Origin of the sequence: Mumia spirodelae, from assembly GCF_050632745.1 — a bacterium.
Classification (GTDB): domain Bacteria; phylum Actinomycetota; class Actinomycetes; order Propionibacteriales; family Nocardioidaceae; genus Mumia.
This window is the reverse complement of record NZ_JBODSD010000001.1, coordinates 773,343-1,680,728: the sequence shown is the minus strand read 5'-3', so window position 1 is coordinate 1,680,728 and position 907,386 is coordinate 773,343. Positions and strand designations below refer to the sequence as shown.

The window sequence follows — 907,386 nt, the reverse complement described above, 5'->3', positions numbered from 1 at the left end:
CGCGGCCGGCGTCACGATCACCGCGTACAGCCTCTGGGCCTTCGAGATCTCGCCCAGCTCCGGTGTGCCGTGGCAGGCCATCTCCATCGCCCCGTTCGTGCTGGGGCTGCTCCGCTACTCCGTCGACATCGACCGTGGCCTCGCGGGTGAGCCTGAGGACATCGTGCTCCGCGACCGCGTCCTGCAGTCGATCGGGCTCATCTGGCTCGTGACCTTCGCCCTCGGCGTCGCGGCCTGAGCCGAACTCACTCCGGCACGGCGTACACGGCCAGCTCGTCGCCCGTGAACACGGGATCCAGGGCAGCCAGCAGGCTCCCCAGCTCGTCGGCGCCGAACGCGTCCAGCTCGACCACGACGAGGCCGATCCCCTCCTCGCGCAGCCCGGCAACCGGGTCGCTCGAGTCGAGGGCGCGCCCGACGGCCTGGGCTCGGCGGTCCTCCCCCGCGACGACCCGGCCGGAGATCACGAGGTCGTCGTTGACCACCGTCTCCCGTGGGAAGTAGCGCCCGGCCGGGTCCAGGACGACACGCCCGTCGTTCCAGGCCGGAGCGCGGAACGAGCTGAACGGGAGGGCCAGCAGGTCTCCCTCGGCGTCGCTGTCGGCGATCGCCTCACGGGCCTGGTCCCACTCCTTCGGGTACGAGACTGGTTGGAGCCGTCCCGCCGCACCCCATGCAAGGTCCGGCATCACGGCGATCGGCAGCAGGACCGCGACCGCCAGGACGCTCCACCGGGCGAAGCGCTCTCGCAGCCGAGTCGTCAGCGCCTCCACACCGGAGGCGACAAGGTACGCCTGCAACGGGGCGAGCAGGGCGAGGTAGCGGGCCCCGTCGCGCAGCAGGCCGCCACCGGGGACGTTCTCCACGACCCACCCGAGGAGATCGGGGACGAAGGCGCCGAGCAGCGCGACCACCAGGCCCACCGCCGCGGCCGGCACGAGCGCAAGGAGAACCGTCCGTCGTCGGGGGCGACGCCAGGCCGCGACGGCACCGACCGCCATCACCGCCCACAGCACGAGGCAGAAGATCGTGGCCGCGGGCAGGTCGCGCGAGTCGGGGACGACGTCGACGTTCCAGATCCCGCCGAGGCTGAGCGCCGCGCCGACGCGTCCGAGCCCGGCCTCCGGCTGCAGCGCGAACGCCTCGACGCCCGCCGGGTCGCTGCGCCCCACGGCGGGGTGCGCGAACCCCGCGACGATCCAGGGCAGGTTCAGGACGAGCGCCAGACCGAGCGCCCGTGCGCAGCGGCGTCCGCACACCGAGGCCACGAGGACGGCGCCGATCACGCCCGACGCCGGGGTCAGCGCGGTCGCCGCGAGCGGAAGGACCAAGCGCCACCACCGCACCCGCTCCCCCGCCCGGACCCGCAGGCACACGACGACGAGCCACGGGAGCGCCGCGTAGGCGACCAGGAGCGGCCAGTGCCCGATCACAAGACGCTCGGCCACGTAGGGATTCCAGACGAACCATGTGGTCCCGGCCAGCTGCGGACCGAGCCCGAAGCGCTCGAGCATCCGCGCAGCCCCCGCGCCGGCCGCGACGAAGACGCCGACGAGCACGATCTTCTGCAGCAGCCAGCCTGGGATCACCAGGTTGAGGACGGCGACGACCGCGTCCGACGGGACCGCTCTCGGCATCGCCGACCCGAGGCCCCACACGTCCGGACGCGTCACGTCGAGCCGAGGGACGAACACCATGTCGTACGACAGGACGTAGCCCCACGCCAGCATCGGCGCGCACACCAGCAGCGCCATGACCCACGGCCAGGCGCTCCTCACGCGACGTCGCTCCATCACGCATGGTTATATCGGGTCCGTGCCTGCGCCCCCTCCTGAACCGTCGCGCGCCCCTGCCGCCGTCAGCGCCGGAGGTCGGATCGCCGTCGCGATGACGATCCAGAACGTCGGGGCCTACGCGTTCACCCTTCTCGCGGCGCGCCTGCTCATCCCGGCGTCCTTCGGGGCGCTCACCGCGCTGCTCGGCGTCATCCTCGTCGCGAACGTCGCGTCGCTGGCAGTCCAGACGACGACGGCGCGCCGGATCGCGGTCGACCCGGCCAGCGCCGACCGTGTGGCCGGCACCGCGACCGCGGTCTCCGCGACGCTGGGCGTCGGGGTCGGGGTGGCGCTGGTCGTCCTCAGTCCGCTGCTCGCCGAGATCCTGCAGCTCGACTCGGTGTGGCCGGTCGTCCTGTGCGGAGGCGCCGTCGTGCCGCTGACGCTGATGGGTGCGCTCGCGGGCATCACCCAGGGACAGCACCGCTGGACGTCGCTGTCGGCCGTGTACATCATGAGCGGGGTCGGCCGCGTGGTCTTCGGCACCGCCGCGATGGCGATCAGCGCCACCCCCACCTCGGCGGTCGCCGGGATCATGGTCGGTGCGTGGCTGCCCGTGATCGTGTGCGCACGGTTCCTCCGTCCCGGCGGGCTGTCCGGGGCGCGCAGCTACGCGTGGGAGGTGCTGGCGGGGTCCCACGCCATGCTGGCCTACCTCGTCCTCAGCAACCTCGACGCGCTCCTCGCCCGCGTGGCGCTGACGCCGCACGACAGCGGCCTGTACGGGGCAGGACTCATCCTGACCAAGGCCGCGCTCTTCCTCCCCCAGTTCGTCGGGATCGTCGCGTTCCCGCGGCTCGCGCGCGCCCGACCCGAGCGCGCGCGGCGGCTCGCGACCGGCGCGGTCGCGCTCGTCGGCCTGTGCGCGACGGCAGCGACGGCGCTGCTCCCCTGGCTCGCGCTCGTGCTCGTCGGGGGGAAGCAGTACGCGGAGGTGGAGCCGCTGCTCTGGCTCTTCGCGCTCGAGGGGTCGCTGCTCGCGATCGTGCAGCTGCTCGTCTTCGACGCTCTCGCCCGCCGCTCGCACGGCATCGTGGCCGTGCTCTGGAGCGCCAGTGCGATCGCCGCCGCGGTGATCCTGCTGGCGCCGCTGCACGTCGCCGGTGTCGTGATCACGATGGTCGTCACGGCCGCCGTGGTCGCGATCGCGGCCTGGGTGCTGTCGAACCGCGCACCGGGCTGACCCGGCGAGAGCCGGCCTGTTGGACCGGCCTGTTGGACCGGCCCGGCGGGCTAGTGCCCGGCCTCGTGCCAGGACCGGCCCACGCCGACCGAGACGTCCAGCGGCACCGCGAGGGTCGCCGCCGCGGCCATCTCGGCCCGGACCAGCTTCTCGACCTCGTCCCGCTCCCCTGCCGCGACCTCGAGCACGAGCTCGTCGTGGACCTGGAGGAGCAGCCGTGACGCCAGGCCCGACTCGCGCAGGGCGCGGTGGACGCCCAGCATCGCGACCTTGATGATGTCGGCGGCCGACCCCTGGATGGGGGCGTTCAGGGCCATCCGCTCGGCCATCTCGCGCCGCTGCCGGTTGTCGCTGGTCAGGTCGGGGAGATAGCGCCGGCGACCCATGATCGTCTCGGTGAACCCGGTCCGCCGAGCCTTGTCGACCACCCCGCGCAGGTAGTCGCGGACGCCACCGAACTGCGCGAAGTACTCGTCCATGAGCGCCTGCGCCTCGCGCGTCTCGATCCCGAGCTGCTGGCTCAGGCCGTACGACGAGAGCCCGTAGGCGAGGCCGTAGTTCATCGCCTTGATGCGCGACCGCATGCCGACGTCGATCGCGTCGGGCTCGACCTGGAACACCCGCGACGCGGTGATCGTGTGGAAGTCGGCACCGGAGTTGAAGGCGTCGATGATGCCCCGGTCCTCGGACAGGTCGGCCATGATCCGCATCTCGATCTGGCTGTAGTCGGCCGTCAGCAGCGTCTCGAACGCCTCGCCGACGACGAACGCCTCCCGGATGCGGCGTCCGGCGGCGGTGCGGATCGGGATGTTCTGGAGGTTGGGGTCGGCCGAGCTCAGGCGCCCGGTCGCGGCGATGGTCTGGTTGTACGTCGTGTGGATCCGCCCGTCCGGTGCGACGGTCTTGCGCAGCCCCTCGACGGTGACCCGGAGCCGCGTCGCGTCGCGGTGCTCCAGCATGTGCAGCAGGAACGGGTGCTCGGTCTTGACGTAGAGCTGCTGCAGCGCGTCGGCGTCGGTCGTGTAGCCCGTCTTGGTGCGCTTGGTCTTGGGCATCCCGAGCTCGTCGAAGAGCACCACCTGCAGCTGCTTGGGCGAGCCGAGGTTGATCTCCTTGCCGATCACCGCGTACGCCTCGTCGGCGGCGGTGCGCACGCGGGTGGCGAACTCCTCCTCGAGCGACTCGAGCGCGTCGCCGTCGACCGCGACCCCGACCTCCTCCATGTCGGCCAGCACCTGCACCAGCGGCAGCTCGACCGTGTCGAGCAGCGTCCGGCCGCCCTGCTTGTCGAGCTCCTCGTCCAAGGCGGCCCCGAGCTCGACGACCGCGGCCGCCTGCAGCATCGCGTCCTGCGCGGCGGCGTCGTCGGCGACGTCGAGCGTCAGCTGGTCGCCGTGGTCCTCCACGCGCAGCTCGCGCTTGAGGTAGCGCAGCGCAAGGTCCTCCAGGTCGTACGAGCGCTGGTCGGGGCGTGCGAGGTAGGCCGCGAGCGCCGTGTCGCTGGCGACCCCGTCCACCGCCCAGCCCTGGGCGCGGAGCGCGAGGATCGGCCCCTTCGCGTCGTGCAGCACCTTCGGCCGCTCCGCGTCGCCGAGCCACGACGCGACCGCGGTGTCGTCCTCGGGCGTGAGCGCGGCGACGTCCCACCACGCGGCGGCGCCGTCGGCGGTCGCGACCGCGAGGGCGTCGACGCGGCCGGTGCCGCGGCCCCACGACCCGCTGACCTGGACGCCCACGCGGACCCCGGGCGGGGCGTGCTCGGCCAGCCACGGGCCGACCTGGCCCTCGCCGAGCACCTCGCCGGCGACCTCGAAGCCCTCCTCGGCCTCTGGCTCCTCGGTCGAGAGCGTCTCGAACAACCGGTCGCGCAGCACCCGGAACTCCAGGCCGTCGAAGACCCGGTGCACGGCGTCGCGGTCCCACGGCTGCATGGCGAGGTCGCCCGTCGTCACCGGCAGGTCGAGGTCGCGGACCAGTGCGTTGATGCGACGGTTGCGGACCACGTCGCCGAGGTGGTCGCGGAAGGACTGGCCGGCCTTGCCGGGGACCTTGTCGGCGTCGCGGACCAGGCCCTCGAGGCCGTCGAACTGGGCCAGCCACTTCGCGGCGGTCTTGGGGCCGACGCCGGGCACGCCCGGGAGGTTGTCGCTGGTCTCACCGACGAGAGCGGCAACGTCGGGGTAGCGCTCCGGAAGGACGCCGTACTTCTCCTCGACCGCCTGCGGGGTCATGCGCGCCAGGTCCGAGACGCCCTTGCGCGGGTAGAGCACCGTCGTCCGGTCGGTGACGAGCTGCAGGGCGTCGCGGTCGCCGGTGCAGATCAGCACCTCGAAGCCGTCCTGCTCGGCCCGCGTCGCGAGGGTGCCGATGATGTCGTCGGCCTCGTAGCCCTCCAGCTCGAGGTAGGTCACGTGCAGCGCGTCGAGGACCTCCTTGACCAGCGCGACCTGCCCGCTGAACTCCTCCGGAGACTTGGAGCGGTTGGCCTTGTAGCCCGCGTACTCCTCGCTGCGGAAGGTCTGGCGCGACACGTCGAACGCGACGGCGAGGTGGGTCGGCTGCTCGTCGCGGAGGACGTTGATGAGCATCGACGTGAACCCGTAGACCGCGTTGGTGTGCTGCCCCGTGGTCGTGGAGAAGTTCTCCACGGGCAGGGCGAAGAAGGCCCGGTAGGCCACCGAGTGGCCGTCGATGAGGAGCAGACGGCCGGAGTCGGCCGTGGCGGTGTCAGCGGTGCTGGTCGAGTCCACGCACCGACTCTAACGGGCCGTGCCGACAGCGTTCGGGCGGCCGACGACGCCCGCGGCGAGGTCGCGTGACGGCTCAGTCGCGGAGGCCGGCCCGGGCCAGCGCGTCGTGGGTACGGCGCAGGGAGCGGCGCACCGCGATCAGGCGCCCCGTGCCGCGGCTGGCGGCCGTACGACCGGCCGCGCGCGCCCTCAGGACCCGCACCTTGGCGGCGCGCACGGTCGCGTAGTGGCCGAACCCGATGCGGGTCAGGAACCGGTGGGCGTCGCGCGAGGCCGACGGCGCCCACGCGTAGACCAGGCTCGAGTCGACCTGCTCCGCCCAGTCCACCGCGACGTTCATCAGCGACCACGCGATGCCCTTGCGGCGGTAGCGGGGGTGCACGTGCAGCTCGCTGACGACCACGACCGTACGGAGGTGCAGCGGGGTCGCCGCGGAGAGGTCGACCTGGATCGCCCCGACCACGCGGTCGCCGAACACGGCGACGCAGAGCCGCCGTGAGGAGGAGTCGTCGAGGCGGCCGAGCGCCTCGGTCGCCTCGTCCTCGGAGGGCTCGTCCCACTCGGCGACGACCTGGGTCGCGTCGGTGAGGGAGGCACCGTCCGCCACGCAGGCGGACCAGAGGTCGATCAGGCCACGGGCGTCGCTGGGACGGGCTTCACGGACCTCAAGCGGCAGACGTGCCACCACCCCTCCTCCCGCGAGCGCGAGCCCGCGACGTCACGCTCCTGCGGGCGGGGCCCGAACCGAGCGGCCTGGTGTCGAGTTCGGGGTGAAACACTACGCCGTGGCGGGCCTCGCTGTCAGTGGGTCCGGGAAGGGGAGACGTGTTCGTCGGAGCAGGAACGGTCGTCAACGTCGGCGCCGTCCTCGTCGGCTCGGGGATCGGCCTGCTGGTAGGCAACCGGCTCCCCGCGCGGACGCGGGCGGTGGTCACCGACGGCCTCGGCCTCGTCACCCTCCTCATCGCGGGGCTCTCCGCCGTCGCGGTGACCGACCGGGTCCTCTCCGACGCGGTCGGACCCAGCGCGCCGGTCCTCATCGTCCTCGGGGCGGTCGTGATCGGCGGCGTGGTCGGCTCGCTGCTGCGGATCGAGCACCGCCTCGAGAGCTCGGGAGGCTGGCTGCAGGCCCGGCTGGGAGGCAGCGGTGACGAAGGAGCCCGGGCGCGGTTCGTGGAGGGGTTCGTGACCGCGTCCCTCGTCTTCTGCGTCGGTCCGCTCACGATCCTCGGCTCGATCACCGACGGGCTCGGCGGCGGCGCGGAGCAGCTGCTGCTCAAGTCCGCCCTCGACGGCTTCGCGTCGATCGCCTTCGCGGCCTCGCTCGGGGCCGGGGTGATGGCCTCGGCGATCGCCGTGGGCGTGATCCAGGGCAGCTTCACGCTGCTGGGCGCGGTCATGGGCTCGTTCGTGCCCGAGCCGCACGTCGTCGCCCTCAGCGCCACCGGCGGCGTCCTGCTCGTGGGCGTGGGGCTGCGGCTGCTCAACATCCGCCCGGTGGCGGTCGGGGACATGATCCCCGCGCTGCTGGTCGCCCCGCTCCTCGTGCAGTCGGTGATCTGGCTGCGCTGACCGAGTCCTGCGCTGACCGATCCTGCTCTGGCCGATCCTGCTCTGGCGGGGGGCTGCTCCCCTACTGCGGGTCGGCCGCGCTCTCCGGACCGGTCGCGCCACCGAGTGCGGGACCGTGCTCGACGACGCCCTCGGCGACGGCGCGCATCGGCAGGCGAAGGTCCATCGCAGTCTTCTGGATCCAGCGGAACGCCGCCGGCTCGGAGATCCCCAGCGCCTCCTGCAGGAGCCCCTTGGCGCGCTCCACGGCCCGGCGCGTCTCCAGCCGGTCCTCCAGGCCCGCGACCTCGGCCTCCAGCGCGGCGATCTCGGCGAAGCGGCTGACCGCCATCTCGATCGCCGGCACGAGGTCGGACTTGCTGAAGGGCTTCACGAGGTACGCCATGGCGCCGGCGTCGCGCGCCCGCTCGACGAGCTCGCGCTGGCTGAACGCCGTGAGCATGACGACGGGGGCGATCCGCTGGGACGCGATCCGCTCGGCGGCCGAGATCCCGTCGAGCTTCGGCATCTTGACGTCCATCACGACGAGGTCGGGCCGCAGCTCCTCGGCGAGGGCGACCGCCTGCTCGCCGTCGGCGGCCTGACCGACCACCTCGACGCCCTCCTCCGCGAGCATCTCGGCGAGGTCCAGACGGATGAGCGCCTCGTCCTCGGCGATGACGACGCGGCGGACGGGGGACGGCGTACCAGGGGTGCTCTGCGCAGAAGTCACGTGAGAAGGTTATCCCGCGCCCGTCGGGGTCCGAGGCGCGAGCCGGGTTGGCGGAATGGTAGACGCGGTGGTCTCAAACACCACTGTCCGAAAGGATGTGCGGGTTCGAGTCCCGCACCCGGCACTTCACCCCTCTTCCAGAGGCGCCCCGAGAAATCTTCGTGCAACATCGGTCGTCTACGCTCCCACGTCGCACAGGATCGTTGACCGGGACAACCGGGTCGGAAGGGTTTCCAACCGTTTCATAACGGCTTGGAATCTTCACGGTTCGAGCGGCTTTCCCTGTGCTACAACGATGCAGTTACTGCATGGGACGCAAAACGTCCGCCCCGGACACATCCGGGGCCGGGCCACGACGAATCGGAGGACACCACCGTGTCTCGTTCCACGAAGGCGCTCGCGGCCGCCGCGGTGCTGGCCCTTGCCCTCGCGGGCTGTGCCAACACCGACGACGGTGACAGCGGCGACGACAACAACGCTGCACCCGAGCTCGAGGTGCAGACTGCAATCGAGGCGCCCTCGGACGCCGTCCAGCCCGCGGGTGACGGCAACGCCGAGTGCCCGGCGACGACGACCCTCGCCTACATCGGCGCCGAGACCGGCCCGAACGCCCAGCTGGGCATCAACATCCTCAACGGTGTTCAGCTCGCGATCAACGAGCACAACGAGAACAACGCGAACTGCCAGGTCCAGCTGCGCAAGTTCGACACCGAGGGTGACCCCAACAAGGCCACCGGCCCGGTGACCCAGGCGACGAACGACGAGAACATCATCGGCGTCATCGGCCTGCCGTTCTCCGGTGAGTCCAAGGCGACCGGCAACATCCTCGAGCAGGCCGGACTCGTCCACATCACGCCGTCGGCGACCAACCCGCTGCTGACGACCAACGGCTGGACGACGTTCTTCCGTGGTCTGGGCAACGACAACGTCCAGGGCCCGGCCGTCCCGGTCCTCGCCGAGAAGCTCGGTGCCGACAAGGTCTACGTCGTCCAGGACGACTCCGACTACGGCATCGGCCTCGCCACCTCGACCACCGAGGCGCTCGGCGACAACCTCGCCGGCACCGACAAGGTGACGACGGGTCAGAAGGACTTCTCCGCGACGATCTCCAAGATCCTCGCCGAGAAGCCGGACGCGGTGTTCTACTCGGGCTACTACGCCGAGGCGGCTCCGTTCAACCAGCAGCTGGTCGGCAAGGGCTACAAGGGCATCTTCATCGGCCCCGACGGCGTCAAGGACCAGCAGTTCATCGACCAGGCCGGCGATGCCTCGAGCAACGCCTACTTCACCTGCCCGTGCATCCCGGGCGAGCTGATCACCAGCTTCGCCGACGCCTACAAGGGTGTCTCCAACGGCGCTGCGCCGGGTACGTACTCGGTCGAGGGCTACGACGCCACGACGATCCTGCTCGCGGGCATCGACGGCGGCAACCAGGACCGCGCGAAGCTGAAGGACTGGGTCAAGAACTACGACGCCCAGGGCATCAGCAAGAAGTTCAAGTGGGACGAGACCGGTGAGCTCACGGAGCTTCCCGTCTACGGCTACAAGGTGCAGGACGGCGCGATCGTCTCGGTCGGCGTGATCGAGTAACGACCAAGCTGCCAACGGAGGGGGTCCGTCTGATCCAGACGGACCCCCTCGCTGCCCTTCCGACTCCCAAAAGGAGCCCAAGTGGACCAGTGGATCACCCTCGACTGGGATGCACTGGGTGCGAACTTCTGGAGCGCGACCGTCGACGGACTCACGTTCGGCGGGATCTACGCGCTCGTCGCGCTCGGCTACACCCTCGTGTACGGCGTTCTCAACCTCATCAACTTCGCGCACTCCGAGGTCTTCATCGTCGGTGCGTACGCGATCGTCTTCACCCTGACGTCGCTCGGGTTCGGCCCGTCCGTCCCCAACCTCGCCTGGTACCAGATCGCGGCGAACCTCTTGCTCGCCGTCATCTTCGGCATGCTCGCCTCCGCGATAACAGCGTTCATCGTCGAGCGGGTCGCCTACAAACCGCTCCGTGTCAAAGGCGCGCCGAGACTGGTTTTCCTGATCTCGGCGATCGGCATGTCGTTCGTCATCCAGTACCTGATCTTCGTCTGGCGGGGGCCCAACCCCGAGCCGTCGGTGATCATGTTCGAGAACAAGGCGATCTTCGACATCGGCGGGACGCTGATCTACTTCGACTCGATCCTCATCGTGACCGCGGCGATCGTCATGATGATCGCCGTCGACCAGTTCATCCGGCGTACCAAGCTCGGCCGCGGCATCCGCGCCGTGGCGCAGGACCCGGACACGGCCACCCTGATGGGCGTCAACCGTGAGCGCATCATCATCAGCACGTTCGTCATCGGCGGTCTGCTCGCCGGCGTCGCCGCGCTCTTCTACGTGATGAAGGTGCCGTCGGGCGTCCTCTACCTCGGCGGCTTCGTCCTCGGCGTCAAGGCGTTCACCGCCGCCGTCCTCGGCGGCATCGGCAACGTGCGGGGCGCGCTCCTCGGCGGTCTGCTGCTCGGCTTGATCGGCAACTACGGCCAGATCCTGCTCGGCAGCGCGCAGTGGACCGACGTGGTGTGCTTCGTGGTCCTGATCGTCGTCCTGATGGTCCGGCCGGAGGGCATCCTCGGCAGCAACCTCGGAAAGGTGAGGGCATGAGCACCGGTACGCCGATGGGCGGAGCCTCGGAGTCCCAGGCCCGCGCCGACGAGCTGCTGGACGAGACGACCAAGCCGTCTCGCTTCCAGGCGCTCTCCGACTGGTGGAACCACCTCCCGCGCGTCGGGCAGTGGGGCTTCCTCCTGATCGCCGTCGCGGCGGCCTTCGTGCTGCCGCTGGTCAACATCCCGCTGATCACCACCGAGCCGGGCAACAACTGGCCGCTGGCGTGCGCCGAGATGGCGCGCTACGCCCTGGTCGCGATCGGCCTCAACGTCGTGGTCGGCCAGGCCGGACTGCTCGACCTGGGCTACGTCGGCTTCTTCGCGGTCGGCGCGTACGTCGCCGCACTGTGGACGTCGCCTGACTCGACGATGGTCCACATCCCGTACCTCCTGACCCTGCCGCTCGCGGCGATGGTCACGGTGGTGTTCGGCGTGCTCCTCGGCATCCCGACGCTCCGGCTACGAGGCGACTACCTCGCGATCGTGACGCTCGGCTTCGGCGAGATCATCCGCCTCCTGGCGACGATCATCCCGGCGCTGAAGGGTCAGGTCGGCTTCCAGAACGTCGGCCGCCCGCCGGGCGAGAACGCCGACGGCAACCCGATCTTCGCCAACAGCGCGGGTGCCCCGTGGTACTGGATGACGATCACGGTGATCATCGTGATCATGATCGCGCTCGGCAACCTCGAGCGCAGCCGTGTGGGCCGCAACTGGATCGCCCTGCGCGAGGACGAGGACGCCGCCGAGATCATGGGCGTGCCGACGTTCCGCTACAAGCTGTGGGCGTTCGGCATCGGCGCCGCGCTCGGTGGCTCCGCGGGAGCCATCGCGGCCGGCCAGATCGGCTTCGTCAACAACCAGCGGTTCGACGTGCAGATGTCGATCATGTTCCTCGTGGCGGTCGTCCTCGGCGGCCAGGGCAACAAGTTCGGCGCGATCATCGGCGGGGCGCTCGTCGCGTACATCCCGCTGCGGTTCACCGCGATCGCCGAGTACAAGTACCTCATCTTCGGTGCCGTGCTCGTCGTGCTGATGATCTTCCGGCCGCAGGGTCTCTTCGGCAAGCGTCCGCACCTGCTCACGTTCGAACGCCGAGCGCACAAGCGGATCGCGAACCTGGCCGACGCGCCCTCGACCCCCGTCCCCGCTGCGAAGGAGACCGGACAGTGACCGAGCACTCCGCTCCCCCGCCGGCGACTCCCAAGCCGGACGCGCCGCCGCCGCTGGACTCCGAGGTGGCCCAGATGGCCGCCGCGGAGCGCGACATCGCGGTCGAGGTCGGTGACAAGCTCGTCGAGATCCAGAACCTCACGATGCGCTTCGGCGGCCTGACGGCGCTTGACGACGTCACGTTCGACATCAAGCGCGGCGAGATCCTGGGACTGATCGGGCCCAACGGCGCCGGCAAGACGACCTGCTTCAACGCGATGACGGGCGTCTACCGGCCGACCGAAGGGCAGGTCCTCCTCGAGGGCGACGCGATCGGTCGTCGCAAGCAGCACAAGATCACGCGGCTGGGCATCGCCCGGACCTTCCAGAACGTCCGCCTGTTCGGCGAGATGACGGCGCTGGAGAACGTCGTGGTCGGCCTCGACGCCCGCCACAAGGTCGGCGTCTGGGGATCGCTGTTCCGGACCCCGCGGCTCTACCGCGAGGAGAAGGAGGCGATCGACCGTGGCATGGCGCTGCTGGAGTTCGTGGGCATCGCGGACAAGGCGATGGTCCAGGCGAGCGCCCTGCCGTACGGCTACCAGCGCCGCCTCGAGATCGCCCGTGCGCTCGCGACCGATCCCAAGCTGCTGTGCCTCGACGAGCCTGCGGCCGGGTTCAACCCCGCGGAGAAGGAAGAGCTCATGCAGCTCATCCGGACCATCCGCGCGGACGGCTACACCGTGCTGCTCATCGAGCACGACATGCGGCTCGTCATGGGCGTGACCGACCGGATCGTGGTCCTGGAGTTCGGCAAGAAGATCGCCGACGGGCTCCCGAAGGACATCCGCAACGACCCGACGGTCATCGCCGCCTACCTCGGAGAGGAAGACTGACGTGGCGTTGCTCGAGATCAACGACGTCTCGGTCCACTACGGACGCATCCAGGCCCTGCACGGCATCTCGCTGACCGTCGACGAGGGCGAGATCGTCACCCTCATCGGCGCGAACGGTGCCGGCAAGACCACGACGATGCGCGCGCTGGCCGGGCTGCTCAGCCTGTCCTCGGGCAGCGTGACCTTCGAGGGCGAGGACATCTCCAAGCTCGCGGGTCACAAGCGCGTCGTGCGCGGCATCTCGCTGACTCCCGAAGGGCGCGGGATCTTCCCCGCCATGACGGTCCGCGAGAACCTCGAGATGGGGACGTACGCCCTCAAGGACCGCGAGACGGTCGACGAGAGCTTCGACCGGGTCTTCGACCTGTTCCCGCGGCTCAAGGAGCGCGAGGCGCAGGCCGGCGGCACGCTGTCCGGCGGTGAGCAGCAGATGCTCGCCATCGGGCGCGCCCTCATGGGCCGGCCGAAGGTGCTGCTCCTCGACGAGCCCTCGATGGGCCTGGCCCCGCAGTTCATCCGGCAGATCTTCTCGATCATCTCGCAGGTGAACGAGCAGGGGATCACGGTGCTGCTGGTGGAGCAGAACGCGAACCAGGCGCTCAGCCGCGCCGACCGCGCGTACGTGCTCGAGACCGGGCGCATCACGCGTTCGGGCACCGGCGCGGAGCTGCTCGCCGACCCGGCGGTCAAGGAGGCCTACCTCGGCGTGGCCTGAGGCCTCGTACGACGAAGCCGGCCCGCTCCCCTCTCGGGAGCGGGCCGGCTTCGTCGTACGGGCTGGTTCGCGGCTGCGGACGGGTCCTAGTCGCGGACGAGCGGCGTGGTGTACGCCGGCGAGACGCCCCTGATCGCGTCGCCCATGCGGTGGACCCGCAGCGCGTTGGTCGACCCGGGGATGCCCGGGGGGCTCCCGGCGACGATCACGACCTCGTCGCCCTCCGAGCACTGCCCGATCTCGAGCAGCGCGCGGTCGACCTGCAGCACCATCATGTCGGTGTGCTCCACCTCGGGGACGAGGAACGTCTGGACGCCCCACGACATCGCGAGCTGGTTGCGGACGACCGGGTCGGGCGTGAACGCCAGCACCGGCACCGTCGAGCGGTAGCGCGTCATCCGGCGGGCGCTGTCACCCGACGTCGTGAACGCGCACAGGTACTTCGCGCCGACGCTCTGCGCGACGCCGGCGGCCGCACGCCCGATCACGCCGCTGCGCGTCTTCGGGTCCCAGTGGTACGCCGCCATCCGGGGCAGGCCGTGCTCCTCGGTGCTCTCGACGATGCGGGCCATCGTGCGGACCGTCTCCATGGGGAACTCCCCCACGCTGGTCTCGCCCGACAGCATGACAGCGTCCGCGCCGTCCAGGACCGCGTTGGCGACGTCGGAGGCCTCGGCCCGGGTCGGGCGGGGCGCGGAGATCATCGACTCCAGCATCTGGGTGGCGACGACGACCGGCTTGGCGTTGCGGCGCGCCTTCTCGACGATCAGCTTCTGGACGACCGGCACGTCCTCGAGCGGCAGCTCGACGCCCAGGTCGCCGCGCGCGACCATGACGCCGTCGAAGGCGTCCATGATCTCGTCGAGGTTCTCGACCGCCTGCGGCTTCTCGATCTTGGCGATGACCGGGCGGCGGACGCCCTCCTCGTCCATGATCGCGTGGACGTCGTCGACGTCGGCGCCGCGGCGGACGAAGGACAGCGCGATGAAGTCGACCCCGGCGCGCAGCGCCCAGCGCAGGTCGTCGCGGTCCTTCTCCGACAGCGCCGGCACGCTCACGTTGACGCCGGGGAGGTTGATGCCCTTGTTGTTGCTGAGGACACCGGGGACCTCGCACACCGTGAGCACGTCGGTCTCGGTGACCTCCGTCGCGCGCAGGCGTACCTTGCCGTCGTCGATGAGGATCACGTCGCCGGGCTTCACGTCGCCGGGGAGCCCCGCGTACGTCGTGGAGCACCGCTTGTCGTCGCCGGGGACGTCCTCGACGGTGATGGTGAACGTGTCGCCCTCGGCGAGCGCCACGGGACCGGACGCGAACCGTCCGAGCCGGATCTTGGGGCCCTGCAGGTCGGCCAGGATGGCGATCGGCTCTCCCAGGACCTCAGCGGCGTTGCGGGTCCACGCGAACGAACGCTCGTGGGTCGCGTGGTCACCGTGGCTGAGGTTGAGGCGGGCGACGTTCATGCCGGCTCTTGCCAGCTCGAGGATCTTCTCCTCCGACCAGACGGCGGGACCGATGGTGCAGACGATCTTTGCTCTACGCACCAGACAACCCTAGAGCGCCTCACGGGGGCAGCGCGAGCCGACCCGCGATATTTGTTGTTTCGGAAGCAAATTTCTCGCAGAGTGGACACGAACGGGCGGTGACCAGGAGGTCACCGCCCGTTCACGAGGTCTCCTCCGTCAGACGACCAGCGGGCGCTCCGTCGGCAGGATCGGCGACGGGAGGTTCGTCGAGCCGTTGAGGAAGGCGTCCACCCCGGCCGCGCACGAGCGCCCCTCGGCGAGCGCCCACACGATCAGCGACTGCCCGCGTCCGGCGTCGCCGGCGACGAACACGCCCTCGACGTCGGTCATGTACGACGCGTCGCGCGCGACGTTGCCGCGCTCGTCGAGCCCCACACCGAGCTGCGAGACCACGCCGTCGGTCTCCGGACCGGTGAATCCCATCGCGAGCAGGACCAGCTGCGTCGGGATCTCGCGGACACTGCCCTCGACCTCCTGGAAGCGACCGTCGACCATCTCCACCTCGACCATGCGCAGCGCACGGACGTTGCCGTCGGCGTCGCCGAGGAACTCCTGGGTCGAGACCGCGTACACACGGTCACCGCCCTCCTCGTGCGCGGACGCGACCCGGTAGATCATCGGGTAGGTCGGCCAGGGCTGGTGACCGGGGCGCTCCTCCGACGGCCGCGGCATGATCTCCAGCTGGGTGATCGAGCGCGCCTGCTGACGGATCGCGGTGCCGAGGCAGTCCGCGCCCGTGTCGCCGCCGCCGATGATGACGACGTCCTTGCCCTCGGCGGTGATCTGCCCGTCGACGGTCTCACCGAGCGCGACGCGGTTGGCCTGCGGCAGGTACTCCATCGCCTGGTGGATCCCGCCGAGCTCCCGCCCGGTCGTGGGCAGGTCGCGGCGCACGGTCGCACCGGTGGCGAGCACGACGGCGTCGTAGCGGTCGCGGAGCTCCTCGCCGGTGATGTCGACGCCGACGGCCACGCCGTTGCGGAAGACCGTGCCCTCGGCCGTCATCTGCTCGATGCGGCGGTCGAGGACGGACTTCTCCATCTTGAACTCGGGGATGCCGTAGCGGAGCAGCCCGCCCGGACGGTCGTCGCGCTCGTAGACGGCGACGGTGTGGCCGGCACGCGTGAGCTGCTGGGCGACCGCGAGTCCCGCGGGACCGGACCCGATGACGGCGACGGTCCTGCCGGTCAGCCACTCCGGGGGCTCGGGCACGACACGACCGTCGTCCCAGGCGCGGTCGATGATCGAGACCTCGACGTTCTTGATCGTCACCGCGTCGCGGTTGATGCCCACGACGCAGGCGGTCTCGCACGGGGCCGGGCAGAGGCGCCCGGTGAACTCCGGGAAGTTGTTCGTCGCGTGCAGCCGCGACAGCGCCTCGTCCCAGTCGTCACGCCAGACCAGGTCGTTCCACTCCGGGATCAGGTTGCCCAGCGGGCACCCGGAGTGGCAGAACGGGATGCCGCAGTCCATGCAGCGTCCGGCCTGCTCGGTGATGATCGGCAGGAGGGCCCGCCCCGGCGTACCGGGATAGACCTCCTTCCAGTCGTGGATGCGGTCGCCCACCGGCCGGCGCTGCGCGACCTCGCGCGGCGTCTTCATGAAACCCTTCGGATCAGCCACGGATCGCTGCCTCCATCATCGCTGCGGTGGTCTCGTCCTCGCCGAGACCGGCCTCCTCGGCTGCGGCACGCGCCTGCAGCACCCTGCGGTAGTCCATCGGCATGACCTCGGAGAACCGCGTCAGCGAGGCCTCCCAGTCGGCCAGCAGCTTCGCCGCCACCTCCGAACCGGTCTCCTCGGCGTGCCGGGTGACCAGGGCCTTGAGCTCGTCGGGCTGGCCGACCTCGTGCACCTCGACCAGCTCGCGGTTGACGAGTTCGGTGTCGAGGTCGAGGACGTACGCGACGCCGCCGCTCATGCCGGCCGCGACGTTGCGTCCCGTGCTGCCGAGGATGACGACACGGCCGCCCGTCATGTACTCGCAGGCATGGTCGCCCACGCCCTCCACCACGGCGGTGGCGCCGGAGTTGCGCACGCAGAACCGCTCGCCCGCGCGCCCGCGGACGAAGATCTCGCCGCTGGTCGCGCCGTAGCCGATCACGTTGCCGGCGATGATCTGGTCCTCGGCGACGAAGCGTGCCTCGCGCGGCGGACGGATCACGAGCCGGCCACCGGACAGGCCCTTGCCGACGTAGTCGTTGCCGTCACCCTCGAGACGCAGCGTGATGCCGCGCGGCACGAAGGCGCCGAACGACTGCCCCGCCGAGCCGGTGAAGGTGATGTCGATCGTGTCGTCCGGCAGCCCCGCGCCGCGGTAGCGCTTGGTCACCTCGTGACCGAGCATCGTGCCGACGGTCCGGTTGACGTTGCGGATCTCCAGCTGCGCCCGCACCGGCTCGCCGCGCTCCAGCGCGTCGCGCGAGAGCGCGATCAGCTCGTTGTCGAGCGCTCGCGCCAGGCCGTGGTCCTGCGTGGTGGTGTTGTGCAGCGCCGTGCCCTCGGGGAGCTCCGGCACGTGCAGGATCGGCGTCAGGTCGAGGCCGCTCGCCTTCCAGTGCGCGACCGCCTCACGGGAGTCGAGCACCTCCGCGTGGCCGACGGCCTCCTCGATCGAGCGGAAGCCGAGGGCCGCGAGGTACTCGCGCACCTCCTCCGCGACGTACTCGAAGAAGTTCACGACGAACTCCGGCCTGCCCGAGAACTTCTTGCGCAGGTCGCGGTTCTGGGTGGCCACGCCCACCGGGCAGGTGTCGAGGTGGCAGACGCGCATCATGATGCAGCCCGACACGACCAGCGGGGCGGTCGCGAAGCCGAACTCCTCCGCACCGAGCAGCGCGGCGACGACCACGTCGCGGCCGGTCTTGAGCTGGCCGTCGGCCTGGACCACGATCCGGTCGCGCAGCCCGTTGAGCAGCAGCGTCTGCTGGGTCTCGGCGAGGCCGAGCTCCCAGGGACCACCGGCGTGCTTGAGCGACGTCAGCGGGGAGGCACCCGTGCCTCCGTCGTTGCCCGAGATGAGCACGACGTCCGCGTGCGCCTTCGAGACGCCTGCGGCGACCGTGCCGACGCCGACCTCCGCGACCAGCTTGACGTGGACCCGCGCGGACGGGTTCGCGTTCTTGAGGTCGTGGATGAGCTGCTTGAGGTCCTCGATCGAGTAGATGTCGTGGTGCGGCGGCGGCGAGATGAGGCCGACACCCGGCGTCGAGTGACGCGTACGGGCGACCCACGGGTAGACCTTCGGACCAGGCAGCTGTCCACCCTCGCCGGGCTTCGCGCCCTGCGCCATCTTGATCTGGATGTCGTCGGCGTTCGTGAGGTACTCCGACGTCACGCCGAACCGGCCCGACGCGACCTGCTTGATCGCGCTGCGGCGCTCGGGGTCGTACAGACGCTCCGGGTCCTCGCCGCCCTCGCCGGTGTTGGACTTGCCGCCGAGGCGGTTCATCGCGACGGCGAGGGTCTCGTGGGCCTCCTGGCTGATGGACCCGTACGACATCGCGCCGGTGGAGAACCGCTTGACGATCTCCGAGACCGGCTCGACCTCCTCGAGCGGCACCGGCGGGCGCACACCCTCCTTGAGCTTGAGGAGCCCGCGCAGCGTCATCAGGCGCTCGGACTGGTCGTCCACGCGCTGGGTGTACTGCTTGAAGACGTCGTAGCGCCCGGCCCGCGTCGAGTGCTGGAGACGGAAGACCGTCTCGGGGTCGAAGAGGTGCTCGGCACCGTCGCGACGCCACTGGTACTCGCCGCCGGTGTCGAGCTGGCGGCGCGAGGCCGAGATGCCGGCCGTCGGGTACGCCTTGGCGTGCCGGATGCGCACCTCCTCGGCGACGACGTCGAGGTCGATGCCGCCCAGGCGCGAGGTGGTCCCCGTGAAGTAGCGGTCGACGAGCTCCGCGGACAGGCCCACGGCCTCGAAGATCTGGGCGCCGGTGTACGACGCGACCGTCGAGACGCCCATCTTGGACATCACCTTGAGCACGCCCTTGCCGAGGGCGTAGCGGAGGTTGGCCACAGCCTTCTCGGGCGCGACGCCCTCGACGTAGACCGCGTTGCGGGCCAGGTCCTCGGCCGTCTCGAGCGCGAGGTACGGGTTGACCGCCGACGCGCCGAAGCCGAGCAGCAGCGCGACGTGGTGGACCTCGCGCACGTCCCCGGCCTCGACCAGGAGGCCGACGCGGGTCCGGGTCTTCTCGCGGACGAGGTGGTGGTGCAGCGCGCCGGTCATCAGCAGCGACGGGATCGGCGCCAGCTCGTGGTTGGCGTGCCGGTCCGACAGCACGATGATGCGGGCGCCGTCGGCGATCGCCGCGGACACCTCCCGGCACAGGTCGTCCAGGCGCTTGCGCAGCGCGTCGGCACCGCCAGCGACGTCGTACAGGCCGCGGACGACGTACGTCGACAGGCCCGGCATGTTGCCGTGCCGGTTGACGTGACGGATCTTGGCGAGCTCGTCGTTGGTGATCACCGGGAACGACATCTGCAGCTGACGGCACGACGCCGGGGTGGCCTCGAGCAGGTTGCCCTCGGCGCCGACGGTGCTGAGCAACGAGGTGACGAGCTCCTCGCGGATCGCGTCGAGCGGCGGGTTGGTCACCTGCGCGAACAGCTGGTTGAAGTAGTCGAAGAGCAGCCGCGACCGGTTCGACAGCACCGCGATCGGCGTGTCGGTGCCCATCGAGCCGATCGGCTCCGCCCCGGTGCGCGCCATCGGCGCGACGAGGATGCGGAGCTCCTCCTCGGTGTAGCCGAAGACCTGCTGACGGCGGGTCACCGACGCGTGGGTGTGCACGACGTGCTCGATCTCGGGCAGGTCCGAGAAGCGGACGAGGCCCGAGTACAGCCACTCGTCGTACGGGTGGGCGCTCGCGAGGTCCTTCTTGATCTCCTCGTTGGCGACGACGCGCTTCTCCTCGAGGTCGAGGAGGAACATCTGCCCGGGCTCGAGACGGCCCTTGCTCACGATCGTGGCCGGGTCGAGGTCGAGCACACCGGCCTCGGAGGCGAGGACGACGAGCCCGTCCTCGGTCTGCCAGAAGCGGCCCGGACGGAGGCCGTTGCGGTCGAGGACCGCGCCGATCTGGGTGCCGTCGGTGAAGACCACGCAGGCGGGACCGTCCCACGGCTCCATCATCGTGGAGTGGAACTCGTAGAAGGCGCGGAGCTTCGGGTCCATCTCCGGGTTGTTCTCCCACGCCTCCGGGATCATCATCATGACCGCGTGCGGGAGGCTGCGACCGCCCAGGTGCAGGAGCTCCAGGGCCTCGTCGAAGGACGCCGAGTCGGAGTCCTCGGGATCGACGATCGGGAAGAGCCGCTGGAGGTCGCCCGGGATCAGGTCCGACTCCAGCAGCGCCTCGCGGGCGCGCATCCAGTTGCGGTTGCCGCGGGCGGTGTTGATCTCGCCGTTGTGCGCGATGAACCGGAACGGGTGCGCCAGCGGCCAGCTCGGGAACGTGTTCGTCGAGAAGCGGCTGTGCACGACCGCCAGCGCCGAGGCGATCCGGGCGTCGGTGAGGTCGGGGAAGAAGTGGTCGAGCTGGTCCGTCGTGAGCATGCCCTTGTAGGTGAGCGTGCGGGCCGACAGCGACGGGAAGTAGACGTCGAGCTCGTGCTCGGCGCGCTTGCGCAGCGCGAAGGTACGACGGTCGAGGTCGATGCCGGTCCGGCTGCCCTCGGCGTCGGCGACGAAGAGCTGCGCGAACGACGGCATCGCGCCGCGCGCCGTCGCCCCGAGGATGCTGGGGTTGACCGGGACCTCGCGCCAGCCCAGCACGGTGAGGCTCTCCTCGGCGGCGAGGCTCTCGATGGCGGCGCGGGCGGACGCAGAGGCCTCGGCCTCCACGGGCAGGAAGCCGATCCCGACCGCGTACGCGCCCGCCTCGGGCAGCGCGAAGTCGACCACGTCACGCAGGAACGCGTCAGGCACCTGGATGAGGATGCCGGCACCGTCGCCGGAGTCGACCTCCGCGCCGACGGCGCCGCGGTGGTCGAGGTTGCGCAGGGCGGTCAGGCCCTGCGCGACGATCTCGTGGCTGGCCTGTCCGGTCAGCGTGGCCACGAACGCGACGCCACAGGCGTCGTGCTCGTCCTCGCCGGAGTACAGACCTTGAGCTGGGGGAATCCCGCGCATGCCGCTCTTCTCCCGTCGTCTTCGCTATGGCGCTGCGGACAGGGGGAGCTCGCACAGACCGTGCCGTTCAGAGCACGGTGCTGTTCAAAACGAGAGTGCCGGTCCGTCAGCGGGGGAACAACCACACCGAAGGGACGACCTTGGCCCTCACATGGCTTGCTCAGGTTACACGATTGTTGCGGGCAACGACCCCTCGGTACGTCCGGCGCTCACGCGGCCACGCCTCCGACGAGGCTGCCGATCAGGAAGGTCAGGCCTGCGGCAGCGCTGCCGAGGACCAGCTGACGCAGACCGCCGTACCACCAGGGCCGGTCGGTGATGGCGGTGACGAGGGCTCCGGTGCCGAACAGGGCGAGCAGGGACACGGCGATCGTGGGGGCCAACGAGGTGATCCCGAGGATCAGCGGCAGGAGGGGGATCAGCGCTCCGACCGCGAAGGAGAGGAACGACGAGACCGCGGCGAGCATCGGGGAGGGGAGGTCGGCGATGTCGACGCCGAGCTCCTCGCGGGCGTGGACCCGCACGGCGTTGTCGGGGTCGGAGTGGATCTGCTGCGCCACCTCCCGGGCGACGTCCTCCTCGACCCCCTTGGCGACGAACATCGAGGCGAGCTCGGCCTGCTCGCGCAGGTCGTGGCGCAGGATCTCGCGGCGCTCGCGCTTGACCTGGGCCCGCGCGAACTCCACCTGGCTGGCGACCGAGGTGTACTCCCCCACGGCCATCGAGAACGCTCCCGCAGCCAGGCCCGCGAACCCGGCGATGATGACCGGGGTCGGGTCGCTGGTGCCGCCCGCCATGCCCATGATCAGGGCGAAGTTGGAGACCAGACCGTCCGAGGCACCGAAGACGGACGGGCGCAGCCAACCCCCGGTGACGTCGGGATGCTCGTCGCCGATGGTGTCGGGGTCCGGCAGCGGGTACGCGGCCGGATCAGCGGCTCCGTCGGGCATGGAGGCCTCGGTCATACCCCGAATCTACGACCGGGGAGCGTCTCCGTCATCCAAGGAACGGCTTGCCTCACCGTCGCCGGAGGCCCGGTGGGAGGTCTCGTCACCGTCGTCGGGGTCGGCCGAGGGCGTGTCGTCCGAGGGTGCGTCAGCATCGGCGTCCGCGCTCTCGTCCTCCGCGGCACCAGGCGTCTCGTCGCCCTCGGTCCCACCGCTGTCCGCGTCGCGCGGGTCGACCTGGACGACCGTCTCCCGCTCGCCGCGGCCGGTGCGGGTCAGCCACACGAAGAGCGCGACCGCGGCCGCGAAGAGCGCGATCGACGTCCACTGGTTGAGCCGCAGGCCGAGGAACTCGTGGGCCGTGTCGATCCGCAGGCCCTCGATCCAGAAGCGGCCGAGCGTGTAGATCGCGACGTACAGGGCGACGACGCGGCCACCACCGAGACGGAACCGCCGGTCGGCCCAGATCAGCACGAAGAATCCGACGAGGTTCCAGATCGACTCGTACAGGAACGTCGGGTGGAAGGTGTCGTACTGCTCGAAGCCCGCGGGCCGGTGGGCCGCGTCGATCTCGAGACCCCACGGCAGGTCCGTCGGGCTGCCGAAGAGCTCCTGGTTGAACCAGTTGCCGAAGCGGCCGATCGCCTGGCCGAGGAGGATGCCCGGAGCGAGCGCGTCGGCGAACGGTGCGAAGCGGATGCCGTGCCGCCGGCAGCCGATGTAGGCACCGACCGCACCCAGCGAGATGGCGCCCCAGATCCCGAGGCCGCCCTCCCAGATGTAGAGCGCCCGGATCGCCTCGCGGCCCTCGCCGAAGTACAGCTCGGGGTTGGTCAGCACGTGGTAGAGCCGCGCGCCGACCAGACCGAACGGGATCGCCCAGACGGCGACGTCCGCCACCGCGCCGGGCTTGCCGCCCCGCGCCTGGAAACGGCGGTCGCCGACCCAGATGGAGGCGACGACGCCCGCGATGATGCAGAAGGCGTAGGCCCGCAGCGGGAACGGCCCGAGGTGCCAGACCGACTCCGACGGGCTCGGGATGGACGCGAGGATCACGCGGGGGCTCCCTCTTGTGAGGCCGGGGCGGCGGCACGGGCGCGCTCGACGCCCGCGCGCAGGTCCTCGGCGAGACGGCGTACGGCGGCCACACCCGCGGCCGTGTCCGTGCCGGCCTGGAGCAGGCAGGCGACGAGTGCGGAGCCGACGATCACGGCGTCGGCGAAGCGCCCGACCTCGGCCGCCTGGTCGCCGTTGCTCACCCCGAGCCCGACGCCGACCGGGATGTCGCTCACCGCACGCACGCGCTCGACCAGCGCCGGCGCAGCGGTGCTCGTGGCCGTCCGGGCCCCGGTCACCCCCATCACGGAGGTGGCGTACAGGAAGCCGCTGGATGCCTGCGCGGTCATCGCGATCCGCGCGTCGGTCGACGACGGGGCGACGAGGAACACCCGGTCGAGCCCGTGCTCCGCCGACGCGGCCAGCCACTCGCCGGCCTCGTCAGGGATCAGGTCCGGCGTGATCAGGCCCGCTCCCCCGACGGCGGCCAGGCGCGCGGAGAACGCGTCGACACCGACCCGCTCGATCGGGTTCCAGTAGGTCATCACGAGGGTCGGCGCGCCGGTCGCGGCGACGGCCTCCACGGTGTCGAAGACGTCGGCGACCCGGGTGCCGGCGCGCAGCGCGGCGTCGGCGGCCTTCTGGATGGTGGGGCCGTCCATCACCGGGTCGGAGTACGGGAGGCCGATCTCGACGACGTCGACCCCACCCTCGACCATGGCGACCATCGCGTCGATCGCGGTCTGCTTGTCGGGGAAACCGGCCGGCAGGTAGCCGACGAGGGCGGGCCGGCCCTCGGCACGGATGCGCCCCATGACGTCGGACAGGTGGCTCATGCGTCGACCTCCGCCGCGAGCAGGCCGAAGTACTCGGCGGCCGTGTGGGCGTCCTTGTCGCCGCGGCCCGACAGGTTGACCAGGATCGTCGGCGTCCGGCCGAGCTCCTGGGCCAGCTGCGGCGCGATCCGCAGGGCGCCGGCGATCGCGTGCGCGGACTCGATCGCCGGGATGATGCCCTCCGTCTTGCAGAGCAGGTCGAAGGCCGCCATCGCCTCGTCGTCGGTCACCGGCTCGTAGACCGCCCGCCCTGTCTCGGCGAGGTAGGCGTGCTCAGGGCCGACACCCGGGTAGTCGAGGCCCGCGGAGATCGAGTGCGACTCGATCGTCTGACCGTCCTCGTCCTGCAGGAGGTAGGACCGCGTGCCGTGCAGGACGCCGACGTCGCCGGCCGTGATCGTCGCGGCGTGCCGCCCGGTCTCGAAGCCGTCGCCTCCGGCCTCGAAGCCGTAGAGCCGCACGTCGGCGTCGTCGAGGAAGCCCGCGAACAGGCCGATCGCGTTGGAACCCCCGCCCACACAGGCGGCCGCAGCGTCGGGCAGGCTCCCGGTGCGCTCGAGCGTCTGTGCGCGGGCCTCGTCGCCGATCCCGCGCGTCAGGTCCCGGACCATCTCCGGGAACGGGTGGGCGCCCGCAGCGGTCCCGAGCAGGTAGTGCGTCTCGTCGACGGTGCTCACCCAGTCGCGCAGCGCCTCGTTGATCGCGTCCTTCAGCGTGCGGCTGCCGGTGGTCACCGGGACCACGGTCGCGCCGAGCATCTGCATCCGGGCGACGTTGAGCGCCTGCCGCTGGGTGTCGACCTCGCCCATGTAGACGACGCACTCGAGGTCGAGATAGGCGCAGGCGGTGGCGGTCGCGACGCCGTGCTGGCCCGCTCCGGTCTCCGCGATCACACGCCGCTTGCCCATCCGGCGGGTCAGCAGCGCCTGGCCGAGGACGTTGCGGATCTTGTGCGCGCCGGTGTGGTTGAGGTCCTCGCGCTTGAGCAGGATCCGGGCTCCGGCCCGCTCCGACAGGCGGGTCGCCTCGTACAGCGGGCTCGGGAGGTTGGCGTACTCCCGGAACATCCGGTCGAGCTCGCCGGTGAAGGTCGGGTCCGCCTGGGCCTCGCGCCAGGCCCGCTCGAGCTCGTCGAGAGGCGCGATGAGCGCCTCGGGCATGAAGCGTCCGCCGAAACGGCCGAAGTGGCCGTGCTCGTCGGGGAGCGTCGTGGGGCGGGTGCCGGCCGAGGCCGAGGAGCTGCTCATGGGGCGATCCTTGCAGGTGGCGTCAACACGCGGTGCGACGGGAGACGGGGGCCGGAGCGGGTCCGGTCACCATCGGTGCTGCAGCGCGGGGTGCGACCCGGCCGCCACCAGGTCGGCCACGGTCGAGCGCGGGTTGCCACCGGTCACGAGGGTCTCGCCGACCAGCACCACCTGGGCGCCCGAGCGGGCGTACTCGATGACGTCCTTGGTGTCGCGAACACCGGACTCGGCGACCTTGACGACCGAGTCGGGGATCCGCGGAGCGAGACGCGCGAAGGTGGTCCGGTCGACCTCCAGCGTCTTGAGGTTGCGGGCGTTGACGCCCACCAGGTCGGCACCGGCGGCGACGGCCCGCTCGACCTCCTCCTCGTCGTGCACCTCGACCAGCGGGGTGAGCCCGATGCTGCGGGCCCGCTCGATCAACGACTCGAGCGCCGACTGGTCGAGAGCGGCGACGATGAGCAGCGCCATGTCGGCGCCGGCGGCGCGGGCCTCCCACAGCTGGTAGGAGGTCGTGATGAAGTCCTTGCGCAGGACGGGGCACGCCACCTGGGCACGGACGGCGCGCAGGTCGTCGAGGCTGCCCGAGAAGCGCCGCTGCTCGGTCAGGACCGAGATCGCCGCGGCACCGCCGGCGGCGTAGTCGACCGCGAGCGCGGCGGGGTCCTTGATGTCGGCCAGCGAGCCCTTGGACGGGCTGGCACGCTTGACCTCGGCGATCACCGAGACGCCGTCGGCGCGGAACGCCGGCATCGGGTCGAGCGCGGGATCCTGGCGGCCGGCACGCTCCTTGAGGTCGGCCAGCGGCACGGTCGCCATGCGCTCCTCGAGGTCCTCGAGAACCCCCGCAAGGATGTCGTCGAGAACAGACATCGCGGACCTGCCTTCCCACCCGTGGACGCCGGCGCACGCTCCCCGACGTGACCGGCACTGCCTTCACAGGGTATCCAGCCCGGCGTCCATCGGATCACCGGCCCCTCACCGCGTGCCGGCGGTCGGGCAGAATGCGCGCACAGAACCTGGTACGACGCCCTGGTCGTCCGAGCGAGAGGACACGCGTGACGACTCCCCCCACTCCCCCGAGCCCCGAGGGCGAGCCGGCACCGTACGGCTTCGGCGCGCCGCCGCCGGAGCTCGGGGCGGAGCCGTACACGCCCGCGTCGGCGCCGCCGCCCGCACCGTACGTGCCGCCGCCCTCCCCGCCGCCGTACCCGCCGCCGTACGGGCCCCCGGTCCCGCCGACCTCGCAGAAGGCCGTCTGGGCGTTCGTCTGCGGCCTGCTGGGCATCGGCATGTGCTGCTTCCCGGTCGGCGTGGTCGGTCTGGTCCTCGGGCTGGTCGCCAAGCGTGAGGTCAACGACAGCCGGGGGCGCCTCGGCGGTGCGGGGTTCGCCCAGGCGGGGTTCGTGCTCGGCCTCATCAGCGTGGTGCTGTCGGTGCTCTACCTCGCGTTCACCGTCACCACCACGTTCCTGCCGCTGTTCTTCGTCTGAGACGACGGCGAGGGGTCGGTGCGTGCGAACCCTCGGTACGGCAGAATGCGGACCCCGAGCCCCTGATGAAGGAGCAACATGAGCTACCCCCCACCCGGCGGCCCGACGCCTCCGGGCAACGAGCCCCCCAGCTACGACCCGCCGCCGGGCGGCTACGGAGGCCCTCCTCCGGGCTACAACCCGCCTCCGGGCGGTGACCCGTACGGCCAGCAGCCGCCGAAGAACTCGACCAAGGCCACCTGGGCCCTGGTGACCGGCATCCTCGGGCTGTGCTGTGGCCCGCTCGGCATCGTCGGCATCGTCCTCGGTCGCCAGGCCAAGGACGAGATCGCGGCGTCGAACGGCCGTCTCACCGGCGCCGGCATGGCCCAGGCCGGTTTCATCATCGGCATCATCGCCGTGGTGCTCTGGGTCGTCGGCCTGATCCTGCGACTCGCGGACGTCGCCTGACGCACGCACGAGGGCCCCTCACCGCGCTGCGGTGAGGGGCCCTTCGTCGTGCGGGGGAGCGTCACGGAGCCAGCCAGGACCCCCACGGGGTGTTGCGGACGACCGTGAACACGAAGCCGATCGCGATCAGCACCACGCCGGTGCGCGACGAGATCGCGATCATCGACGCGCGCGGGTCGGCCAGCCGGCGCGGGATCCACGCGAGGTAGGCGACCGCGAGCGTGGCGACGAGCAGCACCGCGAGCACGTTGCTCGACAGCGCGACCGCGACGTCGAGGTCGGTGAGCGCGTGCACGGCACGCAACCCCCCGCACCCGGGGCAGTCCCACCCGGTGACGAGCTTGAACGGGCAGAACCCGTAGCTCCCGGACACGTTGGGGTCGCGGAAATGGAGCAGGGACGCGAGGGCGAGCCCGCCCGCGCCGACGACCAGCGGCGTCCGCAGAGCGCGCCAGGCCGAGGTCGCGGGCGGAGCCGTCGCGGGAGCGGTCACGCCTTCACGACCACCGACGAGACGATCATGTCGTGCCACGTCTGCTTCTTCTTGTCCCACAGCGGCCACAGTAGGTCGAGGAAGCACAGGTTGGACAGCACGTAGAGGAGCAGCCAGCGCAGCACGCCCTTGCCCGCCCCCTGCGGCTGACCGGTGCTCATCTCGATCACCGTGATGCCGAGGATCTGCTTGCCGAGGCTCTGGCCGCCCTTGCCCTGGCGGACGCCCTGGTTCCAGATCTGGACCGCGAGGCCCGCGAGGGCGCCGAGGATGATCAGGATCAGGCCGACCGCGAAGACGCCGCCGTTCGTGACCTCGCTCGTCGTGGTGTAGCCGGACGAGTCGGTCTCGGACTCGGTGGAGCTGGCGACCATCACGACGCCGATGATCACCGGGATGAGCGTGACGAGCGATGCGATCAGGCCGTCGATGATGAGCGCACCGGCACGCGACAGCCAGCTCGCGTACGGCGACGGCGGCTGGTACTCCGGGAGCGGCGCGTAGCCACCCCCGCCGTACTGGCCGTACTGCGGCGGCTGCTGCCCGTACGGCGGCTGCTGGCCGTAGCCGGGCGGAGGCTGCTGCCCGTACGGCGGCTGCTGGCCGTAGCCCGGCGGGGGCTGCTGACCGTAGGGCGGCTGCTGAGGCGGGCCGTACGGCGGCTGCTGGGGCGGGCCGTACGGCGGCTGGCCCTGACCCGGCGGCGGGCCGGGCTGCGGCTGCTGCGGCGGGTAGGGCGGCTGGTCGGACACGAGAGGCTCCCTTCGTCGCCGGAGCGGGCCCGGCGTTCGACGCGTACGGGGGAAGTCTCGCGGACTCAGTGCGCCTTGACGCCGAGACCCGCCGCGGACATCACCTTTGCGACCACGGCCGAGCCGAGGACGAGCGCGACGCCGATCCAGAACAGCACCCAGGCAGGGCCCATCAGCAGCGCCACGCCGCCCACGGTGAAACCGATCAGGCAGATGACGACCGCGGTCCAAGCGGCCGGGGAGGAACCATGCATCGTGCGAAACCTCTCTACGACGGGTCGTGCTCGCAGGCGAGCGTCAGGGGGACGTGCTCAGCCTAGACGGTCGGGTCCTCGCCGCGGTCGAGAGCCTTCCACGGGTCGTCGTCGGCCTCGGCGCGCTGCTGCCCGACCGAGTCGTAGCGCCGGCCCATCGACGGCCAGTGCCGCCCCCAGCGCACGACCGCCGCACCCGCGAGCGCGGACACGACCAGCGCCGCGAGGCAGGCCCAACGCCACGCCGTCGTCGTCGCCTCGTCGGCGAGCCGCTCCTGCAACGCCGCGTCGCCGGCCATCGCGGGCGAGTCGGCCAGCGAGGAGACGAGGGCGTCGTGCACCGCGTCACCGCCGGTCACCACCGCCACCGCAGCACCGAGCGACGCGAGCGCCACGACGAGGCCGACGCCGGTGCGGACCCGCCCGGCGCTCGCCAGGACGGCGACGCTGCCGGCGAGCGCGACCAGGGCGAGACCGCCCACGACCGGGAGCGCGTCGTTGCCGCTGACCGACACCGCGTCCCGCGCCAGGCCCTGGGTCTCCACCGTGACCTTGGACCACGGCTGCGACGCGGCGAAGAACGCCGCGGCGGCGCCGACGACACCGAGCAGGACGGTCAGGCCGTAGCCTCGACGGCTCACTGGCCCGGCTCGAGCAGGACGTCGGCGTCGAAGCAGGTCCGCGCGCCGGTGTGGCAGGCCGGCCCGGTCTGGGCGACCTTCACGAGCAGGGTGTCTCCGTCGCAGTCGAGACGGACCTCGCGGACGTGCTGGACGTTGCCCGAGGTCGCGCCCTTGACCCAGTACTCCTGGCGGCTGCGGCTCCAGAACGTCGACCGTCCTGACGTCAGCGTCCGGCGGAGCGCCTCGTCGTCCATCCACCCCACCATGAGCACCTCGTGGGTGTCGGCCTCCTGCACGACGGCAGGGACGAGTCCGTCGGCGTCGCGCTTGAGCCGAGCGGCGATCGCGGGGTCGAGGCGTGCGGTGTCAGTCACGCCAGCCATTCTCCCAGGTCGCACCAGCGGCGTCGTCGACGCCGTCGGGCGACGGGGAGGCCTCGATCCCGAGGTGAGCCTGCGCGACCCAGGAGGCGTGCAGGCGGGCGTACGTGCCGTCCGCGGTGGCCAGACGGGCGTGCGGGCCGTCCTCCACGAGGCGGCCCGCGTCGAAGACGAGGACCCGGTCGGCGGCCTCGGCCGTCGAGAGCCGGTGGGCGATCACCACGGAGGTGCGGCCGGCGAGGAGGTGCTCGAGCGCGCGGGACGCCCGCATCTCCGTCTGCGGGTCGACGGCGCTCGTCGCCTCGTCGAGCACGAGCAGGTCGGGGTCGGCGAGGTAGGCCCGCACCAGCGAGACCAGCTGCCGCTCCCCTGCCGACAGCGACTCGCCGCGCTGCCCCACCTGGGTGTCGAGCCCGTCGGGCAGGGTCGCGAACCAGTCGTCGAGGCCGAGCGCGGTGAACGCCGCCCGCATCTGCTCCGGCGTCGCCGCGAGGTCGCCGTAGCGGAGGTTCTCGGCGAGCGAGGCGTCGAAGAGGAAGCCCTCCTGCGGCACCATCACGACGCGCGACCGCAGGGTCGCGAAGCCGACCTCGCGCAGGTCCACGCCGTCGAGGGTGACCGTGCCGTCGCTCGGGTCCGACAGGCGGGTCAGGAGCTTGGCGAAGGTGCTCTTGCCGGAGCCCGTCTCGCCCACCACCGCGACCCGCTGGCGTGCCGGGATGGTGACGTCGACGTCGTGGAGCACGTCCGGCCCGCCGGGGTAGGCGAAGCGCACGTGGTCGAAGCCGACCTCCAGCGCCCCGTCGCGGAGCCGCGAGACGCCCTCGCCCGGGTCGCGGACGTCGGCCGGGGTGTCGAGGATCTCGATCACGCGCCGCCACGAGGAGATCGCGTTCTGCGCCTCGGTCAGGACCTGCGTCGCGGTCTGGACCGGGCCGACGAACAGCGAGACGAGGAACGCGAACGCGATCACGCCGCCGAGGGTGAGGTCGCCGGCCACGCCGAGCAGGACGCCGACGACGATCACGGCGGCGTTGGCGAGACCGCCCGCGACGCCCGCCGAGGCGAACGTGCCCGCGACCAGCCGCTGCGCGCGCACGTTGGCCCGCAGGTTGGCGTCGATCGCGTCGTCGATGCGGTGCTGGGTGCGGCGCTCGACGCCGTACGCGCGGACCACCGACGCTCCGACGACCGGCTCCGCGATCACGCCGAGCATCGTGCCGACGGTGGCCCGCGCGTGGTCGTACGCCCGCGACATGCGGCCCTGCAGCGCGACCAGCGTGACCACCAGCGGCACGAAGCACGCCCAGACGACGAGGGTGAGCTGCCAGCTGTAGAACGCCATGATGACCGTCGCGACCGCGACCTGGCCGATGCTCGTGACGATCATGATCCCGTTGAACTGCAGGAACAGCGACACCTGGTCGATGTCGGAGGTCACGCGCGAGACCAGCGCGCCGCGACGCTCGCGGTTCTGGGTGAGCACCGAGAGGTCGTGCACGTGCCGGAACGCCTTGACCCGCAGGTCGGCGAGCCCGCGCTCGCTCGCCGTGAACAGGCGGACCTTCATGGCCCACGCGCAGACGGCGGTCAGGAGCACGATGACCGCGGCCAGCGCGCTCCACCGCAGGACCACGCTCTCGTCGGGACCGCTCTCGGCGGCGAGGCCCTGGTCGATCGCGACCTGGACGACGATGGGGACGACGGCGCCACCGACGGTGCTGAGCGCGGCGAGCAGGAGGGTGAACGGCAGGCCCTTCGCGAGTGCGGGCGACAGCGCGAACCCGCGGCGGATGACGGCCAGCCCGCGGACGCGCGGCGTCCCGGGCCCTCCCACGCCGGTCACCGCCTCCGCGGGAGCCACCGCCCTCGTCCGGGTGCTCACGGTGCCTCCCGTGTGTGGTCGTAGGCCTGCACGATGTCGGCGTACTCCGGGGAGCGCGCGACGAGCTCCGTGTGCGTCCCGCGGTCGACGACGCGGCCGTCCCGCAGGAACAGCACCTCGTCGGCGAGGGCGATCGTGGCCTTGCGATAGGCGACGACGAACACCGTGGGGCCCTCGCCGGAGGCGGTGGACCGAGCGAGCGCAGACAGGATGCGCTGCTCGACGTCGGGGTCGAGCGCGCTCGTGGCGTCGTCGAGGATGAGCAGACGCGGGTCGCGCACCAGCGCACGGGCGAGGGCCAGACGCTGCCGTTGTCCTCCCGAGAGCGTCGTGCCGCGTTCGCCGAGCTGCGTGGCGACGCCGTCGGGGAGCGCGTCGACGAACGCGCTCGCCTGCGTCAGCTCGAGCACCTCCCGCAGCTGCGCGTCGTCGACGGCGGTGCCGAGGGTGATGTTGTCGCGGACGGTGTCGTCGAAGATGAACGTGTGCTGCGGCACCAGGGCGACCGCCTCGGCGAGCGCGTCGTGGGTCAGCGACGCGATGTCGGTGCCGTCGAGCCGGACCGTGCCGGCGTCGGGGTCGACGAGGCGGTCCAGGAGCGAGGCGAGCGTGCTCTTGCCCGAGCCGGTCAGCCCGACGACCGCGGTGACGGTGCCCGGCTGCAAGGTGAAGCTGAGGTCGTCGAGGACGGGGCGACGGGGGTCGTACCCGTACGCCACCTGATCGACGTCGACGCGCAGCGCCCCGTCGCCCGGCAGCACCTCGCGCCCGTACGGCATGTCGCCCGTCGCGCGCAGCACGGCCTGGATGCGGTCCCAGCCGACCACGGTGCGCGGCAGCTCCCCGAGCACCCAGCCGAACGCGCGCACGGGGAAGCCCACGACGGTGAACAGGTAGGCCACCTGGACCACGGCCCCGGCCTCGATGTCGCCGGCGATGACGCGCTCGACGCCGATCACGACGACGAGCAGCACGGCCAGGTTGGGGAGCATCTCGATCACCGGGTCGAACACCGAACGGATGCGGCCTGAGGCGACGTTGGCGTCGCGCAGCTCCTCCGTGACGGCCGCGAAGCGCGCCGTCTCCTCCTCCTCGCGGCCCAGCGTCTTGACGACGAGGGCGCCGTCGAACGACTCGTGGGCCACCGCGCTCACCTGGCCCCGCAGCTCCTGCGCCCGGGTGACCCGGGGCGACAGCAGGCGCTGGTAGCCGACGTTGACGGTGAAGAGGAGGGGGAACACGACCAGGCCGACGATCGTCAGCACGATGTCGGCGGTGAGCATCGCCACGACCGCGGTGACCAGCATCGCGGCGACGCCGACCGCCATCGGGAGCGGCATCATGACCGCCCAGGTGGCCTCCACGTCGGCGTTGGCGTTCGACAGCAGCTGGCCGGTCGGGTGGCGCGCGTGCCACGACATCGGGAGGGCGAGGTAGCGGCGGGTGACCTTGCGCCGGTACGACGCCATGAGGCGGTAGTAGACGATGCCGCCGACGAGACGGCGCACGATCACGCCCCAGGCCCGCAGGAGCGCGACCGACAGGAAGAGCAGGCACGCGACGACCGCGGCACCCGTCGCGATCTCGCCGTCACGGAAGGACGGGACGACCACGTGGTCGGTGGCCCAGCCGAGCACCCAGGCGTCGGCGACGGTCATCGCGCCGTAGACGAGGGAGCCGAGGACCGCGAGCGCGAACCGGCGCTTCTCCTCGGCGACCCCGATGCCGATGATGCCGAAGCCGCGGCGCGTCACGCTGCGGGCGGGGCGTACGGCGGTGCTCACCGTACGACGTGCCCGGCGGCGCGCAGGGCGTCCTTGACCTCGCCGATCGTGAGCACGCCGAAGTGGAAGACGCTCGCGGCGAGCAGCGCGTCCGCGCCGGCGTCGACCGCCTCGCAGAAGTGCTCGGCGGTGCCGGCGCCGCCGCTGGCGATCACCGGCACGTGCGTCACGGCGCGGGCGGCCCGGATCATCTCCAGGTCGAACCCGTCGCGCGTGCCGTCGGCGTCCATCGAGTTGAGGAGGACCTCGCCGATCCCCAGCTCGGTGGCCGTGCGGACCCACGCGATCGCGTCGCGTCCGGCGGAGCGGCGGCCGCCGTGGGTCGTGACCTCGAAGCCGGAAGGCTGGTCGGCGGCGCGGCGCGCGTCGACGCTCAGCACGAGCACCTGGTTGCCGAACCGCTCGGCGATCTCCGCGATCAGCTCGGGACGCTGGAGCGCGGCGGTGTTGACGCCGATCTTGTCGGCCCCGGCGCGCAGCAGGCGGTCGACGTCGTCGACGGTGCGGATGCCGCCGCCGACCGTGAGCGGGATGAAGACCTGCTCCGCGGTCTGCGAGACGACCTCGAACGTCGTGGCGCGGGCGTCGGAGGACGCGGTGATGTCGAGGAAGGTCAGCTCGTCGGCTCCCTCGGCGTCGTACACCCGGGCCATCTCGACGGGATCGCCGGCGTCGCGGAGGTCGACGAAGTTGACGCCCTTGACGACGCGTCCCGCGTCGACGTCGAGGCAGGGGATGACGCGAACCGCCAGCGTCACTTCGCGCTGTCCTGGGCTGCGTCGGAGACGGCCGCGAGCGCCTCGGGGAGCGTGAAGTTGCCGGCGTACAGCGCGGTGCCGATGATCGCGCCCTCGACGCCCTCGTCGACGAGGCCGGCGATCGCGCGCAGGTCGTCGAGGGTCGTCACGCCGCCGGAGGCGACGACCGGACGATCCGTGGCGGCGCAGACGTCGCGCAGCAGCTGGAGGTTGGGGCCCTGCAGCATGCCGTCCTTGTTGACGTCGGTGACGACGTAGCGCGCGCATCCCTCGGAGTCGAGCCGTGCCAGCACCTCGTACAGGTCACCGCCCTCGCGGGTCCACCCGCGCGCGGCGAGGGTGCGGCCGCGGACGTCGAGGCCCACGGCCACCCGGTCGCCGTACGTCGCGATGGCCTTGGCGCACCAGTCGGGGTTCTCGAGGGCGGCGGTGCCGATGTTGACGCGGCGGCAGCCGGTCGCCATCGCGCGGTCGAGCGAGGCGTCGTCACGGATGCCGCCCGACATCTCGACCTTCATGTCCACCGCGTCGACGATCTGCGCGAGGAGCTCGGCGTTGGAGCCGCGCCCGAACGCGGCGTCGAGGTCCACGAGGTGCAGCCACTCCGAGCCACCCTCCTGCCAGCGCAGCGCGGCCGAGACGGCGTCGCCGAAGGTCTTCTCGGAGCCGGCCACCCCCTGGACGAGCTGGACGGCCTGTCCCTCGATGACGTCGACGGCGGGGAGGAGCTCGAGCGTGGTCACGTCCTCGATCGTACTGACCGGGTCGGACGGAGGTGCCGGAGGCCAGGACTCGGGACGGCCGGGCTCAGGCGACCGCGACCGGGTGCCGGACGACGGCGGAGAAGAAGTAGCCGCCGTCGTTGAAGGGCACCTCGTCCGGCTGGGTGCGGCCGGCAGCGTCGGTCGCCCGGGCGAGCAGGACGTGCTCGCCGGACCCGCGAGGACGCCACGGGTACGACCACTGCGTCCAGCCCTCGCCCCGGCGGCGGCCCAGCCGAGCCGCGCCCCACGTCTCGCCGCCGTCGGTGCTGACCTCGACCCGCCGGACCGGCGCCGCGCCCGACCACGAGCGTCCGGTGAGGACGGTACGCCGGCCCGCAGGGATCTCCGCGCCCCGCGCGAGCTCGAACGCCGACTTCACCGGCGTCACCGTCAGCGGCGGCGCGTCGGCGGGATACGCAGGCCCCGTCATCCGGTACCACTTGGTGTTCCAGGGCGAGGTGAGCGTGGACCGGGACACCTCGAGCTCGCCGAGCCACTTGATGCTCGCGATGCCGATCCAGCCGGGCAGCAGGAGCCGTACCGGGAATCCGTGGTCGGGCAGCAGCGGACGCCCGTTCATCGCGTACACGAGCAGCGCGTCGTCGACCGCCTTCGCGACCGGGAACGGGCGCCGGACGGCTCCGTAGTCGACTCCCCCGCTCACGTACGGCGCGTCGAGCCCCGTGGCCTGGACGTCGACGGCGTCGCGGCGCAGTCCGAGCCGCCGCAGCACCAGCGAGAGCGGCACGCCGGTCCACCGCACCGTCCCCACCGCCCCGAGCTGCCACGCCGTCCCGCTGGCCGGCGTCCCCTGCTGGGTGGCGAAGAAGCTGCGTCCGTTGCCGGTGCACTCGAGCACCGTGGTGGCGGTGCGTGCCGGGAGCCGCAGGAGGTCGCGGTAGGTCAGCACGTGGGCGCGCTCGGCCGTCCGCGGGTCGGCCAGGCCGTCGCCGTGGATCCGCAGCTCCCACGTCGCGGCGTCGATGACCGGCGTGCTCGTGTGGTTGCGGACGAACAGCCGCTCCGGTGCGGTCAGGTAGCGGCGCGGGTCGACCGAGTCCCAACGCATCTCCGCGTTCGTGCCGAACGGCGTGAACCACTCGGTCGGGAGCGGCTTGAGGATCGGTCCGGACGGTACGGCGGTGGCCGGCGCCGACGGTGCGGTGACGGCCGCGGCGGGTGAGCCGCCGACGGCGCGGGCGGCGACCAGGGCGGCGGCGGCCCCGGCACCGAGCCGGAGGACGTCGCGGCGGGCGTACGAGGACGGCGAGTCGGGCGACATGCCCGCGACGCTAGGGACGCGCGGCACCGCCGGGCAGGGTTTCGCGCACCCCGATCACAACCGCGCGCCACTCTGGGCGCACGCGCGGGGCTCAGGACAGGGACGTGACCCAGTTGCGCAGCAGCGCGGCGCCGGCGTCGCCGGACTTCTCGGGGTGGAACTGCGTGGCCGAGAGCGGGCCGTTCTCCGCCGCCGCGACGAAGCGGTCCCCGCCGTACGACGTCCAGGTGACCCGCGCCGGCATCGCCGGGTTGGGCTGCTCGAGCTCCCAGCGGCGTACGCCGTAGGAGTGCACGAAGTAGAACCGCTCGTCGGCGATCCCGTCGAAGAGCGTCGTCCCCTCCGGGGCGTCGACCGTGTTCCAGCCCATGTGCGGCACGATGTCGGCGTCGATCCGCTCGACGGTGCCCGGCCACTCGCCGCACCCGTCGGTCGTGACGCCGTGCTCGATCCCGGTCTCGAACAGGATCTGCATCCCCACGCAGATCCCGAGGACCGGCCGGCCTCCCGCGAGCCGCCGCCCGATGACCTGTTCGCCGCGCACGGACCTCAGCCCGCGCATGCAGGCGGCGTACGCTCCGACGCCTGGCACCACGAGCCCCCGGGCGCCGAGCGCGGTGTCGAAGTCCGCCGTCAGCGTCACGTCGGCGCCGGCGCGTTCGAGCGCCCGCACGGCCGAGCGCAGGTTGCCCGACCCGTAGTCGAGGACCGCGACGTCCGCCGTCATCGCTCTACCCTCTGTGCTCGCGCGCTCACAACGCCCCCTTGGTGCTCGGCACGCCGGTCTCCCGCGGGTCGATCTCGACCGCCTGGCGCAGCGCACGCGCGACCGCCTTGAACTGCGCCTCCGCGATGTGGTGCGGGTCGCGGCCGGAGACGAGACGGACGTGCATGGTCAGCCCCGCGTGGTGCGCGAGCGACTCGAGGACGTGCTGGGTGAGCGAGCCGCTGTACTGGCCGCCGATCACGACCGTCACCTGCGACTCGGGCTCACCGGCGTGGACGAAGTACGGCCGCCCCGACACGTCGACCACGGCTTGCGCGAGGGCCTCGTCGAGCGGCACGAGCGCGTCGCCGTACCGGCGGATGCCCGCCTTGTCGCCGAGCGCGGCGCGGATCGCCTCGCCGATGCAGATGGCGGTGTCCTCGACGGTGTGGTGCGCGTCGATGTGGAGGTCGCCCTCGGACCGCACGGTGAGGTCGATCAGCGAGTGGCGCGACAGCGCGGTCAGCATGTGGTCGTAGAAGCCGACGCCCGTCGCGATGTCGTGCGTCCCGGTGCCGTCGAGGTCGACCTCGACCACGACGTGCGACTCCGAGGTCTTGCGCTCGACGCGGGCGCGTCGCGGACCGGTGGTCTCGATCGTGGTCATGCCTTCTCCTGGGTCGCAGCCTGACGGGTCGGGAGGGTCTCGAGGGTCGCGACGAGCGCGTCGCGGAACGCGGCCATCTCCTCCGGCGTGCCGACGCTCACGCGCAGCCAGCCGTCGGGTCCGGTCTCGCGGATCAGCACGCCGTGGTCGAGGATGCCCTGCCACACCGCGTGCCGGTCCTCGAAGGTCCCGAACAGGACGAAGTTGGCGTCGGAGTCGACCACGTCGAAGCCCTGCTCGTGGAGCCACCGCGCGGTCTCGTCGCGGGTCTCGCGCAGGTCGGCGACCCGGGCGAGCATCTCGTCGGCGTGCCGCAACGCCGCCAGCGCGACGGTCTGGGTCACCGCCGAGAGGTGGTACGGGAGGCGGACGATCCGCAGCGCGTCCACGATCGCGGGATCGGCCGCGAGGTAGCCCAGGCGGCCGCCGGCGAACGCGAACGCCTTGCTCATGGTGCGCGTGACGATCAGGCGCGGGTAGTCGCCGAGCACCGACAGCGCGGTCGGCGTGTCCGGCCTGCGGAACTCCGCGTACGCCTCGTCGAGCACCACGATCCCCGGCGCGGCCTCGCAGATCGCGCGTACCGCGTCGAGGGTCAGCGACTCCCCCGTCGGGTTGTTGGGCGAGGCGAGCAGGACCACGTCCGGCTGCTCCGCCGCGATCAGCGCCAGCGCCGCGTCGACGTCGAACGTGAAGTCCTCGGCACGGCGCCCGGTGACCCAGCGGGTGTGGGTGTTGCGGGCGTACTCGGGATACATCGAGTACGTCGGGGTGAACGACGCCGCCGTGCGTCCCGGGCCGCCGAAGGCCTGGAGGATCTGCTGCATGACCTCGTTGGACCCGTTGGCCGCCCAGACGGCCTCGGGACCGAGCCCGTGCCCGAGGTACGACGCGAGCGCCGTCCGCAGCGCCCACGCCTCGCGGTCCGGGTAGCGGTTGAGGTCGGTCGCCACCACGCGCAGCGACTCGGCGATGTCGTCGGCGGTCGCCTTCGAGGGACCGTACGGGTTCTCGTTGACGTTCAGCTGCACCGGCACGTCGAGCTGCGGCGCGCCGTAGGGCTCGTACGGGCGCAGGTCGTCGCGGATCGGCAGCCACTCGGGAACGGTCACGACGCGCTCCCCTCGGGGGCGTCGAGGCGGATCGAGACCGCCGCGCCGTGCGAGGGCAGGTCCTCGGCCTCGGCGAGGACCACGACCTTCGGGCCGATCTCGCGCAGGGCCGGCTCGGCGTACGACACGACCTGCATGCTCTTGCAGAACGAGCGCACCGAGAGGCCGGACGAGTGGCAGGCGCAGCCCGCCGTCGGCAGCACGTGGTTGGACCCGGCCGCATAGTCGCCGAGCGAGACCGGCGACCAGCTGCCCACGAACACCGCACCGGCGTTCTCGACCCCGGCGGCGACCGCGTCCGCGTCGGCGGTCTGGATCTCGAGGTGCTCCGCGGCGTAGGCGTTCACGACGTCGAGCCCCTGGGCCACGTCGCGGACCAGGACGGTCGCGGACTGCGGGGAGACCAGCGCCGTCTCGATCCGCTCGGCGTGCTTGGCGGCCGGCACCTGGCGGGCGAGCTCCGCGTCGACGGCGTCGGCGAGGGCCGTGCTCGGGGTGACCAGCACCGCGGCGGCGAGAGGGTCGTGCTCCGCCTGGCTGATGAGGTCCGCGGCCACGAACGACGGCGTGGCGGTGTCGTCGGCCAGGATCGCGATCTCGGTCGGCCCCGCCTCGGAGTCGATGCCGGTCACGCTCTGGACCAGCCGCTTCGCCGCGACGACGTAGATGTTGCCCGGCCCGGTGACCAGGTCGACCGGCTCACACGGACCTGCGCCGTAGGCGAACATCGCGATCGCCTGGGCCCCGCCCACGGCGTACACCTCCTCGACGCCGAGCAGCGCGCACGCCGCCAGGACCGTCGGGTGCGGCGCGCCCCCGAACTCGCGCTGCGGCGGCGTCGCCAGGGCCAGCGAGCCGACGCCCGCGACCTGGGCCGGGACGGTGTTCATGATCACGCTCGACACCAGCGGCGCGAGGCCGCCGGGCACGTAGAGGCCGACGCGTCCGACCGGCACGATCCGGCGCTCGACACGCGCGCCCGGTGCCACCTCGGTGACCACGTCGCGCTCGAGCTCCGCCTCGCACGTCGCGCGGAGCCGGGCGATGGACTCCTCGAGCGCCTCGCGGACCTCCGGCGCCAGCGTCGTCAGGGCGGCGGCGATCTCCTCTGCCGGCACGGCGATCGTGTCGCGCTTCACCTGGTCGAAGCGCTCCGTCGCCTCGAGCACCGCCTCCACACCCCGGTGTCGCACGCCCTCGACGATCGGACGGACGACCTCCACGGCCGCCTCGACGTCGAACGGCGCGCGCGGGAGCAGCGCGCGGTACTGCGCGGGAGTCGTCCCCGCGGGGGTCTCCCGCAGGTCGGTGCGACGGATCATGTGCCAAGTCTACGGAGGAGGACGCGTCTTCCCCGTCGCTGCCCGCTCCGCGGTTAGGCTGGCGGCGTGGCACGCGCGATCCCGCTCTTCCCCCTCGGAAGCGTCGTCCTCCCGGGACAGACGGTCTCGCTGCACGTCTTCGAGGATCGCTACCGCGAGCTCGTCGCCTACCTGCTCGGCCTCCCCGAGGAGGAGCGCCGGTTCGGCATCGTCTCGATCCGCGAGGGCTACGAGGTCGGCGCGAGCGGCGTCCAGTCGATCCACCGGGTCGGCGTCGAGGTCGCGCTGACCGAGGTCACGGGCTACGACGACGGGCGGTACGACGTCACCGTGGACGCCATCGGTCGGATCCGCCTCGACGCGGGCGTCACCGGCGAGAGCTTCATGTGGGGCCATGTCGAGGACCTGGACGAGCCGGTCGGCGAGGGCGCGACCGCGGCTGCGGACCGGGCGCACGCGGTGTTCGACGCCTACCGGACCGAGCTCAACCGGTTCCGGCTGGACGCGAGCGTCGACGACCTCCCCGGCGACCCGGTCGACCTGTCCTACCTGCTGGCCTCGAGCGCCGTCCTCACCCTCCCCGACCGGCAGGACCTCCTCGAGGCCGACGACGCGGCCGAGCGGCTGCGCCGCTACCACCACCTGATGATCACCGAGATCGGCGCCATGCGCGCGGTCCCGAGCCTCCCCGCCGTCGACGTCGCACGCACCGCCTGGTCTCCTAACTGACATGGCCAAGAAGCAGTCCACGGGCACCCCGGCGACCCGCGTCCTGGAGACGTCGGGTGTGCGCTGGTCCGCCCACCCGTACGACCACGACCCGCGCGCTGCCTCGTACGGGCTCGAGGCGGCCGAGGCCCTGGGGGTCACGGCCGAGCAGGTCTTCAAGACGCTGCTCGCCGACTGCGACGGGGCGCTCGTCGTCGGCGTGGTCCCGGTCGACGCGCAGCTCGACCTCAAGGCGCTGGCGAAGGCCGTCGGCGCCAAGAAGGCCGTGATGGCCGATCCCGCCCAGGCGGAGCGGACCACGGGCTACGTCGTCGGGGGCATCTCTCCGCTCGGCCAGAAGCGCGCTCTGCCGACGGTCGTCGACGCCAGCGCGGAGGCCTGGGAGACCGTCTACGTCTCCGGTGGTCGCCGCGGCTTCGACGTGGGCCTCGGGCCGGCCGACCTCGTGGCGCTGACGCGCGCCACCGTCGCGGCGATCGCGCGCCGCTGAGCGACCGCGCCGAGCGACCGCCGCGTACCGACCGCCGCGTACCGGGCGGAGTGGACCTGCCGCTGCTAGAGTCCGCGCGTGTCGCACGAGCGCGAGGCAGGCACCACGATCCGACGTCCCGGACGTTGGGTCCTCCGGCACGTCGAGCGTTCCGGCTGGTTCACGACTCTCGTCAGCTGGGACCTGCGCGACGGGACGGTCGCACGCTGGGAGTCCCGCACGGCGCGACGGCGCGGCTGGGTCGCCCTCCACACCGCTGACGGCACGCCCGCAGGGGTCATCGCGGCCGAGCCGGCCACGGCACGCCGCCTGGGGCGGCTCAACCTCGTCGCCGCGATCTCGTTCGTGCTGGGCGGGTCGCTGTTCGCCGCGGGCGCCGTCGTCGCCCAGGTCGGCGCCGGCGGACCGAGGACGGCCGACGTCGTCTACCTGGTGGGCGGGTTCTTCTTCAGCCTCGGCGGGTACGTCTCCGTGGTGCAGGCGATCAACGCCCCGACCGAGATCGACGAGCACGGTTCGCTCAGCTCGACCGGATGGCGGTGGTGGGCGCTCAAGCCCCGCGACATCGGCTGGATGAGCGCGACCGTCCTGTTCGTGGGCACGCTGTTCTTCGCGGTCTCGCTGGTCGGCGCCTTCGCGCAGAACCTGACCGCACGGCAGTCCGACGGCTGGGTGTGGCTGCCCGACATCATCGGCTGCGTCTGCTTCCTCGTCTCGGGCCACCTCGCCTTCCTCGAGGTGTGCCACGGGAAGCTCGGCGTGCGTGCCCACGACCTGGGTTGGTGGGTCGTGGCCGTCAACCAGCTCGGATCGGTCCTGTTCTTCCTGGCCGGAGTCGCGGCGTTCGTCCGGCCGGCGACGTCCACGGTCGTCAACATCGGGCTGGTCAACTGGGGGACGTTCGCCGGCGCCGTCGGCTTCGTGATCGGCGGCGTCCTGCAGGCCTTCGAGCGCCCCGCCCGCCCCTCATCGCCCGGCCGCTCGTCCGCGTTGTGAAGGGTTGCGGTCGGTTCGCCAGCCCAGAAACCGACCGGAACCCTTCACAACGGGGACGGAGAGGGCTCGGTGTCAGCCGGGCTCGACCACGCCGGACGGCTTGGCCGGGTCCCAGCGCAGCAGCGCGCCGATCCCGTCGGTGAGCAGGTCGTCGTCGCCGTACACGATCGTGATCCCGGCGTCCTGCTGAGCGGCGGCCGTGCCGAGCGCGAGGTCAGCGCGCCGTGCCCGGGCGTCGCCCGACGACAGCTGGCGGATCTCGTCGCGGTGCATCGATAGCTCCAGCGGCTTGTCGCCGACCCAGACCTTGACCTCGGCCAGCGAGCTCACGGGTCCGGCGACCGCGTCGGAGATGAGGAGCTCCTCGACCTGGGCCTTGCGCAGCGCGTCGATGACCCGGTTGATGCCGGTCACGGCCATCGCGTTGCGCCCGAGCTCCTGACGGAACCGGTCGACCGACGCCGTACGACGCCGGACCCGGAACGCCTCCACGACCTCGTCGACCCGCGTCTCGAACGTGCTGTTGATCCCGTTGTTGCGGGCGCCGCCCTGGACGTGCTCGGTGATGTCCTTCGCGGCGACACCGAGCGCCCCCTGCACCAGGGCGACCGCGCGGACGTCGCCCGTGACGACCATCAGGTCGGGGCGGCGCTCGCTCACGATCCGGTCGAGGTCGGCGGCGACGGTCTCGGCGTTGCGTTCCCACGAGTCCTCAACGCGGCTCTCGATCCGCTTGTGCGACAGCCCGCCGCCGCGGATCTTGTTGAGCACGTCGTGGGTGCCGTCGACGCTCTCGCGCACCGGCGCTCCGCCGACGGCGCCGGACGTGGAGTCGTACAGCGTGATGTCGGCACCGGTCCGGTCGACCTCGGCCAGCAGGTAGCGGACCGTGTCGTCGGCCTCACGGGCCAGGGCGAACACGTCGGGGCCGAGCGACAGGACGGCCTCGTCCTTGCGGGGCGGGAAGAGGAGCAGGCGGTCCATGAGGATCCCTGCAGACCCCGCCACGATCAGGCGTCCGTGCGGGCCGGCGCCGCGCGTGGGCTGCAGCGCCTGCTCCTCCAGGACCGCCGACATCTCCGGTGTGATCCCTTGCCCGTCGAGCGACCGGCGCAGCTCGGACCAGCGCGCAGCGACGGCGCGGTCCCCGCTCTCTGTGTCGCGACTCGCGTCCATGACGACGGTCGCCAGCAACTCGTCGGACGGAAGCTGCTCGGTCAGCCACTGGAAGTGCATCCGTGCCCCTCTCTGCGGTGGGATCCCGATCCCGCCGGCGGGTCGCCGCTACGCGTGCCCCCGCGGCAGGTCATCGGCTTGCCTCCACCCTGCCCCAGCACGACGATGCGGACAACCGCGATGCACCCCGGAAGGAGTCGTCCGGGGTCGGCGCCCTCAGCCCCCGACCGACGGCAGCGGCTCGTCCGCGTGGTGGTCCTCCGCCGGCTCGCGCGGAAGAACCAGCCACGACACCAGGAGCAGCGCGAGGAGCGCCGCGACGGGCCACACGAACAGGACCCCGTACGCGTCGAGACCGACCTGCGCGGAGACGAGGGCACCAGCCGGTCGGGATCCGACGGTCGGCTCCGGCGGCCCCGCGATCACGCCGGCGCCCCAGGCGACCAGAGCGCCGAGCGCGCCGCCCAACGCGGTGCGCGCGATGACGGCGTTGCCCCCGTCCCGCCCCCACCGCCAGGTGGCGAAGCCGCCCCACAGGCCTGCCGCCACGGCGCCGACCCACACGTACGTGACGAGCACGCCGAACTGCGCGGTCGAGGCAGCCTCGTCCGCGCTCAGCCCGGACTGGTCACCCACGCGGATCACGGTGTACTCGATGGGATCGGCGAGCCAGGCCCAGACGACCCCGGCGACCGCACCCACCACGACGAACCCGAGCACGGTCGCGAAGGCGCCCTTGCGTGTCCTGCGCACTCGTTCCTCCTGTGAGCTCCCGTGCCCGACGGCACGGGGCTCCATCCTCTCCCACCGGCCCAGCGGCGCGGTCACACGGTCACGAGGCCAGGCACCCGGGGCCGAGCAGGGCCTTGAGGTCGGCGATCAGCGACGACGACGGGCTCACCCGAAGGCGAGGGTCGAGCCGCATCAGCTTGGTGCTCTTGCTGCCGACGAGCCGAAGGTGCACCTCGGTGGCGCCCGGGTGGCTCGAGAGGACGTCGCGGAGCTGGTCGAGGGTCGGCGGGGTGCACCGCGCGGTCGGGATCGAGATCACGACCGGGCCGTCGTCGCCCACGCTGAGGTCGGCCGCGGTCAGCTCGGTCGCCGAGATCTCGGGTGTGTCCTCCTTGCGCTTGAGGCGACCCTTGACGACGACCACCGCGTCCTCGACGAGGAGATGGCCCGAGAGCGTGTAGACCGATGGGAAGAGCATCACGTTGACCGCGCCCTCGAGGTCCTCGACGGTCACGATCGCCCAGGGGTCGCCCTTCTTGGTGAGCTTGCGCTGGATCGAGGTCACGAGCCCGGCCACGGTGATCTGCGCACCGTCCGGTCGCTCCTCGTCGGCGATCACGTCGCCGATCGTGCAGTCGCTGGTCGCGCGCAGGACGTGCTCGAGGCCGAAGAGCGGGTGGTCGGAGACGTACAGGCCGAGCATCTCGCGCTCGTGGGCGAGCAGCGTCGTCTTGTCCCACTCGTCGAGGTCGGGCACGACCACGGCCGCTCCGGCGAAGCCCGCGTCCGCGTCGTCGAGGCCCGCGAACAGCGAGTCCTGACCGATCGCCTCGTTGCGCTTGATGTCGACGTACTGGTCGACGGCGTCCTCGTGGATCGTCACGAGGGCGCGGCGGTGGTGCTTGAGCGAGTCGAAGGCGCCCGACTTGATGAGCGACTCGATCACACGCTTGTTGCAGACGACCGGCGGGACCTTCTCCATGAAGTCGGCGAAGTCGGTGAACGGGGACTTCTCCGTCCGGGCCTCCACGATCGCGTCGACGACGTTGTGGCCGACGTTGCGGACCGCCGACAGGCCGAACCGGATGTCAGGGCCGACCGCCGTGAAGTTGGCCTCGGAGTCGTTGACGTCGGGCGGGAGCACCTTGATCCCCATCCGCCGGCACTCGTTGAGGTAGATCGCGGACTTGTCCTTGTCACCCCGCACGCTGGTGAGGAGGGCCGCCATGTACTCGGCCGGGAAGTGCGCCTTGAGGTAGGCGGTCCAGTAGGACACGACACCGTACGCGGCGGAGTGCGCCTTGTTGAACGCGTAGTCGGAGAACGGGAGCAGGATGTCCCACAGCGTCTTGATCGCCGCCGCGGAGAAGCCACGCTCCGTCATGCCGGCGGAGAAGTTCGCGAACTGCTTGTCCAGCTCGGACTTCTTCTTCTTGCCCATCGCGCGGCGCAGCAGGTCGGCCTGTCCGAGCGAGTAGCCCGCGAGCTGCTGGGCGATCGCCATGACCTGCTCTTGGTAGACGATCAGGCCGTACGTCTCACCGAGGATGTCCTCGAGCGCGTCCGCGAGGTCGGGGTGGATCGGCTCGACCTTCTCGCGGCCGTTCTTGCGCCGGGCGTACTTGTTGTGGGAGTCGGCGCCCATCGGCCCGGGGCGGTAGAGCGCGCCCACGGCCGAGATGTCCTCGAAGCTGTCGGGGCGCATGCTGCGCAGGAGCGCCCGCATCGGCCCGCCGTCGAGCTGGAAGACGCCGAGGGTGTCTCCGCGCGACAGCAGCGCGAACGTCTCCTCGTCCGCCAGCTCGAGGTCCTCGAGGACGACCTCCTCACCGCGGTTGCTCCGGATGTTGTCGAGCGCGTCGTCGAGGACCGTGAGGTTGCGCAACCCCAGGAAGTCCATCTTGATGAGGCCGAGCGACTCGCACGTCGGGTAGTCGAACTGGGTGATGATCGCGCCGTCCTGCTCGCGCTTCATCACCGGGATGATGTCGAGCAGCGGCTCGCTCGACATGATGACGCCGGCCGCGTGGACGCCCCACTGGCGCTTCAGGCCCTCGAGCCCGACCGCCGTGTCGACGACCCGCTTGGCGTCGGGGTCGGTGTCGTAGAGCGACCGGAACTCGCCGCCCTCGTTGTAGCGGGCGTGGTCGGCGTTGAAGATCTCCTTGAGCGGGACGTCCTTGCCCATCACCAGCGGCGGCATCGCCTTGGTGATCCGCTCCCCCATCGAGAACGGGTAGCCGAGGACCCTCGAGGCGTCCTTGACGGCCTGCTTGGACTTGATCGTGCCGTAGGTGACGATCTGCGAGACGCGGTCGTCGCCGTACTTCTCGGTGACGTAGCGGATCACCTCACCACGCCGGCGCTCGTCGAAGTCGACGTCGAAGTCCGGCATCGAGACACGGTCGGGGTTGAGGAACCGCTCGAAGATCAGGCCGTGGACGATCGGGTCCAGGTCGGTGATGCGCATCGCGTACGCGACCATCGATCCCGCGCCGGAGCCACGGCCCGGCCCGACGCGGATGCCGTTCTCCTTGGCCCAGTTGATGAAGTCGGCGACGACGAGGAAGTAGCCGGCGAAGCCCATCTTGAGGATGACGTCCACCTCGAAGTCGGCGCGCTTGCGCACCTCCTCCGTGATGCCGTCCGGGTAGCGCTCGGCGAGGCCCCGGTCGACCTCCTTGAGCAGCCAGGTCTCCTCCGACTCGCCGTCGGGCACCGGGAAGCGCGGCATGTACGTGCCGACGCCCTCGCTGAACTCGACCTCGCAGCGCTGCGCGATCAGGAGGGTCGACTCGCAGGCCTCGGGCAGCCCGGCGTCCTGCTCCCAGATCTGCCGCATCTCCTGCGGGGACTTGATGTAGTAGCCGTTGCCGTCGAACTTGAAGCGCGTCGGGTCGGCCAGCGTCTTGCCCGACTGGACGCACAGCAGCGCCTCGTGGGCCGTCGCGTCGTCGGGGTGCGTGTAGTGGGAGTCGTTGGTCGCGACCAGCCGGAGGTCGAGGTCCTTGGCCAGGCGGAGGAGGTCGTCCCGCACCCGGGTCTCGATCGAGAGCCCGTGGTCCATCAGCTCCACGAAGAAGTTGTCGCGGCCGAAGATGTCCATGAACTCGGCCGCCGACTGGCGGGCCTTCGCGTAGTCGCCGATCCGGAGCCAGGTCTGCACCTCGCCCGACGGGCACCCGGTGGTCGCGATGAGACCCTCGGCGTACTCCGAGAGCAGCTCCCGGTCGGCGCGCGGCTTGTAGAAGAAGCCCTCGATCGAGGAGCGCGACGACAGGCGGAAGAGGTTGTGCATGCCGGTCGTGCTCTCGGCCAGCAGCGTCATGTGGGTGAAGGCACCACCGCCGGAGACGTCGTCGCTGCCGCCCTTGTTCCACTGGACGCGCTTGCGCTCCGTGCGGTGCGTGTCCGGCGTGAGGTAGGCCTCCATGCCGATGATCGGCTTGACCCCGGCCGCCTTCGCCTTGGAGTAGAAGTCGTACGCGCCGAACACGTTGCCGTGGTCGGTCATCGCGATGGCGTCCATCCCCAGCTCCGCCGTCCGCGCGAACATCTCGCTCAGTCTCGCCGCGCCGTCGAGCATGGAGTACTCGGTGTGGACGTGCAGGTGCACGAACGAGTCGGCGCTCGACATGGGGGTGGGGCCTCCTCAGGCACGCGGACGGGAGGGGAAGAGGAGTTCAGATTAGACGACGGCGACCCACACAAAAAGCAGGCTCACCGACCCCCGCCGACGACGGCTCGGGCGGGGTCGTGAAACGGCCGTCAGTCGGCGTCGCGGATGACCTCGAGCGCGTGCTGGAGATCGGCCGGGTACGGCGATGCGAACTCCACCCAGTCCCTGGACCGAGGGTGCTCGAAGCCCAGCCGGACGGCGTGCAGCCATTGCCGGTCCAGCCCCACGCGCGCCGTCAGCGTCGGGTCGGACCCGTACAGCGGGTCGCCCACGCACGGGTGCTTGAGCGCCGCCATGTGCACCCGGATCTGGTGCGTACGCCCGGTCTCGAGCTTGATCTCGAGCAGGCTCGCGAAGCGGTGCGCCTCGAGCGTCTCGTAGTGGGTCACGCTCGCGCGTCCGTCGGCCATCACCGCGAACTTCCAGTCGTGCTTGGGGTGGCGCCCGATCGGGGCGTCGACGGTGCCCTCGAGCGGGTCCGGGTGACCCTGGACGAGGGCGTGGTAGGTCTTGTCGACCGTACGGTCGCGGAACGCGCGCTTGAGGACCGTGTAGGCGTGCTCCGACTTCGCGACGACCATCAGGCCGCTCGTCCCCACGTCCAGCCGCTGCACGATGCCCTGCCGCTCCGGCGCTCCGGAGGTGCTGATGCGGAACCCCGCACCGGCGAGGTGACCCACGACGGTCGGACCGGTCCAACCGACGCTCGGGTGCGCGGCGACGCCGGCCGGCTTGTCGACCACGACGATCTCGTCGTCGTCGTGGACGATCCGGAGGTCCTCGACGATCTCGGGGACGATCTCGGCGACGTCGCGCTGCCGCGGGATCGCCACCTCGAGGAACGCTCCCGCCTCCACCCGGTCCGACTTCGACGCGGGACGGTGGTCCACCGTCACGTGCCCGTCGGTGACGAGCTCGGCGACGCGCGTGCGCGAGAGGCCGAGCAGACGGGCCAGCGCGGCGTCGAGACGCTCGCCGGCCAGCCCGTCCGGCACGAAGTAGGCCCGTTGCTCGGCGTCGGCCGCAGCGTCGGTCATGCCGGGTCCGGGTCGGAGCCGGACTTCTTCGCCATCCTCGTACCGTCCAGCCCGACTCCCCGCACCGTCTGGAGCACGATGATCACGGCGGCGACGTTGATCATCACGTCGGCGACGTTGAACACCGGCCAGTTCGGCGGCCAGTCGGGGAACTGGAGGAAGTCGACCACGTGCCCGCGCAGCGGGGACGGCTCCCGGAAGATCCGGTCGGTGAGGTTGCCGAGCGCCCCTGCCAGGAGCAGTCCCAGGCCGATCGCCCACAGGGGGTCGCGCAGCTGGCGTGCCATCCGGACCACGACCACGCAGACGGTGAGCGCGATGACGGTGAGCACGATCGTGAACCCGGTGGCCATCCCGAACGCGGCGCCCGGGTTGCGGACGAACGTCAGGTGCAGCACGTGCGGGATGACGACGACGGGGTCGGCGTCCTCGAGACGGGCGACGGCGATGATCTTGGTGGTGAGGTCGATGAGGTACCCGACGACCGCCACCACCGCGAACAGCACGATCCGTCGGGATCGTGCCGTGGGGCGGTCGGCGTCGTTGTCGGGGGTCAGCGACGTTCCTCGCGTTGCTTGCATGACATGCACAGTGTGGCACGGGGGAACGCCATCAGCCGCATCTTCCCGATCGGCTGCCCGCAGTTCTCGCAGTTGCCGTAGGTGCCGGTCTCGATCCGGCCGAGGGCCTTCTCGACCTGGATCAGCAGCTCGCGGTGGTTCGCGGCGAGCGACATCTCGGCATCGCGCTCGAGGGAGGTCGACCCCACGTCGGCCTGGTCGTTGCCCGCGCCGTCGACTCCCCCGCTGAGGAGGTCGGCGAGCCCGCGCTCGGCGATGCCGATCTCCTCGAGGAGACGGGTGCGGTCCGTCAGGAGCTCGCTCCGGACCTCCTCGATCTCCTCGGCGGTCCACGGATCCTCGTCGGGCTTGACGGCCAGGGTCCCGGTCGTCGTCGTCGGGTTCGTCACAGTGCTCGATGCTCCTGTCGTGCGCGTCTTCTTGGCCGCGACCCGGGTGGTCGCGGGTGCCGCCGTCTTGGCGGACGTCTTCTTGGCTGTCGTCTTCTTGGCGGTCGTCTTGGCGCTCGTCTTCTTGGCGGTCGTCTTCTTGGCGGTCGCGGCCTTCGTGGCCTTGGGTGGAGCCGACTTCTTCGCCGCGGTCTTCTTCGCGGGGGCGGCCTTCTTCGCGGCCGTCTTCTTGGCTGGCGTCGCCTTCTTCGCCGCGGTCTTCTTCGCCGCGGTCTTCTTGGCCGGCGTCGCCTTCTTCGCCGCGGTCTTCTTGGCCGGAGTCGCCTTCTTCGCAGCCGTCTTCTTCGCCGCGGCCTTCTTCGCCGCGGTCTTCTTCGCCGGCGTCGTCTTCTTCGCCGCGGTCTTCTTCGCCGGCGCCGCCTTCGTCGCGGACGCTGCCTTCTTCGCAGCCGTCTTCTTGGCGGGCGTCGCCTTCTTCGCCGGCGCGGCCTTGCTGCCGACCTTGCGTGCCGCAGCCTTCACCGCCGCAGCGCCCCGCGAGACGGCGCTCGGCTTCCTGGTCTTCGTCGTGCTCGCCATCTCTGGCCCCCTCGATGTGCACGAAATGCCACACATCGAGGCGATCCGGCCCGGATTGCCTCGATGTGACGTGGTGCCCGAACTGTAGGCGCGCTCTCGGACGTTCACAAGCCGATTTGCCCCGTGTCGCCCGCCAACCGCGTCGTACCCAGGGCTGGACTAGACTCGAGGCAGCCGCAGGCATCGAAGGGGACACGCGGCGCGCGACATCCTGTGCCGAAGCGATCCGGGGGCGGTGGGAGCCCGGAGCACAGCGCACGCCGTATCACCCCGGAGCCGCCGGAAGAACGGTGCTCGCCCGAGCACCCAGTAGACCCGCGCAGCGGCGGACAAGAGAGGGCGGGCGCTCCGTGTGCCCGCCAAGGAGGGTGGTACCGCGGGGCTGAGCCTCGTCCCTTCGCCGAGCCGAGATTTCGTGACTTGTCGGAGGATGACCGTGACCGCCGCGTACCAGCCCGTTCCCGCCCACGTGGACCTGCCCGCGATGGAGCGCGACGTCATCGCGCTCTGGGAGCGTGACGGCACGTTCGACAAGTCGCTCGAGCAGCGTGAGGGCGCCCCCCGCTGGACCTTCTACGAGGGCCCCCCGACGGCCAACGGCACCCCGGGCGTCCACCACGTCGAGGCCCGGGTCTTCAAGGACGTCTTCCCGCGGTTCCGCACCATGCAGGGCTACCTCGTCGAGCGCAAGGGCGGCTGGGACTGCCACGGTCTGCCGGTCGAGATCGCCGTCGAGAAGGAGCTCGGCTTCAACGGCAAGCCCGACATCGAGGCGTACGGCGTCGCCGAGTTCAACGCCCGCTGCCGCGAGGCCGTCCTCCGCAACGTCGACCTCTTCGAGCAGATGACCGAGCGGATGGGCTACTGGGTCGACACCGACGACCCGTACCGGACGATGGACACGCCGTACGTGGAGAGCGTCTGGTGGGCCCTCCAGCAGATCTTCGCCAAGGGGCTGCTCACCGAGGACTACCGCGTCGCGCCGTACTGCCCCCGCTGCGGCACCGGTCTGTCGGACCACGAGCTCGCGCAGGGCTACGAGACGGTCGTGGACCCGTCGGTGTACGTCCGGTTCCCGCTGACGTCGGGCCCGCTGGCGGGCGAGGCGTCGCTGCTGGTCTGGACCACCACGCCGTGGACGCTGGTCTCCAACGCCCTCGTCGCGGCGAAGGCGGACGTCACCTACGTCGCCGCCAGCAACGGCCAGGAGACGCTCGTCGTCGCGGAGCCGCTGCTGGAGAAGGTGCTCGGCGAGGGCTGGACGGTCGACGCGCGCTTCGAGGGCATCGAGATGGTCGACTGGACCTACCAGCGGCCGTTCGAGCTCGTCGCGTGGCCGGGCCGGGCGCACTTCGTCGTCAACGAGGAGTACGTCACCACCGAGGACGGCACCGGCCTCGTCCACCAGTCCCCTGCCTTCGGCGAGGACGACTTCCAGTCCTGCCGCCGCAACGGCGTCGAGATGGTCAACCCGATCGACCCGACAGGGCACTTCGACGCCGACCTCGACCTGATCGGCGGCGCGTTCTTCAAGAAGGCCGACGCCACGCTGGTCGACGACCTCCAGGCGCGTGGGCTGCTCTTCCGCCACGTGCCGTACGAGCACGCCTACCCGCACTGCTGGCGGTGCCACACGCCGCTGATGTACTACGCCTCCCCGGCCTGGTACGTCCGCACCACCGCCGCCAAGGACGCCCTCCTGCGGGAGAACGAGGCGACCAGCTGGTTCCCCGAGACCATCAAGTGGGGCCGGTACGGCGACTGGCTGCGCAACAACATCGACTGGTCGCTGTCGCGCAACCGCTACTGGGGCACGCCGCTGCCGATCTGGCGCAACGATGCCGACCCGAGCAAGCTCGTGTGCGTCGGGTCGCTGGCCGAGCTCTCGGAGCTGACCGGCCGTGACCTGTCCGACCTCGATCCCCACCGCCCGTACATCGACGACGTGACGTTCACGGTCGAGGGCGAGGAGGGAACCTACCGGCGCGTGCCCGAGGTCATCGACGCGTGGTTCGACTCCGGGTCGATGCCGTTCGCGCAGTGGGGCTACCCGCACCTCCCGGGGTCGGAGGAGAAGTTCCGTCAGGCCTTCCCCGCGCAGTACATCTGCGAGGCGATCGACCAGACCCGCGGCTGGTTCTACTCGCTGATGGCGGTCTCGACACTGGTGTTCGACCAGAACTCCTACGAGAACGTCGTCTGCCTCGGCCACATCCTCGCCGAGGACGGCCGCAAGATGTCCAAGCACCTGGGCAACATCCTGCTGCCCGTCCCGCTCATGGACGAGCACGGCGCCGACGCCGTCCGCTGGTTCATGGCGTGCTCCGGCTCGCCGTGGCAGGCGCGGCGTGTCGGCCACGGCGCCCTGCAGGAGATCGTCCGCAAGGTCCTGCTGACGTACTGGAACACCGTGGCCTTCCACGTCCTGTACGCCCGCACCGCCGGCTGGTCCCCCGCCGACGGTGCGCCGCCGGTGGCCGACCGTCCGGTCCTCGACCGGTGGCTGGTCTCGCGGACGCAGGAGCTGGTCTCCGAGGTCACGACGTGCCTCGAGCGGTTCGACACGCAGCGGGCCGGCGCCCTCCTGTCGCAGTTCGTCGACGACCTGTCCAACTGGTACGTACGCCGCTCCCGCCGGCGCTTCTGGAACGGCGACCCCGCCGCCCTGGCGACGCTCCACGACACGCTCGACGTGCTCACGCGGCTCATGGCGCCGCTCACGCCGTTCGTGACCGAGCGCGTCTGGCAGGACGTGGTCCGCGCCGCCGATCCCGACGCAGCGCCCTCGGTGCACCTGGCGTCGTGGCCGGTCCCGGACGAGTCCCTGACCGTGAAGGGTCTCGACGAGCAGGTCGCCCTCGCGCGACGGATCACCGAGCTCGGGCGCGCTGCGCGTGCGGAGGCCAAGGTCCGTACGCGCCAGCCGCTGCGCCGCGCCCTCGTGCCCTCGCGGGCGTGGGACCAGCTCGGTGAGGAGCTGCGGGTCGAGGTGTGCGACGAGCTGAACGTCGGCGGGCTCGAGTCGCTCGCTGCGGCGTCCGGCGACCTCGTCGAGCACTCCGCGAAGGGCAACTTCCGCAGCCTCGGCAAGAGGTTCGGCAAGCAGACGCCGAAGGTCGCCGCCGCGGTCGCCGAGGCCGATGCCGCGGCGCTCGCAGCCGCGGTCGCCGACGGCGGCACGTACGCGCTGGTGGTCGAGGGCGAGACCCTCGAGGTCACGGCCGACGACGTCATCGTCTCCGAGCGGCCCCGCGAGGGCTGGGCGGTCGTCAACGACCAGGGCGAGACGGTCGCGCTCGACCTCGAGCTGGACGACGAGCTCCGGCGCGCAGGCGTCGCGCGCGAGGTCGTCCGGATGCTGCAGGAGGCCCGCAAGAACGCCGGGCTGGAGGTGACCGACCGGATCCGCGTGACCTGGGCGGCCGACGGTGAGACCGCCGAGGCGGTACGGGCGCACGAGCCGGCGATCGCCGAGGAGGTGCTCGCGGTCGAGATCGGCGAGGGACCGGCGGTTCTGGACGGACATGTCGCGACCGACGCGGACCTCGGCGTCACGGTGTCGCTGCGGAAGGCCTGACGAGATCGTGGAGATCCGCCCGGAGGCGGCCGACGAGGCCGACGTCGTCGCCGACGTCTTGCTGGCCGCCTTCGGCGCGGAGGAGCGTGTCGTCGTCGACCTCGTCGCGGCGCTGCGGGCCTCGTCCGCGTACCGTCGCGAGCTCGCGCTCGTCGCCCTCGACGCGGGGGCGGTCGTCGGCCACGTGATGGTGAGCAGGGGTTGGGTCGACTCCCCTGACCGGCTCGTGGAGGTCGGCGTCCTCTCGCCGCTGTCGGTCCGGCCCGACCGCCAGGGCGAGGGCATCGGGACCGCGCTGCTCGCACGGGCCCTGGCGGAGGCACAGCAGACGTCGTGGCCGCTGGTCGTGCTCGAGGGCGCGCCGCGCTACTACGGCGCCCGGGGATTCGAGCGCGCCGACCGGTTCGGCCTGCTGCGCCCGTCCCCGCGGATCCCGGCGCCGGCCTTCTAGGTCGCCAGGCTGCCGTCGTACGACACCGGGGTCACCGGGGGCGTCGTCTACCCGGACCCGTTCTGGGCGCTCGACTGCGTCGGGCTCCGGGACGCGGAGCTGGTCGCCGCGATCGAGGCCGCGGGCTGAGCCGAGCCGCCCCTCCCCGAGCGGTGAGCTGAGTCCCACCCGGCTCCCGCGCGGTAGGACCACACTCACCGCCACCCCGGCAACCGGCGCTCCCCGACCCCGACTGGCGAACGGGCGGGAACGGCCGAAGGCCCCCTCCGACCGGGTGGTCGAAGGGGGCCTCCGGATGAGGGGGCGACCCGGTGGTCTCAGGAGCGCACGTCGTCGTCGCCGAACAGCGACTTCAGACGGCGCGGAGCGTGCTCCGGCGTGGAGCCGTGCACAGCGGCCGGCGTCGGAGCGGAGGTCGGCAGCGACGCTGCGACCGACTGCTCACCCTCGAGGTGCGAGAGCTGCGCCTGGAAGTAGCTCTTGAGGCGGCTGCGGTACTCGCGCTCGAAGGTGCGCAGACGCTCGACCTCGCGGTTGAGGTCGTCGCGCTCCTTCTCGATGTTGCCGAAGGCCTGCTGGCGGCGCTCGGCGGTCTCGGCGTCGAGCTTCTGGGCACGCATGCGCGCCTCGCTCTCGAGCCGCTCGGCCTTGCCGCGGGCCTCGTTCTCGACGCGGTCGGCCTTGGTGCGGGCCTCGCCGAGGATGCGGTCGGCCTCGTTCTTGGCGGCGTCGACGAGCTCGTCGGCGTTGTGCGTGGCGATCTCCAGCAGCCGGGCAGCCGCGCTGGAGGCGTCGCCGACCGACGACGAGACCGGCGCGGGAGCCGGGGCCGGCACGGGAGCCGGGGGCGGCGCAGCGATCGGGGCCGGAGCCGGGGCGGGCGCGCGGAAGGTGTCGAACGACGAGGTCGACGAACCGGAGCCGGACGAGGCAGCGGCGAGCTTGCTCCGCAGGTCCTCGTTCTCCAGTGTCAGACGCTCGAGCTCGGCCTCGACCTCGTCGAGGAACTGGTCGACCTCACCCATGTCGTAGCCCTCACGAAGCCGGACCGGGGTAAATCGCTTGTTCCGCACGTCCTCTGGCGTCAACGGCATGGTCTCACCTCGGGGTCATGTTTCATCGGACAGTCCTGACAACGGTACTCGGTCGGGGAAGCGGCTCCTGCGGCACCCCGTGGAGAACCACCTTAGTGCGACTCCCGCACCGGAAGAAGACTCCTGGTCAGCGGAAGAAGATCTGAGCGTTGATGATCTGCAGAAGGTAGAGACCGATCAGCAGAACCATCGGGGAGAGGTCCAGCGCCATCCCTCCGAACCGCACGGGTGGGATCACCCGGCGGACCGCCCGCATCGGCGGATCGGTGACGGAGTAGATGGCCTCGCAGATCACGAGGACGAAGCCCTTCGGCTGCCACGAGCGTGACAGCACCTGGACCCAGTCGATGACGAAGCGGGCCAGCAGGAGCAGGATGCAGGCCCACAGCACGAAGTTGATGAGCTCACCGGCGACGACCATGAGCGACAGTGTGTCCTACGTCAGCTCTGGTTGAAGAATCCGCCCTGGGCGAGACGCTGGCGATCCTCCGCCGTCACGGTGACGTTGGGCGGCGAGAGGAGGAACACCTTGTTGGTGATCCGCTCGATCGACCCGTAGACGGCGAAGATGAGACCCGCCGCGAAGTCGACCAGGCGCTTGGCGTCGTTGTCGTCCATCTCGGTGAGGTTCATGATCACCGGCGTGCCCTCGCGGAAGTGCTCGCCGATCGTGCGGGCCTCGTTGTAGGTCCGCGGGTGCAGCGTCGTGATCCGGGTGAACTCGGCCGGCTGCGGCACCGCAGTCGGTCCGGGCGCCGGGCGGCGCCGCTCGTCGATGCGGGCGACGGGCCGAGGCTCGGCCTCGCGCACCGCGGGGCGCGCGGGACGACGGGCTGCCTCCGGCTCGGACTCGTAGTCGTCGTAGTCGTCGTACTCGCCCGACTGCTCGACGAGGCCGAGGTACTCACCCATCTTGCGCATCGCGCCAGCCATCGCCTGACCTCCCTGGAACCACGCTGCTTGCTGAAGAACTGTGGACGACGAGGCTCGCCGTCGCCCTCAACCTACCCGAGCGGAGGGCGCTCTCCGAGCACCGAACGCCCAATCCGTACGTGTGTCGCGCCGTGCCGTACGGCGGCCTCGAGGTCGCCGCTCATCCCGGCCGAGATCGCCGTGGCACCGGGGTGGGCGGCGGCGACGCTGGCGGCGATCTCGGCCAGCCGGGCGAAGGCGTCGTCGGGGTCGGCGTCGAGCGGCGCGACGGCCATCACGCCCTCGAGCGTCAGCGCCTGCGCCTGCGCGATGCGGGCCGCCAGCTCGAGCACCTCGCCGGGCGCGGCCCCCGCTCTGCCCACCGGGTCGTCGTCGCGACCCTCCAGGTTGACCTGCACGAGGACGCCGACGTGGCGACCCGCGCGCTGGGCACCACCGTCGAGCGCGTCGACCAGGCGTGGCCGGTCGACGGAGTGCACGACGTCGGCGTAGCGGGCCACCGCGGCGGCCTTGTTGGTCTGGAGACCCCCCACGAAGTGCCACCGCAGCCCCGCAGCGGCCTCACCAGCCTCGTCGCGCTTGCGCGCCGCCTCGGGGTGCCTGTTCTCCCCCACGTCGGTCACGCCGAGCTCGACCAGCGCGACGACGTCGGACGCCGGATAGGTCTTGGTCACCACGACGAGGGTGATCTCGTCGGCGGCGCGGCCTGCCGAGTCGGCTGCCGCGGCGATGCGGTCGTGGACGGTACGGAGGTTGCGCGCGAGCTCGTGGCGCCGCGCGTCGTCGACGTCGGTCACGCGCTCAGCCTCGCACGCGCACGAGACCGGCGAGCCGCCCGGACCGCTCTCCCTGCCGACGGTAGGAGAAGTAGTCCTTCTCACCCTCGATCGTGCACATAGCGTGGTCGTCGGCCAGGTCGTGCACCTCGACGCCCGCGGCCTGGAGCTGTCCGGCGACGCCCGCGGGGAGGTCCAGCGCCGGTGTCCCCCACCGGGTCTCCGACCAGGTCCGCGCGACCTGGCGGGCGACGTCGTCCCGCATCGTCTCGGGCACCTCGTAGCACCGTCCACACGCCCGTGGACCGACCCACGCCCGGATCTCGCCGGCTCCGAGTGCGCGCATCGCCTCCACGGCCGCGGTCGCGACGTCGAGGACGACGCCCTTCCGCCCGGCGTGCACCACACCGACGACGGCGGCGCGATCGTCGGCGAGCACCACCGGGACGCAGTCGGCCACCCGGACGACGAGCACCGCGCCGGGTACCGACGTCACGAGAGCGTCGGCCTCGGGGGCCGGGCGCGCGGGGTCGTCGCCGGTCACCACGTGCACGTCACGACCGTGGACCTGGCGCATCAGCCAGGCACGCTCCGGGTCTCCGCCGAGGGCCTGGACCGCCGCACGAAGGTTGCGCGCGACGGTCTCCCCGTCGTCCCCGTTGCTCGCGCCGAGGTTCAGCGAGGCCCACGGGCCGGTGCTCTCGCCGTCGTGGCGGTCGGAGAAGGCGAGGTCGACGCGCTCCAAGGACTCCTGGTACGCGAACACTTACTTCAGGAAGTCCGGGATGTCGAGATCGTCCTCGAAGGGATCGGCCTGGCGCTTCGGCGTCGACGGGCGACCGCCGTTGCCTGCTCCGGCCCCCGCGCCGACGCCGTTCGAAGGGGTGTGCGCCGTCGTGCCGTTCGTGCCCTGCGTCGCGCCGTCCGACCCCTGGGTCCGCACGCCGACCGGGACGCGGTCCTCGCGCTCCGTGGCGTCGTCGCGCGCTGCCGGGGCGGCCGGCGGCTCCTTGCTCACGGGGCGGGCCGGAGCCGCGTCGCGGCGCAGCGCCGGACGCGAGGCGTCGCGCCGCTTGGGCGTGCCGCCGTCGAACCCGGCGGCGATGACCGTGACGCGCACCTCGTCGCCGAGGGCGTCGTCGATCACGGCGCCGAAGATGATGTTGGCCTCGGCGTGGGCCGCCTCGCTCACCAGTGCCGCAGCCTCGTTGATCTCGAAGAGACCGAGGTCCGAGCCGCCCGCGATCGAGAGCAGGACGCCGTGCGCCCCGTCGATCGAGGCCTCGAGCAGCGGGCTCGACACGGCCATCTCCGCAGCGGCCACGGCGCGGTCGTCCCCACGCGCCGAGCCGATGCCCATGAGGGCGGAGCCCGCGTCGGACATCACGGACTTGACGTCCGCGAAGTCGAGGTTGATCAGGCCCGGCGTGGTGATCAGGTCGGTGATGCCCGAGACGCCCTGGAGGAGCACCTGGTCGGCCTGCTTGAACGCGTCGATCATCGTCACGTTGCGGTCGCTGATCGACAGCAGCCGGTCGTTCGGGATGACGATGAGGGTGTCGACCTCCTCCCGCAGGGACTCGATGCCGTCGTCGGCCTGGTTGGCGCGGCGGCGGCCCTCGAAGGAGAACGGGCGGGTCACGACGCCGATCGTGAGCGCACCCAGCGAGCGGGCGATGCGCGCGACGACCGGGGCACCGCCGGTGCCCGTGCCGCCGCCCTCGCCCGCGGTGACGAACACCATGTCGGCCCCCTTGAGGACCTCCTCGATGTCGTCCGCGTGGTCGTCCGCGGCCTGGCGACCGGTGTCGGGGTTGGCGCCGGCACCGAGACCTCGGGTGAGCTCCCGGCCGATGTCGAGCTTCACGTCGGCGTCGCTCATGAGCAGCGCCTGCGCGTCGGTGTTGATCGCGATGAACTCGACTCCCTTGAGGCCGGCCTCGATCATCCGGTTGACGGCGTTGACGCCGCCTCCTCCGATGCCGACCACCTTGATCACGGCCAGGTAGTTCTGAGCTGCCACGATGGTGCCCCTCACGTGCTTGGTGTGTCTCCGAGTTATCACGAGGCACCGCAGTCCGGCTGTCGGCGCCAGCGGATCCGGACTGTGCTTCCGAACCCTAACCCTCAAGTTCAGGGTTATAGTTATGTCAACCTCGTGTCTGTGCACGAACTTACGGGGTGGACCTCGCCGACCTGCGCCGACACGCCGCCGACGTCGTCACCGAAGACGAGCGTGCGTGCACCGGGACGTCGCGCGCCCGGTCAGCTCGCGACGGGCGGCCGGGTCGGCGACGCGGTGCGCAGGACCCAGCCGAGCACGACGTTCGCCCCCGCGAGCACCAGCGAGACCGCGACGACGCCAGGCATGCGGTCGTCGGCCACCAGGTCGAGGTACGACGCGACCGTGGTCCACGCGAGCGGCGCGGCGGGGATCCACGCGAGGCCGAGCACCGTGAACCCGGCCGCCCTCCCCCGCCAGAGCATCAGTGCGGCGACGCTCGCGAGCACGAGCACGGCCGTCCCTCCGACGAGCGACCAGAAGAGCACCTGGTCGGCCGACAGCGGCTCCGTCGAGAGCGCGAGACGCTTGGTCAGCTCCAGGAACGACCAGGTCACCACGACCAGCGAGCCGAGGGCGAGCAGCAGGCACTGCGCGATGCCGATCGCGACCGCGCCGCCCGTGGTCCTCGAGCCCATGGCCGGAAACTACACCCGCCCGAGGGACCCCGCGACTCGCGCGAGAGCCGCCGGGTCAGGGCCGGATCGTGGGCCGCTCGGGCGCGCTCACGTCGTACGCGCTCGCCTTCTGGCGCAGCAGCGCCGTCAGCACCTCTGCCTTGAGCTCGGCGTGGTCCGCGCTCCCCCAGGCGACCTCGGCGCCGTCGCGGAGATCGAGCGTGATCCCGTCGCGGCTGCTCACATGGACCTCGCGCACCCGCCGCGCGAGCGTGCGGTCCATCGCCCGGACCGCCTCCGCCGCCTCCTTCAGCGCCTCGCCCCGGGGCCCGGAGCCCGCGGTGAGGACGACCTGCGGGAGCCGGGACGGCGCCTTGCCCGACGGCGGGTAGACGACGCCGTCGGGATCGATGAGGCGGACGTCCTCCCCACCGGCCAGCCGCGCCACGGGCGTCCGCTCGACCACCTCGACGACGACCGTGCGCGGCCACTGACGGCGTACGTCGACCGTGGCCAGCTGCGGGATCTCCTCGACGCGCTCGCGGATCGCGTCGAGGTCGACCCGCGCGAGCGGCTGGCCCTCCTCGACCTCGGCGCTCGCCCGCACCACGGCGGACGGCACCGTGCTCGTCCCGCGGACGTCGACGGTGTGGGCGCCGAGGACCGGCGTCTCCAGCACGACCCAGGTGCCGACGCCGACCACCGCCAGGACGGCGGCGGCGACCAGGTACGGACGCAGCCGCCGGAGCCGCGCCCTCCAGCGCCGCCCGGCGAACCGGTCCGTGACCGTCACGACTGCGCGTCCCTCTCCTCCAGGCGCGCGGCGAGGCGCGGCCCGACGGTCGTGATGTCGCCCGCACCGAGCAGCAGCACGAGGTCGCCCGGACGGGCCAGCGCCGCGAGCTGCGCGTCGAGCACGTCGAGCGGGTCGCCCGCGTGCACGCGGTCGGCAGGCAGCCGCACCGTGTCGCGCACCAGGGCCGACGTGACCTCGGGGTCGGCGTCCTCGCGCGCGAGGTAGATGTCGGTCACGACGACCTCGTCGGCGGCGCTCAAGGCCTCGCCCATCGCCGCACCGAAGATCCGCGTACGGCTCACCAGGTGCGGCTGGAAGGCCACGACGACGCGGCCCTCGCCGGACAGCGCCCGCGCGGCCTGGAGGTCGCCGGCGATCTCGACCGGGTGGTGCGCGTACGAGTCGTACACGCGCACGCCCGCGGCGGAGCCGACCAGCTCCATCCGCCGGCTCGCCCCGCCGTACGCGGCGAGCCCGGCGGCGGCGTCCTCGAACGACGCCCCGCACTCCAGCGCCGCGCCGAGGGCTCCGAGCGCGTCGACGACGTAGTGCTCCCCGGGCACCTGCAAGGTGACGCGTCCGAGGGTCTTCCCCGCGCGGACGACGGTGAACGCGGTGCCGCCGCCTTCGGTGGTCAGGTCGGTGCCGCGCAGGTCCGTCCCCTCACCGAGCCCCGCGCGGACGACGCGCAGCCCGCGCTCCTCGGCGCGCCGCGCGAGCGTGGCCGCGCCGGGGTCGTCGACGCACAGGACGACGAACCCGTCCGCCGCCACGCGGTCGACGAACTGTGCGAAGGCCCGCTCGTACGCCTCCGGGGTGCCCCAGACGTCGAGGTGGTCCGCGTCGACGTTGGTGACCACGGCGCCATAAGGCTCGTAGACCAGGAAGGCCCCGTCGCTCTCGTCGGCCTCCGCGACGAACCAGCGGCCGGCGCCGGCGTGCGCGTTGGTCCCCAGCGAGGCGACCGGCGCGCCGATCGCGTACGACGGGTCGAGCCCTGCCTGGACCAGCGCCGTGGTCAGCATCGAGGTCGTCGTCGTCTTGCCGTGGGTGCCGGCCACCGCGACCACGTCGCGGCCGATCATCACCGACTGCAGTCCGGCCGAGCGCGGGTAGAGGCGCAGCCCGCGCTCGAGGGCCGCGACGATCTCGGGATTGTCCTCCCGGACGGCGGTGGTGGCGATGACCGTGTCGGCGCCGGCGAGGTTGTCGGCGGCCTGCCCGACCGTCACGGTCGCGCCGTCGCGCTCGAGCGCGCGCAGGAGCGGGGAGTCGGCCGCGTCGCTGCCCTGCACGGCGATGCCGCGCTCGAGCATGATCCGCGCGATCGCGGAGAGACCCGCGCCGCCGATGCCGACGAGGTGGACCACGCCGAGGTCCTCGGCCGCCTCGATTCGCTCCGGGACGTCGATCCTCATCCCTGCTCCGCCTCGCCGGCGGCGGCGTCGATCACGACCTTGGCGAGCACCTCGTCGGCGTCGCGCGGCATGAGGTCGGAGGCCGCGGCGGACATCTTCGCGAGGCGGTCCGCGTCGCGCAGCAACGAGACCACGGCGGTCGCGACCCACTCCGGCGTCAGCGCCGCGTCGTCCACGAGGATGCCTCCCCCGGCACCGACCACGGGGTGCGCGTTGAGCGCCTGCTCGCCGTTGCCGATCGGGAGCGGCACGAACACCGCGGGCAGCCCGACCGCGGCGACCTCGGCCACCGTGTTGGCGCCGGAGCGGCAGACGATCGCGTCGGCGGCGGCGTACGCGAGGTCGATGCGGTCGATGAAGGGCAGCGTCACGTACGGCGGCTGGCCGGGCGTGCGCTCGACCTGGGCCTCCTCGACCCGGCCGGCGGCGTGCAGCACCTGGACCCCGGCGGCGGCGAGCTCGTCGGCGGCGCCGGACACGGCCTGGTTGATCCGCCGCGCACCCTGCGAGCCGCCGGTGACCAGCAGCGTCGGCAGGTCGGGGTCGAGCCCGAACGTGCGCCGCGCCTCCGCCCGCTCGGCCGGGCGATCGAGGCGCGCGATCTGCTCGCGCATCGGCAGGCCGATGTAGCGCGCGTGCGGCAGCGGCGTCTCGGGGAAGCTGGTGAAGACGTGCGAGGTGAACCGGGCTCCCAGCTTGTTGGCGATGCCGGGCAGGGCGTTCTGCTCGTGCACCACGATCGGGACCTTGCGCTTGCGCGCGACCAGGTACGCCGGCACCGACACGTAGCCGCCGAACCCGACCACCACGTCGGGGCGCACCCGGTCGAAGACCTCACCCGTCGCCTTGACGGTCCCCGCCAGCCTGCCCGGCACCCGCAGCAGCTCCGTGCTCAGGCTGCGCGGCAGCGGCACGGCCGGGACGAGCTCGAGGGGGTAGCCCGCCTGCGGGACGAGGGTCACCTCCAGCCCCTTGGGGGTGCCGAGGGCGGTGATCTCCGCCTCGGGCTCGATCCTGCGTACCGCGGCCGCGGTCGCCAGCAGGGGTGAGGTGTGGCCGGCGGTGCCTCCGCCGGCCAGGAGGACGCGTGGCGCCACCGATCATCCTTCCTCGCGGACGGTCCGTCCGACAGGTCGTGGGGCTGTGCTCGTGGGGTTGCTCAGCGTGGAGTCGTGCAGCCGCACCGTACCGCCTGCGGCACGACCGCTGGCACGCCGCCGTCGGTGCGCTCGCAGGGCCGCCTCCGCGCCGGGTTCGGTGCGCGCGAAGTTCGCGAGCAGCGCGAGCGCGACCACGGTCGGGACCAGCGCAGACCCACCGTACGAGATGAGGGGCAGCGGGATGCCGATGACCGGCAGCATGCCGAGGACCATGCCGATGTTGATGATCGCCTGGACCATCAGCCACACGGTGATGCCGGCGGCGGCGTAGCGGGCGAAGGGGTCCTGGGCCCGTCGTGCGATGCGGAACCCGACGTACGCGAGGAGCCCGAAGAGCAGCAGCACGCTCAGCGCGCCCACCAGCCCGAGCTCCTCGCCGATCACCGCGAACACGAAGTCGGTGTGGGCGCCCGGGAGCGAGCCCCACTTCTGGCGGCTGCCGCCGAGACCCACGCCGAGCCACTGCCCGGTCGCCAGCCCCATCAGCCCGTGGGCCGCCTGGTAGCCGCTGCCCTGGGCGTCGGCGAACGGGTCGGTGAACGACGTGATGCGCTTGATCCGCTCGTCGCTGGACTGGACGAAGTACAGCGCGAGCGCGGCGGTGCCGAGGAGCGCGATGAGGAAGACGCGCCCGGGCAGCCCCGCGACGAACAGCAGTCCCAGGATGATCGCGAACAGGACGAGCGCCGTCCCGAGGTCGCGCTGCAGCACGACGAGCATCGCGACGAAGCCGGTGACCGGCAGCATCGGGATCAGCACGTGCTTGGGGTCGCGCAGCAGGCGCTGCTTGCGCGCGAAGAGGTCGGCGGTCCACAGCACGATCGCGAGCTTGGCGATCTCGGACGGCTGGATGAGGAACGGGCCCCCGAAGTTCAGCCAGTTCTGGTTGCCGCGGACCTCGTAGCCCAACGGGGTGAAGGTCAGGGCGAGCAGCACCAGGGCGAGCAGGAGCAGCGGGTAGACGCACCACCGGAGCGGTCGCAGCGGCATCTTCCAGGCGATCAGGCCGAGGACGAGCGCGACGACGAGGAACCCGGCCTGGCGCGCCGCGATCGCGTACGGGTTGCCGCTGTTCTGGTACGACGTGACCGAGCTGGCGCTCAGCACCATCACCATGCCGAAGCCGATCAGGAGGCCTGACAGGGCGAGCACCAGGTAGTACGACGTGAGCGGCTTCTCGAGGGTGTCGCGCAGGGACGCGGCCCACGTCTGCCTGCCGGACCTCGCCACTTGTCGCCTCCCGATCGTCTGCTCGCCGGGCGGCGGGGTCACCCCCGCGTCGCGCGGTGCCTGGCCACGGCTGCGGCGAAGGAGTCGCCTCGCTCGGCGTAGCTCGTGAACTGGTCCAAGGACGCGCACCCCGGGGCGAGCAGCACGGTGTCGCCCGCCCGGGCGAACCCTGCTGCCGCGTCCACGACGCGGTCCATGAGCACATCCTTGCCCGCATCGACCTCGACGACGGGCACCTCCGGCGCGTGTCGCCGCAACGCGTCATGGATCACGGCGCGGTCGGCGCCGACCAGGACCGCCGCCCGCAGCCGGTCACGGGTGCGCGTGACGAGCTCGTCGAACGTCGTGCCCTTGGCCTGTCCGCCGGCCACCCAGACGACCGACGGGTACGCGAGCAGCGACCCCAGCGCCGCGTGCGGGTTGGTCGCCTTCGAGTCGTCGACGTAGGTGACGCCGTCGACCTCGGCCACCTGCTGGATGCGGTGCGCGCCGGGCTCGTACGCCCGCAGTCCCTCGCGCACGGCGACCGGGGCCACGCCGTGGGCGCGGGCCAGCGCCGCCGCCGCGAGCGCGTTGGCGACCACGTGCGGTGCGGGCGGCTCCCCCGCCGGGCCTGCGAGGTCGCCCAGCGTGGCCAGCTCGGCGGCGCTGGTCGTGCGCTCGGGCACGAACGCGCGGTCGGCGAGCACGTCGTCGACCATCCCGAGCATGCCCACCGACGGCACGCCGAGGGTGAACCCGATGGCGCGCGCCCCCTCCTGCACGTCGGCCTCGCGGACCAGGCGCTCGGTCTGCGGGTCGGCGGTGTTGTAGACGCACGCGCGCTCCACGTGCTCGTAGACGCGCCCCTTGTCCCGGGCGTAGTCGGCGGCGCCGCCGTGCCAGTCGAGATGGTCGTCGGCGACGTTGAGGACGGCCGAGGCCTCGCACGCGATCCGGTCGGCGAAGTGCAGCTGGAAGCTCGACAGCTCGACCGCGAGCACGTCGTAGCCGGTCGGGTCCATCACCGCCTCCGTCACGGGTACGCCGATGTTGCCCACCGCAGGCGCCCGCAACCCGGCGGCGCGGAGGATCGAGGCGAGCATCTGGACGGTCGTCGTCTTGCCGTTGGTGCCGGTGACCGCCAGCCACGGCGCCGCACCGGGAGCGCGCAGCCGCCAGGCCAGCTCGGGCTCGGACCACACCGCGACGCCGCCCGCGACCGCCTCGGCGACGATCGGGGTCCGCGGCGGGAGGCCGGGGTACGGGACCAGGAGCGTGGCATCGTCCGGCAGCGTCGCCGTCGCCCCGGCGCCCAGCCGCACCTCGGCGCCGAGCACCTCGAGGATGCCGGCCCGCTCACGCAGGAGGTCGCCGTCGCCGTCGTCGAGGATGGTGACGCGTGCGCCGACCTGGACGAGCGCGTCCGCGGCGGCGTACCCGCTCGCCCCGAGTCCGGCGACGACCGCGTGCACGCCCTCCCAGGAGTCGAGCCGGCCCAGCAGGTCGACGTCGGGCCCGCCGGTCACAGGCCGCTGACCCACTCGGAGTAGAAGATGCCGAGGCCGAGCGCCACGAAGAGGCCGCTGATGATCCAGAAGCGGACCACGATCGTGATCTCGGCCCAGCCCATCAGCTCGAAGTGGTGCTGCAGCGGGGCCATCCGGAACAACCGCTTGCCGCCCGACATCTTGAACCAGCCGACCTGCAGGATCACCGACAGCGTGATGATCACGGGGAGCCCGGCGAGCACCAGGAGGAGGACCTCGGTGCGGGTCATGATCGCGAACCCGGCGATCGCACCGCCCAGCGAGAGGGAGCCGGTGTCGCCCATGAAGATCTTGGCCGGCGACGCGTTCCACCAGAGGAACCCGAAGCACGCGCCGGTGAGCGCGGCCGCGACGACGGCGAGGTCCAGCGGGTCGCGGACGTCGTAGCACTTCGGTCCTGGGTTGAAGGCGCAGGACTGGTTGCTCTGCCAGAGGTTGATGAGCATGTAGGCACCGAAGATCATCACCGACGCGCCGGTGGCGAGACCGTCCAGGCCGTCGGTCAGGTTCACGGCGTTGCTGGTGCCCCAGATCATCACCAGCACCCACACCACGATCACCGCCGCCGGCAGCGTCCACCCGGGGATGTCACGGATGAACGAGATGCCCTCGGAGATCGGGGTGCGGCCGTTGGCGTCGGGGAAGTTCAGCGCCAGCATCGCGAAGCTCAGCGCCACGATCGCCTGCCCGGCCAGCTTGGCCTTGGACCGCAGGCCGAGGCTGCGCTGCTTGATGACCTTGATGTAGTCGTCGAGGAAGCCGACCAGCCCGAGCCCGACGAACAGGTAGAGCAGGAGCAGCGCCGAAGCCGTCGGGGCGCTGCCCGTGATCAGCTTCGCGAGCGCGTAGGCGAGCACCACCGAGATGATGATGACCAGGCCACCCATCGTCGGGGTGCCGCGCTTGGTGTGGTGCGAGGTCGGGCCGTCGTCGCGGATCAGCTGCCCGTAGCCCTTGCGTACGAGCAGGCGGATCGCCAGCGGCGTGCCGAGCAGCGTGCCGATCAGCCCGAAACCGCTGGCGATCAGAATGGCCCTCATCGACCGTCGTTCCCTTCGTCCTCCGGGGCGGACATCAGGGCTGCCGCCACCCGCTCCAGGCCGCTCGCTCGAGAGGCCTTCACCAGCACGACGTCACCCGCGCCGGCGTACGACCGCAGCCATGCGACGGCGTCGGAGACGTCGTCGACGGCGACGGAGTCCCCTCCCGCCGCGAGCGCCGCCTCGTGGACCGGACGTGCGCCCGGTCCGACGGCGACCACGTGGGTGACACCGAGGTCCGCCGCGAGAGTACCAACGTCGAGGTGTGCCTGGTGCGTCGCACCGCCGAGCTCGAGCATCTCGCCGAGGACGGCGACCACCCTGCCCTCGCCGCGCATCGCGACCACCGCGCGCAGGGCGGCGGCGGTCGACTCGGGGTTGGCGTTGTAGGCGTCGTTGACCAGGACGAGACCGTCCTCGCGCACCAGGCGCTCCATCCGCCACGACGAGCGGGTCACGACCGACCGCAGCGCGTCGGCGACGGTCGCGAGGTCGAGGCCGACCGCGAGGGCGACCGCGGTGGCGGCGGCGGCGTTGGAGGCCTGGTGGGCACCGAGCAGCGGGACGTGGACGTCCACGCCCTCTCCGCCGGCCACGAGACGGAACCGCGGCTCGCCGTCCGCCCCGACCACGAGGTCGTGCACCGCGACGTCCGCGTCCGCGGCAGCGCCGTACGTCACGACCCGTGCGGCCGTCCTGCTGCGCATCGCGGCCACGGTCGGGTCGTCGGCGTTGAGGACGGCGACTCCGTCGGCGGGCAGCGCCTCGACGAGCTCGCCCTTCGTGCGGGCGATCGTCTCCACCGACCCGAACTCGCCCAGGTGGGCGCTCCCGACGTTGAGCACCGCGCCGAAGTCGGGACGCGCGATCGCGCACAGCTCGGCGATGTTGCCCAGGGCGCGCGCACCCATCTCGACCACCAGGAAGCGCGTGGTCTCCTCGGCGCGCAGCACCGTGAGCGGCACACCGAGCTCGTTGTTGTAGTTGCCGGCGGTCGCGACGGTGGCGGCGCCGCGGGACAGCACCTGGGCCAGGAGGTCCTTCACGCTCGTCTTGCCCTGCGAGCCGGTGACGCCGACGACGGTGCACCCGTCGAGGCGCCCGCGCACGTCGGCGGCGAGCAGGCCGAGCGCCCGGGGGACGTCGTCGACCACGACGCAGGGGCCCTCGACCGTCCGCTCCGCCAGCACCGCGGCGGCACCGGCGCGGAGGGCGGCGGAGGCGTAGGCGTGGCCGTCGACGTGCTCCCCCTGGACCGCGACGAACAGGCCGCCGGTCGTGACGGCGCGCGAGTCGAGCGTGGCGGGTCCGGTGACGACGACGCCGTCGGCCTCGTACGCCGTGCCGCCGACGATCTCGGCGACCCGCGTGAGGGACGTGGCGATCACGCTTCTCTCCCCCGTCCGCGCAGGAGCTCCTCGAGGACCTCGCGGTCGTCGAACGGGTGGACCACGTCGCCGACGACCTGGCCGCGCTCGTGCCCCTTGCCGGCCACCACCACCACGTCACCGGGGCGGGCCGCGTCGACGGCGTGCGCGATCGCCTCGCGCCGGTCGCCGATCTCGACCAGCGTCGCTGCCGCACCGGCCAGGTCGGCGCTCTGCGCGCCGGCCAGCACGGCGGCGCGGATCGCGGCCGGGTCCTCGCTGCGCGGGTTGTCGTCGGTCACCACGACGACGTCGGCGAGCTCGGCCGCGACGGCCCCCATCAGCGGGCGCTTGCCGTGGTCGCGGTCGCCGCCGGCGCCGACGACGACGAACAGCCGCCCGGACCCGAGACCGCGCAGCGACTCCAGCACCGCGCGGAGGGCGTCCGGCTTGTGGGCGTAGTCGACGATCGCGGTGAAGTCCTGGCCGGCGTCGACAGGCTCCATCCGTCCGGGCACGCCGGTGCAGGCGGCGATCCCGGCCAGCACGTCCTCGATGGCACGGCCGGTGGCGGTGACCGCGGCGAGGACGGCGAGGGCGTTGGCGACGTTGAAGCGCCCGGGGAGCCGGACCACGAGCGTGCGCTCCTGGCCGTCCGGGCCGACGACCTGGGCCGTGGAGCCGGACGCGGTGCTCTCCAGGGCGGTGACCCGCCAGTCGGCCTCCTCGCGACCGTGCAGCGACACGGTGGTGACCGGGAGGGACGTCGAGGCCGCGAGCCGGCGCCCGTACGGGTCGTCGACGTCGACGACGGCCTGCGCGGCGTGCTCGGGCGTGAACAGCGACGCCTTGGCCGCGAAGTAGTCCTCCACGTCGGCGTGGAAGTCGAGGTGGTCGCGGCCCAGGTTGAGGAAGACGGCGACGTCGTACACGACGCCGTCGACGCGGTGCAGCGCGAGGGCGTGGCTGGAGACCTCCATGACGACCGCGTCGGCGCCGTGGTCGCGCATCACCGCGAAGAGCGCGTGCAGCGCGGGCGCCTCGGGCGTGGTCAGCGCGGAGCTCACCGGCTGCCGGTCCAGGAACGCACCGGTCGTGCCGATCGCCCCGACCCGGTCGCCGCACGCCCGCAGCGCCGAGGCAGCGAGGTAGGCGCTGGTCGTCTTGCCCTGCGTGCCGGTGATCCCGATCGTCGTGAGGCTCTCGGCCGGCCGCGCGTAGACCTGCGCCGCGACCCGCCCCAGGACCGCACGAGGGTCGTCCACGCGCAGGACGGCCACGTCCACGTCCGCACCGGCGACCAGCTCGGCGCCCTCGGCGTCGGTGAGGACGGCGACCGCGCCGCGTCCCACGGCGTCGGCGGCGAACCGCGCACCGTGCGTGCGCGACCCCGGCAGGGCGGCGTACAGGTCGCCGTCGCGGACGTCGCCGGAGGCGAGGGTGACCCCGGTCACCGGGCTCGCCGGCCCTCCGAGGAGGGTCGCGCCGGCGGTGGCGGCGAGGTCGTCGAGGTCGACCGGGACCACTGAGGGTGGACGCGTGTCGAGCGGGCGGAGAGGCTCAGAAGACATTGCTGCCGAGCGTATCGACACTCACCACTTCACCGGCGTCCTGGGCGCGCGCGACCCGCTCGGAGCGATGCCGTAGCGCTGCAGCGACTGCTGCATGATGTCGCGGAACACCGGGCCGGCCGTGCCGCTGCCGGAGCCGCCGCCGCGCGGGTTGTCGAGCACGACGTAGGTGAGGAACCGGGGCTTCTCGGCCGGGGCGAAGCCGATGAACGAGACGGTGTTCTCGCCGCGCACGTAGCGGCCGGTCTCGGGGTTGACGCGCCAGGCGGTGCCCGTCTTGCCGGCGACGCGGTAGCCCGGGATCGCCACGTTGGACGCGGACCCGTCGGGGCCGGTCACCGCCTCCATCATCGTCGTCACCATCGAGGCCGCCTCCTTCGACACGACCTCGCGCGTCGCGGGAGCCTCCTGGGGCTCCGTCGTGCCACCGACCCGTCGGACCTCGGTGACCAGCCGTGGCGCGGTGTAGCGGCCGCCGTTGGCGATCGCGGCGACCGCCGCGACCTCCTGCATCGCGGTCACCGAGATGCCCTGGCCGAACGAGATCGTCGCGTGCTGCGCCGTCGACCAGCGCTCGGCCGGGCTGAGGATGCCTCGCGACTCCGAGGGCAGCCCGACGCCGGTGCGCTCCCCGAAGCCGAACTTCGCGAGGTAGTCGTGCAGGGTCGCGTCGTCCATCTGCTGGGCGAGCGCGATCGTCCCGAGGTTGGACGACTTCGCGACCACGCCCGCGGCCGTCAGCTTCAGCCGCCCGTGGTCCCACCAGTCGCTGATCGTGAAGCCGTCGAGCGTGAGCTCCCGCGGGACCCGCACCTTGGTCTCGGGCGTGACCAGACCGGCGTCGGCGAGCGCGGCCATCGTGACGACCTTCTGCACCGAGCCCGGCTCGTACACGTTCTGGACGGCGCGGTTGTTCATCGACGCGGCGGTGACCGTCGAGCGGTCCTCGGCGTCGAACGTCGGCAGCTGCGACATCTGGAGGACCTGCATCGACTCGAGGTCCACGGTGATCGCGACTCCCCAGTCGGACCCGCTCTCGCGGACCGCGGCGGCCAGCCGCTTGTCGGCGTACCACTGGAGGTCGCGGTCGATCGTCGTGACCACGTCGGCGCCAGGGACCGGCTCCTTCATCGTCTGACGTGCCAGCGGGATGCGGACGCCCTTGGGCGACGTCTCGTACGTGGCCTTGCCGTCGCTGCCGGTGAGGTCGCGGTCGAAGGCCTTCTCCAGGCCGCTCGTCCCCTCGCCGGTCTCGCCGGACACCAGCCCCACGAGCGTCGCGCCCAGGGTCCCGCCGGGGTAGGTCCGTACGGCGTCGCGCTCGGTGGTCACGCCGTTGACCAGGCGCGCCTCGGTGAGCTTGGCCATCGCCGCGTTGGCCTGGTACGTCGGCACCTTCCGCGCGACGTAGACGAACTGCGTCCCGTCGCGTCGCAGCTTCTCGACCGCGTCGAAGTAGTCGATGTCGAGCTCGGCGGCGAGGATGCTCGCGATCTCGGTCGCGTTCTCGGCCGTGAACCGCGGGTTGGCGATGATCGCGCGGGCGTCGAGCGAGGTGGCCAGCGGCTCGCCGTCGCGGTCGAGGATCTGGCCGCGGTCGGCGTGCAGGACCGTCGGCTGCATCGACTCCTTGAGCGCACGGGCGGCGTACGCGTTCGCGTCGACGCCCTGGATCTGGACGAGGCGCCCGGCGAAGACCACGAGCAGGGTGGCGACCACGACGAAGCAGAACCGCGCGCGGTTGCGCACCGCGGGGCTCACTCCCGGTCCCCCACCGCCGCCGGGGACGGACCCCCGACGCCGGACGGCTGGCTCTGGCTGCGCGTCGCCGGCTCGGGGTCGCCGACGACCTTGCCGTCCGGGAGCCGGAGGAACACCGGGTTGGTGTTCGGCACCATCCCGAGCTCGGCGGCGCGGTCGGCCAGCGCCGCGGGAGTCGACCGCTGCTCGACCTCGAGGGCGAGCTCGGCGTGCTGGCTCTGGAGCGCCTCCGCCTGCTTCTCGAGCTCGGCGAGCTGGAACGCGCCGTTCTGCATCGAGGTGTTGAGCAGGAGGAGCCCGATCAACCCGCCGGCGAGCAGCGTGACGACCAGCAGCACGAACGGCGCCCGGGGCGTCCGGGGCCGGCGCGCGGGCACGACGCGCAGCGCGCCGCGCGACGACGGCTGCGGCCGTCCCGGTGCCCGGCGCGGTGCGTTCTGGGCGATGCTCATGCTGCCTCCTTCACGCGCTCGATCGCGCGCAGCCTGACCGGCTTCGCGCGGGGGTTCTCCTCGATCTCCGTCTCCGACGCGGTCTCCGCACCACGGGTCACCAGCCGGAACCGCGGCTGCTGGGACTCCGGCACCACCGGCAGGCCCGGCGGGACGTCGACCCTCGTCACGGCGGCGAAGGCCTGCTTGACGATCCGGTCCTCCAGCGAGTGGTACGCCATCGCCACCACCCGTCCGCCGACCCCGACGGCGTCCAGCGCCGCGGGGATGGCGCGACGGAGGACGCCGAGCTCGTCGTTGACCTCGATGCGCAGCGCCTGAAACGTCCGCTTGGCCGGGTTGCCGCCCGTGCGCATCGCGGCTGCCGGGAGCGCCTCCCGGACCAGCGCCACGAGCTCGTCGCTGGTGCGCAGCGGCGCCGTGGCGCGACGCCGGACGATCGCGTCGGCGATCCGGGTGGCGTGCTTCTCCTCGCCGTAGGTCCGCAGGATGCGGACGAGCTCGTTGCGGTCATAGGTCTCGAGGACCTCCGCCGCGGTCGGCCCCTCGCGGCCCATCCGCATGTCCAGCGGTGCGGGGCGCGCGTACGAGAAGCCGCGCTCGTCGAGGTCGAGCTGCATGGACGAGACGCCGAGGTCGAACAGCACGGCGTCCACGCGCGTGCGGCCGGCCTCGGCGATCGCCTCGTCGAGGTGGTCGTAGACGCCCTCGAAGAACGTCACCCGTCCTTCGAACGGGGCGAGCCGCTCCCGGGAGCGCCGCAGCGCCTCCGGGTCTCGGTCGATCCCGATCACGTGCACGTCGCCGAAGCGCGTCAGAACCGCCTCGGTGTGCCCGCCCAGGCCCAGCGTCGCGTCGACCAGGACCGCGTCGCTTCCGGCCAGGGCGGGCGCGAGGAGCTCCACCGTCCGCTCCAGGAGCACCGGCACGTGCTTCGTCTCACCCATGCGTCCCGCCCCCGGGACGTCCGACCACCATCTCGACCCCTCGTTCCGTGTGGTTCAGCGTGTGTCGCGCCTCGGCCCGCTACCCGTGCGGTCCGATCGCGGTCGGTTCGTCCGGCCAGGTCCCTGGCCGCTTGCCCTGGGAAGTCACCTCCTGGCACCGGGGAAGTGGAGCCAGCGGGGTGGAGCAAGCGGCCCAGAGGCCTCGACGGACGAGCCCTCAGAGCAGTCCCTCGATCACCTCCTCCGACAAGGTCGCGAAGCTCTCCTCCTGCTCGTCGGAGTACTCCGACCAGCGGGTCGCGTCCCAGATCTCCACCCGCTCCATGGCTCCGACGACGACGCAGTCGCGGTCGAGCCGCGCGTACTCGCGCAGCATCGGCGGGACGGTGATGCGGCCCTGCTTGTCGGGGACCTCGTCCGACGCCCCCGAGAAGAGGACGCGGATGAAGTCGCGGGTCGCCTTGTTCGTGAACGGCGTCTTGCTGATCCGGTCGCTGAACTCCTCGAAGCTCGCCTGCGGCCAGACGTAGATGCAGCGGTCCTGCCCCTTCGTCAGCACGAGGCCCTCCGTGAGTCGTTCGCGGAACTTGGCGGGAAGGAACAGGCGGCCCTTGTCATCGAGGCGGGGCGTGTACGTGCCGAAGAACATCGCACCGCACCCTCCCCCGTGCTCGCGCCGACGGTCTGACGACCGACTGTTGCTCCACTTTGCGCCACTCTACTCCACAACGCACCACCGTCAACCGATCCGCGCCACCGGCGCGCCACTCATGGCGCTCCGTGGGGAGGTTTCGTCCCGTCGGTCGACCCGCACGGATCGCTGCGACCACGGGCATTCGTCTGGCCTGAGGGGCTCCGATGGGGAAGAGTGGAGCGTGGGTGGAGCACCGCACGCGTCCCCTCTCGCTCCGAGCCCGCCCGTTGGGTCGCACGGGTAGTCTCGGCAACCTCGGGGGACGACGGTGTCGCCACCCGACCGACGCCCCCGCTGGATCCCAGGAGGACCGCCGTGACGACGACACCTCGCCGAGAGCCGGCCGCGCCGCCCGGGCCCGACCAGACCGACGAGCTCGTCGCCGCCGCCCAGCGCCTCGTGGACAACGTGGGCACCGTGATCGTGGGCAAGTCCGACGTCGTGCGCACCGCCGTCGTCGTGCTCCTCGCCGGCGGTCACCTCCTCCTCGAGGACGTCCCCGGCGTGGGCAAGACGATGCTGAGCAAGGCGCTCGCCCGGTCGATCGACGGCTCGATGCGCCGCATCCAGTTCACGCCCGACCTGCTCCCGAGCGACGTCACCGGCACCTCGGTGTGGGACCCGGCGACGCGGACGTTCGAGTTCCGCCCCGGTGCCGTCTTCGGCAACGTGGTCGTCGGCGACGAGATCAACCGCGCCTCGCCCAAGACGCAGTCGGCGCTGCTGGAGTGCATGGAGGAGCGCCAGGTCACCGTCGACGGCACCTCGTACCCGCTCGAGGACCCGTTCATGGTCGTTGCCACCCAGAACCCGCTGGAGATGGAGGGCACCTACCCGCTGCCCGAGGCGCAGCGCGACCGGTTCATGGCCCGGGTCGCGATGGGCTACCCGTCGGCCGAGGCCGAGGCGGCGATGCTGCGTGAGCACGGCGGGGCCGATCCGCTCGCCGACCTCCTCCCGGTCACCGACGTGAAGCAGGTCGCCGACCTGGTCGCCACCGTGCGCACGGTCCACGTCGCCCGCGCCATCGAGGAGTACGCCGTCGCGATCACCACGGCCACCCGCAGCTCCGCGCGCCTGCGGCTCGGCGCCTCGCCCCGCGCAACGCTCCACCTGGTCCGCGCGGCGCGGGCCCGCGCCGCGCTCGAGCGCCGGCCGTACGTGCTGCCCGACGACGTCTCCACCCTCGCGGTCCCGGTGCTCGCGCACCGGCTGCTGCTCTCCCCCGACGCCGTCGTGGCGGGGTGGCAGGCCGCCGACGTCGTGCGCGAGATCCTCGCCGAGGTCCGCGTTCCCGAGCCTGGACGATGACGTGCGCGAGACGCTCGGCGCCCTGACGTCCCGCGGACGTGCTTTCGTCGCGGCCGGCGTCACGGTGCTTCTCGGCGGCATCGTCCTGGGCCTCGACGTGCTCGTGCAGATCGGCGCGCTCGCTCTGGCCCTCCCCCTGCTGGCGGTCCTCGCCGTCGCCCACAGCCGGAGCACGGTGGGGGCGGCCCGCGAGGTGTCCCCGGCACGCGTCCCGGCGGGCACGGACGTCGAGGTCTCGCTCGACCTCTCCGGCGGCGGGCGCGGGACGTCGGGCACCCTCCTCCTAGAGGACCGGCTGCCGGACGCCCTCGGCGGCGACCGCCGCTTCGCCGTCGACACGATCGGGACGCGCTGGCACTGCCCCGCACGCTACAAGCTGGTCCCCCGGCGCCGCGGCTTCTACGCGCTCGGCCCCCTGTCGGTGCGGGTCGGCGACCCCTTCGGCTTCCTCTCGGTCCGCAAGACCTTCCACACCACGACCCCGCTCGTCGTGACGCCGACCGTCCACCCTCTCGGGAGGCTGTGGGCCGGCGGCGTCGGCGCGGAGCAGGGCGAGCACCGCGTACGACTCGGCTCGACCGGCCGCGCCGACGACACCTCCGTCCGCGAGTACCGCGTCGGCGACGACCTCCGCCGCATCCACTGGCGGACGACCGCGCGGACCGGCGAGCTGATGGTCCGCCGCGAGGAGGAGGGCCGGCACGCCGACACGACCGTCTACCTGGACACCCGCCGCGACGTCCACCGTCCGGGGTCGGACGGGACCTTCGAGTGGGCGGTGTCGGCCGCCGCCTCGGTCGCCGCGCACTTCTCCGGCCACGGCTGGGACGTCCGCCTCGTCACCGACACCACCGACTCCCACGACTCCGCCCCGGACGAGCTCGGGCTGATCCTCGACGAGCTCGCGGCCGTCCGCATGTCGGCGCGGCGCGGCAGCGACATGGTGCCCGCCGACGTCCTCACCTCGCGAGGGACGGTCGTGGCGATCGTCACCGGGTCCGACCCGGAGGCGCTGGACCACCTGGACCGCTGCTCGCTCGGTGCCGGGCGCCGACTGGCCCTCGTCCTCGACGCCGACGGCTGGCTGCGCGGGGCGCACGGGGGCACCGGCAACGCGGCCGACCTCGCGGCCACCGCTCGCGCGCGAGGGTGGGCGGCCACGGCGGTCGGGGGTGGAGACACCGTCGGCGAGGCCTGGCACGCGCTCGCCCTCCAGTCGGCCAAGGAGGCGGTCCGATGACCGGGCGGATCGGCCACGCGCTCTGGGTCGGCCTGTGGGTCTGGCTGCTCGCGGTCGCCGTCGGCGGCACCTTCTCCCCGCTCGTGCTCGACAGCAGCTTCCTCGCCGAGGGCGCGCTCGGCGCCGCCGCCGTGGTCGTCACCGGCGTCTTCCTCCGTGCCGCGGGGGCGCCCCGCCCCTTGGTCCTCGGCGCGCAGGGCGTCGTGACGGTCGGCTGGCTCACCGCGGCGTACGGCGCCGGCACCGGCATCGCCGGGGTCGTCCCCACCCCCGCCACGCTCGAGCGGGCCCGCGCCCTGGCCGACGCGACGTATCAGCACGCGCAGCGCTATGCCGCACCGGTGCCCGACATCGAGGCGCTGAGCGCGACCCTCGCGACGCTCGTCGTGGTCCTCGCGCTCGTGATCGACGTGCTGGCCACCGAGCTGCGGTGGACCCCCGCGCTCGGACTCGTGCTCCTCGCGGTCGTGATGGTGCCGGCGACGCTCCTCGAGGGCGAGGTGCCGATCGCCGTCTTCGTGCTCGGCGCGGCCGCGTACGCCGGCCTGCTCGCCGTCACCCGACGCGACGAAGGCAGGGCCTGGGGACCTCGTGTGGTCGGTCTCAGCACCCGGCCGGCCGATCCCGTCGACTCGGCGGTCGGGCACGCCCGCGCAGCGGTCCCGGCGGTCGGGATCACCGTCGGTGCCATCGCCGTCGCGCTCGTCGTCCCGCTGCTCGCGCCGAGCGCCGCGCAGAGCCTGTTCGACGGTGCCGGCTCGGGCAGCGGCACCGGCAACGGCACCGGTCTGGACAACCCGGTCCTCGACATGCGCCGCAACCTCCGCGGCCAGAGCCGCGACGTCCTGCTGACGATGCGCGAGGAGGGCGAGTCGCCCCGGCCCCGCTACGTCCGTCTTGCCTCCCTCCAGGCGGTCGGCCAGCAGGGATGGACCCTCGGCGACAGGGTCGGCGCCGGGCAGCAGCTCGACGACGACCTTCCCGCCATCCCCGGCCTCAACCAGGGCGTCGACGCCCGGGCGATGCGCTACGGCGTCGCCGTGTCCCCGGGCTTCGACACGCGTTGGCTCCCGCACGTGTACGCGCCGACGGCCGTGTCGCTCCCCGACGACGCCGGCGTCGAGATCGACCGGAGCATGCTCGACATCAGCCGCATCCCCCGCCTGGGGTCCTTCGCCGGCGAGTCGTACACGGTCGAGTCCCTCGTCGCCCGCCCGACCGAGGCCGACCTGCGCACCGCGCCCGCCTCGACCCTGACGATGTCGTCGTACGTCACCCTGCCCGACCAGACCCCGCAGGTCGTCCACGAGCGCGCCGAGGAGGTGACCGCGGGCACCACCAACGCGTTCGACCGGGCACTGGCGTTGCAGCGCTGGTTCCGCCAGGAGGGCGGCTTCGAGTACTCGCTCGACCAGCGTCCGGGCTCCGGCATGGAGACCATCGAGCGGTTCCTCACCGACGACCGTGTCGGCTACTGCGAGCAGTTCGCGACCGCGATGGCGATGATGGCCCGATCGCTGGGCATCCCGTCGCGGGTCTCGGTCGGCTTCCTCTCCGGCGAGCCGGGCCGACAGGCCGGGACCTGGGTCTTCCGCGGGACCGACATGCATGCCTGGCCGGAGCTCTACTTCGCCGGCATCGGCTGGGTCGGGTTCGAGCCGACGCCGGGCGGCAGCGGCTACACACCGCCGACCTTCGCGGAGGGCAGCGCGAGCTCCCAGGAGGTGCCGCTTCCCTCGGCGAGCCCGACGGCGCTGCCGACCGGGGCACCGTCCCCTCCGCCCGGGAGCGCGGGGGCCGGGACGACCGCCGACGAGTCCGGCGCCGGCCGGTCGTGGCTGCCGATGGTCCTCGTGCTCGGCGGCCTGGTGCTGATCGGCCTCGCCGTCCCGAGCGCCGTCCGCACCGCGCGGCGGCGCCACCGCTCCCGTCCGCACGACGATCCCGCCCTCGCCGTGGAGGACGCCTGGGCCGAGGTGCGCGACACCGCGACCGACTACGGCATCGGGTGGACCGACGGCGTCTCGCCTCGTACGGCGGTTGCAGCCGTGCGGGCGCGGCTCGGGGACGACCCCGCCACCGGGGCGGCGATCGACACGCTCGTCGACGCGGTCGAGCGCAGCCGGTACGCACCGGCGTACGAGCCGGCGGACCTGACCGCGGCCGTCGACCGGCTGCGGGAGGCGATCGCGCACAGCGTCTCCGGGCGCCGTCGGGTCATCGCCGTCGTGCTCCCCCGGTCGGTGCTGGCGTCGAACGCCCGGCGGCACGCGGTGCGCGACGAGGACGAGGTCCTGTCGCTGCGGGAGTGAGGCCCGCCCAGGGCTCCACACACCCTCCGGCGGGACCCGGCCACGACCCCGGACATGACGCGGACCCGCCGCTTGGCGGGTCCGGGATGGGGATCTGGTCTAGGAGTCGGAGTCGCGGCGGCGCTTCCAGCGCTCCTCCATGCGGTGCATGAAGGACTCCGACGAGTTGCCGCTGCCGTGGCTCGGTCGGGGCGGCGTGGCCTGCGGGTTGGTCTCGGGGCCGTCGACGTCGCGCGATCTCCACGTCGTGAGGAAGAAGTAGGCGCCGGCGACCATCAGCGCAAACCCCACCACCCCCAACGGCGTGGAAGCGGCGATCACGCCGGTCATGAGCAGCGCCACGCCCGCGACGAACCCGATCGACGCCAGAACCACGATGCGACGCGCCCGGGCTCGGAGCTTCGAGCCTCGCAAGGTCGATGCGAGTCGTGGGTCCTCGGCAGCGAGTGCTTGCTCGAGCTGCTCGAGCAGTCTCTGCTCTTCCTCTGAGAGCGGCACGTCGGGCCTCCCTGAAACTCCGACCGGCTGTTGCCGGACCTTTTGCTCCAGTCTAGGCAGGCGGTCACGGCTACGCCACAGCACGGGCTATTGTTTGTGCGCACGGGGGTGTCGGCCCCCGTCCGTCACTCGGGAAGGACGCCGATGCTCCGGTTCACCACCCTCGTCAGCTCTGCTGCCCTCGTGCTCGCCGGCACCGCCCTCGGCGCCGCCTCGACCGCGGGCGCGACGACGAGCACGGCCTCCGCGGTGGCCACGCAGGCCGCTCCGTCGACCGCCGCCACGGCCCTCCGGGCGGCCAAGCCGTCCCAGAAGGACCGCTTCTACCGGGCCACGACCCGCCCCGGCGACCGCGACCGCTCGGTGACCTCGATCAAGCACGTGCGCGAGCTCCAGTACCGGCTCCGCTGGGCGGGCGTCTACGGCGGCTCGGTCAACGGCGTCTACACCGCCCGCACCGCGAAGGCCGTGAAGAAGTTCCAGAAGCGAGTCGGCCTCAAGCGCAGCGGGGTCGCGAGCACCGCGACCTGGAAGCGCCTCATCCAGAAGACGGTCCGCGGGAAGTCCAGCATCCCGAAGCGCTGCAAGTCCTCGGGCTGGAACATCTGCTACGACCGCAAGCGCCACCAGGTCGTGCTCTACAAGAACGGCACCCTCTGGAACAGCTGGCTCGCGCGCAGCGGGATGGCCTCGGCGAAGACCCGCACGGGCAAGTTCACGGTCTTCTACCGCAGCAAGAACCACGTCAGCTCGATCTACGAGTCCAAGATGCCGTACGCCCAGTTCTTCTCCGGCGGCCAGGCGTTCCACGCCTCGTACCTGATGATGGACCCGTTCGTCGGCCACAGCCACGGCTGCGTGAACCTCTACATCCCCGACGCCAAGCAGCTGTGGGCCCTCACGGCCGACAAGCCGCTCAAGGTCACGATCTACGGCGCCTGGGACTGATCCTCAGTCCGTCGCCCGCACGGCGAGGACGTGCAGGAGCCCCGCCAGCGCACGCAGGCGGGGCTCCTGCGCTGCTGCGTCCTCCAGCGCGGTGAGCGCCTGCCGGTCGGCGTCTGACTCGACGAGCGCCGGTGGCACGAGGTCGGCGAGGACGCGGACGCCGTCGACCCGCTCGACCCTCAGCCCGGCGTCGCCGACGAGCGTCGTGAGCTCCTCGAGCGTGTAGCGCCGTGGCCCGTCGACGGAGCGGTCCCAGGTCGCGGCGCGCAGGTCGAGCAGGCGTCGCGCCCGCAGCAGGTCGCCCGAGACCGCCCGTCCGAGGACAGCCCGCATCCGGCCCGCGGCCAGCACGCTCACGTGGCCTCCCGGACGCAGGACGTCAGCCGTCGCGGCGATCGTCGCCGGGGGGTCGTCGACGACCTCCAACAACCCGTGGCACAGCACGAGGTCGACCGATCCCGCGGCGACGTGCTCGCCGAGCTCCGCGACGTCGCTCTGCACCGCCCGGACCCGGTCGGTGACCTCCGCCGCGGCGGCACGCCGGCCGAGCATCGCGAGCGCGTCGGCGTTGCGGTCCACGACCAGCACCTCGTGGCCGAGGCGCGCCAGGGCGACGGCGTGGCCGCCGGTCCCACCGCCGAGGTCGACGACCGCCAGGGGCTCGCCACCGCCTCCGACCACGCCTGCGAGCAGCACGTCGAGGTCGCCGCCAGGACGACCGCCGCGGGACCCCGGTGCGGGCTCGGCGTTCACGCGACCCAGTGTGCCAGCCGCCGCACGGCCCCGCAGCGTCCCGGACCCCGCGGGGAGTACGGTCGGCCTGTGAATGCCACCCATCCCCGTGTCCAGCAGGTGATCGACGCCCTCGCCGAGCACGGCGTCGTCGACGAGGTCGTCCGTGTGCTGCCCGACTCCGCACGGACGGCGCGGGAGGCGGCGGACGCGCTCGGCGTCGAGGTCGGCGCGATCGCCAACAGCCTCGTGTTCGAGGCCGACGGCGAGGCCGTCCTCGTGCTGACCAGCGGAGCGCACCGCGTCGACACCGCCGCCCTCGCCGCCGCGCACGGCCTGCCGCCCCTCGAGCGCGCCCGCCCGGAGACGGTCCGCGCCGCGACGGGGCAGGTCATCGGCGGGGTCGCGCCGGTCGGTCACCCGGCTCCGCTGAGGACCTTCGTCGACCTCGCCCTGCGCGACTACGAGGTGGTCTGGGCGGCGGCCGGACACCCGCACGCGGTCTTCGCGACGTCGTTCGACCAGCTGGTGACGATCACCGGGGGCACGCCGACCGAGGTCGCCTGAGCGGGCAGCAGACAGGGCGCCTGTCGCGATCGACCGACGCCCTGGAAGAGGAATGGAGCTGCCCGCCCGGCCCGACCCCCGACGCGAGCCGGACGGGCAGCATCACGTCCAGTGTGGTACCCCGAAGGCCCCCGCGCCATGAGCGCTGGTACTCAATCGTGACCTGAGCACTTCCGCCTGCCTCCTCGGCCGCAGGTGCGCGACGGGAGCGTCACGCACCCGCGTACGCGTCGGCGAGCAGCCGGTACGACGCGATGCGCTCCTCCGGGTCGTGCACCTGGGTGGTGACGATCAGCTCGTCGGCGTCGGCCTCCTTGCGGCGACGCTCGAGGTCGTCGCGGACCTCGGCCGGAGTGCCGACGCTGGTGAACCGCCGGCGCCGCTGCACCAGCTGGCGCTCCGCCGCGGTCCAGGGGTGGGCGGCAGCCTCCTCCGGCGTCGGCAGCGGGCCCGGCCGGTTCTGCATCAGCCGCACCATCGAGAGCTCGGAGGCGAGAGCCAACGTCTCGGCGCGCTCGCGCGTCTCGGAGACGATCGCCGCGACGCCGAGCATCACGCGCGGCTCGGGCCACTGCGCGGACGGCGTGAAGGACTCGCGGTAGAGACGGACCGCCTCGCCCGGGTCGGCGGCGCCGAAGTGGCCGGCGAACGAGTACGCGGTGCCGAGCGCGCCCGCAGCCGTCCCGCCGTGCAGGCTGGATCCGAGGATCCACACCGGCGGGAGCGGGACGTCGGTCGGGATCGCGTGGACCGGGGCGAGCGGGTGGTCCGCCTCGAAGCCCTCGACGTACGCGCGGAGCTCGGCGTACAGCGACGGGAACTGGTCGGACGTCACGGCCTCGGCGCTGCGCCGCAGCGCGTACGCCGTCAGCTGGTCGGTGCCAGGGGCGCGTCCGAGCCCGAGGTCGATGCGACCCGGGTGGAGCCCCTCGAGGACGCGGAACCACTCGGCGACGGCGAGCGGGGACCAGTTCGGGAGCATGATGCCGCCCGACCCGACGCGGATGCGCTCGGTCGCGGCGGCCACGGTGGCGATCATCACCGGTGGCGCCGAGCTCGCGACGCTCGGGATCGCGTGGTGCTCGGCCAGCCAGTAGCGGTGGAACCCGATCTGGTCGGCCTCCTTCGCGAGCGCCACCGTCTCGTGCAGCGCCGACGAAGCGGGGCGGCCGGAACCGATGGGCGACAGGTCGAGGACGGACAGGGTCGACAGAGGTGCGGAAGTCACACTGCGTCCCAACGCCCCGGACCGTCCCGCTCTTCCCTCGCGGCCTGCTCGGTAGCCTGACGGCGTGGCTGACGTGGTGGTGGTCGGAGGAGGGTTCGCGGGGATCTCGGCGGCGGTCCGCATCGCCAAGATGCGCCACCGGGTCGTCCTCCTCGAGGCCGGTGACCGGCTCGGCGGCCAGCTCGCGCCGTACGAGACCGACGGCTGGTCCTTCGACCACGGCCTCTCGGAGCTGACGCTGCCGGCGACCGTGCGCGACCTCTTCAAGAAGTCGGGCCGCCCGCTGGACCGCGTCCTGGACCTCGAGCCGCTGCCCGTCGCTCGGCGCCACGTGCTCGACCGCGACCTGGTCCTCGACCTGCCGGCGGGCAGCCGCGGCGCGCAGACCGACGCGATCGACGCGGTCCTCGGCCCCGGCAAGGGTGAGCGCTGGACGCGGTGGCTCGACGCGTTCGACGACGTGTGGGAGGTGCTCCGCCGGGTCGCGCTCGGTCGGCCGCTGGTCGGCCGCGGCGACTTCGACCGCGAGCAGTGGCGCACGCTGCGACCGCGGCTCTCGCTCGACCGTGCCGCGCGCCGCGGACTGCGCGACCCGTACCTGCGCGCCCTCGTCCTCGACCGGCACCGCCTCGACGGCCAGCAGCCGCGGTCGATGCCCGCCTTCCTGGGGGCGTACGACCTCGTCGAGCGCTCGTTCGGACGCTGGCGCGTCGCCGGGGGTACGACGGCCCTGCTCGCCGCGCTCGAGCGGCGGCTCGAGGAGCGCCGGGTCGACGTCCGGCTCGGGACGCGTGCCCACGACGTGACGGGGTCCGACGCGGTGGACGGGGTCGTCACCGACGACGGCCACCTGCCCGCCGAGGTGGTGGTGTGGGCGGCCCCGGTCGGGCCCGGCGGACGACGCGAGACCGACGCGCTCCCCCGCGTCCCGTCCTCGCGCACCTACCTCGGGCTCGGCCCGTACGCCCCGCGGCTGGCGCAGGAGACCGTCGTCCACGGCACGCCGGTGCGGATCATGCCCAGCGCGACCCACACCGGGGACGGCCAGGCGTGGACCGTCGAGCACGTCGGCGCGGAGGACCCGCTGGTCACCCTGCGCCGAGCCGGGATCGACGTCGGCGACCACGTCGCGTACCGGGAGGACGTGAGCGCCGTCGACCTCGTCCGACGGCACGGGGCGCGGGACGGGTGGCAGTGGTCGGGATGGCGTACGGCGTTCCAGGTCCCCGGCGTCGGGCAGGCGCGAAGCGGCTACCTCCGCGTGGGCGTCAACGCCCACCCCGGCGCGTCTACGGAGCTGGTGGCCCTGGGGACGGCCGCTGCGGCGGAGACGCTGCGGCCGGGTGCGTCCACTCCTGCCGGAGCCCGCTGAGCAGGGAGCCGAGGTAGCGGGGACGCTCGATGCCGTCGTCCTCCACCGTGCACGCGGCGACGCCGAAGCCGGCGGCGACCAGGCCGCTCACCCACCACGCCACGACGAGCGCGTCGCCGCGGACGCCGTCGTGGAAGTACAGGTAGGCACAGCCGACGAACACGGCGGCCCCGATCAGTCCGCCGAGCACCAGCATCCCCCGTTTGCGGTGCTGCTCCCGAGTCACACCTTCAGGATCGCACCGGCGAGGTCCACCCGCCGGACGTTGCGGTTTCCCGCGTGTCGCAGGTCACACCGCCGGGATCGACGCGAGGCTCTCGTAGATGCGGCGGGTCGCCGACGACCGGTTGAGCGTGTAGAAGTGCAGGCCCGGCGCGCCTCCCTCGAGCAGCGCGTCGCACAGCTCGGTCGCGATCAGCGTGCCCTCGGCGCGCAGCGCGTCCGCGTCGTCGGCCCACGGCTCGAGGCGCGAGACCACCGTCGCCGGGACCGGGTGGCCGGACAGGTCGGCCATCCGCGTGATCTGGCCGAGGTTGGTGATCGGCATGATGCCCGGGACGACCGGGATGTCGCAGCCGCGCGCCCGGACCCGCTCGACGAGCGCGAAGTAGTCCTCGGCGAGGAAGAAGAAGTCGGTGACGACGAACTCGGCGCCGGCGCGCGCCTTGGCGACCACCACCTCGGCGTCGGCGTCGAGGCTCGCCGCCTCGCGATGGCCCTTGGGGTAGGCGGCCGCACCGACGCAGAACGTGCCGAGCCCCGAGACCAGCGCGACCAGCTCGTCGCCGTGGTCGAGACCCCCGGGGTGCGACGTCCACGGCGCGCCGGGTCCGCCCACCGGGTCGCCGCGCAGGGCGAGGATGTTGCGCACGCCGGCCGCGGCGTACTGGCCGAGCACGGAGCGCAGGTCGTCGCGGGACTGCCCGACGCACGTCAGGTGTCCCATCGGACGCAGCGTGGTCTCGGTCGCGATGCGCTCGGTGATGCGCACGGTCCGGTCGCGCGTGGAGCCGCCGGCGCCGTACGTCACCGACACGAAGGTCGGGTGCAGCGGCTCCAGCTCGCGGATCGCGGTCCACAGCGCGCGCTCGCCGGCGTCGTTCTTCGGCGGGAAGAACTCGAACGAGAAGCTCGGCGCGGGCGCGGCGATGTCCTCGCTGAGACGGCGTGCGGTCGACATGGGGTCACTGTAGCCGCGGCCCGCGACCGCTACGGCGAGACGACCGTCCCGTGGACGTAGGTAGGGTGACGACGTGACCGCCTCCCCCGACCTCGCGACCCGGGTCGGCGACGACCTGCGGACCTTCCTCGCCGCGCAGCGCGAGCGCCTCGCACCCCTCGGTCCCCGGCTCGACTCCTTCCTCGACGCCGCCGAGGAGGCCGCGTCGGGCGGCAAGCGGCTCCGCGCCGCGTTCTGCCACGCGGGCTGGGTCGTCGGCGGCGGGACCGGTGACGACGTCGCCGTCACCCGTGCCGCCGCGTCGTTGGAGTGGCTGCAGGCGAGCGCGCTCGTGCACGACGACGTCATCGACGCCTCCATGACCCGGCGCGGGCGCCCGGCGGCCCACGCGGCGTTCGCGATCGCGCACCGCGAGGCCGGGTGGACCGGCGACCCCGACGCGTACGGCACCGGTGCCGCGATCCTCCTCGGCGACCTGCTGCTGTCGTGGGCGGACGAGATGTTCCGGACGTCCGGCTTCGCCCCGGCGGTCGTCGCCCGCGCGACGCCGTACCTCGACACCTGCAAGTCCGAGGTCGTCTCCGGGCAGTTCCTCGACCTGGTGGGCCAGGCGATCGGCGAGAGCTCCGTCGACGAGGCGCTGCGGGTGGTGCGCTACAAGTCGGCGAAGTACACCGTCGAGCGCCCGCTCCACCTCGGCGCCGCCCTCGCCGGTGCCGGACCGGAGACGGTCGATGCCCTGAGCGCGTACGCCGTCCCGGTCGGGGAGGCGTTCCAGCTGCGCGACGACGTGCTCGGGGTGTTCGGCGACCCGGCGGTCACCGGCAAGCCGGCCGGCGACGACCTGCGCGAGGGCAAGCAGACGGTGCTGGTCGCGCACGCGTACGCCCGTGCGAGCCTCGAGCAGCGGGCCGAGCTCGACCTCGGTCTGGGCGACCCCGACCTCACGCCGGCCGCGGTCGACCGGATCCGCGACGTGATCCGCGACACCGGCGCGCTCGCGCGGCTCGAGGAGGACATCGCCGACCTCGAGGAGCGGGCCGCGGCCGCGCTCTCGCTGCCGCCGCTGGCGCCGCACGCCGCGACGCTGTCCGACCTCGCGGCCCGCGCCGTACGCCGTTCGGCCTGAACCACCGGTCGCACGCGCGTGGCCCGGGTCGTCAGAACCCCAGCGCCTGCGCTCTCCTGCGCACCTCGCGCCCGCGTCCCTCGCGCAGCGCGTCGACCGGGCGGCCGGGGAGCGTGTCGTCGGCGGTGAACAGCCACACCGCCGCCTCGTCGTCGGTGAAGCGGGCGTCACCGAGCAGGACCAGCGTCCCCCGCAGTCCGTCCAGCGTCGCGCCGTCGGCGAGGAGCAGCGCCGGCACGCGCTGCTTCGACGACGTCGCGGTGCGCACGGCGAGCAGGTCGCGCTCGCGGACCTTCTGGCGTACGCGGCTCACCGTCGTCTCCAGCTCCACCGCGACCTCGTCGAGCGTGAGCCACTCCTCCACGAGGTCGTCGAGCTGTTCGCCCGTCGTCGGGGCGGGTCCGGTCTCGTCAGCCATGGGACAAGACTCGCACGGCCGTACCGTCTCGCCTCCCTCGGTCGGCTGGTCGGCTCACCTACACTGAGGCGGGGCCTTTCCACGCGTCCGCATGCCCGCACGAGGACCCGGCCCGCTCGACGTGAGGAGGTGACCGTGGCGACGCTCGACGACGACCTGCTCGTGGGACGCGTGCTCGACGGTCGCTACCACCTGCGCAAGATCCTTGCCCGCGGCGGCATGGGCACCGTGCTTCTCGCCACCGACACCCGTCTCGACCGCACCGTGGCCGTCAAGGTCATGCAGGCCGGCCCCGACGACCGGGGGTTCACGACGCGTCTGCAGGTCGAGGCCCGCGCCGCCGCCCGGCTCAACCACCCCAACGTGGTCGCGGTGTTCGACCAGGGCGAGGACACGGGGCTGCTCTACCTCGTCATGGAGTACGTGCCGGGGCACACCCTGCGCGACGTGATCAGCCGCGAGGCTCCCCTGCCGCCCCGACGGGTGCTCACCCTCGTGGAGCCGCTGCTCCTCGCGCTCTCCGCGGCGCACGACACGCGCATGATCCACCGCGACGTGAAGCCGGAGAACGTCCTCATCACGCCCGGCGGCCAGGTGAAGGTCGCCGACTTCGGCCTCGCCCGGGCGTTCAGCTCCGACACCGAGGCGACCTCGGGCGTCCTCGTCGGCTCCGTCTCGTACCTCGCGCCCGAGCTCGTCCTCAACGAGGGCGCCGACGCCCGGTGCGACGTGTACGCGGTCGGCGCGATGATGTTCGAGATGCTCACCGGGTCCAAGCCGCACACCGGCGAGACCCCGATCCAGGTCGCCTACCAGCACGTGCACGCCGACGTGCCGGCGCCGTCCACGATGGTCGCCGGCATCCCGCCGTACGTCGACGCCCTGGTCGCCCGCGCGACCGCCCGCGACCACGACCAGCGCTCGGCCGACGCCCGGGTCCTCCTCCACCAGGTGCGACGGGTGCGCTCGGCGCTGGAGGCGGAGGTCAGCGACGACATCGAGCTCACCCAGGACCTCCAGCTGCACCGGATCGCGGTCGCCTCCAGCGACGAGCTGCCCGATCTCGCCGCCGCGACCGCCCTCGCGCCCGCGGTCGCCGGTCACGACGCGTGGGGGGCGTCCGACGACTACGCCGACGCGCCGACGGCCGTGGGGTCGTACGACGACGCCGGCCTCGGCCACGACGACACGGTCGGCTACCGGCCAGGGCCGCCGGAGGCGTACGACTCCGGGTACGAGGCCACGCGGACGGTCACCCGGGACGCCGCCGGGATCCCCTCCGCACCGGTCGCGACCACGCCGGCAGCGGAGCACAACCGGCGCCAGCGCCGCCGCGGGCGCCGGATGCTCATCGCGGTGCTGGTCGTCGCGCTGGTCGCCGCCGGCGTCGGCTGGTGGTACGGGGTGGCCCGGTACGACTCCGCGCCGGACCTGGTCGGGATACCGCTGGCGCAGGCGCGGGCCGAGGGCCAGCGGGCCGGCTACACCGTGGAGACCGGCGGCGAGGCATACAGCGAGACCGTCGCCCGTGGCTCGATCGTCTCCACCGATCCCGGGCCCGGCGGCCGGATCCTCCCCGAAGGGACGCTCACGCTGGTCGTCTCCAAGGGCAAGGAGCGCTATCCGATGCCCGACCTCCAGGGGATGAGCGAGAGCGAGGCGGAGTCGGCGCTCGCCGACGTCAAGGCGGTCATCGGCCAGGTGGACCGCAAGTACAGCGAGTCCGTCGACCAGGGCGACGTCATCTCGATGTCGCTGCCCGTCGGGCGCATGATCCGTCCCGACACCGCGGTCGACCTCGTCGTGAGCAAGGGACGGCGACCGGTCGACGTCGCGGACTACACCGGCAAGTCCGTCGACCACGCGCAGGCCAAGCTGGAGAAGGCCGGGTTCGAGGTGGACGTCGACCGGGTGTACGACGCGGAGGTCCCCAAGGACCAGGTCATGGCCCAGGACCCGTCGAGCGGCACCGCCTACAAGGGCGACACCGTCAAGCTCACCGTCTCGGACGGCCCGGAGCCGATCGAGGTTCCCGGGGTGATCGGCAAGAACGTCGACGACGCGCGGGCGATCCTCGAGGCAGCCGGGTTCAAGGTGAAGGTCGAGAAGGAGCGCATCCACTTCGGCAGCAACCTCGTGTCGCGCCAGTCCCCGGGCGGGGGCGACGAGGCGCCGCCCGGGTCGACGATCCTGCTGCGCATCGTCTGACGCCGCGCTCCGGCGTTCGCGGTGCTCCCACCGCAAGCCGGGCCGTCCGTCGTGCGGTCGGGCAGTCGTACCGTCCGGACGGTCGGACTAGGATGGCCTTCGTGCCCACCCCCTCCAGCTCCGCTCCCGTCACGCATGCCCGCAACCCCCTCGGCGCGCACGTCGCCGTCGGCGCGGGGCTCGCTCGCGGGGCCTGGGCGACGATGCGCGGGCTGGGTGCGGACACCCTCCAGGTCTTCGCCGGCAACCCGCGCGGCTGGGCGGCGTCGAAGGGCGACCCCGCCCAGGACTCCGCCTTCCGGACCCGCTGCGAGGACGAGGGCGTGCCCGCGTTCGTCCACGCGCCGTACCTGGTGAACCTCGGCAGCCCGAACCCTGCCACGTACGAGAAGTCGGTGGCCGCCGTCGCGCACAACCTCGCGCGCACCGCCGCGATCGGCGCGCGGGGCCTGGTCGTGCACACGGGCTCGTGCGTCGACGACGGGACGTACGACGTCGCGCTCAAACAGGTCCGCGAGGGCCTCCTCCCCCTCCTCGACGCGCTTCCCGACGACGGACCGCGTCTCCTCCTCGAGCCCACCGCCGGCCAAGGACGCTCGCTGTGCGCGCGGGTCGACGATCTGGAGCCGTACCTCGACGCCCTCGACCACCACCCCCGTCTCGGCATCTGCCTCGACACGTGCCACGCGTTCGCGGCCGGCGAGCCGCTCGACGAGCCCGACGGTGTGGCGGCGACCCTCGAGCGGCTGGTCGAGATCGCCGGTCCGGGCCGGCTCGCGCTGGTCCACGCCAACGACTCCAAGGACGTGCGCGGCAGCTTCAAGGACCGTCACGAGCGGATCGGCCAGGGCCACCTCGGGGCCGACGCGTTCGCCGCCCTGCTGGCGCACCCGGTCACCGAGGGCGTTCCGTTCATCCTCGAGACCCCCGGGGGCGTCGAGGCGTGGGGCGAGGACCTGGTCCTCCTGGCCGGGCTGCGCGACCGGTGAGCGGGCAGACGATGGAGCACGATGCGGGCACGCGGCGCCAGGGACTGCTGGCCGCGGCTGCGCTGCTGAGCGTGACTGCCGCGTGGGGATCGACGTTCTTCCTGATCAAGGACCTGGTGGAGGTGGTCCCCCCGCTGGACTTCCTCGCGGTCCGCTTCGCGATCGCCGCCGTCGCGCTGTTTCTCCTGCGGCCGCGCGCCGTCCTCGCGTTGTCGGGCGACGCGCTGAAGCGGGGCGTCGTCCTCGGTCTGGTGTACGGCGCGGCGCAAATCCTCCAGACCGTCGGGCTCGCGCACACCGCGGCGAGCGTCTCCGGCTTCGTGACCGGCATGTACGTCGTGTTCACGCCGATCCTCGCCGCGCTCGTCCTGCGGCAGCGGATCGGCGCACCGGTGTGGATCGCGGTCGTCGTCGCGACGGTCGGACTGGGTTTCCTGTCGCTGGACGGGCTGTCGATCGGCTACGGCGAGGGCATCACACTGCTCTCTGCCGTGCTCTACGCCGCGCACATCGTGATGCTCGGGGCCTGGACGTCGGCCCGCGAGGCGTACGCGCTGGCGGTGGTCCAGATGGCCGTGATCTCGGTGATGTGCCTGATCATGACCGCGCCGGGCGGCGTGACGCTGCCGCAGACCGGCGGGCAGTGGCTGAGCATGGTCTACATGGCGCTGGTCGCGGGCGCGTTCGCGATGCTCGCCCAGACCTGGGCGCAGGCGCACCTGCCGGCGACGCGGGCCGCGATCATCATGTCGATGGAGCCGGTCTTCGCGGCGGCGTTCGCGATCGGGTTCACCGCGGAGTCCCTCACCTTGCGGACGCTGCTGGGCGGCGGGATGGTGCTGGCGGCGATGCTGATCGCCGAGGCGGTGCCCCGCCGGCACGTCGAGGCCGAGGTCCCGCACCTCTCCCAGTAGCCGGGTCATCCTCCGCCGGTGACCCGGGTTCCGACAGGTCAGCGCAGGCGCTCGACGGCGAACTCGAGCGGCGGGTTCGCGATCACGTCCTGGGCGGCCACGACCTCCATCTCGCCGGCCCCCGTACGACGGGTGTGGTCGAGGATCCCGAAGATCGACGAGGCCACCTTCGCGAGGGCGTCGGGCACGTCCATCTCGGACTGCAGCAGCCGGCCGAGGAACATCGAGGTCGTCGCGTCGCCGGAGCCCGCGACCACGTTCATCTCGAGCCGCGGCGTCGTCACCACGTACGCGCCGGTGTCGTCCACCGCGATCATCGAGAGGGTCTCCTCGCTCGGGTCGAGCACCTCGACCGACGTGACGAGAACGATCCGAGGCCCGCGCGCCCGCAGCGCGTCGACGGCCTCGAGCAGCGCGTCGAGCGTGCCGACCTCCGCCCCGGTGAGCAGCTCGAGCTCGAACTGGTTGGGCGTCGTGATGTCGGCGGCCGGCACGATCCGGTCGCGCATCAGCTCCGCGATCCCCGGCCGGACGTAGACGCCCCGACCGCGGTCGCCGATCACCGGGTCGGCGCAGTAGAGCGCGTCGGGGTTGGCGGCCTTCACCTTCGCCACCGCGTCGAGGATCACCTCGGCGATCTCGGGAGCACCCTGGTAGCCGGACAGGACTGCGGCGAGGCCCGGGAACACGCCCCGCTCCCCCACACCGGTGATGACGTCGGCGACCTGGGCCGCCTCGAAGACGGTCCCGCGCCACACGCCGTAGCCGGAGTGGTTCGAGAACGCGACCGTGTTGACGGGCCACGTGTCGACGCCGAGACGCTGGAGCGGGAAGACGGCCGAGCTGTTGCCCGCGTGGCCGTACGCGACGGAGGACTGGATCGAAAGGACCTGCACGGTCCTCAGCGTACGGCCTGGCGTACCGTCGCCTCGTGCCGACCGACGCAGACCACCACTTCTACGAGCCGCGGCACGGGCACCGCCTGCCGCACGACCCGTTCAACGCGATCGTCGCGCCGCGCCCGATCGGCTGGGTCTCGACCCGCAGCCGCGATGGCGTCGTCAACCTGGCGCCGTACAGCTTCTTCAACGCCTTCGCCTACACGCCGCCGATCATCGGGTTCGCGAGCACCAGCCGCAAGGACAGCGTCGCGAACGCCGAGGCCACCGGCGAGTTCTGCTGGAACCTCGTCACCGAGGACCTCGCGGAGGCCATGAACGCGACCTCGGCGATCGTGGCGCCCGACATCGACGAGATGCGGCTCGCGGGCCTCACGCCGACACCCGGCCGCGTCGTCGACGTGCCGTACGTCGCGGAGTCCCCGGTCGCCTTCGAGTGCCGGACCTCGCAGGTGATCCGGCTGACCGCGGCCGACGGGACCCCGGCTGAGAGCTGGTTGACGCTCGGCGAGGTGGTCGGCATCCACATCGCGCACGACCTGCTGGTCGACGGGATCTACGACACGGCGCGGGCGCGCCCGCTGCTGCGCGGCGGCGGGCCGACGGCGTACTTCGGGATCCGTCCGGAGCACCGGCTGGACATGCGCCGCCCGAGCTGACCCGACCGGGGCTGGGGTTTGCCACGCTGGCGTGGCAAACCGCGAGCGGAAACGGCAGGGCAGCGGCCGACCTCGCCGCGTCAGCCTCGCCGCGGGTCAGCGGGCGCGCAGCATCTCCGCGACGAGGAACGCCAGCTCGAGGGACTGCGCACGGTTGAGCCGCGGGTCGCACAGCGTCTCGTAGCGGTGCGCGAGGTCGGCCGCCGAGAGCTTGCTCCCGCCGCCGACGCACTCGGTGACGTCGTCGCCGGTGAGCTCGACGTGAACGCCGCCGGGCCACGTGCCGAGGGCGCGGTGCACCTCGAAGAAGCCCCGCACCTCGTCGATGACGTCGTCGAACTCGCGGGTCTTGTAGCCGTTGTCGGTGGCGAAGGTGTTGCCGTGCATCGGGTCGGTGATCCAGGCCACCTGCACGCCTGCCGCGGTGACCTTCTCCACCAGCTCGGGCAGCAGGTCACGGATCTTGCCGGCGCCGAAGCGCGTCACGAACGTGAGCTTGCCCGGGATGTTGTCCGGGTTGAGGGTCCGGGCGTACGCGAGGGCGTCGTCCGGCGTCGTCGTCGGGCCGAGCTTGATGCCGACCGGGTTGGCGATCCGGCTCAGCAGCTCGACGTGCGCGCCGCCGAGCTGGCGCGTGCGCTCACCGATCCACAGGAAGTGTCCGGAGACGTCGTACAGGTGACCGGTACGCGAGTCGACCCGCGTCAGGGCCTGCTCGTACTCGAGGATGAGCGCCTCGTGCGACGAGTAGAAGTCGACCGTGTGGAACTCCTCGGGATCGATCCCGATCGCGTCCATGAACGCGAGCGCCTTGTCGATCTCGGTGCCGATCGACTCGTACTTGGCGCCCACGGGGCTGTTGCGGACGAAGTCGCTGTTCCAGGCGTGCATCTTGCGCAGGTCGGCGTAGCCGCCCTGGGTGAACGCGCGCGCGAGGTTCAAGGTGGCCGCCGAGGCGTGGTAGACCTCGAGCAGGCGCTGCGGGTCGTGCGCCCGCGCCTCGGGCGTGAAGTCGAAGCCGTTGACGGCGTCGCCCCGGTACGCCGGGAGCGTCACGCCGTCACGGGTCTCCGTGTCGCTGGAGCGCGGCTTGGCGTACTGGCCGGCCATCCGCCCGATCTTCACGACCGGGACGCTCGCCGCGTACGTCAGCACGACCGCCATCGACAGCAGCACGCGGAGCTTGTTGCGGATGTTGTCGGCGTTGACGCCCTCGAAGGTCTCGGCGCAGTCGCCGCCCTGGAGCACGAACGCCTCGCCGCGTGCCACCGCCCCGAGCTTGTCGCGCAGCTGGTCGGCCTCGCCGGCGAAGACCAGCGGCGGCATCCCGCGCAGGCGCTCCACGGCCGCGTCGCGCGCGGCCAGGTCGGTGTACGTCGGCTGCTGCGCCGCGCCGAGGGCGCGCAGCTCTTCGAGGGTCGGGATGCTCACCGTCCCAGCGTACGACGCCCGTCCCACGGGCCCGTGCGGGTCCCGCTCGGCGGACGGCGGTCAGCCGAGCAGGGCCTGCACCTCGGCGTACTGCTCGGGAGGGACCGTCTTCAGGCGGCCGACCGCGTCGGCGAGCGGCACCCGGACGATGTCGTCGCCCCGCAGCGCGACCATCGAGCCCCACGCCCCGTCGACCACCGCCTCCACCGCGTGCAGGCCGTAGCGGGTGCCGAGGACCCGGTCGTACGCCGTGGGCGTGCCGCCGCGCTGGACGTGACCGAGGACCACGGCGCGCGTGGACGAGCCGGTCCCCCGCCCGATCTCGGCGGCGACCCAGTCCCCGACACCACCGAGCTGGACGTGCCCGAAGGCGTCCGTCCCCGTGCGGGCGAGCACCTCCTCGCCGCCCTCGGGGACGGCGCCCTCGGCGACCACGACGATCGGGGCCCGGCCGCGCGCGGACACCCTCGCGCAGGTCTCGAGCACTGCGTCGCTGGAGAAGGGCTGCTCGGGGACGAGGATGGCGTCGGCGCCGCCGGCGAGGCCCGAGCGGAGCGCGATCCAGCCGGCGTGGCGGCCCATGACCTCGACCACGATCGCGCGGTGGTGGGACTCGGCGGTGGTCCGCACCCGGTCCACGGCCTCCGTCGCGATCATCACCGCGGTGTCGTGCCCGATCGTGACGTCGGTGGCGGAGAGGTCGTTGTCGATCGTCTTCGGGATCCCGACCACGGGGACGCCCTCGCCGGCCAGCGCGTGCGCGACGCCGAGGGTGTCCTCGCCGCCGATCGCGATCAGCGCGTCGCACCCGGCCGCCTCGAGCCCTGCGCGGACCCGGGCGATCCCGTCCTCCGTCCCGAGGGGGTTGGTGCGCGACGATCCGAGCAGCGTGCCGCCCCGGTCGAGCTGGTCGGAGACGTCGGCCCACTCCAGCGGCCGGGTGTCCACGTCGATCGGTCCGCGCCACCCGTCGCGGAAGCCCAGCACCTCCATCGACGGCTCGGAGGCGGCACGGCGTACGACCGCGCGCAGCGCCGCGTTGAGGCCGGGGCAGTCGCCGCCACCGGTCAGGACACCGACTCGCATGGTTTCTCCGTCCTGCTCCGAGCCGTGGGGGTTGGGGGCTGCTACTCGTCGAGGCCGCGCTCGATCGCGTAGCGCACCAGCTCGACCCGGTTGTGCAGCTGGAGCTTGCGCAGGGTGTTCTGGACGTGGTTCTGGACCGTCCGGTGGCTGAGCACCAGCCGCTCGGCGATCTGCTTGTAGGTCAGCCCCTTGGCGACCAGGCGGAGCACCTCGGTCTCGCGCTCGGTGAGGCGCGGGGCGTCGGGCTCGTCGGCGGGAGGGGCCTCGGACAGCCGGCGGTACTCGCCGAGGACGAGACCCGCGAGCCCCGGGGTGAAGACCGACTCGCCGCGCGCCACGGCCTCCACGGCGTCGAGGAGCGCCTCGCGGGAGGCCGACTTCACGAGGTAGCCGCTGGCACCGGCCTTGACGGCGTCGAGGACGTCCTGCTGCTCGCCGGAGGCGCTCAGGACCAGGACCTTGGTGTCGAGCCCGCGCTGGGTGAGCGTGGCGGTGACCTCCACGCCGTCGGGCGCGGGGATGTTGAGGTCCAGCAGGAGGACCTCGGGACGCGTCGCGAGCACCCGGTTGATCGCCTCGGTGCCGTTGGCCGCGGTCGCGACCACCTCGAGCCCCGCCTCGGTCAGATCGCGCGCGACGCCCTCGCGCCACAACGGGTGGTCGTCGACGACCATCACTCGCACCATGCGCGGAACCCTATCGCGTCCCGGCAGGTCCAGGCACCCGCGCCAGCGGCACCGTCAGCTCCCACTCGCAGCCCTGACCGGCGGTGTCGACGAGGTCGGCCTCGCCGCCCAGGTCGCGCAGCCGGCCCTTGATCGACGTCGCGACGCCCATCCGGCCCTCGGCCTCGGCCTGCTCCAGACGACCCGCCGGGATCCCGGGGCCGTCGTCGCGCACGCTCACCACCACGCGGTCGTCCAGCGCCTCGAGCAGGATCCAGGTCGACGTCTCGGGGCCGCCGTGCAGGAGGGAGTTGGACCGGCACGCCAGAACCGCGGCGACCAGCTCGTCGACGACCTCCGTCGGCAGCATCACCGGGCGGCTCGGGGTGGCGACGCTGACCCGCGGCTCGGCCAGGGCGTCGAGCGCCCGCCCCAGGTCGACCAGCTCCCCGTCGGCTGCGGTCTCGTCCCGCGCCCGCGACTGGATCAGGCTGCGGAGCGCGAGCTCCTGCTCCCCCGCCAGCCGGCCCAGCTCCGCGGCCTCGCCGCCGATCTCGGCCCCGCGACGCTGCACCAGCGCGAGCACCTGGAGCACGCCGTCGTGCACCGCCCGGGCCAGCCGCTCGCGCTCGGTCGCGATCGCGGCGGCGCGCTCGGCCTCCACCCTGCGGACGGCCGACACCCGCAAGGCGTGGGCGCAGTAGCCGACCAGCATGGCCGCGAGCACCATCAGGAAGATGTTGCCGACCGTCGACGAGTTGACCGTCGGGCGCATCGTGACGTCGACGCTCTGCACGATCGCGGTGGCGAGCAGACCGCCGGTCACGCCCCAGCGCACCGCCCAGCACAGGACGACGGTCGTCACCCAGTACGTCGTGAGGGTGAAGGTGTGCTCACGGATCATCTCGTCCGTGTGGGTGTAGAGCGTGGAGCGCAGCAGCGCCAGGGTCACCAGCATGTCGACCACGAACACCCACGTGGCCCGGTGCCGCGGCTCGTACAGCCAGGTGACGACCCCGGACCAGACGACCATCACGCCGATCAGGGCCCACGCGGCTCCGGGGTGCTCGAAGTCGCGCCATCGCGCGGCGTTGACGCCGACCGCGTACACGAGCGTGACGGCCCGCAGAACCGTGAGCACCCGGTAGAACTGGTCGTCGACCTGCTGCGCGGCGCGCGTGACGCGGTCCATCGTCCTGCGCCTACGACGCCTTCGGGAGCTCGCGGACCTCGGGGTCCGACGGTGCCTCGGGATCGGCCTTGCGCGAGCGCGACGCGTACGTGTCGACGTACTCCTGGCCCGAGAGGCGCATGATCTCGTACATGATCTCGTCGGTGATCGCGCGCAGGATGTAGCGGTCGTCGGCCATGCCCTCGTAGCGGCTGAAGTCCAGCGGCTTGCCGAAGCGCACGCTCGGACGCACGTAGCGGCCGAAGATCTTGCCCGGAGGGGCGACCACGTTGGTGCCGGTGACCGCGACCGGGACGACCGTCACGCCGGACTCCAGCGCGAGCCGCGCGACACCGGTGCGCCCGCGGTAGAGGCGGCCGTCGGGCGAGCGGGTGCCCTCGGGATAGATCCCGCACACCTCACCCTTGGACAGCAGCCGCAGCTGCGTCCGCAGGGCTCCCTCGGAGGCCCGTCCACCCGTCCGGTCGATCGGGACCTGGCCGGTCGAGGAGAAGAACGTCTTCTGGAACCAGCCCTTGATCCCGGGCGACGTGAAGTACTCCGCCTTGGCGACGAAGGTGACCCGGCGCGGCACCACCAGCGGCATGAACAGCCAGTCGCTGTAGGAGAGGTGGTTGCTCGCGATGATCACCGGCCCCTCGGCGGGCACGTTCTCCGTCCCCGACGCCTCGGGGCGGAAGATGAGCCGCAGCACCGGGCCGAGAATCACGAACTTGAGCAGCCAGTAGGTCAAAGCACCCCTCCTTGATCAGCGAAAGCGTACAGCGCCTTGGCCCCTCTGCTGTACGGACGGGCGACACCTGGGCGAAGATGGCCCCATGGCCGACTCCCCCACGCTCCACCCGCTCGCGCACCCGCTGGCCGTCGACGGCGGCCCGACCGGCGTGCTGCTGAGCCACGGCTTCACCGGGTCCCCGGCGTCGATGGCCCCGTGGGGGCGCTACCTCGCCGAGCAGGGCTTCACCGTCCGCGTGCCCCGTCTGCCCGGCCACGGGACGACGTGGCGCGAGATGAACCGGACGCGTTGGGAGGACTGGTACGCCGAGGTGGACCGCGCGCTGTCGGACCTGCGCGCGCGCTGCGAGCACGTCGCCGTCGCCGGGCTGTCGATGGGGGGCGCCCTCGCGCTGCGCCTGGCCGAGCAGCGGCCCGACGACGTGGACGCGGTGGTCCTCGTCAACCCCGCCGTCAACCTGGTCGACCGGCGCCTGGCCGCCCTCCCCGTGCTGCGGCACCTGGTCCCGTCCCTGCCGGGCATCGGCAACGACATCAAGAAGCCGGGCGTCGAGGAGTCCGGGTACGACCGCACGCCGCTGCACGCGCTGTGGTCCCAGACCCGGCTGTGGGCCGACGTCCGGGCCAACCTCCACAAGGTGTCCCAGCCGCTGCTGCTGTTCCGATCGGCCGAGGACCACGTCGTCGACCCGTCGTCGGGTCGCATCATCCTCGCCGGGGTCTCGTCGGCCGTCGCGGTCGAGGTCGTCCTCGCCGACAGCTACCACGTCGCGACGATCGACCACGACGCCGAGCGCATCTGGTCGGAGTCGGCGGACTTCATCACCCGGCACACCGCCGGGACGACGCGGGAGGGTGACCCGGCCCGGTGAGCGGCGCGACCTCCGACGACGAGGAGTTCGAGCGGATCGTCGCCGGCCTCGAGCTCTCGCTCCCCGAGCTGGACACCCCCGCCGAGGCGGACGAGAAGCCCGAGCCCCGCGAAGGCTCCGACTCCCACGACCTCCTGGAGCCGCAGCACGGCGTCTTCCAGCCGCGGTGGTCCGACGCCGTCGCGGGCGAGGACGACGACGACCCGTGGGACGAGGGCGACTTCGTGCCCCCGGTGCCCGAGCCGCTGCCCCCGGGAGACCGGTGGACCCGGCTCGCCTGGGCCGCGCTGATCGGCGGCCCGGTCCTGCTCTTCGCCCTGGCGGTGATCGGCGCGCCCGTGCCGGGGGTGATCCCCGGCGCCGCCGTCGTGGCGTTCGTGGTGGCGCTCGTCGTGCTGCTGGTGCGGCGCGGCGACCACGACCGCGGCGACGACCCCGACCACGGTGCGGTGATCTGAGCCGACGGGCCGGCGTCACGCGACGGTGAACGCCTCGCGGAAGCGCTCCAGGGCGACGTCGGAGTCGCCCGAGGCCCACGCCTCCATCGCCACGACGCCGCCGTAGCCCGCCTCGGCGAGCTCACGGGCGACGTACGACCAGCGGACCTCGCCGGTGCCGGGCTCGCGGCGCCCCGGCACGTCGGCGACCTGCACCTCGCCGACGTACGGCACCGCCCGCCGGACCAGCTCGACGAGGTTCCCCTCGCCGATCTGCGCGTGGTAGAGGTCGAGGTTCATCTTGAGGTGGTCGCTGCCGACCGCGCGGACGAGCGCGAGCGTGTCCGCGGCGCGGCCGAACGGCGTACCAGGGTGGTCGACCTCGGTGTTGAGGTTCTCCAGGACGTACGTCACGCCCTCGCGCTCGGCCAGCGCGGCGACCCGCTCGAGCGTGCGCAGCGCTGCGAGCCACATGTCCCCCGTGACCACCTCGACGGGACGGACCGGGATGCCGCCGTCACCGAGGCCGGTCCCGTGGATGTTGAGCGTCGGGCACCCGATCGCGTGCGCGAACGGGATCGACGCCTCGGCGGTGCGCAGCAGGTCGTCGGCGCCGTCCCTCGTGACGAGGTCGCCGCTCAGGTAGCCGGTCATCGAGGTGAACCGCGCGCCGGTGCCGGCCAGCTGCTCGGCGTCCTTGTCGGTCCAGTCCCAGATCTCGACCGCGAACCCGGCGTCGTGGATGGCCCGAACCCGCTCGAGGTGGGGCAGGTCGAGGTGGACCATCTCGGAGCAGACGGCGAGGGTGAAGCTCACGCCGGGAGTCCTTTGTCGACCTCGACGCGGGCGTCGGCCTGCATCGACGCGATGCACGCCTGCGCGATCGCGAGCGCGGCCCGCGCGTCAGCGCCGGTCACGTACGGCGCCCGGCCCTCCTGCACGGCGGCCACGAACTCGGCGAACTCCGCCGCGTACGCGTCGCCGAGCAGCTCGACGTCGCCGCGCGCGGTCGCCGCCCGCCGGCCGGAGACGTCGTGCAGCCGCATCGACGACGACGCCCCGTCCCCCGCGGTCACCATGCCGGCCGAGCCCAGGACCTCGCCGCGGACGTCATAACCGTACGCCGCCGCGAAGCACGCCTCCGCGGTCGCGATCGCCCCGTTGTCGTAGCGGATCACGACGACCGCAGAGTCGAGCAGGCCCGTCGCCTTGAACTCCGGCGCGACCAGGGCGTCGGCCGTGGCCAGGACGTCGACGGCGCGCGCACCGGGGTTGAGCCAGCCGAGCGTGTCGAAGTCGTGGATCAGCGTCTGCGTGAAGATCGTCCACGGCGGCACGCCACCGGGGTCCGCGGGGCCGTCGCCCGGATCACGGGTGAGCGACCGGAGCATGCGTACGCTGCCGATCGCGCCGTCGGCGATCGCGTCGTGGGCCGCCCGGAAGTCGCGGGCGAAGCGCCGGTTGAAGCCGACCTGGAAGGCGACCCCGGCTGCCGCCGTCGCGGCGATCCCCGCGTCGATCTCGGCGAGGGTCATGCCCGCCGGCTTCTCGCAGAACACGTGCTTGCCCGCCTCGGCGGCCGCGACCACCAGCGCCGCGTGCGCCGTGGACGACGCGGCGACGACGACCGCGTCCACGTCGTCGGCCCCGATCACCGCCTCCGCCGAGGTCTCCCCGCGGGCGCCGAGCGGCTCGGCCAGCGCCGCGGCGACGCCGGGCCGTGGGTCGGCGACGGCGACGAGCGTGGCCCCGTGGACCCGGCGCGCGAGCGTCTCGGCGTGGGCGGCACCGATGCGACCCGCACCCACCAGCCCGACGCGCAGCGCGGTCACCGGCCCGCTCCCGGCGCGTAGAGCTCAGGACGCGGGGCGGACCCGACCGCCTGGCGTACGCCGCTGGTGAGCGCGGCGACGCCGGCCTCCGCGACGACGTTCGCGCGGTAGCCGTCCCATGTCGTCGGTCCGTCGACCCCGCCGGCCAGCGCCGCCCGCACCCACGCGCCGAGCTCGGCCCGGTACGCGTCGGCGAAGTGCACCACGAAGTCCCGCGCGACCGCCACGCCCTCGACGCCGGCGACGCGCGTGCTGACCGCGGCCGTGGGCGCCAGCGCCGCGGTGCCGGTCGTGCCGACGACCTCGCAGCGCACGTCGTACCCGTAGCCCGCGTTGACGAACACCTCCACCGTGGCGAGCGCTCCCCCGGCCATCTCCAGCGTCGCGAGCTGCGGGTCCGGCAGGCCGTCGCGCACCGGCGACTCGACCCGGATGCCGACCACCTCGTCGTCGAGGAGCCACGCGACCGTGTCGAGCTCGTGGATCATCGAGCCGGTGACGATGCCGGGACCGGTCGCGCTGGTGGTGCTGGACGCGTTGCGGTGCACGTTGTGGACGACGCGTGCCTCGCCGAGGACGCCGGACGCCAGGGTCTCCTTGAGCCGGACGTAGCCGGGGTCGTACCGGCGCATGAAGCCGACCTGGACCAGCCGGCGTCCCGCGGCCACCTCGGCCTCGACGACCCGCAACGCGTCCTGCGCCGTGACGGCGAGCGGCTTCTCGCAGAGGGCGGGCTTGCCGGCTTCGATGCACGCCACGGCGAGGTCGGCGTGCGTCACGTCGGGCGAGGCGATGACGACGGCGTCGACCTCGTCGGAGCCGATCAGGTCCTCGGCCGACGGTGCCACCTCGCCTCCCGCCTGCTCGGCCACCTGCTTGGCCCGCTCGGTGTCGCGGTCGTAGACCCGGGTCACCGTCGCGCCCGGCACCGCCGTCGTGAGGGTACGGACGTGGTCGGCGCCCATCGCGCCCGCGCCGACGACGCCGACGCGCAGCGGCGCCCTCACAGCGTCACCCACCGACGCTCGGCGAGCGACGTCCGCATCGCGTCGACCGTCTCCGCGGCGACGACCGCGTCGTGGATCGTCGCTCCGTGCGGCTTGCCCGCGGCGACCGAGCGCACGAACCGCTCGGCCTCGATGACCTTGAGGTCGTCGTACCCCATCGCGATGCCCCCTCCGGGCTGGAACGCGCCGAGCTCACCGTCGCCCGGCCTCACGAACCAGGTCGCGTACGAGGCGTCCTGGTAGTCCTGGTCGAGGCAGACCCGCAGCTCGCCCATCCGGCGGAAGTCCCAGGCGAGTGCGCCCTTCGTGCCGTGGACCTCGATGCCGTACGTGCACTGCTCGCCCACCGACGCGCGGCTGGACGTGAGCGTCCCGCGCGCACCGCCGGCGAAGCGGAGCAGCGCCGCGACGTAGTCCTCGTTCTCGACCTCGACGAGCGGCCCCTCCCCGCCGCGCGAGAAGTGCGACGCCGCCCCGAGGGCGGGCGGCCGCTGCGGGATGAAGCGGGCGTCGTCGACCACCAGCTCGGCGATGTCGCCCGCGACGAACCGGGCCAGGTCGGTGGCGTGGCTGACGAGGTCGCCGAGCACGCCGGAGCCGGCGTACGCGTTCTGGAACCGCCAGGTCAGCGCGCCCTGCGGGTGCGCGGCGTAGTCGGAGACGAACCGGACGTCGACGTGGGTCAGCGTGCCGATCCGCCCGGACTCGACGAGCGCCTTCGCCCGCTCGACGGCGGGGGCGTTGCGGTAGTTGAACCCGACGGCCGACTGCACTCCTGCCGCGTCCACGGCCACCGCGACGGCTCGGGTCTCGGCGGAGCTGCGCCCGGCGGGCTTCTCGATCCAGAGGTGCTTGCCGGCCTCGGCGACGGCCGTCCCGACCTCGGCGTGGATGTGGTTCGGTCCGGTCACCGACACGGCGTCGACGTCGTCGCGCTCGAGGACGGAGCGCCAGTCGGCCGTGGTGCTCGCGAACCCGTACGCCGCGGCCGCGCGCGCGAGCCGGTCGTCGTCGGCGGTGTCCGCGACCGCGACCAGCCGAGGACGCAGGGGTGCGTCCGGGTAGTGGTGGAGCAGGCGGGAGTAGGCCCGGGCGTGCGCCTGGCCCATCCACCCGAACCCGACCACCGCCACACCGAGGTCGTGGGTCATGCGCGGGTCCGTCCCTCGGGCTCGGCGGACGAGTCGATCGCCGCCTCGACCTCGGCCGCGTCGGCGACGAGCTCCTGGGCGATCGCGGAGTCCTCCCCGAGGTCGCGGCTCAGCTCGTGGCTCAGCGCCTCCAGCTCCGCCCCGCCGGCCATCATCGCGGTCAGCTCGTCGAGCGTCATCTCCGACTTCGGGAAGTCGCCCATGCTGCGCCCGCGGCGGAGCAGCACGAAGCGGTCGCCGACCGGGTACGCGTGGTGCGGGTTGTGCGTGATGAACACGACGCCGAGGCCGCGCTCGCGTGCCTTCGCGATGTACTTGAGCACGACTCCGGACTGCTTCACGCCGAGGGCGGCGGTGGGCTCGTCGAGGATCAGCACCCGCGCGCCGAAGTAGACCGCTCGCGCGATCGCGACGCACTGCCGCTCACCGCCCGAGAGCGTCCCGATGGGCTGGTCGACGTCGCGCAGGTCGATGCCCATGTCGGCGAGCTCCTTCTTGGTCGTGCGCTTCATGAAGTCGATGTCGAGCCGCCGCAGCGGTCCGACCCCCTTCGTCGGCTCCGACCCCAGGAAGAAGTTGCGCCACACCGGCATCAGCGGCACCACCGCGAGGTCCTGGTAGACCGTCGCGATGCCGAGGTTCAGCGCGGCACGCGGGCTGGAGAACTGGCGCGCGATGCCGTCGACGAGCATCGTCCCCTCGGTGTGCTCGTGCGCCCCGGCGAGGATCTTGATGAACGTCGACTTGCCGGCGCCGTTGTCGCCGAGGACGCAGGTCACCTCGCCGGCGTTCACGGTGGTCGAGACGTCGCTCAGCGCGATGATGTTGCCGTAGCGCTTGCCGATGTCACGGACCTCGATGATCGCGGTCCCGGGAGGGGGCGGCGCGCTCGTGCTCACGGCGCCGGCCTCCTGGTCCTTGCTCGCCCTGCTCATCGTGCGTTCTCCGCCCTCTTGCGAACCCAGTTGTTGATCAGGCAGGCCCCGAGGAGCATCACGCCCAGGACCGCCTTGAGCCAGTTGCTGTCCCACCCGGAGTACGGGATGCCCTGGTTGACCATGCCGTAGATCAGGGCACCCAGGGCGGCGCCGATCGCGGACCCGTACCCGCCGGTGAGCAGGCACCCGCCGACCACCGCGCAGATGATGTAGATGAACTCCTGCCCGATGCCGGTGTTGCTCTGCACGGTCGAGGTGCGGAACAGCACGAGCATCCCGACCAGCCACCCCGCGAGGGCTGTGGTCATGAAGAGCCCGATCTTGGTGCGGAAGACGGGGACGCCGACCTGGCGCGAGGCCGGCTGCGCACCCCCGACCGCGAAGATCCAGTTGCCCGCTCGGGTGCGCATCAGCACCCACGAGGCGATGACCGTGACGGCGATCCACCAGAGCACCGACACGTGGATCGTGGCCCCGCCCACGGAGAAGGTCGAGCCGAAGATCGCGTGCGGCTGGTCGTAGTAGGGGACGTTGGACATCCCCTGGATCGCGACCTGGCCGATGATCAGCTTGACCAGCGCGAGGTCGATGCCCTGGAGCACGAAGAACGTGCCGAGGGTGACGATGAAGCTCGGCAGCCCCGTCTTCATCACCATGACGCCGTTGAGGGCGCCTACCGCCAGCGCGAGCACGAGCGCGACCAGGATCGCGACCCAGATGTTGAGCCCCCAGTGCGTGGTGAGCACGCCGACCGTGAGCCCGGTGAAGCCGGTCATGACACCGGCCGAGAGGTCGAACTCACCGCCGATCATCAGCAGCGCGACGGCGACCGCCATGATGCCGATCGTCGACGACGTCTGGAGCCAGGTGCTGGCCCCGGCCGGCGTCGCGAACGTGTCGGTCGTCAGGGCGAAGAAGAGGAACACCACGAGCGCGGCGATCAGGGCACCGATCTCGGGGCGCTTGAGGAGCCGCGCCACCGGCCCGGTCGTGGCGAGCCGTTCGTCGGGTTGTGCGGTTGCTGTTGCCATGTCCTTCTCCTGTCACGGTGCCTGCGGGGGCGGTGGGCCCCGGTCCCCCGGCCGGGACCCCACCAGGCGCGTCAGCGCGTACCGTTCTTCGCGAACTCGAGCACGTCGTCGGCGTTGTCCTGCGTGACGAACGCAGGCCCCGAATTGACCGGCTGGCCGCCGCCGACGTCGTTGCCGTTGATGTCCTTCAGGTAGAGCGTCGTCACGCCGAGGTAGCCCTGGACGTACGGCTGCTGGTCGACGGCGAACAGGATCTTGCCGTCCTGGATGTTGGTGATGACGTCCTCGGAGAGGTCGAAGGTCGCGATCTTCGCGCGGCTCCCGGCCTGCTCGACCGCCCCCACCGCGTCGATCGCGTACTGGCCGCCGAGCGTCAGCACGCCGTCGATCGAGGAGTCGGCCTGCAGCTTGGACGTGATGCTCGCCTGGACCGCGGCGTCGTCGGTGCCGTCGACCTGCAGGTTCTCGACCTTGCCGCCGAGGGTCTCGCTGACGGCCTTGCAGCGCTCCTCGAGGCCGACGTTGCCCGCCTCCTGGATCACGCAGATCACGTTGGAGAGGCCCTCGTCCTTGAGCCGCTGCCCGACGGCCTGGCCCGCGATCGTCTCGCTCTGCCCGACGTGGGTGATCGCCCCGAACTCCTGGAAGCGGTCGACGCCGGAGTTGATCGTCACCACGGGGATGCCGGCGGCGACGGCGGCCTTGATGCTCGTCTCGAGCCCGTCAGGGTTGGCCATCGAGACCACGATGCCGTCGACCTTGTCCGCGACCGCGCCGTCGATCTTCTGCGACTGGCCGGCAGGGTCCGGGTCGCTCTCGTACTGGATGGAGACCCCGTAGTCGTCGCCGGCCTGCTCGGCGCCGGACTTGACCCGGTCCCAGAACGCGTCACCGGCGCTGGAGTGCGTGATGACGGCGTACGTGAAGTCCTCCTTGTTGGAGGACGCGCCGTCGTCGTCCTGGCCGGTCCCGCTGCACGCGGTCAGCAGCAGGGCCGAGGCTGCGACGACCCCGAAGAGTCTGATCTTGTTCATGGCAGGCGATCTCCTTGGTTGGGGTTGGGCCCGAGATGGTGACGCTGGGTCTGCTTGTGCTGCTCGTACGTCGCGCGCGCCTCGCGGGTCGAGTCGAGCGTCGACACCTCCGCGACGGGCACGTCCCACCAGGCGGGGCTGTCCGGCGCCGGGACGAGCGGGTCGGTCTCGACGTGGATCACCGTCGTCCGGTCCGAGGCCTTCGCGCTGCGCAGCGCAGCCCGGAGGTCGTCGAGGCTCTTGGCGGAGATCACGTCGGCGCCGAACGACGCGGCGTTCGCGGCGAGGTCGACGGGGAGGCGCTCGCCGTCGATGCCCGACGGCGTCCGGTAACGGTAGCGGGTGCCGAACCGCTGCGAGCCGAGGGACTCCGACAGCGCACCGATCGACGCGAAGCCGTGGTTCTGGACGAGCACGACGATGATCTTGACACCCTCGGCGACCGCCGTCACGAGCTCGCTGCTCATCATCAGGTACGACCCGTCGCCGACCATCACGACGACGTCCCGCGGGTCGTCGGTGTCGTCGGCCGCCAGCTTCACGCCGAGGCCGCCCGCGATCTCGTATCCCATGCAGGAGTAGCCGTACTCCACGTGGTAGCCCTTGCGGTCGCGCGTGCGCCACAGCTTGTGCAGGTCGCCCGGCATCGACCCCGCCGCGCACACCACCACGTCGCGCGGGCCGGTGCCCTCGTTCACCGCACCGATCACGGCCGACTGCGCGAGCAGCGGCTCGTGCTCCACGCTGTACGCCGCCTCGACGACCGCGTCCCAGGCGCGGGCGCGCTCGGTCGCGTCGGCCGTGTGCTCGGCGGGTGCGCGCCAGCCCGCGAGCGCGCCGGTGAGCGCCTCAAGGCCGGTGCGGGCGTCCGCGACCAGCGGGAGGCCCGCCTGCTTGTACGCGTCGACGGCGGCGACGTTGAGGTTGACGAACCGGACGTCGGGGTGGGCGAACACGGTGCGCGACGCGGTCGTGAAGTCGCTCCAGCGCGTCCCGACCCCGACGACGACGTCGGCCTCGTTCGCGAGCGCGTCGGCCGCCGTCGTACCGGTCGCCCCGATCGCGCCGACGGCCTGCGGGTGGTCGTACGGGAGCGAGCCCTTGCCTGCCTGCGTCTCCGCCACCGGGATGCCGGTCGCCTCCGCGAACGCGCGCAGCGCGTCGTCGGCGCCGGCGTAGATGACTCCGCCACCCGCGACCACCAGCGGCCGCCTCGCCGACCGGATCAGCGCCGCGGCCTGCTCCACCAGGCTCGGCTCGGGCAGCGGCCGAGCGACGTGCCAGACGCGCCGCGCGAACAGCGCGTCGGGCCAGTCGTACGCCTCGGCCTGCACGTCCTGCGGCAGGCAGAGCGTGACGGCACCGGTGTCGGCAGGGTCGGTGAGCACCCGCATCGCGGCGAGGAGCGCGGACGGGAGCTGATCGGGCCGCTCGACGCGGTCCCAGTAGCGCGAGACCGGGCGGAAGGCGTCGTTGACCGACACGGCGGCGCTGGCCGGGTCCTCGAGCTCCTGGAGCACGGGGTTCGCGACGCGCGTGGCGAACACGTCGCCGGGGAGCAGCAGCACCGGCAGCCGGTTGATCGTGGCGAGCGCCGCCCCGGTGACCATGTTGGTGGCGCCGGGGCCGATCGACGCGGTGACCGCGAAGGCCGCCATCCGGTCGCGCTGCCGCGCGTACGCCACGCTGGCGTGGACCATCGCCTGCTCGTTGCGCCCCTGGAGGTAGCGCAGGTGCGACGGGTCGCCGGACCGCTCCCGCTCGAGCAGCGCCTCGCCGATGCCGGCGACGTTGCCGTGACCGAAGATGCCCCAGCAGCCGGCGAAGAACGCGGACTCCTGGCCGTCGCGCTCGACGTGCTGCGCCTCGAGGAAGCGTACGGTCGCCTGCGCGACGGTCAGCCGGGTCGTGCTCGGGTTCGTGCTCATCGGGGTCCTCCCATCGGGAGCCGGGGATCGACGGCTTGCGTCGCCCAGGTGTCGCGCACCCAGGCGTGCTGCGGGTCGTCGCTGATCAGCCACGCCCGCTCGTCGCCCGGCCCCGCCATCACGTTGAGGTAGTAGAGGTCGTAGCCGGGGGCGGCCATCGACGGACCGTGCCACCCGTGCGGGATGAGGACGACGTCGCCGGAGCGCACCTCGGCGAGCTCGTCGATCGCGGCACCGTCGTGGCCGTACACCCGCTGGTAGCCGATGCCCGGCCCGTTCGGACCGTCGGCCACCTCGAAGTAGTAGATCTCCTCCAGCTCGCTCTCGCCGTCGCGCTGCTCGTCGTGCTTGTGGGGCGGGTACGACGACCAGTTGCCGGCCGGCGTGAGCACCTCGCAGACGATCAGGCGGTCGGCCTCGAACGTGCCGGGGAGGCAGAGGTTGTGGACCTGGCGGCTCGCGCTGCCGGCTCCCCGCAGCTCGACCGGCACGTCGGAGGCCGGCACGTGGCGGAACGGGAGCGTACGGTCGCAGCGCGCGGACGCGAGCGCGAACCGGCCGCCGTCGTCGCTGACGAGCGTGAGGTCCGACCCGCGCGGCACGTACACGAAGTCGCTCGGGCCTGCGAACACGTCCGGTCGGCCGGCCACCACGAGCTCGTCGTCGCCGCAGCGCACGCGACACGAGCCGGAGAGGGCGAGCACCAGCACCTCGGCGTCCCCGGTCGCGGCGGCGTACGACTCCCCCGCCGCGAGCCGGACGACCCGCAGGCCGCTGAAGCCCCACCCGGCGCTCTCGGGCGTCACGTCGAGCGCGATGGTCCCCTCCGGGGCACTGCGGAGCACGTGGCGGCTCATCGGGCGATCATCTCCACCGTCGCGTCCACGGCCGCCTCGACGTCGCCGTCGGGTGGGTAGAGCAGGGAACGGCCGACGACCATCCCCCGCACGTTCGGGCTGGTCAGCGCCTTCGACCAGGCGGCGAACTGCGCGCCCTGGTCGGACGACACCTCGCCGCCGAGCAGGACCACCGGCAGCGTGGTGGCGGCGAGGACCGCCTCCATGTCGTCGACCACCGGGAGCTTGAGCCAGGTGCGAGCCGACGTCCCTCCCAGCCCTGCGGCCACGGTCGCCGAGCGGACCACGGCCTCGGTCGAGAGGTCGTTGCGCACGCGGCCGCGCTCGTCGCGGTGGGAGATGAACGGCTCGACCATCGCGGCGAGGCCGTGGGCGGCGAGCTCGTCGACCGCTCGTGCGCAGGCCTGCATCGTCCGCACCGTAGCGGGGTCCTCAGGGTCGATGCGCATCAGCATCTTGCCGCCCTGCAGGCCCGCCCGGTCGATCGCCGCCGCGTCGTACCCGGTGAAGCGGTCGTCGATCTCGAAGGCGGTGCCGGCGAGGCCGCCACGGTTCATCGAGCCGAAGACCACCTTGCCCTCCAGCGCGCCCATGAGCAGGAGGTCGTCGACGAGGTCCGCCGTGCCGAGGAAGCCGTCGACGCCGGGCCGCTCCAGCGCCCGCACGATCCGGTCGAGGAGCCGCGCCCGATCGCCCATCGCCAGCGGCGCGTCCCCCGCCCGCAGCGCGCCTCGCGCCGGGTGGTCCGCCGCGACGAGGAGGAGCCGCCCGGTCTGGCCGGTGAGTCCGTCGGGCCTGCGACGGTCGCCGGCCAGACGCGCGATGCGCTCCGGGTCCCGGACACGTGCGTCGAGGAGCTCCGCGACCGTCGACCCCGTCACGCGCGTGCTCATGCCGCACCGCCGAGCATCGCGGTGACCTGATCGACGTCGGGCATCGCGTCGGCGCAGGCGAGCTGGCCGGCGACGTACGCCCCGGCGGCGTTGGCGAAGGTGAGCGTCCGCCGCAGGTCCCAGCCCTCGAGCAGCCCGTGGCACAGCGCACCTCCGAACGCGTCTCCGGCGCCGAGACCGTTGACCACCTCGACCGGCACCGGCGGCACCGTCACGTGCGTGCGGCCGTCGGACCCCAGCACGCCGGCCGGGCCCTGCTTGACGACCGCCAGGTCGACCCCGGCGTCGCGCAGCGCCTTCGCCGCCGCCTCGGGGTCAGACTCCCCGACCGCGACCTGGCACTCCTCACGGTTGCCGACGGCGACGGTCACGTACGGCAGCGCGCGGGCGACCTGCGCGGAAGCGGCCTCGGCCGACTCCCAGAACATCGGGCGGTAGTCCAGGTCGAGCACCGTGACGCCACGCCCGCCGCGCGCCTCGAGCGCGGCCAGCGTCGCCTCGCGGCTCGGCTCCTCCGACAGTCCCGTCACGGTGACCCAGAAAACCTCCGCCGCACGCACGGCGTCGAGGTCGAGCTCGTCGGCGCGGATCTGCAGGTCGGGAGCCGTCGGGAGGCGGTAGAAGTACAGCGGGAAGTCGTCCGGCGGGAAGATCTCGCAGAAGGTGACCGGCGTCGGGAGGCCGGCGACCGCGGTCACGAACCGGTCGTCGACGCCGAACCCGCCGAGCGCACGGTGGACGAAGCGGCCGAACGGGTCCTCGCCGGTGCGGGTGATCACCGCCGAGCGGTGCCCCAGCCGCGACGCCGCCACGGCGACGTTGGTCGCACTCCCGCCCAGGAACTTGCCGAACGAGGTCACGTCGTCGAGAGGCACCCCGACCTGCTCCGGGTAGATGTCGACACCGACCCGGCCCATCGTCAGCACCTCGAAGGGTGTCGTCGAGCTCGGCGTCACGCGGTGATCCCCTCGAGGTAGGCCAGGCTCGCGCGCACGTCGCTCAGCGGACCCTCGCCCTCCGGCTCGTGGTCGAGCATCACGTCCTGCTCCAGGACGTACCACCCGTCGTACCCGTGCCCCTCCAGGAGCCCGACGAGCCCGGCGACGTCGACGTCTCCCTGGCCGAGCGGACGGAACAGGCCCGCGCGAACGGCGTCGCTGAACGTGACCCGGCCCTCATGGACGTCGGTCGCGAGCCGCGCGTCGACGTCCTTCAGGTGGACGTGGGCGACCCGGTCGGTGTGCGCCTTCGTCAGCAGCACCGGATCGACACCGGCCGCCATCAGGTGGCCCGTGTCGACGCACAGCGCGACGCGCGAGCGCTCGAGCACGGTCTCGACCTCGTCGCCGTTCTCGACCATGGTCCCGACATGGGGGTGGAGGACGGCGAGCAGGCCCCGCGCCTGGGCACGGTCGTGGAGGGCGTCGAGGTTCGCGCAGAGCGTCGTCCACTGCTCCTCGCTCAGCTCGGGACGCGCGTCGTACCCGTTGACGCCGGTCGCGGCGGCGAGGACGACGACCCCGGCGCCCGCGGCGACGCACGCGTCGGCGAACGCGTCGAACACCGGCGCGGGGTCGGTCACCTCGTCGTGGAGGACGACCGGCAGGAACCCTCCGACCGCCTGGAGCCCGTGCTCGCGCAGCACCGCCGCCTTGGCCGTGGGCTCGTCGGGCAGCCACCCCTCGGGCCCGAACTCCGTGGCCGCGAGGCCCAGCTGTCGCATCTCGTCGAGCACCCGCTCCCTCGCCATCTGGAGTCCCCAGCCCTCGACCTCGCACACGCCCCACGAGATGGGAGCTCCGGCGATCCGGCCACGCACCATGTCCACCCTGCCTTCGTCGCTGCTCACTCCTGACCTCGTCAGTGTGGCCGCGCTCACAGAGGCATGTCAACACTTTGTCAGGACATATAGACGTTTAGATGTCCTATGCCCCTATAGTTCACCCATGGGTGGAGGGCCACAGATCTCGCTGGACCGGTCGAGCCCGGTCCCGCTGTACTTCCAGATCGCCGAGCAGCTGGAGGGTGCGATCCTCAGCGGCGCGCTCGCGCCGGGGGACAAGATCGACAACGAGCTCGCCCTCGCCGACCGCCTCGGTCTCTCCCGCCCGACCGTCCGCCAGGCGATCCAGGTGCTGGTCGACAAGGGCATGGTGGTGCGCAAACGAGGGGTCGGCACGCAGGTGGTGCACGGCAAGGTCCGGCGCTCGGTCGAGCTGACCAGCCTGTACGACGACCTGGCCGCCGCAGGCCAGGACCCGCGTACGGAGGTGCTCGGCCTCCGCCGGGTCGAGGCCGGCGAGGAGGTCGCGCGCGAGCTGCAGCTCGAGCCGGGCGCGCCCGTGTGGTCGCTCGAGCGGGTGCGCTACATCGGCGACGAGCCGCTCGCCCTCATGCACAACCTGCTCCCGGCGCCGCTGCTCGACCTCGGCGCGATCGACCTCACCGACGTCGGCCTCTATGCCGCGATGCGGAACGCGGGGATCTGGATGCGCGTCGCCAAGCAGCGGATCGGCGCCCGGCGGGCCGACGCACGCGAGGCGCGGCTCCTCGCCGAACGCAAGGGCGCTCCCCTCCTGACCATGCAGCGGACCGCGTACGACGACGCCGGACGCGCCGTCGAGTACGGCGAGCACGCGTACCGGCCGGACCTCTACGCCTTCGAGCTCACGCTCGTCGACCGCTGAGGCGCACCAGCGAGCCCTCCGCACGAGGGCGGCGCCGGCGACCCCGGCGCGCCCGCCGACGGACGGTACGCGCCATGTCGGCCGCGCCGATCATGCCCGCGTCGTTGCCGAGGTGGGCGCGCACGATCAGCGCCTCGGGACGGAAGCCACGACCCGTCAACGTGTGCCGGAAGGCGTCGCGCGCCGGCTCCAGCAGCAGCTGGTCGGCGTCCGAGACACCTCCCCCGACGACGAAGAGACCGGGGTCGAAGGCCGCCGCGAGGTTCGCGATGCCCACCCCGAGCCACGAGCCGACGTCGTGCAGCGAGCGGATCGCGTCCTCGTCGCCCTCGCGCGCCAGCTCCGACACGACGATGCCGTTGACCCGCTCGACGTCGCCGTCGACGCGCTCGAGGAGGCGCTTGCCGTAGTCCTCGCCACGGTCCACCGCCCCGCGGGCGTCGCGGATGAGCGCGTTGCCGCTCGCGTACTGCTCCAGGCAGCCGCGGTTGCCGCACTCGCACGCACGCCCGTCGGGCACCACGATCATGTGCCCGAACTCGCCGGCGATGCCGAACCGGCCGCGGTGCGGACGTCCGTCGATGACGAGCGACCCGCCGATGCCCGTGCCGAGCGTCAGGCAGATCATGTCCTCCTCGTTCTGCGCCGCGCCGAAGCGCCACTCCGCCCACGCCGCGGCGTTGGCGTCGTTGTCGACGAGGACGGACAGGCCGGTACGCCGGCGTACCGCGTCGCGCAGCGGCTCGTGCCGCCACGCGAGGTGCGGAGAGAAGAGGACCGTCGACTGCGTCGCGTCGACGAAGCCGGCGGCGCCGATGCCGACCGACGTGACGTGGTGGTGGCGGCGCAGCGTCGCGACGATGTCCGCGATCGCGTCGAGGACGGCCGTCGGGCTCGTCGTCGGTGTGTCGCGGCTCAGCCGTTCGAGCACGTGGCCGTCGAGGTCGACTACCCCGGCCTTGACGCGGGTGCCGCCGATGTCGATGCCGATCGAGAGACGCTCAGCCATCCAGGCTCCCCGTCACCGTGCCCGGGCGAGGTCTGCGGCCCCGATCATCCCGGCGTCGTTGCCCAGGCTCGCCGGCCGGATCGCCGCCTGTGGCCGGTAGACCGGCGCCGACAACGAGCGGACGAACGCCGCGTGCGCGGGCTCGAGCAGCAGCGCGCCCGCCTTGGCGACGCCGCCGCCGACGGCGACCACGCTCGGGTCGATGACCGCGGCCAGCGACGCGATGCCCTCGCCGAGCCACCGCCCCACGTCCGCGATCAGCTCGATCGCCAGCGGGTCGCCCTTCTGCGCCTGCTCGGTCACCATCTGACCGGTGATCCGCGAGACGTCACCGTCGACGAGCGCCGCCAGCGGCTGCGCCTGCTCCATCTGCGCGCTGATCCGGTCGCGCGTCTCGCGCACGAGCGCGCGGCCGGAGGCGTACTGCTCCCAGCAGCCGTACTGGCCGCACCCGCAGCGGATCCCCGCGGGGACCATGCGCAGGTGCCCGATCTCCCCGGCGACGCCGAACGCCCCGCGGTCGAGCCGCCCACCCTGGATGATGCCGCCGCCGATGCCGGTGCCGACGGTCACGAGGAGCATGTCGTCGACGTCCGCGCCGGCGCCGAACCGGAACTCGCCCCACGCGGCCGCGTTGGCGTCGTTCTCGATCACGACAGGAAGGTCGACGAGGTCCTCGAGGCGGTCCGCGAGCGGCTCGTCGACCCACTTGATGTTGGGCGCGAAGAGGACGGTGCGTCGCGCGGCATCGACGAATCCCGCTGCGCCGACGCCGACGGCCTCGACGTCGTGGTCGCGCTTGAGCGCGTTGACCGAGCGGGCGACGGCGTCACCGATGAGGGTCGGATCGGTCGCCGGCGTCTTGAGCCGGTCCTGGACGACGATGGTGCCGTCCTCGTCGACGACAGCGACGGCGATCTTGGTCCCGCCGATGTCGACCCCGACCGTCACTCCCATGACTCGTCCTCCACGTCGATGTCCTGTCCTGCGTCGGCCGTCTGTCCGGGCTCGCCCTGCGGACGAGACTGCGCCCACGCGTCCACCACACCACGCGCGGCGAGCGTGAGCGAGGTCAGCGCCGACGCCAGGTGCTCGGCGACCTCGGGTCGCGCGTGCCGCACCACGGCGATCATCTGGCACAAGGGACAGTAGTCGCACGCCTCGGGCCGGTGCGCGTCAGCCGTCCCGTCGTCGGCGCCGTGAGCGCCCTCGGATGCCTGCTGCGCGAGCACGCGCGCCAGCTTGAGGGCCTCTTGCGCGAGGGTGCCGACGTGGTCACCGCCGGTCTGTGCGGTCATGCCTCTCCTCGAGCGGGGACGGTGGGTGCGCTGCGAGCGCAGTCGTCAGATCCTATCGAGACGCGCGTCACCCCCGGGTCTCCCGGTCACGCCTCGGCGGACTCCACGCGCTTCTTCAGGCCCTTCAGCGCCGTCTCGATGATGACCTTCTCCGCCTTGCGGCGCAGCATGCCCAGCAGCGGGATGGAGACCTCGACCGCGAGGCGGTAGGTCACGCGCGTCCTGCCGTCGCCGAGCGGCTCGAGGACGTACGCGCCGTCCATGCCCTTGACCATCGCGCCCGGCTCGGTGATCCGCCAGTCGACCTCGCGGTCGCCGTCCCACGTGTATCCGAGCGTGTAGGTGTCGCGGATCGGCGTCGCGTCGAGGACGAACTGCACCTCCGTCGCCCGGGCGCGGAACTCGTCGAGGTCGACGACCCGCGCCTCCTTCACCCCCGTCGCCCACGACGGGTACGACGCGAAGTCGGCGATGACCGCCATGATCACGCCCGGCTCGGCGTCGACCACGATGTCGCTGGTCGTCTGGTTGGTCATCCAGACCCTCCTGGTCGGTCGGTGCTGCGCCCGTTGCCGACCTTATCGCGCGCCGCGCTCGTCCTCGTCCGGGGCGCTCCCCTGTGTCGCCGCCGGCTCGGGCGGCTCCCCCACCGCGCGACCGACGTCGAGCGTGTCGCGGACCTGCGTGACCCAGCGCTTCAGCCGCTCGCGGTAGTCGCGGTCGATGCGCCGTGCGGCACGCCGCGACGGGGCCGCCGGCACCGGGTCGGCCTGCAGGAAGACGTGGACGATCGTCCCCTCGGCGGTCGCCTCGAGCCACACCTCCGCGGTCCCCTCCAGCGCGCCGCTCACGCTCCACCGCTTGCCGCGGTCGCCGCGGTCCTCGAAGCACCGGAGCTCCAGGCCGGGCAGCACGGCGGCCCACGCGGACTCCGCGCACAGCACCTCGCGCAGCGGACGCGGCGGCACGGCGGCGTACGTCTGGTCGATCACATCGACGGCCGGCATCGAGGTCTCCTTTAGGGGTGTTCGGACCGATGAATGTAACCTGCCCGAGGGGGAGTACGTCGTGTCGACGTACCCAGATCGCTCGATCGGAGGCAGTGTGCGCACCTACGCGACCCCACCCACGTACCAGGTCCCGGACACCGGGAGCATCACCGACGACGTCCTGGTGCGGGTGGGCAAGGACCCGGACCGGGTGTCCTTCCAGCGCAAGGTCGGCGGCGTCTGGGTCGACGTGACGATGGGCCAGTTCCGCGACGAGGTCGTGGCGCTGGGCAAGGGGTTCGTCGCGGCCGGCGTCGCGCCGGGTGACCGCGTCGCGATCCTCGCCCGCACCCGCTACGAGTGGACGCAGGTCGACTACGCGCTGTGGTGGATCGGCGCCGTCCCCGTCCCGATCTACGAGTCCTCGTCGGTCGAGCAGATCTCGTGGATCCTGTCCGACTCCGGCGCCGTGGGCTGCGTCGTGGAGAGCGACGAGCACGCCCAGCGGGTCGCCGCGTCGCGCTCGGAGCTGACCGCGCTCAAGGACGTCTGGTGCATCGACGACGGCTTCGACACGCTCGTGGCCGCGGGCCAGGTGGTCAGCGACGAGGACGTCGCCGCCCGCCGCGACGCGGTCGCGCCGGAGGACCTCGCGACGATCATCTACACCTCCGGCACCACCGGTCGTCCCAAGGGCGCGGAGCTGACCCACGCCAACTTCATGTTCGAGCTCGGCGACGCGATCGACATCCTCCCCGAGATCTTCGACCGCGACGACGCCGTCACGCTGCTCTTCCTCCCGCTCGCGCACGTGTTCGCCCGGATCATCGAGATCGGGGCCATCCGTGCGGGCGTCAAGCTCTCGCACACGCCGGACGTCAAGAACCTCCTGCCGGAGCTCGCGGAGATCAAGCCGACGTTCATCCTGGCCGTCCCGCGCGTGTTCGAGAAGGTCTACAACGGCGCCAGCCAGAACGCGCACGCGTCGGGCAAGGGCAAGATCTTCGACGTCGCGACCTCGACCGCCATCGCGTACAGCCGCGCCCGCGAGGCCGGCAAGCGCATCGGTCCCCTCCTCAAGGCCAAGCACGCGCTGTTCGACCGGCTCGTCTACACCAAGCTCCGCGACGCCATGGGCGGACGCGTCGAGCACGCGATCTCCGGCGGCGCCCCGCTCGGCGAGCGGCTCGCGCACTTCTTCTCCGGCATCGGCGTCCCGGTGATCGAGGGGTACGGCCTCACCGAGACCACCGCCGCGCTCGCCGCCAACATGGCCAGCGACTCCAAGATCGGCACCGTCGGGCGGCCGTTCCCGGGCACCGAGGTCCGCGTGGCCGAGGACGGCGAGCTCCTGTTCCGCGGCGGCCAGGTCTTCCGCGGCTACTGGAACGCCCCGGAGGCTACCGCGGCCGCGATCGACGAGGACGGCTGGTTCCACACCGGCGACGTCGGCGAGATCGACTCCGAGGGCTTCATCTCGATCACCGGTCGCAAGAAGGAGATCATCGTCACCGCCGGCGGCAAGAACGTGGTGCCTGCGGTTCTCGAGGACCGCATCCGCGCCCACGTGCTCGTGAGCCAGGCCGTCGTCGTGGGCGAGGGCAAGCCGTTCGTCGCCGCGCTGATCACCCTCGACGAGGAGTCGATCGGCCCGTGGCTCGAGCAGCACGGCAAGCCGGCCGACACGCCCGTCGCGCAGCTCGCCGACGACCCCGACGTGATCGCCGCCGTGCAGTCCGCGGTCGACGAGGCCAACACGCACGTGTCCAAGGCGGAGTCGATCCGCAAGTTCCGGATCCTGCCCAAGGACTGGACCGAGGAGGGCGGGCAGATCACGCCGACCCTCAAGCTCAAGCGCAACGTCGTGATGCGCGAGCACCGCGACGACGTCGAGGCGCTGTACGAGTAGGCCGTACGCCCCTCGCTCCGCGGCACCAGCCGGTCCTGGCTCCGCGGCAGCAGCCCGCGCCGTACCCCTCCCGCTCCTCCACGTTTGCCACGCCCGCACCGCAAGTGCCCCTCGTGCACCGCGAATCTGCGGTGCACGACGGGGCGTTCCGGTGCGGGCGTGGCAAACGCCACCCGCGGGCGTGCCCACCGGGACGGAGCGGCGTACGACGCGCGCCCACCGGCACGGCGCACCCGCCCCGCTCGGGTACCCCACCGGAACCCAACCGCCCCCACCGCACACGCTCGGGTCAGTGACGCTTCGCTCGGGTACCCCAACGGCGGCGAAGCCGCGAAGAACGGCGCTGGACGTGGAAGAGCCCCGGCCCACCGTGAGGCGGGCCGGGGCTCCTGACGTCTTGCGGGCGCGTCAACCGACGCTGTCCTGACGCGCGTCAACCGACGCGACGAACTCCCGAGATCGGCATCAGGTCCACCGACACGATCTCGACGCTGCGACCCGGACGCGGGGCGTGCACGAGCTTGCCGTTGCCGATGTAGATGCCCACGTGGCTCACCGGGCTGTAGTAGAAGACCAGGTCGCCGGGGCTCATCGAGGAGCGCGACACCGAGCTTCCCATCCCCGACTGCGCCGACGAGGAGTGCGGCAGCGACACGCCGGCCGCGCCGAACGCCGCCATCGTCAGGCCCGAGCAGTCCCAGCTGCTCGGCCCGGCCGCGCCGTACGAGTAAGGCTCGCCGAGCTGCGCGAGCGCGAAGTCGATCGCCTTCTTGGCCCGACCCGACGCGTTGACCTTCGGAGCGCTCGTCGACGGACGGTCGTCACCGCGGGTGGTGCCGCCGTGGTCGTTGTCGTAGACCTCTTCGCGCTCGGCGGGCGTCAGGCTGGCGACCAGCGCCTCGGCCTTGTCGACCCGGTCGTCGAGCTTCGCCTTCTGCTTCTTCATCTCCTTCTCGGCGTCGGAGATGACCTCGAGCTTGGCGGAGAGCTGCTCGCGGCGGACCTTGAGCTCGCCCGCCTCGCGCTCGAACGCGGCGAGGCGGTCGGCCTGGGTGCTGTTGTACGACTGCAGGGCGGTCAGGCCCTCCAGGAACTCGTCGACGTCGTCGCTGGCGAGGAGCTGCGTGGTCGGGCCCATCGGGGAGCTCGACAGCCGCTCGGTCACGGTCTTGGCGAGGGCGTTGCGCACCTCGTCGACCTCGGCCTGCTGCGCCTTGACGTCGGCGCGGAGCTTCTTGATCTGCTTGGTGGCGCCGTCGACCTCGGTCTTGAGCTCGAGATAGCGCTCGTTGGCCTGCTCGGCCTCGTGACTGAGCTTGGCTACCTCGCGCTGCGCCTCGGACAGGCTCGGAGTCTCGGGATCCGCTGCGCTCGGGGACGCGGTGAGCGTGGCAGCGAGGACCAACCCGGACCCGGCGGCGACGGCTGCCCTCATCGACAGCTTTCGGCCGTTCCGCACGTCGGACGGTCTCCTTCGTGTTCTCGACGCCTGCCGGGTGAGCTGACGGGTTCGGGCCAAGAACATGCCCTACCGTCCTCGCGGACGGATTCACCCCAGGAACATGGGTCCCCGGCTCCGGCGTCGATCCGGGGGATCTCGACCGAACTAGGCGGCGCGCCTGCGCTCTCCGGGGTAGAGAACTCCTCAGGCACGCGAGCCTCACCCTATGCGGCAACCGGGTGAGGAATCAACGACACCCTGGGGGAAACTCAGAACTCCCCTGCCATCGCGGACCCGAGGGTGAGAAGACTCACGCGTCCTCGACCGTCTCGCCGTCGACCTGCGTCACGAGCCGGAGCGGAGGGACGAGGCCGGCGGCGCTCAACGCCTCCAGCGCGGCGCCCTCGTCGGCGTCGAGGCTCACGCCCTCGTCGGGCGCGCCGAGGAGCGCGGTCACCACGCAGTCGCCGCAGGCGTGGGGTCGGACCAGGCAGCGGCCGCAGTCGATGGTCAGGAGCTCGCCGTGGCCCGTCGCCGGTCCCGGCTGCTGGTGGAGCACGCGAGATTCGTCCATGTCCGGGACGCTACGCAGCCGCTCTGACAGAAACCGCCGACCCGACACGCCGGTGCTCCGCGCGCCGCGGACCTGTCAGCGTGCGCGCCTAACGTCAGCAGCATGACCCTCGCCTCCGACGCCGCTCCCCCGTCTCCCGTCCCCATCCGCGGCGTCCAGGGCACCCTCGACGAGCTCGGACGGGACCTGTCCGGCATCACGTTCTGCGTCGTGGACCTCGAGACCACCGGGGGTTCGGCGGCGGCCGGCTCGATGATCACCGAGATCGGCGCGGTCAAGGTCCGGGGCGGCGAGATCCTCGGCGAGTTCCAGACCCTCGTCGACCCCGAGGGCCCGATCCCCACCTTCATCACGGTGCTCACCGGCATCACCGACGCCATGGTCGTCGCCGCGCCGAGGATCGGCGAGGCACTGCCGTCGTTCCTCGAGTTCGCCCGCGGCACCGTCCTGGTCGCGCACAACGCCCCGTTCGACGTCGGCTTCCTCAAGCACTTCACCCAGCACCTCGGGCTGACGTGGCCCGGGTTCGAGAGCCTCGACACCGCCCGCATCGCCCGGCGCGTCCTGCTGCGCGACGAGGTGCCCAACTGCAAGCTCGGCACCCTCGCCCGGCACTTCCACTCCGGCACCACCCCCAACCACCGTGCGCTCGCCGACGCCCGTGCCACCGTGGACGTCCTCCACGCGCTGCTCGAGCGCCTCGGCACGATGGGCGTGTCGACCATGGAGGAGCTGGCCACCTTCAGTGCGCGGGTGAGCGCCGCGCAGCGCAAGAAGAGCCGCCTGGCCGACCACCTCCCCCACGTCCCCGGCGTCTACCTCTTCCGCGACCGCCACGACAACGTCCTGTACGTCGGGACCTCCAAGGATCTCCGCGCGCGCGTCCGCTCCTACTTCACCTCGAGCGAGACCCGCACCCGGATGGGCGAGATGGTGGCGCTGGCCACGCGCGTCGAGGGCATCACGTGCGCGACGGCGCTCGAGGCGCAGGTCCGCGAGCTGCGGCTCATCGCGCACCACAAGCCGCCCTACAACCGCCGCTCGCGCCATCCCGAGCGCGCCACCTGGATCAAGCTCACTCGAGAGCCGTGGCCGCGGCTCTCGTTCGTCCGCAAGACCGACGACGACGCCGACTACCTCGGGCCGTTCACCCGCCGGGCGTCGGCCGAGCGCGTGGCCTCCGCGCTGTACGAGGCGTTCCGCATCCGCCAGTGCTCCGGTCGGCTCCCCCGCCGCCCGTCCCGCAGCGCGTGCGCGCTGGCGGAGATGGGCAGCTGTCTCGCGCCCTGCGACGGCACGGCCACCCCCGAGGCGTACGCGCTGGAGGTGGAGCGGGTCCGCACGGCCCTCACCCTCGACCCCGCCGAGGTCGTCGACGCGTCGACCGACCGGATGCGCACGCTGTCCGGGCAGGGCCGGTTCGAGGACGCCGCCCGCGAGCGCGACCGGCTCGTCACGCTCGTGCGGGCCACCCACCGCAGCCAGCGCCTCGCCGCGCTCCTCTCCTGCACCGAGGTCGTGGCCGCGCGTCCGCTCGACGAGCGCTGGCGCGAGTGGGAGGTGCACGTCGTACGCCGGGGGCGGCTGGTCGCCTCGGGCGTGATGCCGGCCTCGACGCCGTCGGCGCCGTGGGTCGTGGCCCTGCGCTCCACGGCCGAGACCGTCGTTCCCGACGACACCCCCGCCGCCACCGCTGCCGAGTCCGAGCTGGTCCTGCGCTGGCTGGAGTCCGACGGGGTGCGCCTCGTGGACCTCGACGGCCAGTGGGCGAGCCCCGTGCGCGGAGCCGGTCGCCACCTCCCGCTCGTCGAGGCGGCGGAGCGCTCGCGTGCCGCTGCGGCCCCCTTCGACGAGGCCCGCTCGGACGGCTGGCGCACCGAGCACCGGCCACGCCGATGACGAGTAGGCTGCAGGCCGTACGCCGACTCGTCCGCCAGGAGGGCCCGTGATCACCGCGATCGTGTTCATCAACGCCGAGGTCGACCGCATCCCGGAGGTCGCGGAGCAGGTCGCCGCGCTCGACGGCGTGAGCGAGGTCTACTCGGTGACGGGTCACATCGACCTGATCGCGCTCGTGCGGGTCCGCCGGACCGAGGAGATCGCCGACGTCGTGGCGGACCGCGTCAACAAGGTCGCGGGCGTCCGGTCGACCGAGACGCACATCGCGTTCCGGACCTACTCCCAGCACGACCTCGAGGCCGCGTTCAGCATCGGCGGCGAGTTCGAGTAGCCGACGCGGGTCAGGCCTCGCGGCGCGAGGCCTCGGCCCACCGACCCAGCGACTCTGCGGCGGCGCCGCTGTCCAGCGCCTCGCGCGCCCGGGCGACGTTGCGCTCCATGCGCGTCACGAGGTCGTCGTCGCCGCCCTCGTACGCCGCCAGTCCCGCAGCAGCGTTGAGGACCACCGCGTCGCGGACGGGTCCCTGCTCGCCGGCGAGGATCCGCCGGAAGACGTCGGCGTTGAAGGCGGGGTCGCCGCCGCGCAGCGCCTCCGCGGGCGACGGGGCGATCCCGAGGTCGCGCGGATCGAGGACGTGCTCCGAGACGGACTTCTCATTATCGGGTCCGGAGACGACCCACACGCGCGACGTCGTCGTGGTCGTGATCTCGTCGAGCCCGTCGTCGCCCCGGAACACCAGCGCGTCGAGGCCACGCCGGGCGAACACGCCCGCGACGACCCCCGCCATCCGTGCATCAGCCACACCGACGGCCATCGCCGCAGGCTTAGAGGGGTTGGTCAGCGGCCCCAGGAAGTTGAACGCGGTCGGGATGCCGAGCTCCTTGCGCGGAGCCGCGGTGAACCGGAACGAGGAGTGGAACACCGGGGCGAAGCAGAAGGTGATGCCGACCTCGCCGGCCAGCTCCGCGACGCGCGCGGGCGTCAGGTCGAGCCGGACGCCGAGCTTCTCGAGCACGTCCGCCGCACCGCTGGCGCTGGACGCCGCCCGGTTGCCGTGCTTCACGACCAGCGCGCCGGCCCCGCGCATGGTCACGGCCGACATCGTGGAGATGTTGACCGTCTTGGCGCGGTCTCCGCCGGTGCCGACGATGTCGACCGTCCGGCCCTCGACCTCGATCAGCGTCGCGTGGTCGAGCATCGTCGCGGCGAGGCCCTCGACCTCGGCGACCGTCTCGCCCTTCGCCCGCAGCGCGACCGCGAAGCCGGCGATCTGCGCGGGGGTGGCGTTGCCGGAGAGGATCTCCTCCATCGCCCACGCGGTCTGCTCAGCCGCGAGGTCCTCGTGGGCGACCAGCGCGCCGAGAACCTCCGGCCAGCGGGTCGCGACCGTCATGCCGGGGCGGTGGTCGCCGCGGGGGCGATCAGGCCGAGGACGGCGTTCGCGAGCTTCAGCGGGTCGATCGGGTGGCTCGACACCCCGTCGGCGCGCGACCAGGTCGCGAGCCAGGCGTCCTGCTCCCGTGCGGTCAGCACGAGCAGCGGCGGGCACTGGAAGATCTCGTCCTTCAGCTGCCGGGCCACGCCCATGCCACCGGCCGGGGTCGCCTCTCCGTCGAGGATCGCCAGGGCGATCCCGCCCGCGTCCATCTGCTGGAGGACGACCGGGAACGTCGCGCACTCGACGTACTCCACCGGCGGCAGGTCCGGGTGGATCCTGCGGCCGAGTGCGGTCGTCACCTGCGTACGGGTGTCGACGTCGTCGGAGTAGACGAGGACGCGAAGCGGGGCTTGGCGCTCGGACGCGACTTCAGTGCTGGGATCGGTCACAGCGCGATCGTAGCGACTCGTGGGCGCGTGAGGCAGGGGCCGGGGATGCCCCGCCCGGATCGGGGGTTAATAATGACACCCGTGGCGACGACATCTGTGATCCCAGCATCCCGCCTGCACGGGCAGCCCAACCGACCGTCCCAGGTCACGGTCGGCACCGTGGTCTGGCTGTCGAGCGAGCTGATGTTCTTCGCGGCCCTCTTCGCCGCGTACTTCACCATCCGGGCGGTCAGCCCCGAGCTGTGGGCGCTGGAGACGGCCAAGCTGAACGTCCCGTTCGCCACGGTCAACACGACGATCCTGGTGCTGTCGTCGGTGACCTGCCAGTGGGGCGTGTTCGCCGCCGAGAAGGGCAAGGTCGGCCGCAGCGGTCGCCTCTGGCAGTTCCGCGAGTGGGGCCTGCGCGAGTGGTTCGCCCTCACCTACCTGATGGGCGCCGTCTTCGTCGCCGGCCAGGCCACCGAGTACGTCGAGCTCGTCCACGAGGGCATCACGCTCGACTCCTCCGGCTACGGCTCGACGTTCTACCTCGCGACCGGCTTCCACGGCATCCACGTCATCGGTGGCCTCATCGCCTTCCTGCTCGTCATCGGCCGCACCTTCATGGCGCGTCGGTTCACCCACGAGCAGGCGATCTCGGCGATCGTGGTGTCGTACTACTGGCACTTCGTCGACATCGTCTGGGTCGGTCTGTTCCTGACCATCTACGCCCTGCAGTAAGGCGCGTCGCCGCCCGTCCCCCGACGGCCCGGCGACGAACCTCCAACAGAAGATCTGATTCAAGGCTTTAATCGAGAGATGGCGCCCTCGCCGGGGCGTCGCTGGCAAGGGGAACGAGGTTCACTCCGTGCGGTTCTTGTCCACCCACCGAAGGCACCCGCTGGCGGGCTACGCGGTGCTGCTCTTCGGCCTGCTCATCGCGGCCGCGCTGTACGCCGCCTTCGCCCCGGGGAAGGCCGACGCCGACACCGCGAACGACACCGCCAAGATCGAGGCGGGTCGTGAGCTGTTCCTCGTCGGCTGCGCGAGCTGCCACGGCATGAACGCCGAGGGCGTCATGACCAAGAGCGGCGGCAACTTCGGCCCGTCCCTCATCGGTGTCGGCGCCGCAGCGGTCGACTTCCAGGTGGGCACCGGTCGCATGCCCATGGCGCAGACCGCTCCCCAGGCCCCGCGCAAGACGCCCGTGTACGACGAGGAGGAGACCGACGCGCTCGCCACGTACATCGCGAGCCTCGGCCCCGGCCCCGCCGTGCCCGACGAGGAGTACACCGACGTCTCGGAGCTCTCGCAGGAGGAACTGACCCGCGGCGGCGAGTTCTTCCGTACGAACTGCACCGCGTGCCACAACTCGGTCGGCGCCGGCGGCGCCCTCCCCAGCGGCCGGTTCGCCCCGAGCCTGCGCGGCGTCAGCGAGAAGCACATCTACGAGGCCATGCAGACCGGTCCTCAGCAGATGCCCGTCTTCAGCGACGACGTCATCACGCCCGAGGACAAGCGGGCCATCATCGGCTACATCAAGAACGTCCAGGCCCAGCCGCAGGGCGGCTTCGGCGGCGGCGGCCTCGGCCCCGTCGTGGACGGCATGTTCGCCTGGATCATCGGAATCGGCGGTCTCGTCGCTGTCGCCGTCTGGCTGGCAGCGCACGGCGCCCGGGTGAAGAAGAAGAGGTCATGAGCTCCGAATCGCACGACGAGCAGCCGCACGACGACGCTCACCCGACCCACGACGAGATCGTCGCGCGCGAGGGCCACGACGTCGAGCCGGCCGAGCCGATCGACAACCCGGGGCTGCCCGAGCACCTTCCGCGTCCGACCGACGTGGACCCCAAGATGGAGAAGCGCGCCGAGCGCCAGGTCGCGGGCATGTTCACCGCCGCCATCGTGCTGGCCGTGGCGTTCTGCGTCGCCTACTTCACCATCCCGAAGGACGCCGAGATCTTCGGCTGGTTCTCGCTCAACCTCGCGCTGGGCGCGACCCTCGGTGCCGCGCTGTTCCTCATCGGCATCGGCGCCATCCAGTGGGCCAAGAAGCTCATGGCCGACCACGAGGTCATCGAGATGCGCCACCCGGCGCGCTCGTCCGACGAGGACCGCGCGGCGGCCATCGAGGCTGTCGACGCCGGTGTCGCCGAGTCCGGCTTCGGCCGCCGCCCGCTGATCCGCAACTCGCTCATCGGCGCAGTCGCCTTCCTCGGCCTGCCGGCGATCGTCATGCTGCGCGACCTCGGTCCGCTCCCCGGCGACAAGCTGTTCAACACCGTCTGGCGCCGTGGCATGCGCGTCGTCAACGACGTCTCCGGCGTCCCGCTGCGGCCCGGCGACATCGAGGTCGGCCAGCTCGTCAACGCTCAGCCGTCGGTGTTCTTCGAGACCGACAGCCACGGGCACGCCGTCTTCCACGGCACGGAGCTGCTCCAGGCCAAGGCGAAGGCGTCGGTCATCGTCGTCCGCATCCGTCCCGACGACATCACCCCGCGCAAGGGGCAGGCCAACTGGGACGTGGACGGCATCATGGTCTACTCCAAGATCTGCACGCACGTCGGCTGCCCGATCTCCCTGTGGGAGCAGCAGACCCACCACCTGCTCTGCCCGTGCCACCAGACCACGTACGACCTCGCCGACGGGGGCAAGGTCATCTTCGGTCCCGGCCACCGTCCGCTCCCTCAGCTACCCTTGGCAGTGGACGAGGACGGCTACCTGATCGCCACCAGCGACTTCCGCGAGCCGGTCGGCCCGAGTTTCCCTGAGGTGCACCAGAACCGTGACTGACACGATGAGCACGACAGAAACGCCGCTCAAGGACACCAAGTTCGGCCAGAAGGCTGCCGGACCGGTCGAGTGGCTCGACGACCGCCTGGGCCTCGGCGGCATGGTGCGCAAGAACATCCGCAAGGTGTTCCCCGACCACTGGTCGTTCCTGCTGGGCGAGATCGCCCTCTGGAGCTTCGTGGTGCTGCTGCTGACCGGCACGTTCCTGACGTTCTGGTTCCAGCCGAGCATGGCGGAGGTCCCGTACGAGGGCTCGTACGAGCCGATGCGCGGCCTCGAGATGTCGCAGGCCTATGCCTCGACGCTCAACATCTCCTTCGACATCCGCGGCGGTCTGCTGATCCGGCAGATCCACCACTGGGCGGCCGCGCTGTTCATGGCGGCGATCATCGCCCACATGCTGCGCGTGTTCTTCACCGGCGCCTACCGCAAGCCGCGCGAGCTCAACTGGCTGATCGGCATCGGCCTCTTCGCGATCGGCCTGATCGAGGGCTTCGCCGGCTACTCGCTGCCGGACGACCTGCTGTCCGGCACCGGCCTGCGCTTCGTCGACGGCCTGATCCGCTCGATCCCGATCGTCGGCTCCTACCTCGAGTTCTTCGTCTTCGGCGGGGAGTTCCCGGGTGAGCTGATCATCGCCCGCCTCTACATGGCGCACATCTTCCTGCTGCCAGGCCTGCTCCTGGGCCTGATCGCGGCCCACATGGTGCTGCTCGTGTACCACAAGCACACGCAGTGGCCTGGGCCCGGACGCACCGAGAAGAACGTCGTCGGCTTCCCGATGCTCCCCGTCTACGCGGCCAAGGCCGGCGGCTTCTTCTTCGTCGTCTTCGGCTTCACGACCCTGATGGCGGCATTCATCCAGATCAACCCGATCTGGACGTACGGCCCCTACAACCCGTCCGAGGTCACCGCAGGCTCGCAGCCTGACTGGTACATGGGCTGGGTCGAGGGCGCCGTCCGCATCATGCCCAACTGGGAGTTCACGATCGGCCCCCAGACGTTCTCCCTGAACGTCTTCATCCCGGCCGTGCTCCTGATGGGCATCCTGTTCACGGTCCTCGCGATCTGGCCGTTCTTCGAGTCGTGGGTCACGGGCGACAAGCAGGAGCACCACCTGCTGCAGCGTCCGCGCAACGCCCCGACCCGTACGGCGTTCGGCGTCGCCGGCATGACGTTCTACGGCGTCTGCTGGATCGCGGGCGGCAACGACATCATCGCGTTGAAGTTCAACCTGGACATCTTCACGATCACGTGGATGGCACGGGTGCTGGTGTTCGTCGGGCCGGTGATCGCGTTCATCATCACGCGCCGGATCTGCATCAGCCTCCAGCGCAAGGACAACGACACGCTGCTCCACGGCTACGAGACGGGCATCATCGTCCGCTCGGCCGAGGGGTCGTACGCCGAGGCGCACGCTCCGCTGCCGGTCGAGAAGGCGTTCGCGCTCACGGCCCGCCAGCGGGTCCCGGAGCTCGAGGCGCCGGTGTCGGAGGACGGCAACGGCGTCCGCAACCCGGCCGGCCGCAAGGCACGGCTCCGGGCGTGGGCGCGACGGTTCTTCTACGCCCACGACGTGGACAAGCCGACCAGGGCCGAGGTGGATGCCGCCGCGCACCACTTCCACGACGAGGTCTATCCGCCGCACGACTTCCCGGACGACTTCTCCGGTGTCAGCGAGACGGGCGTGCCGAAGCAGCACTGACGCACCGCAGCATCAAGGCCCCGCTCCCCCACTCCGGGGGGCGGGGCCTTCGCTGTGCCGTCACCGGGTCGCTCCCTGGCCTCACCGGGTCACCCTCTGGCCTCCGCGGGCCGCCCCGTGGCCGGCGGTTGGCGGTGCGGCGATCCGGAACGCGGCAGTGCCGCTGCACCAGGACGCGGGGATCGCTCCTCCGCCTCATCGGCCCACGCCCCCAGCGCGAACCGCCGGGCCAGATACGGACCCGGTGACGCCAGGAGGTGATCCGCCGGTGGGGACGGCGCTCAGGAGAGGGCGGAGCCCTTGGCGAACTGGGCGTACGAGACGTTCCAGTCGGTCCAGCCGTTCTGCGGCTCGAGCACCTTGCGCTCGGAGTTCACGAACTTCACCGGGTCGCCGATGTGGGAGATGCTGTAGAGCCACTCGGCGTTGCTGGTGCTCAGACCGGTGCACCCGTGGCTCACGTTGGCGGCGCCCTGCGAACCGACCGACCACGGCGCCGCGTGGATGAACTCGCCGGAGTTGGTGACCCGCATCGCGTAGCGGACGTCCTCGATGTTGTAGTACTCCGGATCGTCCTCCGACAGACCGGTCGTCGCCGCGTCCATCCGCTTGACCGGGTACTTCTCCATGATGACCTTGGTGCCGTTGCGGGTCTGGAAGCCCGCCTTGCCGGTCGTGGCCGGGAGGACGCGGGCGACCTTGCCGTTGATCCTGACGGTCGCCTTGTGCCGGGCGACGTCGACCACGGTCGTCACGGCGCGGTTGGTCACCGTGAAGCTGGTGTCGCGGTCCTCCTGGCCCCAGACGCCCTTCGCCGTACGGACGCTGTTGATGCCCGCGTGGACCTTGACCTTCGTGCCGGCCGGCCAGTACTTCTTCGGTCGGTAGTGCACCTCGGAGTCGCTCATCCAGCTCCAGGTGCCCTCGACGTTGGCGCTCGAGGTGACGACGAGGCGCTTCTCCACCTCGGCGCGGCGGGTGACCGGGATGTCGAACCGCACGATGATCGGCATGGCCACACCCACGGTCGCGCCGTCCATCGGAGAGACGGACGCGTACGCCTGCTGGTCGAGGCTGAGGGCCTGGGTCCGGAAGGCCCGGGTGACGGTCGCGGTGTTGCCGTCGTCGTCTCGCGTGCTCACGGTGACCGTGTAGCGCTTGCCAGGCTCCAGGAGACCCTTGGCTGCCCAGGCGCTCCCGTCGGCCGTCAGATCGCCGCTCACGGACGACTTTGCGGAAGCCTTCTTGCCGTAGTGGGCGCTGACGGCGGTGATGGTGCCGTGCGTGGCCCCGACGTTGAGCGTGGTGTCGACGGGGACGTTGCGAGCTCCGTCGTCGACGTTCATCGTGACCTCGGTCGCCGGGGTGGGTGACGCAGAGGCCGACGCCGAGGGAGTCGAGCCGTCGCCGTCGCCAGAGCCCGCGTCGTCCGAGCCGGCGCCGGCGGCGCTGCAGCCCGCGACGAGCGCTCCCACGGCGAGGACGCCGACCCAACGGCGTCCTGCGTGCAGCGCAAGCTGACGTCCCTGAAGCTTCATGATCCCCCTACGAACACACGTACGGCCTCAAAGGGTAGCAATCGCTGCCCAATCGAGGCCGTACGCGCGGTGTCGAGGCGGGAAAATCAGTGGGCGTAGAGCCCTCGGTAGTACTCGAAGACCCAGCCGCAGAGCGCGATCACGCCGAACGGCGTGGCGATCACGAACAGCCACCAGCCGAAGATCGCGCCGAGGATCATCGCCAGCATCGCCAGCGCTGCCCACAGCGGCCACCAGCTCCACGGAGGGTAGAAGCCGTACTCGCCGGCGCCCTCGGCGATCTCGGCGTCGTCGCGGTCCTCCAGGCGGGCGGGGATCTGCTTCGCCACGACCGCGAGGAAGAACGTCAGCAGCAGGCCCAGCAGGGCCGCCATCACCAGCGCGGTCGTCCCCGTCGGGTCCTCGGACGCGATCCAGTAGATCGGCGTCACGATCACGAGGAAGACGGAGATCGATGCGATGATCCAGGCCTCGGCCTTCACCGGTGGTCACCTTCCTGACGCGGGCCGGTCTGCTCGCGGAGCGCCTCTTCGTGGCCCTCGAGGTTGGGGGCGTCGGCGAATCCGCTGTCCAGGTCGTTGTCGACGTGCTCGAGGAGCGACAGCTCCGGGTGGTGCAGGTCGAACGCGGGGCTCTCCGAGCGGATGCGCGGCAGCGACGTGAAGTTATGCCGCGGCGGCGGGCTCGAGGTGGCCCACTCCAGCGAGCGGCCCCAACCCCACGGGTCGTCGACGCCGACCTTCGGGTTGTTGCGCGAGATCCAGACGTTGTAGAAGAACGGCAGCGTGGAGATCGCGAGCACGATCGCGCCGATCGTCGACACCTGGTTGAGGACCGTGAAGCCGTCCGCCGGCGAGTAGTCCGCGTAGCGACGCGGCATGCCCTCGACGCCCAGCCAGTGCTGCACGAGGAACGTCAGGTGGAAGCCGATGAATAGCAGCCAGAAGTGGATCTTGCCCAGACGCTCGTTGAGCATGTGCCCGGTCCACTTCGGCCACCAGTAGTAGAACCCGGCGAACATCGCGAACACGACGGTGCCGAAGACCACGTAGTGGAAGTGGGCGACCACGAAGTAGGAGTCGGACAGCTGGAAGTCCAGGGCCGGGGAGGCCAGGATGACGCCGGTCAGACCGCCGAAGAGGAACGTCGCGAGGAAGCCCAGCGAGAACACCAGCGGGGTGTCGAAGCTGATCGACCCACCCCACAGCGTGCCGATCCAGTTGAAGAACTTCACGCCGGTCGGCACCGCGATGAGGAACGTCATGAACGAGAAGAACGCCAGGTCGACCGAGCCGGTGACGAACATGTGGTGCGCCCACACCGCGACCGACAGGGCCGCGATCGCCAGCGTCGCCGCGACCAGACCGATGTAGCCGAAGATCGGCTTGCGGCTGAAGACGGGCAGCACCTCGCTGACGATGCCGAAGAACGGCAACGCGATGATGTAGACCTCGGGATGCCCGAAGAACCAGAACAGGTGCTGCCAGAGGACGGGCCCGCCTGTGGCCGCGTCGAAGACGTGGGCGCCCAGCTGCCGGTCGGCGAAGAGCGCGAGCAGGGCGGCCGCGAGGATCGGGAACGCGATCAGGACCAGGAGGCTCGTGACGAGCACGTTCCAGGTGAAGATCGGCATCCGGAACATCGTCATGCCGGGGGCGCGCATCGTGAAGATCGTGGTGACGAAGTTGACTGCACCGAGGATCGTGCCCAGACCGGACATGTAGAGGCCCAGGACCCACATGTCACCGCCGACGCCGGGCGAGTTGACCGCGTCGGACAGCGGGGCGTACGCGAACCAGCCGAAGCTCGCCGCGCCGCCGGGCACGAAGAAGCCCGCGACCGCGACCGAGCTGCCGAAGAGGAACAGCCAGAAGCTGAACATGTTGAGCCGCGGGAACGCGACGTCCGGCGAGCCGATCTGCAGCGGCATGATCCAGTTGGCGAAGCCGACGAACAGCGGCGTCGCGAACATCAGCAGCATGATCGTGCCGTGCATCGTGAAGAGCTGGTTGTAGGTCTCTTCGTCGACGATCTGCGTGCCGGGCGCAGCCAGCTCGGCCCGGATCAGCAGGGCGAGGATGCCGCCGATCAGGAAGAACGCGAACGACGCGACGAGGTACATCGTGCCGATCTGCTTGTGATCGGTCGTCGTGAGCATCGCGACGACGCGCTTGCCCAGAGGCTTCGGCGGCGGGACCTCTTCAGGCGTCGCTCCGGCCTGGGGTTCTGCGACCGCAGTCACTCGTTCTCTCCGTTCTCTGCGTTCTGCGCCTCGGCCAGGCCCGCGATACGGGTCGCCTCGGCGCCGCCCTCCGGCTGGCCGATCTGACCGGCCGCCTGGAGCTCCTGCAGGTGGGCGTCGTACTCGTCACGCGAGACGACGTGGACCTTGAAGATCATGCGGGTGTGGTAGAGCCCGCAGAGCTCCGCGCAGCGACCGGTGAAGACACCCTCGCGCGTCGGCGTGACGTCGAACGAGTTGGTCTTGCCGGGGATGATGTCCAGCTTGAAGTAGAACTCGGGGATCCAGAAGGAGTGGATCACGTCCGGCGAGACGAGGTCGAAGCGCACCGACTCGTCGACCGGAAGCCAGAGCTCCGTCGGGTCCGAGGTGTCTCCGAAGTCGAAGACGTCCTCCCCCGCGGTGGCCTCCTCGCCCAGGTAGTTGAACGTGAACTGCCACTTGCTGCCGACCACGGTGATGGTGTGGTCCGGGTCGTCGACCTTCTCGAGCATCTCGTTCTGAGACGTCACGGTCTGCGCGAAGAAGATCGCGACGATGATGACCGGGGCCACGGTGTAGAGGACCTCGAGCGGCAGGTGGTAGCGCAGCTGCGTCGGCACCTCGTTGCCCGGACGGCGCCGGTAGCGGACCATCGCCCAGAACATCAGGCCCAGGACGAGGACCATCACGACGGCGGCCGCGATCCACGCCCCGACCCACAGGACGAACATCGCGTCGACGCGGTCGCTCGCCCCCGGCGGGAGCGCCAAGCGCCCCCAGGCACTCGGATCGTCCGGCGAACAGCCACTCAGCAGCACGATCGCAGCGACGGCGAAACCGAGCCCGAGCGCCTTCGACCTGACCGGTCGACGACGCTCGTCCTGTGCTCGCTTGCCGCGCGCGAAGAGTTCCAGACCCACCAGGCGCCTTTCTGGCTCGAATCGACTCACACCGCAGTGCGCGTGCCGGGCGCCGCTGACGCGACGTCGAACGCCCTCACTGCGAACAGCAGCACCCTACTCCAGACTCGCTGGACGGACCGCTGGAGGTCCCCTCAGAAGCGCGGCAGGCGGTCGTCTACGATGCCCGCCGCCTCGTCGCCGTACTGGGAGCGCAGACGGGCCATCAGGGCCGGTCGCTCGAGCCGGTACTCCTGGGTCCCCGTGGTCTCCACGACGCTGGCCGCGAGGGCGCAGCCGAGCTGGGCGCACTGCTCGTGCGGGAGGTCGACACCCAGCCCCGCGAGGAAGCCGGCCCGGAAGGCGTCGCCCACCCCGGTGGGGTCGACGGCCGTGATGCCGGCGATCGCGGGGACGTCGACCACGGTGCCGTCGGCCTCGTAGATGCTGACGCCCTCCGCCCCCCGGGTGATGACGCGGGTGCCGACGCGCTGCTGGATCTCGCCGGAGCTCCAGCCGGTCTTCTTCTCCGTCAGCGCTGCCTCGTACTCGTTGCTGAAGAGGTACGCCGCGCCGTCGATCAGCGTCCGGATCAGCGCGCCGTCGGCGAAGGCGAGCTGCTGGGAGGGGTCGGCGGCGAAGCGGTATCCGCGCGCCCGGCTCTCCTCGGTGTGGCGGACCATGCCCTCGGGGTCGTCCGGGCCGATCAGCACGATGTCCCAGCCGCCGACGCGGTCGTGGATGGGCTTGAGCTCGATGTCGCGGGCCTCGGTCATCGCCCCCGCGTAGAACGTCGCGATCTGCGCCTGCGCGGCGTCTGTCGTGCAGACGAACCGCGCCGTGTGCTTGGTCTCCGACACGTGGACGCCCGAGCAGTCCACGCCGTGCCGCTCCAGCCAGGACCGGTAGTCGTCGAAGTCCTCACCGACGGCCCCGATCAGCACCGGCTCCTCGCCCAGCGCCGCCAGGCCGAAGGCGATGTTGGCGCCGCAGCCGCCCCGCCGTACGTCGAGGTCCTCGACGAGGAAGGACAGCGAGATCTTGTCGAGCTGGTCCACCACCAAGGAGTCGGAGAACCGTCCCGTGAAGGTCATCAGGTGGTCGTTGGCGATGGATCCGGATACGGCGATCTTCAACGGAGCTCCTCAGAAGCGTGACGCGTGCGCGCCCACGATAGTCGCGGTGGTGGGTGGGAGCCAGACGCACGACGACGGCCGCCCAGGAGGGATCCCCGGGCGGCCGTCGTCATCGGCCGTGCTGGCGCGTCAGAGACTCAGTGGAACGAGTCGCCGCACGCGCAGGAGCCGGTGGCGTTGGGGTTGTCGATCGTGAAGCCCTGCTTCTCGATGGTGTCGACGAAGTCGATCGTCGCGCCGTGGAGGTAGGGGACGCTCATGCGGTCGACCACCAGCGAGACGCCGTCGAACTCGCGGGTCTCGTCGCCGTCGAGCGTGCGCTCGTCGAAGAAGAGCTGGTAGCGCAGGCCGGAGCATCCGCCGGGCTGCACCGCGATGCGGAGTGCAAGATCGTCGCGGCCCTCCTGGTCGAGGAGGCTCTTCACCTTGGCGGCAGCGCCGTCGGTGAGGTTGACGCCCGTGATGGTCTCGCCGGCGTCGGTGCTCTGCACGGTCATGTGTTCTCCCGAAGTCTCTGGTGCGGGGCCGCCCGGATGGCGCGCTGTCAACGTCGAACGCGCGGTCCCGCCGTCTCATTCCCACGGTACGGCACCACGATACGCGGATCACGGCGCCGTACGGCAAGCGTTCCCCAGCGTACGTCGCGTGTCCCGCCGAGCCACGGCGTCCCGCGCTGCGGACGAGCCCGGCAGCGCCGCGGACCAGGCGGTCAGCGGTCGGACCAGGTGCGGGCGACCCGCTCCGCGAGGTGCCGCAGGGACTCGGCCGGCTCTGCCAGTGAGGCCTCCTCGCCGACGACGTCCACCATCGCGTACGCCGCCTCGACCCCCATCGCGCGGCGCTCGCGGGAGCCCACGAGCACCCGCCCCGCGATCACGACGCACGGGCGCAGGGCCGCCCCCGCGACCTCCGCGACGCCGTACACGACCTTGCCCTCGCGTGACGTGACGTCGTACGCGCCCTCCCCCGTCAGGACGAGGTCGCTCTCCCGGGCACGGGCGGCGAGCCCGACGGCGTCGGCGACCAGCGCGACGCCGGGCTCGACCGACGCCCCGAGCAGCTGCAGCGCGAACCCGAGCCCGCCGGCAGCGCCGGCTCCTGGCCGGTCGGCGACCTTGCGCTCCGCCGGCGCCGCGCCGCAGACGGCCACCACCAGGGCGTCGAGGATGCCGTCGACCCGGATGACGGCCGCGTCGTCGAGGCCCTTCTGCGGGCCGAACGTCCGGGCGGCGCCGAGGAGTCCGAGGAGCGGGTTGCGTACGTCGGTGGCGGCGACGAGCGCCACCCCCTCGAGCCGCTGCCGCACCGCGGTGACGTCGACGGACCCGACGCCCGCGAGGCCCCGTGGTCCCGCGTCGAGCGGCACGTCCGCGCGCGCTCCCAGGGCGGCGAGCATCCCCGCTCCCCCGTCCGTGGTCGCACTCCCTCCGAGCCCGACCACGACCCGGGCGGCTCCGGCGTCGACGGCGGCGGCCACGAGCTGCCCGACGCCGTACGTCGAGGCGTCCTCGGGGCTCCGTCGCGGATCGACCTCGAGCCCGCACGCGGCGGCCGACTCGACGTACGCCGTGAGCCCGCCCTCGTCGTCGACAAGGAGCAGCGGCGCGTCGACAGGCGTCCCGAGCGGACCGCGGACCCCCGTGACGACGACGCGCCGCCCGCCGAGCGAGGAGTGCAGGACGTCGACGAAGCCGGGCCCGCCGTCCGACATGGGGACGAGGACGGTCGTGTCCTCAGGGGCGGTCCGCGCCCACCCCCGGGCGATCGCCTCCGCGGCCTGCGGTGCGCTCAGCGTCCCCGCGAACGCGTCCGGGGCGACGAGCACGCGCACGGGTCAGGCCAGCGCCTTCTCGGCGGCCGCGAGGAGCACGCAGGTCGCGAGCCCGTCCATCGCGGCGCTGAGGTCGTCCAGCGACGGGTACGACGGGGCGATCCGGATGTTGCGGTCGCGCGGGTCGCTGCCGTACGGGAAGGACGCTCCGGCCGGGGTCAGCGCGATGCCGGCGCCCTTGGCCAGCTCGACGACCCGTGCCGCCGTGCCGTCGACGACGTCGAGGCTCACGAAGTAGCCGCCCCGCGGGTGCGTCCAGGTCGCGACGTCGTAGGCGCCGAGGCGCGAGGACAGGACCTCCTCGACCACCGCGAACTTGGGCGCGAGCAGGTCGCGGTGGCGACGCATCAGCGCCCGGACGCCCTCGGCATCGCCGAACAGCCGGACGTGGCGCAGCTGGTTGACCTTGTCGGGACCGATCGAGGCGAACTTCAGGTGGCTCTTGAACCAGGCCACGTTGGCCGGCGAGCTGCCGAAGAACGCCACCCCGGCACCGGCGAAGGTCACCTTGGAGGTGGAGGCGAAGACGAGCACCCGGTCGGGGTGCCCGCCGGCCGCCGCCAGCGACAGCGCGTCGGCGGTCTTGAGCTCGTCGGTGCTCAGGTGGTGGACGGCGTACGCGTTGTCCCAGAAGATCCGGAAGTCCGGCGCCGCCGCCGGCAGCGCGGTCAGACGTGCGGCGACCTCGGCGGAGGTGACGCCGCCGGTCGGGTTGGCGTACGTGGGGACGAGCCACATGCCCTTGATCGTCGGGTCGTCCGCCACCAGGGCCGCGACCGCCTCGACGTCGGGTCCGTCCTCGTTCATCGCGACCGGGACCATCTCGATGCCGAGCGACTCCAGAAGGGCGAAGTGGCGGTCGTACCCGGGGACCGGGCAGAGGAAGCGGACCTTCTCCTCGGCGACCCACGGGCGCGGCGACTCCGCGAACCCGTGCAGCATCGCCCAGACGAGGGTGTCGTGCATGATCGTGAGGCTCGAGCTGCCCTGCGCGAGCAGCTGCGGGACCGGGATACCGAGGAGCTCGGCGAAGATCTCGCGGAGCTCGACGAGCCCCTCGAGACCGCCGTAGTTGCGGGTGTCGCTGCCGTCGGCGGCGCGGAAGTCGGCCTCGCCCGGGAGCGCCAGCAGCGCGTTGGAGAGGTCGAGCTGCTCGGGCGACGGCTTGCCTCGCGTGAGATCGAGCGTCAGCCCGCGCGCACGCAGGTCCTCGTAGGCGGCACGCTGCTCCGACAGCAGCGTGCCGAGGGCGTCACGATCCAGGGTGTCGATGCTCATGGGGATCCTTGCGAGACGTGGTCCGACGGTGCGCCCCTGCCGTGTCGGACGCACCGGGTCGAATCTACCGAGTGCCGCCGCCGAGCCCGGGGGCACCCCAGATGGCGAGCCAGCGGCTCAGGTCCTTCTCCACCGGCAGGTCGTCGGTGACGATGCCGCGGACCTGCAGCTCGAGGGTGTTGTCGCGGCGCGGCTCCCCCGCGGGCGCGAACGGGTAGAAGGTGCCGCGCTTGTAGAGGTAGACCAGGCCGAGCGGCCGGTCGTCGGCGGTCGTGAAGTCGACCACGGAGCAGAGCAGCTGCGGGCCGAACCCGTTGTCGACCAGCGTGCTGTTGACCGCGTGGAGGTCGGTGACGAGCCCGCCGACGTCCTCCGGGTCGTGACGGACCACGAGCCAGGTGAAGCCGTACGGGTCGACCGAGCGCTCGACCTTCGGTCCGCCGTCGGCGTCGAGCAGCTCCTGCACGTCGGTCTGCATGGTGCTGAACGCGGCGCCCTCGGTCTGGCGGTAGCAGACGGCGCCGACGCCGGTCGGCCGGATCGACGCGGCCGCCTCCAGCGTGATCGCGGCCGACGGCAGGGCGAAGAGTGCGTCGAGGTCGGCCTGGGCCGGCTTCGAGCGGCCCATCAGGGCGTCCCAGAATCCCATCGCCGGGTCAGAGGGGTCGGCCGAGGTCGGCGGAGATGCGGGCGAGCTGCTCCAGGCGCTTCTCCACCGGCGGGTGCGAGCTCATCAGCCCGGCGAGCGAGTCGCGGGAGAACGCCGGGGTGGCGAAGAAGAAGGCGCTCATGTTCTCCACCTGGCGCAGGTCCTTGCTCGGGATCCGGCCCATGTCGCCGGTGATCTTGGTCAACGCCGACGCCAGGGCGGAGGGCTTGCCGGTCAGGTACGCGCCCGAGCGGTCCGCGCTCAGCTCGCGGTAGCGCGACAGCGCCCGCGTCAGCAGGAAGCTGATGAAGTAGGCCACGATGCTGGCGATCCACACGACCAGGAACATCAGCGCGCCGTTGTTGTTGCGGTCGCGGCTATTGCCCATGAACGGGAACCAGCGGATGAGGAAGCCGGCCAGCAGACCGAGCGAGGAGGCCACCGTCATGACCGACACGTCGCGGTTGGCGACGTGGGCCAGCTCGTGGCTGAGCACGCCCTCGAGCTCCTCGGCGTCCAGCCGGCGCAGGATGCCGGTGGTGACGCAGACTGCCGAGTGGCTCGGCGAGCGTCCGGTGGCGAAGGCGTTGGGGAGGTCGGTGTCGGCGATCGCGACCGTCGGCTTGGGCATGTCCGCCAGGGCGCACAGGCGGTCGATCATGCCGTGCAGCTCCGGAGCCTGCTCAGGCGTCACGACGCGGGCGCGCATCGACGCGAGGGCGAGCTTGTCGGAGAAGTACCACTGGCCCCACGCCAACGCGACGACGATCACCGCGGCCATGGCGGCGTTGGGCATCACCGTGATGAGGACGGCCCCGAAGGCCAGGTAGAGCGCCACCAGCCCGAGGCTCACGGCGCCCATCCGGCGGGTCAGACCCGCGTCGCTGCGAAATCGGGTCTTCGACATGTTTCCTCTCTCAGACCGCTCGTGGGGGGCGGTCGCCTGTTCCTCTTCAACGCACGACGGGCCCCGGTCGTTCCCGCCGCGCTTGCGCTGCGGCGGGAACGACCGTCGTACGACGTGGGCCCGGGTCAGCCCGGGATGAAGCCGTCGGCGCCGAGCAGGTCCTCGACCTCGGCGAGCGAGGCGTCCGGCGGCGGGAGCACCAGGTCTGACTCCACGAGCTCCTCGTCCGGCACCTCCTTGCCGATCTGGCGCACGAGGTCGAGCAGGCGGTTGAGGGCGTCGCCGAACGCCTCCTCGTCGTGGGCGGCGACCGCCGACTCCACCGCGTCGTCGAGCGCGTTGAGCTGGTCGAGGGCGTCGTCGGCGACCTCGAGCTGGCCCTCGGTCATGATCCGGACGATCACGCCTGGCCCTCCTGCTTCTCCTCCGCGGCGGCCTGCGGGGTTGCGTCGCCGGAGCCGAGCGCGGGCTTGTCCGCACCGGTGCCGAGCTGCCGCTTCATCGCCTCGAGCTCGGCGTCGACGCTCGAGGTGGAGGCCAGCGCGTCGAGCTCGCGGCTGATGTCGTCGTTCGGGCCGGCGGTGACGTCGTCGAGCGCACCCGAGGCCAGGAGCTCGTCGACGGCCCCGGCACGCGCCTGCATCTGGGCGGTCTTGTCCTCCGCGCGCTGCACGGCGAGGCCGACGTCACCCATCTCCTCCGAGATGCCGGTGAAGGCCTCGTTGATCCGGGTCTGAGCCTCGGCGGCGGTGTAGGTCGCCTTGATCGTCTCCTTGCGCGTACGGAAGGACTCGACCTTGGCCTGCAGGCGCTTCGACGCGAGCGTCAGCTTCTCCTCCTCGGCCTGCAGCGACGCGTGCTGCGTGTTGAGGTCGGCGATCTGCTGGTCCAGGCCCGAGCGGCGGGTGAGCGCCTCGCGGGCGAGGTCCTCGCGGTTCGCGGCGAGCGCCTTCTTGGCCTGGTCCTGGAGCTTGCCGGACTGCTGCTGCAGCTGGTTGATCTGCAGCTCGACCCGCTTGCGGCTGGTCGCGACGTCGGCGACCCCACGACGGACCTTCTGGAGCAGCTCGAGCTGCTTCTGGTAGCTGTAGTCCAGCGTCTCGCGCGGATCCTCCGCCTTGTCGAGCGCTGCGTTGGCCTTGCTGCGGAAGATCATGCCCATCCGCTTCATGATGCCCATCGTGGAGTCTGTCCCCTTCACAAGATCGCTGTTCTCCCCAACCTTACGGGCACCGGCGTCCTTCTGGGAGCGGCTGCGCGCCAGGTAGGCTCGTCCCATCGCCGACACCGCAGGCGCTGCACCGCGGCACTCCGGCACCGACTCCGACGACCCGAGGCACCCGTGTTCCGACGCAACAACCAGACCGACGCCCCCGCCGAGCCGATCCCGACCGAGCCGAAGCCGGACGGCAAGGGCCGCCCGACCCCGACGCGCAAGGAGGCGGAGGCCGCCCGCAAGGCGGCGCTGAAGTCCCCCACGTCGCGCAAGGACCTCGCGCGCGCCGACCGCGACCGCCGGGCGAAGGACCGGGTCAAGGTCCGCGAGGCGATGAGCACGGGCGACGACCGCTACCTGCCGGCGCGGGACAAGGGTCCGGTACGCCGCCTCGTCCGCAACGTCGTCGACTCCCGCCGCAACGTCGGCGAGTACCTGATGCCCGTCCTGGTCATCATCCTGCTGGTGAGCCTGGTCCGGGCGCCGTGGGCCGTGACCGCGATCTACACGCTGTGGCTCGTGACGATCGTCGGCACGATCGTCGACTCGTTCCTGCTGGTCCGCCGCGTCAAGCGCGAGGTCCGCGAGAAGTTCCCGGAGGCGAGCACGCGCGGGCTCACCGGCTACGCGATCCTGCGCAGCACGCAGATCCGCCGGCTGCGCCTGCCGAAGCCGCAGGTGCGGCACGGCGAGTCGTACTGAGCGGCACGGCGAGTCGTACTGAGGGGAGACCGCCCTCAGGGGTGGAGCGACATCGGGCCGAACACGACCCGGCCGTCCTCCAGCAACGTGACCCGGTCGACCCCCTGGTCGGCCAGGTCGGCGTAGAACTCGCCGACCCACGACTCCGCGTCGCCGCGGCTGGCGAACGAGCCGCCGTCGTCCTCGGGGGACACTTCGGTCCCTTCCTCCGTCTCGAAGCGCCAGGTCCACACCATGGGCGGCAGCCTAGGGCGTGGGCGCGTCACCCGGCGCGTCGGCCGCCGCGTCCTCGCTGACCTCCTGCCCGTCGTCGGTGTGGTGGAGGTGGGCCCGCTCGCCGTCGCGGTCGAAGATCGTGAGGATCTCGACCGGCGCCTCGTACGCCGCGATCGCGTGCGGGACCATCGTCGAGAACTCGGCGGCGTCGCCCTCGCGCACCAGCACCGTCCGCTCCCCCAGCTGGAGGCGCGCGGTGCCGGACAGCACCGTGAACCACTCGCGGCCCGGGTGCACCGGCAGCTCCGCAGGCACCGGCCGCTCGGGCGTGATGCGCATCTTGGCGACCGTCACGCCCTGCAGCGCGCGATCGTTGGACAGCAGCCACGTCGTCAGCCCGCGCGTGTGGTCGGCCTCCGGCCGGATCACGACGTCCTCGTCCTCCTCGGACTCGACGAGCTGGTCCAGCGTGGTGCCGAGCGCCCGCGCGATGGGGACGAGCTGGTCCAGCGCGATCCGCCGGTGACCCGTCTCGATGCGGCTCAGGGTCGACGGGCTCAGGTAACAGCGCGCGGCCAGCGCGTCCAGCGACCACCCGCGAGCGAGCCGCAGGCCACGGATCCGCTGGCGGACGACGGCGTCCAACACGATCTCTTGCGTCATGCGCAAGAGTCTATGTCAGGTACGCAACCCGCTCAGCGCGTCGACGCCGCTCTCCCCTCAGCGCGTCGACGACGCGACGAAAGGCGGCGCCGTCACCGCGAACGCCTCCGTCCGCCCCCGGACGTCCACCGTGACCTCGTCGCCCACCGCGACCGAGCGGTCGAGCAGCGCGAGCGCGACGCCCTGGCGCAACGTCGGCGAGAAGGTCCCGGACGTGACCCGGCCGACCTCCGCACCGCCCGCCGACACGACCATCCCGGGACGGGCGATGCCGCGACCCGACGCGACCAGCCCGCGCAGCAGAGGAACCTCGCCGGCGGCCCGCTGGGCCAGCAGCGCGTCGCGGCCCCAGAACTCCGGCTTGTCCCAGCCGACCGCCCAGCCGAGGCGCGCCATCACCGGGGAGATCTCGCGGGACAGGTCCTGGCCGTGCAGCGGGTAGCCCATCTCCGTCCGCAGCGTGTCGCGGGCGCCGAGCCCGCAGGCGCGGATCCCGTACTGCTCCCCCGCCGCGACGATCGCGTCCCACGCCGTCACCGCGGCTGCGGCCGGCACCACGAGCTCGTACCCGCGCTCGCCGGTGTATCCGGTCCGGCACACGGTGATCGCCTCACCGCCCAGCTCGGCCTCCGCGTACGACATGTAGTCGTGCGAGACCGGGAGCCCGATCGCTGCGAGCGTCTCGTCGCTGCGCGGGCCCTGGACGGCGAGCACGGCGAAGTCGTGGTGGCGGTCGGTGATCGTCAGCCCGTCCGGCGCGCGCTCGACCAGCCGGCGTACGACCTCCGCGGTGTTGGCGGCGTTCGGGACGAGCAGGACGTCGTCGTCCGCGCGCAGGTAGGCGATGAGGTCGTCCACGACGCCGCCGTCGTCGTCGCAGCACAGCGTGTACTGCGCCTGTCCCGGGCCGATCCGCCCGAAGGCGTTCGTCAGGCACCGGTCGAGGTACGCCGCCGCGCCCGGCCCCTGGACGGTGGCCTTGCCGAGGTGGCTGACGTCGAAGACGCCGACTGCCTCGCGGACGGCCTTGTGCTCGGCGAGCACGCCGCCGCCGGCGTACTCCAACGGCATCTCCCACCCGCCGAACTCGGCCAGCTTGGCACCGAGCTCGAGGTGGCGTGCGTGCAACGGAGAGTGGGCAAGCGTCATGCCCGCAACCTATCCCGCCCCGTCGGTAGGCTGACCGCCATGGCCCCGAAGAACGCAGAGCCCACCCTGACCCTCAGCTCCGCCGCTCCCGCGACCACCCGTGCCGACGTGGTCGTCGTGGGCGTCGGGCCCGACCTCAAGGCAGTCGCTCCCGCGGACACCGTGAGCAAGGCGTTCGGACGCTCGTTCGGCCCGACGCTGACGGCGCTCGGCTTCAAGGGCAAGAAGGGCGACGTCGCGGTCGTCCCGACCTCCGGCGCGATCAAGGCCGGCATCGTCGTCGCGGTCGGCGTCGGCGAGGACCCGTCCACCTCCGACCTCCGCAAGGCCGCCGCCCGCGCGATCAAGGCGGTGCACAACGCCTCGACGGTCGCGTACGCGCTGCCGACCGCCGACGCCGACGCCGTGCGCGCGATCGCCGAGGGAGTGCTGCTCGGCGGCTACCGGTTCGACCGCTACCGCACCGGGAGCGACGCGAAGGACGCGGCCGCCGACCGGCCCAACGCGGTGACGCTCCTGACCCGTCACGCGCGCGACGCCGAGGTCCTCGCGGCGCTCGAGGCGGCGAAGGCGACCGCCACCGCGGTCAACCGCACCCGCGACTGGGTCAACACCGGCCCCGGCGACCTGACGCCTGCGGCCTTCGCCGACGCCGTGACCGAGACCGCCAAGGCCGACGGCACCGCGGGCGTCAAGGTCACCGTGTGGGACGAGGCCAGGCTCGCCAAGGAGAGCTGCGGCGGCATCCTCGGTGTTGGCCAGGGCTCCGGCAACCCGCCGCGCCTGGTGCAGGTCACCTACAAGCCGAAGAAGCCCGTCGCGCACCTCGCCCTCGTCGGCAAGGGGATCACGTTCGACTCCGGAGGCCTGAGCCTCAAGCCCGGCGCCAGCATGATGACGATGAAGTGCGACATGGCCGGCGCGGCGTCGGTGGTGGCCGCGACCCTGGCGATCGCCGAGCTCGGGCTGCCCGTCCAGGTCACGGCCATCGCCTCGATGGCCGAGAACATGCCGAGCGGCACGGCGATGCGACCCGGCGACGTCATCGCGATCCGCGGCGGCACCACGGTCGAGGTGCACAACACCGACGCCGAGGGCCGGCTCGTGCTCGCCGACGGCCTCGTGCTCGCGACCGAGGCGAAGCCGGACGTGCTCGTCGACGTCGCGACGCTCACCGGAGCGGCCATGGTGGCGCTCGGCCTGCAGACCGCCGGCGTGATGGCCAACGACGACGCCCTCCGCGACGAGATCGTCGAGGTCGCCGACTCCGTGGGCGAGTCGTTCTGGGCCCTGCCGATCACCGACGAGGTCGTGTCCCGGGTGAAGAGCTCCGACCTGGCCGACCTGCGCCAGCACAACCCGAAGCCGGCCGGCGGTGCGCTGTTCGCGGCCGCCTTCCTGCGCGAGTTCGTCGGCGAGACCCGCTGGGCCCACCTGGACATCGCCGGACCCGCGTTCAACGACGCAGGGGCGTACGACGAGGTCCCCAAGGGCGGCACCGGGATGAGCGTGCGCACCCTCGTGGGTCTCGCGGAGCGCCTCGCCCGCCGCGTCGACTGACCGAGGGCGCAGGCGGCGTCACTCGCCCGAGGACGCCTCGCGGTCACGCCGCTTGCGCTCCTCGGCGACGCGACGGTTGTACTCGCGCATCCGCTGCGGGTAGCCGACGACCGCCGCGTCGTACGTCGGCACGCGGTGCTTGTTGCCGAAGTCGTGGGCCCACGAGGCGGACGGCACGCGGCGGCGGGTCCACTCCCCGTCCTTGGCGACGAGCAGCAACGTCACCTGCGAGACGGCCGTCGGTGGCTCGACGAATCCCTCCACGCCCGCGCGCGACTCGATGAACTTCTCGAGGTGGGCTCGGTCGGCGCTGTCCGAAGCACGGTCGGAGACCACCGCGCCACCGCCGGTGCGGTTGCGCTTCTTGCGTCGGAAGAGGCCCATCGAGTGTGCTCCTGCGGCTCGTGAGAGAAGGGGTCCTTCATGCTGTCTCCTCCCAGTCTGCCGTACCGACGGGTAGCGCCCCCACGTGTGCACCCCCTTGTCCGCAGTGACAAGATGAGGGGCGGCAGCAGGCAGCGAAGATCTCGCAGCCGACACCACCTGGAGGCAATTCGTGACCCAGTCCGCCCCCCACGCGCACGACGTCGTGGTGCTCGGTGGAGGGAGCGGGGGGTACGCCACCGCGCTCCGTGCCCGACAGCTCGGGCTGAGCGTGGCGCTCGTCGAGGAGGACAAGCTCGGCGGCACCTGCCTCCACCAGGGATGCATCCCGACCAAGGCGATGCTGCACGCCGCCGAGGTCGCCGACGCCGCACGGGACGCGTCGTCGTTCGGCGTCCGCGCGACGTACGACGGCGTCGACCTCGCTGCCGTCGCGAAGTACCGCGCCGGTGTCGTCGACCGTCTCTACCGCGGCCTCCAGGGACTCGTCCGCGGCGCCGGGATCGAGGTCGTCGAGGGCACCGGCCGTCTCGTCGGACCGCGGTCCGTCGCCGTCGGTGACACCGTCGTCACCGGCGCCAACCTGGTGCTCGCCACCGGGTCGTACGCCCGCACGCTGCCCGGCGTCGAGATCGCCGGCCGCGTCGTCACGTCCGACGGCGCGCTCACGCTCGAGGAGCTCCCGCGACGCGTCGTCGTCGTGGGCGGCAGCGTCATCGGTGTCGAGCTGGCCTCGGTGTGGCGCTCGTTCGGCTCCGAGGTCACGGTCGTCGAGGCGCTGCCGCACCTCGTCCCGCTCGAGGACGAGACCCTGTCGGTCCACCTCGAGCGCGCGTTCCGCAAGCGCGGGATCGCGTTCCGCACGGGGACGCCGATCACCAGCGTCAAGCAGGACGAGTCCACCGCCTACGTGACGCTGGAGGGCGGCGAGGTCCTCGAGGCCGACCTGGTCCTCGTGGCTGTAGGACGAGGCCCCCGCACCGACGGGCTGGGGCTCGCCGAGCAGGGCATCACCCTCGACCGCGGGTTCGTGGTCACCGACGAGCGGCTGCGCACGTCCGCCGAGGGCGTGTACGCCGTCGGCGACCTGGTCCGCGGGCTGCAGCTCGCGCACCGCGGGTTCGCCCACGGCCTCTTCGTCGCCGAGGAGATCGCCGGCCGCGCACCGCAGCCGGTGGTCGACAGCGGGATCCCGCGCGTCACCTACTGCGAGCCGGAGCTCGCGTCGGTCGGCCTCACCGAGGCGCAGGCCCGCGAGGCGCACGGCGACGACCGGGTCGCGACGTACGAGTACAACCTCGCCGGCAACGGCAAGACCCAGATCCTCCGCTCGTCCGGTCTCGTCAAGGTCGTCCGCGAGGTCGACGGTCCCGTCCTCGGCGTCCACATGATCGGCGCCCGGATGGGCGAGCAGGTCGGCGAGGCATCCTTGTGGGTGAACTGGGACGCGTTCCCCGAGGACGTCGCCGCGTTCGTCCACGCCCACCCCACCCAGAACGAAGCTCTCGGCGAGGCCGCGCTGGCCCTCGCCGGATCACCACTCCACGCACACGCCTGAGATCAAGACAGGGGTTCAACCCATGGCTACGCCCGTCACGCTTCCAGAGCTCGGAGAGAGCGTCACCGAAGGCACCGTCACGCGGTGGCTGAAGCAGGTCGGCGACACGGTTGCCGTCGACGAGCCGCTCCTCGAGGTCTCCACCGACAAGGTCGACACGGAGATCCCGTCGCCGGTCGCCGGTGTCCTGCTCGAGATCGCCGCGGCCGAGGACGAGACCGTCGAGGTCGGTGCCGTCCTCGCGACCATCGGTGAGGAGGGCGAGTCCGCGGGCGACGCGGCTCCGGCTGCCGACGAGGCTCCCGCAGAGGAGGCGCCGGCGGCTGAGGCTCCCGCCGAGGAGCAGCCCGCGCAGGAGCAGGCTCCGGCCGAGGAGGCCCCCGAGGAGCCCGCCGGCGAGTCGAGCACGCCGCCGGCCGACGACACGACCCCGGCGGTCGCCGCCGAGCAGGAGGCGGAGTCCGCCGAGGCATCCGCGCCCTCCGGTGGCTCCGGCGGCTCCGGCGACGCGACGCCGGTGACGCTGCCCGAGCTCGGCGAGAGCGTCACCGAGGGCACCGTCACGCGCTGGCTGAAGCAGGTCGGCGACGAGGTCGCGGTCGACGAGCCGCTCCTCGAGGTCTCCACCGACAAGGTCGACACCGAGATCCCCTCTCCCGTCGCGGGCACCCTGCTCGAGATCTCGGCGGGCGAGGACGAGACGGTCGAGGTCGGTGCGCAGCTCGCGCTGATCGGCAGCGCCGGCTCCTCCGGCGGGTCGGCACCGGCCGAGGCTCCTGCCGCTCCGGCTGAGCCCGAGCCGGCCGCGGAGCCCGAGCAGACCGCACCGCAGCAGGCCCCCGCCCAGCAGCAGGAGCAGCCGGCGCAGCAGGAGGCTCCGGCCCCGCAGGAGCAGCCCGCCGCGCAGGAGCAGCCGGCGCAGCAGGAGGCCCCCGCGCAGCAGGAGCAGCCCGCCGCCGCGACGACGGCGCCGAGCGCCGTCAAGCCCGACGGCCGCCAGTACGTGACGCCGATCGTGCGCAAGCTCGCCGAGCGCGAGGGCGTCGCCCTCGACGAGGTGTCGGGCACCGGCGTCGGTGGCCGCATCCGCAAGCAGGACGTCCTCGACGCGGCCGCCAAGGCACGCGAGGCAGCCGCGGCCGCCGCGGCCCCGGCACCGTCGGCTGCGCCCGCCGCGGCATCGACCGGTCCCGACGTCTCGGGCCTCGCCGGCACGGTGAAGAAGGCCAACCGGATCCGCCAGCTCACCGCGATCAAGACCAAGGAGTCCCTCCAGGTCGCGGCCCAGCTCACGCAGGTCCACGAGGTCGACCTCACGCGCATCGCCGCGCTGCGCGCGAAGCACAAGGCGTCGTTCCTCGACCGCGAGGGCGTGAAGCTGACCTACCTGCCGTTCATCGCGAAGGCGACGGTCGAGGCGCTGAAGGCGCACCCGAACGTCAATGCCTCGTACGACGAGGAGTCGAAGGAGATCACCTACCACGCGGCGATCAACCTCGGCATCGCCGTGGACACCGAGCGCGGCCTGCTCTCGGTCGTCGTGCACGACGCGGGCGACCTCAGCCTCGCCGGCCTCGCGCAGCGGATCAACGACCTCGCGACCCGGGCCCGCAGCGGCGACATCAAGCCGAACGAGCTCTCCGGCGGGACGTTCACGATCACCAACATCGGCAGCTTCGGCGGACTGTTCGACACGCCGATCCTCGTCCAGCCGCAGGCCGCGATGCTCGCGACCGGCGCGGTCGTGAAGCGCCCGGTGGTGGTCTCCGACGCCGACGGCAACGACGCGATCGCGATCCGCTCGATGGCGTACCTGCCGATGACCTACGACCACCGCCTGGTCGACGGCGCCGACGCCGGACGCTTCCTGACGACGGTCAAGAAGCGCCTCGAGGAGGGCGCCTTCGAGGCCGAGCTCGGCTGACCTCACCGGCCTCGTGCCGGATCGGACAGGACCTCGTGCGCCCGTGAGGATGGGCGCATGAGGTTCTGTCTTTCCGGGGCGTCCGGCTTCCTCGGCACCGCTCTCGGGGCGCACCTGCGCGAGCAGGGCCACGAGGTCGTCCGCCTCGTACGCCGCCCCGCGCGGGGTCCGTTCGAGGTCCGCTGGAACCCCGCGGAAGGCGAGCTCGACCACGAGGTGATCGACGACGCGGACGTCGTCGTCAACCTGTCCGGCGCTCCGATCGCCCACTGGCCCTGGACTCCCTCGTACCGTCGGACGCTGCTCCAGTCCCGCACCGCACCGACGCGGACGCTGGCCGAGGCGATCGCGCGGTCGCCGCAGCCGCCGGCCCTGCTCTCCGGCAGCGGCATCAACGCGTACGGCGACGACCGCGGCGACACGCTCCTGACCGAGGGCACGCCACGGGGGCGCGGATTCCTCGCCGACGTGGTCGAGCAGTGGGAGGCCGCTGCCGCTCCGGCGCAGCAGGCGGGCACACGCGTGTGCTTCCTGCGGACGTCCCCGGTGCTCGACTCCTCCGGAGGGCTGCTGCGCGTCATCGCCCTGCCGTTCCGGGTCGGTCTCGGCGGACGCCTCGGCTCAGGCGACCAGTACTTCCCGGTCGTCAGCCTGCGCGACTGGCTCGGGGCCGTCACGTTCCTCGCGGAGAACGACAACGCCTCAGGGCCGTACAACCTCGTCGCCCCGGAGCCCGCGACCAACGCCGACTTCACCCGGGCGCTGGCCTCGGCCCTGCGACGCCCCGCCGTCGTGCCCGTCCCCTCGTTCGGCCTCCGCCTCGCACTCGGCGGGCTGTCGGCCATGGCCCTCGGCTCCCTCCGCGCGGTCCCGGGACGGCTGGAGGAGGCCGGGCACACGTTCGCCGACAAGGACGTCCAGGACGTGGTCACGACCGCGCTCGGCCGCTGAGCCGGCCCGGCGCGTCAGCCCGCGAGCCGCTGCACCGACCCGATCCGCCACCCGGCCGCGGTGTCGTGGACGACGATGCGGCGCTCGGTCGCGCCGTCGCGCGGCATCTCACGCCAGGCCCCACCGTGCTGCCGCACCCGGACGGGCTCCAGCCGGTCGACGACACGGAGCACGACGCGCCCCGCCGTACGCCGCTCCACACGGAAGCGCAGGAGCGTGAACCGCACGGACTCGAGCTCCAACCCGCGCGACGCGTACCGCGCGAGGAGGTCGGCGTCCGCGGCCCGCTCACGGGCACCCGGGACGTACACGTCGTCCAGGAGACTCGCGTCCTTGCGGACGAACGCTGCCGACCGGGCCTCGTCCAGCACGGCGAGCCGGTCCATCCACGCCGCCTGGTCGACCGCGGACCGGCCCACCGCCAGCGCCACCCACCACAGTCCGGAGAGATCCATCGCGCCAGCATGGCGGAGCCTGGCTCACCGCGTCGGCCGTCGTCCACAGCCGCGTTAGGGTGGCTTCCGTGAGCGCACTGGAGATCCGCAGGATCGGCCTCGGCACCGACGGAACCGACTACGAGGAGATGTGGGCCCTGCAGCGCGAGCTGCACGCCGACCGTGTCGCCGGCCTCGTCGGAGACGTCGCGCTCTTCCTCGAGCACACGCCCGTCTTCACGGCGGGCACCCGCACCGAGGGGTGGGAGCGCCCGACCGACGGCAGCCGCGTCGTCGACATCGACCGTGGCGGCAACATCACGTTCCACGGCCCCGGCCAGCTCGTGGGCTACCCGATCGTGGCGCTGCCCGAGCACGTCCTGGTCGTCGACTACGTACGCCGGGTCGAGGAGGCCATGATCCGGACCGTGCGCGAGCTGGGGGTCGTCTGCGGACGCGTGCAGGGGCGCTCCGGCGTCTGGATCGCCGCCGACGACCGAGGCCCCGAGCGCAAGCTCGGCCAGCTCGGCATCCGCGTCGCTCGCGGCGTCACCATGCACGGGCTCGCGCTCAACTGCGACGTCGACATGAGCTGGTTCGCCAAGATCGTGCCGTGCGGCATCGCCGACGCAGGCGTGACCTCGCTGTCGCTCGAGCTCGACCGGCGCGTGTCGACGCTCGAGGTCGCCGACGCCCTCGAGCCGCACCTGCGCGAGCTCCTGGCCTGGGAGCCGTACGCCGCCAGTCCCGACCTCGGTGACGTGGCCGCCGCGGACGGCGTGACGTACGGGCTGGCCGCCCACCTCGTCTGAGCCGCGGTCGTCCGGGCTTCGCCGAGCACGTAGGGTGAACGACGTGACCATCGCACCTGAAGGACGCAAGCTGCTCCGTCTCGAGGCGCGCAACGCCGAGACGCCGATCGAGAAGAAGCCCGAGTGGATCAAGACCCGGGCCAAGATGGGCCCGGAGTACACCGAGCTCAAGCAGCTGGTCAAGAGCGAGGGCCTGCACACCGTCTGCCAGGAAGCCGGCTGTCCCAACATCTACGAGTGCTGGGAGGACCGCGAGGCCACGTTCCTCATCGGCGGCGAGGAGTGCACGCGTCGGTGCGACTTCTGCCAGATCGCCACCGGCAAGCCGAGCGCCCTGGACCGTGACGAGCCGCGTCGTGTGGCGGAGAGCGTCCGCACCATGGGCCTGCGCTACGCGACGATCACCGGCGTCGCCCGCGACGACCTCCCCGACGGCGGCTCCTGGCTGTACGCCGAGACCGTCCGCAAGATCCACGAGCTCAACCCGGGCACCGGCGTCGAGAATCTCATCCCCGACTTCAACGGCAAGCCCGAGCTCCTCGAGGAGGTCTTCGCCTCCCGTCCCGAGGTGCTGGCGCACAACGTCGAGACGGTGCCGCGGATCTTCAAGCGGATCCGACCGGCGTTCCGCTACGAGCGCTCGCTCGACGTGCTCACCCAGGCCCGGGCGTACGGGCTGGTGACGAAGTCCAACCTCATCCTCGGCATGGGCGAGACGCGCGGGGAGATCTCGCAGGCGATGCGCGACCTGTACGACGCGGGCTGCGAGCTCCTCACGATCACCCAGTACCTCCGCCCCTCGCCCCTGCACCACCCGGTCGAGCGGTGGGTCAAGCCCGAGGAGTTCGTGGAGCTCGGCGCGGAGGCCGAGGAGATCGGCTTCGCCGGGGTCCTGTCCGGACCGCTCGTCCGCTCCTCCTACCGCGCAGGGCGCCTCTACAAGCAGGCCATGGAGGCTCGTACGTCGGCCACGGCCTGAGGGTCCGCCGCGGTCGGCGACCGCGTACTCTGGGAGCCATGTCCACTCCTGACTCGCCGCCGCAGGGTCGCATCGCGCAGATCCGGTCCGCCTACTCGATCACCAAGCGCTCCGACAAGACGATCGGGCTCCGCCTGCTCGCCTGGTTCCTGGTGGTCGGCGGCGTCGTCTTCGCTCTCGGCTGGTTCCTCGGCGGCAGCGGCAGCATCCTCGGCATCATCCTGGTCTCGCTGCTGTCGGTGCTGACCGGCATCCTGGCCGCGCTGATCGTCTTCGGACGGCGCGCGGAGAAGGCGGCGTACGCGCAGGTCGAGGGTCAGGTCGGTGCGGCTGCCGGCGCGCTCGGGATGCTCAAGCGCGGCTGGAAGGTCGACCAGGCGGTCGCGTTCACCAAGAGCCAGGACGTGGTGCACCGCGTCGTCGGTCCGCCCGGGATCGTGCTGGTCGGCGAGGGCAACCCCAACCGCGTGCGCAACCTGCTGTCGGTCGAGCGCAAGAAGACCGTCCGCATCGTCGGCGAGGAGATCCCGGTCTCGACCGTCGTCGTCGGCCGCGACACCGACAAGGGCGAGGTCCCCCTGCCCAAGCTGGTCAACTCGATCCGCAAGTCCAAGCGGGCGCTCAAGCCGGCGCAGATCACGCCGGTCCTCAACAAGCTCAAGGCGCTCGACGCGATGCGTCCGCAGGCGCCGCTCCCCCGCGGGCCGGTCCCGACCAGCGCCAAGGGCGCGCGTCGGATGATGCAGGGCCGCTGAGCCCTCGGGCTACTCGGCCGACCGCGTCGCCTGCGCCCGCGGGCGGATGTAGGTGATCACCGACGCCGCCGCGACGTCGTGGAAGCCACGCCCCTCCTTGTTCTGGAGGAGCGGCGGGACGACCAGGCAGATCAGGGCGGTGCGCAGGAACGCGCGCAGCCCGATCGGCCGCCCGTTGGGGCCGACGACGCAGATGCCGACGACGCGCTTGCCGATCGAGAAGCCGAGCGTCGCGTCGAGCAGCGACACCTCGATCCAGAAGGCCAGGAGCGTCCACCACCCGTCGACCGCGCCCGCTCCGAAGGCGGGCGATCCCGTCACGACCGAGGCCGTGAACAGAGCGACGAACCAGTCGATCAGCAGGGCGACGACGCGGCGGCCGAAGCCGGCGACCTCGGGCATCGAGCTCGGGGGCCCGGGGGTACTCGTGGACACGACAACAACCCTACTCGGCGGTCACCAGAGCCCTGCTGCCGCAGGTCAGAACGCCTCTCGAGACGCTCGCGCCGACGCCCGAAACTTCGTAACATGGGCGAAACATTCGGGTCATGGCTGGGTAACTGGCTCTGCCTACCTTCGTGGGGACACAGCGACGTGACCCCAGTTCGCCCCCCGTACACGACGGCCGGCCTGCGTTCAGAGCCCTGGCCGAGGAGGCTTTATGTTCTCAAACCGCGACGAGCTCTTGGCCTACATCAGGGACGAGGGAGTCAAGTTCGTCGACGTCCGGTTCACCGATCTTCCCGGCATCCAGCAGCACTTCACGGTGCCGGTCTCGTCGTTCGACGAAGCGGTGTTCGAGGACGGGCTGATGTTCGACGGCTCCTCGGTGCGCGGCTTCCAGGCGATCCACGAGTCCGACATGGCGCTGTTCCCGGACCCGACGACCGCCTACATCGACCCCTTCCGGCCGGAGAAGACCCTCGCGCTCGAGTTCTTCATCCACGACCCGCTGACGGGCGAGGCGTACTCCCGCGACCCGCGCAACATCGCGCGGAAGGCTGAGGCCTACCTCGCGAGCACGGGCATCGGCGACACGGCGTTCTTCGCCCCCGAGGCCGAGTTCTACGTCTTCGACAGCGCCCGCTTCGAGACCTCCGCCAACCGCGGCTTCTACGAGATCGACTCGATCGCCGGCGCGTGGAACACGGGCGCCGAGGAGGAGGCCCGCGGCTACAAGGTCCGCTACAAGGGCGGCTACTTCCCCGTCTCCCCCACCGACCACTTCGCCGACCTCCGCAACGAGATGGTCCTCAAGCTCGAGGACTCCGGCCTCCAGGTCGAGCGCGCGCACCACGAGGTCGGCACCGCCGGCCAGGCGGAGATCAACTACCGCTTCGACACGCTGCTCAAGGCCGCGGACGATGTCATGAAGTTCAAGTACATCATCCGCAACACCGCCTGGGCCGCCGGCAAGACGGCGACCTTCATGCCGAAGCCCATCTTCGGCGACAACGGCTCGGGCATGCACTGCCACCAGTCGATCTGGAAGGACGGCGAGCCGCTGTTCTACGACGAGGCCGGCTACGGCGGTCTCTCGGAGACGGCGCGCCACTACATCGGCGGCATCCTGAAGCACGCGCCGTCGCTGCTCGCGTTCACCAACCCGACGGTCAACTCCTACCACCGTCTGGTGCCGGGCTTCGAGGCGCCGATCGCCCTCGTCTACAGCTCGCGCAACCGCTCGGCGTGCGTCCGCATCCCGATCACCGGCTCGAACCCGAAGGCCAAGCGCATCGAGTTCCGCTGCCCCGACCCGTCGGCGAACCCGTACCTCGCGTTCTCCGCGCTGCTGCTCGCCGGCATCGACGGCATCAAGAACAAGATCGAGCCGCCGGAGCCGATCGACAAGAACATCTACGAGCTCCCGCCGGACGAGTACAACCAGATCGAGTCGGTCCCGACCTCGCTCGGTGCCGTGCTCGACTCGCTCGAGGCCGATCACGAGTTCCTCACCCAGGGCGACGTCTTCACGCCGGACCTGATCGAGACGTGGATCGAGTACAAGCGCGAGAACGAGATCGCCCCGATCCAGCAGCGGCCGCACCCGCACGAGTTCGAGCTGTACTACGACATCTGAGGAGTGAGCCGGAGGGAGTCGCGAGGGACGAGCGGCTCCCGAAGGCGAGCCCCGCAAGATGTCGTACGAAGGACTCGACATCCGATCGCCGGTGCGCGCCGACCTGGGCGCCCAGCCGAGACGCGGCCCCGACCTGCGGAGACACCCCAGTGCTTCCGCAGAGTCTGGGGCCGCTCTCGTCTTCGTGGGCCCGACATTCACCCAGCGGGACGCTCCTCGCTCTTCGACGACGGCCTCCGGCACCTCTTGCTCTGAGGCGCGTCGTGATCCCACACTCGTAGCATGAGGCAGGAGCGCCAGAACAGTCCGAGCGGACCGGCCGCTCACGCATGAGCGCCGGGGAGGTCGTCATCGGACTTGTCTCAGCTCCGGGTACGGCCGCCGACGTCGCGTCGAACCTTGCCGACGATCTACGCGCAGAGCTGGGTGTCCAGCTGCCCACCGTCCAGTGGTGCGTTCCGACGGTGGTCGACGTGCTGGTCCATCCACCTGCAGACGACGCCGCCCTCGTCGCCGCGGCGAGGGAGCGGCTCCTGAAGGAGGACTGGGACCTGGTCGTCTGCCTCACGGACCTGCCCCTCCGGGCTCACCGGCGCCCGGTCGTGGCTCATGCCAGCCCATTACACGGCGTCGCGGTGGTGTGCGTGCCGGCGCTCGGCGCGGTGGGACTGCGTCAACGCATCCGAGGCGCGGTCGTGGGGCTCGTGCGCACCCTGCTCGGGGACACAGCAGATCCCGCGCTGCCGGGCCCTGCTGCCGGGCTCGGGCGCCGCGCCCGTGAGCTCGGGAGTCAGCATGAGGAGAACGACGGCAGTGTCATGTTCACTGCGAAGGTCCTGAGCGGTCACGTGCGACTCCTGATCGGGATGATCCGGGCCAACCAACCGTGGAGGCTTGCGATCGGACTCTCGAAAGCGCTGACCGCCGCACTGGCAACCGGCGTCTTCGTGCTCGTCACCCCCGACATCTGGCAGCTCGGCGACGCGCTCAGCTGGCCCAGACTTCTGGCGATCGGGGTGGGCTCTGTTGCGGCGATCACCACCGCGCTGATCGTCGGAGCGGGCCTGTGGGAACGTGCGCCGAATCCGGTGGGGGGTAAGCAGGTAACTCTCTTCAACCTGGCGACGACCGGAACCGTCGTGCTCGGTGTGCTCTTTCTGTACGCCGCGCTCCTTCTGCTCGCACTGCTGACGTCGCTGACTCTGGTGCCTGAACCCCTGCTCGAGGAGAACATCGGGCATGCGGTTCACGTTGGCGACTACGTGAAGCTGGTGTGGCTCGCCAGCGCTCTCGCGACGATCGGCGGAGCCCTTGGGGCGGGCTTGGAGACCGACGAAGCGGTTCGGTCCGCCGCCTACACGCACCGGCACGGGTCGGGTGACGTGGTGACGTGACGCGGGTGACCCCAGCGACCATCGCCCGCGCTCTCGCCGCGCACGGAAAACGGGCCTGGATCGGGGCCTGTCAGATCATTCACCGCGCGCGTGGGATTCACCCAGGACGTCGGTCTCGGCTCGTCCTTCGTACTTGACGAGCGGGGCATGTCGGGGCCTGATACGCGCCGCGTTGTCTTCATAGTCAGACCACAAGCCCGCGGCACGTGCCGCAGCAGTGCCCTCGTCGGTGTTGATGACGACCACGCCTCTTGTGAAGTCGAAGCCCACCGTTCGTACCCTGCCCTCCGGCGCGATGCCGATCTCGCGTACGAACCGCATGACCTTGGCCTCGAACTCTCGCTCCTTCATGTGCCGGCGCCCGGTCACCGGCGCCCCGCGGCCGCGAGAAACTCGTGGACCTGGCGGATCGCGACCGAGCCCTCGCCGACGGCTGAGGCGACGCGCTTGACCGACCCACTGCGTACGTCGCCGACGGCAAACACGCCCTGGCGGCGAGTCTCGAACAAGGCGTCGGAGGCATCGGCCGCAGGCCCGGTGAGGATGTACCCCTTGGCGTCCAGCGGGATCTCTCCCTCGAGCCAGCTTGTGTGCGGGGACGCACCGATCATCACGAACAGGGCCGTCGCCGCGACGCGGTGCTCCTCATCCGACTGGAGGTCGCGCACCAGCACCTCTTCGAGCGCTTCCTCCCCGATGAGCTCGCGCACCTCGCTGTTGCGCCAGACCACGATGCGTGGCGACTGCTCGACGCGGTCGGCCAGATAGCGGGACATGTCCCTGCACAGGTCACCGTGTCGGATGACGAGGTTGACGACCGGCGACTGACGGGCCAGGAAGCAGGCCGCCTGGCCCGCGGAGTTTCCGCCGCCCACGACGGTGACGGGGTCCTGTCGGCACAGCCGGGCCTCGAACTCCGTGGCGGCGTAGTAGATGCTGCTGCGCTCGAGGCGGTCCGTTCCTGGGATGTCGAGACGTCGATAGCGCACACCCGTCGCGATGAGCACGGCGTGCGCGACGAGGGAGTCCCCCTCCGCCAGTCCCACCGTGTGATAGCCGTCGGCCTGTGTGAGCGAGGTCGCCTCGCCGGGGATGCTGAAGGCGGCGCCGAACTTTCGGGCCTGTACCACGGCGCGGTCGGCCAGCTCGGCGCCGGTGATACCGGCCGGGAAGCCCAGGTAGTTCTCTATCTGGGACGACGTGGCCGCCTGTCCGCCGGTGGCGAGTGCGTCCAGGACGACCGTCGAGAGTCCCTCGGAGGCGGCGTAGACAGCCGCCGCCAGTCCGCCCGGGCCTGCGCCGACAACCACGAGGTCGTACGCAGTCCGGTCTGGCGCCGCTCGCAGCCCGATGAGGTCGGCCAGCTCCTTGGTGCTGGGGTTCCGCAGAACCGTCTGTCCTTTCCAGATCACGACGGGGGTCTGGTCGGGTGGGATGCCGAACGCCCGCAGGGTTGCCTCCGCCTCGGGATCCTCCTCCACGTCCTCCCAACGGCACGGGATGCGGTTGCGGCTCGCGAAGTCCCTCAGCAGGCGGGTGCTCGCGGAGTAGCGCGACCCGATGATCCGGAGGCCGGCGCCGAGGTCGGCATGAAGGGCGCGTCGCAGGATGAACGCCCGCAGGATCAGATCTCCGAGCGCCTGATCCTGGGTGACCGCCTCCTTGAGGCGGTCGTAGGGCACTTCAACGACCTCCACGTCCGTCTGGGCGACGGCGGTGACGTAGACCGCTTGGCCGGTCAGGATGGACAGGTCCCTTACGAAGCGGCCTCGCCCGTGGACGGCGAGCACCCGCGACTCTCCCTCGGGGCCCTCCTCCTGAACAACCCGGACCCTGCCGTCCAGGACGACGAACAGACCGCAGTCGCGGTCCCCCGCGCAGAAGAGCGTGGTGCCCTTGGTCAGCGCCTTCCGCTCTCCGTAGCGCGAGAGCAGCATGATCTGATCATCGCTGAGCCGGGGGTAGGCGCCGGTGGTGTCGGGGGTCTCGCGAAGGTCCGCGGGCTCGACGTCAGATGAACTGCTCGTCGACATAGCACCATCTCCAGTTCTCCCCCGGCTCGAGCGAACGCACGACGACGTGGGCCGTCGTGGCGGCGTGAGCGCGCGCGTGTCGCATCGGTGACGAGTCGCAGCAACCGACCCGGCCACAGGTCATGCATTGGCGCAGGTGAACCCATGGCGTACCAGACTGCACGCAATCGGCGCAGACACGCTGCGCGGGCGGCGGCACGGGCCGGATGACTCGCAGGTGCGGATCCGCGCCGACGCGCTTCGGGTTGGCAGTCATCGCGCTCCTGTCGGAAGCTTGGCCTCGAGCCACGAGCGCAGGTGCTGCTCCGGAAGGGCGCCGACCTGTCTGTCGACCACCTTGCCGCGCTCGAGGAGGACCAGCGTCGGAATCGACTGGACCTCGAACCGCCGGCTCACAGCCGGGTTCTCGTCAGCGTTGACCTTGACCAGCTTGAGGTGGCCGGCCAGGTCCCCGGCCAGCCTCTCCAAGGCCGGGCTCACCATCCGGCAAGGGCCGCACCACGGCGCCCACACATCGACCAGCACAGGCAGGCTCGACTCGTCCGCGACGGCCTGGAACTCCAGGTCGTTCGCGTCCACCACCCAGCGCAGCGGAGTGCTGCACCTCCCGCAGCGGGGCGCACCCTCGGCGACCGCCGGCACGCGGTTCTTGGCTCCGCAGTTGCCGCACTCGACCTTCGTCGACTTCTGGGTGGACGCGGTCATGCCGCGACCCGCCCTTCTGACCGGCTGCCGGCCGTCACCCTGATCTTCCCGTCGACGACGTCGACCGAGATCACGCCCCCGTCGCCCGCATCCCCGCGCAGCAGCGCCCGGCCGACCTGAGTCTCCACCTCCCGGGAGATGAGCCGACGCAGCGGACGGGCGCCGTACGCCGGGTCGAAACCCTGGTCGGCGATGTAGCGACGCGCCGCAGCGGTGACGTCGAGGGAGATTCGCATGTCGGCCAGCCGCTGGTGCAGCTCCTCGAGCTGGAGGTCGACGATGCGCTCGATCTCGGCGAGCGTCAGTGGCTTGAACATGACGATCTCGTCGACACGGTTGAGGAACTCCGGCCGGAAGTGCGACTGCAGCAGGCGCATCACACTCGAGCGTGCTTCCTCCTTGACCTCGCCGCCCGCGGTGACCCCGTCGAGGAGGTATTCCGAGCCGATGTTGGAGGTCATGATCAGCACGGTGTTGCGGAAGCCGACGGTCCGGCCGTGGGAGTCGGTCAGGCGGCCGTCGTCGAGCACCTGAAGCAGCGTGTTGAAGACGTCGACGTGGGCCTTCTCGATCTCGTCGAGCAGGACCACCGAGTAGGGCTTGCGGCGTACGGCCTCGGTGAGCTGACCGCCCTCTTCGTAGCCGACGTAGCCGGGTGGCGCTCCGACCAGCCTGCTGACGGTGTGCCGTTCCTGGTACTCGCTCATGTCGATCCGGATCATGTTCTCCGCAGTGTCGAACAGTGCGGTGGCCAGCGTCTTGGCCAGCTCCGTCTTGCCGACCCCTGTGGGGCCCAGGAAGATGAACGACCCGATCGGCCGCTGGGGGTTCTTGATGCCTGAGCGGGCGCGCACGACCGCGTCGGCCACCAGCTGGACCGCCTCGTCCTGGCCGATGACACGCTCGTGGAGCACCTCGTCCAGGCGCAGCAGCTTGTCGCGCTCCCCCTCCTGCAGGCGCGTGACCGGGATGCCGGTCCAGCGCGACACGATGTCGGCGATCTCGTCGGCGGTCACCACCTCGCGCAGGAGCCGACGGCCGCCCTGCTTGCCGGCCAGTCGGGACTCGGCCGCCTCCAGCCGCCGCTGGATCTCCGGCAGCTGGCCGTGTCGCAGGGACGCCGCGCGGTTGAGGTCGTACTCGCGCTCGGCCCGCTCGCTCTCCAGACGTACCTGCTCCAGCTCCTGGCGTAGAGACTGCACCTCGCGAAGCGCCGACCGCTCGGCCTCCCACTGCGCGCGCAGGGCATCGGCTTCGGCCCGCGCATCGGCCAGCTCCTTGCGCAGCTCGTCGAGGCGGGCCCTGCTCGCGGCGTCCTCCTCCTCCGAGAGCGCCGCCTCCTCGATCTCCATCCGGGTCACGCGTCTGGTGAGCTCGTCGAGCTCGGCCGGCATCGAGTCGATCTCGGTGCGCAGCATCGCGCACGCCTCGTCGACGAGATCGATGGCCTTGTCGGGCAGGAAGCGGTCGGAGATGTAGCGGTGGCTCAGGGTCACGGCTGCCACGAGAGCGCCGTCGTGGATCTTCACGCCGTGGAATACCTCGAACCGCTCGCGGAGCCCACGCAGGATCGAGAGGGCGTCCTCCTCGTCGGGCTCGTCGACCAGGACCGGCTGGAACCGCCGCTCGAGCGCCGCGTCCTTCTCGATGTGCGTGCGGTACTCGTCCAAGGTGGTCGCGCCGATCATGTGGAGCTCACCGCGGGCGAGCAAGGGCTTGAGCATGTTGCCGGCATCCATCGCACCCTCGGCGGCGCCGGCACCCACGACGGTGTGCAGCTCGTCGACGAACAGCAGGATGTGGCCCTCGGCGCTCTGCACCTCGTTGAGCACGGCCTTGAGCCTCTCCTCGAACTCTCCGCGATACTTCGCCCCGGCGATGAGCGCGCCCATGTCGAGGGCGAACACGGTCTTGTCCCGCAGTCCCTCCGGCACGTCGGCGTCGGCGATCCGCTGGGCCAGACCTTCGACGATCGCTGTCTTGCCCACCCCGGGCTCGCCGATGAGGACCGGGTTGTTCTTGCTCTTGCGGGACAAGATCTGGATGGTCCGGCGGATCTCGGAATCGCGTCCGATGACCGGCTCGAGCCTGCCCGCCGCGGCGGCCGTGACGAGATCGCGGCCGTACTTCTCCAGCGCCTCATAGGTTCCCTCGGGGGTCGCCGAGGTCACCCGTTGGTGACCGCGCACCTGAGTCAGTGCGGCCAGGAACGTGTCCCGGGTCAGCCCTTGAGCGCGAAGAAGCCGCCCCGCCGCAGATCCAGCCCCCTCCTCGGCCAGAGCGATCACGAGGTGCTCGACAGAGACGTACTCGTCCTTCAGCCTCCGCGCCTCACGGTCGGCCGTGTCGAGCAGCCGCGAGAGCCGCTGGGTGATGTGCACCTGCCCGGGGGTCACTCCCGGCCCGCTGACCCGCGGGCGCCGGCCGAGCTCGGCCTCGAGCTCCTCGCGCAGCCGGTCCGGGTCTGCCCCCGCCCGGGCGAGCAGAGGAGCGACCAAGCCCTCCTCCTGGTCGAGCAGTGCGAGCAGCAGATGCTCTCCGTCCACCTCCGCGTGGCCGAACCGCAGCGCCTTGGTCTGGGCGTCGTGCAGAGCCTCCTGCGACTTCTGGGTCAGTCTGTTCATGTCCATGGAGCGTCTCCTCGTCGTGACGTACGCCGTTGTGCCTTCTCCAGCTCCGCGATCCTGTCGAGCAGCTCGACGACCAGACCGATGGCGCAGTAGCTGAGGTTCAGGCTCATCCGGAGCCGCTGGATCCTGGCCATCTCCTTCACCTGGGAGGGGTTGAACCACAAGCGCCCCTGCGCATCGCGGGTGACGTCCAGCAGTCCGAGGGCAACCAGGCGGCGTACGAGCTCTGGGTGTACGCCGGTGAGCTGCGCATAGCTCTCCAAGCTGAGCCGGGAGGGCCGAGCGAGAGCGAACTGTGTGACCGCTGTCATCGTCTGCTCCTCGCGTCAAAGCTGGACACCTTCGCGAGCTCCTCGAAGAGCCGTTGCTCCTCGTCGGTGAGGGTCCGGGGAATGCGGACCTGCAGCTCGGCGTAGAAGTCCCCCGGCTTCCCGCGCCTGTGGGGAAGCCCGCGGCCCTTGAGCCGCAACCTGCGGTGGCTGGACGAGCCTGCTGGAACCTTCACCGTGGCCATCCCGCCGGGAGTGTCGACGGACACCGACGCGCCCAGGGCGGCCTCCCATGGAGCGATCGGCAGGAGGGCGTGCAGGTCGCGACCCTCGACCCTGTAGCGCGGGTGGTCGGCGATCCGGACGACCAGGTAGAGGTCTCCGGCGGCCGCCGAGCCGCTGCCCGCGCCGCCCTGCCCGCGCAGCCGGATCCGTTGACCGTCGACCACACCCGCCGGGATCGTGACGTCCAGCGTGCGGGGGCCGTCAGGACCACTGATCGTGAAGCTGCGCTCGGTGCCGTGGTAGGCCTCCTCGACCGAGACCTCCACCTCCGCTTCGTGGTCGGAGCCCGGCACCGGGCCAGGTCCCCAGCCCTCCCGGCCCCGTCCGCCCCGGCCCCGTCCGCCGAAGATCCCCCCGAGCAGGTCCTCGATATCGATGTCGTCGCCCAAGTCGCCGGCACCGAAACCTCCCGACGGGCCGGCCCCCGACGACCAGCGACCGCGCGCACCCGCCCCGGCGTCGGCGTACGTCCGGCCCTGACGCCAGGCGGCCGGGTCCGTGTCGGGCGGGACGCGCCGGAAGTCCTCGCCGAAGGCGTCGTAGCGGCGACGCAGCTCGGGATCGGACAGCACGTCGTACGCCTCGGCGATCTCCTTGAACCGCTCCTCGGCGCCGGACTGCTTGTTGACGTCCGGGTGGTTCTGGCGCGCCAGCCGGCGATAGGCGCGCTGGATGTCGTCCGGGTCGGCATCTCGGGAGACCCCGAGGACCTCGTAGAAATCTCTGGCCATCAGGGTGCCCTGGTGGCCACCACGACCGCGGCGGGACGCAGCAGCTTGTCATCGGGCCCGTAGCCAGGGCGCACGACGTGAGCCACGGTCCCGGGCACCAGCCCCTCACCTGACACAGTGCTGACCGCCTCGTGCACGGCGGGGTCGAAAGCCCTGCCGTCGTCGTCGCGACGCGGGTATCCGAGGTCGGCCAGGACGCCGACTGCCTGCGCCAGCACGGCTCGGACGCCCTCGACCACCGAGTCGGGGTCGGACGACGCGTGCTCGAGCGCGCGCTCCAGGTTGTCCAGGACCGGCAGCCAGCTGGCGGCCACGGCCGCCCGTTCCTGCTCGCGGGCGCGGGCCACATCGCGCGCACAACGCTTGCGGAAGTTGTCCAGCTCGGCAGCAGTACGGCGCCACGCATCCTCAAGGTCGGCGATCTGGCGCGCCTGGTCGACGCGTTCGGGCTCGTCGACACGTCTCGCCGCATCATTCCCCAGGACCTCGTCGCCCCCTGTCCCGTTCATCGGGGCCTCGGACGTCGGCACCTCGTGATCGGACATGGCGATCAGCGGGAGGTGAACTCGGCGTCGATGACGTCGTCGTCATCGCCGTCAGAGGTGTCCTCGGAGGCGCCTGCCGACCCGGTCGACGGTCCACCGCCATCCCGGGCCGCGGCGTTCAGCACCTGGCTCATCTGGTGGAGCTCCCCGGTCAGGGCGCGAAGGCGGTCCACGGGTTCGTCGCCCTCGACCGCCTGGCGGGCCTCCTCGACCAGCATCTCGGCCCGGGCGCGGTCGTGCTCGGGTACCGATGCACCAGCCTCCTCGAGAGCCTTGCGCACCTGGTAGGCCACGGAGTCCAGCTCGTTGCGCGCATCGACCCGCTCGCGCAGGGCGGCGTCCTCACCACGGTGAGTCTCGGCGTCCTTGATCATCCGTTCGACCTCCTCCTGGCTGAGAGTGGAGGTCTCGCTGATGGTCACCTGCTGCTCGGCACCGGTGTCCTTGTCGCGCGCCGAGACGTGCAGGATGCCGTTGGCGTCGATGTCGAAGGTCACCTCGATCTGGGGCACCCCGCGCGGCGCGGGACGAATGTCCTCCAGCCGGAACCGGGCCAGCACGCGGTTGTCGGCCGCTCGCTCCCGCTCCCCCTGCAGCACGACGACGTCGACGGCCGACTGGTTGTCCTCCGCGGTCGTGAAGATCTCGGTCCGTCGAGCCGGGATGGTGGTGTTCCGCTCGATGACCTTGGTCATCACGCCGCCCATCGTCTCCAGACCCAGCGACAGGGGCGTGACGTCGAGCAGCAGCACGTCCTTCACATCACCCTTGATGATCGCCGCCTGGACGGCCGCGCCGATCGCGACGACCTCGTCCGGGTTGACGGTCATGTTGGGTTCCTTGCCACCGGTCAGGCGGCGTACCAGCGCCTGGACGGCCGGGATCCGCGTGGACCCACCCACCAGGATGACCTCGTCGATGTCGTCGGCGGTGACCTTGGCGTCCTCCATGGCCTGCTTGACCGGACCGAGGCAGCGGTCGATGAGGTCGGCCGTGAGCTGTTCGAAGGTGGACCTCATCAGGTTGACGTTGAGGTGCTTGGGCCCTGAGGCGTCAGCGGTGACGAAGGGAAGGTTGACGGCGGTCTGAGTGACCGCCGACAGCTCGACCTTGGCCTTTTCGGCGGCCTCGAACAGGCGCTGGAGAGCTTGGGGGTCGTCGCGAAGGTCGATGCCGTTGGACTTCTCGAACTCGTCCGCCAGGTAGTCGACGATACGTCGATCGAAGTCGTCGCCGCCGAGATGTGTGTCCCCGGCCGTCGACCGGACCTCGACCACGCCGTCCCCGACCGTGAGGAGGCTGACGTCGAACGTGCCACCGCCGAGGTCGAAGACCAGCACGGTCTCGTTCTCCAGCTTGTCCATCCCGTACGCAAGCGCGGCAGCCGTCGGCTCGTTGATGATCCGGAGGACCTCGAGCCCGGCGATCTTGCCGGCGTCCTTCGTGGCCTGCCGCTGCGCGTCGTTGAAGTGCGCGGGGACGGTGATGACCGCCTCGGTGACCCGCTCGCCGAGGAACTTCCCGGCGTCGTCGACCAGCTTGCGGAGGACCTGCGCCGAGATCTCTTCAGGAGCGTAGAGCTTGCCGTTCACCTGGAAGCGCACCGCGCCGTCGGGGCCAGGGACCACGTCGAAGGAGACGGTCGTCATCTCGCTGCTGACCTCGTCGTACTTGTGGCCGATGAAGCGCTTCGCGGAGTAGATCGTCCCCTTCGGGTTCAGGATCGCCTGACGTCGAGCCATCTGGCCGACCAGTCGCTCGCCGTTCTCCAAGAAGGCGACCACGGACGGCGTGGTCCGGTTGCCCTCCGCGTTGGGGATGACCTGCGGCTGTCCGCCTTCCATCGCCGCGATCACCGAGTTCGTCGTTCCCAAGTCGATGCCTACTGCCCTGGCCATGACCACTCCATCCGCCGGAAGCTGCTGTCACGGCCATGCTTCTCGCGGGCCACGTCGCCGGCATCCCATGAACGGGTGCTTCTTCACGGCCGGGATCGGGCCGGCATCACAGCTAGTCGATGTGGCCGCGGCGCCGCAGCGCCTGCACCGTCAGCTGGACCCGCGAGTGGACGTCGAGCTTGAGGTAGATGTGCTTGAGGTGGGCGTCCACGGTATGGCGGGACACGGAGAGATCCTCGGCGACCCCGCGATTCGTCATCCCCCGGGAGACGCGGGAGACGACCCGCAGCTCGGCGCCGGTGAGGGACGCCCATCCGCGGTCTGTGGCGTCCTCGTCGTCCGCGTCTACCCTGACCAAGGGATACCGGGCTCGCCCGACAGCTCCCGCACCTGGCCTGAGCTCCGCCGGATCCACGTAGTGGGGGTTGTCGATCACCGTGGCGTCCAGCAGGACCTTGGGGTGGGTATGGAGTACTCCGACGAGCATCTCGGCCCCGAACTTCTTGAGGTCGTACAGGCACATGAGGATGGCAGGCATCTGCTCGACGACGTGGTTGAGGGACGACTCGTAGACGAACAGGTCGTCCCAGCCCGGGGCGCCGGACAGCACCCACGACATCTCGCCGGCGGCTCTGAGGAGGCCGAAGTCGTCTGCGATCGCCGCGTCCACGCTCCCGGCGAGGAAGCTCATCATGTCGTCGACGCAGAACTCCCCCGAGCGGAGGTAGGCATCCGATGAACGCTCGACGTCGAGCTGTGCCGATCGTCGCGAGTAGTCCGGGCCGGGCTGCCCAACGGCCCGGTCCCGGACCAGCGCCGGCTCGACATCGTCGATCAGGCAAAGGCACTTGTCACCGTGCCGCAAGCCCTCCTCGAGGAAGGGATACAACAACCGGTCACGCTCGGCCGGCCCCGAGTAGAGCGCACAGAAATGGGACCCTGAACTGACAGCGCCGACCCCAGGGATCCCGAGGCTCAAACCGTTCATGGTGGCCACCGTTCCAGTGGATCCGTGGGAGGACTACCACACTACGCGCACCTGCGACGTGTCGCTGCTCGCCGTTTCGCTGGGCGATCGCCCGGGACGAGCAAGATCACGCCCGCGCGCGATCTCCGTCGGGGCCCCGCAGCGCGTGCGGGCCGTCGTCAGGCGCCTTCGCCGTGGGCCCACGCGTGTCCGCGCGAGCGCCGTGGGTACAGGTGCACCATGAACCTCCTCCACGTCGGTCTCGTGGCTGACCCGGCCTCGCCCACCCAGATGGCGCATCGGATCAAGGACCTCGATCCACCGAAGGGCGAGCGTCACGGAGGCTGGGACGTCGAGGTCGTGAGCGAGCCGTTCACCACCGGGTCCGAAGATGTCGACACCGCGTTGGTGCGTCTGGGAGACCAGGCTCACCAGCACGAGTGGGACCTCGTCGTGGGGCTGACCGAGCTTCCCCTTCGAGACGACGACGGCCGCTACCTCCTCGTCGAAGCCGACCCCCATCAGCGGACGGCCGTGCTGTCACTGCCTGCGCTCGGCGGACTGCGGATGCAAGCACGCACTCGCCGCGCAGTGCGCACGCTCGTCGGCGGCATGGCCGACCCCACATCCGAGGAGGAGCACCGCATCCTGCTTCCCCGGTTCGGGGGCCGCTGGCGACTGCTCGCAGGGATGGTACTTGCCAACCGACCGTGGCTCCTCGTGCCCGGCCTCAAGTCCGCACTCGTCGCGGCGCTGGCGACCGGAGCGATCGCCACGATCAACTCCACGGTCTGGCTACTGGCAGGGTCGCTGTCCTCGTGGCGCCTCCTGGTCGCGACGATCGCCTCCGTCGCGCTTGTCGTCGCCTGGCTCGTCATTGACGGCAAGCTGTGGGACCACCCCGACGACGACTCCGCCGAGGCCCGGGAACGGTCCCGCCTCTACAACATCTCGACCCTGGTGACACTCACCGCTGGGGTGCTCATCTGCTACGCGGCGCTCTACGTGGTGAACCTCCTCTGGGCACTGTTCGTCCTCGACCCCTCCGTGATGGGCGGTTACCTCAACACCTCACTCGGCTACGACGACATCTTCGTGCTCGCCTGGTTCGTGGCGTCGGCGGCGACCGTTGGTGGGGGTCTGGGCAGCGGCTTGGAGTCGGACGAGGCGATCCGCGCGGCCGCGTACTCCAAGCGCGAGGAAGAGCGTCGCAACCGTCTCGCACACCAACGGAACTCGGACCGCCGTCAGTCAGGTCGTGGCCCGGCGGGAAGGCGACGCTGAGCACGTCGGCGTCAGATGCAGACGAGCGGTCCCCGGGCCCTGCGTGGAGCAGGATCCGGGGACCGCGTCGTTCTCGGTGCTACCGCGGGGGATAGCCGGTGTCGCGGCGCTCCTCGACCACGTGGGTCGAGCGGGTCCGCTGGTGGTTGACGACCAGCGAGATCACGACGGCCACGATTCCTGCCACGAGCAGGATCCAGCCGAGGGTCCCGGTATCCACGGCTGACGTGTCGAAGTTGATGACGTCCAGCGCGAAGATGAGGCCCAACACGATCAGAACGATGCCGAGTCCGATGACCACGACAGTCCCTCCTTGTCGACGACATGAGCACTCGGCCCCGTACCCAGGACGGGTGTCGCTCAAACCTCGCCGAACAGCCTCTCCGCCGCACGCGAGTCGGCGTACTCCTCGAACCGCGCGATCTTCCCGTCACGCATCGTGACGACGAGGCACGACGGGATGCGGACAGGCTGACCGTCCGGGCTCGTCCCGACGGCGACGGACTGCACCACCCAGCCGCCGTCGAACACCTTCACATGGACGTCTTCGACGCGCAGCTCCGCCCCCTTCTCCACCGACCGCGTACGCGAGGGCGTCGCGAGGATCTCCGCCTCCCGCTCCCCGATGTTGTGCCAGGTGCTCGCGCCCGGCGCGTAGACGTCGTCCGCGGCCCGGCGCCCGGCGAGGAAGTCGGGGAGCCACCGACGAGCCAGGGCGGCGGCCTGAGCCACACCCTCAGGAGTCGGGGTCTCGATCGCGGGCTCGGTCATCGGTCCTCCACGGGCGTCCGGCGTCGTCGGTGCAGCGCCACGACGATATCCCCGCTGCGCCGGCGAGGGAGTCGGCCTCGGCAACCGACCCAGCATGTGAACGCTGACCCCCGCCGTTGGTCCCGCCAGCAGCCCCCTGGAGGACGCAGTAACCCCTGGGAAATCCGATCGTCACCAGGGGTTGCGTGACCTGTCTCACATCTCTATGTTAATGGGGAATCACATCACCGAAGGAAGACGACGAGCCCTACGGGGGCCCGCCGAAGGCGTCCGCGGTGATGCCCAACCTCGTCGGGAAGCAGGTGGAGCACGTGGTCGACATGAACAGACGCGGCGTCTTGACACTCGGAGCCGCACTCGGACTAGCAAGCGTCGTCAACCCCTCGGCGGCCTGGTCGTGGTCGCCCGCCGCGTCGGTCGCCGGCAGCGGAGCAGGCGTCGATCCGCAGTGGGTCTGGGACGACGACATCGACCGGATCATGGCCTCGGTCGTCGACAAGGGCCAGGTCGCGGCGGTCAACAACGCGATCGGCCCGTGGGTCAACAACAACCACCCCATCCCGACCGGCCTCCCGCCGGAGCTCGCGGGGTTCCTGCAGGACAACACCAAGCTCCCGTCGTGGGCCGACATGACGAAGCTGCGGCGGGCGGCCGACTTCAACCGCCGCAAGGACACCTACCTCTTCGTCATCTACGGCATCGGCGGCGGCATCATGAGCACCGTCATCCCGCGCGAGGCCAGGTCCGTCTACTGGTCCAAGGGCGGCGCCGACATGCAAGACCGCGCCGCCAAGACGTTCACCTTCGGGTACGACCTGAGCGACCTGAACGCCTTCGAGCCGAGCGGCCAGTTCCTGGTGACCTCGAACAAGACCCGGATGGTGCACGCGGCCGTCCGCCACCTCCTCCCGCAGTCGCCGTACTGGCAGGCGGTCGCGGAGGAGGAGATCCCGATCAGCAACGCCGACATCCTCGTCACCTTCCACAGCACGGGCACCTTCGCGCACAAGAAGCTGAAGGACTGGGGCGTGCCGATGTCCACCGCGGACCAGGACGCCTTCCTCCACTCCTGGCAGGTGGCCCTGCACATGCTCGGTGTGCGCGACGAGTACATCCCGGCCACGTGGGCCGCCGCCCACGCGCAGTCCGCTCAGGTCCTCACCCCGATCCTGGCTCCCACGCCCGAGGGCAAGGCGCTCGCCGAGGTCCTGCTCGGCCTCACCGCTCAGGTCGACCTCGGGGTCACCCGCGGCTTCCTCAACGAGTTCGTCCGCTATCAGCTCGGCAACGACATCGGCGACTGGCTCGGGCTCAAGCGCGACTACGTGTCGGCCGCGCTGATCCGGACGGCATGGCCGACCTACATCGCCTTCCGCGAGGGGCTCCTCCCCCTCGTCCCGGCCAACTTCTACCTGTTCGACCAGTTCGTGCGTGCGCTGGCGATGGCGTTCCTCAACAAGGGCGGCTCGGGCACCACGACGCCCATCACCATCCCCGACACCAACCGACCCGGCGCCTGAGCCGGACCGTACGACGCGGGTGGGCCGGGGCAAGCGAAGCCCGGCCCACCCGCTCCGCGAGGTCTCAGTCGCGCCATCCCAGCGCGCTGAGCAGCAGCGCGGCGACGGAGCGACGGGCGTCGGGTGAGTCCTGCCACCGGAGCCTCCGACCGGCCTCCACCACCACACCGAACCCTGCGTGCACGAGCACCCGCGCATCGCGGGCGTTCAGGTCGGGCTGGGCGGCACGCAGCTGCTGCTCCCAGAGCGCGATGTGGTCGCGCTGCGCCAGCACCAGCGGCCGCTGCAGGGCTGCGGGCAGACCGACGAGCTCCGCCTCGGCGACGCTGGTGAGCGAGCGGTGCTCGAAGCTGTACGCGACGTACGTCTCCGCCAGCGCGGCCACCGCGGCGTGCGGATCGGCGCATCCCCTCAGCGCCTGCTCGACCGACTGCGACAGCAGCCCCGCGGCCTGCAGGCACGCTGCGGCGAGGATGTCCACCTTCCCCGGGTAGTGGCGATAGATCGCCGACGGCGCGAGCCCGACGGCCTCGGCGATCCGGCCGAGGGACACGTTGGCGAAGCCGTCGCGCTCGAACAGCGGGATGGCGGCGGCGAGGATCTCGGCGCGGCGGATCCGGACCACGGGCGGCGAGGGCACCTCGACCGAGGCGCTGGCGACGGCTCGCGGACGCTCGGTCGCGACCACCCTCGACGCGGCTCCGACGAGCAGCTTCTCGGCGCGCTGGGCGGAGATGCGCGTGCGGTGCATCGTGATCGACCCGATGGCTCCCAGCGCTGCGGCGGCCCGGAGGGCGGGGTCGAGATCACCCTCCTCGGCGGTCACCGCATCGGTCACCCGGTCGACGACCTGGCCGAACTTGCCCCGCAGCACCCGGCGGTCGTCCGGGTTGAGGTAGCGCGCCTCCCACCGGTAGACGCCGCCGGAGGCCCGGTGGGCGATCGTCACCCGGCTCGCGGCGAGGAAGAGCTCGTCGAGGGTCGCCTCGGGCGGCAGCTCGTCGAGCGCCTCGACCAGACCGTCGGCCATGAAGGTCGCGCACTCGGCGAAGAGCGTGTACTTGTTCGGGAAGTGCCGGTAGAGGGCGGGAGCCGTGATGCCGACCTCGAGGGCGATCTCCTCCATCGACGCGGCGTGGTAGCCGCGCTCGTTGAAGACGCGGCCCGCGGCGTCGATGATGAGCTGCCGTCGGTTGCGCGGACGCGTGGCGGGGCTGGACGGCGGAGCAGGCTCCATGGCTCGTCGCTAGAGGTGGTCCGGCACCGTCAGCGCGTCGGGGTCCGAGCGCGGCGGGATGAAGGAGAGCGCAGCCTGCACCAGCGTCGTACGCGCCTTCAGCTGCGCCTTGCGCCGGAGACCGCGTTCGTCGCCGAGCCGTTCCTCGACCGCCGCCTCGACCTGCTCGTCGGTGAAGGTCGGCCGTGTCCCGGCCTCGACCTCGATGTCCGGCAGGCTGACCAGGACCGGCAGCAGCTGGTCACCCAGCCCGCTCATCAGCTGGTAGCGCTCGTACCGCGAGAGCGCCTCCCACGCCTCGTCGACGTCACGCCGGCCCTTGCGCACGTCCTTGTCCTGCGACGCCATCACGGCCTTGGCCACGCCGGTCAGCGCCGCCGACAGCTCGTGCTCGGTGAACTTCATGATCCGATCATGCCCGGCGCCGGTTCGCCGCGGACAGCCGCGTCGTGACCGTCCCGCAGAATCACCAGGTTCCCCGGGACCCCGAAACATGGCTGTAACGCAACGCTGTCAGGATGGTTCACGGTTTCGCACCATCTCTGAGGAGTGCGCACCGCCCCCGCGCTCGCTCCTCAGTCACGAACGGCCCTGGACTCCCCCGATCCGGGGCCGTTCTCCGTTCCCGCGGCCCTTCCCGCGGCCCAGCCCTGGAAGCCGTCGACGAGATCCGCCACGTCGGTGAGCCCGAGCTGCGCGAGCGTGTACGCGGCCAGGCTCGAGCCGTACCCCTCGTTGCAGACGACGACGATGCGCCGGTCGGGGTCGTCGTGTCCCGCGAGCCGGTGCGGGCTCGTCGGGTCGAGCCGCCACTCGAGGACGTTGCGGTCGATCACGACGGCACCCGGCAACGGTCCGTCGGAACGGCGCTGCTCGCTCGGCCGGATGTCGACCACGAGGGCACCCGCAGCGAGCTCGCGCTCGAGGTCCTCGGGCTGGACGCGGTCGATGTGGCGGCGGCACTGGGCCAGCAGCCGGTCGATGGACGAGGGGTCCGAGTCGCTCACAGGGCCAGTCTCGCCCGTCACGGCACCTGCGGCAGGACCTTCTCGCCGTAGAACCGGATCATGTCGAGGTCGTGCGGGCCCATGTTGGCGAGGTACAGGGCGTCGTACCCCGCGTCCGCGTACGTCTGGATCAGCTCGAGGTGGTCCTCCGGGTCGTTGCCCGCCACCACGGACTCCTTGGTCGACTCCCGCGTCACGAGCTGCGACGCCTGCTCGAAGTGCTCCGGCGTGGGCAGCACCTGGGCGAGCTCACCGGGCAGCCCGGCGTTCGGCCACAACCGGTACGCGTGGTCCCAGCCCTCGTCCTTCGTCGGTGCGAAGGCGACCTTCGCCCCTGCGTGCGCGGGTCGGCCGTCCGCCTGTGCCTTGAACGTGGAGACGAGGTCGGCGTCGGGCGAGGTGCCGATGTAGCCGTCGCCGATCTTCGCGGCGAGGTCGAGCGCCTTCGGACCGAACGCGGACACGAAGATCTCCGGCGGGGTCTCTGGGAGCGTGTAGATCCGGGCGTGGTCGACGGCGTAGTGACGCCCGCGCGACGTGACGACGTCGCCGGTCCAGAGCTCGCGGATCAGCGCGACCGCCTCCTCCAGCATCTCGAGGCGCGTCTCCTGCGCCGGCCACGCGGGGTCGAACGCGTGCTCGTTCAGCGCCTCGCCCGTGCCGACGCCGAGCGTGAACCGCCCGCCGAGCAGCTGCGCGGACGTCGCTGCGGCCTGCGCCACGATCGCCGGGTGGATCCGCACGGTCGGACAGGTGACCGCGGTGGTCACCGGCAGGTCGCACACCTGGCTCACCGCGCCGATCATGCTCCACACGAAGGGGCTCTGGCCCTGCTCGTCGTTCCACGGGTGGAAGTGGTCGCTGATCCAGAGCCCGGCGAAGCCCGCTTCCTCCGCGGCCCTCGCCTGGGCGATCAGCGCCTCCGGTCCGTACTCCTCCGTCGAGAGGAAGAAGCCCACACGCATCGACAGCCTCCTAGATCGCACTCCGTCCGGGTGTACCCCCGCGACAGGACGTTCATGCGGCGCGCTGGTCGACCGGCTCGGCCTTCCTCGCCCTCGGTACGCGCGTGATCAGCGTGAGCGCGACGGCTGCGAGCGCGATGATCCCGATCGTCGTGTACCCGAGCGTGTAGTTCGGCTCGCCGCTGTCCCCGAGCAGGGCCGAGATCACGATCGGGCCGATGACGCCGCCCAGGCTCCACCCGATGAGCATCAGCCCGTAGATCGCGCCGGCGTACGTCACCCCGAAGTAGTCGCCGGCGGTGGCCGGCATCGTCCCGAACCCGCCGCCGTAGCAGAGGTAGACGATCGCGGCGAGCGCGAACCAGAACACCTGACCGCTGGCGTGCGGCAGCAGGATGAGGCAGACGCCCTGGAGGGCGAGCATCGCCGCGAACGCCGGCATCCGTCCGATCCGGTCGGACGCGGCCGCCCACACGATCCGTCCACCGCCGTTGAAGATCGCCAGCACCCCGACCACGGTGGCCGCCGCGGCCGTGCTGTAGCCCGCGATCCCCTCGGCGCTGCCGGCGGCCTGGGAGATCAGGGCGATGCCTGCGGTGACGTTGAGCGTGAGGATGGCGGTGAGCAGGTACCACTGCGGCGTACGGAGGGCTTCCTTCTCCGTGTACTCCTTCATGGTGTGGCCGGCTCCCCCGACGCTCGCCGCCTCGTACCCCGGGACGACGTAGCCCTCGGGCGGGTTGCGGAACACGGAGGCGCCCGCGAGCGACATCACGAGGTAGGCGAGGCCGAGCCACAGGAACGCCTTGGACGGCTGGTCCTCGTCCTGGCCGATGAGCCAGGCGGCGATCGGCGAGGTGAGGACCGCCCCGAAGCCGAAGCCGCCGACAGCCAGGCCGGTGATCAGCCCCTTCTTGTCGGGGAACCACTTCTGCAGCATCGCGATCGGCACGATGTAGGCGACGCCGAGACCGAACCCGCTGATGACGCCGTACCCGAGGATCAGCAGCCACAGGTCGTCCGCGCCGCGGGTGAACGAGGCGATGACGATGCCGATCGCGTAGATGATGCCGCCCGTCAGCGCGACCACGCGGGGGCCCCGCCGGTCCTGCACCCGGCCGCCGATGTAGCTGCCGATGAAGATCATCGCGATCGTGACGGTGAAGGGCAGGGACGCCTGCACCTTCGTCAGCTCCCAGGGCTCAGCCTCCTGGTACGCCTTCGCGAAGACCGACCACGCGTAGACCGCTCCGATCGAGAACTGCAGCAGCAGGCCTCCGCCGACCAGCACCCATCTGTTCATCGCTGCCCTCCTGCCTCGTTCACGGCTGGTAGCGGACAGGCCCCTCTCGTTGCAGACGCTCCCGCTGCGGCACGACCGTGTACTTCGGATCCTTGGCAGACTCCTGCCCAGCCTCGAAGATGCCGAAACGTGTGCAGACCGACCCGGCCAGGAGCGCGAGGCCCGACGCGGCGGCGGCAGCACGGCTGCGCCCGGCCAGCACGGCCCCGACGGCGCCGGCCGCGGTGAGCACCCGGGAGGCTCGCATGAGGCGTCCGGCCCTGCCTTGGTGGAGCGGTTCGGCGGTGATGCCCATCGACCGCTCCATCCGCGCCTCCATTGCCAGCTCCAGCGCCGCACCGGCGGCGGCGAGGCGGCGTACGGGGCCGGTCTCGGAGGGCGGCGCACCGATCAGGCCGAGCCCGGCCGCGGCCGCTGCGGCAGAGCCGACGAAGACGAACGGCAGCTCCTTGTACGCCGCGTGCCACGAGGGCGTGGCGGTGTCGGCGAGGAGGACGGCGGTGTAGGCGGCGACCGGCGGTGCGGTGAGCCCCGCCATGACCCCTGCCGGCCGCCCGAGCGTGGACGCGAGCGCGAGGGGCCCGGACCCGTTCCGTGCGGCCGGCAGGAGGCTGATCGCCTCGGCCGCCGCCGCGGCCCCGGCGAACGGTCCGTAGGTGGAGAGGATCCACGTCCCGACCGACATCGGCGACGTGAGCTTGGCCGTCCGAAGCATGTTCGTGAAGCGCGACGGCTTGCCGAGGTCGCGCACGAGGGCGCCCATCGAGAACCCGAGCGCGCCGAGCGCGGCCAGGCGGCTCGTACGGCGCAGCGCCGGTCGCCCGGTCAGGTCAGCGCCGGCGGCGATCAGCGAGGAGCCGGCCGCCAGCCCCCCGGCGAAGAGGTAGGCCGGGATGTCGGCCTCCCAGGGCGAGGGCTTGACGATCGGCCGCCCGTAGTACGAGGTGAACTCGGCCTCGGGCACCATGCTGCGCTCGGCGCCGCCACCGCGACGGCGCCGACCCGTCCGCCGGCCCGCGGACCCGGGGGTGGCCAGGCGGTCGCTCATCGGCGCCTCCCGAGGAACGCCACGGCGACCCCGGCGAGCATGACCGCCGCCGCCGCGGAGGCCCGGCGGAACATGTCGGGGAGGTCCTTCGTGGTCACCACGGGATCGGGCGGGAAGCCGTACACCTCGGGCTCGTCGAGCAGCAGGAAGAACGCGCCCGTCCCCCCGACGCCGTCGTCGGGGTCGTTGCCGTACAGGCGCGCGTCCATGATGCCCGCGTCGTGCAGCTGGGCGACACGCGTGTTCGCGCGCTCCCGCAGCTCCTCGACGTCCCCGAACTGGATCGACTGCGTGGGGCACGCCTGGGCGCACGCCGGGGTCTGGCCGGCGCCGAGCCGGTCGTAGCAGAGCGTGCACTTCTGGGCGATGCCGACGTTCTTCGCGCCCTCGGGGGACGTCCGGCGCTCGATGACGCCGTACGGGCACGCAGGAACGCAGTAGCCGCAGCCGTTGCAGATGTCGTCCTGCACGACCACGGTGCCGAACTCGGTGCGGAACAGCGATCCCGTCGGGCAGACGTCGAGGCAGGCGGCGTGGGTGCAGTGCTTGCACACGTCGGAGGACATCAGCCAGCGGAAGTCCGGCTTCTCCGCGGTGCCGTCGGCCACCCCGTCGCCGTCGGCCCGGTGCCGTCCGATGTCGGGCATCCCCAGGTCCACCGTCGCGCGCAGCCCGGTCTCCTGCTCCCCCAACGGCTTCGGCTGCTCGATGAAGGCGACGTGGCGCCACTGGTTGGCGTTGAGCGAGTGGCTGTTGTCGTACGACGAGCTGAGCATCTCGAAGTGGTCGGCGGGGACGTCGTTCCACTCCTTGCACGCGACCTCGCAGGCCTTGCAGCCGATGCAGATGCTGGTGTCGGTGAAGAAGCCCTTGCGCTTCGGGCGGTCCTCGCCGTACCCCGCCTCGCTCGCAGGGTCGAGCGGACCCCAGAGGTCGTTGTCCCGGAAGAGGCTCGTCATCGGTTCTCCTCGCTCTCGGGTCCGGCGCCGTCCACGGCGAGCCCTGCTCGACGACCGTAGTCCTCGACCAGCCGCCGCAGCGCGGGACCGGTCGGCCGGCGCCCCGGTCGTACGTCGCAGGTGCCCACCTTCGACTCCTGGATGAGGACGTTCGGGTCCAGCGTGATGCCGAGCAGGTCGTTCGCGGAGTCGCCGGTGACGAGCCCGCCCTCGCCCCAGTGGTACGGCAGCCACACCTGGTGTACGGTCCGCCCGTCGACCTTCAGCGGCGACAGCCGCTCGGTGACCAGGACCCGGGCCTCGATCGCGGAGCGGGCCGTGACCACGGTGGCCCAGCCGCCGTGCTCGAGCCCACGCTCCTGGGCCAGCTCGGGCGAGACCTCGAGGAACATCTCCGGCTGCAGCTCGGCCAGGCGCGCGACGTACCGGCTCATCCCTCCGGCGGTGTGGTGCTCGGTGAGCCGGCTGGTCGTGAACACGTACGGGAAGACGTCCCCGTGGCGCTGCGGCGGCGAGGGGTTCAGCAGGTTGTCGTCGCGGTCGTACTGCTTGCGCGTCGGGTTGGCCTGCTGACCGTACAGCGGGTTGCGGAACGGCGACTCGACCGGCTCGTAGTGCGTGGGCAGCGGACCGTCGATGAGCCCCTGCGGCACGAAGAGCGCCCCCTTCCCGTCGCCCTGCATGATGAACGGGTCGTCGCCCGCGAGGGCCGCGACGCCCTCGGCGTCCTCGTCGGGTCGGTACGACGGGGGCTTGGTCTTCTCGAAGTCCGGCACGTCGTCGCCGGTCCACTCCCCCGCGTCCTCGTCCCACCACACGTACGCCTTGCGCCCGCTCCAGGGCTTGCCGTCCGGGTCCGCCGAGGCGCGGTTGTAGAGCAGGCGCCGGTTCGCCGGCCACGCCCATCCCCACTCCGGCGCCACCGCCGACTGCTCGCGCGCCGGCTTGCGGCGGGCGGCCTGGTTCACGCCGTCCTTGAAGACGCCGGTGTAGATCCAGCAGCCGCCGAGCGTCGAACCGTCGTCCTTCATCTCGGTGAAGCTGGCGAGAGGACGCCCGGTCGCCACCTCGTAGCCGTTGATCTCCCGCAGGACCGCCTCGGCGCTCGGCTCGTCGTGCGGGCCGTGCGTCGGGTAGTCCCACGCGAGCCGCTGGATCGGGACGTCGCGGTCCTCGGTGGAGTCGGCGTACCGCTCCCTCACGAGCCGGCCGAGGTGGTAGAAGAACCAGAGCTCGGAGCGGCAGTCGCCCGGCGGGTCCACCGCCTTCTCGCGCCACTGGAGCATGCGCTGGGTCTGGGTGAACGTGCCTTCCTTCTCGACGTGCGAGGCGGCCGGGAGCAGGAAGACCTCCGTACGACAGCGCTCGGGGACGATCTCCCCGGTCGCGACCTCCGGCGAGCTCTTCCAGAAGGTCGCGCTCTCGATCTCGAAGAGGTCGCGCACGACGAGCCAGTCCAGGTTCGCCATACCGAGACGCTGCGCGCGGCCGTGCGCGGACCCGACCGCCGGGTTCTGGCCGAGCAGGAAGTAGCCCTTGACCTTGCCGTCGATCATGTCCATCACGGTCCGGTACGTCCCGTGGTCGCCGGTGAGCCTCGGCAGGTAGTCGAACGCGTAGTCGTTCTCCTGCGTCGCCGCGTCGCCGTAGTACGCCTTCAGCAGGTTGATCCCGTACGCGCCCGCGTTGGCCCAGAAGCCCTTCGAGCCCGGGTGCCGGACGGCGTCGATCCAGTCCCCGAGGCTCTGGTGGTCCTCGGCGTTCGGCATCGGGAGGTAGCCCGGGAGGATGTTGAACAGCGTCGGGATGTCGGTCGACCCCTGGATGCTCGCGTGGCCACGAAGCGCCATGATGCCGCCGCCGGGACGTCCCATGTTGCCGAGCAGGAGCTGGAGGATCGCGCCGGTCCGGATGTACTGCACGCCCACGCTGTGCTGGGTCCAGCCGACGCTGTAGACGAGCGCCGTGGTCCGGTCGCGGGTCGAGTTCCTGGCCCAGGACCGGCAGACCTCGAGGAACTGCTCCTCAGTGACGCCGCACGTCCGGGCGACCATCTCGGGGGTGTATCGCGCGTAGTGGCGCTTGAGGATCTGGTAGACGCAGTGCGGGTGCTGCAGCGTCTCGTCGCGGGGCGGGTGCGCCCCGACGCCTATGCCGTGCGTCTCGTGCTGCAGCGCGCTCGCGGTCTCGCGCTGCATCTCGTGGTCCTGCCGCGCCGCGCCCGAGGCCTCCTGGTCGGCGTACTGCCACGACGCCGGCTCGTACGTCCGCGACTCCGGGTCGAACCCCGAGAACAGCCCGTCGAGGTCCTCGGTGTCCTGGAAGTCGTCGCTGACGATCGTGGCCGCGTTCGTGTACGCGACGACGTACTCGCGGAAGTCGAGCTCGTTGGTCAGCACGTAGTTGACGATGCCGCCCAGGAACGCGATGTCGCTGCCCGCGCGGATCGGCACGAACGTGTCGGCGAGCGCGCTGGTGCGTGTGAAGCGCGGGTCGACGTGGATGATCTTGGCGCCCCTCGCCTTCGCCTCCATCACCCACTGGAAGCCGACCGGGTGCGCCTCGGCCATGTTGGATCCCTGGATGACGATGCAGTCAGCGTTGGCGAGATCCTGGAGGTAGGTGGTGGCGCCTCCACGCCCGAACGAGGCCCCCAGACCGGGGACCGTGGCGGAGTGTCAAATGCGCGCCTGGTTCTCGATCTGGATCGCGCCCATCGCGGTGAACAGCTTCTTGATGAGGTAGTTCTCCTCGTTGTCGAGGGTGGCTCCTCCGAGGCTCGCGATGCCGAGCGTCCGACGCACCCGGCGCCCCTTCTCGTCGACGTCCTGCCACGTGTCGTTGCGCGCCTGGACCACGCGGTCCGCGATCATCTCCATCGCGGTCCCGAGCTCGAGGTCGGTCCACTCGGTCGCGTACGGCGCGCGGTACTTGACGGTGGTCTGGCGCAGCGAGCTCGTGACGAGGTTCTTGCTCGCCGCGCCCTTCGGGCAGAGCCGGCCACGGTTGACCGGGCTGTCGGGGTCGCCCTCGATCTGCACGACCTGCTCGTCCTTGACGAAGACCTTCTGGGCGCACCCCACGGCGCAGTAGGGACACACGCTCTTGGCGACGCGGTCGGCGGTCTCGGTGCGGGCCGTGATCTCCTCCGTGCGCCGGGAGCGGACCGCCGTGCCCCGTCCGAGACGGTCGGCACCGACCAGCTGCCGGAGCACCGGCCACGCCAGGAACGTCCTCGCCACGAGCCTCACCTCCGCGTCTGGGCAGCACGGTACCCCTGCCGGTACGGCCGCACACGTCAGTGCACGACGACGACCGCGTCCCCGCGCGGGACCAGCTCACCGACCACCGGATAGCCGGGGACCTCGCCGGCGACGAGGAGCCCGCCGGAGGTCTGGGCGTCGGCCAGCAGTACCAGCTCGTCCTCGCCGACCGACGACTGCAGGTGCGGGCGGACCCAGGCCAGGTTGCGGCGGCTCCCGCCCGGGACGAACCCGTCACGGAGCGCGTCACGGGCGCCGTCGACGTACGGGACGGAGGCGGCGTCCACGACCGCGGTCACCCCGCTCGCCCGCGCCATCTTGAAGAGGTGGCCGAGCATGCCGAAGCCCGTGACGTCGGTGGCCGCCCGACAGCCGGCGTCGAGCGCGGCGCGGGAGGCGTCGCGGTTCAGCGTGGTCATCGTCGCGACGGCGGCGTCGAACCGCTCGCCCGTCGCCTTGTGCCGGTTGTTGAGCACGCCGAGCCCGAGGGGCTTGGTGAGCGTCAGCGGCGTGCCCGGCACGGCCGCGTCGTTGCGCAGCAGCCGGTCCGGGTGCGCCAGGCCGGTGACCGCCAGGCCGTACTTCGGCTCCGCGTCGTCGATGCTGTGCCCGCCCGCGAGGTGGGTGTCGGCCTCGCGGCAGACGTCGGCGCCGCCGCGCAGAACCTCGCGAGCGACGTCGAACGGGATCCGGTCCCGCGGCCACGCCAGCAGGTTGAGCGCGACCAGCGGCTCGCCCCCCATCGCGTACACGTCCGACAGCGCGTTGGCCGCGGCGATCCGGCCCCAGTCGTACGGGTCGTCGACCACGGGCGTGAAGAAGTCCGTGGTCGCCACGACCGCCCGCTCGCCGTCGATGCGGACGGCCGCGGCGTCGTCGCCGTGCTCGAGTCCGACGAGCAGGTCCCCCGAGGGCGTCCCCAAGGGCAGGTCGCCGAGGACTCGCTCCAGCTCCCCCGGGGGCACCTTGCACGCGCAGCCGCCGCCGGCGGCGTAGTGGGTCAGACGGAGCTCGGGCTCGACCGTGGTCATCTGGCCAATCTAGGTGCTGTCGCGCCGCGAGGGCAGGTGGCGGAGGCGGACGGGAATCGAACCCGCCGGACCCAGCGACTGGGTCCCTACGGTTTTGAAGACCGCGCCCGTCACCAGACGAGGTACGCCTCCTCGAGCACCGCGACCACTGTATCGGCGATGATCGGAGCCGTGGACACAGATCCGAGGCGTCGTACGCCGCGCACGGACGCCGTGCTGGCCGACCCGCGGCTTCGTCGTGCCGCCGACCGCCTCGGCGAGCGGCTCGTGAAGCAGGCCGTCGCGGGGGCGCTCGAGCGGTGCCGCGCCGGCGAGCTCGCTCCGGACGACGTGGCCGACGCGGCCGTCGACGCGCTGCCCCGCACCGCCACCCGGCTGCGCAAGGTCCTCAACGCCACGGGCGTGGTCGTGCACACCAACCTCGGTCGCGCACCGCTCTCCCCTGCCGCCGTCGAGGCGCTCGCGGTGGCGGCCGGCGCCACGGACGTGGAGCTCGATCTGGTCACGGGACAGCGCGGACGTCGGGGGCGCTCCGCGCTCGCGGCGTTGTCCGACGCGGTCCCGGACGCCGGCGGCGTGCACGTCGTGAACAACGGCGCCGCGGCGCTCGCGCTCGTCACCTGTGCCCTCGCGTCCGCCGGCGGACGCGTCGTGGTGGCACGCGGCGAGCTGGTCGAGATCGGGGACGGCTTCCGGATCCCGGAGCTGCTGGAGTCGGTCGGCGCCCGGCTGCACGAGGTCGGCACCACGAACCGCGTACGGCTCGCCGACTACCGGGCCGCGGTCGAGGACGGCGACGGCGTCGCGTTCGTCCTCAAGGTGCACCCGTCGAACTTCGTGGTGTCCGGCTTCACCTCGTCCGTGCCCGTCGAGGAGCTGGCGACCCTCGGGGTGCCGGTGGTCGTCGACATCGGTTCGGGGCTGCTCGCCCCGCACCCCCGGCTGCCCGACGAGCCGAGCGCCTCGGCAGCGCTGCGGGCAGGCGCCGACCTGGTCACGGCCTCCGGCGACAAGCTCCTGGGCGGGCCGCAGTGCGGCCTGCTGCTCGGTCGTACGGCGCTGGTCGAGCGGCTGCGCCGGCACCCGTTCGCCCGCGCCCTCCGCGTCGACAAGCTGACGCTCGCCGCGCTCGAGGCGACCCTCGTGGGCCCGACGCCGCCCGTGCTCGCGGCGCTGGCGACCGCTCCTGAGCACCTGATGACGCGCGCCCGTCGCGTGGCGGAGCAGCTCGGCGACCTCGGGCTCACCCCCGCGGCCGAGGCGGTCGCCTCCGTCGCCGCCGTCGGCGGCGGTGGCGCGCCCGGGGTCGACCTGCCGAGCGCCGCTGTCGCGCTCCCGGGGCGGCTCGCGGCGCCGTTGCGCGCCGACCCCGAGGTGCCGGTGGTGGGCAGGGTCGAGCGCGACCGCCTGCTGCTCGACCTCGTCGCCGTCGCGGAGGAGGACGAACCAGACCTGGTCGCGGCTGTCAGACGCGCGACGTGCGGGGGCGCCGGCTGAGAGGGTGGAGACGTGCACGTCGTCGCGACCGCCGGACATGTCGACCACGGGAAGACGACCCTGGTCGACACGCTCACCGGCATGCGCTCCGACCGGCTCCGCGAGGAGCGGGAGCGCGGGTTGTCGATCGAGCTCGGATACGTCTGGACGTCCTTCCCGCAGGTCGGTGAGGTCGCCTTCGTCGACGTCCCCGGTCACGAGCGGTTCGTCACCACGATGCTGGCGGGCGTCGGCCCGGCGCCCGCGGTCCTCCTCGTCGTCGCGGCGGACGACCCGTGGATGCCGCAGGCTGCCGAGCACCTCGCCGCCCTCGACGCCCTCGGTGTGACGCACGGGGTCGTCGCGGTGACCCGCGCGGACCTCGCCGACCCGGGTCCGATGATCGAGCGGGCCACCGCGGAGGTGGCGAGGACGGCGCTGCGCGGCGCACCTGTCGTGCCGGTCAGCGCACCGACCGGTCAGGGGCTGGACGCGCTGCGGGACGCGCTCGTCGCGGTGGTCGCCCGGCTCCCTGCGCCGGATCCGCACGCGGACGTGCGCCTGTGGGTCGACCGCCGGTTCAGCATCACGGGTGCGGGCACCGTGGTGACCGGGACGCTGCCGGCGGGGACGATCGCACAGGGCGACGAGCTCGAGGTGCACGGCGCCGACGGGACGGGGATCGTCCGCGTGCGTGGCCTGCAGTCGCTGGGGAGCCCCGTGTCCTCGGCCCAAGGTGTCGCGCGCACGGCCCTCAACCTCACCGGTGACGGCGTGGGCCTGGTCGACCGTGGCTCGGCGCTCGTCACCCCGGGCGCCTGGTGGGAGACGCCCGTGGTCGACTGCCGTATCACCGGCGACCTCGGGCGGCTGCCGACGCTGCCCGTGCTCCACGTCGGCGCGACCGCGGTGACCGTCCGCACCCGCCCTCTGGGGGACGAGGCTGCGGGTCTCGTCCGCCTGACGCTCCGGCTCCCGCTCCCGCTGCGGGTGGGCGACCGGGCCCTGCTGCGCGACCCCGGGAGCCGGCGGGTCTGGGGCCTCGAGGTGCTCGACCCTGCGCCGCCGTCGTTGCGGCGGCGCGGTGCGGCCACCGCCCGGGCCGCGGAGCTGAGCGCCATGACGGGGCGCCCCGACCTCGCCTCGGAGCTGGACCGTCGCGGTGTCGCCGAGGTGGAGACGCTGCGTCGGATCGGGGTCGGGACGGACGTCCGGCCGTCCGGAGCCGTCGAGGCGGCGGGCTGGCTCATGTCGGGGTGCCGCACCGACGAGGTGGCCTCGGCGGTCGCCGACGCCGTTGCCGACCACGCGCGGTCCCATCCTCTCGATCCGGGTGTCGCCCCGGGCGCCCTGGCCAAGCGGCTCGGGCTGCCGACCGCGGAGCTCGTCGTCGCGGCGCTCCGCCCTCCGCTTCGGCTGCACGAGGGCCGGGTCGTGTCCCGCGCGGCAGGAGGGGCGCTGCCGGCGGACGTCGAGGAGGCCGTGGCCGCGCTGGAGAAGGAGCTCGCCGACGCCCCGTTCGCGGCCCCGACCGCCGACCGCCTGGCGGAGCTCGGGCTCGACGACCGGCGCGCGGCCGCCGCGGCCAAGGCGGGGCGGCTCCTGCGGGTCGCCCCCGGCATCGTCCTCCTGCCCGGGGCCGACCAGCGTGCGGTGCTGCGGCTGGCCGAGCTCCCGCAACCGTTCACCGCGAGCGAGGCACGGACCCACCTCGACACCAGCCGTCGCGTGGTGCTGGCGCTGCTCGACCACCTGGACCGTGCCCGTCTGACCCGTCGCCTTCCTGACGACCGCCGGGAGATCGTCCGCCGCGCGTGAGGTGGTCGCCGGGGCGGCGCGGGGCGCTCAGCCCGCCACGGGGACGTCCGGACGCGGCTGCGTCCGGTCGTCGTGCGTCGCCATCTCGCTCCAGGCCTCGAGCTCCGCCGCGGCGACCATCTCCGCGCGGTTCGGCGGCGGCGTCTCGCGCACCGTCTTCAGGCACTCGTGCCAGTCCGGGTTGCGGGCGTACCAGGAGTGCCCGTAGATCTCGGCGACCGGACCGTCCTGCAGGCCCGGGTCGTACGCGATGGGGTCCGCGAGCCGCCAGTCGGCACCGCACCGGCGGGTCCGGTAGGGGCTCGTGTACTCGTCGTCCTGCTCACCGCCGAACGGCTCCGGGAAGTGGTGCGACCGGGCGCCCTCGGCGTCGATCTGGTGGCTCCACGACAGCACGGGGCCGGCCAGCTCGTCGGTCGTCCGGTAGAGGTTGATCCAGGCGCCGTTGAGCTCGCGGTAGAGCTGGTTGATCGCGGTGAAGCTGACGTACGCCGGGAAGGCCTTGGGGAAGATCACCCGCAGCTGCGACCCGAAGGTGACGAGCGCGACCCGGTCGCGTTCCTCGTCGTCGAGCAGCATCATCGTCGCGAAGCTGATCAGGCTCCCCTGGCTGTGGCCGCAGAGCACGAGGTCGCGCTGGGTCCCGTCCGCGGGCACCCGAGCCAGGTGCCACCGGATCCGCTCGCGCAGGTCCTCGACGCAGCGCTTGGAGTAGGCGCGCGGCGAGAAGGGGTGCACGGCGTGCGGCCAGAACGCGAGCACGTCCCAGACCACGTTGAGGCCGCGCCGCTTGCCCTCCTCCGCGACCGCCTTGCGGCTCTGCAGCAGCAGCCAGCCCGCGGCCGCGATCAGCAGCCACGCGCCGAACAGCGCCACGACGTTGGACTTCGCGACACCGTCGGCGCCGACGACGTACTTCGGCTGGCTGAGGACGTCGAGCCATCCCGGCGCGTGGCCGCACGTGCTGGGGTCGCGCGAGTTGATGCACGGCACGAGCTCCACCGCGAGCACGACCGCGAGGACCATGCCGGCCCCCGCGAAGCTGAGGCAGATGGCACCGACCGCGTTCTTCACGCGGGCCTTCTGCACGGCGAACCGCACGCGGGAGACCCACCGCTGCGGGACGAGGAGCGAGCCGCCGTCGGTGTACATCGCGGTGACCCGCTCGCCGGTACGACGGCGCCGCCGCATGCGCCAGACGACCACGCCGATCAGGATCACGACGAGGATGACGACGTTGAGTCCCCACGCGTACGCGACGCGGTCGAGCATCGGCGTCGTCCCGACCGTCACCTGGGCGCCGTCGGACGTGCCCGCGACCGGCGTCGACAGGTTGAGCGCCGACGAGATGCCGGTCGCGACCGCAGCGGAGAACCCGACGCCGATGAAGGTGCCGATCGCGGTGAAGAGCGCCGCGGCCATGCCTCCGGCGTACGGGGCGAAGTAGCGGCCCGGCGTGCCCTTCGCCGGCCGCTGCGAGCGCTGGACGAGCACCAGCAGCAGGTTGACGACGAACAGCGCGAGCAGCGCGGCGACGCCGATGACGAGGAGCCAGTTGGCGATCACGTCGAACGCCTCCGGGCGGTCGCGCAGCATCGTCCACTCGACCTTGCTCACGCCGCCCATGTCGGCGACCGAGGCGACGAGCAGCGCGACGCTGCCGACCAGCGCGAGGATGCCCAGCACGGCGGTCGTCTGCTTCCACACCTCGCGCCACGTGGCCTCGCCCGACGGCAGCCGGTCGCGCGTGCCCTTCTCGGGGTCGCCGAGGAGGGTGACGACGACCACGACGGCCACCCAGCCCATCAGCGCGAGCTGCAGGGTCACCTTGTCGCGCTCCCACGCGAACGGGTGCGCCACCCAGATCCCCATCGCGGCCACGACGAGCAGGCCCGCGGCCAGGTGGAGGTCGCGCAGCGTCGGCGTGCGGGTGTCGCCGGAGTAGAACGACTCCTGCGCCAGCGGCGTGACGGAGCGCTCCTTCGGCGGCTCGTAGGTCTCGGCCGGGGCGGGCGCCGGGACTCCGGAGCGTCGCGCGTCGATGCGGTTCCACAGCGCGCGCACGCGTCCCTGCCGGTAGCCGCGGCCCAGGAACGCGATCACCACGACCACGAGCGCGGTGAGGAGGACGGCGGTCCCGAGGACGACGCCCGGCTGGAGCGACTGGAGGAACCGCACGCTCGGGGCCCAGCGCCACGCGATGAGGTCGATGAGGACCAGCCCGGCGGCGAAGGCGAACATCGAGGTCAGCAGGACGCCGACGAGGCGCAGCAGCGCGTCGCACACGGCGTGGAGCAACCGCGGGACCGTCCCGGGCCCGATCGGCGGCAGCATGTAGTGCGCCCCGTTGACCATGCCGAAGGGCAGCAGGATCAGCCAGAGCGCCTTGACGCGGCTGCCGGACGTCAGGCGACCCCAGTGGTAGGCCTCCAGCGTCTGCCCCGCGTGACCCTCCAGCTCGTTGCCCGAGGCGTCGACCGAGCGGAAGTAGCGGGACTCGTCGTCACCGCCGACCTGGCACACGTACGGGCGGTCCAGCATGGACCCTGCCGGTGTGCCGCTGACCCCGTGGACCCTGAGCTCCACCCAGGGCTCGACGCTCTCGGTTGCGGGCATCGCAGCCACCCCCTTCGGTCCGACGGTAGACCCGGCGGGGGTCGGGTGACGCCGTGCTTGTCGCACGACGTCGTGCCAAGGTGAGACGTGGCCCCGAACGAAGGTGAGACGTGGCCCCGAACGAAGGTGAGACATGGCGTCGAGCACCCTGGACGTGGACGGACGATCCCTCAAGGTCAGCAACCTCGACAAGGTCCTCTACCCGGAGGAGGGGACGACCAAGTACGACGTGATCCGCTACGTGCTGTCGGTCGCCGACCCGCTGCTCCGGCAGCTCGCGGACCGGCCGTGCACCCGCAAGCGCTGGCCCGACGGTGTGGAGAAGGACCCGTTCTTCGAGAAGAACGTCCCTCGGGGCACGCCGGACTGGGTCCGCACCGTCGAGGTCGCGACTCCCGGCAGCTCGACCGGCCGCGACTCGCTCGTGTTCCCGGTCGTCGAGCACCGCTCGGACCTCGTCTGGCTCGCCAACCTCGCCGCGCTCGAGCTGCACACCCCGCAATGGACCGTCGGTCCCCGGGGCGGGATCCGCGACGCCGACCGGCTGGTGATCGACCTCGACCCCGGCGAGCCGGCGGGCATCGAGGAGGCGGTGGAGGTCGGGCACCTCGTCCGCGACCGGCTCGAGGCGGACGGCTGGCGCACGGTGCCCGTCACGAGCGGCAGCAAGGGACTGCACCTGTATGCGTCCCACGGCCGTGAGTCGTCGCCGGACGCGCTGCGCGACTACGCCCGCGGCATCGCCGACGAGCTGTCCGGAGAGCACCCCGACCGCGTGCTGTCGGTGATGCGCCGGGCCGACCGGCGCGGCAAGGTCTTCCTCGACTGGAGCCAGAACGTGCGCGCGAAGACGACGGTCACGCCGTACTCGCTCCGCGGCCGCTCGCGCCCGTGGGTCGCCGCGCCGCGCACGTGGGACGAGCTCGAGGACCCTGCCAAGGTCCACCAGGTGCTGTACACGGACATGGCCGAGCGGCTCGAGCGGTACGGGGACCCGATGACCGCGCTGACCAAGGACTGACGCGGCTCAGCGCGCGGCCGGCGCGCCCTGCATCAGCCCGAGGAGCCGGTCCGCCGTCGCGAGCAGGTCGGGCGCGGGCTCCAGCCCTGCGACGTCGTCGCGGACGGCCGGGTCGGCCCACCCCGAGCCGCCGAGAAGAACCGGCGCTCCGACCGTCGGCGAGGCGACGGCGACGACGACGTCCGGCGCCGGGGCGTGGCTGGCCCACAGGTACACCGCGGCCGGAGTCACCCGACCGAGCAGCCCGGCCAGCGCCGTACCCGTCACCTCGAAGCCGAGAGACAGCACGGCGACGCCCTTGCCGGCCAGCGCCGCCTCGAGCGCGAGCACCGCCAGCGACTCCGCCTCCGCGTCGACCGAGGCCAGCACGAGCGGGCGTGTCCCGAGGAAGCGCGGTGCGTACGCCCGGGCCACCGACCGCAGCTCGACCTCGAGGCGCTCGCGGACGATGCGCTCGGACTCGACACCGAGCTTGGCCTGCTCGACCTGGTCGGCGGTGTCCTGCAGCGCGGGTGCGAGCACGTTGACCCAGGCGCCGAGGACGCCCCAGTCCCGGATCGTGTCGGACAGGTGCGCGGTGAGCCCGACGACGTCGAGGACCGCGCCGGCGTCGACGATCCGTCCGACCGACTCGCTCGGCGTGGCGATGACGTGACCCGGCGCGTTGTAGAGCGGGTCGTCGGAGGCGAGAGCGGCGACCAGGCCGCTGGAGTCGAGCGACAGCGCGACCCGGGCCGCGGACTGCGCGGAGACGCCGCTCATGACGATGCGGTTCATCAGCTGGACGCGACGGATGTCGGTCTCGCTGTAGCGGCGGTGCCCGCCCTCCGTACGGCGGCTGGGGCCGATGCCGTAGCGGCGCTCCCAGGTGCGCAGGGTCGGGGTCGCGACGCCTACGCGTTCCGCGACCGCACCCACGCCCCAGAGGAGCTCCGACTCGTCATCCATGCTCGTCTCCAACCCCGGCTGCGCCGGGTGTCGTGCTCCCACGCCGTCCCCCGGGACGGAGAGCGCCGCCGACCCTCTCTCGCCCATCGAAGGAGTATCTCGTTCACGAGTGTCACCCCTGCACGTGCGGTCCGCCACACGGATCTTGACGCCCTGAATCAGATTTGGATAAGTTCTGAACCAGTTGCATGCCGCGTTGATTCATAGGGGGTACCAACATGGCAAGCATTGCCCGCCTACCGATGCCTCTGATGGAGGCGTACGAGTGGCAGTACGAGGGTGCCTGCCGTGAGGCCGACCCCGAGACGTTCTTCTCTCCCGAGTCCGAGCGCGGCCCTCGCCGGCACGCTCGCGAGCACCTGGCCAAGACGTACTGTGCGCGATGCCCAGTACGTGACCAGTGCTTGCAGCACGCGCTCAAGGTGAAGGAGCCGTACGGCGTCTGGGGTGGTCTGACGACGGGCGAGCGGGCCGCGCTCCTCACCGGGGAGCGAACCGCCGGGTAAGAAGCACCACGAGATGGTCGGCCGGGCCCCGCACCGGCCGACCATGACCCGGCTCCCTCAGCTCAGCCCCAGAAGACCCGCTCGACGACCTGGCGCGCCCGGCGCGTCGCCCTGAGGTAGTCGTCGACCATCTGCTCCCCGCCGTCGATGCCGTAGCCGAGCAGCCACGCCACCCCCGCACGGTCGTTCGCGTTGGCCGGCAGCGAGACGACAGGCCGGTTGCGCAGCAGCACGAACGCGTTGCGGATCCGGCTCACGAGTCGCCACGCGTCCTCCAGCACCGCCGCGTCCTCCCGCGCGAGCAGCCCCGCCTCAGTAGCAGCCCGGAGCGCCGGCAGCGTCTCGGTCGTCCGCAGCCCCTCGATCTCGTGCGCGTGCTGCATCTGCAGCAGCTGCACCGTCCACTCGACGTCCGCGATTCCCCCGCGGCCCAGCTTGAGGTGCGTGGCCGGGTCCGCGCCGCGCGGCAGCCGCTCGGAGTCGACCCGCGCCTTGATGCGCCGGATCTCGCGCACGTCGTTGTCGGAGACGCCGTGCTCCGGCCACCGCAGCGGGTCGACCAGGTCGCGGAACGCCGCGCTCAGCTCGGGATCCCCCACCACGGGCGCGGCGCGCAGCAGCGCCTGCGCCTCCCACACCATCGACCAGCGGGCGTAGTAGGCGCGGTACGACGCGAGCGTGCGCACCAGCGGACCGGACCGGCCCTCCGGGCGCAGGTCGGCGTCGACCTCGAGCGACGGGTCCGGACCGGCCGTGCCCAGGATGCGCCGCAGCTCGGTCGCCACCGCGGACGCGCCCTGGCTCGCAGCCGACTCGTCGGCGCCCGGCAGCGGGTCGTGGACGAACATCACGTCGGCGTCCGAGCCGTAGCCCGACTCACGCCCGCCGAGCCGCCCCATCAGGACGACGGCGATCCGGGTCGGCACCGGCTCGCCGCGCTGCTGCTCGACGGTGCGGGTGGCGATCTGGAGGGCGGCGTCGAGCGTGGCCACGGTCAGGTCGCTCAGCGCGTGCCCGACCTCGACGACGTCGAGCCGCCCGAGCACGTCGGACATGGCGATCCGGGACAGCTCCCGGCGGCGGACGCGGCGCACCGTACGGATCGCCTCGTCCGGGTCGCCGTGCCGGCGTACCGCCGAGCGGGTCTCGGTCAGGATCCGGTCGTACGTGCGCGGCTCGAGCTCGGCGTCGTCGCCCAGCATCGCCACCGCCTCCGGCGCCCGGTGGATCAGGTCGGTGACGTACGCGCTGCCGGCGAGCATCTTGGCCAGCTGCTCGGCGCCCTCGCCCTCGTCACGGAGCTTGCGGAGGTACCAGTGGGTGGCGCCGAGGCTCTCCGAGACCCGGCGGAACGCGAGCAGCCCCCCGTCGGGGTTCGGCGACTCCGCGAACCACGCGAGCATCGCGGGCATCAGCTGGCGCTGGATCGCCGCCGAGCGGCGTACGCCGGAGGTGAGCGCCTTGATGTGCGTCAGCGCGGCGCGCGGGTCGTCGTAGCCGAGGGCCTCGAGCCGCGCCTGGGCCGCCTCCGGCGTGAGACGCAGCGCGTCGGACGGCATCGACGCGACCGCGTCCAGCAGCGGCCGGTAGAACAGCTTCTGGTGGAGCCGGAGCACCTCCCGGCGCTGCGCCTGCCACTCCCGCAGCAGGTTGCGGGCGGGGTCGGTCCGGAACGCGAGCGTGCGCCCGATCATCCGGAGGGTCTCGTCGTCGGTCGGCACGAGGTGCGTACGGCGCAGCCCGTCGAGCTGGATGCGGTGCTCGAAGGTGCGCAGGAACGTGTACGCCTCGAGCATCGCCGCACCGTCGGTCCGCGCGACGTAGCCGCCGTCGACGAGCGCCTGGAGGGCGTCGGTCGTGGAGCGGACGCGGAGGCGCTCGTCGGTCCGGCCGTGCACGAGCTGCAGGAGCTGCACGGCGAACTCGACGTCGCGGAGCCCACCCGGGCCGAGCTTGAGCTCGCGGTCGAGCTGCGGGGTCGGGATGTTGTCGATGACGCGGCGCCGCATCGCCCTCGTGTCGGGCACGAAGTGGGGGCGCGTCGCCGCCTGCCACACCATCGGCGCGAGCGCGTCGACGTACGCCGCACCGAGGTCGGCGTCGCCCGCGACCGGACGGGCCTTGAGCAGCGCCTGGAACTCCCAGGTGCTCGCCCAGCGCTCGTAGTACGTGACGTGGCTGGCGAGCGTACGGACGAGCGGGCCGTCCTTGCCCTCGGGACGCAGGTTGGCGTCGACCTCCCAGATCGTGCCCTCGCGCGTGTGCTCGCCGCAGATCCGGATCACGGCCGAGGCCAGGCGCGTGGCGACCTTCGTGGCGCGCTGCTCGTCGGCACCGTCGGCCGCGGCGTGCACGAAGATCACGTCGACGTCGCTGACGTAGTTGAGCTCCCGCCCGCCGCACTTGCCCATCGCGATGATCGCGAGGCGCGCCAGCTCCGAGTCGTCGACCTCGGCGCGCGCGAGGCGCAGCGCGGTCGCGAGCGTGGCGCCCGCGAGGTCCGCGAGCTCGGCGGCGGTCGTCTCGTACCGGCTGCGCCGTGTCAGGTCCCGGGCGGCGATCTGCAGCAGCTGGCGCTTGTACGCGACCCGCAGCGCGTCGCGGTCCGCGACGTCGGCCAGCACCTGCTCGAACGCGGCCTGGTCGCGCGGCTCGACCGGCATGGTCGTCGCCCGCAGGTCGAGGACCGCCTCGGGGTGGACCGTGAGGAACTCCCCCAGCGCCCGGCTCGCGCCGAGCACGGCGACCAGGCGCGTGAGCAGCTCCGGATCTCCCTCGAGATGCGCCTCGAGGTCGTCCAGCCCGGACGCGATGGCGCACAGGTGGCGCAGCGCGAGGTCCGGGTCGGCACCCTGCGCGACCCGCTCCACGACGGCCGCCGAGCGGATCCCGCACTCGTCGAGCAGGCGCCCGGCACCGTCGGCGTCGGCGAACCCGAGCCGCGCCAACCAGCCGGACGTCGTCCTCAGACGCTGTGGCCTCTGGTCGTCCGGCACGCTCAGACCCGCGTGACCAGCCGGTCGAGCTCGAACTGCGTGACCTGCGTGCGGTAGTCGTGCCACTCGGTGCGCTTGTTGCGAAGGAAGAAGTCGTAGACGTGCTCGCCCAGCGTCTCGGCGACCAGCTCGCTGCTCTCCATCTCGCGGATCGCCTCGTCGAGGTTGCGCGGCAGCGGGGCGATGCCCAGCGCACGACGCTCGGTCTCGGTCAGTGCCCAGACGTCGTCCTCAGCCTCGGGGGGCAGCTCGTAGCCCTCCTCGATGCCCTTGAGCCCGGCCGCGAGCACCATCGCGAACGCGAGGTACGGGTTGCAGCCGGAGTCGATCGCCCGGTGCTCGATGCGCGCCGACTGCCCCTTCTGCGGCTTGTACATCGGCACGCGGACGAGCGCCGAGCGGTTGTTGTGGCCCCAGCAGACGTACGACGGGGCCTCGCCGCCGAAGATCAGCCGCTTGTAGGAGTTGACCCACTGGTTGGTGATCGCGGTGATCTCCGAGGTGTGCTGGAGGATACCCGCGATGAAGGAGCGCCCGGTGCGGGAGAGCTGGTACTCCGCGCCGGCCTCGTAGAAGGCGTTCTCGTCGCCCTCGAACAGGCTCATGTGCGTGTGCATGCCCGAGCCCGGGTGATCGGTGTAGGGCTTGGGCATGAAGCTGGCCCACAGCCCCTGCGAGAGCGCGACCTCCCGGACGACCGTGCGGAACGTCATGATGTTGTCGGCCGTGGTGAGCGCGTCGGCGTAGCGGAGGTCGATCTCCTGCTGGCCCGGGCCGCCCTCGTGGTGGCTGTACTCCACCGAGATGCCCATCGCCTCGAGCATCGTGATCACCTCGCGGCGGAAGTCCTGCCCGCCGCCCTGCGCCGTGTGGTCGAAGTAGCCCGAGTCGTCCACCGGGACCGGCACGCCGCCGGGGGACGGCTTGCCCTTGAAGAGGAAGAACTCGACCTCGGGGTGGGTGTAGAAGGTGAAGCCCATCTCCGCGGCCTTGGCGAGGGTCCGCTTGAGGACGAAGCGCGGATCGGCGTACGACGGGCTCCCGTCGGGCAGCTGGATGTCGCAGAACATGCGTGCGGTGGCGGGCGTCTCGCCGCGCCACGGCAGGATCTGGAAGGTCGTGGGGTCGGGCTTCGCGAGCATGTCGGCCTCGTGGACGCGGGCGAAGCCCTCGATCGCCGACCCGTCGAACCCGATGCCCTCCTCGAAGGCGCCCTCGAGCTCGGCCGGCGCGACGGCGACCGACTTCAGCGAGCCCAGGACGTCGGTGAACCAGAGCCGGACGAAGCGGACGTCGCGCTCCTCGAGCGCGCGCAGCACGAAGTCTTCCTGCTTACCCATGGGGTTAGTGTGCCCGTGATTCGTGACAGGCGGGTGAACTGGGGTCCCGCCTCATCCCCGCTAGGCTCGCCACGTGCCTCAGCTTCGTGTCGCTCTCGCCCAGGTCAACGCCCGCGTCGGTGATCTCGACGCCAACGCGGGCCTCGTGCTCGAGCAGTGCCGGGCCGCCCACGAGGCGGGTGCGCACCTGGTCGTGTTCCCCGAGATGGTCCTGACGGGCTACCCGCTGGAGGACCTCGCGATGCGGGCCTCGGTCGTCGCCGCGTCGCAGGCCGCCGCCGACGCGCTCGCCGCCCGGCTGGCCGAGGAGGGCCTCGGCGACCTGGTCGCGATCGTCGGCTTCCTCGACCAGGCCACGGGCGTCGCCGAGGGCCCCGGCATCCCCAAGAACGCACCCCAGAACGCGGTCGCGGTCATGCACGGCGGCAGGATCGTCGCGCGCCAGGCCAAGATCCACCTCTGGAACTACGGCGTCGGCGACGAGATCCGCACCTTCGTCCCCGGTGACGTCCTGCAGGTCGTCGAGGTGCGCGGCGTCGACGTCGCGACCGTGATCTGCGAGGACCTGTGGCGCGACGGCATCGCCTCGGCGGTCCGGGCCGCCGGCGCCGGGCTGCTCGTCGTCCCCAACGGCTCGCCGTACGAGGCCAACAAGGACGACGTCCGTCTCGAGCTGTGCCGCCGGCGCGCGGTCGAGGGCGGCGTCGCCGTCGCGTACGTGAACCTCGTCGGCGGCCAGGACGAACTCGTGTTCGACGGCGACTCGCTCGTCGTCGACGGCTCCGGCACGCTGCTCGCCCGCACGGCGCAGTTCGTCGAGGAGCTCCTCGTCGTCGACCTCGACCTGCCGGCCGCGCGGCGCCTCACGCCTCCGGAGGGCACCCGCTTCGCCGGGCTCCGGGTCGAGCGGACCGTGATCTCGAGCGATCCCGTCGCGCCGTACGAGCCCGTGCCGTCGCCGATCCTCCCCCGCCTGGGAGACCACGAGGAGATCTACCGCGCCCTCGTCACGGGGCTGCGCGACTACGTCGACAAGAACGGCTTCCGCTCGGTCCTCCTCGGGCTCTCCGGCGGCATCGACTCCACGCTGTGCGGCGCGATCGCGGTGGACGCGCTCGGGCCGGAGCGGGTGTTCGGCGTGTCCAACCCGAGCGAGTACTCGACCGAGCACTCCCGCTCAGACGCCGCCGAGCTCGCGCGCCGGACCGGGCTCGACCTGCGCACGGTCCCGATCGCCCCGATGGTCGACGCGTTCCAGAAGGCGCTCGGCCTCACCGGTCTCGCCGAGGAGAACCTCCAGGCGCGGGTCCGCGCCGTGGTCTGGATGGGCCTGTCCAACCAGGAGGGCCACCTCGTGCTCGCCTGCGGCAACAAGTCCGAGGTCGCGACCGGATACTCGACGATCTACGGCGACGCGGTCGGCGGGTACGCCCCGATCAAGGACGTCCGCAAGACGCTGGTCTGGGAGCTCGCGCGCTGGCGCAACGCGTACGCCGAGTCGCGGGGCGAGCAGCCCCCGATCCCGGAGAACGCGATCAGCAAGCCGCCGTCGGCCGAGCTGCGGCCCGGTCAGCTCGACACGGACTCGCTGCCGCCGTACGAGATCCTCGACGGCATCCTCGACGCGTACGTCGAGCGAGACCTGTCGGCTGCGGCGGTGGTCGCGGAGGGCTTCGACGCCGAGCTGGTCGAGCGCGTCGTCACCCTCGTCGACCGCGCCGAGTACAAGCGTCGCCAGTACCCGCCGGGCCCGAAGGTCACCCGCCGCAACTTCGGTCGCGACCGCCGCGTCCCGATCACGCACCGCTGGCGCGAGCACCTCGCCGACGACTGAGGCGTTTACCTCCGTGTAACGCATCACACACCGGATGCCCCCTCGGTGGGGTTCAGCCGCGCCGTCACGTCGTGGCACGCTGAGAAGGTCCGTGGACTCCATCCGGGAGCTGCGAGAACGAAGGAACGACCATGTCCGAGAACACCTCCGCCGCCGGCGGAACCCCCCAGGAGGAGCCCGCCCCGTACGGCACCGGCTCTCGCCCGTCCACCCCGACGCCCGCGACCGCACCGCCGGCGCGCAAGCGTGTCCGCACCTTCACCCTCCAGCAGATGAAGGAGCGCGGCGAGAAGTGGACGATGCTCACCGCGTACGACCAGTACGCCGCCCAGATCTTCGACGAGGCGGGCGTCCACGTCCTGCTCGTCGGTGACTCGGCCGCCAACAACGTCTACGGGTACGAGTCGTCGCTGCCGGTGAGCGTCGACGAGCTCCTCCCCCTCGTCCGCGCCGTCTCGCGCTCGGCGCCGCACGCATTCGTGCTCGGCGACCTGCCGTTCGGCTCCTACCAGGGCTCGCCCGAGCAGGCGTACGACACCGCGGTGCGGTTCATGAAGGAGGGCCACGCCCACGGGGTCAAGCTCGAGGGCGGCGCCGAGATGGTCCCGCAGATCCGCCGGCTCGTCGAGGGCGGCGTACCGGTCTGCGCGCACATCGGGTTCACGCCCCAGTCGGAGCACGCGCTCGGCGGCTACCGGGTGCAGGGGCGCGGTGACGCGGCGAAGAAGACGATCGACGACGCGCTCGCGGTGCAGGAGGCCGGCGCGTTCGCGGTGGTCATGGAGATGGTGCCCGGCGACGTCGCGACCGAGATCACCCAGAAGCTGCGCATCCCGACCGTCGGCATCGGCGCGGGTGCCGGCACCGACGCCCAGGTCCTCGTCTGGCAGGACATGATGGGTCTCAACGCCGGACGGCTCCCGCGCTTCGTGAAGAAGTACGCGGACCTGCGGACGACGATGCTCGACGCCGCCCGGGCGTACGTCGCCGACGTCGAGGGCGGGGCGTTCCCGTCCGAGGAGCACACCTTCTGAGGTTTGCCACGCCAACGCGGCGTGCTTCGGTTGGCGCGGGAGGCTTCCCGCGCCAACCGCGGTTTGCCGCGCCAGCGTGGCAGACCGCGGTCAGTCGAGCCGGCCGGGCAGACCGGGGTCAGTCGAGCCGGATCCCCGCGAGCTGGGTCGCCTGAGCGACGAGGCGGTCGGCGCTGTCCCACACGGTCGTGATCTCGTCCACCCGCTCGGCCTCGACCAGCTGGGCGCGGTGCAGGATCGTCAGCGGGCCGGGCATCGGCAGCGCCCGCACGTAGACGGTCATCTCCAGCGTCGGGACCGACCCGGTCGGCTTGATCTCCATCGTCGCGGGCGGGAACGCGTCCACCGCATACAGCAGCGACAGCGGGTCGAAGTCGGCGCCGTCGAGGAAGGCGAGCCACCCGCGCAGCTCGCCGGAGCCGCTGGGCCGTCCGCGCGCGAAGGACGCCGTGGCCGGGTCGAGCCGCAGGTCGACCTGGTCCATCACCGGCACGTGCAGCCCGGTCGGGCTGGTGCCGGGGACGCGGAGCCCGTCGTCCCGCGACGCCGTCGGCCGAGGCGGGGCGCCCGCGTCCCAGTGCGGCACGGTGGCCTGCTCGAGCGTGCCGACCATGAAGACCGCCTCGACGCACGCCCGCCCGTCCTGCAGCATCGTCGCGCGCACGTGGTCGGCGCTGCGGCCCTTGCGGAGGATCGCGGTCTCGATCGCGACCGGCCCCGCGTCGGGCGAGTGGAGGTAGTGCGCCGAGGTCGTCACGACGTGCTCGTGACCGACGCTCGCGACCGCCGCGCGGCCGAGCATCGTCAGGAGATAACCCCCGTTGGGCTTCGTCCCGACGCCCCACTCCGGGTCCACCACCGCCTCGTACGCACCGTCGCCGGTGGCGCGGACGGCGCTGACGTCAGCGAACGGGCGTAGCGCGTCGGGCATGCGGACTCCTCGGGTCGACGGGCCCCCATCATGGCGCCCACCTCCGACAGGTCCGTGCGCGGGATCAGCTGCTGGTGCTGCCCGGGCTCGGCGCGTCGTCGTTCCAGTCGGGGTCGTTGTCCCACCGCTCGTTGCGCTCCTGCGCGATCTCGAGCGCGCGCTCGGCCTCCTCGCGCGTGTCGTACGGGCCGAGGCGATCGAGCGCCTTGCAGCCCTCCTCGCCCTCGACCGCGTGGTGCTTGATGCAGTAGTAGAACTTGCCGTCCGCCATCTCGACCTCCTCCCACCATCCTGCCCGAGCGCGCCGACACGCGCCGAACGCCCCTCGCGCGGCGACCTAGACTCGTCGCGTGACCGTGCTGATCCCCCACACCCTGTCCCCGCGCCGCAGTGTTCCCGGCTCGATCGCGACTCCCGAGTACGTCGATCGGCCGGCGCCCACGCCGTACGACGGACCGGAGATCCGCAGCGCCGAGACGATCGCCGCGATGCGGGTCGCCGGCCGGATCGCGGCGCAGGCGCTGGACGCGGTCGAGGCCGCGATCGCCCCCGGGGTGACCACCGACGAGCTCGACGCGATCGGTCACGCGTTCGTCGTCGACCACGGGGCGTACCCGTCGACGCTCGGCTACCGCGGCTACCCGAAGTCGCTGTGCACCAGCGTCAACGAGGTGATCTGCCACGGCATCCCGGACGCACGCCCGCTCGAGGACGGCGACATCGTCAACGTCGACATCACCGCCTACATCGACGGCGTGCACGGGGACACCAACAAGACCTACCTCGTCGGCGACGTGGACGAGGAGTCGCGCCTGCTGGTCGAGCGGACCGAGGAGGCGCTCGCGCGGGCGATCCGGGCGGTGAAGCCCGGCCGCCAGATCAACGTCGTCGGCCGGGTCATCGAGTCGTACGCGAAGCGCTTCGGCTACGGCGTCGTGCGAGACTTCACCGGTCACGGGGTCGGACCGGCCTTCCACGACGGGCTGATCGTGCCGCACTACGACGACCCGCGCTACGACACCGTCATCAAGACCGGCATGACGTTCACCATCGAGCCGATGCTGACCCTGGGCTCGATCGACTGGGACCTGTGGGACGACGGCTGGACGGCGACGACCAAGGACAAGTCGCGTACGGCGCAGTTCGAGCACACGCTCCTCGTGACCGACACCGGGGCGGAGATCCTCACGCTCTCGTGACGCGCCATGCGCCGACCGTGATCTACGACGCAATGTCGTAGCCGGTGACGGATCCGCTGGTGACGCCCGGTACGGTCGGTGCCGTGACCGTACTCGCCGCACCCCCGCAGACCCACCCCCGGACCCGGCTCGCGTTCCGCGTCGTCGCCTTCGCCGAGGCGGTGTCGTGGGCGGGCCTGCTGATCGGGATGTTCTTCAAGTGGATCCTGGAGACGACCGAGGTCGGCGTGAAGATCTTCGGCCCGATCCACGGCGGCATCTTCGTCGCGTACGTCGTGATGTGCCTCGTCGCCTGGCGCACCTTCGGCTGGTCCTTCAAGGTGGCCGTCGCCGCCCTGGCGTCGAGCATCCCGCCGTTCTTCACGGTGCTCTTCGAGGTGTGGGCGGACCGCCGGGGTCTGCTCGGCGGCGCCGCACGCCGCTGACGCGGCCGTACCCGCGCCACGTCGTCGTCGCGAGCGACGACGACTCCCTCCGTGGCCAGATCTGGACACGTCGTTGACGCTCGTGTCGTCTGGGCGATTGTATCGATTCAATCTGTTGCCCACGTCACACGACGATCCTCCGGAGGGACCATGTCGCGAGCGCGTCTGACGCGTCCGATCCACCTCGCCGCAGCCGCGGCGCTCGTCACCGGAGTGCTGGTCGCCGCCGCGCCCGCCGTCCCGGCGACCACGACGGCCACGAGCCCGACGACGGGAGGGGGCACCGCGGAGGCGCTGGCCCCCCGCCTCACCGCGAGCACCTTCGCCGACCCGCCGGCCGCCGTACGGCCGAAGTACCGGTGGTGGATGCCACAGGCCTACACCGACGACGACCAGCTGCGCGCCGAGCTCGCCGACATGCGCGCCGCCGGCGCCGGTGGTGCGGAGGTGGCGGCCTTCACCTTCCAGGGCTCGGGCACCACCAGCCAGAGCTTCCTCGACCAGTACGCCTGGGGCACCACGCGCTGGACGGACAAGGTGCTCACGATGCTCGAGGCTGCCGACGAGCTCGACCTGGGCCTCGACCTCACCGTCGGCCCCCGTTGGCCCGCGATCGTGCCGTCCGTGAACGACGTGAACGATCCCCGCGCCGCGCAGCAGCTGGTGTTCGCGTACGAGTTCGGCGCGGGCGGCTCGACGCGCTCGGGCGCTCTGCCCACCAACCTGACGCCCGCGCCGCCCGCCGGTGCGGAGACCACGCTCGTCACCGCCCTCGTCGCCCGCTGCACGGACGCGGCGTGCGGGACACAGCAGAGCGGTCCGCGCCTGCTCGACCACGACTCGGTCGTGGAGGTGACCGGTGAGGTCGCCGACGACGGCACGCTCGCCTACACCTTCCCCGGTGGATCCGACGACACCTATGCGCTGATCACGTTCCGGCAGACGGCCGCAGGCGACCGGCTCACCGGGCTGAGCGCCTCCGGCCCGAACTACTACCTGGACCACCTCAGCGCCCAGGGCGTGAAGGCGACGACCGACTTCTACGACGAGAAGGTCCTCACGACCGAGGTCGGCGACGCCATCCGGCGCGTCGGCCGCGTCGACCTGTACGAGGACTCGCTGGAGATCGGCAACACCCAGAAGTGGACCTGGGACTTCGCCGACCAGTGGGAGGAGCGGCGCGGGTACTCGCCGCTGCGCGACCTCCCCGCGATCGCCGGCGCCGGGGCGCAAGGCCGGTCTGCAGCGACGTTCTTCGACTTCGCCGACGGGGTCGGCGACCGCGTCCGCCGCGACTACCGCCAGACCTGGAGCGACCTCTACCGGGACGTCCGGATGACCGGCCTCCGCGAGTGGGCCCACTCGCACGGGATGAGGCTGCGCGTGCAGCCGTACGGGCACCCGGTCGACACCCCCGACGTCGCAGCCTTCGTCGACGTGCCCGAAGGCGAGTCGCTCGCGTTCAACCACAACATCGAGGACTACAAGCTCCTTGCCGTCGGCGCGCACCGCAGCGGCAGCAAGGTCGTGTCCAACGAGTGCTGCGCGACCCGTGAGAAGGTCTGGGACACCCGCGCCGGTGGCGCGACCGATCCCGGGAACCTCCAGGCGGTCTACCGCGGCTACGCCGGCGGCGTCACCCAGGTCGTCTGGCACGGATACCCGCACCGCATCCGGGGCCCGGAGGGCACCTCGGAGCAGACCCGCTGGCCGGGCATGACGTACGGGGGCAACACCTCGTTCGCCGAGGCGTTCGGCGCGAAGGGCGGTCCGAGCTGGACCGACTACCGCCCCGTGAACGACAACCTCGCACGGATGCAGCTCGTGCTGCGCCAAGGCGCACCGCGCTACGACGTGGGCGTCTACTGGGAGGACTACGGGCTTCCCGGCCACGGCACCACCGGCGCCGGCGAGCAGTCGATGCTGTCCTCGACCTCCGCGCTCGCCGCGGACGGCTACACCTACGAGTACGTCAGCCCGGCCCACCTCTCCCGCGACGACGCGCGCGTGCGGGGCGGACGACTGTTCCCCGCGACCAGCGCGTACGGCGCGCTCGTGCTCAAGGAGCAGCGGGCGATGCCGCTCGAGACCGCCCGTAGGATCGCCGGTCTCGTCCGCGACGGGCTGACGCTCGTGGTGGTCGGCGACCTGCCGCGGACGACCCCGGGTCTCCACTCCGCCGACGCGGAGAGCCGTGAGCTTCGCCAGGTCATGGCGGACCTCACGGGGTCGCGACGTGTGGTCCGCGTCGACGAGATGGACGACGTCCCGGCCGCCCTCGAGCGTGCCGGGATCGAGCCGGCGGCCGCCCACACCGAGGCGTCCGCCGACATCCTGAGCGTCCGCCGCGAGGACGACACCACGAACTACTACTACCTCTTCAACCAGACCAGCGCCCCGGCGGAGCAGACCGTCGCGCTCGAGGGCGCGGGGAAGCCGTACCTGCTGGACACGTGGAAGGGCACGATCACCCCGATCCGCGACTACCGCACCCGTGGCGGCCGCACCCTGGTCGACGTCGACCTCGCCGCCGCGGATGCGACGGTCGTCGCCCTGAGCACGCGACGCGACGGCGGGTTCGGCGCGCACGGACGCGACGACGCACCCGGTGCCGCGAGCGGCGGCAAGGACGCCCCAGCGGCGCCCGTCGCCCTGGCCGACTGGAGCCTCGCCGTCGAGGGATGGGGCCCAGGCGCTTCCGGCAAGGCCGGCGACACGGCGAAGACGCCGCTGCCGCCGGTGGACCTGACGGCGTCCGCCGACGGCACGCTGCCGGCCTGGTCCGCGATCACGCCTGGCGCCGGCTACGCGACGAACCTCTCGGACGTGTCCGGCATCGGCACCTACACGACGTCGTTCACGCTGGACCGAGGCTGGTCCCGCGTGACAGGTGCCTACCTCGACCTCGGCGAAGCGGTCGACACCGTCCGCGTGTCCGTCAACGGCAAGGACCTCGGCCTCGTCGACCCGCAGGACCTCCGGCACGTCGAGGTCGGCTCGGCGCTGCGGGTCGGGAGCAACACCGTCACCGTCCGGGTCGCGTCCACGCTCCTCAACGCCGTCCGCGTCGCTCCGGGGACCGGGGCCAGCGGCCGGGCGCGGTCCGACTACGGACTGCTCGGGCCGGTCCGCATCGCCCCGTACGACGGCGGGTCCAGCCTCTACGCGGAGGCCCTGGACCGCGCCCTCCCGGTCGCGGCCGGCGGGACGAACCAGGCGCGGATCCGCCTGCGCAACGGGTCCGAGCGTGCCGTACGCGTCGCGCTCTCCCCCACCGTCGAGGGCACGGCGACCGTCGTGGACGCGCCACGGCAGGTCGAGCTCCGGGGAGGCGAGTCGAAGACCGTCGTGGTGACTGTGCGGGGAGCAGCCGCCAGCGGCGAGTCCGTGCTCGACGTCGGTGTGCAGGGCAACAACGGGACCTCGGGCGACGCGACGGTGCGGCTGGTCCACTCCGACGACCTCGCAGCCAACGCGCTCGGCAGCCCCTTCCCGCGGACGTTCTCGAGCTCGGCGCAGGACCGCTACCCGGCGACAGGGACCACCGACGACAGCGCGGCGACGTTCTGGGTGTCGGGCGGCAACGTGCCCGGCCAGGCACCGACCCCGCAACGACCGGAGACGCTCGGCGTCGACCTCGGGGCTCCCACCACGGTGAGCGCCCTGCGCCTGATCGGGCGCACCGAGTACGGCCCGCGGACGTACGAGGTCCAGACCTCGGCCGACGGGCGTCGCTGGAAGACCGTCGCCGACGTCGTCGACGCGCCGAAGGCCGGCGCGGTGACGTCGTTCGAGCCGGTCAAGGCCCGGTTCGTCCGCGCACGGATCACCGCGGGCTACTACACGTCGCAGCCGGGGAACAACACCCAGGTGATCGATCTCGGCGTCTTTGCACCGGCAGGCGCCAACCTCGCACGGCGCGCGACCGCCTCGGCGTCGAGCACGCACGCGAACTTCCGCGTGAGCACCGTCAACGACGGCTCCGTCGCCGGTCAGTCCGACTACGCGGTCTGGAACGCCGGCAACGGCTGGAACGACGCCACCCGGGCGGCGTGGCCGGACACGCTGACCCTGACGTGGACCTCGCCGGTCTCGCTCTCGCGGGCCGTGGTGCGCACGGTCGACAACGGCACGAACCCCGTCGCAACGTTCGGGCTGCGTGACTACGACGTGCAGGCGCTCGTCGACGGGGAGTGGGTCACGGTCGACGAGGTCCGCGACAACACCGAGAGGGCGACGCTGGAGTCGCGCTTCGACCGGGTGCGGGCGACGGCTCTACGGCTGTCGATCACCGACACGAACGACCATGCGTACAGCCGCGTGGTCGAGCTGGAGGCGTACGACGACTGACGCCCACCGCCCTGGACGGCCGCCCGGTCGTCCAGGGCGGTGGCGGCCGTACGACCCCGCGGGGGCGGATGAGCCGGCCTGTAGGCCGGATTCTGTCAGGGTGTCAACCCACCCCGGCGACCATCTCTCTCGGCGCCGCGTCACCGCGACGCTCCAGCGACCTACCCGCAGGCTCGGCGAGCAGCGTCAGCGCCTGCGCGGGCCCGGAGGCCCTTCTTGGTCTTGCTCCCGGTGGGGTTTACCTAGCCGCCCCGGTCACCCGGGGCGCTGGTGGGCTCTTACCCCACCCTTTCACCCTTACCCGCACCTCACGCGTCGCGTGAGGCCGCTGGCGGTCTGCTCTCTGTGGCACTGTCCCGCACGTCACCGTGGGTGGGCGTTACCCACCACCGTGCTCTGTGGAGTCCGGACCTTCCTCGGCGTCGTCGGTGCGCACCGACGACGACGCGGCCGCCCGGCCGACTCATCCGCGTCAGCCACAGTAGCGGACCGCGGGCGGCACCCCGCATTTGGTCCGCGCTTCGCCACCACCTAGACTGGGCACCGCGAAAGGGAGTAGTCCCCAACATCCGTGTCGACACACTGACCTTCGGGTCCGGTGCGGAAGGCGTCACCTCGGTGACGCGGACGAGACTTTCGGCCAGCGACACGACCCTATGGACGTGCCTGGTCGAAGGCGCTCCCGGAGGCTCTTCGTCCAGGTGACGAGGAGCCCTTTTTCATGTTGTACGCGTTCTTGCTGAGCACCGCGGTCATCTTCATCGCCGAGCTCGGTGACAAGAGCCAGCTGATGGCGATGACGTTCGCCACCCGCTACCGCCCCCGCGACGTGCTGATCGGCATCACCGTCGCCACCGCCGTCGTCCACCTCGTGTCGGTGGGCATCGGCTTCTGGGTCGGTGAGGCCTTCGCGGACGCGCAGCAGTGGATCACCCTCGCGGCCGGGCTCGCGTTCCTGTTCTTCGCGGCGTGGACGCTGCGCGGCGACGAGCTCAGCGCCGACGAGCGCGAGAAGGCGCAGCGCAGCACCGGTGCTGCGGTGTGGGCCGTCGGCGGTGCGTTCTTCCTGGCCGAGCTGGGCGACAAGACCATGCTGGCGACCATCACCTTGGCGACGCAGGAGAACTGGCTCGGGACCTGGATCGGCAGCACGCTCGGCATGGTCGCCGCGGACGCGCTCGCGATCCTGCTCGGCGCGTGGCTCGGCAAGCAGCTGCCGGAGAAGGTCATCAAGTACGGCGCGTCGGCGCTGTTCGCGGTCTTCGGCGTGTGGCTCGTGGCGGAGGGCGCAGGCTGGCTCTGACGCGGCCCCTCACGCCCGCGCCAGCGCCTCCTCACGCCCCGTTGGTGGCGCCCGGGGGACCCCCCGCCCCCCCCCGCCCCCACCAACGCGCGGCGGGTTGGGACGCAGCTACGGCGCGAGACGGAACCGTACGGCGCGAGCGTCCGGGTCGGCCCGCTCCAGCACGACCGTGACGGCGTCGCCGAGCGGCAGCGGCGCCGTACCCTCGACCGGCGCCTCCACGGCCGGGTCGTCGAGCAGCACCGTGCCGCGGGTCTCGTCCCGGTCGTCGGCGTCGATCACGGCCCCGGTGAAGGTCTGCCCCACCGCACCGGCGAGCACGACCGCCTCCACGAGGTCGAGCACCGCGCGGTCGAACGACGAGGCGAGGCGCCCCGTCCCCGCCATCACCTCGGGCAGGTCCGGCAGACCCGACCGGACCCACGTGGGCACCTCGGTGCCGGCGCTCACCGCGAGGCAGACCTCGCTCACGTACCGGTCGGCGAGGCGGCGCAGCGGTGCGGTCGCGTGCGCGTACGGGGCGGCGATCGCGCTGTGCTCCGCGTACTCCGGAGCGGCCCCGTCGAACGCGACGTAGCCGGCCCCGCGCAGCAGCCCGGTGCACGCCTCCAGCATCGCGACGTGCCGAGGCAGCGCGGGGTCGAGGGTGCGGACGAACTCGGGGTACGACGTCCCCTCGGGCCACGCGATCCCCAGACCGCGCGCAGCGCGGCGCAGCCGCCGGAGGCCCCGCTCGTCCGCAGGCGGCAGCGTACGGACGAGCCCGACCTCCGCCTCCAGCATCAGCCCGGCGGCCGCCATCCCGGTGAGCAGCGAGATCTGCTCGTTCCAGCCTTCGGACGCGACCGGCTTGCGGAACGTCAGGGACCACGACCCGTCGTCGCTGCGCTCGATCTCCTGCGTCGGAAGCGGCAGGCTCACGCCTCCGCGCTCGACCTCGAGGGCCTGCCGCCGCTCCCCCACCGCGCGCAGCAGCGCCAGCGTCTCCGGTCCGGTGCCCGCATCGACCTGCCCCTGCACGCCCTCGTAGTCGAGCTGCGCCGTGCTCCGGACCCGTGCCCGCTCGACCCGCACGTCGCGCTGCCCGCCCTCGGCGTCGAGGTCGATCGACCACAGCACCGCCGGGCGTACGACGTCGGGGAGCAGGCTCGCCGCGTCCTCCGACAGCGCCGGCGGGTGCAGCGGGATCCGGCGCGACGGCGCGTACAGGGTCTGACCCCGCCGGTGCGCCTCGCGGTCGACGGCGCCGCCCGGGGCGACGTACGACGCCACGTCCGCGATCGCGTAGTGCACCGTCCACCCGTCGCCGCTGCGCTCGATGAACATCGCCTGGTCGAGGTCGCGTGCGCCCGGCGGGTCGATCGTGAGCAGCGGGAGGTCCGTCCGGTCGAGGTCCGGCAGCTCGACCTGCTCGGCCGACGCCGCCGCCTCCGCGAGGACCTCCGGCGGGAACTCGGCGTCGACCCCCAGCTCCTCGGCGATGGCGTCGATACGGCCCTCGAGAGCGGGCACGGCGGCGGAGTCGACCGAGTAGTACGCGCGCGTCATGACATTCACCCTAGGAGAGCGGAGGTCCCCGCGCGGGGCGACGCGAGCCGGTCGCGGTGCGCTCCGTAGGATCGGCCCGTGCTGGTCCTCCTCCCGCCGTCCGAAGGCAAGTCCGTCCCCCGGCGGGGTCGTCCGCTCGACCTGGGCACGCTGTCGTTCCCCGAGCTCACCGCCACGCGGCGCCGGATCGCGGACACGCTCGTCGAGCTCTGCAGCAGCGACCCCGACAAGGCCGCCGACGTCCTCGGGCTCGGACCGACCCAGGCCGACGCCCTCGCGCGCGACGCCACGCTGTGGACCCAGCCGACGGCACGGGCGGACGCGGTCTACGACGGCGTCCTGTACGCCGCGCTGGACCTCGGCACGCTCGACCCGGCCGCACGGCGACGCGCGAGCCGGTCCCTGGCGTTCGCGAGCGCGCTCTTCGGACTCGTGCGGCCCGCCGACCGGATCCCGGCGTACCGGCTCTCGGGCAACGTGACGCTTCCCGAGCTCGGCACGATCGCCAGCCAGTGGCGCGACCAGCTCGGGCCGGTGGTGGCCGGGGTGGTCGGGTCGGGACTCCTGGTCGACCTGCGGTCCTCGACGTACGCGGCGCTGTGGAAGCCGGACGGGCCGAAGGAGCGGATCGCGACCGTGCGCGTCCTGCACGAGTCGGTCGGGCGGCGCACCGTCGTGAGCCACTTCAACAAGGCGACGAAGGGGCGCATCGTGCGGGCGCTCCTCGCCGAAGGCGCCTCGCCTCGTACGGTGTCCGCCCTCGCCGACGTCCTGCGGGACCTCGGCTGGACCGTCGAGCAGCACGGGAGCCGTCTCGACGTCGTGGTGACCGAGGTCTGACGCCCCCGCCCCGTCCCCGATTTGTGCAGGAAATCAAGGAACCTCTGACCGGATTCCTTGACCAGCTGCACGAATCGGGGACGAGACCGTCAGTCGGGGACGACGTCGTACGCGCGGAGCGTCGCGATGCCGTCGGGCCAGATGCGCACCGTGCTCACCGAGGCCGGCTGCAGCTCGAGCCGGTGGATCACCGGCATCGGCGCATCCAGGGCCAGCCGCACGAACATCTTGATCGGCGTCACGTGGCTCACGAGCACGACGTGCTTGCCGCCGTACGACGCCACGAGCCGCCGCTGCAGCTTCTGGATGCGCGCGAAGACCGTGTCGTACGACTCCCCGCCCGGGGGCGCGACCGACGTCGAGCGGAGCCACGCGTCGAGGCCGTCGCCGTCGCGCTCCTGCACCTCCGCGAAGGTCAGGCCGTCCCAGTCGCCGAACGCCGCCTCGATCAACCCGTCCTCGACGACCACCTCGACGCCGAGGTCGTTCGCGAGCACCTCGGCGGTCTCGCGGCAGCGGCGCAGCGGTGAGCTGAGGACCGCGTCGACAGCGTCCGCGCCCTCGCGCGACACGTACGCCGCTGCGCGGTGCGCCTGTGCCCGACCCACGTCGTTCAGGCCCGGATCGGCCCCGCCCGCTCCCGAGAACACCTTCGCGAGCGTGCTGTCGGTCGCGCCGTGGCGGACCAGGGTCAGCGTGGTCGGAGGGTCCGCGAGCGGGTCGCGCCAGCCGACCATCGGGTTGCGCGCACCCTGGCGCGCGTCCGTGGCACCGTCCGGCGCGGCATCCCCCGCAGGACGGACCGCGTCCCCTGTGGAACGCCGTGCGGGCTTGCCCGCCGCCGCGTCGAGCGCGTCGTTGAGGATGGCGTCCGCGGCCTTGTTGCGCTCGCGGGGCACCCAGGTCCACTCCACGTCCGACGGAGCCAGCTCACGCGCGCGCCGGGCGAGCGGCACCATGTCCGGGTGCTTGACCTTCCAGCGGCCCGCCATCTGCTCGATGACCAGCTTGGAGTCCATCCGGACCTCGACCTCGGCCCCGGGCGCGTGCTCCGCGGCGAGCTCGAGCCCGGCGATGAGCCCGCTGTACTCGGCGACGTTGTTGGTCGCGATCCCGATCGTCTCCGCCCGTTGCGCGACGACCTCCCCGGTGTCCGCGTCACGCAGCACCGCTCCGTACGCCGCCGGCCCGGGGTTGCCGCGCGAGCCGCCGTCGGCCTCGATGACGACCCGCCGCGGTGCGCTCACAGACCGGACTCGGTGGTCCGGACGAGGATCCGGTCGCACTCGGGGCAGCGCAGCACCTCGTCGCTCGGCTTGCCGGCGATCTCGCGCAGGTCGGCACCGTTGATCTCGAGCCGGCACCCCTCGCAGCGCTTGTGCCGCAGCGCGGCCGCACCGACGCCGCCGTGGCTGGCGCGGACCTTCTGGTAGAGCGTGAGCAGCGGCTCGGCGACCCGGCTGACCGCCGCGCCCCGCTCGGCCCGCACCGCCTCGGCGGACGCGTCGATCTCGCTGGTCGACTCCTCGAGCGCCGCCACCTCGTCGGCGATGCGCGCGTCGAGCGAGGCCAGCGCGTCGGTCGCCGCGGCGAGCTCGGTCTGGGCCGCCTCCAGCTCCTCCATCACCTCGAGCTCGTCGTCCTCGAGAGAGGCGATGCGCCGGTCGAGCGCGACGATCTCGTTCTGCAGGCTCTGGAGGTCCTTCGGGCTGGTGACCTGCCCCGAGTCGAGCCGCGTCTGGTCGCGGTCGCGCCGGGCGCGGACGTTGGCGACCTCCTGGTCGGCCTTGGTCTGGTCGGACGTCAGGTCCGCGACCGTGGTCTGGGCCCGCACGCTGCGCGCGTGCACCGACTCGCGCTCCTGGCGCAGCTGCTCGAGCGTCGCGACCTGGGGCAGGTTCTTGCGGCGGTGGGCGAGCTGCGACAGCTGCGAGTCGAGGCCCTGGACCTCGAGCAGGGCGAGCTGGTCGAACGGGTCAGCTTTCAGCGTGGGCTCCTCTGACGGGTACGGACGGGTGCGCGCGTACCGCTGGACATGACCGGGGCTCCACCGTATTACTCCGACCACCCGAGGTGCGACGTCCACGGGTCGGTGACGACGGTCGAGACCTGGACCTGCACCGTACTCCCCTGCGCGTCGAGCCAGCCGCGCAGCCGGTCGGCCAGCACCGGGAGCCAGGTCCACTCCGCGGCCCAGTGCGGCACGTCGACGACCGCCGGGGCGTCGGGGTGCTCGCGCAGCTCGGACACGGGGTGGTGCCGCAGGTCCGACGTGAGGTACGCGTCGACGCCGGCGGCGCGCGCACGGTCGAGCAGGAAGTCTCCCGAGCCGCCGCACACGGCCACTCTGCGCACGGTCGCCTCGGGATCTCCCGCGACCCGCGCCGCGCTGTGGTGCGCCGGCAGCGCGGCGACGACCTGCGCGACGAACCGCGACAGCGGCACCGGCTCCACGAGCGTCCCGACGCGACCGCTCCCCCGGCCCTCGTCCGCGACGTCGGCCATCTCGGTGACCGTGTAGGCGACCTCCTCGTACGGGTGCGCGGCCCGGGCGGCCGCGAGGACGGCGCCGCGCAGCCGGCGCGCGGCGACCATCTCGATCCGCGTCTCCTCGACGTGCTCGACCGCGCCGATCCCGCCGATCGCCGGCGAGGCGCCGTCTCCCGGACGGAACGAGCCCGTGCCGTCGGTGACGAACTGGCACCGGTCGTAGTCGCCGACCGCGCCTGCTCCCGCGTCGTGCATCGCCGCGGCGACGCGCTCGGCCGCCTCCCGCGGGGCGTAGACCACCCACGCGTCGAGCGGGTCGACCGGGTCGGCGTCGAGCGGGACGAGGTCGGTGAGCCCGATCGCCCGGGCGAGCGAGTCCGAGACGCCGAGCGCGGGCGAGTCTGCGTTGGTGTGGCAGGTGTGCAGCGTGATCCCGTGGCGGACGAGGTCGGTGACCACGCGGCCCTTCGGCGTCGTGGCCGCGACCGAGTGCACGCCCTTGAGGAGCAGCGGGTGGTGCGTGACGACCAGGTCGGCCTCGTACGCGACCGCCTCGTCGACCACCGCGCGGACGGGGTCGACGGCGAGGAGGATCCGACGCAGCGGCGTGTCGGGGTCGCCGACCGACGTCCCCACCGCGTCCCAGGAGTCGGCGTGGCCCGGCGGGTACCACGTGTCGAGCAGGCTGATGACGTCGCGCACGTGCAGGTCGCTCACGCCCGCCACCCTACGACTCCGGCGTCGTGCGTCCGTACAGGCTGGGGCACCACGTCGTCGCCCCCAGGTCGCGGACGACGTCGGCCCGGAGGAACACGCGGTGCCCGCACACGTCGGCCACCTCGCGGTAGCGGGTCGCCACGGCGTCGTCGAACGCCGCGGTGTCGATGCCCCACCACGTGAAGGAGCCCATCTCGACCAGCCACTCCGGCGCGTGCGCCCCGTCGAGCAGCGCGGTCATCTGCTCGAGGTCGGGGTCGCGCACGCGGACGGGCAGGCTCCAGGAGTACGGGTACGGGGCATACAGCCCGGCCACCCGCAGCACCTGCGGAGACCCGTACGCGACGAGCCCCGCGTCGCCGGCCACCGCCCGCTCGCGGATCCACTCGCCCACGGCCGTCCCGCTCGACGGGCGCCCCTGGACCGCGGCCGGTGCGAGCCACAGCACGCCCACGAGCGTCGAGACCAGGGTCAGCCCGACGGTCACCCGCACGACCCGCACGAGTCCGCTGCGGATCGCGAGCGCGGCGCCGAGGCTCAGCGGGAGGGCGAGCTGCAGCGCGTAGTGGCGCCACCAGGAGCCGCCCCCGGCGATGCCGACGACCGCGTACGCCGCGACCGCCAGCGTGGCGACCGCGATCGGGCGACGACGCTCGCGCACCCCGGCCCAGACGGTGACCGCGGCGAGGAAGACCGCTCCGCTGCCGAGGAGGGCGAGCGCGAACACCCGCATCCGCGCCTCCGGGCCGACGGTGCTCGAGCCGAGGATCACCCCGACCGCCTGCTCGCGGAAGCCGTACATCGCCTCCCAGAGCGCTCCGACGCCAGGACCTGCCGCGGCCCACCACAGCGTCGCGAGCAGCGGCAGCGCCGCCCCGGCGGCGCAGGCCGCGGCGAGCTTCCACCCGCGACGGCCGACCAGGAGCCACAGCACGGCGGCGAAGACGAACCCGTCGGCGAAGTTCTGCTTCATCATCAGCGCGGTGGCCCCGGCCACGCCCGCGGCCGCCGCCAGGGATGCCCGGGCACGCGGCGTCGTCGCCTCGTACGTCGCGGCGAGCGTCAGCGCGACGCACACCGTGACGAAGGTGACCGCCGGCATCGCGGTCATCAGGCGAGGCCCGCTGAAGACGGGCGTCGAGGTCACCGCCGCCATGACGAGCGACGCGGCGAGAGCACCACGGGCGCCGCCGACGACCCGCCCCGCGAACCACGCCGCGGCCACGGCGACGAGGGCGAGCACGAGCGCGACCAGCCGGAGCGCGACCCGGTCGCCCAGCAGGCCCGACCCGAGATCGGCCAGGCGGAAGAGCACGAGCAGGCCGGGCGGGCGGTCGACCCACTGGTTGCCGTACAGCGAGCCGTCGGTGGTGCCCCACTGGTGCGCGACGAGGAGGAAGCCGCCCTCGTCGGAGGACAGCGGCGACCACACGTAGGGCAGGCGGAACAGGGCCGTCAGCGCCAGGACGCCGACGAGCACCGGACCGCGACCTGACTCGGCCCACCGCACGACGTCACGCGGCGCCCCTGCGCCCCGGCGTCGCGCCGACTGCACGACCTCGCTGCTCAGTACTCGATCACGACGCGACCGTCGATCCTCCCGTGCTCCATCTCGTCGAAGATGTCGTTGATCTCCCCGAGCTCGCGCGTGGTCACCGTCGGGTGGATCAGGCCGCGGGCGTAGAAGTCGAGGGCCTCCGCCATGTCCTGTCGCGTCCCGACGATGCTGCCACGCAGGGTCAGGCCCTTGAGGACGACGTCGAAGATCGGCGTGGCGAAGTCGCCGGGCGGCAGACCCACGAACGAGATCGTGCCCCCGCGCTTGGAGAACCCGATGGCCTGACTGAACGCCGCGGGGCTGACCGCCGTCACGACGACGCCGTCGACGCCGCCGATCTCGTCCTGGATCCGCGCGACCGGGTCCTCGCTGCGGGCGTTCACCACGAGCTCGGCGCCATGTCGCGTCGCGAGCTCGAGCTTGTCGTCGGCGACGTCGACGGCCACGACCCGCATCCCCATCGCACGGGCGTACTGGACAGCGACGTGGCCGAGCCCGCCGATGCCGGAGATCGCGACCCACTGTCCGGGGCGTGCCTCGGTCGTCTTGAGGGACTTGTAGACGGTGACGCCCGCGCAGAGCACCGGCGCGACCTCGACCGGGTCGGCACCGGCGGGGATGCGCGGTGCGTACGTGGCGTCGACCAGCATGTGGTCGCCGAACGAGCCGTTGACCGAGTAGCCGCCGTTCTTCTGCTGAGGGCACAACGTCTCCCACCCCGAGCGGCAGAACTCGCACCTCCCGCAGGCGGACCAGAACCACGCGTTGCCGACGAGGTCGCCCGGACTCAGGTCGTCGACGCCCTCGCCGACCGCCACGACCTCACCGACGCCCTCGTGGCCCGGGATGAACGGGGGTTCGGGACGGACCGGCCAGTCGCCGTGCGCGGCGTGGAGGTCGGTGTGGCACACGCCCGTCGTCAGCACCCGCACGAGGGCCTCGCCCGGCCCGGGCACGGGGAGCTCCCACTCCTTCACCTCGAGCGGAGCGCCGAAGCTCGTGACGGTGGCAGCGCGCATCGCGTCGGACATCGACGGTCCCCCTGTGTCGTCGCGGATCCTCCCACGAGACTAGTCGCGCCGAGGGTCGGACGCAGTGACCGTCGACCGAACGTTCGGCGACGTCGCAGCGACGGCCCGGAGTCGGGCCGCGGGATGAGGTGGGCGCAGAGGGGATCGAACCCCCGACCGCCTCGTTGTAAGCGAGGTGCTCTACCGCTGAGCTATGCGCCCGGAAACGCCCGCGATGGTCCGCGTGCGGCGCCTCACACTACCCGATGGCACCGCCGGCTGAGGACAGAGGCGTGGCCGCTGGCGTCTCGGGTCACCAGCGGCCACGCGTTACTCAGTCTTGCACAGATCCAGGGCTGCGCGGGAGGTCATGCAGAGATTTCCTCCAGTGCCCCGAGGTAGCCCGAGAGGTCGCGCGCGTCGGGGAGACCGTTCTCGATCTTCCAGCGCACGACACCCTCCTCGTCGACCAGGAAGCTGCCGCGGAGCGCGCACCCGCGAGCCTCGTCGAACACGCCGTACGACGACGCGACCGCACCGTGCGGCCAGAAGTCGCTCAGCAGGGAGAAGCTCAGCTTGTCCTGCTCCGCGAACGCGCGCAGCGCGAACATCGGGTCGCAGGAGACGGCGAGCACCTCGGCCCCGAGGTCGTTGAACGCCGCGAGGTTGTCGCGGAGCTCGCACAGCTCACCGGTGCAGATCCCGCTGAACGCGAACGGGTAGAAGACGACGAGCGTCTTCTTGCCCTTGCGCGCCGACAGCGACACCTCCTCGCCGTGCTGGTTCTTGAGGGTGAAGTCCGGGGCGGGGGTACCGATCTCGATCGTCATGGAGGGAAGTCACTCGCTCTCGTCCGTGGGGGTCAGCCGACGCTTGAGGACCTTGCCGGTCGCGTTGCGCGGCAGCTCGTCCACGAAGCGTACTTCGCGCGGAACCTTGTAACGAGCGAGGCGTTCGCGGACGTGCGCCTTCAGCTCGTCCTCGCTCGCCGCGGCTCCCGGGCGCAGCGCCACCCACGCCGCCAGGCGGTGCCCGAACTCGGCGTCCTCCACGCCCACGACGGCGACCTCGAGCACCGCCGGGTGACGCGCCAGGCAGTCCTCGACCTCCTGCGGGTAGACGTTCTCGCCGCCGGAGACGATCATCTCGTCGTCGCGACCCTCGACGAAGAGCAGCCCGTCGCGCAGCGTGCCGACGTCACCGGTCGACATCAGCCCGTCGCGGACCTCCTTGCCGGTGCCGTTGGTGTAGCCCTCGAACGGCAGGCCGTTGCGGACGAAGATGCGCCCTTCCGACCCCGACGCCGGCCGCCCCTCGCCGTCGTACAGCGCGACGACCGTCCCGATCGGCGGTGCGCCCGCCGTCCCGGGGTGGGCGCGCAGGTCCGCCGGGCGCGCGATCGTCGCCCAGGCGCACTCGGTCGACCCGTAGGTGTTGTAGAGGTTGTCGCCGAACTGGTCCATCCAGGCCGTGGCGAGGTCGCCGGGGAGCGCCGAGCCGCTGGCGGCGACCACCTTCAGCCCGCTCAGGTCGTACGTGTCGAGCTCGTCTGGCGGCAGCTGGAGCGCGCGCTGGAGCATCACCGGGATGACGACCGCCGCGTCGCACCGCTGCCTCGCGAGGGTCTCGAGGAAGTCGCGCGGCTCGAAACGGCGACGCAGCACGAGCGTCGAGCCGAGCAGCATCGCGAGGTTGAGATGGCCCCAGCCCCACGTGTGGAACAGCGGAGCGGCCACGTGCACGGTCATCCGGGCGCGCAGCGGGATCCGCGACAGCAGCGCAGCCCCGGCGCTGATCGAGCCCGAGCCCCGGCTCGCGCCCTTCGGCGCACCGGTGGTGCCCGAGGTCAGGATGACCGAGTGGCCCTCGCGGCTGGGGACGGGCGGCTCCGTCCCCGGGTGGTCGGCCACGAGTGCGGCCACCGACCGCGGGGTCGGCGTGTCCGTCCAGGCGACGACCCGCACGACGTCGGACGGCACCGCCTCCACCACCTCGCCGAACTCCTCGTCGTGGACCACGACGCGCGGCTTCTCCCGCTCGAGCAGCTCGCGCGCCTGGGGGCCGGAGAAGGCGGTGTTGAGGTAGAGCACGTCCGCGCCGAGTCGGCCGACCGCGATGGCGGTGATGATGAACCAGCGGTGGTTGCGGGCCATCAGCGCGACCCCGTCGCCCTCGCCGACGCCGAGGTCGGCAAGACCGCGGGCGAGCGCGTTGGCCTGCGCACCGAGGTCGGCGAAGGTGATCGAGCCCAGGTCGTCGTGGACCGCGACCGCGTGCGGGGTCCGCGCGGCCAGCGACGCGTAGCCCCCGGCGAGGCCGGTGCCCCAACGGGCGAGCGACCGCCCGACGCCGACCAGGGCGCGCGGGCCGTACGGACGGACGACGCCGGAGGTGGCGAGCGTCGCGAGGGTCAGCGCTGCGGCTCCGGCACGGTGGTGACCAGGGCCGCGGAGCTCGTTCGTCATGGCAAACCTCGGGGAGTCGGCGACACGTGCTCGCATTGTAACCATGAGTTACATCTAGCGGGACGTGTCGTCTCCCCGCGCCGCCCCGGACGGGCCGACGCGTGCGGCTGCGACCTCAGCGCTTGTGCGTGGACAGCTTCGTGGCGGCCCAGTCCGGGCCCGCGGACGCGGTCGTCGTCGTGGACAGGCCCGCGATCGGCGCGGCCTCCGCGATGTCGCCGTTGTCGACGTAGCCCGGCCGGCCGACCTTCGGCGTCAGCAGCCAGACGGTCCCGCCCTCGACCAGGTCCTGGAGCGAGTCCATCAGCGCGTCGGCCAGGTCGCCGTCGTCTTCTCTCCACCAGAGCACGACGCCGTCCACGACCTCGCCGTAGTCGCCGTCCACCATCTCGCTGCCGATGCGATCCTCGATCGCCTCACGGAGCGCGTCGTCGACGTCCTCGTCCCAGCCGAGCTCCTGGACGACCATGTCGGGCTTGAAGCCCAGACGGTCCCCATGCCCCGGACGGTCCGCGTCCTGCGCGGTGGCGCTCACCGATGCCTCCCCAAGTGATGTGCTTCCCCAGGCTTCCTCCTGCCTAGGCGCCACACACTAGCGGCTCTCGGCCCGTCGGGGGCAGGGAGCGCGCCAGAGTCCCGCCAGGTCAGCCGGTACGGGAGGCTACTCGCGGGTACTGGAACGCGGTGGAAGGATGGAGAGTGGACGGCAGGCGACCCACCGGAAGCCGCCGAACACCGCCGCTGCGCACACCCGGCGCAGTCGCGATCTGTGCGAGAGAAGGATTCGAGAAGTGGCCCAGTCACCCGAGCGGCCCCCCGTCATCCACGAGGGCCTCCCGTCCCAGCTCCCCGACATCGATCCGGACGAGACCACCGAGTGGCTCGACTCGTTCGACGAGATGATCGACGAACGCGGACGTGGCCGCGCGCGCTACGTGATGCTGCGCCTCCTCGAGCGGGCACGTGAGAAGCAGGTCGGAGTGCCGGCGCTCACCAGCACCGACTACATCAACAGCATCCCGCCCGAGCGCGAGCCGTGGTTCCCCGGCGACGAGGACGTCGAGCGACGCATCCGCGCCTACATCCGCTGGAACGCCGCCGTCATGGTGTCGCGGGCCAACCGCCCCGGCCTCGGCGTCGGCGGCCACATCGCGACGTACCAGTCCGCCGCGAGCCTGTACGAGGTGGGCTTCAACCACTTCTTCCGCGGCAAGGACCACCCCGGTGGCGGCGACCAGGTCTTCATCCAGGGCCACGCCTCCCCCGGCATCTACGCCCGGGCGTTCCTCGAGGGGCGACTCACCGAGGAGCAGCTCGACAAGTTCCGCCAGGAGGTCAGCCACGGCCGGGGCAAGGGGCTCTCGTCGTACCCGCACCCGCGGCTGATGCCCGACTTCTGGGAGTTCCCCACCGTCTCGATGGGTCTGGCGGCGCTCAACTCGATCTACCAGGCGCGGTTCAACCGCTACCTCCAGAACCGCGGCATCAAGGACACCAGCGAGCAGCGCGTCTGGGCGTTCCTCGGCGACGGCGAGATGGGCGAGCCCGAGTCCCTCGGTGCGATCGGCCTGGCCGCCCGCGAGGAGCTCGACAACCTCACGTTCGTCATCAACTGCAACCTCCAGCAGCTCGACGGCCCGGTGCGCGGCAACGGCAAGATCATCCAGGAGCTGGAGTCGACCTTCCGCGGTGCCGGATGGAACGTCGTCAAGGTCATCTGGGGCCGCGAGTGGGACGACCTGCTCGCCCGCGACGTCGACGGCGTCCTCGTCAACCAGATGAACCGCACGCCGGACGGCCAGTTCCAGACGTACTCGATCGAGGACGGCTCCTACACCCGCGACCACTTCTTCGGCGCGGACCCGCGACTGCTCAAGATGGTCGAGCACCTCACCGACGACCAGATCTCCAAGCTGCCGCGCGGCGGTCACGACTACCGCAAGGTCTACTCGGCGTTCGAGGCCGCGATGAACCACACGGGGCAGCCGACCGTGATCCTCGCGCAGACCATCAAGGGCTGGACGATCGACGCGCTGGAGGGCCGCAACGCGACCCACCAGATGAAGAAGCTCACCAAGGCCGACCTCAAGAAGTTCCGCGACCGGCTCTACCTGCCGATCAGCGACGAGGAGATCGACGGGTCCGACCTCGCGCCGTTCTACCACCCGGGCGAGGACTCCGACGAGATCCAGTACATGCGCGAGCGCCGCCGCCAGCTCGGTGGCTCGCTGCCCAAGCGCGTGATCCGGTCGAAGCCGCTCGAGCTGCCCGGCGACGCGACGTACGCGGAGCTGCGCGGCGGGTCCGGCAACCAGCCGATCGCGACGACGATGGCCTTCGTCCGCCTGCTGCGCAACCTCATGCGCGACAAGGGTGTGGGCTCGCGCGTGGTGCCGATCGCTCCGGACGAGTTCCGCACGTTCGGCATGGACTCGATGTTCCCGACGGCGAAGGTCTACAACCCGCACGGCCAGTCGTACGAGTCGGTGGACCGCAAGATCCTCCTCGCGTACAAGGAGTCGACCGCGGGCCAGCTCCTCCACGAGGGCATCAGCGAGGCCGGCGCCGTCGCCTCGATGACCGCGGCCGGGTCGGCGTACTCGACGCACGGCGAGCCGATGATCCCGGTCTACATCTTCTACTCGATGTTCGGGTTCCAGCGGACCGGCGACTCGCTGTGGGCGATGGCCGACCAGCTCTCGCGCGGCTTCCTCGTGGGCGCCACGGCCGGCCGCACGACGCTGACGGGCGAGGGCCTGCAGCACGCGGACGGCCACTCCCCGCTGCTCGCGCGGACCAACCCGGCGGCGATCCACTACGACCCGGCGTTCGGCTTCGAGATCAGCCACATCGTCCAGCGCGGCATGCAGCGGATGTACGGCTCGACCGAGGAGCACCCGCACGGCGAGGACGTCTTCTACTACCTCACCGTCTACAACGAGCCGGTCGTCCAGCCCGCCGAGCCTGAGGGTCTCGACGTGGAGGCGCTCCTCAAGGGCATGTACCGCTACCGCGAGGCGCCCGAGCGCGGCGAGGACTCGCCGCAGGCGCAGATCCTCGCCTCGGGTGTGGCCGTGCCGTGGGCGCTGGAGGCGCAGCAGATCCTCGCCGACGAGTACGACGTCCGGGCGCACGTGTGGTCGGTCACGTCGTGGAACGAGCTCGCCCGTGACGCGGACGCCGCCGAGCGCGCGACGTTCAACGCTCCCGGCGACGAGCCGGCGCAGCCGTTCGTCACCCGGGCGCTGGCCGACGCGCGTGGTCCTGTCCTGGCGGTCAGCGACTACATGCGCGCCGTCCCGGACCAGATCGCCCGCTGGGTCCCGCAGGCGTGGACGTCGCTGGGTGCCGACGGGTTCGGCTTCGCCGACACCCGCGCCGCCGCGCGCCGGTACTTCCAGATCGACACCGCGTCGATCGTCGTGGGCGTCCTCGAGGCCCTCGCCGCCGCCGGCGAGGTCAAGCCCGAGACCGCCGCGGAGGCGTACGCGCGCTTCCAGATCGACGACCCGACCGCGGTCGCCGGCGTCCCGCAGGAAGGCAGCGACGCCTGACGTACCGGAGACGAGGGGTGACCACCGACGCACAGAACGTTCGCCGGGGGTTCACCCCTCGTCCTCTAGAATGTCTCCATGGCTCCCCGTGACGACTCGACGCTCGACGCTGCCACGACGGGGTCCGTGAGCCCGCCGGCACCTGGGTCGACCCTCGTCGAGACCGAGGCGCCGGTCGTCCAGCGGACGCCCGCGTGGGTGCGGGTGCTGCGCTGGCCCTACACCTTCCTGGTGGTCTTCTCGGTCGTCGTCGGCGTCTTCACGATCTGGGCGTCCTACTACCTCGACCTCCCGATGCGCGACCCCGAGGGCTTCCTCGGCCCGGCGTACGTGCGCCTGCCCGCGCTCGGGCTCCTCTTCATCGGCGGTGGCCTCGCCGTCCAGGCCTTCCTGCAGACCAAGAGCTTCCGCGGGCTGTGGTCGCGCGCGGTGACGATCGTGCGCACGGAGTGGAGCTGGGGCCGGCTCGTCCACGCCGCGCTCGGCCTGATCGCGTTCTACGTCTCCTACGTGAGCTACCGCAACCTCAAGAGCTTCCTGCCGATCGTGCGCGAGGACGTGCTGCACGACGCCGACCTGATGAAGATCGACCACTGGCTCTTCTTCGGGCACTACCCCGCGCTGCTGCTCCACGACCTGCTCGGCACGGGGTTCATCGCGCTGATCCTGTCGACGATCTACGTCTCCTACCTGATGCTCGTGCCGGTCTCGCTGGCCGCGGTTCTCGTGCTCAACAAGAACCTCTCGCTGGGCGCCTGGTACGCGACGGCGCTGAGCCTCAACTGGATCCTCGGGGCGGCGAGCTACTACCTCGTCCCGACGCTCGGCCCGGTGTTCGCCAACCAGTCCCTCTTCGCCGACCTGCCCGGCGACAGCGGCGTGGCGGCGCTGCAGCGCTCGCTCGCGCACGCCCGCTACGACGTCCTGAGCGACCCGTGGGCGACGGAGAAGATCCACGGCATCGCGGGCTTCGCCTCGCTCCACGTCTCGGTGGTGCTCACCGCGTGCCTGTTCTTCAGCATCGTCGGGCTCAACAAGTGGCTGATGCGCGCGCTCTGGGTCTACTTCACCGGCACCGTGCTGGCGACGATCTACTTCGGCTGGCACTACGTGGCCGACGACTTCGGCGGCGCGCTCATCGCGGTCCTGTCGATCGCGATCGGCGCCGCGGTGACCGGCAACCGGGGCTACCGCAAGAAGCGCAAGCTCGAGCGCCAGGCGCAGGAGGCCGAGCTCGAGGCACCGTCGGTCTGACGGCGTCGTACGCCGTCGGCCGGCGGAGCGCCTCCCTCGCGAGTCTCGTTAGCCGGCGGCGCCGAGGTCGTCGGTCGTGAGGTCGACGACCGCGGCCGCGGCCTCGACGGAGTCCTGCGCCCCGTCGACGCGTGCCCCGCTCTTGAGGATCGCCCTCCAGTGGCGCGGCCGGAAGGTCGCCGGCGGCGCGCTGTCGACGAAGCGCGTGAGCACCTCGACGAACAGCTCGGGCTCGTCCTTGTGCGGGAAGTGGCCGGAGTCGGGGAACAGCTCGACGACGGTGTGCGGGGAGCGACGCTGGGCCGCGAGCGCGTGCCGCGGCGGGATGACCACGTCGCCGACACCCCAGATCAGGCAGAACGGGATGACCTCGGCCAGGTAGGCGCGGTCCTTCATCGTGATGCGCTGTCCGCGCCAGTCCACCACGTGGCTCGTCACGGCCCGCACGGCTGCCCGAGCGCCGGGGTCGCACAGCAGCCGGTAGACGTCGGCGACCTCGTCGAGGTCGCGTGTGTACGGCAGGCCCGAGCGGGCGAGACCACGGAGGACGGTCCGGACCGGGCCGCGCAACGGCGGGAGGGTCGCTGCTCCGAGGCCGAGGCCCGCACCCGGAACGGTGAGCAGCCGGATCAGCGGCGAGACGTCGGTGCCGAGCCCTCCCGGGGCGACGAGGCAGATGCGCTCGGTCCGCTCGGGGTACTGGTAGGCGAACTGCATCGCGACCCCGCCCCCGAAGCTGTGGCCGACGACGGTCACCCGGTCGATCTCCAGGTAGGTCAGGAGGTCGCGCATCGCGTTGGCATAGCCGCCGAGCGAGTAGTCCGCGCGCGGCTTGTCCGACTCCCCGTGGCCCAGGAAGTCCGGGACCACCACCGTGAACCGCTCGGCAAGGCGCGCGGCCACCGGCAGCCAGGTCGTCGAGTCGCAGCCGAGCCCGTGGAGGAGCAGGAGCGCCGGGCCGGACCCGGCGAGCCGGTACGCGCGGCGGTAGCCGTGCAGGGTGACGAACCGCGTCTCCAGGTCACCTGGGATCGGGTCGTCCATCCGGGGGGCTCCTCCGTGCTGGGAAGTCGGGCCAGGATACCGGCCGTCGACCAGCGCTGCACCTACCCTGGGCCTTGTGACCCCGGAGACGCGTGAGCGCTACGCACAGGTGCTGGACAAGGCGTCCGGCGACCTGACCACCGCCGCGATCGCGACCATGGAGCGCGACCTCGAGTGGTTCAACGAGCTCGACGCCGAGCACCGCTCGTGGATCTCCCTCATCGCGCACGCCGGCATCGCGCAGTGCGCGGAGTGGCTGCGGACGGGCGCGTCCCCGCTGGACGTCACCGCCACCGTCTTCGGCGCGGCCCCCCGCGCCCTCACGCGCCACGTGACACTGCACCAGACCGTGTCGATGGTGAAGACCACGATCGAGGTCATCGAGCGCCACATCGAGGTGCTCTTCCCCGCGGAGGACGCCCTGGAGGTCCGGCGCGCGGTCTCGACGTACGCGCGGGAGGTCGCCTTCGCGACGGCGGACGTCTACGCCAGGGCGGCGGAGTCGCGCGGGCAGTGGGACGCGCGGATGGAGGCGCTCGTCGTCGACGCCGTGGTCCGCGGCGAGCCGGAGGAGGTCATCCGGTCGCGGGCAGCGGCGCTGGGCTGGGAGGCGGAGGGCCGCGTGACCGTGCTGGTCGGGTCCGCGCCGCCCCCGACGGCCGGCGACGACGGCGTGGTCGAGGAGGTACGCCGCCGCGCGCGCGGTGCGGGCATGGCGACCCTGACGTCCGTGCAGCTCGAGCGCCTCGTCGTGCTCCTCGGCGACGTCACCGACCTCCAGGACGCCGGCGCGGCCGTCGTGGACGCCTTCGGGGAGGGCGCCGTGGTGATCGGGCCGGCCGTGGACCACATCGCCCACGCGCACCGCTCGGCACGGGCGGCGCTGGCAGGCCTCCGAGCCGCCCGGGGCTGGCCGGGCGCGCCGCGACCGGTCCGTGCCGACGACCTGCTCGTGGAGCGCTCGCTCGCCGGTGACGGGCACGCGCGGCGCACGCTGGTGGACCTCGTCCACACGCGCCTCGCGGACACCGACCCGACCCTGCACTCGACGCTGACCACGTTCCTCGAGCTGGGAGCGTCCGTCGAGGCCGCTGCGCGGAGGCTGTTCGTCCATCCCAACACCGTGCGCTACCGTCTACGGAAGGTCCGCGAGGCCACCGGGCTGGATCCGCTCAATCCGCGTGGCGCGTACACCCTCAGGGTCGGTCTGACGCTCGGCGGCCTGCTCACGGCGCCCGACGAGGCCAGAATCCACCGCCAGTTGTAGGAACCCCACAACTGCCTCAGGCAATTTTGGGTCGAGTCCGCTTCGTGATTGGCCTGTTCGGCGAGGCAATGTTGACCACGTGCTCGCGATACGCCATCGCGATCGACGCTGACGGAGCACCGCTCCCCGCCGCAACGGCCGGGGATCCGACCTACGCGGATCGGAGTGGACCGCCAGCAGAGATCGGGACGACGTCTCGCGCGGCAGTCGCGAGAGCGACGACAACGGGGGTCGTCATCGCCGTACGCCGACGGTGACGGACCGCGCGACGAGCACCGCCTCGCAGGGGCGTTCGGGGGTCGCCCTTGCGAGTTCGTCGGCCGCACCCGCACCGGGTGCGGCCGACGAACCCGGCCGTCGTCGCCCGCGACCGGGCCTCCAGCACCGTCTCCCGCCGAGGATCGCATGCACCCGTCCGATGCGTCCGTGGTCGACGAGCTGGGAGCGATCCTCGACCAGATCGCCCCCGACGCCGATCGCACGACGCTCAGCCTGTCGTCGTCGTTCACCGACGACCTCGGTCTGGACCGCCTCGCGCTGGTCCAGCTGTCGCTCGGCATCGAGGAGCGGTTCGGCTTCCCCGTGCCGGACGCCGATCTCGTGGCGCTCCGCACGGTCGGGGACGCCGTGGCGTACGTCGAGCACCGGCTCGCGACCCTCTGAGTCCTGCTCCCCCGACCGCCGGCGTGTCCTCTGTGGCGTCATTTGTCATGATGGAGGCCGACCAGCGAGAAGGGGCGCCTGGATGGATCTGAGCAAGGAGACCGCGGACGGAGCGCGCAACCGTCTCGCGGTCAAGATCGTGCTCGGTCTGGTCGCGGCAGGCGTGGCGATCGGTCTCCTGATGGGGTTCGCCGGGGCGTCGGCCATCCGCGCGCTCGGGTTCAAGGCGGATCCGCCGGCCGAGCCGGTCGCCAGCTCTCCGACCTCCGAACCCACCGACGAGCCCGAGACGGAGCCCACCACTCCTGCCCCGACGACGCCGGGCCCGTCGCCCGCGAAGAAGGAGCCGGCCTTCCGCGCGAGCAGCGACAAGGTGAGCCCTGGTGAGCGCATCGAGTTCAGCGGCCGCGCGCCCGGGCTCGGCTCCGGCGCGACGTTGCAGGTCCAGCGCAAGGAGGCCGACGGAGACTGGTCGGACTTCCCCGTCACGCTCGAGACCCGGAAGGGCGGCACGTTCTCCACGTGGATCGTGACGAGCAGGACGGGCCGCTGGGACTTCCGGGTGGTCGGCGAGGGGTTCTCCTCCCCCACCGCCACCGTCGAGATCGGCTGAGTCGGCTCTCAGCCGACCTGGTGGAGCCAGCGCACCGGCGCGCCGTCACCGGCGTACCGGAACGCCTCGAGCTCGTCGTCCCACGGGCGACCGAGCAGGAGCCCCAGCTCGTCCTCGAGCGTCGCCGTCCCGAGCGACGCCTTCGCCATCGCCGCCTTGAGCCGTTCCTCGGGCACCATGATGTCACCGTGCAGGCCGATCACCGCGTGGAAGACACCGAGGGACGGCGTCGACGAGAAGCGCACGCCCTCGCTGCGGGACGTCGGCTCCTCGGTGACCTCGAACCGTAGACGGTCCCAGCCGCGCAGGGCCGACGCCAGCGTGGCCGCGAGCCCCGCACCGCCCTGCCAGGAGACCTCGCACCGGTAGGTGCCCTGCTCGGCAGGCTGCGGCGACCACGCCAACGACGCGGGCGCGCCAAGGACGCCGGCCACCGCCCACTCGACGTGCGGGCAGAGCGCCGACGGCGCGGAGTGGACGTACAGGACACCCCGGGTGGCGTTGCTCATCAGTGCCTCCTGGATCGAGATCCGCCTTCCCCAACGTCCTCGACGGCAGGCACTGCCCCTCATTGTGCCGCATCGTGGCCCACCGCACCACGGCTCGGCGTGGATCGCGTCGCGCTGCGTGGAAGGATCGACGCGTACGCACCCGCGCTCGAGGAGGATCCCGTGAAGGTCGCCATCGCCGGAGGACACGGCAAGATCGCCCTGCTGCTCGCTCGCCAGCTCGCCGACGCGGGCCACGAGGCCGTCAGCCTGATCCGCAAGCCCGAGCAGTCCGACGACGTCCGCGCGGCGGGCGGCACTCCTGTCGTCCTGGACCTCGAGAACAGCACCGCGACCCAGGTGGCTGAGGCGCTCGCCGGCTGCGACGCCGCGGTGTTCGCCGCCGGGGCCGGACCCAGCTCCGGAGCGGCCCGCAAGTGGACCGTCGACCGCGACGGCGCCGTCCTGCTCGCGGCGGGCGCCCAGCTCGCAGGCGCGTACCGGTTCGTCGTCGTGTCCTCAATGGGCGCCGGCCAGGGCGACGCCGAGAGCGACGACGTCTTCCAGGTCTACCTCGCCGCCAAGGGCGAGGCCGACGACGCGGTGCGCGAGAGCGGGCTGGACTGGACGATCGTGCGCCCGGGGCAGCTCACCGACGACCCGGGCACCGGCCGCGTGACGGTCGGCGAGCACGTCGGCCGAGGGGCGATCCCTCGTGCGGACGTCGCGGCGGTGCTGGTCGCCGTCCTTGACCGGCCGTCGACCGTGCGGACGACGTTCGAGCTCGTCGGCGGCGACACCCCGGTCGGCGAGGCGCTCGAGGCGCTGCCGTCCGGGCCGCTGGTCTGACCCCGGGTCCCGTCAGGAGCGGATCGTGGCGAGCGCCGACACGACGTACTCGCGCGCCCGCGCCTTCCCGGTGAAGGCGACCTTCATGCTGGCGTCGTCGTCGCCGGCGCCCACGACCGTCACCTGGTGGCTGACCGCGAGGATCTCGGCGCCACCCTCGGCGGCGACGGTGTCCTGGAGCCTGCCGGCGACCTCCGCCATCGCGGCCGCGATGCTGGCGCTCGGCGACGACACCGCGTAGACGAGCGCCGTGCCCGGGGCGTCGGAGGGGTCGTGAGGCATCGACATCGCTGCTCCTGAGGCGTCGTGGGATCGTCCGGGCCCAGCATGGCAAACCGCGGCCGCGCCGCGCGCGACCAGGGTATGGGGAACAGCGCGGACCCGGGCTTACCCACCTCAGGTGAGCTGGTCGGCCCTCCAGCCCGCGGCGGCCGCCTGCGTCTTGTAGGTGACCAGGTCCTTCTTCAGCTCCTCGGTCATGAACGCGGGAGTGAGGTTGCCCGAGGCGAACTGCGCGTGGTCCGCCCAGAAGGTGGTGTTGAGCACGGCGGTCTGGCCGTTGAGCCCCACCACGTCGTACTCGTAGTGCGTCTCCCCCGGACCGGCGAACCCGCCCTCGAGGAGGAGCTGGAAGAACTCGCGCCACTGCACCATGCCGGTCCCCGCGGGCTTCCAGACCGAGCGCACCGTGCCGGTCGGCGTGCGCTCGACGAGCGTGTCCTTCAGCCCCACGCTTCGGATGTGGGACATCGCATAGCGGACGTTGGTCCGCCAGGCGCTCAGCGTCCCCTCGTTGGTCATGTGGCCGATGTCGAAGTTGATGCCGAGCTCGTCGGGGTCGGTGTCGCGGAGGATGTGCATCAGGTCCCAGACCGAGCGCGCGTTGGTGCCGTTGGTGGTGTGCGTGTGGTAAGCCGCGGTGGTGCCGTAGCGGCGGTTGAGCCGGGCCAGCCCGCGGACGCGCCTCCGGAACGCGTCGAGCTGCGCGAGGACCTCCTCCCCGAACGGCTGCGGGTCCGTCGCGTCCGGTCCGGACTGCACCTGGTAGGCGAACCCGCCCCAGCGGTAGAGGTCGATCCCTTCGTCCCGCGCGACGCGGAGGATGTCCTCGGCGCGGACGGGCGCTCCGTCCCGCTCGGCGACCGGGGTCACGTCGTCGACGATGTCGGTGGTGATGAACGAGCAGGTCGTCCCGGTGCTGCGTACGCCGGCGAGCATCGCGGGCAGGTTGGTCCGGACGTCGGCGAGGCTCGGGTCGACGTGACCGGTCCGGCGGACGGTGAGGTTGACGGCGCGGTAGCCCAGCTCGGCCGCCTTCTCACCGACGAGCACGCCGGTCTCGTACGGGCGCTCGTGGGCGTAGGCCTGCGTGGTGAGCCACTGCAGGTGCCGCGAGAAGATCGTCCAGGTGATGTGCGGCGGCCGCGGTCGCGGGCGCCCGGTCGGCAGTGCCTGAGCAGGACCGCCGGGTACGGCGGTGGTGCCCGCCGCGACAGCGGCGGCGGCGGCGGTCTGGAGGAAACGGCGTCGTTGCACGGGAGACTCCTTGCGTCGCAGAAGATCCGCTCAACCTACGCTGGCTGAAAGCGCTTCCGCAAGCGCTTGCGCTCCCGTGTGTCCACCACGCGTGGGGCGGGTGGGGCTCGAACCCACGACCTGACGGATTATGAGTCCGCTGCTCTAACCGGCTGAGCTACCGCCCCTGGCGGAGCCAGCCTAGTGCGGCGCTGCGCGCGGCAACCAGCCAGGATCGGGCCTACGATCGCGAGATGGCCGACGCGCAGACCGAGACCCCCGCCCTGAAACCGCTCGACGAGGACTGGGAGACGGCGCTCGCCGTGGTCGCCCACCCGGACGACATGGAGTTCGGCGCTGCGGCCGCGGTCGCCCGCTGGACCGGCCAGGGCAAGCGCGTCGTCTACTGCATGGCGACCGCCGGCGAGGCGGGGATCGACGGCATGGAGCCGGAGCGCACGCGCGAGGTGCGCACGGCGGAGGAGATCGAGTCGGCGCGCATCGTCGGGGTCGACACCGTCGAGTTCCTCGGGCTCCCCGACGGCATCGTCGAGTACGGCGTGCCGCTGCGACGGCTGATCGCGCGCATGGTGCGGGTCCACAAGCCGGAGATCGTGATCACCGGCAACTTCCAGCAGTTCTTCCCGAACCGCATCCTCAACCAGGCCGACCACATCGCCGTGGGACGTGCGACGCTCGACGCCGTCCGCGACGCGGGCAACCGCTGGGTGTTCCCCGAGCCCGGCATCGAACCGTGGGGCGGCGTCCGGCAGGTGTGGGTCTCGGGGTCGCCGGACGCCCGGCACGGCGTGGATATCAGCGACACCTTCGACGCCGGAGTCGCGTCGCTGCGTGCTCACCAGGCCTACCTGGACGGCCTCGGCTGGGTGGACTTCGACCCGGCCGCGTTCCTCGCGAGCATGGCCGAGCCGGCCGGCGAGCTGATGGGGACGCGGTACGCGACGTCGTTCGAGGTGTTCTCGCTGACGTTCTCCGGCGACGACTGAGACCAGGCCGGTGGTCCGCCGGTCGCGGACGTGCGAAGCGGCCTGACTCGCGGAGGTCTCCGCAGGTCAGGCCGCTTCTGGTGCTCCCCCGACTGGACTCGAACCAGTAACCTGCCGGTTAACAGCCGGCTGCTCTGCCAATTGAGCTACAGGGGATCGCCTCGAAGGCGCGACCGCTAGCCTAGCAAGCCCCACCCAGGCTCCCCAAACCGGGGTCAGGCGTCATCAGGACCGAGCCCGAGGTCGGAGCGGACCACGGCGAGAGCGCGTGCCGTGGCCTCCTGGACGGCCGCGTCGTCCGAGGACAGACCGCGGTCCAGGACGTAGGAGAAGGTGATGGGCCCGCGTCGTGTCGGCGAGCGGCGTGCCACGACCGTCACGGTGTCGCGGCCGCCGCCGACCTTCTCGTGGGCCTGCGCGACGATGCTGGCGTCGACCCGCTCGCGAGCCAGCTCGATGAGGCGCCCCGGGCCCTCGAAAGCGACGACCTCCCGGCGCAGCGCGCCCTCCTCGACCGTGGCGACGGTGACCGTGGACGCCTCGGCGTCCCACGCGAGCGTCTCCACCTGCTCCCAGGGGATGCGGCGACGCGCCCCCTCGCCCGCGCCGAGGTGGAGAGCGGCGTCGGTGCCGACCTGCCACTCCCCTCGGACGTCCTGCTGTGCGGCGAGCACCCGCTCACCGTGCTCGCGGGCGATGTCGCGGCGGACCTGACGGGGCAGGGTGGTGGCCATGCGGTCCATCATCGACCATCACGCTCCGAGCACCGACACGGCGGGATGCGCACGCAAGGTCCGCAGGGCACGACGCTCGGTCGCACGGACCCAGGCCGGCGTCCGTCCGAGCTCGTCCGCGACCCTCCGCGCCGACCGCGGTCCGCCGCCGTCGAGGCCGAACCGACGCTCGACGACGTCGCGATCGGCGTCGGGCAACGTGGACAGCGCGGCCCGCACGCCTTCCTCCGCACGGTGGTCGCGCGGCCCGGACCCGCCGGCGATTCCCTCCTCGACGCCGGCCGCGTCGAGCGACACGACCGGAGCGTCGGCGGCGAGCAGGCGCTCGACGTGCACCGTGACGAAGCCCGTGCGCGCGGCGATCGCCGCCGTCGACGGGGCGCGCCCGAGCTCGCGCACCAAGGAGTCGGCGGCGTCACGGCACACGACCACGTCCCGCTCCGCCTTGGGCGGCAGCCGCACCGCACGGCGCGTGCTGACGGCGTCGGCGACGTGGCGGCGTATCCAGGCGACGGCGTAGCTCGAGAACCGGGTCCCGCGCGCGGGATCGTAGCCGTCGACGGCCGCGATCAGCCCCACGACGCCCTCCTGGACGAGGTCGACGACGGGGACGCCCCGGTCCTGGTGCCGTCGCGCGAACGCCACCACCAGCCGTACGTTGGCGAGGATCAGGTGGGACCGGGCACGCAGGCCGGTCTCGACCAGCTCCGCGAGCCGGGCCCGCTCCGGCCCCTCGGCACCCTCGGCCTCCAACCGTTGCGCCGCACGGCGCCCCGCGGCGTACGCCTCAGCGAGCCGGTGCTCCTCGTCGGCGTCGAGCAGCGGGGTGCCCGTCAGGGCACGGAGCGGGTCGAGGGAGGTCCGGAGGGCGCTCGGCGCGAAGGTGGAGGGCATGCGCCCAGTCTTGTGCGGCGCCGACCGGTCGCGTGCGGGTCGCGAGACGGGCTGTGGACGGGCGCTCGGCCGTCGGTGCCGGGGACGAGTCGCGCGCCGCGGCGGGCGCCGACCGTCAGGGCAGCGAGCCGCCGATCGCCTTCTCGCGCAGCTGCCGGCGCTGCTGCTCGAGGGCGACGAGGTCGCCGAACATCTGGTTGTAGTCGGTCGCCGCCTCGAGCGGGTCGGTGCGCTGCAGCTTGGACTTCACGGCCGCGATGCGTCGCAGGACGGTGAGCTCCTGGACGCGTGCCACGAGGGCGAGGACGTAGCCCGCGTCGGGCACGCCGATCACGCGCAACGGGTCGACCGACAGCTGCGCCAGCGTCCGCTGGACCTGCGGGTCGTCGAGCCGGTCGCGCACCTGGGTCGCCCAGGCCTCGTCCGGCTTCGACGGCAGGCCTTCGGAGGTCGCCGCCGCCCAGATCGCCGTCGCGTACGGGTGGGTGAAGTCGTCGGCCTGGAGCTGGTCGGCGTACGGGGCGACGAGGTGGGGGTGCTGGACGAGCACCTTGAGCAGCTCGCGCTCGTCGGTGAAGCGCTGCTCCCCCAGGCTCGGCACGGGCGCGGCGACCGGGTCCGCCCCCGGGGTCGACGGTGCGTGGCCGTTCGTCGCGGGTGCGCCGTCGGAGCGGGCGTCCGACCGCGAGTCGGAACGTCCTGCGCCGCGGCCGGTGCTGCGGGCGGTCGGGCGGCGCCGGGCCGCGCCGAGCTCGCGCCGGACCTCGTCCAGCTCGACCCCGACGGTGGTGGCGATCTCGCGCACGAACTGCTCGACCTTGCCCTGGTCGCGGACCGACGAGACGAGCGCGACCGCGGCCCGCAGCGCGTCGACGCGCTGGTCGGCGTGGTCGAGGTCGTAGCGGGCGACGACGTTGCGCAGGACGAAGCGGTAGAGCGGGATGCGCGACGCCACCAGGTCGCGCACCGCCGCGTCGCCCTGCTGGAGCCGCAGGTCGCACGGGTCGAGCCCGTCGGGCTGCACCGCGACGTAGGTCTGCGCGACGAACTGCTCGTCGCCCTCGAACGCCCTCATCGCGGCCTTCTGGCCGGCCTCGTCGCCGTCGAAGGTGAAGATGACCTCGCCGCGCATCGCCTCGTGGTCGGCCAGCAGCCGGCGCAGGATGCGGCCGTGCTCCTCGCCGAAGGCCGTCCCGCAGGTCGCGACCGCGGTGCCGACGCCGGCCTCGTGGCACGCCATCACGTCGGTGTAGCCCTCGACGATCACGGCCTGGCTGGACTGCGAGATGACCTTGCGCGCGAGGTCGACGCCGTAGAGGACCTGGCTCTTCTTGTAGAGCGGGGTCTCGGGGGTGTTGAGGTACTTCGCCTCGATGCGGTCGTCGTCGAACAGCCGCCGCGCCCCGAACCCGACGACGTCGCTCGAGGCGTCGCGGATGGGCCAGATCAGGCGCCCGCGGAACCGGTCGTACGCCCCACGGCTGTTGCGTGCGACGAGCCCCGCCGTGACGAGGTCCTCCTCGGCGAACCCCCGCCCGACGAGGTGCCGGAAGAGCGCCTCGCCGTCGCGCGGGGCGAAGCCGACCCCGAACCGCTCGGCCGACTCGCGCCCGAACCCGCGGTCGGCGAGGAACTGCCTTCCGGTGAGTGCGTCCTTGCCGGACGCGAGCTGCTCGACGTAGAACTCCGCGGCCGCCGCGTTGGCCTTGACCAGCCGTCCGCGCTGCGCGAAGTCGCGTTGCGGACCGGCTGGGCCGTCGACGTAGGTCAGGGTGATCGCGTACTTCGCCGCGAGCCGCTCGACGGCCTCGCTGAAGCTGATCTGGTCGATCTTCTGGAGGAACGTGAAGACGTCGCCGCCCTCGCCGCAGCCGAAGCAGTAGTACATCCCGCGCGCCGGCGTCACGTTGAACGACGGCGACTTCTCGTCGTGGAACGGGCAGAGCCCCTTGCGGGAGCCGCCGCCGGCGTTGCGCAGCGTGACGTACTGCTCGATCACCTCGTCGATCCGCGCGCGCTCGCGCACTGCTGCGATGTCGTCCTCGCGGATCCGGCCTGCCACGCAGGCGAGTCTACGGTGCCGCGGCGAGCGCGCCGCGGTCGTGCACGGCCGAGGGTCAGAGCAGGCGACGTCCCCAGGCGCGCGCGGACTCGTCGGTGAGCGACGCGACCTGGTCCACGACCACGCGCAGGCGTGCGGCGTCGGACTCGGAAGCCCGCAGGTCGGCCGCGAACGGGGCCTCCAGGAGGTCCGGGGCCTTGGAGAGGAGGACCGCGACGAGACCGCTCAGAAGCTCCCTCTGCTGGGCGAGCAGCGCCACGCGTGCGTCGTCGCGCATGACGTAGTGCGCGGCCACCGCCTTGAGCACCGCGATCTCGTCACGGGTCGGGTCCGGGACGACGAGGTCGGCCTCGTAGCGGACCAGCGGGACGGCACCGTACGACGCCCGGGTGGCGTCGCGCGCGGCGGCGACGAACCGGCCGACGAGCGCGCTGGTGAGACTCTTGAGGGCGCCGAGCGACCGCCGGCTCCCGTCGTACGAGGCCGCCGGCCACTCCGGCATCGCGGTCAGGCGCGCGTACGCCGCGTCGAGCGCGTCGTCGCTCGCGTCGCGGGCGTACCACTCGCGGACCGTGGCCCAGATGACGTCGCGGTCCTCGGGGATGGTCCGCAGGTCGATCCCCCCGGCGACGATCCCGTCCTCGACGTCGTGCACGCAGTAGGCGATGTCGTCGGAGAGGTCCATGACCTGCGCCTCGAGGCAGCGACGGGCGTCCGGGGCGCCGAGGCGTGCCCACGCGAAGACCCGGAGGTCGTCGTCGTACACGCCGAACTTGCGGACCAGACGCGGCGACCCGTCGCCGTGCGCGCCCTCGGGGACCGGAGCGGCGTCGCGCGTCCACGGGTACTTGGTGCAGGCGTCGAGCGTCGCGCGGGTGAGGTTGAGCCCGACGCTCGCGCCGTCGGCGTCGAACGTCTTGGCCTCGAGCCGCGTGAGGATCCGCAACGTCTGCGCGTTGCCCTCGAACCCGCCGCACGACGCCGCCACCGCGTCCAGCGCCCGCTCCCCGTTGTGGCCGAACGGCGGATGGCCGAGGTCGTGGGCGAGCGCGGCGGAGTCCACCACGTCGGGGTCGCAGCCGAGCGACTTGCCGAGCTCGCGGGCGACCTGGGCCACCTCGAGCGAGTGGGTCAGGCGGTTGCGGACGAAGTCGTCCGTGCCCGGGCCGACCACCTGGGTCTTGGCCGCCAGGCGCCGCAACGCGGCGGAGTGCAGGATGCGCGCCCGGTCGCGCTCGAACGCGCTCCGACCTGCCCGCTTCGCGGGCTCGGGCACACGTCGCTCCCGGGCGGCAGCGTCGTACGCGCCGGGCGAGGGCGTGGAGAGGTCGGGTCCGGTCACGCCGACGAGCCTAGCGATCCGAGACGACGTCTTGCGCGTTCCTGGGCCACGTTCTACTCTGCGAAACGCCGTTCCAAAACCGACTCTCTCGGGAACGCATCGGTCGGTGTCGTGTCCATCCATCCCACGCACCAGGAGTACCGTTGAACAGCACTTCCGCGCGCCGTCCGGCGCGCTTCCTCGCGCTCGTCGCCTCGGTCGTCGGCGTCGTCGCCGCCTTCCTCGTCGGATCCCCGCCGCCCGCCTCGGCCGCCACGGCCTGCTCGGGCTACTCCTCCTCCAGCTCGGTGTGCGTCAGCTCACCGATCACCGTCGGCGGCACGTCGTACGCCGCCGACTGGTACCTCCCCAACGGCACGGCGAGCGGCCTCATGCTCGTCGAGCACGGGTTCAGCCGCAGCTGCAAGCACCTCCGCGGCACCAGCAAGGCGATCGCCGAGAAGGGCGTCATGGTCTTCTGCGTCGACGAGGACATGACGGCCGGCAACCCCGAGCTCGCCACGATCATCGGCAACGCGCTCGCCGACCGCACCGTCGTCCCGCCGAACGGCAAGCCGCTCCCGACGAAGTACATCGTCGGCGGCCACTCCGCGGGCGGGCAGTTCGCCGCCCTCGTCGGCCAGCAGCTCGACACCCGCGGCTACGCCGACCTCAAGGGCGCGATCATGTTCGACCCGGTCGCCGCGGAGGGCTTCTCCGCCGCGGTCTCGGCGATCTCGGCCGGCGGCACCCGTCCCGTCCTCAGCGTGGCGGCCCGTCCCAGCGTGATCAACCTCTTCAACAACTCGTTCGGAGCCCTCAACGACCTGCCCAACGGGTTCGTCGGGATCCAGCTCGTGTGGACCAGCTACTTCCTCGGCTCGCCGACGGGCGGGAGCTGCCACATCGACAGCGAGGGCGAGAACACCGACGTGATCGGCGTCGCCGGGGCGCTCTGCAGCCCGAACGCGACGCAGACCGCGCGGCTGCGCGACTTCGCCACCACGTGGGCGAAGGACCTCGCCACCGGGTCCTACACCGCCTCGCACTACTGCACGGACGCCGAGGTCGTCGCCACGTGCGGCTCCGCGGTGAAGGCGCTCGTCGACCGTACGCTGCCGCTGGCCGCGCCGATCCGATGAGGTGACGTGGTCCCCGCTGCCGGTCTCACCAGCGCCCGTTGCGCGGTCGGGGCTGGCAGCGGGGGCACGTGTACGACGAACGGTTCATGAACGGGTCGCGCCGCACCGGCGTGCCGCAGCGCGAGCACGGCTCGCCCTCCTGCCCGTAGACCTCCAGCGACCGCGAGAAGTAGCCGCTCTCCCCGTTCACCGCGACGTAGAGGGCGTCGAACGACGTGCCGCCCTGGGCGAGCGCCGCGGTCATCACCTCCCGCGCCGCGTCCAGGACGCGCTGGGCCTCCGTACGGCGCAGGGTGTCGGTCGGGCGGGCATAGTGCAACCGGGCACGCCACAGCGCCTCGTCGGCGTAGATGTTGCCGATGCCCGAGACCAGCGTCTGGTCGAGCAGCGCGCGCTTGAGGCCCGTACGCCGCCGGCGGAGGCGGTCGACGAACGCCGCGTCGTCGAACTGCGGGTCGAGCGGGTCGCGGGCGATGTGGGCGATCTCCGCAGGCAGCTCCGCGCCGCCCTCGCTGATGGCGAGGCCGCCGAACATGCGCTGGTCCACGAACCGCAGCTGCACGCCGTCCTCGAGGTCCAGCACCACGCGCAGGTGCCGCTCGGTGGGCGCGTCAGGCGGTTGGACGAGGAACTGGCCGCTCATGCCGAGGTGGGCCAGGACCGCGTCGCCGGACTCCAGCGGGAGCCAGAGGTACTTGCCGCGCCGCGAGGCGCCCAGGACCCGGTCGCCGGTGAGGCGGAGGGCGAAGTCCTCCGGGCCCGCGAGGTGACGACGCACCGGGCGGGTGTGCAGGACCTCCACGTGCTCGATGCGGCGGCCGGCGACGTGGTCGTCGAGGCCGCGGCGGACGACCTCGACCTCGGGGAGCTCGGGCATCGTGCTCGCGGCTCAGGAGTCGGCGCGCGACCCGGAGGCCGTGCCGGCCGACTCGGCGGCCTCGACGACCTCGGCGGCCGGGGCCACCGTGCCGTCCTCGTGGTCCACCGCGTCGACGGTCGCCTTGATGGCGCGCCACGCGGTCTCGGCGACCTGCTGCTCGGCCTCCTTCTTGGAGTGGCCGACACCCTCGCCGTACACCTGACCGCCGACGCGGACGTGCGCGGTGAAGGTCTTGTCGTGGTCCGGGCCCTCCTCCGTGAGGCGGTACTCGGGCACGCCGAGGCCGCGGTCGGAGGAGAGCTCCTGGAGGCTCGTCTTCCAGTCGAGACCGGCGCCGAGCTCGGCGGCCCGCTCCATCACGGGGTCGAAGAGCCGGTGCACGACCGCGCCGGCCCCCGGGAAGCCCTCCTGGAGGTAGATCGCGCCGATCAGGGCCTCGACGGTGTCGGAGAGGATCGACGACTTGTCGCGCCCACCCGTGGCCTCCTCGCCCCGGCCGAGCCGCAGGTGCGCGCCGAGGCCGAGGGAGCGCGCGACGTCCGCGAGGGCGCGCGCGTTCACGACCGCGGCCCGCAGCTTGGCGAGGCGGCCTTCGGGGAGGTCCGGGTGCGCGTTGTAGAGCGTGTCGGTGACGACCAGGCCGAGAACGGCGTCCCCGAGGAACTCGAGTCGCTCGTTGTTGGGGATGCCGCCGTTCTCGTACGCGTACGACCGGTGTGTCAGCGCCTGGGTCAGCAGTCCCGGCTCGAGGCCGGGAACGCCGAGCCGCTCGAGGAGCTCGGCGTTCGAAGCCGCGTCAGCGCCGTCGATGACGTCGGACACGGGTCGACGGCTCAGACGACCTGGCGCTGCTCGCCGCGGGGGCCGTACTGGCCGCACTCCGGGCAGGCACGGTGCGGCAGGTGCTTCGCACGGCACGCCGGGTTGGCGCAGGTCACGAGCTGCGGCGCCGACGCCTTCCACTGCGAACGGCGGTGGCGGGTGTTGCTGCGCGACATCTTGCGCTTCGGGACTGCCACTTCTTACTCCTCGTCTGGGCCGGGCTCGCGCCCGGTCTCTTCCGTACCGCCCGCGGGGCGGTCGTTGCCTTGCATCAGCTGGCTGAGCGCCGCCCAGCGTGGGTCGACGGCTTCGCCGTGTGTGTGCTCTGGGTCGTCCGCGAGCCGCGCCCCGCACTCAGGGCACAGTCCCGGGCAGTCCGGAACACACAACGGGTTGTGCGGCAGTGCGAGCACCACCGCGTCCCGCAGGACTGGCTCGAGGTCGAGCAGGTCTCCCTCGAGCCGGGCGGTGTCGTCGTCCTCTTCCTCGTCGTCGTAGACGTACAGCTCCTGGAGGTCGACGGTCATCTCACCGTCGATGTCCTTCAGGCAGCGTACGCACTCACCGGAGGTGTGCACCGAGGCGGTCCCCGTCACGAGGATCCCTTCCATGACCGACTCGAGCCGGAGCTCCAGGTCGATGTCACTTCCCTCGGGCACGCCGAGCATGTCGACACCCATCCCTGCCGGCGCCTTCTCCGAGAGCGTGAGCTCCCGCTGCGTTCCGGGTCGTCGCGCGATCTCGTGGGTGTCGAGAACGAACGGCGCCCGGGAGTCGAGCGAGGTCACACGCACTCCTTCAGGCATGGCAGGGAACGGCCTGCATGCAGGCCACGGACCAGGATAGCGAACCACCCCACGCCCACGCGAACCGAGGCGCGGGGCGACCCTCAGTGCCGCTCGGCGGCCAGCTTGGCCTGGAGCGCCTCGAGGACCACCGGCGGCACGTGCGGGGACACGTCGCCCCCGTGGCGCGCGACCTCCTTCACGAGGCTGGACGCGAGGAACGCGTACTCCGGGCTCGTGGGCATGAAGAGCGTGTCCACGTGCGCCAGCGTCGAGTTCATCTGGGCCATCTGGAGCTCGTAGTCGAAGTCGGAGACCGCCCGCAGCCCCTTGACGATCGCCGAGATGCCGTGCGCGGTGCAGAAGTCGACCAGCAGCCCCGAGAACGTCATCACCCGCACGTTGGGGAGGTCGCCGAGCACCTCCTCGAGGAGCGCGACCCGCTCGGCCGTGTTGAACATCACACGCTTGGAGTCGTTGATCCCGACCGCGACGACGACCTCGTCGAAGAGGCGCGAGGTGCGGGAGACGATGTCGACGTGTCCGAGGGTCACGGGATCGAACGACCCCGGGCAGACGGCCCTACTCATGCGGCTGACCGTACCAAAGCGCCGTCTCCCCGTAGCGACGGTGGGAGATGCCCTCGACCGTCTCCGGCCAGGCCAGGTCGGGGCCTCTCGTCGAGCGCTCGACGACGACCATCCCGTCCCGGTCCAGCCAGGCCGGGGGCGTCACCGCGGCCAGGACGGCGCCCAGGTCGGCGTCCGGCAGGTCGTACGGCGGATCGATCAGGATGACGTCGTACGGCCGTGGCGGCTGCCGCTCGGCGAACGCCCGGACCTTCTCGGCGACGACCGTCACCGCGTCCTCGAGCCCGAGCTCGCGGGCGTTGCGCCGGATGACGCCGGCCGTCCGCTTGTCCGCCTCCACGAACGTCGCGTGCTCCGCGCCGCGCGACAGCGCCTCGAGCCCCAGCGCCCCCGAGCCTGCGTACAGATCGAGGACGTGGAGCCGGTCGAGGCCGCCGAGCCTGGCCTCCAGGGCCGAGAACAGCGCCTCGCGGACGCGGTCGGAGGTCGGTCGTGTCCCCGACCCGGGGGGCGTGGCGAGACGGCGTCCGCCGAGGCGGCCGGCGATGATCCGGGTCACGAACGACCCCGCTCGTCGATCGCCAGGTCGCGCAGCGCGAACCGCAGGTGCTCCCACTCCTCGTTGAGCAGGACGTGCAGGCACTCGAGCACGCTCACCTGCCGTGAGGGCGCCCACGGGTCCGTACGCGGCTCCGCGAGGACCTCCGGCGTGACTCCGGCGATGAAGTCGCGCACCAGCGCCTGGTGCTCGGCACGGACGGCGAGGACCTCGTCGTACGACGCCGGCTCGCGGAAGACGCTGACGTCACCGCCGGTGTCCGCGTACTCGGCGAACGGCTGGCCGATCGGGTGGAACGGATGCTCCTCGCCGAAGATCGCGCCCCTCAGCCACACGTCGGTCGCCATGACGAGGTGGCGCAGCGTCTGGGCGAACGACCACTCGCCGTCGACCGAGACGTCCTCGCGCCCGCGCGCCGTCACGAGCGCGTCGGCCCACGCGGTCTCCACGGCCGACCAGGCGGCACGCAGCCCGGCGGGGTCGGTCGCATACTTCAGCTCGCGGCCCGGGAAGCGCTTCGCGAGCTCGCTCTCGACGTACGGCGCGACGTCGACGCCGTTGACCAGGAGCGGGCCGTCGGCGAGGTCGGGGGTGTCGAGATCCATCCCCGCGACGTAGACCCCTCGCATGACGACGCCGGCGAGGACGGAGCGCACGAACCGGGCGCCCGACAGGTCCTCGTCGACGAACTCCCTGCCCTCACCGGTCACGTCTTCTCCAGGTAGTCGGCCTGCGTGCTCTCCTCGAGCGAGCGTACGGCGTCGGCGAGCGACGGCAGACCGGCGAGGGCCGGGTCGTCGGTCACCACCGCGACCGCGTCCTCGCGGGCGTCGACGATGAGCTGCTCGTCGCGCACCACCGAGAGCAGCCGCAGGCTCGAGCGGACGCCCGACTGGCGGGCACCGAGCACGTCGCCCTCGCGCCGCATCTCCACGTCGAGCCGCGAGAGGGCGAACCCGTCCGCGGTGGCCGCGACCGCGTCCAGACGCTCGCGCGCGGCGCTGCCGGCCTCGGCTCCGGTGACCAGCAGGCACAGACCGGCGTGCGTCCCTCGACCGACACGCCCGCGCAGCTGGTGCAGCTGGGAGACGCCGAAACGGTCGGCGTCCATGATGACCATCGCGGTCGCGTTCGGGACGTCGACGCCGACCTCGATCACGGTGGTGGCGACCAGCACGTCGACCTCCCCGGCGGCGAACGCCCGCATCACCGCGTCCTTCTCCTCCGGCGGCATCCGTCCGTGCAGCGCCGCCGTCCTCAGACCCGCCAGCGGGCCGTCGCGGAGCAGGTCGTGGAGTGCCAGCACCGAGGTGAGGGGACGCGCCCCCTCGTCGTCGGCCGGCTCCAGCTCGGTCCCGTCCTCGGCCGCGTCCGAGCGCCGCCCGTCGTCGTCGCCGATGCGCGGGCACACGACGTACGCCTGCCGGCCCTTGCCGACCTCCTCGCGCAGGCGCTCCCAGGTCCGGTCGAGCCACGACGGCTTCTCCGCGGCGGGGACGACCGTCGACTGGATCGGCTGCCGGCCGCGCGGGAGCTCGGTCAGCGTCGACGTGTCGAGGTCGCCGAAGACGGTCATGGCCACGGTCCGCGGGATGGGCGTCGCCGTCATCACCAGGAGGTGCGGCGCGTCCGCGCCCTTGTCGGTGAGCGCCGCCCGCTGCTCGACCCCGAAGCGGTGCTGCTCGTCGACGACGACCAGCCCCAGCTCGGCCAGCTGCACGGTGTCCTCGAGCAGCGCGTGCGTCCCGACGAGGATCCCCGCCTCGCCCGAGGCGGCGTCGAGCAGCGCCTCGCGGCGCGCCTTCTGGCCCATCGACCCGGTGAGGAGCCGCACCCGGGTGGCGGCGTCGGCGGCGCCCAGCATCCCGGCCTGCGCCATCGGGCCGAGCATCGCCACCATCGACCGGTAGTGCTGCTGCGCGAGAACCTCGGTCGGGGCGAGCAGCACGGCCTGTCCCCCGGTGTCGACGACCTGGAGCATGGCGAGGAGGGCGACGACGGTCTTGCCGGAGCCGACCTCGCCCTGCAGCAGCCGCTGCATCGGCTGGTCGCGCCCGAGGTCGGCCTCGATCTGGGCGACGACCTCCTGCTGCCCCGTCGTCAGCGCGAACGGCAGCTGCGCCTCGAACCGGTCGCGCAGCCCGTCGGGCACGTGCGGCCGGCGGGTGGCCGCGGCCGACGCCAGCGCCTGCCGACGGACGGCGAGCGTCGTCTGGAGGACGAACGCCTCCTCGTACTTCAGCCGGTGCCGCGCCCGCCAGTGGTCCTCGGCCTCGCGGGGCCGGTGGATGTCCTGGTACGCCGTGCGGAGGTCGACCAGCCCGCGCCGGCGGCGTACGGGCTCGGGGACCGAGTCGTCGATCTCGTCCAGGGCGTCCAGCACGATCGCGACCGTCTTCTCCACCGTCCACGACGAGACCGCCTGCGTCGCGGGGTAGATCGGGACGATCGCGCCCGCGTACTCCTCCGCCTGGCCGCGCGCCTCCTCCTCGGACTCCGTCGGCCGGACCTCCGGGTGCAGCAGCTGCTTGCGGCCGCGGAAGGAGTTGACCTTCCCGGCGAACATCCCGAGCGTGCCCGGGCGCAGACGCTGCGCGATCCACGGCTGCCGGAAGAACGTGAGGACCAGCTCGCCCGTGCCGTCGGTGACCACGACCTCTGTGCGGACGTTCTTGCCGCCCGGCCGGCCGCCGCCCTTGGGCCGGAACGGGTAGTCCTTCGCGTGGACCACGCGCGCGAGCACCGTGACGTGCTCGTCGAGGCGCAGCTCGGACAGGTCGGTCAGCGTGCCGCGCTCGGCGTAGCGCCGCGGGTAGTGGCGGAGCAGGTCCTCGACGGTCGTGATGTCGAAGCTGCGCTCGAAGGCGTTCGCCGTCCGCGCCCCGACGACGGACGCGAGCCTGGTCTGCGGCGTGACGCCCACTACTCCACCGCCACCAGCAAGGGGTAGCGCTCCTGGCCCCCGTCGTACACGACCAGCTCCACGTCCGGCCGGCGTGCGCGCAGCCAGCGCTCGACGCGGGGCACGACGTCGGCGTCGAGGCCCTCGCCGGTCACGAGCGTCACCAGCTCGGCGCTGCCCGACATGAGCCGGTCGAGGACCTGGCGGGCGACGTCGGCCTGCTCGTCGCCGATCATCGAGAACTCCGCGTCCACGACACCGAGCACGTCGCCGACCAGACATGGTCCCGCCATCGTCATGCCGGACTCGGTCGCCACCGTGATCGCACCGTGCTGCGTGCCGCGGGCGGCGCTGGTCATCGCGACCACGTCGTCGTCGAACGGCTGGCCCGGCTCGTGCACCGCGACCGCGGCCAGCCCCTGAACCTGCGTCCAGGACGGGATCACGGTCGCGTGCACCCCGGCCTCGCGGGCCTGGGCCGCCGCCGCGTCGCACACGGCGCGGAAGTCGCGGCTGTTCGGGAGGACCACGACGTCGTCCGCTCCGCAGTCGAGGATCGTGTCGAGGACCGTGCTCACCGCGAGCGGTCCCCCGGCGGTCGTCTGCACCACGACCGCACCCGCGTCGCTGAACAGCGACGCGAGTCCCGGTCCTGCTGCGACGGCGACCACGGCGCGCGTCCCGGCCGAGCTCGTCCGGCCCCGCCCCTGCTCGGCGAAGTGCGTCACCGCGATCCGGTACGGGCGTCCCGCCTCGATGCCCGCCTCGATCGCCGCCCCGACGTCGTCGACGTGGACGTGGACGTTCCACAGGCGGTCGCCGCCGACGACGACGAGGCAGTCGCCGAGGCCGTCGAGGCGGGTCCGCAGCTCGGGGATCGCGTCGTCGGCGGCGTCGAGGAGGTACATCACCTCGTACGACGGTCCGTCCGGGTCGAGCTCGTGCGAGCCCGGGTCGTCGGCCAGCGGGCGCGGCATCTCGGAGAGCGGCTCCGGGTCGGGCACGAAGCGGCCGGTCAGCAGGTGCTCGGTGGTGTCGAGCACGACGACCAGCGCCCGTCCCCCGGCGTCGACGACGCCGGCACGGGCCAGGCGGTCGAGCTGCTCGGGCGTGCGCAGCAGCGCCTCGCGCGCCGCCGCCGCCGCCGCGGTGACCATCGCCGGCAGGGCGGCACCGGCGGCGGCCGCGTCCTGGGCGGCCTCCGCCGCGCGGCACGCCACGGTGAGGATCGTGCCCTCGACGGGATGCCCCACCGCCGCGTACGCCGCCGCGGCGGCCTTGCTCATCGCGTCCGCGACGTGCCCCGCCTCCGCCTCCGTCCCCTCGGACTCGGCCAGCGCCGGGAGCGACGCTCGCAGCAGCTGCGCCATGATCACGCCGGAGTTGCCGCGCGCCCCGAGCAGCGCGGCGTCGACGTAGTCGCGGACCACCGCGGGCAGCGGCGCGTCCGTGCCCTCCGACGCGGCGAGCGCCTGCTCGGCCGCCTCGAAGGTGACGTACACGTTGGTCCCGGTGTCGCCGTCGGGGACGGGGAAGACGTTGAGCGCGTCGATCTCCGCGCGGGCCGCACCGAGCGCCTCGGTGCACGCCCGGGCCCAGGCGGCGAAGGACTCCGAGGAGACGTGCGTCGTCATGACCTGAGAGACTAGTCCCGGGCAGGCCCCTACCGTGAGCGACGAGGCCGATTGGCTTCCGCCTTGCCCGATCGGATAATCTTGTCTTTTGGTAATCCCCCCTTCGACTCAACCGGGAGTGTTCGCTGTGGCTGCAGTCTGCGACGTGTGCGGCAAGAAGCCGGGTTTCGGCAACAACAAGCCGTGGTCGCGCAAGCGCACGCGGCGTCGTTTCGACCCCAACATCCAGCGTGTGCGCGCTGTCGTCGGTGCGACCCCCAAGCGCATGAACGTGTGCACCTCGTGCCTCAAGGCCGGCAAGGTCAGCCGCTGACCGGATCGCCGGCCGGTCGTCGCTGACGCGACGATCCCGCGGTCCCTCGCACGACGAGGCGGGCAGCACCCCCAGGGTGCGCCCGCCTCTTTGGTGTCCGCACGCCCTTCCGAGCGTGACGCGAGGGAGGTCCGCTCAGCGGTAGTGCTCGTGACCTCCGGGACCCTCCCACGGCGTCCCGTCGACGGTCACCCCGGCGCCGTCCGCGTCGTCGCGCTCGTTGACGACCCCGACGACCTGCCATCCCTGCGGCGCGCCGGCGGCGGCCGGGAAGGTCGCGGCGAGCGTGTGGTCGTCGCCACCGGTCAGCAGGAAGCCGAGCGGGTCGACGTTGGTCGCCGCGGCCACGTCCGCGATCGGCTCCGGCACCTCGAAGGCCGAAGCCTCCAGCGCGATCGTGACGCCGCTGGCCGCCGCGACGTGCCCGAGGTCTGCGACGAGCCCGTCGCTGACGTCGATCATCGCCGTCGCGCCGTGCGCGGCGGCGCGCGGCCCCTCCTCGTAAGGGGGCTCCGGACGGCGGTACGCCTCGACCAGGACCCGCGGCGAGCGGAACCCGCGGGCGAGGACGTGCAGCCCGGCACCGGCCCAGCCGACCCGGCCGGCGAGGGCGACCACGTCCCCGGGCCGGGCGCCCGACCGGAGGACGGGGTCCTGCGCGCACTCCCCGAGCACCGTGATCGCGATCGTCACGGCGTCGGAGGCCGTGACGTCTCCCCCGACGACCTCGGCGCCCACGAGCGCCGCCTCGTCGACGATGCCGCGGGTCAGGTCCTCGGCCCACGCGGTCTCGAGGTCGCGGGGTGCCGCGAACCCGACGGTGAGCGCGGTCGCGACCCCGCCCATCGCCATCACGTCGGCGAGGTTGGCTGCCGCTGCGCGCCGGCCGACGTCGTACGCCTCCGCCCAGTCCCGGCGGAAGTGCCGTCCCTCGACGAGCACGTCCGTCGACACGAGGACCGACCCGGACCCGACGCGGACGTACGCGCAGTCGTCGCCGGGTCCGACGAGCACGCGCTCCGAGCGCGGCTGGCGGGCGACCTGGGCGATCAACCCGAACTCGCCCAGCTCCCCGATGGTCTGACCGCCGCCCGAGCCCGCACGTGTCGTCTCCATGCGTCCATCCTGTCATCGCGGCGCGGGACGGACGACGCACCCGGGGCGACTTCGTGATCCCGCCACGTCACGTGCACGTCATGATCCTGTAGCGTGTCCGAGGCGGTGAACGTTGTCGAGCCACGGAGGAAGCCCAACATGGTCGTGCAGGCCTACATCCTGGTCCAGACCGAGGTCGGCAAGGCTGCCGACGTCGCCGCCGCCATCGCCCAGGTCAGCGGCGTGACGCTCGCCGAGGACGTGACCGGCCCCTACGACGTGATCGTCCGCGCGGAGGCCAAGCACGTCGACGAGCTCGGTGAGATGGTCGTCGCGCAGATCCAGCGCATCGACGGCATCACCCGGACCCTCACGTGTCCCGTCGTCCACTTCTGAGCCACCCCCTTCGTACGACCGCCGGCGCCCTCGGTCTGGTCGCCCTGCTCGTCGGCTGTGCCGACACGGTCGCGGTCGACGCTCCAGCCCCGTCCGACGATGTCGCCGAGGTCTGCGCCGACGTGCTCGACGACGTCCCGGCGACCGTGGCCGGTCAGGACGCCGTACGCGTCGCTCCGGCCGACGCCGGCCGCGCCTGGGGCAGCCCGGCGATCGTGCTCCGGTGCGGGGTGGACCGCCCCGCGAACCTCGAGGCGACCTCGCGCTGCGACGTCGTTGCCGACGTCGGATGGTTCACCGAGGAGGACGACGAGCGGTACGTCTTCACGACGATCGGCCGAGCGGCGTACGTCGAGGTGTCCGTGCCCCGGCGGTACGACCCGCCGGCCGACGCGCTCGCCGACCTCGCACCGGCCGTGAGCGCGCACGACCCGGTCGTCACGCCCTGCGTCTGAGTCAGCGCAGGCCGGTCGGACGCGCGAGCGCGTGCTCGACGAGGCGCTCGACGAGACGGCCGTAGTCGAGGCCGCTCGACTCCCACACCTGCGGGTACATCGAGTACGGGGTGAACCCCGGCATCGTGTTGACCTCGTTGATGTAGAGCGTGCCGTCGACGAGGAAGAAGTCGACGCGGGCGAGCCCCTCGCAGCCCAGCGCCTCGAACGCGCGCAGCGCCTTGGCCCGCACACGCTCGACGAGGACGTCCTCGATCGGAGCCGGGATGAGGTTCTTGGACGTTCCGTCGAGGTACTTCGCGCTGAAGTCGTAGAAGTCGTGACCGGCGCCGTGGTCGACGGCGATCTCGCCCGGCGTGCTGACCTCCAGCGAGCCGTCGGGGTTCTGGAGGACGCCGCACTCGACCTCCCGGGCCTCGACGGCGGCCTCCACGAGGACCTTGGGGTCGTGCTCCTCGGCGAGCGCGATCGCCGCCGCGAGCCCGTGCTCGTCGGAGACGAGCGTGCCGCCCATGCTGGAGCCGGCCCGCGCGGGCTTGACGAACACCGGGTAGTGCAACGACGCGACGGTCTCGCGGACGGCCGCCCGGTCGTGGCGCCACTCGTCCGCCGTGACGACGGCGTACGGGAGCTGCGGCAGCCCGGCGGCCGCGAAGAGCTGGTTGGCGACGGCCTTGTCCATGGCTACCGCGCTCGCGAGGACTCCGGAGCCGACGTAGCGGATGCCGGCCATCTCGAACAGGCCCTGGAGGGTGCCGTCCTCGCCCCACGGACCGTGGAGGAGCGGGAACGCGACGTCCACCGTCGCGAGCACCCGGCTCGAGCCGTCCGCGTCGAGCGCGAGGAGACGGTCGCCCGCCAGCGCGACCGGGGTGCCGGAGGCGTCGACCTCCGGGAGCCCGTCGGCGTCGGTGGCGATCTCGCCGTCGTAGAGGACCCAGCGTCCGTCGCGGGTGATGCCGACCGCGACGACCTCGTAGCGGTCGCGGTCGACGACCGCCAGCACCTCGCGCGCGGTCATGCAGGACACGGCGTGCTCGCTCGACCGGCCGCCGAACACGAGCAGGACGCAGGGACGGTCCGAAGTGATCGTCGGCACGGAACGGTCGGAAGGCGTGGCAGTCATCGGGGCGACCCTATCGCGAGCCTGGACAATGGTCGGCATGGCTCGCTCAGGATCGCTCTCCCTCGACACCCTGGTGGTCGCCGCAGGCCGCCCCGACCGCACACCCGACGCCCCGCTCAACGTGCCGCTGACCCCGGCCAGCACGTTCGTCGCGGGCGGTGAGCTGGAGTACGGCCGCTTCGGCAACCCGACGTGGCAGGCCTTCGAGGACGCCGTGGGGGCGCTCGAGGGCGGACGTGCCGTGATGTACGCCTCCGGGCTGGCAGCGGCGAGCGCCACCCTGTCGCTCGTGCCCGAGGGCGGCGTCGTCGTGGTGCCGCAGCACGCGTACAACGGCACGCTCGGTCTGCTGGCCGAGGCCGAGCGCCGCGGACGCGTCGTCGTACGCGCCGTCGACGTCACGGAGCCGGGTGCGCTGGTCGAGGCCGCGGACGGTGCGGCGATGGTGTGGATCGAGTCGCCGACCAACCCCGCGCTCGAGGTCGTGGACATCGCGGAGACCGCGGCCGCCGCCCGCACGCGGGGCGCCCTCGTCGTCGTCGACAACACGTTCGCGACGCCGCTGGTGCAGCAGCCGCTGTCCCTCGGCGCGGACGTCGTCGTCCACTCCGCCACGAAGCTGCTCGCGGGCCACAGCGACGCGCTGGCCGGGGTGGCGGTCGTCGCGGACGACGCGACGTACGAGCTTCTGGAGTCGTACCGGCGGATGCACGGGGCCGTCCCGGGCACGCTGGAGGCCTACCTGGCGACGCGGGGGCTGCGAACCCTCGCCGTACGGTTCGAGCGGGCCCAGGACAACGCGCGGCGCCTCGTGGAGCGGCTGACCGCGCACCCGCAGGTCGGGGACGTCCGCTACCCCGGGTTCGGGACGATCGTCACCTTCGAGCCGGCCGCCGGCGCCGAGGCCGCGCACCGCGTCGTGACGTCGAGCCGTCTGGTGGTCTGCACCACGAGCCTCGGCGGCGTCGAGTCGACCTGGGAGCGCCGCCGCCGGTGGGCCAGCGAGCCCGAGACCGTCCCCGACGCCCTGATCCGGATGTCGGTGGGCATCGAGGGCTTCGACGACCTCTGGGCCGACGTCGAGGCGGCGCTGGGGCACGCCTGACGCGTACGGCGCCGCCCTGCGGTCAGCGCACCTCGGGCTTCGGCGTCCGCGACACGAGCGTGGCGACGAGCTCCTTCGGCGTGGTCTCGCCGCGGATCAGCGCGGCGACCTGCTCGACGATCGGCATGTCGACGCCGTGGAGGCTCGCGAGCTCGGAGACGGAGTCGCTCGACTTCACGCCCTCGGCGACCTGGCGCGTCGAGGCGACGATCTCGTCGATGCTCATGCCGCGCCCGAGCTTCTCGCCGAACGTCCGGTTGCGCGACAACGGCGAGCTGCAGGTCGCGACGAGGTCGCCCATCCCGGCCAGCCCCATCATGGTCATCGGGTCCGCGCCCATGGCCATCCCGAGGCGCGCCGTCTCCGCGAGGCCGCGGGTGATGACCGACGCCTTCGCGTTGTCGCCGTAGCCCAGGCCGTCGGCGACACCGACGGCGAGCGCGATGACGTTCTTGGTGGTGCCGGCCAGCTCGCACCCGACGACGTCGGTGTTGGTGTACGGCCGGAAGGACGGCGTGTGGCACCAGCCCTGGAGGCGCTTCGCGACCGCCTCGTCCGCGCACGCGACGACCGCGGCCGCGGGCTCGCGTTGGGCGATCTCGCGCGCCAGGTTCGGGCCGGTGACGACCGCGATGCGCTCCGGACCGGCGCCCGTCAGCTCGGCGATGACCTCGCTCATCCGCAGGTGCGTCCCGAGCTCCACGCCCTTCATCAGGCTCACGATCACGGCGTCCGCGGGGATGTGCCGTGCCCAGTCGGTGAGGTTGGCCCGCAGCTGCTGCGACGGCACCGCGAGCACGACCACCTCGGCGCCGGAGAGGACCACGGCCGGGTCGTGGCTCGCCTTGATCGTCTCGGGCAGCAGGATGCCCGGAAGGTACTCAGGGTTCTCGCGCGTCTGGTTGATCGCGTCGCAGACCTCCGTACGGCGCCCCCACAGGTGGACCTCGTTGCCGGCGTCGGCCAGCACCAACGAGAAGGCGGTCCCCCAGGACCCTGCGCCGAGGACAGCGGTCTTCGCCATGCGTACTACTCCTTCGTGGCCGTCTGGCGTCGCGGTCGCGGACGCTCCTTGACCCGCGGGTCGTCCAGGGACATCCGCTCCGAGGGCACCGGCAGGTCGCGGAGCTTCGCGAGCTGCTCGGTGACGGCGTCCATGATCCGATCCGTGGCCGTCGCGAGGATAGCGGCCGTGACCTCCTGACCGCGAAGGTCGTCGAGATCGACCGGCGGGCCGGCCGCGATCTGCATCGTCTGCCGGGGCACGACGTGGAGCCGGCGGCCGTACGGCTCGAGGAACATGTTGGGCCCCCACTGCGCCACCGGTACGACCGGGCACCCGGTCTCGAGCGCGACGCGGGCGGCGCCGGTCTTGCCGGACATCGGCCACTCGTCGGGGTCGCGGGTGATCGTGCCCTCGGGGTAGAAGATGACGCCCTCGCCGTCGAGCACGGCCTGCTTGGCGGCGGCGAACGCGTCGGCGGCCTCGGACGTGCCGCGGTAGACCGGGATCTGACCGGTGGCACGCAGGATCTTGCCGATCACGGGGACGTCGAGGATAGCGGCCTTCGCCAGGTAGCGCGGGGGGACGCCGTTGTCGTACAGGAAGTGCGCCAGCATCACCGGGTCGGCGTGCGAGACGTGGTTGGCAGCGACCACGAAGCCCCGGTCGGCGGGCAGGTTCTCCGCACCCGACCACTCGCGCCTCACCGCGGCCGTGACCGGCGCGCGCAGCGCGGCGACGATGGTCCGCAGCACCATCCCGGGGTCACGGTCCGGGGACGCGGCTGCAGGGGTGTCCATCCGGCTGAGCCTAGTTCATCAGGGCCGGGTGCCGATGCCCGCTGCCAGGGCCGTGAGGCAAGATCGACCCGTGGCAGCACGGTGGACGCTGGTGGTCCCGATCAAGGACACCGCGGTGGGCAAGTCGCGGCTGGCGTCGCTGGGCGCGCAGCGGCCGGCGCTCGCGCGTGCGATGGCGCTCGACACGGTGGAGGCCGCGCTCGGCAGCCGCCTCGTGGGACGGGTCGTGGTGGTGACCTCCGATCCCGCGCTCGCGAGGGCGATGGTCGACGACGTCGCTCCCGGACGCGACACCTCTGTCGAGCTCGTCGCCGACCCGGGGACGGGTCTGCGGGACGCCGTGCTCGTCGGCGCACGAGCGGTCGAACGCGGTCCCCTCGCCGTCCTCACCGGAGATCTCCCCGGTCTCCGCCCGGACGACCTCGACCTCGTGCTGGACCAGGCGGCGAGATACGACGTGGCGGTCGTCGCCGACGCCGACGACGTCGGGACCACGCTGCTCGCGGTCGCCGACCCGTCGTCGCTCGACCCTCGGTTCGGGGAGAGCTCCCTGGCCGCCCACCGCGCGCAGGGCGCGGTGCCGATCGCGGCACCGGTCGGCCTGCGTCGCGACGTCGACCTCCCGGCGCACCTCGACGAGCTCCGCCCTCTGCTCGGCCCGCGGACGGCGTCGCTCGTCGCGCGCACCGCGGTACGGTGAGGCCATGCAGGCCACGATCGCGACCTTCGACGCCGACAGCGGGGGCACGCTCGTGCTCGACGACGGCGTGACGATGGCGTACGCGGCGGCCGCGGTCGAGGCGTCGCCCGTCCGCCACCTGCGTCCTGGTCAGCGCGTCATCGTCGAGCTGACCGGCGACAAGCGGCCGACCGTGCGGGCGCTGCGGATCCACTGATCCCGAGCACAGGTACGGCCCCGGCGGACGCCGGGGCCGCAGCTGCTCCTCGTCACACGCCGGCGGTCACCCGGGCCGGCGCCTTCTTCGCGGCGGTCTTCTTCGCCGCGGTCTTCTTCGCCGTGGTCTTCTTCGCCGTGGTCTTCTTCGCGGGTGCCTTCTTGGCCGCGGCCTTCTTCGCCGCGGTCTTCTTCGCCGTGGTCTTCTTGGCCGCCGTCGTCTTCTTGGCGGTGGCCTTCTTGGCCGTCGTCTTCTTCGCCGGCGACTTCTTGGCCGCGGTCTTCTTGGCCGCCGTCGTCTTCTTGGCGGTTGCCTTCTTCGCGGTCGTCTTCTTCGCCGGCGACTTCTTGGCCGTGGCCTTCTTCGCCGCCGTCGTCTTCTTGGCCGTCGCCTTCTTCGCGGTGGCCTTCTTCGCGGTGCTCTTCTTGGCTGCGGTCGTCTTCTTCGCGGTGGCCTTCTTCGCCGCCGTCGTCTTCTTGGCCGTCGCCTTCTTCGCGGTGGCCTTCTTCGCGGTGCTCTTCTTGGCTGCGGTCGTCTTCTTGGCCGTGGCCTTCTTCGCCGCGGACGTCTTCTTGGCGGCGGCCTTCTTCGCCGTCGTCTTCTTCGCCGGCGCCTTGGCCGCCGTCTTCACACCTGCCACCACGTTCTTCAGCTCCCCTCCGGGTTTGAACTTCGGGATGGTCCGATCCGCGATCACGTGGATCTCCCCCGTCCGCGGGTTCCGGACCTGTCGGCCGGTGCGGATGGATTGTTGGAACACTCCGAACCCGCTGAGCACGACACGGTCGCCTCGTGAGAGACGCTCGGTCAACGTCGTGATCACCGCGTCGAGTGCGCGCCGAGCCTGGGCACGGTTCCCCTCGAAGGAGGCCGCCAGCACCTCGACGAACTCGCTCTTGTTCAACGGCTTCCCCCCGGTGAACGGTTCGGTTCTTCGCGTTCGACGGTAAGCAATCGGCTTGTCCGTCTCAATCACCGTAGAGGCAAATGTCCGATCGTGTTGTTCTCGTGTCGCAGTGCCGTTGACCTGCGACGACGTCGTCATGACGCGTCGTCGTACCTGTGGTGAAGAACGACGAAGCCCGGAAACCACCGTGGCTACGTGGTTTCCGGGCTCCGGGGTGAAGCGGAGGTACGACGCGTCAGCGCGTCGTACCGAGGTCGCGCGTCGTCACAACGTCGCGGGCTTGAACGACGGTCGCTTCGCCTCGTACGCGCTGATCGCGTCCTCGTGCGAGAGCGTCAGGCCGATGTCGTCGAGTCCTTCGAGCAGACGCCAGCGTGTGTAGTCGTCGATGTCGAAGGAGTCCTCGACGCGCTCGACGCCCTCCCCCGCGGAGACCGTCCGCGCGACGAGGTCGACGGTGATCGTCGTGCCCGGCGCAGACTCGAGGAGGTCCCAGAGCTTCTGGACCGTCTTCTCCTCGACCTGCGCGGCGAGGAGTCCGGCCTTGCCCGAGTTGCCTCGGAAGATGTCACCGAAGCGCGGCGAGATCACCACGGCGAAGCCGTAGTTCTGCAGCGCCCACACGGCGTGCTCGCGCGACGACCCGGTGCCGAAGTCGGGACCGGCGACCAGCACGGTCGCCGAGGCGAAGGCCGGCTGGTTCAGGACGAACGAGGGGTCCTTGCGCCACCCGGCGAAGAGGCCGTCCTCGAACCCCGTGCGCGTCACGCGCTTGAGGTACTCGGCGGGGATGATCTGGTCGGTGTCGACGTTGCTGCGTCGCAGGGGCGCGCCGACTCCCGTGTGCGAGCTGAACTTCTCCATGAGCGTTACTCCGTGCGGTGTCGGTCAGGCGTTGACGAGGTCGGCGGGCGAGGCGAGGTGGCCGAGGATCGCGGTCGCCGCGGCGACCTCGGGCGAGACCAGGTGCGTACGCCCGCCCTTGCCCTGCCGCCCCTCGAAGTTGCGGTTCGACGTCGACGCGCTGCGCTCGCCGGGCGTCAGCTGGTCGGGGTTCATGCCGAGGCACATCGAGCAGCCCGCGCCGCGCCACTCCGCGCCCGCGTCCTTGAAGATGACGTCGAGGCCCTCCTCCTCGGCCTGCAGGCGCACCCGCACCGAGCCGGGGACGACCAGCAGCCGGGTCGAGCCGGCGACCTTGCGACCCTCGACGATCTTCGCTGCGGCTCGCAGGTCCTCCATGCGGCCGTTGGTGCACGAGCCGACGAAGACGGTGTCGACGGCGATGTCGCGCATCGGGGTCCCGGCGGTCAGCCCCATGTAGTCGAGCGCCCGCTCGGCGGCGACGCGCTCGCTCGGGTCGTCGAAGTCCTCCGGTGCGGGGACGTCGGCCGACAGCGGCACACCCTGTCCCGGGTTGGTGCCCCAGGTGACGAACGGCGTGACCTTGGAGGCGTCCAGCGTGACGACCTTGTCGAACTCCGCGTCGTCGTCGGTGACCAGTGTCCGCCAGTAGGCGACGGCGGCGTCCCAGTCCTCGCCCTTCGGCGCGTGCGGACGGCCCTCGAGGAACGCGAACGTGGTCTCGTCCGGCGCGATCATGCCGGCCTTGGCGCCCCACTCGATCGACATGTTGCAGACCGTCATCCGCGCCTCCATGGAGAGCTTGCGGATGGCCTCGCCGCGGTACTCGACGACGTAGCCCTGACCGCCACCCGTGGTCTCCTGCGCGATGAGCGCGAGGATCAGGTCCTTCGCGGTCGATCCCTCGGGGAGCTCGCCGACGACCTCGACGGCCAGCGTGCGCGGACCGGCCTGCGGCAGCGTCTGCGTCGCGAGCACGTGCTCGACCTCGCTGGTGCCGATGCCGAAGGCCAGCGCTCCGAAGGCGCCGTGCGTGGCGGTGTGCGAGTCGCCGCACACCACGGTGGTGCCCGGCTGGGTGAGGCCCAGCTGCGGACCGACCACGTGCACGATGCCCTGCTCGACGTCGCCCATCGGGTGCAGCCGGACGCCGAACTCCTCGCAGTTGCGGCGCAGCGTCTCGACCTGCGTGCGCGACACGGGGTCGGCGATCGGCTTGTCGAGGTCGGTCGTCGGGATGTTGTGGTCCTCGGTCGCGAGCGTGAGGTCGGGACGGCGCACCTTGCGACCGGCGAGGCGGAGCCCGTCGAACGCCTGTGGGCTCGTCACCTCGTGGATGAGGTGGAGGTCGATGAAGAGCAGGTCCGGCTCTCCCTCGGCACGTCGTACGACGTGCTCGTCCCACACCTTCTGCGCAAGGGTCCTGCCCATTGCTCGCTCCTCTTTCACGTGGCCCGTCGTCGGGCCGGTCTCGACGAGCGATCTCCCGCTCGGCCTCTATGCTTGCATTTCACAATGCGAGACGGCAATATCAAGGCATGGACAACTCTAGCGGAGTCGGCGTGCTCGACAAAGCCGCACTGGTCTTGTCGGCACTCGAGGCCGGTCCCGCCACCCTCGCGGGTCTCGTCTCCAGCACCGGTCTCGCCCGCCCCACCGCGCACCGCCTCGCCGTCGCCCTCGAGCACCACCGTCTCGTGGCCCGCGACATGCAGGGCCGGTTCGTCCTCGGACCCCGCCTCTCGGAGCTCTCGGCCGCGGCCGGCGAGGACCGTCTCCTCGCGGCCGCCGGCCCGGTCCTCGCGCGGCTGCGCGACATCACCGGCGAGTCCGCCCAGCTCTTCCGGCGCCAGGGCGACTACCGCGTGTGCGTCGCCGCCGCCGAGCGCCCGACCGGCCTCCGCGACACCGTCCCGGTCGGGAGCCAGCTCACGATGCGCGCCGGCTCAGCGGCGCAGATCCTGCTCGCGTGGGAGGACCCCGAGCGGATGAACCGCGGCCTCCAGAACGCCGCGTTCACGGCCGCCGCACTCTCGCAGGTACGCCGCCGCGGCTGGGCGCAGAGCGTCGGCGAGCGCGAGCCCGGCATCGCGTCGGTGTCCGCCAGCGTCCGCTCCCCTTCCGGCAAGGTGATCGCGGCCGTCTCGGTGTCGGGTCCGGTCGAGCGGCTCACCCGCCAGCCGGGCCGGATGCACGCTCCTGCCGTGGTCGCCGCCGCCGAGCGCCTGTCGCAGTCGCTGCGTCGCTCGGGCGAGTAGCCACGCTCGTACGCCCGTCGCTGACGCCCCGCGGCACGCAACGACGCGGCGCGGTGAGTCCGGTCCCACCGCGCGCCCCGCCCGTGGGACCCAGCTCACCGCCACGCCCCCGAGGATGTCGCGCGAGCCGCTCAGAACAGCCCGGGGCCCTGCTCGAGGTCGAGCAGCGTCTGCTTGCGGCCCAGACCACCGGCGTACCCGGTCAGCGTCCCGTTGGCGCCGATCACGCGGTGGCACGGCACGACGATCGGGATCGGGTTGGACGCGTTGGCGGACCCGACCGCCCGGGCGCCGAACGGACCGAGCTGGAGCTCTGCGGCCAGCTCGCCGTACGTGACGGTCTGCCCGTACGGGATCTCGCACAGCGCCTTCCAGACCGCGCGCTGGAACGCCGAGCCCTTCTGCGGCCCGAGCGGGAGGTCGAACGTCGTCCGCTCCCCCGCGAAGTACTCCTCGAGCTGCGACACCGCCGCGTCGAGCACCGCGTCGCGCGGGGCGTCCGGCTCCTCCCGCTCGGCGTCGAAGTCGATCGCGACGACATGGGTTCCGTCGCTGTGGACGCGCAGCCCGCCGATCGGGCTGTCGAGGTATGCGGTGGTCGTGGTGGTCATGGCTTCCTCTCGGTGGTCGAGGTGTCGGGGAGGTGCCAGAGGTGCATCGCGGCGTACGAGCGCCACGGGCTCCAGCGGGTCGTCGGGTCGTCGTCACCGGTGGCGACGACGTGCGCGTCGAGCCGGCGTCGGATCACGAGGTCGGTCGCGAGCAGGACGTCGGGGTCCCGGGTCGCGCGCATCAGGACGTAGTCCGCGGTCCACGGTCCGATCCCGCGCAGCTCGAGCAGCTGCGCGCGGAGCGCGGCCCGGTCGGCACTGGGGCCGATGTCGAGCTTGCCGACGGCGACCGCGTCGGCGAGCCCGGCGACGGTCGACGCCCGCGAGCGGGGCATCCCGAGCGTGGTCGGGTCGACCGCCGCCAGGACGTCGGGCTCGGGGAAGACGTGCGTCAGCGCGTACGCCGCCGCCAGCGGGTGGGACTCGGCCTCGAGGACGGCACCGTGCTGCGCGACGATGCGCGCCAGCGTGGTCCGCGCACCGGCGACCGAGACCTGCTGCCCGACCACGGCGCGGACCGCCAGCTCGTACCCGTCGACGTGACCGGGCACCCGCATCCCCGGCGTGGCCAGGACGGCGGCGCCGAGGTAGGGGTCCGCGCCGAGGGCCTCGTCGACGGCGACGGGATCGGCGTCGAGGTCGAGCATGCTCCGGCAGCGGGTGACCGCGGCCATGGTGTCCCGCAGGTCGGTCAGCTCCAGCACGCACCGCACGTGGTCCTCGGCGGGGGTGAGCGCGACGACGCCAGGACCGTGGGGCAGCCGGAGCGTGCGCGCGTACGTGCCGTCGCGCACGGTCTCCAGGCCGGGGACGGCCCGCGTCGCGAGGAAGGCCAGGAGCTCCTCGAACGCGAAGGGGCGTCGGACCGCGAGACGGAGCTCGATGCGACCCGACGACGTCCTGGGCGTACGACGGGAGTGCCGCTGGGCGGACTCGCGCAGTGCGCTCGGCGTCGCGTCGTACACGGTCCGCAGCGTGTCGTTGAACTGGCGGACCGACGCGAAGCCGGCGGCGAACGCCACGTCGGTCACCGGGACGTCGGTGGTCTCGAGGAGGATGCGGGCGTGGTGCGCGCGGTTGCTGCGGGCGATCGCGAGCGGCCCCGCACCGACCTCGTCGACGAGGATCCGGTGGACGTGCCGCGTGCTGTAGCCGAGCCGGTCGGCCAGCCCGGGGACGCCGTCGCTCTCGACGACACCGTCGCGGATGAGGCGCATCGCGCGTCCGACGGTGTCGGCGCGCACGTCCCACTCGGGTGATCCCGGCGCCGCGTCGGGGCGGCACCGCCGGCACGCCCGGAAGCCGGCGTCGTGCGCCGCCGCCGCGGCGGCGTAGAAACGCACGTTCTCCCGCTTCGGCGTCCGCGCGGGGCACGAGGGCCGGCAGTAGATGCCGGTGCTCGTCACCGCCGTGTAGAAGACGCCGTCGAAACGGGAGTCCCTCGCGCTCACTGCCCGGTAGCAGCGGTCCTCGTCGAGCTTCATGCGTCCAGCATGCCGCCCGCGACCGACAGGAACTAGCGGGATTCGGACGTTGCCGTGGCCGCGCGCCAGAACCGCGACTCGGCACAGGGTGAGAAACGCCAAGGCGCCCGAGTCCTGGTGGACTCGGGCGCCTGTTGTAGCCCCGACGGGATTCGAACCCGCGCTACCGCCTTGAGAGGGCGGCGTGCTAGGCCGCTACACAACGGGGCCTGGTGGTGAAAGAAGCCTACCGGACGGGCCGGAGGTCTCTCTCGCTGGGGTACTAGGACTCGAACCTAGACTAACGGTGCCAGAAACCGACGGGCTGCCAATTACCCCATACCCCATGGCTGCGGTCCGGATCCTTGCGTCCCCGAACCGAGAAGAACATTACCGGACGGCTTCGCGGCGCCCAAATCCGGGGGCCTCCTTGTGACCATCCTCGCAGGTCAGAGGCCGGATCTCGGGTACCCGAGCGAATCACGACCGACCCGAGCGTGCACGCTCGGGTCAGTGGCCGTCCGGTGGGGTACCCGGCCCGGCTCGAGCCGTACGACGCGGGCGGGCGCCAACGAGACCGGCCCCGACGTGAGCAAACTCACGCCGGGGCCGGAAGGTTTCACTCGCGACGGTGGCTCAGGCCTCCAGCGCGCGGTCGAGGCGCGCGAGGGTCCGCTCCTTGCCGAGCAGCTCGATCGACTCGAACAGCGGCGGCGAGATCCGGCGACCGGACACGGCGACGCGCACCGGCCCGAAGGCGTGCCGCGGCTTCAGCCCCATCTCGTCGACCAGGGCGGACCGCAGGGCGGCCTCGATCGACGCGGTGTCGAACGTCTCGAGCTCGGCGAGCGCACCGCGCGCAGCACGGACGACCGCGAGCCCGTCCTCGGTCAGCACCTTCGCGGCGTCGTCGGGGTCGACCGCGAACGCCGACTCCGGAACGAACAGGAAGGCGAGCATCTCCACGGCCTCGCTCAGCACCGTGATGCGCTCGTTGACCAGCGGCGTCGCCGCGGCGAGCAGCGCCAGGTCCCCCTCGGACGGCTCGGCCTCGACGAGACCCGCCTCGGCGAGGTACGGGACGAGCCGCGACGCGAGCTCCTCGACCGGGAGGTCGCGGATGTGCTGCGCGTTGATCGCCTCGCACTTCTTGGGGTCGAACTGCGCGGGATTCGGGTTGACCCGCGCGATGTCGAACGCCTCGGCCATCTCCTCCAGCGAGAAGATCTCGCGGTCGCCGCCGATCGACCAGCCGAGCAGCGCGAGGTAGTTGAGCAGGCCCTCGGGCAGGAAGCCGCGGTCGCGGTAGTCGGCGAGGCCGCCGCCGGGATCGCGCTTGGACAGCTTGCGGTTGCCCGGCCCCATCACGAACGGGAGGTGGCCGTAGTCCGGGACGACGCCCTCGCCGAGACCGAGCGCGACGAGCGCCCGGTGCAGCGGGATCTGGCGCGGCGTGGAGCTCAGGAGGTCCTCGCCGCGCAGGACGTGGGTGATGCCCATCATCGCGTCGTCGACGGGGTTGGTCAGCGTGTAGAGCGGCTGGCCGTTGGCGCGGACGATCACGTAGTCGGACACGTGCTCGGGCTCGAACGTGACCTCGCCGCGCACCAGGTCGGTGAAGGTGATCGCCTCGTCGGGCATGCGGAAGCGGATGACGGGCTTGCGACCCTCCGCCTCGTACGCCGCGCGCTGCTCCGCGGTGAGGTCGCGGTGCAGGCCGTCGTACCCGCTCGAGCGCCCCTCGGCGCGCGCGGCCTCACGGCGCTCCTCGAGCTCCTCGGGCGTGTCGTAGGCGTAGTACGCGTAGCCGGCGTCGACGAGCTTCTCGGCGACCTGGGTGTAGAGGTCCATCCGCTCGGACTGCCGGTACGGCCCGAAGCCGCCGCCGACCTCCGGACCCTCGTCCCAGTCCAGCCCGAGCCAGCGCAGCGCGTCGAGCAGGCCCTGGTAGGACTCCTCGGAGTCGCGTGCGGCGTCGGTGTCCTCGACGCGGAAGACGAACGTGCCGCCGTTGTGGCGCGCGTACGCCCAGTTGAACAGTGCCGTCCTGACGTTGCCGACGTGCAGGTTGCCCGTCGGCGACGGACAGAAGCGCACGCGGACAGCGGGACTGGACTCAGTCACGGGATACCACCTTGTTGGTCAGCGTTCCGATGCCCTCGACGGTGATGCTGACCTCGTCACCAGGGTTCATGGGACCGACGCCCTCAGGGGTGCCGGTGAGGATGACGTCGCCCGGGAGCAGCGTCATGAAGCTGGACACGTACGCGATGAGCTCGGGGATCTTGTTGAGCATGTCCGACGTCCGGCCGTCCTGGACGACCTCGCCGTTGAGCGTGGTCGTCACCCGCAGGTCGGTCACGTCGAGGTCGGTCTCGATCCACGGCCCGAGCGGGCAGAAGCCGTCGGCGCCCTTGGCCCGGCTCCACTGCCCGTCGGTCTTCTGGCGGTCGCGCGCCGTCACGTCGTTGGCGACGGTGTAGCCGTGGATCACCTTGGCGGCGTCCTCGGCGGGCACGTCCTTGCAGATGCGGCCGATCACCACGGCGAGCTCGCCCTCGTAGCTCAGCAGCTCGGTGAAGTCCGGGTAGAGGACCGGGTCGCCGGGACCGGTCACGCTCGTGTTGGGCTTGAGGAAGACGAGCGGCTCCTCGGGCACCTCGTTGCCGAGCTCGGCGGCGTGGGCCGCGTAGTTGCGGCCGATGCCCACCACCTTGCTCCGCGGGAGCACCGGGGCGAGCAGCCGGACGTCGTCGAGGGGGATCCGCTCCCCCGTCAGCTGGATGCCCGCGTAGAGCGGGTCGCCGGTGATCACGGCGATCACCGGCACGCCGTCGGCCTCGCCGACGACACCGAACCGGGGGTCCTCGTCGGTCGTGAATCTCGCGATACGCACGGGGTTCAGCCTATCCGCGGCGGGATACGGTGTGGTTCTCGCCCACAGCCCCAGGACCGGTCTCCATGAAGCTCGTCACCACCCCTGCGCTCCCGTCCCTCACGCCCGTCGCGGCCGGTGAGGACACGGAGTCCGCCGTACCGCTGCGCATCGGCGTCGTCCAGCACCGCTGGCGCGAGGACCCCGAGGAGCTCACGACCTCCCTCGACGACGCGATCGGGCAGGCCGCCGACGCCGGCGCACGGGTCGTCTTCCTGCCCGAGCTCACGCTCAGCCGTTACCCGGCCGACGTCCGGGCCGGCGAGGAGCCGGACGCGCTCGCGGAGGACCTCGAGGACGGCCCGACGTACGCGTTCGCCGCCCGCGCCGCCGCAGCCCACGGGGTCCACGTCCACGCGTCGTTGTACCGCCGCGCCCGCGACGCCTCGTCGCCGGACGACCGCCGCGGCCTCAACACCGCGATCCTCGTGTCCCCCGCCGGGGACCTCGTCGCACTCACCGACAAGCTCCACATCCCGGTCACCACCGGCTACTACGAGGACACCTGGTTCCGACCCGGCGCGGCCACCGACCCATACCCCGTCCACCGGGTCGGCGGGCTCGACGACCTCCGGGTCGGGATGCCGACCTGCTGGGACGAGTGGTTCCCCGAGGTGGCCCGCGCGTACGCCCTCGGCGGCGCGGAGCTCGTCGTCTACCCGACCGCGATCGGCTCGGAGCCGGACTACCCCGACTTCGACACCCAGCCGCTGCTGCGGACCGTGGTGACCGCGCACGGGATCACGGCGGGCACCTTCATGGTCGTCCCGAACCGCACCGGCGACGAGGGCACGGTGCGCTTCTACGGGAGCTCGTTCGTCTCCGACCCGTACGGCCGGGTGCTCGTGGAGGCGCCCCGCGACGAGGAGGCGGTGCTCGTCACCGACGTGGCGCGCGAGCAGCGGCGCGACTGGCTGACGCTCTTCCCGTTCCTGCGCACGCGGCGCCCGGACACCTACGACGTGCTGACGCGCCCGGTCGACGCCGAGCACCCGTTCGGCGGCGGGCGGTGAGCGGCGCGCTGCGGATGCCGGCCGAGACCGCTCCCCAGGACCGCGTCTGGATGGCGTTCCCGACCTCCGGCTACTCGCTCGGCGACACCGCGGAGGAGGCCGAGGAGGCGCGGGCGACCTGGAGCGCCGTGGCGCACGCCGTGGCCGACTTCGCCCCGGTGACGATGATCGTGGACCCCGACGACGTGCGCGACGCACGGCGCTGGCTGTCGGTGGCGGTCGAGATCGTCGAGGCGCCGCTGGACGACGCGTGGATGCGCGACATCGGACCCACGTTCGTCCACCGCGAGGACGGCACGGTCGCGGCCGTGGACTGGGTCTTCAACGGGTGGGGCCAGCAGGAGTGGGCGCACTGGGACCACGACGCGCGGATCGCGGCCGAGGTGGCGCGCGAGGCCGGGGTGCCGCGGATCGGCTCCCTCATGGTCAACGAGGGCGGCGGCTTCCACGTCGACGGGCTCGGGACGGTGCTGGTGACCGAGACGGTGCAGCGCGACCCGCAGCGCAACGCGGGCTGGTCGAGGGCGGACGTGGAGGCCGAGCTGGCGCGGACGATCGGCGCGGAGCACGCGGTCTGGCTGCCCCGGGGCCTGACGCGCGACAGCGAGCGCTACGGCACGCGCGGTCACGTCGACATCGTGGCGACCTTCCCGTCGCCGGGCCGGGTGCTCGTGCACGACCAGCGTGACGCCTCCCACCCGGACCACGCCGTGTCCGACGAGATCCGTACGACGCTGGCCGAGGCCGTCGACGTCCGCGGCGAGTCGCTCGAGCTGGTCCCGCTCCCTGCTCCGAGCACGCTGCGCGACGACGAAGGCTGGGTCGACTGGTCGTACGTGAACCACCTCGTCGTCAACGGCGGCGTCGTCGCGTGCGCGTTCGACGACCCCCACGACGCCGAGGCGGCGGCGGTGCTGCGCGAGGCGTACCCGGGTCGCGACGTCGTCGGCGTGGACGCGCGCCCGCTCTTCGCGCGCGGCGGGGGCATCCACTGCATCACGCAGCAGCAGCCGTCGGCAATGACCGCCGGATGACCGGTCAGGCCTCGCTCAGGTCCCCGTCGACGTAGAGCCACCGGCCGGCGCGGCGCTCGAAGCGGCTCCGCTCGTGCATCACCCCACGGCCGGCCGCGGTGCGGTAGTGCGCCCGGAACTCGACCTCGTCCCCGCTGGCGTCCACGATCTCGAGCCGCTCCCACGTGATCCCGGTGTCGGCCGCGAGGTCGTCCGGACGCGTACGAGGGTGCCAGGTGCGGAAGATGTGGTCGACGTCGCCGACGGCGTACGCCGCATAGCGCGACCGCATCAGCTCCTCGGGCGTCTCCGCCTGCGCCTCCTGGCGGTGCAGACGGCCGCAGCAGCCGTCGTACGACCTGCCCGTCCCGCAGGGGCACGGCCGTGCGAACGCGCTCATGCCGACCCGTAGCGGCGGTTGCGGCGCGCGTACTCCTCGATCGCCTTCCACAAGGCCCGCCGGTCCACGTCGGGCCACGCGATGTCGGAGAACACCATCTCCGCGTACGCCGACTGCCACAGGAGGAAGTTGCTCGTCCGCTGCTCGCCCGACGTGCGCCAGAAGAGGTCGACGTCAGGCATGTCGGGCTCGTCGAGGTAGCGCGCGAGCAGGTCCTCGTCGACCTTGCCCGGCCTGACCCGGCCCGCTGCGACGTCGCGGGCCAGCGCGGCCGCGGCGTCGGCGATCTCGGCGCGCCCGCCGTAGTTGACGCACATCGTCAGCGTGAGCACGTCGTTGTCCTTGGTGAGCTCCTCGGCGATCTCGAGCTCCTTGATCACGCTGCGCCACAGGCGGGGTCGCCGGCCCGCCCAGCGCACTCGCACACCCAGCGCGTGCATCTCGTCGCGGCGGCGTCGGATCACGTCGCGGTTGAAGCCCATGAGGAAGCGCACCTCCTCGGGCGAGCGCTTCCAGTTCTCGGTCGAGAACGCGTAGGCCGAGATCCACTTCACGCCGATCTCGATGCCGCCCTCGACGACGTCGAAGAGCGACGACTCCCCCGCCTCGTGCCCGGCCGTACGAGGCAGCCCCCGCTGCTTGGCCCAGCGGCCGTTGCCGTCCATCACGATCGCGACGTGGCGCGGGACCTGGTCGGGCGGGAGCGACGGCGGCGTGGCGCCCGAAGGGTGCGGAGTCGGGCGGCGTACGGGGTGGGTCACGTGACTCATTGTGTCCGGTCAGCGGTCGACGTAGTCCAGCGACCGCAGGCCTCGCTCGAGGTGCCACTGCAGGTACGCGGCGACGAGCCCGCTCGCCTCCCGCCGGGCCCGGTCCCCCGACGCCTCCGCCTGCGGCCACGAGCCGCTGAGGAGGAAGCCGAGCAGGGCGACCGTGTCCGGGGCCGGGTTGGCGGAGCCTGGGAGCCGGCAGTCGCTGCAGAGCATGCCGCCCGCGCCGGGGTTGAACGCCCGGTGCGGCCCGGCAACGCCGCAGCGCGCGCACGCGTCGAAGCTCGGCGCGTAGCCGGCGATCGCGAGCGAGCGCAGCAGGAACGAGTCGAGGATCAGTCCGCTCGGGTGCCGCCGGTCGGCCAGCGCGCGGAGGGCGCCGACGAGCAGCAGGTACTGCTGGGCCGCCGGATGGCCGTCCTCGCCGACGAGCCGGTCCGCGGACTCGAGCATCGAGGTGCCGCAGGTGTAGGCGCCGTAGTCGTTGCCGAGGCGACCGGCGTACGCGTCCAGGGTCTCGACCTGGGTGATGACGTCGAGGGTGCGGCCCTCCGCGAGCTGCAGGTCGACGTGCATGAACGGCTCGACCCGCGACCCGAAGCGTGAGCTCGTACGGCGCACGCCCTTCGCGACCGCCCGGACGCGCCCGTGGTGGCGCGTCAGGAGCGTGACGATGCGGTCCGCCTCGCCCAGCTTCTGGGTCCGGAGGACGACGGCCTCGTCGCGGTAGAGCGCCACGGGCACCATTCTGCCGTGCCGCTCGTCGTACCGGTGAGGGCCGCGCCGTCCGCACCAAGGGTTGATACCCATACCCCCTACCGGTATGTTGCCAGGCATGGACACCTACACCGCTCGTCGCCGCGCCGCCGCCCTGATCTCCGTCGTCGCCTTCGGGCTCGGCGTCTCCGCCTGCGGGACCGACGACCCGGGGAGCAGCGGCGAGCACGGCGGCCACGGCTCCGCCCAGTCCGACGGGTCCGACGACGCCACGGAGGCGGCAGACCACAACGACGCCGACGTCACGTTCGCCCAGCAGATGATCCCGCACCACCGTCAGGCCGTGGAGATGGCCGGGCTCGCCCCGTCGCGCGCCGGCAGCGAGGTCACCGACCTCGCGGCGCGCATCAGCGCTGCCCAGGACCCCGAGATCGCCACCATGACGAGCTGGCTCGAGGAGTGGGGCGAGGAGGTCCCGGCGGAGGACTCCGGCCACGCCGACCACGGCGGGACGGAGGGCATGATGTCGGCCGAGGACATGACCGCGCTCGCAGGCCTGTCGGGCGACGCGTTCGACGAGGCGTTCCTCACGATGATGATCGAGCACCACGAGGGCGCGATCACGATGGCCGAGGGCGTCCTCGGGGACGGCAAGAGCGCCGACGTGGCCGATCTCGCCCAGCAGATCTCCGACGCCCAGCGTGCCGAGGTCGACGAGATGCAGGACATGCTCGACTGAGCGGAGCCGAGCCGCCAGGCCGACCTACGCTGGGGAACGTGACCCCTCAGCTCCCCTTCCCCGTCGACGACCTCGTGGTCGTCGACGGGGCGCTCGCCACCGAGCTCGAGCGCCACGGCGCCGACATCACGACCGCGCTGTGGTCGGCCGCCCTGCTGCGTGACGACCCGGATCTGATCGCGCGGGTGCACCGCGACTACCTGGACGCCGGCGCCGACGTGATCATCACCGCCAGCTACCAGGCCACCGTCGAGGGCTTCGGAAGGCTCGGCATCCCCGCCTCGGAGGCGGAGCGGCTGATCGTCTCGTCGGTCACGCTGGCTCGCGACGTGCGCGACACCTTCGTCGCGGAGCACCCCGGACGCCGCCCGCTCGTCGCTGCGTCGGTCGGCCCGTACGGCGCGGCGCTGGCCGACGGGTCGGAGTACCGCGGCGACTACGGCCTCGACGTCACCGCCCTGCGCGCCTTCCACGGGGACAGGCTCGCCCTGCTCGTCGACGCCGGGCCCGATCTGCTCGCGTGCGAGACCGTCCCCTCCGCGGTCGAGGCGCAGGCGCTCGCGGAGCTTCTCGACGACGTCGACCTGCCCGGCTGGATCACCTTCACCGGTCGCGACGACCGCCACATCAGCGACGGCACGCCCGTCGCCGAGGTCGCCCGGAGGGTCGCGGACCACCGGGTGGCCGCGATCGGCATCAACTGCACCGCGCTCGAGCACATCGCTCCGCTGGTCGAGGACGTCGCCGCCGTCACCGACCTGCCGATCGTCGTCTACCCGAACTCCGGCGAGGTCTGGGACGCCGAGCACCGCCGCTGGACCGGGGCCTCGGCCCGCGGCTCGTGGGCGACATGGGTACGGCGCTGGCGCGACGCGGGCGCGGTCCTGGTCGGCGGGTGCTGCCGGACGACGCCGGACGACGTCGCGGAGATCGCTGCTCTGCGGGTGTGAGCGCGCGCCGCGCCGCGGTGCCCGTCTGACCACGGCACCGGGGACGTGTTACCGCTGGCGGAACGCTGTTACGCTCTCGCGACAGCCCGGCGGCGCGACCGCCAGGCCCGAGCGAGGAGCAGCATGAGCGACACCCCGTCCGAGCCCGGCGACACGGCCCCGTCGGAGAGCACCCGGATCACCCGCCGCGAGTGGCTGGCGATGCTGACGCTGTCGGTCGGCGTCTCCCTCGTCGTGATGGACATGACGATCGTCAACGTCGCCGTGCCCGTCATCATCGAGGACCTGGGGCTCACCGCCGCCGGCGCGCAGTGGATGAACGCGGTCTACCTGCTGATGCTCGCGTCGGTCCTCCTCGCGGCCGGCCGCTTCGGCGACCAGTACGGCCGCCGGCGGCTGTACGCCATCGGGCTCGTGCTGTTCATGGTCTCGAGCCTCGGCGCTGGTGCGGCGCAGAACCAGGAGACCCTGATCGCCGCGCGGTTCTTCCAGGGCCTCGGCGCCGCGATGATCGTCCCCAGCACCCTGTCGACCCTCAACGCGACCTTCCAGGGTCGGGCCCGCGGGATCGCGTTCGCGATCTGGGGCTCGACGATCGGCGGGATGGTCGCGGTCGGGCCGCTGATCGGTGGCTGGCTCGCCACCGAGTCCACCTGGCGGTGGGCGTTCTGGATCAACGTCCCGTTCGGCCTGCTCGCGCTGCTCGGCATCGCCAAGGTCCTCGACGAGTCGCGCGACACGGCGATGCAGCGCGGCACCGACCTTCCCGGTTTGGCGCTGTCGACGCTCGGGCTCGGCGGGATCGTCTTCGGCCTGATCGAGGGCCAGTACTACGGCTGGTGGCGACAGGAGTCCGGTGCACTCTCCCCTGTGCCGGTGGCGCTGGGGGTCGGCGTCGTCCTGGTGGTCGCGTTCGTCGTCGTCGAGCGCCGCCGGACGAGGGCCGGGCGCGTCACGCTGGTCGATCTCGGGCTGCTGCGCTTCCGCTCGCTGCGCTACGGCTCGATCGCCGCGCTGATCGTGGCCCTCGGCGAGATCGGTCTCATCTTCACGCTGCCGCTGCTGCTGCAGGGCGCCCTCGGCTACACCGCGCTCGAGACCGGGTTCCTGGTGCTCTGGCTCGCTGTCGGCACCTTCCTCGTCTCCGGCGCGACTCCCCCGCTGGTGGCCCGTCTCGGGCAGCGCACCGTGATCCGCGTCGGCCTGCTCCTCGAGGTGGTGGCGATCGCCGGGATGGCGCTCCTCATCAGCACCACGGTGAGCGGGACGACGATCGCCGTGCTGCTGTTCGTGTACGGCGCCGGTGTCGGCCTGGCGACCGCGCAGCTGACCAGCGTGATCCTGGCCGACATCCCGGTCGGGTCGAGCGGACAGGCCTCGGGCCTGCTGACGACCGTCCGCCAGCTCGGGTCCGCGCTGGGCATCGCCGTCCTCGGAGGTCTCCTCATCTCGGCGCTGGAGTCCAGGACCGCTGAGGGGCTCAACGCCGCGGACCTCACCTCGCCGCAGCAGGACGCGATCGTCGCGCTGGTGCACGACACGGCTGGCGCCGCGATCCCCGACCTGGCGAGCGACCCTGCGACCGCGCCCGCTGCCCAGGTGGCCGCGGACGCCCTCGTCTCCGCCAGCAGGATCACGACCGGGGTCGCCGCCGTGATCCTCGTCGGGGGGCTCGCCGCCACGCTCGCCCTGCCTGCGCTTCCCGCGGATCGCGCGGGAGGACGGCAGGGCGTCGACGCAGGTCGTGCGTCAGGACGGAGCCGCCGCCCCGCGCGCTCGTAGGCGCGGGACGGCACGGCCCAGCGTGGCGTCGTACCGGTGGGGCCTCGGGCGTCAGGCGCGCGCGGCTGCGGCGCGGTTGGCGGCCGAGACGACCGCCTTCAGCGAGGCGGTCACGATGCTCGGGTCGACACCGACGCCCCACACGATCTGGTCGCCGATCTCGCACTCCACGTACGCCGCGGCCGCCGCGTCGCCGCCGGAGGACAGCGCGTGCTCGGCGTAGTCGAGCACCCGGATGTCGCCGTTGACCGACGCGATCGCGTCGACGAACGCCGCGACCGGGCCGTTGCCCTCGCCCTTGATCGACTGGACGGTGTCGCCGACGCGGACGTCCACGACGAGCTCGTCCAGGCCGTCCTGGATCGTCGACGACCGGAACGCCTCCAGGGCGTACGGCGCGGACCGCTGGAGGTACTCGGCGGAGAACGCCTCCCAGATCTGCTCGACCGACATCTCGCCGGCCTCGCCCTCGGTCATCGACTGGACGACCCGGCTGAACTCGATCTGGAGCCGACGGGGCAGGTCCATCTTGTGCTCGGACTTCATGATGTACGCGACGCCGCCCTTGCCGGACTGGCTGTTGACGCGGATCACGGCCTCGTACGAGCGTCCGACGTCGTGCGGGTCGATCGGCAGGTACGGCGCCTCCCAGGGCATCTCCGACACGTCGATCCCGCGCTCGGCGGCCTGGCGGTCGAGATCCTCCAGACCCTTCTTGATCGCGTCCTGGTGCGAGCCCGAGAAGGCGGTGTAGACCAGGTCACCGGCGTACGGGTGGCGCGGGTGGACCGGCAGTCCGGTGCAGTACTCGACGGTCCGGCGTACCTCGTCGATGTCGGAGAAGTCGACCTGCGGGTCGATGCCCTGGCTGAAGAGGTTCATCCCCAGCGTCACCAGATCGACGTTGCCGGTGCGCTCGCCGTGGCCGAACAGGCAGCCCTCGACGCGGTCGGCGCCGGCCATCATCGCCAGCTCCGTCGCGGCCACGGCGGTGCCGCGGTCGTTGTGCGGGTGCAGCGAGATCGCGACGTTCTCGCGGCGCGAGATGTGGCGGCCGAAGTACTCGATCTGGTCGGCGTAGGTGTTGGGCGTCGCCATCTCGACGGTGGCGGGCAGGTTGAGGATGATCTCGCGACCGTCCTCCGGCTGCCACACGTCCATCACCGCCTCGCAGACCTCGATCGAGAAGTCGAGCTCGGCGCCGGTGAAGATCTCCGGCGAGTACTGGTAGCCGAAGTCGGTGCCCTGCAGGTACTCCTCGGCGTACTTCATCACCAGCTCGGTGCCGCGGACGGCGATCGCACGGCACTCGTTCCGGTCGACGCCGAAGACCACGCGACGGAACAGCGGTGCCACGGCGTTGTAGAGGTGGATGTTGGCGTTCTTCGCGCCGGCCAACGACTGCGCCGTGCGCTCGATCAGGTCCTCGCGGGCCTGCGTCAGGACGGAGATCGTGACGTCGTCCGGGATCAGGTCGTCCTCGATCAGGTGGCGGACGAACGCGAAGTCGGTCTCGCTCGCGCTCGGGAAGCCGACCTCGATCTCCTTGTAGCCCATCCGGACGAGCATGTCGAACATGCGCCGCTTGCGGGCCGGGGTCATCGGGTCGATCAGCGCCTGGTTGCCGTCGCGGAGATCGGTGGAGAGCCAGCGCGGTGCCTCGGTGATCGTCTTCGACGGCCAGGTGCGGTCAGGCAGGTCGATGGGAGCGAACGCGGGATAGCGCTGGAAGGGCATTCCGCTGGGCTGCTGAGGGGAGATGGCCATGGTGGGTTCCTCGTTCGGTGCGGTGGGGCTCGTCTTCGGGAGATGCCGCGGAGCGGCGACGGCCGGCCATGACGAACGCCGCGACGAGGGGGTCCGACCTAGAGCGAACCCTCGCCGCGGCACCGAAGGAGGAGGCGCGCGATGTACATGGCTGCGGCCAGCATAACCCACGGCGGCGCTAGTCTCGCCAGGTGGCCACTCTCCTGCTCGTGCACCACGCCCCCACCGCGACGGTCCAGGCGCTCGCCGCCGCGGTCGCCGCCGGCGCGCGTGACCCCGAGATCACGGGCGTCGAGGTCGTGGTCCGACCCGCGCTCGAGGCGACGGCGTCCGAGGTGCTCTCGGCCGACGGGTACGTCCTCGGGACCCCGGCCAACTTCGGCTACATGTCGGGCGCTCTGAAGCACTTCTTCGACAGCATCTTCCTCGAGGCCGGCGGGGCGCTGAGCGACGACGGCTCGGCGGCCGGGTCCACCCCCGGCGGCCCCGTACGACGCACCAAGCCGTACGGCCTGTGGGTGCACGGCCGCTACGACACGACCGGCGCCGTCCGCGCCGTCCAGTCGATCGTCGGCGCGCTGCCGTGGTCGCAGTCCGCCGCCGTGCTCGAGGTGCTCGGGGACGTCGGCGAGGCCGAGGAGGAGCGGGCGTACGAGCTCGGGGCGACGATCGCGGCCCTGCTGTCGGCCTGATGCCGAGACGTGCCGCTCCTCCTAGGGTGGAGGCGTGGCAGCTCGGAACCACGTCCTCACCCGTGCCGTCGTCGCGCTGGTCGCAGCGTCGACGCTGACGCTGTCCGCATGCTCCGGCGACGACAGCTCCGGCGAGCCCGAGGCGACCGCGACGGGCGAGTCGTCGCCCAGCGCGTCCGCGACGCCGACGGTGGCACCCGAGCCGGCCCTCGGCGCGTGCTACCGGCTCACGGTGGCGCAGCTCACGGAGGCTCACCCCGAGGCGGCGCCGGTCCCGTGCACCCAGCCGCACACCACGCAGACCTACCTCATGACGACGCTCTCCGGCATCGCCGAGCCGATCGACGCGACCGCCGTGGCCGCGACAGCGCAGCGGCAGTGCCGAGGTGCGCTGCGTGCGTACCTCCGGGCCACGCCCGCACGGCTCGCCCTCTCGCGCGCCACGTCGGCGTGGTTCGTGCCGACCGACGACGACCTCGAGGCCGGCGCACGGTGGCTGCGGTGCGACGTCGCCGTCAGCCGGACCGACACCACGCTGATGAACCTGCCGGAGAACGCTGCCGGGCTGCTGCGCCGGGACGCGGCGCTCGACCGGTACGGCCGGTGCGCGAGCACCGACCAGGCCGGGATCGCCGCCGGCCGGGGAGGCCGGGTGTGCGCGCTCCCCCACACCTGGCGCGCCGTGTCCGCGCGTCGCCTGGGCGCCGCCGGCGACCCGTACCCGGGAGCCTCAGTGCGCGGGGCCGTCCTCGACCGCTGCGAGGACGCGGCTCGGGCGTACACCGACAACAGCACGGGCGACATCGACGTCGGGTGGCTGCCGCCGAGCCGGGCGGAGTGGGCGGCCGGTGACCGGTTCGGGCTCTGCTGGACCCGCACGCGCGAGTGAGCCGCGTCACGACGGAGCCGACGGTTCGGTCCGCACCTCCCCGTACACTGGCTGCCGTCGTGCCGCCGACCCCCCGGAAGGACGTACTGTGACGGCCGCTCGCCGCCTCCGCATCCGCGACCTCGCCATCGCCACGTTCGGCGCGGGGGCTCTCGTCCTCGTCTCCGCCTGCGCGTCCGCGACGGACCTGGCCAAGGACGCAGACCCGACGACCCCCACGGCCTCGTCCGAGCCGCCGGTGCGGACGCTGCCCCCGACCGAGGGCACGCCGACCCCGAGCGCGGCACCGACGACGCCGACCGTCACCCTCCCCAAGGCCGGTGAGTGCCGCAAGCCGGGCGCCGTCGACGCCGCACTGCGCGTCAGCGACGACGACACGGCGCCGGTCGCGTGCGCGGGCGCCACCTCGGTCACCTACCTCGTCCGCACGATGCCGGCGACCGTCCAGGCCGCCGTCACGGCGTACGACACCACCCGCATCCTCAGCTCGGCCCGAGCGATCTGCGAGAAGGGCGCCATCGCCTACCTCGGGTCGGACGCGTCGACCTACAAGCGCTCGCAGTTCGGGTTCGTCGTGGGAGTGCCGAGCGCCGCGCAGACCGCGGCCGGCGCCCGGTGGATGCGGTGCGACCTCGTCCTGCCGGCGACGGCGGCACGCCTCGCCACCATCCCGGCGAAGTCCAAGGGAGCGCTGAAGGGCGCCGCGTCAGCGCGCTACATGCAGTGCGTCCGCGGTGACATCCGGCTCGCGACCGGCACGGTGCCGTGCACGACCAAGCACCAGTGGCGCGGTGTCGCCAGCGTCAAGCTCGGCGCCGCGAAGGCGAAGTACGCCGGCGCCAAGAAGGTCCAGGCGACGATGCGCGACCGCTGCCCTGCCCCGGTGCGGCGCTACCTCGACACCACCGGCTCGTTCGACTACGGCTACATCTCGCCCAGCCGGACGGCCTGGCAGCGCGGCGAGCGCTACGGCGTCTGCTTCGCGAAGACCCGCAAGTAGGTCACCGGGTCACTCCCTGGCCTCACCGGGTCAGAAGCCGAGGCGGCGGAGCTGCTTGGGGTCGCGCTGCCAGTCCTTCGCGACCTTGACCCGCAGGTCGAGGAACACCGGCGTGCCGAGGATCCGCTCGATCTGGCCGCGTGAGTCCGACCCGATCTGACGGAGCCGTGAGCCGCCCTTGCCGATCACGATGCCCTTCTGGCTGTCGCGCTCGACGAAGATCGTGGCGCGGACGTCGACCAGGGGCTTGTCCTCGGGGCGGTCCTCGCGCGGCACCATCTCCTCGATGACGACCGCGATCGAGTGCGGCAGCTCGTCGCGCACTCCCTCCAGCGACGCCTCGCGGATCACCTCGGCGACGAGCGTCTCCTCCGGCTCGTCGGTCAGCTGGCCGTCGGGATAGAGCGGCACGCCCTCGGGCAGCTCGCCGATCAGCAGGTCGCGCAGGTGCTCGACCTGGTAGCCGGACTTGGCCGACACCGGGACCACGTGCTTCCACTCCACCCCGAGCTCGTCACCGGTCGCCGCGATGTCGGCGAGGTGCTCGACGAGCCGGTCGGGAGCGACCTTGTCCGTCTTGGTCGCGAGCGCGAGCATCGGGGTCCGACGGATCTTGGCCAGCTCGCCCATCAGGTAGCGGTCGCCGGGGCCGATCTTCTGGTCGGCGGGCAGGCACACCCCGACCACGTCGACCTCCGCCCAGGTGCTGCGGACGAGGTCGTTGAGGCGCTCGCCCAGCAGCGTACGGGGGCGGTGAAGTCCAGGCGTGTCGACGAGGATCAGCTGCGCGTCCGGCGTGTGGACCAGCCCACGGATCACGTGGCGGGTCGTCTGCGGGCGCGACGACGTGATCGCGACCTTGTCACCGACGAGCGCGTTGGTGAGGGTCGACTTGCCGGCGTTGGGCCGGCCGACGAAGCAGGCGAAGCCGGACCGGAAGCCGCTCACGACTCGACCCGTCGCTGCGGCGCCCCGTGTGCGTCGGCGACGAACACCGGCACACCCTCACCGGCGAGGTCGCGTACGGCGGCGAGGTCCTCGTCGCGGACCGCCTCCGCGTCGGTGCTCACCGCCGCGGCCTCGAGCCCGGTCGCTCCCGACGACACGGCCATCGCGACGGCCAGGCTCAGCGCCGACAGCTGCAGCGACGGCAGGTCCACGGTCGCCGCAGCGTACGTCCGACCGTCGCGGTCGCGGACCGACGCACCCTCCGCAGCCCGGGTGCGTGCGCGGGAGGCGCGCGCGAGGGTCAGGATCTTGCGGTCCTCGGGGTCGTCGACGCTGAGCGGTGCGGATGCCATGCGGTCCAGGGTATCGGCGCGCACTCAGCCGGACGCGCTCGCGCCGACCGACTCCTCGGAGTCGCCGCCGGCGAGCTCGCGGCTCACCACGACCGTGCCGACGCGGTTGCGGCGCCCGCGCGGCGCCTCGGCCACGAACCGCAGCCCGTCGAGCGACACCTCGCTGCCCGCGATCGGGACCTTGCCGAGGTGCTTCGCCATCAGGCCACCGACCGAGTCGACGTCGTCGTCCTCGATCGGCACCCCGAAGAGCTCCTGGAGGTCGTCGACGTCGAAGCGGGCACTGATGCGTACGGAGCCGTTCGACAGGTGCTCGACGTCCTCCGGTGGCGCGTCGTACTCGTCGGTGATCTCGCCGACGATCTCCTCGAGGATGTCCTCGATCGTCACCATGCCCGCCGTACCGCCGTACTCGTCCACGACGATCGCGACGTGGGTGCGCTGAGCCTGCATCTCACGCAGGAGCTCGGCGGCGGGCTTGGAGTCGGGGACGTAGAGGCACGTCCGCATGACGGACTCGACCCGCTCCGTGGTCTCGGCGTCGCGGTTGTCGAACACGCGCTTGGTGATGTCCTTGAGGTACGCCATGCCGACGACGTCGTCGAGACTCTCGCCCGTCACCGGGATGCGCGAGAACCCGCTGCGCAGCGCGAGCGACATCGCCTGCCGCAGCGTCTTGGTGCGCTCGATGAAGACGACATCGGTCCGGGGCACCATCACCTCGCGCACGACGGTGTCGCCGAGCTCGAAGACCGAGTGGATCATCTGCCGCTCGCCGGACTCGATGAGCGCGCTCTGCTCGGCGAGGTCGACCAGCTCGCGGAGCTCGGCCTCCGACGAGAACGGGCCCTCACGGAAGCCCTTGCCGGGCGTGAGCGCGTTGCCGATCATGATGAGCACCCGTGGCACCGGGCCGAGGATGCGCGTGATCGCGACCAGCAGGGCCGCGGACACCAGCGCGACCCGCTCGGAGTTCTGGCGGCCGAGCGTGCGGGGTCCGACGCCGATCGCGACGAAGGAGACCACCGACATCACGAGCGTGGCGAGCAGGACCTGCTCCCACTGGCCGTCGAAGGCGTGCACGAACACCACCGCGACCATGACCACCGCGCCGGTCTCGGCGAGGATCCGCAGGAACAGCGCGGTGTTGATGTACGGGGCGGGGTCGCGGACGATCGCCGCGACCTTCGTGGCGCCGGAGCGGCCCTCCGCCACCAGCTCGTCGGCGCGGGCCTTGGAGAAGGTCGAGAGCGCGGCGTCGATGCTCGCGAGGAGCCCCGCGAGGACGACCAGCACGACCGCCGCGACGGTGAGCCACACGTCGGTGGTCATGACGACGCAGCCCCCGGCGTACGACCGCCGTCACGCCAGCGCCGCAGCAGCTCGTCCTGCAGCGAGAACATCTCCTCGTGCTCCTCCGGCTCCGCGTGGTCGTAGCCGAGGAGGTGCAGGATGCCGTGGACCGTCAGCAGCTCGAGGTGGTCGCCGAGCACCAGGCCCTCGGACTCGGCGTCCTTCTGGGCGACCTCGGGACACAGGACCATGTCGCCGAGGTAGCCCTCCTCCGCCTCCAGATCGTCGGTCCCCGGGCGCAGCTCGTCCATCGGGAAGGACAGGACGTCGGTCGGGCCCTTCTTGTCCATCCACTTCTCGTTGTACTCGGTCATCGTGCCGGGGTCGACGACGATCATCGTCAGCTCCGTGGCCGGCGCCAGGCGCATCTGCTCCATCACGAACCGGGACAGCCGGGTGAGGCCCTCGACGTCGACGGGCTCGCCGTCGGGGTCGCGATAGCTCGACTCGTCAAGAACGTCGACGTTCACGACCCTCGCCCTCGTACTCGTCGTAGGCGGCGACGATGCGGCCGACGAGCTTGTGCCGGACCACGTCGGCCGACGTCAGCATCGGGAACGCGATGTCCTTCACACCGTCCAGGATCTCCCGGACGACGCGAAGACCGCTGCGCTGCCCGTTGGGGAGGTCGATCTGGGTGATGTCGCCGGTGACGACCATCTTGGAGCCGAACCCCAGACGCGTGAGGAACATCTTCATCTGCTCCGGCGAGGTGTTCTGGGCCTCGTCGAGGATGATGAACGCGTCGTTGAGGGTGCGACCGCGCATGTAGGCCAGAGGAGCGACCTCGATCGTCCCGGCCGCGAGCAGCTTGGGGATCGTCTCGGGGTCGAGCATGTCGTGCAGCGCGTCGTACAACGGCCGCAGGTAGGGGTCGATCTTCTCGCTCAGCGTGCCGGGCAGGAAGCCGAGGTTCTCCCCTGCCTCCACGGCCGGACGCGTGAGGATGATCCGGTTGACCTCCTTGGCCTGCAGGGCCTGCACGGCCTTGGCCATGGCGAGGTAGGTCTTGCCGGTGCCGGCGGGGCCGATCCCGAAGACGATGGTCTGCCGGTCGATCGCGTCGACGTAGCGCTTCTGGTTGAGCGTCTTGGGACGGATCGTCCGGCCGCGGTTGGAGAGGATGTTGAGGCTCAGCACGTCGGCCGGGCGCTCCTCGGTCTCCGTCCGCAGGATCGCGATGCTCCGCTCGATGGTCTCCGTGGTCAGACCCTGGCCGGTTCGGATCATCGTCACGAGCTCCTCGAGGAGCCGCTCGACCATGGCCGACTCGGCTGCCGTGGCGCGGATCGAGACCTGGTTGCCGCGGACGTGGATGTCGGCGTCGAAGCTGGACTCGATCAGGCGCAGGAACTCGTCGGCGGGGCCGAGCAGCGCCACCATCGGGATGCTCGCCGGGATCGTGACGGTGTGCTGCAGGGGTTCAGGCGTAGTCATCGGCGCCCCCTCGGGGGCAGTTCTCCTTCGCGTCGATCGGACTCGTCCATCGTAGGCGGCACCGGCGGTCCCGTGCGACCACGAATCCACAGCCCCTGTCGTGCACGGCGCCCGCGATCAGCGGAACGCGTCGCGGATCCGGCCGAACATCCCGCGGTGCGGCGCCGCGAACTCGGCCTCGACCCGCTCCTCGCCCCGCTCGACGGCGAGCTCGTTGAGCAGCTCGCGCTGGCGGTCGTCGAGCTTGGTCGGGGTCTCGACCACGACCCTGACCTTGAGGTCGCCGCGGCCGACGCCCCGCAGGTGCGGGACCCCGCGACCGCGGATCGTCACCGTCTCGCCGGACTGCGTCCCGGGCACGATGTCGAAGCCGATGGTGGCGTCGGCGCCCTCGACGCCGGTGTCGGCCTCGAGGGTCGGCAGGTCGATCTGGGTCCCGAGCGCGGCGGCGGTCATCGGGACACGGACGTCGCAGTAGAGGTCGTCGTCGGAGCGGGTGTAGACGTCGTGCGGCTCCACCTCGACCTCGACGTACAGGTCGGCGGCGGGGCCTCCGCCGGGGCCGACCTCGCCCTCTCCGGTCAGTTGGATGCGCGTGCCGGTGTCGACACCGGCGGGCACCTTGATCGTGAGCGTACGACGGGCGCGGACGCGGCCGTCGCCGGCGCACTCCTCGCACGGGTTGGCGATCACCGTGCCGTAGCCCTGGCAGGTCGGGCACGGCCGCGCCGTCCGGATGTCGCCGAGGAACGACCGCTGGACGTGCTGCACCTCGCCGCGGCCACGGCAGGTCTGGCAGGTGATCGGGTCGGCGCCGTCCGCGGAGCCGTTGCCGTGGCACGTGCCGCAGACGACCGCCGTGTCGACCTTGAGCTCGCGCGTGGTCCCGAACGCGGCCTCCGCCAGCGGCACGCTGATGCGGATGAGGGCGTCGTTGCCGCGACGCGTACGACCGCGCGGGCCGCGCTGGGTCTGCTGGCCGAAGAACGCGTCCATGATGTCGCTGAACGAGAAGCCGGCACCGAAGCCGCCCGCTCCACCGCCGCCGAGCGGGTCGCCGCCACGGTCGTAGAAGGAGCGCTTCTCCGGGTCGGAGAGCACCTCGTACGCGACCGTCACGGTCTTGAACCGCTCCTGCGCCTCCGGGTCGGGGTTCACGTCCGGGTGCAGGCTTCGCGCCAGCTTGCGGTACGCCTTCTTGATCTCCTCCGGAGTCGCGTCGCGGCTCACACCGAGGGTCTCGTAGTAGTCCTGGCTCATGCGTCCTTGTCTGTCTCTCAGTCGCTGAGGGTCTGGCCGACGTAGCGGGCGACGGCTCGCACCGCCGCCATCGTGCCGGGGTAGTCCATCCGGGTGGGGCCGACGACGCCGAGGGTGGCGAGGGGCTCCGCATCGGTTCCGTACGCGGTGGCGACCAGGGAGGTCGCCGAGAGCTCCTCGTACGGGACCTCCGCGCCGATGCGCACGGTGAGCATGCTCGGCGAGGTCGCCTCGCCGAGGAGCTTGAGCAGCACCACGTGCTCCTCGAGCGCCTCGAGCACCGGCTTGATCGACGTGTCGAAGTCGGCGCCGAACCTTGCGAGGTTGGCGGCACCGCCCACGGCGACGCGCTCGTCGGCCCGCTCGTCGGAGAACGCGCGGGTCAACGTCGCGACGACCGCCGTGACGATCGGCCGCTCCTCCGGCCGGAAGGTCGTGATGAGATCGGCGACCGTGGCCGAGGCGTCGGGCAGACGCTGGCCGACCGCGGCGGCGATCACCTTGCCCCGGAGCTCCGCGAGCAGGTGCTCGCCCGGCTCCTCCGGCAGCTCGAGGATGCGCTGGTCGACGCGCCCGGAGCTGGTGATGAGCACCATGAGGATGCGGCCGCGGTCCATCGGGACCAGCTCGATGTGACGCACGGTCGAGCGGGTGAGCGACGGGTACTGCACGAGGGCGACCTGGTGGGTCAGCTGCGAGAGGAGCCGCACGCTGCGCTGCACCACGTCGTCGACGTCGACCGCGCCGTCGAGGAACGACTCGATCGCCCGCCGCTCGGGGATGCTCAGCCGCCGCACGGACGCCAGCCGGTCGACGAAGAGGCGGTAGCCCTTGTCGGTCGGGATCCGGCCCGCGCTGGTGTGCGGCTGGGCGATGAACCCGTGCTCCTCGAGGATCGCCATGTCGTTGCGGACGGTCGCCGGCGAGACGCCGAGCTGGTGGCGGTCCACCAGCGCCCGCGACCCGACAGGCTCCTGGGTCGCGACGTAGTCCTCGACGATCGCACGCAGGACCGCGAGCTTGCGCTCGTCCAGCACGACCTCGGCCACGATCCCTCCTCGTCCTGCAGCTCTCCGGTGCAGCGTCCCTTGGCACTCCCGTGCCCTGAGTGCCAGTCTAGCGACCCGTCCCGACGGGGCAGGGAGCCACGAGGCGCTCGCGGCGTGTGGCTCCCCGACCAACCGGGTCCGCTCGGCTAGTTTGCTCCTCGTGGCTCACGACCGATACGGATCCGATGTCCTCGCCGGCGACTGGCGCGTCCCCAAGCGGGGACGGTCCACCGAGGTGGAGGCCGAGGTCGGCATGGTGCTCGAGGAGGTCACCACCGACTTCTGCGGTGCCGTGACCCGCACCGACCGCGACCTGGACACCGTCGAGCTCGAGGACCGGCGCGGCAAGCGACGCACCTTCCCGCTGGGCCCGGGCTTCCTGCTGGAGGGCAAGCCCGTGGTGCTCAAGGCGCCGGTGCGCCAGGCCGCTCCCGCGCGGGCGACGCACACCGCGTCCGGCTCCGTCGCGGTCCACGACGCGCAGGCGCGCGTGGCGCGGGCGAGCCGGATCTACGTCGAGGGGCGCCACGACGCCGAGCTGGTGGAGAAGGTGTGGGGCGACGACCTGCGGATCGAAGGGGTCGCCGTCGAGTACCTCGAGGGCGTCGACGACCTTCCGTCGGTGGTCGCGCAGTTCAAGCCGGGACCCGGCCGTGACCTCGGTGTCCTCGTCGATCACCTCGTCCCCGGGTCGAAGGAGTCGCGGATCGCGGCGTCGGTGCTGCGGGGGCCGTACAAGGAGCACGTGCTCGTCGTCGGCCACCCCTACGTCGACATCTGGCAGGGCGTGAAGCCGGAGCGGCTCGGGCTGGAGAAGTGGCCCACCATCCCGAGGACGATGTCGTGGAAGCACGGCATCTGCCAGGCGCTCGGGTGGCCGCACCGCAACCAGGCCGACATCGCGCACGCGTGGAAGCGCATCCTCGGGTCGGTCCGCTCGTACGCCGACCTCGAGCCGGCGCTGCTCGGACGGGTCGAGGAGCTGATCGACTTCGTCACGCGCTGAGCGCCGGCCCCTTGGTCGAGCCCACCGATCTCTAGGGCGCGTCGCCCCGGATCCGCCAGAAGCAGAGGCCCCCGATCCCGAGCGCGAGCACGAGCAGCAGCGCGGTCTCCCGCCACTGCAGCGTCCAGAAGTGGCTCGACGGGTGGAAGGTCACCTGCTGCTCGTAGCCCTCGGCGGCCAGCCGGTCGAAGCACGCCTCCCGCGCCCCCGCCTGGGCGTTCTCCCCCGGCGGCGGTCCCCCGCAGTCGGCCACCCACGCCGGCAGCGTCCGCATCCGCGTCCCGTCGGCGTCCAGCGTGAGGTTGGACAGCTCCCACTCACCGGTCTCGTCGGTGTCGACCTGGATCTGCATCACGTTCTCGATGTCGTCCGCGTCGCCGCTGACCATCAGCGAGGTGAGGTTCTCCTCGGTGATCGGGGTCGTGATCGTCTCGGGCTCGGCGAGGTGCGAGCGCACCATGCTCACGACGAGCAGCTGGGTGGCGACGACGAGCACGAGGGTCACCGCCATCGCCGCGACCGTCCGCCGGATGACGATGCCCGCGAGCACGCCGATCGCCAGCGCCAGCAGCGCGTACCCGACCGGGACGGGCCCGCGCGCGCCGTACAGGGCAGGCTCGATCCGCGAGACCATGAACGACCCCGTGCCGTTGCCGTCCGCGATCGCCCGCTCGATCGGCCCGGCCCACCAGGTCAGCGCCCATGACAGCAGACCGGCGACGACCGCGGTGACCACGGCCGCGCCGAGCAGCTTGAAGGCCAGCCAGCGCGTCCGCGTGACCGACTGGCTCCACGCGAGACGGTGCGTACGAGCCTCCAGCTCGCGTGCGACCATCGGCGCTCCCCAGAAGGCACCCACGACCAGCGACAGGACGTACGCCGCCGCGATGCCGGCGTAGTAGAGCGTGACCTTGAACGTGTCGGCGCTCAGTCCGGTGAGGAACGAGCTCGCCCCGTCCGCCGCCGCGTCCACCAGCGACGGGCCGGTGACGGCGAGGGCCACGAGCAGCAGGGCGACGGCCGCCGCGACGGGGACGGCCTGGAGGCGCAGCTGGCGCCAGGTCAACCAGATCATCGGATCACCTCGACGGTCGGGCGCGGGCGCTCGTACGAGGCGTCGCCGCGCAGGTAGGCGAGCACGAGGTCCTCGAGCCCGAGCGGGGTCGCGTCCCAGGACGGGTCGACCAGGGGTCCGTCGGTGCGGACGACGAAGGTGCTCTGCCGGTCGGTGTGGCTCGCCGTCACGACGTGGTGGCCGGCCGGACCCGCGTCGGACGGGCGCCGGGCACCGGTCATGCGGCGGTGCGACGCCAGCAGGTCCTCGAGGTCGCCCGCGACCCGGACCTGCGAGTCGACCAGCACCACGAGGTAGTCGCAGGCGCGCTCGAGGTCGGAGACGAGGTGCGAGGACAGGACGACGGTCAGGTCCTGCTCGGCGACCGCCTCCATCAGGTCCTGCATGAACTCGCGGCGGGCCAGCGGGTCCAGCGCGGCCACGGGCTCGTCGAGGATCAGCAGCTCCGGACGCTTGCCGATCGCCATCGTGAGCGCGATCTGGGCGCGCTGCCCTCCCGACAGGCTGCCGGTGCGGCGGCGTGGATCGATGCCGAGCCGGTCGATCCGCTCCCGGACCAGCGCGTCGTCCCACCGAGGGTTGAGGTGCGCCCCGAGCCGGAGGTGGTCGGCGACGCTCATCCCCCGGTACGTCGGGGCGTCCTGACTCACGTAGCCGACGCGCGCCTGGTGCGCAGGCCCGGCGGACGGAGGCTCGCCCAGCACGTCGATGCGACCGGCGGTCGGCACGAGCAGCCCGGCGGCGAGGCCGAGCAGCGTGCTCTTGCCGGCGCCGTTCGGGCCGACGAGGCCGACGACACGGCCGGTCGGCAGGTCTAGCGTGCAGTCCTTCAGGGCCCAGTGGCGGCTCCGGCCGTATCTCTTGCCGAGCTCATGCGTTCTCAGTGCTGTGGTCATGCGATGTCCTCCTCGGAGGCGGCCCGAAAGGTGGTCATGAACAGCGCCTCGATGCTCTCGTCGTCGAGGCCGGCGCGGCGGGCCTTGGACAGCCACCGCTGGAGGTCGGTACGCAGCGGCCCGTGCGCCGCCAGCGTGTTGTCGGTGAGGGTCCGGGTGACGAACGTGCCGACGCCCGGCCGCGGTGCCACGAGACCGTCGCGCTCGAGGTCGCGGTAGGCCTTCAGCACGGTGTTGGGGTTGATCGCCAGCTGCCGCGCGACGTCCTTGACGGTCGGGAGCTGGTCACCCTCGGCGAGGAGCCCGAGACGGAGGGCGCGGCGTACCTGCTGCACGAGCTGGAGGTAGGCGGACACGCCCGACCGGGAGTCCAGGTGGAACTCGATCATTCGATACTCCTAATGTGCTACTTGAATAGCACTATAGGACGGCGCCCCGCCGGCCGCAAGAGGCGTTGGAACCGCCCTGCGACACTGGAGCCATGCCGTCCACGCTGCCCGAGGGGGACCCCGTCCCCACCGACGGCTCCCTTCCGCCCGCTTCCCTGGAGGCGCTCGGCGACGCGCCGTTCGGGGCGTACGTGCACGTCCCCTTCTGCGTCACGCGGTGCGGCTACTGCGACTTCAACACGTACACGTCCTCCGAGCTCGGGCCAGGCGCCTCCCACGAGTCGTACGCCGACACCGTGCTGGCCGAGATTGCCCTCGCCGCCCGGGTGCTCGAGCGCGCCGACCGCCCGTTGCCGGAGGTCGAGACCGTGTTCGTCGGCGGCGGCACCCCGACCCTCCTCTCCTCCGACGACCTCGGGCGCATCCTCGAGGGGATCGACAAGACCTTCGGGCTGGCCGAAGGGTACGAGGCGACCACCGAGGCCAACCCCGACAGCGTGACGCCGGAGTCGCTCGCGACCCTGCACTCGCGCGGCTTCACCCGCATCTCGTACGGGATGCAGTCCGCGGTCCCGCACGTGCTGGCGACACTCGACCGCACCCACGACCCGGCGCGGCTGCCGGACGTCGTCCGCTGGGCGCGCGAGGCAGGCTTCGCGCAGGTGAGCGTCGACCTGATCTACGGCACGCCCGGGGAGTCGCTCGCGGACTGGGAGCGTTCGCTCGACACGGCGCTCGCGCTCGTGCCGGACCACGTCAGCGCGTACGCCCTCATCGTCGAGGACGGGACGGCCCTGGCGCGGCGCGTCGCGCGCGGCGAGATCGCGGCACCGGACGACGACCTGATGGCCGACATGTACGCGGCCGCGGATGCGCGCCTGAGCGCGGCCGGGCTCGGCTGGTACGAGCTGTCGAACTGGGCGCGCGACGGGGCCGCCCGGTGCCGCCACAACGAGCTCTACTGGACGGGCGCCGACTGGTGGGGGTTCGGGCCAGGGGCGCACAGCCACGTCGCCGGCACGCGCTGGTGGAACGTCAAGCACCCGGCGGCGTACGCACAGCGGCTCGCCGAGGGACGCTCCCCCGGCCACGGACGTGAGGTGCTCGACGCCGAGACGCGCCGCGTGGAGCAGGTCCTCCTGGAGTCGCGCCTGCGGGACGGGTTGCCGCTCGAGCGCCTCGACGCCGCGGGTCGCGACGCCGTACCAGCGCTCGTCGCCGACGGGCTCGTGGAGACAGCACCGGCCGGGGACGGGCGGCTCGTCCTCACGGTCGAGGGCCGCCTCCTGGCCGACGCGGTCGTACGCCGCCTGCTCCCGTAAGCGCCGCAGCTCGGGTACCCGAGCGGAACGGCACTGACCCGAGCGTGGGCGCTCGGGTCAGCTGGGCTTCGCGCGGGTACCCCACCCTGCGCCACGGGACGGGACGCGATGCGGCACCGACGGCGTACGGACGCGCGAAGGGGCCGCACCCCGGACGGGATGCGGCCCCTCGTGTCGCAACGGTCAGGCGCCGACGTAGAACTCGTCGAGGTACGCGCGGTACTTGTCCTCGACGAACTTGCGCTTGAGCTTGAGGCTCGGCGTGATCTCGCCCTCCTCGACCGACAGGTCGCGGTCGAGGACCTTCCACTTCTTGACGGTCTCCCAGCGGTTGAGCTTGGAGTTGAGCTCGTCGACGTAGCCGGCGATCGCCTTCTCCATCTGGGGAGAGGTCACGATCTCGGCGTACGACTTGCCGGTGAGGCCGTGGTTCTCGGCGAAGAGCGTCGCCGCGTCCGGATCGATCGTGATCAGCGCGGTCACGAAGTTGCGGTTGTTGCCGTGGACGATCATCTGGCTCGCCAGCGGGCACACGCCCTTGAAGACGCCCTCGACGTGCGACGGCGCGACGTACTTGCCGCCCGAGGTCTTGAAGAGGTCCTTCTTGCGGTCGGTGATCCGCAGGAAGCCCTCGTCGTCGACCGTGCCGATGTCACCCGTCGCGAGCCAACCGTCCTCGGTCACCGTGGACGCGGACTCGCTCTCGAGGTTGTGGTAGCCCTGCATGACGCCGGGGCCCTTGATCAGGATCTCGCCGTCCTCGGCGATCTTGACCTCGGTGCCGGGCATCGGCAGGCCGACCGTGCCGAGCTTGTACTGGTCGGGGTGGTTCACGAACGAGCCGGCCGCGCTCTCGGTGAGGCCGTAGCCCTCGAGGATCAGGATGCCGGCGGCCTCGAACCACTCGGCCACCTCCTGCGACAGCGCAGACGCACCGGAGATGAAGAAGCGCACGCGGCCGCCGAAGCGCTCGCGCACCTTGGAGAGCACGATCTTGTCGGCCAGCTTGTACTGGAAGCCGAGAGCGGCCGGGACGGGCTTGCCCTCACGCTCGAGCGCCTTCACCTGGCCCGCGACCTTGGTCGCCCACCGGAAGAGCTTGAGCTTGACGCCGCCCTCCTCCTCCATCATCCCGACGATGCGGCCGTAGGCCTTCTCGAAGATGCGCGGCGCCGCACCCATGAACGTCGGCTTCACGACGGCAAGGTTGTCCACGATCTTGGGGATCGTGCCGTCGACCGCGGTCGGGAAGCCGATCTGCAGCTGCGTCGACAGGAGGACCTTGCCGAAGGAGTGCGCCATCGGGAGCCAGAGGTACTGCAGGTCGTCGATCGTGATGTAGCCGCCCGCGGCGACCGCTGCCCCCTCGTACGTCCAGGAGTCGTGCGTGAGCCGCACGCCCTTGGGACGCCCGGTGGTGCCGGAGGTGTAGATCAGCGTCGCGAGCTGCTCGGGAGTCGTCGCCGCGACCCGGTCCTCGACGACGGACGGCTGCTCGGCGAGGAGCTTCTCACCGAGCTGCTCGAGCTCGGACAGCGTGATGACCCAGTCGCTCTCGTCCTGGCCGTCGAACAGGACGACCCGGCTCACGTCGGGGAGCTCGCTGCGCTTCTCCTGGAGCTTGGCGAGCTGGGTGGCGTCCTCGGCGAAGACGACGCGGCTGCCGGAGTCGGCGAGGATGTAGGCCACGTCCTCGGAGACGGTCGTCGGGTAGACGGTGGTGGTCGCCGCGCCGGCGGCCATGATGCCGAGGTCGGCGAGGATCCACTCGTAACGCGTGCCGGAGGCGATCGCGACGCGCTCCTCGGGCTCGATGCCGAGCGCGATCAGACCCGCGGCGATGCGCGAGACGACCTCGCCGGTCTCGCCCCAGGTGAGGGAGCGCCAGTTCTCACCGACGGGGTAGCGGTATGCCTCGCGGTTGGGGGTCTCGCGGACCCTGGCGAAGAACATCTCGCCGACGTTCTTGGCGCGCTCGTCGACGAACTTCATCTGCTCGGGCGTCGGGGCGTTGGCCATCTGTGGTGCACCTCATCGCTGGGAGTTAAAGGGGTGACGGGGATCACGGGATGGCCGCATCGTACGCGACCCGTGTGACCGGTGGCACGTCCGGCAGACAATCGTTACCGATCAGTACCCCTGGGGCGCGCAAGCGCTCTCTCAGCGGGCGGCGGCAACGTACCGCTCGGCCTTGAGACGGGCCTCCTCCGCGACCGCCGGAGCCTCGAGCAGGCTCGGGAGCAGGGCGCGTTCGGTGGTGAGGGCGCGGAACATCACGCCGACGGTCACGCGGTGCTCGGGCACGTCCGTCACCTCGACCGCGTCGCCGGTCCCGAGCTCACCGGACTCGATCACCCGCAGGTACGCGCCGGGCACTCCGCGCTCGGTGAACCGGCGCACCCACCGCTCCTGGTCGACGAAGCCGGCGAAGACACGGCACGGGATCCGTACCGAGCACACCTCGAGCACCGTCGTACCGATCCTCCAGCGCTCGCCGAGGCGGGCTCCGGTGACGTCCACACCGCGCGTCGTGAGGTTCTCGCCGAACTCCCCCGCACGCAGCTCGCGCCCGATCTCGACGGACCACGCCTCGAGGTCCTCGGCGGCGTACGCGTACACCGCCTTGTCCAGGCCGCCGTGGTGCTCGAGGTCCGCGATCTCGTCGCCGTCGAGCCCGTACGGTCCCACGCGCACCCGCGCGTCCGTCGCGCGCTTGTCGATCGCGCTGCGCTTGAGCGACCCCCACGGGACAGGGCGTACCCGCCCGGTGTTGACCGACTCGACGAACGCACCCATGGCGGCGAGCGTAGTCGGCGCGGAGGCGGCTCCTGCCGCCGCATCAGCCCAGGGCGACCGGCAGCAGTCCTCGTCGCGTCCGCGACGCGATCTCCGCCAGGGCGTCGTCGAGCTCGGGGTACGCAAAGACGAACCCCGACTCCCGCAGCACCCGGGGATCGACCCAGCGGCTCTTGAGCACCAGCTCGGCCTCGGTGCGGATGACGCGGGCCCCCGCCTCGAGGGACCACGCAGGGAGCGGTACGCCGTGCGAGCGGCCGAACGCGCGGCGTACGGCGCGCATCATCGCGGCGTTGGTGACCGGGTGCGGCGACGCCAGGTTGACGGCGCCGCTGATCTCGCGGTGGTCGGCGAGGTGGTCCACGGCCCGCGCGACGTCGTCGACGTGGACCCAGCTGAACACCTGCGCACCGTCGCCCATCGGCCCGCCGAAGCCGAGGCGTGCCAGGTTGATGAACGGGTTCACGGCGCCCCCGCCCGCGCCGAGCACGATCGCCATCCGCAGCGCCACCTTGCGTACCTGAGTCGGCGCGGCGTCCAGCTCGTGCTCCCAAGCCCGGGCCACCGCCACCGAGAAACCCGACCCGAGGTCGCCGGCCGCCTCGTCCATCGGCCGGTCGCGGGCGTCGCGGTAGATCGTGCCGGTGCTCGCGTTGACCCACAGAGCCGGCGGCCGCACCACCCCGGCCAGCACGCGACCGAGCTCTGCCGTGGTCTCGGTGCGCGAGGAGAAGATCGCGTCGGCGTTGCGCTTGGAGTAGCGGCAGCTGACGGACCGGCCGGCGAGGTTCACGAGCAGGTCGCTGCCGTCCAGGACGTCCGCCAGCGCCGTGGCGTCGCCCCAGCATGCGTCGGCGTCCTCCCCACGCCCGATCGTCCTGACCTCGACGCCGGCGGCCCGCCAGGCCGACGTGAGGTGCCGGCCGATGTAGCCCGACGCGCCGGCGACGACAGCAACGCTCCCCTCTCTCATCGCGGAGGCTCCGTCGGCGGGACGAGGGCGACCACGTCGTCCACGAGACCTCTGGCCACCGGGAGCCTCGCGAGGGCGACAGCCTTGGCGACCACGGGCGCGAGCCGGTCCACCAGCGCGCGCGTCCGAACCTGGTCCGGTGAGGCGTCGACGACCCAGTGCAACGTCACGCCGAGGTAGAGGATCCAGAGCAGGGTCGGGAGTCTCCCGCGCAGTCCTCCGGGCACGCGCACCTTGGAGGTCGCGACGACGTGGTCCATGAGCCCGACCGCCATCGACCGCGCGTCCGCCGAGCGTTCCGAGAACGGGCTCGCGTCCGACGAGGCAGGGAGGGCCTGCTGGACGAAGGTCGTCCCGAAGCCGTGGTACGGCGCCATGACGTCCAGGCCCGCGTGGAGGACGACCCGAAGGTTGTCGGCGAGGGACGCCCCGGCGACGAGATCGGCGAGCGCGCGGTCGCGGTGCTCGCGCTGGACCTCGACGTACAGCTCGTGGACCAGCTCGTCCTTGCCCGAGAAGTAGTAGTACGCGTTGCCGAGCGACAGTCCGGCCTCGTCGGCGATCCGGCGCATCGTCGTCGCCTGGTAGCCGGCCTCACGGAACAACGCCAGCGCCGCGGCGACGAGGCGCTCGCGCGTGTCCTTGGCCATCAGGCGTCACCATTTCTGAACATGTTCAGAACGTAGGCTAATTTTCGAACATGTTCAAGATTCCAGCCGCGCAGCTCCGCGCCCTGGCCTTCGCGCTCACCTGGGCCGCCCTCTCCACGGCGCTGTGGATCGCCGGAGTCGCCCGAGAGTCGACGGTCGCGTGGGCGGCGTTCTTGACGCTCGACCTGCCGGCGTACTGCGTGATCACGCTCAGCCAGGTAGCACTGTGGGTCGGAATCGGCACGGTCGAGGGAGTCGTCGGACCCCTGCCCCTTGTCCCGCCACTCGGATTCGTCGGGACTGCGGTCGTCCCGATCACCTTCGCGCAGGGTCTGATGATGGCGGGGGTGTGCGCGCTCGTGCACGGCCGCGCGGACCCGCCTCGAGGGACCGGCTGATGAGCGCAGCGGACGCGCCCGGCTCACAGAGCGACGGTTGAGTGCGCGGAGCGACGGGTGTCCCCGTCGCTCCGTGCACGAAAGCGGCGCTCCGTACGAGGAGGGACTACTTCTTGCCCTTGTCTCCCGAGTCGCCCGTCGACAGTGCCGCCACGAACGCCTCCTGCGGCACCTCGACGCGGCCGACCATCTTCATCCGCTTCTTGCCTTCCTTCTGCTTCTCGAGCAGCTTGCGCTTGCGGCTGATGTCGCCGCCGTAGCACTTGGCGAGCACGTCCTTGCGGATCGCGCGGATGGTCTCGCGGGCGATGACCCGGGCGCCGATCGCCGCCTGGATCGGCACCTCGAACTGCTGGCGCGGGATGAGCTCCTTGAGCTTCTGCGCCAGTGCGACGCCGTAGTTGTAGGCGTTGTCACGGTGCACGATCGCGCTGAACGCGTCGACCGGGTCGCCCTGGAGCAGGATGTCGACCTTCACCAGGTCCGCCGCCTGCTCGCCGGTCGCCTCGTAGTCGAGCGACGCGTAGCCCTTGGTGCGGCTCTTGAGGTTGTCGAAGAAGTCGAAGACGATCTCCGCCAGCGGGATCGTGTAGCGGATCTCCACCCGGTCCGACGACAGGTAGTCCATGCCGAGCAGGGTGCCGCGCCGCGTCTGGCACAGCTCCATGACCGGTCCGATGAAGTCGGTCGGGGTCAGCACGGTCGCCCGCACCACCGGCTCGTACACCTCGGAGATCTTGCCCGTCGGGTACTCGCTGGGGTTGGTGACCCGGTGCTCGCTGCCGTCCTCCATGACGACGCGGTAGACGACGTTGGGGGTCGTCGAGATCAGGTCGAGGTTGAACTCGCGCTCGAGCCGCTCGCGCACGATCTCCATGTGGAGCAGCCCGAGGAACCCGATGCGGAACCCGAAGCCGAGGGCGCCCGACGTCTCCGGCTCGTACTGGAGCGCCGCGTCGTTGAGCTGCAGCTTGTCGAGCGCGTCGCGCAGGGTCGGGTAGTCGTCGCCGTCCATCGGGTAGAGGCCGGCGAACACCATCGGGTTGGGGTGGCGGTAGCCGCCGAGCGCCTCGGTCGCAGGCTTGCTCGCCGACGTGACCGTGTCACCGACGCGCGACTGCCGTACCTCCTTCACGCCCGTGATGAGGTAGCCGACCTCGCCCACGCCGATGCGGTCAGCCTTGGTCGGCTCCGGCGAGATCACCCCGACCTCGAGCATCTCGTGCACCGCGCCGGTCGACATCATCTTGATCTTGTCGCGGTGCGACAGATGGCCGTCGACCACGCGGACGTACGTCACGACGCCGCGGTAGGTGTCGTACACGGAGTCGAAGATCATCGCCCGCGCTGACGTGTCGGGGGTGCCGACCGGGGCGGGGATCTGGTCGACCACCGCGTTGAGCACGTCCTCGACGCCGACGCCCGTCTTGGCCGAGACCCGCAGGACGTCGTCCGGCTCGCAGCCGACGAGGTGCGCCAGCTCCTCGGCGAACTTCTCAGGCTGTGCGCTCGGCAGGTCGATCTTGTTGAGCACCGGGATCACGTGCAGGTCGGCGTCCAGCGCGAGGTAGAGGTTGGCCAGCGTCTGCGCCTCGATGCCCTGCGCCGCGTCGACGAGCAGGATCGCCCCCTCGCACGCGGCCAGGCTGCGGCTCACCTCGTACGTGAAGTCGACGTGCCCAGGTGTGTCGATGAGATTGAGGACGTACGTCGTGCCTGCGTCGTCCCCGGTCGACTTCGTGAACGGGAGGCGCACCGCCTGGCTCTTGATGGTGATGCCGCGCTCGCGCTCGATGTCCATGCGGTCGAGGTACTGGGCGCGCATCGACCGGTCGTCGACGACCCCGGTGTGCTGCAGCATCCGGTCCGCCAACGTCGACTTGCCGTGGTCGATGTGGGCGATGATGCAGAAGTTGCGAAGGATCGCCGGGTCGGTCGCGCCGGGCGAGGGCGCGGACGAGGCGGGAGAGGTCTTGGCCATGGTGCCTCCCATCCTCCCATGACGGGCCAGCGTTCCCGAACGCGTACGCCATCGACCGCGGCGACCCACGATTCGTCCCCGTCGGACCGCAGAAGCGGCCTGAGGACGCGAATCGCACGTCGCCGCGGCGACGCAGCCCCTAGGCTTCGTGGCGTGAACGTGATCCTCAACATCATCTGGCTCGTGCTGAGCGGGATCTGGCTCGCGATCGGCTACACCTTCGCGGGAGTGGTCCTGTGCATCACGATCATCGGCATCCCCTGGGGCATCGCGTCGTTCCGCATCGCCTCGTACGCCCTGTGGCCGTTCGGGCGCACGATCGAGCCCCATCCGACCGCCGGCGTGCCGTCGATGATCGGCAACGTGATCTGGATCCTGCTCGCCGGGTGGTGGCTCGCGCTGGCGCACCTGGTCAGCGGGATCGCGCTCTGCATCACCATCATCGGTATCCCGCTCGGCCTCGCGAACTTCAAGATGGTCCCGATCTCGCTGGTCCCGCTCGGCTACCGGATCGTTCCCGTACGGCGCTGACCCGTTCAGCCGCGTCCGCCACCGCTCGGGAAACCTCCGCCGCCGGGTAATCCTCCCCCGCCGGGGAAGTTTCTGCCTCCGCCGAACGATCCGCCACGTTCCGAGCCAGACGTGTCGCTACCCGGGAGCGCGGCGTCGAGGTCGGCGATCGCCACCTCCTGCCCCGCCTTCAGGCCCTCGGTGACGGCGATCTTCGACCCGCTGATCGCCCCGAGCGTGACGCGGACGCGCGTGGCCTCGCCGTCGTTGCCGACCACGAGGACGGTGCCTGTGGTGTCGGTGAGCCGGGTCACCGCCGACGTCGCGACGGTGACGACGTCCGCGCTGGTCGCCGTCACGAGGGCGACGCTGACGGTCGAGCCCTCGGGGGACGAGAGCTCGCCGTCGATACGGACGGTCACCTGGTACGTCGTGCTGGACGACGTGTTGTCCGACGTCTCCGGCAGGAGGCCGATCTTGGTCACCTCACCGACCACAGGCTCGCCGACGCCCGGCGTGACCGTGGCGCTCTGCCCGACCTGGACCGCGGACAGATCGTCCACCGGCACGCTCAGGTTCGCCGTCGTGTCACCGTCACCGATCAGGACGAGAGCACGGTCCGACGTCGAGACCGAGTCCCCTGCCGCCACGTCGACCGCCATGACCGTCCCGTCGAACGGCGCCGTCAGACTCGCCGCCCCCAGGTCGGCCTTCGCCTGGGCGAGCGACGCCTTCTTCGCGTCGACGTCCGCCTGCGCCGACGCGAGGTCGGCGGCCGTCGCCTCTGTCGCGGTCGACCCGCCCGAGCCACCGGAGCCTGGGGGCACCGACTGGTTCGGTGACGTCTGGTTCGGAGCGGACTCACCGTCGGGAACCGTGCCCTGCGACGGCGCGCCTCCCTGGCCGCTGCCCGTGTCCGGCTTGCTGGTGTCCGGCTTGCTGGTGTCCGGCTTGCTGGTGTCCGGCTTGCTGGTGTCCGGCTTGCTGCCGGAGTCAGGCTTCTCGCTCCCGGAGTCACCGGAGCCCGATCCGTCGGACTCCTCGCCGAGCTGGCCGACAGCCTCGTCGAGGGTGCCGCCGAGCTTCTCGAGGGCCGTCTGCAGCGCGTCCTGCTTGTCGGCGACGACGTCCTGGGCGTCCTGGACGTCCTGGAGCGCCTGCTGGCACGCCGCCGAGAGACCCGACGACGCGTCCGACCCTCCGCCCTCCGCAGGACCCCCGCCGGTCGAATCCTCGTCCGATGCACCGTCGCCGGCCGACTCGTCGCCCGGAGAACCGTCGCTCGTCGTGCCCTCGTTCGCACAGGCAGCCTTCTGGGTCTCGAGCGCGGCGTTGGCGTCGGCGATCGCCTTCGTGGCCGCGCTCTGCGCGGTCTTCACGGCCTCCTGCTCCTTCTCGAGCGCGGCCAGCGTCGCCTCGAGGTCGTCGCTGGTCGATGCCGCCAGACCCACGGAGGCTGTCTGCACGGTGGACGACGCCGTCGACGCCGTGACCGACGCGAGCCGTACGGTCACGTCGGCCGAGGTCGATGCCGTGGACGCGTTCGCCATCCCGGTGACGGCCCGGGTCACGGTGTCGATCTGTCCGTCCTCGACGTCGTCGAGGTAGGCCTTGGCGTCCGCGAGATCAGCCCTGGCCTTGATCACCGCGGTCGTGAGCTCGCGTGTCTCGAGCGTCGCGAGGGTCTGGCCCGCGTCGACCTTCTCGCCGGCCCGGACCTTGACCCGCTTCACCGTGCCGTCCGTCGCGAACACGAGGTCGGACCGGTTGGCAGCGGCGACGGTCCCGTCGTAGGAGACGGTCTGCTCGACGCTGCCCTGTGTCACCTTCGCCGTACGGTAGCGGGCGCCGGACGCGCTCGACGAGGCGACGAACACCCCGACCGAGACCGCTGCGACGGCAGCGACACCCACGGCGGCGCCGCGCTTGCCGACGCGGAAGGTCCGCTTCCCGGCACGCGTGCTCCGCTTGCGCACGCGGGTCACTGCGCGTCCTCGCCCTGGCCGCCCGGACGCCTGCCGAAGCCACCGGCCGTGCACTCACCGTCGACCGCCTGGCTGATCGCGATCGAGGTCGCGGCGACGGCGCCGGTGGGGTCCGACTCGCCCTGGCTGACGACGCAGACCCCGACCTTGAGGTCGTCGGCACCGGCCGCCGTGTTCGTGGTGAAGGTGGTGGCGTCCTCGACCGTCACCTCGACGCTGCGGGTCTCGTCGGACCCGCGCGAGGTCGACTCGACTGTGAAGCCGCTCGCGGACACGGCGGTCACCTCCCCGACGGCGAAGCCGCCAGCCTGCGGGCCGCCCGAGGGTCGGTCGGTCGGCATGTCCGTCGGCATGTCGGTGGGCATGTCCGTCGGCATGTCGGTCGGCAAGTCGCCCGGGGCGCCACCGCCCGGCGCGCCCCCGGGACCGCCCCCGAACCCACCGCCGAACCCGCCGGTGCACTCACCGTCGGCCGGCTGCGAGACCCGGACGCTGGATGCGGTGACGGTGTCGTCGGAACCGTCGCCCATCACGACGACGCACGTCCCCACGCTAACGTCTGAGAGTGAGCCCGCCACCTGCTGGGTGAACGTCGTGCTGCTGGTCCACGAGACGGCGGTCTGGCGATCGGACGACTGCACCTGCGCGGTCGTACCGTCGACGGCCGCGACCTTGCCCGATCCGGGCAGCCCGCCCGGCATCCCCCCGCCGCCGCCACGGGACTGCTCCGACGACTGCTCGGGCTGCGACGCCGCCTGCCTGGCCTGGTCGTCACCGCCGCACGCGCTCAGCGAGAGCACTGCCGCGAGGGCGAGCGCCGACAGCGCGATCGTGCGGGTCGTCGATGGTGTCGTCATGGTTGCTCCAGTCATGGATGGGAAGGTCATTCGTTCCGAAGGGCTTCGATGGGGGTGAGCCGCGCGGCGCGGCTCGCGGGATAGACGCCGAAGCCGATGCCGAGTGCCAGCGAGGTGGCGAGGGCGAGCAGCGTGGCGAGCACGGAGAGCGAGACCGCCTGGTCGATCAGCGGAGGCAGAACCCACGCCCCGACCGTCCCGACGGCGACGCCGATGATGCCGCCGGTGAGTCCGAGGATGGAGGCCTCGACGAGGAACTGACGACCGATCACCGCGGGCGTCGCGCCGAGCGCCTTGCGCAGCCCGATCTCGCGGATCCGCTCGGTGACCGACACCAGCATGATGTTCATGACGCCGATGCCGCCGACGAGCAGCGAGATCGCGGCGACGCCTCCGAGCAGCACCGTGAGCGTCTTGTTCGTCGAGTTCGCGGTCTCGAGCAGCGACTCCTGCGTGGTGATCGTGAAGTCGGCGTCGTCGGTCCCGGTGATGTCGTGCAGGTTGGTGAGCAGCGTCTCGATCTCCTGGTACGCCGCCGACAGCTGGTCGGCCGAGGCCGCCTGCACGTAGATGGAGGAGAGGGTCGTCCCCGTCGAGCCGGTCACCGCGGCGGCCGCGGATATCGGCACCACGGCCGTGTCGTCCTGGCTCGCCTCCGACGACGAGCCGCCCGACGACTCCAGAACACCGATGACCGTGAACTCGGTGCCGTTCACGGTGACGGTCTGCCCGACGGGCGACCCGAACGTGAACAGCTCGCTCGCGGTGTCGGAGCCGATCACCATGACTCTGGCGCCGGACTCCGCCTCGGCCCGGGTGAAGAACCGGCCCTCGTCGACGGTGCGGTTGCGGACGTCGAGCCAGGCGGTCGACGTCCCGACGAGCGAGGTCGTCCAGTTCGTCGTCCCGTTGACCAGCGACGTCGAGCTCGACGTGGTCGGCGCGACGGCCGCCACGTCGGGGGCGACCTGCTCGTCCGTCATCGCCTGCGCGTCGGACAGGGTCAGGGTCGTCGCGGAGCCGAAACCCCCGCGCTGGCCGTCGGTGGTCGAGCTGCCGGGAGAGACGATGAGCAGGTTGCTCCCGAGGGCGTCGATCTGGTCGGCCACCTCGTCCTGAGCCCCCTGGCCGAGGCCGACGGTCAGGATCACCGACGAGACGCCGATGATGATGCCGAGCATCGTCAACGCCGATCGCAGGGCGTGGTGCCGGATCGCCTCCAGCCCGGTACGGAGCGTCTCGGACCAGTTCATGCGAGGCTCCAGCTGGAGGGATCGACACCGTTCCCCTGGACGACGAGGCCGTCGCGGACGACGACCTGTCGGTCGGCTCGGGCGGCGACGTCGTGCTCGTGGGTGATCAGCACGATCGTGCGCCCCATCGCGGACAGCTCGTCGAACAGCGCGAGCACGTCGGCGGTCGACCGCGAGTCGAGGTTCCCGGTCGGCTCGTCGGCCAGCACCATCGCCGGGTCGGTCACCAGCGCGCGGGCGACGGCGACACGCTGCTGCTGCCCACCGGACAGCTCCGTGGGCCGGTGCTCGGCGCGGTCCCCGAGGCCCACGCGCTCGAGCGCGGCGACCGCGCGGCGACGGCGCTCGTCACGGGGCACGCCGGCGTAGACGAGCGGGAGCTCGACGTTGCGCCAGGCAGACAGGCTCGGCAGCAGGTTGAACTGCTGGAACACGAAGCCGATCAGCCGGTTCCGTACGTCGGCGAGCCGCGTCTCGTCCAACGTCGAGACGTCCTCGCCCGCGAGCCGGTACGTGCCGCCGGTGGGCACGTCCAGGCAGCCGAGGATGTTCATCAGGGTCGACTTGCCCGACCCGGAGGGGCCGACCACCGCGACGTACTCCCCCTCCTCGACCTCGAGGTCGACCCCGGCCAGCGCGGCGACCTCGACCGCTCCCGTGGAGTAGATCTTGCGGACGTCGTCCAGCTCCAGCAGCGCGCTCACTGGCCACCACCGGGGAAGCCGCCGCCACCGCTGGGGAATCCGCCCCCGCTGGGCATGCTCGGCATCTCCCCGCCGCCGGGGAATCCGCCACCGCCGGGGAACCCGCCCTGTCCGCCGCTGGTCCCGCCGCTGCGACGCACCGTGGTCTGGGTGTACTGGACGGTGTCCCCCTCCTCGAGGCCGGAGACGATCTCGGTGGTCGGCCCGAAGGCGTCCCCGATCTCGACCTCGGTCTTGGTGGTGCCGTCGTCGGTCACCTTCTCGACGTACGCCTGGTCTCCGTCGGTCTTGATCGCGGCGGTCGGCACGCTCAGCACGCCCTCGCGGGACTCCACGACGATCGAGACGTCGGCGGACGTGCCGGCGTACAGGTCCTTCTGCTCACCGGTGAGCGCGATCGTCACGGGGAACGTCGCGGTGCCGTCGGTGCCGGTCTCGGCGACCTTGCCGACCGTCTGGACCGTGCCGAACACCGCGTCGGCCGCACCGGTCGGGGTGATCTTGGCCTGCATGCCGTCCTTGACCCGCTCAACGTCGGTCGCCGTCACGTCGGCGGTCACGACGAAGGTCTTGGGCGTGATGACGGTGATGGAGCCGGTCGACGCGGAGGTCGACGTCGTGCTCGAGCCGCCTGGTACGGAGCCCGAGGTGCTGCCCGAGCTCGAGCCGCCGGACGAGGACCCGACGTGGTCGCCCTCCTCGACACCGACCGCGGCGACCATGCCCGAGAACGGCGCCCTCAGCACGGCGTCCTCGACCGCCTTCTTCGCGTCCGCGACGTCGGCCTCGGCGCTGGCGACGGCCGCGGTGTTGGCGGCCTGCTGGGCCGCGGACTCGTCGCCGTCGTCCGCCGCGGTCGTCTCGGCAGCGTCGAGCTGCGCGCGGGCCGAGGCCAGCGTGGCCTCGAGCTCCGTGGTGTCGATCCTGGCGAGCTTCGCGCCCTTCCGGACCTCGTCGCCCTCCTCGACGTACACCGTGGTCACGGTGCCCGACGACGAGAACGACAGGTCGGACGACCTCGCCGACTCCAACGTCCCCGAGCCGCTTACCGTGTCCTCGACCGTGGAGGTCGCCACCTCGGCGGTCGTGGTCGAGGCCTGCGCCTGACCGGCGTCCGAGCGGCCGACGTACCACCAGGTCAGAGCCGCCAGGACGACGACTGCGGCCGCGAGCGCCATCCGCCGTCGGCGGGTCCCGAGCACGTTCGCGATCCTCACCATTGCGTTGAGTTCCTCCGTACGAGTGTCGAGTGCCTGGCCCCGTTCCCCGCACGTGAGCGACCTGCCGGTGCAGGTGGCACCCGGCTCCGAACGCCGCGCGTGGTCTGAATCGGTGCGGCGTCGGTGTGGTCGATGGCCCTTGCCCCGGGAGTACATCGACCGCGGTTCAAAGGTGCCTTTGAGGAAGATGTGAGTTTCCTGGCAATCGGTACGCCGCGGCGGCGGCAGGCGGTTTTGGCCCTCCGCGAACCCGCTGATACAGTGGGTGGTCGCGTGTCCGTGTCCGCGCGCGCACCCATCCACTTCGACAGAACAACGAGGCTTGCCCCGTGGCAAACATCAAGTCGCAGATCAAGCGCAACCGGCAGAACGAGCGTGCGCGTGAGCGCAACAAGGCTGTGCGTTCGGAGCTGAAGACCGCCGTCCGACGCTTCACCGAGGCCGTCGACGCCGGCAACAACGACGAGGCGCAGGAGTTCGCGAAGGCAGCGAACCGCAAGCTGGACAAGGCGGCGTCCAAGGGCGTCATCCACAAGAACCAGGCTGCGAACCGCAAGTCGTCGATCGCCAAGAAGGCTGCCGCTCTCTGAGCGTCGCTCCTTCGATCGCCGTGACGGCACCTCCCGACGGGAGGTGCCGTTCGTGCGTCTGGCGCGGGATCGTCGCGCCGGCCGCCGATCGGTCGGTCAGCCGCGCCGCGAACCTGTGACGGCGAGGACCATCCGCTCGAGCGCGTACTCGGGATCCGAGGCGCCCTTGACGTCGAGGTCCGCCTGAGCCACCGCGCCGATGGCGCTCGTGAGGCCGGCGCTGTCCCACCCGCGCAGCTGCGTCCGCAGGCGCTTGAGCCGGAACGGTGGTGCCCCGACCTCGCGCGCGAGCTCGGCCTCGCGAAGGCCCTTGCTGGAGGCCACCCCGTAGCGGGCCAGCGACCGCAGGCCGGACGCGAACGCCGACGTGATGAGGACCGGCGACACGTTGTTGTTGAGCGCCCACCGCAGCTGCTCGAGCGCACGCGCCGTCTCGCCGTCGATCGCGGCGTCGGCGATGTCGAAGCCCTTCACCTCGGCGCGGCCGCCGAAGTACTGGCGGACGAGGTCGAGCGAGATCGGCGCTCGCTTGCCGTCGGCGCCCGTCGCGGCGTCGACGAGCTGGTCGGCCGCCGCGGCGAGCGACCGGAGGTCGTGGCCGACGGCGTCGACGAGGTATCCCGCCGCCTCCTCCGAGATGGACGCGCCGAGCTGCCGGACCTCGCCGGCGACCCAGCGTGAGACCTCCCACGGCTTCGGCGCCGTCGTCGTGACCTCCTGGACCGCCGCGAGCTTGCGCAGCTTGTCGAGGACGCCCTTGCCCTTCTGGCCTCCGCCGTGGGTGAGGACGAGGGCGACATCGGCGGCCGGGGCCGCGCCGTACGCGAGGAGCTCGTCGGAGGCGGTGGCATCGAGGTTCTCGATGCCGCGCACGACCACGGCGCTGTGCACGGAGAACAGCGAGGGACTCGTGAGGGCGGTGAGCTCGCCGGGCCCCACGGACGAGCCCTCGACGTCGGACACCGACACCTCAGGATCCTCGTCGTGGACCTGCGCGAGGGCACGCCTCATCGCACGGTCGGTCAGGAACTCGACCCCGCCGGTGACGAGGAGCACGGTGCTGAACAAGGACGCCATCGTCGCTCAGCATGCCACGTCGCGGCGACACGGAACGGAGCGCCCGGGCGGTCCACGACGACCCGTCACCGCACGACCCCCGTGAGCGTCCCGTCACGCACGACGACGGCCACATCCTGACCGGGGTCGGTCCGCAGCACGGTCGTCCCCGCTGCTCGGAGGAGCGCGAGCGTCTCGGCCGCCGGGTGACCGTACGTGTTGCCCTCACCGGCACTCACCGTCGCCCAGCGAGCCCCGAGACCGGTGAGCCAGGCGGGCTCCTGGTGGGCGCTCCCGTGGTGCGGCACCTTGAGGACGTCGACCGTCAGCCCGGGGTACGCCGCCGCGAGCGCGCGCTGCGCGGGTGGCTCCACGTCGCCGGTGAGCAGGATCCGGACGCCCGCGGTCTCCACGAGCAGGACGACGCTGGCATCGTTGGCGGCCTCCTCCCCCGGCGCCTCGGACTCCGCGGGGACCGACCCGGCGACCGCGCCCTGCGCACCCACCGGCCCGAGGACGGTCAGGCTGACCTCGCCGACGCGCCACCGGTCGCCGACTGCGAGCGTGCGAACCGGGAGGCCCGCCAGGTCGGGGCGGCTCGGGCCGACGCCGACCCACGCGACCGACCTCCGCCGGACGACTCCCGCGAGCCCGTCGACGTGGTCGGCGTGGGCGTGCGTCACCACGAGGGCCGGGACCGCCCTGATCCCGAGGTCGCGCAGGCAGCGGTCGACCGGTCTCGGGTCGGGCCCGGCGTCGACGACCACGGCGGATCCCTCGCCGGCGCGCAGGACGGTCGCATCGCCCTGCCCGACGTCGCAGGCGACCATCACCCATCCGCGGGGCGGCCATCCCGGGCTGGGCGGGGCGACCGCGAGCACGGCGATCACCCCGCAGGAGAGAGCCATGATCACGGGACGGCGCAGAAGGCGGTGCCCGGTCGCCGCGACGACGATGCTCACGACAACGAGCACGCCCACCGTCACCGGACCGTCACCGACGGTCGCCGCGGCGCCGGGGACGTCGGCCGCTCGGCGTCCGACGAGGACGATCCACCCGGCCGGGACCGCCGTGAGGAGGCCGACGGCTCCTCCGAGGGGTGCCCACACGAGCCCGACCAGCCCGCCTGACAGCCCGAGCACGGTCGCCGGTCCGACCGCAGGGGCCACGAGAAGGTTGGCGAGCACCGCGACCACCGAGACCTCACCGGAGAGCGCCGCGACCGGTGCCGTGCATGCGAGCTGTGCGGCGGCCGGGACGGCGATCGCCTCGGCGAGCCAGCGCGGCATCCAGCGGCCGAGGGCGTCGCGCCAGACGGGGGCGAGGAGCAGGATCCCACCCGTGGCGACCGCCGAGAGCAGGAACCCGGCCGAGGTGGCCAGCCACGGGTCGAGGAGGACGACCGCGACGACTGCCCAGGCGAGGCAGCGCACGCCGCGCGAGCGTCCGCCCGTGCTCAGCCCCGCCACTCCGACCAGGCCCATCACGGCCGCCCGCACCACGGACGGCTCGGGCCGCGCCAGCAGGACGTAGCCGACGGTGGCGAGGACCGCGAGGAGGACCCTCGCGCGAGGCCCGGCACCGAGGGGACGAGCGAGGGCGAGGAGGAAGCCGACGAGGAGCGTGAGGTTGGTGCCGGAGACCGCGAGGAGGTGGGTGAGGCCGCTCGTCCGGAACGCGTCGCGGAGGTCCTCCCCGAGAGCGTGGTCGTCCCCGTGGACCAGCGCGGGCACCAGCGCCGAGACGTCCGCTCCACGGGAGGCGACCGAGGCGCTGACGGCCGCGCGCACCGCCCCGGCTCCGTCCCACACCATGCCGGGTCGCCGCCTGGTCGGGGGCGCACCGCCGAGGCCGACAGCGTCGCGGCCTCGGCCGTGCCGTCGGCCGGTCCGAGGCGCCCGACGACCTCCACCTCCTCGCCGACCCGCACCGGCGGTGCTTCGCCTCGTAGGAAGACGACGACGGGCGCGCGCAGCGTGAGTGCCGCGCCGCGAGCCTCGACGCGGACGACGGTCGCCGAGAAGACGGTGGTCGTGCCGAAGGCGCCCTCGACGGCGCGTGGGTCGGTCGTCACCCGTGCCACGACGCGCGCCGTCGCTCGCTCCTGCGCGAGCTCGGCCACCGCCGACCGACGATGGGCTTCCGCCCGGAGCACGCCGAGCGCGACCGCCGCGAGCAGCAGCGTCGCCACGAGGGCGATCCACGGAGTCCGGCTCCGCAGCGCGGGCAGCGCACGCTGGAGGGCGAGGAGGACGACGACCCCCGTCGTGGTGACGCCGAGCGCGGGGGCCGGGTCGAGCCGGGTGGCCAGCACGGCACCGGCCCAGGCCGCTAAGGCGGGACCGATCATGCGGAGGTCGACGCCGTCCTTCGGCGTCCCCGCGACCTCCGCCGGCGCCGGCGCCGACGAGGACGCCGACGGCAGCGGCGAGGGCCCCGCGGGGGACGGCGTCACGAGCCCGTCAGACGGTGACGAGGTCGCGCAGCCGCGCGAGTGTCGCGTCGCCGATGCCGCGGACCTCCAGCAGCTCCTCCACCGTCGTGAACCGCCCGTGCTCGGTGCGCCAGTCGAGGATCGCCTGAGCGGTCACCGGGCCGACCTGCGGCAGCGTGTCGAGCTGCTCGAGCGTGGCGGTGTTGAGGTTGACCGGTCCTCCCGTCGTCGCGCCCGCGCCGGACCCGCCCGGGCTCCCTCCCGTCGGGCTCGCTCCGGGCAGCCCCGTCACGGCGGGGAGCCCGACCACGATCTGCTCGCCGTCGACGAGCACACGCGCCAGGTTGACCGACGTGAGGTCGGTGCCACGCCGTGCTCCCCCGGCTGCGGTGATCGCGTCCGCGACACGGGAGCCAGCGGACAGCGTGACGATGCCGGGTCGGCGGACCCGTCCGGCGACGTCCACGACCACCTCGCCGGCCGCCGTCGTCGCGGCCACGCTCGGCACGGCAGAACCCGCGGTGGCACCGCCGGACCCCACTGCCTCCGCCCCCGCCGAGCCGCTCCCGGCGACTGGTGCGGCAGGCTCGGCGACGACGGCCTCCGGCTGTGCCCGCAACACCCACCAGGCCGCCCCCGCCGCGGCAAGGAGCACGACCAGCAGGGCGACCCCGACGTGGCGGCCCCGGACCCCGTCGCCCAGCACTCCGAGCGACCGGCTCAGCGGCGACGGCGCGTCGGCCCACGCACGTGGCGGGCGCGACGCGAGGCCGCCTGAGCGGTGGCGTCCCCAGCTCGCGTCGGCCTCGTCGCCGGTGACCGCGACGAACGGACGGCGTGCACGCGCCGGTGCGCCTCGCGCGGGCAGCTCGGCTGCGGGAAGCATCCCACCCGGCCAGGGCCCGAGCCCGTCCTCGTCGAGGTCGTCCCCGAGCTCGTCGAGCGCGTCGCCGAACGGCTCGTCGTCGGCGACGGCGGTGCCGCGGCCGCCCACCTCGCGTGCGAGCAGCTCGAGCCGTCGCAGGGCTGCCTCGTTGCTCTTTCCGCCGCCTCGTGGGTCCACGCCGGAACGCTACGACGTCTGCGCGACGCCGCGCGGCGCTCGGACGCCGACCTGTGGACGACGACGGCGAAGGAGAGCCTGGGGACGAAGGGAGGTCCGTGGCGGACCGCCCCGCGTCCCCAGGCACATCATCCGTGGTTACGGATCGACCGTGACCTCGCACGTGAGGGTCACGCTCGGATCGGTCGGCGGAAGGTCGCCGACGGTGACAGACCCGTCACCGCCCGCCCCCGTCGTACCGCTGACCACGTTCCCGTCGGCGTCGGTGCACACGATCGACGACGCAGTCCCGCCGACGACCTGCGAGTCGACCGACACCGTCACGTCGGTGAGCGGCGTGTTGTGGAAGCTGACCGCCACCTCGTTGCCGTCACCGCACGTCGAGACCGCGCTCACCGTGACGCCCTGCGGCGCGTTGGCTGCGTAGCCCGCAGGGGTGTCCTCGGTGACCGTGTAGTCGCCGAACAGCAGTCCGTCGACGCAGGCCGTGCCGTCGGCACCCGTCGTCACCGTGGTGTCGACCCCGGTGCCGGTCACGGCGAAGTCGACGCCGGCGTGCGGGTGGTCGCCCGGACCGTCGGCGGCGTGCTTGCGCGTCTTCGTGATCTCGATCGCCCCGGTGCGGAGATCGTTGACGTACGTGCAGTCGACCGTGTCAAGCGGTTTCAGGTCGAACGAGACCGTCGCGCCGTTGATCTGGATCGTCGTCCCGTGCGTCGTGTCGGACGCCTCGCACGTGACCTCGTCCAGGTCGAAGGTCGGACCGGGATCGTCCTCGGTGACGGTGTACTGCCCCGCGAACACCTCGCCGCCGTAGTCCTGCGCGTCGCCGTCCTTCAGGGAGAAGGTGCTCGGCGAGAGGCCTCCGGTGGTGGCGTAGGTGAAGGTGGAGTCCGTCGGGTCGGGGCTCGGGTCGGTCGCCTTGCGGATCACGACGCGGCCGCAGTTGGTGATGTTGATCTCGCCCGGACCGACCAGGTCCTTCATCTGCGCCTGCGCCGAGTTGCCGGAGGAGCGGCTCACGCCGAACGCGCTGCCGAAGGCGACGCACTCCGAACCGGTGAACACGCCGGCGTCGGTCAGGTTGATCCCGGCCTCACCGAACTCGTTCACGCCCAGCGTCTCCGGCGACGGTGCGATCTGGTCGCTGACAGGACCGACGAGCGAGGTGTTGACGCGTGCCTCGGCGAACCCGAGCGCGGTGAGGTCCGTCGCCGGCCCCCAGCACGGCGGTGCGCTGCTGCCGACCTCGCAGCTGCCCGAGGTCACCCAGCGCCGCAGCGTCAGCCGCGGAGTGTCCGCGGAGCCGCCCTCGAAGTCGTACACGATCAGCATGTCACCGGCGGTACGCCGGACGAGGCCGTCCGACGACCCTCCGCACGCCGTCTCGCCCTGGTTGAACTCGAAGCCGACGTGGGCGGAGGGCGACGTGGTGTTCTGCTTGATGCGGGCCCAGGCGAGCGTGAGGAAGATGTCGCCGCCGACGGTGTTGCTGCCGACGTAGATCCGCTTCAGGTCGTCCTTGTTCGGCGCCTTGCCGGCACCCACGACGGCGCAGTCGTCGTCCTGCTTGACACCACCGGCGAAGGCGGTGTCGGACGTCGTGGCCTGGGCGTCCTCCAGCCCGGTCAGGGCCCAGCCGCTCGCGACCGTCTTCTGGGTCGTCCGGTACGGCGCGGTGCCCGTCCAGACCGTCGGCGCGAAACCGTTCCAGTCGAACGTCGAGTTGACGGCGAGGTTGCCGTCGGCCGCCTCGAACCCGGAGTCGCTGGTGACCGTTCCGGAAGCGGGCACGCTCAGACCCAGGCTCACCAGACAGAGGAGCGCACCGAGGACGAGCCAACGGTAAGGGCTCCTCCTCGACTCTCGCGCGTGATCGAACATGGTTCCCCCCTACGAGAAGTCCACAGTCGACCCGAGTGGGCCGACTGGGCCCACGAGGCGGCGTCACGGCCGAGCTCCGCCCGTCACACCGTGTTCCGATCACCGAAACTATGACCGCCTTGCGGTGAATTAGGGGCGTTTGCGGAACTCCGCAGCGGCGATTGCGATCAGACGTCGACCGGTGGCCGGCCGGACACCGTCACCGCGAGGAGACCCGGGCCGACGTGGGCCCCGATCACCGCGCCGACCTCCATCACGTCCACCGTGGAGAGCCCCAGCGACTCCCCCAGCCGGTCGGCGAGCGACCGCGCCTGCGCGTCGGCGTCGAGGTGCTGCACCGCCACGTCCACCCGGTCGCCGTGGCTGGCCGCGGCCTGTGCCGTCAGCTCCTCGAGCCGGGCGATCGCGCGCGCCGACGTGCGTACCTTCTCGATCGGGCGCACCTGGCCGTCCTGGACCCCGAGGATCGGCTTGACCGACAGCGCGGACCCCAGCAGGGCCGACGCCGTCCCGATCCGGCCGCCGCGGCGCAGGTGCTCGAGCGTCGCCACGTAGAAGTACGTCGTGGCCCGCTCGGATCGGTCGCGCGCCGCCTTCGCGACGTCGTCGGCGGACTCCCCCGCGTCGCGCGCGTCGGCCGCCGACAGCACCGCGTACCCGGTCGCCATCCCGACCTGGAGGCTGTCGACGCAGCTCACCGGGACCGCGCAGTCCTGGGCCGCCATCTGAGCGGACTCGAACGTCGCGGACACGCGGGAGCTCAGGTGGATCGAGACGATCGCCTCGGCACCCCGGTCCACCAGGTCGGCGTACGTCCGGGCGAAGCGCTCCGGAGAAGGACGCGAGGTGCTGACGGCACGGCCGGCCCGCAGCGCCCGGGCCAGGTCCTCGGGCGTGACGTCGATGCCCTCGGTGTACGAGCGGGCGTCCACCACCACCTCGAGCGGGACGACCGTCACCTCGCGCGCCGACGCCAAGTCGGCCGGCAGCGAGGCCGTGGAGTCGGTCACGATGGCGAGGGTCATGGGGCGAGACTAGTCGGAGTCGGGCGTGGTAGCGGTTGCTCGTGCCGGCGGCGCCGACGTCGGGGTCCCGCCGACGACGTGGGCGCTCCCGCCTGCGACCCCGATCATCCGTACGAGGCGATGTGATCGTTAACAGAACCGCCCATTCTGGACATGCTTCGCCGGGGCAGCCGGGACGGCGACGCTGCAGAGAATCCGGCCCGCCCGGCCCGGCGACTCCCTCAAGAAGGCTCTGAGAGCGCGACCGAGCTCATCGCGATATGCGCCTCCGACCTGCGACGATGCGACGCCGATCGGTGTCGCCGCGATCCGGACGGACGTCGCAGGCGTCACGGACGGGGCCCACGACACCTCCGGAGAAGATGTGCCATCCCCCTTGACGCCCGGAAATGTGAACGTTAACAATTCTCTCCATCGATGTGGCGCCCGTCACGTCGAGGACCGGGGAGCAGTTGTCCGCCTGCGACCCACGCCCCGCACCGGACCCGGTGCCGGGCTCCGTAGACGGAGGAACCTCATGTTCAGGAGAGTGAGCGCAGCCGCCGTCGGCGCCGTGCTCGTCGGGACCCTCGCCGCGTGCGGGAGCGGCGGAAGCAGCGACGCGTCGGACGACGACGACAGCATCACCATGGGCTTCGCCCAGGTCGGTGCCGAGAGCGGTTGGCGGACCGCCAACACCCAGTCCATCAAGGACACCGCGGAGGCCGAGGGTGTCACCCTCAAGTTCTCCGACGCCCAGCAGAAGCAGGAGAACCAGATCAAGGCCATCCGGTCCTACATCCAGCAGAAGGTCGACGTCATCGCCTTCAGCCCCGTGGTGGAGACCGGCTGGGACACGGTCCTCCAGGAGGCCAAGCGGGCGAAGATCCCCGTGATCCTCACCGACCGCTCCGTCGACTCCGACGACACCTCGCTGTACGAGACGTTCCTGGGGTCGGACTTCGTCCTCGAGGGAGAGAAGGCCGGCGACTGGCTGGTCGAGAACGCCGACGAGGCCGACACCGACAAGGACGGCAAGATCAACGTCGTCCAGCTCGAGGGGACGACCGGGGCCGCCCCCGCGATCGACCGCGCCGAGGGCTTCAAGGAGAAGATCGGCGCCGACCCGAGGATCGAGGTCGTCGCCTCGCAGACCGGCGACTTCACCCGTGACGGGGGCAAGAAGGTCATGGAGTCCTTCCTCAAGTCCCAGCCCGACATCGACGTCGTCTACGCCCACAACGACGACATGGGACTCGGGGCCATCGAGGCCATCGAGGCTGCCGGGAAGAAGCCCGGCACGGACATCAAGATCATCACCGTCGACGCCGTCAAGGACGGGATGACCGCCCTGGCGGAGGGGAAGATCAACTTCATCGTCGAGTGCAACCCGCTTCTCGGCCCCCAGCTGATGGACCTCGCCGAGAAGGTCGTGGCGGGAGAAGAGGTGCCCGAGCGCGTGGTCACCGAGGAGGCGACCTTCGACCAGGAGCAGGCCAAGGCTGCTCTACCCGACCGCCAGTACTGACGGGAACGCCGCGGCCGTGGCGCCGGGGCCCGCTCTCGAAGCGGTCCCGGCGCTGCCGCCCACTCGCGGCGGCGGGCACCACCCACCGACCCACGACGACTCGAGGACACGAGATGACCCACATGTCCGCTGATGCGTACCCCTCCTCGGGCACGCGCGAACGCGGCGAAGCACGCGGCGCGGAGCCGGTCGTCGAGATGACCGGGATCACGATCACCTTCCCGGGCGTCAGGGCACTCGACGCGGTGAGCTTCCGGCTGTTCCCGGGCGAGGTCCACGCCCTGATGGGCGAGAACGGCGCGGGCAAGTCCACGCTGATCAAGGCCCTGACCGGTGTCTACGCGATCGACGCGGGGACGATCGAGGTCGGCGGCGAGGAACAGCACTTCGCCGGTACGGCGACGGCGCAGGACGCCGGCATCAGCACGGTGTACCAAGAGGTCAACCTGTGCACGAACCTCAGCGTCGCGGAGAACATGCTGCTCGGCCGAGAGCCTCGCCGCCTCGGCCGGATCGACCACCGGCGCATGAACCGGCGCGCGAGCGAGGTGCTCGCCCGCCTCGGGCTCGACGTCTCTCCGCGCTCCCGTCTCGGCGAGCACCCGATCGCCGTCCAGCAGCTGATCGCGATCGGCCGCGCGGTCGACATCGACGCTCGGGTGCTGATCCTCGACGAGCCGACCGCCAGCCTCGACAGCGAGGAGGTCGCCAAGCTGTTCGAGGTGATCCGTACGCTGCGGGACCAGGGCGTCGCGATCCTCTTCGTCTCGCACTTCCTCGAGCAGGTGTTCGCCATCTCCGACCGGATGACGGTGCTCCGCAACGGACGCCTGGTCGGCGAGCACCTCACCCGCGACGTCACCCGGCTGGAGCTCGTCGAAGAGATGCTCGGACGAGACCTGGAGGTCCTCGAGCGGCTCGACCGGGAGCCTTCCCGCCAGCCCGACGACCGCCGTACGCCTGTCCTGCGCGCGGCAGGCCTCGGCCGCAAGGGCGCACTCGCCGCCGTCGACCTCGACGTGTACGGCGGTGAGGTGATCGGCATCGCCGGCTTGCTGGGCTCGGGCCGTACCGAGCTCGCCCGGCTCCTGTTCGGGGCCGACTCCGCCGACAGCGGGACGATCGAGGTCCACGGGCGGCGGGTGCACCTCCGCTCCCCCCGCAAGGCGGTCGACCACAAGATCGGGTTCTCCAGCGAGAACCGGCGCTCGGAGGGCGTGTTCGGCGATCTCACCGTGGCCGAGAACATGCTGCTGGGCCTCCAGGCATCCCGCGGCTGGTTGCGGCCCGTGCCGCCGCGGACCCGCGACCAGCTCGTCAGGAAGTACCTGGACGCGCTCGACATCCGCCCTGCGGACCCGGACGCCCTGATGCGCAACCTCAGCGGGGGCAACCAGCAGAAGGTCCTGCTCGCCCGATGGCTGATCGTGCAGCCCGACCTGCTCGTCCTCGACGAGCCGACCCGCGGCATCGACGTCGGCGCGAAGGCACAGATCCAGCAGGTGGTCGACGACCTCGCCCGCGAGGGCATGGGTGTCGTGTTCATCTCCGCCGAGCTGGAGGAGGTGCTGCGTCTGAGCGACCGGCTGGTCGTGATGCGCGACCGCCGCAAGGTGGACGAGATCGCCAACGAGGGGACGACGACCGCCGACCTCATGGCCATCATCGCTCGCGACGAGGAGGCTGCTCGTGCGTGAGCTCGCTCGGCACCGCCTCTTCTGGCCCGTGCTCGCCCTCGTCCTGCTGCTGGCGGTCAACGCGATCGCGGAGCCGTCGTTCCTCCGGGTCCGGATGCAGGACGGTCACCTCTACGGCAGCCTCGTCGACATCGCCCGGAACGGCGCGCCGATCCTGCTCGTCGCCCTCGGGATGACGCTGGTGATCGCGACCCGTGGCATCGACCTCTCGGTCGGTGCGATCGCCGCCATCGCCGGAGCTGTCGCCTGCGTCCACATCGCGGGGTCCCCCGACCCGGGATCGGCCGGGACGGCGATCACGGCGATGACGCTGGCCCTCGCCGTCTGCATCCTCCTCGGGCTCTGGAACGGCTTCCTCGTCTCGGTCCTGGGGATCCAGCCGATCATCGCGACGCTCGTGCTGATGACCGCCGGGCGCGGCCTGGCGATGCTGGTCACCGGCGGCCAGATCACCACCGTGAACAACGCGTTCTTCAAGGCGCTCGGGACCGGCTACTTCCTGACGCTGCCGATCGCGATCCTCGTCGCGCTGGCGGTCCTGGCGGTCACCGGGCTGGCCACCCGGCGCACCGCGCTCGGCATGCTGGTCGAGGCCGTCGGCATCAACCCCGAGGCCAGCCGGCTCGCGGGGGTGCGCTCACGGACGATCCTGTGGACCGTGTACGTCTTCTCGGCGTTCTGCGCCGGCCTCGCCGGGTTGATGATCGCCGCCAACACGAGCGCGGCGGACGCCAACAACGCCGGGCTCTGGATCGAGCTCGACGCCATCCTCGCCGTGGTGATCGGGGGTACGTCGCTCGCGGGCGGGCGGTTCTCCCTCACCGGCACCCTGGTCGGCGCCCTGTTCATCCAGACGCTGTCGACGGCCATCCCGACGATCGGGATCCCGTCGGAGACGAACTACCTCTTCAAGGCCGTCGTCGTCATCGCGGTGTGCCTCCTCCAGTCGCCGAAGGCACGCGCCGCGGTCTGGCGGCACCGACGCACCCGCCCCTCCCTCGCGAAGGAAGGTCGAGCATGAGCACCGTCACCACCCCCGACGTGGCCGGGCAGTCGCTCGCCGGCCGTCTGCGGGGCTACTCCCCTCCCTCGCAGCTGCTCCCCGTGCTCGCGACCCTCGCGCTCCTCGTCGGGATGTTCGGCGTCGGCTCGATCCGGTACGAGGGGTTCGCCTCGCCCCAGGTCGTCCTCAACCTCTTCGTGGACAACGCGTTCCTGATCGTGCTCGCGGTCGGGATGACGTTCGTGATCCTCACCGGCGGCATCGACCTGTCGGTCGGCTCGGTGGTCGCCCTCTCGACGATGATCGCGGCCTCGACGCTGCGGGCGGGATGGCCCCCGGCGCTGGCGATCGTCGCCGTGCTGCTGACCGGGACCGTCCTCGGCACGGCGATGGGCCTGGTGATCCACTACTTCGAGGTGCAGCCGTTCATCGCGACGCTGGCGGGGATGTTCCTCGCCCGTGGTCTCTGCTACCTCATCAGCGTCGAGTCGATCCCCATCAAGGACGAGACCTTCCAGTCGCTCTCGGCCGCGTCGATCACGCTGCCCGGGGACCTGTACATCACCCCGACCGTCCTGGTCGCGCTCGCCGTCGTGCTGGTCGCGGCATGGATCCTGCACCTGACCCGCTTCGGCCGCACCGTGTACGCCGTCGGCGGCAGCGAGAGCTCGGCGATGCTGATGGGTCTCGCGGTGGCCCGCGTCAAGGTCGGCGTCTACGCGATCAGCGGGTTCTGCTCGGCGCTCGGCGGTCTGCTGTTCTCGCTCTACATGCTGTCGGGCTACAGCCTGCACGCGGTCGGCATGGAGCTCGACGCGATCGCCGCGGTCGTGATCGGGGGAACGCTCCTGACCGGTGGGTACGGGCTGGTGATCGGGTCGCTGCTCGGCGTGCTCGTGCTCGGCACCATCCAGACGTTCATCTCCGTCGACGGGACACTGAGCTCGTGGTGGACGAAGATCTCGATCGGTGTGCTGCTGCTCGTCTTCGTCGTCCTGCAACGCTTCTTCACCCGGAGGGAGGTCTCGTGAGCACCGACCGCCACACCCCGCCCGTGATGGCGGACGTCGCGCGGGCCGCGGGCGTCTCCCACCAGACCGTCTCGCGCGTCATCAACGGCTCGCCCAACATCCGGCCCTCGACGCGCGAACGGGTCGAGTCCGCGATCCGCGAGCTCGGCTACCGGCCGAACACCGCCGCACGCGCCCTGGTCACGCGTCGCTCGTCGACGATCGGGATCATCAGCACGGGCAGCGGGCTGTACGGACCCAACAGCATCCACCGCACGATCGAGGACGCCGCACGTAGCGCAGGCTGGTTCGCCGGCTCGGTCAGCCTCGCGACCGTGACCGCGTCGACCCTGACCGACGCGATCGACCACCTCCTGCGTCAGGCCGTCGAGGGCATCGTCATGATCGCCGGCCAGGTCGAGGCGCTGGAGCTGGTGAGCCACCAGGACTTCGGCGTGCCGTTCGTGGTGGTCGAGGGCGACCTCTCCAAGGCGACGAACGTCGTCGGGGTGGATCAGCAGGCCGGCGCGTACGCCGCCACTGCTCACCTGGTCGAGCTCGGCCACCGGCGGATCGCGCACGTGCGCGGACCACGCAGCTGGACGGAGGCCGATGCCCGCGAGGCCGGGTGGCGCGCGGCTCTGGCCGACGCCGACCTGGAGCCGGGTGCGCTGCTGCATGGCGACTGGTCGGCGCGCAGCGGCTACGCGGCGGGCCGCACGCTCGTCGCCGACACCGAGACGTCGGCCGTCTTCGTCGCGAACGACCAGATGGCGATCGGCCTCCTGCGCGCCTACCACGAAGGCGGGAGGCCGGCGCCGCGGCACGTGAGCGTGGTGGGCTTCGACGACACCCCGGAGGCCGAGTACCTGCAACCGCCTCTCACCACGGTCCGGCAGGACTTCGTCGAGGTGGGCCGACGCGCGATCGCCTTCCTCGAGGCCGGGATCAAGGGCGTCGAGCCGCACCTCGAGCGCCTCGTCTCGCCCGACGTCATCCTGCGCGCCAGCACCGCGCGCCCCTTCCGGCCGGAGGCGTCGTCATGAGCAAGGACGCGTACGTCGTCGGTGTCGACTTCGGCACGCTGTCGGGGCGGGCGCTCGTCGTCGCCGTCGCGGACGGCAGGGAGATCGCGAGCGCGGAGACGACGTACGCCCACGGTGTCCTCACCGAGGCGCTGCCGGGGCTGCCCGAGCGCCGGCTGCCGGCCGACTGGGCGCTGCAGGTGCCGTCGGACTACCTCGACGTCCTGCGCACCGCGGTCCCGGAGGCGGTCCGCAAGGCCGGCATCGATCCCGCCGACGTGATCGGGATCGCCACCGACTTCACCGCGTGCACGATGGTTCCGACGACCGCCGACGGCACCCCGCTGTGCGAGCTCCCCGCGTACGCAGACCGTCCGCACGCCTACGTGAAGCTCTGGAAGCACCACGCGGCCCAGCGGCAGGCCGACCGGATCAACGCCCTGGCCGTCGAGCGGGGCGAGCCCTGGCTCGGCCGGTACGGCGGCCTCATCTCGTCGGAGTGGGAGTTCGCGAAGGGGCTGCAGGTGCTCGAGGAGGACCCCGACCTCTTCGCCGCGATGGAGCGGTGGGTCGAGGCCTCGGACTGGATCGTCTGGCGGCTGTGCGGGACCTACGTGCGCAACGCGAGCGCGACGGGCTACAAGGCGATCTACCAGGACGGGCACTATCCGGACCCGGACTTCCTCGCTGCCCTGCATCCCGCGTTCGGCCATTTTGTTAACGCTCACATCGAGCAGCCGGTGGCGCAGCTCGGCACGTGCGCCGGGGTGCTGACCGCTGAGGCGGCCGCGTGGACCGGTCTCCCCGCGGGGATCCCGGTCGCGGTCGGCAACGTCGACGCCCACGTCAGCGCTCCCGCTGCGCAGGCCGTCGACGACGGGCAGATGGTCGCGATCATGGGCACGTCGACGTGCCACGTCATGAGCTCGTCGGTCCTGCGCGAGGTGCCGGGGATGTGCGGCGTCGTGGACGGGGGCATCGTCCCCGGACGCTGGGGGTACGAGGCGGGCCAGAGCGGTGTGGGCGACATCTTCGCCTGGTTCGTCGAGCACGGCACACCCGCGTACGTCCACGCCGACGCGGCGGCTGCCGGTCGCACGGTGCACGAGCACCTCACCGCGCTCGCCGCGGAGCAGGCGGTCGGCGAGCACGGGCTCGTCGCGCTCGACTGGCACAGCGGCAACCGGTCGGTGCTCGTCGACCACGGGCTCTCCGGCCTCGTGCTCGGCCAGACCCTCGCGACGCGACCCGAGGACGTCTACCGCGCCCTGATCGAGGCGACGGCGTTCGGCACGCGGACCATCATCGAGGCCTTCGTCACGAACGGGGTGCCGGTCGCCGAGCTGATCGTCGCCGGCGGCCTGGCGCGCAACCCGCTGCTGATGCAGATCTACTCCGACGTGACCCGGCTGCCGCTGTCCGTGGTCGGGTCGGCACAAGGCCCCGCCTTGGGTGCCGCACTCCATGCAGCCGTCGCGGCTGGCGCGTACGCGGACATACGCGCCGCCGCGAAGGCGATGGGGTCGGTGCGCAAGGCGGTCTACGTCCCCGACGAGGAGCGTGCGCGCTCGTACGACCGGCTGTACGCGGAGTACGTGAGGCTGCACGACTACTTCGGCCGGGGCGGCAACGACGTCATGCACCGGCTCCGGGCGCTGCGCGACCAGGCGTCCCTGAGCCCGGAGCCGGTGCGATGACCGTGGTGGACGAGGTGCGCCGCACGATCGAGCGGCTGCGGCGCGAGGTGTGCGAGCTGCACGCCGAGCTCACCCGCTACGGGCTCGTCGTCTGGACCGCCGGCAACGTCTCGGCGCGGGTCCCGGACGAGGACGCGCTCGTGATCAAGCCGAGCGGAGTCTCGTACGACGCCCTCACCCCTGAGGCGATCGTCGTGACCGACCTGCACGGGCGTCTGCTCGACGGAGACCTGGCGCCCTCGAGCGACACCGCGGCCCACGCCTACGTGTACCGCCATCGACCCGACGTCAACGGGGTCGTCCACACGCACTCGACGTACGCGACGGCGTGGGCGGCGCGCGGGGAGCCGATCCCCTGCACGTTGACGATGATCGCCGACGAGTTCGGCGGCGAGATCCCGGTCGGCCCGTTCGCGCTGATCGGCGACGACTCGATCGGGCGCGGGGTCGTCGAGACGCTCGCGCGGAGCCGGTCGCGGGCCGTCCTCATGCGCAACCACGGGGTGTTCGCCGTCGGACGCAGCGCGAAGGAGGCCGTGAAGGCCGCGGTGATGTGCGAGGACGTCGCCCGCACGGTCCACATCAGCCGTCAGATCGGCGACCCGCTGCCGATCGCGCCCGACGACGTCGACCGGCTGTACGAGCGGTACCAGAACGTCTACGGCCAGCAGGCCGAGGAGAGAGAGCTTCGATGACCGATCGCGCCCTGTGGTTCCTGACCGGGAGCCAGACCCTCTACGGCGACGACACCCTCCGCCAGGTCGCCGCGCAGTCGCGCGAGATCGCAGCGGCGCTCGACCGCACGGAGGACCTCGCTCTGCCGGTCGTGTGGAAGCCGGTCCTCAGCTCGTCGGACGCGATCCGCCGCACCGTCCTCGAGGCCAACGCCGACGACTCCTGCGCCGGGATCGTCGCGTGGATGCACACGTTCTCGCCGGCGAAGATGTGGATCTCCGGTCTCGACGCGCTCGCCAAGCCCCTCCTCCACCTGCACACCCAGCACCACGTCGGGATCCCGTGGGCCACCCTCGACATGGACTTCATGAACCTGAACCAGGCGGCTCACGGCGATCGCGAGTTCGGGTTCGTGCAGACCCGGCTCGGGATCCCGCGCAAGACCGTCGCCGGGCACGTCACCGATCCTGCGGTCGGGAGCCGCGTCGCGACCTGGGCGCGCGCCGCGGCGGCGTACGCGGACGTGCGCTCGCTGCGGGTGGCGCGCTTCGGCGACAACATGCGGGACGTGGCGGTCACCGAGGGTGACAAGGTCGAGGCCGAGCTGCGGTTCGGGGTCTCGGTGAACACCTACGGGGTCAACGACCTCGTCGCCGTCGTCGACCAGGTGGCCGACGAGGACGTCGCGAAGATCGTGACCGAGTACGACGAGCTGTACGACGTTGCACCCGCGCTCCGCGAGGGCGGTGACCGCCGTGACGCCCTGCTGTACGCCGCACGGCTCGAGGCCGGGCTGCGTACCTTCCTCACCGAGGGTGGGTTCGGGGCGTTCACCACGAACTTCGAGGACCTCGGCGGCCTCCGGCAGCTGCCGGGGATCGCGGTGCAGCGGCTGATGGCCGACGGCTACGGCTTCGGCGGCGAGGGCGACTGGAAGACCTCGCTGCTCGTCCGTGCGACGAAGACGATGGCGGCCGGGAGGCCGGGCGGCACGTCGTTCATGGAGGACTACACGTACCACCTCGAGCCGGGGAACATGAAGTCTCTCGGCGCGCACATGCTGGAGGTCTGCCCGACCCTCACCTCGCACCGTCCGACGGTCGAGGCCCATGCGCTGTCGATGGGCGAGCGGGACGATCCGGTGCGCATGAGGTTCGTGGCCGACCCCGGGGAGGGCATCGTCGTCGGGCTCTCCGACCTGGGTGACCGCTTCCGTCTCAGCGCCAACGACGTGACGCTCGTCGAGCCTGACGAGCCGCTGCCGCGCCTCCCCGTCGCCTGCGCGGTGTGGGAGGCGCACCCGTCGCTCACGACGGCCGCCGAGGCGTGGCTGATGACCGGCGGTCCGCACCACACCGTGCTGACGACGGCGGTCGGGTTCGAGGAGTTCGACGACCTCGCGGAGATGCTGCGTACCGAGATCGTCCACATCGACGCGTCGACCGACACGCGGACGCTGCGCCAGGAGCTGCGCTGGAACCAGGCGTACTACCGGCTCGCGGCGGGGTTCTGAGTCCCGTCACCCGCCGTCGGCCTGGGGGTGGCGCTCGCGGAAGAGCGCCGCGTGGGTCAGGCGGCGCAGCGCCAGGAGGACCGGCTCCACCAGGATCGTCCCCAGCACGACGTCCTGGACCACGTCGGCCAGCTGGTCGGGCGCCGCAGAGTCTCGGTCCCGCTCGACGGACGCGACCTCGCGCTGCGCGATGACGGCGATCTGCTCGGCGTACCGACCGAGAGCCCCGGCGTCCAGGGGGCGCCCGGCAGCCTCGAGACCGACCAGCGCGGCCTCGAGCTGGGCGACGGCCGGCGAGTCCGGCTCGTGGGCGAGACCGATCGCGTCGAGCGCCTCCGTGGCCCGGCGGTGCGGCGGCTCGTTGCTGACGTACGGCGGCAGCGCGGCGAGCGCGGACGCGACGGCCGCGTACGGGTCGGGCCCGGGGTCCTCCAGGACGTCCAGGACGGCGCGGACCTTGGCCAGCGGCAGCCCGCCGACCTCGACGAGCGAGCGGACCAGCCGGAGCCGCTGGAGGTGGCTGTCGTCGTACGCCGCCTGCGTGGCGCTGGTCGCCCGTCCCGCGGGGAGGAGCCCCTCGCGCAGGTAGTACTTGATGGTCGCGACGGCGACGCCCGACGCCTGGGCGAGCTCGGAGATCCGCATCGTCCCTCCCGTCCGGGAACTCCCTTGACGACTTGGAGAGTAGCACTATCTAATATTGGATAGTGCAACTCTCCAATCGGGAGGGTCGCGTGTCGCAGAGGAGATCTCCGATGGACGCCGCATCCACCGTCACCGCCGGCATCGTGGTGCTCACCGTGATCACGATCGAGTCCGGCGGCGCGTTCCTGCTCCGCGTCGTCGGCGGCAGGCAGCCCGCGAACGCCCTGCAGACGTCCTTCTTCCGCGCGGGGCACGCGCACGCCGGCGTGCTCGTGATCCTCGGTCTCGTGACGCTCCTGCTCACGAACGCCGCAGACGTGGCGGACCCCTGGAAGTGGATCGGCCCTCTGGGCGTGCTCGTGGCGGCGATCGTGATGCCTGCGGGATTCTTCCTGGCGGTGCTCGGCACGGACCCCCAGCGCCCCGGACGGCTGGTCGCGCTCGTGTGGGCGGGTGCGGGCGTGCTCGCCCTCGGGCTCGCCGCCACGGGCATCAGCCTCGTGGTGACGGGCGCGAGCGCGTGAGGGCTGGGTCTCGATACGACCTCCGCCAGCGCTCCGGTCTGCTCGACCGACCAGCCGGCGTCAGATCACGACGTTGACGAGCTTCGGGGCGCGGATGATCACCTTGCGGATCTCCGCGCCCTCGAGGTGCCGCGCCACGTTGGGCTCGGCCAGCGCGAGCGCCTGGAGCTCCTCGTCGGAGATCGACGGCGGGACCTCGATCTTGCCGCGGACCTTGCCCTTGACCTGGACGACGCACGTGACGGTCTCGTCGACCAGCAGCGCCGGATCGACCGTCGGCCACGCCTGCTGCGACACCGACGGGGCGTGACCGAGCTCGGCCCACATCTCCTCCGCGACGTACGGCGCCACGGTGCTGAGCAGGATCGCGGTGACCTCCGACGCCTCGCGGACCGCGGGGTCGGCGGCGCCCGCCCCGGCGTCGATCGTCTTGCGGGTCGCGTTGACCAGCTCCATGACGCGGGCGACGACGACGTTGAAGCGCTTGGAGTCGTAGAGCTGGTCGGCGTCGGCCACCGTGCGGTGCGTGACGCGACGCAGGGCGACGTCGCCCTCCGCCGGGTCGGCACCGGGCTCGCTCGCGACCTCGTGGGCGACGCGCCACGCGCGCTGCAGGAACTTGGACGACCCACCGGGCGAGACGTCGGCCCAGTCGATGTCGTCCTCGGGCGGACCCGCGAACACCAGCGTCAGGCGCACCGCGTCGACGCCGAACTCCTCGATCTGCTTGCCGAGGTCGACGCCGTTGCCCAGCGACTTGCTCATCGCCTTGCCCTCGTTGATCACCTGGCCCTGGTTCATCAGGGCGCTGAAGGGCTCGACGAAGTCCACCAGGCCCATGTCGTGCAGGACCTTGGTGAAGAAGCGGCTGTAGAGCAGGTGCAGGATCGCGTGCTCGACGCCACCGACGTACATGTCGACCGGCATCCAGCGCTTGACGTCCTCCGGCGAGAACGGCGCGTCGGCCAGACCGGGCGAGCAGTAGCGCAGGTAGTACCACGACGAGTCGACGAACGTGTCCATCGTGTCGGTGTCGCGCTGCGCGGCACCGCCGCACTGCGGGCAGGTCGTGCTGACCCAGTCGGTCGCGGCGGCCAGCGGCGAGGTGCCCTTGGGGGCCAGGTCGGAGCCGGTCAGGTACGGCAGCTCGACCGGCAGCTGGTCGTCCGGCACCGCGACCTCGCCGCAGTCCGGGCAGTGCACGATCGGGATCGGGCAGCCCCAGTAGCGCTGCCGGCTCAGCAGCCAGTCGCGCAGCCGGAAGTTGATCGTGCCCTCTCCGACGCCGTCGGCCGCGAGCCGCTCGATGATCGCCGCGATGCCCTCGACCTTGTCGGTGACGCCGTCGAGAGCCGGCGAGTTGACGTACGCCCCGTCGCCCGTGGTCGCGACCCCGGTCTCCTCGGGGTTGTCCTCCCCCGGCACGTCGACGACCCGCCGCACGGGCAGGTCGTACTTCCGGGCGAAGTCCAGGTCGCGCTGGTCGTGGGCCGGGACCGCCATGACGGCTCCGGAGCCGTAGTCGGCGAGGACGTAGTCGGCCGCCCACACCGGCATCGCCTCACCGGTCAGCGGGTTGGTCACGTGGACGCCCAGGAAGACCCCGGTCTTGGGCCGCTCGGTCGACTGACGCTCGATCTCGGTCGCCTGCTTGGTGCGCTCGAGGTAGGCGTCGAACTCCGCGCGGTGCTCGTCGGAGACGATCTCCGCGGCCAGCTTCGCGTCCGGCGCGACGACCATGAAGGTCGCGCCGTACAGCGTGTCCGGACGGGTGGTGAACACCCGGATCGGCTCCTCGCGGCCCTCACTGCGCCCATCGGCGAGGCGAAAGTCGACCCAGGCGCCCTCGGAGCGTCCGATCCAGTTGCGCTGCATCGTCAGGACGCGCTCGGGCCACGTGCCCTCGAGCTGCTGCATGTCGTCGAGCAGCCGCTGGGCGTAGTCGGTGATCTTGAAGTACCACTGGGTGAGCTCGCGCTTGGTCACCACGGCGCCGCAGCGCTCGCAGAAGCCCTGCACGACCTGCTCGTTGGCGAGGACGGTCTGGTCGTTGGGGCACCAGTTGACGTACGACGCCTTGCGGTAGGCCAGGCCGCGCTCGAACATCCGCAGGAACAGCCACTGCGTCCACCGGTAGTACTCCGGGTCGGACGTGTGCAGGCGGCGCGTCCAGTCGAAGCTCACGCCGTAGCGGCGGATCGACTCGGCCTGCGTCTCGATGTTGTCGTAGGTGAACGTCGCGGGGTTCTCGTTGCGCTTGATCGCGGCGTTCTCGGCGGGCAGGCCGAAGGAGTCCCAGCCGATCGGGTTGAGGACGTCGTAGCCCTTCAGGCGCCAGTAGCGCGCCAGCACGTCGTGCAGCGCGAACACCTCGCCGTGACCCATGTGGAGGTCGCCGGAGGGGTAGGGGAACATCGTGAGCGCGTAGCGGCGCTCGCGTCCGGTGTCGGCGCCGTCGGCGTCGAACGGCCGGAGCTCGTCCCACACCGCCCGCCACTTGTCCTGGACCGCGCGGACGTCGTACGACGCCGCCTCGCCGTGCTGGGTGCTCACCTGGGTCTCCTCCGCAAACATGTCTCGCTCGTACGACTGCCCTCCTCGTACGAGGCCGCCGACCGGCCCCGTACACAGAACAGCCCCTCGTCGCAGAGGGGCTGCCGCGCTGACCGGCTCGGTCAGTGCGGCTGGGGAAGGAGGAGCGTGCCGTACATGCCGCCCATGCTAGCGCGGCGACCGGCGGGAGAGCGCCCGCCGGTCGCCGCGTACGAGCCTGCGGGCTACTCGGGTCCGGCCTTGTGGTCCTCGAGCGCCTCCGGGGGCACCTCCTCGACGACCAGCGGCCGCACGATCGCCCAGACGATGAAGAGCGCGGCCACCCCGAGCAGGATGAGGCCGTTGACGAGGTTGACGTTGAAGCCGTCGGCCTTCTCCAGCTCCGCGTCGGAGGCGTTGAAGATGCCGAGGAACGTGAGGATCACGCCGTAGATGCCCAGCAGGGCCCCGATGATCGTCCGGATGTCGAATGCCGACGCGATCTTGAAGCGGCTCTTGCGCTCAGCCATGACGGGGCTCCTCTCACCAGAAGATGATGTTCAGGGTGACCACCAGGACCAAGGAGATCGAGGCGAGCACCGTCGGGCGCTGGTACCAGGGCAGCAGGTGCGCGAGCGGGTCGCGCAGCTGGTCCTTCGGCGTGAGCGAGTAGACGAACCCGCGCAGCTGGGCTGCGGGCTTCGGTTGCGTCGCGAGGCTGACGACCCAGCTGACCGCGATGTCGACCACGAAGGCGGCGCTGGCGGCGACGAAGCTGGCACCCTGGCCGGACAGCGGCAGGACGCCGGTGCTCAGCGTGCCGAGCGCGTCCTCGCTGAGGATCGCGACCACGACGGCAGCCGCCGTGCCGGAGACCAGGCCCACCCAGCCAGCGGTCGCCGTCATGCGCTTCCAGAACATGCCGAGGATGAACGTCGCGAAGAGCGGCGCGTTGAAGAACCCGAACAGCGTCTGGAGGTAGTCCATGAGGTTCGAGTAGCCCGAGGCGATCAGCGCCGTGAAGATCGCGACCACGGTCGCGGCGACCGTCGCCCACCGTCCGACCGCGGTGTAGTAGGCGTCCGGCTTGTCCTTGTGGACGTACTGCTGCCAGAGGTCGACGCTGAACACCGTGTTGAAGGCCGAGATGTTGGCCGCCATGCCGGCCATGAACGACGCGAGCAGGCCGGCGATCGCGAGGCCGAGCATGCCGTTGGGCAGCAGGTCGCGCATGAGCAGCAGGATCGCGTCGTTGTAGTCGACCCCGGCGTCGGGTTCGCCGGCCTTCAGCGCGATCATCTCCGGCACCAGGACCGCGCAGATCATGCCGGGCACGACCACGATGAACGGCACGAACATCTTGGGGAAGGTGCCGATGATCGGGGCGCTGCGCGCGGCCGACATCGACTTCGACGCCATCGCCCGCTGGACCTCGACGAAGTTCGTCGTCCAGTAGCCGAAGGAGAGCACGAAGCCCAGACCGAACACGATGCCGACGACCGACCAGAACGGGTCCTCGATGCCGGTGAGGTTGGTCCCGGGCCACGACGAGAGCTGCTCGTCGCCACCGGGCGTCGCCGAGATCTTGTCCGTGAGGCCGCTGACGCCGCCGACCTTGTGCAGCGCGACCAGCGTGAGCGGCAGCAGTGCGGCCACGATCACGAAGAACTGCAGCACCTCGTTGTAGATCGCGGCGGACAGACCACCGAGCGTGGTGTAGGTGAGGACGACCACCGCGGCCGCGATCAGCGACACCCACAGCGGCCAGCCGAGGATGACCTCGACGATGGTCGCGAGCAGGTAGAGGTTGACGCCGGCGATCAGCAGCTGCGCGATCGCGAAGCTCAGGGCGTTGACCAGGTGGGCGCCGGTGCCGAAGCGCATCCGCATGAACTCGGGGACGCTGCGCACCTTCGAGCCGTAGTAGAAGGGCATCATCACGATGCCGAGGAACAGCATCGCCGGGACCGCGCCGATCCAGAAGTAGTGCATCGTCGGCAGGCCGTACTGGGCGCCGTTGGCCGACATGCCCATGATCTCGACCGCGCCGAGGTTCGCCGAGATGAAGGCGAGGCCGGTCACCCACGCCGGCAGCGACCGTCCCGAGAGGAAGAAGTCGATGCTGCTGGAGACCTGGCGCTTGGCGAGGATGCCGATGCCGAGGACGAAGGCGAAGTAGATCGCGATGATCAGGTAGTCGGAGAATCCCGTGTCGAGACGAAACGTGTCGTCCGCTGCCAGCAGCACGCTGCCGTCCATCCGCCCTCCCGCAATCAGTGGTCGTCGGGTCAGGGGCCTGGCCCGCTCGGCACGTTACTCCGAGGCCCGGGCATCGGCAGGTCGAACGAACGGCGCCGTCGGCTGCCGCGCGCGGCGTGTCCACGGCCGCGTCGTACGCCAGACTGGTCCCCATGACGCTGACACGCCGCGAGCTCCTCGTGGCGCTCGCCGCGACCGGGGCAGGCCTCGCCACAGGGTGCAGCGGTGACGGCTCCCCCGGTCCGACCCCCACGACCGAGCCCACCACCGAGCCGACGTCGCCCCCGTCGACGACTCCCCCGGCGCCGAGCCCGTCCGCACCCGCCGACCCGACGCGTCTGCGGATCGACGGCGTCGTCGCGGAGGACATGACGGTGCCGTGGGGCATCGCGTTCCTGCGCGCGGGCGGGGCGCTGGTGACCGAGCGCGACACCGCGCGCGTGGTGCGGGTGGGCGACGGGGCGAAGGAGACCGTCGGCGAGGTCCCCGGCGTGGACACCGACAGCGGCGAGGGCGGGCTGATGGGTCTCGTCCTCACCCCGGACGAGGACGCGGTGCTCGCGTTCTTCACCTCCCCCGACGACAACCGCATCGTGCGGATGTCGTACGACGGGCGGCGCCTCGGGCGACCGCAGGTCCTGCTCGACGGCATCCCCCGGGCGTTCAACCACAACGGGGGCCGGCTCGTGATCGGCCCTGACGGGATGCTGTACGCGAGCACGGGGGACGCCGGCCAGCGCGACCGCGCCCAGGACGTCGACTCCCCGTCCGGCAAGATCCTGCGGATGACGCTGGACGGGAGGGCGGCCGACGGCAACCCGTTCCGCAACCGCGTGTGGTCCTACGGGCACCGCAACGTCGAGGGCCTCGCCTTCGACGCCGAGGGTCGTCTCTGGGCCTCGGAGTTCGGGGACCAGACCACCGACGAGCTCAACCTGGTCGAGCGGGGCGGCAACTACGGCTGGCCGCAGACGGAGGGGCCCACCGACGAGCGCGGGGTCATCGGCCCGAAGGCGTGGTGGAGCACCGACGACGCGTCGCCGGCCGGGGTCGGGATCGCGTACGGGACGGCGTACGTCGCGGCCCTGCGTGGGCAGTGCGTGTGGGCGGTCCCGCTGTCGGGGACCGACGCCGGACGCCCCCGGCGACGCCTCGGCGACGAGGACCTCGGGCGCGTGCGCAACGCGGTCGCGGCCCCGGACGGGAGCCTCTGGGTGACCACGAGCAACACCGACGGACGGGGCGACCCGGCGGGCGACGACGACCGGATCCTGCGCGTGACCGTCGGCTAGGGTCGACGCCATGACCTGGCTCGTGACCGGCGGCGCCGGCTACATCGGATCCCACGTCGTCCGTGCGTTCACCTCCGCCGGCATCGACGTCGTCGTGCTCGACTCGCTCGAGTCCGGGCACCGGGAGTTCGTGCCGGGCGACGTCCCCTTCGTCGAGGGCAACGTGACCGACACCGACCTCGTCCGTACGACGCTGCGTGAGCACGACGTCGAGGGCGTGGTGCACGTCGCGGGCTACAAGTACGCCGGCGTGTCCGTGCAGCGCCCGTTGCACACCTACGAGCAGAACGTCACCGGCACCCTCCACCTGCTCGAGGCGATGGCCGACGTCGGGGTGAGGTCGATCGTCTTCTCCTCGTCGGCCGCCGTGTACGGCACGCCGGACACCGACCTCGTCACCGAGCAGACGCCCACGTCCCCGGAGTCGCCGTACGGCGAGAGCAAGCTGGTGGACGAGTGGATCCTCCAGGCGCAGGCGCGGGCGACCGACCTGCGGCAGACCTCGCTGCGCTACTTCAACGTCGTGGGCTCCGGCGACGACGACCTGTACGACTCGAGCCCGCACAACCTCTTCCCGAAGGTCTTCAAGACCCTCACCGACGGCGGCGTCCCGAGGATCAACGGCACGGACTACCCGACGCCGGACGGCACGTGCGTCCGCGACTACCTGCACGTGACCGACCTCGCGCACACCCACGTGGTCGCCGCGCGGTCGCTCGCCGCCGGGGCGACCCTCGAGGACGTCTACAACCTCGGCAGCGGCGAGGGCGTGTCGGTGCGGCAGATCATGGACACGATCGCGCACGTCACCGGAGTGGACTTCACCCCGGAGACCGCTCCGCGCCGCCCCGGTGACCCCGCACGGATCGTGGCCTCGGGAGAGCTGGCGACCCGGGACCTGGAGTGGCGGATGCGGCACTCGCTCGAGGACATGGTCCGCAGCGCGTGGGCCGCATGGGTGCACGTCCTCGGCGAGGACGCGCCGCACTGACGGCGGCTCAGGACAGCCCGGCGAACCGCTCGACCTTCTTGGTCGGCCCGGAGACGATCAGCTCGTCGAACTCGCCGACGAACGTCTCCGGCCGTGCGTAGGTGAAGTCGGCGCCCGGACGCTTCACGCCGACCACCGTGATGCCGTACTGGCTGCGCAGCGCCGACTCCGCGAGCGTCCGGCCCACCGCGCTCGACGGCGCCGCGGTCCGGGCGATCGCGAAGCCGTCGTCGAACTCGATGAAGTCGATCATCGAGCCCGCGACCATGTGCGCGACCCGCTCCCCCATCGCCGACTCCGGGTAGACGACGTGGCGTGCGCCCACGCGCTCGAGGATCTTGCCGTGCTTCTTGTTGATGGCCTTCGCCCAAACCTCGCGCACGCCGAGCTCGTTGAGCGTGAGGACGGTGAGCACGCTCGCCTCGATGTCGGTGCCGATCCCGACGACCGCCCGGTCGAACTGGTCGGCACCGATCTGGCGCAGCGCCTCCTCGTCGGTGGAGTCCGCCTGCACCGTGTGGGTGAACTCCGTCGCCCACTTCTGCACGAGCTCCATGCTCTCGTCGATCGCGAGCACCTCGTGGCCCAGGCGCGTCAGCGACGACGCGACCGCCGTGCCGAAGCGGCCGAGGCCGATCACGAGCACGGGCGCGTCAGGCGGTGGGGTGGGGTTCTTGGGCACGGGGCATTCTCCTAGCCGATGATCGGTCGTTCCTCAGGGAGGTGGAAGCGACGCGGGCTGGCGCGCAGGGCGAGCGCGGAAGCCGTCGCGACCGTACCGACGCGCCCGATCAACATCAAGATCATGAGCACCGCCTGGCCGCTCGCGGGGAGCTCGCCGGTGACGCCCATCGACAGCCCCGTGGTGCCGAAGGCCGACGTCGCCTCGAACAGCGCCTCCTCCAACGAGACCTCGGCGACCGCCAGGAGCGCCAGCGTCGACCCCACCACGAGCATGACGGCGAGCAGCGCCACGGTGAGCGCCTGGCGCAGCGTGCTCGCGCCGATGCGACGTGAGCCGATCGTCACGTCGGGGTCGCCGCGCACCTCGGCGAGGATCACGTAGCCCAGGATGAGGAACGTCGTGATCTTGATGCCGCCGGCGGTGCTCGCCGAGCCGCCGCCGATGAACATCATGATGGTCGCGATCAGGGTCGTCTCCGACCGCGCCTCCCCGTAGTCGACGGAGTTGAAGCCGCCCGAACGCGGCATGACGCCGCCCTCGATCGACGAGACGAGCTTCTCGCCGACGGACTGGGGTCCGAGCGTGGCGGGGTTGGTCCACTCGACGAGCCCGAACATCACGGTGCCGACCGCGAGCAGGAGCAGTGAGCCCCACACGGTCAGACGGGTGTGGATCGACCACTTCACCGGGGTGCGCCACCGCCGCGACAGCTCGGCGAGGACGGGGAAGCCCATAGCGCCGACGAACACGGCGACCGAGATCGGCAGGATCAGCGCGGCGTCGCCGACGTACTGGACGAGGCTGTCGGGCGCCAGCGCGAAGCCGGCGTTGTTGAACGCCATCACGGAGTACCAGATGCCGTGCCAGGCGGCCTGGCCCCAGCCCTCCCCGTGGCGGGACTCGAAGCCGATCGTGAGGATGACGGCGACGACCGCCTCGAAGCCGAGCATCGTGATCAGGATGCGGCGCACGAGCGGGATGACCTCGCCGAGGTTCACGAGGTGGAGGTCCATCTGCGTCGCCAGGCGCGACCGAAGCCCGACCCGGCCGCCGACCACGACGCCGAGGATCGTCGCCAGCGTCACGAACCCGAAGCCGCCGATCTGGACGAGGATCAGCACGACGACCTGACCGAGCGGTGTCCAGTACGACGCGACGTCGACCGTGCTGAGCCCGGTGACGGTGACCGCGGAGACCGACGTGAACGCGGCCGGCAGGAAGGCCCCTCCCTCCTGGCCCTCGGTGCGCATCCCGGGAAGCAGCAGGAGCAGGGTCCCCACGAGGCTCCCGACCACGAAGGTGACGGGAAGGACGCGGACGGGGTGGGACAGCGCGGTCAGCAGCGCGCTCAGGCCCGGCCTGCGGGAGGACACAACCACGCGAGGCACGCTACCCGTTCGGCGGTCCCGACGGGCGCGGAGCCATGGTGCTCGAGCGGACGAGGAGGTCGACCCCGACCTCGGAGTGGACGGGCTCGCGCTCGGCGGGGTCCTCGTCGAGCTGGCCGAGAAGGAGCGTGGCCGCCCGGGTCGCCTGCTCGCGCACGTGCTGGTCGACGGTCGTCAGCCCGAACACCTCGCCGAGGTCGTGCCCGTCGATCCCGACCACCGACACGTCACGCGGGACGTCGAGGCCGAGGTCGCGCGCCGCGGCGATCGCCCCGATCGCGAGCTCGTCGGAGGCTGCCGAGATCGCGGTCGGCCGCAGGCGAGGGTCGGACAGCAGGCGCTTCGCGGCGGCGTACCCGTCCTGCATCGTGAAGTCGCCGAGCGCGATCAGCTCCGGGGCGACCTCCAGACCCGCGCCGCGCAGCGCCTGCGCGTAACCGCCCTGACGGGTGGTCGCGAGCGCGAAGTCGCCGGCGCCCTCCCAGCCGATGTGCGCGATCCGCCGGTGCCCGAGGGCGACCAGGTGGTCGGTCGCCAGCAGCGCGGTAGCGAAGTCGTCGATGCTGACGGTCGAGACGCCGGGGATCACGCCACCGATGCACACGATCGGGGTGCCGACGCGCAGCAGGTCGGCGCGCTCGGCGTCGTCGAGCTCGAGCGACACCGCGAGCAGCCCGTCGACGCGCTTGCGCAGGAGGAAGTCGCTGAAGACGAGGTCGCGCTCGCGCTTGCCGCCGCCGAGGTAGTAGAGCGTCAGGTCGTAGCCCTCCGCGGCGAGCACCGTCGACACGGTCTCGATGATCGTGCTGAAGAACCAGCGGTTGACCCACGGGACGACCAGCCCGATGTTCTTGCTGCGCCCAGAGGCCAGGCTGGCGGCGGTGAACGACGCGACGTAGCCGAGCTCGCGGGCGGCCTGCTCGCTGAGCGTGCGCGCCGTCTCCGAGACGCGGCCCCGTCCGCTCAGCGCCCGCGACACCGTCGCGACCGACAGCCCCGCGCGCTCCGCGACGTCTCGGATCGTCACCCCCGCCACCGCACCGTCACCCTTCTGTCAGGCCGAGCCGGACGGCGCGCGGAACCACGCGACCGTGTCAGGAGCCAGCTGCTCGTCCTGCACCGCGCCCGGGACGCTCTCGAGGAGCACCTCGTCCGCGCCGGCGGGGACCGGGTGGTCGGACAGGTTCGCGACCACCAGGACCTCCCCGTTGACGAGGGCGAGCACCGCGGGCTCGTCGGTGCGGACCCAAACTAGCGAACCCGAGCCGAGCCCGAGGGCCTTTCGGGTGGCGAGGGCGTGGGTGTAGAGCGCCAGGGTCGAGGTCGCGTCGGCACGCTGGACGTCGCGGGCGTAGCGGCTCCACAGCGCGGGCTGCGGCAGCCAGGAGCGTCCGCTGTCGTTGAACCCGTACGCCGCGGCGTCGGCCTCCCACGGGATCGGCACGCGACAGCCGTCGCGACCGACGACCGAGCCGCCGCTGCGCAGGAAGTAGGGGTCGCGACGCTCCTCGTCGGGGATGTCGAGGACCTCGGGCAGACCGAGCTCCTCGCCCTGGTAGAGGTACACCGCCCCGGGCAGCGCGAGCATGAGCGCGACCGCGGCGCGCGCACGCCGCTCGCCGCGCTCGGGGTCGAGCGGCGTGCCGGCGCGGATGCCGTGGCCGTGGTCGACGTGGGCGGCGTCGGTCAGCGCGAAGCGGGTGGGGTGGCGGACCACGTCGTGGTTGGACAGCACCCAGGTGCTCGGGGCACCCACCCCGCCGAACGCGGCGAGCGACGTGTCGATCACGTGGCGCAGCGCGCCGGCCTCCCAGGGGGCGTGGAGGTAGGCGAAGTTGAAGGCCTGGTGCATCTCGCGCGGGCGCACCCACTTGGCCGTCCGCTCCAGCGGGGCGACGTTGGCCTCGGCGCAGAGGATCCGGTCGTGCCCCCAGTGCTCGAGGCGATCGCGCCAGCGCTCGTAGATGGCGTGCACGCCGGGCTGGTCGAACATCGGGGCGTCCTCGCCAGGGAAGCCCGGGGAGGACGCGCCGTCCGGTCGGCCTCCCCAGTCGGGCAGCCCGGGCGCCTTGACGAGGGCGTGCGCGACGTCGACGCGGAACCCGTCCACGCCGCGCTCGAGCCAGAAGTCGAGGACGTGGTCGAAGTACGCGAGGACGTCCTCGGCCTCCCAGTTGAAGTCGGGCTGGCTCGGGTCGAAGAGGTGGAGGTACCACTGGCCGGGCTGTCCGTCCGCCTCGGTGACGCGCGTCCACGCCGACCCGCCGAAGTGCGACTGCCAGTTGTTGGGCGGGAGCTCCCCCGCGTCGCCGCGCCCGTCGCGGAAGTGGAAGCGGCCGCGCTCGCGACTGCCCGGAGCCGCGGCGAGCGCGTCACGGAACATCGCGTGGTCGCTCGAGCAGTGGTTGGGGACCAGGTCCACGATCATCCGCAGCCCGTGGGCGTGGGCGACCTCGACGACCCGGTCGAAGTCGGAGAGCGTGCCGAAGGCGGGGTCGACGTCGCAGTAGTCGCTCACGTCGTAGCCGCCGTCGCGCTGCGGCGAGGGGTAGAAGGGCGACAGCCAGACGGCGTCGACGCCGAGCTCCGCGAGCGCCGGGAGGCGGGACGCGATGCCCGGGAGGTCGCCCGTCCCGTCGCCGTCGCCGTCGGCGAACGAGCGCGGGTAGACCTGGTAGACGACCGCGTCGCGCCACCAGTCGCGCTCGCCCGCGGGGCGCGTCTCACGGACGGGTCCGTCGAGGCGAGGGGTCAGGTCGATGGCCATCGCTGGTCTCCTTCAGGCCGAGATTTGTGGAAGCGATTACACCATAACCAGACGATCGGCCTTGCAGCCAGCGTCCCCACCAGAATCCCGACGATCGCTTTCATTCCGGGCCTTGGCGCACTCTCGTTACCGAACTGTTGCGCTCAGGTTGCCGCGGGCCTCTTGCCGGATCTCGTCGGCGTCCCTTAGAAATGGAACCGATTCCACTCTGAAGAAGGAGCACACCTCATGCTGGTGAACCGCAGAGGCGTCCTGGCCGTTGGTGCCCTGGCCGTCGCCTCGTCCCTCGTCCTCGGCGCCTGTGGCGGGTCGTCCGACGACGACGAGGGTTCCGACAAGAAGTCGTCCGGGTCGTCCACGCTCACCATGTGGGTGGACGCCGAGCGCGCACCGGCACTCGAGGACGCCGTCGCCTCCTTCAAGGAGGACAAGGGCGTCGAGGTGAAGCTCGTGATCAAGGACTTCCAGTCCGCGCGCGACGACTTCATCACCCAGGTCCCGACCGGCAAGGGCCCGGACATGATCGTCGGCCCGCACGACTGGGTCGGGAAGTTCGTCCAGAACGGCGTCGTCGCCCCGCTCGAGCTCGGGGACAAGGCGGGCGAGTTCGAGGACGCGGCCATCCAGGCGATGACGTACGAGGGCAAGACCTACGGCCTGCCGTACGCGATCGAGAACGTCGCGCTCGTCCGCAACACCGACCTCCTCGCCGAGCCCGCGCAGACGATGGACGACGTGGTCGCCGCCGGCACGAAGGTCGTCGACTCCGGCAAGGCGAAGTACCCGTTCCTCGTGGGTCTCGACCCCAAGCAGGGCGACCCCTACCACCTGTACGGCATCCAGACGTCGTACGGAGCCCCGGTCTTCGAGCGCAACGCGGAGGGTGACTACGACCCGACCAAGCTCGGCCTCGGCAACCCCGGCGGCGTCGAGTTCGCGAAGGACCTGGCGGCCTGGTCGAAGGCGGGCGCGCTCAACGCGAGCATCACCGGCGACATCGCCAAGGACGCGTTCAACAAGGGGCAGTCGCCGTACTTCCTGACCGGACCGTGGAACGTGCCGGACATGCAGAAGGCCGGCCTCAACATCGCGATCGACCCGATCCCGACCGGCGGCAGCGAGGCGGCGACGCCGTTCATCGGCGTCAACGGGTTCTTCATCAGCGCGAAGGCCACCAACGCGCTCGCCGCGAGCGAGTTCGTGCTCAACTACCTCAGCACCGAGGAGGCGCAGGACGCGCTGTTCGCCCAGGGCGGCCGTCCGCCGGCGCTGAAGGCGTCGTTCGAGATGGCGGCGTCGGACCCGATCGTCGCGGCGTTCGGCGAGATCGGCAAGAGCGGTGCGCCGATGCCGGCCATCCCGCAGATGGACGCGGTGTGGGCCGACTGGGGCGCCACCGAGCTCGACATCATCAAGGGCAAGGTCGACCCGGCGCAGGCCTGGCCGAAGATGGTCCAGAGCGTCCAGACGAAGGTCGCCGGCTGACCTCGTCCTGACGGCCGGGGAGCGGTTCCGCTCCCCGGCCGGTCTGCTCTCCCCCGCACGTTCCCAGGAGGGGCACCACCTCATGACGCTCACCGACGACGCCCGCACCGACGGCTCGGGCTCGCCCGACCCGCGACCCCGCCGTCGGGGACCGTGGTCGCGGCTGAGCCGGCCCGGCGAGACCGACGGGCTCGTCGGCATCCTCGTGAAGATCGTGCTTCTGGGGCTCGCCGACGCGCTCGCGCTCTACGCGGTCTTCGTCCTGGCCGCGCAGGAGAAGTGGGTCGTCCTCGCGCTCACGGTCGTCCTCACGGTCGGCGTGAACGTCGTCTACCTCCGACGCGACGGCCTTCCCGCGAAGTACCTCGCGCCGGGCATCACGCTGCTGCTGGTGTTCCAGGTGTTCGTCATGGTCTATACCGGCTACATCGCGTTCACCAACGCCGGCGACGGGCACAACAGCAGCAAGGAGGACGCGGTCGCGGCGATCGCGACCAAGGGGCAGGAGCGGGTGCCGGACTCGCCCCAGTACCAGCTGTCGGTGCTCGAGAAGCGCGGAGACGTGTGGTTCCTCGTCACCGCCCCGGACGGTGCCGTCGCGCTCGGGTCGGCCGACGAGCCGCTGGCCGAGGTCGACGACGCCGAGGTGGACGGCAGCGGCAAGGCGGTCGCGGTCGACGGCTACGCCCCGCTCTCCTTCGACGAGCTCCTCGACCGCCAGGACGAGATCCTCGCGACCGCGGTCCCGGTCTCGGACAACCCCTCGGACGGCAGCCTGCGCACGGCCGACGGCAGCACGGCGTACGAGTACCGCTCGAACCTGCGCTACGACGAGGACGCCGGCACGTTCACCGACGCCACGACCGGCACCGTCTACGCCGACGGCGGCGAGGGAGCGTTCGTCTCGGCCGACGGCGAGGAGCTCGTCCCCGGCTGGAAGATCAACGTCGGCCTCGACAACTTCCGGCGCGCCGTGGAGACGCCGCAGCTGCGGGACTCGCTGCTCTCGGTGATCGTCTGGACGTTCGTGTTCGCCACGCTCTCGGTGGCGCTCGTCTTCGGGCTCGGGCTGTTCCTGGCGATGGTCTTCAACGTCGCGAGCATGCGGGGCAAGCGGTTCTACCGGGTGATGCTGATCCTCCCGTACGCGTTCCCCGCGTTCCTGTCCGGACTCGTCTGGTCCGGCCTGCTCAACACCGAGTTCGGGTTCGTCAACCAGGTGCTGCTCGGCGGCGCGGACATCGAGTGGCTCACCGACCCCTGGCTCGCGCGCTTCAGCGTGCTCTTCGTCAACACCTGGCTCGGCTTCCCCTACATGTTCCTCGTCTGCACCGGAGCGCTCCAGTCGATCCCCGACGAGATGAACGAGGCCGCCCGCATGGACGGCGCGAGCCCGTGGCGGGCGTTCCGCGCGGTCAAGCTGCCGCTCCTGCTGGTGTCGGTCGCCCCGCTGCTGATCACGACGTTCGCCTACAACTTCAACAACTTCAACGTGATCTACATGCTCACCCGCGGCGGGCCCCGCTTCGAGGACACCACGAGCGACATCGGCGCGACGGACCTGCTGATCACGATGGTCTACAAGGTGGCGTTCGGCACCGGGACGGGGCGCGACTACGGGCTCGCGAGCGCCCTGACCATCATCATCTTCGTCGTCATCGGCATCATCTCGGCGGTCCTCTTCCGCCGCACCAAGGCACTGGAGGACATCCACTGATGAGCACCGTCCCCGCACCGCGCCGCCGCAGCTTCCGACGCTGGTTCGCCGACCTCGGGTGGCGCCACCTCGTCGGCATCGCCGTCACCGTCTACGCGGCGTTCCCGATCCTCTACGTCGTGTCGGCCTCGCTCGACCCGTCCGGCACGCTCGCCGGGAGCAGCCGGCTGTTCAGCACGATCGACCTCGGCAACTACCGTGAGCTCTTCTCCGACCCCTCACGGCCGTACGGGCGGTGGTTCCTCAACACCCTCCTCGTCGGCGGGGTCACGGCGCTGGGCACGGTGTTCCTCGGGGCGCTGGCGGCGTACGCGTTCTCCCGGATGCGCTTCACCGGTCGTCGGCTCGGGCTGCTCTCGCTGATGCTCGTCCAGATGTTCCCGCAGATGCTCGCCGTGGTCGCGATCTTCATCCTCATGTCGGCGATCGGCGACGTGTTCCCCGCGATCGGCATCGGGACGCACGCGGGGCTGATCCTGGTCTACCTGGGCGGCGCGCTCGGCGTGAACACCTACCTGATGTACGGCTTCTTCAACACCGTCCCGGTCTCGATCGACGAGGCCGCGCGGCTCGACGGCGCGAGCCACGCCCAGATCTTCTTCGGGATCGTGCTGCGACTGGTGACGCCGATCCTCGCGGTGGTGGGGCTGCTCGCCTTCATCACGGCGACGAGCGAGTTCGTGGTCGCCAGCGTGTTCCTGACCGACCCCGACCAGCAGACGCTCGCGGTCGGGCTCTTCGGCTACGTCTCCGAGCAGACCTCCACGAACTGGGCGATCTTCGCCGCCGGCGCGGTGCTTGCCGCGGTGCCGGTCATGGTCCTCTTCCTCGCGCTCCAGCGGTTCATCGTCAACGGCCTGGTGTCGGGCGCCGTGAAGTAGGTGGAGCGCGACCCCGGCGACCAGCGCCCAGAACGCGGCGCCGATCCCGGCGACCGTGATGCCGCTCGCGGCGACCACGAACGTCACGACCGCGGGCTCGCGCGGACCGTCGACTGACACGGCGCCGAGCAGCGCGGACCCCAGCGTCCCGACCAGGGCGAGCCCCGCGACCGCGGCGACGACACCGGCCGGCGCCGCGACCACGACGGTGGCGAGCGCGGTCGAGAGGAGCGCGATGACGAGGTACGCCCATCCGGCCGTCTGCGCCGCGACCCAGCGACGGCGGGGATCCGGTCCCGCCTCCGGCCCGGCCGTGAGGGCCGCCGTGATCGCGGCGAGGTTGACGGCGTGCCCGCCGCCGGGAGCACCGGCGACCGTGCCGAGCCCCGTCGCGGCCATCGCGGCGCGCCACGGGACGGTGAAGCCGTACGACGCCATCACCGCGACGCCCGGCACGTTCTGCGCGGCCATGGTGACGACGTACAGCGGCACGGCGATCCCGACGACGGCCTGCCACGTGATCACCGGCGTGGTCCAGGTGACGTACGGCAGCAGAGGGCCGTCGAGGGCGGCACCGTGCCGCGCCAGCCAGACGCCGACGACCACGAGCGTCACCGCGAACGCCCCCGGCACGGCCCACCGCGCCGCGACCCTCAGGAGGACCAGCCAGGTGACCACGACGGGGGCCACGAGCCACGGGCTGGTCGTGAGCGCGCGGACCGGCTCGACGCACAGCGGGAGGAGGACCCCGGCGAGCATCGCGTGGGCGACGGGCTGCGGGATGCGGGCGACGAGGCTGCCGAGCGCCGGCCAGGCTGCGGTGGCGAGGATCAGGGCACCGGTGACGACGAACGCCCCGACCGCCGCAGGCCAGCCGCCGTCGGGGACGGCGGCGCCCGCGAGCATCGCAGCGCCGGGCGTCGACCACGCGAGGGTCACCGGGATCCGGTAGCGCCACGAGAGCACGATCATGCCGACGCCGAGCGTCACGCACAGCACGACCAGACCGGACGCCGCTTGCGCCCCGTCGGCCCCGACCGCGCGGAGACCGGCGAGGACGACGGCGAACGAGCTGGTGAACCCGACCAGGGACGTGACGATGCCGGTCACGACCGGGACGCGGCGGGCGCTGCTCACGAGAGGCTCCTTCGTGCCATGATGAAGGCGTTCCGTACACGGAACGTTCCGTATGCGGAACGATAGCCGATCCTCGAAGGAGCCGTCACGTGCCGGACCCCGCCCCTGCGCCCGACGACGCCGCTGCCCGCGTCGGTGTCCGCGTCCGCGGTCTGCGCGAGCAGCGTGGTCTCTCGCTGTCGGCCCTCGCCCGCGCCGCCGGGATCGGCAAGGCCTCGCTCTCCGAGCTGGAGTCGGGCCGGCGCAACGCGACGCTCGCGACCCTCTACGCCCTCGCCGCGCCCCTCGGCGTCCCGCTCGCCGCCCTCCTCGACGACACGATCGGCGCCGAGGTGGCGAGCAGCGGCGTCACCGCCCGGCTGGTCGACGTCCGGCACCGGCCCGACGCCACGGTCGAGACCTACGTGATGGAGTTCGCCGCCGGCGAGGAGCGTCGCTCGCCCTCCCACGGCGCGGGCGTGCGCGAGCACCTCGTGGTCGTCGCAGGCACGCTGCGGCTCGGCCCGGACGAGGCGCCCGTCGTGGTCCGGGCCGGCGAGCACGCCGCCTTCGACGCCGACGTCCCGCACCACTACGTCGCGCTGGGCGACGAAAATGCAGAAGGCGTCCTGGTGATCGTCACGCCTAGACTGACGACGGCGTGAGGGAGCACCCTCGCGACCAGCCGATCACGAGGAGGACGCGGTGAGGTCAGGCATCGACGAGAGCGGCACGGACCCGGCGGTGCGGCCGCAGGACGACCTGTTCCGCCACGTCAACGGCGGCTGGCTCGCGACGGCCGAGATCCCCGCGGACCGTGCCGTCGCCGGCTCGTTCGTCACCCTCGTCGACGAGGCGGAGGTCGACGTCCGCGCCATCGTCGAGGAGTGCCAGGCGAGCCCTGACGGGGACCCCGCCGGCGGCGACGTCGCCGACGAGCGGGCCAAGATCGGTGCCCTCTACACGAGCTTCATGGACGTGGACCGTGTCGAGGCGCTCGGCGCGACGCCGCTCGAGGGCGACCTCGCGGCCGTCGACACGATCGGCGACGTGCACGACGTGGTCGAGGCCCTGGGCGCGCTCGAGCGCCAGGCCGCGTCCAGCGTCTTCGGCATGTACGTCGGTCCCGACCGCGGCAACCCCGACCGCTACGTGGTCACCGTCCTGCAGGGCGGCCTCGGCCTCCCCGACGAGGCGTACTACCGCGAGGAGCAGTTCGCGGCGGTCCGCACGGCGTACCAGGCCCACGTCGCCACGATGCTCGGCCTCGCCGGGCTCGACGACGCCGACGCCCGCGCCGCGCGCGTGTACGCCCTCGAGGAGCGCCTCGCGAAGGGGCACTGGGACCGGGTCGCGAGCCGTGACGCGGTCAAGACCTACAACCTCCTCGACCTCGACGCCCTGCAGCTGCTCACCCCCGCGCTCGACTGGCGCTCGTGGGCCGCTGCGGCGCAGTTCGACCTCGACGTGCTCTCCGAGGTCGTGGTGTCCCAGCCGTCGTACCTCGAGGCCCTCTCCGACGCGCTGCGCCAGGAGCCGGTGGACGCCTGGAAGGACTGGCTGCGCTTCCGGCTGGTGTCCGCGGCCGCCCCGTACCTCTCGAGCCCCTTCGTGGACGCCAACTTCGCGTTCTACGGCCGGACGCTGTCGGGCACCGACGAGCTGCGAGCCCGCTGGAAGCGCGGCGTCTCGTTCGTCGAGGGCTCCATCGGCGAGGGGCTCGGCCGTCTCTACGTCGAGCGGCACTTCCCGCCGGCCGCCGCCGCCCGGATGGAGGAGCTGGTCGCCAACCTCGTCGAGGCGTACCGCCGCAGCATCGCGGGGCTGACCTGGATGGGTGCCGAGACCAAGCAGCACGCGCTCGAGAAGCTCGAGGCGTTCACGCCCAAGGTCGGCTTCCCCAAGCGCTGGCGCGAGTACGCCGCCCTGGTCGCCGACCCGGCCGACCTCCTGGGCAACGCGCGTCGCGCCTCCAACGTCGCGACCGACCGCGAGCTCGCCAAGATCGGGCAGCCGATCGACCGGGACGAGTGGCTGATGACGCCGCAGACCGTCAACGCCTACTACAACCCGACCATGAACGAGATCGTCTTCCCCGCCGCGATCCTCCAGCCGCCGTTCTTCGACGCCGAGGCCGACGACGCGGTCAACTACGGCGGCATCGGCGCGGTCATCGGCCACGAGATCGGCCACGGCTTCGACGACCAGGGCTCGCAGTACGACGGCACTGGCGCCCTGCGCAACTGGTGGACCGACGACGACCGTGCGGCGTTCGAGAAGCTGACCGGCACGCTCATCGCGCAGTACGACGCCCTCTCCCCCGACGGCGCCAACGGCCAGCCGGTCAACGGCGCGCTGACGATCGGCGAGAACATCGGCGACCTCGGCGGGCTCGGGATCGCGTACGAGGCCTACCTCCTCGCCCTCGACGGCGAGGAGCCCCCCGTGCTCGACGGCCTCACCGGCGCGCAGCGCTTCTTCACGTCGTGGGCCCAGTGCTGGCGCGGCAAGGTGCGACCCGCCGAGGTGGTCCGCCGGCTGACGGTCGACCCGCACTCGCCGCCGGAGTTCCGCTGCAACCAGGTCGTCCGCAACCTCGTCGCGTTCTACGACGCGTTCGGCGTGGAGCCGGGAGACGCCCTGTGGCTCGCCCCTGACCAGCGCGTGACGATCTGGTGACCACCGGGGCGTACTCGCCCGGCCACGTCGCCGGGATCCAACGACGGACGGTCGGCGTGCTGGCCTCGTCGCAGGTGATCGGCGGCCTCGGGGCCGGCGCTGCGCTCTCGGTCGGCGCGCTCCTGGTCAAGGACGTGTCCGGGTCGTCGGCGTGGGCCGGTCTCGCGACCACCATGCTCACGCTGGGGTCCGCGCTCCTGGCCCTGCCGCTCGCGGCCCTGGCGTCCTCGCGCGGTCGCCGCCCGGCGCTGGCGCTCGGGTGGCTGCTCGCCTGCGTCGGCGCGCTGGTCGTGGTGGCCGGAGCCGAGCTCGACGCGGCCTGGCTGGTCCTCGTGGGTCTCTTCGTCGTCGGCGCCAACACCGCCACCAACCTGCAGTCGCGCTACGCCGCCACCGACCTCGCGGAGCCGCTGCACGTCGGACGGGCGCTGTCGCTGGTGGTGTGGGCGACGACGATCGGGTCGGTGATCGGCCCCAACCTCACCGAGGTCGGGGCGCGCACCGCCGACGCCCTCGGCGTCCCCGACCTCGCCGGCCCCTTCGCGATCGCCGCGGTCGGTTTCGCCGCCACGGCCGTCCTCACCGCGGTCGCGCTCGTCCCCGACCCGCTGCGGGTGGCCAAGGAGCTCCGGCCCGTGGCGGACGGAGAGCTGGTCTCGCGGCCCCGCATGCGCGACGCCTGGCCGCTGCTGCACAGCAATGCCGCGGCGCGGACCGGTGTCGTGACGATCGCCGGTGCGCACGCGCTGATGGTCGCCGTGATGGCGATGACGCCGGTCCACATGGCCGACCACGGGTCGAGCCTCACGATCATCGGGATCACGATCAGCCTGCACATCGCCGGGATGTTCGCCCTGGCACCGGTCATGGGCATCCTCACCGACCGCTGGGGCCGCGGCCGCACGATCGTCCTCGGTCAGGCGATCCTGCTGCTCGCGACGCTCGTCGCCGGCACCGCGGGCGAGTCCGAGCCGCGGATGATGGTCGGTCTCACGCTGCTCGGGCTCGGCTGGTCCGCGTCGACGATCGCCGGCTCCTCGCTGGTCGCCCAGTCGGTCCCGGCCGACGTACGCCCCACCGTGCAGGGCGCCTCCGACTTCGTGATGAGCCTCGGCGGAGCACTCGGCGGTCTCCTCGCCGGCGTGATCATCAACGCGTGGGGGTTCGGCCCGCTCAACGTCGTCGCGGCCTTCCTCACGGTCCCGGCGATCCGGATGGTCGTGGCGGGTCGGCACCGCATCGGCGCAGCGGGCAGACTGGCTCCGTGAGCACCACAGCGGACGACCCGCACTCGACGAAGGGGGCCTACGTGCATGCCGGCGAGGACTACAGCCGCGACATGCGCTACCTGACCACGCGCATCACGCGCGACGGCAGGGACGGCTACCCGGTGGAGGCGGGCCGCTACCGCCTCGTGGCCGCCCGCGCCTGCCCGTGGGCCAACCGGGCCGTGATCGTCCGCCGTCTCCTCGGCCTCGAGGACGCGTTCTCGATGGGCCTGTGCGGGCCGGTCCACGACGCGCGCAGCTGGACGTTCGACCTCGACCCCGGCGGTGTCGACCCGGTCCTCGGCTACGAGCGGCTCCAGCAGGCGTACTTCGCCCGCGACCCCGACTACCCGCTCGGGATCACGGTGCCGGCGATGGTCGACCTCCCGACGAAGGCCGTCGCCACGAACGACTTCGACCAGATCACCCGCGACTTCTTCTTCGAGTGGTCCGACCACCACCGCGAGGGGGCGCCCGACCTGTGGCCGGAGCCCCTCCGCGACGAGATGGAGACCGTGATGAAGCGGGTCTTCACCGAGGTCAACAACGGCGTCTACCGCTGCGGCTTCGCCGGATCGCAGGAGGCGTACGACGCGGCGTACGCCCGCCTGTGGACCGCGCTGGACTGGCTCGAGGAGCGCCTCGCGACGCGGCGCTACCTGATGGGCGACACGATCACCGAGGCCGACGTCCGGCTGTTCACCACGCTGGCCCGCTTCGACCCCGTCTACCACGGCCACTTCAAGTGCAACCGGCAGAAGCTGAGCGAGATGCCGGTGCTCTGGGCGTACGCGCGCGACCTCTTCCAGACGCCCGGATTCGGCGACACGATCGACGTCGGGCAGATCAAGACCCACTACTACGTCGTCCACACCGACATCAACCCGACGCAGATCGTCCCGGTCGGCCCCGACCTCGCGGGGTGGCACGCACCGCACGGCCGGGAGGAGCTCGGCGGCACCCCGTTCGGCGACGGCACCGCCCCGGATCCCCTTCCCGCCGGGGTCCTCGCCCGCTGACGAGCGCCGCGGGGGTTTCCCTCGCAACCGTCACGCAACCCTTGCCAGCCCCGCGTCGCGGCACCTAACGTCGTGACCCAGGCTGCTGGGGGGCAGCCCGAAGCTCGGGGGACGAGATGAAGAAGGACATGCCGTGGGGCCCGTCGCCGGCTCTGGGTCGCTACACCTACTGGCCGCGCCTGGACGCGTGGGAGTTCTCCGAGGGGATGTACGCCATCCTCGGGATCTCACCGTCCTCGCGCATCACGACGCAGCTGGTCCTCAACCACCAGCACCCCGACGACATCGAACGCACCCGCGCGCTGATCGCGTCGCGGGGCAACGGTGACGGCACCGGGTACAGCTACCAGCACCGGATCGTCGACGCGGCCGGCTTCGTCCACGAGGTCGTCGCGGTCGGGACCGACCTCGGCGACGCGACCGACGAGCGCGGCCCGCGGACCGAGGGCTTCCTCGTGGACCTGAGCGAGGTCGGGGGCCACCCGGCGCTCAGCTCCCCCATGGTGCCGGTCGAGTTCGACCCGGACGACCTGGTCATCACGCCGTGCCCGCACTGCCCGCAGTGGTGGGCCCAGGTCGTCCCGTCGGCCGGGGCGACGGTGCTCCGCGAGTGGCACGAGCCGTTCTGCCCGGAGGCCCTGCGCTGGACCACGCCCGATCAGCCGATGCTGGCGCACGGAGCCCTCTGAGCCTGCTGCTACGGTGGCGGCCGTGTCCGACTCGACCGCCGCGCGCCCCGCACGCCCGACCCTCGCGGAGTACCGTGCGGTCGCCCAGCCCCCGGAGATCCGTGCCCGCCGCAGCGCGGAGCACTGGGTCGCCGACCTCTACCTTCGCGACATCTCGCCGTACGTCAGCCGACCTCTGGTGCGCCTCGGCCTGAGCGCCAACGCCGTCACCGGCCTGATGATCCTCTCCGGCTGGCTGGCTGCCGGGTCGCTGCTCGTGCCCGGGATCGTCGGCGCCCTGCTCGCGGTCTTCTTCGGCCAGCTCCAGATGCTGCTGGACTGCGCCGACGGCGAGGTCGCGCGCTGGCGGGGCACGCTGTCCCCGGCCGGGACGTTCCTCGACAAGATCGGCCACTACACGACCGAGTCCCTGATCCCGATCGCGCTCGGCGTCCGCGCCGCTGGCGGGCTCCCGGACCTCGACGACCACTACGGCTGGACCACGCTCGGCGCGCTGCTCGCGGTGGTCATCCTGCTCAACAAGTCGCTCAACGACTTCGTCCACGTCTCGCGCGCGTTCTCGGGGCTCCCCAAGCTCGCCGACAGCGCCGAGGCCGCTGCACCGCGCCCGGGCATGGTGGCGCACCTGCGCCGGGTGGCCCGGTACGTTCCGTTCCACCGCCTCTACCACTCGGTCGAGCTCACGCTGTTCGTGCTCGTCGCGGCGGTCGTCGACCTGCTCGCGGGCGACGCGTGGGGCGGGCTCGCCGGCACCCGGACGCTGCTCGTGGCGCTCCTCCCGCTCGCGGTCCTGGCCGTGATCGGCCACTTCCTCGCGATCATGGCGTCGTCGCGCCTGCGCCCTCCCGCACCGTGACCGTCCGCCCGTGGCGAACGACCGTACGGTCGGGGCCGCGGGCGACGCACACTTGATCCACCGGTCCCGCGGACGACGCGAGGGGGTGGTCGCAGTGCCGGACGAGGCCGTGCCGGACAGGGCCGTGCCGGACAGGGGTGAGCTCGACGCCTACTCCCGCACGGTCAGCACGGTGGCCCGCACGCTGTCCCCGCAGGTGGCGAGCGTGATCCTCCCGGGTCGCGGAGGCGGTTCGGCCGTGGTGGTCGACGAGCAGCACCTGCTGACGAACGCGCACGTGGTCGGACGCCGTACGCAGGGCTCCGCGACGTTCGCCGACGGCACCGAGGAGTCGTTCACCGTGGTGGGGGCCGACCCGCTCTCCGACCTCGCCGTGCTGAGGGTGCAGGGCTCGCCTCCCCCGCCCGCGACCTTCGGCAACGCCGACGCCCTCGTGGTGGGCCAGCTCGTGGTCGCGGTCGGCAGCCCCCTGGGGTTCACCGGGTCGGTGACCGCCGGGGTCGTGAGCGCCCTCGGCCGCGCGCTCCCGGTCCGTCAGCGCGACGCCGTGCGCGTCATCGAGGACGTGATCCAGACCGACGCCGCGCTCAACCCCGGCAACTCCGGCGGCGCCCTGGCCGACTCGGCAGGCCGCGTGGTCGGGATCAACACCGCGGTCGCCGGCGTCGGCGTCGGCCTGGCGGTCCCGATCAACGCCACCACGCGCCGGATCATCGGCACGCTGATGGTGGAGGGACGGGTACGCCGGGCGTACCTCGGTCTCGTCGGCGTCCCCGCCCCGCTGCCCGACGACGTCGCGGCCCGCACCGGCCAGGCCGCCGGGGTGCGCGTGGTCGAGGTCGTCCGGGGCGGTCCCGCCGACCTGGCTGGCGTGCGCACGGGCGACCTGGTCCTCGCGGTCGGCCGGGAGGTCGTCTCCGACGCCCAGGGCATCCAGCGCCAGCTCTTCGGAGAAGTGATCGGGCTGGCGCTGCCGGTGACCGTGCTGCGCAACGGGGCGATGGTCGACATGGTCACCCGGCCCGTCGAGCTGACCGCCTGAGCGTGCGCGGACGACCGGACGTCCGACGGTAGGGTGGGCGACGTGCACCGGATCCGCCGCCTCGGTCAGGTCGCGCGCCGAGGCGTCGCGACGGTCCGCAACCGCCTCGACCGACGCGCCTTCGCTGCCCGCTGCAACACCGATCCCGCGGCGCTCGCCGCACCCGTCGTCCTCTACTTCGCCGACGGCCCCGAGAACCTCTACCAGCTCCACCAGTGGGACCGCGTCCTCGCGGCGCTCCCCTGGCCGGCCGCCGTCGTCGTGTCGCGTCCCGACACCGGGCGCCGCGTGCTGGAGGAGACGTCGCTGCCGGTGTTCTTCGCGCCCGGCTCGTCGTACCTCGAGGACCTGGTCGACCGCGGGGCCGTCAAGGTCGTCCTCTACGTGAACCACCTCCCGCTGAACTTCCGCATGCTCCGGTTCGCCCGCCCGGTGCACGTGCACCTCGGGCACGGCGAGAGCGACAAGGACTCGAGCGTCACCAACCAGAACAAGGCGTACGACCGGGTGCTCGTCGCTGGTCCCGCCGCGCGCGAGCGCATCGCCGGGGCGCTGCGCGGCTTCGACGACGCGATCCATGTCCGCGAGGTCGGACGCCCGCAGCTCGACCTCGACTACGCCGGCGCTCCGTCGTGGCCGGACGACGGGACGACCCGCGTGCTGTACGCCCCGACGTGGGAGGGCGACCGCGCCAGCATGGCGTACGGGTCCGTCGCGTCCCACGGCGTGGCGCTGGTCGCCTCGCTGGTCGCCGACCCGCGCTACCGCGTCGTCTACCGCCCGCACCCGCGGACCGGCGTCCAGGACCCGGCGTACGCCGCCGCCGACCGCGAGATCCGCGCCATCCTCACCCAGCACGGCGACCGCCACCTGGTCGACACCGGCCCGTACGGCTGGCAGTGGGCGTTCGCCGACGTGTGCGTCACCGATCTGTCCTCCGTCGCCTACGACTGGCTCGCGACCGGTAAGCCGATGCTCGTGACCGTCCCGACCGAGCCGCGCACGACGCTCCCGCCGTCGCGCTTCCTCGCCGAGGTCCCCCGGCTCGAGGCCGCGGACGCACCGCGGGCCGCCGCGCTCCTCGACCGGCCGTGGCCGCGCGAGCAGATGCACGCGCTGTCGGTGCACTACTTCGGCGAGACCGCCGACCGCGCGAGCACCGCCCGCTTCGTGGGGGCGCTCGAGGAGGCGCTCAGGATCGCGGACGAGCCGGTCGGACCAGCTTCCGCAGCCTCAGCCTGACGCGGTCGCCCAGGTCGCGCGCACCGCGCGGCCCGGCCGCGGGCTCGCCGACCGGGAGCGGGAACGCCTTGCGCGCGATCCGTCGGTCGAACGCCTCGGCACCGGCGGCCTGCCCCGGGTCGAACACGTGGCTCAGGCCGTGGGCGTGCAGGAACGCCGAGTAGCGGGCGAAGCGCTCGGCGTGCCCCGTGAGGAGCGGCTTCCAGTCCGCCTCGGCGTGCAGCGCGACCGCGTCGACGCCCTCGAACGGGATGTCGATCCGCCGGTGCGGGATCGCGTGGTAGCGGGCCAGCTCGAGCGTGCGGGCGTCGTGGGTGAGGACGTACGCGGGGGTGCCGGCCAGCAGCGCAGCGATGTTGCCGTGGATCCGGGTCCCGTAGGAGAACGGGTACGCGGCCAGCGCCGTCATCCACGTCGACGCGTCCAGCGGGAACCGCGTCCGGCCGCCCGCGATCAGCGGGTGGTCCGGGTGGATCGGCAGCCGCTCGTCGATGACCTTGCGGTCGCTGCTGCCCTCGAGGAGCAGCTCCAGCGTCTTGATGTCCTGCGCGAAGTAGACGAGACCCGGGTAGCGGGCGACCTGGTCCTCGACGACCGGGGCCATCTGCGGGAGGTAGGGAGAGAGGTTGAACGCGATCGGCCCCCGCTTGTCGAGGCGACGCCCCGGCTTGCGCAGCGGCAGCTGGTCGCCGTGGAGGAACATCGACGGGCAGCCGATGACCTCGACGTGCTCGGAGCCGAAGCCGAGGTCGGCGAGGTACTCCGCGGTCCACTCGCCGCGGACGCCGATCGAGGGCGAGTGGTCGAGCACCGCCCGGACGAAGCGCGTGACGGCGTCGGCGACCTGCCGGGGCGCCCTCACTCCCTCGCCGACGGCGGACTGCACGCCGACGCCGACCACGGTGACCGGGATCGAGAGCTTCTCGATGGTCTCGGTGATCGCGTCCAGGTTGGGCAGGAACCGCTTGCGGAACGCGTTGGCCAGCGGGATGACGACGTGGTCGTAGCTCTCGTCGATCTCCTCGGGGCTCAGCGTCCGGGCGCGGTTGAGGCGGGCGACCTCGACCGTCGCGTCCGGGACCGACAGCGTCCGCTGGACCGCGTAGCTGAAGACCAGGTTGCCGACGTTGTCGCCGATGAGGTTGCGGGCGAGCACCCGTCCGGCCGTCGGCGCGGCGAACGGGTTCTTGTGGGCCCGCATCAACAAGCGCGTCACGAATGTCTCCTAAGACGGTCGACTAACTCAAGAGGAAGCCTAGCCCCCATGCCCCGTGCATCGTCACCATGGTCACCGGAAGCCGCCGCCGGGCCGCCGGGTCGAGGTCCCGACCCTCCCACAGGGCCGCAACCGTCACGCCCGCGAGGTAGCCGGCGGGCACCGCGAGGCCGAGCAGGAGCCACGGCGTCGTGAACAGCCCGACGACCCCCGCCGCGAGCCCCAGCCCCGAGGCCACCACCACCGCCGGCGGTGCGAGGTAGCGCAGGGACGCCGTCTCCGGGTGCTGCTTGATCACGCGCCGGCGCCAGCCGCCCGTCCGGTACTGCTGGGTGGCGAAGGCCTTCCAGGTCTCACGGGGACGGTAGGTCACCGCCACGTCGGGGAGGAACCAGATCACCTCGCCGTTCTCGCGCAGGCGGTGGTTGAGCTCCCAGTCCTGGGCGCGGACGAAGTGCTCGTCGTACCCGCCGACCTTCTCGAGGGCGCTGCGCCGGAAGGCCCCGAGGTACACCGTCAGCTGCGGTCCCGGGTCGCCGCCGACGTGGAAGGCCGCACCGCCGATCCCGAACTTCGACGACATCGTGCGGGCGACGGCACGCCCGAACGCGCTCAGGCCCTCCGGCCGCATCCGGCCGCCGACGTTGGCGGCCCCCGTGCTGGCCAGCGCGGACACGACACGTGTCAGGTAGTCCGGCGGGAACAGCGCGTGACCGTCGGCGCGGACCAGCCAGTCGTGCCGGGCAGCCGCGATCGCGGCGTTGAGGCCGTGCGGCGTCAGGCCCGTCGGGTTGTCGACCACGGTGACCGTCGGATGCTCCGCGGCGAGCGCGTCGGCGATCTCGCGGGTCCGGTCCTCCGACGGGCCGACCGCGACGACCACCTCGATCTCGCCGTCGTAGTCCTGCGCCAGGATCCGCTCGACGCACTCGGCGAGGTCGCGCTCCTCGTTGCGCACCGTCATGAAGACGGAGACCGGCGGCATGGCCTCGGCGCGCTCGGGGATCATCGTCTGGTCGGTGGTCATCGCATCGCCTCGTCGAGCGGGCCGGCGTCGACGAGACGCCGCGCAGCGGTCAGGAAGCCGTCGGCGTACGCGCCGGACGGGAAGTCCCCCAGGTAGTACACGCGGACCTTCTCACGGTCCGCCGCCAACGGGTCGTCGCCCAGCATCGCGTCCAGCGCCTCGTCGAGGTCGGACAGCCCGCCCTCGACGACGTACGCGGCGCGGGCCGCCGGGGCGTCGGTCCGCAGCTGCTCGGGCGTACGCCCGACCGAGATCATCGCGAACGGCTTGCCCGACTGCAGGTAGTCCGAGACCACAGCCGAGACGTCGGCGACCATCGCGTCCGAGGCGTTGAAGCAGTCGACCACCGACATCGCCTCCTCGGCGGCGGCGCCCCACACGTGCTGACGTCCGGTGCGGGACCGGTCGGCGTCGAGCAGCGCGCCGATCCGCGCGATCGTCCGCTCGGCGTCGGGGAAGCGGTAGTTGAACGGGTGGGAGCGGAAGATGACCCGTGCGCCGCGGGCCAGGAGCGCCGAGACGATCTCCTCACCGCGCGGCAGCGAGTAGACCTCCGAGTCGGCGTACGGCCCGCGCCACGTCGGCGCGTACAGCACCGTGACGTCCTCCAGCGACCCGATCGGGCCCCGCGCCGGCGCGATGTCCTCGACCTGCGGCCGACCGACGACCTCGAACTTCTCGCGCGGGATCTCGACGCCGTGGCGGGCGTAGCGGTCGATCCCGGCCTGCCCGGCGGCGAAGATCCGGTCGTAGATCGCGTGCACGGGGTTGTAGCAGGCCGGCTTCTCCGAGTCGCCGTGGTTGAGCCACACGTGGACCATCTGGCGGCGCTCGAGGAAGTGCGTGTTGTTCGGGGCGTTGTTGACGTAGAACGCCGCCCGCATGCTCGGCACCACGACCTCCTGGAGGCTGCGGAGCGTGGGCCGGTGGACCACCGGCGCATCGGTGATGCCCTCGATCGCGCGGAACATGCCCAGGTTGCGGGTGACCACGACGAACGGACGGCCGATCCGCTCGAAGTACGGCATCCACATGCCGAGCTGGTACGGCGCACCGACGTTGGAACCGAAGTAGACGGTGAACTCCGGCGCCAGGCCCTCGAGCGTCGTGTAGAGGCGGTCCTCCGCGTCGACGCAGCGGTGGACGCGGCGCAGGCCCGCCGTGACCGCGACCGCGGTGACGCCGGCGACCACGAGGGCCAGGAGGACGAGCACCGGGGTCAGACCCGCCGCGCCGGCGACCCAGGCGAGCGCGAGCGCCGTGATGTCGAGCACCCCCACCGTGCCGCGCGCGACGACCTCCCGGACGTCGACGCGCAGGGAGGGCAGGTTGCGCGCCTCCAGCCCGACGCGTTCCCAGCAGTCGAAGATCGTGGACTCGACCGCCGTCGCCGCGCCGAGGACGGCGAGGCAGGCCGCGACCAGCCACGACTCCCCGTGCCAGTCGAACCAGCCGACGAGCAGCGCGAGGACCAGCAGGAGCCGCGACAGCTGCAGCGTCCCGGCGATGTGCGGGTAGTTGCGGTTGCCCGGCCGCGCCCGCCGGTGCAGCGGCGCGAAGAGCGCGAGCGTCACCAGCGCGCCGAGCAGCGGCAGCACCGTCGACGCTCCGACCAGGGTGGCCACGAACGTGAGCAGCGCGAGGCCGCCGGTGACCACGTCGCGTGCGGCCACCGCGAGCTGGCGGCGTACGGCGCCGAACGTCAGCTTGACGCCGCCGTCCTCGGCCTCGCCCTCCGGCGACTCGCCCTCGAGGACGTCGGCGCGGGGGTGGTCGATGATCTCGCGGGCACGCTCGACGAAGACGTCCGCGTAGCCCTCGGCCGGGAAGTCGCCCAGGTAGTCGGCACGGACCGCGCGGCGCTCGAGCGCGAGCGGATCGGCGCCGAGCATCGCGTCGAGCGCCGACGGCAGGTTGGAGGCGTCGCCCTCGATCACGTACGAGGCAGCCGCGATCGGGTAGTGGCCGACGAAGTCGCGTCCGTTCTCCGTCATGGCGGTCATCGCGAACGGCTTGCCGGAGAACAGCCAGTCCACCACGACGCTCGAGACGTCGGAGACCATCGCGTCGGCGGCGTTGATGCAGTCGAAGACCGACATCTCCCGCTCCGCCCGCTGCCCGAACACGTGCTGCCGGCCGGTGCGCTCGGCGTCCTCGCGCAGCATCGTGTGGATCGCGCGGATCGTCTCGGTGTCGGTCTCGAAGCGGTAGCTGAACGGGTGCGGCCGGAACACGACCGTGGCGCCGCGCTCCAGCAGCGCCGAGACGATCTGCGTCCCGATCGGCAGCGAGTGGTAGGCGGTCTCGTCGACGTGCCCGCGCCAGGTCGGCGCGTACAGCACCGTGGGGTCGGCCGGGACCGGCGCGTCGACGCGTGTCACGCCCTCGACCTGCGGGCGCCCGACGACGTCGAAGGTGTCGCGCGGGATGGCGACCCCGTGGGCGGCGTAGCGGCGGACCGCGGCCTCGCCGGCGGCGAAGATCCGGTCGTACATCGCGTGCGTCGGGTTGTACGACGTGGGCTTGTCCGAGTCGCCGTGGCCCAGGAAGACGTGGTTGATCTGGTGGTGGCGGACGAAGATGCTGTTGCCGGAGGAGGCGTTGACGTAGAACGCCGTCGTCAGGGACGGCACCACGAGGTCGTCGAGGTCGCGGGACCCGTGCCGCATCACGACCGGGAGGTCGGTGTGCTGGGCGAGGAGCTCGGCCGGGTAGTTGTGGCGGGTGACCACGAGCAGGCGGCGGCCCGTCCGCTCCAGGTAGGGGAGCCACATCGTCACCTGGTGCGTGCCGTCCTCGGGCCACGCCGTGTAGACGAGGGCGTCGGGGGCGTACGCCTCGATGGCGCCGGCGAGGTCCGCCTCGATCCGCCGGCCGGCGCGCATGCGTGCCACGGCGTTGAGGCCCATCACGAGGTCGGGCACGGCCGCGACGAGCGTGACGGCCGCCCACCACCAGGCGGAGAGCCCGGTCCCGGCGGCGATCGCGCCGAACGCGAGCGCGCCGAGGTGGGCGCCGGTGGCCGCGGCCTCGAGGTCGATCTGCCGGGGCGCGGGAGTGAGGCCGGGCACGTTCGACACGAAGGTGACGCGGTACTGCCGGGCCTGGCCGAGCACCGGCTCCAGGACGACGATCCCGATGCTGATCAGCGCCGCCAGGGACGCGACCCAGGCGGAGGCGTCGCTCCACGCGACGAAGCACACGGTGACCGAGGCGCCGACCGCCGCGCGCAGGGCGCTGTCGTGCCCGAGCAGGACCCGTTCGTCGGTCGGCGGGAGGTCGTCGCGACGCACGAAGCGCCACGCGTCGAACGCGAGCGCCGCGATCACGACCAGGAGGACCGCGACCACGACGGACTCCATGACGCCGGACAGGGCTGCCGCCGTCGCGAGGACCACGGCGCCTGCTGCGCCGATCTCCGTCGCGGCGTCCCCCGCCCGCGCCGCGGTCACGCGCCCCGCCTCGGGGGGCGTCAGGCCGGCGTCAGCCATTCGTGATCGCCGCGGGGCCGTTCTCGCGTCGGATGTCGATGACGTGCCCCGTCTGCGGGGAGAGGAGGACGTCCAACGACTGCCGCGCGACCTCCTCGGACGACAGCAGCGTGCCGGCCGGCTCCTCCCCGAACGCCTTGGTGCGCATCGGCGTACCCGTGCGCTCGGGGTTGACGCAGTTCACGCGGACCGTGCCCGCCCACTCGTCGGCGAGGGCCTGGGTGAGGTTGACCACGGCCGCCTTCGCGGAGGAGTAGAGGGAGTATCCCGAGCGGCCGCGCGTGTACGACGACGAGGTGAAGAGCAGGAGCGAGCCCGACGTCTCGGCGAGGTGCGGGTAGAACTCCTGCGCGATGAAGATCGGGCCGAGGTAGTTGACCTCGGTGGCGTTGTAGATGGTCTCCTCGCTGGTCTCGGCCAGCGGGGCGATCGGCAGGACGCCCGCGGTGTTGACGACGTAGTCGATCCGTCCGGTCTTCGCGAGCACGTCCTGAGCGGCCGCGTGGACCTCGTCGCGGCGCTCGACGTGGGTTCCGGTCGCCGAGCGCGAAAAGGTGAAGACCGTCGCTCCGGCGGTCTCGGCGATCTTGGCGATGTCGCCGCCGATGCCGTACGAGCCGCCGAAGACGACCACCGTCTTGCCCTCGAGCGCGGCCGCCTGCTCGGCGTCGGAGAGGGCCGCCGGACGCTCGGCGGAGGCGAGCTGGAAGAGCTTGTCGGCGATGTAGACGTCGATCGGCTCGGTGACCTTCATGTTGCGCTCGTGCCCGTCGACGACCGTGATCGGGACGTGGGGCGTGTAGCGCAGGACGACGGTGCAGTCGTCCGTGGCGACGAAGTCGGGGTCCTTGGCGGCCTCGGCGTAGGCGGCGCGGATCACCGACAGCCGGAACGCCTGCGGGGTCTGGCCGCGGCGCAGGAGGTGGCGAGGCAGCACGTCGGCGATGGTGTCGGAGTCCTCGTGGACCTGCACGATCGTGTCGGCCGAGGGGATGACGGTGTCCACGGCCTCGTACTCGTCCAGGGCCGCGACGACGTCCTCGATGATCGTCTGGGAGACGAGCGGGCGTACGGCGTCGTGGAGGAGGACGTTGCACTCGGTGTCGCCGAGGGCGGCCAGAGCGCGTTCCGTGGTGGCGTTGCGGGTCTCGGCGCCCTCGAGGATCGCGGTGACCTTGTCGTACCCGCCGTTCTTGACGATCGCGCGGACGGGATCGAGGTGACCGGGCGCCATCAGGACGAGGATCTCGTCGATCAGCGGCGACGTCTGCATCGTGGCGATCGTGTGCTCGATGATCGGCTTGCCGGCGATCTTGATGAGCTGCTTGGGGATCGACAGACCGACGCGCGTGCCGGTCCCCCCGGCCAGCACCACGGCCACGTTTCGCATCCTAGTCACGACCAAGAGGGTAACTTGTGGCACGAGCCGCGAGCCGGAGGGTGTGCGTGGATTCGCGGGCTCTCGCGCGTACAGTAGGCGTGCTACGCGGGGTCTGTCCCCGAGGGGACAGGATTCCGGACGGAAAGGGACCGATGGTCGACTCGAGCTATACGCGGTCGCCCTGGGCGCGGATCCGCGCCATCTGGGGCTCTCGCAAGATCCTCCTCCTTCTGATCCGCCGGGATCTGAAGGTGCGCTACGCCGACTCCGTGCTCGGCTACGTGTGGACGGTGCTCGACCCGCTGCTGATGAGCCTGGTCTACTGGGCGATGTTCAGCCTGCTGTTCGGTCGCGACGTCCCCGGCGAGGACCCCTACATCGTCTTCCTGCTGGCCGGCATGCTGCCGTGGCAGTGGTTCAACGGCACCGTCTCCCAGGGCGCCAAGGCGCTGCGCAGCTCGTCGCGGCTCATCCGCTCGACGAACCTGCCCCGGGAGATCTGGGTGCTGCGGGTCGTGGCGTCCAACGGGGTGGAGTTCCTCTTCTCGCTCCCCGTGCTGGCGGGCTTCCTGATCGCCTACCAGGTCCCGCTCCACTGGAACATGATCGTCACGTTCCCGTTGGCGATGGTGCTCATGTTCGTGCTGCTCACGGGCATCGGGCTCGGCTTGAGCGTCCTCACCGTCCTGGTCCCCGACCTCGACCGCCTGGTGAAGATCTTCCTCCGGCTCTTCTTCTACGCCTCGCCGATCCTCTACAGCGTCGATCGCCTGCCGAAGGACCTGCAGTGGGTGTACGTCGCCAACCCGGTGGCGGACATCCTCCAGCTCTTCCGTTCCGGCATCTTCCCGGACTTCCTCAACTGGACACACATCGGCTACGCCTCGGCGGTCTGCCTCGTCGTGCTGGCGATCGGCTGGTGGCTGTTCGCACGCCTCGAGCGCACCGTTCTCAAGGAGCTCTGAGCGATGAGCGAACCCATCATCTCGGTCCAGGACGTCTCGGTCCGGTTCCACCGGTCGCGACGGCACCGCAGTCTCCGTGACCTGCTCTTCAAGGGCAACTCCGGGGTCCGTGCGGGCGAGTTCTACGGGCTGCGCCACGTCTCCTTCGACGTGCAGCCCGGCGAGGCGATCGGCGTGGTCGGCCGCAACGGCCAGGGCAAGTCGACCCTGCTCAAGACGATCGCCGGCGTCCTCATCCCCGACGAGGGACGTGTCATCGTCAACGGCGGCGTCGCCCCGCTGATCGAGATCACCGGCGGCTTCGTCGGCGACCTCACGGTGCGCGACAACATCTACCTCGCGGCCGGACTCCACGGCATGCGCAAGAAGGAGATCGCCGAGGCGTTCGACGAGATCGTCGAGTTCGCCGAGGTTGAGAACTTCGTCGACACGCCCTACAAGCACCTGTCCTCGGGCATGAAGGTCCGCGTCGCGTTCAGCGTCGTCTCGCGCCTGCGCGAGCCGATCCTGCTGGTCGACGAGGTGCTCGCCGTCGGGGACCGCGCCTTCCGTGAGAAGTGCTACGAGCGCATCGACGAGATGCTGGGCGACGGCCGGACGCTGTTCATGGTGTCGCACAGCGAGGCCAACCTGACCCGCTTCTGCACCCGCGGGGTCTACCTCCGCGAGGGCAAGCTCGTCCACGACGGTCCCATCGACGAGGTCGTCGAGAAGTACTTCAGCGACTCCGGCAACGAGGCAGCCCTGCGCCGCCGTCACGAGCGCCGCATGCGCCGCATGCGCAACCTCGGTCTGCTCCCGGACGAGAACGACGACGAGGAGGCCGACGAGGACGACGGCGGGCTCCGCACCGTCGTCTGACCCGAGCCGGTCGGTCAGACCACGGGCGGGCGGCCGCGGCGCGTCATCGCCGCCACCGTGCGCCAGCGCATGGCGCGACGCGGTCCCGGGTCGGTCCGCCAGCCCTCGCGCCACCCGGCGAACCACGGCCGCAACGACGCCCGGCCCGACGCCGAGCGCAGGCCGCGGACGACGGCGACCGCGGTCCAGGTGGCGACGTAGGCCCAGCTGAACGGCCACCGCAGGTTGCGACGGGACAGCCAGACGCGGTTGCGGGCGTTCAGACGGTAGTAGTAGTCGTGCCGCGCGGGATCGATGGCCGGGTGCGCGCACCGCAGGTCCCCGCGGTACCAGACCTCGTAGCCCGCGTCCCACACCCGCCAGGCCAGCTCGATGCCCTCGTGGGCGTAGAAGAACTCGTCGCCCCAGCGACCGGCCGCCTCGAAGGCCGCGCGTCGCACGACGAGCACGCCCTCCCACAGGGAGAACGCCGGGGACGAGCGCCGCGGGTCTCCCTTGCGCATCCGTGGGATCCACCGCGTCGGAGCCTCCTCCCCCGGACTCTCGACCCGGGGCTGGACCACGCCGAGGCGCGGGTCGTCCTCGAAGAGCGCTGCCGCCCGCAGGAGGAAGTCGGGGTCGACAAGGCGTGCGTCGTCGTCGACGAAGAGCAGCAGGTCGCCCGCGACGTGGTCGACGCCGGCGTTGCGCCCCGCAGGGATGCCCAGGTTCTCGGGGAGCGCGAGCGTCGCCACGCCGTCCGGGAGACCGACCGGCGTCCAGCCGTTCCCCACGCAGACCACCTCGACGTCGACGCCCTCCTGGGCGAGGACCGAGTCGACCGCCGCCCGGAGCTCGTCAGGGCGCTTGCCCTGGGTGAGGACGATGGTTCCGACACGGGGGCGTACGGCGGTGGTCACGCGTGCCACCGTACCGGCGGGCCGGCAGTCGTCGACGGGCTGGTCAGGACGCCACGGCGTCGTCGGGCACGGCGGCGAGGTGGCTCGCGGGGACGACGTCCACGAGCAGCGCGGACGCGCGCACCGCGAGCCGTCCCGCGCTGTGCAGCAGGCGGTAGCGTCCTGACCTGCCACGGGACAGCTCGACGACCTCGGGGCGGTCGGTCGGCCGCCGCCGCAGCCGCTCGCGCAGCGAGGGTCGCCACGCACGCACGCGGACGTCGGCGAACGTGAGCACGATCCTCACGGGCACGTCGGCGACCGGCGACGCGTCGCCGGTCACCGTCAGGGACACCGCGAGCCGGGGTGCCGCACCGTCCTGGAACGCGACGTGCTCGAGCCGGGCGCCCGGGAGGCGGGCCAGGACGTCGCCCGGCCACAAGCCGTACCCGCGCGCCCGGTCGGACAGCGTCACCGGCCTTCGCATGACCGCATCACAGCACATCGCACCGACAGGCCAGCGCTGCCACGCGGATCACTGCCCCGAGAGCATGCTCTCGAACGACGTCGTCAGGGCGAACGGGTCGGCCGGAGCCACCGCCTCCCGGGCCGCGACGAGCTCCGCGAGCTCGCTCCCGGCCCGCTCGACGCGCGACTCCAGCGCACCGCTCACGCCGTCGACGCCGCCCCAGTCCTCCGACGCCGCGAACACCGCCGTCGGGACGACGACGGCCCGCAGGTAGGCGAACATCGGACGCAGCGCGTGCTCGAGCGCCAGCGAGTGGCGCGCCGTGCCCGCGGTCGCGGCGATCACGGTCGGCTTCCCGGCCAGCGCGTCCTTGTCGAGCACGTCGAAGAAGGACTTGAAGAGCCCGGAGTACGAAGCGGTGAAGATCGGCGTGACGACCACCAGGCCGTCGGCCGCGACGACGTCGTCGATCACGGCCTGGAGCCCGGTCGGCGCGAAGCCGGTGAGCATCGCGTTGGTGATGTCGTGCGCGTGCTCGCGGAGCTCGTGCACGGTCACCTCGGCGTCGACGCCACGGGTGAGCAGGTCGTCCTTGACGGCCTGGGCGAGCCGGTCGGCCAGCAGCCGGGTGGACGACGGCTGGCTGAGGCCGGCGCTGACGACGGCGATCTTGCGGGTGGTCACGCGCGCACCTCCTCGGATGCGGTCGGGGTGTCGTTGCGGTCCGACGTGCCGGTGACGTCGTCGCCGGCAGCGTGGACGGTGGCGTCGTGCCCGCCGCCGGCGGCGGCGACGAGCGACGCGTGGGTCGGGGCGTCGGGGACGTGCTCGGGCTTGAGCGCCGCGAACTCCTTGCGGAGCACCGGGACGACATCCTCGCCGAGGATGTCGAGCTGCTCCAGCACGGTCTTGAGCGGCAGTCCGGCGTGGTCCATCAGCCACAGCTGGCGCTGGTAGTCGCCGACGTAGTCGCGGAAGCCGAGCGTCCGCTCGATGACCTCCTGCGGGCTGCCGACGGTCAACGGGGTCTCGCGGGTGAAGTCCTCGAGGCTCGGCCCGTGCCCGTAGACGGGCGCGTTGTCGAAGTACGGCCGGAACTCCTTCACGGCGTCCTGGCTGTTCTTGCGCATGAAGACCTGGCCACCGAGTCCGACGATCGCCTGGTCGGCGGCGCCGTGCCCGTAGTGCTCGAACCGCTGCCGGTAGAACGCGATCATCCGCTCGGTGTGGCTCGCGGGCCAGAAGATGTGGTTCGAGAAGAACCCGTCTCCGTAGTACGCGGCCTGCTCGGCGATCTCAGGGCTGCGGATCGACCCGTGCCACACGAACGGCGGCACGCCGTCCAGCGGACGCGGCGTCGCGGTGAAGCCCTGCAGCGGCGTGCGGAACTTGCCCTCCCAGTCCACGACGTCCTCGGTCCAGAGGCGGCGCAGCAGGTGGTAGTTCTCGATCGCGAGCTCGATCCCCTGCCGGATGTCCTTGCCGAACCACGGGTAGACGGGTCCGGTGTTGCCGCGGCCCATCATGAGGTCGTTGCGGCCGTCCGACAGGTGCTGCAGCGTCGCGTAGTCCTCCGCGATGCGGACCGGGTCGGTGGTCGTGATCAGCGTCGTCGAGGTCGAGAGGATGATCCGCTCGGTCTGCGCGGCGATGTAGGCCAGCGTGGTCGTCGGGGCGGAGGGGATGAACGGCGGGTTGTGGTGCTGGCCGGTCGCGAAGACGTCCAGGCCCACCTCCTCGGCCTTCTTGGCGATCTCGACGGTCGCCTTGATCCGCTCGTGCTCGGTCGGCGTCCGCCCCGTCGTGGGGTCGGTGGTGACGTCTCCGACGGTGAAGATCCCGAACTGCATCGTGCCCTCTTCTCCGACCGCGTCTGCGATCACTGGAACCAAAGTAGTACACGCTTCAACTACCTTGCCACCGGGGCTATTCCCCTACGGTGGGACCCATGACCACCGATCCCGCGCTCGAGGCTCTCCGCTCCCTCCTCCTCGACCACGTCGACCGCATCGACGCCCTGGTCGACTCCCTGACCCGGGACCTCCCGACGCCGATCGGGACCTACCGCCCCGACACGCAGTCCAACACGGTCTGCTGGCTGGTCTGGCACCAGGCGCGTGTCCTCGACGACCACGGCGCCGACCTCGCGGGCACGGCGCAGGTGTGGACCGACGAGGGCTGGTACGACGAGCTGGGGCTCCCGTTCCCGAAGTCGGCGACAGGCTACGGCCAGTCCGGCGACGACGTGGCGCGGGTGGTCGCGAGCGGTGAGAAGCTCGCGGGCTACCACCGCGACGTCACGGCGCGGCTGCGCGACTACCTCCGGTCGGTCGACGTGGCCGAGCTCGAGCGGGTGGTCGACACGCGCTGGGACCCGCCGGTGACGGCCGCGGTGCGGATCGTCAGCATGCTCGACGACAGCGTGCAGCACCTCGGCCAGGCGGCGTACGTCCGCGGCGTGGCCGAGCGCGCCGGGCTCGGCTGACCGGCCGCCGGAGCCGGCCGCCGCTCAGGCGGTCTCGATCAGGACGATCGGGTCGGTCGTCGGCTCCGCCGAGCCCCCGGCCGGCTCGACGCTGATCGCGACCGCCGTCACGCCGGTGACGTCGTCCATGACGTGGGCGCCGCGGCTGCCCTGCTCGTCACGAGGGATCACCCCGGCGCTGTGCATCGCCCCGCCGCTCTGCGTCCACATCTGGTAGTCGTGGTCGTCGTCGAGCCGCGGCAGCTCGGACACGACCATGACGGCCTTGCCCATCTCGGCCGACTGCACGACACGGACGGTGCCGCCACCGTCCACCGGCGCCGAGACCATCGCCGCGTCCGGCGCCGAGAGCACCTCCGTGATCGCCGCCTGCTGCGCCTCCATCCGGTCGGCCTCCTCGCGCTGGGACAGCCCGAAGACGGCCGCACCGACGACGAGGGCGAGCGACGCGGCGACGAGCAGCAGGCGCACCGGCCAGCCGGGGCGGGGCCGCCGCTGGCCGCCGAGCTCGACGACCACGGGCCGTTCCTGGGGCGTCCGCGCGGCCGCGTCGAGCACGGCTCGTCGCAGGGGGGACGGCGGCGCGGTCTCCTGGGCGGCGCCGAGCCTGGCCGCGGTCTCACGGAAGCCGCGGACCTCCTCGGCGCAGTCCGTGCACTCGGCCAGGTGCGCCTCGTACGACGTGCGCTCCTCGGCGTCGAGCGCGTCGAGGGCGTAGGCACCGGCGAGGTTGTGCGGGTCGCTGGTCATGCCGTCACCCCCAGGCAGTCACGCAGCCGGATCAGCCCGTCGCGCAGGCGGGTCTTGACCGTCGCAGGGTTGGCGTCGAGGATCGCGGCGACCTGGGCGTAGGTGTGGCCCTGGTAGTACGCCAGCCCGACCGCCTCGCGCTGGAGGTCGGTCAGCGTCCCGAGGCACCGGCGTACCTGCTCGTGCTCCAGGCGCACCGTCACCTCGTCGGCGACCTGGTCGTACGCCGGCCCGCCCGACCAGTCGTAGCGCGCGTCCCGGTCGGCGGCGGCCTGGTCGTGCCGGACGGCGTCGACCGCGCGCCGGTGCGCCAGCGTGAGGACCCACGTCTTCGCGCGGCCGCGTGCGGCGTCGAAGTTCGGCGCCTTCTGCCACACCTGCAGGAACACCTCCTGCGTCACCTCCTCCGACCGGACCGGGTCTCGCAGGACCCTGCGCACGAGCCCGAACACCGGGCCTGACAGCGCGTCGTAGACCGCGGCGAACGCGTCCTCGTCCCCGCGGGCGACGCGCGCCATGAGGGACTCGACGGGGTCGGCCGCCGGGGGGCCGCTCTCGCGCGGCTCCTCGGGTCGACCCTGCTCCGGACCTGGCATCGGCGCTCCTGCTCTCGGGGACGTCACTCGATGATTCGTCGCTGCGAGCCCTCTGGATGGGTCGTCCCCGACCAGCGACATTCTGCCTGCTCCGGCCCATCCACGGGGTGGCTCGCCGCGAAGCAGGGGCATGGTCCACCACCGAGCACCCCGCCGGATCCTGGCCGCAGGATCAGGCGTCCTCGCTGCTCTCGCCGGTACGGCGGCGGGCACCGCGGTCGCCACGCTGACGGGCGCGCCGTCGCCGGTCGTCGCGGTCGGGAACGCCTTCGTGGCGCGGACCCCGGGCTGGCTGAAGGACTTCGCAGTGCGCCAGTTCGGCGAGAACGACAAAGCGGTCCTGCTCGCCGGCACCGCCGTCGTCCTCCTTCTCGTCGCCGCGGCCGCCGGATGGGTCGGGCTCACCCGGCCGCGCGTCGCCGTGGGCATCGTCGTGGCGATGGGTCTGGTGGCCCTCGCGGCGACGCTGGTGGACACGACGACCTCGGCCCGGCCGGCCGTCGCCGCACTCGCCCCGCTCACCACGACCGTCGTCGGCGTCGCCGCGCTCCTCCTCCTGCTCGAGCCCCTGCGCTCCCCCGACCCGCTCGGACCGCGACCGGGCGACGACCTGCCGTCGGGCTTCGACCGCCGCCGCTTCCTGCTCACGGTGCTGGGCACCGCGGCCGTCGCCACCGTCGGGGGAGGCGTGACGCGGCTCCTGGGGACGTCGGACGCCGCCACCTCCCGCGCGGCGGTGACGATCCCGCCGCCGGCGAGCGCCGCTCCTCCCGTGCCCGCGGGAGTGGACCCGCTGCGCGGCATCACGCCGTACGTCACGCCCAACCGCGACTTCTACCGCGTCGACACCGCGCTCCTCGTCCCCGACGTCCCCGCCGACACGTGGCGGCTGCGGATCCACGGGGAGGTCGACCGTGAGCTCGACCTCGACTTCGCCGCGCTGCTCGACGAGCGGCTGATCGAGCGCCGCATCACCCTCACGTGCGTCTCCAACGAGGTCGGCGGCCCGTACGCGGGCAACGCGACGTGGATCGGCGTCCCTCTCGCCGACCTCCTCCGGCGCGCGGGCGTCCGGGACGGCGCCGACGCCCTGAAGTCGACCAGTGCCGACGGGATGGTCATCGGCACCCCGCTCGAGGCGGTCCTCGACGGTCGCGACGCGATGGTCGCGGTCGCGATGAACGGCGAGCCGCTCCCGCTGGACCACGGGTTCCCCGCGCGGATGGTCGTCCCCGGCCTCTACGGCTACGTGTCCGCGACGAAGTGGCTGGTCGACATCGAGGTCACGCGGTTCTCCGAGTTCACCGCGTACTGGACCGAGCGCGACTGGGCCGAGCAGGCGCCGATCAAGCTGGCGTCGCGCATCGACGTCCCCCGAGGCTTTGAGTCGTTCCCGCGCGACGCGGTCCGGGTGGGCGGGGTCGCCTGGGCGCAGCACGTCGGCGTCAGCGCTGTCGAGGTCCGCGTCGACGACGGCCCCTGGCAGCAGGCGCGGCTCGCGCCGCAGGACGGGATCGACACCTGGCGGCAGTGGAGCTGGCGCTGGGACGACGCGACCTCCGGCGACCACACCCTCACCGTCCGGGCGACCGACGCCCGCGGCGTCACCCAGACCTCCGACCGTGCCGAGCCACGGCCGGACGGCTCCACCGGCTGGCACAGCGTCCGGTTCTCGGTGGAGTGACCCCACCCCACAGGAAAGGGAAGACGATGCGCACGACCCCTTGGAGGACCCGTTTCATGGCGACGGCCGCGCTGCTGGCCTCGCTCACGCTCGTCACCACCGCGTGCGGTGGTGACGACTCGGACTCCGGCTCCTCCGGCTCGACCCCGACCGCGTCGGAGTCGATGTCGGACGAGATGACGGACGACGGCATGACCGACGACGCGTCTGCGGACCTCGTCGGTCCCGGCTGCGCCGCGTACGCCGAGCAGGTGCCCGACGGCTCCGGCTCGGTCGACGGCATGGCTCAGGACCCGGTCGCGACGGCGGCGAGCAACAACCCCCTGCTCAAGACCCTGACGGCGGCTGTCAGCGGGCAGCTGAACCCCGACGTGAACCTCGTCGACACCCTCAATGGCGGGGAGTTCACCGTCTTTGCCCCGGTCGACGACGCGTTCGCGAAGCTGCCCCAGAAGACGGTCGACGAGCTCTCCACGCCCGCCGGGGCCACGACGCTCGAGTCGGTCCTGACCTACCACGTCGTGCCGGGTCAGCTCAGCCCGGACGAGGTCGTCGGCACCCACGAGACCGCCAACGGCGCGGAGCTGGAGGTCAAGGGCACCCCTGACGCCCTGACCGTCGGGGCTGAGAACGCCGCCGTCGTCTGCGGCGGCGTCAAGACCGCCAACGCGACCGTCTACCTCATCGACACGGTGCTCATGCCGCCGATGTGACGCCCCCCGAACCGCCCGTCGGTCCTCGTTCCGCATCCCGGGGTGTGACGAGGGCCGGCGGGCGCCGTACGTCCCTACGCCTACGCCTTCGCCTTCGCGGCCTTCGCCGCCGCCTTCTGCTCCTTCTTGAAGGTGCGGACCTCGGCGAGCGTCGCCGCGTCCACGACGTCCGCGATGGAGCGGCGCGAGCCGTCCTCGCCGTACGCTCCCGCCGCCTCGCGCCACCCTCGGGGCTCGACACCGCGCTGCTTGCCGAGGAGCGCGAGGAAGATGCGCGCCTTCTGGTCGCCGTACCCGGGCAGCGCCTTCAGCCGCTTGAGCACCGTCGCGCCGTCGGGGTCTCCGTCGGTCCAGAGGCGGGTCGGGTCACCGTCGTACTCCGCGAGCAGGTACGACGCCAGCTCCTGGATCCGCTTGGCCATCGCGCCCGGGTAGCGGTGGACCGCCGGCGGCGTGGAGCACAGCGCCGCGAAGGCCTCCGGGTCCTGCTCGGCGACGGTGGCGACGTCGATCGACCCGAGGCGCTGCGCGATCTTGTACGGCCCCGCGAACGCCGCCTCCATCGGGTACTGCTGGTCCAGCAGCATCCCGACGAGCAGCGCGAACGGGTCGGAGTCGAGCAGCTGGTCCGCGTCGGCGTCACCGGTGAGGTTGAGGCTCATGCCCCTCATACTGCCCGACGCCGGCTGGTCCCTGCCGCCCGACGGAGCGCCGGAAGGGTCGGCACGTCGTACGGTGGGGCATGGCCGTGCCCGGACGCGTCAGTACCGCCGTCGCCGCTCTCCCGCTGCGCACGAGCAGCGACGTGCTCGAGATCGGCGGCGGGCCGGGAGTGGCCGCTCAGCTCGTGCTCGAGCGGCTCGGTCCGCACGGCAGCTATCTCGGGGTCGACCGCTCGGCCGTCGCCGAGGAGCGTACGCGCGACCGGTGCGCGGCGGCCGCTGCGGATGCGCGGTGGGAGGTGGTCCGAGGGCCGGTCGAGGAGGTCGCACCGACGCTCCCGGAGGCGTCGCGCGACATCGCCTTCGCCGTCAACGTGAACCTCTTCTGGACCGGGGACGCCACTCCCGTCGCCGCGGCGCTGAGGCGGGTGCTGCGGCCCGGCGGCTCGCTCTGGCTCTTCTACGAGACACCGTCGGGAGCGGTCTCCGACAGCGCCGCGGAGGCCGTCGTGAGCTCGCTGCGCGGAGGCGGCTTCGAGGCCGTGACCGTCGCCACACCGGCACCCACGGTGGTGGCGTTCGGCGCCCCGCAAACCCGGAACGGGATCACGAAAAGATAACGAAGTTGCAACATCCAACCTTCCAGGTCAGACGGCGAATTCACCGTCTCGGCCACCCTCGGTAAGGCTCAGAATCCCCGGCTCTCGTTACCGTCCGTGACCTTGGCGTGTGCAGGATGGGGAGAGCGACGTACCGACCGCGCTGCCCGCCCACGGCGTGCGGGCCTGGTCGGGAGCACCCCACGTGCGGTGCCGCAGTCGCCGGCAGACAGCGACGCCGCGTCTGACGTTCTCGGGCTCCACCCGACCGAGCGTGCGCGCGGCACGACCGAAAGGTGGCGAACCACCCCCGTCATGACCTCTCGTGTGAGCCCTGGCCCTCCGATCCCCGCTTCCCCGCACCCGCCCGTCGACGAGCCCGAGCTCCCCCCGCCCACCGCACCGCGCGACGACGACGCCCCCGTGGCGCTGCGCGTGGAGAACGTCTTCAAGGTCTTCGGACGTCGCGGACCCGAGGCGGTCCGCCGGCTCGAGCAGGGCGCGACGCGTGACGAGGTGAAGGCGCTGGGGACGGCGGCGGTCATCGACGCGAGCCTCGAGGTCCGCGCCGGCGAGATCTTCGTCGTGATGGGGTTGTCGGGATCCGGCAAGTCCACCCTCATCCGGATGCTCAACGGGCTCTGGCGCCCGACCGCCGGTCGCGTTCTCGTCGGGGACGACGACCTCAGCGCGGTCGACCCGCGCGAGCTGCGCGCCCTGCGCCGCGCCCGGGTCAGCATGGTCTTCCAGCACTTCGCGCTCCTCCCGCACCGCACGGTCCTGGACAACGCGGCGTACCCGCTGGAGATCCAGGGCGTGCGCAAGAAGGAGCGCCGCGCCAAGGCGGCCGAGGCGCTCGCCCTGGTCGGACTCGAGGGCTGGGAGGACTCGCTCCCGTCCCAGCTGTCGGGCGGCATGCGTCAGCGCGTCGGCCTCGCCCGCGCCCTGGCCGCCGACACCGACATCCTCCTGATGGACGAGGCGTTCTCCGCGCTGGACCCGCTGATCCGGCGCGAGATGCAGGAGCAGCTGCTCGACCTCCAGCGCCGCCTCGGCAAGACGATCGTGTTCATCACCCACGACCTGAACGAGGCCATGCACATCGGCGACCGCATCGCCGTCATGCGCGACGGCCGCATCGCCCAGGTCGGCACGGCGGAGGAGATCCTGTCCGACCCGGCGAACGACTACGTCGCGCAGTTCACCGCCGACGTCGACCGCAGCCGCGTCCTGACCGCGTCGTCGGTGATGGTCCGCCCTGCGGCGGTCGTCCCGGTCGCGGGCGGCCCTCGCCAGGCGACCCGGACGATGCGCGACGCGCAGGTCCCTGCGGCGTACGTCGTGGACCGGCAGCGCGTGCTGCGCGGCGTCGTCCGCGACACCACGGCCGCCGACGCGCTGAAGCAGGGCAAGGAGTCCCTCGCCGACGTCGCGCTCGAGGAGGTCCCGACCGTGCGCACGAGCACGCCGCTGGCGGAGGTCTTCGCGCCGTCGGCCGAGCACCCGCTCCCGGTCCCCGTGACCGACGACGACGGACGGCTCGTCGGCGTCGTACCCCGCGCGACGCTGCTCGCCGCGATGGCCCCGACCGACCTGACCCCGGGAGGCAGCGATGACTGACGGACCGATCCCCCGCATCCCCCTCGGCGACTGGGTCGAGCAGGGCGTCGACTGGGTCACCGACACCTTCCGTCCCTTCTTCGACCTCGTGAAGGACGTGCTGTCCGGCGCGTACGACGGGCTCAGCGAGGTGCTTCTCGCACCCCCGTTCTGGGTGGTCGCGCTCCTGCTGGTGCTGGTCGCCCTGCTCGCGAAGGGAGGGAAGCTCGCGCTGGTCTCCCTCGCCGGGTTCGTCGTCGTCGCCGGCGTCGACCAGTGGGAGAACGCGATGAAGACGCTCGCGCTGGTGCTCCTCGCGTCCGTCATCGCGCTGCTGGTGGCGATCCCGGTCGGGATCTGGGCGGCGCGCAACGACACCGTCTCGGCGGTCGTGAGGCCGGTCCTCGACTTCATGCAGACGATGCCGGCGTTCGTGTACCTCATCCCGACGGTCGTCATCTTCCTCACCGGTGTCGTCCCCGGGATCGTCGCGACGGTCATCTTCGCGCTCGCTCCGGGCGTCCGGTTCACCGAGCTCGGCATCCGGCAGGTCGACGCGGAGGTTGTCGAGGCGGGTCAGGCCTTCGGGGCGACCCCGGGCCGCATCCTGCGCCAGGTCCAGCTCCCGCTCGCGCTCCCGACGATCATGGCCGGCGTCAACCAGGTGATCATGCTGGCGCTCTCGATGGTCGTCATCTCCGGCATGGTCGGCGCCGAGGGACTCGGCCGGGACGTCGTCTCGGCCCTCAGCAGCGTCGACGTCGGCTCCGGCTTCGAGGCCGGCATCGCCGTCGTGATCCTCGCGATCTACCTCGATCGCGTCACCGCGGGCCTCTCCGCCCGCGCCCCCGTCGCGAAGGCGCTGGCGACGAGCCGGGCCTGAGCGACACATCCCCCAACCCAGGCGGGAGCAGACTCCCGCCGAAGGAAGGAACACATGTCACGCGTACGCACCTCCGGAATCCTGCGCGGCCTCACCGCTGCAGCCTCGGCGCTCGTCCTGAGCGCGGGGCTCGCCGCGTGCGGCGGGTCGGACTCCGCGAGCGGCAGCGACGACAAGACGATCTCGATCGGCATCCCGTCGGGCTGGGACGAGGGCATCGCCGTCTCCCACCTCTGGAAGGCGATCCTCGAGGACGAGGGCTACGAGGTCGAGACCGAGACCGCCGACATCGGCGTGATCTTCACCGGTCTGGCCGGCGGCGACTTCGACGTCACGTTCGACACGTGGCTGCCGCTGACCCACAAGTCGTACATCGACAAGTTCGGTGACGACATCAGCGACCTCGGCACCTGGTACGACGACGCGAAGCTCACCATCGCGGTGAACGAGAGCTCGCCGGCCAAGACCATCGGCGACCTCAAGACGATGGCCGACGAGTACGGCAACCGCCTCGTCGGTATCGAGGCCGGCGCCGGTCTCACGAAGGTCACGCAGGAGGAGGTCGTCCCGACGTACGGCCTCGAGGACATGGACTACGTCATCTCCTCGACGCCGGCGATGCTCTCGGAGCTCAAGAGCGCGACCGCCTCCGGCGACAACGTCGCGGTGACGCTGTGGCGCCCGCACTGGGCGTACGACGAGTTCCCCGTCCGCGACCTCGAGGACCCCGAGGGCACGCTCGGTGACGCCGAGGAGATCCACGCCTACGGCACGAAGGACTTCGGGGAGCGCTACAGCGACCTCGAGGACCTGATCGGCGCGTTCACGCTGGACGACGAGCAGCTGTTCTCGCTGGAGAACCTCATGTTCAACTCCGGGGACGACGTGTCCGAGGAGGAGGCGGTCGACCAGTGGCTGAAGGACAACGCGTCCTTCGTCGACGACCTGAAGGAGAAGGCCGTCCTGAGCTGAGCCCCGACGGCAGACCGGACGTCGTGGAGCGGACTCGCCCACGACGTCCGGTCGCGTCCGCCGTCAGCGCAGGAGGCCCAGCATCGCCACCGCGGTGAGGACACAGGTGAGGACGAGGGTCCCCGCCGCGTTCAGCACCGCCCGGCGGACGTCGCCCGCCTGGGCGAGCCTGACGGTCTCGACCATCGCGGTGGAGAAGGTCGTGTAGCCCCCGCAGAAGCCGAGTGCCGCGACCGCGTACGTCTGCGCACCGATCAGCCCCTCGAGGTGCGCACCGGCGAGGAGTCCGATCAGCAGGGAGCCGCTCAGGTTCACCACCACCGTCCCCCACGGCATCGCGGTCGGCCAGCGGGAGCGCACGGCGCTGTCGACCAGGAACCGGCACGCCGCGCCCCCGCCGCCGAGCACGCCCACGAGCGCCCACGTCAGCGCGCTCACCGCGCGTGCCCCGTCCGCCGTCCGGCACCGAGCAGGACACCGGCCAGGCACGCGACGAGCCCCAGGACGACGGAACCGACGGCGTACGCCGCCGCCAGCGCCACCGCGTCCGCGCGGACCAGCGTCACGGTGTCGAGCGCGAGCCCCGAGAAGGTCGTCAGGCCACCGAGGACGCCGGTGCCGAGCCCGAGACGCAGCAGCAGACGGGGCGGCGTCTCCTCCCCGGCGGCGAGCAGGCGCTCGAGCAAGACCCCCAGGAGGAACGCGCCGACCAGGTTCGCGGTCAGCGTCGCGACCGGCAGGGCGTCGCCGTCGTGGGGCCAGAGCTCGCTGAGTCCCGCCCGGGCGAGGGTGCCGACGGCACCGCCGAGGGCGACGACGAGGACGAGGAGCGGACGCCCGTACGCCGCCCTCACTCCGGCCGGCCCTGCGGCACGACGACCACCGGACGCTTCTGCGTGTGGGCGAGGCGCCCCGCGACCGAGCCGCCGAGAGCCTCGTCCACCCACTCGACGATCCCGGGCCGGCGGGTCCCGACCACGACGAGCGCGGCGTCGTACGTGTCCGCGACCGTCCGCAGCGCGCTCACGACCTCGCCGCTGGCCCGCACGAGCGTCCACCGCGCGGTGGCGCCGTCCAGCGCCGCGCGCACCCGCGCGAGGACCTCGGACTCCGTGCCGTCGGAGCCGACGACGTCGGGGTCGACCGGGACGGTGACCGCATCGGTCCCGTCCCCCTCGCGCGGGAGCCGCGTCGTGTCGATCCAGGCGCAGACCAGGTCGGCGTCCATCCGGGTCGCGAGCGCCGCCGCCTGGCGCGGGACGCTCGCGTCCTGGGTGGCGTTCACCCCCGCGAGGATCGGGCGTCGGTCGGGTTCGTCGGTCACGGCATGCTCCTGTCCTCGGACGGCACAGGGTCCATCAGCCGTGACGGCGGTTCAGACCGGTGAGGTCTCGGCGGGATCCATCGCCTCGCTCATCGTAGTCCGGCCCGACCTGGGCGCAGGCGGGCGTGGCCCGCCCGCGCTCACGCGTGCACGGGACGCGGGATGCTCCGGTTGGCGATCCGGTTCTCCGCCCCGACCATCCACGCGAGCTGCTCGACGCGTTCGAGGATCGCGTGCAGCATGTCCGCGGTGGTCGGGTCCTCCTCGTCGACGTCGTCGTGGATGCGGCGGGCGGTCGCCGCGACGGCGTGCAGGGCGCTGGTGACCAGGTCGACCGTCTCGGCGGTGTCCACCTCGTCGGAGGGGAACTCCGGGAGGCTGCTGCGCTCGGCGACGGTCGCCGCGCGCCCGTCCGGGGTGATGGAGACGGCGCGCATCCGCTCGGCCACGTCGTCGCTGAACCCGCGTGCCGCCTCGACGATCTCGTCCAGCTGCAGGTGCAGGTCGCGGAAGTTCTTGCCCACGACGTTCCAGTGCGCCTGCTTGCCGAGGAGGTGCAGGTCGATCAGGTCGACGTGCATCTGCTGAAGGTGGTCGGCCATCTGCTTCGACGCCTGGAACGGCGCCTCGACCGTACGGCTCTTCTCGCGGTTCGTCGTCTTGGCCATGGGAAATCCTCCTTCGTCGACTGCTTCGTCCCCTCGGGCGGTGCCCACCGGCCGTACGCTCATTCGCCGAGCGAGGTCCGGCCGAGCACGCCGTCGGGGTCGTACCTCTCTTTCACCGTACGCAGCCGTGCCAGCGTCGCGGGCGGGAAGGTCTTCGCCAGCGTCTCGGGTGTGACGACGGTCTCGAAGTTGCCGTAGAGGGCATCCACGACCGGGTCCCACACGTCGGAGACGTCCTCGCCCTCGACCGCCATGACGATCACGCTGTAGCCACGGTCGCGGTGCGCGAAGGCGGTCTCGTCGGGGTCGACGTCGCCGGCTGCTCCGGGGAACGCGCGAACCTGGACCAGGCCGAGCCGCCCGTCGTCCATGAGGCGGCCCGCAGTCCGTGCGGCCTCGTCGTCGAGGTGCGCGACGAGCGCCGAGCGGGTCGGCGGTTGCGGGTGCCCCGCGGTCGGGTCGCCGGTCGAGCGGATGATGCCCTTGTACGGCGCCACCTGGGCCTGCTGCTGCACCACCGGCGCGAGGTGGAGGAAGGGCTCGATCGCCCCGACCGCGGCCTCGGTGTCGTCACCGGCCCACACGATCATGATCCGCGCGTAGGTCTGGCCGTCGCCCGCGGGGAACACGGTCGTGAACGGCGTGAGCCGACGCGGGCTCGCCTCGGTGAGCGCCCCGAGGCGCTCGAGGTAGGCGGGCGTGTCGTCGACCTGGTGCACGATCACCGCGAGGACGACGTCGGACAGCTCCATCGCCTCGACGTCGAGGCTGGCCATGACCCCGACGTACTCGCCGCCGCCGCGGACGGCCCAGAACAGGTCAGGGTGGTGCTCGGCGTCGGCGCGCACCACCGTCCCGTCGGCGAGGACGACGTCGGCGCCCCGGACGTGGTCGATCGTGAGCCCGAACTCGCGGGCCAGGAGCCCGATGCCGCCCGAGGTGCCGAGCCCTCCCACGCCGACGTCACCGGAGTCACCCGAGCTGATCGCGAGGCCGTACGGCGCCAGCGCCTGGGCGACCTCGCGCCAGCGCAGGCCCGCGCCGAGGCGCACCAGGCGCCGCTCCCGGTCGAGGACCTCGACGTCCTTGAGGCGGCCCAGGTCGATCACGATGCCGCCGTCGTTGGTCGAGCGCCCGCCGACGCCGTGACCGCCGCTGCGGACGACGAAAGGCACCGGTTGCCGGCGCGCGTACGCGACCGCCTCCGCGACCTGGGCGGTGTCAGCGGGGCGCAGGACCAGCCCGGGGCTGCCCGGGTGCACATAGCTGTGCCGGACCCGCGCGTAGCCGGCGTCGCCCGGCTCGACCGCGTCTGCAGCCAACGACGCGGGGACGTCGTCGTAGTCGATGCCCGGGACGCGGCGGCCAAGAGCCGTCGCGCCCCGGACGCGTTCACCCGACGACGCGGTCTCCCGTTCTGCCGCCACGGCCTCGCGCAGCGCCGGGACGACCTCCTCGGCGAACTCCTGCATCGTGCGGGGATCGTCGGTCCCGAGGATGAAGGTGCCGATGCCGTCGTCGACCACGTACGGCAGGAGCTGCTCGACCCACGCCGCGGAGGGACCCTCGAGCGCACCGCTGCCGAGGTTTCCCCCCGAGATGTTGAGCAGACGCCGGATGTCGCGCGGATCGCGCCCCGCGGCCTCGGCCGCCTCGTCGATCACGGCGTTGCCGGCCGCGAGGTCCCCGGGCTGGAGGTAGCTGAGGCTCGGGAGCCAGCCGTCGGCCTTCTCGCCGATCAGCCGCTGCATGCGCGGCTTGTAGGCGCCGAGCCAGATCGGGACGTCGTGGGCCGGAGCGGGGCCGCGCTTCGCGCCGTTCGCGGAGTGGAACTCACCCTGGACGAACAGTCCGCCCCGCTCGTCGGCCGCCCAGATGCCCCGGATCACGTCGATCGCCTCGCTGAGCGCCGTCACGCTCTGGCCCGGCGTGAGCTTCTGTCCGCCCATCGCCGCGATGGCGTCCCAGAACGCTCCCGCGCCGAGGCCCAGGTCGATCCGGCCTCCGGACAGGAGGTCGAGGCTGGCGACCGAGCGTGCGAGGACGGCGGGGTTGCGGAGCGGGAGGTTGAGGACGTTCGCGGACAGGTGCACGCGCTCGGTCCGCGCGGCGACGTAGCTGATGAGCGTCCACGTGTCGAGGAACGCGGGCTGGTAGGGGTGGTCCTGGAACGTCACCAGGTCGAACCCGAGCTCCTCACTGAGCTGTGCGAGAGCGACGACCTGGTCGGGCGCCGCGTTCTGGGGCGTGATGAACGTGCCGAATCTCAGGTCGTGGCCGTAGTCGGGCATCCGGTCCTCCGTGTTTGGTTGATAGGTCAACCGTACCTCGCACTGGATGACACATCAACCTCCGGGTACCGTGGAGGAGTGACCGCGACCCGGACTCCCGACGCCCCGCTCGACGCGTGGCGTGCCTATGCTGCGGCGCACGAGCGCCTGGTGCGCCACCTCGCCCGCGAGATCACCCGGGAGACAGGTCTGTCGGACGCCGACTACGCGGTGCTCGAGGTGCTCGCGGAGGCGCCCGGAGGACGACTGCGGTCCCGCGAGCTCCGCCTCGCCCTCGAGTGGGAGAAGAGCCGCCTGTCGCACCAGACGCGACGCATGGAGCAGCGCGGGCTCCTCGGTCGCGAGACGTGCGAGGCCGACGGTCGCAGCGCGGACGTCGTGATCACCGAGCTCGGGCGGGCGGCGGCGGCCCGGGCCAGGGCCGTCCGCGAGACGTCGCTGCGGGCGCTGGTCGTCGACACGCTCGGCGCCGAGCGCGTCGAAGGGCTCGCGGAGACCGCCGAGCTCCTCGCCGCGCGGCTGGCCCGCGCCGCCGACGACGACCCGTACTGCCGCGCGGCCCTGGCAGCCGACGACTGACGGTTCGTCAGAGGGCGCTCACGAACCGCTGCACCGGCGAACCAGGAGCGGTCGAGCGGCGACCCGAGTCGATCCACGCGATCTGCGCGTCGACCAGGCGTACGGCAGCCTCGCCGGTCAACGACCGCAGCGGCGGCCGCGACGCCATCTGGCGCTGCGTGACCGACCGGTAGACCTCGAACGCGGGCGCGTGCGGCGCCGCGAGCAGCGTCCGCAGCGCCGCCCACTGGTCACGACCGAGCGAGCGCCGGTTCCCGAAGGCGACGTCCGCACCCAGCCGCGCGATGCGCCCGTCCGGGTCCCAGAAGCTCATCCCCACCCAGCCGCGGAACCCCGGGAACACGACCACGCGCGTCACCGAACCGAGCGCGACCTCGCGCCGCCGGACCCTGAGGAAGCCCTGCGCGAGGTCCCATCGGTGCGACGGCGCCGCCGCGACAGCCAGGCCGACCATCGACAGCGACAGCGCGCACGCGAGGGCGACCACCAGCGGCACGTCAGGCGGGACCTCACCCTGATCGACGGTCGCCGCGACGGCCAGTGCCACCACGACGAGCGGCAACGGAACCGCGATCAGCCCCACCTTGGGCCCGAGGCCCGTCCGGAACCGGACAGCTGGCGGCACTTGCTCCCGCACGCTCGCTCCTCCCGTGGACGTCGCCGGTCATGCTCTCAGACGCCGACCGCCTGCCTCCACGTCCGGTAGCCGCCGTCGAGGTTCGCGACGTCCTCACGACCCAGCTGACGCAGCAGTCGCGTCGCCGTGTGGCCCCGCTGCCCGACGGCGCAGGTGACGACCAGACGGCCGGCCGGCAGCTCCGCGTGCCGGCGACGGAGCTCGTCGAGCGGGACGTTGACCGCACCGGGCAGGGTCCCCGACGCGTACTCCCCCGGTGTCCGGACGTCGACCACGGTCGCACCGTCGCGCGTCACCGTGTCGATCTCGTGCCACTGCACGCTGTCGGTGACTCCGGCGGCGAGGTTGTCGGCGACCATCCCGAGCATGTTCACCGGATCCTTCGCGGACCCGTACTGCGGCGCGTACGCGAGCTCGAGGTCGGCCAGGTCGCTGGCGCGCAGGCCGCCGCGCATCGCGGTGGCGATCACGTCGATCCGCTTGTCCACACCGGACTCCCCGACTCCCTGAGCACCCAGGATCGCGTCGGTCGTGGGGTCGACCAGCAGCTTGAGCGCCATCGACCGAGCCCCCGGGTAGTAGCCGGCGTGGTCGCTGGGGTGGGTGTGGATCACGCGCACCGGCCGGCCGGCCGCCCGCAGGCGCTTCTCGCTCCAGCCGACCATCGCGGCGGTGGTGCCGAAGGCCCCGACCACGGCCGTCCCGAGGACCGGCGCCGCGCTCACCGCGCGACCGGCGATGACGTCGGCGACGAGGCGTCCCTGCCGGTTCGCGGTCTGCGCGAGCGGGACGAGCGTGGCGTCGCCGGTCAAGGCGTCGCGCTTCACGGCGACGTCGCCGACGGCGAAGACGGACGGGTCGGACGTACGCTGCCGCGCGTCGACGACGATGCCGCCGCGCTCACCGACCTCGAGCCCCGCCCGCTCGGCGAGCGCGGACTCCGGGACCACGCCGACCGCGGTGACGACGACGTCCGCAGGAAGCGTCGTCCCGTCGTCCAGGGACGCCGTCGTCGCGTCGATCGCAGTCACGGCGGCGCTCGTCCGCACGGTGACCCCGTGGGCACGCAGCCGCGCGTCGACGATCACCGCCATCTCCGGGTCCAGCGGCGGGAGCACCTGCGGCTCGCGCTCGACGAGCGTGACCGCCAGCCCGCGCCGGGTGAGGTTCTCGGCGAGCTCGATCCCGATGAACCCCGCCCCGACGACGACCGCCGTACGCGCCGCGTCGCCGTCGGTGCCGTGGAGCGCCGCGAGGATCGCGTCCATGTCGTCGAGGTCGCGGAGCGTGTGCGCCCGCTCGACGCCCGGGATCGGCGGCCGCACGGCGCGGGCACCCGTCGCGACGACCAGCTCGTCGTACGGCTCCTCGTACTCCTCGCCCGTCTCGAGCGCGCGCACCCGGACCACCCGACGCGCACGGTCGACGTCGACCACCTCGTGGCGCGTACGCACGTCGAGACCGAAGCGCGCAGCAAGCGACGCCGGTGTCTGGAGCAGGAGGTCGTCGCGGTCCTCGATCACACCACCGACGTGGTATGGCAACCCGCAGTTGGCGAACGACACGTGCGGACCGCGCTCGAGCACGACGATGCCCCGGTGCTCGTCGTTGCGGCGCAGCCGGGTCGCGGTGGACATCCCCGCGGCCACGCCCCCGACCACGACCGTGCGACGGCTCTCGCCCACCGCGCTCACCGCCGCCCGAACGGCGGGAGCCAGCTCGCGAGCGAGCGGGGCTTCTCCTTCGTGCGGTCGCACGTGCACCGGTCGGCCTTCGCCACCGGTCCCATCACCGCGTCGACGTGCTGCCCGCAGCCCGCCCAGGTCGTCTTGCCACATGTCCGGCACGTCACGGCTCGGCACATCTCGTCCTCCTTCGGATACCCATGGGGGTATCGGTTCGACATGCGGCGAGCCTACACCCCGGGGGGTATTCTTCAAGACATGCAGCTCTCCACCGATGCCACCCAGCCCGTCGTCAACCGCCTGCGCCGTGCACAGGGCCAGCTGGCGGGCGTCCTGCGCATGCTCGAGGAGGAGCGCGACTGCGAGGACGTCGTCACCCAGCTGGCGGCGGTGAGCAAGGCCCTCGACCGTGCGGGCTTCGCCCTGATCGCCACCGGGCTCCGGGAGTGCCTGAGCGAGGGTGACGAGGCCGACGCCGAGAAGCTCGAGCGCGTGTTCCTGTCGCTGGCCTGACGTCAGACGACGAGACCGGTCGCCACGAGGAGCACGGCGACCGCCACCACCGCGAAGCCGACACCGATCAGTCCGGGTGCCGACCGCAGGCTCTGCGGCGGCCCGACCCCGCGGTCGCGCTGCGCCGCCCGCGACCAGCGGACGGCGAGCCAGAGCAGGCCGACGACCGCCACCAGGACCGCGACCATGTCCCACGCGACCGAGCCGCGCCCGATCTCGACGACGGGCAGCAGCCGGTCGACCCAGGTGAACGGAGCCCGCACGGCGGAGTCCTCGCCGGCGAGGCACCCCGCGACGACCGCGAGGATCCCGACCAGCGCCACGAGCGCGGCACCCTTGTCACCCCACCACCCGCGGTGGATCAGCGCCCGCTCCTGCGCCCATCCCTCGTCGGTGTCAGGGAAGCGCCGCCGCTGGGCGTGCTGACCGTCCCACCACCGGTTGCGACGCCAGATCGACGCCTTCACGCGGGCGGGGTCCAGCGCACGGACGGCACGGCGGTGGGTACGACGCTGCGCGCGGGCGATCATCGCGACCGCGGCTCCGTCGTAGCCCCGCTCGTGCGCGGCGGTCAGCGCCGCCGCCAGGTGACGGTTGTCGAGAAGCCGCTGGAGGCCTGCTGGGGGGAGCGCGGCCGCGGCCGCGGCGGGAGCCGGGACGGCGACGGTCTGCGGCGCCGGGGCCGGGGGCGGTGCCGCCGGCACGGGCGCAGCGGGACGCGCCGCCGGCGGTGCCGGCGGGCGCGGGGCGACGCGGGTCCGGGCCGGCGCCTCGACCGCCGGTCTGGGCGCGCCGTCCTCGGCGGGGGCCAGCGCGCGGAGGGCCGTCACGACCTCGCGCATCGACGGGCGGTCTGCGGGAGAGACGGCGGTCGTACGCCGGACCAGCGGCACGAGCGCGTCCGGCACCCCGCGCAGGTCGATCCGGCCTTCGGCGACGGCGCTGAGCGTCGCGGCGTCGTCGCCGCGCGGGAACGGGGTGCGCCCTGACGACGCGAAGGCCATCAGCAGCCCGAGACCGTAGACGTCGGTCGCCGCGGTGGCGCGGTCCCCCGTCAGCCGCTCGGGTGCCGCCCAGGCGACGGACCCGACCATCTCGCCGGTCGTCGTGAGGTCGTGGACGTGGTCGCCCTTGGCGATCCCGACGTCGATCAGCGTCGCCCGCCGGCCGGCGAGCACCGCGTTGGCGGGCTTCACGTCGCGGTGCACGTAGCCGAGGTCGTGCAGCCGGCCGAGCGAGCGCCCGACGTCGAGCGCCGCGACCACCACCGTGGGCACCGCCAGCGGCCCGGCATGGCGCACCGCCTCGCCGACGGTCACGCCCTCGAGGAGCTCCATCGCGAACCACGGCCGCGCCGCGTCGAGGTCACCGGCGACGTACGCCGGGAAGCCGTTGCCACCCAGCTGGTGCAGCAGCCGCGCCTCGCGCGCGAACCGCTCGCGCGCTCCCGGGCCCTCGAACGTGAGGACCTTGACGGCGACCGGCGGCCCGCTCGCCGTGCTCCCCACGTAGACCGCCCCGAAGCCGCCGGAGCCGAGCAGCACGCGCAGACGGTACGGCCCGACGGACGCGGTCGACGGGTCGAGCGGCAGCGCGGCGCCGTTCGGGACGTGCACGGTCGGGGCAGCATCGACCGCCCGAGGGTCCGGGACCCGGACCGTCGGGACGTGGTCCTCTGCGGTGTCGCCCGCTGACATGTGCCCCTTCCATGCCGTCGGTACTGTCCTGGCAGCCTAACAACGCCGCAGGGTCTGCGATCCGCATCACACGGCGGCCGGGCTCACGCGTGGCGCACCAGCGAGACCGCGATCGCGAGCATCACGACGGCGATCCCGGCGTCCAGGACCCGCCAGGCGGTCGGGCGGGCGAAGAGCGGACGGAGCACCCGCGCTCCGTACCCGAGCGCCGTGAACCAGGCCCAGCTGGCCACCACCGCACCGAGCGCGAAGAACGCCCGGTCGGACCCGTACGAGGCTCCCACCGAGCCGAGCAGCAGGACGGTGTCGAGGTAGACGTGGGGGTTCAGCCAGGTCAGGGCCGCCGCGGTCGAGACGACCGCCCAGCCCGAGACCCGGGCGCCGCGGTCGTCGACCTCGAGGTGGCCGCCGACCCACGCCCGGCGCGCGGCGAGCAGCGCGTAGGCGGTGAGGAAGGCCGCACCGCCCCAGCGCGCGACCTCGACGAGCAGCGGGGCCCGCGCGAGCAGTCCCCCCACGCCGGCGACCCCCGCGACGATCAGCACGGTGTCGGACAGCGCGCACACGAGCACGACCTTGCCCACGTGCTCGCGACGCAGCCCCTGGCGCAGGACGAACACGTTCTGCGCCCCGATCGCGACGATGAGGGACAGTCCGGTCAACAGCCCTGCCACGACGACGGACGACGCTCCTCCAGCTCCCATGACCCCCACGCTAGGTGTCGCGACTTCTTCACTCCAGCTAAAGTTCCTTCAGCAGATGAAGGAGGGCTTCATGACCGACGTCGCCCTGGACCAGCTCCGTACGCTCGTCGCGGTCGTCGGCGAGGGCAGCTTCGAGGCTGCTGCCGCCGCCCTCCGCATCACCCCCTCCGCCGTCAGCCAGCGCATCAAGGGGCTCGAGGCGGCGACCGGCCGTGTCCTCGTCCGCCGCACGCGGCCCGTGACCGTCACCGACCAGGGCGCCCCCGTCCTGCGCCTCGCCCGGCAGGTCGACCTCCTGCTCTCCGACCTGGCACCCTCCGCGGCCGAGCGCGGACCGGTGAGCGTGCCCGTGGTCGTCAACGCCGACTCGCTGGCGACCTGGTTCGTCCCGTCCCTCGTCGCGATCACCGACCGCGTCCGCGTCGACGTGCAGCGCGAGGACGAGCAGCACTCGCTCGCCCGGCTGCGCGACGGGACGGCGCTCGCGGCGGTCGCCGCCGACCCGACGCGCGTCCCCGGCTGCACGGTGACCACGCTGGGCACGATGCGCTACCGCGCCATGGCGAGTCCCGCCTTCGCCGCACGCTGGTTCGCCGACGGCGTCTCGGCCGAGGCGCTGGCGCACGCACCGGTCGTGGAGTTCGACCACGTCGACGAGCTCCAGCAGCGGTTCGTGCGCCGCGTGACGCGGCGCCGCGTCGACGCACCCCGGCACTACGTGCCCGGGTCGGAGGCCTTCCGCGAGGCCGTACGCCTCGGGATCGGGTGGGGGATGCTCCCTGACCTGCAGTCTGAGGAGCTCGAACGCGACGGCGCCGTGCGAGAGATCGGGGCGCGCACGCGGACCGACGTCCGGCTGTTCTGGCACCAGGCGCAGCTCGACTCCCCCGCGCTCGCGCTGCTGTCCGACGCGGTCCGCGAGGGGGCGCGGATGCGCCTGCGCTGACGCTCAGGCGGTCGGCGGCCCGTCCACGACGCGCGTCACGAGGAAGTCGTCGACGTGGAGCCCCGCCAGGGCCAGTCGGACCGGCGCCGGCACGGAGGCGCGCTCGGGGTCGTGGACGAGGTGCGGGTCGACGACGTGGAGGGTCCGTCGGCGCGTCACCACCGACGCGCCCGCCGCGGCGCGCACGTTGCGGAGCCAGTCGGTGTCCGTCCCGTACGGGAGCGCGATCACGAGCCGGTCCGCGTGCCGGAAGACCATCACCGGCGTCCGGTACGCGCGGCCCGACCGGCGGCCCCGGTGGACCACCACCCCCATCCCCGGCAGCCAGGGCGCGACGTGCACGGCGAGCCGGTTGAAGCCGTCCCGGTTCATCCGCCGCATCCGTCGTGGGAGCGCCATCTCCGTACCGTCCCACGGGCACCGCGTCCGCGCCATGATGGAGCCATGGCCGACGACCTGGAGACGCTGGTGCGCTGGGAGGACGCGGGCGGCACGTGGCGCGTCGTCGGGCGGGGACCGTCGAGCGCCACCGTGTCCCTCTGCCGCTGCGACGGGGGCGAGCAGGTCGACCGGCTGGCGTCCAGCGACGACCGCCTGCTCGCGTACGTCGCCGGCCGCGAGAGCAGCGACGAGCCTTGGCTGCGACCCTCCGACCCCGCAGGATGAACGCATGAGATGCCCGAACGACGACACCACCCTCGTGATGAGCGAGCGCAGCGGGATCGAGATCGACTACTGCCCGGAGTGCCGTGGCGTGTGGCTCGACCGTGGAGAGCTCGACAAGATCATCGACCGCGCCGGCACGCAGGCGGCCCCGGCGGCGCCCGCGCAGCCGTCCTACCAACAGCCGCCGCAGCCGTCGTACCAGCAGCGCGGGTACGAGGACCGTCGCTCCGACGACCGCCGGTACGACGACCGCTCGTACAAGCGCAAGAAGAAGGAGAACTGGCTCTCGGACCTGTTCGACTGACCGGAGCCGCAGCGCCCGGTCAGTGCGCCCGGCCGGCCTTCCAGTAGCCGACGAAGGTGATGTCCGCCTTCGGGACGCCCGACTGGACCCAGTGACGGCGCGCCCCGGCGACCAGCGCCGACTCGCCGACCACCCACGCGTAGGTCTGAGGCGCAGGCGCCGGGAGCGCCCGCACGGTCGCGAGGGCCGCCTCCCCCGGCGTCGCCCGGTCGTCGCCGCGGACCACCCAGACGACGTCGACACCGGCAGGCGCCACGAGGTCCTGCCGGTCGTCGGCCGTCGGCACCTCGACGACGACGCGACCGACGGCGCCCGGCTCGAGCGAGGCGAGGATCCCCGCGACCGCGGGGAGACCGGTCTCGTCCGCGGCGAGGAGGAGCTCCCGCGTCCCTTCCGGCGGGTTGAAGCACCGTCCCTCGTCGAGGATCGCGACCGGGTCGCCGGGCTCGCACGACTGCGCCCAGGACGCTGCAGGCCCGGCCGTCCCCTCCGTCGCGTCGCCGTGCACGACGAAGTCGACGTCGATCTCGGGCCCGTCCTCGCCGTCGGGCCGGTAGGCGCGCACGGTGTAGTTGCGCAGCACGGGCCGCTCGGTCTTCGACACCGCCATGAACCGGAGGTAGGAGAGCGTGGTGAGCTTCGCGGGGACGCGGGCGAGCGAGGTGTCCGAGACCGGGAGGAACAGGCGGAACCACTGGTCGTAGCCGAGCGGGACGAAGTCGGCGACGTCTCCTCGCCCCAGGGTCACGCGGACGAAGCTCCGAGACACGCGCTCCTTGCCGACGACGTGGAGGGTGAGCAGTCCGGGCGTGCGGGCCTCGATGCGCTGCGCCGCCAAGTTGCTTCGTGCCATGCGATTCTCCTCGGATTGGTTAGGCAAACCTAACCAACCTTGAGACGTCCTGTCGAGACCGGCTCGGCCTACCCCTCGGCCTCGGCCGCTCGCTTCAGCAGCTCGAGCCGGCGCTGCCAGGCGTCGGCGTGCCGCTGCAGGTCGCGTCCGAGCCGGCTCAGCTCCGCGCCGAGCGGACGGAAGCGCACCTCCCGTCCGTACCTCTCGGAGGTGACGAGCCCGACCTCGCGCAGCACCTCCAGATGCTTCGCGACGGCCTGCCGCGAGATCGGGAGGTCCGCCGCCAGCGTCGAGGCCGACGCGGCGCCGCCCCCCAGCCGGACGAGCAGCGCCCACCGGGTCTCGTCGCCGAGCGCGGCGAACGACGCCGCGGGCGACGCGGATCCGCTCATGCCCGCCCCGCCGCGACCGACTCGACGTGATCACGCGCCACGGCGAGCTCGATCGTCCACCCCTCCACGTTGTCGGCGAGTCTCGTACGACGATCGTCCTCGGTGCCGCCGAGCGAGGCGAAGCCGCTCTCGACGACGCGGAGCGTGACGCCGCCCGGTCGCTCGTCGATCCAGAACTCGACCAGCGTCGACTCGGTGTCGGGGTCAGAGGACTCGTGGTCCGCGATCCAGCGGAACGCCGCGTAGCGGGGCCGCTCGAGGGCGACCGTCCGGAACGCGAAGACGCCGTGGACGCGGTCGTGCACGAGGTCGACGTCTCCCACCCGCTCGATCCGGTGCTCCTCGTACGCGCCGTCGTTGACGTACCACCCCGGGACGGCCACCAGGTCCCACACCCGCTCGGCCGGGGCGTCGATGTCGATCTGCTGCTCGATGCGGTCGTTCTCGGCGTCCATCTTGCCTCCCTTCGTCGATGTGCAACTTCACAGTTGCACTTCGACGTCGTCGACGCAAGCCTCGGCCGCGGCTCAGGGACGGGAACGGGGCCGGCAGGCCGCGACGACCGCGGCGCCGACGAGGGAGAAGCCCGCCGTCAGCAGCGCCGCGACGTTCCACCCGTCGTACAGGTCCTGCTGCGTCGGGCCGTGGGCCGCAACGACGACCGCGACGACGGTCACCCCGATCGCCGAGCCGACGTAGCGCGCCGTGTTGTTGGCGCCGGCCCCCATCGCCTCGCGACCGACCGGCACGCTGGCGACCGCCTCGCGGCCGAGCGCCGCGTTGAGGATGCCGCTGGCCACGCCCGCCACGACGAGGGCGGGCACGAAGCGCAGCCAGGTCGTTCCCGGCCCGACGGCCGTCAACGCCGCCTGTCCCACGGCCACCCCGACCAGCCCGGTGGCGAGCTGCACCCGCCCTGGGAAGCGTCGCTCCGGGATGCGTCGGGCGAGCAACGACGCCACGACGCTCGTCACCGACCACGCCATGAGCAGCAGCGCGGCGCCCAGCGCGTCGATGCCGAGCCCGGCGTCGAGGAAGACGGCGATGAACGAGAAGAGGGCGATGACCCCCATCCCGGTGGCGAACGCGGCGACGGTCGCGGCGACGAACGGCCGGTGCCGCAGGAGCCCGAGGTCGAGCATGGGAGCCCTCCCGCGACGCTCCGCGACGATGAACGCGACCAGGAGCACCGCGGCGCCGCCGAACAGCGCGAGGACGGCCGGGTCGCCGAGACCCTGCCGGCCCTCGACGAGGCCCGCGAGCAGGCTCGCGAGCCCGGCGGCGAGGAGCAGGCCGCCCCAGCGGTCGACGGGTCGCGGGTACGGCGCGCGCGACTCCGCCACGACCGCCCGGGCCAGCGCCGCGGTCGCCAGCGACGCGACGGCCAGGACGGCGTACGCCAGCCGCCAGGACACCCACGCGTCGCACAGCCCGGCGACCACCGGCCCCAGCGCGATCCCGGCCCCGAGCGAGGCGCCCCACACCCCGCTCGCCTTCGCACGCGCCGGGCCCTGCGGGAAGCGGTGGGCGATGATGCCGAGCCCCGAGGCGGTGACGGCGGCTCCCCCGACCCCCTGCAGGACGCGGGCGACGACGAAGAGCGCGGTGCCCGGCGCGAGCGCGCACACCACGGCGGTCACCGCCATCACGACCAGACCGACGACGAACGTCCTCCGACGCCCGAGGTCGTCGGCGACCGCGCCGCTGGTCAGCAGCGCGGCCGCCAGCCCGATGCTCATCGAGCTCAGGATCCACGTCCGACCGGCGACGCCCGCGTCGAGCGACGCGGCCGTCGGGACGATCGTCGCGAGCGGCATCGTGAAGGCGGCCAGCATCAGGAAGGTGCCGGCGGCGACGACGGCGAGCGTCCACCGCGCCGACCGGGTGTCCTGCCGCGGAGGCGTGCGGGTCGACGACACGGACATGCGGACCTCCCCGAAGGCGTCCGCTCGCGTCGCGGCGCCAGTCGTAACAATTCTGGTTACCATAGCACCATGAGCGCGAACAGTCGCCTGACCATCGCCGTGCATGTGCTGGCGTGGATGGAGCTGCACCGCCGCCGCGGCGAGGAGTGGTCGACGTCGGAGGACATCTCGCGGAGCGTCCGGACGAACCCGGTGGTGATCCGCCGGCTGCTCTCCGACCTGCGCGCGTCCGACGTCGTCGTCTCCCGTCGCGGAGCCGGCGCGGGCTGGCGGCTCGCGCGCGAAGCCTCGGCCATCACGCTGCGCGACGTCGACGAGGCCCTCGGAGCCGACCCCGCCTTCGCGATGCACCGCAACGAGCCGAGTCCGCGCTGCGTGGTCGCCCGAGGGATCCGACCTGCGCTCGCTCCGGTGTACGCCCGCGTGGACGACGCGGTCCGCGCCGAGCTGGCCCGTACGACGGTCGCGGACGCCCTCGACGACGCCCTCGCGCATTCCGACGGCGGCACGGGACCGATAGCCTGAGCGCCCGACCTCAGGAGGAACGATGACCGACGACCGGATCCGCATCACGCTCGACGAGTCGGAGATGCCGACCCACTGGTACAACGTCGTCGCCGACCTCCCGACGCCGCCGCCACCGCCGCTGCACCCGGCGACCCACGAGCCGGTCGGCCCGGACGACCTCGCGCCGCTGTTCCCGCCGGAGCTGATCGCCCAGGAGGTGACCACCGACCGCTACGTGGAGATCCCGGAGCCGGTGCGCGCCGTCTACCGGCAGTACCGGCCCTCGCCGCTGGTGCGCGCCCGCCGCTGGGAGCAGAAGCTCGGCACGTCCGCGCGGATCTACTACAAGTACGAGGGCGTCTCCCCGGCCGGCTCGCACAAGACCAACACCTCGGTCCCGCAGGTCTACTACAACGCCCAGAACGGCATCACCCGCCTGACCACCGAGACCGGCGCCGGCCAGTGGGGCACCGCCCTGTCGTACGCGTGCGCGCTGTTCGGGCTCGAGTGCGAGGTGTGGCAGGTCGGGGCGTCGTACGACACCAAGCCGCAGCGCCGGACCCTCATCGAGGTGTTCGGGGGCAAGGTCCACCGTTCGCCGAGCCCGCTGACGGAGTTCGGCAAGGGGTTCCCGGCCGACCACCCGGGATCGCTCGGCATCGCGATCACCGAGGCGGTCGAGCTCGCGGCCCAGGACGAGGCGACCAAGTACGCCCTCGGGTCCGTGCTCAACCACGTCCTCCTCCACCAGACGGTGATCGGCGAGGAGGCGCTGCTCCAGCTCGCGAAGGCGGGCGAGTCCGGTGCCGACGTCGTGATCGGCTGCGCGGGTGGCGGCTCCAACTTCGCGGGCCTGGCGTTCCCGTTCCTGCGGGAGAAGCTGGCCGGGCGTCAGGCACCGGCGATCGTCGCCGTCGAGCCGTCGTCGTGCCCGACGCTCACCCGCGGCGAGTACCGCTACGACTTCGGCGACACCGGCGGCATGACGCCGCTCATGAAGATGTACACGCTCGGGCACGACTTCGTGCCGTCCCCGATCCACGCGGGCGGCCTGCGCTACCACGCGATGGCGCCGCTGGTCTCGCACGTCGCGCACGAGGGTCTGATCGAGGCCGTCGCGCTGCACCAGAGCGAGTGCTTCGAGACGGCGACCGAGTTCGCGCGCACCGAGGGCATCGTCGCCGCGCCCGAGTCCTCCCACGCGCTCGCCCAGGCACGCCGTACGGCGCTGGCCGCCGCGGAGTCGGGCGCGGAGCCGGTGATCGTGATCGGGCTGTCCGGCCACGGCCTGCTCGAGCTCGGCGCGTACGACTCGTACCTGCACGGCCGACTCGAGGACGACCCGCTCAGCGACGACGAGCTGGCCGCCTCCCTGGCCGCGGTGCCGTCGGTCGGATGATCGAGGTCGCTCCCGGCGTCCTCGTCGCGACGCACCCGTTCTGCACCACCACGACGACGGTCGTGGTGGGCGAGGGCGGCCGGGAGTGCCTGATCGTCGACCCCGCGGTGACCGGTCGCGAGATCGACGACCTCGCCGCAGAGCTCACCGCGCGCGGCCTGACGGTGACGGGCGCGTTCTCGACGCACCCCCACTGGGACCACCTCCTCTGGCGACCGGCCCTCGGGGACGGGCCGCGCTGGGCCACCGCGGCCGGTGCTCGCCGGGCGCTCGCGGTCGTCGACGACAACACCCGCAAGGCCCGCGAGGCGCTCGACGGGGTCGACACGAGCGGCCTGGGACGCGTGGTCGCGCTCGAGCCTTCCTCGGACGTGCTGCCGTGGGAAGGGCGCGAGGTCCGCGTCCTCGAGCACCGTGCGCACGCAGCGGGGCACGCCGCGCTCCTGGTCGCCGACGTCGGGGTCCTCGTCGCCGGCGACATGCTGTCCGACGTCGAGGTCCCGCTGCTGGACCTCGAGGCCGCCCACCCGTGGGACGACTACGCCGAGGCGCTCGACCTGTTCGAGCGCGTCGCCCCGCGGGTCGAGGCCGTCGTGCCGGGCCACGGCAGCGTCGGTGATCGCGCCGAGCTGCAGCGGCGGATCGCCGCCGACCGCGACTACCTGGCCTCGCTCCCCCTCGAGTCCGAGACCGACGACCCTCGACTCTCCGGTGCCGCCGAGTGGCTCCTGGCCGAGCACGCGGACGCCCGCCGTCGGATGAGGCCACGCGTCGGTCCCTGAGGCCCCGCGTCGGTCCCTGAGGCCCCGCGTCGGTCGCTGAGGCCCCGCGTCGGTCCCTGGGTGGTCACGCCCCTCGCGCCGGTGACCACCCACCGACCAACCCGCGCGGGCGGGGCGGGCTCGCGGGCGGGGCCGCCTCACAGCAGCATCGCGCCGAGCGCCACGAGCGGCGGGACTCCCTGCGCGACCGCGCCCCCGACACCGGATCCGCGTTCCCGCGACAGCGCCATGCGGTCCCCGACGAAGAGCACCAGTCCCGACAACGCGGCGAAGACGCACACGTACACGACGAGCGTCTTGCCGACGGTCTCCTCGCCCGCGGCCCAGAACAGCACACCGGCGACGGCCCCGGCGGCGAGGAAGAGGTTGTAGAAGCCCACGCCGAAGGCCCACAGCCGGATCGCCGGAAGGTCTCGCGCCGGGATCGCGAAGACCCCCTCGTGCACGCTCGGTCGCTGGATGAGCACGACCTCCCACAGGAACGCCAGGAGGTGCACGGCTGCCACCACGAGCGTCGCCACCCACACGATCACGGTCATGCCTCCGACGCTAGGACCGGGTCAGGTCCGCGTCGATCCCTGAATCCTGGGGGTCCGCGGGGCGGTGCGGGGCGATACTGAGGCCATGTGGGAGCACCGGGCCGACCGGGCTCGACGCGAGATCGCCTCGCTGGCCACCACGGGGATCGGGGCCGGCGAGCTGCACGCCGCCGCGCTCGCGACGGTGGAGGCGCAGGTGCCCACGGAGCTCACCTGCTGGGCGACCCTCGACCCGACCACGCTGACGATCACGGGCATGGTGAGCGGCTCCGCCCGGCTCCCGGGCGGGTACGAGCCCGCGCTCGCCACCGCCGAGTACGACCCGGGCGAGCCGAACCGGTTCGCCGACCTCGCCCGCCGCGGGCAGGTGGTCGCGCGCTCGTCGGAGCTGCCTGCCCGCGAGCGCCGTCGCAGCGGGCGGCTCCGCAACGTCTGGCGGCCTCTCGGGCTCGACCGCGAGGTGCGCACCACGTTCCTCGCCGACGGATCGTGCTGGGGTGCCGCCGGACTGGTCCGTCGCGGCTCCGACTTCACCGACCGGGAGGTGGAGTTCCTCGCCGCGGTGGCGCCGGCTGTCGCGAGCGCGACCCGGGTCACGGCGCGGACCGGCGTACGCGGGTCGTCCGACGACACACCGCCCGCCGTCGTGGTCGTCGACACCCACGGTCGAACGCGGTCGTCCACCGCCTCGACGGCGACGTGGGCCGCCCGCATCGACGCGCACGACCCCGGCCGGTTCGCACTGCTCGCCAAGGTCCTCGCCCTGGAGGCCCGCACGAGCGGCCGCACCGCCCGCGCGCACGTCCGTGACGGGCACGGCTGGGCGGTCCTCGCGTCCAGCGCGCTCGTCGGCGACGAGCCCGGGCTGGTCGCGGTCACGGTGTCACGTGCGGCCGGCGAGGAGCTGACCGACGTGATCGCCGCCGCGTACGGGCTGACGCCGCGCGAGCGGCAGGTGTGCGAGGCGGTGGTCGCCGGCCACCCGACGACCCGCATCGCGCGGCTGCTCGGCATCTCCTCCTACACCGTCCAGGACCACCTGAAGTCGGTGTACGCGAAGGTGGGCGTCCGCAGCCGCGGCGAGCTCGTGGCCCGGCTGCGCCCCTGACCGCCCGCAGGCGCGCCCCGCCCGCGTCAGTCCTCGAGCATGATCCGGCGGCCGTGCGGGGCGAGGAGCGCCTCGGCCCGGCCGTCCTCCATCGCGTCGACGAAGCGTTCGCCCGGAGTCTCGAAGAGGTGGTGCCGCACGCCGGGAGCGAGCCAGCCGAGCCCCACAGGCCAGAACGTCCCCCAGTGCACCGGGAGGGCCCACCGCGCGCCGACCCGCTCCACCATGTCCGCCGCCTGGCGGGGGTCGACGTGGTCGTCGCCGAGCGTCGGTCCCCACCCGCCGACCGGGACGAGCGCGAGATCGACGCTGCCGACGCCCGAGACGTCGGTCGCGGGCCCGGTGTCGCCCGGGTACCAGAACGAGCGCGGGCCGCCGCGGACGCGGAACCCGAGCGGGGGCGACTCCCGCTTGGACCAGCGGTGCCGTGTCGCCGGGTGGTCCGCAGCGATGACGTCGACCTCGAGGCCTGCGAGCCTCAGCACGTCACCGGGGCTCGCCTCGTGGACGTCGAGCGCGGTCCGGGCGAGCAACGAGCGGCTCCCGGCCGGGACCACCACCGGCGTGCCCGGGGAGAGCAGCCTCAGCGACGGCACGTGGAAGTGGTCGAGGTGGAGGTGCGAGACGAGCACGAGGTCGGCGTCGGTGGCCGACCCGATCGGTGACAGCGCGTGGCGCCGCAGGTGGGCGAACCGTTTGACCAGCACCGGGTCCGTGAGGACGCGGACGCCCGCGACCTCGACCGTCACCGTCGAGTGCCCCCACCAGGTCACGGCGAACATGGCCGCACTCTCGCACACTCCGGCTCATCGGGTGAGCACTCGGCACACGAGCGGTGCGCATCCCTCCCCCGCCCCGAAGACCGTGATGCGCGCCGCGAGGTCCCTGACCCAGGGCTCGCGGTGGCGCTCGGCGTAGACGTTGCGCTTCTCGAACCCGTCCTCGTAGGTGTACAGCTCCCACGCGTAGTCCGTGCCGTCCCAGTCGTCGTCGAGGTCGAAGCGGACCAGCAGCCCCCGCTCGCTCCGCACACCGATGTAGGAGGGGATGATGTCGATCGTCCCGCCCGAGCCCTCGTCGGTGTCGACCTCTCCCGGCTGGCTCTTCGCGAAGGTGTGCTCGAAGAACGTGTAGCGGCTCCCGCGCGCCCTCGGCTGCGACAGCGAGTGCGCGAAGCTGGTCCCGTCGCGATAGCTCGCTGGGCGCAAGCCGCCGAGCTCCTCGAACGTGGGCGCCAGGTCGAGGTTGGAGACGAGCTGGTCGCGCTCCCCCGGCACCACGTCAGGCCCCACGACGACGAGCGGCACACGGGTGTCGGAGTCGTACGGGGTGCCCTTGCCGCCGTTGAGCTGGTGCTGGCCGAGGTGGAACCCGTTGTCCGCGGTGAGCACCACGTACGTGTTCTCGCCGACCTCCGCGCGGATCTGGGCGAGCAGCCGGTCGATGGACTGGACCATGCGGGCGCGGTCGCGGTAGCGCTGGAGGGCGCCGGCGTCGGTGAGCGTGACCTCGTTCGTCCGCCAGGCCGGCGCGGGCGCGGTCGTCCCGTCGCGGCGCAGGTAGGTCGGTGCGTTGTCCGTGCGGTCGTCGGCGTACCCGGTCAGGTCGTCCAGCGTGAGGTCCCCACAGGACTTCGTCCCGCAGTTGCCGCCGAGGTTGCGGTCCTCACCGGGCCGCGCGCGGTCGGCGAAGGCCGGCGGGAAGACGTAGTTGTCGTCGTACGCCTTCGCGAGACGGCTGTGCGGCCCGTACGTCGCGACCTCGAGGAAGTACGGCGCGCCTCCTGCGGCCGACGCCTTCTCGTGCCGCCGGACGAAGTCGAGCGCCTTGTCGCCGGTCACGGTGGTCGCGTACTGCGCGTCCCGCTCGGCGATCGGCCGCGACAACGCGGGCGCACCGTGGAAGGTCAGCTCGAGCGCGCCGTCGGCACCGAGGTGCCCACTGCGGTACTTCCAACCGTTGTAGCCCCCGCCGAAGACGGGGTCGAACTCGGTCCAGCCCGGGATCGGCTCGGGCGCCGTCACGACGCCGTCGACGTTGGAGACCTCGTAGCCGTTGAGGAGCTTGCCGGTGAACCCGGTGGTGTAGCCGCTGCGCTCGAGGGCGAGGTGGAACGTCTTGTCGATGTTGCCGTACTTCTCGTACGCCTTCCATCCGCCGATCGGGTTCTCCGGGTCGTTGGGCGTGTTCGTGAGCACGCCGGTGTGGTGCGGCGCCTGCCCGGTGAACAACGACGACCGCGACGTGCAGCACAGCGAGTCGACGACGAACGCGTTCCTGTACGTCGCGCCCTCGGCCTTCATCTGCTGCGCGTTCGGCATCGTCTCGAGCAGCTCGAGCGAGAAGTCGTCCATGAGGAGGAGCACGATGTTCGGGCGGTCGGCCTTCGGTCGCCCGTGCTGCGCCGCCCCCTCGGCGGCAGCGGCCCCGGTGGCTACGACCCCTCCGACGACCGTCAGTGCCACGCCCAGGACCGCGGTGAGCAGCAGCCCTCTCATCCCCCGACGCATGAACGCCCCTCTCGCTCGATCCCCATGGTGACCGGATCCAGACAACATCGCGTGGTGAATTCCTGGCCAGGGTTTTGCGCGGGGCGAGCAGATCGTGCCGCGAGCCTGCCTACGTGGCGGGCTCCACCGTCCTGGTCACGACCCAGTGGTGCTTGCCGATCTGGCGGGTCCGGGTGAACCCCTGCCGCTCGAACACCGAGGCGGTCGCGTTGTGCAGGAACCCCGCCGACGTCTTGCGTCCCGCGGCGTCCTCCGGATAGCTCTCGACGACCCCTCCGCCGAGCCTCGCGATCTGGTCCAGCGCCCCGCCGAGCGCGACCGAGGACACGCCCCGGCGACGCGCGTCGCTCGCGACGAAGAAGCACGTGATCTTCCAGTCGGGCAGTGCGGTGAGCCCCGCCTCGTACCTCTTGCGGTGCTTCATGTTCGGGAGCTCCTCGACCGACCCGAACTGGCACCACCCGACGCAGGTGTCGCCGTCGTAGACCAGCGCGGCGTGCGCACGGCCCTCCCGCACCAGCGCCTCCTTCGTGGCGCGCCGGTCGATCTCGTCGCCACGCAGGCTGCCCTCGGCGTGGAAGCCCAGGCACCAGCAGCCGCCCCAGACGCCGCGGTGTCGCTCGGCCAGCGCCGCGAAGTCCGGCCAGGTGCTCGCATCGAGCGGCCTGACGTCATAGGAGGGCAGGTCCCCGTCCATGCGCCACATCGTGCCACGTGCTGGTGACACGAAGCCCGATGTCCGACGGCCGCCTGGGTCAGACCGTCGAGGAGTACCCGTTCATGAAGCCGATGATGAACATCACCACTCCCGCGAGCGTCCCGAGCAGCGCCACACCCAGACCCACGTACCCGGGCCACTTGGTGGCGTCCTGGTGGAGCGACACTCCGGACAGCACGAACGCGACGAGGAGGAGCACGATGCCCACGAGCTCCGGGCCCATCCACGGCAAGCACACGCCGATGAGGCCGAACACCGCGGCCCCCATGGCGCACAGGCCGATCGGGCCGGGGACGCCGCTGGACCCGCGAGGTTGCGGTGCGGGCGCCGTCGTCACGGGCGCCACGTCGTCGGTCCACGCGGTGCCGTTCCAGTAGCGCATACGAGCCGAGCCGTCGTCGTACCAGCCTGCCGGGGTGCCATCTCCACGCATGGCGCCATCCTGCCAAGAGCCCGCCCCGCGGCAACAGCGGGCAGTGACGAGGATCACATGCACGAGGGCGGATCAGGAGAAGAAGCACGAGAGGCCGGACCCTCGGAGAAGGTCCGGCCTGTCGATCGGTGGAGCATAGGGGATTCGAACCCCTGACCTCTTCCATGCCATGGAAGCGCGCTACCAACTGCGCCAATGCCCCGTGCTGCGAGCGGTGAACCGCTCATCGAGCCGAGGTCGATCTTAGCGGGTCGCCCCAGCCGATCCGAAATCGGGGTCCCCCTCGCGGGCCGGTGCGCTGTCGCCGTGCGCCGCCGCGTCGTCGCTCATCTCCGGGACCGGCAGGTTGCCGGCGTTCCACTCGGTCACCTGCCAGCGCGCGAACCCCTCCTGCAGGACCGCCCAGCAGCCGTTGCTGAAGCCACCGAACGAGCGCCAGTGCTCCTGGGGGAGCCCGATGAACGCGCACACGCCGACGCGGATCACCGCGCCGTGCGCGACGACGACCACCGTCTCGTCCTTCGCCATCGCGTCGGCGACCTCACGGAGCGCGCCGCTGAAGCGCTCGGCCGCGTCGGCGTGGGACTCCCCGCCCGGGGAGACGACCTCCTCGCCCCGGCGGAACCGCGCCTCCAGCTCCGGGTAGCGGTCCCGGATCTCGTGCCTCGTCAGCCCTTCGCGCTCCCCGAAGGCCACCTCGCGGAGGCGGGCGTCGGTCTCGACCGCCAGGTCCACGATCCGGGCGAGCTCGGCAGCCGTGGCCGACGCCCGGCGCAGGTCGGAGCTCACGATGCGCGTGGGGTTGAGGACGGCGAGCCGGGAGGCCATCTCCGCGGCCTGCGCACGCCCCGTCGCGTTGAGCAGGGTGTCGGTCTGCCCCTGCAGGCGTCCGGCCACGTTCCAGTCGGTCTGGCCATGACGCCAGACGATGATCCTCCGGCTCATGCGTCCGCGACCGGCGGCTCACCGGCGAGGGGCACCTCGTCCTGCGCCTCGGGCTCACGCACCGCGCGCGCCGCCGGGACGCGTCCGGCGGCATCGCCGATCTCGGGCAGCGGCACCGCCGGGCAGTCGCCCCACAGACGCTCGAGGGCGTAGAAGGAGCGGTCCTCGTCGTGCTGGACGTGCACCACGATCTCGGCGTAGTCGAGGAGGACCCACCGACCCTCGCGCTCCCCCTCGCGGCGGATGACCTTCGCCCCGTGCTCGAGCAGCTTCTCCTGGACGGCGTCGACCACCGCGCGTACCTGACGGTCGTTGCTCGCCGAGGCCAGCAGGAACACGTCGGTGATGACGAGCTGCTCGGAGACGTCGTAGGCGATGATCTCGTGCGCGAGCTTGTCCGCCGCGGCAGCAGCGGCGGCGTGGGTCAGCTCGAGCGCCCGCTCGGATGCGGTCACTGCGGTGCCCCCTTCGGGTGGCGGGAAGGACGGTCCGACGCCGGCAGGGCGTCGACGTAGAGACGGTGCTTGGCGATGTACTGGACGACGCCGTCGGGCACGAGATACCAGACCGGCTCCTGGTGGGCGACCCGCTCGCGGCAGTCCGTCGACGAGATCGCGAGGGCCGGGATCTCGACGATGGTGACCCGGTCCTTCGGGAGGCCGTCGAGCGTGTGGGTGTCGATGTCGTGCCCCGGACGCGTACAGCCGACGAACTGCGCGAGGTCGAACATCTCCTCGGCGTTGCGCCACGTGAGGATCTGGGCGAGCGCGTCGGCACCGGTGATGAAGAACAGCTCGACGTCACCGCCGTAGTGCGTCCGCAGGTCGCGCAGCGTGTCGATGGTGTAGGTCGGCCCGGAGCGGTCGATGTCGACGCGGCTGACCCAGAACCGGGGGTTGGAGGCGGTCGCGATGACCGTCATCAGATAGCGGTCCTCACCGGGCGAGACCTTGCGGTCGGCCTTCTGCCACGGCTCCCCCGTGGGCACGAAGACGACCTCGTCGAGGCCGAACCACGCCTGGACCTCCGAGGCCGCCACGAGGTGACCGTGGTGGATGGGATCGAACGTCCCACCCATCACCCCGACACGGGGGCGGCGGCCGACCTCGAGCGGCAGGCTCATCAGGTGTGCTGACGTCCCTTGCCGAACGCGAACAGGCCGACGATGAGCAGGACGAAGAAGACCAGGGTCGCGGCACCCACGACGTACGGCGAGAGGGCCTCCTCGTGCTCGGCGCCCTGCGCCACGACCTGCGTGATGACGGTTCCAGTCAGCGACATGGGGGCCAATCTACCGTCCTGCCCCGTCCCGCACGCGAACGACCCCGGTCACGGGAGGGCTCAACGGACGTGACCGTCACCGGTGACGACGAACGTGGTCGTCGTCATCTCCGGCAGCCCCATCGGGCCACGGGCGTGGAGCTTCTGCGTCGAGATGCCGATCTCGGCCCCCATGCCCAGCTCACCGCCGTCGGTGAACCGCGTGGAGGCGTTGATCATGATGGCCGCCGCGTCCACCGCAGCGGTGAAGCGCTGCGCCGTGGCCAGCGAGCGGGTCACGATCGCCTCGGTGTGCCCGGAGGAGTAGGTACGGATGTGGGCGACGGCGTCGTCGAAGGAGTCGACCACGCGGGCCGCGATGTCGAGCGAGAGATATTCGGTGGCGAAGTCCTCGTCGGTCGCCGCCACGACCGCCTCGTCGGCGCCCATGAAGGCGGGATCGCCGTGGATCGTCACGTCGCGCTCGCGCAGCGCCGCCACGACCCGCGGCAGGAACTCGTCGGCGACGGCCTTGTGCACCAGCAGCGACTCGGCGGCGTTGCACACGCTGGTGCGCTGCGTCTTGGCGTTGACGACGATCTCCAGCGCCATGTCGAGGTCGGCCTCGGCGTCGACGTACACGTGGACGTTGCCGGTCCCCGTCTCGATCACCGGCACCTGCGCGTCGCGCACCACGGCCTCGATCAGGCCCGCTCCCCCGCGCGGGATCACGAGGTCGACCAGGCCCCGCGCCTTCAGGAGCGCGGTGGAGCTCGAGCGGTCGGACGGGTCGATCGCCTGGACGGCGTCGGCCGGGATCCCCGCGGAGACGACGGCGTCGCGGAGCACGGCGGTGATCGCGGCGTTCGAGTGCTGGGCCGTGCCCGAGCCGCGCAGGAGGACCGCGTTGCCGGCCTTGAGGCAGATCGCCGCGGCGTCGGCGGTGACGTTGGGGCGACCCTCGTAGATCATCCCGATCACGCCGATCGGCACCCGCACCTGCCGGAGCTGGAGACCGTTGGCCAGGGTCGAGCCGCGGACGACCTCGCCGACCGGGTCGGGCAGCGCGGCCACCTCGCGGGTGCCCTGCGCCATCGCCTCGATCCGTGCCGCGTCGAGGCGGAGGCGGTCGACGATGTGCTCGCCGACCCCGGACTCGCGGGCCGCGGCCACGTCGCGGGAGTTCGCGTCGACGATCGCGTCGGCGTGGGCGACCAGGGCGTCGGCCATCGCGTGCAGCGCCGCGTCCTTGCGTGCCCGCGGGACGGCCCGCAGGTCGAGGGCGGCGGCGCGGGCCCGCCGGGCGGCGTCGTGGACGTGGGACTCGAGATCGTGGCTCACGTCACCCAGGATAGTGACTCAGAAGTGGACGGGATCCGGCGCGACGATCCCGACGCCGATCGCCGCGGCCATCCCGTCGTCGCGGTTGCGGCGCTCGTAGGTCTCCTGCTCCAGGACCTCGAGGCCGACGACGTCCCACGGCGGCAGCCCGGCCGACTCCCGGTGCTCGGACCACACCCGCATCGCCATCGCGGCCGCGTCCAGCATTTCGGGCGCCTGCTCCCAGTAGCAGATCTCTGCCCGGTCGACGTCGTAGCGCACCGAGTGCAGAAACGCGTGCTCGTCGCGCAGCCTGAGCATCGCCGAGCGCACCACGTCGTCGTCGAACGGCGCCCCCGCCACCGTCACCGCGACGTGCCACATCTTGTCCTGGCCGACCACGTACCCTCCTCGCCACGGTCTGTCCGCGGCTACCCTAACCGGGCGCTGCCGAAGGGGTGGGACCTTTCGCGGATTCTCCCGCGCATCCCGCCCCCCGAGCCCCGGCCTTCAGTCCAGCAGCACGAGGTCGTCGCGGTGGACCAGCTCCCGCTCGTACTCCGCACCGAGCTCGGCGGCCAGGTCGTGGGTCGAGCGGCCGATCATCTTCGGCAGCTCGGTGCTGTCGTAGTTCACCAGCCCGCGCGCCACGGCCGTCCCCGTCTCGTCGACGAGATCGACCGGGTCGCCAGCCTCGTACGACCCCTCCGTGCCGACCACACCGGCCGGGAGCAGCGACGCGCCGCGCTCCACGACGGCCCTGACGGCGCCCGCGTCGAGGACCAGCGATCCCTTCCCGGTGGTGGCGTGCGCGAGCCAGAGCAGCCGTGTGGGCCGCCTGCGCCCCGTCGGGTGGAACGTGGTGCCGACCTCGCGGCCCTCGAGCGCGGCATTGACGTCCGCAGCGCTCGTGAGGAGCACCGGGATCCCGGCGCCGGTGGCGATCCGGGCGGCCTCGACCTTGGTCACCATGCCGCCGGTGCCGACCTTGGACGGGCTCGGCTTCGCGATGTCGAGACCCTCGAGGTCGCGGTCGCCGTGCACGTGGCGCACCAGGCGAGCCCCGGGGACGGCAGGGTTTCCGTCGTACAGCCCGTCGACGTCGGAGAGCAGGACGAGCCGGTCGGCGTGGACGAGGTGCGCGACGAGCGCGGCGAGCCGGTCGTTGTCTCCGAACCGGATCTCGCTGGTCGCCACGGTGTCGTTCTCGTTGACGACCGGGACCACGCCCAGGTCGAGGAGGCGCGCGAGGGTCCGGTACGCGTTGCGGTAGTGCGTCCGGCGTACGACGTCGTCGACGGTGAGCAGGACCTGCCCGACGACGAGGTCGTGACGCGCGAACCGCTCGGTGTAGCGGGCCACGAGCAGCCCCTGCCCGACGCTCGCGGCGGCCTGCTGCGTCGCGAGGTCGCGCGGACGGGTGGTCAGCGACAGCGGGGAGAGCCCGGTGGCGATCGCGCCGGAGCTCACGAGGACGACCTCGTCACCGCGTGCTCGCGCGCCGGCGAGGGCGTCGACCAGCGTGTGCAGGCGCGCCAGGTCGAGCCCGCCCTGCGTGGAGCTGAGCGACGACGAGCCGACCTTGACGACGATCCTCACCGGGTGGTCCTCACGCGTCCTCGTCCTCGTCGTCGGCGGGCGTGAGCTCGTCGGTCCACAGGCTCTCCGGTGCGACGCGTCCGCTGTCGCGCGCCTCGCGGGCGGTCCGCTCGAACTCGCGCTTGCGGGCGAGGTCGTCGCGGCGCTGCTTGTTGGTACGGCGGTGGTTCTCGATCAACCGGTCGTCCTCGCCGCGGCGCGAGCCGAGGAGCTCCGCACCGGCCTCGACCTGCGGGTCGAAGTCGAACACGACGGCGTCGTCCACGCTGCCGATGACGACGTCGTCGCCCGCCTCGGCACCCATCGCCACGAGCCGGTTCTCGACGCCGAGACGGTTGAGCCGGTCGGCGAGGAAGCCGACGGCCTCGTCGTTGGTGAAGTCGGTCTGACGGACCCAGCGCTCGGGCTTCTCGCCACGGACGACCCACTGGCCGTCGATCCGGGTGACGGTGAAGTCGTCCCCGCCGTCGGCCGAGCGCGGGCGCAGCACGATGCGGGTCGCGGGCGCGGGCGCCACGGCCTTGCGCGAGGATGCGACGACCTCCGCCATCGCGTACGACAGCTCCTTGAGCCCGGCGTGCGAGGCGGCGGAGATCTCGTACACGTCGAGGCCCCGCTCCTCCAGCTCGCCGCGGACGAACTCGGCGATCGTCTTCGCGTCGGGCACGTCGACCTTGTTGAGGGCGACCAGACGCGGGCGGTCCTCGAGGCCGCCGTACGCCGCGAGCTCGTTCTCGATGACGTCGAGGTCGCTGAGCGGGTCGCGACCGGGCTCGATCGTGGCGCAGTCGATGACGTGGACGAGGGCCGCGCAGCGCTCGACGTGGCGCAGGAAGTCGTGCCCGAGGCCGCGTCCCTCCGCCGCTCCCTCGATCAGGCCGGGGACGTCGGCGACGGTGTAGGTCACGTCACCGGCGACCACAACACCGAGGTTGGGGACCAGCGTGGTGAACGGGTAGTCGGCGATCTTGGGCCGGGCGCGCGAGAGTGCGGCGATGAGGCTCGACTTGCCTGCGCTCGGGAAGCCGACCAGACCGATGTCGGCGACGACCTTGAGCTCGAGCGAGATCGTGAGCTCGTCGCCCGGCTCGCCCTTGAGCGCGAATCCCGGCGCCTTGCGCTTGCTCGAGGCGAGGGCCGCGTTGCCGAGCCCTCCCCGGCCGCCCTCGGCGACGACGAGCTCGGTGCCGGGCCCGACCATGTCGGCGAGCACCTCGCCGTCGACGCCGCGCACCACGGTCCCGTCGGGGACGGGGAGCACGATGTCCTCGCCCTGGGAGCCGCTGCGGTTGCCGCCGCTGCCGTGGTGGCCCTTGCCGGCCCGGCGGTGCGGCTCGTGGTAGTAGTCGACGAGCGTGGTCACGTCGGAGGAGACGCGCAGCACGACGTCACCGCCACGACCGCCGTTGCCGCCGTCGGGGCCGCCGAGCGGCTTGAACTTCTCTCGGTGCACCGAGGCGATGCCGTTGCCGCCGTCGCCACCCTTGACGTGCAGGGTCACCTTGTCGACGAACGTCGGGACTGCCATCCGTGCCACCTCCTCCTACGCCGCGCTCGACTCGCGCTGCTGCGCGGTGTCGTACGACGCGCGCGGGCGACGTCGTACGACGGTGCTGTAACGAGACGAGGGGCGAGCCCGCGTCATGCGGACCCGCCCCTCGTCGTGGAAGTCCTTCAGGTCACTCCGCCGGGACGATGTTGACCACGCGACGGCCACGACGCGTGCCGAACTCGACCGCACCCGCGGCGAGGGCGAACAGCGTGTCGTCGCCACCACGGCCGACGTTGGTGCCCGGGTGGAAGTGCGTGCCGCGCTGGCGGACGATGATCTCGCCGGCGCTGACCTGCTGCCCGCCGAAGCGCTTCACACCGAGGCGCTGGGCGTTGGAGTCACGGCCGTTCTTGGTAGAAGCGGCGCCCTTCTTGTGTGCCATGTGCTCGAGCCTACTTTCGCGTCACTTCGAGATGCCGGTGATCTTGACCTGGGTGTAGTGCTGGCGGTGACCCTGGCGCTTCTTGTAACCGGTCTTGTTCTTGTACTTCTGGATGATGATCTTGGGGCCCTTGGTGGCGCCGAGGACCTCGGCGGTCACCGAGACCTTCGCGAGCGAGTCGGCGTCCGAGGTCACCGCGTCGCCGTCGACGAGCAGCACGGCGGGGAGCTCGAGGGACTCACCGACCGAGGTCTGGACCTTGTCGATCTCGATGACGTCGCCGACCGCGACCTTCTGCTGCTGGCCGCCACTGCGCACGATCGCGTACACCGCCGACTCACATCCTCACTCGTTGCTGCTCCGCTGTCGGAGCTGGGCTGTCCAAAACTTAGGGGTGGTGCCACCACCAGGCACGAAGCACTGTCCGGGCACACAGACCGGCGCGCACACAGGCGCGCCGATCATCTAGTCTACGGAGTCTCCCCGTCGCCGGTCAAAACGGGGTCGGGGTCTCCTCCGTCGAGCGTACCGGGTGCTTCCACACCGGCCGCCTCCTCCGCTCGGGCGCCCGCCTCGGTGGGCTCCGACGGGGCGTCGAGCGAGAGCGCGTCGACCGGGGCCTCCGGCGCTGCAGCGGCCTCCTGCGGCGCGTCGGACGACGCGCCGGCCGCACTTCCGCTGCGGCGACGACGACGCTTGCGCGGGGCGCTGGGCTCCGCGTCCTGGGCCGGGACGGCCTGCGGGGACTCCGAGGAGTCGGCGGCGGCGTGCTCGGGGGCCTCCGTCTGCGACGCGTCGGCGACGACGGCGTCCTCGCGCGTCGGCTCCTCGACGGCGGGCGTCGGCTCCTCCGCCTGGGGCTCCTCGTGCTTGGGCTCCTCGTGCTTGGGGCCCCTCTTGCCCTTCGGCTCGTTGCCCTTGCCCTCGTTGCCCTTGCCGGACTTCTGGCCGTCGTCGTTGCGACCGCGACCGCGTCCACCGCGACCCCGGCGGTTGTCGTCGGACGACTTCTTGGGCTCGACAGGGTGGTCGTGGAGGACGAGCCCGCGGCCGTGGCAGTGCTCGCACGGCTCGCTGAAGGCCTCGAGCAGGCCCGTGCCGATGCGCTTGCGCGTCATCTGGACCAGGCCGAGGGACGTGACCTCGGCGACCTGGTGGCGGGTCCGGTCCCGGCCGAGGCACTCCACGAGCCGGCGCAGCACGAGGTCACGGTTGCTCTCGAGCACCATGTCGATGAAGTCGACGACGATGATGCCGCCGATGTCACGGAGCCGGAGCTGACGGACGATCTCCTCCGCCGCCTCGAGGTTGTTCTTGGTGACCGTCTCCTCGAGGTTGCCTCCGGAGCCGGTGAACTTGCCGGTGTTGACGTCGACGACCGTCATCGCCTCGGTGCGGTCGATGATGAGCGACCCGCCGGAGGGCAGCCAGACCTTGCGGTCCAGCGCCTTCGCGATCTGCTCGTCGATCCGGTGCGCCGAGAAGACGTCGCCGGACTCCGAGCCGTTCCAGGTCTCGACCCGGTCCTTGAGGTCGGGGGCGACGTGGCTCACGTAGCCCTCGATCATCTCCGAGGCGTCGGCCCCTTCGACGACCAGCCGGGAGAAGTCCTCGTTGAAGAGGTCGCGGACGACCTTGATCGTGAGGTCGGGCTCGCCGTACAGCAGCTGCGGGGCGGAGCCCGAGGCCGCCTTCTTCTCGATGTCCTTCCAGCGGGCGTCGAGCGCCTCGACGTCGCGGGTCAGCTGGTCCTCGGTCGCGCCCTCGGCGGCGGTCCGGATGATCACGCCGGCGTCCTCGGGGAGGATGCCCTTGAGGAGCGACTTCAGACGGTTGCGCTCGGTGTCGGGCAGCTTGCGCGAGATGCCGCTGGTCTGGCCGCCGGGGACGTACACGAGGAAGCGTCCCGGCAGGCTGATCTGGCTGGTGAGGCGGGCGCCCTTGTGCCCGATCGGGTCCTTCGACACCTGGACGAGGACCGACTGGCCGGACTTGAGGACCTCTTCGATCTTGCGCGGCTTGCCGTCGCCGAGCTTGCTCCAGTCGACCTCGCCGGCGTACAGCACCGCGTTGCGGCCCTTGCCGATGTCGACGAACGCGGCCTCCATGGAGGGCAGGACGTTCTGGACGCGTCCCAGGTAGACGTTGCCGATCATCGAGGTCTGCGACTCGCGGGCCACGTAGTGCTCGACCAGGACGTCGTCCTCGAGCACCGCGATCTGCGTCAGGTCCTCGCGCTGGCGGATGACCATCTCGCGCTTCACCGACTCGCGGCGGGCCAGGAACTCGGCCTCGGACACGATCGGCGTACGGCGTCGGCCGGCCTCGCGCCCCTCGCGGCGGCGCTGCTTCTTGGCCTCCAGACGGGTCGAACCCGACACGCTCGTGATCTCGTCCTCCGGGCTGCGGCGCTCGCGCACCCGGACGACGGTGTTCTCGGGGTCGTCCGCGGCGGCGTCGCTGTCCTCGCCACGGCGGCGACGACGGCGGCGGCGCCGGCTGGAGGATCCGGTGCCCTCCTCGCCGCCCTCGCCCTGGTCGTCGTCGGCGGGCTCGTCGGCGGACTCGTCGTCGGTCGACGCAGCACCCTCCGCGGAGTCGTCGTCGGACTCGGCGTCGGGGTCGAGGCTCTCGACGTCCTCACCGGCGCCGGAGCGGCGACGGCGACGGCCGCCACGGCGACGGCGACGGCGGGCAGGAGCGGTGCCGTCGGCGTCGTCCGACGCGGCGTCCTCGGCGTCGGTGTCGACCTCGGATTCGTCGACCTCCGCGCGGTCGTCGCGGTCGTCGCGGTCGTCGTCGGCCCGGTCGCGCGAGCGGCGGTCGTCGTCCGTACGGCGGTCGTCCTCGGGCTCGTCGTCCTCGTCGGCACGCCGGCGGCGACGGCGCGGGGCGGTGGTCGGCTCGGGTGCCTGGAAGAGCGGGGCCACGAACGGCGACCGCGACACGGGAGCGACGGGTGCCACGTCCTCCGCAGCCGCGTCCTCGTCCTCCTCCTCGGCGTCCGCAGCCTCGGCGTCCTCGACGGCAGCCGGAGCGGCCTCGGCGGGGGCGACCGGGTCGTCGGTGACGACGGCATCCTCGTCGGCGGCCGCCTCCGTGACCGTGTCATCGGTCGGCTCGGCCGCGACCGGCGCGGGATCGGCCGGGCCGGCGGAGCGCGAGGCGGCCTTCTTGCGGGTCCGCGTCGTGCGGGTGACCTTCGGCGCCTCGGGCGCGTCGGCCTGGGGCTCGGCGGGAGTCGAGGTCGGGTCCGCGGCCGGCTCTGCGACGTCGGCGCCAGCGGCGGCCTTGCGCGCCCGGGAGGCCCGGACCGGCTTGGCGGGCTCGCTCGCCTCGGAGAAGACCGCCGCGGTCGGCGGTCCGGCGGGCCGCGAGGCGGCTCGTCGGCGGCGGGTCACCGCCGCGACGGGCTGGTCGGCGGAGGTCTCGGAAGAGGAGTCGACGTCGTCAGAGGTCGAGGTCGGCGGGTTCTGCTCGTCGAGCATGGTGCGCTCCTTCGGCCTCGCGGGCGCCGGAGCTGCTCGCGAGGCGATGTCGTCGCCGCGTGCAACGGGGTCGCACTGCGGACGCAAGCCTGCGGTCGGCCCGGGATGTCCGGGCTACGGCGACGCTCTCCACTGCTGTCGGCCTGTCACGGGCGCTCCCCTCGCCGCCGCGGTCGCCGCCGCAGGCATCGTGTGCCTACGACGCGTCGCGGTCGGTCGCGAGCGGATCGCCGACCGTGCCGGACTGCGCATCAAGAGGACCCTGCGCCGTCCGGGTGGCCACGGGGACCTCCGATGGCGCAAGACCCGCGATGGCGCGGAGTCCGGCGAGAACATCGTCGGGTCGTACGGACGGGGTTCCGTGTCGCACGACCAGGTCCAGTATCGCACACCCGCCCTGAGCGTCCGGGGACCTCCGGCTCGCCAGCCGCACCACGGCGGCCCGGCTGTCGAACGTCCGCAGGCCCTTCTTGGTCATCCGCTCGACCAGCACCTCGGGCGCGGCGAGGAAGGACTCGACCGCCGCGGCAGCCTCCTCCGGCGTCACCGAGGGCAGCTCGAGGGTCCACGCGCTCGCCTCCAGGCGGTCGGCGAGACTGCCGCTCCCCTCGCGGACCGCGACGACCTCCAGCACGTCCAGACCGGGCGGCAGCGCGGTGTCGAGGGCAGTGGCGACCTCGGCGGGGTCGAGCGGCCGGATGACCCCGATCTCGAGGTACTCCGCCTCGCTCGCGGCACCCGTCGGCGACGCGCCGGCGTACGAGATCTTGGGGTGCGGCGTGAACCCGGACGAGTGCGCGATCGGCACTCCCGCCCGCCGCACGGCGCGCTCGAAGGCACGGCCGAAGTCGCGGTGGCTGGTGAAGCGCAGCCGTCCCCGCTTCGCGTAGCGGATCCGCAGCTTCTGGACGGTCGGCAGCTGCGGGTTCGGCGCCTCGGGGTTGGCCGGGGTGCGGTCGGGGCTGGTCACCGTGCGAGCGTACCCGGCACCTCTCGGCTGCTCGGTGCGCCACCGTCCGCGTGGTGGCACCGGACCGCGACGCCGTCGAGGAGCCGTCGTACGGGCTCGGTCTCCCGGCAGAGGTCGGTCGCCGCCGGGCAGCGGCTCGCGAAGGCACAGCCGGTACGCCGTTCGGCAGGGCTGGGCGGATCGCCGAGCACGGCCGGGCGCGCGACCCGCTCGCCGGGGGTGAACGCCGGCACGGATGCGATGAGCATCTGCGTGTACGGGTGGCGGGGACGGGCCACGACCTCGTCCGCGGGGCCCTCCTCCACGATCTGGCCGAGGTACATCACGCCGATGCGGTCGGCGACGCTGCTCACGACCGCGAGGTCGTGCGCGATCAGCAGGTAGGCGAGGCCGCGCTCGGCCTGGAGGTCCGAGAGGAGGTTGAGGACCTGGGCCTGCACCGAGACGTCGAGCGAGGCCACCGGCTCGTCGAGGACGAGCAGCTTCGGATCGAGCGCGAGCGCCCGCGCGACGACCACCCGCTGGCGCTGGCCGCCGCTGAGCTCGCGCGGGTAGCGCCGCCCCATCGAGCGGTCCAGCCCGACCGCGTCGAGCAGGTCGGCGACCGGGCGCGACCCCGTACGCCCCTGGATCCGCAGCGGCTCGGCCACGGCCTCCGCCACCGTCAGCCGGGACGAGAGCGCTGCCGCCGGGTCCTGGAAGACCACCTGGGTGTGGTCGCGGACGGCGCGCAGGCCCGCGCGCCGCAGCTGCGACACCGGCTGCCCGGACCACCTCACCTCACCCGCGTCGAGCGACGTCAGCATCGCCGCCATCCGCGCGAGCGTCGACTTCCCGCACCCGCTCTCGCCGACCAGGGCGTACGTCTCCCCCGTGGCGATGCTCAGGCTCACCCGGTCGACCGCGGTCAGCCGCCCTCCGCCCGGAAGGTCGTACCCCTTCGCGACCTCGTCGACCTCGATGACGGGGCTCATGCGGCTCCTCCCTCGACCGTGACGGCGCCCGCGGCGGCGCCGGTGGCCCCCGGCCGCCAGCAGCGGCTCCAGCCGTCGGCCCCGCGTCGTACCGGCGGGGTCTCGTCGCACGCGGCGTCCGCGCTCGCGCACCGCGGCGCGAAGGCGCACCCGGCCGGCCACGCGCCCGGCAGCGGCGGTCGTCCCGGCATCGCGCTGAGGCGACGACGGCCCCCGGCGAGCACCGGGCGGCTGGCGAGCAGGCCCTGCGTGTAGGGGTGCTGCGGGGACGCGAACACCGTGGCGACCGCACCCTCCTCGACGATCTGGCCGGCGTACATGACGGCCACGCGGTCGGCGACCTCGGCGACGAGCCCGAGGTCGTGGGTGACGATGAGGGCCGCGCGGCCCTCGTCGCGCGTCGCCGAGCGGATGACGTCGAGCACCTGCGCCTGGACCGTCACGTCCAGCGCGGTCGTCGGCTCGTCCGCGACCAGCAGCGCGGGATCGTTCGCGAGCGCCATCGCGATCGCGACCCGCTGCCGCAGACCCCCGGACAGCTCGTGGGGGTACGCCCTCGCCCGCTGAGCCGGCGCCGGAACCCCGACCCGGGCGAGCATGGCGACGACGCTCTCGCGGTGGGACCGGCGCCTTCCGCCGCGGTGGAGCTGGATCGCCTCCGCGATCTGGTCCCCGATCCTCTGGAGCGGGTTGAGCGAGCCGAGGGGGTCCTGGAACACGGTGCCGACGACCCCGCCGCGGACCCGGCGCATGGTCGCCTCGTCCGCGCCCACCAGCTCCGTCCCCCCGGCGCGGACCGACCCCGAGGTGATGCGGACGCCCTTCCCTGCGAGGCCGAGTGCGGACATGCAGGTGACCGTCTTGCCGGAGCCGGACTCGCCGACGAGGCCGACCACGGTCCCCGGCTCGACGGTCAGGTCGACCCCACGGACCAGCACGACGGGATCGTCGGGCTCCCCGGCCTCGACCCACAGGTCCTCGATCTGCAGCGTCGACGTCATGGGGCCACTCCTCCGTCGATCAGGTCGGCGGCGTCCATCGCCTGGGAGCCGGACTGCCACCGCCGCCGCAGGCCGTTGCCGAGCGCGTTCGCGCACATCACCGTGACCACGATCATCAGCGCGGGCCAGGCGACGATCCACCACGCCGTCTCGAGGTACGGGGTGCCGTCGGAGACGATGTTGCCCCACGACGGCGTCGGAGGCTTCACGCCCAGCCCCAGGAACGAGAGCGCGCCCTCGATCACGACCAGCGCGCCGACCGTGAAGGACCAGACCACGAGGTTCGCGGGGAGCACCTGCGGCAGGACGTGGCGGCGTACGAGGTAGAGGTCGGACGCGCCGGCGCCGACGGCGGCGACGACGTATTCCTCGCTGCGGACCCGTTGAGCGATCGTGCGCGTCACCCGCGTCGGGAGCACCCAGCCGCCGAGCGTGAGCAGGGCGATCAGGACCGGGATGTCGGACCCGACGACGGCCACCGCGGCGAGCGCGATCACGAGGAAGGGGAACGCCAGCCAGACGTCGGCGACCGTCATGATCACGCGGTCCCACCAGCCTCCGCGGTAGCCCGCCACCAGGCCCAGGACGAGGCCGATCACGACCGCTCCCGTCGCTGCGCCGAAGCCGACCTCGAGCGACACGCGGCCGCCCTCGAGGGTGCGGGCGAGCATGTCGCGACCGAACGCGTCGGTCCCGAACGGACGTCCTTCGATCGCGCCGGGGAGCCAGGCCGGTGGGGCGAGGCGGTCCCCGAGCGCCTGCTGCCCCGCGTCGGGGCCGAGCAGCACTGGTCCCAGGAAGCACGCGACGACCACGAGGCCGAGGACGCCGACCGACGTCCAGAGCCGCAGGTCGGGTCCGCGGCGCCTCATGCGCGTGCTCGCGTCGTCCGCGGGTCCAGGACCCGGATGAGGGTGTCGCCGACGATGTTGACGGTCACGACGAACACCCCGATGACGAAGACGCAGGCCTGGACCAAGGGGTAGTCCCGGGCGAAGATCGCATCCACCAGCTCCTTGCCGATGCCGTCGTAGGCGAAGAGGACCTCGACGACGACCGCGCCGGAGATCAGGTACGAGAGCTCGACGACGAGCGCCGCCGCGACCGCGGGGAACGCGTTCGGCAGCGCGTGGCGCCAGAGGACGCGGCGCGCCGAGGCGCCCTTCGCCGCCGCGGTGCGCAGGAAGTCCTGGTCCTCCACCTGCTCCAGCTCCGCGGCGACCATGCGGGCCGTCCGCGCCACCGCGAACGCGGCCAGCGCGAGGGTCGGCATCACCAGCGTGGCGGGTGTCCCGCTGCCGAAGGCCGGGAGGAGACCCAGCCGGACCGCCAGCAGGTAGATCAGCAGGATGCCGAGGACGAACGTCGGCACCGCCTGCGCGAGCGTCATCGAGGAACCGACGACGGCGCGGGCGACCCGGCCGCCCCGTGCCAGCACGACGCCGCAGGGGATCCCCACGACCACCGAGGTGACCATCGTCGTCGCGAGGAGCAGGAGCGTGGCCGGAAGAGCGCCGAGAGCCGCGGGAAGTGCCGGCTCGCCGGTGAAGACGGACGTGCCGAAGTCGAGGCGTACGGCGTCGCCCAGGAACGTCGCGTACTGCACCGGCAGTGGACGGTCCAGCCCCAGCCCCTCGCGTACGGCGTCGAGCTGGTCCGGCGTGGCCGAGGCCCCGGCCAGGACTCCGGCGGGGTCGCCGCTGAGCCGGACGAGGAAGAACAGCAGCGTCAGGAGCCCGAGCAGGGTCAGGAGCAGTCGGGTCGCGACCGCTCCCGTCCGACGGGCGTGACGTGCCCAGGGCGGCGAGGCGGCGCCGTCGACCGGCGCCGCCGCCGCCCCGCCACCCGTGGTGCTCACTTCGTGACGACGATCGCCTCGACCCGGATCAGGCTGTCGCCGGAGAGCGGCAGCTCCGAGATCCGCGGGGCGACGGTGTAGAGGTTGTCCGGCCAGGCGAGGAACAGGACACCGGCCTCCTCGTTGAGGATCTTCGCCATCGCCTTGATGTCCGCCTCGCGCGCGCCCTCGTCGAGCTGGCCGGCCTGCTGGGTGAAGAGCGTCTGGTAATCGTTCACCGGGATGTGGGGCTGCTGACCCGGGAACGTCGGTCCGAACCGGTTGACCGACGTGATGTCGCGCAGGTCGTAGTAGTCGGTCTGCCAGTACAGCAGCGGGTACTCGCTCTTCTGGAGCAGCGTCGGGATGAACGCCGACAGGTCCTGGACCACGACCTCGCTCGTGAAGCCGACCGCGTTGAGGTAGCCGGCGACGGCCTCCGCCTGCGTCTTGAACAGCGCCGTCGTGGCGATCGGGAGCTCCAGGCCCTCGGCGCCGGCGTCGGCCACGAGGGACTTCGCCTCGTCCAGGTCGAACGCGTACGACGGCAGCGACGCGTCGTACCCGAGGTAGCCCTCCTGCAGGAGCTGGCTGCCGTTGGGGGTGCCGAAGCCGCCGAGCGCGGCCTCGACGAACTCCTCGCGGTTGACGGCGAGGTTGATCGCCTTGCGGACGCGGACGTCGGCGAGCTTGGGCTCGACGTCGGCGATGAGGCTCGTGATGGCCGACGAGCCGGCGGGCTTGCTCACCGTGGTGAAGCCGCTCCCCTCCAGCTGGGCCGCGACGTCGGCGGGCAGGCCGAAGGCGACGTCCACCGCACCCGTACGCAGCGCGCTCGCGAGCGTCGTCGGGTTCGGGATCGCCTGGATCGTGACGTCCTTGACCGCCTCGCTCGCGCGCCACGAGTCGTCGTTGCGGGTCAGCTCGATGAGCGTGCCGGCCTTGTAGTCGGCGACCTCGAACGGGCCGGTGCCGGCGGGACGCTCGTCCTCGAACGTCGCGGGGTCGACGATGTCGAGCAGCGTCATCCGGTTGAGGAGGATCGCGTCGGGCGTCGAGGTGACGATGCGGACGACCTCCGGCGAGACCGCCTTCGCCTCCTTCACCGTGGAGATGCGGCCCGCCACCGTCGCGTACGCCGGGTCGCCGGAGAGGACGCGGGTCACGTTGGCGACGACGGCCTCGGCGTCGAGGGCGGCGCCGCTGCTGAAGGTGACGCCCTCGCGGAGCGTGAAGTCCATCGACGTGTCGTCGACGCGCTTCCACTCCGTCGCGAGGCTCGGCTGGAGCGTGCCGGACTCGTCGAAGGTGACGAGCTGGTCGAACACCTGCTTGGTGTAGGTCCGGCCGACCGACGAGAGGGCGGCGGCGGGGTCGAGGCTGTTGCTGATCGCCGAGCTCGCGAGCGTCACGTGGGCGTCGTCGACCGCGTTCCCGCTGGCGGGCTCGTCACCTCCCCCACCGCACGCCGACAGGGCGAGCGCCAGGACGGCGACGCCGGCGAGGAGAGGCCGTGCGGCCCCTCGGGAGTTGGCTCCGACCTTGGGGAGGACACGCATCCGGTTACCACCGATCCGTCACGAAGCCGCGCAGCTCCGCAGAGGTGCGCGGCTAAACTATACGATATAGGGACGCTAGCGACGCTGAGCCGTGACGGTCAAGACCCAGGGGCCCGGGGTGAGACGAGACGACCCCCTCCGGTCGAGCGGCAACCTGCGTGAAACATTGCTCGGGTGACCTCCCCCTCTCTCGAGTCCGCCGGTAAGCGCGCGTTCGTCCTGATCTGTCTCGTTCTGCTCGCGCTCAACCTCCGGGCGTCGGTCGGCAGCGTCGGCGTCGTGCTCAACGAGATCCGCGGCGACCTCGGGATGTCGGCGACCACGGCGGGCATCCTCACCACCCTTCCCGTCATCTGCTTCGCGCTCGTCGGCTCGCTGGCCAACACGGTCGTGCGCGCCATCGGACTGCACACGACCGCCGCGGCCTCGCTCGCGGCGATCGCGCTCGGGCTCGCGGTGCGGGTGTTCGCCGACGGCAGCGGCCTGTTCCTCGTGGCGTCGGCGGTCTCGCTCGCCGGCTGCGCGATCGGCAACGTGATCCTGCCCCCGCTGGTGAAGGTCCACTTCCCCGACAAGATCGCGCTCGTCTCCTCGATCGCGGGCGCCGCCGTCGTCGGCGGCGCGACCCTGTCGTCGGGTCTGACCGTGCCGATCTCGGAGGCCACCGGCGACTGGCGCTGGGGCCTGTTCACCTGGTCCCTGCTCGCGTTCGTGACGCTGCTGCCCTGGCTGCGGCTGCTCGGCCACGACGTCCGGTCCACGGAGGACGACGACTCGCCGATCGGGCTGAGCGCGCTCGTCCGCGCGCCGCTCGCCTGGTGGATGGCGCTGTGCTTCGGCGCCCAGGCGGCTCAGGCGTACGCGCAGTTCGGCTGGTTCCCCGCGATCCTCGAGGACGCGGGCCTGAGCGACGGGTACGCCGGCAGCATGCTCGCGCTGATCACCGGCATCGGCATCCCGGCAGCCCTCGTGCTACCGGCGCTGATCGGCTGGAGCGGCGACCGGCCGTGGCTGCCCTGGTCCTTCGCCGTCCTCACCGCCGTCGGCTGGCTCGGGCTGCTGTGGTGGCCGACCGCGGCGCCGTGGCTCTGGGCGATGGTGCTCGGCGCGGGCGGCGCGGCGTTCCCGTGGGTGCTCACGATGATCGCCAAGCGGTCCCGCACGCACGAGGGCACCGTCGCGCTGTCCGGCTTCGTGCAGGGCCTGGGCTACCTGATCGCGGCGCTCGGCCCGTTCGGGACCGGCGTCCTCCACGACACGACGGGCGGTTGGGGCGCTCCGGTCGCGATGCTGGTCGCGCTCGCCGTGCTGATCGGCGTCGCAGGGACCTACGTCAGCCGGCCGCGGATGGTCGAGGACCAGCTGCCCGGGGCGTGACCCTCCGTACGGGCCCAGTCCGCGGGTTGGTCGGTGAGTGGTCACCCACGGCGTACGCGTGACCACTCACGCACCGACGGTGCAACCCCGGCCGCGTACGGCACTCAGTGAGTGCGGCCGCGTACGAGGAGGTCGTGGTCCCCGGTGAACCCGGCGCGCTCGTAGAGCGACACCGACCGTGCGGTCGGGCTGAGGACCAGGCGCACCAGGTCGGTCTCGTCGGCGAATGCCGTGACCGCCGCCATCAGCCGTCCGCCGACACCCGCGTCGCGGCGCTCCGGCACCACGTACACGTTGGCGACGTACCCCCAGTGGCTCGTCGGCGCGCCCGGTCGCGGCATCCGCTCGAACAGCATCACGTTGAGCATCCCGACCGGCGCCCCGTCGGCCTCTGCGAGCCACGCGACCCGCCGGTCAGACTCGCGCGCGAACCACGCGTCGAACCGCTCGGCGAACGTCGGGTCGTCGACCGCCCCGCGCAGCTCCTCGGTCCACCGGACGCGCAGGTCCGCCAGCGCCGGCGCGTCCACCGCCCCCGCGCGGCGGACCCGCATCAGACGACGCTCAGCGGCAGCAGCGTCCTGCCGGTGGGACCGATCTGGATCTCGGTGTCCATCTGCGGGCACACCCCGCAGTCGAAGCAGGGCGTCCAGCGGCAGTCCTCGACCTCGATGGCGCCGTCGGGATCGATCGCGTCCTGCCAGTCCTCCCACAGCCAGTCGCGGTCGAGGCCGGAGTCGAGGTGGTCCCACGGGAGCACCTCGGCGTACTCGCGCTCACGCGTCGTGTACCAGTCGAGGTCCACCGGCTCGCCGGCCAGCGCCTCGGCCGTGCTGCGCTCCCAGCGGTCGTACGAGAAGTGCTCGCTCCAGCCGTCGAAGCGGCCGCCGTCGCGCCAGACCGCCTCGATCACGCGGCCGACCCGGCGGTCGCCGCGCGAGAGCAGGCCTTCGATCGTGCCGGGCTTGCCGTCGTGGTAGCGGAAGCCGATCGCGCGGCCGAACCGCTTGTCCGACTGCACCGAGGCACGCAGCTTGCGGAGCCGCTCGTCGGTCGTCTCGTGGTCGAGCTGGCTCGCCCACTGGAACGGCGTGTGCGGCTTGGGCACGAACCCGCCGATCGACACCGTGCACCGGATGTCCTTGCGGCCCGACACCTCGCGCCCGGTCTCGATGACCTTCTTGGCGAGCTCGCCGATCTGGAGGACGTCCTCGTCGGTCTCGGTGGGGAGGCCGCACATGAAGTAGAGCTTCACCTGGCGCCAGCCGTGGGAGTACGCGGCGGCGACCGTACGGATCAGGTCCTCCTCGGTGACCATCTTGTTGATCACCTTGCGGAGGCGCTCCGAGCCGCCCTCCGGCGCGAACGTGAGGCCGGAACGGCGCCCGTTGCGGCTGAACTCGTTGGCGAGGGTGATGTTGAACGCGTCGACGCGCGTGCTCGGCAGCGAGAGCGAGGTGTTGGAGCCCTCGTAGCGGTCGCCGAGCTGCTTGGCGACCTCGCCGATCTCGGTGTGGTCGGCGCTGGACAGCGAGAGGAGGCCGACCTCCTCGAACCCGGACTTCTTCAGGCCGTTGTCGACCATCTCGCCGATCGTCTGCAGGCTGCGCTCACGGACCGGGCGCGTGATCATCCCCGCCTGGCAGAACCGGCAGCCGCGCGTGCAGCCGCGGAAGATCTCCACGGAGTAGCGCTCGTGGACGGTCTCGGCGAGCGGGACGAGCGGGTTCTTCGGGTACGGCCACTGGTCGAGGTCCATCAGCGTGTGCTTCGTGACCCGCCACGGGACGCCCGGCCGGTTGGGGGCGACACGCTGGATGCGGCCGTCGGGGAGGTAGGCGACGTCGTAGAACTTCGGCACGTAGACGCTGCCCGAGCGGGCCAGGCGCATCAGCACCTCGTCGCGGCCACCGGGACGCCCCTCGGCCTTCCACTCGCGGACCACGTCGCTGATCTTGAGGACGATCTCCTCGCCGTCGCCCAGCACGGCGGCGTCGACGAAGTCCGCGATCGGCTCGGGGTTGAACGCCGCGTGACCACCCGCGAGGACGACCGGGTCCGCGTCGGTGCGGTCCACGGCGTGCAGCGGGATGCCCGCCAGGTCGAGCGCGGTGAGCAGGTTGGTGTAGCCGAGCTCGGTCGAGAACGAGACGCCGAGCAGGTCGAACGCCCGCACCGGACGGTGGGTGTCGACCGTGAACTGCGGGATGCCGTGCTCGCGCATCGCCGCCTCCATGTCCGGGAACACCGCGTAGGTGCGCTCGGCCAGGAGCCAGTCGCGCTCGTTGAGGACCTCGTACAGGATCTGGACGCCCTGGTTGGGGAGGCCGACCTCGTACGCGTCGGGATACATCAGCGCCCACCGGACGTCGGCGGCGTCCCAGTCCTTGACGACGGAGTTGAGCTCGCCGCCGACGTACTGGATCGGCTTGCTGATCGTCGGGAGGATCGGCTCGAGCCGGTCGAAGACCGACGCGATGCGGGTGTCGTCGAGGTGCTGCGCGGACATGCTCACCAGAGTAACGAGCGGGACCCCAGCGGCCGAATTCGTCGCCGGGGTCCCGTGCGCCCCTCACGGGCGGATGCCGATCCCTCCGGCTCAGCACACGCGGATGTAGTCGGCCCGGTCGTCGCTCGGGCCCCCGACGTACCAGACCGAGCTGGGCGCGTTCGTCGCGTTGAGAACGGCGCGGTTCTTGCCCGTCCAGTACTGCAGGGTCGAGTAGGTGCCCTTGGTCTGGTTGTTCTTCCAGGACGAGGTCCTGTTGACCCAGCCGTACTTCGACAAGTACCGGAAGGCGCACGTCTTGAACGACAGCCGGCCACCCCTGTAGGCCGCCTTCTCGTAGAGGCACGCATACCCGTACGCGCACGCAGCCGCCTTCGTCGCCACGCGTGCCTCGCCTCGGGCGCGCGCCTTCCTCTCCCCCGGCAGCGGGAGGGTCAGGACGACGTTCCCGCCTTCCCACGACAGCTGGTTGACCGCCGTACGGACGGGCTTGACCTTCGCCCGCCGGGAGACCGCGGCGAGCTTGGCGTCGAGGGTCGTGACCTGGGCCTTCGACAGCGTCGTGGCCGCGGGTGCGTTCGGGGCCGCCTTCGGGGTGGGCGCCGCCGAGGCGGTCCACCCCAGGACCGTGGCGACGAGGGCGAGTGCTCCCACCAGCACCACGAGATGCTTCTGTCCACGCATGGGCATGGTTCCTTCCGGTCGTCGGGACGTTGACGTCCCCACGATCGGCACGACCGCTTGCGCGGTGGTTTCGCGGCGCTTTCAGCGGGAGCGGACGGCGCGGGACTGGACCACGACCGCCGGGGGCGCGCTGCGGCGTCCGATCGCGACCAGCAGGCCGACCGCCATCGCCGACGCGAACAGCGCGGTGCCGCCGTACGAGACGAACGGGAGCGGCACCCCGGTCACGGGCATGATCCCGAGCGACATCCCGATGTTCTGGAACGCCTGGAAGCCGAACCAGCACCCGATCCCGGCGGCCGCCAGCCGGTCGAAGAGGTCGTCGGCGCGCTGCGCGATCCGCAGGCAGCGCCAGACCAGCACCGCGAGCAGGACCACGACGAGCCCGGCGCCGAGCAGCCCGAGCTCCTCCCCCGCCACCGTGAACACGAAGTCGGTGTGCTGCTCGGGCACGAATCCGGCCTGCGTCTGCGTCCCGTGGAAGAGGCCCTGCCCGAGCAGTCCCCCGTTGCCGATCGCGATCCGCGCCTGCACCGTGTTGTAGCCAGCGCCGCGCGGGTCGAGGTCGGGATCGGTGAACGCCTCGAACCGCAGGACCTGGTACTCCTCGATCAGCCCGACGGACACCGCCACGACGACCACGGCGAGCCCGGCCGCGACCAGCCCGCCGAGCCACAGGAGCCGGACGCCCGCGACCGCGAGCACGCCGAGCACGATCGCGACCAGCACCATCAGCGTCCCCAGGTCGGGCTGGGCGAGGATCAGCGCGGCCGGGACCCCGGCGCACGCCAGCGCGAGCAGGACGTCGGAGGACCGGACGGTACGCCGCATCGCGCCCTCGGTCCGCTCGGCGAAGAGCAGCGCCATGACGAGCACGACCCCGAGCTTGGCGAGCTCCGCCGGCTGGAGGGACAGCCCGCCCACCTGGAGCCACGAGCGCGACCCGTTGACGACCGCGCCGATCCCGGGCACGAACACGAGCGCGAGACCGACCACCGCAGCGCCGTAGACCACCGGCGCCCACAGGCGGATCCACCGCCGGTCGGTCGCCGCCATGATGGCGCCGAGCCCGACCGCGATGACGACATTCGTGGCCTGCTTGACGAGGTACGCCGTCGGGTCACCGCCGGTCAGGTCGTCGCGCGACGCGGTCGCGGACCACACCAGCAGCATGCCGATCACCGACAGCCCGAGCGCGGACGCGACCAGCGGAAGGTCGACGTCTCCCCACGCGGTCCGCACCGACGCCCCGGGCCTCAGCGCGGGGCGTACCGTCCCCCGGCCGCTCACCGGTCGTCCTTCTTCCGGGGGGAGACCGGCGCCAGGATCTTGCCGTCGGAGGCGACCCGCGGGAGCGTCTTCGGGGGTCGCCCGTCCGGCATCAGGGCCTGGTCGCGGTGGACCTTGCCGTCCTTGATGCCGTACAGACCCTCCCAGATCGCCCGCACCGCCTCGCCGGAGGAGCCGGAGCCGGTGCCGCCCTGCTCCATCATCATCACGACCACGTAGTTGTCGTCGTACGACGCCACCCAGCCGGTCGTCTGCCGCCCGGTGACCTCGGCGGTGCCGGTCTTGGAGCGGAGCTTGACCTGGTCGAGCGGGAAGCCCCCCATCTTCCACGCCATCGTGCCGGTCCTGGCGGTGTCGAGGAGCGCGTCGTCGATGTACTTCAGGTGCTTCTTCGTCACCGGCACGCGGCCCGCCTTCTTCGGCGCGATGTCGCGCACCACGGAGCCGTCCGCGGCCAGCACCGCCTTCCCGACCCGCGGCTCGTACAGCGTGCCGCCGTTGGCCAGCGCCGCGTACGCCGTCGCGAGCTGCAGCGGTGTCACCAGCGTCTCGCCCTGCCCGATCGAGAAGTTCACCGCGTCGCCCGCCCGGTAGACGTAGCCGTCGGCGCAGAACTCCCGTGCGAACAGCCGCAGGTAGGCGCTCTTCACCTTCTCCGGCTTCGCGGCGATCTTGCAGTAGCGGTCCTTGTTGGCCTTCCAGTAGTCCTGGCGCCACTGCCGGTCTCCGATCCGGCCGCTCGCCTCGCCGGGGATGTCGATGCCGGTGCGCTCGCCGAAGCCGAACGCCCGCGCCATCTCGACCAGCGGGTCGTGCACGTCGGTGTCGGCCTCGCTGCCGCCCTGCTCCATCCAGGCCTCGTACGCGATCCGGTAGAAGAACGTGTCGCACGAGACCGAGAGCGCCTGGTCGAATCCGATCGGGCCGTACGACGCCGACTCATAGTTCTTGAACCAGCGGTTGCCGACCTGCAGCCCGGACGAGCAGTTCAGCCGCGAGCCGGTGTCCCACCGGTCCTCGAGGGCACCTGCGGCGACGAAGGGCTTCCACGTCGAGCCCGGGGCGAGCTGCGCCTGCGTGACCCGCGAGAGCAGCGGCGTGCCGGAGTCGTCGGCGTAGAGCGCCTTGAGCTGCCGGTCGGTGATGCCGTCGACCCAGACCTGCGGGTCGTACGACGGATAGCTGGCCGCCGCGATCACCCTCCCGTCGTCGGGGTCGAGGACCACGGCGGCGCCGGCGGTGGCCTCGTAGTCGCGGCCGGTGACGTCGTCGTGGGTCGTGCGGGCCTTCTTGATCGCCTTCTCGAGCTGGGTCTCGGCGAGCGCCTGGACGCGCGCGTCGATGCTGGTGACCAGCGTGCTGCCGGCCTCGGGGTCCACGGCGTCGCCCTCGGCGATCACGCGGCCGTGCGAGTCCACCGACTTGCCCGTCGTCCCGGGTACGCCCCGCAGGTCGGCGTCGTAGCTGCGCTCCACCCCGGCCCGCCCCACGACGGACGCCGCGTTGAGGGTCTCGTCGTCGCTCGCGCGCGCCGCGTCGTACTCGTCGGCGGTGATCGGGCTGACGTAGCCGAGCAGCTGTGCGGCGTTGACGCCCTCGGGGCTCGGGTAGGCGCGCACGGACCGCTGCTCGGCGGCGACCGCCGGGAACTCCTCGGCCCGCTCCGACAGCGACAGCGCCACGTCGCTCGGGACGTCCTGGGCGACCGGCACGGGTTCGTACGGCGAGCCGTTCCAGCACACCGGCGGCTCGGGCGCGCCCTCCTCGCCGCAGAGCTTGATGCGGTCGAGCAGCACGTCGTACTTCAGGTCGACCAGCGTCGCCAGGCGTCCCAGGACCTCGGTCTGCTCCTCCGGGTCGAGCCGCGTCAGCCGTGACCGGTCCACGGTGACCACCCACGTCACCCGGTTCGCGGCAAGCGCCCTCCCCATCGCGTCGACGACGAGACCGCGCTGCGGCTGCACGACGACCTGGCGGTTGGCGTTGTTCTCCGCACGCGCCTGGTACTCGTCGCCGCCGACCACCTGCACGTACCAGAGGCGGGCGAGCAGGGTCGCGAACAGCGCGACGACCAGCACCTGCACCACGACGACCCTCGCCCGGCTGCGACGCACGCTCACCACCTGACCCGCGGTGCCGGCTCCAGCCGCCCGAGCAGGGCGCGGACGCCCGGCACCACGGCGAGGCCGAGCACCACGTCGTACACGACAGCCAGCGCGACGACCGGGAGCACGGTCGCGACGTCCACGCCCGGCTCCCCCAGCACGAGGGCGGTGAGCGCGAAGAGCGACGTCCCGACGAACGCGGCCGCGGCGACCGTGAGGCTGTCGCTCAGCCATGACGGGCGGCTGCCGCGGTCGACGGTGCCCGCGAGGTAGCCCGCGACCGTGAGCGCGAGCGCCCACTGCCCGAGCACGTGGTCCGCAGGAGGCGCGGCGTCGAGGAGGAGACCACCGACGAACCCCGCCCAGGCCCCGTCGGCCGCGCCACGGCACAGCCCGACCGCGACCACCACGACCAGCACCACGTCGGGGACGACGGCGGTCGGGACCAGCGGGGCGAGCACGCTCACCTGGACGACCACCGCCGCGACCAGCAGCGCGACGACGAGCGCGACACGTCGGGCGTCCACGGTCACGAGCCCTGCCGCGCGCCGACCACGACGGAGACGGTGTCGAGGGAGGAGAAGTCGACGTACGGCGCCACGGTCACCGTCGCCGTCTCGTCGCGCGGCGACTCGACGACCTTCTCGACGCGACCGACCGGGACGCCGGCGATGTACGGGACACCGCCCCGCGAGCCCCAGGAGACGATCGGGTCGCCGACCTTCGGGACCGTCGTACGGTCGAGCACCTCGAGGGTCAGGCGACCCGATCCCGAGAGGCTGCCGTCACCGCGCAGCATCCCGAGCTCGTGCTCGGCACCGAGCCGCGCCCCGACCACGGAGTCGGCGTCCACGATCAGGAGGACGACCGCGTTGGTCGGGGTCGCGCTGATCACGCGCCCCACCAGCCCGTCAGGACCGAGGACGGTCATGTCGCGCCGCACGCCCCGCGAGGTGCCCGCGTCGAGCGTGACGGTACGCCGGAAGGACTGCGCGGCACCGATCCCGACCACGTGGGCGGTGACGGTCTCGAGGTCGGCCGACGTCGCGAAGTCCGCCAGCGCGTCGTACTCCGCCAGGCGGGTGCGGTCGACGTCGGAGGACGCGACCAGGCCGCGCAGGCGGGCGTTCTCCGCCGCGAGGTCGGCGTTCTCGTCGCGCAGCTCGTCGCGGGTCGCGAAGGTGTCCACGCCGAACGGGGACAGCAGGCGGTTCGCGCCGGACTCGAGCGGGCCGAGCACGGTGCCGGCGAGGGTCCGTGCAGGCGACCCTGCACCGGAGAGGTCGACGCTGATCAGGGCGACGGCGGCGAGCAGCAGCACGAGCAGCACCGTGCGCGGACGGCGTGGCTCGTGGTCGGGACGGGTCCGGGTCCTGGCCACCGGATCACCTGCGAGGCTCGGAGGTCAGCACCTGCTGGAGGGCGTCGAACTCCTCGACGCACTTGCCGGCACCGAGCGCGACGGAGTGGAGCGGGTCGTCGACGACGTGGACCGGGATCTTGGTCTCGTGACGGATCCGGTCGTCCAGCCCGTGCAGGAGAGCGCCGCCCCCGGTGAGGACGATGCCGCGGTCCATGATGTCGCCGGCGAGCTCGGGCGGAGTCAGGTCGAGCGTGCTCCGGACCGCGTCGACGATCGCGGCGACCGGCTCCTCCAGCGCCCGGCGCACCTCCGCGGCGGTCACGTCGACCGTCCGCGGGAGGCCTCCGACGAGGTCGCGCCCGCGCACGTGGACGGTGCGCTCGTCGGGCATCGGGAACGCCGAGCCCGCCGCGACCTTGAGGTCCTCGGCCGTACGGTCCCCGAGCAGGAGCGCGTGCTCCTTCTTGAACCACGCGACGATCGCCTCGTCCATGTCGTCGCCCGCGGTGCGGATCGAGCGGGAGGCGACGATGCCGCCGAGGGCGATCACGGCGACCTCCGTCGTACCGCCCCCGACGTCGACGATCATGTTGCCGGTCGGCTCGTGCACGGGCAGCCCGGCTCCGAGCGCGGCCGCCATCGGCTCCTCGACGATGAACACCTGCCGCGCGCCGGCCTGGTAGCCGGCCTCGCGGACGGCCCGCTGCTCGACCGAGGTGATCGCGCTCGGGACGCACACCACGAGGCGGGGCTTGGTGAAGTAGCGCCTGCGGTGCACCTGCTGGATGAACAGCCGCAGCATGTGCTCGCACGCCTCGAAGTCCGCGATGACGCCGTCCTTCATGGGTCGGATCACGGAGATCGCGTCCGGCGTGCGGCCGTGCATCCGCTTGGCCTCCGACCCCACGGCGAGGATCTCGTGGGTCTGCGCAGCGAGGGCCACGACCGACGGTTCGTCGAGCATGACGCCCTTGCCTCGTACGTAGACGAGGGTGTTCGCCGTGCCCAGGTCGACCGCCATGTCGCGCCCGAGCAGGCTGCGCAAGGGGAAGGACATGCGCTCAGGCTAGGTCGGGGCCGCGGCCTTCCCGGGGAGACACGCCCTAGCGCCCGCCCCGCCGGACCTCAGCCCTTGACCGCACCGCCGAGCCCGCCGCCGCGGAGGAAGAACCGCTGGAAGAGCAGGAAGAACGCGATCGGCACCGCCGTGGACAGCAGCAGCGCGGCGAGGAAGACGTCGAGCTCCGTCTTCGGAGCGAGGGTCGGGAGGCGGACCGAGAGCGGCTGCAGCTCCGGGTCGGGAAGGACCAGCAGCGGCCAGAGGAAGTCCTTCCACGCCGCCAGGACCGCGAACACCGAGACGACGCCGAGGATCGGGCGCGACATCGGCAGGACGATCGACACGAACAGCCGGAACGGACCCGCGCCGTCGACCCGGGCGGCCTCGATGATCTCCCGCGGGAGGTTGTCCAGGAACCGCTTGACCAGCACGACGTTGAAGGCGCTGGCGCCGGCGGGCAGGAACGCACCCCAGAACGTGTTGAGCAGCGACACGTGCACGAACGGCACGTCGAGCACCGTGAGGTAGAGCGGCACCAGGAGCACCACCGTCGGGACGAACAGCGTCGCGAGCACGAGCCCGTACAGGACCTTGCCGTAGCGCGGCCGCACGATCGCGAGCACGTAGCCGCCCGTCGTCGCGACCACCATCTGCGTGAGCCACGAGCCGAGCGCGATCACGATCGTGTTGACGAAGTACAGCCCGAGGTTCAGGTCCACCCACGCGGTCGTGAGGTTCGCCCAGTCGGTGCCGTTCGGGAAGAGCGCCATCGGGTTGCGCAGCGTGTCCTGCGTCGGGGTGATGGCCGCCTTCGCGAGCCACAGGAGCGGTCCGAGCGCGACCACCACGAGCCCCACGAGGACGAGGGCGTTGAGCACGCGCCGCGTCCACAGCACGTTCGGACGGCGCAGGTCGTGACCAGAGGTGAAGCCGCGGGCGTCCGCCTCGCGACGGCGCGCACCCCGGGCAGCGCGGCGCGCCGCCCGCCGTGAGCCCGCGGCGGCCTCGGCGGTCGCCGCGGAGGCGGCGGCGACCTCGGCCGGTCGGCTGGGGGCGTCGAGGCTCATGAGTCGCTCCACTTGCGCGTCAGGCGGAAGTACACCGCGGAGAGGACGGCCAGACCGGCGGCCAGCATCAGGCTCAGCGCCGTCGCCTTGCCGTAGTCGCCGCCGAGGCTGTTGCCGAAGGCGTAGTCGTACACGAGCAGCAGCAGGGTCGTCGTCGAGTTGTCCGGTCCGCCGTCGGTGAAGAGGAACGGCTCGAGGAAGACCTGCGCGGTGCCGATCACCTGGAGCACGAGGGTGATGAGCATGATCGCCCGCAGCTGCGGGACGGTCACGTGCCAGACCTTGCGCCAGATCCCGGCGCCGTCGATCTCGGCCGCGTCGTACAGCTCCGGCGGCACGGCCACCAGCGCGGCGAGGTAGATGATCACCGTGCCGCCGGCCGCAGCCCAGGTCGCCTCCACGACCAGCGACGGCATCGCCCAGGTCGTGGACTCGAGCCACGGCACCGGACCGAGTCCGACCCACCCGAGGATCGTGTTGAAGACGCCGCTCGGGCTCGCGTCGTAGAAGAACTTCCAGAGCAGCACCGCCACCGCGGGCGGAACCACGACGGGGAGGTAGGCCAGCGTCGAGTAGAGCCCCTTGCCGCGCCGCAGGTCGCTCATCAGCACCGCCAGCACCAGCGGCACGGGGTAGCCGAAGATCAGCGCGAGCAGCGCGAAGTAGAGCGTGTTCCACAGCGCCGTGCCTAGCATCGGGTCGGCGAGCACGGCCTGGAAGTTGTCGAGGCCGACCCACTGGGCGGGGCCGACGAGGTTGGTGACCTGCAGGCTCATCACGAACGAGCGGGCGATCGGCCACCAGGAGAACAGCCCGAAGACGAGCAGCATCGGCAGCAGCAGCACGACGGTGCTGAGCCCTCCTCCGCGGATCCACGTGAGCGGGGTCCGGCGGGGACGGGGCCGAGGTGGGGCGTCGGCGGTCATGCGGCTCCTGGGGCGGGGAGGTCGGTCGGGGGAACGGGTTGGTACGCGCGCCGGCGGAGGTAGGGGTGGCTCCGCCGGCGCGCGGGACTCACTGCGACAGGATCTGGTCGGCCTTGTCGTTCGCCTCCGCCAGGAGCTCGGCGATGTCGGCATTCTCGTCGCTCAGCACCTTCTGCACCACGGCGTCGAGCACCCCGTAGACCTCCTGCGTGTGCGACGGCGGCTCCGCGACGAGCTGCTGGGCGAAGATGTTGTCGGTGAAGCCGGTCATCTGGTCCACCGGGACGTTGATGTAGTCGGCGATCCACTCGCGCTGCTGCTTCCAGGTCTCCTCGTCGAAGACCGGCAGGAGAGGCGTCCCGATCGGCTGGTCGCTCGCGGCCAGCGTCTTGGCGTCGAGGACCGCGGCGTCCTCGTCGACGAGCTTGCGGACGCGGAAGAAGTCGTTCCACTTCACCGCGGCCTCCTTCTCCGCGTCGCTGGCCTTGGCGTTGACCACCGACACCGAGCCGCCGCCGAGGATGCCCGCCTCCGGGCTGTCGGTGAGCGGGACGACGGTGAGCCCGTAGGTGTCCGGGTCGACGCTGTTGGTGGTGACCAGCGCGTTGTAGACGTCGGAGCCGCCGACGTACATGCCGACCTTGCCCGCGGCGAACGCCTGGTTGATGCCCGCCCAGTCGAGGAGGAGGTTGCTCCCCATCGACTTGTCGTCCCAGCGCATCTCCTTGAGCATCTGCAGGACCTCGGCGGTCTGCGGGTTGTCGATGACGGCCGTGGTCTTGTCGCCGTCGGTCTCCTCGATCCGCCCGCCGTGCGCGTACGTCAGCGTGGTGAGCAGCCAGCCGCCGGTGTTGTCCTTGGTCATCTGGGCGTAGCCCGGCTGTCCCGTCTTGTCGGTGATCTGCTGGGCGTACTGCCGCACCTCGTCCCACGTCGTCGGCGGCTTGTCGGGATCGAGCCCCGCCTCCTCGAACAGCTGTCGGTTGTAGTGCAGCCCCATCCCGTAGACGTCGCTCGGGAGCCCGTAGATGTTGCCGTCGGCGTCCTGGGCGGCCGCGAGCACGCTGGCGTTGAAGCTGTCGGCGTACGGCAGGGCCTGGACCTGCTTGGTCACGTCGGCGATCTGCTGGCGCTGGACGAGGCCGAGGGTGTCGGTGAACGGGACCCGGAACGTCGTGGGGAGGGTGCCGCCGGCGAGCTGGGCCGGGAAGGTCTCTGCCTTCCACTCCCACTCCTTGGGCTCGACCACGATGTCGGGGTTCTCCTTGTTGAACTCCTTCACCAGGTCCTTCACGGAGTCGGCGGTCGCCTGCTCGTCACCGGGGCGCCAGCCCTCGACGGTGATGGTGACCTTGCCGTCCTCGTTGGTGTCGTCGTCGCCGAACCCGCAGGCCGCGAGGACGGTCGCCGACGCGGTCACGGCGAGGACCGCCGCGATCCGCTTCCGGTACAGCTTCATGGATCTTCTCCTTCATGGGTGGACGGCTGTCGTCCACGGGGGTGCACGGTGCGAGAGACGTCGGGTGGTGCCGCGCTGGGGTCACGCGGTGGTCGGCGGGAGCCGGAGCCAGGCGGTGGCGTCCGCCGGGAGGCGACCTCCTTCCAGCGCGGCGCTCGCGACCCAGATCTGGTCGTTCGCGGGGAGGTCGACCGGTGCGCCGGTGAGGTTGGCCACGCAGGCGAAGGAGTCGCCCCGGGTGAAGGCGAGCACCCCTGGTCGGGACTCGAGCCACGCCATCGGCCCGTCGCCGAGGTCGGGGTGCGTGCGGCGGACGAGCAGCGCGACGCGGTAGAGCGAGAGCATCGACGCCGGGTCCGCCGACTGCGCCTCGGCAGTGAGGCCGGCCCAGTCCTCGGGCTGCGGCAGCCACGTGTCGGCGCTGCCCGGCCCGAACCCGTACGGCGGGTGGTCCCCGGACCACGGCAGCGGGACGCGGCACCCGTCCCGCCCGGGATCGACGCCCTCGGACCGGGCGTACATCGGGTCCTGCCGGCGCTCGTGCGGGATGTCCTCGACCTCGGGCAGTCCGAGCTCCTCGCCCTGGAAGATGTAGTACGACCCGGGCAGCGCCATCGCGAGCAGCGCGGCGGCCCGGGCGCGACGCCGTCCGAGCGCGAGGTCGGTCGGCGTCCCGAAGCGCTTGGTCGCGAACGCGAACGCGGTGTCCTCGCGGCCGTAGCGGGTGACCGGCCGGGTGACGTCGTGGTTCGACAGCACCCAGGTGGCCGGTGCCCCGACCTTGGCGTGCATGTCGAGCGTGGTGTCGATCGAGCTGCGCAGCCGGTCGGCGTGCCACGGCGCCGTCATGTAGTCGAAGTTGAAGGCGGTGTGGAGCACGTCGGGCTGCAGGTAGCGCGCGAACCGCTCGGTGTCGGGCAGCCAGATCTCCCCGATCAGGGCGCGGTCCCCGCCGTACGACTCTGCGATCTTGCGCCAGCTCCGGTAGATCTCCTGGAGCTCGTCGCGGTCGACGTACGGGTGCGCGCCCGGCCCGTGGACCTCGGGCACCTCGGGCAGTGCGGCGTCCTTCGCGAGGAGCGCGGCCGAGTCGATCCGGACGCCGGAGACACCCCGGTCGAACCAGAACCGCAGCACGTCCTCGTACTCCTGGCGGACGTCGGGGTGGCCCCAGTTGAGGTCGGGCTGCTCGGCGGAGAAGAGGTGCAGGTACCACTCCTCGGGCGTCCCGTCGGGGCGGTGCGCCCGCGACCAGGCCGGTCCGCCGAACTCCGAGGTCCACGAGTTCGGTGCCTCGCCGCCGTCCTCGCCGCGACCGGGACGGAACCAGAAGCGCTCCCGCTCCGGCGACCCCGGCTCCGCCGCCAGCGCGGCCTGGAACCACTCGTGGGCGTCCGAGATGTGGTTGGGGACGACGTCGATGATCGTGCGGATGCCGAAGTCGAGAGCGTCGGCGATCAGCCGCTCCGCCTCGTCGAGGGTGCCGAAGGTCGGGTCGATCGCGCGGTAGTCGGCGACGTCGTAGCCGCCGTCGGCCATCGGCGACGGGTACCACGGCGTGAACCAGATCGCGTCGACGCCGAGGTCGCGAAGGTACGGGAGGCGGGCACGCACCCCGGCGAGGTCACCCGTGCCGTCGCCGTCCGCGTCGGCGAAGCTGCGCGGGTAGACCTGGTAGATGGCCGCGCTCCGCCACCAGTCCGACTCGCGAGCGCCGGCGGGGTCTGCCACGTGCGGATCGGGATGAACGGCGACCGGGCCGGTCGCACGTCGTGCTGTCACTGTGTCCTGCCTCACTCTCGAAGGTGAACGAGAGGTTACGCACGTCGATCAGCGCGCCGCAAGAACTCGACAGGATGTAATTAATTTCGCAACTTTGCAGCGCCCGTCGACCGACGGACCACCAGCTCCGGCTCGAAGTAGATGTCGTCCGCGGGCGTCGGAGCACCGGAGATCTGCCGCAGCAGCAGCGTGATCGCCGCCCGCCCCATCGCCTCGATCGGCTGGCGGACGGTGGTCAGCGGCGGGTCGGTCGAGCTCATGAACGCCGAGTCGTCGTAACCCACGACCGAGACGTCCTCCGGGACCGCGAGACGAAGCCGCCGCACCGCGCGGATCGCGCCGAGGGCCAGCGGGTCGCTGGCGCACACGATGCCGGTCACGTCCCGCTTGAGGAGGCGGGTCGCGGCCGCCTGCCCGCTCTGCAGCGAGTAGAGGCTGCGCTCCACGAGGGAGGGGTCGAGGGGCGTGCCGGCGCGCTCGAGGACCTGCGCGGCGGCGGCCAGCTTGCGCTCCGAGGGCAGGTGGTCCGACGGGCCCAGGACGAAGCCGATCCGGGTGTGGCCGAGCGACAGCAGGTGCCCGACCGCCTGCTCGGCCGCGATCGCGTCGTCGCAGACCACGCGGGGGAAGGGCAGCTCGTCGATGGCCGCGTTGATGAGGACCGCCGGCAGCTTGCGGTTGACCAGACGCTCGTAGTGCGCGTGGTCGGCGTCGGCCTGGCTGTAGTCGCCCCCGGCGAAGACGACGCCGGCCACCTGCTGCTCGAGGAGGAGGTCGACGTACTCCGACTCCCCCACACCCCCGGCGGTCCGCGTGCAGAGCACCGGGGTCAGCCCGTGCTGCGCCAGGTGGGCCCCGACGACCTCGGCCAGGGCGGGGAAGATCGGGTTCTGGAGCTCGGGCAGGACGAGGCCGACGAGCCTGGCGCGCTCGCCGCGGAGCTTGCTGGGGCGCTCGTAGCCGAGCACGTCGAGGGCCGTGAGGACGGTCGAGCGGGTCGCCTCCGAGACGCCGGGCTTGCCGTTGAGGACGCGACTGACCGTGGCCTCGCTCACTCCGGACCGGGCCGCCACCTCAGCGATACGTCGAGCCATGACGAAACCCTAGCGCTCTGGAACGTCACCTGTCTGCAAGGATGCGCCAAAGATTGCGCAAGAAGATGACACCACTGCTCGCAGCCGCCCCGCCGTACGTCTCGACGTGTCGGTCCCCGCTGGCAGGGTGAGGCCATGGCCGCCCGCACCGCGCTCGTCGAGCTCCGCCGCTACGTCCTCCGTCCCGGGGAGCGCGAGACCCTGATCCGCCTGTTCGAAGCGGATCTGGTGGCCCCGCAGGAGGAGGCAGGGATGTCGGTCCTCGGGCAGTTCCGTGACCTCGACCGCCCCGACGCGTTCGTCTGGCTGCGCGGGTTCGACGACCCGGCGAGCCGGGGCGCGTCCCTCCGCGCGTTCTACGGCGGTCCGGCCTGGGCACGGCACCGGGACGCCGCGAACGCGACGATGCTCGCGTGGGACGACGTCCTGCTCCTCCGCCCGGTCGCTGCGGGCGCCCTCCCCGTCTCCGCCCCCGCAGGCGTCGGAGGGCTCGTCGTCGTGACCCTCTACCGACCCGACGACCTGGACGGCTTCGCCATGCTCATGGCGGACGGCGGCGACGCGGCCCTGGCAGGGCTGGGCTCCGCGCGGGTCGCCGCGTACGCCTCGGCCGACGTCGTCAACGCCTATCCCGCCCTTCCGGTGCGCGAGGACGTCCGCGCCTACGTTCGGGTCGCCCGGTTCGCGTCCGAGGCCGACCACGCCACGCACGTGCGCAGGCTCGGCTCCGCCGCGTCGTCGGACCGCGTGCTCGCGGCCCTCCGGTCGGCAGCCGTCGAGGAGCTCCGGCTCGTCCCCACCGAGCAGTCCGCCTTCCGCTGAACGCGCTCGTCGACCCCCGTCAGGCCCCCACGGCACGCACCAGCGTGTCGCGGTGCGCGGCGATCCACGCCTGCCGCCTGCGGATCGCGTCCCCCACGCCCTCGGACCACATCCGCGCCCAACCACCGCCGAGGCGCTCGGCGCGCTCCCGCATGAGGAACCAGGAGCGGGCCGCGGCGTTCTCGACGACGTCGACCAGGCGTCCACGATCGGCCGGCCCGAGACCGTACGCCTCCACGAGCAGGCGGGTGCGCGCGAACGCGTCCACCTCCCGGAGCACGTCCGGGCGGTCCTGCGGGGGTACGAGGGGCGCCCACCACAGGAGGAGGTTCTGCACCTCCTCGGTCCGCGTCGCCGGGCGGGCGAAGTCGAAGTCGATGAGGGCGGCCGCCTCCCCGTCGACGAAGACGACGTTGTCAGGGGTGACGTCGAGGTGCCCGACCAGCTCGGGTGGCCCGGCGACGCGGCGTGGGGCGTCCGCAGGCGCCGCGAGGTGGGCGCCGTCGGCCGACGCAGGGATGCCCAGGGGCGCGACCGCGTCGTCGTACCGGCGCAGCAGCCGGGCGACGCTGACCATCCGCGCCTCGTCGGCGACCCAGCCGGGGCGCGGGCGCGACGCGACCTCGCCGGGGACGTACGACAGGACCTGCCGTCCGGAAGCGTCGGTGCCGAGGAACCGAGGCGCACCCACGAAGCCGACCGCCTCCAGGTGCGTCAGGACGTCGACGACCAGCCGGCTGTGCGGGCCGGTCGGACGACGGACCGTGGCGCCGACCCGGACCAGCCCGTCGGTCACGTCGCCACCGGCGAGCGGGACCTCGGGCAGCGACGGGTCCGGCTCGACGTACCTCACGCGGACCGGGCGCTCAGCCCAGGTCGGGGAACCAGAGCGCGATCTCGCGCGCGGCGGACTCCGCGGAGTCGGAGCCGTGGACGAGGTTCTCGCGGTTGGACAGCGAGAGGTCGCCGCGGATGGTGCCGGGTGCCGCGACCCGACCGTCGGTCGCGCCGTTGAGGAGACGGACGACGTCGATCGCCGCGTCACCCTCGAGCACCAGCGCCGCCATCGGGCCGGACGTCACGAACGCGCGCAGCGGCGGGTAGAAGTCGCGCTCGACGTGCTCGGCGTAGTGGGCGTCGGCCTGGTCGCCGTCGATCGTCCCGAACCACATCGCGACGATGCTCAGGCCCTTCGTCTCGTAGCGGCCGAGGATCTCCCCGACCAGCCCGCGGCGGACGGCGTCGGGCTTGAGCAGGACCAGAGTGCGTTCGGACATGCAGCGAAGCCTAGCGAGGCCGGTCCCGGGGGCCTCAGCGGGCGTAGAACTCGGGGTTGGCCGCCCGGTCGCGCTCGATCCGCCGGCCCAGCACCCACGCCGTCGTCCAGATCGCGGCGAACATGCCGCCGACGAAGAACGCGATCGGCATCACGAACCCCATCGCCACCGCACCGACCTGCACGAGCCAGCCCAGGCCGTACGCCCACGGGAACCGCAGCAGCCCCGAGGTGACCAGCGCCAGCCCCGCCAGCCCCAGCCCCCACGTGAGCGCGACGCCCGGCGGGACGTCCTCGACCTGGATCATCACCGGCGTCGCCAGCGCGAGGACGATCGCCTCGAAGAACAGAACCCCTGCACACATCCCGCGCATCAGTCCACCGACTCCTTCGGCGCGAGCAGCACGCGCGCCTCTCCCGCGGTCACCACCGACCCCGTCACGAGGACACCGCCGCCCCCGACCCCCTCGCCGTACCGCTCGCTCTCGGCGAGCGCGACCGCCTTCTCGATCGCGTCCGGGAGGCGCTTGGCCACGTGCACGCGGTCCGTGCCGAAGATGCCCTCCGCCACGTCGGCCAGCTCGTGCGCGGGCATCGCCCGGCTCGTCGCGTTCTGGGTGCACACGATCTCGGCCATCACCGGCTCGAACGCCTGGAGGATCTCGTCGACCTCCTTGTCGGCCATCACGCCGACCACGCCGATCAGCGGCGTGAACGAGAACGCCTCCTGCACGGCCTCGGCGGTCGCCCGCGCACCCGCCGGGTTGTGGGCCGCGTCGAGGACCACCGTCGGGCTGCGGCGCACGATCTCGAGCCGGCCCGGCGAGGTGACGCTCGCGAACGCGTCGCGCACGATCTGCGCGTCCAGCTCCTTGCCGCCGGTGAACGCCTCCACGGCCGCGAGGGCGTACGAGGCGTTGTGGGCCTGGTGCTCACCGAAGAGCGGCAGGAAGACCTCGTCGTACGACGCCCCGAGCCCTTGCAGCGTCAGGAGCTGTCCGCCCATGGCGGGCGTCCGCGCGGTGACGCCGAACTCGATGCCCTCGCGCACCAGCGTCGCCCCGACCTCGGTGGCCCGGGCCGCGATCTCGGCGGCGGCATCCTCGGGCTGGCGCGCGACGACGACCTGGGCGCCCGGCTTGATGATCCCCGCCTTCTCCACCGCGATGTCGCCCGGCGTGTCACCGAGGTAGCGGGAGTGGTCGACGTCGATCGGCGTGATCACGGCCACGGACGCGTCGACGACGTTGGTGGCGTCCCACGTGCCGCCCATCCCGACCTCGACCACGGCCACGTCCACCGGCGCGTCGGCGAACGCCTGGTAGGCCAGGCCGACCATCAGCTCGAAGTAGGACAGCGGGATCGGCTGGCTGTCGTCGACCACCTGCGCGTACGCGGCGACGTCGGCGTACGCCTCGACGAACAGCTCCTCGCTCAGCGGCTCGCCGTCGATGCTCACCCGCTCGGTCATCGACACCAGGTGCGGGCTGGTGAACCGCCCCGTCCGGACGCCGAGGCCCCGCAGCAGCGCGTCGATCATGCGGCCGGTCGAGGTCTTTCCGTTGGTGCCGGTCAGCTGGATCACCGGGTACGCCGTCTGGGGGTCGCCCATCAGCCGGCACAGGGCACGGATGCGGTCCAGCGACGGCTCGAGCTTGGTCTCCGGCCAGCGCGCCAGCAGGGCGCGCTCCACGTCGACGTAGGTGGGATTCGTCATCACCGTCCAGTATCCCAGGGATGCAAGCGATGACTTCCCGACGCCTGCCCGGTCGTACGGTCGAAGAGTTGCAGCCAGGGGGAACGTCATGCACCGATCGATCGCCGGATGGATCAACCACCGCTTCACGCCTGCCATCGCCATCGTCTTCTGGGTGGTCGTGGTCGGACTGCTCGGCCCGCTGGCCGGGCAGCTGACCGACGTCCAGGAGAACGAGGCCGAGAACTGGCTGCCCAGCAGTGCCGAGTCCACGAAGGCCCTCAAGGCAGCGGAGACGTTCTCCTCCCCCAACATGATCCCGGCTGTCGTGGTGTACGAGCGCGACGGCGGCATCCAGCCTGCCGACATGGCCGCCGCGCAGGAGGACGCGGCGACGTTCGCCCAGCGCGACGACCTCGACGGCGAGGTCGTCGGGCCGATCCCGTCGGAGGACGGCGAGGCGCTCGAGATCATCGTCCCGCTCAACCTCGGTGCCGACGGCTGGAACAAGGCGCCCGACGTCGTCGACGACATCCAGGCGACCGCGAACGACGGCCCCGACGGCCTCGAGGCGTTCGTCACCGGTCCCGCCGGGCAGGCCGCAGACTCCGCCGCGGTCTTCGAGGGGATCGACAGCACGCTGCTCCTCGCCGCCGCCGGCGTCGTGACCGTGCTGCTCCTCTTCACCTACCGCAGCCCCGTGCTGTGGCTGCTCCCCGTGATATCGGCCGGTGTCGCGCTCACCGTCGCGCAGGCGGTCGTCGTCCTGCTCGCCAAGCACGCCAACCTCACCGTGGACGGTCAGAGCGCCAGCATCCTGACCGTGCTCGTCTTCGGCGCCGGCACCGACTACGCGCTGCTCCTGGTCGCCCGCTACCGCGAGGAGCTGCGTCGGCACGAGAGCCGCCGCGAGGCGATGGCGGTCGCGCTGCACCGCGCCGGACCGGCGATCATCGCCAGCGGCGCGACGGTCGCGATCGGCATGCTCTGCCTCCTGCTCGCGCAGATGACCTCCACCCGCGGCCTGGGTCCCGTCGCCGCGATCGGGATCGTCTGCGGCCTCGCCGTGATGCTGACGCTCCTCCCCGCGCTCCTGGTGGTCCTCGGACGCTGGATCTTCTGGCCGCGCATCCCGCACCACCGCGACCCCGACCCGAGCTCCCACGGCCTGTGGGCCGGCGTGGGCCGCCGGATCGCCCGCGCACCGCGCCGCGTGTGGGTGACGACCTCGCTGGTGCTCGCGATCGCCAGCCTCGGCATCTTCCAGCTCAACGCGACCGGCCTGAGCACCGAGGAGGCGTTCCTCGGCACGCCGGACTCGGTCAAGGGCGAGAAGGTCCTCGCCGAGCACTTCCCGGGCGGCGCGGGAGCTCCGGTCGTCGTGCTGTCGAGCCCCGAGACCGCCGACGACGTCCGTGCGACGTTCCAGGCGAGCGACGGGATCGCACCCGGGAGCGTCACCGAGCCTCGCGTCGAGGGCGACTGGGCCTACATGGAGGGCACGCTCGAGGCCGAGCCCGACAGCGACGCCGCGTACGACGAGATCGAGTCGCTCCGCAGCGACCTCGACGCGGTGGACCCGGACGCGCTGGTGGGCGGGATGACGGCGGTCACGCTCGACATCCAGACCGCGTCCGCGCGCGACAACCGGGTGATCATCCCGGCCGTGCTCGTGGTCGTGCTGCTCATCCTCATGGTGCTGCTGCGGGCGGTCGTCGCGCCGCTGATCCTGCTGGCCACGGTGGTCCTGTCCTTCGGAGCGGCCCTCGGCGTCAGCGCCCTGGTGTTCCGTCACGTGTTCGACTTCGCGGGGACCGACACGTCGTTCCCGCTGTTCGTGTTCGTGTTCCTGGTGGCGCTCGGGATCGACTACAACATCTTCCTCATGACCCGGGTGCGCGAGGAGGCGCTGCGCTACGGCACGCGCCGGGGTGCCCTCATCGGCCTGGCGGCGACCGGCGGCGTGATCACGTCGGCCGGCCTCGTGCTCGCCGGCACGTTCGCGGTCCTCGGCACGCTTCCGCTCGTCTTCTTCGCGGAGATCGGCTTCGCCGTGGCATTCGGCGTGCTGCTCGACACCCTCGTCGTCCGGTCGGTGCTGGTGACCGCGCTCAACCTCGACGTCGGGCGCCACATGTGGTGGCCGAGCCCGCTCGGGCACAAGGAGGACGTCGACGTCGCCACCGGACCGCACGACCCGACCGAGGAGGCCGTCACGGCCGGGGCGGAGGCAGGCCCGCCCTCCCCGTGAGGACAGGCAAGAACCGGGTCACAGCGCACCGCCCGCCCCTCCTAGACTGGGCGCATGAGCAACGTGCCGGAGAAGCCTGCCCTGGAGGGGCTCGAGCAGAAGTGGTCCGCGCTGTGGCAAGAGCGTGGCACCTACGCGTTCGACCGCTCCAAGACGCGCGCCCAGGTGTACTCGATCGACACCCCGCCGCCGACCGTGTCCGGCTCCCTGCACGTAGGCCACGTCTTCTCCTACACCCACGCCGACCTCGTCGCGCGCTTCCAGCGCATGCGCGGCATGGAGGTCTTCTATCCGATGGGGTGGGACGACAACGGGCTGCCGACCGAGCGCCGCGTCCAGAACTACTTCGGTGTGCGGTGCGACCCGTCCCTGCCGTACGACGAGGACTTCACGCCGCCCGAGAAGCCGGACCCCAAGAAGCAGGTCCCGATCAGCCGGCGCAACTTCATCGAGCTCTGCGAGCAGCTCGTCGCGATCGACGAGAAGGCCTTCGAGGACCTCTGGCGCACGCTGGGCCTGTCGGTCGACTGGGAGCAGACCTACACGACGATCGGTGACGTCTCGCGGGTCGCGTCGCAGCGCGCGTTCCTGCGCAACCTCGCTCGCGGCGAGGCGTACACCTCCGACGCCCCCACGCTGTGGGACGTCACCTTCCAGACCGCGGTCGCGCAGGCCGAGCTCGAGGCCCGCGACTACCCCGGGCACTACTACCGGGTCGGCTACTCGCTCCCGGACGGCACCAAGGTGCACGTGGAGACGACGCGTCCCGAGCTCACGCCCTCGGCGGTGGCGCTGATCGCGCACCCCGACGACGAGCGCTACCAGCACCTGTTCGGCGGCACGGCGACGTCCCCGCTCTTCGGCGTCGAGCTGCCGATCATCGCCGACCCGGCGGCCGATCCCGAGAAGGGCTCCGGCATCGTCCACTGCTGCACGTTCGGCGACCTGACCGACGTCCAGTGGTGGCGCGAGTACGACCTGCCGACGCGTACGGTCGTCGGCCGCGACGGCCGGATCATCCGTGAGACGCCGGGCTGGATCTCCTCCCACGAGGGCCGCAAGGCGTACGAGGAGCTCGCCGGCAAGACGGTGTTCTCCGCGCGGGAGGCGATCGTGGCGGCGCTGCGCGAGGCCGGCGACCTCGACGGGGAGCCCAAGGCGACGACCCGCATGGCGAACTTCTACGAGAAGGGCGACAAGCCCCTCGAGATCGTCTCCACCCGCCAGTGGTACCTCGCCAACGGCGGCAAGGAGCCCGAGCTGCGCGGCCAGCTCGTCGCACGTGGCCACGAGATCGCGTGGTACCCGCCGTACATGCAGTCGCGCTACACCAACTGGATCGACGGCCTCAACAGCGACTGGCTGGTGAGCCGGCAGCGCTTCTTCGGCGTGCCGATCCCCGTCTGGTACAAGCTCGACGGCGAGGGCGAGGCCGACTACGACAACCCGATCGTGCCCGACGAGTCGGAGCTGCCGATCGACCCGCAGTCGCAGGCACCGACGGGCTTCGAGGAGCACCAGCGCGGCAAGCCGGGCGGCTTCATCGGCGACCCGGACATCTTCGACACGTGGGCGACGTCCTCGCTGACCCCGCAGATCGTCTGCGGGTGGGAGCGCGACCCGGAGCTGTTCGAGAAGACGTTCCCGATGGACCTCCGTCCGCAGGCCCACGACATCATCCGGACCTGGCTGTTCTCGAGCGTCGTCCGCAGCCACCTCCAGAACCACACCGCGCCGTGGTCGCACGCCCTGATCTCGGGATTCGTGGTCGACCCCGACCGCAAGAAGATGTCGAAGTCCAAGGGCAACGTCGTCGTCCCGACCGAGATCCTCGACAAGTTCGGCGCGGACGCCGTGCGCTGGCGTGCCGCGGGCGCTCGCCCGGGCGCCGACTCCCCGTTCGACGAGGCCCAGATGAAGGTCGGGCGCCGCCTTGCGATGAAGGTCCTCAACGCGTCGAAGTTCGTGCTCGCGGCGCCGGACGCGTACGGCCTGGGTGTCGACGCGTCGTTCGTCGAGCCGCACCGCGTGACGGAGCTGCTCGACCTCTCGATGCTGCGCCGGCTGCGCCAGGTCGCGATCGAGGCGACGGAGGCCTTCGAGGCGTACGACTACACGTCGGCCCTCGAGGTGACCGAGCGGTTCTTCTGGGACTTCTGCGACGACTACCTCGAGCTGGTCAAGGACCGGGCTCGCGGCGAGGGCGACGCGGCGGAGTCCGCCCGCAGTGCGTTCGCGATCGCGCTGTCGGTCCAGCTGCGCCTGCTCGCGCCGTTCCTGCCGTACGTGACCGAGGAGGTCTGGTCCTGGTGGCAGGAGGGCTCGATCCACCGCGCCGAGTGGCCGAGCGCCGACCTCGAGATCACGACCACGCCGCACGACCCGACCCTGCTGGTGGCGGCCGGTGAGGTGCTCGCGGGCATCCGCGGCGCGAAGTCGACCGCGAAGGTCAGCCAGCGCACCGCCGTGACCGGCATGGTCGTTCGCGGGTCCGAGCAGCGGCTCGAGATCGTCGCGCGGGCGCTCCCCGACCTGCGCTCGGCCGGCAACGTGACCGGCGAGGTCGAGTTCGTCGCCGACCCGTCGCTGTCGGCCGGCCAGCTCGCCGTCGAGGTGCAGCTCGCCGAGCCCGAGCCGAAGAAGCCGGCCGAGGCGCCGGTGACGGAGGCGGCGGACAAGCCGGCAGAGACCGACAAGACGAGCGACGGTGCGTCCGAGCCGGCCGCGGCCGGCGAGCCGACCGAATGACCGACGTCACGATGCGGGACGCCGTCGCTGACGACGTCCCGCAGATCGTCGCCATGCTGGCCGACGACCACCTCGGGGCGACGCGCGAGTCCCCGGACGACCTCGCGCCGTACCTCGACGCGCTCGCCGCGCTGACCGCCGACCCGAACCAGCGCGTCCTGGTCGCTGAGCGGGACGGCGAGGTCGTGGGGACGCTGCAGCTGTCGTTCCTGCGCGGGCTCGGACGCCGCGGCGCGACGCGGGCGCAGATCGAGGCGGTCCGTGTCCGGTCGGACCTGCGCGGGGCCGGCCTCGGGTCGTCGATGATCGCGTGGGCCGTCGACGAGGCACGGGCGACGGGCTGCCACCTGGTCCAGCTCACGTCCGACGCGTCGCGCGAGGGGGCGCACCGCTTCTACGAGCGCCTCGGCTTCACGGCGAGCCACGTGGGGTTCAAGCTCACGTTCTGACCGCGGGCCGGGGCATCACAGCGTGTGGAAGTACGGCAGGCGGGCGAGCAGCGCGTCACCGGCCGCCACCGCGGTCGTGACCTGTCCCGCGACCTCGGGGACGTCGTCGTACGCCAGCGCCATCATGGTCTCGCCGAGCATCCGGGCCGTCTCGGTGTAGCCGGGATCGCCACCCGCGGCCTCGGTGACCAGCCGCGTGCCGCCCGCCTCGGCCTCGAACCGCACCCGGAACCAGGACCGGGCCCGGCGTTCCTCGCTGGGCCCCTCCCCCGACCCCTTCGCCCCCATCAGCGCTCGCCGGACCGGAGGCACCTGCGCGCCGACCACCAGGGCGCCGAGGCCCAGCGTGGTCGCGACCGCCGTCGGGAGGTGGCGGAACTGCGCATAGTGCCCGTAGGCGAAGTCGGGCCCGTACGCCTCCAGAGCCCGCGCCGACCGCAGCACGATCTGCGGGTCGATCGTCGGCAGCGGGAGCGCCCATCCGTCCCCGGACGCTCCGCGCGCCGGGCGCTCCGGGAGGCCGCGCACGCGACGTCCCTCCGGGCGGCCCTCGCGACGACGCCGCTCCTTCGCGGTCGCCCGGCTGGACCGGTAGCCCGCGAACGCCCCGAGCGCCGACTGGTAGGTGCCTCCCGAGAGCTCCGCCCCCGCTCGGACGTAGCCACGGACGGTGATCGGCAGGTCGGGGGGCAGCTGCCGGACCGTGTAGAGGACGCCGAGGTCGTACGGGACCGAGTCGAACCCGCACGCGTGCACGAGGCGCGCCCCGGTCCGTACGGCGGTGTCGTGGTGGTCGAGCCACGTGCGGTCGACGAACTCCGGCTCGCCGGTCAGGTCGCAGTAGGTCGTGCCGGCGTCGGCGCAGGCGGCGACCACGGGCGCGCCGTGGAGCGCGTACGGGCCGACGGTCGAGGCGAGCACCCCGGTCGACTCCGCCAGCGCGCGGAGCGAGCGCGGGTCGGTCACGTCGGCGACGACGACCTCGGGGATCGTCCCGCCCGCGTCGGCGATGCGAGCCACGACGGCGTCGAGCTTCGCCCGGCTGCGCCCCGCGATCGCCCACGAGGCGCCTTCCGGGGCATGCGCGGCGAGGTAGTCGGCGGTGAGACCGCCCGTGAATCCGGTGGCCCCGAGCAGGGCGAAGGCGTAGGTCACGCGGTGAGTCTAGGGGGACCGTGACGCCTCGGCGGCGATGACCACGAGGTCCGACGCAGCGTCACGGAGCCGGCGCCTGCGGTCCCACACGGCGGTCAGCGGTCGACGCAGGTCGAGGTCCGTCGGGACGACCACGAGGCGGCCGCGCTCGACGTCGCCGGAGACCGCCCGGCGGGAGACGACCGCCGGACCGACTCCGGCGGCCGCGGCGCCGACCAGTGCGCTGGTCGAGCTGGCCTCGAGCGCGACCTTCGGCGGCTGCGACAGCGCGGCCTCGAAGGTGCTCCGGGTGCCGCTGCCCGGCTCGCGCAGGACGTACGACGCGGCCTGCAGCTCCTCGCGCGTCAACGGCGTACGGCGTCGCGCCCACGGGTGCGACGGTGCGACGACGACGGCGAGACTGTCGTGACCCACCACCTGCCGCGCGAGATCGGCCGGGATGCCGGTCGACTCGATGAACCCGAGGTCGACCTCGCCCGCCCGCACCATGGCCGCGACCGTGTCGCTGTTGACGACGTGCAGCCGCGGGCTCACGTCCGGGCGTCGAGCCCGCAGCTCTGCCAGCCAGCGGGGCAGGATGAGGTCGGCGATCGTGAGGCTGGCAGCGACGGAGACACCGGCGCGCCGCTCCTCACCCAGGGCGAGGAGGCTCGAACGGACGGTCTCCAGCTCGTGCAGGAGGACGCGCGCCCACGACACGACGGCCTCGCCGTCCTCGGTGAGCCGTGAGCCGCGCGGGGAGCGCTCGAGCACGCCGACCCGCCATCGGGCCTCGAACTCCCGGACGCGGGCGCTGGCGGCCGGCTGGGTCATGCCGAGCTCACGCGCAGCCGCGCCGAGGCTCCCGCGCGCCGCGACGGCGACGAGCAGGCGGAGCGTCTGGACGTCGACCTCCGGCGGAGTCATCACCTCACCTTATGAGTTGGGTGCGAGTTGCGCTCTACCGGCACCTCCCCGGGTCCCGGAGTCTGGAACGTGTCCCTCGACTCGCGGCGCCGTCCCCCCGCCCGCACGCTCACCGCCGCGCTCCCCCTCGTCGCCGCGGTCGCGGCGATCGGCGTGAGCGCACGGGTGCCGGTGCTCGGCCCGCTCCTCGTCGCCCTGGTCCTGGGCGCGGTCCTCGCGAACCTGCCGTGGGCGCCCGGCACCACCGCCCGCGCCGAGCAGGCCGCCGTCGGGCGCTTCTGCCTGCGTCTCGGGATCGTCCTGCTCGGGCTGCGCCTGCCGCTCGGGGACGTCGCCGCGATCGGGCCGGCGACCGTGGCGGTCGTGGTGATCACCGTGGCGGCGACGTACGGACTGACGGTCGTCGTCGGCGACGCGCTCGGTCTCGAACGCGGCCTCGTGACCCTCGTCGCCGCCGGGTTCTCCGTCTGCGGCGCCGCGGCCGTCGCAGCGGTCCAGGACGGCGTCCGCGCACGGGAGCGCCACGTGGCGCTCGCGGTGGCGCTGGTGACCGTCTACGGCACGGCGATGATCGGCCTTCTCCCCCTGGCTGCCGGCGCCCTCGGGCTCACGACGGAGCAGTCCGCGACCTGGGCCGGGGCGAGCATCCACGAGGTGGCGCAGGTGGTCGCGGCGGCCTCGCTCGTCGGTGGTCCGCTGGCGGTCGCCCTGGCGACGACGGTGAAGCTCGGGCGCGTGGTCACCCTCGCCGGCGTCTACCTGATGGCGGCCCGCCGGGAGGGCGCCTCGGAGCGGACCGGTACGGCGGTGGTGCCGTGGTTCGTCGCCGGATTCGTGGTCGCGGTGCTGGTGAGGTCGACGGGGCTGCTCGGCCCGCTCGCGCTCGGAGCCTCGGACGTCGCCGCCTCGGTGCTGCTGGCCGCAGGGATGTTCGGGCTCGGCCTGGGCCTGCGACTGCGCGACCTCTGGCCCGTGCCCGCACGAGCGCTGGTGCTCGCGACGGCGGCGACGCTCACCGCGGCCGGGACGTCGCTCGCACTGATCCTGCTGCTCGGCTGACCGCGAGGGTCAGGAGGCCTTGTCGCGACGCTCCTCGTCGCGGTGCGGCACCAGCGTCGGGTTGACGTTGTCGAGGACCGTCTCCTTGGTGACGACGACCTTCGCGACGTCGTCACGGCTCGGCACCTCGTACATGACGTTGAGCAGGACCTCTTCGATGATCGCGCGCAGCCCTCGCGCACCCGTCCCCCGCAGCAGCGCCAGGTCGGCCATCGCCTCGATGGCGTCCTCGGCGAACTCGAGCTCGACGTGGTCGATCTCGAAGAGCTTGGCGTACTGCTTGGTGAGGGCGTTCTTGGGCTGCGTGAGGATCTCGACGAGGGCTTCCTTGTCGAGGTTCTCGACGGTCGCGATGACCGGGAGACGCCCGATGAACTCGGGGATCAGACCGAACTTGAGCAGGTCCTCCGGCATGAGCTGGGTGAACACCTGGCCGGTGACCCGCTCCGCCGCCCGCTCCTCGCGGTTGGGGTTGAACCCGAGCGACATCTTGCCGTTGCGGCTCTCGATGATCTGCTCGATCCCAGCAAAGGCACCACCCACGATGAAGAGGATGTTGGTGGTGTCGATCTGGATGAACTCCTGGTGCGGGTGCTTGCGCCCGCCCTGCGGCGGCACCGAGGCCGTCGTGCCCTCCAGGATCTTGAGCAGCGCCTGCTGCACGCCCTCGCCGGAGACGTCGCGCGTGATCGACGGGTTCTCGCTCTTGCGGGCGATCTTGTCGACCTCGTCGATGTAGATGATGCCGGTCTCGGCCTTCTTGACGTCGTAGTCGGCGGCCTGGATCAGCTTGAGGAGGATGTTCTCGACGTCCTCGCCGACGTAGCCCGCCTCGGTGAGCGCCGTGGCGTCGGCGATCGCGAACGGGACGTTGAGCATCCGGGCGAGGGTCTGCGCGAGGTAGGTCTTGCCGCACCCCGTGGGCCCGACGAGCAGGATGTTGGACTTCGCGAGCTCGACCACGTCGTCCTTGTGGCGGCCCGCGGCAGCACCGGCCTGCACGCGCTTGTAGTGGTTGTAGACCGCGACCGCCAGCGACTTCTTGGCGGCGTCCTGGCCGATGACGTACTGGTTGAGGAACTCGTAGATCTCGCGGGGCTTCGGCAGCTCGTCCAGCGAGACCTCGGACGTCTCCTGCAGCTCGTCCTCGATGATCTCGTTGCAGAGCTCGATGCACTCGTCGCAGATGTAGACGCCTGGACCCGCGATCAGCTTCTTGACCTGCTTCTGGCTCTTCCCGCAGAACGAGCACTTGAGCAGGTCGCCGCCGTCGATGCGTGCCACTGCTTCCTCACCCTTCGTCGTCCGGGGCGCGTTTCCCCCGCAGATGCTTCTTTCGACCGTACCCTGTGCCGGGCCGGCGTGGGGCCGACCCGGCTCGGGCGTGTCAGTTCTGTCAGACCGCGGGGGTCTTGAGCGTCTCGAGGATCTGGTCGACCAGTCCGTACTCGACAGCCTGCTCGGCGGTGAGGATCTTGTCGCGCTCGACGTCGCGGCTGACCTCCTCCTTGGGCTTGCCGGAGGCCTCCGAGATCATCGTCTCGAGCAGGTCCCGCATGCGCAGGATCTCGTTGGCGGTGATCTCCAGGTCGGAGCTCTGACCGTAGGTGCCCTCGGTGTAGGGCTGGTGGATCAGAATCCGGCTGTTGGGGAGAGCCAGGCGCTTGCCGGGGGTGCCGGCGGCCAGCAGCACGGCCGCGGCCGAGGCGGCCTGACCGAGGCAGACCGTCTGCACGTCCGGCTTGAGGTAGCGCATCGTGTCGTAGATCGCCGTCAGCGCCGTGAACGAGCCGCCGGGCGAGTTGATGTAGAGCGAGATGTCGCGGTCGGGGTCCATCGACTGCAGGCACAGCAGCTGGGCCATGACGGCGTTGGCGACCTCGTCGGAGATCGGGGTGCCGAGGAAGATGATGCGGTCCTCGAACAGCTTCGCGTAGGGGTCGATACGGCGGAAGCCGTACGACGTCCGCTCCTCCCACTGGGGGATGTAGTAGTTCATCGACGGGGCGAACTGCTGGTGCGGCATGGTCATGTCGGCTCCTGGGGTCGGGCCGCCGAGCGGCAGGGCGGAGGCGGTCACGACGCCTCACCTCGCGTCACGTCGTTCTCGCGGGCGATCACGTGGTCGATGAAGCCGTAGTCCTTGGCCTGCTCGGCGGTGAACCAGCGGTCGCGGTCGGAGTCGCGCTCGATCGCCTCGAGCGGCTGGCCCGTGTGCTGCGACTGGAGCTCGTTGAGCTGCTGCTTGAGGAGCAGGCTCTGCTCGGCCTGGATCCGGATGTCGGAGGCGGAGCCGCCGAGGCCGCCGGACGGCTGGTGCATCATGATCCGCGCGTGCGGGAGCGCGTAGCGCTTGCCCTTGGTGCCGGCGGCGAGCAGGAACTGCCCCATCGACGCGGCGAGGCCCATCCCGACGGTCACGACGTCGTTCGAGATGAACTGCATGGTGTCGTAGATCGCCATGCCGGAGTCGACCGAGCCGCCCGGCGAGTTGATGTAGAGCCGGATGTCGGCCTTCGGGTCCTCCGCGTTGAGCAGCAGCATCTGCGCGCAGATCGCGTTGGCGTTCTGGTCGCGGACCTCGGAGCCGAGGAAGACGATGCGCTCCTTGAGGAGGCGCTGGTAGATGTGGCCGTCGAGATCGTTCGGGCCGACCTCGCCAGCCATGCGCGGTGTCATCTCTGTGTTCACGTGCTCGACCCTAGCGGGGCGCTGCGACGAACCCGAGGGGAACCCGGTCGATTTCGCTACGGGCGCACAAGCCGAGCCGCTCCCCGCGCGACGCCTCAGGGCTGCGCCTCGACCACCGTCTTGATCCGCTCCAGCGTCGCCACCATGTCGCGCTCGAGCTGTGCGCCGTACGCGACGTCTCCGCCGAGGAACCGCTTGATCAGGGCCTTGGACACCGGCGTCGTGCCCTTCGGTGCCTGGCGCCGCTCGACGAGCCGCGTGCGACCCTCACCGAGGTCCTCGAGCTCGTACGTCCACACCGTGCCGTTGACCGGGACGGAGAACGCGATCGCCCTCTGGGGCTCGTAGCGGACCACCGTCGACGTCGTCGGCCAGACCCGCCAGCCGTACTTGTTCACGTTGAGGGTGCGGGTGCCCTTGCCGATCCGGCCGCGCGCGATCATCCGGCGGGTCTGCGGGCTCCACTCCGGCATCCTGCGGAGGTCGGAGACCACGTCCCAGACGACGCGGGGCGGGGCGTCGACGTCGGTGCTGACCTCGATCAGGTACGGGTCGGTGGTGGCGGCGGTCATCGGTCGTCCTCAGGGTCGGCGGTGGGGAGCGAGGGTCAGCGTACGGCGGGCAGCGCCGCGGGGTGACCGGTGACCCACCCCACGAGCCGCTCGGCCACCTCCGGATGGTTGAGCAGGCCGAGGTGCCCTCCGGCGACGCGCGACGCCGACGCCTGGTCGACCACCGCCGCGCCACCGCGCGCCGCCCCCGCCGCGGACCCCCGCGTGACCACGAGGTCGGCCGCGGCGGCGACGAAGTGGTACGCCGCGTGCGGGAGCGGAGCCACCGCCAGACGCCCGTCGCCCCAGCGGGCGGTGAGGTCTTGGCCGTACCACTCCTCGCGCGTCACGTAGCCGTGCCGCAGGTCGACGATGCCGGCCGAGCGCGAGCCCAGGACCGTGGCGAACGGCAGGCTCTCCGGGACGAGGCTCAGGGCACGGGAGCCCGCGTGCACGGCCCGCTCGAGCGGCGCCCCGAGGTGCGGCGTGCCGAGGCAGACCACGGTCGCGACCTGCTGGGTCCACGCCGCGCGCCGCGCCACCCCGTACGCCGTCGCGGACCGGATCACCAGCCCGCCCATCGAGTGGCCGACGAGGTGGAGCCGGGTGACCGGCACCGGCCACCCCTCCACGAGCTTGGTGAGCAGGTTGGAGAGGTCGGCGCCGTTGTCCGAGACGTGGCGACCGGTGTTGTAGCGCAGACGGACCGGCGTCGCGGCCGTACGGTCGCGGATCGCGTCGTCGTACGTCCCGCCGTGGCGCTCGGCGCGCAGGTCCCAGGACTCGTCGTTCTCGCCGAGCCCGTGGACGAGCACCACGACCTCGCTGGTCGCCTGCGGGTACGCCAGGGCGAACGCGTACCGCTCCGGTACGACGTCCTCACCACCCGCCCGCAGGGCCATCGGCAGCGCGTAGGGGTCCTGCCGGTCGGCGAGGCGGTCCCCCATCACGGCGTTGACCGCCGAGCGGAGCAGACGCGTACGCCGGCTGCTCTCGACCGACGCTCCGACCCCGCGGTCGGCGAGGTGGCGCAGACCGAGGCTGGCGCCTCGCAGCCCGCCGGAGACGCCGGCGTAGGCCAGGGCGGCGACGGCGTCGTGAGCCAGCTTCGGCACGCGTCCGCCGAGGACCGCGCCGAACGCCCGCCTCGCCACCGCCCCGTGGACCTCACGGACGCACGGGACCACCACCTCGTCGGCATAGCCGAGGGCGAGGGCGGCGGTGTGCGCGGTGCGGGGCGCAGCGGAGGTCACGAGCCCATGGTCGCGGGACCCGTGCCGCGGCCGCTACCCGGCCGCCCGATCCAGGACGAGGCTCACACTCCCACGGACGACGAGGCCCCTCCCCGCGGCGCGGGAAGGGGCCTCGTACGGGGCTGTGCCGGGATCAGCTCTTGTCGGAGCTCTCGTCGGCCGCGTCCGCGTCCTCGGCGTCGTCCTCGGCGAACGTGCCGTCGCCACGGAGCTTGGCGAGGTCGATCACGTTGCCGGACTCGTCCTTGACGGTCGCGTTCTCGACCACGGAGGCGAGCGCCTTGCCGCGGACGACCTCGGCGACGAGCTCCGGGATGTGGTTGTGCTCGACCATGTGCTGCATGAAGGACTGCGGGTCCTCGCCCGACTGCTGGGCGCGACGCAGCATGTGCTCGGTCAGCTCGTCCTGCTCGATGCCGATCTCGGAGTCGGTCGCGATCTGGTCGAGCAGGAACTGCGCGACCAGCGAGTCGCGGACGCGCTTCTCGAGGTCGGCCTCGAACTCGTCGATGGTCTGCTCCTCGGAGTCGAGGTAGGCGTCCATCGTCATGCCGGCGTAGGCGAGCTGCTGCTCGATCTGCTGGCGACGGCTGGTGATCTCGGCCTCGACGACCGAATCGGGCAGCGGGACGTCCAGCTTCTCGAGCGCGGCCTCGAGCACCGCGTCGCGGGCGTCGGCGGCCTGCTCGATGCGCTTGCCGCGCGTGAGCTTCTCGGTGATGTCGGCGCGCAGCTCCTCGACGGTGTCGAACTCCGAGGCGGTCTGGGCGAACTCGTCGTCGAGCTCGGGGAGCTCCTGCTCCTTGACGGTCGTCAGGGTGACCTCGACGTCGACGTCCTCGCCCTTCAGGTCGCCACCGGCCAGCTGCGTCTGGAAGGTCTTGCTCTCGCCGGCGCTCATCCCGGTGACGGCGTCGTCGAGCCCGTCGAGCATCGAGTCCTTGCCGACCTGGTAGACGATGCCGCTGGCCTGCGCGACGTCGAGCTTCTCGCCGTCCTTGGAGGCCGAGAGGTCGATCGTGACGAAGTCGCCCTCGGCGGCGGGACGCTCGACCTCGGTGAGGGTGGCGAAGCGCTCGCGCAGCGCCTGGACCTGCTCGTCGACGTCGGACTCGTCGACCGAGACGTCGGGCACGGTGACCTCGACGTCGCTCAGGTCGGGGGTCTCGAACTCGGGGCGGACGTCCACCTCGACGGTGAACTCGACGAGGTCGCCGTCCTCGAGGCGGGTCACGTCGACCTCGGGCTGGCCGAGCGGCTGGACCTCGGCCTCGGCGACGGCCTGCGAGTAGATGCCCGGGAGGGCGTCGTTGATCGCCTGGTCGAGGATCGTGCCGCGCCCCACGCGCTGGTCGACGACCTTCGAGGGGACCTTGCCGCGGCGGAAGCCGGGGACCGAGATCTGCGACCCGATGGTCTTGTAGGCCTTGTCGAGGCTGGGCTTGAGCTCCTCGAACGGGACCTCGATGGTCAGCTTGACCCGGGTCGGGCTCAGTGTCTCCTGGGCACTCTTCACGAGTACGTTCTCCTTGGTCGTCGTGCAAGACAGTCGCCTCGGTGGCGACGCGTCGTCGGCTGTCGGGATGACAGGATTTGAACCTGCGACCCTCCGCTCCCAAAGCGGATGCGCTACCAAGCTGCGCTACATCCCGGTACGCACCGTTCCGGGCGGTGCGGGCGCCCGATCCACTGTAGTGGACGACACCCGTCGCCCCGAACCGCGGGCGCGACCGCCGCCCTCGATGACTCGGCGCGCCCGGTCGTGGGACCGGGGAGCGCGTGTGGCATCATGGTCGCGGTCGACCGCAGGGCGCAGGCGCCCCGTGCTCGACGCGCGGACGTAGCTCAATGGTAGAGCCTCAGTCTTCCAAACTGATTACGCGGGTTCGATTCCCGTCGTCCGCTCCATCACCTGTCGCCCGCCCGTTCTGCTGGGGTCCCCCACCGAGCGCGCACCGACCCGAGCGTGCACGGTCGGGTCAGTGCCACGTCGCTCGGGTACCCCCGCGCGGACACCTGCTGTCCGCTCAGCGTGCCCGAAACCCTTGGACCGATCTGTCCGGATTGGGATCGTTAACGAAGACGTCACGTCCGTCTAACCGGTCGGATTCCTCGACCACCTACCGTCAGTGGTGTCGGATCGAGCGATTACGCATCGCCGGGGCGGCACCCACAACGCGGCGCCTGGCCCGCTTGGCAGGGAAGGCGGCCCAGGCGCCGCGTCGGCCTCACCCTCCCGGAGGACCCGATGAGACCACTCAGCTTCGCCTGGCACGTCGCCGCATCCGGGCTCGCCCGGTTCGCCTCCGCGGACGTGTCCTGCGCCAACGCCCTGGGCTCGGCCAACGAGCTCGCCGCCGCCCGCCGCGAGCGCGAGGAGATCAGCGCGCTGCTCGCCTCCCGGGCGCTCCCCGACCTCAGCTGACCGGTCAGCCGCGCACCGGCGTACGCCGCCGGCTGCGCGGCTGGCAGCGCGGGCACCAGAACAGGTTCCGGCCCGCCAGCACCTCCGTACGCACGGGGGTGCCGCAGACCAGGCAGGGCTGGTGCGCCCGCCGGTAGACGTACACCTCTCCCCCGTGGTCGTCCTTGCGCGGCGGACGCCCCATCGCCTCCGGCTCGTGCTCGGGACGCACGGTGTCGATCCGGTTGTGCAACACGCCGTACGCCATCAGGCCGACCAGGTCGCCCCACAGCGCGTCCCACTCGGCCCGCCGCAGGAACCGTCCCTCCATGAACGGGTCGAGGTTGTGGCGGAACAGCACCTCCGCCCGGTAGACGTTGCCGACCCCGGCGAGCACGGCCTGGTCCATCAGCAGCGCGGCGACGGTGATCCGTGACCAGTTGATGCGGCGCCAGGCGCGCTCGGGCTCAGCGTCGTCGCGCAGCGGGTCCGGGCCGAGCCGCGCGAGGTAGGCCGTCTTCTCGTCGGGCGTGATCAGCGTGCACACGGTGGCGCCACGGAGGTCGGCCCACGCGCGCACCGACTCGAGCCGCCAGCGCACCTGTCCCACGACCGGGCGCGCTGAGAGGTCACCGACCGCGGACGGCTCCGGGAGGCCGTCGTGGATCGCGAGCCCGCCGATCAGTCCGAGGTGGACCCTGACCTGGTCCTCGATCCCGGCGAAGCGGACGAAGAGCTGCTTCCCGTAGGCCTCCGCCCCCTCCATCACGCGCTGCCCCAGGCGGGCCGCACCGTCGGCGAAGCGTCCCTGCGGGCTCGACGACCAGGTGACGTCACCACCGAACGCAGCGCCGAGGTCGAGCGCGAGCCGGTGGAGGGTGTGTCCCTCGGGCACCGCTCAGAAGTCCTCGCGGTGGACCGCGAGGTCGTTGCCGCGGGCCTCCTCGTACGCGGTCAGCAGCGAGATCCGGCGGGCGTGACGCTCGGCGCCGCTGAACGCGGTGGCGAGGAAGGCCTCCACGATCGCGGTCGCCTCCTCGGCCGAGTGCATGCGTGCACCGATGCCGACCACGTTGGCGTTGTTGTGCTCGCGGGCGAGCTGGGCGGTCTCCCGCGACCACGCGAGCGCGGCGCGGACCCCGTCGACCTTGTTGGCCGCGATCTGCTCGCCGTTGCCCGAGCCGCCGATGACGACGCCGAGGCTGTCGGGGTCGGCGACGACCGCCTCGCCGGTGGCGATGCAGAACGGCGGGTAGTCGTCCTCGGCGTCGTACGCGGCGGGACCGTGGTCCACGACGTCGTGCCCCTGCTCGCGCAGGTGGGTCAGGAGGTGGTTCTTGAGCTCGAAGCCGGCGTGGTCGCAGCCGATGTGAACGCGCATGGGACCAGTCTCCCAGCACTCACTCACTCGGCGAGGCGGCGAGGTCGCGCAGGGTGCCCGCGACGAGCCGTACGGCCGAGCGCGACGCGTCGAAGTCCCACGGGCGGCGCCAGAAGCCGTGGGTCATCCCGAGGGCCCGCCAGGCCACCGTCGGGACGCCCGCATCGGCCAGTCGTGCCGCGTACGCCTCGCCTTCGTCGCGCAGCAGGTCGTGCTCGGCGGTGACGACCAGCGCCGGTGGGAGCCCGGACAGGTCTGCCGCCCGCAACGGGGACACCTCCGGGGCGGCCTTGGCGTCGTCGGTGGGGGCGTACTGGTCCCAGTACCAGTCCATGTCGGCACTGAGGAAGCCGTTCTCCGCGACGCCCTCGCTCCGCCGCGACCCGAAGTCGGCGAGCGCGTCCACGGGCGGGTAGACGAGCACCTGGTACGCGAGCGCGCCGCGGTCGCGGACGCACAGGCCGGCGACCAGGTTCGCTCCGGAGGAGTCGCCGAGCCCGGCCACGAGCGACGTGTCGAGGCCGTGCTCGTCGCCGTGGGCGCGCACCCACGCCAAGGCGGTCGCGACGTCGTCGAGCGGCGCCGGGTAGGGGTGCTCCGGCGCCCGTCGGTAGTCGACCGCCACGAGCGCCCACCCGGTCGCGTGGGCGAGGTAGCGGCAGAACGCGTCGTGGGTCTCGAGGTCGTGGAAGACCCAGCCCCCGCCGTGCACGTAGAGCAGGACCGGCGCGTCCTCCTCCGGGCGGTACAGGCGCACGGGGACGCCGTCGGCGTCGAGGTCCGCGACGTGCTCGACGTCGATGCGGATCGTGTCGGCGAGGGCGGCGTCGCGGTCGGCCGTACGCAGGGCCACCACGTCGGCCTCGGCGAGAGGGGTGTCGTCCTCGGGCAGGACCGCGGCACGTGCCTGGGGATGCAGCATGCCGCGACCCTAACGCCCAGGGGCCGGAGTCGAGCAGCCCCGACACCGCTGGTCGAGTAGCGCGCCCACCAGCGGAGCGCGTATCGAGACCCCGGGCGGACTCACCGCTGGTCGAGTAGCGCGGAGCGCCAGCGGAGCGCGTATCGAGACCTCACCGCTGGTCGAGTAGCGCGGAGCGCCAGCGGAGCGCATATCGAGACCCGGTCTCGATACGGCCTCGCCCAGGGGCTCGCCCTACTCGACCACCGGTGGAGCGGGGCTCGGCCCACTCGACCACCGGTGGAGCGGGGCTCGCCCTACTCGACCACCGGTGGAGCGGGGCTCGGCCTACTCGACCACCGGGGCAGGCTCGGGCTACGCGACCCCGGACGGGGCTCAGTCGAAGATCGGCTCGCGCGTCCGGGTGCGCTTCAGCTCGAAGAACCCGTCCGTCCCGGCCACCAGAAGGCAGCCGTCCCAGAGCCGTCCGGCCGCCTCGCCCTTGGGCGCCGGGGTCACGACGGGTCCGAAGAACGCGACGTCGTCGATGGCGATCACCGGGGTGCCGACGTCCTCGCCGACCAGGCCGATCCCGCGCTGGTGGGACGCGCGCAGCGCCTCGTCGTACGCGTCGGTGTCGGCGGCCTCGATCAGCTCCGGCTCGAGCCCGACCTCCTCCAGCGCCTCGGCCAGGACCGTGCGGTCGAGGTCGCGGCCACCGGGGTGCACGCGGGTGCCGATCGCGGTGTAGAGGTCGCGCAGGACCTCGTCGCCGTGCTTCTGCGCGGCGGCCGTGGCGACACGGACGCCGGCCCAGCCGCGCTCCATCAGCTCCTGGTACTTCTCCGGGAGGTCGCGCCCCTCGTTGAGGACCGACAGGCTCATGACGTTGAAGCGCACCTCGACGTCACGGACCTGCTCGACCTCGAGCAGCCAGCGCGACGTCATCCACGCCCAGGGGCACAGCGGATCGAACCACATGTCGACGGTCTTGGACATGCTCACCTCTCGGTCGGGGGAGCCGGACGAGGACCGCCCGGAAAAGGAATGGTTGCAGGATGCATCGTCCTGCAAACCGTCACAACAACGGCCGACCCGCGTGCATTTCCTCCACGAGCGAGAACGCGACGGGCTGGAGGTCTCCCCCGTGCCGCCGGGCGACCTCGCGCTGGCGCTGGTACGAGGCGCCTCCGGTGATGATCGACTCCACGTCCGCGAGCTGGTCGGAGCACCCGAGCCGCTCGGCGGCCGGGGCGAGCATCTCCAGCAGCCGGCGTACGTCGGTGGTGACCAGCTCCTCGTCGCCCTTCTCGTCCAGGATGAGGATCGCGTCCATGCCGTACCGCGCCGAGCGCCACTTGTTCTCCTGCAGGAACCACTGCGGCAGGTCGGGGAGTGCTCGGCCCGCGTCCAGCTCGGCGGAGTAGTGCTCGACCAGGCACTGCGTCAGGGCGGCGATCGCGAGCAGCTCGCTCAACGTGGGCGTGCCGTCGCAGATGCGCACCTCGAGGGTGCCGAAGCGCGGCGAGGGCCGGATGTCCCAGCGCACCTCGCTGAAGTCGTCGATCACGCCGGTGTGGAGCATGTCGTCGGTGTAGCGCTCCAAGTCCTCCCAGCCCTCGAGCCGGAACGGCAGCCCGGCGGTCGGGAGCTGCTGGAACATCAGCGCGCGGTTCGACGCGTAGCCCGTGTCCTTCGCACCCCAGAAGGGCGACGACGCCGACAGCGCCTGCAGGTGCCCGAAGTAGGCGAGCACCGCCCGCATCAACGGCAGCACCTTGGCGCGGTCCTCGATGCCGACGTGGACGTGGACGCCGTAGATGAGCATCTGGCGTCCCCACCACTGCGTGCGGTCGATGAGGGTGTTGTAGCGCTCCTTGTCGGTGACCTTCTGGTGGTCCCACTGCGCGAAGGGGTGCGTCCCGGCGCACATCAGCTCGACGCGCAGCGGACCGGTGATGTCGCGCACCACGTCGATGTTGCGCCGCAGGTCGCGGCCGGCGTCGGCGACCCGCTCGTGGACGCCGGAGACGATCTCGACCGTGTTGAGGAGCAGCTCCTGGTGCACGTGCGGGTGCGGCGTACCGTCGTCGGCCGCGAGCGCGTCCAGCACGGTCCGCGCGACCTGGCGGAGGTCACCCGTGTCGGCGTCGACCAGCGCGAGCTCCCACTCGATGCCGATCGTGGAGCGCCGCGACTGCGCGAAGGGCAGGACCATGGGTCCATCCTGCCGCTCCCGGTCTCAGAGCGCGTACTCCAGGACGAAGCTGTAGCCCTTCTCACTGTGGCCCCCGAGCACGATGCTCGCCTCGCCGCGCAGGGTCTCGAGCGCACCGGTGCCCATCCCCTCGATCACCTCGACGTGGTCGTCGACGTCCAACCCGTCGTGGGTGCCGCGGTGAAGGAGCACGCAGGTGCCCTCGTGGCCGCCGACGGAGCCGGTGAACCGCTCGACGGCCACCAGCGGCGCGTCGCCCGGCTTGTAGGTCATCACGTACTGCACGACCCCCTCGCCCTCGATGTCGCCGGAGTAGGCGTAGCGCACGGTCGCGCGCGTGACGCCGCGGGCGGGGTAGTACATGCCGTTCATCTCGCTGCCGGTGCCGTCGATGTCCTCGACGACGGCCTCGTCCCACCCTGCGACGGTGAACTCTGTCCTTGCCTTCTTGTCGTACCTCATGCCCCCAGGCTCCCCCGCCCGGCACCATGGCGTCTTGAAGGAACGCGCCAGGTCCTACGCTGGTGCGGTGCACGACCCGGAGGGCTACCCGCAGGCGATCGTCGGGCGGGCCGAGCCGATCGACGTACGCCGGTTGGCGCCGCCGTCGCCCGTGGACGGCGTCGACTACCTCTGGCGCGTGCGCTGGGACGTCGCCGAGCCGTACGAGCAGGCGGTCGTCCCGCAGCCGCGCGTGCACCTGGCCGCCGAGCAGGGGCGCCTGCTCGTGCACGGTGTGATCCCACGCCTGTTCTCCCGCACGCTCGTCGGGACCGGGCACGTGCTCGGGGCCTCGTTCGTGCCCGGGGGTTTCCACGGCTACCTGCGGCGCGACGTGGCCGACCTGTACGACCGGCTCCTGCCCGCGGCCGAGGTGCTCGGCGTCGACGACCGGCCGTACGCGGACGAGATCCTCGCGCCCGGCACCCCCGACGAGACGATGGCGGCCGCCCTCACGGCGTACCTGCAGGAGGTGGGCTACGACCCTGATCCGCGTGCGGAGGAGGTGCGGGCGGTCGTCGCGCACGCCGAGGAGGAGCGGTCGGTCACCCGCGCCGACGCGCTCGCCTCGTACGCCGGGGTCAGCCTGCGGACGCTGCAGCGGGAGTTCGCAACCTACGTCGGGGTCGGGCCGAAGTGGGTCGTGCAGCGGTTCCGGCTCCTCGACGCGGCGGCAGCGGCACGCTCCGGCGACGACGTCGACTGGGCCGGGCTCGCGGTCGAGCTCGGGTTCAGCGACCAGGCCCACCTCGTACGACGCTTCACCGAGGTCGTCGGCACGCCACCCGCGACGTACGCGCGCCAGGTCGGCGACGCACCCGCCGGTTGAGCGGGTCAAGACCACGCCGTCACTCCCCCGCCGTCGCCCGGGCCAGCGCGACGCCGCCGACGATCAGGGTCAGCGCCGCGATCCGCCCGAGGGACAGCGGGTCGCCGGACAGCAGGACGCCGAGCGAGATCGCCCCGACCGCACCGATCCCGGTGAAGACGGCGTACGCGGTGCCGACGGGGACGGTCTCCATCGCCCGCGACAGCAGGTAGACCGCCGTCCCCCCGAGCAGGATGCACAGCGCGGTCGGTCCGATCCTCGTGAAGCCCTCCGTCGGCCGGATGCTCTGGCTCCACGCGACCTCGACGAGACCGGCGAGCACCAGGACACCCCAACCGGTCATCGCACCGACACCCCCGCAGCGAGCGCGTCGGCGTCGGCCACACCCGCGTCGTACGAGGCGTGGTGGGCGTCCAGCAGCTCGGCGAGCAGCGGGTCGACCCGGGCGTTGGTCAGCTCGGTACGGAGGAAGCGGACGTCGTCGACGCCGAAGTGCCCCGCGACGAAGTCACGGAGGTAGCGCTCCTGGTGGTCGTACGGCGCACGTGGCGCTCCGTCGACGTACGAGCCGCCGCGTGCGCTCGCGACCACGAAGGTCGTGCCCGCGAGCGACATCCGCGGGAGCGTCACCTGGTCGATCCAGGCCTTCAGCGCGGCCGGGACGCCGAAGTTGTACATCGGTGCGCCGATCAGCACCAGGTCGGCCGCGACGAGCTCGTCGAGCAGCGGCTCGACCACGGTCCACGCCTCGCGCTCCTCCGGCGTGCGCACGGCGCGGGGGTAGTCCGCGGGATCGGTGATGCGCTCGGCGAGCAGCGTGTCGCAGATGCGGGTCCACGCCTCGCCGATCGGCGGGACCGGACGGCGCGCGAGGTCGCGGTGGACGTACCCGCCGTCGGGGTGTGCCTCCTGCCAGCGGGCGGCGAACCGCGCGCCGAGCTCGCGCGAGTACGACCGGGAGCGGGCGCTGGAGTCGAGGTGGAGCAGCTGGGTCATGGTCGTTCCTTCCGTTCATCCGGACACCGTGTCCAGTTATCTGCTAACTGGACACGGTGACCGGTTATTCCGTACGGTCAGAACCGTGGACCTGCCCCCTGCGGACGAGGCGCCCGTCGAGCGCGCGGACGCGGCGCGCAACCGGCGACGGATCCTCGCCGCGGCCGCGCGGCTCTACGCCGATCGCGGCGCCGCGCACGTGGCGATGAACGACATCGCCCGCGAGGCTGGAGTGGGCCGTGGCACGCTCTACCGCCGCTATCCCGACCGCGCGTCGATCGCCGTCGCGCTCCTCGACGAGCACGAGCGCCGGCTGCAGGAGGAGCTGCTCCGGGGCGCGCCGCCGCTCGGCCCAGGCGCTCCCCCCGCGGACCGGCTGGCCGCCTTCTACGACGCGATGGTGCAGCTGCTCGACGACCACGCGCCGCTCGCGCTCGGCGCGGAGGTCGGGCGTTCCCGCTTCGAGACCGGCGCGTACGGGTTCTGGCGCGCGCACGTCCGCATGCTCGCGGTCGACGCCGGGCTCGAGGACCCCGACGCGATGACCGAGCCGCTGCTCGCACCGCTCGCCCCCGAGGTCTTCGTCCGGCAGCGCGAGACCGGCCTGTCGGTCGAGCGGATCTCCGCAGCGCTCCGCGTCCTCGCCCACGCTGCGCTGGGCGACCCACGCCGCCGGGACCGGGCGGTCACGACCCCGTGACAGGATGGGGCGCATGCCTGGAACCAACCTCACGCGCAACGAGGCGCAGGAGCGGGCAGCGCTCCTCGACGTCCACCACTACGCCGTCGAACTCGACCTGACCGTCTCCGACACCGAGTTCGGGTCGACCACCGTCGTCCGTTTCTCGTCCCGCCAGCCCGACGCCTCGACGTTCGCGGACCTGGTCGACGCGCGCGAGCCGCGGATCTGGCTCAACGGCACGGAGGTGGACGCCTCGGCGTACGCGGACAACCGCATCGCGCTGACCGGCCTCGTCGAGGGTGACAACGAGCTCTGGGTCGAGACCCGCCTCCCCTACTCCCGCACGGGCGAGGGCCTGCACCGCTTCGTCGACCCCGCCGACGACCGCGTCTACCTGTACACGCAGTTCGAGGTGCCGGACGCCCGCCGCGTCTACACGACGTTCGAGCAGCCCGACCTCAAGGCGACCTTCACCTTCACGATCGAGGCGCCCACCGGCTGGACGGTCGTCTCCAACTCCCCCACCCCCGAGCCGACCACCGTCCGCGACGGCGTCGACCGCTGGGAGTTCGCCGAGACCAAGCGCATGTCGACCTACATCACCGCGCTGATCGCCGGCGAGTACGACACGGTCGCCGACACCTACCGCGGCGCGTACGACGAGATCCCGCTCGGCATCCAGGTCCGCAAGAGCCTGCGCGAGCACCTCGACGACGACGAGATCTTCGAGATCACCAAGCAGGGCTTCGCGTTCTTCGAGGGGGCCTTCGAGATGGGCTACCCCTTCGGCAAGTACGACCAGGCGTTCGTCCCGGAGTACAACATGGGCGCGATGGAGAACGCCGGCGCGGTGACGTTCCGCGACGAGTACATCTTCCGCAGCCGCCAGACCCACGCCGCGTACGAGTCGCGCGCCAACACGATCCTCCACGAGATGGCCCACATGTGGTTCGGCGACCTCGTGACGATGAAGTGGTGGGACGACCTCTGGCTCAACGAGTCCTTCGCCGAGTTCGCCTCGCACCACGCCGAGGTCAACGCGACGAAGTACACCGGCGCCTGGACGGGCTTCACCAACCAGCGCAAGAACTGGGCATACCGCCAGGACCAGCTGCCCTCGACCCACCCGATCGCGGCCGACAACTACGACCTGCACGCGGTCGAGGCCAACTTCGACGGCATCACCTACGCCAAGGGCGCGTCGACGCTCAAGCAGCTCGTCGCGTGGGTCGGCGAGAAGGACTTCTTCGCCGGGCTGCGGTCGTACTTCTCCAAGTACGCCTTCGGCAACACCGAGCTGAAGGACCTGCTCGCCGAGCTCGAGACGGCCTCCGGGCGCGAGCTCACCTCGTGGGCCGCGGAGTGGCTGCAGACGTCCGGCGTCAACACGCTGCGCCCGCAGTTCGTCGTCGACGCCGACGGCGCCTTCACCTCGTTCGCGGTCGAGCAGACGGCCATCGAGGCGTACCCGACGCTGCGGCGCCACCGGATCGCGATCGGCCTGTACGACCGCACCGACGCCGGGCTGGTCCGCCGGACCCGTGTCGAGACCGACATCGAGGGCGCGCTCACCGAGGTGGACTCGCTCGTCGGTCAGAGGCAGCCCGACCTGGTCCTGCTCAACGACGACGACCTCACCTACGCCAAGATCCGGCTCGACGACCGCTCGCTCGAGACGCTGACGACCTCGATCGCCGACATCGACGACTCGCTGGCGCGCGCGCTGTGCTGGGGGGCTGCGTGGGACATGCTGCGTGACGCCGAGCTGCCGGCCCGTCAGTTCGTGCCGATCGTGCTCGCCGGCGTCGGCACCGAGTCGGACCTCACGGCCGTCCAGACCCTGCTGCGCCAGGGCGGCTCCGCGGTCGCGCTGTTCTCCGCCCCGGACAACCGGGACGCTCTCGGCGCCCAGTGGGAGCAGGGCGTGCGCGCGCTGCTCGACGCGGCGGCCCCGGGCTCGGACCACCAGCTCGCGTTCGTGCGCGCGTACGCCGGTGCCGCCGAGTCCGACGACGCGATCGCGTACCTGAAGGGGCTGCTCGACGGCTCGGTCGCCCTGGAGGGCCTCGCCGTGGACACCGACCTCCGTTGGGCCCTCGTCGCCGGGCTCGCCCGGGCCGGCGCGTTCGGCGACGCCGAGATCGACGCCGAGCTCGCACGGGACAACACGATCTCCGGCCAGGAGAAGGCCGCCGGTGCCCGCGCCGCACGGCCCGACGCCGCGTCGAAGGAGTTCGCGTGGGACGCGGTCGTGGTGCGCGACGACCTGCCCAACGAGACGCAGCGCAGCATCGCCCGCGCGTTCCAGCAGCCGGGGCAGGCCGAGCTGCTGCAGCCGTACGTCGCCCGCTACCTCGAGACCGCCAAGACGGTGATCGAGAAGGGCGTCTGGCGTGCGTCGGAGATCCTCGAGAGCCTCTTCCCCCGGGCCAACCCGACCGCAGAGAACCTCGCGGCGATCGACGCGTGGCTCGCGGCGAACGAGGACCTCGACCCGACGGTCCGTCGCTACGTCAGCGAGGGGCGTTCGGACCTCGCCCGCGCCCTCGCCGCCCAGGAGCGCGACGCCGCAGTCTGACGCCCCTCACCACCCCTCGTCCGCGATGTGAAGGGTTGCGGTCGGTTCTGCGGCGCAGAAACCGACCGCAACCCTTCGAAACGGGGACGGAGCGGGGGCGGGTCAGCGGCCGGTCGGGCCGCGCAGACCGGCGGCGACCAGCGCGCGCTGGATCGTCCGGTCGCGCTCGAGCGGCGCCGGGATGAACCGGATGTCGCGCAGGCCCTGCGCCTGAGCCGCCGACTCGAAGACGAAGTGCCCGTAGCCGAGGAGCCGGCCCGTCACCGTCCGCTCGACGGTGATGTCGAGGATCCGGGCCATCGGCATCGTGGCGACCTTCACCTCGAAGACTCCGCGGATCCTCATCACCCGGTGGTTGGTGATCACGAAGACGTCGAGGTGCTGCTCGGCCGACCGGAGCATCCCGAACGCGATCACGCCGACCCCCACCAGCGCCATCACGCCGGCGACGGAGATCGGCAGCAGCGGGAACATCGCGATCAGCAGCACACCGCCGAGCACGATGGCGTACGGCGCGACGAACACGATCCAGTGGTGCCGGACCACGTCCTTGACGCGCTCGCCGTCGTCGAGCAGCAGGAGCTTGCCGATGTTGCGATCCGGGACCAGCCTCAGGACCCTGCGCAGCACGGCCTGCTCCCCGTCAGGACAGCAGCGACTGGAGGAACGAGGCGATCTGGCCGAGGGCGTCGATGATCCACTGGAAGATCTGCTCGACGGTGTCGGCAGCGCCGGTGGGATTCGTGAGCAGGAAGTAGATCACGAAGATCACCAGGACGACGCTGATCGCCTTTTTCACCACGGCTGCCTTTCTCGGGGCAGAAAGCTGCGGGCACACTCTCGGACGTTTATAGCGGATACGGGTGGTGCGTGTGACCAGGCGCGCCGCGGTGATCCAGGTCACATCTGCCCCAGCGGGCGCCGTGGCCGGTCGGCGACGGTCAGAGGGCCTCGAGGAGCGCCTTCGACGCGGAGAACGGGTCGCTCCGGCCGGCGACGACGTCGGCTGCGAGCGCGTCCAGGCGGTGGTCGCCGTGCAGCGAGGCGAAGCGTGACCGCAGCTCTGTCGTCGCGAGGGTCTCGATCTCGTCGCGGGTACGGCGCAGCCGTCGCCGCGCCAGCCCGCCGTCGGCCCGCAGGTGGCCGAGGTGGGCGTCGAGCGCTGCGACCACCTCGTCGACCCCCTCCTGCCGGTACGCGACGGTGAGAACGATCGGCGGCTTCCACCCGCCGTCGGGGCGCTCGGTCAGCGAGAGCATCCCCCTCAGCTCGCGGCGTACCTGACGCGCTCCGTCGCGGTCGGCCTTGTTCACGACGTAGACGTCGCCGACCTCGAGGATGCCCGCCTTCGCGGCCTGGATGCCGTCCCCCATGCCCGGGGCGAGGAGGACGACGGTCGTGTCCGCCAGCCGGGCCACCTCGACCTCGGACTGCCCGACACCCACCGTCTCGACGAGGATGACGTCGCAGCCGGCCGCGTCGAGCACCCGCAGCGCCTGCGGAGCCGCCCACGCGAGTCCGCCGAGGTGCCCGCGCGTCGCCATCGAGCGGATGATCACACCGGGGTCGCCGGCGTGGTCCTGCATCCGGATCCGGTCGCCGAGGAGCGCGCCGCCCGAGAACGGCGAGGAGGGGTCGACGGCGAGCACGCCGACCTTGCGTCCCTGGGCGCGCATCGCGGCGACGAGCGCCCCGGTGGTCGTCGACTTGCCGACCCCGGGCGAGCCCGTCAGCCCGACCACGTGGGCGCGCCCCACGTGCGGAGCCAGGGCCGCGCTCACCTCGGCGAGCAGCGGCGAGGCGTCCTCGACCAGCGAGATCAGGCGCGCGACCGCGCGCGGATCGCCGTCGGTGGCTCGTGCGACGAGCTCACCGACGGCGACCGTACGACGTGCCATCAGTGCGACGTCCTCCTCGGCCTCACGGCCCGGCGTGGCAGGGTCGTGTCAGCGCTTCGGGACGCGGACGATCAGGGCGTCTCCCTGGCCGCCACCACCGCACAGCGCGGCCGCGCCGACGCCGCCGCCGCGGCGACCGAGCTCGAGCGCGAGGTGGAGCACCACGCGGGCGCCGCTCATGCCGATCGGGTGACCGAGCGAGATCGCACCGCCGTTGACGTTGACCTTGTCGGCGTCGATACCGAGCTCGCGCTGGCTGGCGATGCCGACCGCGGCGAACGCCTCGTTGATCTCGACCAGGTCGAGGTCGGAGGGCGCGATGCCCTCCTTCTCGCAGGCGGCGACGATCGCGTTGGCCGGCTGCATCTGCAGCGTCGAGTCCGGACCGGCGACGTAGCCGGCGGCACCGATCTCGGCGATCCAGGACAGCCCGAGCTCCTCGGCCTTCTCCTTGGACATCACGACGACCGCGCACGCGCCGTCGGAGATCTGCGACGCGGTGCCGGCCGTGATCGTGCCCTCCTTGGCGAAGGCCGGGCGCAGCTTGGCCAGCGTCTCGACGGTGGTGTCGCCGCGCACGCCCTCGTCGACCGACACCGTCACAGTCTCGCGGCGGCCGGCGATCTCGACCGGCACGATCTCGTCGTCGAAGACACCGTTCTTCTGCGCCGCGGCGGCGAGCTGGTGCGAGCGGGCGCCGAACGCGTCCTGGTCCTCACGGGTGAGGGAGTCGACGTCGCCGTTGCGCGACTCGGTCAGCTTGCCCATCGCCTGGTCGGTCAGCGAGTCCCACAGACCGTCGTACTCCATGTGGTCGAGGATCGTCTGCGCGCCGTACTTGTAGCCCTCGCGCGAGCCCTTGAGCAGGTGCGGCGCCTGCGTCATCGACTCCTGGCCGCCGGCGACGACCACGTCGTACTCGCCGGCACGGATGAGCTGGTCGGCGGTCGCGATCGCGTTGAGGCCCGAGAGGCAGACCTTGTTGATCGTGATCGCCGGGACGTCGAGCGGGATGCCGCCCTTGTACGCCGCCTGGCGCGCCGGGACCTGACCGGCTCCGGCACCGAGGACCTGGCCCATGATCACGTACTCGACCTGGTCGCCGGTGATGCCGGCCCTCTCGAGGGCGCCCTTGATCGCGACCCCTCCGAGGTCGGCGGCCGACTGCGTCTTGAGGCCCCCGAGGAGCCGACCGATCGGCGTACGGGCACCGGCCACGATGACGGACTGACGAGACATGAGAACTCCTTCAGGCGCAGGGAGCGCGTGTTCGGCCGAAGGACGGCGGGGCTCTGGCTTCCCTGCACGATACTCGCCCGTAACATCGCCGTCGCCTGCGGTGAGGAAGGTCACAGGGACGGTCCGCGAGCACCTCGCGCCGGCGGTCTGGCCTAGGGTGCCTCGCATGGTTCCCGATCACCTGCTCATCGCCATCGACCACGTCGGCATCGCCGTGCCCGACCTCGACGAGGCCCTCGAGTTCTACGGACGCGTCTTCGGGCTGCACTCGGTGCACGAGGAGATCAACGAGGAGCAGGGGGTGCGTGAGGCGATGCTCGCGGTCGGCGACACCGACCAGCGGATCCAGCTGCTCGCGCCGCTCTCGGACCAGTCGACGATCGCGAAGTTCCTGACCCGCAACGGACCGGGGATCCAGCAGCTCGCCTACCGGGTCAGCGACATCGACGCGGTCAGCGACACGCTCCGCGAGCGCGGGATGCGCCTGCTCTACGACCAGCCGAAGCGTGGCACGTCCGACAGCCGCGTGAACTTCGTGCACCCCAAGGACGCCGGCGGTGTCCTGGTGGAGCTCGTCGAGCCCGCCGCCGACCCGGCGCACTGACGGGTCCGCGTCAGACCCACCGCATCCGCAGCCGCTGGCCGGGCCGCACCTGCGCGGCCCGGTCCACGTCGGCGTCCACCACCACGCCCACGACCGGGTAGCCGCCGGTGACCGGATGGTCGGCGAGGAACACCACGGGCTGACCGCTCGGCGGCACCTGGACGGCCCCGCGGTACGCCCCTTCCGACGGCAGCTGGCGGTCCGTCACGGCGAGCGCCAGCCGGGGTCCGTCCAGCCGCATCCCGACGCGGTCGCTCTGCGACGCGGCCGTCCACCCCGTGCGGACCAGCCCGTCGGGGTCGCGGACCCACTCGTCGCGAGGTCCACGCACGACGCGGAGCACCACCTCGTCCTCGAACGGGGGCACCGGGACGGCGTCGACCCGCGGGTACTCCGCCGGCGGTCGCCCGATCGGCAGCACGTCGCCCGCCGCCAGCGGATCGGGCCCGATCCCGGCGAGCACGTCGCGGCTGCGCGAGCCCAGCACCGCGGGCACGTCGACGCCTCCGCGCACCCCGACGTACGAGCGAAGCCCGGCCCTCGGCATGCCGAGACGCAACCGTTCGCCGTCGCGCACGCAGACCGCGGCGTACGGGTCGGCGGCGCGGGTGCCGACCACCAGGTCGACCGGCGCCCCGGTCACGGCGACCCACACGTCGCCCCCGCGCGCGACGACCTCCAGCCCGCCCAGCGTCACCTCGACCGCCGCGGCACCCTCGTCGTTGGCGAGGAGCCGGTTCGCGAGCTGGTACGCCGCACGGTCCGCAGCGCCCGAGCGTCCGACGCCGACGGCGGACCAGCCGGGTCTCCCGAGGTCCTCGACCAGCGCGAGCGGGCCTGGCCGGACGACCTCCAGCGCGCTCACGGACGCTCCGCCACGAAGCGGACGACCGCTCCCGGCCGCAGCAGGGCGGGCGGGTCGCGCTCGAGGTCCCAGAGGACGAGGTCGGTCGTCCCGATCAGCTGCCACCCGCCGGGCGAGGACCGCGGGTATACGCCCGAGTACTCCCCTGCCAGGCCGACCGCCCCCGCCGGCACCGCCGTGCGGGCCGTCGACCGGCGCGGCACCTGGAGCCGCGGGTCGCCGCCGACGAGATAGGCGAAGCCGGGCGCGAACCCGCCGAACGCGACCCGCCACGGTGTCGCCGCGTGAGCCTCGGCGACCCCGTCGGCGCCGAGCCCGGTGAGGTCCCCGACCTCGGCGAGGTCGGGTCCGTCGTAGCGCACCGGCACGACGATCTCCGCGTCGCCGGCCGCCGGCACGACGCCGTCGGGCGCACCACCCGCACGGGGTACGACGCGGGCCAGCGCCGCGGAGAGGACGGCGACGTCGGCGTCGTCGGTCGCGGCGACGAGGACGGTCCGCGCCGCGGGCACCACGTCGGCGACCCCGCCGAGCCGGGCCTCACGGACGGCGTCGGCCCACCGCACGACAGCGTCGGCGTCCTCCAGGTCGACGATCAGCGCACGGTCGCCGTACGGCCGGATCCTCACGCGAAGGCCCTGAGCGTCACCCCGGCGTCCTCGAGGACCGCGCGCACGCGGCGCGCCATCTCCACCGCTCCTGGCGTGTCGCCGTGCAGGCACACCGAGTCCGCCGTCACCGCGACGGTCGTCCCGTCCGCCGCCTCGACCTCGCCCTCGGTCACCATCCGCAGCACCCGGCCGGCGACCACCTGCGGGTCGTGGAGGACGGCGCCGGGCTCGGACCGGCCGACGAGCGCCCCGTCGGCGGTGTAGGCGCGGTCGGCGAAGGCCTCGCGGATCGTCCGCAGCCCCAGCTCCTCGCCCCACGCCAGCAGCCGCGACCCGGGCAGGCCCACGAGCGGGAGACGCGGGTCGTACGCCCGCACGGCCTCCGCGACCGCGCGCGCCTGCCCGTCGTGGTGCACCGTGGCGTTGTAGAGGGCGCCGTGCGGCTTCACGTAGCGGACCCGGGTGCCCGACGCCTTCGCCAGACCGTCCAGCGCGCCGATCTGGTAGAGCACGTCGTCGGTCAGCTCGGCCGGCTCCATGTCGATGAAGCGGCGCCCGAACCCGGCGAGGTCGCGATAGCTCACCTGGGCGCCGACCGAGACGGCGTTCTCGGCCGCGTGCTCGCAGGTACGGCGCAGCGTGCGCGCGTCGCCGGCGTGGAAGCCGCAGGCGATGTTGGCGCTGGTGACGACCTGGAGGATCGCAGCGTCGTCACCGAGCTCCCAGCGTCCGAACGACTCTCCGACGTCGCTGTTCAGATCGAGTGTCGTCACGTCACTTCCCTGGCCGGTGATGAGGCGTCCACGCTACCCCCTGCCAGGCCTTCCGAGACCTGGACGATAATGACCGTTAACGTCCCCTCTGGGCCACGAACCCCGAGGGTCGACCACCGCAACCGACCCGCAGACGAGCGACGTCGGTCACACTCGGCCCCACAATGATTACCGCTGAGTAATATCCGCGTAACGCAACAGCGCCGCTCAATTCTGGAGGACGACGTGCAGCACATTCTCGACGCCATCACGGCCGGGGACACCTCGAGCGAGGACTTCGCGAACATCGCCATCCCCGAGACCTACCGGGGTGTCACCGTCCACAAGGACGAGGTCGACATGTTCGAGGGCCTCGCCACCCGGGACAAGGACCCCCGCAAGAGCCTGCACGTGGACGAGGTACCCGTTCCCGAGCTCGCCCCGGGCGAGGCGCTGGTGGCTGTCATGGCCAGCTCCATCAACTACAACACCGTGTGGACCTCGATCTTCGAGCCGGTGTCGACCTTCGGGTTCCTCGAGCGCTACGGCCGCCTGTCGGAGTACACCAAGCGCCACGACCTTCCGTACCACGTCGTCGGCTCCGACCTCGCCGGCGTCGTCCTGCGCACGGGGCCCGGCGTCAACGCCTGGAAGCCGGGTCAGGAGGTCGTCGCGCACTGCCTGTCGGTCGAGCTGGAGAGCCCCGACGGCCACAACGACACGATGATGGACCCCGAGCAGCGCATCTGGGGCTTCGAGACGAACTTCGGCGGCCTCGCGGAGCTCGCGATCGTCAAGGCCAACCAGCTGATGCCCAAGCCGGACCACCTCTCGTGGGAGGAGGCGGCGAGCCCCGGGCTGGTGAACTCCACCGCGTACCGCCAGCTCGTCTCCCAGAACGGCGCGGCGATGAAGCAGGGCGACACCGTCCTCATCTGGGGCGCCTCGGGCGGTCTGGGCTCCTACGCGACGCAGTTCGCGCTCAACGGCGGGGCGACCCCGGTCTGCGTGGTGTCCTCGCCCGAGAAGGCCGACATCGTCCGCTCCATGGGCGCCGAGCTCGTCATCGACCGCTCGGCCGAGGGCTACCGGTTCTGGAAGAACGAGCACGAGCAGGACCCGCGGGAGTGGAAGCGCTTCGGCTCCAAGATCCGCGAGCTGACCGGTGGCGACGACCCCGACATCGTGTTCGAGCACCCCGGCCGCGAGACGTTCGGCGCCAGCGTCTACGTCGCCCGCAAGGGCGGGACGATCGTCACCTGCGCGTCCACCTCGGGCTACATGCACCAGTACGACAACCGCTACCTCTGGATGAACCTCAAGAACATCAAGAGCTCGCACTTCGCGAACTACCGCGAGGCGTGGGAGGCGAACCGGCTGGTCGACAAGGGAATGATCCACCCCACCGTCTCCAAGGTCTACAGCCTCGAGGAGACCGGTCAGGCGGCGCTCGACGTCCACCGCAACGCCCACCAGGGCAAGGTCGGCGTGCTGTGCCTCGCACCGCAGGAAGGCCTCGGCGTGCGCGACGCCGAGAAGCGGGCTCGTCACCTCGACGACATCAACCGGTTCCGAGGAGTCTGAGGGGGTTAGTTGCGGGGGGAGGTCGCGCTACTCTTTGGCGGAGCGACCTCCCCCCGAACTACGAACCGAAGGCACCCCATGTCAGACCCTCACGGCAGCTACTCCTCCGACGGCGACTCGTACGCCCGCACGCCCGGCGACCCGGCTACGGGGGCCGGCTTCCCGCTGGTCCGTCGCGGCGGCTACGACAAGGACGCGGTCGACGCCTACCTCGCCCAGCACCGCACTGACCTGTCGCGCGCCCAGGCGGCTGTCCAGGCCTCCGAGACCAAGATCAGCCAGCTCGAGTCCGAGCTCTCCGAGCTGCGCAGCCAGCTCACCGAGACCAACAAGCCCAGCTACGCCGGCCTCGGTGGCCGTGCCGCCGAGCTCCTGGGTCTCGCCGAGTCGCAGTCGGCCGAGATGCTCGACCGTGCCAAGCGTGAGGCCGACGACCTGCGTCGCGTGGCCGAGTCCGAGGCCGCGGCCCTGAAGGCCGCTGCCGCGAAGGAGGCCGACGACCTGCGTGCCGTCCAGCTGGCCGACGTCGAGGAGACCCGCGAGCGCCTGCTCGCCGAGGCCGAGAGCGAGCGCGCGCTCGCCCTCGCCGAGGCCGAGGACGTGCTGGCCAAGGCCAAGCGGGAGGCCGAGCAGATCGAGCTCGCCGCCAACCAGGCCGCCAGCTCCTCGCGCCTGACCGCGACGCGCGAGGCCGAGCAGATCCGTGCCGCCGCCGACCGTGAGCTCACCGAGGCCCGCCGTGTGCTGGCCCTCGAGAAGGAGCGGATGGCCAAGGAGGCGGCCGAGGCCCACGCGGTCGCGACCGAGCAGACCTCCAAGATGATCGCCGACGCGGAGTCGCGCGCGAGCGCGGCGGAGACCCGCGCCCGGGAGGCCATCGCGGCCGCGACCAAGCGTCGTGAGGAGACCAAGGCGGAGTCCGAGCGCATGGTCGCCCGCTCCCGCCGCGAGGCCGAGCAGATCATGCACACCGCGCGGACCCAGTCGGAGCACTCGCTCGCCCAGGCCCGCGCCGACGCCGAGAAGCAGATCTCGTCGGTCCGTCACGAGCTCGACTCGCTGGTCGCCAAGCGTGACGCCGTCAAGACCCAGCTCTCCAAGCTGCGCGAGGTCATCGGCTCCTTCGCCGGTCTCGACGCGCTCGACGACGATGCCGAGACGTCGGCGGCCACGCCGGCCGCTCCCGCGGTCGCCGAGGTCGCAGCGGCGGCCGAGGACGTCGCTGCGGCCGTCGAGGAGGCCACGGCGGTCGTCGACACCCCGGCCACCGGGCAGGTCGACGCCGACGACGCGACGACGATCGTGCCGGCGACGGACGCGACGGTCGTCGACGGTGAGCCGGCCGAGCGCCCGTCGGGCGAGCGCACCGCTCGTCGCGCCAGGCTCGGCGGTCCGGCCGCGGCCGACCTCGCCGAGGGCGACGACGAGACTCAGGCCTCCTGATCGCCTGACTGCGGGCCGACGCCTTCGAAGGCCGCGACCGTCCGGTCGCGGTACGCCGAGGCGTCGGCCCGCTGCATGTCCCCGGACCAGGTCCGGGGCAGCGGCACGGTGACACGCGGGTTGAGCCGCGCCGCGACCTCGTCGAGCACCCGCTCCGCGTCGCCCACCCAGAGGTGCTTGGCACCGTCGACGCCGATCACCTCCGCCTGCGGGACCCGCGCGAAGCGACGCGCCGCCTCGGCCGGCTGCAGGTAGTCGTCGTGCTCCGGGACGAGCGCGACCAACGGCTTGCCGGACGCCGCCCAGGCGTCCAGGTCGTCCTCGGTGGAGAAGCGCAGCGGCGGCGAGAGCAGGATCGCGCCCTGGACCTCCGCGTCCAGGCCGTACTTGAGCGCGAGGTCCGTCCCGAACGACCACCCCACGATCCAGATGTCGGGGAGGTCCTCGAAGTCTGCGAGCTCGATCGCCGCGGCCACGTCGTACCGCTCGCCCACGGCGCCGTCGAACGCACCCCCGCTCGTGCCCTGGACGCTGCTCGTCCCGCGCGTGTTGAACCGGAGGACGGCGATGTCGGCGAGCGCGGGCAGCCGGTAGGACGCCTTGCGGAAGAGGTGGCTGTCCATCATCCCGCCGTGCGTCGGCAGCGGGTGCAGGCACACCATGGTCGCGACCGGCTCCCGGTCCACCGGCAGGGCCAGCTCGCCGACGAGCTCGAGGCCGTCGGCGGTGTGGAGGGTGATCGGGGTACGGCGGGCGGGGAGGACCGAGTTGCCTCGGATGACCTGGGCGTCGTTCACGCTCCCAGCCTACGGGCGACGCTGCGCGGAAAGAGACGCGTGAACTTCGGATGCGGGGTGGTGGGAGTGCCACTAGCCTCCGAGGTGCCAGACGTACGGGGGTACGGTCCAGCGGTCAGGGGGCGGTCGTGGCGGTGCACGCGCACCAGGATCAGCAGGCGTTCGTCGACGACGCCGTCATCGTCCGTCGGCGGCTCCTCGCCGCGCTCGACCGCGCGACCCGGCGGCCGGTGACGCTGGTGGCCGCGCCGGCGGGATACGGCAAGACGGTCCTCCTGCGCCAGTGGGTCCACGAGGACGTCCCGGAGGCGATCTGGCTCGACGGTGCCGGCACCCGGCGGTGGGAGGCTGCCGAGCGCGCCCTGCGCAGCGGCCGGGCCGTGGTGGTCGACGACGCCCACCTGGCCGGATGGGGGCCCGCCTTCGCCCGCGCCTGCGACGCGGCCCGGCCGGACGCGCCGCTGGTCCTCACCTCGCGCACCGACCCGCTGGTCGCCCTCCACACCGCGCGTCTCGCCGGACGGGTGTCGGAGATCCGGGCCGGTGACCTCGCGTTCACGGTCGGCGAGCTCACCCGTGTCGTCGCCCGCTCGGGCCGGCGGCTCGACCACGAGGAGGCCGAGGCGCTGCACCAGGTGACCGACGGGTGGCCTGCCGGCGTACGCCTGTCGGCCACTCGCGGCCCGCTGGGTCCAGCATCGGCCGGGCCCTTCTCGCCGACGGGGAGCTACCTCCTCGCCCAGGTGCTCGACACCCTCGACGACCCGGTCGTCGACTTCCTCCGGGCGACAGCGGTGCCCGAGCGCTTCGACACCGCGCTCGCGACCCGCCTGTCCGGCCGTCACGACGCGTCGGCGGTGCTCGACGAGGTGGCGCACCGGGTCGGCTTCGTCACCGTCGACGGCGAGACCGGTCTGTTCCGCTACCACCAGCTCCTCCGCCCGCTCCTCCTCAGTGAGCTGGAGCGTCGCTCGCCCGACCGCCTGCCCGGCCTCCACGAGGAGGTCGCACGGTGGTCGGTGGCGCGGGGCGACCACCGTGACGGGGCCGTGCACGCCCTCCGTTCACGGTCGTGGGACCTCGCCCTCGACTGCGCCGTCGCGCTGGCGTGCACGGCGCTGGGTGACGGCGACTGGGGGCCGTGCGACGACGTCGTGGACGGGATCCCCGCCGAGGAGGCTCCCGCCGACGACCGCCTGCGGGTGATGGCGGCCCTGCGGGCGCTGCGTGCCGACGACGGGCTGATGGCGCGCCAGGCGCTCGGCGACGGCCGTGGCGCGGTCGTCCGCGGTGTCACCTCCGAGCGCCTGGAGGCCCTGCGGCGGCTGTGCCTGGCCCGACTGGCGTTGATCGACGGCCACGTCACCGAGGCGAGGGCGGCGCTGGGGAGCGCTCAGCCGACCCTCTCCGAGGGCGGGACGACGCCGCTGTCCCCCGCGTCGGCGCTGCGGGCGCTGTGGGCCACGACGTACGGACTGCTCGCGATGCTCGACGGGCGGACCGGTGAGGTCGCCGACCATCTGGCAACGGCCCGGCACGTCGGCCACGGGGACCTTCCCCTGGTCAGCACCCGCGAAGCAGAGGTCCGGCTGTGGTCGGCCGTCGGAACCGGGGACCTCGCCGCGGCCGAGGCGTCGCTCGTCCTGCTGCGCGCTGTCGCCGTCGTCCCGCTCGCGCCCGCGACCAGCGTCGTCGAGCAGTGGCTCGCGGTGGAACGCGCGACACCCGTGCCGGACACGCCGGAGTCGTACGCGGACGAGCCGCTGCCCGGCCTCCTGCCTGCTCGCTTCCTCGAGTCCCTGCGCCACGCGGTGACGACCCGCGGAGGTGAAGGGTCCGCGCACCGCGACGTCCTCGCCGCGCGGCTGACCGACGAGACCGCCTGGCTGGTGGCGCGGCACGAGGCGCTCGCCGGCGTGACGCGGTTGCTCGCGCACGGCGACGCCACCGGCGCGACGGCCGTCGTCGACCGTGCGGCCGCGCGGTGCGCCGTCCTCGACCGCACGCCGTACGACCTGTGGATCACGGCGACGTCGGTCCTGCGAGGGCGCCGTCCGCAGCCCGCCCCCGAGGCGCTCGACGTCGTCCTCGAGGACGAGACGGAGCTGCCCGAGGACCTGGTCGTGAGGATCGCCGCGACGGCGGCCGCGATCGAGCTCTCCCACGGGCCCTCGTCGCGCGGGACCGCGTTCCTGCGCCGCGCGCTCGAGAGCACCGAGCGGCACGGCTGGCGGCGCCCGTGGAAGGAGCTCGGTCCGTCGGCGACCGACCTGCTGGCGGCGGAGCGCGAACGCGTCGGCACGCGCGGCGAGCTCGTGGCGCGGCTCCTCGTCGAGCTGCGCGACGAGCGACGGGCGGACAGCGTCGGGCTCGTCGTGGCGCTGTCGGCGCGCGAGGAGGAGATCCTGCAGTACCTCCCGACGGCGATGGACCAGTCCGACCTCTGCGCGGCGCTCTTCATCTCGCGCAACACCCTCAAGACCCACCTGCGGGCCATCTACCGCAAGCTCGGCGTCGAGTCCCGACGCGAGGCGGTGCTCAAGGCGCAGCGCGCCGGGCTGCTCTGAGCGGTCCCGGTGCGCTCAGATCTCGCCCGCAGAGGGTGAGCCGCTGGCACCCCTGACCCGCCCAGACTGAGCAGCATGACTCGGGACGGGTTCGAGACGGCGTACGAGGTCGTCGTCGAGGGGGTGCTGACCGAGAGCGTCGCGGCCGAGCTGACGGCACGCGGCCTCGCGGTCGCTCCGCGCGGCGACCACCTCGTCCTGCGCGGCGACTTCGCCGACCTGGCTCAGCTCAACGACCTGCTCTTCGCCCTGGACGACCTCGGGCTCGCGCTGGTGTCCGTGCGTCAGACGGGCTGACCGGCACGCAATCTCACTCTCACGGGGTGAGTCGCCGTCGAGGCCTGCTGCCCTAGCGTCAGGACCGTGCCCGAGCAGCCAGATCCCGCGCCCAGGCTCGCGCTCCCCCGCGAGCCGCTCATCATCCTGACCTGCGCCGGCGCGATCATCGCCGCCATCGGCCTTCGAGCGTTCTCCGGGATCCTGGGCCCCTTGCTCCTGGCGCTCGTGCTCGTCGTCGCCGTGCAGCCGCTGCGCGACATCGCCGTACGGCGTGGAGTCCCGGAGTGGCTGGCCACCGGGATCTCGCTGCTCACGGTGTACGCGATCGTCCTCGGGTTCGGGTTCGCCCTGCTCGTGTCGGCGGGCCGCTTCGCGACGCTGCTGAGCGAGTACGAGCCCGAGTTCCAGAAGTGGGTCTCCGACGTCGGCGACAACCTCGAGCAGCTCGGCATCGGGAGCGCCCAGGTCCAGGACATGCTCAAGTCCGTCGACGTGAGCAGCCTCGTGGACATCGCCACGGACCTCATCGGCGGGGTCGCGGGGGCGTTCACCAACATCTTCTTCATCGTCACGCTGCTCTTCTTCGTCGCGACCGATGCCGGAGGGTTCGCCTCGAAGCTGCGGCGCGTCCCCGCGAGCGGATCGCGCACCGCGGAGGCGTTCGGGGTGTTCGCGCGGGGAACCCGCAACTACCTGGTGGTGTCGACGCTCTTCGGCATCGTGGTGGCGCTGGTCGACGTGCTCGCGCTGTACCTGCTCGACATCCGCGACCCGTGGCTGTGGGGCCTGCTCGCGTTCCTGACGAACTACATCCCCAACATCGGCTTCATCATCGGCGTCATCCCGCCCACGATCATCGCCCTCCTCGACCACGGATGGGGGACGGCGCTGGCGGTCATCGCCGTCTACTCCGCGGTCAACTTCGTGCTGCAGACGCTCATCCAGCCGAAGGTGGTCGGCAACTCCGTCGGGCTGTCCGGATCGCTGACCTTCCTGTCCCTCGTCTTCTGGGCCTCGATCTTCGGTGGCATCGGCGCGATCCTCGCCGTCCCGCTCTCGCTGTTCGTCAAGGCGATCTTCGTCGACGTCAGCCCGGACCGCGGCTGGATCGGCCCCCTGCTCTCCAGCGACCCGCTCCCCCCTGTCGAACCTCCAGAACCGCCAGCCCCGCCGGCCACCGCTGCGCCGGCACCGACCGAGGGGAGCCCGTCATGACGACGTCGGACGACGAGGTGGAACGCCTGCGCGCAGAGGTCGACCAGCTGCGCGCCCAGCTGAGCGCCGCGCCGGCGACGCCCGAGGCCACGCCGGCCAAGGAGCGACGAACGGGCTGGTGGCGTACGCCGCTGGTCTTCGTCCTCGTCGTGCTCGGCGCCCTCATGGCCCCGCTGTCGGTGGTCGCGACCTGGGCGCACGACGAGATCGGCGACACCGACCGCTACGTCGAGACCGTCGCTCCCCTGGCGTCGGAGGCTGCCGTCCAGGACGCGATCGCCGACCTGGTCACCCGCGAGATCATCACCCGGCTGAACATCGAGAGTGCGACCTCCGACGCGTTGTCGGCACTGTCGCAGCAGAGCTTCGTCCCGCCGCGGGCCGCCCCCCTCCTCCCGGCGCTCGCCGTGCCGCTGTCCAACGCGGTCGAGGGCTTCGTCCGCGACACCGTCGATCGCGTCGTCCGGTCGGACGCGTTCGAGGAGGCGTGGGTGACGGCGAACCGCGAGGCGCACAGCAGCGCTGTCGCCGTGCTCACCGGTGAAGGATCGGACCAGGTCGCGGTCAAGAACGGCGAGGTGAGCGTCAACGTCGCGTCGTTCGTCGAGGCCGCGAAGCAGCTCCTCATCGACCGCGGCTTCCAGCTCGCCGAGCGGATCCCGACGGTGAACGCGTCGTTCGTCCTCTTCAAGTCCGACGACATCGGCAAGGCCCAGACCTGGTTCAGCTGGCTCGAGACCGCCGCGCGCGTCCTGCCGATCCTCGGGGTGCTCCTCCTGGCCACCGCGGTCCTGGTCGCCCGCGACCGCCGCCACGCGCTGCTGGCCGTCGGCCTCTCGGTCGCCGTCGCGATGGTCCTGCTCGGGCTCGTGCTCAACATCGTGCGCCCGCTGTACCTCGACGCGGTGCCCGACGACATCCTGCCGACCGACGCGGCGGCGGTGATCTACGACCAGCTCGTACGCTTCATCCGCACCGCGCTGCGTGCCGTCCTCGTGGTGGCCCTCGCCCTCGCGATCGCGGCGTTCCTGATGGCGAGGACCGGACCCGGCGCCGCGATCCGCACCGGGACGGTCGGCCTCGCCAACCGGCTGCGCGAGCGCACCGGGATCGAGCGCGGGCCGGTCTCCACGTTCTTCGCCACGTACCGCACCTTCATGCGCGGCGCGGTCATCGGCATCGCAGTGCTCTGGTACGTGATGCTCGAGCACCCGACAGGGGGCGCCGCGCTCCTCATCGTCATCCTCGCCGTGATCGGGATCCTGGTCGTCGAGGTGGTGGCGGGACCGCGGTCCGCGACCGCTTCGGCGGGCGAGCAGATCAGCTCGCCTCCGCCTCCGTCTCCGCCGACGGCGTGACCTCGAGGAGCTCGACCCCGCACTCCTCGAGCGCCTGCAACGCTCCCATCAGCTCGGCGCGGTCGCGGAAGGCGCCGCGGAGCGAGACCGGGCCCTCAGTCTCGACGCGCAGCCGCAGGGCTGCCAGGACGGCGACGAGCGCCTCGCTGAGGTCACCCCGCACCACGATCTCGAAGGAGGTGGGGCGACCGGGCGAGGCGCTCGTCATGAGGGGCTCCGTCAGCTCTCGAAGTCTGGGGTGTACACCGCCAGTGCCCAGATGACCACCACGTTAAAAGCGATGATCACGACGGCCCAGACCGGGTAGTACGGCAGCCACAGGAAGTTCGCGACGATCGAGAGGATCGCGATCCCGATGCCGGCCCCGCGCGCGAACGCGTTGCCGGACATGATGGCGAACGCGATCACGATGAACAGCACGCCCAGGACCAGGTGGATCCATCCCCAGGTGGTGGTGTTGAACGCGTAGACGTAGTCCTCGGTGCGGACGAGCACGTCGTCCTTGGCGATGGCGGCGATGCCCTGGAACACCTGGACGAACCCGATGATCGCGAGCATCGCCGCGGCGAAGATCGTGATGCCCTGGGCCCAGGGGTTGCTAGTACCGGTGCGGGTGGACATGCGGGACTCCTTCGTGAGGCGGCGGCCACCCCGCCGCGTACCCCCAGCGTGTCGGCGCCGCGAAGCACCAGCATCACTCCCGAGGGGTGATTCGCCAGCGCGGCCCAGGCGTGAGAGTGGTGCTCACCCGACTCGGAGGAGGCCACGAATGAACGGTCTGTCCGCTGCCCTCGGCGACCTGCTGCCGGCCGCGATCGGCGTCGCGATCAGCCCGATCCCGATCATCGCGACGGTGCTGATGCTGATGTCCTCACGGGCGCGGACGACGGCACCGGCCTTCGCCCTCGGATGGGTCCTCGGCCTCACGGCGGTCGTGGTGCTGGTCCTCTTCCTCGCCGGGCCCGACGGCGTCGACACGTCGGGGTCGTCGACGACGACGTCGTGGATCAGGCTCGTCCTCGGCCTGCTGTTCGTGCTGCTGGCGGCCAACACGTGGCGCAAGCGCCCACGCGCGGGGCAGCCGGCCGTGCAGCCGAAGTGGATGGCGTCGCTCGACCGGACGACACCGGCCGTCGCCGTCGGCCTCGGGGCCCTGCTCTCAGGCGTCAACCCGAAGAACCTCGCGCTGTCGGTGACGGGGGCGGTGGCGATCGCCTCGAACGACCTCACCGGGACGCAGGAGGTCGTCAGCGTCGTCGTCTTCGTCCTGATCGGGAGCATCCTCGTCGTCGGCCCCGTCGTCGCGTTCCTCGTCGCGGGCGACCGGACGGCGGCCCCTCTCGGCGCGCTGAAGGCGTTCATGGAGGAGCACAACGCCGCGATCATGACGGTGCTGCTGGCGGTGCTGGGCGCTTCGAGCCTCGGCAAGGGGCTCGGCGGGCTCCTCGGCTGAACCGGCTCGGGGCTCGCCGCCGACTCAGCCGGGCTCGCCGCTCGCCGCGCCGTCCAGCACCGCCCGTGCCGCGGCGACGGCCTCGTCCACGGACGCGTACGCCGGAGGCAGTCCGCTCTGCTCCTGCGACTTGCGCAGCACGTCCCGGACCTGCCCGATGCCCTGCGCGAGGAGGAGGCGTACGCCGCTGCGCTCGAGGTCGGTCCGCAGCGTGACGAGCATCGCCGCACCGGTGACGTCGACGGTGGGGGTCGTCTCCGCGTCGATGACCACGGCCCTGACGGGGTCGTGCGCCAGCGCCCGGACGCGGTCGCGTACGTAGTCGGCGTTCGCGAAGTACAGCCCCGACTCCACCCGAACGACGGCGATGCGGGGATCCGCGCCGGCACCCGCGTGGCGCTCGCGGTCGACCCACAGGCCGGCGTCGGCCCGCACGAGCTCGGCCACGTGCGGCCGCGACGAGCGGTAGAGGAGGGTGAGGAGGGAGAGCGTGATCCCGATGAAGAGACCCGGCAGCGTGTCGAAGACGAGGACGCCGAGCATCGCCCCGGTCGCCGCGATGAAGTCCACCCGCGCCGCGTGCTTGTAGATCCGTCCCAGCGGGCCGGTCCAGACCTGGTAGAGCCGCCGCAGCGACGCGATGTCGACGAGCTCGATCACCGCGGCGATGACCACGGCCGCGAGCACCGCCTCCGGGAGCTGCTCGAAGAGCCCCGTGAGGAACAGCAGCGTGAGCAGCGTCAGCACGGCGACGGTGATGCTCGAGGCCTGCGTCCGTGCCCCGGCGGAGCCGTTGACCGCCGTCTTCGAGAGACTGCCGTTGACCACCATGCCGCTCACGAGACCGGAGCCGAGGTTCGCCGCTCCCATGCCGACGAGCTCGCGGTTGGTGTCGATGTCGTAGCCCTCCTTGGCGGCGTACGTCTTGGCCGCGCCCAGGCCCTCGGCGAACCCGATGAGCAGCACACCGACCGCCGGGCCGACGAGGTCGAGGTAGTCCGACAGACCCACGTCGGGAAGGCCGACGTCCGGCAGTCCGGCGGTGATGCTGCCGACGATCTCGACACCGTGGTCGTCGAGGTCGAGCAGCGCCACCGCGGCGATCCCGAGGAGGACGACGACGAGCGAGGCCGGCACGCGCGGCGCCCACCGCTTGAGAGCGAGGATCACGACCAGGGCGACGATCCCGACCGCAGCCGTCGTGGGGTCGACCTCGCCGAGCTCGCCGAGGATCCCCCACAGCTTCTCGAAGAAGCTGCCGGCGGGCTTGTCGACGCCGAGCAGAGCAGGAACCTGCCCGATGATGATCGTGAGCGCGAGCCCGACGATGAAGCCCTTCAGCACCGGCTCGGAGATGAACGACGAGAGGAAGCCCAGCCGGCACAGCCCGGCGACGACGCCGAGGACACCGACCACGATCGCGAGCGCCGTGGTCATCGCGACGTAGTCGGCCGTCCCCTGCCTGGCGACGTCGGCCACGACGCTGGCCGACAGCGCCGCCGTCCCCGACATCGTCGCGACGACGAGATGCTTCGAGCTGCCGAGCATCGCGTACAGCACCAGCGCGGGCACCGCCGCGTACAGGCCGACGACGGGCGGCACGCCCGCGATCGTCGCGTACGCGAGAGACTCCGGGACGAGGACCGCCCAGACCGTGAGGCCTGCGACGAGGTCGCCCCGGAGCCACCGCCCCTGGTATGCGGCGAGGGAGGTGAACACCCCGAGCCGTGCCACACCCGCCCCCTGGTCAGCCGTTGAGGATCTTCGCCTTCTCGGCCGCGAACTCCTCCGGCGTCAGGATGCCCTGCTGCTGCAAGGCCGCGAGCCGCTCGAGCTGGCCCACCACGTCTCCGCCGGCCGGGGCGGCCGGCGCAGCCTGCGGCGCGGCGTACTGCTGGGCGGCGGCAGCCTGGGCCGCAGCCGCCTGCATCGCCGCCTGCTGTTGCTGCTGCTCGTAGGCCTGCGCCTGGGCCTCCTGCTCGTAGCGGGCCTCGTTGCGCCGTTGCATGTGGTTGTTGACCGCGCCCGCGGTCCCGGCCACCACGGCCGTCCGCGCCGCGAGCCCGACCAGCCCCGGGCGTCCCATGCGTCGTGCCAGCATCGCTCTCCTCCTCGTTCAGTCCGAGCTCAGCGCCGCGGCGACGGCGTCGAGGTCGGAACGGTCGATGCGCTCGTGGGCCAGCAGCACGCCGCCGACGGAGTCGAGCGCGGCGGCGAAGCGGGCGGCCCACACGTTCTCCCAGACGACGAGCACCGCGGCGGCGCCGGGCGGGACCTCGTCGGCGATCGCCAGGATGTCGTCCTCACCGAGCAGCCCCGGGACGTCGCTCTCGACGCCGAGGACCTCCTTGACGGCGTCCCCGTCGTCGATGTCCACGATCGTCAGGTCGCCGTCGTCGGCGCGCGCCACGATCACCGCGTCCAGCAGACGCACAGCACCGCTCGCGACGGCGTCGGCGACCACCCTGGCCACGCTGCCGTCGGGCTTCGATCCCTCCAGGAATCCGAGCACCGCGATGTCGACCGGGCCGGACGGGCCTACGTTCTCCGCCATCGGTCACCCCTTCTCCGTCGATGTGTGCCCCCACTCTCGTCGCTACGGGGCGTCGACGGATCACCCATGACGGGTGATCCGGTCACGGCTCCGTGAGCAGGCGGTCGCGCAGCACGTCCTGGGTGGCGTCGTCGATCCCCAGCCCCTCGGAGAAGTACGTCGCGAGGTCGCCGTACGCGCGTCGCATCGCCTCCAGGCTCGTGGCGAGGTACTGCGGCCGCACCCCGAGCACCGGCAGAAGCAGGTCCGGGTCGCCCCCCAGCGACGCGAAGTGGTCGAGGATCGGCTGCAGCGCCGGGAGGAGCTGGTCGTTGGTGAGCAGGTACTCGTGCTCCACGACGTCGTCGGGCACCCCGAGCAGCATCAACGTGGTGGCGGCGGCCCAGCCGGTGCGGTCCTTGCCGGTCGTGCAGTGGAACAGCGTCGGCTCCCCCGTGCCCGCGGCGAGGCTGGTGAAGAACGCCCCGTACGACGCGCGAGCGCTGGGCAGGGTGACGAGGTGCTCGTACGCGTGGGTGAAAGCGGCCTCGGCGCGCCCGTCGCCCAGCAGGTCCCGGGCCCGCGTCGGGTCCTCGAGGATCTCGGCCATGTCCGTGGGCGCGGCCTCGACGGCGTCGGCGAGCACGTCCAGGACCAGGACGTCGGTGCCTGAGAGGCGCACGTCGGGACGGCGTCGGCGCTCGGAGGCGGTCCGGAGGTCCACGACGGTCCGGACGCCGAGCCCCTCGACGGCCGTCACGTCGGTGCCCGCGAGCCGGCTCAGGTCGGTCGAGCGGAAGAGGACGCCCTCGCGGACCCGTCGGCCGTCCGCGGTCGGCCAGCCTCCGAGGCTGCGGAGGTTGGGCAGCGTGGCCACGGGGATCGGGCTCCCCGGGGTCACGGGACGGTGGTCGCTCACGGCTCCTCCTGACGGGTGGGGCGCGGGATGGTGCGCCCGGCGAGCGTCAGCAGCCGCGCGGTGAACCCGTGGCTGCGCATCCAGCCCGACAGCTCGTAGCCCACGACCGCGGTCCCCACCAGGACGTACGCGACGATCACCAGCCACGCGACGATCGCGAACGCCACGCCGATGACGCCGTACCGCTGGGCGTCGATCGCGATCAGGTGCGGCACGTACAGATGCGTCCACCACCCGGCCGCGAGCTGCACCACGGTGGACAGGACAGCGGCGGGCAGCAGGTCCTCGAGGTCGGCCCGCCCTCCGAGCTCGATCCGGATGAACACGAGCCAGAGCGGCACGGACACCAGAGCCTGGATGACGATCCCCGCCGGCCCCAGCAGGTGGCCGATCCAACCCACCAGCGTGAACATCGCCAGCATGAACGCGACCCCGCCGAGCCCGGAGAACGTCGAGCGGACCCGCGGTGCCGGCTCGAGGCCCCACGCCAGCTCGTACAGGCGTTGGAGCGAGCGGCTGAACGACCCGACCGAGAACAGCAGGATCACGAATCCGAGCAGGGTCAGCCCGCCGGTCGCGTCGGGCGGCCTTGCGAAGAGCGCGTTCACGGCCTCGGCCGAGCTGCCGGACAGCTCGAAGTACTCGATGAGCAGGTCGGCGAACTGCTGGTTCCCGTCGCGCGACAGCCAGCCCGAGACCACGACCAGCAGCGGGATGAGGGCGATGAACGCCTGACCGGCGAGCGTGATGGCGCGGTTGCGACCATCGATCGCGTACATCCGGCGCATGCAGCGGCCGGGGAAGGACGCGTCGAACCACGCCTTGGCGGCAGCAGCAGCCTTGGCGACCCGGTCCCGTGCGCTCCCGCCCGCGTCCACCGGACAAGTCTCACCGCACGCCGCGGGCGAGGGCGTCACCCGTGCCGGGTGATGCGGCCCCTCCCGATCTGGGAGACGGTGGACCCGTCAGCAGTCGGACGATCCCGGGGGCCCAGCCTGATGACCTACGAACCGAAGACCGCCACCGAGGCGACGGCAGCCGCGAACCGCGATGCCGTCGCTCGCTACGCGATGGACGACCGCCAGGACTTCGAGGACGCCGACCGCGGCCTGATCGCGCGCTTCCCGGGGCCGGTCCTCGGCGCGGACGGGCACACGATCTTCGACCCGGACTGGTTCGACTACCTCCGCGGCGAGCCCGAGCGACCCGACAGCGTCGAGCCGAGCCTGTGGCGGCAGTCGCAGCTCATCACGCGCGGCGGGCTGTACGAGGTCGTACCCGGCCTCTACCAGGTGCGCAACAACGACATCGCGTGCCTGACCGTCGTGGAGGGCGAGGACGGCCTCGTCGTCATCGACTGCATGGCCGGGGTCGAGTCGGCCGCGCAGGGTATGGCGATGATCCGCGAGCACGTCAGCGACAAGCCGGTGGCCGCGGTGGTCTACACGCACACCCACATCGACCACTACGGCGGCGTGAAGGGTGTCGTCGACGTGGCCGACGTGGCGTCCGGGAAGGTGCCGATCATCGCCCCCGGCACGGTGGCGTCGTTCGACAAGTACGCGATCGGCGAGAACGTCGTCGCGGGCAACGCGATGGCGCGACGGGCGTCGTACGCCTTCGGCAGCCACCTGGGCCTCGACCCGCACGGCACCCTGAGCTGCGGGATCGGCGTGGTGAGCACCCCGGGGCCGACGGTCTCCTACATCTCCCCCACCGACGGGATCACCGAGACCGGCAGCAGGCGCGAGATCGCGGGGATCGAGCTCGAGTTCCTCTACGCTCCGGACACCGAGGCGCCCGAGGAGATGCACATCTGGATCCCCCAGCTCAAGGCGCTCACCTGCGCCGAGAACGCGAACCACGCGCTGCACAACATCCAGACCCTGCGCGGCGCCCGCACCCGCGACGCGCGCAACTTCGCCCGCTACCTCGACGAGACGCTCGAGCGCTGGGGTGACGAGGCCGAGGTGCACTACGGGCCGCACACCTGGCCGGTGTGGGGCAACGAGACGATCACGGACTTCATCGCGTCCCAGCGCGACACGTACAAGTACGTCCACGACCAGGCGCTGCGGCTGGCGAACAAGGGCTTCACGCCGCTCGAGGCCGCGGAGGTCGTCGCGCTGCCCGAGGAGCTCGGGCGACGCTGGTTCAACCGCGGCTACCACGGCACGCTCCACCACGACGTCCGCGCCGTCTTCCACAAGGAGATCGGCCTCTGGGACGGCGACCCGGTCTCGCTGCACCCGCACCCACCGGTCGAGTCGGCCAAGCGCTTCGTGGCGATGGTCGGCCCGGACCGCATCCTCGAGGAGGGCCGCCGCGCGATCGACGCCGCCGACTACCGGTGGGCCGTCGAGGTGCTGCACAAGCTCGTGTTCGCCCAGCCGGACAACCGCGAGGCCCGCGAGCTGCAGGCGGACGCGTACGAGCAGATGGGCTATCAGGCCGAGGGGCCGCAGTGGCGCGGCATCTTCCTCACCGCGGCGAAGGAGCTGAGGCTCGGCGCGCTGCCCGCACCGTTCACCACGGCCAGCGAGGACACGATCCTGGCGATGCCGATCGACATCCTCTTCGACTTCGTCGCCGTGCACGTGATCGGCGAGAAGGCCGCCGACGTCGACATCCGGCTGAACCTCACGTTCACCGACTACGGCGAGACCTGGACGACGTGGATCGCGCGCGGCGTCCTCAATGCGCGCAAGGGAGCCTCCGGCAACGCAACGCTGACGGTCTCCGGACCGAAGGAGGCGCTCGTGGGCGTCCTGCTGAAGCCCGCCGTGGCGGCCAAGCTCGCCGATGCCGGCACCGTCGCGCTCGAGGGCGACCGCGGCGTGCTGGACACGCTCGGCGGTCTGCTCGACGACTTCGACCCCGCGTTCGAGATCGTGAGGCCCTGACCATGGCGGATCTTGAGACGGCGGCGACGGAGGCGTACGTCTACGCGTTCCCTCTGGTCTTCGACCTGGACCAGGTGAACCGCTTCGTGACCACCGGCGTCGGTGCGAACCCGGCCGCGCCGTTCAACACGTTCAGTCACGCCCGCACGCTCGCCGGACCCGCGGACACGTTCGTGTCGATCAACAACGACACCGTCTACTCGATGGCCCAGGTCGACCTCAGTGTCGGACCGGTCCTGCTGACAGTGCCGCCCACCGGCGGCCGCTACCACGTCCTGCAGCTCGTCGACGCGTGGACGAACAACTTCGGCTACATCGGCCGACGCGCCACAGGGGTCGACGGCGGTGAGTTCCTTCTCGTGCCGCCGGACTGGGACGGACCCTCGCCCGCCGGGGCCACGGTCGTCCGCTTCCCCACCCGCATCGCGTCGATCGTGGGACGGTGGGCCGTCGACGGACCCGACGACCTGCCTGCGGTGCACGCGCTCCAGGACGCGACGACGCTGACCCCGCTGCTGCGCTCGCTCGCCCCGCCGGACGGTCTGCCCGGGACCACCGAGACCGGCGACGAGGCGCTCGACTTCTGGGAGCGCTACCGCGTGTGGTCGCAGGCCTTCCCGCCGGCCCGGCGCGACGTCGCACTCCAGGAGTCCTTCGCACCGCTGGGACTGACCGGAAGCATGCCGGTCTCCTCTCTCAGCACCGAGCAGCAGGCCGCGCTGCGCGCAGGTTTCGCCCTCGGCCGCACGACGCTGGAGAAGATCCTCACCTCGGGCAGCATCCCGGAGGTCAACGGTTGGCGGATGACGCTGCACGTCTTCGACTACAGCCTCGACTTCTTCGAGGTGGGCGCGCTCGACGACCCGGCGTGGAAGATCGCCGACCCGCAGACCCGGATCGGTGAGCGGGCGGCCGCGGCCCTGGGCGGGCTGTGGGGCAACCACGGGTACGAGGCGGCGTACCTCATGACCTACGTCGACGGCGACGGGCGGCCCCTCGACGGGGCGCACACGTACACGCTCCGCCTCGCGCCTCCGCCGCCGGTCGCGGGCTTCTGGTCGGTGACGATGTACGACGTGCCCGACTACTTCCTGGTGGACAACCCGATCTCGCGATACTCGATCGGGGACCGCACACCGGGGCTCGTCCACGACGCCGACGGCGGGATCACGCTCACCCTCGCGCACGAGGCGCCGGAGGACCCGACGGCGCGGGCGAACTGGCTGCCGACTCCCCCGGGCAGGTTCCGGCCGCTCCTGCGGATGTACGTCCCGTCGGGGGACGTGCTGGACGGGACGTGGGAGGTGCCCCCGGTCGTGAGGGCCGACCCGGCCTGATCACCGACGCTGTCCGACGCGTCGCCTCACCTATGACGCCGCCAGCACGGCGTGTGCCAGTGGCGCCGCTCCTCGAGCCCGGACGCGCTGAGCAGGCCGGGCTCGAGGGGCCACACCACCACGTGCGGCGTCGCTGGGCGGATCGCCTGCGAGCAGCCGGGGCAGGTGTAGGTCTTGGTCGACGACGACCCCGTGATCGTGCGGACCACCCAGTCACCGTCGCCCCGCTCCTCGACGCGCTGGTTGCCCCCGCTGAGCGGAGGCGGCGCGCCGCGGGGACCACGGGGCGTACGGCGACGGCGGGACATGCGTCCAGCGTACGGACCGCTCAGCGGCGGGCGTACTCGCGGAAGCCGCGGCCGGTCTTGCGGCCCAGGTAGCCGGCCGTGACCAGGTGCTCGAGCAGCGGCGCCGGCGCCCACGCGGGCTCGCGGAACTCACGGAAGAGCGTCTGCTCGATCGCGAGCGAGACGTCGTTGCCCACCACGTCGAGCAGCTCGAACGGACCCATCGGCAGGCGGCAGCCGAGCTTCATCGCGACGTCGATGTCGTCCGCCGTCGCGTAGTGCGCCTCCAGCATCTTCACGGCGTCGTTGAGGTAGGGGAAGAGCAGCGCGTTGACGATGAACCCCGCGCGGTCCCCGCACGACACCGCGTGCTTGCCGACGTTCGCGCAGAGCGCGTTGACGGTCTCGGTGACGTCGTCGGCCGTGGCGACGGTGGAGACGACCTCGACCAGCTTCATGACCGGTGCGGGGTTGAAGAAGTGCATGCCGATCACGTCCTGCGGCCGGCTGGTCGCCGCCGCGCAGGAGATCACCGGCAGGGACGACGTCGTGGTCGCGAGGATCGCCCCCGGCTTGCAGATCCGGTCCAGGTCGCGGAACAGCTCGAGCTTGACGTCGAGGTCCTCGGCGATCGCCTCGACCACGATGTCGACCTCGGCCAGCGCCTCGCGCTCGGTGCTCCCGGTGAGGCGCCCGAGCACCTCCGCCTTCTGGTCCTCGGTGGCACGGCCGCGCGAGATCGCCTTGTCGAGCGACTTCGTGATGGCGGCACGGACGCCGTCGACCTTGTCGAGGGTGCGGCCGACGTACACGACGTCGTAGCCGGCCTTCGCGAACACCTCGACGATGCCCGAGGCCATCGTGCCGGTGCCGACGACGCCGACCCGCCCGATCTCGCGGCGCAGCTGCGGCGCGGCGTCGGCGGACGGGGTCGTCGCGTCGTCGACGACCTGCGAGGAGTAGGCCTCCGTGTAGGTGTAGAAGCCGCGGCCCGACTTCCGGCCGAGAAGGCCGGCGGTCACCATCTGCTTGAGGATCGGCGCCGGCGCGTGGACGCGCTTGCGGTCCTGGAGGTACATCGTCTCGAGGATCTCGTACGCGGTGTCGAGCCCGATCAGGTCGAGCAGCGCGAGCGGTCCCATCGGGTAGCCGCAGCCGAGACGCATCGCCGCGTCGATGTCCTCGCGGGTCGCGTACTGCGCCTCGTACATCGACGCGGCGTGGTTGAGGTAGGCGAACAGCAGGGCGTTGGCGATGAAGCCCGCCTTGTCTCCCACGGTCACCGGGCTCTTGCCGAGCCGCTGCGCCAGGGCCACCGCGTCCTCGACGACGTCCGGGGCGGACACCACGGTGCGGACGACCTCGACGAAGTCCTGGACCGGCGCCGGGTTGAAGAAGTGCAGCCCGACCACACGGCTCGGCAGGCGCGTCGAGGAGGCGATCTCGGTGACCGAGAGGGCCGAGGTGTTCGAGGCAAGGATCACGTCGTCACGGACGATCTTGTCGAGCTGCTGGAAGACGTCGATCTTGACGTCGAGCTGCTCGACGACCGCCTCGATGACGAGGTCGGCGTCGGCGAGGCTGCCGAGGTCGGTCGCGTACGAGATCCGGCCCAGGAGCGCCTCGCGCTCGGCGGCGTCGAGCTTGCCGCGCTCGGCAGCACGCTGCGTGGAGTGCTCGATGGTCGACCGGCCGTGCTCGAGCGCGGCGTCGTCCTTGTCCACGCCGAGGACGGTGATGCCGTTGCGGGCGAGCACCTCTGCGATGCCGGCACCCATGGTGCCCAGGCCGACGACTCCGACTGTGTTGATCTCGCGCGCCACGGATGTCTCCTGTGTTCGGGGAGGACGTAAGTTACCGGCAGGTTACTACCGGGTAGGCGGAGTCTGACAGGCTTGGCCCCTTCCCCGCCGTGACCCACGTCACGGGTGCACGCGCGCCGCCCTGCCGGCGACCGCCGGTGCACCTAGCATGGCCGGATGCGCCGACTGGTCGTACGCCCTCGCCTCGCCGCCCACCGGACCCGCGTCGCCGTCGCTGCGTCGCTGACCGCCCTCGCGATGGGCGCCACCGCCTGCGGCGAGTCCTCACCGGACGACGACGCGGCGGCCGACGCGACCGCCACCACGGCTCCGACCACCTCGCCGACGACCTCCGCGTCCGAGCCGACGCCCTCTCCCACCGCGTCCGACGCCCCGCCGAGCACGACGCCGCCGACCACCGCTCCGACCCCCGGCGCGACGGAGCCGACAGCCTCGCCGCAGGCCCTGGCCGCGGCCGCGCGGGGGCCGGTCGGCGTCTGGCGCAACCGCGAGCTGAAGTGGGTGCTGCGCATCCGCAAGGGCGGCCGCTTCGTCGAGGACTTCGACGGCGTCAAGAACATCCGCTCCGGCACCTGGCGGCGCAAGGGCACGGTCGTCGTCCTCAAGGGGGGCGACGGGGTCACGACGCGGGGCAAGCTCACCCGCAACACGCTGACGATCCGGGGGACCGTGCTCAAGCGCGTGCGCTGACGGTCGCTAGCCTGTCCAGGTGCGCCTCGTCATCGCTCGTTGTCAGGTCGACTACGCCGGACGCCTCACCGCTCATCTCCCGATGGCGACCCGGCTGATCCTCGTGAAGTCGGACGGGTCGGTCTCGATCCACTCCGACGACCGCGCCTACAAGCCGCTCAACTGGATGAGCCCGCCTGCGACGCTGCGCGAAGGCGTCACCGAGGACGGTACGGTCGAGTGGACCGTGTCGGCGACCAAGACCGACGACACGCTGCGCATCCTCATCGAGGAGCTCCTCCACGACTCGAGCCACGACCTGGGCGTCGATCCCGGGCTGCAGAAGGACGGGGTCGAGAAGCATCTGCAGGAGCTCCTGGCAGAGCACCCGACGACGCTCGGTGACGGCATGTCGCTGGTCCGCCGCGAGTACATGACGGCCATCGGCCCGGTCGACCTGCTCTGCAAGGACCCCGGCGGCGGATCGGTCGCCGTCGAGGTGAAGCGTCGGGGCGAGATCGACGGGGTCGAGCAGCTGACCCGCTACCTCGAGCTCATGAACCGCGACCCGTTGCTCGCACCCGTGCGCGGCATCTTCGCCGCGCAGGAGATCAAGCCGCAGGCCCGCACGCTCGCGACTGACCGCGGGATCGAGTGCCGCGTCGTCGACTACGACGCGCTGCGCGGCATGGAGGACGGCAGCCTGCGGCTCTTCTGAGCCGCAGGCTGCCTCCCCCTCAGGCCTCCGGCCACGCGAACTCCGGGTCACGGGCGTACTCGTCGCGCCGCCACGCGAGCGCCGTCGCGACCATCTCGCGAGCCCCGGCGCCGATGATCGCGCGCCGCGGGGGCTCCGGATCGTCGACCAGCGCCAGGACCGCGGCCGCGGCGACCGCCGGCGGCTCGTCGGTCGGCTCGGCGTCCGCCGCTGCGGCCACCGCCGCCGCGTCCGGGTATTCGGGCATCCCCAGCACAGCCTCGCGGACCTCGGCGTAGGCCGGGGACGAGTCCCCGGCGAACCGCATGCTCGACCCGGCCCAGTCGGTCGCGAAGCCGCCGAGCTGCGCGATCGTGACGTGGATGCCGAACCGGGCGACCTCGTCGGCCATCGCCCCACTGAAGCCCTCGAGCGCCCACTTGCTCGCGTTGTAGAGGCCGAACAGCGGCAGCGTCCCGACGGCGCCGACGGTCGAGACCTGCACGATGTGCCCCGCCCCCTGCGCACGCATGACGGGAAGCACCGCCTGCGACACCCAGATCGCGCCGAGGAGGTTCGTGTCGAGCTGCCGGCGCACCTCGTCCTCGGACAGCTCCTCGATCGCGCCGACCAGGCCGTACCCCGCGTTGTTGACCGCGACGTCGAGCCGGCCGAAGCGTCGGTGCGCGTCGGCCACCACCGTGCGTACGGCCTCCCGGTCGGTCACGTCCAGCGACAGCACCGCCAGGCGGTCGCCGTGGGCCTCCTCGAGCTCCGCCAGAGCGTCGGGTCGCCGCACGGTCGCCGCGACCCGGTCCCCGGCCTCGAGCGCGGCGACCGCGAAGGCTCGGCCGAGGCCGCGGCCCGCGCCGGTGATGAACCAGGTCCTTCGTGAGGTCATGCGTACTCCTTTGTTTGTCACGAGACGGTCCGTCTCGTCTCGTCACAGGGTACGCTGACTCCGTGCCTGACCGCGAACCCGTTTCCCCGCCCCCGCGCCGACGCAGCGAGCGGGCCCGTACGGCGGTGCTCGGCGCCGCTGCGGAGCTCGTCGAGGAGGTCCCGTACGCCAAGGTCACCGTCGAGGCGATCGCCGCACGTGCGGGCGTCGGCAAGCAGACGATCTACCGCTGGTGGCCGTCGCGCGGGGCGGTGGTCTTCGACGCCCTGCTCGCACGGGCAGGGGGCGCGGAGGCGCCGCTGCCCGACACCGGCGACCTCCGTGCAGACCTCAGCACCTTCCTGGGCCAGGCGGTGACGGCCATGACCGCCCCGCACGAGGACGCCTTCCTCCGGGCGGTCACGGTCGAGATCCTGCAGGACGCGACGGTGGCCGCGCAGTACCGGGAACGCCTCATGGTGCCTCAGCGGGCCGCCGTCCGCTCCCGGCTCGAGAGCGCCCAGGTCGCCGGCGAGATCCGTGCCGGGACCGACCTCGACGTCCTGGTCGAGTGTCTGCTGGGTCCCGTCGTCGGGCGATGGGTCCTCGGCTCGGGCGACCTCGACACCGCGTACGCCCACGCCGTCGTCGGGCTGGTCCTCGACGGCGCCGTCCGGTAAGCAGGAGCCATGATCTGCATCGAGGTCGTCCAGGGAGACATCACCACGGTGCGCGCCGACGCGATCGTCAACGCCGCCAACAGCACGCTGCTCGGTGGCGGCGGAGTGGACGGGGCGATCCACCGGGCAGGCGGCCCCGAGATCCTCGCGGCGTGCCGCGAGCTGCGGGCGACCACGCACCCCGAGGGTCTTCCTGCCGGCGACGCGGTCGCCACGATCGGCGGCCGTCTCCCCGCGCGGTGGGTCATCCACACCGTCGGGCCGGTCTGGTCGCGCGACGACGACCGCAGCCACCTGCTGCGCTCGGCCTACGCGCGCAGCCTCGCGGTCGCCGACGACCTGGACGCCCGCGTCGTCGCGTTCCCGCTGATCTCCGCCGGGGCGTACGGCTGGCCGCTCGACGACGCGGTCGCGGTGGCGGTCTCCACGATCCGCAGCACGTCGACGGAGGTGGAGCGCGTGATCATGGTCGCCTTCGGGGAGGCGCCGGAGCGCCTCCTGCGCGCGGCGGTCGACTGACGATCGGGCCTGCCGCGCCGGCGCGGCTCAGACCTCCGTGTCCGGCCCCTGCTCGCGCACCCGGTGCACGTGCTCCAGCGAGTCCCGGAGCTCCTCGAGCCACGTGTCGGCGTTCTTCTGGACGAGCCGCACGCACCACGCGAGCGCGTCGCTGCGGCTGCGCGCCACCCCGCCGGCGACGAGCGTGTCGAGGACCCGCCGCTCCGGCTGGCGCAGGCGGGTCATCACCGGCGAGGCCAGGTGGGTGAACAGCGCCTGCGTCCCCTCGCACTCGACCCCCCACGAGACCGTGCGGTCGAAGCGGTGCTGGGCCTCGCGCGCGACCTCCATGCGGTCGGCCCGCGTGCGCTCACGGAACTCTCGGATACGGCCCTCGACCGCTCCCCTCCGCTCGGCGTCGGACGCGTCGTCGCCGAGCGCGGGACCCGGGATGCTCCCGATCACGACGATCTCCTCGCGGTCCACGGTGACGCTCGCGAGGCTGTCGAACAACCCCTCGGGGAGTCGCCCCACGAACCACCCGCGGATCTCGTCGATCTGCTGCTGAGTAATCATGTAATCAGGCTTACGCCGATCGAGGACGCTGCGCAAGATCGTCCGCTCACGGCGGACATCCCGCCGACGGAGGAGTCCCCGCCCGGAGCGTGGGACAGCTGTGCGAAGTTCCTCCGCGGTGGCGCGCGGATCGCTAGCATCCGTGGTCGTGTGGACCTATCGCGGCGACGAGCCGACCGTTCTCCAGTGGCTCGACTCGATCAGCGTCGGGCACGAGGCGCACCAGATCGCCGCCAAGGCCACGCGGCGCCGTCACCGCGTGCTCGGCGCCACGACCGTGATGCTCGCCGGACTCGCGGCAGCCGCCGCATTCGCGGCCGTCCTGGGCGAGCCGCGACCGTGGCTCCAGGTCTGCGCGGGTGTCCTCGCGGCCCTCGCCGCGACCTCGGCGCTCCTCCACACGGTGGCCGACGACGCCGACGTGATCGCGGCGCACCAACGCTCGGGCGCCGAGTACGGCAACCTGCGGCGCCAGCTCGAGCAGGCCATCCTCTCCGAGCGCATCACCGACGACCGCCTGTCCGAGATCCGGGCCGAGTGGACCCGCGTCGAGGAGGCAGCACCGAGCCTGCCCGCGAGGACGACCCGCGCCGCGGAGCACCGCCTCGCCGCCACGGCCCCGGCGGCCGCTCCCGCCGTCCCCACCGTGGTCCCGACGGCCCCCGTCGCGCCGTCGACCACCACGGTCGCCGCCGCGGAGCCGCTCGAGCTCGAGAGCGCAGACGAGCCGACCAAGGAGCTCACGACCAGCTGACCGTCCCCTCGGTCACGCCGGCGCCTCCGCCAGCGCGACGACCTCCTCGGCGCAGCCCCACGACAGCGTGACGCCCGCCCCGCCGTGGCCGCAGCAGTGCACGACCGGGCTCGCCCCGGGGCGCTCCTCGCGCTCGAGCCGCACCGAGGGCCGTGCAGGTCGGAGCCCGACGCGGGTGCCGAGCACCGGTGCGCCGTCGAGCGCGGGCACGAGGGCCGTCGCCCGCGCGAGGATGGCGGCGGTGTCCTCAGGACGCGGCGCCAGGTCCCACTCCCCGTACTCGCTCGTCCCGCCCACGATGACGTCGGTGCCCCGCGGGACGACGTACGTGACGCCGTCCGGACCGTCGGCGAGCAGCACCTCCTCAACCCCCGGCACGGGTGGCAGTCGGACGAGCTGACCGCGGACCGGGGTCGTCGTGGCGTCGCCGCTGAGGAGTCGGCTGCCGAGCCCCGACGCGTTCACGACGACGTCCGCACCGCTGGGGAGCGCGGGCAACGCCATCCGGGTGACGGTGCCGCCGCTGTCGGCGAGCCGGCGTACGAGGTGGTCGAGGTACGTCGGCATGTGCGCGACGATCCCGTCGAAGGTCCACCCGGCGCCGTAGCCGTGCGGCACGGCGGTCACCCGCTCGAACGCCGCCACCGCGTCCGCCCACCACGGGTCGTGCGCGGTCGGGTCCGTGACGAGCTCGAGCGAGCGACGGACCGTGACGCCGGCGTCGGGGCCGGTCAGCGCCGCCAGCACCTCGTACGACCGTCGTGACCACGCGAGGACGCGGTCGGCGGGACGGGCGAGGTACGGGTACCACCACGCGGCGGCGATCGCCGACGTCGTCTCGAGCGGCAGGTCGCGGGCGAGGACGTCGACCTGGTGGCCGCGCTCGGCGGCCACCACGGCGCAGGTCAGGCCGGTGACACCGGCTCCGACCACCAGCACCCGCACCCGCCCGCTCCTTGGCTCAGGCTCCGGCGACCGGCGGCGCCGTGGGATCGGCCGCCTCGCCCTTCTCCTCGCGGGCGACCCAGTGCTCGATGGCCTCGAGGTCCTCCGACGAGCGGGTGACGACCGCGAGCAGGTCGCTCATCTTGGAGACCTCCTCGACCTGCTCCTTGATGAACCACTGCATGAACTGGTCCGAGGCGAAGTCGGACTCGTCGCGCGCAACCCGCGTCAGCTCGTTGATCTGGTCGGTCACGCGCTTCTCCTGCGCGAGCGCGAGCGTCACGGGAGCGACGACGTCCGCGAAGTCGTTGACCGGGTCGGCGACGCCCGGGATGCGCACCGGCACGTCGGCGTCGAGGAGGTACTGGACCATCATCATCGCGTGGTCGCGCTCCTCGAGCGCCTGCTGGAAGAACAGCGCCGCCATCCGCGGCATCGTCAGCGCGTCGTAGTAGCACGCGATCGCGACGTACTGCTGGTGCGCGGCGAACTCGTGCCCGACCTGCTCGCTCAGCAACGCGGCGAACTTCTCCGATGCCATCTGCTCCACTCCTCCTGCGGGTGCCGACCCGCGACTCGACTATGTCCCGTACGACGCTAGCCGCGCTGCCGGTCCCTCACCAGCAAGGAGTGGCTGCCCTCAGCATCGTCGTGAGGCCCCGGCGTGCGGGCCGTCCTAGACTGCTCGCGACCGGGCCGACGCCCCGGACCGAGTCGATGTCCTGCACCGCGACGTACGACGAGGGAGCCATGGGGAACTCCACGGGCACGATCGTCCGGCGCTGGGGCGGACGCGCGGTCGCGCTGGCCGTCACCGGCGTCGGCCTGTACGTGGTCGCTCCGAGCCTGCTCACGATGTTCGACGCCTGGCCGCAGCTCGCCGACGTCGAGGTGCGCTGGTTCGTCGTCCTCGCCGCGCTCGAGCTCTGCAGCTTCGCAGCGCTGTGGTGGCTGACGCGGATCGCCCTCACGCCGGGGACCGACGGCGAGCCCCGGCCCGAGGAGGACGGCGTCCCCGCCCCCGGGCCACCGGGATGGGGGACGCTCGCGGTCGCCCAGATGGCGGGGAACGCGGCGAGCAAGATCATCCCCGGTGGCGCCGCGGCCGGGGCGGTGGTGCAGGGCAAGGTGCTCGTCAGCGCGGGCCAGCCCGGCGGTGCGGTGGCCTCGGCGATGGCGGCGACCGGCCTGCTCGGGACGGCCGTGCTCATGCTGCTGCCGGTGCTCACCGTGCCGGCGCTCCTGATCGGGCCGCCTCCGGCCGAGCAGCTGCAGCTCGGCCTGCTCGTGTCGCTGATCATCGCGACGGTCATCGTCGCGGTCGGCGTCACCGCGCTCACCTGGCCACGGATCGTCGCGGCGGTCGGCCGCGCGCTGGGGACGGTCATCCACCTCGTACGCCGCCCGGTGACCGCCGACGGGGTCGAGCAGGCGCTCCTCTTCGAGCGCGCCAGGATCGCGTCCGCGTTCAGCGGCCGGTGGTGGCACGCCGTGATCGCCGCCGCAGCGAACCGCATGTTCGACTACGCCGCGCTCGTGGCCGCGCTCGTCGCCTTCGGCGTCTACGCCCGCCCCGCGGAGGTGCTGCTCGCGTACGTCGTCGCGCAGGCGTTCGCCGTCATCCCGATCACGCCCGGGGGTGTCGGGTTCGTCGACGCGGGCCTCACGACGCTGCTCGTGGTCATCGGGGTCCCCGCCGACACCGCCGTCATCGGCACGCTGCTCTACCGGCTGTTCTCCTTCTGGCTGCCGATCCCGATCGGGGCCGCGGCCTGGGGCTGGTGGGCGCTGCGCCACCAGCCCCCGCAGTCGGCCGCGGCCTGACGTGGCTGCCGGCGCGGCGGACGCGCGCCGTCAGGCGAGGTCGTTCGCGCGGCGGATCACGTCGACGATGTCGTCCATGATCTGCGTCATCCCGTAGTCCTTCGGTGTGTACACCGCGGCGACACCCGCCTCGCGGAGGCGACGTGCGTCCGACTCCGGGATGATGCCGCCGACGACGACCGGGACGTCGCGGATGCCGGCCTCGCGCAGCTGCTCGAGCACCTCGGGGACCAGCTCCATGTGCGAGCCGGACAGGATGGAGAGCCCGATGCAGTCCACGTCCTCGTCCACCGCCGCTGCGACGATCTGCGTCGGCGTGAGACGGATGCCCTGGTAGACGACCTCGAAACCCGCGTCCCGTGCCCGGACCGCGATCTGCTCGGCGCCGTTGGAGTGTCCGTCCAGGCCCGGCTTGCCGACGAGCAGGCGCAGGCGTCCGCCGAGCTCCTCCCCCGTCGTCCGGACCCGCTCGCGCACCGCGGCGAGCTCCGCACCGGCCTCGGCCACGCCGACCACCCCCGTCACTCCCGTCGGCGCCCGGAACTCGCCGAAGACCTCGCGCAGCGCGCCCGCCCACTCGCCGGTGGTCACACCGGCGCGGGCGCACGCGAGCGTCGCCACCATCAGGTTCGCATCCGTCTTCGCGTCGGCACGCAGGCGCTCGAGCGTCTCCGCGACCTCGGCCTCGTCGCGCTGGCCACGCCACGCGGCCACCCGCTCGATCGCGCTCGCCTCGGCGAGCGGGTCAGCGGTCTGGATCGCACCGTCGAGGTCCGCGGTGAGCGGGGACTCCTCGGTCTCCTTCCACGCGTTGACGCCGACGACCAGGTGCTCGCCGGCCTCGATCTGCGCACGGCGGGCCGCGTGCGAGGCGACCAGCGCCTGCTTCATGTAGCCGGACTCGACCGCGGCGACCGCACCACCCATCGCCTGCACGCGGTCGATCTCCTCCTTCGCCCCGGCGACGAGCTCGGCGACCTTGGCCTCGATCACGTGGCTGCCGTCGAAGATGTCGTCGTACTCCAGCAGGTCCGACTCGTACGCGAGGACCTGCTGCAGACGCAGCGACCACTGCTGGTCCCACGGGCGCGGCAGGCCGAGGGCCTCGTTCCACGCCGGGAGCTGGATCGCACGGGCGCGGGCGTTCTTGCTCAGGCTGACGCCGAGCATCTCGAGCACGATGCGCTGGACGTTGTTCTCGGGCTGCGCCTCGGTCAGACCGAGGGAGTTCACCTGGACGCCGTAGCGGAACCGGCGCATCTTCGGATCCTGCACGCCGTACCGCTCACGGGTGATCTCGTCCCAGAGCTGGCCGAAGGCGCGCATCTTGCACGTCTCCTCGACGAACCGCACGCCGGCGTTGACGAAGAACGAGATCCGGCCGACGACCTTCTCGAACTCCTCGGCCGGCACCTGACCCGCATCGCGCACCGCGTCGAGGATGGCGATCGCGGTCGAGAGGGCGTACGCCAGCTCCTGCACGGGCGTCGCGCCGGCCTCCTGCAGGTGGTAGCTGCAGATGTTGAGCGGGTTCCACTTCGGCATGTTGACGACCGTGTAGGCGATCATGTCGGTCGTCAGCCGGATGGAGGCCTCCGGCGGGAACACGTACGTCCCGCGCGAGAGGTATTCCTTGATGATGTCGTTCTGGGTGGTCCCGGTGAGCTGGCCGACCCACTCCGCGGGATCCTCCCCGGCGTCGCGGGCCTGCTCCTCCGCGACCACCTGGTACATCGCGAGGAGCCACATCGCGGTCGCGTTGATCGTCATCGACGTGTTCATCGTCTTGAGCGGGATGCCGTCGAAGAGCCGTCGCATCTCGCCCAGGTCCGGGACCGGGACGCCGACCTTGCCGACCTCGCCCTTGCTCAGCTCGTGGTCGGGGTCGTAGCCGGTCTGCGTCGGCAGGTCGAAGGCGACCGACAGACCGGTCTGCCCCTTCGCGAGGTTGCGACGGTAGAGCGCGTTGGAGTCCGACGCCGAGGAGTGCCCGGCGTACGTGCGCATCACCCAGGGGCGATCGCGGTGGGTCGAGTCGGCCATGCGGCATACGTTAGTTGCTTGTGAACGGTCAGTAACACCCACGTGAGCGGAGTCACGCCCGCCCAGCGGGTGCACACTGGAGCCATGAGCAACGCAGGCTCTGTCGTGGGATACCTGTTCGTCCCGCTCTTCAGCCTGCTCGCGATCGGCGGCCTCGCCCTCATCCTCAAGTGGGCCCACTCGCCCGGCAAGCGCGTCCGCCTCCCGTCGTACGGGATGCTGGTGCCGGTGGCGCGCTGCAAGGACCAGCACGGAGCCGAGGTCACGGCGCAGCGGCTGCGCGCCCAGGGCATCCGTGCCACCGTCACCCACGACGTACGCGGCTGGCTGGTGCTGGCATGGAAGACCCAGGCCGACGTCGCCCGGGCGTGGGTGGCGTCGCGCCGCCAACATCCCCCCTCCTGACCTCGCCGGGTCACTCCCTGGCCTCACCGGGTCACCGCCCGGACTAGGGTGGCGCCATGGTCAACCTCACCCGCATCTACACCCGCACCGGCGACGACGGGACGACCCGGCTCGTCGACATGAGCAAGACCACGAAGCTCGACCTCCGGCTCATCGCCTACGCCGACACCGACGAGCTCAACAGCCAGATCGGCTTCGCTCGGTCGTTGGGGACGCTCGACGAGGACGTCGACACGGTGCTGGCCCGGGTGCAGAACGACCTGTTCGACGTCGGCGCGGATCTCGGCGCGCCCGTCGTCGAGAACCCGGAGTATCCGCAGCTGCGGGTCGAGCCGGACTACGTCGACCGGCTCGAGGGCTGGTGCGACCACTACAACGCCGAGATCGAGCCGCTGCGGTCGTTCATCCTCCCCGGAGGTACGCAGGCCGCGTCGGTGCTGCACATCGCGCGCACCGTGTGCCGTCGGTCCGAGCGCAGCGCGTGGGCGGCGATCGACGAGCACGGCGACACGATGAACGTCCTGACGGCGAAGTACCTGAACCGGCTGTCGGACCTGCTGTTCATCCTCGCGCGGTACGCGAACCGCGCGAACGGCGACGTCCTGTGGGTGCCCGGCGGGGAGCGCTGACGCGGAAGGTGACCCGGCGACGCCAGACGGCGACCCGGTCAGATGACGTTGTTGACCTCGCGGCCGGGAGGTGAGGACTCGAGCCACGCCAGCAGCCCCGTCAGCGCCTGGGGGCTCAGCGCCAGCTGGATCGGCACGCCGCCGTCGAGCGTGCACTCGACGATCGTGTTGCCCGCGTGCAGGGCGTAGGTCTCCGACCCCACCGGACGCCGGCGGCGCTCGACCTCGACGTGCCCGCGCTCGAAGCGCAGGACGGGGCGCGGTGAGAAGGAGAAGGTACGAAACCACTCCAGGTGGCTGTCGTTGTAGCGGCCGATCCCGAGGGTCCAGCCGCGGGGGTCGCCCTCCTCGCGCGGCGCCTGCTTGCGGCGGTTGACGCTGAGGTCGAAGGTGCTACCGCCCCGCGCCAGGACGCGACGGCGCCCCGCCAGCCCGAGCACGGCCAGCACCGCCAGGGCAACGAGCACGCCGAGGGAGTCGAGCACCCACAGCCAGATCGGCATGTGTGCCCTCCTCCCTCGGCGACTAGCTCAGGATTCCCCGGACGACCTCAGGACGCGATCTCGGCAGCGCGGATGCGGGCCTCGAGGCGGCGTACTTCGTCGGCCGCCTCCTCGTCGTCCCCGCCCTCGGCCTTCACCCGGGCCAGGTCGTGCTTGGCCCGCTCGAGGTCGATGTCGTGCGACATCACGGCGCTCTCGGCGAGGATCGACACGCGGTCCTTGGCGACCGAGAGGAACCCGGAGTCGACGGCTGCGACCCAGGTCTCGTTGTCCTCGGTCTCGATCTCGACGACGCCGTCGGCGAGCAGCGACATCACCGGGGCGTGCCCCGGCAGGATGCCGATGTCGCCCTCGAGCGTGCGCGCGAGCAGCGACGTGGCCTCACCGGACCACAGCAGCTTGTCGGCGCTCACGAGCTCGACGTGCAGTGTGCCTGCCATCAGACGACTCCTTCTCTACGAACGTGCCGGGTCAGGAGTTCTTCTGGATCTCGGCCCACTTCTTCTCGACGTCGTCCAGACCGCCGCACATGAAGAACGCCTGCTCGGCCACGTGGTCGTACTCGCCGTCCGAGATGCGCTTGAACGCGTCCACGGTCTCGTCGAGAGGGACCGTCGAGCCCTCGATGCCGGTGAACTGCTTCGCCACGTAGGTGTTCTGCGAGAGGAAGCGCTGGATGCGACGGGCGCGCGACACGACCGTCTTGTCCTCCTCCGACAGCTCGTCGACACCGAGGATCGCGATGATGTCCTGGAGCTCCTTGTTGCGCTGCAGGATCTGCTTCACGCGCGTCGCGACCGCGTAGTGCTCGGCCGAGATGTAGCGCGGGTCGAGGATGCGCGACGTCGAGGTCAGCGGATCCACGGCCGGGTAGATGCCCTGCGAGGCGATCTCACGGCTGAGCTCGGTCGTGGCGTCGAGGTGCGCGAACGTGGTCGCCGGCGCCGGGTCGGTGTAGTCGTCCGCGGGCACGTAGATCGCCTGCATCGAGGTGATCGAGTGGCCACGGGTCGACGTGATGCGCTCCTGGAGGACGCCCATCTCGTCGGCCAGGGTCGGCTGGTAGCCCACCGCGGACGGCATGCGGCCGAGCAGCGTCGAGACCTCCGAGCCGGCCTGGGTGAACCGGAAGATGTTGTCGATGAAGAGGAGCACGTCCTGCTTCTGGACGTCGCGGAAGTACTCCGCCATCGTCAGCGCCGACAGCGCGACCCGCAGACGCGCGCCCGGCGGCTCGTCCATCTGGCCGAAGACCAGCGCGGTCTGGCCGAGAACGCCCGACTCGTCCATCTCGACGATGAGGTCGTTGCCCTCACGCGTACGCTCGCCGACGCCGGCGAACACCGACACACCGCCGTGGTCGCGCGCGACTCGGGCGATCATCTCCTGGATGAGGACGGTCTTGCCGACGCCCGCACCGCCGAACAGGCCGATCTTGCCGCCCTGGACGTACGGGGTGAGGAGGTCGATGACCTTGATGCCGGTCTGGAACATCTCGGTCTTCGGCTCGAGCGAGTCGAAAGACGGAGCCTTGCGGTGGATGCCCCAGCGCTCCTTGATGTCGAGCACCTCGCCCTCTTCGAGGTTGAGGCACTCGCCGATGGTGTTGAACACGTGGCCGAGGGTCACGTCGCCGACCGGGACCGAGATCGGCTCACCGGTGTCGCGCACCTCCGCACCGCGGGTCAGGCCGTCGGTGGGCTGCATGGAGATCGCACGCACCATGCCGTCACCGATGTGCTGCGCGACCTCGAGCGTCAGCGGACGACCCTCGGAGTCGAGCGCCGTGTGCACGTGGAGCGCGTTGTAGATGTCGGGCATCTGGTCGGTCGGGAACTCGACGTCGATGACCGGACCGATGACGCGGGCGATGCGGCCCGTCGTCGTGGTCTCGTTGACAGTGGCAGTCATGGTTTCACTCACTCCCGGCGGTCGCGTCGGCGAGGGCGTTCGCGCCACCGACGATCTCACTGATTTCCTGGGTAATCCCGGCCTGGCGGGCCTGGTTGGCGATTCGGGTGTACTTCTGGATCAGGTCTTCGGCGTTGTCGGTCGCGTTCTTCATCGCCTGCTGGCGTGCCGCGAGCTCCGAGGCCGCCGCCTGGAGGAAGCAGAAGTAGAGCCGGTGGTTGACGTACTTCGGCAGGAGCGCGTCGAGGACCTCCGAGGCCGACGGCTCGAACTCGTAGAGCGGGTGGACCTCGCCGTTCTCGGGCGCCTCCTCCCCCTCGATGACCTCGAGCGGGAGCAGCCGGATGACCTCGGGGGTCTGGCTGATCATCGACCGGAACCGGGTGAAGACCACGTGGAGCTCGTCGACCTCGCGCGCCGGGTCACCCGTCTCGGGATCGTCCGGATCGATGAGGAACGCCGCCGTCAGCGCGTCGCCGACCTCACGGGCGTCGGCGTACGTCGGGTGGTCCGAGAACCCGGTCCACGACTGCACGACCGGGCGCTGCCGGAAGCGGAAGTACGCCTCGGCCTTGCGGCCGGTCACGTACGTGTCGACCTCCTTGCCCTCGGCGTGGAGCTTCTCGACGAGACGCTCCGACTCCTTGAGCACGGCCGAGGAGTACGAGCCCGCGAGCCCGCGGTCGCTGGCGATGACCAGCACCGCGGCACGCTTCGGCTCCGGGTTCTCGGTGAGCAGCTTGTGGTCCACGTGACCGAAGGTCGCGAGGGCGGACACCGCGCGCGTGAGCTCACGGGCGTACGGCGTCGCCGCCGCGGCCTGCTGCTGCGCCTTGACGATGCGAGACGCCGCGATCAGCTCCATGGCGCGCGTGATCTTCTTCATCGACTGCGTCGACTTGATCTTCGCGCGGTACTCGCGCAGTGAGGTGGCCATGAGAGGTCAGCCTCGCTTCTGCGCGACGATCTGCTCCTGCGCGACGTCCTCGTCCGCGAGAGCCTCGTGCTCTTCCTTGCCCGGCTTGATCGACCCGCCGTCGCTGGTCTCGAACTGGTCGGCGAACGCGTCGTACGCCGACTCGAGCGAGGAAGCGGTGTCGTCGTCGAACTTGCCCGACTCACGGATCGTCGCGAGGACGCCCGAGTCGCCGCGGCGCAGGAAGTCGAGGAACTCGGCCTCGAAGCGCTGCACGTCGTCGACCGGGACCGGGTCCAGCTTGCCGGTGGTGCCCGCCCAGAGCGAGACGACCTGCTCCTCGACCGGGAACGGCTCGTACTGGCCCTGCTTGAACAGCGCCATCAGCCGCTCACCACGGGCGAGCTGCTGCTTGGACGCGGCGTCGAGGTCGGAGGCGAACATCGCGAAGGCCTCCATCGCGCGGTACTGCGCGAGCTCGACCTTGATCGAGCCGGTGACGGCCTTCATCGACTTCAGCATCGCCGCGCTGCCGACGCGCGACACCGAGATGCCGACGTCGACGGCGGGACGCTGGTTCGAGTTGAACAGGTCCGACTGCAGGAAGATCTGGCCGTCGGTGATCGAGATGACGTTGGTCGGGATGTAGGCCGACACGTCGTTGGCCTTCGTCTCGACGATCGGCAGACCGGTCATCGACCCCGCACCCAGCTCGTCGGAGAGCTTCGCGCAGCGCTCGAGCAGCCGGCTGTGGAGGTAGAAGACGTCACCCGGGTACGCCTCGCGGCCCGGCGGGCGACGCAGCAGCAGCGACACGGCGCGGTAGGCCTCGGCCTGCTTGCTCAGGTCGTCGAAGATGATGAGGACGTGCTTGCCCTCGTACATCCACTGCTGGCCGATGGCCGAGCCGGTGTAGGGAGCGAGGTACTTGAAGCCGGCCGAGTCGGACGCGGGAGCCGCGACGATCGACGTGTACTCCAGGGCACCGGCCTCCTCGAGGGCCGAGCGCACAGAGGCGATCGTCGAGCCCTTCTGGCCGATGGCGACGTAGATGCAGCGGACCTGCTGGCTCGGGTCGCCCGTCTCCCAGAACTGCTTCTGGTTGATGATCGTGTCGATCGCGATGGCCGTCTTGCCGGTCTGGCGGTCGCCGATGATCAGCTGACGCTGACCGCGGCCGATCGGGGTCATCGAGTCGATGGCCTTGATGCCGGTCATCAGCGGCTCGTGGACGCTCTTGCGCTGGACCACGGTCGGCGCCTGGAGCTCGAGCGCACGGCGCTCGGTGGTCTCCACGTCGCCGAGGCCGTCGATCGGGTTGCCGAGCGGGTCCACGACGCGGCCGAGGTAGCCGTCGCCGACCGGGACCGAGAGGACCTGGCCGGTCCGCTTGACGGGCTGGCCCTCCTCGATGCCGGCGAAGTCGCCGAGGATGACCACGCCGATCTCGCGCACGTCGAGGTTCAGGGCGAGGCCGAGCGTGCCGTCCTCGAACTCGAGCAGCTCGTTGGCCATGGTGGACGGCAGGCCCTCGACACGGGCGATTCCGTCCATCGCCTCCGCGACGGTGCCGATCTCCTCGGTCGTCGCCTGCGGCTTGTAGTCGCTGACGAACTGCTGGAGCGCGTCGCGAATCTCGTCGGGACGGATCGTGAGCTCCGCCATGTCAGTGCCTGCCTTCTTCTCGATCGTGCTGGGGAAGTCTTCGGGAGGGGGTTGTGAGGGCCATCGTCAGCCGACGAGCGCCCGTCGCGCGTCCGCGAGCCGGGTCTGGATCGTGGAGTCGATCCGTTCACCGGCGATCTCGACGGACAGCCCGCCGATCACGGCCGGGTCGACGGTGACGTCCACGTGCACCTCTCGACCGTACTTGCGGGCCAAGGCTCCGGCCAAACGCTGCTTCTCGTCGGCGTCCAGGTCGTACGCCGAGGTGACCCGCGCCTGGAGCCGGCCCTCGCGGGCGATGGCGTCCTGGGCGAAGGCGACCAGCGACGCCTCGTAGCCGTGCTCGCGGGTCGCGACGGCCTGGCGGGCCAGGGCCAGCGACGCCTCGTCGACCTGTCCGCCGAGGAGCCGGGTGACCAGCGCCTGACGGCCTTCGGCCGACGCCGACCGGTCGTTGAGCGTCTGCCGCAGCTCGGTGTCCTCGATGACGACACGGGAGAACGCGAACAGGGTGTCCGCGACCTTGTCGAGCGAGCTGTCCCGCTCGGCGGCGCTCAGCACCGCCTGGACACCTGCCTGCTCGAGCGCGTCCGCGAGGTCGCGGGCGGCGCTCCAGCGTCCGCGGGCGGCGGCGGTGACCACGTCGAGCGCCTCCGCACCGATCTTGTCGCCGAACAGCGTCCGGACCAGACCGGCCTTGGCGTCCGACTCCGTGGCGGGGTCGGAGAGCACCCGGCGCAGGACCGGGTTGGCGTCGAGCGCTGCCACGACGGCGAACACCTCGGTGCCGACCGTGACGCCCTGCGAGCCGTCCGCGGTCGACCCGCCCACGGTCTCGAGGACCTGGGCGAGGGAGGTGGCCGAGACGCCGCGCATCAGTTCGCCGATCCGTTCGACGAGCCATCGAGGTCGGCGACGAAGCGCTCGACCGTACGACGCTGGCGCGCCTCGTCCTCGAGCGACTCACCGACGATCCGCGACGCCAGCTCGGTCGAGAGCTGGCCCACCTCGCGGCGCAGGGACTGCACCGCCTGCGTGCGCTCGGCCTCGATCTGCTGGTGTGCCGCAGTGACGATGCGCTGGGCCTCGTCCTGCGCCTGGGTCCGCATCTCGGCGATGATCTGGGCGCCCTGCTCGCGCGCCTCCTCACGGATGCGCGCGGCCTCGTGGCGTGCCTCGGCGAGCTGGGCGTTGTACTGCTCCAGCGCTGCCTTGGCCTCCTCCTGCGCCTGCGCGGCCTCCTTCATGCCGCCCTCGATGGCCGCCGTACGCTCCGCGTACGCCTTCTCGAAGTTGGGCACGACGAACTTCCTGATCAGGAAGACCAGGATGAGGAAGACGACGACGCCGAGAACGATCTCGTCGACGTGCGGGACGAGCGGGTTGAGCTCCTCTGCCGCCAGGATGGTGCTACTCATGGGCTGACCTCGTCATCGAAGGATGGTCGGTGGAACGCGTCGGCGTTCGTCAGAGGACGAACGCGAGCGCGATGCCGATGATCGCCAGGGCCTCGGCGAGCGCGAATCCGAGGATCGCGATCGTCTGCAGGCGCGACTGAGCCTCGGGCTGACGGGCGACACCGTTGATGTACGCGGCGAAGATCAGACCGATGCCGACACCGGGACCGATTGCGGCGAGGCCGTAACCGATCATGTTGAGGGAGCCTTCCACGGCTGTTCCTTTCGTCGTGACGCTGAGTTGCGTCGCTGTGGTGAACCTTCGGGGGTTCGCTACGGGTTCGATATGAAGTTGTCGGTCAGGGTCCGCGCCGGTCAGTGCTCGTCGGCGAGCGCGCCGCCGATGTACTGAGCCGTCAGCAGGGTGAAGACGTAGGCCTGCAGGAACATCACCAGCGCCTCGAGGAAGCTCACCGCGATGGCCAGGAGCCAGGCGATGACGCCCACCGGGGCGTACAAGATGTTGCCGGAGTCGAAGACCAGGTAGCTGCCGCCCAGGGTGAACAGGATGAGCAGCAGGTGGCCGGCGAACATGTTGGCGAAGAGTCGCAGTGCCAGCGTGACCGGGCGGACCAGGATGTTCGACATGAACTCCAGCGGCACGATCAGCAGCAGGATCGGGCCGGAGACGCCGCCGGGGACCGACTGCAGCTTGAAGTAGCCGCCGAACCCGTGCTTGGCGATGCCGACGCCGTTGTAGAGGATCCAGGTCAGGGCGGCCAGACCGTACGCGTAGCCCGAGTGCGAGAACGTCGGGAACTGCAGCAACGGGATGAGGCCGTAGTAGTTGTTGACCAGGATCAGGAAGAACAGCGCCGTCAGGTACGGCACGAACTTCATGAAGTCGTGCGACCCGATCGAGTCGCGCGCGATGCTGTTGCGCACGAAGTTGTAGGCGTACTCGCCGGCGAACTGCAGCTTGCCCGGGACCACGGCGGCGCGGCGCGAGGCCGCGTAGAACACACCGAAGATGAGCACGGCCGACAGGACGTACAGAACCATCGGCTTCGTGACGTCGCCGACGATCGCCGGAAGGTCGAAGTCTGCAGGACCGGGCGGGTGGAACTCGGCGAGGACGGTCCGTCCTGGGGTGGTCACTCGATCACCTCATCTTGGGCGCGGGCGCACCGTGTGTCCACGGGCGTAACGGGTACGTCGGGTAGCGCGGCGGAGAGCGACCCGGAGGTCAGGACTTGCCCTGGAGCGCTGCGAACACGGTGTAGATCCCGAGCCCCGCCCCGAGGACGATGCCGATCACCACCATGAACGAGGTCCCCCACCACAGGTCCAGCAGGTAGCCGAGGGCTCCGTAGACCAGGACCCCACCGCCGATCCGCCCGACAGCGACCCAAGGGTCGTGCGAGGAGGGAGGTGGTGGAGAGTCGCTCATTGCCTCCCGAAAGGTAGCACGTCGGCATCATCGCTCCTCCCCCAGGTCGGGCGCAGTCCCTAGGTCGTACACCGGGGTGCGGCTCGACGTGGCGGCGACGACCTCGAGGCCGGTGACCACCAGCGTGCAGACGATCACGGTCACGCCGAGGGCCTGCGCGTCGATCGGGTCGCCCAGCAGGCCGGACCGCGAGAGCGCGACCGCGGCAGCCACGAGGAGAAGGATCTTGGTGCCGTAGAGCATCAGCGCGGCGAGCATCGTGCCGCCGGTCGCGGGGCGGGTCAACGGGCGCAGGACCGCGAACGTGGCCCCGAAGAACGCGAGGACGACGACGGCGCCGATCAGCGCGCCGAGCGCACCGGGCCCGCCCGCCACGACGGCGGCCACCGCGACGCATGCGACCCCGGAAGCGAGCGCGACGCCACCGAGCACGCGCGTCACGCGTGCGGTGTGGCGATCGGATCGCTGGGTGGTCGTCATGGGGGCGGCCGTCCAAACGTGCTCAGTGGGTGTTTGTGAAAACTAGCACAAGGTCTTTGTACGCCCCAAACCCGGGGCCTCCGTCAGGATCTCACGCCTGGTGCGGACGTCCGATCCGAGGCAGCCAGAACACCGCGAGCGCCGTCACGACGACCATCACGAGCACGCCGGCGACGGCCCGCCACCCTCCGATGAGCCCGAGCGCGACCGCCCCGAAGGCGACGACCCCGGCGATCATGTACATCACGAGGACGGCGCGGCGGTGGCTGTGCCCGATCTCGAGCAGCCGGTGGTGCAGGTGCAGCTTGTCCGGGGAGAACGGCGAGCGCCCGGCCCGCGTACGGCGTACGACGGCCAGGACCATGTCGACGAACGGCACCAGCAGCACGGCGAAGGGCAGCAGCAGGGGCAGCAGGGCCGGGAACAGCGATGCCTGCGCGCCACCGAGACCCTGGATCGCCTCCGCCGCGGAGAACCGGCCCGACAGCGAGATCGCCGAGCACGCGAGGACGAAGCCGATCAGCATCGCCCCCGCGTCCCCGATGAACATCCGCGCCGGGTTGAAGTTGTGCGGGAGGATCCCCGCGCAGGCGCCGGCGAGGGCCGCGCACAGCATCGCCGACGCGATGGCGTTGGTCTGCCGGTTCTCGGCGACCAGCACGAACGCGAAGATGAAGAAGGCGACGGCGCCGATCCCGACGACGCCGGCGGCCAGCCCGTCGAGCCCGTCGACGAAGTTCACCGCGTTGACGCAGGTGACGATGGTGAGGACCGAGAAGAGGATCGACTGCAGCGGGTCGATCGCCCAGGTGTTGCCCGGGAGCGGCAGGTACACCAGCTGGACGCCCATCGAGACGGTGATCACCGCCGCCAGGACCTGCCCGGCGAACTTCGTCAGCGCGTCCAGCTCGTACACGTCGTCGATGACACCCACGATCGTGATGACGATGGCCCCCACCATCACCGCTCCCGCGTCGGCGAGGACGGCGTCCTCCGACCGCGACAGGAACGGCATCCGCGACGCGACCAGGTAGGCCGACAGCAGGCCGAAGAGCATCGCGACGCCGCCGAAGTACGGGATGGGGATCGCGTGCACGTCGCGGTCACGGACCCGCGCGTACGCCCCGACCTTCATCGCCCCTTCCCGCGCGAGCACGGCGAGGACGTAGGTCACCGCGACGGCGACGAGGAAGACGACGAGGTACTCGCGCACGGATCAGCCGACCTCGACCCCGAGCTCGGCGATCTGCTCGGCCGTGACCGCGCCGACGCGCACGATCCGGGGGGTCTCGCCGGTGCAGTCGACGATCGTCGAGGGGACGCCGCTGCCCGCCGGACCGCCGTCGAGGTAGACGGCGACGCTGCTCCCGAGCTGGTCCTCCGCCTGCTCGATCGTGGTGGCGGCGGGGTGGCCGGTCAGGTTGGCGCTCGAGACGGCCAGCGGGCCGGTACGACGCAGCAGCGCGAGGGCGTTCTCGTCGTCGGGCATCCGGATGGCGACCGTCCCGCGCGTCTCGCCCAGGTCCCACACGAGCGACTCCTGCTGGCGGCAGATGACCGTGAGGGGGCCGGGCCAGAACGCCTCGGTCAGCGTGTGGACGTACGGCTCGATCCGCGACGCCAGCGCGTCGAGCGTGGTCGTCGAGGCGACCAGCACCGGCGGCGGCATGTGCCTGCCACGGCCCTTCGCGGCCAGCAGCGCCGCGACGGCGTCGGCCTCGAAGGCGTCCGCGGCGATGCCGTAGACGGTGTCGGTCGGCATCACGACGAGGGCCTTGTCCCGTACAGCCGACCAGGCGGCCTCGAGACCGGCTTCACGCTCGTCGTCGTCGAGGCAGGAGAACCGTTCACTCACAGGGCCATGGTGCCAGTCCCCGCACAGGCGCCGAGCGACCCCCGCCGCTCTACCGACGTTGCGCCCGCCTCGCGGTCGTGTAGCGGGGCCGACCGGCCAGGTCCGTACGGTCGCGCACCTCCTCGAACGCGCCGTGGGCGACGAACACCGCCGGCGCCGACTCCCCCTGCACGTCGGCGTGCTCTGCGCCGACCCAGCCGCCGGACCGCAGGAGCCGGGCGGAGGTCGCGGCCACGTCGCGCATGGCGTCGAGGCCGTCCTCGCCCGACCACAGCGCGAGCGCGGGATCGTGGTCCCTCGCCTCCACCGCGACGGACTCCCAGGCCGCGAGCGGGATGTAGGGCGGGTTGGCGAGCACCAGGTCGACGGACCCGTCGAGGTCGCCGAACGCGTCGGCGAGGTCCCCGTGCCGCAGGTCGACGTCGAGGCCCGCCAGGTTGCGCTCGGCGTACGCGTACGCCGCCTCGCTCAGCTCCACCGCGTGCACCCGGGCGTGCGGCCGCTCCGAGGCGACCGCCCCGGCGATCGCGCCCGACCCCGTGCCGAGGTCGACGACGACGGGGTGCGGCACCTCGAGCGCGTCGATCACCGACAGCCCCCACTCGACCAGCGACTCGGTCTCCGGCCGGGGCACGAAGACGCCGGGGCCGACGACCAGGTCGCGGTAGCGGAACGCCGCCGAGGCCGTCAGGTGCTGGAGCGGCTCGCGCGTCGCGCGGCGGACGACCAGATCCTCGTACGCCGCCGCCTGGGCGCCGTCGAGCGCGGCCACGAGCAGCAGACCCGTCCGGCCGGTGCCGAGCACGTGGGCCAGCAGCAGCTCGGCGTCGTTGCGCGGGGAGGCCACCCCCGCCTCGGCGAGCCGGCGCGTGGCCTCGGCCAGCGCCGTACGGGCGTCGGTCACGCCGAGCCCTCGACCGCGGCGAGACGGGCGGCGAGGTCCGCCTCGACGCACGCGCCGACGACGTCGTCGAGGGCGCCGTCCATCACCTGGTCGAGGTTGTAGGCCTTGAAGCCGACGCGGTGGTCCGAGATCCGGTTCTCCGGGAAGTTGTAGGTGCGGATCCGCTCCGAGCGGTCGACCGTGCGCACCTGCGAGCGCCGGGCGTCCGACGCCTCGGCGTCGGCCGCGTCCTGCGCGGCCTGCAGCAGCCGTGACCGGAGGATGCGCATCGCCGACTCCTTGTTCTGGAGCTGGCTCTTCTCGTTCTGGCAGCTCGCCACGATGCCCGTGGGCAGGTGGGTGATCCGGACGGCGGAGTCGGTCGTGTTGACGCTCTGGCCGCCCGGCCCGGACGAGCGGAAGACGTCGATGCGGAGGTCGTTGTCGTTGATCTCGACGTCGACGGACTCGGCCTCGGGGAGGACCAGGACGCCCGCCGCCGAGGTGTGGACGCGGCCCTGCGACTCGGTCACGGGCACCCGCTGGACGCGGTGGACGCCGCCCTCGAACTTCAGCTTCGCGTACGGGGCGTCGCCCGGGTCCGGGGTGCCCTTGGCCTTCACGCCGACCGTCACCGACTTGTAGCCGCCGAGGTCCGAGGCGTTCTCGTCGATGAGCTCGGTCTTCCAGCCCTGGGACTCGGCCCAGCGCAGGTACATCCGGAGCAGGTCGCCGGCGAACAGCGCCGACTCCTCGCCGCCCTCGCCGGCCTTGATCTCGAGGATCGCGTCCTTGGAGTCGGCCGGGTCGCGCGGGACGAGCAGGCGCTCGAGGCGCTCGGCGAGGTCGTGCTCGCGGGTGGTCAGGGCCTCGACCTCCGCGGCGAAGCCGGGGTCCTCGTCGGCGAGCTCGCGCGCCGCCTCGAGGTCGTCCCCGGTCTGCTGCCACTCGCGGTAGGTGCGCACGATGCCGGTCAGCTCGGCGTAGCGCTGGCCGAGCCGCTTCGCGCGGGTCGGGTCGGAGTGGACCGCGGGATCGGCCATCTGCGTCTCGAGGTCGGCGTGCTCGCGCACGAGCGACTCCACGGCATCGAACCGGTTGCTCATCGACTCCTCCTCCCCTTCCGACGGTCACGCTCGGTCGCCCAGGCACGCGGGCCCGGCACGACAACGGCGCCGGCACACGCGAGGTGCGTGGGCCGGCGCCGCGAGGTCGTTACTTCTTGCCGTAGCGCTTCTCGAAGCGGGCGACGCGGCCGCCCGTGTCCAGGATGCGCTGCTTGCCCGTGTAGAACGGGTGGCACGCGGAGCAGGTCTCGACGCGGATGACGCCGTCGGCCGCGGTGCTGCGCGTGGTGAACGTGTTGCCGCACGTGCAGGAGACCTCGGTCGCCACGTAGGTGGGGTGGATGTCGTGCTTCATGGGTGTCTTCCTCTCGGTCAGCCGCTGGGTCGACCCGCTGGTCGGGCCGTGAACCAGAGCCTCAGGCATTGTGCCACCGTCGTTGGGTGAAACACGAATCGCGGGGGTGGCATTCCCGGGTCAGGCGACGATCATCGAGCCCGTCAGGAGGAGGAGCGAGACGGCCAGCAGCCCGACGGTGACGGTGAGGTAGACCGCCGTCTCCGAGATCGGGGCCCCCTTGTTGGCCTCGGTGAGCGCGAACAGCACCGAGGCCGCGGCGAGTGCGTTGAGCAGCACCGCCACGACCACCAGCGGGTTCACCGCAGGAGCTTCTCGATGTCGTCGACGAGGTCCTCCGGCTTGGTGGTCGGCGCGTAGCGGTCGACCACGTTGCCCTCGGAGTCGAGCAGGAACTTCGTGAAGTTCCACTTGATCCGGTCCCCCAGGACGCCCGACTTCTGGTCGCGCAGCCACTTGTAGAGCGGGTGCGCGTCGGCGCCGTTGACGTCGATCTTGGAGAACATCGGGAACGTCACGTCGTAGGTCAGGGAGCAGAACTCCTTGATCTCGGCCTCGTCGCCCGGCTCCTGGTTGCGGAACTGGTCGCACGGGAAGCCGAGGACCACGAGCCCCTCGTCCTGGTACTTCCGGTAGAGCTCCTCGAGCCCTTCGTACTGCGGGGTGAAGCCGCACTTGCTCGCCGTGTTGACGACGAGGACGGCCTTGCCACGGAACTCGTCGAGGCTGCGCTCGTTGCCGTCGATGTCGACGGCGCGGAAGTCGTACGCGGAGGTCATGCGCACAGCGTACGGGGCGCGCACGCGACGAGGCGGTCGGGTCCGTCCTGGGCCCGACCGCCTCGCGTACGCCGTGGGTGGGCGTCAGTCGTCGTCGTTGCCGCCGCGACGTCCGGTGGACGGGGTCGACTGGTTGATCTGCATGAGGAACTCGACGTTGCTCTTGGTCGTCTTGAGCTTCTCGATCATCAGCTCCAGCGCCTGCTGCCCGTCGAGCGCCGACAGGACGCGACGGAGCTTCCAGATGATCGAGAGCTCCTCGCGGCTCATCAGGAGCTCCTCGCGGCGGGTGCCCGACGCCTCGACGTCGATCGCCGGGAAGATGCGCTTGTCCGCGAACTCGCGGCGCAGGCGCAGCTCCATGTTGCCGGTGCCCTTGAACTCCTCGAAGATCACCTCGTCCATCCGCGAGCCGGTCTCGACCAGCGCGGTGGCGAGGATCGTCAGGGAGCCGCCGTCCTCGATGTTGCGGGCGGCGCCGAAGAACTTCTTCGGCGGGTAGAGCGCCGAGGAGTCGACGCCACCGCTGAGGATGCGGCCGCTCGCCGGGGCGGCCAGGTTGTAGGCGCGGCCGAGGCGCGTGATGCCGTCCAGCAGGACGACCACGTCGTGACCGAGCTCGACCAGACGCTTGGCGCGCTCGATCGCGAGCTCCGCGACCGTGGTGTGGTCGGTGGCCGGGCGGTCGAAGGTCGAGGCGATGACCTCGCCCTTGACGGTGCGCTGGAAGTCGGTGACCTCCTCCGGACGCTCGTCGACGAGGACGACCATCAGGTGGCACTCGGGGTTGTTGGTGGTGATCGCGTTCGCGATCTGCTGCATCACCATCGTCTTGCCGGCCTTGGGCGGCGACACGATGAGGCCGCGCTGACCCTTGCCGATCGGCGAGACGATGTCGATGATGCGGCCGGAGAGCTGGGTCGGCTCGGTCTCGAGGCGCAGGCGCTCCGAGGCGTAGAGCGGGGTCAGCTTGGCGAACTCGACCCGCTGCTTGGCCTCCTCGATCGTCATGCCGTTGACCGACTCGATCTTGACCAGCGGGTTGAACTTCTCCTTGCGCTCGCCCTCGCGGGGCTGGCGCACCTGGCCGACGATCGCGTCACCCTTGCGCAGGCCCCACTTGCGGACCATCGAGAGGGAGACGTAGACGTCGTTCTCTCCCGGCAGGTAGCCGCTGGTGCGGACGAACGCGTAGTTGTCGAGGACGTCGAGGATGCCCGCCGCAGGGATGAGGACGTCGTCCTCGGTCACGCTCGGCTCGGTCTCGCGGCCGCCGCGCTCGGGACGGTCGCGGTCACGGTTGCGGTTGCGGTTGCGGTTGCGGTTGCGACGGCGGCCGCCGCCCTCGCCGTCCCGGTCGGCGGCGCGGTCCGCTCCCCGGTCGCCCCCGCGGTCGCGGTTGGCGTCGTTGCGGTCGCGGCCGTCGTTCTTGTCGGCCTTGTCGTCACGGGTGCCGGCGTCGGTGCGCTCGCGGCCGTCGTTCTTCTTCTCGGCGCGCTCCTCGCGGGGCTTGTCACCGCGGTCGTCACGAGCCTTGTCGGAGCGGCGCTCGCGGGGCTGCTCGCCACCACGCGGCTCGCGGGCCTGCTGGTCACCACCGCGCTGGTCGCGGGCCTGCTGGCCGCGGTCCTCGCGCGAGGCGTCGGTGCGCGGAGCCGTCTCGACCGGAGCCGCGGCGACCGGGGCGGCCGCGACCGGCGCGGACGTCTCGGACGCGCTCGCCTCGGGAGCGCTCGTGCGGGCCGGCGCGGTCGGCGTCGAACCGCCCTGCGCGGCCTGGATGGCCTCGATGAGTGCGCCCTTGCGCATCTTGCCGACGCCCTTGATGCCCAGACCGGAGGCGATCTGCTGCAGCTCGGGGAGCACCATGGCGTTGAGGCCGGTGCCCCGTCGACGCGGGGTCTTCGCCACGGGCTCGGCCGCGGGCTCGCCGGCGCCGCCGAGCAGGGTGGGTGTTTCGGTCACGTGAGGTCCTTCCCACGTCAGGCGGCGTTCGGGCGCCGCTCGTTGTCAGCGGTCCGTACGATGTCGCGGACCGCCAGGTCCGACCCCGTGCACCGGAGGCGGACAAGCATTGCGTTTCCCACGCGGGTCCTGGAACTTCTGAACGTCATGACGGACGTCAGGAGGATGCGGGGAAGAGACGGGATCGAGGGGGGTTCGATCGGATCGGACCCTCTCGGATCACCTGATGTGACTGTAACACCCCCCACAGACCATCTGTTCCCCACCGGTGCTGCGAGTCACACAATCGTGACCTGGCGGGTGCACGCGTCACGCGCGGCGTGCGCCGCGGGGGTCGATGTCGAGCGGGAGCACGGCCCAGCCCTCGGGCGCACGACCGACCAGCGGTGCGGCGTCGTACGCGTCGGTGGCGAAGGCGAGCACGGTCGGTCCGGCGCCGGAGATGATCGCGGGGACGCCGTCGGCGCGCAGCTGCTGCACGAGGGCGTACGACGCCGGCATCGCCGGGGCTCGGTACGCCTGGTGCAGCGCGTCCTCGGTGGCGTCGAGGAGCAGCTCCGGGCGACCGTCGAGCGCCGCGACGAGCAGCGCGGCGCGACCGGCGTTGCGGGCGGCGTCGGCGTACGGCACCTGGTCGGGGAGCAGACCGCGCGCGACCTCGGTGGAGACGCCCTCGGGCGGGACGAACACGACCACGGAGGCCCGCACGTCGAGCCGTACGGCCCGCGTCAGCTCCCCGTCCGCCCACGCGATCGTGAGCCCGCCGAGGAGGGCGGCCGCGACGTTGTCGGGGTGCCCCTCGATGCGGGTCGCGAGCTCCAGCGCGCGGGCGTCGTCGAAGGGCGCCGCGCCCAGCGGCTGCACGGTGTCGGACCCACCGGCCAGCAGCGCCCGCGCCGCCGAGATCCCGCCGACGATCGCCGCCGAGCTGGACCCGAGACCGCGAGCGTGCGGGATCCGGTTGACGCAGTGCACCCGCAGACCCGGCTGGGCGACGCCGACCTCGTCGAGGACCGCGCGCAGCGACCGCACGACCAGGTGCGACTCGTCGCGGGGCACGTCGTCGGCCCCCACGCCCTCGACCGTCACCTCGAGACCGGCGTCACCGATCACCTCGGCGGTCACCTCGTCGTACAGCCCGAGGCCGAGACCCAGGGCGTCGTAGCCGGGGCCCAGGTTCGCCGACGACGCCGGGGTGACGACGGTGACCGGGCCCGAGACGAACGGGCTCATGCCGTGACCCTCGTGCTCATGCCAGACCGGCGAGCTCGGCGGCCTTGCGCACGTCGGCGTCGACGACATGCTCGGGGATCGCGCCGAGGTGGGTCAGCGGGGTGTCGATGTCCTTGAGGCCGTTGCCGGTGACGACGACCGCGATCGTCGAACCCTTGGCGACCTCGCCGGCGGCGGCCGCCTTGAGCAGACCGGCGACCCCGGCCGCGGAGGCCGGCTCGACGAAGACGCCGTCGCGCCGCGCGAGCTCACGCTGGGCGTCGAGGATCTCCTGGTCCGACACCGCGGCGATGCGGCCGCCGGACTCGTCGCGGGCGGCGACGGCGAGGTGCCACGACGCAGGGTTGCCGATCCGGATCGCGCTGGCGACCGTCTCCGGGTCGGGCACGGGGCTGCCGATCACCAGCGGCGCGGCACCCTCGGCCTGGAACCCCCACACCTCGGGGCGACGCGTCGACACGCCGTCCGCGGCGTACTCGCTGTAGCCGAGCCAGTAGGCGGAGATGTTGCCCGCGTTGCCGACCGGCATCACGTGCAGGTCGGGTGCGTCGCCGAGCGCGTCGACGATCTCGAACGCGCCCGTCTTCTGGCCCTGGAGCCGGACGGGGTTCACGGAGTTGACCAGCGCGACCGGGTAGGAGTCGGCGAGCCCGCGGGCGATGGCGAGGCAGTCGTCGAAGTTGCCGCGGACCTGCACGACGAGCGAGTCGAACATCAGCGCCTGGGCCATCTTGCCGGCGGCGATCTTGCCCTGCGGCACGAGGACGATCGGCCGCAGGCCGGCGCGTACGGCGTACGCCGCCATCGACGCCGAGGTGTTGCCGGTCGAGGCGCACACGACGGCCTTCGCCCCCTCGGCGGCCGCCACCGTGATCGCGGCCGTCATGCCGCGGTCCTTGAACGAGCCCGTCGGGTTGGCGCCCTCCACCTTCAGGTGGACGTCGCCACCCGTGACGTCCGAGAGCCAGCCCGACCGGACGAGCGGCGTGCCGCCCTCCCCCAGCGTGACCGCCGGCGTGTCGCCGATGACGGGGAGCCGGTCGCGGTACTCGTCGATCACGCCACGCCAGAGGCGGGCGCCGTGCTGCTCGGTCACAGTCCTTCTCCTTCGACCCGCATCACCGACGACACGTCCCGGACCATCGGCAGGTCGCGGAGCTGCCGGACCGTGCGCGAGAGCGCGGCGTCGGATGCGGTGTGGGTGATGACGACGAGCTGGGCGTCGTCGCCGTGGCCCTCCTGCCGGACGGCCGAGATCGAGACCTCGTTCTCCGCGAACGCCAAGGCGACCGAGGCGAGCACGCCCGCCTTGTCGTCGACGTCGAGGGCGATGTGGTAGCGAGTGCGGGCGTCGCCGATCCCGAGGACGCGGCGCCGCGCGTGCGTGCGCTCGGGCGGTCCCGTCACACCGAGCAGGCGGTTGCGGGCGACCGTGACGACGTCGCCGAGCACGGCGCTCGCGGTCGGCGCGCCGCCGGCGCCGGGACCGTAGAACATCAGCTGGCCGGCGGACTCGCTCTCCACGAAGACCGCGTTGTAGGCGCCGCGCACGCTCGCGAGCGGGTGGTCCTTGGGGATCATCACGGGGTGGACGCGGGCGGCGACCGCCTCACCGTCCTCGCTCTGGTCGCAGATCGCGAGGAGCTTGACCACGCAGCCCATGTCGTCGGCCGAGCGGATGTCGGCGGCGGTGACGTCGGTGATGCCCTCGCGGTGGACGTCGTCGATGGTCACCCGGGTGTGGAACGCGAGGCTGGCGAGGATCGCCGCCTTGGCCGCCGCGTCGAACCCCTCGACGTCGGCCGTCGGGTCGGCCTCGGCGAACCCGAGGCGCTGGGCCTCCTCCAGCGCCTCGTCGAAGCCCTGGCCGGTGGTGGTCATCGCGTCGAGGATGAAGTTGGTGGTGCCGTTGACGATGCCCAGCACACGGCGTACGTGGTCGCCGGTGAGCGACTCCCGCAGCGGGCGGACGATCGGGATCGCGCCGGCGACGGCGGCCTCGTACGACAGGTCGCGCCCGGCGGCCTCCGCGGCGGCGAACAGCGTCCCGCCGTCCTCGGCGAGGAGCGCCTTGTTGCCCGTGACCACCGACGCGCCGTTCTCGAGCGCGGACAGGACGAGCGACCGCGCGGGCTCGATGCCGCCGATCAGCTCGATCACGACGTCGACGTCGCCGCGCGAGACCAGGCCGGTCGCGTCCGTCGTCAGGAGGGCAGGGTCGAAGGAGGTCTCACGGTCGGCCCGCACGCGGTGCACGGCGACGCCGACCAGCTCCAGCCGGGCGCCGATCCGCTGCGCGAGCTCGTCGGCGTCGCGCGTGAGCAGCCGGGCCACCTCGCTGCCGACGGCTCCGTGCCCGAGCAGCGCGACGCGCAGCGTGCGGGGTTCGTCAGGGTGGGAGGTCACCGGTCCAGCCTAGTCGTGGGAGCGGGGGTCGGACGTCGCTGTCCGAACTGGGAGCCGTCGCCGCAGGTCAACCGACGTCGAGGCGCAGGAGGTCGTCCTCGGTCTCGCGACGGACGATCAGCCGCGCCTCGCCGCCCTTGACCGCGACGACCGCGGGGCGGGGGACGTGGTTGTAGTTGGAGGCGAGCGAGCGGCAGTAGGCCCCGGTGCCGGGCACCGCGACGAGGTCGCCGGGGCCGACGTCGGAGGGCAGGAACTCGTCCTTGACCACGATGTCGCCGGACTCGCAGTGCTTGCCGACGACCCGGCTCAGCACCGGGTCGGCGTCCGAGGCCCGCGAGGCGAGCGTGCACGAGTAGTCCGCGTCGTACAGCGCCGTACGCACGTTGTCGCTCATGCCGCCGTCGACCGCGACGTAGCGACGGGTCGCTCCCCCGTCGAGTGCGACGTCCTTGGTCGTGCCGACCTCGTACAGCGTGAACGTCGACGGGCCGGAGATCGCGCGGCCGGGCTCGACCGACAAGCGCGGGACCGCGATGCCGAGCCCGCGGCACTCCCGCTCGACGATCTCGCGCATGCCGTCGGCGAGCTGCTGCGGCGTCGAGGGGTCGTCCTGGGTCGTGTACGCGATGCCGTAGCCGCCGCCGAGGTCCAGCTCCGGCGCGACGTAGCCCAGCTCGTCGGCGATCCGCGCGTGCAGCGTCACGACGCGGTGCGCCGCCACCTCGAAGCCTGCGGTGTCGAAGATCTGCGAGCCGATGTGCGAGTGCAGGCCGAGGAGCTCCAGCGACGGGCGCGCCAGCACCTGGCGAACCGCCTCGAACGCGTCGCCCTCGGTGATCGAGAGACCGAACTTCTGGTCCTCGTGCGCGGTCGCGATGTACTCGTGGGTGTGCGCCTCGACGCCGGCGGTCACCCGGACCATCACCCGCGCGGTGACGCCGAGCTCGGCCGCGATCGTCGCGACCCGGTCGACCTCCAGCAGCGAGTCGACGATGATCTTGCCGACGCCGACCTCGAGCGCCCGGCGGATCTCGGCGACGCTCTTGTTGTTGCCGTGCAGGCCGAGGTTGGCAGGGGGCACACCCGCCCGCAGCGCGACCGCGAGCTCGCCGCCGGTGCAGACGTCCATCCGCAGCCCTTCCTCGGTGATCCACCGCGCGACGGCGGTGCAGAGGAAGGCCTTGGCGGCGTAGTAGACGTCCCACCCGGCGAACGCGTCGCGGAAGGCGCGGGCACGTGCCCGCAGGTCGTCCTCGTCCACGACGTACAGCGGTGTCCCGAACTCCGCCGCGAGGGCGCTCGCCCCCACGCCGGCGACGGCGAGCTCACCGTCCTCGCGACGCTCCACGTGCGCCGACCAGAGGTGGCCGACCAGCGCGTTGATGTCGTCGGGCTCCCGCAGCCACGCCGGACCACGGCTCCCGGCCTGCCCGTGGAGGGCGCCAGCCTCGTGCGCGCGCACCGCGCGTCACATCCGCTCGGGCGCCGAGACGCCGAGCAGCTCGAGGCCGTTGGCGACGACCGTACGGGTGGCGTCGACGAGCACGAGCCGGGCCAGGTGGACCGGCTGCACGTCCTCGTCGCCCTGCGGCAGCACGCGGCACACGTCGTAGAACTTGTGGAACGCGGCCGCGGTGTCCTCCAGGTAGCGCGCGATCCGGTGCGGCTCGTGCAGCTCGGCGGCGCGGGCCACCACCCGCGGGAACTCGGCCAGCGCCCGCAGCAGGTCGCCCTCGCGCTCGGTCGAGAGGAGCGACAGGTCGGCGCTGTCGGGCGCCGGGACGAGCCCCAGGTCGGCGGCGTTGCGCAGGATGCTCGACAGCCGCGCGTGCGCGTACTGGACGTAGTAGACCGGGTTGTCGTTGCTCTGCCGGGTGATCTCGGCGACGTCGATCGTGAGCGGGGAGTCGACCGGGTGACGCGCGAGCGTGTAGCGCAGCGCGTCGACGCCGATCAGGTCGACGAGCTCGGACAGCGTCACGAGCGTGCCCGCCCGCTTGGACAGCTTGAGTTCGACCCCGTCGGAGAGGATCTTGACCAGCTGACCGATCAGGACCTCGAGGTTGTAGCCGGGCTGGTCCCCCGCGCACGCCGCCATCGCCTGGAGGCGCCCGACGTACCCGTGGTGGTCCGCGCCGAGCAGGTAGAGGCACTGCTCGAACCCGCGGGCCCGCTTGTCGAGGTAGTAGGCGGTGTCGGAGGCGAAGTAGGTGAGCTCGCCGTTGGAGCGGACCAGCACGCGGTCCTTGTCGTCGCCGAACTCGGTCGTCCGCATCCACGTGGCGCCGTCGGCCTCGAAGAGGTGGCCCTCCTTGGCGATGACCTCCAGCGCGCGGTCCACGGCGCCGGACTCGACGAGCGTGCGCTCGGAGAACCAGACGTCGAACAGGGTCCGGAAGGTCGCGAGGTCGGCCTTCTGGTGCGCCAGCTGGAGCTCGTAGCCCTTCTCGCGGAAGGCGACCAGCTGCTCGTCCGCGGGAAGCTCGCGGATGCCGGGGACGGCCTCGACCACCTCGGCGGCCAGGTCGGCGACGTAGCCGCCGTGGTAGCCGTCCTCGGGCACGTCCTCGCCGTTTGCCAGCGCCATCAGCGAGGCGCCGAACTTGTCCATCTGGCTGCCACGGTCGTTGATGTAGAACTCCGTCGACACCACCGCGCCGGCCGCGGTGAGGACCCGGGCGATCGCGTCGCCGACGACGGCCCAGCGGGTGTGGCCGAGGTGGAGCGGGCCTGTCGGGTTGGCGGAGATGAACTCGAGGTTGACCTTGCGGCCGCCGAGGGTGTCGGTGCGCCCGTACGCGCTGCCGGCCCGGACCACCTCGCCGGCCAGCGTCCCCTGCGCGCCGGTGTCGACGCGGACGTTGAGGAACCCGGGCCCGGCGACGTCGACCGAGCCGACGCCCGGAGCCTTGGCGAGCTCCTCGGAGAGCGCAGTCGCAAGGTCCCGCGGGGCCATCCCGGCCTTCTTGCCCAGCTGCAGCGCGACGTTCGTCGCGTAGTCGCCGTGGTCCTTGACCTTCGGTCGCTCGACGACGACCGTCGCCGGGACCTCAGGCAGGGAGACGGTCCCCGACGCCACCAGGGCGTTGAGGGCGTCGACGATCGCGTCGGACAGCTGTTCGGGAGTCACCCACGAATCGTATCGAGGCCCGTCAACGCCGATTGCGCGGTCTCATCCCTCCGCGACGCCGGCCTGCCACGACCGCTCCATCACGTCCCGCACCGTCTGCACGAGCATCTGCGGGTCGAAGGGCTTCGTGATGTAGGCGTCCACGCCCACGTCCTGCCCGCGCTGGAGGTCGTACGCCTGCGCCTGCGTCGTCACCATCACCACGGGGATGTCGCGGGTGCTCGGCGAACGCCGGAGCGCGCGGACGGTCTCGAGCCCGTCCATCCGGGGCATCACGACGTCGATCGTGACCACGTCGGGGCGGGTGTCCACCACCACGTCCAGGCACTCGAGGCCGTCGGCGGCCTCCAGCACCGTCCAGCCCTCGAGCTCGAAGTTCGTCCGCAGCAGCAGCCGGATCGAGTCGGTGTCGTCGACCACCAGGACACGCGGCGGCCGGCCGTTCGGGAAGGGCATGTGCGCAACCGTACTCGGCGTGCGATACCGTTGTCCGGCTCGCTCGAAAAGGCGAGCGGGGCCCCCGTAGCTCAGGGGATAGAGCACCGCCCTCCGGAGGCGGGAGCGTAGGTTCGAATCCTACCGGGGGCACCGCCGAAGGGCCGCTGACCTGCAACGACAGGTCAGCGCCCCTTCTGCTTGCCCAAGCGCGGTGAGCGTCAGCCGGCGTACGAGTAGAAGCCCTCGCCGGAGGCGACGCCGAGCTTGCCCTGGTCGATGAAGTCGCGCTTGAGGATCTCGGCGAACTTCTGCTGCGTCGGGTCGTCGGAGCCCTTCGAGATGTTGTACGGCGTGACCATGCCGATCACGTCGAAGATCTGGAACGGGCCCATCGGCGCGCCCGTGGCGATCCGCCAGGTCTTGTCGATCGTCTCGACGTCGGCGACGCCGTTCACCCAGAGGGCTGCCGCGGCGTTGAGCAGCGGGACCAGCAGCGAGTTGAGGACGTAGCCGGGCTGCTCCTTCTTGACCTCGATGGGGACCATGCCGATCGCGCGGGCGAAGGCGACGACGGTCGCGTAGACCGCGGGGTCGGTCTTGGCCGTGCCCATCACCTCTGCGGTGTTCTGGACCCAGACGCGGTTCGCGAAGTGCAGCGCCAGGAAGCGGTCCGGTCGCCCGGTGGCCTCCATGAAGTCGCTGGGCAGCAGCGTCGAGGAGTTGGTGGCGAAGATCGTCCGCTCGGGCGCGGCCTCCCCCACCTGCTGCCAGGTCGCGCGCTTGACGTCGAGGCTCTCCGGGACGGCCTCGATGACGAGGTCGGCGTCCTTCACCGCCTCGGCCACGTCGGCGGAGTACGAGATCCGGGCGAGGCCGGCCTTCGCCTTGCCGTCGCCGGCGCCCTCGACCTCGGCCTCGTACGTGGTCACGAGCCGGTCGAAGCGCTCGCGCGCCGTCGCCAGCGCGGCGTCGTCGATGTCGTACGCGACGACGTCGAAGCCGGCGTACGCGGTGGCGTAGGCGATCTGCGAGCCGAGGACCCCGGTCCCCAGGACGGTCACGTTCTTGATGTCGGTCATGGTGTTGCTCCCTTCCGAGCAGGGCGGGGCGTGGTCAGGTAGCCACGCACGACGAGGGCGACCTGGGTCGCCAGGAGGTCCGCGAGCGGGTCGACGGCGAGGTCGGGCCGTGCGGCGGACAGGATCGCCACGTGCAGCGACGCGAAGACGGCGTCGGCGGCCGCCGAGGGGTCGGGCGCCTCCGTCCGCGGGTGGCTGCGCGCCCAGGCCTTCTCGAGCAGCCCGGCGATCGCGGTGACGAATCCGTCGACCAGGGCGAGGGCCTCGGTGCGGTACGGGCCGTCCGCACCGAAGACCACCTCGCGCTGGTAGAAGGCCGTGTTCTCCGCACTCGCCCGGCTCTCCTCGAGCAGCGGCGCGACCAGCGCGAGCACGGCCCGCGCAGGGTCGTCCTCCCGTCCGGCGGCCTCGCGTCCTGTCTCGAGGGCCTGGGCGACACGGGCGTTGGTGACCATCAGCAGGAGCTCCGGCTTGGTCGCGGCGTAGCGGAAGAGCGTGCCGGCAGCGACGTCCGCGCGGTCGGCCACCTGCTGCGTGGTCACGCCCGCGTAGCCGTGCTCGTCGAAGAGCGCGGAGGCTGCCGCGAGGATGCGCGCGTGCTTCTCCTGCTTGTTGCGCTCGCGCCTGCCGGGAGTCGTCACGCCGTCCACCTCCTCGTGTGTCGAGCTCGCCAATGCGGATCTCACTCATAAATGAGTCTACTCCGTTTTATCGAGAACCCCAGGGCGGCACCGCGCGGACGTACGCTTAGGGGCATGCGAGCGAACCGCGGCAACCGCCTTCCCAGCTGGGCAGCGTGGCTCTCCGTCGCGGCGCTCGTCGGTCTGACCGTCGGCCCGGTGGTCGCGGTGGTCGCCGCGGGCGCCTGTGCGGCGGTCCTCACGGCCGAGGAGGTCGGCTACCGCCGGCGCGCCCGCGCCTACTTCGCCCGGTTGCACCGGTCCTCGCGCCGACGCCACGACGCGATCCTGGACGGCTGGATGGAGATGCGGGAGAACGCCGACGCGGACGCCGCGAACCTCGCCGACGACGTACGCCGCAAGCCCGCCGCGCGCTTCGTCACCGCCGCCGCCGTGGCCGCCGACCGCAGGGACGCGGCCCGTCCCCGCGACTACCGCAGCATCGCCGCGTACGCCGACGCCGTCGCCGACCTGGAGCGCGCATGGCGGCGGCTCGAGATGCAGGCCCGCGGCCTGGAGCTGTGGGGCGACGCGCGCCGGTGGGGTCGTGACCACCTTCCCGAGGCGGCGACCACCCTCGTCGCTCCCCTCGTCCCCGTGGTCCGCTCGGCAGCGCAGGCCGCGTGGCGTGCCGCGGAGGCGCGCTTCGTGACACCGGCGCGCGACGACCGGACCGCATAGCCCCAGCGCTAGGAGCGCGCTGCGGCGAGCGCGCCGAGGACCGCTCCGGCGTGGCCGAGCACGGCCACATAGGTCCCCGTCCCGGCCAGCACGTCGACCACCACCCCCAGGAGCGCGAACGCCGCGAACCCCGCCCACGCGCCGACGACCCCGACGGCGAGCCGTCGCACGAGCGTCCTGCGCAACGGCGGCGCCGGACGGACGAGCAGCCCGGCGAGGACGCCGATGACGCAGACCGAGACCAGGGGAAGGAGCATGCCTCCATCCTGGGCGGCGACACGCCTGCGGTGATCCGGGACGACCCCCATCCGTACCCCTGTCTCGGACGCTCACACCTGCGTGTCACGCAGAGGCTGTGACCCCGACCACGCTGCGGGACCGTCGGTGGCGACCCTTCGCCCGGGGTCTACCCTGGTACGCGTATGCCCTGTGGGCGTCGGAGACAACGGACAACCCGGAAGAGGCGATCGAGGCCGTGGCCGAGAGCGACAGCCCCCTGCCAGATTTTGGCACCAACCAGTGGCTCGTCGAGGAGATGTACGAGCGCTACAAGTCGGACCCCGCGTCTGTCGACGCGTCCTGGTCCCGGCTCTTCGAGGGGGGTGGAACGACGCCGAGCAGCCCGCCGACCGGGAACGCGACGGCGACGGCCGTGAAGCCGGCCGCCACGAAGCCGGCACCCGCGGGGAGCGCCCCGAAGCCGGCGACCGCGACCCCCGCGGCGAAGGCGCCCGCCGCCGAGGCCAAGCCCGCTGCGCCCGCCGCGCCCAAGGCTGCGCCGAAGGCTGCTGCGCCGGCGTCCAAGCCCGCCGCCACGAAGGCCGCCACGGCGAAGCCCGCCGCGACCACCTCGGAGGCGACTGACGTTGAGAAGAAGGTCCTGCGCGGCGCGGCAGCACGTACGGCGCTCAACATGGATGAGAGCCTCAGCGTCCCGACCGCGACCAGCGTCCGCTCGGTCCCGGTCAAGCTGCTGATCGACAACCGCATCGTCATCAACAACCACCTGGCCCGTGCCCGCGGCGGCAAGGTGTCGTTCACCCACCTCATCGGCTACGCGCTCGTCAAGGCGCTGAAGGCCATGCCGGAGATGAACGCCGGGTTCGACGTCGTCGACGGCAAGCCGACCCTCCTGACGCCCGCGCACATCAACCTCGGTCTCGCGATCGACCTCGCCAAGCCCGACGGCACCCGGCAGCTGCTCGTGCCGTCGATCAAGCAGGCCGACACGATGGACTTCGCGCAGTTCTGGACGGCGTACGAGGCCGTCGTCGACAAGGCGCGCAACAACAAGCTGACCGTCGCCGACTTCCAGGGCACGACGATCAGCCTCACCAACCCCGGCACCATCGGCACCAACCACTCGGTGCCGCGCCTGATGAAGGGCCAGGGCGCCATCATCGGCGTCGGCTCGATGGACTACCCGCCGGAGTTCCAGGGCGCCTCCGAGCACACGATCGCCACCCAGGCGATCTCCAAGATGATGACGCTGACGTCGACCTACGACCACCGCATCATCCAGGGCGCGCAGTCCGGCGACTTCCTCCGTCGCGTCAGCGGGCTGCTCCTCGGAGAGGACGGCTTCTACGACGAGATCTTCCGCGCGCTCAAGATCCCCTACGAGCCGATCCGCTGGGCCCGCGACATCGCCGTCAGCCACGACGACGAGGTGCACCGCCAGGCGCGCGTGCTCGAGCTGATCCACGCCTTCCGCGTCCGCGGCCACCTGATGGCCGACACGAACCCGCTCGACCACTCCCCCCGCAGCCACCCCGACCTCGAGATCTCCTCGCACGGTCTGACGCTGTGGGACCTCGAGCGCGAGTTCGCCACGGGCTCGTTCGGCGGGCGCGAGCGTCGCTTCATGAAGCTGCGCGAGATCCTCGGGATCCTCCGGGACTCGTACGCCCGCACGTCGGGCATCGAGTACATGCACATCCAGGACCCCGAGCAGCGGCTCTGGATCCAGGAGCGCGTCGAGCGCGAGCACTCCAAGCCGCCCCGCGAGGAGCAGCTGCGGATCCTGCACAAGCTCAACCAGGCCGAGGCGTTCGAGACGTTCCTGCAGACGAAGTTCGTCGGGCAGAAGCGCTTCAGCCTCGAGGGCTCCGAGACGACGATCCCGCTCGTCGACGAGATCTGCGAGGCTGCTGCGGCCGACGAGCTCGACGAGGTCTGCATCGGCATGGCGCACCGCGGACGCCTCAACGTCCTGGTCAACATCGCCGGCAAGAACCCGGGCTACGTCTTCCGTGAGTTCGAGGGCAACATCGACCCGCGGACCGTGCAGGGCTCGGGCGACGTGAAGTACCACCTCGGCGTCGAGGGCGAGTTCACCGCGGCCAACGGCGACACCATCAAGGTGTCCGTCGCCGCGAACCCGTCGCACCTCGAGGTCGTCGACCCGGTGCTCGAGGGCATCACGCGCGCCAAGCAGGACCGGCTGAACCGCGGCGAGGAGTTCCCGATCCTCCCGCTGCTCATCCACGGCGACGCGGCGTTCGCCGGCCAGGGCGTGGTGGCGGAGACGCTCAACCTCTCCCAGCTGCGCGGCTACCGCACCGGCGGCACGATCCACGTGATCGTCAACAACCAGGTCGGCTTCACCACCTCGCCGAGCTCCTCGCGGTCCTCGACGTACGCCACCGACGTCGCCCGGATGATCCAGGCGCCGATCTTCCACGTCAACGGCGACGACCCCGAGGCGTGCATCCGCATCGCCCAGCTGGCCTACGAGTACCGCAAGGCGTTCAAGAGCGACGTCGTGATCGACCTGATCACGTACCGCAAGCGCGGTCACAACGAGGGCGACGACCCGAGCTTCACCCAGCCGCTGATGTACGACGTGATCGAGAAGAAGAAGTCGGTCCGTGTGCTCTACACGTCGGCTCTCGTCGGTCGTGGCGACATCACGATGGAGGAGGCCGAGAGCGCGCTCAAGGACTACCAGGACCAGCTGCAGCGCGTCTTCGCCGAGGCCAGCACCGTCGACGAGTACCAGACGGCGCCGGAGTACCCGGAGAAGCCCGAGCTGCCGCGCCTGGAGACGGCGGTGACGCCGGAGACGCTCAAGGCGGTCGCCGAGGCGTACACCAGCGTCCCCGACGGCTTCACGGTCCACCCGAAGGTGCTCCCTCAGCTCCAGCGCCGCGCGGCGTCGATCACCGCCGGCCCGATCGACTGGGGGACCGGCGAGATCATCGCCATCGGCTCGCTCCTCCTCGACGGGCGCCCGGTGCGCCTGGCGGGACAGGACTCGCGTCGCGGCACGTTCTCCCAGCGGTTCGCGACGATCATCGACCGTCGTACCGGTGCCGAGTGGACGCCGCTGACGCGGATGAGCGACGACCAGGGCACGTTCTACATCTACGACTCGCTGCTCAGCGAGTACGCCGCGCTCGGCTTCGAGTACGGCTACTCGGTGGCGCGGCCCGAGGCGCTCACGATGTGGGAGGCGCAGTTCGGCGACTTCGTCAACGGCGCGCAGTCCGTCATCGACGAGTACATCTCGGCCGGCGAGGCGAAGTGGGGCCAGAAGTCGGGCGTCGTCCTGCTCCTGCCGCACGGCTACGAGGGCCAGGGTCCCGACCACTCGTCGGCCCGCATCGAGCGGTTCCTCCAGCTCGCGGCGGAGGACGCGATGGTCGTCGCGCAGCCGTCGACCCCCGCGTCGTACTTCCACCTGCTCCGCAAGCAGAACCTCGAGAGCGAGCACCGTCCGCTGATCGTGTTCACGCCGAAGCAGCTCCTGCGCCTGAAGGCCGCGACCTCGCAGCCGGAGGACTTCACGTCGGGTGCGTTCCAGCCGGTGCTGGCCGACCCCGCCGAGGGGAGCCTGGACGCGAGCAAGGTCGAGCGGGTCGTCCTCACCTCCGGCCGGGTCGCGTACGACGTCCTCGCGACGCGCGACAAGGTCGAGAAGGACGGGATCCGTACGGCGGTCGTCCGCGTCGAGCAGCTCTACCCGCTGCCGCTGGACGAGATCAACGCCGAGCTCGCGAAGTACCCGAACGTGTCCGAGGTCCGCTGGGTCCAGGACGAGCCCGCCAACCAGGGTCCGTGGCCGTTCATGGCGCTGAACCTGGCGCCGGAGCTCGAGCTGCCGCTGGTCCGGGTCTCGCGCGACGCGTCGGCCGCCCCGTCGGTCGGCAACCACAAGCGTCACGTCGAGGAGAACAAGGCGCTCATGGAGCGCACGTTCGCCTGATCGGCGCAGAGGAGGACCGGTGTACTTCACCGACCGTGGGATCGAGGAGCTGGCCTCCCGTCGCGGCGACGAGGAGCTCACGTTCGCGTGGCTCTCGGAGCGGCTGCAGGAGTTCGTCGACCTGAACCCGGAGTTCGAGGTCCCCGTCGAGCGGCTCGCCACCTGGCTGGCGCGCCTCGACGACGAGGACGACTGAGCAGCAGAACCACGAAGGCCCGCCGATCCACGACCGGATCGGCGGGCCTTCCGTTTGCGGTGCTCCCACCGCAAACGGTGTCAGCGGGTCAGGACGATCTTGCCGAACACGTCCCCCGACGCCACGGCCTCGAAGCCCTTCGCGGCGTCGGTCATCGGGATCACCTGGTCGATCAGCGGCTTCGTGCCGGTCACGTCGAGGAACTCGACGAGCTGGGCGAGCTCCGTACGCGTCCCCATCGTCGAGCCCTGGACACGCAGCTGGAGGAAGAAGATGCGCGTCAGCTCGGCCTGCGACGGGTTGTTGCCCGACGTCGCGCCGGCGATGACGATCGTGCCGCCCGGCTTGAGCGACTTCACCGAGTGAGACCAGGTGGCGGCGCCGACGGTCTCCATCACGGCGTCGACGCGCGCAGGCAGCCGCGCTCCGGACTCGAAGACCTCGTCGGCCCCGATCTCGAGCGCGCGGGCGCGCTTGGCCGCGTCGCGACTCGTCGCGTAGACGCGGATCCCGGCGGCGTGCGCCAGCGTGATCAGCGCCGTCGACACGCCACCGCCCGCTCCCTGGACGAGGACGGTGTCGCCGGGCTTGAGGCCGGACTGGGTGAAGAGCATCCGGTAGGCGGTCAACCAGGCCGTCGGGAGGCACGCCGCCTCCTCGAACGACAGGCCGGCCGGCTTCGGCACCACGTTGCGGCGCGGCACCACGACCTTGTCGGCGAACGTCCCCTGGTAGCGCTCGGAGAGCAGCGACCGCTTAGGGTCGTGCGTCTCGTCGCCCGTCCAGGACGGGTCGCTGATCACGGCGTGGACGACGACCTCGTTGCCGTCCTCGTCGTAGCCCGCGGCGTCGCAGCCGAGGATCATCGGCAGCTGCTCCTCGCGCAGACCCACGCCCCGCAGGGACCACACGTCGTGGTGGTTCAGCGAGGCGGCCTTGACGGTGACGGTCGTCCACCCGTCCGGGACCTCGGGGTCGGGGCGCTCACCCACCACGAGGCCGGAGAGCGGGTCGTCGTTGCTGAAGGACTCGGCGTACACGGCAAACATGTCCGCACCCTACCCACGAGTCGCCGCGCCCTCGGGCGAGGTCCGCTGGTCGAGTAGCGGCGACGTCCGCTGGTCGAGTAGCGGCGACGCCCGCTGGTCGAGTAGCGGCGAGCCCCTGGGCGAGCCGCGTATCGAGACCGACCGGGTCTCGATACGCCGACTCCGCTAGCGCTCCGCCGGCTACTCGACCAGCGAGAAAGGCTACCGACGCGCGACGCCGTCGCGACGGGCCGCGGCCATCACCGCACCCGCCACCGCCGGCGCCACCCGCTCGTCGAACGGCGAGGGGATGACGTACGACGGGCTGAGCCGGTCGCCCACCAGCTCCGACAGCGCCCGGGCCGCGGCGACCTTCATGCCCTCCGTCACCCGCGACGCGCGGACGTCCAGCGCCCCCCGGAACAGGCCCGGGAACGCCAGCACGTTGTTGATCTGGTTGGGGTAGTCCGACCGCCCCGTGGCGACCACCCGCGCGTGACGGCGGGCGATGTCCGGGTGCACCTCGGGCGTCGGGTTGGCGAGCGCGAACACGATGGCGTCGTCGGCCATCCGCTCGATCGCCGACTCCCCGACCGTGCCGCCCGAGACGCCGATGAACACGTCGGCGCCGTGGAGCGCGTCCGAGAGCTGCCCCGTACGACCCCACTCGCTGGTCTCGTACGCGAGCTCCGCCTTGATCGGCGTGAGGTCCGTGCGGGCCTGGTGGATGACGCCGCCGCGGTCCACGACCGCGAGCTTGCGGACCCCGCTGGCCTGCAGGATGCGGGCGATCGCGACGCCGGCAGCACCGGCGCCCGAGATCACGACCTTGGTGTCCTCGATCTCGCGCTCGGTCAGCCGCAGCGCGTTGAGCAGCGCCGCCAGCGTGACGATCGCCGTCCCGTGCTGGTCGTCGTGGAAGACGGGGATGTCGACCCGTGCCTGCAGGGCGCGCTCGATCTCGAAGCAGCGCGGAGCCGCGATGTCCTCGAGGTTGATCCCACCGAAGCTCGGCGCCATCCGGACGACCGTGTCGACGAAGTCGTCCGGGTCGCGCACGTCGAGGGCGAGCGGGATGGCGTCGACCCCGCCGAACTGCTTGAAGAGGACGGCCTTGCCCTCCATCACCGGCAGCGACGCCGTGGGGCCGATGTCGCCCAGGCCGAGCACCGCGGAGCCGTCGGTGACGACCGCGACCGTGTTGGGGACCCAGGTGTAGTCGTCGGCCACCGTCGGGTCGGCGGCGATGGCCTCGCAGACGCGGGCGACGCCCGGCGTGTACGACAGGGAGAGGTCGTCGGCGTCACGCAGCGGCGCGGTCGCGGTGATCTCCATCTTGCCGCCCCGGTGTACGTCGAATACCGGGTCCCCCGCGAACTGCGACGAGAACGGGACACGGTCGACTGACTCGGCAACCACGACAGAACCTCACTGGAGAGAGAAAAGGAGACACGTCCCCGCAGCACGGACAGCGCCGACGAAGGACGGACCGGTCGAGAACGGGACCGGGAACCGGAGCCCCACGCACGGCCGGTCTGGCCGCGGGAGCGGTGAAGAGGGGGTGACCCGCGGCCTATTCAACCACACGCGTCACAGCTGGGACGCGCGCGCCTCGTCGTCGACGGCCTTGAGGATGCGACTCGTCGCCGGCGAGAGCGTGCCCCAGAGGACGGCCGCGGCGACCACGACGAACACGCCGGCCAGCGGTGGCGCCGCCTCGCGGAGGTTCCAGGCGAGGCCGAGCTGGATCAGCTGGGTGAACGCGATCGGCGCCCGGACCCAGCTCTGGAGGCGCCACAGCCCACGTGCTGAGACGAGCAGCAGTGCGGCGTAGGCGAAGAAGAAGATCGAGGTCCCGATCGCCAGCACCGCACGGTCCCGATGGAGGTCCAGGAGGTCCAGGACGGCGAAGACCACCAGCGCAAGACCCTCGACGGCGAGGAGCAGGGCGGCTACGGTGATCCTGGGCGTCGGCGCAGGCGTGGTGTGACCCACGGAACAGGCTCCTTCGGTCGTATTGCTCTTGTGTTAACACGTGTTTCTTGCGACGATCATAGTGCTGCTGTTCAGCGCTGATTCACGGTGTGTTTCCGGGCGCAGGACGGCAGATCGGATGCTCGGACCCCCCTCCTTCACGGTAGGGATCCGCACGCATTCGCCCCCGCTCGTGAAGTCATTCACAACGTAGAGATCGCGGCCCCTCTCGCGGTCAGAAGAAAGGACGTTTCGCCATGGACTGGCGTCACCACGCTGCCTGCCTCGACGAGGACCCGGAGCTGTTCTTCCCGATCGGGAGTACGGGCCCGGCGATCTCGCAGGTCGAGGAGGCGAAGGTGGTGTGCCGTCGCTGCGACGTCCGCGAGCAGTGTCTCACGTGGGCTCTGGAGTCCGGACAGGACCATGGCGTCTGGGGCGGCATGAGCGAGGACGAGCGCCGCGCTCTCAAGCGCCGTACGGCTCGGGCCCGCATCCGCACCGCCTGACCCGCTCTCCCGACTGGCGCGGCCGGCAGGCCGTACGCCGTCGCACCCAGGTCCCGTTCCCGCACCCGCGGGGCGGGACCTTCGTACGTCCGGGGGCGACCCGCCCGACCGGCTCGTCGAGGCGGTCACCGGCCCGCGAGCGGCACCTCGAGACGCACCTTCGTGCCCCCGCCGCCCGTAGCCGGGTGACGCGGCCCGAAGGACAGCACTCCCCCGAGCTCGGACTCGACCAGCGTCGCCACGATCGAGACTCCGAGGCTCGTGGTCGCCCGCGGGTCGAACCCCGCGGGCAGCCCGACCCCGTCGTCGAGGACGGCCACGTCCAGCACGTCCCCCCGCTTGCGCACCTCGACCACGACGTGGCCGCGCTCCTCCTCGCCGAACGCGTGCTCGGCGGCGTTCTGGATCAGCTCGGTGAGCACCATCGCGAGCGGCGTCGCGACCTCCGCGGGCAGCTCGCCGAACGACCCCACCCGCTCGGTGGTGACGCTCCGGGCCGGCGAGGCCACCTCCGCCACCATCGTCCGCAGCCGGTCCGCGACCTCGTCGAACTCGACCTTCTCGTCGAACGCCTGGCTCAGCGTCTCGTGGACGACCGCGATCGAGCCGATGCGGCGTACGGCCTCCTCCAGCGCCTCGCGCCCGGCGCCGGTCTCCATCCGCCGGGCCTGCAGCCGCAGCAGCGCCTGGACGGTCTGGAGGTTGTTCTTGACCCGGTGGTGGATCTCCCGGATCGTCGCCTCCTTGCTCATCAGCTCGCGCTCGCGCCGTCGCAGCTCGGTGACGTCGCGCAGGAGCACCAGAGCGCCGGACGGCTCCCCGGCCGACCGCAGCGGGATCGCGCGCAGGCTGAGCGAGGCGTCCCCGTTCTCCAGCTCGGCCTGGGTGCCGGTGCGGCCGGTGAGGGTGGGCAACGTCGCCTGGTCGGTGGGGCGGTTCGGGGCGGCGATCAGCGTCCGGGTCACCTCCGCCAGGTCAGCACCTTCGAGGTCGCCGGTCACGCCGAGCCGCCGGAAGGCGGACACGCCGTTGGGGCTGGCGTACGTCACGTGCCCGGACGCGTCGGTCCGGATCAGCCCGTCGCCGACCCGGGGCGAGTGCGAGAGGTCGGACTGCTCTCCCGGCAAGGGGAAGGCGCCCTCGCTGATCATCTCCGTGAGGTCGTCGGCCATCGCGAGGTACGCGAGCTCGAGGCGGCTCGGCGTCCGTACGCCGAGGAGGTTCGTGCTGCGCGCGATCACCGCGATGACCTCGCCGTCCCGGCGTACGGGGATGGTCTCGAGGCGTACGGGGATGTCGTCGCGCCACTCGGGATCCCCCTCCCGGACGACGCGTCCGTCGCGGAACGCCGCGTCGATCGTGGGCCGACGGTTGCGGGGGACGAAGTCACCGACGACGTCGTCGAGGTGGGCCGTCACGCCCGTCGTGGGCCGCATCTGCGCTCCCGCCCAGAACCCCTTGCCCTCCGCGTCCGGCAGCCAGAGGACGAGGTCGGCGAACGAGAGGTCGGCGAGGATCTGCCAGTCCGCGACGAGCTGGTGGAGCCACTCCATGTCCGCAGCGTCGAGGCTGGTCTGATGGCTGGCGACGTCGTCGAGGGAAGGCACGGAGCCCAGCGTATCCAGCGGTCGACGACGGTCGGTCTGCCTGCCGAGACGAGTGTGGGGCGGGTCTCGTCGTCGACGCCGTCCGTGCGACCATAGCCCCGTGTCCGAGTCGTACTGGCGTTCCGTGATCGGCGCCGGGATGCAGGTGCCGAGCGACAGGTCGCTCAACGACCTCACGCTCGAGCTGATCGACATGCTCGCCAGCCCCGACCAGCAGCAGCGCGACGGCATCGCCTTCCCGCTGCTCGCGACGTGGATCCACTCCGGCGAGTACGACGCGCTGCTCCGCGGCTTCGGCAACGGCGTCGTGACCGGGCTGCGCACCGGCCTCGGCACCCAGGGAGACCTCACGGTCCTGCGCCGTTCCTACACCGCGCTCGTGCTCTCGGAGATCATCGTCCGCGACAACGAGATGCAGCTGCTGCCCGCGGCGACCGTGATGGGCTGGGGCGACCAGGCGACGTCGTGGCTGGTGCGCGAGAAGGACCTGCGCGGATGGATCCCCGAGGTGGGCTGGGCGCACGCCGTCGCCCACGGGGCGGACCTGCTGGGCGCGCTCGCCCGCTCCCCGCACTTCGACAAGCTCGAGCTGACGGTCCTGCTCGACGTCATCGCCGACCGGCTCCTGATCCCGACCGAGCACGTCCTGCACCACGGCGAGGACGACCGCCTGGCCTACGCCGCGATGGCGGTCCTGCACCGCAACGCGGTCTCCCCCAACGTCGTCGAGCCCTGGCTCGCCCGGCTCGGCGCCGGCACCCGGCGGCCGAGGACGCGCGGCGGGTCGCCGGGCGAGTGGCCGACACCCGCGGCGTACAACACCTCGCGGTTCCTCCGCGCCCTGTACGTCCAGCTCGCCCTCGGCGTGAAGGGGCGGGCCGGCGTGGCCGGCGACGACGAGCTCTTCTCCACCCCGGCGCCGCACCGGGCCGACCTGCTCCTCGCGGCGATCGAGCAGATCCGCGCGGAGACGCCGTGGCTGTTCCCGACCGTCGCCGGCAAGCGGACGGTCACCACCACGCGCTGACCGGGGTGTACTCGTAGGTAACCTAGGTCACATGACCGCAGAGACCCCCACCGCGTCCGACGCCCCGGCCCCTGAGGGCCGCGAGGGCCACGGAGGCGATCATGCCCTCGACGCCGCCCGCGCCCACGGCGTGGAGACGATGTTCACCTTGTCCGGTGCGCACGTCTTCCCGCTGTACGACGCCGCGGTGAAGGCCGAGCCGCCGGTGCGGCTCGTCGACGTCCGCCACGAGCCCAGCGCGGTGTTCGCGGCCGAGGCCACCGGCAAGCTCACGCGCACGCCGGGGCTCGCGGTCCTCACCGCAGGGCCGGGCGTCACCAACGGCGTGAGCCCGATCGCCCAGGCGCACTTCGCCGGGTCGCCCCTGGTCACGATCGGGGGCCGCGCCGCGACCCACACCTGGGGCATGGGGAGCCTCCAGGAGCTCGACCACCCGCCGATCGTCTCGACCGTCTCCAAGTGGGCCGGAACCGCGCAGACGGTGGACGACATCGCTCCCACGGTCGACCAGGCGTTCGCGCTCGCGGGGTCCTCCCACCGCGGTCCGACGTTCCTCGACGTGCCGATGGACCAGCTCTTCAGCCGTACGACCGTCTCCGGAGCGACCTACGGGCAGCGGCCCGACCCGATCGAGCCCGACGGCGACCAGGTGGGCCAGGTGGCGCGCCTGATCGCCGAGGCGGAGCGCCCGGTGCTCGTGCTCGGCACCGACGTGTGGGCCGACCACGCCGAGGATGCGGCCCTGCGCTTCGTCGAGGAGACGGGGATCCCCGCGATCGCCAACGGGATGGGGCGCGGCATCGTGCCGCGCGGTCACCAGCAGCTCGTCACCAAGGCCCGCTCCCACGCGCTCGGCAAGGCCGACCTCGTCGTCGTCGTGGGCACCCCGCTCGACTTCCGGCTCGGCTACGGCGTCTTCGGTGGCAAGGACGGCGCGCCCCACGCGAAGGTCGTCCACGTCGCCGACAGCCCCGCGCAGGTCTCCGCCCGCGCCAACCTGGCTGCGTCGCTGTCGGGAGACCTCACCGCGTGCTTCGACCAGGTCCTGCAGGCGCTGCAGACGACCGGCGGCTCCCGTCCGTCGTGGACGGGCTGGACCGGGCAGCTGCGCGACGCCGTCGCTGCCGCCGAGGCCCGCGACGCCGCGCTCCTCAACGCCGACGCCGACCCGATCCACCCGGCGCGGATCTACGGCGAGCTCATCCCCCGCCTGGCCGACGACGCGGTCGTGATCGGGGACGGCGGCGACTTCGTGTCGTTCGCGGGCAAGTTCCTGGAGCCGGCCCGGCCCGGCTGCTGGCTCGACCCCGGCCCGTACGGGTGCCTCGGTGCCGGCCTCGGTGCTGCGATGGCCGCGCGGATCGCCCGGCCCGACAGCCAGGTCGTCGTCCTCTTCGGGGACGGCGCCGCCGGCATGTCGCTCATCGACGTCGACACGCTGGTGCGCCACAACCTCCCGGTCGTCATGGTCGTCGGCAACAACTCGGCCTGGGGGCTGGAGAAGGCGCCGATGCAGTTCCTCTACGGCTACGACGTCGCCGCCGACCTCGCTCCGCAGACCCGCTACGACGAGGTCGTCACGGCGCTCGGCGGCGGAGGCGAGGCGGTGACGGACCCGAAGGAGATCGGCCCGGCGCTCGACCGCGCGTTCGCCTCGGGCGTGCCGTACCTGGTCAACGTGATGACCGACGTCGACGCGGTCTACCCGCGCAGCACCACCGGCGTCTGAGGTCGCGTTCGGGCCCGTTGGCCCCGCATGCGACCATGGGAGAAGCAGAGTTCGAGGAGGACCCCATGGGCAAGACTGGCCGCAAGCGCCGGGCGCGTCGCAAGAAGAGCGCGAACCACGGCAAGCGTCCCAACGCTTGATCAGCGCGAAAGGGCCTCGTACCAGTCCGGTACGAGGCCCTTCGTCATGTCTGGGCGCGTCCGCTCGCTCGGGTACCCGAGCGGAGACGCACTGACCCGAGTGTGCACGCTCGGGGCAGACGGCCCTCGCTGGGGTACCCGAGCGAACGCCGGCTCCGGCAGGCGCGCGGTCCGGGCGAGCCGGCGCGGGGTCAGACCAGGCGACTGAAGCCGATGAGCTCCGTGCCCGGGACCGGCGACCAGTCGAGGTCCTCGCGTCGGACGAAGCCGTGCCTCGCGTAGAGCCGGTGCGCCGGGACCATGTCGGGGAGCGAGCTGATGACGACCTCGCGGAGCCCGTCGGCGGCCGCGCGGTCGAGGCACCACCGCACCATCGCCGTACCGACGCCCAGGCCGGCCGCGGCGGGGTCGACACCGAGCATCCGGAACTCGCCCTGGTCGTCGCGGGTCGCGAGCTCGCGCATCGTGGACCCCGGCGAGCACCAGGTGACGGTGCCGAGGAGGCGGCCGTCGCGCTCGACCACGAGGACCTCGGAGTCTGCGGCGCGGGTCGCGACGTCGGCGAGCTTCGCGGCGTAGGCGGTGTCCTCCGAGCCGTCGGAGAAGCGGAGGTAACCCTCGGCACGGTAGGCCGAGACCACGATCGCGCCGGCCTGCTCGTACTCGTCCGTGCGCACCGCGCGGACGACGAGCGTGCCCGCGCCGAGCGACTGCGACGCGGTCATGCGCCGATGCGCGCGAGGAAGCGCTCGGTGTCGACGACGACGCGGCGCACCTCGCCCTCGGCCAGGAGCCGGCCGTCGGAGTCCGTCGCGACGACCTCGAACGTCACCATGCGCCCGTCGACCGCCGAGACGGTCGCGACCACGGCGACGGTCGCGCCCAGCGGGCTCGCAGCCAGGTGGTCGAGCCGCACGCGGGTGCCGACGGAGGTCGCCCCGTCCTCGAGGACCGGCGCGATCGCCGCGCACGTCGCCTCCTCGCTCCAGGCGAGGACCCGCGGCGTCGCGAGGACGCGCAGCGAGCCGCTCCCCAGCGCGAGCGCGGTGTCGTCCTCACCCACGGTGCGGGTGAGCGTGGCCGTCAGTCCCTTCTCGAGCCCGCTCACGCGCCGGGCTCGCCGAGGCGCTCGGTCCGGGTGACCGTCACGGTCGTCGTCCGGATCGACGTGAGCACCTTGGCCCGGAGGACGTCGGGAGCCTTCTCACGGCAGGAGCGGGCGACCAGCTCCTTGACGATGCGCTCGACGTCGAACTGGGAGAGGCACGGCGCGCAGTCCGCGATGTGCGCGTGCACGGCGTCCCAGTCGCCCTCGGCCAGCTCGTGGTCGAGGAAGAGGTAGAGGTTCTCCAGCGCGCCCTGACAGTCGGGCCCGAGGTTGATGTCCTCGCTCATGCCTTGTCACCTGCCGAAACCATCCCGCGCTCGCGCGCGTAGTCGGTGAGCAGCTCACGGAGCTGCTTGCGTCCACGGTGGAGCCGCGACATCACGGTCCCGATCGGGGTCTCCATGATCTCGGCGATCTCCTTGTAGGGGAAGCCTTCGACGTCCGCGAGGTAGACCGCGTAGCGGAAGTCCTCGGGAAGCTGCTGGAGCGCCTGCTTGACGTCGCTGTCGGGGAGGTGCTCGAGCGCCTCCATCTCCGCCGACTTCAGGCCGGTCGAGGTGTGCGCCGCCGAGCGGGCGAGCTGCCAGTCCTCGATCTCCTCCGTCATCTGCTGCTGCGGCTGCCGCTGCTTCTTGCGGTAGGAGTTGATGTAGGTGTTGGTGAGGATCCGGTAGAGCCAGGCCTTGAGGTTGGTCCCCGGGCGGAACTGGTGGAACGACTGGTACGCCTTGGCGAACGTCTCCTGCACCAGGTCTTCGGCGTCGTGCGGGCTGCGCGTCATCCGCAGGGCGGCGGAGTAGAGCTGGTCGAGGAACGGCAGCGCGTCCCGCTCGAAGCGCGCGGTGCGCTCCTCGGGCGTCTCGCTGGCCTCGACCCGGTCCGTCGCCTCGCCTGCGGGCGCGGCGGCTGTCTCAGTGGGTTCGGTCATCGCCGTCCAGCCTACCCCCGGCATGCCCGGCACCACCGGGTCGACGACACCGGTGTCAGCGGGGCGGGTCAGGGTCGCGAGCACGCATCCTCCTCCGGTCGGGTCGTCCGCCGCGGTCGTGCGGCGCTGTCCGGATTCAACGCGGGCGCCGCGGTGCTCATTCCCCGCGCGTGGATCAGCGTCCGACCCGGCGGCGGAGGAAGGTGTGGACGCCGTCGACGAGCATCGCGTCCACCGCCGCCTGGTCCGGGACCGCCCGCTTGCCGACCTTGAGCGCGTGGTCGGCGCCCGGCAGCACCACCATCGAGGTGCTCACGGGGAACTCGGGAGGGGTCCCGAACGGGTCCCGCTCCCCCTGCACCACCAACGTGGGCACGCCCGCCCCCAGCAGCTCGTCCACGCGCGTCTTGTCCGGCTTGCCGGGCGGGTGCAGCGGGAAGGCGAGCGCGACCACGCCGACGGCGCCGAGCGCCCGACCGCGCCGGCACGCCACCCGCGCGCCTGCGCTGCGGCCGCCGACGAACAGCGGCACGCGAGGACGCAGGTGGTCGACCAGCGCGGTGAACGAGGCGTCGAGCACCGGAGGCGCGGGAGCGATGCGCCGGCCTGCCGTCCGCCACGGCATCTCGACCCGGACCACACCGACGCCGAGCCGGGGCAGGCCGCGCGTGAGCACCTCGAGGTCGTGGCTCTCGATGCCGCCGCCGGCGCCGTGGGTGAGGACGAGCGTGGCCCAGGGCCGGTCGGAGCGCCGCGACACCAGCCTCCCCGGCCCGTACGGAGTCTCGTACGTGGCCTCGGCGAGCGTCGTCATCACAGGTCCCCGAGCGTCGGCTGCGCGCCGTCCTCACCCGTCGGCTCGCCCTCGAGCGCGATCGGCTCCATGAGCTCGGGACCGTTGTTGCGGACGTTGTTGACCGACGTCGAGACCGGGTAGGCCTGGAGGGCGCCCGGCGCGGCCGGCACGAGCAGGCGGCCGAGGGCGTCCTTGTCGTCGGTGTCGGGGTCGAGCCAGGTCGCCCACTTGTCGCGCGGCACCAGCATCGGGGCGCGGTCGTGGATCCGGCCGACGTCGTCGGTGGCGGTCGTCGTGATGATCGTGAACGTCCACAGCCACGCCGAGTCGTCGTCCTCCGGGAGCGCCTTGTCGCGCCAGATCTCGTACAGACCCGCCATCGCGAGCGGCTTGCCGTCGGGAGCGTGGATGAAGAAGGGCTGCTTGACGGGCTTGCCCTTCGCGTTGAGCTTCTCGGTCGTGTACCACTCGTAGAAGCCGTCCGCGGGGACCAGGGCCCGGCGCTTCGCGAACGCCGACCGGAACGACGGCTTCTCGCCGAGCGTCTCGGACCGGGCGTTGATGAGCCGGTTGCCGATCGCCCGGTCCTTGGCCCAGCTCGGGACCAGGCCCCACGTCACGCCCTTGACCAGGCGGTGCTTGACGTCGGGGTCCTCACGCGAGTGCCGCTCGAGGATCAGCGGCACCACCTTGGTCGGAGCAACGTTGTAGTCGGGGCGCAGCTCGGGCAGGTCCTCGGCCGGCTCGGCCTCGAACTCGGCGCTGAGATCCGACGGGGACCGCGTGGTGGCGTAGCGACCGCACATGAGGCCAGCGTTCCACAGACCGCTGACGGCGTCCCACGCCGTACGCACTGCCGCCCCGGTGTCCGCCCGTCCCGAGAGCGAGCGGACACCGGGCCGATCAGCCGAGCTCGCCCGCGGAGTCGCCGCGCCCGAGCTCGCCCAGCAGGCGGGACGCCGCCTCGCTGGTCGCCGGCACGCCCTCGACCCAGACCCGCGTCTGCGGGACGTCGGGCGAGGACTCCAGGAGTCCCCGGAGCGCGCTGTAGCCACGCGTGGCGTCGGCGCGGCGCACCAGGGCCACCGCGCGCCGCTCCCCCAGGCGCGCGATGGTCTCGTCGCCGTCGAAGCAGGCCCGCAAGAGCTCCGACACGACGATCATCGAGAGCGACCGGAGAAGCCCGATCTCCGGGCCGCCGCTCGAGGTGATCTCGACGACGACGAACGCCCACGTGTCGGACGCGCTGGCACCGTTGCGCTCGGCGAGGCGGTACGCATCGTCGAGCCGGGTCCGCAGGTGCGTCGCCGACGTCAGTCCCGTGAGCGGGTCCTCGCAGGAGGCCGCGTAGGCGTCCTGCATGGCGGTCTCGGTCCACGCGATGCTCATCGCGCGGACCATCTCGTACGGTGGGAGCGAGCCCGAGACGCTGCGACTCACGTCCTCGACGTCGCGCAACAGCTCGCTCCACCCGATCCCTTCCGTGGCTGCGGCCGCCCCGAGCTCGACCGCAACCCCTTCCGGGTCCTCACCACCACGAAGCACGTCCCGGAGCGCGTCCAGATGACGCGTCGGGACGAGGAACAACGACTCCGCGGCAGCGGCGGTGTGGTGCGGGAAAGGCGTCTGCCGACCGGCCGTGGTGGCCGCTCCGTACCTCGTGTCCTCGTGCTTCATGCGAGAGAGACGCCGGTCCCCGCGGTCCATGACGCGACTTCACGAAGTTTTTTTCGTTTTTCCCGTGAACTGTCTCTGGGCCTGCGATCTCGCCTACCGTGGGAGGCGCCATGACAGATCCCACCGCCGATCCGACGCTGCCCAGCGACGCCGAGCTCATCTCGGCCGTCCGCGCGGGTGACAACGACGCGTACGGCGTGCTGTTCGAGCGTCACCGCGACGCCGCCCAGCGCATGGCGCGGCAGCTGGTCCGTGGCGGCGACGCCGACGACCTCGTGTCCGAGGCCTTCATCCGCGTCCTCGACCAGCTGCGCGCCGGCTCGGGACCCGACGTGGCCTTCCGCGCGTACCTCCTCACCGCGATCCGACGGCTCCACATCGACCGCGTGCGGGCCGAGAAGCGGGTCCAGCCGTCGGACGACCTCGAGCGGTACGACGGGGGTGTCGAGTTCGACGACACCGCGGTCGCCGCCTTCGAGAGCTCCGCTGCGGCGCAGGCCTTCGCGGCCCTCCCCGAGCGGTGGCAGCTCGTGCTCTGGCACCTCGACGTCGAGGGCGCCAAGCCCGCCGACATCGCTCCCATGCTCGGCATGACGGCCAACGGCGTCTCCGCGCTCGCGTACCGCGCGCGCGAGGGGCTGCGCCAGTCGTACCTGCAGGTCCACCTCGCCGACACCGCCGACGAGGAGTGCCGGTGGACCACCGAGCACCTCGGCGCGTACGTGCGCCAGGGGCTCGGCAAGCGCGAGACCACCAAGGTCCGCGAGCACCTCGACGGCTGCGCGCGGTGCACCGCCGTCTACCTCGAGCTGGTCGAGGTCAACTCCGGCCTCCGCGGACTGCTGGCGCCGGTGCTCCTGGGCGCGGTCGGACTCGGGTACGTCGCCGACGTCCGCGCGCACGCCGCGGCGGGGACCGCGGGATCGACCGGTGCGACGGCGGCGACCGGCTCCGGCGGGAGCTCGAGCTGGGCGGGGACGGCCGCGGGACGCGCCCGCGACTGGGTCACCGCAGCCCCGGCGCACGGCGTCGCCGCAGCGGGCGTGACGCTCGGCGTCGTGGGCGCTGCGGTCACCGGCACGCTCCTGTTCATCACGCTCGGGATGCCGAGCAGCCCGACCTCGGACGAGACGACCGGCGGTCCCGAGCCGTCGCTGCCCGGTCCGTCGCAGTCGGCGCCCGAGGGCGGCCCCGACCCGCGGGTCCAGCCCGACGCGTCCGCGCCCACGCCCGTGGTCCCGTCCAGCCTGCCCGGGCTGATCCCCCCGGGTCTGCCGTCGTTCCCCCCGGACCTGCCCGTCGCGGACGAGCCGGGGGCCGACGAGCCGGGCACGGACGAGCCCGGGACCGACGAGCCAGGTACGGACGAGCCGGGCACCGACGATCCAGGCACGACCGACCCCCGCACGCCGGAGGAGACCGAGCCCACCGAGCCTCAACCGACCGGACCGACACCGACCGGACCGACACCGACACCGACGGAACCCACGCCCACCGAACCCACGCCGACCGAACCGACCCCGACTGAACCCACGCCGACCGAACCGACCCCCACCGAGCCCACGCCCGTACGCCCGGCCACCCCGGGCGGTCTCGCCCTCAGCGACGACCCCGAGGGCGTCACGCTGCGATGGTCCGCGGTTGCCGGCGCCGACGGCTACCAGGTCTACCGCAGTGCGAGCACCGGCGTGGCCGCTGGACGGTTCGCCGTGTCCGCCGCGGTCGTCGGAGAGCTCGTGTCCGGTCCAGATCCGCTGACCGGTACGTCCTTCGTCGACAGCTCGGCGCCGAACGGAGGCCGCGTCCTGTACGAGGTGGTCGCGGTCAACCGCGGCGGCGCCTCGGACGCCGCGACGCTGGGCCCGATCCGACTCCCCACCACGACGCGCCTCTCGGTCCGCCCGATCGGCTTCGGGACGCGCTGCGTCGACGCCGGCCGACGGGTGGGCACCGCGTCGACGCGCCTCAGCGACGACTGCGGCTCGGCGACCGTCTGGCGCGTCTGGGACGGCGGGAAGGACTCCGGCTGGTGGACCCTGCGCGCGCTGACCGGTCCGACCGCCGGGAGCTGCCTGACCTCGGCATCCACTCCCCTGGTGTCGACCGTAGGCACCGCACCGTGCACCGGCGGCACCCGGCAGGAGTGGGGCTTCGACCCGTCGGCGACCTCCGCGCAGCAGGTCGCCAACAGGGCACGTCCGGGGCAGGTCCTCGACGCGACCACCGCGAGCCTCGGCGGCCCGCTCTTCACCGTCCCTCGCATCACCAACCCGCAGCTCGACCGCAACCAGCGCTTCAGCGCCCTGCTGGACGAGATCGTCGCGTCCGTCCGGTAGCGCGGCCCACCGCGCCCGGCGTACGGTCGCCGTCATGAGCGACGAGACGTACGTGGTGGTGGGCGGCGGACTGGCCGGCGGGAGCGCGGCGGCGACGCTCCGCGAGGAGGGGTTCGACGGCGCGGTCGTGCTGGTCACGGTGGAGGACCGACCACCGTACGAGCGGCCGGTCCTGTCGAAGGGCTACCTGCTCGGGTCGGAGCCGGAGACCGCGGCGTACCTCCACGACGCCGACTGGTGGCGAGAGAAGGACATCGACCTGCGGACGGAGACGATGGTCACCGGCGTCCGCCTCGCCGACCGCCTCCTGGAGCTCGAGGACGGCGGCACCCTGGCGTACGACAAGCTGCTGCTCGCCACGGGCTCCTGGCCGCGCCGGATCGACATACCCGGGGCCGACCTCGACGGCGTCCTCTACCTGCGCGACATGCCCGAGGCGGAGCGGATCAAGGAGGCGATCGACGGCGGCGGTCCGCTGGTCGTGATCGGTGCCGGGTGGATCGGGCTCGAGGTCGCCGCCGCCGCGCGCAGCCACGGCGTGCCGGTCACGGTCCTCGAGACCGCCGACCTGCCCCTGCAGCGGGTCCTCGGCGACCGCGTCGCGGAGGTGTTCGCGGCACTGCACCGCAAGCACGGCGTGGACCTGCGCCTCGGCAGCGGCGTCGCGGAGATCCGCGGCTCGGACGGGTCCGTGACGTCGGTGGTGACCAGCGACGGCGACGAGCTGCCTGCCGGCGCCGTGGTCGTCGGGATCGGTGCCGCCCCGCAGAGCGACTGGGGCCTCGCCGCGGGGCTGGAGGGCGGCAACGGCATCGACACCGACGCCGGCCTGCGCACCTCCGACAGCGCGGTGTGGGCGGCGGGCGACATCGCCGCCGTCGACAACCCGCGCCTCGGCAGACGGGTCCGCGTGGAGCACTGGGCGATGGCCAACGACTCCGGCCCGGTGGCGGCACGGTCGATGCTCGGTCAGGACGTCACGTTCGACAAGCTGCCGTTCTTCTTCACCGACCAGTACGACCTGGGGATGGAGTACGTCGGGCACGTGGAGGACGTCTCCGCGACCGAGGTGGTCGTACGCGGCAGCACCGACGTCGAGGGGCCGCTGGAGTTCCAGGCGTTCTGGCTGCGCGACGGGGTCGTCCAGGCGGCCATGCACGTGAACATGTGGGACGACGGCGTCGAGCCGCTCGAGGCGCTGGTGGGTCGACGTGTCGATCCCGCGCGTCTCGCCGACCCCGAGGTCGCGCTCTCCGACCTCGGTGATGTGTAGGCGGCGGCGTGACGGGGTAGGAAGAGAGCATGACCATGCTGCGCAACGTCGCCCGCCCGATGCTCGCCTCGATGTTCGTCTACGGCGGGGTGAACGCCCTGCGCAACGCCCCGATGATGGCCGAACGCGTCAAGCCCGTGACGGACAGGATCGCCGGGTTCGTCGAGTCGGTCGCGCCGGGTGCGCCGGTCCCGACCGACCCCGTCACGATGGTCCGCCTCAACGGGGCTCTGCACGTCGGCTTCGGGACGGCGCTGGCGCTCGGCCGCTTCCCGCGGCTGTCCGCCCTGGTGCTCGCCGGGACGATGGTGCCCACGACGGTCGCCGGGCACCCGTTCTGGCAGGAGAACGACCCCCAGTCGGCGGCGAACCAGAAGATCCACTTCACCAAGAACCTGTCGATGATCGGCGGCCTGCTGATGTCGACGCTGGACCCGGACCCGCACAAGAAGATCCTGGCCCGGCGCGCGAAGGACAAGGTCGTCGAGGCGACCGGGTCCGTGCAGGAGTCGATCCACGACACCGCGGTGCACGTGAAGAAGGCGCTGCCGGTCTGAGTCCCGGCGGCGACGTCACGGTCGTGGCTGCTTGACCTGCGCCATCGTGACGGCTGCCGCGGCGCGGGAGCGGACCCCGAGCTTCGTGCGGGCGTTGGCGATGTGGCGGTGCACCGTGTGGACGCTGATCACGAGCCGTTCGGCGATCTCGGTGTCGGTGAGCCCGGCCGAGACCAGCTCGAGGATCTCGCGCTCCCGTCGGGTGACCGACTCCGGCCCGGGCGGGTCGGGCTTCACCTCCACGCGGTGGCCCAGACCGCGCAAGGTGGCGTCGGCGACCGCTGAGGAGTCCCCTCGCCACGGGAAGTGGTCGACCCCGTCCAGCGCCACGAACCTCGCGCCCCTGATCCGGCGCGCGACGTCGGCGCCAAGAGCGAAGGGAACGGCTCGGTCCTCGCGGCGGTGGATCACGGTGGTGGGCAGACGCAGCTCGGCCAGGGCCTCGGTGACGTCGAGCTCGTAGGTCGCGGCGAGCGAGGCGGCTGCCTGCTCCCGGGTGGCCGACGCGCGCTGGAACGCCGCGAACGCCTCGCGCTCCTCGTTCGACGCGCCAGGGACGAAGACGTCGGCGAGCAGGCGCGATCCCAGACCCCAGTGCGCGCCGATGACGTCGACCATCGCGGTACGTGCCGCCTCGGGAGCGAGGTCCTCGCCGCGTGCGAACGCGCCGTACAGGACGAGCCGCGTCACCTCCTTCGGCCGGCTCGCCGCGAAGGCCACCGCGGTAGCGCCGCCGGACGAGGCGCCGACGACGGCGAAGCGCTCGAGGCTCAGCGCGTCCGCGATCCCCGTCATCACCTCGACCTCGGCGTCGAGCGTCAGCGGGATCGCGCCGTCGGGAGGCGACGCGCCGGTCCCCGGCCGGTCGTAGCGGATGATCGAGTGCCGGGCGGCGAGCCGCGAGAGGTACTCCCGGAACAGCGGGTCCCGCCAGTTCAACGACAGGTGGCTGCACCACCAACCGCCGACGACGACCGGGGGCCCGTGGCCGACGACGGCGTACGCGACCGTGTCGCCGGCGACCGTCGTCGTCCGGACCACCTGGTCCTCGATGCCGAGCATCCTCGTCCCCTCTCGCCCTCAGGCACGCAGGCGGGCGACGGCGCGTGCGACCCGCTGGTGGCGGACGGCGACCCACACGGCCCGCGCCGAGGCCACGACGTCGCCCGTCTCGTCGATCATCGCCGATGCGGTGCGCGTCGCACGGTTTCCTGCCTCTCGGGTCCACCCGACCACGACCAGCCGCTCGCCGACGTCGACCCGGCGCCGTACGTGGGCCTCGAGGCTTCCCAGCAGGCAGAAGGCCCCGCTGCGCATCGCCGCCGCCGGGTAGCTCGGGCAGTCGAGTGCTCCCCACAGGACCTCGTCCCGCACCTGTCCCTCGGGCGCGAACGCCTCGGTGGGGACGAAGGGCGTCGCGAGCACGTCGGCGTCGCTGTCGAGAGGTCCTGGCGTGACGGCGAGACCGTCGCTCCTCCTCGGTCCGCACACCACGCAGGTCGACAGCGGATGCGTCACGGCGCGGAACGGGTGGTTCAGCCGGGCGGCCGCCGCCTCGTCGAACGTGGGGACGACCGGCGGCGCGGAGACGAACGGCTCCGTCGCGCGGACGGTCGCGAGGACGCGGTCGTGACGACCGACCTTCGCCGTGGGTCCTTCGACGTCGACGGCGAGATCGACGCCCAGCGGCACCTTGGCGAGCAGCCGCACCTCCGCCGTACCGCCGACGAGGCCGGCGAAAGTTCCGCAGGCGAACCCTCCGTTGGAGTGGCCCCGGGGGCCGTTCTCGCGTGGGTCCAACCGTGTCTGGGACGCAGCGTGCATGGTCATGGAACCACCGAACCGCGGGCGCCCCGTCGTCGGCATCACCGGTTCGGGCCATCTGCAGATGGCCGCAAACGGCCATGCGGCGGCCGCTGCCGCTCCCCGAGGATCGCCTCATGACCACCACGACGGCACGAACCACCGCCAGCACGACCGCCACCGCAACCCGCAGCCAGCGTCAGTTCGCCGGCTGGTACCCGTCGATGATGGAGCGGGTCGAGCGCGCAGGCCAGTCCCGGATCCGGCACGACCAGCTCGCCGTCGCGAGCGGGCGCGTGCTGGAGATCGGGGCCGGCAACGGGTTCTCGCTGGACCACTATCCCGCGACGGTCGACGACCTCGTGCTCGTCGAACCGAACCCGGCGTTCCGAGAACAGCTGCGGCACCGGCTCGCCGGCCTGGCGCTCCCGGCCGAGGTGAGGGACGGGGACGCGCACGACCTCGCGTTCCCGGACGCCAGCTTCGACGTGGTGACGGCGTCCCTCCTCTTCTGCTCGGTCGACGACCCCGCTCGCGCGCTGGCAGAGGTCCACCGGGTGCTCCGCCCGGGAGGACGCTTCCTGTTCCACGAGCACGTCCGCGGCGGCCCGCTGCGGGGAGCGCTCCAGGACCTCGTCACCCCGCTCCAGCGACGTCTGGCCGATGGCTGCCGGGCCAACCGCCGCTTCGAGGAGCACCTGCACGCGTCGCCGCTGGAGGTCGCGTCGATCAGCCACCTGCGGATGCCGACGTGGCTCCCGACCATCGTCCCGCTCGTCGTGGGCACCGCCGTACGGCCTGGGCGGACGCCCTGACGCGACCGTCCTCGCCGCGCCGGTCGGATAGGCTCGGCTGCGATGACGTCACCGCTGTGGGCCGCCCCGTTCCGCCCTGATCCCGTCGACGCGACCGTGTCGCTCCCGGGATCGAAGTCGCAGACCAACCGTGCGCTGATCCTGTCGGCGCTCGCGGACGGCCCGTCACGTCTGGCGCGCCCGCTCGTCTCGCGCGACACCACGCTGATGGCCGACGCGCTGCGGTCCCTCGGAGCGTCTATCACGGGCGGGGACGACGCCTGGACCGTCGAGCCGCTGTCGCGGTCCGCGCGCGACGCGGTCACGGTCGACGTGGGTCTGGCGGGCACCGTCATGCGCTTCGTGCCGCCGGTCGCCGCGCTGGTCGACGGCGCGGTCACCTTCGACGGCGATCCTCGGGCCCGCGAGCGGCCGATGGCGACGACGATCAGCAGCCTGCGCGCGCTCGGCGTCCGCATCGACGACGACGGTCGCGGCACGATGCCCTTCACCGTCGCCGGGACCGGTCACGTCGCGGGCGGTCCGATCACGATCGACGCGTCGGCGTCGAGCCAGTTCCTCTCCGCGCTGCTGCTGGTCGGCGCGCGCTTCGACGCGGGGATCGACATCCGCCACGACGGACCGCCCGTCCCGTCCGCCCCGCACGTCGAGATGACGCTCACCGAGCTCCGGCGCCGGGGCGTCAGGGTCGACACCACGGCGGACCGCTGGGTGGTCGCGCCCGGTCCCGTCGCCGCGTACGACGCCGCGATCGAGCCGGACCTGTCCAACGCCGGCGCGTTCGTCGCCGGGGCGCTGGTGACCGGCGGCCGGGTCCGCGTGCGGCACTGGCCGCGCGAGACCGATCAGGCCGGCGACCGCTGGCGGGCCATCGCGGAGGCGTTCGGGGCTGAGGTCGCCTTCGACGGTGGCGACCTCGTCGTGACCGCGCCCGAGACCCTGAAGGGCGTCACGCTGGACCTCCGCGACGAGGGCGAGCTCACGCCGGTGGTCGCCGCGGTCGCGTCCCTGGCCGCCGAGCCGTCGACGCTCACCGGCATCGCCCACCTCCGAGGGCACGAGACCGACCGGCTCGCCGCCCTCACCGCCGAGATCACGCGGATGGGCGGTGAGGTCGACGAGCAGCCCGACGGACTCACGATCCACCCGCGGCCGCTGCACGGCGCCGCGCTCGAGACCTACGCCGACCACCGGATGGCGCACGCCGCCGCCGTGCTCGGGCTGGCGGTCAAGGACGTCCGCGTCCACGACGTCGCCACGACCGCGAAGACCTATCCCGGGTTCGAGCAGGACTGGGAGCGGTTCGCGTCGTGACGCAGCGCTACGACGAGGACCGGCCGCACGAGCAGTTCGACCGTCCCCGTCGGCGCACCCGACCGCGGACCAAGGAGCGCCCGAGCTACGACGACGCCGAGACCGGTTGGGTCGTCGGGGTCGACCGCGGTCGCTACGCCCTGCTGGTCGGCGACGACGAGCGCACGGTGACCGCGATGAAGTCCCGCCCGCTCGGCCGCAAGGCGGTGGTGGTCGGCGACCGCGTCCGGGTCGTCGGTGACACCTCGGGCGCGCTGGACACGCTGGCCCGCATCGTCGAGGTCGAGGACCGCACGACCGTCCTGCGACGCACCGCAGACGACAACGACCCGATCGAGCGCGTCATCGTCGCGAACGCCGACCAGATGGTCGTCGTGGCCGCGCTCGCCGACCCGCCGCCGCGTCCCCGGCTCATCGACCGCTGCCTCGTCGCGGCGTACGACGCGGGCATGACTCCGCTGGTGTGCCTCACGAAGGCGGACATCGGCGACCCGGCCCCGCTGGTCGAGACCCTGCTCCCGCTCGAGGTGGACGTGGTCGTGACCGAGCGCGGCGGCGACCTCGAGATGGTCCGCGAGCGGCTGCGAGGGCGTACGAGCGTGCTCGTCGGGCACTCCGGCGTCGGCAAGTCCACCCTCGTCAACGCGCTCGTCCCTGACGCGGCGCTCGCCACCGGGGACGTGAACGCCGTCAGCCGGCGGGGGCGGCACACGTCCACGTCGACGCGGGTGCTCCCGCTCCCGTTCGGGGGCTGGATCGTGGACACACCGGGGATCCGCAGCTTCGGCCTCGCCCACGTGTCGGTCGAGCGCCTGCTCGCGGCGTTCCCGGACCTCGCCGACGTCGCCGAGGAGTGCCCACGGGGATGCCAGCACACGGCCGACGACCCCGAGTGCGCGCTCGACGAGGCGGTGGCCGAGGGACGCCTCGACGCCGCCCGCGTCGACTCCTTCCGCCGCCTGCTGGCCTCCCGCGAGGGCGGCGACTGACGCCCGGTCAGGTCCGGAGGCACTCCTCGAGCGAGTCGGTCTCGCCCGCCGCGAGGCCGGTCGCGCACCAGACGGCTCGCGAGCCGCGGTCGCCGGTCTCGTAGGTGATCCAGGCTGCGGTGACGCCGGAGATCGCGAGGAGCACCGCGACCACCGTCGAGGCGGTGCCGGCCGTGCGGGTGGCGACGATCGCGGCGATCACGGCCAGCACGGCGAGCACGATCGACGCGTACAGCAGCCGGTCGCCCCACGTCTGGTGGACGTCGATCGCGGCAGCGATCTCGCCGCCGAGCTCGAGGTTGGCCTTCAGCTCCTCGCCCGACTTCACGGTCGCGTACGTCCCGCCGGCCGCGAGCACGGCCAGGACGGCGAGCGGCCAGCGCAGCGCCCACCGCCAGCGGGGCACGAGGAACGCCAGGGTCAGGAGCGCCGTGACGGGGATCAGCACGATCGGAGCGTGCAGGAACAGCGGGTGCAGCGGAACTCCGTCGATGAAGTCGAACATGGGTCCCTCCTCTGGACCCTCTCCATCGTAGGGGGCCGAACCTCTACTGTGGGGCCATGGCGCACTCCCACCACGACGATCTCCGGCTCTGCCACGTGCTCGCCGACAACGCCGACGCGATCGCGATGGAGAAGTTCCGAGCCGCCGACCTCGTGGTCTCGACCAAGCCGGACACGACGTGGGTCACCGAGGCCGACCAGGCTGTCGAGCAGGCGATCCGGCGTACGCTGCGCACCTCCCGCACGCGCGACATCGTGCTCGGCGAGGAGGCCGGCGAGGTCGTCGGCACCGTCGAGGACGCCACGCGCCGCTGGATCATCGACCCGATCGACGGCACCTCCAACTACGTGCGTGGCGTACCCGTGTGGGCGACGCTGATCGCGCTCGCGGTCGAGGACGAGGTGGTCGCGTCGTGCGTCTCGGCGCCCGCGCTCGGCCGGCGCTGGTGGGCGTCGAAGGGCGGCGGCGCCTACACCGGCAAGTCGCTGATGTCGGCGACGCGCCTCCAGGTCTCGAAGGTCGACCGGATCGACGACGCCTCGCTGTCGTACGCGTCGCTCGGCGGCTGGGAGGAGATCGGCAAGCTCGAGAGCTTCCTCGCCCTGACCCGGCGCTGCTGGCGCACCCGCGGCTACGGCGACTTCTGGTCCTACATGCTGCTCGCCGAGGGCGCGGTGGACATCGCCGCCGAGCCCGAGCTCGCCCTGTGGGACATGGCCGCGCTCGACCCGATCGTCCGCGAGGCGGGCGGCACGTTCACCGCGCTCAACGGCCAGCCGGGCCCCTGGCACGGCAATGCGCTGGCCACCAACGGGCTCCTGCACGACGCCGCGATGGCCTACCTGGGCTACTTCCCGGACGACGCTCCGTACGACGAGCGCGAGGACGCCGAGGAGCACTCCGAGCAGCCGGAGAAGGCTCCCGCGCCGACCAACGTCACGGACCTCGCGTCGCACCGTCGCTCGGACTCCTGATCCCGCGGTCCCACGACCTGCCGCGTCGGTAGGATCTGCGCCATGTCCACGCCGACGCCACCGCCTCCGTCCGAGCCGGGCCGCCCCTCCGGGACCGGTTCGCAGCCGGCGTACGGCCAGCAGCCTCCCTACGGCCAGCCCTCGCCCTACGGGCAGCAGCCGCCGTCGTACGGGCAGCAGCCGCCCTACGGCCAGCCCGCGTACGGGCAGCAGCCGCCCTACGGCCAGCCGGCGTACGGCCAGCCCTCGCCGTACGACCCCTACGCGCAGGGCCTGCCGCAGTCGAGCTATCCGATCCCCCACGACCCTGACTCGCGCCCCACCACCGTGACGATCGCGGCCTGGGTCACGATCGTCACCTCCGCGCTCACCGCGCTCGGCTGGGTCCTGGTCGGCGTGGCGATGGACTGGATGATCGAGGAGATGCGCAAGAACCCGGGCGACTTCGACCTCTCGCCGGGCGACGTCACCGCGATCGAGGACAACCGTGGCGCCGTCTACGCGACGGTCGTCGTGTTCATCGTCCTCTCGCTGGTCGCGGTCGCGCTCGCGATCCTCGTGCTGCGCCGCCTCAACTGGGCGCGCATCACCCTCGTCGTCATGTCCGGCGTCACCATCGTCGTCGGTCTGGTGATGATCCTGTCGCTCATCTCGGTGGTGTGGATCGCCGCCGGTATCGCGGTCGTCGTGCTGCTCTTCACCGGCGGCGCCAACCAGTGGTTCTCGCGGTCGCGCTCGGAGTGGGACACCCCGTACGGCACCGGTCCGACCGGCGGCAGCGGCTACGGCGGGTACGACGCGTACGGCCGACCGAGCGGCTCCTACGGCCAGCAGGGGCCTCCGCAGGGCTGGTGAGCGTGGCCCGGATCACGCTAGGTTGACCCCAATCGTCCACGTGACCGGGGGTTTGCGATGAAGGTCAGCGACGTCATCACGTCCAAGGGAAGCACCGAGGTCTTCACGATCACGCCTGACGCGTCGATCTCCGACCTGCTCGACGAGCTCGGCGAGCGCAACATCGGCGCGCTGGTGGTCAGCGAGGACGGCAGCCACGTGCTCGGGATCGTCTCCGAGCGCGACGTGGTGCGCAAGCTCCGAGGCATCGAGGACCCGACGTCGCAGCGCGTGTCGTCGATCATGACCACCGACGTCCACACCTGCACGCCCGAGGACCCGATCACGGCGATGCTCGAGATCATGACCAACGAGCGCATCCGGCACGTGCCGGTGCTCGACGAGGAGGAGCAGCTCGTCGCACTCCTGTCGATCGGTGACGCCGTGAAGTACCGGATGCAGCAGCTGCAGTTCGAGCGCGACCAGCTCAACCAGTACGTCGCCTCCGCACGCTGACGGACCCTCCGGGTGGGGCTCCCGCGTGGCTCGTCCCTAGGATGCGGCGCATGCGTCCCTCCGACCCGAGCACCCACGTCACCCGTCTCGCCGAGAAGCAGCGGCACGAGCGGGAGGCGCTCGACCAGCTCCTCGACTCCTCGCGCGTGTGTCATGTCGGGGTCGTCATCGACGGCGCCCCGGTGGTGTTCCCGACCGCGTTCGCACGCGACGGAGACGTCCTGCTGATCCACGGGTCCACCGGGTCGCCGTGGATGCGGCGGGTGGCCGAGGGCGCCCCGATCTCGGTCGCGGTCACGGCCCTGGACGGCGTCGTCGTGGCGCGCTCGGCGTTCGAGTCGTCGCTGCACTACCGCAGCGCGATGCTCTTCGGCGCGGCGGAGCGGGTACCCGCCGACGGCCAGGTCGCCGCGCTGGACCGGCTGACCGACGCCCTGATCCCGGGGCGTACGGCGGAGGTGCGGCCGTCGACCCGCCGCGAGCTCGCCGCCACGCTGGTGCTCGCCCTGCCGATCGAGCGCTGGTCGCTCAAGGTGTCCGACGGCTGGCCCGACGACGAGCCCGACGACGTCGACGGACCCGCGTGGGCGGGCGTGGTGCCGCTGCGCGAGACCGCCGGCGAGCCGCTGCCGGCACCCGACCTGCGCGACGGGATCGCGGCCCCGGCCTCCGTGCAGCGGCTGGGCGCGCTGAGCACCGCCGGGGTCAGTCGAAGTACGACTCCATCAGGCGCGCCGCCCACTCCGGCTGCCGGACGTGGTCGGGCAGGAACGCCGGCATCGCCGGCTTGATGTCGAGCACCGGTGTGCCGTCGACGGCGTCGAGGCCGCGGACGGTGAGCCGCCGTCCCTCGACCGCGACCACCGCGCACGCCGAGTGGCCGAGCCGGTTCGGTCGTACGGGTCCGCGATCGACGAAGATCCCGACCGCGGGCATGTCGTCACGACCGAGCGGACGCTGCGGCTCGGAGTAGTCGTCGCGCTCTTCGACGTCGTCGAAGACGAACACGACCTCGACGTGGGTGAACCCGTCGAGCCCGGCGAACGGCGTCTCGCCGAAACGCAGGTCCACCTCGATCACGCTGTCCACCTCGCCCCACCCCTCCTCTGGGTCGGGATCCGTGTCCGGACCATGCACGACACCGACCGGCGTCATCGCGTACGTCGTCACCCTGCTCCTCCCGTCGACGGATCCCGCCACCTCGATCCCGAATGGCTTCTCGTGGGGCTGGGTACGGGACACGGTGTCCCCGCACCGAGCGGGTCCCAACCATGGAGAGGAAGGGAACATGCGCATCGGTCTCGTCGCCCCGCCGGGAATCCCGGTCCCGCCAGAAGCCTACGGCGGGATCGAGGCGGTCGTCGATCGACTCGCCCGCGGTCTCGACGCCGCGGGACACCACGTCGTGCTCGCCGCCGCTCCGGACAGCACGGTCCCCGTTACCACCGTCCCGGGCACCGACGACGGCACCGGAGCGGCGCCGGAGAACGGCGATCTGAACAGCGAGCTGCGCCACGTCCTCACGGCGTATGCAGCCATGGAGGACGTCGACCTGATCCACGACCACACCGTCGCCGGTCCGCTCTGCCACCCGCCGACCGGAGGTGCCCCCATCGTGACGACCGCGCACGGGCCGTTCGACGGCGAGATGCTCCCGCTCTACCGCGCCATGGAGGGCGTCCCGGTGATCGCGATCTCCCACGACCAGGCCAGCAGGTCCGACGGCGTGCCGATCCGTGCTGTCATCCATCACGGCATCGACGTCGCCCAGGTGCCGGTGGGCCGGGGGGACGGGGGTTACGCGTGCTTCCTGGGCCGGATGACCCCGGACAAGGGTCCCCGCGAGGCGGCGCAGATCGCTCGCGCGGCCGGCATCCCGCTGCGCATGGCAGCGAAGATGCGCGAGCCCGCCGAGAAGGAGTACTTCAAGGCAGAGGTCGAGCCCCTTCTCGGGTCCGGCGTGGAGTATGTCGGAGAGGCCGGCTGGGACGACAAGATCGCACTCCTCGGAGGCGCTGTCGCGCTGCTGAACCCGCTCGGCTGGTCCGAGCCGTTCGGGCTCGTGATGATCGAGGCGCTCGCGACCGGCACGCCGGTGGTCGCCACCCCCTGCGGCTCGGTCCCGGAGATCGTCGAGGACGGCGTGACCGGGTACGTCGACGCCGACCACGAGGCGCTGGCCCGTGCGCTCGTCGCCGCCGCCGACCTCGACCGTGGAGCCTGCCGCAGCGCCGCCGAGCGTCGCTTCGACACCGCGCGGATGGTCGAGGACCACCTCCGGGTGTACGAGTCGGTCCTGGCGGAGAAGGAGGGAGCAGACCCGGAAGGCGGAGCGTCCGTGACCACATCGACGGGAGCGAGGTGACATCGATGAACGCCTGGGCATCCGGGAACGAACCTGCCGGTGGCGTGGACGGCTCTGTCACACTGCTCGAGGGCTCGTCGTTCTGCATCTCCAGCGTCACCGGGGACCTCGGCGGACCCGGCCCGACGGGACTGTTCTTCCGGGACATGCGGATCCTCTCGCGGTGGGAGCTCACGATCGACGGCGAGCGGCCGCAGCCCCTGGCGGCGCTGACGCCCGAGCCCTACCGGGGGCGGTTCGTCGCACGCCTCCCGCGTCGGGGGCGCACCGACACCAATGTCCTGGTCCACCGCGAGCGCCATGTCGCCAACGGCATCCGCGAGACCGTCACGATCCAGAACCCCGCGCCGGAGACCGTCGCGTGCACCGTGGTGATCGAGGCGGCCGCCGACTTCGCGGACCTCTTCGACGTGAAGGACGGCCGCGTCGACGGCGGCGGTGAGCACCGCTCCGAGGCCGGCGACGCCCGGCTCGTCCTCGTCCACCGAGGCGCCGGTGCCGACCGCGCCGCCGTGGTGGACGCTCCCGGCGCCTCAGTCACGTCCAGGACGTCGGCAGCAGGCGGCGCGGGGACCCTGACGTACGAGGCCGTCGTCCCCGCCCGGGGCGAGTGGACGGCGTCGCTCCTGGTGCATCCCGTCGTCGAGGGCGAGGACGTGGAGACGTCGTTCCCGTTCGATCGAGCGGTGAGCGAGTCGTTGCCGGCGGTCCGGCTCCAGCGCTGGCAGTCGACCACCCCCATCGCCACGACGGGTCACGTCGGCCTGCAGCGGGTGCTGCATCGCAGCCAGGAGGACCTCGGCGCGCTGCGGATCTTCGAACGGGGCGAGCCGTCCGAGGCCGCTGTCGCCGCCGGAGCGCCGTGGTTCATGGCCCTCTTCGGTCGTGACTCGCTGCTGACCGCGTACATGGCGCTGCCGGTCGACCGCAGCCTGGCGCTCGGGACCCTGCGGAAGCTGGCCCGGCACCAGGGCCGTCGGACGGTCCCGGTGACGGAGGAGGAGCCCGGGAAGATCTTGCACGAGGTCCGGCTCGGCACCGAGGCGAGTCTCGCGCTCGGCGGCGGCAGCACGTACTACGGCACCGTCGACGCGACACCGCTCTTCGTGGTGGTCCTCGGCGAGGTGGCGCGCTGGGGCGCCAGCCCGGAGGAGGTGCAGGCGCTGCTGCCCGCGGCCGACCGGGCGCTGGAGTGGATCGACCGGCACGGCGACCGCGACGGCGACGGGTTCGTCGAGTACGAGCGGGCGACGGACCGAGGACTCCGGAACCAGGGCTGGAAGGACTCGTGGGACGGCGTGACGTTCGCCGACGGACGGCCGGCCGAACCGGCGATCGCGCTGTGCGAGGTGCAGGGCTACGCCTACCAGGCGTTCGTCAGCCGTGCGCACCTCGCTGCCGACGCAGGAGACCCAGAGACCGCCGAACGGTGGCGGGAGCGCGCCGCGACGCTCAAGCGGGCGTTCAACGAGCGCTTCTGGCTGCCGGAGCGGGGCTGGTTCGCTCTGGCCCTGGACCGGGACAAGGAACCGGTCGACGCGTGCGCGTCCAACATGGGCCACTGCCTGTGGAGCGGCATCGTCGACGACGAGCTCGCCCCGGCCGTCGCGGAGCACCTCATGTCGCCGGAGATGTTCACCGGGTGGGGCGTGCGGACGCTGAGCAGCGCGATGGGTGCGTACGACCCGGTGAGCTACCACAACGGGTCGGTCTGGCCGCACGACAACGCGCTCGTCGCCGCCGGCCTCATGCGCTACGGCTTCGTCGACGAGGCCACGCGCCTGGCCGAGGGAATGCTGACCGCGGCCGAGCGCTTCGGCGGCCGGCTGCCGGAGCTGTTCTGCGGGTTCGACCGCGACGAGTACGAGGACCCGGTGCCGTACCCGACGTCCTGCTCCCCTCAGGCATGGGCCGCGGCGGCACCGGTGCAGATCGTCCGGAGCCTGCTCCGCTTCGACCCGTGGCTCCCCCGGGGCGAGCTGTGGGTCGACCCGGTGCTGCCCGCGGCCTACCGGCCGCTGCGCGTCCAGGGGGTCGGGCTCGGCGACGCCCGTACGACCCTCACCATCGACGGCGACGAGAGCTGCGCGCTCGACGGCCTCCCCGCCGGGGTGGACGTGCACCGGGAACCGTGGCCCGCGGCGGCCCCCTGACGCGTCACCCCTGCTTCTCCTCGCTGCGGTCCCCCGCCCAGAGCGTGTGGAAGGTGCCGGGCTTGTCGACCCGTCGGTAGGTGTGGGCACCGAAGTCGTCGCGCAGGCCCTGGATCAGCGCCGCCGGGAGCCGCTCGGCGCGCAGCGCGTCGAAGTATGCGAGCGACGAGGCGAACGCGGGTGCCGGGATGCCGGTGCGGGCCGCGATCGCGACGACGCGCCGCCAGGACTCGAGGCCCGCCTGGACCGCCTCGACGAAGTAGGGCGCGACCAGGAGCGTGGGCAGGTCGGGGTCGGCGTCGTACGCCTCCCGGATGCGGTCGAGGAAGCGGGCGCGGATGATGCAGCCGCCGCGCCAGATCGTCGCCATCGCGCCGGGGTCGACGCCCCACTCGTACTCCTTGCTGCCGGCCTGGATCTCGTCGAACCCCTGCGCGTAGGCGACGACCTTCGACGCGTACAGCGCGCGCCGGACGTCCTCCACGAACGCGTCGGCGTCGTCGGGTCGCCAGGCCGTGTCGGCGTGCGCGTCGGGGTAGGCCGCGCGGGCCGGCTCACGCTGCTCGGCGTGGCCCGACACCGAGCGCGCGAAGGTCGCCTCGGCGATCCCCGTCACCGGCACCCCGAGGTCGAGCGCGGTCTGGACCGTCCAGCGCCCGGTGCCCTTCTGCTCCGCCTGGTCGAGCACGACGTCGACGAAGGCCTGCCCGGTCTCGGCGTCGGTGTGCCCGAGCACGTCCGCGGTGATCTCGATGAGGTACGACTCGAGGTCGCCGGCGTTCCAGTCCGCGAAGATCTCGGCGATGCGCGCCGGCTCCGCGCCGAGACCGTGGCGCAGCAGGTCGTACGCCTCCGCGATCAGCTGCATGTCGGCGTACTCGATGCCGTTGTGGACCATCTTGACGAAGTGTCCGGCGCCGTCCGGCCCGACGTGGGTGCAGCACGGCGTGCCGTCGACCTGGGCGGCGATCGCCTCGAACATCGGGCCGAGCGTCTCGTACGACTCCGCGGACCCACCCGGCATGATGCTCGGACCGAGGAGCGCGCCCTCCTCGCCACCGGACACGCCCGCGCCGACGAAGTGCAGGCCCTTCTCGCGCAGCGCGGCCTCGCGGCGCCGCGTGTCGGCGAAGTGGGCGTTGCCGCAGTCGATGACGATGTCGCCCTCGTCGAGGATCGCGGCCAGCTCCTCGATCACGGCGTCCGTCGGCTCGCCCGCCTTGACCATGACGATGATCGGACGGGGCCGCTCGATCGACTGCACGAAGTCCTGCATCGACTCCGACGGCACGAAGGTGCCCTCGTCGCCGTGCTCCTCGACCAGGCTCTGGGTCCGGGAGTACGTGCGGTTGTGCAGGGCGACGGGATAACCGTGGCGCGCGAGGTTGCGCGCGAGGTTGCGGCCCATCACGGCCAGTCCGGTGACTCCGATGCGGGCCTGCGTCATGTGTCCTCCTCGTCGTGCGTCCGGTCCTCCCAGCCGAGGTTGGCCACGGTCACCGCGACCGGCGGGAGCGCCGCGGCGACCACGCCGAGGACGATGCCGGCAGGGACGGAGACCTGGCTCCCCACGATCCAGGAGGTCGCCGCGAGCACCAGGCATGCCCCCATGAGCAGCAGGTACCGGCGCTTGCGGCCTTCCACCACCCGAGCCTATGCCCGGGTGCCGTCGGCGCGCAGAGAGTGACGGGGGCGGGCTACGGTGCCGAGGTGGCAGCGCATTCAGGCCCCGTCGTCCCGGGACAGCGGCACCCTGTCTACGTGTGCCAACGGCACCCTGTCTATGTGTGCCAGCGGCACAACGCACGCGCCCTCCACTTCGACCTCCGCCTCGAGATCGACGGTGTCCTCGTCTCCTGGGCGGTCCCCAAAGGCCCGTCGCCCGACCCCGCGCAGAAACGGCTCGCCGTGCGGACTGACGACCACGACCTCGCCCACGCCTCGTACGAGGGTGCCTACGGGCGCGGGGGCGGGAAGGTCGGCAGCGTCGTCGTGTGGGACCGCGGGACGTTCGAACGGCGCCCGCCGCGGCCCGGCGAGCCCCACGACACCGGGGCCGCACTCGCCGCCGGGCACCTCGTCGTCGACCTCCACGGCGACAAGCTGGAAGGGCCGTACGCGCTGACCCGCACCGGCCCGGCTGGCCCGAAGGAGCAGTGGATCCTCGTGAAGATGCGCGGACGCGGCTCTCACACGGGTGCCGAACCGGCCGAGGAGGACCTCGCGTCCGTCCTGAGCGGACTCACGAACGACGACCTGGAGCGCGCGTGGCGCGGGTGAGCACCCGTACCAGCCCCGGGTGCGCGGCCCGGTCGCCCGTCGGACGATGAGGCGATGGCGAGCTACGAGGTGAACCCGGCCGGCGTCGCGAAGGCGCGCGCCCTGATCGACGCGAAGCAGTACGTCCTCGACAGCGACTGGGGCGAGGTGCAGCCGAAGGCCGCGGACGAGAACGCGTACCGGGAGAAGCATCCGTGGGAGGACTACGCGGAGTGGTTCCTCGGGCTCACGGTCGGGGCGTCGGACGAGACGAAGGGCCGCTACGCGTTCGTCTACGGCGACTTCCGGCGGCTGCACCGCAGCGGTCTCATCGCCTGCGTGTACCGCGCCAGCGAGTGGAGGCACAAGGACGTGGAGCTCGCAGCCCACGACCTGCTGCAGCGGCTCGACGCAACCACCGGGCTGAAGCCGAGCCGCTAGACCTGCTGGCGCCGCGCGATCGCCGCCGCCTCCGTGCGCGTCGACGCGCCGAGCTTGGCGAGGATGTTGGAGACGTGCACCGACACCGTCTTGGTGCTGATGAACAGCAGCGAGGCGATCTCACCGTTGGTCCGGCCCTCGACGAGGTGGTCGAGCACCTCGCGCTCGCGCGCGGTCAGCGGCTTCTCCCCCGCGACGACGGCGTCGGGAGCGGCCGGCGCGGAGGCGCGCGTCGTCGCGCCGGCGAGCTGCTCGAGCTCGTTCATGAGGGGCTCGGCCCGCAGCGTCGTCGCCTTCTCGTACGCGGCGCTGGCCACCTGCTTGGCGCCGGCGACGTCGCCGGCGGCGTGCAGCACCGCGGCAAGGCGCGCAGCGGAGCGGGCCTCCTCGTAGACGTGCCCGAGCTCGGCGAAGATCTCGGTCGTCTCGCGCCACGCGGCGAGCATCGGGTCGAGCCCGACGTCCTCGCCGGCACTCCACCGGAGCCGGAGGATCTCCGCGTCGAGGCGCAGGCTCCAGGCGCGCCCCTCCGGACCGAACGGGCCGCGCTCCACGATGGCCCGGTCGCCCGCGTGCCGCAGCTGCTGGGCGCTCTCCACCCACTCGTGACGCTCCGCGGTGGACGCGTGCGGCGCCGCGTCGGCGTACCGCCCGACGAGCAGCCCGCCCATGCGCAGCCGCGCGGGGATGAACTCGCCCGCCCAGTCCGAGGCCAGGGTGCTCACGAGGTCGTCGTGCCACGTCTCGGCCGAGGCCACGTCGGGCGCCAGGTCGATCGCCGCCGTGCCGCTGTGGATCGCGAGCGCGATGTCCTTCTTCCAGAAGTGGTCGCGCAGCCGCCCCGCGGTCGCGAGCGCGGCCGTCTCGCCGCGGCCGGCCGACACGAGCAGCCCCACGGCCTCGAGGCACGCCGCGTGAACCTTGGGCGGGCGCAGCGCCGCGACGTCGCCCAGCTCGACGACGAGGTCCCACCGTCCCCGGAGGTAGGCGGTGACGGAGGCGAAGAACCGGCCGTCGAAGCCGTACGGGGCCCACTGGCGGCCGGCCTTCGCCGCGGCGCGCATGGTCGAGAGGAACTCGCGCTCGGCGACGTCGAGCTCACCCCGGTCGTGGTGGTGGAACGCCAGGTGGTGACGGGCCCGCAGCTCGGAGACGATGTTGCCGGTGGCGTGTGCGGACTCCGCCACCTCGCGGAAGCGCCGCTCGTCGCCCTCCGGGTCGTCGCCGATCCGGGCGCGGACGCGCGCCTTGGTCGCACGGGCGTCGGCCACGACGCGGCTGAGGCCGAGCCGCTGACCGAGCGTGATCGCCTGGGTCGCCCAGCGGATCGCCTCCTCGTTGTCGCGCTCGTTGGCGGCGACGATGGCCGCGAGCGCCTCCAGCGAGGCACGGAGCGCGGTCGGCTGCTCGGGCACCAGCGCGAACGCGCGCTCGACCGCCTGGGCCGGCTCGACCTGGCGATCGGCCATCAGCGCGGCGGTGCCGTAGGCCACGAGCAGTCTCCCGTGGTCGGCGTCGGACAAGTCCTGAGCGGTCCGGTCGAGGTAGTCGTCGACCACCCCGAACGCGCGGCGCACGTAGCCGGACGCCGTCAGCGCCTCGCTCGTGGCGATCACCAGGTCGATGAGGTCGGTGCCGTCTGGCGCCGCCGAGGCGACGCTCAGCGCGCGCTCGTAGTGCTGCGCGGCCTCCTCGTGGCCGGTGACGCGGGTCGCCTGCTCGGCGGCGCGGACGCTCGCCGTGAAGGCGGTCTCAGCCATGCCGGCCTCGAAGGCGTGCCGCGCGACGTCGGCGGGGTCGCCGCGACCGGTCAGGGCCTCGACGTACGCGGCGTGGATCCGTCGCCGCTCGGCAGGCAGGAGGTCGTCGCGGACGACCTCCGCGAGCAGGGCGTGGCGGAACGCGTAGCCGTCGTGGCGGGTCCGGCTCAGGATGCGGTGGTCCAGCGCGGCGCGGACGCCGTCCTCGATCGTCGCCGCAGGGAGGTCGACGACGGCGGACAGCAGCTCGTCGCTGACCTCGCCGCCGGCGCACGCGATCGCCCGCACCACGTGGCGACCGGCGTCGTCGAGGCGGTCGAGCCGCACGAGCAGGAGGTCGGCGAGCGTCGGAGGAAGGGGACCGTTCTTGTCGTCGACGTCGAGCAGCTCCTCGACGATGAACGCGTTGCCCTCGGCCCGGCGGACGATCGCGGCCACGCCGGTGGCGCCGATCGCGCCGGCGGAGCGCGCCCGCACGAGCGTGCGGACCTCCTCGTCGTCCAGCGGGCCCAGGTCGAGACGCTGGACGCCGGGCAGCCGGCTCCACTCCGCCACGTCGGCGCGCAGCGGGTGACGGCGGTGGAGGTCGTCGCTGCGGTAGGAGACGATGATCCGCACGGCGCCGTCGTAGCGCTGCGACAGCACGTAGCGGATGAGGTGACGCGTCGAGGCGTCGGCCCAGTGGGCGTCCTCGACCACCAGCAGCACCGGCTGGCTGGCCGCCAGGAGCTCGAGCGCGGCGACGACGGACGAGAACAGCTCCCCGCGGTCGACGCCGGCACCGTCGGCGGCGCCCCACATCAGCGGGCCGAGGGGAGGCATCGCGTCGGACAGCGCCTTGCAGGTCGGGTCGTCGAGCGCGGCGAGCACCTCGGCGAACGGCTGGAACGGGATGCCGCTGTCGCCGAGGTCGAGGCAGTGGCCGGCGAGCACGCGGTGCCCCGCGGCAGCGGCGCGGGTCGCCAGCTCGCGCAGGAGGCGCGTCTTGCCGATGCCGGCGTCGCCGCTGAGGAGGACACCCCCGCGGGCCTCCGGGTCGGCGACGCCGGCTGCGGTCAGCAGCCGCTCGAGCTCCGCCTCGCGTCCGACGAGGGGCTCGGTCGTTCTCCAGTCGGCGGGCATGGATCCATGATCCCGCACCGCACCGACAGGACTCGAACGGTTTCCGGGCCGCGCGTCGGCGGACCGCGGGGGCCCGGGCGCGTGGCCGAGCGGCGTCACGTCGTCGGGTGCTCGGAACGGGACCGGTTGCGGCGACGGCGCGGACGGACCGTACGACGCCGCTCGGACCCGTGCGCGTGCTCGAGCCGACGGTTGATCTCGGTGCTCACGAAGTACTCCGGCAGAAGGATCATGACAACGATGCTCGTCCTCTGAGGTAGGCCGACCCATCGGACGACCTCCCTATTCGGCGTGCCGGGCTACCTCAGATCCGTCGACGGCCTCATTACCTCATCGCAGCCTCTTGCCATTTGTTGTTGCGTACGCAATATTCGGTTACGGGTATGACGTACGTCACATTCGAGTGGAGGACTCATGGACGCGACACGTCGAAGCGAAGACGCATCACCCCGACCGACCCGACCATCCACCCGCCGCGCCGCCCTGGTCGCCGGCGCCGCCGCAGCCCTCGTCGCCGGTCTCGTCGGCGTGGGCGCCGGCTCCGCACCGGCCACCACGGCGACGGGCACGACCGCCGGCAGACACCAGGGCACGCTCCCGTACCTGAACCCGAGACTGTCCACCGAGAAGCGCGTGAAGGACCTGCTCTCCCGCATGACGCTGGCCGAGAAGATCGGCCAGATGACCCAGGCCGAGCGGGCCAACGCGACGCCTGCGGACGTCACCGAGCTCAAGCTCGGCAGCATCCTGTCCGGAGGCGGCTCTGTGCCCGCCGACAACACGCCCGAGGGATGGGCGGACATGGTCGACGGCTTCCAGGACGGCGCGCTCGCGACCCGTCTGAAGATCCCCGTCCTCTACGGCGTCGACTCGGTGCACGGGCACGGCAACCTGTACGGCGCGACCGTCTTCCCGCACAACATCGGTCTCGGCGCCACCCGCGACCCGAGGCTCGTCGAGAAGGTCGCGCACATCACGGCCGAGGAGACGCGCGCGACCGGACCGCAGTGGAGCTTCGCTCCCTGCCTGTGCGTCGCGCGCGACGACCGCTGGGGACGCACCTACGAGAGCTTCGGCGAGTCGCCGCGGCTCGTGTCGGAGATGGCCGTGGCCGTCCGCGGCTTCCAGGGCCGGCGCGGCCAGCTCGACCACGCCGACCGCGTCCTCGCCACGCCGAAGCACTACGCGGGCGACGGGCTCACCACGTTCGGCACCGCCGCCGGCGACTACACGATCGACCAGGGCATCACGATCGTGAGCCGGCAGGAGTTCGCGCGGCTGGCGCTCGCGCCGTACTGGCCGGCGATCCAGAAGTACGGCGCGGGCTCGGTCATGCCGTCGTTCTCCTCGGTCGACTGGACCGAGGACGGGGTCGGCAACCCGGTCAAGATGACCGCGCACACCGAGCTGCTCACCGGCGTCCTGAAGGGGCGGATGGGCTTCGACGGGCTCGTGGTCAGCGACTGGGAGGCCATCCACCAGCTCCCCGGCGACTGGAACACGCAGGTCCGCACGGCGATCAACGCCGGCATCGACATGGCGATGGAGCCGGCTCAGTTCCGCCAGTTCATCACCGCCCTCACCGAGGAGGTCGAGGCCGGGCGCGTGCCGATGGCGCGCATCGACGACGCGGTCAGCCGGATCCTCACCCAGAAGTTCGAGCTGGGGCTGTTCGAGGAGCCGTACACCGACCGCCGCCACATCGACGAGATCGGCAGCGCGCAGCACCGCAAGGTCGCCCGCAAGGCGGTCGCCGAGTCGCAGGTGCTGCTCAAGAACAGCGGGCGGGTTCTTCCGCTGTCCAAGAAGGCACCGCTGTACGTCGCCGGCAGCAACGCCGACAACATCGGCAACCAGGCCGGCGGCTGGACGCTGACCTGGCAGGGAGGCTCGTACCACCAGTTCCCGGGCACGACGATCCTCGAGGGCATCGAGGACGCCTCGCGCGGCGACGTGACGGTGAGCGAGACCGCATCGGCACCGGTGCCGAGCGACGCGACGGGTGTCGTGGTCGTCGGCGAGACGCCGTACGCCGAGGGCTTCGGCGACGTCGGCGGCCCGCGCTGGGCGTACGACCCGGGCGACAACGGCGTCCCGCGACCGGTGAAGGACATGAAGCTGTCCGCCGCCGACCAGCAGGCCGTCGACACGGTGTGCACCCAGGCCGCGGAGTGCGTCGTGATCGTGGTCTCCGGGCGCCCGCTCGAGATCGCGCCTGCCCTGCTGGCGAAGATCGACGGCCTCGTGGCCGCCTGGCTCCCGGGCAGCGAGGGCGCCGGCGTGGCCGACGTCCTGTTCGGCAAGCAGCGGTTCACCGGGAAGCTTCCCGTGAGCTGGCCGCGGACCGTCGACCAGGAGCCGATCAACATCGGGGACGCGGACTACGACCCGCTGTTCCCGTACGGGTTCGGGCTCCGGACCCGGTAGAGACCGGGGTCCGTCGCCGGTGCCCCCGACGCCGGCGACGGACCCCGTACGACCGCGGCGTACCTCGCGTCAGGACCTGCCCGACGCGAGGTACGCGGCGCGCTCGGACTTGTCGAGCTTCTCGGTGGCGGCCCGCAGCATCGCGCGCGGCATCGTCGCCGCGTACGCGTCGAGGAACGCCAGCAGGGCCGGGCGGTCGACGTCGCCGGCGTACCGCAGCATCCAGCCCGCACCCTTGTGGACCAGGTCCTCGGGGTCGTCGAGCAGCATCTCGCTGATCGCGAAGGTGTCGGCCACCTCCCCGCGCCGCAGGAACGCCGCGGTCGCGACCACCGCCGTACGCCGCTCCGGCCACGCCGACGACTCCGCGAGCGTGTACAGCGGGTCGCGAGGTCGCTCGACCAACCAGCTCCCGACGGCCTGGTAGGCCACGAGGTCGACCAGGTCCCAGGTGTCGATCCGGTCGTGGCGGCGCAGGCAGAGGGCGTACAGCTCCTCGTGGCGCGGCTCGGTCACCCGCTTGTGCGTCGCGGCCTTGCCCATGATCGAGCAGGCACCGACGCGTGCCTCGCGCACGTCGTGGTCGAGCAGCGTCTCGAGCTCGTCGACCGGCATCGCGAGGAACTCCTTCGCGAGCCCGAAGACGTCGCCCATCCGCACCCCGACGAAGCTGTCGTCGCCGGGGAAGAACCGCTCGTACTTCAGCCGCTGCCCGTCGGTGGCCAGCGGGAGGAGCCGCGCCAGGAACGCGTCGGCGGTGGGGTCGTCCACCTCCCGTCCGCTCAGGTCCGGGGTTGGTCGCCCGTGGAGGTGGTCCAGGCGAGCTCCTCGTCGACCTCGACGTGGTTGCCGCTGGGCGTCGTCGAGTAGGTGCCGACGATGTCGTCCTCGTCGGTCGTCGAGCCCGGCGTGACCTTGTCGGCCACCTTGTGGGCGGCGTCGGCCACCTTGTCCTTCACCACGGGGGCCTGCTCCTTGAGGGTCTCGCCAGCCTTGGCGACTCCGCTCTGGACGGGCTGGCTGCCCATCAGCCTCTTGGTCTGGGCCACGATCTGGTCGTAGCGCTCCCGACCCGCCCTGGCCCCGAGCACGTACCCGGCACCGGCGGCGATGAGGAGGGAGATCTTGCGCATGAGAGGGTCCTCTCGGTCGCTGATCAGGAACCTCGACGCTAGCGCGCCTGACCGCGATCAGCCACCCTCCTCCGGCGGGACCTCCGCTCCCTCCGCCTCGTCGCGCTCGGCCCACTCCAGCAGCGGCGCGATCGAGAACACTGCCTCGTCGATCCCTTCGTGCAGGTCACCGAGGGCGGCGAATCGCGCAGGGACGGTCGAGATCGTCATGTCGGCCGGCTCGACGTCGTCCACCTCGTCCCAGCGGATCGGCGCCGAGACCCGCGCGTCGGGGACCCCGCGCACGGAGTAGGCCGCGGCGATGGTGTGGTCGCGGGTGTTCTGGTTGTAGTCGACGAAGAGCTTGGCCGGGTCGCGGTCCTTGCGCCACCAGGTCGTCGTCACGTCGTCGGGGACGCGGCGCTCGACCTCGCGAGCGAAGGCGAGGGCGGCACGACGGACGTCGGCGAACCCGTGGTCGGGCGCGATCCTGACGTAGACGTGCATCCCCGCGCCGCCCGACGTCTTGGGCCAGCCGACCGCGCCGAGCTCGTCGAGGATCTCGTGGGCCACGTGCGCGACCCGTCGGACCGTGGCGAAGTCGCAGTCGGGCCCAGGGTCGAGGTCGATGCGCCACTCGTCGGGCTTCTCGGTGTCGGCGCGACGGGAGTTCCAGGGGTGGAACTCGACCGTCGACATCTGGACCGCCCAGATCACGCTCGCGAGCTCGGTGACGCAGAGCTCGTAGGCGTGTCGGCCGTAGCGCGGGAACTCCACCCGCACGGTCTCCAGCCACGGCGGCGCCCCGGCCGGGACGCGCTTCTGGTGGACCTTCTTCTCCGCGACGCCCTTGGGGAAGCGGTGCAGCATGCACGGCCGCTCGCGCAGGGCGCGGACGATGCCGTCGCCGACCGCCAGGTAGTAGTGGACGAGGTCGAGCTTGGTCTCGCCGCGCTCGGGGAAGTAGACGCGGTCGGGGTTCGAGATGCGGACGTCGCGGTTGCCCACCTCGATCTCGACCGCCTCGCCCATGCGGCGATCCTTGCAGCGACGCGGGAACGTGGCAACGGCTGCCGCTCCCGCGACGCGTTCGGTCAGCGGCGCAGGCCCCGCCGGCGGCGCAGGCGCGGGCTGCGGACGTACTGGGCCCGACGGTCGTCGCCGAGGGCCGGGATCCGCTCGATGCGGTGCTTCATCTCGGTGGGGACGGACTGCTCGGGATCGATGTACATCAGGGTCTCCTTCGTTCGTTCCTGATGCCTCGACTCTCGTCGTCTGAGGTAGCACCTCACATCGGGCGGGCACCCTAGTTCTGACGCGCCAGGGCCCTTAGATCGGGCGGATCAGGCCCTGAGGTCGTGCGCCGGCACCCTAAGGCCGTGCGGTGCGGACGAAGGATCCGGGCGTCGTCCCGAGCACCCGGCGGAAATGCCGGGTGAGGTGCGCCTGGTCGTGGAAGCCGGCGCGGACCGCGGCGTCGGCCACCGTCTCTCCGTCCAGGATCAGCCGCCGAGCCAGGTCGACGCGACGGCTGGTGAGGTAGCGGTGCGGCGCGATGCCGTACGCCCGCGAGAACGACCGCACGAGGTGGCTCGGGTGGGCGCCCAGGACGCGTGAGGCGTCCTCGAGCGTGACGCCGTCGGCGACCGCGGCGTCGAGGAGGTCGCGCAGGCGCCGGGCGAGCGGTGCATCGGCCGCAGCGGACGGAGCAGGGCCGTGGAGATGCTCCCGCAGCAGGTCGTGGAGGCGGGCGAGCTCCGACTCCGCCGCGAACGCGTCCCCGCCGGCCAGGGCTCCGTGCACGTGCCGGACGCCCTCGGCGACCTCGGGCCGGACCACCGTCGGGTGGTCGACGCTGTGACCGATCGCGTCGAGCGGGAGCCACGCCTCGTCCAGGTAGAGCACCCGCTTGCGGAACGACGAGCCGGGGCGGGCCGACCTCCCGTCGTGCGGGACGTGCGGCGGCAGGAGCGTCACCGTGGCCGGCTCGGCGGTGTGCGGGTGGCGGTCGAGGTCGTACGCGACCGCGCCGGAGTCGATCAGGAGCACCGCCCAGTCGCCGTGGGTGTGGCTCGGGTAGGCGTGCTCGGTGAACTCGGCGTGCAGCACCTCGCGCAGGTGCGGCACGTCGGGTCGCCACGCGCGGACCCGGTCGGCCATGCAAAGAACGTACAAGACCGGGCCAGGACCGGCGGCCGAGGATCGAGCCATGACCACCGTGCTGGAACCGACCGTCCGCTTCGACACCAAGATCGCGATCGTCCTGCGCGACGACCTCCTCCCCTGGCAGGAGCTCAACGTCACGGCGTTCCTCGTCAGCGGCATCGCGACCCGCGAGGACGGGCTCGTCGGCGATCCGTACGAGGACGGGGACGGGCAGCAGTACCTCCCGATGATGCGCCAGCCGATGCTGGTGTTCACCGCCGACGCGGCCGTGCTGCGCTCGGCCCACGCCGCGGCGCTGCGGCGTGGGATGCCGATGTCGATCTACACCCGCGACCTGTTCGCGACCGGCCACGACGAGGCCAACCGCGCCGCTGTGCGCGCCGTGGGGACCGACGAGCTGGACCTGGTCGGGATCGCGGTCCACGGCCCGCGCAACGCCGTCGACAAGACCGTGAAGGGGGCGCGGCTGCACGCGTGAGCGCCGGTCAGCCCTCCGGCCTCGTGGCGCGGACGACGTAGTTCTTCGGCATCCCGCTCGCGGTGTGCTTCCAACGCAGGTCCATCCGCGCGAACACCCCCGACAGCACGAACGCCGCCCCACGCGTCACCGCGAGGACCGGGCCGAGCAGCATGCGACGCCGCAGCCCGAGCGAGCGGCCGCGCGGCAGCTGGCGGTGCATCTGCTCGAGCTGGAAGGCGACCGTGCCGAAGTAGCCCTCGAGCCACGTCACCTTCACCTCCGCGAACCCCGCCTCGGTGAACAGCCGCCGCAGCGCGAACTGGGTGTAGCGGAAGTAGTCGTACGGCTGCTGGTGCTCGGGGTAGAACAGCGGCGCCGAGAGCAGGATCCGCCCTCCGGGGGCGAGGACGCGGTGCATCTCGGCCAGGGCGCCAGCGGGGTCGTCGAGGTGCTCGAGGACCTGGTTGCACAGGACCCGGTCGAAGCGCCCGTCCTCGACCGGGATGTCGGTGAGGCTGCAGACGTAGTCGAGCGGCGTGTAGCGGGTGGCGAGCTGCGCGAAGTCCGCGGCCTCGTACCGCGCGTGACGGAACAGCCGCCTGTACGGCCCGTGCCCGGCGCCCGCGTCGAGCACCAGCGCGCCGGCCGGCGTCCCCCGCGCGAAGGAACGGTTGACGCGCAGCAGCCGGACGCGCGAGGTGTTGAGGAGCCAGGGCTGCCTGCGCCGCTTCGCCATGCGGCCACGCTAGTGCGGCGAGGTGATGGTCCGCGAGACCAGCGGGACACCCGGTCGGTAGGCGAGGTGGACCGCAGACGGCGCGTCGAGCACGGCCAGGTCGGCCCGCGCCCCGACGCGCAGGTGGCCGACGTCGTCGCGGCGCAGCGACGCCGCGCCGCCGAGCGTGGCGGCACGGAGCGCCTCGTACGGGGTCATGCCCATCTCGCGCACGGCGAGCGCGACGCAGAACGGGATCGACGAGGTGTAGCTGCTGCCCGGGTTGCAGTCGCTGGCGAGCGCGACGGTGACGCCGGCGTCGAGGAGGCGGCGGGCGTCCGGGTACGGGTGGCGGGTCGAGAACTCGACGCCCGGCAGCAGGCCCGCGACAGTCCCGGAGCCCGCGAGCGCGTCCACGTCGGCGTCGGTGAGGTAGGTGCAGTGGTCGACTGCCGCGGCCCCCAGCTCGCAGGCCAGCAGCACCCCGGGGCCGGACGCGAGCTGGCTGGCGTGGACGCGCAGGCCGAGACCGGCGTCGCGTCCGGCGGTGAGGATCGTGCGCGCCGCGTCGGCGTCGAACGCGCCGTCCTCGCAGAAGACGTCGATCCAGCGGGCGTGCGGGGCGCAGGCGTCGAGCATCGGCCCCGTGACCAGGGCGACGTAGTCCTCGGGCGTCGTGCCGTCGGGGACGACGTGGGCGCCGAGGAACGTCGTCTCGGACGTGACCTCAGAGGCGATGCGGAGCGACCGCTCCTCGTCGGCGACCGTCAGGCCGTACCCGCTCTTGACCTCGACCGTGGTCGTCCCCTGGCGGCGCATCTCGGCGACCAGGCGGCGCACGTTCGCCTCCAGCGCGTCGTCGGTCGCCTCGCGGGTGTCGGCGACCGTGGTGCGGATGCCGCCGGCGGCGTACGGCGTGCCGGTCATCCGCGCCTCGAACTCCGCGGCCCGGTCCCCCGCGAAGACGAGGTGGCTGTGCGCGTCGACGAAGCCGGGGACCACCGTCGCGCCGTCGACGTCCAGCACGTCGTCGGCGGCCGGAGCGTCCGCGGCGTCACCCACCCAGCGCACGACACCGTCGGCGACGACGAGGGCGGCGGCGTGCCGGACGGGCCGCTCGTCGTCCCAGGTGACGAGCTCCCCGATGCCGGTGACGAGCAGGGAGCCGCTGCTCACCGGCGCTCCCAGACCGCGTCGACCGCACGCCGCAGGCGCTCGGCGACCTCCGGGGCGTCGTACGGCAGGTCCTTCGGCGGCTCGACGTCGGCGGCGGTGGCGGCCCACAACGGCTCGGTCGTCCCGGCGAGACGGACGGAGTCGCGCAGGGTGGACGCGTCGGTATCGGCGAGGCCGGGGTCGAACCCGAGCGACGCGTAGCCGGTCCGCGTCGCCGCCTCGGTCAGCTCCTCCGCGCGCCACGTCCCGCGACGCCCGCTCACCAGCCGCTCGTGCATCTCCACCGCCCTCGCCTCGGCGAACAGGTCGATCACCGTGTTGCTGTCCGACCCGAGCGTGAGCCGGGCGCCGGCGTCGCGCAACCGCGCGGACGGGCCGACGCCGTCGGCGAGCTCGGCCTCGGTGGTCGGGCAGAAGCAGGCGTACGCCGTCGCGTCCCCGAGCGCGGTGATGTCGGCGTCGGTGAGGTGCGTGGCGTGGACCGCGGTCGTGCGCGGGGTCCAGGCGCCGGCGTCGGCGAGGAGCGCGACGGGCGTACGGCCGGTGGCGGCGAGGCAGTCCGCGTTCTCCTGCGGCTGCTCGGAGACGTGGACGTGCAGCGGCGCGTCGGGGAGTGCTCGGGCGACGGTGGCGAGCTGGTCGGGCGGCACGGCGCGCACCGAGTGGATCGCGGCGCCGACCACCACGTCGTCGGCTCCGGCGTGGCGTGCCGCGAGGTCGTGCACCCGCTGCGCCCAGGTCTCGGCGTCGCCGTCGGAGAAGCGGCGCTGGACACCGGAGAGGCTTGCGCTGGTCGAGCCCGTCGAGACCCCGAACCCCGCCGCGAGGTAGCAGGTGTCGAGCAGGCAGATCCGGAGACCGACCTCACGGGCGGCGGCGATCAGCGCCTCCCCCGTCGCGTTCGGGTCGTCGTACGGGGTGCCGTCCGGACCGTGGTGCAGGTAGTGGAACTCGCCGACCACGCCGATGCCGGCGAGCCGCATCTCCGCGTACGTCGCTACCGCGAGGTCGTGCAGGAGGTCCGGGTCGAGGACGCCCGCGACGGCGTACATCCGGCTCCGCCAGTCCCAGAAGGTCGCACCGCCGGCCTCCCTGCCGCGCAGGGCGCGGTGGAAGACGTGGCTGTGACAGTTCGCGAACCCGGGGAAGCCGCTCACGCGGCCGGTGGTCGAGTAGTCCGAGCCGCTGGGAGAGGAGTCCGAGCCGGTGGTCGAGTAGTCCGAGCCGGTGGTCGAGTAGTCCGAGCCGGTGGTCGAGGAGTCCGAGCCAGGGGTCGAGTAGTCCGAGCCGCTGGGCGAGGGCGTATCGAGACCACTCACGCGAGCTCCCGTACGACCCGGGCGAGCGCCTCCACGCCCGCGGCGCAGTCCGCGTCGTCGGCGTGCTCCTCGGGCGAGTGCGAGACGCCGGTCGGGTTGCGGACGAACAGCATCGCCGTCGGGACGAACGCGCTCAGCACCCCGGCGTCGTGGCCCGCACCGGTCGGGAGCAGCGGGGCGTCGAGCACGCCGGCGAGGCGTTCGCGCAGGGCGACGTCGAACGCGACGGCGGGGCTCGACGACTCGACGGCGACCTCGAGCCGGACCCGCGCCGCGGCCGCCGCCTCGCGGGCGTCCACGAGGATCCCGTCCAGGAGGCGGGCGAGCGCCGCGTCGTCGGACGCCCGTGCGTCGAGCCACCCGGAGACCCGGGAGGGGACGGCGTTGGCGCCGCCCGGCTGCACCGCGATGCGCCCGAACGTGGCGCGGGCGCCGGCGTCGGCGGCACGGGAGGTGGCGGCGACGACGCTGGCAGCGTACGCGGGCATCGGGTCGCGCCGGTCGTCCATCGGGGTGGTGCCGGCGTGGTCGGCGCGGCCCTCGAAGTCGAGCCGCCAGCGCCCGTGCGGCCAGATCGTCGTCGCCACACCGACCGGGTCACCGGAGTGGACCAGCGAGCGGCCCTGCTCGACGTGGAGCTCGACGAACGTGCCGACGCGTTCCAGCCACGCGCTGCGCCCGGCGGCACGCGGATCGCGTCCGCGCGCGGTCATCACCTCGGCGAGCGTGCGGCCGTCGGCGTCGGTCAGCGCGAGGGCGCGGTCCGGCGCGAGCGTCCCGGCGGCGAGCCGTGAGCCCGCGCACGCGACCCCGAAGCGCGCGCCCTCCTCGTCGGCGAAGCACGCCACCGCGATCGGGCGGGACGGGGTGAAGCCGTCGTCACGGAGCCGGTCCAGCGCGGCGAAGGCGGACACGACGCCGAGCGGACCGTCGTACGCTCCCCCGTCGGGCACCGAGTCGAGGTGGGACCCGAGCAGCAGCGCACCCCCGGTGGTCGAGTAGTCCGAGCCGCCCCCACCCCCGGTGGTCGAGTAGCCCGAGCCGCCCCCACCCCCGATGGTCGAGTAGCCCGAGCCGCTAGGCGAGGGCGTATCGAGACCCCCGGTCTCGATACGGACTCCGCTAGCGCTTCGTCCTACTCGACCACCAGAGGGCTCCCACCACCCCACCTGGTTCCCGTTGCCATCCTCCTCGTACGCCATCCCGCGCGCAGCCGCCTCGCCGGCGAACCACTCGCGCAGCTCCATGTCGGCGTCGTTCCACGCGAACCTGCGGTAGCCGCCCGTGCGCGGGTCGCGACCGATCCGCTCGATCGGGGCGAGGAGGTTCATCGCTCGTCCATCGGCACGCGCACGCCCCGCTCGTGCGCGACCTCGCGTGCCCGGTCGTACCCGGCGTCGACGTGCCGCATCACGCCCGTCCCCGGGTCGTTCGTGAGGACGCGCGCGATCTTCTCGGCGGCGAGGTCCGTCCCGTCGGCGACGATCACCTGACCGGCGTGGATCGACCGCCCGATGCCCACGCCTCCGCCGTGGTGCAGCGACACCCAGGTCGCCCCCGAGGCGGTGTTGAGCAGGGCGTTGAGCAGCGGCCAGTCCGCGATCGCGTCGGAGCCGTCGGCCATCGCCTCGGTCTCGCGGTACGGCGAGGCGACCGATCCGGAGTCGAGGTGGTCGCGTCCGATCACGACGGGAGCGCTGAGCTCGCCCGACGCCACCATCTCGTTGAACCGGAGCCCGGCGCGGTGCCGCTCGCCGTACCCGAGCCAGCAGATCCGCGCGGGCAGACCCTCGAAGTGGACCTTCTCCCCCGCCTGCGTGATCCAGCGGCGCAGGTGCTCGTCCTCGGGGAACAGCTCGAGGATCGCGCGGTCGGTCGCCGCGATGTCGGCCGGGTCGCCGGACAGCGCCGCCCAGCGGAACGGGCCCTTGCCCTCGCAGAACAGCGGGCGGATGTAGGCCGGGACGAAGCCCGGGAAGGCGAACGCGCGGTCGTACCCGCCGAGCCGTGCCTCCTCGCGGATCGAGTTGCCGTAGTCGAACACCTCGGCGCCCGCGTCCTGGAACCCGACCATGGCCTCGACGTGCTGGGCCATCGACGCCCGGGCGCGCTCGGTGAAGGCCTCGGGGTCGCGCTGCGCCTCGGCCTTCCAGTCCGCGACGTCGATGCCCTCGGGGAGGTAGTTCAGCGGGTCGTGGGCGCTGGTCTGGTCGGTGACGATGTCGATCTCGACGCCGCGGCGCAGCAGCTCCGGGAAGACGGTCGCCGCGTTGCCGACCACGCCGACCGACAGCGCGCGGCGGTCCTTCTTGGCGGCGCGGGCGCGCTCGACGGCGTCGTCGAGGTCGGGCGTGTACTCGTCGAGGTAGCCGTGCTCGACCCGTCGTGCGAGCCGCGTCTCGTCGACGTCGACGATGAGCACCACGCCCTCGTTCATCGTGACCGCGAGCGGCTGCGCCCCGCCCATGCCGCCGCAGCCCGCGGTGAGCGTGAGCGTGCCCGCCAGGGTGCCGCCGAACCTCCTGGTCGCGACGGCGCCGAACGTCTCGTACGTGCCCTGGAGGATTCCCTGGGTGCCGATGTAGATCCACGAGCCGGCCGTCATCTGGCCGTACATCGTGAGCCCCTCGGCCTCCAGCCGGCGGAACTCGGCCCAGGTCGCCCAGTCGCCGACCAGGTTGGAGTTGGCGATGAGGACGCGCGGCGCCCAGGCGTGGGTGCGGAACACGCCGACGGGCTTGCCGGACTGGACCAGCAGCGTCTCGTCGTCGTCGAGCGTGCGCAGGGTGCGCACGATGGCGTCGTACGCGTCCCAGCTGCGGGCAGCGCGCCCGGTACCGCCGTACACGACGAGGTCCTCGGGGCGCTCGGCCACCTCGGGGTCGAGGTTGTTCATGAGCATCCGCAGCGGCGCCTCGGTCTGCCACGAGCGTGCGGTCAGCTCCGTGCCCCGCGGCGCCCGTACGGGTGGGTGCGTGGTCATCGTGGTGCCTCCTGTGCGGGTCCCGTCCCCGTTCTGAAGGGTTCGGGTTGGTTCTGGGTACGCAATTCCGACCGCAACCCTTCGAAACGCGGACGGAGCGTGTGGGTACGGACGAGGGTGACCGCCGACTCGATCTCGGGGGCGAGGAAGCGGTCGGGGCCGGGGCCGGGGACGTGCTCGCGGAGGGTACGCAGCGCCGCGCCGGTCATCGGTGCCGGCGCGAGCGGCGCACGGAGGTCGATGCCGCGCGCGGCGACCATCACCTCGATCGCCAGGACCCGCCCGAGGGCGTCCAGCGACCGGCGGAGCTTGCGGGCCGCGGACCAGCCCATCGACACGTGGTCCTCCTGCATCGCGCTCGACGGGATCGAGTCGACGCTGGCCGGGACCGCGAGGCGCTTGAGCTCGGAGACCAGGGCGGCCTGGGTGTACTGCGCGATCATCGCGCCGGAGTCCACCCCCGGGTCGTCGGCGAGGAACGGCGGCAGGCCCCGGTTGCGCGCCACGTCGAGGAACCGGTCCGTACGACGCTCGCTGATGCCGGCGACGTCCGCGACCGCGATCGCCAGGAAGTCCAGGACGTACGCCAGCGGCGCACCGTGGAAGTTGCCGTGCGACGAGACCCGCCCGTCCGCGAGCACCGACGGGTTGTCGATCGCGGAGGCGAGCTCCCGAGCCGCGACCTGGGCCGCATGGTCGAGCGTGTCGCGGGCGGCGCCGTGGACCTGGGGCGTGCAGCGCAGCGAGTACGCGTCCTGGACCACCCCGTCGCCGTAGCGGTGGCTCGCGACGATCTCCGACCCGGCGAGCAGCGCCCGCAGGTGCGCGGCGGACGTCGCCTGGCCGGGGTGTGGCCGTAGGGCCATCAGCTCCTCGGTGAAGACCTGGTCCGTCCCGAGCTGGCCCTCGATGCTCATCGCCGCGGCCAGGTCGGCGGTGTCGAGCAGGCCGCGCAGGTCGTGCAGCGCCAGGACGAGCATGCCGAGCATCCCGTCGGTGCCGTTGATGAGCGCGAGGCCCTCCTTCTCCGCGAGGACGACCGGGGTGATGCCGTGGTCGCGGAGCGCGTCGGCCGCAGGGCGTACGACGCCGTTCTCCTCCACGACCTCGCCCTCCCCCATGACGGCCAGCGCGCAGTGGGCGAGCGGGGCGAGGTCGCCGGAGCACCCGAGGCTGCCGAACTCGCGGACCACCGGGGTCAGGCCGGCGTTGAGCAGGGCGGCGTACGCCTCCGCGGTCTCGAGCCGGACCCCGCTGTGCCCGCTGGCCATCGTCGAGAGGCGCAGCAGCATCAGCGCGCGGACGACCTCGTCCTCGACCCGGGGGCCGGTGCCGGCGGCGTGGGACCGGATCAGGCTGCGCTGGAGCTGGGTGCGCTGCTCGGCGGGGATGTGGCGGGTGGCGAGAGCGCCGAAGCCGGTCGAGACGCCGTACACGGGCTCGTCCGACGCGGCCAGCGCTTCGACGTGCGTGCGGGCGGTCTTGATCGCGGTGCGGGCGTCCTCGGACAGCGCGATCCGGGCTCGGTCGCGCGCGACGGCGACGACCTCGGCGGGCGCGAGCGGTCCGGGACCGACGATGACGGTGTGCATGGGTCCATTGCACGGCCGTACGAGGGGGCGCCGCTACGCCGTCGCGTGCAGTGCCGTCTCGGATCCGAGACACTGGCGCCATGGCCCGACCCGTGCCCGCCGCGACCGCGACGCTGCGCGCGCTGCGGTTCCTCTCCGGCCAGCCCGTACCGGTGCCGGCCAGCCGCATCGCCGCGGAGATCGGGCTGCCACGGTCGTCGACGTACCACCTGCTCGCCGCCATGGCGGAGGAGGACTTCGTCGTCCACTACCCCGACGACCGCACGTGGGGACTCGGCGTCGGCGCGTGGGAGGTGGGGCTGGCGTTCGCCCAGCAGGAGCCCCTCGCCCGGCTCGCCCGTGTCCCCCTGGCCCGGCTCGTCGACACGCTCGGCCAGTCCGCGCACCTGGCGGTGCTGCACGGCGCCGACGTCCTCTACGTCCTCGAGGAGCGCGCGCGAGGCCGTCCGTCGCTCGTCACCGACGTGGGGGTACGGCTCCCGGCGCACCTGACCGCGTCCGGGCGCGCGATCCTGTCGACGCTGCCCCGCCCGCAGGTCCGCGCCCTCTACCCCACGGCGTCCGCCTTCGTCACCCGCACCGACCTCGGTCCGAGCACCCCGACGCAGCTGCGCGACCTCCTCGGCGAGACGCGGCGACGCGGCCATGCGACGGAGGACGGCGAGGTGACGCCGGGGTTCCGGTCGGTCGCCGTCCCGCTCTCGGCCCCGGCCGTCCACGCCGCGGTCGCCGTGACCTGGGAGTCGGGCGCGGACCTCGCGGAGGACGCCGTCGTGGACGCCGTACGGAGCACCGCGGCGACCCTCGACCGACGCCTGCGCGGACGCTGAGAGAGGCTTCCCGCACGTCGGACCCGGGGTGTCAGAGGCAGCCGCCATCCTCGTCCGCATGACTCCTGCGCCCGCCCCGATCCTGGCCGACTTCCTCGCCGACGTGCAGCGCGACCGGACCGCGCGCACGCAACGCGCCTACGCCGACGTCGTGCAGCACCTCCAGCGTTATCTCGACACCGCCGACATGTGCCGCCACCTGGGGACCTACGGAGGCACGCTGCTCACCCAGGAGCGGGAGATCAGTGGTGCGGCCGGCTCGTTCTTCCGCCTGTTCGGGCCCGGCGAGCTGATCTTCTGCCTGCCAGGGTTCCTCGAGGAGCCGTGGCTGCTGACGACGCCGCAGCCACGGTCCCACCTCGCGCTCACCGACCGGCTGCTGCGGTGGCTCGACCGTCGGGGCGTCGTCGGCGCCGACTACCGCTGCGCCTGGTACGAGGCCGGCGCCGCGGTCCGGCAGGCGCGACAGGAGGCGCGCCGCGCCGCGCCGTGACCTACTGCCCCGTCCGGCCGTCGATGCACTCGCGGAGGAGGTCCGCGTGACCGGCGTGCCTCGCGTACTCCTCGATCATGTGGACCATCACCTCCCGCAGCGAGACCGGGTCGTGCGCGGTGCTCCGCGAGAGCGCCCCGAGGTCGTCGGTCGCGTCGACGAGCCGTTCGGCGTACGCGATCTCGTCCTCCCACCGCCGCCAGGCGTCGGCCACGACCTCGTCGTCGGCGACGGCACCGTTGAAGTCGGCGTCGCGGTCCTCGGCGGTGCGGTAGTGGCGCGTCACGTCCTCCCCTGCCATCACCTGCCGGAACCAGGTGCGCTCCACGTCGGCGAGGTGGCGGACGAGACCGAGCAGCGACATCGTGGACGGCGGCACCGACCGACGCGCCATCTGCTCGGCGTCCAGCCCGTCGCACTTCATGCGCAGCGTCAGGCGATAGACCTTGAGATAGTCGAGGAGGATCGCCCGCTCACCCACCAGGCGCTCGTCCGAGTCTCGAGGGTCGTCCGCAGGGTCGACCCACATGTCCGGGAACTGTCGTCCGCTCATGCCGGGCAGTCTTCAGCCGCCACCGGCTACTCGTCCACCCAGAACCCGCGCCCGCCGAACCACCCTCCGTAGGACCCTCCGCCGTACGACGAGCTTCCGCGCGAGCCGAGATAGCTGTCGACGACGGCGACGCCGAGGTCCTCGAGCTCCGGCGCGACGACCCGTCCGTCGACGCGGCGCGCCATCTGCTCGATGAAGCGCGCGAGACCCGGGTCCTCGCCGAGCCGGAAGAACGTCGTCTGCGCGCCGAGCCGCCCGACCTCGTCGAGCGCCTTGACGGTGAACGCGACCGTCCGCGGGGCGGGCGGGTAGGTGAAGAACACCTCGCCGTCCTGCTCCAGGTGCGACGTGGGCTCACCGTCGGTGACGACCAGCAGCACGGGCTGCGCGTTGGGGTGCTTGCGGAAGTGGCGGTGCGCGAGCAGCAGGGCGTGGTGGAGGTTGGTCCCCTTGTCCCACTTCGCGTCGAGCGCGGTGAGCTGGTCGATCTCCATGACCTCGGCGTACGGGCCGAACCCGATCAGCTGGAGGTGGTCTCCGCGGAACCGGCTCTGGATCAGCGTGTGCAGGGCGAGCGCCGTGCGCTTCATCGGCACCCAGCGGCCGTCCATCGCCATCGAGAACGAGGTGTCGACCAGCAGCGCGACCGCCGCCTGCGTGCGCGCCTCGGTCTCGCTGACCTCGACATCGCGGATGTCGATGCGGACTCCCCGGCGGGGATCGCCGCCCTCCGACACCGTCCGGGACACCGCGTTGGTGACCGTGCGGGTGACGTCCCACGGCTCGGTGTCGCCGAACGCCCACTCGCGCGTCGCGCCGGACATCTCCCCGGCCGCACCGGCCCGTCGTACGTCGCGCGCACCCTGGCGGCCAGACATCCGCTCGGCGACGTCGCGCAGGAGCGACTTGCCGAGCTGACGGATGGCCTTCGGTGAGAGCCGCAGCGTGCCGTCCGTCCCGCGCTTGAGGGCACCGCTGTCGCGCAGGGCCCGCTCGAGCTCGGTGAGCGTGCGGGCGTCCACGGCGGCGTCCTCGCCGAGGTGCCGCTCGAGCTTGTCGATGTCGATGTCGCTCATCCGCGCCCCGGGATAGGCCTGCGAGAGCTGCTCGCCGAGCGCGTCGAGGTCCGCAAGCTCCTGGAGCACACCGGTGCCGTCGCCGAGACCGAGGCCCTGCTCGCCGTCGAAGCGCTCCGACCCGCCCCAGTCCTCGCCGGGCCGCAGGGCCTGGAGGTTCTGGTCGAGCTGGCCGAGCGCCTCCTGGAGGTCGGCACTGCCGAAGGCCTGCGCCGACAGCTCCATGAGCTCGTCGCGCTGCTCCTGGGTCATCGAGTTGAGCATCCGCTGCGCGGCGGCGGAGCGGGCCGCGAGCGCGTCGATCAGCTCGTCGACCGTCTCCGGGTTCTCCGGGAAGAACTCGCCGTGCTTGTCCATGAAGTCGCGGAACTGCTCCTCGGTGTCCTCACCGCGGCGGTGCGCGGACAGCAGGTCGTTGAGGTCGGACAGCATCTCCGAGACGCGGGCGCGGTCCTCGTCCGTCGCGTTCTCCAGCGCCTGCTTCATGCCGGCGAAGCGCTGGTCGAGCATCTCGCGCCCGAGGAGGTCCTTGATGCGCTCGTAGTCCTCACGCGCCTGCGGGCTCCGCCACGGGTAGTCCGACAGCTCCGAGACGGCCGCCGCGGTCGACGAGGGCAGGTCCTGGATCCGCATCTCCGCGAACCGCGCGTCGTCGTCCAGGTCGCGCGCGAGCTGCTTGCGCTCCTCAAGCACGGCCCGGTCCAGGAGCTCGCGCGCCTCGCGGAGCGTCCCGTCGAGGTCGTGACGCTTCAGCAGGTCACGGCGCCGCTGCGCCACGCGTCGCGCGAGGTCGTCGAGGCCGGCCTGCCCGCTGGTGCCGCGACGCAGGACCTCCCGCATCGCGTGCTCCGGCGAGTAGCCGGACATGACGTCCTCGCCGATCGCGTCGAGCGCCTCGCCGAGGTCGACCGGCGGTGCGAGGGGGTCACCCCCGGCGTACCGGCCGTACCTGCTGTCGCGCCTGCTCATCCGTAGACCGTCTCGCCGCCGCCGGAGTCCTTGCCGATCCGGCGGGCCAGGAACAGACCCTCCAGGGCCAGCTCGATGGCGCTCGCGCGCTCGCCGTCGTCGGCGGCGCCGAGGCGGTCCATCACCTCGTCGTACAGCTCCGACTCCCCGAGCACCGGAAGCCCTGCCAGCACGTCGGACGCCGCGACCTGCTCGCCGGTCATCACCGTCGCACCGGACGCGAACGCCTCCACCAGCAGCGCGAAGTCGATCCCGCGGAGCCGGTGGCGTACGGTCTCGGCCGTCGCGGTGCGCAGGACGTGCTCGAGGATCTCGCGCTCACGTCCCTCCTCGCCGGTCTCGAACTCGATCTTGCCGCCGAGCACGTCCACCGCGGTCTCGAGGTCGACGACCCGGGCCACGGCGTGCGGCTCGCCCTGGATCGTCGCCCGGTGCAGCGCCGCTGCGGCGACGGTCTCGGCCCCCGCGATCGAGAACCGGGCCGACACGCCGGAGCGCTGGTCGACCGCGTTGGACTCGCGCAGCGCCCGCGTGAAGCGGGCCAGGATCTCGAGCAGGAAGTCCGGCACCGTCGCGACGAGGTGCGCCTCCTGCTTGATGACGGCGATCTCGTCCTCGAGCTCGAGCGGGTAGTGGGTACGGATCTCGGCGCCGAAGCGGTCCTTCAGCGGCGTGATGATCCGCCCGCGGTTCGTGTAGTCCTCGGGGTTCGCGGTGGCGAGGACGAGCACGTCGAGCGGGAGCCGCAGCACGTAGCCGCGGATCTGGACGTCGCGCTCCTCCATCACGTTGAGCATCGCGACCTGGATGCGCTCGGCGAGGTCGGGCAGCTCGTTGATCGCGACGACCCCGCGGTGCGAACGCGGCACCAGGCCGAAGTGGATCGTCTCCGGGTCACCGAGCGAGCGGCCCTCGGCGACCTTCATCGGATCGACGTCGCCGATCAGGTCGGCCACGCTGGTGTCCGGCGTCGCGAGCTTCTCGGCGTACCGCTCGTCGCGGTGGCGCCACGCGACCGGCAGCGCGTCGCCGAGCTCGGCCGCGCGCCGACGGGAGGCGGGCGTGATCGGCTCGTACGGGTGCTCGCCGAGCTCGGACCCGGCGATCACCGGCGTCCACTCGTCGAGGAGGCCCACGAGCGTACGCAGCAGGCGGGTCTTGCCCTGGCCGCGCTCGCCGAGCAGGACGACGTCGTGGCCGGCGATCAGCGCCCGTTCGAGCTGGGGGATGACCGTGTCGTCGAGGCCGTGCAGGCCGGGCCACGGGTCGCGCCCCTCGGCGAGGGCGGTGAGGAGGTTGTCGCGGACCTCCTGGCGGACGGACTTCTGGACGTGGCCGGAGGCGCGCAGCTCGCCGACCGTGGAGGGAGCGTCGTTCACGCTTCCACGCTAGTCCGGCACTCCCCGCAACACCGACGACCGTTCGCTGACGGCGGACAGGCTCGGGCGCGACAACCCTGCGAACAAAACGGACATTCCGTGACACCGCGAGCCCGTAATGTCCCGGGAAGCATCGACCGGGGGGAAGATCATGGGCACGTCACGGGCAGTCTGGGCAGCGGCATCGGCCGTGGTGCTGGGAGCGGGGAGCATCGTCGCGATCGGCTCCAGCGCGACCGCCGCACCGGCCGACGACCCGGTTCGGGTCGTCGTCGCGCTGGAGCAGCGCAACGACGCGGCCGGGGTCGCCGAGGACACCGACGCCGAGGTGGTCCGCACGATGAGCCGCCTGCCGGTGGCCGTGCTGGAGGTGCCGGAGGGAGGGCTGGGACAGCTCGCCGCCCATCCCGACGTCGTGTCGGTCATGGAGGACGTGCCCGAGCGTCCGTCCCTCGCCTCGTCACTGCCGGTCATCAACGGCGACGACGTCCACGGCCTCGGCTTCGACGGGACCGGGGCGACCGTCGCGGTGCTGGACACCGGGATCGACGCCGACCACCCGTTCTACGGGACCGGAGGCGCGCGGATCGTGTCCGAGTTCTGCTCGTCGACGCCCGCCGCCTCCGACGAGGACAGCCTCTGCCCCGACGGCACGACCACCGACACGGATGCGGACGTCGACGGGCTCGCCGCATGCCTCAACGCGGCCAACGCCAACATCTGCGACCACGGGAGCCACGTCGCCGGCATCGCCGCCGGGAGCGCGGCCACCGACAGCGCGAACGCTCCCGGGGACGGCGTCGCGCCCGGCGCGCAGATCATCGCGATGCAGGTGTTCACCCGCTTCAACGACACCGACGACTGCGATCCGGACGGCGTGGGCGATCCGACTCCCTGCGTCCTGACCTATCCCAGCGACCAGATCAACGCGCTCAACCAGCTCATCGCCCTGGACGCCGCGAACCCGGGCTGGAACGTCGTGGCCGCGAACATGAGCCTGGGCGGCGGCAACAACGGGTCGGCCTGCGACGGCGACACCCGCAAGACGGCGATCGACGGACTCCTCGCGGCCGGTGTCGCGACGGTGATCTCCGCCGGCAACGACAGCCACCTCGACGCCACCGGCGCCCCTGGCTGCATCTCCACGGCGTTCACCGTCGGGTCGACCACCGACGCCGACGCGGTGTCGGGCTTCAGCAACCGAGGCGGCCTGCTGGACGTCTTCGCGCCGGGCAGCGGGATCGTGTCGTCAGAACCCGACGACACCTACGGCAGCAAGTCCGGGACCTCGATGGCGGCCCCGCACGTGACGGGCGCGCTGGCGGTGCTGCGCGAGGCCTACCCGACCCGTGCGGTCGGCGACCTCATGAACGACCTGCGGACCACCGGCGTCCCGATCACCTACGCGACGAACGCCGCGGGGACGACCACCGCCACCACGCCACGGATCGACCTGCTCGCCGCGCTGCGGGCCCCCAACGAGCCGCCGACCGTCACCGCCGACGCGGCCACCGTCAGCGCGCCCGAGGGCTCGGTGGTGACCAACTCGGGGACCTTCACCGATCCCGACGGGACGGTCGCCAGCCTGACCGCCTCCCGCGGCACGGTCACGATGGGGGCAGGGACGTGGACCTGGAGCGAGCAGACCAGCGACGGACCTGACTCGGCACCGGTGACGATCACGGCCACGGACGACAAGGGCGAGACGGGCGCGGTGACGTTCACGCGCGACGTCACGAACGTGGCGCCCACGGTGACCGTCGACCCGGACCAGGTCACCGCGACCGACGAGGGTGGGACGCTCACGGTCGAGGCGACGTTCACCGACCCCGGGTGGCCGGACAGCCATACGGCGACGGTCGACTTCGGCGCCGGCACCGGTGGCCCGAAGGCGGCGACGGTGACCGTCGACGCGCCGGGCGGCCCGGGAGCCCCGCGCCAGGGCACCATCACCGCGGACTTCCCGTACGGCGACAACGGCACCTACACGGTGACGGTGACGGTCACCGACGACGACGGCGGTGCCGGCCAGGCGTCGTTCCCGGTCACGGTCGCCAACCTCGCCCCGAGCGTCGCCATCGACGACGGTGACGCGGTCACGTTCCCGGGCGGGTCGTACGTCGTCACGGAGATCGGCGAGACGGTCACCGTGGAGGCCGACGGCTCCGACCCGGGCTCGGACGACCTCACCTTCACCTGGGACGACGGCACCGGGCCGACGAGCACCACGTTCTTCAACGACGGCGCCGCGCCGGAGCCCGACGAGCCGCCGACGCCGACGCCGCTGGGCACCTTCCCGTTCCTCGCCAGCGACGACGCGGACGTCGCCGAGGACGTCCCTGGTGTCGTCGACCTCGTTCTAGCGCTCGACGACGACGACGGCGGTACGGCGTCGGACGACGTGGGCATCATCGTGACCGGTGACGCCACCGCGACACAGGGACCGGGCTGGTGGAAGCACCAGTACAGCGGCAAGGGCAAGCCTCACGTCGACCCGGCCTTCTCCGCGGGCTACCTCGAGATCGTGGACGCCGTGTCCAGCGTGTTCTCGGAGGACACGTCGGCACTCACGCCCGCCGAGGCGCACGCCGTGCTGCAGCCGACGGGAGGCGACCGGCGCGACCGCGCACGCGCCGACCTGCTCCTCGCGTGGCTGGAGCTCGCGAGCGGCGCGGTTCCGTGGGACGGAACCGTCCCGCTGGGGGGCAACCAGGGCTCCGTCGGCTTCCTCCCCCTGATGTTCGAGGCGGAGGAGACGATCCTCGACCCCTCGGCCACGAACGCCGAGCTGCAGGACGTGTCGAAGGACCTCTCACGCGTGCGGCACGCCCAGTGACGGGAGCCTGAGGACGGGCGCTCCCCGGCCGGGACGCAAGAACCAGCCCTCCCGCCGGACGGTCGTCGTACGGTCGGACCATGTCCGAGGACAGGATGGTCGCGCTGCTGCAGGACGGCCTCGCCCGGCACGGCGTGGACGACACGATCGTCGTGGCGGGCCAGTTCCAGCCGCGCGGCACGTCCGGAGCGTGGTTCGCCGGCGGGATGATCGGCGACAGCGTGGGCGGTGAGCTCGGCAAGGTGGGGTCCGCCGTCGGCGGCGTCGCCGGGATGTGGGGCGGCGCGGAGGCAGCGTCGCGGGCGTCCGGGCTCCCGCAGTCGATGCTGGTCGGAGCATCACGCAGCACCGTCTACGGGATGCACGCGAAGACCCGTCACACCGAGCCCGACCAGCTCCTGTTCGCCGTGCCGCGCGACCGGCTGACCGCCGTGGTGCATCAGCGTGGCATGGTCCGCGTGCTGGAGCTCGTCGAGGAGGAGACCGGGTCGCGGATCGAGCTGGAGGGCAGCCGGATCCCCCTCACGCACTCCAAGGACGTGATGGATGCCCTGACCACGGCGCAGGAGGACGCCCCGGGATGACCGGGGGCGCCGCTGGTCACCCCTGCGGCAGCACCTCGGTCATCACGCGGAGCACGTTGCCGCCCATCACGGCCGCGATGTCCTCGTCGCTGAAGCCGCGATCGACGAGCTCCTGGGTGACGACGGCGATGTCGGAGGTGTCCCAGCGCGTGACGACGGACCCGTCGAAGTCGCTGCCGAGCCCGACGTGCTCGATGCCGACCAGGTCGCGGACGTGGACGATCGCGTCGACGACGGCCTCGGCACTGGTGTCGCAGACCGCGCCCTCGAAATAGGCGATCCCGACCACGCCTCCGGTCGCCGCGACACCGCGGACCTCGTCGTCGGTCAGGTTGCGGTTGACCTCGCACGTCGCCTGGACGCCGCCGTGGCTCGAGACGACCGGCTTGGTCGCCCGCTCGAGCATCTCCGCGACCGCGGCGTGGCTCGCGTGCGCGACGTCGACGATCATCCCGAGCCGCTCCATCTCGTCGAACACCTCGCGCCCGAGGTCGGTGAGCCCGGCCTTCTCCTCACCGTGCATCGAGCCCGAGACCTCGTTGTCGAAGAAGTGCGTGAAGCCCGCCATCCGGTAGCCCGCGTCGTACAGCGCCTTCAGGTTCGAGGCGTCGCCCTCGAGCGGCTGCAGGCCCTCGAGCGACAGCAGCGAACCCGTGACGTCCTTGCCCGCGGCCCGGTCCTCGAGCAGCGTGGTCAGGTCGCTGCTCGTCCGCACGATCCGGAGCGTCCCGTCGGAGTCCTTCGCGGCGTCGTCGAGCTTCTCGGCGTGGTAGAGCGAGCGCTCGAGCAGCGACGACCAGGTCCGCGGCGGCTGCAGCTGGACGAAGGTCAGCAACGTGATGTTGTCGGTCTCGTCGCTGTTGGAGTCGAAGTTCTGCCCCTTCGGCGACTTGCTCACCGAGGAGAAGACCTGGAGCGCGACGTTGCCGTCCTTCAGACGGGGCAGGTCGACGTGGCCGCGGTCGCTGCGGTCGAGCAGGTCGCGCTTCCACAGCAGCGTGTCGGAGTGCATGTCGGCGATCGCGAGCGACTCGTGCAGCGCGCGCGTCTCGTCGGTCACCTCGGGGAGCGGCCCGGACTCCACCTGGTTCATGCCCTTCTCGACGATCCCGGGCGCGGCGGCGAAGAACCCGACGACGGCGACGAGCAGGAGGGCGAGCAGGACGAGGAGCACGCGCTTGACGGTGACGACGCGGCGGCGCTCGACGGTGGGTGTCGACATGGAGTTCCTTCCGTGATGGCGGACACACCCTACCCGGCGGTAACCACGGCACCACCACCTGGTCCGGACCACCTCGGGCCGTACGCTGGGCCCGTGATCTCGCACCTCCTGCCGACGGCGGCCCGCGCGTGAGCGGCGGACTCGCAGCCCTCCTCGACGACATCGCGGCGCTCGCCAAGCTGGCGGCCGCCTCCGTCGACGACGTCGGCGCCGCCGCGGCCCGTGCGAGCACGAAGGCCGCCGGTGTCGTGGTCGACGACGCCGCCGTGACCCCGCGCTACGTGCACGGTCTCCGACCGGAGCGGGAGCTCGCGATCATCAAGAAGATCGCGATCGGCTCCTTGCGCAACAAGCTGGTCTTCATCCTCCCGGTGGCCCTGCTCCTGAGCCAGTTCGCACCGTGGCTGCTGACCCCGATCCTGATGGTCGGCGGCGGCTATCTCTGCTACGAGGGTGCGGAGAAGATCTGGGAGAAGGTCTCCGGGCACCACGCGCCCGAGGTGCCGTCGACGTCGAAGGGGGCCGACGAGGAGGGTCGCGTCGTCTCCGGGGCGATCCGCACCGACTTCATCCTGTCGGCCGAGATCATGGTCATCGCGCTCAACGAGGTGGCCGACGAGCCGCTGCTGTCGCGCGCGGTCATCCTCGCCGTCGTGGCGATCGGCATCACCGCGCTCGTGTACGGCGCGGTGGGGCTGATCGTGAAGATGGACGACATCGGTCTCTCGCTCGCCCAGCGCAGCTCGGCGGGCGCCCAGAAGGTCGGCCGGCTCCTCGTCCGCGCCATGCCGGTCGTGCTCTCCGTCCTCTCCGTCGTCGGCGTGGTCGCGATGCTCTGGGTCGGCGGGCACATCCTGCTCGTCGGCATCGACGAGCTCGGGTGGCACGTGCTGTACGACGCGGTGCACCACCTCGAGGAGGCCGTGCACGACGCGGTGCCTGCCATGGGCGGCGTCCTCCCGTGGATCGTCAACACCGCGGCGTCGGCGGTGTTCGGCCTCGTCGTCGGCGCGGTGGTCGTCGCCGTCATGCACCTCGTGCCACGCCGCCGCAAGCACTGACGACGCCCGGCGAGGCTGTCGTCAGCGCAATGCGCTGCCCGAGTGCGTGCAGACGGCCGGCTCGGCCGCCGGCGCCACCTCGGTCGAGTCGACGGCCGGCGCCGCCTCACCGCCCGACATTGGCGTACGCCGCGTGAGCGCGATCTCCATGCCCTGCGGCATCAGCGTCAGCCGCTCGTCGATGCGCAGCGCGTACGACGGGTCGCCGGCGAGGTCGTAGCGGTGCAGGATCCGCGCCAGCGCCATCGTCGCCTCGTGCAGCGCGAACTGGCGACCGATGCAGGCCCGCTCCCCCGTGCCGAACGGCTTGGCCGTGCTCGCGAGCCGGGGCTTGGGACGGTCGGGGTCGAAGTCGTCCGCCGTGTCGCCCCACACCGCCGGGTCGCGCTGGACGAGCGGCAGGAACACGAGCGCCCAGTCGTCCGGTGTCATCGTCCAGCGGCCGCCGAGGGTGGTCGTCTCGCGCGGGCTCCGGGCGTAGCCGGGCGCCGTCGGCCAGAGCCGCAGCGCCTCGTCGAGCACCTTGCGGACGTAGCGGAAGCGGGCGACCTGCTCGTACGAGGGACTCGCGTCGGGGTCGGCGCCGAGGATCGCGTCGGTCTCGGCCTGCGCCTTGGCGAGCGCCTCCGGGTGCCGCAGCAGGTAGTACAGCGCGAACGACAGGGCGCCCGACGTCGTCTCGTGGCCGGCGACGAGGAACGTGAGGATCTGGTAGCGGATGTTCTCGTCGCCCAGCCGCTCGCCGGTCTCGGGGTGCGCCTGCTCGAGCATGATGCCGAGCAGGTCGTCGCGGCCCGCGGTGACGCCCTGGCGCCGTGCGACGACGATGTCGTCGAGGAACTGGTTGACGTACGCCAGCTGGTCGGCGTGCTTGCGGTCGAGCCGCCGCTCGAGGATCCGCGCGCCGGGCAGCGCCATGATCACGCCCTTGCGTCGCCCGAGGGTCAGCGCGGTGACCATCCCCTCGACGAAGGGATGCACCTCGTCGGTCGTGAACGAGCCGAACGCCTGGCTGAACCCCGTACGCCCGATCGTCTCGAGCGTCAGGCGCGTCATGTCGGCGGAGGCGTCGACGCGGCCGGTGCCGGCGTCCCACACCGCGAACAGCTCGTCGAGCGTCTCGGCCATCACCGGGTGGTAGCGCTGCATGGCCTGCTTGGTGAACGCGGGCACGAGCAGGTCGTGGGCGAGCTGCCAGTTGGGCTCCTCGTTGTGCGCGGTGAACAGGCCGTCGCCCGCGATGCCGCGCAGCCCCTCGAGCGCCGGCGAGTTGGCCTTCACGAAGCGCTTCTCGTCGTTGAGCTCGGCCGCGAGCTCGGCGTCGGTGACGAAGACGAACTTCTGCCCGAAGACGATGATCTCGAAGATCGGTCCGAGGTCACGGTGGTGCTCGAGGATGTGCTGCACGGGGCGCTCGGGATCCATGCTGCCGGCGTCCTTCATCCAGCGTCGCCGTCCGGCAGGGTGCGGGAACGTGTGGCCGGACCAGGCGTTGCGCATCGGTAACTCCTTGTTGCACGTCGGTTCAACAAGATTGGCCCCGTTGCTGAACCCGTGTCAAGTAGTCTCGCCTCGTGGCGACGCGCGGCACGTCCTCGAGGACCAGGCTCTCCCCCGAGCAGCGGCGCGACCAGCTGCTCACGCTGGGCGCGCAGCTCTTCGCGACCCAGCCGTACGAGGACGTGCACATCGAGCGCGTCGCCGAGATGGCCGAGGTGTCGCGCGGCCTGCTCTACCACTACTTCCCGAACAAGCGGGCGTTCTTCGCCGCGCTGCTCGACCGGGCCGCGAGCCACCTGGCGGAGGCGACGGCGCCGGACCCCGCACTCACCCCCCGCGAGCAGCTGTACGGCGGGATCGAGAGCTACCTCGACCACTGCCGCGCCAACCGCGAGGGCATGCGCGCCATCCACCGCGGCGCGGCGAGCGCGGATCCCGACGTCGAGGCGATCATCGAGCGGTCGACGAGCCTCCACGAGCAGCGCGTTCTCGACGTCCTCGAGCCTGACGGCCGTCCGCACGCGCTGCTCACGATCGCCGTACGCAGCTGGATCCCGCTGCTCCGCGCGGCGGCCCATGCCTGGCTGGAGGCCGCCGAGGCGACCCCGCCCGCTCCCCGCGACGAGGTCCGCGACCTGTGCGCCGGCGCGCTCGTCGGTGCGCTCGTCGCACTGCCGGCGGCCGCGCGACCGGCACGGCTGGACGACCTCCTCTCGTCGAGCGACTAGACCACCCAGCGCTTCGCTCACGCCGCGGGCGCGCCCCGTCGCACCCGCATCCAGTGGTGCCCGTAGCCCTCCAGCGCCAGCTCCACCGCACCGTCCGGAGCGACCTCCGTCTCCTCGTGCGCGACGAGGTCCTCCAGCCACACGGGCTCGTCCCCGGCGAGATCCTCGGGGTCCATCGGGATCCGGACCGTGACCGGGTCCGCGGACAGGTTGTGCACGGCCACCACGGTCGATCCCTCCCAGTGGCACCGGTGCGCCATCACCGCTCTGCTCGGCGCGGCGAGGACCCGGAAGTCGCCCCACCCGAGCTCTGGGCACTCGCGATAGGTCTGCACGAGGGCGCGCATGAAGTTCCACAGGGAGTCGGGGTCGCGCTTCTGGTCCGCGACGTTGACGTGCTCAGGACCGTAGCCGTCCGGGACCAGCCGCTGGATCAGTCGGCGCGGCGGCGCGGTCGAGAACCCCCCGTTGCGCGTGGGCTCCCACTGCATGGGCGTCCGGACGGCCATCCGTCCCTCGGCCTCGAGGTCCTCGCCCATGCCGATCTCCTCGCCGTAGTACAGCGTCGGGGTCCCCGGGAGGCTGAAGAGGAGGCTGTAGACCATGCGGATCCGGCGCGGGTCGCCGCCCATCATCGTCGGCAGGCGGCGTTTGAGGCCGCGCCCGTAGATCTGCATCGCGGGCTCGGGTCCGAACGCGGCGAACACGTCGGCCCGCTCCTGGTCGGACAGCTTGTCGAGGATCAGCTCGTCGTGGTTGCGCACGAAGGTCGCCCACTGGCAGTCCGGGTGGATCCTCGGCCGCGCCTTCAGAGCCTTGGCGAGCGGGCGGGCGTCCTCCCGCGCCAGCGCGAGGTAGAGCGCCTCCATGCCGATGAAGTCGAACATCATGGTGAGCTCGTCGCCGTCGGAGCCGCCGAAGTAGGCGCGCTGCTCCTTGTGCGGCAGGTTGACCTCGCCGAGCAGGATCGCGTCGCCGCGGCGCCTTCCGAGGAACGACCGCAGCGCCTTCAGGTACTCGTGCGGGTCCCCCGGCACGTCGTCCCCGTCGGTGTCCACGTCGGCGATGAGGAACGGTACGGCGTCCACGCGGAAGCCCGCCAGCCCGACCTGCAGCCAGAACCCGATCGACTTCGCGATGTGCTCGCGGACCTTCGGGTTGGCGAAGTTGAGGTCCGGCTGGTGGGAGTAGAAGTGGTGCAGGTACCACTCGCCGGTGCGCTCGTCGTACGCCCAGATGCTGTCCTCCTTGTCCGGGAAGACCACCTTGTCCGAGGTGTCCGGGGGCGGGTCCGAGCGCCAGACGTAGAAGTCGCGGTACGGGTTGGTCGTGCTGCGCCGCGCCGCCTTGAACCACGGGTGCTCCGCCGAGGTGTGGTTCACGACGAGGTCGGCGATGACCCGGATGCCGCGGTCGTCCGCCGCGCGCACCAGCTCGACCAGGTCGCCGTGCGTGCCGAGCCTCCCGTCCACGCCGAAGAGGTCGGTCACGTCGTAGCCGTCGTCGCGGTCTGGCGTCGGGTAGAACGGCATCAGCCACAGGCAGGTGACGCCGAGCTCGGCGAGGTAGTCGATGCGCTGGGTCAGACCGACGAGGTCGCCGACCCCGTCGCCGTCGGAGTCGAAGTACGTCTCGACGTCCACGCAGTAGATCACCGCGTTCTTCCACCAGAGGTCTCCGGTGCTGACGCTGCGCGCCATGGGTCACGCCTCCTTCAGGTCCGGCAGCACGTGCTCGCCGAACGCGTCGATGAACCGCTCCTGCGACTGCCCCACGTGGTGGAGGTAGATCTCGTCGAAGCCCAGCTCCGCGTACGAGGCGAGACGGTCGCGGTGCCACCCGAGGTCGGACGAGACGTCGACGACGGTGCGCACCTTCTCCACCGAGACGTCGGCCGAGACCGCGTCGAACGCCTCGGCGGTCTCCAGGTCCCACGAGATCGGCTCGCCGAAGACGTTGCTGCGCCACTGCTCGTGGGCGACCTGCTCGGCCTCCTCCTCGGTCGGCGCCCAGGACAGGTGGACCTGGAGCGCCAGCGCTCCGACCCCGCCGGCACCGCGGTAGGCGTCGACCCGCTCCCGCAGGGCGTCGAGCGGCTGGTTCACCGTCACCATCCCCTCGCCCCAGGCGGCGACACGGGCGGCGCTGTCCAACGACACGGCGGGTCCGACGAGTCGCGGCCGCGGGTCCGGTACCTCCCAGAGCCGCGCACGGTCGACCGTCACGAGGCCGTCGTGGCTGACCTCCTCGCCGTCGAGCAGCCGACGGATAATCCCGACGCACTCTTCGAGCCGCTGGGTCCGCACCTCCTTGCGCGGCCACCCGTCACCGGTGATGTGCTCGTTGCTCGCCTCGCCGCTGCCCAGCGCCACCCAGAAGCGGCCGGGGAACATCGAGCCGAGCGTGGCCACGGCCTGCGCGACGACGGCCGGGTGGTAGCGCTGTCCCGGCGCGTTGACCGCGCCGAACGTGAGGTCGGTCGTCGCCATCGCCGCACCGAGCCAGGCCCAGGCGAACGCGGAGTGTCCCTGCCGGTGGCTCCACGGCGAGAAGTGGTCCGAGCACATCGCCGCCTCGAAGCCCGCCCGCTCGGCGTGCTGGACGTCGGCGAGCAGCTGCTGCGGCGCGATCTGTTCGTGGCTGGCGTGGAGGCCGTAGCGGGTCATACGCCTCACACAACCGGATCGCGCGCGGGCGCGCAGACCGCCGCTAGGCGGAGGGCTTCAGGCGGTAGTCCACGAGCAGGCTCCCGGTCGGCGTCCCGACCACCCGCTCCAGCTCCCACCGCTGGCGGTCGGCGAGGCCGTCCCAGAGCCGCCGACCGTCCCCCACGGCCACCGGCGCGACCACGAGGCGGAGCCGGTCGACGAGTCCCGCGGCGAGCAGCGACGAGGCGAGCGTGAGGCTGCCGTGCACGCCGATCTCGCCGCCGGGCTGCTGCTTGAGGTCGCGCACGAAGTCCTCGAACGACCCGTCGACCACCGTCGTCGCCTGCCACTCCGGCTCGAACGGGTGCGACGTCGCGACGTACTTCCGCACCCCGTTGATGAAGCTCGCGAACGGCTCGAGGTCGGAGCCGGTCCAGTCCTCGACCCACTGGTCATACATCCGTCGGCCGAGCAGGACCGCGTCCTGCGTCCCGATCACCGCGGCAAGGTTGGCGTACATGACGTCGTCGAAGTCGAGGACGAACCGGTCGGGCGACTCGGCCACGCCGTCGAGCGACACGAGCATGTAGGCGACGACGTCACGCATGGGCGGCTCCGTTCGTGGGATTCGGTACGCCGGGTGGACCGCGCCGCAGGACGGAACTCATCGCGCGACCGGGACGAGGCGCTCGGTGAGGTACGCGATGATCGCGTCCCGCGCCTCGACCGTCGGGTGCCCTTCCTCGTCGACGAGGTGCGCGGTCACGACGCTGTGCGGAGTCCCGACGACGTCGCGGAAGAACGGCGGCGGCTCGGGGTTCGCGACGTCACCGTCGAGCACGCGCCCGTCGAACCGCTCCCCGAGCAGCCGGGCGTACGCCGCGAAGCGCTGCCCCGTGCACCAACGGTCGCCCGCGAAGCGCAGCCCGAGCGCGCGCAGGTCGTCGCGTGCGAAGCGCTCGCGCACCGCCTCCGCGTCCTCTGGCGTCATCTCGAGACCCGCCGGGTCGTCGAGCGGCAGCGACGGCTGGCTGAGGACGGGGGCGACGACGGACGGCTCGAGCGTCATCGTGAGCGCGAAGTTGCCGGTGAAGCACATCCCGACGGCGCCGACACCGGGCCCGCCGCACTCGTCGTGGGCGAGCCGCGCGAGCGCGCGGAGCCAGGTCACCACCGGGCTGGTGCCGCCGCCGGCGAACGCGCGGAACTCGGCGCTCACGCAGGCCCGCTTCATCACCGCCGTGCCCTCGTCGGCCCGGGGGTACGCCCCGTCGACGCCGAACAAGGACGGGACGTAGACGGTGAAGCCGGCGTCGCGGACCCACCGCGCGAAGCGCAGCACGTCCGGGCTGATCCCCGGCATCTCGGGCATCACGACGACCGCCGGCCCGCTGCCGGCGACGTGCACGAGCTTCTCGGTCCCCTCGGCCGCGAAACGGCGGTGCTCGAAGTCCTCGAGCGGGTCGCCATCCACGTCGTGCATCGTCATCAGGTCTCCTCGGTCGGGCGGACACCCCATCGTCGCCGCGCCGCGCGGCGTCTCGAAGCGGCGAGATCGCCACGATCAGAGGTAATCTCGCCACCTCGGCAGAGAGGATCCCCGTGACAGAAGAGCCCTTGCGCGTCGGCGTGCTCGCCTATCCCGGATGCTTCGCGTCGGAGGTCTTCGGCGTCCTGGACCTGCTCACGATCGGCGGCCACGTGTCCCGGGCGGAGGGCATCGGCACGGCCCCGTTCGCCACGTCGGTGATGTCGCCGAGGCGGCGCGTCCTCGCCACCGGCGACGTCCCGATCGGGGTGCGCCCGATGCGCGAGGTCGACGTGCTCGTCGTACCCGGCTTCGAGCTCGTGCCCTCGGTCGACCTCGACGCGAGGCTCGCCGGCGTCAGGCCCGAGGTCGCCGCGATCACCGCGCACGCCGAGAGCGGACGGGCGGTGGTCTCGATCTGCGTCGGGGCGTTCCTCCTCGGCGCCGCCGGACTGCTCGACGGCCGACGGGCGACGACCTCCTGGCTGTTCGCCAACGCGCTCGCGCGACGCTTCCCCGGCTCCACCGTGACGCCGGAGGCCCTCGTCGTCAACGACGCGGGAGTCACCACGACCGCCGGGTTCTCCGCCATGTACGACTTCGTCCTCGATCTCGTCGGGCGCCACTGCGGACCGTCCGCGGCGCGGCGCACGGCCCGGATCGCCCTGGTCGACGACGCGCGCTCGAGCCAGGCGCCGTACGTGGACGAGCGGATGCTCCCGACCACGGGCAGCACCTTCTCCGCCCGGGTGGAGCGCTGGCTCGACCAGCACCTCGACGAGCGGTACGACCTGTCGGCCCTGGCCGACGCCTTCCACACGAGCACCCGGACGATGCTCCGGCGCTACAAGGCCGACACCGGGGACACGCCGCTCGGCTACCTCCAGCGGGCGCGCGTACGCCGGGCCCAGCACCTGCTCGCCCGGACGGACCGGACCGCCCAGCAGGTCGCGCGCGACGTCGGCTACCGCGACGCGGCGACGTTCTCCCGGCTGTTCGTCCGCCACGTCGGGCTCGGCCCGACCGCGTACCGCGCGACGTTCAGCGGCGGACCACCCGGCGCTCGAGCCCCGCGATCACGGTAGGCAGGTCGGCGTCGACGACGAGCGCGTCGACGAGGTCCCGGCTCATGTAGGCATGTCCAGCGATGCGGTCGAGCATGGCGACCAGCGGGTCCCAGAAGCCGCCGGGGTTCAGCAGCCCGAGCGGCTTGGCGTGCAGGCCGAGCGTCTGCCAGGTCCACACCTCGAACATCTCCTCCAGCGTGCCCAGCCCGCCGGGGAGCACCAGGAACGCGTCGGCGCGCTCGGTCATCATCGCCTTGCGCTCGTGCATCGTCCCGACGACCTTCATCTCCAGCCCGGGCTCATCCGTGCGGCCCCACTCGCGCTGGACCATGAAGGACGGGATCACGCCGTACACCTGTCCACGGTAGTCCAGCGCCCCGCGCGAGACCGCACCCATGAGACCGCTGCCACCCCCGCCGTACACGAGCTCGATGTCGCGCTCGGCGATCTGGGCGCCCACCTCGTACGCCATCTCCAGCAGCGCGGGGTCGTTGCCGTCGCGCGAGGCGAGGAAGACGGCGAGGCTGCGGATCGGCTGGTCGGAGGGTGAGCGGCGCATGCCCGGATCGTACGGCGCGCGCCGGCGGGCCTGACCCTCGGTGACCGTACGGTGACGCCATGGGGGAACGGACGCAGGACTGGTCGACCGCCCGGCCCGCGCGAGCGGTCCACGTCGCGACGGCGGCCGTGCTGCTCGCCTTCGTGGTGCTGTTCGCGACGGCGCAGCTGGTGGGGCCGCTCGCTCTCGCGCCGCTGGTGCTCGCCGCGGTCGCGCTCGCGGTGACGGTCGTCGTGTGGCGGCGGACCGACCCACCCAACCCGTCGTACGGGGTGGTCGCGGTGGTCCTCGCGGCCGGGCTCGTCGCCTCGATCGTCTACCTGATGGCCCTGCCCGACGACGGCGCCGACATCCCGCTGGGCGGCGTGGGCGCGATGGTCGTGTGCCTGGGCGGCGTCGGGTTCGCCGGGTTCCTCACGCGCGACCGCTGACGGCCGCCCCGCGCGGGAGCCCGGGGCCTGCCAGAGTGATCCCATGTCGACGGCGCTCGTCATGCTCCTGGGGCTGGTCGGCCTCGTGGTCGGGGCCGAGCTGCTCGTCCGCGGCGGCGCCGGCATCGCCACCCGGCTCGGGATCACGCCGATCACCGTCGGCCTGACCGTCGTCGCCCTCGGGACGAGCATGCCCGAGCTCGCGGTCGGCATCGACGCGGCGCGACGCGACAGCGCGGGCCTCGCCGTCGGCAACATCGTCGGCACGAACCTCGTCAACCTGCTCCTGATCCTCGGCCTCAGCGCGGCGATCCGGCCGATCTCCCTCGCGTCGAGGACGCTGCGCTTCGACCTCCCCTCGATGACGGCTGCCGCCGTGCTGGTGTTCGTGATGGGGCGCGACGGCACGCTGTCGACGTTCGAGGGAGCGGTGCTCGTCGCGCTCGGCATCGCCTACACGTACGGCGTGCTCCGTGCCGGGCGCGCTGACGCCGCGGAGGCCGGTGGCGCCGAGGCCGGTGCCGTGTCGCCCGGCGACAACCGTGCCGGCGGCGACCGTGCCGGCGACGACCGTGCCGCCGTCCCGAGGCCCGGTGGAGCGGTCCGCGACGCGGCGGCCCTCGTCGGCGGTCTCGTGATCATCGTCGTCGGCGCCGACCTGCTCGTCCGCGGAGCGGTCGACGCCGCGTCCGCGCTCGGGGTGAGCGACGCGGTGATCGGCCTGACCGTCGTCGCCATCGGGACGTCGGCTCCCGAGCTCGTGACCACGGTGATCTCGACGATCCGCGGCGATCGCGACCTCGCCCTCGGCAACCTCCTCGGGTCGAGCGTCTACAACCTCGTCTTCATCCTCGGGGCGACGGTGATCGTCGCCCCGGGCACCGTGCGGGTTCCCGACGAGGTCCTCGCAGCGGACCTCGTGCTGATGGCCGTGGTGGCGCTCGCCTGCGTCCCGGTGTTCCTCACCGGACGCCGCATCAACCGGTGGGAGGGCGGGGCGTTCGTCGCCGCGTACGGGGTGTACCTCGCCTGGTTGGTCACGGCCCGCGCGTGAGCCGGACCGGATCCCCGTCGTCTGCCGTTCATGCAAGGACCACGCCCCTCGGACGATCCGATCCTAGGCTCGCACCTATGGCTCAGGACTCCGCCGCGGCCGTGCCTTCGGCCGCCGGCGACCCGCTGGACCGGCAGCTGCTCGACGCCAAGTTCCGCATCCCAGAGCCTCGGGCGGGATCGGTCAGCCGAGCACGCCTCGTCGACCGCGCTCGCGACAGCGGCGCACGTGCGGTCGGCGTCACCGCACCGGCCGGCTACGGCAAGTCGACCCTCCTCGCCCAGTGGGCCGCGACCGAGGAGCGACCCGTCGCGTGGGTCTCGCTCGACCGCTTCGACGACGACCCGGCCGTGCTGCTCGCCGTGCTGGCGTCGGCGTACGCTCAGATCTTCCCCGAGCGGGCCGAGCTCGTCACCGCCGCACACGGCGTCGGGCTCTCTCCGCTCGGTCGTACGGCGCCCCGGCTCGCGACGTTCCTCCGGACCAGTCCTCGCCCCTTCGTCCTCGTCGTCGACGACCTCCACGAGCTGCGCTCGGCCGCCAGCCACGACGTCCTGGGCGTCGTGGTCTCCGGCGTGCCCGAGGGTTCGCAGCTGGTCGCGGCGAGCCGGTCGGAGCAGCCGCACCTGGCGCGACTGCGCGCGGCGGGGAGCGCGACGGAGATCGCCAGCGCCGATCTCGCTCTCGATGCGGCCGGGGCTGCGGCGATCTTCGCCGAGGCTCGCGTGCCCGCGACCCCGGAAGAGCTCGCCGTCGTCACCGACCGGACCGAGGGCTGGCCCGTCGGTCTCTATCTCGCCGCCCTGATCGCGGGGACCCGAGAGGGCGACGTGGCTTCGATCTCGGGCGACGACCGGTTCGTCGCCGACTACCTGTACGGGGAGTCGCTGAGCCCGCTCCCGGAGGCGACGCAACGCTTCCTCCGCCGCACGGCCGTGCTGGACCAGCTGAGCGGGCCGTTGTGCGACGCGCTCCTGGAGTCCGCGGACGGGCAGGAGCAGCTGCAGCGGCTGGAGGCGACGAACGCCTTCCTCGTCCCCATGGACCGGCGCCGCTCCTGGTACCGCTACCACGCGCTCTTCCGGGAGTTCCTGCTCGGCGAGCTCCGTCGTGTCGAGCCGAAGGAGATCGACAAGCTGCACCTGCGAGCGGCCGACTGGTACGAGTCGGCCGGGTCGACCGCGCTCGCGCTCGAGCACCTCCTCAACACCTCCGAGCGGGACCGCTGCGTCCAGCTGGCCGCCCAGCTCACCTTCGCGACGTACGAGGCCGGCAACATCTCCACGGTCCAGCGCTGGCTGAGCACCCTCGGCGACGGCGCGGTCGCGGCGTACCCTCCGCTCGCCGTCCTCGCCGGCTGGGTCTCGGCCGTGAGCGGCAACGCGGTCGACGCGCTGCGCTGGGCGTCGGTCGTCGACGCGGCGTCGTACGACCAGGCGCCCGTCGACGGGACGGCCTCGTTCGCGTCCGGTCGGGCGATGCTGCGTGCCGTGATGTGTCCCGACGGCCCGGAGCGGATGATGGAGGACGCGCTGGTGGCCGTGGCCGAGGAGCCCGCCTGGAGCCCGTGGCGCGACACCGCGCTCTGCCTCCAGGCCGAGGCGCACCTGCTGGCCGGCGACGCGGAGCAGGCGCGCACGCTGCTCTCCGAGGCGTCGTCGATCGCCGTCGCGCACTCGAACTCCGACGGGGTGGTCGTCTGCGAGGCGGAGCTCGCATTCCTCGCCATGGACCGCGGGCGCTGGGACGAGGCGGCCGAGCACGTCGCTACGGCGATGACGAGCCTCGAGGAACACCGGATGCACGGCTACGCGACCTCCGTGCTGGCCGTCGTCGCGGACGCGCGGCTCGCGCTGCACGGTGGCGAGCTCAAGCGTGCCGACCGCTCCTTCACGCAGGCCATGCGGTCGCGCCCGATGTGCACCGTCGCCCTGCCGATCGTCGCGGTCCGGGTCCGCCTGGGGCTCGCGAAGATCGCCTGGAGCCGGGGCGAGCACGCGAGCACCCGACACCTCCTGCGCGAGATCGACGACCTCATGCTCCGCCGCCCGCACCTCGGCGCGCTCGGCGACGAGGTCACCGCTCTGCGGGAGATGGTCGACGCGAACGCCGCCGCCACGGTCCCCGGGAGCGTCCCGCTCACCCCGGCGGAGCTGCGGTTGCTGCCCTACCTGCAGACGCACCTCACCATCGGGGAGATCGGCGAGCGCCTCTTCATCTCCCGCAACACCGTTCGGACGGAGGTCGCGTCGATCTACCGGAAGCTCGGCGTGTCCTCACGCAGCGAAGCCGTGGACCGGGCGACCGGCCTCGGACTCCTCGGCGCCTGACGCGCGCTCGCTCAGGCCGGCCACTCCCCGAGCGCGGCCTCGAGGTCGTAGCCCAGGGCGACCGCGACGTGCGGCGCAGCCGCGACAGCGCGAGGGAGGCCGGCGACGGCCGCGACGGCGAACACGACGTCGACGATCTCCGCCGCGCTCGCGCCCGCGGACACGGCGGCCTCGACCTGGGCCTCGTACGACGGCGACGCTCCGCCGACGGCGACGAGCGCCCCGATGCGCACCAGCGCCAGCGTGCGCGCATCCAGGACAGGGTCGAGCAGCGTGGTCCGGCCCGAGACGCCAGACCCCGCGGCCAGGGCCGCGTCGTTCAGTGCGAGGCGCCGCAGCCGGTCGGTGTAGTCCACGGTCCCCCTCCTTCGCGCAGGACACCAGTCAGCCACGAGGTCGCCCCGGGCACATCACGCAGATGTGGTGATCGTCGACGACGGCGGTTCATGCCATCTGTACGACGACGGTCGTCCCCGGGGACGTCGATGATCGTCGAAGACGAGAGCTCTCGGGCCTATCAGGAAGGAAACCGCCATGGCCGGACAGTCTGCTGCGCACTACGGCGACGCACGCGAGGAGGTGTCGACGGCAGGAGCCTGGGCGACGGGCTTCATCCTCTTCGCCGGCGTGATGATGATCATGATCGGCGTGTTCCATGCCATCGCGGGGCTGGTCGCGCTGATCGACGACGAGTTCTACGTGACGACTCCGAACTACATTCTCCAGTTCGACACGACGACGTGGGGGTGGATCCACCTCATCGTCGGTGTCGTCGTCGCCCTCGCGGGCTTCGCCGTGATCGCCGGGCAGACCTGGGGGCGGGTCGTGGGCATCGTGCTCGCCGTGATCAGCGCGATCGCCAACTTCGCGTTCCTCCCGTACTACCCGTTCTGGTCGACGCTGATCATCGCGCTGGACGTCTTCGTGATCTGGGCGCTGGCGGTGCACGGACGCGACTACGCCTACGGGCGCTGAGCCGTCAGCCACAGCCTCACCCTCCACGAGTGAGGTCTTCGGGCCCCCAGGTGAGGGAGGGTGAGGCATGGCTGCATGGATCGCGACCGCGTTGTACCTGGCTGACCTGGCGATCAAGGTGATCGCGCTCGGGGTCGTACCCCGCAACCGGCGACCGTCGAGCGGAATGGCGTGGCTGCTGCTCATCCTCATCATCCCGTTCGGCGGCATCCTCTTGTTCCTGATGCTGGGTCGGACCTCGCTCGGCCGGCGGCGCCACGCGCAGCAGGCCGAGGTCAACGCCGAGGTCGCCGAACGGACGGCGCCGGTGCCGACGCTCGGGACCGACTTCGACGGACCTGCGTACGTCCAGTCGGCCGCGACCCTCAACCGCAACCTCGGCGCGCTCCCGGCGATGCCCGGCAACGCGATCGCGCTCTACCCGGGCTACGCCGACAGCATCGCGGCGATGACGGCCGAGATCGAGCGTGCACAGTCGTTCGTGCACGTGGAGTTCTACATCAGCGCCTGGGACGACGTGACCGCACCGTTCTTCGATGCCCTCGTCCGGGCGAAGGGCCGCGGCGTGACGGTGCGGATGCTGTTCGACCACCTGGGCTCGCGCGGGATCCCCGGCTATCAGGAGTTCCTCACCAGGCTGGAGGCGGCCGGCATCGACGCCCACGCGATGCTGCCGATCCATCCGCTCAAGGGTCAGTGGCGCCGACCGGACCTGCGCAACCACCGCAAGATCCTGGTCGTCGACGGCGGTGTCGCCTTCACCGGCTCGCAGAACCTCACCGAGCCCGGCTACAACAAGCCCAAGAACCACAAGGCCGGCCGCGAGTGGGTCGAGCTGATGGCGCGGGTCGAGGGGCCGGTCGCGACCGCGCTCAACGTGCTGTTCGCGACCGACTGGTACAGCGAGACGGGCGAGAAGCTCGAGGACGAGATCGGGGTGGTGGCCCCGCCGTCTGGCGAGGTCGAGGCCCAGGTCATCCCGAGCGGCCCCGGCTTCGCCACCGAGAACAACCTCCGCCTGTTCACGACGCTGATCTACTCCGCCCAGAAGCGCCTGTCGATCACGAGCCCGTACTTCGTCCCCGACGAGTCGCTGCTGTACGCCGTCACCACCGCGGCGCAGCGGGGCGTCGAGGTCGAGCTGTTCGTGAGCGAGCAGGGCGACCAGTTCATGGTGTTCCACGCCCAGCGGTCGTACTACGAGGCGCTGCTGCGCGCCGGCGTGCGGATCTACTTCTACCCGGCGCCGTGGATCCTGCACGCGAAGTTCTTCAGCGTCGACGACGACGTGGCGGTCCTCGGGTCCAGCAACATGGACATGCGCTCGTTCGCGCTGAACTACGAGGTGTCGCTGATGATGCTGGGCCCCGACATCGTGGCGAAGGTCCGCGACGTCGAGGACGAGTACCGCCGCGTGTCCAAGGAGCTCACGCTCGACGACTGGCTGGCACGCGGGCGCGGCTCGGCCTACATCGACAACGTGATGCGCCTGACCGCGGCGCTCCAGTGACCCGCTGACGACCGGCTGCCGGCCCCATCCCGCCATTCCGCGCCCGCGGCGGTGAGCTGGGTCCCACCTGCGCACTCCGCGATGGGACCAGGCTCACCGCCGGACTGGAGAGCGGTGGGCGTCACGCGTCCTCAGCCGCGACCCTCCCCGCGTCGATCGCGTCCCGGAGCGCGGCGTGGTCGCGCTCGTTCTGGTCGGCGTAGGCCTCCGCGAAGTCGGCGAGCGCCCGGTCGAAACGGTCGTTGCTGCCGAGGTAGCCGCCGATCTCGGCCGCGTCGCCGGACCTCGCGTGGGCCCGCGCCAGCGTCGCCCCGCACACCTCGGCGTACGCCACCATGGTCGCCGCCGACATCACGTCGACGAGCGCGGAGCCCTTGCCGTCCCAGAGCTGGCGCACGTAGAAGTCGCGTGTCGTCCCGTCGATCCCGTCCGTGCGGATCCATCCGAGCAGCACGTCGCTCGCCGGCTGCATCAACCGCTGCCCCTCGACGACCCGCTGACCGTGGTTGCGGTGGACGCTGTGCGGCAGGTGCGCCTCGAGGACGGACGGCTGCGCCTCCTTGAGCTGCAGGAAGAGCGGGTCGTAGGCGTCGTTGCCCAGCAGGAGGGCGATCCAGGCCCGAGTCCCGACGCTCCCGACGCCGCCCACCTTGCGCGCCGCCTCGACGAACCGGAAGCCGCTGAGCAGGTGTCGGTGGGCAGCCGGCAGGCTCCGGCCGTACGCCTGCAGCTGGGCGTCGATCGACGTCTCCAGCCGGTGCTGCTCCCGGTCGGAGAGCAGGTCCCGCAGCGGGACCACGAGCGGTGGCCTGCTGGTGATGCGCGGGCTGCCGTCGACGACCTCGACGAGCTTGCTGTACGCCTTCACGCTGTCCTTGGCCCGTGCCTTCGCGACGTTGCGCCGCATCCGCTTCGCCTCGTCCGGAGTGAGCCGATCCTCGGCCTGCCGCTCCATCTCGTCGACGTCCGCGCGGGCGTACCAGACGTCGAGCCGGCGGGTCTTCCCGAGATCGCGCATCGACGTCCGGTACGAGGCGACGGCGGACCGGACCACCGCCTCGCGCTGCTTGGGCGTGAACCCGCGTTCGCGACCGGCGATGGCGAAGCTCGCCGCGAGCCGCTTCACGTCCCACTCGAAGGGACCCGGCAGCGTCTCGTCGAAGTCGTTGATGCTGAAGATCAGGCGGCGGTCGGGGGCTGCGAAGGTGCCGAAGTTCGACAGGTGCGCGTCACCGCACAGCTGGACGTTCAGCCCGCTGTGCGGGACGCTCGCCAGGTCCTGCGCCATCAGCGCCGCGGCGCCGCGGTAGAAGGCGAACGCCGACCGTGCCATCCGGCCGTACCGGATCGGCACCAGCTCGGCCACCCGGTCGGCGGCCTGCTCCTCGAGGACCGTCAGGGGGTCCCGGCGGTGCGGGTCCGGCACCCATCCGGCGTGCGAGGACCGTGGGACGCTGTCGCGCACCGCCTTGCCTCGCGCGGCGCGGTCGTCGACCGTCGGGATCTCGTGGGCGTCCATCCCCCGATGTCACCTCAACCTCGGGTTGAGCGCATCACTCCTGCGGTGTGAGGTCAGTCGTCGTCATCGTCGTCGTCGAGGCCGACCAGCCATTCCTTCGCGTCGTCGACGTCGTCGGTCTCGAACACCTTGATGTCACCGGGCACCATCCATCCGAACGCCTTGACGCTGTTCTCCAGCCAGTCGGCGTCGGAGACGATCGCGACCCGCTTCCACCCCTTGATGTGGCGGGCCCACAGCTTGGTGTCCGCCCAGACCGCGCCCGGCGCGTACGAGGTGAAGTCCTCGCCGAGGACGTACAGCAGCCGCACGTCTCCGCGTTCGAGCGCCGCGCTGACGGCGGGGACGAGGACGTCGCGGTAGTCCTCCTCGGTCACCTTCCCCACCGCCTCGACCCCGATGGTCCCGGGCGGCATGTCGTCGATGAGCCTGATCATGGGGGCCTCTTCTCTCAGTCGGTCAGGGACTCGAGGGCGACGACGAGCGCGAGCACGAGCGCGACGTCCTCGCCCTCCTCGATCTCGACGCCGTAGGTGTCGCGGACGCGGAACCACCGCTTCGAGATGCGGGCGACGGTGTCGCCGTCGCGCTCGATCTCGTACTCGTGGTCGACCACGTTGCCGTGCGCCTTGAGGCCGGGGCCTCCGTCCACGTCGATCGCGAACCGGTCGCGGATGCCCACCAGGGCCTTGTGCACGGTGGCGAGCGTCCGGCCGTCGCGCTCGACCGCCACCTTGTCGCGAACGCTCAGCTTGCGCTCCTGGATCGTCGCGACCTCCCGCCCGGACAGGTCCTCGAGCACGAAGGTCGACCTGACCCGGAGCGCCTTGCCGTCCACGCGGAACGCGCGTTCGCCGGCCTCGTCCTCGATCCAGAAGTCGTCGCCGATCGAGGCGAGCTTCTCCCGCATGCGGAACCGCCGTCCGCCCTCGCCGTCGTCGTCTCGTCGTCCGCGCAGGATGCCCATGGCCCGTCCTCTCGTCGTCAGCAGGTCGACTCGACGTCGTCGACCAGGGCCTCGACGTCGGTCCCGAAGGTGGACAGCGCGGTGCCGGCCGCGGACACCGTCGTCGCCGTCGCGTCGGCGACGGCGGCCTCGACGCTCGCCTTGAGGGCGTCGAAGCTGCTCTCGACCGCGGACAGCGGCGCGGAGAACTCGGACTTCGCCTGGGCCTTGACGTCGGCGAGCGCGTTGCCGACCTCGGTGAGCGAGCTCTTGAGGTCCTCCAGGCTGCCCGACGCACTGAGGTCGATGTCCTTCACGTCCTCGACCGAGCCCTTGAGGCTGGAGACCGAGTCGCAGATGGCGGCCTCGCCGTCGCCATCCTCGCTGCAGGCCGTGAGGGCCGCGGCCACGAACAGGATCGGCACGACCAGGGCGGCGACGCGTCTCATCGGGCACTCCTTCGTTCGGCGGTCCGGCCCGAGCGGTGGTCCTCGGACTCCTCAGGCTCCCGCCGCACGCGCCCGCTGTCGTCGTACACAACGCGTGATTCGCCGGTGCGGCTACGGCTGCAGCGCCACCCAGGTGGGCGCCGAGGTCGCGAACCGGCTGAGGCGGCGCCCCAGCTCGTAATCCGCACCGAGCTCGAGGGTCTCGATCGTGGAGGAGTCCTCGTCGCTCACGAGAAGGAGCCCGTCGGCGACCGCGAAGTGCCGCGGCCACCGACCGCCGGTCGGCACCTCGGCGACCTGCGCCAACGCCGGCGTGCCCGGGTCGAAGACCGCGACGGTGTCGGGGCCGCGGTTCGAGACGAGGACGAGGTCATCGTGCACCGTGAGCTGGGCCGGCAGCGCGCGCTCGGCGCGGGTCGTGCTCGGCACCTCCGCGAGCACGACGGCCTCGTCGGCGTCCCCGAGCCCGACCTGCAGCAGGGTCGCCGACAGCTCCCCCAGCACCAGGGCGGTGGCACCGTCGGGATGCGTCACGATCTGCCGGGGGCCGGTGCCGGGCGGCAGGCGCCACGTGTGCTCGGTGCGGAGCTCGCCGCGGTCCGAGATCGCCAGCGAGGTCAGTCGGTCGGAGCCCAGGTCGACGCAGATCAGCAGGCCACCGAGCACGTCGGTGGCGATCATGTGCGGGTGCGCCTGCTCCTGTCGGTCGGCGACCGGTCCGCTGCCGACCATCGCCAACGTGTCCACCCTCGCGTGCGGCGTGCCGTCGGGTCCGAGCTCGACGAGCGAGACGCTGCCTCCGGTGTAGTCCGCCGTGAGGAGCCACCGCCCGTCTGCGGTGACCGCGGCGTGGCACGGGCTGCCGCCCGTCGGCGCCGTACCGAGCGGGCGCAGCCCCCCGGCGTCGTCGACGACGACCGCGGTGATGCCACCCTCCGCGGTCTCGTTGGTCGCGTACGCCACCGGGAGCGACGGGTGCCAGACGACGCACGACGGAGACTCCATCGCGAGAACGTCCAGCGGCTCGAGGTCACCCCCGGGACGCACCCGTACCGACTGCAGGCCAGGGGCGCCCTGGGTGGTGTAGCAGCCGACGAGCGCCAGCCGCCCGGCGCTCATGCGGTCACCGCCGTGGTGTCGATCTCCGTCACGGACGGGACCCTACCGCGCCGACGTCGTCTCCGGTGCCCGTCGCGCGGTCGTACGACGGGCGTTGAGGACCGCGCACCCCAGCAGGAGGACGGCGGTGAACAGCCCGACCACGTGGAGCGCGTCGGTCGCCGCGACCGCGATCGCGTCGAAGGCCGCCTCCTGCTGCGGCGAGCCCTGCGCGGCGGCGCGCGTCTCCGCCATGGTCCCGGTCGCACCCGCGAGCCCGAGGTCGGACGCGAGGGGGCGCAGCGCCAAGGCGTACACGGCGGTGGCGAGGCTCCCGACCGCCGCGAACCCGAGCGAGGAACCGAGGTGGTTGCTGGTCTCCGCGAGCGCGGCCGCCCGACCGGCGGCCGACGGCGGTGCGGTGGAGATGATGCGGGTCGTCGCGAACGCGAACAGCGGCCCGCACCCGAAGGCGACGACGGCGATGCCGACCAGCACCGGCGCGTACCCGGTCCCCTCGGACACGGTCAGCTGCAGGAGTGCTCCGAGCGCCGAGACGACGAGGCCGGCTGGGACCAGCCGGTCGGGGTCGATGCGCTGGGCGAGGACCGGGGCGAGATACGTGCCCGCGCCGATGCCGAGGCCCATGGGCATGAACGCGACCGCGGCGGCCAGCGGCGACAGGCCGACGGCCGACTGGAGGTACTGGGTCACCCAGAACCCCGTGCCCGCGAGCACCACGGCGGCGAGGGTGAGGCTGCCGACCGCCACGACGATCGCCGGCTCGCGGAGCAGGGCGATGTCGAGGAACGGATCGGCGAGGCGGCGCTGGCGGCGGACGAACACGACACCGGCACCGACCGCGACCACCACCGCTGCGATGGCGGCCGCGAGCGGCGTCGCGGCACCGGGGATGCACGCCTTGATCGCGGTGAACAGCGCGAGCAGGACGGCCATGAGGAGTCCCGCGCTCAGCAGGTCGACGCGCGGAGCCCGGTCCGAGGGCCGCGACTCGGGCAGCAGCCGCGGGCCGAGCACGAGCACGACCACGGCGACCGGGACCGACAGCAGGAAGACCGAGCCCCACCAGAACCAGTGCAGCAGGAGACCGCCGACGACGGGACCCAGCGACGCGAACGCGAACTGGCAGGTCGCCCAGGTGGCGATCGCCTTCGTGCGCGCGGCGTCGTCAGGGAACACCTCGCCGATCAGCGCGAGCGTCGACGGCATCAGGGTCGCACCGGCCACGCCTTGGAGGACGCGGGCGAGCAGGAGCATCTCGGGAGTCGTGGAGTACGCGGCGAGCAGCGATGCAGCGAGGAACCCGGCGCACCCGAGGAGCAGCAGCCGGCGCCGCCCGACGCGGTCGCCGACCGCTCCGGCCACGATCGCGAGCACGCCTACCACGAGGCCGTACACGTCGGTGATCCAGAGCTGCTGCGTCGCCGACGCCCCGAGATCGGCGGTGAGCTCGGGGACGGCGAGGAACAGCACGTTGATGTCCACGGCGACGACGGCCGTCGGCAGGAGGAGGAGCAGGAGGCTCAGCTTCGGTGAAGTCATGCCCGTAGGTCGTCGCGGGACCGCGCTTATCGACAGGCTCGCCGGAACTCGGCAAAGTTTCTCGTGCTGTGGTGTCGTACCAGCGAGGACGGTGACGACCACCGGGTGGCACTCACCCCGGGTGCCCCAGTCCAGAGGAGGACCCGTGAAGTACCTGATCCTGATGCACATCGACCCCGCCGTCCTGGAGAGCCTCACCGAGGAGCAGCAGCAGCAGATCGGCGAGGGCCACGGCCAGTTCATGGCCACCACCAAGGAGAACGGCGAGTTCATCTCCACCCAGGCGCTCGGTGATCCCAGCACGTCCAAGGTCGTCCGCAGCAACGGTGGCGGTCCGGAGGTCACCGACGGTCCGTTCGTCGAGGCGAAGGAGTTCATGGGCGGCTTCTACCTCCTCGACGTGGAGGACGAGGCGCGCATCGTCGAGCTCGCCAAGCTCATCCCGGACGCGAGCATCCCTGGCCTCGCGGTCGAGATCCGTCCCGTCGTGTTCTCGGACCTGGGCGACGGGTGACCGGTCCCGGCCCCGCCGGCGAGGGCCTGTGGCGCGACCTCGCGCCGCAGACCCTCGCCAGGCTGCTGCGGACCTACGGCAGCAGCCAGTTCGACCTGTGCGAGGACGCCGTGCAGGAGGCGCTCCTCGACGCGCACGTCCGGTGGGCCACCGACCCTCCCGACGACCCCCAGGCCTGGCTCGCGACGACGGCACGGCGCCGGTACGCCGATCGCGTCCGCAGCGACAAGCGACGGCGCGACCGGGAGGGCCGGGTCGCGCTGCTCGAGGAGCCGCTGCGGCACGAAGGCGTGCCGAGCGACGACGCCCTCCTCCTGCTCGAGCTGTGCTGCCACCCTGCGCTCTCACGGTCCGCGCAGGTCGCGCTGACGCTGCGGGCCGTCGCCGGCCTGACGACGGAGCAGATCGCCAACGCCTACCAGCTGCCCGAGGCGACCATCGCGCAGCGCATCACCCGCGCCAAGCGCCGCGTCGCCGAGCTCGGTGGCGGTTTCACGCGTCCGGGCGACGTCGCCGAGCGTCTCGCTCCCGTGCTGGACGTCCTCTACGTGATGTTCACCGAGGCGCACCACACGACGAGGGGCGCGCCAGCCCAGAACACCGACCTCGCGCGGGAGGCGATCCACCTCGCGCGGCTGCTCCGTGAGGCGGCACCCGACTCGACCGAGGTCGCCGGGCTCCTCGCCCTGATGCTGCTCACCGAGGCGCGTCACCCGGCACGGGTCGGGCCGCACGGTCGGCTCGTCCCCCTGGACGAGCAGGACCGGAGCCTCTGGGACCGGGCGATGGTCGACGAGGGTCTCGCCCTGCTCGACCACGTCGTCCCGGGCGCCGAGGCAGGGCCGTACCTGCTGCAGGCCTGCATCGCCGGGGTCCACGCGCACGCGCCCAGCACCGAGACGACCGACTGGGACGAGATCCACGCGCTCTACACCGTGCTCGAGCACCGCACGGCCGGTCGCAACCCGATGATCTCCTTGAACCGGGTCGTGGCGCTCGGGATGGTGCAGGGCCCCGACGACGCGCTCGCGGCGCTCGACGCGCTGGAGGCGGACCACCCGCGCCTCGGCCGGGTCGACGCGGTCCGCGCTCACCTCCTCGAACGGGCCGGACGCGCCGACGACGCGGCTGCGGCGTACCGCCGGGCGATCGTCGCGACGGTCAACGTCGCGGAGCAGCGCCACCTCCAGGACCGGCTCCGGGCGCTCGGCATACCGCCGCCCGACCGGGGAACGGAGGACCCATGAGCGACCCGCTCGAGGTCTACCGACGCAAGCGCGACTTCACGCGCACCCCCGAACCCTCGGGAGGCCTCGCTCCCGAGGGCGACGCGCCGCGCTTCGTGGTGCAGCGGCACCGGGCGAGCCGGCTCCACTACGACCTGCGGTTCGAGATCGACGGCGTCCTCGTCAGCTGGGCCGTCCCGAAGGGCCCGACGCTCGACCCCCGCACGAGGCGGCTCGCGATGCACGTCGAGGACCACCCCGTCGAGTACCTCTTCTTCGAGGGCGTCATCCCGTCCCGCGAGTACGGGGGTGGTGACGTCATCGTGTGGGACACCGGCACGTGGGAGCCGGTCAAGACCGACGACCCGCGTGCCGCCGTCGCGTCGGGCGAGCTGCACGCCGAGATCCACGGCCAGAAGCTGCGCGGGCGGCTCGTCCTCGTACGACGGGAGGACGGCGACGGCGAGGACGCCTGGATGCTGCTGCACAAGCGGGACGACCACGCCGTCGAGGGCTGGGACCCCGAGGAGCATCCCCGGTCGGTGCTCAGCGGACGGACGAACGACGAGGTCAAGGCCGACCCGTACTTCCTCTGGCGGTCCGACCTCCCCGCGGCCGAGGCGAGCGTGTCCCTGCTGCCGGAGCCGCTCTCCGACGAGGCGATCGACGCGCTCGAGGCACTCGGCAAGCAGGGCACGTGGGACGTCTTCGGCCGGAGCCTCAAGGTCACCAACCTCGACAAGGTGCTGTTCCCGGGCGATCCGCCGGTCACCAAGCGCGAGCTCCTCGCGTACGCCGCACGCATCGCGCCGGTCGCCCTCCCCTATCTCGAAGGTCGGGCGATCAACCTGCACCGCTTTCCCGACGGCGCGGAGAAGAAGGGCTTCTGGCACAAGCAGCGGCCCACCCACGCGCCCGACTGGCTCGGTTCGTGGGACAACGCGGAGGCCGACGAGGGCGAGACGACGACGTACGTCGTCCCCGACGAGCCGGCGGCGCTCGTGTGGGCCGCGAACTTCGGAGCGCTCGAGTGGCACCCGTGGACGTCGCGGACCGACGCGCCGCACGAGCCGACGTACGCCCTCTTCGACCTCGACCCCGGTGAGACGACGTCGTGGGACGACCTGCTCGTGCTCGCCCGCCTGCACCGTACGGCGCTGGAGCACCTCGGCGTGACCGGGCGGCCGAAGGTGACCGGGCGGAGAGGGATCCAGATCTGGGTGCCGATCGTCCCTGGCTACACGTTCGACGACACCCGCGCCTGGGTGGAGAAGGTCTCGAAGACGGTCGGACGCGTCGTGCCGGAGCTGGTGAGCTGGAAGTGGGGCGTGAAGGAGCGCGGGGGGCTCGCGCGGCTCGACTACACCCAGAACGCGATCAACAAGACGCTCGTCGCGCCGTACTCGCCGCGGCCTGCCTCCGGCGCACCCGTGTCCGTGCCGCTCACCTGGGACGAGCTCGACGACCCCGACCTGCGCCCCGACCGCTGGACGATCCGCACGGTGCTCGACCGGCTGGAGGAGAAGGGCGACCCGTTCCGCGTGCTGCTCGGCGCCGCGCAGGAGCTCCCGGAGGTCCGCTGAGCCGGGAGCAGCAACAAGGCCCGACCCGCGTGCGCGGATCGGGCCTCTGTCGTGGTAGCGGGGACAGGATTTGAACCTGTGACCTCTGGGTTATGAGCCCAGCGAGCTACCGAGCTGCTCCACCCCGCGTCGGTAGGAACGACCCTATCGGACGCGCCGCCCGACCCCCGCACGGGGGTTCCCGGTGCCTCAAGCGCCCTTCGCGGCCGGCTCCGTCAGCGCGCGGTAGCGCTCGAGGTAGAGCGGCCAGCCGGTGTCGGCGTCGAGCGTCGTGAAGGCTTCCCAACCGTCGCCATGGCGGTCGAGGTGCCGGTGCTGCAGGACGACCTTCGTGCGTTCGGGCGCCTCGGCGACGAACTGCACCTCGACCTCGCTCGTACGGCGCGGGTCCGGCTCGACCTCCCACCGCGGGCTGATGTCCCAGCTGAACACGAGACGGCGAGGCGGCTCGTACGCGAGGATCCGGGCCCAGGTGCAGACGCTGCCGTCGGTGCCGATGTCGTGGATGGTGCCGCCGACGCGGGGCTCGAGGACCGTCCGCTCGATCGGCACCGCGAGCAAGTTGTGGTCCCGCGGCTTGATGTCGTCGAAGTGCTCGGTGAACACGCGGAAGGCGTGCTCGATCGGGACGTCGACGATGATGGCGACGTCCAGGCTCGTACGGTCATGAGGTGCGGTGCTCATCTGCGGATCCTCCGTCCGGTGCCGAGTCGGCCGGCTGATAGGTCTGCTCGGCGAGGTTCTTGAAGGCGGTCATGGTCTGGTTCCAGTAGGTCTCCAGCTCTTGCCGCAGCTGGTCCAGACCCTCGGGTCGCGGCCGGTAGAGGTGCTCACGACCCTGACGGTGGACGTCGACCAGCCGCGCCTCCAGCAGCACGCGGAGGTGCTGCGACACGGCGGGACGACTGACGGGCAGGCCGCGCGCGATCTCGGTCACCGAGCAGGGTCCTCGCGCGACACGGGCGAAGACCCTGCGTCGCGTCGGATCGGCCAGGGCGTGCCAGGCATCCACGGCGGTCGTCGACATGATGCGTAAGTTACCACTTACACGTCATGTCCGTCCAGGCACACCGCGACCGGGGAACGTGGTACGACAGGGGTCGATGACGACACCAACGGATCCGCCGGCCACCGCGACGACCGCGCAGGCACCTGTGCGCCGGTCGCCCTGGCTGCCGCTGATCATCGTCGTCATGGCCCAGCTCCAGATGGGCATCAACATCAGCGTCCTGCCCGTCTCGCTCGGGCCGATCGCCGAGGACCTGGACGCGCCGGCGACGGCCACGGCCACGGCGCTCCTGCTCTACTCGCTGTTCGTCGCGGCGTTCGTCATGCTGGGCGCGAAGATCGGCAAGATCTTCGGAGAGCGCCTGGTGCTCCAGGTGAGCGTCGTCGTGCACGGCGCCGCGATGGTGCTGATGGCGACCAGCACCGACGCGAGCACCATGAACACCGCTCAGGCGATCGCCGGCGTCGCGGCCGCCGCGGCGGTTCCGACGTTCGTGGTCCTGATCGCCGCGAACTACGGCGGCCGGCAGCAGGAGACGTCGCTCGGGGTGCTCGCGGGCATCCCTGCCGTGTCGAGCGCGGTCACCTTCGTCGTCGCCGGCTTCCTCGCCACGGCGCTGAGCTGGCGCTACTCGTTCGGGTTGATCGTGCTGCTGGCGCTCGCCGTGCTCGTCCTCAGCTTCCGGCTGACGCCGATCCCCCGTCAGCCGCTCATCAGGATCGACGTCATCGGCGTCGTGCTCTCGGCGGCAGCGATCGCGCTCATCCTGCTCGGCTTCAACGGTCTCCAGACCTGGGGCGCGCTGCTGGCGACGGACGCGGCGCCGTTCTCGATCCTGGAGGTGTCCCCGGCGCCGGTGTTCATCGTGCTCGGGATCGTGCTCGGTCAGGCGTTCTTCGCGTGGTCGCACAGGAGGGTTGCCGCCGCGAGGCAGCCGCTGCTCGCGACGGAGGTGCTCGACAGCAAGGAGGAGAGGAATGCTGTCGTCGCCTTCCTCGTCGCGGGCAGCCTGGGGCTGGCGGTGGGCTTCCTCATCCCGCTGTACGTCCAGATCGTGCAGGGTCGTACGCCGTTGTTCTCGGCGGTCGCGATCCTCCCGTACTCCGTCGCGATCGCGGCCGCGGGCGTGATCTCGGTGCGCCTGTACGACCGGTTGCCGCCGCGCGTCCTCGGGACGGTCTCGTTCGGCCTGATCGCGGTCGGCCTCGTCGTGGCCGCGTTCACCGTCGGCAAGGACTGGAGCAACGCCGCGATCGTTCTCGGTCTGCTCCTGGTCGGCATCGGTGAGGGCACGCTGCTCACGCTGCTGTTCAACGTGCTCGTGTCCGCTTCTCCCAAGCGGCTCGCCGGCGACGTGGGTGCGCTGCGCGGTGTCGCGAACAACGTGTCGAACGCGCTGGGTGCGGCGCTCGTCAGCGTCGTGGCGGTCGGCTTCCTCGGCTTCCTCCTCGCGTCCGGCTTCGACCGGTCCGACCTGCCGCCCGAGCTCGAGACGTCGGCGCTCTTCGACGACCTCGACTTCGTGACCGACGCCGAGCTGCGGAGCGCGCTCGAGGCGACCGGCGCAGCGCCCGAGCAGGTCGAGGAGGCGGTCGCGATCAACGAGGACGCGCGCCTCGGCGCGGTACGAGCGTCGTTCCTGATCGTGGCAGGGATCTCGCTGGTCGCGATCTTCCCCGCCTGGAGGCTGCCCAAGTACACGCCCGGCGCGCTGTCGGCCGAGGACATCGTCAACGAGGTGGGACCCGACTGAGCCGACGCCATCCACGCCGTGGGCCCGCAGGAACGCCAAAGGCCCTTCCGGGCTGTCCGGAAGGGCCTTCGGTCCTTGTAGCGGGGGCAGGATTTGAACCTGCGACCTCTGGGTTATGAGCCCAGCGAGCTACCGAGCTGCTCCACCCCGCGTCGGTAGGTACGACACTACCGGACGGCCCCGCGAGACCCAAATCCGGGCCGCGACGATGCCGTGCCAGCGGTCACAGCGGCGTCAGCCCTGTCACCTTCCACGCCCCGTCGACCTTCTCCGCCTGCACCGACAGCTGCGCGGCGGACACGCTCGCCTCCTTGTCGGTCGCGCGCTGCGACGACTGGTCGAGGAACACGAGCAGCTCGGCGGAGTCGTCGTCGAGCGTCTTGACTGCAGCCACCTGCACCTGCGCGGTGAGGGTCAGCTGCTGCCCCGGCGCCCGCTCTTCCAGCGCCGCGAACAGCTTGTCGTACTCCTCGCGCGCATCGCCAGCGAGCACCTGGTCGGCAGCCTGCTCCGTCGGGGCCGGGTCGGCGTAGTCGTACGACAGCACGCTCACGAGCGCCTGCGAGACCTCCGACTGCACCTCGGCGGTCGCGTCCTCGTCGACGACAGCGAGGTTCTGCGCGGCGTCGGCGGAGCGGAGGTCGTACGCCATCCACAGCCCGACGACTCCCACGGCCAGCATGAGCGCGGACAGGATCACGACGAGGTGCTGCCGGACCGGGCCGAGTGCTTGCGTCAACCCGCTCACGAGATGTTCACCGCCACCTGCTCGAGGCTCTCCAGGAGCCACTCCCCGTCGACGTTCACGAGGTCGGCCGTGAAGCGGTTGCGCTTGAGCGACGGCTCCTCGTCGGGCTTCGCGTCGTCCTGGACCGTGACCTCGACCGACGCCACGACGGTCGCCTTCTCCTCGTCGACCGCGAACACGGCCGCATCGACGACCTTGCCGGTGGAGATCTTCTTCTGGTCGGCGAGCAGCTGACGCTCGTCGTCCCCGACCTGCGCGAGCTGGTCGTGGAGCGTGCCGGTCGTGACGTCCATCCAGGCGGCGAGCCCGGCGTCGACCTCGCGGTAGTCGAGCGTGTTCATCGTCTCGATGTTCTGCGTCGCCGCGATGAGGACCTCGTCGCGGGTATCGGCGAGCGAGAGCTGGTCGTCGGTGGCCGCACGCCACCAGAGGAAGACACCGACAACGAGCACCAGCGCGGCGACGGCCGGCAGCGCGTACCGCCTCCACCACGGAGTACGGCGTGCGGCGTCGCCCGAGAGCGGCGCCGCCTCCCCCTCAGGCGGCGCCGCGGCCTCGTCCTCGTCCTGCGCCTCGTCGGCGTCCTCGACCTGATCGATCACGGGTTCCCTCCCAACAGGTCCCCGAGCGTGTCGGGGACCGTCACCTTAGCCGCGGCGGGGCTCTTGCCGCCGGACTTCGGCAGAGCGTTCGGGCCGCGAACGTTGGTCCCGGACGACGGGGCTGCCGTGCACTTCGCCTTCGTGTTGAACGGCTTGCCGGTGCTCGCGTCCGTGCCGGGACGCTTCGTCGTCCCGCCGTATCCCGACGTGCAGGGCAGCGGGTCGAAGAATGTCGTGGCGAGGCCGAGGTTCATGCCCTTCGACCCGTTCACCGCCCAGCCGACGCTGATCGCCTCGGGTGCGCGGATGAGCGCGTCCTCGACGCCGTTCGCGTTCGTGCCGAACACCTGCGCGGTCGAGACGAGGTTGCTCATGAGGACGCCGAGCGGCTGCCCGACCTGGGTGATGAGCTGATCGACCTCGCGGGCAGCGGCCGGCGAGTTCGCGATGAGCGTGCGGAGGTCTCCGTCGGCGTCGGCCATGGTGGAGGCGAGGAGGTTGAGGTCCTCGCTGTACGACTTGATGCTGTCGGCCGCCTCCTGCTGGGTCTGCAGCACCCTGCCGGAGTTCTTGATGAGAGCGGCCGAGACGAGGAAGTTCCGGTCGGCGACCTCGTGGAAGTCGAGCGACGTCTCGATGAGGCGCTTGAGCGGGACGCTCGCTCCCTGCGACAGGTCGTAGCTCTCGTCGATCACGGTGGTCAGCGAGTCCGAGGGCACGGACGCGGTGAAGTCGCGCGCCGTGCGCAGGAGGACATCGATGTCCTGCGGGATCGCCGTCTCGCCACCGCTGATCCGGTCGCCGTCGGCGAGGGTGTCGGAGGTGTCGGAGCCGCGCAGGTCGATGTACTGCTCGCCGATCGTCGAGCGGTTCGCGACCTGGACCGTGACGTCGGAGGGGATGTCCGGGGCGTCGGAGTCGATCGTCAGCACGGCGTCGACTCCGCCGCCCTGCACGTTGGTGAGCGACTCGATCCGGCCGACGGGCACACCGCGGTAGGTGACCTCGCCGTTCGTGAAGATGCCGCCGGCCTCGGGCAGCGACACCGTGACGCGGTACTCGGAGCTGAACGGGTCGATGCCGACGTACTTCGCCCCGAGGTAGGTCGTGCCGGTGACGGCGAGCACGACGAAGGCGGCGACCTGGGTCTTCGTACGGCTGGTGAGCATCAGTCGTCACCCTCCTTCGGCGCGGTGGCGTCGCCTGAGGACGGCGACGGGTCGGTGGGTGTCGGGCTCGGGTCCGTCGTCGACGGGCTGGTCGGCGAGTCCATCGGGTCCGTGGGCTGTCGGGTGGACGGCGACGGGTCGGTCGGGACGGGGATCGTCTCCTCGATCGCGCCCGGGGTGGGCGAGCTTGTCGGCGGGAGGAGCGAAGGAGGAGCCTCGGTCGTACGGCCGTCGCCGGCGTCGCCGTCCTCCCCCGCGCCGGTGCCGGGCTGGAGGGCGGACCCCACCGCCCCGCCGCTCACCTGCGGCCACGCACAGCTGGTCGTGCTGCAGCCCGCCGGGAGCGTGCGGAAGTTCGTCGTGACGAACACGTTGAGGTAGTCGCCCTTGATCGCGCTGAGCACCGAGTCGGGGAACGGGTAGGTCAGGAGGATCTCGAGCGAGTTCGGCAGGTCGGACCCGGACTTCGCGAGCTGCGTGAGGATAGGCTCGAGCAGCCTCAGGTCGGCGACGATGTCGTCCTGCGCCTTGTCGAGGGTCTCGACGGTGACGTCGGCGAGCTTGTCGAGCGACTCCAGCATGGAGACGAGCTGCTCGCGCTGCTGGACGATCACCTCCATGCCGGGGCTGAGGTCCTCGAGCGCGGTGGCGATCTTGTCCTTGTCGTCGTTGAGCGTGGCCGAGAGCTGGGCGAGTCCGTCGATCGCGTCGGTGATGGCGCCCTTGCGTTTGTCGAGCGCGGTGACGAACGTCTTCATCTCCGTCAGGAACGCTTTGATCTCCTCGGGCCGGCCGTCGCTGACCTGCTGGAGCTCGCGCGAGATCTCCTGGAACTGGCCGATCCCGCCGCCGTTGAGGACCATCGACAGCGCGCCGAGGACCTGCTCGACCTGCGCGGCCTGGGAGGTGGCGGCGAGCGGGATCTCGTCGCCGTCCGAGACCGGGTCGCCGACGGCCTGCTGCGTCGGGCGGACCAGGGCGACGTACTTCTCACCGAGCAGCGACGTCTGCTGCAGCCGTGCGGTCGTCCCGGCCGGGAGGGCGATCGCGCTGTTGACGACGAGCTCGACCTTGGCGCTCTTGCCGTCGGGGTTGAGCGCGATCTTGGAGACGCGGCCGACGTCGACGTTGTCGACCTTGACGCTGGACTGCGGGACGAGGTCGAGCACGTCCTCGAAGTCGGCGGTGATGGTGATCGGGTCGGACCCGACGTCGGCGCCTCCGGGCAGCGGCGCGTCGTACACTCCGCCGCTGAGCGCCCCGCAGCCCGACAGCGTGAGGACCCCTGCGGCGAGGAGTGCTCCGACGCGCGCCTTCATCGGCCCTCCCCCAGTCCGGGCAGCAGCACTGGCGGCGCGTCGCTGGAGGTCTTGGCGTCGAGCCCGTTGGTGGACCACAGCGACACCTCGTTGAGGTTGCCGCGGCCGTCGACGGTGTTGGTCTGCACGTTGTAGGCCTTGAGGAAGTTCTGCAGGGCGAGCGGGATGGTCCGCACCGCCTCGTCGAGGGACTTGCGCTGGTTCACGAGCACCTGGGTCGGCCCCTTGAGGTTGTCGACGCTGGTCTTGAGGTTGTCGCGGTTGTCCTTGATGAAGTCGTCGAGGATGACCATGGCGTCGCCGAGGTTCTTGACGGCCTCGGCCATCTGCTCGCGGTCCTCCGCGAGGTAGTCGCTGACGGAGGCGAACTGGCGGTTGATGTCGGCCACGCTCTGGTCGTTCTCGACGAGCATGTCGTTGAACGACTTGAGGTTGCCGATCGTCGCGAACAGGTCCTCGTCGCTGTTGGACAGCGTCCCGGTGGCCTTGCCGAACTCGCTGATCATCGTGTTGAGGTCGGCGCCCTGGCCGTCGAGGTTCTTGGCGGCCACCTCGATCAACCGCGACAACGCCCCGTTCTTGTTGGCGCCCTCGGGGCCGAGCTGCTGGCCGACGTCGTTGAGGCTCGCGTACAGGTCGTCGATCTCGACCGGCACCGCCGTCTTCTTGATGACGTCGCCGGACTCGAGCTTGAGCCCGCCGGTGTACGGCTCGGTGAGCTGCACGTACCGGTCGCTGACCAGCGTCGGCGCGACGATCACCGCTGCGGTGTCGACCCCGACCTGCTGGCCGCGGTCGAGCTTCATCGTGACGCGGACCTTCTCGCCCTCGGGCTCGACCGCGGTCACGGTGCCGACGGGGACGCCGAGCACCTGCACGTCCGACCCGGGATAGAGGCCGATCGTCGCCTCGAACAGCGCCGACACCTCCGTCCCGCCGGCGGCGAGCACGCGGTCGCTCGCGAACCCGGACAGCCCGAGCGCCGCGATGATGACGGTGCCGATGACCCACTGCTTGCCGTTGATCCTCACTTGGCACCTCCGGCGTTCGGGTCGCAGTCACGGACGACGTCGTTCTCGAGGACGGGGTGTTGCTGGTCGTCGAAGAGGCCGCACAGATACGAGTCGACCCAGCGCCCGTTGCCCATGGCGGTGGCGATCATCCGGTAGTAGGGGCCGATCTTCTGCAGCGCGGCGGTGAGGTTGTCCTGGTTGCGCTGGAGGATCTCGGTGACCTTGTCGAGCTCGGCCAGCGCGGGGCGCAGCTGCTTCTCGTTGTCGGCGACCAGGCCCTTGAGCTGGGTGCCGAGCGCCGCGGTCCCGTCGAGCATCGCCTTGACCGCCTTGCGCCGGGCGGCGAGCTCGTCGAGCAGTGCGCTGCCGTCGTCGAAGATCTTCTCGAACTCGGCGTTGCGCTGCTCGAGGGTGCCGGTGACGCTCGTCGTCGAGGCGAAGAGCTGGGCGAGCTCCTCGTCGCGGCTGGAGATGGTCCGCGAGAGCGCCGTCAGGCCCTTGACCATCCCCTGCACCGACTCCGGGGTGTCCTCGAAGGCGTCCGCGAGGGTCGTGAAGCTCTCCTCGAGCTTCTCGGTGTCGATCGTGTCGATGGTGTCGGACAGGTCGGAGAATGCGGCGTTGACGTCGTACGGGGTGGTGGTGTTCTCGACCGGGATCGCGCCGTCGAGCGTCTCGCGGCCGGCGGGCGAGAGCGCGAGGTACTTCTGGCCGAGCATGGTCTTGACCTTCACCGCGGCGGTGGTCTCGTTGCCGAGCTCGACGCCCTTGATCCGGAACTTCACGACGACGGTCGCGCCTTCGAGCGAGATGTCGGTGACCTCGCCGACCTTGACGCCGGCGACGCGAACCTCGTTGCCCTCCTTGAGCCCCCCGCCCTCGGCGAAGTGCGCCTCCTCGACGTCGCCGCCGCCGATGACCGGCAGCGCCTGCGCGTTGAAGGTGACGAGGAAGACGAGGGCCGCGGCGAGCATGCCGACGATCGCGATGACGACCTTGTTGCGCTCGGCGAACGACGTGGGATAGCGGCGGACCTTGCGCGACATCAGCGGCACCTCCCCGCGACGGGCTTCACGCCGAGGTCACCCATGTAGCCCTCCGGCAGCGGGATGCGTCCCTCGATCGAGCAGACGTAGAAGTTGAGCCACGACCCGTACGACGCGAGCCGGCCGATCCGGTCGAGCTTGGTGGGGAGCGTCTTGAGGAAGTCGTCGAGCACGGGGCCGTCCTTGGCGAGGTTGTTCGAGAGGACCTGCACGGCGCTGATCGAGTCCTTCAGCGGCTCGCGCGACTCCTCGAGCAGCCCCGAGACCGCCGTGGTCAGGTCCCCGAGCCCGCCGATCGTGTCGCCGATGGTCTTGCGGTCCGCGGCGAGCCCGCTGACGAGCTTCTGCAGGGTGATCAGCGTCGTGTCGAGCTGCGTGGAGCGTTCGTCGACGACGCTGAGCACGTCGTTGAGGTTGGTGATGAGCTGCCCGATCACCTCGTCGCGCTCGGCGAGCGTGGACGCGAGGTCGGCGGTGCTGGAGAGCAGTCCGTCGACGGTGGCGCCCTCGCCCTGGAAGACGGCGACGATCTGCTCGCTGAGCCGGTTGACGTCCTTCGGGTCGAGCATCTTGAACAGCGGCTGGAACCCGTTGAAGAGCATCGTGAGGTCGAGCGCCGGTCGCGTCTCGTCGAGGGTGAACGTGTGCCCGGCGGGGAGCCCGACGGCACCGGCGGTCTCGGACGGCATCAGCGAGATGTAGCGCTGCCCGACGAGGTTGCGGAACCGCAGCTCGGCGCGCGCCCCAGTCGTGAGGCGTACGTCGTCGGTAACGCTGAAGGTCACCTTCGCGACGCTGTCCTCGGTGACGGCGATGGTCTGGACGGTGCCGACCTTCACGCCGGCCATCCGCACGTCGTCGCCCTTGTTGAGGCTGGTCGCGTCGGAGAACAGCGCGGTGAAACGGCGGCCGTCGGCGCCGGTGGTGTTGTTGATCGTGCCCGCGAGGGCGATCGTCGCGAGGACGGTCACCACCGTGAAGACGATGCTCTTGACCAGCGTGGAGGTCATCGGACGACCACCTTCGTGTTGCGCAGGGTCGGGCCGACGAGGAGGCTGCTCCACTCGGGGTAGTCGGACGGGTCCGTCCCGTTCTCGGCGGCGAGGATCTCGGTGATCAGCGTGTTCTCGGCGGGTGAGTTGACCTCGCCCAGCCCGGTCCCGTCCGCCATCTGCTGCGCGAGGCGGCTGGTAGGGGGCGCGGGGATCGTCGCCGGCTCGTCGGCACCCGCGTCGCCACCGGCCACCCGTGCCGGCGTCGACCCGGTCTGCCCGTTCACGTACGGGCAGCGGGGCGTGCCGCTCGTGCGGTACGACACCTTGTCCTTGCCCGCGACGTACTTGCCGCGCGACTCGACGACGTTGAGCACGACGTGCATGCCGGGCTCGTCCGTCCCCTTGCCGAGGATCTTGTCCATCTTCGGGATGAAGGAGCGGACCGCCTTGAAGAGGCACGGGAACTCGGTCGCGTACGGGGCGGTCGCGGCGAGCGCCTTCTTGCTGTCCTCCGACAGCACATAGATCGTGTCCTGGTTGTTCTCGACCCAGCCGGTCGACGAGTCCGCGCCGGCGATCACGTTGGCGTAGACCTCGCCGAGCTCGGTCCGCTGCTCCACGAGGGTGTCGGCCGTCGTGGTCATCGTGTCGAGGGCGTTGAGCAGGTCGGGCACGGCTTCGTCGTACTGGGTGGCGACCGTGCCGAGGGCCTCGAAGTCGTCGGCCATCTTGGGGACCAGCGGGTTCATCTTGGTGAGGTAGTCGGCCCAGCTCGCCATCGACTCGCCGATGTCGCCGCCCTGGCCGCGCAGCATCGTGGACAGCTCGCCGAGCGTCGCCGACAGCTTGTCGGGCTGGATCGACTGGAGCACCGGGAGCAGCTCGTCGAAGACCTGCTCGAGCTCCACCGCCTGCGCGGAGCTGTCCTGGTGGATGGTGTCGCCACCGGACAGGCCGCTCGGCGCCGCGTTGGGCGGGACGACGAGCGAGACGTAGCGCTCGCCGAACAGGGTCTTCGGCAGCAGCCGCGCGGTGGTCGTCGCCGGGAGCCGCTCGGCGGTGTCCGGGTCGAGCGCCAAGGTCAGGGTCGCGCCGCCGTCGGCGGCCTCGATCGTCTTGACCTCGCCGACGGGGACGCCGTCGAGCTTGACGTCGGAGCCGGTCTGCAGGGCGTTGCCGATCGTGCCCGTGGTCAGGGTGACGTCGGTGGTGTCGGCGAACGCCTTGTTGTACATCAGCAGGGCCCCGGCCAGGAACGCGGCGACGACGACGAGGTAGCCGACACCGATCAGGCTGTCGAGGAGTCGGGTGGACCTCATCCGGCGATCCTCACCGTCGTCGTCGTGCCCCACATGGCCATCGAGAGGACGAGGTCGAGGACGGCGACCGTGACGATGCTCGTACGGACGGAGCGTCCGACCGCGGTGCCGACCCCTGCGGGTCCGCCGCTCGCGGTGAAGCCGAGGCGGCAGTGGACCAGGATGATGATCACGGAGAAGATCAGCACCTTCCCGAACGACAGCAGGATGTCGATCGGTGGCAGGAACAGGTTGAAGTAGTGGTCGTACGTGCCTGCCGATTGCCCTCGGAAGAAGACAGTGACGATCCGGGAGCCGGCGTACGAGGTGAGCAGTCCGATCACGTACAGCGGGATGATCGCGATGAACCCGGCGATGACGCGCGTGGTCACCAGGAACGGGACCGCGCCGACACCCATCACCTGGAGCGCGTCGATCTCCTCGCTGATCCGCATGGCGCCGAGCTGCGCGGTGAAGCCGGCGCCGACGGTGGCGGACAACGCGAGGGCGGCGACGAGCGGGGCGATCTCGCGGGTGTTGAAGTAGGCGGAGATGAAGCCGTTGAGCGTGGCGGTGCCGATCTGGTCGAGCGCGGCGTAGCCCTGCATGCCGACGACGGTGCCGACGAACAGGCTCATGCCGACCATCACGCCGACGGTGCCGCCGATGACGGCGAGGGCGCCGGAGCCGAAGCTGACCTCGGAGAGGATCTTGAGGACTTCCTTCGGATAGCGGCGCAGCGCCATCGGGATGGAGAGGAGCACCTGGGCGTAGAAGCGCAGGTCCTGCCCGATCGCCGCCAGCCGGTCGACGAGCTTGGTCGCCCCCACCCTCGCTGGTCGAGTAGCCGCCGACCCCCTCGGTGGTCGAGTAGCCGCCGAGGAACGAGGCGGTGTATCGAGACCATCGAGACCATCTCGACCATCGACACCATCCTCACTCATGCTCACGCCCCCTTCCCCGGGAACAGCTGCAGATACAGCGTGGTGATGACGAAGTTGACGAAGAACAGCAGCAGGAACGTGATGACGACGGACTGGTTCACCGAGTCACCGACGCCCTTCGGCCCGGGGCGGGTGTTGAGCCCTCGGTACGCCGCCACGACGCCGGCGATGAAGCCGAAGATGAGCGCCTTGAGCTCGCCCACCCACAGGTCGGTGATCTGGGCGAGGGCGGTGAAGCTGGCGAGGTACGCACCGGGGGTGCCGCCTTGCACGACGACGTTGAAGAAGTAGCCGCCGAGGACGCCGACGACGGACACGAGCCCGTTGAGCAGGACCGCTGCGGCCATACACGCCAGCACCCGCGGCACGACGAGCCGTTGGATCGGTGAGACGCCGGTGACCTTCATCGCGTCGATCTCGTCGCGGATGGTCCGTGCTCCGAGGTCGGCGCAGATGGCCGCACCTCCGGCTCCCGCGATGACGAGCGTCGTCACGATCGGTGCCGCCTGTTGGACCACCGCGAGGACGCTCGCCGCGCCGGTGAACGACTGCGCGCCGACCTGGACGGTGAGCGTCCCGAGCTGCAGCGCGATGACCGCGCCGAACGGGATCGCGACCAGCATCGCCGGCATCCACGACACGCTCACCACGAACCAGAACTGGTCGAGCAGCTCCCGCGCCGCGAACGGCCGCCGGAACGTCGCGCGGATGGTGTCGAGCCCGAGGGCGAAGAGGCTGCCGACCTGGGTGAGCCCCCGGGTCAGGGCGTTGGGGCGTCGCGGTGGGGCTACTTGGTCATGCTCCTCGTCGTCGGCGACGTACAACGTCGCGTGGCCGGACGCGACGCGCCCGCCGTGGCGGATGGCGCCGGAGCGGGCGGCGCCGTTGGTCGGGACGAGCTGCCGCGGCAGGACCTCGATCGCCCGCGCACCGGCTCGGACCATCGTGGCGGTCGAGCCGTTCGGGTAGCCGTACGTCGGGTCTTCCTCGTACGGGATGTCGGTCGTGCTGTGGTCGACCTCCTCGCTCATGCCGATCGGCCCGTCGGGGTCGCCGCTCATGAACTGGGAGACGACGGGGTGGTCGGTGAGCAGGAACTCCTCGCGCGGGCCGAACATGACGAGCTCGCGGCGGTACAGCATGCCGAGGTTGTCCGGCAGCGTCCGCGCGAGCTCGATGTTGTGGGTGACGACGAGCATCGTGGCGTCGGTCTGGGTGTTGACGTCGAGGAGCAGCTGGGCGAGGTTCGCGGTGCGGACCGGGTCGAGGCCCGAGTCGGGCTCGTCGCACAGGATGATCGACGGGTCGGTGACGAGCGAGCGTGCGAGGCCGGCGCGCTTGCGCATGCCGCCGGACATCTCACCGGGCAGCTTGTGCTCCTGGCCGAGGAGGCCGACCATCTCGAGCTTCTCGAAGACGACCTGCCGGATCTGCTTCTCCGAGAGCTTCGTGTGCGAGCGCAGCGGGAAGGCGACGTTGTCATAGATGTTCATCGAGCCGAACAGCGCGCCGTCCTGGAAGAGGACGCCGAAGTTCTTGCGCAGGTCGAGCCGGTGCGACTCCTTGGCCCGGCACATGTCGACGCCGTCGATGTGGCAGGTGCCCTCCTCGGGCTGGATCAGCCCCATCAGCGATTTGAGGAACACCGACTTGCCGGTGCCCGAAGGGCCGAGCAGCGCCGTGATCTCCCCTGGAGGGAGCGTGAGGGTCACGTCCCGCCAGATGTTCTGGCTGCCGAAGCTCTTCGTGAGGCCGGTGACCTCGACCGTCCCACCCATGGGGAACCCTCCGTCGGTCTCTGTACGCGCCGGGGTGCGCGCCTTGAAGTAGGCGGCACCGGTTCGCCCCCTCAGCCGATCCGGTGCCTGGCGATGAAGGTAGGTGTGGTCCGGGTCACGCGATAGGGGGTCAAGGGGATAACACCGGTTCGTAACCTTTTCGTGACCCGGACTTGTCACGCGGGTGACAAATGAAGCACCGCGGGGAGCAAAGGTCGGACTCTTGAGAGGAGCGCTCGCCTCCCCCATTGTCGGCCGATTTGACCGACATTATTCGAGCCGACTGGATCACTCGACCGGCCGGCAGAGGTCGTTGCTCTTGCGGCAGAGGCATTCGCGCGACGTCGTTACCTAGTCGTTACCTGTTTTTGTCATGCGCATGACAAGAACCGACCTTTTTGGCGACCAATCTGACGGAACCAGTTGCCGATGTGTCACTCGCTATGGCTTGATCGGCTTGTCGCCCCCTACCGACCGATGCACCGTCCCGTGCATCGACTGGTGGAGGGAGTTCGCCATGACACTCGTCGCACCTGAAAACGGCACGAGAACCACGCGGAACTTTGCGCGACGCACCATCCCGCACGACCGCCTCGCGATGCTGTCCCGACAGGTCGTCCGCGCGACGGTCCCCGACCTGGGGCACAACGACGACTTCGGCAAGCTCGTGATGGAGGCAATCGCAGCCTTCGCCCAGTCCGAAGGCTCCTGTTCCGTCGCGTCCGCGGTCGTCGAGCGCCGTGTACACACCCTCGGAGCAACATTCGCCGACAACAAGATCACCCTCGAGCGCATCGGACAGGCTTTCGACTGCATCCATGCCGCGGTGCAGCGGGGCCTGCAGATGACGCTTGGGAACTCGGTGTCGGGGCATGCTGTGCTCCGCCTCCGTCGAAACATCGTGTCCTACGTCCGCCAGCTCCAGGTCGTGCTGACGAGCGGGTGGGAGCAGCGCCAGCGCGAGATTGCGATGTCTCGAGACGACCGGCTCAAAGGTGTCCGGGCACGCGTGTTCCGAGGCAGCTCACGCCTCGACCACCTTTTTGAGCTCTCCGGATTCGACCCCACCGCGGAGTTCATCGCGATCGTCTCCGTCCACTCACTCCTCCCGTCGGGTTTCCTCCACGATCCGGAGGTCATCGCGGGAGACGACGCTCGGGAAGCAGTCATCCCTTTCGCCAGGACTGCAGACCTCGCCAACGAGCTGTCTGAACAGGTGGTCGTCGGTCCGCCGGCTGGCTTGGATCGGATCACCGACTCGATCGACCTGGTACGCCGCGGTGCCGCATTGTTGCGGGCGTCGCAGGCCAGCGACGATCGCATGATCGTGCCCTGCAATGACCTGCTGGGCTTGCTCATCGTCAAAGGCAACCGCGTTCTCGCCGACCTCCTGGTGGCTAAGCATCTCGTTCCCCTGCACGCCCTCAGCCGCGACCGTCGGCTCCAGCTCGGGGAGCTGCTTCTGGACTGGCTCGAGCGAGGCATGCCGCTCAGCCAGCTAGCGAACACCCTCGGCATTCCACCTCAGACCGCACACAGCCGAATGCAGGCCATTCGCAAGCTCTTTGGCGGATCACTCGAGGACCCGACGGCTCGGCTCGAGATCATCCTTGCCCTCCGCACCGCGCTTCCCGAGTGGCAGGCTGAGGTCGCACTCTGACGCCCTCCTACTTCTTGATCTTCACTCTGTAGGTCGCTGACGTGGCTCCGGTGTAGTAGCCGTTGCCGCTGTAGATGACGCGAACTTTGTAGGTCCCCCGCGCGAGCTTCGGGACCTTCACGGCGACCCTGCCGCCACGGACGGTGGCGCGCACCCGCGTGACCCTTCTGCCCTTCGTGAGGGTGATCGTGACCTTGCCCGAGGCCTTGCTCAGCCCCGACGCCGTACCGACCGTGACCGTCGCCTTTCCCTTCCTGGCGCGGGTCGGCTTCTTGGTGACCCTGAGCGTCGGCTTGCTTGTCTTGCCCTTGGCGACGACGTACGTCGTCGCAGCACTCACAGCGGGCCGGTACGCCGCGTTGCCCTGATAGGAGGCGCGCAGTGTCCAGCGCCCGGGCAACGTGGTCCGCGCGATGTCGAAGGTGGCTCGTCCCCGGATCAGGTTTTTCGCGCCGAGCGAGCGACCACCGAGGGAGAGCGAGACCAGGCCGGTCGCATCGACAGGGAGGTCCACCACCGCTGTGCCGCCACGTCCGTACTCGCCACGTGACACCGTCATCCGCATGGGAGGCGTGGTCTTCGGGGGGCCGGGGACCTGCACCGCAGCGGATTCGGCGGTCCCGGACCCAAACCCGACACGAGACGCCGTGACCTTCACGGTCACCGAGCTTCCCCGGTCGGCATCGGTCACGACATAGTCCGGCCCGACTGCCGCGCGTTCTGATCCGTCGGGTTCGAGGTTGACGATGGGTTCGCCATCGCGGAACCACAGGTACGAGTAGTCCCAGGAGGTTCGGTTGGTGTACCAGGCGCCCGATGTGGCCTTGAGCGCCGAGCCAGGGCCGATCAGTGTGTCGTCGGCGATGATCTCCGGACGCAGGCGATTGGTGGCGATGCACGGCCGATTCTTGCTGTCGATGCCGGACTCGAAGCCGTTGATGCACTGCCGCGCCGCGGGGATCGTCGGACTCTGGGCGAAGAAGTCCCTCGGCACCAGCTGGAAGCTCTGCCAGTGGACAGGCATGGGTGACTGGTCTTCGTCTCGGTCGATGTGGTGGAACCCGACGTTGACCCAGGCGACCGGATCGTTCAGTGGCGCGTCGTCGCCGGCGACGTAGTCGAGAATTGACTGACCGGGACACCCCGGATTCGAGTTCCGGGCAGCGTACTCCTGGCAGTCCACATCGTTGGTGAAGGACACCTGCGGACTCGTCACGGGCAAGAACGGGTCGGTCGGGTTGTGGTTGACGATCTCGTACGAACGCGGATGCCCATCCTTGTTGAGCGAGTCGGGGTTCACCACCCGCCACCACGACAGGTCGTCGTGGTCGACGTCAGGCACCGACGAGAAGGCCCGGGTTCGTACGGTTGGGGTCCCCTCCACGATGGGCCAGACATGATTGCCGGGGCTCGCATAGTCCCATTGCTCGACGACCTGCCGCTCGCCCCTGTCGATCCCGAAGTCGACACGATAGATCGCGTTGTGGCGGTGGGAGGTGGCGTGGTGCTGGGTTCCGTCGACGGGCGTCCCGAGCGGCCAGCCTAGGCGCGGGTCGGTCGTGTAGTACTCCTCACCCGGCCCGAGGTCGCCCGTGGCACCGAGGCCGATGTCGATCGTGCCGAGATCGTCGAAGGTGACCTTCTGCTGGTACTCGTACCAGGAGACCTTCGACAGCGAGGACACCTCAAGCGCCGTACCCCGGTCCGCGAATCGTGGCCCACCCCCGAGCTGGCTCTCCTGCGAGTGCGCGGACAGTCCGGTGTCGACCTCGTCGACGCAGATGCCCGGCATCGTGCGCTCGACGAGCTGATCGTCGACGAGGAAGGCCTGGTCTACGTCGAGCGCCTCACCTCGGCACACGTCCGGGATCTGTTCGACGAGGTACCTTCCGCCGAATCCGTAGTCAGGGATGTCATCGTAGGAGACGCTGCCGGTGTCGTACGGGACGTTCAGCTGGGCGAGGTAGACCTGGTCGAGGATCCGCTTGTAGCCGGAGTATTCGCGGTCGCCGCTCGCGGGCTTGAACTCGATCTTCTCCAGCACCAGCCCCTTGATCGAGTGGATGCGGGCGCACATGCGCCAGGCGGCTCCGTTCGCCAAGGTCTTCTCGATCAGACCCTCTTCGCATCCGAGACCGGGGTCCTCCTGCGCCCGCGCGGCCGGAGCCGTCGTGGGCATGCTGGCGACGAGCAGCCCGGCCGTCACCACCAGCGCCAATGCGATGCCGGACCGCCTCCGCTGGTTAAGCAGCCTCCGCTGGTTGAGCCTGTCGAAACCACCCATCAGTGCTCCTCCGTCAGACGCACCACGCTGCGGTGAGACAGGTTGACGACGAAGTCCGTAGTGCCGAGATAACGTCCTGACGGCGTGGCGACGATCAACCGCACACACCGTTGCTGCCCGCACTCCTGCCCGTTGTCTGCGCCTTGATCGTGCCCGTGGTGGTCCGCGCTCTCGTGGGTCCACACTCCTGCGACGGAGGTGATCTGTTCCGGGGAGACCAACGGGACTCCTTCGCTGGCCTCGAAGTCGGCGGTGAAGGCGAGCGGCGGGTCGGCTGCAAGGGCGATCGACACGGCCGCTTGAGTTTCGTTCACCGACGGAGGTCGCTGCAGGCGCGTCGCGGCGTGCGACTTCACGACCCGACCACGTGACAGATCGACGATCTGCACCTGGGTGGAGTCGCCGGCGTAGTCGTAGAGCGTGACGACGGCACGTCGGCCGCCGTCATCCACCTCGTCATCAGGAACGTCGACCGAGAGCACCTCCCACCCCGGCTCCCCACGCACGTCCATCGCGCCGGCGGGAAGGTCGGGATCGCGGGTAGCGACGCTGATCGCGTAGCCGACCTCGTCCGTGGAGAGCGGATCGCGGGCGTCACGGGTGTCTGGCCGCGACGTGGGTAGCTCGCCGTCACCAGCCACGGAGAACTCGGCACGGGATTCCGGTTCGTCCTTCGCGCTTCCCGGGACAGCCCACCAGATCAGCGCTGCGGTGCACACCGCCGCGAGAACTGCCAACGGTGCTTTCGACATCATGCCTCCTGGCGAGGAAAAGGCGTTGGTGGGCCGGCCGCTGTGCGCGGCCGACCCACCCGGGTGAGATGGGGATGTCTCAACTGGTCACGGCGTGCCGGGCCGCCCGCCGGTCAGGTGCAGGTCGACGGTGTTGCCGCCTCCGGGGATGAGGATGTTGATCAACCAGGTGTTCAGGCCACAGTTCTGGAAGTCCCCGATCGAGTACGTGCCGGTCAGACGACCCCCGTCAGCGATCGTGAAGTACTCGCCCTCGGGCGTGTTGGCGTCCATCAGCACGGGATCCTTGGTTCGGCACTGCGAACCGGCGAACAGCGGGAACCCGACCACCTTGATGTTGCTCAGCCGCACGTAGTAGCTCGAGGAGCTGGTCAGGGTCCGGAACCGACCGACCCGGATCATCTGACCCGTGGTGGGCTTGGTCGGGATGAAGTCGACATTGGCGGTCACCGGGATGAATCCCGCCAGCTTGAACTCCGTACGGGTACCGGGCAGGGTCATGTCGCCGACGAAGGTGCCGTCATCGGCCACCGTCGTGTACATCACCGCCGGGCCCAAGGTGACGTTCGAGCCGGTGCTGGCGATGGTGGTCGTGCCGTTGAAGTCGTAGTCGACGTAGACGTCGGCCGCGACCGCGCTCCCGGCGGTGGCCGCGATGGTGCCGACGGCCGCGAGCGCCACGGTGGCGGCACGCCGCCCGAACCGGTGCCGCAACTTGGTAGTGGTCATGAGCTGGATCCATTCTGTGTGGGAGGAGCCTGGGTTTGGTGGTCCAGCGGTGACAGTTCTGGGTGGGTCGAGCGCGCTCGATGCGTTCGACCCACCCAGATGCCGTCTCCGCAGAGGCGCGTCCCACCTTCATGTGACGCAACTCTCATGATTCGGAGCGTGACACAGGTTCGGGCGTGCTCCCACGCAAATGGTGGGTCACTGCCGGAATCTCGGATGGACGTCCGAAGTGGGAGTCTCGGCTTCTTTGGGCAGGACGCCGGTTAGGGCGTCACCGGGATGAGGCCCGCTCTGGGTGGGTCGAGCGGAAACCTCGCTCGACCCACCCAAAGGTCGCTGTTTCTAGCGTCACGACACGACGGTGTCCGCCGTGGCCCTACTTCCTAACCTTCACCTTGTACGTCGCTGAGGTGGCTGCGAGGTAGTAGCTGTTTCCGCCGTAGACGACCTTGACCTTGTAGTTGCCCCGTGCCAGCTTCGGCAGCTTGACGGTGACCTTGCCGCCGCGGACGGTGGCACCCACCCGAATGGTCTTCTTGCCCTTCTTCAAGGTGATCGTGACCCTGCCCGAAGCCTTGACGAGCCCCGACGCGGTACGGATTGTGACCGTCGCCTTCCCCTTCTTTGTACGGGTCGGCATCTTGGTGACCTTGAACGACGGCTTGCCGGTCTGGCCCTTGGCAACACTCAGAACGCCGGTCGCGCTCCGCGCATTGACCGCACCGTTGCCCGAATAGGCCGCACTGACCGTGTAGCGACGCGGCGACAGCGTGCGCGGCAACGAGAACGTCGCCACACCGTTGCGGACCGACTGGCGCTGCGCCGGGCCAACACCCTGCAGCGTCACCGTGCCGGACGTCGCCGCAGCGGCAGACACCCGTACCGTCACACGCGCCGACGCCCCATAGCGACCGCCCGTTGCAGAGACCCCCACAGCCGCGTTCACCTTCGGCGCGGCTGCCACGGCAGCGGTCGGATCGGAGACCGACTGGGCCGTCTCGCCGCCCAGCGTCGCGGTCGAGCGGAACGAGATCGCCTTGCCCAGCTGCGCGGCAGCGAGCTTCAGCGTCGTCCCACTCGCACCCACGATAGGCGCACCGCCGGCCAACCATTGGTTCGTGACAGTGGCCGCGGCGTCATTGAACACCGCCGGCGTCCCGGTCAGCGTCTGCCCGACCTGAGCCGTGCCAGCAATGGTCGGCTTGCTGGTGGCCTCCAGGGCGGCGCCGGCCTCGGCCACGGCTGCCGTGGGGTTCGAGATGGCTGATACCTCCTGATCACCTCGCGTCGCGGTGACCCGGACCTTGAGCGTCTTGCCCAGCTCGTTCTCGGTCGGGATGAACGTCGCGTCATCCGCCCCGGCGATCTCGTCGTCGCCTGCAAGCCACTGATAGCTCAACGACGTCGGCGCACCCAACCAATCACCCTCACTCGCCGACAACGTCGAACCCACCCGGGCCGCACCCGAAACGACCGGCTTGGCCTGATTGGCAACATCGGCGTACAGGACTGCGATGCTATTGCCCGCAGTCCGCAGGGCCACCGCCGCACGGCCATTCAATGCTGCTGGCGGGACATAGCCGGGAACGGTCGACACCGGCGAACCGTCGGAGTGCCGCCACACAACGACCTCCCCCTGGTCGGTCAGCAGCGCCGAATAGTCCGAATCCGCACGGACGGCCTCGACGGCCTTGCCGACGAACGTTGGGACGTTTGCCGCCTCTGGCGTCCCCGCGACCTTGTACTGCAGGATCCTGCCGGACGCGGTCGTCGCGTAGTTTTCTGAGACGTGGACGACCGGATCGCCGACATTCGCAGGGATCACCGTCGTCCCGTTGCACACAGAGTCGACCGAGACCACGCGGCCGCCGTCCAACAGGAGCCCGGAGAATCCGCCCACCTGTTTGACGCCACTTAGGGGCTGGCCAGACTCGGCGCACGGGGTGACACCAAAGGCGTCAACCAGGACAGCCCTACCGTTCTTCAATCGCACCGTCGCACTGCCTCCGCCGCCGACGACCTCCATTGCCTCGTCACCGAGCTGGCTCGCGGTCCAGGTGTTGTCTGGAATGACGGTGCCGCGGGCCCCGCCCCACTTGTGCAGTGCACCATCAGCGGTCACCGCCCACGCGCCCTGCACATGGCCCACGCTGACCGAGCGCACCGTCGTCCCGGCCACATCCCCGGCCGGTGCCGCCGGATTGCTGGGCACAGCCAGACCGGCACGGACACCCGGGAGAGCGACCAGCTTGTCGTCGAGGCCTATCGCAAACGTATCCGTGCCGGCGTAGCTCGAGAATGCCTTGTAGGGGCCCCCGGCCTGCGGGAAGCTCGCGGCTGTCGCCCCCCAGATCTCAATCCCGCCAGCCTCGACATGCTGTGCTGAGGCCGGACTGAACGCCAGGACGCCGGCTGCCAGCACGGTGCTGGTCGCCGCCGCGGCGACTCGTGTCAGTGTCTTCATCGTTCCTTCTCTTCTCTTGCCCCCGAGTGATGTGGAAATGTCCCGGTGGTGGGCCGGGGTCCCCGCCCCACCACTGGGAGGTGCGCTTACGGCGTGCCGGGGCGGCCGCCGGTCAGCTGCAGGTCGACGGTGTTGCCGCTGCCAGGGATGATCGTGTTGATCAGCCAGGTGTTGAGGCCGCAGTTCTGGAAGTCCCCGATCGTGTACGTGCCGGTCAGGCGGCCGCCGTCGGCGATCGTGAAGTACTCGCCTTCGGGCGTGTTGGCGTCCATCAGCACCGGGTCCTTGGTCCGGCACTGCGATCCGGCGAACAGCGGGAACCCGACCACCGCGATGTTGCTGAGCCGCACGTAGTAGCTCGACGAGCTGGTCAGGGTCCGGTAGCGACCGACCCGGATCATTTGACCCGTGGTTGGCTTGGTCGGGATGAAGTCAATGTCGGCGGTCACCGGGATGAAACCCGCCAGCTTGAACTCCGTTCGGGTGCCGGGCAGGGTCATGTCGCCGACGAAGGTGCCGTCATCGGCGACAGTCGTGTACATCACTGCAGGGCCCAGGGTGACGTTCGAGCCGGTGCTGGCGATGTTGGTCGTGCCGTTGAAGTCGTAGTCGACGTAGACGTCGGCCGCGACCGCGCTTCCGGCGGTGGCCGCGATCGTGCCGACGGCCGCGAGCGCCACGGTGGCGGCACGGCGCCCGATCCGGCGCCGCAATCTGGTGGGGGTCATCAGCTGAATCCGTTCTGTGCGGGGAGTCTCGGTGGTGGTTGTCTAGACTCGGGGCTCTAGGTGGGTCGAGCGCGCTCGATGCGCTCGACCCACCCAGAGGTCGCTACTTAGCTGTGCGACAGGACACCGGCGGTGTCGATCGTGAACTTGCTGGGGATGCCGGATGTCTTGTTGCTGTTCCAGGCCCCGGCCAGGTCACCGTTGACGACCTCGCCGCCGCAGCCGTTGACGTTGCTGATCGTCAGGTCGAAGTTGGTGTCCGGCGCGAACGTCGCCGAGACGAGCTCGAGCGTCCCGTCCACGCTCCCGCTACCGGCCTTGATCACGGCCTTGAGCGAACCGGTGGCGTTGAACGTGCACGTACCACCGCTGGTCGCCGCGATCGACGCGGAGATACCAGTGATCGTGACCGGAACATCCGCACCTGCGGAGGCCGGGTCGGTCCGCACATTGATGTTGCCTCCGGACATCGAGACGTTCAGGCCGAAGATGCCCATGGTGCAGCCGCTGAATCCGAGGCTGCCGATGGTCCCGACGGTGTTCGACGGGGTCACCTCCACGCCCCGGTTGATGTTGCCGCTGATCGACGACGACGTACAGGTCATCTTGGTGCCGAAGTTCGTGTTGAAGGCGATCGCCGTGGAGTTCGTCGCGGTGTAGGGCACGGTGGCCACGGTCTTGACGCCGCCGATCGACACGTACGTGCCCGCGGCGTGAGCGGCGCTCGCGCCGCCCAGGGCCAGCGCCCCTGCACCGACGCTGAGTACGGCCGCTTGGATGAGCTTCTTCATCTGTCTCTCCTTCGTGTTCCACGAGATTCGGCACTCTGCCGATCCCCCTGCGCCACCCTGATGGGGACGCTTCTCCCGGCGGCTCCGGCCACCGGGAAAACTCATGCCGGCGGCGCCGTCGGCAACGCCGGCACCGAGAACCGATCGGGGCACGTGCGGACAAACGGGCAGACCGCGAACTGGTCTGGGTTAGGCTCACCCAGCGACTCGGTCCGAATGAGGACTGTGTTGCCCTCACCAGACACGCTGGCGGTCAACAACGCCGAGATGTCTTCGCCGTCGTCCGTCACGCACCCAGCAAATGCCGGAACGTCAAGCGTCCCGAGCAACAAGCCGCCTCCGGTGACTGCGTAGTACTTGGTGCGCATGATCGACTCAATGCTCTGGTCCATAATTTCGTCGGCGGGAATCGTCCATTCCTGGTAGTCGCGCGAGGTCAGCGTCAAGGTCGCGCCGTCGGCCGCGCAGCCAGCCACGGGCAGCGTCACTCCGTCGACCTTCAGGCGATCGATGCGCACGTCCATTCGTCCCGCACCAGCCGCCGGCGGGTAGCGCTTGGCGCCATAGGGCGGAGGGACCTCGAAGTCGCCCTGGCCTTCGCAGTACCTGACGTCCGCTTGCCTTACGGTGGTGGGGATCACCACGCCTCTGCTATCGCGGGGCTGCTCCAGCGCAACCGTTGCCTCGACCGGAACACTGCCGAACGCCACCGTTCGCACCACGAATGACTGCGTGTATCCATATCGGCGCGACGAGTTCGGCGCGGTCTCGCCGTTTACCAGCACCGTGTCGGCCCAGTATTCGCGGTACTGCATGGCCCCCGGTGCCTGCGTGATCCTTCGGCACGTGAGGTCATTGAGCTGCACGGTATCGCGCTTGAACGCGACTGCCTGCAACGTCGGCGTGCGCGTCCACTGCCGCGCACTTGCGAGATAGCTAAGGACGCTCTGTTGCGGCGTCAACCACGTCCCGGTCACCCCGGCGGGGACCGGGATGCCCTGGCCCGGGAACTGCGGAAGCTCCTCGTAGCCCTCGTCGGCCACGCTGGACTGCGTCACTCCGCCCAGTACTAAGGCTGCGCCCAACGCGATGCCCGCAACCCTCGCCAGCCGCCGCATGCCACCCATATGACCTGACTCACATCCCATGGGGCCTGACCTTGGCCGCTGCCAGCCCGATGCGTCCACCGATCTCGGTGAATTGGAGGCCGCCGTGCTCATTTCTTGTCACGTACATGACAAGAAATCCGTCGCCACTGGGCCTGCAACCCCCGATGGCAGACGAAGCTCCGGTCGTTCTGCCTCGGTGTGACGCATCTCTCATGCTCGGAGACTGGCACACGTTTTCGCGGGTGACCCTTGCCAAGGCGCCCAATGAAGGGAAACTCGGACGGACATCCGAAATCGGGTGGATTGCCCTTCGGATGCCCGTCCGAGATCTCCCGGAGAAGGACGCGCCCGTCCCCCGGCGCGCGCGAACCTGTGCCAGCCTCCGGCAATGAACGGCTTGCGGCGTCTGGGCACGCTCACGGGGATCGCGGTGACCGCGGTCCTGGTGCTGAGTGGTGCGGCGCAGTCGAGCGCCGCCGACGAAGGCTATGACGAGCTGGCAGAGTTCCCCGGGCTCGGCATTCCGGATTCGCGTGTGACCGGGGAGTGGCTGACACCGCAGCAGCGCGGTGTGACGTATCTGGAGCGCGCGAGGCAGTGGACGCGCACACCCACGCTGCAATCGGTGGCCTTCAACCGGAGCACTCAGCAGTGGGTGGACAGCACGTGCTCTCGCATCACTCAGGCGCGAGGCGCCCGTCGGTTCCGCGAGTGGTGGGCTGATGTGACCCTTGTGGATCGCGGCACGGCGCTGAACTCGCCTCGGCGCTACGGCTACACGCAGTCGTTTGTGGTGCGGACGGTGGCCTTCGGCAGCGTTCCGGTGGAGGCGACGGTGGCGTTGGAGCAACCGCGCACCGCCAAGGGCGTGGTGATCCCAGCCACGCTGAAGCAGGGTGTGGCCCAGTACTGCGCCAGCCAGGGCGGCTTTGAGATCCCACCGCCGCACGATGGCTGGCGCTACCTCCCGGCCGAGGGCGACGGCTCGTTGCGCGTGCGCATCGACGAGGTGGCGGTCGACGGCGTGGTGCTGCCGCTGGCCGGCTGCGCGGCGGACGGCGCGACGTTGAGGCTGACCTCGCGCGACTACCTGAAATGGGATCCGCGCATTCCCGACGATGAGCGGCCGGAGTCCCAGGCCGGCAACACCAAGGCGGCGATCCTGCGTACGCCCTATTACGTGATCGAACGCGGGGGGCTGCTGTTCGGGTCGCTGGACATCCCCGCGTTCGCCGGCTGCGCGACAGCCGACGGGGACGATCTCTCGGCGTTGTTGACCGCGAGCGTCTCCGGTCCGGGCAACACGGTCCAGCTCCGTACCGAGGCGCTAGCGATCGACGTTCCGACCGGAGGCCAGGAGACCTTCGCTACGTGCCCGTTCGGGCGCGACTGCGCCGATCGGTTCCCGGCACCGGCCCTCCCCACCGAACCACCGTCATAGAACCGAACTAGAGGAGCAGAAGAGACACATGAAGAACTTCCCCCGAAAAGCCGCGCTCGGTGTCGGCGTGGCAGCCCTGGCCCTGACCGGCGCGGGCGCCGCGTACGCCGCGGGCACCTACGTGTCGATCGGCGGCAACCCTGTCGCCGGCAAAGTGCCTTACACCGCATCGAACGCCACGCCGATCGCGTTCAACACGAACTACGGCACCACGATCAGCTGTTCGATGGCATACCTCGCCGGCGACCTCTACCGGGGCGCCGAGGTGAAGACGGGGAACACCATCGGGACACTCGACAGCGGGGCACTCACGTGCGCACTGCCGACACTCGACCTGAACGTCACGATCACCGCAGGCAACATCATCGTAGCGGCCGATCCCGTCGGCCCAGCTGCGGATGTCCCGGTCACAATCACCGGGTTCCATGGGCACTATCAGGCCACGGTCAGCGGAGCGTGCACCTTCGATGCCGACGGCACGCTCAACGCTGTCCTCAAGGCGGGAAACGTCGGTCAGGACGGCATTCTGGCGCTCACGTCGGCGACCTTCTCCCCGGAGACCGGCTTCACACTGACGATCAGCAATGTCGTCGGCTGCCTCGGCGTCATCTTCGATGACGACCTGGTCGGCGCCCGGGACAGCAACGTGATCGTCGGCACACCCAGCCTCTTCACGCTCGACACCACCGGCGTCGTGTCGCATGGCTGACCGTCCCACTGAGTCTTCCCAGCAGGCAGAGCCGCAGGGAAGGGGAGTCGGCATCGTGCCGAGCCCCGACATCGAAGAGATGGAGAAGCAGATGAAGAAGTACGTGCGTATCGGGGCCATGGGCGTCGGTCTGGCGGGGCTGGTCGTGACCAGCGCCGGCGCTGCCTATGCCAACCACACGGCAGTGTCGATCGGCGGCAACACCTCCGTCGCCAGCGTCGCCTACACCGCCGCCAACGACACGGCCGAGATCTCGTTCATGACGAACTACGGAGTCCAGATGCGTTGCTCGATCGCGACGATCAACGGCTCCATCAACCGCGGCACTGTCGTGAACCCGGGGAACACCGTGGCATCGATCGGCAACCTGTTCTTCGACGACTGCTGGATGGGCGCCTTCCCGCTATCGGTCACCATGACCGGCGCGACGATCGATGTCCGGACCCACCCAACCAACGCGGGCGACCCCGTTGCCGTCGTCATCACCGACATCGACGCCCACATCGAGACCACTGACCCGAACGTGCCCTGCGCGTTCGACGCGGCAGGGACGCTGGACGCCGTGATCACGCCGGGAAGCGGCGCGAAGGACGCCGTACTCACCCTCGCTCCGGCGGTCTTCTCCGGCCCGAACCCGGTCAGTGGGTTCGATCTGGAGATCAGTGGTGTCTTCGGCTGCGGTGGCGAGGTCCAGAACGGTGACCTGGCCGGCGGCTTCTACTACGACGAACCGAACGCGATTCCCAGCGCGTTCGCCGTCGACACGGCTGGACTGGTGACGCACAGCTGACCGCTGACACCGACACCCAGTCACGGACCGTGGGCCCGGAGCAAACACCGCTCCGGGCCCACGTGCGCTCTCTCTGAAAGCAGGTTTCTCGGATGTCCGTCCGAGATCTGCCGCTCCTGCCGCACGGAACTTTCCAGGGCCACCGCCGCGACGGTTGACTGATGTCACGCCCCGCAGGGCAGCCGGAAACCCTCCCTCCTTTCGGCGCCCTGCGGGACCGTAACGTCGTTTCTCTGTGATAGGACATGTGATGCACGGCACACCGCAGGAGGGGCGGCCCAGCCATGGATCACCATCAAGCCAGCACAAGGACCCCGACATGATCGAGGCTGGGGCCGACCATGCGCTCTCGCCGGGCGAGATCCCTCCCGGCCTGGTCAACCTTGTCAAGCCGACGCTCGACGGTCTGGTCGAGCGGATCTCCGGCAAGATCCAGGGCGAGGTGCCCGCCTTCGCAGGGCCTGCCTCCGGCCGCCGCCACAAGCTCATCACCACCGCCGCGACCGGGGCGATCAGCCACTTCCTCGACATGGTGCTCGGCAAGCCGTCGTCGACCGGCGCCCGGGTCGACGATCTCTTCCGGCGGATGGGCCACGCCGAAGCAATCGACGGCCACGACCTGACCGCGATCCGCGAGGCACTCCAGATCGCCGGCCGAGAGGCGTGGACGGAGCTCCGCACCATCGCGTCGAAGCACCACCTGTCAGCAGACGTGCTCGGCAAGATTGGCGACGACGTCTTCGGCTACCTCGACCACCTCAGCAACCAGGTCACGATCGGATTCGACACCACCCGACGAGCGCAGGACAGCGACGTCGGCGCGGCCCGTCGACGCTTGACCGAGGCCTTGATCGATGGCGCCGGGCGGGATGAGATCGATGCCCTCGCCGCAGTTGCCGCGTGGACGATCCCGTCGCGACTCGTCGTCCTGAGCGCTGACGCTGCCGACGGAAGTGAGATGCCGAAGCTCGTCGACTCCGAGACCGCAGTCCTCGTGCATCTCTCACCTGGCCCTGCGACGTACCTGTGCTCCGCCGACGATCGTGACGCGGTCATCGGGGAGCTGCGAGACATGGTGCCCACTATCCGAATCGCGGCGAGCTGGAAGGTCACGACCAGCGACGTCGGCGACGCACAGCGGTGGACGCTGCGCGCGCTCGAGCTCGCCGACAAGGGCATCATCTCCGCTGACGAGGTCATCGAGTGCGTCGACTACCGCACGATGCTGTGGCTCCACTCCGAACCAGCACTGCGTCGCCAGATGGCGCAAGAACTCCTCGTGCCCCTCTTCGCCGAGTCCCCCAACTCCCGGGAGATCCTTTCCGAGACCCTCCTCGACTGGCTGCAGACCCGCGACAGCGCCCCCGCCATCGCCGCGCGCCTCGGGGTGCATGCCCAGACGGTGCGTTACCGCTGGAAGCGCATCAACGAGTTGTTTGGCGAGGCACTGCACGACCCGGAGTTCGTCGTCCAGCTCACGCTCGTGCTCAAGGCGAGCGTGCCGCTGTGGGTGGCCGGCGATCAGAGCGACTTCGAGCGCTACAGGAGTGAGGAGCCGACGTGACGACGGCGTCCACCGACACACGCACGCCGCACGGACGGCGTGCGCGTTCCGCTGTGTCACGGCCGCGAGCGTCGCCGGCCGGTCGCATGGCGCTGGGCGCGGTCGCCGTCGTCGCCGTTGGCATCGTGGTGCTGTGCTCGACGCCGGTGGTTCGCTTCCCGTCCTGGCGCGAGGTCGTGGTGGCGAGCGGCAGCGCCGTCTCGCTGGCGTGCGTCTGGCAGCTCCGCGCAGCACTCGTCGCCGAGCTCCGGCGCCGGCGTCTCGGTCTCGTGACCCTGTCGCTCGTCGCCGTCGTCGTCTCGTGCGCATGGTCCGTCGGCGCGCTCCTCACGGACGGCCGCACGCTCGACCTCGGTGTGGCGGCCGTGGTCGGTGTCGTCGTCCTCGCCTGCCATGCGATCCATCGCGAGGCGGCAGCCGGGCCGACGCCCGTGCCTGCCTGGTTCGTCCCGGCCGCACTCGGCATCGCCGTCGCCACCGTCGGAGTGTGGCTCGCGATCGATGCCCGGCCCGCACGCGCGCTCGGTGCGGGCGTCGCCGTCACCATCGCCGCGTGCCCGGGAGCGATCGGCCTGGCGGTGCCCGCGGTCTACCGGTACGGCACGCGACGCGGGGACGCGCTCGGGGTGGCGATCCACGACGTCGCGACGCTCGGCGCGAGCCGCGAGGTGGACGTCGTCGTGCTCGACGGTCTGGGCACCGTCGCGTCCGGCAAGCGTGTCGCCTCGGTCGATGCCTTCGTCGCCGACCACGAACGCAACCTCCGCTGGTTCGCGGGCGCGCTCGAGCACGCGTCGAGCCATCCCGTCGGGAAGGCCATCGCCAAGCTGTCCGCGCGCGGGCGCCTCTCCGGTGTCGAGCAGCACCCCGGCCTCGGCATCAGCGGCTCGGTCGACCGCCATCCGGTGCGCGTCGGCCGCCCGGAGTGGGTCGGGATCGACGTCACCGAACGCGTCGGCACGATCGTCGGGGTCGAGGTCGACGCGCGACCGCTCGGCACGATCACGGTCGTCGACGCCGTACGCCCGACGGCGAAGGCGGCCGCCGACGCGCTGCGCCGCATCGACGTCGACCCCGTCCTCGTCACGACGGCCAACCCGCTCACCGCGAAGGATCTCGCCGAGCAGGTCGGCGTCGACCGGTACGTCGCCGAGGCCCAGGCCACGAGCACGGCGACCCTCCTGTCGGAGCTCCGCGACGAGGGGCGGACGGTGGCCGTGCTGACGGACTCCGAGCTGGTCCTGAGCACCGACGACGACGGATCCGCTCGGCCGACGGTGACGCTCACCGAAGGCGACGTCGCCGAAGCCGTCACCGCGCTGGGGCTCGCCCGGACCATGGACGCGCAGGCACGTTCGACGCTGCGGTTCGCCACGGCGTACACCGCGGTCGCCGTCGCGGTTGCCGCCACCGGTGTGCTCCCGCCGATGGGGGCGGCACTCGCGCTCGCGGCGAGCTCGCTCGCCGTGCTCGCGAGCGCGACGCGACTGCGCCGCTTCGAGGCACCTGCACGCTGAGCCAGCGGAGCGAGACCTGCATCGCGGGCCCCTCGGCGCACCGGCGTACCCTCACCCAGCGGTCGCTCCACCGGCAGCCGCGGCCGGCGCCTTGCGGCGGTTCGCCATCGCGACCAGGACGCCCGATCCCGTCACCGCGATGTACGACGTGAGCACCGCCAGCGCGATCGGCACGGTCTCCAGCGCGCCGAGGTCCATCATCAGAGCCGCCAGCATGACGAGCGTGAAGGGTGCCGCGACGATCGCGCCCGGGAGCGCGGCGAACACACAGCTGAACGCGAGCGCCAGGGGGATGTCCGGGATCAGCAGGTGGATCGCGTACCCGTACGTCCCGCCCATGAACAGCATCGGGAAGAACGGCCCGCCGATGAAGCCGGTCTCCATGCAGACCGAGAACGTCATCATCTTCGCCACCACGACCAGCAGGAGGAATCCGGCGCCGAGGCTCGAGCCGGACCCCAGCACCGTCCGGAGCTGGTCGCTGCCCGTGAACAACGTGAGCGGGAGCGCGACGGCCACGAGCCCGAACGCCAGGCCCCCGATCACCGGGCGGAGGACGGTCCGTTCCTCCAGCGGCGCGACCAGCCGGCGCACGATCCCCGTGATCACCGCCAGCACAAGAGCCCCGACCGCCGCGGCGAGGCCGAGCCCCACGCCCGCGAGGATGTGCCAGTCCTCGAAGTCGTACGAGGGCACGTCGTAGATGCCGAGGAACGTGGTCCCCGCGATCGGGTAGAAGATCGCGAACGCGACCGTCGCCGACACCAGCGACCCGAACACGACGTGGAGGTAGCGACGCCGGTGCGGCTTCGCGAGCTCGAGCACGAGAAGGGTCGCCACGATCGGCGACGCCAGCAGGCCGCCGTACGCTCCCGAGGTGCCGGTGAGCATCGTCGCCTTCTGCATGTCCGGATCGGTACGCCGCTGGCCGACGAGCGTGCCCAGACCACCACCCATCGATCCCAGCGCCGCCTCCGGACCGAGACTGGCGCCGCCGACGAGGGACACGGCCGACACGGCGACGGTGCGCGGGACGCTGCGCGGCTCGACGTGCTCCTCCTCGAGCTCGTCGATGAGTCCGGGCGTGTGCGCGGGCATGTGGGTGAGACGGCGGATGAGCCCGACGACGAGTCCGGCCGCCCCCGTGACCGCGATCCACCACCAGTGACCGCCCCACCAGCCGTTGCCGTCGGGATCGCCCCAGAAGTCGCCGTTCTCGACGATGGCGAGGAAGACCAGTCCACCGAACGCGAGCACCACGCCGAACACGACCGCGTCACGGAGGAGACGCCAGAAGTCTCGCGACTGCGCGAGCGGCGCGATCTGGAGCGTGCCTGGTTCGTCCGCCACGCACCCACCTCCCGACGTCCGCCCTCGACGGCGGCAACGTATCGCCCTGGACGGCGGGGGGCCATCCGAATGCATCCCGCTTCGGGAAAACACACTTGGTCACTACACTTACCCGAGTCATCGCCGACGCCGAGGAGAACCCGTGACGCCGACCCGCAGAAGCCGCCCGACCATCGCGATCGTCGGTGCCGGCGCCGCCGGCACGCTCGTGGCGCTCCACCTCGCGCGTACGGCCGGGCGCCGCTCGACCGGCATCGACGTCGTCCTCCTCGACCCGGCCGACCGATGGGGACGCGGCCCGTCGTTCGGCACCCTGGACGACCAGCACCTCCTCAACGTTCCTGCCGCCGGCATGAGCGCTCTCCCGGAGGACCCGGCCCACTTCGTCGCCTGGCGTACGCGGGAGGACCCCGACCTCGGGGGCGACCCGGCGACGTTCGCGCAGCGCCGCCAGTACGCGCGCTACCTCGACGAGACCCTGACCGAGGCGCTGCAGGGGCCGCCCGGCGAGTTCGCGTCGGTGCGCCACGTGCGAGCGCGCGCGGTCGGCCTGCGCCGTACCGGGTCCGGCGCCGTGGTCGCCACCAGCGACGGCCGTGACGTGACCGCCGACGCCGTCGTCGTCGCGACGGGCCTCCCCGCCGCCGGCCACGCGTGGGCACCGGACGCACTCCGCAGCTCGGCGTTCTTCGTCCCGGACCCGTGGGCGCCGGGCGCGCTCGACCCCGTACGCCGCGACCGCTCCGGGCCCGGCGACGTCCTCCTCGTCGGCACCGGACTGACGATGGTCGACGTCACGCTGTCCCTCACCGACGCGACGAACCGGTCCGACCGGGTCGTCCACGCGATCTCCCGCAACGCGCGCATCCCCTGCGCGCACGTCCCCGAGCTCAAGCTCGCCGCGATCCCCGACGTCTCCGACTGGGGGTCGACCCTCGCCGAGATCCGTGAGGAGGTCGCCCACCACCTCGAGACGGTCGAGCGCGACAGCGGCGACTGGCGCCCCGGCGTCGACGGGCTGCGGTTCCAGATCTCGACCCTGTGGAGCCGGCTCAGCGAGGAGGACCGCGCCGCCTTCCTCGCCTCCGACGCCGGCGCGTGGGGCGTGCTGCGCCACCGCATGCCCCCGTCCAGCGCCACCCTCGTCCACGAGCTGCGCGTCGCCGGCCGCCTCGTCGTCTCCCCCGGCTCCGTCACCGCCGCCGAGCCCCTGCCGCAGGGCGGCCTCCGGGTCACGGTGACGAACCGCTCCGCCCGCTCGATCAGCGAGGGCGCGGAGGAGACGACGTACGACGTGGGCTGGGTCGTGAACTGTACGGGGCCGCAGGCCGACATCCGGCTGCTCGGCGACCCGTTCCTCGACGACCTGCTGCGCCCCCGCGGCGGGGCCGCGACCGCGGTCGTCTCCACCGCGGGCATGGGGTTCCGCACCGAGCAGGGCCGCCTGATCGACTCCGAGGGTCGGACCGACGCTCCCGTGTGGACGCTCGGCGCGCTCCGTCGTGGCGAGCTGTGGGAGTCGACCGCCGTGCCCGAGATCCGCAGCCAGGCCCTCGCCCTCGCGACGTCGGTGCTCGACACGATCGCCCCGCTGCCCCGCCGCCTGGCCGACGGCCGCCTCGTCAGCGGACACCACCCGGCGGCGCGTCCCCGGGACCCGCTCGGCCTGCCGATCTCGACGACGGCCGAGGCCGCAGCGGCGTACAACGCCGGGCTCGAACGCCTCATGCGCCTCCAGGACGACGCCGAGGTCCCCCTGCGCGAAGCCGTCGCGCTCGACCCCGACTTCGCGCTCGGCCACGCGACCCTCGCGCTGCTCGGCCACGAGGCCGGGGCCGATGCCGACGTCGCCGCGTCGCTCGAGGCCGCTCGGCGCGCTGTCCGCCTGCGAGGCGACGAGCGTGAGCGCAGCCTCGTCGGCGTCGTCGGCCAGCGCGTCAAGGACGTCCGGCACAAGGGCGCCCGCGCGCTGATGAACCACATCGCCGCCCACCCGCGCGACATCCTCGCCGTCTCCGCGGCGGTGCCGACCATCGCGTTCTCCGGCGTCACCGACGTGCAGCAGGAGGCGTGGGACCTCGTCGAGGGGCTCGCACCCGCGTACGGCGACCACTGGTGGTACATCTCGCTGCTCGCCTTCACCCGCCAGGACCAGGGCCGCTTCGAGGAGGCGGGGCTGCTCGCCGAGTCGGCACTGTCGTGCGAGCCGTCGTCCGGGCACGCCGTGCACGCGCAGACGCACGTCATGTACGAGACCGGTCAGCACGAGGGCGGGCGCGTCTGGCTCGACCACTGGGTCACCGAGAGCGGCCGGTCCGCCAGCCACCGCGCCCACTTCTCGTGGCACGCGGCGCTGCACGAGCTCGCGCTCGGCGACACCGAGGCCGTACGCGGGCGCTACTACTCGCAGCTCGCTCCCCCGACCGTGACCGGCGTCCGCGCGCTCGTCGACTCGGCGTCCCTGCTGTGGCGGTGGCGGCTGACGACGTCCGACTGGGACGCGGCGGTCGCCCGCGGCGTACCGGCCGCTGCCGGCGGCGCCTTCACCGGCGAGACCGCTCCGCCGCCGGTTGCCCCCGTTCTCGACGCGGTCGGGTCCGCGCTGCTCGACACGCCCGAAACGCCGTTCGTCGCGCTGCACTCGGCGATCGCGCTCGCGACGTCGGGCGAGGCGGGCCGGCTCGCTGCGCTGGCGCGGCACTGCCGTGGTTCGAACGACGTCACCATCCGTACGGTCGTGGCGACCGTCTGCGACGCGCTGCTCGCCGCAGGTGAGGAGCGTTGGGACGAGGCCGCGACCCTGCTCGAGGACACCCTCCCGGTGCTCGCGCGGGTCGGCGGCTCGGCGGCGCAGCGCGAGGTGGTCGAGGAGACGCTGCTGTTCTGCCTCGTCAACGCCGGACAGGCGGAGCGGGCGAGCACGCTCCTGCACACGCGTCTGGACCGTCGCCCGTCACCGCTGGACGCGCGGCGCTCGGCCTCGCTGGCGGCCCGGACTCCCACGACGGCCGGCTGAACGGCACTGAGCGACGTTCGTACCTACAGAGCGACGGCGCGGGCCGTCGCTGTGTAGGTCAGAACGTCGCTCAGTAGGTCTCGCCGCGCGGCTACCGCTGGCTCAACCGGGGGCGGCTGCGGATCAGCCGCCGCCTTCGGTCGGCGCGGGCGTCGCCGGGGTCTCCCCGAGCTGGGACCTGACCTGGTCGAGGATGGTCGCCATCTTCTCGACCTGCGTCTGGTACTCGCCGAGGTCGCCCGCCTCGAGCGCCTGCTGCGCCGCGTCGTACGCCGCATCGGCCTGCTGCAGGAGCTGCTCGACGCTCTGCGGGGTCGCGGGCTCCTCGGTGCCGCCGCCGTCGCCACCCCCGGCGTCGCCCTCGTTCGTCGGCGGTGGCGCGCCCTCGATGCCGAGCGCGACCCGCAACGCCTCGTCGAGGTTCTGGCCGAAGCCGATCCCCTCGCCGAACGACGCGATCACGAACTGCAGCACCGGGTAGGAACCCTCGGTCGCACTCCGCCGGATGTAGACCGGTTGGACGTACAGCAGTCCCTCGCCCACCGGCAGCGTCAGCAGGTTGCCGAAGAGCACCTTGGTGCCGGCCGACTTGTACGGGAGCAAGGCCGACGAGACGCGGCTGTCCGCCTCGAACTGGTTGGCGATCTGGTTGGGGCCGTCCACCGTGGAGGCAGACCCCAGCTGCAATATCTGTATCTTGCCGTAGCCCTCGGTGTCGCTCGCCTCCGAGTTGACCGACACGAACGACGCGAGGTTCTGCCGGTTGTTGGGCAGGTAGACGCTCGTCAGCGAGAACTTCGGCGCGTCCTCACCGGGGCGCTGGATCGACAGGTAGTACGGGGGCTGCAGCGATCCCTTGGCCGTCGGGTCCTCCGGGATCTTCCAGCGCTCGCCACCCTCGTAGAAGGTCTGCGGGTCGGTCACGTGGTAGGCGCCGAGGATGTTGCGCTGCACCTTGAACATGTCGACCGGGTAGCGCAGGTGCGCCAGCAGGTCGGCCGAGATCTCCGACTTCGGCTTGACCGTGTCGGGGAAGACCTTCATCCAGGTCTTGAGCACCGGGTCCTCGGTGTCCCACTGGTAGAGGTCGACCGAGCCGTCGTACGCGTCGACGACCGCCTTGACGGCGTTGCGCATGTAGTTGACCTGGTCCGACGGAAGCACGGCCTGCGCTCCGGTGCCGGTCAGCGTGTCCGACGTGGCCTCGTCGAGGGAGACCTTCTCGGAGTAGGGGTAGTTCGACGACGTCGTGTAGCCGTCGATGATCCAGACGACCTTGCCGTCGACGACCGCGGGGTACGGGTCGCCGTCGATCGTCAGCCACGGCGCGACCTTCGCGACGCGGTCGCGCGGGTGGCGGTCGTACAGGATCTTGGAGTTCTCGTTGACGCGGTTGGAGAGCACGATGTTGGGCTCGCTGAACTTCACCGCGTAGAGGAGCTTGCGGAACGTGCTGCCGATGTCGACGCCGCCCTTGCCGTCGTACGTGTTCTGGGTGGCGTTCTCGGTCGGCGACTCGCCCGCGGCCTCTTCCTCCTCGGCCGTGGTGCCGTTGCCGCGCGGGATGTCGACCTCGATCGGGTCGGCGCCCTCGGGACGTCCGACGATCGAGTACGACGGGGAGTTCTCGCCGAAGTAGATGCGCGGCTGCTTGTCCAGCGCCAGCTCACCGACCGGCGGGATGTCGCGCTCGACCCAGACCGGCTCGCCCTGCGACCCGCGCTCGTTGCCCTGGGCCGCGATCACGCCGTAGCCGTGGGTGTAGACCGTGTGGTCGTTGGCCCAGTTGCGCTGGTTCTCGGGCAGGCCCTCGAGGTTGAGCTCGCGGGCCGCGATGACGATGTCCTGCGGGTTGTCGTTGCCCTCGAGCTGGTAGCGGTCGACGTCCAGCGTCTTGGGCACGTTGTAGTAGCCGCGGACCTGCTGCAGCTGCTCGAACGCAGGGGACACCAGGGTCGGGTCGAGCAGACGGGTGCTGACCCGCTGCTCCGCCGACTCCGTGAGCTGCTGCGGGGTGAGCGACGTCTTGGCGTTGTAGTTCTGCTTCTCGACCGTCGCGATCCCGTACGCGTCCCTTGTGGCCGCGATGTTCTTCGCGATGTAGGGCGCCTCCTTGTCGGGCTCGGACGGCTTGACCTGGAACGACTGCATGATCGCCGGCCAGATGCCGCCGATCAGCACCGAGGTCAGGACGAGGAGCGCGAGGCTGATCCCGGGGAGGAGCCAGTTCTGCCACACCGCGTTGGCGAAGAACAGCAGCGCGCACAGCAGCGACACCGCCATCAGGATGTTCTTGCTCGGGATGCGTGCGTTGGCGTCGGTGTAGGTGATGCCGGTGAGCAGGTTGCTGCTGTCGACGGAGAAGCCGAAGCGGTCCAGCCAGTAGGCGAACGCCTTCAGCAGCATGATCAGGCCGATGAGGATCGACAGGTGCGTCTGCGTGGCGCGGGAGACCTTGCGGGTCTTGCCGGACAGCTGGATGCCGCCGTACACGTAGTAGACGAACGCGACCGCCAGGCCGGACACGATCAGCAGCGCGAACCCGTACGCCGTGAGGAAACGCAGCCACGGGTAGTCGAAGACGAAGAACGAGATGTCACGCCCGAAGGTCGCGTCGTCCTTGCCGAACGGCGTCGCGTTGCGCCACATCAGGAACGTGCGCCACTGCCCCGCGGCAGAGGACCCGGCGAAGATCAGCAGCAGGACGCCGAGGGCCGCCATCGCCGGCTTGCGCAGCGGGTGGATGGCCTCCCGGTAGCGGACCACCGGGTCGTTCGGGCGCAGCGGACCCGTCGTCTTGGGACGCGAGCGGTAGGCGAGCCACACGTTGAGCAGGACCACCCCGGCGAACAGCGCGCCGAACACCACAAACATGAGCACGCGGGTGCTGAGCATCGTCGAGAAGACGTCACCGTAGTCCACCGACCGGAACCACAGCCGGTCGGTCCAGACGCCGGTGAAGATCGCGCCCAGGAAGAGCAGCGCCACCAGCGTGATGATGGTGGGGATGAGGACACGTCGTCCCTGCCGGCCTACGTCGGGTCGAGGTCGGGCGGCGGCGGATCCTTCGCTCACGAGACTCCTTCAGTGGCTGTGCTCGCGGGCACAGTCGGGGATAGCCGTGGTGGCTGAAAACAAGTGTGACAGGTCACTCCACAAGGGTCTGCCGCAGCATCGCCACCAGTCCAGGGACCAGGTCGGGTCCCTCGGCGAGCTCGTCGCTGCCGCGGACGTCGACGATGCAGTGCGACTGCCCGTCGCGGGTCACGGCGACCGTCAGACGGACCTCCTGACGGTCGGGGTGGTCCGCGACGAAGTCCGTGATCTCGGCCTCGTCGGCGGGCAGACCTTCCTCGGCGTCCGGCGGCAGCATCAGCCGCTCCAGGACCACCGCGGTGCCGTCCACCTGGGGCGGCCAGACGATCTCGGTGACGAAGTCCTCGAACGAGCGCTCGGCCGGTAGGTCGTCCTGCTCCACCGCCGTGAACGAGTCGTCGACGTCGTCCGGGCCGACCCCGAGCTCACGGGCCAGCGCCGGCTCGTCGGCGACCAGCGACGCCGTACGGACCAGCGCGTACAGGCGGGGCGGGACGTCCCAGCCGGAGCCCTGCGCCACCTCGGCGATCTCGAGCGCGGTCTCGCGGAGCGGGTTGGTGGGGGTCAGCTGCATGTCGGCACCGTGGCCTTCGGATCGTCGGAGAGCTTCTCGAGCGCGTTGACGGCGTCGTCCAGCGTCTCGACCCGCACCAGCCGCATGCCGAAGTCGTCGGAGGCGGCTGCCTCGGCACAGTTGCCGTCGGGGACGAGGAACACCTTCGCCCCCGCGGAGGAGGCGCCGGCGAGCTTCTGCTGGATGCCGCCGATGGGGCCCACCGCGCCGGCGGCGTCGATGGTGCCCGTGCCGGCGACCGTCGCGCCGTCGGTCAGGGCGCCGGGGGTGAGCATGTCGTACAGGGCGAGGGCGAAGACGAGCCCCGCGCTCGGGCCGCCGATCGACTCGCCCAGGTTGTTGGTGATGGGGAACGGCAGCTCGACGTCGGTCCCGAGGCTCACGCCGATGCGCGCCTTGCTCGGGTCGTCGGTCGCCGCCTCCGAGGTCACCTTGACGGTCTGGTCCTTGCCGTCGCGCCGGATGTCGAGCGTGATGACGTCGCCAGGCTTCTTCGACGAGACGAGCTTGACCGCCTGGTCGGTGCCGGTGACCTTCGTGCCGTCGATGGCGACGAGCACGTCGTCGACCTCGAGCACGCCGTCCGACGGACCGTCCTCCGTGACCGCCGCGATCTCCACCACCGACTCCACCTCGTAGCCGGCCGCGGTCAGCGCCGCCGCCTCCGAGGTCAGCTTGGAGCTCGCCATCTGCGCGGCGTTCTCCTGCCGCGACTCCTCCGCGGTCTGGTTCTCGGGGTACACGAGGTCGCGCGGGACGACGGCTTCCTTCGGGTCGAAGTAGGCGGTGAAGGCCTGCGGCAGGCTCACCCGCGAGTCCGCGCGGGTCACCGACACGGTGGTGAGGCGGAGCTCGCCGTCGGTCTTGTAGGTCTTGGCGCCCTCGACCTCGAGGACCGGCTTGCCGTCGTAGTCGCCGAGCGCGTCGACCGTCGGACCCGGCCGCATCGTCACGTACGGCACGGGGAGCAGCATCGCGACCGCGACCAGGGTCAGCACGAGGAGCCCGGCCGCGGCCAGGGTGGAGGTACGTCGACTCATCGGGCCCCGCTCACCGACCCGACTCGGGGGTGGCACGGCGTACGACGACGCCGCTGTTGCGCTGAGGTGCCTGCCGGGCGTGGACCACGTCGGGGAGCGGCCGCTGGACGGCGTCGCTGAACTTCGCGTACGCCGGGTCGCCAGGGCCCCACGAACGGGCGGAGCGGTCGACACCGCGCGGCGTCTCGGCGCCACGCCGTCCGTACCAGGCCGCCCACAGCATCGCGAGCGCGGTCACGGCGAGCGGCACCGCAAGCCACAGCAGGATCTTCACGGCCTCAGTCTAGGCACCAGGGGCCACTCGCCGGTCGAGCCACACCCTGCGCCGCCTACGGAGTCCCCACCCACTCGTCCGACCCGTCGTCGAACAGCTGGTGCTTCCAGATCGGCACCTCGGCCTTCAGCCGCTCGATCAGCGCGCGGCTCACGTCGTACGCCTCCGGCCGGTGCGGCGCCGACACCGCCGCCACCACCGCGAGCTCGCCGACGTCGAGGTCCCCGACCCGGTGGACGACCGCGATGCCCCGCACGGGCGTCCCGGCCGCCACCTCCTCCGCGATCGTCTGCAGCACGGGCAGGACACGGGAGTGGGCCGAGTACGCCAGTCCGTCCACGGCCTTGTCGTCGTCGTGGTCGCGCACGGCACCGACGAACAGGACCACTGCGCCGGCGGCGTCGTCGGCCACCGCGTCGTACACCTCCGAGATGTCCAACGGCTCGTCTCGCACGTCCACCAAACGGACCACATCGCTCATGGCGAACAAGCCTAGGGCGCTTCGGCCCGCACGGGTACGTTGGAACCATGCCTGACGATCCGGACCGCACGCCCGACGACATGCCCGACGACCCGGAGGGCACGCCGAGCGGCGACGACCGTACGCCCGACCACGGCATCGGCTTCGGCAAGGTGCCGGGGCCGGCGCAGGGCGGCGCGGGCTCGTCGTCCGGCGACAACCCGTTCGCCGGCACGCCGATGGAGGGCCTGTTCGGCCCCTTCGGGCAGATGTTCGGCGGCGGCGCCGGTGGCCAGATGCCCGACATGAACCTCCTCATGCAGCAGATGCAGCGCATGTTCGCGCCGCACGAGGGCGCGGTGAACTGGGAGCTCGCGACCGACGTCGCACGCCGTACGGTCGTGGCCTCGCCCGATCCGTCCCCGCTCAGCACCGAGACCTCCGCCGTCGACGACGCGATGCGCCTCGCCGAGGTGTGGCTCGACACCGCCACCGACATCCCGGCCGCCTCGGTCCGTTCGGCGGCGTGGAGCCGGTCGCAGTGGGTCGAGTCGACGATGCCGACCTGGCGCGCGATGGTCGAGCCGATCGCGGAGCACGTCGTCGCGGCGATGGCCAACGCCCTGCCGGAGGAGGCCAAGGCCATGGCGGGCCCGCTCGTCGGGATCCTCAACCAGGCCGGCGGCGCGATGTTCGGCTCGCAGGTCGGCCAGGCCGTCGGCACGCTCGCGACCGAGGTCCTCTCGACCACCGACGTCGGGCTCCCCCTCGGCCCGGCGGGCGTCTCCGCGCTCCTCCCGGCCAATGTCCGCGCGTTCGGCGAGGGCCTGGACCAGACCGACACCGACGTCTTCCTGTACGTCGCGCTCCGCGAGGCGGCGCACCAGCGTCTGTTCACCCACGCGCCGTGGCTGCGGGGGCGCCTGCTGTCGACGATCGAGGAGTACGGCCGCGGCACGTCCATCGACGTCGCCTCCATCGAGGAGAAGATGCGCGGCCTCGACCCGACCAACCTCGCGTCCGCCCAGGAGGCACTCGAGGGCGGTCTGTTCGAGCCCGAGCGCACGCCGCAGCAGCAGGCGGTGCTCGACCGGCTCGAGGCGCTGCTCGCGTTCATCGAGGGCTGGGTCGACGAGGTCGTCACGCAGGCCACCGACGGCCGGATGCCGAGCGCACCCGCGCTGCGCGAGGCGATGCGTCGCCGTCGTGCGGCGGGCGGACCGGCCGAGCAGACGTTCGCGTCGCTGGTCGGGCTCGAGCTGCGGCCGCGCAGGCTGCGCGACGCCGCCGCGCTGTGGGCCGCGCTGCGCGACCGCCGTGGCGCCGAGGCGCGCGACGCCGTCTGGTCGCACCCCGACCTGATGCCGACCGCAGCGGACCTCGACGACCCGCTCGGCTTCGCCTACGACGAGACCGCGACCGACGAGGGCAGCGGCGACGCCGCCTTCGACGCGGCGCTCGCGGACCTGCTCGACGGTGGGGCTGCGGGGTCTGACACCAGCGGGGCTGACACCGGCGACGCTGACACCGGCGGGGCGACCGCGGAGAGCGACTCCGCCGACGGCGACGACCGTCGTACGGACGAGGGCGACGACCCCCGTCCGGGCTCCGACCGTTGAGCCTGCACGCCGACGCGTACGGGCTGCTCGACGGCTGGGCAGCACCTGACCCGGCGCAGGACGCGCTGCGTACCGACTACCTCGCGCACCTGCGCGCCCGCCCGGACGCCATGGAGCGTGCCTGCCTGCCGCACCACCTGACCGCGAGCGCGCTCGTGGTGTCGGAGGACGGCACCGAGGTGCTGCTGACCCTGCACCGGCGGCTTCGGCGGTGGCTGCAGACCGGCGGGCACTGCGAGGACGGCGACGTGACGGTACGCGGTGCGGCGCTGCGCGAGGCCACCGAGGAGTCCGGGATCGCGGGGCTGCGCGTCGATCCGGTCCCGCTGCGGCTCGACCGGCACCCGGTCCCCTGCGGCGGCCGCGACGACGCCGAGCACCTGGACGTCCAGATGCTCGCGATCGCACCGCTCGGTGCGGTGGCGGCGATCAGCGAGGAGTCGCTGGACCTCGCGTGGTTCGGCGTGGAGGCGCTGCCGGACACCGACGACTCCGTACGCGCGCTGGTGGCCGCCGCGCGCTCCCGCCTCGGGACCTGACCGCGCCGCCGCCTCCGTTGGGGTACCGCCGCCGCCGCCTCCGGCCGCCGCCTCCGTTCCGCCGCCTCCGCTCGGGTACCCCAGCGAACGCGCACTGACCCGAGCCCACTCGGGTCGGTGCGGCTCCGCTCGGGTACCCGAGCGAGCGGGCCCCGTTTGCCACGCGAGCACCGTAAGTGCCGCCCCCGCACCGCAAATCTGCGGGGCATGAGGGGTACGTGCCACGGGGGCACCGCAAATGGGGTGGGCGTGGCACCGCACATCCCACGGGGGCACCGCAAACGCGGGCGGAAGGGTGCGGCTCCGCTCGGGTACCCCGGTGGAGCCGCACCCCGACGGGGCTACGCCGTCACCGTGATCGGCGATCCCGCGTACACGAGGCGCCAGTCGATCGAAGCGAACACGGCCGGGTCGATCGTGCCGACCTCGGTCACCCAGTCGATGAGCAGCTGCCGGATCTCGACCTGCGCGTTGTAGACGACGGGAGCCGTCTTCACCCCCGGGAAGTTGCCGCCACCGGACTGCCGGTAGTTGTTGATCGCGATGACGAACCGCTGGTCCGCCGTCACCGGAGCACCGCCGTACGCGAGACCGACGATCCGCGACCCCAGCGGCTGCGAGAGGTCGATGTCGTACGTCAGCGGGGCGTCGAGGCCGCCCATGATGTCGTAGTTGTAGTCGGGCGTGCCGTTGGGCGCCGTGTCGGTGACCGCGTTGGTGACGGCGCTCGACGGGAACGGCCCGGTGCCGCTGACCGGCTTGAAGTAGCGTGCCGAGAACTCGAGGTACGCCTTGACCTCCGCGCCGGTGAACACGATCCCCAGCAGCGTGTTGTCGTAGATGTAGAGCCCGGCGACGTCGCGCACCGACACCTCGCCGGCCGGGATCGCCGCCGCGCGGTTGAACGGCGCCGCGATGCTGAGCATCGGCAGGTCCGCCTCGGCGGTGCCGGCGATCGCCTTCTTGACCGCGTCGGCCTGCACGTAGTTGATGAAGTCGATCGCCGCCGTGTCCTCCCACGGCGCGGTCGCGGCGGACATCGCCACCAGGGACGTCCCGATCACGGAGTTGACGTAGGCGACGACCTTGTCGTGGTCGGCCTGCAGCAGCTTCACGATCTGCGGGTCCTCCGCGACGGTGTTGGCGTTGAGGACCTGTGACGTGACGCCGACGACGTCGTAGCCGGACCCGCGCGCCTTGCGCTTGACCGTGATGTCGATCGCCGAGAGCCGCATGCCCCAGCGCAGCGGCTCGGTGAGGATGACGTCCTTGCCGGTCGCCTTGTTCTTGACGACCCGCTGGCCGATCTCGACGTGCGCGTGGCCGACCAGGATCGCGTCGATGCCCGGGACCTCCTCCGCGACGAGCGTGGAGGCGTTCTCGGGCCACGGGAGCGAGTCGCCGTACGACGAGGAGGTGTCGGCGCCGGAGTGGGCGGAGACGAGGACGACGTCCGCACCCGCCTTGCGCATCTTGGGGACCCAGTGCTGCGCGACCTCGACGAGGCCCGGGAAGACCATCTTGCCCTCGACGTTGGCCTTGTCCCAGATCGCGATGCCGGGGTTGGTGAGGCCGAGGATGCCGACGCGGACGGTGTGGCGCCCGACGCGCACCTTCTTGATCACGAACGGCGGGAAGACGGGGAGCCCGGTCGTCGCGTCCTGCGCGTTGGCGCCGAGCAGCGGGAAGTCGCACTGCCGCTCGAACGTGCGCAGCAGCGGGATGCCGTAGTTGAACTCGTGGTTGCCGAGGGCGGCGGCGTCGTAGCCGATCGCGTTCATCGCGGTCGCCATCGGGTGGACGACGCGACGGCCGATCGGCTCGATCTTGGCGTAGTAGTACGCCAGGGACGTGCCCTGGATCGTGTCGCCGGCGTCGATGAGCAGCGGGCACGGGTACGCGTGGCTGTCGCGCATCGCGTCGACGAGGGTCGAGATCTTGGCGAGGCCGATGTCGTTCTGGGCGGAGTCGGTGTACTCCGCGTTCTTGAAGTAGTCCCAGTTGAAGACGTTGCCGTGCAGGTCGGTCGTGCCGAGGACGGTGAAGGTGGCGGTGTCCCCGCCGTGCCCGTGGCCGTGGCCCTTGCCGTGCGCGGACGCGGGCGGCGCGGCGTACCCGGCGGCGGCCAGGGCGGCGGCTGCGGCGGATCCGGTGAGGACGGTACGTCGGCGGACCACGTGCGGCGCGGACGTCGCCTCCTGGTCAGCCGGCAGCTCTGCGGGTGGGTTCGGGGTCATGGACACTCCTCCGGGGCGAGCGCATCAGATGCCGCTCATCTTGCGCCAAACCCACCGATCGCGCGTCGGCAGAACGTGACGGGATCTGATCAGATCTCGGGCATGTCCTTCCATCCGGCGCCGGCGACGACCCCCTCCAGGAAGCCTCGAGCGCGCTCCGTCCGCGGGTAGCGGTCGACGTGCTCCCAGAACTCCGGCCCGTGGTGCGGCACGAGGAGATGGGCCAGCTCGTGGACCAGGACGTAGTCGACGACCCAGTCCGGAAAGCCGTGCAGGCGGCTCGACAGCCGGATCGTGCCGTCCTCCGGGGTGCAGGACCCCCAGCGCCGCCGCTGGTTGTCGACCCACCGCACGCTCGTGGGCACCGCCGCCCCGCCCAGGTAGCGGGCGCTCAGCTCGTCGGCCCGGGTGTGCAGCTCGTCGTCGTCGAGCCGGGTCCGCCGGTCGCGCCGCTCGACCTTGTCCACCATCGTGTCGACCCAGCGCTGCTCCTCGGCGCGGGAGAGTCCGGCGGGCATCAGGATGACGATGCGATCGCCGTCGCGGTAGGCCTGCACCGACTTGCGCCGCCGCGCGCTGCGGCGGATCTCCACCGCGGGGCGGTCGGGTGTCGCGGGTCGCGAGGAGCGGTCGAGGGGGGCGGCCATGGGATCACCGTACGCCCCCGCCGCGACGAGAAATCCTGCGTCCACAGGGCCCTCGACGGTGTCCGAGCAGGTCAGCGTCTGTGCACAACGTTTCCGACCCACCGCGCTCCCCCGCTTTGTACACCGGTTGTCCCACGATCTCCACAGCGAAGAGGGGCGGTTCCCACAGGGTTTCCCCAGCCTTATCCACAGGCGTGGACAACGACACGCGGGTTGGGATTGCCGACGGGGCCGGTCGCACCTAGCGTGAAGCAGATCAGGTCCTGGTCGGGCGGGGCGTCGGCAAGGGGAAGGCAGGCGGCTGGCCCGGCCGGGACCGACTCGTGCGGCGTCCTGTGGACGTCCGTCCCGGCTGTGGACGACGTCACCGCTGCACACGTTCCTCGGGCAGGGTGGATCGACCCCCTCGCCCACCATGCCCGAGGAGCCCCCCGGATGAAGCCTCTCCTCCGCCCCGGCACGACCGTCGTACGCCGTAGCGCGCGGACCCTGCAGATCGGCACCGTGCCCGGCGCCTCCGTCGTGGTCGCCGACCGGCCCGGCGTCGTCGCCGTCCTGCGCGGCGCGGACGGCACCCGCGACCTCGACACCATCGCGGCGACCTCCGGCCAGCCCAGGGCCCTCGTCGTGGAGGCCGCCTCCTCCCTCCTCGAGGCCGGCGCGGTGCTCGACGCCCGGACGTGGGACGACGTCCCCGGTACGCCGCTGGTCGACGAGGCACGAGCACTCGCCGCGCGCGGGTGGTCCCGTGCGGACGTCTCCGCCCAGATGCGGGCGCGTGCCGCGGCCGCCGTCGAGATCGCCTCCGACACCCCGACCGGCGACCTGGCCGACCGACTGGGCGAGATCCTCTCCGCCGCCGGCGTCCCCGCCGCGCAGAAGCCGCTCGAGGCCCCCAGCCTCGTCGTCGTGCTGTCGGCCGGCCCCAGCCCACGCGACGCGTTCGACGTCCTCACCGGCGGAGGGGTGTCGCACCTTCCGGTCGTCTGCGAGGCCGACCGCGTGAGGGTCGGCCCCCTCGTACGCCCGGGGCTGACGCCGTGCGTCCGGTGCGACGACGTCGACCGCTCAGGCTACGAGCCCTCGTGGCCCTTCGTGCTCGAGCAGCTCGCCCGTCCGATCGCCCAGGCGACGCCGAGCCACCCGCACGCGCTCGACACGCTGACGGCGTACGCCGTCGCGGTCCACCTCGCCCACCTCGTGCTGGCGTTCTGCGACGGGCGGCCGTCGCCTGCCGACAGTGCGGTGCAGCTTCTCGGCCTGGCTGGTCACACCGCGTCGACCACTGCCGTCGCGCTCCAACCGGACTGCCCGTGCCAGATCCTGACCCCCGGCACGGCGTTCGATCCCCGCGTCCGTGTTGCCCGGGGTGTCAGAATGACCGCATGAGCGACGGCGGAGACAGGCCCGACGACAAGGACCGCGGCTCCGCCGTCCCCTATCGCTCGCTGTCGCGTGCCGCCAAGCTCGCCTCGCTGCCGATCGGGTTCGCCGGGCGCACCACGCTCGGCATGGGCCGACGGCTCGTCGGAGCCCCCGCCAACGCCGTCCTCACCGAGGTGCAGATCCGCACCGCCGAGCAGATCTTCGCCGTGCTCGGCGAGCTCAAGGGCGGTGCGATGAAGTTCGGCCAGGCGATGAGCGTGTACGAGGCGGCGATGCCGCCCGAGCTCGTCGAGCCCTACCGCGACGTGTTCACGCGTCTCCAGGACGACGCGCCACCGATGCCGACCTCGACCGTGCACCGGATCTTCGCCGGCGAGCTCGGACCCAAGTGGCGCGAGCAGCTGATCGAGCTCGACGACAAGCCCGCCGCCGCGGCCTCGATCGGCCAGGTCCACCGGGGTCGCTGGTTCGACGGCCGCGAGGTCGCGGTCAAGGTGCAGTATCCGGGCGCCTCGGCGGCGATGCGCTCCGACCTGCGCCAGATCGGACGGCTCAGCCGGCTGTTCGCGGTCGCGTTCCCGTCGATCGACGTCAAGCCGCTCGCCGACGAGCTGGCCGAGCGGGTGCGCGAGGAGCTCGACTACGCCCTCGAGGCCCAGGCCCAGCGAGCGTTCGCCGAGGGGTTCGCGGACGACCCCCAGATCGTCGTTCCCGACGTCGTCGCCCACACCGACACCATCCTGATCACGACGTGGATGGAGTCCAAGGGGTCGCTCGCGCAGATCATCGCCGACGGGCTGCCGAGCGAGCGCGACCACTACGGCGAGCTGTTCGCGCGGTTCCTCTTCGCAGGACCGACCCGCGTCGGCATGCTCCACGCCGATCCTCATCCGGGCAACTACCGGGTGATCGGGGACGGACGGCTGGGCGTCGTGGACTACGGGGCCGTCGCCCGCCTCCCCGACGGACTGCCTCCGGTGATCGGGCGCCTCCTGCGGGCCGCCGTCGACGACGACTACGCGACGGTCGTCGACGGGTTGCGCGAGGAGGGGTTCCTCAAGCCGGGGGTCCGCCTCGACGAGGACGTCATGCGGGCCTACCTCGAGCCGTTCGTCGAGCCCGCCCGCCACGAGGTGTTCACGTTCAACCGGGACTGGATGCGTGAGCAGGCGCAGCGCATCTCACGCCCGGCACGCGAGGGCCTCGGGACCGCGATGAAGATCAACCTGCCCCCGTCGTACCTGCTCATCCACCGCGTCTGGAGCGGCGGGCTCGCCATCCTGAGCCAGCTCGGCGCCACCGCGCCGTTCCGCGGGATCCTCGAGGAGAGCCTGCCGGGCTTCGCGGACTGAGCCCGGTCTCGACTCGCTCCGCCCACCGACGGAGGGCCGGACAGACGAAACGGGCGGCACCCCGCGTGGTGCGGGGGCCGCCCGTTTCTCGGTTACAGCTACAGCATCCGGGCGATCCGGATGCGCGCGCCGTACGCAGCGCGTACGAGGCGGTCGAACATCGTTCTTCTCCTTCGACATGGTGGGACTGCCGTCAGGCGACGGCGTCCTTGCGGGGGCGTCCCCGCGGCCGCTTGCGGGGGATGACGGCGCCCTTCAGGAAGAGCTCGCCACCCCACACGCCCCACGGCTCTCCCCGCTCGAGAGCGCCCGCCAGGCACTCGCGTCGGATCGGGCACTCGAGGCAGAGTGCCTTCGCGTCCTCGACGCCCATCGGCGTCTCGGCGAACCAGAGCTCGGGGTCGTGGGTACGACACGGGATCGACGTGTGCTGCACCTCGTGCTCGAGCACGGCGGTCGTCATGGTTTCTCCTGTTTGAGAGAGGTGGTTGCTGGTGGTGGGGCAACGCGGTTCCTGCCGTAGAAGACAGAAAGGCCGCGGATCCCTGGTGTGGGTTCCGCGGCCTGAGTGGCGTCTGATCAACGGTTAGGTCGAATCAGGACTCCGGCGGGCAGATCCCGGGGACTGGTGCTTCACGGCGTTCGGCGACGTGGCGGCGAAGGACGGCATGAACCACCCGAGGTATCGCGCACGCGTCTGCTCAACGTTGATGCCGCAAGCATCGACGCCGATGGCGAGGTTCTTGATGTTCTCCATGACGCGCACGCTCCTCTCTCAAATCGATCCGGGCTGACGAACCAAGACTCTATGCCGCCGTTGCGACAAGGCGCAAACCAATTAACGCCACGTTCTCGAAAAATTTCTGACGAGGTCAGACGGCCTCGCAGAGCGCGAGCACCTCGGCGCCGTACTTCTCCAGCTTGGCCCTCCCGACCCCGGGCACCTTGAGCAGGTCGGTCGCCTCGCGCGGCTTGGCCTCCGCGATCGCCGTCAGCGTCGCGTCGGTGAACACCACGTAGGCCGGCACCTTCTGGGCCGTCGCCTGCTCGCTGCGCCACCCGCGCAGGCGCTCGAAGAGTTCCTCGTCGTACGTCGAAGGACAGTCGAGGCAACGTCCGAGCTTGCGCTCCGCGCCGGTCGTGAGCACGGCGTCACAGGTGCGGCACCGGGCGATCGACCGCTCCTTGCGAGTGCGGCGGCCGCGTCCGGCACCGACCGCCGGCTCGTCGTCGGCGGGGCGCAGGCCATCCAGGAATCGGCTCGGGCGGCGGTTGCCCCGCCCTCCCGGGTTGCGCGCCAGCGACCACGAGACCTCGAGCCGGTCACGCGCCCGGGTCACGCCGACGTAGAACAGGCGGCGCTCCTCCTCGACCCCCTTGTCGTCGGTGGCGTACGCGATCGGGACCGTGCCCTCCTGCATCCCGACGAGGAACACCACGTCCCACTCCAGGCCCTTGGCCGCGTGGAGCGTCGTGAGGGTGACGCCCTCGGCGATCGGGGCGTGGGCGTGCTTCGCGCGGCGGTCGAGGTCGTCGACCAAAGCCGTGAGATCGGCGTCGGGCTGCGTCGCCTGCAGGTCGGTCGCCATCGACACGACCGCGTGCAGGGACTCCCAGCGGTCGCGCTGCGCACCGGCGCTGGTCGGGGCGGTCTCGGTGTAGCCCATCGTCGCGAGCACCGCCCGGACGTCGGCCACGAGCCCGTCCTCCCCCACGTCGCCACCCCGCGCCTGGCCGCGCAGCAGCGTCACGGCCTGGCGGACCTCCGGTCGGTCGAAGAACCGCTCGACGCCCCGCACGACGTAGGGGAGGTTGCGCGCCGCGAGCGCCTCCTCGTACGCCTCGGACTGGGCGTTGGTGCGGAACAGGATCGCGACCTCGCGCAACGGGGTGCCGCCCGCGCGCAGCTGCAGGATCTGGGCGGCGACCGCCTCGGCCTCGGCGACCTCGTCCGAGTAGGACGTGTAGGTGACGCCGGGCCCGGCGTCGCGCTGCGCCCGCAGCACGACACCCTCGCGCCGCGACCGGGCGAAGACGGCGTTGGCGGCCGCCACCACCTGCGGCGTCGAGCGGTAGTTGCGGACCAGCTCGATCCGCTGCGTGCCGGGGTGCTGCTTGGCGAAGTCGTTGAGGTGCTTCGGGGAAGCGCCGGCGAACGAGTAGATCGTCTGCAGCGGGTCGCCGACCACGCAGATGTCGTGCCGACCGCCGAGCCACTGCTCGAGGAGCGCGGCCTGGAGCGGGTTGACGTCCTGGTACTCGTCGACGACGAGCCACCGGTACTGCCGGCGGATCTCGGCCGCGACCTTCTCGTGCTCGGCCAGCATCGAGACCGTGCAGAGCAGGACGTCCTCCATGTCCATGCGTCCGCGGTCGCGCTTGACCTCCTCGTACGCCGCCATCACGTGCGCCACCGTGGCGTCGTCGACGGCGTCCAGCCCCCGGTGGGCGCCCGGAGCGAGCCGCGGGTAGTCGTCGGGACGGACGTTGGAGACCTTGGCCCACTCGATCTCGGCGGCCAGGTCGCGCAGCAGTGCCGAGTCGGTCTGCACGCGGCACCGCTTGGCCGCCTCGGCGACCAGCGGGATCTTGGACGCGATCAGCTCGGGGAGCCCGTTGCCGTACAGGCGGGGCCAGAAGTAGCCGATCTGCCGCAGGGCCGCGGCGTGGAACGTCCGGGCCTGGACGCCGTCGGCGCCGAGCTGGCGCAGCCGCCCCCGCATCTCCCCCGCGGCGCGTGCGGTGAACGTCACGGCGAGGACCTCGGTGGGCTTGTAGACGCCGGTCGCCGCGCCGTACGCGATGCGGTGGGTGATCGCCCGCGTCTTGCCCGTGCCCGCACCGGCGATCACGCAGACCGGGCCGCGCAGGGCGAGCGCGACCTCACGCTGCTCGGGGTCGAGGGCGTCGAGCAGGCTGTCGGCGGACGGCACGGATCTCCTCGGGGGTCGTGCGGGCTGGGTGCCCGCTCCAGCACCTCAGCGTAGTTGGCGCGACGGACACGGGCGCGGGCCCGTTCACAGCCCGATCTCGCCGCGCGAGCTCCGCGAGCGCGGACGGCCGTACGGCCCGGCCAACCGCAGGGCGACCCAGCCCAGCGCCGCGCCGAAGAGGGCGCCGAGAGAGTTCGACAACCAGTCGTCGGTCGAGCACGAGCGGCCGAGCGCCGGGGCCAGCGCCTGCACTGTCTCGAGGCCGGCAGCGAGCGCGCTGGCGGCGACGGCGACCAGCACGGGGCGGCGCGTGGCCACCGAGGCCAGGAGCGCCGGCGCGACGAAGAGCACGACGTTGGCGGCCAGCTCGACCCGGCCCACGGTCGGGAGGGTCCACGCCGTCTCGCAGCGGGCGAACAGCTCCCTGTCCACCGGGACGAGCGTGAGCGCCGCGACCGGGAGCAGCGCCACCCCGGTCAGCACCCACGCCGCGCGCGGTCGCGAGGCCAGCCACCAGCCGACGAGCGGCCCGAGGAGCGCGAGCAGGACCAGCGCGGTCGGCGACAGCCACGGGTGCGCCACCAGGAACGTCGAGATCACCGGCGCTCGCCCGTCGTCAGGAGGGAATCTCCGCCACCGACGTACTGTTCTTCCCAGAGACGGCCGACGACCCCGCTGGGTCGCACCCCCGCACCCGACCGACGCTCGACACAGGAGTCCCCCCGATGACCACCGGCACCTTCACGATGTACTCGACGCCTTGGTGCGGCTACTGCAAGCGGCTCAAGAGCCAGCTCGACCGCGAGGGCATCGCGTTCGACGAGGTCGACATCGAGCAGGACGAGGATGCGGCGTTCGTCGTCGAGCAGGCCAACGGTGGCAACCAGACCGTCCCGACGCTGGTCTTCGCCGACGGCACCGCGCTCACGAACCCGTCGGTGGCGCAGGTCAAGGCCCAGCTCGCCTCGCTGAACGCCTGACCGCCGTCCGGCCCGTCCCGGCCTCAGCGCCAGGACCCGGTCAGCGGAGCGCCGTACCAGCGCTCGATCAGCCATCGCGAGATCGACACCGCTCCCGGCAGCACGAGGTCGCCTGACAGCGTGAGCCGGCGGACGTCCTCCCGACTGAACCAGCGGGCGGCGGCCGTCTCCGTGCCGTCGACCGTGATGTCGGTCGTGCGCGCCGTGCCGAAGAAGCCGAGCATCAGGCTGGAGGGGAACGGCCAGGGCTGGCTCGCCGCGTACGACACCTCTCCCACCTCGACGTCGGTCTCCTCGAGGGTCTCGCGCCGGACCGCGTCCTCGAGCGACTCGCCCGGCTCCACGAAGCCGGCCAACGTCGAGAACCGGCCCTCGGGCCAGTCCGGACGGCGGGCGAGCAGCGCCCGGTCGTCGGCGTCGGTGATCAGCATGATGACCGCGGGGTCCGTCCGGGGGAAGTGCGTCGCCCCGCACTCCGGGCACCTGCGGACGTGGCCGCCCTCGCGCACGTCGGTGGGAGCGCCGCACCGCGCGCAGCGGGGGTGCATGCGGTGCCACTGCGCGACGCCGACCGCGTGAACGGCCAGCCGCGCCTGCGCGGTCGCGAGGTCCTGCGCGAAGGTCCGCAGCGCGCGGGCCGGCGGCGGGACTCGGTCCAGCATCACGGCGGCGTGCTCGACGCCGTCGACCGTCCCGAGGTAGAGCCGGTCGCCCTCTGGGACGTCGGCGGGAGCTCGCCAGACCAGGCCGTCGTCGTCGGCCGACACGTGCTCGCCCCCGACGAGGAGGACCTCGGTCTTGGGGTCGGACCAGAGCCCGTCCATGAAGGCGTCGTCCACACGCCGCTCGGAGTGCCGGTTGTACGCGCCGTCGGCGAACGTGAATCCTTCTGCCACGCGCCGAGCCTACGCGCCCTCGGGTCGGACGAGCCGCTCGAGCGCGGCGCGGTCCGGGAGGTCCTCGTACGAGACGGTCTCGCCGAGGCGGACGTAGTGGAACGACGCCGTCACCTCCTCCAGCGGGACACCCTGCTTCTCCGCCCACGCGAGCCGGTAGACCGCCAGCTGGAGCGGGTCGGCGCTGATCGTACGGTTGGTCTTCCAGTCGACGACCTCGAACCCGGTGGCGGTCCGGTAGACGGCGTCGATCCGCCCGTTGACCATCTGCCCGCCGAGGCGCAGGGTGAACGGCTCCTCGATCGCGTACGGGACGCGGTCGCCCATCGGGCCCGACTCGAAGGCGCGGATCAGCTCGCCCAGCTCGACCTCGTCGTCGATGTCGGTCTCGTCGCGTCCCGGCAGCTCGTCGTCGCCGATGAGGGTCTGCTGGCCGAAGTGGGCCTCGATCCACGCGTGGAAGCGCGTGCCGAACCGTGCGGCGGGCGCCGGCGGGCGCGGCAGGGGCCGCGCGAGGCTGCGCGCGAACGCCTCGGGGTCCTTGCGCATCGCCATCAGCGACGTCGTCGACAGGTCGGGCGGAAGAGGCACCGCAACCGTGTCGCCGCGCGCGTCGTGAGCCTCGGCGAGGAGGCGGTCGATCTCCTCGTCGAGCTCGCCGAGCCGCGCGAGCTGGGCCGCCTCGGGCGTGGTGGCGTCGGCAGGCTCGAAGAGGAGCTCGAGCTCCGGGGGCTCGGCGACGTACGCGCGCACACGCGCGGCGGCCTCGCGGCGGCGTACGAGGTCGTCCTCGTCCGGCTCCACGGGCCACACCACCGCCTCGACCCGACCGCGCAGCGGGTTGTCCGCGTCGTGCTCGGGCTCGGGGGTCCAGAGCTCGGCGTCGTCGCCCTGGGCCCGGAGCCACGTCGCGACGGTCTCGAGGAACGGGCTCGGCTCCGACGGGTCCTTGCGCGTGCGGCTCCAGCGGCTGCCGCTGGTGATCAGGAGGCGGCGCGCCCGGGTGAACGCGACGTATCCGAGCCGCACCTCCTCCATCTCGGCGTCAGCCCGCATCGCGGCACGGAACTCCTTGTCGCCGGCTCGGCTCAGCTCGGCCATCACCGGCAGCTCGGCGCCGTCGCCGCGCAGGTCGTGCGGCAGCGCGTGCGCCACCGTCGGCCAGGCCGGGCGGGAGCGCGTCGACGGGAAGACGTCGGCGGTGAGGAACGGGACGAGGACGACGTCCCACTCGAGCCCCTTCGCGGTGTGGACCGTGAGGAGCTTGACCGCGTCGGAGTCGCTCGGCGAGGCGACCTCGAGACCGTCGTTGTAGGTCTCCTCGGCGTCGAGGTAGGCCAGGACGGCGGACAGGCTCGCAGACGGATCGGTCGCGACCACGTCGGCGATGACGTCGAGCAGGCGCGTGACGTTGTCCTGGGCGACCCTTGCGGCGGTCCCCGGCGTGGACGCCAGCTCGACGTCGATCCCGAGCACCGCGACGGCGAGCCGTGCGGTGTCCGCCGGCGACCCGGTGGCCCGGCGGCGCAGTCCGCGCAGGAGGCGGGCGACCTCGGCGAAACGGGCTCGGGCCTCCTGCGAGTACGGGAGGCGGTGCCCCTCGTCGTCGGGGCTCTCGACGGCGTCGGCCAAGGACACGATCTCTGTCGGGTCGATCCCGCGGACCGAGCGCTCGAGCTCCTCCTCGAGGCTGCTCGTCGCGAGCTCCCGCACGGAGCCCACGAGCTGCTTGGCCCGCCGGCCGAGGAGGGCGAGGTCGCGGGGACCGATGCGCCAGCGGGGGCCGGTCAGCAGCCGCAGGAGCGCGGCATTGGCGGTCTGGTCGGCGAGCACGCGCAGCACCGAGAGCACGTCGGTGACCTCCGGCTGGGCCAGGAGACCGGACAGCCCGACGACCTCGACCGGCACGCCGCGCGCGCGGAGGGCGGCGACGATCGCCGGGATCTCCGTGCGGGTACGGACGAGGATCGCGATCTCGGACCACGGGGTGGGAGGGCTGCCGGCGGCGCGGTCGGCGTCGGTGTGGTCGGCAGCGGCATCGCGGTCGGCGTCGGTGCCGCCGTCGTGCGTCGCGACCACCTCGTCGACGACCCACGCGATCTCGTCGGCCACCGTCTCGTGCAGAGCGGCCCGGACCGTACCGCCCTCCGTGCCCTCGGCGGCGACCAGCGGGCGTACGACCTCGGTGACGGCGTAGTACGGGGCGGCGACACGGTTGGCGACGTCGAGGATCTCGGCCCGGCTGCGACGGTTGACCCGCAGGTGGAAGAGGCTCCCTCGCGACGGCTCGGTCTCGCGGCTCGCACCGATCCGGTCGGGGTCGGCCGGGAAGTCGTCGAGGAACGCGGTCAGGTTGCTCGCCGCGGCGCCGCGCCACCCGTAGATGCCCTGGCACGGGTCGCCCACCGCGGTCACGCAGTGGCCGAGGCCGTCGTCGACGTCGCCCGAGAACAGTCCGCGCAGCATGTCGCGCTGGGCGACGGAGGTGTCCTGGTACTCGTCGAGAAGCACGACGGAGAAACGCCCCCGCTGCGACTGCGACACCTCCGGGCACTCGAGCGCGAGCCGGGCGCCGCGCTCCATCTGGTCGGAGAAGTCGACGACGCCGTCCTCGGCCTTGGCCGCGCGGTAGCGCTCGACCAGGGTCACGAGCTCGTCGCGCCGTCGCGTCGCGTCGGCCAGCTCGTCGTGGAGCTTGACCTTGCGCCTCTCGACCGTCGCCCGCTCGATGTCGACCCGCCACTCGGCGTCGAAGCCTCGGACGTCGTCGGGAGACACCAGGTGCTCGGCCATCTGTCCGTCGAGCCCGAGGACGTGCCCGATGAGGTCGGGCATCGAGGTGGTCGCGTGGACGAGCGATCCGGGGTACGAGGCGATCGCGCGGAACGCCCGCTGGAAGCGCGACGCGTCCGTCGTGATCCGCAGGTCGGGCTCGAAGCCGAGGAGCAGCCCGTACTCGGCGATGAGGGTGCCCGCGTAGGCGTGGTAGGTCGACACGGTCGGCGTCCCGTACCGCTCCAGCAGGTCCGGCATCCCGGCCTCGCGTGCCAGCGTCTCCAGCGCCTGCCGCACGCGGTGGGCGAGCTCCGAGGCGGCCTTGTTGGTGAACGTCAGACCGAGGACCGATCCAGGGAGCACGCCCTGGTGCCCGACCAGCCACACGACCCGGGCCGCCATCACGGTCGTCTTGCCAGAGCCGGCGCCGGCGATGATCGCGCTCGGGCGGTCGGTCGGGGCCTGGATCGCGGCCATCTGCTCGTCGGAGAACGGGATGCCCAGCAGCGTACGGAGGTGGTCGGCGTCGTGGATCAGCTGCGGGACCTCGAGGGCGACCGCGGTCACGAAGCCTCCTCCTCGGTCGTCGGGTCGGCCGGCGCGACCGCGTCGAGCACCGACGCACCCTCGGGCTTGGCCGGGCACATCCGGGCGAACTGGCAGAACTGGCAGGCCTTCGGGCTCGGGGTCGCGACCCACCGCTCGGTGCGGATCGTGCTGACGGCGTCCTCCAGCATCGCGTAGGCGAAGAACGGGGCGTCGTCGCGCGGCGGGTCCTGCGGCTGGACCTTGGGGGCGGTCGCACGCTTGGCGGACTCGGGCAGCCGCAGCTGCACGAGCTCGGCGCCCCCGCTGCGAGCCGGGCGGTCGAGCAGCCCGTCCGCGGCACCGTGCTCGACCGCGAGCTGGTAGACGCCGAGCTGCGCGTGCTCGGCGATCTCGCTGCCCGTCGGCGCCCGCTTGCCGGTCTTGAAGTCGACGACGTGCACGAGCCCGTCGACGTCGACCTCGACACGGTCCATCGAGCCGCGGAGGACCACCTCGTCTCCGGCCACCGGCAGACGCACCTCGAAGCCGTGCTCGGCGGCGAGCGGACGCCGCCGTGCCGCCTGCTCCTGCTCTGCGTGCCACTGCGCGAACCGCCCGATCGCCGCCCGTGCCTCGTCGCGCTCGCGCTGCGCGACCCACGGGGCGGCGTACGCGAGGCGGTCCCAGACGACGTCGAGCGCGGCGTCGAGCGCCTTCGGGTCCGCGGCGGATCCGCCCTGCACCACGTCCGCCGCGAGGGCGTGCACCAGGAGACCGAACCCCTGCGCGGTCGAGCTCACGGTCTCGCCCTTGGCCTCGTGGGTGAGGAACCACGACAGCGAGCACGAGCTGATGCCGTCGAGCGAGCTGCCCGAGAGGCGTACGGGCTCCTCGAGCGTGCGGACGGGCTGCTCGGAGCGCGTGACCTCGCGCAGGCCCCACCACGCGTCGGGATCGGCGGGGGCGGCGGCCGGCAGCCGGGTGGCGGCCAGGATCGCGAGACGCTGCGCGGCGGCGTCGCGCACCGCGTCGGTGGCGCCGTGCTGGGCGAGCTCGCGCAGCTCCGCGATCACGCCGCGCAGCGAGAGCCCGCGCCGGGGGCGCCGCTCCGGCCGGGTGGACACGTGGGTCGCGTGACGTGCGACGTCGGCGACGAACGGGGACGGCTGGTCGCCCTCGGGGTCAGGGCTCTGCACGGCGGTCACGACCAGCCGGCGACGGGCCCGTGTGACGGCGACGTAGAAGAGGCGGCGCTCCTCCGCGACGAGCTCGGCGGTGGTCGCGGGAAGGCTGAGGGAGGCGTGGCCGTCGGCAGCGTCGCGTCCGCGTGGTGCCTCGGTGTCGCGTCGTGCCTCGGCGTCGCGCACTGCCTCGGCGTCGCGCGAGCGGTCCGCGACGGTCGGTCCGGGGCGGCCGGCGAGCCGCTCGGCCGCGAGCAGCGTGCCACGGTGACGGACGTCGGGCCACGTGCCCTCCTGGGCGCCGGCGACGACGACGAGGTCCCACTCCAGGCCCTTGGACCGGTGTGCGGTGAGCAGGCGGACCGCCGCACCGCGCTGCCCTCGCTCGGCCAGCGTGTCGGCGGGAACCTCGTGACGCGCGACCTCGTCGAGGAACGCCGCCACCCGCTGCCTGCGCTGGCTCTCCTCCGCGCGGGCGGCCAGGGCGAACAGCGCGACCACGGCGTCGAGGTCTCGGTGCGCAGCGGCCGCGGCGTCGGCGTCGTCGGCCGCGAGCTCCTCGGTCGCCGCACCGCGGCTCGCGCCCTCGATCGCAGCGACGAGCCGGCTCTGCCACCGGGTGCCGCGCCAGAGGGTCCACAGCACCTGCTCCGGCGACGCCTGGGACGCGACCAGGCGCGCGGCCTCGCCGAGCAGTGCCGCAGCGCGGTAGGCCCGACGCGCGACCTCGCCCGCACGCCCGCCGCGACCGCCACTGCCGCCGGCGTCGACGAGCGACCCCAGGATGAGAGGCTCCCGGACCAGCGCGACGAGGAGCTCACGCGAGGGCCGCGCAAGGCGGCGCTCCCCCTCGTCGTCGTACGCGTCGCGGCGGCGCAGCTCCTGGCACAGGATGCGGAGCTCCGCCGCGTCCAGGTCGCCGAGCGGACCGGTGAGGAAGCGCTCGACGCTCTCCGGGTCGGGCTCACGCTGCTCGGCGAGGACGACCGCGAGGTGTAGCGCGCCCAGCAGCGCGGCCACGGCGGGCTCGGTGCGCAGCGGCACCTCGGCCCCGGCCATCTCGACCGGGACGCCGGCCGCCTGGAGGGCCCGTTGGAGCCGGGGCATCGCGGCGCCGGAACGGACGAGGACCGCCATGCCGTCCCAGCCGACGCCCTCCTCGAGGTGTGCTCGCCGCAGCATCAGTGCGATGTGGTCGGCCTCGGAGGCGGGGTCGGTGAACGTGCGCACCCACACCTCGTCGCCGTCGACGGCGCCACCCGGCTCGGGGTCGCGGAAACCGCGCGCCTGCACGGCGAGCGGCCCGAGCGGGATGCGCTGCGCCACCTCCCGAGAGGCGGCGAGGATGCGCGGCCCGAACCGGCGGGTCCGGCGCAGCGATGCCACGGGAGCAGGCCCACCGTCGCGGGTGCGGAAGGCGTCGGCGAACCCGAGGATGCCCGACACGTCGGCCCCGCGGAACGCGTAGATCGACTGGTCCGGATCACCGACCACGACCAGGTCGCGCCCGTCGCCGGCCAGCCCACGCAGCAGCGCGACCTGGGCGGGGTCGGTGTCCTGGTACTCGTCGACGATCACGAACCGGAACCGGTCGCGCAGGGCCGGCTGGTGCTCCGGGTCCGCGACCACCAGGCCGGCGCGGTGGACCAGCTCGGCGTAGTCGATGAGGTTCTGGGCGTCGAGGACGTCGAGGTACTCCTCGAAGAACTGCGCCGCGGCTGCCCAGTCCGTACGCCCTGCTGCGGCGCCGGCCGCGGCGAGGTCGACCGGGTCCAGGCCCAGGGCGCGCGTGCGGGTCATGAGGCGCTCGAGCTCGACGGCGAACCCCCGTGTCCGCAGGGCAGGACCCAGCCGCGTCGGCCACGCGACCGTACGGTCCTCCAGCCCTCCGACGACCAGCTCGCGGATGCGCGTGTCGGACTCCGACGCCGACAGCAGCTGCAGCGGCTCGGAGTAGCTCTTGGGGTCCTGGAACTCGCGCACGAGCCCGTAGCAGAACGAGTGGAACGTGGTCGCGAGCGGCGTCGACACCGTGCGGTCGAGCCGCGTCGCGATGCGGTGACGGAGCTCCTCGGCGGCCTTGCGGCTGAACGTGAGGACGAGGACCTGCTCGGGGCGCAGGCCGTGGCGCTCGATGCGGTCGACCACCGTCTCGACCAGCGTCGTGGTCTTGCCGGTCCCGGGACCGGCGAGGACGAGCAACGGACCGCCCGCGTGGTCGACGACCGCCTGCTGGTGGGGGTCCAGCTCCGGCGCGGGAGCGCGCTCGGCGGGCGGTGGCACCAGCACGTACGCCGGTGGCCGGGGGTGGTCCGTCATGCTCCTATTCGATCAGAGCGGGCCGACAGTTCCGTGGACCTCGTACGCCGCGGCGCGCATGTCGACGCGCACCTCCTGGTCGAGCCGGCTGCGCAGCGGCGTGCCCTCCTCGAGGTAGTGCTCGCGGGCGCGTCCACGCAGGTGCTCGGGCAGCGTCCCGTCGGCCCGGATCACGCGCCACCACGGGACCGCGGCGCCGTACGTCGCCATCACCTTGCCCACCTGCCGCGGGCCTCCGCGCTCGAGCGCCGCGGCCACCTGACCGTACGAGACCACGTGCCCCGGCGGGACCTGCTCGGCGATCTGCAGGACGGCCTCGACGTACACGTCGGGGTCCAGCGCCTCGTCCTCCGTGCCGCTCACGCGCCCACGATCCCACGCGCGGGGCGCCGGCGTTCTGCCGCGCTCGCCACGTTGGGGTACCCGAGCGAAGCGGCACCGACCCCACCGTGCACGCTCGGGTCCGTCGTGGTTCGCTCGGGTACCCCAACGGAGCGGGCGTGTGGCGACGACTCCTGCGGGCGGTCGCTGGCCAGCGGTCATCGCCCGAGGTAGCGCCGACGCGACCAGGTCATCTCCTCGAGGAGGTGGCGCGCCGTCGCCTCGGACGGCGGATGCACCTGCGACCAGATCAGGCGCGTGATCCCCCAACGCTGACGGCGGATCGCGGCCTCGCGGGCGCGCTCGTCCATCACGATCTGCTCAGGCGACTTCCTCGGGTCGAAGCCGCGCCCGTACTTGATCTTGCCGTCGAACTCCACGACGTGGCGGAACTCCTCCCAGGCGAAGTCGACGCGGCCGATCAGCCTGCCGTTCGCATCGAGCACGTCGACCTGCGACTCCGGCATCGGCAGCGTGAAGAGGTGGCAGAGCCAGCGCGTGAGCGACTCCCCCGGCGACTCGGCCTTGGGATCGGCGAGCGCGAGCGCCGTCCGTACCGCCGGGGATCCCTTCACGTGGGCGAAGTGCTCACCGACGCGCGTCAGCTCGTCCAGGTCCGTCTTGCCGCTGTGCAGGGCCGCGTCGACGACCACGAGCGCGCTGGCCGGCCCTCCGCAGGTTCCGACCTCCCAGACGGCCCACGGCAACGCGCTGACGGGGCGTCCGTCGACCTCGACGAGCTCGCGTGCCTCGACCGTCTCGTGGTGGCGAGCGGTCGACGTCTTTCGGCCGGACTGCCCGTCGAGACGGGCGATGTCGGCGAGCCGCAGGTCGTAGTCGACGAGCGGGAGGCCGTGCTCGAGTGCGGCCGACCGGTGCGAGAGGGCGACGCGGCCAGGGTTGAGATCAACCTCCAGCCGCGCGCGTACGAGGAAGCGCTGCTCGTGACTCAGCGTGAGGTAGGTGTCGGCGAACGCGTACCCGCTGCGTCGGAGGTGGATGAGGTCCCGATGCTCCACCGCAGCGCTGAGGGCGTGCCCCCCGACACCGACACTCTTCGCGTCGGCCGTGGTGAAGCAGCCGCCACGGGCTTCGGCAAGGATTCGCAGCTCGTCCATGCCGGAGAACTCTGGCGGGCCGGCGAGTGCGCACGGAAGGGCCGGTTCCGGAGCCTGTGGACAACCGCCCGTGCCGCGTCGGCAGGGGTACCCGAGCGAAGCCCCACTGACCCGACTGTGCACGGTGGGGTCAGTGACGCTTCGCTGGGGTACCCCAACGGCGCGGGCCAACCGGCGCGGGACGCCGACGGCGCGCCGCCGGACGCAGAACGCCCCGGCGACCGTCGTACGGACGGCGCCGGGGCGTCAGCGCAGAGGCGTCAGTACGACGGCTGCGAGGGATCGATCTGGTTCACCCACGCGACCACGCCACCACCGACGTGGACCGCGTCCTCGAGCCCCGCGCCCTTGACGATCGCAAGGACCTCGGCGGAGCGGGCGCCCGACTTGCACTGCAGCACGACCTGCTTGTCCTGCGGCAGCTTCTCGAGCGCGTTGCCGGAGAGGAAGTCGCCCTTGGGGATGAGGATCGAGCCCGGGATCTTGTTGATCTCGTACTCGTTGGGCTCGCGCACGTCCACCAGGACGAAGTCGCGGGTCCCCTCCTCGCGCTCCTTGAGCATGCTCGCCAGCGTCGTCACCGAGATCGTCGAGTCGGCGGCGGCGTCCGCGGCCTCGTCGGACAGCACGCCGCAGAACGCCTCGTAGTCCTCGAGCAGCGCCGTCGGCGGCTCGCCGTTGGGGTCGCGGCGGATCTTGAGCTCGGTCCAGCGCATCTCGAGCGCGTCGAACACGAGCAGACGGCCGATCAGCGGGTCGCCGATGCCGGTGATCAGCTTGATGGCCTCGTTGACCATGACCGAGCCGATCGACGCGCACAGCACGCCGAGCACGCCGCCCTCGGCGCACGAGGGGACCATGCCCGGCGGCGGGGGCTCGGGGTAGAGGTCGCGGTACTGCGGACCCTCCTGCGCCCAGAAGACCGACACCTGGCCCTCGAAGCGGTAGATCGAGCCCCACACGTACGGCTTGCCGAGGATCACGGCCGCGTCGTTGACGAGGTAGCGGGTGGCGAAGTTGTCGGTGCCGTCGAGGATCAGGTCGTACCCGGCGAAGATCTGCAGCACGTTGTCGACGTCGAGGCGCTCCTCGTGGAGGATCACGTCGACGTACGGGTTGATCTCGGCGACGGACTCCTTGGCCGACAGGGCCTTGGACTTGCCCACGTCGCTCTGGCCGTGGATCACCTGGCGCTGCAGGTTGGACTCGTCGACGGTGTCGAAGTCGATGATGCCGAGCGTGCCCACGCCCGCCGCGGCGAGGTAGAGCAGCGCAGGGCTGCCGAGGCCGCCGGCGCCGATCACGAGGACCTTGGCGTTCTTCAGCCGCTTCTGGCCCGCCATCCCGACGTCGGGGATGATCAGGTGCCGGCTGTAGCGGCGAACCTCGTCGACGGTCAGCTCGTCGGCGGGCTCGACCAGGGGTGCTAGTGCCACGACGTCTCCTCGGTCGGGTGCGTTGCAGTCTGTACGGGGTGGGTGCCCCGCTGCTGTCGTCAACACCGTGCGGCGGCGCGGTGTTCCCGGGGCTCTCCGTCGTCCATGATGCCTCGCGCGTCCCGAGGACCGGACACCCGTCTTGCCTTGCGGACGCTCATGCCCCGCCACGCGCCGATTGCCCGGTACGTCCCCTGTTGACCGACGCGCCTGGCGTACCCGCGAGTAGGGTCCGGGATACCATCGGGCACGTGACCGACACCACGACCGCTCCCCGCCCCCGCGGCGGACGTCTTCCTCGCAGCGCCCGCCGAGCCCAGCTCCTCGAGGCGGCCCGCGAGATCTTCGTCGACAACGGCTACCACGCCGCGGCGATGGACGACATCGCCGAGCGGGCCGGGGTGAGCAAGCCGGTCCTCTACCAGCACTTCCCGGGCAAGCTCGAGCTCTACCTCGCGCTGCTCGACTCCGCCTGCGACACGGTGGTGGATGCGGTCCGCGACGCGCTCGCCTCGACCGAGGACAACAAGGAGCGCGTCCAGGCGACGATCGACGTGTTCTACAGCTACGTCGCGAGCGACCAGGCCGCGTTCCGGCTCGTCTTCGAGTCCGACATCACCAACGAGCCCGAGGTGCGCCGCCGCGTCGACCGCGTCAACACCGAGACCGCGGAGGCGGTCGCGGCGGTCATCCACGACGACACCGGCCTCCCGGCGATCGCCGCGGAGCTGCTCGCGGTCAGCCTCGTCGGGATGGCGCACGTCGGCGCCCGCTACTGGCTCGACCAGGGCTCGGCGCTCTCCAAGGACGAGGCGGTCGCGATGGTCAGCGCGCTGTCGTGGCGCGGCATCGGCGGGTTCCCCCGCACCGACGAGCCCGAGAGCAACTGAGGCAGCCGGGCGCGGGCGCCGCGACGACGCCCGTACGACGGTGGTCGCCGTACGCGTGCAGCGAACGCGCGTGAACCCGCGCCGCACGGCGAGATAGCGTGAACCTGCCTCCCGTCCCGGTGGAGGCGACAGTGACACAGAAGAGAGGCCACGACGTGGACGTACGGATCGGCGTGCAGCACAGCCCCCGAGAGCTGTCGCTGGAGACCACCGCGACCCAGGACGCGATCCTGCAGGCTTTCAAGGACGCCAGTGCCGGGGACGGGCTGCTCGCGCTGAGCGACGACCGCGGCCGCAGCGTGGTCGTGCCCGTGGACAAGATCAGCTACCTCGAGTTCTCCGGCGACGCCGGGCGCCGGGTCGGCTTCGGGGAGTCCTAGAGGCCGGGTCTCGATACGCCGGCTCGCCTACGGGCTCGCCGGCTACTCGACCAACGGAGCGGCCGGGCTCAGGAGTCCAAGCCGAGCTCGGCCATCCGCGCCGCGTGGTTCTCCGTCATCCGGGCGAACATCCGCCCGATCGCGGCCAGGTCCATCCCCGCGCCCCGACCGGACCCGCCGACCAGCACCGCCGTCAGACCGTCGTGCTCGGCCGCGACCAGCTGGGCCTGGCTCAGCGCCTCCCCCATCAGCCGGCGACCCCACAGCGCGAGACGCCCCGCGACCTTCGGGTCGGCCTCGATCGCCCCGCGCACCCGCGCCACCACGAACTGCGAGTCGCCCGTCCCGGCCAGGCTCTCCAGCACCAGCGCGCGGGTGTCCACGTCCAGGTACGCCGCGATCTCGCGGTAGAAGTCGGCCGCCAGCCCGTCCCCGACGAACGCCTTCACGAGTCCCTCGAGCCAGTCGGCCGGCGCAGTCTTGGCGTGGAAGCGGATGAAGGTGTCCTCGAACGGCTCCATCGCCGCGTACGGGTCCACGCCGAGCGCCTGCAGGCGGTCGCGCAGCCCGAGGAAGTGGCCGAGCTCGACGTTGGCCATCTGCGCCAGCTCGGCCTTGTCGCGCAGCGTCGGAGCGAGTGTGGCGTCCTCCGCGAGCCGCTCGAAGGCGGACAGCTCGCCGTACGCGATCACCCCGAGGAGCTCGATCACGCCCTCGCGGTAGGTCGGGTCGTCGACGGGGAGCGTGACGTCCGGAGCAGGCGCGGAAGGGGTGTCGTCGGGGGGCGTGGAGTCGGCCATGGTCGAAGACTAGCCACCTCCGCTCCGCCGAGCCGTGCCCGTGTCCTCAGGCTTGCGCGATAGAGTAGTAACGCCCAGGCATGGATCAAGGCCTCTCGGACCTCTGTCGCCGGGCCGCGCGGTCGCCGCCGAGCGGGACGTCGGACCACCCGACGCACCGTCGCGCGCGACCTCAGGAGACCAAGCCGCCAACGACGCGCGGCACGATCGACAAGAAATCGAGAAGACCCCTGACCACGTTCAAAGACCTGGGCGTTCTCCCTGAGATCGCCGAAGCCCTCGAGACCCAGGGCATCACCGACGCATTCCCGATCCAGGAGATGACGCTCCCCATCGCACTGCTGGGGAACGACCTGATCGGACAGGCCCGTACCGGTACGGGCAAGACCCTCGCCTTCGCCATCCCCGTCGTCCAGCGCTCGATCGCGCCGCACGACCCGGAGTTCGAGATGCTCAGCGCGCCCGGCAAGCCGCAGGCGCTCATCGTCGCCCCGACCCGCGAGCTCGCGCTCCAGGTCTCGGCCGACGTCTCCGCAGCGTCCGCCAAGCGCGGCACGCGGGTCCTCACCGTCTACGGCGGTGTCCCGTACGAGCCGCAGCTCGACGCGCTCGAGGCCGGCGTCGAGATCGTCATCGGCACCCCGGGGCGTCTGCTGGACCTGGCCAAGCGCAGGGCGCTCGACCTCTCCCACGTGAAGGCGCTCGTCCTCGACGAGGCCGACGAGATGCTCGACCTCGGGTTCCTCCCCGACGTCGAGGCACTCATCGCCCGCACGCCCGAGCTGCGCCAGACGATGCTGTTCTCGGCCACGATGCCGGGCGCGATCGTCGCACTCGCCCGTACGCACATGCGCCACCCGGTCAACATCCGCGCGGAGTCCAGCACGGACTCGGCGACGGTGCCGGCGACCGCGCAGTTCGTCTACCAGGCGCACGACCTCGACAAGCCCGAGATCGTCGCCCGCATCATGCAGGCCGAGGACTTCGGCCGCGCCGTGGTCTTCACCCGCACCAAGCGCGCCGCGCAGCGCCTCGCCGACGACCTCGCCGAGCGCGGCTTCAACGCCGCACCGCTGCACGGTGACATGGCGCAGGTCGCGCGCGAGAAGGCGATGGCGAAGTTCCGCGAGGGCAAGGTCGACGCGCTGGTCGCGACCGACGTGGCCGCGCGCGGCATCGACGTCGCCGACGTGACGCACGTGATCAACTACAGCTGCCCGGAGGACGCGAGCACCTACGTCCACCGGATCGGCCGTACGGGCCGCGCCGGCAAGAGCGGCAACGCGATCACGCTCGTCGACTGGGCGGACGTGGCGCGCTGGAAGACGATCAACCGCGACCTCGGCCTGCCGTTCGACGAGCCGGCCGAGACCTACTCGACGTCGGAGCACTTCTTCCACGACCTCGGCATCCCGCACGACGTGACCGGCCGCATCGCGCCCCCGGCCCCGCCGGCGCCGAAGCCCGAGCGGTCGCGCGGCGAGCGCGGTGACCGCAACGAGGGCGACCGTCCCCGTCGCAACCGCAACCGCCGCCGTACGCGCGGTGGCGAGCCCGTCGCCCCGGCGGGCGAGGGCGCGGAGGCACCCGCGACCGATGCGCCGGCCGCCGGCGCCGAGACCACCGAGGGCACCAGCACGGACGGCACCAGCGGCGAGGGTGCACCCCGCCGTCGCCGTCGCCGCCGTCGCCGTCCCTCGGGCGGCTCGGAGGACGCCCAGGGCGCGGCCGCCGCTCCGGCCGGCTCCGGCGACGCCGAGTAGTCACCAGAACGATCGATTCGGCCGATCCCCGGCGTCAGGCGCCCGGGGTCGGCCGAATCGCATGTCCGGAGGGTCGCCTCAGGCGACGACCACCACGGTCGTCCCGACCGGGGCGAACTCCCACAGCGCGATCGCGTCCGCCCGGTGCTGCCGCACGCAGCCCGACGACAGCGGCGTCCCGAGCTGCTTGCGGGTCTGCAGCGGGTCGCCCTCGGCGTCGACGGGGATCGTGTGGAACCCGATCGGGGCGTTCTGCCCGCGGGTGAAGCGCACGAAGTACTCCATGGTGCTGCCGAGGTCGTACGAGGTCGCATGCCGCGAGCGCGAGTAGACCTCGTACGTGCCGGGGCCGAGGTTGTCCTCCTTGCTCCCCGACACCGCGTACGTCCGCGCGACCTGGCCGCCCGTACGCACCAGCCAGACGCGCTGCTCGCTCATCGAGAACACGATGCGCCGCCCCTGCCCGGAGCGTGCCGGCAGCGGCGCGTCCGACGCACGACCCGCCGCGGCGGAGACGTCGGGCGTCGGCGTCGGCGACGGTGTGGGCGTCGGGCTCGGCGTGACCGCCGGCGTCGGCGTGGTCGCGCCGTCGTCCGGCCGGGCCTCCTGCGCGTCGATCACCGCCGGGGCTGCGGGCGGGTAGATCGCGGGCGCCTCGCCGTCGGCCAGCGGCGCCGCGTCGGCCGACTTCACGAACGCGTCGAGCTGCACCGAGGGCGTGAGGTCGTCGCGGAGCACGAAGGCGCTCGTCGCCAGTCCCGCGACCACGACGGCGGCCGTCCAGCGCGGCCAGCGACGGCGGCGAGGAGCACGTGCGCTGTGACGTCCGGACGAGGTCACGGAACGATCACGGCGCGTGGTCACGGCGTCAGCGTACGGGTCGGGGACGTCCGCGTCGACGGCGGGTTCGGACTAGTCGCCGGCGAGCAGCCTGTCGGCGACCTCGCGGTACGCGAGCGCACCTCGGTGGCTCGCCGCCGTGCGCAGGATCGACCGCCCGTACGCCGGCGCCTCGGCGAAGCGGACCGTCCGCGGGATGGGTGGTTCGACCACCTCGAGACCGTACGACTCGGTGATCGCCTCGAGCACCGCGCGGGCGTGACGGGTGCGCCCGTCGTACGCCGTCGGCAGCACGCCGAGCACAGTGAGGTCGGGGTTGGTGTACGTCCGGACGTCGTGCACGGTGTCGAGCAGCTGCCCCACGCCGCGGTGCGCGAGCGTCTCGCACTGCAGCGGGACGAGGAGGTCCGTAGCGGCGGTGAGCGCTGCCGCGGTCAGCACGCCGAGCGACGGCGGGCAGTCGAGCAGGATCCAGTCGTAGTCGTCCGCGACCTGCTCCAGCGCGACCCGCAGCCGCTGCTCTCGTCCGGTCATCGAGGCGAGCGTCTCCTCGGCCTGCGCGAGCTCGATCGTCGCGGGAAGGAGGTGCACCGCCTCGTCGGTCACCACGATCACGTCCTGCGGCGCCTTCTCGCCGAGCAGGACCTCGCGGATCGAGATGTCGAGCTCCTCGGGGTCGACGCCCAGCGAGAACGTGAGGCTCGACTGCGGGTCCAGGTCCACCAGCAGGACCTGCCGACCCCGCTGCGCGAGCGCGGCCCCCAGCGAGGCGACCGTCGTCGTCTTGGCGACGCCGCCCTTCTGGTTGGCCACCGCGAGGATGCGGGGGCCGCTCGGGGTGTCCGAGGTGTGAGGGGTCACGGCGGCCATTCTTCACGATCTGCGAGGATCTGCCCATGTCTCTGGCAGTAGTGACGGGCGCCACGTCCGGGATCGGGCTCGCCTTCGCGCGCGAGCTCGCACGGCGCGGCGACGACCTCGTCCTCGTGGCGCGGGACGAGCAGCGCCTCGAGTCGCTCGCCAAGGAGCTGCGCGCGCTCGGGCGTACGGTCCACGTCGTCCCGGCCGACCTCTCCACCCGCGAGGGTGTCGCGCGGGTCGCCGACGCGATCCGCGAGCTGCGCATCGACCTGCTGGTCAACAACGCGGGGTCGTCGATCGGGAGGTTCTTCGGCGACACCGACGTCGCGGCCGAGGACTCCCAGCTCGACCTCATGGTGAAGGCGCCGATGGACCTGATGGCGGCTGCCCTGGAGGTGATGCGGCCGCGCGGCTCGGGCCGGATCCTCAACGTCGCGAGCGTCGCCGCGTTCACGCCCCGCGGCACCTACTCCGCGCACAAGGCGTGGATCGTCAACCTGAGCCAGTGGATGAACATCCAGTACGCCCGCGAGGGCGTGGTGACGACCGTCCTCTGCCCGGGCTTCGTCCGCACCGAGTTCCACCAGCGGATGGGCGTCGACCCCAGCGACGTCCCCCGGTGGATGTGGACCAGCGCCGAGACGCAGGTCCGCGGGGCGCTGGCAGACCTGGACAAGGGCAAGCCGATCTCGATCCCGACCGTGCGCTACAAGGTGCTCGGGACGGTCGCACGGTACGCGCCGGCCGGCCTGGTCGCCGCGATCGCGAAGAAGGGCAGGAAGATCGCCGAATGAGCACCTCACGCACGCGGACCGCGTACGACGCCTTGACGCCGCGGACCGTCACGACCCCGCGCGGCACGTTCGCCGTCCTCGACGCGCCGGTGCCCAGCGGGACGACCCGCCGGGGCCACGTCCTGCTCGTCCCGGGATGGACGGGCAGCAAGGAGGACTACGCGTTCGTGCTGCCCCTGCTCGCGCAGGCGGGGTGGCACGCGACGGCGTACGACCAGCGGGGTCAGTACGAGACGGCCGGGAAGCCCGACGACGACTACTCCGTACGCGGCTTCGCCGCCGACGCGCTGGCCCTGCAGGAGGCGCTGGCGCCGCACGGCCGCTCGCACCTGGTCGGGCACTCCTTCGGCGGCCTGGTCGCGCAGCACGCGGTGCTCGACGACGCGTCGGCCTGGCGGAGCCTCACGCTGCTCTGCTCCGGTCCGGCAGGGTTCGCCCACCCGGACGTGGCCGCGCTGGCCGACGACCCCGACGCCACGCCGCGGCGGCTGGCCGCGTTCGTGGCGGCGGTGCCCGCCGTGGGGCTCGAGGCGGTCTTCGAGACGCAGAACGCGGACCTGGACGTGTCCCCGAACCTGCGCGCCTTCCTGCGCTCGCGGTTCCTCGCGAGCGCGCCCGAGTCGCTGTGCGCGATCGCGCAGCACCTGGTGGACGCACCGGACCAGGTGGACGCCCTCGCGGCGACCGACGTCCCCGTGGCGGTCGGACGCGGCGTGGACGACGACGCCTGGCCGCACGCGATCCAGGACCGGATGGCCGAGCGCCTCGGCACGGAGGTCGAGGTCATCGCCGGGAGCGGGCACTCCCCCGCCGCGGACGCCCCCGAGGCGACGGCGGCGTTCCTGCTGCGGACGTGGGAGCGGCTCGGGGTGTGACCCTCCGCGACCGGTAGCGTCCCCCTCATGCTGAGGAACCCACGCCCCGCCGCCCGTACGGCGATGCTGCTGTCCACCGTCGCCCTGCTCGTCGCCGGATGCGGCGGTGGCGCCGTCAAGGCGTCCGAGGTCGAGGAGAAGGCGGAGCAGGCGCTCGGCGCGCAGGTCGGCACGACGCCGAACATCAGCTGCCCCGACGACCTCGAGGCCGAGAAGGGTGCGACGGTGCGCTGCGAGCTGACCGTCGACGGCGACGACACCGCGTACGGCGTCACGGTGACGGCCGCGTCGGTCGACGGATCGACGGTCAACATGGACTTCAAGGTCGACGAGACACCGCTCGACTGACCGTACGGTCCCTGGCCGGGACCAAGCGGACGGCGTGACCCACCCCCATCGGCCACGCCGCCCGCGCTCTCAGCCGGCGTCGACGATGGCCGCGACCGGCCCGCCGCCGTCGGGACCCTGGTGGGCCGCCGACACCGACACGAACACCGCGGGATCGCCGGTCACCGCGGAGGTGACACCGCCGACCGCGGCCTTGATCTGACGGTGCCAGTGGACGTCGGAGTCGTCGAGCATCGCGTTGCGGCGCCCGCGCACCATGCCGTCCTGGCTGGCCTCGCACTTGAGGAAGACGTTGACGAGCCGGTCCTCGAGGTCGCTCGTGCGCGGCCGCTCGGGCAGGTCCAGCCCCGCCGAGCGGATCGCGTCCCAGATGCCGTCGGCATCGAGAGCGTCGTCCATGACGGCGTGACCGATCCGGTAGCGGCCACCGATCCCGCGGACGTTGCCCACGACGACCACCTGCGCGCGGTCGAGCTCGACGCCCGAGGAGCACGAGGCGACCGACGAGTAGAGCTCGCGGTCCTTCAGGACGTCCTCGTCGGTGGGCATCTCGATCTCGCCGAGCGCGACGGCGATGCCGAGCGCGGTGGTGCCGTTGGAGAGGTCCATCGACGCGAGCGTGTCCTCGGTCCACACGGTCTTGCCGCGGGACTTGGCGTCGCGGATCGTGTCGATCGTGAGCAGCGGCGTCTTGGTCTGGACGTAGTGCACGTCGGCGGCGTCGGTGATCCCCGCGCGCTCCATCGCGACCTTCACCGCGGCGGCGACCTTCTCCACCATGGCGGTGCGTCCGATGTCCTCGGGGAGCAGCACGTCGCTCATCGCGAAGCCGACGCTCAGGCGAGGCTCGTCGGTCGGCTCGACCGCTCCCTCGGGCAGGGTCGCGAAGATCGTCGCGTGCGGGCTGATGACGCCGTCGGTGCCGCCCGACCAGACGATCGGGATCTCCTTGACCTCCTCGGGCGAGCGCGACCCCTGGGCGACGAGCACCTCGCGGAACGCGCGGTCGGCGATGATGCGCGTGTAGTCGTTCACGCCGCCGTTGCCCTCGGTCTTGCCGATGATCGCGATGACGCGGTCGGCCTCGAGCACGCCGTCGGCGATCAGCTTCTCGAGCTCGCTGGCGTCGGCGACGGAGTGGATCGGGACCTTGCGGACTTCGATCGCTGCTGGCATGGCCATCCTCTCGGGTTGGGGTACGGGTGTGGTGAGGTCGTACGGCGGTCAGGCCGTCGGCTGTGGCGCCTGGGCGTCGACCGGGTCGGGACCGACACGGGTGCCGGTGCGTCCGGCGACCGCGTCGTCGATGTGGTGCAGGGAGGTGATGACGCCGGTGCGACCCGTGTGCGCGGCGAACCGGGCCACGGCGTCGACCTTGGGGCCCATGGAGCCGGCACCGAAGGCACCGGTGGAGGCGAGCCGGCGGATCTCGGAGACCCCGACCTCGCCGATGGGCTCGGCCTGCGGAGTGCCGAAGCCGATGACGGCCGCCTCGACGTCGGTCGCGATCACGAGCACGTCGGCGTCGATCTGGTCGGCGAGCAGGGCCGCGGTCAGGTCCTTGTCGATCACGGCCTCCACCCCGACGTACGCATCCGACTCGCGGACCGTCGGGATGCCTCCGCCGCCGGCGCAGACGACGACGAAGCCGTCCGCCAGCAGGGCGCGGGCGGTGGACACCTCGAGGATCGCGCGCGGCTCCGGCGAGGCGACGACCCGCCGCCAGCCGCGCCCGGGCACCTCGACCCAGTGCTGGCCGTGGGCGCGCATCGCCGCGGCCTCCTCACCGCTGGCGTAGCGGCCGATCGGCTTGGTCGGGACGAGGAATCCGGGGTCGTCGCGATCGACGAGCGTGCGGGTGACGAGCACCGCGGTGCGGGACTCGTGCCCGCGCCGGGCGAGCTCGTCGTCCAGCGCGTCGAGCACGAGGCGTCCGATCGTGGCCTGCGTCTGGGCGACGCACCAGTCGAGCGGCACGGGCGGGACGACGTCGGCGGCGAGCTCGTTCTTGAGCAGCAGGTTGCCGACCTGCGGGCCGTTGCCGTGGGTCAGGACGATCTCGTGCCCCGCCTCGACCAGGTCGGCGATGCTGCGTACCGCCTCCACGATCGCGGCCCGCTGGTCCTCAGGGCGGGCAGAGCCGTCCGGCGAGGTCATGGCGTTGCCGCCGAGGGCGATGACGAGGCGCATGCGTTCGAATCTAGGGGCGCACGACCGCGCCCGGCATTGGCGATGATCGCCAACGAAGTGCGTCAGGGCCGTGCAGACTTGCCTACGGCGCGCGGCCGACGGGCCGCCGCCCACCGCCACGGGACGACGACCGACGCGAGCGCGATCACGCCGATCAGGCCCGCAAGCGCGATGACGACGCCGACCACCCCGCCGGTCTCCCCCTCCGTCGCCCACGCGATCTCCTGCGCCCCGATCCCGATCCCGAAGAACGTCACGGGCGCGGCGAAGAGGGCCGCCACCACCAGCCGGACCAGGAGCGGTGCCCGCAGCCGTCCCGCCAGGGTGGCGCCGACGGCCGCGAGGACGAAGAGGCTCACGATCAGCGCCGAGCCGACCCAGCTGAAGGCCGGATCGGCGTCCTCGACGACCACCACGAGGCGCATCACGCCCCGAGCGAGGCACCCGAGGACGAGTCCGATCAGCAGGCCTCCCAGCCACGTGGTGCGGGTGCTGCGCATGGTGGATCCCCTTCGACGACACGGACGAACGGGACGACGATACCTAGCAAGACTAGGCATCGGTCTCGCTTTTGCACGAGCCCGGTGAGACGCCCGATCGGCACGCCGTACCCTGTGCGCATGCTGAAACTCCGCCCCCTCGTGCTGGTGCCGCTCGCACTGGTGCTTCTCGCCGGTTGCGGGCACGCGCCGATGACCGAGAAGTCCGTCGAGGAGAAGGCGTCGGAGGAGATGGGCAAGCAGATCGGGATCGCGCCTGTCGTCGACTGCCCGGACGACCTCGAGTCGCGCCAGGGCGCGTCGATGCACTGCACGCTGTCCGATCCCAACGGCAGCGACAAGAAGTACTCGATGACCGTGCGCGTCGTCAGCCTGAAGAACGGCGTCGCGAAGCTCGACTTCGCGCTCGACGACGAGCAGGACTGACCCTGAGGCTCAGTCCGGCCGGCCGCCGACCGCGATGCTGACGCCGAGGCCGAGCATGATCGTCCCGCCGATGCCCCGCAGCCGGTGCATCCGGCTGGGCGAGCGGGCGAACCAGTCGCGCGCTGCACCGGCCCCCAGCGCCCACAGGCTGTCGATGCACAGCGCGATCGCGATGAAGACGGCCCCGAGCACGAGCATCTGCACCGGGACGGCCCCGAGCTCGCGGGCGACGAACTGCGGGAGCACCGCGACCAGGAAGACGATCGTCTTGGGATTGGTGAGCCCGACGACGAACCCCTCCCGGTAGACGCGCGACGTCCTCGTCACCGTCGGCACCACGCCGACCGTGTCGTCGCCGGCGCGACGGTGCCGGATGGCCTGGATGCCGAGGTAGACGATGTACGCCGCGCCGACCCACTTCACGACCGTGTAGGCGGCGACCGACTGCGCGACCAGCGCGCCGAGACCTGCGGCCACCGCCACGATCTGCACGGCGACGCCGGTGGCGTTGCCCACGACGTTGACGAGCGCGGCACGTCGCCCGAGCACCATGGCGCGGCTGATCGTGAAGAGCACGCTCGGACCCGGGATGAGGATCAGGAGCGTGGACGCGATCGCAAAGGCGAGGACGTCGTGGGCGGGAACCATGACGCGATGGTACGCCGCGGGGTCGGCGTCAGACGCCGTGCTCGCGACGCAAGACGGTCGCCACGTCGTGGGGTGAGCGCCCGAGCAGCGCCCGCAGCGGCACCCCGCCGGTCGGGAGCCCGTACGCGTCGTAGAACGCGAACATCGCCAGGAGCCAGTCGCGCTCGCGCGGATCCATCGCCGCGCCAGGGCCGGCGGCCCACGTGCCGGGGTCCAGGCGCTCGGCGACGACCGGCTCCCCGAGAACGGTCGAGGCCGCGTCCGCGACGTCGGCGAGGCTGACGAGCGTCGGCCCCCCGAGCTCGTACGTCGCACCGACGTGGCCGTCCTCGGTCAGCACGACGGCCGCCGCCTCCCCCACGTCGGCGAGGTCCACGAGACCGAACGGCCTGTCGACCGCGTACGGGACGCGGACCGCAGGCGACTCTGCGGCGAGGCCCGGCAGGAGGTTCTGGACGTACGCGCACGGCTGCAGGACGGTCCAGGCCAGCCCGCTGCGGCGGACGAGGTCCTCGGTCTGCGCCTTCGCGAGGTGGTGCGGCATCGCGGGGGCGTACGGCCAGGCGACGGAGTGGTAGGCGAGGCGGGGCACCCCCGCCGTACGCAGCGCGTCGAGCCAGCCGCCGACCAGCGCGGGCTCGTCGGGATGGAGGTTCGGCGCGATCAGGTACGCCGCCCCCGCGCCGGTGAACGCGGCGACCGGATCGGCGAGCTCGGCGCGGCCGAGCGGGCGGACCGGCACCCCGCGCGAGGCGAGCGCCTCCACGACGTGGGTGCCGGTCTTGCCCGACGCGCCGACGACGGCGACGGGGCCAGGGGTCACCGGACGTCGACGGCGGCGTGGGAGGCGCCGTCCGCGAGCTGCGCGTAGCCCGGGCCGCGGTCGAAGAAGACCTCGCCCTCCCCGCGCTCGGCGACCCGCTCCGCCCGCAGCGCGGCCGTCGCGTCGGCGTCGTAGCCGAGGTCGTCACCGCTGCCGGTCAGCACGACGCCGTAGTCGTCGCGCGCACCGTCCGGGGACACCTTCACCCACCGCACGTCGCGGACGACGAGCTCGGGGTCGCGGTCGAGCGGGTCGCCCCAGCCGCCGCCACCCGTGGTCCGGATCCGGATGGTCTCGCCGGCGCGGACGGGCTCGGCGTCCGCGAGGGCGTCGACTGTGCGCTCGTTCGGGCCGCCGGGGTCCACGACGACCTCGAACGGCCGTCCCGCCAGACCCCCGTTGACTCCCCAGCACGCGAGGATCGACCGGTCCGCGATCGACATGAAGTGCGCGTCGGCGAGCATCCGCAGGTGCTTCTCGTAGCCGAGACCGCCGCGGAACTGACCCGGCCCGCCGGAGTCGCGGGCCACCGACAGCGACTCCACGACGAACGGGAACCGCGACTCGGTGAACTCGGTGGGCAGGTTGCGCGAGTCCGGGACGACGTGGATCGTGTCCTCGCCGTCGGCGTAGTAGCGGCCACCGGACCCGCCGCCGAGGACCTCGCGCATGAGGTACGGACGGCCGGCCAGGTCGGTGCCGTAGACGCCGGTGTAGCGGATCGTCTCCTGGTCCGCGGGCATCCGCCCGTCCACCGCCTTGGCCAGCACCCCCGCGAGGACGCCGAGGAGGCGCAGGATCACGAACGTACGCGCGTTCGTCGGCGCCGGGAACTCCGGCGTGAGGAGCGTGCCCTTGGGCGGGAAGCGCATCTCGATCAGCGGCACCACGCCCTCGTTGACGTCGAGCTCGGCCATCCGCTCCGGGGTGTCGGCCAGGTTGCGCAGGATCGGCGCCAGCCACTTCTTGAGGAAGACGCCGTCGGAGTAGTCGCCGCAGTGGTTGATCGGGCCCTTGGCCTGCGGGGACGTGCCGGCGAAGTCGAGGATCACGCGCTCGCCGTCGGGGTCCTCGGGCCCGGTGCGGGTGAGCGTGATGCGCTGCGTGTGCAGCATCGGCTCGTCGACGCCGTCGTGCTCGGCGTAGTCCTCCCAGACCCAGGTGCCGACCGGGATCTTGGCGAGGATCTCGCGGCGGTAGGTCTCGGTGGTGCGGTCGATGATCGCGTCGAAGCACGCCTCCACGGTCTCCACGCCGTACCGGTCGAAGAGCTCCCCGAGGCGCCGCGCACCCATCAGGCACGCCGAGCACTCGGCGTCGAGGTCGGCCGCCAGCGACTCCGGCATGCGGGAGTTGCGGGTCATGATCGACAGCGCGGCGCGGTTGGGGACGCCGGCGTCCCAGAGCTTGATCGGCGGGACCATGAGCCCCTCCTCGTACACGCTCGTCGCCGCGCTCGGCATCGAGCCCGGCACCGCTCCGCCGATGTCGTCGTGGTGGCCGAACGCCTGGATGAACCCGACCACGCGCTCGGCGCCGTCGACGTGGGAGAACACCGGGACGGTGACGCAGAGGTCCGGCAGGTGCCCGATGCCGCCCTCCGACTGGTAGACGTCGTTGTGGAAGAAGACGTCGCCGGGCTTCATCTCCTCGATCGGGAAGTCGCGGGCGACCGGGTGCACGAGCGCCGAGTAGGACCGGCCGGTCAGCTTGCGCAGGAGCCGGTCGTGGATCCCGGCGCGGAAGTCGTGCGCGTCACGGATCATCGGCGAGCGGGAGGTCCGGGCGATCGCGGTCTCCACCTCGTGCTCGATCGAGGCGAGGCTGCCCTGGACGATCTCGACCAGGACGGGGTCCGCGCCGCGGCCGGCGTCGTCGGTCAGCGTGCCGAACGGGAACTGGGTGGGGGCGAGACGGGACTCGGTCATGCGGGGCTTCCCTCTCGGTTGGCGTGGCCCTCTCGGGTGACGATCACGTTCAGGTAGGGGTCGATGCGCGCCACGAACCCGGGATGGATGGGGACGGTGGAGCCGTACTCCTCGATCACGGCGGGTCCGTGGACGGCCTGGCCCGGCTGCAGGGTCGCGCGGTCGTACACGCCCGTGTCGACGTACCCCTCGGCCGCGTCGAAGCAGACGGCGCGGCGGGTGCGCGCGGTCGGGTCGCCGGCGTCCGGGGCCGGCTCGTGCCGGCGGATGGACGGCCGCTGGATCGGCCCGATGCCGGACACCCGCAGGTTGACCCACTCGACCTGCTGGCTGTCGTCGCCGGCGAAGTCGTAGCCGTAGAGCGCGCGGTGCTCGGCGTGGAAGGTGTCCGCGACCGCGGCCAGCACGTCGGCGTCGACCGCGCCCTCCGGGACCGGCACCCGCACCTCGAACGCCTGGCCGAAGTAGCGGACGTCGGCGGTGCGGACGAAGCGCTGGTCGTCGGGGCCGAAGCCCTCGGTCTCCAGCGCCGCCGCGGCGCGCTCGGCGAGACCGTCGTACAGACGCTCCACCTCGGCCGGGTCCAGCTCGGAGGCGAGGCGCACGGCGGTCTGGACGTAGTCGTTCTTGACGTCGACGGTCAGCAGCCCGAACGCCGAGACGTTGCCCGGGTTGGGCGGGACCAGGACCGTCGGGATGCCGAGCACGTCCATCAGCCGGCACAGCAGCAGCGAGCCGGAGCCGCCGAAGGTCGTCAGGGTGAAGTCGCGTACGTCGAGCCCGCGCTTGACGGTGATCTGACGCAGGGCGTTGGCCTGGTTCCAGGCGGAGATCTCGAGCACGCCCGTCGCCGCCTCCTCGAGGCTCAGCCCGAGCTCGCCCGCCAGCGTCTCCAGCCCCTTGCGGGCGGCGTCCACGTCGAGCGGGATCTCGCCGCCGAGCAGGTGCGGAGGGATGCGGCCCAGCACGACGTGCGCGTCGGTGATCGTGACGTCCGAGCCGCCCTTGGCGTAGCAGAGCGGGCCGGGATCGGCCCCGGCCGACTGCGGACCGACCTTGAGCGTTCCCTCGGGCGACAGCCAGGCGATCGAGCCACCCCCGGCACCGACCGTGACGACGTCGATCATCGGGATCTTGCTCGGGTAGACGCCCACGCTGCCCTCGGTCGTGAGGGTCGGCTCGCCGTCGACGACCACGGACACGTCGGTCGAGGTGCCGCCGCCGTCGCAGGTGAGGACGCGGTCGAACCCGGCGACGGACGCGATCAGCGCCGCACCGAGGGCGCCGGCCGCAGGCCCGGACAGGACGGTGGTGATCGGCTGGTGCACGACCTCCCCTGCGGACAGGACGCCGCCGTTGGACTTCATCACGTAGAACGGGACGCCGCCGTCGGTGTACTCCTCCAGGCGGCGCGCGATGCGCCGGACGTACGCCGAGACCTTCGGCTTGACCGCGGCGTCGACCAGCGTGGTCATCGACCGCTCGTACTCGCGGTACTCGCGCAGCACCTCCGACGAGATCGACACCACGGCGTCCGGGTGCTCCTCGGCGATGACGGCCCGCATCGCCTCCTCGTGCGCGGGGTTGGCGTAGCTGTGCAGGAAGCACACGCCCAGCGTGTCGATGCCCTGGTCGCGGAACCAGCGCGCGACCTCGCGAGCGCCCTCGGTGTCGAAGGGTCGGATCTCCTCGCCGCTCCAGGCCATCCGGCCGGCAACGCCCTTCACCAGGTCGCGCGGCACGATGCGGTCGGGCTTGACCCAGAAGTAGGAGTTGCCGTAGCCGTCCGGGACCGACTGGCGCGCGATCTCGAGCACGGCCTCGTAGCCGGTGTTGGTGATGAAGCCGAGCCGCTCGACCTTCCCCTCGAGGAGCTGGTTGGTCGCGACGGTCGTGCCGTGCGAGACGGCCGCGATCTCGTCGCTGCCGACCGGGGCGTCGTCACCGGCGATCGCGAGCACCTTGTCGATGCCGGCGAGGAAGCCCTCGGCCGGGTCGGAGGGTGTCGAAGGTGTCTTCGTGGTGACCAGCGTGCCGCTGCTCTCGTCGAAGGCGACCACGTCGGTGAAGGTGCCACCGGTGTCGATCCCGATCCGAAACGTCATGGTGCTCCTCGCGTGGGTGGGTGCTGCCTTCGATTCCAACGCACCCCGTCCGCGACCCCCACGGCGAACGTCGCCGGACCCCCTCGTCGAACCTTGGCACTACCTGACAGACCCGCCGGAGGCACCCGCCATCATTGTCCGGTGCGCCGTACGACCCTGCCCGCCGTGATCGCGATCGCGGCCCTTCTCTCCGGGTGCTCGGTGGCACCCCAGTCCGCCCTCTCGGCCGCCGGAGCGGAGGGCGACAGCACGTCCGCGCACGGACTGCCGCCGCTGCCGCCGGTGCGCCACGACGACACCCTGCCGACGCTGATGCGGCAGCCGGACCACGGGAGCGACCTCCGTCGCGAGCGCGTGGTCGCGGACAACGACGCCTACACGACGTACGCGATCACCTACCGCTCCGAGGACCTGCGGATCTCGGGGCTGATGCACGTCCCGCACGGCGCCGTCGAGCTGCCCGCGGTCGTGCTGGCGCACGGCTACCAGGACCCGCGGACCTACCGGAGCGGCAACAGCATGACTGAGCTCCAGGACCGCCTCGCACGGTCGGGCTACGTCGTCCTGATCACCGACTACCGCAACCACGCCGCGTCCGACCACGACGCGGACAACGACGCGACGCTGCGGACGGGCTACACGGTCGACGTCGTGAACGCGGTCGTCGCGCTGCGCCGTGCCGGGTTCGACGCGGTCGACCCCGCGCGGATCGGGCTGATCGGACGGTCGATGGGCGGCGGCATCGCGTACAACGTGCTGGTCACCCGGCCCGGGCTCGTGAAGGCGGCCGTCCTCCTGTCGCCGATGAGCTCGTCCGCCGTGGACGACGTCGAGATCCTCACGCGCCCGGCCGCGACCCGCGCGCAGAGCCGCGCCGCGGTCGAGGCGTCGTACGGCAGCCCGGACCCGGACGCGGCGGCGTGGCAGGACCTCTCCCCACGCCGCTTCTTCGACCGGATCACGGAGCCGGTGCAGATCCACCACGGCACGGTCGACCTCACCTGCCCGCCGGCGTGGACGCACGCGTCGGTGGCCGCGCTGCGGGCGGCCGGCAAGGACGTCGACATGCACTGGTACGCCGGCCAGAGCCACCGCTTCGGTGATCCCGCGTGGGAGCTGGCGATGCAGCGGACGGTGGCGTTCCTCGACACGCACGTCTGACGCGGCGGCTCCTGCGGGGCGTCGGCGGGACGGGTGCGCGCGGCGCGTCAGAGCGGCCGCTCTTGAAACTTGAATGCGGATTCAGGTACGGTCCCGTGACGCACGTCACAACGACCCCCAGGAGCAGCCGTGAGCAACGTCGCCGACGCCGTCTTCGAGCACGCCCGCACCGGCCCGGACCGTGTGGCCGTCCGTGCGGGAGGACGACCGGTCACCTTCGGGACGCTGCGGGACGCGGTCGCGTCGTTCGCGAAGCGCGCCGTCGACGCCGGCATCTCCCCCGGCGACCGCGTGCTGCTGGTCGCGCCGACGATCCCGGAGTTCGTCGCGGCGTACTACGGCCTGCACGCCGCCGGCGCCACGCTCATCACGATGAACGTGATGGCGACGACGCCCGAGATGGAGTACGTCATCGACGACGCAGGCGTGAGTCTCGTCGTCGCGTGGCAGGACACCGCCGGTGCCGCGGAGAAGGCCGCAACCGGACACGGGCTGCCGTTCTGGAGCGTCGGGCCGCTGGACACCTGGGACACCTCGGACGGGCTCGACGCGCCGGTGGACCTGCCCGACGACGCGACCGCGATCATCATCTACACGTCGGGCACCACGGGCCGCCCCAAGGGCGCGGAGCTCGCGGTCTCCGGCGTCGCCGCGATCGTCGACGCCGCCGAGCACGTGCTCGAGTTCAGCGAGGACGACCGGTCCGGCACGGCGCTGCCGCTGTTCCACGTGTTCGGCCAGATCATGGTCATGCACCTGGCGATCTCGTTCGGCACGTCCGTCTCGCTGCTCCACCCGTTCGACCCGCGCAAGCTCGTCGAGATGATCCGCGACGACGAGCTGACCGTGGTGTCCGGCGTGCCGACGATGTGGGTCGCGATGCTCCACGCCGCAGGCGATGCCAAGCCCGAGGACTTCGCCCGCCTGCGCCTCGCCTCGTCGGGCGGGGCGTCCCTGCCGGTCGAGGTGATCCGCGCCTTCGAGGACAAGTTCGGGACCCGGATCCGCGAGGGCTACGGGCTGTCGGAGACCTGCGGCTGGGCCACCTTCGCGCCGCTGGAGACCGAGCCCAAGATCGGCGCCGTCGGCCGCGCGGTGCACAACGTCGACATCGAGATCCGCGACCTCGAGGGCGCCCCGGTGCCCGCCGGCGAGGTCGGCGAGGTGTGGATCCGCGGCCCGATCGTCATGAAGGGCTACTGGAACCGGCCCGAGGCGACCGCCGCGGTGCTGCAGGACGGCTGGCTGCGGACGGGCGACCTCGGCACGCTCGACGAGGACGGCGACCTGCGCATCGTGGACCGGCTGAAGGACCTCATCATCCGGGGCGGCTACAACGTCTACCCGAGCGAGGTCGAGGAGGTCCTCTACGAGCACCCCGACATCGTCGAGGCCGCAGTGGTGGGTGTCGACGACCCGACCTACGGCGAGGAGATCGGTGCGGTCATCGTGCTGACCGAAGGCGCCGAGGCCGATCCCGAGGCGCTGCGGGCCTGGGCGAAGGAGCGCCTCAGCGCGTACAAGGTCCCCCGGCTCTTCCAGTTCACCGATGCCCTCCCCAAGGGCCCGTCGGGCAAGATCCTCAAGCGCGCGATCGATCGCGACGGCCTCGCCGGGACCGCCTCCCGCAGTCCCCAGCAGTGAGCACCCCCGCCACCGCGCGCGGCGCCCGGACACGCGCCGCGCTCCTCGCCGCGGCGCGCGTGGTCTTCGAGCGCGACGGGTTCACCGACGCCCGCGTCGCCGACATCTCCCGCGAGGCCGGCTGCGCCACCGGGTCGTTCTACACGTACTTCACGAGCAAGGAGGAGATCCTCGCCGTCGTGCTGTACGAGGCGCAGCGCGACGTCATGCGTCCCACCCTCGACCCGGACGCCGCGGACCCGTTCGTCGCGCTGTCCGAGGGACACCGGCGCTACTTCGAGAACTACGCGCGCAACGCCCGCCTCATGCTCGTGCTGGAGGAGGTCGCGGCGCTCGACCCCACGTTCCGCGACGTGCGCCGCCGGCGCGGCGAGGCGCTCGCGCGTCGTACGGCCGAGGTCATCGCCACGCTCCAGCAGCAGGGCGTCGCGGACCCGGAGCTCGACCCGTACCCGACCGCGCGCGCGCTCGACGGGCTCGTGTCCCACCTCGCGTACTACGCGTTCGTGCTGGGCGAGGGCATGAGCGTCGACGAGCTCGTCACGACCACCAACCGCATCTGGCGCAACGCCCTCACCCTCAGGACCAAGGAGGCTCCATGAGCACCGTGCAGACCGTCACCGGCCCCGTCGACAGCGCCGACCTCGGCCGTACGCTCGTCCACGAGCACATCATCATCGTCGGCGAGGAGTTCCGGGAGAACTACGCCGACGACTGGGACGAGGACCAGCGCGTCGCCGACGCGGTGCGCGACCTCACCGAGCTCAAGAGCCTCGGCATCGACACGATCATGGATCCGACGGTGCTCGGGCTCGGCCGCTACATCCCGCGGATCCAGCGCATCGCCGAGCAGATCGACCTCAACGTCGTCGCGGCCACGGGCCTCTACACGTACAACGAGATCCCGTTCCAGTTCCACTACTCGGGTCCGGGTCTGCTGTTCGACGTGCCGGAGCCGCTGACGGAGATGTTCGTGCGCGACCTGACCGAGGGCATCGCCGACACGGGAGTCCGCGCCGCGTTCCTCAAGTGCGCGATCGAGGAGCAGGGCCTGACGCCGGGCGTCGAGCGCGTGATGCGTGCCGTCGGGCAGGCACACGTCCAGACCGGCGCACCGATCACCGTCCACACCAACCCGCACACCGGCTCCGGCCTCGTCGCGCAGCGCGTGCTCGCCGAGGAGGGCGTGGACCTGACGAAGGTCGTCATCGGGCACTCCGGCGACACGACCGACGTCGACTACCTGAGCAAGCTCGCCGAGGCCGGGTCGCTGCTCGGGATGGACCGCTTCGGGCTCGACGTGCTGCTCCCGTTCGAGGACCGCGTGAACACGATCGTCGAGCTGGTGCGCCGCGGGTTCGTCGAGAACGTCGTCATCGCGCACGACGCGTCCTGCTTCATCGACTGGTTCCCGGCGGGCGCCAAGGAGCAGGTCGTGCCGAAGTGGAACTTCCGGCACATCAGCGAGGACGTGATCCCGGCCCTGCTCGAGCGCGGAGTCACCGAGGGCGACCTGGAGACGATCCTCGTGGACAACCCGCGCCGGCACTTCGAGTAGCGGCCGGCCCCGATCGGCCGTACGGCGCGTGACCCCCAACGCGTCGTACGGCCCCCTCCCTCCCGCGGCCCGCGGTTTGCCACGCCAACGCGGCAGTCCCCGGATGGCGCGGCAAACCTGCCGCGCCAAGCCGAAGAGCCCACGTTGGCGTGGCAAACCCCAAGGCGGAGACACGCCGGCGCCAGTCCGAACGGCCGTACGGCGGCGGTGCGGTGCGGTGCGCCTCAGAGCGCGGGGCGGGGGCCGCCGACGCCGATGCCGGCGCCGGACAGCTCCTCGTACGCCCGCGCGATCGCGAGCAGGCGGCGCTCCGAGCCTGCGGGCCCGACCAGCTGCAGCCCCACGGGCAGACCGTCGGGCGTGAACCCGGCCGGCACGCTGATCGCGGGGCACCCCGTGACCGTGACGAGGAACGCCGAGCGCATCCAGTCGAGGTAGGTCTCCTGCGGGCGCCCGTTGATCGCGGACGGGTACTCCTGGTCCGCAGGGAACGGCGGGACCTGGCTCACCGGCATCGCGAGGACGTCGTACGACGCGAAGAACGCGCGCGCCTGCTCGGCCAGCGCCGTGCGGCCCGCGTACGCCACCGCGACGTCGTGCCCGGACAGCGGACGACCCGCTCGGATGTTGTCGGCGAGCGACGGCTTGACGTCGTCCGGGCGCGAGTCGAGGACGTCGCCGAGCGCGTACTCCATCAGCCACGCCCGCAGCGTCCGGAACGTCGCCTCCGCGTCCGGCAGCTCCGGCGCCGCCTCGACGACGGCCGCCCCGGCGTCGGCGAGCCGCGCACCGGCGGCGCGCACCACGTCCTCGACCGACCGCTCGACCTCGAACGATCCGCCGAGGTCGACCGACAGCGCGACGCGCAGCCCGTCCAGCGTCACAGGCGCGGGATCGGCGAAGACGGCACCCGGGGTCGAGTCCGCGGTCGGCACGCGCGGGTCCGGCCCCGCGAGCACCCCGAGCAGCAGCGCCAGGTCACCGACGTCGCGCGCGAGCGGTCCTTGGACGGAGACGGTCTCCCAGAGGTTCCAGGTGGGCCACGTCGGGACGCGGCCCCAGGTCGGCCGGAGACCCACCACGTTGCAGAACGACGCGGGGTTGCGCAGCGAGCCGCCCATGTCCGAGCCGTCCGCGAGCGCGACCATCCCCGACGCGAGGGCCGCGGCTGACCCGCCGCTGGAGCCGCCCGCCGACCGGCTCGTGTCGTACGGGTTGAGCGTCGCGCCGAACACCGGGTTGAAGGTGTGCGAGCCCGCAGCGAACTCGGGCGTGTTGGACTTCGCCACGATGACGGCACCTGCGGCGCGGACCCGCTCGACGACCAGCTCGTCGTAGGCCGACACGTGGTCGGCCATCACCGGCGATCCGAACGTCGTCCGCCAGCCCGCGACGTGGTGGGTGTCCTTCACCGCGTACGGGAGCCCGTGCAGCGGGCCGAGCCGAGCGCCGGAAGCGGTGATGTCGTCCGCCTTGGACGCCTGGGCGTAGGCACGGTCGGCGTCGATCGACACGAGCGCGTTGACGACCCCGTTGACCTCGCCGATGCGTGCGAGATGGAGCGCCAGCAGCTCCCGGGCGGAGATCTCGCGGGCGGCGACGGCGGTCGCCATCTCCCGCGCGCTGCTGTAGACGTCGATCATCGCGAGCGGCGACCGAGCAGACCGCCGACCAGCACCCCCGCGAGCACGAGCGCACCACCGACGACGACGCCGCGGAGGAAGTCCTCGTGGGCCCCGGCGGCAGCACGCGCGGGCGCTGCCGGGGCGGTGAAGCGCTGGCCGACCGCGGGCGCACCGCCCGTCGACTCCGCAGGCGCGGGCGACGGGGTGCCGTCGGCCGACGGCACGCTGTCCGCCGGGACTCCCCCGGTCGCGCGGTACGCGATCGCGTCGTCGACGGCGCCGAAGAACTCGCCGGCCATGCGCTTGCTCACCGCGGTCAGCATCCGCTGCCCGACGCCGCCGATCATCCCGCCCACGACGGCGTCGGCGTCGTACGCGACACCGGTCGTGCCGTCGCCGCGGTCGGAGAACCGCACGGCGACGTCGGCCGCCACCGTGCCGGGCGCGCCGGCACCCTCGGCGCGCATCACCAGCGACTCGTGCGGGACGAGGTCGCTGAGCGTGCAGGTGCCGGCGTACGTGCCGCGGATCGACGCGACGCCGGCGCTGACCGTCATCGCGTACGCGTTGTCACCGGTCGCCTCGAGCACCTCGCACCCCGGGATCGTGCGCACGAGCACCTGGGGGTCCAGCAGGGCCTCCCACACCGCGTCGACGGGGGCGTTGAGCACGGCCTCTCCGGCTACCTTCATGAGTCTCCCTCCACAGCGGCGACTGCCGCCTCGTCGGATCCTGCGTGCGCACGCCGCAGGTCGTACAGCTCGCTCGGCGAGATCGGCATCCGCGTGATCGCGATGCCTTCGGCGTCCTCGATCGCGGAGGCGAAGACCGCCGCGCTCGGGATCACGCCAGCCTCCCCGGCACCCTTGATGCCGAGCGGGTTGAGCGGGGACGGCGTCTCGAGGTGGTCGACGTCGATCGTCTCGGGCACCTCGGTGACGTAGGGCATCAGGAAGTCCATGAACGACGCGTTCTGGAGCTGTCCGTGCTCGTCGTACGCCATGCGTTCGTACAGCGCGCCGCCCACGCCCTGCGCAACGCCGCCGTGGATCTGCCCCTCGACGATCATCGGGTTGATGAGGCGCCCGCAGTCGTGGACGACGGCGTACTTGAGGATGCGGATCTCGGCCGTGTCGGGATCGGTCTCCACGATCACGGCGTGCATGCCGGAGGCGAAGGTCGAGCGCGGTGGCGAGTAGAAGTCGCGGCTCTCCAGCCCCGGCGACGTGCCCTCGGGCACGGGCACCTTGTCGGGGTCACCGACGGAGAACTGCGTCGCGGCCTTGCTCGCCTCGTCGAACGCGTAGCGCAGCGGGTTGCTCAGCACGGCCAGCGTGCCGAGGCTGATCTGCGCCCCGGGCGCACCCTTGACCTCGACGACGCCGTCGCGGATGTCGAGGTCGTCGACGGCGGCCTCGAGCGCGTCCGCGGCCAGCTCCAGCGCCTTGCGCTTGACCGACCTGGCCGCGAGCGCGATCGCCGAGCCGCTCATGACCGCGGCGCGCGAGGCGTACGTGCCGACCGCGTACGGCATGCGCCTCGTGTCGCCCGTGACGACCTCGACGTCCTCGAACCGCACGCCGAGCTCGTCGGCCACGATCTGCGCGAACACGGTCTGGTGGCCCTGCCCCTGGGTGGTGAGCCCGGTCGAGACCTTGACCTTGCCGGTCGTCTCGACCTGGATGTGCCCGCCCTCGTACGGGCCGACGCCGGTGCCCTCGACGTAGCAGGCGAGCCCGATGCCGACGCGTCGCCCCTCGGCCCGCATCTCGTCGCGGAACGCCGCGAACTCGTCCCAGCCCACGAGGGCCTTGACCTTGTCGAGCATCTGCGGGAAGTCGCCGGAGTCGTAGACCAGCGGCTTGCCGTCCTGGAAGATCAGCCCCTGGTCGTACGGGAACTCGTCGGGCTGGATGAAGTTGGCCGCGCGCACCTCGGCACGGTCCTTGCCCAGGGCCGCCGCGATCGCGTCCATCGTCCGCTCCATCGCGTAGACGCCCTGCGGGCGGCCCGCGCCACGGTAGGGCGTCACGATGACGGTGTTGGTGTAGAGGCTGTGGAAGGTCACCGAGTAGACCGGCGGCTTGTACGGCCCGAGGAGCTGGGTCGACGTGATGATCGGGACGATGAGGCCGTACGGGATGTAGGCGCCGTGGTCGTGCCAGATCTCGACGTCGAGTCCCAGGATGCGGCCGTCGTCGTCGAACCCGACCTCGACGTGCTGCTGCTGGGCGCGCTCGTGCGCGGCGGAGACGAAGTGCTCGCGACGGTCCTCGGTGAACTTCACCGGCCGCCCGAGGGCCATCGCCGCCATCGGGACGAGCACCTCCTCCGGCCACGGGTGCACGACCTTGACGCCGAACCCACCGCCGACGTCGGGCGTGATCACGTCGACGACCGCCAGGTCGAGGCCGAGCTTGGACGCGATCGCGGCGCGGACGCCGGTCGAGGTCTGCGTCGAGGACCACACCTCGAGCCGGCCGTTGTCGGTGTCCCACTTGGCGACCGTGCCGCGTCCTTCGAGCGGCGTGCACGCGCTGCGCTCGATGTCGAGGTCGAGGGCGAGGCGGTGCGGGGCCCGGCCGATCGCGGCCATCGCGTCGCCGGTCGCCTGCGTCGACGTGGCGGCGAGGTTGCCCGGGACGTCGGCGTGCACGAGCTCGTCCGCGGCGCGCGCGGCGTCGAGGCCGACGACCGGGCGCAGGACCTCGTACGACACGGTGATCCGGCCGACCGCGTCCTCGGCGACGTAGCGGTCGACGGCGACGACCATCGCGATCGCCTCGCCGACGTAGTTGACCTGGTCCTTCGCGAGGGCGTACTGGGTGCGCCCCTGGGTCAGGTCGGGGTGCGGGATGAGCAGCGGCAGCGGCTCGGCCATGGCACCCGTGAGGTCGTCGTAGGTGTAGACCGCGACCACGCCCTCGACGTCGAGGACCGGCTCCACGTCGATGTCGACGATGCGGGCGTGCGCGTGCGGCGACCGCAGGACCGCGACGTGCAGCGCGTCGGGCGCGACGTCGTCGAGGTAGCGGCCGCGGCCCCGCAGGAACCGCTCGTCCTCGACCCGGGCGACGCGGGCACCGAACGCCTTGGTCGTCATGCGTCACCGTCCTCGCCCTCGCGGCGGATCTCCGCGGCGCGCAGGACGGACTTCACGATGTTCTGGTAGCCCGTGCAGCGGCAGAGGTTGCCCGCGATCATCTCCCGGGCCTCCTCGCGCGTCGGGTCGGGGTTGTCGTCGAGCCCGGCCGTGATCGTCGTGAGGAAGCCGGGCGTGCAGAACCCGCACTGGAGCCCGTGGCACTCCTTGAAGGCCTGCTGGACCGGACCCAGCCGGTCACCCTCCTCGGTGAGACCCTCGACCGTCGTCAGCGACGCCCCGGCGACCGAGACCGCGAGCAGCAGGCACGACCGCATCGGCCGCCCGTCGACGAGGATCGTGCACGCGCCGCACACCCCGTGCTCGCACCCGACGTGCGTGCCGGTCAGGCCGAGGTCGTGACGCAGCGCGTCGGACAGCAGCCGGCGCGCGGGCACGTCGATCTCGTACGCCGCTCCGTTGACGGTCAGCGTGACGTGGTGCAGGGCGTCAGGTGCGAGGACCTCCGGCTGGCTGGTCATCGGGCTCCCTCCGGGTCGGTGGCGACGGCGCGGGCGTACGCGTCGCGGACCACGCGGCGCGTCAGGACGCCCGCGAGGTGGCGCCGGTAGTCGGCTGTGCCGTGGATGTCGGTCTCGGGGTCGACCGCGCTGGTCGCGATCTCGGCCGCAGCGTCGAGGTTGGCATCGCTCGCGCTGCCGTCGACGAACGCCTCGGAGAGGTCGACGACCAGCGGCGTGAGCGAGACCGAGAGGTACGAGGCACGCACCGTCTCGATCGCGCCTGTCGCGCCCACGGAGACCACGGCGGCGACGCCGCACAGCGCGTAGTCGCCGTGGCGTCGTGCGATCTCGTCGATCGCGACGCCGGAGCGCGGACCCAGCGCGGGCACCTGCAGCTCGAGCGCGAGCTCGCCGGGGTGCACCGTGCACTCCAGCGGCCCGACGAAGAGGTCGGCCGCGTCGATCGTGCGACGACCCTGCGTCGAGGCCACCAGGACCTTGGCGCCGAGCAGCGCGGTCACGGCCGGCATCTCGGCGGCGGCGTCGGCGTGGACCACCGAGCCGAGCGTCGTGCCGCGGTTGCGGATCGTCGGGTGCGCGACCAGCTTGAGCGCGTGGCGCAGCAGGGGCTGGACCCGCCACGCGGCGACGTCGGACTCGACGTCGGCGTGGCGGGCCAGCGCCCCGATGCGGACACCGTCCTCGTCGGTCCGGACGTAGGCGAGCTCCGTGAGCCCGTTGATGTCGACCAGCGTGCTCGGCGCGGCGAGCCTCATCGACAGCAGCGGGACCAGGCTCTGGCCTCCGGCGAGCACCTTGGCGTGCGGGTCGGCCCCGAGGACCGTCAGCGCTTCGTCGAGGGTGGTCGGGCGGACGTAGGAGAACGGTGCGGGCTTCACAGCTGCCTCGTCACCTCCTCGGCGCCCTCGTCGGTGCTGTGTCCGCCGTGCCGTCGCCAGGCGACCATGTGGTAGAAGACGATGACGAGGATGGTGCCGAGGGCGATGCCGCCGAGCTGGAAATCGTCGCTGAAGACGAGCGTCACGTTGCCGACGCCGACGATGATGCCGGCGGCCAGGCCCACGATGTTGACGGGATCGCCGAAGTCGACGCGGTTCTCGACCCAGATCTTGGCGCCGACCAGGCCGATCATGCCGTACAGGACGACGGTGATGCCGCCGAGCACGCCGCCGGGGATCGCGTTGACGATCGCGCCGAACTTCGGGCAGAGGCCCAGCAGGATCGCGATCAGGGCCGCGAAGTAGTACGCGGCGGTCGAGTAGATGCGGGTCGCGGACATGACACCGATGTTCTCGGCGTACGTCGTGGTCGGCGCACCGCCGAACGCGCTCGCGACCGCGGTCGCCAGACCGTCGGCCCCGATCGCCCGTCCCATGTAGGGGTCGAGGTCGTCGCCGGTCATCTCGGCGACCGCCTTGACGTGACCGGTGTTCTCCGCGATGAGCGCGATGACGCCGGGGAGGACCAGGAGGATGAAGGTCAGGCTGAAGCTCGGGCCGTGCACGACCGAGACGCCGTCGGCGAGGTCGCCGGAGGGGAACCCGATCCAGTCGGCCGCCTTCACGGCCTCCCAGCTCACGCGGTAGTGCTCGACCTCCTCGCCGGCGGCCGGCTGGAACGAGGTGATCTGGCCGAAGACCTTGTCGGCGAGCCACGAGACCAGGTAGCCGAAGATCAGGGCGAGGAGGACCGCGATGCGACCCCAGAAGCCCGGGAGGAGCACCGCGGCCGCGACCATCACGGCAGCGGTCAGCAGGGCGATCCACTGGTCCTGCGGCCAGTAGGTCGCTGCCACGACGGGCGCGAGGTTGAAGCCGATCAGCATGACGACGGCGCCGGTCACCGCCGGCGGCAGGAGCTTGTGCAGGAACCTCGTGCCGGCGAAGTGGATGGCGACACCGATGACTGCCAGGACGAGACCGGCGACGAGGATGGCGCCGGTGACGTCGGCGGAGTCACCGCCGTCGGCCCGGATCGCGGCGACCGCGGCGACGAACGACGCGCTCGTGCCGAGGTAGCTGGGGACCATGTTCTTGGTGATGAGCAGGAACATGATCGTGCAGATGCCCGAGAACATGATGGCGAGGTTGGGATCCAGCCCCATCACCACGGGGAACACGAAGGTGGCACCGAACATCGCCACGACGTGCTGGGCGCCGAGCCCGGCCGTACGGCCCCAGCTCAGGCGTTGACGAGGCCCTACTGCCTCGCCGGGCGGTGGTGTCTTGCCATCGTGCACCACGTCCCACTTGAACATCGACATCCCGGTCTCCTCAGAGAGTGTGCGAGCGGCCGCCGGGGGATCTCGACAGCGCACCCGGTCCAATGACGTGACCCTAGTAGTGACGAGAGACACGCTGCATGGTGCGAATCTGCCAACTGCCCCCCACCTGCGCTGTCACCCCTTGCTCTGCGTGTTCACGCGCAGGAAAAGAACGCGCGTGGGGATAGCCTCGTGCGATGCCACGCTTCGAGATCACTCCGGTCGGTACCGTCCACAACGATCGGACCGACGTCCAGCACACCGACAACTGGGGTGCCGTGCGCAGCACGATCGTCCTCGACGAGCGCTTCGGCGACGCGGCCCTCCAGGGCCTGGAGGGCTTCTCCCACGTCGACGTCCTCTTCCTCTTCGACCAGTTCCCCGACGAGGGCGACTACCGCGAGCCCCGCCCGTACCGGGGCCGCTCGGACCTCCCGCCCGTCGGCATCTTCGCCGGCCGCGGTCCTCGCCGACCCAACCGCATCGGCGTGACGAGCTGCGCCATCGAGTCCGTGGGCACCCGCGAGCTCACCGTCGTCGGGCTCGACGCGGTCTCGGGCACTCCCGTCGTCGACCTGAAGCCGACGATGGCCGAGTTCGTCCCGGTCGGCACCACGCAGCCGGGCTGGGTCACCGCGATGATGTCGGAGTACTTCCAGCCCTAGCGCCTGGCCTGGACGCGCCGAGCTCACCGCCCTCACTCCCGCATCTGCAGGATCTGCAGCGCCACCGCGACGTCGAGCCGGACCTGCGGGTCGGTGCTGAACGGGCCGAGGATGCTCTCGAGCTTGGTGACGCGGTAGCGCATCGTGTTGTAGTGGAAGTGCTGCGTGCGTGCGGCCTCCGCGACGTTGAGGTTCACGTCGAGCAGCACCTGCAGCGTCGCCCGCAGGTCGGCGGCGGTCGGCGTGTCCTCCGCGAGGGCGCCGAGCACCTCGGCCACGAATCCGTCGAGCTCGCCTTGGTCCTCGACCTGGGAGAGGAGCCGCCGGACGCCGAGCCGGTCGAAGTACGTCGTGGAGCCCGCACCCTTCATCCGGCGGCCGACGTCGACGGCCTTGCGGGCGCGCGCGTACGCGTCGGGCAGCGCCTCCACCCCGCTCACCACCCGGCTGATCCCCGCGGAGAACGAGCGGCGTCCCCCGCCGGAGTCGCCGCGGACCGCCGCCAGCGCCTCCTCGACCACCTCGCTCACGTCGGAGCCGTCGTCGGCCACCGGCAGGAGCGCGACGACCTGGGAGGAGAAGTCGGCGACCGCGATGCTGCGCCCCCGCCGCTCGACCACCTGGCGCCATGCGGCGGCGAAGCGGTCCTGGAACCCCCGTCGCGTGCGGCTCGACACGGGTGGGTCGCCCGCGTCGGGCGGGTCGAGCTGCGCGACGACGACCACGAGCGGCCGGTCGAGGTCCCAGCCGAGGCCCTCGGCGTGCTCGAGCACGTACTGCGGGCTCTCCGCGCGGTCGGTCAGCACGTCCCGCAGGAAGTCGCCGCGGTACTTCCCCTCCACCGCCACGACCGCCTGCATCCGCGTGATGAGGAGGGCCGCGACGGTCGCGGCCCGCTCCAGGGCGTACACGTCCGACCCGCGCAGCGACCGCCGCTCGCTCAGGACGACGAGCCGCGCGAGCTCGGTCCCGGAGGCCGCCACGTGCAGCGCTCGGATCTCGCCCGCGCCGAACGGCCGGGGCGCCCGCATGCGCTCGACCCGGATGCGGCCCGAGACGTCGAGGAACTCGCTCACCTCGAGGCTGGCCCGCGCCTCGTCGCTCAGGGCGCCGGCCCACTCCCGGCCGTCGGTGGAGGTGACAAGCACCCCGATGTCGAGCACCTGCGACACCTCGCCGGCGATCTGGTCGAGGTCGCCGCCCTCGAGGACGATCAGGGTGAGCGCGGAGTGGAGCGCGTCGATCTGCGCGAGGACGTTTGACTGGAAGGCGTTGAGGGCGGCGTACGCGTCCTTCAGCACGTCGTCGAACGCGACCTCGTCGGGGATGCGGACGATCGGGAAGCCGAGCTCGTCGGCGAGCGTGAGGACGACCTCGGGCACCGCGTCGACGTAGCGCCCGAGCTTGATCGCGAACCCGGCCACCCCGGCGGCGTGGAGCCCCTCGACCAGCGCCACCATGCGCGGCACGTCGAGGCGGCGCGCGGTGTCGAGCAGCGGGAACCCGGTGGTGACCAGCAGCTCGTGCGGCTTGACCCAGCCGAGGACGTCGGGGACCTCCATCACGTTGAGCCCCGTCACGGCGCGGTCGGACCCCGCCTCGCCGGCGAGCATCTTGGCGCCGGTCAACGCGTCGATCGCGATCACGTCCGAGAGCGGCAGACCGTACGTCCTGTCTGGCAGGTTGTGGGTCGGATCTGGCTGATCGTTGGCAAGTCTCGCCATCGGCTCACCGTAGCGAACGCTCCTACGCTGACGCCATGGTCGTGCCGTTCCGATTTCGGACCGATGCCGCCGGACGCCACGACAGAGGGCGCGCGGTGCATCCGTCAGCCGCCACCGCGGAGGTCGCCGCACTGCTGCGCGGACCGCGGCGGAGCGCCGAGATCGTCTACCGGAGCAGGCACGCGGTCTACGTCCGCGACCGCGACCACCACCTCGCCGTCCTCTCCCGCGACGCGGTCGCGGTCCCCTGCGGGCTGCAGACGACGTGGCCCGACGTCGACGCCGTGCACTCGGTCGTCCTCGGCGACGGACGCTGCAGCGTCGACGGGCACGACCTGCAGGTCCGCCGCTTCGTCGAGGCCCGCGTCTCCCCCGTCGCCGACCGCTGGCCGGGCCGGCCGCTCCCGGTCGGCCCCCTCGTCGACGAGGTCGGCACCTTCCTCGACCTGCCCCGGGCCCTCGGCGGCCGCACCCCGTACGCCGCGCTGCAGGCCGACGACGACGCCGCCGTCGGTGCCCTGCTCGGCCGCGGCCCCGGCCTGACCCCGCTCGGCGACGACGTCCTCGCGGGGTGGCTGGTGGCCCGGTACGCCCTCGGTCACCGCGGCGGCCACGTCGCCGCCGCGGTCCTCCGGCGGGCGCCCGCGTGGACGACGACGGTGTCGGCCGCGCTCCTCGTCCACGCCGTCCGCGGCGAGGCCGTCCCCCAGCTGCGCGCGCTGGTCGAGGGCGTCGGGCGTCCCGACGCGGACCAGCGCCTGGCCGACCTCCGCGGAGTCGGCCACACCTCCGGCGTCGGGCTCGCGCTCGGCGTCGCCCTGGCGGCACCGTCCCCCGCGGCCGCCGCCGCCTGACCCGACCCCAAGGAGAGCGATGACCGACCACGTACACGTCCGCTCCGGCGCCTACGCCGACTCCGTGACCCTGCTGCAGGTGAGCAAGCGGGTGGCGGCGACGGCGGGAGTCAGCGACGCCCAGGTGGCGATGGCCACCGGGCTGAACCTCGAGACGCTCGCCGCGATGGGGTTCGACGTCCCCGCCGAGGCGACCCCGAACGACATGGTCGTCGCGCTGCGGCTGGACGGCGCGTCGCTCGAGGAGGCGCTGGCCGCGGTGGACGCGGCGCTCGCGGACGCGAGCCGCCGTCCCGACTCCGCCGGTGACTCCAGTGTGGCCCCGCCGCGGACGACGGGCTCCGCGCTGCGCGACGCACCGGGCGACGCCGTCGTCCTCGTGTCGGTGCCGGGAGCGTCGGCGTTCGTCGAGGCGATGGACGCGGTCGAGGCCGGTCACGACGTGATGCTGTTCAGCGACAACGTCCCGCTCGAGCAGGAGATCGCGCTGAAGGAGGCCGCCGCGGGGCGCGACGTCCTCGTGATGGGCCCCGACTGCGGCACGGCGGTCGTCGGCGGCGTGGGCCTCGGCTTCGCCAACGTCGTCCAGCCCGGACCCGTCGGCGTCGTCGCGGCGTCGGGGACCGGGACCCAGCAGGTCCTCGCGCTGCTCGACCAGGCCGGCGTCGGGGTCAGCGCGGCGCTCGGCGTCGGTGGCCGGGACCTGTCCTCGGCGGTCGGCGGACGTTCCACCCGTACGGCGCTGGCGCGCCTGGACGCCGACCCGTCGACCACGCACGTGGTGCTCATCTCCAAGCCGCCCGCACCCGAGGTCGCCGAGGCCGTCTCGGCGTACGCGGAGACGCTGTCCGTCCCCGTGGAGACGGCGCTGCTGGCCCCGGGCACCGACCTGACCGCTCGCACCGAGTCGCTGCTGGCCTCCCTCGGCGTCACGCCGCGTCCCTGGCGGCGGTGGGGCGAGCGTGAGGACGCGGGCCGAGCCGGCTTCGTCCGGGGACTGTTCGTCGGCGGGACGCTCTGCGACGAGGCGATGCTCATCGCGACCGAGGTGCTCGGCGGCATCCGCAGCAACATCCCGCTGGAGGCCGATCTCGCCCTCGACCCGCACGCCGTCCTCGACGGAGAGCTCGGCGAGGGCCACGTGATGATCGACTTCGGCGACGACGCGCTCACCGTCGGGCGGGCGCACCCCATGATCGACCCGACGCTGCGCCTCGCCGCGCTCGAACGGGCCGCCGACGACCCCGCGACCGCCGTCGTCCTCCTCGACGTCGTGCTCGGTCACGGCGCCGAGCCCGACCCCGGCGGCGCGCTCGCCCCCGCGATCGCCGCCGCCCGCCGCGCGGCGGCCGACCAGGGCCGTACCCTCCCCGTCGTGGTGACCCTCGTCGGGACCACGGCGGACCCGCAGGGTCTCGACAACCAGGCCGAGGTGCTCGCCGCCGCGGGCGCGTACGTCTTCACCTCCAACGCCGAGGCCACCCGCCATGCGGTCGCCCTCGTCGCCCAGGCCGCCGTCCCGACCGCCACCACCTCAGGAGATGCCCGATGACCGCCGCCCCGACCGTCGTCACCGTCGGCACCGACCTCCTCGCGGACGCCGTCGAGGACCAAGCCGTGTCCGCCCGCCGGGTCGACTGGCAGCCTCCGATGCCGGGGACCGCCGACGACCTCGCGACCGTCGCCGCCGACCCGCTGCGCGCCGCCGCCAACGAGAAGGCCGTCGAGGCGTACCTCGGGGTCACGGCGCAGCTCGTCGACGTGCTGCCGGCGAGCGAGGCGCTCGGGCTGTCGCGCGGCGACTTCCTCCACGCCGGACCCCCGATCACGTGGGAGCGAGCCTCCGGCCCGATGCGTGGGGCGCTGATGGGCGCGGCCGCCTTCGAAGGGCTGGTCGACGACCCGGAGGCGGCGGCCGCGCTGTTCGAGTCCGGCACCGGCTACACGCTCGACCCCTGTCACCACCACCACGCCGTCGGGCCGATGGCGGGCGTCGTCTCGCCGTCGATGTGGGTCTTCGTGCTCGAGGACGCCGCCACCGGCGCCCGGACGTACTGCTCGCTGAACGAGGGCCTGGGCAAGGTGCTCCGCTACGGCGCGTACTCCCCCGACGTGCTCGAGCGCCTGCGCTGGATGGCCGACGTGCTCGGCCCCGTCCTGCAGCGCGCGGTCCGCGCCGCCGGCCCGGTCGACGTCACGGCGCTCCTCGCCCAGATGCTGCAGATGGGCGACGAGGCGCACAACCGCAACCGCGCCGGCACGCTCATGCTGCTGCGCGACCTGGTGCCCGCGATGATCCGCTCGGAGTCGCGCGCGGGCGACGTCGCGGACGCGGTCGCGTTCATCGGCGGCAACGACCACTTCTTCCTCAACCTCGCGATGCCCGCCTGCAAGCTCGCGCTCGACGCCGCCCGCGGCATCGAGGGGTCCACGATGGTCGTGGCGATGGCGCGCAACGGCACCGACTTCGGCATCCAGGTCTCGGGCACCGGCGACCAGTGGTTCACCGGCCCGGCCCAGATCGCCGACGGCCTCTACCTCGGGTCGTACGGACTCGACGACGCCAACCCCGACATCGGCGACTCCGCGATCACGGAGACGGCGGGGATCGGCGGGTTCGCGATGGCGACCGCGCCCGCGATCGTGCGGCTCGTCGGCGGATCGGTGCCCGACGCGCTGGCGGCGACCCGCCGTATGGGCGAGATCACGTTGGCCGAGAACCCGCGCTGGACGATCCCGGTCCTGGAGTTCGCCGGCACGCCGACGGGGATCGACGTCACGCGCGTCTGCCGGACGGGCATCCTGCCCCAGATCAACACCGGGATGGCAGGGCGTGTGGCCGGTACGGGGCAGGTCGGCGCGGGTCTCGTGACGCCGCCCGCGGAGATCTTCCCGGCGGCGCTGGCGGCCCTCGCCGAGCGCGCGCGGGATCGGTCCGTGAAGGCCTGAGCGGACGGCGTACGGCGCCGTCGGAGGGCCGGCGGCGCCGCGTACCCCGACACCCCTGACCTAAACTCTCGACCTTTGCGGGAGCGGTTCTTACGATCGCGCCATGGGGAGCTTCCGAACGCCTCAGCCGGACGCCCTGCTGGTCGGGGCACCGAAGGCGGGGACGAGCGCGCTGCACGCCGCGCTCGCCCTGCACCCGCAGGTGTTCTCGAGCCGCCCCAAGGAGCCGAAGTACTACATGTGCGCGGACGCCCCGCCGCCGGCGTACCGCGGCCCGGGCGACGCGCACAGCCAGCAGGAGTGGATCTGGCGGCGCGAGGACTACGAAGGGCTGTTCGCCGGAGCACCCGGTGACGCGGTGCGGCTGGAGAGCACGCCGTTCTACCTCTACCTGCGCAACGCCCGGCGCCGGATCGCGGAGGAGCTCCCCGACGCGAAGCTGGTCGCTGTGGTGCGGGACCCGGTCGACCGTGCCTACTCGAACTGGATGCACCTGTGGTCCGACGGCCTCGAGCCGGTGAGCGACTTCGTGGAGGCGTTCGGGTGCGAGCAGGAGCGGATCGCCGCCGGGTGGGCGCCGTTCTGGCACTACCGGCGGCTCGGCCTGTACGGGGCACAGCTGGAGGACCTCTACCGCCACGTCGACGGCGAGCGGATCCTGGTGCTGCGCTACCGCGACCTCGTCCAGGCGCCGGTCGCGACGCTGGACCGGGTGTGCCTCTTCCTCGGGCTCGAGCCCGGACTGGTCACCGAGATCCCGCGCGACAACTCACGGCCGTACGTCGCGCCCGGCACCGTCCAGGACCTGGCCGCGCGCGCCGTACGGGTCGGGGCTCGCGCCGGCGCGTACCTTCCGCCGCAGGTGTGGCGCCGGGCGAGCCGGCCTCTCGTGTCGGCGATGCAGTGGCGCGGCGACACGACGCGCCCGACGCTGGACCGCGAGGCGCGCTCGGCCCTGGTCGAGACCTACCTCGACGACATCGACCTGCTCGAGAAGGTGACCGGTCAGCGGTTCGACGACTGGCGCGGCGCCGAGGGCAAGGGCGCGTTCGCCTCCCGCGTCACCCCCTGACGGGTCACTCTCTGGCGTCGCCGGGTCAGCGCGCTGCCGCGACCGACGTCATGAGGTCGTGCGCACCGTCCGCGCGCGCCGCCTCGAAGTAGAAGCGCGTCGAGCCGTCCGGCAGCGGGACCGCCACGACGTACCGCAGCGCTCCGTCGGACTCCGGCGACCACGCCACAGGAGCGTCCCCGACAGGCTCCAGCAGACCCGGCACCCCCCGCTCCTGCGCGAGGCCCGTGCGCTCGAACCAGTTCGACGCCGCGTCGGCGCGACCGTCGTACAACGCCGTCAGCGGGTCACGGCCGAGGACGGCGGTGATCCTGGCGCCGCGCTCGTCCCAGCTGCCGGGTGTCGGCGCGAGGACCTCCCCCTGGTCGACCCAGGTGAGGCCGTCCGCGCTCGTGGCGTAGCGGGTCGTCATGCGATCCTCGGCGCCCGGCACGTCCAACGGGTGGCAGCACACCCACAGGTGCCATCCGTCCTCGTCGTGGAGCACGACCGGGTCCTTGACCCCGACCGTGTCGTCGCCGGGGAGCACGATCGTACGGCGCCCGTCGGCGAGTCCCTTCGGCGTCGACGCGTCGACGGCCTCGATCCACCAGTGCTTCGAACCCGGGGTCGCGCAGCTGAGGTAGACGCGCCACCCCTCGTCACCGAGGTGCACCAGCGCCGGGCGTTCGAACGACTCGGCACCGAAGTCGTCGCGCCAGATCTCGGCGACCTGCTCGAACAGGAGCCCGTCCTCGGAGCGCGCGACCACGACGCTCACCCCACGCCCGGCGTCGATCGGACGGCGGACCCGGTAGGCCAGCCAGAACGCGTCCTCGGCGTAGATCGCGGAGGGCGCGCCGGCCCAGTTGCCGGGGCCAGGAGCGGGTGCTTCGACGACGACCTCGGCGCCGTCGAAGCGGGGCAGGACCTGTTCGACGATGGTGCTCACGGCCGAAAGTCTACAAACCAACTCAAGTTCGGTCCCGGGTTTCGCTCATCCCGGCGTGGCTCGGCTCGTACGCGCGGAAGTGACCCGGGGCCGCCAGGAAGCGACCCGGCGACGCCAGGAAGCGACCCGGCGACGCCAGGAAGTGACCCGGGGTCAGCGGAAGAGGGCGACGCGGTCCTCGAGGAGGCGGGCGGCCTGCTCGGGGGCGGTCGTGTTGACTCCGAGGTCGTACCCGATCTTGCCCGTCCCGTGGTAGTCGCTGGAGCCCGTGACCACGAGGTCGAGCTCGCCCGCGATCGCCCGCAGGCGCGTCCGGGTGTCCGCGTCGTGGTCGTTGTGGTCGACCTCGAGCCCGACCAGCCCGACGTCGACGAGCCCCGCGATCACCTCGGCGGTGAGCACCTTCCGGCTCTGACGCGTCCACGGGTGCGCGATCACCGGCCGACCGCCCGCAGCCACCAGCAGCCCGATCATGTTCTCGAGGTCGGCGGCGTAGCGGTCGACGTACGCCGGTCGTCCCGGCATCAGGTAGCGCTCGAACGCCTCGTCGCGCGTCGCGACGACGCCCCGCGCGATGAGCGCGTCGGCGACGTGCGGGCGCCCCGTGGCCGCCGCGTCGCCCGAGACCGCGAGCACGTCCGCCTCGGTGATCGGGATCCCGAGGTCCTGGAGGCGGGCGATCGTCTTCGGAAGGCGGTCCTGTCGCCCGCCGAGCACCCGCTCGAGCTCGTCGAGGAGCGGCGCGTACGTCGGATCGGGCTCGTAGCCGAGGAGGTGCACGCCGCGGTACTGGTGGCGGCAGGAGATCTCCAGCCCTTTCACCAGCGTGATCCCGACCCGGTCGGCGGCCGCCTGCGCCTCGTCCCACCCTGTCATCGCGTCGTGGTCGGTCAGCGCGACGACGTCGAGACCGGCTCGCGCCGCGTTCTCGACGAGCTCGGTCGGGCTGTCCGTGCCGTCCGAACGACGCGAGTGCGTGTGGAGGTCGATGAGCACGCGGTTCAGGCTACCGGCGTCACCGTCGGTCGGCCTGCGCCGTCGTCCACGCGTCGGCGTCGCGGGCGACGCCCCGCAAAAGACGACGGCGGTGAGCCCGCCGCCACCGACCCCCGTCCAGTGACAGCAGACCCACCGCCGAAGCGTGGGACTCAGATCCCGATCAGTGCATGACCACCGGGACCTGCGACTCGCCCTCGGTCTCGCGCTCGATCCGCTTGCGCGGGAGGAAGAACGCGGGGATGAGGGTCAGGCCGATCAGGATCGTCGCCAGCGTGAACGCCACACCGAAGGCGTCGGCCGCCTCGGCGAAACCGCGCTGCAGGAGCCCGGCACCCGAGAGCATGTCGAACAGCTCCGGGACGCTGCGCGAGCCGATCGCCGCGTTGGCGAGCGACGCGTCGGTGATCTCGCTCGGCGTGCCCGGCGGCAGCTGGAGAAGGTCTCCGAGCTTCTCGCCGCTCTTGAGCTGGTTGGTCAGGACCACCGAGAACACCGCCGTGCCGATCGACGCCGCGACCTGCTGGATGATGTTCATCAGGGTCGACCCACGGGCGATCGTGTGGTCGGTCAGCGTCGCGAGCGCCGCGGTCATCGTCGGCATCATCGTGAGACCCATGCCCAGCCCCATGACGAACAGGGCGCTCAGCAGGAGCCAGTAGGACGTGTCCGCAGCGACCTGGGTGAAGCCCGCCATGCCGACCGTGGTCAGCACCAGCCCGGTGAGCACGACCTTGCCGGGGCCGATGCGGTCCACGAGCGCACCGCCGACCGGCATCATGATCATCGCGCCGAGCCCCTGGGGAACCAGCAGCACGCCGGCCATCAGGGTCGACTCACCGCGCACCTGCAGGAAGTAGGCGGCGAACAGGATGCTCGCCCCGAAGAACGCGATCGCGAAGAACGCCATCGTGATCACGGCGACCGTGAGGTTGCGGTGCTTGAAGAGCCGCAGGTCGACCAGCGGGTGCTCCGGCCGGAAGGCGTGGAACACGAAGGCCACGATGAGGACCGCACCGATCGCGGCCGTGACGAGCACCTTGGTCGCCCAGATCGTGCCCTCCTCCGGGATCGAGGAGACGCCGTAGAGGAAGAGGGCGAGGCCCGGCGAGAGCAGGATCATGCCCGTCCAGTCGAACGACTCCGACGGCTCCGGCGAGTCCTTGGGCAGGACGCGCCACGCGTACACCAGCGCGATGATGCCGATCGGGAGGTTGATCAGGAAGATCCAGTGCCAGGTGAAGCTCTCGATCAGCCAGCCGCCGAGGATCGGGCCGGCAATCGGGCCGAGCAGCATCGGGATGCCCAGGACGGCCATCACGCGACCGATCCGGTGCGGACCCGCGGCGCGGGTCATGATCGTCATGCCCAGCGGCATCAGCATGCCGCCACCGAGGCCCTGGACCACGCGGAACGCGACCAGCTCGGTGATGCCGCCGGCCAGGCTGCAGAGCACGGAGCCGGCGGTGAAGAGCGCCAGGGCCGTCATGTAGAGACGCTTGGTGCCGAAGCGGTCGGCCGCCCACCCGGTCAGCGGGATCACCGTCGCGAGCGCGAGGGTGTAGGCCGTCATCGTCCAGGCGACCTCGGCGTAGGTCGCGTCGAACTCGGTCTGGAAGGTCGGCAGCGCGACGCTGACGACCGTGATGTCGAGGATCGACATGATCGCGCCGAGCACGACCACGCCGGCCACCTTGAGGACGGCCGCGTCGAGCTTGTCGCCGTCGGCCGACGGGTTGTCGGGACCAGGTCCGCCGGTCGGCGTCTGGATGTCTTGACTCATGAAGAAGGGTCCTTACCCGGGGGTGTTGGGCTGGCGTTCGGCGATCGCGGCTCGTAGCGCGCGATCAAGAAGGCTACGTGTCGGGTCCGACAACCCGCCAACGATTTCTCTGAGCGCAGCGCGCTTGGCCTTCAGCTGGCTGCCGACGAGCTCACGTCCCTCGTCGGTCAGGGTGACCACACGCACACGGCGGTCCTTCTCGCACTCGGAGCGTCCGACGAGGCCCATGCCGACGAGCTGGTCGACGGCACGACCTGCGGCGGCCACGGAGATGCCGATGGCGCGGGCGAGGTCGCTGATCTGCGTGTGCTGCGGGCGCGAGGAGATCACGAGCAGGGTGCGCGCCTGCGTCGCGGTGAGCTCGCGCTCGACGAAGGCATCGATGCCCTCCTCCTCGCAGCACGCAGCCACCTGGAGGAAGAACTCCTCCAGGTGGCTGCAGACAGACTCCGGTGTGGTCACCGGAAAATACTAACGCGCACGCAAGTGTTGCGCGAAAGCGATTATTGCGTGACGTACATCACTCCACGACGGGGGCAGGTCCGGACCAGTTCTTGTCCGGCTGCGGCACGGGGCGCCCGGGCTGCTCTCCGCCGCGCGCCTCGAGGTGGTTCTCCTTCGGCACCATCACCTTGCGGCGGAAGATGCAGACGACCTTGCCGTCCTGGTTGTAGCCGATCGTCTCGACGTGGACGACGCCGCGGTCGTCCTTCGAGGTGCTCTCCCACTTGTCCAGGACGGTCGTCTCGCCGTACAGGGTGTCGCCGTGGAAGGTCGGGGCGACGTGACGCAGCGACTCGATCTCGAGGTTCGCGATGGCCTTGCCGGAGATGTCCGGCACGCTCATGCCGAGCAGGATCGAGTAGACGTAGTTGCCGACGACCACGTTCTTGCCGAACTGCGTCGTCTTCTCGGCGTAGTTCACGTCCATGTGGAGCGGGTGGTGGTTCATCGTCAGCAGGCAGAAGAGGTGGTCGTCGTACTCGGTGACCGTCTTCCCGGGCCAGTGCTTGTAGGTCGCGCCGACCTCGAACTCCTCGTAGCTGCGGCCGAACTGCATGGGAACTCCTCGTGTCTGTGCTGATCGATCGTCGTGCGTGGGGCGGTGCGCCTGTCATCATGACCGACCGGGAGCGCGAACCTACCGGCGGGTCACATGCGAACGCTCCAGCAGCGTCGCCGTCATCGGCAGCAGGAGGACGGTGACGGCACCGCCCGCGACCAGGACGGACGCCGTCTCGGCGGACATCTCGCCCGCGTCGACGGCGACGGCCGTGACGGCGACGATCAGAGGGAGCCCGGTCGATGCCCACAGCGCGACGCGCACGGAGTCGCGCCGGTCGAAGCTGGGCGACCCGTCGGGCTCGCGCTGCCGCAGCGTGGCGATCAGCACCGGCCCACCACGGACGAGAAGGATGAGCAGCACGAACGCCACCAGGGTCAGCGGGGCGTCGGCGATCGCCGCGGGATCGATCCCCATCCCCGACGTCACGAAGAAGATCGGGATGAGGAACCCGAACGCGAGACCGTCGAGCTTCGTCTCGAGCCGCTCGTCACCGCCGGGAAGCACCCGCCGGAGGATGAAGCCCGCCGCGAACGCGGCGAGGATGGTGTCCAGCTCGAACACCACCGCCAGCGCGCTCAGCGACACGAGCAGGAGCACGGTGAACCGGACCGTCGTCTGCGCCGTCGTCTCGGCGCCGGCCCGGACGAGCCCCGGCACGATCGTGGCCCTCGGGACGAGCCGCGTCGGCACCGCCGCGACGAGGATCGCGGCACCGACGAAGACCACGAGGGTCACCAGCGACTCCTCCGGGCCCCTGACGCCCAGCAAGATCGCCATCGCGACCACCGGCCCCAGCTCGCCGAAGGTCCCGTGGTTGACGACCGTCCGCCCGAACGGCGTCCCCATGAGGTGCATGTCCTTGAGGATCGGCAGGAGCGTGCCGAGCGCGGTCGAGGTCAGGGCGATCGCGACCGCGACCTCGGCGTGGCGTTCGTCGCGGGTGCCGAGGATCCAGACGGTGGCGAAGGCGAGGACCAGGCAGACCAGCCACGTCCCGAGCGCACGCCGGCCGCCCTCTCCGCGCAGCTCGTCGACCTCGATCTCGTAGCCGGCGAGGAGGAAGAGCATGCCGAGCCCCAGCTCGTTGAGCAGGTCGATCGGCGCGGTCACCGAGGCGAGGTCGAGCCCGAACGGCCCGATGAGCATGCCGCCGGCGAGCAGCAGGACGACCTCGGGGACGAGCCTGCGCGGAACCGCGGCAGCGATCACCGGCGCCACCGCGGCGGCGAGCATGATCCAGAACAACGACTCCACGCGTGCCCCCTCGCGTCAGGCGTTCCAGCGCGCGATCACCGGGTCCGTGTCGTGCTCGTAGCCGAGCACCGAGAGCGTCGCCGTGTCGAGCGCGAGCCGTGCTCCGAACCGTACCGGCTCGTCGAGGAACCGTGCGGCCAGAGCGCGCAGCGCGTGCCCGTGGCCGAAGACCAGGACGGGACCGTCCGCGGCACGTACGCGCGCGACGACCCGGTCGAGCCGTGCCGCGACGTCGTCGGCCGTCTCGCCCCCGGCGGCACCGGCACCGCGCGACCAGATGGTCCAGCCCGGCACCTCCTCCCGGATCTGGGGGGTGGTCAGGCCCTCGTACGCGCCGTAGTCCCACTCCGCCAGGTCCGGCTCGACCTCGGCGTCGGGGAACCCGGCGAGCTCGGCCGTCCGTCGCGCGCGCAGGCGCGGGCTCGTCAGGACGAGCGTGAACGAGCACCCGGTCAGCCGCGGTGCGAGCTCGCGTGCCGTGTCCTCGCCGTCGGTGAGGAGCGGCAGGTCGGTACGGCTCGTGTGCCGCCCGTCGCGCGCCCACTCGGTCGGCCCGTGGCGGACCATCCACAGCTCGGCCTTCACGTCGTCCCCCTCACCCGGTCCACGTCGTCGGCAGACCGTGCGGCGGGGCGGACCCGATGACGGTCGCCTCGCCGAACGGCCACGTCGTGAGCACCACCGGGAACGGGCCGGCGACCTCGTCGGCGGGCTCCAGCGTCACGCGGGCGAGGACGCGGTCAGGGCCGGCGTCCTGCGCGAGCTCCGCGACCCGGGCGTCGATCCGCTCCCGCTCGGCCTCGGCGAGGTACATCCAGGTGACCGAGTGCCACAGCACGGTCGCCGTCCCCTGCTCCAGCTCGAGCGCGTCGAGCCCGTCGGCGGCACCGCGCTGCTCGACCACGGCCGGCACCTCGGCGGCGACCTCGCAGGCCGCCCGCAGCCGCGCGAGGCGCTCGGTCATGTCGGGCCACGTGTACGCCTCGAGGGTGAGGCGGTCCTCGGCGCGTGAGACGTCGAGGGGAGCCAGGTCGAACCCTCGTCGCTCGACGAGCTCGAGCGGCGCATCGACCGGAGGCCGCGGGCCCGCCCACGCGTCGGGCATCGCCACGGGCGAGTCCGGCGGACCCCACCATCCGGACGGCGAGCCGAACCGGAAGTGGTCCGCCCTCAGGTTCAGGCCGGCGCTGGCGCCGATCTCGACCAGGCGGACGGGGAGGGCGAACCGGTCCGCGATGCGCAGCAGCCCGCCCATCAGCGCCGCTGAGCGCCCGACCTCGTTGGTCTGCGGCGTCAGGTCGAGCGCCCGGTGGAGCGCGTCGCGGTGCTGGTCGACGACGGCGAGCACGGACGGCCAGGCCGCCGCGAGGTCCCACCGGCCACCGACGCTCGGATAGTGCTCCTCGAGGCTGGGCGCCTCGCCGTCGAGCACGAGCCGGTGCAGCCCACCGACCACGCGCAGCCCCAGCACCGGGGGCAGCTCGGCATCGTCGGCGACGAGGTCACCGAGCACCGCCCGGGTCGGACCGCCGGCGACCACGTCGCCCGCCAGCGCGGCGAGCAGCCCTGCGTACATCGGCGAGCCGAGGCGGCCGCAGACCTTCGCCTGCCAGTCCAGGGCCTCGGCCGCGCGCGAGATCCCCTGCCCGCTCACGCCCCGGGCGGAGCGGTCGGCGGCTGGGTCGGAGGCTGCGGCGGTGCGGCCGGCGGCGCCTGGGGAGCGGTCTGGGCCGACGTCTGCGTCGCGGGGTGGATCAGCCCGGACAGCACACGCTGCCCGTCGGCCAGGAGCTTGTGCTCGACCAGGAGCTCGTACCGCGAGGCGACCACCTGCGAGATCGAGGTGAAGTCGCGGCGCCCACCCGTGAAGGCGTAGCCGATCAGACCCCAGATGATGCCGAACACGAGTCCGATGAGGATCGCCGACAGCACCACCGCGAGCCAACGACCGGGCTCGGCGAAGATGCCGACGATCAGGCCGAGCAGGAGCCCGAACCACGCGCCCGTGCCCGCGCCGTATCCCGCGACCTTGCCCCACGTGAGGCGCCCCGTCACACGCTCGACCTGCTTGAGGTCGGTGCCCACGATCATGATGTTCTCGACCGGGAAGCGCTGGTCGGAGAGATAGTCCACCGCGCGCTGCGCCTCGGCGTACTGGTCGAAGTACGCCAGGTGCTGCGGGTACTCCAGCGTGAAGCCTTCCCTGCGCTGCTGCTGCACCATCCGGATTCCTCCTCGTCGACTCCTGCTCACCCTAGTGACAACGGCAGTCGGGCGCCTTTCTCCACGCCGCGACGTGGCGCGTCTCTCGACGTGCGCGCGGGCACCGGCGACGACAGACTGGCACGGAAGGGTGCCGCGGAGCGCCACCGCTGGGCTGCCCGGAGGGAGAGTCGATGCCGGACGAGACGGTGCTCGTCGTCAATGCAGGGTCGTCGTCGCTGAAGTACGAGCTTCGGGACGCTGCCGGCGGCGCTCGGCTCGGGCGCGGGATGATCTCGCGGATCGGCCTCGACGGGACGAAGCTGCGCTTCCAGGCCACGGGCGAGCCCGCGCAGGAGCGCCCGCTCCCCGGGGCGTCGTACGCCGACGCGATCGCTGCGATGTTCGGCCGGTTCGACGAGGTGGGCGCGCGGCTCGACGGGCTGATCGGCGTCGGTCACCGGGTCGTGCACGGCGGGACGACGTTCAGCCAGCCGGTCGTGGTCGACGACGACGTCCTCGCGCAGATCGACGCGCTGTCGTCGCTGGCACCGCTGCACAACCCCGTCGCCGTCGAGTGCCTGCGGCTGATGAAGGAGCGCGACCCGGACCTGCCGCAGGTCGCGGTGTTCGACACCGCCTTCCACGCGACGCTCCCCTGGGAGGCGTACACCTTCGCCATCCCGCAGGACGTCGCGCACGAGCACCGCCTGCGCCGGTACGGGTTCCACGGGACGTCGATCGAGTACGTCACGGGGCGCACCGCGGCGCTGCTCGGCATCCCCGAGCCCGAGGTCAACCTCATCGTCTGCCACCTCGGCAACGGCGCGTCCATGACGGCGGTCCGCGGCGGCCGCAGCGTCGACACGACGATGGGCTTCACGCCGCTGTCGGGGCTCGTCATGGGGACCCGCGCCGGCGACTTCGACGCCTCGGCCGTGCTCTACCTGCTGCAGAGCGCCGGCTACTCGCCGGACGACGTCGCCCAGCTTCTCGAACGACGCAGCGGGCTGCTCGGCCTCGGCGGCGACTCCGACATGGCGAACATCCGCGACCGTGCCGCCGCCGGCGACGAGGATGCCCGTCGCGCGGTGAGCCTCGCGGCGTACCGCATCCGCCACTACGTCGGCGCCTACCTCGCCACGGTCCCTGGCGTGCACGCCGTCGTGTTCACCGCGGGCATCGGCGAGCACGACGCCGAGCTGCGGGCCGCGGTGTGCGACCCGCTCGGGCACCTCGGCATCGAGGTCGACGCCGAGCGCAACGGGCGTGAGGTGCCCGACGAGGGCCACGTGATCGGTGACGGACCGATCCGCGTCGCGGTCGTCCCCACCGACGAGGAGGCCGAGATCGCCCACCACACCGTCGCCCTGGTGCGCACGGGCAGCCCGGCACGACCGGCCCCGGCACCAGACCCCTCCGAGACGAAGGAGCACGCATGACCGAGACGACCACCGCCACCGGCGAGCTCGCGAACCCCACCGACGAGGAGCTCACGGCGCTCGACGCGTGGTGGCGCGCGAACAACTACCTGACCGTCGCGCAGATCTACCTCAAGAGCAACGTGCTCCTCCAGCAGCCGCTGAGGCCGGACGACATCAAACCGCGCCTGCTCGGCCACTGGGGCACGAGTCCCGGACAGTCCTTCGTCTACGCCCACATGAACCGCCTGATCCAGCACACCGGGCAGTCCGCGATCTACCTGTCGGGACCGGGCCACGGCGGACCCGCGCTCGTCGCCGCGGGCTACCTCGAGGGAACGTACTCGGAGATCTACCCCGAGGTCTCGCTGGACTCCGACGGGCTCACGCGGCTGTGCCGTCAGTTCTCCACCCCCGGCGGGATCCCGAGCCACGTGTCGGTGACGACCCCCGGGTCGATCCACGAGGGCGGCGAGCTGGGTTACGTGCTGGTCCACGCGTTCGGCGCGGTCTTCGACAACCCCGATCTCCTGGCGGTGGCCATCGTGGGCGACGGCGAGGCCGAGACGGGTCCGTTGTCGGGTTCGTGGAAGGGGATCTCGTTCCTCAACCCCGAGCACGACGGCGCCGTGCTCCCCGTCCTGCACCTGAACGACGGCAAGATCGCGAGCCCGACGGTGCTCGGACGCAAGCCTCCCGAGCAGGTACGCGACCTCTTCACGGGCTACGGGTACGACGTGATCGAGGTCGAGGGTGACGACCTTCCCGGCATGCACCACCGCTTCGCCGCCGCGCTCGCCGAGGCGTACGGGAAGATCAAGGCGATCCAGGACGCGGCCCGCGGCGGCGGCTGGGACGGCGAGATGCCGACGTGGCCGATGATCGTGCTGCGGACGCCCAAGGGCTGGACCGGCCCGAAGGAGGTCGACGGCCGCATGATCGAAGGCACCTGGCGTGCGCACCAGGTGCCGCTGTCGGGAGTCCGCGAGAACCCCGAGCACCTTCAGATGCTCGAGGAGTGGCTGAGGTCGTACGGGCCCGACGAGCTCTTCCCGGGCGGCAAGCCGTCGGACGAGATCCTGGCGAACAACCCCGAGGGTGACCTGCGGATGAGCGCCAACCCGGCGGCCAACGGCGGTCTGCTCACGAAGGACCTGGAGCTGCGACCGTTCGCCGACTACGGCATCGAGGTCCCCTCACCTGCGGCCACACGCTTCGAGAACACCCGCGTCCTCGGCGCGATGATGGCCGACATCTACCGGGACAACCCCGACACCTTCCGGCTGTACTGCCCCGACGAGACCAACTCCAACCGGCTCGGTGCGGTCTTCGACGCCAGCGACCGCGCGTTCATGGAGCGCATCACGCCGGACGACGAGAAGCTCTCCCGCAACGGCCGCGTCATGGAGGTCCTCAGCGAGCACAGCTGTCAGGGCTGGCTCGAGGGCTACAACCTGACGGGTCGGCACGGACTCTTCGCGACGTACGAGTCGTTCGCGATGGTGAGCGCGTCGATGACGGTCCAGCACGCGAAGTGGCTGGAGGAGGCGAACCACCTCTCGTGGCGCGCGAAGGTGCCGAGCCTCAACATCCTGCTGACGTCCACCACGTGGCGCAACGACCACAACGGCTTCTCGCACCAGGGGCCGGGGCTCATCAACGTCGTGCTCAACATGCGCGCGGCCGTGGCGCGTGTCTACCTCCCGCCGGACGCCAACTGCCTGCTCTCCGTCGCCGACCACTGCTTCCGGTCGAAGTCGTACGTCAACGTCATCGCGATCGACAAGCAGCCCCACCTTCAGTACCTCACGATCGACGAGGCGACGGAGCACTGTGCGAAGGGCGCCGGGATCTGGGACTGGGCAGGCAACGACGACGGCTCGAAGAAGCCCGACATCGTGCTCGCGTGCGCGGGGGACGTCCCGACGGCGGAGACGGTCGCCGCGGCGCAGCTGCTGAAGGAGTGGGTGCCCGACCTCACGCTTCGGGTCGTCAACGTCGTGGACCTCATGACGCTGCCGCGCCAGAAGGACCACCCGCACGGGATGTCCGAGTCCGAGTTCGCCGCGCTGTTCACCGAGGACGTGGACGTGCTGTTCGCGTTCCACGGCTACCACGGCGCGATCCACAAGCTCGTGCACGGCCGTCCGATCGCCGACCGGTTCCACGTGCGGGGGTTCATCGAGCAGGGCACGACGACGACACCGTTCGACATGACGGTGCTGAACGAGATGTCGCGCTACCAGCTCGTGGTGGACGTGCTCAACAACACCAAGGCGACGCCGGCGGGGGCGCAGGAGCTGCGCGAGTACTGCGCGCAGATGCTGGAGAAGCACCACCGCTACGTGCGCGAGCACCTGGAGGACATGCCGGAGGTCAAGGACTGGGTCCTGAAGCCGACGAGCTGACCCCTCCCGGGAGGACGCGGGTCACCCGCTGCGCCGCACCGTCGCGCGGTGTGGGAGCCGGGTCACGTCGTCCGTTCGTGTGACGCGGATGTAACACACCGCACGTAGCCTCCCGGCATGGAGAGCCAGGCACGGGAGAACGTCCAGGCGTTCGTCGCCGCCTGCGAGTACCGCCACATCCCGACCGAGGACGTCTACAACCGGGTCCAGAAGACGCAGGGGCGGCTGCTGACGTACACGCCGTCGCGCAAGCCGGTGACGGCGGGATGGATCCTCCCGGCTCCGGTCCCGGTCGACGACGCGACGCATGCCCTCGTGCTGCCGGTCGGGCTCGTGTACGGCGCGACGACGGTACGCCGCAAGTCCGGCCGCAACGGGCGCGACGGCAGCGGGTCGGCGGAGGCCTGGGTGATGCTCGAGGTGTGGTGGCGACCAGCGTCGCTGCACGACCACGGCCTCACTCAGGCGATGTATGACTTCGTGACGGAGTGGGACCGGGTCCGCCTGCGGTGACCCGCCGGATCACACCCGGCGGTGCACCAGGAGCGGCAGGACCGCGGCCGCACCCGCAGCCCGCAGCGCGGCTCCGACCACGGTGATCGGCCACTGCGAGGCCGACGCGTCGACCACGAGCAGCACGGTGCGACCGGCGACCGCCGACGCCGCCTCCCCCGGCACCGACACCGCGTCGCGCCACAGCGCGGCCTCGTCCGACGACGTCAGGTCGCGGACCTCCTGCGCAGACCGACCGACGTCGGTGGCGAGCTCGGCGCGGTCGAGCCGTCCGACCGTCGCCAGATGGTCGGCGATGCTCCCGGTCAGCGCCGCGAACCCGGCGGCCGGCAGCGCGACCGCGATCTCGGGACGGCTGCGCCAGTCCGCCTTCCAGCGGGCGAGCACCTGCACGCACGCGTCCAGCACCTCCTGGGGAGCCGGCGCGTCGCGGTCGAACATCTCGCGCACGGCCTCTCGCCACTCCGGCGCGTCGGCGTGGACGAGCGCGCGCCCCGGCTCGACCGCGCGGTCGGGCGCGATCCGACCGCGCGTCCCGAAGGCACCTCCCGGCCACATCTTGCGCGGCTCCAGCACGTGGTCCTCGCCGCGCAGCACGGTCGCCACAGCACGGACGGTCTCCGGCTGCGGCGCCTCCGCCAGCCCGTCGGGCAGCGTCCCCCGGCAGACCGAGCAGCGCCCGCACGGCGCGGCCTGCGGGTCGTCGAGAGACTCCTGCAGGAGCTGCATGAGGCACCGCGCACCGCGGGTGTAGGCGCGCATGATGTCGGCCTCCCGGCGTCGTACGCCGACGACGCCGTCGTAGTGCTCCTGGTCGTACGACCACGCGGCCCCGGTGCGCACCCAGCCGCGCTCGACCCGCTCGGTGACCCCGTCGACGGCGAGCTGCTTGAGCATCAGCTCGACGCGCCCGCGGCGCAGCCCGGTCTCGGCCTCGAGCGCCACCACGGTCGCCGGCGCGTCGACGGTCGCGTCCGCCATCGCCTCGAGGAGTCGCTCGACCTGGGCCGGCACGGGGATCGTCGCCGTCGCGAAGTAGTCCCACACCCCGTCGTCGGCGCCCGACGGCAGCAGCACGGCATGCGCGTGGTCGATCGCGCGCCCGGCACGGCCGACCTGCTGGTAGTAGGAGACCGGCGATGGCGGCGCGCCGACGTGCACCACGAAGCCGAGGTCGGGCTTGTCGTAGCCCATGCCGAGCGCCGACGTCGCGACGAGCGCCTTGACGCGGTTGTCGCGCAGCGCGTCCTCGAGCCGCTCGCGCTCGGCGGCCTCGAGCTGGCCGGTGTAGGCCGCGACCGGGACCGCGTCGCCGTGGACCGCCCGCACCGCCGCCGTGAGCCGGTGCGCGTCGGCCACCGTGAGCGCGTACACGATGCCCGAGCCGGGCAGCGTCGGCAGGTGGTCGACCACCCACGCGTAGCGCTCGAGAGGCGACAGCCGGTCGACCACCGAGAGCTCGAGGCTGGAGCGTGCGAGCGGACCGCGGAGGACGAGCGTCTCCTCCCCCGGCTCCCCCGATCCGCCGCTCCGCAGCTGGGCGGCCACGTCCTCGGTCACGCGCGCGTTGGCGGTCGCGGTCGTCGCGAGCACCGGGGTGTCGGGGTTGAGCCGCTGCAGGACGTCGGAGACGCGGCGGTAGTCGGGGCGGAAGTCGTGCCCCCAGTCCGACACGGCGTGCGCCTCGTCGACGACCAGCAGGCCGATCCGCCCGGCGAGCGCGTCGAGCACCCGGCGGCCGAACCCGGGGTTGGCGAGCCGCTCCGGCGACACCAGCAGCACGTCGACGTCACCGGCGCGCAGCGCCTCCTCGATGCGCGACCACTCCTCGACGTTGGACGAGTTGAGCGTCTCCGCGCGCAGCCCGGCCCGGGCGGCCGCGGCCACCTGGTCGCGCATCAGCGACAGCAGCGGCGAGACCACGAGCGTCGTGCCCGCCCCCTCGTCGCGACGGATCGCGGTCGCCGCCCAGTAGACGGCCGACTTGCCCCAGCCGGTCGCCTGCACGACCAGCACCCGGGCCCGCGGCTCGCACAGGGCGGCGACCGCGGTCACCTGGTCGTCGCGCAGGGTCGCGCCCGGTCCGGCCAACGCGCCGATCACGCGGTCGGCGACGGCGGCTCGGGACGGGGTCAGCGCGGACGTGGCGGCGGTGGGGGGCATGGAGTCCACCGTACGCAGCCGCGCCGACACCCGTCGTACGCCCTCCACAGGCGCCACGGAGGTTCGCGACGCCAGCGCGCCCGCTCCGATCTGCTCCCTCGCTGGGGTACCCCAGCGAAATGCCACTGCCCCCAGCGTGTGCGCTAGGGGCAGTGGCGTTCGCGTGGGGTACCCGAGCGAGCGCGGCCGGGGCGAGAGGGTCAGCGCTGCTTGTAGTCCTTGAGCAGGCTGCGGCCGATGATCATCTTCTGGATGTCGCTCGTGCCCTCGCCGATGAGCATGAACGCGGCCTCCCGGTAGAGGCGCTCGATCTCGTACTCCTTGGAGTAGCCGTAGCCGCCGTGGATCCGGAACGACGCCTCGACCACCTCGTTGCAGTACTCCGAGGCAACCATCTTGGCCATGCCGGCCTCGACGTCGTTGCGCTCGCCGGCGTCCTTCTTGCGCGCGGCCCGCACGACCATCGCGTGCGCGGTCTCGACCTTGGTCCCCATCTCCGCCAGGCGGAACAGGATCGCCTGGTGCTGCGCGATCGGCTTGCCGAAGGTCTCGCGCTGCTGGGCGTAGGCGATGCCGAGCTCGAAGGCGCGGTTGGCGATGCCGACCGCGCGGGCGCCGACGTTGACGCGCCCGACCTCGACGCCGTCCATCATCTGGTAGAAGCCCTTGCCCGGGACGCCGCCGAGGATCTGGTCGGCCGAGATCTGGTGCTTGTCCAGGATCATCTCGGTCGTGTCGATGCCCTTGTAGCCCATCTTGTCGATCTTGCCCGGGACGGTGACGCCCTGAGCCGTCTCGCCGAAGCCGGGCTCCTTCTCCACCAGGAAGGTGGTCATGTTGCGGTAGACCGAGTCGGCGCCCTCGTCGGTCTTGGTGAGCACCGCGACGAGGTTCGACGAGCCGCCGTTGGTGAGCCACATCTTCTGGCCGGTGATGGAGTACGACCCGTCGTCCTGCTTGGTCGCCTTCGTCGACACCGCCGACACGTCCGAGCCCAGCGACGGCTCCGACATCGAGAACGCGCCGCGCACCTCGCCGGTGGCCATCCGCGGCAGGTACTTCTGCTTCTGCTCCTCGGTGCCGTGCTGGACCAGCATGTACGCCACGATGAAGTGCGTGTTGATGACGCCGGAGACGCTCATCCACCCGCGGGCGATCTCCTCGACCACCAGCGCGTACGTGAGCAGCGACTCGCCGAGGCCGCCGTACTCCTCCGGGATCGTCAGCCCGAACAGGCCGAGCTCCTTCAGGCCGTCGACGATGGCCTGCGGGTACTCGTCCTTGTGCTCCAGCTCGGTGGCGACCGGGATGATCTCCTTGTCCACGAACTCGCGGACGGTCTTGAGGATCTCCTCCTGGACGTCGGTCAGTCCGTCGGTGGTGACCAGGCGGCCCATGGTTGTCTCGCTATCTCTCGATCGGTGCAGCTCGTACGGCGGGGGCTGGGGTGTCGGCCGACCTCACTCGGTCGGCGGCTCCCACGTGGTCGTGCGCTGCATCCCGGCGGCGCGTCCCTTGGCCGAGATCACGAGGGCCATCTTGCGCGAGGCCTCGTCGATCATCTCGTCGCCGAGCATCGCCGAGCCCTTCTTGCCGCCGGCCTCGGAGGTGAACCAGTCGTACGCGTCGAGGATGTTCTCGGCGTGGTCGTAGTCCTCCTGGCGGGGGCTGAAGACCTCGTTGGCGACATCGACCTGGCCGGGGTGCAGGACCCACTTGCCGTCGAACCCGAGCGCGGCCGACCGCGAGGCGACACGGCGGTAGCCCTCGGTGTCGCGGATCTGGAGGTAGGGGCCGTCGATGGCCTGCTTGTCGTACGCCCGCGCCGCCATGAGGATGCTCATGAGGATGTGGTGGTAGGCGTCGCCGACGTCGTAGCCGGACGGCTGCTCGCCCACGACGAGAGACTTCATGTTGATGCTCGCCATGAAGTCGGCGGGGCCGAAGATGATGGTCTCGACGCGCGGCGAGGCGGCGGCGATCGCGTTGACGTTGGTCAGGCCGAGCGCGTTCTCGATCTGCGCCTCGATGCCGATGCGGCCGACCTCGTAGCCCATCGTCTTCTCGATCTGGGTGAGGAGGACGTCGAGCGCGACGACCTGCTCGGGCGTCTGGACCTTCGGGAGCATGATGCAGTCGAGGTTGGCGCCGGCGCCCTCGACGACCTCGATCACGTCGCGGTAGGTCCACTGCGTCGTCCAGTCGTTGACGCGCACCACGCGGACCTTGTCGCCCCAGCCGCCCTCGTTGAGCGCGGCGACGATGTTCTTGCGGGCGTCGGGCTTGGCGAGCGGGGCGACCGCGTCCTCGATGTCGAGGAAGACCTGGTCGGCGGGCAGGCCCTTGGCCTTCTCCAGGAAGCGCGGGTTCGAGCCGGGGACGGCGAGGCAGGAGCGGCGCGAGCGCAGGGCCTTGCTCTCGGCGGACACAGCGTTTTCGACAGACACGGGTCACCTCGGTGCTGCGGGGACGGGATCAGGGCTGACTGTACCTACGAGTAGTGTTAACGACTAGTAACAGCGAGACGAGTGTGACCTGCTTCTCACCTGCGGCTCAGTCGGAGTCGGGGACCTCGCCGCGGGCGGGCGGCCGCCGCGTGACCACCACCGCGAGGCCGCCGAGGATCAGGGCCAGCCCCGCGTACACGCCGACGCCCGGCGCCTGTCCCAGCATCGCGGCCGCGAGGATCGCCGCTCCGGGGACCTCGAGCAGCAGCACGAGTGAGACGACCATCGGGCTCATGACCGCGAGCAGGTGGTTGATCACCGAGTGCCCGAGCAGCTGGGCGGTCACCGTCACGGCGACGATCCCCGCCCACGCCTCGGCCTCGAACCCGACCAGCGGCACGCCACCCACCACGCAGACGGCCAGCAGGATCGCCGCGCACGCGCCGTAGCAGAGGACCGTGTACGCCGTCGTGGTGAGGCTCTCGCGGGCCCGCGCGCCCGCGACGGTGTAGACGGCGGCCGTCAACCCGCCGACCAGCGCGAGCACGTCCCCGACGAGGGCGTCGCGCGAGAGCGTGAGGTCGACGCCGGTGATCACGAGCACGCCGGCGAAGGAGATCGCGAGCCCGACGGCCACGCCCAGCCGGATCCGCTTGCCCCGGAGCCGGTCGATCAGCGCGATCCAGCCGACCTGCATGGAGACCAACGCCGTCGCCGCCGCGACCGAGGTCAGCTTCAGCGCGCTGACCCAGGTCGCGAAGTGGGCCGCGAGCGCGGCACCGGCGAACAGGCAGGTACGGAGGTCCGCGCGCGTGATCGCCCGCAGCTCGCGTCGCCGGCGGGTGGCCGCGACGGGGAGCAGCACCACCTCGGCCAGCGCGTTGCGCCAGAACGCGATCGCCAGTGCCGGTGCCTGTGTCCCGGCCATCAACGGCCCGGACAACGAGACGCCGAGCACGGCGACGACGGCGAGAAGGACGGTCACTCCGGCAGTATGCGCGGGCGGGAGACGCGTCGTTCACACGGCCGACGCCGTCGCGTCCGCGCCCTAGGATGGCGAGCATGGACCCCGCCGAGCCGGTCACCGACTTCGACGCACTCTTCCGACGGGCCTTCGTGGCCGAGGTCGCGAAGAAGTCGGGACTCCTCTGGATCGTGTACGACGGTGCCTGGCACCCCGTCTGGCACGTCTGGCACGAGGACGCGGTCTGCGTCGTCGCCGGCGGTGACGAGCAGCCGCTGCCGGGGATCAAGGACGCACGCGAGGTGGTCCTCGACCTGCGGGCCAAGTCGACCCGCGCCCAGGTCGCGCGCGTCCGCGCCACCGTCGAGGTCGTGGGGCCCGACCACGCCGACTGGGCGGACGTCACCGCCGTGCTGGTCGCGGACCGCCTCAATCTCTTCGAGGCCGACGAGGCGGTCGAGCGGTGGGCCCGCGAGTGCGTCGTCGTACGCCTCCACCCGACCGACCTGCTCGCGTCCCCCGGTCACCTGGGCGACTCCGCGCAGCGCGAGCAGCCCGTCGAGTCGCCGGCACGGACGGTCCGCTCGCGCCCGTTCTCGCTGCACCGTCAGCGTCGGGCGCCCCGCCTCTCGGAGGGCTCGGACTCGTGAGCGCGGGGGCCTGCTGAGCCTGCCGCGGGCGCTCCGAAGTAGTTGAAGCCCTTACCATACGGACGGGATGCCCTGTCTGGACCTTTCATCGGTTATCTTTCTGTCGCACCGTTCGTTCTGCCCAGGAAGGCACCCCTCTGTGAAGACCCTCATCAAGCGCGCCTCCGCCGCCCTGGCCGGTGGCGCGCTCGCATTCTCGGGACTGGCGGTCGTGTCGACGGCGCCCGCCGCCGCCGCCACCTCCCCGATCGACGTCACCAGCTTCAAGGTCTACCCGTCGTACGGCGGCACGGCGATCAACGCCTCGACCAAGTCGTACCGGATCGCGACCAACGCGCGCGCCGTCGGAGCCTTCACGTCGGCGACGATCTACGTCGACGTCTACCGCGGCGCCACCCGTGTGGCCGCCAACGTGCAGGCTGCCTACATCGGCTCCAGCTACCAGAACATGACCGGCTACCTCACCGTGCGGAACGGCTGGGGCCGCGGCGCCTTCCGCCTCGCCAACGTCCGCGTCGAGTGGTACGACACCGACTACAACAAGCTGAGCGCGGTCGACGGCAGCTACACCGGCGGCGGCTTCGCCGTGAAGTCCGGCCTCAAGGCCTCGGGCAAGGTGCGCTACTGGAGCAACTCGAGCCGCAAGGTCGCCAACATCAAGCTCAAGCGCTACCTGAGCAACGGCAAGTACTACAACTACAAGACCAAGGTGAAGCTGCAGCGCAAGAAGAGCGGCAAGTGGCGCACCGTCAAGACGCTCAAGCTCAACAGCAAGGGCGCCGCGAAGTACTCCTTCCGCTCCTCGAAGAAGTACAAGTACCGGTTCGTCGTGAAGGCCAACTCCACGACCGCCGGCGGTGTCTTCACCACCTACGGCAAGGCCTGACACAGGTCGCTCGCCGACGATCGCCGACGCCCCGTCACCGCACCGCGGTGGCGGGGCGTCGTACGTCCGGCCGAATGTGCAGACGCGGCTAGGCTGACCCCCGTGACCTCGACGAGCCGCATCTTCCTCGCCAGGCTGGCTGGGCATGCCGTCTTCGACCCCGCAGGGGACCAGGTCGGCAAGCTGCGCGACGTCGTCGTCACGCAACGCAGCGCCGGCCGGCTCCCGCGCGTCCTGGGGCTCGTGATCGAGGTGCTCGGGCGGCGACGCGTGTTCCTCCCGATGACGCGGGTGACGTCGCTCGAGGGCGGCCAGATCATCACGACCGGCGTGCTGAACCTGCGGCGCTTCGAGCAGCGGCAGACCGAGACGCTGGTGTTCGGCGAGCTCTTCGACCGGACTGTGCGAGTGCCGTCGCAGAACCTGGACGGCGTCGTCTACGACGTGGCGATGGAGCAGGACCGCAGCCACGACTGGTACCTCTCGGACGTCGCCGTGCGCGGCCGCGGGTCGCGGTTCGGACGGCGCGGTCACGGCATCGTCGTGGACTGGGTCGACGTCGCGGACCTCATGGGCGCCCAGCCGTCGCAGGGAGCCACCCACCTGCTCGCGACGATGGACACCATGCGTCCGGCCGACCTCGCCAACGCCCTGCGCGAGCTGCCGATCCAGCGTCGTACCCAGATCGCCGCCGAGCTCGACGACGAGCGGCTCGCCGACGTGCTCGAGGAGATGCCGGAGATCGCGCAGGTCGAGATCCTCGGAGGGCTGGACCCCGAGCGGGCCGCGGACGTCCTCGAGGAGATGTCGCCCGACGACGCCGCCGACGTCATCGCCGAGCTCCCGCTCGCGACGGCCGAGGAGCTCCTCGCGCTGATGGAGCCCGACGAGGCCGAGGACGTGCGCCGGCTGATGGTCTACGAGGAGGGCACCGCCGGTGGTCTGATGACGTCCGACGCCGTCATCCTGCCGCCGGACGCGACGCTCGCCGAGGGCCTCGCCCGGATCCGCGAGCCCGAGCTGTCCCCGTCGCTGGCCGCCCTCGTCTACGTGGCACGGCCGCCGCTCGAGACGCCGACCGGCCGGTTCCTCGGCGTCGTGCACTTCCAGCACCTCCTGCGCGAGCCGCCGTCGTCGCTGGTCGGCTCGATCGCGGTCAACGACATCGACTGGCCCCGCCCGGACACCTCGCTGCACGAGGTCGCCCGCATCCTCGCGACGTACAACCTCGTCGCCTGCCCCGTGGTCGACGACTCCAACCACCTCGTCGGGGCGATCACGGTCGACGACGTGCTCGACGAGCTCCTGCCCGAGGGCTGGCGCGACCAGGAGCCGGAGGTGGCACGATGAGCGACCGCGACGACCGCCGGGTCCGCCTGGACCAGCCCCGCGACCCCAACCGCTGGCGTCGCACCCGGCGACGCCGCATGGACGCCGAGACCTTCGGGAAGTTCGCCGAGGGGTTCGCGCGGTTCATGGGGACCGCGACCTTCATCGCCTGGATGACCGTGTTCGTCGCCGCCTGGCTGCTCTGGAACACGATGGCGCCGGGCGACCTCCGGTTCGACCCGTTCCCGTTCATCTTCCTGACGCTCATGCTGTCGCTGCAGGCGTCGTACGCCGCTCCCCTGATCCTGCTCGCCCAGAACCGGCAGGAGGCCCGTGACCGGGTGACGCAGGAGCAGGACCGCGAGCAGAACGCCCGTGCCCACGCCGACATGCAGTTCCTCGCCCGCGAGGTCGCGAGCCTGCGCCTCGCGCTCGGCGAGGTCGCCACCCGCGACTTCCTCCGGTCCGAGCTGCGGGGGCTCGTCGCGGACATCGAGGACCGGGTCGGAGGCTCCCCCGACGAGGCGACCGACGGCCAGGCGGACCCGACACCGCGGTGATCCCCACCACGCACGTAGCATCGATGTCATGCCCACCGAGACCGTGGTGAATCCCGACGCCGTCACCCAGGCGCTGTCGACCGTCAACGACCCCGAGATCCGTCGCCCGATCACCGAGATCGGCATGGTGGAGGGCGTCGACATCGACGGCGGCTCCGTCGTCGTCCACCTCCTCCTCACCGTCGCCGGGTGCCCGCTCAAGGACACGCTCAACCGCGATGTGACAGCCGCCGTGACGAAGGTCGCCGGCGTGACCGACGTCCGCGTCGACATGGGCGTCATGAACGACGAGCAGCGCAAGAACCTCCAGGAGGTCCTGCGCGGTGGGCAGACGCAGCGGGAGATCCCGTTCGCGAAGCCTGGCTCGCTCACCAAGGTGTACGCGGTCGCGTCCGGCAAGGGCGGTGTCGGCAAGTCGTCGGTCACCGTGAACCTCGCGTCGGCGCTGGCCGCCCAGGGCCTCAAGGTCGGCATCGTCGACGCCGACATCTACGGCCACTCGATCCCCGACATGCTCGGCGTGGGCGACGCCCGCCCGACGCAGGTCGAGGACATGATCATGCCGGTCCCCGTGCGCGGCATGCAGGTCATGAGCATCGGGATGCTGAAGCCCCGCAAGGACCAGGTCGTCGCCTGGCGCGGACCCATGCTCGACCGGGCGCTCGTCCAGATGCTCTCCGACGTCTACTGGGGCGACCTCGACGCGCTGCTGCTGGACCTCCCCCCGGGCACCGGCGACATGGCGATCAGCCTCGGTCAGCACCTCCCCAACGCGGAGGTCGTGGTCGTCACGACGCCGCAGGACGCCGCCGCCCAGGTGGCCGAGCGCGCCGGCACGATGGCGTCGATGATGCACCAGCGCGTCGTCGGCGTGATCGAGAACATGTCGTGGCTCGAGCTCCCCAACGGCGAGCGGATGGAGATCTTCGGCTCCGGCGGCGGCCAGACGGTCGCGTCCACGCTGAGCGCGCGGCTCGGCTACGACGTCCCGCTGCTCGGCCAGGTCCCCCTGGACGAGCAGATGCGCGTGGGCGGCGACGCCGGCGTCCCGATCGTCGAGCAGGCCCCCGACAGCCCGGCCGGCAAGGTCCTGAGCCAGGTGGCCGCGACGCTGTCCGGCCGCTCCCGCGGGCTCGCCGGGATGCAGCTCGGTCTCTCCCCGACCGGGCGCTAGGCCCCTCTCCCGGCTGCGGCTAGGCTTCCCGCATGTTCGATGTCGGCGTGCCCGAGATGCTGGTCATCGCGATCGTCGCGATCGTGGTGTTCGGTCCCGAGCGCCTGCCGGAGTTCGCACGGACCCTCGGTCGGTGGGTCCGCACCGTGCGGCAGATGGCCGACAACGCCAAGTCCGACCTGCAGCGCGAGATGGGGGACGACTTCACGTCCCTGCGTGACGAGATCCGGGGGCTCGACCCGCGCGAGATGATGAAGGGCACGCTGGACGACGACGAGCCGACGTCCAACCCCTCGTCGCACGGCACGTCGCGGCCGACCCAGCGACCGCTGGACCCCGGCGAGCCCGCCCCGTTCGACGTCGACGCGACCTGATCGTCAGGAGTCGCGCGAGACCGGGGTGGCCCAGGCGGTCAGCCGGCCGAGGCCGGTCCGCACCCGGTCGAGCATGCCGTCGTGCTGCGGCTGCCGCGGCAGGTGGGCGACTGCGTCGCGCAGCCGCTCGGACGGCCCGTCGGTGACGACGGTGAAGACGATGCCGTCGGAGTCCCAGGTGGCCACCGAGGGCTCACCCGTGCGGACCCAGACCGGGGTGTCGCCGACGTCGTGCCGCTCGAAGCCGGCGATCGCCTCGCGCTCGAGCGACCCGTTCTGCTCGTAGACCGTGAGCGTCGAGACTCCGTCGGTGTAGGTGAGGGCGATGCCCTTGTCGCCGGACAGGTCGACCCACTGGGCGCCGACCCGCTCCAGGGAGGTGCCGAGGCGCTCGTGGCACGGCCAGCCGACGGTGACGAGCTCGTCGATGGTGGCCGCGTCGATGCGGTCGACGACCTGCTCGTGGATCGGCGTGGAGCCGCCCGACGACCGCGACCCGTCCTCGGCGGCCGCCGGGGACGGCTCCGGCTGGGTCCGGACCGGCTCGGTGCGCGCGACCGAGCGGACGGCCCGCAGCACGGGGTCCGCGGCCGACTGCTGCGCGTAGCGGACCACCTGACCGAGTCGGCCGTCGTCGCCGATCACGTACGACGCGATGCGGTGCCCGTCGGAGGCCGCGACCACCTCCGTACGCCCGCCGGTCGAGCGGACCACGGACAGGTCGTAGCGGTTCGCGAGGAGCCGCACGCTCACCGCCGAGCCCAGCGCCCGCTCGAGGAGCCTGATCGCCTCGGGAGAGTCGCTGCGGGCGGAGGCGACCGCGTGGCCAGGAGCCACCGCGAGCGCCACCTCGGTCGGAGGCGCGTCCGCCGCACGGACGCTCTGCTGGACCGGGTCGGCCTCGCCGCGGAACTGGGCGATGAACTGCTCCACGGGCGGGGCCACGGTGTCGACCGGCGCTGCCGGCGCACCCACGACGTACGCGATCCCGGCGAGGACGGCGGACGCTCCTGAGGCCGCGATGGTCGCGCGGACCAGGAAGTGGTCGAAGATCAGGTGCAGCCGTGACGGCGGGGCGGCCGAGGCGAGCCGAGCAGGGTCCGACAGCGCCGAGAGGAGCGTGGTCGAGGGTGCCGGAGTGGCGCCCAGCCCGGTCATCCGGCGCTTGAGGGACCGCTGCGCGAGCACCGCCTCGAAGCACTCGTCGCAGCTCGCGAGGTGGGCGTCCGCGCGCGACGCCTCGTCGTCGGGCAGCTGCCCGTCGACGTACGCCGCGACGCGATCTCCCAGGTGTGCCATCAGTGCGGGGCCACCGCCGGGTCGAGCGGGCCGGCGAAGCGGGTGCGCGCACCGGACGGCGCGCGGTGCTCCAGCGCCGTACGCAGCTGCTTGCGGCCACGGTGGATGCGGGAACGGACGGTGCCGAGCTTCACGCCCAGAACGTCGGCGATCTCCTCGTACGAGAGACCCTCGATGTCGCACAGGACGACGGCCACGCGGAACTCGTCCGGCAGCGACGCGAGGGCGGCCTCCACGTCGGCGTCGAGGTTCGCGTCGGTCCACGCGCGCTCAGGAGACGGGTCGGCGGCGGTGAGCCGCTCCTCGGCGCCCTCGCCGAAGCGGTCGAAGCGGAACTTCGACTTCCGGCGGACGCGGTCGAGGAAGAGGTTGGTGGTGATGCGGTGGATCCAGCCCTCGAACGAGCCGGGCTTGAAGGAGTCGAGCGAACGGAACACGCGGATGAAGACCTCTTGCGTCAGGTCCTCCGCGTCGTGCTGGTTGCCGGTGAGGCGGTAGGCGAGCCGGAAGACGCGCGCGGAGTGCTGCTCCACGATCTCCTCCCAGGTGCCGACACTGGCGTCGGTGGGGGCCTGGGGGCCGGCGGGCTGCGTGGTGGTGCCCATCGTCGTGACGACCTCCTGTGTTGGTCGGACCCTGATCGTCTCCCAACAAACTGAGACAACGATGAGACGACGCTGGAGGTTCCCTATGACGCCGGTACGGCGGATCCGGGGGTGACGAAGGTCACGCGCGGGAGGCTTCTGCGGCGTCGATCCTCGGCCGCGAGGCGTGAGGCCGAGGTCCCCGGGATCACAGCGCCGATGCCCTAGGCTGTGGCGCAGGTGCCGGGATCCCCGGCGTGCGAGAGGAGTCCGTCATCGCCACCGCGATCACGCCGCAGAGCTGGCTGTACGCCGAGGAGTTCGTCATCGAGGACGAGCCGCTGCAGAACGGACGCGCCCGTGCTGACGAGGTGGGCGTCGCACCGATCGGTCCCGGTGGGGGCGCCGCCCTCCGGCTGCTCGCCGCCGTCGCCAACGCCGGCGCGGTCGTCGAGGTCGGGACGGGCACCGGGGTCTCCGGGCTCTGGCTCCTGCGAGGGATGCGTCCCGACGGGGTCCTCACGTCCGTCGACCGGGAGGCCGAGCACCAGCGCCTGGCCCGCGCCACGCTGACCGAGGCCGGCATCGCCGCCAACCGCTTCCGCCTGATCTCCGGCTCGGCGCTGGAGGTCCTCCCGCGACTGGCCGACGGCGGGTACGACCTGGTGTTCGTCGACGCCGACAAGCGCGACTACCCGCTGTTCGTCGAGGAGGCGGTGCGCCTGCTGCGGCCCGGCGGCGTCCTCGCGTTCGACAACGCCCTCTGGCACGACCGTGTGGCCGACCCCGCACGACGCGACGAGGACACCGTCGCCGTCCGCGACCTCGGGCGCGCGCTGCTGGAGGACGAGAGGTTCGTCCCGGCGCTGCTGCCGGTCGGGGACGGGCTGCTCGTCGCGCAGCTGCGCGCGTCGGACTGAGCTCCAACCCTGCCCTTCGCCGCGCGTCGGTTCGCCTGTGGTCACCGCGTCGGCGGCGGTGACCACTGGCGCACGTGCCGGGAAGGGGAGGGCCGGGGCAGGCGTCACCGGAGCTCGGCGTCCTCGCTGAGCCGCTCGGCCAGCTCCGCCCGGGACGAGATCCCGAGCTTGATGTAGACGTGCCGCAAGTGGTACTCGACCGTCTTCGGGCTCAGGAACAGCGCCGCGGCCGCCTCCCGCGTCGTACGCCCGCCGCCCAGGAGCCGCGCCACCTGGAGCTCCTGCGGGGTCAGGGGCTGCTCCGCACCCGTCGCCCGGCGCTGGACCCGCTCCCCCGTCGCGGCCAGCTCCGCGGACGCCTGCTCCGCCCAGGGCGCCGCCGTCAGGCGGTCGAAGGTGTCGAGCGCCGCGCGGAGCTGCTCCCGCGCCTCCGCTCGCCGGCGGCCCCGCCTCAGGAAGGCCCCGTACGCCAGCTGCGTCCGTGCCCGTTCGTACGTGTCCGGGCTGTGCGCGTGCTCGGCCAGCGCCGCGGCGTACCGCTCCTCGGCGTCGATCCCGGCGATCGCGAGGGCGCGGTGCGCGCGGGCCCTCGACCACGGCTGACCCTTCGCCTCCGCGAGCCGCTCGAACGCCTCCGCCTCGGCCCGTGCCGCGTCGAGGTCGCCGACGCGCACCAGGCTGTCGACCAGCTCCGGCGCCGGTGAGAGGTCGGCGTCGTCGATGCCGAGGTGGCGCACGAGCGCCTGCTGGCCCCGGTAGCGCTCGACGGCCTCCTCGTACCGGCCGAGCCCGGACGCGAGGTCGCCCCACGCGAACCGGAGCCAGGCCTTGCCGAAGTTGAGCCGGCTGCGCACGCACTGGCGTTCGGCCTCCTCCGCCTCCGCGCGCATCGCGTCCTCGCGGCCTCGCCGTGCCAGCAGCCACACCAGACCGGCGCGGGAGATCGCCTCGTCGGTGCGCTGCCCGGACTCGCGGGCGAGGGCGATCGCCTCCCGGTACGAGGCCTCTGCCGAGGTCCACCGGTCGGTCGCCGCGTCGTCGCGCGCGGCGTGGAACAGCAGGAAGGGAAGCGTGCCCGCGGCCGCCCGCTCGCGCGCGTCGATCACGACCGCGTCCATCAGCGCACGCGTGTCCCCGGACTCGCGCAACCACATCGGCCCGAGCAGCATCCAGGCGCGCCAGCGCGGGTCCTCGACGAGGGCGTCGGTCTCCGACGCCTCGACGGCCCGCCGGATCCGGTCGGCACCGGCGTCGCCCTCCCCGACCATCACCCGGCCGATCCCGGCGGCGAGGTCGCCCAGCACGCGGCTCCGCGGGTGCTGCGCCCGCTCCCGGAGGGCGTCGAGCCGCGCGACCGCCGTCCGCACGGCAGGGGCGTCGCAGAGGTACACGCACGCGTAGACGGCCTCGGCGAGCAGGAGGACCGCGGTGTCGGGGTCGTCCGACGCGACCTCGCCGGTCGTCTCGAGGAGCAGGTCGCGTGCCTCGACGAGCGAGCCGCACCGTGCGCTCACCACGCCGCGCAGCGCCTGGGCCCGACGGCGCGCCTGCTCCGACGGCGCCCCGGCCGCAGCCTCGCCGAAGATCTCCAGGGCACGGTCGGCCAACCCGCCGAGCCAGGCGTGCTCGCCGGCGAGAACGAGCCTGCGCGCGCGCTCGACCGGGTCGTCGCTCGCGTGCGCCGCGCGCTCCCCCCAGCCCGCGGCCACCGCGTACGCGCGACGGCGGGCCGCGGACGTGGCCGCCTCGTCGAGCACGGTCGCCGCCTCCGGGTCGGGCCCGATCGTCGCCGCGGACAGGTGCAGGGCACGCCGGTCGAGGTCGCCGGCCGGCAACGCGTCGGCCAGCGCACGGTGGATGCGCCGCCGCAGCGCCGGGTCCGTCGCCTGCACGATCGATGCCCGCATCAGCGGGTGGTCGAACGCCACCCGGTCGGCGTCGACGACCGCCACGCCTCTGCGCTGCGCCTCGTCGAGGTCCGCGAGGGAGCCCCCGACCGCCGCGCTCGCCCGGCCCAGCGTCGCGAGGTCGACGTCGCCGGCCAGGGCCGCCACCGTGAGGGTCGTGCGCGCGGGCCCCGACAGCGGGTCGAGCAGCGCGACGAACGCGCGCTCGATCAGCCGCGGGACCGGGACCGCGCCCAGGTCCTGCGCGAGCGCGTCCGGGACGCGTGCCATCTCCAGGACCGCGAGCGGGTTGCCGCCGCTGACCTGGTGCAGCCGAGCGACCTGGGCGCGGCTGAGGGCACCGTCCTCCACAAGAGCACCGCACTCGTCCTCCGAGAGACCGGAGACCGCGAGCTGGTCGAGGTCGGCCACGAGGTCGTCGACCCCGGCGTCGGGACGGGTCGCGACGAGGACGGCGACGGCGTCGGTGAGCAGCCGGCGCGCGGTGAAGAGGATGGCGTCGGCCGAGGGCCGGTCGAGATGGTGCAGGTCGTCCACGAGGAGGAGCAGCGGCTGGTTCTCGGCCGCCCGGCTGATCAGTCCCAGCGTGGCGGCAGAGATCGCGAAACGCTCCCCCGTCCCGCCCTCGCCCGGGCTCCCCGGACGCAGCGCCAGCGCCTGCGCCAGGGCCTCGGACTGCACCGGCGGGAGCGTGTCGACCTGGTCCAGCAGCGGCCGGAGCAGCTGCGCGAGACCGGCGAACGGGAGGTCCCGCTCGGGCACGGCGCCGGACGCCGCGAGGACCAGCGTGTCCGGCGACGCCTCCATCCGCGCGTGGGCCAGGAGCGTGGACTTGCCGATCCCCGCCTCGCCGACGACCACGAGCACGCCGCTCGTCCCGAGGCGCGCACGGGACAGCAGCGCGGCGATCGCGGACCTCTCCCGCGCCCGTCCGACGAGCATGGTCCGAGGCTAGCCATCCCCGGGGTCCTCGGGGTCCGGCTTGGTGAACCAGGGGGGTCACCGGATGCGACGGCGCAACGCCGCTTCGTAGCGTCACGGCAACGCAGATCACCGAGGAGGGTGACATGACCGCACAGATCGATGCTGCATCGATTGACGAGGACGTCCTGATGTCCTTCGTCTTCCGCGCCGTGGACGAGGTCGGCGCGACGCTCAACGCGGCGCTGGTGGTGCTCGGCGACAAGCTCGGCTACTACCGCGCCCTGGCCGAAGGAGGACCGCTCACGCCGTCGGAGCTCGCCGAGCGGACGGGAACGGCCGAGCCGTACGCCCGTGAGTGGCTCAACGCCCAGGCGGCGGGCGCGTTCGTCCGCTACGAGCCCGACACCGGCCGGTACGCGTTGCCGGCCGAGCACGCGATCGCGCTCACCGACGAGAACAGCCCGGCGTTCCTGCCGGGGCTCTTCCAGATCGCGCTGGGGACCGTCGCCGACGCCGAACGGGTCGTCGAGGCGGCGCGGGACGAGGCCGGCGTCGGGTGGCACGAGCACAACTCCGACGTCCACGTCGGGTGCGAGCGCTTCTTCCGCCCCAGCTACCTGGCGTACCTCGTCGACGCGTGGCTGCCGGCCGCGGGCGTCGCGGACAAGCTCCGCGAGGGCGCCTCGGTCGCCGACATCGGCTGCGGCCACGGGTCGTCGACGATCCTCATGGCCGAGGCGTTCCCGCGCTCGACGTTCGTCGGGTCGGACTACCACGCCGCGTCGATCGACGTCGCTCGGGAGCGCGCCGAGTCCGCGGGCGTGGCCGACCGCGTCCAGTTCGAGGTCACGTCGGCCCAGCGGCTCGGCGAGGGCGCGTACGACGTCGTGACGACGTTCGACGCACTCCACGACATGGGTGACCCGGTCGGAGCCGCCCGGCACGTGTACGGCGCGCTCGCCGACGACGGTGTGTGGATGATCGTCGAGCCGATGGCCGGCGACCGGGTCGAGGACAACCTCACGCCGGTCGGCCGGGCGTACTACGGCTTCTCGACGCTGCTCTGCACTCCGGCCTCGCTCTCGCAGGAGGTCGGCCTGGCGATCGGGACGCAGGCGGGTCCGGCGAAGATCCGCGAGATCACGTCGGCGGCCGGGTTCACGCAGTTCGCGTCCGTGGCGGAGACGCCCTTCCACCGTGTCCTCGCGGTGCGCAAGTGACGTCGGGCCGTCACCACGGCTGACAAGCTCGGGCCGTCGCACCCGTCTGCAGGCGCAGACTGGGTGCGGCGGCCGTACGACGGAGGGGGAAGGATGCGGGCGAGGGAGCCGGACAGCACGGGCTTCGTCGAGCGCGACGGCGTGCGGGTGGCGTACGAGGTGTTCGGGGACGCCCCGCACACCGTCCTGCTCATGCCCACGTGGTCGATCATCTCGTCGCGGTCGTGGAAGGCGCAGGTGCCGTACCTGGCGCGGCGCTACCGCGTCGTCACGTTCGACGGCCGTGGGTCCGGCGCGTCGGACCACCCCGTCGGCGAGCTCGCGTACGCCGACGAGGAGTTCGTCGCGGACGCGCTGGCGGTGCTCGACGCGACCAGCCGCGGCACGACAGAAGGCCAGGTCGCCGTGGTCGGATTCTCCTGCGGCGTCGCATGGTCGCTCGCGCTGGCGCTCGAGGCGCCCCAGCGGGTCGCCGGCGTCGTGGCCCTCGGGTCCGCGCTGGGGTTGGTGCCCGGCATCAAGGAGCGCGACTCGAACGTGTTCCTGGCCGAACCTCCCGACGACGCGGACGGAGCGCGTACGCCACCGGCGGGCTGGGCTCAGTACAACCGGCACAACTGGCTGCACGGCGACTACGACGCGTTCCTGCGGTTCTTCTTCGGGCGGATGTACACCGAGCCGCACTCGACGAAGCAGATCGAGGACTGCGTCGCGTGGGGTCACGAGATCGAGCCCGAGCGGCTCGTCGAGACCGAGCTCGCGCGGACGGTCTGCCGCGATCCTGGGTTCGCGGCGCGCGTCGCGCAGGTCGACGTCCCGGTGCTCGTGGTCCACGGCGACGACGACCACGTACGCCCGTACGCCGAGGGCGTCGCGCTCGCCGAGACCACGGGCGGGTCGCTGCTGACGATCGCCGGTGGCGGGCACGCCACGCACACCCGCACCCCGGTCGCGGTCAACCGTGCGATCGGAGACTTCCTCGCGCGGCTGTGGCCGGACACGCGGCCGACGGCTGTGACGTGGACCCGGTCGCTGCGGCGCCAGCGCCGGGCGCTGTTCCTCACCTCGCCGATCGGGCTGGGCCACGTGCGGCGCGACCTGGCGATCGCCGACGCGCTGCGCAAGCGCCACCCGGACCTCCAGGTGGACTGGCTGACCGAGCCGCCGGCGACCGGCGTCCTCGAGCGGGCGGGCGAGCGCGTCCATCCCGCCTCGGCCGCGCTGGCCAGCGAGTGCACCCACGTCGAGGACGAGGCCGCCGAGCACGACCTGCACGCCTTCCAGGCGATCCGCCGGATGGACGAGATCCTCGTCGCCAACTTCGGCGTCTTCGACGACGTCGTGACTGCAGAGCCGTACGACCTCGTGGTCGGCGACGAGGCCTGGGACGTCGACTACTTCCTCCACGAGAACCCCGAGCTCAAGCGCTTCGCGTTCGCGTGGCTGACCGACTTCGTCGGGTGGGTGCCGATGCCCGACGGCGGCGACGCCGAGGCGGCGCTCACCGCGGACTACAACGCCGAGATGCTCGAGCACCGGGCGCGGCTCGAGCGGGTCCGCGACCGGTCGCTGTTCGTCGGCAACCCCGCGGACGTGATCGAGGAGCCCTTCGGTCCCGGGCTGCCCGGGATCCGCGACTGGACGGAGCAGAACTTCGCGTTCACCGGCTACGTCACGGGGTTCGAGCCGGTGAGCCCGGCCGACCGCGCCGCCGTGCGGGCGTCGCTGGGGGTGGCCGAGGACGAGCTGCTGTGCGTGGTGACGGTCGGCGGCTCAGGCGTCGGCGGCGGCCTGCTCCACCGCGTCCTCGACGCCGTCCCCAGGATCCGGCGTGCCGAGCCGCGGCTGCGGTTCCTGCTCGTCACAGGGCCGCGGATCGACCCGCGCTCCCTGCCCCGCCGGCGTGGCGTCCGGGTGCGGGGGTTCGTGCCGGACCTCTACCGCCACCTCGGGTCGGCGGACGTCGCCCTGGTCCAGGGCGGTCTGACGACGTGCATGGAGCTCACGGCGCAGCGCGTGCCGTTCGTCTACGTGCCGCTGCGCCACCACTTCGAGCAGGGCGTGCACGTGCCGCACCGGCTCGCGCAGTACGGCGCGGGTCGGCGCCTCGCGTACGAGGAGGCCGGTGATCCCGACCGGCTCGCAGCGGCGCTGCTCGGGGAGGTGCGGCGTACGCCGTCGGGCCGGGCGGTCGAGACCGACGGCGCCGAACGGGCCGCAGCCCTGCTCGCCGACCTCCTCTGAGGGTGCCGAGCGGCTCACGGGGTCGGTACGCGCACGAGATCCCCGTCTCGGGCCCGCCGCACAGTGCTGCGGTGGGCCCGCGACGGGGACCTCGGCGGATCAGGCGAACGACGGGGTGGGCTTGAAGCCCGCCGCGCCTTCCGCGATCGCGACGACCTCGCACTCCTCGATCAGCTCCGGGCCGCTGCCGATGATCTGCGACCCGGGTGCCGTGTCCGCCGTGGCGGCGAACGACTCCTGGAACGCAGCACGGGCAGCGTCGTCGACGAACACGTACACGCCCTCGAACCACGCACCCTCGTGAGCGCGCCAGGTCTTGTACGCGAGTCCGTCCATGCCGGAGAACCGCTCGTGGGAGGTGTCCCGGACATAGGCCTTCAGCCGGTCCAGCGTGTCGACGGGGGCGTCACGCAGGGACCAGCGGACGGTCAGCCCGGGCTGCGAGGCCACTCAGACAGCCTTCAGGGCGTCGCCGAGGTCGGATGCCTCGTCGTTCGTCAGCTCGACGACGAGTCGTCCTCCACCTTCGAGCGGGACCCGCATCACGATGCAGCGTCCTTCCTTGGTGACCTCCAGCGGACCGTCCCCGGTCCGAGGCTTCATGGCCGCCATGCGTTCCCCTCTCCTCCGTGCGCAGCGCGGGCGCGTGCACCTTGAATGCGTCCATTATCGCCCACGGCGGCGTCAGGAGTGAATGCGGCAGACTGACGCCATGACCGAAACCGAAGCACCCGTCTCCTACGAGGTCTCCGGCGGCGTCGCGACGATCACGTTGTCGCGCCCCGACGTGCTCAACTCGTTCGACGTCCTGACCAAGGTCGCCTTCCGTGACTTCCTCCACGCCGCCGCTGCCGACGACGCCGTGCGCTGCGTCGTCCTGACCGGCTCCGGCCGCTCGTTCAGCGCCGGCCAGGACCTGAAGGAGCACGTCGCGCAGATGCGGGAGGGCGGTCAGCTGAGCAGCACCGTCGAGGAGCACTACAACCCGATGGTCCTCGCGATCACCTCGATGCCGAAGCCGGTGATCGCCGCCGTGAACGGCATCGCCGCCGGCGCCGGGGCGTCGATCGCCTTCGCGGCGGACTTCCGGATCCTCGCGGAGTCGGCCGGCTACAACCTGGCCTTCGCCGGCATCGCGCTCTCGGCCGACACCGGCGCGTCGTGGACGCTGCAGCGGCTGGTCGGCCTGCCGAAGGCGACCGAGCTCCTCCTGCTGCCGCGTACGGTCCGGTCCGACGAGGCCCTGCAGCTCGGCCTCGCGACGCAGGTGGTCCCGGACGACGCGTTCGCGGAGACGGTCCGGGAGCTGGCAGCGCGGCTCGCGAGCGGGCCGACCCTCGCGTACGCATCGCTCAAGCGGGCGCTCGCGTTCTCGGCGAGCCACACGCTGCAGGAGTCCGTCGCGAACGAGGCGCGGCTGATGGCGCTCACCGGGGCGTCGGACGACCACAAGGCCGCGGTCGACGCGTTCCTGGCCAAGGAGAAGCCCACCTTCGTCGGCCACTGACCCGCACCCCCCGTCCGCACCCCCCGTCCGCACCCCCCGTCCGCGTTGTGAAGGGTTGCGCGGGGAACGCGGCGCCCCGTTCCGCACCGAACCCTTCACAACGCGGACGGGGCGGAGGCGCGGGGCGGGGCGTCAGGGGCGGGTGCCGCCCAGGGCCTTGAGGAGGCCGCGGGGGGCGGTACGGGTCAGGTACGCGCGCGACGGACGGCGCCCCAGCTCGACGGTGACCAGCTGGCCGTCCAGGCGGTAGTTGAACCACTGCGACATCGTGCCGTAGCACCCGGAGCCGCAGGAGAACGTCTTCTTCGGCAGCTTCAGGTGCTTCGCGAGCCGCCGCGCCAGCGGGCGGTTGCCGGTGCCGCTGGTGTCGATGCCGTACAGCGGCTGGTGGAACGAGACGACCTGATCCGGCTGCACCCGGCGGAGGAACCGCATCATCGCCTTCGTCTCCGGCTCCGAGGCTGCGCTGGGCCCGGACCAGGTGAGTCCCCGCTTCGACCGCTTCCACTTCCGCGGGAAGTTGCGGTTGAGATCCACGCCCCGGGCGTTGCGCCGGGCCTTGCGGGCGACGCCGTCAGGGTTGGCGCTGGGGATCACCCACAGGTCCAGCCCGGTGATCGGGCGGCCGTCGCGGAGGTTGCGCAGGATCACCTGCGGCTTGCGCTCGTCGCCGTGCATCGCCGCGATCACCACCGCCGACCGCGTCGCCTCGGGATCTCCGAGCCGGAACGCCAGGATCGGGCGCCCCCTGCGGGAGTGGCCGATCACGACCCGCTCGACCACCGCAGGACGCGGCGCGGCGGCCGCACGCGCGGGGGCCGAGGCCGGCGTCGTGCTGACGGCCGCACCGCTGACGGCCACTCCTCCGACCGAGGCGCCGGCGGTCGCACCCGCCCCGGGCGCCGGGACGACGAGGGCCAGCGCCACACCTGCGAAGGTGCTGCCGACGAGGGCGCCACGCGTTGCTCTGCGCATGCCGCCGATCCTCGCTCAGTCCGGCGTGCTCCGCACGTGGCAGCCTGCCAGGTGGTCGTCGACCATGCCGGTCGCCTGCATCATCGCGTACGCCGTGGTCGGCCCCACGAACACGAACCCGTGCCGCTTGAGCGCGGTCGCGAGGGCCTTGGACTCCGGGGTGACGGCCGGGACCTCCGCGAGCGAGGTGGGCCGCGGACGAGGCGGCGGCGCGAAGGACCACACGAGGTCGGCGAACCCGCCGTCGAGCGCGCGGACCGCACCGGCGTTCGCGATCGTCGCCTCCACCTTGGTGCGGTTGCGGATGATGCCCGCGTCCGAGAGCAGCTCCGCGACGCGCGCACCGTCGTACGCCGCCACGACCTCGGGGTCGAAGTCGGCGAAGACCTCTCGGAACCGCGGCCGCTTGCGCAGCACGATCGCCCAGGACAGGCCGGACTGGAACGCCTCGAGCGTCAGCCGCTCGAACAGCCCCCGTTCGTCGCGGACGGGGCGCCCCCACTCCGTGTCGTGGTAGGCCCGCATCTCGTCGGACGACTCGGCCCACGGACAGCGCGCGAGACCGTCCGCGCCGACGACGGCATCACTCATCGGCGCCCCCGTCGGTCGCAGCCTCCGGCCGCGCAGCCTCACGCCCTCGCGCGTCCTCCTCCAGCCGCGCCAGCAGCGCATCCACCTCGTCGCGCGCGTAGCCCCGCCACGCCCAGCTGAAGCGCACTGCGCGCAGGTCCTCCGCCGTGAGCGGGCCCTCCGCCGGCACGAGCACGTCGCGGCGCGACGACGGCAGGGGCGCGAGCGCACCTGTGCGTCCGGCGACCACCGTGACGAGCGCACCGACGAGGACGGCTCCGACGACGACTCCGATCCAGATCACGCCTACGATCGTGCCATGGAGCTCCGACTGCGCGGACGTGTGATCGCGCCGGGAGACCACGCGGTGATGGCGATCGTGAACCGCACCCCTGACTCGTTCTTCGACCGCGGCCGCACCTACGCCCTCGACGACGCCCTCGCCTACCTCGACCTCGTCGTCGCCGACGGGGCGGACATCGTCGACGTCGGCGGGGTGAAGGCGGGGTACGGCGACGTGGTCGACGCTGCCGAGGAGCTGCGCCGGACCGCGGGGTTCGTCGAGGCGGCCCGCGAGCGCTACCCCGACCTCGTCATCAGCGTGGACACCTGGCGCAGCGAGGTCGCGGACCGGCTGTGCGCGCTCGGCGCCGACCTCGTCAACGACACGTGGGCCGGCCACGACCCCGAGCTCGCCCACGTCGCCGCGGAGCACGGCGCCGGTCTCGTGTGCAGCCACACGGGCGGTCTCGAGCCGCGTACGGACCCGTTCCGGCCGGCGTACGACGACGTGGTCGCCGACGTCGTCGCCCGGACCACCGAGCTGGCCGAGCGCGCCGTCGCCGCCGGGGTGGCGCCCGAGGCGGTGATCCTGGACCCGACCCACGACTTCGGCAAGAACACCCGCCACTCGCTGCTCCTCACCCGGCGCATCGGCGAGCTGGTCGCGACCGGCTGGCCGGTCATGGTCGCGCTGTCGCGCAAGGACTTCGTCGGCGAGACGCTCGACGTCGACCGCGACGAGCGGCTCCCCGGGACGCTGGCCGCCACCGCGTGGTCGGCGGCCGCCGGGGTACGGGTCTTCCGCGCGCACGACGTCGCGGCGACGCGTCAGTGCCTGGACATGGTCGCGTCGATCCAGGGCACCCGCCAGCCGGCGGTGTCGCGGCGCGGGCTGGCGTGAGGCCGCGCCTAGGAACGACCGCGGAGGGCCAGGATCACCCGGCGGCGGGCCGCGCCATGGCCGCGAGCTGCTGGATGAACCCGGCGTAGACCTCGCGCGCCTTGGCGCTGTCACGGTCGACGAGCCACGAGAGGACGACGCCGTCGTTGATGGTCACCAGCATCCGCGACAGCAGGTCGATCGGGGCCTGCCACTCGATCCCGCATGTCTGGGCGACCTGCTCGAGAACCTGGCGCGCGGTCTCGCGGTAGGTCTCGTACTGCCACTGCGCGAGGTCGTTGAAACCGGCGTTGCGCAGCGCGTGGGCGGCCACCTCGAAGGTCAGGAGGTGCGCCTCCGGGTCGCCCTCCACGGACGACCACATGTGCGCGAAGCTCTGCTCGAGCAGGGACGAGACGTCGTGCTCCTCGGAGGTCACGGCGAGCTCGCTGACCGTCACGACGTACTGGTCGGCCATCCGGGCGATCATCGCCCGGAGCAGCTCCTCCATGGACGAGAAGACGTAGTGCACGATGCCGGGCGTCGCTCCGGCCTCCGCAGCGACCGTCCGCGTGCTGACGGCGCCCACGCCCTCGCGCTTGGCGACGACCAGCGCGGCCTCGATGAGCTGCTCGCGTCGTTGTTCCGACGAGACCCGCACGTGCACTCCATCCGTCGAGCTTGTGACCCCGATTGTGCCGCACGCGAGGGGCTCTGGCGTCCCGCCGCGCGCGCCGGGTGAGGCGTCAGGACGGGACGAACTGCGCGACGACCTCGTCGATGTCGTCGGTGACGACGAGCCGGTCGACGTCGTCGGCCACGATCGCGCCGTGCTCCAGGACGGACTCGCGCAGCCAGCTGAGGAGCCCTGACCAGTACTCCGTGCCGTACAGGACGACCGGGAACTGCGTGACCTTGCGGGTCTGGGCGAGCGTCAGCGCCTCGAAGAGCTCGTCGAACGTGCCGTAGCCGCCGGGGAAGACGACGAAGCCCTGCGCGTACTTCACGAACATCGTCTTGCGCGCGAAGAAGTAGCGGAAGTGGACGCCGAGGTCGACCCACGGGTTCATCTTCTCCTCGAAGGGCAGCTCGATGCCGAGCCCCACCGAGACGCCGCCCTGCTCGCAGGCACCGCGGTTCGCGGCCTCCATGATGCCCGGACCGCCTCCCGTGATCACGCCGATCCCGACGTCGGCGAAGCGGCGGCCGAGGTCGCGGGCTGCGGCGTACGCCGGCGCGTCGCGCGGCGTGCGGGCGGACCCGAAGATGCTGACCGAGGGCCCGAGCTTGGCCAGCGCACTGAAGCCCTCGATGAACTCCGCCTGGATCCGCATCACCCGCCACGGGTCGGTGTGGACCCAGTCGGCGGGGCCGCGGGAGTCGAGCAGGCGCTGGTCGGTCGTCGTGGCCTCGATCTGGTCGCGGCGCAGGAGCACCGGTCCCTTGATCCGCTCGTGATCGAGGGTCTCGTCCTCGTACGCCGTGCCCTCCGGGGAACCCCCGGGCCAGTCGTCACTCATCCCGTCCTCCTTCGTCGCCGCGCAACCAGGCGTGCAACCGATCTTCCACCGAGACGAGCTGCTCCACCGGAACATGCTCGTCCTGCTTGTGCGCGAGCAACGGGTCGCCGGGGCCGAAGTTGACCGCCGGCACGCCGAGCTGGGCGAACTGGGCGACGTCGGTCCACCCGAACTTCGGGTTGACCTCCACGCCCATCGCGGCCACGAACGCCGCAGCCGCGGGGCGGTCGAGCCCGGGGGCGGCAGCCGGTGAGGAGTCGGTCACCACGAGCTCGTAGCCGTCGAACAGCCCGCTCAGGTACGCCAGTGCCTCGTCCTCCGTCCGGTCGGGGGCGAAGCGATAGCTCACCGCGATCCGCGCCTCGTCGGGCACCACGTTGGAGGCGACGCCACCGCTGACGGCGACCGCGTTGAGTCCCTCCCGGAAGGTGAGGCCGTCGATGAGGGGCGTACGAGGCTGGGCGGCCACCAGGCGCTGCAGGACCGGCTCGAGCCGGTGGATCGCGTTGTCCCCCATCCACGAGCGCGCGACGTGGGCCCGCTCGCCCCTCGCGACCACGTCGACCCGCAGGGACCCCTGGCACCCGGCCTCGATCACGCCGCCGGAAGGCTCCATCAGGACCGCGAAGTCGCCCGCGAGCAGCTCGGGTCGCTCCCGTGCGAGCCGGCCGAGCCCGTTGGCGGAGGCCTCGATCTCCTCAGCCTCGTAGAACACGTAGGTGACGTCGCGGACGGGCTCGGTCACGTGGGCGGCCGCCCGCAGGGCCACCGCGACGCCGCCCTTCATGTCGCACGCACCGAGGCCCCACAGGAGGTCGCCCTCGCGGCGTGACGGGAGGTTGTCGTTGACCGGCACGGTGTCGAGGTGCCCCGCGACGACCACGCGGCTGCCACGCCCGAGGTTGGTCCGCGCCACGACCGTGTGCCCGTCGCGGACGACCTCGAGGTGGGCGTGCTGGCGCAGGGCGGCCTCGACCGCGTCGGCGATCGCCGCCTCCTCACGACTCTCGGAGGGGATGTCGATCAGGGCGGCGGTGAGGGACACGACGTCCGCGTCGAGGTCGAGCGAGATCATGACGCCCATCCCATCACGCGGTGGCGGCCAGGGCGTCGGCCGCCACGTGGAGGTCGGCGACGAGCGCCGCGAAGTCGGCGTCACGGTCGCGGGAGCGCAGCACCGCCGAAGGGTGGGTGGTGGCGAGCGCCCAGGCCGGGCGCCGGTCCTCGGGCAGCGCGATCTCGCCGTCGCCGGGCCAGTCGAGCACGCGCCCCCGCTCGTCGGTGAGGCGGAAGGCCGCCCCGAGCACCGCGTGCGCCGCGGTCGCGCCGAGAAGCACGACACCCTCTGGCACCACGACCCGCAGCTCGGCACGGAGCCAGGGCAGGCAGGCGTCGACCTGACCCTGGGACGGCTTCTTGTGGATCCGGCGCTTGCCCCGCTCGGCCCGCTCGAACCGGAAGTGCTTCACCACGTTGGTGACGTACGCGTCATCGCCGTCGATCCCCGCCTCGTCGAGCGCCCGGTCCAGCAGCCGCCCGGCGGGACCGACGAACGGCTCGCCCGCGCGGTCCTCGGCGTCGCCGGGCTGCTCCCCGACGAGCAGGAGCCGGGCCCGCGCCGGACCGTCGCCCATCACCGCCTGGGTCGCGTCGCGGTGGAGGTCGCAGCCCTCGCAGCCCTGCACCGCCGTCCGGAGGCTCGTCAACGAGATCCGTGAGGGGAGGAACGACTCGGCGCCCGGGTACGTGGGGCGTGCTGTCACGGCTCCTCCGTGAACACGCAGAACTCGTTGCCCTCCGGGTCGGCCATCACGGTCCACGCCACCACGTCGTCGGGTGCGCGGAGGACGCGCGCGCCACGGCGTACGAGCTCGTCGGCGGCACCCGGCGGCCCGGTGACGTCCCAGTGGATGCGGTTCTTCACGGTCTTGGGCTCGGGCACCGTCTGGAAGACGAGCGACTCGAACGGGGCGCCGGCCACCTGGATCCAGCTGAAGTCGCGTCCGTCGTCCTCGACCTCGCCCCCGAGCACGTCCGCCCACCAGGCCGTGATCGCGGCGTGGTCGGCGGCGTCGACCGCCACCTCGTACAGCCGGGAGGCCGACGGGTGCTCCGCCCACCACGCGTCGTCGCGCTCGAACACGCACAGCTCGCCGCCGCTCTCGGGGTCGCCCATCACGGTCCACGGCGTGTCCCACCCCGGCAGCACGGTCGCGCCGAGCGCCTCGTACTCGGCGACGGAGTGCGCGTGCAGGTCGAGGTGCACGCGCTGCTTCACCTTCCGCGGCTCGGGCACACGGTTGATCCACACGGTCTGCTCCGGCGTCGTCCCGCGGAGCACGACGTCGCCGTCGTCGAGCGTCTGCAGCTCCAGCCCGAGCGCCGGGGCCCAGAACGCCCCCGCGGTCGCGGGATCGGTCGCGTCGATGCACAGGTCTTTGAACCGTACGATCTCCATGCCCCGCACCCTAGGCCCAGGGGACGACGTGGAGCCGGTCGATAACCTTTGCCCCATGACCTCCACCCCTCAGCCCGCCTGGGCGTACGGCATCGCCACGCTCACCGAGGACGGGACCGTCCTCGACGTCTGGTACCCGAACCCTGCCCTCGGCATGTACGACGGCACGGCCGAGCCGACGGGCCTGACGGCGCTGGAGGGCACCGACGAGGTGCGCCAGGTGCGGCGGACCTTCGTCCGGATCGAGGTCGAGGACCTGTCCGCGCCGATCGCCGACGCGTACGACGCCTACCTGCGGCTCCACCTCCTCTCCCACCGGCTGATCCAGCCGCACGGGGCCAACCTCGACGGACTCTTCGGGATGCTCGCCAACGTGGTGTGGACGTCGATCGGTCCGTGCGCGGTCGAGGGCTTCGAGGAGACCCGCCTCCGCGCGCGTGCGGCCGGGCTGCAGGTCGCCGTGACGAGCGTGGACAAGTTCCCCCGGATGACCGACTACGTCGTGCCCAGCGGCGTACGCATCGGCGACGCCGACCGTGTCCGCCTCGGCGCCCACCTCGCCGAGGGCACGACGGTCATGCACGAGGGCTTCGTGAACTTCAACGCGGGCACCCTCGGCCAGGCGATGGTCGAGGGCCGCATCAGCGCGGGCGTCGTCGTCGGCAACGGCACCGACATCGGCGGTGGCGCGTCGATCATGGGCACGCTCTCCGGCGGCGGCAAGCAGGTCATCAGCCTCGGCGAGAACTGCCTGCTCGGCGCCAACGCAGGCATCGGCATCTCGCTCGGCGACGACTGCGTCGTGGCGGCCGGCTGCTACGTCACCGCCGGCGCGAAGGTCACGCTCCCCGACGGCACGGTGGTCAAGGCGGGCGAGCTGTCCGGCCGCGACGGGCTGCTGTTCCTCACCAACTCCGAGACCGGGCGGCTGGAGGCCCGTCCGCGGACCGGCACCGGGATCGAGCTCAACGCCGCCCTCCACGCCAACTGAACGGCGGGAGCTGAACCCTCGACATGGCCGCTGAACGCTCGGGACGGGGCGGCGTCGTCCTGCTGGTCCTGATCATTCTCGTCGCCGTCGTGGCCGTCGGCGTCGTGGTGCTCGCACGCAGCGGGCACGTCCCGCAGCTGCGGGGCGAGCAGTGCACCGTGCAGGTCGACGAGACGTACGCGGAGCTGGACCTCGAGCAGGCCGAGAACGCCGCGCTGATGGCGGCGATCGCGACCCGGCGCGGGCTGCCGGCCCGGGCGGTGACGATCGCGATCGCGACGGCGTACCAGGAGTCGAAGCTGCGCAACATCGACTACGGCGACCGCGACTCCCTCGGCCTGTTCCAGCAGCGGCCGTCGCAGGGGTGGGGCACGCCGGAGCAGATCATGCGGCCCCGGTACGCGATCAACCGGTTCTACGACGGTCTGGTCAAGGTCGAGGGCTACCGGTCGATGTCGGTGACCGAGGCCGCGCAGGAGGTCCAGCGCTCGGCGTACCCGGAGGCGTACGCCGACCACGAGGCGTACGGACGTGCGCTCGCGTCGGCGCTCACGGGCAACTCCCCCGGGGCGTTCACGTGCACGCTGAAGGCGCCGGGCGAGGGTGACGCGACGCCGGGCGCCAACGGGCTCACGCCCCCCGCGGAGGCGGTCCGGGTCGCCGTGCGCGAGGGGTTCGGGCGGCTGCCGACCGGCGGGTACGCCGCGGACGGCGTCAGCACCGGCCACTCCGAGGGCTCGAAGCACTACGAGGGCAAGGCGGTCGACGTGTTCTTCCGCCCGGTGACCGACGAGTCGCGACGTCAGGGGTGGGCGGTCGCCCAGTACCTGGTCGCGAACGCCCATCGGCTCGGCATCGCGACCGTCATCTTCGACGCCAAGATCTGGACGGCTCGCCGCTCGCCGCAGGGGTGGCGCGACTACACGGTGCCGGACCGCAGCGGAGACCGCGCGATCCTCGAGCACCGCGACCACGTGCACGTCGACGTGGCCTGAGCGGGTCCCGACGCATCGTGAGGGATCGCGGCCACGTCGTGGTCGCGATCCCTCACGATCGGTGGTGCGGAGCGGGTGCCGTCAGCCGACCGGCTGGCGGGTCAGGAACTTGTAGCTGTAGCCGGTCGCGATCAGCGTCAGCGGGATCGTGACGAGCAGGCCGAGGCCACACAGGATGGCGCCGACGATGTTGATGCCGATCAGGGCCAGCGCGAGCAGGAAGATCGGGCCGAGGTTGTTGCCGACGAGCCGGAAGCTCGACTGCAGCGCCGTGAGCGGGCTCTCGCCCCGGTCCAGGACGAACCACAGCGTGTACCAGGCGAAGAACGTGAAGATGATGCCCGGCAGGATGCAGAGCAGGAATCCGACGAAGCTCAGCACGCCCAGCAGCAGGAACGTCAGCACGACGGCACCGGCGCGGTCACCCCACTGGAAGAAGTCGCCGAACCCGGGCTTGCGCCCCTCGGTCTCCGACAGCGCGCCTCGTGTCTCGGCCGCCTGCATGAACCAGCCGACCAGCGTGTTGAGCAGGTTGAACAGGAAGGCGACGAACGAGAAGCCTCCCGCGGCCCACCAGTTGGACGAGTCCCAGGCGTTGTCCCCGCCGGCCTGAGCGGCCGAGCCGATCGCTCCGATGGCGACCTGGATCAGGAAGAACACCAGGGTGATGCCGACCCAGACGCCCCAGTTGTCCTTGAACTTGTTCCAGCCGTACGAGATCGCGGCGCCGACGCTCAGCTCCTGCGGCGCGCCGTAGTCGCCCGGACCACCGCCGTACGCGGGAGGGGGACCGTAACCCCCGGGCGGCGGCGGGTAGCCGCCTCCCCCGGGCGGAGGACCGTACCCGCCCGGAGGTCCCTGGGGCGGAGGCCCGTAGCCGCCACCGCCGGGCGGAGGACCGTACCCGCCCGGAGGTCCCTGGGGCGGAGGCCCGTAGCCGCCACCGCCGGGCGGCGGGCCCTGGGGCGGCGGTCCGGGCGGAGGACCGCCCGGAGGCGGACCTTGGGGAGGGGGACCCTGCGGCGGCGGGGGCGGCGGCGGGGGTTCGCTCCCCGCCCCTGGCGGGGGCGCAGGATCGTACGGCGGGGGTCCGTCGGGTGCCTCGTGGTCCGGCGACTCTTCGCCGGGCGGCTTCTGCGGGTCGCTCATCGAGGGTTCTCCTCCGTGAAGGCGCGTGGGCGCATCCCTGCACCCGTGTCCCCTGTGAGGCTAGCCACTCCAGGCGTCGTACGCGCGAATCTGGCGTCTCGCCGCCCCCCGGCGCGTCGCGGAGGACGGGCGCCGGACTCAGCCGAAGGAGGCGAGCCGCTCCGCTGCGACGGCCACCCGCTCGTCGGACGCCGTGAACCCGACGCGGACGTGCTGGGCCCCGGCGGCGCCGTAGAAGCTCCCGGGAGCGACGAGGACACCGATCTCCGCCAGCGCCGCCACCGTGTCGCGGGCAGGCTCGTCCCGGGTCGCCCAGAGGTAGAGCGACGCCTCGGAGTGGTCGATGCGGAAGCCGGCGGACTCGAATGCGCGTCGCAGCGTCGCGCGCCGCGCGGCGTACCGCGCGTGCTGGGCGTCGGCGTGCGCGTCGTCGTCGAGCGCCGCCGCCATCGCGTGCTGGACCGGCGCGGGCACGATCAGGCCGAGGTTCTTGCGGACCTCGAGCAGCTCCTTGACGATCACGGGGTCGCCGGCGACGAACGCCGCGCGGTAGCCGGCGAGGTTGGAGCGCTTCGACAGCGAGTGGACGGCGAGGATGCCGTCGTGCGAGCCGCCACTGACCTTAGGGTGCAGGATCGAGAAGGGCTCCGCCTCCCACGCGCACTCGAGATAGCACTCGTCGGAGACGAGGAGGACGCCACGCTCGCGGGCCCACTCCACGGTCTTGCGCAGGTGGTCGAGCCCGAGCACGCGGCCGCTGGGGTTGGACGGCGAGTTGATCCACATCAGGGCCGGCGTCGAGGGGCCCAGCGCCACCGTGGCGTCCGAGACGACGACCTCGCAGCCGGCGAGCCGCGCACCGACCTCGTACGTCGGGTAGGCCAGCTCGGGGATCACGACCGTGTCGCCCGGGCCGAGGCCGAGGTGGAGCGCGAGCCCTGCGATGAGCTCCTTGGAGCCGATCGCCGGCAGCACGCCGTCGATGGCGAGCCCGCTCACGCCGTGGCGGCGCGCGAGCCAGTCGACCGCAGAGCGCCGCAGGGCGGGCGTGCCGATGGTCTGCGGGTAGCCCGGCGCGTTGGCAGCGGCAGCGAGCGCCTCCTGCGCCACGGCCGGGGTGTCGTCGACCGGGGTGCCGATCGACAGGTCCACGATCCCGTCAGGGTGGGCCGCTGCACGGGCCTTGACCTCGGCGAGGGAGTCCCACGGGAAGTCGGGCAGGCGGCGCGAGACCGCCCGGGACGACACGCGCGCCGCCGCGCTCGGGCGCGACGGCGCGGACGGGGTCGGGTCCGGCATCAGTCCTGGTTCTGCGGGGGCAGGGCCGCGATCATCGGGTGGTCCTTGTCGATCGGACCCATCTTCGCGGCACCGCCCGGCGAGCCGAGGTCGTCGAAGAAGTCGACGTTGGCGGTGTAGTAGTCCTTCCACTCCTCCGGGGTGTCGTCCTCGTAGAAGATCGCCTCCACGGGGCACACCGGCTCGCAGGCTCCGCAGTCGACGCACTCGTCGGGGTGGATGTAGAGCATCCGCTTGCCCTCGTAGATGCAGTCGACCGGACACTCGTCGACGCACGCACGGTCCTTGAGGTCCACGCACGGCTGAGCGATGACATACGTCACGAGGGGTCCACTCCTTCATTTCGAACGACTAGAACTAGTATCACCCTCTCGCGCGGAGCCCTCTTCGTGAGGTCCGTCTAACGGACGTAACCCCGTTCCACTTCTCGTTCAGGAGGTCCCCTGTTGGTCCGGTTCGACGCCCTCGTCGGCCAGCGCGTCGTGGTCCGCTCGATCGTCCCGGGCGAGCGCGGACCGTCGGGCGGACCCGCCCTCACCGACGTGATCGGGCGCCTGCTCGCGCACGACGGTACGACGCTGCGCATCCAGCGCCGCGACGGCTCCGAGGTCGAGGTCGACGTCGCGGGAGTCGTGGCGGCGAAGGCCGTCCCCCAGGGCCCCGAGCGGATCCGTCCCCGGCCGGCCATGGACCACACCCCGGAGGAGCTCGCGCGGATCTGCACGCGAGGCTGGCCGCCGCGCGTCTCGACGGAGCTCGGCGCGTGGACCTTGCGGGCGTCGGGCGGCTTCACCGGTCGCGCGAACTCGGTCGCGGTGCACGGCGATCCCGGGACGTCCTTCGTCGACGCGCTCGAGCGGGTCGAGGCGTTCTACGCCGCCCACGACCTCCCGGCCAAGGCGCAGGTCATCGACGAGACTCCGTGGGCCGCACGGTTCTCCGACGCCGGCTGGGTGGGGATCGGCGGGACGCACGACCACGCCGTCGTCCAGGTGGCCGACCTCGCCGACGTCCTCGCCCGCCCGCTCGCACCCCCGCCGGGACCCGAGGTCGCCCTCCGGATCGAGGAGACCCTCACCGAGTCGTGGCTCGAGGCCGCGGAGCGCATCACCTCCGACGTCCCTCAGGCGGACGTCCGGCACGTGCTCGGCTCACCGCCGGTCGTCGGGTTCGCCCGCGTCGAAGGCGACGCCGGGATCGAGGCGGTCGCCCGGATGGTCGTGACCGGGGAGTGGGCAGGACTGTCGAGCGTCCACACGCTTCCCCACGCTCGCCGACGCGGGCACGCCGCGCGGCTGCTCGAGGCGACCGCGCGCTGGGCGTCCGAGCGCGGCGCCGACAAGGTCTACCTGCAGACGATGCTGCACAACGCTCCCGCACTGGCGCTGTACGGCCGGTACGGGTTCGTCACGCACCACACCTACCGGTACGTCACGCCGCCCCCGGCCCGCTGACCGCGGCGGGTCAGTCGCCCTTCTTCTTCGGCGCCGGACGGCACTGAACGTTGTCGGCGGCGTTGTAGTGGGCTGTCGTCGTCTCGCGCTTGACGACCTTGCCGTCGATCGAGAACGTCCGGTAGACGTCCACGTCGAAGCCGGTCACCCCGGCCTGCGGCACGCACTTGTCGGACGCGTCGTAGCGGGTCGCCGGCGACCGGAAGTTGCGCTTGGCCGACAGCCCGGCGTCGATGTCCCACTTCTTCGTGCCCCAGAGCGTCACGTTCATCGCGCCCTGTCGGCTCGACGTGCTCGGGTTCACCCAGGCCTGGATGAGGATGCCGTGGTCGGTGGTGTTCTTGAACTTCAGGTCCACCGTCGGCCACGCCACCGTCGCCTCGCGCCCGACCGGGTAGCGGCTGATGTAGAAGCTGTGCGGCTTGTGCGTGACGTCCTCGAGCCCGCCGAAGAACCCGGCGTTGTAGAGCGTCGTCGCCACCTGGGAGACACCACCGCCGAGGTCCTCGCGGAAGACACCGTTGCTGATCATGAAGCCCGCGGTGAAGCCGTTGGCGGCGGTGCGCTCGCCCACGGTGTCGTTGAAGCTGAAGGTCTCGCCGGGCTTCAGGATCGTGCCGTTGACGAGCTCCGCGGCACGCCCCTGGTTGGTGTTGCGGTAGGCCGCGTGCGGGTAGTTGGTGGTGAACGAGCTGACCTTCTCCACGATGCCGAGCTTCTCGACGTCCTCGGTCGTGAGGTCAGGCTCCTTCTTCTTCGGCTCGACCTCGACCGAGCGCTCGTCGCCGGTCTTCGTGAGGATCGGCACCATCGCGGTGGCCACGTCCGCCGGGACGACGCCGATGCCGGCCTTGCCGGGGACGACCGTCGGCTTGCCCGAACGGATGACGACACTGGCGTCCTCGGCCGGCGTCCCGATCTCCTCGGTCGCGTCGGCGAGCGGCTCCGCCAGCTTCTTGGGGTCGACGACCGGCGTGAGCGCCCCGTCCTTGACCTGCACGCTGAGCGCGGGGGCGTAGTCCTCCGGGGCCAGCTCGGCCGACTTGCTGCCGGCGACGATCGTGACCGGCGCGGACATGGCCGGCTCGGCGATCTCGGAGACCGCCCTCGTGAGGTCGTCGCTGCTCACCGCGGGATCGAGGGAGTCCACCGGCAGCTCGAGCTCGGTGTGCTCGAGCGGGTAGGCGCCCCGGACCAGCTCGACCGTCGCCTCCTGGTCGACCTTGCGCCCCGCCTTGGGCTCGGTCACCTCCGGCTCCCCCTCGGGGAAGCCGATGTGGCCCTCGGTGACCTCGCGGTCGGTGTCGTCGGCGATCGAGGCCACCGCTGACTCCAGCGTCTTCTCGTCCACGTCGAGCGCCACGTCGTAGCTCTTCGAGCCGAGCAGGACGTCGACCATCGTGAGCGGGTTCCAGACCGAGGTGTCGGCGCCGGTCTGGGCGATCGAGTCGTCGAGGTCGACGGCGAGCCCCGCCTCCTTGGGCGTCAGCTCGAACGTCTTCTTGCCCCGGACGATGCGGACCGGCTCCTTGGCCGGAGCCGCGAGCTCGTCACCCAGCGTGCTGCGTGCCTCGTCGATCGACGTCATGCCGACGTCGACACCGCCGATCGTCGTCCCCGCCGGGACGCGGTCGGAGGTCGCCATGTGCAGGACGACGTAGAGCGCCGCGACGAGCAGGACGACGACGCCCAGCACGATCAGGGCGATGCGATTGCCGCGCTTGCGCCGCTGCTCGAACAGCGTCGGGTCCTGCTCGGAGAGCGTGGGGGTCGGGGCCATGGTGTCCTCGTGGTGCCAGTCGTACGGGGGCCAGTCAGCGTGCGGGGCCGGTCAGCGCTGCTGCTCGACAGGCGACGGGCCCGAGTTCTTCTCGCTCTCCGGGGAGCGGACGAGCGCGCCGTAGTGCGAACGGTAGTAGAGGAGCGGCTCGCCGAGACGCGACTCGCTGAAACCTGGGACACCGTCGGGTCCCGAGAGCGTCACCGCATCCGCGTCGGGGCGCACGGAGGCCGTCTGCACCTCGCCGACGACGATCGTGTGGTCACCACCGTCGTACGTCTGCCAGGTGCGGCACTCGAGCCAGCCGATCGCGCGCTCGAGCAGGGCGGCGCCGGTCGCCTCGCCCCGGCGGTGCGGGACGCGCGCGAGCTGGTCCTCGAGCCTGCGGCCGCGGTGGGCGAGCCAGCTGGCGTCGTCCTGCCCGTCCTCGGCGAGGATCGACACGCCCCACGTGCCCGACGCCAGCACGGCGTCGTGGAAGCGGTTGCGCCGGTCCACGACGACGAGGACGAGCGCGGGATCGAGCGAGACCGAGCAGAAGGCGCTCGCGGTCATCGCGTGGTCGATGCCGTCGTCCACCGTGGTGACGACCGTGACGCCGCTCGCGAACCGTCCGAGGACGTCGCGGAAGGCGCGGTCGGTGTCGGGATCCAAGGGGTGGGACGCTGGGCTCACGAACCCAGCGTACGGGGCCGATCCACCGTTCCGCGCTCGATGTGACCTGCGCCGCGGACCGCGAGGACGACGCCGAGACCGAGGACGACGAGCGAGCCGAGCAGGAACGCGTAGCCGAGCGCGTCGGCCGCGACCAGGTAGTCGCCCTCGGGTCGCGACGACATCGTGAGCAGGAGCACGACGCCGTACGCGAGCGCGAGCACGACCGCGCCCGCGACCCCGGCGACAAGGCCCGCGGCGCGGAGCGTGACGAGCAGGGCGGCGAGCGCGAGGATCAGACCCCACGGCACGTGCAGGTCGACGTGGCGGTGCACGACGAGCCCGCCGATGCACAGCACGACGCCGAGGACGGCCGCGAGAACCAGCGCGAGCGGGCGGCCGAGGGAGGCGAGGCCGTTATCGCGTTCCCGCGCTGTGCCGTTATCGCGTTCCCGCGCTCTGCCGTTATCGCGTGCCCGCGCTCTGTCGTTATCGCGTGCCCGCGCTCTGCCGTTATCGCGTGCCCGCGAAGAGGTCATGCTCCAACCCGTCCTCCCCCGGCACCGGCGTGCCCTTCGCGATCCGGAAGAACTCGGTCCCCCACACGTACGCGCCGAGGTTGTTGGACAGCGCGAAGAACGGGCTGTCGACCTGGATCTGCGTCGGGTACGCGCGCATCGCCTCCAGCTTGGCCTCGGCGAACTCCTCGGCCACGACGGAGGCGGCGATCTGGTCGTCCGGCACGGCCATCCACGAGAGGTCGCCCTCCGGGTCCATCCCCTCGAACGTGGTGTGGTCGCCCGCGGCGCGCAGCCGCCGCAGGCCCTCGCGCAGCCACGACTCGGAGTTGGCCGTCCAGTAGACCTTGGCGACGTCCCAGGCCTCGCCGAGGTCCGTGCGGTACGACGGGACGGCCGCGAGCGCGACGGCGTAGGTCGCGACGCGGTGCGCCTGCACGTGGTCGGGGTGGCCGTAGTTGCCGAAGTCGTCGTACGTGATGAGCACCTGCGGGCGGATCTCACGGATCACGGCGACGAGGTGGTCGGCCGCCTCGCGGAGGTCGGCCAGCCAGAACGCGTTGGACGCGACGTCGGGAGCGACGGTGGCCGACCCGGACTCCGACCAGACCATGCCCGAGTCACGGTAGGTGCCGGCGCCGCCGAGCCACCGCGTGTCGGTGATGCCGAGCACCTTCATCGCGTCGTCGCGCTCGGTGATGCGGTGCTCGCCGAGCCGGTCCTCGCGGTCCGCGGCGAGGTGCGCGAGCTCGGGGACGAGGACCTCGCCCATCTCGCCGAGCGTGCACGTCACGAGGGTCACGTGAGCGCCCTCCGCGGCGTACTTGGCCATCGTCGCGCCGGTCGTGATCGTCTCGTCGTCGGGATGGGCGTGCACGAGCAGCAGACGGCGGTCCGCGAGGGTGTCAGGCATGCCCTCCAGCGTACCGACGGGCACCGACGGACCGCCCGGCCGCGCACGACCGGCGCTTGACGCAGCACGGGCGGGTGCGCACACTCCGGTCGTGGCGACGATGCGCTCGGCCGGGGTGAAGGGCTTCCGTGCGGTCGTGGACGCCCTCGGCGGCGACGCGGACGCGCTGGCCCGCCGCGTCGGGCTGGACCCGGCGGTGCTCGACGAGGACGACATCCTCGTCCCCGACTGGAAGCTCGCCGAGCTCCTCGAGGAGAGCGCGCACGCCCTCGCCTGCCCCGACCTCGGGCTGCGGATGGCGGCACGCCACGGGCTCGACATGCTCGGTCCGCTCGCGATCATCCTCGTCAACTCCCCCACTGCCGGGGAGTCGCTGTCCGCGGTCGCGCGCTACCTGCGGTTCCACACCGACACCATCCACGTCGGTCTCCGCCCCGATCCCGGCGGCGACGCGCAGAGCGCCGCGTTCGTCTACGCGATGGACATCGGCGCGCCACCTCCCGTGCAGTCGATGGATGCGGGGATCGGCTTCGTGCACCGCACCTTCGTCGAGATCGCGGGCGCGGACTACGGGCTGCACTCGGTCCACCTGGCGTACGAGCCGGTCGCGTCCCGCGACGTCTACGAGGCGTTCTTCGGCGTGCCGGTCGTGGTCGGGTCGGCGCAGACCTACCTCCGCGTGCCCGCCGACTTCGCCTCGACACCGATCGCCGGGGCGGACGCGGCCAACCGCGCCCGCGCGATGGCGTACCTGGAGTCGGTCCTGCCGCCCGAGCTCGAGGACTTCACGGGGCGCACGCGCGCGATCGTCCAGGAGACGCTCGCGTACGTCCCGCCCCAGATGAAGAACGTCGCGCGTCTGCTCAACGTCGGGGAGCGGACGCTGCAGCGCCGGCTCGCCGAGCAGGGGTCGGGGTTCGCCGAGATCGTCGACGACGTGCGGCGGGAGACGGTGCACCGCTACCTCACGCGGACCGCGATGCCGCTGCACGAGATCTCTGCCGCGGTGGGGTTCGCCGAGCAGGCGACGCTCACGCGCAGCGCGCGCCGGTGGTGGGGCGAGACCCCACGGGCCGTCCGGCGCGGTTCCGCCTGAGAATTGTCGTCGAAAGTCAAGTTCTCGCGCGTGGCCCGGGTCACAATCGGACGCGGGACGGACGTCGATCCGCCCTGCCCGAGACCACCGAAGGAGATCCCATGGCCGACCGCACCGTCGACGTCCTCATCGTCGGCGCTGGCCTGTCCGGCATCAACGCCGCGTACCGCCTCCAGGAGCGCAGCCCCGGCACCACGTACGAGCTCCTCGAGGCCCGCGATGCGATCGGCGGCACGTGGGACCTGTTCCGCTACCCCGGTGTGCGCTCGGACTCGGACATCTTCACGCTCTCGTTCCCGTTCCGACCGTGGCGCGGCGAGGACTCGATCGTCGACGGCGAGCACATCCGCGACTACCTGCTCGAGACGGTGCGCGAGTCGGGCATCGGCGAGCACGTGCGCCTCTCGACGAAGGTCGTCGCCGCGGACTGGTCCGCCGAGCGCGCCCGCTGGACGGTCACCGTCACCACCGGGCCGGACCAGGTCGAGGAGACGTACGAGGCGCGGTTCGTGTTCTTCTGCAGCGGCTACTACGACTACGACGCCCCGTACGACCCGGGGTTCGCGGGCCTCGAGGACTTCACGGGGCGCGTCCTGCACCCGCAGTTCTGGCCCGAGGACCTCGACTACGCCGGCAAGCGCGTGGTCGTGGTCGGCAGCGGGGCGACCGCCATCACGGTGGTGCCCGCGATGGCGCAGACGGCGGCGCACGTCACCATGCTGCAGCGGACCCCGACGTACGTGGTGGCGCAGCCGAAGCAGGACGCGCTCGGCAACGCGCTGCGCAAGGTGCTCCCGCCCCGCGCAGGGCACCTGGCGATGCGGACCAAGAACACCGCGCTGCAGTGGGGCTTCTACCAGGCGTGCCGTCGGCTGCCGAACCAGATGGCGGGGCTGTTCCGCAAGGGCGCGGTCGCCGGGATCGGCTCCGAGGAGGTCGTCGACGCGCACTTCACCCCGCCGTACCAGCCGTGGGACCAGCGCCTGTGCATCTCCCCCGACGGCGACCTGTTCGCAGCGATCCGCGACGGGAAGGCGTCCGTCGTGACCGGGCACATCGACCGCTTCGTCGAGAACGGCATCCGCCTCACCGACGGCGAGGTGGTCGAGGCCGACGTCGTCGTGACCGCGACCGGGCTCGCGCTCAAGCTCCTCGGCGGGACGCGGATCAGCCTCGACGGGACGCCGGTCGACCTCGCGCACACCTACGCGTACCGGGCGACGATGCTCAGCGGCATCCCCAACCTGGCGTTCTGCATCGGCTACATCAACCTGTCCTGGACGATGCGCTCGGACATGACCGCTCGCCTGGTCGCCCGCATCGTCAACCGCCTCCGCGAGACCGGTGCCGACACCGTCACGCCGGTGATCGAGGGCACCCCGGACTCGCGTCCGCTGTTCGACATGGAGTCCGGCTACATCCGCCGCGGCGCGCACCTGCAGCCGCGCGCGACCACCGACTACCCGTGGTCGATGCGGCAGAACGTCGTCGTCGACGCGTGGGCGACCAACCGCGCCGACCTCGACGACGGCCTCACCTGGAGCTGGTCGGCACGTGACCGCACCCGCGCGGGCGCGAGCGCATGAGGGCCGTCACCTGCCACCGCGGCACGCTCGCGGTGACCGAGCTCCCCGACCCGGTCCCCGCCCGCGGGCAGATCCTCATCGAGGTCACGCGGTCCGGCATCTGCGGGTCCGACCTGCACGCCCGGGTCCACAGCGACCTCACCGCCGACGGGGCCGCGGAGATCGGGTACGACGCGTTCATGCGGGCCGAGCAGACGGTCGTGATGGGTCACGAGTTCTGCGGGCGCGTCCTCGCGTACGGGCCGGGGTGCCGCGAGGCGTGGCCGGTCGGCACCCGCGTGGTCTCCCTCCCGGTGCTGCGCCAGGAGGACGGCGCCCACCTGACGGGCCTCTCGGTCCGCGCCCCCGGCGGGTACGCGGAGAAGACGCTGGTCTCGGAGGTGATGACGATCCCGATCCCGGACGGGGTCAGCGACGACCACGCCGCGACCACCGAGCCGCTCGCGGTCGCGTACCACGCCGTGCGCCGCAGCGAGGTCCGCAAGAAGGACGTGGCGGTCGTCGTCGGCTGCGGACCCATCGGGCTCGCCGTGATCCTCATGCTCAAGGCCGCCGGCGTCCGCACGGTCGTCGCCAGCGACCTCTCGGCCGCCCGGCGTCGTCTCGCCACGGAGTGCGGCGCCGACATCGTGGTCGACCCGCGCACCCAGCCGCCGTGGACGGCGTACGGCGAGCGCAAGGGCCACCTGCGGACCGCCCCGAGCCTGATCGAGCTCGGCATGGACACCCTCAAGGTGCTGCGTCGCGTCCCCGGGCTCCCCTGGTGGAAGGTGATGCGCGCGGCGGAGAAGGTCGGTGCGACGCCGCGCGGCCCCGTCGTCTTCGAGTGCGTCGGCGTCCCGGGAATGATCGAGGACGTCATCACGCACGCACCGCTGCTCTCGCGGGTCGTGGTGGTGGGCGTCTGCATGGAGCCGGACACCTTCCGCCCGTCGATGGCGATCAACAAGGAGATCGACCTGCGGTTCGTCTTCGCCTACGGGCCGGACGAGTTCTACGAGACGCTGCAGATGATCGCCGACGGCACGGTCGACCCGTCGCCGCTGCTCACCGGGACGGTGGGCCTCGACGGCGTGGCCGCGGCGTTCGACGCCCTGGGCGACCCCGAGCGCCACGCGAAGATCCTCATCGACCCCGGCAGCGACGTGTCGGTGCCCTGACCCGCCCCGATACCCTCGGGGACATGACGAGTCCCGCTGACGAGTCCGTGTCCTTCCCGCGCCTGCAGGCGCGCTCGCTGCGCTTCACGCTCGGCGTGCCGCGCGACCTGACGGTGAGCCCCGACGGGACGACGGTGTTCTTCGTCCGGACGCCCGACGGCTCCACCCGTACGGGCTCGCTGTGGGCCTTCGACGCCGAGACCGGGGCGGAGACCTGTCTCGCCGACGCGGCCACGCTGCTCGGGGACGGCGGGGAGGAGCTCTCCGCCGAGGAGCGGGCGCGCCGCGAGCGCAGCCGCGAGTCGGCGGCGGGGATCGTCGGCTACGCGATGGACGAGGCGTGCGCCGTGGCCGCGTTCGCGCTGTCGGGCAAGGTCTGGGTCTGGCGCGCCGAGACCGGCGCGTCCGCCGCGCTCCCGACCGCGGGCTCGGTCATCGACCCGCGCGTCGACCCGACCGGCCGCCGGGTCGCCTACGTGTCCGAGGGCGCGCTGCGCGTGATCGGTGTGGACGGCACGCTGGACTACCCGGTGGTCGAGCCCGACGGCGAGCACGTCGTGTGGGGCCTCGCCGAGTTCGTCGCCGCGGAGGAGATGGACCGCCACCGCGGCTACTGGTGGGCGCCGGACGGCGAGTCCCTGCTCGTCGAGCGGTACGACGAGGCGCCGGTCGCGACCTGGTTCGTCGCCGACCCCGCAGACCCGTCCCGCCCTCCGGTCGAGCACCGCTACCCCGCCGCCGGCACCGACGACGCGCTCGTGTCGCTGTGGCACGTGCGGCTGGACGGGACCCGTACGGAGGTGGCCTGGGACCACGAGGCCTTCCCGTACCTCACCAGCGTGTCCTGGACCGCGCACGGCGACCCGCTCGTGCAGGTCATGTCGCGCGACCAGAAGAACGCGGCCGTGCTCGCGGTCGAGCTGGAGAGCGGCGAGACCACGCTCGTGCGGGCGCAGAGCGACGACGTGTGGGTCGACGTGATGCCCGGCGTGCCCGCGTACGCGCCCGGTGGCCGCCTGGTCACGCTGGAGGACCACGACGACACCAAGACGCTCTTCGTCGACGGCGAGCCGGCCTCGCCGAAGGGCCTGCAGATCCGCAAGGTCGTCTCGCTCGGCGCCGAGGGCGCGATCGTGACGGCGTCGGAGGACCCGACGCAGGTCCACCTCCACGCCGTCGGCTGGGACGGCGACACGCTGCCGCTGACCGAGGGGCCGGGTGTGTGGAGCGGCAACGAGCGCGGCGGCACCGCCGTCCGGATCCGCGACGGGCTCGAGTCGCCGTTCCCGACCGTGACCGTGATCCGGCGCGGCGCCACCGTCGGCAACATCGCCTCGCACCCGCTGCACCCCGGCCTCCACCCCGAGGTCCGGTTCCTGGAGGCCGGCGAGGACCGCATCCGTACGGCGGTGCTCTTCCCCCGCGGCCACCAGCACGGCAACGTCGCGTCGCTGCCGATCGTCATGAACCCGTACGGCGGTCCGCACGCGCAGCGCGTCCTGCACTCCTCCCGCGCGTACCTCCAGGCGCAGTGGATCGCCGACCAGGGCTTCTGCGTCGTGGTCGCCGACGGGCGCGGCACGCCGGGTCGCGGGCGGGCGTGGGACCGCGCCATCCGGGACGACTTCGCCGGCGTCACGCTCGACGACCAGGTGGTCGCCCTCGAGGCGGTCGCCGACAAGTACGGCGCCGACGTCGACACCTCGCGCGTCGGCATCATGGGCTGGTCGTACGGCGGCTACCTGTCGGCGCTCGCGGTGCTGCGTCGCCCGGACGTCTTCCACGCCGCCGTCGCCGGCGCGCCGGTCACGGAGTGGCGGCTGTACGACACGTTCTACACCGAGCGCTACCTCGGGCACCCCGACGAGCAGCCCGAGGTGTACGACGCCAACTCGCTGCTGAACGGGCTCGAGGAGCTCGGCGAGCTGCCGCCGCTGATGATCGTGCACGGGATGGTCGACGACAACGTCGTCGTCGCGCACACCCTGCGGCTCTCGTCGGCGCTGCTGGCCGCGGGCAAGCCGCACAGCGTGCTGCCGCTGACCGGGGTCACGCACATGACGCCGCAGGAGGTCGTCGCGGAGAACCTCGCGCAGCTGCAGGTCGACTTCCTGCGCACCGCCCTCCGCGCCTGACGCCGGACGTGAGCCGGTAGGTCAGTCCCGCTTGAGCCGCTTCGGGCCGGTCGGCAGCGGCGGGAGCGTGGGAGGCGGCGTGCCCGGCGTCGTACCCGCGTCCACCATCCACGCCAGGTCCACTCCGTCGACGAGCTCCTCGAGGCGCACGGCGGCGTCGGGGTCCTCGACCCGCACCAGCCACGCCCGGTCCTCGCTGTCGTCCTCTCCGGCGAAGCCCTCGCGGTGCAGGTACGCCGCGTAGCCCTCGGCGTGCAGCGCGGCGAGCACCTCCTCCGCGTCGTCGCCCTCGTCGAAGTGCGCCTCCGCCGGCTCCGAGGTGCCCGTACGACGCAGCAGCGCGGCGAGCTCTGGGAGGAACGGCCGGTCGGCGTCCAACCAGGGCACGGTGTCGAGCTCGTCCGGACCGAGCCACCGCAGCAGGTCGTGCTCGGTCGGTTCGGGCTCGCCGGACACGATCTCGCCGACGTGGGCCCGCAGGACCAGCCCGCCGGGCAGCGCGACCTCCCCTGCGAGCCGTCGGCCGACGGCCACGTCGCACCCGAGCTCCTCGGCCACCTCGCGCCGGGCTGCCTCGATCTCCGACTCGCCCGGCTCGACCTTGCCGCCCGGGAGCTCCCAGCCGCCTGCCGCCGCCGCGGGGCGGGTACGCCGTGCCGCGAGCACGCGCCCGTCGCGCACGAGCGCCACGCCCACGACGACGCGCACGGGTTCGGTCACGGGATCCACAAGCGGCGAGACTAGCGCGGACCCGGCACGGCGGCGCCACGGCGACGTGCGATTCGCGTCCCGCGGCCGGTTCCGCCCCCGCCTGCGCAGAATCGCACGTCCGGGCGGTCTTACCGATCCGCGCCCGCCGTGCCGAGCGCGTACGGTCGGAGGATGGACCAGTCCGAGCTTCCCGACACCGTCCTGCCCGAGGCCGAGATCGCGTCCGCGCTGGAGTCGCTGCCCGCGTGGGTCCACGACGGCAACACGATCGTGCGTTCGGTCCGCGCACCCACCTACCTCGACGGCATCGCGCTCGTCGACGCGGTGGCCGCGGCCGCCGAGACCGTCAACCACCACCCGGACATCACCATCCGCTGGCGCGACATCACCTTCACGCTCTCCACGCACTCCTCGGGCGGCCTGTCGGCGCGCGACTTCGCCCTGGCCGCGCAGATCGACGCGATCGCCGAGGCGGGCGGCGAGGCCTGAGCCGCTCCCCCGGGCGACGCGCGCGGCGTGGGACGCTAGGTCGGTGACTCACGCGCACAGCCATCTCGGACCGGGCGAGGACCTCGACCACGGGAGACGCGGCCTCGCGATCGCGCTCGCCGTCGTCGTCGGACTGCTGGGCGTGGTGCTCGCAGTCGCGGTGTGGATCCTGTGGCCTGCCGCCGACGAGGTCGCGAAGGCCCCCAACCCCTACGGCACGCAGGGCGTCAGCATCGTCTCCGCCACCGTGACCGACGTCCGTGCCGTCGACTGCGGCGGCGGTGCCGTGGGGCCCGACGGTCTCCCCGCCGTCCAGGGCGACTGCGGCGAGCTGCTCCTCCGGACCGCGGACGGCGAGTCGGCCACCGTGACCGTCCAGCCGGCGGTGTTCCGGACCGGCGTGGAGGTCGGCGATGCCGTGGACCTCGTGCGCGTGCAGCCGGAAGGCACCGACGAGGCGACGTACGAGTTCCTCGACTTCGACCGCGGGATGCCGCTGGTGTGGCTGGCGCTCGCCTGCGCGCTCGTGATCGTCCTCGTCGCGCGCTGGCGTGGGCTGCTCGCGATCGCCGGCGTGATCGGGACGATCGGGGCGATCGTGGTCTTCGTGCTCCCCGCGCTGCTGGCCGGTGAGAATCCGCTGGTCGTCGCGGTCGTGGGCTCGAGCGCGATCATGCTCGTGGTGCTCTACCTCGTGCACGGGATCTCGATCCGGACCACCGCGGCGCTGTTCGGCACGTTGTCCGGCGTCGCGATCACCGCGGTCCTCGGCTGGCTGACCACCGGGTGGACCCACCTCACCGGGATCTCGTCGGAGGACGACCAGATCCTGATGGCCGTCGCGGGCCAGATCAGCCTGTCCGGCGTCGTGACTGCCTCGATGGTCATCGCGGGGCTCGGCGTGCTCAACGACGTCACCGTGACCCAGGCGAGCGCGGTCTGGGAGCTGCGCGCCGCCCAGCCGGGAGCGAGCCGCCGCAGCACGTTCGTGTCGGCGATGCGGATCGGCCGGGACCACATCGCGTCGAGCGTCTACACGCTGGTGTTCGCCTACGCGGGGACGGCGATGACGGTGCTGCTGCTCATCACCGCGTACGACCGCTCGCTGCTCGAGATCGCGGGCACCGAGCAGGTCGGCGCCGAGATCGCGCGCACCCTCGTCGGGCTCATCGGCCTCGTCCTCGCGGTCCCGATCACCACCGCGATCGCCGCGGCGCTGGCGCCCGGCCCCTCGGAGGAGCCGCCGGCACGCCACGCCGACGCCGTCACCGCGGGTCCCGAGCCGCAGGCGGTGTGACGCCGCTCAGGCGACGCCCACGACCTGGTACGCCGCGTCGAGCGCGACGAGGTCCGCCGGTCCTCCGACCGTGATCGCACCGCCGCCGTCCAGGCCCAGCACCGCAGCCGGGGTCGTCGAGGCCGCGCGCGCGACCGCGGCGGGATCGAGCTCCAGCACGCCCAGCGCACGGCGTACCGCGGAGTCCATCGTCAGCGTGCTCCCCGCGATCGCACCGGTGTCCGCGAGCCGGGCCGTGCCGTCGGCGACGTCGACAGCCAGACCCCCGAGCTCGTAGCGTCCGTCGCGGGCCGCGGCCGCCGCCATCGCATCGGTGACGAGGACGCCCCTGTCCCCGGCATCGAGCAGGAGGCGGTGCGCCCACGCGTCGTGCAGGTGGACGCCGTCGAGGATGACCTCGAGGCGTACGCCGGGGGCCTCGAGCGCCGCCACGATCGGGCCGGGCGCGCGGTGGTGGATCGGGAGCATGGCGTTGGACGCGTGGGTCAGGACGGTGGCGCCTCGGGCGAACGCCTCGCCCGCGAGCGTGTAGTCCGCGTCGGTGTGCCCCACCGCGGCGACGACGCCCTCGGCGACGAGCTGCTCGATCGCGTCGAGCCCGCCACGGAGCTCCGGGGCGAGCGTCACCATCCGGACGAGCCCGCCCCCGGCCGCAAGCAGCGTCGCGACCGCCTCGGGCGTCGGGAACGTGAGCGCCTCGGGATCGTGCGCACCCCGGTGGTCGGGCGACAGGAACGGGCCTTCGAGGTGGATCCCGCGGACGGGACCGAGCTCGCCGGACCGGATCGCCGACGCGAGTCCCTCGACCTGCGCGGCGAGCACGTCCACCGGGGCGGACACCAGGCTCGCGAGCATCGCGGTGGTCCCGTGGGCGGCGTGGGTCCGGGCCGCCGTGCGCGCGGCGTCCAGGCCGTCCTCGAACGACGCCCCTCCGCCGCCGTGGCAGTGGACGTCGACGAACCCGGGGAGGACCAGGGCGGGCGCGCCGGGCACGGGACCGTCGTTGCGGCCGACCGCCGTGACGACACCGTCACGGTGCTCGACCCAGCCGTGCTCGACGACGCCGTCGGGCAGGACGACACGGTCGGCGTCGACATGCGCGGGCAGGGACGTCGCGTGAGGGGTCACGGCGACAGCCTAGAGCCGCTGCCGCACGACCGTCGTCCGGACGCGGAGCCGCAGCCTAGCATCGGACGCATGAGCACCGGGACCGGATCGCACGTCGCACGGGTCGCGGGCCCGCTGATCGCCTCGGTGGTGGTGCTGCTCTTCGCGCTACCGCTCGCGTGGATGCTGGCGTACTTCATGAACGACGACATCCAGGCGGGCGACCACGTCGTCTTCCTGGCCGTCCCGATCCTCGAGCTCGGGGTCACGGGCCTCGTCGCCGGGCTGATCATCGGGCGGTCCGCCGACCTGTCGTACGGCCGTGCGGTGGCCGGCGCGCTGGCGCTCGTGCTCGTCCCGCTGCTCGCCGTGACCGCCGTGTACGCCCTGCTGAGCCTCACCCCGCTCTTCGACGACGCGATCGGCCGGTCCGCGAGCAACGGGGTGTGGATCGGCGTGGCCGCAGCCGCTGTCGTGCTCGCCGTCCTCCTCGTCCGGGTCGGGGCGCGGCTCGTACGTCCGGGGGCCCGTGCCGGGAGCCCGCTCGGTTCGGAGCAGACGTCCGCCTAGCATCGGACTCATGAGCGTCATCAAGATCAACGCGATCACCGTCCCTGCCGACTCCGGTGACGAGCTCGCCCAGCGCTTCGCGGCCCGCACCGGCGCCGTCGACGGCGTGGACGGGTTCGAGGGCTTCGAGCTCCTCAAGCCGACCGACGACCGCACCGTCTGGCTCGTCATCACGCGCTGGCGCGACGAGGAGGCGTTCGAGGCGTGGAAGACCTCCCCCGCCTTCGCGCACGGGCACCGCGGGGTTGCCGCCGGCGAGCACGCGGGTGCGCACGGCCACGCCGGTCACGGCGAGGGCGGTCACGCCGGCGAGCACGCGGGCCCGCACGGCCACGGCGGCGAGCACGCCGGTGGCCACGGGCACGGCGGCAAGGGTCCGGTCGGCGTCAGCGCCGAGCTGTGGTCGTACGAGGTCGCGGGCGGGACCGGCACCTCCTGACCGGACCGGCCCGTCCCGGCCTCGCACGCAGGCGGGGCCCTGTCAGCTCCAGGCGGCCATCTGCTGCAGGATCTCCGGGCCCCGCCGGTCCAGGATGGCTCCGCCCTTGCGGATTCCCACGGCCAGCGCAGCCGCGCCGGAGCCGAGCCCGATCACGACGGTGAGCACCGTGGCCCACACCGCCCCGGTCGTCATCGCGACGACGAGCGCGACCAGCGTCGGCGCGGACAGGAGCGCGACGACCAGGATGCCGACGGTCTGCCCCACGAACACCGCCGTCGTCCCGCCCTGCGGCTGCGCGAACATGCCCTCGCCGGGCTTCGGGACCGGGTAGACGTACGACGCCGACAGCACCGACGACGCGCCGGCCGCGACGAGCAGCACCCCGAACGAGGCGCCCGCGACCGCGATCAGCATGTCCCACCGGTCGACGGCCCACACTCCACCGACCACGAAGACCAGCACGATCGGCAGCGACAACGTCAGCACCGCCATCACGCGCCCCGCTCGGTCGGCCGCGCCGCGGACCCCGGAGACGAGGTGCAACCACAGCGCGGTGTTGTCGTACGCGAGGTCGGCCGAGATCGCGAACCCCATGACGTACGCGATGACCGGGGCGATCCAGAGCAGGCTCTGGTTGCCCTCGAGCCCGCCGAACACGATGAACGGCACCGGCACGAACGGCACGAACGCGATCGAGCCGGCGTAGCGGGGATCCCGCTGCCAGTACGTCAGGCAGCGTGCCGCGATCGCGCCCGTGCGCGTGCCAGGGAACCGGTCGAGCCACCCGTAGCCCTGCGCCTGCGCCGCAGGTCCGTGCGACGGCGGGCGCTCGAGCGTACGAGCCAGCGCCGCACCCCAGGCCGCGAGGAGGAGCGCGAGCGATGCCAGCGTCACCGCGACCCGTCCGAGCGCGGCGAGCCAGTCTCCGGCGGCGACGTCGCCCGGCAGCGACCACGGCGCCCCCAGCGGCGTCCAGGCCAGGACGTCGGCGACCTGCGGCACCCACGTGTCGACGCCGGAGACGTCGTCGAACGCCCTGCCGATCAGCGGACCGAGCATGATGATCGGGACGACCACCACGACCACGGCGACCTCACGGAAGCGGCGCCAGTCGAGCAGCGGTGCCATCACCGCCGTGATCGCGCGCGACCCGACCGCGCAGACGGCGAGGCCGAGGACCGCTCCGACGACGGCAGCGAGGAACGCGAGCGGCGCGTCCCACCACGCGAGCGCCGTCGACAGTCCCGAGAGCAGCGTGGCCGCACCAGGCACCCCGATCATGCCCGCGACCGCGAGTCCGACGAGCAGCTCGCGACGCGGGATCGCGTACGTCTGGAACCTCCGCGGGTCGAGCGTCGCGTCGAGGCCGAACGCGAGCAGCGGCACCAGCCACCACCCCAGCACGACGACCGATCCGCCCACGACGAGCCAGGTGCGGGCCTCGTCCTGGGGCAGGAACGACAGGCCGATCGAGCCCGCCGCCACCATGACGACGACCGAGAGCGCGTAGAGCGCCGCGAGGACGAACCCGACGGTCTGCCAGACCGAACGACGGAACCCGTTGAGGACCAGGGTCAGCTTGAGCCTCAGGAGGACCGCAACCACGACAGCCCTCCCGTGGTCTGCGCTCCGCCGACGAGCTGCACGAACCGGTCCTCGAGCGACTCGCCCGCGCGGACCTCGTCGACGGTGCCGGACGCGAGCAGGAGCCCGCGGGCGATGACCGCGACGTGGCTGCACATGCGCTGCACGAGGTCCATCACGTGCGACGAGACCACGACCGTGCCGCCGCTCGCGACGAACTCGGTGAGCAGCTCGCGGATCCCGGCCGCCGACACGGGGTCGACCGACTCGAACGGCTCGTCGAGCACCACGACGCGCGGCGCGTGGACCAGGGCGGACGCCAGCGCGACCTTCTTGGTCATGCCGGCCGAGTAGTCGACGACCAACGTGTCGGCCGCCTCCGCGAGACCGAGGGCGCCCAGGAGGTCGTACGTGCGCGAGCGCACCGTCTCGCGGTCCAGCCCGCGCAGCTCGCCGGCGTACGCGATGAGCTGCGCGCCGGTGAGCCGGTCGAACAGCCGCAGCCCGTCCGGGAGGACGCCGAGCTGCTGCTTGGCGGCGACGGGATCGCGCCACACGTCGACCCCGTGGACCGAGACGTGGCCGAGGTCGGGGCGCAGCAGCCCCGTCGCCATGGAGAGCGTGGTCGTCTTGCCCGCCCCGTTGGGGCCGACGATCCCGTAGAACGAGCCGGACGGGATGTCCAGGCTCACCCCGCCGACCGCGAGCTTGTCGCCGAAGGACTTGCACAGGTTGCGGATCGAAAGGGCGGCACGAGAGTCGAGCGGGGCGTCGGTGGTGGGCGGGGCGTACGGCGGGGGCACAGGTCCGGGCTGGGCGCGGGGGACGTCCGGGGTGGACAACTCTCAGCTCCTCGAGGGGGTCGGCGACGCCTCTACGGTAAGCGGCGGTGGTGTCAGAGTCCGACGGGTACGCCCGACCGGTGACCGGCGGTCCGATTTGTTAGTTTCGTCGTGTCCGGACACCCGGGTCCGGGCTGCTCAGAGGGGGAATGAGCGCGTGCGCAGAGGCAGTCGACCAGGTCCAGCCAGGTGGCTCGCGCTCGCGGCCGCCGTACTCCTCGCCGCAGTCCCTGCCGCGGTCGGCGCGCCCGCCCAGGCGCAGGTCCCGGGGACGCTGTCGCTCTTCAAACGCATCGAGAACCTCGACACCGGCGCCAGCGAGGGTCGGCGGCAGCTCTGGGAGATGCACGCGGTCCACAACGCGACCGGTGAGGAGTTCTCCGGCGACGGGCTCAACGGGTTCCAGAGCCGCACCGTGCCCGACGGCGACTACACGATCTCGGAGAGCGGCGGCGTCGACGGCTACCGCTTCCAGGACTGGGAGTGCAGCGACGGTTTCACCTCCACCGACCCGACGCCCACGATCACGGTCCCGCCCGGCGGCAACGTCACGTGCACCGTGGACAACGAGGCCATCCAGTCGCACATCACCCTGGTGAAGGTCGTCGAAGGGGGCTCGGCCTCGCCGTCGGACTTCCAGCTCACCGCCCAGGGCCCGAACAACATCACCGGGCCCGGCAACTCCGCGGCCGTCACGAACCAGCCGGCGCGCATCGGCACCTACACCTTGTCCGAGTCGGGACCGACCGGCTACACGGCCGGCGCCTGGACGTGCGAGGCCGCTGCCGCCGACGGAACCGTCGCGGACCTGCCGGTGACCAACGGCCAGATCACGGTCGAGCTCGACCAGAACATCACCTGCACGATCACCAACTCCGCGAACCTGCCCCACCTCACCTTGGTGAAGGAGGTCGTCAACACCGGCGGCGGCACGGCGGCTCCCGGTGACTGGACCCTCACGGCGAGCGGTCCGGGCCAGGTGCTCTCGGGGACCAGCGGATCCTCCGACGTCAGCAACGTGAGCGTCGAGGAGGGCACGTACGACCTCAGCGAGTCCGAGGGCCCGGCCGGGTACGACGCGAGCGACTGGGTGTGCCTGAACCGCGGCGAACCCGTCGCTGCTCCCGGCGGGTCCGTGACGGTCGACGAGGACGACGACATCACGTGCACCGTCACCAACACCTGGACCGGCGGCGTGCTCACCCTGCTCAAGAGCGTCGAGGGTGGCAGCGCTCCCCCGTCGTCGTGGACCCTCAGCGCGACCGGCGACGACGCGACCCTGTCTGGGTCGAGCGGGGTGTCGGGGGGCCTGCCGGCAGGCGCGTACGACCTGGCGGAGGACGACGGACCGAGCGGCTACGACCTCAGCGGCTGGGCGTGCACACCCGCCGACGCGCTGACGGGCACCACGGTCACGATCGCGGCCGGGAGCGCGGTCACCTGCACGGCCACCAACACCTGGGTGCCGCCGCACCTGACCCTCAGGAAGGTCGTCGTCGGAGGCCCCGACGCCGCCACGGACTGGACGCTCACCGCAGACGGTCCGGACGGCTTCACGATGAGCGGCGCCACCGGGAGCAACGACGTCAGCTCGGTGACGGTGCCCGTCGGCACGTTCACGCTGAGCGAGTCCGGCCCCGACGAGGACCTGTACGACGCCAGCGCGTGGTCCTGCACGGTCGACGGCGAGCCGGCGACGGTGACCGACGACCAGATCGCGATCGAGCCCGAGCAGGACGTGGTCTGCACCATCACGAACACCTGGGCAGGGTCGTACCTCACGCTCGCGAAGAGCCTCGACAACGGCGACGGCGGCGCGGCCGCCGCGACCGACTGGACGCTGGCCGCCGACGGCTCGACCTCGTTCTCCGGCGCGACCGGGTCGCCCGAGGTCACCCGCGTCCCGGTCGCGCCCGGGACGTACGCGCTGTCCGAGAGCGACGGCCCCGCCGGCTACACCTCCGACGGATGGACCTGCACCGGCGGCACGCTCACCGGGGACGCGGTGACGCTGGCCGCGGACGACGACGTCACGTGCACCGTGGCGAACGGCTGGGTCGGCGGGTTCCTCACGCTGATCAAGGTCGTCGACCCCGAGACCGCCTCGCCCGGGGAGTGGACCCTGACGGCCACCGGCGGCGCGTCGACCGACGGCACGACGCTCTCCGGCCCGAGCGGCAGCGCGTCCGTGACGCGCGTGCCCGTGCCGCCCGGTGGGTACGCGCTCGCCGAGTCGGGGGGACCGGACGGCTTCGCGCTCGTGGGCTGGGAGTGCGAGGGCGGCGTGGTGGAGGGTGCCACGGTCGGCGTGCCGGAGAACGGCGACGTGACCTGCACGGCCACCAACCGATGGACCGGGCCGATCCTGACCCTCGAGAAGCGGGTGCTCGGAGACGGCACCGCAGTCCCCACGGACTGGACGCTGACCGCGACCGGGCCGACGAACCTCTCCGGGGTGTCGGGCTCGCGGGCGGTGACACGCGTGCCGGTCACGGCTGGCACGTACACGCTGGCGGAGTCCGGCGGGCCGGATGGCGACGAGGAGTACGTCGCCGACCCGTGGGAGTGCTTCGGCGGCGGCGTCCTCGAGGGAGACGACACCGTCACGCTCACCGACGGCGAGGAGGTGACGTGCCGGATCACCAACGAGCTGGACGAGGACGACGAGCCGACCGAGCCCACGTCGCCTCCCACGACGCCACCGACGACGGAGCCCAGCTCGCCACCCACGACGGAGCCCAGCTCGCCGCCCACGACCGGGCCGAGCCCCTCGACAGCCACGTCGCCGACACCGGCACCGACATCACCCAGCGGCTCGGGCGGGTCGGGCGGGTCTGGTGGCACCGGCGCGACGGAGGGCACCGGCGCCCTTCCGGGCACGGGCGCCACGGTGGCCGCCTCGGCGATCCTTCTCGGCGCCGCACTGCTCGTCGGCGGTGGTGCACTGCTGCTGATCGGGCGCAAGCGCCGCGACCACGGACGCGAATGACGCTCCCCGCTGGCCGGGACGCGGTCGTCGTGCGCAGTAGCCTCGACGCGTGACCGTCGTCCTGGATCTGCCGTTCACCGGCCGGTGGCTCGTCCAGAACAGTCCCGCCCGCCGCGTCCCCAGCCACGGCACCGACCTCATGGGCACCCGCTACGCGATCGACTTCGTCGGCGTGGACCACCAGGGTCGTACGGCGCCGGTGCGGGACTGGCGGACGTTCCTCGCGACCGAGCCGCCCGAGCGCTTCTTCGCCTACGGCCGACCGGTCCTCGCCCCCTGCGACGGCACCGTCGTCGAGGTGCACGACGGCGAGCCCGACCACGCGGCGCGCCGATCGCAGGTCGCCCTGGTGCCGTACGCGCTGGGGCAGGCGTCGCGCGTACGACGCGGGCCGTACGCGATCGCCGGCAACTACGTGACCCTCGCCCACGGCGACGCGTTCGTGACGCTCGTCCACCTGCGCAACGGGTCGCTCCGGGTCCGGGCCGGCGACGCGGTCACGACGGGCAGTCCGCTCGGCGCGTGCGGCAACTCCGGCAACTCGACCCAGCCGCACGTCCATGTCCAGGTCACCGACGGCCGTGACGTCGCGACCGCTCGAGGGGTGCCGCTGGCTTTTCGCGCCTACCGCGAATGGCCTCGCCGCGGTGGAGGCCCGGCCGTGCGCGACGCGGGCGTCCCCGCCGAGCGGTCCGTTGTCGAACCGCTCCGCCCGGACTGAGGGTCGCGCGCTCGTGCGCGCCGTCGCTGCCCGTCCCTAGTCCGTCAGGTGCCGGCGCAGGCGGAGCAGGAGCCCGCCCGTGACCGCAAGGAGCACTCCCACGACGGCCGGCAGGAGCGGCGTACCGCCCGTGTTCGGCAGCGGCGGCTCGTCGCCGACGGGCGTGTCCGGGGTGTCCGGGCCGTCCGGGGTGTCCGGGCCGTCCGGAGGCGTGTCCGTCACGCGCTGCGGGTTGGCGCAGGTCGAGCTCTCCTGGGGATACGTGACCGTGGTCGAGTACGTCGGGTTCACGTCGAAGCGCACCGTGATGCCCTTGCGGGTCCACGCGAAGTTGCCGTCGGTCTCGACGTACGTGCCGTCCGGCAGCATCCTCCAGCCCGGCCACTGGAGGGGCTCCGTCGCCGACGCCCCCGGCCACAGCAGCCGCCCGCTGAGCGGCTGACCCGACACGACGTAGTCGTCGCCGTCAGGGTTGACGAAGGTGATCGTGACCGGGTTCGCGGGGACCTCGTGCAGGCCCGGCGGCAGGGTGACGGCGTAGGAGAGGTACGGAACGGCGCTCACGCACTGGGACGCGATGTCGCCGGGGACCAGGCCGCAGTTCGCGGCGTCCTCGGTCTCGGTCCACTCGGTCACCGCGCCGGGCGGCAGCGCGTAGCCGTCGTCGACGACCAGCGTGACCGTCTGCGTCCCGTCGGGGCCGACGGTGACGTCGAAGTGGTAGTGCTCGCCGTCCGGCGGCACGTCCCAGCTCCCGGCGACCTCGCAGCTGTCCGTCCACACCGGCGCCGGCGGCTCGACGACGCACTCCTCGTCGGAGTCGGTCTCGGTCCACTCCGTCACGGTCTCCTCGGGGAACGTGTAGCCCTCGTTCGGCGTGGCCGTGACGGTGATCGAGCCGTCCTCGTTGACCGTCTCGGTGTAGGTGTAGGCCTCGGTGTCGGTGAACTCCCACGACCCGTTGCCCGGGCCGCAGTCGTCGACCCAGACGGGTGCCGGCGGCACGACGTCGCAGTCCGGGACGGTCAGCGTGATCGTGAGCTCGGCACTGCCTCCCTTGCCCATCACGACCCAGCCGTCCGGCAGGTCGCTGGAGAACACCGGCTTGGGGTCGGCGGTGGTGGAGAGGACGGCCCGGACGATGTACGTCTTGCCCGGCTCGACGGTCGTCGCAGGGGCGCCCGTCTCGGCGTCGATCAGCGTGTACGACACGAGCGCGGTGTCGGCGGGCAGCGTGATCGAGGGGGGCGTGGGACCGTTCTCGCCCTTGCCCTTGCAGGTCGCCTGGACGACCGTCGGGTTCGCCGGGGTCACCTCGCCCTTGCCCTTGCCGTCGCCGGGGTCGCCCTTGCCGCCGTCGTCGTCGTCCGGCGTACCCTTGCCGCCGTCATCGTCCGGCGTACCCTTCCCACCGTCGTCGCCCTTGCCGTCGTCTGCCTTCGGCTCCTCGGGCTCGTCACCCTTGACCGGTTCGGCGGGTGGGTCCACAGCCTCGCCGGCGTCGGACTCCTCCGACGGGGCAGCCTCGGCAGCGTCAGGCTCGCTGGCCTGAGCGTCGGATCCGGCAACTTCTTGCGACGCGCCTTCGCCGCCACTGTCGTCGGCGAACGCGACGCTCACGTGAATGCCCACGGACAACAGCACAGCCACGAGCACGACCAACAGCTTCTTCATCCGGGGGCCCCCTCCGCGAAACGGTTGACTGAGGTAAGCACGGGTCGGGGTCCGGCCGTGGCGGAATGTTCAATCTTTGTCTCATCTGTCCTGCCCGATCTCAGGACGCACGCCGCCCGACGCTGCCAGACTTCGGCCGTGCCACTGCCACGAGTCGTTGCGTCTGTGTTGATCGTCGCCGCCGGGGTGCTTGCGCTCGCCGCGGTCGTCCTCGCCGCCGACAACCCGGACGTGCCCGCCGACCCCAGCTGGGACGGGACCGCGAGCTACACGTGCCTGGCGCCGTACGATGCCGTGCTGCTGAACGAGCGCGACACCCCAGGCGGCGAGCAGCCGCCGGACTACGACGAGCTGGTGCGGACGTGTCGCCAGGCACAGGTCGAGCGATTCACCCTCGCGGTCGGCGCCGCCCTCGCGGCCGCCCTGCTCGTCGGCGCCGCGTGGGCTGTCGACCGTCGCCGGCCGCGAAGTGACGCGAAGTGACGCGCTCGCAGACCCTGCGAGGTGCCACCATGGCTCCATGTCTGCGCTACGAGTCCTGGGACGGGTGACCGGTACGACCTGCATCGCGATCGGAGGCATGCAGCTGGTCGCCGGCGTCCGCGGGGAGCCAGGCCTTTCCGACGACGCGACGACGGACTCCTACGTACGGTTCATGGGCCCGGTGTTCGCCGGCTACGGACTCAGCTGGCTCGATGCCGCGTCCGGCGAGGAGCCCGACCTGAACCGGATGCGCGTCCTCGCCTGGCTCATGGCTGCCGGCGGCGTCGGGCGGCTCGCGACCCGCGCCACGCTGGGTCGACCGCACCGCTTCCACGATCTGCTGCTCGCCGTGGAGCTCGCCGCCCCCGTGCTGGTGGAGGCGTTGGGGCGCCGCGACGCCGCTGCGCGGTGATCCGGCGCTCCGCCCCGTGAGGTGACCTCAGCCCGAGGTCTCAGCGCCCCAGCCGTCGTACGTCCCGCCGTGCGCCTCGACGACGTCGACGACCTCGGCGAGGAAGCGCCGTACGTCGTCGTCCTCGAGCGCCTCGGAGCGCGCGGCACACACGTGGGTCTTGAGGCCCGAGCGCCCGTGAGCCACGTCGAAGCCCCGATCGACCAGGACCTCTGCCGCCGCCACCGCGCTCGCCTTGCGCCGGAAGTAAGCGAAGTGCTCGACCTCTCGCGCAACCGAGAGGTCGTCGCCGAGCCGGAGGCGTTCGGCCTTCTGCGCCTCCCACATCGGGTCGAGCTCGTCCAGATTCTTCATCCGAGCAGTCTGCCCGTCTCCGCTACACGTTGAAGCGGAACTCCACAACGTCGCCGTCGGCCATCACGTAGTCCTTGCCCTCCATGCGGACCTTGCCGGCCGACTTCGCGGCGTTCATCGAACCGGCCTCGACCAGGTCGTCGTACGAGACGATCTCGGCCTTGATGAAGCCCTTCTGGAAGTCGGTGTGGATGACCCCGGCCGCCTCGGGTGCCGTCGCGCCCTTCTTGATGGTCCACGCGCGGGCCTCCTTCGGGCCGGCGGTGAGGTAGGTCTGCAGGCCGAGGGTCTCGAAGCCGACACGCGCCAGCACGTCGAGGCCAGGCTCCTCGACACCCATCTCGGTGAGCATCTCGCGCGCCTCCTCCTCGTCGCCGAGCTCGACCAGCTCGGCCTCGATCTTGGCGTCGAGGAAGACGGCCTCGGCGGGCGCGACGATCTCGCGCATGCGGGCCTTGAGCTCCTCGTCGGCGAGCTCGTCGGTGTCGCAGTTGAAGACGAACAGCTGGGGCTTGGCCGACAGGAGGTGGAGGTCGCGCAGCGGCTCGGGGTCGAGGCCGGCGGCGAACACGCCGGTGCCCGCCTCCAGGTGCGTACGCGCCTGCTGGACGGCGGCGACCTTCGGGACGAGCTCCTTGTCCTTCTTCGCGTCCTTCTCCAGGCGCGGGAGGGCGTTCTCGATGGTCTGGAGGTCGGCGAGGATCAGCTCGGTGCGGATCGTCTCGATGTCGTCGCTCGGCGACACCTTGCCGTCGACGTGGGTGACGTCGGGATCGCGGAAGACACGCGTGACCTGGCAGATCGCGTCCGACTCGCGGATGTGGCTAAGGAACTTGTTGCCCAGGCCCTCCCCCTCCGACGCGCCGCGCACGATGCCGGCGATGTCGACGAACTGGACGGTCGCCGGGAGGACCCGCTCGGACCCGAAGATCTTGGCGAGCTCGTCGAGCCGCGGGTCGGGGACGCCGACGACGCCGACGTTGGGCTCGATCGTCGCGAACGGGTAGTTCGCTGCGAGGACGTCGTTCTTGGTGAGGGCGTTGAAGAGGGTCGACTTGCCCGCGTTGGGGAGACCGACGATGCCGATGGTGAGTGCCACGAGGAACTAGCGTACGGGGCGCGCCCGACGGCCTGCCGCCCAGTCGTCGCGCGTGGTGACGAAGATGTGGCCGTCGCCGTCGTACCAGGGGTCGTCGCGGATGCCGGTGTCGTGGAACCCGAGCCGCACGGCGATCGCCGCCGACGGCTCGTTGTCGGCGAACATGTCGCACCACACGCGGTCCACCAGCGGCGTCCCCTGCTCGCCGTCGAAGTGTTCGTACGCCGCGTCGAGCAGCGCGCGAGCCGCCTCCGTCGCGTAGCCGCGGCCGGTCGAGTCGGGGTGCAGGTGCCACCCGACCTGCAGCTCGGCCGGGTCCGTACGAGGAAGCGTGGTCAGCATCACCGTCCCGACGACCAGGCCGGACTCCGCGACCTCGACCGCGAGCCCGAGGCAGCGGGGGTCGTTCTCCGGGAGCGCGTTGAGGTCGCTCATCCACGTGCGAGCCTGGTCGAGCGTCTCCATCGGGACGTGCGGCGGGTCGCCGAGCCAGCGGATGACGTCGTACCGGCTCTGGATGTCGAGCACCCGCGGCGCGTCGTCGGCCTTGTACGGCCGCAGGACCAGCCGCTCGGTCCGGATCGGCAGCGCGAGCGTGGTGCGAGGAGGCAGGACGGTCACCCCACGTTCGTACCATCCGGGTCCGACCCTGCGCCGACGAGCGCGTCGCCGAGCTCCGAGCGCAGGTAGAGGACGGACCGTCCGTGACGCGCGCTGGTGAGCAGCCCGGCGTCGCGCATCGCCCGCAGGTGCTGGTTGACCGCGGGCGTCGTGACGCCGAGCCGCCCCGCCAGCTCGGTCGAGGACGCCGGCACCGCGAGGGCCGTCAGGAGGCCGGCCCGGGTCGCGCCGAGCAGCTCGGCGAGCACCTTCGGAGAGCGTCGCGGCTGGGCCTGCCAGAGCGTGCCGGCGCCGCGTGCGCCGTACATGATCATCGGCGGCTCGTCCTCTGCGATCGGCACGCTCGCTCCGCGGGTGAACAGGCTCGGCACCAGCGTGAGGCCTTCCCCGCGGGTCGGGCGCCGCGAGCGCAGCCGCGAGTTGAGGCGGACGCGGACGACGTCGCCGTCCAGCGTGACCCGGTCGCTCAGCCCGTCGAACATCGCCGCCACGCCCTCGTTCGCCGTGACGTGCCCGCGGTAGACGATGTCGGCCTGCAGGACCGTCCGCATGCGGGGCCACCAGGGGGCGAAGCACGCGTCCCAGTACGTGCGGAGCGCGCGCAGCATCCGGGTGCGGACCTCGTCGGCGGGGCCGCGCAGGGCGTGCGGGAGGCGACCTGGGTGCACGGCGCGGAGGTCGTGGCGGAGGCGGTCGTCGCCGACCTTCGCGACGACGCGGAGCTCGTCGTCGATGCGGGTCAGCGGCGTGTACGGCCGGGGCGTGAGGAAGTCCGGCGTCGACAGCGCCTCGTTGGTCAGCGCGCGGAGCATCGCGGTGTCGAGGCCGGCTCGCGCCGCCTGCGTCGCACGGAGCCACGGCAGGTGGACGGGGTAGCGTCCCGGCTCGCGGAACGTCCGCAACGACAGCGTCAGCTCGTTGACCGGCGAGATCGCGAACCGGACCTCCGCGAGGTCCCACCCGCTCAGCTCGTACTCGAGGATCCCGCCGATCATGAAGTCATACGCTATATCTGTTTGGTTTCTCCGGGCAATCGGGGACAACTGTCCTCGTGATCGAGACCTTCCTCCCCCGCGACCGCGTCGCGCGTTCGCTGACCTTCAGCACGATGGCCTTCGCGCTGTCGAGCGGCGTCTTCTACACCGTCAGCGCGCTCTACTTCACGCGCGTGATCGGCCTCGACGCGACGACGGTGGGTCTGGGCCTCGGCATCGCCGGAGGCGCCGGCGTGCTCGCCTCGTACGGCGCCGGCTGGCTCTCGGACCGGGTCGGCGCCCACCACGTCCAGTCGTGGGCGGTGACGCTGAACGGCGTCGCGATGCTCGCCTACACGGTCGCGGCCGACGCGCTGGTCTTCACGCTGGTCGCCTGCCTCGCGGTCGCGATGCGCTCCGCCCAGGGGACGGCCAAGCAGGCGATGCTCGCCCGCTGGTACACCGGCCCCGACCGGGTCGCCGTCCGCGCGCGCATGCGGGTCGTGACCAACGTGTTCATCGGGCTCGGCACGGTCGTCGCGGCTGCGGCGCTGCTGGTCGGCTCCGCCGCGGCGTACCAGGCCGCGATGGTGTCGGTCGGCGTGCTGCTCCTCGCGGCGGCGGTCCCCCTGGTACGGCTCCCGCGCGTGGTGCCCGAGCTCGCGGCGCGGATGGTCGAGACGGCACCGGAGCCCGTGGGCGCCGCGACGCCGGACGGGGGCTCGTCGCCCGCCGGGGGTTCGTCGCCGTGGAGGGACCGCACGTACGTGGCCAGCGTGGTCCTCAACGCCGTCGTCGCGATGCACTTCGGGCTCCAGACCGTCGGTGTCCCGCTCTGGATCGCCACGACCGACGCGCCGACCGCCATGGTGTCCGTGCTGCTCGTCCTCAACACCGCGATCGTGGCCGCGCTGCAGGTCCGGGCCTCGCGCGGCACGCACGACGTCCGCCGCGCCGGGATCGCGGTCCGGCGGGGGTCGTGGCTGCTCGGGGGCGCGTGCGTGCTCTACGCGGCCGCGGGGTACGGCGACGTCCTGACCGCCTGCGCGCTCCTCGTCGTCGCCGCGACCGCGCACGCCCTCGGCGAGATCCTCGGAGAGGCCGGCGGCTGGGGCATGTCGTTCGAGCTGGCCGACCCGCGGCGCGCCGGGGCGTACCAGGGCCTGACCCAGACGGGGTACGCCGTCGCCTCGATGATCGCCCCCGCGCTGGTGACCGCGACCGCGATCGAGCACGGGACGGTGGGGTGGCTCGGGCTCGCGGCGCTCTTCGTCGCGGCCGGGACCGGTGCCGCGTGGGTCGCGCGCCACGCCGCCGCGACGCGGACGGCCACCTCCGCAGAACTGTCGGTGGAGGCTGCCACGCTGACCGCATGACGCTCCTCCTCGTCGCTCTCCTCGCCCTGCTCGCGGGCCTCGCCGCCGGCGTCGTCCTCGGCAGCGGCCTCCTGCGCCGCCAGGACGCGGCGACCGCCGACCACGTGCAGCTCTCCGCGCACGCGACGGCGCAGGCGGTGGGGCCGGTCAAGGAGAGCCTCGACCGGTTCGACAGCCGTCTGCGCGACCTCGAGTCCAGCCGGGTCGCCTGGCACAGCCAGCTGCGCGAGCAGGTCGAGCAGGTGCGCGCGACGAGCGAGTCATTGCGTCGCGAGACCGCGGCCCTCTCGACGGCGCTGCGCAAGCCGCAGGTGCGGGGGCGTTGGGGCGAGATGCACCTTCAGCGCGCCGCGGAGCTCGCCGGCATGGTCGACCGCTGCGACTTCGACCTCCAGACGACCGTCCGTGACGACGGCGCGGCCCTGCGTCCCGACATGGTCGTTCACCTCGCCGGTGACAAGCAGGTCGTCGTCGACTCCAAGGTGCCGCTCGACGCGTTCCTCGACGCCACCGAGGCCGAGGACGACGACGAGCGCGCCGCGCACCTCGCACGACACGCGCGACAGCTCCGCACCCACGTCAACGGGCTCGCCTCCAAGGCCTACTGGCGTCAGTTCTCGACGTCGCCGGAGTTCGTCGTCCTGTTCGTCCCGGGCGAGGCGTTCCTGTCGGCCGCGCTCGAGACCGACCGCACGCTCATCGAGGACGCCGCCGGCAGGCGCGTCGTCCTGGCGACGCCGACGACGCTGATCGCGCTGCTGCGCACCGTCGGCTTCGCGTGGACGCAGTCGCAGCTCGCGGACGAGGCACGGCAGGTGCACGAGCTGGCGCGCGAGCTCTACGAGCGCCTCGGCACGCTCGGCAGCCACGTCGGCAAGGTCGGCCGCAGCCTCGACGCCGCCGTCCGCGCCTACAACGGTGCGGTGGGCTCGCTGGAGACCCGCGTGCTCGTCACCGCGCGCCGGATGTCGGAGCTGCACGCGCCGGAGACCGACATCCCGGCGCCGGCGCCGGTCGAGGCCCTCGCGCGCCCGCTGCAGGCGCCCGAGCTCGTCGACCGGATCGTCGAGGAGATCACCTCCGCCGAGGTGGCCCGTGCCGAGGAGACCGCCCGCAGCGCCGACGCGAGCGATCCTGACGGCGGCACGGCGCGCCGTACGGGGTGATCGGGGCACCACGCCCTAGCGTGGAGACGTGCAGCAGTGGGCACGGCTCTCACGCGGTCCTCGACGACCGACGCCACGCCACCGCAAGGCGTGGACGGCCCGCGCCGCCGAGTACGACCTCGCGGCGCGTGGGGTGGTCGTCGTCGCCGTCGTGACCGGATTCTCGGCCGCCTGGCTCGAGATCGCGACGACCGGCAGGCTCGGCTGGTTCTTCGACGTGATGTTCGTGCTCGTGTCCGCGACCAACGCCCTGGCCGCGTCCCGCGACGCGCTCTACGCCCCTACGGTGGTGCCGCCGTTGGTCATGCTGGCCGTGCTCGTGGTCGTGGCGATCGCCCGCCCGACCGCGGTCGACGAGCCCGGCACGCCGCCCGACGCGTCCCTGGTGCAGCTGGTCGTGGTCGCGCTCGTCCACCACGCCCTCGCGCTCGTCGTCGGACTCGCCGCCGCGCTCGGCATCGTGGGCTGGCGCGGTACGTCCGTCGCGCACTGACCGCCCGTGCCGCCCACGCACGCGGCGGTGAGTCCGGTCCCACCGCGGTTCAGCCGCGTGGGACCAGGCTCACCGCCGAGGCGTGGCGCGGCGTGGTCGTGACGATCAGCTGAGCGCCTTGGCCTTCAGCTGGTCGAACTCGGCCTGCGTGATCGTGCCGGCGTCGAGCAACGCCTTCGCCGTCTCGATCTGGTGCGCCGGACTCGCGTGCCCGGCAGTCTGCTGGATGTACTGGTCGGTCTCGGCCTTCGCCGCCCTCATCGCAGCGGCCTGCCGTTCGGCCATGCCGGTGCCACGGGCGATCAGGTACACCAGCGCGGTGAGGAACGGGAAGATGATCAGGAAGACCACCCACACCGCCTTCAGCCAGCCGCTCAGGTCCCGGTCGCGGAACAGGTCGGTCAGGATCTGGAACAAGATGATCAGGTAAGCGACGAAAACGAAGCTCCAGACCAGGATCCAGAAGAAGTCCCAGAAGTCGTCCATGTGTGGCCCTTTCAACGAATTCACCGACGCACCACAGCGTCGTTGAGTGAACTCTCGCGCCGACCCGACCCGGTCGGCATCGCCCGGCCGGGGTGATTCTGGGACGTCAGGCGGCCTCGCGCTGGTGGGCGTAGTCGGTCCGCCGCTCGCGCACCGGCCGACCGATCCCCTCGGCGATGACGCGCAGCTCCTCGACGGTCTTGGCCGAGCCGTGCTGCGACCCCGCCATGCGGCTGATCGTCTCCTCCATCAGGGTCCCGCCGAGGTCGTTCGCGCCGCCCTGCAGCATCAGGCGGGTGCCGTCGACCCCGAGCTTGACCCAGGACGTCTGGATGTTGTCGATGCGCCCGTGCAGCATGATCCGCGCGAGCGCATGGACCGCGCGGTTGTCGCGCAGCGTCGGCCCCGGCCGGGCGACCCCGGCGAGGTAGATCGGCGCGTTGGTGTGGATGAACGGCAGCGCGACGAACTCGGTGAACCCGCCCGTACGCTCCTGCACCTCCGCCAGCGTCCGCAGGTGACCGACCCAGTGACGCGGGTTGTCCACGTGGCCGTACATCATCGTCGAGCTCGACCGGATGCCGAGCGAGTGCGCCGTCTCGACGACCTCGATCCACTGCGCCGCCGGCAGCTTGCCCTTGGTCAGCACCCACCGCACGTCGTCGTCGAGGATCTCCGCCGCAGTCCCCGGGATGGTGTCGAGCCCGGCCTCGCGCAGCTCGGTCAGCCAGTCGCGGATCGAGCGGCCCGCCTTCGCCGACGCGGTCACCACCTCCATCGGGCTGAACGCGTGGACGTGGATGCCCGGCGACGCCGCCTTCACGGCGCGCACGATGTCCGCGTACGCCGACGGGCCGAGGTCGGGCGAGATCCCGCCCTGCAGGCAGATCTCGCTCGCGCCGAGCGCGGCTGCCTCGCGGACCCGGTCGCCGATCTGGTCCAGGGAGAGCGTGTACGCGTCCGCGTCGGACTTGCGCTGCGCGAACGCGCAGAACCGGCACCCGACGTAGCAGACGTTGGTGAAGTTGATGTTGCGGTTCACGACGTACGTGACGTCGTCACCCACCGCGTCGCGTCGCAGGTCGTCCGCAAGGCGGCACACCGCGTCGAGCGCGGGCCCGTCGGAGGTCATCAGCGCGAGGTAGTCCGCATCCGACAGACCCGCGGGGTCGGCCTCGGCGCGCGCCAGGGCCGTACGGACGTCGGCGTCGAGGCGCTCGGGGACCGAAGGCAGGCCGAGCGGCTCCGAGGTCCGCGACGCGTGCTCGCGCACCTCGTCCCAGTCGCCGTACACACCGGCGCTCTGTCCATTCTCGGCGTCGCCGAAGTCCGAGCGCCGGTCCGCGCTGCGCCCGACCGTGTCGACCTCGACGTGCAGCTCCGTACGACCTGCGGCCTCCATCGGCGTCTCGGGCTCCTGCCACGGACGACCGGCCACGGGCGCGTCCGCGTCGGCGAGACCGTCCGGCGCCGCGAGCGCCGACACGTGCGGGATCAGCCGGGAGTCGAACCACGGCCGCTCCCCCGACAGCGTCTCCCGCACGAAGCGGGGGTGCGCGGTCAGCCGCTCCGCCAGCCGCAGCCCCGACTCCGCGGTCCAGGCCGCGAGGTCGTCGATCTGCGGCCACGGGCGCTCGGGGTTCACGTGGTCCGGCGTCACGGGGGAGACGCCGCCCCAGTCGTCCACGCCGGCCGCGAGCAGCGGGGCGATCGAGGCCGGGTCGGACAGGTTGGGCGGCGCCTGCAGCGTCACCGACGGGCCGAGCACCACCCGCGCCGTCGCCAGCGTCGCGAGGTACTCCTCGACGCCGAGGTCGGGCTCGTTGCGCATCGCCGTGTCGTCCTTGGCGCGGAAGTTCTGGACGATGACCTCCTGCACGCCGCCGTACGTCCTCGCGATCCGCCGCAGCTCGAACAGCGCGTCGACGCGCTCGGCCACCGTCTCGCCGATGCCGACGAGGATGCCGGTGGTGAACGGGATGCCGATGCGGCCGGCGTCCTCGAGCACGCGGAGGCGCAGGGCGGGATCCTTGTCCGGCGACGCGTAGTGCGGGCCACCCGGCTCGGACCACAGGCGCGTCGCCGTCGTCTCCAGCATCATCCCCATCGACGGCGCCACCGGCTTGAGCCGCTGGAGCTCCGCCCACGACATCACGCCGGGGTTGAGGTGCGGGAGCAGACCGGTCTCCTCGAGGACGCGGATCGCCATCGCGCGGACGTAGGAGAGGGTGTCGTCGTAGCCGTGCTCGTGCAGCCACTCCGCCGCCTGCGGCCAGCGGTCCTCGGGCCGGTCACCCAGCGTGAACAGTGCCTCCTTGCAGCCCTGCGCCGCACCTTGCGCCGCGATCGCGACGATCTGGTCGGGCGAGAGGAACGGCTGCTCGACCCGGTTGGGCGTGGTCGCGAAGGTGCAGTAGTGGCACCGGTCCCGGCACAGCCGGGTGACGGGGATGAAGACCTTGCGCGAGTACGTCACGACACCGGGGCGCCCGGCCGCGACCATCGCCGCGTCGCGGACCCTGGTGGCGACGTCGCTCAGTCGCTGCAGGTCGTCGCCGCGCGCGGAGGCGAGCGCCACCGCCTCGGCATGGTCGAGGGACTTCCCGGCCTCGGCGCGGGCCAGCGCCCGTCGGATCTCACGGTCGCTCGTCATGATCGCCTCATCGTAAACGCCCTCCGGGACGCGTGAGACGATGCGTCACACTGCGGAACCCCTCCGGACCGAAGGACATCATGACTCACCACATCGCCGTCGTCGGCGGGACCGGGCCCCAGGGCCGCGGACTCGCGTACCGCTTCGCCCTGGCCGGGCACACCGTCGTGATCGGGTCGCGATCGGCCGAACGCGCGGGCGAGAAGGCCGAGGAGATCGCGGCTCGGGTCGCCGAGAACGGCGGGACGGGCACCCTGACCGGCGCCACCAACGCCGACGCGGCCGCCGCTGCGGACGTGGTGCTGCTGGCGGTGCCGTGGGACGGGTACGACGCGCTGGTCGCCGAGCTCGCCCCGGCCCTCGACGGCAAGGTCGTGATCAGCTGCGTGAACCCGCTCGGCTTCGACGGGAACGGGCCGTACGGCCTCACGCTGCCGGAGTCGGCCGCCGAGGGCACCCAGCGGGCGGTGCCAGGCGCGAAGGTCGTCGGCGCGTTCCACCACCTCGCCGCGCTGTCGCTGTGGAAGACCCCGGAGCCGCTGTCGCACGAGGACGTGCTGGTCTGCGGGGACGACACGGAGGCGAAGGACCTCGTCGCGGACCTCGCGCGTACGGTCACCGGCTTCCGCGGCGTCGACGCCGGGTCCCTGCGGATCGCGCGTCAGCTCGAGCCGTTCACCGCCGTGCTGATCAACGTGAACAAGCGCTACAAGGTGCGTTCGGGGCTGCACCTCGCCGGCCTCCCCGAGGACGCCCGCGCCTGAGCCCGTCCCCGCCCCCGCCGCGTCCGCGCCGGCCCCGTCCGCGTTGTGAAGGGTTGCGGTTGGTTCGCGCATGCCGCAATCGACCCCAACCCTTCACAACGCGGACGGGAGGGGCGGTGCGTCAGGCGGGCTGGCCGGCGTTGCGCAGGTCGCGGCGCAGCTCCGGCGGCAGCGCGAAGATCAGGCTCTCCTCGGCCGTGTGCACCGCGGTCGCGGTCGGGAACCCGCGCTCGTTGAGGAACGACAGCACGCCCTCCACGAGCTCCTCGGGCACCGACGCGCCGGAGGTGACGCCGACCTTGTCGACGCCCTCGAGCCACTCCTCGCGGATCTCGGTCACGTCGTCGACCCGGTACGACGCCTTGGCGCCGGCCTCGAGCGCGACCTCGACGAGCCGGACGGAGTTCGACGAGTTCGCCGAGCCGACCACGATCATCAGGTCGGCGCCGTCGGAGATCTCCTTGACGGCGAGCTGGCGGTTCTGGGTGGCGTAGCAGATGTCGTCGCTCGGCGGGTCCTCGAGCTGCGGGAACTTCTCGCGCAGCGCGTCGACGATCGCCATCGTCTCGTCCACGCTCAGCGTGGTCTGCGAGAGCCACGACAGCTTGGTGTCGTCGGGGAACGACAGCGCCTCGACGTCGGCCACGGTCTCGACGAGCGTGATCGCCTCGGGCGCCTCCCCGGAGGTGCCCTCGACCTCCTCGTGCCCCGCGTGACCGATCAGCAGGATGCGGTAGTCCTCGCGGGCGAAGCGCTTCGCCTCGTGGTGCACCTTCGTCACCAGCGGGCAGGTGGCGTCGATGGTCTTGAGACCCCGCGCCTCGGCCTCGTCGTGGACGGCCGGAGAGACGCCGTGGGCCGAGAAGACGACGGTGGACCCGGTCGGGACCTCGTCGAGCTCCTCCACGAAGACCGCGCCGCGCGCCTCCAGCGTCTGGACGACGTGCTTGTTGTGGACGATCTGCTTGCGGACGTACACCGGAGCGCCGTACAGGTCGAGCGCCTTCTCCACGGTGATGACCGCGCGGTCCACGCCGGCGCAGTAGCCCCGCGGCGCGGCGAGCAGCAGGTCACGGTCCGCCCCGAGGGCGGGCATGCCGAGAGTCACGGTGTCCGAAGCCATGGTCCCCATCGTAGGGGAGCCGTCCACAGCCCTCGGCGCCGTCGGCCTCCCCTGTCCTCCGATGCCCCTAGGGTGGCGGCATGGCCCTCGAGACCAGCCCCGACTCCCCTGCGCCGCTGCGCGTGATCTCCCAGCTGATGGGTGACTACATCGCGCGCCTCGGGGCCCAGTGGATCGAGGGCGAGATCGCCCAGCTGACGCGGCGCCAGGGTGTCTGCTTCCTCACGCTGCGCGACCTCGACGCCAAGATCTCGATGTCGGTCACCTGCCGCCGCGTGGTGCTCGACCGCTCGTCGACGCCGATCACCGAGGGCTCCCGGGTCGTCGTCCACGCGAGGCCCGACTTCTACCCCACCAACGGGACGCTCTCCCTCAACGCGCGGGAGATCCGCCCCGTCGGCATGGGCGAGCTGCTCGCCCGGATCGAGCAGCGCCGCCAGCTGCTCGCGGCCGAGGGCCTCTTCGACGCCGCCCGCAAGCGGCCGCTGCCCTTCCTCCCGCACCGCATCGGGCTCATCACCGGCAAGGGGTCTGCCGCCGAGCACGACGTCCTCGAGAACGCCCGCCTGCGCTGGCCGGGCGTCGAGTTCTCGATCGCCTACGCCCTCATGCAGGGCAACCAGGCGGCGGCACAGGTCATCACCGCCCTGCGCGAGCTCGACGCCGACGAGACGGTCGACGTCATCGTGATCGCCCGCGGGGGCGGTTCCGTGGAGGACCTCCTGCCCTTCTCCGACGAGGGGCTGGTCCGCGCGGTGTCGGCCGCCCGTACGCCGGTGGTGAGCGCGATCGGTCACGAGCCCGACACGCCGCTGCTGGACTACGTCGCCGACCTGCGCGCGTCCACGCCCACCGACGCCGCCAAGCGTGTCGTGCCCGCCGTCGCCGACGAGCTCCACCACCTCACGCAGCTGCGACGCCGCGCCTGGTACGCCGTCGACCAGCGCCTCGGGCGCGAGCAGCACCGGCTCGACGCACTGCGCAGCCGGCCGGTGCTCGCCCGTCCCGGCACGCTCCTCGACGAGCAGACGGCGCGCGTCGACGACCTGCGCGCCCGAGCGCGCCGTTCGCTCGGCCACCGCCTCGACCTGGCCCACCACGAGACCGCCGCCCAGCTGGCGCGCGTGAGGTCGCTGTCCCCGCTGCGCACCCTCGAGCGCGGCTACGCCGTCGCCCAGGCGGCCGACGGCAGCGTCCTGACCTCGATCGCGCAGCTGTCGCCCGACGACGAGGTCTCGCTCCGGGTCGTCGACGGCCACGCCCGCCTCCGTACGCTCTCCACGGCACCCGCCCCGCACGCCGACCTCGACGAGGAGTCCTGATGTCCGACACGCCCGACGGCGAGACCACCTCCGCGGCGCCCTCGATCCCCTACGAGCAGGCCCGTGAGGAGCTCGCGGAGGTCGTCACGAAGCTCGAGGCGGGCGGCACGTCGCTCGAGGAGTCGCTCGCGCTGTGGGAGCGGGGTGAGGAGCTCGCCGCGATCTGCCAGCAGTGGCTCGACGGCGCTCGTGCGCGGCTCCAGCGTGCGCAGGAGCAGGCGGCGGAGCGCCGCGAGTCCTCCGACGGGGAGTGACGCGAGGCCTCGGGCGAGGAGTGAGGCCGAGGCGGTCAGCCGGTGGTGAGCAGCCCGATGAAGTGCTCGATGTCCTTGCGCGGAGCCGGTCCGGTGACCAGCACCGTCATCTCGCCCTCCTCGCGGACGAAGGTCGTCTCACCGTCGCCCGTCCAGAGCTGCCAGGTCTTGCCGGCGACCTCGACGTCTTCCCGCTGCTCGACCGCAGGGGCGTACTTCTCCACCATGCGGGGCGCGGAGTCGATCTGCTGCTCCAGCCCGATGTAGCGGTCGCCGTCGGTGAGGATCCCCAGGTGCCAGCGCCCCTCGCGACCCGGCCGGTAGAGCACCCCGTTCGAACGCCAGCCCTCGGGCAGCGACGTCGGCGCGTAGACGGGGTACGGCGCGCTCTGGCGTACCTCCTTCACCGTCTGCTCGTAAGCGACGGGCGGGCGCTCCCCGGCGGAGTTGCCCCAGAAGAAGTTGCCGACGACGAAGAGCCCGACCAGGATCGCCCCCATCACCAGCATCGACCGGGCGATGTCGGCGAAGCTGGGGTTTCCGTAGGACGAGCGCGCCTTCGTCGGCGGGGCCTCGGCCTGGACAGGCCCTGCCTCGGACGCCGACGACGACGTCGTCGAGGGGTCGGTGCTGCTCACTCCTCCATTCTCCCAGGCCGGTCCAGGCGCCCTCACGCAGCACCGCACCAAGTCCGCACGCGCGGGTTGATCCCGCGTACGCCTCCGCATCTGCGCCCCGATGCGCTAGGTTTCTGCCGTGCCTGCGTACCGCTACTCCGAGGCCGCCGACCTGCTCGGCGTCAGCGACGACACGATCCGACGGTGGGGCGACCAGGGCCGGTTCACCCCGACGCGGACCTCGTCCGGCGCCGCAGCCGTCGATGGTCGCGAGCTCGCCGCCCTCGCCGTCGAGCTGGCCGATGCCGGCGAGGATTCCGCGCGGCCCCACGCACGCAGCGCCCGCAACCAGTTCCGCGGCATCGTCACGCGGGTCGTCGCCGACACGGTGATGGCCCAGGTCGAGCTGTGCTGCGGCCCCTTCCGGGTCGTCTCGCTGATCAGCGCCGAGGCGGTGCGCGACCTCGGCCTGGAGGTCGGCGTCGTCGCCGTCGCCGGTGTGAAGGCCACCAACGTCACCCTCGAGGTAGGTCCATGAAGCACGTCCTTCGTACGCCCGCCCTCCTCGCCGCGGCCGCGGCCGCCGTCGCTGCGCTCACGCTCACCGCCTGCGGCAGCGACGACGACGCCGGCGCCGACTCCGGCGAAGACCGCACCCTGACCGTGCTCGCGGCCGCGTCGCTGACCGAGTCCTTCGACGAGATCGCCGACGTCTTCGAGTCCGAGCACGACGGCGTGGAGGTCCGGCTCTCCTACGACTCCTCGGCCGTCCTCGCGGAGCAGGTCGACCAGGGCAGTCCGGGCGACGTCCTCGCCACCGCCGACGAGAAGACCATGGGGTCGGTCGTCGACGCCGGCCACGCCGCCGGTGACCCCACCACGTTCGCGACCAACACGCTGATCATCGTCACCCCGCCGGGCAACCCGGGGAAGGTCGGCGGGATCGACGACCTCGGCACCGCCACGTTCGCCGTGTGCGTCCCGCAGGCGCCGTGCGGCGACGCCGCGAAGCGCCTGCTCGCGCTCGACGGCAGCACCGCAGAGCCGACGACCGAGGAGGAGAACGTCAAGGGCGTCCTGACCAAGGTCACGCTGGGTGAGGTCGACGCGGGCCTCGTCTACCGCTCCGACGCGCTCGCCGCCGGCGACGACGTGGAGTCGGTCGAGGCGGAGAACGCCTCGGAGGTCGTCAACGTCAACCCGATCACCGTGCTGAAGGACGCCGAGAACGCCGACGACGCCCAGGCGTTCGTCGACCTCGTGCTCAGCGACCCGGGCCAGAAGATCCTCGCCGACCACGGGTTCGGACCAGCGGCGTCCTGATGAGCGAGCCACGGGAGCTTGCCGACGAGACGGCCCTCGTCGAGACGGCGCTCGTCGAGGACCGGGTACGCCGGGGGCGCGGGCCGCAGGACCGGCCGGCGCTCGGGCGGGTCCCCGTGGCGCTGGTCGTCCCCTCGCTGCTCGCGCTGCTCCTCCTCCTGCTGCCGCTGGTCGGGCTCCTCCTCCGCGCACCCTGGTCGACCTTCCTCGAGCGGGTGCGGGAGCCGGAGATCCTCGACGCGCTGCGCCTGAGCCTCGTGACGTCGACGATCGCCACCGTCCTGTGCCTCGTGCTCGGCGTCCCGCTCGCGTGGCTGCTCGCGCGGACGTCCTTCCGCGGGAGCGGGACGGTCCGTGCGCTGGTCAGCGTCCCGCTCGTCCTGCCGCCCGTGGTCGGCGGCGTGGCGCTGCTGATGGCGTTCGGCCGGCGCGGGGTCGTGGGCCAGTGGCTCGACGAGGCGTTCGGGATCACGGTGCCGTTCACGACCGCAGCCGTCGTCCTGGCTCAGACGTTCGTCGCACTGCCCTTCCTGGTGATGAGCGTGGAAGGTTCCCTGCGGACCGCCGATCCCCGCTACGACGAGGTCGCCGCCACTCTCGGGGCGCGACGACTCGTCACGTTCGTCCGGGTGACGCTGCCGCTGGCCGGGCCGGGGATCGCGGCGGGGGCCGCGCTGGCCTGGGCACGGGCGCTCGGCGAGTTCGGCGCCACGATCACGTTCGCCGGCAGCGTGCCCGGGGTGACGCGGACGATGCCGCTGCAGATCTACAGCGCGATGCAGTCCGACGCCGACACCGCGATCATGCTGAGCGTGATCCTGCTGCTGATCAGCGTGGCGGTGCTCGCCGGCCTCCGCGGCTCGTGGGCGGCCCGCGCGTGAGCCGCGCAGCACGGGCGGTGAGCCCATGAAGGGCCTCGAGGCCGACCTCGCCCTGCCCCGGGGGGCGCTCGCGATCGAGGTACGGCTCGCGGTCGAGCCGGGCGAGGTGCTGACGCTGGTCGGACCCAACGGCGCCGGCAAGAGCAGCGTGCTGCGGACGCTCGCGGGCCTCACCGCACCGGCGCGGGGCCGCGTCGCCCTCGACGACCGCATCCTCGACGACACCGGCACCGGTGTCCGGGTGCCGACCCCGCAGCGCGACCTCGCGATGGTCTTCCAGGACCCGCTGCTCTTCCCGCACCTGACCGTGCGCGACAACGTCGCCTTCGGCCTGCGGCACCACCCGGGCGCGGGGAGGCTGCGGCAGCGCGACGCCCGGGCGCGTGCGCTGGAGGCGCTCGAGCGCACCGGCCTCGCCGACCTCGCCGACCGCAAGGCGTCGCGGCTGTCCGGTGGGCAGCGCCAGCGCGTCGCGATCGTCCGCGCGCTCGCCTGCGACCCCGCGCTGCTCCTCCTGGACGAGCCGACCTCCGCGCTCGACGTCGCCGTCACGGCGCAGGTCCGGGCGTTCCTGCGCCACCACGTCCGCGACTTCGGCGGCGTGACGGTGCTGGTCTCGCACGACCCGCTCGACGCGTTCGTCCTTGCCGATCGCGTCGCCGTCCTCGAGGCGGGTCGCGTCACGCAGGAGGGGACGCCCGACGCGATCGCCCGCCGCCCCCGGACGGAGTACGTCGCGCACCTGATGGGGATGAACCTGCTCCGCGACGGCGACACCTTCCGTACGTTCTCCCCCACGGCCGTCACGCTCTACCGGGAGGAGCCGGTCACGTCGGCGCGCAACCTGTGGCGGCTGCGGATCGCGAGCCTCGTCCCGCACGGCGACGCCGTCCGCATCCAGCTCGTCGGCGAGGTCCCGCTGCTCGCCGACGTCACCCGCGCCGCGGTCGCCGCGCTCGACCTCCACGAGGGCGCCGACGTGTGGGCGAGCGTGAAGGCGACCGAGGTGACGACGTTCGAGGACTGACCGCGCGCCCGCCCGCAATTGTGGTGCGGACCGCGAAAATGCCGACCCCGAGACGACGGCGGCGCGGACGTAGGATGCCGCCATGACCGACAGCGCGCACGGATCGAAGCTGCCAGGCCCTCTCACCCCCGCCGCCGAGGCGCCCGACCGCAACCTCGCCCTCGACCTGGTCCGCGTGACCGAGGCGGCGGCGATGGCCGCGGGCCGCTGGGTCGGCCGGGGCGACAAGAACGGCGCCGACGGGGTCGCGGTCAACGCGATGCGGTCGCTGATCAACACCGTCGGCATGCGCGGCGTCGTCGTGATCGGCGAGGGCGAGAAGGACAACGCCCCGATGCTGTTCAACGGCGAGGAGGTCGGCGACGGCACCGGTCCCGAGGCGGACGTCGCAGTGGACCCGATCGACGGCACGACCCTGACGGCGAAGGGCATGCCGGGCGCAGTCTCCGTCCTCGCGGTCGCTCCCCGCGGCGCGATGTTCGACCCGTCCGCCGTCTTCTACATGGACAAGCTGGCGGTCGGGCCCGAGGCGGCCGACGTCATCGACATCCGCCTCCCGATCTCGGAGAACATCCGTCTGGTCGCCAAGGCCAAGAACCTCTCGGTCTCGTCGGTCACCGTCTGCGTCCTCGACCGCCCGCGCCACCAGGGTCTCGTCGACGAGATCCGCGCGACCGGCGCGCGCATCAAGTTCATCACCGACGGCGACGTCGCGGGTTCCATCTACGCCGCCCGCCCCGGTACCGGCGTCGACATCCTCGCGGGCGTCGGCGGCACCCCCGAGGGCATCATCACCGCGTGCGCGATGAAGGCGCTCGGCGGTGCGGTCCAGGGCAGGCTGTGGCCCACCGACGACGAGGAGCGGCAGAAGGCGGTCGACGCCGGGCTCGACGTCGACGCGGTCCTCGGCACCGACGACCTGGTCAAGGGCGACGACTGCTTCTTCGTGGCCAGCGGCATCACCGACGGCGAGCTGATGCGCGGCGTCCGATACGGCTCCGGCATCGCGATCACCGAGTCTCTCGTGATGCGCTCGCGCTCGGGCACGTACCGCAAGATCATCTCCGAGCACCGCATGGAGAAGCTCCGCGCGTACGCCGCGATCGACTACGAGAGCTGAGCCGCCGATGCCTCCGGTCCCCGGCCGCACCCTGGTGGTCGGCGAGGCCCTCGTCGACCTGACCCGCGACTCCGCCGGGCACGAGTCGGCCCACCCGGGCGGCTCGCCGCTCAACGTCGCCGTCGGGCTCGCGCGCCTCGACCTGCCCACCGTCCTGGCGGCCCAGGTCGGCGACGACGACTACGGCGACCTCCTGCGCGACCACGTGGACGCCTCTGACGTCGACCTGCGCTCGCTCCCGCCGCACCGGGGCGACAGCGCGGTCGCGCTGGCCGAGCTCGACGACGCCGGCGTGGCGTCGTACCGGTTCGAGCTCGCCTGGGACCCCTCCGAGATGCCGACCGCGGCGGACTTCTCGCTCGTCCACGTCGGCTCGATCGCCGCCGTCCTGAGCCCGGGCGCGGACGCGGTCGAGCGGCTGGTCGAGGAGGCCGTGAGCGCCGGGGTCCCCGTCTCGTACGACCCCAACGTCCGGCTCGCGATCACGCCGGACGTCGCCGACGTGCGGACACGCGTCGACCGGATCGTCGCCCGGTCCGCCTTCGTCAAGCTGAGCGACGCCGACGCCGCCGAGCTGGCCCCCGACCTCGACCCGGTCGCGTACGCCACCGGGCTGGCCGCGGCCGGCCCGCGCCTCGTGGCGCTCACGCAGGGCGGCGACGGCGCGACGCTGATCAGCGGCGACGTCACGGTCACGGCCACCCCGCCGCCGATCACGGTCGCCGACACGATCGGTGCGGGCGACTCCTTCATGGCGGCGCTCCTCGCCGGACTCCTCCTGCGGGGCTGGACGGATCGGGAGGCGTTCGACGCGGAGGCCCTGACGTGGCTCGCCGACCTGGCGGTCCGGGCGTCGGCGATCACCTGCTCACGCCCCGGTGCCGACCCGCCCTGGCGCAAGGAGCTGCTGCCTACGATGGACGCGTGACCGAGCGCACCGCCACCCTGGACGACGGGATCTCCCTCGCCTACGAGACGTTCGGCGACCCGTCCGACCCCACGCTGCTGCTGGTGATGGGGCTCGGCTGCCCGCTCAACTGGTGGCGTACGCCGCTGTGCGAGGAGCTGGCCGCGCAGGGCTTCCACGTGGTCCGCTTCGACACCCGCGACGTCGGCCGCTCGACCCGGTTCGACGACCTGCCCGTGAGCCGCGCCCAGGTCGCGGCGACGTTCTCGGGGCTGCGGCGCGGCACGCCGTACGCGATGTCGGACCTCGCCGCCGACGCCGCCGGCCTCCTCGACGCGCTCGACGTCGACGCGGCCCACGTCGTCGGGCAGTCGATGGGCGGCATGGTGGCCCAGACCCTCGCGGTCGAGCACCCGGACCGCGTGCGCTCGCTGACCTCGATCATGTCGACGACCGGACGGCGTTCCGTCGGGTGGCAGCACCCACGGCTCGCGTCGATGCTGCTGGCGGCCCCCGGCACCGGCGAGGAGGGCTACGTGCGGCGCTCGATGCGCAGCGCCCGGGCGATCTCGAGCCGTCGGTACGGCCTCGCTCCCGAGGCCGTCGAGGCGCGCGCCCGCGAGACGTACGCGCGCGGCTGGTCGATCCAGGGCACGATGCGTCACATGCTCGCGGTGATGACCCAACCCGACCGGACCCGGGCGCTCGGCGCCGTCCGGGTGCCGACGCTCGTGATCCACGGCAGCGCCGACCCGATGGTGCACCCCTCGGGCGGTCGCGCGACGGCGGCCGCGGTGCCGGGGGCGGAGCTGCTCGTCGTCCCGGGCATGGCCCACGAGATCCCGGTCGCCCTCGAGGGGCTGTTCGCCACGGCGATCGCGCGCACGGCACGGAGGTCCCATGCACACGCGCGGTGACGCCGTCGTCCGCCGTCGCGAGGACGGCGCCCTGGAGCTGCGGGTCAACGGCGTGTTCGTCATGGACGACGTCGAGACCACGTCGGAGCGCCTGCTGGCCCGCGCAGCCCTGGCGGGCGCCGCGGACCCGCGCCACGTCGTCGTCGGCGGTCTCGGGATGGGCTTCACGCTGCGCGAGATCCTCACGGACCGACGCGTCAAGCGGGTCACGGTCGCCGAGCTCGAGCCCGCGATCCCCGCGTTCATGCGCGAGGGCACGCTCCCCGGCGCGGACCTGCTCGACGACCGTCGCGTCGACCTGCACGTCGACGACGTCCGTGAGGTGGTGCGCGCCCTCGACCCGCAGGGCGTCGACGTGATCCTCCTCGACGTCGACAACGGACCGAACTTCCTGGTCCACGACACCAACGCGGCCGTGTACGAGGCGCCGTTCGTCGCGACGTGCGCCGAGCGGCTGGGCGACCTCGGCGAGCTGTGCATCTGGTCGATGGACGACTCGGCCCCGGTCCGCGACGCGCTGGGGGCGTCGTTCGCCCACGTCTACGCCGAGCGGGTGCCGGTCCGGCTCCAGGGTCGCGAGGAGGCGTACTGGCTGCTGAGAGGCCGCGTCCCACGACGGTGACCCCTCGCGGCCGGCCCTGCGGGGCCGGATAATCTCGGTCCCATGAGCACTGAGACCGAGTACCGCATCGAGCACGACACCATGGGCGAGGTCAAGGTGCCCGCCAACGCGCTCTACAAGGCCCAGACCCAGCGCGCGGTCGAGAACTTCCCGATCTCGGGCAGCACCCTCGAGCCGCAGCACATCCGCGCGATCGCGCTGGTGAAGCTGGCCTGCGCGAAGGCGAACGCCGAGCTCGGCGTGATCGACCAGGACGTGGCCGACGCGATCATCGCGGCCGCCCAGGAGGTCGCCGACGGTCGGCACGACGACCAGTTCCCGATCGACGTCTTCCAGACCGGTTCGGGCACGTCGAGCAACATGAACATGAACGAGGTCATCTCGACGCTCGCGACCCGCAGCCTCGGCCGTGAGGTCCACCCGAACGACCACGTCAACGCGTCGCAGTCGTCCAACGACACCTTCCCGACGTCGATCCACGTCGCCGCGACCGAGGCCGCGACCAACGACCTGGTCCCGGGTCTCGACCACCTCGCCACCGCCCTCGAGGCGAAGGCGTCGGAGTGGTCGTCGATCGTGAAGTCCGGCCGCACGCACCTGATGGACGCGACCCCGGTGACCCTCGGCCAGGAGTTCGGCGGGTACGCCGCCCAGGTCCGCCGGGGCATCGAGCGGGTTCAGTCGGCGCTCCCCCGCGTCGCCGAGGTGCCGCTCGGCGGTACGGCCGTCGGCACCGGCATCAACACCCCGGCGGGCTTCCCCCAGCGCGTGATCGCGATCCTCGGCGAGGAGACCGGTCTGCCGCTGACGGAGGCCGTCGACCACTTCGAGGCGCAAGGCGCGCGTGACGGCCTGGTCGAGCTGTCGGGCCAGCTCCGCACGATCGCGGTCAGCCTCATCAAGATCAACAACGACCTGCGCTGGATGGGCTCCGGCCCGCGCACCGGCCTGGGCGAGCTCTTCCTCCCCGACCTGCAGCCGGGCTCGAGCATCATGCCGGGCAAGGTCAACCCGGTCGTCCCCGAGGCCGTGCTCATGGTGTGCTCGCAGGTCATCGGCAACGACACCGCGATCACGTTCGCCGGCCAGTCCGGCGCGTTCGAGCTCAACGTCCAGATGCCGGTGATGGCGCGGGCGCTGCTGGAGTCGATCCGCCTCCTGGCGAACTCCTCGCGCGTGCTCGCCGACAAGTGCATCGCCAGCACGCTCGCCAACGAGGAGCGCTGCGCGGAGCTGGCCGAGTCGTCGCCGTCGATCGTCACGCCGCTCAACAAGTACATCGGCTACGAGAACGCCGCCAAGGTCGCCAAGACGGCGCTCAAGGAGAAGAAGACGATCCGCCAGACGGTGCTGGACATGGGCTTCGTGGACGAGGGCAGGCTGACCGTCGAGCAGCTCGACGCGGCGCTCGACGTGCTCTCCATGACGCACCCGTGAGCTGACGCCGACCGGTTCGGCACCAAGGCCGGGGTCCCTGCGCGTGCAGGGGCCCCGGCCTTGCTGTACCCCCGAACGCTCCCGATCTTATGACGCGCGATGTTCAAAAGTTCGATGCCTGCTGTTGTAAGACCGATGTGATCTGCATTACGTTCGTCACAACCTCAACCCTCTGGGAGGACGAACATGTGCTACGGATACGACGGCCACGGGGCCCTCGACGAGGCCGCAGAACGCAGCGGCATGGACCGGCGGCGACTCCTCCGCGTCTTCGCCGGTACGGCCGCGGCCGGCGCGCTCGCGCTGGGTGTCCCCGGGACCGCCGCGGCGGCCGGGCAGGCCGGACCGGACCACGCGACGGGCAGGCCGGGGGCGGGGCGACGACGCCTCAACCCCAACGCGATCAGCATCCAGCTCTACACGCTCCGCTCCGACCTGGCGAAGGACTACGACGGCACGTTGCGGTACGTCGCGAAGACGGGCTACCGCAAGGTCGAGCAGGCCGGCTACTACGGGCGTACGGCCGGTGAGCTGCGCCGCTTCCATGACCGGCTCGGCATCCGCACGTCCTCGAGCCACGACGGCCTCTCGAGCACCCGGACGGCGCTGTACGAGAAGCTCGACAACGCCAACACGCTCGGCCAGCACTCGCTGGTCGTCCCGTACCTCGCCTCGACCGACCCCGAGCAGTGGAAGCGGTGGGCCTACCAGATCAACAGCGAGGCGGCGGCGGCCTCGCGCGAGGGACTGCGCTACGGCTACCACAACCACGCCCACGAGTTCCTGCCGCTGACCAACGGCCAGCGCCCGTGGGACATCTTCTGCGCCGAGCTCGACCCGCACCTCGTCCACTTCGAGGTCGACCTCTACTGGATCGCGACGGGGGCGATCCAGAGCGGCGACGGCGCGGACGACGTCGAGGGCTACATCGCCGAGCACATCGACGCGGCTCCGCTGAAGGTCCGGCAGTACCACGTCAAGGACCGCAACCCCGAGACCGGCATCATGTGCGACCTCGGGACGGGTCACCTCGACTTCCCGCGGATCTTCGCGCACCACCAGGTCGAGGAGTACATCGTCGAGAACGACCAGCCCGACGTCACCCCGCGCCAGACGGCCGAGGTCGGGTACGCGTACCTGCGCAACCTGCGGTTCTGACCGCGGCGGCGCCTGGCCTCGACTCGGCTCGACTCGTCCACAGGACGAGAAGGCGGCCGGTCCTCCACAGCCTCGTTCGCGGGACTGTGGGGGCCGATCGCCCGCCGATAGCGTCGACCGGGTAATGGCCCCGCCATGAGGGTCGCCCGTCGTCGAGAGGCGCTGACGTGATCGCCGATCTCCGGACCGCCGCTGCGGTGCTGGAACGCGCAGCCACCGATCGGGAGTCCCTGGCAGCGCTGGGCGTGGACGACCTCGCCACAGCGATGCAGCTGACGCAGACGATGCAGCGCCACTCCCGCGCCCTGATGCTCGAGATGACGGCGCTGGCCGACGCGAGGAACGTCGCGGCGTCTCAGGGTGCCGCGACGACGGGCGCCTGGCTCGCCCGCACGTCCGGGGTCTCCCAGCGGGAGGCGGCGCGCGAGCTCAGGCTGGCGCAGCAGCTGCAGCGCGAGGCGCCGCGGACCCGGGAGGCGATGACGCAACCCGGGATGAGCGCGGACAAGGCTCGGGTCATCGCGGGCGCCCTGCACGGCCTGCCCGCGGACCTCGACGCGGAGCAGCGTGACGCGGTGGAGTCCGACCTGGTCGACAAGGCCCGCCGCCACTCGCTGGAGGACCTCCAGCGGGCGGCGAAGCGCGCGGTCGAGGTCGTCGACGCCGCCCGCGCCGACGATCTCGAGGCGCGCACGCTCCAGCAGGAGGAGCGGCGGGCACGCCGTCGCACGTCGTTCTGGATGAGCCGCGCGGGCGACGACGGCATGGTCGAGGGCGGCTTCACCCTCGACGCCCTCACCGGCGACATGCTGCGGTCGGTCCTGGAATCGTTCGCTGCCCCTCGCAAGCGGGCGTGCGACGAGCGCGCGGGCGAGGTGGCAGACGCGGCGACGGCCACGGAGGCGGAAACAGCGGAGGGGGTGGTCGCAGGGGACCTGGTCGCAGGGGGCGCGGTCGCAGGGGGCGCGGTCGCAGGGGGCGCGGTGGCCGACCAACGAGACACGCGTGAAGCGCCCGGTTCGGACTACCCGCAGAGGTTGGGCGCGGCATTCGTCGAGGTCCTACGGCACCTGCCGAGGTCGTCCTACGGCAACCACGGCGGCGTCAGTGCGGCCCTGATGGTGACCATCGACGAGGATGCGCTGCGCGGCCGGATCGAGCGTGCCGGGACCACCAGCCACGGCACCCGCATCTCCCCGACCGAGCTGCGCCTCATCGCCTGCAACGCCGAGATCCTGCCCGCCGTGCTCGGTCGCGATGGACGTGTGCTCGACGTAGGGCGGAGTCGCCGACTCTTCACCACCGCTCAACGACTCGCGCTCGCGCACCGCGACGGCGGGTGCGCGTTCCCCGGGTGCGACCGGCCGCCGGGCTGGTGCGAGGCCCACCACGCCAACCCCTGGTCCACCGGTGGCAGCACCAACCTCGCCGAGGGCGTCCTCGTGTGCGCGACCGACCACCGACGCCTCCACCACGGCGGGTGGGAGGTGCGGATCGCCGAGGACGGACAACCCGAGTTCATCTCCCCGGCGCGGATCGATCCGCTGCGCCTGCCCCAGCGCAACGACCGGTGGAGACCTCGCCGTTCCTCCTCGGAGCCCGCGGCATGAGTGGGTCCCGCCCGCGGGCGCCGCAACGATCAGTCGGTCAGGAGCGAGTCCACCTCGTCCGACGTCCATCGGAGGGTGAACGCCGGGCCACGCACGACGACACCGCCGTCGTTGTCGTCCTCGTTGCCGTTGCCCCCGTCGCCGTTGCCCCCGCCGCCGTTGCCCCCGTTGCCGTTGCCGAGATCGACGTCGAGCGCGTCGTCAGGGGTGTGTGCGCCGAACGGATCGTCGGCATACAACGCCCGCGGGACGCCGGTCCGACGCACCTGGATCTCGTGCCGCCCGGGGACGACGAGCAGCTCCGGTCGCGACAGGCGGACGACGCAGACCTGGGCGGGCCCACTCTCCGTGCCACACGCCAGGGTGCGCTGGTCCACGCCGAGCGTCGTCATGCCGACGACCGAACGGACGACCACGAGGCCCGCGACGGCTACGACGGCCCCGCCGACCACACCGAGGAACAGGACAAGGAGGCGAGGCATGGGCACAGTCTGGTCGACGTGAGGGTCGCCCTGATCGACGCGGGGACCGCCGACAGCGCAGGCGGGCCGCCGCCCCGCGCGCACCGCGTCAGCCGAGCCGCCGCGCGACCTGGTAGCCGTCGCGGTCCAGCACGACCTCCCAGGAGGTGCCCGGGTGCTGCTGGCGGGCGTACGCCGCCGCGTCCGGCGCCTGGCCGCCCCAGCCGGTGTAGGCGTCGATCACCATCCAGTCCGGCACCGCGTCACCGACCGTGCCGGTCCAGTAGACGGTCCGCCCGCTCGCGAGGTGGGTGATGAGCCCGATGTCCGTCTCCACGCGCGCGCCCTCGGGGACCAGGTCGAGGACCTCTTGCGCTGCGGCGGCGCGGGGACTGGCCTCGTAGGTCTCCGCCTGGACCAGGCGCGCCAGCGGGTACTGCGACACCAGGGCCAGGGCGACGCCCGCGACCAGGGCCGGGACGTGCGTCGCGTAGCGGCGGAGCCAGACCGGCGACGCCCATGTCCAGCGGGTCCGCTCGTCGGTCTCCCCCGCCGCGCGCAACCGCGCGATCGCGTCGAGCATCGCGGCGAACACGACCGGCATGACGACGAGGCCGTAGTGCCAGTCCGTGCCCCAGTAGTACGCGTTGTCGCCGACGAAGCGCCAGAGCAGCGTCGGCCCCGCCACCAGGACCCACGGCGACCGCAGCGCGAGGAAGCCGGTGATCCCGAAGGTCGCCAGCAGGGTCGGCAGCTTGAGGTCCCACCCGGTCCAGAACGTCGTCCACGGGCCTGGTCCGCCCTCGCCGCCGGCGCCGATCACCCCGACGTAGTCGTAGCCGCCACCGGGGTTGAACGCCGGGATGACCACCGCGAGCGTGAGCACGAACCCCGCCAGCCCGATCGCGGCGGTCGCGAGGCCGATCCGGCGTGCGCCGGACAGTGCGAGCACCGCACCGACCGCGAGGACGGTCAGTCCGAGGTCCTCCTTGACCAGCAGCAGCGGCAGCGACCACATCGCTGCCGCCCACCAGCGTCGCTCGACGTACGCGATGCCGGACAGGGCGAGGAACAGCGCACCGAAGGCCACCTCGTGGAAGTCGACCCACACGGCGGAGGCGATCCCGAAGGAGAGCCCGTACGCGAGGCCGACGGCGAGTCCGCCCGCGTTCCCGAGCAGCCGGACGGCTCCGCGCGCGATCACCCAGACCGAGAGGGCGACCAGGACGGCCTGGGCGAAGAGCAGCGTGCGGCCGTCGGGGAACACCCGGTAGAACGGGGCGACGAGCGCCGTGACCGGCGAGAAGTGGTCACCCAGGATGTTGTAGCCGGGTGCCTTGATGTCGACGATCGGCGCCTCGAGCCGCGAGTAGGCCGCGATGGCCTGCTCGAAGATCGCGTTGTCCCACGACGGCGTCTCGAACCGCCCGAAGCGCAGCAGCGAGAGCGTCGCGTACGCCGTGCCGCACAGGACCGCGAGCAGCGCTGGGCCGAGGGCACCGACGAGCCCGGCACGCCGGCGTGCGCCGGTCTCCTCCTCGGCGGCGGGATCGGTCATGCGGACACGGTATCCGGCCGCTCCGCAGCGGCTGCCGCCGCGCTTCGTGCGGGGCGGGCGAGGGCGTTCCCGAGGAAGTGCAGCTCCTTCGGGGCCGTCCGCCGCCAGTACCCGACGTCGTGCCGTCCGGGCTGGAGTCCGCCTCGGGGCTCGCTCCCGTCGGGGAACCCGCGGACGTAGTCGCGGACCGCGGACGCGAACGGGTCTCCCGTCCCGCAGTCGAGCCGGAGCGGGATCCCGGCCAGGGCCTCCTGGCGCCCCATCACGGTCACCTCGGCGAAGTCCTCGGCGTCGTCGTACGCCCCTGGTGCGGTGTCCTCGAAGTCGTGCCACAGCGCCGGGCTCATGGCCGCCACGCCGGCAACGCGCTCGCGCCCGAGGAGTCCCGCGAGGTGCAGCGCCCCGAAACCGCCCATCGACCAGCCCAGGAGGCCGATGCGTCCGGTGCGCAGGCCGTGACCCTCGAGCAGCGGCAGGAGCTCGTCGACGACCATCGACGCGGTGTCGTCACCGTCGTCGCGCGCGTGCCAGTAGGTCTCGGCGCCGTCGACGGAGGCGAGCGCGAACGGCGGCACCCCGCCGGACGCCGCGGCGGCCAGGAAGCGGTCCAGACCGAGGTAGCGGCGCCGGAACGCCGACGCGTGGTCGTTGCCACGGCCGTGGAGGACCACCGCCACCGGCAGGTCGCGCTGAGATCCGGGCGGCAGCGCGACCGTCCACCCGGTCGACCGTCCGCCGCGGGCGGCCGAGGTGAACGTGCCCGTCAGGAGGCGACCAGGGCGGACGTCGGGGACGGCGACGTCCTCGCCGTCCGCGTCCAGGGCGCCGAGCATCCGGGACCAGCCGGGCACGGCGCCGCCCGCGAGCCCGACGGCGAGGGCGCCGCCACCGGCGACCACCGCCGTACCGGCCAGAAGGCGGCGGCGCGACAGGCCCCTGCCCGTGGACCGGGGCTCGGAGTCGCGCATGGCGACATCATGGCCGCCGGGACCGGCTCAGTACCAGCCGTTGCCCTGCTTGAACGACAGCGCCGAGCAGGGGTCGCCGAAGCGGTCCTTGATGTAGCCGAGGCCCCACTTGATCTGCGTCGCGGGGTTCGTCTCCCAGTCCGCCCCGACCGACGCCATCTTGGAGCCGGGCAGCGCCTGCGGGATGCCGTACGCGCTCGAGGTCGGGTTGTCGGCGTTCCAGCGCCAGTTGCTCTCGCCGACCCAGAGGTCGTCCAGGCACTGGAACTGGCCGCTGAAGCCGAAGTCGGCCAGCATCGCCTTGGCGATCTCGCGCGGGTCGCGGTCCTGCATGCGGGCGGTCTCGGTGATGACCTTGGCGGCACGACCGGAGGCGGCGACCTGCTTCTTCTTCGCGTCCGCGACCGACGGCTTCGGCGCCGCCGACTCCTCGGGGACCGCGGGCCGCTCGGCCGAGCGCGAGACCTCGCTGGTGTCGCGCTCGCCGGCGTCGGCGCCCGCGCCGGACGACGGGGTGGCGGTCGTCGCGTCGAGCTTCTCCAGACCGCTGATCGAAGCCACCTCGGGCTCGGGTGCGGCGCCGGTCGCGCCCAGCGCGGCGCCGCCGACGACGGCCAGGGCCGCGACAGTGGTCCCCACCACCCCGATGCGGCCACGCGGCGTGCGGGCTCGCGTGACGAGGCGGGTGGTCAGGGAGGTGCGTTCAGCCTTGCGTCGGCCGTCCTGGGCACCAGGACGGCGCACAGGCGTGCGGGGGTCGGTCACTCGGGGTCCTCCGGGGGAAGGAGTCGCGGTACGCGGAAGCCCCCAGCATGCGACGAGATCAAAACGTAATCAAACCGTCAACCGCGGACAATACGGTCAAATCGCCCTTTGACCTGCAGGAACGGACATTCCTGAGAATCTCACACGCCGCCCAGCGGTCGCCCGCGGGACCCCGTCAAGGCGCCCGGGACCCCCGTCGGGCACCGCAGGCCCTGGTCAGGCGCCGTCCGACCCCCGGGCGGGCGTCTCGGTCGGCGTCTCGGCGACGCGGGCACCGGCGTGCGCGCCCCCGGTGCGAGGCGAGGAGTCGGACTCCTCGTGCACCCTCCGCATCAGGTTCTCGCCCGTCTCGGGATCGAAGAGGTGCAGCTTCGAGACGTCCATCACGAGCTCGGCCTCGTCGCCCTCGCGCACCCGCGTGGTCGGCTCCAGCGTCACCACGATCTGCTGCTGCATCTTCTCGCCGTCGAGGTCCTGAGCGAGCTGGTCGAGGGTCGACCTGACCTCCGCGGGCGCCTCGAACGGGATGTAGGCGTACTGCTCGTTGCCGAGCCACTCCACCACGTCGACGGCCGCGGAGAACCCCACGCCGCCCTCGGGTGCCCGGGCCGCCGAGGCGTCGGCGAAGTGCTCCGGACGGATGCCGGCGATGAGCAGCTCGTGCCCCTTCGCGACCTCGGCCATCTCCGGCGGCATCGGGAACGTCACGAACGGCAGCTCCAGCTGGTCCCCCTTCGGTCGCGCGGGGAGCATGTTCATCGGCGGCGAGCCGATGAACCCGGCGACGAACAGGTTGACCGGGTTCTCGTACAGCTCGCGCGGCGTCGCCACCTGCTGCAGCACACCCTTCTTGAGCAGTGCGACGCGGTCGCCCAGCGTCATCGCCTCGGTCTGGTCGTGGGTGACGTAGACGGTCGTCACGCCCAGCTTGCGCTGCAGCCGCGCGATCTCCGTCCGCATCTGCCCGCGCAGCTTCGCGTCGAGGTTGGACAGCGGCTCGTCGAACAGGAACGCCTGGGCGTCGCGCACGATCGCACGCCCCATCGCGACGCGCTGGCGCTGGCCACCGGACAGGTTCGCGGGCTTGCGCTCGAGGAACTCGGTGAGCTCCAGGGTCTCTGCCGCCTCGCGCACCTTCTTGTCGATCTCCTCCTCCTTGATGCCCTTGTGCAGGCGCAGGGGGAAGGCGATGTTCTCGTACACGTTCAGGTGCGGGTAGAGCGCGTAGTTCTGGAAGACCATGGCGAGGTTCCGATCGCGCGGCGGCTCCTCGTTGACGCGCTTGCCGCCGATGATCATGTCGCCGGAGGTGATCTCCTCGAGGCCGACGATCATCCGCAGCAGGGTCGACTTCCCGCAGCCCGACGGCCCGACGAGGATGACGAACTCCCCGTCCTCGATGTCGAGGCTCACGTCCCGGACGGCCGGGGCGTTGTCGCCGTACTGCTTGACGATGTTCTTCATCTCGATGGTGGCCATGGTGATCAACCCTTCACTGCACCGGAGGTGAGGCCGGAGACGATCTTGCGCTGGAACAGGAGGACGATGACGAAGATGGGGATCGTCACGACGACCGACGCCGCCGCGATCGCCGCGATCGGCTGGTCGAACTGCGACGCGCCGGTGAAGAACGCCAGCGACGCCGGGACCGGGATCGAGCGCTCGGTCGAGCTCAGGGATATCCCGAACACGAAGTCGTTCCACGCGAAGAAGAACGTGATGATCGCGGCCGTGAACACGCCGGGGGCGGCCAGCGGCACGATCACCTTGCGGAACGCCTGCCACGCCGTCGCCCCGTCCACCTCGGCCGCTTGCTCCATCTCCCACGGGATCTCGCGGAAGAACGCCGACAGGACCCAGATCGACATCGGCAGCGTGAACGACAGGTACGGGATGATCAGGCCGATCCACGTGTCGTAGATGCCGATCGCGCGCCACATGTCGAACAGCGGGCCGACCAGGGCGACCACCGGGAACATCGCGATGGCCAGCGCGATCGACAGCACGAGCTTCTTGCCGCGGAACCGAAGCCGCGCCACCGCGTACGCCGCGAACGTCGCGAGCACGACCGAGATCGACGTCGAGATGATCGAGATGCCGAACGAGTTGAACAGCGCGTGCTGGAACAGGCTGAACGAGAAGACGGTGTCGTAGTTCTCGAAGCCGGGGTCGTGCGGGAGGAACCCTCCCTGGTTCACGTCGGCGTTGCCGCCCTTGAGCGACAGCGAGACGAGGTAGACGACCGGCGTCAGCGTGTAGAGCACGATCAGCTCCGCACCGACGATCGACCCCCACGAGATGTGCGGAGCGTTCTCCCCCATGAGGAGGCCGACCGCGCCGGTGAGCACGAAGACGGTGCCCGTGATCAGCCACAGCCAGAGGTCGGGACGGTCGATGAGCCAGAGCCCGGCCCCGGCGAAGATCAGCCCGATGACGATCGCAGCGAGCGACCACATCACCCGGGACTTGCGTCGCGGCGACATGTCAGTCTCCCCTCACCTGGCTCAGGTCCACCCGGAACAGCTTCATCAGCCCGAAGGCGATGATGAGGACCGAGAGGAACAGCAGCACGGACATGGCCGAGCCGAGACCCAGCTCCACGCGTTGGATCATCGCGTTGTAGACGAGGCCCGACGGTGGCGCGGTGCCGTTCGCGAACCCGGTCATGATGAACGGGCTGTCGAAGATCCGGTAGGCGTCGAGCGCTCGGAAGAGGACGGCGACCATGATCGCGGCGCGCATCGACGGCAGGATCACGCGCGTCAGCCGCTGCCACCACGTCGCACCGTCGACCGTCGCCGCCTCGATCGCGTCGTTCGGGACCTGCGAGAGACCGGCGAGCAGGAGCAGCGAGACGAACGGCGTCGTCTTCCAGATCTCGGCCAGGCAGATGACGAAGATCGAGCTCCAGAAGTCGTCGAAGAAGTTCGTCCCCGGGTCGAGGTGGAACCACTGGTTGACGAACCCGGTCGTGGGCTGGAACGCGTACAGCCAGGCGTAGGCCGAGACGACCGTGATGATGCCGTACGGGACGAGGATCGAGGCACGGACGATGCCGCGGGCGACGAGGATGTTGTTCATCACCATCGCGAACCCGAAGCCGATGACCAGCTCGACCGCCACCGTCACCACCATGATGAAGACGGCCACGCCGACCGCGCGCCACCACAGCGGGTCCGACAGGACCACCCCGTAGTTGGTGATGCCGACGAACTCCCGGTCGTCGGGCGCCGTCAGCCGGTAGCTGAACAGCGAGAGGTACAGCGCCCGCAGCATCGGCCACGCGGTCACCAGCAGCATCACCGCGACCGCGGGACCCGCCAGCTTCCAGCCCAGCCGGTTCTCGGCGCTCTCCGGCGAGCGGACCTTCGTGCGCCGCCCGCCGGGCGCAGCCTTGGTCGGCTCGAGTGTCGTGGTGCTCGCCATCGTCATCGCCTCCCGATCACAGCAGGGCCTTGCCCTGCAGGACGTCCTCGATGTACTGCTGCGACTCCGCCGGCGTGGTGTCGGGATCGACCGACGACGGCGGGTGCCAGCTCGAGAAGAGTGCCGTGCTGATGTCGCTCCAGTACGGCGTCAGCGGCCGGGGCGACGCGGCGTCGATGCTCTCGCGCCACAGCGAGGCCATCGGGAACGCCTTCTGCATCTCCGGGTCGTCGTAGACCTCCGACCGCGCCGGCTGGTTGCCCGACGCCTGGGCGTAGGTCTTCTGGCTCTCGGCCGACGTCAGGCACGCGGCTGCCTCGTACGCGGCGTCGGTGTGCTTGCCGTAGCTCGAGACGCCGATGTTGATCCCGCCGTAGGGCGGGCGGCTCTCGTCCTGCTCCGTGGTCTGCGGGTAGCGGACCCAGCCGAGGTCGTCCTTGAACGGGGCGACGTTGGGGTCGGAGTAGACGTAGGTCCAGTTGACCATGAAGCCGCCGTTCGCGGCCGAGAACGACGCCACCGTGCCGCCCTCGTCGGCGTTCGAGAGCGCCGGGGGTGCGGCCGAGGAGTTGCCCAGCTTGGAGACGACCTCCGCGGCCGCCTTGCCCTCGGGGGTGTCGATGGTGATCTTCGCGTCCTTGCCGTCCTGGGGATCCTCCACGATCTGGCCGCCCGCGCCGGCGATGAGCGCGTTGATCCACACCGAGTAGCCCTCGTACCGCTTGGCCTGCACGCTCACGGTCGTCCCGGTCTGCTCGGCCGCGTCGATGATCTGGTCCCAGGTCACCGGCTTCGTCATGTCGAGCCCGGCCTTCTCGGCGACGGACTTGCGGAACCAGAGGATCTGCGTGTTCGACCACAGCGGCACGGCGACGAGCTTGTCGTCGAACGTCGCCGCCTCGACGGCGCCGTCGAGCATGCCCTCCGACAGCTGGCTCTGCTGCTCCTCCGACATCGGCTCGAGGAAGCCGGCGTTCGCGAACTCGGCGGTGAACGCCGGGTCGAGGCTCATGAGGTCGATCGAGTCGTCCTTGGCGGCGAGGCGCCGCACGAGCTGCTCGCGCTGCTGCGAGGCGTCGTTCGGCAGCAGCTGCACGTTGATCTTGTACGCACCGTTCGACTCCTCGGAGCACTTCAGGGCGAGGTACGCCTGCCCGCCCGGCGCCTTGTTGCCGTTCTCGTCGGTGACGTACGCCTCGAGGTTCGAGACGTCCGGATTGATGTACCAGTTGAGCGTCGGCGTGCTGCCGCTCGACTCGTCGCCGCAGGCGGCCAGACCGGCCGCTGCGCCGACGACGGCGACGACCGCAGCGACGCGTCGTCGAGCCCTGATCCCCATCGACCGCTCCGTCCGTTGCGGCGCCCCGGGGCGCCTACGTACGTGACCCCCTTCACTGAACCACAGCGATGGCATCTCTGCAGGGCGAGAGGCCCGGCCGCCGTCGGGGCGTCCGGGCCTCTCCTCGTCGTGCGGCCGCGTGGCCCTACAGCGTGGGGTCCTCGAGCATCTCCGTGACCAGCGCCGCGACCGGCGAACGCTCGGAGCGGGTCAGCGTCACGTGGGCGAAGAGCGGGTGTCCCTTGAGCTTCTCGACCACCGCCACCACGCCGTCGTACCGCCCGACGCGCAGGTTGTCGCGCTGGGCGACGTCGTGGGTCAGGACGACGCGGGAGTTGGCGCCGATCCGCGACAGGACGGTGAGGAGCACGTTGCGCTCCAGCGACTGCGCCTCGTCGACGATCACGAAGGCGTCGTGCAGCGAGCGGCCGCGGATGTGGGTGAGCGGGAGGACCTCGAGCATGCCGCGCTCGATGACCTCCTCGACCACGTCCCCGGACGTGACGGCGCCGAGCGTGTCGAAGACGGCCTGAGCCCAGGGGCCCATCTTCTCGGCCTCCGACCCGGGCAGGTAGCCGAGCTCCTGGCCGCCCACGGCGTACAGCGGGCGGAAGACGACCACCTTCTTGTGCAAGCGGCGCTCCATCACCGCCTCGAGCCCGGCGCAGAGCGCGAGCGCCGACTTGCCCGTGCCGGCCCTGCCTCCCATGGAGACGATCCCGATCTCGGGGTCCAGCAGGAGGTCGAGGGCGACCCGCTGCTCGGCCGAGCGGCCGTGGATCCCGAAGGCCTCGCGATCGCCACGGACCAGCTTCACGCGCTTGTCGGGGGTGACCCGGCCGAGCGCGCTGCCGCGCTCGGAGAGCAGCACCAGACCCGTGTGGCAGGGCAGCTCGCGCGCCTCGGGCACGTCGGCGACCCCCGACTCGTACAGGGAGTCGACGTCCTCGCCGACGACCTCGAGCTCGACCATGCCGGTCCAGCCGGCCTCAAGGGCGAGCTCGGCGCGGTACTCCTCCGACGCCAGGCCCACGGCCGAGGCCTTGACCCGCATCGGCAGGTCCTTGGAGACGAGCGTGACCGAGTGCCCCTCGTCGGAGAGGTTCTTGGCGACCGAGAGGATCCGGGTGTCGTTGTCGCCGAGCCGGAACCCCGAGGGCAACGCACCCGGGTCGGTGTGGTTGAGCTCGACCCGGACCGTGCCGCCCTCGTCGTTCACCGGGAGCGGTCTGTCGAGCGTGCCGTGGCGGACGCGGAGCTCGTCGAGGAGACGCAGGGCGGAGCGGGCGAAGTAGCCCAGCTCGGGGTGAGCCCGCTTGTCCTCGAGCTCGGTGATGACGACGACGGGGACGACGACCTCGTGCTCCGCGAACCGGGTGAGCGCCCGGGGATCGGCGAGAAGGACGCTGGTGTCGATCACGTACGTGGTGGGGATGTCAGCAGCCACGGCAATCTCCTCGTACGAGCCCGCGCGCATCCCCGCGCCGGCTCACTCTCTCGCAGATGGAGCCGGGTGCAGGGCGGCGGACCCGGGGGCGGGCCGACCTCCCGCCGTGCGCACCGAACCGGCTCTCGTGACGAGCGGTTGGTGGTGCACGGAGGGCCTCCCGGTGCCGACAGGAGGTGGCCCTGCCGACGAGACGACCGTACGACGCGGGCGGGCGCGTTCGATTGCGACACGCCACCGCTCGGATGAACGTCTGGTTACGCGCGGGTCGGTCGGACCCTGCGGACCAGCCCTCGCACGAGCGCCCGGAGGAGCACGGCGCCGCAGACGACGGCCAGCGCGAGCCCGCCCCACCGGTACCACGGGTAGGACCGGCTGCTGTGGCGCAGCGCGGACTCGACGTCGTCGGTGTCGAGGAAACGCGTCCAGCCGTCCGGGTCGTAGATCACGGGCACCGTCGACCCCATCGCCGGGAGGTCCGACCGGTCGGCCTCGCAGGCCTTCGCGATGATGGTCGACCGGAGGTCGCCGTCGGTGAAGGAGTAGACCGGGCAGTAGACGGTCTGGACCCGCGACCGGCGCCCTCCGGACCGCTGCTCGCGCTCGTGCACGTCGGTCATCGTGCCGGTGACCCTGACGCCCGCACCGTCGCGGAGCCGTTCGAGCTCGGCGACGTCCTCGGCGCCGGTGTTGCCGGTCAGGCCCGTGAGCCAGAAGATCAGGGCGCCGAGCACCCCGAGAACGAGGACGACGCCGTACCCGCCGCCCGCGCGGGAGGCGGTGCTCACGTCGCCGTCACTGGCCGAAGCGCCGCTCGCGCTCGGCGTACGACCGGATCGCGCGCAGGAAGTCCACGCGCCGGAAGGCGGGCCAGAGGGCCTCGCAGAAGTAGAACTCGCTGTGGACGCTCTGCCACAGCAGGAAGCCCGAGAGGCGCTGCTCGCCGGACGTGCGGATGACGAGGTCCGGGTCGGGCTGGCCCTTGGTGTAGAGGTGGTCGGCGATGTGCTCGACGTCGAGGACCTCGGCGAGCTCGTCGAGCGTGCGTCCCTGCTCGGACTGCTCTCGCAGCAGCGAGCGCACCGCGTCGGCCAGCTCCTGGCGGCCGCCGTAGCCCACGCACAGGTTGACCTCCATGCCGTCGACGTCGCTCGTGGAGGCCACCGTCTCCTGCAGCGACCCGGCGAGGTCGGCCGGCAGGAGGTCCAGGTTGCCGATGAGACGGACGTGCCAGCGGCGCGATGCGGTCAGCTGGTCGACGAGGCTGCCGATGACCGCGAGCAGCGCGCGGATCTCCGACTCGGGGCGCTGCAGGTTGTCGACCGACAGCAGCCAGAGCGTGACGACCTTCACGTCGAGGTCGTCGCACCAGCCGAGGAAGTCGATGATCTTGTCGGCGCCGGCCTTGTAGCCGCTGGTGACGTCACCACCGGCGCCCTTGGCCCAACGACGGTTGCCGTCGACGATCACACCGACGTGCGCCGGGACCTGGTCGGGCCGGAGCGTGCGGAGCAGCTGCCGCTCGTACGCCGAGTAGAGCAGGTCGCGTACCGACACCGTTGGTCCTCTCGTGAGGAGTGTTACCTACGCTCGCGTAGGTTCGTTGGCTATGGTCTTCCTCGTGAGCGAGCAAGAGGCCATCCCGTACCACGTCGGCGATCGTATCCGTGATGCCGTCGACGAGATCAAGCCTAGACTGCGCGGCTGGCTGCACGCCGCCACGTGGCCCCTCGCCCTGGCCGCCTTCGTGGTGCTGCTCGTCCTCGCGCCCGGGGCCAAGTCCAAGACCGGTGTCGCGATCTACATGGCGAGCGCGCTGCTGCTCTTCGGCGTGAGCGCCGTCTACCACGTCGGACGCTGGGGGCCGCGGGCGCAGATGCTGCTCAAGCGCTTCGACCACGCCAACATCTTCCTGCTCATCGCCGGGTCCTACACGCCGTTCGCGCTGATCCTGCTCGAGCCGCGCGACGCCGCTCTCCTGCTCTCGCTGGTCTGGGTGGGCGCGATCGGCGGCGTCCTGTTCCGGGTGTTCTGGGTGCACGCGCCGCGCTGGCTCTACACCCCGATCTACGTGGTGCTCGGCTGGGCGGCGCTGTTCTGGCTCGGCGACTTCGCCGCGGCCGCGTCGACCGCGGTGCTGGTCCTCATCATCGTCGGCGGCGGGCTCTACTCGCTGGGCGCGGTGGTCTACGGCCTACGCTTCCCCAACCCGTTCCCGCGCTGGTTCGGCTTCCACGAGGTGTTCCACACCCTGACGATCGCCGCGTTCGTCGTGCACTACACGGGCATCTCGATCGCCGCGTACACCCACGTCTGACGGTCAGAGGCCGCGCAGACGCAGCACCACCCCTCCGTGGTCCGACGGCCAGAGGCCGGTCGCGGGGTCGCGGTCGTCCACCGAGGTCCCGACCACCGATCCGCGGTCGACCGTCAACGGGCCACCGTCGGCCGTCCGCCCGAAGACCATGTCGATGCGGTGGTCGAAGTCGTCGGCCGTCGGCACGTTCACCAGCTCCGGCAGGCCGGCCGTCCACCCCTCCTCCGCCGGCGCCCACGTCAGCCACTGGTCGGTGAAGGTGCCCGTGATGAGTCCGTACGGGGCGCTGTGCGGGACCGTGTCGGTGGGCTTGACCGAGTGGTTGCGCGGGTCCGAGTTGCAGTCGCACACGAGGACGGTCGACCGGTCGGTCGCGGTCGCGTCGGCCACGAGCTCCGCAGCCTGCGCGTAGGCGAGGTCGGAGCTGACGGACTCCAGGTGGGTGTTGACGAACCGGAAGGACTTGCCCCCTCCGCGCACGTCCACCCACTGGTAGCCGCGGTCGAACCTCATCTCCACACCCGCGACGTCGACGGCCAGGTTGTGGGCGTACACCTCGTCGTCCGAGCCGGTCACCGTCAACCCGCTGTCGGCGCGCATGAGGATGACGTCGTGCATCGTCAGCCGGACGTCGCGGGCGTCGGGCGAGCCGGTGCCCGCGAAGCTGGGCGCCTCGACGTCGGCGCGCATCCCGACCTTCACCGCGACGTAGTGCTGTCCCCGCGCCGCCAGCGCGTCGAGGAGCATCTGCAGGAAGTCGGCGTCGACCACGGTGGCGTTGGGCACGCCGACCTGGTTCAGCTGGAGCGGCCCGTGGCGCCAGGTCGCGACCTCCTGCAGCCCGATGAGGTGCGGCTGCGTCGCGACGACCTCGTCGGCGAGCAGGCCGGCGCGGACCCCGAAGTTCGTGCGGTCGACGACGGCCCGGGTCACATGCGTGGCGTTGGCCAGCGCGACGAGCACCTGCTGCGGCGGCAGCCCGGCGGCCTGGGCACGGAGCGCGGCGTTGATCGGGCGGTTGATGTCGGCACCGAGGTAGATGTTGCGGGTCATCACCGTGATCGGCTTGCCCGGCGGCTCCTTGGCCGCAGCGGACGGCGCCGCGGCGGACGGCGGGGCACCGGCGACCGCGAGCGCTCCGGCGGCCGCCAGGACGACCGCGACGAACAGCCGACGGACGCGGCCCGGACCTGTCGAGTGGGTTGCCATGCGGCATCCTCACCCCAAGGCAGGAGCGCTGTCCAGCGATGTGCAGATCACGGTTCGGCGTTCGCCGGGCCCCCGAGGGCAGCGGGGTCGGTCACGGGGCGCTCGCAGGCGAAGCCGCGGCAGACGTAGGCGGCCGGGAGACCGCCGACGAGGTCCTTGTACGCGAACAGCGGCACCGGCGTCCCCACCGGGCCGGCGACGACCACCGCGCCCGGGGACGTCAGGCCCAGCGCCGCACGGTGCAGACGGGCGGCGTCCTCGCCCTCGCCCACGACCGCGACCTCCAGCGGCCCGGCCAGCAGCCCCTCGGCGACCGCGAGGGTCCACCCGGCGAACCGCGGCGACCCGGTCGCGAGCGCCGAGGCCGACCGCACGGCGACCTCGGCCGCCGTCCGGAACCGCTCCTCCCCCGTGATCGCGGCCGCCGCGAGGAACGCCGCCGCAGCCGACGACGTCCCCGACGGGGTCGCGTTGTCGGCGAGGTCGCGGGGACGGACGACCAGGCGCTGGGTGTCGTCCGCGGTGTCGAAGAAGCCGGAGGCGCCGGCGTCGTCCGGGACGCGGAAGTGCTCGAGCACCGCGTCGAGCAGACCCAGAGCACGGTCGAGCCAGACGGCGTCGCCGGTCGTCCCGAGCACGGCGAGGTACGCCTCGGCGACGCACCCGTAGTCGTCGAGGACACCCGCGTTGGTCGACGCGACGCCGTCGCGCGAGGTCCGCAGCAGCCGCCCTCGCGGGTCGGTGTGCACCGTGGCGAGCAGGGTCGCCGCGACCACCGCCGCGTCACGGTACTCGGGCTCGTCGAGCAGCACGCCGGCCTCCGCGAGGGCGGTCACCGCGAGCCCGTTCCAGGCGGCGACGACCTTCTCGTCGCGGGCGGGAGGCGTGCGCGTGGCGCGGGCCGTGCGCAGGCGGTCGCGCACGGAGGCCCACCGCTCGAGGTCGTCCGGCTCCTCGCGCCGCTGCAGCGTCGACGCGCCGTGCTCGAAGGTTCCCTCCGCCGTCACCGCGAGGAGCTGTGCCGCCCAGGCGCCGTCGGCCTCTCCGAGGACGTCGACGAGCTGCTGCGGCGTCCACACGTAGTACGCCCCCTCGACCCCGTCCGTGTCGGCGTCGAGCGCGGAGGCGAAGCCACCCTCGGCGGTCGCGAGCTCGGTGAGGAGGAAGTCGGCGGTCTCGCGCACGACACGCAGCGCCAGCTCCGACCCCGTCTGCCGCCAGAGGTGGAGGTACGCCCGCAGCAGCAGCGCGTTGTCGTACAGCATCTTCTCGAAGTGCGGCACGACCCAGCCGGCGTCGACGCTGTAGCGCGCGAAGCCACCGCCGAGCTGGTCGTACATGCCGCCCCGCGCCATCGCCTCGCAGGTGTGCTCGGCCATCGCGAGGGTGTCGGCCGACCTCGTGCGGTCGGCCGCACGGAGCAGGAACTCCAGGCACATCGACGGCGGGAACTTCGGGGCGCCGCCGAACCCGCCGCGTACGGCGTCGTACTGCGCGGCCAGCCCCCGCACCGCCTGGTCGAGGGCGTCCGCGTCGAGCGGGGGGCCGTCCCCCGCCTCGAGGGCGCCGAGGTGCGCCACCACCTCCGCGCTGATCCGGTCGACGTCGCCGCGACGGTTCTCCCAGACGTCGACGACCGCCTCGAGGACCTGGCGGAACGCCGGCATCCCGTGGCGCGGCTCCGGCGGGAAGTAGGTGCCGGCGAAGAACGGGTCGCCGCCGGGCGTCAGCACGACCGTCATCGGCCAGCCGCCCTGCCCGGTCATCGCCGTCGTCGCCCGCATGTAGACCGCGTCCACGTCGGGCCGCTCCTCGCGGTCGACCTTGACCGGGACGAAGTGCTCGTTGAGGTAGGCCGCGGTCTCCTCGTCCTCGAACGACTCGTGCGCCATCACGTGGCACCAGTGGCACGCGGCGTAGCCGACGCTGAGCAGCACCGGGACGTCCCGCTCGGCCGCCAGCGCCAGCGCCTCGTCGCCCCACTCGTGCCAGTCGACCGGGTTCTCGGCGTGCTGGAGGAGGTACGGGCTGGTGGCGCGGCTGAGTCGGTTGGCCATGCCTCCACCGTAGGGGCAATCGACGCGCGCGAAAGAGGCCCGCGGCGCCGCTCAGCGCGGAGCGGTGGGGCGGCGCGCCAACCGCGCGTGGCGGGCCCCGTAGCCGAAGTAGACCGCGAAGCCGATCAGCAGCCACACCACGAAGCGCAGCCACGTCTCGACCGCGAGGCTCGCCATCAGGCCCACGCAGCAGACGACGGCCAGCACCGGGACGAGCGGCACCAGGGGCGTACGGAAGGGGCGCGGCATGTCCGGACGCGTCCGTCGCAGCACCACCACGGCGATCGACACCACGACGAACGCGAAGAGGGTCCCGATGCTGACCATCTCGGCGAGCACCGAGATCGGGACGAACCCGGCCAGCACCGCGACGAACCCGACGGTGGCGGCGGTCATCAGCATCGGGGTGCCCCAGCGCGGGTGGACGCGCCCGAACGCCGGCGGGATCAGTCCGTCGCGAGCGAGCGCGAACCCGATCCGCCCCATCGCCACGATGTCGACCAGGATCACCGAGGTCAGGCCGGCGACCGCGGCGATGCCGATGAAGAACCCGGCCCAGTCGAGCCCGACCTGACGGAACACCTCGGCGACCGCGTCGCTCTCGCTGAGGTCGCGGTAGTCCACCATGCCGGTGACGACGAGGCACACCCCGACGTACAGGACGGTGCAGATCCCGATCGTCCCGAGCAGACCCAGCGGCATGTCCCGCGCCGGCCGGCGGGTCTCCTCGCCGAGGTTGGCGACCGCCTCGAAGCCGGAGTCCGCGAAGAACACGACGGCCGCCGCGACCAGGACGCCGGCGATCCCGAACTGGGTCGGCTCGACGCCGGAGACGAACTGCCACAGCGGCGCGCGAAGGCTGTCGGCGGTCGTCCCGCCCGAGCTCGGCTCGGCCGGAGGCACGAACGGGACGAGATTGTCCGGGTCGATGTGGAAGACGCCGACGGCGATCACGAAGACGCAGATGGTCACCTTGATGACGACCAGCCCGTTCGTGAGCCACTTCGACTCCCGGATGCCGCGGATCGCGACCCAGCCCAGCACCAGGACGATCGCGATCGCACCGACGTTGACGATCGAGCCCTCCTCGGCGAACCACTGGTCGGGCAGGTCGAAGACGCCGGCGAGGTAGCCCGACCAGCCCCGGGCGACCACGGCGGCCCCGAGCGCGAACTCGAGGACGAGGTCCCAGGCGATCACCCAGGCGAAGATCTCGCCGATGGTCGTGTACGCGTAGGTATAGGAGCTGCCGGCGGTCGGCACCGCCGCCGCGAGCTCGGCGTAGCAGAGCGCCGCGAGGAGGCTCACCGCGCCGGCGATCAGGAACGAGACCATCACCGCCGGGCCGGCGTTCTCCTTCGCCTGGAGCCCGGTGAGCGTGAAGATGCCCGTCCCGATCACGATCCCGATGCCGAACCCGATCAGGTCGCGTGCCCGCAGGTCCTGGCGGAGCCGGCCCTCGGAGTCGATGTCGGCGGGAGGGGCGTCGTTCTGGCGGACGACGTCCTCGACGGCCTTCCTCCGCGTCAGGTCCATCGCTCGACGTTAGGGGCTCACGGCCCTCCTGTCAGGCGAGCTCCACGGGAGACGCTTCCGCCTCCTGACAGGAGGGCGCGGAGGTGGCACCTTGTGGGAGTGCCAGACATGCCGAGCAGCAACCAGGCGGGTCGCGAGGTCCGCAACAGCAAGGCCCTCGAATGGGGAGCCAAGGTGGGCCTCGTCGCGTACGGGATCGTCCACCTCCTGATCGCCTGGATCGCGCTCCAGGTCGCGTGGTTCGGCAGCGGTGGTGACGCGAGCCAGGGCGGGGCCCTGAAGTCGATGTCCGACGACCCGGTCGGCGTCGTGATCCTGTGGATCACCGCCGTCGGCTTCGCCGCGCTGGTGCTGTGGCAGCTGTCCGACGCCATCTGGGGCTTCGCCGACGAGGAGGGGGCCAAGAAGGCGTTCAAGAAGGCCAAGGCGGCGGGCCGCGCGGTCCTGTACGCCGTCCTCGGCGTGCTCGCCTTCCAGTCGGCCACGCACTCCGGCGGCGGGGGCGGCAACAGCGAGGAGACCCTGACCGCGAAGATCATGAGCGCTCCCGCGGGTCGCTGGCTCGTCGCGCTCATCGGCGTCGCCATCCTCGCCGGAGGCGTCTACCAGGTCTACCGCGGCATCTCCCGGAAGTTCGAGCACGACCTCAAGGACTCGGCGACCAGCGGCACCAGCGGCACGGCCATCGTGCGCCTCGGGCAGATCGGCTACGTCGCCAAGGGCGTCGCGCTCGCGATCATCGGCGTGCTGTTCGTCCTCGCCGCGATCGACTACGACCCGGAGAAGGCGGGCGGTCTCGACGACGCGCTGAAGACGCTGCGCGACCAGCCGCTCGGCCCCTTCCTCCTCACCCTGGTCGCGATCGGCCTCGCGGCGTTCGGCGCGTACTGCTTCGGCTGGGCGCGCTACGTGAAGCGGCGCTGACGCGCTGACGCGCGGGAGCGCACCCGGCGCTGATGCCGGAGCCTGCGCCTAGGCTGACGGGATGGACTCGCGCGACTGGGACCTCCGTTACGCCGACCGGCCGCACCCGTTCGGCGTCACGCCCAACGCCACGCTCGCCGAGGAGCTCGAGCCCCTCGCTCCGGGTACGGCGGTGGACCTGGCCTGCGGGGACGGACGCCACGCCGCGTGGCTCGCGGGACGGGGCTGGCGGGTCGACGGGGTCGACTTCTCGCCCGTCGCGATCACGCACGCCCACGAGCGGTGGGGCGACGTCGGGGGCGCGGTGACCTGGGTCGCCGCCGACGCGCTCGACTGGGAGCCGGACGGGCGGTACGACCTCGTGCTCGTCGCGTACCTCCAGATCGAGCAGCTCGGCCTGGCCCTCGACCGCGCGCGCACGTGGCTGACGCCCGGCGGCCGCCTCGTCTACCTCGGGCACGCGCGCGAGAACCTCGCATACGGCGTGGGCGGGCCGCGCTCCGCGGCGGTGCTGCCGACCGTGCTGTCCCTGGCGGAGGCACTCGACAGCATGGAGGTGCTGACGCTCCGCCACGTCGAGCGGGAGACCGCGGACGGGACGGCGTACGACGTGCTGGCCGTGGCGCGCGAGTTCCCGGGGTAGCGGTCAGCGGTCGCCCGTCGCACGCGCCGACGGCCGCTCGACCAGCGCCGCGAGGCGCGCCGGGGCCTGGAGGCAGTAGGCGTCGACGAGCAGCTCGGCGAGCTCGTCCCACGCAGTCGCGTGGTCGAGCAGCATGCCGACGACGTTGTCGCCCCACTCGGCACGGAAGTAGGGCGGCCCGAGCTGCTCGAACGCCATCAGCTCTCCGGCCTCGGCCCGGAACGTGATGCGGAACAACCCGTCCTCGCCGCCGAAGACGTGCGCGACGGTCGCCGTGCCGACGCGCCAGCGCACGCCGACCCACGCCTCCTCCTCGTCGCACGACGGCAGCCCGGAGAGCGTCGCGCGGAGCCGGTCGAGCATCGCCTCGGGGACCTCGGGTCTCGCAGCCACGGCACCAGCCTCGCGCACGGCACCGACAGAGCGGCTCCGGGGCACGGGCCTGCCGCTAGATTGAGCGCGTGCACGACGCAGAGACCCGGACCGGCGGGACGTTCATCCGGGCCTGGTTCGGCGTGATGGCGGTCCTCGGTCTGTGGGCGGTCGTCGGCCAGGCGGTGCTCGCGGTCTCCGAGGGACGCAGCCTCGTCAACTTCTTCTCGTACTTCACGATCGAGTCGAACGTGCTCGTCCTCGTGGCCGCGGCCGTGGTCGCCCTCACCGGACGGGTCTCCGGGTGGTGGGAGCCGGTCTACCTCGCCGGGCTGGTCGGGATCGTCATCACCGGTGTCGTCTACCACCTGCTTCTCGCGGGGCAGCAGACGCTGCACGGCATCCAGGTCTGGTACGACCTCGTGCTGCACACGCTCGTCCCGCTCGGCTCGCTCGTCGGGTTCTTCCTGCTCCGCCCCCGGCTCGGCGCTCGCGCGTGGTGGTTCCTGGTGTGGCCCGTGGCGTGGACGGCCTACACGCTCGTCCGCGGCGCCGTCGCCGACCCGCAGTTCCTGGGGCCGGAGGGCGAGCCGCCGATCCCGGTGCCGTACGACTTCCTCGACGCCGCCGCGAACGGCTGGGGTCCGGTCGTCGTCACGCTCGCCTTCATCACCGTCTTCGCGGTCGCGATCGCGGCAGCGGCCCTGGCACTCGGGCGACGGATCGGACGCTGACGCGACCGACGGTCTCCCTGCGGTCAGGCCTCGTCGCGCGGGACGTCGCTGCGACGCGGGCGCTCCGTGGCCGACTCGTCGAAGTCGACCTTCTTCATCTGGTGGACCATGCTGCGCATCAGGAAGAAGAGCCCGACGCACAGCGCCACGATGATCCCGAGCGCAACCCAGCCGGCAGGCTTGAAGTTGACCTGCTCGGCGACGGCGAGCACAGCAGTGGACATGGCTCCAGCGTACGCCCGTGGCCGCGGGCGGCCGTCAGCGCAGTCCGGCGAAGAGGTCGTCCTCCGGCACCGCCGTCTCCACGAACGACGTCACGAGCTGGTAGTCCTCCGTCGGCCAGGCCTCGGCCCGGACCTCGTGCGGGATCGCGAACCAGTGACCGTCGGGGTCGATCTGCGTCGCGTGCGCGCGCAGCGCGTCGTCGGCCACGGAGAAGTAGTCGGCGCACGGCACCCGGGTCGTGAGCCGCTCGTCCTCGTCCGGGTCGAACTTCCACTCCTTGAGCCGTTCGCGGTACACCGGCTCGAGGCCGTGGCGCTCCATCGCGGCGTCGATCGCCTCGGCACGCGCCCGCGACCAGCCGCGGTGGTAGTAGAGCTTCTGCGGCTGCCACGGCTCGCCGAGCTCGGGGTACGCCTCGGCGTCACCGGCCTTCTCGAACGCGTACACGCTGATCTTGTGGCACATGATGTGGTCCGGGTGGGGGTAGCCGCCGTTCTCGTCGTACGTCGTCACGACGTGCGGGCGGAACGAGCGCATCAGCGCGATGAGCGGCTTGGCGGCCTCCTCGACCGGGACCAGCGCGAAGCAGCCCTCCGGGAGCGGCGGCAGGGGGTCGCCCTCGGGCCACCCGGAGTCGACGAACCCGAGCCAGTCCTGCTTGATGCCGAGGATCTCGCGCGCCCGGTCCATCTCCTCGCGCCGGATCTCCCCGATGAGCTCGGGGTTCTCGAGGATGCCCGGGTGGTCGAAGCTCGGGTTCAGGATCGAGCCCCGCTCGCCGCCGGTGCACGTGGCGACGTGGACGTCGACCCCCTCGGCGACGTACTTCGCTGTCGACGCCGCCCCCTTGCTCGACTCGTCGTCGGGGTGGGCGTGCACGTGCATCAGGCGCAGCTTCTCCGCCACAGCAGTCCTCCGGTTGGTCGCGTAGGTCACTCGGTCACAATGGTGTCATGCCCACCACCGACCCCGACCTCTCCATCAGCCGGTACGGGGGCCGCCGACGGCTGAGCCGCCGTACGTGGACGGTGATCGCGGTCGTCGGCGTGACCCTCGGCGTGATCGCGGCGTGGTTCGTCGCGCAGTACCAGACCCAGGACTCCTTCCAGGCCGACGTCGTCGCGTACGACGTGCTGTCCGACCACGAGATCTCGGTGACGATCCGGGTCGTGCACCCCTCCGGCGACCCCGCCGAGTGCGACGTCGCCGCCCAGGCGCAGGACCACTCGTACGTCGGCGAGAAGACGTTCCGCGTGGAGCGCACGGACTCCGACCGCACCCAGGTGCGGGACACGATCGCGACCGAGCGGCTCGCGGTGACCGCGACCGTCGTGGAGTGCCGGCTCGCGGACTGACGACCTTGGCCGCGAGCCCCGGTCTTGCTAGGCTCGGGGTTTCAGCCCCAGGCGTGACGTCTGGGGTTTGTTACATCCGAGGAGCTATCCCCATGACGACGCCGAACGAAGAGAAGAACACGATCTGGCTGACCCAGGAGGCGTACGACCGCCTCCAGGCCGAGCTGGACCATCTTCGCGGCCCCGCGCGCCAGGAGATCGCGACCAAGATCGCCGAGGCACGCGACGAAGGCGATCTGCGCGAGAACGGCGGCTACCACGCTGCTCGGGAGGAGCAGGGCAAGTCCGAGGCCCGGATCCGCCAGCTCGAGGACATGCTGCGACGCGCCGAGGTCGGCGAGCAGCGTGCCGACGACGGGCTCGTGGAGTCCGGCATGGTCGTGACGATCAAGTGGGCCGGGGACGACGACACCGAGTCCTTCCTTCTCGGGTCCCGCGAGATGCTGGGCCTGGACGCGTCCGTGGACATCGACGTCTACTCGCCGCAGTCCCCGCTCGGCGCCGCGATCGTCGGCAAGAAGGCGGGCGACACCGCGACCTACGAGGCCCCCAACGGGCGCGAGGTCACGGTGGAGATCGTCGACGCCAAGCCGTACGTCGCCTGACACGGAGCTCGCTGGTCGAGCCACCGGCACCCGTCGCCCACCAGGGCGGCGGGTGCTGTCACGTGTAGGTGATCACGTAGCCGTGGTCGCGCAGCGCCTGCTCGACGGCGAAGCGGTGCTCCGGCCCGCGGGTCTCGACGCTGAGCGTCACCTCCACCTCGTCGATCGCGAGGGTCGAGCCGGTCCGCTCGTGCACCACGTCGAGGACGCTCACCGACATCTCGGCGAGGATCCGCAGGAGGATGTCGAGCGAGCCCGGCCGGTCGGAGATCCGTACCCGGAACGACAGGAACCGTCCTGCGGCGGCCAGACCGTGGCGGACGACGTTCATCAGCAGCAGCGGGTCGATGTTGCCGCCGCTGAGCACGCACACGACCGGCCCGTCGCCGCGCGCGAAGACCTCCGGGTGCTGCATCACCGCGGCCACGCCGGCGGCGCCCGCAGGCTCGACGACCAGCTTCGCGCGCTCGAGGAGGAGCAGCAGCGCCTGGCTCAGCGACTCCTCGGTGACGGTCACGATGCGGTCGACCCAGCGCTCGATCTCCTCGTACGGGACGTCGCCGGGCCGGGAGACCGCGATGCCGTCGGCCATCGTCCGCTGCGCCTCGACGGAGGTCGGGCGCCCCTGCTCGAGCGAGAGCGGGTACGGGGCCACGCGCTCGGACTGCACTCCGATCACCCGCACGTCGGGGCGCATCGCGCGGACCGCGAGCGCGACGCCGGCGACGAGGCCGCCGCCGCCGACCGGGATCACGATCGTCGCCGCGTCCGGGACCTGCTCGAGGAGCTCGAGCCCGAGGGTTCCCTGCCCCGCGACGATGTCGGGGTGGTCGAACGGGTGGATCAGGACCGCGCCGGTGCGCTCGGAGTACGCGTGGGCGGCCTCGAGCGCGGACTCGACCGACGTGCCGGCGAGCTCGATGCGGGCCCCGTACTCGCGGGTCGCGGCCAGCTTCGGCAGCGGCGCACCCTCGGGCATGAAGACCGTGGCCGTGGTCCCGAGCAGCGACGCCGCGAGCGCGACGCCCTGGGCGTGGTTGCCGGCGCTCGCGGCGACGACGCCCCGTGCCTTCTCCTCGTCGGACAGCCGTGAGATCCGGACGTACGCCCCGCGGATCTTGAACGACCCCGCGCGCTGGAGGTTCTCGCACTTGAGGACGACGGGTCGTCCCAGGAGCTCGGTGAGGGGACGGGAGGACTCGATCGGGGTGCGGACGGCGACTCCCGAGAGAAGCTTCTCCGCGGCGCGCACGTCGTCCAAGGTGACCGGCATGGCTCCACACTAGGCGTGCCGAGCGTCGGTCTCAGCAGGGGCGGCGCGCGATCACTCCGCGACGAGCGGTGGCGACTCGCCCTCGCGGGCCACCCGCGCCTCCTCCGCCCGCGCGGACAGATGGCGGACCACCGCGTTCACGCAGGCGGCGAGCGGGACGGCCAGCAGCGCACCGACGATCCCGGCCACGGTCACGCCGGCCGCGATCGCGACGATGATCGCGAGCGGGTGGAGCTGGACGAGGTGGCCCATGAGGAAGGGCTGCAGGATGTGCGCCTCGATCTGCTGCACGGCGACCACGCCGATCAGCATGAACAGTGCGACCCACGGCCCCTGGGCGACGAGCGCGACGAGCACGGCCACCAGCCCGGACAGGAACGCACCGACGATCGGGATGAAGGCGCCGAGGAACACCAGGGTCGCGATCGCGAGCACCAGCGGCACCCCGAGGAGCCAGGCGACGACGGCGATCCCGATCGCGTCGACGAGCGCGACCAGCACCGTGGCCCGGACGAACGCGGTGAGCGAGGCCCACGCCACGCGGCCCGAGGTGTCGGCGTACTCGCGGGCGTTGCGCGGGAAGAGCCGCACGACCCAGTCCCAGATCCGGCCGCCCTGGTAGAGGAAGAAGTACGTCGAGAAGAGGACGATGAAGAAGCCGGCGAAGAGGTGGGTCACCGTCGTCCCGAGCTGGGTGACACGGTCGACGATCCCGGTGCCGCTGCTCCCCCACTCCTCGATCGTGTCGGTCGCGCGGTCGATCCAGCGGTTGAGCTGGGCGTCGCTCAGGCCGAGCGGCCCCGTCCGGGCCCAGTCCTGGATCTCCTCGAGGCCGTCGACCACCTTGGTCCTCAGGTCGTCGAACTGCGTGGAGACCTGCTGACCGACCAAGGTCAGCATCCCGACGACGGCGCCGATGCCGAGCACCATGACGAGCAGCGTGGCGAAGGCGCGCGACAGGAAGAGCTTCTCGAACCGGTCCACGAAGGGCCGCACCAGTGCCGCCACGAGGACGGCGATCGCGATCGGCACGGTGATCTCGGAGAAGAAGCCGAGCAGCCAGAAGATCCCGATCGCGGCCGCGCCGATGATGATCACGCGCCAGCCCCACGACGCGGCGAGGGCGACGCCGTAGGGGACGTTCGGCGGCGCCGTCTCGGCCGGGGTACGAGGCACCGCGACCGCGGCGTACCGGCTCGAGGTCGGGACGGGGTCGCCCAGCACCCCGCCGCGCTCCTCGATCGCCGCGAGGTCGCGCCGCGCGGTCGACCGCATGCGCTCGACGAGCTCGTCCAGCCGCTCCCGGCGGGTGCGGGCCGCGATCTCGGACTGCGCGTGCGTCAGGTCCTCGGGCACCTCGTCGGCCGGAGCGGCGCCTGGCGGGTCGGCGGGCGCGGCGCCTGGCGGGTCGCCCGGCGTGCCACCGGGCGCCTTGCCGGGCGCCCCGTCGTCGGTCATCGCGCCAGCCGCTCGAACGCCTGGGCGAGGTCGGCGACGAGGTCGTCGGCGGTCTCGATGCCGACGCTGACGCGGACCAGGTCGTCCGGCACCTCGAGCGGCGACCCTGCGGCCGAGGCGTGGGTCATCCGACCCGGGTGCTCGATCAGCGACTCGACGCCACCGAGGGACTCGGCGAGCGTGAAGAGCTCGGTGTGCTCCACGACGTCGAGCGCGGCACGCTCCCCCGCCGCCATCCGGAACGAGACCATCCCGCCGAACCGCTTCATCTGCCGCGCGGCGACCGCGTGCCCGGGGTGCTCGACGAGCCCGGGATAGATCACCTCGGACACCTCCGGACGCCCCTGCAGGAAGGCGACGACCCGCTCGGCGTTGTCGCTGTGGCGTTCCATCCGCAGCGCCAGCGTCCGCAGGCCGCGCAGCACGAGCCACGAGTCGAACGGCCCCGCGACGGCACCCATCGAGTTCTGGTGGAAGGCGATCGGCTCGGCGACCGCCTCGTCGCGCACGACCAGCGCTCCGCCGACGACGTCGGAGTGGCCGCCGGCGTACTTCGTGGTCGAGTGGACGACGACGTCGGCGCCGAGGTCGAGCGGCTGCTGCAGGTACGACGACGCGAAGGTGTTGTCGACGACGAGCAGGGCGTCGGCGGCGTGCGCCACCTCGGCGAGTGCCGCGATGTCGGCGATCCCGAGGAGGGGGTTGGTCGGCGTCTCGACCCACACGATGCGCGTCGTCCCCGGCTGGACGGCTGCGCGGACGGCCTCGACGTCGGCGATCGGGACGGGGTCGTACGCGAGGCCCCAGCGCGCCTGGACCTTGTCGAACAGGCGGTACGTGCCGCCGTACGCGTCGTTCGGGATCACCACGTGGTCGCCGGGCTTGGTCAAGGCGCGGAGGAGGGTGTCCTCGGCGGCCAGGCCGCTGGCGAACGCGAACCCGCGGACGCCCTTCTCCAGGGCGGCCAGGCACTCCTCGAGGGCCGTACGGGTCGGGTTGGCGCTGCGCGAGTACTCGTAGCCCTCGCGGAGTCCGCCGACCCCGTCCTGCTTGTAGGTGCTGGTCGCGTAGATGGCAGGCACCACCGCGCCCGTACGGGGGTCGGGCTCCTGGCCCGCATGGATGGCACGCGTCTCGAAACCGAAGTCGCTCACACCCGCGAGCGTAACGGCTCCCGGCGCGCCGCATGCGTTGCCGGAGACCGGCCCCCCGTCGGTCAGCCCAGCAGGGCCGGCCGCTTCGACCGTGCGGCGACGGCCACGTCGGGGAAGTCGGAGAACACGCCGTCGAGACCGAGGGCGTAGAACGCCCGCAGCTCACCGGTCAGGTCACCATGGGCGTTGGGGTCGGTGCCCTCGCGGTAGTCGGCCGGGAGGAACTGGTTCTCCGCCCGGAACGTCCACGCGTACACGTCGAGCCCCGCCTTGTGCGCGTCCCGTACGACGGTCGTCGGGGCGCCCAGCACACCCGTCGCGTCGCGCGGGACGAGCACGTTCTTCTCGGCGCTGAGGATGTCGGCGTAGCGCGACAGGGCCTTGAGGCCGGCCGGCGTCACCATGTCGGCGTAGGTGGTCGGATCACCGGCGACCACGTGGTCGTACGGGAGTCCGCTGGGGTTGACGTTCTGCGCGAGCGGGACGCGTACGCGCTTGGAGAGCGCCTTGAGGTTCGCGGTCTCGAACGACTGGATCGTGACCGGCGACCAGCGGTGGTTCAGGCCACGACGGTTGAGGGTCCGCACGAGCGGGTCCTCGAGGTTGTTGCCGATCGACTGGAAGTAGGTCGGGTGCTTGGTCTCCGGGGCGACGCCGATGACGCGGCCACGGCGGATGCTCTCCTTGCGCGCCAGGTCCAGCACCTCGTCGAGGGTCGGGACGGTGAAGCGACCGTCGTACGCGGTGTTGGCGGGGCGGACGAGCGGCAGGCGCTCCTTGGCGCGCAGCGTCTTGAGCTCGGCGAGGGTGAAGTCCTCGGTGAACCACCCGGTGACGGGCCGGCCGTCGATCGTCTTCGTGGTACGGCGCGCGGCGAACTCGGGGTGGTCGGCGACGTCGGTGGTGCCGCCGATCTCGTTCTCGTGGCGGGCCACGAGGACCTTGTCCTTGGTGATGACGATGTCGGGCTCGATGACGTCGGCGCCCTGCCGGATCGCGAGCTCGTACGCGGCGAGGGTGTGCTCGGGGCGGTAGCCGGACGCGCCGCGGTGGGCGATCACGATCGGGCCGCGGGAGGCGTGAGGAGAGCCGTTGCCGACGCGGTCGGCGTGGTCGGGCGTGGCGCTGGCGGCCGAGGCCGCGGTCACGATCGCCGGCGCCGCGACGGCGAGGGCGATCCCGGCGAGGATGCTGGTGCGAAGTGGTCTCATGACAGCGATCGCAGCGATCCCCGGTGGCGCGAGGGCAGCGCTCGGAGGTGAGTCGCGTGAACGGTGGACGAACGCCCGAGGACGGAGACTGAGGCATGGATCTTCCGGGCACGATGCGGGCATGGCGGGTGACGACGCCGGGCCCGGTCGGCGAGAGCCCGCCGGTGGAGCTGATCGAGGCCCCGCTGCCCACGCCGCTCCCAGGTGAGCTGCTCGTCCGCGTGGAGGCGTGCGGGGTCTGCCGCACCGATCTCCACGTGACCGAGGGCGACCTGCCGGTCCATCACGAGCACGTCGTCCCGGGTCACGAGGTCGTCGGACGGGTGGTCGCCGACGGTGGCGGGGTCCACGGTGGCCCGCTCGAGGACTGGTCGGTCGGAGACCGCGTCGGCGTCGCGTGGCTGCGCCACACGTGCGGGCGGTGCCGGTGGTGCGTCCGTGGTGCGGAGAACCTGTGCCCGTACGCGCGGTTCACCGGCTGGGACGCCGACGGCGGCTACGCCGAGTACGTGACGGTCCCCGCCGCGTACGCCTACCGGCTGCCGACCGACGTGCCTGCCGTCGCGCTGGCGCCGCTGCTCTGCGCGGGCATCATCGGCTACCGCGCCCTGCGCCGTGCCGCGCTGCCGCAGGGCGGGCGTCTCGGCCTGTACGGCTTCGGGGGCAGCGCGCACCTGTGCGCTCAGGTCGCGATCGCCGAAGGCGCCCGGGTGCACGTCCTCACCCGCGACGCCGCCGCGCGACGGCTCGCGCTCGACCTCGGCGCCACGTCGGCCGGCGGCGCGTACGACGCGCCACCGGAGCCGCTCGACTCCGCGATCCTCTTCGCCCCCGTCGGCGACCTCGTCCCCGTCGCGATGCGGGCGCTGGATCGCGGCGGAATCCTCGCCGTCGCCGGCATCCACCTCTCGGACACGCCACCGCTGGTCTACGAGTCGGAGCTGTTCTACGAGAAGCAGCTGCGCTCGGTCACCGCGAACACCCGCGACGACGGCCGCGCGTTCCTGGGCCTCGCCGTACGCCACGGCGTGCGGGCGACCACGCACACGTACGCGCTCGAGGACGGGCTGCAGGCGCTGCGCGACCTGAAGGCGGGCCGCTTCGACGGCGCGGCGGTGCTGGTGCCGTAGCCCGCGCAGGCCGGAGCCGTGGCGGTCGCGAGCGGTCAGTCCCCGGACACCGTGACGAGATGTCTCAACCGGTCCTCCATCAGCGACCACTCCCGCGCCGCCCCCCCGACCGTCGGCGGGTGGGCCCGTCGCTCCTGCAACGTCCGGCGTCGCGTAGCGGTGGCCGGTCGGCGTGGTCCACGTCCGCACCCCGGCGAGGTCCTGATCCACCCGCCAGCCCCGGGTCTCCTTGAGGAGGTTGGTCGAGCGGCAGACCCCGCCGGCGTTCTCGAGCGTCGTCCCGCCTCCCCGGGCGTACGGGATGGTGTGGTCGATCTCGCGGACCCGGCACTCGCACCAGGGACGACCGCAGAGCTCGTCGGCCGCCCGGACGAGCCGGGCGATCCCGGCGGGGAACCGACGCCGCCGCGGGTCGACCGACGCGAGCTGGTGCCCGTCCGGCCGGGTGAAGAACCGCCTCAGCCAGCCCCTCCCACCTGCGGCCAGCTGACGCGCCAGCTCGCCGGGGACAGGCCCGTAGCCCTGCAGCACCGCCGAACTGTCGTCCGCACCGAACAGCGTCTCCGGCCGCATGAGCACCCCGACCTCGACGTCGACCGCGAGCGAGCCGTCGGGCGTCACCGCCGCCCCGGCGAGCGACTCGACGGCGAGGTCGGCGACGATCTGGGCGATCGTGCGGGGATCTCCGTCGGAACGTCGAGCGGAAGCCTCGGCGTCGAGGCGCTCCCACACCGGCACGAGCTGCGCCGCCGGGGCGTAGATCGACAGCGTCGCCATCGCGTCGAGCTCGCGCCGCAGGTGCACGTGCCGCTCCTCGCGCGCCCGCACCGTCCGCTCGAACGCCGCGTGCGGCTCGCGCTCCACGACCAGCCGACGAGCCGCCGCGCCCGCGCGCCGCGGCCCGAGCTGGGCGAGCAGCGGCGCCAGCTCCGCGTCGACCTCCGCCCGTCCTGCCGGATCCAGGTAGACCGTCTCCCGGCACACGGCCGCGACGACCGACTGGTTGACGAGCCCGTCCCGGAGCAGCTCCCGGGCCTGGGGATGGTCCTCGAGGTCGCGCGCCAGCCGGTACGTCGTCTCGCCCGCCGTCGAGGAGGCCTGGCGCGCCATCCCGATCTCCGCGAACATCGACCGGCACAGCTCGCGCTCGTCCGCGGACGGGCCTGCGACCTCACGACGTCGCACGAGAAGCTCGGCGACGGCGTCGATCTGGGTGCCCTGCGCCATCCGGACCACGGTCTCCGTGACCGCCACCACCTCGACGGCCGCTGCCCCCATCGCGACGTCGCGGTCGTCGAGCCGGGCGATCCGCTCCTCGGCAGACTGCAGCGCACCGTCGACCCGCGCTCGCAGGTCGGCGATCAGCCGCTCGGCAAATCCCTCGCTCATGCGTTCGATTGTTCCGTACGTGACTGACAGCCGCCGCCGTGCGCAGGTCTCGCAGCCGCCCTCGCCGGGAACAGCCGAAGGGGTGCCATGGTTGTACGTGGTGGACCCGAGGAGGAACCTAGATGTTCTCGTTCAAGACTCACCTCATCTCTCCCGACCAGGCCCTTCCCGGCCGGGAGACGCGCCCGTTCGCGGTCGGCGACAAGCACCTCGTGCTCGGCACGCCGATCATGACGGACCCGCCGGAGGGCTACGAGGTCGCCGTCTTCGGCCTCGGCTGCTTCTGGGGCGAGGAGCAGACCTTCTGGAACGTGCCGGGCGTCTGGTCGACGTCAGTCGGCTACGCCGGCGGCTTCACCCAGAACCCGACGTACGAGGAGGTCTGCACCGGCCGCACCGGCCACGCCGAGGTCGTCCGCGTGATCTACGACCCGGAGAAGGTGTCCTTCCAGGACCTGCTCAAGGTGTTCTGGGAGAACCACGACCCGACGCAGGGCATGCGCCAGGGCAACGACCGCGGCACCCAGTACCGCTCCGTCATCTACACCACGACGCCCGAGCAGCAGGAGCTGGCGGAGGCGTCCCGCGCGGCGTACCAGAAGCGGATGACCGCCTCCGGCTACGGCGAGATCACCACGACGATCGCTCCGCTGGGGGACTACTGGTACGCGGAGGACTACCACCAGCAGTACCTCGTCAAGAACCCGTTCGGCTACTGCCCGAACCACTCCACCGGCGTCGCGTTCGCCACCAGCTGACGCGACACCGGCCCTAACGATCGAGGCCCCGGCCGCCACGCTCGTCCGCACTCCGGAAGAAGATCCGGAGCTCGCGGGTGACGGCGTCCGGGGCCTCGACCGTGCTCATGTGGCCGACGCCGGGCAGCACGGCGAGCCGCGAGCCGGGGATCCGGGCGTGGAGGGCCGCCGCGACGGCCCGCGGCGCGCGGACGTCCTGGTCCCCGTGGACGATCAGCGTGGGGACGTCGACCTCCGGCAGCACGTCGCGGAGGTCCGCCTCCGCCGACGCGCGCGACATCGCCCGGAACCCTGCGGGACTGAACTCCCGCACGCTCGCCCCGAAGCCGGCCACGGCTGCCTCGGGAGCCGAGGCCGAGAACATCGACGGCATCAACGCGGCGGCGAAGCCGTCCGGCGGGAGGTCCGCGGCACGGAGGCACGCCTGGAGCCGTGCTCGAGCCTCGTCGCGTCCCAGCGACCCGGCCCATCCCGCGTACGCGTTCACGAGCCCGAGCGACCGCGCGAGGTGCCGGTGGCGCTGGAAGGTCGCGAGCACGAGCGTCCCGCCGAACGAGAGCCCGGCCAGGTGGGCCCGCTCGACGCCCAGCTCGCGGAGCAGGCCGGCCAGGCAGTCGGCGTAGTCGGAGATCCGGAACCAGTCCGGCGGGTCCGACGACCGTCCGGCGCCGGGCGCGTCCCAGGCCAGCACGGTGTAGTCGTCGCTGAGGGCGTCGATCTGCCGACCCCAGGTCGAGCGACCGTCGCCCACGAATCCGTGGACGAGCACGACCGGAGGCCCGCTGCCGACCCGCTCGTAGGCGATCCGTAGTCCCTGGAGCTCGATCTCTGCCATCGCAGCTCACCTCGGCTGGTCGATTCCCCTCCAGCCTTGCACGGGGCAGACTCGATCCATGCGGATCATGCAGGTACGGACGGGGGTGGCCGCGCTCGCCCTCCTGTCGACCGCGGCGTGCACCGGCGACCGTACGGAGGACGACGCCGCTCAGCCATCGGCCGGGACCGCGAGCAAGACGTCGCCCACGACGGCCGATCCCTCACCTTCGCCGTCCCCCGCCAGCCCGACCACACCCACGACGCCGGCCCCCACCCCGCTCCCTACCGCCGCGAGCCCCGTCTCGCTGCCGACCCTGATGGCCACCGAGTACGACGGACGCGCCCTGCGCCTGCGCGAGAAGCTGGCCCGCACCGACGCGTACGTGCGCCACGCCGTCACCTACCGCAGCGGCGACCTGCGCATCTCCGGCGTCCTCAACATCCCGCGCGGGCGGGGCCCGTTCCCGGTCCTGATCCTCGCGCACGGCTACATCGATCCGGCGATCTACACCTCGGGCCGCGGCATGATGCGCGAGCAGGACTACCTCGCGCGCGAGGGCTACGCGGTCCTGCACGTCGACTACCGCAACCACGCGGGATCCGACGACGACCCGGACGCCGAGCGCGACCTGCGGCTGGGCTACACCGAGGACGTGATCAACGCGGTGCTCGCCGTACGCCGCTCGGGCGACCCGCGCCTCGACGGTGACCGCGTCGGGCTCGTCGGCCGCTCGATGGGCGGCGGCGTGGTCCAGAACGTCCTCGTCACGCAGCCCGGCCTCGTCGACGCCGCCGTCGTGTTCGCCTCGGTCAGCAGCGACACCGTCGACAACTACGAGCGCTGGACCGCGGCCGAGAGGCCCGAGGTGGCCCGCGCCATCGTCCGTGCGCACGGCTCGCCCGAGGACAACCCGACCTTCTGGCAGCAGGTGTCACCGCGGACGTACGTGGACCGCGTCACCGAGCCGCTGCTCATGCTGCACGGCACCGCCGACGACACCTGCCCGCCCCGATGGTCGGAGCGCACGGCCGCGGCCTTCGAACGCGCCGGGAAGGACGTCCGGCTGGTGACGTACGAGGGTGAGGGGCACGCCTTCGGGCCGCAGTGGCCGGCGTCGATGCGCCGCACCGTGCGGTTCCTGCAGGAGCAGATGTCCTAGCTCGCCATCGACGCGTAGCGCTTGGCCGCCCGCGCCCGGGCCTTCTCCGCCTCGACCTCACGGTCCTTGGGAGGGGCCTGCGTCACGAGGTCGCCGAGGAGGTGCTGCGTGATGTGCGCGATCTCGTGGACGGCACGGTCGAACGCCTCGGCGTTGGCCTTGGACGGCTTGTTCATCCCGCTGACCTTGCGCACGTACTGCAGGGCCGCGGCCTCGATCTCGTCGTCGGTCGCGTGCGGCTCGAAGTTGTGGAGCGTACGGATGTTGCGGCACATGGCGACCACGCTACGCCGGGCCACCGACGACGTCACGGCGTCGCACGGCCGTGGAGTAGAGTCCCGCGCCATGGCGGGCAACGGCGCGACGCGGTCATGGTGGGGTTGGGGAACGCTCGAGGAGGCGCTCGACCCGGCGGAGACCGACGCCCTCGTACGCCGTACAGCGGCGCTCCTGCCCGACCAGGACCTCACCGCCCACGCGCCGCCGACGCCCACCGACGACCTCCTCCCCCGCCGCCGCGTCGAGCCTCCCGCGTCGCTCGCCGAGCTGTGCTCGACCGACCCCCTCGACCGGGCGGCGCACACCCACGGCAAGGCGTTCCGCGACGTCGTGCGCAACCTGCGCGGGGAGCTGGAGAACGCCCCGGACGTCGTCGTCCGCCCACGGACCGAGCGCGACGTCGTCGACGTCCTCGACTGGTGCTCGAGCGCGGGCGTCGCTGTCGTCCCGTACGGCGGCGGCAGCTCGGTCGTCGGCGGGGTCGAGCCGCGCCTCGAGGGCGCGTACGCCGGTGCGGTCTCGCTCGACGTCACGGCCATGGACCAGGTGCTCGAGGTGGACCGGACCAGCCGCGCTGCGCGGATCCAGGCCGGCGTGCTCGGACCGCACCTCGAGGAGCAGCTGCGCCCGTACGACCTCACGCTGCGCCACTTCCCTCAGTCGTTCGCGTTCTCGACGCTCGGCGGGTGGCTCGCCACGCGGGCCGGCGGCCACTTCGCGACGCTCCACACCCACATCGACGACCTGACCGAGTCGCTGCGGGTCGTCTCGCCGTACGGCGTGGGCGAGTCACGGCGCCTTCCCGGATCCGGGGCGGGGCCGTCGCCCGACCGCATGTTCCTCGGCTCCGAGGGCACACTCGGCGTCATCACCGAGGCCTGGATGCGCCTGCAGGACCGGCCGCGCTGGCGGGCGGGCGCGTCGGTGCACTTCGGGGACTGGGACGCCGCCGTCGAGGCGACGCGGCTGGTGGCGCAGTCCGGGCTCCACCCGTCGAACTGCCGCCTCCTGGACCCGGCCGAGGCGTTCCTCAACGCGGGCGCCTCCGTGGGCGGCGGTGTGCTCGTCCTCGGGTTCGAGTCCGCCGACCACCCCGTCGACGCGCCGTTGGAGCGCGCCGTCGCGATCTGCCGGGACCACGGCGGGACGCTCGCCGAGGAGCCGAGGGCCGGGGCGGCCGCCGGCGGTGCCTCGACCACGAGGGACGCGTCGACCGCGACGTGGCGCTCGTCCTTCCTCCGCATGCCGTACCAGCGCGACGCCCTCGCCCAGCGGTCGGTGATCGCGGAGACGTTCGAGACCGCGACGACCTGGGACCGCTTCCCCGCGCTGCACGCGGCGATCACCGCGGCGGCGACGTCGGCGATCCAGGAGGTCTGCGGCGTCGGAGTGGTCACCTGCCGCTTCACCCACGTCTACCCGGACGGGCCGGCCCCGTACTACGGCGTGTACGCCGCGGGCCGCTGGGACGGGCTCGTCGGCCAGTGGGACGAGGTCAAGGCGGCGGTATCGGAGGCGATCGCCGGCCACGGCGGCACGATCACGCACCACCACGCGGTCGGCCGCGACCACCGACACTGGTACGACCAGCAGCGCCCCGACCCGTACGCCGCCGCGCTGGCCGCGGCCAAGCGCACGCTCGACCCGGCGGGAATCCTCAACCCTGGCGTCCTGCTCTGACGCTCAGCGCGCGGTCCAGGCGAGCAGCTCGTCCAGGGGCCACGTGTCGACCACCCGGTCCGCGGTGATCCCTGCGGCCTCCGCACGTACGCAGGCGAGGCCCTGCCACGACAGCTGACCGGGCGCGTGCGCGTCGGTGTCGATCGAGAACAGGCACCCGCGCTCCACCGCGACGTCGAGCAGCCGCGAGGGAGGGTCGCGACGCTCGGGTCGGCTGTTGATCTCCAGCGCCGTGTCGAACTGCCTGCACGCCTCGAAGACCATCTCGGCGTCGAACGACGACTCCGGGCGCACTCCCCTGGAGCCCTCCACGAGGCGTCCGGTGACGTGGCCCAGCACGTCCGTGTGCGGGTTGGCCACTGCTGCCACCATGCGGCGCGTCATCGTGTCGGAGTCGTCCTTCAGCCGCGAGTGCACGCTCGCGACGACCACGTCGAGGCGCTCGAGCAGCTCGGGCTCCTGGTCGAGGCTGCCGTCGTCGAGGATGTCGACCTCGATGCCGGTGAGGACCCGGAACGGTGTGAGCTCCTCGTTGAGGCGTTCGACCACCTCGAGCTGCTCGCGCAGGCGCTCGGGTGAGAGCCCACGCGCGACGGTCAGGCGTGGCGAGTGGTCGGTGAGCGCGCAGTACTCGTGGCCGAGGCGGGCGGCCGTCCGCATCATCTCCTCGATCGACGCCCCGCCGTCGGACCAGGTGGAGTGGGTGTGAAGGTCGCCCCGCAGGGCCGCCCGCAGCGCGGTGTCGTCGCCCGGCACCGGTTGGTCCTCTGCTCGCAGCTGCGCCAGCTTGTCGGGGACGCGCCCGGCTGACGCCTGGGCGATCACGGTCGCGGTCTTGGGCCCGATCCCGCTGAGCTCGGTCCAGGTGTCACGCTTCGCCAGCCGCGCGCGGTGGTCGTCGTCGAGGGCGTCGTAGACGTCCGCGGCCTTGCGGTAGGCCATCGGCCGCCGCGGCTCGGACCGCGCGCGTTCGAGGAGGTACGCGATCTCGCGCAGTGCAGCGGAGGGTCCGGCGTCAGGAAGGCTCATCGCCGACCCCGGACCGTCAGGAGCGACGCGGTGGTCGCGCAGGTGTCGCGGTCAGACCCGCATCTGGTAGGTGAGGCAGTCCGCCTTGTCCTTGCCAGGACCCACCCGGATCGCGTCGGCGGTGCACTCGAGCTCTGCGTTGTGGACACAGTCAGTACGGTGGCACGCTCCGACCCTCGCCACCATCGTGGCGAGACCGCCGCTCGGTCCCAGATCGATGAACGTGCCGCAGACGGCGTCGTCCGTCGTGCCGGCGATCGTGATCGCGCCCGCGTGGCAGGCGTGCTCGTGGTTGTACGAGCAGCCGGCGACGGCGCACTCGTGGACCTCGGGAAGCTCCATGACACTCATGCGTACCCCCTGATCGATGACCTGGGTCCCAGGCTAGGTCGGGAGTCCCGTCCTAAGGCAAGACTCAGCCACGCAGGCCTTAGGCAAGGCTCCCCGAGGGGCGTGGACGCACACTGGGTCCGGTGCCGTCCCTCCCGGACACCGGACCCAGTGGCTTCACGGGCACCGCGGCGATCGTGGGCGTGTCGCGCGCGGTGCCCGGCTCGGGGCGCTCAGAACTGGATCGGACCAGCCTGGAGCGTCATCGTGTTGCCGCTGCCGGACAGCAGCGACGTGAGAAGGAGGTCGCGTCCGCTCGTCGGACCGATCTTGAAGCCGCAGCCCTCGAACTTGGGGATGGTGAACTCGCCCGCGAGCGTGACCGGCTCGGTGAGGGAGAACGGAGTCGTCGAGTGCAGCGTGGTCTTGATCTCGCCGGTGCGGCAGCCGCTGCGGACGATGTTGAGGAACGGCAGGAGGTCGGAGGAGACCCGCGGGACGTCGAGACGGAAGGTCAGGTCGACGTTGACGACGCCGTCGGTGCCGACGGTGGCCGCGGTCGGCGCGGTCTGCACCATCTTGACGGTCGAGGTCGTGTCACCGAGGCCCGGGATGCCGAGGAGCCGGATGTGCGCCTCGATCGTCGGGATGTCGACGTCGCCGACGACGGAGATCGGCGGTCCGAAGGTGAAGTCACCGGAGAGCTTCGCGCCCTCGGGGATCTCGAGCGTGGCGCCCTGCTTGGCCACGGTCGCGTTGCCGGTGATCGGCAGCGTCACCGGCTGCGCGCTCGCCGGGGCGGACGTGGCGACGAGGCTCCCCAGGATCAGGGCACCGACGGCCGCCAGGCCGCCGAGCTGCTTGCGAATGGACATGGGTCTCCCTCCCATTGGACGGCACGCTCGCGGGGTCGCCCTCGGGGCAGGGCCGTCGCTGTGTCGTAGGTCACGAACACTACTGAGAGGTAACGTGCGCTGCAACCCTCAGTTACAAACCTGACGACACCCTCATGTTGAGGCGGAGAGGAAGCCTCAGCCGACCAGGCGCGTACGCAGACCGTCGACGACGCGCGTCTGCGCGCCGGCGTCGCGCAGCCATCCCGCCGTCCCGCCGGGGTGGGCGTCCCACACGTCGAGCACCGCGTCGATGGCGTCCTGCGGGATCGCCAGGTACGACTGGGGCGCGCGCCGCGCCGGGTCGATCTGCGGCGCCAGCCGCAGCCGCTGGAGCACGGCGTCCATCGACGCCCCGGTCGCGAGGTAGTCCTTCACGACCGCGTCGCGGGACACCCCCGCCGTACGCAGCAGCATCGCCACGGCGACGCCCGTCCGGTCCTTGCCCGCGGCGCAGTGCAGCAGCGTCGCGCCGTCGTGCTCGGCGACCAGCGACGCGACCTGCACCAGCTCGGGACGGGCGACCTCGAGCATGCCGAGGTACAGCGCCTCCAGGCCGCCGTTCGCCATCCGGGCGACGACCTCCGGGCTCGCGGACTGCGGGCCGTCCGGGCGCAGCGCCTCCAGGAGCGAGATCTGGCGGACGGTGGCACCGGCGTCGGCCAGCGGGTGGTCCGGCCCCGACTCGGCCGACGAGCGGAGGTCGAGCACGAGGCTCGGCGGCCACGGCAGGCCGTCGAGCCCGCGGTCGTCCGCGCTCGGCATCGCCGACCTCAGGAGTACGCCGTGCCGGGTGGCGGCACCGTCCTCGGTCGGCAGCCCGCCGAGGTCGCGGAGGTTGGGGATCGTCGCCGGCTCAGACATCGGCGACCGCCGGCAGGACCTGCTCGCCGAGCAGCGCCACGTGGTCGAGGTCGGCGAGGTCGAGGACCTGCAGGTAGATCCGCTGCGAGCCCTCGCGCGCGAACACCGCGATGCGCTCGGCGACCTCGTCCGGCGTGCCGCAGAGCCCGTTCGTGCGCAGCTCGTCGACGTCGCGCCCGATCGCCGCGGCGCGACGGCGGATCTCGGCGTCGTCGCGACCGCAGCACACGACCAGCGCGCTGGAGTAGGTCAGGTCGTCTGGGTCGCGGCCGATCTCCTCGCACGCGGCGCGGACCCGGTCGTACTTCGCGCGGTGCTCGTCGGGCAGCGTGAACGGCAGGTTGAACTCGTCGGCGTAGCGCGCCGTCAGAGCCGGTGTGCGGCGCAGCCCGTGGCCGCCGACGAGCACGGGCGGGCGGGGTGCCTGCACCGGCTTCGGCAGCGCCGGCGAGTCGCTGAGCGTGTAGTGCTTGCCGTCGAACGAGAAGGTCTCGCCGCTCGGCGTCTCCCACAGTCCGGTCAGGATGGCGAGCTGCTCCTCGAACCGGTCGAACCGCTCCCCGGTCGACGGGAACGGGATGCCGTACGCCTCGTGCTCCTGCACGAACCAGCCGGCGCCGAGCCCGATCTCGACCCGCCCGCCGCTCATCTGGTCGACCTGCGCGACCTGGATCGCGAGCACGCCGGGGTGACGGAACGTCGCCGAGGTCATGAGCGTGCCGAGCCGGATCGTGCTCGTGTCGCGGGCCAGCCCCGCGAGCGTCGTCCAGGCGTCGGTGGGGCCGGGCAGCCCGTCCCCGTCGCCCATCGCGAGGTAGTGGTCGGAGCGGAAGAACGCCCCGAACCCGTGCTCCTCGGCGGCCAGGGCGACCGCGAGGAGGTCGTCGTACGTGGCGCCCTGCTGTGGTTCGGTGAAGATGCGCAGCTCCATGCCACCACTGTGCCACCGGGCCTCTGACGCCCCGCACGCGGTCGATGCACAACTGGTACATCAGGTGGTGGCAGGTGACCTTCCGGGTGCCCTAGGGTGGTCCAGCCGATCTGGAAGCTTTCCAGGTCGACAAAGCTGGACAAACCCCCCGAACGGCCCATCGCCGCCTACCCCCGCGGTGCTGACGGGTCGAGGAAGAAGCAATCCACCGTGCGTGCTGCAAAGAAGCTCGTCGCGGTGGCGGGACTGGTGCTGCTCCCTGCACTCCTGGTCTCCGCCCCCGCCCATGCAACCGTGTCCGCCGGCAAGGGTCAGGAAGTGTGCGAGGCCCTCGACTCAGGCAAGATCGACGTCTCCGGTGACAAGAAGTCCGTCACCGTCACCGCTCCGGAGGGCCAGCTCATCTCTGGCTACTGCGTCAAGGCGGGCTCGACCCAGAGCGGCGCCGGCGTCGAGTACATCAAGGTCGACCCGCCCGCCAAGACCGTCACCATCTCCCACACCAGCTGCAAGGACGTGAGCCACTACTCGGTCTCGTACGTCCCTGACGGCAAGGGCACGCCTCCGACCTCGGAGCCGACCGAGAAGCCCACCGAGAAGCCCACCACCGAGCCGACCGAGAAGCCCACCACGGAGCCGACCTCGCCGAGCACCGAGCCGACGACCGAGCCCACCACGGAGCCGACCTCGCCGAGCACCGAGCCGACGACGGAGCCCACCAGCCCCGAGACGACGGCGACGCCGACCCAGGCCGTGTCCTCCGCGACGGCGACCGTCCCCGGCGGAGACGACGCGGGCGACGACTCCGGCGACGACGACCAGGGTGTCGCCGGCGACGACGAGACGGCTCCGACGGCGGTCGACGCCGGTCTGACCGCGAGCACCACGCCGGGCTCCACCACGTGGATCGCCACCGTCGCCGGCCTCGGCGGTGCGGTTCTCCTCGCCGCTTCGGCCTTCCTGATGCGGATGCGCAAGCGCGGTGACCACCGAGCCTGATCTCGTCACCGTCCGCCGCGAGGCGCGTGCCCGTCGCCGGGCACGCGCCCGCGTGCGTATGGGGGCGGCACTGGCGACCGGCGTAGCCGGGGCGCTCTGCGTGGCGTGGGCAGCGTCCGGACTGGGGCAGCCCGCGCCGACCGGTGCTGACGAACCGCAGGCAACGGCTTCGGCGTCGTCGGCAGCAGCATCACCGCTGCCGACGACGACGAAGCGTTCGCTGCCGACCGGGCGTGCGGCACGCCCCGTGTCGGTGAGAGTCCCTGAGCTGGGTGTCGATGCTCCTGTCGCGTCGATGAGCGCCGTCAAGGGCGTCCTCACACCGCCGTCCGACGCGTCGTCCGTCGGCTGGTGGGACGACGGCGCACGGCCCGGCGCGACCCGCGGCACCGTCGTCGTCGCGGGCCACACCGTGCACACCGGCGGCGGGGCGTTCGACCACCTCGGCACCCTCGAGCCGGGCGCACGCGTCGTCGTCCGCACGCGCAAGGGCGTCGTGCGCTACGAGGTCCGCCGGGTCGAGACCTACGACAAGGCGACGCTCGCCGAGAAGTCCTCGCGCCTCTTCCGGACCACGGGGAGGCCGCGGCTGCTCCTCATCACGTGCGACGACTGGGACGGCACGGGCTACCTGTCCAACACGGTCGTCTTCGCGGCGCCCGTGGCGAGCGCCTGACGTCTCACCCGTCGACGTCCGGGCTCTCGCGCCGACGCCGGGCCAGCAGGTACGCGCCCGCGACGAGCAGCAGGAGGGCCACGCCACTGATCCAGCCGGCCGGCCCACCCGTGCCCGGAAGGTCCGGGCCACCCGTCGACGGTGGTTCGGTCGGCGTCGCGTGGGTGGTCGTCCGGCAGTCCTCGTCACCGGGCGCAGCCGCCCGGGCGTCCGCGAGCTCCGGTCCCTCCGGCGGGCACGGCTCGGCCCCGTCGCCGGTCACGACGTTGACGAGGGAGACGCCGAACGCGTCGTCGTCGACCTTCACCCGGTACGTCAGCGTCTGTGTGCCGGTGAGCGTGCCGACCTCCCAGCGCAGCCTGCTGCCCGTGACGGTCGCCGTCCCGACGCTCGCCTCGACACTTCCCGCGACCAGGGTCGCGTGGTTGAGGACACGCGCCAGGTCGTCCACGACGACGACGGCGTCGACGCTCGTGCCCGAGACGACACCGGCTCGGACGGTGTAGGTCACCACGTCGCCGGGATCGACCTCCGAACCCGAGCCCGGGTCGCTGGTCTTCACCACCGTCCACGTGCTCGCGGGCGGCACCGCGTCGTCGTCGTTGGTGATCGTGCAGGTGACGTCGTCCCCCGGAGCGAGCGTCACGGTCGCGCCCTCGAGCCCGATCGGGCTGCCGCGGTTCGCGCACGCCCAGTCCGAGGCGGTGTAGCCCGACGGCCCTGTCTCGTCGAGCGCGTAGGCGCCCGGGCTGACCGCGACCCCGGTGACCGCATCGCTCCCGGTCACGCCCGTGAGCGTGTTCGGCCCGGTCGCCGTCAGCGTCCAGGCGGTTGCCTGCGCCGCCCCGCCGTCGTCGTTCACGACCTCCTTGACCAGGGTCAGCGTCGGCGCGTCGAAGGTGTTCGTGATCGTGCACGTGACGTCGGCGCCGTTCGGAACCGTCACGATCGAGGCCGCGACCACCGCGCCGCCGCAGTCCCAGTCGGAGGCCGTGTAGCCGGGCGGCCCGCCGTCCTCCGCGAGGGCGTACTCGCCGGCCTCGACCGTCACTCCGGTCACGCCTACCGATCCGGTCACACCGGCCAGGGCGTCGGGTCCGTCGGCGGACAGGGTCCACTCCGTCGCCTCGGCGGTGCCGCCGTTGTCGTTCACGACCTCCTTGACGAGGGTGAGCGTCGCCGGCAGATCGTCGTTCACGATCGTGCAGGTCACGGTGCCCCCGTTCGGGACGGTCACCGAGCCGCCCTCGAGGGCACCACCGATGCAGGTCCAGGCACCCGCGGCGTATCCGGCGGGGCCGTCGGACTCTGACAGGTCGTACGCTCCGGCATTCACCGTCGCTCCGGTCACGGCGTCATCGCCGGTCACTCCGGTGATCGGTGTCGGGCCGGCCGCCGACAGAGTCCACTCGATGGCCTCCGCCGTGCCGCCGTCGTCGTTCACGACCTGCTTCACCAGCGTCAACGTCCCCGGCTCGTCGTCGTTAGTGACGGTGCACGTGACGGCGCCTCCGTTCGGCACGGTCACCGTGACGCCCTGCAGAACTGCGTCGCCGCAGTCCCACTCGGACGCCTGGTAGCCGTCGGGCCCGCCTGACTCGGAGAGGTCGTACGCTCCCGCGTCGACCGTCGCGTTCGTCACGGCAGTGTCCCCGCTGGCGCCCGAGATCGGGGTCGGCCCCTCCGCCGACAACGTCCAGTCGGTCGCCTCGGCGGTGCCGCCGTTGTCGTTCACGAGCTCCTTGACCAGCGTCAGCGTCGCCGGCTGGTCGTCGTTGGTGATCGTGCAGACGACGTCCTGCCCGAGCGCGACGCTCACCGAGCCGCCGACCACCGGCAGGGAAGCTCCGTCGGCGGTGCACACCCAGGCCGACCCCTCGTAGCCCGCCGGACCGCTCTCCGACAGCGCGTACGACCCGATCTCGACCGGGCGGTCCGTCACCGGCGTCGTCCCGGTCGCGCCGGTGACACCGGCGGTCGGGCCGGTCGCCGTGAGCGTCCACTCCCCCACCTTGGCCGTGCCGCCGTTGTCGTTCACGACGTCCTTCACCAGCGTCAGCGTCGGCTGCTGCGCGGTGTTCGTGATCGTGCACGTCACGTCCGCGCCGCTGGCGAGGGTGAGCGCCGCGGCGTCGAGCGTGCCGCCCTCGCCCTCGCAGACCCAGTCACCAGCGTCGTACCCGTCGGGCCCGTCCTCCGTCAGGTCGTAGGTCCCCGCGAACAGCTCCTGGTCCGTGACCCCGTCGGCGCCGTTCCCGCTGACCGGGTCCTGACCCGCGATCCCGTCCGGCGTCGCCGTCAGCGTCCAGTCCGCCGACGTGTCCGTCGCCCCGGTCGTCCCGGCGTCGACGACCTTGCGCAACGTCAGCTCCGCGGGCTGGTCGTCGTTCGTGAACGTGCACTCGACGGTCTGCCCCGCCTCGACGGTCACGACGCGGAGGTCACGCGGTTCGCCCAGGACGAGACAGTTGACGCCGACGAGCGCGTAGCCCGGGACCGCGGACTCGGCGAGCAGGTACGGGTGGTCCGGGCGCACCTCGTACGTCGTGCCGGTGGCCGACCCCGGATCGGAGTGCGACTGAAGGCCGTCGACCGGCGGTTCGTCCGTCGGGGTCGCCGACAGCGTGAAGTCGGAGGGGACCGCTGTCCCTCCGTCGTCGTTCACGACGTCCTTGACGAGGACGAGACGACCGGTCCGGTTGGTCGCGGTGCACTGGACGCGCGCGGCGACCGGCACCGTCACGCCGCCGTTCAGGCCGTCGTTGTAGCCCGGGATCTGGTTGCCCTCGGCGTCGACCCGGATGCAGGTCCACGAGCCGGTCGACAACGGGTACGTCTGCTGGTTGGTACGGAAGTCGTCCTGCAGGTACTCGGGAAGCCCGCCGGACTCCGCGAGCTGGTACGGGATCAGAGGGCTGACGACCTGGTCGGTGACCTCGGCGCTCCCCGCCTCACCCGCCGGCCCCGGGAGCTGGCCCGCGGGCGTGCCCGGAGCCGGGAGGGCCGCGAGGTCCCACAGCGTTGGATCGGCCGTGCCGTCGACCTCCTTGGCCAGCGTGAGCCGCGACTCGCAGTCCACGGTGTTGCGGACGGTGAGCGTGTTGGCGCCCGCGGTCAGCTCGTGGTCGAACCCGTCGGTGAACGGGATCGGGGCCCCGCTCTCTCCGTTGATCTCGACGATCTGCGGGTCACCCACCGTGCAGAGGTCGGGGTCGACACCGGGCGGCTCGAGGAAGACCTCCTCGTCGACCGTGACCGTGTCGCCCTCCGAGTAGCCCGGCCGGGTCACGCCCCAGTCCTGGTTCGAGGCCCCGGCGTCACCGGGACCGGTCAAGGTGAGCTGGGCCCGCATCCCGCTGGGCTGGCTGCCGTTCGGCACCGGCGGTGCCCCGTTGATCGCCCACTCCTTCTCGACCGTGACGGTGGCCGGCGCGACCGCCTGGTTGTAGACGATGCAGCTCACCGCAGCCGTGCTCGGGACGTTGACGACGAAGCCCGTCGCGCCGGCGTTCGTCACCGAGATCGCTGCGCCGGTCTCCAGGTTCGTACAGACGCCGTTCGCCCCGTTCACAGGGAAGAGGTCGCTGCCGTCCTGCTCCTCCTCCGTGATCTGGATGGCCCCGCTGGTCGTGCCGCCGCCGAAGGTGATCGGGAAGTTCACCGCACTCGACGCGTCGGTCGTCGCGCTGGGCGTCGGGAGGGTCACGTTCGGGGTGGTCGTGGACGCGTCGAACGTCCACCCGGCTCCGCCCGGTGTCGCGTCGGCGATGTTGCCGTCGGGTCCGACGATCTGCTTGACCACCGAGAGCGAGCCGGCGCACTCGCCCAGCGCCAGCTGCCGGAGGGCGGCACCGACCACGGCGTAGTTGGCGACCTGGTAGTAGTCGGCCGTCGCGGCGTTGGTGCCGTTGTACTGGACCGGACCCGAGATGGCGCGAAGGTTCTGCCCCGTCGCGGTGTCGCTGACGCCCGCGCCGACGCCGACCGCCAGGACCCGCGTCCCGCGCGCCTTCATCGCGTTGGCCGAGAAGACGCCGTTCTCCATCTCGCGGATGCGGGTGAAGTTCCCCGGCCCCTCAGCAGGCTGCGAGTAGTAGGTCGGGTTGCCGTCGGTGATCACCACGGCGATGTCGTACGTCGGGTTCGCCTGCGCCGGCACCGCGAGCCCGCGGTCCCAGTTCGTGCCGCCGCCCGCCGTCCATGCCTGGTACCGCGCCTTGAAGGCGTCGGCGCCCGCCTGTGTCGCGACCGACGTCAGACCGGGGAAGTTCTGGGTCGCGCCGAGCGCCGGCGAGCCGGTCGAGAACGAGAACAGCGCCATCTGCGACGGTGTGCCGACGAGGCTGTTCGTGAAGGTGTCGGCAGCCCCCTTCAGCTGGACGAGCTGGGGTGCCGTCACGGACCCGGACAGATCGAGGATGAGGGCGACGTTGAGGCCGCACTGCTGCAGCGGCGCGGGATTCGTCCGCGACTGCTGCCACACCCCGCCGGAAGCGACGCGGTTCGTGTTGCCGGTGCCGACCATGAAGGCGCTCGTCGAGCTGTAGGTGTTGCCCGCGCGGAGGGTGGTTCCCGTCCGGAACTCGTAGTCGGTCGTCTCCGACCCGGTGCCGTCACCGTTGCCGGTCCGGAACGACGCGTTGATCGTGTATCCGGCCGGCGCGCCGGTCTGCACCACCCAGAACCGGCGGTCGCAGTTCGCCCCGGCGTTGGCGCCGGTGCAGGTCCCGATGGCGTTCGTCTGGGCGTTCGGCACGACGAAGCTGCAGTCACCGTCGTCGTCGGAGACGCACGTCGCCCACGCGTCGGCGACCGGGGTCGTCGCGCCGCCCGGGCCGCCGTCGTACAGCTGGAGCGTCACACCGGCCAGGTTCGTCACGGCCGTCGTACCCGCCCTGTCGCCGCCGACCTTGACCGTGATGACGGCGTTGTTGCCGGTCGCGGGCGGGACCACCTGCGGGGCCAGCGTCGGCGCGGCGGCGGACGGCGTTGCCGCGCCGGCGAGCCCCAGCACCAGGACCAGCGCCGCCAGCAGCGGCAACCAGACCTTCGGGCGTCCCGGAGCCTCCATGGATCTCCCCCATCCACGTCACAGCCGTGTCATGACGACACTTTCCGCATCATGCCGCAAATCGGACGCGAGGGGGTGGAGAACCCGCAGGTCAGAGCGTCGCGACGTAGCCCAGGAGGTCCTGCCGGGTCAGCACGCCGACCGGATCCCCGTCCTCGTGCACCAGCACCGCGTCGGCGTTCTCGAGCTCGGCGACCGCCTCCTCGACGGGCTCGCCCGCCCCCACGCTCGGCAGCGGCGACGCCATGTGCTCCTCAACCATGTCCGACAGCGCGGCGGCCCCGTGGAAGAGCTTGTCGAGGAGGTCGCGCTCGCTCACCGCACCGGCGACCTCGGCCGCCCGGACCGGCGGCTCGGCCCGAAGGACGGGCATCTGGGAGACGCCGTACTCCCGCAGGATCTTGACCGCCTCGGCGACCGACTCGTGCGGGTGGGTGTGCACCAGGTCCGGGAGGCGCCCCTCCTTGCCACGGAGCAGGTCGCCCACCGTCAGCTCGCCGCGCGGCGGGGTGAGGAAGCCGTAGCGGGACAGCCACTCGTCGTCGAACACCTTCGTGAGGTAGCCCCGACCACCGTCGGGGAGCAGGACCACGATCACGGCTTCGGGGTCGTCGAGCTCCCGCGCCAGCCGCACGGCCGCCGCGGCCGCCATCCCGGCGGACCCGCCGACGAGCATCGCCTCCTCGCGCGCGAGGCGGCGCGTCATCGCGAAGGAGTCGGCGTCGCTGACCTCGATGATGCGGTCCGCGACGTCGCGGTCGTACGTGTCGGGCCAGAAGTCCTCACCGACGCCCTCGACGAGGTACGGGCGCCCGGTCCCGCCGGAGTACACCGAGCCGTGCGGGTCCGCGCCGACGATCTCGACGCGTCCGTCGCTGACCTCCTTGAGGTAGCGCCCGGTGCCGGAGATGGTGCCGCCGGTGCCGATGCCGGCGACGAAGTGCGTGATGCGCCCCTCGGTCTGGGTCCAGATCTCGGGCCCCGTGGTCTCGTAGTGGGCGCGCGGGTTGTTGGCGTTCGCGTACTGGTTGGGCTTCCACGCCCCCTCGATCTCGCGGACCAGGCGGTCGGAGACCGAGTAGTAGGAGCCGGGGTGCTCCGGCGGCACCGCGGTCGGGCAGACGACCACCTCGGCGCCGTACGCCTTGAGGACGTTGCGCTTGTCCTCGCTCACCTTGTCCGGGCACACGAAGACGCAGCGGTAGCCCTTCTCCTGCGCGACCATCGCGAGCCCGACGCCGGTGTTGCCGCTGGTCGGCTCGACGATCGTGCCGCCCGGCTTGAGCTCGCCGGACTCCTCGGCGGCCTCGACCATCCGGGTGGCGATGCGGTCCTTCACACTTCCGCCCGGGTTGAAGTACTCGACCTTGGCGAGCACGAGCCCGGGTGCGTCGTCGGTCACTCTCCTGAGCTTGACCAGCGGTGTGTCTCCGACCAGGTCCAGCAGCGCGTTAGCGTAGTCCACACCTTGCAGTCTAAGGACTGACCGCACGGGAGAGCACAGCGAAGGCACGGTGGTAGGAGACGATGGCCCGGGCACGAGCGGCGCGCAGGCTCGCCACGGCGGCACTCTTCGGTGGCGGCGGGCTCGGAGTGCTCGGCGGAGGCGCCGTCGGCCTCCTGAAGCTGCAGGCCGGGCGAGCCCGTCGACAGATCGGGGTCACCGACGAACGCCCTCCGTCGCCCGACGGCGTGTACGGCGCCGAGCTGCCCGGTGAGTCGCTGCGGTTCGTGATGCTCGGCGACTCGGCAGCCGTCGGCTACGGCATGACCCGCGCCGAGGACACGCCTCCGGCGCTGGTCGGGGCGGGCCTCTCGCAGATCGCCGGACGACCGGTCGAGGTCACCAGCCGCGCGGTCGTCGGTGCCGTGTCGGCCGACCTCGCCGGGCAGATCGAGCTCGCGCTCCCCGCCATGCCGCAGGTCGCCGCGATCGTCATCGGCGCCAACGACGTCACCCACGGCAAGAACGTCTCCGGGGCCGTGGCCGCGCTCGGGGAGGCGGTCGAGACGCTGCGGGAGCACGGGTGCGAGGTCGTCGTCGGGACCTGCCCCGACCTCGGGACCGTACGCCCGCTGGCCCAGCCGCTGCGCCTGTTGGCACGCCGGATCAGCCGCCGCCTCGCAGCCGCGCAGATGATCACGGTCGTCGAGGCGGGAGGGCGGGCGGTGTCGCTCAGCGACCTGCTGCAGCGCGACTTCTGGACCGCACCGACCGAGCTGTTCGGCGAGGACCGCTTCCACCCGTCGGCGACCGGCTACGCGAGCATGGTCGCCGCGATGCTGCCGTCGGTCGCCGTCGCGGCCGGCGTGTGGGACGAGGACGAGGAGTCGGCTGCGTTCCCCGAGGGTGTCGCGCTCCCCGTGTCGTTCGCCGCCGCGGAGGCGGTGGACACTGCGGGCACGGAGGTCTCCCGGACCGAGGTGGGCGGCGCCGAACGCGGTCCCCGCGGACGCTGGGCCGCGCTCCGCGTCGTACGCCGCTGAGGACCCGCGACGCCCTCGTCACCGCCCGCGGGGCGTCGTACGGTGTCGCCATGATCTTCGACCGGGCGACGCTCGACGGGATCGTCGCGGGACGGGTCGACCGGGCGTACCGGCGCTGGCCGGTCCCCCGTGTCCGCCCGGGCTCGCAGCAGCGGACCGCCGTGGGCGTGATCGAGTTCGGCGACGTCGAGCAGGTCGACGCCGACGCGATCACCGACGCCGACGCCCGGTCGGCCGGCCAGCGCGACGCCGCCGCGCTGCGCAAGAAGCTGGCACGTCGCGACGACGGCGAGGTGTGGCGTGTGGCGGTCCGGTACGCAGGTGCAGACCCGCGCGTCGCGCTGCGGGAGGAGGCGGCCCTGAGCGCGCAGCAGCGCGAGGACCTCGACCGCCGGCTGGCCCGCATGGACGCCGCCGCCGAGCAGCCGTGGACCCGGGCCTCGCTCGAGGTGATCCGCGACCGTCCGGGCGTCGTGTCGACCGAGCTCGCGGCGTCGCTGGACACGGAGCGGTTCCTGTTCAAGCGGCGGGTGCGCCGGTTGAAGGAGCTCGGCCTGACCGAGAGCCTCGACGTCGGCTACCGGATCTCCCCGCGCGGTCGCGCGTACCTCGGGGAGTGACCCCGCGGACGCGACAGCGCCCCGCTCCTCAGGAGAGGGGCGGGGCGCTGCGGTGGAGCCGGTGCGTCAGTTGTCTCCGCGCAGGATCGCGAGGATGCGCAGGATCTCCAGGTAGAGCCAGATCAGCGTGACCGTCAAGCCGAACGCCGCACGCCACGACTCGCGGTCCGGGAGCCCGGCGCGGATGCCGTTCTCGACGAAGTCGAAGTCGAGGACGAGGCACAGCACGCCGAGCACGACCGCGATGACGCTGACGATCAGCCCGAGGCCGCTCATGTCGCGCAGCCCGAAGTCGGCTCCGAAGAAGCTCAGCACGAAGTTGAGCAGGAGCACGGCGACGAACCCGAACAGCACGGCGGTGACGCCGCGACGGAACTTGTCGGTGACCTTGATGTTGAAGAACTTGTAGACGAACAGGGTGCCGGCGAACGCCGCGATCGTGCCGAGGACGGCCTGCGCGACGATGCTCGAGTCGCCGACCCAGGACGCGACGATCTTGGAGAACGCGCCGACGAAGACACCCTCGACGATCGCGTAGGCGAGCACCAGGGCCGGGCTGATGACCTTCTTGAAGGAGTTCACCATGGCCAGGACGAAGCCGATGATCGCGCCACCGGTCGCCAGGGCGCCGGCCCTCATGAGTGCGCTGTCGTCGACGGTGATGTCGCCGATGAGGAACCAGACGACCGCGGCGCTGACCGCGGTGAGGCCGATCGTCAGGGCGGTCTTCTGGACGACCGAGTCGATCGTCATCCGGTCGGCGACGGCCGTGCCGTACGGCGCCTGGCCGCCGGCGCCACCGTCGTAGCCGCCGGGCTGACCGACCTGCCACGTGCTCGGGTCGCCATATCCGGTCGACGCAGATCCGGCCTGTGCTGAGCCGGGCTGGGCGGCGCGACCGTTGAACTCGTCGCTGCGGGCAAAGACGGGGTTGCTGCTCTTCATCAATCCTCCGTACGCGGGCGGGCTCGGACATGAGTCCGTCCTGCTCAACCCTACCGGAGACGGTGATGGCGAGTCCCGGCTCGCCTCCGCCGACCCAGGGTGCTAAGAGCCTTCCGCTGCAGGGGCTCTGGCGGGAAGATCGGAACGAGCCCCCGACGGAGCGAGGCGCGCGCGGGGAGGCTGACCATGACGGTCGCTCGACTGGCAGCGGGGCTGAGCGTGGCGGCCCTGGCACTGGCCGGATGCGGTGAGGGCGACAGCGAGACCGCCACGGTCCGGCTCGGCCTGACGCTGACGCCGGAGGTCGCCACCCTGCTGCCGATGGACGCGAACGTCCGTGACAACGCCGAGGTGCTCGACGTCGTGTACGACGGCCTCGTCCGCTACGACCCGGAGACGACGAAGCCGTACAACTACGTCGCCGAGGACATCTCCACCACCGACAACACCGTGTGGACCATCAGGATCAAGCCCGACCTGCAGTTCCAGAACGACGAGCCGGTCGACGCCGCGTCGTTCGCCCGCGCGTGGAACTACGCCGCGTACGGCCCCCACGCGATGGCCAACAACTACTTCTTCGAGCGCTTCGCCGGCTACGACGAGATGCAGGGCGAGTACGAGGAGGACGCCGAGGGCAATGTCACCGTCACCACCGAGCCGACGGCCACGGAGCTCTCCGGACTCAGGGTCGTCGACGACCGGACGCTCGAGGTGACGCTCGACGCCCCGTTCTCGGGCTTCGCGACGATGCTCGGCTACACGGGCTTCTTCCCGGTCGCCCAGGAGTGCCTCGACGACGTCGACGCCTGCGCGATCAAGCCGATCGGCAACGGCCCCTTCAAGATCGAGGAGTGGGACCAGGGCCAGTCGCTCACGGCCGAGAAGTGGGACGACTACCAGGGTGCGGAGACGCCCGACTACGACGCGATCGAGTGGACCGAGTACTCCGGCGACTCCGACTGGGCCGACTTCGAGGCCGGCGACATCGACGCGACCTTCCCGCCGCCGGCGCAGTGGGAGCACGCCGTCAACGACCCCGACCTCTCCTCGCGCATGGTGGAGGGCTCGGGATCGATGCTGGTCTACATCGGCTTCCCGATGTACCTCGGCAAGCCGTTCGACGACGTCGAGTTCCGCAAGGCGATCTCGATGGCGATCGACCGCGAGACGATCATCGAGAAGATCGTGCCGGGGCGCTTCGTCGCGGCCGACAGCTGGGTCGTCCCCGGTGGCGTCCCCGGCGGCGTGGCCGGGACCTGCGAGTTCTGCACGTTCGACCCCGAGGCGGCGAAGGCCGCACTGGCCAGGGCGGGAGGCTGGCCGAAGGACGAGACCTTGCAGATCCATCTCATCGAGGACGAGGAGAGCGAGGCCATCTTCAAGGCGATCGGCGACTCGATCCAGCTGAACCTCGGTATCCCGTACGAGCTCGACCCGGCCCCGGACTACTTCGACCGGCGCGAGAACCGCGCGTTCACCGGCATCATGCGGGCAGCGTGGATCCCCGACTACCCGCTCAACGAGAACTACCTCGCACCGGTGTACGCCAGCGGCGACCCGAAGAACGGGAACCTCGACTTCGGCTACTACGACGCCGCCTTCGAGGACTTGATCACCGAAGGCGACGCGGCACCGGACCTCGACACCGCTCTCGCCAGGTACCAGGAGGCCGAGAAGGTCCTCGCCTCCGACATGGCCTCCGTGCCGATCGCGTTCACCAAGAACGTGATGTTCTACAGCGACCGGCTCGACGACGTGGTCCTCGACCCGTTCAGCGGTGAGGTCGAGCTCCGCCTGCTGACGGTGGACTGACCGCCGCCGCATAGCGATCTACGCGGCGGTCTTACGTACGGTTTCCTGGCCCGCGATGCCCGTGATCGCGGCGATCGTACGCAGCGCCATGCCGGTATCCGGTGCGTAACTTCGTCGGACAACGTGGTTACAGATTCGTTACGGATGTATCGTCGCGGCCATCCGGTGGGGCAGGATCGACGAAGCCTCCGAGCCGAGGGGGCGCCCACTCTTGGAGGCAGACTGTGAAGATTGCGCGATTGGCCGCGGGGCTCACCGCCCTGGCCTTGGTGGTGACCGGCTGCGGAGGCGGCGACGACGACGAAGGTGACGGCGACGCGACCGTACGGCTGACGCTGAGCCAGGACGTCGACACGCTGCTGCCGATGGACTCCAACGTCAGCGACAACATCAGCGTCCTCGACGTCGTCTACGACGGACTCGTCCGCTACGACCCCAAGACGACGAAGCCCTACAACTACGTCGCCGAGGACATCTCCACCACCGACAACACGGTGTGGACGATCAAGCTCAAGGACGGCTTCGAGTTCCAGAACGGCGAGCCGGTCGACGCGGAGTCGTTCGCCCGCGCGTGGAACTACGCCGCGTACGGCCCCAACGCGATGGCCAACAACTACTTCTTCGAGCGGATCGCCGGCTACGACGAGATGCAGGGCGAGTACGAGGAGGACGACGAGGGCAACGTCACCGTCACCACCGAGCCGACCGCCAAGGAGCTGTCCGGCGTGAAGGTCGTCGACCCCACGACGCTCGAGGTGACGCTCAACGGCCCCTTCGCCGGCTTCTCGACGATGCTCGGCTACACCGGCTTCTTCCCGATCGCCCAGGAGTGCCTCGACGACGTCGACGCCTGCGCGATCAAGCCGATCGGCAACGGCCCCTTCGAGATCGAGGAGTGGGACCAGGGCCAGTCGCTGACCGCCAACAAGTGGGAGGACTACACCGGCGACGAGACCCCGGACTACGGCCGGATCGAGTGGACCGAGTACTCCGGCGACTCCGACTGGGCCGACTTCGAGGCCGGCGACGTCGACGCCACCTTCCCGCCGCCGGCGGAGTGGGAGCAGGCCGTCAACGACCCTGACCTCTCCTCGCGCATGGTGGAGGGCCCGGGCGCCGCGCTCACCTACATCGGCTTCCCGATGTACCTCGGCAAGCCGTTCGACGACATCGAGTTCCGCAAGGCGATCTCGATGGCGATCGACCGCGACACGATCATCGAGAAGGTCGTCCCCGGGCGCTTCGTCGCCGCGGACAGCTGGGTCGTGCCCGACGGTGTGCCGGGCGGCGTGGCCGGGACCTGCGAGTTCTGCACGTTCGACCCCGAGGCGGCCAAGGCCGCGCTGGCCAAGGCCGGCGGCTGGCCGAAGGGCAAGAAGCTCGTGATCCACCTCGGCGAGGACGAGGAGAGCGAGGCCATCTTCAAGGCCGTCGGCGACTCGATCCAGCTCAACCTCGGCATCCCCTACGAGCTGGACCCGACGCCGGACTACTTCGACCGTCGCTCGGCCCGTGACTTCACCGGCATCATGCGGGCCAACTGGTTCCCGGACTACCCGCTCAACGAGAACTACCTGGCGCCGGTCTACGCCAGCGGCGACCCGAAGAACGGCAACACCAACTTCGGCTACTACAACGCCGACTTCGAGAACCTGATCAAGGAGGGCGACGCCTCGCCCGACCTCGACACGGCGGTGGCGAAGTACCAGGAGGCCGAGAAGGTCCTCGCCTCCGACATGGCGTCGGCCCCGGTCGCGTTCAGCAAGAACGTGATGTTCTACAGCGAGCGGCTCGACGACGTGGTCCTCGACCCGTTCAGCGGCGAGGTCAAGCTGCGGTTGCTGAAGGTCAACGGTTGACAGTCCAGGGGTGGCCGGCGTCCGTCGCGGCGCCGGCCGCCCCGTCACGTGCCGCACTGCGGCCGAACATGACGAGGAGATGAGCACGGCGTGGGTCGTTACATCACACGGCGCGTGCTGCAGGGCTTCCTCACCCTCTTCCTGGTGATCTTCCTGCTCCACCTGCTCACCACGCTCGCGATCCAGCTGAACGGCAACCCTGCGCTGGCGTTCTTCGGCGACCACCCGCCGAGCCCGTCCCAGCTGGCCGCGGTGGAGAAGCGCTACGGTCTCGACGACCCGTGCTACGACCAGGTCGGCAACCCGTGCCTCGGCCCGTTCGTAGACCGGTTGGGCGCGTACGCGCAGGGCGACTTCGGCGAGAGCCTGCGGGGACGCCCGGTGACCGACATCGTCGGGACCGCGGCACCGAACACGCTCAAGCTCTTCGCCGTCGTCACGGTGACCTGGATGCTCGTCGGGATGACGCTCGGCTCGATCGCGGCGCGACGTCGCGGCAAGCCCAGCGACCACGGCATCCGAGGGCTGTCGATCCTGATCGACGCGCTGCCGGTCTTCGTGATGCTGCTCGTGTACAAGTACGTGTTCACGGTGCCGCTGAGCAAGTGGGCCAAGGAGACCTTCGGGTCCGACAGCCTGCCGGCGCTGCTGTTCAAGCCGTCGTTCTCTCCCGCGCACCCGTGGGCGACGCTCATCATCCCCGGCATCCTGCTCGGCCTGGCCGGGTCGGCGGCGTTCATCCGCCTGGTCCGGGCCGCCCAGCTGGAGAACTACAACGCCGAGCACGTCCGCGCCGCCCGCTCCAAGGGGCTCAGCGAACGCCACGTCTCGATCCACCACGTCATCCGCAACTCCTCGATCCCGGTGGCCACGGCCGTCGGCATCGTGTTCACCGAAGCCCTGGCGGGAGCGGTGATCACCGAGGGCATGATGAACATCTACGGGATGGGCGGCGTGCTCTGGAAGGCCGTGCAGGACAGCGACGTCTCCGTCGTGATCGGCATCGTCACCCTGCTCGCCGCCGTCACGGTGGTGGTGATGATCGTCGTCGACATCGTCTACGCCGCACTCGACCCGAGGATCCGCTATGAGTGACCCCAGCGTCTCCGCCCTGATCGCGGAGGAGACCGACGGCAACGCCCCCGCGCGCTCCTTGTGGTCGGAGGCGTTCCGCAGCCTGCGCCGCCGCCCGGACGTGATCATCGCGACCGTCGTCGCGGTCTTCTTCCTGCTCGTGGCGCTCTTCCCGTTCCTGTTCACGCAGAAGGACCCGCAGCGCTGCGACATCGCCGACTCCCGGATCCCCCCGCAGTGGTTCGGCGGGGAGCACCCGTTCGGCACCAACGCGTACGGCTGCGACGTCCTGGCCCAGCTCGTGTACGGCACGCGACCCTCGCTGCTGCTGGCGTTCATCGTGGTCGGGCTCTCCGTCCTCATCGGCATCACGCTGGGGACGGTGTCGGGCTACTACCTCGGCTGGGTGGACGTCGTCATCTCCCGGACCGTCGAGGTGTTCCTCGTCATCCCTCTGCTGCTCGCCGCGCTCCTGCTCCTGTCACTCTTCCGCAACGTCGAGATCGGCACCGGGCAGGTCGCCGCGATCGCCCAGCCGGCGATCGTGCTCACGATGTTCGGGTGGATGGGCTACACGCGCTACGTCCGAGCGAGCGTGCTGGAGGCCAAGAACCTCGACTACGTCACCGCCGCCCGAGTGCTGGGTGCGTCCGACTTCCGGATCATGTTCCGCCACATCCTGCCCAACGCGATCGGGACGGTGACGGCGCTCGTCCCGACGGCGATCGCGGCGGTCATCGGCACCGAGGCGGTGCTGGCGTTCCTCGGCATCGGCGTGCGCCCGCCCGCGGTGAGCTGGGGGATCATGATCGAGGAGGGCTCGCAGTGGTTCACCTCGGGCTCGCACTACCTGCTGCTGTTCCCGCTCGGCTGCCTGATGGCGACCGTGCTGGCGTTCGTGGTGATCGGCGACAACCTCCGTGACGCGCTCGACCCGAAGCTGAAGTGAGGGCTGACGTGACCGACCAGACGTCTGCGACGACGACCCCGCTCCTCGAGGTCGAGGACCTCGCCGTCGAGTTCGCGACCCCGGACGGCCTCGTCCGCGCGGTCGACGGGCTCTCCTACTCCGTCACCCCGGGACGGACGCTGGCGATCGTCGGCGAGTCCGGCAGCGGCAAGAGCGTCAGCTCGCTGGCGGTCATGGGCCTCCTGCAGATGCCGCCGGCGCGGATCGTGCGCGGGGCGATCCGCTTCAAGGGCCAGGACCTCCTGACGCTCGGGCCCAAGAAGCACCGTGCGTTCTGCGGCGAGCACGTCGCGATGGTGTTCCAGGACGCGCTCGCGTCGCTCAACCCGGTCCACACCGTCGGCTGGCAGCTGACCGAGGCCCTGCGTGCCCGGCGCGGGATCTCGCGCGGCGACGCCACGAAGCGGGCGGTCGAGCTGCTCGACCTGGTCAAGGTGCCGCACGCGAAGCAGCGGGTGAAGGAGTACCCCCACCAGTTCTCCGGCGGCATGCGTCAGCGCGTGATGATCGCGATGGCGCTCGCCATGGACCCCGAGGTCCTGATCGCCGACGAGCCCACCACCGCGCTCGACGTGACCGTCCAGGCGCAGATCATGCGGCTGCTGACCGAGATCCAGGCCGAGCGCGAGATGGGCCTCGTCCTCATCACCCACGACATGGGCGTCGTCGCGAACGTCGCCGACGACGTCACCGTGATGTACGCGGGTCGGGCTGTCGAGCAGGCGTCGGTCTTCGACGTCTACGCCGCGCCCGCCCACCCGTACACCCGCGCTCTCCTGCGCTCGATCCCGCGCCTGGACCAGAAGGGCGGCGGCCTGGCCGTCATCCCCGGGCGACCGCCGGACCCGACCCAGGTGCCGGCGGGGTGCGCCTTCCACCCGCGGTGCGAGCGTGCGGAGGACGTCTGCCGTGTCGACCCGCCGCCCCCGACCGTCTCGCTGCCGTACGACCGCACGTCCGCCTGCCACTTCGCCGAGGAGGTGATGAACGATGACCGACGCTGACGTCGTGCTCGAGGTGCGCGACCTCGCGAAGTACTACCCCGTACGCCGTGGCATCGTCCTCAAGCGGCAGATCGGCGAGGTCAAGGCCGTCGACGGGGTCTCCCTGTCCTTGCGCAAGGGCAAGACGCTCGGCCTCGTCGGCGAGTCCGGGTCCGGCAAGTCGACGCTCGCCAAGCTCCTGGTCGGCGTCGAGAAGCCGACCCGCGGGCAGATCTTCGTCGAGGGCCGCGACGTCTCCGACCTCGGGCGGGCGGACCGCCGCGCGCTGCGCCGCAACATCCAGATGGTGTTCCAGGACCCGTACACGTCGCTCAACCCACGGATGTCGGTCGGCGAGATCGTCGGCGAGTCCTTCGCGATCCACGCCGACGCCGTCCCCGCCGGCGGCAAGGACAAGGCGGTCCGCGAGCTGCTCGACCGGGTGGGGCTCAACCCCGACCACGTGAACCGCTATCCGCACCAGTTCTCCGGCGGGCAGCGTCAGCGGATCGGCATCGCGCGGGCCCTCGCCGTACGGCCCAGGATCCTGCTGTGCGACGAGCCGGTCTCGGCGCTCGACGTCTCCATCCAGGGCCAGGTCATCAACCTGCTCGAGGAGCTCCAGGACGACCTCGGCCTCTCGTACCTCTTCATCGCCCACGACCTCTCGGTCGTCCGGCACATCGCCGACGAGGTCGCGGTCATGTATCTCGGCCGGGTCGTCGAGAACGGCGCGGACACCGAGGTGTACGACCGCCCCGGCCACCCGTACACGCGTGCCCTGATGTCCGCGGTCCCCGTGCCCGACCCGACGCTGCGCGACGACGGCCGGGAGATCGTCCTGGAGGGCGACATCCCGTCGCCCCTCGACCCGCCGCCGGGGTGCCACTTCCACACCCGGTGCTGGCTGGCCCCGCTGCTCGAGGGCAGCGCGGACGCCGAGCGCCCCGACGGGCGGCCGATCCCGGCCGTCTGCCGCACCGACAGTCCCAAGCTCGTCCCTCAGGAGTCCCCCGATCATCACGCCGCCTGCCACTTCGCCGCCGATGCCGCCCGTCGCTGACCAGACCGGCGAGGTCCGCCCGACCGTGCTGGTCGCGCAGAACTCGCCGACGAGCGGCGCCGGACGCCTCGTCTCCTGGCTCGACGCCGCCGGGATCGCCTGCACCGTCGTGTCCGGCGAGGACCTGCCGTCCTCGCTCGACGGGTACGACGGCGTCGTGACCCTCGGGGGCGGCTTCATGCCCGACGCCGACGACCACGCCCCCTGGCTCCCGCACGAGCGCAAGCTGACGGTGCAGGCGCTGCAGCGGGAGGTGCCGCTGCTCGGGATCTGCCTCGGTGCGCAGGTCCTCGCGCTGTGCGCCGGCGGCGAGGTCACGGCGAGCTCCGGTGAGACCGAGCGGGGCTCGTGCCCCGTGGAGCTGCTGCCCGCGGCCGACGACGATCCCGTGTTCGGCGGTCTGGTCGCGCACGGGCCGCTGCGGATGATCCAGAACCACCGCGACAGCATCACTGCTCTCCCGGCAGGCGCCGACCTGCTCGCGACCAGCGACGCCTGCCGCGTGCAGGCGTTCCGGGTCGGCGTCTGCGCGTGGGGCGTGCAGTTCCACCCCGAGGTCGGACCGGAGCGGCTCGCCCAGTGGGACGAGGCCGCGCTCGCCGCCGACGGGTACGACCGCAGTGCCCTGATCGCGGCGGCGGAGGCCGACGCCGCCGCCAACGAGACCCAGTCGCGGACGCTCGTCGAGGCGTTCGCGCAGGTCGTACGCTCGGCCGCGATCCGGACGGAGGCCTGAGATGTCACTTCGTGGGACGTACAGCGACGGCACACCTGTGGTGGCCTACCGCCTTGCGACGGCCTCCGGGGACGTGCTGGCCGAGCGCCTGCCCACCGAGACGTTCTACGCCGCGAGCACCATCAAGCTGGCGCCGCTGGTCGCTGCCGTGCGCCTCGTCGAGGCCGGAGCGCTGTCGCTCGACGACCCGCTGATCAGCCGGGACACCTTCACGAGCCAGGTGCCGGACGCACCGGACTATCGCCTGGTCCCGGACGACGTCGACCACGGCATGGCTCCCGCGGGCGAGCCGATGCCGCTGCGCGACGTGCTCGAGCGGATGATCGTCGTGTCGTCCAACGAGGCCACCAACATGGTCGTCGAGCGGGTCGGCCTCGACACGATCGCCGCCGTGCTGGCCGACGCCGGCGCCCACGACACCCGGATGGCCCGGCAGTTCGGCGACCAGGCCGCCGCCGAGGCGTACGGGAAGAGCAACGTCGTCACCGCGGCCGACCTCGCGACGCTGATGGGCGCGCTCGTGTCCGGCCGCCTCGCGGGGCCTGAGGGCACCCGCCTCATGACCGACATGCTGGCCCGGCAGGAGGACCCCCGGATCGCCGCCGACGCCCCCGCCGGACTCGTGTGGGGCAGCAAGTCGGGATCGGTCGACGCGGTCCGCCACGACGTGGCCTATCTCGGGGTGCCGGGGCCCGATGCCCTGGTGATGGCGGTGTGCACGCGCGGCTACCCGCAGGAGGACGCCGAGGAGACGATCGAGGCGCTCGGCAGGATGGCGATCGAGCTCACCGGCATCGCTCGCTGAGCATCACGCGGTCCACGCACCGAGCTTGTCCGGGTTGCGCACCGCCCACACCCGCACGATCCGGCGGCGGGCAACCTGGAACGCGAGCACCGTGACGATCGCACGGTCGTCGCGCACCACCAGGCCGGGCCGGCCGTTGACCGTGCGCGTCTCGAACGTGAGCCCGGGCGCCCGGTCGCGCACGCCGAGAAAAAAAGCCGCGACGTCCTCCGCCCCGGCGACCGGGTGCAGCGCGGCCGCCACCTTGCCGCCGCCGTCGACGACGACCCGTGACTCCGGGTCCAGCACGGTGAGGAGTGCGCTCAGGTCCCCCGTCTCCCACGCCGACCGGAACGCCGCCACGACCGCGGCGTCGCCCGGCTGGTCCTCGGACCCGACCTCGCTGCTGCGGACCCTCCGCCGCGCGGACGTCGCGAGCTGCCGGCAGGCCGCGGGACTGCGGTCGAGCACGTCCCCGACCTCGGCGAAGCTGAATGCGAAGACGTCGTGCAGCACGAACGCCACCCGCTCGGCAGGCGTCATCGTGTCGAGCACCACGAGCATCGCCATGCCGACCGACTCGTCGACCGTCACGCGGTCGGCGGGGTCGGCGGCGCTCGCCCGGTCTCCCGCGCTCGACCAGCGCCCCTCCTCGGGGAGCGGCTCGGGGATCCACTCCCCGACGTAGTGCTCGCGCCGCGCCCGGGCGGACCCGAGGACGTCCAGGCAGATGCGGCTCGCGACGCGGACCAGCCAGGCGGTCGGCCGCTCGACCTCGTCGCGCTGCTTCTCCGACAGCGCGAACCAGCGCGCGTACGCCTCCTGGACCACGTCCTCGGCCTCCGTGACCGATCCGAGCATCCGGTATCCGACGTCCATCAGGGAACGGCGCTGGCGCGCTGCGCCCGCCGGCGTCTCGTCCCGCTCGAGCACGAGGTCCATGGTCCCGATCCTGACCGGCGGCACTGACAAACCTCACATTCCTGGCCCCTGCCTCGTCGTAGAGGAGAGAGACGAGAAGAAGACGAAGGAGCATCGATGACCGACTACACCGCACTCCGCGACCGTCTGACCGGGACGCTGGCCACACGGGACCAGGACGACCACACGGCAGGGGCGACCGCGTTCAACCTCACGATCCAGCACGACCCGGACGCCGTGGTCCACGCGGCGGACGAGGCCGACGTCGTGGAGACGGTCCGCTTCGCCCGGGCCGAGGGAGTGCCCCTCCACCTGCACGCGACCGGCCACGGCGCCCACGGGGCGTACGCGTCCGGCATCGTCCTGGCGCTCGGCGGCCTGTCCTCGGTCGCGGTCGACCCGGACGCACGCACGGCGACCGTCGGCGGCGGCACACGGTGGGCCGACGTCGTGGCGGCGGCGGCCGAGCACGGCCTCGCCCCCGTCACCGGCTCGTCGACCAACGTCGGCGTGGTCGGCTTCCTCGTCGGCGGCGGGATCGGGCCCCTCGCGCGCAGCCACGGGTTCGGCTCCGACCACCTCGTCGCCGCGCGGGTCGTGACCGGCGCGGGTGAGGTGGTCGAGGCCTCGGCCGAGGGCGACGCCGAGCTCCTCTGGGCGCTGCGCGGCGGCAAGACCGGCCTGGGGGTCGTCACCGAGGTCACGGTCGCGCTGTCGGAGGTGCCGTCGCTGTACGCCGGCACGCTCTTCTTCGACCTCGAGGAGAGCACCGACCCGTTCGTCCGCTGGGTCGACTGGACGACCACCGCGCCGGCCGACGTGACGACGAGCGGCCTCATCATCCGCTTCCCGGACCTCGACGTGATGCCACCGCCGATGCGCGGCAAGCACCTGTTCGCGCTCCACGTCGCCTACCCGGGGCCGGTCGACGACGCCGAGCGGCTCACCAAGCCGCTGCGCGAGCTCGGCACGGTCTACCTCGACGACCTGGGCCCGCTGCCGCTCGCCGACATCGCCCGGATCACCAACGACCCGACCGAGCCGGGGCCCGGATTCGTCCGGGGGGCGACGGTCGCGCACGTCGACCGTGACTTCGCCGACGCCGTGCTCGGTCTCGTCGGGCCGGGTTCGACGCTGCCGATCATGGGGCTGGAGCTGCGGCACGTCGGGGGCGCGATGAAGGCGGAGTCACCGGCGACCGACGCCGTGGGCTTCCGGGACTTCGAGTACACGACGACCATCCTCGGCGTGCCCGACCCCGCGCTCTTCGACGAGGTCCTCCCGCGCGCGCTCGCCCAGGCCGAGCAGACGCTCACCCCCTGGCTCTCGCCGCACCTCACTCCCAACTGGATGCCGGACCCGTACGACGCCGAGCAGGTCGCACGCACCTGGCCCGCCGCGGTGCTGGCGCGGCTCGACGCGGTCCGCCGCACGCACGACCCGGACGGCGTGCTCGCGCGCTGACCGGCGCGATCACCCGATCTGCGTGGTCGATCGGTGCTCGTCTGTGGCACCGATCGACCACACAGGAGGGCAATCGTGGTCAGCGGTGCTCCCGGCGGGATTCGAACCCGCACTGAGACGGGTTTAAGCCGTCTGCCTCTGCCGGTTGGGCTACAGGAGCGTGCGGACCATTGTGGCGTACGGGGTGGTGGCGCCCGCCGCGCACGCTCACCCGGCGGAGGGCGTCCCGGTGATCTCGTACGCCCGGATCGTCCGGCGCTCGAGGTTGTCGCGCACCAGGACGAGCGAGACCTTCCACATCCGCGCGTGCTGCGCACCGACCGCCTCGACGACCGCGTCCCAGTGCTCGACGAGCCGCTCGCCTACCGCCCTCAGGTGGTCGCGCTCCTCGGCCACCACGTCGCGTACGGCGTCGACCACGAGGTCCTCGCTCTCCCACCGCGCGAGGGAGGCGCTCAGCGGCTCGGGTGCCGTGTAGACGACCTCCGCGCGAGCGTCACCCGCCTCGGCGGAGTCGCCGAGGATCGCGTCCGCGAGCTCGGGCGGCAGCTCCGCACGGATCTCCCCGGGGACGTCGAGGTAGCCGGTGACGGCGTCGACCGGTTCCGACGGCCCCCGCGGGGCGGGACCGACCGCACCGAGCTGGACCGTGAGCCGCAGGACCTCGCGGCGGTCCGCCGGCTCCAGGGTCCGCTTGGCGGAGGCGTGCTCGACGTAGTCGCGCATCAGCCGGACTGCGGTCTCGAGGTCGCCCTCGACGGTGAGCTCGCCGGCGATGAACGCCTTCGCGATGCCTTCCTGACCCGGAGACCACATCAGGCGACGCACCGTCCGGCGGGACTCGATGTGCGCCTCGACGCCGACCTCGCCGGACTCCGGCTCGACACGCGAGCCGTCCCAGGCGGTGATCGTGAGCGGAGGCGCCTCCCCGTACACCTGGACGAGCAGGTCGACCAGCCGGCCCGCCACTCCCGTGGCGTGCGTCCGGGTGATCTCCTCAGTCATCGCTGACCTCCTTCGCGCGGGCCATGACGGCGTCGAGCATGGGCTCGGTCAACCGTCCTGTGAACGTGTTCTGCTGGCTGGGGTGGAAACAGCCCAGGAGGTGGACCGTATCCCCCGAAGGTTTCGGGAGTGTGGCCTCGACCGCGTGGCCGAACTTCGGCCGCGGCCGTGGGACCACGGCACCCAGCGCCCCCATCGTCCGCAGCGTCGCCTCCCAACCGTAGGAGCCGAGAGCGACGATCGCGCGAACGGACGGCAGCACCTGACGGAACTCCTCCTCCAACCAGGGTGCGCAGGTGTCGCGTTCATCCGTGGTGGGTTTGTTCGCAGGCGGCGCGCACCGCACAGCGGCGACCATCCGCCCGCCGATCAGCCGCTGCCCGTCGCCGGCGCGGACGCTGGTGGCCTGCGCGGCGAGCCCCGTGCGGTGCAGGGACGCGAACAGCCAGTCGCCGGAGCGGTCGCCGGTGAAGATGCGCCCGGTGCGGTTGCCGCCGTGGGCCGCGGGGGCCAGTCCGACGATCAGGAGCCTCGGCTCGGGGTTGCCCCAGCCCGGGATCGGACGGCCCCAGTACGGCTCGTCGGCGAACGACCGCCGCTTCGCGACCGCGACGTCCTCACGCCACTCCACGAGACGCGGGCACGCGCGGCAGACCGAGACACGGGCCTCGAGCTCGCGCAGCGTACCGGCGCCTGCGGCCAGCCGGTGGACCTCTGCCGCGTCGTCGGCCACCGGAGTCGCGGGCGTCGCCGGATCGTCCGGCCACCCGGTCCCCGGCGTCACGGGCGAGGTGAACTCCACGGCCGTCAGTGCGCCACCGCCTGCTCCCGCGCCAGCGCGGCGTCGGCGGCGTCGAGGATCTCGTCCCAGTGCGCGGACGCCCAGGCGCACGCCGCGTCGAGGGGGTCGAGGAGGCTGCGCCCGAGCGGGGTGAGGGCGTACTCCACCTGCCGGACCGGCCCCGCCAGCTCGGTCCGCGACACGTAGCCGTCGCGTTCGAGCCGGCGCAGCGACGACGTGAGGACCTTGGGCGTGATCCCGTGCAGCGGCACCCTCAGCTCGCCGAACCGCCGCGGGCCGTCGGCGAGGCACCGGACGATCATCGCGCCCCACTTGGTGCCGACGCGGACGGGTGTCAGCGCGGACGGGCACGCGGGGTCGAACATGTCGGGATCGAGCGGCGCAAGCACGCCTCCAGCCTAGTCCGGCCGACCGCTGGTACCCGAACGGAAACCATGCCGCGCCCTACGTTCACGCCATGACGAACATCATGATCATCGGAGCAGGCGGACGGGCGGGACGGGCGGCGACGGCCGAGGCGGTACGACGGGGCCACACCGTCACGGCGGTCGTGCGGGACCCGGCTCGGCACTCCGACCTGGCAGGCCCCTCGGTCGCGCTGCGTGCGGGCGACGCCACGGACGCCGCCGCGCTGGCGCGACTCGCGGCGGACCACGACGCAGCGGTCGCCACGGTGGCCGACATGGCGGAGGACCCGGACGCGTTCTTCACCCGCGCCGCGACCGCCCTCGTCGAGGGGCTGCGCGCCGGCGGTGTCGGCCGGCTCGTGTGGGTCGGCCTCGCCTCCGTCCTTCCGACGGCGGACGGCACCCCTCTCATGGACACCGAGGGCTACCCGACCGCTTACCGGTCGTTCTCGCTCGCCCACGCCGCCGCGCTCTCCACGTTCTCCGCCGACGGCGCAGGTCTCGACTGGGTCGCGCTCAGCCCGTCCGGCGACTTCGACCACACCGGGCGTACGACCGGCGGCTACGCGGTGGCACCCGCCGACGCGGCCGGCAGGATCGGGTACGCCGACTTCGCGCTCGCGGTGCTCGACGAGATCGACGCCCCGCGGTGGTCACGCACGCACGTAGGGGTCGAGGCCGCGCCGGACGCGTGACGGCAACCTTCACCTGCGCGAAATCCTCCGGACACGTGGCGGACGTAGCGTCGCCGCCACGAGCCGCCGCCGCGGCCCTTGACCGGCGAACCGCGCCACGAGGGGAGGTCCGATGTCCGTCGACCCCTTCATCGGCACGTCCGCCACGGACCTCCCGCCCGCCACCGGTCTCGCGGCCACGTGGTGGTCGCCGAAACCGCTCGTCGGCAACACGCACCCGGGCGCGTGCCACCCGCTCGGCATGGTCTCCGCGTGCGCGTACTCGGGCGCGTACCCGACCGGCTACGGACGCTACGACCTCAGCACCGAGGGCGTCCCGACCGCGATCGTCGACGAGCAGGTCGCCTCCGGGTTCACGCACTTCCAGCAGTCGGGCACCGGGGCGATCCGGAAGTACTACAACTACTTCCGCGTGACTCCGATGCTCGAGCCGCTGGACGCGCTCGGGCGGACGTGGCGCCTGTACGACGAGGAGGCCGAGCCGGGCTGGTACGCCGCCACGCTGGAGTCCGGCGTGCGGTGCGAGGTCACCGTCGGGCCCAAGAGCGCCGTCCACCGCTACACCTTCCCGGCCCACCACGACGCCCGCCTCGTCGTGGACCTCTCGCTCGGCGGGCTCGCGATCCCGTACGGCGCCACGGTGCCGCTGCGCTCGCACCTGGAGTCCGTCGCGCCCGGGGTCGCCCGGGGCGAGATCGTGGTCGAGGGCGCGCCGCTCGCCGTCCACCTGGAGTGCGACGCCGAGCGCTGGCGGCAGATGCTCTGGTACGACCGCCGGCTGATGGCGGGCGGCAGTCGGCTCGACTTCAGCGACATCCGGACGACCACGCTGCGGCCGTTCGGCGTGATGTGGGCCGGGCCGACGACCGGCACCGGCTCGGGCGAGCGCACGGTCGAGCTGCGGATCGGCTTCTCGCTGCGCGGGACCGACCAGGCACGGACGAACCTCGTCGCCGACTGCGGTCCGGAGCGCAGCAGCTTCGCAGTCCGTCGTGCGGCGACGGCGCAGGCCTGGGAGGACCACCTCGGGCTGGTCGAGGTCGACTGCCCCGACCCGCAGCGGCGTACCGTCTTCGACACCGCGCTCTACCACTCGCTCGTCAAGCCGTGCCTCGCACCGGACGAGAGCCCGTTCTGGCCGTCCGACGGACCGTTCGCGTTCGACGTCAGCACGATGTGGGACATCTACCGCACGCAGCTCCCGCTGCTCACCACCCTCGTCCCCGACCGCGCCGTCGAGCTCGCCAACGCGCTCCTGCACGTGTGCGAGGAGGAGGGCAACCTCCCGATCGGCTACCGGATGGCGCGTGGCGCCGACGTGTTCTCGCGCCAGGCCAGCGCCCTCGCGCAGACGTTCCTCGCGGACCTGTGCGCCCTGGGGCTGGGCGGCGTCGACTGGGACTGGGCGCTGGTGCACATGCACAACGACCTGCGGCGCGGGTACGGCGAGGACTACCTGCTCCGCGGCGTCGCGCACCCGATCAGCCACACCCTGGACCTCGCCTTCGGCTACTGGTGCACGCAGCAGGTCGCCCAGCACGTCGGGGACAAGGCCCTGGTCGCCGAGCTCGAGCCGTACGCCGCGGGCTGGGCGCACGCCTTCGACCCGGCCACCGGGCTGCTGCTGGACTCGACGTTCTACGAGGGCGGCCGGTGGAACTACTCGTTCCGGCTCGTCCACGACATGGCGGCACGGATCGGCCTGGCCGGCGGGACCGACGCCTTCGTCGCGATGCTCGACCGTTTCTTCGGCTACGGCGCCGGCGCCGTCGTCCAGCCCGGGGTGCGCCCGAGCGCGGAGGAGATGGCGCGCGGCTACGCCCTCGAGCGCTTCGAGGGTCTCAACAACGAGCCGGACATGGAAGCACCCTGGGCGTACCACTACGCCGGCCGCCCCGACCGCACGGCCGAGGTCGTGCACGCCGCCGTCCACCAGCGCTTCGGGACCGGTCCCGGCGGGCTGCCCGGGAACGACGACTCCGGCGGGCTCAGCTCCTGGTACGTCTGGGCGTCGCTCGGCCTGTTCCCGGTCGCGGGGCAGAACGTGTTCCTGGTGAACGCCCCGTCGTTCGCCGGTGGGGCGCTGCGGATCGGTGACGCACGGCTCGAGCTCGAGACGACCGGCTTCGTGACGCCCGGCCCCGACACACCCCCTCAGTACGTCCAGGCTGCCTGGCTCGACGGCCGGCCGCTGGAGCGCACGTGGCTCGACGGCACCGAGGTGCACCGCGGCGGCCGGCTGCTCGTCGAGCTCGGACCCGAGCCCCGCGGATGGGGACGCGACCCGTCCTCCGCCCCGCCCTCCTTCCCCGCCGGCTCCCGCCGCGCGGACGTCCTCACCGCTCAACCGTCGAACGGGGTGTCATGACCATGCAACCGCCGTACCGTCTCGTCATCGTGGTCCGCGCGGACCCCGTCATCTGCGGGCACTCCGGGGAGGCCCGCAACCTGGCCGAGGCCGCGTTGTCGCGCGGGTTCACCGACGTCCGCATCGTCACCTGGCCGCTCGACCGCCTGGAGGAGGCGGGGCTGCCGCTGAAGCCGCTCGACTCCGTCCTGCCCTACTCCCCCGGCATCACCGTCGAGCGTCCCGGTCCGGTCGGCGACTACAAGGTGCCGGACGGCCGCTTCCTCGCCGGCCTCACGGGCCGGCTGGTCGAGCTGTTCACCGACGGCGTCCCGACCGTGGCGCTCTCGCTCTACCTGAGTCCGCACGCGCTCGCGGTCGCCGACGCCGTCCGCGTCGCCCGCGCGACCGGGCTGCCCGTCAACGTGACCACGGTGGCGGAGGCGGTCGGCTCGGACGTCACCAACGTCGTCCGCAGCTGCATCGAGGAGGACCGCTTCGGCGCCGCGGCGCACGTCCTCGCGACCTACCTCGGCAACGACGTGTGCCTCGCCGTCTCCCGCTACACCCGCGACCTCGTCGTCGCCTGCGCGCAGGAGGTGGACGAGCGGCACGGTACGCGGTTCGCGGCGCAGTGCGAGGAGCGGATCGGCATCTCGTACCCGGCGATCGACACCCGCGCCTACACCGACCTCGACGACACCGCGGTCGAGGCGGCGCTCGCAGCACGCGGGCTCGAGCGCGACGGCTACGTCCTGTTCCTGTCGCGGCTGGCGGCGGCGAAGGGGGTCGACGACCTGATCGACGGCTTCGCCCGCAGCGAGGCCTCGGCGGGCACGAGACTCGTGATCGCCGGACGGGGGCCGGAGGCGCAGGAGCTCCGGGAGTACGCCGCCGCGTCGCCGGTCGCCGACCGCGTCCTGTTCCTCGACGACGTCGACGACGCGGAGAAGCCGCTGCTGATGGCCGGGTGCGCGGCGTTCGTCCTGCCCAGCAAGCCACGGCCGGAGTTCGTGGAGACGTTCGGGATCGCCCTCGTCGAGAAGATGCTCGCCGGCGGCGGACCGGTCGTGACGACCGAGACCGGCGGGATCGGTGAGGCCGTCGGCGACCACGCGACGATCGTCGGGATCGAGGACCCCGACGGCATCGCCGACGCGATCGACGAGGCGGTGCTCCGCAGCAGCGCCGCCGACCGGCTGCTGCGGGCCGAGGCGGCACGGGCGTACGCGCTGCAGTTCGACCGCGCCCACGTGCTCGACGGGATCCTGCAGCAGGTCTGGAGCGCCCGCGCCGTCACCGCGATCGGCGCGTAGGCCGTCGCGTCCCCCGGGCTCAGGCCAGGGACCAGGCGATGCCGTCGAGGATGTCGTGCTCGGAGACGACCAGGGTGTCGGGCGTCGTCCGCGCGAGCAGCCGGGCGACGATCAGCGCACCGCCGCCGATGACGTCGGCGCGGCCCGGGTGCATGAACGGCCACGACCGGCGCTCCTCGACCGACGCCGCGACGATCGCGTCGCACGACGCGAGCACGTCGCTCACGGCGAGCCTGGCGTGGTGGATGCGTCCGGAGTCGTAGCGGTCGAGCCCGAGGACGTGCGCGGCGATCGTCGTGATGCTGCCCGCCACGCCCACGACCGTCGCCGCTGCACCGACGTCGACCTGCGCCCGCGAGAGGACCGCGTCGACGTCGGCGACGCACGCGGCGACCTCCTCGGGCGTCGGCGGGTCGCTGCGCAGGTGGCGCTCGGTCATCCGCACCGACCCGACGTCGAGCGACTGCTCCGCCTCCGCCGTGCCGTCGCGTCCGAGGATGAGCTCGGTCGACCCTCCCCCGAGGTCCACCACGAGGACCGGCTGGTCCACTCCGGGGAGATCTCGTGCGGCGCCGGCGAACGACAGCGCCGCCTCCTCCGCCCCGCTGACCACGTCCGGCGCGACGCCGAGGCGCTCACGGACCCCGGCGACGAACGCGTCCGCGTTCTCCGCGTCGCGCGTCGCCGACGTCGCCACGAACCGGACGCGCTCCGCACCCTCGGCCTCGATCACCTCGGCGTAGTCCTCGCACGCGGCGAACGTCCGCCCGAGCGCGCGGTCGTCGAGGCGCCCCGTCCGGTCCACGCCGTAGCCGAGCCGGACGATCTCCATCCGCCGGACGAGGTCGGCAGCAGTCCCGGCCTCGGCGTCCAGGTCGGTCACGAGGAGCCGGATCGAGTTGGTCCCGCAGTCGATCGCGGCGACCCGCGTCACTGGACGTCCTCGGCCCAGCCGGTGTCGATCCCGGCCAGCTGCGCCGGAGGCTCTCCAGGCCCGTCGCACGTCGTGCCGGTCCACCAGTCGCCGAGCAGGACGACGGCCTCGTCACCGAGCGGGTTCACCCCCGGGCCCTTGGCGAGCGCGTGCCCGACCAGCACGTGGAGGCACTTCACGCGCGTCGGCATCCCGCCGGCGGACACGTCGTCGATCTCGGGCACCACGGCGAGCGCGCGACGCTCCTCGAGGTACGAGGCGTGGGCGGCGGCGTACGCGGCCGCGAGGTCGGCGTCCTCGACGAGCCGCTCGCTCATCTCCCGCATCAGGCCGGACGCCTCGAGGGTGCCGATCATGCCGTTGAGGCGCGCGCACGTGACGTAGAAGAGCGTCGGGAACGGCGTGCCGTCGGGGAGGCGCGGCTCGGTCTTGACGACGTTGGGGTGGCCGGACGGGCAGCGGCTGGCGATGGCGACCACGCCTCGCGGCGCCCGGCCGAGCTGCTCCTTGATCGCGTCGAGGTCGGCCTGGGTCGGCGGCGTGTCCGTCACTGTCCTTCGTCCTGCTTCTGGGGGGTCACGACCTCGTCGGTCGGAGTGGGCTTCGTCTTGTCGGGGACGCCGCCGGCCACCTGGACCGAGCCCCACAGCGTGTCGTACCACTGGGGCCCGGGCGCGGTCGTCTCCGTCGCGTCGGGCAGCTCCGGGCCCTTGCCCACCGGCTTGCCGTCCGGACCGAGGACGGTGAACCCGATCTCGCCGGGCATCACCCACCCGAACCGCGACCGCGCCTGCTGCTCGACGTACTCCGGGTCGTCGAAGCGCGCCTTCTGCTCCTCCAGCTCCTCGATCGCCGCCGTCGACTCGGCGATCTGCGCCTTCGCCGTCGCCAGCGCGTCACGCTGCTGGAGGAAGGCCTTCAGGCTCGACGCGTACGAGATCGCGAGCACGAGGAGGACCAGCAGGAGCACGGCCATCCGACGGGTGATCCGCGGCGACCCGTACGTCGTGACGGCCTCGGTGGCCGCCGGCGCCGCGGCACGTCCACGCCGCGCGGCGCCCGGTCCGCGGACCGAGCGCCTCGAGGAGGGACGGCGCGACGTCGGCGGCACCGCGTCAGGCCTTCAGCCGCGAGAAGGCCGCACGACCGGCGTACGACCCCGCGTCGTCGAGCAGCTCCTCGATGCGCAGGAGCTGGTTGTACTTCGCGACCCGCTCCGAGCGCGCCGGCGCGCCAGTCTTGATCTGGCCGCAGTTGGTCGCGACCGCGAGGTCGGCGATCGTCGTGTCCTCGGTCTCGCCCGAGCGGTGACTCATCATGCAGCGGTAGCCGCTGCGGTGAGCCAGGTCGACGGCCTCGAGGGTCTCGGTCAGCGTGCCGATCTGGTTGACCTTCACCAGCAGCGCGTTGCCCGCGCCCTCGTCGATGCCCCGCTGGAGGCGCTCGGAGTTGGTGACGAAGAGGTCGTCGCCGACCAGCTGGACCTTGTCGCCCAGCTCGGAGGTGATGGCCTTCCAGCCGTCCCAGTCCTCCTCGTCGAGCGGGTCCTCGATCGAGACGATCGGGTACGACGCGACGAGGTCGGCGTAGTAGGCGGTCATCTCGGCCGCCGACTTGGTCGCCCCCTCGAAGCGGTAGCCGCCGTCGCCGAAGAACTCCGACGCGGCGACGTCGAGCGCCAGCGCGATGTCGGTGCCGAGCTTGAGGCCCGTCGACTCGACCGCCTTCGCGATCAGGTCGAGCGCCGCGCGGTTGGAGCTGAGGTTGGGAGCGAAGCCGCCCTCGTCGCCGAGCCCGGTGGCGAGCCCGTCGGCCTTCAGGACCGACTTCAGCGCGTGGTAGACCTCGACGCCCTGGCGCAGCGCCTCGGCGAAGCTGTCGGCGCCGATCGGGGCGATCATGAACTCCTGGATGTCCACGTCGGTGTCGGCGTGCGCGCCACCGTTGAGGATGTTCATCATCGGGACCGGGAGGACGTGAGCGTTGGCGCCTCCGACGTACTGGAACAGCGGGAGGCCCGCGGAGTCGGCTGCGGCGCGCGCGACGGCGAGCGAGACGCCGAGGATCGCGTTGGCGCCGTACTGGCCCTTGTTGGGCGTGCCGTCCAGACGCAGCAGGGTCTGGTCGACGTAGCGCTGCTCGTCGGCGTCGAGCCCGATGATCTCGGGGCGGATCGCCTCGTTGACGGCGTCGACGGCCTTCTGGACGCCCTTGCCGCCGTAGCGGTCGCCGCCGTCACGCAGCTCCACCGCCTCGAACTTGCCGGTCGAGGCACCGGACGGGACGTCAGCCCGGCCGATCGTGCCGTCGTCGAGCGCCACCTCGACCTCGACCGTGGGGTTGCCGCGCGAGTCGAGGATCTCTCGGGCTCCGACAGCTTCGATGCTTGCCACTACGGACTCCTAGCGAAGGATGGTCTGTGTCGTTCACATCCTAAGAGCACGGCCTCGCTGCACCGTCCTCGTCCGTCCCGTGGCGCGCCACCGGGTGCGGGCCGGCGCTCAGACGCGCTGGTCGGGCACGAGGTCGTTGACCGTACGACGCAGCGCCGCCTCGGGGTCCTCACCCGTCGCGCGCGCCTCGAGCACGAGCGCGAGCAGGCGCTCCCCGAGCGAGTCACCGTGCGGAGCCGGGACCACGCCGTTGCGCTGCAGGCGGCCCACGACCTTGTCCGCGTAGGCGAGTGCAGGGAGCGTCGGCGGCACGCCGTCGAGCACGGAGCTGCGCTGCTTCTCGGTCGCCTTGAGCCGCTGCCAGGCCGCGTCGACCTCCTCGGGCGTCGCCGCCTCGCCGTCGGCGAAGACGTGCGGGTTGCGGCGGACGAGCTTCTCGACGATGCCCGCGGCCACGTCGTCGATGTCCCACCCGTCGGGGGCCTCGTACCCGCTTGCGGCGGCACCCGGGCGGGCGGCGACGGCGGCGTGGAAGACGACCTGCATGAGGAGGTCGCCGAGCTCCTCGCGCAGCTCGTCGGTGTCGCCGCGGTCGAGCGCGTCGAGCACCTCGTACGCCTCCTCGAGGAGGTACTGCTGGAGCGAGGCGTGCGTCTGTTCGCGGGTCCACGGGCACTCGACGCGGAGCTGGTCCATCACGGCGACGAGGTCGAGCAGACGCGCTCCTGGCAGGTCGTACGAGCCGAAGACGACCTCCACGTCCGCGGTCGGGTCGGGTGCTGCACCGACCTCGGACACCAGCGAGTCCGCGAGACCGCGCGCCCACGCGACGTCACCGGTGGGGGCGACCCAGAGGGTGGCCGTCGCCGGGGTACGGTCGGTCGGAAGGGGCGCCGTGTCGACGGCGAACCCGGCCTGCACGATCGCCTCGACCGTGGGGTCGTCGGCCTCCGCGGCGACGATGCGGTCGGCCTCACGGACGGCGTCCCACGCCGCCAGCGTCATCAGTCCGGGTGCGACACGAGGGCTGGTGACGAGGATCCTCACTCGCTCGACTCTACGCCGCGGCACTGCTGGTTGGAGGGCAGCGTCGACGGGTCCACCTGGTCGAGCTGCTCGCGCGAGGCGGACAGGCTCAGGGCGGCGTCCGGCTGTCCCTCGGCGTCCAGCCCGAACCGCGGGTCCACGCTCGCGTCGACGCGACGGAGCTCCTCGGTCACAGCCGTGGTGCCCGCCTGCATCAGCTGCTCGGCGTTCGCCTGCGTCGGCGCCGTCCCGGTCTCGTCGGCACCGATCGCGGTGCGCAGGGCCTGGCTCTCGAAGTCGCGCTCGAGGATCTCCTGCACGTCGTCGGCGTGGTCGCCGAACATCGTCTCGAGCTGCGCGAGGTCGTCCGCCCCGAGCGCCCACTGCGTGCGCGGGACCGCGATGCCGCGCTCCTCGGCGAGGGACCGGGCGCCGGCGAGCTGCAGCTCCTGCGTGACGATGACCTGCCGGACCTGCCCCTGGCTCGGCACCTGCGACCCCTGCGACGTCGCGGCGGTCGCCAGGTAGGTGCACCCCGCGTCGGCGAGCGTGTCGAGCTGGCTCAGCGAGAGGCGGGAGTCGCCGACGACGACGGCGTCGCCCGGGAAGGTGGTGCCGCACCCGGCGAGCGCGAGCGACGCGGCGGCGACGGCGAGGAGCGGACGGAGCGGAGGGCGGCGGAGCATGCGGGGGCGTTCCTCTCGAGCAGACGGTCGCCGCGTGATGCGGAACACACGCGGCAGCCACAGCCTAACCACACCGCCGACCCCGAACCACGCCGGATCGAGGCGGCCGGGGGTCCTCCCCCGCTCAGGTCGCGCCGGCCTCAGGACTCGCGCCGTTCGCGCTCGCTCGCCCGGCGCAGTCCGGGCACGTCCCCCAGAAGACGACCTCGGCCTGGTCGACCGTGTAGCCGTGGGCGTCGGCCGGCGCGAGGCAGGGCGCCGCACCGACGACGCAGTCGACGTCGGTCACCCGTCCGCAGGTCGCGCACACGAGATGGTGGTGGTTGTCGGACGCGCGGGTCTCGAAGAGCGCCGGTGAGCCCGCCGGCTGGATGCGTCGGACGAGCCCGTGGTCCCCGCACGCGGCCAGCACGTCGTACACGGCCTGGACCGAGACCGACCCCAGGGCGTCACGGGTGACGGACGTGAGCGTCTCCGCGCTCGCGTGCGGCCGCTCGTGGAGCGCCTCGAGCACGGCGAGCCGCTGGCGCGTCACCCGCAGGCCGGCACCGCGCAGCGCGGTCTCGGCGTCCCAGGCCTGGGTCGGTGGCATGCTTCCACGGTCGACCCATGTCTGGAATCGTGCAAGTGGGCCGGATTGTCGGATTCGGCCGTCTCGGCGGCGGCCGACGACGACCTCTTCCGCACCGTCGACGAGCCGCTGCGCACCGTGAAGGTCACCTTGTGCCGGCCCTTCTTGGTCGCCCGCACCCGCCCTTCACGGCGTCGTCGGGGCCACCGGACCACAACTCCCCTGATCTGGCTCGAGGGCCTCGTCGCCCCCTCCCCCCACGCGCGATCCAACGGCCGATCGTCACCGCCGACGACGGGACGACGGTGATCGCGCGCGATCCGGGCACGCTCGCCCGGATCGTCGCGCACTGACCGCCGTCAGGGTGCGGTCGGCGCGATGACCGTGTCGATCAGCGTCCGGCACCAGTCCATCAGCTCGGCGTCGCGCAGCGGCTGACCCCCGACGGGCTTCGTCTTGGGCCGCGGCACCAGCAGGAGGTGCGCCGTGGCCTTGACGACCGACCCCGGGTAGACCCGCTTGAGCCGCAGCTGCCGCGACTCGGGCAGCTCGACACCGGCGATCCGGATGTTGTTGCCGGCCACGGTGAGCTCGGAGATGCCGGCGTCGCGGGCGCGCACCCGCAGGCGCGCCACGCCCAGCAGCGCCTCGACCGGGGCCGGCGGCTCGCCGTACCGGTCGACCAGCTCGTCGCGGACCTCGGCCACCTCGGCGTCGGAGCGCACGTCGGCGAGCCGCTTGTACATCTCGAGGCGCAGCCGCTCGCTCGGCACGTAGTCGTGCGGCAGGTGGGCGTCGACGGGCAGCTCGAGCTTGACCTCGCGCACCTCCTCGCCCTGGTCGCCGCGGAACTCCGCGACAGCCTCGCCGACCAGGCGCACGTACAGGTCGAAGCCGACGTCGGCGATGTGGCCCGACTGCTCCCCACCGAGCAGGTTGCCGGCGCCACGGATCTCGAGGTCCTTCATCGCGATCGCCATGCCGCCGCCGAGCTCGGAGTGCTGCGCGATGGTCGAGAGCCGCTCGTGCGCGGTCTCGGTGAGCGGCTTCTCCGGCGGGTAGAGGAAGTACGCGTACGCGCGCTCGCGGGAGCGTCCGACGCGTCCCCGGAGCTGGTGCAGCTGCGAGAGCCCGAGCATGTCGGCCCGCTCCACGATCATCGTGTTGGCGTTGGAGACGTCGAGACCGGACTCGACGATCGTCGAGCAGACCAGCACGTCGTACTTCTTCTCCCAGAAGTCGACCATGATCTGCTCGAGCTGGTGCTCGCCCATCTGCCCGTGCGCCATCGCGATCCGCGCCTCGGGCACCAGGTCCTTCAGGCGCTTGACGGCCTTGTCCATCGAGTTGACGCGGTTGTGGATGTAGAACGCCTGCCCGTCACGCAGCAGCTCGCGCCGGATCGCGGCGACGACCTGACGGTCCTCGTACGGCCCGACGAAGCTGAGCACCGGGTGCCGCTCCTCCGGCGGCGTCTGGATCGTCGACATCTCGCGGATGCCGGTCACCGCCATCTCGAGCGTGCGCGGGATCGGCGTCGCCGACATCGAGAGCACGTCGACGGCCGCCCGCAACGTCTTGAGCGCCTCCTTGTGCTCGACGCCGAAGCGCTGCTCCTCGTCGACGATGACGAGGCCGAGCTTGGGGATCTTGACGCCCTTCTGCAGCAGGCGGTGGGTGCCGATGACGATGTCGATCGAGCCGTCGGCGAGCCCGTGGAGGACCTCCTTGGACTCCTTCTCGGTCTGGAACCGCGAGAGCGCCCGCAGGGTCACCGGGAACTGCGCGTAGCGCTCGGAGAACGTCGCGAAGTGCTGCTGGACGAGCAGCGTGGTCGGCACCAGGACGATGACCTGCATGCCGTCCTGGATCGCCTTGAACGCGGCGCGGACGGCGATCTCGGTCTTGCCGTAGCCGACGTCGCCGCAGACCAGGCGGTCCATCGGGACGGGCCGCTCCATGTCGCGCTTGACCTCGTCGATCGTCGCGAGCTGGTCGGGGGTCTCGTGGTACGGGAAGGCGTCCTCGAGCTCACGCTGCCACGGGGTGTCGGCGCCGAAGGTGTGCCCCTGGGTCGCCTGCCGCGCGGCGTACAGCTTGATGAGCTCGCCGGCGATCTGCTTGACCGCCTTGCGGGCACGGGACTTGCGCTTGTTCCAGTCGGCGCCGCCGAGCCGGTCGAGCGAGGGCTGCTCGCCGCCCACGTAGCGCGTGACCTGGTCGAGCTGGTCGGTCGGCACGAACAGCCGGTCCGGCGGCTGACCGCGCTTGGACGCGGCGTACTCGATCACGAGGTACTCGCGGACCGCGCCCTGGACGGTGCGCTGCATCATCTCGACGTACTTGCCGACGCCGTGCTGGTCGTGGACGACGTAGTCGCCCGGGGTCAGCTCCAGCGGGTCGATCTGCTTGCGGCGGCGCGAGGGCATCTTGCGGTCGTCGCGCGGGGCGGCCGCGGTCTGGCCGACGAGGTCGTCCTGGGTCAGCACGACGAGGTCGATGCCCTCGGCCACGAGGCCGTGGTCGATCTCGCCGCACATCACGTGGACGACGTGCGGGGTCAGGTCGTCGACCGTCACCGTCGGGTGGAAGCGCGCCGGGATGTCGTGCTCGCCGAGCACCTCCACGCCGCGCGCCGCCTGCCCCTCGCCCGGCGTGACCAGGGCGACGCGCGTGCCGGCCGACAGCCAGCCCTTGAGGTCGACGAGTGCACGCTCGACCTCACCCCGGTACGACGGGGTCGGTGCGAACGGCAGGTTGACGCTCTCGGCGTCGAAGCGGTCGAAGGCACCGCCGCTGGTCGCGTCGTCCGAGCCGCGGGGCGAGGACGCGTCGAGACCCTCGTCCAGCAGGAACGGGGAGGTCGACCACCACGCGCGCCCGGAGGCGAGCACGTGCTGGCGCACGTCGGCCAGCGACCAGTACGCCGCGGCGCCCAGGTCGATCGGCGCCTTGCCGCCACCCGCGGCCGCCGCCCAGGACGCGGCGAGGAACTCCTCGCTGGTCGCGACCAGGTCGTGCGCGCGGGTGCGGACCCGCTCGGGGTCGCAGACCAGGACGGTCGCGGCCGGCGGCAGCAGGTCGACCAGCAGCTCCATGCCGTCGACGAGCGCGGGCGCGAGCGACTCCATGCCCTCGACCGCCTGCCCCTCGGCGAGCCTGTCGAGCATCTCGGCGAGCTCCGGGTGCGCGGCGGCGAGCTCGCGCGCCCGGGCGCGGACGTCGTCGTTCAGGAGCAGCTCGCGGCACGGCGGCGCCCAGACGTGGTCGACGGGGTCGGTCGAGCGCTGGTCGGCGACGGAGAAGTGGCGGATCTCGTCCACCTCGTCCCCGAAGAACTCCACGCGCAGCGGGTGGTCCTCGGTCGGCGGGAACACGTCGATGATGCCGCCGCGGACGGCGAACTCTCCCCGCTTGGTCACCAGGTCGACACGCGTGTACGCGGCGTCGGCGAGGCCCCGGACGACGTCCTCGAGCTCCGCCACCTCCCCACGGCGCAGCGCGACGGGCTCCAGGTCGGCGAGGCCCTTGACCTGCGGTTGCAGCACCGACCGGATCGGCGCGACCACGACCTGGAGCGGCCCGGCGTCGGGCGTCGACCCCGGGTGCACGATCCGGCGCAGCACGGCGAGGCGCCGGCCGACCGTGTCCGAGCGCGGCGACAGGCGCTCGTGCGGGAGCGTCTCCCACGCCGGGAAGTCGGTGACGTTGTCCGGCCCGATGAGGGACCCGATCTCCTCGGTCAGCGTCTCGGCCTCGCGCGCGGTGGCGGTGACGACGAGCACGCAGGAGCTCGCCGGCACGAGCGTGGCGGCGAGGAACGGACGGAGGGACGGAGGTGCGGAGAGGTCGAGCGCCGTCACGCCCGCCCGACGGTCGGCGACCGTACGGACGAGGAGCGGATCGGCTGCGACCGCCTCGGCCAAGGCGTGCAGGGGCGGCATAGGTCCTCAAGACTAGTCCGCACCGCCGAACGCGTCCCCCGGCACCTCGGCCGAACGCGCCGCGAAATGTCCGGTTCAGCCTGAAACCATCCTTGCAGGGCCCAGGGATGGCCTCTAGCGTGAGGGCGTTCACGCCCCGACGCGAGCAGAAGGTCCTATGCACCGGTCGATCCGAGTCGCCCTCGCGACGCTCCTGTTCGGCAGTCTGGTCCCGCTGACCGTGCTCGCGAGCCCCCCGGCACAGGCAGAGCCGCAACCCGCGTTCAAGGTCGTGTGCGTCCCGCAGAAGATGGCGAAGAACGACCCCATCGTGTTCCCGGGTCAGCCAGGGCGCTCGCACATGCACACGTTCTACGGCGCACGCAAGGTCCCCGCCGGCGCGACGGTGAAGTCGCTCCTCGCGGGACCGCGATCGGCTTGTGGAGCGGGATTCGCAGGCGCCGACCGCTCCGCGTACTGGATCCCCACCCTCTACAAGAGGGGCAAGCCGGTCTACTCCAAGAAGGGCCGCCTCGAGCTCGCCGTCTACTACGAGCGGGCCGGTGGCGCCAAGGGGGCGCGCATCAAGCAGGCGTTCCCGCGGGGCCTGCGGATGATCGCCGGCGACATGCACTCGACCAAGCCGCAGCACAACGTCTGGTACAAGTGCGCGGTCACCAAGGAGTCCGGACGCCAGTCCAAGCTCAGCCGCCGCTTCCCGTCCTGCCGGTCGAACGAGACCCTGATCTCCGAGCTGGTCTTCCCCGACTGCTGGGACGGCAAGCGCCTCGACTCGCCCAACCACAAGGCGCACATGAGGTTCTCCCGGGGCAAGCGCGCGAGGTGCCCGAAGAGCCATCCCGTCAAGCTGCCTCAGGTGACCTTCGAGGCCTGGCACCACGGCGTCAACGGCCGCGCCAAGGCGTTCCGTCTGGCCAGCGGCAGCGCCTACACGATGCACGGCGACATCATGTCGGCGTGGAGGCCGCGCGCCTTCGCCCGTCTGGTCAACCGGTGCCTCAACGTGGCGAGGGACTGCACGCCGCTGCGGCTGGACCAGATCGGCCGCAGCAGCGTGAGGGAGGCCCAGGTCGACGCGCAGCTCGCGGTCGCACCCGAGCGGGCGACCCCGGCCGTCGCGACGCCGGTCCCGGCCGGCCACGACCACGCCGGCAGCGACCAGAGCGAGGACATCGTCCCCGCTGCGGACACCGACCGCGGAGGGCGGTCGGCCCACTCCCACGGCGTGACCACGACCGTGACGACCGAGCTGTCGACCGCGACCCGGGCCGAGCGGGTGAACGTCGCCGCTGCGCGTCAGAGCGAGGGCGTGACGCAGGATCCGATCCGGCTCGCCGCCCTCGCGATCACCGGAGCGACGGTCCTGCTCGGCGGCTTCGTGGCGCTGATGTGGGGCGGCGGCCTGCGGTCGCGGGCCGGGTCCCGCCGCTGACGGACGGCGCAGACGCGTCGACCACGGCGCGGAGGGGCGGGCCGAGGCGCCCGCCCCTCCGCGCGCCGGCTCAGCGGCGCTTGCCCTTCTTGTGGTGCTTCCTGTGGTGGTGGTGCGCCTTGTGCTTCTTGGCGAGCTTGTACTTGACGAGCGTCGACTCCGGCGCCGGCTGCCCGCCGGAGAACAACGCCTCCAGCTCCGGTGCGGAGGTCGCGTACAGCGCCCCCTTGGCGTACTCGACCGACGTCGCCCACGGCAGCGCCGCGAACGTCTTCGGCGTGCTGCTGCCCCGCTTGAGCACGGAGATCTTGTTGCCGAAGAGCTCGGTCACGTAGATGTCGCCCTTCGGCGTCACCGCGAGGTTGGTCGCGCCGAGGAACCCGCGGGCGACCTTCTTGGTCCGCCCGGTGTACGGGTTGACCTTGTAGACCGCGCCGCGCGCGCCGAGGCTCGGGTCCTCCGGACCGCCGGGGAGCAGGCTGACGTACAGCCAGCCGTCAGGACCCCACTCGACGTCGGTGGGCACGGGGTCGAAGTAGTACTTCAGGCCGACCGCGCACTCCGGGATGCCGAACGCCCCAGCGAGCTCGGCGGTGATGAGGACCGGCTGGCCCGGCATCAGGGCTAGGGTCGTGATCTGGCCGCTGCGGCTGATCCGCTGGATCGAGTTGGCTCCGGCGTCAGCGACGAAGGTCGTCCCGAACGGCCCGGGCAGGGTCGCGTACGGGTGCGGGTTGACGTCGCCCGTGTAGGTCGCCGGAGGCGGCCCCGGCTGGCTCGGGTCCTCCGGCGGCGGGGGCCACTGGGCCGCGCACTCGTCACTGATCCCGCGCGCACCGTAGACCACGTCGCCGTCGGGGTTGTTGGCGATCTCGTACGCCCCGGTGTCCGCGAGCGTCGTGACGTTGCCGCCCTGGTCGATGGCCTTGACCCCGGTGAACCCGCCCGGGTTCGCCGGGTCGCCCGAGAACCCCGTCTCCGCGAACAGCACCCTCCTGCCGGCTACGGACACGCCGCCGACCTCGGGCGGGCTCTCGGCGCCCGCGGCGGGCACGGACTGGTAGATGTCGCTGCGGGCGCCCTTCTTGGGGATCTTGGTGAGGGTGCCCGGGAAGTTCTGCGTGACGTAGGCCGTGCCGTCGGGCGCGACCGCCGAGCTCAGCGCGGTGAACAGCCCGTCGGCGACGGTGGTCGGGGTGGGTGGCTTCGGCGGCTTGTGGCCGCCGTGCGCCTGGGCGGGTGAGATCGTCAGACCGAGCGCGAGCGCGGCTGCGGCCCCGACGACGATGGCGGGTGTTCGTCTCATGGTGTGGTTCCCCCGGTGAGGTGCGAGGTCGCCCGAGACCGACCGGTGGACAACCCGGTCAGGCTGGCACAGGCACCGACCCCTCTATCCGGACATTTCACCAACTCGCGGAGTCCGTCAGCTGACCGACGAGGGAAGCTCGGCTCCCGGGTTCGCCTCCAGCCACTCCTGCGCCCGGTCCTCGCGGACGGCTCCCCACAGCTCACGCCCCTTGTCCCGGTCGAGGTAGACGACCGACTCGTCCCCCTCCCGCCCGAGCCCGCGGACCGGCGCGGTGGTGAAGACGACGTCGGAGGCGCGCAGGCCGCGCATCGACAGCACCAGGTCGCGCATGTCACCGGTCGTCCACTCGGCGTCGACTGTCAGGTGGTCGGTCAGCGTGTCGAGGATCCCGTACGCCTTCACCGGGTTGCGGGTGGCTCCGGACGCGAGCGTCTGGTGCATCAGCGCGCGCAGCACGTTCTGCTGACGCTTGACGCGATCGAGGTCGCCGGCCGGGAGTCCGTACCGCTGGCGCACGTAGCGCAGCGCGTCGTCGCCGTCGAGACGGTGCTCGCCCGCCTCCCACGTCTTGTCGCGCAGCGGGTCGTGGACGGTCTGCGGCACGGTCACGGTGACCCCGCCCAGCTCGTCGGTGAGCGCGCGGAAGCCGCTCCAGTCGACGACGGCGAGGTGGTCGATCCGCAGGTCGGTGATGCTCTCCACGGTCTCGACGGCCAGCGAGGGGCCGGCCATCGAGAACGCCGCGTTGACCTTGCTCGCGCCCCGACCGGGGATCGTCACCCAGGAGTCGCGCGGGATGGAGACGATCGAGGCGCCCTCGCGGTCGGCGTCGACGTGCAGGACCATCAGGGCATCGCTGTTCTGGCGGCCCGGCAACCAGGTCGGCGCCTGAGCCTCCTCCCCCGTCGTCGGCAGGTCGGAACGACGGTCGGTCGCCATCAGCAGGATGTTGAGCGCCCCGCCGGACGACGGCGCCGGGCGGTTCTCGAGCCCCGTGAACGCGTCGTCGACCCGATCCACGTTGTCGACGAGGCGGTCCTGCAGGTACCACGACACGCCCGCGCCCACCAGCGCCAGAAGGACCAGGCAGGCGACGAGGCCGATCAACGCGTTGCGGAGCGGGCGGCGTCTCCGCGGGCTGCCCTCGGAACCGCCGACCTGCGCTGGGGGCGTCGTCTCGGCCATCGCGCGCACCAGCGTACGCGCGCGGGGCTCAGTGCGCGCGCGCTCCGGACGCCGCCGCGTTGATCGCGGAGACCACGCGCAGCTCCCGCTCCGCCGGGATCCACAGCACGTCCCCGCGTCCCACCTCGGGGACGATCGGGACCACGCGCGGCCCGGCGACGAACGCGTACGGCTTGTAGCCCAGCGGCTCGAGCGCTGCCGCCACGTCCAGGAACGTGTGACCGAACGCCGGCATCAGGCCCGAGTTGAACTCGCCCAGGATCACCGGCCGGTGCTCGGCCAGCATCAGCTGCGCGCCGCCGAGCACGAGCATCTCCGCGCCCTCGACGTCGATCTTCACCAGCGACGCCGAGCGACCGGGTGCCACCTCGTCCAGCAGGTCGTCGAGCGTGCGGACGGCGACCTCGAAGGTCGGCATCGCCGGGTCGTGACGGTTGGTGCGGAGGTAGGCGTTGCCGGTGGGGGCGTCGCGGTCGACCGACATCGTCGTCCGCCCGGGCGCATCGGCGAGGGCGGTGTGCACCGTCGTCACGAGGTCCTCGAAGCCGTTCAGCCGGACGGCGTCGACCAGCCGCGAGTGGTTGGTGGGGATCGGCTCGACGGCGATCACGGAGGCCCCCGTACGCCGTGCGGCCGCCGCCAGCGGGAGCGTGACCAGCCCGACGTTCGCCCCGATGTCGAGGACGAGGTCCCCTGGCTGCATCAGGAGGGAGAGCACCGGGGCGACGAAGTCGTCCGGCCCGTTGGCGAACACTCCCGCCTCGGTCCGGCTCCGGAGGTCGACGAGGTAGTCGAAGCCTGCGTCGTCGTGGATGCGGCGGACGCAGGCGTCGGGCGGCAGCACGCGTGCGGCGATCCTCGTCGCCCGCGCCTTGCCACGCCACGCAGGCAGGCGTCGCAGCACCGAACCGACACGATCCACTGCGCCCATGGGTCCCCCAGAGGACTCTCGACAACCGTCGACGCCCTCACGCTAACCACGGCCGCAGGTCACGTCCCCGCTTTGCCGGACTCCGTCGCTCAGTCGACGACGGCAGGGAGCGAGCCCCCGCCGGTGGCGGCCAGCCACTCGCCGAGGCGGTCCTCGCGCAGGGCCCCCCACATCTCGCGACCCCGGTCGCGGTCCAGCCGCACGATGCTCTCGCCGCCGGCACGCCCGAGCCCCTTGATCGGGACGGTCGTGAAGACGACGTCGTCGGCGCGCAGGCTGCGCAGCGACAGCGCCAGGCCGCGCATGTCGCCGACCGACCATCCGTCGTCGACGGTGAGGTTGCGGGTGGCGGTGTCGAGGAGCCTCAGCACCGTGCGCGGGTTCGCGAGCACGTCGCGGGTCAGCGTGCGCTGCAGGAGGGCACGCAGGACGGCCTGCTGCCGCTCGACCCGGTCGAGGTCACCTCCCGGGAGCCCGTAGCGCTGGCCGACGTACGCGAGCGCGTCCGCGCCGTCGAGCTCGTGGGCCCCGGCGGTCCAGGTCCGGTCACGTGCACTGTCGTGCACGGTGGCCGGGACGTCGACCGTGACCCCGCCGAGCGCGTCGATCATGGCCGCGAAGCCCTGCCAGTCCACGACGGCGAGGTGGTCGATCCGCAGGTCCGTCAGCTCCTCGACCGTCTGGACCGCGAGCGACGGTCCGGCGAGCGAGAACGCCGCGTTGACCTTGTGGGGCCCGTGTCCCGGGACGGTGACCCACGCGTCGCGCGGGATCGAGACGATCGAGGCTCCCTCACGGTCGCCGTCGACGTGCAGCACCATCAGCGCGTCGGTGCGCTGCTCGCCGGGGAGCCACGCCGGCGCCTCGGCGTTCGCCCCCGTCGTGGGGGTGTCGGACCGACGGTCGGTGCCCATCAGGAGGATGTTGACCGCGTCCCCGGGAGTGCCCGCGGCACGCGCCGGTCGCGTCTCGAGACCGGCGAACGCGCCCTGGACCTGGGTGATCTGGCCTCCGAGCCGGCTCTGCAGCCACCACGCGCCGGCACCGAGCACCAGCGCGAGCAGCACGACGCAGGACGCGAGACCCACGAGGGCCTTGCGGAGCGGGCGAGAACGGCGGACGAGCCGACGCGGGCGCGGGGCCTGCTCGGGCGCGTCCGACACGACGTCGTCAGACAAGGGGGGACTCCGAGAGCGGGGGGGATTTCCGCAGGCCCAGACCTGCGGAACACCCACGCTAGCCCGACGCACCGGCCCTTCGTGGGCGAATGCACAAGGTGGTCGGCGAGGGACGCGTCACGCCCTCACCGAGCGGGACCTCGCAGCGAGGATCAGCCCTCGACGACACCGGCCCCGCGGACGAAGGACGCCACCTGCTCGGCCATCTCGGGGCGGCACACCAGGAGGTCCGGGAGCCACGGGTTCTCACGGTTGTACTCCAGCGGTGCACCGTCGGCGCGGCTGGTGTGGAGGCCGGCCGCCCGGGCGACCACCACGGGCGCCGCGGAGTCCCACTCGTACTGGCCGCCGGCGTGCACGTAGACGTCGGCGAGGTCGCGCACCACCGACATGACCTTGACGCCGGCCGAGCCCATCGGGACCAGCACCGCGCCGGTCTCGGCCGCGAGCGCGTCGACGAAGGCCGGCGGCCGGCTCCGGCTCACCGCGATCCGCAGCGGTCCCTCCGCGCGCGGGCCGACGACGGGGGCCTTCGCCGTGCAGAAGGTCTCACCGAGGGCGGGCTGCGCGACCGCCCCCGCGACCAGGTCGCCGTCCTCCCAGAGCGCGACGTGGACCGCCCAGTCGTCGCGCGGCGGCTCGGAGAACTCCCGTGTGCCGTCGAGCGGGTCGATGATCCACACGCGCGCGGCGTCCACCCGCGCACGGTCGTCGGCCGCCTCCTCGCTGAGGACGGCGTCCCCGGGACGGTGCTCGGCGAGGAGCGCGGCAAGGACGTCCTGGGCAGCACGGTCGCCGGCGTCCTTGAGCTCCTTGCCCTCCAGACCACCGGCCCGCACCTCGAGCAGGCGCTCGCCCGCGCGGTCGGCGAGCCATCCCGCGAACGCGTGGTCGTCAGCGGGGGCAGCGCCCTGATCGGCGGCGTACGGCATCGTCCGTCCTCGGGGTCGGGGGGTGGTTCACGTCAGCCTATCGGCCCGTAGTACGCCGATATTCCCCAGCCGGACACCTCCGACGCCTAGACTTCGACAACGGGGCGTGCTGTGGACAGGGCTCGAGGGCCCCGGTCCACCGTGACGACCACGTAGGCTTCTCCCGTTGTCCGGCGTACCAGAGGTTGGTCATGACATTCCGTCAGGTGCTCGAAGTGCTGTGGCAGCGCCGACTCCTCATCGGCGCCACCCTCGTGCTCGTCCTCCTCGTCGCGATGCTCTACCTGTCCCGCCAGGTCCCGACCTACTCGTCGCAGGCGACGGTCCGTATGAGTGCGGCCGCCACGTCGGCCGGAGAGGGCAGCGGCAGCTACGAGGGGATCGAGCTCGACGTCGACACCGAGTCGGTCACCTCGCCGGCCGTCCTGGAGCCGGCCGCCCAGTCGCTCGGCGGCTCGACGGCGAGCGACGTGGGTTCGGTCACCGCGACCCTGATCGAGGGCGTGCGCACCAACCGCATCGCGATCGACGCCTCCGGCAGCACGCCGGAGGAGGCACAGGCGCGCGCCAACGCGGTCGCCAACGCGTACGTCGGCTACCTCCAGGCCCAGGTCGACGCCGCCGCGGAACGGCTCGAGAAGGACAAGGCCGAGCAGACGCGGGCCGTCAACGCCTACCAGAAGCAGCTCGGGGCGAACTCCAAGGACCAGGTCGCGCTGACCAACCTCACGTCGGCCACGACAGCGCTGAGCGACACCAACACCAAGATCAGCAAGCTCGAGAATGCCGGCGCCCCGGCCGTCGTGCTCAAGGAGGCCGGCCCGGGCGCGTCCGACGCGACGCCCCCGGTGACGGTGATCGCGATCGGCCTCCTCGCCGGCCTGATCGCCGGTGCCGGTGTCGCTCTGGTGCGCGAGCAGTTCGACGACCGGCTCCGCGAGCAGGGGGAGATCGAGCCGCTCACGGGAGTCCCCGCGCTCGGCGAGCTCGCCCTCAACCGTCAGCGCACGCCGAAGGGCGAGCGCCCCGTCCTCCCCACGGCCGACCGTCGGCACACCGCCTTCAACGAGGGCGTCCGCGCGCTCCGGACGTCGTTGCAGGTCCTCATGCCGCCCGAGCACGGCGTGCTCGTCATGACGAGCCCCGAGCCCGGCGACGGCAAGACGTTCGTCACCGCCAACCTCGCCGTGTCGTGGGCCCGCGCCGGCAAGAAGGTCGTGCTGGTGGGCGGCGACCTCCGCCGTCCGCGTCTCGACCTCTACTTCGGCGACGCCGCCGACGGAGCCGGGTTCGCCGACCTCGCCTCGCGCGGCGACCGCGACGGTGTCGGCGAGGTGACCCAGGACGACGTCGCGGCGGTGCTGCGCCCGACGGAGTTCGAGGGCCTGAGCATCCTCCCGCCGGGCGACGTCCCGCCGGACCCGGCCGACCTCCTCGCGAAGCGCTCCGCCCGCGCGGTGGTCGACCACCTCCGGCACATCGCCGACGTGGTCATCGTCGACAGCCCGCCGGCCCTGGGCATGACCGACGCGACCCTCCTCGCAGGCATGGCCGACGGCGTCGCCGTCCTGGCCTCGGCGGGCCGCTCGAACCGCTCGACGCTGATCGACGCCGTGCGCACCCTGCGGTCCAACAACCGCAACGTGCTCGGCGTGATCCTGAACCGCTCGCGGCGCCGGCTCCCCAAGTCCTACCGCGACTACTACCTGGGCAGCCGGGCTGCGGAGTCGCGCACGCCCAGCCGCGTGCGCGAGGCCGCGAGCGAGGCGCCGGAGACGGTGGAGAGGCCGGAGACGGTGGAGAGGCCGGAGACGGACGTGACCCCGGAGCCGGCGGCACCGCGGAGCCCCGCGCCCGAGGCGTCCGCCGAGGCACCCCGAGCGTCGCAGACGACCCCGACCCCTCACACGGCTCCGGCACCCCAGACGGCTCCGGCCGCCGGCGTCCCGGAGCGCGCGACCGCGCCGGAAGGCTCGGCGTCCGCGACTCCGACCAGGGAGACGCGCGCGACGGACCGCGACGAGTCGACCGTGACGACGGCGGTGATGCCGGCGGTCACCGAGCACGACGACCGGCCGACCGGTGCCTCCGCGGGAGCGGCCCGTGGCGACGACGGCGAGGACGACCGACGTGGCGGCACGCCGTTCCTCGAGCGCGCGTTCGCCCGCCCTCACTCCGAGGGGCCGCGCCCCGAGTGACCGGGAATCCGGGCGAGCACCGCCTCGACCGCCGCCACCCGGTCGTCCCAGGTCGGCACGTCGACCTGCCGTGACGGGGTCCACGGCGCCGCGAGGAGGTCGTGCACCGCGCTCGTGAAGGCCGCTCCCGACGCCACGACGACGCCGTCGTCCTCGGCGTCGCGGAACCCGGCGACAGGGGTCGACACGACCGGGCGCCCGACGGCAAGGTACTCGTACAGCTTGATCGGGTCGAGGCTGTCGGTGAACGCGTCGACCACGTGAGGCACCACCAGCGCGCCGGCGTGCTGGAGGTAGGAGGGGATCGTCTGGTACGGCCGCGGCCCCAGCACCCCGACACCCGGTGAGGAGTGCAGGAGGGCACGGTTCTCGGGCGTGAGCGCGTCCGGCCCGACGAGCACGAGCGTGCCGCCGACGTCGGCGAGAGCGGCTCCGGTCGCCACGACCAGCGCGACGTCCGTCCGGTCCTCGTGCAGCGTCCCGACGTACACCGCCACCGGGCCGGGCGGAAGGTCGGCGGGACGGTCGCTCGGCTCCCGGTAGCGCGCGAGGTCGACCGCGTTGGGCACCAGCGTCACCTCGCGCACCCGCCCCTTGCTGGCGGCGAGACCCGTGGAGCAGACCACGACCTCCGCGGCGTGCGCCAGCAGGTACGCGTCGTTGTCGTGCGTACGACGTGCCGTCCGGCCACCGCGGTCGGCGAGCACCCAGTCGTCGGTGATGTCGTACAACGCGGGCCACCCGGTCCTGAGCGCCGGCGCCCAGCCCGGGTCGTTGACCCACAGCACCGGGTCGTGGAGCCCCAGCCGTCGTACGGCGCGGCGCAGGCCGTGCACCAGCCAGCGGTCCGACGCGGGCCCCAGGGCGCGGGGCAGCGGCTTGGTGAGCTGCAGCCGCTGGAGCCGCGGGCGGCCCGGGACGCTCCTGAGCCCGGCGCCCCGACGTGGACGCCGCCGGGAGAGCGCGTCGTGGACCGGGTCGCTCGCCGGCTCGACGAACAGCACGCGGAGCCCGGGATCACGCGCGAGGAGGCCGTCGACGAGGTACTGGTTGCGACGCCACACGTCGTCCCAGGGTTCGAGGGACAGGACCACCAGCGGGCGGCTCACCGCGCCAGCACCCGTTCGTACACCGCCAGCGTGTCGCGGGCCTGCCGGTCGAGCGTGAAGTAGTCCCGCTGGCGCTGCTGCAACGCGCTCCCGTAGCGGTCCCGTCGCGGTGCGTCGTCGGCCAGCGCCCGCAGCAGCCGGGCGGCGCCCTCGCTGTCGCCGGGGGCGAAGAGCGCCGCGTCGGGGACGCTCCCGGCCGTCTCGAGGTGCCCTCCCGCGGCGGTGGCGACCACGGGAAGGCCGTGCGCCATCGCCTCGACGACGCTCAGACCGAGCCCTTCGAGCGGCGTGGGTGCCAGGAGCACGGCGGCCCGGTCGTAGAGCGACGGGAGATCGTCGCGGTGGCCCAGGAAGTCGACCTGCGCCGTCACGCCGAGGGAGTCGGCGAGCCGTCGCAGGGCCGCCTCCTCGCTCCCGGCCCCGGCGATCTCGAGCCGCCAGCCGTCGTCGCCGAGCCGGCTGGCAGCCCACGCGCGCACCGCCGTCTCCGTGTTCTTCTCGGCCTCCAGGCGCTGGGCGACGAGCACCGTCGGCGAACGCCGGCTGCTGCCCAGCGTGTGCTCCGACGACGGGACCCCGGAGTGGACGACGTCGTACGTCCCGCCCGCCTCGCGCGCGACGAAGTCGGAGATGGCGATCTCGGCCGCGAGCCGGCGTTCGACGCCGCGTCCGACGGCGCGCACGAGACGGCTCGACCCGCGGACCGTGCCGAAGTGGCGCGTGGCCACGACCGGGACCCGGCGCACCGTCCCCACCACCGTGCCGACGAGCTCGGCCTCCGTCATGTGCGCGTTGACGAGGTCGGCACGCGTGCGTACGGCCTGCCGCAGCGCCTCCCCGACCGATCCCCCGGGGGACCACGTCACGGCGGTCCCGTCCAGGGCGGCTCGCATGGCGTCCTCGCGGCCCCCGACCACCTCGACCTCGGCACCGTGGGAAGCGAGCGTGCGGGCGGTCGTGGCGACGTACCGCTCGACCCCCGCGAACCCGTCGCTGCAGACGAGGTGCAGCACCCGCATGCTCACCGCGGACGCTCCCCGACCGTCGCCGGACCGGCCAGGTAGAGATCGCGACGTCGGCGCGCGGCGGCGCCCCGCTCACCGGGCAGGACCCACCCGCGCACCGCAGCACCGGTGACCATGCCGGCGCGGAAGACCCGCCACCCCCGACGGCCGTGGTGCTTGCGGACGAACGCCTCCAGCGACGCGTGGAACCAGGCCTCGCGGCGCGCCGGGTCTCCGCCGGTCCCCGCCCCGACGTGCGAGGTCTCGGCGTCGGCGACGGCGATCGTCCAGCCGCGCTCCCGGGCGCGCTTCTGCCAGTCGGTCTCCTCGGCGTAGAGGAAGAAGCGCTCGTCCATCGGGCCGACGTCGTCCCAGGCGTCGGCGCGCAGCAGGAGCATCGAGCCGATCGCGAAGTCCTCGCGCCGGCGCAGCCGACCGAGCCCGAAGGCCTCCACCCAGGCACCGACCGGACTGGGGAACGGCCAGAGGACGCGCGCCGGCCGGCCCGTCGCCGGGTCCACCTGGCTCACCCCGACCGCCGCCACGCGACCGCGGTGGGCGACTTCCTGCATCGCCGCCACCGCCTTGGCGTCCATGCGCGCGTCGGGGTTGAGCAGCAGCAGGTCAGGGCGCTCTCCTGTGGCGTGCAGCGCGCGGACCCCGACGTTGACGCCGGCGCCGAATCCGAGGTTGGCCCCCGGGTCGAGGTACGCGGCACCGTGGCGCGCGGCGACCTCCGCGACGGCGGCCGCCGAGGAGTTGTCGACCACCAGGACCGGCAGAGCACCGCCGAGCGCCGCCAGGCAGTCGTCGAGCATCGCCGGGTCGCCGTAGGCGACGACGAGCACGTGCACCGGAGGGAGCCCGGCACCGTCGACGCCGAGGCCGCGGGTGCCGCCGGTGAGCCCCAGCACGCGCCGGTAGAGCGCCAGGTGCTGAGCGGCCACGGCGTCCCAGCCGTAGCGGGTCGCGTGCTCCAGGCCGCGTGCCCGGTGCTCGCGCCACAGCTGGGGCTCGGCCACCTCGTCCAGCGCCGCGAGGAGCTCGTCGAGGTCCGCAGGCTCGACGAGGAGCCCGGCGTCGGCGACGACGTCGGGCAGCGCGCCGCTGCGGTTGGCCACGACCGGCGTGCCGCAGGCCATGGACTCGACGACCACGCGGCCGAACTGCTCCAGCCACCCGGGCGTCGGCAGGCTCGGGACGACGGTGACGTCGCACCGGCGGTAGTGCCCAGCGAGCGCGTCGCCGGACACGTGACCGAGGAACGTCACCCGCTCCTCGACGCCCAGGGCCGACGCACGCGCGGCCAGGGCCGCGCGCTGCGGCCCGTCGCCGGCGACCCGCAGCGTCCAGCCGGGGCGCTTGGCCAGGACGTCGAGGAGGATCGCGACCCCCTTGTGCGGCTCGAGCCTCCCGGCGTAGCCGAGGACGAGCCGGTCGGGGTCGGGCGCGTCACGCTCGACGGGCCCCAGGCGGTCGGTGTCGACCCCGAGGCCGATCAGCTCAGCAGGTCCGCGCAGGCCCTTCGCGGCGAGGATGCGACCGGCCTCCGCGTTGCAGACGTACGCCCCTGCCGCGTGCCGCAGCGCCGACCGCTCGAACCACCGGAACGGCGGCGGGTAGCGCTTCGGGATGTTCTGGGCGGAGTAGAGCAGGTACGGCGCACGCTGCCGCCGCAGCGCGGCCAGCAGCCGGATCTCCGCGACGGCGAGGCTGCACGGCTCCTCGTGGAGGTCGATCACGTCCCACGACCGACCGAGCAGGCGCCACAGGGGCCGAGGGTCGTACGCGAAGACGTTGGGGTGGGTGCCGAGCGTGCCCGCGCCCTCCACGAACGTGTCGCCGTCGGCGGCGAGGTCGAGGTCGGCACCCCCCTCGTTCCATCGCCGGGCGGAGAGGAGCGTGACGTCGACGCCCTCGGCGGCGAGGCGGCGCTCGCGCTCCCGCCAGGCCGGGACCACCCCATGGTGGGCGACACGTAGGACCCTCACTGACCGCCCGCCTTCTGTCCGCCTGACCCGAGTGGCAGTCGACAGCCTATTGCGTCGATCGGCCTCGGGTGACCGGTTCCGACAGCTACGCTGACGCACACCGCGACCACGTGAACCCACCGCTGGAGACACCATGACCGACGCTGCGCCGCTCCCCTCTCCGATCGACTCCTGGCGAGACCGGTGGACCGGCAGCCCGGACGGCGTCGTCGTCCTCGACCTCGGTCTCCAGCCGGCCTCCGACCTGTTCCCCGCGCCCGGCGACCCCGAGCCCGACCCGGAGTACTCGGTTCGGATGGTGTTCGGCACGACCAGCAACCTCCTCCAGCTCGAGGACGACCCGACCGAGCCGGAGGAGCCGCTCGGCGTCGAGCCGCGCGCGCTGGTCGAGCAGGCGGAGAAGTGCGTCACCGACCTCGCCGCCGCCGGGTTCGTCGTGGAGGGCACCCGCTTCGTGGACTACCCGAGCCCGCACGGCGGCTCGTGGACGCCGCAGCTCACGCTCCGCGGCGCCACGAAGGTCGACGCCGGTCCGGCCGACCTCGTCGTCGACGTCCACGGCATGATGCACGACCGGGAGCAGCGTCCCGCCTTCGTCGAGCGCCTCGAGCACCTCGACGACGACGGCGTCGTCGCGATGATGATCCACAACGTCGCGTCGATCCTGCGCGTGGGCATGTGGAACGCCCTCAAGAGCGGCCACTTCGCGTACTACTCGACGCCGGCGCTGGTGTCGATGGCGAACGAGATCGGGCTGACGGCCGTCGGCGCCTGGGAGTACCCGCTCTACCAGAACGGCACCACGATGCTCGTCTTCGCCAAGGACGGCAGCCGCTGGGGAGGCCAGGCGCCGGAGGTGACCGCGCTGATCGAGCGCGAGACGGCCGAGGGCATCACCGATCCTGAGCGCGTCGCCGCGCTGGGGCGGGCGCTCGAGGAGTCCGTCGCGTCGATCCGCGCGTACTTGAGCGATGCCACCGGGCGGGGGCTCACCGTCGCCGGCTACGGCGCGGCGTCGCGCACCTCGTCGCTGCTCCAGTGCGCCGGGGTGACGAAGGCCGACATGGTCACCGTCGCCGATGCCGCGACCGGCAAGCACGGACTCACCATGCCCGGCAACCGGATCCCGATCGTGTCCCCGCAGGACCTCGTCGGCCTGCGACCCGACCGCGTGCTGCTCTTCGTGCCCGACCTGCTGCCGGAGGTGCGCAAGGCGCTGCCGGCGATCGAGGCGAACGGCGGCCGCTGGGTCGTGCTGGAGCCCATGCCGCACGAGGTCGAGCCGCTCGCCTGAGCGGTCGGGCCCCGAGCGGTCGGCCCCCGAGCGGTCAGCCCTCGACGCCGAGGAACCGCTTGTACTCCTGCCACGACTGGCCGCTGCGGTCGCGCTCGCTGACGATCGTGACCGGGGCGGGCCACGGGACGGCGAGGTCGGGGTCGAAGCAGTCGACCGTCGTGTCCTCCCCGGGTCCGTAGAAGTCGTCGATCCGGTAGCAGAAGTCGGTCACCGAGGTCAGCGCCTGGTAGCCGTGGAGGAACCCGCGCGGGATGTAGACCTGGCGGTGGACCTGGTCGTCGAGCAGGAAGGTCCTCATCTCGCCGAACGTCGGCGACCCCACGCGGGTGTCGATCGCGACGTCCAGGACCGCGCCGTGCGAGCACCGGACCAGCTTGGCCTCGCCCGCGTTCATCCGGCCGTGCAGCCCTCGGACCACGCCCTGGTAGGAGCGGGACTGGTTCTCCTGCTTGAAGCCCGCCGGGTCGATCCCCGCGTCCGCGAGGACGTTGACGTCCATGGTCCGGGTGAAGTAGCCACGCTCGTCACGGTGGGGCGTGGGCTCGAACACGAGCAGCCCGTCGATCCCTGTCTCGGTCACCTTCATGCGCGCCACACTAGAGCAACCTCGGCCCGTCCGGAGGCGGTCTGCTCAGGTCGCCGCGCGCTCCAGGAAGGCGTCGACCTGGCGCTCCATCGCTGCCCGGGGATCGTCGCCCCCACGCACCGCCTTCTCCCACTCGACGGTGAACCGCAGCGCCTCGTCCACCCCGAGCGCCGGTGCCCACCCGAGCTCCGAGCGCGCCTTCGCCGAGTCGAGCGAGAGCAGCCCCGCCTCGTGCGGTCCGCGGTCCCCGGTCGTCTCCCAGCGCGCTCCGTCGCCCCACAGGGCGGCGGTCCGGTCGGCGACCTCGCCGACGGTCAGCACGTCCTCGGCGGACGGACCGAAGTTCCACGCCGTGTCGTTGAGCTCCGGCTCGAGCTGCTCCGCCAGCGTGAGGTAGCCGTTGAGGGGCTCGAGCACGAGCTGCCACGGGCGTACGGCCTCCGGGTAGCGCAGGACCGCGGCGCGCCCCGCGGCGTACGACCCGATCAGCTCCGGCATGAGCGCGTCGGGGGTCGCGTCTCCGCCGCCGATGACGTTGCCCGCGCGCGCCGAGGCCACCGCGTAGCCCTCGCGCCGGAACGAGACGGCCATCGAGTGCGTCACGAGCTCGGCCGCCGCCTTGCTCGCGCTGTAGGGGTCGTCTCCCCCGAGGTGGTCGATCTCGCGGTAGCCCCAGGTCCACTCGTTGTTGCGGTAGACCTTGTCGGTCGTGACCACCACGCACCGCGAGACCCGGGCCGCGGCGCGGGTCACGTCCAGCACGGTGAACGTGCCCTCGACGTTGGAGGAGAAGGTCTCGCCCGGGTCGACGTACGACGCGCGCACGATCGACTGCGCGGCCAGGTGGAGGACAGCGTCGGCGCCGGACGCCTCCAGCGCCGCAGACAGCGCCTCACGGTCGCGGATGTCCCCGGTCACGTCGCTCGCGACCAGGTCGGCGATGCCGGCCCGCTGGTAGAGGAAGTCGTCCGGGGTCTTGAGCGCGTAGCCGTGGACCCGGGCGCCGAGCCGGTCCAGGAGCACGCACAACCACGCCCCCTTGAACCCTGTGTGGCCGGTCACGAAGACGTCGCGGTCCCGCCAGAGGTCTGCACGCATGGCGTTACCGTACCGGGCGGCGCGGGCCCCGACGGGTGATTCGGTTCTCTCCGGCGAACTTGCCCAAACCGGCCCGGCGAACCCCTCGGTCGGGAAGAATCGGCCGAGGAGAACCCATGACCCACGAGCGACTCCTGGTGACCGAGATGTCTGATCGTTCCTTCTCACGTTCCAACGCCGCGCAGGCCCGGCTGCACGCCCTGGTGCCGGGCGGGGCGCACACCTACGCCCGCGGCTCCGACCAGTGCCCCGAGCACATGACGCCGATCATCGACCACGGCTCCGGCGCCCGGGTGTACGACGTCGACGGCAACGAGTACGTCGAGTACGGGCAGGGCCTGCGGGCGATCACGCTCGGGTACGGCTACGCCCCGGTCGTCGACGCGGTCGTCGAGGCCGCGCGCGGTGGCGTGGGCTTCTCGCGTCCGAGCATCTGGGAGCTGCGAGCCGCCGAGCGCTTCCTCGAGCACGTCCCCGGCGCCGACATGGTGAAGTTCGCCAAGAACGGTTCCGACGCCACCACGGCCGCCATCAAGCTCGCCCGCGCCTCGACCGGTCGCGACATGGTCGCGGTCTGCGGCACCCAGCCCTTCTTCTCCGTCGACGACTGGTTCATCGGCACGACCGCGATGAGGGCGGGCATCCCTGCCGACGACCTCGAGCGCACCGTGAAGTTCCGCTACAACGACCTCGACTCCGTCCGGGCGCTCCTCGCCGAGCACCCCGGGCGCATCGCGGCGGTCATCCTCGAGCCGGCCACAGCGACCGCCGAGCCGGCGCCGGGGTTCCTCGAGGGGCTGCGCGCGCTCGCGGACGAGGACGGGTTCGTCCTGGTCTTCGACGAGATGATCACCGGCATGCGCTGGTCCTCCGGCGGCGGGCAGAAGGTCTACGGCGTGACGCCCGACCTGTCGACCTGGGGCAAGGCGCTGGCCAACGGCTTCAGCATCGCCGCCCTCGCCGGCAAGCGCGAGATCATGGAGCTGGGCGGCCTCAACACGGACAAGTCCCGCGTCTGGCTCCTGTCGACGACCCACGGCGGCGAGACCACCGGCCTGGCGGCCATGCTCGCGGTGTACGACGCGTACGCCGAGCGTGACGTGGTCGGCGTCATGGAGACCCAGGGCGAGAAGCTGCGCCAGGGGCTCATCGCCGCCGCCGCCGACCACGGGGTCGAGGAGCACATCCCGGTCCTGGGTCGCGCGACGTGCATGGTGTTCGGGACCAAGGACCACGAGGGCAACCCCTCGCAGCCGTTCCGCACCCTCTTCATCCAGGAGATGCTCCGCCGTGGGGTGCTCGCCCCCTCGCTCGTCATCTCCGCCGCCCACACCGACGACGACATCGCTCACACCGTGGAGGCGGCGCACGGCGCCATGGAGATCTACGCGAAGGCGCTCGCGGCGGGGACCACCGACGGTCTCCTCGTCGGGCGCCCCGTGGCTCCGGCCGTGCGCGAGCTCGCCGCTCCCCGTCGACTGGAGGTCCAGCCATGAAGGTCGTGCTGTTCTGCGGGGGTCTTGGCACCCGCATCCGCACCGACGGGAGCGCGCTCCCCAAGCCGATGACGCCCATCGGCAACCGGCCGATCCTGTGGCACATCATGCGCTACTACGCGCACTTCGGTCACACGGAGTTCATCCTCTGCCTCGGCTACGGGGCGAAGGCCGTGAAGGACTACTTCCTGCACTACGAGGAGACCGAGTCCAACGACTTCGTGCTCCGCAACGGCTGCAAGGAGGTCGAGCTGCTCGGCTCCGACATCAGCGACTGGACGATCACGTTCGTCGACACCGGCCACGAGACCGCGATCGGCGAGCGCCTCCGGCGCGTCCGCCAGCACCTCGGCGACGACGAGATGTTCCTCGCGAACTACGGCGACGGTCTCTCCGACGCCCCGATGAACGACCTGATCGCCACGCTCCCGGACCACCACGTCGGCAGCCTGCTGTCGGTGTCGCCGCAGGACTCCTTCCACGTGGTCGGCGCCGACGCCGACGGCAACCTCACCGGCCTCGTCGCGGTGGCCGACATGGACATGCGGATCAACGGCGGCTTCTTCGTGCTGCGCCAGGGGATCTTCGACTACCTCGACGAGGGCGACGACCTGGTGATGAACGGCTGTGTGCGCGCTGCGGAGGACGGGCGCTTCACCGCCAACCGGTACGACGGCTTCTGGGCGTGCATGGACACGGTCAAGGAGCGGATGCAGCTCGAGGAGCTCAACCGCACCGGCAACCCGCCGTGGGCCGTGTGGCGCAAGGAGTCGGAGCCCGCGCTCGGCGACGACGTCGCGCCAGTCGTCACGCTCGCACCGGCTCCGGTGCCGTGATCCCCCTCTCCCTCCCGGCAGGACCGCTCACCGTCGCGTGCGTCGCCGCACACCCCGACGACATCGAGATCGGGTGCGGCGGCACCCTGCTCACCCTGGCCGAGCGCGGGTCGGTGAGCGGCTCGTGGCTCACGATGACGGGCTCGCCCGAGCGTGTCGCCGAGGCCAGGGACGCAGCGGAGGCGTTCCTCCCCGGGGCGACGACCGTGTTCCACGACCTTCCCGACGGCCGGCTCCCCGAGCACTGGGGTGCGGTGAAGTCGGCGCTGCACGCGTTCGCCGAGGACGTGCCCACCCCTGACCTGGTGCTCGTCCCCCGGACCGACGACGCGCACCAGGACCACCGTCTGCTCGGCCGCCTCGCGCCGACGGTGTGGCGGGACGCGCTCGTGCTCCACTACGAGATCCCGAAGTGGGACGGCGACATCGGTCGCCCCAACACCTACGTCGCGGTCGCGGACGACCTCGCGCGACGCAAGTGCGAGCTGCTCGACGCGCACTACGTGTCGCAGAAGGACCGCGACTGGTGGGACGACGAGTACTTCCTCGGCTTCATGCGGGTCCGCGGCGTCGAGTGCCGCGCGCGCTACGCGGAGGCCTTCACGGTCGACAAGCTGAGCCTCGGCCTGGCAGCGGGCTGATGAGGCTCCGGCGACCCGGCCGCTGGGCGGTCGTCGCCCTGGCAGCCGTCCTCGTGCTGGCGGTGGGGGTCTACGCCGGTCTCCGGGTGTGGCACGTCTACCGCTTCGAGGGGCAGGCGATGCCGGTGCCCGGCGAGGTGCCGACGCTCGACTCCACCCCCGCGACGCCGCCGTCCGCTCCGCAGGCCGGGAGCGGCCCCTTCGTCGCGGGGGTGAGCGACGACGGCCGCTTCTTCGTCGACCACGGCGGCGACCCGGTCCTCGTGCAGGGCGACTCGCCGTGGTCGCTCCTCGCCGCCATGACGCTCCCCCAGGCCGAGGACTACTGGGAGCAGCGCGCGGGCGAGGGGGTCAACGCGGCGATCGTCTCGCTGGTCGGGGCGCGGACCAACGGCGGGAGCGAGAGCGGTGCCACCGTCGACGGCATCGTGCCGTTCCTCGGGGGGCTGCCGTTCAGCCCGGGCTCGGTCACCCGGCCGAACCCCGCGTACTTCGACCGTGCGCACGACGTCGTCGCAGCGGCCGCGGAGCAGGGGATCACGGTCTTCCTCTACGCCGTCGACGGGTGGACGATCGGGCACGCCTTCTCCCCGGACTCGGTCGGGCAGTGCGCAGCCTTCGGCCGGTACGTCGGGCGCACCTTCGCCGACCTGCCGAACGTGGTGTGGGCCGTCGGGGGCGACTACGCCCAGCAGGATCCTCCGTCGGACGTGGACCGCTGCTTCGACGCCGTCCGCGTCGGCCTGGCGTCGTCAGGCGACGACCGGCCGTTCAGCATCCAGTTCACCTCGCCGCTCACGACGTCGAGGGACAGTCCCTACTGGCGGACTCGCGTGGGCTGGAGCTTCGTCTACAGCTACGTCCCGACGTACGCCGGCGTGCTCGCCGCGTACGCGCAGACCCCGCCGATCCCCGCCGTCCTCGGCGAGTCGAACTACGAGGGGATGAACCTCCAGCCCGACACCCCTCCCACCACCGAGGAGTCGCTGCGCCGGCAGGTGCTGTGGGCCCTCACGTCGGGGGCGGCCGGCGACTTCTACGGCAGCGCCGACTGGGAGTTCCTGCCGGGCTGGGAGGACCGACTCGACCGGCCCGGACTGCGTCAGGTCGCCGTGGCCCGCGCCGCGATCGCCTCCCTGCGCTGGTGGGAGCTGGTCCCCGACACCCAGGACGCGTTCGTGACCTCCGGCCGGGGGACGCCGTTCACCCCCGACCAGCCACCGGTCGACGTGCTCGACGACGACTACGCGACGGCGGCGCGGACCAGCGACGGCCGCGAGGCGGTCGTCTACGTCCCGACCAGCCGCACGATCACCCTCGACCTGGCTCGGCTGTCCGGGCGGCCGGTCGCGGCGTGGGTCGACCCCACCGACGGCAGCCGCCACCCCGTGCCGCTGACGCCGTCCCTGACGACGCCGGGGCCGAATGCCGGCGGCGACGAGGACTGGCTCCTCGTCGTCGAGCAGGCGGCCGGCTGACATGGGTGGGAGCCGCGCCGCTGTCGGCGTCCGGTCAGCGCCGCAGCCCGAGGTCCTGAGGGAGCCGGACCACGTCGCCGGCGAACGTGCGCCACCCGGGTCGGGTCCAGTGCCAGAGGACCGCCGCGATGCAGCGAGCCTTGTCGCGGACCCCGATCGGCGCCCGCAGCACGGCACCGCACATCAGCGGCGTCGACCGCGAGTAGGGGAAGGCCATGCGCGGACGGCTCGGGTCGACCCAGGCGATCTCGCTCTCGCGCTTGCCTCCGGCACGGTCCTCGTGGACCCGGATGGCGAGCAGCTGCTCGGGGACCAGGATCGCCCTCCCCCGCAGCGCCAGCGCGAGCGGGAGCAGCATCTCGCCCGCCGGCGAGACCACGACACCACCGGCCTCGCGCGCGACGTCGGTGCGCATCAGACCGAACTGGACCTGCCCGACGACGCGCGAGAGGAGCGCTGCCACCCGGTCGTGGGCCTCGCCTGTCGCGATGTCCAGGTCGGCGTCGTCGTGCTCGCCGACACGTTCGCCGCCCTCGTCGATGAGGACGACCCGCGGGTACGCGACGACGGCGCGCGGACCGTCGTCCTCGAGCGCCTTCACGGAGCGCTCGAGGAGCTCCGGCGAGCAGACGTCGTCGTGGTAGGCCCACCGGAAGTACGGCGACCGGGTGGCGTCGAGGAGGTAGTTGGAGTTGTGGGCCCCGCCGATGTTCGTGTCGTGCCGGACGTAGCGGAACCGGTCGTCGGCGCGCGTGAAGTCGCGGGCGATCTCCTCCGTGCCGTCGGAGGAGGCGTTGTCGGCGACGATCACCTCGAAGTCGCCGAAGGTCTGGTCGCGCAGCGACGTCAGCGCCTCGGCGAGGTAGTCCTCCCCGTTGTAGACGGGGACGCCGACGGTGACCGGTGGTGCAGCCGTCATGTCACGAGTCCTCTCGTACGCGGTGCGGGCGAGGCACCGATCGCGGAGACCATCCGGTCGATCTCGGCGAGGACCGACCGGCGGGCCGCCTCGCCGTGGACGTCGAGGTCCGCCCGCAGCTCCGCGTGGCGCCGGGCGACCTCCATCGCGTGGTCGGCGACGGTCTGGGGGGTGAAGGCGTCGATCGGGATCAGGTGGTCCTCGAGCTGCGCCGCCCACAGGAGCTCGTCGTCCTTCTCGGCGTGGCTCAGCGCGATGACGCCGGTGCGCAGGTGGAGGCCCGCCAGCAGCACGTGGAACCGGCTGGCGACCACGACGGCGCACGGGGCGAGGGCGTCCACGAGCGACGAGAAGTCGGCGGTGGGGACGAAGTCGAGGTCGACCTGCGGGTCCCGCGCGGCGGCGAGCCGCAGGACCTCCTTGGTGGGCGCATGGTCACCGGCGTCGCCGACGACCAGCCGCACCCGCGCGCCCCGGTGGGAGAGCGCGACCGCGAGGTCGGCCATCCTCTCGAGGTAGTCAGGCCCGGCGACGTCGGCCGGCTGCAGGATCGCGGCCAGCGCCACGTCCGGGACCGCGTCGTCGACCGGCGGCAGCACGGGAGCGGGACGCGCCATCACGATGTCGTGCGTGACCGCGTCGGCGCGGGTGCCGAGGCCGCCGCGCGCCAGCGCGCGCCGCGTCAGGTCGTCGCGGTACGAGCGGTAGCCCGCGCCGCGCGCCGCCGCCGCGGCGACCCGCGCGGGGATCCGGCTGTCGTACGAGCTGCCGCCGACGGCGAACCACGCGAGTCGGACCCGTCGCAGCCGGCACGCGACCGACAGCAGGAGGAGCCAGACGATCACGCCGCCGGGGTTGCGCCCGCGCCGCGCCTCGAGGACGCCGGTCCCCGGCACGACGACGGCGTCGTACCGTCCGACCGCCCGCACGAGGTGGGCGAAGTCGCCGACCTTGCGGCGTACGCGGCTCACGGCACCGCGCACACCCGGTGGCGGCGGCGTCGGCCACGAGCGACCGATCGGCTCGGCGTCCATCCCGAGGACCCGGCGCGCCCCGTCGGCGTCGCGGGACATCAGCACCAGCCGGACGCCGGGGACGGAGCGGACGAGCGCGTCGACCATCACCCGGCACGACTCGTCGTTGCCGATGTTGCCGATGCCGAACTCGCCGAACAGCGCGACGAGCGGGCCGGCGTCCGCTCCCGCCGCGCGGTCGGGACCGCGCGGCGTCTCGTCGTGCCGCTGATCTGTCACGCGTCCCCCCGGTGGTGCGTCCCGTGCGTCATAGTGGCACGAGCAGGGGTACGCGCGACCGGGGTTTGACAAGGACGCCCGCCCTCCCCTCCGGGTAACCTTCGACCAGGCAGCGACATCGGGAGGAGTGCGCAGTGGGAGAGCCGGCGCTCCGAGCCGACGGCGGCCCGTCGACCCGACAGGGCGACGTTCCCCAGATCCTCGTGGTCTGCACCGCCAACCGCTGCCGGTCGCCGATCGCCGCGGCAGCACTGCGCCGCGAGCTGTCCGTGCTCGGACGACGCGCCGACGTCCGCTCCGCCGGCCTGATGCACAGCGGCGAGACGGTGCCGCGCGACGGCCAGGCCGTCGCGCGGTCCCACGGCATGGAGCTCGCCGACCACCGCAGCACGCGCATCGACAACCACCTCATCGGCGAGGCCGACCTCGTGGTCGCCCTCGCGAGGGAGCACGCGCGCGAGATCGTCGCCCGGACTCCGGGGGCGTGGCCGCGGACGTTCACCCTCAAACAGCTCGTCCGCTGGCTCGAGGACGCGTCCGTCCCGCGCCACGCGGACCTCGGCCCGTGGCTCGACACCGTCGGCGCCGACCGCCCGCGGACCGTGCTCATCGGCGCCAGCGACGAGGACGACGTGCCGGACCCGATCGGCCGCTCCGTCGACGTGTGGGAGTCGGTCGTGTCCCAGATCGAGGAAGAGGTCGCGGTGGTCGCCCGGCGGCTCGCGCCCCTGCTGCCGGCCGCTGCCGAGAGCACCCGGACGACCTGGTCATAGTGGCCATGGCGACCGCGTTCGCGCGGTATCGTCGATGCTCGGTCCCGGAAGGCGCAGCGCCCGCTCCGCCCGGTCCGGGAGCACGTCACGAGCACGCGAGGAGGCCGTCATGGGCTGGCTGCCGGCACCGTCGCTGCGCGTCGAGCCGTGGGGGTCGGCTTGACCTCGTTCCTCGACCGCGTCGGAGCCCCGCTGGACCGTCGTCTCGGTGAGCGACCAGGGGCCTGGCGGCAGCGCATCGGTCTCGGTCCCTTCCTCGGCCTGTGCCTCCTGGCGCTGGTGGCGGGCGTGGTGGGCGTGCTGGTCGTCGACAACCGCCCGTACGCGATCCTCGTGGCGGTCACCGTGCTCGCGCTCGGTGCGGCCGCGATCGATCTCGGCATCGTGTGCGCGATCGCGGTCCCGGCATCCCTCGTCATGCTGCGCGTCGGCGGCTTCCTGAGCGTCGCGGACGTCGTCCTCGCGGGGGCGACGGTCGTCGCGATGGTGCTGATGTCGGCACGCGAGGCGCAACCGATGCAGCCGCTGGTGTGGCTCGCGGTCCTCTACCAGGCGATGCTCGTGCCGACGTTGATCCTCAACCCCTACACGGCCAACTACGTCGAGTGGGTGCACGAGGCCGTGCTCATCATCGGCAGCCTCATGGTCGGCTGGGTCGTGGGACGCCGCGGAGCCGCGCGCCTGGCGCTCAACATCTACCAGCTGGTGTGCTGCGGGATCGGGATCGCGGCGGTCGTCGCGGCGTTCGCGATCTTCGCGCGAACGGGCGAGTTCGGCGCGGTCTACCTGCCGTACATGCACAAGAACTTCATCGGCAACGCGCTCGCGTTCTCGTTCGTGATCGCCTACGCGCGGCCGGTGTGGATCGGCTGGAGCCGCTCGACGGCCGTGACGATGATGGCGATCTCCGCCGCCGGCATCGCCGCGTCGCAGGCCCGCCAGGCGATCATCGCCACCGTCATCGGCGCGGCCGTCGTGAACCTGCGTCCGAGGGTCCAGTCCGGCACGCGCTCGCGGCTGATCTGGTTCGCCGCCATCCCGGCGGTGGTGTTCGTCGTCAACGCCGTCAACGCCCAGCTGCAGTCCGGCAACGAGTGGAACTCCGCCAACCAGCGGATCATCTGGTTCCGGCAGTCGATCGACATCTGGCAGGAGTCGCCGATCTTCGGCGTCGGGCTGCGCTGGTGGTACACCGACCGGTTCAACGCCAACTTCCAGCCCCCGAACGCCGAGTTCGAGATGCTGACGTCCGGCGGGGTCGTGGGCCTGCTCGGGTTCCTCGTGCTGTTCCTCGGCGCCACGTGGGTGCTCGCGAGGATGGACCCGATCTACGGCACGGTCGCGCTCGCGGTCGTCATCACGCGGTTCACGCAGGGGCAGTTCGACCTCTACTGGGTCGCCGGCCAGTCCTCGTTCCTCTGGATCGTGGCCGGCATCGCCTACGGGGTCCAGGCCCGCGACAAGGCGCTCGGCACGACGTACGACCTTCCCAGACGCACGGTCTCCCCGTGGCGTCCTCCCCGCCACGGCACGCCGCTCCCCAAGGTGGTCCGATGAAGATCGCGATGTCGTCGTTCCGCTTCAACCTCACCGGGGGGATCGAGCGGTCGTCGTACGAGGTGGCGCGGGGGCTGGTCGCCGACGGCCACGACGTCACCCTGGTCGCGTCGGACGTGACGCCCTCGCCGGTCGGCATGCACTGGCAGTACGTCCGGGCGCCGATCGGGCCGTCGTGGAGCGTCCCCGTCACCTACCCGCGCGCGGCCAGCCGCGCGCTGCGGCCCGGTGACTTCGACGTCGTCCACAACCAGGGCGGCTGCGCGCTCCTGGAGCAGGACGTGATCACCGCGCACAGCTGCCACCGCGCCTGGTGGGAGATGAAGCGCCGCAACGGCGAGATCGCCCGCGCCTACCTCAACCCGCTCCACCACGCGGTGCTGTGGACCGAGGGGCGCAACTACCGGCCCGGGGCGTACCGGCACGTGATCGCGGTGTCCCACGGCGTCGGCCGGGAGGTGCGCGACCACTACGGCGTGCCCGAGGACCGGATCACGGTCGTCCCCAACGGCGTCGACCTCGACGCGTTCGCACGGTCGGACTCGGAGGAGGCGCGGGCCCGGACGCGAGCGCGCTACGGCTTCGGCTCCGACGACGTCGCGGTCCTCTTCGTCGGCAAGGAGTTCCGGCGCAAGGGGCTCGCCCCGCTCGTCGCCGCCCTCCCGTCGCTGCCGCCCGAGGCACGCCTCCTGGTGGTCGGCGGCGACGACCAGGTGCCGTACCGCAGGCTCGCCCAGGAGCACGGCGTCGGGGACCGGGTCGTGTTCGTGGGCCACACCGACGCCGTGCAGGACTGCTTCGCCGCCGCTGACGTCTTCGCACTCCCGACCCTGTACGAGGCGTTCGCGCTGGTCTCGCTGGAGGCGGCGGCGGCGGGACTGCCGCTGGTGACCACCAAGGTCAACGGCACCGAGGACTTCGTCCGCCCCGGGGCCAACGGCATGCTCGTCGAGCGCGACCCCGCCTCGCTCGCGTCCGCGCTGACCCCGCTGGTCGCGGACCGGCACCTGCGCCGTCGGCTCGGCGAGCAGGCCCGCGTCGACGTCCTGGACTACTCCTGGACGGCGGTGGCGCGCCGGACGGCCGAGGTCTACGCGCACGTCGCGGAGGAGAAGCGGGCCGAGCAGGGCCGCCGCTGAAGCCCGGACGCGGCAATCGCCGAAACCGGCCCGCGGGACCCGACCGGCAACTAGCCTTGAGCCGTGCCTGACACCGCCATCTCCGTGTCCGGGCTTTCCAAGGACTACCGGATCGCCCGCACGCGCGAGCACCACTCGACCGCCGCCGAGGCGGCCCTCGCGCGCCTGCGCCATCCGCTGGAGCGTGCGCACTACGACGTCTTCCCGGCGCTGGACGACCTGACCTTCGACATCGGCTGGGGAGAGGCGGTCGGCGTCATCGGGCGCAACGGCGCGGGCAAGTCGACGCTGCTCAAGATCCTCACCCGGATCACCGCCCCCACCCGCGGACGGATCGAGCTCGGCGGCCGCGTCGGCAGCCTCCTGGAGGTCGGGACGGGCTTCCACCCGGAGCTGACCGGTCGCGAGAACGTCTACCTCAACGGGACGCTCCTCGGGATGCGCAAGAAGGAGATCTCGCGCCGCTTCGAGGAGATCGTCGACTTCGCCGGCGTCGAGCAGTTCCTGGACACCCCGGTCAAGCGCTACTCGTCCGGGATGTACATCCGGCTGGCCTTCGCCGTCGCCGCGCACCTCGAGACCGAGATCCTCGCCGTCGACGAGGTCCTCGCGGTCGGCGACGCGGAGTTCCAGCAGAAGTGCCTGGGCAAGATGCGCGAGGTCGCGCGGTCCGGCCGCACCGTGCTGCTCGTGAGCCACCAGGTGCAGACGGTGATGAGCCTGTGCACCTCGGCGATCTACCTCCAGAACGGCCGCCTCCTCGAGCACGGCCCGGTCTCGGCCGCGATGGAGCACTACAAGCGCAGCTTCGAGCAGAGCGCGATGACGGCGGTCGAGGCCGCTCGACGCTCGGGCTCGGGCGAGCTGCGGTTCTCCAACGCCCGGATGACCCAGGAGGTCGTCGAGCCGGCGGAGGAGAAGGTCGTCGAGTTCACCGTCGGCGCCAACCCCGACTTCGTCGGCACCTACTTCGTCTCCGCGGAGCTCAAGAACAGCGACGGGACGACGGTCCTGCAGTGCGACTCGCGCCTGCTCAACTTCTGGCTGGACGCCAAGGAGGACGTCCGCGGCACCTTGCGGATCGGCAGCCCGTGGCTCAAGCCCGACAGCTACACGGTCGACCTCTTCCTCTGCAAGAACGGCGTCATCGACGCCTGGGAGGGGGCGTGCGCCTTCCAGGTGATGCCGATCCTCCCCTACCCGGAGGCGACCAGCGACGACGGAACCCAGCTAGGAGTGGTCTTCGGTGACTTCTCGTACAAGCGGGGTTGACCACCCGCGCGGCCAGCGCATCGTCATCACGCCGCCCGGGCGCTGGCGGCTCCCGCCGGTGCGCGAGCTGTGGGAGGCACGCGAGGTCCTGACGCGGTTCGGCGCCCGCGACGTCACGCTGCGCTACCGCCAGACCGGCCTCGGCGTCGCCTGGGTGATCCTCCAGCCGCTGCTGGGCGCGGGGGTGTTCGCCATCGTCTTCGGCGGGGTCGCCGGGCTGCCCAGCGACGGCGTGCCGTACTTCGTGATGAGCTTCGCGGGCATGCTGGCCTGGACGGCGTTCAACGGTGTCGTGGGCCGCGCGTCCGGCTCGCTGGTCGCCAACCAGGCGCTGGTGTCGAAGGTCTACTTCCCGCGGATCCTCGTCCCGCTGTCGTCGGTGTACTCGGTCCTCGTCGACTTCGTCGTGGGTCTGGCGTTCTTCGGCGTGCTGATGGTCGTGTACGGCATCACGCCCGGCTGGCCGCTGCTGCTCCTGCCGGTGTGGTTGCTGCTCCTGCTGATGATGGCCTCCGGGATCGGCCTGGTCGCGAGCGCGCTCATGGTGAAGTACCGCGACGTCGCGTACGTCCTCCCGGTGATCCTGCAGACGCTGCTCTACGCCAGCCCCGTCGCGTACACGCTGGCGGCGGTGCCGGAGAAGTGGCAGGTGTGGTTCAACCTCAACCCGCTCACCTGGATCCTCCAGGAGTTCCGCTGGTCGCTGCTCGGCAACGACGCGCCCGACCTGTGGCAGATCGTGGCCAGCGTGGTCGCCGCGGTGGTCATCTTCGTCGGCGGCGCCCTGATCTTCGAGCAGTGGGAGCGCGGCTTCGCCGACGTGATCTGAGCGGCGTCAGCCCGGCAGCCCGTTGCGGGCCCGCGCGGCGCGGTCCGGTGCGCCCGGCACGCGCGCGAAGCGCAGGAGCTTGCGCTGCGGGCCTCGCCGGACCGGGGTCCCGAGGACGGCCCGCAGCGGGTGTTCGCGGCTGTCGCGCCACCGCGCGATGACAGGGCCCCAGGGGAAGTCGTGCGCGTGACCGCTCGACCGGGACTTGGCGTCCATGTGCGCGTCGCTGCGCACCCAGCTGAAGTGGATCAGGGCCTGGTCGGGCCGCACGACGCGGTGCACCGGAGCGTCCTTGGGGTGAGACGGGTCGGTGTTGCGGGGCTTGAAGTCGACCCGGTAGAGCGCGACGTCCGCCTGCCGGCAGTGCACGAGCGGCGTCCCCGCACGCACGGCGACAGGGCCCGGGTAGTCGGCGGCGACCGCCCACGTACGACGGCACAGCTCCAGGTAGAGCGACCCCCGCAGGTGCTGGTAGAGCAGCCGGGCGGGGTACTCGACACCGTCGAACCCCCCGGCGTCCGCCGCCTCGATCGCGCGCACCAGCTCGTCGGGGTCGGCCAGGACCTCGTCGGTGTCGAGCTGCACGACCCAGTCCGCACCGATGCTGGCGCGGGCGAGGGCGTCGTTGCGCTGGGCCGTGTCGCTGTCGAGGGGCGCCCGGCCGGGCACGTAGTAGGAGCCCGGGGCGTAGTCGAGCTTGCCGTCGACGTCGATGCTCTTGAGGCGGGCCAGGCACTCCTCCACGGCGATCGGGGTGCCCGTCCACGAGGTCCCCGTCTCGTCGTACGACACCACGATGCGGTCGACGTGGTCGTAGTACGACAGGACGCTCTCCTCGATCCAGCTCGGGTCGGCGGCGAGCACGTACGCCGTGAGACGGAGCCGATCTTCTGCCATGCGTCTGCCGCCTTCCGTGGTCGCGTCGAGTGCTCCAGAAGGGGCCCTCGCCCCCGGGGCGGCGGGATCGTCCGAACCGTCCGCGCGCCGCACCTCCGTGTGCAAGAGTAGTCACGCCTCCGACCTCCGGACGGCACTTCTGCACATCTCTCGGAGGGACTCGCCCGTGACCCGCGCGCCGCTGACCGTCGCGCTCTTCGGCGAGTTCGGGACCGAGAACCTCGGCAACGACGGCAGCCTCGCGGTGACCCTCGAGGAGCTGCGACGGCGTCTGCCCGACGCGACGTTCCACGTCGTGTGCGTGCACCCCGAGCCGGTCGCGGCTCGCTTCGGGGTCCGTGCCACGTCGGTCTCCGGGCCTCGGCTCAAGGAGCGCGGCGCCCGCCGTCCCGGCACGCTCCTCAACCGGGTCGGGAGCAAGCTGGTCGACCCGCTCTGGGTGGCCTGGACCCTGCGCACCTGCGACGCCGTGGTCCTCCCCGGCACCGGCATCCTGGAGGACAGCGACAGCCTCAAGCCGTGGAGCACGCCGTGGATGGTCGCCGGCGCGGCGGCGGGCGCACGGTTCCACCGCCTCCCTCTCGCGTACGTCGGGGTGGGCGTGTCTCCGGCCGTGACGCGCGTGAAGCGGCGGCTGTTCCGCTTCGCGCTGCGCTCGGCGACCTTCCGCACCTACCGCGACGACTACTCCCGCGATGCCGCGCACGCCATGGGGGTCGACACGACCGGCGACGCGGTGCAGCCCGACGTCTGCTTCGTGCTCGATCCTCCGCCTGCGCACCTGTCCTCGGGCGCCGCCCGGGTCGGCCTCGGCGTCATGGACTGGAACGGCGAGAGCTCCGACCCGGGCCAGCAGGAGCGCGACCGGGTCGCGTACGAGGACGCGATGACCACCATCGCCCTTCAGACCGCGGAGCGGGGCCACGACATCACGCTGCTGATCGGCGAGTCGCGCGACGCCCGGGTCGCCGACCTGGTCCGCGACCGCGTGACGGACAAGCTCCCCGAGGCCCGGGTCCGCGTCCAGCTCGCCGGCACCCTGGAGGACCTCCTCGAGGAGATGCGCGGGCTCGACGCGGTGGTCGCGACCCGCTTCCACAACGTCGTCTGCGCACTGCGCTCCGCCGTCCCGACGGTCGCCCTGTCGTACGCCCCCAAGACCCGTGCCCTCATGCGGGCCGTCGGACGCGAGCAGGACTGCCTCGACGTCGACGCCCTCGACCCGCAGGCGGTGCTGACCCGCCTGGAGTCCGTGCTGGCCGACCGGGAGGCGGCCCGGGCCGCGACCGGGGCCGCGGTCGCGGACTACCCTCGTACGGTCGCCTTGCACCTCGACCGGCTCGTCGAGCACCTGGTCGAGAGCGGGGCGGCACGACGCCGACGTGGCAGGAGGCTCGCACGCACGTGACCGGACAACCCCTCGTCTCCGTCGGCATCCCGGTCTACAACGGCGCGCGGTTCCTGCCGGCGACGCTCGACGCCCTGCTCGCGCAGACGCTCACCGACCTCGAGATCGTGATCTCCGACAACGGCTCGCAGGACGCGACCGAGGAGGTCTGCCGCGCCTACGCGGCACGCGACCCCCGGATCGTCTACCGGCGGGTCGAGGTCAACCAGGGCATGGGCTGGAACTACAACCGGACGCTCGAGCTCGCCAGCGCACCGCTGTTCATGTGGAACCCGGCCGACGACCTCGCCAAGCCGGGCTACCTGGAGGCCTGCGTCGACGCGCTGCGGCGGCGGCCCGACGCCGTGCTCGCCTTCTCCGACGTGGAGGTCGTCGACGAGGACGGTGCGCTGATCGAGTCGCTCTCGGCCCTCGGTGACGACGGCTCCGACCCGGACGAGAGCGTGCGGATCCGGAGCTTCCTCGAGGCCGAGGCGTGGGACGTGGTCTACGGCGTGACCCGCACGGACGTCCTGCGCGCGGTGGGCGGAATGCCCCCGATGGTCGGCGACGACGTGGTCCTCGGCGTCGACCTGCTGGCCCGCGCCCCGTTCGTCCACGTCGACGGCTCGCTCTTCCAGCGGCGCCAGCACCCCGAGCAGAGCTCCGCCCAGCACGACCCGACGGCGGGCCAGATCCAGCAGGACCCCACCGCCGACCCGTGGTTCGCCCTCTCGCAGTGGCAGATCAACGTCGAGCTCTACCGTCGGGTCGTCCGCGCCCCGCTCCCCTGGCGTCGTCGGCTCGCGGTGGCCCGGGCCGTGTTCGGAGGCTGGACCTACCCCACCCGACGTCGGCTCGCGGGGGACCTCCGCCGCAGCGTCCGCACGGTCGCACGGCGCGCCCGCCGCACGCTGTCACGACGAGGCTGACCGCCCGGCCAGCGCGCGGTCCCAGGCCGTGGTCACTGCCTCGGCCGTCCGCTCCAGCGTGAATCGCTCCTGGGCGCTGGCCCGAGCCCGCGCGGCGGCTGCCGCGGCGTCCACCGGGTGGTCGAGGACCCAGCGGACCGCCGTTGCGAGGGCGTCGACGTCGGCCGGCGGGACCAGCTGGCCGAGCGGGGTCCGGCGGACGCTCCGGTCGGTCACGACGTCGGTGTCACCGGAGCCGGCCGGGTCCAGGATCTCCACCACGCCCCCCGCCGCCGTCGCCACCACCGGGATCCCGACCGCCATCGCCTCCACCACGACCTGGCCGAACGGCTCGGGCACCGGCGACGCGTGGACGAGCAGGTCGAGGGTCCGCAGGGTCTGCGAGGGGTCCGCGAGCCAGCCGGTGAACGCCACGTGGTCGGTGAGCCCGCGCTCGGCGACGTACGCCCGCAGCTCCGCCTCGTACGCGCCTTCGGCGAAGAGCGCGGCCCCCACGACGACGAACCGGGCCTCGGGGTGCGACGCGACGACCTGCGCGGCCGCGTCGACGAACTCGCGCTGACCCTTCGTCGGGCTGATCCGGCCGACGATCCCGACCACCGGGTCGCCGGACGACGGCTCGTCCCGTGGGGCGAACGCCGGCGCGGGCAGGCCCGGGTAGGCGACGACCACGCGGTCGGCCGGGATCGGGCCGAGGCTGCGCAGGGTCGCCTGCGAGTTCACGACCACCTGCCGTGGCGCACGGCGGGCGAGGCCGCGCAGCACCCGGGCGACGGGTCCCGGCAGGTAGTCCTCGCTGAGGCGGTCGTGGAGGTGCCAGACCCACGGCGTCCGCGCCAGGGTGGCCGCGGTCCCGCCGATCAAGGCCGCCTTCAGGGAGTTGGCGACCACGAGGTCGGCGCGCTCGCGGCGCAGCGCCCGGGCGAGCCCGACCGTGAAGGCGGCCGCGCGCCCGGCGGCCTGCGCGGCACGCCACGGCGACCGCGTCACCGCGGTCCGCTCGAGCGTCGCCGTGGCCGGGTCGAGCGGTCGCACCTCGACCGCGGTGCCGGCGTCCCTCAGACGCTCCACCAGGGGTCCGTCCGCGAACAGCAGCACGGACACCTCGTACCGGTCGCCGTCGAGCGCCGGGAGCAGCCTGCTCAGCGCGATCTCGGCGCCGCCGAGCGCGGCGGTGTGGTCGAGCACGACGACGCGCACGGTCGGCCTCCTCACCCGTCGACGCACCACGGCTCCCCAGGCTAGTGATGCCTGTCGCGTCGGGTGGGCGGACTTGCCGATTCCCCGTCGGCGGCCTCCGTGCTCGGCTAGCGTGGTTCAGCGAACCGCGCGCTGAGACGAGGAGCAGGAGGGCCATGAGCGAGCTGACCGCGCGGCCTGTCGCGTTCTACCTGCCGCAGTTCCACCCGATCCCCGAGAACGACGAGTGGTGGGGCCCCGGTTTCACCGAGTGGACCAACACGGCCAAAGCGCGCCCCCGCTTCCCGGGTCACGACCAGCCCCACCTGCCGGCCGACCTCGGGTTCTACGACCTCCGGCTCCCGGAGGCGCGCGAGGCGCAGAGCGCGCTCGCCGAGCAGTACGGCGTCGAGGCGTTCTGCTACTGGCACTACTGGTTCGGCGCCGGGCAGCGCATCCTCGAGCGGCCGTTCGCCGAGGTGGTCGCGAGCGGCTCGCCGTCGGTGTCCTTCTGCCTCGGCTGGGCCAACCAGTCGTGGACGGGCGTCTGGCACGACGCCGCCGACCGTGTGCTCCGCGAGCAGCGCTACCTCGGCGCGGAGGACGACCAGGCGCACTTCGACGCGATCGTGGCCGCGTTCCGCGACGACCGCTACCTGCGGGTGGACGGGCGCCCCGTCTTCTACGTCTTCCGTCCCGAGGAGCTGCCGGACGCGGCGGCCTTCGTGGACCGGTGGCAGAAGATGGCCCGCGACGCAGGGCTCGACGGCCTCTACCTCGTCGCCGAGGTGAGCGACCTCCTCGGCACCGGACCGCGCTACCGCGCCGTCGAGGCGGACGGGTTCGACGCCGGCGTCTACGTCCGGCTCCCCGCCCGCCGCACCCGCGCGACGCTCGCCCGGATGCGCGTCCTGCGCAAGCTCGGCGGGCCCGAGGTCTACCCGTACGCGGTGGAGCCGTCCCTGTGGGACCCGGTCCACGCCGAGCGCTGGCTCCAGCCCAGCGTCTACCCCAACTGGGACAACACGCCTCGGTCGGGCCGTCGTGGCCTCGTGCTGACCGGGTCGTCGCCGGAGCGCTTCGAGGAGAACGTCCGTACGGCGGCCGCGACGCTCACCGACCGCCGTCCCGACGAGCGCCTGCTGTGGATCAAGTCGTGGAACGAGTGGGCCGAGGGCAACTACCTCGAGCCCGACCTCGAGCACGGCCATGGCTGGCTGGCGGCGCTGCGCGCCGGGTTGACGCCGCAGGGTCCCGGCCATGGGTGAGGCGCCGCTGCGGATCGCGATGATCTCGTACTACCTCCCGAGCGGCAGCAAGATCGGCGTCGGCTACCAGGTCCACGAGATCGCCAACGAGCTTGTGCGGCGGGGTCACCACGTCGACGTGTTCAGCGAGTGCCCCCCGGTCGACGGGGCGCTGTACGGCCACCAGCACGTCGCGATCTCCGGCGCGCTGCGGACCTTCCGCTTCGCGACGCGCCTGCGCCGGACGGACTTCCGGGGCTACGACGTGCTGCACGCCCACGGTGACGACTACTGGCTCTGGCGCCGACGGGTACGCCGCCACGTCCGCACCATCCACGGCTCGTGCTTCGAGGAGGCGCTGCGCATCCGCGGGCTGAAGGAGCGCACCCGCATGGTCCTGCTCGGCCTCAGCGAGGTGCTCGCGAGCCTGGTCGCCGACGTACCGGTCGTCGTCTCGCCGCGGACGCGGCGGTGGACGCCGTGGGTGCGCGAGGTCGTCCCCAACGGCGTCGACGCCACGCGCTTCCGCCCGTCCGACGCCGACCGCGCGGTCGACCCGACCATCCTGTTCGTCGGGACGTGGGGCGGGCGCAAGCGCGGGCAGGCGCTCGCCGAGGCCTTCGTCGCCGACGTCCTGCCGCGGGTGCCGCAGGCACGCCTGCTCATGGTGTGCCGCGATGCGCCCCACGATCCCGGTCCGGGGATCGAGGTCCTCGGCGAGGTCAGCGACGCCGACCTCATCGCCGCGTACCAGCGGGCGTGGATCTTCTGCCTGCCCTCGGACTACGAGGGCTTCGGCATCCCGTACGCCGAGGCGATGGCCTGCGGGCTCCCTGTGGTGGCGACGCCGAACATCGGCGCCACGTACGTCACCGACGGCGGCCGCGCCGGCGTCCTCAGCCCGCTGCCCGCGATCGGCGGAGCGCTCGCCGACCTGCTGCAGGACGAGGGAGCGCGCCGCGACTGGGCCAAGCGCGGGCTCGAGCGCGCGTCGGAGTTCACGCTCGCCTCGGTCGTCGACCGGTACGAGGCGCTCTACCGCTGACCCGAGACGACGCCCTCGCGCTCGCGCGGGCTCGTCGTGAGGAAGCACGTGAGGCACGCGAGCCAGACCGATGCGGAGAGCGCGATGTTCTGGAGGACGTCGTCGAACACGCCCGGCTCCATCGTCTGCTCCACGCCCAGCAGCGCCAGGCACACCAGCGCGGCCACGCCGACGGCGGTCCACGACCAGGCGGGCCAGCCGCGCGGCCCGTCCACCCCGAAGACGGCGACCGTCACGGTGGCGACCACCGCGACGACCAGCACCGCACCGACGACGTCGCTCGGCCGGTGGGCGTAGGAGACCACCGACGCATAACCGCCGACCGCCGCCACGGTCGCGAGCACCACGCTCAGCCGTGCCGTCCTCGCGCTGGGCGGCGCCAGGACGACCGCGGCGACCAGCAGCGCCGTCAGGCCGGCCGCGTGCCCGCTGGGGAAGGTGTTGTCGAGGTAGCCGTTGTCCCCCAGGTACGGGCGGTCGAGCACGGCCTTGAGGGCGCGCGCCGCGACGAAGGAGGCCCCGACGATCACGACAGCGGCGGCGACGTCGCGTGAGCGGCCGCGGCGCAGGGCGGCGACCGCCATCACGACGACGACCACGAGCGCCAGCAGCGGCGCGACCTCGCGCAGCGCACCGGCAGGGTCGACCCCGACCGTGTCGAACCGGGCCACGCCGGTGAACGCGCTCGCGTCGACGACCTGGCCCTCGCCGGTCAGCACGGCGCCCCCGTAGAGAGCGGCGAGCACTCCCACGAGCCCGAGCACGCGGCGACCGACGACGGCGGGCGTCATGTCCGTCGGAGCTCCTCGTCCACGACCTCCCTCAGACGCGCCACGAACCGCTGCTCGGAGAAGTCGTCCGCGTGCCGCACGAGCTTCGCCGTGTCCCACGTCGACTCCGCGTGCCGGGTGACGGCGTCGGCGACCGCGTCCGGCGTCGGCGCGTCGAAGAAGAGCCCCGTGGTCCCGTCCACGACGGTGTCGAGGAACCCGCCGTCGCGCAGCGCGAGCGTCGGGCGGCCGAACGTCGCCGCCTCGAGCGGCGACAGCCCGTAGTCCTCGTACGACGCCGCGACCAGGGCGTCGCAGTGACGGTAGAGCCAGCGCAGCTCCGCGTCCTCCACCCGGCCCACGAGGTGGATGCGTGCCGACCCGCGCGCGATCCCTTCGAGCCGCGTGCGGTCGGGTCCCTCGCCGACCACCACGAGATCGACGCCGCCGGCACGCTTGACGGCCTCCACGACCACGTCGACGTTCTTGTAGGGCAGGAGGCGCGCGACGCACAGGAGGTAGGGGCGCCCGATGCCGGGCACCGCACGCTCGTCCCCGGCCGGCATCAGGGCGGGAGGAGGAGGCACGACCTCGGCGTCGATGCCGTACGCGTCGCGGACCGCCCGTCGCACCACCGTCGAGTTGACGAGGTAGCGGTCGGCGGAGTGCGCCGCCTCCTGGTCCCACGCGCGCAGCCGCGGGGTCAGCGACGCCAGCGCGGTCCTGGCGACGGAGCGACGCGCGCGCTGGACCAGCGGGACGCTGTCGTCGGCACCGAGGTAGCGCTGCGCCTGGTAGAGCCAGCGCGCCGGCGCATGGCAGTAGACGACCTTGCGCCCCGAGCAGGGGATCCCGTGCGCCCACCCGCTCGAGCTCGCCAGGAGCACGTCGGCGTCGACGTGCATCCGCGAGACGGTCCGGGCGAGGAACGGCAGCGCTGCCCGGTGGTGGTGGCGCAGGACGGACCACCGGTCGAGCCGCGACGGGCGCACGTCGATCGCCGCGATCTCGGGGAAGGTCCCGTCGGGGTCGTACAACGTCGTGTACATCGGCGCGGCCGGGAAGGCCCGAGCCATGACCTCGGCGACACGCTCCGCCCCGCCGCGCTGCGTCAGGTAGTCGTGTGCGAGTGCGATCTCCATGGTGCTTCTCACGCTATCCGCCACGCAGCCCGCCCGGACCCGATTGGCCGCATCGCCCCGGTCAGACCACCGTGGCGTCCACCACGGCCCGCAGGTAGGCCGCGCGGGCAGCGGTGTCGGGCACGTCCTCCTGCAACGGACGCGAGGGGCGACCGTCCCGGGCATCGAACGCCTGCTCCTCGGCGCGGAGCGTCCGCCGCGACGCGATCGCGCTCGTCACGCTGCGGACCACGCCACGGCGCGCTGCGCCGTACAGGGTGCCACCCAGGTGGTCGTCGCCCGGCAGGCCCGGGAAGGGGCGCCGTCGGTCGCGGCTGCGGGCCACCCGCGCCCACGCCGACCGGTCGGCGCGCGCCAGGCCGGCAGGGAACGGGACGGTGAGCCCGAGGACCTCGTCGGTACGACGCAGGACCAGGGCCACGGGGAGCTCGGCGTGGGCGTCGCGGGCGCGCGCGGCAAGGGCGTCGGCGTCGAACCCCGCTGCGTCCATCGCGTACCGCACGTCGGCGAGCCAGACCAGCCTGCTCACCCCTGAGTGAGCCGCGTGGAAGGCGAGGTGGAGGACGGTGTCGGTCGCGTCGAGGGTGGGCACGGCGAGCCCAGGGACCGGCTCGACGACGCGTGAGCGGCGGAGGAGCCCGGCGACGTCGGTGCGGAAGTCGCGACGCAGCTGCTGCGGGACCGCGATGTCCCAGTGCAGGTCGAGCGCCGTCCCGTACGGAGCGCGCATCGCCACCTCGGCGCGCATCGCCTCGCGCATCAGCGGCCAGTTGCGGTCGACCAGGGTGCACCCGACGTCCTCGAGCACCTTCATCGCGTCCGCGAACGCGGTCCGGTCGACCACGACGTCCAGGTCGTAGTACTCCCGCATGTCCGGGCGGGGCCACACGAGGTCGCTGAGGACGGGGCCCTTCACGGCGACCCACGCGATCCCGGCCGACGTCAGCGCGTCCCCGAGCGTCCGCAGGTCCTCGCGCGCCCGCAGGTGGCGCATGAGCTGCTCGTGCCGCACGTGCTGGAGCGCGGCCCATCGCCCGGCGTCCGGACGCGCCGCGAGCACCGAGGCGACGGCCGGCGTCACCCGGTGCATGTGCGAGGCCACCGCCACGTCGCGGAGCTCGGGCAGGTCGAGGTCCCACGGCTGCTGGGTCCGGTCGGCACCAGAGACCGCGTCCACGAGAAGCTGCGCGAGAGGGCGCAGAGGCGTCCTGGTCATCACCGGCACCGTAGTGCAGGGGGCGGGCGACTTGGGGTGGAACGACGGATTTCACCGCCCGACCACCCGTGCGACGCCTACGATCAGTCCATGCCGGCAGCCGTCGACACGGTCGCGCTCGCGACCAGCGCGAAGAACCAGCAGAAGTCGCTGCGGCGTCTGCTCGACCTCGTGCGCCGCAGCACCCGCATGGTCCTGCGCTCGGCCCGTGTCCCGTTCTACTGCCTCGTCGCCCTGCAGGTCGTCGGCGCGGCCGCGCTCGCTGCCCAGGTCGTCGTCGTGAAGGCGACCCTCGACGCCATCCTCGAGGTGGCGAGCACCGACTCCGGCACCGGTGACCTCGTCCTCGTCGTCAGCGCGCTCGCCGCGCTCACGGCGCTCACGGCGGTCGTCGGCTCGCTCCAGGGCTCGCTCGGCCGTTTCGTCGGCGAGTCCGTCGCCGCGCGCATGTGGCACCGCGTCCTCGACGTCGCGACCGGCGTGAACCTCCGGCGGTTCGAGTCGTCGGCGTTCTTCGACCGTCTCCAGCGGGTCCAGGCCAGTGCCCTCACGCGTCCGTACCAGGTCACGCAGGGCGTGATCACGGCCGCCGGCGCGACCGCCGCGAGCATCGGGCTCGCCGTCGCGATCGTCGCGCTGCACCCGGCCCTCCTCCCGCTCCTGGTCGTCGGAGGCCTTCCGCTGCTGCTCACGAGCCGACGGGAGAGCCGGCTCGAGTTCGACTTCATGGTGGCGCAGACGCCGCGGACGAGGATGCGCACCTACCTCACCGTGCTCCAGACCGGTCGGGACGAGGCCAAGGAGGTCCGTGCGTACGGGCTCGCCCCGAACCTGCGCGGACGCTTCGACCGCATCTACGGGCTCTACCTGCGCGACCTCGCCCGGCACCTGCGCCGACGCGGGCTGCTCAACCTGCTCGGCAACCTCGGCTCTGCGGTCGTCCTCGCGCTCACGCTGCTCGTCCTGGTGTGGCTCATCGGCCGCGGGCGGATCAGCGTCGCCGAGGCCGGAGCCGCGATCGTCGCGATCCGCATGCTCGCGGGCCAGGTGCAGGCGGTCTTCAGCGGCGTGCAGGCGATCTTCGAGTCGGGCCTCTTCCTCGACGACCTCGACGGGTTCGTCGCGCTCGGCGCCGCGGAGGACGAGGCGCAGAACGCCGGACGCGCCGAGGCGCCCCCGTTCACCGGGCTCGCCGTCCGCGACGTCTCCTTCACCTACCCCGGTCGCGAGCGGCCCGCCGTCGACGGCGTCTCGCTCGACATCGCCCCGGGCGAGGTCGTCGCGCTGGTCGGCGAGAACGGGTCCGGCAAGACCACGCTCGCGAAGCTCGTCGCCGCGCTGTACGAGCCTGCGGACGGCACCGTCTGGTGGGACGACGTCGACGCGCGGACCCTGCGACCCGACCGCCTGCGGCGCCAGATCGCGGTGATCTTCCAGGACTTCGTCAAGTACGCGTTCAGCGCCGAGGACAACATCGCCCTCGGCCGCGCCGACGACCCGGTCGACCCGGAGGCGGTGCGCGAGGCAGCGCGGACCTCGGGCGCCGAGCAGTTCCTGGCCGCGCTGCCGGAGGGGTTCCAGACACCGCTGAACCGCATCTTCGCCGGTGGTCACGACCTCTCGGGAGGGCAGTGGCAGCGGGTGGCGCTCGCGCGAGCGTTCTACCGGGACGCCGCGCTCATCGTCCTCGACGAGCCGACCTCGGCGCTCGACCCGCGCGCCGAGCACGAGCTCTTCGTGTCGCTGCGGGCGGTGCTCGCCGGCCGCAGCGCGTTGTTCATCTCCCACCGCTTCTCCACCGTCCGCCAGGCCGACCGCATCTACGTGCTCGAGGACGGGCGCGTGATCGAGCACGGCTCGCACGACGAGCTGATGGCGCTGGGCGGGCACTACGCCGAGCTCTTCCGGCTGCAGGCCGAGGCCTACGCGCTCAGTGCGGACTGACCTCGTCCGCGTGCTCGGCGACCGCCGCGCGCACGAGCGCGGCGACCTCCGGGGGGAACGGCGGCCCCCAGGGGATCTGGGCGTGCAGGACCGGGACGGAACGCGCGAGCGCGGCGGCGTGGGCGAATCCCTGCTGCACGCGCACGGGATCGCGCCAGCCCAGGAGCCGGGGGAAGTTGAGGAGCGCGAACGTGGCCTCGCGCTCGCCGACCCGGTCCACCCGCGCCGGCGTGCCGTCGCGGGTCGGGGTCGGGATGACGAGCGCGGCGAGCGGTAGCCCGTCCTGCGCGTCGTCGGGGAGCGAGACGATCTCGCGGCCATCGACGCTGGTCCGGCGTACCGCCTGACCGAGCTCGCTCGAGAGCGCGTCGGCACCCTTGCGCAGCCGCAGCTCGGTCGCCCCGAGGCGCGCCCGCGGCACCGTGTCCAGGTGGTCGACCCGCAGGACGTCGTCGGTGATCAGCCGCCCCCCGTCGCGGCACAGCAGCGTGGCCATCGTCGACTTCCCTCGACCCGACTGCCCGACGAAGCCGATCGCGCGGTCCCCGACGTCGACCGCGCTCGCGTGCAGCACGGGAAGCCCGCGCAGATAGAGCTCGAGCGCCAGGAGCGCCCCGGTCACGAGCACCGATCCGATGTCGTCGCCACCCTCGGCAGGGTGGTACGACACGTCGCGCAGGTCGGCGGAGATCCGGAAGTCGCACGAGCCGAGTACGCGGAACAGGTAGCCGTCACCGTCGCGGACCAACGCGTATCCGAACTCGTCCACGCGGAATTGCAGGAGCAGCTCACCCTCCGGTTCGGCGGCCTTCGGCACCGGCTCGCCGAGGCGGACCACGACGTCGGGGCTCGCCCCGGCCGGCGCGGGGCGGTCCTGGTGGAGCGGCACCTCGGAGTCGACCACGAGGCCGTACAGCGCGTAGCGGTCGGTCACGACGACCCCACCTGCCGCATGACCTCGAAGGTCGCGACCGCCTCCGGCTCGAGGCTGCGCGCGCCGATCTCGAGCCACGCGTGGGCCCGGATCTCGCCGTCGACCTTGCGCACACCGAGCACGACGCGGGGATCGTGACGGCGCAGCTCGTGACCGAACACGAGGGACTGACGCAGGCAGGTGTCGTGGAAGGGCCCACGACGCAGGACGCGCGCCGCGAGGTCGAGGTTCCGCCGCTCGCGCGGCTCGAGCACCGACGCGTCGAAGGGGTCCGACGACGCGACGCCGTGCTGGTCGACCGAGAGCCCGAGGGACGAGGCGAGGCGCGGCAGCCGCCACCACCGCAGCCCGGTCTCGACGTACGCGGCGAGCAGCGTCAGCCGGACGAGCGCGAGGACGTCGCGCGGGCGCACCGAGCGTACGAGGCGCATCATCGCTCTTCCCCTCCGTCCCCGGCCGGGCGGCGGTCGCCCCGCTGTGCGGCGACCCACGCGACCTGCAGCAGATGGTATGTCGCCTGGTTCTGCCTCGGCTCGAGCCACTGCGCCCGCAGGGCCTCCGCGTCCACGTAGCGGGGATCGATCCCGGACCCGGTCCAGCGCTCCGCGAAGGCGCGCTCCTCCTCGCCCCAGCGGGCGGAGTTGAACCACGCCTTCGTACGCCGGCTCAGGACCGCGTCCGGCAGCACGTCGGAGAAGAGGCGACGCATCACGTCGGTCCGTCCGGCGTAGCCCCACCGGCCGCCTGCGGACGCGAGCGCATCGAGGAAGCCGCGGTCCGTGAACGGGTGCGAGAGCGCGACGCCGTGCTCGGCGGCGCTGGAGGCGAGGTTGACGAGCGGCACGGTCTCCGCCCTCGACGTGTACATCCGACGCGTCTGCCGGTCCCAACCCCACGGTTCGCGGACGAACGCGGTCCATGCGTCGCGGTGCGCCTCCACGGCCTCGCCCCGCAGCCAGGACGGCGGAGGTTGACGGCGGACCTGCCGCGCGGCGGGCGCGAGGGACGCCGCGATCTCGCCGAGGAGAGCGCGGTCCGGTCGCCGGTGGTGCTTGAGCAGGAGAGCGAGCGGGGTGATCCGTCGCGGCAGGAAGGCCTGGTCGCCGCCCTCGCCGGTGAGCAGCCGAGCGCCGTCCGGCAGCGGCGAGAAGAAGGGCTCCTGGCTCTGGACCGAGGCGGGCCACAGCGCGCCGTGGCGCAGCAGCGCTCCCCGTGCCCGCGCGCCGAGGACCCGGACGTCGTCGTCGAGGTCGAGGACGATGCGCTCACCGATGCCGAGGTGGTCGAGGACGAGGTCCTGCCACGGCTCCTCGTACGCGTCGGGGTGCTGCTCGCGCGGGTAGCGTCCGATGACCGGCACCGGGTCGTCGGCCCCCGTACGGCGTGCCACGGCCGTCGCGACGGCGAGCAGGGCCGAGGAGTCGCGCCCGCCCGAGAAGAGGACGAAGCAGCGCCCGCGTCCGAGCACCTCGGTGAGGAGGCCCTCCAGGACCTCCCGGGGGCCGGCGGATCCCGCGGGGTGAGCGTGCCCGGCGCGTGCCGACCGTCCCCGGGGCATCGCGATCGCGGTCTCCAGCGGGTCGAGGCGCTCGGGAGCGAGCGGCTCGACGGACGGCGGACGATCCGGGACGAAGGAGGTCATGGTGCAGACGAGGTCGGTGCGCGTCGATCGAGGTCGGTGCCGGAGCAGCACGAGGGGAACAAGCCACGAAGGCTTGTTCCCCTCGCCACGCAGCGGTCGGTCAGGACCGCGGGTCCGGGTTCTCGCCCCAGGTGAAGAACAGGAACTGGTCGTCGTTGCCGTCCAGTCCCTGGCCAAGGGTGAGGTCGCGGACCGAGCCGACCTCGGTCAGCTTGGGTGCTTCGTAAGCCATGCTGGCCTCCCATGTTGGCGGATTACGTGCGTTCAAACTAAGCGGGCCTCGGGCCGCTTCGCAGGAAAATGCACACAGCGAACAAACCGGTCTTTAGAGTGGTCCGCGTGAAGCTACGCACCGAGGGACTCACCTGGCAGGAGATCGACGGCGAGCTCGTCATCCTGGACCTCGCCGGGTCGGTCTACCTCACCACCAACGCCGCTGGAGCCGTCCTCACGAAGGCGCTCGTCGAGGAGCAGTCCGAGGAGTCGCTCCGGGCGCTCCTCGTCGACACGTTCGGGATCAGCGCAGACGTCGCCGCGGTGGACGTCGCCGCGTTCCTCGACCAGCTCCGCGCGAAGCGGCTCCTGGCGGTCTGAGCGCCCAGCGCGCGTCAGGTCGGCTGCTTGCGGGGTGTGACCGCGGCGATCGCGGTGTAGACGAGGAGCAGGACTCCGACCGCGCTCAGCAGCGGACCGACGGTCCCGGCGTTGAGCAGATCGGTGGTCGGCGTGCCGGCGGTCGGCTCCTGCTGCCACCGCTCGGTCAGCGCGAAGACCCCCGCCGCGAGGCTGAGGATCCCCAGACCACCGATCCACAGCGGCCACCGTCCGACGACCTTGACGCCGCTCGCGGCGGCCGCAGGCACGGCGAAGGCGCCGACCAGGAGGAACGAGCCCACCACGTCGGACGGCCGGTGGGCGAACGTGATGACCGCAGAGCCTGCGGTGACGATCGCGAGCACGAACGCGGCGACGACGACGCCGGCACGAGGGAGGCCGAGCGGCAGCAGGATGAGGATCGCGATGCCCAGCGTGGTGATGATCGTCGTCTGGCCCGCGGGGAACGTGTTCCACTCGTAGCCGTAGTCGCCGAGGTCGGGCCGTCCCAGGACGACGACCTTGAGCCCCCACGACGCCAGCGCGGTGACCATGAAGAAGCTCACCGCGATGGTCGCCACCCGGAGCCGCCGCTGCTCCCACGCGACCGCCACGAGCACCGCGGCGAGCGCGGCCGCCGCCAGCGGCAGCTGGTCGCGGAAGAACGTGCCGTAGTCGCTCCAGCGGGCGTTGACCTCGGTGACCGCACCGAACGTGCCGATGTCGACACGCTGCCCGTCGGCCGTGTGGACGAAGAGGGCGTACAGCGCGAAGAACGCCACCAGGAAGATGCCGGACAGCACCAGTGCCCGGACGGTCATCGTCTCGCGCACGTTCTCGAGCCCGGCCCGCCACTGGCGAGGCTCACGCGAGGCCGCCGTCACGCTCATGCGCCGTCTTGCCGCAGCACCGTGCGGACCGTCTTGGCCGCGATCACCAGGTCGCCGGTCAGGGTCTGGTTGTCGACGTAGTCGAGGTCGAGCCGGACGGCCTCGTTCCAGGCGAGGCTGGTCCGGCCCCCGACCTGCCACGCACCGGTCATGCCGGGCTTCACGCTGAGGCGGTGCCGGATCCACGCGTCGTACTCGGCGGCCTCCGACGGCAGACCGGGCCGCGGTCCGATCAGCGACATGCTGCCCGTCAGCACGTTGACGATCTGCGGGAGCTCGTCGAGCGACGTACGGCGCAGCCAGCGGCCCACCCGGGTGATGCGGGGGTCGTTCTCCATCTTGAAGAGAGGGCCCTCGACCTCGTTGTGCTCGCGGAGCTCCTCGAGCAGCTCCTCGGCGTTCTGGACCATGGTCCGGAACTTGTACATCGTGAACGCGACACCGTCGCGTCCG

The 907,386-nt window shown here is 72.1% G+C and carries 860 protein-coding genes, 14 tRNA genes, 1 other RNA gene, 2 pseudogenes and 2 riboswitches (2 of these 879 running past the window's edge); of the genes and pseudogenes, 317 read left to right on the top strand and 560 right to left on the bottom strand.

The genetic code is table 11. The features are described from left to right. Positions 1–238: the 3' portion of a decaprenyl-phosphate phosphoribosyltransferase gene (locus tag ACQSSQ_RS08220; RefSeq protein WP_431326545.1), read on the top strand. Its footprint begins 707 nt before the window's first position; the window shows 238 of its 945 coding nt (coding positions 708–945); its start codon lies off the left edge, out of view; it ends in the stop codon at positions 236–238. A 7-nt stretch (positions 239–245) separates the two neighbouring features. Here ACQSSQ_RS08220 and ACQSSQ_RS08215 read toward each other — a convergent pair whose 3' ends face one another. Further along, a complete protein-coding gene (locus ACQSSQ_RS08215) occupies positions 246–1,778 on the bottom strand; it encodes an MmpA family trehalose lipid delivery protein (RefSeq protein WP_431326544.1) in 1,533 nt (510 codons plus the stop codon). Between the two features lie 37 nt (positions 1,779–1,815). Here ACQSSQ_RS08215 and ACQSSQ_RS08210 point away from each other — a divergent pair, with 37 nt between their 5' ends. Beyond that, positions 1,816–3,018, top strand: a complete 1,203-nt coding sequence (locus ACQSSQ_RS08210) for a lipopolysaccharide biosynthesis protein (protein ID WP_431326543.1) — start codon at positions 1,816–1,818, stop codon at positions 3,016–3,018. 50 nt (positions 3,019–3,068) lie between these two features. Here the strand turns inward: ACQSSQ_RS08210 and polA are convergent, their stop codons facing one another. Both polA and ACQSSQ_RS08200 read right to left on the bottom strand, forming a co-directional pair. After that, positions 3,069–5,768, bottom strand: a complete 2,700-nt coding sequence (gene polA / locus ACQSSQ_RS08205; protein ID WP_431326542.1) for a DNA polymerase I — start codon at positions 5,766–5,768, stop codon at positions 3,069–3,071. Positions 5,769–5,841: 73 nt separating this feature from the next. Then, positions 5,842–6,453 (bottom strand): GNAT family N-acetyltransferase, encoded by a 612-nt coding sequence (locus ACQSSQ_RS08200; protein ID WP_431326541.1) that lies wholly within the window; start codon positions 6,451–6,453, stop codon positions 5,842–5,844. A 140-nt stretch (positions 6,454–6,593) separates the two neighbouring features. Between ACQSSQ_RS08200 and ACQSSQ_RS08195 the strand changes: the two genes are divergently transcribed. Next, entirely contained in the window at positions 6,594–7,340 is a 747-nt protein-coding gene (locus ACQSSQ_RS08195; RefSeq protein ID WP_431326540.1) for a DUF554 domain-containing protein, read from the top strand. A gap of 61 nt (positions 7,341–7,401) precedes the next feature. Here ACQSSQ_RS08195 and ACQSSQ_RS08190 read toward each other — a convergent pair whose 3' ends face one another. Then, complete coding sequence (locus ACQSSQ_RS08190) at positions 7,402–8,052, bottom strand: ANTAR domain-containing response regulator (RefSeq protein ID WP_431326539.1); 651 nt, start codon at positions 8,050–8,052, stop codon at positions 7,402–7,404. Positions 8,053–8,093: 41 nt separating this feature from the next. Here ACQSSQ_RS08190 and ACQSSQ_RS08185 point away from each other — a divergent pair. The 6 genes from ACQSSQ_RS08185 to ACQSSQ_RS08160 all read left to right on the top strand — a co-directional run bounded on the left by ACQSSQ_RS08185 (position 8,094) and on the right by ACQSSQ_RS08160 (position 13,463). Then, positions 8,094–8,176, top strand: a tRNA-Leu gene (locus ACQSSQ_RS08185). Positions 8,177–8,427: 251 nt separating this feature from the next. Continuing rightward, the gene (locus ACQSSQ_RS08180; RefSeq protein WP_431326538.1) at positions 8,428–9,642 is read left to right on the top strand and encodes a branched-chain amino acid ABC transporter substrate-binding protein; all 1,215 of its coding nucleotides are present in this window, start codon (positions 8,428–8,430) and stop codon (positions 9,640–9,642) included. 81 nt (positions 9,643–9,723) lie between these two features. Continuing rightward, positions 9,724–10,698 (top strand): branched-chain amino acid ABC transporter permease, encoded by a 975-nt coding sequence (locus ACQSSQ_RS08175; protein ID WP_431326537.1) that lies wholly within the window; start codon positions 9,724–9,726, stop codon positions 10,696–10,698. Further along, positions 10,695–11,873 carry a branched-chain amino acid ABC transporter permease gene (locus ACQSSQ_RS08170; RefSeq protein WP_431326536.1) on the top strand — a complete coding sequence of 393 codons (1,179 nt, stop codon included), beginning with the start codon at positions 10,695–10,697 and terminating at the stop codon, positions 11,871–11,873. The genes ACQSSQ_RS08175 and ACQSSQ_RS08170 overlap by 4 nt, the downstream gene beginning before the upstream one ends. Beyond that, positions 11,870–12,748 carry an ABC transporter ATP-binding protein gene (locus ACQSSQ_RS08165; RefSeq protein WP_431326535.1) on the top strand — a complete coding sequence of 293 codons (879 nt, stop codon included), beginning with the start codon at positions 11,870–11,872 and terminating at the stop codon, positions 12,746–12,748. Before ACQSSQ_RS08170 ends, ACQSSQ_RS08165 begins: the two co-directional genes overlap by 4 nt. A gap of 1 nt (position 12,749) precedes the next feature. Further along, on the top strand, positions 12,750–13,463 hold the full coding sequence (locus tag ACQSSQ_RS08160) for an ABC transporter ATP-binding protein (protein WP_431326534.1): 714 nt from the start codon (positions 12,750–12,752) through the stop codon (positions 13,461–13,463). Between the two features lie 86 nt (positions 13,464–13,549). On the opposite strand, the gene pyk is transcribed toward ACQSSQ_RS08160, so the two are convergent. The 8 genes from pyk to trpC form a co-directional block, all read right to left on the bottom strand. Further along, positions 13,550–15,007 (bottom strand): pyruvate kinase, encoded by a 1,458-nt coding sequence (gene pyk / locus ACQSSQ_RS08155; protein ID WP_431326533.1) that lies wholly within the window; start codon positions 15,005–15,007, stop codon positions 13,550–13,552. Positions 15,008–15,145: 138 nt separating this feature from the next. Beyond that, positions 15,146–16,612 carry a glutamate synthase subunit beta gene (locus tag ACQSSQ_RS08150; RefSeq protein ID WP_431326532.1) on the bottom strand — a complete coding sequence of 489 codons (1,467 nt, stop codon included), beginning with the start codon at positions 16,610–16,612 and terminating at the stop codon, positions 15,146–15,148. Beyond that, entirely contained in the window at positions 16,605–21,128 is a 4,524-nt protein-coding gene (gene gltB / locus ACQSSQ_RS08145; RefSeq protein ID WP_431326531.1) for a glutamate synthase large subunit, read from the bottom strand. Before gltB ends, ACQSSQ_RS08150 begins: the two co-directional genes overlap by 8 nt. A gap of 209 nt (positions 21,129–21,337) precedes the next feature. Next, positions 21,338–22,093 (bottom strand): VIT1/CCC1 transporter family protein, encoded by a 756-nt coding sequence (locus ACQSSQ_RS08140; RefSeq protein WP_431326530.1) that lies wholly within the window; start codon positions 22,091–22,093, stop codon positions 21,338–21,340. Between the two features lie 9 nt (positions 22,094–22,102). Then, a complete protein-coding gene (lgt, locus tag ACQSSQ_RS08135) occupies positions 22,103–23,131 on the bottom strand; it encodes a prolipoprotein diacylglyceryl transferase (protein ID WP_431326529.1) in 1,029 nt (342 codons plus the stop codon). Beyond that, positions 23,128–23,967 (bottom strand): tryptophan synthase subunit alpha, encoded by an 840-nt coding sequence (gene trpA / locus ACQSSQ_RS08130; protein WP_431326528.1) that lies wholly within the window; start codon positions 23,965–23,967, stop codon positions 23,128–23,130. Before trpA ends, lgt begins: the two co-directional genes overlap by 4 nt. Continuing rightward, a complete protein-coding gene (gene trpB / locus ACQSSQ_RS08125) occupies positions 23,964–25,214 on the bottom strand; it encodes a tryptophan synthase subunit beta (RefSeq protein WP_431326527.1) in 1,251 nt (416 codons plus the stop codon). Before trpB ends, trpA begins: the two co-directional genes overlap by 4 nt. A gap of 66 nt (positions 25,215–25,280) precedes the next feature. Continuing rightward, positions 25,281–26,087 (bottom strand): indole-3-glycerol phosphate synthase TrpC, encoded by an 807-nt coding sequence (gene trpC, locus ACQSSQ_RS08120; RefSeq protein ID WP_431326526.1) that lies wholly within the window; start codon positions 26,085–26,087, stop codon positions 25,281–25,283. Between the two features lie 185 nt (positions 26,088–26,272). On the opposite strand from trpC, the gene ACQSSQ_RS08115 reads away from it, so the two are divergent. After that, a complete protein-coding gene (locus ACQSSQ_RS08115; RefSeq protein ID WP_431326525.1) occupies positions 26,273–26,707 on the top strand; it encodes a DUF4190 domain-containing protein in 435 nt (144 codons plus the stop codon). A 78-nt stretch (positions 26,708–26,785) separates the two neighbouring features. Next, positions 26,786–27,157: a DUF4190 domain-containing protein gene (locus ACQSSQ_RS08110; protein WP_431326524.1), complete on the top strand. Its 372-nt coding sequence runs from the start codon at positions 26,786–26,788 to the stop codon at positions 27,155–27,157. A gap of 61 nt (positions 27,158–27,218) precedes the next feature. Here the strand turns inward: ACQSSQ_RS08110 and ACQSSQ_RS08105 are convergent, their stop codons facing one another. The 14 genes from ACQSSQ_RS08105 to hisD form a co-directional block, all read right to left on the bottom strand. After that, entirely contained in the window at positions 27,219–27,650 is a 432-nt protein-coding gene (locus ACQSSQ_RS08105; RefSeq protein WP_431326523.1) for a DUF2752 domain-containing protein, read from the bottom strand. After that, positions 27,647–28,402: an RDD family protein gene (locus ACQSSQ_RS08100; protein WP_431326522.1), complete on the bottom strand. Its 756-nt coding sequence runs from the start codon at positions 28,400–28,402 to the stop codon at positions 27,647–27,649. The genes ACQSSQ_RS08105 and ACQSSQ_RS08100 overlap by 4 nt, the downstream gene beginning before the upstream one ends. Before the next feature lie 65 nt (positions 28,403–28,467). Beyond that, positions 28,468–28,656: an HGxxPAAW family protein gene (locus ACQSSQ_RS08095; protein ID WP_431326521.1), complete on the bottom strand. Its 189-nt coding sequence runs from the start codon at positions 28,654–28,656 to the stop codon at positions 28,468–28,470. Between the two features lie 62 nt (positions 28,657–28,718). Further along, on the bottom strand, positions 28,719–29,297 hold the full coding sequence (locus ACQSSQ_RS08090; protein ID WP_431326520.1) for a Trp biosynthesis-associated membrane protein: 579 nt from the start codon (positions 29,295–29,297) through the stop codon (positions 28,719–28,721). After that, positions 29,294–29,662: a phosphoribosyl-AMP cyclohydrolase gene (gene hisI / locus ACQSSQ_RS08085; protein ID WP_431326519.1), complete on the bottom strand. Its 369-nt coding sequence runs from the start codon at positions 29,660–29,662 to the stop codon at positions 29,294–29,296. The genes ACQSSQ_RS08090 and hisI overlap by 4 nt, the downstream gene beginning before the upstream one ends. Next, a complete protein-coding gene (locus ACQSSQ_RS08080; protein ID WP_431326518.1) occupies positions 29,646–31,544 on the bottom strand; it encodes an ABC transporter ATP-binding protein in 1,899 nt (632 codons plus the stop codon). Before ACQSSQ_RS08080 ends, hisI begins: the two co-directional genes overlap by 17 nt. Next, positions 31,541–33,328 carry an ABC transporter ATP-binding protein gene (locus tag ACQSSQ_RS08075; protein WP_431326517.1) on the bottom strand — a complete coding sequence of 596 codons (1,788 nt, stop codon included), beginning with the start codon at positions 33,326–33,328 and terminating at the stop codon, positions 31,541–31,543. Before ACQSSQ_RS08075 ends, ACQSSQ_RS08080 begins: the two co-directional genes overlap by 4 nt. After that, a complete protein-coding gene (gene hisF, locus ACQSSQ_RS08070; protein WP_431326516.1) occupies positions 33,325–34,086 on the bottom strand; it encodes an imidazole glycerol phosphate synthase subunit HisF in 762 nt (253 codons plus the stop codon). The genes ACQSSQ_RS08075 and hisF overlap by 4 nt, the downstream gene beginning before the upstream one ends. Continuing rightward, on the bottom strand, positions 34,083–34,829 hold the full coding sequence (gene priA, locus ACQSSQ_RS08065; protein WP_431326515.1) for a bifunctional 1-(5-phosphoribosyl)-5-((5-phosphoribosylamino)methylideneamino)imidazole-4-carboxamide isomerase/phosphoribosylanthranilate isomerase PriA: 747 nt from the start codon (positions 34,827–34,829) through the stop codon (positions 34,083–34,085). Before priA ends, hisF begins: the two co-directional genes overlap by 4 nt. A 64-nt stretch (positions 34,830–34,893) precedes the next feature. Further along, positions 34,894–36,132: a molybdopterin-dependent oxidoreductase gene (locus ACQSSQ_RS08060; protein WP_431326514.1), complete on the bottom strand. Its 1,239-nt coding sequence runs from the start codon at positions 36,130–36,132 to the stop codon at positions 34,894–34,896. A 91-nt stretch (positions 36,133–36,223) separates the two neighbouring features. Next, on the bottom strand, positions 36,224–36,859 hold the full coding sequence (hisH, locus tag ACQSSQ_RS08055) for an imidazole glycerol phosphate synthase subunit HisH (protein WP_431326513.1): 636 nt from the start codon (positions 36,857–36,859) through the stop codon (positions 36,224–36,226). 25 nt (positions 36,860–36,884) lie between these two features. After that, entirely contained in the window at positions 36,885–37,505 is a 621-nt protein-coding gene (hisB, locus tag ACQSSQ_RS08050; protein WP_431326512.1) for an imidazoleglycerol-phosphate dehydratase HisB, read from the bottom strand. Beyond that, positions 37,502–38,617: a histidinol-phosphate transaminase gene (locus ACQSSQ_RS08045; protein ID WP_431326511.1), complete on the bottom strand. Its 1,116-nt coding sequence runs from the start codon at positions 38,615–38,617 to the stop codon at positions 37,502–37,504. Before ACQSSQ_RS08045 ends, hisB begins: the two co-directional genes overlap by 4 nt. Next, positions 38,614–39,939, bottom strand: a complete 1,326-nt coding sequence (hisD, locus tag ACQSSQ_RS08040) for a histidinol dehydrogenase (protein WP_431326510.1) — start codon at positions 39,937–39,939, stop codon at positions 38,614–38,616. Before hisD ends, ACQSSQ_RS08045 begins: the two co-directional genes overlap by 4 nt. A gap of 66 nt (positions 39,940–40,005) precedes the next feature. Between hisD and ACQSSQ_RS08035 the strand changes: the two genes are divergently transcribed. From ACQSSQ_RS08035 to ACQSSQ_RS08025, 3 genes are all read left to right on the top strand, one after another. Next, positions 40,006–40,668 (top strand): LON peptidase substrate-binding domain-containing protein, encoded by a 663-nt coding sequence (locus tag ACQSSQ_RS08035; RefSeq protein WP_431326509.1) that lies wholly within the window; start codon positions 40,006–40,008, stop codon positions 40,666–40,668. 1 nt (position 40,669) lies between these two features. Continuing rightward, positions 40,670–41,158, top strand: coding sequence for a Cys-tRNA(Pro) deacylase (ybaK, locus tag ACQSSQ_RS08030; RefSeq protein WP_431326508.1), 489 nt, complete (start codon positions 40,670–40,672; stop codon positions 41,156–41,158). Positions 41,159–41,236: 78 nt separating this feature from the next. Next, positions 41,237–42,154: a hypothetical protein gene (locus ACQSSQ_RS08025; RefSeq protein ID WP_431326507.1), complete on the top strand. Its 918-nt coding sequence runs from the start codon at positions 41,237–41,239 to the stop codon at positions 42,152–42,154. A 72-nt stretch (positions 42,155–42,226) separates the two neighbouring features. On the opposite strand, the gene ACQSSQ_RS08020 is transcribed toward ACQSSQ_RS08025, so the two are convergent. The 6 genes from ACQSSQ_RS08020 to ACQSSQ_RS07995 form a co-directional block, all read right to left on the bottom strand. Next, a complete protein-coding gene (locus tag ACQSSQ_RS08020; protein WP_431326506.1) occupies positions 42,227–43,390 on the bottom strand; it encodes a baeRF2 domain-containing protein in 1,164 nt (387 codons plus the stop codon). A 156-nt stretch (positions 43,391–43,546) separates the two neighbouring features. After that, entirely contained in the window at positions 43,547–44,083 is a 537-nt protein-coding gene (locus ACQSSQ_RS08015; RefSeq protein ID WP_431326505.1) for a hypothetical protein, read from the bottom strand. 79 nt (positions 44,084–44,162) lie between these two features. Next, the gene (dnaE, locus tag ACQSSQ_RS08010) at positions 44,163–47,699 is read right to left on the bottom strand and encodes a DNA polymerase III subunit alpha (protein ID WP_431326504.1); all 3,537 of its coding nucleotides are present in this window, start codon (positions 47,697–47,699) and stop codon (positions 44,163–44,165) included. 131 nt (positions 47,700–47,830) lie between these two features. After that, positions 47,831–48,778 carry an RluA family pseudouridine synthase gene (locus tag ACQSSQ_RS08005; RefSeq protein ID WP_431326503.1) on the bottom strand — a complete coding sequence of 316 codons (948 nt, stop codon included), beginning with the start codon at positions 48,776–48,778 and terminating at the stop codon, positions 47,831–47,833. Next, a complete protein-coding gene (gene lspA, locus ACQSSQ_RS08000; protein ID WP_431326502.1) occupies positions 48,775–49,359 on the bottom strand; it encodes a signal peptidase II in 585 nt (194 codons plus the stop codon). The genes ACQSSQ_RS08005 and lspA overlap by 4 nt, the downstream gene beginning before the upstream one ends. After that, positions 49,332–50,327: a TraR/DksA family transcriptional regulator gene (locus tag ACQSSQ_RS07995; RefSeq protein ID WP_431326501.1), complete on the bottom strand. Its 996-nt coding sequence runs from the start codon at positions 50,325–50,327 to the stop codon at positions 49,332–49,334. The genes lspA and ACQSSQ_RS07995 overlap by 28 nt, the downstream gene beginning before the upstream one ends. Positions 50,328–50,757: 430 nt before the next feature. On the opposite strand from ACQSSQ_RS07995, the gene ileS reads away from it, so the two are divergent. Further along, positions 50,758–53,904, top strand: a complete 3,147-nt coding sequence (ileS, locus tag ACQSSQ_RS07990; protein WP_431326500.1) for an isoleucine--tRNA ligase — start codon at positions 50,758–50,760, stop codon at positions 53,902–53,904. A gap of 7 nt (positions 53,905–53,911) precedes the next feature. Next, positions 53,912–54,355: a GNAT family N-acetyltransferase gene (locus ACQSSQ_RS07985; RefSeq protein ID WP_431326499.1), complete on the top strand. Its 444-nt coding sequence runs from the start codon at positions 53,912–53,914 to the stop codon at positions 54,353–54,355. 317 nt (positions 54,356–54,672) lie between these two features. Here ACQSSQ_RS07985 and ACQSSQ_RS07980 read toward each other — a convergent pair whose 3' ends face one another. The 19 genes from ACQSSQ_RS07980 to mraZ all read right to left on the bottom strand — a co-directional run bounded on the left by ACQSSQ_RS07980 (position 54,673) and on the right by mraZ (position 73,757). Next, positions 54,673–55,449: a DivIVA domain-containing protein gene (locus ACQSSQ_RS07980; RefSeq protein ID WP_431326498.1), complete on the bottom strand. Its 777-nt coding sequence runs from the start codon at positions 55,447–55,449 to the stop codon at positions 54,673–54,675. A gap of 127 nt (positions 55,450–55,576) precedes the next feature. Beyond that, entirely contained in the window at positions 55,577–55,870 is a 294-nt protein-coding gene (locus ACQSSQ_RS07975; protein ID WP_431326497.1) for a YggT family protein, read from the bottom strand. A gap of 20 nt (positions 55,871–55,890) precedes the next feature. Continuing rightward, positions 55,891–56,382, bottom strand: a complete 492-nt coding sequence (locus tag ACQSSQ_RS07970) for a cell division protein SepF (RefSeq protein ID WP_431326496.1) — start codon at positions 56,380–56,382, stop codon at positions 55,891–55,893. A 71-nt stretch (positions 56,383–56,453) separates the two neighbouring features. After that, the gene (locus ACQSSQ_RS07965) at positions 56,454–57,179 is read right to left on the bottom strand and encodes a YggS family pyridoxal phosphate-dependent enzyme (RefSeq protein ID WP_431326495.1); all 726 of its coding nucleotides are present in this window, start codon (positions 57,177–57,179) and stop codon (positions 56,454–56,456) included. A gap of 4 nt (positions 57,180–57,183) precedes the next feature. Then, the gene (gene pgeF / locus ACQSSQ_RS07960; protein ID WP_431326494.1) at positions 57,184–57,924 is read right to left on the bottom strand and encodes a peptidoglycan editing factor PgeF; all 741 of its coding nucleotides are present in this window, start codon (positions 57,922–57,924) and stop codon (positions 57,184–57,186) included. Continuing rightward, positions 57,925–59,184 carry a cell division protein FtsZ gene (gene ftsZ / locus ACQSSQ_RS07955; protein ID WP_431326788.1) on the bottom strand — a complete coding sequence of 420 codons (1,260 nt, stop codon included), beginning with the start codon at positions 59,182–59,184 and terminating at the stop codon, positions 57,925–57,927. It abuts the gene before it with no gap. Between the two features lie 239 nt (positions 59,185–59,423). Further along, positions 59,424–59,858 carry a hypothetical protein gene (locus tag ACQSSQ_RS07950; RefSeq protein WP_431326493.1) on the bottom strand — a complete coding sequence of 145 codons (435 nt, stop codon included), beginning with the start codon at positions 59,856–59,858 and terminating at the stop codon, positions 59,424–59,426. 55 nt (positions 59,859–59,913) lie between these two features. Continuing rightward, complete coding sequence (locus ACQSSQ_RS07945; RefSeq protein ID WP_431326492.1) at positions 59,914–60,630, bottom strand: cell division protein FtsQ/DivIB; 717 nt, start codon at positions 60,628–60,630, stop codon at positions 59,914–59,916. Beyond that, positions 60,627–62,051 (bottom strand): UDP-N-acetylmuramate--L-alanine ligase, encoded by a 1,425-nt coding sequence (gene murC / locus ACQSSQ_RS07940; RefSeq protein ID WP_431326491.1) that lies wholly within the window; start codon positions 62,049–62,051, stop codon positions 60,627–60,629. Before murC ends, ACQSSQ_RS07945 begins: the two co-directional genes overlap by 4 nt. After that, positions 62,048–63,148 carry an undecaprenyldiphospho-muramoylpentapeptide beta-N-acetylglucosaminyltransferase gene (gene murG, locus ACQSSQ_RS07935; protein WP_431326490.1) on the bottom strand — a complete coding sequence of 367 codons (1,101 nt, stop codon included), beginning with the start codon at positions 63,146–63,148 and terminating at the stop codon, positions 62,048–62,050. Before murG ends, murC begins: the two co-directional genes overlap by 4 nt. Before the next feature lie 3 nt (positions 63,149–63,151). Further along, complete coding sequence (ftsW, locus tag ACQSSQ_RS07930) at positions 63,152–64,441, bottom strand: putative lipid II flippase FtsW (RefSeq protein WP_431326489.1); 1,290 nt, start codon at positions 64,439–64,441, stop codon at positions 63,152–63,154. A 38-nt stretch (positions 64,442–64,479) separates the two neighbouring features. Beyond that, entirely contained in the window at positions 64,480–65,964 is a 1,485-nt protein-coding gene (murD, locus tag ACQSSQ_RS07925) for a UDP-N-acetylmuramoyl-L-alanine--D-glutamate ligase (RefSeq protein WP_431326488.1), read from the bottom strand. Then, positions 65,946–67,010: a phospho-N-acetylmuramoyl-pentapeptide-transferase gene (mraY, locus tag ACQSSQ_RS07920; protein WP_431326487.1), complete on the bottom strand. Its 1,065-nt coding sequence runs from the start codon at positions 67,008–67,010 to the stop codon at positions 65,946–65,948. The genes murD and mraY overlap by 19 nt, the downstream gene beginning before the upstream one ends. After that, positions 67,007–68,398 carry a UDP-N-acetylmuramoyl-tripeptide--D-alanyl-D-alanine ligase gene (locus ACQSSQ_RS07915; protein ID WP_431326486.1) on the bottom strand — a complete coding sequence of 464 codons (1,392 nt, stop codon included), beginning with the start codon at positions 68,396–68,398 and terminating at the stop codon, positions 67,007–67,009. The genes mraY and ACQSSQ_RS07915 overlap by 4 nt, the downstream gene beginning before the upstream one ends. After that, on the bottom strand, positions 68,395–69,948 hold the full coding sequence (locus tag ACQSSQ_RS07910; RefSeq protein ID WP_431326485.1) for a UDP-N-acetylmuramoyl-L-alanyl-D-glutamate--2,6-diaminopimelate ligase: 1,554 nt from the start codon (positions 69,946–69,948) through the stop codon (positions 68,395–68,397). Before ACQSSQ_RS07910 ends, ACQSSQ_RS07915 begins: the two co-directional genes overlap by 4 nt. Positions 69,949–69,969: 21 nt before the next feature. Then, positions 69,970–71,709: a peptidoglycan D,D-transpeptidase FtsI family protein gene (locus tag ACQSSQ_RS07905; RefSeq protein ID WP_431326484.1), complete on the bottom strand. Its 1,740-nt coding sequence runs from the start codon at positions 71,707–71,709 to the stop codon at positions 69,970–69,972. Then, complete coding sequence (gene ftsL / locus ACQSSQ_RS07900; protein ID WP_431326483.1) at positions 71,706–72,161, bottom strand: cell division protein FtsL; 456 nt, start codon at positions 72,159–72,161, stop codon at positions 71,706–71,708. The genes ACQSSQ_RS07905 and ftsL overlap by 4 nt, the downstream gene beginning before the upstream one ends. Continuing rightward, a complete protein-coding gene (rsmH, locus tag ACQSSQ_RS07895; protein WP_431326482.1) occupies positions 72,158–73,108 on the bottom strand; it encodes a 16S rRNA (cytosine(1402)-N(4))-methyltransferase RsmH in 951 nt (316 codons plus the stop codon). Before rsmH ends, ftsL begins: the two co-directional genes overlap by 4 nt. A 217-nt stretch (positions 73,109–73,325) precedes the next feature. Beyond that, positions 73,326–73,757 carry a division/cell wall cluster transcriptional repressor MraZ gene (mraZ, locus tag ACQSSQ_RS07890; protein ID WP_431326481.1) on the bottom strand — a complete coding sequence of 144 codons (432 nt, stop codon included), beginning with the start codon at positions 73,755–73,757 and terminating at the stop codon, positions 73,326–73,328. 360 nt (positions 73,758–74,117) lie between these two features. On the opposite strand from mraZ, the gene ACQSSQ_RS07885 reads away from it, so the two are divergent. From ACQSSQ_RS07885 to ACQSSQ_RS07875, 3 genes are read left to right on the top strand one after another with little or no spacing between them, the layout of a single operon-like run. Continuing rightward, positions 74,118–75,113 (top strand): AAA family ATPase, encoded by a 996-nt coding sequence (locus tag ACQSSQ_RS07885; protein ID WP_431326480.1) that lies wholly within the window; start codon positions 74,118–74,120, stop codon positions 75,111–75,113. Between the two features lies 1 nt (position 75,114). Then, a complete protein-coding gene (locus tag ACQSSQ_RS07880; protein ID WP_431326479.1) occupies positions 75,115–76,353 on the top strand; it encodes a DUF58 domain-containing protein in 1,239 nt (412 codons plus the stop codon). After that, on the top strand, positions 76,350–78,665 hold the full coding sequence (locus ACQSSQ_RS07875) for a transglutaminase TgpA family protein (protein ID WP_431326478.1): 2,316 nt from the start codon (positions 76,350–76,352) through the stop codon (positions 78,663–78,665). The genes ACQSSQ_RS07880 and ACQSSQ_RS07875 overlap by 4 nt, the downstream gene beginning before the upstream one ends. Before the next feature lie 99 nt (positions 78,666–78,764). On the opposite strand, the gene ACQSSQ_RS07870 is transcribed toward ACQSSQ_RS07875, so the two are convergent. Next, entirely contained in the window at positions 78,765–79,163 is a 399-nt protein-coding gene (locus tag ACQSSQ_RS07870; protein ID WP_431326477.1) for an SCO2097 family morphological protein, read from the bottom strand. A gap of 144 nt (positions 79,164–79,307) precedes the next feature. Between ACQSSQ_RS07870 and ACQSSQ_RS07865 the strand changes: the two genes are divergently transcribed. Continuing rightward, positions 79,308–80,111: a L,D-transpeptidase family protein gene (locus ACQSSQ_RS07865; RefSeq protein ID WP_431326476.1), complete on the top strand. Its 804-nt coding sequence runs from the start codon at positions 79,308–79,310 to the stop codon at positions 80,109–80,111. Between the two features lie 3 nt (positions 80,112–80,114). Here the strand turns inward: ACQSSQ_RS07865 and ACQSSQ_RS07860 are convergent, their stop codons facing one another. Next, complete coding sequence (locus tag ACQSSQ_RS07860) at positions 80,115–80,864, bottom strand: methyltransferase domain-containing protein (protein WP_431326475.1); 750 nt, start codon at positions 80,862–80,864, stop codon at positions 80,115–80,117. A 69-nt stretch (positions 80,865–80,933) separates the two neighbouring features. On the opposite strand from ACQSSQ_RS07860, the gene ACQSSQ_RS07855 reads away from it, so the two are divergent. Then, positions 80,934–81,410 carry a YbaK/EbsC family protein gene (locus ACQSSQ_RS07855; protein WP_431326474.1) on the top strand — a complete coding sequence of 159 codons (477 nt, stop codon included), beginning with the start codon at positions 80,934–80,936 and terminating at the stop codon, positions 81,408–81,410. Positions 81,411–81,621: 211 nt separating this feature from the next. Here ACQSSQ_RS07855 and ACQSSQ_RS07850 read toward each other — a convergent pair whose 3' ends face one another. Then, positions 81,622–82,638 (bottom strand): LLM class flavin-dependent oxidoreductase, encoded by a 1,017-nt coding sequence (locus tag ACQSSQ_RS07850; protein ID WP_431326473.1) that lies wholly within the window; start codon positions 82,636–82,638, stop codon positions 81,622–81,624. Positions 82,639–82,702: 64 nt separating this feature from the next. On the opposite strand from ACQSSQ_RS07850, the gene ACQSSQ_RS07845 reads away from it, so the two are divergent. Further along, positions 82,703–84,010 (top strand): phytoene desaturase family protein, encoded by a 1,308-nt coding sequence (locus ACQSSQ_RS07845; protein WP_431326472.1) that lies wholly within the window; start codon positions 82,703–82,705, stop codon positions 84,008–84,010. Here ACQSSQ_RS07845 and ACQSSQ_RS07840 read toward each other — a convergent pair. Together ACQSSQ_RS07840 and metF are read right to left on the bottom strand one after the other, a co-directional pair. Then, a complete protein-coding gene (locus ACQSSQ_RS07840) occupies positions 83,928–84,236 on the bottom strand; it encodes a hypothetical protein (RefSeq protein WP_431326471.1) in 309 nt (102 codons plus the stop codon). The two genes, ACQSSQ_RS07845 and ACQSSQ_RS07840, sit on opposite strands and share 83 nt — an antisense overlap. 63 nt (positions 84,237–84,299) lie before the next feature. Next, on the bottom strand, positions 84,300–85,190 hold the full coding sequence (gene metF, locus ACQSSQ_RS07835) for a methylenetetrahydrofolate reductase [NAD(P)H] (protein WP_431326470.1): 891 nt from the start codon (positions 85,188–85,190) through the stop codon (positions 84,300–84,302). A gap of 73 nt (positions 85,191–85,263) precedes the next feature. Here metF and ACQSSQ_RS07830 point away from each other — a divergent pair, with 73 nt between their 5' ends. Beyond that, a complete protein-coding gene (locus ACQSSQ_RS07830) occupies positions 85,264–86,319 on the top strand; it encodes a polyprenyl synthetase family protein (protein WP_431326469.1) in 1,056 nt (351 codons plus the stop codon). 31 nt (positions 86,320–86,350) lie between these two features. Here the strand turns inward: ACQSSQ_RS07830 and ACQSSQ_RS07825 are convergent, their stop codons facing one another. Continuing rightward, positions 86,351–86,737, bottom strand: a complete 387-nt coding sequence (locus ACQSSQ_RS07825) for an Rv2175c family DNA-binding protein (RefSeq protein ID WP_431326468.1) — start codon at positions 86,735–86,737, stop codon at positions 86,351–86,353. A gap of 135 nt (positions 86,738–86,872) precedes the next feature. Between ACQSSQ_RS07825 and pknB the strand changes: the two genes are divergently transcribed. The 3 genes from pknB (at position 86,873) to ACQSSQ_RS07810 (ending at position 90,848) form a co-directional block, all read left to right on the top strand. Beyond that, entirely contained in the window at positions 86,873–88,945 is a 2,073-nt protein-coding gene (gene pknB, locus ACQSSQ_RS07820; RefSeq protein ID WP_431326467.1) for a Stk1 family PASTA domain-containing Ser/Thr kinase, read from the top strand. Positions 88,946–89,046: 101 nt separating this feature from the next. Then, complete coding sequence (locus ACQSSQ_RS07815) at positions 89,047–89,934, top strand: deoxyribonuclease IV (protein ID WP_431326466.1); 888 nt, start codon at positions 89,047–89,049, stop codon at positions 89,932–89,934. A gap of 11 nt (positions 89,935–89,945) precedes the next feature. Then, entirely contained in the window at positions 89,946–90,848 is a 903-nt protein-coding gene (locus tag ACQSSQ_RS07810) for a DMT family transporter (RefSeq protein WP_431326465.1), read from the top strand. 38 nt (positions 90,849–90,886) lie between these two features. On the opposite strand, the gene pdxY is transcribed toward ACQSSQ_RS07810, so the two are convergent. Continuing rightward, on the bottom strand, positions 90,887–91,744 hold the full coding sequence (gene pdxY, locus ACQSSQ_RS07805; protein WP_431326464.1) for a pyridoxal kinase PdxY: 858 nt from the start codon (positions 91,742–91,744) through the stop codon (positions 90,887–90,889). A gap of 35 nt (positions 91,745–91,779) precedes the next feature. Here pdxY and ACQSSQ_RS07800 point away from each other — a divergent pair, with 35 nt between their 5' ends. After that, positions 91,780–92,406, top strand: coding sequence for a flavin reductase family protein (locus tag ACQSSQ_RS07800; protein WP_431326463.1), 627 nt, complete (start codon positions 91,780–91,782; stop codon positions 92,404–92,406). Between the two features lie 96 nt (positions 92,407–92,502). Here the strand turns inward: ACQSSQ_RS07800 and ACQSSQ_RS07795 are convergent, their stop codons facing one another. From ACQSSQ_RS07795 to ACQSSQ_RS07775, 5 genes are read right to left on the bottom strand one after another with little or no spacing between them, the layout of a single operon-like run. Then, on the bottom strand, positions 92,503–93,837 hold the full coding sequence (locus ACQSSQ_RS07795; protein ID WP_431326462.1) for a class II 3-deoxy-7-phosphoheptulonate synthase: 1,335 nt from the start codon (positions 93,835–93,837) through the stop codon (positions 92,503–92,505). A 60-nt stretch (positions 93,838–93,897) separates the two neighbouring features. Then, a complete protein-coding gene (locus ACQSSQ_RS07790) occupies positions 93,898–94,923 on the bottom strand; it encodes an ATP-dependent 6-phosphofructokinase (protein ID WP_431326461.1) in 1,026 nt (341 codons plus the stop codon). Between the two features lie 41 nt (positions 94,924–94,964). After that, positions 94,965–95,609 (bottom strand): response regulator, encoded by a 645-nt coding sequence (locus ACQSSQ_RS07785; protein WP_431326460.1) that lies wholly within the window; start codon positions 95,607–95,609, stop codon positions 94,965–94,967. A 10-nt stretch (positions 95,610–95,619) separates the two neighbouring features. Continuing rightward, positions 95,620–96,780, bottom strand: coding sequence for a MacS family sensor histidine kinase (gene macS / locus ACQSSQ_RS07780; RefSeq protein ID WP_431326459.1), 1,161 nt, complete (start codon positions 96,778–96,780; stop codon positions 95,620–95,622). Positions 96,781–96,790: 10 nt separating this feature from the next. Then, entirely contained in the window at positions 96,791–97,513 is a 723-nt protein-coding gene (locus ACQSSQ_RS07775) for a lysophospholipid acyltransferase family protein (RefSeq protein WP_431326458.1), read from the bottom strand. Positions 97,514–97,598: 85 nt separating this feature from the next. Here ACQSSQ_RS07775 and ACQSSQ_RS07770 point away from each other — a divergent pair, with 85 nt between their 5' ends. Next, positions 97,599–98,387 (top strand): alpha/beta hydrolase, encoded by a 789-nt coding sequence (locus ACQSSQ_RS07770; protein WP_431326457.1) that lies wholly within the window; start codon positions 97,599–97,601, stop codon positions 98,385–98,387. Further along, positions 98,384–98,845, top strand: a complete 462-nt coding sequence (locus ACQSSQ_RS07765; RefSeq protein WP_431326456.1) for a hypothetical protein — start codon at positions 98,384–98,386, stop codon at positions 98,843–98,845. The genes ACQSSQ_RS07770 and ACQSSQ_RS07765 overlap by 4 nt, the downstream gene beginning before the upstream one ends. A 15-nt stretch (positions 98,846–98,860) precedes the next feature. Here the strand turns inward: ACQSSQ_RS07765 and ACQSSQ_RS07760 are convergent, their stop codons facing one another. From ACQSSQ_RS07760 to ACQSSQ_RS07705, 12 genes are all read right to left on the bottom strand, one after another. Beyond that, positions 98,861–99,640, bottom strand: coding sequence for a TIM barrel protein (locus ACQSSQ_RS07760; protein WP_431326455.1), 780 nt, complete (start codon positions 99,638–99,640; stop codon positions 98,861–98,863). Further along, entirely contained in the window at positions 99,637–100,656 is a 1,020-nt protein-coding gene (locus ACQSSQ_RS07755) for a Gfo/Idh/MocA family oxidoreductase (protein WP_431326454.1), read from the bottom strand. The genes ACQSSQ_RS07760 and ACQSSQ_RS07755 overlap by 4 nt, the downstream gene beginning before the upstream one ends. Continuing rightward, on the bottom strand, positions 100,653–101,663 hold the full coding sequence (locus ACQSSQ_RS07750) for a Gfo/Idh/MocA family oxidoreductase (RefSeq protein WP_431326453.1): 1,011 nt from the start codon (positions 101,661–101,663) through the stop codon (positions 100,653–100,655). Before ACQSSQ_RS07750 ends, ACQSSQ_RS07755 begins: the two co-directional genes overlap by 4 nt. After that, complete coding sequence (locus ACQSSQ_RS07745) at positions 101,660–102,814, bottom strand: Gfo/Idh/MocA family protein (protein WP_431326452.1); 1,155 nt, start codon at positions 102,812–102,814, stop codon at positions 101,660–101,662. The genes ACQSSQ_RS07750 and ACQSSQ_RS07745 overlap by 4 nt, the downstream gene beginning before the upstream one ends. Beyond that, positions 102,811–103,749: an ATP-binding cassette domain-containing protein gene (locus ACQSSQ_RS07740; protein ID WP_431326451.1), complete on the bottom strand. Its 939-nt coding sequence runs from the start codon at positions 103,747–103,749 to the stop codon at positions 102,811–102,813. The genes ACQSSQ_RS07745 and ACQSSQ_RS07740 overlap by 4 nt, the downstream gene beginning before the upstream one ends. After that, positions 103,746–104,783, bottom strand: coding sequence for an ABC transporter permease (locus tag ACQSSQ_RS07735; protein WP_431326450.1), 1,038 nt, complete (start codon positions 104,781–104,783; stop codon positions 103,746–103,748). Before ACQSSQ_RS07735 ends, ACQSSQ_RS07740 begins: the two co-directional genes overlap by 4 nt. Before the next feature lie 71 nt (positions 104,784–104,854). Next, entirely contained in the window at positions 104,855–105,817 is a 963-nt protein-coding gene (locus ACQSSQ_RS07730) for a sugar ABC transporter substrate-binding protein (RefSeq protein WP_431326449.1), read from the bottom strand. Then, positions 105,814–107,745 carry a 3D-(3,5/4)-trihydroxycyclohexane-1,2-dione acylhydrolase (decyclizing) gene (gene iolD / locus ACQSSQ_RS07725; protein WP_431326448.1) on the bottom strand — a complete coding sequence of 644 codons (1,932 nt, stop codon included), beginning with the start codon at positions 107,743–107,745 and terminating at the stop codon, positions 105,814–105,816. The genes ACQSSQ_RS07730 and iolD overlap by 4 nt, the downstream gene beginning before the upstream one ends. After that, complete coding sequence (iolB, locus tag ACQSSQ_RS07720) at positions 107,742–108,602, bottom strand: 5-deoxy-glucuronate isomerase (protein ID WP_431326447.1); 861 nt, start codon at positions 108,600–108,602, stop codon at positions 107,742–107,744. The genes iolD and iolB overlap by 4 nt, the downstream gene beginning before the upstream one ends. Continuing rightward, a complete protein-coding gene (locus tag ACQSSQ_RS07715; RefSeq protein ID WP_431326446.1) occupies positions 108,599–109,495 on the bottom strand; it encodes a Cgl0159 family (beta/alpha)8-fold protein in 897 nt (298 codons plus the stop codon). The genes iolB and ACQSSQ_RS07715 overlap by 4 nt, the downstream gene beginning before the upstream one ends. Next, the gene (gene iolC, locus ACQSSQ_RS07710) at positions 109,492–110,451 is read right to left on the bottom strand and encodes a 5-dehydro-2-deoxygluconokinase (RefSeq protein ID WP_431326445.1); all 960 of its coding nucleotides are present in this window, start codon (positions 110,449–110,451) and stop codon (positions 109,492–109,494) included. Before iolC ends, ACQSSQ_RS07715 begins: the two co-directional genes overlap by 4 nt. Next, the gene (locus ACQSSQ_RS07705) at positions 110,448–111,317 is read right to left on the bottom strand and encodes a TIM barrel protein (RefSeq protein WP_431326787.1); all 870 of its coding nucleotides are present in this window, start codon (positions 111,315–111,317) and stop codon (positions 110,448–110,450) included. Before ACQSSQ_RS07705 ends, iolC begins: the two co-directional genes overlap by 4 nt. 124 nt (positions 111,318–111,441) lie before the next feature. Here ACQSSQ_RS07705 and ACQSSQ_RS07700 point away from each other — a divergent pair, with 124 nt between their 5' ends. Then, complete coding sequence (locus ACQSSQ_RS07700; RefSeq protein WP_431326444.1) at positions 111,442–112,182, top strand: GntR family transcriptional regulator; 741 nt, start codon at positions 111,442–111,444, stop codon at positions 112,180–112,182. Here the strand turns inward: ACQSSQ_RS07700 and ACQSSQ_RS07695 are convergent. The 5 genes from ACQSSQ_RS07695 to ACQSSQ_RS07675 form a co-directional block, all read right to left on the bottom strand. Then, positions 112,163–113,191, bottom strand: coding sequence for an ROK family glucokinase (locus tag ACQSSQ_RS07695; protein WP_431326443.1), 1,029 nt, complete (start codon positions 113,189–113,191; stop codon positions 112,163–112,165). The genes ACQSSQ_RS07700 and ACQSSQ_RS07695 overlap by 20 nt on opposite strands. A gap of 12 nt (positions 113,192–113,203) precedes the next feature. After that, positions 113,204–114,148: an ROK family glucokinase gene (locus tag ACQSSQ_RS07690; RefSeq protein ID WP_431326442.1), complete on the bottom strand. Its 945-nt coding sequence runs from the start codon at positions 114,146–114,148 to the stop codon at positions 113,204–113,206. Beyond that, positions 114,139–114,489, bottom strand: a complete 351-nt coding sequence (locus tag ACQSSQ_RS07685; RefSeq protein WP_431326441.1) for a hypothetical protein — start codon at positions 114,487–114,489, stop codon at positions 114,139–114,141. Before ACQSSQ_RS07685 ends, ACQSSQ_RS07690 begins: the two co-directional genes overlap by 10 nt. Positions 114,490–114,575: 86 nt before the next feature. Next, positions 114,576–115,025 (bottom strand): SRPBCC family protein, encoded by a 450-nt coding sequence (locus ACQSSQ_RS07680; protein ID WP_431326440.1) that lies wholly within the window; start codon positions 115,023–115,025, stop codon positions 114,576–114,578. A gap of 42 nt (positions 115,026–115,067) precedes the next feature. Beyond that, positions 115,068–115,496: a hypothetical protein gene (locus ACQSSQ_RS07675; RefSeq protein WP_431326439.1), complete on the bottom strand. Its 429-nt coding sequence runs from the start codon at positions 115,494–115,496 to the stop codon at positions 115,068–115,070. 97 nt (positions 115,497–115,593) lie between these two features. Here ACQSSQ_RS07675 and ACQSSQ_RS07670 point away from each other — a divergent pair, with 97 nt between their 5' ends. Continuing rightward, positions 115,594–117,387 (top strand): AMP-dependent synthetase/ligase, encoded by a 1,794-nt coding sequence (locus ACQSSQ_RS07670; RefSeq protein ID WP_431326438.1) that lies wholly within the window; start codon positions 115,594–115,596, stop codon positions 117,385–117,387. 433 nt (positions 117,388–117,820) lie between these two features. Here the strand turns inward: ACQSSQ_RS07670 and ACQSSQ_RS07665 are convergent, their stop codons facing one another. Both ACQSSQ_RS07665 and ACQSSQ_RS07660 read right to left on the bottom strand, forming a co-directional pair. Further along, positions 117,821–118,846: a C40 family peptidase gene (locus tag ACQSSQ_RS07665; protein ID WP_431326437.1), complete on the bottom strand. Its 1,026-nt coding sequence runs from the start codon at positions 118,844–118,846 to the stop codon at positions 117,821–117,823. Positions 118,847–118,858: 12 nt separating this feature from the next. Then, positions 118,859–118,990: riboswitch (cyclic di-AMP (ydaO/yuaA leader) on the bottom strand. Between the two features lie 148 nt (positions 118,991–119,138). Further along, positions 119,139–119,402: a hypothetical protein gene (locus ACQSSQ_RS07660; RefSeq protein WP_431326436.1), complete on the bottom strand. Its 264-nt coding sequence runs from the start codon at positions 119,400–119,402 to the stop codon at positions 119,139–119,141. A 102-nt stretch (positions 119,403–119,504) separates the two neighbouring features. On the opposite strand from ACQSSQ_RS07660, the gene ACQSSQ_RS07655 reads away from it, so the two are divergent. Continuing rightward, on the top strand, positions 119,505–121,301 hold the full coding sequence (locus ACQSSQ_RS07655; RefSeq protein WP_431326435.1) for a DEDD exonuclease domain-containing protein: 1,797 nt from the start codon (positions 119,505–119,507) through the stop codon (positions 121,299–121,301). Positions 121,302–121,347: 46 nt separating this feature from the next. After that, positions 121,348–121,632: an Lrp/AsnC family transcriptional regulator gene (locus ACQSSQ_RS07650; protein WP_431326434.1), complete on the top strand. Its 285-nt coding sequence runs from the start codon at positions 121,348–121,350 to the stop codon at positions 121,630–121,632. A gap of 10 nt (positions 121,633–121,642) precedes the next feature. Here ACQSSQ_RS07650 and trpD read toward each other — a convergent pair whose 3' ends face one another. Both trpD and ACQSSQ_RS07640 read right to left on the bottom strand, forming a co-directional pair. After that, positions 121,643–122,695 carry an anthranilate phosphoribosyltransferase gene (trpD, locus tag ACQSSQ_RS07645; RefSeq protein WP_431326433.1) on the bottom strand — a complete coding sequence of 351 codons (1,053 nt, stop codon included), beginning with the start codon at positions 122,693–122,695 and terminating at the stop codon, positions 121,643–121,645. Beyond that, complete coding sequence (locus ACQSSQ_RS07640) at positions 122,692–123,129, bottom strand: Rv3143 family two-component system response regulator (protein WP_431326432.1); 438 nt, start codon at positions 123,127–123,129, stop codon at positions 122,692–122,694. The genes trpD and ACQSSQ_RS07640 overlap by 4 nt, the downstream gene beginning before the upstream one ends. 72 nt (positions 123,130–123,201) lie before the next feature. Between ACQSSQ_RS07640 and ctaE the strand changes: the two genes are divergently transcribed. The 4 genes from ctaE to qcrB all read left to right on the top strand — a co-directional run bounded on the left by ctaE (position 123,202) and on the right by qcrB (position 127,606). After that, positions 123,202–123,849 (top strand): aa3-type cytochrome oxidase subunit III, encoded by a 648-nt coding sequence (gene ctaE / locus ACQSSQ_RS07635; protein WP_431326431.1) that lies wholly within the window; start codon positions 123,202–123,204, stop codon positions 123,847–123,849. 127 nt (positions 123,850–123,976) lie between these two features. After that, complete coding sequence (gene qcrC, locus ACQSSQ_RS07630; protein WP_431326430.1) at positions 123,977–124,807, top strand: cytochrome bc1 complex diheme cytochrome c subunit; 831 nt, start codon at positions 123,977–123,979, stop codon at positions 124,805–124,807. Further along, positions 124,804–125,901 carry a cytochrome bc1 complex Rieske iron-sulfur subunit gene (gene qcrA, locus ACQSSQ_RS07625; protein WP_431326429.1) on the top strand — a complete coding sequence of 366 codons (1,098 nt, stop codon included), beginning with the start codon at positions 124,804–124,806 and terminating at the stop codon, positions 125,899–125,901. The genes qcrC and qcrA overlap by 4 nt, the downstream gene beginning before the upstream one ends. A 4-nt stretch (positions 125,902–125,905) precedes the next feature. Next, a complete protein-coding gene (gene qcrB / locus ACQSSQ_RS07620; RefSeq protein WP_431326428.1) occupies positions 125,906–127,606 on the top strand; it encodes a cytochrome bc1 complex cytochrome b subunit in 1,701 nt (566 codons plus the stop codon). A gap of 281 nt (positions 127,607–127,887) precedes the next feature. On the opposite strand, the gene ACQSSQ_RS07615 is transcribed toward qcrB, so the two are convergent. The 12 genes from ACQSSQ_RS07615 to ACQSSQ_RS07560 all read right to left on the bottom strand — a co-directional run bounded on the left by ACQSSQ_RS07615 (position 127,888) and on the right by ACQSSQ_RS07560 (position 139,248). Next, positions 127,888–129,144 (bottom strand): L,D-transpeptidase, encoded by a 1,257-nt coding sequence (locus ACQSSQ_RS07615; protein ID WP_431326427.1) that lies wholly within the window; start codon positions 129,142–129,144, stop codon positions 127,888–127,890. A gap of 86 nt (positions 129,145–129,230) precedes the next feature. Next, entirely contained in the window at positions 129,231–129,626 is a 396-nt protein-coding gene (locus ACQSSQ_RS07610) for a cytochrome c oxidase subunit 4 (protein WP_431326426.1), read from the bottom strand. After that, the gene (gene ctaD / locus ACQSSQ_RS07605; RefSeq protein WP_431326425.1) at positions 129,623–131,386 is read right to left on the bottom strand and encodes an aa3-type cytochrome oxidase subunit I; all 1,764 of its coding nucleotides are present in this window, start codon (positions 131,384–131,386) and stop codon (positions 129,623–129,625) included. The genes ACQSSQ_RS07610 and ctaD overlap by 4 nt, the downstream gene beginning before the upstream one ends. After that, positions 131,383–132,288, bottom strand: coding sequence for an aa3-type cytochrome oxidase subunit II (gene ctaC, locus ACQSSQ_RS07600; RefSeq protein ID WP_431326424.1), 906 nt, complete (start codon positions 132,286–132,288; stop codon positions 131,383–131,385). The genes ctaD and ctaC overlap by 4 nt, the downstream gene beginning before the upstream one ends. Positions 132,289–132,422: 134 nt before the next feature. Further along, the gene (locus tag ACQSSQ_RS07595) at positions 132,423–133,403 is read right to left on the bottom strand and encodes a carbohydrate kinase family protein (protein WP_431326423.1); all 981 of its coding nucleotides are present in this window, start codon (positions 133,401–133,403) and stop codon (positions 132,423–132,425) included. Between the two features lie 137 nt (positions 133,404–133,540). Next, positions 133,541–133,900 carry an iron-sulfur cluster insertion protein ErpA gene (erpA, locus tag ACQSSQ_RS07590; protein ID WP_431326422.1) on the bottom strand — a complete coding sequence of 120 codons (360 nt, stop codon included), beginning with the start codon at positions 133,898–133,900 and terminating at the stop codon, positions 133,541–133,543. Between the two features lie 212 nt (positions 133,901–134,112). Then, positions 134,113–135,234 carry a glycerate kinase family protein gene (locus ACQSSQ_RS07585; protein ID WP_431326421.1) on the bottom strand — a complete coding sequence of 374 codons (1,122 nt, stop codon included), beginning with the start codon at positions 135,232–135,234 and terminating at the stop codon, positions 134,113–134,115. Between the two features lie 3 nt (positions 135,235–135,237). Beyond that, a complete protein-coding gene (locus ACQSSQ_RS07580) occupies positions 135,238–136,512 on the bottom strand; it encodes an aspartate aminotransferase type Ic (RefSeq protein ID WP_431326420.1) in 1,275 nt (424 codons plus the stop codon). 64 nt (positions 136,513–136,576) lie between these two features. Beyond that, positions 136,577–137,161 carry a PspA-associated protein PspAB gene (gene pspAB / locus ACQSSQ_RS07575; RefSeq protein WP_431326419.1) on the bottom strand — a complete coding sequence of 195 codons (585 nt, stop codon included), beginning with the start codon at positions 137,159–137,161 and terminating at the stop codon, positions 136,577–136,579. 7 nt (positions 137,162–137,168) lie between these two features. Then, positions 137,169–138,068 (bottom strand): zinc metalloprotease HtpX, encoded by a 900-nt coding sequence (gene htpX, locus ACQSSQ_RS07570; RefSeq protein WP_431326418.1) that lies wholly within the window; start codon positions 138,066–138,068, stop codon positions 137,169–137,171. 125 nt (positions 138,069–138,193) lie between these two features. Next, the gene (gene pspAA, locus ACQSSQ_RS07565; RefSeq protein ID WP_431326417.1) at positions 138,194–138,472 is read right to left on the bottom strand and encodes a PspA-associated protein PspAA; all 279 of its coding nucleotides are present in this window, start codon (positions 138,470–138,472) and stop codon (positions 138,194–138,196) included. Then, on the bottom strand, positions 138,469–139,248 hold the full coding sequence (locus tag ACQSSQ_RS07560) for a PspA/IM30 family protein (RefSeq protein ID WP_431326416.1): 780 nt from the start codon (positions 139,246–139,248) through the stop codon (positions 138,469–138,471). The genes pspAA and ACQSSQ_RS07560 overlap by 4 nt, the downstream gene beginning before the upstream one ends. A 162-nt stretch (positions 139,249–139,410) precedes the next feature. On the opposite strand from ACQSSQ_RS07560, the gene ACQSSQ_RS07555 reads away from it, so the two are divergent. Further along, positions 139,411–139,986 carry a DUF3043 domain-containing protein gene (locus ACQSSQ_RS07555; protein ID WP_431326415.1) on the top strand — a complete coding sequence of 192 codons (576 nt, stop codon included), beginning with the start codon at positions 139,411–139,413 and terminating at the stop codon, positions 139,984–139,986. Between the two features lie 35 nt (positions 139,987–140,021). On the opposite strand, the gene ACQSSQ_RS07550 is transcribed toward ACQSSQ_RS07555, so the two are convergent. From ACQSSQ_RS07550 to gcvT, 3 genes are read right to left on the bottom strand one after another with little or no spacing between them, the layout of a single operon-like run. After that, positions 140,022–140,222: a hypothetical protein gene (locus ACQSSQ_RS07550; protein WP_431326414.1), complete on the bottom strand. Its 201-nt coding sequence runs from the start codon at positions 140,220–140,222 to the stop codon at positions 140,022–140,024. A 10-nt stretch (positions 140,223–140,232) separates the two neighbouring features. Next, positions 140,233–140,865 carry a helix-turn-helix domain-containing protein gene (locus tag ACQSSQ_RS07545; protein WP_431326413.1) on the bottom strand — a complete coding sequence of 211 codons (633 nt, stop codon included), beginning with the start codon at positions 140,863–140,865 and terminating at the stop codon, positions 140,233–140,235. Between the two features lie 57 nt (positions 140,866–140,922). Further along, the gene (gene gcvT, locus ACQSSQ_RS07540; protein WP_431326412.1) at positions 140,923–142,014 is read right to left on the bottom strand and encodes a glycine cleavage system aminomethyltransferase GcvT; all 1,092 of its coding nucleotides are present in this window, start codon (positions 142,012–142,014) and stop codon (positions 140,923–140,925) included. A gap of 39 nt (positions 142,015–142,053) precedes the next feature. On the opposite strand from gcvT, the gene ACQSSQ_RS07535 reads away from it, so the two are divergent. After that, entirely contained in the window at positions 142,054–143,574 is a 1,521-nt protein-coding gene (locus ACQSSQ_RS07535; protein WP_431326411.1) for a leucyl aminopeptidase, read from the top strand. A gap of 18 nt (positions 143,575–143,592) precedes the next feature. Here the strand turns inward: ACQSSQ_RS07535 and ACQSSQ_RS07530 are convergent, their stop codons facing one another. Then, on the bottom strand, positions 143,593–143,958 hold the full coding sequence (locus tag ACQSSQ_RS07530; RefSeq protein ID WP_431326410.1) for a hypothetical protein: 366 nt from the start codon (positions 143,956–143,958) through the stop codon (positions 143,593–143,595). Between the two features lie 172 nt (positions 143,959–144,130). Here ACQSSQ_RS07530 and lpdA point away from each other — a divergent pair, with 172 nt between their 5' ends. The 3 genes from lpdA to ACQSSQ_RS07515 are packed head-to-tail and all read left to right on the top strand — an operon-like array spanning position 144,131 to position 148,391. Further along, positions 144,131–145,516, top strand: a complete 1,386-nt coding sequence (gene lpdA / locus ACQSSQ_RS07525; protein ID WP_431326409.1) for a dihydrolipoyl dehydrogenase — start codon at positions 144,131–144,133, stop codon at positions 145,514–145,516. A 22-nt stretch (positions 145,517–145,538) separates the two neighbouring features. Then, on the top strand, positions 145,539–147,440 hold the full coding sequence (sucB, locus tag ACQSSQ_RS07520) for a 2-oxoglutarate dehydrogenase, E2 component, dihydrolipoamide succinyltransferase (RefSeq protein ID WP_431326408.1): 1,902 nt from the start codon (positions 145,539–145,541) through the stop codon (positions 147,438–147,440). 57 nt (positions 147,441–147,497) lie between these two features. Continuing rightward, positions 147,498–148,391 carry a TIGR01777 family oxidoreductase gene (locus tag ACQSSQ_RS07515; RefSeq protein WP_431326407.1) on the top strand — a complete coding sequence of 298 codons (894 nt, stop codon included), beginning with the start codon at positions 147,498–147,500 and terminating at the stop codon, positions 148,389–148,391. Between the two features lie 14 nt (positions 148,392–148,405). Here the strand turns inward: ACQSSQ_RS07515 and ACQSSQ_RS07510 are convergent, their stop codons facing one another. Beyond that, a complete protein-coding gene (locus ACQSSQ_RS07510; protein ID WP_431326406.1) occupies positions 148,406–148,846 on the bottom strand; it encodes a hypothetical protein in 441 nt (146 codons plus the stop codon). Between the two features lie 68 nt (positions 148,847–148,914). Between ACQSSQ_RS07510 and lipB the strand changes: the two genes are divergently transcribed. From lipB to ACQSSQ_RS07495, 3 genes are read left to right on the top strand one after another with little or no spacing between them, the layout of a single operon-like run. Beyond that, on the top strand, positions 148,915–149,637 hold the full coding sequence (lipB, locus tag ACQSSQ_RS07505) for a lipoyl(octanoyl) transferase LipB (protein ID WP_431326405.1): 723 nt from the start codon (positions 148,915–148,917) through the stop codon (positions 149,635–149,637). Positions 149,638–149,680: 43 nt separating this feature from the next. After that, complete coding sequence (gene lipA / locus ACQSSQ_RS07500) at positions 149,681–150,616, top strand: lipoyl synthase (protein WP_431326404.1); 936 nt, start codon at positions 149,681–149,683, stop codon at positions 150,614–150,616. 38 nt (positions 150,617–150,654) lie between these two features. After that, positions 150,655–151,371, top strand: coding sequence for a DUF4191 domain-containing protein (locus tag ACQSSQ_RS07495; protein ID WP_431326403.1), 717 nt, complete (start codon positions 150,655–150,657; stop codon positions 151,369–151,371). A 9-nt stretch (positions 151,372–151,380) separates the two neighbouring features. Here ACQSSQ_RS07495 and ACQSSQ_RS07490 read toward each other — a convergent pair whose 3' ends face one another. Further along, entirely contained in the window at positions 151,381–151,806 is a 426-nt protein-coding gene (locus ACQSSQ_RS07490) for an RDD family protein (RefSeq protein WP_431326402.1), read from the bottom strand. Positions 151,807–152,032: 226 nt separating this feature from the next. On the opposite strand from ACQSSQ_RS07490, the gene glnA reads away from it, so the two are divergent. Further along, positions 152,033–153,451, top strand: a complete 1,419-nt coding sequence (gene glnA, locus ACQSSQ_RS07485) for a type I glutamate--ammonia ligase (protein WP_431326401.1) — start codon at positions 152,033–152,035, stop codon at positions 153,449–153,451. A gap of 329 nt (positions 153,452–153,780) precedes the next feature. After that, positions 153,781–154,845: a hypothetical protein gene (locus tag ACQSSQ_RS07480; RefSeq protein ID WP_431326400.1), complete on the top strand. Its 1,065-nt coding sequence runs from the start codon at positions 153,781–153,783 to the stop codon at positions 154,843–154,845. 75 nt (positions 154,846–154,920) lie between these two features. Here ACQSSQ_RS07480 and ACQSSQ_RS07475 read toward each other — a convergent pair whose 3' ends face one another. The 10 genes from ACQSSQ_RS07475 to ACQSSQ_RS07430 all read right to left on the bottom strand — a co-directional run bounded on the left by ACQSSQ_RS07475 (position 154,921) and on the right by ACQSSQ_RS07430 (position 164,929). Then, on the bottom strand, positions 154,921–155,196 hold the full coding sequence (locus tag ACQSSQ_RS07475) for a hypothetical protein (protein ID WP_431326399.1): 276 nt from the start codon (positions 155,194–155,196) through the stop codon (positions 154,921–154,923). Positions 155,197–155,210: 14 nt separating this feature from the next. Next, on the bottom strand, positions 155,211–156,878 hold the full coding sequence (locus ACQSSQ_RS07470) for an FAD-dependent oxidoreductase (protein ID WP_431326398.1): 1,668 nt from the start codon (positions 156,876–156,878) through the stop codon (positions 155,211–155,213). Beyond that, positions 156,856–157,002 carry a UBP-type zinc finger domain-containing protein gene (locus tag ACQSSQ_RS07465; RefSeq protein ID WP_431326786.1) on the bottom strand — a complete coding sequence of 49 codons (147 nt, stop codon included), beginning with the start codon at positions 157,000–157,002 and terminating at the stop codon, positions 156,856–156,858. The genes ACQSSQ_RS07470 and ACQSSQ_RS07465 overlap by 23 nt, the downstream gene beginning before the upstream one ends. 128 nt (positions 157,003–157,130) lie before the next feature. After that, positions 157,131–157,583 (bottom strand): thioredoxin, encoded by a 453-nt coding sequence (gene trxA / locus ACQSSQ_RS07460; protein WP_431326397.1) that lies wholly within the window; start codon positions 157,581–157,583, stop codon positions 157,131–157,133. Further along, a complete protein-coding gene (gene clpB, locus ACQSSQ_RS07455) occupies positions 157,580–160,213 on the bottom strand; it encodes an ATP-dependent chaperone ClpB (RefSeq protein WP_431326396.1) in 2,634 nt (877 codons plus the stop codon). Before clpB ends, trxA begins: the two co-directional genes overlap by 4 nt. Further along, complete coding sequence (locus ACQSSQ_RS07450) at positions 160,204–160,524, bottom strand: chaperone modulator CbpM (protein ID WP_431326395.1); 321 nt, start codon at positions 160,522–160,524, stop codon at positions 160,204–160,206. The genes clpB and ACQSSQ_RS07450 overlap by 10 nt, the downstream gene beginning before the upstream one ends. After that, the gene (locus tag ACQSSQ_RS07445; RefSeq protein WP_431326394.1) at positions 160,521–161,498 is read right to left on the bottom strand and encodes a DnaJ C-terminal domain-containing protein; all 978 of its coding nucleotides are present in this window, start codon (positions 161,496–161,498) and stop codon (positions 160,521–160,523) included. Before ACQSSQ_RS07445 ends, ACQSSQ_RS07450 begins: the two co-directional genes overlap by 4 nt. Beyond that, positions 161,498–162,043, bottom strand: a complete 546-nt coding sequence (locus tag ACQSSQ_RS07440) for a nucleotide exchange factor GrpE (RefSeq protein ID WP_431326393.1) — start codon at positions 162,041–162,043, stop codon at positions 161,498–161,500. Before ACQSSQ_RS07440 ends, ACQSSQ_RS07445 begins: the two co-directional genes overlap by 1 nt. Before the next feature lie 5 nt (positions 162,044–162,048). Next, positions 162,049–163,941: a molecular chaperone DnaK gene (dnaK, locus tag ACQSSQ_RS07435; RefSeq protein ID WP_431326392.1), complete on the bottom strand. Its 1,893-nt coding sequence runs from the start codon at positions 163,939–163,941 to the stop codon at positions 162,049–162,051. 112 nt (positions 163,942–164,053) lie between these two features. Next, a complete protein-coding gene (locus ACQSSQ_RS07430; RefSeq protein ID WP_431326785.1) occupies positions 164,054–164,929 on the bottom strand; it encodes an MEDS domain-containing protein in 876 nt (291 codons plus the stop codon). A gap of 219 nt (positions 164,930–165,148) precedes the next feature. On the opposite strand from ACQSSQ_RS07430, the gene ACQSSQ_RS07425 reads away from it, so the two are divergent. Continuing rightward, positions 165,149–166,192: a hypothetical protein gene (locus ACQSSQ_RS07425; RefSeq protein WP_431326391.1), complete on the top strand. Its 1,044-nt coding sequence runs from the start codon at positions 165,149–165,151 to the stop codon at positions 166,190–166,192. A gap of 79 nt (positions 166,193–166,271) precedes the next feature. Here the strand turns inward: ACQSSQ_RS07425 and ACQSSQ_RS07420 are convergent, their stop codons facing one another. Continuing rightward, positions 166,272–166,493: a DUF6458 family protein gene (locus tag ACQSSQ_RS07420; RefSeq protein WP_431326390.1), complete on the bottom strand. Its 222-nt coding sequence runs from the start codon at positions 166,491–166,493 to the stop codon at positions 166,272–166,274. Positions 166,494–166,552: 59 nt separating this feature from the next. Continuing rightward, positions 166,553–166,963 (bottom strand): nuclear transport factor 2 family protein, encoded by a 411-nt coding sequence (locus ACQSSQ_RS07415; RefSeq protein WP_431326389.1) that lies wholly within the window; start codon positions 166,961–166,963, stop codon positions 166,553–166,555. 278 nt (positions 166,964–167,241) lie between these two features. On the opposite strand from ACQSSQ_RS07415, the gene ACQSSQ_RS07410 reads away from it, so the two are divergent. Next, on the top strand, positions 167,242–168,483 hold the full coding sequence (locus tag ACQSSQ_RS07410) for an oxygenase MpaB family protein (protein ID WP_431326388.1): 1,242 nt from the start codon (positions 167,242–167,244) through the stop codon (positions 168,481–168,483). A 64-nt stretch (positions 168,484–168,547) separates the two neighbouring features. On the opposite strand, the gene ACQSSQ_RS07405 is transcribed toward ACQSSQ_RS07410, so the two are convergent. The 11 genes and pseudogenes from ACQSSQ_RS07405 to ACQSSQ_RS07360 all read right to left on the bottom strand — a co-directional run bounded on the left by ACQSSQ_RS07405 (position 168,548) and on the right by ACQSSQ_RS07360 (position 179,428). Beyond that, a complete protein-coding gene (locus ACQSSQ_RS07405) occupies positions 168,548–169,720 on the bottom strand; it encodes a TetR/AcrR family transcriptional regulator (protein WP_431326387.1) in 1,173 nt (390 codons plus the stop codon). A 9-nt stretch (positions 169,721–169,729) separates the two neighbouring features. Beyond that, complete coding sequence (locus tag ACQSSQ_RS07400; RefSeq protein WP_431326386.1) at positions 169,730–170,125, bottom strand: hypothetical protein; 396 nt, start codon at positions 170,123–170,125, stop codon at positions 169,730–169,732. Positions 170,126–170,295: 170 nt separating this feature from the next. After that, the gene (locus ACQSSQ_RS07395; RefSeq protein WP_431326385.1) at positions 170,296–170,727 is read right to left on the bottom strand and encodes a rhodanese-like domain-containing protein; all 432 of its coding nucleotides are present in this window, start codon (positions 170,725–170,727) and stop codon (positions 170,296–170,298) included. Positions 170,728–170,744: 17 nt separating this feature from the next. Then, entirely contained in the window at positions 170,745–171,692 is a 948-nt protein-coding gene (locus ACQSSQ_RS07390; RefSeq protein WP_431326384.1) for a TIGR03557 family F420-dependent LLM class oxidoreductase, read from the bottom strand. 52 nt (positions 171,693–171,744) lie between these two features. Then, positions 171,745–172,995, bottom strand: a complete 1,251-nt coding sequence (locus ACQSSQ_RS07385) for an L-lactate MFS transporter (protein ID WP_431326383.1) — start codon at positions 172,993–172,995, stop codon at positions 171,745–171,747. Positions 172,996–173,014: 19 nt separating this feature from the next. Next, on the bottom strand, positions 173,015–174,043 hold the full coding sequence (gene nrfD, locus ACQSSQ_RS07380) for an NrfD/PsrC family molybdoenzyme membrane anchor subunit (protein WP_431326382.1): 1,029 nt from the start codon (positions 174,041–174,043) through the stop codon (positions 173,015–173,017). Continuing rightward, positions 174,040–175,002, bottom strand: a complete 963-nt coding sequence (locus tag ACQSSQ_RS07375) for a 4Fe-4S dicluster domain-containing protein (RefSeq protein ID WP_431326381.1) — start codon at positions 175,000–175,002, stop codon at positions 174,040–174,042. The genes nrfD and ACQSSQ_RS07375 overlap by 4 nt, the downstream gene beginning before the upstream one ends. Then, positions 174,999–177,668, bottom strand: a pseudogene (gene fdh, locus ACQSSQ_RS07370) (formate dehydrogenase); the annotation flags it as partial. The gene ACQSSQ_RS07375 and the pseudogene fdh, both read right to left, overlap by 4 nt. Before the next feature lie 12 nt (positions 177,669–177,680). Then, positions 177,681–178,244 carry a hypothetical protein gene (locus tag ACQSSQ_RS23855; protein ID WP_489685682.1) on the bottom strand — a complete coding sequence of 188 codons (564 nt, stop codon included), beginning with the start codon at positions 178,242–178,244 and terminating at the stop codon, positions 177,681–177,683. Between the two features lie 56 nt (positions 178,245–178,300). After that, the gene (gene selD, locus ACQSSQ_RS07365; protein WP_431326379.1) at positions 178,301–179,296 is read right to left on the bottom strand and encodes a selenide, water dikinase SelD; all 996 of its coding nucleotides are present in this window, start codon (positions 179,294–179,296) and stop codon (positions 178,301–178,303) included. A gap of 37 nt (positions 179,297–179,333) precedes the next feature. Continuing rightward, a tRNA-Sec gene (locus ACQSSQ_RS07360) sits at positions 179,334–179,428 on the bottom strand. A 39-nt stretch (positions 179,429–179,467) separates the two neighbouring features. Between ACQSSQ_RS07360 and selA the strand changes: the two genes are divergently transcribed. Both selA and ACQSSQ_RS07350 read left to right on the top strand, forming a co-directional pair. Then, the gene (gene selA / locus ACQSSQ_RS07355; RefSeq protein ID WP_431326378.1) at positions 179,468–180,793 is read left to right on the top strand and encodes an L-seryl-tRNA(Sec) selenium transferase; all 1,326 of its coding nucleotides are present in this window, start codon (positions 179,468–179,470) and stop codon (positions 180,791–180,793) included. A 12-nt stretch (positions 180,794–180,805) separates the two neighbouring features. Continuing rightward, a complete protein-coding gene (locus tag ACQSSQ_RS07350; RefSeq protein WP_431326377.1) occupies positions 180,806–182,590 on the top strand; it encodes a SelB domain-containing protein in 1,785 nt (594 codons plus the stop codon). Between the two features lie 27 nt (positions 182,591–182,617). Here the strand turns inward: ACQSSQ_RS07350 and ACQSSQ_RS07345 are convergent, their stop codons facing one another. Beyond that, positions 182,618–185,206 (bottom strand): hypothetical protein, encoded by a 2,589-nt coding sequence (locus tag ACQSSQ_RS07345; protein WP_431326376.1) that lies wholly within the window; start codon positions 185,204–185,206, stop codon positions 182,618–182,620. A gap of 133 nt (positions 185,207–185,339) precedes the next feature. Between ACQSSQ_RS07345 and ligD (ACQSSQ_RS07340) the strand changes: the two genes are divergently transcribed. Then, positions 185,340–186,227 carry a non-homologous end-joining DNA ligase gene (gene ligD, locus ACQSSQ_RS07340; protein WP_431326375.1) on the top strand — a complete coding sequence of 296 codons (888 nt, stop codon included), beginning with the start codon at positions 185,340–185,342 and terminating at the stop codon, positions 186,225–186,227. Positions 186,228–186,233: 6 nt separating this feature from the next. Here the strand turns inward: ligD (ACQSSQ_RS07340) and ACQSSQ_RS07335 are convergent, their stop codons facing one another. Next, entirely contained in the window at positions 186,234–187,175 is a 942-nt protein-coding gene (locus ACQSSQ_RS07335) for a MerR family transcriptional regulator (protein ID WP_431326374.1), read from the bottom strand. Between the two features lie 218 nt (positions 187,176–187,393). Between ACQSSQ_RS07335 and ACQSSQ_RS07330 the strand changes: the two genes are divergently transcribed. Beyond that, positions 187,394–187,681 carry a WhiB family transcriptional regulator gene (locus tag ACQSSQ_RS07330; protein WP_431326373.1) on the top strand — a complete coding sequence of 96 codons (288 nt, stop codon included), beginning with the start codon at positions 187,394–187,396 and terminating at the stop codon, positions 187,679–187,681. 62 nt (positions 187,682–187,743) lie between these two features. Here ACQSSQ_RS07330 and ACQSSQ_RS07325 read toward each other — a convergent pair whose 3' ends face one another. After that, positions 187,744–190,677 carry a bifunctional [glutamine synthetase] adenylyltransferase/[glutamine synthetase]-adenylyl-L-tyrosine phosphorylase gene (locus ACQSSQ_RS07325; RefSeq protein ID WP_431326372.1) on the bottom strand — a complete coding sequence of 978 codons (2,934 nt, stop codon included), beginning with the start codon at positions 190,675–190,677 and terminating at the stop codon, positions 187,744–187,746. 2 nt (positions 190,678–190,679) lie between these two features. Continuing rightward, positions 190,680–192,017 carry a glutamine synthetase family protein gene (locus ACQSSQ_RS07320; RefSeq protein ID WP_431326371.1) on the bottom strand — a complete coding sequence of 446 codons (1,338 nt, stop codon included), beginning with the start codon at positions 192,015–192,017 and terminating at the stop codon, positions 190,680–190,682. Positions 192,018–192,090: 73 nt separating this feature from the next. Here ACQSSQ_RS07320 and ACQSSQ_RS07315 point away from each other — a divergent pair, with 73 nt between their 5' ends. Then, positions 192,091–193,851 (top strand): NAD+ synthase, encoded by a 1,761-nt coding sequence (locus ACQSSQ_RS07315; RefSeq protein WP_431326370.1) that lies wholly within the window; start codon positions 192,091–192,093, stop codon positions 193,849–193,851. A gap of 131 nt (positions 193,852–193,982) precedes the next feature. Further along, positions 193,983–194,885, top strand: coding sequence for a 3-methyl-2-oxobutanoate hydroxymethyltransferase (panB, locus tag ACQSSQ_RS07310; RefSeq protein WP_431326369.1), 903 nt, complete (start codon positions 193,983–193,985; stop codon positions 194,883–194,885). A 118-nt stretch (positions 194,886–195,003) separates the two neighbouring features. Here the strand turns inward: panB and ACQSSQ_RS07305 are convergent, their stop codons facing one another. Both ACQSSQ_RS07305 and ACQSSQ_RS07300 read right to left on the bottom strand, forming a co-directional pair. After that, positions 195,004–195,816 (bottom strand): thioesterase family protein, encoded by an 813-nt coding sequence (locus tag ACQSSQ_RS07305; protein ID WP_431326368.1) that lies wholly within the window; start codon positions 195,814–195,816, stop codon positions 195,004–195,006. 64 nt (positions 195,817–195,880) lie between these two features. Further along, positions 195,881–196,087, bottom strand: a complete 207-nt coding sequence (locus ACQSSQ_RS07300; protein ID WP_431326367.1) for a hypothetical protein — start codon at positions 196,085–196,087, stop codon at positions 195,881–195,883. Between the two features lie 79 nt (positions 196,088–196,166). On the opposite strand from ACQSSQ_RS07300, the gene map reads away from it, so the two are divergent. The 3 genes from map (at position 196,167) to ACQSSQ_RS07285 (ending at position 201,790) form a co-directional block, all read left to right on the top strand. Then, positions 196,167–197,015, top strand: coding sequence for a type I methionyl aminopeptidase (gene map, locus ACQSSQ_RS07295; protein WP_431326366.1), 849 nt, complete (start codon positions 196,167–196,169; stop codon positions 197,013–197,015). 83 nt (positions 197,016–197,098) lie between these two features. Next, entirely contained in the window at positions 197,099–197,440 is a 342-nt protein-coding gene (locus ACQSSQ_RS07290) for a DUF3817 domain-containing protein (protein ID WP_431326365.1), read from the top strand. Positions 197,441–197,590: 150 nt separating this feature from the next. Beyond that, the gene (locus tag ACQSSQ_RS07285; protein WP_431326364.1) at positions 197,591–201,790 is read left to right on the top strand and encodes a glycosyl hydrolase; all 4,200 of its coding nucleotides are present in this window, start codon (positions 197,591–197,593) and stop codon (positions 201,788–201,790) included. 65 nt (positions 201,791–201,855) lie between these two features. Here the strand turns inward: ACQSSQ_RS07285 and rnpB are convergent. Beyond that, positions 201,856–202,256, bottom strand: an RNA gene (rnpB, locus tag ACQSSQ_RS07280) — RNase P RNA component class A. Positions 202,257–202,511: 255 nt separating this feature from the next. On the opposite strand from rnpB, the gene ACQSSQ_RS07275 reads away from it, so the two are divergent. After that, the gene (locus ACQSSQ_RS07275) at positions 202,512–203,093 is read left to right on the top strand and encodes a TMEM165/GDT1 family protein (RefSeq protein WP_431326363.1); all 582 of its coding nucleotides are present in this window, start codon (positions 202,512–202,514) and stop codon (positions 203,091–203,093) included. Between the two features lie 108 nt (positions 203,094–203,201). Here ACQSSQ_RS07275 and ACQSSQ_RS07270 read toward each other — a convergent pair whose 3' ends face one another. After that, positions 203,202–204,641, bottom strand: a complete 1,440-nt coding sequence (locus ACQSSQ_RS07270; protein ID WP_431326362.1) for an RNB domain-containing ribonuclease — start codon at positions 204,639–204,641, stop codon at positions 203,202–203,204. Between the two features lie 78 nt (positions 204,642–204,719). Between ACQSSQ_RS07270 and yaaA the strand changes: the two genes are divergently transcribed. Beyond that, the gene (yaaA, locus tag ACQSSQ_RS07265; RefSeq protein ID WP_431326361.1) at positions 204,720–205,481 is read left to right on the top strand and encodes a peroxide stress protein YaaA; all 762 of its coding nucleotides are present in this window, start codon (positions 204,720–204,722) and stop codon (positions 205,479–205,481) included. A gap of 89 nt (positions 205,482–205,570) precedes the next feature. On the opposite strand, the gene ACQSSQ_RS07260 is transcribed toward yaaA, so the two are convergent. The 9 genes from ACQSSQ_RS07260 to ACQSSQ_RS07220 all read right to left on the bottom strand — a co-directional run bounded on the left by ACQSSQ_RS07260 (position 205,571) and on the right by ACQSSQ_RS07220 (position 214,256). Beyond that, positions 205,571–206,728 (bottom strand): bifunctional RNase H/acid phosphatase, encoded by a 1,158-nt coding sequence (locus tag ACQSSQ_RS07260; protein ID WP_431326360.1) that lies wholly within the window; start codon positions 206,726–206,728, stop codon positions 205,571–205,573. Continuing rightward, complete coding sequence (locus ACQSSQ_RS07255; protein WP_431326359.1) at positions 206,725–207,567, bottom strand: zinc ribbon domain-containing protein; 843 nt, start codon at positions 207,565–207,567, stop codon at positions 206,725–206,727. The genes ACQSSQ_RS07260 and ACQSSQ_RS07255 overlap by 4 nt, the downstream gene beginning before the upstream one ends. After that, on the bottom strand, positions 207,537–208,688 hold the full coding sequence (locus tag ACQSSQ_RS07250) for a Nif3-like dinuclear metal center hexameric protein (protein ID WP_431326358.1): 1,152 nt from the start codon (positions 208,686–208,688) through the stop codon (positions 207,537–207,539). Before ACQSSQ_RS07250 ends, ACQSSQ_RS07255 begins: the two co-directional genes overlap by 31 nt. A 10-nt stretch (positions 208,689–208,698) precedes the next feature. Further along, entirely contained in the window at positions 208,699–210,243 is a 1,545-nt protein-coding gene (locus tag ACQSSQ_RS07245) for a hypothetical protein (RefSeq protein WP_431326357.1), read from the bottom strand. A gap of 11 nt (positions 210,244–210,254) precedes the next feature. After that, complete coding sequence (gene adhP, locus ACQSSQ_RS07240; RefSeq protein ID WP_431326356.1) at positions 210,255–211,277, bottom strand: alcohol dehydrogenase AdhP; 1,023 nt, start codon at positions 211,275–211,277, stop codon at positions 210,255–210,257. Between the two features lie 129 nt (positions 211,278–211,406). Beyond that, a tRNA-Val gene (locus tag ACQSSQ_RS07235) sits at positions 211,407–211,478 on the bottom strand. A gap of 146 nt (positions 211,479–211,624) precedes the next feature. Beyond that, positions 211,625–212,086 carry a peroxiredoxin gene (locus tag ACQSSQ_RS07230; RefSeq protein WP_431326355.1) on the bottom strand — a complete coding sequence of 154 codons (462 nt, stop codon included), beginning with the start codon at positions 212,084–212,086 and terminating at the stop codon, positions 211,625–211,627. Between the two features lie 9 nt (positions 212,087–212,095). Further along, positions 212,096–213,721 carry an AMP-binding protein gene (locus tag ACQSSQ_RS07225; protein WP_431326354.1) on the bottom strand — a complete coding sequence of 542 codons (1,626 nt, stop codon included), beginning with the start codon at positions 213,719–213,721 and terminating at the stop codon, positions 212,096–212,098. Between the two features lie 115 nt (positions 213,722–213,836). Further along, positions 213,837–214,256: a DUF3052 domain-containing protein gene (locus ACQSSQ_RS07220; RefSeq protein WP_431326353.1), complete on the bottom strand. Its 420-nt coding sequence runs from the start codon at positions 214,254–214,256 to the stop codon at positions 213,837–213,839. A 256-nt stretch (positions 214,257–214,512) separates the two neighbouring features. Between ACQSSQ_RS07220 and aceE the strand changes: the two genes are divergently transcribed. Beyond that, positions 214,513–217,275, top strand: coding sequence for a pyruvate dehydrogenase (acetyl-transferring), homodimeric type (gene aceE / locus ACQSSQ_RS07215; RefSeq protein WP_431326352.1), 2,763 nt, complete (start codon positions 214,513–214,515; stop codon positions 217,273–217,275). A gap of 78 nt (positions 217,276–217,353) precedes the next feature. Further along, complete coding sequence (locus ACQSSQ_RS07210) at positions 217,354–218,529, top strand: phosphatase PAP2 family protein (protein ID WP_431326351.1); 1,176 nt, start codon at positions 217,354–217,356, stop codon at positions 218,527–218,529. 48 nt (positions 218,530–218,577) lie between these two features. Here ACQSSQ_RS07210 and ACQSSQ_RS07205 read toward each other — a convergent pair whose 3' ends face one another. Beyond that, positions 218,578–219,573 (bottom strand): alpha/beta fold hydrolase, encoded by a 996-nt coding sequence (locus ACQSSQ_RS07205; RefSeq protein WP_431326350.1) that lies wholly within the window; start codon positions 219,571–219,573, stop codon positions 218,578–218,580. A gap of 76 nt (positions 219,574–219,649) precedes the next feature. Here ACQSSQ_RS07205 and ACQSSQ_RS07200 point away from each other — a divergent pair, with 76 nt between their 5' ends. The 3 genes from ACQSSQ_RS07200 to ACQSSQ_RS07190 all read left to right on the top strand — a co-directional run bounded on the left by ACQSSQ_RS07200 (position 219,650) and on the right by ACQSSQ_RS07190 (position 222,116). After that, positions 219,650–220,840 (top strand): PucR family transcriptional regulator, encoded by a 1,191-nt coding sequence (locus tag ACQSSQ_RS07200; RefSeq protein WP_431326349.1) that lies wholly within the window; start codon positions 219,650–219,652, stop codon positions 220,838–220,840. A 405-nt stretch (positions 220,841–221,245) separates the two neighbouring features. After that, positions 221,246–221,503, top strand: a complete 258-nt coding sequence (locus ACQSSQ_RS07195; protein ID WP_431326348.1) for an acyl carrier protein — start codon at positions 221,246–221,248, stop codon at positions 221,501–221,503. 82 nt (positions 221,504–221,585) lie between these two features. Continuing rightward, on the top strand, positions 221,586–222,116 hold the full coding sequence (locus tag ACQSSQ_RS07190) for a hypothetical protein (RefSeq protein ID WP_431326347.1): 531 nt from the start codon (positions 221,586–221,588) through the stop codon (positions 222,114–222,116). Positions 222,117–222,124: 8 nt separating this feature from the next. Here the strand turns inward: ACQSSQ_RS07190 and ACQSSQ_RS07185 are convergent, their stop codons facing one another. Continuing rightward, on the bottom strand, positions 222,125–222,625 hold the full coding sequence (locus tag ACQSSQ_RS07185) for a DUF3145 domain-containing protein (RefSeq protein WP_431326346.1): 501 nt from the start codon (positions 222,623–222,625) through the stop codon (positions 222,125–222,127). Positions 222,626–222,787: 162 nt separating this feature from the next. Here ACQSSQ_RS07185 and ACQSSQ_RS07180 point away from each other — a divergent pair, with 162 nt between their 5' ends. Next, positions 222,788–223,453, top strand: a complete 666-nt coding sequence (locus ACQSSQ_RS07180) for an SDR family oxidoreductase (RefSeq protein ID WP_431326345.1) — start codon at positions 222,788–222,790, stop codon at positions 223,451–223,453. A 12-nt stretch (positions 223,454–223,465) separates the two neighbouring features. Here ACQSSQ_RS07180 and ACQSSQ_RS07175 read toward each other — a convergent pair whose 3' ends face one another. The 3 genes from ACQSSQ_RS07175 to ACQSSQ_RS07165 form a co-directional block, all read right to left on the bottom strand. Then, a complete protein-coding gene (locus tag ACQSSQ_RS07175; RefSeq protein ID WP_431326344.1) occupies positions 223,466–223,741 on the bottom strand; it encodes a hypothetical protein in 276 nt (91 codons plus the stop codon). Between the two features lie 108 nt (positions 223,742–223,849). Beyond that, a complete protein-coding gene (locus ACQSSQ_RS07170; protein WP_431326343.1) occupies positions 223,850–224,989 on the bottom strand; it encodes a sugar phosphate isomerase/epimerase family protein in 1,140 nt (379 codons plus the stop codon). A 92-nt stretch (positions 224,990–225,081) separates the two neighbouring features. Continuing rightward, positions 225,082–225,156, bottom strand: a tRNA-Ile gene (locus tag ACQSSQ_RS07165). A gap of 66 nt (positions 225,157–225,222) precedes the next feature. Between ACQSSQ_RS07165 and ACQSSQ_RS07160 the strand changes: the two genes are divergently transcribed. After that, on the top strand, positions 225,223–225,975 hold the full coding sequence (locus ACQSSQ_RS07160; protein ID WP_431326342.1) for a PIG-L deacetylase family protein: 753 nt from the start codon (positions 225,223–225,225) through the stop codon (positions 225,973–225,975). Positions 225,976–226,058: 83 nt separating this feature from the next. On the opposite strand, the gene ACQSSQ_RS07155 is transcribed toward ACQSSQ_RS07160, so the two are convergent. The 5 genes from ACQSSQ_RS07155 to ACQSSQ_RS07135 all read right to left on the bottom strand — a co-directional run bounded on the left by ACQSSQ_RS07155 (position 226,059) and on the right by ACQSSQ_RS07135 (position 231,007). Beyond that, positions 226,059–226,131: transfer RNA gene (locus ACQSSQ_RS07155), tRNA-Asn, on the bottom strand. 59 nt (positions 226,132–226,190) lie between these two features. Beyond that, positions 226,191–226,709 (bottom strand): hypothetical protein, encoded by a 519-nt coding sequence (locus ACQSSQ_RS07150; RefSeq protein WP_431326341.1) that lies wholly within the window; start codon positions 226,707–226,709, stop codon positions 226,191–226,193. An 18-nt stretch (positions 226,710–226,727) separates the two neighbouring features. Then, positions 226,728–227,603, bottom strand: a complete 876-nt coding sequence (locus tag ACQSSQ_RS07145; RefSeq protein WP_431326340.1) for a sigma-70 family RNA polymerase sigma factor — start codon at positions 227,601–227,603, stop codon at positions 226,728–226,730. A 115-nt stretch (positions 227,604–227,718) separates the two neighbouring features. Further along, a complete protein-coding gene (dnaG, locus tag ACQSSQ_RS07140) occupies positions 227,719–229,665 on the bottom strand; it encodes a DNA primase (protein ID WP_431326339.1) in 1,947 nt (648 codons plus the stop codon). Between the two features lie 55 nt (positions 229,666–229,720). Then, positions 229,721–231,007, bottom strand: coding sequence for a deoxyguanosinetriphosphate triphosphohydrolase (locus ACQSSQ_RS07135; protein WP_431326338.1), 1,287 nt, complete (start codon positions 231,005–231,007; stop codon positions 229,721–229,723). Positions 231,008–231,150: 143 nt separating this feature from the next. Here ACQSSQ_RS07135 and ACQSSQ_RS07130 point away from each other — a divergent pair, with 143 nt between their 5' ends. Continuing rightward, positions 231,151–232,128 carry a hypothetical protein gene (locus ACQSSQ_RS07130; protein ID WP_431326337.1) on the top strand — a complete coding sequence of 326 codons (978 nt, stop codon included), beginning with the start codon at positions 231,151–231,153 and terminating at the stop codon, positions 232,126–232,128. Between the two features lie 25 nt (positions 232,129–232,153). Here the strand turns inward: ACQSSQ_RS07130 and mutM are convergent, their stop codons facing one another. The 9 genes from mutM to ACQSSQ_RS07085 all read right to left on the bottom strand — a co-directional run bounded on the left by mutM (position 232,154) and on the right by ACQSSQ_RS07085 (position 240,300). Then, a complete protein-coding gene (mutM, locus tag ACQSSQ_RS07125; protein WP_431326336.1) occupies positions 232,154–233,005 on the bottom strand; it encodes a bifunctional DNA-formamidopyrimidine glycosylase/DNA-(apurinic or apyrimidinic site) lyase in 852 nt (283 codons plus the stop codon). Between the two features lie 12 nt (positions 233,006–233,017). After that, the gene (gene rnc / locus ACQSSQ_RS07120; protein WP_431326335.1) at positions 233,018–233,830 is read right to left on the bottom strand and encodes a ribonuclease III; all 813 of its coding nucleotides are present in this window, start codon (positions 233,828–233,830) and stop codon (positions 233,018–233,020) included. An 11-nt stretch (positions 233,831–233,841) separates the two neighbouring features. Beyond that, entirely contained in the window at positions 233,842–234,027 is a 186-nt protein-coding gene (gene rpmF / locus ACQSSQ_RS07115; RefSeq protein WP_431326334.1) for a 50S ribosomal protein L32, read from the bottom strand. Between the two features lie 3 nt (positions 234,028–234,030). Further along, a complete protein-coding gene (locus tag ACQSSQ_RS07110) occupies positions 234,031–234,618 on the bottom strand; it encodes a YceD family protein (RefSeq protein ID WP_431326333.1) in 588 nt (195 codons plus the stop codon). A 101-nt stretch (positions 234,619–234,719) separates the two neighbouring features. After that, positions 234,720–235,205 (bottom strand): pantetheine-phosphate adenylyltransferase, encoded by a 486-nt coding sequence (gene coaD / locus ACQSSQ_RS07105; RefSeq protein WP_431326332.1) that lies wholly within the window; start codon positions 235,203–235,205, stop codon positions 234,720–234,722. Then, positions 235,198–235,764 carry a 16S rRNA (guanine(966)-N(2))-methyltransferase RsmD gene (gene rsmD, locus ACQSSQ_RS07100; RefSeq protein ID WP_431326331.1) on the bottom strand — a complete coding sequence of 189 codons (567 nt, stop codon included), beginning with the start codon at positions 235,762–235,764 and terminating at the stop codon, positions 235,198–235,200. The genes coaD and rsmD overlap by 8 nt, the downstream gene beginning before the upstream one ends. After that, a complete protein-coding gene (locus tag ACQSSQ_RS07095) occupies positions 235,761–236,474 on the bottom strand; it encodes a DinB family protein (RefSeq protein WP_431326330.1) in 714 nt (237 codons plus the stop codon). Before ACQSSQ_RS07095 ends, rsmD begins: the two co-directional genes overlap by 4 nt. After that, entirely contained in the window at positions 236,471–238,687 is a 2,217-nt protein-coding gene (recG, locus tag ACQSSQ_RS07090) for an ATP-dependent DNA helicase RecG (protein ID WP_431326329.1), read from the bottom strand. Before recG ends, ACQSSQ_RS07095 begins: the two co-directional genes overlap by 4 nt. Next, complete coding sequence (locus tag ACQSSQ_RS07085) at positions 238,687–240,300, bottom strand: DAK2 domain-containing protein (protein WP_431326328.1); 1,614 nt, start codon at positions 240,298–240,300, stop codon at positions 238,687–238,689. Before ACQSSQ_RS07085 ends, recG begins: the two co-directional genes overlap by 1 nt. Before the next feature lie 127 nt (positions 240,301–240,427). Between ACQSSQ_RS07085 and rpmB the strand changes: the two genes are divergently transcribed. Further along, positions 240,428–240,613, top strand: coding sequence for a 50S ribosomal protein L28 (rpmB, locus tag ACQSSQ_RS07080; protein ID WP_139087903.1), 186 nt, complete (start codon positions 240,428–240,430; stop codon positions 240,611–240,613). 135 nt (positions 240,614–240,748) lie between these two features. Here the strand turns inward: rpmB and ACQSSQ_RS07075 are convergent, their stop codons facing one another. After that, positions 240,749–241,729, bottom strand: a complete 981-nt coding sequence (locus ACQSSQ_RS07075) for a thiamine-phosphate kinase (RefSeq protein WP_431326327.1) — start codon at positions 241,727–241,729, stop codon at positions 240,749–240,751. Positions 241,730–241,867: 138 nt separating this feature from the next. Between ACQSSQ_RS07075 and ACQSSQ_RS07070 the strand changes: the two genes are divergently transcribed. Both ACQSSQ_RS07070 and ACQSSQ_RS07065 read left to right on the top strand, forming a co-directional pair. Further along, positions 241,868–242,104, top strand: coding sequence for an Lrp/AsnC ligand binding domain-containing protein (locus ACQSSQ_RS07070; protein ID WP_431326326.1), 237 nt, complete (start codon positions 241,868–241,870; stop codon positions 242,102–242,104). Continuing rightward, positions 242,083–242,559, top strand: a complete 477-nt coding sequence (locus tag ACQSSQ_RS07065; protein WP_431326325.1) for a DUF3515 family protein — start codon at positions 242,083–242,085, stop codon at positions 242,557–242,559. The genes ACQSSQ_RS07070 and ACQSSQ_RS07065 overlap by 22 nt, the downstream gene beginning before the upstream one ends. 1 nt (position 242,560) lies before the next feature. Here the strand turns inward: ACQSSQ_RS07065 and ACQSSQ_RS07060 are convergent, their stop codons facing one another. Next, entirely contained in the window at positions 242,561–243,685 is a 1,125-nt protein-coding gene (locus ACQSSQ_RS07060) for a D-alanine--D-alanine ligase family protein (protein ID WP_431326324.1), read from the bottom strand. Positions 243,686–243,722: 37 nt separating this feature from the next. Here ACQSSQ_RS07060 and ACQSSQ_RS07055 point away from each other — a divergent pair, with 37 nt between their 5' ends. Continuing rightward, complete coding sequence (locus ACQSSQ_RS07055) at positions 243,723–244,790, top strand: trans-sulfuration enzyme family protein (protein WP_431326323.1); 1,068 nt, start codon at positions 243,723–243,725, stop codon at positions 244,788–244,790. Positions 244,791–244,812: 22 nt separating this feature from the next. On the opposite strand, the gene ACQSSQ_RS07050 is transcribed toward ACQSSQ_RS07055, so the two are convergent. Together ACQSSQ_RS07050 and ACQSSQ_RS07045 are read right to left on the bottom strand one after the other, a co-directional pair. Next, a complete protein-coding gene (locus ACQSSQ_RS07050; RefSeq protein ID WP_431326322.1) occupies positions 244,813–245,814 on the bottom strand; it encodes an NAD(P)H-dependent glycerol-3-phosphate dehydrogenase in 1,002 nt (333 codons plus the stop codon). Between the two features lie 5 nt (positions 245,815–245,819). Further along, positions 245,820–246,593 (bottom strand): lysophospholipid acyltransferase family protein, encoded by a 774-nt coding sequence (locus ACQSSQ_RS07045; RefSeq protein WP_431326321.1) that lies wholly within the window; start codon positions 246,591–246,593, stop codon positions 245,820–245,822. Positions 246,594–246,663: 70 nt separating this feature from the next. On the opposite strand from ACQSSQ_RS07045, the gene cofC reads away from it, so the two are divergent. After that, positions 246,664–247,293: a 2-phospho-L-lactate guanylyltransferase gene (gene cofC / locus ACQSSQ_RS07040; protein WP_431326320.1), complete on the top strand. Its 630-nt coding sequence runs from the start codon at positions 246,664–246,666 to the stop codon at positions 247,291–247,293. Between the two features lie 4 nt (positions 247,294–247,297). Continuing rightward, on the top strand, positions 247,298–247,489 hold the full coding sequence (locus tag ACQSSQ_RS07035) for a hypothetical protein (RefSeq protein ID WP_431326319.1): 192 nt from the start codon (positions 247,298–247,300) through the stop codon (positions 247,487–247,489). 52 nt (positions 247,490–247,541) lie between these two features. On the opposite strand, the gene ACQSSQ_RS07030 is transcribed toward ACQSSQ_RS07035, so the two are convergent. From ACQSSQ_RS07030 to leuC, 3 genes are all read right to left on the bottom strand, one after another. Beyond that, complete coding sequence (locus ACQSSQ_RS07030) at positions 247,542–248,393, bottom strand: HU family DNA-binding protein (RefSeq protein ID WP_431326318.1); 852 nt, start codon at positions 248,391–248,393, stop codon at positions 247,542–247,544. Between the two features lie 267 nt (positions 248,394–248,660). Continuing rightward, a complete protein-coding gene (gene leuD / locus ACQSSQ_RS07025) occupies positions 248,661–249,260 on the bottom strand; it encodes a 3-isopropylmalate dehydratase small subunit (protein WP_431326317.1) in 600 nt (199 codons plus the stop codon). A 24-nt stretch (positions 249,261–249,284) separates the two neighbouring features. Beyond that, positions 249,285–250,691 (bottom strand): 3-isopropylmalate dehydratase large subunit, encoded by a 1,407-nt coding sequence (gene leuC / locus ACQSSQ_RS07020; protein WP_431326316.1) that lies wholly within the window; start codon positions 250,689–250,691, stop codon positions 249,285–249,287. Between the two features lie 107 nt (positions 250,692–250,798). Between leuC and ACQSSQ_RS07015 the strand changes: the two genes are divergently transcribed. Beyond that, the gene (locus ACQSSQ_RS07015) at positions 250,799–251,518 is read left to right on the top strand and encodes an IclR family transcriptional regulator (RefSeq protein ID WP_431326315.1); all 720 of its coding nucleotides are present in this window, start codon (positions 250,799–250,801) and stop codon (positions 251,516–251,518) included. 131 nt (positions 251,519–251,649) lie between these two features. On the opposite strand, the gene ACQSSQ_RS07010 is transcribed toward ACQSSQ_RS07015, so the two are convergent. From ACQSSQ_RS07010 to ACQSSQ_RS06985, 6 genes are all read right to left on the bottom strand, one after another. Then, on the bottom strand, positions 251,650–252,129 hold the full coding sequence (locus ACQSSQ_RS07010; RefSeq protein WP_431326314.1) for a methylated-DNA--[protein]-cysteine S-methyltransferase: 480 nt from the start codon (positions 252,127–252,129) through the stop codon (positions 251,650–251,652). Next, positions 252,126–253,613 (bottom strand): DNA-3-methyladenine glycosylase 2 family protein, encoded by a 1,488-nt coding sequence (locus tag ACQSSQ_RS07005; RefSeq protein ID WP_431326313.1) that lies wholly within the window; start codon positions 253,611–253,613, stop codon positions 252,126–252,128. The genes ACQSSQ_RS07010 and ACQSSQ_RS07005 overlap by 4 nt, the downstream gene beginning before the upstream one ends. A gap of 137 nt (positions 253,614–253,750) precedes the next feature. Next, positions 253,751–253,823: transfer RNA gene (locus ACQSSQ_RS07000), tRNA-Glu, on the bottom strand. Between the two features lie 44 nt (positions 253,824–253,867). Then, a tRNA-Gln gene (locus ACQSSQ_RS06995) sits at positions 253,868–253,939 on the bottom strand. Between the two features lie 289 nt (positions 253,940–254,228). Continuing rightward, positions 254,229–255,716, bottom strand: a complete 1,488-nt coding sequence (gene gltX / locus ACQSSQ_RS06990; protein ID WP_431326312.1) for a glutamate--tRNA ligase — start codon at positions 255,714–255,716, stop codon at positions 254,229–254,231. After that, entirely contained in the window at positions 255,709–256,488 is a 780-nt protein-coding gene (locus tag ACQSSQ_RS06985) for a fumarylacetoacetate hydrolase family protein (protein ID WP_431326311.1), read from the bottom strand. Before ACQSSQ_RS06985 ends, gltX begins: the two co-directional genes overlap by 8 nt. A 65-nt stretch (positions 256,489–256,553) precedes the next feature. Between ACQSSQ_RS06985 and ACQSSQ_RS06980 the strand changes: the two genes are divergently transcribed. Both ACQSSQ_RS06980 and ACQSSQ_RS06975 read left to right on the top strand, forming a co-directional pair. Beyond that, positions 256,554–257,540 carry a nitrilase-related carbon-nitrogen hydrolase gene (locus tag ACQSSQ_RS06980; protein ID WP_431326310.1) on the top strand — a complete coding sequence of 329 codons (987 nt, stop codon included), beginning with the start codon at positions 256,554–256,556 and terminating at the stop codon, positions 257,538–257,540. Then, entirely contained in the window at positions 257,537–258,574 is a 1,038-nt protein-coding gene (locus ACQSSQ_RS06975) for an agmatine deiminase family protein (protein ID WP_431326309.1), read from the top strand. The genes ACQSSQ_RS06980 and ACQSSQ_RS06975 overlap by 4 nt, the downstream gene beginning before the upstream one ends. Before the next feature lie 4 nt (positions 258,575–258,578). On the opposite strand, the gene ACQSSQ_RS06970 is transcribed toward ACQSSQ_RS06975, so the two are convergent. The 3 genes from ACQSSQ_RS06970 to recO are packed head-to-tail and all read right to left on the bottom strand — an operon-like array spanning position 258,579 to position 260,461. Further along, positions 258,579–258,953 (bottom strand): YchJ family protein, encoded by a 375-nt coding sequence (locus ACQSSQ_RS06970; RefSeq protein ID WP_431326308.1) that lies wholly within the window; start codon positions 258,951–258,953, stop codon positions 258,579–258,581. Next, positions 258,950–259,714, bottom strand: coding sequence for an isoprenyl transferase (locus ACQSSQ_RS06965; protein ID WP_431326307.1), 765 nt, complete (start codon positions 259,712–259,714; stop codon positions 258,950–258,952). The genes ACQSSQ_RS06970 and ACQSSQ_RS06965 overlap by 4 nt, the downstream gene beginning before the upstream one ends. 18 nt (positions 259,715–259,732) lie before the next feature. Next, complete coding sequence (gene recO / locus ACQSSQ_RS06960) at positions 259,733–260,461, bottom strand: DNA repair protein RecO (RefSeq protein ID WP_431326306.1); 729 nt, start codon at positions 260,459–260,461, stop codon at positions 259,733–259,735. A gap of 97 nt (positions 260,462–260,558) precedes the next feature. On the opposite strand from recO, the gene ACQSSQ_RS06955 reads away from it, so the two are divergent. The 3 genes from ACQSSQ_RS06955 (at position 260,559) to ACQSSQ_RS06945 (ending at position 263,911) form a co-directional block, all read left to right on the top strand. Then, positions 260,559–261,179 carry a DUF305 domain-containing protein gene (locus ACQSSQ_RS06955; RefSeq protein ID WP_431326305.1) on the top strand — a complete coding sequence of 207 codons (621 nt, stop codon included), beginning with the start codon at positions 260,559–260,561 and terminating at the stop codon, positions 261,177–261,179. Between the two features lie 38 nt (positions 261,180–261,217). Next, the gene (gene mmuM, locus ACQSSQ_RS06950; protein ID WP_431326304.1) at positions 261,218–262,129 is read left to right on the top strand and encodes a homocysteine S-methyltransferase; all 912 of its coding nucleotides are present in this window, start codon (positions 261,218–261,220) and stop codon (positions 262,127–262,129) included. Positions 262,130–262,252: 123 nt separating this feature from the next. Continuing rightward, positions 262,253–263,911 (top strand): MFS transporter, encoded by a 1,659-nt coding sequence (locus ACQSSQ_RS06945; protein WP_431326303.1) that lies wholly within the window; start codon positions 262,253–262,255, stop codon positions 263,909–263,911. A gap of 51 nt (positions 263,912–263,962) precedes the next feature. Here ACQSSQ_RS06945 and leuA read toward each other — a convergent pair whose 3' ends face one another. Next, positions 263,963–265,678: a 2-isopropylmalate synthase gene (gene leuA, locus ACQSSQ_RS06940; RefSeq protein WP_431326302.1), complete on the bottom strand. Its 1,716-nt coding sequence runs from the start codon at positions 265,676–265,678 to the stop codon at positions 263,963–263,965. A 191-nt stretch (positions 265,679–265,869) separates the two neighbouring features. On the opposite strand from leuA, the gene ACQSSQ_RS06935 reads away from it, so the two are divergent. From ACQSSQ_RS06935 to ACQSSQ_RS06925, 3 genes are all read left to right on the top strand, one after another. Further along, entirely contained in the window at positions 265,870–266,370 is a 501-nt protein-coding gene (locus ACQSSQ_RS06935; protein ID WP_431326301.1) for a flavodoxin family protein, read from the top strand. A gap of 34 nt (positions 266,371–266,404) precedes the next feature. Further along, complete coding sequence (locus tag ACQSSQ_RS06930; RefSeq protein ID WP_431326300.1) at positions 266,405–267,259, top strand: septum formation family protein; 855 nt, start codon at positions 266,405–266,407, stop codon at positions 267,257–267,259. Positions 267,260–267,347: 88 nt separating this feature from the next. Continuing rightward, positions 267,348–268,259, top strand: a complete 912-nt coding sequence (locus ACQSSQ_RS06925) for a septum formation family protein (RefSeq protein ID WP_431326299.1) — start codon at positions 267,348–267,350, stop codon at positions 268,257–268,259. A gap of 30 nt (positions 268,260–268,289) precedes the next feature. On the opposite strand, the gene era is transcribed toward ACQSSQ_RS06925, so the two are convergent. The 7 genes from era to hrcA form a co-directional block, all read right to left on the bottom strand. Next, positions 268,290–269,207: a GTPase Era gene (gene era, locus ACQSSQ_RS06920; RefSeq protein WP_431326298.1), complete on the bottom strand. Its 918-nt coding sequence runs from the start codon at positions 269,205–269,207 to the stop codon at positions 268,290–268,292. After that, complete coding sequence (locus ACQSSQ_RS06915) at positions 269,204–269,560, bottom strand: cytidine deaminase (protein ID WP_431326297.1); 357 nt, start codon at positions 269,558–269,560, stop codon at positions 269,204–269,206. The genes era and ACQSSQ_RS06915 overlap by 4 nt, the downstream gene beginning before the upstream one ends. 24 nt (positions 269,561–269,584) lie before the next feature. Next, positions 269,585–270,892: a hemolysin family protein gene (locus ACQSSQ_RS06910; RefSeq protein ID WP_431326296.1), complete on the bottom strand. Its 1,308-nt coding sequence runs from the start codon at positions 270,890–270,892 to the stop codon at positions 269,585–269,587. Next, entirely contained in the window at positions 270,889–271,383 is a 495-nt protein-coding gene (gene ybeY / locus ACQSSQ_RS06905) for an rRNA maturation RNase YbeY (protein ID WP_431326295.1), read from the bottom strand. Before ybeY ends, ACQSSQ_RS06910 begins: the two co-directional genes overlap by 4 nt. Beyond that, a complete protein-coding gene (locus tag ACQSSQ_RS06900; protein ID WP_431326294.1) occupies positions 271,364–272,350 on the bottom strand; it encodes a PhoH family protein in 987 nt (328 codons plus the stop codon). The genes ybeY and ACQSSQ_RS06900 overlap by 20 nt, the downstream gene beginning before the upstream one ends. 117 nt (positions 272,351–272,467) lie before the next feature. Further along, the gene (gene dnaJ / locus ACQSSQ_RS06895; RefSeq protein WP_431326293.1) at positions 272,468–273,610 is read right to left on the bottom strand and encodes a molecular chaperone DnaJ; all 1,143 of its coding nucleotides are present in this window, start codon (positions 273,608–273,610) and stop codon (positions 272,468–272,470) included. A gap of 17 nt (positions 273,611–273,627) precedes the next feature. Then, positions 273,628–274,647 carry a heat-inducible transcriptional repressor HrcA gene (gene hrcA / locus ACQSSQ_RS06890; RefSeq protein WP_431326784.1) on the bottom strand — a complete coding sequence of 340 codons (1,020 nt, stop codon included), beginning with the start codon at positions 274,645–274,647 and terminating at the stop codon, positions 273,628–273,630. Positions 274,648–274,810: 163 nt separating this feature from the next. Here hrcA and ACQSSQ_RS06885 point away from each other — a divergent pair, with 163 nt between their 5' ends. Further along, positions 274,811–275,665 (top strand): DUF3097 domain-containing protein, encoded by an 855-nt coding sequence (locus ACQSSQ_RS06885; RefSeq protein ID WP_431326292.1) that lies wholly within the window; start codon positions 274,811–274,813, stop codon positions 275,663–275,665. 31 nt (positions 275,666–275,696) lie between these two features. Here ACQSSQ_RS06885 and ACQSSQ_RS06880 read toward each other — a convergent pair whose 3' ends face one another. Genes ACQSSQ_RS06880 through ACQSSQ_RS06870 form a run of 3 tightly spaced genes read right to left on the bottom strand, consistent with a single transcriptional unit; the run spans position 275,697 to position 278,025 of the window. Further along, complete coding sequence (locus tag ACQSSQ_RS06880) at positions 275,697–276,740, bottom strand: ABC transporter permease subunit (protein ID WP_431326291.1); 1,044 nt, start codon at positions 276,738–276,740, stop codon at positions 275,697–275,699. Next, positions 276,737–277,636, bottom strand: a complete 900-nt coding sequence (locus ACQSSQ_RS06875; RefSeq protein WP_431326290.1) for an ABC transporter ATP-binding protein — start codon at positions 277,634–277,636, stop codon at positions 276,737–276,739. The genes ACQSSQ_RS06880 and ACQSSQ_RS06875 overlap by 4 nt, the downstream gene beginning before the upstream one ends. Further along, on the bottom strand, positions 277,633–278,025 hold the full coding sequence (locus tag ACQSSQ_RS06870) for a GntR family transcriptional regulator (RefSeq protein WP_431326289.1): 393 nt from the start codon (positions 278,023–278,025) through the stop codon (positions 277,633–277,635). The genes ACQSSQ_RS06875 and ACQSSQ_RS06870 overlap by 4 nt, the downstream gene beginning before the upstream one ends. 92 nt (positions 278,026–278,117) lie before the next feature. On the opposite strand from ACQSSQ_RS06870, the gene hemW reads away from it, so the two are divergent. Next, positions 278,118–279,347, top strand: a complete 1,230-nt coding sequence (gene hemW, locus ACQSSQ_RS06865; RefSeq protein WP_431326288.1) for a radical SAM family heme chaperone HemW — start codon at positions 278,118–278,120, stop codon at positions 279,345–279,347. A 183-nt stretch (positions 279,348–279,530) separates the two neighbouring features. Here the strand turns inward: hemW and ACQSSQ_RS06860 are convergent, their stop codons facing one another. The 4 genes from ACQSSQ_RS06860 to ACQSSQ_RS06845 form a co-directional block, all read right to left on the bottom strand. Further along, positions 279,531–281,366, bottom strand: coding sequence for an AMP-dependent synthetase/ligase (locus ACQSSQ_RS06860; RefSeq protein WP_431326287.1), 1,836 nt, complete (start codon positions 281,364–281,366; stop codon positions 279,531–279,533). 141 nt (positions 281,367–281,507) lie between these two features. After that, positions 281,508–282,143: an MOSC domain-containing protein gene (locus tag ACQSSQ_RS06855; RefSeq protein WP_431326286.1), complete on the bottom strand. Its 636-nt coding sequence runs from the start codon at positions 282,141–282,143 to the stop codon at positions 281,508–281,510. 43 nt (positions 282,144–282,186) lie between these two features. Beyond that, a complete protein-coding gene (locus tag ACQSSQ_RS06850) occupies positions 282,187–283,116 on the bottom strand; it encodes a TIGR01777 family oxidoreductase (protein WP_431326285.1) in 930 nt (309 codons plus the stop codon). Then, the gene (locus ACQSSQ_RS06845) at positions 283,113–283,766 is read right to left on the bottom strand and encodes a TetR/AcrR family transcriptional regulator (RefSeq protein WP_431326284.1); all 654 of its coding nucleotides are present in this window, start codon (positions 283,764–283,766) and stop codon (positions 283,113–283,115) included. The genes ACQSSQ_RS06850 and ACQSSQ_RS06845 overlap by 4 nt, the downstream gene beginning before the upstream one ends. A 50-nt stretch (positions 283,767–283,816) precedes the next feature. Here ACQSSQ_RS06845 and ACQSSQ_RS06840 point away from each other — a divergent pair, with 50 nt between their 5' ends. After that, positions 283,817–284,164, top strand: coding sequence for a hypothetical protein (locus ACQSSQ_RS06840; protein ID WP_431326283.1), 348 nt, complete (start codon positions 283,817–283,819; stop codon positions 284,162–284,164). Positions 284,165–284,270: 106 nt separating this feature from the next. On the opposite strand, the gene lepA is transcribed toward ACQSSQ_RS06840, so the two are convergent. Further along, a complete protein-coding gene (gene lepA, locus ACQSSQ_RS06835; protein ID WP_431326282.1) occupies positions 284,271–286,145 on the bottom strand; it encodes a translation elongation factor 4 in 1,875 nt (624 codons plus the stop codon). A 153-nt stretch (positions 286,146–286,298) separates the two neighbouring features. Here lepA and ACQSSQ_RS06830 point away from each other — a divergent pair, with 153 nt between their 5' ends. Then, positions 286,299–286,676, top strand: a complete 378-nt coding sequence (locus ACQSSQ_RS06830) for a YccF domain-containing protein (RefSeq protein WP_431326281.1) — start codon at positions 286,299–286,301, stop codon at positions 286,674–286,676. Between the two features lie 5 nt (positions 286,677–286,681). On the opposite strand, the gene ACQSSQ_RS06825 is transcribed toward ACQSSQ_RS06830, so the two are convergent. Genes ACQSSQ_RS06825 through ACQSSQ_RS06805 form a run of 5 tightly spaced genes read right to left on the bottom strand, consistent with a single transcriptional unit; the run spans position 286,682 to position 292,656 of the window. Next, a complete protein-coding gene (locus tag ACQSSQ_RS06825) occupies positions 286,682–288,640 on the bottom strand; it encodes a permuted SH3 domain-containing protein (protein WP_431326280.1) in 1,959 nt (652 codons plus the stop codon). After that, on the bottom strand, positions 288,637–289,497 hold the full coding sequence (locus ACQSSQ_RS06820) for a hypothetical protein (RefSeq protein ID WP_431326279.1): 861 nt from the start codon (positions 289,495–289,497) through the stop codon (positions 288,637–288,639). Before ACQSSQ_RS06820 ends, ACQSSQ_RS06825 begins: the two co-directional genes overlap by 4 nt. A 26-nt stretch (positions 289,498–289,523) precedes the next feature. Further along, on the bottom strand, positions 289,524–290,750 hold the full coding sequence (locus ACQSSQ_RS06815) for an ABC transporter permease (protein WP_431326278.1): 1,227 nt from the start codon (positions 290,748–290,750) through the stop codon (positions 289,524–289,526). Continuing rightward, positions 290,747–291,454: an ABC transporter ATP-binding protein gene (locus ACQSSQ_RS06810; protein WP_431326277.1), complete on the bottom strand. Its 708-nt coding sequence runs from the start codon at positions 291,452–291,454 to the stop codon at positions 290,747–290,749. Before ACQSSQ_RS06810 ends, ACQSSQ_RS06815 begins: the two co-directional genes overlap by 4 nt. After that, entirely contained in the window at positions 291,451–292,656 is a 1,206-nt protein-coding gene (locus ACQSSQ_RS06805; RefSeq protein WP_431326276.1) for an efflux RND transporter periplasmic adaptor subunit, read from the bottom strand. The genes ACQSSQ_RS06810 and ACQSSQ_RS06805 overlap by 4 nt, the downstream gene beginning before the upstream one ends. Positions 292,657–293,003: 347 nt before the next feature. On the opposite strand from ACQSSQ_RS06805, the gene rpsT reads away from it, so the two are divergent. Continuing rightward, positions 293,004–293,264, top strand: a complete 261-nt coding sequence (gene rpsT / locus ACQSSQ_RS06800; RefSeq protein WP_431326275.1) for a 30S ribosomal protein S20 — start codon at positions 293,004–293,006, stop codon at positions 293,262–293,264. Between the two features lie 96 nt (positions 293,265–293,360). Here rpsT and holA read toward each other — a convergent pair whose 3' ends face one another. Together holA and ACQSSQ_RS06790 are read right to left on the bottom strand one after the other, a co-directional pair. Then, positions 293,361–294,341, bottom strand: coding sequence for a DNA polymerase III subunit delta (gene holA / locus ACQSSQ_RS06795; protein ID WP_431326274.1), 981 nt, complete (start codon positions 294,339–294,341; stop codon positions 293,361–293,363). Between the two features lie 65 nt (positions 294,342–294,406). Beyond that, positions 294,407–296,134, bottom strand: a complete 1,728-nt coding sequence (locus tag ACQSSQ_RS06790) for a ComEC/Rec2 family competence protein (RefSeq protein ID WP_431326273.1) — start codon at positions 296,132–296,134, stop codon at positions 294,407–294,409. A gap of 320 nt (positions 296,135–296,454) precedes the next feature. Here ACQSSQ_RS06790 and ACQSSQ_RS06785 point away from each other — a divergent pair, with 320 nt between their 5' ends. Further along, complete coding sequence (locus ACQSSQ_RS06785) at positions 296,455–296,655, top strand: hypothetical protein (protein ID WP_431326272.1); 201 nt, start codon at positions 296,455–296,457, stop codon at positions 296,653–296,655. A gap of 127 nt (positions 296,656–296,782) precedes the next feature. On the opposite strand, the gene ACQSSQ_RS06780 is transcribed toward ACQSSQ_RS06785, so the two are convergent. The 3 genes from ACQSSQ_RS06780 to ACQSSQ_RS06770 form a co-directional block, all read right to left on the bottom strand. Then, positions 296,783–297,817, bottom strand: a complete 1,035-nt coding sequence (locus ACQSSQ_RS06780; RefSeq protein WP_431326271.1) for a ComEA family DNA-binding protein — start codon at positions 297,815–297,817, stop codon at positions 296,783–296,785. A 138-nt stretch (positions 297,818–297,955) separates the two neighbouring features. Further along, a complete protein-coding gene (locus tag ACQSSQ_RS06775) occupies positions 297,956–299,611 on the bottom strand; it encodes a prealbumin-like fold domain-containing protein (RefSeq protein ID WP_431326270.1) in 1,656 nt (551 codons plus the stop codon). A 257-nt stretch (positions 299,612–299,868) separates the two neighbouring features. Next, the gene (locus ACQSSQ_RS06770; RefSeq protein ID WP_431326269.1) at positions 299,869–300,726 is read right to left on the bottom strand and encodes a DegV family protein; all 858 of its coding nucleotides are present in this window, start codon (positions 300,724–300,726) and stop codon (positions 299,869–299,871) included. 517 nt (positions 300,727–301,243) lie between these two features. Between ACQSSQ_RS06770 and ACQSSQ_RS06765 the strand changes: the two genes are divergently transcribed. From ACQSSQ_RS06765 to araA, 8 genes are all read left to right on the top strand, one after another. Further along, entirely contained in the window at positions 301,244–302,233 is a 990-nt protein-coding gene (locus ACQSSQ_RS06765) for an ABC transporter substrate-binding protein (protein WP_431326268.1), read from the top strand. Positions 302,234–302,355: 122 nt separating this feature from the next. Beyond that, positions 302,356–303,930 carry a sugar ABC transporter ATP-binding protein gene (locus ACQSSQ_RS06760; protein ID WP_431326267.1) on the top strand — a complete coding sequence of 525 codons (1,575 nt, stop codon included), beginning with the start codon at positions 302,356–302,358 and terminating at the stop codon, positions 303,928–303,930. Further along, complete coding sequence (locus ACQSSQ_RS06755) at positions 303,923–304,951, top strand: ABC transporter permease (RefSeq protein ID WP_431326266.1); 1,029 nt, start codon at positions 303,923–303,925, stop codon at positions 304,949–304,951. Before ACQSSQ_RS06760 ends, ACQSSQ_RS06755 begins: the two co-directional genes overlap by 8 nt. Continuing rightward, complete coding sequence (gene yjfF, locus ACQSSQ_RS06750) at positions 304,948–305,964, top strand: galactofuranose ABC transporter, permease protein YjfF (RefSeq protein WP_431326265.1); 1,017 nt, start codon at positions 304,948–304,950, stop codon at positions 305,962–305,964. Before ACQSSQ_RS06755 ends, yjfF begins: the two co-directional genes overlap by 4 nt. Next, positions 305,961–306,989, top strand: coding sequence for a LacI family DNA-binding transcriptional regulator (locus ACQSSQ_RS06745; protein WP_431326264.1), 1,029 nt, complete (start codon positions 305,961–305,963; stop codon positions 306,987–306,989). Before yjfF ends, ACQSSQ_RS06745 begins: the two co-directional genes overlap by 4 nt. Beyond that, on the top strand, positions 306,986–308,665 hold the full coding sequence (gene araB, locus ACQSSQ_RS06740) for a ribulokinase (RefSeq protein ID WP_431326263.1): 1,680 nt from the start codon (positions 306,986–306,988) through the stop codon (positions 308,663–308,665). The genes ACQSSQ_RS06745 and araB overlap by 4 nt, the downstream gene beginning before the upstream one ends. Next, positions 308,662–309,360 carry an L-ribulose-5-phosphate 4-epimerase gene (locus ACQSSQ_RS06735; RefSeq protein ID WP_431326262.1) on the top strand — a complete coding sequence of 233 codons (699 nt, stop codon included), beginning with the start codon at positions 308,662–308,664 and terminating at the stop codon, positions 309,358–309,360. Before araB ends, ACQSSQ_RS06735 begins: the two co-directional genes overlap by 4 nt. Further along, on the top strand, positions 309,357–310,853 hold the full coding sequence (araA, locus tag ACQSSQ_RS06730; RefSeq protein WP_431326261.1) for an L-arabinose isomerase: 1,497 nt from the start codon (positions 309,357–309,359) through the stop codon (positions 310,851–310,853). Before ACQSSQ_RS06735 ends, araA begins: the two co-directional genes overlap by 4 nt. A gap of 6 nt (positions 310,854–310,859) precedes the next feature. On the opposite strand, the gene ACQSSQ_RS06725 is transcribed toward araA, so the two are convergent. Further along, entirely contained in the window at positions 310,860–311,498 is a 639-nt protein-coding gene (locus tag ACQSSQ_RS06725; RefSeq protein ID WP_431326260.1) for a MerR family transcriptional regulator, read from the bottom strand. Between the two features lie 110 nt (positions 311,499–311,608). On the opposite strand from ACQSSQ_RS06725, the gene ACQSSQ_RS06720 reads away from it, so the two are divergent. Then, on the top strand, positions 311,609–312,022 hold the full coding sequence (locus ACQSSQ_RS06720; RefSeq protein ID WP_431326259.1) for a hypothetical protein: 414 nt from the start codon (positions 311,609–311,611) through the stop codon (positions 312,020–312,022). Between the two features lie 60 nt (positions 312,023–312,082). Here ACQSSQ_RS06720 and leuS read toward each other — a convergent pair whose 3' ends face one another. The 3 genes from leuS to ACQSSQ_RS06705 all read right to left on the bottom strand — a co-directional run bounded on the left by leuS (position 312,083) and on the right by ACQSSQ_RS06705 (position 316,813). Continuing rightward, the gene (gene leuS / locus ACQSSQ_RS06715; protein ID WP_431326258.1) at positions 312,083–314,575 is read right to left on the bottom strand and encodes a leucine--tRNA ligase; all 2,493 of its coding nucleotides are present in this window, start codon (positions 314,573–314,575) and stop codon (positions 312,083–312,085) included. Positions 314,576–314,799: 224 nt separating this feature from the next. After that, positions 314,800–315,084, bottom strand: a complete 285-nt coding sequence (locus ACQSSQ_RS06710) for a hypothetical protein (protein WP_431326257.1) — start codon at positions 315,082–315,084, stop codon at positions 314,800–314,802. Between the two features lie 13 nt (positions 315,085–315,097). After that, complete coding sequence (locus ACQSSQ_RS06705) at positions 315,098–316,813, bottom strand: sodium:solute symporter family protein (RefSeq protein WP_431326256.1); 1,716 nt, start codon at positions 316,811–316,813, stop codon at positions 315,098–315,100. A 152-nt stretch (positions 316,814–316,965) separates the two neighbouring features. Here ACQSSQ_RS06705 and ACQSSQ_RS06700 point away from each other — a divergent pair, with 152 nt between their 5' ends. Both ACQSSQ_RS06700 and galE read left to right on the top strand, forming a co-directional pair. Continuing rightward, positions 316,966–318,105 carry a PQQ-dependent sugar dehydrogenase gene (locus tag ACQSSQ_RS06700; RefSeq protein WP_431326255.1) on the top strand — a complete coding sequence of 380 codons (1,140 nt, stop codon included), beginning with the start codon at positions 316,966–316,968 and terminating at the stop codon, positions 318,103–318,105. Positions 318,106–318,115: 10 nt separating this feature from the next. Next, positions 318,116–319,096, top strand: a complete 981-nt coding sequence (gene galE, locus ACQSSQ_RS06695) for a UDP-glucose 4-epimerase GalE (protein WP_431326254.1) — start codon at positions 318,116–318,118, stop codon at positions 319,094–319,096. Between the two features lie 7 nt (positions 319,097–319,103). Here the strand turns inward: galE and ACQSSQ_RS06690 are convergent, their stop codons facing one another. Genes ACQSSQ_RS06690 through ACQSSQ_RS06675 form a run of 4 tightly spaced genes read right to left on the bottom strand, consistent with a single transcriptional unit; the run spans position 319,104 to position 323,936 of the window. Further along, complete coding sequence (locus tag ACQSSQ_RS06690) at positions 319,104–319,778, bottom strand: potassium channel family protein (RefSeq protein ID WP_431326253.1); 675 nt, start codon at positions 319,776–319,778, stop codon at positions 319,104–319,106. Between the two features lie 11 nt (positions 319,779–319,789). Further along, the gene (locus ACQSSQ_RS06685; RefSeq protein WP_431326252.1) at positions 319,790–321,160 is read right to left on the bottom strand and encodes a TrkH family potassium uptake protein; all 1,371 of its coding nucleotides are present in this window, start codon (positions 321,158–321,160) and stop codon (positions 319,790–319,792) included. 10 nt (positions 321,161–321,170) lie between these two features. Then, positions 321,171–322,196 carry a LacI family DNA-binding transcriptional regulator gene (locus ACQSSQ_RS06680; RefSeq protein ID WP_431326251.1) on the bottom strand — a complete coding sequence of 342 codons (1,026 nt, stop codon included), beginning with the start codon at positions 322,194–322,196 and terminating at the stop codon, positions 321,171–321,173. Between the two features lie 27 nt (positions 322,197–322,223). After that, positions 322,224–323,936 carry a glycoside hydrolase family 13 protein gene (locus ACQSSQ_RS06675; RefSeq protein ID WP_431326250.1) on the bottom strand — a complete coding sequence of 571 codons (1,713 nt, stop codon included), beginning with the start codon at positions 323,934–323,936 and terminating at the stop codon, positions 322,224–322,226. Positions 323,937–324,164: 228 nt separating this feature from the next. Between ACQSSQ_RS06675 and ACQSSQ_RS06670 the strand changes: the two genes are divergently transcribed. The 3 genes from ACQSSQ_RS06670 (at position 324,165) to ACQSSQ_RS06660 (ending at position 328,019) form a co-directional block, all read left to right on the top strand. Next, the gene (locus ACQSSQ_RS06670) at positions 324,165–325,421 is read left to right on the top strand and encodes a sugar ABC transporter substrate-binding protein (RefSeq protein WP_431326249.1); all 1,257 of its coding nucleotides are present in this window, start codon (positions 324,165–324,167) and stop codon (positions 325,419–325,421) included. An 82-nt stretch (positions 325,422–325,503) separates the two neighbouring features. Continuing rightward, on the top strand, positions 325,504–327,138 hold the full coding sequence (locus ACQSSQ_RS06665) for an ABC transporter permease subunit (RefSeq protein WP_431326248.1): 1,635 nt from the start codon (positions 325,504–325,506) through the stop codon (positions 327,136–327,138). Beyond that, positions 327,138–328,019 (top strand): sugar ABC transporter permease, encoded by an 882-nt coding sequence (locus ACQSSQ_RS06660; protein WP_431326247.1) that lies wholly within the window; start codon positions 327,138–327,140, stop codon positions 328,017–328,019. Before ACQSSQ_RS06665 ends, ACQSSQ_RS06660 begins: the two co-directional genes overlap by 1 nt. 57 nt (positions 328,020–328,076) lie before the next feature. On the opposite strand, the pseudogene ACQSSQ_RS06655 reads toward ACQSSQ_RS06660, so the two are convergent. Next, a pseudogene (locus tag ACQSSQ_RS06655) lies at positions 328,077–329,129 on the bottom strand (benzoate/H(+) symporter BenE family transporter); the annotation flags it as partial. A gap of 116 nt (positions 329,130–329,245) precedes the next feature. On the opposite strand from ACQSSQ_RS06655, the gene ACQSSQ_RS06650 reads away from it, so the two are divergent. The 8 genes from ACQSSQ_RS06650 (at position 329,246) to ACQSSQ_RS06615 (ending at position 337,930) form a co-directional block, all read left to right on the top strand. Beyond that, positions 329,246–329,800 carry a helix-turn-helix domain-containing protein gene (locus ACQSSQ_RS06650; RefSeq protein WP_431326246.1) on the top strand — a complete coding sequence of 185 codons (555 nt, stop codon included), beginning with the start codon at positions 329,246–329,248 and terminating at the stop codon, positions 329,798–329,800. Positions 329,801–329,840: 40 nt separating this feature from the next. Then, positions 329,841–331,814: a M13 family metallopeptidase gene (locus ACQSSQ_RS06645; protein WP_431326245.1), complete on the top strand. Its 1,974-nt coding sequence runs from the start codon at positions 329,841–329,843 to the stop codon at positions 331,812–331,814. Beyond that, complete coding sequence (locus tag ACQSSQ_RS06640) at positions 331,811–333,082, top strand: MFS transporter (RefSeq protein WP_431326244.1); 1,272 nt, start codon at positions 331,811–331,813, stop codon at positions 333,080–333,082. Before ACQSSQ_RS06645 ends, ACQSSQ_RS06640 begins: the two co-directional genes overlap by 4 nt. A gap of 71 nt (positions 333,083–333,153) precedes the next feature. After that, the gene (locus tag ACQSSQ_RS06635) at positions 333,154–334,101 is read left to right on the top strand and encodes a glutathione S-transferase family protein (RefSeq protein WP_431326783.1); all 948 of its coding nucleotides are present in this window, start codon (positions 333,154–333,156) and stop codon (positions 334,099–334,101) included. 116 nt (positions 334,102–334,217) lie between these two features. After that, positions 334,218–334,790 carry a hypothetical protein gene (locus tag ACQSSQ_RS06630; protein ID WP_431326243.1) on the top strand — a complete coding sequence of 191 codons (573 nt, stop codon included), beginning with the start codon at positions 334,218–334,220 and terminating at the stop codon, positions 334,788–334,790. Positions 334,791–334,812: 22 nt separating this feature from the next. Further along, positions 334,813–335,646, top strand: coding sequence for a CDP-alcohol phosphatidyltransferase family protein (locus ACQSSQ_RS06625; RefSeq protein WP_431326242.1), 834 nt, complete (start codon positions 334,813–334,815; stop codon positions 335,644–335,646). An 85-nt stretch (positions 335,647–335,731) separates the two neighbouring features. Further along, positions 335,732–336,688, top strand: a complete 957-nt coding sequence (locus ACQSSQ_RS06620; RefSeq protein WP_431326241.1) for a S1C family serine protease — start codon at positions 335,732–335,734, stop codon at positions 336,686–336,688. Between the two features lie 42 nt (positions 336,689–336,730). Then, complete coding sequence (locus ACQSSQ_RS06615; RefSeq protein ID WP_431326240.1) at positions 336,731–337,930, top strand: CDP-glycerol glycerophosphotransferase family protein; 1,200 nt, start codon at positions 336,731–336,733, stop codon at positions 337,928–337,930. Here ACQSSQ_RS06615 and ACQSSQ_RS06610 read toward each other — a convergent pair. Genes ACQSSQ_RS06610 through ACQSSQ_RS06595 form a run of 4 tightly spaced genes read right to left on the bottom strand, consistent with a single transcriptional unit; the run spans position 337,881 to position 345,054 of the window. After that, a complete protein-coding gene (locus tag ACQSSQ_RS06610) occupies positions 337,881–339,146 on the bottom strand; it encodes a polysaccharide pyruvyl transferase family protein (RefSeq protein ID WP_431326239.1) in 1,266 nt (421 codons plus the stop codon). The two genes, ACQSSQ_RS06615 and ACQSSQ_RS06610, sit on opposite strands and share 50 nt — an antisense overlap. 22 nt (positions 339,147–339,168) lie before the next feature. Next, the gene (locus ACQSSQ_RS06605; RefSeq protein ID WP_431326238.1) at positions 339,169–340,173 is read right to left on the bottom strand and encodes a glycosyltransferase family 2 protein; all 1,005 of its coding nucleotides are present in this window, start codon (positions 340,171–340,173) and stop codon (positions 339,169–339,171) included. Beyond that, positions 340,170–343,664, bottom strand: coding sequence for a CDP-glycerol glycerophosphotransferase family protein (locus ACQSSQ_RS06600; RefSeq protein ID WP_431326237.1), 3,495 nt, complete (start codon positions 343,662–343,664; stop codon positions 340,170–340,172). Before ACQSSQ_RS06600 ends, ACQSSQ_RS06605 begins: the two co-directional genes overlap by 4 nt. Beyond that, entirely contained in the window at positions 343,657–345,054 is a 1,398-nt protein-coding gene (locus tag ACQSSQ_RS06595; protein WP_431326782.1) for an SDR family NAD(P)-dependent oxidoreductase, read from the bottom strand. The genes ACQSSQ_RS06600 and ACQSSQ_RS06595 overlap by 8 nt, the downstream gene beginning before the upstream one ends. A 143-nt stretch (positions 345,055–345,197) precedes the next feature. Between ACQSSQ_RS06595 and ACQSSQ_RS06590 the strand changes: the two genes are divergently transcribed. Beyond that, a complete protein-coding gene (locus ACQSSQ_RS06590) occupies positions 345,198–346,010 on the top strand; it encodes an ABC transporter permease (RefSeq protein WP_431326236.1) in 813 nt (270 codons plus the stop codon). A 3-nt stretch (positions 346,011–346,013) separates the two neighbouring features. After that, a complete protein-coding gene (locus ACQSSQ_RS06585; RefSeq protein ID WP_431326235.1) occupies positions 346,014–346,871 on the top strand; it encodes an ABC transporter ATP-binding protein in 858 nt (285 codons plus the stop codon). A gap of 14 nt (positions 346,872–346,885) precedes the next feature. On the opposite strand, the gene ACQSSQ_RS06580 is transcribed toward ACQSSQ_RS06585, so the two are convergent. From ACQSSQ_RS06580 to ACQSSQ_RS06565, 4 genes are read right to left on the bottom strand one after another with little or no spacing between them, the layout of a single operon-like run. Continuing rightward, positions 346,886–347,770 carry a glycosyltransferase family 2 protein gene (locus ACQSSQ_RS06580; RefSeq protein ID WP_431326234.1) on the bottom strand — a complete coding sequence of 295 codons (885 nt, stop codon included), beginning with the start codon at positions 347,768–347,770 and terminating at the stop codon, positions 346,886–346,888. 43 nt (positions 347,771–347,813) lie between these two features. Next, positions 347,814–348,236, bottom strand: coding sequence for a hypothetical protein (locus tag ACQSSQ_RS06575; RefSeq protein WP_431326233.1), 423 nt, complete (start codon positions 348,234–348,236; stop codon positions 347,814–347,816). Between the two features lie 48 nt (positions 348,237–348,284). Beyond that, the gene (locus ACQSSQ_RS06570) at positions 348,285–348,902 is read right to left on the bottom strand and encodes an FMN reductase (RefSeq protein WP_431326232.1); all 618 of its coding nucleotides are present in this window, start codon (positions 348,900–348,902) and stop codon (positions 348,285–348,287) included. Beyond that, positions 348,899–350,068 (bottom strand): LLM class flavin-dependent oxidoreductase, encoded by a 1,170-nt coding sequence (locus tag ACQSSQ_RS06565; protein WP_431326781.1) that lies wholly within the window; start codon positions 350,066–350,068, stop codon positions 348,899–348,901. Before ACQSSQ_RS06565 ends, ACQSSQ_RS06570 begins: the two co-directional genes overlap by 4 nt. A 98-nt stretch (positions 350,069–350,166) precedes the next feature. On the opposite strand from ACQSSQ_RS06565, the gene ACQSSQ_RS06560 reads away from it, so the two are divergent. Then, positions 350,167–350,703 (top strand): mycothiol transferase, encoded by a 537-nt coding sequence (locus ACQSSQ_RS06560; RefSeq protein WP_431326231.1) that lies wholly within the window; start codon positions 350,167–350,169, stop codon positions 350,701–350,703. Positions 350,704–350,727: 24 nt separating this feature from the next. Here ACQSSQ_RS06560 and ACQSSQ_RS06555 read toward each other — a convergent pair whose 3' ends face one another. Together ACQSSQ_RS06555 and sigK are read right to left on the bottom strand one after the other, a co-directional pair. After that, the gene (locus tag ACQSSQ_RS06555; RefSeq protein WP_431326230.1) at positions 350,728–351,453 is read right to left on the bottom strand and encodes an anti-sigma factor; all 726 of its coding nucleotides are present in this window, start codon (positions 351,451–351,453) and stop codon (positions 350,728–350,730) included. Then, positions 351,450–352,049: an ECF RNA polymerase sigma factor SigK gene (gene sigK, locus ACQSSQ_RS06550; protein ID WP_431326229.1), complete on the bottom strand. Its 600-nt coding sequence runs from the start codon at positions 352,047–352,049 to the stop codon at positions 351,450–351,452. The genes ACQSSQ_RS06555 and sigK overlap by 4 nt, the downstream gene beginning before the upstream one ends. A 130-nt stretch (positions 352,050–352,179) precedes the next feature. Between sigK and ACQSSQ_RS06545 the strand changes: the two genes are divergently transcribed. Both ACQSSQ_RS06545 and ACQSSQ_RS06540 read left to right on the top strand, forming a co-directional pair. Then, a complete protein-coding gene (locus ACQSSQ_RS06545; protein WP_431326228.1) occupies positions 352,180–353,733 on the top strand; it encodes a molybdopterin-dependent oxidoreductase in 1,554 nt (517 codons plus the stop codon). A 56-nt stretch (positions 353,734–353,789) separates the two neighbouring features. Continuing rightward, positions 353,790–354,446 (top strand): fasciclin domain-containing protein, encoded by a 657-nt coding sequence (locus ACQSSQ_RS06540; RefSeq protein WP_431326227.1) that lies wholly within the window; start codon positions 353,790–353,792, stop codon positions 354,444–354,446. Positions 354,447–354,526: 80 nt separating this feature from the next. Here ACQSSQ_RS06540 and ACQSSQ_RS06535 read toward each other — a convergent pair whose 3' ends face one another. Next, positions 354,527–355,108 carry an HhH-GPD-type base excision DNA repair protein gene (locus tag ACQSSQ_RS06535; protein ID WP_431326226.1) on the bottom strand — a complete coding sequence of 194 codons (582 nt, stop codon included), beginning with the start codon at positions 355,106–355,108 and terminating at the stop codon, positions 354,527–354,529. Between the two features lie 80 nt (positions 355,109–355,188). Here ACQSSQ_RS06535 and ACQSSQ_RS06530 point away from each other — a divergent pair, with 80 nt between their 5' ends. The 4 genes from ACQSSQ_RS06530 to ACQSSQ_RS06515 all read left to right on the top strand — a co-directional run bounded on the left by ACQSSQ_RS06530 (position 355,189) and on the right by ACQSSQ_RS06515 (position 359,161). Continuing rightward, entirely contained in the window at positions 355,189–355,728 is a 540-nt protein-coding gene (locus ACQSSQ_RS06530) for a class I SAM-dependent methyltransferase (protein WP_431326225.1), read from the top strand. A 294-nt stretch (positions 355,729–356,022) separates the two neighbouring features. Further along, the gene (locus ACQSSQ_RS06525) at positions 356,023–357,327 is read left to right on the top strand and encodes a quaternary amine ABC transporter ATP-binding protein (protein WP_431326224.1); all 1,305 of its coding nucleotides are present in this window, start codon (positions 356,023–356,025) and stop codon (positions 357,325–357,327) included. Beyond that, positions 357,320–358,189 carry an ABC transporter permease gene (locus tag ACQSSQ_RS06520; protein ID WP_431326223.1) on the top strand — a complete coding sequence of 290 codons (870 nt, stop codon included), beginning with the start codon at positions 357,320–357,322 and terminating at the stop codon, positions 358,187–358,189. The genes ACQSSQ_RS06525 and ACQSSQ_RS06520 overlap by 8 nt, the downstream gene beginning before the upstream one ends. A gap of 54 nt (positions 358,190–358,243) precedes the next feature. Next, entirely contained in the window at positions 358,244–359,161 is a 918-nt protein-coding gene (locus ACQSSQ_RS06515) for a glycine betaine ABC transporter substrate-binding protein (protein ID WP_431326222.1), read from the top strand. Between the two features lie 63 nt (positions 359,162–359,224). On the opposite strand, the gene ACQSSQ_RS06510 is transcribed toward ACQSSQ_RS06515, so the two are convergent. From ACQSSQ_RS06510 to ACQSSQ_RS06490, 5 genes are all read right to left on the bottom strand, one after another. Next, positions 359,225–359,599 carry a fluoride efflux transporter FluC gene (locus ACQSSQ_RS06510; RefSeq protein WP_431326221.1) on the bottom strand — a complete coding sequence of 125 codons (375 nt, stop codon included), beginning with the start codon at positions 359,597–359,599 and terminating at the stop codon, positions 359,225–359,227. Continuing rightward, positions 359,596–360,015, bottom strand: a complete 420-nt coding sequence (locus tag ACQSSQ_RS06505) for a CrcB family protein (protein ID WP_431326220.1) — start codon at positions 360,013–360,015, stop codon at positions 359,596–359,598. Before ACQSSQ_RS06505 ends, ACQSSQ_RS06510 begins: the two co-directional genes overlap by 4 nt. Next, positions 360,012–360,485 (bottom strand): universal stress protein, encoded by a 474-nt coding sequence (locus ACQSSQ_RS06500; protein ID WP_431326219.1) that lies wholly within the window; start codon positions 360,483–360,485, stop codon positions 360,012–360,014. Before ACQSSQ_RS06500 ends, ACQSSQ_RS06505 begins: the two co-directional genes overlap by 4 nt. An 18-nt stretch (positions 360,486–360,503) precedes the next feature. Continuing rightward, positions 360,504–360,579: riboswitch (Fluoride riboswitch) on the bottom strand. Positions 360,580–360,625: 46 nt separating this feature from the next. Next, complete coding sequence (locus ACQSSQ_RS06495) at positions 360,626–361,153, bottom strand: Dps family protein (RefSeq protein ID WP_431326218.1); 528 nt, start codon at positions 361,151–361,153, stop codon at positions 360,626–360,628. Positions 361,154–361,212: 59 nt separating this feature from the next. Then, positions 361,213–363,444 (bottom strand): LLM class flavin-dependent oxidoreductase, encoded by a 2,232-nt coding sequence (locus ACQSSQ_RS06490; RefSeq protein ID WP_431326217.1) that lies wholly within the window; start codon positions 363,442–363,444, stop codon positions 361,213–361,215. 78 nt (positions 363,445–363,522) lie between these two features. On the opposite strand from ACQSSQ_RS06490, the gene ACQSSQ_RS06485 reads away from it, so the two are divergent. Next, positions 363,523–364,023, top strand: coding sequence for a MarR family winged helix-turn-helix transcriptional regulator (locus ACQSSQ_RS06485; RefSeq protein ID WP_431326216.1), 501 nt, complete (start codon positions 363,523–363,525; stop codon positions 364,021–364,023). 7 nt (positions 364,024–364,030) lie between these two features. On the opposite strand, the gene ACQSSQ_RS06480 is transcribed toward ACQSSQ_RS06485, so the two are convergent. The 3 genes from ACQSSQ_RS06480 to ACQSSQ_RS06470 are packed head-to-tail and all read right to left on the bottom strand — an operon-like array spanning position 364,031 to position 366,524. After that, a complete protein-coding gene (locus ACQSSQ_RS06480) occupies positions 364,031–364,660 on the bottom strand; it encodes a hypothetical protein (protein ID WP_431326215.1) in 630 nt (209 codons plus the stop codon). Positions 364,661–364,695: 35 nt separating this feature from the next. Further along, positions 364,696–366,345: an FAD-dependent oxidoreductase gene (locus ACQSSQ_RS06475; RefSeq protein ID WP_431326214.1), complete on the bottom strand. Its 1,650-nt coding sequence runs from the start codon at positions 366,343–366,345 to the stop codon at positions 364,696–364,698. 5 nt (positions 366,346–366,350) lie between these two features. Continuing rightward, entirely contained in the window at positions 366,351–366,524 is a 174-nt protein-coding gene (locus tag ACQSSQ_RS06470; RefSeq protein ID WP_431326213.1) for a DUF8730 family Cys-rich protein, read from the bottom strand. A 79-nt stretch (positions 366,525–366,603) separates the two neighbouring features. Here ACQSSQ_RS06470 and ACQSSQ_RS06465 point away from each other — a divergent pair, with 79 nt between their 5' ends. Next, on the top strand, positions 366,604–366,858 hold the full coding sequence (locus ACQSSQ_RS06465) for a metal-sensitive transcriptional regulator (RefSeq protein WP_431326212.1): 255 nt from the start codon (positions 366,604–366,606) through the stop codon (positions 366,856–366,858). Between the two features lie 2 nt (positions 366,859–366,860). On the opposite strand, the gene ACQSSQ_RS06460 is transcribed toward ACQSSQ_RS06465, so the two are convergent. Then, entirely contained in the window at positions 366,861–368,555 is a 1,695-nt protein-coding gene (locus ACQSSQ_RS06460; RefSeq protein ID WP_431326211.1) for a serine/threonine-protein kinase, read from the bottom strand. A gap of 83 nt (positions 368,556–368,638) precedes the next feature. Then, a complete protein-coding gene (locus ACQSSQ_RS06455) occupies positions 368,639–369,259 on the bottom strand; it encodes a LysE/ArgO family amino acid transporter (RefSeq protein WP_431326210.1) in 621 nt (206 codons plus the stop codon). Positions 369,260–369,329: 70 nt separating this feature from the next. Here ACQSSQ_RS06455 and ACQSSQ_RS06450 point away from each other — a divergent pair, with 70 nt between their 5' ends. Then, positions 369,330–370,205 (top strand): LysR family transcriptional regulator ArgP, encoded by an 876-nt coding sequence (locus tag ACQSSQ_RS06450; RefSeq protein WP_431326209.1) that lies wholly within the window; start codon positions 369,330–369,332, stop codon positions 370,203–370,205. Between the two features lie 3 nt (positions 370,206–370,208). Here the strand turns inward: ACQSSQ_RS06450 and ACQSSQ_RS06445 are convergent, their stop codons facing one another. Continuing rightward, entirely contained in the window at positions 370,209–370,604 is a 396-nt protein-coding gene (locus tag ACQSSQ_RS06445) for a nitroreductase family deazaflavin-dependent oxidoreductase (RefSeq protein ID WP_431326208.1), read from the bottom strand. 45 nt (positions 370,605–370,649) lie between these two features. Between ACQSSQ_RS06445 and ACQSSQ_RS06440 the strand changes: the two genes are divergently transcribed. Together ACQSSQ_RS06440 and ACQSSQ_RS06435 are read left to right on the top strand one after the other, a co-directional pair. Continuing rightward, positions 370,650–370,871 (top strand): hypothetical protein, encoded by a 222-nt coding sequence (locus tag ACQSSQ_RS06440; protein ID WP_431326207.1) that lies wholly within the window; start codon positions 370,650–370,652, stop codon positions 370,869–370,871. A 4-nt stretch (positions 370,872–370,875) separates the two neighbouring features. Continuing rightward, positions 370,876–371,175, top strand: coding sequence for a TFIIB-type zinc ribbon-containing protein (locus tag ACQSSQ_RS06435; protein ID WP_431326206.1), 300 nt, complete (start codon positions 370,876–370,878; stop codon positions 371,173–371,175). A gap of 19 nt (positions 371,176–371,194) precedes the next feature. Here the strand turns inward: ACQSSQ_RS06435 and ACQSSQ_RS06430 are convergent, their stop codons facing one another. The 4 genes from ACQSSQ_RS06430 to ACQSSQ_RS06415 form a co-directional block, all read right to left on the bottom strand. Then, on the bottom strand, positions 371,195–372,028 hold the full coding sequence (locus ACQSSQ_RS06430; protein WP_431326205.1) for a siderophore-interacting protein: 834 nt from the start codon (positions 372,026–372,028) through the stop codon (positions 371,195–371,197). 68 nt (positions 372,029–372,096) lie between these two features. After that, positions 372,097–372,420 carry an ArsR/SmtB family transcription factor gene (locus tag ACQSSQ_RS06425; RefSeq protein ID WP_431326204.1) on the bottom strand — a complete coding sequence of 108 codons (324 nt, stop codon included), beginning with the start codon at positions 372,418–372,420 and terminating at the stop codon, positions 372,097–372,099. Further along, positions 372,417–372,875 (bottom strand): SRPBCC family protein, encoded by a 459-nt coding sequence (locus ACQSSQ_RS06420; protein ID WP_431326203.1) that lies wholly within the window; start codon positions 372,873–372,875, stop codon positions 372,417–372,419. Before ACQSSQ_RS06420 ends, ACQSSQ_RS06425 begins: the two co-directional genes overlap by 4 nt. Before the next feature lie 72 nt (positions 372,876–372,947). Beyond that, entirely contained in the window at positions 372,948–374,345 is a 1,398-nt protein-coding gene (locus tag ACQSSQ_RS06415) for an MFS transporter (RefSeq protein ID WP_431326202.1), read from the bottom strand. Between the two features lie 69 nt (positions 374,346–374,414). Here ACQSSQ_RS06415 and ACQSSQ_RS06410 point away from each other — a divergent pair, with 69 nt between their 5' ends. The 3 genes from ACQSSQ_RS06410 to ACQSSQ_RS06400 are packed head-to-tail and all read left to right on the top strand — an operon-like array spanning position 374,415 to position 377,033. Continuing rightward, positions 374,415–374,870, top strand: a complete 456-nt coding sequence (locus ACQSSQ_RS06410; protein WP_431326201.1) for an Rrf2 family transcriptional regulator — start codon at positions 374,415–374,417, stop codon at positions 374,868–374,870. A 22-nt stretch (positions 374,871–374,892) separates the two neighbouring features. Next, complete coding sequence (locus tag ACQSSQ_RS06405; RefSeq protein ID WP_431326200.1) at positions 374,893–376,251, top strand: TrpB-like pyridoxal phosphate-dependent enzyme; 1,359 nt, start codon at positions 374,893–374,895, stop codon at positions 376,249–376,251. After that, a complete protein-coding gene (locus ACQSSQ_RS06400; RefSeq protein ID WP_431326199.1) occupies positions 376,248–377,033 on the top strand; it encodes an MBL fold metallo-hydrolase in 786 nt (261 codons plus the stop codon). Before ACQSSQ_RS06405 ends, ACQSSQ_RS06400 begins: the two co-directional genes overlap by 4 nt. Positions 377,034–377,170: 137 nt before the next feature. Here ACQSSQ_RS06400 and ACQSSQ_RS06395 read toward each other — a convergent pair whose 3' ends face one another. Next, positions 377,171–377,572 (bottom strand): DUF1304 family protein, encoded by a 402-nt coding sequence (locus ACQSSQ_RS06395; RefSeq protein WP_431326198.1) that lies wholly within the window; start codon positions 377,570–377,572, stop codon positions 377,171–377,173. Positions 377,573–377,657: 85 nt separating this feature from the next. Between ACQSSQ_RS06395 and ACQSSQ_RS06390 the strand changes: the two genes are divergently transcribed. Further along, positions 377,658–378,680, top strand: coding sequence for a helix-turn-helix transcriptional regulator (locus tag ACQSSQ_RS06390; RefSeq protein WP_431326197.1), 1,023 nt, complete (start codon positions 377,658–377,660; stop codon positions 378,678–378,680). A 26-nt stretch (positions 378,681–378,706) separates the two neighbouring features. Here ACQSSQ_RS06390 and ACQSSQ_RS06385 read toward each other — a convergent pair whose 3' ends face one another. From ACQSSQ_RS06385 to ACQSSQ_RS06280, 22 genes are all read right to left on the bottom strand, one after another. Then, positions 378,707–379,462 carry an MBL fold metallo-hydrolase gene (locus ACQSSQ_RS06385; RefSeq protein WP_431326196.1) on the bottom strand — a complete coding sequence of 252 codons (756 nt, stop codon included), beginning with the start codon at positions 379,460–379,462 and terminating at the stop codon, positions 378,707–378,709. A 24-nt stretch (positions 379,463–379,486) separates the two neighbouring features. After that, positions 379,487–381,190 carry a sulfatase-like hydrolase/transferase gene (locus tag ACQSSQ_RS06380; protein ID WP_431326195.1) on the bottom strand — a complete coding sequence of 568 codons (1,704 nt, stop codon included), beginning with the start codon at positions 381,188–381,190 and terminating at the stop codon, positions 379,487–379,489. A 109-nt stretch (positions 381,191–381,299) separates the two neighbouring features. Beyond that, the gene (locus ACQSSQ_RS06375) at positions 381,300–381,887 is read right to left on the bottom strand and encodes a GNAT family N-acetyltransferase (protein ID WP_431326194.1); all 588 of its coding nucleotides are present in this window, start codon (positions 381,885–381,887) and stop codon (positions 381,300–381,302) included. Between the two features lie 58 nt (positions 381,888–381,945). Continuing rightward, entirely contained in the window at positions 381,946–382,341 is a 396-nt protein-coding gene (locus ACQSSQ_RS06370) for a DUF2510 domain-containing protein (RefSeq protein WP_431326193.1), read from the bottom strand. A gap of 129 nt (positions 382,342–382,470) precedes the next feature. Beyond that, a tRNA-Ala gene (locus ACQSSQ_RS06365) sits at positions 382,471–382,543 on the bottom strand. Between the two features lie 41 nt (positions 382,544–382,584). Then, complete coding sequence (locus tag ACQSSQ_RS06360) at positions 382,585–383,286, bottom strand: histidine phosphatase family protein (RefSeq protein WP_431326192.1); 702 nt, start codon at positions 383,284–383,286, stop codon at positions 382,585–382,587. After that, positions 383,283–383,741: a ribosome silencing factor gene (gene rsfS / locus ACQSSQ_RS06355; protein WP_431326191.1), complete on the bottom strand. Its 459-nt coding sequence runs from the start codon at positions 383,739–383,741 to the stop codon at positions 383,283–383,285. The genes ACQSSQ_RS06360 and rsfS overlap by 4 nt, the downstream gene beginning before the upstream one ends. Further along, positions 383,738–384,409, bottom strand: coding sequence for a nicotinate-nucleotide adenylyltransferase (gene nadD / locus ACQSSQ_RS06350; protein WP_431326190.1), 672 nt, complete (start codon positions 384,407–384,409; stop codon positions 383,738–383,740). Before nadD ends, rsfS begins: the two co-directional genes overlap by 4 nt. Continuing rightward, positions 384,409–384,567, bottom strand: coding sequence for a hypothetical protein (locus tag ACQSSQ_RS06345; protein ID WP_431326189.1), 159 nt, complete (start codon positions 384,565–384,567; stop codon positions 384,409–384,411). Before ACQSSQ_RS06345 ends, nadD begins: the two co-directional genes overlap by 1 nt. A 60-nt stretch (positions 384,568–384,627) precedes the next feature. After that, positions 384,628–385,887, bottom strand: a complete 1,260-nt coding sequence (locus ACQSSQ_RS06340) for a glutamate-5-semialdehyde dehydrogenase (protein ID WP_431326188.1) — start codon at positions 385,885–385,887, stop codon at positions 384,628–384,630. Between the two features lie 18 nt (positions 385,888–385,905). Further along, positions 385,906–386,268, bottom strand: coding sequence for a DUF8830 family protein (locus ACQSSQ_RS06335; RefSeq protein ID WP_431326187.1), 363 nt, complete (start codon positions 386,266–386,268; stop codon positions 385,906–385,908). A gap of 108 nt (positions 386,269–386,376) precedes the next feature. Further along, positions 386,377–387,465: a glutamate 5-kinase gene (gene proB, locus ACQSSQ_RS06330; RefSeq protein WP_431326186.1), complete on the bottom strand. Its 1,089-nt coding sequence runs from the start codon at positions 387,463–387,465 to the stop codon at positions 386,377–386,379. A 10-nt stretch (positions 387,466–387,475) separates the two neighbouring features. Continuing rightward, complete coding sequence (gene obgE / locus ACQSSQ_RS06325) at positions 387,476–388,993, bottom strand: GTPase ObgE (RefSeq protein ID WP_431326185.1); 1,518 nt, start codon at positions 388,991–388,993, stop codon at positions 387,476–387,478. Between the two features lie 151 nt (positions 388,994–389,144). After that, positions 389,145–389,399 (bottom strand): 50S ribosomal protein L27, encoded by a 255-nt coding sequence (gene rpmA, locus ACQSSQ_RS06320; protein ID WP_431326184.1) that lies wholly within the window; start codon positions 389,397–389,399, stop codon positions 389,145–389,147. Positions 389,400–389,420: 21 nt separating this feature from the next. Beyond that, complete coding sequence (gene rplU / locus ACQSSQ_RS06315; RefSeq protein ID WP_431326183.1) at positions 389,421–389,729, bottom strand: 50S ribosomal protein L21; 309 nt, start codon at positions 389,727–389,729, stop codon at positions 389,421–389,423. A gap of 140 nt (positions 389,730–389,869) precedes the next feature. Then, positions 389,870–392,887, bottom strand: a complete 3,018-nt coding sequence (locus ACQSSQ_RS06310) for an Rne/Rng family ribonuclease (RefSeq protein WP_431326182.1) — start codon at positions 392,885–392,887, stop codon at positions 389,870–389,872. Between the two features lie 196 nt (positions 392,888–393,083). Further along, a complete protein-coding gene (locus ACQSSQ_RS06305) occupies positions 393,084–393,857 on the bottom strand; it encodes a TIGR03936 family radical SAM-associated protein (protein ID WP_431326181.1) in 774 nt (257 codons plus the stop codon). Next, positions 393,854–394,831 carry an oligopeptide/dipeptide ABC transporter ATP-binding protein gene (locus tag ACQSSQ_RS06300; protein ID WP_431326180.1) on the bottom strand — a complete coding sequence of 326 codons (978 nt, stop codon included), beginning with the start codon at positions 394,829–394,831 and terminating at the stop codon, positions 393,854–393,856. The genes ACQSSQ_RS06305 and ACQSSQ_RS06300 overlap by 4 nt, the downstream gene beginning before the upstream one ends. Continuing rightward, positions 394,828–395,832: an ABC transporter ATP-binding protein gene (locus ACQSSQ_RS06295; RefSeq protein ID WP_431326179.1), complete on the bottom strand. Its 1,005-nt coding sequence runs from the start codon at positions 395,830–395,832 to the stop codon at positions 394,828–394,830. The genes ACQSSQ_RS06300 and ACQSSQ_RS06295 overlap by 4 nt, the downstream gene beginning before the upstream one ends. Next, positions 395,829–396,704: an ABC transporter permease gene (locus ACQSSQ_RS06290; protein ID WP_431326178.1), complete on the bottom strand. Its 876-nt coding sequence runs from the start codon at positions 396,702–396,704 to the stop codon at positions 395,829–395,831. The genes ACQSSQ_RS06295 and ACQSSQ_RS06290 overlap by 4 nt, the downstream gene beginning before the upstream one ends. Beyond that, the gene (locus tag ACQSSQ_RS06285; RefSeq protein WP_431326177.1) at positions 396,701–397,690 is read right to left on the bottom strand and encodes an ABC transporter permease; all 990 of its coding nucleotides are present in this window, start codon (positions 397,688–397,690) and stop codon (positions 396,701–396,703) included. The genes ACQSSQ_RS06290 and ACQSSQ_RS06285 overlap by 4 nt, the downstream gene beginning before the upstream one ends. After that, positions 397,687–399,228: an ABC transporter substrate-binding protein gene (locus ACQSSQ_RS06280; RefSeq protein WP_431326176.1), complete on the bottom strand. Its 1,542-nt coding sequence runs from the start codon at positions 399,226–399,228 to the stop codon at positions 397,687–397,689. Before ACQSSQ_RS06280 ends, ACQSSQ_RS06285 begins: the two co-directional genes overlap by 4 nt. A 174-nt stretch (positions 399,229–399,402) precedes the next feature. On the opposite strand from ACQSSQ_RS06280, the gene ACQSSQ_RS06275 reads away from it, so the two are divergent. Continuing rightward, entirely contained in the window at positions 399,403–400,605 is a 1,203-nt protein-coding gene (locus ACQSSQ_RS06275) for an MFS transporter (protein WP_431326175.1), read from the top strand. A 104-nt stretch (positions 400,606–400,709) separates the two neighbouring features. Here ACQSSQ_RS06275 and ACQSSQ_RS06270 read toward each other — a convergent pair whose 3' ends face one another. From ACQSSQ_RS06270 to ACQSSQ_RS06210, 13 genes are all read right to left on the bottom strand, one after another. Continuing rightward, positions 400,710–401,159, bottom strand: a complete 450-nt coding sequence (locus ACQSSQ_RS06270; RefSeq protein ID WP_431326174.1) for a GNAT family N-acetyltransferase — start codon at positions 401,157–401,159, stop codon at positions 400,710–400,712. Beyond that, positions 401,159–403,114 (bottom strand): TIGR03960 family B12-binding radical SAM protein, encoded by a 1,956-nt coding sequence (locus tag ACQSSQ_RS06265; RefSeq protein ID WP_431326173.1) that lies wholly within the window; start codon positions 403,112–403,114, stop codon positions 401,159–401,161. The genes ACQSSQ_RS06270 and ACQSSQ_RS06265 overlap by 1 nt, the downstream gene beginning before the upstream one ends. Before the next feature lie 90 nt (positions 403,115–403,204). Beyond that, positions 403,205–403,798, bottom strand: a complete 594-nt coding sequence (locus ACQSSQ_RS06260; RefSeq protein ID WP_431326172.1) for a hypothetical protein — start codon at positions 403,796–403,798, stop codon at positions 403,205–403,207. A gap of 81 nt (positions 403,799–403,879) precedes the next feature. Beyond that, positions 403,880–405,088, bottom strand: a complete 1,209-nt coding sequence (rodA, locus tag ACQSSQ_RS06255) for a rod shape-determining protein RodA (protein WP_431326171.1) — start codon at positions 405,086–405,088, stop codon at positions 403,880–403,882. Further along, on the bottom strand, positions 405,085–407,202 hold the full coding sequence (gene mrdA, locus ACQSSQ_RS06250; RefSeq protein ID WP_431326170.1) for a penicillin-binding protein 2: 2,118 nt from the start codon (positions 407,200–407,202) through the stop codon (positions 405,085–405,087). Before mrdA ends, rodA begins: the two co-directional genes overlap by 4 nt. Before the next feature lie 2 nt (positions 407,203–407,204). Next, positions 407,205–407,720, bottom strand: a complete 516-nt coding sequence (mreD, locus tag ACQSSQ_RS06245; RefSeq protein ID WP_431326169.1) for a rod shape-determining protein MreD — start codon at positions 407,718–407,720, stop codon at positions 407,205–407,207. Between the two features lie 2 nt (positions 407,721–407,722). Continuing rightward, positions 407,723–408,574 carry a rod shape-determining protein MreC gene (gene mreC, locus ACQSSQ_RS06240; RefSeq protein ID WP_431326168.1) on the bottom strand — a complete coding sequence of 284 codons (852 nt, stop codon included), beginning with the start codon at positions 408,572–408,574 and terminating at the stop codon, positions 407,723–407,725. Between the two features lie 4 nt (positions 408,575–408,578). Beyond that, positions 408,579–409,613: a rod shape-determining protein gene (locus tag ACQSSQ_RS06235; protein WP_431326167.1), complete on the bottom strand. Its 1,035-nt coding sequence runs from the start codon at positions 409,611–409,613 to the stop codon at positions 408,579–408,581. Positions 409,614–409,681: 68 nt separating this feature from the next. Then, positions 409,682–410,683 carry a carbohydrate ABC transporter permease gene (locus tag ACQSSQ_RS06230; RefSeq protein ID WP_431326166.1) on the bottom strand — a complete coding sequence of 334 codons (1,002 nt, stop codon included), beginning with the start codon at positions 410,681–410,683 and terminating at the stop codon, positions 409,682–409,684. Continuing rightward, complete coding sequence (locus ACQSSQ_RS06225) at positions 410,680–411,609, bottom strand: carbohydrate ABC transporter permease (RefSeq protein WP_431326165.1); 930 nt, start codon at positions 411,607–411,609, stop codon at positions 410,680–410,682. The genes ACQSSQ_RS06230 and ACQSSQ_RS06225 overlap by 4 nt, the downstream gene beginning before the upstream one ends. A gap of 88 nt (positions 411,610–411,697) precedes the next feature. Beyond that, positions 411,698–413,068, bottom strand: coding sequence for an ABC transporter substrate-binding protein (locus ACQSSQ_RS06220; RefSeq protein WP_431326164.1), 1,371 nt, complete (start codon positions 413,066–413,068; stop codon positions 411,698–411,700). A gap of 81 nt (positions 413,069–413,149) precedes the next feature. Further along, on the bottom strand, positions 413,150–414,799 hold the full coding sequence (locus tag ACQSSQ_RS06215; RefSeq protein ID WP_431326163.1) for a glycoside hydrolase family 13 protein: 1,650 nt from the start codon (positions 414,797–414,799) through the stop codon (positions 413,150–413,152). 131 nt (positions 414,800–414,930) lie between these two features. Then, the gene (locus ACQSSQ_RS06210) at positions 414,931–415,944 is read right to left on the bottom strand and encodes a LacI family DNA-binding transcriptional regulator (protein ID WP_431326162.1); all 1,014 of its coding nucleotides are present in this window, start codon (positions 415,942–415,944) and stop codon (positions 414,931–414,933) included. A 135-nt stretch (positions 415,945–416,079) separates the two neighbouring features. On the opposite strand from ACQSSQ_RS06210, the gene ACQSSQ_RS06205 reads away from it, so the two are divergent. Further along, a complete protein-coding gene (locus ACQSSQ_RS06205) occupies positions 416,080–416,766 on the top strand; it encodes an NIPSNAP family protein (RefSeq protein WP_431326161.1) in 687 nt (228 codons plus the stop codon). Positions 416,767–416,785: 19 nt separating this feature from the next. Here ACQSSQ_RS06205 and ACQSSQ_RS06200 read toward each other — a convergent pair whose 3' ends face one another. Genes ACQSSQ_RS06200 through ACQSSQ_RS06185 form a run of 4 tightly spaced genes read right to left on the bottom strand, consistent with a single transcriptional unit; the run spans position 416,786 to position 419,759 of the window. Further along, positions 416,786–417,619 carry a phosphotransferase gene (locus ACQSSQ_RS06200; protein ID WP_431326160.1) on the bottom strand — a complete coding sequence of 278 codons (834 nt, stop codon included), beginning with the start codon at positions 417,617–417,619 and terminating at the stop codon, positions 416,786–416,788. 13 nt (positions 417,620–417,632) lie between these two features. Further along, positions 417,633–418,043, bottom strand: a complete 411-nt coding sequence (ndk, locus tag ACQSSQ_RS06195; protein ID WP_431326159.1) for a nucleoside-diphosphate kinase — start codon at positions 418,041–418,043, stop codon at positions 417,633–417,635. 34 nt (positions 418,044–418,077) lie between these two features. Beyond that, on the bottom strand, positions 418,078–418,416 hold the full coding sequence (locus ACQSSQ_RS06190) for a DUF4233 domain-containing protein (RefSeq protein ID WP_431326158.1): 339 nt from the start codon (positions 418,414–418,416) through the stop codon (positions 418,078–418,080). After that, on the bottom strand, positions 418,416–419,759 hold the full coding sequence (locus tag ACQSSQ_RS06185) for a bifunctional folylpolyglutamate synthase/dihydrofolate synthase (protein ID WP_431326157.1): 1,344 nt from the start codon (positions 419,757–419,759) through the stop codon (positions 418,416–418,418). Before ACQSSQ_RS06185 ends, ACQSSQ_RS06190 begins: the two co-directional genes overlap by 1 nt. An 88-nt stretch (positions 419,760–419,847) precedes the next feature. On the opposite strand from ACQSSQ_RS06185, the gene ACQSSQ_RS06180 reads away from it, so the two are divergent. From ACQSSQ_RS06180 to ACQSSQ_RS06170, 3 genes are read left to right on the top strand one after another with little or no spacing between them, the layout of a single operon-like run. Continuing rightward, the gene (locus ACQSSQ_RS06180; protein ID WP_431326156.1) at positions 419,848–421,989 is read left to right on the top strand and encodes an MMPL family transporter; all 2,142 of its coding nucleotides are present in this window, start codon (positions 419,848–419,850) and stop codon (positions 421,987–421,989) included. 54 nt (positions 421,990–422,043) lie between these two features. Continuing rightward, complete coding sequence (gene valS, locus ACQSSQ_RS06175) at positions 422,044–424,737, top strand: valine--tRNA ligase (RefSeq protein ID WP_431326155.1); 2,694 nt, start codon at positions 422,044–422,046, stop codon at positions 424,735–424,737. Next, complete coding sequence (locus ACQSSQ_RS06170) at positions 424,734–425,186, top strand: GNAT family N-acetyltransferase (RefSeq protein WP_431326154.1); 453 nt, start codon at positions 424,734–424,736, stop codon at positions 425,184–425,186. Before valS ends, ACQSSQ_RS06170 begins: the two co-directional genes overlap by 4 nt. A 15-nt stretch (positions 425,187–425,201) precedes the next feature. Here ACQSSQ_RS06170 and ACQSSQ_RS06165 read toward each other — a convergent pair whose 3' ends face one another. Continuing rightward, positions 425,202–426,341 (bottom strand): saccharopine dehydrogenase family protein, encoded by a 1,140-nt coding sequence (locus tag ACQSSQ_RS06165; protein WP_431326153.1) that lies wholly within the window; start codon positions 426,339–426,341, stop codon positions 425,202–425,204. A gap of 9 nt (positions 426,342–426,350) precedes the next feature. Then, on the bottom strand, positions 426,351–427,247 hold the full coding sequence (locus tag ACQSSQ_RS06160; RefSeq protein ID WP_431326152.1) for a LysR family transcriptional regulator: 897 nt from the start codon (positions 427,245–427,247) through the stop codon (positions 426,351–426,353). A 69-nt stretch (positions 427,248–427,316) separates the two neighbouring features. Between ACQSSQ_RS06160 and ACQSSQ_RS06155 the strand changes: the two genes are divergently transcribed. Continuing rightward, on the top strand, positions 427,317–428,306 hold the full coding sequence (locus ACQSSQ_RS06155) for a YeiH family protein (protein ID WP_431326151.1): 990 nt from the start codon (positions 427,317–427,319) through the stop codon (positions 428,304–428,306). A 9-nt stretch (positions 428,307–428,315) separates the two neighbouring features. On the opposite strand, the gene clpX is transcribed toward ACQSSQ_RS06155, so the two are convergent. The 7 genes from clpX to ACQSSQ_RS06120 all read right to left on the bottom strand — a co-directional run bounded on the left by clpX (position 428,316) and on the right by ACQSSQ_RS06120 (position 434,453). Then, positions 428,316–429,590 carry an ATP-dependent Clp protease ATP-binding subunit ClpX gene (gene clpX, locus ACQSSQ_RS06150; RefSeq protein ID WP_431326150.1) on the bottom strand — a complete coding sequence of 425 codons (1,275 nt, stop codon included), beginning with the start codon at positions 429,588–429,590 and terminating at the stop codon, positions 428,316–428,318. A 112-nt stretch (positions 429,591–429,702) separates the two neighbouring features. Continuing rightward, a complete protein-coding gene (locus ACQSSQ_RS06145) occupies positions 429,703–430,332 on the bottom strand; it encodes an ATP-dependent Clp protease proteolytic subunit (RefSeq protein ID WP_431326780.1) in 630 nt (209 codons plus the stop codon). Positions 430,333–430,382: 50 nt separating this feature from the next. Continuing rightward, the gene (locus tag ACQSSQ_RS06140; protein ID WP_431326779.1) at positions 430,383–430,973 is read right to left on the bottom strand and encodes an ATP-dependent Clp protease proteolytic subunit; all 591 of its coding nucleotides are present in this window, start codon (positions 430,971–430,973) and stop codon (positions 430,383–430,385) included. 119 nt (positions 430,974–431,092) lie between these two features. Next, the gene (locus tag ACQSSQ_RS06135) at positions 431,093–431,569 is read right to left on the bottom strand and encodes an SRPBCC family protein (protein ID WP_431326149.1); all 477 of its coding nucleotides are present in this window, start codon (positions 431,567–431,569) and stop codon (positions 431,093–431,095) included. Between the two features lie 35 nt (positions 431,570–431,604). Continuing rightward, entirely contained in the window at positions 431,605–432,801 is a 1,197-nt protein-coding gene (locus ACQSSQ_RS06130; protein WP_431326148.1) for an esterase/lipase family protein, read from the bottom strand. A gap of 133 nt (positions 432,802–432,934) precedes the next feature. Next, complete coding sequence (tig, locus tag ACQSSQ_RS06125) at positions 432,935–434,317, bottom strand: trigger factor (RefSeq protein ID WP_431326147.1); 1,383 nt, start codon at positions 434,315–434,317, stop codon at positions 432,935–432,937. Between the two features lie 62 nt (positions 434,318–434,379). After that, a tRNA-Pro gene (locus ACQSSQ_RS06120) sits at positions 434,380–434,453 on the bottom strand. A 182-nt stretch (positions 434,454–434,635) separates the two neighbouring features. On the opposite strand from ACQSSQ_RS06120, the gene ACQSSQ_RS06115 reads away from it, so the two are divergent. Continuing rightward, positions 434,636–434,709 (top strand) — tRNA-Gly (locus ACQSSQ_RS06115). Positions 434,710–435,049: 340 nt separating this feature from the next. Then, positions 435,050–435,226, top strand: coding sequence for a hypothetical protein (locus ACQSSQ_RS06110; RefSeq protein ID WP_431326146.1), 177 nt, complete (start codon positions 435,050–435,052; stop codon positions 435,224–435,226). Between the two features lie 4 nt (positions 435,227–435,230). Here ACQSSQ_RS06110 and ACQSSQ_RS06105 read toward each other — a convergent pair whose 3' ends face one another. From ACQSSQ_RS06105 to ACQSSQ_RS06080, 6 genes are all read right to left on the bottom strand, one after another. Beyond that, positions 435,231–436,100, bottom strand: a complete 870-nt coding sequence (locus ACQSSQ_RS06105) for an Fpg/Nei family DNA glycosylase (protein ID WP_431326145.1) — start codon at positions 436,098–436,100, stop codon at positions 435,231–435,233. A gap of 3 nt (positions 436,101–436,103) precedes the next feature. Beyond that, positions 436,104–436,586 (bottom strand): ribose-5-phosphate isomerase, encoded by a 483-nt coding sequence (locus tag ACQSSQ_RS06100; RefSeq protein ID WP_431326144.1) that lies wholly within the window; start codon positions 436,584–436,586, stop codon positions 436,104–436,106. A 19-nt stretch (positions 436,587–436,605) separates the two neighbouring features. After that, positions 436,606–437,508 carry an alpha/beta hydrolase gene (locus ACQSSQ_RS06095; RefSeq protein WP_431326143.1) on the bottom strand — a complete coding sequence of 301 codons (903 nt, stop codon included), beginning with the start codon at positions 437,506–437,508 and terminating at the stop codon, positions 436,606–436,608. Positions 437,509–437,883: 375 nt separating this feature from the next. Next, on the bottom strand, positions 437,884–438,486 hold the full coding sequence (locus ACQSSQ_RS06090) for a mycothiol-dependent nitroreductase Rv2466c family protein (protein WP_431326142.1): 603 nt from the start codon (positions 438,484–438,486) through the stop codon (positions 437,884–437,886). A 79-nt stretch (positions 438,487–438,565) separates the two neighbouring features. Then, on the bottom strand, positions 438,566–439,705 hold the full coding sequence (locus tag ACQSSQ_RS06085; protein ID WP_431326141.1) for a glutamate--cysteine ligase: 1,140 nt from the start codon (positions 439,703–439,705) through the stop codon (positions 438,566–438,568). Positions 439,706–439,729: 24 nt separating this feature from the next. After that, positions 439,730–440,167 carry a DUF3224 domain-containing protein gene (locus tag ACQSSQ_RS06080; RefSeq protein ID WP_431326140.1) on the bottom strand — a complete coding sequence of 146 codons (438 nt, stop codon included), beginning with the start codon at positions 440,165–440,167 and terminating at the stop codon, positions 439,730–439,732. A gap of 67 nt (positions 440,168–440,234) precedes the next feature. On the opposite strand from ACQSSQ_RS06080, the gene ACQSSQ_RS06075 reads away from it, so the two are divergent. Then, the gene (locus tag ACQSSQ_RS06075; protein ID WP_431326139.1) at positions 440,235–441,035 is read left to right on the top strand and encodes a helix-turn-helix domain-containing protein; all 801 of its coding nucleotides are present in this window, start codon (positions 440,235–440,237) and stop codon (positions 441,033–441,035) included. Positions 441,036–441,054: 19 nt separating this feature from the next. On the opposite strand, the gene ACQSSQ_RS06070 is transcribed toward ACQSSQ_RS06075, so the two are convergent. Both ACQSSQ_RS06070 and ACQSSQ_RS06065 read right to left on the bottom strand, forming a co-directional pair. Further along, positions 441,055–441,378, bottom strand: a complete 324-nt coding sequence (locus tag ACQSSQ_RS06070; RefSeq protein ID WP_431326138.1) for a DMT family transporter — start codon at positions 441,376–441,378, stop codon at positions 441,055–441,057. Further along, entirely contained in the window at positions 441,375–442,031 is a 657-nt protein-coding gene (locus ACQSSQ_RS06065; RefSeq protein WP_431326137.1) for an FMN-dependent NADH-azoreductase, read from the bottom strand. Before ACQSSQ_RS06065 ends, ACQSSQ_RS06070 begins: the two co-directional genes overlap by 4 nt. Positions 442,032–442,116: 85 nt before the next feature. Between ACQSSQ_RS06065 and ACQSSQ_RS06060 the strand changes: the two genes are divergently transcribed. Continuing rightward, the gene (locus tag ACQSSQ_RS06060) at positions 442,117–442,731 is read left to right on the top strand and encodes a TetR/AcrR family transcriptional regulator (protein WP_431326136.1); all 615 of its coding nucleotides are present in this window, start codon (positions 442,117–442,119) and stop codon (positions 442,729–442,731) included. A 13-nt stretch (positions 442,732–442,744) separates the two neighbouring features. Beyond that, positions 442,745–445,291, top strand: coding sequence for an aminopeptidase N (pepN, locus tag ACQSSQ_RS06055; protein WP_431326135.1), 2,547 nt, complete (start codon positions 442,745–442,747; stop codon positions 445,289–445,291). A 102-nt stretch (positions 445,292–445,393) separates the two neighbouring features. Here pepN and ACQSSQ_RS06050 read toward each other — a convergent pair whose 3' ends face one another. The 4 genes from ACQSSQ_RS06050 to ACQSSQ_RS06035 form a co-directional block, all read right to left on the bottom strand. Further along, on the bottom strand, positions 445,394–445,921 hold the full coding sequence (locus tag ACQSSQ_RS06050) for a PH domain-containing protein (RefSeq protein WP_431326134.1): 528 nt from the start codon (positions 445,919–445,921) through the stop codon (positions 445,394–445,396). 13 nt (positions 445,922–445,934) lie between these two features. After that, positions 445,935–446,090 carry a hypothetical protein gene (locus tag ACQSSQ_RS06045; RefSeq protein ID WP_431326133.1) on the bottom strand — a complete coding sequence of 52 codons (156 nt, stop codon included), beginning with the start codon at positions 446,088–446,090 and terminating at the stop codon, positions 445,935–445,937. A 142-nt stretch (positions 446,091–446,232) separates the two neighbouring features. Next, positions 446,233–447,189: a methylmalonyl Co-A mutase-associated GTPase MeaB gene (meaB, locus tag ACQSSQ_RS06040; protein ID WP_431326132.1), complete on the bottom strand. Its 957-nt coding sequence runs from the start codon at positions 447,187–447,189 to the stop codon at positions 446,233–446,235. Positions 447,190–447,237: 48 nt separating this feature from the next. Beyond that, a complete protein-coding gene (locus tag ACQSSQ_RS06035; RefSeq protein ID WP_431326131.1) occupies positions 447,238–448,428 on the bottom strand; it encodes an acetyl-CoA C-acetyltransferase in 1,191 nt (396 codons plus the stop codon). 166 nt (positions 448,429–448,594) lie between these two features. Here ACQSSQ_RS06035 and mce point away from each other — a divergent pair, with 166 nt between their 5' ends. Continuing rightward, positions 448,595–449,032 (top strand): methylmalonyl-CoA epimerase, encoded by a 438-nt coding sequence (mce, locus tag ACQSSQ_RS06030; RefSeq protein ID WP_431326130.1) that lies wholly within the window; start codon positions 448,595–448,597, stop codon positions 449,030–449,032. A gap of 10 nt (positions 449,033–449,042) precedes the next feature. Here mce and ACQSSQ_RS06025 read toward each other — a convergent pair whose 3' ends face one another. From ACQSSQ_RS06025 to ACQSSQ_RS06015, 3 genes are read right to left on the bottom strand one after another with little or no spacing between them, the layout of a single operon-like run. Next, entirely contained in the window at positions 449,043–449,897 is an 855-nt protein-coding gene (locus tag ACQSSQ_RS06025) for a 5-oxoprolinase subunit C family protein (protein ID WP_431326129.1), read from the bottom strand. Then, entirely contained in the window at positions 449,894–450,526 is a 633-nt protein-coding gene (locus tag ACQSSQ_RS06020) for a 5-oxoprolinase subunit B family protein (RefSeq protein WP_431326128.1), read from the bottom strand. Before ACQSSQ_RS06020 ends, ACQSSQ_RS06025 begins: the two co-directional genes overlap by 4 nt. Further along, entirely contained in the window at positions 450,523–451,281 is a 759-nt protein-coding gene (locus ACQSSQ_RS06015) for a LamB/YcsF family protein (RefSeq protein ID WP_431326127.1), read from the bottom strand. The genes ACQSSQ_RS06020 and ACQSSQ_RS06015 overlap by 4 nt, the downstream gene beginning before the upstream one ends. A gap of 225 nt (positions 451,282–451,506) precedes the next feature. Between ACQSSQ_RS06015 and ccrA the strand changes: the two genes are divergently transcribed. Further along, positions 451,507–452,844 carry a crotonyl-CoA carboxylase/reductase gene (gene ccrA, locus ACQSSQ_RS06010; RefSeq protein ID WP_431326126.1) on the top strand — a complete coding sequence of 446 codons (1,338 nt, stop codon included), beginning with the start codon at positions 451,507–451,509 and terminating at the stop codon, positions 452,842–452,844. Positions 452,845–452,922: 78 nt separating this feature from the next. After that, positions 452,923–454,287 carry a coiled-coil domain-containing protein gene (locus ACQSSQ_RS06005; RefSeq protein ID WP_431326125.1) on the top strand — a complete coding sequence of 455 codons (1,365 nt, stop codon included), beginning with the start codon at positions 452,923–452,925 and terminating at the stop codon, positions 454,285–454,287. Here ACQSSQ_RS06005 and ACQSSQ_RS06000 read toward each other — a convergent pair. Further along, the gene (locus ACQSSQ_RS06000) at positions 454,275–455,084 is read right to left on the bottom strand and encodes an alpha/beta hydrolase (RefSeq protein ID WP_431326124.1); all 810 of its coding nucleotides are present in this window, start codon (positions 455,082–455,084) and stop codon (positions 454,275–454,277) included. The two genes, ACQSSQ_RS06005 and ACQSSQ_RS06000, sit on opposite strands and share 13 nt — an antisense overlap. Positions 455,085–455,212: 128 nt before the next feature. On the opposite strand from ACQSSQ_RS06000, the gene ACQSSQ_RS05995 reads away from it, so the two are divergent. The 4 genes from ACQSSQ_RS05995 to ACQSSQ_RS05980 all read left to right on the top strand — a co-directional run bounded on the left by ACQSSQ_RS05995 (position 455,213) and on the right by ACQSSQ_RS05980 (position 460,503). Beyond that, positions 455,213–457,651, top strand: a complete 2,439-nt coding sequence (locus tag ACQSSQ_RS05995) for a winged helix-turn-helix domain-containing protein (protein ID WP_431326123.1) — start codon at positions 455,213–455,215, stop codon at positions 457,649–457,651. Positions 457,652–457,726: 75 nt separating this feature from the next. Further along, positions 457,727–457,948 (top strand): DUF8691 family protein, encoded by a 222-nt coding sequence (locus tag ACQSSQ_RS05990; protein ID WP_431326122.1) that lies wholly within the window; start codon positions 457,727–457,729, stop codon positions 457,946–457,948. Between the two features lie 66 nt (positions 457,949–458,014). Next, positions 458,015–459,145, top strand: coding sequence for an AI-2E family transporter (locus tag ACQSSQ_RS05985; RefSeq protein WP_431326121.1), 1,131 nt, complete (start codon positions 458,015–458,017; stop codon positions 459,143–459,145). After that, a complete protein-coding gene (locus ACQSSQ_RS05980) occupies positions 459,142–460,503 on the top strand; it encodes a hypothetical protein (RefSeq protein ID WP_431326120.1) in 1,362 nt (453 codons plus the stop codon). Before ACQSSQ_RS05985 ends, ACQSSQ_RS05980 begins: the two co-directional genes overlap by 4 nt. On the opposite strand, the gene ACQSSQ_RS05975 is transcribed toward ACQSSQ_RS05980, so the two are convergent. Beyond that, entirely contained in the window at positions 460,466–460,711 is a 246-nt protein-coding gene (locus ACQSSQ_RS05975; protein ID WP_431326119.1) for a DUF8691 family protein, read from the bottom strand. The genes ACQSSQ_RS05980 and ACQSSQ_RS05975 overlap by 38 nt on opposite strands. Positions 460,712–460,722: 11 nt before the next feature. Next, positions 460,723–461,124: a DUF7144 family membrane protein gene (locus tag ACQSSQ_RS05970; protein WP_431326118.1), complete on the bottom strand. Its 402-nt coding sequence runs from the start codon at positions 461,122–461,124 to the stop codon at positions 460,723–460,725. 148 nt (positions 461,125–461,272) lie between these two features. On the opposite strand from ACQSSQ_RS05970, the gene ACQSSQ_RS05965 reads away from it, so the two are divergent. After that, positions 461,273–461,956: a GAP family protein gene (locus tag ACQSSQ_RS05965; RefSeq protein ID WP_431326117.1), complete on the top strand. Its 684-nt coding sequence runs from the start codon at positions 461,273–461,275 to the stop codon at positions 461,954–461,956. Positions 461,957–461,980: 24 nt separating this feature from the next. On the opposite strand, the gene ACQSSQ_RS05960 is transcribed toward ACQSSQ_RS05965, so the two are convergent. From ACQSSQ_RS05960 to ACQSSQ_RS05940, 5 genes are all read right to left on the bottom strand, one after another. Continuing rightward, positions 461,981–463,690 carry a SulP family inorganic anion transporter gene (locus tag ACQSSQ_RS05960; protein WP_431326116.1) on the bottom strand — a complete coding sequence of 570 codons (1,710 nt, stop codon included), beginning with the start codon at positions 463,688–463,690 and terminating at the stop codon, positions 461,981–461,983. Between the two features lie 13 nt (positions 463,691–463,703). Continuing rightward, positions 463,704–464,057, bottom strand: a complete 354-nt coding sequence (locus ACQSSQ_RS05955; protein WP_431326115.1) for an SHOCT domain-containing protein — start codon at positions 464,055–464,057, stop codon at positions 463,704–463,706. Between the two features lie 15 nt (positions 464,058–464,072). Further along, positions 464,073–464,510: a DUF6325 family protein gene (locus tag ACQSSQ_RS05950; protein WP_431326114.1), complete on the bottom strand. Its 438-nt coding sequence runs from the start codon at positions 464,508–464,510 to the stop codon at positions 464,073–464,075. Positions 464,511–464,592: 82 nt separating this feature from the next. After that, positions 464,593–465,408 (bottom strand): tyrosine-protein phosphatase, encoded by an 816-nt coding sequence (locus ACQSSQ_RS05945; RefSeq protein ID WP_431326113.1) that lies wholly within the window; start codon positions 465,406–465,408, stop codon positions 464,593–464,595. Continuing rightward, the gene (locus ACQSSQ_RS05940) at positions 465,405–466,286 is read right to left on the bottom strand and encodes a YhjD/YihY/BrkB family envelope integrity protein (protein WP_431326112.1); all 882 of its coding nucleotides are present in this window, start codon (positions 466,284–466,286) and stop codon (positions 465,405–465,407) included. Before ACQSSQ_RS05940 ends, ACQSSQ_RS05945 begins: the two co-directional genes overlap by 4 nt. Before the next feature lie 120 nt (positions 466,287–466,406). Here ACQSSQ_RS05940 and ACQSSQ_RS05935 point away from each other — a divergent pair, with 120 nt between their 5' ends. Both ACQSSQ_RS05935 and ACQSSQ_RS05930 read left to right on the top strand, forming a co-directional pair. Beyond that, a complete protein-coding gene (locus ACQSSQ_RS05935; protein WP_431326111.1) occupies positions 466,407–468,311 on the top strand; it encodes an alkyl/aryl-sulfatase in 1,905 nt (634 codons plus the stop codon). A 2-nt stretch (positions 468,312–468,313) separates the two neighbouring features. Next, entirely contained in the window at positions 468,314–469,648 is a 1,335-nt protein-coding gene (locus ACQSSQ_RS05930) for a DUF1254 domain-containing protein (RefSeq protein WP_431326110.1), read from the top strand. A gap of 26 nt (positions 469,649–469,674) precedes the next feature. On the opposite strand, the gene ACQSSQ_RS05925 is transcribed toward ACQSSQ_RS05930, so the two are convergent. Further along, positions 469,675–469,956, bottom strand: coding sequence for a hypothetical protein (locus ACQSSQ_RS05925; protein ID WP_431326109.1), 282 nt, complete (start codon positions 469,954–469,956; stop codon positions 469,675–469,677). Between the two features lie 20 nt (positions 469,957–469,976). Further along, positions 469,977–471,758, bottom strand: a complete 1,782-nt coding sequence (locus tag ACQSSQ_RS05920) for a 3-hydroxyacyl-CoA dehydrogenase family protein (protein ID WP_431326108.1) — start codon at positions 471,756–471,758, stop codon at positions 469,977–469,979. A gap of 156 nt (positions 471,759–471,914) precedes the next feature. Here ACQSSQ_RS05920 and ACQSSQ_RS05915 point away from each other — a divergent pair, with 156 nt between their 5' ends. Beyond that, positions 471,915–472,448, top strand: a complete 534-nt coding sequence (locus tag ACQSSQ_RS05915) for a hypothetical protein (RefSeq protein WP_431326107.1) — start codon at positions 471,915–471,917, stop codon at positions 472,446–472,448. Between the two features lie 19 nt (positions 472,449–472,467). Beyond that, positions 472,468–473,145 (top strand): endonuclease NucS, encoded by a 678-nt coding sequence (nucS, locus tag ACQSSQ_RS05910; protein WP_431326106.1) that lies wholly within the window; start codon positions 472,468–472,470, stop codon positions 473,143–473,145. A gap of 19 nt (positions 473,146–473,164) precedes the next feature. Here the strand turns inward: nucS and ACQSSQ_RS05905 are convergent, their stop codons facing one another. Continuing rightward, positions 473,165–474,025, bottom strand: coding sequence for an SDR family NAD(P)-dependent oxidoreductase (locus ACQSSQ_RS05905; protein ID WP_431326105.1), 861 nt, complete (start codon positions 474,023–474,025; stop codon positions 473,165–473,167). 62 nt (positions 474,026–474,087) lie between these two features. On the opposite strand from ACQSSQ_RS05905, the gene ACQSSQ_RS05900 reads away from it, so the two are divergent. Both ACQSSQ_RS05900 and ACQSSQ_RS05895 read left to right on the top strand, forming a co-directional pair. After that, a complete protein-coding gene (locus ACQSSQ_RS05900; protein ID WP_431326104.1) occupies positions 474,088–474,684 on the top strand; it encodes a TetR/AcrR family transcriptional regulator in 597 nt (198 codons plus the stop codon). Positions 474,685–474,693: 9 nt separating this feature from the next. Next, positions 474,694–475,203 (top strand): O-acetyl-ADP-ribose deacetylase, encoded by a 510-nt coding sequence (locus tag ACQSSQ_RS05895; RefSeq protein ID WP_431326103.1) that lies wholly within the window; start codon positions 474,694–474,696, stop codon positions 475,201–475,203. 27 nt (positions 475,204–475,230) lie between these two features. On the opposite strand, the gene ACQSSQ_RS05890 is transcribed toward ACQSSQ_RS05895, so the two are convergent. Then, entirely contained in the window at positions 475,231–475,758 is a 528-nt protein-coding gene (locus ACQSSQ_RS05890) for a hypothetical protein (protein WP_431326102.1), read from the bottom strand. Positions 475,759–475,906: 148 nt separating this feature from the next. On the opposite strand from ACQSSQ_RS05890, the gene ACQSSQ_RS05885 reads away from it, so the two are divergent. Then, positions 475,907–476,512 (top strand): SLATT domain-containing protein, encoded by a 606-nt coding sequence (locus ACQSSQ_RS05885; RefSeq protein ID WP_431326101.1) that lies wholly within the window; start codon positions 475,907–475,909, stop codon positions 476,510–476,512. A 12-nt stretch (positions 476,513–476,524) separates the two neighbouring features. Here the strand turns inward: ACQSSQ_RS05885 and ACQSSQ_RS05880 are convergent, their stop codons facing one another. Continuing rightward, positions 476,525–477,457 carry an FAD-dependent oxidoreductase gene (locus ACQSSQ_RS05880; protein ID WP_431326100.1) on the bottom strand — a complete coding sequence of 311 codons (933 nt, stop codon included), beginning with the start codon at positions 477,455–477,457 and terminating at the stop codon, positions 476,525–476,527. Between the two features lie 16 nt (positions 477,458–477,473). Next, positions 477,474–477,998 (bottom strand): ferritin, encoded by a 525-nt coding sequence (locus ACQSSQ_RS05875; protein ID WP_431326099.1) that lies wholly within the window; start codon positions 477,996–477,998, stop codon positions 477,474–477,476. Between the two features lie 209 nt (positions 477,999–478,207). Here ACQSSQ_RS05875 and ACQSSQ_RS05870 point away from each other — a divergent pair, with 209 nt between their 5' ends. After that, positions 478,208–479,281: a lysylphosphatidylglycerol synthase transmembrane domain-containing protein gene (locus tag ACQSSQ_RS05870; protein ID WP_431326098.1), complete on the top strand. Its 1,074-nt coding sequence runs from the start codon at positions 478,208–478,210 to the stop codon at positions 479,279–479,281. A gap of 30 nt (positions 479,282–479,311) precedes the next feature. On the opposite strand, the gene ACQSSQ_RS05865 is transcribed toward ACQSSQ_RS05870, so the two are convergent. Beyond that, a complete protein-coding gene (locus ACQSSQ_RS05865; protein WP_431326097.1) occupies positions 479,312–481,324 on the bottom strand; it encodes a protein meaA in 2,013 nt (670 codons plus the stop codon). Between the two features lie 84 nt (positions 481,325–481,408). Between ACQSSQ_RS05865 and ACQSSQ_RS05860 the strand changes: the two genes are divergently transcribed. After that, positions 481,409–481,729, top strand: coding sequence for a hypothetical protein (locus ACQSSQ_RS05860; RefSeq protein ID WP_431326096.1), 321 nt, complete (start codon positions 481,409–481,411; stop codon positions 481,727–481,729). Between the two features lie 56 nt (positions 481,730–481,785). Next, positions 481,786–482,358, top strand: coding sequence for a cob(I)yrinic acid a,c-diamide adenosyltransferase (locus ACQSSQ_RS05855; protein ID WP_431326095.1), 573 nt, complete (start codon positions 481,786–481,788; stop codon positions 482,356–482,358). Between the two features lie 38 nt (positions 482,359–482,396). Here the strand turns inward: ACQSSQ_RS05855 and ACQSSQ_RS05850 are convergent, their stop codons facing one another. The 25 genes from ACQSSQ_RS05850 to ACQSSQ_RS05730 all read right to left on the bottom strand — a co-directional run bounded on the left by ACQSSQ_RS05850 (position 482,397) and on the right by ACQSSQ_RS05730 (position 504,812). After that, the gene (locus ACQSSQ_RS05850; RefSeq protein WP_431326094.1) at positions 482,397–482,861 is read right to left on the bottom strand and encodes a DUF2550 domain-containing protein; all 465 of its coding nucleotides are present in this window, start codon (positions 482,859–482,861) and stop codon (positions 482,397–482,399) included. 47 nt (positions 482,862–482,908) lie between these two features. Continuing rightward, positions 482,909–483,301, bottom strand: coding sequence for a F0F1 ATP synthase subunit epsilon (locus ACQSSQ_RS05845; protein ID WP_431326093.1), 393 nt, complete (start codon positions 483,299–483,301; stop codon positions 482,909–482,911). 31 nt (positions 483,302–483,332) lie between these two features. Continuing rightward, on the bottom strand, positions 483,333–484,772 hold the full coding sequence (gene atpD / locus ACQSSQ_RS05840) for a F0F1 ATP synthase subunit beta (protein WP_431326092.1): 1,440 nt from the start codon (positions 484,770–484,772) through the stop codon (positions 483,333–483,335). 4 nt (positions 484,773–484,776) lie between these two features. Further along, entirely contained in the window at positions 484,777–485,709 is a 933-nt protein-coding gene (locus ACQSSQ_RS05835) for a F0F1 ATP synthase subunit gamma (RefSeq protein WP_431326091.1), read from the bottom strand. A 6-nt stretch (positions 485,710–485,715) separates the two neighbouring features. Continuing rightward, the gene (gene atpA / locus ACQSSQ_RS05830; protein ID WP_431326090.1) at positions 485,716–487,353 is read right to left on the bottom strand and encodes a F0F1 ATP synthase subunit alpha; all 1,638 of its coding nucleotides are present in this window, start codon (positions 487,351–487,353) and stop codon (positions 485,716–485,718) included. A gap of 66 nt (positions 487,354–487,419) precedes the next feature. Next, entirely contained in the window at positions 487,420–488,229 is an 810-nt protein-coding gene (locus ACQSSQ_RS05825) for a F0F1 ATP synthase subunit delta (protein ID WP_431326089.1), read from the bottom strand. Further along, on the bottom strand, positions 488,229–488,771 hold the full coding sequence (locus ACQSSQ_RS05820) for a F0F1 ATP synthase subunit B (protein ID WP_431326088.1): 543 nt from the start codon (positions 488,769–488,771) through the stop codon (positions 488,229–488,231). The genes ACQSSQ_RS05825 and ACQSSQ_RS05820 overlap by 1 nt, the downstream gene beginning before the upstream one ends. 49 nt (positions 488,772–488,820) lie before the next feature. Next, positions 488,821–489,006: an ATP synthase F0 subunit C gene (atpE, locus tag ACQSSQ_RS05815; protein WP_179428207.1), complete on the bottom strand. Its 186-nt coding sequence runs from the start codon at positions 489,004–489,006 to the stop codon at positions 488,821–488,823. A gap of 119 nt (positions 489,007–489,125) precedes the next feature. After that, positions 489,126–489,908: a F0F1 ATP synthase subunit A gene (gene atpB, locus ACQSSQ_RS05810; RefSeq protein ID WP_431326087.1), complete on the bottom strand. Its 783-nt coding sequence runs from the start codon at positions 489,906–489,908 to the stop codon at positions 489,126–489,128. 88 nt (positions 489,909–489,996) lie between these two features. Further along, positions 489,997–490,200, bottom strand: a complete 204-nt coding sequence (locus ACQSSQ_RS05805; RefSeq protein ID WP_431326086.1) for an AtpZ/AtpI family protein — start codon at positions 490,198–490,200, stop codon at positions 489,997–489,999. A gap of 27 nt (positions 490,201–490,227) precedes the next feature. Beyond that, positions 490,228–490,641, bottom strand: coding sequence for a Cg1360 family ATP-synthase-associated protein (locus tag ACQSSQ_RS05800; protein ID WP_431326085.1), 414 nt, complete (start codon positions 490,639–490,641; stop codon positions 490,228–490,230). A 130-nt stretch (positions 490,642–490,771) separates the two neighbouring features. Then, on the bottom strand, positions 490,772–491,893 hold the full coding sequence (locus tag ACQSSQ_RS05795) for an MraY family glycosyltransferase (protein ID WP_431326084.1): 1,122 nt from the start codon (positions 491,891–491,893) through the stop codon (positions 490,772–490,774). Between the two features lie 3 nt (positions 491,894–491,896). Continuing rightward, positions 491,897–492,535, bottom strand: coding sequence for an L-threonylcarbamoyladenylate synthase (locus ACQSSQ_RS05790; protein ID WP_431326083.1), 639 nt, complete (start codon positions 492,533–492,535; stop codon positions 491,897–491,899). Positions 492,536–492,584: 49 nt separating this feature from the next. Beyond that, entirely contained in the window at positions 492,585–493,439 is an 855-nt protein-coding gene (gene prmC, locus ACQSSQ_RS05785; protein ID WP_431326082.1) for a peptide chain release factor N(5)-glutamine methyltransferase, read from the bottom strand. Further along, a complete protein-coding gene (prfA, locus tag ACQSSQ_RS05780; protein ID WP_431326081.1) occupies positions 493,436–494,524 on the bottom strand; it encodes a peptide chain release factor 1 in 1,089 nt (362 codons plus the stop codon). Before prfA ends, prmC begins: the two co-directional genes overlap by 4 nt. Positions 494,525–494,633: 109 nt before the next feature. After that, complete coding sequence (gene rpmE / locus ACQSSQ_RS05775; protein ID WP_431326080.1) at positions 494,634–494,840, bottom strand: 50S ribosomal protein L31; 207 nt, start codon at positions 494,838–494,840, stop codon at positions 494,634–494,636. A gap of 120 nt (positions 494,841–494,960) precedes the next feature. Further along, positions 494,961–495,143 (bottom strand): hypothetical protein, encoded by a 183-nt coding sequence (locus ACQSSQ_RS05770; protein ID WP_431326079.1) that lies wholly within the window; start codon positions 495,141–495,143, stop codon positions 494,961–494,963. Continuing rightward, positions 495,140–495,619, bottom strand: a complete 480-nt coding sequence (locus ACQSSQ_RS05765) for a glutathione peroxidase (protein WP_431326078.1) — start codon at positions 495,617–495,619, stop codon at positions 495,140–495,142. The genes ACQSSQ_RS05770 and ACQSSQ_RS05765 overlap by 4 nt, the downstream gene beginning before the upstream one ends. An 84-nt stretch (positions 495,620–495,703) precedes the next feature. Further along, complete coding sequence (gene rho / locus ACQSSQ_RS05760) at positions 495,704–497,488, bottom strand: transcription termination factor Rho (protein WP_431326778.1); 1,785 nt, start codon at positions 497,486–497,488, stop codon at positions 495,704–495,706. 405 nt (positions 497,489–497,893) lie between these two features. After that, positions 497,894–498,817 carry a homoserine kinase gene (gene thrB, locus ACQSSQ_RS05755; RefSeq protein ID WP_431326077.1) on the bottom strand — a complete coding sequence of 308 codons (924 nt, stop codon included), beginning with the start codon at positions 498,815–498,817 and terminating at the stop codon, positions 497,894–497,896. Positions 498,818–498,833: 16 nt separating this feature from the next. Beyond that, positions 498,834–499,913, bottom strand: coding sequence for a threonine synthase (thrC, locus tag ACQSSQ_RS05750; protein WP_431326076.1), 1,080 nt, complete (start codon positions 499,911–499,913; stop codon positions 498,834–498,836). After that, complete coding sequence (locus ACQSSQ_RS05745) at positions 499,910–501,223, bottom strand: homoserine dehydrogenase (protein ID WP_431326075.1); 1,314 nt, start codon at positions 501,221–501,223, stop codon at positions 499,910–499,912. Before ACQSSQ_RS05745 ends, thrC begins: the two co-directional genes overlap by 4 nt. A 67-nt stretch (positions 501,224–501,290) precedes the next feature. Next, positions 501,291–502,688, bottom strand: coding sequence for a diaminopimelate decarboxylase (gene lysA / locus ACQSSQ_RS05740; RefSeq protein ID WP_431326074.1), 1,398 nt, complete (start codon positions 502,686–502,688; stop codon positions 501,291–501,293). Between the two features lie 6 nt (positions 502,689–502,694). Beyond that, positions 502,695–504,356 (bottom strand): arginine--tRNA ligase, encoded by a 1,662-nt coding sequence (gene argS, locus ACQSSQ_RS05735; protein ID WP_431326073.1) that lies wholly within the window; start codon positions 504,354–504,356, stop codon positions 502,695–502,697. A gap of 42 nt (positions 504,357–504,398) precedes the next feature. Then, complete coding sequence (locus tag ACQSSQ_RS05730) at positions 504,399–504,812, bottom strand: response regulator (protein ID WP_431326072.1); 414 nt, start codon at positions 504,810–504,812, stop codon at positions 504,399–504,401. A 60-nt stretch (positions 504,813–504,872) separates the two neighbouring features. Between ACQSSQ_RS05730 and ACQSSQ_RS05725 the strand changes: the two genes are divergently transcribed. Then, positions 504,873–504,944, top strand: a tRNA-Arg gene (locus ACQSSQ_RS05725). Between the two features lie 68 nt (positions 504,945–505,012). Here the strand turns inward: ACQSSQ_RS05725 and ACQSSQ_RS05720 are convergent. Together ACQSSQ_RS05720 and ACQSSQ_RS05715 are read right to left on the bottom strand one after the other, a co-directional pair. After that, on the bottom strand, positions 505,013–505,873 hold the full coding sequence (locus tag ACQSSQ_RS05720; protein ID WP_431326071.1) for a 3-hydroxyacyl-CoA dehydrogenase: 861 nt from the start codon (positions 505,871–505,873) through the stop codon (positions 505,013–505,015). Beyond that, positions 505,870–506,514: a TetR/AcrR family transcriptional regulator gene (locus ACQSSQ_RS05715; RefSeq protein WP_431326070.1), complete on the bottom strand. Its 645-nt coding sequence runs from the start codon at positions 506,512–506,514 to the stop codon at positions 505,870–505,872. Before ACQSSQ_RS05715 ends, ACQSSQ_RS05720 begins: the two co-directional genes overlap by 4 nt. A 114-nt stretch (positions 506,515–506,628) precedes the next feature. Here ACQSSQ_RS05715 and ACQSSQ_RS05710 point away from each other — a divergent pair, with 114 nt between their 5' ends. Further along, on the top strand, positions 506,629–507,234 hold the full coding sequence (locus tag ACQSSQ_RS05710) for a hypothetical protein (protein WP_431326069.1): 606 nt from the start codon (positions 506,629–506,631) through the stop codon (positions 507,232–507,234). 8 nt (positions 507,235–507,242) lie between these two features. Here ACQSSQ_RS05710 and ACQSSQ_RS05705 read toward each other — a convergent pair whose 3' ends face one another. Beyond that, entirely contained in the window at positions 507,243–507,491 is a 249-nt protein-coding gene (locus tag ACQSSQ_RS05705) for a hypothetical protein (RefSeq protein WP_431326068.1), read from the bottom strand. Positions 507,492–507,700: 209 nt separating this feature from the next. Between ACQSSQ_RS05705 and ACQSSQ_RS05700 the strand changes: the two genes are divergently transcribed. Next, positions 507,701–511,441, top strand: coding sequence for a multifunctional oxoglutarate decarboxylase/oxoglutarate dehydrogenase thiamine pyrophosphate-binding subunit/dihydrolipoyllysine-residue succinyltransferase subunit (locus ACQSSQ_RS05700; RefSeq protein WP_431326777.1), 3,741 nt, complete (start codon positions 507,701–507,703; stop codon positions 511,439–511,441). 19 nt (positions 511,442–511,460) lie between these two features. Then, positions 511,461–511,637, top strand: a complete 177-nt coding sequence (locus ACQSSQ_RS05695; RefSeq protein WP_431326067.1) for a DUF6104 family protein — start codon at positions 511,461–511,463, stop codon at positions 511,635–511,637. A gap of 80 nt (positions 511,638–511,717) precedes the next feature. Here the strand turns inward: ACQSSQ_RS05695 and ACQSSQ_RS05690 are convergent, their stop codons facing one another. The 3 genes from ACQSSQ_RS05690 to ACQSSQ_RS05680 form a co-directional block, all read right to left on the bottom strand. Continuing rightward, positions 511,718–512,686, bottom strand: coding sequence for a zinc-binding dehydrogenase (locus ACQSSQ_RS05690; protein WP_431326066.1), 969 nt, complete (start codon positions 512,684–512,686; stop codon positions 511,718–511,720). A 201-nt stretch (positions 512,687–512,887) separates the two neighbouring features. After that, on the bottom strand, positions 512,888–514,084 hold the full coding sequence (locus ACQSSQ_RS05685; protein ID WP_431326065.1) for an NAD(P)-dependent malic enzyme: 1,197 nt from the start codon (positions 514,082–514,084) through the stop codon (positions 512,888–512,890). A 171-nt stretch (positions 514,085–514,255) separates the two neighbouring features. After that, complete coding sequence (locus ACQSSQ_RS05680; RefSeq protein ID WP_431326064.1) at positions 514,256–514,660, bottom strand: hypothetical protein; 405 nt, start codon at positions 514,658–514,660, stop codon at positions 514,256–514,258. A 236-nt stretch (positions 514,661–514,896) separates the two neighbouring features. On the opposite strand from ACQSSQ_RS05680, the gene ACQSSQ_RS05675 reads away from it, so the two are divergent. Beyond that, positions 514,897–515,148 carry a WhiB family transcriptional regulator gene (locus ACQSSQ_RS05675; RefSeq protein ID WP_431326063.1) on the top strand — a complete coding sequence of 84 codons (252 nt, stop codon included), beginning with the start codon at positions 514,897–514,899 and terminating at the stop codon, positions 515,146–515,148. A gap of 125 nt (positions 515,149–515,273) precedes the next feature. Here the strand turns inward: ACQSSQ_RS05675 and ACQSSQ_RS05670 are convergent, their stop codons facing one another. After that, positions 515,274–516,755: a sensor histidine kinase gene (locus ACQSSQ_RS05670; RefSeq protein ID WP_431326062.1), complete on the bottom strand. Its 1,482-nt coding sequence runs from the start codon at positions 516,753–516,755 to the stop codon at positions 515,274–515,276. A gap of 100 nt (positions 516,756–516,855) precedes the next feature. On the opposite strand from ACQSSQ_RS05670, the gene ACQSSQ_RS05665 reads away from it, so the two are divergent. From ACQSSQ_RS05665 to ACQSSQ_RS05655, 3 genes are all read left to right on the top strand, one after another. After that, positions 516,856–517,782, top strand: coding sequence for a DUF2785 domain-containing protein (locus tag ACQSSQ_RS05665; protein ID WP_431326061.1), 927 nt, complete (start codon positions 516,856–516,858; stop codon positions 517,780–517,782). Positions 517,783–517,813: 31 nt separating this feature from the next. Further along, complete coding sequence (locus ACQSSQ_RS05660; RefSeq protein ID WP_431326060.1) at positions 517,814–519,511, top strand: acetolactate synthase; 1,698 nt, start codon at positions 517,814–517,816, stop codon at positions 519,509–519,511. Positions 519,512–519,576: 65 nt separating this feature from the next. Further along, the gene (locus ACQSSQ_RS05655; RefSeq protein ID WP_407921286.1) at positions 519,577–519,651 is read left to right on the top strand and encodes a 50S ribosomal protein bL37; all 75 of its coding nucleotides are present in this window, start codon (positions 519,577–519,579) and stop codon (positions 519,649–519,651) included. A 191-nt stretch (positions 519,652–519,842) separates the two neighbouring features. Here the strand turns inward: ACQSSQ_RS05655 and ACQSSQ_RS05650 are convergent, their stop codons facing one another. From ACQSSQ_RS05650 to ACQSSQ_RS05620, 7 genes are all read right to left on the bottom strand, one after another. Further along, positions 519,843–520,376 (bottom strand): GNAT family N-acetyltransferase, encoded by a 534-nt coding sequence (locus ACQSSQ_RS05650; protein WP_431326059.1) that lies wholly within the window; start codon positions 520,374–520,376, stop codon positions 519,843–519,845. Beyond that, a complete protein-coding gene (locus tag ACQSSQ_RS05645; protein WP_431326058.1) occupies positions 520,373–520,759 on the bottom strand; it encodes a thioesterase family protein in 387 nt (128 codons plus the stop codon). The genes ACQSSQ_RS05650 and ACQSSQ_RS05645 overlap by 4 nt, the downstream gene beginning before the upstream one ends. After that, positions 520,756–521,046 (bottom strand): mycothiol system anti-sigma-R factor, encoded by a 291-nt coding sequence (rsrA, locus tag ACQSSQ_RS05640; protein ID WP_431326057.1) that lies wholly within the window; start codon positions 521,044–521,046, stop codon positions 520,756–520,758. Before rsrA ends, ACQSSQ_RS05645 begins: the two co-directional genes overlap by 4 nt. Next, a complete protein-coding gene (locus ACQSSQ_RS05635; protein WP_431326056.1) occupies positions 521,043–521,687 on the bottom strand; it encodes a sigma-70 family RNA polymerase sigma factor in 645 nt (214 codons plus the stop codon). Before ACQSSQ_RS05635 ends, rsrA begins: the two co-directional genes overlap by 4 nt. A 175-nt stretch (positions 521,688–521,862) precedes the next feature. Further along, the gene (locus ACQSSQ_RS05630; RefSeq protein WP_431326055.1) at positions 521,863–522,501 is read right to left on the bottom strand and encodes an alpha/beta hydrolase family protein; all 639 of its coding nucleotides are present in this window, start codon (positions 522,499–522,501) and stop codon (positions 521,863–521,865) included. Further along, positions 522,501–523,289 (bottom strand): SOS response-associated peptidase, encoded by a 789-nt coding sequence (locus ACQSSQ_RS05625; protein ID WP_431326054.1) that lies wholly within the window; start codon positions 523,287–523,289, stop codon positions 522,501–522,503. Before ACQSSQ_RS05625 ends, ACQSSQ_RS05630 begins: the two co-directional genes overlap by 1 nt. A gap of 97 nt (positions 523,290–523,386) precedes the next feature. After that, a complete protein-coding gene (locus ACQSSQ_RS05620) occupies positions 523,387–524,160 on the bottom strand; it encodes a hypothetical protein (RefSeq protein WP_431326053.1) in 774 nt (257 codons plus the stop codon). A gap of 110 nt (positions 524,161–524,270) precedes the next feature. Between ACQSSQ_RS05620 and ACQSSQ_RS05615 the strand changes: the two genes are divergently transcribed. Genes ACQSSQ_RS05615 through ACQSSQ_RS05605 form a run of 3 tightly spaced genes read left to right on the top strand, consistent with a single transcriptional unit; the run spans position 524,271 to position 528,326 of the window. Then, complete coding sequence (locus ACQSSQ_RS05615) at positions 524,271–526,496, top strand: sigma-70 family RNA polymerase sigma factor (RefSeq protein ID WP_431326052.1); 2,226 nt, start codon at positions 524,271–524,273, stop codon at positions 526,494–526,496. A gap of 34 nt (positions 526,497–526,530) precedes the next feature. After that, entirely contained in the window at positions 526,531–527,769 is a 1,239-nt protein-coding gene (locus ACQSSQ_RS05610) for an NAD(P)/FAD-dependent oxidoreductase (protein ID WP_431326051.1), read from the top strand. A gap of 29 nt (positions 527,770–527,798) precedes the next feature. Continuing rightward, positions 527,799–528,326 (top strand): DoxX family protein, encoded by a 528-nt coding sequence (locus tag ACQSSQ_RS05605; RefSeq protein WP_431326050.1) that lies wholly within the window; start codon positions 527,799–527,801, stop codon positions 528,324–528,326. A 15-nt stretch (positions 528,327–528,341) separates the two neighbouring features. Here ACQSSQ_RS05605 and ACQSSQ_RS05600 read toward each other — a convergent pair whose 3' ends face one another. Together ACQSSQ_RS05600 and ACQSSQ_RS05595 are read right to left on the bottom strand one after the other, a co-directional pair. Next, the gene (locus ACQSSQ_RS05600; RefSeq protein ID WP_431326049.1) at positions 528,342–529,388 is read right to left on the bottom strand and encodes an alpha/beta fold hydrolase; all 1,047 of its coding nucleotides are present in this window, start codon (positions 529,386–529,388) and stop codon (positions 528,342–528,344) included. Positions 529,389–529,406: 18 nt separating this feature from the next. Next, positions 529,407–530,156, bottom strand: coding sequence for a hotdog family protein (locus ACQSSQ_RS05595; protein ID WP_431326048.1), 750 nt, complete (start codon positions 530,154–530,156; stop codon positions 529,407–529,409). A gap of 110 nt (positions 530,157–530,266) precedes the next feature. Here ACQSSQ_RS05595 and ACQSSQ_RS05590 point away from each other — a divergent pair, with 110 nt between their 5' ends. From ACQSSQ_RS05590 to rsgA, 3 genes are read left to right on the top strand one after another with little or no spacing between them, the layout of a single operon-like run. After that, entirely contained in the window at positions 530,267–530,944 is a 678-nt protein-coding gene (locus ACQSSQ_RS05590) for a class I SAM-dependent methyltransferase (protein ID WP_431326047.1), read from the top strand. A 42-nt stretch (positions 530,945–530,986) separates the two neighbouring features. After that, positions 530,987–532,258: a 3-phosphoshikimate 1-carboxyvinyltransferase gene (aroA, locus tag ACQSSQ_RS05585; RefSeq protein WP_431326046.1), complete on the top strand. Its 1,272-nt coding sequence runs from the start codon at positions 530,987–530,989 to the stop codon at positions 532,256–532,258. Next, positions 532,255–533,247 (top strand): ribosome small subunit-dependent GTPase A, encoded by a 993-nt coding sequence (gene rsgA / locus ACQSSQ_RS05580; protein ID WP_431326045.1) that lies wholly within the window; start codon positions 532,255–532,257, stop codon positions 533,245–533,247. Before aroA ends, rsgA begins: the two co-directional genes overlap by 4 nt. A gap of 7 nt (positions 533,248–533,254) precedes the next feature. On the opposite strand, the gene ACQSSQ_RS05575 is transcribed toward rsgA, so the two are convergent. After that, positions 533,255–533,752 carry a DUF2231 domain-containing protein gene (locus ACQSSQ_RS05575; RefSeq protein WP_431326044.1) on the bottom strand — a complete coding sequence of 166 codons (498 nt, stop codon included), beginning with the start codon at positions 533,750–533,752 and terminating at the stop codon, positions 533,255–533,257. Between the two features lie 56 nt (positions 533,753–533,808). Here ACQSSQ_RS05575 and ACQSSQ_RS05570 point away from each other — a divergent pair, with 56 nt between their 5' ends. The 4 genes from ACQSSQ_RS05570 to ACQSSQ_RS05555 are packed head-to-tail and all read left to right on the top strand — an operon-like array spanning position 533,809 to position 536,867. Continuing rightward, a complete protein-coding gene (locus ACQSSQ_RS05570) occupies positions 533,809–534,726 on the top strand; it encodes an inositol monophosphatase family protein (RefSeq protein ID WP_431326043.1) in 918 nt (305 codons plus the stop codon). Positions 534,727–534,768: 42 nt separating this feature from the next. After that, positions 534,769–535,581: a hypothetical protein gene (locus tag ACQSSQ_RS05565; protein WP_431326042.1), complete on the top strand. Its 813-nt coding sequence runs from the start codon at positions 534,769–534,771 to the stop codon at positions 535,579–535,581. 57 nt (positions 535,582–535,638) lie between these two features. Beyond that, a complete protein-coding gene (locus ACQSSQ_RS05560; protein ID WP_431326041.1) occupies positions 535,639–536,076 on the top strand; it encodes a CBS domain-containing protein in 438 nt (145 codons plus the stop codon). 50 nt (positions 536,077–536,126) lie between these two features. After that, positions 536,127–536,867: a pyridoxamine 5'-phosphate oxidase family protein gene (locus ACQSSQ_RS05555; protein ID WP_431326040.1), complete on the top strand. Its 741-nt coding sequence runs from the start codon at positions 536,127–536,129 to the stop codon at positions 536,865–536,867. Here ACQSSQ_RS05555 and ACQSSQ_RS05550 read toward each other — a convergent pair. Further along, entirely contained in the window at positions 536,782–537,246 is a 465-nt protein-coding gene (locus ACQSSQ_RS05550) for a TrmO family methyltransferase domain-containing protein (RefSeq protein ID WP_431326039.1), read from the bottom strand. The genes ACQSSQ_RS05555 and ACQSSQ_RS05550 overlap by 86 nt on opposite strands. A 118-nt stretch (positions 537,247–537,364) precedes the next feature. Between ACQSSQ_RS05550 and ACQSSQ_RS05545 the strand changes: the two genes are divergently transcribed. Next, complete coding sequence (locus tag ACQSSQ_RS05545; protein WP_431326038.1) at positions 537,365–538,441, top strand: glycosyltransferase family 4 protein; 1,077 nt, start codon at positions 537,365–537,367, stop codon at positions 538,439–538,441. A 5-nt stretch (positions 538,442–538,446) separates the two neighbouring features. Further along, positions 538,447–540,594: an amylo-alpha-1,6-glucosidase gene (locus ACQSSQ_RS05540; protein ID WP_431326037.1), complete on the top strand. Its 2,148-nt coding sequence runs from the start codon at positions 538,447–538,449 to the stop codon at positions 540,592–540,594. A gap of 4 nt (positions 540,595–540,598) precedes the next feature. Here the strand turns inward: ACQSSQ_RS05540 and gndA are convergent, their stop codons facing one another. Both gndA and ACQSSQ_RS05530 read right to left on the bottom strand, forming a co-directional pair. Further along, complete coding sequence (gene gndA / locus ACQSSQ_RS05535; RefSeq protein WP_431326036.1) at positions 540,599–542,041, bottom strand: NADP-dependent phosphogluconate dehydrogenase; 1,443 nt, start codon at positions 542,039–542,041, stop codon at positions 540,599–540,601. Next, entirely contained in the window at positions 542,038–542,238 is a 201-nt protein-coding gene (locus tag ACQSSQ_RS05530) for a DUF3099 domain-containing protein (RefSeq protein ID WP_431326035.1), read from the bottom strand. The genes gndA and ACQSSQ_RS05530 overlap by 4 nt, the downstream gene beginning before the upstream one ends. 141 nt (positions 542,239–542,379) lie before the next feature. On the opposite strand from ACQSSQ_RS05530, the gene ACQSSQ_RS05525 reads away from it, so the two are divergent. After that, positions 542,380–542,874, top strand: coding sequence for a DNA polymerase ligase N-terminal domain-containing protein (locus tag ACQSSQ_RS05525; protein ID WP_431326034.1), 495 nt, complete (start codon positions 542,380–542,382; stop codon positions 542,872–542,874). A gap of 54 nt (positions 542,875–542,928) precedes the next feature. Then, entirely contained in the window at positions 542,929–543,294 is a 366-nt protein-coding gene (locus ACQSSQ_RS05520) for a hypothetical protein (RefSeq protein WP_431326033.1), read from the top strand. On the opposite strand, the gene ACQSSQ_RS05515 is transcribed toward ACQSSQ_RS05520, so the two are convergent. Both ACQSSQ_RS05515 and ACQSSQ_RS05510 read right to left on the bottom strand, forming a co-directional pair. After that, entirely contained in the window at positions 543,291–546,176 is a 2,886-nt protein-coding gene (locus tag ACQSSQ_RS05515) for a helix-turn-helix transcriptional regulator (RefSeq protein ID WP_431326032.1), read from the bottom strand. The two genes, ACQSSQ_RS05520 and ACQSSQ_RS05515, sit on opposite strands and share 4 nt — an antisense overlap. 95 nt (positions 546,177–546,271) lie before the next feature. Continuing rightward, positions 546,272–546,409, bottom strand: a complete 138-nt coding sequence (locus ACQSSQ_RS05510) for a hypothetical protein (RefSeq protein ID WP_431326031.1) — start codon at positions 546,407–546,409, stop codon at positions 546,272–546,274. A 181-nt stretch (positions 546,410–546,590) separates the two neighbouring features. Between ACQSSQ_RS05510 and ACQSSQ_RS05505 the strand changes: the two genes are divergently transcribed. Beyond that, entirely contained in the window at positions 546,591–548,603 is a 2,013-nt protein-coding gene (locus ACQSSQ_RS05505) for a glycoside hydrolase family 3 protein (RefSeq protein ID WP_431326030.1), read from the top strand. Positions 548,604–548,672: 69 nt separating this feature from the next. Here ACQSSQ_RS05505 and ACQSSQ_RS05500 read toward each other — a convergent pair whose 3' ends face one another. From ACQSSQ_RS05500 to ACQSSQ_RS05480, 5 genes are all read right to left on the bottom strand, one after another. After that, complete coding sequence (locus ACQSSQ_RS05500) at positions 548,673–549,374, bottom strand: DNA alkylation repair protein (RefSeq protein ID WP_431326029.1); 702 nt, start codon at positions 549,372–549,374, stop codon at positions 548,673–548,675. 11 nt (positions 549,375–549,385) lie between these two features. Next, positions 549,386–549,736, bottom strand: coding sequence for a hypothetical protein (locus tag ACQSSQ_RS05495; RefSeq protein ID WP_431326028.1), 351 nt, complete (start codon positions 549,734–549,736; stop codon positions 549,386–549,388). 57 nt (positions 549,737–549,793) lie between these two features. Then, positions 549,794–550,747 (bottom strand): non-homologous end-joining DNA ligase, encoded by a 954-nt coding sequence (gene ligD, locus ACQSSQ_RS05490; protein ID WP_431326027.1) that lies wholly within the window; start codon positions 550,745–550,747, stop codon positions 549,794–549,796. A gap of 62 nt (positions 550,748–550,809) precedes the next feature. Continuing rightward, positions 550,810–550,947, bottom strand: a complete 138-nt coding sequence (locus ACQSSQ_RS05485; RefSeq protein ID WP_431326026.1) for a hypothetical protein — start codon at positions 550,945–550,947, stop codon at positions 550,810–550,812. Positions 550,948–551,086: 139 nt separating this feature from the next. Then, positions 551,087–551,875 (bottom strand): helix-turn-helix transcriptional regulator, encoded by a 789-nt coding sequence (locus ACQSSQ_RS05480; protein WP_431326025.1) that lies wholly within the window; start codon positions 551,873–551,875, stop codon positions 551,087–551,089. Between the two features lie 49 nt (positions 551,876–551,924). On the opposite strand from ACQSSQ_RS05480, the gene ACQSSQ_RS05475 reads away from it, so the two are divergent. After that, positions 551,925–552,359, top strand: coding sequence for a DUF2000 family protein (locus tag ACQSSQ_RS05475; RefSeq protein WP_431326024.1), 435 nt, complete (start codon positions 551,925–551,927; stop codon positions 552,357–552,359). A 7-nt stretch (positions 552,360–552,366) separates the two neighbouring features. On the opposite strand, the gene ACQSSQ_RS05470 is transcribed toward ACQSSQ_RS05475, so the two are convergent. From ACQSSQ_RS05470 to hutH, 6 genes are read right to left on the bottom strand one after another with little or no spacing between them, the layout of a single operon-like run. Continuing rightward, positions 552,367–553,077, bottom strand: a complete 711-nt coding sequence (locus tag ACQSSQ_RS05470; RefSeq protein WP_431326023.1) for a class I SAM-dependent methyltransferase — start codon at positions 553,075–553,077, stop codon at positions 552,367–552,369. Between the two features lie 9 nt (positions 553,078–553,086). Continuing rightward, positions 553,087–554,232 carry an imidazolonepropionase gene (gene hutI, locus ACQSSQ_RS05465; RefSeq protein ID WP_431326022.1) on the bottom strand — a complete coding sequence of 382 codons (1,146 nt, stop codon included), beginning with the start codon at positions 554,230–554,232 and terminating at the stop codon, positions 553,087–553,089. Then, the gene (locus ACQSSQ_RS05460; protein ID WP_431326021.1) at positions 554,229–555,551 is read right to left on the bottom strand and encodes a formimidoylglutamate deiminase; all 1,323 of its coding nucleotides are present in this window, start codon (positions 555,549–555,551) and stop codon (positions 554,229–554,231) included. The genes hutI and ACQSSQ_RS05460 overlap by 4 nt, the downstream gene beginning before the upstream one ends. Further along, a complete protein-coding gene (locus ACQSSQ_RS05455; RefSeq protein ID WP_431326020.1) occupies positions 555,548–556,882 on the bottom strand; it encodes an allantoate amidohydrolase in 1,335 nt (444 codons plus the stop codon). Before ACQSSQ_RS05455 ends, ACQSSQ_RS05460 begins: the two co-directional genes overlap by 4 nt. Continuing rightward, entirely contained in the window at positions 556,879–558,534 is a 1,656-nt protein-coding gene (hutU, locus tag ACQSSQ_RS05450) for a urocanate hydratase (RefSeq protein ID WP_431326019.1), read from the bottom strand. Before hutU ends, ACQSSQ_RS05455 begins: the two co-directional genes overlap by 4 nt. After that, on the bottom strand, positions 558,531–560,126 hold the full coding sequence (gene hutH / locus ACQSSQ_RS05445; RefSeq protein ID WP_431326018.1) for a histidine ammonia-lyase: 1,596 nt from the start codon (positions 560,124–560,126) through the stop codon (positions 558,531–558,533). The genes hutU and hutH overlap by 4 nt, the downstream gene beginning before the upstream one ends. Positions 560,127–560,206: 80 nt before the next feature. On the opposite strand from hutH, the gene ACQSSQ_RS05440 reads away from it, so the two are divergent. Both ACQSSQ_RS05440 and ACQSSQ_RS05435 read left to right on the top strand, forming a co-directional pair. Continuing rightward, on the top strand, positions 560,207–560,956 hold the full coding sequence (locus ACQSSQ_RS05440) for an IclR family transcriptional regulator (RefSeq protein WP_431326017.1): 750 nt from the start codon (positions 560,207–560,209) through the stop codon (positions 560,954–560,956). A gap of 58 nt (positions 560,957–561,014) precedes the next feature. Further along, a complete protein-coding gene (locus ACQSSQ_RS05435; RefSeq protein WP_431326016.1) occupies positions 561,015–561,449 on the top strand; it encodes a hypothetical protein in 435 nt (144 codons plus the stop codon). A gap of 1 nt (position 561,450) precedes the next feature. Here the strand turns inward: ACQSSQ_RS05435 and ACQSSQ_RS05430 are convergent, their stop codons facing one another. Genes ACQSSQ_RS05430 through ACQSSQ_RS05420 form a run of 3 tightly spaced genes read right to left on the bottom strand, consistent with a single transcriptional unit; the run spans position 561,451 to position 565,426 of the window. After that, on the bottom strand, positions 561,451–562,002 hold the full coding sequence (locus ACQSSQ_RS05430) for a DinB family protein (protein WP_431326015.1): 552 nt from the start codon (positions 562,000–562,002) through the stop codon (positions 561,451–561,453). 26 nt (positions 562,003–562,028) lie between these two features. After that, positions 562,029–564,047 carry a VWA domain-containing protein gene (locus tag ACQSSQ_RS05425; protein WP_431326014.1) on the bottom strand — a complete coding sequence of 673 codons (2,019 nt, stop codon included), beginning with the start codon at positions 564,045–564,047 and terminating at the stop codon, positions 562,029–562,031. Continuing rightward, positions 564,044–565,426: a MoxR family ATPase gene (locus ACQSSQ_RS05420; RefSeq protein WP_431326013.1), complete on the bottom strand. Its 1,383-nt coding sequence runs from the start codon at positions 565,424–565,426 to the stop codon at positions 564,044–564,046. The genes ACQSSQ_RS05425 and ACQSSQ_RS05420 overlap by 4 nt, the downstream gene beginning before the upstream one ends. Positions 565,427–565,577: 151 nt before the next feature. Here ACQSSQ_RS05420 and ACQSSQ_RS05415 point away from each other — a divergent pair, with 151 nt between their 5' ends. Further along, on the top strand, positions 565,578–568,262 hold the full coding sequence (locus ACQSSQ_RS05415; protein WP_431326012.1) for a S8 family peptidase: 2,685 nt from the start codon (positions 565,578–565,580) through the stop codon (positions 568,260–568,262). A gap of 80 nt (positions 568,263–568,342) precedes the next feature. Then, positions 568,343–568,846, top strand: a complete 504-nt coding sequence (locus tag ACQSSQ_RS05410) for a hypothetical protein (protein ID WP_431326011.1) — start codon at positions 568,343–568,345, stop codon at positions 568,844–568,846. A 16-nt stretch (positions 568,847–568,862) separates the two neighbouring features. On the opposite strand, the gene ACQSSQ_RS05405 is transcribed toward ACQSSQ_RS05410, so the two are convergent. Then, positions 568,863–570,068 (bottom strand): dipeptidase, encoded by a 1,206-nt coding sequence (locus ACQSSQ_RS05405; RefSeq protein WP_431326010.1) that lies wholly within the window; start codon positions 570,066–570,068, stop codon positions 568,863–568,865. A gap of 128 nt (positions 570,069–570,196) precedes the next feature. On the opposite strand from ACQSSQ_RS05405, the gene ACQSSQ_RS05400 reads away from it, so the two are divergent. Then, positions 570,197–571,129, top strand: a complete 933-nt coding sequence (locus ACQSSQ_RS05400) for a DUF808 domain-containing protein (RefSeq protein ID WP_431326009.1) — start codon at positions 570,197–570,199, stop codon at positions 571,127–571,129. A gap of 21 nt (positions 571,130–571,150) precedes the next feature. Here ACQSSQ_RS05400 and ACQSSQ_RS05395 read toward each other — a convergent pair whose 3' ends face one another. Then, the gene (locus ACQSSQ_RS05395) at positions 571,151–572,629 is read right to left on the bottom strand and encodes a cytochrome P450 (RefSeq protein ID WP_431326008.1); all 1,479 of its coding nucleotides are present in this window, start codon (positions 572,627–572,629) and stop codon (positions 571,151–571,153) included. Positions 572,630–572,703: 74 nt separating this feature from the next. On the opposite strand from ACQSSQ_RS05395, the gene ACQSSQ_RS05390 reads away from it, so the two are divergent. Next, positions 572,704–573,357 (top strand): TetR/AcrR family transcriptional regulator, encoded by a 654-nt coding sequence (locus ACQSSQ_RS05390; RefSeq protein WP_431326007.1) that lies wholly within the window; start codon positions 572,704–572,706, stop codon positions 573,355–573,357. Between the two features lie 17 nt (positions 573,358–573,374). Here the strand turns inward: ACQSSQ_RS05390 and ACQSSQ_RS05385 are convergent, their stop codons facing one another. Genes ACQSSQ_RS05385 through ACQSSQ_RS05370 form a run of 4 tightly spaced genes read right to left on the bottom strand, consistent with a single transcriptional unit; the run spans position 573,375 to position 577,494 of the window. Further along, positions 573,375–575,057, bottom strand: coding sequence for an alpha-amylase family protein (locus tag ACQSSQ_RS05385; RefSeq protein WP_431326006.1), 1,683 nt, complete (start codon positions 575,055–575,057; stop codon positions 573,375–573,377). 3 nt (positions 575,058–575,060) lie between these two features. Next, positions 575,061–576,023 carry a TIGR03885 family FMN-dependent LLM class oxidoreductase gene (locus tag ACQSSQ_RS05380; RefSeq protein ID WP_431326005.1) on the bottom strand — a complete coding sequence of 321 codons (963 nt, stop codon included), beginning with the start codon at positions 576,021–576,023 and terminating at the stop codon, positions 575,061–575,063. 43 nt (positions 576,024–576,066) lie between these two features. Further along, positions 576,067–576,612, bottom strand: coding sequence for a dihydrofolate reductase family protein (locus ACQSSQ_RS05375; RefSeq protein WP_431326004.1), 546 nt, complete (start codon positions 576,610–576,612; stop codon positions 576,067–576,069). Positions 576,613–576,669: 57 nt separating this feature from the next. Beyond that, entirely contained in the window at positions 576,670–577,494 is an 825-nt protein-coding gene (locus ACQSSQ_RS05370) for a dienelactone hydrolase family protein (RefSeq protein ID WP_431326003.1), read from the bottom strand. 113 nt (positions 577,495–577,607) lie between these two features. Between ACQSSQ_RS05370 and ACQSSQ_RS05365 the strand changes: the two genes are divergently transcribed. Continuing rightward, positions 577,608–578,618 carry a GlxA family transcriptional regulator gene (locus tag ACQSSQ_RS05365; RefSeq protein WP_431326002.1) on the top strand — a complete coding sequence of 337 codons (1,011 nt, stop codon included), beginning with the start codon at positions 577,608–577,610 and terminating at the stop codon, positions 578,616–578,618. Here the strand turns inward: ACQSSQ_RS05365 and ACQSSQ_RS05360 are convergent. Next, a complete protein-coding gene (locus ACQSSQ_RS05360; RefSeq protein WP_431326001.1) occupies positions 578,575–579,159 on the bottom strand; it encodes an LOG family protein in 585 nt (194 codons plus the stop codon). The two genes, ACQSSQ_RS05365 and ACQSSQ_RS05360, sit on opposite strands and share 44 nt — an antisense overlap. A gap of 59 nt (positions 579,160–579,218) precedes the next feature. Here ACQSSQ_RS05360 and ACQSSQ_RS05355 point away from each other — a divergent pair, with 59 nt between their 5' ends. From ACQSSQ_RS05355 to ACQSSQ_RS05345, 3 genes are all read left to right on the top strand, one after another. Continuing rightward, complete coding sequence (locus ACQSSQ_RS05355) at positions 579,219–579,590, top strand: hypothetical protein (protein WP_431326000.1); 372 nt, start codon at positions 579,219–579,221, stop codon at positions 579,588–579,590. 43 nt (positions 579,591–579,633) lie between these two features. Next, the gene (locus tag ACQSSQ_RS05350) at positions 579,634–580,644 is read left to right on the top strand and encodes a calcium/sodium antiporter (protein WP_431325999.1); all 1,011 of its coding nucleotides are present in this window, start codon (positions 579,634–579,636) and stop codon (positions 580,642–580,644) included. 77 nt (positions 580,645–580,721) lie between these two features. Then, positions 580,722–582,974 (top strand): winged helix-turn-helix domain-containing protein, encoded by a 2,253-nt coding sequence (locus tag ACQSSQ_RS05345; protein WP_431325998.1) that lies wholly within the window; start codon positions 580,722–580,724, stop codon positions 582,972–582,974. Between the two features lie 11 nt (positions 582,975–582,985). Here ACQSSQ_RS05345 and ACQSSQ_RS05340 read toward each other — a convergent pair whose 3' ends face one another. Continuing rightward, positions 582,986–583,330 carry a carboxymuconolactone decarboxylase family protein gene (locus ACQSSQ_RS05340; RefSeq protein ID WP_431325997.1) on the bottom strand — a complete coding sequence of 115 codons (345 nt, stop codon included), beginning with the start codon at positions 583,328–583,330 and terminating at the stop codon, positions 582,986–582,988. A 178-nt stretch (positions 583,331–583,508) separates the two neighbouring features. Here ACQSSQ_RS05340 and ACQSSQ_RS05335 point away from each other — a divergent pair, with 178 nt between their 5' ends. Both ACQSSQ_RS05335 and cls read left to right on the top strand, forming a co-directional pair. Beyond that, positions 583,509–583,949 (top strand): DUF7144 family membrane protein, encoded by a 441-nt coding sequence (locus ACQSSQ_RS05335; protein ID WP_431325996.1) that lies wholly within the window; start codon positions 583,509–583,511, stop codon positions 583,947–583,949. Positions 583,950–584,016: 67 nt separating this feature from the next. Continuing rightward, entirely contained in the window at positions 584,017–585,459 is a 1,443-nt protein-coding gene (gene cls, locus ACQSSQ_RS05330; protein WP_431325995.1) for a cardiolipin synthase, read from the top strand. Between the two features lie 121 nt (positions 585,460–585,580). On the opposite strand, the gene ACQSSQ_RS05325 is transcribed toward cls, so the two are convergent. The 6 genes from ACQSSQ_RS05325 to ACQSSQ_RS05300 all read right to left on the bottom strand — a co-directional run bounded on the left by ACQSSQ_RS05325 (position 585,581) and on the right by ACQSSQ_RS05300 (position 591,034). Next, entirely contained in the window at positions 585,581–586,978 is a 1,398-nt protein-coding gene (locus ACQSSQ_RS05325) for a DUF2252 domain-containing protein (RefSeq protein WP_431325994.1), read from the bottom strand. Positions 586,979–587,031: 53 nt separating this feature from the next. Continuing rightward, on the bottom strand, positions 587,032–587,415 hold the full coding sequence (locus tag ACQSSQ_RS05320; RefSeq protein ID WP_431325993.1) for a SpoIIAA family protein: 384 nt from the start codon (positions 587,413–587,415) through the stop codon (positions 587,032–587,034). Between the two features lie 14 nt (positions 587,416–587,429). Continuing rightward, positions 587,430–587,945, bottom strand: a complete 516-nt coding sequence (locus ACQSSQ_RS05315; RefSeq protein WP_431325992.1) for an LURP-one-related/scramblase family protein — start codon at positions 587,943–587,945, stop codon at positions 587,430–587,432. Positions 587,946–587,962: 17 nt separating this feature from the next. Continuing rightward, positions 587,963–588,373: a hypothetical protein gene (locus ACQSSQ_RS05310; RefSeq protein ID WP_431325991.1), complete on the bottom strand. Its 411-nt coding sequence runs from the start codon at positions 588,371–588,373 to the stop codon at positions 587,963–587,965. 111 nt (positions 588,374–588,484) lie between these two features. Continuing rightward, complete coding sequence (locus ACQSSQ_RS05305) at positions 588,485–589,492, bottom strand: lactonase family protein (RefSeq protein ID WP_431325990.1); 1,008 nt, start codon at positions 589,490–589,492, stop codon at positions 588,485–588,487. A gap of 42 nt (positions 589,493–589,534) precedes the next feature. Continuing rightward, complete coding sequence (locus tag ACQSSQ_RS05300) at positions 589,535–591,034, bottom strand: MFS transporter (RefSeq protein ID WP_431325989.1); 1,500 nt, start codon at positions 591,032–591,034, stop codon at positions 589,535–589,537. Positions 591,035–591,179: 145 nt separating this feature from the next. Here ACQSSQ_RS05300 and ACQSSQ_RS05295 point away from each other — a divergent pair, with 145 nt between their 5' ends. From ACQSSQ_RS05295 to ACQSSQ_RS05285, 3 genes are read left to right on the top strand one after another with little or no spacing between them, the layout of a single operon-like run. Continuing rightward, positions 591,180–591,548, top strand: a complete 369-nt coding sequence (locus ACQSSQ_RS05295) for a YciI family protein (RefSeq protein WP_431325988.1) — start codon at positions 591,180–591,182, stop codon at positions 591,546–591,548. Then, entirely contained in the window at positions 591,545–592,795 is a 1,251-nt protein-coding gene (locus ACQSSQ_RS05290; protein WP_431325987.1) for an RNA polymerase sigma factor, read from the top strand. Before ACQSSQ_RS05295 ends, ACQSSQ_RS05290 begins: the two co-directional genes overlap by 4 nt. After that, a complete protein-coding gene (locus ACQSSQ_RS05285) occupies positions 592,792–594,357 on the top strand; it encodes a DNA polymerase domain-containing protein (protein ID WP_431325986.1) in 1,566 nt (521 codons plus the stop codon). Before ACQSSQ_RS05290 ends, ACQSSQ_RS05285 begins: the two co-directional genes overlap by 4 nt. A 52-nt stretch (positions 594,358–594,409) precedes the next feature. On the opposite strand, the gene ACQSSQ_RS05280 is transcribed toward ACQSSQ_RS05285, so the two are convergent. The 3 genes from ACQSSQ_RS05280 to ACQSSQ_RS05270 all read right to left on the bottom strand — a co-directional run bounded on the left by ACQSSQ_RS05280 (position 594,410) and on the right by ACQSSQ_RS05270 (position 595,384). After that, positions 594,410–594,486, bottom strand: a tRNA-Met gene (locus tag ACQSSQ_RS05280). Between the two features lie 60 nt (positions 594,487–594,546). Then, complete coding sequence (locus ACQSSQ_RS05275) at positions 594,547–595,041, bottom strand: SRPBCC family protein (protein WP_431325985.1); 495 nt, start codon at positions 595,039–595,041, stop codon at positions 594,547–594,549. Next, positions 595,022–595,384 (bottom strand): ArsR/SmtB family transcription factor, encoded by a 363-nt coding sequence (locus tag ACQSSQ_RS05270; protein ID WP_431325984.1) that lies wholly within the window; start codon positions 595,382–595,384, stop codon positions 595,022–595,024. Before ACQSSQ_RS05270 ends, ACQSSQ_RS05275 begins: the two co-directional genes overlap by 20 nt. 76 nt (positions 595,385–595,460) lie before the next feature. Here ACQSSQ_RS05270 and ACQSSQ_RS05265 point away from each other — a divergent pair, with 76 nt between their 5' ends. Further along, a complete protein-coding gene (locus ACQSSQ_RS05265) occupies positions 595,461–597,119 on the top strand; it encodes an MFS transporter (protein ID WP_431325983.1) in 1,659 nt (552 codons plus the stop codon). Positions 597,120–597,197: 78 nt separating this feature from the next. Here ACQSSQ_RS05265 and ACQSSQ_RS05260 read toward each other — a convergent pair. From ACQSSQ_RS05260 to ACQSSQ_RS05210, 11 genes are all read right to left on the bottom strand, one after another. Beyond that, a tRNA-Met gene (locus tag ACQSSQ_RS05260) sits at positions 597,198–597,271 on the bottom strand. Between the two features lie 71 nt (positions 597,272–597,342). Beyond that, positions 597,343–597,858, bottom strand: a complete 516-nt coding sequence (locus ACQSSQ_RS05255) for a hypothetical protein (protein ID WP_431325982.1) — start codon at positions 597,856–597,858, stop codon at positions 597,343–597,345. 5 nt (positions 597,859–597,863) lie between these two features. After that, positions 597,864–598,469 (bottom strand): hypothetical protein, encoded by a 606-nt coding sequence (locus ACQSSQ_RS05250; RefSeq protein WP_431325981.1) that lies wholly within the window; start codon positions 598,467–598,469, stop codon positions 597,864–597,866. Further along, entirely contained in the window at positions 598,466–599,638 is a 1,173-nt protein-coding gene (locus ACQSSQ_RS05245) for an MlaD family protein (protein WP_431325980.1), read from the bottom strand. The genes ACQSSQ_RS05250 and ACQSSQ_RS05245 overlap by 4 nt, the downstream gene beginning before the upstream one ends. Beyond that, a complete protein-coding gene (locus ACQSSQ_RS05240) occupies positions 599,638–600,957 on the bottom strand; it encodes an MCE family protein (RefSeq protein ID WP_431325979.1) in 1,320 nt (439 codons plus the stop codon). The genes ACQSSQ_RS05245 and ACQSSQ_RS05240 overlap by 1 nt, the downstream gene beginning before the upstream one ends. Continuing rightward, positions 600,954–601,988, bottom strand: a complete 1,035-nt coding sequence (locus ACQSSQ_RS05235; protein WP_431325978.1) for an MCE family protein — start codon at positions 601,986–601,988, stop codon at positions 600,954–600,956. Before ACQSSQ_RS05235 ends, ACQSSQ_RS05240 begins: the two co-directional genes overlap by 4 nt. Then, positions 601,985–603,016, bottom strand: coding sequence for an MCE family protein (locus ACQSSQ_RS05230; protein WP_431325977.1), 1,032 nt, complete (start codon positions 603,014–603,016; stop codon positions 601,985–601,987). The genes ACQSSQ_RS05235 and ACQSSQ_RS05230 overlap by 4 nt, the downstream gene beginning before the upstream one ends. After that, a complete protein-coding gene (locus ACQSSQ_RS05225) occupies positions 603,016–604,026 on the bottom strand; it encodes an MCE family protein (protein ID WP_431325976.1) in 1,011 nt (336 codons plus the stop codon). The genes ACQSSQ_RS05230 and ACQSSQ_RS05225 overlap by 1 nt, the downstream gene beginning before the upstream one ends. Then, entirely contained in the window at positions 604,023–605,330 is a 1,308-nt protein-coding gene (locus ACQSSQ_RS05220; RefSeq protein WP_431325975.1) for an MCE family protein, read from the bottom strand. Before ACQSSQ_RS05220 ends, ACQSSQ_RS05225 begins: the two co-directional genes overlap by 4 nt. After that, positions 605,327–606,139 carry an MlaE family ABC transporter permease gene (locus ACQSSQ_RS05215; RefSeq protein WP_431325974.1) on the bottom strand — a complete coding sequence of 271 codons (813 nt, stop codon included), beginning with the start codon at positions 606,137–606,139 and terminating at the stop codon, positions 605,327–605,329. The genes ACQSSQ_RS05220 and ACQSSQ_RS05215 overlap by 4 nt, the downstream gene beginning before the upstream one ends. Positions 606,140–606,255: 116 nt before the next feature. After that, positions 606,256–608,031 (bottom strand): ABC transporter permease, encoded by a 1,776-nt coding sequence (locus ACQSSQ_RS05210; RefSeq protein WP_431325973.1) that lies wholly within the window; start codon positions 608,029–608,031, stop codon positions 606,256–606,258. 517 nt (positions 608,032–608,548) lie between these two features. Between ACQSSQ_RS05210 and ACQSSQ_RS05205 the strand changes: the two genes are divergently transcribed. Continuing rightward, positions 608,549–609,691 carry a helix-turn-helix domain-containing protein gene (locus ACQSSQ_RS05205; RefSeq protein ID WP_431325972.1) on the top strand — a complete coding sequence of 381 codons (1,143 nt, stop codon included), beginning with the start codon at positions 608,549–608,551 and terminating at the stop codon, positions 609,689–609,691. Between the two features lie 7 nt (positions 609,692–609,698). Here the strand turns inward: ACQSSQ_RS05205 and ACQSSQ_RS05200 are convergent, their stop codons facing one another. From ACQSSQ_RS05200 to ACQSSQ_RS05170, 7 genes are all read right to left on the bottom strand, one after another. Then, positions 609,699–611,975 carry a copper amine oxidase gene (locus ACQSSQ_RS05200; protein WP_431325971.1) on the bottom strand — a complete coding sequence of 759 codons (2,277 nt, stop codon included), beginning with the start codon at positions 611,973–611,975 and terminating at the stop codon, positions 609,699–609,701. Next, positions 611,975–612,727 carry a hypothetical protein gene (locus ACQSSQ_RS05195; RefSeq protein ID WP_431325970.1) on the bottom strand — a complete coding sequence of 251 codons (753 nt, stop codon included), beginning with the start codon at positions 612,725–612,727 and terminating at the stop codon, positions 611,975–611,977. Before ACQSSQ_RS05195 ends, ACQSSQ_RS05200 begins: the two co-directional genes overlap by 1 nt. Before the next feature lie 87 nt (positions 612,728–612,814). Beyond that, positions 612,815–613,456 carry a hypothetical protein gene (locus tag ACQSSQ_RS05190; RefSeq protein WP_431325969.1) on the bottom strand — a complete coding sequence of 214 codons (642 nt, stop codon included), beginning with the start codon at positions 613,454–613,456 and terminating at the stop codon, positions 612,815–612,817. A gap of 376 nt (positions 613,457–613,832) precedes the next feature. After that, positions 613,833–615,920, bottom strand: coding sequence for an Ig-like domain repeat protein (locus ACQSSQ_RS05185; protein WP_431325968.1), 2,088 nt, complete (start codon positions 615,918–615,920; stop codon positions 613,833–613,835). 86 nt (positions 615,921–616,006) lie between these two features. Then, complete coding sequence (locus tag ACQSSQ_RS05180; RefSeq protein WP_431325967.1) at positions 616,007–616,648, bottom strand: hypothetical protein; 642 nt, start codon at positions 616,646–616,648, stop codon at positions 616,007–616,009. Positions 616,649–616,755: 107 nt separating this feature from the next. Continuing rightward, positions 616,756–617,439, bottom strand: a complete 684-nt coding sequence (locus tag ACQSSQ_RS05175; protein WP_431325966.1) for a hypothetical protein — start codon at positions 617,437–617,439, stop codon at positions 616,756–616,758. A gap of 101 nt (positions 617,440–617,540) precedes the next feature. Then, entirely contained in the window at positions 617,541–618,482 is a 942-nt protein-coding gene (locus ACQSSQ_RS05170) for a hypothetical protein (protein ID WP_431325965.1), read from the bottom strand. A 454-nt stretch (positions 618,483–618,936) separates the two neighbouring features. Between ACQSSQ_RS05170 and ACQSSQ_RS05165 the strand changes: the two genes are divergently transcribed. The 5 genes from ACQSSQ_RS05165 to ACQSSQ_RS05145 all read left to right on the top strand — a co-directional run bounded on the left by ACQSSQ_RS05165 (position 618,937) and on the right by ACQSSQ_RS05145 (position 624,569). Further along, positions 618,937–619,989 (top strand): hypothetical protein, encoded by a 1,053-nt coding sequence (locus ACQSSQ_RS05165; RefSeq protein ID WP_431325964.1) that lies wholly within the window; start codon positions 618,937–618,939, stop codon positions 619,987–619,989. Positions 619,990–620,017: 28 nt separating this feature from the next. Beyond that, entirely contained in the window at positions 620,018–620,698 is a 681-nt protein-coding gene (locus ACQSSQ_RS05160; protein ID WP_431325963.1) for a hypothetical protein, read from the top strand. Between the two features lie 55 nt (positions 620,699–620,753). Beyond that, positions 620,754–621,488 carry a hypothetical protein gene (locus ACQSSQ_RS05155; RefSeq protein WP_431325962.1) on the top strand — a complete coding sequence of 245 codons (735 nt, stop codon included), beginning with the start codon at positions 620,754–620,756 and terminating at the stop codon, positions 621,486–621,488. 319 nt (positions 621,489–621,807) lie between these two features. After that, positions 621,808–623,052, top strand: coding sequence for a PucR-like N-terminal domain-containing protein (locus ACQSSQ_RS05150; RefSeq protein WP_431325961.1), 1,245 nt, complete (start codon positions 621,808–621,810; stop codon positions 623,050–623,052). 86 nt (positions 623,053–623,138) lie between these two features. Continuing rightward, a complete protein-coding gene (locus tag ACQSSQ_RS05145) occupies positions 623,139–624,569 on the top strand; it encodes an HAD family hydrolase (protein ID WP_431325960.1) in 1,431 nt (476 codons plus the stop codon). Between the two features lie 51 nt (positions 624,570–624,620). On the opposite strand, the gene ACQSSQ_RS05140 is transcribed toward ACQSSQ_RS05145, so the two are convergent. Further along, a complete protein-coding gene (locus tag ACQSSQ_RS05140) occupies positions 624,621–625,919 on the bottom strand; it encodes a chloride channel protein (protein ID WP_431325959.1) in 1,299 nt (432 codons plus the stop codon). A gap of 142 nt (positions 625,920–626,061) precedes the next feature. Between ACQSSQ_RS05140 and ACQSSQ_RS05135 the strand changes: the two genes are divergently transcribed. Beyond that, on the top strand, positions 626,062–628,935 hold the full coding sequence (locus ACQSSQ_RS05135) for an FAD/NAD(P)-binding protein (protein WP_431325958.1): 2,874 nt from the start codon (positions 626,062–626,064) through the stop codon (positions 628,933–628,935). Between the two features lie 123 nt (positions 628,936–629,058). On the opposite strand, the gene ACQSSQ_RS05130 is transcribed toward ACQSSQ_RS05135, so the two are convergent. The 5 genes from ACQSSQ_RS05130 to ACQSSQ_RS05110 form a co-directional block, all read right to left on the bottom strand. After that, positions 629,059–632,010, bottom strand: a complete 2,952-nt coding sequence (locus tag ACQSSQ_RS05130) for a UPF0182 family membrane protein (RefSeq protein WP_431325957.1) — start codon at positions 632,008–632,010, stop codon at positions 629,059–629,061. 73 nt (positions 632,011–632,083) lie between these two features. Next, the gene (locus tag ACQSSQ_RS05125; protein ID WP_431325956.1) at positions 632,084–632,605 is read right to left on the bottom strand and encodes a PPA1309 family protein; all 522 of its coding nucleotides are present in this window, start codon (positions 632,603–632,605) and stop codon (positions 632,084–632,086) included. Further along, complete coding sequence (locus ACQSSQ_RS05120; protein WP_431325955.1) at positions 632,596–633,645, bottom strand: YlbL family protein; 1,050 nt, start codon at positions 633,643–633,645, stop codon at positions 632,596–632,598. Before ACQSSQ_RS05120 ends, ACQSSQ_RS05125 begins: the two co-directional genes overlap by 10 nt. 10 nt (positions 633,646–633,655) lie before the next feature. Then, positions 633,656–633,919 carry a hypothetical protein gene (locus tag ACQSSQ_RS05115; protein WP_431325954.1) on the bottom strand — a complete coding sequence of 88 codons (264 nt, stop codon included), beginning with the start codon at positions 633,917–633,919 and terminating at the stop codon, positions 633,656–633,658. A gap of 55 nt (positions 633,920–633,974) precedes the next feature. After that, complete coding sequence (locus ACQSSQ_RS05110; RefSeq protein ID WP_431325953.1) at positions 633,975–634,400, bottom strand: molybdenum cofactor biosynthesis protein MoaE; 426 nt, start codon at positions 634,398–634,400, stop codon at positions 633,975–633,977. A gap of 47 nt (positions 634,401–634,447) precedes the next feature. Between ACQSSQ_RS05110 and ACQSSQ_RS05105 the strand changes: the two genes are divergently transcribed. Together ACQSSQ_RS05105 and ACQSSQ_RS05100 are read left to right on the top strand one after the other, a co-directional pair. Beyond that, a complete protein-coding gene (locus ACQSSQ_RS05105) occupies positions 634,448–635,998 on the top strand; it encodes a zinc-dependent metalloprotease (protein ID WP_431325952.1) in 1,551 nt (516 codons plus the stop codon). Continuing rightward, positions 635,995–636,537, top strand: a complete 543-nt coding sequence (locus tag ACQSSQ_RS05100) for an NUDIX domain-containing protein (RefSeq protein ID WP_431325951.1) — start codon at positions 635,995–635,997, stop codon at positions 636,535–636,537. Before ACQSSQ_RS05105 ends, ACQSSQ_RS05100 begins: the two co-directional genes overlap by 4 nt. Positions 636,538–636,878: 341 nt before the next feature. Here ACQSSQ_RS05100 and ACQSSQ_RS05095 read toward each other — a convergent pair whose 3' ends face one another. After that, complete coding sequence (locus tag ACQSSQ_RS05095) at positions 636,879–638,774, bottom strand: bifunctional metallophosphatase/5'-nucleotidase (protein WP_431325950.1); 1,896 nt, start codon at positions 638,772–638,774, stop codon at positions 636,879–636,881. A gap of 89 nt (positions 638,775–638,863) precedes the next feature. Next, positions 638,864–639,421 carry a M48 metallopeptidase family protein gene (locus ACQSSQ_RS05090; protein ID WP_431325949.1) on the bottom strand — a complete coding sequence of 186 codons (558 nt, stop codon included), beginning with the start codon at positions 639,419–639,421 and terminating at the stop codon, positions 638,864–638,866. 435 nt (positions 639,422–639,856) lie between these two features. Between ACQSSQ_RS05090 and ACQSSQ_RS05085 the strand changes: the two genes are divergently transcribed. Continuing rightward, positions 639,857–640,810, top strand: coding sequence for a hypothetical protein (locus ACQSSQ_RS05085; protein ID WP_431325948.1), 954 nt, complete (start codon positions 639,857–639,859; stop codon positions 640,808–640,810). Further along, a complete protein-coding gene (locus ACQSSQ_RS05080; protein ID WP_431325947.1) occupies positions 640,807–642,159 on the top strand; it encodes an ABC1 kinase family protein in 1,353 nt (450 codons plus the stop codon). Before ACQSSQ_RS05085 ends, ACQSSQ_RS05080 begins: the two co-directional genes overlap by 4 nt. A gap of 193 nt (positions 642,160–642,352) precedes the next feature. Here ACQSSQ_RS05080 and ACQSSQ_RS05075 read toward each other — a convergent pair whose 3' ends face one another. The 3 genes from ACQSSQ_RS05075 to ACQSSQ_RS05065 all read right to left on the bottom strand — a co-directional run bounded on the left by ACQSSQ_RS05075 (position 642,353) and on the right by ACQSSQ_RS05065 (position 645,692). Beyond that, positions 642,353–642,622 carry a WhiB family transcriptional regulator gene (locus tag ACQSSQ_RS05075; RefSeq protein WP_431325946.1) on the bottom strand — a complete coding sequence of 90 codons (270 nt, stop codon included), beginning with the start codon at positions 642,620–642,622 and terminating at the stop codon, positions 642,353–642,355. 409 nt (positions 642,623–643,031) lie between these two features. After that, on the bottom strand, positions 643,032–645,092 hold the full coding sequence (locus ACQSSQ_RS05070; protein WP_431325945.1) for an ATP-dependent DNA helicase UvrD2: 2,061 nt from the start codon (positions 645,090–645,092) through the stop codon (positions 643,032–643,034). 84 nt (positions 645,093–645,176) lie between these two features. After that, on the bottom strand, positions 645,177–645,692 hold the full coding sequence (locus ACQSSQ_RS05065) for a VanZ family protein (RefSeq protein ID WP_431325944.1): 516 nt from the start codon (positions 645,690–645,692) through the stop codon (positions 645,177–645,179). A 125-nt stretch (positions 645,693–645,817) separates the two neighbouring features. Between ACQSSQ_RS05065 and ACQSSQ_RS05060 the strand changes: the two genes are divergently transcribed. Next, complete coding sequence (locus ACQSSQ_RS05060) at positions 645,818–646,072, top strand: mycoredoxin (protein WP_431325943.1); 255 nt, start codon at positions 645,818–645,820, stop codon at positions 646,070–646,072. Positions 646,073–646,095: 23 nt separating this feature from the next. Here ACQSSQ_RS05060 and nudC read toward each other — a convergent pair whose 3' ends face one another. From nudC to moeZ, 6 genes are all read right to left on the bottom strand, one after another. Next, on the bottom strand, positions 646,096–646,968 hold the full coding sequence (gene nudC / locus ACQSSQ_RS05055) for an NAD(+) diphosphatase (RefSeq protein WP_431325942.1): 873 nt from the start codon (positions 646,966–646,968) through the stop codon (positions 646,096–646,098). A 9-nt stretch (positions 646,969–646,977) separates the two neighbouring features. Beyond that, positions 646,978–650,310 (bottom strand): ATP-dependent helicase, encoded by a 3,333-nt coding sequence (locus tag ACQSSQ_RS05050; protein ID WP_431325941.1) that lies wholly within the window; start codon positions 650,308–650,310, stop codon positions 646,978–646,980. Beyond that, on the bottom strand, positions 650,307–653,771 hold the full coding sequence (locus ACQSSQ_RS05045) for an ATP-dependent helicase (RefSeq protein ID WP_431325940.1): 3,465 nt from the start codon (positions 653,769–653,771) through the stop codon (positions 650,307–650,309). Before ACQSSQ_RS05045 ends, ACQSSQ_RS05050 begins: the two co-directional genes overlap by 4 nt. A gap of 12 nt (positions 653,772–653,783) precedes the next feature. Continuing rightward, complete coding sequence (locus ACQSSQ_RS05040; RefSeq protein WP_431325939.1) at positions 653,784–654,134, bottom strand: MGMT family protein; 351 nt, start codon at positions 654,132–654,134, stop codon at positions 653,784–653,786. A gap of 176 nt (positions 654,135–654,310) precedes the next feature. Then, entirely contained in the window at positions 654,311–655,270 is a 960-nt protein-coding gene (locus tag ACQSSQ_RS05035) for a type IV toxin-antitoxin system AbiEi family antitoxin domain-containing protein (protein ID WP_431325938.1), read from the bottom strand. Between the two features lie 260 nt (positions 655,271–655,530). Further along, the gene (moeZ, locus tag ACQSSQ_RS05030) at positions 655,531–656,706 is read right to left on the bottom strand and encodes an adenylyltransferase/sulfurtransferase MoeZ (RefSeq protein WP_431325937.1); all 1,176 of its coding nucleotides are present in this window, start codon (positions 656,704–656,706) and stop codon (positions 655,531–655,533) included. A gap of 251 nt (positions 656,707–656,957) precedes the next feature. Here moeZ and ACQSSQ_RS05025 point away from each other — a divergent pair, with 251 nt between their 5' ends. Together ACQSSQ_RS05025 and ACQSSQ_RS05020 are read left to right on the top strand one after the other, a co-directional pair. Beyond that, positions 656,958–657,596, top strand: a complete 639-nt coding sequence (locus tag ACQSSQ_RS05025) for a TetR/AcrR family transcriptional regulator (RefSeq protein WP_431325936.1) — start codon at positions 656,958–656,960, stop codon at positions 657,594–657,596. A gap of 131 nt (positions 657,597–657,727) precedes the next feature. After that, complete coding sequence (locus ACQSSQ_RS05020) at positions 657,728–657,976, top strand: DUF3107 domain-containing protein (protein WP_431325935.1); 249 nt, start codon at positions 657,728–657,730, stop codon at positions 657,974–657,976. Positions 657,977–658,044: 68 nt separating this feature from the next. Here ACQSSQ_RS05020 and ACQSSQ_RS05015 read toward each other — a convergent pair whose 3' ends face one another. Further along, positions 658,045–658,776, bottom strand: coding sequence for a ferritin-like fold-containing protein (locus ACQSSQ_RS05015; protein WP_431325934.1), 732 nt, complete (start codon positions 658,774–658,776; stop codon positions 658,045–658,047). A 320-nt stretch (positions 658,777–659,096) separates the two neighbouring features. Between ACQSSQ_RS05015 and ACQSSQ_RS05010 the strand changes: the two genes are divergently transcribed. Next, the gene (locus ACQSSQ_RS05010; protein WP_431325933.1) at positions 659,097–660,539 is read left to right on the top strand and encodes a DEAD/DEAH box helicase; all 1,443 of its coding nucleotides are present in this window, start codon (positions 659,097–659,099) and stop codon (positions 660,537–660,539) included. Between the two features lie 78 nt (positions 660,540–660,617). Here the strand turns inward: ACQSSQ_RS05010 and ACQSSQ_RS05005 are convergent, their stop codons facing one another. Beyond that, positions 660,618–661,403 (bottom strand): L,D-transpeptidase, encoded by a 786-nt coding sequence (locus ACQSSQ_RS05005; RefSeq protein ID WP_431325932.1) that lies wholly within the window; start codon positions 661,401–661,403, stop codon positions 660,618–660,620. A 48-nt stretch (positions 661,404–661,451) separates the two neighbouring features. After that, a complete protein-coding gene (locus ACQSSQ_RS05000; protein WP_431325931.1) occupies positions 661,452–662,240 on the bottom strand; it encodes a ParA family protein in 789 nt (262 codons plus the stop codon). 35 nt (positions 662,241–662,275) lie between these two features. Between ACQSSQ_RS05000 and ACQSSQ_RS04995 the strand changes: the two genes are divergently transcribed. The 3 genes from ACQSSQ_RS04995 to ACQSSQ_RS04985 are packed head-to-tail and all read left to right on the top strand — an operon-like array spanning position 662,276 to position 664,257. Continuing rightward, positions 662,276–663,034: an SDR family NAD(P)-dependent oxidoreductase gene (locus ACQSSQ_RS04995; RefSeq protein WP_431325930.1), complete on the top strand. Its 759-nt coding sequence runs from the start codon at positions 662,276–662,278 to the stop codon at positions 663,032–663,034. Next, positions 663,031–663,909, top strand: a complete 879-nt coding sequence (locus tag ACQSSQ_RS04990; protein WP_431325929.1) for an alpha/beta fold hydrolase — start codon at positions 663,031–663,033, stop codon at positions 663,907–663,909. Before ACQSSQ_RS04995 ends, ACQSSQ_RS04990 begins: the two co-directional genes overlap by 4 nt. 27 nt (positions 663,910–663,936) lie before the next feature. Further along, the gene (locus ACQSSQ_RS04985) at positions 663,937–664,257 is read left to right on the top strand and encodes a DUF4333 domain-containing protein (protein WP_431325928.1); all 321 of its coding nucleotides are present in this window, start codon (positions 663,937–663,939) and stop codon (positions 664,255–664,257) included. Positions 664,258–664,326: 69 nt separating this feature from the next. On the opposite strand, the gene bar is transcribed toward ACQSSQ_RS04985, so the two are convergent. From bar to ACQSSQ_RS04970, 3 genes are all read right to left on the bottom strand, one after another. Next, complete coding sequence (gene bar, locus ACQSSQ_RS04980; RefSeq protein WP_431325927.1) at positions 664,327–665,433, bottom strand: barbiturase; 1,107 nt, start codon at positions 665,431–665,433, stop codon at positions 664,327–664,329. Positions 665,434–665,481: 48 nt separating this feature from the next. Continuing rightward, entirely contained in the window at positions 665,482–666,447 is a 966-nt protein-coding gene (locus ACQSSQ_RS04975) for a carbamate kinase (protein WP_431325926.1), read from the bottom strand. A gap of 62 nt (positions 666,448–666,509) precedes the next feature. Next, complete coding sequence (locus ACQSSQ_RS04970; RefSeq protein WP_431325925.1) at positions 666,510–666,947, bottom strand: hypothetical protein; 438 nt, start codon at positions 666,945–666,947, stop codon at positions 666,510–666,512. A 120-nt stretch (positions 666,948–667,067) separates the two neighbouring features. On the opposite strand from ACQSSQ_RS04970, the gene ACQSSQ_RS04965 reads away from it, so the two are divergent. Next, positions 667,068–667,373, top strand: a complete 306-nt coding sequence (locus ACQSSQ_RS04965; RefSeq protein ID WP_431325924.1) for a DUF4333 domain-containing protein — start codon at positions 667,068–667,070, stop codon at positions 667,371–667,373. A 9-nt stretch (positions 667,374–667,382) separates the two neighbouring features. Here the strand turns inward: ACQSSQ_RS04965 and ACQSSQ_RS04960 are convergent, their stop codons facing one another. The 4 genes from ACQSSQ_RS04960 to ACQSSQ_RS04945 are packed head-to-tail and all read right to left on the bottom strand — an operon-like array spanning position 667,383 to position 672,877. Continuing rightward, positions 667,383–668,021: a LysE family translocator gene (locus ACQSSQ_RS04960; protein ID WP_431325923.1), complete on the bottom strand. Its 639-nt coding sequence runs from the start codon at positions 668,019–668,021 to the stop codon at positions 667,383–667,385. 28 nt (positions 668,022–668,049) lie between these two features. Further along, positions 668,050–668,844 (bottom strand): SDR family oxidoreductase, encoded by a 795-nt coding sequence (locus ACQSSQ_RS04955; protein WP_431325922.1) that lies wholly within the window; start codon positions 668,842–668,844, stop codon positions 668,050–668,052. After that, positions 668,841–670,772, bottom strand: coding sequence for a hydantoinase B/oxoprolinase family protein (locus ACQSSQ_RS04950; RefSeq protein ID WP_431325921.1), 1,932 nt, complete (start codon positions 670,770–670,772; stop codon positions 668,841–668,843). The genes ACQSSQ_RS04955 and ACQSSQ_RS04950 overlap by 4 nt, the downstream gene beginning before the upstream one ends. Next, on the bottom strand, positions 670,769–672,877 hold the full coding sequence (locus tag ACQSSQ_RS04945; RefSeq protein WP_431325920.1) for a hydantoinase/oxoprolinase family protein: 2,109 nt from the start codon (positions 672,875–672,877) through the stop codon (positions 670,769–670,771). The genes ACQSSQ_RS04950 and ACQSSQ_RS04945 overlap by 4 nt, the downstream gene beginning before the upstream one ends. A gap of 141 nt (positions 672,878–673,018) precedes the next feature. Here ACQSSQ_RS04945 and ACQSSQ_RS04940 point away from each other — a divergent pair, with 141 nt between their 5' ends. From ACQSSQ_RS04940 to ACQSSQ_RS04925, 4 genes are all read left to right on the top strand, one after another. Further along, a complete protein-coding gene (locus tag ACQSSQ_RS04940) occupies positions 673,019–674,038 on the top strand; it encodes an alpha/beta hydrolase family protein (protein ID WP_431325919.1) in 1,020 nt (339 codons plus the stop codon). 129 nt (positions 674,039–674,167) lie between these two features. Further along, the gene (locus tag ACQSSQ_RS04935) at positions 674,168–675,682 is read left to right on the top strand and encodes an AMP-binding protein (protein ID WP_431325918.1); all 1,515 of its coding nucleotides are present in this window, start codon (positions 674,168–674,170) and stop codon (positions 675,680–675,682) included. Continuing rightward, positions 675,679–676,284, top strand: a complete 606-nt coding sequence (locus tag ACQSSQ_RS04930; RefSeq protein WP_431325917.1) for a TetR/AcrR family transcriptional regulator — start codon at positions 675,679–675,681, stop codon at positions 676,282–676,284. Before ACQSSQ_RS04935 ends, ACQSSQ_RS04930 begins: the two co-directional genes overlap by 4 nt. Continuing rightward, complete coding sequence (locus ACQSSQ_RS04925; RefSeq protein ID WP_431325916.1) at positions 676,281–677,240, top strand: phosphotriesterase family protein; 960 nt, start codon at positions 676,281–676,283, stop codon at positions 677,238–677,240. Before ACQSSQ_RS04930 ends, ACQSSQ_RS04925 begins: the two co-directional genes overlap by 4 nt. Positions 677,241–677,464: 224 nt before the next feature. Here ACQSSQ_RS04925 and ACQSSQ_RS04920 read toward each other — a convergent pair whose 3' ends face one another. The 6 genes from ACQSSQ_RS04920 to ACQSSQ_RS04895 are packed head-to-tail and all read right to left on the bottom strand — an operon-like array spanning position 677,465 to position 684,755. Then, positions 677,465–678,883 (bottom strand): amidase, encoded by a 1,419-nt coding sequence (locus ACQSSQ_RS04920; RefSeq protein WP_431325915.1) that lies wholly within the window; start codon positions 678,881–678,883, stop codon positions 677,465–677,467. Then, a complete protein-coding gene (locus ACQSSQ_RS04915; protein ID WP_431325914.1) occupies positions 678,880–679,557 on the bottom strand; it encodes an SRPBCC family protein in 678 nt (225 codons plus the stop codon). The genes ACQSSQ_RS04920 and ACQSSQ_RS04915 overlap by 4 nt, the downstream gene beginning before the upstream one ends. Further along, a complete protein-coding gene (gene cutA / locus ACQSSQ_RS04910; protein WP_431325913.1) occupies positions 679,554–681,968 on the bottom strand; it encodes an aerobic carbon-monoxide dehydrogenase large subunit in 2,415 nt (804 codons plus the stop codon). The genes ACQSSQ_RS04915 and cutA overlap by 4 nt, the downstream gene beginning before the upstream one ends. Further along, positions 681,965–682,489 carry a (2Fe-2S)-binding protein gene (locus ACQSSQ_RS04905; RefSeq protein ID WP_431325912.1) on the bottom strand — a complete coding sequence of 175 codons (525 nt, stop codon included), beginning with the start codon at positions 682,487–682,489 and terminating at the stop codon, positions 681,965–681,967. Before ACQSSQ_RS04905 ends, cutA begins: the two co-directional genes overlap by 4 nt. Next, entirely contained in the window at positions 682,486–683,370 is an 885-nt protein-coding gene (locus tag ACQSSQ_RS04900) for an FAD binding domain-containing protein (RefSeq protein WP_431325911.1), read from the bottom strand. The genes ACQSSQ_RS04905 and ACQSSQ_RS04900 overlap by 4 nt, the downstream gene beginning before the upstream one ends. After that, positions 683,367–684,755: a uracil-xanthine permease family protein gene (locus ACQSSQ_RS04895; protein ID WP_431325910.1), complete on the bottom strand. Its 1,389-nt coding sequence runs from the start codon at positions 684,753–684,755 to the stop codon at positions 683,367–683,369. Before ACQSSQ_RS04895 ends, ACQSSQ_RS04900 begins: the two co-directional genes overlap by 4 nt. 197 nt (positions 684,756–684,952) lie before the next feature. Between ACQSSQ_RS04895 and ACQSSQ_RS04890 the strand changes: the two genes are divergently transcribed. Next, a complete protein-coding gene (locus tag ACQSSQ_RS04890; protein ID WP_431325909.1) occupies positions 684,953–685,420 on the top strand; it encodes an SAM-dependent methyltransferase in 468 nt (155 codons plus the stop codon). 32 nt (positions 685,421–685,452) lie between these two features. On the opposite strand, the gene ACQSSQ_RS04885 is transcribed toward ACQSSQ_RS04890, so the two are convergent. Beyond that, entirely contained in the window at positions 685,453–687,144 is a 1,692-nt protein-coding gene (locus ACQSSQ_RS04885) for a PucR family transcriptional regulator (protein ID WP_431325908.1), read from the bottom strand. A gap of 95 nt (positions 687,145–687,239) precedes the next feature. Between ACQSSQ_RS04885 and ACQSSQ_RS04880 the strand changes: the two genes are divergently transcribed. The 4 genes from ACQSSQ_RS04880 (at position 687,240) to ACQSSQ_RS04865 (ending at position 692,019) form a co-directional block, all read left to right on the top strand. Next, positions 687,240–687,998, top strand: a complete 759-nt coding sequence (locus ACQSSQ_RS04880; RefSeq protein ID WP_431325907.1) for an oxamate carbamoyltransferase subunit AllH family protein — start codon at positions 687,240–687,242, stop codon at positions 687,996–687,998. 19 nt (positions 687,999–688,017) lie between these two features. Further along, positions 688,018–689,550: an AllF/FdrA family protein gene (locus tag ACQSSQ_RS04875; RefSeq protein ID WP_431325906.1), complete on the top strand. Its 1,533-nt coding sequence runs from the start codon at positions 688,018–688,020 to the stop codon at positions 689,548–689,550. Further along, entirely contained in the window at positions 689,547–690,947 is a 1,401-nt protein-coding gene (locus ACQSSQ_RS04870) for a YlbE family protein (RefSeq protein WP_431325905.1), read from the top strand. The genes ACQSSQ_RS04875 and ACQSSQ_RS04870 overlap by 4 nt, the downstream gene beginning before the upstream one ends. A gap of 103 nt (positions 690,948–691,050) precedes the next feature. Continuing rightward, entirely contained in the window at positions 691,051–692,019 is a 969-nt protein-coding gene (locus tag ACQSSQ_RS04865; protein WP_431325904.1) for a sulfotransferase family protein, read from the top strand. Between the two features lie 25 nt (positions 692,020–692,044). On the opposite strand, the gene ACQSSQ_RS04860 is transcribed toward ACQSSQ_RS04865, so the two are convergent. From ACQSSQ_RS04860 to ACQSSQ_RS04820, 9 genes are all read right to left on the bottom strand, one after another. Then, the gene (locus ACQSSQ_RS04860) at positions 692,045–692,950 is read right to left on the bottom strand and encodes a hypothetical protein (protein ID WP_431325903.1); all 906 of its coding nucleotides are present in this window, start codon (positions 692,948–692,950) and stop codon (positions 692,045–692,047) included. 153 nt (positions 692,951–693,103) lie between these two features. Next, a complete protein-coding gene (locus tag ACQSSQ_RS04855) occupies positions 693,104–693,946 on the bottom strand; it encodes a PHP domain-containing protein (protein ID WP_431325902.1) in 843 nt (280 codons plus the stop codon). Positions 693,947–694,109: 163 nt separating this feature from the next. Next, positions 694,110–695,729 carry a DHA2 family efflux MFS transporter permease subunit gene (locus tag ACQSSQ_RS04850; protein ID WP_431325901.1) on the bottom strand — a complete coding sequence of 540 codons (1,620 nt, stop codon included), beginning with the start codon at positions 695,727–695,729 and terminating at the stop codon, positions 694,110–694,112. A gap of 12 nt (positions 695,730–695,741) precedes the next feature. Next, complete coding sequence (locus tag ACQSSQ_RS04845) at positions 695,742–696,191, bottom strand: MarR family winged helix-turn-helix transcriptional regulator (protein ID WP_431325900.1); 450 nt, start codon at positions 696,189–696,191, stop codon at positions 695,742–695,744. A gap of 58 nt (positions 696,192–696,249) precedes the next feature. Beyond that, on the bottom strand, positions 696,250–696,789 hold the full coding sequence (locus tag ACQSSQ_RS04840; protein ID WP_431325899.1) for a MaoC family dehydratase: 540 nt from the start codon (positions 696,787–696,789) through the stop codon (positions 696,250–696,252). Positions 696,790–696,870: 81 nt separating this feature from the next. Continuing rightward, complete coding sequence (locus tag ACQSSQ_RS04835) at positions 696,871–698,049, bottom strand: cation:proton antiporter (protein WP_431325898.1); 1,179 nt, start codon at positions 698,047–698,049, stop codon at positions 696,871–696,873. Positions 698,050–698,064: 15 nt separating this feature from the next. Continuing rightward, complete coding sequence (locus ACQSSQ_RS04830) at positions 698,065–698,634, bottom strand: histidine phosphatase family protein (protein WP_431325897.1); 570 nt, start codon at positions 698,632–698,634, stop codon at positions 698,065–698,067. A 10-nt stretch (positions 698,635–698,644) separates the two neighbouring features. After that, the gene (locus tag ACQSSQ_RS04825) at positions 698,645–699,703 is read right to left on the bottom strand and encodes a DUF2332 domain-containing protein (protein ID WP_431325896.1); all 1,059 of its coding nucleotides are present in this window, start codon (positions 699,701–699,703) and stop codon (positions 698,645–698,647) included. Then, positions 699,700–700,272 carry a YflT domain-containing protein gene (locus tag ACQSSQ_RS04820; RefSeq protein WP_431325895.1) on the bottom strand — a complete coding sequence of 191 codons (573 nt, stop codon included), beginning with the start codon at positions 700,270–700,272 and terminating at the stop codon, positions 699,700–699,702. The genes ACQSSQ_RS04825 and ACQSSQ_RS04820 overlap by 4 nt, the downstream gene beginning before the upstream one ends. Before the next feature lie 173 nt (positions 700,273–700,445). Here ACQSSQ_RS04820 and ACQSSQ_RS04815 point away from each other — a divergent pair, with 173 nt between their 5' ends. From ACQSSQ_RS04815 to ACQSSQ_RS04805, 3 genes are all read left to right on the top strand, one after another. Then, entirely contained in the window at positions 700,446–701,693 is a 1,248-nt protein-coding gene (locus ACQSSQ_RS04815; RefSeq protein WP_431325894.1) for an acetate/propionate family kinase, read from the top strand. Then, positions 701,690–704,080, top strand: a complete 2,391-nt coding sequence (locus tag ACQSSQ_RS04810) for a phosphoketolase family protein (RefSeq protein WP_431325893.1) — start codon at positions 701,690–701,692, stop codon at positions 704,078–704,080. The genes ACQSSQ_RS04815 and ACQSSQ_RS04810 overlap by 4 nt, the downstream gene beginning before the upstream one ends. Before the next feature lie 117 nt (positions 704,081–704,197). Beyond that, positions 704,198–704,593: a hypothetical protein gene (locus ACQSSQ_RS04805; protein ID WP_431325892.1), complete on the top strand. Its 396-nt coding sequence runs from the start codon at positions 704,198–704,200 to the stop codon at positions 704,591–704,593. 9 nt (positions 704,594–704,602) lie between these two features. On the opposite strand, the gene ACQSSQ_RS04800 is transcribed toward ACQSSQ_RS04805, so the two are convergent. From ACQSSQ_RS04800 to ACQSSQ_RS04785, 4 genes are all read right to left on the bottom strand, one after another. Further along, positions 704,603–706,756, bottom strand: a complete 2,154-nt coding sequence (locus ACQSSQ_RS04800; protein WP_431325891.1) for a RecQ family ATP-dependent DNA helicase — start codon at positions 706,754–706,756, stop codon at positions 704,603–704,605. 200 nt (positions 706,757–706,956) lie between these two features. Further along, positions 706,957–708,153: an acyl-CoA dehydrogenase family protein gene (locus ACQSSQ_RS04795; protein WP_431325890.1), complete on the bottom strand. Its 1,197-nt coding sequence runs from the start codon at positions 708,151–708,153 to the stop codon at positions 706,957–706,959. A gap of 63 nt (positions 708,154–708,216) precedes the next feature. Continuing rightward, complete coding sequence (locus ACQSSQ_RS04790) at positions 708,217–709,185, bottom strand: HpcH/HpaI aldolase/citrate lyase family protein (RefSeq protein WP_431325889.1); 969 nt, start codon at positions 709,183–709,185, stop codon at positions 708,217–708,219. Between the two features lie 124 nt (positions 709,186–709,309). Further along, positions 709,310–710,188 (bottom strand): DMT family transporter, encoded by an 879-nt coding sequence (locus ACQSSQ_RS04785; protein WP_431325888.1) that lies wholly within the window; start codon positions 710,186–710,188, stop codon positions 709,310–709,312. Positions 710,189–710,265: 77 nt separating this feature from the next. Between ACQSSQ_RS04785 and ACQSSQ_RS04780 the strand changes: the two genes are divergently transcribed. The 6 genes from ACQSSQ_RS04780 (at position 710,266) to ACQSSQ_RS04755 (ending at position 715,140) form a co-directional block, all read left to right on the top strand. Further along, on the top strand, positions 710,266–710,817 hold the full coding sequence (locus ACQSSQ_RS04780) for a hypothetical protein (protein WP_431325887.1): 552 nt from the start codon (positions 710,266–710,268) through the stop codon (positions 710,815–710,817). 139 nt (positions 710,818–710,956) lie between these two features. Next, the gene (locus ACQSSQ_RS04775; RefSeq protein ID WP_431325886.1) at positions 710,957–711,703 is read left to right on the top strand and encodes a hypothetical protein; all 747 of its coding nucleotides are present in this window, start codon (positions 710,957–710,959) and stop codon (positions 711,701–711,703) included. A 102-nt stretch (positions 711,704–711,805) separates the two neighbouring features. Further along, entirely contained in the window at positions 711,806–713,053 is a 1,248-nt protein-coding gene (locus ACQSSQ_RS04770) for a magnesium transporter MgtE N-terminal domain-containing protein (RefSeq protein WP_431325885.1), read from the top strand. Continuing rightward, positions 713,050–713,592, top strand: coding sequence for a DUF1003 domain-containing protein (locus ACQSSQ_RS04765; RefSeq protein WP_431325884.1), 543 nt, complete (start codon positions 713,050–713,052; stop codon positions 713,590–713,592). Before ACQSSQ_RS04770 ends, ACQSSQ_RS04765 begins: the two co-directional genes overlap by 4 nt. A 28-nt stretch (positions 713,593–713,620) precedes the next feature. After that, positions 713,621–714,766, top strand: a complete 1,146-nt coding sequence (locus tag ACQSSQ_RS04760; protein WP_431325883.1) for an Mrp/NBP35 family ATP-binding protein — start codon at positions 713,621–713,623, stop codon at positions 714,764–714,766. A gap of 32 nt (positions 714,767–714,798) precedes the next feature. Then, positions 714,799–715,140, top strand: coding sequence for a sec-independent translocase (locus ACQSSQ_RS04755; RefSeq protein WP_431325882.1), 342 nt, complete (start codon positions 714,799–714,801; stop codon positions 715,138–715,140). Positions 715,141–715,143: 3 nt separating this feature from the next. Here ACQSSQ_RS04755 and ACQSSQ_RS04750 read toward each other — a convergent pair whose 3' ends face one another. Beyond that, on the bottom strand, positions 715,144–716,439 hold the full coding sequence (locus tag ACQSSQ_RS04750) for a zf-HC2 domain-containing protein (protein ID WP_431325881.1): 1,296 nt from the start codon (positions 716,437–716,439) through the stop codon (positions 715,144–715,146). After that, on the bottom strand, positions 716,439–717,044 hold the full coding sequence (gene sigE, locus ACQSSQ_RS04745) for an RNA polymerase sigma factor SigE (protein ID WP_431325880.1): 606 nt from the start codon (positions 717,042–717,044) through the stop codon (positions 716,439–716,441). Before sigE ends, ACQSSQ_RS04750 begins: the two co-directional genes overlap by 1 nt. A gap of 236 nt (positions 717,045–717,280) precedes the next feature. Here sigE and ACQSSQ_RS04740 point away from each other — a divergent pair, with 236 nt between their 5' ends. Continuing rightward, positions 717,281–717,943 carry an O-methyltransferase gene (locus tag ACQSSQ_RS04740; protein WP_431325879.1) on the top strand — a complete coding sequence of 221 codons (663 nt, stop codon included), beginning with the start codon at positions 717,281–717,283 and terminating at the stop codon, positions 717,941–717,943. A gap of 104 nt (positions 717,944–718,047) precedes the next feature. On the opposite strand, the gene ACQSSQ_RS04735 is transcribed toward ACQSSQ_RS04740, so the two are convergent. Continuing rightward, on the bottom strand, positions 718,048–720,792 hold the full coding sequence (locus ACQSSQ_RS04735) for an AAA family ATPase (RefSeq protein ID WP_431325878.1): 2,745 nt from the start codon (positions 720,790–720,792) through the stop codon (positions 718,048–718,050). A 125-nt stretch (positions 720,793–720,917) separates the two neighbouring features. Between ACQSSQ_RS04735 and ACQSSQ_RS04730 the strand changes: the two genes are divergently transcribed. Both ACQSSQ_RS04730 and ACQSSQ_RS04725 read left to right on the top strand, forming a co-directional pair. Then, positions 720,918–721,994 (top strand): class I SAM-dependent methyltransferase, encoded by a 1,077-nt coding sequence (locus tag ACQSSQ_RS04730; protein WP_431325877.1) that lies wholly within the window; start codon positions 720,918–720,920, stop codon positions 721,992–721,994. A 93-nt stretch (positions 721,995–722,087) separates the two neighbouring features. Next, positions 722,088–724,238: an alpha/beta hydrolase gene (locus ACQSSQ_RS04725; RefSeq protein WP_431325876.1), complete on the top strand. Its 2,151-nt coding sequence runs from the start codon at positions 722,088–722,090 to the stop codon at positions 724,236–724,238. Between the two features lie 99 nt (positions 724,239–724,337). Here ACQSSQ_RS04725 and ACQSSQ_RS04720 read toward each other — a convergent pair whose 3' ends face one another. Both ACQSSQ_RS04720 and ACQSSQ_RS04715 read right to left on the bottom strand, forming a co-directional pair. Further along, positions 724,338–724,688 (bottom strand): hypothetical protein, encoded by a 351-nt coding sequence (locus tag ACQSSQ_RS04720; RefSeq protein ID WP_431325875.1) that lies wholly within the window; start codon positions 724,686–724,688, stop codon positions 724,338–724,340. Then, positions 724,689–724,850: a DUF3117 domain-containing protein gene (locus tag ACQSSQ_RS04715; RefSeq protein WP_149769619.1), complete on the bottom strand. Its 162-nt coding sequence runs from the start codon at positions 724,848–724,850 to the stop codon at positions 724,689–724,691. 100 nt (positions 724,851–724,950) lie between these two features. Here ACQSSQ_RS04715 and ACQSSQ_RS04710 point away from each other — a divergent pair, with 100 nt between their 5' ends. Beyond that, positions 724,951–725,745, top strand: a complete 795-nt coding sequence (locus ACQSSQ_RS04710; RefSeq protein ID WP_431325874.1) for an enoyl-CoA hydratase-related protein — start codon at positions 724,951–724,953, stop codon at positions 725,743–725,745. A gap of 132 nt (positions 725,746–725,877) precedes the next feature. On the opposite strand, the gene ACQSSQ_RS04705 is transcribed toward ACQSSQ_RS04710, so the two are convergent. Genes ACQSSQ_RS04705 through ACQSSQ_RS04695 form a run of 3 tightly spaced genes read right to left on the bottom strand, consistent with a single transcriptional unit; the run spans position 725,878 to position 727,594 of the window. Beyond that, positions 725,878–726,720 carry a M14 family zinc carboxypeptidase gene (locus tag ACQSSQ_RS04705; RefSeq protein WP_431325873.1) on the bottom strand — a complete coding sequence of 281 codons (843 nt, stop codon included), beginning with the start codon at positions 726,718–726,720 and terminating at the stop codon, positions 725,878–725,880. A gap of 15 nt (positions 726,721–726,735) precedes the next feature. Further along, the gene (locus tag ACQSSQ_RS04700; protein ID WP_431325872.1) at positions 726,736–727,311 is read right to left on the bottom strand and encodes a DNA-3-methyladenine glycosylase I; all 576 of its coding nucleotides are present in this window, start codon (positions 727,309–727,311) and stop codon (positions 726,736–726,738) included. Next, the gene (locus tag ACQSSQ_RS04695) at positions 727,304–727,594 is read right to left on the bottom strand and encodes a DivIVA domain-containing protein (protein WP_431325871.1); all 291 of its coding nucleotides are present in this window, start codon (positions 727,592–727,594) and stop codon (positions 727,304–727,306) included. The genes ACQSSQ_RS04700 and ACQSSQ_RS04695 overlap by 8 nt, the downstream gene beginning before the upstream one ends. Before the next feature lie 15 nt (positions 727,595–727,609). Between ACQSSQ_RS04695 and folP the strand changes: the two genes are divergently transcribed. Continuing rightward, a complete protein-coding gene (gene folP, locus ACQSSQ_RS04690) occupies positions 727,610–728,473 on the top strand; it encodes a dihydropteroate synthase (RefSeq protein WP_431325870.1) in 864 nt (287 codons plus the stop codon). A gap of 34 nt (positions 728,474–728,507) precedes the next feature. On the opposite strand, the gene ACQSSQ_RS04685 is transcribed toward folP, so the two are convergent. From ACQSSQ_RS04685 to ACQSSQ_RS04665, 5 genes are all read right to left on the bottom strand, one after another. Beyond that, positions 728,508–729,113, bottom strand: a complete 606-nt coding sequence (locus ACQSSQ_RS04685; RefSeq protein ID WP_431325869.1) for a TetR/AcrR family transcriptional regulator — start codon at positions 729,111–729,113, stop codon at positions 728,508–728,510. A gap of 85 nt (positions 729,114–729,198) precedes the next feature. Then, complete coding sequence (locus tag ACQSSQ_RS04680; RefSeq protein WP_431325868.1) at positions 729,199–729,972, bottom strand: LOG family protein; 774 nt, start codon at positions 729,970–729,972, stop codon at positions 729,199–729,201. Next, a complete protein-coding gene (dapE, locus tag ACQSSQ_RS04675; protein ID WP_431325867.1) occupies positions 729,965–731,047 on the bottom strand; it encodes a succinyl-diaminopimelate desuccinylase in 1,083 nt (360 codons plus the stop codon). Before dapE ends, ACQSSQ_RS04680 begins: the two co-directional genes overlap by 8 nt. A 13-nt stretch (positions 731,048–731,060) precedes the next feature. Continuing rightward, positions 731,061–731,735: a UdgX family uracil-DNA binding protein gene (locus ACQSSQ_RS04670; RefSeq protein ID WP_431325866.1), complete on the bottom strand. Its 675-nt coding sequence runs from the start codon at positions 731,733–731,735 to the stop codon at positions 731,061–731,063. Beyond that, complete coding sequence (locus ACQSSQ_RS04665; RefSeq protein WP_431325865.1) at positions 731,732–732,430, bottom strand: VOC family protein; 699 nt, start codon at positions 732,428–732,430, stop codon at positions 731,732–731,734. Before ACQSSQ_RS04665 ends, ACQSSQ_RS04670 begins: the two co-directional genes overlap by 4 nt. A gap of 55 nt (positions 732,431–732,485) precedes the next feature. Between ACQSSQ_RS04665 and dapD the strand changes: the two genes are divergently transcribed. Both dapD and ACQSSQ_RS04655 read left to right on the top strand, forming a co-directional pair. Continuing rightward, a complete protein-coding gene (gene dapD / locus ACQSSQ_RS04660; protein WP_431325864.1) occupies positions 732,486–733,421 on the top strand; it encodes a 2,3,4,5-tetrahydropyridine-2,6-dicarboxylate N-succinyltransferase in 936 nt (311 codons plus the stop codon). 23 nt (positions 733,422–733,444) lie between these two features. Then, entirely contained in the window at positions 733,445–734,416 is a 972-nt protein-coding gene (locus ACQSSQ_RS04655; protein ID WP_431325863.1) for a VldE C-terminal domain-containing protein, read from the top strand. Between the two features lie 81 nt (positions 734,417–734,497). Here ACQSSQ_RS04655 and ACQSSQ_RS04650 read toward each other — a convergent pair whose 3' ends face one another. The 3 genes from ACQSSQ_RS04650 to fdxA all read right to left on the bottom strand — a co-directional run bounded on the left by ACQSSQ_RS04650 (position 734,498) and on the right by fdxA (position 737,187). Further along, the gene (locus ACQSSQ_RS04650; protein WP_431325862.1) at positions 734,498–735,565 is read right to left on the bottom strand and encodes a DUF2189 domain-containing protein; all 1,068 of its coding nucleotides are present in this window, start codon (positions 735,563–735,565) and stop codon (positions 734,498–734,500) included. A gap of 138 nt (positions 735,566–735,703) precedes the next feature. Then, complete coding sequence (gene dapC, locus ACQSSQ_RS04645) at positions 735,704–736,864, bottom strand: succinyldiaminopimelate transaminase (protein ID WP_431325861.1); 1,161 nt, start codon at positions 736,862–736,864, stop codon at positions 735,704–735,706. Then, complete coding sequence (fdxA, locus tag ACQSSQ_RS04640) at positions 736,864–737,187, bottom strand: ferredoxin (RefSeq protein WP_139086403.1); 324 nt, start codon at positions 737,185–737,187, stop codon at positions 736,864–736,866. Before fdxA ends, dapC begins: the two co-directional genes overlap by 1 nt. Positions 737,188–737,310: 123 nt before the next feature. On the opposite strand from fdxA, the gene ACQSSQ_RS04635 reads away from it, so the two are divergent. Beyond that, entirely contained in the window at positions 737,311–738,318 is a 1,008-nt protein-coding gene (locus ACQSSQ_RS04635; protein ID WP_431325860.1) for a GNAT family N-acetyltransferase, read from the top strand. A 10-nt stretch (positions 738,319–738,328) separates the two neighbouring features. Here ACQSSQ_RS04635 and ACQSSQ_RS04630 read toward each other — a convergent pair whose 3' ends face one another. The 4 genes from ACQSSQ_RS04630 to mshB all read right to left on the bottom strand — a co-directional run bounded on the left by ACQSSQ_RS04630 (position 738,329) and on the right by mshB (position 742,183). Further along, positions 738,329–740,098: a VanW family protein gene (locus ACQSSQ_RS04630; RefSeq protein WP_431325859.1), complete on the bottom strand. Its 1,770-nt coding sequence runs from the start codon at positions 740,096–740,098 to the stop codon at positions 738,329–738,331. Positions 740,099–740,149: 51 nt separating this feature from the next. Continuing rightward, positions 740,150–740,773 (bottom strand): flavin reductase family protein, encoded by a 624-nt coding sequence (locus tag ACQSSQ_RS04625; protein WP_431325858.1) that lies wholly within the window; start codon positions 740,771–740,773, stop codon positions 740,150–740,152. Continuing rightward, positions 740,770–741,111, bottom strand: coding sequence for a hypothetical protein (locus ACQSSQ_RS04620; protein ID WP_489685681.1), 342 nt, complete (start codon positions 741,109–741,111; stop codon positions 740,770–740,772). Before ACQSSQ_RS04620 ends, ACQSSQ_RS04625 begins: the two co-directional genes overlap by 4 nt. A gap of 154 nt (positions 741,112–741,265) precedes the next feature. Next, positions 741,266–742,183 carry an N-acetyl-1-D-myo-inositol-2-amino-2-deoxy-alpha-D-glucopyranoside deacetylase gene (gene mshB / locus ACQSSQ_RS04615; RefSeq protein ID WP_431325856.1) on the bottom strand — a complete coding sequence of 306 codons (918 nt, stop codon included), beginning with the start codon at positions 742,181–742,183 and terminating at the stop codon, positions 741,266–741,268. Positions 742,184–742,283: 100 nt separating this feature from the next. On the opposite strand from mshB, the gene ACQSSQ_RS04610 reads away from it, so the two are divergent. The 4 genes from ACQSSQ_RS04610 (at position 742,284) to ACQSSQ_RS04595 (ending at position 748,160) form a co-directional block, all read left to right on the top strand. Then, positions 742,284–743,279: an AraC family transcriptional regulator gene (locus ACQSSQ_RS04610; RefSeq protein WP_431326776.1), complete on the top strand. Its 996-nt coding sequence runs from the start codon at positions 742,284–742,286 to the stop codon at positions 743,277–743,279. 101 nt (positions 743,280–743,380) lie between these two features. After that, a complete protein-coding gene (locus tag ACQSSQ_RS04605; protein ID WP_431325855.1) occupies positions 743,381–744,865 on the top strand; it encodes a flavin-containing monooxygenase in 1,485 nt (494 codons plus the stop codon). Then, complete coding sequence (locus ACQSSQ_RS04600) at positions 744,862–746,025, top strand: zinc-binding dehydrogenase (protein ID WP_431325854.1); 1,164 nt, start codon at positions 744,862–744,864, stop codon at positions 746,023–746,025. The genes ACQSSQ_RS04605 and ACQSSQ_RS04600 overlap by 4 nt, the downstream gene beginning before the upstream one ends. Positions 746,026–746,048: 23 nt before the next feature. Next, a complete protein-coding gene (locus tag ACQSSQ_RS04595; RefSeq protein ID WP_431325853.1) occupies positions 746,049–748,160 on the top strand; it encodes a S9 family peptidase in 2,112 nt (703 codons plus the stop codon). A 21-nt stretch (positions 748,161–748,181) separates the two neighbouring features. On the opposite strand, the gene ACQSSQ_RS04590 is transcribed toward ACQSSQ_RS04595, so the two are convergent. Continuing rightward, the gene (locus ACQSSQ_RS04590; protein ID WP_431325852.1) at positions 748,182–748,880 is read right to left on the bottom strand and encodes an NUDIX domain-containing protein; all 699 of its coding nucleotides are present in this window, start codon (positions 748,878–748,880) and stop codon (positions 748,182–748,184) included. A gap of 162 nt (positions 748,881–749,042) precedes the next feature. On the opposite strand from ACQSSQ_RS04590, the gene ACQSSQ_RS04585 reads away from it, so the two are divergent. Together ACQSSQ_RS04585 and ACQSSQ_RS04580 are read left to right on the top strand one after the other, a co-directional pair. Further along, entirely contained in the window at positions 749,043–749,360 is a 318-nt protein-coding gene (locus ACQSSQ_RS04585; protein ID WP_431325851.1) for a 4a-hydroxytetrahydrobiopterin dehydratase, read from the top strand. A gap of 43 nt (positions 749,361–749,403) precedes the next feature. Beyond that, positions 749,404–750,657 (top strand): YibE/F family protein, encoded by a 1,254-nt coding sequence (locus tag ACQSSQ_RS04580; RefSeq protein ID WP_431325850.1) that lies wholly within the window; start codon positions 749,404–749,406, stop codon positions 750,655–750,657. A gap of 6 nt (positions 750,658–750,663) precedes the next feature. Here ACQSSQ_RS04580 and nagA read toward each other — a convergent pair whose 3' ends face one another. Next, positions 750,664–751,785 carry an N-acetylglucosamine-6-phosphate deacetylase gene (gene nagA, locus ACQSSQ_RS04575; RefSeq protein WP_431325849.1) on the bottom strand — a complete coding sequence of 374 codons (1,122 nt, stop codon included), beginning with the start codon at positions 751,783–751,785 and terminating at the stop codon, positions 750,664–750,666. 69 nt (positions 751,786–751,854) lie between these two features. Here nagA and ACQSSQ_RS04570 point away from each other — a divergent pair, with 69 nt between their 5' ends. Both ACQSSQ_RS04570 and ACQSSQ_RS04565 read left to right on the top strand, forming a co-directional pair. Continuing rightward, on the top strand, positions 751,855–752,334 hold the full coding sequence (locus ACQSSQ_RS04570) for a hypothetical protein (protein WP_431325848.1): 480 nt from the start codon (positions 751,855–751,857) through the stop codon (positions 752,332–752,334). 10 nt (positions 752,335–752,344) lie between these two features. Then, positions 752,345–752,773: an antibiotic biosynthesis monooxygenase family protein gene (locus tag ACQSSQ_RS04565; protein WP_431325847.1), complete on the top strand. Its 429-nt coding sequence runs from the start codon at positions 752,345–752,347 to the stop codon at positions 752,771–752,773. 42 nt (positions 752,774–752,815) lie between these two features. Here ACQSSQ_RS04565 and ACQSSQ_RS04560 read toward each other — a convergent pair whose 3' ends face one another. Beyond that, entirely contained in the window at positions 752,816–754,381 is a 1,566-nt protein-coding gene (locus ACQSSQ_RS04560) for a hypothetical protein (protein ID WP_431325846.1), read from the bottom strand. Continuing rightward, complete coding sequence (locus tag ACQSSQ_RS04555; RefSeq protein WP_431325845.1) at positions 754,363–755,202, bottom strand: ABC transporter ATP-binding protein; 840 nt, start codon at positions 755,200–755,202, stop codon at positions 754,363–754,365. The genes ACQSSQ_RS04560 and ACQSSQ_RS04555 overlap by 19 nt, the downstream gene beginning before the upstream one ends. A gap of 157 nt (positions 755,203–755,359) precedes the next feature. Between ACQSSQ_RS04555 and ACQSSQ_RS04550 the strand changes: the two genes are divergently transcribed. Together ACQSSQ_RS04550 and ACQSSQ_RS04545 are read left to right on the top strand one after the other, a co-directional pair. Continuing rightward, positions 755,360–758,191: a prealbumin-like fold domain-containing protein gene (locus ACQSSQ_RS04550; protein WP_431325844.1), complete on the top strand. Its 2,832-nt coding sequence runs from the start codon at positions 755,360–755,362 to the stop codon at positions 758,189–758,191. Positions 758,192–758,240: 49 nt separating this feature from the next. Beyond that, positions 758,241–758,912: a M23 family metallopeptidase gene (locus ACQSSQ_RS04545; protein WP_431325843.1), complete on the top strand. Its 672-nt coding sequence runs from the start codon at positions 758,241–758,243 to the stop codon at positions 758,910–758,912. 36 nt (positions 758,913–758,948) lie between these two features. Here the strand turns inward: ACQSSQ_RS04545 and ACQSSQ_RS04540 are convergent, their stop codons facing one another. Next, positions 758,949–760,586: a hypothetical protein gene (locus tag ACQSSQ_RS04540; RefSeq protein WP_431325842.1), complete on the bottom strand. Its 1,638-nt coding sequence runs from the start codon at positions 760,584–760,586 to the stop codon at positions 758,949–758,951. Between the two features lie 165 nt (positions 760,587–760,751). Here ACQSSQ_RS04540 and ACQSSQ_RS04535 point away from each other — a divergent pair, with 165 nt between their 5' ends. Further along, positions 760,752–761,069: a hypothetical protein gene (locus ACQSSQ_RS04535; protein ID WP_431325841.1), complete on the top strand. Its 318-nt coding sequence runs from the start codon at positions 760,752–760,754 to the stop codon at positions 761,067–761,069. 37 nt (positions 761,070–761,106) lie between these two features. After that, on the top strand, positions 761,107–761,481 hold the full coding sequence (locus tag ACQSSQ_RS04530) for a DUF4345 domain-containing protein (protein ID WP_431325840.1): 375 nt from the start codon (positions 761,107–761,109) through the stop codon (positions 761,479–761,481). Positions 761,482–761,508: 27 nt separating this feature from the next. On the opposite strand, the gene ACQSSQ_RS04525 is transcribed toward ACQSSQ_RS04530, so the two are convergent. Genes ACQSSQ_RS04525 through ACQSSQ_RS04510 form a run of 4 tightly spaced genes read right to left on the bottom strand, consistent with a single transcriptional unit; the run spans position 761,509 to position 764,550 of the window. Beyond that, positions 761,509–761,835: a ribonuclease E inhibitor RraB gene (locus ACQSSQ_RS04525; protein ID WP_431325839.1), complete on the bottom strand. Its 327-nt coding sequence runs from the start codon at positions 761,833–761,835 to the stop codon at positions 761,509–761,511. A 22-nt stretch (positions 761,836–761,857) separates the two neighbouring features. Then, positions 761,858–762,934 carry a redox-regulated ATPase YchF gene (gene ychF, locus ACQSSQ_RS04520; protein ID WP_431325838.1) on the bottom strand — a complete coding sequence of 359 codons (1,077 nt, stop codon included), beginning with the start codon at positions 762,932–762,934 and terminating at the stop codon, positions 761,858–761,860. A gap of 6 nt (positions 762,935–762,940) precedes the next feature. After that, on the bottom strand, positions 762,941–763,555 hold the full coding sequence (locus ACQSSQ_RS04515; protein ID WP_431325837.1) for a GNAT family N-acetyltransferase: 615 nt from the start codon (positions 763,553–763,555) through the stop codon (positions 762,941–762,943). Beyond that, entirely contained in the window at positions 763,552–764,550 is a 999-nt protein-coding gene (locus ACQSSQ_RS04510; protein WP_431325836.1) for an ArsR/SmtB family transcription factor, read from the bottom strand. The genes ACQSSQ_RS04515 and ACQSSQ_RS04510 overlap by 4 nt, the downstream gene beginning before the upstream one ends. Positions 764,551–764,606: 56 nt before the next feature. Between ACQSSQ_RS04510 and ACQSSQ_RS04505 the strand changes: the two genes are divergently transcribed. From ACQSSQ_RS04505 to ACQSSQ_RS04495, 3 genes are read left to right on the top strand one after another with little or no spacing between them, the layout of a single operon-like run. Beyond that, on the top strand, positions 764,607–765,905 hold the full coding sequence (locus ACQSSQ_RS04505; RefSeq protein WP_431325835.1) for an MFS transporter: 1,299 nt from the start codon (positions 764,607–764,609) through the stop codon (positions 765,903–765,905). Next, the gene (locus ACQSSQ_RS04500; RefSeq protein WP_431325834.1) at positions 765,902–767,071 is read left to right on the top strand and encodes a DNA recombination protein RmuC; all 1,170 of its coding nucleotides are present in this window, start codon (positions 765,902–765,904) and stop codon (positions 767,069–767,071) included. Before ACQSSQ_RS04505 ends, ACQSSQ_RS04500 begins: the two co-directional genes overlap by 4 nt. A 28-nt stretch (positions 767,072–767,099) precedes the next feature. After that, positions 767,100–767,564 carry a DUF6542 domain-containing protein gene (locus ACQSSQ_RS04495; protein WP_431325833.1) on the top strand — a complete coding sequence of 155 codons (465 nt, stop codon included), beginning with the start codon at positions 767,100–767,102 and terminating at the stop codon, positions 767,562–767,564. Positions 767,565–767,669: 105 nt separating this feature from the next. On the opposite strand, the gene ACQSSQ_RS04490 is transcribed toward ACQSSQ_RS04495, so the two are convergent. After that, a complete protein-coding gene (locus tag ACQSSQ_RS04490; protein WP_431325832.1) occupies positions 767,670–768,050 on the bottom strand; it encodes an SHOCT domain-containing protein in 381 nt (126 codons plus the stop codon). A gap of 106 nt (positions 768,051–768,156) precedes the next feature. Next, positions 768,157–770,703 carry a bifunctional FO biosynthesis protein CofGH gene (locus ACQSSQ_RS04485; protein ID WP_431325831.1) on the bottom strand — a complete coding sequence of 849 codons (2,547 nt, stop codon included), beginning with the start codon at positions 770,701–770,703 and terminating at the stop codon, positions 768,157–768,159. Positions 770,704–770,783: 80 nt separating this feature from the next. Here ACQSSQ_RS04485 and npdG point away from each other — a divergent pair, with 80 nt between their 5' ends. Continuing rightward, positions 770,784–771,467 carry an NADPH-dependent F420 reductase gene (npdG, locus tag ACQSSQ_RS04480; RefSeq protein WP_431325830.1) on the top strand — a complete coding sequence of 228 codons (684 nt, stop codon included), beginning with the start codon at positions 770,784–770,786 and terminating at the stop codon, positions 771,465–771,467. Between the two features lie 121 nt (positions 771,468–771,588). On the opposite strand, the gene ACQSSQ_RS04475 is transcribed toward npdG, so the two are convergent. Beyond that, positions 771,589–772,563, bottom strand: a complete 975-nt coding sequence (locus ACQSSQ_RS04475) for a 4-hydroxy-3-methylbut-2-enyl diphosphate reductase (RefSeq protein ID WP_431326775.1) — start codon at positions 772,561–772,563, stop codon at positions 771,589–771,591. Positions 772,564–772,670: 107 nt separating this feature from the next. On the opposite strand from ACQSSQ_RS04475, the gene xseA reads away from it, so the two are divergent. Further along, the gene (gene xseA / locus ACQSSQ_RS04470) at positions 772,671–773,912 is read left to right on the top strand and encodes an exodeoxyribonuclease VII large subunit (protein ID WP_431325829.1); all 1,242 of its coding nucleotides are present in this window, start codon (positions 772,671–772,673) and stop codon (positions 773,910–773,912) included. Then, positions 773,912–774,166: an exodeoxyribonuclease VII small subunit gene (locus ACQSSQ_RS04465; protein WP_431325828.1), complete on the top strand. Its 255-nt coding sequence runs from the start codon at positions 773,912–773,914 to the stop codon at positions 774,164–774,166. Before xseA ends, ACQSSQ_RS04465 begins: the two co-directional genes overlap by 1 nt. Positions 774,167–774,201: 35 nt before the next feature. Here the strand turns inward: ACQSSQ_RS04465 and ACQSSQ_RS04460 are convergent, their stop codons facing one another. After that, positions 774,202–774,804, bottom strand: a complete 603-nt coding sequence (locus ACQSSQ_RS04460; RefSeq protein WP_431325827.1) for a DUF4245 domain-containing protein — start codon at positions 774,802–774,804, stop codon at positions 774,202–774,204. Positions 774,805–774,922: 118 nt separating this feature from the next. On the opposite strand from ACQSSQ_RS04460, the gene ACQSSQ_RS04455 reads away from it, so the two are divergent. The 11 genes from ACQSSQ_RS04455 (at position 774,923) to ACQSSQ_RS04405 (ending at position 785,785) form a co-directional block, all read left to right on the top strand. Further along, positions 774,923–775,321: a TOBE domain-containing protein gene (locus ACQSSQ_RS04455; RefSeq protein WP_431325826.1), complete on the top strand. Its 399-nt coding sequence runs from the start codon at positions 774,923–774,925 to the stop codon at positions 775,319–775,321. Beyond that, entirely contained in the window at positions 775,318–776,106 is a 789-nt protein-coding gene (modA, locus tag ACQSSQ_RS04450; RefSeq protein ID WP_431325825.1) for a molybdate ABC transporter substrate-binding protein, read from the top strand. The genes ACQSSQ_RS04455 and modA overlap by 4 nt, the downstream gene beginning before the upstream one ends. Beyond that, complete coding sequence (locus tag ACQSSQ_RS04445) at positions 776,106–776,987, top strand: ABC transporter permease (RefSeq protein WP_431325824.1); 882 nt, start codon at positions 776,106–776,108, stop codon at positions 776,985–776,987. The genes modA and ACQSSQ_RS04445 overlap by 1 nt, the downstream gene beginning before the upstream one ends. Before the next feature lie 25 nt (positions 776,988–777,012). Then, positions 777,013–778,014 (top strand): ABC transporter ATP-binding protein, encoded by a 1,002-nt coding sequence (locus tag ACQSSQ_RS04440; RefSeq protein WP_431325823.1) that lies wholly within the window; start codon positions 777,013–777,015, stop codon positions 778,012–778,014. A gap of 82 nt (positions 778,015–778,096) precedes the next feature. Continuing rightward, positions 778,097–779,134: a class II fructose-bisphosphatase gene (gene glpX / locus ACQSSQ_RS04435; protein WP_431325822.1), complete on the top strand. Its 1,038-nt coding sequence runs from the start codon at positions 778,097–778,099 to the stop codon at positions 779,132–779,134. 7 nt (positions 779,135–779,141) lie between these two features. Continuing rightward, on the top strand, positions 779,142–780,062 hold the full coding sequence (locus tag ACQSSQ_RS04430; protein WP_431325821.1) for a carbohydrate kinase family protein: 921 nt from the start codon (positions 779,142–779,144) through the stop codon (positions 780,060–780,062). Further along, complete coding sequence (locus ACQSSQ_RS04425) at positions 780,059–780,958, top strand: alpha/beta fold hydrolase (protein WP_431325820.1); 900 nt, start codon at positions 780,059–780,061, stop codon at positions 780,956–780,958. Before ACQSSQ_RS04430 ends, ACQSSQ_RS04425 begins: the two co-directional genes overlap by 4 nt. Further along, the gene (locus tag ACQSSQ_RS04420) at positions 780,942–781,580 is read left to right on the top strand and encodes a spermidine synthase (protein WP_431325819.1); all 639 of its coding nucleotides are present in this window, start codon (positions 780,942–780,944) and stop codon (positions 781,578–781,580) included. Before ACQSSQ_RS04425 ends, ACQSSQ_RS04420 begins: the two co-directional genes overlap by 17 nt. A 42-nt stretch (positions 781,581–781,622) precedes the next feature. Beyond that, complete coding sequence (locus ACQSSQ_RS04415) at positions 781,623–783,017, top strand: class II fumarate hydratase (protein ID WP_431325818.1); 1,395 nt, start codon at positions 781,623–781,625, stop codon at positions 783,015–783,017. Between the two features lie 186 nt (positions 783,018–783,203). Beyond that, positions 783,204–784,175 carry a sugar phosphate isomerase/epimerase family protein gene (locus tag ACQSSQ_RS04410; protein WP_431325817.1) on the top strand — a complete coding sequence of 324 codons (972 nt, stop codon included), beginning with the start codon at positions 783,204–783,206 and terminating at the stop codon, positions 784,173–784,175. Positions 784,176–784,342: 167 nt separating this feature from the next. Further along, positions 784,343–785,785 (top strand): HNH endonuclease signature motif containing protein, encoded by a 1,443-nt coding sequence (locus ACQSSQ_RS04405; protein ID WP_431325816.1) that lies wholly within the window; start codon positions 784,343–784,345, stop codon positions 785,783–785,785. Positions 785,786–785,814: 29 nt separating this feature from the next. Here ACQSSQ_RS04405 and ACQSSQ_RS04400 read toward each other — a convergent pair whose 3' ends face one another. From ACQSSQ_RS04400 to ACQSSQ_RS04350, 11 genes are all read right to left on the bottom strand, one after another. Continuing rightward, a complete protein-coding gene (locus ACQSSQ_RS04400; RefSeq protein ID WP_431325815.1) occupies positions 785,815–786,267 on the bottom strand; it encodes a hypothetical protein in 453 nt (150 codons plus the stop codon). Between the two features lie 88 nt (positions 786,268–786,355). Continuing rightward, positions 786,356–787,804: a DUF2079 domain-containing protein gene (locus ACQSSQ_RS04395; protein WP_431325814.1), complete on the bottom strand. Its 1,449-nt coding sequence runs from the start codon at positions 787,802–787,804 to the stop codon at positions 786,356–786,358. Beyond that, positions 787,801–788,772: an alpha/beta hydrolase gene (locus tag ACQSSQ_RS04390; RefSeq protein WP_431325813.1), complete on the bottom strand. Its 972-nt coding sequence runs from the start codon at positions 788,770–788,772 to the stop codon at positions 787,801–787,803. Before ACQSSQ_RS04390 ends, ACQSSQ_RS04395 begins: the two co-directional genes overlap by 4 nt. A 27-nt stretch (positions 788,773–788,799) precedes the next feature. Further along, the gene (locus tag ACQSSQ_RS04385) at positions 788,800–789,537 is read right to left on the bottom strand and encodes an aggregation-promoting factor C-terminal-like domain-containing protein (RefSeq protein WP_431325812.1); all 738 of its coding nucleotides are present in this window, start codon (positions 789,535–789,537) and stop codon (positions 788,800–788,802) included. Positions 789,538–789,753: 216 nt separating this feature from the next. Further along, the gene (locus ACQSSQ_RS04380) at positions 789,754–791,016 is read right to left on the bottom strand and encodes an ABC transporter ATP-binding protein (protein WP_431325811.1); all 1,263 of its coding nucleotides are present in this window, start codon (positions 791,014–791,016) and stop codon (positions 789,754–789,756) included. Positions 791,017–791,021: 5 nt separating this feature from the next. Next, positions 791,022–792,020, bottom strand: coding sequence for a carbohydrate ABC transporter permease (locus ACQSSQ_RS04375; protein ID WP_431325810.1), 999 nt, complete (start codon positions 792,018–792,020; stop codon positions 791,022–791,024). A 1-nt stretch (position 792,021) separates the two neighbouring features. Beyond that, positions 792,022–792,963 carry a carbohydrate ABC transporter permease gene (locus ACQSSQ_RS04370; RefSeq protein ID WP_431325809.1) on the bottom strand — a complete coding sequence of 314 codons (942 nt, stop codon included), beginning with the start codon at positions 792,961–792,963 and terminating at the stop codon, positions 792,022–792,024. Positions 792,964–792,979: 16 nt separating this feature from the next. Further along, positions 792,980–794,302, bottom strand: coding sequence for an extracellular solute-binding protein (locus ACQSSQ_RS04365; RefSeq protein WP_431325808.1), 1,323 nt, complete (start codon positions 794,300–794,302; stop codon positions 792,980–792,982). 145 nt (positions 794,303–794,447) lie between these two features. After that, positions 794,448–795,749, bottom strand: a complete 1,302-nt coding sequence (gene phoH2 / locus ACQSSQ_RS04360; RefSeq protein WP_431325807.1) for an RNA 5'-3' helicase PhoH2 — start codon at positions 795,747–795,749, stop codon at positions 794,448–794,450. 257 nt (positions 795,750–796,006) lie between these two features. Continuing rightward, on the bottom strand, positions 796,007–796,537 hold the full coding sequence (locus ACQSSQ_RS04355) for a DUF3592 domain-containing protein (protein ID WP_431325806.1): 531 nt from the start codon (positions 796,535–796,537) through the stop codon (positions 796,007–796,009). Positions 796,538–796,544: 7 nt separating this feature from the next. Beyond that, positions 796,545–797,306 carry an isoprenyl transferase gene (locus ACQSSQ_RS04350; protein WP_431325805.1) on the bottom strand — a complete coding sequence of 254 codons (762 nt, stop codon included), beginning with the start codon at positions 797,304–797,306 and terminating at the stop codon, positions 796,545–796,547. Positions 797,307–797,370: 64 nt separating this feature from the next. Between ACQSSQ_RS04350 and trhA the strand changes: the two genes are divergently transcribed. After that, positions 797,371–798,066 carry a PAQR family membrane homeostasis protein TrhA gene (trhA, locus tag ACQSSQ_RS04345; RefSeq protein ID WP_431325804.1) on the top strand — a complete coding sequence of 232 codons (696 nt, stop codon included), beginning with the start codon at positions 797,371–797,373 and terminating at the stop codon, positions 798,064–798,066. Between the two features lie 3 nt (positions 798,067–798,069). Here trhA and ACQSSQ_RS04340 read toward each other — a convergent pair whose 3' ends face one another. Genes ACQSSQ_RS04340 through ACQSSQ_RS04330 form a run of 3 tightly spaced genes read right to left on the bottom strand, consistent with a single transcriptional unit; the run spans position 798,070 to position 802,868 of the window. Next, the gene (locus ACQSSQ_RS04340; protein ID WP_431325803.1) at positions 798,070–799,275 is read right to left on the bottom strand and encodes a hypothetical protein; all 1,206 of its coding nucleotides are present in this window, start codon (positions 799,273–799,275) and stop codon (positions 798,070–798,072) included. Between the two features lie 47 nt (positions 799,276–799,322). After that, entirely contained in the window at positions 799,323–801,332 is a 2,010-nt protein-coding gene (locus tag ACQSSQ_RS04335) for a thioredoxin domain-containing protein (RefSeq protein ID WP_431325802.1), read from the bottom strand. A 51-nt stretch (positions 801,333–801,383) separates the two neighbouring features. After that, complete coding sequence (locus ACQSSQ_RS04330) at positions 801,384–802,868, bottom strand: APC family permease (RefSeq protein ID WP_431325801.1); 1,485 nt, start codon at positions 802,866–802,868, stop codon at positions 801,384–801,386. 108 nt (positions 802,869–802,976) lie between these two features. On the opposite strand from ACQSSQ_RS04330, the gene ACQSSQ_RS04325 reads away from it, so the two are divergent. Together ACQSSQ_RS04325 and ACQSSQ_RS04320 are read left to right on the top strand one after the other, a co-directional pair. Further along, complete coding sequence (locus ACQSSQ_RS04325) at positions 802,977–803,792, top strand: DUF1206 domain-containing protein (RefSeq protein WP_431325800.1); 816 nt, start codon at positions 802,977–802,979, stop codon at positions 803,790–803,792. A gap of 61 nt (positions 803,793–803,853) precedes the next feature. Continuing rightward, the gene (locus tag ACQSSQ_RS04320; protein WP_431325799.1) at positions 803,854–804,435 is read left to right on the top strand and encodes a class I SAM-dependent methyltransferase; all 582 of its coding nucleotides are present in this window, start codon (positions 803,854–803,856) and stop codon (positions 804,433–804,435) included. A gap of 3 nt (positions 804,436–804,438) precedes the next feature. Here the strand turns inward: ACQSSQ_RS04320 and ACQSSQ_RS04315 are convergent, their stop codons facing one another. Beyond that, entirely contained in the window at positions 804,439–804,828 is a 390-nt protein-coding gene (locus tag ACQSSQ_RS04315; RefSeq protein WP_431325798.1) for an MmcQ/YjbR family DNA-binding protein, read from the bottom strand. 68 nt (positions 804,829–804,896) lie between these two features. Between ACQSSQ_RS04315 and ACQSSQ_RS04310 the strand changes: the two genes are divergently transcribed. Further along, positions 804,897–805,541: a Pr6Pr family membrane protein gene (locus ACQSSQ_RS04310; protein ID WP_431325797.1), complete on the top strand. Its 645-nt coding sequence runs from the start codon at positions 804,897–804,899 to the stop codon at positions 805,539–805,541. Between the two features lie 23 nt (positions 805,542–805,564). Here ACQSSQ_RS04310 and ACQSSQ_RS04305 read toward each other — a convergent pair whose 3' ends face one another. Further along, entirely contained in the window at positions 805,565–805,765 is a 201-nt protein-coding gene (locus tag ACQSSQ_RS04305; RefSeq protein WP_431325796.1) for a hypothetical protein, read from the bottom strand. Positions 805,766–805,799: 34 nt separating this feature from the next. Beyond that, positions 805,800–806,651, bottom strand: a complete 852-nt coding sequence (mca, locus tag ACQSSQ_RS04300; protein ID WP_431326774.1) for a mycothiol conjugate amidase Mca — start codon at positions 806,649–806,651, stop codon at positions 805,800–805,802. A 68-nt stretch (positions 806,652–806,719) separates the two neighbouring features. On the opposite strand from mca, the gene ACQSSQ_RS04295 reads away from it, so the two are divergent. Then, positions 806,720–807,121, top strand: a complete 402-nt coding sequence (locus tag ACQSSQ_RS04295; RefSeq protein WP_431325795.1) for a DUF4307 domain-containing protein — start codon at positions 806,720–806,722, stop codon at positions 807,119–807,121. A 92-nt stretch (positions 807,122–807,213) separates the two neighbouring features. After that, the gene (greA, locus tag ACQSSQ_RS04290; RefSeq protein WP_431325794.1) at positions 807,214–807,726 is read left to right on the top strand and encodes a transcription elongation factor GreA; all 513 of its coding nucleotides are present in this window, start codon (positions 807,214–807,216) and stop codon (positions 807,724–807,726) included. A 58-nt stretch (positions 807,727–807,784) separates the two neighbouring features. Here the strand turns inward: greA and ilvA are convergent, their stop codons facing one another. The 4 genes from ilvA to ACQSSQ_RS04270 all read right to left on the bottom strand — a co-directional run bounded on the left by ilvA (position 807,785) and on the right by ACQSSQ_RS04270 (position 812,822). Then, positions 807,785–808,999: a threonine ammonia-lyase gene (gene ilvA, locus ACQSSQ_RS04285; protein WP_431325793.1), complete on the bottom strand. Its 1,215-nt coding sequence runs from the start codon at positions 808,997–808,999 to the stop codon at positions 807,785–807,787. Positions 809,000–809,050: 51 nt separating this feature from the next. After that, entirely contained in the window at positions 809,051–810,457 is a 1,407-nt protein-coding gene (locus tag ACQSSQ_RS04280; RefSeq protein ID WP_431325792.1) for an AI-2E family transporter, read from the bottom strand. Next, entirely contained in the window at positions 810,454–811,611 is a 1,158-nt protein-coding gene (locus ACQSSQ_RS04275; RefSeq protein ID WP_431325791.1) for a cystathionine gamma-synthase, read from the bottom strand. The genes ACQSSQ_RS04280 and ACQSSQ_RS04275 overlap by 4 nt, the downstream gene beginning before the upstream one ends. A 62-nt stretch (positions 811,612–811,673) precedes the next feature. Further along, positions 811,674–812,822 (bottom strand): glycerophosphodiester phosphodiesterase, encoded by a 1,149-nt coding sequence (locus ACQSSQ_RS04270; RefSeq protein WP_431325790.1) that lies wholly within the window; start codon positions 812,820–812,822, stop codon positions 811,674–811,676. 95 nt (positions 812,823–812,917) lie between these two features. On the opposite strand from ACQSSQ_RS04270, the gene ACQSSQ_RS04265 reads away from it, so the two are divergent. The 3 genes from ACQSSQ_RS04265 to msrA all read left to right on the top strand — a co-directional run bounded on the left by ACQSSQ_RS04265 (position 812,918) and on the right by msrA (position 816,099). Then, positions 812,918–813,952 carry a zinc-binding alcohol dehydrogenase family protein gene (locus ACQSSQ_RS04265; RefSeq protein ID WP_431325789.1) on the top strand — a complete coding sequence of 345 codons (1,035 nt, stop codon included), beginning with the start codon at positions 812,918–812,920 and terminating at the stop codon, positions 813,950–813,952. 306 nt (positions 813,953–814,258) lie between these two features. Beyond that, positions 814,259–815,368, top strand: a complete 1,110-nt coding sequence (locus ACQSSQ_RS04260; protein ID WP_431325788.1) for a hypothetical protein — start codon at positions 814,259–814,261, stop codon at positions 815,366–815,368. A 95-nt stretch (positions 815,369–815,463) separates the two neighbouring features. Then, entirely contained in the window at positions 815,464–816,099 is a 636-nt protein-coding gene (msrA, locus tag ACQSSQ_RS04255; protein ID WP_431325787.1) for a peptide-methionine (S)-S-oxide reductase MsrA, read from the top strand. A 13-nt stretch (positions 816,100–816,112) separates the two neighbouring features. Here msrA and ACQSSQ_RS04250 read toward each other — a convergent pair whose 3' ends face one another. Then, entirely contained in the window at positions 816,113–816,934 is an 822-nt protein-coding gene (locus ACQSSQ_RS04250) for an alpha/beta fold hydrolase (RefSeq protein ID WP_431325786.1), read from the bottom strand. 58 nt (positions 816,935–816,992) lie between these two features. Between ACQSSQ_RS04250 and ACQSSQ_RS04245 the strand changes: the two genes are divergently transcribed. Beyond that, positions 816,993–818,075 (top strand): alpha/beta hydrolase family protein, encoded by a 1,083-nt coding sequence (locus ACQSSQ_RS04245; protein WP_431325785.1) that lies wholly within the window; start codon positions 816,993–816,995, stop codon positions 818,073–818,075. Here ACQSSQ_RS04245 and ACQSSQ_RS04240 read toward each other — a convergent pair. Continuing rightward, entirely contained in the window at positions 818,072–818,350 is a 279-nt protein-coding gene (locus ACQSSQ_RS04240; RefSeq protein WP_431325784.1) for a DUF2277 domain-containing protein, read from the bottom strand. The genes ACQSSQ_RS04245 and ACQSSQ_RS04240 overlap by 4 nt on opposite strands. Between ACQSSQ_RS04240 and ACQSSQ_RS04235 the strand changes: the two genes are divergently transcribed. Continuing rightward, the gene (locus ACQSSQ_RS04235; protein ID WP_431325783.1) at positions 818,349–820,034 is read left to right on the top strand and encodes an FAD-binding oxidoreductase; all 1,686 of its coding nucleotides are present in this window, start codon (positions 818,349–818,351) and stop codon (positions 820,032–820,034) included. The genes ACQSSQ_RS04240 and ACQSSQ_RS04235 overlap by 2 nt on opposite strands. 3 nt (positions 820,035–820,037) lie before the next feature. Here the strand turns inward: ACQSSQ_RS04235 and ACQSSQ_RS04230 are convergent, their stop codons facing one another. The 5 genes from ACQSSQ_RS04230 to ACQSSQ_RS04210 all read right to left on the bottom strand — a co-directional run bounded on the left by ACQSSQ_RS04230 (position 820,038) and on the right by ACQSSQ_RS04210 (position 824,081). Further along, entirely contained in the window at positions 820,038–821,063 is a 1,026-nt protein-coding gene (locus ACQSSQ_RS04230; RefSeq protein ID WP_431325782.1) for a PHP domain-containing protein, read from the bottom strand. 51 nt (positions 821,064–821,114) lie between these two features. After that, the gene (locus ACQSSQ_RS04225; RefSeq protein WP_431325781.1) at positions 821,115–821,414 is read right to left on the bottom strand and encodes a DUF1540 domain-containing protein; all 300 of its coding nucleotides are present in this window, start codon (positions 821,412–821,414) and stop codon (positions 821,115–821,117) included. 212 nt (positions 821,415–821,626) lie between these two features. Beyond that, positions 821,627–822,268: a hypothetical protein gene (locus ACQSSQ_RS04220; RefSeq protein WP_431325780.1), complete on the bottom strand. Its 642-nt coding sequence runs from the start codon at positions 822,266–822,268 to the stop codon at positions 821,627–821,629. A 156-nt stretch (positions 822,269–822,424) separates the two neighbouring features. After that, the gene (locus tag ACQSSQ_RS04215) at positions 822,425–823,150 is read right to left on the bottom strand and encodes a tyrosine-protein phosphatase (RefSeq protein ID WP_431325779.1); all 726 of its coding nucleotides are present in this window, start codon (positions 823,148–823,150) and stop codon (positions 822,425–822,427) included. Next, entirely contained in the window at positions 823,143–824,081 is a 939-nt protein-coding gene (locus ACQSSQ_RS04210; RefSeq protein WP_431325778.1) for an LLM class F420-dependent oxidoreductase, read from the bottom strand. Before ACQSSQ_RS04210 ends, ACQSSQ_RS04215 begins: the two co-directional genes overlap by 8 nt. Positions 824,082–824,291: 210 nt before the next feature. Between ACQSSQ_RS04210 and ACQSSQ_RS04205 the strand changes: the two genes are divergently transcribed. Both ACQSSQ_RS04205 and ACQSSQ_RS04200 read left to right on the top strand, forming a co-directional pair. Beyond that, a complete protein-coding gene (locus ACQSSQ_RS04205) occupies positions 824,292–825,080 on the top strand; it encodes a hypothetical protein (RefSeq protein WP_431325777.1) in 789 nt (262 codons plus the stop codon). A 58-nt stretch (positions 825,081–825,138) separates the two neighbouring features. Continuing rightward, positions 825,139–825,756: a class F sortase gene (locus ACQSSQ_RS04200; protein ID WP_431326773.1), complete on the top strand. Its 618-nt coding sequence runs from the start codon at positions 825,139–825,141 to the stop codon at positions 825,754–825,756. 4 nt (positions 825,757–825,760) lie between these two features. Here the strand turns inward: ACQSSQ_RS04200 and ACQSSQ_RS04195 are convergent, their stop codons facing one another. Then, positions 825,761–830,827 carry a prealbumin-like fold domain-containing protein gene (locus ACQSSQ_RS04195; protein WP_431325776.1) on the bottom strand — a complete coding sequence of 1,689 codons (5,067 nt, stop codon included), beginning with the start codon at positions 830,825–830,827 and terminating at the stop codon, positions 825,761–825,763. A 91-nt stretch (positions 830,828–830,918) separates the two neighbouring features. After that, a complete protein-coding gene (locus tag ACQSSQ_RS04190) occupies positions 830,919–832,292 on the bottom strand; it encodes a cystathionine beta-synthase (RefSeq protein WP_431325775.1) in 1,374 nt (457 codons plus the stop codon). A 62-nt stretch (positions 832,293–832,354) separates the two neighbouring features. Here ACQSSQ_RS04190 and ACQSSQ_RS04185 point away from each other — a divergent pair, with 62 nt between their 5' ends. Next, entirely contained in the window at positions 832,355–833,314 is a 960-nt protein-coding gene (locus ACQSSQ_RS04185) for an SGNH/GDSL hydrolase family protein (RefSeq protein ID WP_431325774.1), read from the top strand. A 50-nt stretch (positions 833,315–833,364) separates the two neighbouring features. Beyond that, positions 833,365–833,934, top strand: a complete 570-nt coding sequence (locus ACQSSQ_RS04180; RefSeq protein WP_431325773.1) for a hypothetical protein — start codon at positions 833,365–833,367, stop codon at positions 833,932–833,934. Positions 833,935–834,000: 66 nt separating this feature from the next. On the opposite strand, the gene ACQSSQ_RS04175 is transcribed toward ACQSSQ_RS04180, so the two are convergent. Continuing rightward, complete coding sequence (locus ACQSSQ_RS04175; protein WP_431325772.1) at positions 834,001–834,879, bottom strand: Bax inhibitor-1/YccA family protein; 879 nt, start codon at positions 834,877–834,879, stop codon at positions 834,001–834,003. A 186-nt stretch (positions 834,880–835,065) separates the two neighbouring features. Between ACQSSQ_RS04175 and ACQSSQ_RS04170 the strand changes: the two genes are divergently transcribed. From ACQSSQ_RS04170 to ACQSSQ_RS04135, 8 genes are all read left to right on the top strand, one after another. Beyond that, positions 835,066–836,691: a peptide ABC transporter substrate-binding protein gene (locus ACQSSQ_RS04170; RefSeq protein WP_431325771.1), complete on the top strand. Its 1,626-nt coding sequence runs from the start codon at positions 835,066–835,068 to the stop codon at positions 836,689–836,691. 224 nt (positions 836,692–836,915) lie between these two features. Next, the gene (locus ACQSSQ_RS04165) at positions 836,916–838,550 is read left to right on the top strand and encodes a peptide ABC transporter substrate-binding protein (protein ID WP_431325770.1); all 1,635 of its coding nucleotides are present in this window, start codon (positions 836,916–836,918) and stop codon (positions 838,548–838,550) included. 90 nt (positions 838,551–838,640) lie between these two features. Next, positions 838,641–839,645, top strand: coding sequence for an ABC transporter permease (locus ACQSSQ_RS04160; protein ID WP_431325769.1), 1,005 nt, complete (start codon positions 838,641–838,643; stop codon positions 839,643–839,645). Next, positions 839,638–840,573, top strand: a complete 936-nt coding sequence (locus ACQSSQ_RS04155) for an ABC transporter permease (protein ID WP_431325768.1) — start codon at positions 839,638–839,640, stop codon at positions 840,571–840,573. The genes ACQSSQ_RS04160 and ACQSSQ_RS04155 overlap by 8 nt, the downstream gene beginning before the upstream one ends. Positions 840,574–840,581: 8 nt before the next feature. Further along, positions 840,582–841,598, top strand: coding sequence for an ABC transporter ATP-binding protein (locus ACQSSQ_RS04150; protein WP_431325767.1), 1,017 nt, complete (start codon positions 840,582–840,584; stop codon positions 841,596–841,598). Beyond that, positions 841,585–842,640 (top strand): ABC transporter ATP-binding protein, encoded by a 1,056-nt coding sequence (locus ACQSSQ_RS04145; RefSeq protein ID WP_431325766.1) that lies wholly within the window; start codon positions 841,585–841,587, stop codon positions 842,638–842,640. Before ACQSSQ_RS04150 ends, ACQSSQ_RS04145 begins: the two co-directional genes overlap by 14 nt. Then, positions 842,624–843,376, top strand: coding sequence for a type 1 glutamine amidotransferase (locus ACQSSQ_RS04140; protein WP_431325765.1), 753 nt, complete (start codon positions 842,624–842,626; stop codon positions 843,374–843,376). The genes ACQSSQ_RS04145 and ACQSSQ_RS04140 overlap by 17 nt, the downstream gene beginning before the upstream one ends. 1 nt (position 843,377) lies before the next feature. Continuing rightward, positions 843,378–844,181: a serine hydrolase gene (locus ACQSSQ_RS04135; RefSeq protein ID WP_431325764.1), complete on the top strand. Its 804-nt coding sequence runs from the start codon at positions 843,378–843,380 to the stop codon at positions 844,179–844,181. A gap of 3 nt (positions 844,182–844,184) precedes the next feature. Here the strand turns inward: ACQSSQ_RS04135 and sigJ are convergent, their stop codons facing one another. Beyond that, positions 844,185–845,102: an RNA polymerase sigma factor SigJ gene (gene sigJ, locus ACQSSQ_RS04130; RefSeq protein WP_431325763.1), complete on the bottom strand. Its 918-nt coding sequence runs from the start codon at positions 845,100–845,102 to the stop codon at positions 844,185–844,187. Positions 845,103–845,198: 96 nt separating this feature from the next. Here sigJ and ACQSSQ_RS04125 point away from each other — a divergent pair, with 96 nt between their 5' ends. After that, positions 845,199–846,545: an FAD-binding oxidoreductase gene (locus ACQSSQ_RS04125; RefSeq protein WP_431325762.1), complete on the top strand. Its 1,347-nt coding sequence runs from the start codon at positions 845,199–845,201 to the stop codon at positions 846,543–846,545. An 86-nt stretch (positions 846,546–846,631) separates the two neighbouring features. On the opposite strand, the gene ACQSSQ_RS04120 is transcribed toward ACQSSQ_RS04125, so the two are convergent. The 4 genes from ACQSSQ_RS04120 to ACQSSQ_RS04105 all read right to left on the bottom strand — a co-directional run bounded on the left by ACQSSQ_RS04120 (position 846,632) and on the right by ACQSSQ_RS04105 (position 848,741). After that, positions 846,632–846,705, bottom strand: a tRNA-Leu gene (locus ACQSSQ_RS04120). A gap of 47 nt (positions 846,706–846,752) precedes the next feature. Next, positions 846,753–847,550, bottom strand: a complete 798-nt coding sequence (locus tag ACQSSQ_RS04115; protein WP_431325761.1) for a hypothetical protein — start codon at positions 847,548–847,550, stop codon at positions 846,753–846,755. Beyond that, positions 847,543–848,361 carry a uracil-DNA glycosylase gene (locus tag ACQSSQ_RS04110; protein ID WP_431326772.1) on the bottom strand — a complete coding sequence of 273 codons (819 nt, stop codon included), beginning with the start codon at positions 848,359–848,361 and terminating at the stop codon, positions 847,543–847,545. The genes ACQSSQ_RS04115 and ACQSSQ_RS04110 overlap by 8 nt, the downstream gene beginning before the upstream one ends. Beyond that, entirely contained in the window at positions 848,358–848,741 is a 384-nt protein-coding gene (locus tag ACQSSQ_RS04105; protein ID WP_431325760.1) for a winged helix-turn-helix transcriptional regulator, read from the bottom strand. Before ACQSSQ_RS04105 ends, ACQSSQ_RS04110 begins: the two co-directional genes overlap by 4 nt. Before the next feature lie 68 nt (positions 848,742–848,809). Here ACQSSQ_RS04105 and ACQSSQ_RS04100 point away from each other — a divergent pair, with 68 nt between their 5' ends. The 3 genes from ACQSSQ_RS04100 to ACQSSQ_RS04090 all read left to right on the top strand — a co-directional run bounded on the left by ACQSSQ_RS04100 (position 848,810) and on the right by ACQSSQ_RS04090 (position 853,117). Further along, complete coding sequence (locus tag ACQSSQ_RS04100; protein WP_431325759.1) at positions 848,810–849,454, top strand: NAD(P)-dependent oxidoreductase; 645 nt, start codon at positions 848,810–848,812, stop codon at positions 849,452–849,454. A 112-nt stretch (positions 849,455–849,566) separates the two neighbouring features. Next, positions 849,567–851,822 (top strand): glycoside hydrolase domain-containing protein, encoded by a 2,256-nt coding sequence (locus tag ACQSSQ_RS04095; RefSeq protein WP_431325758.1) that lies wholly within the window; start codon positions 849,567–849,569, stop codon positions 851,820–851,822. Next, positions 851,819–853,117 carry a glycosyltransferase gene (locus tag ACQSSQ_RS04090; RefSeq protein WP_431325757.1) on the top strand — a complete coding sequence of 433 codons (1,299 nt, stop codon included), beginning with the start codon at positions 851,819–851,821 and terminating at the stop codon, positions 853,115–853,117. Before ACQSSQ_RS04095 ends, ACQSSQ_RS04090 begins: the two co-directional genes overlap by 4 nt. Positions 853,118–853,136: 19 nt before the next feature. Here the strand turns inward: ACQSSQ_RS04090 and ACQSSQ_RS04085 are convergent, their stop codons facing one another. The 8 genes from ACQSSQ_RS04085 to mfd all read right to left on the bottom strand — a co-directional run bounded on the left by ACQSSQ_RS04085 (position 853,137) and on the right by mfd (position 862,671). After that, positions 853,137–854,051 carry a Ppx/GppA phosphatase family protein gene (locus ACQSSQ_RS04085; protein WP_431325756.1) on the bottom strand — a complete coding sequence of 305 codons (915 nt, stop codon included), beginning with the start codon at positions 854,049–854,051 and terminating at the stop codon, positions 853,137–853,139. After that, positions 854,048–854,602, bottom strand: a complete 555-nt coding sequence (locus tag ACQSSQ_RS04080) for a DUF501 domain-containing protein (protein WP_431325755.1) — start codon at positions 854,600–854,602, stop codon at positions 854,048–854,050. The genes ACQSSQ_RS04085 and ACQSSQ_RS04080 overlap by 4 nt, the downstream gene beginning before the upstream one ends. Beyond that, positions 854,599–855,162, bottom strand: coding sequence for an FtsB family cell division protein (locus ACQSSQ_RS04075; RefSeq protein ID WP_431325754.1), 564 nt, complete (start codon positions 855,160–855,162; stop codon positions 854,599–854,601). Before ACQSSQ_RS04075 ends, ACQSSQ_RS04080 begins: the two co-directional genes overlap by 4 nt. Before the next feature lie 4 nt (positions 855,163–855,166). Beyond that, positions 855,167–856,444 (bottom strand): phosphopyruvate hydratase, encoded by a 1,278-nt coding sequence (eno, locus tag ACQSSQ_RS04070; RefSeq protein WP_431325753.1) that lies wholly within the window; start codon positions 856,442–856,444, stop codon positions 855,167–855,169. A 108-nt stretch (positions 856,445–856,552) separates the two neighbouring features. Next, complete coding sequence (locus ACQSSQ_RS04065; protein WP_431325752.1) at positions 856,553–857,491, bottom strand: nucleoside triphosphate pyrophosphohydrolase; 939 nt, start codon at positions 857,489–857,491, stop codon at positions 856,553–856,555. After that, entirely contained in the window at positions 857,488–858,156 is a 669-nt protein-coding gene (locus tag ACQSSQ_RS04060; RefSeq protein ID WP_431325751.1) for a hypothetical protein, read from the bottom strand. Before ACQSSQ_RS04060 ends, ACQSSQ_RS04065 begins: the two co-directional genes overlap by 4 nt. Before the next feature lie 124 nt (positions 858,157–858,280). Continuing rightward, positions 858,281–858,748, bottom strand: coding sequence for a Fur family transcriptional regulator (locus tag ACQSSQ_RS04055; protein WP_431325750.1), 468 nt, complete (start codon positions 858,746–858,748; stop codon positions 858,281–858,283). Between the two features lie 338 nt (positions 858,749–859,086). Further along, the gene (gene mfd, locus ACQSSQ_RS04050) at positions 859,087–862,671 is read right to left on the bottom strand and encodes a transcription-repair coupling factor (protein ID WP_431325749.1); all 3,585 of its coding nucleotides are present in this window, start codon (positions 862,669–862,671) and stop codon (positions 859,087–859,089) included. 157 nt (positions 862,672–862,828) lie between these two features. Between mfd and ACQSSQ_RS04045 the strand changes: the two genes are divergently transcribed. Beyond that, entirely contained in the window at positions 862,829–864,103 is a 1,275-nt protein-coding gene (locus ACQSSQ_RS04045) for a DUF1996 domain-containing protein (RefSeq protein ID WP_431325748.1), read from the top strand. A 70-nt stretch (positions 864,104–864,173) separates the two neighbouring features. Here the strand turns inward: ACQSSQ_RS04045 and ACQSSQ_RS04040 are convergent, their stop codons facing one another. The 5 genes from ACQSSQ_RS04040 to ACQSSQ_RS04020 all read right to left on the bottom strand — a co-directional run bounded on the left by ACQSSQ_RS04040 (position 864,174) and on the right by ACQSSQ_RS04020 (position 869,638). Continuing rightward, positions 864,174–865,409: a ScyD/ScyE family protein gene (locus ACQSSQ_RS04040; RefSeq protein WP_431325747.1), complete on the bottom strand. Its 1,236-nt coding sequence runs from the start codon at positions 865,407–865,409 to the stop codon at positions 864,174–864,176. Between the two features lie 117 nt (positions 865,410–865,526). Beyond that, on the bottom strand, positions 865,527–866,597 hold the full coding sequence (locus ACQSSQ_RS04035; protein ID WP_431325746.1) for an LCP family protein: 1,071 nt from the start codon (positions 866,595–866,597) through the stop codon (positions 865,527–865,529). 28 nt (positions 866,598–866,625) lie between these two features. Beyond that, entirely contained in the window at positions 866,626–867,501 is an 876-nt protein-coding gene (locus ACQSSQ_RS04030; protein ID WP_431325745.1) for an FkbM family methyltransferase, read from the bottom strand. A gap of 116 nt (positions 867,502–867,617) precedes the next feature. After that, positions 867,618–868,706, bottom strand: coding sequence for an LCP family protein (locus tag ACQSSQ_RS04025; RefSeq protein ID WP_431325744.1), 1,089 nt, complete (start codon positions 868,704–868,706; stop codon positions 867,618–867,620). 152 nt (positions 868,707–868,858) lie between these two features. Continuing rightward, positions 868,859–869,638 (bottom strand): 3'(2'),5'-bisphosphate nucleotidase CysQ, encoded by a 780-nt coding sequence (locus tag ACQSSQ_RS04020; protein ID WP_431325743.1) that lies wholly within the window; start codon positions 869,636–869,638, stop codon positions 868,859–868,861. A 191-nt stretch (positions 869,639–869,829) separates the two neighbouring features. On the opposite strand from ACQSSQ_RS04020, the gene ACQSSQ_RS04015 reads away from it, so the two are divergent. Next, the gene (locus ACQSSQ_RS04015; RefSeq protein ID WP_431325742.1) at positions 869,830–871,836 is read left to right on the top strand and encodes a tyrosine-protein kinase domain-containing protein; all 2,007 of its coding nucleotides are present in this window, start codon (positions 869,830–869,832) and stop codon (positions 871,834–871,836) included. Here ACQSSQ_RS04015 and ACQSSQ_RS04010 read toward each other — a convergent pair. The 3 genes from ACQSSQ_RS04010 to ACQSSQ_RS04000 are packed head-to-tail and all read right to left on the bottom strand — an operon-like array spanning position 871,809 to position 875,940. Next, a complete protein-coding gene (locus tag ACQSSQ_RS04010; RefSeq protein WP_431325741.1) occupies positions 871,809–872,945 on the bottom strand; it encodes a glycosyltransferase in 1,137 nt (378 codons plus the stop codon). The genes ACQSSQ_RS04015 and ACQSSQ_RS04010 overlap by 28 nt on opposite strands. Then, the gene (locus ACQSSQ_RS04005) at positions 872,942–873,964 is read right to left on the bottom strand and encodes a glycosyltransferase family 4 protein (RefSeq protein WP_431326771.1); all 1,023 of its coding nucleotides are present in this window, start codon (positions 873,962–873,964) and stop codon (positions 872,942–872,944) included. The genes ACQSSQ_RS04010 and ACQSSQ_RS04005 overlap by 4 nt, the downstream gene beginning before the upstream one ends. 2 nt (positions 873,965–873,966) lie before the next feature. Continuing rightward, the gene (locus ACQSSQ_RS04000; RefSeq protein WP_431325740.1) at positions 873,967–875,940 is read right to left on the bottom strand and encodes a glycosyltransferase; all 1,974 of its coding nucleotides are present in this window, start codon (positions 875,938–875,940) and stop codon (positions 873,967–873,969) included. A gap of 133 nt (positions 875,941–876,073) precedes the next feature. Between ACQSSQ_RS04000 and ACQSSQ_RS03995 the strand changes: the two genes are divergently transcribed. Then, the gene (locus tag ACQSSQ_RS03995) at positions 876,074–877,234 is read left to right on the top strand and encodes a Rossmann-fold NAD(P)-binding domain-containing protein (protein ID WP_431325739.1); all 1,161 of its coding nucleotides are present in this window, start codon (positions 876,074–876,076) and stop codon (positions 877,232–877,234) included. Between the two features lie 34 nt (positions 877,235–877,268). On the opposite strand, the gene ACQSSQ_RS03990 is transcribed toward ACQSSQ_RS03995, so the two are convergent. Together ACQSSQ_RS03990 and rfbG are read right to left on the bottom strand one after the other, a co-directional pair. Then, the gene (locus tag ACQSSQ_RS03990) at positions 877,269–877,823 is read right to left on the bottom strand and encodes a dTDP-4-dehydrorhamnose 3,5-epimerase family protein (RefSeq protein ID WP_431325738.1); all 555 of its coding nucleotides are present in this window, start codon (positions 877,821–877,823) and stop codon (positions 877,269–877,271) included. A gap of 45 nt (positions 877,824–877,868) precedes the next feature. Then, entirely contained in the window at positions 877,869–878,921 is a 1,053-nt protein-coding gene (gene rfbG, locus ACQSSQ_RS03985) for a CDP-glucose 4,6-dehydratase (RefSeq protein ID WP_431325737.1), read from the bottom strand. A gap of 116 nt (positions 878,922–879,037) precedes the next feature. On the opposite strand from rfbG, the gene ACQSSQ_RS03980 reads away from it, so the two are divergent. From ACQSSQ_RS03980 to ACQSSQ_RS03965, 4 genes are read left to right on the top strand one after another with little or no spacing between them, the layout of a single operon-like run. Next, positions 879,038–880,417 (top strand): glutamate-1-semialdehyde 2,1-aminomutase, encoded by a 1,380-nt coding sequence (locus tag ACQSSQ_RS03980; RefSeq protein WP_431325736.1) that lies wholly within the window; start codon positions 879,038–879,040, stop codon positions 880,415–880,417. After that, complete coding sequence (locus ACQSSQ_RS03975) at positions 880,414–881,253, top strand: glycosyltransferase family protein (RefSeq protein ID WP_431325735.1); 840 nt, start codon at positions 880,414–880,416, stop codon at positions 881,251–881,253. The genes ACQSSQ_RS03980 and ACQSSQ_RS03975 overlap by 4 nt, the downstream gene beginning before the upstream one ends. Beyond that, on the top strand, positions 881,250–881,894 hold the full coding sequence (locus ACQSSQ_RS03970) for a PIG-L deacetylase family protein (protein ID WP_431325734.1): 645 nt from the start codon (positions 881,250–881,252) through the stop codon (positions 881,892–881,894). The genes ACQSSQ_RS03975 and ACQSSQ_RS03970 overlap by 4 nt, the downstream gene beginning before the upstream one ends. Beyond that, on the top strand, positions 881,894–883,372 hold the full coding sequence (locus ACQSSQ_RS03965) for an apiosidase-like domain-containing protein (RefSeq protein ID WP_431325733.1): 1,479 nt from the start codon (positions 881,894–881,896) through the stop codon (positions 883,370–883,372). The genes ACQSSQ_RS03970 and ACQSSQ_RS03965 overlap by 1 nt, the downstream gene beginning before the upstream one ends. A 34-nt stretch (positions 883,373–883,406) precedes the next feature. Here the strand turns inward: ACQSSQ_RS03965 and ACQSSQ_RS03960 are convergent, their stop codons facing one another. Both ACQSSQ_RS03960 and ACQSSQ_RS03955 read right to left on the bottom strand, forming a co-directional pair. After that, positions 883,407–884,291 (bottom strand): glycosyltransferase family 2 protein, encoded by an 885-nt coding sequence (locus ACQSSQ_RS03960; protein WP_431325732.1) that lies wholly within the window; start codon positions 884,289–884,291, stop codon positions 883,407–883,409. Further along, positions 884,288–885,544 carry a polysaccharide pyruvyl transferase family protein gene (locus ACQSSQ_RS03955; RefSeq protein ID WP_431325731.1) on the bottom strand — a complete coding sequence of 419 codons (1,257 nt, stop codon included), beginning with the start codon at positions 885,542–885,544 and terminating at the stop codon, positions 884,288–884,290. The genes ACQSSQ_RS03960 and ACQSSQ_RS03955 overlap by 4 nt, the downstream gene beginning before the upstream one ends. A 134-nt stretch (positions 885,545–885,678) precedes the next feature. On the opposite strand from ACQSSQ_RS03955, the gene ACQSSQ_RS03950 reads away from it, so the two are divergent. From ACQSSQ_RS03950 to ACQSSQ_RS03930, 5 genes are all read left to right on the top strand, one after another. Next, the gene (locus ACQSSQ_RS03950) at positions 885,679–886,317 is read left to right on the top strand and encodes an arsenate reductase/protein-tyrosine-phosphatase family protein (RefSeq protein WP_431325730.1); all 639 of its coding nucleotides are present in this window, start codon (positions 885,679–885,681) and stop codon (positions 886,315–886,317) included. 159 nt (positions 886,318–886,476) lie between these two features. Then, positions 886,477–887,874: an O-antigen ligase family protein gene (locus ACQSSQ_RS03945; protein ID WP_431325729.1), complete on the top strand. Its 1,398-nt coding sequence runs from the start codon at positions 886,477–886,479 to the stop codon at positions 887,872–887,874. Further along, positions 887,871–889,013 (top strand): glycosyltransferase family 4 protein, encoded by a 1,143-nt coding sequence (locus ACQSSQ_RS03940; RefSeq protein ID WP_431325728.1) that lies wholly within the window; start codon positions 887,871–887,873, stop codon positions 889,011–889,013. Before ACQSSQ_RS03945 ends, ACQSSQ_RS03940 begins: the two co-directional genes overlap by 4 nt. Positions 889,014–889,076: 63 nt before the next feature. Next, a complete protein-coding gene (locus ACQSSQ_RS03935; RefSeq protein WP_431325727.1) occupies positions 889,077–890,285 on the top strand; it encodes an ABC transporter ATP-binding protein in 1,209 nt (402 codons plus the stop codon). Next, complete coding sequence (locus tag ACQSSQ_RS03930; protein WP_431325726.1) at positions 890,260–891,114, top strand: ABC transporter permease; 855 nt, start codon at positions 890,260–890,262, stop codon at positions 891,112–891,114. The genes ACQSSQ_RS03935 and ACQSSQ_RS03930 overlap by 26 nt, the downstream gene beginning before the upstream one ends. Positions 891,115–891,120: 6 nt before the next feature. On the opposite strand, the gene ACQSSQ_RS03925 is transcribed toward ACQSSQ_RS03930, so the two are convergent. Further along, on the bottom strand, positions 891,121–892,011 hold the full coding sequence (locus tag ACQSSQ_RS03925; RefSeq protein ID WP_431325725.1) for a glycosyltransferase family protein: 891 nt from the start codon (positions 892,009–892,011) through the stop codon (positions 891,121–891,123). Positions 892,012–892,177: 166 nt separating this feature from the next. Here ACQSSQ_RS03925 and ACQSSQ_RS03920 point away from each other — a divergent pair, with 166 nt between their 5' ends. Both ACQSSQ_RS03920 and ACQSSQ_RS03915 read left to right on the top strand, forming a co-directional pair. Next, positions 892,178–893,419, top strand: coding sequence for a polysaccharide pyruvyl transferase family protein (locus ACQSSQ_RS03920; RefSeq protein WP_431325724.1), 1,242 nt, complete (start codon positions 892,178–892,180; stop codon positions 893,417–893,419). Further along, the gene (locus ACQSSQ_RS03915) at positions 893,416–894,330 is read left to right on the top strand and encodes a glycosyltransferase family 2 protein (protein ID WP_431325723.1); all 915 of its coding nucleotides are present in this window, start codon (positions 893,416–893,418) and stop codon (positions 894,328–894,330) included. The genes ACQSSQ_RS03920 and ACQSSQ_RS03915 overlap by 4 nt, the downstream gene beginning before the upstream one ends. On the opposite strand, the gene ACQSSQ_RS03910 is transcribed toward ACQSSQ_RS03915, so the two are convergent. Further along, complete coding sequence (locus ACQSSQ_RS03910) at positions 894,316–895,530, bottom strand: glycosyltransferase (RefSeq protein ID WP_431325722.1); 1,215 nt, start codon at positions 895,528–895,530, stop codon at positions 894,316–894,318. The two genes, ACQSSQ_RS03915 and ACQSSQ_RS03910, sit on opposite strands and share 15 nt — an antisense overlap. A gap of 155 nt (positions 895,531–895,685) precedes the next feature. On the opposite strand from ACQSSQ_RS03910, the gene ACQSSQ_RS03905 reads away from it, so the two are divergent. Together ACQSSQ_RS03905 and ACQSSQ_RS03900 are read left to right on the top strand one after the other, a co-directional pair. Further along, positions 895,686–896,777: a glycoside hydrolase family 99-like domain-containing protein gene (locus ACQSSQ_RS03905; protein ID WP_431325721.1), complete on the top strand. Its 1,092-nt coding sequence runs from the start codon at positions 895,686–895,688 to the stop codon at positions 896,775–896,777. Continuing rightward, positions 896,770–897,801 carry a glycosyltransferase family 4 protein gene (locus ACQSSQ_RS03900; protein ID WP_431325720.1) on the top strand — a complete coding sequence of 344 codons (1,032 nt, stop codon included), beginning with the start codon at positions 896,770–896,772 and terminating at the stop codon, positions 897,799–897,801. Before ACQSSQ_RS03905 ends, ACQSSQ_RS03900 begins: the two co-directional genes overlap by 8 nt. Here the strand turns inward: ACQSSQ_RS03900 and ACQSSQ_RS03895 are convergent. The 3 genes from ACQSSQ_RS03895 to ACQSSQ_RS03885 all read right to left on the bottom strand — a co-directional run bounded on the left by ACQSSQ_RS03895 (position 897,792) and on the right by ACQSSQ_RS03885 (position 900,929). Then, the gene (locus tag ACQSSQ_RS03895) at positions 897,792–898,592 is read right to left on the bottom strand and encodes a phosphatase PAP2 family protein (protein WP_431325719.1); all 801 of its coding nucleotides are present in this window, start codon (positions 898,590–898,592) and stop codon (positions 897,792–897,794) included. The genes ACQSSQ_RS03900 and ACQSSQ_RS03895 overlap by 10 nt on opposite strands. Next, on the bottom strand, positions 898,589–899,713 hold the full coding sequence (locus tag ACQSSQ_RS03890) for a glycosyltransferase (protein ID WP_431325718.1): 1,125 nt from the start codon (positions 899,711–899,713) through the stop codon (positions 898,589–898,591). The genes ACQSSQ_RS03895 and ACQSSQ_RS03890 overlap by 4 nt, the downstream gene beginning before the upstream one ends. A gap of 61 nt (positions 899,714–899,774) precedes the next feature. Continuing rightward, on the bottom strand, positions 899,775–900,929 hold the full coding sequence (locus tag ACQSSQ_RS03885) for a nucleotidyltransferase family protein (RefSeq protein WP_431325717.1): 1,155 nt from the start codon (positions 900,927–900,929) through the stop codon (positions 899,775–899,777). Between the two features lie 90 nt (positions 900,930–901,019). Here ACQSSQ_RS03885 and ACQSSQ_RS03880 point away from each other — a divergent pair, with 90 nt between their 5' ends. After that, a complete protein-coding gene (locus tag ACQSSQ_RS03880) occupies positions 901,020–902,873 on the top strand; it encodes an ABC transporter ATP-binding protein (RefSeq protein ID WP_431325716.1) in 1,854 nt (617 codons plus the stop codon). Here ACQSSQ_RS03880 and ACQSSQ_RS03875 read toward each other — a convergent pair. From ACQSSQ_RS03875 to ACQSSQ_RS03860, 4 genes are all read right to left on the bottom strand, one after another. After that, positions 902,860–903,807 (bottom strand): hypothetical protein, encoded by a 948-nt coding sequence (locus ACQSSQ_RS03875; RefSeq protein WP_431325715.1) that lies wholly within the window; start codon positions 903,805–903,807, stop codon positions 902,860–902,862. The two genes, ACQSSQ_RS03880 and ACQSSQ_RS03875, sit on opposite strands and share 14 nt — an antisense overlap. Further along, positions 903,804–904,241, bottom strand: a complete 438-nt coding sequence (locus tag ACQSSQ_RS03870; protein ID WP_431325714.1) for a lasso peptide biosynthesis B2 protein — start codon at positions 904,239–904,241, stop codon at positions 903,804–903,806. Before ACQSSQ_RS03870 ends, ACQSSQ_RS03875 begins: the two co-directional genes overlap by 4 nt. Continuing rightward, a complete protein-coding gene (locus tag ACQSSQ_RS03865; RefSeq protein WP_431325713.1) occupies positions 904,238–905,449 on the bottom strand; it encodes an asparagine synthase-related protein in 1,212 nt (403 codons plus the stop codon). Before ACQSSQ_RS03865 ends, ACQSSQ_RS03870 begins: the two co-directional genes overlap by 4 nt. A gap of 100 nt (positions 905,450–905,549) precedes the next feature. Next, complete coding sequence (locus tag ACQSSQ_RS03860; protein WP_431325712.1) at positions 905,550–905,681, bottom strand: lasso RiPP family leader peptide-containing protein; 132 nt, start codon at positions 905,679–905,681, stop codon at positions 905,550–905,552. A 107-nt stretch (positions 905,682–905,788) separates the two neighbouring features. Between ACQSSQ_RS03860 and ACQSSQ_RS03855 the strand changes: the two genes are divergently transcribed. After that, complete coding sequence (locus ACQSSQ_RS03855; RefSeq protein ID WP_431325711.1) at positions 905,789–906,043, top strand: PqqD family peptide modification chaperone; 255 nt, start codon at positions 905,789–905,791, stop codon at positions 906,041–906,043. A gap of 14 nt (positions 906,044–906,057) precedes the next feature. Here the strand turns inward: ACQSSQ_RS03855 and ACQSSQ_RS03850 are convergent, their stop codons facing one another. Both ACQSSQ_RS03850 and ACQSSQ_RS03845 read right to left on the bottom strand, forming a co-directional pair. Continuing rightward, positions 906,058–906,933, bottom strand: coding sequence for a hypothetical protein (locus tag ACQSSQ_RS03850; RefSeq protein WP_431325710.1), 876 nt, complete (start codon positions 906,931–906,933; stop codon positions 906,058–906,060). Further along, a protein-coding gene (locus ACQSSQ_RS03845; protein ID WP_431325709.1) for a sugar transferase crosses the window boundary here: on the bottom strand, positions 906,930–907,386 show its 3' portion. The gene runs 1,013 nt beyond the window's last position; 457 of the gene's 1,470 nt are visible here — the last part of the coding sequence; its start codon lies beyond the right edge, outside the window; it ends in the stop codon at positions 906,930–906,932. The genes ACQSSQ_RS03850 and ACQSSQ_RS03845 overlap by 4 nt, the downstream gene beginning before the upstream one ends.

Coding starts and splice junctions, on each gene's coding strand:
- ACQSSQ_RS08170 (WP_431326536.1), top strand. CDS start 10,695: ATGAGCACCGGTACGCCGATGGGCGGAGCCTCGGAGTCCCAGGCCCGC.
- gltB (WP_431326531.1), bottom strand. CDS start 21,128: ATGCGCGGGATTCCCCCAGCTCAAGGTCTGTACTCCGGCGAGGACGAG.
- ACQSSQ_RS08140 (WP_431326530.1), bottom strand. CDS start 22,093: ATGACCGAGGCCTCCATGCCCGACGGAGCCGCTGATCCGGCCGCGTAC.
- trpA (WP_431326528.1), bottom strand. CDS start 23,967: ATGAGCCACCTGTCCGACGTCATGGGGCGCATCCGTGCCGAGGGCCGG.
- trpB (WP_431326527.1), bottom strand. CDS start 25,214: ATGAGCAGCTCCTCGGCCTCGGCCGGCACCCGCCCCACGACGCTCCCC.
- trpC (WP_431326526.1), bottom strand. CDS start 26,087: ATGTCTGTTCTCGACGACATCCTTGCGGGGGTTCTCGAGGACCTCGAG.
- ACQSSQ_RS08110 (WP_431326524.1), top strand. CDS start 26,786: ATGAGCTACCCCCCACCCGGCGGCCCGACGCCTCCGGGCAACGAGCCC.
- ACQSSQ_RS08095 (WP_431326521.1), bottom strand. CDS start 28,656: ATGCATGGTTCCTCCCCGGCCGCTTGGACCGCGGTCGTCATCTGCCTG.
- hisI (WP_431326519.1), bottom strand. CDS start 29,662: ATGGCTGGCGTGACTGACACCGCACGCCTCGACCCCGCGATCGCCGCT.
- ACQSSQ_RS08060 (WP_431326514.1), bottom strand. CDS start 36,132: ATGTCGCCCGACTCGCCGTCCTCGTACGCCCGCCGCGACGTCCTCCGG.
- hisH (WP_431326513.1), bottom strand. CDS start 36,859: ATGACGGCGGACGTCGCGGTCCTCGACTACGGGTCGGGCAACCTGCGC.
- hisB (WP_431326512.1), bottom strand. CDS start 37,505: ATGACCACGATCGAGACCACCGGTCCGCGACGCGCCCGCGTCGAGCGC.
- hisD (WP_431326510.1), bottom strand. CDS start 39,939: ATGATCCGTCGCACCGACCTGCGGGAGACCCCCGCGGGGACGACTCCC.
- ybaK (WP_431326508.1), top strand. CDS start 40,670: ATGGCCAAGAAGCAGTCCACGGGCACCCCGGCGACCCGCGTCCTGGAG.
- ACQSSQ_RS08020 (WP_431326506.1), bottom strand. CDS start 43,390: ATGCACTTCCAGTGGCTGACCGAGCAGCTTCCGTCCGACGAGTTGCTG.
- dnaE (WP_431326504.1), bottom strand. CDS start 47,699: ATGTCGAGCGCCGACTCGTTCGTGCACCTGCACGTCCACACCGAGTAC.
- ACQSSQ_RS08005 (WP_431326503.1), bottom strand. CDS start 48,778: ATGACCGACGCTGCGGCCGACGCCGAGCAACGGGCCTACTTCGTGCCG.
- lspA (WP_431326502.1), bottom strand. CDS start 49,359: ATGCAAGCAACGCGAGGAACGTCGCTGACCCCCGACAACGACGCCGAC.
- ACQSSQ_RS07995 (WP_431326501.1), bottom strand. CDS start 50,327: ATGGCGAGCACGACGAAGACCAGGAAGCCGAGCGCCGTCTCGCGGGGC.
- ileS (WP_431326500.1), top strand. CDS start 50,758: ATGACCGTGACCGCCGCGTACCAGCCCGTTCCCGCCCACGTGGACCTG.
- ACQSSQ_RS07980 (WP_431326498.1), bottom strand. CDS start 55,449: ATGCCGTTGACGCCAGAGGACGTGCGGAACAAGCGATTTACCCCGGTC.
- ACQSSQ_RS07975 (WP_431326497.1), bottom strand. CDS start 55,870: ATGGTCGTCGCCGGTGAGCTCATCAACTTCGTGCTGTGGGCCTGCATC.
- ACQSSQ_RS07970 (WP_431326496.1), bottom strand. CDS start 56,382: ATGGCTGGCGCGATGCGCAAGATGGGTGAGTACCTCGGCCTCGTCGAG.
- ACQSSQ_RS07950 (WP_431326493.1), bottom strand. CDS start 59,858: ATGGGCTCGAGGACCACGGGCGGCGCGGTCGCGATCGGCATCGCGCAG.
- murC (WP_431326491.1), bottom strand. CDS start 62,051: ATGAGGATCGACGTCCCGGAGCGAATCGAGGCGGCCGAGGACCTCGGC.
- mraY (WP_431326487.1), bottom strand. CDS start 67,010: ATGAGGGCCATTCTGATCGCCAGCGGTTTCGGGCTGATCGGCACGCTG.
- ACQSSQ_RS07910 (WP_431326485.1), bottom strand. CDS start 69,948: ATGTCTTCTGAGCCTCTCCGCCCGCTCGACACGCGTCCACCCTCAGTG.
- ftsL (WP_431326483.1), bottom strand. CDS start 72,161: ATGAGCATCGCCCAGAACGCACCGCGCCGGGCACCGGGACGGCCGCAG.
- rsmH (WP_431326482.1), bottom strand. CDS start 73,108: ATGGGTGAGACGAAGCACGTGCCGGTGCTCCTGGAGCGGACGGTGGAG.
- mraZ (WP_431326481.1), bottom strand. CDS start 73,757: ATGTTCTTCGGCACGTACACGCCCCGCCTCGATGACAAGGGCCGCCTG.
- ACQSSQ_RS07875 (WP_431326478.1), top strand. CDS start 76,350: ATGACCGGGCGGATCGGCCACGCGCTCTGGGTCGGCCTGTGGGTCTGG.
- ACQSSQ_RS07865 (WP_431326476.1), top strand. CDS start 79,308: ATGCTCCGGTTCACCACCCTCGTCAGCTCTGCTGCCCTCGTGCTCGCC.
- metF (WP_431326470.1), bottom strand. CDS start 85,190: ATGTCGACCGCACGCCGTCTCAGCGAGGACATCGCCGCGCCCGCGCCG.
- ACQSSQ_RS07825 (WP_431326468.1), bottom strand. CDS start 86,737: ATGGCTGACGAGACCGGACCCGCCCCGACGACGGGCGAACAGCTCGAC.
- ACQSSQ_RS07810 (WP_431326465.1), top strand. CDS start 89,946: ATGGAGCACGATGCGGGCACGCGGCGCCAGGGACTGCTGGCCGCGGCT.
- ACQSSQ_RS07790 (WP_431326461.1), bottom strand. CDS start 94,923: ATGCGAGTCGGTGTCCTGACCGGTGGCGGCGACTGCCCCGGCCTCAAC.
- ACQSSQ_RS07785 (WP_431326460.1), bottom strand. CDS start 95,609: ATGGTGCGAGTGATGGTCGTCGACGACCACCCGTTGTGGCGCGAGGGC.
- macS (WP_431326459.1), bottom strand. CDS start 96,780: ATGGACCGCGTCACGCGCGCCGCGCAGCAGGTCGACGACCAGTTCTAC.
- ACQSSQ_RS07770 (WP_431326457.1), top strand. CDS start 97,599: ATGGCCGACTCCCCCACGCTCCACCCGCTCGCGCACCCGCTGGCCGTC.
- ACQSSQ_RS07745 (WP_431326452.1), bottom strand. CDS start 102,814: ATGACCCACGACCTCGGTGTGGCGGTGGTCGGGTTCGGGTGGATGGGC.
- ACQSSQ_RS07740 (WP_431326451.1), bottom strand. CDS start 103,749: ATGAGCAGGGCGAGCAAGGACCAGGAGGCCGGCGCCGTGAGCACGAGC.
- ACQSSQ_RS07735 (WP_431326450.1), bottom strand. CDS start 104,783: ATGGCAACAGCAACCGCACAACCCGACGAACGGCTCGCCACGACCGGG.
- ACQSSQ_RS07730 (WP_431326449.1), bottom strand. CDS start 105,817: ATGAACAAGATCAGACTCTTCGGGGTCGTCGCAGCCTCGGCCCTGCTG.
- iolD (WP_431326448.1), bottom strand. CDS start 107,745: ATGAGCACGAACCCGAGCACGACCCGGCTGACCGTCGCGCAGGCGACC.
- iolB (WP_431326447.1), bottom strand. CDS start 108,602: ATGAGCCGCCACGTGCTCCGCAGTGCCCCGGAGGGGACCATCGCGCTC.
- ACQSSQ_RS07715 (WP_431326446.1), bottom strand. CDS start 109,495: ATGAGCACGCGCGTGACGGGGTCGACGGTCGCGGAGCTCCTCGACGCA.
- ACQSSQ_RS07705 (WP_431326787.1), bottom strand. CDS start 111,317: ATGGTGCGTGGCCGGATCGCCGGAGCTCCCATCTCGTGGGGCGTGTGC.
- ACQSSQ_RS07700 (WP_431326444.1), top strand. CDS start 111,442: ATGGGTGGAGGGCCACAGATCTCGCTGGACCGGTCGAGCCCGGTCCCG.
- ACQSSQ_RS07695 (WP_431326443.1), bottom strand. CDS start 113,191: ATGGCTGAGCGTCTCTCGATCGGCATCGACATCGGCGGCACCCGCGTC.
- ACQSSQ_RS07690 (WP_431326442.1), bottom strand. CDS start 114,148: ATGGGAGTGACGGTCGGGGTCGACATCGGCGGGACCAAGATCGCCGTC.
- ACQSSQ_RS07685 (WP_431326441.1), bottom strand. CDS start 114,489: ATGACCGCACAGACCGGCGGTGACCACGTCGGCACCCTCGCGCAAGAG.
- ACQSSQ_RS07680 (WP_431326440.1), bottom strand. CDS start 115,025: ATGACCAACCAGACGACCAGCGACATCGTGGTCGACGCCGAGCCGGGC.
- ACQSSQ_RS07675 (WP_431326439.1), bottom strand. CDS start 115,496: ATGCCGGCCGTCGATGTGATCGACCAGACGTACGCCGCCGTGCCGCCG.
- ACQSSQ_RS07660 (WP_431326436.1), bottom strand. CDS start 119,402: ATGGACGAATCTCGCGTGCTCCACCAGCAGCCGGGACCGGCGACGGGC.
- ACQSSQ_RS07655 (WP_431326435.1), top strand. CDS start 119,505: ATGACCCTCGCCTCCGACGCCGCTCCCCCGTCTCCCGTCCCCATCCGC.
- trpD (WP_431326433.1), bottom strand. CDS start 122,695: ATGACGGTCGCGACCCGCTGGCCGGAGGTTCTCGGCGCGCTGGTCGCC.
- ctaE (WP_431326431.1), top strand. CDS start 123,202: ATGACACCCGTGGCGACGACATCTGTGATCCCAGCATCCCGCCTGCAC.
- qcrA (WP_431326429.1), top strand. CDS start 124,804: ATGAGCTCCGAATCGCACGACGAGCAGCCGCACGACGACGCTCACCCG.
- qcrB (WP_431326428.1), top strand. CDS start 125,906: ATGAGCACGACAGAAACGCCGCTCAAGGACACCAAGTTCGGCCAGAAG.
- ACQSSQ_RS07615 (WP_431326427.1), bottom strand. CDS start 129,144: ATGAAGCTTCAGGGACGTCAGCTTGCGCTGCACGCAGGACGCCGTTGG.
- erpA (WP_431326422.1), bottom strand. CDS start 133,900: ATGACCGTGCAGAGCACCGACGCCGGCGAGACCATCACGGGCGTCAAC.
- ACQSSQ_RS07580 (WP_431326420.1), bottom strand. CDS start 136,512: ATGAGCATCGACACCCTGGATCGTGACGCCCTCGGCACGCTGCTGTCG.
- pspAB (WP_431326419.1), bottom strand. CDS start 137,161: ATGGGATTCTGGGACGCCCTGATGGGCCGCTCGAAGCCGGCCCAGGCC.
- htpX (WP_431326418.1), bottom strand. CDS start 138,068: ATGTCGAAGACCCGATTTCGCAGCGACGCGGGTCTGACCCGCCGGATG.
- ACQSSQ_RS07560 (WP_431326416.1), bottom strand. CDS start 139,248: ATGGGCATCATGAAGCGGATGGGCATGATCTTCCGCAGCAAGGCCAAC.
- ACQSSQ_RS07550 (WP_431326414.1), bottom strand. CDS start 140,222: ATGGTGTGGACCTGGCGCTTCGAGACGGAGGAAGGGACCGAAGTGTCC.
- ACQSSQ_RS07545 (WP_431326413.1), bottom strand. CDS start 140,865: ATGACGCAAGAGATCGTGTTGGACGCCGTCGTCCGCCAGCGGATCCGT.
- gcvT (WP_431326412.1), bottom strand. CDS start 142,014: ATGACGCTTGCCCACTCTCCGTTGCACGCACGCCACCTCGAGCTCGGT.
- ACQSSQ_RS07535 (WP_431326411.1), top strand. CDS start 142,054: ATGGCCCCGAAGAACGCAGAGCCCACCCTGACCCTCAGCTCCGCCGCT.
- ACQSSQ_RS07530 (WP_431326410.1), bottom strand. CDS start 143,958: ATGGGCCTCTTCCGACGCAAGAAGCGCAACCGCACCGGCGGTGGCGCG.
- sucB (WP_431326408.1), top strand. CDS start 145,539: ATGGCTACGCCCGTCACGCTTCCAGAGCTCGGAGAGAGCGTCACCGAA.
- ACQSSQ_RS07515 (WP_431326407.1), top strand. CDS start 147,498: ATGAGGTTCTGTCTTTCCGGGGCGTCCGGCTTCCTCGGCACCGCTCTC.
- ACQSSQ_RS07510 (WP_431326406.1), bottom strand. CDS start 148,846: ATGGATCTCTCCGGACTGTGGTGGGTGGCGCTGGCGGTGGGCCGGTCC.
- ACQSSQ_RS07495 (WP_431326403.1), top strand. CDS start 150,655: ATGTCCACTCCTGACTCGCCGCCGCAGGGTCGCATCGCGCAGATCCGG.
- glnA (WP_431326401.1), top strand. CDS start 152,033: ATGTTCTCAAACCGCGACGAGCTCTTGGCCTACATCAGGGACGAGGGA.
- ACQSSQ_RS07480 (WP_431326400.1), top strand. CDS start 153,781: ATGAGCGCCGGGGAGGTCGTCATCGGACTTGTCTCAGCTCCGGGTACG.
- ACQSSQ_RS07475 (WP_431326399.1), bottom strand. CDS start 155,196: ATGAAGGAGCGAGAGTTCGAGGCCAAGGTCATGCGGTTCGTACGCGAG.
- ACQSSQ_RS07470 (WP_431326398.1), bottom strand. CDS start 156,878: ATGTCGACGAGCAGTTCATCTGACGTCGAGCCCGCGGACCTTCGCGAG.
- ACQSSQ_RS07465 (WP_431326786.1), bottom strand. CDS start 157,002: ATGACCTGTGGCCGGGTCGGTTGCTGCGACTCGTCACCGATGCGACAC.
- trxA (WP_431326397.1), bottom strand. CDS start 157,583: ATGACCGCGTCCACCCAGAAGTCGACGAAGGTCGAGTGCGGCAACTGC.
- clpB (WP_431326396.1), bottom strand. CDS start 160,213: ATGGACATGAACAGACTGACCCAGAAGTCGCAGGAGGCTCTGCACGAC.
- ACQSSQ_RS07450 (WP_431326395.1), bottom strand. CDS start 160,524: ATGACAGCGGTCACACAGTTCGCTCTCGCTCGGCCCTCCCGGCTCAGC.
- ACQSSQ_RS07445 (WP_431326394.1), bottom strand. CDS start 161,498: ATGGCCAGAGATTTCTACGAGGTCCTCGGGGTCTCCCGAGATGCCGAC.
- ACQSSQ_RS07440 (WP_431326393.1), bottom strand. CDS start 162,043: ATGTCCGATCACGAGGTGCCGACGTCCGAGGCCCCGATGAACGGGACA.
- dnaK (WP_431326392.1), bottom strand. CDS start 163,941: ATGGCCAGGGCAGTAGGCATCGACTTGGGAACGACGAACTCGGTGATC.
- ACQSSQ_RS07430 (WP_431326785.1), bottom strand. CDS start 164,929: ATGAACGGTTTGAGCCTCGGGATCCCTGGGGTCGGCGCTGTCAGTTCA.
- ACQSSQ_RS07425 (WP_431326391.1), top strand. CDS start 165,149: ATGAACCTCCTCCACGTCGGTCTCGTGGCTGACCCGGCCTCGCCCACC.
- ACQSSQ_RS07415 (WP_431326389.1), bottom strand. CDS start 166,963: ATGACCGAGCCCGCGATCGAGACCCCGACTCCTGAGGGTGTGGCTCAG.
- ACQSSQ_RS07410 (WP_431326388.1), top strand. CDS start 167,242: ATGCCCAACCTCGTCGGGAAGCAGGTGGAGCACGTGGTCGACATGAAC.
- ACQSSQ_RS07405 (WP_431326387.1), bottom strand. CDS start 169,720: ATGGAGCCTGCTCCGCCGTCCAGCCCCGCCACGCGTCCGCGCAACCGA.
- ACQSSQ_RS07400 (WP_431326386.1), bottom strand. CDS start 170,125: ATGAAGTTCACCGAGCACGAGCTGTCGGCGGCGCTGACCGGCGTGGCC.
- ACQSSQ_RS07390 (WP_431326384.1), bottom strand. CDS start 171,692: ATGCGTGTGGGCTTCTTCCTCTCGACGGAGGAGTACGGACCGGAGGCG.
- ACQSSQ_RS07385 (WP_431326383.1), bottom strand. CDS start 172,995: ATGAACAGATGGGTGCTGGTCGGCGGAGGCCTGCTGCTGCAGTTCTCG.
- nrfD (WP_431326382.1), bottom strand. CDS start 174,043: ATGAGCGACCGCCTGGCCACCCCCGGGTCCGCGGGCCGGCGGACGGGT.
- ACQSSQ_RS07375 (WP_431326381.1), bottom strand. CDS start 175,002: ATGACGAGCCTCTTCCGGGACAACGACCTCTGGGGTCCGCTCGACCCT.
- selD (WP_431326379.1), bottom strand. CDS start 179,296: ATGACCACGGTCGAGCCCGAGCTCCGTCTGACCCACTACGCCGCCGGC.
- ACQSSQ_RS07345 (WP_431326376.1), bottom strand. CDS start 185,206: ATGCCCGCAACCGAGAGCGTCGAGCCCTGGGTGGAGCTCAGGGTCCAC.
- ligD (WP_431326375.1), top strand. CDS start 185,340: ATGGCGTCGAGCACCCTGGACGTGGACGGACGATCCCTCAAGGTCAGC.
- ACQSSQ_RS07335 (WP_431326374.1), bottom strand. CDS start 187,175: ATGGATGACGAGTCGGAGCTCCTCTGGGGCGTGGGTGCGGTCGCGGAA.
- ACQSSQ_RS07330 (WP_431326373.1), top strand. CDS start 187,394: ATGGCAAGCATTGCCCGCCTACCGATGCCTCTGATGGAGGCGTACGAG.
- ACQSSQ_RS07320 (WP_431326371.1), bottom strand. CDS start 192,017: ATGGGTAAGCAGGAAGACTTCGTGCTGCGCGCGCTCGAGGAGCGCGAC.
- panB (WP_431326369.1), top strand. CDS start 193,983: ATGTCCGAGAACACCTCCGCCGCCGGCGGAACCCCCCAGGAGGAGCCC.
- ACQSSQ_RS07305 (WP_431326368.1), bottom strand. CDS start 195,816: ATGCCCGACGCGCTACGCCCGTTCGCTGACGTCAGCGCCGTCCGCGCC.
- ACQSSQ_RS07300 (WP_431326367.1), bottom strand. CDS start 196,087: ATGGCGGACGGCAAGTTCTACTACTGCATCAAGCACCACGCGGTCGAG.
- ACQSSQ_RS07285 (WP_431326364.1), top strand. CDS start 197,591: ATGTCGCGAGCGCGTCTGACGCGTCCGATCCACCTCGCCGCAGCCGCG.
- ACQSSQ_RS07275 (WP_431326363.1), top strand. CDS start 202,512: ATGTTGTACGCGTTCTTGCTGAGCACCGCGGTCATCTTCATCGCCGAG.
- ACQSSQ_RS07270 (WP_431326362.1), bottom strand. CDS start 204,641: ATGACGCGCGCGTACTACTCGGTCGACTCCGCCGCCGTGCCCGCTCTC.
- adhP (WP_431326356.1), bottom strand. CDS start 211,277: ATGTCCGACGCGATGCGCGCTGCCACCGTCACGAGCTTCGGCGCTCCG.
- ACQSSQ_RS07230 (WP_431326355.1), bottom strand. CDS start 212,086: ATGACGATCGAGATCGGTACCCCCGCCCCGGACTTCACCCTCAAGAAC.
- ACQSSQ_RS07225 (WP_431326354.1), bottom strand. CDS start 213,721: ATGACGAACGAGCTCCGCGGCCCTGGTCACCACCGTGCCGGAGCCGCA.
- ACQSSQ_RS07210 (WP_431326351.1), top strand. CDS start 217,354: ATGGCTCCCCGTGACGACTCGACGCTCGACGCTGCCACGACGGGGTCC.
- ACQSSQ_RS07205 (WP_431326350.1), bottom strand. CDS start 219,573: ATGGACGACCCGATCCCAGGTGACCTGGAGACGCGGTTCGTCACCCTG.
- ACQSSQ_RS07195 (WP_431326348.1), top strand. CDS start 221,246: ATGCACCCGTCCGATGCGTCCGTGGTCGACGAGCTGGGAGCGATCCTC.
- ACQSSQ_RS07190 (WP_431326347.1), top strand. CDS start 221,586: ATGGATCTGAGCAAGGAGACCGCGGACGGAGCGCGCAACCGTCTCGCG.
- ACQSSQ_RS07185 (WP_431326346.1), bottom strand. CDS start 222,625: ATGAGCAACGCCACCCGGGGTGTCCTGTACGTCCACTCCGCGCCGTCG.
- ACQSSQ_RS07175 (WP_431326344.1), bottom strand. CDS start 223,741: ATGTCGATGCCTCACGACCCCTCCGACGCCCCGGGCACGGCGCTCGTC.
- ACQSSQ_RS07160 (WP_431326342.1), top strand. CDS start 225,223: ATGGCCGACGCGCAGACCGAGACCCCCGCCCTGAAACCGCTCGACGAG.
- ACQSSQ_RS07150 (WP_431326341.1), bottom strand. CDS start 226,709: ATGGCCACCACCCTGCCCCGTCAGGTCCGCCGCGACATCGCCCGCGAG.
- ACQSSQ_RS07145 (WP_431326340.1), bottom strand. CDS start 227,603: ATGCCCTCCACCTTCGCGCCGAGCGCCCTCCGGACCTCCCTCGACCCG.
- mutM (WP_431326336.1), bottom strand. CDS start 233,005: ATGCCCGAGCTCCCCGAGGTCGAGGTCGTCCGCCGCGGCCTCGACGAC.
- coaD (WP_431326332.1), bottom strand. CDS start 235,205: ATGAGTAGGGCCGTCTGCCCGGGGTCGTTCGATCCCGTGACCCTCGGA.
- ACQSSQ_RS07085 (WP_431326328.1), bottom strand. CDS start 240,300: ATGACGACGCACGTCTCCTCGGAGTCCTTCGCCGCCTGGGCCCGGGCG.
- ACQSSQ_RS07075 (WP_431326327.1), bottom strand. CDS start 241,729: ATGGAGACGACACGTGCGGGCTCGGGCGGCGGTCAGACCATCGGGGAG.
- ACQSSQ_RS07070 (WP_431326326.1), top strand. CDS start 241,868: ATGGTCGTGCAGGCCTACATCCTGGTCCAGACCGAGGTCGGCAAGGCT.
- ACQSSQ_RS07060 (WP_431326324.1), bottom strand. CDS start 243,685: ATGACTGCCACGCCTTCCGACCGTTCCGTGCCGACGATCACTTCGGAC.
- ACQSSQ_RS07055 (WP_431326323.1), top strand. CDS start 243,723: ATGGCTCGCTCAGGATCGCTCTCCCTCGACACCCTGGTGGTCGCCGCA.
- ACQSSQ_RS07050 (WP_431326322.1), bottom strand. CDS start 245,814: ATGGCGAAGACCGCTGTCCTCGGCGCAGGGTCCTGGGGGACCGCCTTC.
- ACQSSQ_RS07045 (WP_431326321.1), bottom strand. CDS start 246,593: ATGGACACCCCTGCAGCCGCGTCCCCGGACCGTGACCCCGGGATGGTG.
- ACQSSQ_RS07035 (WP_431326319.1), top strand. CDS start 247,298: ATGCAGGCCACGATCGCGACCTTCGACGCCGACAGCGGGGGCACGCTC.
- leuD (WP_431326317.1), bottom strand. CDS start 249,260: ATGGAGAAGTTCAGCTCGCACACGGGAGTCGGCGCGCCCCTGCGACGC.
- leuC (WP_431326316.1), bottom strand. CDS start 250,691: ATGGGCAGGACCCTTGCGCAGAAGGTGTGGGACGAGCACGTCGTACGA.
- ACQSSQ_RS07015 (WP_431326315.1), top strand. CDS start 250,799: ATGGACAACTCTAGCGGAGTCGGCGTGCTCGACAAAGCCGCACTGGTC.
- ACQSSQ_RS07010 (WP_431326314.1), bottom strand. CDS start 252,129: ATGACCACCACGACCACCGCATACCTCGACAGCCCGATCGGCGGGCTG.
- ACQSSQ_RS07005 (WP_431326313.1), bottom strand. CDS start 253,613: ATGAAGCTCGACGAGGACCGCTGCTACCGGGCAGTGAGCGCGAGGGAC.
- ACQSSQ_RS06980 (WP_431326310.1), top strand. CDS start 256,554: ATGAAGCTCGTCACCACCCCTGCGCTCCCGTCCCTCACGCCCGTCGCG.
- ACQSSQ_RS06970 (WP_431326308.1), bottom strand. CDS start 258,953: ATGAGCGCGTTCGCACGGCCGTGCCCCTGCGGGACGGGCAGGTCGTAC.
- ACQSSQ_RS06955 (WP_431326305.1), top strand. CDS start 260,559: ATGGACACCTACACCGCTCGTCGCCGCGCCGCCGCCCTGATCTCCGTC.
- ACQSSQ_RS06945 (WP_431326303.1), top strand. CDS start 262,253: ATGAGCGACACCCCGTCCGAGCCCGGCGACACGGCCCCGTCGGAGAGC.
- leuA (WP_431326302.1), bottom strand. CDS start 265,678: ATGGCCATCTCCCCTCAGCAGCCCAGCGGAATGCCCTTCCAGCGCTAT.
- ACQSSQ_RS06915 (WP_431326297.1), bottom strand. CDS start 269,560: ATGGCATCCGCACCGCTCAGCGTCGACGACCCCGAGGACCGCAAGATC.
- ACQSSQ_RS06910 (WP_431326296.1), bottom strand. CDS start 270,892: ATGACCACCGACGTGTGGCTCACCGTCGCGGCGGTCGTGCTGGTCGTC.
- ACQSSQ_RS06900 (WP_431326294.1), bottom strand. CDS start 272,350: ATGACTACGCCTGAACCCCTGCAGCACACCGTCACGATCCCGGCGAGC.
- dnaJ (WP_431326293.1), bottom strand. CDS start 273,610: ATGAGCCAGGACTACTACGAGACCCTCGGTGTGAGCCGCGACGCGACT.
- ACQSSQ_RS06880 (WP_431326291.1), bottom strand. CDS start 276,740: ATGATCTGGTTGACCTGGCGCCAGCTGCGCCTCCAGGCCGTCCCCGTC.
- ACQSSQ_RS06875 (WP_431326290.1), bottom strand. CDS start 277,636: ATGACCACAGCACTGAGAACGCATGAGCTCGGCAAGAGATACGGCCGG.
- ACQSSQ_RS06870 (WP_431326289.1), bottom strand. CDS start 278,025: ATGATCGAGTTCCACCTGGACTCCCGGTCGGGCGTGTCCGCCTACCTC.
- hemW (WP_431326288.1), top strand. CDS start 278,118: ATGCCGTCCACGCTGCCCGAGGGGGACCCCGTCCCCACCGACGGCTCC.
- ACQSSQ_RS06860 (WP_431326287.1), bottom strand. CDS start 281,366: ATGGCCAACGCCCCGACGCCCGAGCAGATGAAGTTCGTCGACGAGCGC.
- ACQSSQ_RS06855 (WP_431326286.1), bottom strand. CDS start 282,143: ATGGGTGCGTTCGTCGAGTCGGTCAACACCGGGCGGGTACGCCCTGTC.
- ACQSSQ_RS06850 (WP_431326285.1), bottom strand. CDS start 283,116: ATGAGAGAGGGGAGCGTTGCTGTCGTCGCCGGCGCGTCGGGCTACATC.
- ACQSSQ_RS06845 (WP_431326284.1), bottom strand. CDS start 283,766: ATGGCCAAGGACACGCGCGAGCGCCTCGTCGCCGCGGCGCTGGCGTTG.
- ACQSSQ_RS06840 (WP_431326283.1), top strand. CDS start 283,817: ATGTTCAAGATTCCAGCCGCGCAGCTCCGCGCCCTGGCCTTCGCGCTC.
- lepA (WP_431326282.1), bottom strand. CDS start 286,145: ATGGCCAAGACCTCTCCCGCCTCGTCCGCGCCCTCGCCCGGCGCGACC.
- ACQSSQ_RS06820 (WP_431326279.1), bottom strand. CDS start 289,497: ATGACGACACCATCGACGACCCGCACGATCGCGCTGTCGGCGCTCGCC.
- ACQSSQ_RS06815 (WP_431326278.1), bottom strand. CDS start 290,750: ATGAACTGGTCCGAGACGCTCCGTACCGGGCTGGAGGCGATCCGGCAC.
- holA (WP_431326274.1), bottom strand. CDS start 294,341: ATGGCGTCCTTGTTCAGCACCGTGCTCCTCGTCACCGGCGGGGTCGAG.
- ACQSSQ_RS06790 (WP_431326273.1), bottom strand. CDS start 296,134: ATGGTGTGGGACGGAGCCGGGGCGGTGCGCGCGGCCGTCAGCGCCTCG.
- ACQSSQ_RS06785 (WP_431326272.1), top strand. CDS start 296,455: ATGGGCTTCCGCCCGGAGCACGCCGAGCGCGACCGCCGCGAGCAGCAG.
- ACQSSQ_RS06770 (WP_431326269.1), bottom strand. CDS start 300,726: ATGACCCTCGCCATCGTGACCGACTCCACGGCCTCGCTGCCGGCCGAC.
- ACQSSQ_RS06765 (WP_431326268.1), top strand. CDS start 301,244: ATGTTCAGGAGAGTGAGCGCAGCCGCCGTCGGCGCCGTGCTCGTCGGG.
- ACQSSQ_RS06760 (WP_431326267.1), top strand. CDS start 302,356: ATGTCCGCTGATGCGTACCCCTCCTCGGGCACGCGCGAACGCGGCGAA.
- yjfF (WP_431326265.1), top strand. CDS start 304,948: ATGAGCACCGTCACCACCCCCGACGTGGCCGGGCAGTCGCTCGCCGGC.
- araB (WP_431326263.1), top strand. CDS start 306,986: ATGAGCAAGGACGCGTACGTCGTCGGTGTCGACTTCGGCACGCTGTCG.
- ACQSSQ_RS06735 (WP_431326262.1), top strand. CDS start 308,662: ATGACCGTGGTGGACGAGGTGCGCCGCACGATCGAGCGGCTGCGGCGC.
- araA (WP_431326261.1), top strand. CDS start 309,357: ATGACCGATCGCGCCCTGTGGTTCCTGACCGGGAGCCAGACCCTCTAC.
- ACQSSQ_RS06725 (WP_431326260.1), bottom strand. CDS start 311,498: ATGCGGATCTCCGAGCTCGCCCAGGCGTCGGGCGTCGCCGTCGCGACC.
- ACQSSQ_RS06720 (WP_431326259.1), top strand. CDS start 311,609: ATGGACGCCGCATCCACCGTCACCGCCGGCATCGTGGTGCTCACCGTG.
- ACQSSQ_RS06710 (WP_431326257.1), bottom strand. CDS start 315,084: ATGGCTGAGCGCAAGAGCCGCTTCAAGATCGCGTCGGCATTCGACATC.
- ACQSSQ_RS06705 (WP_431326256.1), bottom strand. CDS start 316,813: ATGGACGGCAGCGTGCTGCTGGCAGCGGACGACACGTTTCGTCTCGAC.
- ACQSSQ_RS06700 (WP_431326255.1), top strand. CDS start 316,966: ATGACGCTGACACGCCGCGAGCTCCTCGTGGCGCTCGCCGCGACCGGG.
- galE (WP_431326254.1), top strand. CDS start 318,116: ATGACCTGGCTCGTGACCGGCGGCGCCGGCTACATCGGATCCCACGTC.
- ACQSSQ_RS06675 (WP_431326250.1), bottom strand. CDS start 323,936: ATGGCCATCGACCTGACCCCTCGCCTCGACGGACCCGTCCGTGAGACG.
- ACQSSQ_RS06670 (WP_431326249.1), top strand. CDS start 324,165: ATGCTGGTGAACCGCAGAGGCGTCCTGGCCGTTGGTGCCCTGGCCGTC.
- ACQSSQ_RS06665 (WP_431326248.1), top strand. CDS start 325,504: ATGACGCTCACCGACGACGCCCGCACCGACGGCTCGGGCTCGCCCGAC.
- ACQSSQ_RS06660 (WP_431326247.1), top strand. CDS start 327,138: ATGAGCACCGTCCCCGCACCGCGCCGCCGCAGCTTCCGACGCTGGTTC.
- ACQSSQ_RS06635 (WP_431326783.1), top strand. CDS start 333,154: ATGCGCTACCTGACCACGCGCATCACGCGCGACGGCAGGGACGGCTAC.
- ACQSSQ_RS06630 (WP_431326243.1), top strand. CDS start 334,218: ATGAAGAAGGACATGCCGTGGGGCCCGTCGCCGGCTCTGGGTCGCTAC.
- ACQSSQ_RS06605 (WP_431326238.1), bottom strand. CDS start 340,173: ATGACCACCGACCAGACGATGATCCCCGAGCGCGCCGAGGCCATGCCG.
- ACQSSQ_RS06600 (WP_431326237.1), bottom strand. CDS start 343,664: ATGGCTGACGCCGGCCTGACGCCCCCCGAGGCGGGGCGCGTGACCGCG.
- ACQSSQ_RS06595 (WP_431326782.1), bottom strand. CDS start 345,054: ATGCGAAACGTGGCCGTGGTGCTGGCCGGGGGGACCGGCACGCGCGTC.
- ACQSSQ_RS06590 (WP_431326236.1), top strand. CDS start 345,198: ATGGTCGACTCGAGCTATACGCGGTCGCCCTGGGCGCGGATCCGCGCC.
- ACQSSQ_RS06585 (WP_431326235.1), top strand. CDS start 346,014: ATGAGCGAACCCATCATCTCGGTCCAGGACGTCTCGGTCCGGTTCCAC.
- ACQSSQ_RS06575 (WP_431326233.1), bottom strand. CDS start 348,236: ATGCGAAGGCCGGTGACGCTGTCCGACCGGGCGCGCGGGTACGGCTTG.
- ACQSSQ_RS06565 (WP_431326781.1), bottom strand. CDS start 350,068: ATGCAGTTCGGGATCTTCACCGTCGGAGACGTCACCACCGACCCCACG.
- ACQSSQ_RS06560 (WP_431326231.1), top strand. CDS start 350,167: ATGACCACCGATCCCGCGCTCGAGGCTCTCCGCTCCCTCCTCCTCGAC.
- ACQSSQ_RS06555 (WP_431326230.1), bottom strand. CDS start 351,453: ATGACCAGCGACCCGCACAACCTCGCCGGTGCCTACGCCCTCGACGCG.
- sigK (WP_431326229.1), bottom strand. CDS start 352,049: ATGCCAGGTCCGGAGCAGGGTCGACCCGAGGAGCCGCGCGAGAGCGGC.
- ACQSSQ_RS06545 (WP_431326228.1), top strand. CDS start 352,180: ATGGTCCACCACCGAGCACCCCGCCGGATCCTGGCCGCAGGATCAGGC.
- ACQSSQ_RS06540 (WP_431326227.1), top strand. CDS start 353,790: ATGGCGACGGCCGCGCTGCTGGCCTCGCTCACGCTCGTCACCACCGCG.
- ACQSSQ_RS06535 (WP_431326226.1), bottom strand. CDS start 355,108: ATGAGCCTCAACCTCACCGGTGACGCCGACGCGGACCAGCTGCTCGAC.
- ACQSSQ_RS06530 (WP_431326225.1), top strand. CDS start 355,189: ATGGCCGTGCCCGGACGCGTCAGTACCGCCGTCGCCGCTCTCCCGCTG.
- ACQSSQ_RS06525 (WP_431326224.1), top strand. CDS start 356,023: ATGACCTCTCGTGTGAGCCCTGGCCCTCCGATCCCCGCTTCCCCGCAC.
- ACQSSQ_RS06520 (WP_431326223.1), top strand. CDS start 357,320: ATGACTGACGGACCGATCCCCCGCATCCCCCTCGGCGACTGGGTCGAG.
- ACQSSQ_RS06515 (WP_431326222.1), top strand. CDS start 358,244: ATGTCACGCGTACGCACCTCCGGAATCCTGCGCGGCCTCACCGCTGCA.
- ACQSSQ_RS06495 (WP_431326218.1), bottom strand. CDS start 361,153: ATGGCCAAGACGACGAACCGCGAGAAGAGCCGTACGGTCGAGGCGCCG.
- ACQSSQ_RS06490 (WP_431326217.1), bottom strand. CDS start 363,444: ATGCCCGACTACGGCCACGACCTGAGATTCGGCACGTTCATCACGCCC.
- ACQSSQ_RS06470 (WP_431326213.1), bottom strand. CDS start 366,524: ATGTGCCGAGCCGTGACGTGCCGGACATGTGGCAAGACGACCTGGGCG.
- ACQSSQ_RS06465 (WP_431326212.1), top strand. CDS start 366,604: ATGCAGCTCTCCACCGATGCCACCCAGCCCGTCGTCAACCGCCTGCGC.
- ACQSSQ_RS06460 (WP_431326211.1), bottom strand. CDS start 368,555: ATGTCAGCGGGCGACACCGCAGAGGACCACGTCCCGACGGTCCGGGTC.
- ACQSSQ_RS06455 (WP_431326210.1), bottom strand. CDS start 369,259: ATGGGAGCTGGAGGAGCGTCGTCCGTCGTCGTGGCAGGGCTGTTGACC.
- ACQSSQ_RS06450 (WP_431326209.1), top strand. CDS start 369,330: ATGACCGACGTCGCCCTGGACCAGCTCCGTACGCTCGTCGCGGTCGTC.
- ACQSSQ_RS06445 (WP_431326208.1), bottom strand. CDS start 370,604: ATGGCGCTCCCACGACGGATGCGGCGGATGAACCGGGACGGCTTCAAC.
- ACQSSQ_RS06440 (WP_431326207.1), top strand. CDS start 370,650: ATGGCCGACGACCTGGAGACGCTGGTGCGCTGGGAGGACGCGGGCGGC.
- ACQSSQ_RS06435 (WP_431326206.1), top strand. CDS start 370,876: ATGAGATGCCCGAACGACGACACCACCCTCGTGATGAGCGAGCGCAGC.
- ACQSSQ_RS06430 (WP_431326205.1), bottom strand. CDS start 372,028: ATGGCACGAAGCAACTTGGCGGCGCAGCGCATCGAGGCCCGCACGCCC.
- ACQSSQ_RS06425 (WP_431326204.1), bottom strand. CDS start 372,420: ATGAGCGGATCCGCGTCGCCCGCGGCGTCGTTCGCCGCGCTCGGCGAC.
- ACQSSQ_RS06420 (WP_431326203.1), bottom strand. CDS start 372,875: ATGGACGCCGAGAACGACCGCATCGAGCAGCAGATCGACATCGACGCC.
- ACQSSQ_RS06415 (WP_431326202.1), bottom strand. CDS start 374,345: ATGTCCGTGTCGTCGACCCGCACGCCTCCGCGGCAGGACACCCGGTCG.
- ACQSSQ_RS06410 (WP_431326201.1), top strand. CDS start 374,415: ATGAGCGCGAACAGTCGCCTGACCATCGCCGTGCATGTGCTGGCGTGG.
- ACQSSQ_RS06405 (WP_431326200.1), top strand. CDS start 374,893: ATGACCGACGACCGGATCCGCATCACGCTCGACGAGTCGGAGATGCCG.
- ACQSSQ_RS06400 (WP_431326199.1), top strand. CDS start 376,248: ATGATCGAGGTCGCTCCCGGCGTCCTCGTCGCGACGCACCCGTTCTGC.
- ACQSSQ_RS06395 (WP_431326198.1), bottom strand. CDS start 377,572: ATGACCGTGATCGTGTGGGTGGCGACGCTCGTGGTGGCAGCCGTGCAC.
- ACQSSQ_RS06390 (WP_431326197.1), top strand. CDS start 377,658: ATGTGGGAGCACCGGGCCGACCGGGCTCGACGCGAGATCGCCTCGCTG.
- ACQSSQ_RS06385 (WP_431326196.1), bottom strand. CDS start 379,462: ATGTTCGCCGTGACCTGGTGGGGGCACTCGACGGTGACGGTCGAGGTC.
- ACQSSQ_RS06380 (WP_431326195.1), bottom strand. CDS start 381,190: ATGCGTCGGGGGATGAGAGGGCTGCTGCTCACCGCGGTCCTGGGCGTG.
- ACQSSQ_RS06375 (WP_431326194.1), bottom strand. CDS start 381,887: ATGGACGGGGACCTGCCCTCCTATGACGTCAGGCCGCTCGATGCGAGC.
- ACQSSQ_RS06370 (WP_431326193.1), bottom strand. CDS start 382,341: ATGCGTGGAGATGGCACCCCGGCAGGCTGGTACGACGACGGCTCGGCT.
- ACQSSQ_RS06360 (WP_431326192.1), bottom strand. CDS start 383,286: ATGAGCCGGAGGATCATCGTCTGGCGTCATGGCCAGACCGACTGGAAC.
- nadD (WP_431326190.1), bottom strand. CDS start 384,409: ATGAGCCTGCCGCTCGAGGTCGGCCGCCGCCCCCGTGTCGGGGTGATG.
- ACQSSQ_RS06345 (WP_431326189.1), bottom strand. CDS start 384,567: ATGTCGCTGACTGGAACCGTCATCACGCAGGTCGTGGCGCAGGGCGCC.
- obgE (WP_431326185.1), bottom strand. CDS start 388,993: ATGGCAGTCCCGACGTTCGTCGACAAGGTGACCCTGCACGTCAAGGGT.
- rpmA (WP_431326184.1), bottom strand. CDS start 389,399: ATGGCACACAAGAAGGGCGCCGCTTCTACCAAGAACGGCCGTGACTCC.
- ACQSSQ_RS06310 (WP_431326182.1), bottom strand. CDS start 392,887: ATGCTCGACGAGCAGAACCCGCCGACCTCGACCTCTGACGACGTCGAC.
- ACQSSQ_RS06300 (WP_431326180.1), bottom strand. CDS start 394,831: ATGAGCCCCGTCATCGAGGTCGACGAGGTCGCGAAGGGGTACGACCTT.
- ACQSSQ_RS06295 (WP_431326179.1), bottom strand. CDS start 395,832: ATGACGTCGACGCTGCAGATCGAGGACCTGTGGGTCGAGGCCGGGGAG.
- ACQSSQ_RS06290 (WP_431326178.1), bottom strand. CDS start 396,704: ATGAGGCGCCGCGGACCCGACCTGCGGCTCTGGACGTCGGTCGGCGTC.
- ACQSSQ_RS06280 (WP_431326176.1), bottom strand. CDS start 399,228: ATGCGTGTCCTCCCCAAGGTCGGAGCCAACTCCCGAGGGGCCGCACGG.
- ACQSSQ_RS06270 (WP_431326174.1), bottom strand. CDS start 401,159: ATGCGGGTCCGCCGCGCGGGGGCGGTGGACGCGCCGGCGCTGGCGGAC.
- ACQSSQ_RS06265 (WP_431326173.1), bottom strand. CDS start 403,114: ATGTCCGCGCAGCACCTCGACGACACCCGCATCGCGTCGGTCTTCGAC.
- ACQSSQ_RS06260 (WP_431326172.1), bottom strand. CDS start 403,798: ATGCGTGGACAGAAGCATCTCGTGGTGCTGGTGGGAGCACTCGCCCTC.
- ACQSSQ_RS06235 (WP_431326167.1), bottom strand. CDS start 409,613: ATGTCCTTCCCCTTGCGCAGCCTGCTCGGGCGCGACATGGCGGTCGAC.
- ACQSSQ_RS06230 (WP_431326166.1), bottom strand. CDS start 410,683: ATGAGCCTCGACGCCCCCAGCCGACCGGCCGAGGTCGCCGCCGCCTCC.
- ACQSSQ_RS06225 (WP_431326165.1), bottom strand. CDS start 411,609: ATGACCGCCGACGCCCCACCTCGGCCCCGTCCCCGCCGGACCCCGCTC.
- ACQSSQ_RS06220 (WP_431326164.1), bottom strand. CDS start 413,068: ATGAAGCTGTACCGGAAGCGGATCGCGGCGGTCCTCGCCGTGACCGCG.
- ACQSSQ_RS06210 (WP_431326162.1), bottom strand. CDS start 415,944: ATGGCTCGACGTATCGCTGAGGTGGCGGCCCGGTCCGGAGTGAGCGAG.
- ACQSSQ_RS06205 (WP_431326161.1), top strand. CDS start 416,080: ATGGCCGCCCGCACCGCGCTCGTCGAGCTCCGCCGCTACGTCCTCCGT.
- ndk (WP_431326159.1), bottom strand. CDS start 418,043: ATGTCCGAACGCACTCTGGTCCTGCTCAAGCCCGACGCCGTCCGCCGC.
- ACQSSQ_RS06190 (WP_431326158.1), bottom strand. CDS start 418,416: ATGCGCGGGATGTGTGCAGGGGTTCTGTTCTTCGAGGCGATCGTCCTC.
- ACQSSQ_RS06185 (WP_431326157.1), bottom strand. CDS start 419,759: ATGACGAATCCCACCTACGTCGACGTGGAGCGCGCCCTGCTGGCGCGC.
- ACQSSQ_RS06180 (WP_431326156.1), top strand. CDS start 419,848: ATGCACCGATCGATCGCCGGATGGATCAACCACCGCTTCACGCCTGCC.
- valS (WP_431326155.1), top strand. CDS start 422,044: ATGAGCAACGTGCCGGAGAAGCCTGCCCTGGAGGGGCTCGAGCAGAAG.
- ACQSSQ_RS06170 (WP_431326154.1), top strand. CDS start 424,734: ATGACCGACGTCACGATGCGGGACGCCGTCGCTGACGACGTCCCGCAG.
- ACQSSQ_RS06160 (WP_431326152.1), bottom strand. CDS start 427,247: ATGACTCCGCCGGAGGTCGACGTCCAGACGCTCCGCCTGCTCGTCGCC.
- ACQSSQ_RS06145 (WP_431326780.1), bottom strand. CDS start 430,332: ATGCCGCACCAGCAGTTCGCCCCGTCGATGAACTACTACATCCCCCAG.
- ACQSSQ_RS06140 (WP_431326779.1), bottom strand. CDS start 430,973: ATGGCTGGCGAGGTCGGCCCGAACGATCTCGACGGCCACATCTACCAG.
- ACQSSQ_RS06135 (WP_431326149.1), bottom strand. CDS start 431,569: ATGACCGCCGCCACCACCGACCCGTACCTGATCGAGGTCAGCACCGAC.
- ACQSSQ_RS06110 (WP_431326146.1), top strand. CDS start 435,050: ATGAGACCACTCAGCTTCGCCTGGCACGTCGCCGCATCCGGGCTCGCC.
- ACQSSQ_RS06100 (WP_431326144.1), bottom strand. CDS start 436,586: ATGCGCGTTCACATCGGCTGCGACCACGCCGGCTTCGAGCTCAAGAAC.
- ACQSSQ_RS06095 (WP_431326143.1), bottom strand. CDS start 437,508: ATGCTGCATCCCCAGGCACGTGCCGCGGTCCTGCCCGAGGACGACACC.
- ACQSSQ_RS06090 (WP_431326142.1), bottom strand. CDS start 438,486: ATGTCCAAGACCGTCGACATGTGGTTCGATCCGCTGTGCCCCTGGGCG.
- ACQSSQ_RS06085 (WP_431326141.1), bottom strand. CDS start 439,705: ATGGTCCTGCCCTTCGCGCAGTCGCGGCGCTCCACGATCGGCATCGAG.
- ACQSSQ_RS06080 (WP_431326140.1), bottom strand. CDS start 440,167: ATGAGGTACGACAAGAAGGCAAGGACAGAGTTCACCGTCGCAGGGTGG.
- ACQSSQ_RS06070 (WP_431326138.1), bottom strand. CDS start 441,378: ATGACCGGTTGGGGTGTCCTGGTGCTCGCCGGTCTCGTCGAGGTCGCG.
- ACQSSQ_RS06065 (WP_431326137.1), bottom strand. CDS start 442,031: ATGACCCAGCTGCTCCACCTCGACTCCAGCGCCCGCTCCCGGTCGTAC.
- pepN (WP_431326135.1), top strand. CDS start 442,745: ATGCCTGGAACCAACCTCACGCGCAACGAGGCGCAGGAGCGGGCAGCG.
- meaB (WP_431326132.1), bottom strand. CDS start 447,189: ATGGCACGTCGTACGGTCGCCGTCGGTGAGCTCGTCGCACGAGCCACC.
- ACQSSQ_RS06035 (WP_431326131.1), bottom strand. CDS start 448,428: ATGTCTCGTCAGTCCGTCATCGTGGCCGGTGCCCGTACGCCGATCGGT.
- mce (WP_431326130.1), top strand. CDS start 448,595: ATGGTTCCCGATCACCTGCTCATCGCCATCGACCACGTCGGCATCGCC.
- ACQSSQ_RS06005 (WP_431326125.1), top strand. CDS start 452,923: ATGTCAGACCCTCACGGCAGCTACTCCTCCGACGGCGACTCGTACGCC.
- ACQSSQ_RS05990 (WP_431326122.1), top strand. CDS start 457,727: ATGACTCGGGACGGGTTCGAGACGGCGTACGAGGTCGTCGTCGAGGGG.
- ACQSSQ_RS05980 (WP_431326120.1), top strand. CDS start 459,142: ATGACGACGTCGGACGACGAGGTGGAACGCCTGCGCGCAGAGGTCGAC.
- ACQSSQ_RS05975 (WP_431326119.1), bottom strand. CDS start 460,711: ATGACGAGCGCCTCGCCCGGTCGCCCCACCTCCTTCGAGATCGTGGTG.
- ACQSSQ_RS05970 (WP_431326118.1), bottom strand. CDS start 461,124: ATGTCCACCCGCACCGGTACTAGCAACCCCTGGGCCCAGGGCATCACG.
- ACQSSQ_RS05965 (WP_431326117.1), top strand. CDS start 461,273: ATGAACGGTCTGTCCGCTGCCCTCGGCGACCTGCTGCCGGCCGCGATC.
- ACQSSQ_RS05955 (WP_431326115.1), bottom strand. CDS start 464,057: ATGCTGGCACGACGCATGGGACGCCCGGGGCTGGTCGGGCTCGCGGCG.
- ACQSSQ_RS05950 (WP_431326114.1), bottom strand. CDS start 464,510: ATGGCGGAGAACGTAGGCCCGTCCGGCCCGGTCGACATCGCGGTGCTC.
- ACQSSQ_RS05935 (WP_431326111.1), top strand. CDS start 466,407: ATGACCTACGAACCGAAGACCGCCACCGAGGCGACGGCAGCCGCGAAC.
- ACQSSQ_RS05930 (WP_431326110.1), top strand. CDS start 468,314: ATGGCGGATCTTGAGACGGCGGCGACGGAGGCGTACGTCTACGCGTTC.
- ACQSSQ_RS05925 (WP_431326109.1), bottom strand. CDS start 469,956: ATGTCCCGCCGTCGCCGTACGCCCCGTGGTCCCCGCGGCGCGCCGCCT.
- ACQSSQ_RS05915 (WP_431326107.1), top strand. CDS start 471,915: ATGCGCCGACTGGTCGTACGCCCTCGCCTCGCCGCCCACCGGACCCGC.
- ACQSSQ_RS05905 (WP_431326105.1), bottom strand. CDS start 474,025: ATGACCTCACGAAGGACCTGGTTCATCACCGGCGCGGGCCGCGGCCTC.
- ACQSSQ_RS05895 (WP_431326103.1), top strand. CDS start 474,694: ATGATCTGCATCGAGGTCGTCCAGGGAGACATCACCACGGTGCGCGCC.
- ACQSSQ_RS05890 (WP_431326102.1), bottom strand. CDS start 475,758: ATGATTACTCAGCAGCAGATCGACGAGATCCGCGGGTGGTTCGTGGGG.
- ACQSSQ_RS05875 (WP_431326099.1), bottom strand. CDS start 477,998: ATGGCATCGGAGAAGTTCGCCGCGTTGCTGAGCGAGCAGGTCGGGCAC.
- ACQSSQ_RS05870 (WP_431326098.1), top strand. CDS start 478,208: ATGGGGAACTCCACGGGCACGATCGTCCGGCGCTGGGGCGGACGCGCG.
- ACQSSQ_RS05865 (WP_431326097.1), bottom strand. CDS start 481,324: ATGGCCGACTCGACCCACCGCGATCGCCCCTGGGTGATGCGCACGTAC.
- ACQSSQ_RS05860 (WP_431326096.1), top strand. CDS start 481,409: ATGAGCAACGCAGGCTCTGTCGTGGGATACCTGTTCGTCCCGCTCTTC.
- ACQSSQ_RS05855 (WP_431326095.1), top strand. CDS start 481,786: ATGGTCAACCTCACCCGCATCTACACCCGCACCGGCGACGACGGGACG.
- ACQSSQ_RS05850 (WP_431326094.1), bottom strand. CDS start 482,861: ATGCCGATCTGGCTGTGGGTGCTCGACTCCCTCGGCGTGCTCGTTGCC.
- ACQSSQ_RS05845 (WP_431326093.1), bottom strand. CDS start 483,301: ATGGCAGGCACACTGCACGTCGAGCTCGTGAGCGCCGACAAGCTGCTG.
- atpD (WP_431326092.1), bottom strand. CDS start 484,772: ATGACTGCCACTGTCAACGAGACCACGACGACGGGCCGCATCGCCCGC.
- ACQSSQ_RS05835 (WP_431326091.1), bottom strand. CDS start 485,709: ATGGCCACCTCACTGCGCGAGTACCGCGCGAAGATCAAGTCGACGCAG.
- atpA (WP_431326090.1), bottom strand. CDS start 487,353: ATGGCGGAGCTCACGATCCGTCCCGACGAGATTCGCGACGCGCTCCAG.
- ACQSSQ_RS05825 (WP_431326089.1), bottom strand. CDS start 488,229: ATGCGCGGCGTCTCGGCCACCTCCCTCGCCCAGGTCCTCGAGACCGTG.
- ACQSSQ_RS05820 (WP_431326088.1), bottom strand. CDS start 488,771: ATGAGTAGCACCATCCTGGCGGCAGAGGAGCTCAACCCGCTCGTCCCG.
- atpE (WP_179428207.1), bottom strand. CDS start 489,006: ATGATCGGTTACGGCCTCGCCGCAATCGGTCCCGGTGTCGGCATCGGT.
- ACQSSQ_RS05805 (WP_431326086.1), bottom strand. CDS start 490,200: ATGAGCGACTCTCCACCACCTCCCTCCTCGCACGACCCTTGGGTCGCT.
- prfA (WP_431326081.1), bottom strand. CDS start 494,524: ATGAGCAACCGGTTCGATGCCGTGGAGTCGCTCGTGCGCGAGCACGCC.
- rpmE (WP_431326080.1), bottom strand. CDS start 494,840: ATGAAGCACGACATCCACCCCACCTACGTGGCGACCGAGGTCTCCTGC.
- ACQSSQ_RS05765 (WP_431326078.1), bottom strand. CDS start 495,619: ATGACCTCCGCGTACGACTTCCGCGCCGTCGACATCGACGGCAACGAG.
- rho (WP_431326778.1), bottom strand. CDS start 497,488: ATGGTGCTCCCCGAGCTGCAGCAGATCGCCTCCGGTCTGGGCATCAAG.
- thrB (WP_431326077.1), bottom strand. CDS start 498,817: ATGAGCCCGTTCGTCTCGGGCCCGGTCACCGTCGTCACCCCGGCGTCG.
- ACQSSQ_RS05730 (WP_431326072.1), bottom strand. CDS start 504,812: ATGCCCTTCCCGAACGGCCGGCCGCCGCGTGTCCTGGTGGTCGACGAC.
- ACQSSQ_RS05720 (WP_431326071.1), bottom strand. CDS start 505,873: ATGACCGACATCAAGAACGTGACCGTCCTGGGGACCGGGGTCCTCGGC.
- ACQSSQ_RS05710 (WP_431326069.1), top strand. CDS start 506,629: ATGCGAGCGAACCGCGGCAACCGCCTTCCCAGCTGGGCAGCGTGGCTC.
- ACQSSQ_RS05705 (WP_431326068.1), bottom strand. CDS start 507,491: ATGCTCCTTCCCCTGGTCTCGGTCTGCGTCATCGGCGTCCTCGCCGGG.
- ACQSSQ_RS05690 (WP_431326066.1), bottom strand. CDS start 512,686: ATGTTTGCCGTGTACGCCGAGTCCTTCAGCAACGACGACCCGCTCTCC.
- ACQSSQ_RS05675 (WP_431326063.1), top strand. CDS start 514,897: ATGGACTGGCGTCACCACGCTGCCTGCCTCGACGAGGACCCGGAGCTG.
- ACQSSQ_RS05660 (WP_431326060.1), top strand. CDS start 517,814: ATGACCGCAGAGACCCCCACCGCGTCCGACGCCCCGGCCCCTGAGGGC.
- ACQSSQ_RS05650 (WP_431326059.1), bottom strand. CDS start 520,376: ATGACCGCGTCGCAGTCGCTCGGCGCGGGCACGCTCGTCGTCCGCGCG.
- rsrA (WP_431326057.1), bottom strand. CDS start 521,046: ATGAGCGAGGACATCAACCTCGGGCCCGACTGTCAGGGCGCGCTGGAG.
- ACQSSQ_RS05635 (WP_431326056.1), bottom strand. CDS start 521,687: ATGACCGAACCCACTGAGACAGCCGCCGCGCCCGCAGGCGAGGCGACG.
- ACQSSQ_RS05630 (WP_431326055.1), bottom strand. CDS start 522,501: ATGACGACGCTCGCCGAGGCCACGTACGAGACTCCGTACGGGCCGGGG.
- ACQSSQ_RS05625 (WP_431326054.1), bottom strand. CDS start 523,289: ATGTGCGGTCGCTACGCCACCACGCGGTCCCCGTCGGATCTCAGCGCC.
- ACQSSQ_RS05620 (WP_431326053.1), bottom strand. CDS start 524,160: ATGAAGCACGAGGACACGAGGTACGGAGCGGCCACCACGGCCGGTCGG.
- ACQSSQ_RS05615 (WP_431326052.1), top strand. CDS start 524,271: ATGACAGATCCCACCGCCGATCCGACGCTGCCCAGCGACGCCGAGCTC.
- ACQSSQ_RS05610 (WP_431326051.1), top strand. CDS start 526,531: ATGAGCGACGAGACGTACGTGGTGGTGGGCGGCGGACTGGCCGGCGGG.
- ACQSSQ_RS05605 (WP_431326050.1), top strand. CDS start 527,799: ATGACCATGCTGCGCAACGTCGCCCGCCCGATGCTCGCCTCGATGTTC.
- ACQSSQ_RS05600 (WP_431326049.1), bottom strand. CDS start 529,388: ATGCTCGGCATCGAGGACCAGGTGGTCCGGACGACGACGGTCGCCGGC.
- ACQSSQ_RS05595 (WP_431326048.1), bottom strand. CDS start 530,156: ATGACCATGCACGCTGCGTCCCAGACACGGTTGGACCCACGCGAGAAC.
- ACQSSQ_RS05590 (WP_431326047.1), top strand. CDS start 530,267: ATGACCACCACGACGGCACGAACCACCGCCAGCACGACCGCCACCGCA.
- aroA (WP_431326046.1), top strand. CDS start 530,987: ATGACGTCACCGCTGTGGGCCGCCCCGTTCCGCCCTGATCCCGTCGAC.
- ACQSSQ_RS05575 (WP_431326044.1), bottom strand. CDS start 533,752: ATGTTCGACTTCATCGACGGAGTTCCGCTGCACCCGCTGTTCCTGCAC.
- ACQSSQ_RS05570 (WP_431326043.1), top strand. CDS start 533,809: ATGGCGCACTCCCACCACGACGATCTCCGGCTCTGCCACGTGCTCGCC.
- ACQSSQ_RS05565 (WP_431326042.1), top strand. CDS start 534,769: ATGTCCACGCCGACGCCACCGCCTCCGTCCGAGCCGGGCCGCCCCTCC.
- ACQSSQ_RS05560 (WP_431326041.1), top strand. CDS start 535,639: ATGAAGGTCAGCGACGTCATCACGTCCAAGGGAAGCACCGAGGTCTTC.
- ACQSSQ_RS05555 (WP_431326040.1), top strand. CDS start 536,127: ATGCGTCCCTCCGACCCGAGCACCCACGTCACCCGTCTCGCCGAGAAG.
- ACQSSQ_RS05545 (WP_431326038.1), top strand. CDS start 537,365: ATGCGCATCGGTCTCGTCGCCCCGCCGGGAATCCCGGTCCCGCCAGAA.
- ACQSSQ_RS05540 (WP_431326037.1), top strand. CDS start 538,447: ATGAACGCCTGGGCATCCGGGAACGAACCTGCCGGTGGCGTGGACGGC.
- gndA (WP_431326036.1), bottom strand. CDS start 542,041: ATGACGCAGGCCCGCATCGGAGTCACCGGACTGGCCGTGATGGGCCGC.
- ACQSSQ_RS05520 (WP_431326033.1), top strand. CDS start 542,929: ATGGCGAGCTACGAGGTGAACCCGGCCGGCGTCGCGAAGGCGCGCGCC.
- ACQSSQ_RS05515 (WP_431326032.1), bottom strand. CDS start 546,176: ATGCCCGCCGACTGGAGAACGACCGAGCCCCTCGTCGGACGCGAGGCG.
- ACQSSQ_RS05510 (WP_431326031.1), bottom strand. CDS start 546,409: ATGATCCTTCTGCCGGAGTACTTCGTGAGCACCGAGATCAACCGTCGG.
- ACQSSQ_RS05505 (WP_431326030.1), top strand. CDS start 546,591: ATGGACGCGACACGTCGAAGCGAAGACGCATCACCCCGACCGACCCGA.
- ACQSSQ_RS05495 (WP_431326028.1), bottom strand. CDS start 549,736: ATGCGCAAGATCTCCCTCCTCATCGCCGCCGGTGCCGGGTACGTGCTC.
- ligD (WP_431326027.1), bottom strand. CDS start 550,747: ATGGGCGAGGCGGTCGAGATCGAGGTGGGCAACCGCGACGTCCGCATC.
- ACQSSQ_RS05485 (WP_431326026.1), bottom strand. CDS start 550,947: ATGTACATCGATCCCGAGCAGTCCGTCCCCACCGAGATGAAGCACCGC.
- ACQSSQ_RS05480 (WP_431326025.1), bottom strand. CDS start 551,875: ATGGCCGACCGGGTCCGCGCGTGGCGACCCGACGTGCCGCACCTGCGC.
- ACQSSQ_RS05475 (WP_431326024.1), top strand. CDS start 551,925: ATGACCACCGTGCTGGAACCGACCGTCCGCTTCGACACCAAGATCGCG.
- ACQSSQ_RS05470 (WP_431326023.1), bottom strand. CDS start 553,077: ATGGCGAAGCGGCGCAGGCAGCCCTGGCTCCTCAACACCTCGCGCGTC.
- ACQSSQ_RS05455 (WP_431326020.1), bottom strand. CDS start 556,882: ATGAACCTCCTCGCCCCGATCGAGCGGATCGGTCGCGACCCGCGCACG.
- hutU (WP_431326019.1), bottom strand. CDS start 558,534: ATGACCACGCACCCACCCGTACGGGCGCCGCGGGGCACGGAGCTGACC.
- hutH (WP_431326018.1), bottom strand. CDS start 560,126: ATGCACACCGTCATCGTCGGTCCCGGACCGCTCGCGCCCGCCGAGGTC.
- ACQSSQ_RS05440 (WP_431326017.1), top strand. CDS start 560,207: ATGGCCCGACCCGTGCCCGCCGCGACCGCGACGCTGCGCGCGCTGCGG.
- ACQSSQ_RS05435 (WP_431326016.1), top strand. CDS start 561,015: ATGACTCCTGCGCCCGCCCCGATCCTGGCCGACTTCCTCGCCGACGTG.
- ACQSSQ_RS05430 (WP_431326015.1), bottom strand. CDS start 562,002: ATGAGCGGACGACAGTTCCCGGACATGTGGGTCGACCCTGCGGACGAC.
- ACQSSQ_RS05425 (WP_431326014.1), bottom strand. CDS start 564,047: ATGAGCAGGCGCGACAGCAGGTACGGCCGGTACGCCGGGGGTGACCCC.
- ACQSSQ_RS05415 (WP_431326012.1), top strand. CDS start 565,578: ATGGGCACGTCACGGGCAGTCTGGGCAGCGGCATCGGCCGTGGTGCTG.
- ACQSSQ_RS05410 (WP_431326011.1), top strand. CDS start 568,343: ATGTCCGAGGACAGGATGGTCGCGCTGCTGCAGGACGGCCTCGCCCGG.
- ACQSSQ_RS05405 (WP_431326010.1), bottom strand. CDS start 570,068: ATGTCGACACCCACCGTCGAGCGCCGCCGCGTCGTCACCGTCAAGCGC.
- ACQSSQ_RS05395 (WP_431326008.1), bottom strand. CDS start 572,629: ATGCGCAACGCCTGGTCCGGCCACACGTTCCCGCACCCTGCCGGACGG.
- ACQSSQ_RS05385 (WP_431326006.1), bottom strand. CDS start 575,057: ATGGCGCGCAGCGTCAGCACCGGAGACCTCTGGTGGAAGAACGCGGTG.
- ACQSSQ_RS05380 (WP_431326005.1), bottom strand. CDS start 576,023: ATGACCCGCTACGGCCTCCACGCCAGCCACGAACAGATCGCGCCGCAG.
- ACQSSQ_RS05375 (WP_431326004.1), bottom strand. CDS start 576,612: ATGCGTGACGTCGTCGCCTACATGCTCGTGTCGCTCGACGGCGTGGCC.
- ACQSSQ_RS05370 (WP_431326003.1), bottom strand. CDS start 577,494: ATGACGATGCACGACGTGGATGGCGACCCGCTCGAGGACTTCGAGCAC.
- ACQSSQ_RS05360 (WP_431326001.1), bottom strand. CDS start 579,159: ATGCGCCGCTCACCCTCCGACCAGCCGATCCGCAGCCTCGCCGTCTTC.
- ACQSSQ_RS05355 (WP_431326000.1), top strand. CDS start 579,219: ATGGGGGAACGGACGCAGGACTGGTCGACCGCCCGGCCCGCGCGAGCG.
- ACQSSQ_RS05350 (WP_431325999.1), top strand. CDS start 579,634: ATGTCGACGGCGCTCGTCATGCTCCTGGGGCTGGTCGGCCTCGTGGTC.
- ACQSSQ_RS05345 (WP_431325998.1), top strand. CDS start 580,722: ATGGCTCAGGACTCCGCCGCGGCCGTGCCTTCGGCCGCCGGCGACCCG.
- ACQSSQ_RS05335 (WP_431325996.1), top strand. CDS start 583,509: ATGGCCGGACAGTCTGCTGCGCACTACGGCGACGCACGCGAGGAGGTG.
- cls (WP_431325995.1), top strand. CDS start 584,017: ATGGCTGCATGGATCGCGACCGCGTTGTACCTGGCTGACCTGGCGATC.
- ACQSSQ_RS05325 (WP_431325994.1), bottom strand. CDS start 586,978: ATGGACGCCCACGAGATCCCGACGGTCGACGACCGCGCCGCGCGAGGC.
- ACQSSQ_RS05320 (WP_431325993.1), bottom strand. CDS start 587,415: ATGATCAGGCTCATCGACGACATGCCGCCCGGGACCATCGGGGTCGAG.
- ACQSSQ_RS05315 (WP_431325992.1), bottom strand. CDS start 587,945: ATGGGCATCCTGCGCGGACGACGAGACGACGACGGCGAGGGCGGACGG.
- ACQSSQ_RS05310 (WP_431325991.1), bottom strand. CDS start 588,373: ATGAGACGCGTCGCCGCCCTGGTCGTGCCGATCCTGTTCGTGGCCGCG.
- ACQSSQ_RS05305 (WP_431325990.1), bottom strand. CDS start 589,492: ATGAGCGCCGGGCGGCTGGCGCTCGTCGGCTGCTACACCACCCAGGGC.
- ACQSSQ_RS05300 (WP_431325989.1), bottom strand. CDS start 591,034: ATGACTTCACCGAAGCTGAGCCTCCTGCTCCTCCTCCTGCCGACGGCC.
- ACQSSQ_RS05285 (WP_431325986.1), top strand. CDS start 592,792: ATGAGCGACCCGCTCGAGGTCTACCGACGCAAGCGCGACTTCACGCGC.
- ACQSSQ_RS05275 (WP_431325985.1), bottom strand. CDS start 595,041: ATGAGCACCGCACCTCATGACCGTACGAGCCTGGACGTCGCCATCATC.
- ACQSSQ_RS05270 (WP_431325984.1), bottom strand. CDS start 595,384: ATGTCGACGACCGCCGTGGATGCCTGGCACGCCCTGGCCGATCCGACG.
- ACQSSQ_RS05265 (WP_431325983.1), top strand. CDS start 595,461: ATGACGACACCAACGGATCCGCCGGCCACCGCGACGACCGCGCAGGCA.
- ACQSSQ_RS05245 (WP_431325980.1), bottom strand. CDS start 599,638: ATGCTCACCAGCCGTACGAAGACCCAGGTCGCCGCCTTCGTCGTGCTC.
- ACQSSQ_RS05240 (WP_431325979.1), bottom strand. CDS start 600,957: ATGAAGGCGCGCGTCGGAGCACTCCTCGCCGCAGGGGTCCTCACGCTG.
- ACQSSQ_RS05230 (WP_431325977.1), bottom strand. CDS start 603,016: ATGTCGCGCAAGGTCCGCCGCTATCCCACGTCGTTCGCCGAGCGCAAC.
- ACQSSQ_RS05225 (WP_431325976.1), bottom strand. CDS start 604,026: ATGACCTCCACGCTGGTCAAGAGCATCGTCTTCACGGTGGTGACCGTC.
- ACQSSQ_RS05220 (WP_431325975.1), bottom strand. CDS start 605,330: ATGAGGTCCACCCGACTCCTCGACAGCCTGATCGGTGTCGGCTACCTC.
- ACQSSQ_RS05210 (WP_431325973.1), bottom strand. CDS start 608,031: ATGGGTGGGACGGTCGAGGTCACCGGCCTCACGAAGAGCTTCGGCAGC.
- ACQSSQ_RS05205 (WP_431325972.1), top strand. CDS start 608,549: ATGACACTCGTCGCACCTGAAAACGGCACGAGAACCACGCGGAACTTT.
- ACQSSQ_RS05200 (WP_431325971.1), bottom strand. CDS start 611,975: ATGGGTGGTTTCGACAGGCTCAACCAGCGGAGGCTGCTTAACCAGCGG.
- ACQSSQ_RS05195 (WP_431325970.1), bottom strand. CDS start 612,727: ATGTCGAAAGCACCGTTGGCAGTTCTCGCGGCGGTGTGCACCGCAGCG.
- ACQSSQ_RS05190 (WP_431325969.1), bottom strand. CDS start 613,456: ATGACCACTACCAAGTTGCGGCACCGGTTCGGGCGGCGTGCCGCCACC.
- ACQSSQ_RS05185 (WP_431325968.1), bottom strand. CDS start 615,920: ATGAAGACACTGACACGAGTCGCCGCGGCGGCGACCAGCACCGTGCTG.
- ACQSSQ_RS05180 (WP_431325967.1), bottom strand. CDS start 616,648: ATGACCCCCACCAGATTGCGGCGCCGGATCGGGCGCCGTGCCGCCACC.
- ACQSSQ_RS05175 (WP_431325966.1), bottom strand. CDS start 617,439: ATGAAGAAGCTCATCCAAGCGGCCGTACTCAGCGTCGGTGCAGGGGCG.
- ACQSSQ_RS05165 (WP_431325964.1), top strand. CDS start 618,937: ATGAACGGCTTGCGGCGTCTGGGCACGCTCACGGGGATCGCGGTGACC.
- ACQSSQ_RS05160 (WP_431325963.1), top strand. CDS start 620,018: ATGAAGAACTTCCCCCGAAAAGCCGCGCTCGGTGTCGGCGTGGCAGCC.
- ACQSSQ_RS05150 (WP_431325961.1), top strand. CDS start 621,808: ATGATCGAGGCTGGGGCCGACCATGCGCTCTCGCCGGGCGAGATCCCT.
- ACQSSQ_RS05145 (WP_431325960.1), top strand. CDS start 623,139: ATGGCGCTGGGCGCGGTCGCCGTCGTCGCCGTTGGCATCGTGGTGCTG.
- ACQSSQ_RS05125 (WP_431325956.1), bottom strand. CDS start 632,605: ATGCAGCTGACCCCCACCAACCCGCTCCGCGAGACCGCGCTCGAGATC.
- ACQSSQ_RS05120 (WP_431325955.1), bottom strand. CDS start 633,645: ATGAGTCGACGTACCTCCACCCTGGCCGCGGCCGGGCTCCTCGTGCTG.
- ACQSSQ_RS05110 (WP_431325953.1), bottom strand. CDS start 634,400: ATGAGCGATGTGGTCCGTTTGGTGGACGTGCGAGACGAGCCGTTGGAC.
- ACQSSQ_RS05105 (WP_431325952.1), top strand. CDS start 634,448: ATGCCTGACGATCCGGACCGCACGCCCGACGACATGCCCGACGACCCG.
- ACQSSQ_RS05095 (WP_431325950.1), bottom strand. CDS start 638,774: ATGACCCCGAACCCACCCGCAGAGCTGCCGGCTGACCAGGAGGCGACG.
- ACQSSQ_RS05090 (WP_431325949.1), bottom strand. CDS start 639,421: ATGGCCGCCCCCCTCGACCGCTCCTCGCGACCCGCGACACCCGACCGC.
- ACQSSQ_RS05085 (WP_431325948.1), top strand. CDS start 639,857: ATGAAGCCTCTCCTCCGCCCCGGCACGACCGTCGTACGCCGTAGCGCG.
- ACQSSQ_RS05080 (WP_431325947.1), top strand. CDS start 640,807: ATGAGCGACGGCGGAGACAGGCCCGACGACAAGGACCGCGGCTCCGCC.
- ACQSSQ_RS05075 (WP_431325946.1), bottom strand. CDS start 642,622: ATGACGACCGCCGTGCTCGAGCACGAGGTGCAGCACACGTCGATCCCG.
- ACQSSQ_RS05060 (WP_431325943.1), top strand. CDS start 645,818: ATGACCACCGGCACCTTCACGATGTACTCGACGCCTTGGTGCGGCTAC.
- ACQSSQ_RS05045 (WP_431325940.1), bottom strand. CDS start 653,771: ATGACGGACCACCCCCGGCCACCGGCGTACGTGCTGGTGCCACCGCCC.
- ACQSSQ_RS05035 (WP_431325938.1), bottom strand. CDS start 655,270: ATGGACGAGCTGCGAATCCTTGCCGAAGCCCGTGGCGGCTGCTTCACC.
- ACQSSQ_RS05015 (WP_431325934.1), bottom strand. CDS start 658,776: ATGGCCGACTCCACGCCCCCCGACGACACCCCTTCCGCGCCTGCTCCG.
- ACQSSQ_RS05010 (WP_431325933.1), top strand. CDS start 659,097: ATGACGCTCCCCATCGCACTGCTGGGGAACGACCTGATCGGACAGGCC.
- ACQSSQ_RS04995 (WP_431325930.1), top strand. CDS start 662,276: ATGTCTCTGGCAGTAGTGACGGGCGCCACGTCCGGGATCGGGCTCGCC.
- ACQSSQ_RS04990 (WP_431325929.1), top strand. CDS start 663,031: ATGAGCACCTCACGCACGCGGACCGCGTACGACGCCTTGACGCCGCGG.
- ACQSSQ_RS04985 (WP_431325928.1), top strand. CDS start 663,937: ATGCTGAGGAACCCACGCCCCGCCGCCCGTACGGCGATGCTGCTGTCC.
- bar (WP_431325927.1), bottom strand. CDS start 665,433: ATGCCAGCAGCGATCGAAGTCCGCAAGGTCCCGATCCACTCCGTCGCC.
- ACQSSQ_RS04975 (WP_431325926.1), bottom strand. CDS start 666,447: ATGCGCCTCGTCATCGCCCTCGGCGGCAACGCCATGACCTCGCCGGAC.
- ACQSSQ_RS04970 (WP_431325925.1), bottom strand. CDS start 666,947: ATGCGCAGCACCCGCACCACGTGGCTGGGAGGCCTGCTGATCGGACTC.
- ACQSSQ_RS04965 (WP_431325924.1), top strand. CDS start 667,068: ATGCTGAAACTCCGCCCCCTCGTGCTGGTGCCGCTCGCACTGGTGCTT.
- ACQSSQ_RS04960 (WP_431325923.1), bottom strand. CDS start 668,021: ATGGTTCCCGCCCACGACGTCCTCGCCTTTGCGATCGCGTCCACGCTC.
- ACQSSQ_RS04950 (WP_431325921.1), bottom strand. CDS start 670,772: ATGACCGAGTCCCGTCTCGCCCCCACCCAGTTCCCGTTCGGCACGCTG.
- ACQSSQ_RS04945 (WP_431325920.1), bottom strand. CDS start 672,877: ATGACGTTTCGGATCGGGATCGACACCGGTGGCACCTTCACCGACGTG.
- ACQSSQ_RS04925 (WP_431325916.1), top strand. CDS start 676,281: ATGAGCACCGTGCAGACCGTCACCGGCCCCGTCGACAGCGCCGACCTC.
- ACQSSQ_RS04920 (WP_431325915.1), bottom strand. CDS start 678,883: ATGATCGACGTCTACAGCAGCGCGCGGGAGATGGCGACCGCCGTCGCC.
- ACQSSQ_RS04915 (WP_431325914.1), bottom strand. CDS start 679,557: ATGAAGGTAGCCGGAGAGGCCGTGCTCAACGCCCCCGTCGACGCGGTG.
- cutA (WP_431325913.1), bottom strand. CDS start 681,968: ATGACGACCAAGGCGTTCGGTGCCCGCGTCGCCCGGGTCGAGGACGAG.
- ACQSSQ_RS04905 (WP_431325912.1), bottom strand. CDS start 682,489: ATGACCAGCCAGCCGGAGGTCCTCGCACCTGACGCCCTGCACCACGTC.
- ACQSSQ_RS04895 (WP_431325910.1), bottom strand. CDS start 684,755: ATGTCGATGTTCAAGTGGGACGTGGTGCACGATGGCAAGACACCACCG.
- ACQSSQ_RS04890 (WP_431325909.1), top strand. CDS start 684,953: ATGCCACGCTTCGAGATCACTCCGGTCGGTACCGTCCACAACGATCGG.
- ACQSSQ_RS04885 (WP_431325908.1), bottom strand. CDS start 687,144: ATGGCGAGACTTGCCAACGATCAGCCAGATCCGACCCACAACCTGCCA.
- ACQSSQ_RS04875 (WP_431325906.1), top strand. CDS start 688,018: ATGACCGACCACGTACACGTCCGCTCCGGCGCCTACGCCGACTCCGTG.
- ACQSSQ_RS04870 (WP_431325905.1), top strand. CDS start 689,547: ATGACCGCCGCCCCGACCGTCGTCACCGTCGGCACCGACCTCCTCGCG.
- ACQSSQ_RS04865 (WP_431325904.1), top strand. CDS start 691,051: ATGGGGAGCTTCCGAACGCCTCAGCCGGACGCCCTGCTGGTCGGGGCA.
- ACQSSQ_RS04850 (WP_431325901.1), bottom strand. CDS start 695,729: ATGAGTCAAGACATCCAGACGCCGACCGGCGGACCTGGTCCCGACAAC.
- ACQSSQ_RS04840 (WP_431325899.1), bottom strand. CDS start 696,789: ATGCAGTTCGGCCGCAGCTACGAGGAGTTCGAGGTCGGCGCGACCTAC.
- ACQSSQ_RS04820 (WP_431325895.1), bottom strand. CDS start 700,272: ATGGTGCAGCAGCAGCGCAGGGAAGGCTTCACGCTGGAGTACCCGCAG.
- ACQSSQ_RS04815 (WP_431325894.1), top strand. CDS start 700,446: ATGCCGGACGAGACGGTGCTCGTCGTCAATGCAGGGTCGTCGTCGCTG.
- ACQSSQ_RS04810 (WP_431325893.1), top strand. CDS start 701,690: ATGACCGAGACGACCACCGCCACCGGCGAGCTCGCGAACCCCACCGAC.
- ACQSSQ_RS04805 (WP_431325892.1), top strand. CDS start 704,198: ATGGAGAGCCAGGCACGGGAGAACGTCCAGGCGTTCGTCGCCGCCTGC.
- ACQSSQ_RS04800 (WP_431325891.1), bottom strand. CDS start 706,756: ATGCCCCCCACCGCCGCCACGTCCGCGCTGACCCCGTCCCGAGCCGCC.
- ACQSSQ_RS04795 (WP_431325890.1), bottom strand. CDS start 708,153: ATGGGCCGCCTGGTCACCACCGACGGACTGACCGACGTCCAGGAGGAG.
- ACQSSQ_RS04780 (WP_431325887.1), top strand. CDS start 710,266: ATGGACCCCGCCGAGCCGGTCACCGACTTCGACGCACTCTTCCGACGG.
- ACQSSQ_RS04765 (WP_431325884.1), top strand. CDS start 713,050: ATGAGCGACCGCGACGACCGCCGGGTCCGCCTGGACCAGCCCCGCGAC.
- ACQSSQ_RS04760 (WP_431325883.1), top strand. CDS start 713,621: ATGCCCACCGAGACCGTGGTGAATCCCGACGCCGTCACCCAGGCGCTG.
- ACQSSQ_RS04755 (WP_431325882.1), top strand. CDS start 714,799: ATGTTCGATGTCGGCGTGCCCGAGATGCTGGTCATCGCGATCGTCGCG.
- ACQSSQ_RS04750 (WP_431325881.1), bottom strand. CDS start 716,439: ATGGCACACCTGGGAGATCGCGTCGCGGCGTACGTCGACGGGCAGCTG.
- sigE (WP_431325880.1), bottom strand. CDS start 717,044: ATGGGCACCACCACGCAGCCCGCCGGCCCCCAGGCCCCCACCGACGCC.
- ACQSSQ_RS04735 (WP_431325878.1), bottom strand. CDS start 720,792: ATGCTCGTCGGACGGGCGCGGGAGAGGTCCGCGATCGCCGCGCTGCTG.
- ACQSSQ_RS04730 (WP_431325877.1), top strand. CDS start 720,918: ATGACCGCACAGATCGATGCTGCATCGATTGACGAGGACGTCCTGATG.
- ACQSSQ_RS04725 (WP_431325876.1), top strand. CDS start 722,088: ATGCGGGCGAGGGAGCCGGACAGCACGGGCTTCGTCGAGCGCGACGGC.
- ACQSSQ_RS04715 (WP_149769619.1), bottom strand. CDS start 724,850: ATGGCGGCCATGAAGCCTCGGACCGGGGACGGTCCGCTGGAGGTCACC.
- ACQSSQ_RS04710 (WP_431325874.1), top strand. CDS start 724,951: ATGACCGAAACCGAAGCACCCGTCTCCTACGAGGTCTCCGGCGGCGTC.
- ACQSSQ_RS04705 (WP_431325873.1), bottom strand. CDS start 726,720: ATGCGCAGAGCAACGCGTGGCGCCCTCGTCGGCAGCACCTTCGCAGGT.
- ACQSSQ_RS04700 (WP_431325872.1), bottom strand. CDS start 727,311: ATGAGTGATGCCGTCGTCGGCGCGGACGGTCTCGCGCGCTGTCCGTGG.
- folP (WP_431325870.1), top strand. CDS start 727,610: ATGGAGCTCCGACTGCGCGGACGTGTGATCGCGCCGGGAGACCACGCG.
- ACQSSQ_RS04680 (WP_431325868.1), bottom strand. CDS start 729,972: ATGAGTGACGACTGGCCCGGGGGTTCCCCGGAGGGCACGGCGTACGAG.
- dapE (WP_431325867.1), bottom strand. CDS start 731,047: ATGATCTCGCTCGACCTCGACGCGGACGTCGTGTCCCTCACCGCCGCC.
- ACQSSQ_RS04665 (WP_431325865.1), bottom strand. CDS start 732,430: ATGGAGATCGTACGGTTCAAAGACCTGTGCATCGACGCGACCGATCCC.
- dapD (WP_431325864.1), top strand. CDS start 732,486: ATGACCTCCACCCCTCAGCCCGCCTGGGCGTACGGCATCGCCACGCTC.
- ACQSSQ_RS04655 (WP_431325863.1), top strand. CDS start 733,445: ATGGCCGCTGAACGCTCGGGACGGGGCGGCGTCGTCCTGCTGGTCCTG.
- ACQSSQ_RS04650 (WP_431325862.1), bottom strand. CDS start 735,565: ATGAGCGACCCGCAGAAGCCGCCCGGCGAAGAGTCGCCGGACCACGAG.
- dapC (WP_431325861.1), bottom strand. CDS start 736,864: ATGCCGGACCCGACCCCGTCCGCGCCGTCGCGCCCGAGCGCGGCGGCG.
- ACQSSQ_RS04630 (WP_431325859.1), bottom strand. CDS start 740,098: ATGGCCCCGACCCCCACGCTCTCCGAGCAGGACCCGACGCTGTTCGAG.
- mshB (WP_431325856.1), bottom strand. CDS start 742,183: ATGCCTGACACCCTCGCGGACCGCCGTCTGCTGCTCGTGCACGCCCAT.
- ACQSSQ_RS04610 (WP_431326776.1), top strand. CDS start 742,284: ATGCGCTCGGCCGGGGTGAAGGGCTTCCGTGCGGTCGTGGACGCCCTC.
- ACQSSQ_RS04605 (WP_431325855.1), top strand. CDS start 743,381: ATGGCCGACCGCACCGTCGACGTCCTCATCGTCGGCGCTGGCCTGTCC.
- ACQSSQ_RS04600 (WP_431325854.1), top strand. CDS start 744,862: ATGAGGGCCGTCACCTGCCACCGCGGCACGCTCGCGGTGACCGAGCTC.
- ACQSSQ_RS04595 (WP_431325853.1), top strand. CDS start 746,049: ATGACGAGTCCCGCTGACGAGTCCGTGTCCTTCCCGCGCCTGCAGGCG.
- ACQSSQ_RS04585 (WP_431325851.1), top strand. CDS start 749,043: ATGGACCAGTCCGAGCTTCCCGACACCGTCCTGCCCGAGGCCGAGATC.
- ACQSSQ_RS04570 (WP_431325848.1), top strand. CDS start 751,855: ATGAGCACCGGGACCGGATCGCACGTCGCACGGGTCGCGGGCCCGCTG.
- ACQSSQ_RS04565 (WP_431325847.1), top strand. CDS start 752,345: ATGAGCGTCATCAAGATCAACGCGATCACCGTCCCTGCCGACTCCGGT.
- ACQSSQ_RS04540 (WP_431325842.1), bottom strand. CDS start 760,586: ATGAAGAAGCTGTTGGTCGTGCTCGTGGCTGTGCTGTTGTCCGTGGGC.
- ACQSSQ_RS04530 (WP_431325840.1), top strand. CDS start 761,107: ATGTCTGCGCTACGAGTCCTGGGACGGGTGACCGGTACGACCTGCATC.
- ACQSSQ_RS04525 (WP_431325839.1), bottom strand. CDS start 761,835: ATGAAGAATCTGGACGAGCTCGACCCGATGTGGGAGGCGCAGAAGGCC.
- ACQSSQ_RS04510 (WP_431325836.1), bottom strand. CDS start 764,550: ATGATCGGCGGGATCCTCGAGTACGAGCTGAGCGGGTGGGACCTCGCG.
- ACQSSQ_RS04500 (WP_431325834.1), top strand. CDS start 765,902: ATGACGCTCCTCCTCGTCGCTCTCCTCGCCCTGCTCGCGGGCCTCGCC.
- ACQSSQ_RS04490 (WP_431325832.1), bottom strand. CDS start 768,050: ATGGACGACTTCTGGGACTTCTTCTGGATCCTGGTCTGGAGCTTCGTT.
- ACQSSQ_RS04485 (WP_431325831.1), bottom strand. CDS start 770,703: ATGACGAGCGACCGTGAGATCCGACGGGCGCTGGCCCGCGCCGAGGCC.
- npdG (WP_431325830.1), top strand. CDS start 770,784: ATGACTCACCACATCGCCGTCGTCGGCGGGACCGGGCCCCAGGGCCGC.
- ACQSSQ_RS04475 (WP_431326775.1), bottom strand. CDS start 772,563: ATGCCCGCCCTCGGGGCGGACCGTGACCTGCTGCTCGCCGCGCCGCGG.
- xseA (WP_431325829.1), top strand. CDS start 772,671: ATGGCCCTCGAGACCAGCCCCGACTCCCCTGCGCCGCTGCGCGTGATC.
- ACQSSQ_RS04465 (WP_431325828.1), top strand. CDS start 773,912: ATGTCCGACACGCCCGACGGCGAGACCACCTCCGCGGCGCCCTCGATC.
- modA (WP_431325825.1), top strand. CDS start 775,318: ATGAAGCACGTCCTTCGTACGCCCGCCCTCCTCGCCGCGGCCGCGGCC.
- ACQSSQ_RS04445 (WP_431325824.1), top strand. CDS start 776,106: ATGAGCGAGCCACGGGAGCTTGCCGACGAGACGGCCCTCGTCGAGACG.
- ACQSSQ_RS04440 (WP_431325823.1), top strand. CDS start 777,013: ATGAAGGGCCTCGAGGCCGACCTCGCCCTGCCCCGGGGGGCGCTCGCG.
- glpX (WP_431325822.1), top strand. CDS start 778,097: ATGACCGACAGCGCGCACGGATCGAAGCTGCCAGGCCCTCTCACCCCC.
- ACQSSQ_RS04430 (WP_431325821.1), top strand. CDS start 779,142: ATGCCTCCGGTCCCCGGCCGCACCCTGGTGGTCGGCGAGGCCCTCGTC.
- ACQSSQ_RS04420 (WP_431325819.1), top strand. CDS start 780,942: ATGCACACGCGCGGTGACGCCGTCGTCCGCCGTCGCGAGGACGGCGCC.
- ACQSSQ_RS04415 (WP_431325818.1), top strand. CDS start 781,623: ATGAGCACTGAGACCGAGTACCGCATCGAGCACGACACCATGGGCGAG.
- ACQSSQ_RS04410 (WP_431325817.1), top strand. CDS start 783,204: ATGTGCTACGGATACGACGGCCACGGGGCCCTCGACGAGGCCGCAGAA.
- ACQSSQ_RS04400 (WP_431325815.1), bottom strand. CDS start 786,267: ATGCCTCGCCTCCTTGTCCTGTTCCTCGGTGTGGTCGGCGGGGCCGTC.
- ACQSSQ_RS04395 (WP_431325814.1), bottom strand. CDS start 787,804: ATGACCGATCCCGCCGCCGAGGAGGAGACCGGCGCACGCCGGCGTGCC.
- ACQSSQ_RS04390 (WP_431325813.1), bottom strand. CDS start 788,772: ATGCGCGACTCCGAGCCCCGGTCCACGGGCAGGGGCCTGTCGCGCCGC.
- ACQSSQ_RS04380 (WP_431325811.1), bottom strand. CDS start 791,016: ATGGCCACCATCGAGATGAAGAACATCGTCAAGCAGTACGGCGACAAC.
- ACQSSQ_RS04375 (WP_431325810.1), bottom strand. CDS start 792,020: ATGTCGCCGCGACGCAAGTCCCGGGTGATGTGGTCGCTCGCTGCGATC.
- ACQSSQ_RS04370 (WP_431325809.1), bottom strand. CDS start 792,963: ATGGCGAGCACCACGACACTCGAGCCGACCAAGGCTGCGCCCGGCGGG.
- ACQSSQ_RS04365 (WP_431325808.1), bottom strand. CDS start 794,302: ATGGGGATCAGGGCTCGACGACGCGTCGCTGCGGTCGTCGCCGTCGTC.
- ACQSSQ_RS04340 (WP_431325803.1), bottom strand. CDS start 799,275: ATGGCAACCCACTCGACAGGTCCGGGCCGCGTCCGTCGGCTGTTCGTC.
- ACQSSQ_RS04335 (WP_431325802.1), bottom strand. CDS start 801,332: ATGGCCAACCGACTCAGCCGCGCCACCAGCCCGTACCTCCTCCAGCAC.
- ACQSSQ_RS04330 (WP_431325801.1), bottom strand. CDS start 802,868: ATGGACCTGACGCGGAGGAAGGCCGTCGAGGACGTCGTCCGCCAGAAC.
- ACQSSQ_RS04325 (WP_431325800.1), top strand. CDS start 802,977: ATGCCGAGCAGCAACCAGGCGGGTCGCGAGGTCCGCAACAGCAAGGCC.
- ACQSSQ_RS04320 (WP_431325799.1), top strand. CDS start 803,854: ATGGACTCGCGCGACTGGGACCTCCGTTACGCCGACCGGCCGCACCCG.
- ACQSSQ_RS04305 (WP_431325796.1), bottom strand. CDS start 805,765: ATGTCCACTGCTGTGCTCGCCGTCGCCGAGCAGGTCAACTTCAAGCCT.
- mca (WP_431326774.1), bottom strand. CDS start 806,651: ATGCACGTGCACGCCCACCCCGACGACGAGTCGAGCAAGGGGGCGGCG.
- ACQSSQ_RS04295 (WP_431325795.1), top strand. CDS start 806,720: ATGCCCACCACCGACCCCGACCTCTCCATCAGCCGGTACGGGGGCCGC.
- greA (WP_431325794.1), top strand. CDS start 807,214: ATGACGACGCCGAACGAAGAGAAGAACACGATCTGGCTGACCCAGGAG.
- ilvA (WP_431325793.1), bottom strand. CDS start 808,999: ATGCCGGTCACCTTGGACGACGTGCGCGCCGCGGAGAAGCTTCTCTCG.
- ACQSSQ_RS04280 (WP_431325792.1), bottom strand. CDS start 810,457: ATGACCGACGACGGGGCGCCCGGCAAGGCGCCCGGTGGCACGCCGGGC.
- ACQSSQ_RS04270 (WP_431325790.1), bottom strand. CDS start 812,822: ATGAGACCACTTCGCACCAGCATCCTCGCCGGGATCGCCCTCGCCGTC.
- ACQSSQ_RS04265 (WP_431325789.1), top strand. CDS start 812,918: ATGGATCTTCCGGGCACGATGCGGGCATGGCGGGTGACGACGCCGGGC.
- msrA (WP_431325787.1), top strand. CDS start 815,464: ATGTTCTCGTTCAAGACTCACCTCATCTCTCCCGACCAGGCCCTTCCC.
- ACQSSQ_RS04250 (WP_431325786.1), bottom strand. CDS start 816,934: ATGGCAGAGATCGAGCTCCAGGGACTACGGATCGCCTACGAGCGGGTC.
- ACQSSQ_RS04245 (WP_431325785.1), top strand. CDS start 816,993: ATGCGGATCATGCAGGTACGGACGGGGGTGGCCGCGCTCGCCCTCCTG.
- ACQSSQ_RS04235 (WP_431325783.1), top strand. CDS start 818,349: ATGGCGACCACGCTACGCCGGGCCACCGACGACGTCACGGCGTCGCAC.
- ACQSSQ_RS04240 (WP_431325784.1), bottom strand. CDS start 818,350: ATGTGCCGCAACATCCGTACGCTCCACAACTTCGAGCCGCACGCGACC.
- ACQSSQ_RS04230 (WP_431325782.1), bottom strand. CDS start 821,063: ATGAGCCTTCCTGACGCCGGACCCTCCGCTGCACTGCGCGAGATCGCG.
- ACQSSQ_RS04225 (WP_431325781.1), bottom strand. CDS start 821,414: ATGAGTGTCATGGAGCTTCCCGAGGTCCACGAGTGCGCCGTCGCCGGC.
- ACQSSQ_RS04220 (WP_431325780.1), bottom strand. CDS start 822,268: ATGTCCATTCGCAAGCAGCTCGGCGGCCTGGCGGCCGTCGGTGCCCTG.
- ACQSSQ_RS04215 (WP_431325779.1), bottom strand. CDS start 823,150: ATGTCTGAGCCGGCGACGATCCCCAACCTCCGCGACCTCGGCGGGCTG.
- ACQSSQ_RS04210 (WP_431325778.1), bottom strand. CDS start 824,081: ATGGAGCTGCGCATCTTCACCGAACCACAGCAGGGCGCCACGTACGAC.
- ACQSSQ_RS04200 (WP_431326773.1), top strand. CDS start 825,139: ATGGGGGCGGCACTGGCGACCGGCGTAGCCGGGGCGCTCTGCGTGGCG.
- ACQSSQ_RS04195 (WP_431325776.1), bottom strand. CDS start 830,827: ATGGAGGCTCCGGGACGCCCGAAGGTCTGGTTGCCGCTGCTGGCGGCG.
- ACQSSQ_RS04185 (WP_431325774.1), top strand. CDS start 832,355: ATGGCCCGGGCACGAGCGGCGCGCAGGCTCGCCACGGCGGCACTCTTC.
- ACQSSQ_RS04180 (WP_431325773.1), top strand. CDS start 833,365: ATGATCTTCGACCGGGCGACGCTCGACGGGATCGTCGCGGGACGGGTC.
- ACQSSQ_RS04175 (WP_431325772.1), bottom strand. CDS start 834,879: ATGAAGAGCAGCAACCCCGTCTTTGCCCGCAGCGACGAGTTCAACGGT.
- ACQSSQ_RS04170 (WP_431325771.1), top strand. CDS start 835,066: ATGACGGTCGCTCGACTGGCAGCGGGGCTGAGCGTGGCGGCCCTGGCA.
- ACQSSQ_RS04155 (WP_431325768.1), top strand. CDS start 839,638: ATGAGTGACCCCAGCGTCTCCGCCCTGATCGCGGAGGAGACCGACGGC.
- ACQSSQ_RS04145 (WP_431325766.1), top strand. CDS start 841,585: ATGACCGACGCTGACGTCGTGCTCGAGGTGCGCGACCTCGCGAAGTAC.
- ACQSSQ_RS04140 (WP_431325765.1), top strand. CDS start 842,624: ATGCCGCCCGTCGCTGACCAGACCGGCGAGGTCCGCCCGACCGTGCTG.
- ACQSSQ_RS04135 (WP_431325764.1), top strand. CDS start 843,378: ATGTCACTTCGTGGGACGTACAGCGACGGCACACCTGTGGTGGCCTAC.
- sigJ (WP_431325763.1), bottom strand. CDS start 845,102: ATGGACCTCGTGCTCGAGCGGGACGAGACGCCGGCGGGCGCAGCGCGC.
- ACQSSQ_RS04125 (WP_431325762.1), top strand. CDS start 845,199: ATGACCGACTACACCGCACTCCGCGACCGTCTGACCGGGACGCTGGCC.
- ACQSSQ_RS04115 (WP_431325761.1), bottom strand. CDS start 847,550: ATGACTGAGGAGATCACCCGGACGCACGCCACGGGAGTGGCGGGCCGG.
- ACQSSQ_RS04100 (WP_431325759.1), top strand. CDS start 848,810: ATGACGAACATCATGATCATCGGAGCAGGCGGACGGGCGGGACGGGCG.
- ACQSSQ_RS04095 (WP_431325758.1), top strand. CDS start 849,567: ATGTCCGTCGACCCCTTCATCGGCACGTCCGCCACGGACCTCCCGCCC.
- ACQSSQ_RS04090 (WP_431325757.1), top strand. CDS start 851,819: ATGACCATGCAACCGCCGTACCGTCTCGTCATCGTGGTCCGCGCGGAC.
- ACQSSQ_RS04060 (WP_431325751.1), bottom strand. CDS start 858,156: ATGCTCCGCCGCCCTCCGCTCCGTCCGCTCCTCGCCGTCGCCGCCGCG.
- ACQSSQ_RS04055 (WP_431325750.1), bottom strand. CDS start 858,748: ATGCCACCGACCCAGGCCTGGGACGCCGAGACCGCGCTGCGCGGTGCC.
- mfd (WP_431325749.1), bottom strand. CDS start 862,671: ATGCCGCCCCTGCACGCCTTGGCCGAGGCGGTCGCAGCCGATCCGCTC.
- ACQSSQ_RS04045 (WP_431325748.1), top strand. CDS start 862,829: ATGCACCGGTCGATCCGAGTCGCCCTCGCGACGCTCCTGTTCGGCAGT.
- ACQSSQ_RS04040 (WP_431325747.1), bottom strand. CDS start 865,409: ATGAGACGAACACCCGCCATCGTCGTCGGGGCCGCAGCCGCGCTCGCG.
- ACQSSQ_RS04035 (WP_431325746.1), bottom strand. CDS start 866,597: ATGGCCGAGACGACGCCCCCAGCGCAGGTCGGCGGTTCCGAGGGCAGC.
- ACQSSQ_RS04020 (WP_431325743.1), bottom strand. CDS start 869,638: ATGCCGTACGCCGCCGATCAGGGCGCTGCCCCCGCTGACGACCACGCG.
- ACQSSQ_RS04015 (WP_431325742.1), top strand. CDS start 869,830: ATGACATTCCGTCAGGTGCTCGAAGTGCTGTGGCAGCGCCGACTCCTC.
- ACQSSQ_RS04005 (WP_431326771.1), bottom strand. CDS start 873,964: ATGCGGGTGCTGCACCTCGTCTGCAGCGACGGGTTCGCGGGGGTCGAG.
- ACQSSQ_RS03995 (WP_431325739.1), top strand. CDS start 876,074: ATGACCGACGCTGCGCCGCTCCCCTCTCCGATCGACTCCTGGCGAGAC.
- ACQSSQ_RS03990 (WP_431325738.1), bottom strand. CDS start 877,823: ATGAAGGTGACCGAGACAGGGATCGACGGGCTGCTCGTGTTCGAGCCC.
- rfbG (WP_431325737.1), bottom strand. CDS start 878,921: ATGCGTGCAGACCTCTGGCGGGACCGCGACGTCTTCGTGACCGGCCAC.
- ACQSSQ_RS03980 (WP_431325736.1), top strand. CDS start 879,038: ATGACCCACGAGCGACTCCTGGTGACCGAGATGTCTGATCGTTCCTTC.
- ACQSSQ_RS03975 (WP_431325735.1), top strand. CDS start 880,414: ATGAAGGTCGTGCTGTTCTGCGGGGGTCTTGGCACCCGCATCCGCACC.
- ACQSSQ_RS03965 (WP_431325733.1), top strand. CDS start 881,894: ATGAGGCTCCGGCGACCCGGCCGCTGGGCGGTCGTCGCCCTGGCAGCC.
- ACQSSQ_RS03960 (WP_431325732.1), bottom strand. CDS start 884,291: ATGACGGCTGCACCACCGGTCACCGTCGGCGTCCCCGTCTACAACGGG.
- ACQSSQ_RS03940 (WP_431325728.1), top strand. CDS start 887,871: ATGAAGATCGCGATGTCGTCGTTCCGCTTCAACCTCACCGGGGGGATC.
- ACQSSQ_RS03925 (WP_431325725.1), bottom strand. CDS start 892,011: ATGGCAGAAGATCGGCTCCGTCTCACGGCGTACGTGCTCGCCGCCGAC.
- ACQSSQ_RS03905 (WP_431325721.1), top strand. CDS start 895,686: ATGAGCGAGCTGACCGCGCGGCCTGTCGCGTTCTACCTGCCGCAGTTC.
- ACQSSQ_RS03900 (WP_431325720.1), top strand. CDS start 896,770: ATGGGTGAGGCGCCGCTGCGGATCGCGATGATCTCGTACTACCTCCCG.
- ACQSSQ_RS03895 (WP_431325719.1), bottom strand. CDS start 898,592: ATGACGCCCGCCGTCGTCGGTCGCCGCGTGCTCGGGCTCGTGGGAGTG.
- ACQSSQ_RS03890 (WP_431325718.1), bottom strand. CDS start 899,713: ATGGAGATCGCACTCGCACACGACTACCTGACGCAGCGCGGCGGGGCG.
- ACQSSQ_RS03885 (WP_431325717.1), bottom strand. CDS start 900,929: ATGACCAGGACGCCTCTGCGCCCTCTCGCGCAGCTTCTCGTGGACGCG.
- ACQSSQ_RS03880 (WP_431325716.1), top strand. CDS start 901,020: ATGCCGGCAGCCGTCGACACGGTCGCGCTCGCGACCAGCGCGAAGAAC.
- ACQSSQ_RS03870 (WP_431325714.1), bottom strand. CDS start 904,241: ATGATGCGCCTCGTACGCTCGGTGCGCCCGCGCGACGTCCTCGCGCTC.
- ACQSSQ_RS03865 (WP_431325713.1), bottom strand. CDS start 905,449: ATGACCTCCTTCGTCCCGGATCGTCCGCCGTCCGTCGAGCCGCTCGCT.
- ACQSSQ_RS03860 (WP_431325712.1), bottom strand. CDS start 905,681: ATGGCTTACGAAGCACCCAAGCTGACCGAGGTCGGCTCGGTCCGCGAC.
- ACQSSQ_RS03850 (WP_431325710.1), bottom strand. CDS start 906,933: ATGAGCGTGACGGCGGCCTCGCGTGAGCCTCGCCAGTGGCGGGCCGGG.